The sequence below is a fragment of the Sphingobacterium puteale genome, from assembly GCF_050986225.1.
GTDB classification, from domain to species: Bacteria; Bacteroidota; Bacteroidia; order Sphingobacteriales; family Sphingobacteriaceae; genus Sphingobacterium; species Sphingobacterium puteale.
Map to the genome: position 1 here is coordinate 2652881 of NZ_CP158959.1, position 922746 is coordinate 3575626.

Consider the following 922746-nt stretch of genomic DNA (forward strand, 5'->3'; position numbering starts at 1 on the left):
CATTGCCCTGTTTGTGGAAAAGATGCCGTCAGAGAAGAACTGGTTCAGCGGATCGATGAGCAAGTTAAAAACATGAAGCGGTTGAATGAGCTCAATCAAGCGTTTATCAATGCTCGAAACATTCATCAATCCGCCAAAACAAATCTGAATGAGGCTGAGATATTGTGCTTTGGTCTTTTCAATGCTTTCTGTATTGATCAACTGGAAACAGTAAAAAAATACATTCCTGAATCCACTGATTTGTTCTCGGGTTTTATTCCACTTACAGACCAATTGGATCAAACAGCTTATCTTAAAGAGCATTTACCCGCGTTTCTGGTTACGAATACGACTTTGGGGATTGATCAAAAAGTAATTGATGGGCAGGTTAAGCAACATAACAGCATTTCAACGCAGTACAATAGTCTTATAAATGCAAGAAATTCGGTAGGAATAATCAAAACAAAATTAGAGACTACACAAAAGGCTCTTGCTCTTGTTGAATCAACAAGAAAAGAATTTATTAATGAAGAGTTGAATTCAATTTCTGGTACGGTAGAAGCTCTTTATATGAAGATTCACCCCGCTGAATCAATTGGTAGCGTTGAAATGTCGTTGAACCTCAATTTCAAACATTCTATTGATATACACGCACGTTTTCAAGATTTGGATAAAATTACTCCGCAGTCTTTATACAGTGAATCCCACCTTGATACTCTTGGACTCTGTATATTTCTGGCTTTAGCAAAAAAATATCATGAACCAAATACAATTTTAATATTGGATGACGTCATGATGTCTGTGGATCATAGTCATCTGGAAAGAGTAATCCAAGTGCTTCACGAGGATTTAGGTGAGTTTGCACATATATTTATAACGACGCACTATCGCCCATGGAGAGAACTATATCGTCATGGTCGCGCTCCGGCCAGCAGAATACAATTTGTTGAATTGATGCCTTGGACTATAGAACGTGGAATTAGATTTTACAATGGCAAAGTTAACTTGGAAGAATTGAGGGACCATCTAAATTCAGAACAAATAGATAGACAAAAGCTTTGTAGTCTTTCCGGTGTAATCCTTGAAAGCATTTTTGATTTCCTTGCCGTAAAATATCAATGCAAGATGCCACGTAAACCCAAGAACGAATACGTACTTCGTGAACTAACAGACTGTCTCGACTCGAAGTTGCAAAAAGCTTTGGTCGTACAACAAGTTGCCGTGGATGAAACTGGAAAAATAATTGATAACCAAATAGAAAAACAAACGCAGCTCCAACCAATAATTCAAAATTTAAAAGGCTTGGCGATTATCAGGAATTGGGTTGGAGCACATTTTAATCCCGATGGGTTCAATATTTCTGATGCCGAGGTTTTTCAGTTTGCAGAACTTACACTCAAATTTGGAGAATTACTAACTTGTCCCACGGAAGGTGGTTTTCCTATAAAATCGACCTCTGGAATGTATCACGCTACAAGGTCTGGTAGAATTAGAATGCTACCTTTTACTCAACCACAATAGTTATAAGGAAAATTTTAATAACATGTTAACACAATAAACTCAACACTGGAAAATGGACAAGTACCAAAAAGCGAAATAGGACAAATAAAATCAGATTTTGTTAAGGGCTAATACTGGAAAAAATTAATACTAAACCATTAAAAAGAACCGATGAGTACACAATCTCTACTATTAAGAACCTTTAAGATTAATCATATTTAAAATTATAATGGCAGTTAAAAGTTTTGACTACACTACCCTAAAAAACATAGCAGAAGTAATATCTGTTATACTTTCTCATACCGAAATAACTCAAGAATTACAACTTGCAGGAATTAAGGAATCTAATCAGGGAACAAATAAGAAGGATAGGCTATTTTACGCAATGAAGGATCGTCAGCAGCAAGACGCATGTGGAAACAACATCCTTGCCTTTGTAAAAAAAGTTATAGATCCTCGAAGGTATATCAATAAAGAAATAGAATTTGAACAGCACCGATGTAACCTTAATTCAAAACTCCTATTTGAAGGAATAGAGATGAATAAATACGGTGAATTTGCAACTGTTAATAAAGTAAGAACTATTTCTGAGGCAAGGGAACGCTCACAGAAAATAAAACAAAAAATACATGGTATTGGGGTTCATCCTGACGCATTAAGATTCTGCGAAGTGGAATATTTACAAGAGAATTATTTTCATGCCATTCTTGAAATAACAAAAAGCGTTGCTGACAAGATGAGACAAAAAACTAATTATGTAAGTGATGGAAGTGACTTAGTAGACGAATGCTTCGCTCTCGGAAAGGAAAGGAAACCCATGTTGGCATTTAATTTACTAAGTACCCCCAGCGAAGAAAGTGAACATAAAGGATTCGCTAATTTAATGAAGGGTTTTTTTTCTATGTATCGTAATCCTAAAGCTCATAATCCAAAAATCAATGAAGAAACCCAATTGTCAGAGATGATGGAAGTCTTGGTTATTTCTAGTATAATTCATCGTAAACTTGACGCTTCGTACGTAACAGGATTTAAATAGTACAAGATATTTCATTTACTTTTTTTGAAAAAAAGTAGACCAATAAAGTGGCATATTATAAATTTAATAAAAGGCTCAAAATTAAATTGTTGCTTTTATTAATTTTGATGTCGTGAAGTCCGCTAAATAAATCACCTTTTTGCTTTAGCCGGACCGATATTTGACTCATTGTAAATTTGTAACGATCAAGCTTAGGTTTAACTTCCTTCCACTCCAAAGGCGTGCTAACAATAGGCTTGTGGTATGGCCTTACAGAATATGGAGCAGCAAGCGTATCTGCATAATCGTTTTGATTGGCGTCGATATATACTTTCCCTTTTCGATGGTTGATTGCTTCGCTTCTTGTACTGATGGCGGGTACAAGTTGATGAATCTCATCCGCTAGTAAATTCGCAATGATACGGGCCTGCTCGAAAGTAAAACCACTGCATGGAATATAAATGTGAAGGCCGGTTTTACCGGAAGTTTTGACAAAGCCTTTCAGTTTGTATTTATCAAAAACTTTCTTTGCAGCGATGGCAACCTGTATGGTTTGCTCAAAGCCCTGGTCTTCGTTTTTTTTAGTCACTGTTGGATCGAGGTCAAGCCAAATGTAGTCGGGCTTTTCAGGATGCTGAATGCGTGACGCCCAGGGATTAATATCAACACAACCCCAATTTACCATAGTAAGTAAGGTTTCCACATTATTGCAGACGAGGTAATCAATCTGATCTCTTTTACCAACTTTCTTAACCCGGCGCTGATTTTTAAAAACCTCCGCACAATCAGGTTGCCGGTTTTCCATGTCTTTGATAAATGTTGTGGGGCCACCAGCTGCAGTTAATTTCAAATTTAAAGATTGAGGTCGGTCTTTTAGGTATGTTAAGATATAGGAGGCGATTTTATTATAGTATAGAATTAAATCCCCTTTTGCTACACCCTTCCATAATTCCCGTCCAATATCATGCAGTTGAATGGTGCAATTCTTCATAGGAAAATCTGTTACTTCTGAACCTTCGAAGGATTCATCGACACGCTGCCAATTACTATCCTTATTCAATAACTTTTTTGGGGCTGATTCTCTTTTTGAATCCTTTCGGACCTTTGATGCTGATTTCTCTTTTGCAACTTCGGCCTCAATAGGAGCCGCTGATTTTGGGACTTCCCGAACTACTTGTTTAGGTTTTTTGTCGAGCCGGAATCCAAGAAAAGTTGCAGGTTTGCGAATCCTTCCTGTTTTTGTCCAGGTTGCAAATTCAAAATTTGCTACCAGCTGTGGTTTTACCCAGTGCATCTTCGCACCTTTAGTATCGAGTACTTTATTGACAAAGGGTGACTCATCAACTTCTATGGCCTGCAGCTTTTTTAAGATACCGGGCATTTCCTTATCTTTAAATCCGCCACCACTACGTCCGATCCAGGTAAACTTCCCATTTTCGTAAGCGCCAAACAAAAGGCTTTTAAATGATCTTGCCTTATCAGATTCGGCCCAGCCACCAATGACAAATTCCTGCCGTTTTCGCGTTGGAGTCTTAAGCCAATCATTTCCACGGTTACCTTCGATATATTGGCTATCTCTCTTTTTTGCCACAATACCTTCCAGGTTTAAATCAAGCATTTGCTGGTACAATGCTGGGCCATCGTCAAAACTTTCGCTGAATCGGAAAGTATCATTATCCTTCACCAACATTTTTAATAACTCCTTTCGTTCAGTGAGTGGAAAGCCCCTTAAATCCTGGCCGTCTAACCATAATAGATCGAATACGCAATAGCGGATCGGACTGTCATGCCCGTTGTAAAGCTGTAAGGCATCAAAATCCGGCTTTTCTTCCTGATTGAAGACAACTACTTCGCCATCTATAATGACGTCATGTTTTAGGCTCTTTAACGCCTTTTCTACCGGGGGGTACTTAGCCGTGTAATTAAGCCCGCTGCGGGAGTCCATGTGTACCTTTCCTTTCTCTACAAATGAAACGATCCGGTAACCATCCCATTTCACTTCATAGAGATAATCTTCACTATCCAACGGATCTTTCACTAGGGTACAAAGCATCGGGCTTATATGAGCGGGCATCTTTTTCATAACACGACTTTTCTGGTAAACATAAACCACTTGCCTTTAGTTGTCGAATATTAACTGTTTTGTTAATATCTCAAAACAATCAAACTGTATGTTCTGGCGCTTGTTCTATCAAAAAACCATTTTTATGACAGACAATAAAAATCAAAAGGACGCAAGGGACCGCAATCAGGTTGCCGGAGGCGAATCGTACGAAGTAGATTATATCGCAAAAGAACTTGGCGTATCGCGGCAGGAAGTCGAAGCGGCAATTGAGAAGGTCGGTAATAGCAGGGAAGAGATTACTGAATATCTAAAAAATAAAAAGAAATGATATGGCGGATAGAATCACATTTACAGGAATCCCGGTGACCAATAGCGAAGGAGTAGAAAAATATTTTGATTTCGAAGTTGGTGAGGAAGGAGAGCATGGCCAATATGCTCGCATTACTATGGACGGCTGTCAGCTGATTTTAGATGAAGACCTGGCCTATATCAAAGGTGATCTGCCGGAGCAATGGCATAAACCTGCCATCAGCAAATTGCTTTTTTTATTGGAGGTTGATCGTAACAGGGATGGCACTTTGAAATAGCGATAAATGAAAATAGCAACCTACAATGTGAACGGTATTAACGGGAGACTAAACGTATTGCTTCGCTGGCTAAGGGAAGAGTCCCCGGATATTGTTTGTTTGCAGGAATTAAAAGCGCCGCAGGAACGCTTTCCCTTAAAAGCTATTAATGACGCAGGTTATAACGCAGTCTGGCATGGAGAGAAAAGCTGGAACGGTGTAGCTGTCCTTTCTAAATTTGAAATCACCGAAGTAACAAGGGAGTTACCTGGCGATAAAGAGGATCGACATAGCCGGTATCTGGAGGTTATAGTCAACCAGATTCTAATTTGCTGTCTTTATCTGCCCAACGGTAATCCTTATCCAGGACCAAAGTTCGAGTACAAAATGGCGTGGATAAAGCGGTTAATGAAACGGACGAAAGCTCTTTTAAAAATGGAAGTGCCTATTATCCTTATAGGTGATTTCAATATTATTCCCACAGAACAGGATGTTTACAAGCCGGAAAAATATATTGAAAATGCACTGTTTAGAGTAGAAGCACGAAAAGCATTTAAACAATTGATCGGCCAGGGATGGCTCGATTCGATACGGACGCTTTTTAAAGACCAACAAGTTTATACCTTTTGGGATTACCTTAGGAATGCCTACGGTCGGAATGCCGGGCTCCGGTTGGATCATGTGCTCTTAAGTCCAATGGTTGCACCGTTATTATTGGAAGGAGGAATAAACAGACATGTTCGGGGCTGGGAAAAAGCCAGCGATCATGCGCCGGTCTGGATAGTATTGAAAGATAAAAAATAAATATGGTTGCTAGTAAGAAATCCAAAAATGAGCTGTTAAAGGAGGCTCGACTGCTGGAACTCGAAGGTAAAACTCCAGATGCCATTAAAATCTACAGTCAAGTTATAAGCAAAGACCCATTATTAGCTGGGCCATACAATCGCTTAATGATCCTTTATAGGAAGCTAAAAGATTATAAAAAAGAATTAGCAATTATTAAGCAGGCAATCGGTGCTTATGAACAAGACATAAAGAACGACCAACAAATCTGGAAGAAAGCAAACAGTAAATCAGCACGGCTCAGTCTCAGCCTTGCTAAGTCAATTGGTCTTCTAAACGACAAAGGCCTTCCAGTTTATGAAGATCCTCAAATCCTGTCCTGGAGAAAACGACTGGAAACGGTTCAGAAAAAAATTAAAACTGCTCCAAAACCACAAAAAAAGAAATCTGTAGCGCGTACAAAAAAGTAAAAGCAGGGTTTCTACCTGATTCCCCAAGGCTACTTGCAAAAATGTTCGAATATTTATAAATTAGTAAATATTTGAATATTAATGTAATGGGTAATTTACTCGGTAACGAAAAATTTGAAATAGAGGCTGATGGAGTCAAGATCATGGTATCGGAACATACTGTTCAGGATCAACAAGTATACCGCCTGATTTTTGACGATGAACGCGCGGCTTTGGTCATTACCAGAGCGGCAACCTGGCAGGGTAATTTGTGGACCAGCTTGCCGCAGGGAAGACAAAAGGAAGCTGAATTTTTTGGACAGATCGTTTCCGGATACCTGGATCGGAGGTAATTTGTGTTATTATAATGGACAGCGTGTCTCTCGGGCGGAGTTTATTCGTCTGATGGACCTTGAAAAAGCAGTGCTGAATTATGATTTTTTAGATCAAGACATTCATGATGGTTTTAGCTATGGAAATATTGCAGTATTAAAGCCAACCGCTGACAAATGTAATTTCGATATTGTACAAATGGAATGGGGCTTTATCCCGTACTATGTCAAAAACAGGGAAGATGTCAAGAAAATGCGTTTTGGTTACAAGGATGCATCCGGAAAGTGGCACCAGGCCTACACAACTCTTAATGCGAAAGGAGAGGAGCTGCTTTTGATAGATGAGAAAACCGGAAGAGAGAAGATGTTTCGCAAAGCTGCGCTGGAGCGGCGATGTCTTATCTTATCAAGCGAATTTTATGAATGGCGCCATATCTATCCATTGAACAAAAGGACTGGTCAGCTGCTGAAAACTGCCAATAAATATCCTTATCATATTGGGCTAAAAAACAAAGAGTATTTCTTCATTGCAGCTATTTGGCAGAACTGGACGGATAAGGAAACCGGCGAAACAGTTGATACCGTTGCCCTGGTCACAACGGAGGCCAATTCAGTAATGAAGCAAATTCACAACAGTAAGAACCGTATGCCTACGATGCTTCCCGATGAACTAGCCTGGGAATGGATGATGGGTGATTTATCTGAAGAGAGGATTACGGAGCTGGCAACTTATCAGATCAGTGCATCAGAAATGGAAGCTTACACCATTGAAAAAGATTTTAAAACGACCGGCACTCCAGGAAAAGCTTTTGTTTATGCTGAGGTTCCTGAGCTAGCCTATGAAGTTTGATAAAGCCGTGCGTCCTGCCACGGCTTTTACATCATATAGGAATCAATACTTGACGCAATTTCTGCTAACAACTCCTGATCGAGATCGGGCGGCTCTATCGGTTCAAGTCCATTACCTGTACCGGCGAACAGTATTTCCTTGCCTTCTACTTCTGTAGTAAACAAAAGGCTGTCAGCCTCGAAATGTGGTTTTATCAAATAATCGATACCCCTTACTGTAATTTCAAAATAATCCATTGGTTCTTTCTGAGTATAACCTTGATGGATTTCAATTTGTTTTAACGGCACTTTAAATTCAATATTTGCTTAGCGCTCTCTACTTGAAAACTTCCTGCTGTTCGGTGTAATAGGTAGTTCGTCCGCCGATTTTCGTTTGCAGGATTTCATTTCCTTTTTTATCCGTATAGGCGTTTTTTATATGAACCTTCATAAAGTCTCTAACCTCACCATTAATTATATCAGGTTGTTCTTGTAGTATCTGTTTTTCTGCACTTTCCAGTACGTATTTAATAGCTTTCGCAAGGTGTTGTACTTGTTTATCGGGAATCTTGTTAGCGATTGAAAGTGGCGATATTGCTGCTTCATAGAGGATCTCGTCAGCGTAGGCATTTCCAATACCTCCAATAACTTTCTGGTCCATCAGCAGAGTTTTGATTTTTGCTTTGCTTGATTTTAATAATTCAGAAAGCACTTTGGCTGTAAGTTTTGGAGAAAGAGCATCTATCCCCTCGGAAGGGCCAGGATTCAATTCAATATTGGCCATCTTCTGAAAGTCAGTAATCGCAAGGGTTTTACCGCCTTCGAATTTCATGGCTACCAATGTATACTTAGGGTTTTCATCTTCTGAATAGACCAGCTTGCCATGCAGCATTAAATGAAGCGATAAGACAGCTTCCTGCCCAAAGTCGAAATAGAGTCGTTTACCTTCGCGGTAAACTTTTATGAGCTTTTTGCCAATTAGCCCTTGAAGGGAGTTTTCGCTGACTTTTATTTTTTGTTTATTATGTATAGTAGCGTTTTCAATCGTTTTCCCTTTCAGCATTTTGGTCAGGTTGCTGCTGAAAGCCTGTAAATCCGGTAGCTCTGGCATATTTTATAGATTTGATTATTGTGTGCAATAGTGTCGCTCCAACAAGCTATGCTATTCGCTTTTTCCCTTTTTATCGTTCCCTTTTTCATTCTTAAAATGCTCTCTTGCTCTTTTCAGACCGGTCGCAATAGCAATCCCTTCTTCCATACCTTCCTCCAGCAATGCGTTTGCAATTTCTGTCGCCTTTCCCCGGATTTTCAAAGGCTGGTTTTTATAGGACGGCGGATAATCTCCATTGTACCAAGGCATAATTCCTCCTTTTCTCATAGAACAACAATAGGATATCGATAGTTTATTTAGCAAGTAAATACTTGTTTATAAATTTAGTCAACGGGCAATCCGTCTTAATTCATTGAGTAATCACTTTGCGAAAAGTAAGATTGATTCTCGGCTTCATAGGGAGCGATGATTTTGCTATTCTATGTTCCCAATACTTTTGTAAGTCACCTTTCATCAGTAATAGGCTACCATGCTGAAGTTTGAGAGAATAGCGCTTGCGGTGATCCTCTTTATTACGAAAATCAAAATCTCTTTCTTCTCCCAGGCTAAGCGAAGCGATCTCAGTTTTCAGGCCAGGAACGGTATCTTTATCAGCGTGCCACGCAACAGAATCGTTGCCGTCTCTGTATAAGTTGAGCAGGACGCCGTGGAACTCCATCCCGGTCCTCTGCACAATTAAATTTTTTAGCTCAAGTAACTCGTTTGTCCATGGCATGGGCCGGCGCTTATCGTTTTTTCGTATCGGCCGGTCCCCGAACCAGGCAGAAAGCCGGGGTGTGACGATCTCCTTTTCATACATCATAACAATGTTTTGTTGCCACGGTACAGTTTTTAACAGCGTACTTAAGTAATAATCACTTTCTTCCCTGGATAAGAAAGAAGGATGATAATCCATCAATTCTTGCGGAAGCAATAGGTGCTCTATGTCGTTAAATAGTTTCTGTTGCATCTTTCTTTTAAACTTTTCCCTTCAGATATTTTACGTCGTTACGAATCTCGTTGATCAGCACCTGAACCTGTGTAATTTCGCCATAAGGTTCCGGCATCTGTGTACTTTGGTAGCTATGGAATTGCCAAATTTCTAAAACGTCGAAAATCTCCACCGTATAAGGTTTATACTCCGGGTTCAGGGATTCAAGCGAAAGCGAATTTCCTTGAACAGTGACAAACTTGAACACAAAGTCCTGTGCTCCGTTCAAAATCAAAATACAGGCCGTTTGTGGCTTGATTTTGCGCCAGTCCTCAATGTAGCGACAAATGACCTTACTACCGGATGGAATCGGCAACATAGAGTCCCCTACGATGGGGAACATACGTAGTGTTGCATCGGGAAGCTCCGGCAGGCTGAATTTTGGAAGCGAAGCTATAAACGACGGATCAGTGTGTCCTGCTAAATACCCTGCCTTCGCTTTCACCGGTACGTATTCGAGATTTTGCTTATTATCTGGATTAATGGTTACCGCCAGTAGCCGTAACTTTTTACCCGAAACATATTCCACGTTGCCGGTTTCGAGTTTTCTCAAATCCGATTCATTCCAAGTGGAAAGATCTGATTTTAAAAGATCATCTACAGAAATCCGAAAATGCTCCGCAATCTTGATTACATCACATAGTGCCGGGTTTCCTGTCTGTCCGGTTTCAAACGCAGTCAGTTTACTTCTGGTAAATCCTAATAGTTTTGCCTGTTGCTCCTGACTGATTTTCCGCCTGATTCTCAGTAATTTTAAATTACTGTGGAAAAAAACTTTTGCGTCTTTCATTTTGTAATGCTATTATTAGTGACATTCATTTTGTTACTAATAGTGACAAATGTAGTAATTTTTTGTGATGATGGAAAGGCAAATAATTCATTGCGACCTGGATACCTTTTTCGTATCTGTCGAGCGACTTTTAAACAGCGACCTGGTTGGAAAGCCGGTGTTGATTGGCGGTAGCTCCGATCGTGGAGTTGTGGCTTCCTGCAGTTATGAAGCCAGAACCTATGGTATTCATTCCGCCATGCCGATGCGGCTAGCTCGGCAGCTATGTCCGGAAGCTATCCTGGTTCGGGGTGATCATGACTTGTATTCAAAATACTCCAATATCGTAACCGAGATAATAGAGCAGCGGGTGCCTTTGGTAGAAAAAGCAAGTATTGATGAGCATTATATCGACATGTCCGGTATGGATAAATTTTTTGGTACCTGGAAAATGACCCAGGAACTACGGCAACTCATCATGAAAGAAACCGGGCTACCCATTTCATTTGGTTTGTCGGCGAATAAAACCGTAAGTAAAATAGCAACCGGCGAAGCAAAGCCCTGCGGAGCAAAAAAAGTTGACCAAGGCACCGAAAAGCCATTTCTCGCCCCATTGTCGATCAGGAAAATACCCGGTATCGGAGAAAAGACGTATCCGACTTTAAGAAATATGGGTATTTCAAAAATCATCACCCTGCAGCAAATGGATGTATTTGCAATGAAACGTGTTATGGGTGACAATGGCGTTTCTATTTGGAAAAAGGCAAACGGACTGGACGACAGCCCTGTGGTTCCTTTTCATGAACAAAAGTCAATGTCAAAAGAAACGACCTTTCAGGCAGATACCATTGATATGACTGTGCTGCGTAAAACAATGCTTTCTATGGTCGATGAACTGGCCTTCGATCTACGAAAAGAAAATAAACTGACTTCCTGCATAACAGTAAAGATCAGGTACAGCAATTTTGATACCCATACTCAGCAAATGAAAATTCCATTTACGGCATCGGAGCGTGTGATCTCGGAAAAGGTGTTGGCCTTATTTCATAAGCTCTACAGCCGTCGGATGTTGATCCGCCTTATCGGTGTTAAGTTTAGCAATTTAATCCAAGGAAGCTATCAAGCAGATCTTTTTGACGATACGTTGGAGGACCTTAACTTGTCGCGCGCAATGGATCACATAAGAATACGTTATGGTTCAAATTCAATAATCAGAGGCTTTGCGCTACCAGAGAAGGGATAGAAAGGAGGGAGGGACATGTTATTGAATGTACATAGTTTTTATAGCCTGAGATATGGCACTTTAAGTCTTGATAGTATCATCGAAGGAATGCTACTATGCGGCTATGATACCGCAGTGCTTACCGATATAAACAACTCGTCTGCCACGCTGGATTTTATAAAAAAATGTGGTGCTGCAGGTCTTAATGGTCTTGCAGGAATGGAATTTCGAAACGAAGATCGCCTCCTTTATATCGGGGTGGCAAAAAATGAAATTGGATTTCAGGAGCTTAATGAATTTATGACGCAAGCCAACCGGCAAAAATCTACGTTGCCAATAAAGGCACCTGAGTTTAATAACGTATTTGTAATCTACCCTTACGGTGTGACAGATATAAAAAGTCTTAAGGATTATGAATACATTGGCATAAGGCCCGGAGAGTTGAATAAAATCGCATTGGAGCCGGCATCAAACCAAGACCGGTATGTAATACTCCAAACAGTATCTTTCCGAAAAAATGAGCATAAACTGCACAAACAGCTTCGCGCCGTTTCTCATAATATTCTTATCTCCCAACTTCAACCACATCAGGCAGCTGCAGCAGACGAAGTGTTCTTGACGAAAGTCCAGTTGCTCAATCATTACAAATACTTCCCGCGTCTGATCGGCAATACCAACAGACTTCTTGGACAATGCTCTTTTGATTTCGATTTTAAGAAGATAAAAAATAAGGAGACTTTCACGGGCAATAGGTACGATGATAAACAACTTCTTCAAAAATATTCGATGGATGGCCTGAGACGCCGTTATAGTGCCGGAGATAAAATAGCAAGGGATCGCGTAATAAAGGAGTTGGATATAATCGACAACTTGAACTTTTCAAGCTACTTTCTAATTACGGATGATATATGCCGGTATGCAAGAAGCCGGGATTTTTATCACGTGGGAAGAGGAAGCGGCGCCAACAGTGTAGTTGCTTATTGCCTTGGAATTACCGATGTCTGTCCCATCGAATTGAATCTATATTTCGAGCGTTTTTTAAATCCCAAGCGTCAAAGCCCGCCGGACTTTGATGTTGATTTTTCGTGGACGGACAGGGATGAAATCTATGATTATATTTTTCGGCGTTATCAAACCGGTCATACCGCATTGATGGGCGCAATGAGTACCTTTCAGGATAGATCTATGGTACGTGAGATGGGTAAGGTTTATGGGTTACCTAAAGGCGAAATAGACCGGATGATCCTTGAACCTGAAAATATGCTTAATAAAAATGAAGTCACTGAAACGATCCTTTCAGTTTGTAATCAGTTGCCGCCGGACTTCCCGAATTTAAGGACCATACATGCCTGTGGTGTCCTTATTTCTGAGAAACCAATCACTTGTTACTCTGCTCTGGATTACCCACCTAAAGGACTTCCAACTGTGCAGTTTGATATGCACGTTGCGGAAACGATAGGATTTGAAAAATTCGATATTTTAAGTCAGCGGGGGTTAGGGCATATTAAAGAATGTCGTGAGGTTATTAAGTTAAATCAAGGTATGGATGTTGATATTTCCAATCCTCGCCGTTTCTTTAAAGATCCAAAGATCGCAGATCAACTGCGCTCAGCAAATACGATTGGATGTTTTTATATCGAATCCCCTGCAATGCGACAGCTCATAAGTAAACTGGATTGTGACAACTATCTAACATTAGTAGCTGCAAGCTCCATTATACGCCCAGGTGTCGCCAGCAGCGGTATGATGAAGACTTATATCGAACGGCATAAAAATCCGGAAAAGGTACAATACTTGCATCCGGCTTTTAAACAGGAGTTGGAGGATACTTATGGTGTTATGGTATACCAGGAAGACGTGATGAAGATCGGCCACCGATTCGGTGGTCTTGATTTGGCGGATGCCGACGTGCTGCGCCGTATGATGTCTGGTAAATATCGTAATAAAAAACATCTGGTGGAAATTGAAGATAAGTTTTTTGCTCACTGTAAGGCACAAGGATACCCCGAAGAGATTTCAAAAGAAGTATGGCGGCAGATGGAAAGCTTTGCCGGTTATTCTTTCAATAAGGCACACTCAGCTTCTTTTGCTGTGGAAAGCTATCAAAGCCTTTTTTTAAAAACATACTATCCAATTGAATTTATGGTTGGGGTTCTTAATAACTATGGTGGGTTCTATAATAGGCGGGTATATTTTAATGAAGCCAAAAAGGCAGGCGGAGAGATTAATTTGCCATGTATAAACGAAAGCATGCGTCGCACTTCCATTCAGGGCAATCAGATCTATCTTGGCTTTGATTGTATCTTAAATCTTGAAAAAGAATTAGCGGAACGAATACCGGCTGAACGCACCGCAAACGGCAAATATTCCGGTATTGAAAATTTCTTGTTACGAACAGGTATTTCGCTTGAACAATTAATAATTCTTATCCGCAGTGGAGCATTTCGGTTTACTGGCATTGGAAAGAAAGAACTACTTTGGGAAGCACATCTCCTGCTCTCGGAAAAACGAAAAGATACTGGCGGTGCTGTGTTGTTCGAAAATATGATGACCAAGCCGGTATTGCCTTCACTGGACTACCATATCTTAGAAGACCTTTACGATGAATTACAACTATTAGGCTTTTGTGTATCAGGAAGTCTATTCGATATTGCGAAATCGGATTATCGAGGTACTACCGACGCCAAATCACTGAAAAATATGGAAGGGCAAATCGTCCGTATTGTCGGGGAACTTGTAACCAATAAAACCGTTCCAACGAAAAACGGTACACTCATGAAATTTGGAACATTCCTTGACGCCAAAGGTGAGTTTTTTGACACGGTCCACTTTGCACCTTCGCTTAAAAAATATCCGCTCTACAGCTCTGGCCTGTATTTGATCGAAGGTAAGGTGGTACTTGATTTTGATTGTCCCGCAATAGAGGTTTATAAATGTGGAAGGATGCCTATGAAGCCCGACCCAAGAAGTATATAGAATTCGCAAACCTACTACCTTTCTTGATTTTTGGTTGAATAAAAAGGCAAAACAAGTCATGTGTGAAGTTGCCAAGTCAACAATCGAAGTGGATTTGGAGGTGCCTGAAAGTGGAAAGGGAAAAAGTAAATTTCTTCTACAAATTTGCCAGGTACTTAATTGCGATTTTGTGGAACGTCACCGTAGTCTTTCTACTGGCATAATTTTCGCTGCGAAAATATTGAACAATAGATGTTTTAATACCCATATTTCATGTTTAAATGATAGGATTAAGAAGCAGATTAGAACCTGATATGCACACTGCAGAAGAGCGGTTTCCATCAGTTTTGTTATCATTGGAAGAGTATGCTAAAGAAGTCGATACTTCTGGCGATGAGGATGGAAAACAATACCAAGTACTAGAAAAGTATCTTCATGGCCTTACAAATAAAGACATATCTAAATTCAACCTGTATGAATGGTGGGAGGAAGAAGGCGCTGAGGTGCTAGCCTTTCGGATCAGTTTGCCCGATCCGGTTTTTGTTTCTGATATAACTTTCGATGAAGTTGCGGAGATTGTGCGTCGAATTAAAGAATACGACTTTAGCAATGCTCACAGCGGAACCTTTGCTGCCGATTTCCAAAACTATCTTGATAACTATTACCATGATTTTTTAAAGCTAAATTTCCCAGACGCCTATAGAGTAAAGCTCTTCCAGCGTAACCGAGCAAAGGACGGCTCATATTTCGAATATCCAATAGATGAAATCATATCGGCTTTAATGGGCAAATTGAATAAGTTATAATTTAAAATCTATCGAATGGATGAAAATAGAATAGTGGTTCAAGTTGGATGGGTAACGAGAATGAAATCGACACCGCCTTTAAGCGATGAGTATAAAGAACGCCAATATCGTTTTTTCGAAAATCAGGTGAAATTTTTGCAGGATAATGGTTTTACAACTAGGACTATTCTAGGGGATGGAGAAAAAGCAAATGACGAATCAAAAATTATAGTCGGCGATCTTACCGAATCTGGTTTGAGGTTCTACCTATTTGGTATTAGGGCCTGGATCGCAAAATATGACAGGAGTAAGGATCGAGATAGAGCAATTAACGATTTTGGTTTTATCAATAAAAAGCTGGAGGCATTCCAGGCGGATGAGAAAAAAAGGTAAATATGTTATCAGAAAAGATAAAAGAGTATCTAAAGGAAGAATCTCTGTATGATGAAACAGAGGATGAAAATTATCAACGAGTTATTACGAAGTTGAATATTGATCAAAATTCGGCCTTTGCAGATTTTAATACGCATACCAATGCGGTAACATTTTCAGGTAAAGGAAATGATCTGTATAATGTATGTTGGTTCGCTATCAATTCGTCGTATTATGCCCAGGTAAAAAATATGAGCATAGCTTTAAAATTACCTGAAGAATATATTCCGCTTGACAGTTTTGAAGGAGAAGGAGGATATTTTTATAACCGAAATACTGGTCAGGTTTTGGAGCTTGAACTGGGAAATAATTATGTTGCTTTTCAAAATGGAACGTTGCAGCCGCAATGGGATGACTTTATTTCTTTTTTGGAATGGTATTTCGAAATAGCGTAATGATTGTAATGTTGCGATATACCGCTGTTTATAACCCATAACCCTTCACTTTTATAAAATATGGCCAATAGAATGGATGGAAGCAATGCTGATAATTTCAGTTCAGTTGTTGCAGAATTTGACAATCTAATAAACAATTGTGACTTTAAATGTCCAAAGAAATTATGGTATAAAAATCTTGTTGCCCTAAGCAAGCACATCGAAGATATTTACTACTGTTACGTCATAGCCCGAGTACATAAAAACGACGGCGCTTTAGAAACCACATTATGGGTGGGGCCAATAAACCGACCAGATGACGGTCTAGAAAGTCTGTCAGCGAATATAAAATTACAGATCGGTTTCACTCAAGAGCTAGATCCGGATTTTTTCCGAAACTGTGAAGCTAGAATTATTACGTTAATTAAAAGCGGCAACTTGGAGACACTTTTGGAAGCTTCTAAGAAAGAGCTAAAGGAACCTTCAGTAAAGAATCGGCGCTATGATGTTTATTCAAAGTACCTGCTTCCTTTCTTCTTTAATGTTCGAGAAGCCTGTCGAAACGAGAAAAGCGTGATGGGTAACAGGCGCAAATGTGAAATACTTATTGAAAAAGAATTTGCAAAACTTCAGGCCGAAGAAGAAATATTTTTCAATCAATTGGGGCTTAAGGGCACACAAGACAAAATTTTTGAACTATTGTACATCAATTCCCTTCATTTGTAGGTAATATGGATAAATGCACCGTTGATCGAAGTGAAATGATCCATTTCGTAAGTTTCAAATTCCTAGAAGTCCTTGGTTTCATTGGCTAGTTTCGGAATGCAACAAATCAGATGTAGAGTGTACATTATTATTCCGTAAAAAAAAACGCTTACAGGCTTTTGGCTCTTGTAATCTTTGGTCTTTACGAGCGTTAATTTTATAATCTACAATTTGGAAGATGCGGTGTCGGTAATCCAATCTTTCTCTATACATAATCAGTGACCCTAAATCAACTTAGGACCACTGAATTGTTATAATGTTTTCAATGCTGTAATGCTCTTATCGCGATAGCGTTAAGGCAACTAATACCATCCAGTTCCATACCCACAAACGTAACTCATATCGATAGTGTCTTCAAGCCGTTCATAATAAGAACTATCAACAAATGCGTAGTAAAAGAAAGAAGTAGCGTCTGCCGCAATACCGACGATAACACCTGCTAGTTTCCTTAGCAATCCCCACGTTTCCGCCTGTGGAGCATTGCTATAAAATTCCATCCAGAATAACCCTGAATAACGAAATATAGATGCGGTTGCCAAAAGAATTTCTTTCTCCTTTTCTGGCAATTTTTCAAGGTAGATCTTTTTTTCAAGCCTTACGAATGCTTCTTTGTAAGAACTGTAATCTTCTAATGTTTTAATGCGCTCTAAAATTGCTGACATTTCTTTAAGAAATACTTTGGAACGGTTCGAAATTATCTGGGAAAACAATACATCTTTAAAGTCTTTCTTAATTGCCATTTCCAATTTCAATGATTGTTCCGGCTTGGCATGTATGTTATAGTGTTCCTTGAAAAATTTAGCCAGGAAGACACTTCTACCGTATCTCGTGGTATCTCTGGTTGTCTCCACATAGTTTATCAATGCATCAAGTCCAAGATTGTGGATTTTGCCCACTTCATCGAAAGGATTTTCAGGATTCGCTGCCTGTGCAAAATCCTTTCGCGGTTTTACTTCTGATTTTTTCAGAGATGGAAGGGGTTCGGGCTGTTTTCCCTTCTGGCAAGCAGCTGTACATAGGAGTAGAGCCGCCACAAAATACCATGTTTTCATATTTTCCTTGTTTATACCGGGCTGTAGTGCCTGGTATTACAAAGATGAAAACCGGTAGTGAGTTAAAGTGATGCTTTATATATAGCTACTATTTTTTATAAATATAAATCTGAAATAACGGGCAAGGTAATTGCCCGTGTAATATTGGAGCCAGCAAGCTCCAAGATGCTAATTATATAATCGAACGACTGGTTCAGATTGCCAATACTGCTTACTGTTTACGTCCATGATGGTAAGTTTGCCAATGTGACCAGCGCCGGTGTCCAAATTTGTAATATTTAGCGCTGTCATTGGCTTATCTGTTTCCCAATTTGTGGTCGATGTATGACCAATAAAAATCTCTTTAAACGGAGTTGGCACTTGAAAATCTTTTACTGTTCCACCGGCATTTTCATGGATTAATGCATCTGTCCATAGATCCCGGTCCCAATAGTATTTACTAAAAGCCTGCTGATCGAAAGCAATCTCGCGGTTAAATCCTCCATGGACAAAACAGCGCTGCTGCTCATCAATGAAATATAGCCTTTGATTCTGGAAAAACTGCCGGTGAGCGGCAGGGATGTCTGAGCTGTTCAATGATGTTTTATAACCGCTGCCAGATGGGATACATATTACCTTTTTACCGGCGTGCTCTAGGTAGGATTCTATCGTTGCTTTACCTCCATAATTCCAATAACCGGGGTGGAAATCCGTTTGTAAAAAATCATAAAACCAGGCATCATGATTACCACGGATAGCTATGAGGTTTTTAATTTTCAATAATTCTTCGACGCACTCATAACTCTGCCCGTATCCATCCACAACATCGCCGAGCTGGATTAATGTATCCATTTCGTAATCGAATTCTGAGCGCTCCAAACACTGCACCAGCGCCCTATATGCTCCGTGTATATCGCCCATTAAAAACAACCGTTCTCTTGCCATAATCAATCGTCTCCCTATATACCAGTGTATTCGAACTGGGCACTAAATACTTCACCCTCGTAATTACCATCCTTATTGGGAAACACGATCCGTAAAAGCTTGCGGTTACATTCCATAGCTTCGATAAATTCGACCGTCAAGTTGTTGCCAATTATTTTTTCATATTGTCGATTAGGCTCGAATTGTTCGCCGCTTTTAATCTGTTCTATAATATAACTCAGTATTTGATGGGCAACTTCGGTGGAAAGCGGAAAACAGATCTGTAGATCCGGGTGGCCAAACAATTCAGGCAGGCCATGGGTATGAAAATTGATACTGTTTGGAAAAACATTGTCATTGGGAACAAAATGAACATACCAGCCATGTCTGTCCATCATATCCCTGCTTAAGGCGTCAAGTTTTCTCCCGGGATCATCAAAAAAAAACGAGTTCATTATCAGTGGGTTATTTTCGTAATTGAATGTACCCAAAGGTAGGAAACGTGCTGCCGAATACCTCCTGAGCATTATATTTTCACGGCAGGTTCGTGAAAATTTTACTCTTCCATGGCTCTTCCAGACCCTTTATTTGCCTTTCTGCTCTAAAGTTTGCTGGTGTTGTATTTCACGTTTTAAGTCTGGAAGTAAAAAGTAACTTATGGTGAAGAAGAGTCCGATCACTATAAGCAGAAATGCAATAATTTTTCCGATCCTTTCCAAGAAAGTGGTGCCAACTGCTTTTCCATAGCTTTCAAAATGCTGTAACCCGCCCGACCCTCTTCTATAAAACCGTCGGCGGTTAATAGAAATATTGAGCGCTATGCCACCCACCAACAACATGACCCCTATAATAAATATAATAATTTCCATTGCTTATTTATAAGTTAGTTACATTATAAAAATAACACTTTATAAATAGAATATCCATAACCAGTTATTAAAATTAAAAGGTAGCTACTACAAAAGTATCATTTTCCCACCTGCCAGATTTCCACTTTTGCCCTCATAGTTGTACCACCCGGTAAGCCAGGAAGAAAAGGAGGGAAGATGGAAAAAGAAAATCAAACATGGTAGTTTATTCGGCGGAATCGGTGGCTTTGATATAGCAGCCAAATGGTCCGGATGGATAAATGTTTTTAAATCTGAGATCAATACGTTCTGTCAAAGAACGGGATCTGAAAGCAGTGGCGCTGGTAAAAGGTCAATACCACAATTTTAAAGCGATTAAGATGCAGACCGCAAAAAATTCAATGCAAAAAAAGAAAAATCGTTATAACCCATTAAATGATTGGGAAGTATTCGGTTAAAGAAAGACATAATTTATAGAAAATGGATATTGAAATCAAGAAAGTAAGTTTTAATCCCAGGATCGACAAGCAGTCCTTTGCTGCCAACCTGGTGATCGACGGCATCAAGGCAGGCAATATTGTAAGCAATCACAGCGGTACGCAGTATTATCCTGTCAATCAAAAAGGCCAGGCGCTGATTGAAAAAGCGGAAAAATATTGCGAAAAACTTCCAGCCAAATCTATCACCGTTGAGGGCAAGCAGCAGCAAAGTGCTCAAAGTTTACAAAGCCTTATCCGCGACCTATTTGTGGTACACCTGGAAAGGCTTGAAAATGCCCGGTACTTTAAAAAGGTGGATGTTGCTATGAAACAGAACATTGTTATCGGAGAGCCGCTTAAGTATATCCGAACTGTCAGAACACAAGCTCCCATTGACATATTGACCAAAAGTCAAGGTGGAGTAGATCTGCTCACGGCAACAATCACCCAGGATGTTCTGCCGAGCCTATCTGACAACGAAAAGCTGCTTAACAGCAATATACCAGTAAGTATTTTAAAAGCTGCAGGATTAAAGGAAGATCAATTTATAAAGCAGAGTGCGGAGTATGTGATGAAGCAAGCTCCACAGAAATCTAAAGGTAAATCTATTTAAGCAACTTGAACAAATAAATTGATGCTATGGAGATGGAAGAGAAAGCAGAGCAGTTATTAGCATACTTGATTACGAAAGGATTTAAACCTGACAATTTTATCAAAGAGTGTAGAGGTGCAGGATCACAATTTAAGGTTGAAGTCAGTAAATCTTATGGTGAGGAACTTATGGAATATCAGCTAAATTTTTCCTGGGATCACCAGTTTGATTCTTATCGTTGGACAGGTTATAAAGCAACTTACAGTCATGAAAACGGTCATGTGTACAGCCAGGACTTCATTGCGTCTAATGCTGGTATTTGTCATGCGAAATTGGCTTACAATATACTATCGGGGCGATTGGACGACGTAAGGGAAAAATTATGGTCTACAGGAATTGAAGAATTTACTGGGGACGATGTCAATGCCTTTTTAGAAGAGTCTCTCAACCAAACGCCTGATACCTTTACCTTTTATTCTTTCAAGAATGGTGTAGAAGGGCTGATTGAATTTGAAGTTAAACTGGAATTGAAAAGTTCATTTTATGAGGCTTCAGACATCCAGGTTACTTTTATGAGGTATCCCGATTTTGAACACGGAGTTTATAATAAAGTTGACACAATGGACCTAGGTTCCCGGATGGCATCTATTGATTGGAACCTGGAGGGATTATATGAATTGGACGAAAATGGAAACCTGCAAACCACAGATGAAGTAGAGAAAATACTAGATGATATGACCTTGCTATTAGGGGATGAAAATGGTAATAATGCCGCCTTGAATCTTCAGCTCAGACACTGGCATGAAGCGCCTTTTTTTGAAGGTCATATCCACGCAGATGCCTGGCGCCTCTACGAATCACTTCCCAGATTGTATTTTAATTTTTCAGTAGAAACAGGTGCGCGTAAGATTTACAATCTTATGTGCGGCAGGCCAGTGTTTTCAGGCCGGCTTACGGATATCATGGCAGAATCCAATACATGGCAAAAGCTTGTCCACACTGACCAGGGATTATCACTGGACTTAGTTGAAGGACCTTCACGTAAGGAGTTGGAAACATTCCTAAATATGCTGCCACTGGATGATCTTCACAAGACAAAATTACTTACCGGCCTTTTTAATGGTGATATCTGCAAAACTACCCTGTACGGCCTTCAGCAAAAAGAGGTTATAATTTCGCCAGACCTTTCAGCAAAAAGCATAAAAATAACTACGCCGGAAGGAGCGATTATCCCATACAATTTTAAACTGGAGCAAGCCCTTGAGCCTAAAAATGTCCTACCCCAATCAAGACCACAACACAATCTTGCTCCTACACAAAAAAAGAAAAAACGTAAAGGGAGAGGCATTTAATCAATTTTAATTTAGGAAAATATGAGCGAACAGGAAATGCAGGATCTGCTTGATGATCTTGCCAGCAGAGGGTTTGATGATCATCAGCTCAGATTGGATATTGATCGGAATGAGGCCTATGGCCTGCCTCGCTTTTCGATTTCTCGAGAAAAAGAATTTGGAGAGGAGCGGATGTATTATAAGTTAAATTTTCAATGGTTCGAAAGCAGCCTTGGATATGAACTCACATCCATTCATGCGAATCATCGCATGCCTGTGGATATTGATCCAATAATAGTTAACGGAATAAATTCCAATGACCTTGACCGGGAAATGGGGGAAGTAAATTGGTTAAAGTACTGGGAGAGTCAGTTAAAAGACGGCCCCGCCAATGAAGCGATGGAAATTGTGCCCCACTGTATAGACGGCCTTGCCCAACTTCTTTTATCGGAATCCTTACAGGCAAAATTTACAGGCGAATCCTTAATGTACAAGCACTGGCCCTTGGAGGTTTTTAGTAAATTTTCGGACGAGCCTAAAAGAATGGGACGTTTGTTTGAGCATGATTATAGTTTCGACATGAAGGAATATCCCAATATGACTGCGCAGCTGGCATTCCTCATCATTTCCGAAAGGTCCGATGCAATTCAAATGCATATAAACGATCTTGGCGCCTCCCAAATTCCAGAATCTGCAATTAAGATTGAAACATCTAAAATGCTAAAAAACCTTCCTGATAAAACTGATTTAAAGTTCTCTTTTTCCGACCAGCAGCATTTTGCTACCCTATCAGTACCGGTTTTTTTAGACAAAGGCTGGTACAATTTGGAGGGCTATACACTAGCGCTGGCCCAACTTCCGGAAATAAAACATGGGAACTTTAACGGAGTGGATTCTGAGCGACTGGACAAGAAATTCAGCACAGTAAACTGGAGGGAGGACAAAGACATTGCCTTTACCGAAAAGAATGCTGAGGTTTGGTTTCCCAGGGATATTGAGCTATTGCAGGAGGAGCTGTTTAGGATGACCTTCGATCAGGAAGGAAAAGAAGTGGCCGATTTATTAATGCTCAAGCACTGGCTTTGCGCTCCAATTTTTGAGGATTTTATAAGTGAACGAGCAAAAGAAAGACTTTTAAGTCTACCAATAAAGGCAGCGCAGTTTTCCTCAGCTATTCAAGTAGACAAGGCTATAGGCTTGCTATCTGGACGGCCAGTCTGGAAGGAATTGTTCACAGATCAGCAGATTGGAATTTGGCAACGTCTTGTAACACCCACCGACGGAAGGCCAGCAGAATTGGAAACCTTTGAGGCAATTTCAAAAAGAGAGCTAAGTTCTTTATTTGATATGATCCCCGTTCCTCAACACAAAAAAGATACCGTCTTACAACATTTAATGAAGGGTATTGAGGTCGAAGTCCAGGCAAACAACGGGCAAATGATTCGCATTGAAATTTCAGAAGATGCTGATGGTTTAAAGATTTTGAATAGCAAAGGTCAACAAATTCCGTTCAATTTTCACCTGGATCCTAATTGGGGACCAAACCTACATCAGGATTTGAATCCGAAAGCATCTTTTAAAGATGCCCAATCCATAAGTAATAAAACTTCCTCAAATAAACCTAGAGGAAGAAGTCTTTAAATCATTTTAGGCACAAAAATGGAAAAAGAAAACTGGAAATACTGCATCGATATTCAATTCAATGAACCCACGATTCATCCCTCGGGGGCAAAAATATACTGCAATGATTTTAAAATTGCTGTTGAAAGAATGATAACATTTGGTAACCTTAACTGGTTATATGACGGTGCCAGCGCTGACCTGATTAAAGGAAGAGAAATTAAGGAAATGAAGTTGTCCGTTGTTAGCGATGGCAGTATAGAACTCGAAAGAAAGATGGAAACTGAAAGGATCGGCGGCAATACCGAAGGTCTCTATTACCATTTTCCCAAGGGAATTTCCGATTTCGAACAGAAATCGGGCCTTGATTTTTCTGGATACAGGGGCTATGACACCAGGCGTTCATTTTTACAGGCTTCTTATATGGACCTTGAAAGCGGAGAGTATAAAGATTTGTTGGCGCAGGAGGCTATGCTACTAAAACTTCAAAAGGATCGCGACGCACTACCATACTATTCTGCTACGATATCCCGGCAATATTTTGCTTCACCTTTTCCTGAGCATATGAATTTGTATCCTTTACCAATTTCTGAAATAGTGCTGGACAGGGATCCTAATATTGTACTGAAATCTCTCTTGCAGCACAATTTTAATGAACTAGACAAAGCTTTAGCCTATGAGCAGGATTTTACCACTACGATTACCAGAGCGACCATGGAATTTAATGGTCACAAACGTGCGAAACTACAATCTTACCGCAGAAACTTCTACCACAATATCATTAAAGAACCCGGAATTTATCTAGAATTTTTATTCTTAAATAATGAAAAAGCTATGTTCAAGTTTCCCTATAATAGCCTAACACCAATGGGAATGCAGGAGCAAATTTTCAAAGTGGGTAGTTACGATTCTCAGGGGATAAAAGTGCAGAAAGTCCCGGAACTTCTGGAATTTCTTGAGCGGGAAAAAGTTTCCAATAATAAAAGTCAAAAGGCAATCACCCACAAAGGAAGTCAAAAAAAATTGCTACAGAAACCTAAAGGAAGGTCGCCAAGAATGTAATTCTTAATAGATGAGTAATTGCCCGAATCAGGTATTTGGAGGATACCCCTTTTGAACTGGGTATCCAGCAAGATGTAGGTTTGTCGACAAACCCATCTTGCCCTTTAGCCTACCGGCATAAAGGGGACTGAAAACCCTCCGGAGTCGGGTTTTCTTATGAAATAGGATCAACGTAGTGTAAAAGATATAATTGAGGAAAATGAAACAGGGGCAGAGATTTACACACAGGATACATACGCGAATTACCGCTAAAAAATTTGAGGAACTCCAGAGCCTTCAGCTCAGGTCCCAAGGCATAAAATCGCTAAGCGAACTGCTCAGAAATATCCTGGATAATAAAAAGATCGTTGTTCTTTCGAGGGACGCTTCCCTGGACATGGTCATGGAAGAGCTGTCCAAAATTCGGCAGCAGATCCAGGCAATCGGGGTCAATATCAACCAGGTCACCAGGCACTTCCATAATGCCAGCGGAGCAGAGGCCAAGCTCTTTTCTGCAATGGAAATTACCCGCCTTTATCAGCAGACAGACCTTAAAGTGACCGAACTGCTCGGCATTATTTCAAATCTTTCCAAACTATGGTTGCCCGGATAGTAAGCGGAAAAAATATCCGTGGCATCCTGAGCTATAATGAGCAGAAAGTCCGTCAGGCGGAGGCGAAATTACTCATGGCCTCCGGGTTTGGCCGGGAAATTCCGGAGTTATCCTTCCACAATAAACTGGAACGCTTCGAAAAGCTGACGGCGCTCAATGAAAGAACGAAAACCAATGCGCTGCATATAACGCTCAATTTTTCCAGGCAGGATAAGCTCGACGATGAGCTGCTCTGCCGCCTGGCTTCTGACTATATGGAGGCTATCGGCTTTGGCGGACAACCGTTTCTTGTCTACCGGCATTTCGATGCCGCTCACCCCCATATTCATTTGGCGACGGTCAATATCGATGCGGAGGGAAATAGGATTGAAACGCACAATATCGGTAAGCTACGTTCTGAGCCCGCCCGCAAAAGCCTTGAGATTTCCTATAACCTGATCAAAGCTGAAGACCAGCAAAAAGAACAGGCGTTTGTTCTAAAGCCTGCAGATGTGCAGCGGGCAGTATATGGAAAGCGGGAGACAAAGGCAGCTATTTCCGCTATTGTCCGGGAGGTGGTTGGCACCTATAAATTCAATTCCCTTCCCGAGCTCAACGCTATACTTGGACAGTTCGGTGTGCTTGCCGATCCGGGACAGGAGGGCTCCTTTATGCACAGCAAGGGCGGCCTTGTCTACAGTTTGATAAACGAGCTTGGCGAGCGCGTGGGTACCCCTATAAAAGCCAGCTCCATCTACTCATCGCCAACAATTAAAAATCTCGAGAAGATATACCTACTTGGCAAGGAGCAGAAGAAACCTTATGTGTTACGGCTAAAACATCTGCTGGACCGGGAACTGCGTACTGCTACCGGCAGGGAGGATTTTGAGCAACGGCTACATAGGCATGGTATCCGCATTCTGCTCCGCGAAAGCAATGCTGCCGGTGTATACGGCGTCACTTTTATCGACAATGCCACTCGGATCGTTGTCAATGGCAGCGCCATTGGCAAGGACTATGGAGCGAAAGCTTTTATGGAAAAGCTATCAGGGCTTGGGGAAATTACAAATGATATGATAGGGGGAGCGGGCGCCAAAGAGCCGCTGAACAAGTCTTCATTCAGCCAAAATACGACAGTAATAACGGCATCTGCAACCGGCGGGGAGGCATCGCCACCCCACCCTGGCCGGGAACTTCCGGTTATTCAGCAGTTACTGGATATCGCATTTTATGATGAGCATGAGCAGATCACTTTCGATCCCTACAAAAGAAAAAAGAAAAAGAAAGGGCGACAACAGTCGCAGTGAATAGGTTGAATTTAAAGTTGTGAAGTATGAATACGGGGGAGAATGCTGAAGCATTAAGAAAAATCATTGATTTCATAAGGAAGATTAGTTTACTGATTCTGTTCCTTCATTTTTATGTGTATTGCTACCAGGCCTTTGATCAGTGGGGCCTTACACACAAGGTCGTTCGTCAGGTTCTGGAGCGGATTGGCAATACCGGGCTTTTTGCCAGTTTCCATGTCTCAAAGATTGGTGCGCTTTTTTTGGTATTGGTTTCTCTCATAGGATCCAAGGGAAAAAAGGATGAGAAACTAAAGGTAGCTACTGCGCTGCGCTATTTTATATCGGGCCTGTGCATCTATGGAACAAGCTACTTTCTGCTTAGATTGCAAGCCTCTGTTCAGGTGCTGGCTTCCATTTATATGGTCGTTACCGGTATCGGCTTTTTAATGATTCTGCATGGTGGTAGCCTGCTTTCGCGCATTATCCACAACAAGCTCAATACCGATATCTTCAACAAATTACAGGAAACCTTTCCGCAGGAAGAGCGGCTGTTGGAAAATGAATTCTCCATAAATCTGCCGGCCCAATACAATCTTAAGGGAAAGATCCGTAGGTCCTGGATCAATTTCATTAATCCTTTTAGGGCCCTACTTGTGGTTGGCACGCCGGGAGCTGGTAAGAGTTACTTTGTTATCCGGCACGTCATTACCCAGCATATCGCAAAGGGCTTTTCCATGTTCGTTTACGATTTCAAGTTTGACGACTTGTCGATCATTGCCTACAACGCCTATCTCAAGAATAAGCATAGGTATAAGGTCGAGCCAAAGTTTTATGTCATCGATTTCGATAACATCTACCATCGTTGCAATCCGCTTTACCCGGAAAGCATGACCGATATTACAGATGCGACGGAAAGCAGCCGTACAATCATGCTGGGGCTGAACCGGGAGTGGATCAAGAAGGCAGGGGATTTCTTCGTCGAATCGCCTATTAATTTTCTCACCGGTATTATCTGGTATCTGCGCAAATACGAAAACGGAAAATATTGTACACTACCCCACTGCATCGAGTTAATGCAGATGCCCTACGATCAGCTTTTCCCTGTACTCAGGACCGAGCCGGAGATCGAGGTGCTGATCAATCCATTTGTTACTGCCTATATCAATGGTGCTATGGAGCAGCTCGAGGGACAGATTGCCTCTGCTAAGATTACTATGGCGAGGCTTGCGTCACCACAACTTTATTACGTACTAACAGGCAATGACTTTACCCTGGACATTAATAATCCAGAGGATCCCAAAATCGTCTGCGTTGGTAACAATCCACAGAAGACCCAGGTGTATGGTGCCGTGCTTTCTCTTTATGTCGCGAGGATGCTTAAGCTGGTCAATCAGAAGGATAAGCTAAAAAGTTCTATACTATTCGACGAATTTCCTACTATTTATATCGGTGGTGTTTCCGGTATCGAAGGTACAATCGCCACAGCTCGTGGCAATAAAGTGGCAACAACCTTGGCGGTCCAGGATATCTCGCAACTCCGCAAGGATTATGGGAAGGAAAGCGCCGATGTGATTTTTAATATAGTTGGCAACCTGATTTCGGGCCAGGTCCTTGGAGATACAGCCAAGACATTATCCGAGCGGTTTGGTAAGATCATGCAGGAGCGGGAAAGCCTTTCAATTAATGCGAGCGACACCTCGATCAGCAAATCCACCCAGTTAGAATCCGCTATACCGGCATCAACAATTTCGTCACTTTCCTCCGGTGAATTTGTGGGAGCGGTAGCTGATAACCCGGAGCAAAAAATCCAGCTTAAGAATTTCCACTGCGAGATTATTAATGACCATACTGCTATCAAAGCAGAGATGGATAGCTACGTTCCTATCCCCAAGCCGAGGACGGTCACGCCTGCTGAGATAGAGCAGAACTACCTGCAAATAAAAGAAGATATAGTAATGCTTATTGAATCCGAAATGGAGCGAATCTATGAGACGCCGGAGCTCGCACATCTTCTAATAGTAAGAGAATAAAACTGTTAGAACTTTAAATAAATTTCATCAAAATATACACCACCAAAATATATGTGATAAAAATTAGAATGGAAAAGAGTCTATTCTTAGCAATCCATTTAATGGTTTTAATAAGTGCTGTTTCTGTATTTGAAGGGCTTTGTCCTTGGACCATTTCTTCCACAAAGGTTTTGGACAACCAAAATATAAATCCTCCTACAATTAGAATTATACCTATTGAGAATAAGAAAATTCTTAAAAAAAGATAGCTTCCTGCATGTTTTTTCAAAAGGCCACTCTTCTGATTGTCGAAATCTAATTTCACAATTGTATCGCTGAGGTAATTTGAAAGAGAATCAATTTTCCTTTTTAACGAATTCATGATTGCACTTATACTATCACTTTTTTTAGTGTATTCCCCTGAATCTGATAACGCGTTTCGTTCGTAATCCAAATCTGTTTTTTTCTTATCCATTTCTTTTAACTCATCCATTTGATTCTTAAGAACCGAAACCCGATAATCAAGATCAAGAGAAGCAATTTGTAATTCTTGTTCCTTTTTAAGAGGATAAACTACCATAAACAGAATTAAAGCGACGCCTACTGTAATCATATACTTGAAAATATTGTCAGCGCCAGGAAGAAAGTTTTCCATTATCTATTTCTTTTTCTAATATCTTTAATATCTTCTGAAATTGATTTTATCTCAGAATCTCTTCTTTCTTCTGCACTTAACCCATGGCATCTCTTATATATTTTGCCGCTACCACAAGAGCATAACGCATTTTTCGCTGGCTGTTTCAAATCTTTAATATCTATTTTCCTACCAATAAGAATATTATTCTTCACTGTTTTATTTGTTTCGATATTATTTTCCTGGAAACTCTTATTTTGAGCGACTCTCGAGGGGCTACATCCGGTTAAAATAACTGCAAAAATCACTAAAAGCGCTGCTATCATATCCTTAACCGACATGGCAGATCCAGTGGATTCTTCTTTATGCCTAATAAAATCTTGGGCATATGTAGCAGCAGACGGAGAAATTTCATGTATTCCCTGGATTAATTCTTCCTTCGTGCGAAAGTTTGCATGTCTTAGTAATTTGTTAATTAATTCTATCTTTTCTGAAGGTTCATTATACAATCCTCTATAATTGATTTCTTCATCTGTAAAATCATAATTTCCATCAGGTGTTTGAGCTATTTCTTGACATTTTGGACATGGAATATAAGCGTCAACAATTGTCATATCAAAACTATTCTCAATTTTGAATCTAGTGTCTTCGAATACATTACCACAATTGGGACAAATAGCTATAGGTCTCGCCATTTTATAAAATTTTTGTGAAGATACAATTAGTTCTTTTTACGCATAGGAATGTTTCAAACATTAGAATAATACTTCAAATAACTACTTTATTAGCATGAATTTATCCGCCCATTATTTTCATATTTGATCAGATAATACCGTTATTTAAACAATTAATTATGAATAATAAATTCGTCTTTATTACTGCAATAATCGCAAGTATCATCTGCTGTAAGCAAAATCCTGAGACACATGAGAATACGCTTGTAAATACTCGAGAACCCATTAGGTAATTTTATTTGTTTGTATTCATAAGCAATTAGGTTTATAAAATAAAGCTACCAATTGTAATTCTAATTTTTGGGTTAGCTACTATCAAAATATCATGGAATAAGCATAGCAATTTTCAATTTTGTAGAACTCATTTTAGTTAGGGGCCAAATGGCCAAGATGCTTAGATCTGGATGCCTTGGTGTGGCATAGTTTTGGTGGAATATGATTTTTAAACTAATTATGAATAAAATAGAGAAAAGACTCCTTAAAGGAGTAAAATTTCAGTATAAAGCATTGTTGATTTTGATGCTCTTCAGCGCTAACAGTTTTGGACAAAAAAATTTCGGTGACCTCACGTCACCCAAAGAAGGCGCAAACTACTATGTTACCGTCGATGGGAAAGGACCATACCGGCTTAAGATTAATGATATTCCATTTTTGACGGTGGAGAAGCAGGAGGGAAGGATTACATTTTTGGCCAATCATACCATATCAGCCAGCGGTGAGCAAGAAATTTCATGGGAAGTAGGCCCTGGAGGAAAGATCGGAAATGCTTCCGTAAAAGAATCACGATGGAAAAATGGTAAATATAGCCCAGACTTCATTATTTGGGATAGCGGTAAAAATAAGGAAAAAAGTTTCACAGCCACGGTTCCTTATAATCTTGCAGGATGGTCTAAAAGCTCGGATATTTCTTTAAACCCCGAAAATATTAAAGCCGCTAAAAATTGGTTTTCAGACATGATAACGCTGGCCAAGCAACATAAAGGCAATGAGTTTATGGAAAGAATTGCACTTGCAGAGCAGCAGTCCTTTCTGATGAATTATATAGGCGCCGAGGAAGCCAGGAAAAGGCATGCCAATTGGGCTGGCTTTTTTAATACTGGAAAGTTTGAAATAGCTAATGGGAGTGAGGATGAGATAGAGGTAGTGGCCCATGGAAAACTTGCCCATTTAAAAGGTAAAAATAATCATGGAGGAATTAAGATCTTGAGCCCGGATGGCCAGACAACCTACCTCGATATATTCCTTCATTTTCCAGCGGGAAAACAGCAGCCGGAGGCTATCATGATAAATTTCAGACAGGAGACCAGTGATTTTCGCAATCGCGTGAAATAGGCCGAAAAATAGGATAGCTACTAAACCGGTATCACAAGAACTTTATTTCAATTTTCAATTTTGACTGGAAAAATTAAAACCATCAAAAAATGAAAATTCAAATCTTAAGTTTAGTAGTGATTTTGTTTACTGTAGGCTGCAGTAAAGAATCCGCACCACCCCACCAGGAGCAGCCAGCTCCATCTTTAAAAATGGCTACGGTTAAAACCCAAATTGAAAAGCCATTTAATCCCAAAAATCCAGCTGATTCTATTGGGATCATCCATAATCAGGCACTGACATTTATTTATCGAAAGCTTTCCCGAAAAGATGATTTCTCCTCCGATATGAAGCAAAAGTTTGTTGGGGAATTCTTTAAAATCAGGTATGGTGGCGATCCTCTTAAATCGCTTCTACAACGCCATAAGCAAAATCAGCAAATCAAGAACCTGGAGATAAAAGAACTGACAGAAAAGCTCGGATGCTCAAGGGCGTTAGCCAAAAATATCAATGAAATTTTCTTAGCGGCAAAAGAAATGAAATCTCCTGCCGATTATAGTGTCTTCAAAAAGAAGATTCTGATTGTAGAAGACGATATTTTATCGGGGAAAATAAAAATTAGTAGGACAGAGGCCGACCAACTTTTACATTTCACTTCAATATACCGACACTCCATGTTTTTTTGGATGGAAGCAATTTCTAAAAGTCCGGGAAAATCTGACGCTGAATTTTTAAGGAAATTTATCCGCGCAATCCTTGGCGCCGGAGCTGATGCTTATGGTGCCGTTGCAAGTTTAATTACATACGTTAGTTTCCGTTATGTCCTTGAAGATGCTGCCCTAGACAGCGCCATGATGCTCTGGGCGTTTGATTCATAGAGAATCACTTTAGGAGACTAATTCCCAGTAGAATCAGGCATTCCCCCTATTATTTGTTTAGGGGGAATCAATTATTTTTTCAGCATTCTTTCTTCTATAGGGTCCTGTGAATATGAGCTTTTTTCCTCCTATCATTACTAGATGTTTGGTATTGTCATCATCTATAACTTTAGTCAGGTTAACAACAGTAGATTTGTTAATCCTAATAAATTTACTTTCAGGTAGAGTTCTCTCAAGCTCCCAAAGCGGTATGGGAACAGTAATCACCCTATTTTCCAAGTATACTAATGAGTAGTTGTTTTTTGTTTCAATATGAGATATACTGGTAAAACTAATTTTCCTGTCTATTCCATTTTCTCTATACGCTAGATATAGATCGTTATTCAAAAGATAGAAATGATTTTCAACAACAAATAGCTTATTAGCTTTTTTTACGGCACGAGTGAGATCTCCAAACAATATCGGTTTTAATAAATAATCAACAACATTCTCTAAACTGTAAGAATCGAGCGCGTATGAGGCAAATCCAGTAGTAAAAATAATTTTTTTATCAGGTAGCCTTTTAGCTGCTTCAAATCCAGACAAATCACTCATATTAATGTCCAAAAAAACGAGGTAAACTTCATTTTTTTCAACAAAAGATATAGCTTCAGTCGCATTAAGGAAAGTTCCTACAACTTCCAGTTGCGGAATTGGTTTGATCAATCTTTCAAGGTTTTGTATAGAGTTAATTTCATCATCTACAATAATACATTTGATAAGTTCCATAAGTACCTAATTAAAGTGAATAATGAGTTCTGCAGAGTAGTTTTCCTTTGTCTGGATAGTTTTTAGTTTATATGTATTTGGATAATTTGATTCGAGGATCCTTTTTACATATGATAGGCCAATTCCTGTTGATTCATCCTTTATTCGACGCCCAATTATATTATTGACATTTAATTTAACCGCAGTTCTATCGACAGATAGTTCAACCGTAATTTTCTTATCACCATGTTTAAAGGCATTTTCAACTAATGGCAAGAGTACATGAGAATGAATGCGATGGGTTTCATGATTCTCTACATCAGAAACAAGGGATACAATTAACTCAGGAAATCTTTTCGAATACAAATAAACGATTCCTTCAATAGCTCGAATTTCAGTTAGCAGTGGAATTTTTCCATCTGGCCCAAGCTTATTTATTCCAGAGCGTAAAATATCCATAAAACATTCAATTCCATAGGAAACGTTTGGACTTATTTCTGAAGCCTCCCTTCTTAAAACCTCAAGTGTGTTAAATATGAAATGTGGATTTATTTGTGCCCGGAGCGCTGCATTTTCAAGTTCTAACTTTTCACGTTTCGAGCTCTCTGCAATTTGATCTGTAAGTTTCTTCTGAAGCTCTATTTTCGATGTCCTGGACCAATACAACACACCTAATAAAGAGAATTTAAACCATTGAAAAAAAAAGTTTACAAGTTGAGTATCCAAAGGTAAAGTTGATGAAGAAATTCTTCTACCTAATAAAACTGGCGAGACAGAATAGGTATAGATAAATCTAGAAACTTCACTGGCAATTAGGATACAAAGAAAACCGGCAAGAGTTTTAGTATACTTATTTTTAGCGTAAAATTGAGGAAGAATCCAGAGTGTCGTGGAATAAAAGACACCTACAGATATGAGATGAGAAACTGTTGTTTCATAAATGAAATCATTCCAATTTTTTTCGCTATACCCGAGATTAAAAATTAAAATTGATACATAAATAACCCATACAGCAATATGCATTAGCACCACCTTCGTCCTTTCCATTTCTTATGTTTTTTTGATTAACATAAGTAGCGTATTTAAATTTTTTCGCTACATAGAGGGGCCGAAGGTAGTGCTATATTTTATTTTTTGTTATTTTATTTTTATTCGTTGCAGTACTTCATTGTAAGGTAAGGAGGTGCATTGTAGGGAACTGGGCAATTAAAACTTTGGGGCTTGGTAAAAACTGACGCCTCTTCACCAGCATGTAAATTGTGCATTTGTTTAGGAGTTAAATAAACAATTTTTTGAATTTTAAGAGTGAGTTTCGGATTGGATTGGTTGTTCTTTTTCATAAGTATTCAATTAAAATTTAAGATAAAAACCTGGTATTTTTCGTCTTGTCGAAAAATATTGCCTCTTTTCTTCATTTCCCTTATATTATTTGGAAACACCCTTAAGCCACATATATCTTCACATTGAATTTTTTATCTAAGATTCGCTTTTGCATTTTTCCTTTACGTTAATCTTGATAAAAACACATATCGTCTACCAATAATAAAAAAGTGGGTATTTAGGATTTAGGTATAAATCCCCGATGCTCAAAATTTTCTAAGATTTTGTAAAGGTAGCGTATTAATGAAAAATAACATGATTTGAAAATTTAAGAAATCATGACATTACATAGAATAATTCCTTAAATGTTATTTTAAAAAAAATTATTGAAATTGTCATGATTGGTCAAATAATCGATTCAAATCGAGATTCGAACATAACCAGCAGATTTATTTTGGGTCTGTGCATTTTCCACTTTTTACTTCTTTTTTGCACGGCTTTAGGTTTTATATACGCCTCGCGATTGGATCATCCTAGGGACGAAAGACAGCAAAAGTTAATTAATACAAACAGGGGTTTTTACCTGTATCCTTACAGATACTCCCAGATACATTTACCAAATCAATAATCAAAAAAGCGACTCTTTGATGCGTTCAATTTTCATTATTGTATTGCTTTTCTCTATTCCCTTTTTCGTTGTTGAAGCATCTGCTCAGTCTGAAAATGGAATTGATGAAGCATCCTTATATCTTGAAAAAAGAACAGCAGAGTTGAATAAATATATCAATCGTGCAGATCGTATCCAAGGAAAACTTTTACGTCGGCTTCAAAGAAAAGAAGAGCGTATGATGGCCAGACTAGCCGCCAAAGATTCGATTGCCTATAAGCAATACATGCACCGCGCTCCCAGCTTCGATTCGATTGCTGCTTTATCCAAAGACACTACCGACCTGGCCCGTATGACTAAGTGGCGTAATGCAACCATCGATAGCCTGAAAGGCATACAACAGTTTATGCATAACCAAGGAAATAAACTATCAACTTTGGACGGCATAAGCGGACAAGCCTTGCCCGGTGGGGATTACAGCGGCAAGATCGCCGAACTGCAAGGCAAGCTGAATGCCGAACAACAGGTTAAAGATCTGATCCGGCAACGTACGCAAAGTCTTGAACAAATGGCCAGGAGCGCCGGTATTCCCGGTTTAATAGGATTACAAAAAGACATTTACTATGCCCAGGAAAAAATGAATGCCTGGCGCAGCGTGGCCGACGATCCTGATGCCGCCGAAGAAAAAGCGATGGAAAACCTGCAGGGTATTGAAGGTTTTGAAAGCTATATAGGCAATAATAAAATTGGTTTGGGGAGTGGTGTATCAGCTGCCGACTTGCAAAACATGGGTTACCAAACTAAGGGACAGGTGCAGCAAATGCTCAGTGAAAAGTTTGGTAGCCTGCAAGTCGTGCAACAGGCAATGCAAGGACAGATTAAAGATTTCAGCGATCGGCTGGGTAAGGTAACCGATAAAGTAAAAGAAGTCAGCAACCTGGCCCAAGATGCCCGGCAAGGGTTACAGGAAGCCAAGGCAACCAAGGACAAACTAAAGCATATCGAAAAGCCCGCATTCCATAAAAACCCGGAACGCGGAAAGCCTTTCTGGTTGCGGCTCGAAACACAATACAACTTCCAGACTACGCGCGCCACGCCCGACGGCTTACGGCCGGCAATGGTGGAGCTGGGCGTAGGTATTGCCTTTAAACATACGCCCAGCCTGAGTTATGGTATCGGTATAGGGGCCAGCATCGGCCTGGGCCAGGACTGGCAACATATCCGCCTGAGTTATGAAGGCATTACTGCAAGAGTATATACCGATTGGAAACTGCTGTACGGCTTTAGCCTGCAGGCAGGATACGAGCGTGCTTTGCGCCCTGCGGGCCGGGCTTACCTGGAAGAAAACAGTAATGATCCGCAGTCTGCTACATCGTCCGGCAATACCCTGAAACAGGCATTCGGCGGGCAACAGGAGGCTGCTTATCTCGGCATCATGAAGCGCTACCGCATTAGCAGTAAGTGGAGTGGCACCTTTATGGCCGGTTATAATTTTCTGTGGCAGCAAAGCAATTTAAGAACGCCGTTTATGATCCGGCTGGGCTGGGGGAAATAGTTATAATTTGATCATTAGGCTCCGCCAACAATTGGCGGTCTTAAAATATACCTTGCAATCAGATTGATACCATTGCTATTGAAAACTAATTCTAATAAATCAACAACACCATTTAAAGAATGAAGAAGATTCCAATATTGTTTACCTGCCTTATGGGTTGGGGCGCCTCCTTGTATGCGCAACCGATGGAACAACCTTCGGCAAACTATATAAAGGGACTCAACAGCCTGGTCAACGGCTCGCCGGAGACCTCGCAGATGATGAAGTATGTCGACTTTCCAGTCAGCCTGGTAACCGGTACACCGCAGATAGACTTGCCTTTATATACCCTTGCCGGCAAAGGTATTTCGCTTCCCGTAAGCCTGTCTTACCATGCAGGTGGTGGGGTTAAGGTCAGCGATATGGCCTCGAATGCTGGCCTGGGCTGGCTGTTGCAGACCGGTGGTGAGGTGTCCCGCGAGATCCGGGGCATCGCCGATGAGACCGCCAGCATCGGTTTTATCAATAAAGCTAAACCCCTTTCCTATTACATGAGCATCAGGCCGCTTTATGATGATGATCCTAATGCTGCGGCGCACTTTGAGGAATGGTCGGCGGCAGCAAAAGGCCAGATGGACCTGGAACCCGATCTCTTCTATTTCAACTTCGGAGGCTATAGCGGCAAGTTCATGTACGACGAAATAAAAAAGGAGTTTGTCAACCTGAATACTTCCGACCGGAAGCTGGATATCAAATTCCAGGTACCTGGTTCCAGCTCCGGGGGCTTTTCCATTACCACCGATAATGGAACTAGGTACATTTTCAATAACGCCGAAAAATCCAGTAGCCAAACGCTGCCTATGGGTATGCCGGGGTCTTCCTCCTCGTCACCGGAGCAGACCACCTCCTGGAAGCTCACCCGGATCATTAACCCGGATGCTACGGACACCATTGAATTGTTTTACGAATATAACTACGGCAGATACGCCAGCCTGGGTTCCAGCACCACCTACCAGCCGCTTACGGGGAGTAGTGGCCGTAGCCCGGTAATGAACGTTTACACGAATAACTCCATAACCGGCCTTACCCGGCTCAAGTCCATCGTAAGCCGTACTGATTCGCTCAGCATCGTATATGATGGTGTCGTCCGCCGGGATTATGAATTGCAGCGGGCAATTTCACGGGTTATTGTCAGTACCCGGGGCGGCGGGGTTAAAAAGATCCTGCGGCTACATACCGGTTACTTTCAACGCAGCGCTTCCGTGGGACAAAACGCAGGAGGCACGATGTCGCTCGAGTCGCTGCGCCTGGATTCGTTATCCGAATATGGTAGTACGGAAAACAACAGCAATCCGTTACGCCACCGCTTTATCTATAACAGTACCCAAATGCCGGCCCGTATGTCCTTCGCCCAGGATATGTGGGGATATGCTAACAACAATTTATTTGATCAGCACATGGCTCCGGGCATGTATATACAGCAGGGAGGTTCCCCAACTTACCTTTCGGGAGCGAATCGTACACCTGACCCCAATATGATGAAGGCCGGGATATTGGAAAGGATTGACCTGCCGACAGGCGGTAATATCCAGTTCGAATACGAACCCAATACCGTCAGCAATTCCAGCCTGGTTACCGTGGGCAATACCATTACCAGCGGCGCTTTTATTTCTGTATTCAAAGGGGCTAACGAAACGTTTTCTTCGGAATATAGAGACAGTTTTATCGTCAACGAAGCGCCAGATCCGGCCATTAATGGCGACCTGGGCGGCGTTATGGCCAACATTACCCTGGGACGGGTAAAACCCGGCGCCTTTTGGGGCGCTCCCATAGATAACAATTATGTTGCCTACCGGATAGAGCGCGCGCCCATTCCCGCGCCAGATCCTGCACATCCTTTTAACGGCTTTTCTGCACAAGGGCCGGAGTATATCGGCAATGTCCACCTGCCAAATGGCAAATACTACCTGGTTGCTACAAACGTCGGTAGAATGAACGATGCAGCCATTCTTGGCAATGTCCGGAACCTGTACTTTGGTATCAGTTTCAAAATAAAAGACACCACTGCGCCTCCGAGTCAATATACTGCAGGCGGTCTGCGTATAAAGACCATTTCGGCTACCGATAATTATGGTGGCACTCCGAAAGTAAGAAGCTATATTTATGATGATGAAAACGGTTCCTGGGGTCGGCAGATCGGGCCGGACTTCCATAGCTATGTAGAGACCCGTATATCCAACGGCTACCGCTTCTTTGTACGGATGGGCAACAACGCCATGCCGGGCCAGGGTGGCCAGGGCAACAGTGTTTACTACACCAAAGTAGCCGAGGTTTTAAAAGATGGTAATAAAGAATTCCGGACCTTACACAACTTCCTGAAGGTCGAGCCCAATTATGTTAACTTTTACCCCTTCGTACCCGGCACCGATAACGAATATGCACGCGGTAAAGAGATATTGACCGAGTGGACCGCTCCTAATGGCAGCACCCTGGAGACAAAAAGAAGAACGGCGAGCGTATTCGACTACTCGCAGCCCTCGACGTTCACTGACCCGGCCATGAAAATTGATGGTATTAAAACAGTCGTTGACGATTATTCCGAATCCGGCGCCGGCTTCCCGATGTTTACCATCACCCCTTATTCCAATAACCTGTCCTATGTCTATCTGAACTCGGATTCAACTTACGATTACAACACCGATAACGGAATCCCCAACCTGAGCTGGAATAGTTATGAATATGGCAGTTACAATAAACTGCCCCTTACTATAACGACTCAAAACAGCAAAGGGCAGCTCTTTGTACAAAAGAATGCCTATGCTGCAGATGTGGCAGAGCCTGCATTAGCGCCTGATGCGACCCTTGCCGGACAGCTTATAACCGCCAACCGTGTAAGTGATATTTTAGCATCGAAGACTTATGTGGATGACAAATTATTATTCACACAATACACACATGGACATGTCTCGGGAAGCCAATTTTTGACCGATAGTATGCGCAATTCCGAATATGGAAATCCACTCAGAAAAGTTGTAGCTATTCCGAGCTATGATCCACAGGCAAATCCATTGTCCGTTGTAACACCCGGTAACCGATTTCGCCGCTATATCTGGCGCAAGGAGCGCAACCTGGCGCTGGCCACCTGTACCATGCCCCAGAACAGCGCTTTCGTATTTACCTCTTTTGAATACCCCGGTGAATATAGCACTGTCCAGGAAGCCAGCCGCACGGCCTCTTCGGCATTTTCCGGCAGTTATAGCTATAACCTGAACGGGTCTTTAATTTTCCAGGGCTTCAACTCCGCAGGCACGATAGAAGTGTTTGCCTGGTTGAGCCAGGGCAGTTTTACTGCCAATGGTGTTACCGCTGTTTCGACAGGCCGCACAAAAGGAGCCTGGACACTGTACCGTGCAGAAATCCCAAATTACGCCACGGTTACCGTTGGCGGCCTGTGTACGATGGACCAACTGGCTATTGTACCTGCGGGTAGCAGTTTTGCTGCAACTATCTTCGATGACCATAATAGATTATCAGCGAAAGTGAATAACAGTATGCAAACTAACTTTTTCGAATACGATGACTTTGGGAGATTGACCTTTGTCAGAGATGAGAAAGGCAATATTATCATAAATAACAGCTATCAATACCAGGTAAACCAATAAAATTAATCCCATGAAGATCTATAATCACAAACACATTTTATTGGGTTTACTTATCCTTTTGGTAAGTACTCCAGGCTTATGCCAGCCCAATCTGAATATCCCGGAACTCGGACCTCCGTTCTTTTTGCCCACAGCAACTTATCCCGGCATCAGGAATTTGACCAACCCGGGAAAACACAACTATATTCAAACCATTACCCCGGACCAGCCGTTGCAGAATTTGCCTACCTCCGGTTTCAAATACCGGCAGCAGCGGGATTATTTCGATGGTCTTGGGCGTCCCCTGCAAACCAACCGACTGCGCGCGCATGCCGATGGCTTTGATATTATCCAGGCATATGTGTACGACAGCTTGGGAAGGGAACGCTACCAGTACCTGCCCTTCGCCAATAAAAAGGACCCATTTGGCACTTATGGGCTCCTCCAACAGAATGTGGCCTCCAATATGCGTAGCTTTTATGAACAGGCAGGCAATGATGAACCACCCTACAGCAGGACCGATTTTGAGCCGACTTCGTTAGGGCGTCCTGAAAAAATGCTGAGTCCCGGCACCTCCTGGGTAGACTCAGGCCGTGGCGTAGCCCTTGCCTATAGTCATAACCTGAATGACGAAGTAAAGTTGTGGACTATTGCTCCGGATGTCGATGCTGTACCGGATACTAAAAAGTACTATGCTCCCAGCACTCTTTATGTAACCGAAACAACAGACGAAGATGGTAAAAAGCTGAGAGAATATAAAGATAGAAATGGGAACGTAATATTAAAAAAACGCCAATTAGCGACCGGCAAATTTGATCCGAGGAAGCATGTCAATTATGCATGCACATACTATGTATACGATCAGCAAAGCCGTTTGCGATTTGTCATTCCGCCGCTCGCCGTAGAGACGTTTGACAATGGAGGCAATTGGGACGTGAGTCAGGTTACTGAGCTATGCTATCGGTATGATTATGATGAAAGAGGGCGTGTCGTTCAAAAAAAAGTACCAGGAAAAGCAATGGAAGAATATGTCTACGACGAGCGGAATCGACTGATTTTTAGTCGGGACGGTGTTCAAAAGGATAAAAGTAAATGGGCGTTCACCATTTATGATGGCAGTGACCGTCCTATAGTAACGGGACTAATCGGTTTTACCTCGCCCCGCGATGTGCTACAAGGCTTAGTAGATGACCCCTCCGTTCAATACCCCGCACCAGATTTATGGGGATACATTAAAAATTATAGCCTAATTAATACCTATCCTTCACAAATCAACGCGGCTGAAATTCTCACTTACACTTATTACGACAATTACAGCCAATCACCTGGATTTAACTACGATGCTTCGCAATTCAATAGCGAACTACCCTCTACGGCTCAACCGGAGTTAGAACAACCGGTATTAGGCAATGTGACACGTGGTTTGATAACTGGGATCAAAGTGAGGATTTTGGATGGTGAGCATCCGGATGCTGAACAGTGGCTTCATACTGTGAACTATTATGATAATAAAAATCGTATACTACAAGTTCAATCGCAGAATCTAAATGGTGGCCTTGATATAACATCAAACCTATACTATTTTCAAGGCATGTTATGGCGTACGATAATACAACATCAAAATCCCCGTGCCCTGCAAATACCCGGTGCAGACAGTACGCTGAAGCAATACCGGCTCGTACGTACTTTTACCCGAAATACAGCAAATGATGGGGGTAATACATTGGTAAAGAAACTCGAGCAAAAAATAAATGGCGGGGCGCCGTTTAATATTTCAGGATACAACTACGATCACCTGAACCGGGTGGTTGTCAAGGATACCCGAGCCTGTATGATGCTCAATGAATACAATGTGCGGGGCTTCTTAAAACATATCGCCGTAGAAGATCATGGCAGCCTACCATTTCGTACTTTATTTGACGAAAGGCTGTACTATGATGGCGGCTTCCGCGACAAACTTTATAATGGCAATATTGCGGGCATTACCTGGAAAGGTGCTAATGGGATTCCGCATGCCTATGGATATACTTATGATAAGCTTGATCGCCTGACGCATGCGGAACACCGGCACTGGACCGGTAGCAGTTGGGCTAATATGGAATGGGATTATACTGTGTCTAAAATCACATACGATCTGAATGGAAATCTCAGAACGATGAAGCAACGGGGAGGTAAATACCCGGGCGCTGCTCAAACCATAGATGAGCTGTCCTACCAATATGAACCCGGAACCAACAAGTTGATAAAAGTAGAGGACGCGGGTGCAAATGTTGACGGCCTTCCTGACTTTAGGAACAAAGTGAATATTCCTGTTGAATATGACTATGATCTGAATGGCAATATGGGTAGTGATGAAAATAAGGGTTTAGAGATGGAGTACAACGAAATCGACAAACCTCAACTTATGGCAGTTGTGGGGAAAGGCGTCATCTATTATGTGTACGACGCGTTGGGCAATGTACTTCGAAAGAAATTGGATAGTTCCGGGGTGAGTCATATATATGATAATATTGGTAACTTTGTTTATAAGGATGATGTACTTCAATATATCCTGAACGAAGAAGGGCGTTGTCGCCCTGTCTCAGGAGATACTGTGGGACATGAAACCCGATTTGTTTACGACTACTTTGTTAAAGACCACCTCGGTAATGTACGGAGTACGGTCACATCTACGCCCATTACTGTGGGCTATATGGCAGAGCACGAGCTGGCAACTGCAGGACGGGAACAAATGCTCTTTGATAATATACCCAATGTAAGGTCGTCAAAACCCGGAAGCACGAACCCCAATGACAATATGGCTGCAGAGCTGGACGGGGCTGTTGCGAGCAAACGCGTGGGTACTGCGATCATGCTAAAAGTAATGCCCGGCGACAAATTTGAAATCAGTACCGACAGCTACTACGAAGGGGAAATTCATGGCGAGGAAGAAACCGGAGCCGGACCCGTAATTAATTCGCTCATGAATGCGTTGATGGGTGGCGGAACTTACGCTGGTGTACCGGTAAGCGAATTACCGGAGAACATGAAAACCATAAATAACATCCTTTCAAACACCATGCTTCCGGTACTGATCAGAGGGCTCCAAACCGATGACAATCCAATGGTTCCAAAGGCGCATTTAAACTATTTGTTCTTTGACGGGAATATGCAACTGATATCTGGTTTGAGCGGGTCCATACAAGTGCAACCCAATACCAACGGTTGGCACAACAGTGGTACGGTAACTATAGGGCCAGGAACTTTAGGGTCTGGTGGTACTTTCCAACCTGCATATCTGATCGTTTATATTGACAATCAGAGCATCGGTAAAAAGGTATGGTTTGATAATGTACATTTAGAACATTATAAGTCTAGGGTTTTAGAAGAAAACCATTATTATCCGTTTGGTTTAACTGTAGGCATTGATAAAACAACAGAGAGCCTACCTAATCAACCTCATAAATATCAAGGTATTATGCTTGAGCAGCATTTCGGACTTGAAACTTACGAGACATTTTATCGTAATTTGGATCCTCAGATTGGGCGGTTTAGAAGTATTGACACGAAACCTTCTGAATGGATGAGCCCTTATGCATCAATGAACAATAATCCAGTGCTCTATAACGATGTCTTAGGTGATACGGTTAGTGTGTCCAACTTATATGCAAAAAATGCGGACGGTAGCTTCGTGAATGCCAAAGCTGTAGAAGCATTTGAATATTTTGCTTCAACAAGAGCTGGACGGCAATATCTTTTAGACCATGCAGAAAAGGGTTTTAAGCTTGAGGGTGAAATTCTGACAGACTTAAGTATTGAAGCTACAAAAGAAGGAATCTCGAGCGCGAACGGCGTAAATGTATCTTTTGAATTGGGCGATGATGTGAGAGAAGGAGCTGGTGCTTATACATCTCCTTCTGTGATAGGTGGGGAAAGAAAAAATGATGGAGGTCGATTAAAAATTAGATTTGTTCTGCCACAAAGCTATAGATCTAATCCATATTTTAACACATCAACCCTAGAAGAAGCGATATATAATACTCAAGGCGTATTACATGAAGTGTTTCTACATGGCCTGATGCAAGAAAGCCGATTCAATAAAAATTATGCTAGGCCTTCCTTAGTTGCGGATGATCATGATGAAAAAGTATTTAATGGGTCCTATTTTGGTCAAAGAGGATTTTCTATGACTCTCGAGGCACAACAATTATACCTAATCAAAAATAACAAGACAAAAGGGATGTCAGATGACAATATTCGCTTAATGATCCAAGTAGGGAGAGGTGGTCTACTTTATGAAAAATTCGGTATAAGAAACAAAATAGAAATTTGTAACTATAAAACACAACACCCATAAAAGCATGAATAATCTAATTTTTGCAGCATTCCTTCTTTGCAAGCTAATTTCGTCAAATCCGGATTCTCAAGCTTCGATATGGCAAGCTTACAACCAACCGAAAAGTCCAAATGAAGTATATCGGAGCACATCAAAAGATAGTACAATAGTCCCGTTCCTATGGAGAAGTATAGCGAAAAAGAGTTTGGATGACTTAATTATTAACGCGAAAATAATTGATTCGCTTTCTTCAAAATCTGATGCACCGGAACCCAGTATTTATAGTGACGACAACATGATCGTAATTTGTTCAAGTTGGAAAAACTACAAAATAAATGATTGTACATATCAAGTAGCTACTTTTTGGGCTAACCATGGGGCAGAAATTAACATAGACGATGGTTATAAATTTTTCTATGTTAAAAGTATTGGAATAATTCAGTGTATGCATGTTATCATTCCCGATCCGTCAGTAGCGTGGGCTATGTATACCCTAAAAGATGTCAGGAGTAAGGATAGCAATTCCATTGTAGATATCAAACAGTTGAATAAATTGATAGAGAATATCACCTTTTAACTTGTATAAAAAAGAGGCCGGTGGGTTTAGAGCAAAAATTTAAGCTCTTAAGCTTCTATAGGCATTATTCCATCTAATCCTGCCAACCTTTTCTTTTAAAATTTCAGGAGGCCATTAATTAAAGTGGCCTACTGAAAATTAAAGAATTTGAATTTTTGGACTGTGTTTTATTTAATTATTCGATAACATATGCAGTAAGTTATTTTAAATCGTAAGGTGGAGAAAAGAAGTATGCGTTCGGAACGGGGCATACGCACAAAATTGGATGGCACTTTCCGGTTGCTAATTTCTGAAACAAAGAATTTGACAGAGGAAATGGTTTAAAAAATAAAAACAAATGCAGAAATCAATTTTTTCTTTCCTCGCTATAACTATTTTGTTTTCTTGTAAAGCAAGAACAGATCAATCAAATGCAAATTCAATGGCTTACCAAAAGAGCAAAACCTATTTAGAATACTTAAAGGGTTACGAAAATAAAGCTGAAAGAATTGAGGCAGATAAAATTTATCTAACCCTGATGGGAGAGGAAAGCTTTTTAAACCTAAAAAAAGATCAATTCTACATCCTCTATGTTTACGAAGAAGCGAGGGACACACTTTGCCATATATATGTTATCAAATCATGTAATGGAATTTCGGTGGCTTCGCATAAAGGTAACAATAACTACAGTAATCTGTTAGAAAACGGCTCTTTGGAAGTATATAAAGGTACTTTTGAGAATTATAAAATCGACAATTCGATGATTATGCCAGTTAAGAATGCTATAAATAAAGCCGTTGGAATGACTAAGAAAGTACTTCCAAAAAATTATGAAAGTCCGCTACGAGTTGCACTATATTTTGATGGCCAGGATTACCATAGATTATCGGCTTTTCAATTAGAAGAATCAGATCTTAACGTGTTAGATTCGACTATTCGTAATTTCAAACCCTTTATTTCTGAAGGGAAGTAATTCATTCCTTGAATTTTTTATTTGCTCTAATTATTCAGAGTCCCAACAGGCATATATAAATTAAAGTTGCAGTTGCTGCAACTTTAATTTACTCACTTATTATTCTTATGCTTTTGGGGTGATATTCAACTCATGCTACGGTGCAAAAACGTCTTGCTTCTATTGCTTTGCCTTCATTTGTCCTGTCTTTCGTGGTTCTAAACCTCCATTTTAAATCACAAAGTCTTTTTAGATAAACCTAACACAATGTTTATTTCAAGTCCAGATGGCATGACTATTTATATTCTGAAAAGTACTATGTTTCAAAGAATATAAATGATTCAAAAAATAATAGAAAATGAAAAAAACTGCCTTAACTATCCTTCTAATTACATCTTTATTTTCTTGCAAACCAAAAATTCACAATTCAAAAAATAAAGTATTAGATTCTTTCAAAAACGAAACAGTTTCAAAAAAATTAAATGACAAAGAAAGCTACACTCAAAATATCCAGCTAGACACCAATTATTTGGCACTAATTGGCGAAAGAGATTTCCTAGATATTCGGAAAGGTGATTTTTACTTACTTTATTTTTTCAAAGAGGCACGAGATACTATCTTTAATATTTATTCGGTGAAATCCAAAGATGGTTTTAACACCGCTTCCCGCAGAGTCGAAAGCCTCAAAGATGAAATTTTAATTAATGGAGAAATTGTTGCGTATCAATGCAAGTTTAATTCATACAAAATTGATGATAAAACACTGTTATCGCTAAAAAAAACTTTGGATTTAGCAGTAACTAAAATAAAAAAAATGTTGCCTTATGACTACGATAGTCCTATGCGCATAATTTTATATTTTGATGGAAATAAATTTGTTAGAATGTCAGCTTTAGAAATAGAAGAGCCTGACCTGAATGTATTAGATTCTGCAATTCGAAATTTTAAGCCATTTATTGCTGGAGGAAAATAATTGACTAGTTATGGCCAGTCGCGATTCTAAATATGCTTGAATAAATTAAAGGTGTAGTCTAGCACCTTTAATTTATTCACTTTTTATTCTTCCACTTTTTCTGATAAAATTCAACTCATGCTACGGTGTAAAATCACCTTGTTGCTATTGCTTTGCCTTCTAATGTCATGTCTGTCATGGTCCCAACCCACCATTTGGCAAAACAGTTCTTCAAAATTGAACGAGGCAAAAGAAAATGGATCAAGGCAAATTAGTAAACTAAAAAACTGGAAAAAGCATATATCCGAATGTGGCCATGACAGTAACTATCGACACTCGCTATCACTTGGCCTGAGACTAAATACCAACGGCTGGAGCGGCGGCCTAAGCTATCTCCGCTATGATGGTCCAGGCACCAAAGTATTATGGGAGCTGAGTTTCTCTGGTCTACAGCACGAAAAAGAAGTAAAGCAACAACGTAGGGATGTAACCTATCGCTACCTGGCAAGAAATTCGCCTTACATCCTGGGCAAAATAAATAATGCCTATACGTTGCAACTTGCTTATGGCAGGGAGCAAATGCTTTTTCCCGCCGTCATTGACGGTAACCTTTCGCTAAGCCTGCGTTATGCGGCAGGTCCGGCTCTGGCACTGCTTAAGCCTTATTACCTAAACCTTTTGTATGTTACTTATACACCCCAAGAGCATGCCTATTCTCAAAGTGAACACTTCACCGAGACGAACGCTGATAAATTCCTGAATAGTGCTTCTATATTAGGCAGCGGAAAATGGAGCAAAGGAATAGGTGAAACCCGGCTTATTCCCGGCCTGTTTGCAGAACTAGCAATAGCTCTTGAACCAGGTCGTCCGGAATCTTTCGTAAAAACAATCACTATTGGCGGCAACGCCGCACTATATACCAGCAAAATTGAAATGATGACCGAGCGCAAAGCTTATGCCTATCAGGCCTGTTTCTTCGTTGGTCTTTATTTTGGTAGACGCTGGCGTTAAATTATCATCACGTGAAGAACAGCCTTAAAATACTTTTTGTGCTACTGCTTGTAGCGCTGTTTTGTCTTTACAAAACATACGCCCAAGTCCCGGTGGTGCATTATAATCGTTTCCAGTACCGCAGTTATAAATGGAAGGTATTGCCGGTAAGTGCATTCCGTATTTTCTACCCCCGGGGTTACGATAGCATGGCCAGTTTTGCATCGATGCAGCTGCCGCGCATCATTGAAACGGTAAAGAAGGAAATGGGCGTCCCGGTAAAGTCCGTGCCCAATATCGTGCTCTACCCCGCGATAGATCAGCTTTACACATCCAATATCGGTTTGAATGGTCAGGGCGATCTGCCTTTTCCCACCATCTACCTGAAGGGCAGCCGGCTTACCCTGGCCTTCGACGGTTCGTATGAGCATTTCGGACAACAACTGGCCCTGGCCTGGGCCCGGCTAAGCTGGGAAGAACAATTCCAGGACGACCTCGAGGAACAGGCTTTATCGAAACGGCAACTGATGCCGGCCTGGTTTCGTGAAGGCGCAATCGCCTTTTTTGCCCGGGGCTGGCGCCTTACCGACGAAGATGCCTGGCTCGGGTTGCAAGGCAATACCGCAAATCCCGACTGGACCTCGCTGAGCACTGCCGATCCGCAGCTTGCCGGGCAGGCTTTTTGTTATTTCCTGTCGCGCAGGTACCGGCCCGATGCCGCCCGCCAACTGGTGTTCCAGTTGCGTAAAGGCAAGTCGCTGAGCCGCGCCGTACGCCTGGTGGTGAAGCGGCCGCTCGATACGCTTACCCAACAATGCCTGGGCTTTTTCCAGGAACGCATGATGCCTGCCGCACCGGCAACGGATACGCTGCGCGGGTACCTGTTGCGCCTGCACCGGGATAGCCGTTTGCATGCCCTGGTTTATAGTGCGGACGGTACCCAGGTAGCCTATATTACCGAAAAGGAACATAAGCGCAGGCTTTATATCACCACCCTGTCGCAATTACAACAACAACAGCAGGTCAAACCGGTACAACGTTACCTGCTGCCCCCCTGGATGTCCGGTCACCAGGCCGATCCCTATCCGCTGCTGCACTGGTCGGAAACGGCTAAGCAATGGTACGTGGTACAACCTGAACAAGGACTGGTGCAGGTAAAACGTTATGGCGCCGGGGGCGCCTATATCGACCGGCATAAATTATATGGCGTCGATGGGGTAAGTGCCCTGCTGGACTGGAGTCGCGATCAATGGTTGATGGCCGCTTATCGTCGTGCCAAAAGCGATATCGTACTGTATAACGCAGGCAGTTTACGGTTCAGCCCGCTTACCGACGATGGGGAGGATAATACGGAACCCGCCCTGGATGCGGCGCATACGCAATTGCTGTACCGTTCGGGGTATCCTGCCGACAGTCTTTACCATGCCGATAGCATTACGAAGCCTTACGGCATTTACAGCAAAATCATAACGGGTAGTAAAGGTAATGCCAAACAGCCGGACCGGTTATTATGGCGCGATACGGCTTATATCACGTTCCATGATCCGCAATGGCTCAACGACAACAGTATCCGCTTGCAACAAAGTATAACCGGTGCCATGCTGGAAGATTTTTTGAGACCCGGGCAGGCGGTAATGCCAAAGGCTGGGACCGACATCCGTCCCTGGTTGCGCGACTACCTGGAAGAACAGCGGAAACGCGATAGCCTGGCTGCTTTGGAACAGCGATGGAAAAAAGAGGATGAATCTTCCTTCCTGGGTGGGGTACTTAAAGGCAGGGACAATAAAGGTGCGGCCAGCCGTCAGCGGGATAGCCTGCTGCGCGCCCTGGCCTATACGCCGGCCAAGGTAAGACCTTATGTGTTGCAGCTGTTCAGCGCTTATTTCTCTGCCCGCATCAACAATGACTATTACATCAACCGGCTGCAGCCCTACCAGGGTTACCTGGGTTCCTTCAAGTTTCCGGAGGTAGGCGCGATGGTCAACGGCGGTTTCAGCGACCTGTTCGAGAACCATCATTTTAATATCGGCTACCGGATGCCTGCCGGTACCGAGGGCAGCGATTTCTTTTTCCGTTATGAAAATACCGCGAAACGGCTCGACTGGCATGTCCTGTTTTTCCGCAAGGTAGAAAGCCTGCAACCCGATCCGCAACGTGATTGGAAAGATGAGCTGGGAAGGCCTTACCCGCAGATGGCCAAAGTGAAAACACACTACTATGAACTGGGTGTACAATATCCCTTACATTATGACTGGTCGATAGGTTTTACCGCGGCGGCCCGTCGCGACCGTACCGTATTCCTGGCTTCTGACCGTTACAGTCTGAACTTTGAGGCACTGCAGCAATGGTGGAGCATCAATACCTTTACCGTATCCGCGAATAAACTGCATGCACTGATCCCCTTCCTGTATAAAGGCTGGGATGCCCGCCTGCTGACCGATGTAATGGTGTCTACCGGTAAACAGGCCACCCTGTTGTACGCTACGGCACTGCGTTTCAGCTATCATCAGCCTTTGTTCCGCGATATCAATTTCGTACTGCGGGGTAATGTGGGCCATAGCGGCGGACAAAGCCGGGTCCTCTACAACTTTGGTGGTGTGGATAACAATGTCGTACCGCGTACCGATACATCCGTCCGTTTTGTACAGGAGGCGCCTTATGCCTTCCAGACCCTGGTGACGCCCTTCCGCGGCTACCGGCAAAACAGTTTGTATGGCAGCAGTTATGTCTTGTTCAATGCCGATCTGTATGTGCCCTTGTTCAGCAAGCTGATTCCTTTGCGTACCGGTTTCTCCGCGCTGAATAACCTGCAGCTGGGCATTTTCACCGATTTTGCCGCTACGGCGCGGAAACAGGATTATCTACCGGTTGCGCCTACACATCTCCAATCCTTTGGTTGCAGCGCCCGTACCATGCTGGCGGGTTACCCAATCCGTTTCGACCTCGCCTGGCCGCAGCAGGGCTTTTCGGCGCCACCGGTCTGGTATTTGTCGTTTACATTTTAACTTTACGGCTCTCCATGCGTTTTTCTACTTCCATCATGATAGATTGAAACTCCCGAAAGTCAACTCCTCTCATCCTATAAATGTATTTGCTCCAATCAGCGTTTTTAATCCAATCCTGAGGTTGACCACTGATAATTACAACCTGTGCAAAATCATCGACATGCCCGGCTAAGGTAACGCCGTCCATTTCACTCATGTTATAATCAGTAAAAACGACATCCGGTTTTAAAACAAGAATTTCCTTTAAGGCGATTAAGGGATTAGTTGAGGAGCCAATTAATTCAACCCCTCCTGTTTTCTGGATTAGGTGGGTAAGATTAATTATACCATGCATTTCATCGTCTACAACATAACAACGAAGATTCATAATTATAAAATTTTGATTTTTTTATGGTTCGGCAAATATATTTAATTTCATGAAATTACATTTCCATTGAAATACCTTGTTTATGTACCCACGAATACTGTAGTTTATACCCCGATTTATAAAGTTTGAGAACTTTTTTTCTGGTTGGGAAGGCAAATTATTATGTTATCATTATACTTAGTAATATAACATGATTAAACTGCAATTAAACCAAAATGTCATTGTCAGGACGCCAAGGTTACCAATAGATGCAATGCCGAAAGAATTCTGGCCAGAATTAAAAGAAATGATAAAAGAAGCTTCACTGGACTTTTGGGAACTGATAAGATTGATGTCCTACGATGAATTTGAGACGGCTGATGAAAAAATAAAAAAAACTGTTCAAAAATATTTTAACAGGGCAAAATTCCGGGCAACTCCTTATGGATCTTTTGCTTCAATAGGAATAACACAATTAGGGAGAAATAAGGATCAGCTACGGCTCAGCGATCAATTGTTGAATCATTCCTTCATCAGTTGGAAAGACAAACCCCAGGCTAAATTTTCGATAAATATCAAGACCGAAAGTTTTATAGCGAATTCCACGTTTTACAAAGTCGGTAGGGAAATACGATTTTTGAAAAAGGAGGGAGAGGAATTTGAAATTGCAGCAATAGATTATGACCCTGGGATTATTACAATACTCGAATTCTGTAAAGATTTTAAAACGTATTCAGAGTTAAATAGTCATTTCTCAGAATCGCAAACAAACTGGAAAGAACTAGTGGCAATTCTCGTGGATATTCAGTTGATTCTTACAAGCCAGCACGAGAACATCGTAGGAGCTGATTATTTTGAAAGAACAGGATATATTCCTGACAACGCACGTGCAAAATACATTATAACTGAAAGAAAGTGTGTTTCGGGTTCCTACTTTTCTGGTCATTTCAGACACCTACCTGATTTGATCCTTAAAATAAAAACAATTAAGGAAAGTCAGACCAATGATAGTTTGGAGGAATTTGTAAACCGCTTTAACAAGAAATTCGAGGGGCAGGAAGTCCCAATAATGGTAGCGATAGATCCCGAAATCGGTGTTGATTACGGTGATTTTGCCAAACTAAAGAATTTCACTCTAAAAGACCGGTTTGGGATTAAAACTAACCCTGTCGGTGAAAATAAAAAAAATTTAGCTGACGGAAATGTAATCGATCTCATAATTCAAGCTATTAAATGCGGAGGCTGTGTTAACCTTGAAGAGGTTAGCTCAGCCCAAACTAATAATGAATTGCTTCCGAATAGTATTCCAATATTATGTAAAGAAATCGATGGTACAATATTTATCGATTCGATAGGAGGGGCGACCTCAAATTCCTTATCTGCCAGGTTTGCATTTGCCGTTCAAGAAATAAAAGACCACTCCATTCATATCGCTCAAATAGAGGTGGATGCAAATCCTGATGTATTGTTTTTCGACGTTGGTTATAGTTGCGAACAGGAGGTGGATGACATAAACAGGAGACCTTTAATATATCCGAGTTTAGTTAATATCCTGAATTTTTCTGACTACCCTACCTCACTTCCTATAAATGATATAACGGTCACAGTAAAAAACTCAAAAGTAATTTTACAGTCCAGAACCTTGGGGAAAAGACTAATTCCAAGATATGCCTCTGCATACAACTTTAACAGATCAAAATTGCCTCTGTTCAGATTTTTGATGGATATCCAGTATCAGGATATAACTACAGATTACTCTTTTTCACCAAAACAAATACTTCCGGGACTCTCAGTTTATCCAAGAGTTGAATTCAGAAACATTGTGGTTGCTCCTGCGTTGTGGAGATTAAGAGAAGATGACCTTTTCAACCAGGATAGGCAAATAAAGAGCTTAGGAAAATTGAGGCAATACCTAATTTCAAAAGGTGTAACAAAGTATTTTAAAATTGGTAGTGGCGACCAAACCCTATTATTGAATACAGATAACGACCAAGATTTAGAGCTGTTAATATTGCAAGTAAAGAAGGTAAAGCAACTTTACCTTGAAGAAGCGTACCTTCCTGTCAATGCAAGCGCGGTTGACCATAATGGAAGAAAAATGTTTCCCCAACTTCATGTAACTCTGACGCACACCGAACAGGTTTTTAATGGAATGAATTCTACAAGTATTCAAAACAATAGGATGGAGTCAAGGCAATGGGAACTTCCGGTTAATGATTGGTTATATCTGGAGTTCTTTGGTATATCAAGTTCTGTGGATTCTTTCTGTAACAATATGTTGATCCCTCTTTTAAAAAGAGGTAAGAAAGGAGTAATAAAGTGGTTCTTTATTCGGTACAATGAAGGCGGAGAGCACATTCGATTACGAATTCAATTTAAGTCACCCCAAAATGCTTTTGAATTCATCGGCATCGTTAATCTTTTGGCAACAGAAAAAATGAAAGAAGGAAGGATTACGGATTACTCTATTAGAACTTATAAAAAAGAAGTTCACCGATACACTAAGGAGCTAATTCCAATTATCGAATCTCATTTTTATAAAGACAGCCTATTTATTCATTCGATATCTAAGCTCAATTTATCAGAATTTCAAAAAGTAAAGCTCTGTTTAGAAACGATAGATTACATAAGGTCGTTAGGTATTTTTACAATGGAAGACTTTGAAAAAATTATTGAGAGTATTACCATAGCTTATAATGAGGAATTCAATGTGATGCCAACTGATTACAGGACGCTCAATGCGATATTTAAAGATTTTCAACGAGAACCAAAACCTCTTTTATCCAAAGAGCGACGGAAAAAATTTGAGTCTTTCAAATTATCATTAGGTCATACCATAAAACTGATTGCGGAACCTTTGAGAGCAAAGTTGTTTGGAGATCTGTTGCACATGCATTGTAATAGGCTTTTTATCGAAGATCAGAGATTTTATGAAATGATTGTTTACAACCTTTCAGAGCGGCAAGAAAAAATCAGGAAGGCAACGTTAAAATTAGAAAGGAAAATTGAACGGAGAGCGTAATTATATCGAGTCATATTTTTCATAAACTTCGGTCATAAAAGTTGAGCCAATTGTATGCGTTGATCCGGTATCCAGCACGAGGATATTTCCAACTATGCTAGATACCCGATTCATATTTACAACGCAGCTTTTGCTTATTTTCATAAACAACTCCGGGGGTAACTGGTCATAAATATTGCCGAGAGATTTCTTAAGTGATATCGGTTTCTTTTGGTTTTCTATATACAGGCTGATATATTTACCGTCAACCTCAATATACAGTAGATCAATCAGCTTTATCCGGCTAACGTTTCTTGGCGAAAGCTTTACAAATATACATCTGTCTGAAGCCGGTAACATCAATTTATTCCTTGCTATCAATTTTTCCTTTGCCTTTTGAATAGCTCTTAAAATATCTTTAAGATTAACTGGCTTGACAATAAAATCTGCGGCATCGGTATTATATGCCTCCAAAGCAAATCCAGGATGACCGGTCACGAAGATAACCACTGCTCGATCTCCGATTTGATTGCATAGATCTATGCCTGACAAATCTGGCATTTCAAGATCGGAGAACACAATATCTGTTTTTATTACTCCAGAAAGAATCTTCGACACAATAAGTACCGGATCGGTCTGAGCTGTTAAAACAGTAAGTTCCGGTATCCTCTTTAGTGTTTCAACGAAATCTTTTAAAGAACGCTCGTCATCATCGACTACACATACAGATAGGCTCATAATACAATTTCTAATTTTAGTTCATAATGGTACTCCGTGTCCGAAATGATCAAACTATGTTTTCCAGCATATTGATGGTTCAAAATGGCTATTACATTTTGTTGTCCCAGCCCATTTCCTTTAATTACTGATGTACGTTTTAAATTCCAGGTGTGAAGCATAATAGTATTATCAACCAATTGAAGATCGATCTGTGCGGGATATTTTTCTTCCGTTAAAACACCATATTTAAACAAATTCTCAATAAGTGTCAATAGTAAAAGGTGCGGTATCCTTAGTTCATTTTCCGGTACAACAATCCTGATATCAATATGTATATTTTGATTACGAGCATACCTTTCTAACTCAACATAAATTTCAATTCCTTTTACTTCCTCCATAAGTACAACCTTATGTTCCTTCGCTGGATTAAACAAGTAGATTTTCTGCAACTCGGCCAGTAATGCTGCAACATGGCTGATATCGGGCAGCTTACTGGCAGATTCTATTTTTATTAGATTGAGAATATTAAAAAGCAAATGGGGATTCAACTGCATTTGATGGATAATACTTTCCAGGCGCCTCTTTTCCGACAAAGATTCAATGGACTGTTTTAACGCCAATTCACGACTCATTGCATTAGCCTGGTTCAGCAGAAAAAAACCAACAAAGAAACTGGTGCCAAGAACTGCAAAAATTTGAGTAAAAGCATATAAAAGCTGTTCTGTAGAAAAAGCCAATTCCCAGAACCGATCATTCCAGGGTTGTCTGAATACAATACTGGCTCTTAATATCACATACAAAAGCATTTCAACGAATAGCTTAATACAAAAACTCAGGTATTTCCTATCGGCAAAATCATTTGGAACAGCCCAAAATATGTTTGCGAAATAAAAAAACACCTGTAAAAAAAGTAGTTTCCAGCCTACAAGTGTAACTGTCGCCCCCGCGCTATAAATCCATAATATTTGTACGGCAATTACAAATATTATGGATAATAACATGCTAGCTATTGATCTGGGATTATGCTGTACTTTAATCGGCATGATATTTCTAAGTTAGTACCCCTAAAAATGTTACTTAATACCTTGAAACCTTTAATTCACGAACTTAATTTGCCTGATTTAATATGACTAAATACTTTTATATCACAATAGCAATAAAGCTGTTGATTTTAATAACCAAATCATGAAAAATAAATCATCTGTTAGCAAACCTTCGAGGGTTAGATTATTATTTACGTTTCAAGGCTATGGAGCAATGAGCAACAATGGAAAAACCATTACTGAAACCATTTCATTGACTTGGTCCAAAACAAGCACCTGCTGTTAATTAGACGGCGATAATCATCTGGTAGCTTTTTATCCCAGGTGCTTTAGGGCACCTGTTGGAAATCTCAAAATTAATCATATCTAAAACGCATTACAATTCAGAAAAACAGGTATTTATCTTAAATCTTAAAGGAAAAAACCTTAAAACCTGTTCACTTTTATATAACCCGGAGCTTAAAAATAAAAGCAGAAGGGCAATGCCAACCTACCCGTGCAGTGAATGCACAATCTTTTTTCTATTCATTCCATTGTTTAACCCCAAACACAGTTAATTATGAAAAAAGTAATCTTCAGCCTGTCCCTCCTGGCCCTGACCACAGCTGCTTTCGCAGAAACAAAAACCGAAACGCCTTCTAAAACAGAAGGAACCGCTAAGTTGAGCGTATATTATGTAACCGGTATCAGCGGTCCTAACTACACGTTGAGCACATCTCCGAACCCGCTCTGTGGTGACGCGGAGGAATCTCCTTGCGAAATCACATCACAGAATCCTATTACCTCCAGCCCCTTGCAAGCCCCCAAATCCCAGGTGGATGCGCAGAGCAATGGTTTCAGCATTGTTGAACGCCAGCCGCAACTGTAACAATTTTCTCCAGGGCTTTAAAGTCCTGGAGATTTTTCATCTTTAATCATCCATTAAAAACAAAGTTTATGAAAAAGATATTTTTAGCTCTTACTGCCATAACCTTGTCAACTGTGGTTTTTGCAGAAACAAAGGGGGAATCTCCATCTAAAACCGAATCAACTGCAAAAGCAACAACCTATTGGGTTGTTGGAATATCCGGAACGAATTATGTATTGTCTTCATCGCCCAACCCTCGTTGCGGTGATGGAGAGGACGTAGCCTGCGAAATCACGTCACAAAATGCTCTGACCAATAACCTGGCACCAATAAGCCAAGTTGAAGACCAAACAAATGGCTTTACGGTTATTGATAGACAGCCCCATTTATAATAAGCAGTAGAAGGGAAACAACGTTTCTCTTCTACTTTATAATAAGCTTTTTATTGAGGCGTCCATTCCCTGCTCTTTGTATAAATCGGTAGTATTAAATTTTACAATTTTTCCTTCCTTATCCAATAAAATTACCGTAGGTGTGGCAGCAATAACGTTTTCCGTAAATAACGGGTGATCAAATCCAAGCTTTCCAGTAGTTAGATTTATGGCATCTTTTGATGTATAAAGGCCACCATCAATACCATCTAACCAACGGGATTTTTTCTTATCAATGCCGATCGAAACAAAAGCGACTTCAGATTTTGGGAACTTATTTTTTAGCTTACTGATTACATCGCGATATAAAATATGGCATCCTCCGCAACCGTTTGACCAAATATCAATTACTGTGACTTTGCCTTTAAAATCCGAAATGGATACATTTTGGTCTGCGGTGTCAAGAAAAGAAAAGTTGTTCAATTTTGTACCCATAGCCTGGCTTTTATAGAGCGCTACAATCTCTCTACTATACTTTTCTTCGACAAACTTTTCAGCATCCATTTGTAACTGATCAAAATTTAACGGTTTAAAATTGTCATAATAAAACAGCGTTGCTATCAGTCTATCTCTAATTGTTCCCCGTTCCTTATCTTTTATATTATTATAAACTGAAGCGAAATCTAAAACACCATTGTTTCGAATTTTTGATTCAAACCTATATTTGTAATCAAGAAAACGTATCAAATTGGAGTTGATAAGATCATATTCATTTTTCGATCTGGGCGTTACAAGGGCAAGGCTATCAGTTAAGGAGGCTAAATATCTTTTCTTTACGGACGGATCATTTATTTCATTTAAGCGCTCACTAATATTTCTAAAAACAAAATTGCCATTGTAATAATTGATATTTGCAGCAATGAGTTTATAATCCTCTTCAGACAATTTATTTTTATACCGATTTAGATTACTAATAGCATTATTGATTGCATTTTCCTGTGGATTGTAAAAAATGTGCTTCGGATTTTCACCGCTATCCGAAAAGAGTAGTGAATCTGACTCACGGCTCACCGTATATCGTAAAGCATCTTTTCCGCTAAAAACGCAAGTATTATGAGCGCCGAGCGCAGTTTCTTTATGATTTGAGATATGGATATCTACGCTGTCTCCAATACGCCAAAATTTCCTGGTCACTAAATAAGAGTAAACACTTTTAGGAGATCCAGTGTCAAATTTCTTCGCTTTCATCCTGATTTCAAAAAAACCGCTGGAATCGGTTACGGGAATATCAAATGTGTATTTTCCATTCTTCAAAGTTCGTTTCTCTTCAAAAAGATTCTTTGAGGTACGGATGGGATTTTTAACGAAAAAATAAAGTGTGTCGTTGTTATCAGCTTTATCCCAGTACAGGTTTACATTCAACCTTCCATTTATGCTATTTTGTGCTCTTAAGGCATGACCTAATCCAATTAGCATCAAAACCAAAACTATTTTCAATTTCATTATTAGTTGCTTCAATTCTTTAGATTTTTCAGTAAGTATTCTGTTCAATTCCGCTCAACCTGATCTCAGCATCAGGAATGGGTAATGCATAGCGGGCATTATTAGGAGTAAGCGTAATGGTTTGCCCGTTTATTACCCTGGATAGGGTCGTCTGCCTCTTTTGATCAAGGTTAAGTCTACGAATATCCTCCCAAGGAATATTACCAGTAAAAGGCAATTCCTTCCTCCTTTCACGCAGGATAAGATTTATCGCATCTTCCGGACTACTGGCCGTAAACTCTACAAATGTTCCCGCTTTATAACGCTTCTTTAGTAAGGTATTTAAGGTGGAAATCGCATCATTGGTTTTTGAAGTTCTCGCCAGGCACTCGGCTTTTATTAGGTAGACTTCATTTGTTGCAAGGCCGGAGAAGTTATTGAAGTTCCCAGTGTAATTCCCCCTGAACTTATAGGTAGTGCCTGACTTGATAAAAAAATATGTTTTGCGCAGATCATTATCCTCATAAGATTTTATAAGTGTAGAATCTACTATACCCTTTGTCGTCGTTGTTGGTCTTACAATATTTCCATTCATTGTGGCAAATGCAAAAAACAGGATCTCCTCATTACCGATACCATTTGCTGGGAACCGGTAAGTGTTATTTAAGGATACCTGGCTGCTGTTAAAATCGAGGATCGATGATTTAATTTTCAATGCATTCTCCGCACTTGTAAGCGCCCCAGTATAATCACCATTATTCAGGCGTATTTTAGCCTGCAAAGCATAAGCTGCGGGCTTGCTGGGACGTGTGGTTACACTTTGGATTTCGTCAAGTCTACTGATAGCTTCATCGCAATCGTTAATAACCTGGTCCATTGTCGCTTTAAGTGAAGACCGTTGTATGATTATGTTTACATCCGAAGTTAATCGAATCGGTAGTCCCTGTTCCGAGCCGGCGTTAGCGGGATCATATTGCCTGCAGAATAAAGTAGTGAGATTATATAAACCAATCGCACGATAGAAATAAGCCTGGCCTTTCAGGTTTTCAACCTCAGGTCCACTGATCTTTAACTCCGACAATCCATCAAGAACAATGTTTGCATACTCAATTATAGCATAGCCATAGTCCCATTCCATTGAGGAGCCATTGGTATTGTCCCAAGGTTTCATTCCCCATGAATAAATCTGTTGCTCTCTAAGTTGCAGTGTTGCATAATCCTTATCGAGTAGATAGACGTTGTTTGATGCTGCAATACCTGCGTTTGTAAATCTTCCGTTTATCCAGGATACATTATCCAATATTGCCTGAAAATCCTTTACTGTTTCAGGACGTACCTGGCTTTTATCCCGCTTCTCATCAAGCCAATCCTTTTGTTTGCAACCCTGAAAACCTATAATGGCTAGAAATATAAATAGGGTATAATAAGTAAGTTTTCTTTCCATGATTTAGAATTTTGCGTTTACACCAAAAGCTATCGAAAACGGGTTTGGTAAATTAAATCCAAAAGTGTCGGGGTCAATTCCTTTTTTGTTCTCTTTCCAAATAATACCTAAATTACTTAGGTAACTGTAAAACTGAAGGTTTTTAAATAGCCCTTTTGTTGCTTCAATCGGCAAAGAATAGCTTAGCCTTATATCTTGTAACCGGATGTGATTACCGCTTTCAACAAGGATATCAGAGTAGCTATAAAATGCATTTCGATTCTCATTTTGCTCCAATAAAATAGAAGGTACTGTAGTCTTCGCCTCATCACCAGGTTGCTGCCATCTTAATGCATAATCTAAATGTGGCTGATTTTCCACGACCTTAGCATAGTAAGTACCGGTAGACGGCCGCCTAAATACATAACCAAGTTTGAAAACGATATTGCAGCTTATAGAAAACCCTTTGTACTGAAAATCGTTCCTCAAAGCCCCAAATTTTGTAGGCCTTGAAGATCCATGGTACACAAGTGAGTCTGGACTAAAATTGTTTAGTATAGCAGTATAGTCTTGGCTGGGCAAACCATTCAAAATACCCATTGGATTACCCGTTTCATGATCCAGCCCTGCCCATTTGTAGGAATATACACCGTACATGGATCGCCCGGCGATACCGGTTACTTCTCCATAATTCCTGATGGTACCTATGGTCTGAGGTGCATCATACTTTACAAGTTTGTCTTTGTATAGGCTCAGCAACAGCGTCGTGCTCCAGTTAAAAATACCTTTTACATTTAGGGATGTAAGATTCAGATCTATACCTTTTGCGTTTGTTTGAGCAGTATTGGCCATATAAGTGGTGAAACCAGTCTGTGGAGCAAGCGACGTAGGTTGAATCAAATCTCTACCATTTTTTCTGTATAATTCTACCGTTCCCGAAAGCCTGTTACCCTTGGTAGCGAAGTCCAAACCAATATTAAGATTGCCGACCTTTTCCCACCTTAAACTAGGGTTCGGCGCTGTTCTTATTTGGATCATAGGATTACCTGTGATATTGGCAATGGAATAAACACCTGATAGATAAGCAGAGCCATAGTAAACATTGCCATTATAGCCATAAGTAGCGCGAAGCTTTAATTTTGGTAGCCATTCCAGATTATAAAAGCTCTCATTGTTTACATTCCAGCTTATACCTGTAGACCACAATGGAGTAATACGGTCATTTGTTTTTACTCCGAATATATTCGCACCATCCCTTCGGCCACTTACAGATAGTACATACAGGTTGTCATAAGTGTAAGCTGCGTTGAAGTATTGTGAGAGGTAACGTGTGTTCGATCCCAACACCCTTCCATCCGGCGCGGGAATATAGGAGCTTCCACCTGGATTATTCGGATAGGCAATATTGTAATTCAGATTGTCTATGGAGCTGCCAAATTGTTCGTCATAACCATAAGACAGCCTATTTATACCATCTGTTTTACGCTCACGCAGTTCGTAACCCAAAATGGCATTGATAATACTCTTACCAAAAGTCTGATCAAAATAAAGCTGCGCACGACCATTATTCGCGTATAAATTATTTTTACTTAGACTCAGGATTGCCCCTTGTGGTAATGGATAAGTTTTTGCACCTGTTACATTATCGAATTGGGTAAACCGGTTAACCAGGTTGCGAACATAGTATGTGTTTGCGTCTTTGTAATCCCGATAATCCAACTGTTGTTGTTCATGCTGATACTGTACTTCAAATTTAAGTGATGGCAATATCTTGTAGGCGGCCATAAACTTCATTAAAAGGTCGTTCCTGTTTATCTTGAAATCTCTTAATGCCAGTTCATCAAGTGGGCGATAGGACCAATCCATAAAGCCCCTGTCAACTGCTGATTCCACAAACCCTTTTGAATAATCTTTTGTAATGGATAAATGCTCTCCATTTTCACCGATGATTGTAGCATAGGGATACAAGTAGTTATTTTTGAAGTTTCCTAAATCAGTTGTTTTTAGATTGGCAGAAAGATTATTATTAGGTTTTTCCTCTGTTCGGCTGTAATTTATAGCAGTTGATATTTCAAGGTTGTTTACAGGGTTATAGGTATTGAGATTATTGACTGTAAAGCGGCTTAAACCGTTTCGTTGAAGGTTGTCGCGGTTATGATCGAAACCGGAAGATAGCGAATAGGTAAAGTTCTTGGTTCCTCCGCGAAGCGACAAAGAATACTGTTGCAATACCGCCTTGCGATAAGATTCTTTTATAATTTCACTTCTCACATCTCTTGCTGATAAGTCATTTAAGCGCTTGTCGGCTTCCTGAGCAGTGATCTTGCCATCCCGAAGTAGGGCATAGATTCCTACCCCAGGAGTAACGGGTGTCATAGAATAGGTGTCAGTGAGGTCATAGTCATAGTATCCATTGTCAAACAAAATCTTCTCTGCACCCAGAAAGTCTTTTGAGTTGATATAATTTTGGTCCTTTTTAAAATTGGGTTTATTAATAATTGAAACGTTACTGCTCACCGAAAAATTTAATCGTTCGTTTAACTTACCTTTTTTTGTGGTCAATACAATTACACCATTGGCGGCATTCGCCCCCCATATACTAGCAGCTGCAGCATCTTTTAAAATAGTTATGGATTCTATATCATTAGGATTGATGTTATTGATATCGCCTTCATAAGGGAAATTATCAACGACAACTAATGGGTTTGCATTAGCATAAATTGTGCTTCGCCCTCTGATATTTATACCGAGATCTTTCTGATCAGCACCTGTTGAAAGAGTGCCTGAAGAATTCCGTCCATTAAACAATAAACCAGGAGTGACACCATTAAGCCTATCGAGAATATTTGTGGATACCTGTCGGTTAAGCAATGCGCTATCTATTACGACAAATGAACCTGTAGAACGCTCCTTGGGAATACTTTGATAGCCGGTATTGACATTTACGACAGCTTCAGTTAACATGCCTTGAACGGCATTTAGGGTGACAATTATTCCGTCATGAAATTCACTTATTTCACGGCCGCCATACCCTAATAAACTAAAAGCAATTATTGATCTCTCTGGTACATCGTCAAGGGAAAAAGCTCCGGCTTCATCTGAACGGGTAACCTGGTCCGAATTTTTTATCCTTACCGTAACGTTTGCCAGTGGTTGATCCAAGCTGTCAATAATGCGCCCCCTAATTGGTCTCTTGCTTTTACTTTTAGGCTGCTGCATCGAATTATTTGCAATGACGGTTATTACTTTTCCGTTCATCTCAAAATTCATAGGTTGGCTAGTAAAGATTTGTCGTAAAACCTCCAGTAATTCTTTCTCTTTTGCAGTTATGGTGACAGGATTGGATTTTGCCATAAGTTGATCGCTAAAAATAAAGGCATATCCACTTTGCTTTCTTAACTGTTGCAAGACTTCTTTAAGCGGTTGATTTTTGGCTACAATTGTGATCTTTTGAGCCGAGGCTGCAAAGTATAGTAATAGGAGCAGCGCAACCAAGAAGATAAATCGAAGCCATCTCGCCAGACCGTATTTATCAGGTATGGCTGGGTTCCAGACATTGTTACACTTTTTATCGTGCACAATTCTCCTTTGAATTTTAGAATTCATAAATTTGATTCGTTAGGTAATAAAAATTAGTTTGCTTTGAACGGTATTCTTGTTTTTGCCTGGCACCAGCCGGAAGCGCTAACTTCCGGCTCTTTATTTTGCCAGGTCTATAAACACATATGAAACTTGCTTTACTTTTCTTCTACAATCCTCCTTCCTTCGATTTTTAGTTTTACGCCTGTTGTTGTCCTCAATGATTTGATCAGGTCACCAATAGGGATGTCCCTCGGAAACTCACCAGAGACGGTTCCTATTTCTCGATCCTTTGAGATATCTATTTCAACATTATACCATCGAGCGACTTGTCTGAGAAATAGGTTAAGGTTTGCTTTGTTGACCACGAAAAGACCGTCTTTCCAGGCCGCGTAATCGTCACCGTTAACTTGCAGCACCCGAAGCTCATCCCCGTTGACAATAGCTTGCTCGCCAGGTTTTATGATGACGGTCTTCTGTGATCGATTGTTAAGAATCCTTAAGGAGCCTTCCAATAATGTGGCGGCGCCGAAAGGCTCATTGGAATAGGTATTGAAATTAAATTCTGTTCCCAGAGCAGTCACCTCCATATCTGTGGACTTTACTGTGAACGGTAATTTTTTGTTTTTTGCAACTTGAAAGTAGGCCTCACCGGTAAGCTCTATCTGGCGTGAAGTGATACCAAAGGAGACTGGGTATTTAATGGAGGAACCTGCATTCAGCCACACTTTGGAGCCATCGGCAAGTACCACCTTGAACTGGCCGCCCATTGGAACCCTTACGGTATTAAATCCATCGTTTTGCAGGGCAGCTTCCCTTGTCTGCTGTCCATAGGTTAATGTTCCATCTTTTAGGCTCGCAATACCATCTTTGCTTTTTTGTAGCGAACCTTTATCAAAAAGTGAGACCTGGCTGCCGTCGGAAAGAATAAGCTCTGCTTTATCACTGCCAGGATGAATTTCAACTTGTTGGGCGGTAGTCGTTGGAGCTGCACTCTTTTGCTGCTGATCAAAAACGTAAAAGACCGCTATGGCAAGGGCCAATAATATTGCAGCTGCGGTAGAAAGGTAGATCCAAAGAACATTTGCTTTTGGTCTGGGACGTAATTGGATAGAAAGGATTTCCTTTACATTTCCGGTTATTTCTTCGACCTGGGCATTATTGTGTAAATTCTCTTCGGATAGCGTAGACCTGATCTTTGCCATCAGATCTTCGTCAACTGTTTCGGCATTAAATAGGTCAAGGAGAGTGCCAAGCTCTTGCCCGGTTATAGTACCTTTTAGGTACTTTTCGAATAGGTATTGGATTTGGTTATTGTCCACAGCTTTCTCCTTTTTTATAGCCTTTACGCACTATTGGGAGAAATCAATAGCTGAGCGGTATAATTTTTTATTTTTTTATTTTCAAGAAAGGCTATTGTACAACAGAGAGGCCAGGATCAGTATGGGTAACGAAGGATGGCTTGAGAAATAATCTTTGAGGAATGCATTGGCTTTGGTCACATGGTCGTTTACCGCTGCCTGGGAAATCCCTAGTAGATCGGCAACCTCCTTATAACTTTTCTCTTCCAATTTACACATGCTGTACACTCTTTTTCGCTGCGGCGGTAATTTATCTATGGCTTCATACAGAAGCTGTCTTCCTTCCTGGTCGAATAGGGCTTTTTCAATATGGTCATAAGCCTCCGTGGTAAAGGAGATAAAATGGGCTCGCATCTTTTCATCTCTTGCTACCTTCCGGAATATATCATATACCATATTTTCTGAAATACGGAACAAGTAGGCTTTGATGGATTTTTCAGGATCAATGCTTCCCCGATGTTCCCATAGGCGGACGAATATTTCCTGCAGGCATTCTGCCGCCAGGTCACGATCTTTGAGCAGCCTTATCAGGTTGCCGGTTAATTTAGGGCTATAGCGGTCATAAATTTGTTCAAAGGCTTCATAGTTCCCCGCCCTGAGTTGTTCGAGAATGGTGCGCTCCGCTTCCATTTCTAATGCCTGCATCTTCATCTTTAAGTCTCTTGGTGGGTCTAATGTGGTCATTTTTGTGACCGGATGCAAGAAAAAAATGCTGCAAAACGGTTGATGGGGCCAAAAACAAACATTTAATTTTCTATGCAACCGGCTTTATAACAAAAATGGCAGACGAGTTCTCGCGACGCATGTAGACCGGCTCAGTTTTTTCGCTCCACAAAAATTTTAATCTTTTTGAAAGGCAGATCTGCTTTGGCGTCGATACGCTTACTCTTCCATATCTCGGAGCCGCCAAAACGAATATCAAAATCATACCGCCCAAGAAGCCCATTCGAAATCGTTACAGCAAAATCGACCGTGAAACTGGAGTCCTGCTGAAATAACCAGTTCAGCTGCTGGTCATTTAGAACAAAATGTTGTTGTGCCCAAGCAATGATATTTGATCTTAGAAACATGGCCTGCTCCTGGAGCAGATTGTCGTCAAGGCCGTACAGCTCATGTTGTTTTAACGCTATTCCAACGGGGGTAAAATAGACCTGTTCCATATCTTAACATGTTGAATTTAAAGTAACTAATATAATAAATATTTACTAACTTTAATATTTGTTAGGTAAGAACGATTATAGACGATTATGGAAAACAGGGTTTATACGAATGAAAATCGCCCCGCGTATAATGATGTTTTTAAAAGGGTAATTCTTGCTTTGGTAGGAGCCCATTTTATCGTGGTCTACGGTGACCATGAGGATATAGGAAAAATAATCAGGCATTTTGATTATTACAATGCTATGATTGCAAGTTTTGTGATTGCTTTCCTGGTACTGTACTACATCTGGATGATAACCCGGTACCTTGATGCCAGGCTCGATTGGTTCCTGGATACAAATAAACGGATAGCAGCACAACTTGCTCTTGGTCTAGCGCCTCCTGCCGCAATTGCAGTACTGCTTGCATGGGTGTATTTTAGTATGTACGGTCACGATATCCGCGATACACCATATTTTGACAGTGACTTCCCGGTGATTTTACTCTTTATCTTCCTGGCCAATATCTATTACTTTTTATATTACCTGGTCGTATCTTTCTGGCCTCGCGATAGTACAGAAATTAAGGAGGATATTTCTAAACCAACACCGCAAATTGAGCAGGAGGGAAGTCTATCCCTTCAGGAACAGTATAGAAGTGTAATTCTTGTTCAGACCCCCCTTAAAAGTATTCCGGTACACACTTCTGATATCGCTTATTTTTTTCGGGAACAGAAACAGAACTACCTGCGTAAATATGATGGCGAAATATTTGAGATCAGCCATTCGCTCGATGAGCTGGAAGCCAGTCTTGCTCCATCTGCTTTTTTTCGAATCAACCGCCAGATGATTATCAGCTTTAGCAGTTGCAAGGAGTTCAGACCTACCGATGGCCCAAGGTTGGCATTGGGATTGCTACCCGCTCCGTCAGATCCTGTTTTGGTCAGCGAGACGAAAGTCAGCGCTTTTAAAAACTGGATCATCCGATAATGCCGAATTCAATAAGCCTATCGCTGAATTCAAGGTCCCTTTTACCGGATTCATATTATAACACCATTAATTTAAGGTAAAATTTACGGGCAGTATCGCCCCACCCTTCTTATTTAAATGAAGTAATTGCTCATAATCTGAATTCAGAAGCCATTATTCTGAATTCGGACTTTTCTGATTGATAAAGATTTTAGATACCCCTGCCAGGCGCCTAATTTTGGATCAAAGCCGGCAGGGTGCACACTGCCTTCTAAACTAAATAATCGAATTATGAATCAATTTCTCATAGACTTACAGCAAAATATGGAGGTGTCGATGCACGCCATCTCTAAGGAATCAGAACACGATCTTGAATTGGCAAACCGCAATAAGGATTGTCTCAATAAAACAATGGAACTGCTCAACGACTTTGTCCGTAAATATGAGTTCCAATCCATAGAAGACGAGATCCGGTTCTTTAAGGAACAACGTCCATTATTCTATGCCGAATATATTTTTTGGAACGAGGTCTTCTTTCTTGAATCCAATTTTCCGGTTGGAAAAAAATGGCAGATCAGGTTCTTGAAAAAGGAGCTAAAGCGAATCAATAATTTTTTCGAGCGGCATAAAGAACTGTACAAATATTACAAGCAACAGCTGAAGTTACATGACGGGCAGCTCTTTGTACGGTACCCGGACGAAAAGTTGCTCTCAGTAGAAGAGAACCCCGAACTGGACAGTAAAATATCTACCGCTTATAGTTCCCTTTTTGCAAAATTTATTGCTTTTGAAAAACTGGCGGCAAAAATTCAAAATAGTATTGTCAATTTGAAAAACGGTGAAGGAGAGAAAAGAGGACTGGAGCAGACACATAGATTAAGGTGGACCGGTACAAAGGCGCAGCTCATCGAATTGGTTTACGCCCTTGCCAGTAGCGGGGTTATCAATCATGGTAAGATCCATGTAAAGCAGTTGTTTCTTATCCTCTCAGAATTCTTACATACAGAGGTTACCCATTATTATCCTTATTTCCAGCGGATGAGGATAAAGAAAAAAGACAGGGCGCAGTTCATGAGTTATTTAAGCGAATGTTTATTAAGAAGAATGGACGAAAGTGATGAAAATCCGAGATTCTCTTAATAAAAAAGCCTTCTGGTTTAAGTACCAGAAGGCTTTTATTATAATTGTCCAATAGCTTCATGTAGCCGTTCCGCATAAGCAAATGCAGGGATTTTAATCCAATTTTTTCTGATAATAAGCAACCAGCAAATTAGGCAAAGAAGTAAGAACCCTTCAGATATAAAAAACACCTGGGGATAGGTCTCCACTGTCCATACTCCTGCTTTAAAACCAAAAAAGCCATACGTAGCTAATGCTAAAATTCCGATCAAAAATATAGATACTGTTTTCAGCCCCCAAAGGTTACGGCGGAAACCGTATGCCATATTCTCTTTGAAGATAAGAGGATATTTATTTGTATCCCTAGTATTGCTTATTATATGACCGGTCCAAGCTCGGTATGCCTCATCTACTAAAATAGTATTCGAGCGCTCATACGGCTCGTCCGTTAAGTGACCTACGGGACATAGGCTGTGCATTTTTTGATGATTGCGTCCTTTGGTGTGCCTATCGAAATGTCCATCGCTCCAACGGAACAATTGGGTAGTTGGGGCGCCGCCCCAATCTTCCCAAAGTTTCTTTTCTTTCCGCTTTCCGCCATCCCTACCAATTTGGGCAGCGAAATATGCCAACACACCCATAACCCCAAACGGCACTGTAAAATGGATATTCTTATCCAGGTCCCAGAATGTAACTAGCGCTCCCACAACAATCAAGGGTAAATAAAAAATAATCATCGGGTATAACCGTGCTGTTCTGCTATATCTATCCATAACTATTCTTCTACCTCCTCATATAATGGCAGCGAAGCAACCGAAGACCACCCAGTTCTAGGAGCATTCCTTAAGTGGGTCATTATATTACCTGAGGTTGTGTATACTTTGCTTCCCCGCCTCGTATAAGCATTTGTAACCTTTTTTGAAGGATGTTTTGCTGGATCAGCGTCTTTCGATACAGATACATATGCGATTTCACTCCTGATTTTATTCAGTATAGAGGGAGAAATATTCCTTTTACTACCATGATGTGGAACTTGCATAAAGTGAACTTCTGAAATATCAATATATTCCTGATCGCAAAACGCGATAACTTTTTTGAAAGAATCTATACCAGCATCACCTGTAAATAAATACTTTCTGCCATCAAATTCGAGAAGGAGAACTGCACTAGAACGGTTCTCGGCGGATGTTTCCCCATCTTCACCTAATGTTTCTATGTGTAATCCTTCCTTTATCCAGTTGACAACTGATTCAAAAGCGCTAAATGCTTTCTCAAATAACGTATCCTTAGCTTGAGGACTTCTGGCGAATTCAGGTATCAATTCTCTGTAGTAATCAATAGTAGGTCCTAAAACAGTTATTGCACCATCATCACTTTTCCTTCCTGCAAATGGCTCCCTGACAGCAATTCCTTTTTCATTAGCAATCTCACAAAGCTGATGAGCATAAGTATATCCCTTCTGCAGTCTTTCACTGAGACTATTATCTGTAATCCGGCCATCATGGAAAAGATCCCGAACATGTTCTGAATGCTCCCAAGGTTTATGGATCCATAACTCCCCCACAGAACATTGATTGAGCACCTGCCTCAGACCTGAAGCATGGTCCCCATCAGGATGCGTACACACAACAAGATCTACATGATTAGTGTCAAAAAACTCATTGATGTGCTCGACAAGACGGTTTCCTGAATCCTTCGTGCCTCCATCAATAATTACTACCTGGTATAACCTGCGGTCAGAAAAATCGCCATAACGAAATGCAATAGCATCGCCACTCTTTTCTCCGCTGTCTACCGGTAAAAAATCAATTTGTATTTGTTTATTCATATAAAATGTTAAGCCCGCAAAAAATAAAGGCAATAACGACCGCGAGCATTAGCCGGTATACCCATCTTTAATTTTAATAAAATGACCAGAAGATGCTTGGATCTTTAGGTTTCATGATCAGAAAATTTTAAGAAATGAATTAATTGCACTCCTTATAAAATTCTTAGTTAGTAACATGATAATTAACGTTTTCTGCAGAAATAATTATCAACTGAATTGGATCAAAATGGTTGCCACGATTAATTAACCATTTATAATTTCAGGAAAACGGGTTATTTCTGTAGCTAAATATTTACAAACAATGACATCTGTGTCATATTGACCGTTAATTAATTATTTACTCTATTTTAAAATAATATAATTGTCATGTAAGACCATATATTTAATGTCATTATGGCAATAATTTTCGGTGTTGGGGAAATAAATTTTAGGTAGCTACCTCGTAAGTATCATTTTTCGTCTCGCCATCTGGACAATTTTGCTTTCGTAAACGGACAGGAAATGGATCCTGCCGAAAACGAAAAGCACTATGTTCAAATCAATATCCTGGCAGATGTATCTGTATGCAGTTTCCATAGTAACCTGCATTTACTACCTGACCGTAATCCTGCTCTTTTTCCGGGGCGAAGTTTCCGTATTTACGAAAAAATTGCTGCGCAGAGGGACCAAGCATCAATTCCAATCATCTACTACTTCCTCCTCTCATACCCAGGTACTGCAGCAGAAACTGGAAGAAGTCAAGGAACTCCTTGCTGTTTTCGGAAAAGGTGGTGACCGTACTGAGCTGCTTGCAGTAATCCGTTCCTTCCTGGCCGGTTATGACCGGGAATATATTGCCGATCATAAGGATGCTTTGATACTGCTAATCGCTACACAAGCATCTAATCTATGTGGATTTAAATTAAGCGACCCGGAAATCGAAAACTGTTTCCCTGATATCGATCAATAAATATTTCAATAACAATAACACACGTGAACAGAATGAAAAAGAGAATGGGAAAAGTGTTGGACAAATGTTTCGCGGTCCTGATTATGACTGCCATTTCAATCAGCAAGGCATTTGCACAAGGAGGGACGGGTGCCACCGGAATTACCAATGCTACCAATCAGGTGAAGGGATACTTCAGCATTGGAGTGGACCTTGTATATGCAATAGGGGCAATCGTCGGACTGGTAGGAGCGGTAAAGGTGTATAATAAATGGAGCAACGGAGAACAGGATACTGCAAAAGTTGCTTCCTCATGGTTTGGCGCCTGTATATTTCTAGTAGTTGTGGCAACTGTATTAAAAGGATTTTTCAACGTATAAAAACCAGCGTCATGGGCAGAAGACTTTCAACCGTAGATATCCGGGGCACACTGTTCGAAGTAGATGCTTTCAGGGAAGCCCTTATTGAAAAAGGCAATCCTAAAAACAGGATTCCTTTCCAGGTCTTCGACCAGGAAGGAAACGGTTACCGCTTCCTTTATGATCTGCAAAATAAGAACGTACCACAAAAAAAATCTGTGGTCATGGAAGATCCGGATCGGTACTGTTGGGTGATCATTGAGGCACTTATGGAACTGGATCCCGAAGGCATTGCGATGCGATACGATATTCCCTTTGAAGTACTCTGCGGCAATAAAATTGTCAGTCCGAAAGCATTGGTGGCGCAAACAAAGCCCCTGGCAATCAAGGACAAGAAAGTTAAGGAATCAGCGCATAAAAAATAAAAGCCAAATGAAAACTCTTAAAATTTCAAATACTGAATATATCGTCGATATAGACAATAACCGGCTTGTAGAATCGCCGAGCAGAAATTGTATTCTCAGATTCCAGGATATGAAAGAAGTGCCGGAAGGTTACGCGTTCAATTTTGATGCTGACGGTAAATTAGCTGGCGGAAAAGGTACACATCGGCACATCATCCCCTTTATGGTTCAACTTGACCCTGAAGGCATGGCCAAAAAATATGGAATTGAACCTCAAAGCCTGCCGGCAAAGGATCGCGACCTAAAATTCAATAAAAAAATATTGGAAGAACGCGTTGGTGGCAAACTGCCGGTTTTTAAAATTCATGACCAAGATTTCATTGTCGATTTGAGACTGGGTCTTCTTCGTCCGGTAAATGATTTTTCAACTATGGGCATTGTATTGCGCGAACTCGATATTGATCCATCGGGGACGGTATATCAATTCCTTTATCATACTAAGAAGCATGAAGTTGTTCTTTGGGATGAAAACATACAGGCTATACCTAAAAATGTCCTACCTGTGGAAATCCCCATCGATCATGTACTGGATCCTTTTGGCTTTGCCATGAGACATAGCGAAATGGGAGGGCTTTCATCCAGATATCCTATGGGCCGCAAAGAAGACATAGAAAAGATCGATTGGAATGCAACGGGCTTGATGGGATTCTTCAACGAGTATCCACAAAGAAACAACCTGGAAGCTGCAGTACTGCGATGGGATCAAACCTGCATACCAGAAATAATTTCCGGCAACCAGGCCAAGAATAAACAGGTTGAGAGCCCTAAAGCTAAAAATAAGAGGAGGGGACTATGATGCCAAAGGAGATTAATTATTCCATCAATAAAGGAATTAACAGGCCGATTGAATTTCGCGGGCTAAAAGGACAATATATAATCATACTGGCAATCGGCCTTCTTGCCTTGCTGGTGGGATTCTCCATAATATATATAGCGGGGGTACCTCTGTACTTTGGCATACCGGCGGTCCTTATGTGCGGATCGGGTTTGTTTGGGATAGTGTACCGCCTCAATGCCAAATATGGTCAGTATGGGCTTATGAAAGCCATGGCGCTGAAAAAGGTACCTACCGTTATTTACTCCAGGAACAGGAAACGGATTTTTGAACAATTAAAAAAGAGTGAGGAATGATGACGGTGTTGTTTATTATAGCTGCGGTATTTCTGGCAGCAGTCCTGTTACAGATAAAGCCACCTTCGGATAGCGGCGCAGACATGGAACAGGTACTGCCCATCTGGAAAGTTGAAAATGACTGTATTCTATCTAAGAAAGGAGATGTAACAGTAGCCTTCAAGGTTACCTTACCCGAAATATTTTCTTTATCAAGCGATGAGTACGACAGCCTGCATCACAATTGGCTCAAAGCAATTAAGGTGCTTCCTTTTGGCAGCGTACTCCATAAGCAGGACTGGTTTATTAAAAGTAAATACAAACCCCGGTACAAGGACGATAACCTGATCATGCAGGCCAGCGATCAGTTCTTTAACGAACGGCCTTTTTTGAGCCATGACTGTTATTTGATGATCACCCTTAAAGGGCCGGACCGTAAGCCGTCGAGCTCTGCACTGTCTACCCTACTCCGCAAAAATATTGTGCCTCCAGAGCTTAAAGATACCAAACGCATGGAAAAGCTACTGGAAGTGATCGGCCAGTTTAAGCGTATCCTTAGCGACGGAGGCCTTGTTCAGCTGGAACAGCTTACTGAACAGGAAATCGTCGGCTCAAAGGCTGCCCCCGGCATATTGGAAAAATATCTGTATCTGGGCGGTGGTCAATATGGGCCAGAACTAAGCGAAGTCTCCTTCAAGCCGGAATGGAAAGTAGGTACGAAAGCCTGTCGCCTATATTCTATGGCAGATGTTGAAGATCTGCCAGGAGCCGTAGGACCAAGGATCCATTATGATCCCTATTCAACGGATAGAACCCGCTTTAGTGTCGGTTTCGCTACTCCGGTTGGCTTGTTGCTTCCTACCAATCATATCTACAACCAGTATATGGTTATCGGCGACCCTGCAGCTACCTATAAAAGGCTGGAAGGTAAACGCAGGAGACTGCAGTCCCTTTCAGCCTATAGCAGAGAGAATGCTATTGGCAGAGACGCGACCCAGGACTTTTTGAACGAGGCAATCTCCGAAGCGAGGACGCCCATTCGTGCCCATTTTAATGTGCTATGCTGGACAGATGAGCCTTCGCAGGTAAAAGAAATGCAGAACCTGACAGCATCGGCACTGGCAAAGATGAATATTGTTCCCCACCAGGAAACCGATGGCGCTCCTCAGCTCTGGTGGGCAGGTATCCCTGGCAATGCTGCCGATCTACCGGAAAATGACACTTTTGAATCTTTTGCGGAGCCCTGCAGCTGTTTTCTGAACATGGAAACTGCCTACCGGTCTTCCAACAGCCCATTTGGTATTAGGTTGGGAGACAGGCTCACCGGCGTTCCCCTGCACGTCGATATATCGGATGAACCCATGAAAGGGATCACTCAAAACCGCAACAAGATAGTTGTTGGTGGGTCAGGCTCTGGCAAAAGCATGTTTATGTCGGCGATGCTTTATCAATACCTGCAGCAAGGAGCCCATTGTGTCGTGGTAGATGTTGGTCATAGTTATCTCGGTCTGAACAAGCTGGTGGACGGCTATTATTTTACCTATAGCGAGGAAGACCCCATCAGGTTCAATCCTTTTTATTTACCACCCGGAGAAGTGCTGGACACGGAGAAAAAGGAGAGTATCAAATCACTGCTGGTTGCGCTCTGGAAACAAAGCGACGAGCGTTACCGCAGAAGCGAATATGTGGCTATTTCAAATGCGCTGAAATCGTATTATGAATTCCTGGAAAACAACACAGATGTATTTCCATGCTTTGATTCCTTTTATGAGTTTCTACAGGAGCATTTTGTAAAAGAGCTGGAAGCTGACAAGGTAAAGGATCGGGATTTTGACATGGCCAACTTCCTATATGTGCTCAGGCCATTTTATAGGGGTGGCGAGTTTGACTATTTACTCAATGCCAGGGAAAACCTGGATGTTCTCAACCAGCCATTCGTGGTCATAGAACTTGATAATATTAAAGACCATGCCATCCTTTTTAGTATTGTGACGATGATCACTATGGAGCTATTTATTTCCAAGATGAGAAAGCTAAAAGGCATAAGAAAGGTAATCGTCATAGAGGAAGCCTGGAAGGCGATAGCCAAGTCAGGTATGGCTGAATTTATGAAATATCTCTATAAGACCGTCCGTAAATATTTCGGGGAAGCCATTACCGTGACCCAGGAAATTGACGATATCATCAGCTCGCCGATCATCAAGGAAGCGATCATAAACAATGCCGATTGCAAGATCATCCTGGATATGAAAAAATTCCAGAACAAATTCGAGGCGATACAGCAAGTGCTGGGCATGACAGATAAAGGCAGGGACCTGGTACTGTCGATTAACAGGGCAAATGAGAAAAATTGCAATTACCGGGAAGTTTATATCGAACTGGGCAATCAGTTGATGAAGGTATATCGCTACGAGCCCAGCCCGCAGGAGTATTTTGCTTATACCACCGAACAGACAGAAAAGTTGAAACTGCAAAGTTATATCGAGCAATATGGCAGCATTGAAAAAGCGCTCCGGGTCCTTGCTGCCGAGTATTACGCACAGCATAAACTATTAAGGGCATGAGAACAAAATCTTTAAAAATTGCACTCACTGTAGTGCTCATGGTAAGCATTACTATAGGGCCGGTTAAGAAAGCAGAGGCTGTACTGCCGCTTGCCATTATCGAAGTCATTAAAGCAGGGATAAAAAAAGTGATCAAGGCCGTTGACCTCCAGATCCAGCGCCAGCAGAATAAGGTAATCTGGCTCCAGAACGCTCAAAAGGAACTGGAAAATGTCATGTCCAAGCTGAAACTGAAAGAGATTTCTGAATGGACCGAGAAGCAGCGCGCCCAATATGACAGCTATTTCCAGGAACTATGGAAAATCAAAAACTCTATCGCTACCTGGAACCGAGTAAAACAGATCATTAAGCGGCAGTTAGATCTCGTCGAAGAATATAAACGTGCATGGAACCTACTGAAGTCGGACCGCCGTTTTACCGCTCAGGAAATAGAATACATGTACCGCGTTTACAATGGCCTTTTGGATGAGAGCTTAAAGAACATTGAACAGCTTGCAATGGTGGTCAATGCCTTCCGTACCCAGATGACCGATGGGCAGCGGCTGGAATTTATTTCCGCTATCGCAGCAAAACTCGATAAGAACGTTGCTGTACTGCGCAGTTTTAGCGATCATAACTTCCGGCTCAGCCTGGCAAGGGCAAAGAGCAGCCAGGAAGCCGAACAGATCAGAAAGATATATGGACTTAACCCTTGACAGAATGGAACAAAAACCGATAGACCTGGAAAAAGCAGTGAGGGATATGGCTAATCTATTAAGGCAGTATGGATATAGGAACAGCTTTACTATTACCATGCCCAAAAGCGGCCAACCAAAATTTACAGGAAAGCTAAACGATTGCCTTAACCGATACCTCGCAGCAACTATAAAAAGGGAATTGTCGAGTTCGCAAGGTTTTGAGCTGGAAACCTGGGCACCCTACAGCAGGAATATCCTCTGCCGCTTTCATATGGACTTCGATAAACAGGAAGGATTCAAGGTTCATAAAATGGAGGTAATAAATCTCAAAGACAAGCTTACCCATGAGTTCCGTTTGCGTAGCAATAGGGAGATGCCGGGGGCGCAGACGCTGGAAGGCATGTTTCCCAAACCAAAATCCTGGGATTTTTTGAAGAAGGGGAAACGGAGGCCGTAAGGATAGCAATGATAAATAATAAAACAGTTACGACATGAAAAAATTATTGTGCATTATAATCATCCCGCTGCTTTATTGCAGCCCGTCTCTAAAGGCCCAAACTCTTGGGGAGTGGTTCAACCAGAAGAAAACCCAAAAGAGATACCTTATCGAACAGATCGCTGCACTGGAAGCTTATAAGTCTTTCCTGTCAAAAGGATACGGGATCGTAAAGGACGGAACAAACCTGATCGGAACCATAACCAGGGGGGAATGGAATCTGCATGCCGATTTTTTTAACAGGCTCAAGATCGTAAGCCCTGAGCTGAAACAGAAAAGCAAAGCGGAAGAAATCATAAAGATTCGAAACCAGATGGATCAGGACCGGCGACAAATGGAAAAGATAATTTCTGGAAAAGAATTCATAGCCACCGGGGAAAAGAAAAAATATGAAAACTGGTACGCCAATATTGCGGTAGATGCAGATGGCGACCTCCAGGACCTTAAAACGCTGCTTACCGATGGAAGCCTGGAACTCGAAGAAGCTGAGCGGATCAAAAGGATAGAAGCTGTTTATAACAGTATTCAACATAAATACAGTCAGCAGCGGAAATTCAGCAATAGCCTCAAACAAACGATCCTTCAACGGGAACAAAAAATTGAGGAGTCGAAAATTTTAAAAAAAATGTATGGACTATAATCCGCGCTACAATAATATACTATGAGAAAGCATATCAAATTCTTATTGATAACAATCTGCTGCAGTCTGCAGCTACACCTTGTTTCCGCCCAATCGGCGGAGGTGACTCAGTTGATCCTCAATGTTGAAAAGTTGGCGCAGTTTAAACAGATCCTAAAAGACATGAAAAAGGGTTACGACCTGGTGAGCAAAGGTTATGGAACGATTCGAGATATTTCTGAGGGTAACTTCAGCCTGCACAGAACATTCCTGAATGGCCTTTGGCTTGTAAATCCCGAAATCGCCAGGTACCGAAAGGTTGCCGACATTATCCGGTATCAGGCAGAAATCCTTTCCCAAAGCAAAGCCGCGCTGAAACGTTATCAATCCGGCAGTTATTTTAATGCGAAGGAACTTGATTACCTAAGCAGGGTTCTTGATGGTCTGCTTGACCAAAGCCTTGGTAACCTCGATGAACTGGTTATGGTCATTACAGCTAACAACATGCGCATGTCCGATGATGAACGGTTACGCGCTATCGATAGCATATTTGATGATATGCAAGCAAAAGTCGTCCAGTTAAGACGCTTTACCTCTAAAACCGACCAACTGGGATCAGCCCGCAGGAACAAAATTGAAGAACTAAAGAAACTTGAAAAAATGACGGGGCTTAGGCCATAACCTTACTACCATGAAAAATAAAATTTTGATTATAACTTTTGTATGCACACTGCTTTTGCCGAATTGGGTGCAAGCCCAGGTGCTGGGAGATGGAATTTACAGCTTCAACACTATACTTGAAAAGCTATTCGATGAGATGATGCCCTTATGCAAAGACCTCATCGACGTGGCTCGTGCAATTGCTGGTTTTGCCGCACTCTGGTATATTGGATTAAGGGTATGGAAGCATATAGCTGCTGCAGAAGCTATTGATTTTTTTCCGCTACTCCGACCATTTGCCATAGGCATGGCCATTATGTTGTATCCGTTTATTATTTCGCTGATGATGGGAGTACTTCGGCCTCTTGAAGTTGGCACCCGGCAAATGGCAAAGGATTCTCACAAAGCCATAGCGAAACATATTCTCTATCAGCAGCAAGAAGCGACGAAGGCTGACGAAGGTGTAATTACGGATTCAGGTCCAGAGGATTTAGAAAAGTATGAGCAACCGAATGGGGCATCCGAAGACGGTTTTTTCTCAGGCTTGAAATCCGTCTTTAGCAAATTTTCTATCAAGCATATGATCGGCACCATGATCAGTGAGATCCTAAATATACTTTACGCAGCCGCAAGCCTGTGTATAAATACTATCAGAACTTTTTACCTTATTGTGCTGGCGATTATAGGCCCCATCGTCTTTGGGCTATCGGTCTTCGACGGATTTCAGAATAGCTTGTCCAGCTGGTTTGCACGGTTTATCCATGTTTTTATGTGGTTGCCGGTAGCCAATATATTCGGTGCCATCTGCTCTAAAATTCTGGAGAATATGATCAACATGGACCAGTCTTTTATGAGTACAACGGCGTATCTCATCTTTATGGTCATCGCTATTGTCGGATATACCACAGTGCCGAATGTCGCGGGCTATATTGTCCAGGCAGGGAGTAGAGACACCTTGCTGCACAAAGTAAATAACTATGCAAAAACAGCCGCGACCGTAGCCGCCAAAGCACTTATTTAAAAACTAGGCAATTCAGAATGTTTTTCAAACAGGCAAAAACCTGTTAGGGACTCTTATTGCCTAAAAAATGTGACCTCGAGTTTAAAATTCAGTAAAAAATGTTCAAACAGTTCAGCAATATAGAATCAGCATTCCGGCACGTAAAACTATTTACTTACGTCGTGGTCGTTGCCAGTACGATACTCTGTGCTTTCACGGTCTATGAAAGCTACCGCATGGTCCGCAAAGCAGAAGAAAGAGTATATGTCCTGTCCAATGGTAAAGCCCTGGAGGCTATTGCAGGGGAAAGGAAAGATAATGTTGCCGTGGAAGCCAAAGATCACATCAAGATGTTTCACCATTACTTCTTTACCCTTGATCCGGATGATAAAGTTATTGAAAGCAATATGTCCAAAGCGCTATATCTAGCCGATGGTTCTGCTGCAAGCCAATATCGGGGTCTGAAAGAGAACGGTTATTATAATTCCATCATCAGCGGAAATGTGAGCCAGAATGTAGAAGCGGACAGTATTCAGATAGATTTTGAGCAATACCCTTTCCGGTTCAGGTATTTCGGCAAACAAAAAATAATACGGCCAACTGCGATCCTTTCCCGGACGCTCATCACCGAAGGAACGCTGCGTAATGTAAGCCGCTCCGATAATAATTCGCATGGTTTTCTGGTAGAGCGCTGGCGAATCGTCGACAACAGGGATATAGAACTTCAAAACCGGTAGTTATGGGATTTTTTAGAAAAGCCAGACGGCCCACTTCCAATCCATTAAAAGAAAAAGTAGCTAAGTCAATCGCTCATAGGATTGTGACCCTCCAGGTATCAGCAGCAAAAAAGCTCGCCCAATGGCAGTCTTTAGTTTCTATCAGGATTCGTAATTGCGTGTTGTCGGTTATCGGGATCCTCTGGTTACTGTACTGTATCTACATACTTGTTTTCGCTATCGTCGGATAAAGAGTCAATATGGAAAGGACTCATGGCCTCTATAAGGAATAAAAATTTAAACAATCAAAATGAAAAATATGACACAAAAACAATTGCGCTTTCGCAAATTGCTCCTGGTGCTGCCTCTTATCACCCTACCCTTTACAACGCTGGGATTTTGGGCATTAGGTGGCGGAAGAAGCCAGCCTGAGCCTGAACAAAAACTTACCGGTATCAATACTGATCTGCCCGATGCTCAGCTTAAAAATAAAAACGAGGACAAGCTGAGCCTTTATCAGAGCAACGGTGGTGATACGGCAATAAATGAATCCTTAAAGCCTGATACTACCGTCGCCTCCAGCGGCGTGTTTTCCTGGAACGGTGATTGGAACAACGCCGGTGCTTCCGGCAGCAATCTAATGGACCAGGATATGCAGCAACAACGGCTTCAGCAAAGGCTGGACGACCTGGAGCGGCTTATGCGCCAGCCAGCCCCACCCGATTATGGCAGTTCGGGTTTTTATAGGAACGAACCGGAAAAGGATTTCCAGTCATCTGCTGGGTTGCAACGTATCGAGCAAATGGTTAACAATGCGACCGGGGATAGCCAGCAGCCGGACGCAGAACTGGACCAGCTCAACGGTATGCTGGAACGCGTGCTCGACATCCAGCACCCGGAACGCTACCGTCAGCGGCTTAAGGACTATACCCATGAAAAAAGAGGAAGAATCTTGCCTGTAGGTAAGGAAACAGAAATTCTTTCGGTTCCGGTTTCCGGCAATGCCTATTCTGCAGCCACAGCACTTAACTTAACAAAAGTCAGGCAGACAGGTGCCTTTTTCGGTCTGGATGCAAATACGGCGCGCGACAGTATCGATATCAGGTCGATTACAGCCATCGTAGCGGAAACCCAGACTGTCGTTTCCGGTTCGAGTCTTAAAATGCAACTGGCGGAAGAAATCTATATCGCCGGTTTCCAAATTCCGAAAGGAACCCCTATATACGGTTCTTGTATGCTTGAAGGGGAAAGGCTCATGGTTGCTATCACCGGTATCAGGTTGGGTAACCGCCATTTTCCAGTTGAGCTCAAAGTGTATGGACTCGACGCCATGCCCGGCATCCGTATTCCCGGAGCAATTACCAGGGATGCAGCCAAAGATGGAGCGGACCGGGCAGTTCAAAGTATGCAGCTCATGAGCCTTGATCCCTCCATAGGCGCTCAGGCGGCTGGCGCAGGCATCGAGGCAGCCAAAAGCCTTTTTTCTAAAAAGGTGAAACTTATTAAAGCCACTGTAAATGCTGGTCTGCAGATATTGCTGGTAGGTGGCGACACGAATTAGTATATCGTTTAATAAAAAATAAAAACAACAATGAAGAACTTAAAATTTGTTTTCGCACTACTATTATCCATTTTTAGCCTGACAGCATTCTGTCAGCAAAAAGTTAGAGCGGTCGATATCGCGGGTTCTTACCCGCTCCAGATAAGCGCCCATAAAACTACATTGCTCATTTTTCCGGCACCGATAGAAGATGGAGACAGGGGAGATGGGTCGATCTCTGCCGAACGCGTTGCCAAAGTAAGCAACCTGCTTAAGGTAAAAGCGGTAGATAGTGCCATGCAGGAAAGTACACTGCATGTAGTTACCTCTGACGGGAAAATTTATTCCTTTAACGTCACTTATAATCCAGCTCCATCTCAGCTGACCATTGATGTTTCAAAATTGCCTTACAGGACCAAGGCTAGCTTTAAAGGGGTTTCTCTTAATGAAAAAGAAATTGAAAGTTACGCCGCAACAATGCTGGGCGCTGCTCCCTTTGTTACCGGTGTAAAGGCAAAGGCAAATGGCCTGAAAATAAAACTGGAATCCATTTATATAAAGGACGACGTGCTTTTCTTTCGCTATAACCTCTGCAATGATACCCATATCGGTTATAATGCCTATGAACCACGCTTTTCAATAAGGGACCGGTCCAGGGCTAAAAGGACTGCTATCCAGGATACTGAAATTGAGCCCATCTATATCCAATTCAAAGGCAAGCCTGAAGATGCAAATGGACAATCCATCGTCGTTGCTTTCGCGAAATTTACTATTGCCGAAAACAAGAACTTGGTAATGGCGCTTTCGGAATCGAATGGAGACAGGAATCTAGAATGTAAGTTATCTCAAAAGCAGCTATTAAAAGCGAAGGCATTTTCATATTGATATCAATACCTGTTTTATGGAATATACACTGGAAAAACAAGGAAACTCAAAAACACTGTTTAATGATTTCGGACAATGGAGCCGGCTGGAGGAATATTTTTCAAAGCAGCTCAGCCAAAAAGATCTGCAGAGCCGTCGTTTTCGCAATATGAAGTTGCGGCAGTATAACCAGATGATAAGATTATATAGCGGAGCGGGCTTGACCCAGGATGAACAGGCGCTGATGACGGTAATGAAATTTCAACGCGGATCATTGGTTCGTTCCCTCTATCCGGGACTGCTGAGCCGGATATTCTACCTGGTTTCAAAAGGTGTGGACAACCTGCTTTTCTATAACAAAGAAGTGGAAAGAGTAAAGTTGGCAAGTGATCAGCGTATCATCAATACGAAAATCAGCATTCCGCAAAACCTCCAGAAAGGTAGCTTAAAACCACCTTCCTCGCAAAGTACTACCGAGGAGCAAGCAAACAGCTTAAATCAAAAACGGTACGGGGCCGATCTTGGCGCACGGAATCAGAATGAGCAACAACGTAACCATGGACCATCCATGTAATTAAAAACTTGAAGAGACAATATTATGCAAGTAGAAAATTTTGAAGACTTAAAAACAAGTCTGGAAATCCGGGGCTTTGATCCCTCTATTTTCCCGGATTTAGAGCGGCAAATGAAAGAAGGCAAAATGGATTTTGTCCTACATTATGCACAACGTTTGGAGGAAGACAAAAGCATTCTTTGCCAACTTGCCTTTGAGAAGCATCCAAACGAAGATCGATATTTCTTTAACCGATGCCAGGCGACACTGATGAAAGGAGAGGAGGTCATAGCTCAAATCTCGATTAAGCCTTCCTGGAAAATTAAAGTTCTGGAAGCAGCAAGGATGATGGAATACGGTCAGAACGTAGCACTTTATAAGCAAAATATAATCAGCTACCGTCAAGTTGAAGGTCAGCAACAGATACAGCAATTCAGGTTCAATGCCTATATATCGCTGGATCCGGAAGGGAAAACTGACGACCATGGTAACCTGCAGCTCAACACTTACCATGATAACTATTATGCCAAGCGGCCTTTTGATCTGATAAATCAATTGGAGCATCCCGAAATCCATTTTGAAACAAAAAAGGGATATGATTCTGTTGAATCTCTGGCAAAGGATCTACAGCATGCGCATAGGGTCGAAATCTTTATGGAGCGTAATGGTGTCAAAGAAGATGGTTTCCTGGGACTCAATGCCCGTCGCGGTAAAATCAACTTTATGGACGCTAATGGCATCAGTATTGATACCGCTCCGGTAAAAAAAGAAAACCAGGATGCAAAGCAAACAGCCGATGTAAAAAAAAAGCCCTGGGTAAACCAGGGGCCACAGAAAGTGGCCTGGAAACCGAAACAGAATAAAGGCTTGTCAAGATAAAGATAGATAAACAGCGAAGTTATGACACCCGAACAAGTTGATATTTACAGAAAAGCATCCGAGACCGGCGCTATATCAGACGAGATGAACCCGCTCTATCTTTTCAGCATTACCCATACGCATCTGCTCATCCGTATCCTAAGCGGTGAGCTAGATGCCAGGGTTTTGGCAGGCATGGAACTCAACCGCAGAAACCATGAATTAGGTAAGGATTTTCCAGCCGATGGTATTCAAAAGAAAGCGGTTCAAAAGAAAACGGTTGGGAAAAGCAAAGGAAGAAAACTTTAAATGGTTTAAAATGATAAGAGCAAAAGATTTTGATACCATGGTGGATTGCCTGAGCAACCTTGGGCTGCCGTTTAAAGAAATCATTTCAAGGGAAAATATTAACGTCCATTCCGAGGAAATAAACCTCAATGTAATGGATACAAGCCAAGATCAATCTGTGTATTACCGATTTTCTATACAAAGGGAATTCAATGGTGACTATATTTCCCATGATTACCTTGCAAAAATGCTTATCGTGCCAATTGAGCATGGACATTATGCCGGAATCGATACCCTTAATTTGGAAAGGCAGATGAAAGAAATTAAATGGGCACTCTTTCTATTATACAATAATGATGCTCTGAGACCTTTTTTTCTGCAATTGGATCAACTCCGTACCAGCGGCGATGCAACAGCTAAGGAAATTGCCGACAAGCTTTCATTGAAGTATTTTGCCAATACGGTATTAGAGGACATCCTCCCCTTACCGGACCGATCACCCTACGAGAAAATGATTGTTGTTCCCATTCATAATAATGGTAACGATATAGACATTGAACAGGCAGTCCTGTTATTGAAGGGAGGATCGCTGTTAAAGTACCACGGTAATGAAGAATCAGGAGAGCTTTGCTGGGTTAAGGAAGAGAAAGGTTATTTGAAAGTATATCCTGATTTCGATGTTTCGGAAACAATAAAGCAGATGCCTTTTGTCAAGCAGCCGGATATTATCGAGTTATCTGAGATGCTTGCAGGGCTTGGAAAAGGAAAGCAATATGAAACATCCCTGATGATTAACAGCCGGATAGTTCCTGGCAGTATTTATGTCAAGCCAGAAGATAAAACTCTTGAAGTCCGTAATGATAAGGGCAAAATTGTGAATTGGCAGTTGTGGACAAAATTGAATCAGAATAAAAAACCGGGCAAAGGCAAAAAAGGACCGGGATTTTAATATAATTTTTAAATCAGTGAGAACGCATTAGTGAGCATGGAAAAAAACACACGACTAAGACCACCCTTAACCTACTATGGTGGTAAACAGACACTCGCCCCATGGATCATTTCGCTCATACCCGAGCATATCCTTTACTGTGAGCCCTTCTTGGGTGGCGGCGCGGTTTATTTTATGAAACCTCCTTCAGAAATAGAGGTTATCAACGATACCAATAAGGAGCTGATGAATTTTTACAGGGTGGCCAGTAAGAGATTCGATGAACTGGCTGCCTTGATAGAGCAGACCCTGCACAGCAGAGATGCCCATCATTCGGCAATCGTAATTTATAATAACCCGGATCTTTTTGATGAGGTCAAACGTGCCTGGGCCGTATGGACCTTATCAGCGCTGGGTTTTGCAGGTAAATTGGATGGCCCTTTCGGCTATGATAAAACGCAGAATTCAACTTCGAAAAGAATCGACGTAAAACGCCAAAGCTTCGATGAGCGCTATTTGCAACGGTTGCGCAATGCCCAGATCGAATGTGCGGACGCCCTATATATAATTCAGAGCCGGGACCATAAGGATGCATTCTTTTACTGTGACCCACCTTATATCGGTTCCAATATGGGACACTATAAAGGTTACACGGAACAGGATTACGAATCTTTACTGAAAATGCTCGCCCGCATTGATGGTAAGTTCCTACTATCTTCTTACCCTTCTGAAATTTTGGATCGGTTTATTAAGAAGTATAAATGGCAGGTACTGAAAAAGGAAATGCTGGTTACTGTAAATATAAAAGGGGGCAACCCAAAAAAGAAGGTAGAAATGTTGGTTGCCAATTATCCCATCAAGTTGCCAGGATAGGAATTAAATATAAAACGGAAAATATATGGAGAAGCCACCTCATTACTTAATAAACCTGGAGACCGGCAAAGTCAATATCTTCTCCGAAAAGCAGTTTTTCGAATTGCTTACCGCGGAACAGAAAGATACGATTAGAAGATATTGCTTGTGGAGTAAAACTCAAAACTGTTGGATATCGAAGGCAAAGAGTGAAAATGCCGGATATTTAAGACGTCAGCTCGATAACATGGGCTTTATTTATAAGGAGACTATCGGCGAAAAACTGAGTTTTGAGCAACAGATACAACGCGAAAAAGAAAAATCAGAAGAAAGAGCGGAGCAGGCATTGGCGAGGGCTGCTAAATCAGATGAGCGATCAGAGCAACTCTATGGTCAGGCAAAATCAATGGCTGGCCAGATCCCTTTAGGACAACCGATTCTGGTTGGCCACCATAGTGAAAAAGCTGATCGGAATTTCAGGGATAGAATCCACAGCAAATTTGGTAAAGCTTTCGAAGAAATGGATAAGGCAGATTTCTATAGGAAACAGGCAGAATGGGCGAGAAAAGAAGCTGATGGTAAAAAATACGAAGATCCATTTTACCTGGGAAACAGGATCAAAGAATGCGAACGCGATCTTAAGGTTTGTAATAGGAGATTAGAAGGTAAATTCTATGCGCACTCGAAACCAGTTCCAATCAGTGACAAGGAAAGGACATTTTATGAAGAACGGCTGGGACATATCCGGGAAAAACTGGATTTCTATAAGGAGTGCTTAAGCAAGATTCCTGGACAGATAACTCTAGAAGAGAAAACGAGAAAGAACAGAAAAGGAAAGGGCCTATAGTTGTAATTAGCACAACCTGGCCAGGAGGAGTAATGATGGGTGAAGAAAACAAAAAAGAGAATTATTTAATAAGGAACTTAGAATCGGGTTTCCTTGAGATCCATACTGGGAAAGAAGCATACTTTAAACTTCCTGCACGACATAAACAGTTACTGAAAAATAAATTGCGATGGAGCAATCCTAATAACTGCTGGATATCAAAATCTGACTTCGATCTTTGCAAATCCGTTATCGCACGATTTACTAAAATCGGATTTATGGATCAGGGTTTCAAAGGAAAAAGAATTCCCTTTGAAAAAAAGATCGTTCAGCGGCTCAATAAAAATATTCTTATCGCTGCTAAGTATGATCTTAAGGAAAAAAAAAGCAGGGATAACCATATCGTCCATCTACGTAGAGCAGAAAGAATCCGGCAAGAACTGAAAACAGAAACGGACCGCTTTAACAAACAGAAACTAAAAGGCCGGATAAAGCTTGCCGAAGATAAAGCGGCTGCCGCACTGGATATGGCCAATGCTGCTGCCAGACAAGCTATTGAGTTTAGGCAAAAATCACTCATCCTGGAATTGAACCTGAGCAACCCGAAATATCTAAAAACGCAGCTCTATCAGAAAAGCCGCAACCCTGTTTCGGTAAAGCATACGGGAAAAATCAGTATAGAGGATTATTTGCCATTTACTGATAATATAGCGGCAGAGCGTTTACTGGTAGCTGGCAGGTTTCGTACCTATCAGGAGCAGACACAGTTTTATAAAAACAGGCTCCGCACTATTGCTTCTTCATTGGGAGAGGGACTCAGTACTTTTTATGGAAAGCCCGTTTTCCTGTCTAAAAGATGGGCTGAGGATGGTATTGGCAGAGTCGTAGGACACCAACAAGAGCAAGGAACGCTTGTTCTTAAACTCAATAATGGAAACTATATTGAGAAAGAACTTAACCGGCTAACTGTATTGGCGCCCACTCATGATATTTTAAATGCGCTCTTGTCAAAAGAAGGAACAGTAAATGAATCTGCTAAAGCGGCGGGATTAAAAGCGTTGTCGATGATAAAAAAAGGTACTCTGCTGGAAGCAATGCAGCACATCCAAAAGGTCGGTCTTTCAAAACTATGTATGGTTACCTGTGATCAATATTTGGAGCGACAAAAAGCATTAAAAAAGAGCCTAAAGCGTTCCCCTATACTTAAGCGATAGTGCAGCATTAGCATTATTAACCTACTAACGTAAAACACAGAAGAAACATTTATGGCAGAAATTAAAAAACGGGTTTTGTCGTTCAGCAACGGTAAAACGATAAAATTATATGGCAATAGTGTTGCCATTGGAAAAAGTTTAGAGATCGCCGAAGCCTATGCGCCCAATATTTTCGGCTTTACAGCACCAGTAGGTGATGACAAAGCAGGCACTGTATTCAACCCGCATAAACTTAGTGCCGACGAATTGCAAGAGTTAGCAGATTTAAATATCCGCTTATGGATGGATTTTAAAGATTCCGTAAGAAAACATGGCATAAATAATACAAAGCTATTTAATAAAGAAGCAATTTTATAAAAGCTGGGATCCAGTAATTTTTTTTATTAACAATGGCCCTAATGGGCCATTTTCCTTTAGGAGATTAAGACATGAGAAACGGCGATGTGAGAAGAAAAGGAAAAATTAAACCGTCAAGGAAGCACGACCTTACGACCCAAGAGGTAAAAACCAGTGGCATATTTTCTAATCTTTCTGAGGAAGAGGCTGCCGAGTTAATATCGGTTTTAAAGCGGTTTACAGAAATTGTTTTCAGACGGTATAATCTTCTGCTAAAGAGGAGGAGTTCCGAGGATTAATGGTTACCTTAGAATACAATTATTTACTCCAAATCAGTGGTTTATGAAAGAATTATCGATATTTAAAACTTTTGCTAAGGGGACGCAAAAAGGGAATTTAAGGAATAGCAAAAATTGCGTAATCTATACCAGGGTAAGTAGTAAGGACCAGGAAAAGAATCTTAGCCTCGAGACCCAGTTAAAATATTGTAATAATTACGCGGAGCAGCAAGGTCTTACAGTTTTGGCAAACTTCGGGGGTACATATGAAAGTGCAATGACGGATGAAAGAAGGGAATTTTCTGCCATGATTTCCTTTGTTAAAAAATCAAAGGAAAAAGTATCATCAATCCTGGTTGCAAGCCTGGAGCGATTTTCAAGAAATGACAATTCAATTTGGCTAAGCTCAGAGCTTAGAAAACTCGGTATAGAGATCATATCAGTTACCCAGCCCATCGATACATCAAATCCCTCCGGCCAAATGCAGCAAAAAATGTTGTTTTTATTTGGAGAATTTGATAACCAATTACGGAAACAGAAATGTCGGGATGGAATCAAGGAAATGCTCTTGAAAGGAGAGTGGCCGTCAAAACCAGCATTGGGCTTTGAAATAATTGGGAAGAAAAAAGAGCGAAGGATAATAGTGAATGCTAAAGGTAAACTTATCCGACAGGCGTTCCTGTGGAAAGCCAATCACGGACTAACCAGTGAATCAATACGCGAAAGATTAGCGGAAAAAGGACTTCGTATAAGCCATCAGATGCTCTCCAAGATATTTCATAATCCTTTTTACTGTGGACTGATCGTTCACAATTCCTTGGAAGGCCAAATTGTCGAAGGCAAACATGAAAGAATGATTTCACCTGAAGTATTCCTTAAAGTAAACGGCTTACTAAATCAAAATGCTCATGGATACACTGTAAATGAAGAAAACGAACACATACCTTTAAAACGATTTGTTTTATGTGAAAAATGCAATCAACCGCTTCGAGGATATTTGGTCAAAAAGAAAGGGCTTTATTACTATAAATGCAATACGAAGCATTGTTGCGTAAATAAAAGCGCCAGAGACTTAAATAAACAGTTTGAATCCATTCTCAGCCATTTTAGTCTTGATCCACAGTCGGAAATATTGGACTTATTAATAGAGCAAATGACAGCAACATTTAATCAACTAACAAAAGAATCTGAGGAAGATTACAATTTGCTGGAAAAGGAATACAAAACCTTAAACGATAAAATTTACAGATTGGAGGAAAGGTTTATTGAAGAGGAAATTGATAAAGAGTTGTATCAAAAATTTAATGCTAAATATAAAGGGGAGAAGTATGAATTGGAAGCTAAACTGGAGAAAGCGTCAAACAAGGTGTCGAACCTCGATGAATGCATACAAGCAGCTATTGATTTTGCCGTGAATATGCCGTCTACGTGGGCTTCCAGCGATTATGTCACTAAGCAAAGTATTCAAAATTTGATATTTCCTGAAGGATTATACTATTCGAAGAATTCAGACAAATGTCGAACCAAGAGGATAAATTTTGTCTTTTTGTACCTTGCTTATTCTCAACAAGTTATTACAAAAAAGAAAAGAGGAATACCAGAATTAGATCTGGATTATTCCTCTTTTGCAACTTTAGTACCTAGGGCGGGAATCGAACCCGCACTCCCTTAACGGGAACAGGATTTTAAGTCCTGCGTGTCTACCAGTTCCACCACCTAGGCAGGTGAGCGAAAAACGAGATTCGAACTCGCGACCCCAACCTTGGCAAGGTTGTGCTCTACCAACTGAGCTATTTTCGCATGGAATTTATTTTTTCAAGTATTTCAGAACATCGCGTTCTGTTTCTTTTGGTGGTGCCAGCTGGATTCGAACCAGCGACACAAGGATTTTCAGTCCTTTGCTCTACCAACTGAGCTATGGCACCTTTTCAATGCTAGACGTTTGTCTTATTGATGCTGCAAATATAGAGGGATTATTTGAAATACAAAAAGCAAAAGTGCTTTTTTTTGCGTTTAAACGCCAACCTGTTGATTCCTAAGCGGAAAAAATAAAGGGCTATTCGATCTGAATAGCCCTCCAATACTGTCTAGGTGGATCTGTTTAAGATAATTTACCTACTTCTAATACTAAATCAACGATTTTGTTTGAATACCCCCACTCGTTGTCATACCAAGATACAACCTTAACGAAGTTATCATTCAAAGAAATACCAGCTTTAGCATCGAAGATTGAAGTACGTGCATCACCTAAGAAGTCAGTTGAAACAACCTCGTCCTCTGTGTAACCCAAGATACCTTTCAATTCACCTTCAGAAGCTTCTTTCATCGCAGTTTTGATCTCTTCGTATGAAGCACCTTTGTTTAGGCGTACTGTTAAGTCAACAACTGAAACGTCAGCAGTAGGAACACGTAGCGACATACCTGTCAGTTTACCTTTCAATTCAGGAAGAACAAGACCTACAGCCTTAGCAGCACCCGTAGAAGAAGGGATAATGTTTTGGTAAGCTCCACGGCCACCTCTCCAGTCTTTTACAGAAGGACCATCCACGGTTTTTTGCGTAGCTGTTACTGCATGTACAGTAGTCATCAAACCTTCAACGATACCGAATTTGTCATTCAATACCTTAGCGATAGGCGCCAAACAGTTTGTTGTACAAGAAGCATTCGAAACGATATGTTGATCAGCTTTTAATTCTTTGTGGTTTACACCCATAACGAAAGTAGGTGTATCATCTTTTGCCGGAGCTGACATCACAACTTTTTTCGCACCTGCATCAATGTGTTTTTGAGCTAACTCTTGCGTCAGGAAGAAACCTGTAGATTCGATGATTACTTCAGCACCTACTTCATTCCATTTCAAGTTTGCCGGATCTTTTTCAGCAGTCACACGGATTGTTTTGCCATTCACGACCAAGTTACCGTCTTTCACCTCTACGGTACCGTCAAATTTACCGTGAGTTGAATCGTATTTCAACATATAAGCCATGTAATCCGGCTCAACTAAGTCATTGATACCAACAATTTCAATTTCTGGACGATTGATAGCAGCTCTGAATGCTAAACGACCAATACGGCCAAATCCGTTAATTCCAATTTTCATATTCTTAATTTTTATTGATATAATATTTAATTAAATTATGTATCGGCTCCTTGACCACGGTGCCAATACTGATATTAAATTCATCTGTTGCTACCTCCCGGAGGATGTTTTCATAATTGAATGCCACCGAACCCGTAAAATTCACATCACTATCCGGATACTCCTTCATTAATGGCTTAATATAGGTTTTAATGAAAATACGTAATCCATTTTTGATCAGCTGATTGATAAAGAGATGCTCCTTGTTTTCAAGTACAAAATCCGTAAATGAATTTAAGAAGTTAGTAGGTTGCGGTGCGATATACACCTTCTCCAAAATACTTTTCTTATCCAGGGTAAACTCTTTCTCCAATTTTTCTTTCAGATCGAGCGGGAGGGTGTCTGTCATATAGTGTTTCAGCAACTGCTGGCTATTCCAGTTTGTCGCCCCTTCGTCCGCGAGGATATAGCCCAAGCCGTAGTTGTTCTCTATGATTTTCTTGCCGGTATAATAAGCCGCGTTCGATCCGCTTCCAATGATGCCCACAATGCCTTTTTCATCCCCGAAAGTTGAAATTGCCGAAGCAATGACATCGTGGTCAACCTTGACCCTTGCGTTGACAAAGAAGCGTTCGAAGACATTTTTGATTTTATCTTTGCGTTCCTTGGAGGAAGAACCGGCACCAAAAAAATAAATACGCTTAATTTTTTCAGCGTTATTGATCAGATTGGTGTTTCTATTTAAATGCTGTAGTATGGACCTTTCATCCTGAAGATAAGGGTTGATACCATTCATGCGGAATCCGGTGGTTATCCGGCCTTTGTCAGCCAACCGCCAGTCTGAGAATCGAGATCCACTGTATACTACTGCTATCATAGTCTGCTTTGCTTTATGTTATAAAATCTCAGCCATTTCCAATAGATCAGGACTAAGTTTAATTTCCTTGTTGCTGATAGCCTCTTCAATCGGTGTGGTTTTGATTTCATTGCCACGAAGCCCCACGGTGATGCGTGTATTGCCCGCTAAAATTTCATTCACGGCAGCAAACCCCAATCGACTGGCTAATACGCGGTCGAAACTCGTCGGAGATCCACCACGTTGTAAATGCCCTAATATACTAACTTTCGTGTCGTAATGATCAAATTTTTCCTTTACTTTTTTTGCGACATAGTATGCACCACCATTTTGGTCACCTTCAGCAACAATAACAATGGACGAGGATTTCTTTTTAATCGCACCATCTTCCAAGTGACGGATTAAGTCATCAATAGCTGTCTCTTTCTCCGGAAGTAGGATGGCCTCTGCACCACCGGCAATTCCAGCGTTTAATGCGATACATCCCGAGTCTCTGCCCATGACTTCAACAAAGAAAAGGCGCTCATGGGAGGCAGCCGTATCTCTGATTTTATCAATGGCCTCGATAACGGTGTTATTGGCTGTATCATAACCAATGGTATAGTCAGACCCGTAAAGGTCGTTGTCAATCGTTCCAGGGATACCTACAATGGGAATCTCAAATTCTTTGGAGAAGAAATTCGCACCGGTAAAAGTTCCGTCACCACCGATCACCACCAAAGCATCAATTTCTGCTGCCTTCAAATTATCGTAAGCGACTTTTCGTCCTTCAGTTGTTTTAAACTCAAGACAACGTGCTGTTTTTAATATCGTACCACCACGCTGTATGATGTTGCTCACTGAGCGGGTATCCATTTCTTTAAAATTTCCGTCAATCAGACCTTGATAACCCTGATAAATCCCAGTTACCTGGAGGCCCTTATGTAGCGCTGTACGGACAACAGCACGAATGCAAGCATTCATACCGGGTGCGTCACCGCCAGATGTTAATACGCCTATTTTTTTAATTTCTTTTATCACACTCTATATTTTAGGTTTTACGAATATAAGATTTTTATAGTGTATATTCTACACTTTGAATAAATTTTTCATTATTTTTTTGCGCATCACGTTTAGGAAGCGTATAATTGTTACAGATAACCCGATGATTAGTAGCCGATAAATTTAGCTCAGTATAATGCACATAAATAAATTTAGAAGTTTTGTATAGTAATTTTACCGTAGACTGTGTCATATTAGGCTTTCATGAAGGAGAATTAAAAGTTCTTTTGGCTGAAAGAAATGAATATCCTTTTAAGGATTGGTGGGCATTGCCAGGCTTTTTCGTGGATAATGACGAAGAGATGGAAGATGCCGTAAAAAGAATTTTGTATGAAAATACAGGTTTGAAAGATGTATTTATGGATCAGTTACATTCTTTTGCGGGCCTCAAACGGCATCCAAAAGGACGTATTCTGACCGTAGCTTATTATGCCCTTGTCCAACTTGACAATACAAAATTAAAAACAAAGCCTGTTACAAATTACATGAAACAGGCAAAATGGTTTCCGGTGAGAAATGTTCCCGAACTGGCATTTGACCATAAGCAGATTTTGGACCTATGTCTGGAAAGATTGCAGCGTCGTCTGGCCTATAAACCGATCGCTTTTGAATTGTTACCTGAAAAATTCACCCTCACCCAGTTGCAATTGGTGTATGAGGGAATATTAAATAAAACATTGGATAAACGCAATTTTAGAAAGAAAATGCAGAATTACGGTTTTCTAAAGGAACTGGATGAAGTTCAGACCGGAGTTGCTTATCGGGCGGCTCGTCTGTATAAACTGGATAAAAGAAAATTCCTCAAACATTTTCAGAATACTGTAGCGTTTTAATCAAATCTGAGTTATTATGGGCAAGGCAAACTTCTAAAGTTTGCCTTTTTTGTTGTCAACTAAGTATCAAATTATTATCGATTTTAAAATATATTTTGTGCGAGATGTTACTTTTTATATTTTTGAACAATTTCTGATAAAAGTCAGAAAGTAGAAAGGAGTTTTTTGAAGAATGGAAGATAGAAAAGACCAGATCATTGATGCTGCCATAAGACGCTTTATGCATTATGGATTTAGTAAGACAACAATGAATGAAATTGCGGAGGATATAAAAATCACCAAGGCGAATTTATATTATTATTACTCGGAAAAGAATGCGCTTATACGTGACGTCATTATACGTTTGACCGATGCGTACCGGGAGGAGGAGGAGAAGTTGGTCGCCATACATAAAGGTACAACCTACGAACTGATTATGAAGATCCTGGAATTAAGAGATGCATTTGTACGTAAGTATTATATGTTGCACATGAACGAGAACCTAGAGTGGATTAAAGGGCTTTCGATGCAGGATTTCTTTCAGTGTCTCCATAATCGTGATGTAAAGGCGCTCTATGAAATATTTAAGGTAGGCGCGGAGAAGGGGGAACTCAACGAAGAACATTTGTATGAAACAGCGGAAATCTATGTGGAACTGATGAAGAGTCTATCCTTGATGTGTAATATTTCAGATATCATTTCTGGGATACCAAATCAGGATCGTTTTGATGAAGTATTACAGAAACAGAAGTTGGCTACGAAGCTGTTTTTTAATGGTATAAATAAAAAGTAGATATAAAATTAGGACAAATAAATTAGGAATGAAAACAATCAGAATACTAGCCAGCCTTTTATTAGGTACGATGGTTTTCCAAAGTCATGCACAGCAGCAATTAAGCCTAAGTGATGCGATCAAATTTGCTCTGCAGAATAAAGCTGATGCAAAAAAAGCAACACTCGATGTGCAGAATGCGGAGCATAAGATCGCTGAGGTTAAATCGGGCGCATTACCACAGATCAATTTTACAGGGGGAATAACGTATAATCCCATGATTCAAAAAGTTGCATTGCCCGGTGAGCTTGTCGGTCAGCCTGGAACAACAGTAATGGCCGCTTTCGGACAAAAATGGCAATCAACAAATTCGATAAGTTTGAATCAACAATTGTTTAATCAAACAGTATTTACCGGATTAAAGGCCGCGAAAACTACACGCGAATTTTACCTGATTAATAAAACGTTGACGGATGAACAGTTAATTGAAAAAGTAGCCAATAGCTATTATGATGTTTATCAATCCAAATTACAATTAAAAACAGTTGATAATAACTTAGAAAGCACGACCAAAACAAGAGACGTGATCGAAGGTCTATATAATAATGGATTAGCCAAGAAAATTGATCTGGATCGTACAAATGTAGCGGTTACAAATCTAAAAGCATCTAGACAGCAGTTGATTAATGCAGTTGAACTTAAAGAAAATGCACTTAAATTTGTTATTGGTATGTCCATGGATGAACAGATCGTCATGCCAAGCTCAACCTTTGAAACGGTTGCGTTAAATGCCGTTTATAATCCAATTGATGTTTCCAATAGAACAGAGATTCAGGTGCTTACGAAGCAAAATGACTTATTGGAGCTCAATAAAAAAGCCGAGATTTCAAAATATTATCCAACATTGTCACTGACTGCTAATTATGGACGTCAAGGTCTGGGGCCAGTATTTCCTATATTTTCAAAGGCTGAAGGTGTAAACTGGTCTAGTTTCTCGGGAATCGGCTTGAATTTATCCGTTCCTATTTTTAATGGTTTCTTGACAAAATCCAAGGTTCGTCAAGCTCAGATCGATATTGATAAGCTTCAGGTCGATATCGCTGATACAAAATTAGCGCTGAGTATGGCTGCGGAAAATTCCAAAGTGCAAATCAAGAATACACTTTTGACGATTGAGTCGAATCGCAAAAATGTGGATTTGGCTAAGTCCGTCCTGGAGGATACAAACAATAACTACAAGAACGGTTTGGCGACGTTGACAGATCTACTGGACGCAGAGAAAGCTTATGCTGATGCACAAAATAATTTAAATACGTCTTTGCTTGATTATAAGGTGGCTGAAGTTCAACTGATTAAAGCAAACGGCAATCTCAAATCACTAATTAACGAATAATTGACTAATACGATATGAAACGCGGAATTATTACCCTACTTATTATTGCTGCTGGTCTTGCAGGAATATTTTTTGTGTTAAATAAAAATAAAAAGAAGAACGAAGCTGAGACTGCTGAAGTCGCCAAAACCAATGCGTCTATTGCCGTTCGTATTGATACCGCAAAGGTCGCTTCGATGGATTTGCGTTATACTGCGAATGGAACCTTTGCACCGAAGCAAGAAGTAACGGTCTCTGCAGAAACTGCCGGTAGAGTAGTTAAGGTATTGGTCGATGAAGGATCACGTGTGAGTGCCGGGCAAACATTGGCGATCATTGAAGGAGATAAGCTGAATGTCAATGTAGCGAATGCTCAGGCAGCCTTTACCAATGCCCAGGCTGACCTGCATCGTTTTGAAAGCGCTTATTCTACGGGAGGCGTTACCAAACAGCAATTGGATCAGGTGAAATTACAATATGAAAATGCCAAAAATAATTTAAAGGCTTCAAAATTGAACGCAGGCGATGTAACCATCAAAACATCTGTTTCAGGAGTGGTCAATGCACGTAAAATAGAACCCGGAACTTATTTAAATATTGGAGCTGCAGCATTCGATATCGTGAATGTAGGCACGTTAAAATTACGTGTGAATGTGGATGAGAAAAATGTGGCAACGTTAAAAATCGGTCAATCTGTGGATGTGTCGGCAAGTGTTTATGCTGACCAAAGATTCACTGGTAAAGTGACATTTATCGCGCCCAAATCGGACGGAAGCTTAAATTTCCCAGTGGAAATTGAAGTCAATAACTCATCCAATCAATTGCGTGCCGGTATGTATGGCACAGCGATTTTTGGCGAGGGCGTTGCCAGCAATACCTTGATCGTGCCCCGTAATGCATTTGTCGGTAGTGTGAGCGACAATAAAATATTCGTGCTTAAAAATGGTAAAGCAATCGAAACCAATGTGAAATCCGGAAGGAACTTCGGCGATTATATTGAAATTTTGGGCGGCCTGCAAAATGGTGATCAAGTAATTGTTTCTGGCCAAATCAATTTGTTTGATCAGAGCCCTGTTGAAATTATTAAATAATGTTTACTGAAAACCAGTAGCAAATGAAGTCGTGGTTTCATTACCATTAAAAACAAATAATTCTAATGAAAATTACCGAAATATCGATAAAACGTCCCAGTATAATTATCGTATTATTTATAATACTCACATTAGGCGGGTTGTTTTCCTATACTCAATTAGGGTACGAGTTAGTCCCTAAATTTGAGATCAACGTCATCACAGTGCAGACGGTTTATCCTGGGGCATCCCCCGCGGAGGTGGAGAGCTCTGTCACCAAGAAAATTGAGGATGCTATTTCATCCTTGGAAAGTATCAAAAAAGTAGAATCGACCTCGCTTGAAGGGGTGTCGATCGTTATGATTACCCTTAACAATGGCGCTGACGTCAACTTTCTGCTTACTGATGCCCAGCGGAAGATAAATGCCGTCATAAACGACTTGCCTGATGATGTGGAGACACCCTCCCTGTCCAAGTTCTCGTTGGATGATGTCGCGATCATGAGTTTGGCCGTTACCTCAAACTTGTCCGAGAAAGAGTTATACGACCTCCTGGACAATAAAATCCAGCCTGTGTTTGCACGTATTAATGGGGTTGCAAAAGTAGACATGATTGGTGGTGAAGAACGTGAGATCCAAATTTCTGTGGATCCTAAGAAAATCGAAGGTTATGGATTGACAATCTCACAGGTGCAACAAACTGTAGCAGCATCTAATTTGGATTTTCCTACAGGTAACGTAAGCACGCGTGATAATAGAACCACAATCCGGTTAGCGGGAAAGGTTACCTCAATTGAGGAGCTACGTAACTTGCCGATTACAACTCCGGCAGGTATTCAGATCTATTTACGTGATATTGCAGACGTTCAGGATGGTATCAAAGAAATTGAAAAAGTAGCTCGTTTGGATCGCCAGAATACTATTTTGTTGCAGGTCTTTAAACAATCGGATGCCAATGCAGTAGCTGTATCCGAAGCGGTAAAGAAAACCATCGCGGTACATGATAAAAATGGAAAGGTAATTAGCGGGGTTGAGAAGGATTATGCTGCGCAAAATATTAAAATTTTGGTGGCCAATGACTCTTCAGATTTTACCTTGAATGCGGCTGACAACGTAATCCATGATTTGATGATCGCAATTGCATTAGTAGGTTTTATTATGTTGTTTTTCTTACAGAGTTTGCGAAATGCTGCAATTACAATGGTGGCGATTCCGCTGTCGTTGATTGCAACCTTCATTGGCTTACTTTTGATGGGCTATACGTTAAACTTGATGTCACTGTTAGGTTTATCCCTTGTGGTGGGTATCCTGGTGGATGATGCGATCGTTGTTATCGAGAATATTCACCGCCATATGGAGATGGGTAAAAATAAGGTGCGTGCGGCATTTGATGGTGCTTCCGAAATTGGATTTACCGTTACGGCGATTACTTTGGTTATCGTGGTGGTGTTCTTGCCAATTGCGATGTCTACAGGACTGGTTGCAAATATCCTGGCACAATTCTGTGTGACCGTGATTATCTCTACCATGTTATCTTTACTTGTTTCATTCACGGTAGTTCCTTGGTTGTACTCACGTTTCGGAAAACTTGAACACTTGAGCAAAACATCTTTCTTTGGACGCATAATACATGGATTCGAGAGTGGTTTGACCGCGTTTACGCATTGGGTATCGGGATTGTTGGTGTGGTCTTTAAAAACACGATTGACTAAACTGGCTACGCTAGGTCTTGCGATAGGACTTTTGATTGCTTCATTTTCATTGGTAGTGAAGGGCTATATCGGTTCGGATTTTTTTCCGGGTATCGACCGTAAGGAATTTTTTATCCAATTGGAACTCGATAAAGACGCTTCCTTAGAAAAAACTAACTTATTGACACAGAAAGCGGAGGCTTATCTTAAATCCAAGCCAGACGTTAAAGAAATAATCACTACGGTCGGACAATCTTCGGATGGTATGGCTTCCACTACAGGATCTCGTTATAAATCCGAAATACATGTTATTCTGGACAAGGAGAATTTTGAAGGAAATTCTCAGGTGTATTCCGCAACCTTAAAACGTGAATTGGAAAATAAACTGATTGGTGCCAAGGTTAAAACTGTGAACGTTGGTATTATGGGAGCTGAGCAGGCGCCATTGAAGCTGACCATCATTGGTGCCTCGGTCGAAGACGCGCAAGAATTTGCGGAGAAAGCTGCGGACCAATTGCGCAAAATTCCGGGAGCTGCGGGAGTAAAACTGACCTCTGAAGCGGGTAACCCAGAGATCAATGTGAAAATTGACCGTAATAAAATGACATCCCTGGGCTTGAATGTATCGACCGTTGGTATGACTATGCAAACTGCATTTTCGGGAAATACCGATAATAAATATAGGGCAGGGGATAACGAGTATGATATTAATATCCGTTACACCGAAAGTGGTCGTGCAAATATCGACAATGTGCGTGATTTAAAGTTTATTAACAATAAGGGTGCTTCGATTTCATTGGAGCAATTTGCCAACGTCACTTATGGTTCTGGCCCCACTTTGTTGGAACGCCGGGACAAATCGCCAGCGGTGTCCATTCAGGGACAGGCCATCGGTAGACCGATGGGTACAGTAGCTCAGGAATGGCAGGCGCAGTTTGAAAAACTACCGCGCAAACCAGGAATCGTATTTATTTGGGGTGGTAACATGGAGAACCAAACCGAAGGTTTTGGAACTTTAGGAATTGCCTTATTGGCATCTATTATCCTGGTATATTTGGTAATGGTTGCTTTGTATGATAGTTTTATCACTCCATTTGTTGTCTTGTTCTCTATTCCATTGTCATTTATCGGGGCATTATTGTTCTTGGCTTTGGGAAATCAAACGTTGAATATATTCACGATTTTGGGTATCATTATGCTGATCGGACTGGTAGCCAAGAATGCGATTATGCTGGTGGACTTTGCTAACCATCGTAAAGAAGCAGGAGATACTACCCACGATGCATTAGTTGCAGCGAACCATGCCCGTCTTCGTCCGATTTTGATGACGACAATCGCGATGGTATTCGGTATGATTCCAATAGCTATTGCCACAGGTGATGGTGCCGATATGAATAGAGGTTTGGCAATCGTAATTATTGGTGGTCTGTTGTCCTCTTTGTTCTTGACGCTAGTTGTCGTCCCAGTTGTATATTCAATCTTCGATAGCTTGCAACGTCGTTTCGGAAAAAAGGAAAAGACTGATTATGAGGCGCTCATGGTAGAAGATTACGACCATGTTGATGTCGCAGAACATTAAACATATATCAATTTTACAAAAGAAAGGAGGCTAAGTTATTGGCCTCCTTTTTTTTGTATTAAATTTAGGTTAATCAATCGATTGCATAGATATTTTTTATTACATTGCGACCGCATTAACAAAATATATATATACTTAAAATTGAGACAAGCATGTGTGGAATTGTAGGATACACAGGTTACCGTCAGGCGTATGGTATCGTCATTGACGGATTGAAAAAATTAGAATACCGCGGTTATGACAGTGCAGGAGTCGCACTACACAAAGGTGAACATGTTGATGTTTACAAAAAGACGGGAAAAGTCGTAAATTTGGAAGAATTCGTTTACGGTCAGGACCTTCAGTCAACAACAGGAATGGGGCATACCCGATGGGCCACTCATGGTGAGCCTTCGGACCGAAATGCGCATCCACATTACTCAAACAGTGGACGCATCGCAATGATTCATAACGGTATCATTGAAAATTATGCATCTTTAAAATCAGAATTAATTAATAAAGGTTATCATTTTAAAAGTGATACGGATACAGAAGTACTCGTTAACTTTATCGAAGAAATCCAATTACAGAATGAGTGTCCTCTGGAAGAGGCCATTCGCATTGCTTTAAAAAGAGTCGTCGGTGCATATGTGATTCTCGTCTTAGAAGCTGGTCACCCAGATCGGATTATTGCAGCCAGAAAGGGGAGCCCGCTGGTCATCGGAATAGGTAAAAACGAACACTTTCTAGGGTCAGATGCTTCTCCAATGTTGGCCTATACCAAAGAGGTTGTTTATATCAATGACTACGAACTGGCGATTATAACGCCAGAAGAGCTGATTCTAAAAAATTTGGGGAATGAACGTATCACCCCGTATATCCAAAAGCTGGATCTAGAGTTATCGGCTATTGAAAAGGGTGGCTACGACCATTTTATGCTCAAAGAAATTTTTGAACAGCCGGATACCATCTACGATTCGATGCGTGGTCGTCTGGATCTGCAGGCGAAACAGATTATTCTTAGTGGAATCGAGAAGTATGCGAATGAGATCAGCAACACCAATCGGATTGTGATTGTGGCATGTGGTACAAGCTGGCATGCCGGATTAATTGCAGAATATGTCATAGAAGAATTATGCCGCATCAACGTTGAAGTGGAATATGCGTCTGAATTCCGTTACCGTAATCCAGTGATCCATCCCGGAGATGTTATTTTGGCCATTTCACAAAGCGGGGAGACTGCGGATACCTTGGTTGCGTTGGAGAATGCAAAAAAACAGGGCGCTATCATTTTGGGCGTAGTGAATGTGGTAGGCTCATCCATTGCACGTCTTTCAGATGCAGGCGCTTATACGCATGCGGGACCTGAAATCGGCGTGGCAAGTACAAAAGCATTTACGGCGCAGCTGACTGTCCTCAACCTTATCGCATTAAAAATTGCGTCGTTAAAAGGAACGATTTCCGACGAGCGTTTTCTGAAACTGTCGGAAGAATTGCATGAGGTTCCCGGGAAAGTACAGTGGATTTTGGATACGCAAATCGAAAAGATTCAACAAATAGCAAAAAAATATAAAGACGCGAGGGATTTCTTATTTCTTGGCAGAGGGTATAATTTCCCGGTTGCCCTGGAAGGTGCGCTAAAGCTAAAAGAGATCTCTTATATTCATGCCGAAGGTTATCCGGCGGCGGAGATGAAACATGGCCCTATTGCTTTGGTCGATGAAAACTTGCCCGTTGTTTTCGTCGCCACCAAAGATGCTTATCATGAAAAAATTGTTTCCAATATCCAGGAGATAAAGGCCAGGAAAGGGAAGATTATTTCCGTAGTTACCAAAGGTGATGCCGTTTCCGAAAATCTGTCGGATGATTTTATGGAAATTCCAGAGGCAGATGAGGTTATTGCTCCTTTAATCTCCGTTGTTCCTTTGCAGTTATTGTCTTATTATATTGGTGTGGAGTTAGGCTTAGACGTTGACAAACCTCGTAATCTCGCCAAATCTGTCACAGTAGAATAGGAGGCGCATGAGTGTATTGAAGAAAATACCTTTGGAGCATTTGGGATATGATTTTATCCCAAATGAATTTCTCCATGAAGGGCAGGATGAGTACACCCTGCGTTTTCAGCAGAATCCACGTAATGATTACCGTGATCTCACGTCAATTGAGGTTCAGGAACTTATTGCTAATGGTAATTGGTCGAGTGATTGGTCCAAGGTGAAGGTTTCGGCGATCTTTGATCCCAAGCAGGTTCAGGGATGCAAATTTTACGGCTTGGTACGTATCGGAAATTTAAGCCCTAGTTACCTCGAATATCGAAATCTGCAGCTTCCCATCGGTTTATATCATTCGACCATTATCAGTTCGGATTTTGGCGATGATGTAGCTGTACATCATATAGGTTATTTATCCTATTTTATTGTGGGGAATGAAGTGCTGTTAAGTCAGATCAAGGAGATGGAAACTGGTAGCACGGCTAAATTCGGAAATGGTATTCTGCGGGATGGTGAAGAATCCGATAAACGCATCCAATTGGAGCTTTGCAATGAAAATGGAGCACGCTCCGTTTATCCTTTCGACGGCATGCAGGCCGCTGATGTTTACCTGTGGACGCGAAATCGCCATGATCGTATGCTACAGCACCGTTTTGAAGAGCTGACGGACCAGAAATTTGGTACTCAACGTGGTTATTATAGTCAGATAGGGGATCGTTGTGTCATTAAAAATACATTCACAATCAAAAATGTGAAGATTGGTACCGATGCTTATATTAAAGGAGTAAGCAAGCTGAAAAATGTGACCGTCAATTCTTCCCGGGAATCCTATACGCAAATTGGTGAGGGCTGTGAGCTGGTCAATGGTATCATTGGTTACGGTTGCCGTATATTCTATGGGGTAAAGGCGGTACGTTTTATTTTGGCCTCTTACTCCCAGCTGAAATATGGTGCACGGTTGATCAATTCTTATCTCGGCGATAATTCGACGATATCCTGTTGTGAAGTACTTAATTCTCTGATTTTTCCGGCGCATGAGCAACATCATAATAATTCTTTTCTGTGTGCAGCATTGGTCATGGGGCAAAGTAACATGGCTGCCGGAGCGACAGTGGGGTCAAACCACAATTCCAGAGCTGCTGACGGTGAGATTATTGCAGGACGTGGCTTTTGGCCGGGACTCTGTGTCAGTTTAAAACACAACTCTAGGTTTGCATCTTATTGTCTCATTGTCAAAGGAGATTTTCTACACGAATTGGACATTAGATTGCCTTTCACGCTGGTGAGCAATGATGTGCAGCGTGATCAGCTCGTATTGATTCCTGGCTATTGGTTTATGTACAATATGTACGCATTGGTGCGTAACGCCAATAAATATGAAGCCAGGGATAACAGACATTTCAAAAACCAATATTTTGAATACGATATGTTGGCACCGGATACGGTGAATGAAATGTTCGAAGGAATGGATATATTGGCCTTGGCTGTTGCAGATAGCCTTCACACTGGAGCAGGTAAGGATACGCAAGAGCGTATTATTGCCGGTCGGGCGTTGCTCGCCAACAATATGGATCTGAAAAATCAGACCATCGTGCTGCAAGGAGCTGAGAATTCCCGAAGACCTACTGTCATTCAGAAAGTTGGCGAAGCCTATCATTTGTATCGCTCGTTTATTAAGTATTACGGTGTGCTGCATCTGATGGATGCACTTGAAGACGGACTTTCGCTGCAGGATATCATTAAATCTTTAGCGGGTAAGGCGCGTACCAGCTGGCAAAATATAGGTGGACAGCTGATAGAAAGTAACGCGTTGCAAACTTTTCTGGACGATATTAAATCTAAAAAAATAGATTCTTGGGATGAAGTCCACGAATTCTATCATGATAAGAGTAAAGATTACCCCCTAGATAAACGTGAACATGCACTCTTATCTTTAATCGAAGTCTTAAATTTGGAAGGTATGGTTTTATCAACAGATAAAATTGTATCTTTGTTGGATCAGGCGCTCGGACACCGGATCTGGATTGGTGAACAGATTTATAAATCACGCGCGAAAGACTACAAAAATCCGTTCAAAAACATGGTCTATGCCAATGATGAAGAACGTGATATTGTGGTAGGAAAGCTGGAGGAGAACTCCTTTATCAATCAACAACAAAAAGAATTAGAGACATTTAAGATAAGGGTTGCAAATTTGAAAGGGCAATTTTAAAAGAAAGGCTTCCGCTCGGAGGCCTTTTCTGTAATCTTTAATATCTGTTTTTTTAATCGGGCGTCAAATAATGAATTGACCTGTCAAAAACTGCTGGAGCTGAATAAATTTATCCTGCATCATGTATTTTATCCAATGGTTTACGTTTATTCTCTTTGATATGCTTAAAATGACTAGGAGTCAGTCCGGTAACCTTTTTGAATTGATTGCTTAAATAAGCAACGCTGGAATAGTTCAACTGATAGGCGATTTCGCTTAGTGTCAATTCATCATAGACCAAAAGTTCCTTCACGTATTCAATCTTTTGGCTAATGAAATATTTTTCGATTGTCATGCCTTCAACATCCGAGAATAAATTCGAAATATAATTATAATCATGGTAAATCTGATTACTTATTATTTCCGATAAATTAAGATTGGTATTGTTATGTTGGTTGCGGATTAAGTCCAGGACCAAATGCTTGACCTGCTCAATCAATACCGTTCTTTTGTCATCGATGAGTTCAAAACCAAGGGCGGAGAAGCTTTCGGCTAGCTGAGCCGATTGTTCCCGGTCTAATGTCTCTTCAATTTCGACCTGTCCTAAAGAAATATGTTTAATATGAAGATTAAGCTTGGCCAATTCGTTTTCGACGACCATGATGCATCTATTGCATACCATATTCTTTATTGCGAGTTTCATTCGATTATTTTTAATACAAGTTACAAATCCAAATCCAAACCCAAAAATCGCAAATTAATCGGACATTTCTGTTGTAAGATTTAGGTGATATGTTGTAGCATTTTGGTGCTTTCTGCGGAGCTATCCATACAGTTTGTCTAGCCGTTGGAACTGACCTGCTGATCAACGCTAGGGATTAATCACAATAGGGGTACCTATGGGGACGGCCTGGTAAAGTTCATCGATTTCTGTGTTGGTTAACGCCATGCAGCCGAGTGTCCAGTCTGTCCAACGTTGTAATTTCCCGATAAAGCCCATTCCATTTCTTAAGCCATGGATTTTGATGTCACCACCCGCAGTTTTGCCCAAAGATCTGGCATAGACGATATTTTGATCATTCGGATAGGAAATCCCTAGGTTCTTGTGGTATCCACTGTACTGATTTTTATCGTTGATATAATATAATCCTTCCGGTGTCTTTAAGTCACCTTCAATTTTTTTAGCACCAATCGGTTCTCCGCCCAGCGATATTTGGTAGGATTTGAGCAATTTGCCTTGCGCATAAACTGATAGGGTTCGTTTGGATTTATAGACCACAAGTTTGTCGACCACCGCATTTTTTGGTAAGCGGGGTTCAGGATAAAGGTTATAGGCGGTAACCCCAAGAATCAATAGGAGGAATACGACAGCAACGATTTTTAGCCAGTTGCGGCAATTTCTATTTCGTTTCATAAGAATCGCTGATATCTAAATGGGACGGTTAGTATACGTGGAAAACCCAGATTTACATCAATAGCCCTAGCGAGTTGCTCATAGAGCAACTCGCTAGGGCTATTTAAATTCAGTGATCTATTAAAATTCACGGTCGACATCCTTGTCTCCACGGCCAGATAGGTTAACTATAGCAAGTTTGTTTTTATCTTTCAATAGTTTGACGGCTAGGGCAACAGCATGTGAAGACTCGATTGCCGGGATGATTCCTTCTAATTTGGAAAGCAATTTATAGGCGGCGATTGCTTCGTCGTCCGTAATAGGATAATAGTTGGCTCGATTGCTGTCCTTTAAAGCGGCATGCTGAGGTGATATGCCCGGATAATCCAGTCCAGCAGATACGGATGTGGATGGGATCGGATTGCCTGTATCGTCAATGAGGCAGTAGGAATAGGTACCTTGAAATACAGTCGGTTTACCAAACGACAGGGTAGCGGCTGTCTTAGGGTAAGTACCTGATCCGCCGCCTTCACCGCCATTGATTTCAACTTCTTGATCATCCAGAAAACCTGAAAATAACCCAATGGCATTTGATCCACCGCCCACACAGGCAAAGATACTGTCCGGAAGACGCCCTTCCTGTTCAAGAATTTGTTGTCGGGCTTCTTTGCCGATCACACTCTGAAAATAGCCCACCATTTTAGGATAGGGATGCGGTCCGACATGTGAACCAAGAAGATAATAAGATGTTGGATTTTCGACATAATACATCAAGGCGGCGTCAACAGCATCTTTAAGTGTTCGGCTTCCTAGATTTGTTGTGACAACCTCAGCCCCCAGCAACTCCATCCGTTTCACATTCAAGGCCTGGCGGGCGGCATCAATTTCGCCCATAAATACCTTGCATGGAATATTTAAGAGAGCAGCGGCGGTCGCGGTTGCAACTCCATGCTGACCAGCTCCGGTTTCGGCAATAATTTCCGTAGCGCCCATTTGTTTTGCCAACAGGATCTGACCGATACAATTGTTGATTTTGTGTGAACCGGTATGATTCAGGTCTTCCCGCTTTAAGTAGATTCTAGATCCTACATATTCACTCAGGTTCTTTGCAAAATACAAAGGTGAGGGGCGTCCCACATAATGTTTGAGGATGGAGATGAATTCTTTTTGGAATTCTTCTTTCTGAACATGGCTATCAAAAAATTCGGCTAATTTATTTAACTGATTTTCCAGAACAGGTGGGATATATGACCCGCCATACTCGCCATATTTACCATTGTATTGAAGCATGTTTTCGTTGGCTTCGACAGATGCGCACTTTTCTAGACTCATTTTAGGCTTAAGTTTCTTGTTGTAAAATTTTGCTTATTAAAGAAGGCTAAATATAATAATCTTTGGAGTCTTTGGAAAAAAACAAGCTAATTTTGTTTATGGAGTCCGTGTTTTAGGTCCGAGTCGATGATTATTTGGGTCATATTCGAGGCTGATTCGGGCCTGAATCGCGTCTGAAAGCAGGTCTGACTAATATTATAGTGTGGTGAATTCGTGCTGAATCCGGGTTTTACTCGGACTCACCACGGACTCACCACGGACTCACCGCGGACTCATGTCGGATTCATGGTGACCCAGATGCGACCCCGTTTCGGAACAGGCGGCTACCGCGGTCGGACCGAAGCCGAAGCATAACGATAAAAAAAGGCATCTTTTGTAAGAAAGATGCCAGCTATATATTGACGTTGCGAACTGTCTCAGATCTCTGTGTATTTTAAGCTTTTGGTTTTCGGAAAATAAAATAGAGACCGACCAAAATAAAAGGTATACTCAAAAGCTGTCCCATATTGAGCAACATGCTTTGTTCAAAGGCTTCTTGATCAATTTTAAAATGTTCCAACACCATCCGCGCACCAAATAATAAAACCATAAAAATACCGAACAATTTTCCTTTTTGACGATTCGGGTTCGATTTGAATAAGAAGCCGATAATAATAAAGATGATAATATAGGCGATGGCCTCATAGAGCTGGCCCGGATGGCGGGGGATATTGTCGTGACGCTCAAAAATTATTGCCCAGGGCATATCCGTAGGTGTGCCCACCATTTCCGAATTGAAAAAATTACCAATCCGGATCAATGCGCCGGCGATAGGTACCACCACAACCAATCGGTCCGCTAACCATAAAAAGTCAGTCTTTGTCTTGCGGCAGAAGAGGTAGAGTGCGACAAGGATACCAATGGCTCCACCATGGGAGGCCAATCCTGCAAAACCGGTCACCTGGAATCCGTTTTTATCCCATTTGAAAGGGAGGAAAATTTCGAGGATATGGTCTTTATAATAGTCAAAATCGTAGAACAGGCAATGACCAAGTCGTGCGCCGATCAGTGTGCCGAGGAAGATATAGATGGAGAGCTGATCCAGTTGCTCTTGCGTGCGGCCTTCTTTTTTGAAAATGCGCAACATAATAACATAGGACACAAAGAATGCGAGGAGCCAACATAAGGCGTAATAGCGTAGGGCAAATGCGCCAAAGTTGAACATCTCGGGATCTACGTTCCAATGTATTGCACTTAGTATTGAATTCATATTTTTTATGTCTGTTTAAATTACTAAGGTAAAGATAAGGTTTAATCTTATTTTTCAATAAAATGAAAGTGAAATGTAAAAGGAATATTCCAAAAAACATTTTTACTTTTGCATTTCATTGAAATTTTCATATTTTGACGAAAGTAAATAGAAAAGGAAAAGATGGCTGAAAAGAATAAGAAAAAAGAACCGAAAACGACAGCAGTCGTAACAAAAGATTCGCTTTCATTTTTTGAGAAATATATAAACAATGCGTCACCCACAGGTTTTGAATGGGACGGTCAGCGCTTATGGCTGGATTATCTGAAACCTTATGTGGATGAAACTTTTGTTGATAATTACGGTACAGCAGTTGGTGTAATCAACCCCAAGGCGGCTTTTAAAGTGGTGATTGAGGCCCATGCGGATGAAATCTCCTGGTTTGTCAATTACATTACAAAAGATGGATTGATCTATGTGGTGCGGAATGGTGGTTCGGATCATCAGATTGCGCCTTCCAAGCGGGTAAACATTCATACCGAAAAAGGGATCGTAAAGGCGGTATTTGGCTGGCCTGCCATTCATACTCGTTCGGGCGAGAAAGAAGAAAATCCTTCCCTAAAAAATATATTTTTGGATTGTGGCTGCAGTTCCAAAGAGGAAGTGGAGGCTTTGGGGGTGCACGTTGGCTGTGTGATTACCTATGAGGATACCTTTTCGATCCTGAACGACCGTTATTATATCGGACGTGCCCTGGACAACCGTGCCGGTGGCTTTATGATTGCTGAGGTCGCTCGTCTGCTGAAAGAGAATAAAAAGAAATTGCCGTTTGGATTATATATCGTAAATTCGGTGCAGGAAGAGATTGGTTTGCGCGGTGCTGAAATGATTGCAGATCGCATTAAGCCGAATGTTGCCATTGTGACTGATGTGACGCATGATACCCAGACGCCAATGATCAATAAGATTACTCAAGGAGATTTATTCTCCGGAAAAGGACCGGTATTGTCTTATGCTCCGGCGGTTCAGGTCAACTTGAATAAGCTGTTGGTGAAAGTTGCTGAGGAAAATAATATCCCGTTCCAACGTCAGGCATGTTCACGTTATACAGGAACAGATACCGACGCTTTTGCTTATAGCAATGGCGGCGTGCCCTCTGCCCTGATCTCCTTGCCACTACGTTATATGCATACGACGGTTGAAATGGTGCACAAAGAGGATGTCGACAATGTGATCCGGTTGATCTATCATACGTTGTTGAATATCGAGGATGGACAGGACTTTAGAACATTTACAAAATAGAATTTAGGATTATATTAACTTATCATTTAGAATTATTATGGAAAATAACCAAAATCAAAACGAATTGAGCATCGAGTTGACAGAAGAAGTAGCAGAAGGAATCTACTCAAATCTTGCGATTATCACTCACTCTAATACAGAATTTGTGGTTGACTTTATCCGTGTGATGCCAGGAGTGCCAAAAGCAAAAGTGAAATCAAGAATCGTTTTGACTCCGGAGCACGCAAAACGCTTGTTAGGTGCATTGGTTGATAACGTGAATCGTTTCGAAGCTCTGAACGGTCCGATTAAAATGGATGTAGGTGTTGCCGAACAACCTCAACAAGGTGGCGACCCAACTGTAGCATTTCCTTTCGGAACTCCTCAAGGTCAAGCATAGTCAATAGTATAATCTATCGATAATTAAGGTGCCAATAAAACAATTGGCGCCTTTTTTTGTCTCCATTTGTGGTTGCTGGGCTACGCTGGTATTTGGGCTTGGGCCCGACTTTTGCTATTTTTAGATAAACTTATTTCAAAAGGAGATTTATATGGATATTCAAGTGCGCAACTTGACAAAGAAGGATTATGTTGATTTGAAAAAATCAATGGAACAAGCTTATGATGGTGTAGGGGATACCTGGTCGAAGGAAAATATTCAGGATCTGATCGAGATATTTCCCGAAGGACAATTGTGCGTGGAGATCGATGGGCATGTGGTTGCCTGTGCGCTATCCATTATCCTCAATTCCAAAAAGAACAACATCTATGATAGTTATTATGATATTATTGATGACGGTAAATTCAGCAAACATAGCGATGACGGAGATACGTTGTATGGTATCGAAGTATTCGTCCATCCAGAACATCGTGCATTGCGATTGGGCCGGCGCCTCTATGATGCACGTAAGGAGTTGTGCGAGCAGATGAACTTAAAATGTATCGTTGCTGGCGGACGGATTCCCAATTACCATAATTATGCGGACAAGATGAGTCCGAGAGTCTATATTGAGAAGGTAAAACGCAAAGAGATTTATGATCCGACATTGACGTTTCAGCTTTCCAATGACTTTCATGTCAAAAAGGTGCTGAAACATTATCTCCCGGAAGATGCCGAGTCGATGGAATTTGCTACTTTGCTGGAATGGAATAATATTTATTACGAATCGGAAACCCGGTCGATCTCAACGACCAAACAGACGATCCGTCTGGGATTGGTGCAGTGGCAGATGCGTTTATTCGATAATATCGAAGCGTTTTATGACCAGATCGAATTCTTTGTGGATACGGTAAGCGACTACGGAACAGACTTTATTATGTTTCCCGAGTTTTTTAACACACCATTAATGAGTCCATATAACGATCTTCCCGAGCGATTGGCAATGGAAAGGCTGGCCCGGCATACTTCCGAAATTATTGATCGGATCCAGCAATTTGCGGTTTCCTATAATGTGAATATTATTGCTGGCTCTATGCCGCTGATGGAAAATAAGAAACTCTATAATGTTTCTTACCTATGCCATCGTAATGGTAAGCTGGATGAATTCAAGAAAATTCATATTACGCCAAATGAATTTAAATACTATGGTATGGTAGGTGGAAGTGAGGTAAAGGTATTTGATACAGATTGTGGTAAGGTCGGCCTACTGATTTGTTATGATGTGGAGTTTCCGGAATTGAGCCGTATTTTGGCTGACCAGGGCATGCAGATTTTATTTGTGCCTTTTATGACCGATACCCAAAATGGTTATATTCGGGTCAGGACCTGTGCACAGGCCCGTGCCATCGAAAACGAATGTTATGTGGCCATAGCAGGGTCTGTTGGCAACTTGCCACGTGTCAACAACATGGATATCCAATATTCGCAATCCGCAGTCTTTACGCCGTCGGATTTTGCGTTTCCGAATAATGCCATCAAGGCCGAGGCCACACCCAATGCGGAGATGGTGCTGATTGCTGATGTGGATCTCTACGCCCTTCGCGACCTGCATGAATATGGTACGGTAAAAGTCAAAAAAGACCGACGTAAAGACTTATATGAGGTAAAACTTTTGAAATAATTGCGCTGTATTTTTGAAGCGCTTCAAAATATGCTTAGCTTTAGTTATATTCTTTAATCTAATAAAGTATGATACAAAAAGTCAAATGGGGGACGCTCTCGATCGTCTTAATGATGCTGTCATGTCAGTCCAATAAAAGTAAGGAGAGTCCACAGGAAGTCAGAACCAATTTTTTTGATGTTTCTGGCATGGATACCACGGTCAATCCTGGCGACAACTTCTTCCAATATGCGAATGGTGCATGGATGAAAAATACCCAGATACCGGCTTCCGAAACGGGCTGGGGCTCATTTTATATTCTAGCAGATGAAAACCTGCAGAAATTAAAAACAGTATTGGAAAATGCTGCTCAGTCCAACGCCAAGAAGGGATCGGACCAACAGAAAGCAGGTGATTTTTACGCGAGCGGTATGGATACTGTGACGATTGATAAGCTGGGAGCCAAGCCAATAGAAGGGACTATTCAAAAAATCAATGCATTAAAAAATGTTGATGAATTGATCGCCTATGCGGCTGATGGATTCAAAGAAGGGGATGGAGACCTTTTTAGTTTCTATGTAGCAGCCGATGATCGGATCAGCACTAAAAATGCGCTTCAGTTTTTTCAGGGTGGCCTGAACCTACCTGAGGCTAGTTATTACCTGGATCAGGACGATAAAGCCAAAAAGATTCGGGAAGCTTATGTAGCCTATTTGGTTAAATTGTTCGGGTTGATCGGTGAGGGAGCAACTGCACAGAAATCTGCGGAAGAGGTACTCAAATTGGAAACGGAAATCGCGAAATCCCATTTAACACCCGTTGAATTGCGGGATCCGATCAAAAACTATAATAAGTTTGCCGTTCAGGATTTTCAGAAACAAACCCCAAATTTGAATTGGAAAGATATTCTTGGGCGATTGGAGGTGAAGACTGATACAATTTTGGTACAGCAACCTAAGTTCTACCTCGCCTTAAATAATTTGTTGAAATCACAGCCTGTAGATATTTGGAAAACAAAACTAAAGGCTGATTTGGCTAATGCTTCGGCAACTGCGCTAAGCAAGGAATTTCGAGATGCTAAGTTTGAATTATTCGGCAAGACGCTGAATGGGCAGAAACAACAAAAAGAGCGTTGGAAATTAATGGTGAGCTCAGCAGATGAAAATCTGGGCGAAATCGTGGGTAAGCTTTATGTGGATGACTACTTTAAACCGGAAGCAAAGCAACGCATGATGGAACTGGTCGATAATTTACAAAAAGTCTACAAGACCAGAATCGAGAAATTAGACTGGATGACACCGGAAACCAAGAAAAAAGCGATCGGAAAATTAGAAGCTTTTGTCAAGAAAATCGGTTATCCAGAAAAATGGAAAGATTATAGCGATGTAGAAGTTGCAAAAGATACGTATTACGCCAATTTGCAATCTTCGGCTAAGCATGCCTATAAGGAGATGGTTGCTAAAATAAACAAGCCTGTCGACAAGAAGGAATGGCTGATGACCACACCGACTGTAAACGCTTATTATAATCCTCCGTACAATGAGATTGTATTTCCGGCGGGCATCCTACAGTTTCCATTCTTTGATGCCAATGCGGACGATGCGATCAATTATGGCGCGATTGGTGCTGTCATAGGTCATGAGATGACGCATGGTTTTGATGATCAGGGGCGGCAATATGACAAAGACGGTAACTTAAACGACTGGTGGACAGCAGTGGATGCCAAGCAGTTTACCGAACGAGCCAATCAGGTCGCAAAATTGTATGGAAGCTTCACTTTATTGGATAATCAACATGTCAATGGAGAACTGACCTTAGGAGAGAATCTGGCCGATATTGGTGGTTTGAACATCGCTTACGATGCGTTTAAATTGACCAAACAAGGACAGGGAAGCGAGAAGATTGACGGGTTCACACCTGATCAACGTTTCTTTTTAAGTTTTGCGCAGGTCTGGCGGGTGAAGAGCAGCGACGAGCGTATGCGTTTACGTTTGAAGGTTGACCCACACAGCCCTGAGCAGTTCCGTGTAAATGGTCCCGTCTATAATATGGAGGCATTTTATAAGGCATTTAATGTACAGCCTACGGCTAAAATGTATGTCGCGCCAGAAAAAAGAGTTTTAGTTTGGTAAGGGCTTAATCCTTGCTATTCTGTTATTTCGATTGCGCGATAGCGCAAAGGCTGAAAATAATTGAAGGGAAAAAGATAGATTTATCTTTGAATTATGAGAAAAACTAATTACTTTTGCCCTTCATTTAATAACACATTTAATTAATTAACAATGTACGCAATAGTAAATATAGCAGGACAGCAATTTAAGGTTGCAAAAGACCAGTTCCTTTTTGTACACCGTTTACAAGGAGATGAAGGCGCTAGTATTGAATTTGACAATGTATTGTTAGCAGAAGACGGTGGTAAATTTACCATTGGTACACCTAGCGTTGCTGGTGCAAAAGTTTCGGCTAAAATTTTGTCTCATTTAAAAGGCGATAAAGTTATCGTTTTCAAGAAAAAACGTCGTAAAGGCTACAAAAAGAAAAACGGTCACCGTCAACAATTTTCTAAAATCCAGATCACTGGTATTACGTTATAATTGAATTTTTAATCAGACATTAGTCTTAAATTAAGATAAAGAAATGGCACACAAAAAAGGTGCGGGTAGTTCTAAGAACGGCCGTGAGTCACATAGCAAGCGTTTAGGTATCAAAATCTTCGGTGGTCAACAAGCAATCGCAGGTAACATCATCGTACGCCAACGCGGTACACAACACAATCCTGACACGAATGTTGGTATTGGTAAAGACCACACATTGTTCGCTTTAGTAGACGGTAAAGTAGTTTTCCGTAAAAAAGCTAACAATAAATCTTATGTATCTGTAGTTCCTACAGAACAAGCATAAGGTTTGCAACAATATTTGAAGAAGGCATCAAGCAATTGATGCCTTTTTTTATGTATGTCCCTTTTATTGTTTAATTTTTTTAAACAGCTGCAAAGATTTTGTTAAAAATCTGCAGCGTTTCATCTGCCTGTGTACGAGCTGCTTGCTGAGCCGTGCCAGCTGTAACTATGGTGTTTGTTTATAAATTATCCGCTTAACTCCTGCGATGAATTGTTATTTTCTGTTAAATGTAACTGCTTTGGTACAATTTTTATAAAGGATATGTGTTTTTTAAGCATGCTTGTCCTCTGGGGTTAAGCGCTGGTGCATATATAATGAGGATATTCCATATGGCCATTAAAATACAAAATGCGAAGCATTCATGGATACATTGAATGCTCATACAACTGAATAATTACTTATATATGAAATACAACAAGTTTGGATATGGCCTGTGCGTTGGATTATTTGCCTGTTCATTATATTCCTGTAGTTCGATCTATATGCCCAATGTGCCTTCGGTACCTATGTTTACGGAAGCTGGTGAGGTTTATATTTCCGGGAATATAAACACAAAGGCAAACGTTTCTGCAAATCTGGGAGTAGCCGTGACCGATCATGTCGCTGTCATTGCCAATGGATCTTATTTGGACAATAAATCCGATACGAAAGACTATGCACAGAAAATGGGGGAAGCAGGGATCGGGTACTATACGCGTTTTGGCCGAAAAAATAATCGTGTATTTGAAGTGTATGGCGGATATGGGCTAGGAACCACGAGTGTAGTTGATAAAAGATCTTCAACCATGGGGCAGGCTATTGTCGAGACACAGGATATGGATTTTGACAAAGTGTTTGTGCAAGTGAACTTTTCATCGGAAAAGAAAGACGCTCTGAAATTGTTCGGAAATAAACATGATATTGACTATGGGACGATTATCAGACTGAGCAATATGCGTATGAAGAACTTCGCTATTGATGGTTTTGCCGTAGCGAAAGAAGATAACATGCTGATTGAACCTATATTTTATACACGGATGGGGCTTGGGAAAGGGTGGAAGTTGCAGTATACGAATGGAATGGTTTTTGGCTTTAAAAGTAATACATATTTAAAAGCGGGTTACCCATTGTTTACACTGGGAGTTTTGTATAAATTTGGAGGAAAATAGCGGCTATGAGCAAGAAAATTTTATTTGGATGTTTGGTCTTTTTGGTTTTATTCATTTCCGGATGTGGTGTGAACCGACAAAAGGCACAGATCGAGAACTTGGCGAAATGTAAGTTTGATGTAGAATCTGTAGACAGTATTCGATTGGCAGGAACATCATTGCAGCGTCTGATAAAAAATAATCAGATTGATCTGGGGGCAGCACCCAGTTTGGCTTTGGCCTATTTACGAAAAGATATTCCATTGGATGCGGTTATTCGTCTTAAAATTGATAACCCAACCTTGAAGAAGGCGTCAATCAATAAGTTTCAGTATATCATCCTGTATGGCGGTCAACAGCTTGTCGAAGGAATTGTCAATCAATCCTTACAAATTGAACCCGGGGGATCAACGATGGCCAATGTGCGTATTGCGACCAATATTTATGATCTGTTAGTAAATTCTGACCTGCAAAATTTTTTAATGTCCAGTGATGAGAATAAAAAGGGAATATTTACGTTAAAAATTAAACCTTCAATCAATATTGCTGGCCAATCGGTATTCTATCCTGGATATATTACCATAGACAAGGCGGTGAGCCGAAAAATCCTGCTATAAAGGATACGGATCAGTAAAGAGATAAAAAGGTTTTCCATGCGCATGGAAAACCTTTTTTGTTGAAGATTTTTTAATGCACTGTGCTCGGCATAAAGAGCGACAGGTCAATTTGCTAAACCGTTATTATAAAATGGTTATTCGGTTAATAATTAAACTGTAATAAAAAAGTTATAGTGCCAAAGTGTAAAGTATACACCTTATTTTATATTTTAGTCTTTAAATAGAAACCTAAATATGTTAAAAAGATTCTTAATTCCTGTTTTACTGTTTGCTGGAGTACATGCCATTGCTCAAAACAAGTTGGATTCTTATGAGCAGACCATTGCGGGAACCAATCTTTCGTTTAAAATGGTAGCTATCCCGGGCGGAAGCTTTAAAATGGGATCTGTATCTGGCGGTAAGGAAGATGAAAAGCCAGCGCACGAGGTTAAGCTCGACCCTTTTTGGATGGGACAGTATGAAGTAACCTGGGACTTGTTTGAACCCTTTTTGTACAAAGATTATGAAATTGCGAAAAGTAAGGATGGTAAGGTTGCTCCGGAAATAGACGCCGTAACCCGCCCTACGAAGCCCTATCTTGACATGACATTTGGTTTTGGTAAAGAGGGGCATCCCGCACTTGCTATGACCCACTATAATGCGATTCAATTCTGCAAGTGGTTATATGTTCGTACTGGGGTGTTTTATCGTCTTCCTACGGAGGCAGAGTGGGAATATGCGGCTCGTGCTGGTGCGAAGACGGCTTATTTTTTCGGCGACAACGATACGCAATTAGGAGAATATGCCTGGTTTAAGGATAATGCTGACCAAAAAACGCATGTGGTAGGAGAGAAAAAGCCAAATCCTTGGGGCCTTTACGATATCTATGGAAATGTGGGGGAATGGACCTACGACCAATATAAGGCTGATAGCTATGCAGAAGGTAAGGATAAGGTATTGATTAATCCTGTTGTTGTTCCTACGACATTGTATCCCAATGTTGTCCGAGGTGGTGCATTTGACAGTGCCGCTGCTGATCTGCGCTCGGCTGCCCGTGGTGCATCGGATCCTATATGGAAACAATTGGACCCGCAGGTCCCCAAAAGTAATTGGTGGTTCCCCGAGGCCCCCTTTGTTGGTATGCGTTTAGTTAGACCGGTTAATCCCCCTAGTCATGAAGAGATTATGGCTTATTATGATAAAAAACCAATTAAAGATTTTTAAAAAAATAAAATAATCAATATAAAACTATTATGGAAAATCTAGAAAGAAGAGATTTTATTAAAACTTCTGCCATGGTTGCTGGCGGCGCCATGTTAAGTTCGCTGCCTTTATCTGGAGCCTATGCTGCTGGTTCCGATGTGATCAAAGTAGCTTTAGTAGGCTGTGGAGGTAGGGGGACAGGGGCTACATTTGATGCGCTAAGTTCGGGAGCGAACATCAAAGTTGTTGCTTTGGCTGATGCATTTAAAGATAATTTAGATAGTACATATAATACCCTTAAGGAAAAATGGCAAGATAAAATTGACGTCAGCGACAACCATAAATTTGTAGGTTTTGACGCCTATAAAGAGGCAATCAAATTGGCAGATGTGGTTATTCTGGCTACGCCCCCGGGATTTAGGCCAGCACATTTTGAAGAAGCAATCCGTCAGGGAAAACATGTTTTCATGGAAAAACCCGTTGCTGTGGATATTCCGGGCGTGCAACAAGTAATAGCCGCCGCGGCAGAAGCCAAACGCAAGAAATTAAATGTTGTCGTCGGTTTGCAACGTCGTTATCAAACGAATTACCGTGAGGCCATTAAACGTATTCACGATGGTGCAATCGGTGATGTAACTTCGGGACAGGTGTATTGGAATTCAGGTGGGGTATGGGTACGCCCACGTAAGCCTGAGCAAACAGAAATGGAGTATCAAATGCGCAATTGGTACTATTTCAACTGGTTATGCGGTGACCATATTGTTGAACAGCACGTACACAATATTGATATTGCAAACTGGGTGAAAGGTTCCTATCCGGTATCTATCCAGGGAACTGGAAGCAGGGCGCACCGTACAGGCAAAGAATATGGTGAGATCTACGATAATTTTGCGCTGGAATTAACCTATGCGGACAACAGTGTGGTATATAGCCAATGTAGACATTTTGAAGGAATACAAAATCGTGTTGATGAGCAGTTTCAGGCAACAAAAGGCCGTGTATACCTTTCTGCCGGTGGACAAGCCATATTGTATGATTGGAAAGGTAAAGAAATCTATCGTCATGATGCGAAAGGTAACCCTAACCCTTATCAACAGGAACATAAAGAACTTTTCGCAGCGATTGCTAACGGAGAGTATAAGTTTGACAATGCGGAGTACGGTGCCTACAGTACTTTAACTGGTATCATTGGCCGTATTGCTTGTTATACAGGTAAGGTCATCAAATGGGATGAGGCATTGAAATCAACGATCAAATTAGGTCCGGATGTCTTGGCTTGGGATGCAAAACCGAAGTTATTGCCGGATACCGAAGGTTTTTATGCTGTAGCTAATCCTGGTCAAAATACCAACCTTTATATTTAACAGCTGTGCGGCAATGGGGCTAAAGAGGGAAATCTGCTGTATATTCTTTTTTATGATTGGGTTGCTTGCTGCGCAGGCGCAAACTGGTTCAAAAGAGTTAAATAAGATTCGCCTGGAAGGCCCCGCGCAGGGCACACAATTTCACATCACTTATTTCGCGCCGGATAGTGTTGTCAAGCGGTCGGAAGTTGATAGCATCTTGAGAATCATTGATCTATCCATGTCGGTCTATCGCAAGGATTCAAAGATATCGCTGTTCAACCAGGATACGGTACAACATATCGAAATGGATAAGCATATGGCGCATGTCATCGCCGCTTCATTCCGATACAACAAACTATCTAAAGGCCAATTCGATATTACCATTGCCCCATTGGTCAACCTTTGGGGCTTCGGTGTAAAAAAAAGCCCGGTTGCACCCGATTCGGCGACCGTCTATCAGGCAAAGCAATTTGTCGGTATGCATAACCTCAAGGTCAGGGGCAATCAGCTGATCAAGAAAAAACCGGGTGTTAAAATTGACGTCAATGGTATCGCACAGGGCTATACGGTGGATGTGCTGGCAGATTATCTAAAATATAAAGGACTGTCGGATTACATGGTGGAAGTTGGGGGTGAAATCCGAGTTTCGGGAACAGCTCCCGGGCAACAGGGCTTTTCAATCGGTATTGTACAACCCGATGGAAGTAAACAGGAAGAGACTATGACGGCCGTTGTGCAGCTCCGGTCCGGGGCGTTAACTACGGCCGGTAGTTTTGAGAAGTTTATTAAATATAAAGATAAAAGACTGGGACACCACATAGACCCCATTTCAGGGTTTCCCTATACGACCAGCATCTTAAGTGTTACGGTGTACGCCGGAACAGCCATAGATGCCGATGCCCTGGACAATTACTTTATGAGCATGGAACCCACTGAAATTATTGCTAAAGCCAAAAAGCTGAAAGATGTGGAAGTTTTTGTTATCTACAAAAATAAAAACCAGTCCATTCAGACGATTTATTCGGATGGATTTGGTAAATTATTTAAAAATTAATCAACTATAAACAAAATGAAAAGATCTGATTTTATTAAAAGTGGCCTTTTGGCTGCTGGAGCCGGATTATCTGGGCACACATTTGCCTCAACAAATCAAAATGCAACCAATATGATGGATAAAGGAAAGACATTTAATCTAAATTATGCACCCCATCAAGGGATGTTCAAGAATCATGCAGGGGACAATTTTCTTGACGAAATTCGTTACATGTATGATTTGGGATTTCGTGGAATTGAAGACAATGGCTATCTCGGCCGGACATTAGATGAGCAAAAGAAAATAGGTGAACTACTGGCCAAATTGGGGATGACCATGGGTGTATTTGTGGTTGATGGCGGCCAAAACTGGATGCCTTCCTTGGCGACAGGAAAACAGGAGTTTTTGGATAAATTTGTCGAAACATGCCATAAGTCTGTCGAAGCAGCCAAACGCTGTAACGCAAAATGGCTTACGGTAGTGCCCGGATTCTACGAACGTAGACTTCCTTGGGGAAACCAATTCGCCAATATTCTTACCGCGATGCGTAAAGGAGCGGAGATCTTTGAACCCCATGGACTAGTGATGGTGCTTGAAACCTTAAGTGATACCCCGGAGTTATTTTTGCAACAGACACACGAAACCTATGCTTTGTGTAAAGCCGTGAATAGCCCTTCTTGTAAAATCTTGTATGATATCTATCACATGCAACGTACCGAGGGCGATTTAATCGCAAACATAAACCGTTGCTGGGATGAAATCGCTTATATACAGATTGGGGATAATCCAGGCCGTAAAGAGCCAACTACGGGCGAAATTAATTATAAAAATGTATTTAAACACATTCATAGTAAGGGATATAGGGGCGTAATGGGGATGGAGCATGGTAATTCTAAGCCCGGCAAAGAGGGCGAGGACAGATTGGTGGCCGCATACCGCGAAGTCGATAGCTTTTTGTAATATTTTAATAGTGTACTATTGACAATTAGATTTAATTTCTTAAATTGAGCAGGTAAAACCAATTAGTAGTATTGTAAAACACCATTTTTTTTATGATTTCATCAACAATAAAATTTAAACTATCCTTCATGATGTTCCTTGAATTTTTTATTTGGGGGGGGTGGTTTGTCACATTAGGCACTTTTTTGAGCAAGAATTTGAATGCGACAGAATTTGAAAAGGCTAATGTATTTTCGACGCAGTCATTGGGTGCGATTATCGCTCCCTTTATCGTAGGAATGATTGCCGACCGTTATTTTAATGCGGAGCGTATTTTGGGTGTTTTGCACTTAGTTGGCGCAGTGCTAATGTATCAGATGTATGGTGCTGCCGATATGTCTACTTTTTATCCCTATGTATTGGCCTATATGATTCTATATATGCCAACGTTGGCTTTAACGAGCTCGGTTTCTTTTAGGCAATTGACCAACCCTGAAAAGCAGTTCTCGGCTATACGCATCTGGGGGACCATTGGTTGGATCATTGCTGGTTTAGTTATCAGTTATTTTTGGGATGCAAAGGCCTCTGAAGGAGCATTAAAAAATACCTTCTTACTATCGGGGATCGCTTCTTTAGTATTGGGGATATTTTCCTTTGCTTTGCCAAAAACACCGCCGGTTAAATTGGATGAAGGCGAAAAGCCATCGTTTGCATCAATTATTGGTCTGGATGCCATTAAATTGTTGAAAGACAAAAACTTTTTTATATTTTTCATTTCTTCGGTATTGATTTGTATTCCATTGGCATTTTATTATTCCAATGCTAATCCTTTTCTATCAGAGATAGGATTAGAAAATGCCACTGGTAAAATGACGATTGGTCAAGCTTCGGAGGTCTTGTTTTTATTGGCACTTCCGATCTTCTTTACAAAATTTGGCTTTAAGAAGACCATTCTTGTGGGGATGTTAGCTTGGGTGATCCGTTATCTACTGTTTGCTTATGGTAATGCGGGCGAATTATCGTTCATGTTGTTGATCGGTATTGCCCTGCACGGAATCTGCTATGATTTTTTCTTTGTTTCAGGACAGATTTATACAGACAGTAAAGCAGGTGTTAAGTACAAATCTGCAGCTCAGGGCTTGATCACCTTGGCAACATATGGTGTTGGTCAGTTGATCGGTTTCTGGGTGGCAGGCTATGTAGGAGACAAATATAAAGATTTAAAAGCAACAGATTTAGCGGGATTTTGGAACCATACTTGGGTCGTGCCTGCAATTATTGCCGCAGTAGTATTTATTATCTTTTTAGCTCTTTTTAAAGACGAGAAGGTGGATAATGCGAACGCTGCACACTAAACAGAAAAAAATAACTATTTAAAAAAACAAATAATTAGAAGAGAGATGGCAACAAATACTTATGACGCGATTGTAATCGGTTCGGGGATAAGTGGTGGATGGGCTGCGAAAGAATTGACGGAGAAAGGGCTGAAAACAATTATGCTGGAGCGTGGTCGTAACATCGAACACATCAAAGATTATACTGCGCCAAATAAAAATCCATGGGAATGGCCTCATGCTGGTGGTCGTACGCAACAGATGATCGAAGATTATCCGGTTTTGCGTAGAGATTATCCCTTGAATGAAAAGAACCTGGATTTTTGGGTGAACGAAAAAGAGAGTCCCTATACAGAAGTAAAACGCTTTGACTGGTACCGCGGGTATCACGTGGGTGGTCGTTCTTTAATGTGGGGAAGACAATCTTATCGTTTGGGGGATTTGGATTTCGAGGCAAATTTAAAAGATGGCCATGGTGTAGATTGGCCAATCCGCTATAAAGATATTGCTCCTTGGTATAGTTATGCTGAAAAATTTGCCGGTATCTCGGGAAATAGAGATGGTGTGCCATCTTTGCCAGATGGTGATTATATGCCCGCAATGGCGATGAATGTTGTTGAAAAAGACTTGGCTGAGCGCCTGAAAAAACAATACGGTGGTCAACGTCATTTCATCATGGGTAGGACAGCAAACATTACTGTTCCGCATCATGACCGTGTCAATTGTCAATATCAAAATCAATGTTGGTTGGGTTGTAACTTTGGAGCTTATTTCAGTACGCAATCGGCGACTCTCCCTGCAGCAAAAAAGACAAATAACTTAACATTACGTCCTTTTTCTATCGTAACAAAGATTATTTACGATAAAAACACCAAAAAGGCAAAAGGTGTTGAAATTGTTGATGCTGAAACCAATCAGACTTATGAATTCTTTGCGAAAGTAATTTTTGTTTGTGCGTCGGCATTGAACTCGACTTGGGTGTTGATGAATTCAGCGACCGATGTTTGGGAAGGTGGTCTTGGAAGTAGCAGCGGTGAGCTTGGACACAATTTGATGGATCACCATTTCCGTTGCGGTGCCGGTGGTAATGTGGAAGGATATTTGGATAGCTATGTTTTTGGCCGTCGTCCGACAGGTCTTTATGTGCCTCGTTTTGTAAACGTTGAAGGCGATACGAAAAAACGCGACTATGTTCGCGGATTTGGTTATCAGGGGGCTGCAAGCCGTGGCCGTTGGTCCGGTGCTGTTGCCGAGATGGAAGTTGGTAGTGCATGGAAAGATGCGATCTGTGAACCTGGTACATGGAATGTAGGTTTCACAGCATTTGGGGAGACTTTGCCGTACCATGAAAATAAAATTACTTTGGATAAGAGCAAAAAAGATAAATGGGGGTTACCTGTGCTATCGTTCGATGCCGAAATCAAAGATAATGAATTGAAGATGCGTGGTGACATGCAAAATGAGATGAAGGAAATGCTGGAGAGCATTGGCGTAAAGGATACGTATACCTATGATAATGTATATGGATTTGGTCAAGGTATCCACGAGATGGGAACAGCTCGTATGGGACGCGACCCTAAAACATCGGTATTAAATGGGAATAACCAGGTTTGGGATGCATTGAACGTATTTGTTACGGACGGTGCGTGTATGACTTCTGCAGGCTGTGTTAACCCATCACTTACATATATGGCGCTTACTGCACGTGCAGTTGATTTTGCAGTTAGTGAATTGAAAAAAGGTAATATCTAATAGCTAAAGATTGATAACAAATGGAAAATAACTCAAATAAGTCGAGTAGAAGAGATTTTTTAAAGACTGCGGCAACTGCTGCGGCAGCTTTCATGATCGTTCCTCGTCATGTATTAGGAGGAAATGGTTTCATTGCTCCTAGTGACAAGTTACAAGTGGCTGGTATAGGTGTAGGTGGTAAAGGGTTCAGCGACATTAACGCATTTCATGATTCAGGCAAAGCAGATCTAGCGTTCTTATGTGATGTGGATGATCGTCGTGCTGCTGGAGCGTTGAAACGTTACCCAAAAGCAAAATATTATAAAGATTATCGTGAGATGTTGGACAAAGAACACAAGCGCATTGAAGCTGTTTCTGTTTCGACTCCGGATCATCAGCACGCAATCCAGGCATTGGCGGCAATGCAACTGGGCAAGCACGTTTATGTTCAGAAACCGTTGACACATGATGTTTGGGAAGCAAGAGCACTGACGCATGCTGCGAAGAAATACAAAGTGGTTACCCAAATGGGGAATCAAGGGGCATCTAACGATGGACCGCGTTTTGTTCGTGAATGGTATGAAGCTGGTTTAATCGGTGATGTACATACGGTATATTGTTGGACTGACCGTCCGGTGTGGCCTTCAGGAATTGCATGGCCAACAGGTAAAGCGGAAATTCCGAAAGAGCTAGACTGGGATCTTTGGTTGGGAACTGCACCATACAAAGAGTATGTGGATAAATTGGTACCTTTCAACTGGCGCGGCTGGTGGGATTATGGAACCGGCGCTTTGGGTGATATGGGCTGTCACTTATTGGAAGTTCCTTTCAGTACATTGGGATTGACTTATGTACAAGATGTACAGGCCACTGTAGGTTCTGTTTATGTAGATGAGTTCAAACGTGGATATTTTCCTGAAAGTTGTCCTCCGTCAAGTCACGCAACGCTGACTTTTCCCAAAACACCGCGCACAAATGGACCGGTAACATTACACTGGATGGATGGAGGTATTCAACCTGCACGTCCGGATGAATTAGGTCCGAATGAAATCTTTGGTGACGGTGGTAACGGCATCTTGTTGGTCGGTACCAAAGGTAAGATCTTGGCTGATACTTATGGTCAGAATGCACGTTTGTTGCCAACATCAAGAAAAGATCAGGTAGCGCAGAAATATGCTCGTGTACCCGGACAAGAGGCTGGTCACTACGCACAATGGGTAGAAGCTTGTCAGGCGGGTTATGGTAAAAAAGAGGTAAGTTCACCTTTCGAAATCGCTGGTCCTTTGACTGAAGCACTATTAATGGCTAATTTGGCGATCAGAGGTGCTGATTTACGTATTGATGGAAAATATCCGGGACGCAACTTGAAATTGTTGTGGGATAACAACAATATGCGTGTGACCAATTTTGATCATGTGAATCAATATGTCAAACGTAACTACAGGCAAGGTTGGGAAATGAAATATAATTTCTAAAATTAAGATATTTAGTAGTATGAATAGAAGAGAAGCATTACAACGAGTTGCCTTGATTTTAGGAGGAACCGTTATTGGCGCTAATTTATTTTTGGAAGGATGTACACGTTCGGCTACAAATGATGTGCAGGCTTTATTTGAGGCAAAAACAACAGATTTGTTAGGTGATTTAGCGGAAGCTATCCTACCAGCAACTGCAACTCCCGGTGCAAAAGAAGCTGGCGTGGGAAGCTTTATTCCCGTAATGGTCCGTGACTGTTACACGGAAAAGCAGCAAAAAGCATTTTTAGCTGGTTTTGCAAGTTTGGATGATAAAGCGAAAGAAGTGAAGGGAAAACCTTTCCTTGAACTTTCAGCTGAAGATCGGACAGCGGTAGCTGCAGCTTTGGATAAAGAGGCAAACGAGTTTAACAAGAAACAGGGCGAAGAGCAAAAAGATATTTTGGAGAAAAATAAAGAAAAACAAAATCAATTGTATAATTACGTGGAAAATGATCCACCACACTGGTTCACGATGTTTAAACAATTGACTTTGACGGGTTTCTTTAATTCGGAATTAGGTTGCACAAAAGCATTGCGTTTTGTTAAAATCCCCGGAAAATATGACGGAAACTTTCCGTACAAAAAAGGCGATAAAGCATTCGCATAATAGCTATGCATTGTATAAAATAAAAGTGGAGGCCCAAGCCTCCACTTTTATTTTATCTCTACCTCCAGTGCAAAATGAATACGTTGTTGTTTTGTGACGGACATGAAATAGCCCTTGTCGGTCGAATCCCCATTAATGTCAACAGTGTCATTATAACGAAGTTCTCTGAGGTAGTTCATCTCCAGCGATTTGATCTGATTTGTCAGAACCAGTTCGATTGGCAGCCTATCCATACACCAGTCCAGGTACCTGACATTATTGGCATGGTTGACAATATCAAGATCGGATAACTTGACGCTATATTGATCAATATTTTTGACAGATTGAGAAATATCCAATTTTGAGAAAGGCCGTTGTGTCGCAGGACGATCCGGATAAGTTGTAAAATCATCTGTAGAAATGGCCAGATCCTCAGAACTTCTTTTAACGGTATTGATCACCGCCCAATAGCTCGTGGCCGTAACATATACTTGTCCATTTACCCGAATTTCAAAATTACGCGTAGAGCGCGCACCTTCCAGTTCCTGTATCCACGTTCTTACCTGAACAATGTCCATCCATTTGGGCAGTCTGTTGATTTCAATACGCATTCTGCTGAGCACCCAGGTTTGGTTGTGTTTGGCCATTTCCTTAAAACCGAAACCGATATTAGTCGCATGCTCGCCAGCAGTAAGCTGAAGAATATTTGATAAGTCGGAGAAACGGATACGACCATTGGAGTAACATTGTGTAAAATAAATTTCCCAGTTTTTCTCAAAGACTGATTTTTCCATCTGTTGTTTTATTTTTGCAAAATTAGGCAATATGACTGATTTGGTCTCTTAAATCAAAATGAAATGACATAATTTTAAGATATTCAGATAATATTGTATCGCATGATAAATTTCAAGCATTAACAAAACAAAAAAGCGAAAACCGCCAATCGTTTTTTTATTGTAAAATAAATGATAGTTTTCAATTATTTAATTGATTATTATCACCAGATTAGGTAGATTTAAATAAGCCAATGGCATAAAATAATAAAATAAGATTGGTTTTATCGCGTTATATCAGGTGTAGCGTGAACATTAAATTTACACATTAAATGCTAATATTATGGTTGGAGAACTAATAGCTAAAGAGGAAATTCCTCAATTTAAATTTATCCCTGCGAGCGAAGATAAGTCAGCGACGTTTATGGATAAATTGAAAGGGGCCCTTCGGTTGGGAAATGAATTTAAGTCCAAAACTGAAATAGCCTTTCAAACAGATTCCGGACCAAAGCGTATCGAAACCACAGTGTGGTCATTAACCGATAGATATATCCAGATTAAAAGTGGGGTATTAATCCCGCTTCGGTCGATTATTGCAATTGACTATTAATAAGAAAGGCTCCTACGAATGTAGGAGCCTTTCTCTTGGCAATTCATCCTGAAAGGATTGTCTGTTTTAGTTAATAGGTTTCGCCAGTGAGTTCCTTCAGACGTATTTCTGAAACTTTCGCGTCGTACTGGGCTGTATAACTCCTGGTCATTGCATTGATATAATTTAACTGTGCTGTCCTTACTTCCAGGGTCGTAATCGTTCCGATACGAAACTTATCCATGGTAATGTTTAGATTTTCTTTGGCGAGTTCTTCGTTCTTTTTTTCTACGTTCGCCAATTCGATATTGGTAATATAGGTCTGAAAGAGTGTCCGAACTTGTGCCTGTATGTTTTGTTTTTGCTGCTGTATCTGTATTTCTGTGCTTTGCATCTGAAATTTCGCGATTCGTTCATTTCTGTTTTGAATAAACCCGTTGAAAATATTCAGTGAAGCAGTCACACCATAGTTAAGCCCTTTATTTTTGTTTTCCGTCGAGAAACCCAATGAGGAGTGGGATTCATTCCAATTATACCCGGTATTCAGTCCGATTTTGGGATAACGTTCCGCTTTGACGGATTTTAGATTCAGTTCAGCGACTCTTTTGTTGATGAGTGCCAATTGGATTTGTGGATTTTGCTGATCAGCTATCTGGATCAGATCGCCCAATTTAAGATCCGTATCCAGTTTCATCTCATCTTCGACCTGGAAATCTATGCCCAGGTCGCGAGTCATTAGCTGATTCAAGTAAGTCTTGGTATTTTGAAAGCTCTCGCGTTGCCGGAGTAAATTGGTCTGATCTGTATTTAGGTCGACTTTTGCATTCAATAGATCCAATTTGGATCCCTTTCCGATTTCCAGACGGTTTTCGGCCAAAGTGACCCGATATTGAGATAGGGTAATTGTCGTGTCTAAGGCATTCAATAAACGTTTTTGTTGTACCAGGTTGTAATAAGTGGCAATGACCTCGCTTAACTGACTGATCACTTCAAATTTGATTTCTGCTTCACCTTGGCGCTGTATTTCTTTGAATCTATCGCGGCGGGCAAACATACCAAATCCGTCAAATACTGTCCAGTTAAGATTGACTCCATAGGACATGTTGTCATTCTTGGCGTTGGAGATCTGCTGCACTTGTCCGTCATTCCTTACCTGACGGGAATTTTGAATAGAATTGCTCCGGCTAAAGCTTCCGGTGACGGCAGGGAGCATTCCGGCACTACCGAGACTTGTATTTTCGATATCTATTTTGTTGTCATTTTTTGCCAACAGGATATTGAAGTTGTTGCTCAGGGTGGTTGTTAAAGCCTCCTCCAGCGTTAATACTTGTTGCGCACGGGCTTGAAACAGGATGAAGCTAAGCAACATTGCGATGATTATATTTCTCTTCATGTCTGATCTATTCGTAGCTTTTAATGTTATCAAATTCAGGTCTGTGTTTTTTTGGCCTTGACCACATATAATAGATTGCAGGAATAATGAACAAGGTCAGTATCAACGAAAATATGGTGCCGCCTACAATAACAACCCCCATACCAATACGGCTTGTCGAGGCGGCGCCAAGGGACATGGCAATTGGCAAGGCGCCTAGCGCAATGGCTAGACTGGTCATTAAAATAGGTCTTAGGCGAGACTCGGCCGAATGCATGATGGCCTCAAATTTTTCCATACCCTCTTCTCGCATCTGATTGGCAAATTCAACAATTAAAATACCGTTTTTCGTCACCAGACCGATCAGCATAATGGTTCCGATCTGGCTGAATATATTCCAGGTCTGATCAAATAGCCATAAACTGATCAGGGCGCCGGCTACTGCCATCGGCACGGTAAGGATGATGATAAATGGATCAAGGAAGCTTTCAAATTGAGCCGCCAATATCAAATAAATCAGCAACAGGGCTAACCCAAACGCAAATAGGGTATTTGAGCTACTTTCCACAAAATCGCGGGATTCGCCACTAAGGTCAGTTGTAAAACTCTGATCCAGTACTTTCTCCTTGATACGGTCCATCGCAGCGATGCCATCGCTCATGCTCATACCGGGTGCAAGCCCGGCGGAAACGGTAGCTGACATGTAACGGTTATTGTGGTAAAGTTGTGGCGGACTGCTTTTTTCCTTGACATTGACGACGTTATCCAATTGTATGAGCTGTCCTATATTATTGCGGACATAAATTGAAGTTAGATCTGTTGGCGTGGCCCGCCTATCGTTTTCCACCTGTCCGATTACTTGATATTGCTTTCCGTCACGCATAAAATAAGCGAAACGCTGACCGCTTAACAACAGCTGAAGTGACTGAGAGACATCGAGTACGGACACACCCATACTCAAGGCTTTTAAACGATCAATTTCGACATGAAGTTCGGGTTTGTTAAACTTCAGGTTGATATCCGTTGTTGAAAATGTAGGATCATTATTCACTTCATTCATAAACTCCGGAATCTTCTCCTGGAGCTTTTCAAAGTTTTGTGCCTGAATAATATACTGTACCGGTAAACCGCCTCTACGGTTCATGGAAATGGTTGGTGTCTGCGAAACATTGACACGCACGCCATCGTATTTTTTTGTCCATTTGGTCAGCTCCTTTGCAACATCATCCTGCGACCTTGTACGTTCTTCTGGATCGACCAGGGTCATGCGAATCCGTCCGGAGTTGACGGAACTGGCACCAAAACCCGGAGAAGTGATATTTAAACTAATCTTATTTTCAGGAATGGAATCGTAAACGAGCTTGTCCAGTTCTTGCATATAACGGTCCATATATTCATAAGTGGCTCCCTCGGGGCCTGTGACATTGACCATAATGCTACTCCGGTCGTCATAAGGGGCGGTTTCTTTTTTGATGGAAGAGAAGATCACTCCGATAATGACAAAACAGACCAATAAGATTGGGAAGCTAATCCATTTGAACTTCATGAACTTATCTAGGCTATTGGCATAACCCTTATTCATTTTCACGAACATGGGTTCGGTCCATTCATAAAAGCGGGTCTTTTTATGTCCTCCACCTTTGATCAGGTAAGCATTGAGCATGGGCGTCAAGGTGAGGGAAACAAAGGCCGATACCAGCACGGCCGAGGCGATAACCACTCCGAATTCACGAAACAGGCGACCAACGAAGCCTTCCAGAAATATCACTGGTAAGAAAACAGAAGCAAGTGTGATGGAAATGGAAATGACCGCAAAGAAAATCTCTTTTGACCCCTTTAAAGCAGCTTCAATAGGAGACATGCCTTCTTCAACCTTCTTAAAAATATTCTCGGTGACGACAATTCCGTCATCCACGACGAGTCCTGTTGCCAAAACAATCGCCAGTAGGGTAAGCACATTGATCGAAAACCCAAAAATGTACATGATGAAAAAAGTTGCGATCAGGGATACGGGGATATCCAATAAGGGCCGTAGAGCTATTCCCCAGTCACGGAAGAAAAAATAGATGATCAGTGTAACCAATATAATGGAGATCAGTAAGGTCTCTGCTACCTCAACAACGGACTTTTTGATGAATTTGGTATTGTCAGAAGCGATATTGATGCTGATATCCTGAGGGATATCCTCTTTCATCTGATCCAGCATCTTGTAAAAATTATCGGCGATTTCTAGGTAATTTGTTCCCGGTTGAGGAATAACGGCCACACCGACTAGCTGTTTACCGTTGCTGACCATTTTTGTCTCTAAATTTTCAGCATCAATTTCAGCACGGCCGATGTCAATAAATTTGACCAGCCGTGTGCTATCTGCTTTTAGGACGATGTTGTTAAACTGCTCGGGTGTGGAAAGGTTGCCAACTGTTTTTACGGTTAATTCAGTGGTGTTACCAACAATTTTACCGGAGGGGAGTTCAATGTTTTGGTTGTTCAATGCGGTCCGGATATCGGAAGCGGTAATACCGTAAGCGGCCATTCGGTCGGGATTGAGCCAGAGGCGCATAGCATAACGTTTCTGACCGTAAATTTGCGTGCTACTGACTCCGGGAATGGTCTGTAGCCTTTCGGAAATAACGTTTTCAGCATAATCACTCAGTGAAAGCTTATCTCTGGTTTCACTCTGTAGGGTAAGCGTAATGATCGGATCGGAGTCAGCATCTGCCTTTGATACAACAGGAGGGGCGTCAATATCTTGAGGCAGGCTTCTGACAGCCTGCGATACTTTGTCACGCACATCATTGGCAGCTTCTTCCAGATTTTTCTTTAAATCGAATTCAATTGTAATATTACTTGATCCCTGATTGCTCGAGGAGGATATGTTGCGAATTCCATCGATGGAGTTGATCGCCTTTTCCAGAGGTTCAGTGATCTGGGACTCGATAATATCGGGATTGGCACCGGCGTAGTTGGTGCGGACCGATACGATGGCCGGATCAATGGAAGGGTATTCACGAACGCCCAGAAAACTAAAGCCAATGTAGCCAAATAGAATAATTGTAATATTGACAACAATGGTTAAAACGGGGCGCTTTATAAAAACGGCAGATAAATTCATGTACAGTTAGTTAGCTAGTGAAACTTTAACCTTCACTCCATCTTTTAATGCGAGAACGCCAGTTGTCAGGACCGTGTCCCCGGCACTTATTCCGGATAAGATGACTATCTCTTTATCCGTACGGGACCCGGTTTCAACTTTGGTTTCTTTTGCCAGCCCATTTTCCAGAATAAATACTTTTTTTCCGTCCTGAACCGGGACGATCGCCTCGGTCGGAATAGCGATCGCATCATTTTCTACTTCAATCGGCAGGATAACATTGACAAAAGATCCTACCCGAAGCCGACCCTGTTCGTTCGCTGTCCGTGCCCGAACAGTCAATGTGCGGGTGTCTGGGGATACTTCAGGTTCGATCGCATAAATGTTTGCTTTGATGACTGTTGGGTCATTGGCAACACTAAATTCGACGGGGGCATTTAACTTGACCATATTACTGTATTTTTCAGGGATAGCAAATGTAATCTTGACCGAATTGTCTTTGACCAAATTTGCGATCAGGGTATTCGATGAGACGATTGCACCAACTGAAATGTTTCTTAAGCCGATCATGCCGCTGAATGGTGCTCGCACGGTTGTCTTGGAAATCTGCGCCTGAATCAACTGGATTTGCGCCTGTGCAGTTTTTAACGCTGCACTGGCGATATCAAATTCTTCCTGACTGATTGCGCCTTTCTGAAGTAACAGTTTTGCCCTACGCTCATTTTCTGCATTAAGCTGATTTGTTGTCTGAGCCTGCTTTAGTTGTGCCTGAAGTTCAATATCATCAATCTTGATCAACGGCTGTCCTTGTTGGATACGTTGGCCCTCTGAAAAGTAAATTTTTGTAATTCGACCACTGACCTCGCTTCTGATCTCAACCTTTTCTTCGGCATCGATACTTCCGGACAAATTAATGGACCGATCTGCTACAGATGATTTTGCGATAATCGCCTGTGCAGCGACAGGAGCATCTTTTTTGACGGTAGATTGGCCACTTTCTTTCTTGTCTTTTTTTGAATTTATGAGGAAATATCCACCTCCGATAACAGCACAGGCTAGAAGGATGTAGATGGTCGTTTTTTTATTCATTGTGGTATAGTCCTTATGTGGTTTTTGATTTGACGGATAAAGATAGGTTTATTCTAATGATGAAACCGGTTGTCAAAAGGATTTTACAATACAGAACAACCATCTATCCGTTGATGGTGCAATATGCTGGCTATAAAAAAAGCTAGAAACTTGTTCTAGCTTTATGCTTATTATTTTTTCGCTTTGACTGTTTTCTTTTCGACTTTTTTTTCCGTCGAATCATCTACTTTTGGTTTAATGGAAGCTTTCGATAAATGTGGTCTTCTTTTTCCAAAAGAACCGTTTGATATTTTTCCTCTTCTGGTTTTGATATCACCTTTTCCCATAGTATAAAATATTTTGGTTTTAACAATACATTATTGATAAGTTTAAATATACCATATTCCTTTTGGATTTGCAATTTACTTAATATTAAATGATTGGGAAAATTCTTTTCTGTATGTCTATTTTAAAGTTTTGGCTGATGGTCTCAAAGAAAAGGTTATTGGCTGGTTTATTTTCTGCTAACAGATAAGGGATCTCCAGGATGTGATCTTTTAATTTGATCCGATAATAACCATAGAGCAGACCTCTGGTGGTCTGAATGGACTCAACCTGTTGTACGCCCTGAATGTCCCGGAAAATATTGAAAGTATAATTATCCGCACGAAGCTGTTCCACAAAAACCTCATTTGTTTTGGTGTTAAACCAGATCTGCTGGCTCTTGATCTTGCTGAAGTGATTATTGAAAAGAAAGAGGTACCCAATTAAAAAAAAGGCGATTGGAAGCAAAAACAATACAATCTTAATTTTGACAAAGAGCAATACTGTGATGAGAATAAGGACCACGCCCATTAGGGCATTGGAGAGTGTTTTCTTGAGGGTGGATTGAATGAGTGCAGCGGGCGCTTCGATCAATTGGAAGCCCGATTTTAAATTTTTGGAATTTATGTCTTCTGATCCGGAAAAATTAAATTTTTTCCGGATCAGAAGATAAGAAGCTAGGAGAATTAGTCCAACAATCAACAATTTCATGACGCTTTGTTAATATTGTTCTTCTGCATTTGGATATTGGACAGCCTTGACCTCAGCAACGTAATTGCTCACTGCTGCTGTAATCTGCTCGTGAAGATTGGCAAAATGTCGCATAAACTTTGGCTTAAAATCCGCATTCATCCCCAACATGTCATTAATGACCAATACCTGGCCATCGCAATCGGCACCTGCACCTATTCCGATTGTTGGAATATCCAATTTTTCGGTTACCGTTTTGGCTAAAGTTGCAGGAATTTTCTCCAATACAATGGCAAAACAGCCCACTTCTTGTAGAGCCAGTGCATCTTCAATAAGTTTGGCTGCTTCTTGTTCTTCCTTGGCACGGACACCAAAATTTCCAAATTTGTTAATGGACTGTGGTGTTAAACCCAGATGTCCACATACTGGGATTCCGCCGGAAATAATCTTTTTGATATTTTCAATAATTTCAAGACCGCCTTCCAATTTCAGGGCATGTGCGCCGGATTCTTTCATCATGCGTACAGCGGCCTTGTAGGCTTCGTTTGCAGAACCCTGGTAGCTACCAAAAGGTAAATCTGCCAAGACCATGGCGCGTTCTGTGCCCCGTGCAACGGCCGCTGCATGGTAGATCATATTGTCAAGCGTGATGGGTAGGGTGGTTTCATAGCCAGCAAATACATTGGCAGCAGAATCTCCGATTAGAATAACATCTACACCAGCACTGTCTACCATTTTGGCCATGGAGTAGTCATAGCTGGTCAGCATCGAAATCTTCTCCTGACGTTCTTTCATTGCTTGAAGCATTGCTGTGCTTACTCTTTTTATTTCTTTGTTTACAGACATCTTAACTTATATTGTAAACCCAAAAGTAAGGTTTTTATCATACATTGGCCAATATTCTGCCTTGTGTTTTGTATTTTTGTCAAATGATACAGAATGAAACCCGTCTATTTAAATTTCCCAAATTTTCAGAATTAATAATCTATGAGGATGAAAATTTGATTGTTATAAATAAACCCCCTTTTGTCGCTTCTTTGGACGAAAGGGAGGGGGGAGAGATTAATATTCTCCGTTTGGCAAAGAAATATCATGCTGACGCTCAAGTCTGCCATCGTTTGGATAAGGAGACTTCAGGTATTTTGTTGATCGCGAAAAATCCGGAAACCTACCGTTCGATTTCCATCGCTTTTGAAAAGCGCAGAGTCAATAAGGTCTACCATGCTATTATCAGCGGCACGCATACTTTTAACGATCTTGTTGTCGACTTGCCTATTTTAAACCTAGGCAATAAAAATGTATCCATTGACCGCGCAAATGGCAAGCCTGCGGAAACCATCTTTAATTCCCTTAAATATTATAAGAATTATACCTTAGTAGCGTGTAAACCGATTACAGGGCGCATGCACCAAATCCGTATTCATTTGGCTACACAGCATGCTGCAATCGTAGGGGATAGCATGTACCGCGGAAAACCTGTTTATCTGTCACAAATTAAGAAAAGAGGCTATACTTTGTCCAAGGATGAAGAAGAACAACCCATTATGAAACGTTTTGCCTTGCATGCCAAGCATGTTGAATTTGAATTGAATGGTGAACAAATGGTATTTGAGGCACCTTATCCGAAAGATTTTGCAACTTTGCTGAAGCTGTTGGATAAATTTGATTCTTAACCTGCCGTAAATCTTATTTATGAATCCAAAAACAAAAAAGATAATTGGCAATGTTGTGTTTGTGCTGTTCATTGGTTTATTGATATGGCCGACAAGCAGAAGTTATTTTCAACAGCTGTTGATGAAGATCGGTTTATTTAAACCGAAATTGGAAGTACCACAACAGGTTGCAGAGCCTCTCAGTTCGGGGACAGAGAATGTTGGTAAGGGCGTCACGTTTATGAATCATTTGGGCGAAACGGTATCTGTAGCAGATTTAAAAGGCAAAGTAGTGTTTATCAACTTTTGGGCAACTTGGTGTGGGCCGTGCCGCGCGGAAATGCCTTCCATCAATGTGCTTTATGATAAATTCAAAGACAATCCCAATGTGGTATTCTTAATTGTAGAGATAGAAGGTGATAAGGAAAAGGCAGCTGCTTTTGTCAAAAACGAAAAGCTAACTTTACCCATCAGCTATCCGAACAGTGATATCCCGAAAGAGTGGCTTTCGGAGTCTATTCCAAGTACAGTTATTTTGGGTAAGGACGGCAACTTGGCTACACGACATGAGGGCATGGCCGATTATTCTACACCGGATGTGGCAACTTTTATTCAAGATTTAATCAATAAATAATTACGATCTATATATTAGCATGACCAGAGCAGAACTTATTCATCAAATCAAAGAGAAACGTTCGTTTTTATGTGTCGGATTGGACACAGACCTTACTAAGATTCCTGAACACCTGTTGGATGATGAGGATCCGATCTATAGTTTTAATAAAGCAATTATAGATGCTACAGCTGATTTATGCGTCGCTTATAAACCAAATATTGCTTTCTATGAATGTTATGGACTAAAAGGGTGGCAGTCTCTTCAAAAAACCTGGGCTGCATTGCCGAAAGATTGTTTTAGTATCGCTGATGCCAAACGTGGCGATATCGGAAATACCTCAGGCCGTTATGCAATGGCATTTTTTGATGAGTCAAATTCAGGTTTGGGATTCGACAGTATTACCATTGCTCCTTACATGGGGAAAGATTCGGTCACACCGTTTTTGGATTTCAAGGATAAGTGGGCTATTGTACTGGCATTAACATCGAATGAAGGCAGCCTGGACTTTCAAAATTTTGAAAATAAGGAAGGGCTTCAGTTATTTGAGCAGGTCATTGATAAAGTAAGTACTTGGGGAAACATAGACAATTTAATGTATGTTGTGGGTGCAACAAGGGGAGAGGGTTTTATTAAGATCCGTCAACATGCACCGGAGCATTTCCTATTGGTGCCGGGGGTAGGTGCACAGGGCGGTTCGTTAGAAGATGTATGCAAATATGGGATGAATAAAGACTGTGGTTTGCTAGTGAATAGTACCAGAGGAATTATATATGCTTCAAAAGGACGTGATTTTGCGGAACGCGCGCGTGAGGAAGCCTTGAAATTACAAAAAGAGATGGAAATTGAACTGCTAAAAGCAGGTATTATTTCCTGATTTGACATTTAATAATTCATTCGTAATACTTACCTTTGCAGCATGCCAGAAAAAATTATCATTCTAGACTTCGGGTCTCAGTACACGCAATTAATTGCAAGACGTGTCAGAGAACTAAATGTGTATTGTGAGATACACCCGTTTAATAAATTGCCAGATTTTGACGAATCTGTGAAAGGAGTTATATTCTCCGGAAGCCCCTTTTCGGTTCGACAAGAGGATGCGCCTCAAATTGATTTTTTCGCTATTCAGGAGCGATTTCCTCTTTTAGGAGTGTGTTATGGTGCACAGTATATTGCTCAAAAATCGGGTGGAGATGTACTGCCATCTGAAATCCGTGAATATGGTCGTGCAAATCTGCAATTTCTCAATAGTGAAAATGAATTGTTGGCAGGCGTACCCGTACAATCTCAGGTATGGATGTCGCATGGCGACACGATTAAGGAGGTGCCGGCAAACTTTGATATCATTGCCAGTACAGATAAAGTACGCGTAGCAGCTTACCAGGTAAAAGGCACACGTACTTATGGTATACAGTTTCATCCAGAAGTAACACATAGCACGGATGGTGCCATTTTATTGAAAAATTTTGTTGTCGGGATCTGTGGTTGCACGCAGGACTGGACTCCAGATGCATTTGTGGAGACAACCGTAGCATCATTGAAAGAACAGCTGGGTGATGACCATGTGATCATGGCATTATCCGGTGGTGTAGATTCTACTGTTGCTGCAGTTTTATTACACCACGCAATCGGACAGAAATTACATTGTATTTTCGTGGATCATGGCTTGCTTCGTAAAGATGAATACGAGCAAGTATTGGATTCTTACAAAAATATGGGTTTAAATATTAAGGGAATTAATGCAAAAGACTTATTCTATGGTCGTTTGGCAGGCGTTTCTGAACCTGAGGAGAAGCGTAAGATCATCGGTAATTCCTTTATTGATGTGTTTGACGAAGCTGCGAAGGAAATTCAAAAAGAATTACCAGAAGGAATTGAAGCCAAGTGGTTGGGGCAAGGTACAATTTATCCTGATATTATTGAATCGGTTTCGGTTAAAGGACCTTCAGCAACCATAAAATCACATCATAATGTAGGCGGTTTGCCTGATTTTATGAAGTTGAAAGTTGTTGAACCATTGAAGACGTTATTCAAAGATGAGGTCAGAAGAGTTGGTAGGGCATTAGAGGTAGATCAGGCGATTTTGGGCAGACATCCATTCCCGGGACCGGGTTTGGCCATTCGTATTTTAGGTGATATTACTGCGGAAAGAGTAAGAATTGTTCAGGAAGCAGACGCAATCTTTATCAATAATTTGAAAGAATCCGGTTGGTATGATAAAGTATGGCAAGCTGGTACGATCTTTTTACCTGTACGTTCAGTTGGTGTAATGGGTGATGAACGTACTTACGAACATGTCGTGAGTTTAAGAGCTGTAGGATCGCTTGATGGGATGACTGCAGATTGGATACATCTACCATATGACCTGTTGGCAAAAATTTCAAATGAAATTATCAACCATGTGAAAGGAATTAACAGAGTTGTATATGATATCAGTTCAAAACCACCCGCTACGATTGAGTGGGAATAAAATATGGGTTGCAGCACTCGTGGCATTATGCTTAGCGAGTTGTACAACCAAAAAAAGCACAGTATTGCGTTCGCCCTCTTCTAGTCGGGGCGAACAGCAAACTGATGCCACTAAACCAAACAGTGAGAAAGATAAGCCTGCCATAAAGGTAGGTGATGTGCAAAATGTAAATGGCCATTCGGTTAAGAACAATAAAATTGCACTACTTTTGCCGTTTGAATTAAATAGTATTGCTAAAACGGTGACTACAGAAGATGTCGAGCGTTCTGCTCTGGCTCTGGATTTTTACCAAGGTTTTCAATTAGGTCTGGATAAGATCGCTAAAGACGGAATGCTTTTTGATTTGCAGGTTATCGACTCGCGCGATAATGTTGCCTATAATGCGTCGTTGGGAACGGCGGCGGCAGTAAAGGATGCCGCGCTTGTTGTCGGGCCTGTCTATCCAAGGGAAATTCGAAGTTTTGCGCAGACTTTTGCCAACAAAAATGTTCTTCAGGTTTCTCCATTGGCAGCAACGATGGCTTCAGAATTTAGCCTGCCCAACCTTGTGTCCATGACACCGTCGATACGGACGCATGCTGAAACCTTGGCAAAATACATTGCCGACCAGTATTATACTGGCGATCAGATTTTGATCTATGATGCCGGTGATGATGAGAGCAAACAGTTTTTGGTTAATTTTGCCAATGAAGTTACAAAGGCAAATGCGCAGGCAAAGATAAAAACAGTGATGAGCATCAATGAACTCAATAATAGTCTTGTACTCGCAGGTACGAATCATGTTGTGTCAGGAACTGCGAATAAGAATCTCGTCAAAGGATTGTTGGATGCTATGGATGAGCGTTTCTTGAACCCCGGTAATCAATTTAAATTGTATGGACATCCAAACTTTTCGAAGCTTTCTTTCGAAAATTTTGAAAATATGGACTTTTATGGCTTGACGATTACGTCTTCGAGTCTGGCCGATGAATCGGATGGTGATACTAGAAAGTTTATAGCAAATTATAAATTGCTGTATAAAGTCGATCCTTCAGAGTTTTCCTATAAGGGCTATGATGCAGCTGTTTATTTTGGGCGTTTGCTCCATAAATATGGTGTTGACTATGTAAGTCATATCACGCAGGAAAAATTTTCAGGGCTCAATAGCGATTATAAATTTGAGTTTTATCCAAAATGGGGCTATGCCAATAGAGCTTTAGGGATAATGGTCTATCACAACAGGAAATTTGAAAGAAAATAATCCTTGAATGGCTGAATTTACTGAAAAACGTATTTACCAACAAATACGTAATTTTGAGCGTGCAATGGATGGTTTTGAGGGAGATCAGCCATTTTCACGATATTTGACGACTTTTTTTAAGGAAAATAAACAGATGGGATCCTCGGATCGAAAGTCTACTTCCCGTTTGTGCTATAACTATTTTCGTTTGGGAGCAGCGGCCCCACAGTTGTCACAGCAGCGACGACTGGTCCTTGCTGAGTTTTTATGTGAAAAAGACAGCCCATTGGTTAACTTACTTGAACCTGAATATCTTGAAAAGCTGGGTTTATCCATAGAGGAAAAGATTGCTTTTCTAGAATCTGAAGGACTACTAAAAAGTGAGGATCTATTTCCATTTACTGCACATTTTTCGCCCCAGATTGATACCAAACTTTTTTTGGAGAGCCAACTGGTACAACCACATCTCTATATTCGAATAAAAAGAGGTAAAAATAAAATAGTACATGCGATTTTGGACGAAAACAGGATTCCCTATCATGAATTGGACGATCAGACTGTCGCTTTAGCGAATGGTACCTCATTGCATCGATTTTCCACGTTGGAAGGACTTGTTGAAGTGCAGGATCTATCTTCGCAGCGTACACTTGCATTTATGAAACCGGGGGAAAGGGAATTCTGGTGGGATGCTTGCGCAGCATCCGGTGGTAAATCTCTTTTGTTAATGGATGCCTGTCCCTCGATAAACCTATTGGTATCGGATCTTCGTATGAGCATTCTTCGAAATCTGGATGAGCGATTTGACCTGGCTGGAATTAAGCATTACCGAAAGAAAATACTGGACCTGACAAAAGACCCATATCCCATATTGGGCAATGAAAAATTTGACGGGGTATTATTGGATGCTCCCTGTACGGGTTCCGGGACCTGGGGGCGCACACCAGAGATGATCCGGCAGTTCAAAACCGTCAAGATCGAGGAGTTTAGCACATTGCAAAAGAAAATTGCAAGTCACGTCGCCGGTTATGTGAAAGAGGGGAAGCCACTGATCTATATTACCTGCTCGATATTTAAAGCTGAGAATGAAGAGGTGGTGGATTACATCTTAAATAATTTGGGGTTTGAACTGGAGAGCATGCGTTGCCTGGATGGCTATAAGGAAAGAGCGGATAGTATGTTTGTCGCCCGGTTGATCAAAAAATAAGCAGATTGGCCTAGAAATATCGAAGAGCTTATTCTTTTCCTAAGAATAGGCTCTTTATTTTATCTCGATCATTGCAATTCGGACAGATCCGTTAATCGCACTTGCTAGGAATGACCAGTACCGGACAGGTAGCTTTGCGGATAACGGATTCAGATACAGATCCTGAAATAAAATGGTCGAACCCAGTTCGTCCATTTGAACCCATAATGATCAGATCTGCCGACCATTCATGCGAAGCTGCAAGAATTTCTTCTTTGATGGATCCAATTCGATTGAAAAGATATACTTCTTCTGACTCCGTAAACTCGCGGCTTAATTTTTCGAGATATTTTTGCGCATTTTCCTGTTCCATTTCGGATACCTCCGGCACAATGATCGGTTGCTGGCCCAATAGGGGATCAGCTCCAAAATTAGTCGGTGAGGTGGGCGGAATAACCGTGACAAGCGCAACTGAGGCATGAAATACCTGAGCCATTTCCTTCGCATAGAGAATGGCTTTCTCTGAACATGGAGCATCATCGACTGCAACGAGTATTCTTTTGAATTTTAAATTTGTATTCTCCATATCTACTATAATTAATTTATCTTCGTTTTATAATATATAATCACATATTCGACAATTTTGTTTTATTTGGCCAATGAAATATGGTATTTGTACATTAGCTCTTGTTCCGTTGCGTGCGGAACCGGCACATCGGAGTGAGATGGTTTCCCAGCTGTTGTTTGCTGAACTATTTGAAATTCTTGAAATACAGGCAGACTGGACATCGATCAGGCTATTAGAGACAGCTTACCCGGGCTGGATTCAGAATGGTCAATTTAGGGAACTTGATCCTGTGGAAATGGAGAAGTATCTCGCGGCAGGTCTAAGCCTGGTCGGCAGAGAAGGAGGTCTGCTTCAGAATGATACAGAGTGCCTATACCTCTGTCATGGAACAAAGCTTTATTTGGGTGAGGCAGGCCGGTTTCGGGTAGCGAAGCTGGATATGACTTACCAAGGCAGTATCAACTCCTTTTCCAGGGATGATTTTGAAACTAAAGTTGCCGAACTGGCCATGAGCTATAAGGATGCACCTTATTTATGGGGTGGACGTTCTCAGTGGGGAATAGACTGTTCTGGTTTTTCGCAGTTGATCTACAGCTGTTTTGGCATAGCTTTGCCGAGGGATGCGTATCAGCAAGCAGAACTCGGGGAGACCGTTGATTTTATTTCGGAAATTAAAGTCGGGGATTTAGCTTATTTTGACAACGCAAACGGACGGATTACCCATGTAGGCATTATGCTGGATCGGGATACCATTATTCATGCCTCCACGAAAGTACGTATTGACCGGATGGACAATGAAGGTATTTTTAATCAGGAACTAAATCGCTATTCCCATAAATTGCGAATTATTAAACGTTATACCTAATGATGAAAAAAGGCTATAAGTATCCGTACCTATAGCCTCTTTCTTTCTTATCAACTACCGATTAGAAGTGGAATTGTACACCTAAAGTTGGTGCTAAAGAGTTCGCATCTAACCCAAATGTGTTGGTTGATCTATCATCAGTTTTATTGTTGTTATAGTTGTAGTATAAACCTCTAACCTTTAATTCGATACCAATTTTGCTCGTTGGGAAATACGCCAAACCCGGAGCCAATTCGACGCCATAGTTTTCGAATTTTGTTTCTGTTTTTGCGTTATTTGTTTCCGCTGTAGTTTTTCCCCAAGACATTGGTACGGATAATTGTGCAAAGAATCTTAATGGACCATTAGCAGAGTATTTTCTTACGAATGGAGCTACTTGAAAAGCATCAACTTTAGTACTGTTGTTTTTATCAGTTTCGTTTTTTCTCCAATTGTAACCAACACCAGTACCTACCGCCCAGTTGTCGCTGACAAAATAGCCAACAGTTGGGTTGATCGAAAACGAATTATTTTTATGATCTGTATCTTTAACTTTTGAAGTTTCGAAGCCAACTTGACCGCCAACCATAATTTTTCCTTTTTCAGTTTGTGCGTTTGCTGCAATTGTTAAACCTGCAATGGCAGTTAATGTAAGTAAAACTTTTTTCATGTCTTTTTATTTTAATAGTTTGTTCTAGAGCCAGTAATTACTTTCTGACTTTTTAAATTCATTAGTCAAATATCGCAAAGTTATTTTATTTTATTGTCACTATATTGTCTAGATATTTTATTAAAATCGTAAGTTATAGTAGTTCAATTGATTAAATTTTATGTTTTTTTTATAAATTTCTTATTGTTTTAACAATGTTTGAAAAGTGTTGACTTTTTGTAATTATTTGTCAATTTGACGTAAGAAAACAAAAAAAGTCCTATATCAATTGATATAGGACTCTCCATGTCGTTGTTTAATCCGACTTTTTATTCGAAATATTCTTTTATGCGTTCAAAGAATGACTTCTCACTTTTACCAGGTTGCGGTTTGAAGTTCGGCGATTCTTTGAGTTTATTTAATAGTTCTTTTTCTTCGCTGGATACAGCTTTTGGTGTCCAGATATTCACATAAACAAGTTGATCCCCTTTGTGGTAGGAATTAACTTCGGGAATACCTTTTCCTTTTAGACGTAATATTTTCCCCCCCTGCGTTCCGGGTTCAATTTTTATTTTGGCTTTTCCGTCAATTGTAGGCACTTCTACACTAGTACCTAATGTAGCGTCCACAAAATTAATGTATAGATCATAAATGACATTTAGGCCATCACGTTTTAAGCTTTCGTGAGGTACTTCTTCGATTAATATGATCAGGTCTCCCGGAATACCACCGCGCGGAGCTGCGTTACCCTTACCGCTCATTGAGAGCTGCATTCCTTCGCTCACTCCTGCAGGAATATTGATCGCAATTGTTTCTTCACCGCGTTCTAATCCTTCACCTCGACAAGTTGTACATTTTGCGGTAATTTCAACACCTTCGCCATTACAGGTAGGGCAGGTGCTGGTGGTTTGCATTTGTCCCAAAATGGTGTTGGTCACTCTGCGTACTGATCCTGAGCCACCACAGGTTTTACAGGTATGGAAAGACGATTTATCTTTTGCTCCTGTGCCATCACAGCTATGACAGGAAACTTGTTTGTTTACTTTAACTTTTTTCTCAACACCTTTAGCGATTTCTTCAAGAGTCAATTTAACTTTAATACGTAAATTGCTTCCACGCGCTACGCGACGTCCTCCACGTTGACCTCCCCCGCCACCTCCAAAGAAGCTTTCGAACGGATGTCCGCCGCCAAAAATATCACCGAACTGACTGAATATATCGTCCATATTCATGCCACCGCCACCGTAACCACCGCTTGCTGAATTACCGGCGTGACCAAATTGGTCGTAGCGTTGACGTTTTTGTGGATTGCTCAAGATATCGTATGCCTCAGCAGCTTCCTTAAATTTTTCCTCAGCTTCATGGTCACCGGGATTTTTATCCGGGTGATATTTTATCGCTAATTTGCGATAGGCTGATTTAATCTCCTTCTCGTCCGCTGAACGCGCGACACCAAGTATATCGTAATAATCTCTTTTTGACATCGTCTTACTATTATTGACCTATAACTACTTTCGCGTGACGGATCACTTTGTCACCTAGGTAGTACCCTTTTTCGATAACGTCCACTACTTTATTTTTTAAATCTGCCGTTGGTGCTGGAATAGATGTAATGGCTTCCTGCAATTCAGGGTCAAATGTCTGACCGATCGTTTCCATTTCTTTTAACCCCAATTGAGACAATGTCTGTCTTAGTTTGTTGTTAACTATATCCATTCCCGTTTTGACAGATACCACATCTGTTGCAGTTTCCATGGCATTTAAGGCACGGTCAAAATCATCCAAGGTAGGTAATAACTTTCCGATCACATCTTTTCCCGCTGATTGAATCAATTCAACACGTTCTTTGCTCGTACGTTTTCTGTAATTGTCAAATTCAGCAGATAGACGAATGTATTTATCCTTTGCCTCTGCCAATTCAGCTGCCAGCTTCTCTTCAGGAGACAATTCTACCTGATTTTCCGAAGGCTGCTCCTGTTGATCAGAAGAATTAGTTTCTACTTGATCTTGACTCTCATCATAATAATTATCTTGCTCATTCATATCTTCAATGCTAAAATAGATTCAAAAATTTACTATACCTTCTTTTGTCAAAGTTTTTGCCAAATAATAAAATTCCGACAGCTTGTCAGATTTTACCAAAAAAGCCTAACAATTTGTCGGAATTTGTAAAAATGTCTTTTTAACTGTCAGTTTTTCGTTTAGATGCTGACATCATCCTGTAGAATACCGTCCCCAGTTTTGATAATCCGGGATGGCATATTGCGAATAATGGTATAATCGTGAGTAGCCATTAAAATTGCTGTTCCAGAATTGGCAATGTCGCGCAATAATAGGACAATTTCTTCCGACGTCGCCGGATCCAGATTACCCGTAGGCTCGTCCGCCAAAATGATCTCCGGATTATTCAATAGTGCGCGAGCAATAACAATCCGTTGTTGTTCACCACCTGAAAGCTCATGGGGCATTTTTTTTAATTTGGAACGGAGCCCTACTTTTTCCAAGACGTCCAAAATACGTGCATCGATCATTTTTTTATCTTTCCAGCCCGTCGCCTTTAAGGCAAACTCCAAGTTCTTCTCGATCGTCCGGTCTGAGAGTAAATGAAAATCCTGAAAGACAATTCCCAATTTCCTACGTAAATAGGGGACATCATTTTCATGAAGTTTCTTTAAATCAAAGCCAGCAATCATTCCTTCGCCATTGCCGATATATAAATCGCCATAGATGATTTTTAATAAACTACTTTTCCCACTGCCAGACTGTCCGATAAGATAGAGAAACTCTCCCTTGCCGATACTTAAATTGACATTGGATAATACCAGATGTTTCTGTTGAAAGATATCAACGTTCTTTAATGTAATTACTTTATTTTCAATCATGGGCGTTAAAACTCTAATTTTTTAATTTGGCCAAAGGGCATTTCTTTGACCAATTGCATGATATATTCTGCCTTTTCTCCTAATCCGATCTTTTCAAGCGATTTGTCAGGCCGATCTACTCTAAAATATGCCAACAAGGTGAAAGCATCATCTCGCAGCTGCACATAGTCGGGGATTTTGGCGACACCTCTTACTTTAATGATATACATGATTTCAAAGTTAGTATTTTTAATGCAATTTCCGTACTACGAAATTAACCGAAGCTTACTGGTTTGCAAATAAGAAGTCTAAGGTATTAATCCCATCTGCATAATCATCCAAAGCAGGAGACTGACTTTCACCAAAATGAAAAACTGGTGACTGAATATTCAATTGCACTTCGGATACCACACATTGGATGTTTTCAGCCTGTTGATTTAACTCGTTTTCGACGTCTCCAAGACTGTTGTATTCTTCATAATAAACGACAGATAGCGGAGATGCTGTACGCTCATCCTGTTTGAGCAATAGAAACCCATTATCAAAATGCTTGTCGCCATTGATCAGATAGATGGATTTATTATAGTCGTAATTGTTATTGTATTTATAGTGTTCGGAGACATCTTTAAAATTTGCTATTCCTTCAAAAAAATGGGAAACATTATAGCCTTTCGGGACAAAAATTTTGGATACGGAACGACAGCCGAGTCCGAAATAATCGAAGATGTCGTGTCCCAGAGCTTGTAGTTGTGCAGCGGATTCCGTACCGGTAATAACGCCAACACTATTTCTGTTACGTCGGATAATATGCGGCTTAACTCCAAAATAATAATCAAAGTAACGGGCCGTATTGTTTGATCCGGTCGCAATGACGAGATCAAAGTCTTTAAGTTTATCTACGATTTCAAAAGCGGTTTCAAAAGCGGGTTCGATTTGTTTTAAACGATTGAGTACAAAGGTTGTTAAACCGGCGTCATCGGAGGATACTTTAATTTTTGCCTTAAATCCGCTGATTAATACACAAAGGATGTCATGAAAACCAACCAGCGGAATATTTCCGGCGAGAATCAAGCCTACTGTTTTAGCTGATTCGTTATCCGGATAGTCTTGTAACCAGTAACTGAGCTGCTCTGCCGTTAAGTTGGAAGCAATCGCATGTAGGGCGTTTTCAATATTTTTTAGGGTATACCAAGGGTTTTTATGTTGTGCCAGTTGAATGATCTGAACAAGATCTTCAGGCTGCTTTTTCAACAGTTCACCCAGTTTTACAAACGCATTTATTCGTTGTTGCTTTGTCAAAATATTAAATTTTTAAAAGATGAATACACAAATTTGTGTTATATTTGTGCTGTTAACATTAATCAACGTGAATCAACTAGCCTTATTGTACAATCAGACTTTGTTTTCATATTGATAATGCAAAAATAGTTTATTTATCATAATTGTGAGGTTATAAATGGCGATTAAAATTACAGACGAATGCATTAACTGTGGTGCTTGCGAACCAGAATGCCCAAATAATGCAATATACGATGCTGGTGTAACTTGGAAATTCTCAGATGGGACTGCTTTAGATGGTGTTATAGATTTTGGTGATGGCGTTACGCTGGATGCGAATGAATCACAGGAAGCGATCTCAAATGAAGTCTATTATATTGTTTCAGATAAATGTACGGAGTGCGTAGGTTTTCATGACGAACCCCAGTGTGCGGCTGTTTGTCCGGTTGATTGTTGTGTGGATGACGAAGATGTACGTGAGTCTAACGATGAGCTATTGGCGAAAAAAGCTTGGTTACACGCGGAATAATTTTTTGATTCCGTTAAAATATAAAGCAGGGTAAGAAATTATCCTGCTTTTTTTATGCTCCGGCATTTTCGTGAAATCGGTATTTTGTTGTGAAACAGGGGCTGTTTAAATAATAATATTTGCAAAAGCATAGGATTTTTTTATTTTTGTTCTTTTGACCATTAAAATCTTTTAAATGTTAAAAACCAAAATAGGGTACATCACCCTTATCACAGTTACATTAGCTTGTATCATTGCTGTATTATACGAATTTGATGTTGTAGGCTTTTCGCATGAATTTCTAATGGCTGTCCGTTGGATAGTTGCCACCATTTTGGTTGTGAATGCGCTTTATAAGAAAAATTTGACCACCTGGATTCTGACCTGTATGATCCTGGGTATTTTTGTTGGTCTGGATTTTCCCAATCTGGCAATTTCTTTGCAGCCATTGAGCAAAGGTTTCATCAAGCTGGTGAAAACAATTGTAGGGCCTATTCTTTTTGCTACACTGGTTTATGGTATTGCTGGGCACTCTGATCTGAAACAGGTAGGGCGTATGGCCTGGAAATCTATGCTGTATTTCTTCTGTGCAACGACCTGTGCTATTTTTATTGGTTTGGGTGCCATTAATCTGACCCGTGCAGGAATAGGTGTCGATGTCGCACATATGCCACATGAGGAGCTACCGGCGCCTAAAGAAAGTATGGATGAACATGTCTTGAAATCGCTGCCTGATAATGTACATCCCGTTTACAAATTCACTTCATTTATCCGAGATCTCTTTCCTGAAAATATCGTAAAATCTGTTGCCGATAATCAGGTCCTACAGATCGTTGTCTTTTCGGTGCTATTCGGAATCGGGCTTGCAATGGTCGATGAGAAGAAGCGGAAACCTTTGGTCGATTTTACGGAAAGTATGTCTGAGACAATGTTTAAGTTTACGAATATCATTATGTATTTTGCGCCGGTTGGGGTGGGAGCGGCAATGGCCTATACGGTAGGACATCTTGGTGTTGATATTTTGAAAAACCTATTTATGCTGTTGGCAACATTGTATTTTGCATTGTTTTGCTTTCTGACTTTGGTGTTGCTTCCTGTTGCACTTTACTTAAAGATTCCTGTCAGACGTTTTATTAATGCCATCAAAGAACCTGTATCTATTGCTTTTGCCACGACAAGTTCAGATGCTGCTTTGCCAAAAGCAATGAGCGCAATGGAGAAATTTGGTGTTCCGCGTAAGATCGTTTCATTTGTTATCCCGACAGGCTATAGCTTTAACCTAGACGGTACTTCGCTGTATTTATCGCTGGCTGCAATTTTTGTTGCGCAGGCAGCTGGTATTCACTTATCGTTTGGACAGCAGCTCATGATTGCCTTCACATTAATGATTACCTCCAAAGGAGTTGCGGCAGTGCCCCGTGCTTCCTTAATTATCTTAATAGCAACGGCTGATCAGTTTGGTCTGCCAACCTTTGTTATCGCCGCGATTTTGGGTATAGATGAATTGATGGATATGGCACGTACTTCAGTTAACGTTGTTGGTAACTGTCTTGCAACGGTCGTTGTCGCTAAATGGGAGGGTGAATTTGATGAAGAAGCACCTTACCGGGAAGATACCGAAGAATTGGTTTAATTGATATACCAATTGACTTATAAAAAAGCGGCTCCAACGCATTGTGTGTTGGAGCCGCTTTTTTTTCTCAATGTGTCTGTTTTCTATTGGTCAGCAAGAATCTTCAGTTGGTTTCATCGTGTTGGTGCTTTATAAGTGCGTGAAGGTTTTGCTGATTGATCGAAGCTGACTACCCGCCCATCTACATAATACCAGAGGTCGCCTTGTTGTTTAAATGTAGACTTTTCATGATGAATCTGTACTTGCAGCGCCGAATCCAAATAATGCGCTTCAAACTCTACCGTGGAAGATGTTGCTTTCAGTATATTGAGCTGCATCCACTTATTTTCCTGTGCCCATTGCTGAATCGCATCCCTGTGCTGGAATCTTCGTGTGGTCGGGTGGAATGTGTTGTATAAAAAGTCAATGTTTCCTACAGCAAAAGCACTGTAGCGTGCCCGCATAAGTGCTTCGGCAGTAGTTGCTTTGGTATGGTTGCTGTGCACTTGGCGACAGCATTCCGCAAAAGTCAGTCCTGAGCCACAAGGGCAAGAGTAGGGTGTTTCAATCATAATTTTTAGCATTTACCAGCCTTTAATGGCACCGTTTTTAAACACCTTTTTCGCTGTTGCTTCTACTTCCGGAGATTGATAAGATTGTATAAACTGCTGTACTTTTTCGTCATTTTTATTATCTGCCCGCGCAACGATTAAGTTGACATAAGGAGATTCTTTATCTTCTGTAAACAATCCCTGTTTTTCAGGGTCCAATCCGGCCTGTGAAGCAAAGCTATTATTGATGATCGCTATTGCAACCTGAGGATCATCTAGTACGCGGGGTAACTGTGGAGCTTCCATCTCAATGAATTTGATCTGCTTCGGATTGCTGACAATATCTGTCACTTTTGGTTGTATGCCCACATTCTCCTTTAAACCGATAATCCCCTCACGCTGGAGAAGTAATAGCGAGCGTCCGCCGTTTGTAGGGTCATTTGGGATAGCGATAGTCGCGCCAGGCTGAAGCTCGGTGATGGTTTTGATCTTTTTGGAATAGGCGACAATCGGGAATACAAACGTATTGCCCACGATAGTTAATTTGGTAAAACCACGTTGTTTGGACTGCTCCTGTAGATAAGGCTGGTGCTGAAACACATTGACATCGATATCACCTTGATTCAAGGCTTCATTCGGCACAACGTAATCATTGAAAGAAATTAGTTCCACATCCAGATTGAACTTTTCTTTTGCAACTTTCTTAGCCGTTTCAGCAAGTTCCTTTTCAGGACCTGTTACCACACCAACCCTAAGGGTATTTTCCTTCTTTTCCCTGTTATTACAAGCTACAATAGTCGTCAGACTAAAGGCTAAGATTGCAAATGCATAGTTCAATTTTTTCATCTGTTTGATTTGTTTATTCATTAATCAATTTTCCCTTTAAGTCATTATTCATAAGTGTTTATTTCAATGGTATTCATGAGCTCGTTGCACTCGGTTCATGCTGCCTTCGGTGGTTTCACTTGTAATGAAGCTATCAGATTTATTCCTCGAGTGTATGTTTTAAGCGGTATTTATGAGTTCGCTTTGTTCGGTTATTCACTCTACAGTATGATCAAATAAATCATGATGGTTTCATATGATACAATTAATGTTAGCGATGGTTTACTTTTTTTGATATGTAATCGCCTGTATATTGCAGCAGGAATACAATTAAAATTAATAAAATTAGTACAGCATTCATGATGAAAGTGTCATAACCGACATAGCCGTATTGATAACCAATCTGTCCCAGTCCGCCCGCTCCGACAGCGCCACCCATAGCCGAATAGCCTACAAGTGTAATTAACGTTATTGTCGCATTGTTGACCAGCGAAGGTAAGGCTTCGGGAAGTAATACTTTAAAGACTACCTGCCAGGTACTTGCGCCCATTGCCCTCGCGGCTTCAATTAATCCATGGGGAATTTCCAATAAGCTGTTTTCCACCAAGCGTGCGATAAATGGAGCTGCGCCAATGCTTAAAGGGACCAATGCTGCTGACATGCCTATAGATGTTCCTACGAGCTGACGTGTAAATGGAATCATCCATACAATAAGAATAATGAATGGAATAGACCGGAACACGTTCACTAGCAGCGAAACAATCTGGTGCATTGTTTTGTTTTCCAGCAGCTGATGTTTTCTGGTCAGGAATAGATAGATCCCCAGTGGCAGTCCGATTACAAAGCCAAAGAAGCCTGAAAGGAAAGTCATCATTAACGTTTCAAGCGTTCCCGATAATAGTAAATTCAGTACTTGATCAGACATAACCTAGTATTTTAGTTTGCGGATGCTGTTCTTTTAAATAGGAGAGGCTAGCTATTATATGTTCGCTGTCACCTGATAATTCGGCCAGTATAACACCAAATTTCATTTCTCCAACGTAATCGATCTGTGCGGTTATAATATTTGTTTTGACCTGATATTGTTGTTCCAATTGTTGTATAAATGGAATGGAATCGCCACTTGAAGCCATGTAAATCTCGACAAGTGGATTACCCTTATCTTTTAATCGTTCCTGAAAACTTAGAGGGATATCGACCTGCAAAGAGGATTGGATAAAGCTTTTTGTGGTCTCTTGTTGCGGGTTGGCGAAAATGGTTTCAACGGATCCGCTTTCAATCAAAAGTCCTTGATCCAGTACGGCCACTTGATCACATATCCTTTTGATCACATCCATTTCATGGGTGATCAGTAAGATGGTAAGTCCCAGCTGCTTGTTTATTTTTTTTAATAAACTGAGTATAGATTTCGTCGTGGCCGGATCCAGTGCACTGGTAGCCTCGTCACAAAGTAGGATATGGGGGTCATTTGCCAGTGCACGAGCGATTGCCACCCGTTGTTTTTGTCCTCCAGATAAATTCGCCGGATAGCTCTCTGCCTTATCTTCCAGTCCCACTAGATTGAGTAATGCCGAAACTTTCTCGCGGATAAATGCCTTAGATCTACCTTCCAGCTGCAATGGAAAAGCTATGTTTTCAAAGACTGTCAGTGACGACAACAGATTGAAATGTTGGAAGATCATACCGATATTTCTTCGTTTCATCATTAAATCCTTGGATGACATGGACATCAGGTCCTCATTTTCAATAATGACTTGACCTGTATCAGGTCTTTCCAGTAGATTGACGCAACGAATCAGCGTGCTTTTCCCAGCGCCTGAGGCCCCTATAACGCCAAATATTTCTCCTTTGGCAATGGATAGGGAGAGACTCTTCAATGCATCTATTCGTTTGGATTTAACCTCGAATGATTTAGATATGTTGTTTAGTTGAATCATTGACCCTGTAGGGATTTATGCATTTATGTTAACAAAGTGGATGTCGATATAAATGTACACAAATGCGGTTGATAAATTACAATGAAATGACGAAAAAATAGCCATTGAACCGATCTTTCCGGGCAAAAACTAAAGCCGGGAAAGATCGGTCGTTTAGGATAGGATGTTAAGATAAGGGATGAGCAGATATCACTTGTTTCCCAGATCCGAGTCCCTCTATACCGTATTCAATAATATCGCCATCGCGAAGGAAGCGTTGTGGGGATTTTCCCATACCCGAACCTGCCGGTGAACCGGTTGAGATGATGTCACCTGGAAGTAAGGACATGAACTGGCTTAGATAGGATATTAACTTAGGCACGCGATAGATGAAATCGCTGGTGTTACCGTCCTGCATAAGTTCGCCATTTAATTTAAGCCAAATTCTCATATTATCGACGTCTTGAATTTCATCTTTTGTGGCAATGAACGGGCCAATTGGAGCAAATGTATCGCAGCCTTTGCCCTTGTCCCAGGTACCGCCTCTTTCAATCTGGAACTCGCGTTCGGTGACGTCATTATGCAGCACATAGCCAAAAACATAATCAAGGGCTTCCTCTTCACTAACATAGGATGCTTTTTTACCGATAACGATGGCAAGCTCGGTTTCCCAATCGGATTTCACTGAATTTTTAGGTAACGTAATACCATCGAAAGGTCCATTAAAAGCGGAAACAGATTTCATGAACACAATAGGTTCTGCGGCCTGTTGCAATTTGGTTTCCTTAACGTGATCGTCGAAGTTGAGTCCCACACAAAGAATTTTGGAAGGAGCTTCTAAGGGAGTGCCGATGCGCTCGTCCGCAGCGATCTCTCTTAAGTTGTGGTAATTCTGTTCTACATATGCTTGAAGTTTTTCCAAATTTGCCGTATTTGCAAAGAAATCACGGTTATATTGAAAATTTCCTTCCGAAACATCATATTTCTTTTCATTTAAAATGACTCCCGCCTTTTCGGAGCCCTTTGCGCCATATCTAAAAATCTTCATAAGCCGCAAATATACGGATTTTGTCCCGAAAAGGCCTGAAATTAACGCGAATTAACAATTAACAATTAACCGATGTGTAAATTATCTATACAATTATTGTCCAGAGTGGGGTATTTAAAAGGAAATTTTTCTTGCAGTATTTTTTTGTTACTTACCCAGGTTCCGTTGAGCACCATTTCCTGTCCTTTTTTTCCAAAGAGCAGTTTGATCAGGAATGCAGGTACCGGAAAAGGAATGTAGCCGATGCCAAACCTGCGTTTGGCAATCCGCTTGGTGAACTGGCCAAGGGGCATCGGATCGGAAGAGCATGCATTGTAGACGCCTGCGAGGGCATTGTTTTGTATTGCGAATAGCAGCATGCGGGCGAGGTCTTCCATGTGGATCCAGCTTAGCATCTGTTTGCCCGAGCCCAAAATAGGGCTTAGTCGAAAACGGAGTAGCTGGTTGATTTCTTTTAGTAAGCCCTGATCTTTGCTGATCACTACAGCAAATCGGAAGACAACAAGCCTTTTTCCGAGCGTTTCAATTGGTTTTACACTATCCTCCCAAAGATTACAGACCCAGGATAAAAAATCACCACCTTGGGGATCTCCCTCTTCGAAGGGTTTTTTCTGATAACTGTCATCGGCACCATACCATCCGGTTGCTGACGCTGATATAACAGTTTTTACCTGGTTTGGAACCTGTTTTAATGTCTGATACAGCAATTGTCCGCTTTCTACGCGACTTGATATAATTTCTTGTTGGTATGCCTTGGTCCATCGTGATCCATTGAGGTTGGCGCCAGCTAAATTGATGATATAATCCGCTTCCTGGATCGATCTTATATCGATAACCTGTTTTTTGGGATCCCAATGAACATAGCGTACATGCGGTTGGGCCGGGAAAGCCTTTGGATCCCTAGTGAAGATGATCACTTCATAGAAGTTGGCGACCAATAATTTGGTCAAATGAAGGCCAATAGCACCCGTTCCCCCTGTAATGATTACTTTTTCCATGGATTAATCTCATCTTAATTTGATCACGATATCTTTACTACTACCTTATTGGATAATCAGCGCGATACTCCTTCTAATATACTATTTTGAATCAATAAAAGAAGGTATATTTTAAGGTTTATCCTTTAAAAATTTTAGTTTTTGTTTTGTTATTTACAGTTCCTTTCTAAGGCGGGAGGCTCAAGAGGGGAAACGTAGCTGGCGGAATCTACCGGATATCCTTTCCGACAGTTAAACAGGCGGAATAAAGCGAAATCGTCCTGAAAAGATGGCGCTAAATAAAAGCAGATCGTCAAAAAAAAACAGGTTCGCATGCAGCGCATGCGAACCTGTTGTATCGCATTTCGTCTCGTTTATTGTATTGTTTGGATTGTACTTCCACATGTTAACATTTGAGCGCCATAATATGGATTTTTGACCTCTTTATTGAGACTTAACCAGGTCGCTCCTTTGCCACCGTTAAACATGGGACATTTTTGTTGATAAACGGGAAGTGCTGGTTTGGAACTTTTTGCCAGTTTATAAACCTCCTCGGAAAGCGATACAAATGCCAAACGTTGTTTTGCAAGATCCTTTGCGTTCTGCAGCGCCTTGCTGTGTTGTGCCAACGTATTTGCCTGTGCTTTCCATACCTGTTGTTCAGTAGTTGTCAAGGATGTCGATTTTAACGTGGTTAGCAGGTTTGAAAGTTTTGTAGCGCCTGCTGTGACAGCTTTATGATCAGCAGCAATAAGGGCGTCTTTCAATACGAAATACTGATCGTAAATGGGCTGAAAGTTACCCGCCTTAGCGACAGATGAATTTCCGCTGCTTTCTTCTTTATTTTCAGGGGTATTTTCTGGGTTTGCTGGTGGAGCGCTCAATGTTCGGTCGTATTGACAACATCCATGTAGCTCGGCATAAGTCGTTGTCGGAGCTAGGTATTTTTCATTGTCATAACCTGCTAGTGCAATGTTTTTCAGCACCGCGTCCAAAGAGGTTTTCTCAGCATTAAAAGATACCTTTGCTGTCTGGTTATCCTCGTTCCAATCTACTTTGGAATCCGCTGAGTTTCCGGCTTTTTCTATCGTTTTTTTACACATACCACAGTTGCCACTAATTTTCACGGTTTGCGTTGTCATGGCTGTATTTTGTGCATGGCTGTATAGACTGCTGGATAAAAGGCAAATTGCTATGATATTTTTAAGTAATTTCATTTGTTTTAGTTTTTTGAAAAACATTTATAGATTCCTGCGGAATGCGATCGGTCTACTTGATCGGCATGGACAGGTTCTTAATTCTTTTTTACCGATGGGGGACTCATTTTTAATGAAGCTCCATTTTCTATTTAAGCTATTTTGGGTGGTACCCAAGGGTAGAAATAGCCCTCTGAAAGATAGACGGGCAACAAACCACTATATAATTTTTTAAAAATGGAAAAGGAAATTTTTGGTAGCTGAACGGGAAAGGTAGAGACCGCCAGTATACTTGTCGCTGCGGCGCAATGACAACTACAATCCCGGCATTGCTTGCGGTGTTGACAGAGCGGTTTTTTCTTCGCTTTTTGGCAACAATCATGTTTTTTGCTTGCATGGTCCGGATTGGCAATGGGGCAGGTTTTTGCCTTACTTTGATGGCAGGGATATGTCGCGGTCGGCTTGGCCGCTAAGCCAAGAAAAAGAATTAGTCCGATGAGATATTTTAGTGCTACCACAGTTCAAATATAGCTTTTTTTGGACAAGTATTAAATCTACTATCGGGATGGCTGTTTCTTATTCCATGTAAGGCGTTCGTAGCGCTCGTGACTGCATTATGGAAAATACGTGTTGTGGGAGCAGAATCTAGGGATGCATGAGTGGGGTATATTACATAGAAGCGTAGACAACAGTTTGATTAGTTGACTACGCTTCTTTTATTATTTAAGTTAGTCGAGAAGCTCGCTAGAACTTAAAGTTTGATAAGAAACCCGGTTTCTTCCAGGTTCTCTTATATTCGTCTGCCAATGCGCTATGGTCTGAATAAGCGAGGACTTCATTAAGTAGGTGATGCGCTTTTTTGAGGTTCCCCGTCTTGTAGTTAGCGAGTGCTTCCGCCAACTTTACAGATTCACAATCATCGTCGTAGCTCCATTCATGTTGCGCATAGATGCTATTAAAAATTTCCACATAGCGGTTTACTTCTACTAGATTTTCCCGTTCAGCCAGTAGCTGAATCCCCATTTTTATCCAAAGTACATAATCTTCTGGATCCATGACTGTGGCAACCCAGGGATCATGGTGTTGAAATACGTCTGTACCTGGTCTAAATTCGGAGAGGAAATAGTGACTTTTGACAATGAGATACAAGGTTTTTGCTTTATCAAAGTCATTGATAATAAATTCCTTTTTGTTTTTGAGGTAGGCCTTTGCAGCTGTAATGATAGCGCTATAGTCAGAAACCTCATTGTAAAGCTGCATGAGGATATATTGTGGCTGTGCTTCACGCGGATATTTTTGGGCCATATCGTTATAATACTGAATACGGTAATCGCGTTCATAGGGCTCAAGAATAACATAAATTACATTTTCCACACCGTTTTTAGCCGCTTCAAAATCCCGATAATGATAGTCGTTCAAGGTAGGATGATTGATGTAGAACTGATAGATGTGCTCCAGAAGATATTGTGCTTCGCCCTGTATATCGGAGGAAAGTCCCAGATGATAATTTACTTCAAGCTGATACACAAACATCTGATAGCAACTTGGGAATACCAGATCTGATTCATCCTCGGCAGATTGTTCTTCTATTACCTCATCGCGCATTTCATCAAGGTCGCGCAAAGTGACTTGGTAGGTGTCGAAATATAGTATGAGGGCGTCTTTTAAACGTTCATAATCCTCCAATTTCGATAATGCGTCTGTTCGCGTCTGATGTAGTTCTTCAAAGTCTGAGTAGTTTAGCCCTTCAGTTGCGATTTGATAACTCTCTTCGAGGAGATCCACATTCTTTAATGCAATTGCCAGGTTATTGCAATTCATTGCACGATTATGGTTTCCACCGAAATAATCACTTTCATATTTCCCCTGTTCGAAATAAGCAGCGAAGGCATCATAAGCCTGGCGGTAAACGGCAAGGTAAAGCTGCCGCATGGCCAGCGTTTCTTCGGATGATAGGGTTTCCAGACTATTGACAAAGTCAGCTAAATTGACCCCTTCGTTATAGAGATCACGTGGCAAGTCATCAAAAGTCGGAACATGCTTATGTACTTCGCCTGTTGTTAAGTAGGTACATTCAACGAGACGACGCCAAGAAGTTGCATTCCACTGTCTTTCGCCCAATTGTCGGAGGTAAGGTAAAGCTGCTTCATATTGTTCCTCATCATACAGGTATGCCGCTGCAAAATGATAACCGGCGTACAGGTCAGGATATTGATCAATGAGTTTTAACGCGTGCAAATAGTAATAGTCCAAAGGAATACCGATATCTTCCGAATAATTGCGTTCGATGATAAGCTGGTAATAGAATACCTCCGGGTTTTCATAACCGTCAGCGATAAGATCTTCGAAGCGGCTGTGCCATTTGACCAGTTCCTTGTGGATATGTGCAGCTGAATTTTCTCCTCTGATAAGCTTCATTAATACCTTTAAAGCCAGGTCGATATTCTTGTTTTCATAAGCGATCTCAGCAAGGTCAACATACTGCATCTCGCTACCGCTGATGAAGCGATCAAATTGCTCGCGGATTAAAGTTGTTAGCGCAGCGCCTGAAATCTGTTTGGTACGATCTAGAAGGTATATTTTTTTTATCCAGAATATGGAGAAATTCTGATCGGCAGCTTCGCGGTTGTCCTTGAACGCTTCACGAAAGTAAGCAATGCCTTCATCCAATAAAGGCAACAGGGCAGTGTCATCCTGGAGACTTTCATAAATATCCGCCAGAAATCCGTAGCCATAGGGAGCCATTTTCGGTATAGCGATCAACTTTTTTGCATAGCCGATAAACTCATCTTTGTTGTCTTCATTGATGTGTTTCCTTGGACGATTGATCTGTTCCAATCTGGTCTGATTATCCAGGACATAATTTAACATATGATAGAGCGTTGTTTCATTTTCCGGCTCTATCAGTAGTGCTTTTTGAAGATAAGGGATCATCTTCTCCTGTATGATATCAAAAATAGCTTCATGCCCATCGTAGAATACTTGGTCGTGATAGGCAACTGCTAGATGTGTCCAAAGGGGGACATCCTGGTCATCTTGTTTTAATTGATTTTCACCTTCAATGATAAATAGATCAAGCTGTCCGCTGTAGAATAAATCGTATATATTTTTATCTTCCATTCTTTACTTCTTTATGTGTTGTTCCAATCGGTTGAATTTATTAAAAATTATTTGGGTAATGAGAGCTTGAAAAATTTATCACCATCCCATTGAAAATGCTCTTCTCTTTTGGAAATGCGGTACTTGGGTGCGTCGATATCGTCGTTTTCGGTTTCTCCTTCTTCGATATACTTATAGATCAATTGGTTGTTTTTTTTGTGTTCTGTAGGGAACAGGAGTTTCTCGTCGTAATAAAAGACTCCTGCATCGGAGACAGAATACCTGCTGGGTAGGTTGATAAGTTTCTGGCCGGTCCAGGCAACATAATGATATTCGCTGGGAACTCCGCAGGCGCCAGAAATAAATTCCATGCATAAGATTTGTTTTACATGAGTTAATCCCATGCTTGGCAAAAGTTTGCTTTGTGCACTCAGCTGTCCGCCAAATGCAAATGTGTAGGATTGGCTAGCGATCAAGGAGTCGTGTGGATTCAATACTTTTACTTTGGTTAAAAAGTAATCCTGTTGTTCCCTATTTGGCGGTTTGATAAAACGTTCAAAACCATAGAGGTATTGGAAACCTTCCCGGTCAACCTGTTTGCCAAGAGCCAATAAGCCAAGCCAGATAAAACCTTTTTTTTGTTGGCTATCCTTCAAGTAGCTAATCTGGTACCATGGGGCGTAGAAGTTTTTGATAATACTGCCTTTGAGTGGGGCGCTTGTCATCGTAACCGTTGTCCCAACACCTAAAGAGTCTATCTGTTTAGCTTGGAGTCCGGGAACGGAGCGAATATAGGCTTTTTCAACAAAAACGGTAGCTGTTTGCCCTTTCTGTATATTCCAGAGATTAAAATCGTTATCAAAGGAAATACCATCCTGCGCTTTAAGAAGCAAGGGAAATAAGCTTAAATATGCCAGCGTGAAATTTATTATTTTCATCTTTATCCTGTTCACTGTCGCAAAAATAGAAGAATTTTTGTGCAGGATTATCACTGGTTTCAGGTATTTTCTTGCTGGCGACGTAATCCCGAGTAAACCTTGATATGAATAGTAGTCCAGCGCAAATAGATTTTATGATTTCAAAACAATTTTGTCTTAAATGTGGTATCTTAAGACGTGAAAGTTTATAGCACTAATAAAGGCTATAGTAGGCGAATAATAGGAATTTATGAAAGAAAAAATAGATCAAAAACAGCAAGTAAGTGCGCTATTTGATCGCTACAGGAATCAATTGGATAATCCCGAATATGTGGAAATTGAACTATTGGTTTTAATTGTCGCGATAATTCGGCCCAAAAAGGTGCAGTTGTTCTATCAGGTCGATATCCAGTTTTTTCTTGATTTTCTACAGGAGTCAGTGGATTGCAGAAATCAGTTTATCCGCTACCTTAAACGGGTTCTCAGGCAAAGAGATTTTGACCAACTGGTATCTGATACGGGCATTATCAGTTATGCAGATTTTATCTATGAGCTCAGGAAGCGGATTACCGAGCGTTATCTCCCTTATCAGCCAGCAAAGTCAACTTTGCAATATTTGCTGAATCAGGTATTTTACTCCCCCAAAGATGCGGATTGGATAGCCACAATTTCAGCCGAGCAATTGTATGAACTATTTCGGCTGTGTGAGTTTAATTCCATTTATGATGATGAAACGGGTTTTGAAATGATTGAGATCTTGTATGGGATCGAGCTGTTGGTGCAACGTATTACTGGCCGGGCAATGGAAACTGATGTCAATAAAATGGTGCCGGAGTTTCAGAATTTCGATAGTCCATTTATTGCAATTATGCGGGAGTTTACGGAGTTAAATGACCGTATTTTACAGTCGGAGACGAAATACATCAACTCAGAAGATCTTTCGTATAAACAGTTGCTCGTACTTCATCGACAATGTGAGGCCTATATAGAAACCGCTTTTGGCAATTCGCACCGTTTTGGTATTTCCATTAAGGTGAATCAGTCCTTATTGCGGATCCGTCAGCAACTGGAACGTATCAAGGATATGCTCTCTTTTTTGGTGATTGATACGGAATCCCAAAAAGCAGAGAAAAGCATTGAGTTGGCGAAGACGCTGATTGGATATAATTCCAGAAAAAGCAATATCCGTAAATTAATAGGGCAGAGCACGCAGTTGCTGGCCTATGAAATTACTCATCATACAGCGCAGACGGGGGAACACTATATTACATCAACCCATCAGGAGTATTGGAAGATGTTTCGTTCTGCCTGCGGTGGCGGTGTAATTGTGGGGGTGATGTGTATAGTAAAACTGTTATTGGGAAAAGTGGAGACAAGCGAATTCGGGCATGCATTTTTATATAGCCTGAATTATGCGATCGGTTTTACGGTGATCTATCTTTTTGGAGCGACCTTGGCAACAAAGCAACCGGCGATGACAGCTTCATCGTTGGTGAGCGCGATTGAACAGGGAGCTTCTGATCGAGGCGCCGGCAGGCATCGGTATTGGGTGTTTGCCCAATTTTTTGCACGTTTATTTCGCTCGCAGTTCATCGCTTTTGTTGGTAATGTGGTTATGGCATTTCCCGTCAGCCTGCTGTTGGTATGGGGGATACAGCAACTCACAGGTGTGAATATTGCAAGTGCCAAATGGTTACATTTAGTCGATGATTTAAATCCCATCAAGACTCCAGTCATTTTACACGCTTCCATTGCCGGTGTATTTTTATTTCTGTCGGGGATTATTGCCGGCAGTATTTCAAATCGCGATAAACACAATTCGGTTTACTATAGGATTCAGGAGCATCCTTTGCTGAAAAAGGTATTTGGGAAAACGAAGACGGACAAGATTGCCTCTTTTTATGAAAAGAAATGGGCTGGTATTGTTTCCAATCTCTGGTTTGGTGTTTTTATGGGCTCAACGGCTTCCATTGGGATGTTTCTTGGTATTAATATCGATATTCGGCACATTACCTTTGCGAGCGGAAATCTGGCCCTGGGTTTATTTGGACATCGTATGGAGCTGTCCACGGATATCTGGATATGGGGGATTTTGGGTATCGGGATCATTGGGTTCTTTAATTTTCTCGTAAGCTTTGGTTTGTCATTGGTGCTCGCGTTTCGTTCGCGAAACTTATCGTCTAAGGAGTTGGCGAAAATGGCCAAGGCGGTATGGATTTATTTTAAAATGAATCCAAAATCTTTTTTCTTTCCGCCTAAAAACTAAGAGATAATTTTTTGTCAGTCGTTGCGGAAATTGACTAATTCTATTGAATTAAGTGTACTAACAAATTTTTCCAGGAAGCCAGAAAATGCCTACAATTTGTTTGTTGCCGTCTATCTTTATAATATAGCTCACCTTTATCAAAAAAATGAATTTATACGAAAACACTGAGCGTGATATTTCATGTCTTTATAGCAACCGAAATTGTTTAAAATGATGGGAGAAATGCTTATTATGGAATACAATCCATTCTTGTTGGTTAAGTTGTCCCATGACGTCAATGAACCAAAGACTGGGTGTTCGGTTACATATAATTTATTGATACAATCAATAATTGAATTCCTGTCGACAATTGTCATCATTGTGCTATCCTCTTTTTGCACTCAAACGACATTAATCGAAATTCGCTGGGATCTCAACCGGCTCATGCCAAAAATGGGTGTAATATTACAAATAAGACTGTTAACTAATTAAATGGGATTATCCACTCATTGCGATCTCTGTTTCGCTCATTATCGGTTTGTTGCAATTTGCGGAACAATACATTTGGAATATCGTTCACAAACTAATTATTCAAATGAAAGGATTAAAAAGTATGCTGATGATCAGTCTAGGACTGGTTATTTTTTTTCCTGTAAAAAGGGGGACACAGGGCCAAGGAGCTACTGGTGAGAAAGGCGAACAAGGCGAAAAAGGGGTACAGGGGGTAAAAGGTGGAGATGGAGCTACGATATTCTCTGGAGATGTCGTTCCATCAGCAAGCATAGGGAAAGCGGGAGATTATTATATCCGAAAAACGACTTCCGAAATGTATGGCCCCAACAGATGCCGGATGGGGCAAAGCGATGTCCTTCAAGGGAGCGACAGGAGCTAATGGAGCGCCGGGATCCAAAATCCTGAGCGGGACCCAAATTCCGGCAGTGTCGTTAGGTGTCGTAGGTGACTTCTACTTTAAAGTCGACAGTTATCAATTTTTTGGACCCCAAGACCGCTTCTGGATGGGGTACAGGGATTAATCTAAAAGGGATGACTGGTACAGCGAATGTCCTCTATAGTGGCTGGCAATATGCTACAGGAGTTAAAGATTCTATTATAGACGGTTCTGTAGTCAGAGTTACCCATCTTGCTGCTAGAGGAATAACCACAACAATACTGAATAGTGGAACTGTAATGGTTTATTTAAATTATGGAGGAGGGGTGTTCCAGCTGCCTTTCACCTCAAGAGCCGGAGGGAGAATGAGCACGATCGCTCATCATCTGAAACAGAATCAAATCATTGTCTACAGGTTTGTTTACCATGGAGGAAGTCTTCTGAATTTAGGTAGTCAAATTAGTTATCGTTATGTGATTATTCCGGAAGGAACCATAGCAAGCCTGAAACGAAAGGGTGTGGACCTGAATGATGCAAGTCAGCTAGAGGTTGCATTGAAGTCTGAATAAAATGTTTATTGTGCTGAGTGAGAGGCTCAAAGTTCAGAATTTCGTTTTATCTTGTTTTTACAGCATAAATAAAAAAAGCTCAACGCAGTTGAGCTTTTTTTGTAGTCTTGGCGGAAGAGGCGGGATTCGAACCCGCGGTACCGTTTCCAGTACGACAGTTTAGCAAACTGTTCCTTTCGGCCACTCAGGCACCCTTCCGTGTTTTGACATTGCAAACATAAGGCAATTATTTGAATCTGCAAAGCCTAAATATCAAAAAAAATGCAAAAAAAACGTAACGTTACAATAAGCATTTGAATTTCAATTTGTTGTTTAGCAATTAAAATTACATTGTTTTTTTGCTCAAATCATAATCCACCCGAACATGGTAAATACTTTTGAGCATAGCCTTGAAGATAACAGCCGATTCGGTAATATCTTTTAATGTAATATTGCTATTATTGAATTGCCCGCGCATCAGTTTATGTTCGATTATTTTATCCACAAGATTATTGATGGACTCCTCCGAGGGTTCTTTTAAAGCTCTGGACGCCGCTTCCACTGAGTCGGCCATCATGAGTACAGCCGTTTCCTTAGAGAAAGGAATAGGGCCGGGGTAGGTAAATAAAGACTCGTCAACGAGTTTGTCCGGATTGTTTTTAACAAACACATTGTAAAAGTAGTCCACTCGGGTGGTACCATGGTGTGTTCGGATAAAATCGAGGATCACTTCGGGAAGCTGATGTTTCTTAGCGATATCCACACCTTTGATGACATGGGAGATAATAATTTGCGCACTTTGTTCCGGAGAAAGTTCATCGTGTGGATTTTTTTCTGTCTTTTGGTTCTCAATAAAAAATTGTGGATTGGTCAATTTGCCGATGTCATGGTACAGCGCTCCGGCGCGAACCAACAGTGGGTTGCCTCCAATTTTATAAATTGCCGCCTCAGCCAGATTGGCTACCTGTAGGGAGTGCTGAAAGGTGCCCGGCGCTTTAAAGGATAGCTCCCGCAATAATTTGGAGTTACTGTTTGTGAGCTCCATCAGCGTCAGGTCGGATACTATTCCAAAGAGTTTTTCGAAAGCATAGATCATCGGATAGGCCAGCAAGGTGATCATGACACTGACCAAGAATGGAAGGAGGTCCGACCAGTAGATGGTATCAATAGAGCCATTTCTTGTGACCACTAGCCCGATGTAAGCGATCCAGTATGTCCCTAGGATAATTGCTGAAGAAACAAACAGTTGTTCACGTTTTACCAATGTTTTGATACTATAGATTGCAACAATGCCTGCCATAAATTGCAAAAAGACAAACTCAAAACTGTTTGGTACAAAGAGTCCGGCCAAAAGCACCATCAACAGATGGATATTCAGAGCGACACGGGTGTCAAACAGGATGCGAATGATAATGGGGACGGCACAAAACGGAATATAATACAAATTGGGTATTTTGATCTTGATAGCCCAAGATAGTACAGCAAGCATCCCGATGATAACAATCATGATAATCATCAATAACCTATTGTTGAAATAAATGTCCTTTCGGAAAAGGAAAAGAAAAACCATGAGTATCGAAAGCGCGAGGGATATGATCAGAAATTGTCCCAGTGTGACATAGTTTTGATTTCCGCTTATTTTGCCTTCATCTTCATACACTTTACGCAGTGATTCGAGCTTCTGGTAAGTCTCATTGGATATAATTTTTTCTTTTTCCGCAATCAGTTCACCTTTCTGAACTACACCTCGGGTAGCGGATATATTTGTGATCGCATTTTGTTCAAGTGCTTCGGTTTGCTGGTCGTTATAGATGTAATTAATCGTGATGTAATTTTTTAATGTCTCCTCGAGCCAGCCTTTCTGTTTGATTTTGGTCAGCTTGGGCATTAAATTGTCCATATATTCATAAGAACTTTCAATGGTGTAACAATCTGCCGTATTTTTTTGTGAAGCAACCTTATCTTGTATTAATGTGAAATTATAATGTTTCGAAGCTGGGGATTTGTCATTGTTGCGGTTTTGAAACCGGTTATTCAGTGAGAGAATACCTTTTCCATAGAGATGGTTTAATATCGCATTTCCGGCACTGCGATAATCGTTGATATTTTCATGTGTTGTATCCAGTTTGCTGCTTTGCCATTTTTCGGACAAATCGGTATTGAATTGGTCGATCTGTTCTTTGCTTGTTGTCGAATTGGCATTATAAATCGGCTGAATCGTATTTAAAATACTTTTTTTGTCTGCATTGAGCTCTTCCTGCGTCTTCAGGATCGCAAAATTGTAAGGTGATATGAGATTTTCATGGTTCCAGACTTTTCCTTTTTGAAACTCATATCGGAACCGTGGTTGTTTGGGAAGAAAAATACAAATCAGGACGATCGTGATTAGTATTAATCCAATTTTTCGGATGAGATTTTCCGTTGTGTTTAATTCTCTTTTATATTTTATTTTTAATCTTCCCACTGCGAACGATGTTTTTATTATATAAAGTTAATATACAAATGTAGTTATAATTTATTTTTCGTGGATTCTGCCAGCTGCTATTTGAATCACGTTAAATGTGGAGAATGTTACGCTGAACAGAAAATACTTGTTATCTTTGCAAAAAAAACACAACATGTCAACAAAATCACATCTCATTGCACCATCCGTTCTTGCTGCAGACTTCGCAAAATTATACGATGATATCATCATGGTAAACAAGAGTGAGGCTGATTGGTTTCACATCGATATTATGGACGGCGTTTTTGTGCCGAATATTTCATTTGGATTTCCGGTGATGCAAGCAATCGCGAAACATGCTACAAAGCCGTTGGATGTGCACTTGATGATTGTTGATCCTGATCGCTATTTGCAGGTCTGTAAAGATTCCGGAGCAGACATAATTACTGTACACTATGAAGCTTGTACGCATTTGCACCGTACATTAGCGGCTATTAAAGAATTGGGCTGTAAAGCGGGGGTCGCGTTGAATCCACATACGCCAGTTGCCCTTTTGAAGGATGTTTTGGCTGATCTGGACCTTGTGTGCCTGATGTCTGTCAATCCCGGGTTCGGTGGACAAAAGTTTATCCCGAATACCTATGCAAAAGTGCAGGAACTCCGTGCAATGGCTCAGGGTGTCAATGATGGCTTGTTGATCGAAATCGACGGTGGAGTTACCACAGCAAATGCAGCACAGCTGTTGAAAGCGGGTGCTGATGTACTTGTTGCGGGTTCGTTTGTGTTTAATGCTGCAGATCCGTTGGAGACTGTAAAAACATTAAAAGATATAGATATTGCTCTAGCAAAAATATAGAGATATGCAGAGGTGATTTAGTAAAATAAATCACCTCTTTTTTTATGGCGGATAACGGGAAGAAAACAAATTCAGGAAAAAACGAGCGGATGATATAAGTGCTGTTTAGAACAATTCCAAATTGATTTAAATAAATGGAATGCATGCGTTTAAAGTTGGATTTTCACTATTTTTGTATTTAGTCATAATAGTTGATTTACGGTAAAAAAATCGACTTGAATACACGAATTGAACGGGCTAATTTATAAGGTAGTGTAGCGGGTCTGCATGAGTTTTCTATTAGCTTAATTATATTACAGACACGGTAGTGGAAGAAGATAAAAAATATATCTTCTGAACTATCCTTAAAATAGAAAGATTGATATCTATGAGTATTTACAACGATTACGTACAAGAGGTTGTAGAGCGAGAAGGCCAGGGATTACATCCTAAGCCTATTGACGGAGCAGAATTACTAAGTGAGGTAATTGCTCAGATTAAAGATTTAAACAATGAAAATAGAGCGGAATCTTTAAGATTGTTTATTTATAATACTTTGCCCGGAACAACACCTGCGGCTGGTGTTAAGGCGCAGTTCCTAAAGGAAATTATTTTGGGTGAATCAGTTGTTGCTGAAATTACTCCTGCTTTTGCTTTTGAGCTATTGTCTCATATGAAGGGTGGACCTTCGATCAAGGTGCTATTGGACTTAGCGCTAGGTACTGATCTTGCGATCGCCAATCAAGCTGCAGAGGTACTTAAAACTCAGGTTTTCTTATATGATGCGGATACAGCTCGTTTGAAGGAAGCCTTTGAACAAGGAAACGCTGTTGCAAAAGATATTTTAGAAAGCTATGCGAAAGCTGAATTCTTTACGAAACTTCCTGAAGTAGCGGAAGAAATCCAGGTGGTTACTTTTATCGCGGGTGTAGGTGACATTTCTACGGATTTATTATCCCCGGGTAATCAGGCGCATTCACGTTCTGATCGTGAATTGCATGGTAAATGTATGATCACGCCAGAAGCACAGCAACAAATCAAAGAATTACAGGCACAACATCCTGGCAAAAGCGTGATGTTGATCGCTGAGCGAGGTACAATGGGAGTAGGATCCTCACGGATGTCAGGGGTGAACAATGTGGCCTTATGGACAGGTAAACAGGCAAGTCCTTATGTTCCTTTTGTAAACATTGCTCCGATTGTAGGTGGTACGAACGGCATCTCACCAATTTTCTTGACGACAGTAGATGTTACCGGCGGTATCGGTATCGATCTTAAAAACTGGGTGAAGAAGGTAGATGAAAATGGAAATGTTGTTCGCAATGAAAAAGACGAGCCTGTTTTGGAGGAAGTTTATTCTGTCGCTACAGGTACTGTTTTGACCATTAATACAAAAACAAAGAAATTATATAATGGAACGCAGGAGCTAATTGATATTTCAAAGGCTTTGACACCACAGAAAATGGAATTTATCAAAGCAGGTGGTTCTTATGCTATCGTATTTGGTAAAAAAATCCAAACTTTTGCAGCACAAACATTAGGTATCCAGGCACCGACGGTATTTGCTCCTTCGAAAGAAATCACGATTGAAGGTCAGGGTTTAACTGCTGTAGAAAAAATCTTCAACAAAAATGCGGTAGGTGTGACACCGGGCAAAGTATTGCATGCTGGTTCTGACGTTCGTGTTAAAGTAAATATTGTCGGTTCTCAAGATACGACAGGTTTAATGACTGCACAGGAGTTGGAAGCTATGGCTGCGACGGTCATCTCGCCTACAGTTGATGGTGCCTACCAATCAGGTTGTCATACAGCATCTGTTTGGGATAAGAAAGCGCAAGCGAACATTCCAAAATTGATGAAATTTATGAACGATTTTGGTTTGATCACTGCTCGCGATCCAAAAGGCGTTTATCACTCCATGACCGATGTTATCCACAAAGTATTAAACGATATTACGATTGACGAATGGGCTATCATTATCGGCGGTGACTCGCATACACGTATGTCTAAAGGTGTGGCCTTCGGTGCTGACTCAGGTACTGTTGCATTAGCATTGGCTACGGGTGAGGCTTCTATGCCGATTCCCGAATCTGTAAAAGTTACTTTTAAAGGCAGTATGAAGGAGCACATGGATTTCCGTGATGTTGTGCATGCTACCCAAGCACAGATGTTGCAGCAATTTGCTGGAGAAAACGTTTTCCAAGGTAGAATCATTGAGGTTCATATCGGTACCTTACTTGCTGATCAAGCCTTTACTTTTACGGACTGGACAGCGGAGATGAAAGCAAAAGCATCCATCTGTATTTCTCAGGATGATACGTTAATTGAATCGTTAGAAATTGCGAAAAACCGTATCCAAATCATGATTGATAAGGGTATGGAAAATAAAAACAATGTTTTACAAGGTTTGATCGATAAAGCGAACAAGCGTATCGAAGAAATTAAATCAGGTGTGAAACCAGCGTTGACTCCAGATAACAACGCAAAATATTATGCTGAGGTTGTGGTTGACTTGGATCTTATTGAAGAGCCAATGATCGCAGATCCAGATGTAAATAACGTGGACGTTTCTAAACGTTATACGCACGATACGATTCGTGACCTTTCTTACTATGGCGGAAACAAAAAGGTGGATTTAGGTTTCGTTGGTTCTTGTATGGTGCATAAGGACGATTTAAAAATCGTTTCAAAAATGTTGCGTAATATCGAGCAGCAAAAAGGTGTAGTTACCTTTGAAGCTCCATTGGTTGTTGCAGCGCCAACATATAATATTATCGATGAGTTGAAAGCTGAGGGCGACTGGGAATTCTTGCAAAAATATTCGGGATTTGAATTTAGCGATGCATTGCCAAAAAGTACTGCCCGCACAGAATATGAAAATATCATGTACCTAGAACGTCCTGGTTGTAACCTGTGTATGGGTAACCAAGAGAAAGCTGCGAAAGGTGATACGGTGATGGCGACGTCAACGCGTTTGTTCCAAGGCCGTGTCGTTGAAGATAGAGATGGTAAAAAAGGAGAATCCTTATTGGCGTCTACACCTGTTGTCGTACTTTCAGCTATTTTAGGTCGTATTCCTAATATAGAAGAATATAAAGCTGCTGTCGAGGGCATTAACTTAACTAAATTTGCGCCTATTCCGACAAAATAAAAGCTATCAAGGTTTCAGTAACTTAATTAAATAACATAAATAAGAGAGATATGGCTTTTGATGTAGATATGATAAAAAAGGTATATAGCCGTTATGACGAACGCATTGCAGCGGCCCGTCAGGTGGTGAACAAACCTTTGACTTTATCTGAGAAAATTTTATATGCCCACCTTTGGGATGGTAATGCGACAGAAGATTACAAACGCGGCGTTTCTTACGTTGATTTTGCTCCTGACCGTGTAGCGATGCAAGATGCAACTGCACAAATGGCTTTATTGCAATTTATGCAGGCCGGACGTCCTAAAGTAGCAGTTCCTTCTACTGTTCATTGTGATCACTTGATCCAGGCCAAAGAAGGTGCAGATAAAGATTTAGCCCGTGCTAAAAACGAAAGTTCAGAAGTATTTAACTTCTTGAGCTCTGTTTCAAATAAATATGGTATCGGTTTCTGGAAACCCGGTGCTGGTATTATTCACCAGGTTGTATTGGAAAATTATGCATTTCCGGGTGGTATGATGATTGGTACAGATTCACATACCGTCAATGCCGGTGGTCTGGGTATGGTAGCCATCGGTGTAGGTGGTGCTGATGCCTGTGATGTGATGGCTGGATTACCTTGGGAGCTAAAATTCCCCAAATTGATCGGTGTTAAATTAACCGGTAAATTGAGTGGTTGGGCTGCTGCAAAAGACGTGATCCTAAAAGTTGCTGGTATCTTAACTGTAAAAGGAGGAACTGGTGCAATCGTTGAATATTTTGGCGAAGGTGCGGAGTCTCTATCTTGTACAGGTAAAGGAACAATCTGTAATATGGGGGCTGAAATAGGCGCGACTACCTCAACATTTGGTTATGACGCGTCGATGGAGCGTTACCTTCGTGCGACAGGTCGTGCTGAGGTTGCAGATGCCGCCAATGCCATTAAACAGCACTTGACAGCTGATGCTGAAGTCTATGCTAATCCGGAGCAATATTTCGATCAATTGATCGAAATTAATCTTTCGGAATTAGAGCCTTCGTTGAACGGGCCATTTACGCCAGATCTATATACCCCGGTTTCACGTATGCGCGAAGAGGCAGCTAAGAATGGTTGGCCTTTGAAAGTAGAGTGGGGACTGATTGGATCCTGTACAAACTCTTCGTATGAAGATTTGTCGCGTGCTGCATCCATTGCAAAACAAGCTGTTGATAAAGGGCTGATCACCAAAGCTGAATTTGGTATTAATCCTGGTTCTGAGCAGGTTCGTTTTACGGCAGATCGTGATGGTTTGTTAAAGACATTTGAAGATCTTAACGCTACGATATTCACCAATGCTTGTGGTCCATGTATCGGTATGTGGGATCGTGTGGGGGCGGATAAGCAAGAGAAAAACACAATTGTTCACTCGTTCAACCGTAACTTTGCGAAACGTGCGGACGGTAATCCAAATACCTATGCATTCGTTGCATCACCAGAATTGGTTGCTGCAATTGCAATTTCCGGTGATTTGGGTTTTAATCCGGTTACGGATACATTAACCAACAATAAAGGTGAGCAGGTGAAGTTGGATCCTCCTGTGGGCGATGAGTTACCAACAAAAGGATTTGCTGTCGATGATCCGGGATATCAGGCTCCGGCAGCAGATGGTAGTGCTGTTGTTGTTGACGTCGCTCCGACATCAGACCGTCTCCAATTGTTGGAACCTTTTGCAGCTTGGGAAGGTACAGACTTAAAAGGTTTGAAATTATTGATCAAAGCAAAAGGTAAATGTACAACGGATCATATTTCTATGGCTGGTCCTTGGTTGAAATACCGTGGTCACTTAGATAATATCTCAAATAATATGCTGATCGGTGCGGTTAACTTCTTCAATGAGAAAACCGACAACGTGAAGAATCAATTGACGGGTGAATACGGTCCTGTTCCGGCAACGCAACGTGACTATAAAGCACATAACATCGGATCAATTGTGGTAGGGGATGAGAACTATGGTGAAGGGTCTTCGCGTGAGCATGCTGCGATGGAACCTCGTCATTTGGGTGTGCGCGCAGTATTGGTTAAATCTTTTGCTCGTATCCACGAGACAAACCTGAAAAAACAAGGTATGTTGGGCTTAACTTTTGCGAACAAGGACGACTATAACAAAATTCAGGAAAATGATACGATTGATATCCTTGGCTTGACAGAGTTTGCTCCTGGTAAACCACTGACTCTTGTCTTGCACCATGCAGATGGAACGCAAGAGCAGATCTTGGCAAACCACACTTACAATGCACAACAGATCGAATGGTTTAAAGCCGGAGGTGCTTTGAATATTATCCGTAAGAATCAAGCGCAATAAAATGATTCCATAAAAATTTAGTTTAAAAGCTGCTTTCGTCCGAAAGCAGCTTTTTTTATGCAAGTTCAAGTAATGAAACATTTCTGTGATCTTCGTCATATTTTCTTAATTTCCACATGTTTTATTTGGTTATAAAATAGAATGGGGGTACTTTTGCCCAACGTTTTTAGCGCTGATATGAGAAAAATATTTTTGACGATTGGAGCACTTGCATTAAGTGTTTCGAGTTTACTTGCACAGGAAAATCCCGAGATAGGAAAAAGTATCTTTAAACCAAAGAATTTAAGGACAGAAAGTAATAAAGGGAAGTTTTTCTTTTTTTGGGGATATAACTTTTCTTCGTATGCAAAATCTGATATACATTTTACAGGTCCAAACTATGACTTCATCCTCCATGATGTAAAAGCAGGAGATCGCCCGACGAAATTTGGATCGACTTATTTTGATCCCAGTCGTTTGACTATTCCACAATTTAATCTGCATTTCGGTTATTACATCAAGGACAATTACTCCATTTCCCTGGGCTGGGATCATATGAAATATGTTGTGGATATTCCACAGCAGGTTAAGATCACAGGTTATATTGGTGATGAAATCTCAACTCCTGGCATACCGACCGGAAATCGTGCGGGACAATATAATGGCGAAAAGATAACCGTGGATTCTGCCATGCTAACTTTTGAACATACGGATGGCTACAATTTTGCTTCGGTAGGGTTGGAGCGATATGATGATATCATCAACAACCGTAAAGGTCAACAGGTACTCACCATGGAGTCGGGTGTAGATGTAGGCTTATTGATCCCGCGTTCGGATGTGCACCTTTTTGGTGAAGGTGGTAACCATTTTTGGAATATTGCAGGATATGGTGCTTCTGCAAAAGTTGGTTTGCATTACCGTTTTTATAAAGGGCTTTACTTACAAGGAAACTTTAAAACAGGTTGGACAGATCTGTACAATATACGCACAACAGGTAGAAGAGGTGTTGACAAAGCAACGCAGCAGATCTGGTTTTTTGAAAATTATTGGGCTCTGGGCTTCAGATTCTAACGATCTCAACCTATAATATCTTAAGAATGGGGCTGTCAACAACAATCCCATTCTTAGAATATATATCCTTTGGGAAAAAGATCATTTCATATTCAACCTGTGCATCCTTAAATATCGCTTAATTTGAATATGTCCTTCACCCGGATTCCTTTCTCTGTATGTTGCAAGGTACAGCATTCGTTAATCGGATCATGTTCAAAGAAAAGAATGTATTCATTGTCGACAATTTCATTCCAGTACGTATTTCGTTCTTCCATGGTGACCAACGGTCTCACATCATAGCCCATGACATAGGGAATGGGAATATGACCAACAGAAGGCAATAGATCTGCCATATAGAGTACCGTTTTTCCCTTATATTTAATCTGCGGCAACATCATCGCTTCAGTATGGCCATTGGCATACCGAATGCCGATATCCTTGCCAAAAGGATTTTCAATACCTTCAACAAATTTTAACTGTCCGCTTTCTTGAATAGGAAGAATGTTCTCTTTCAGAAAGGATGCTTTTTCCCTCGGATTCGGGGCTGTAGCCCAAGCCCAATGGTCGGCATTGCTCCAAAAATTTGCATTTTTAAATGCCGGAGATAGTTTTTCACCTTCACGAACGATCGCACCACCGCAATGGTCAAAATGTAAGTGTGTCAAGATGACGTCCGTGATGTCATTTCTTTCAAAACCTAGACTTGTGAGCGATTTGTCCAGTGTGGCATCACCGTGTAAATAGTAATAACTGAAAAATTTTTCAGTTTGTTTGTCGCCCAGGCCAGTGTCTACCAACATTAATCTATTACTTTCTTCAATCAGGAGTAAACGGTTGCCCCATGTGCACATATTGTTGGAATCGGCCGGATTTGTTTTGTTCCATATGCTTTTTGGAACCACTCCAAACATCGCACCTCCATCCAATTTAAAGAAGCCTGTTTCTATTGCGTGTAATTTCATTTTATTAATATTTGTAAAGCTTGGAACAATTTACGAAAAATCTAAATCATAAGGACGGTACAGGAAGATATTGTGCTAAAAAAATATGCTAAAAATTTTAATTTTTTTTATCTACATAAGTGTTTGTTAATGAGTAATTTGATTTTGTGTTTTTTATACAATAAGTCTGATTTTTAGATAATTAAGTTTTGTTTTTAGCGAAATTTGCCTTTAACTTTGGGCACATTTTAAAACAAACAAAAAATATGAAAAAGGGTAACATTGGAAACGCGCCTGATTTGAAATATTTGAAAATTGATTATACAGGAAATGTATTTTATCAATTACCTGTTTCAGAGTTGGTTGAACATGCATTAGCGAATCAGGAAGGAAGACTGTCTGATACCGGAGCATTAGCCGCTGATACAGGAAAATTTACTGGAAGATCCCCCAAAGACCGCTTTTTGGTTGAGGATTCCTTAACCAAAGATGCTGTATGGTGGGGGGAAATCAATCAGCCCATGACTCCGGCTAATTTTGATGCATTATTTTCGAAGGTTGCAGCGCACTTGGGCAAGAAGACAATTTACGTGCGGGATTGTGCCGCAGGGGCAGACCCAGCTTATCAGTTATCCATCCGTGTGATTACAGAAACTGCCTACCAAAGTATTTTTGCAAATAACCTATTTTTGAGACCGGAGGTCGAAATTGACAATCAACCGCAATGGTCCATATTAGCTGCACCAACATTGCTTATTGCTGATCCAAAGGATTATGGTATTCGCAACGAAAATTTTGTAGCAATCGATTTTACAAGAAAAATAGTGCTGATTGCGGGTACTGGCTATACCGGTGAAATTAAGAAAAGTATTTTTTCCATTCTAAACTTTATTCTGCCATTTGAGCATAATGTATTATCCATGCACTGTTCGGCAAATACCTCCAAGGATGGTAAAACGGCTTTATTTTTCGGTCTTTCCGGAACCGGAAAGACAACGCTATCAGCAGATAAAAATAGGAAGTTAATCGGTGATGATGAACATGGCTGGAGTGAGAAGGGTATTTTTAACTTTGAAGGTGGTTGTTATGCCAAATGTGTTGGACTCACAGCAGAAAAGGAACCGGAGATTTATCATGCGATCCGTTTTGGGGCATTGCTTGAAAATGTAGTTCTGGACGAGTTTGATAGACCGGACTACGATGATATTAGTAAAACGGAGAATACACGGGTTTCCTATCCGATAGACTTTATGGAAAACGCTGAAATGTCCGGGGTGGGGAATGCTCCCGATAATATTTTCTTCTTGACGGCGGATGCCTTCGGCGTATTGCCGCCGATTTCGTTGTTAACAGTAGATCAGGCGGTCTATCATTTTGTGAGTGGTTATACAGCAAAAGTAGCCGGTACTGAAGTAGGAGTAAAAGAACCTACTGCTGCCTTCTCTACCTGCTTCGGCCAGGCATTTCTACCTTTACATCCCGCTAGGTATGCCTCTTTACTGCGCGCTAAACTGGAGCAAAACCCAAACATTAAAGTATGGTTGGTTAATACAGGTTGGATTGCCGGACCATACGGTATCGGGCGTCGAATTAAACTAAACTATACACGTGCTTTGATCCGGGCGGCAATGGATGGATCGCTGTTAGAGTCCCGATTTAACAAACACGAGATCTTTGGATTGGACTATCCAACAAGTTGCGGTGAATTTATTCCTGAACAGATTCTGGACGCTAGAGGATTATGGAATAATAATGAAGCTTATGATATGCAAGCCAGGCGTTTAGCAAAACTGTTCATTCAAAACTTCGAAAAATTTGACGACGAAATGCCTGCTTCGGTGCAGATGGCCGGTCCTAAAATTCCTACGACAGTGCTCGTATAAAAGTAGCGCAAATTTCGCAAGAAAATACTTCCGGAAAGGGGCTCTCTTTCTGGAAGTATTTTTTTCAAAGATTTGCTAATCATGTTTTTTGACAAAAGAATCCAGCTTCTCCTGTTCATTGCCAACAATTACGTTGATAAGTATCCGAAAGGCAGCCAGACGAGCTTTCTTTTTATTGTCATTGTCGATTTCAAACCAAGGTGATTTTTTTGTGCCTGTTGTTTTAAATAGGTTTTCAATATAATTGGTGTAAATATCCCATTTTTCTTGAGCCTGCTGATCTAATACTCCAATTTTCCAACGTTTTAAAAAGTCTTCTTGTCTTTCTTTCAGCCGTTCAGCCTGTTCTTCCTTACTGATGCTCAAAAACAGTTTGATCAGGATAATTCCATCATCAATCAATTGTTTTTCAAATTCCGGGGCCTGTTTCATGAATAATTCATGCTGTTCTTTGGTACAGAAATCAAAGACCGGTTCTACCACAGCGCGATTATAGTAACTTCGATCGAAGATTACCATTTCTCCTTCATTGGGCAAATGTTTGATATACCGTTGAAAGTACCATTGTCCATTTTCTTCAGGGGTTGGTTTTGGTAATGCTACAACACGTACCTTTTTTGGATTTAAATGTTCGGTAATCCGACCAATCGTACCACCCTTTCCAGCGGCATCCCTTCCTTCAAATATAATGACAACACGTTTCCCTTTTTCAATAATATCATATTGTAATTTGAGCAGGGTGACCTGTAGATCATAGAGCTCTTGTTCATAGTCACAGACATCATTAAATTTTTTGATTTCCAAAATTTTATGCTGCTCTAAATAGTCAAGAACATCTTTGTTTTGACGGATTTTTTGAAGCTCTTTTAAATCGTATTCTGCCATAATATTGGTTTTATCAAGTTTATTCATCTAAAGTTAGCTATTGAATTGTTAAAAAATGTCAAAATTCAAATAAATCCGACCAGCCAATGTAATATTGACGGAAACGCGAACGTTATAAAATAAAGCAATGAAAAAGGATGCTTTTAGTAGAAATTGACTTTTCATAAATTTAGGTTAATAATTGGTTAGGTAAGCTCGGAGTTCTCAACTTCGGGCTTTTTTTATACCTTCAAAACTGTTTGCAATTCATATGCGGATACTTTCCGATAGCCATGGTATGAACCTGTAGCTGAAACATACTCGTAATTGCACTTGATATTGTTTAAATGTTAAAAAATGTTAAAGAAATAGTGATTATATAATTAATTGAAACAAGTGTCGTTTTAATTACAAATACTTTTCATAAAATAGGTTAATATATGGCTAACGAAAGCTCAGAGTTCCCCACTCTGGGCTTTTTATTTTCACCTATGACAATGGAATAAATATTGTTTTCAGGGGCGGAATTCCAAGCATAAAAAAGCCCTACATATAGGCTGTAGGGCTTTGCTATTTTTTAATCTATATTTCTATATTTTTTAAGCCACTTCCCTTAAATCTACAGCAACAACACGTGAGACTCCCTGTTCTACCATGGTCACACCATAGATAATATCGGTGCTTGCGATCGTTTTCTTATTGTGTGATACAACGATAAACTGAGAGTTTTTGGAGAAATCACGAATGATATTATTGAATTTGTCAATATTGGTATCATCCAAAGGCGCATCTACCTCATCGAAAATACAGAAAGGTGCTGGTTTTGAAAGATATAGTGAAAATAACAATGCTGTTGAAGTCAAGGTTTTTTCACCTCCCGAAAGCTGATTGATTGATAACGGACGTTTTCCTTTTGGCTGAGCAATGATATCTATATCCGAATCTAACGGATTGCTTGGATCAGTCAGGACGAGGTCACAGCTGTCCTCTTCATTAAATAACGAACGGAACACTTTAATGAAATTGTCCCTTACAGCATTGAAGGTGAACATAAATTGCACTTTGGCGGTATCGTCGATTTCTTTAATTGTGGCCATTAAAGAGCCTTTTGCTTCGATCAGATCTGCTTTTTCCTTATTGATAAAATCATAGCGCTCATTCATCTCATCAAAGGCTTCTTTGGCCATTAAATTAATCGTTCCAAATTCATCGAGCTGCTTTTTGAGTTTGCTGCATTTTGCCGCTAAGGTAGACTGATCTTCCGCAATTTCTGGTAGTTCTTCGCGCTCAATCAGATCTTTAAGTTCGATATTAAATTCTACGGACAGACGTTCTTTAAGCGCATTGAGGTCTATTTGTAAGGCTGTTTTCTTGTCCTTAATTTCACTGACAAGAAAATCACTCTGTTCTTTAGAACGACGGTGTTGTGTGAGTGAATCCTCCAGATTATTGATCTGTTGTTTGTCTGCGTAGTACCTTTCTTCCAGCTCCTTTAGACCATCTTCCAATGCAATCTTTTGCTCATACATCGCTATAAGGTCCTCATCTTCTTCGTCCTCAAAGGGAATTGTCGTTCGCAACGCTTCCTGTACTTCGACAAGTTCAATACTATTTCGCTCAATACGGATTTCATGGTCATCTTTTTGAGTCTCCCTGAATTCAAGATCCTTGCTGATGTTGGAGACTTTATTTAATTGTTGATGATAACTAATGTTCTCCTGATTATAGGCGATGGATTTTTCATTCAAAATCTCCGAAATTTCATGGAATTGATCCTGTAATTCCGATAGCTCCGCCACACTCTGATCTTTTTGTATACGCAATTCCTGCAGTTGAGGTTCGGCAAGAGTAAGATCGGTTTCGATACCTGCGATTTTTTCCTGGATATCTCTTTTACGTAGCTGCGAATTGCTGATGAAAGACTGGTATTGCTCCTGTTTCGTTTTTACCGTGATCAGTTCATTGTTAAGTCTATTGAGTTGAAAACGGAGTTCATCAATGCGTTCTTTTTGCGAGTTGCTGCGTAAAGCCTCCACGCGTGCTGTTTCGGCTGTTATCTTGTCTTCAAGTTTTGCAATCTCTTGATTGAGCGTTTTAATTTCCTGAGCGAGAACCTCAAGGTTTTTCGCTCTACCGATGCGTTTTCCCTCAAATAATCCGACCGATCCACCCGAAAGCCCCAAATGATGTTTGGCATAGCGACCATTTTTTTGTAGAATCACTCGACCTGTTTCAGGTAGCTCTTGCTCCAGTTCCTTTTCACCTTCCTGCTTTAATATATAGACATGCTGAAGGAGTAGGGTACAGAGGGCTTTATATTTTTCATCCACCGTGATCACATCCAGAGCAGGCATGAGATTATTATTTGTAGGAATGGGAGAAGTAACCGCGGTATCAATTGCTTCCAATACGAAGAAATGAGCCCGACCTTTTGCGGCATCACTCAGTAACTGGATTGCTTGGACAGCATCTTGTTGTGTTTCGACAACATAATGGTTCATGATCGGTTCCAGGTAATTTTCAATTGCAACGCGATAGTCTTCCTGGCAGAAGAGTACATCCGAGAACAGCGGTGGTTGCTTTTTCCAGCCTGCATTTTTCTTTAAAAACCGGATGGAATCCGGGAACCCCTCCAGGTTGTCAATAAGTGATTTTGTCAGGTTATATTCATTTTGTTTGGCATCAACTAACCTGAGGTCTTTCGCAAGCTGTGCTTTAAACTCCTCCACATTTGTCTGGCATTGAAGAATTTGCGCCTGTAACCCTTCTTCTAGCTCATTGGCCGATTCATACTGTGCTTGTTGGGCCTCAACACGACCTTCCAATTCCGCTACAGCATTGTCAAATTGTACCAGCTCGGTCTCCTTTGCTTCGGTATCCGCGCTGTTGCGCACAGCTTCCTGAAGAAGGGCTTCTTTTTGAATGTTAAAAACAGCTAGATCTTTCTCCAGTTTATAAATTTTGGCCTGAAGTTCAGCATTACTTTTGTTGAAGATATCCAATTTGCCTTTAGCAGACTGCTGCTGACCGCGTAAGGCATCCACTTCAGATTTATTGGACTCCAGGTTGTCTTTTAATGAGTCAAGTTTATTCTGTTCATCAAACAACTCCTCATTTAACCTTTTTATCGTATAGAGAACGTGATTAAGTTGTTGTTTGTCGCTATTGATGTCTAGATTTAATCTGTTTTCTTTGTCCTGAAGATTTTTTACTTTCTCATTTTTGATCTTTTTTTCCGATTCATAGCCACGGATTTTGTTCACAAATTCTTGAGTTGCCTTTTGCTGTACGGAAAGGTTTTTCTCCTGTTCCAAATTTACCTGACGCAATGACTGCAATTGCGTTTCTGCGTTCAGGATTAATTCTTGAGAATTTGCGGCGTCTTTCTGAACTTTAGACTCCTGTGTTTGAAGCCGGTCAAGCTCTGTCGAAAAATCAGCAATTCTATAATAAGCGAGATCAATGCTGCTTTGACGGTATTCTTGCTTGAGCAGGGTATATTTTTCTGCTTTTTTTGCTTGATTTTCTAACGATTTGAGATTTTTTGTGATCTCATAGAGTAGATCGTCTACGCGGCTGAGATCAGCTTCGGTATCTCTCAATTTCGCTAGCGTCTGTTTTTTACGTACCTTATATTTTGAGATTCCGGAGGCTTCCTCAAAAAGATTTCTACGCGAATTGTCTTTGTTGTTGATGATTTCATCAATCATTTTCAATTCGATAATGGAATAGCTATCCGCACCAACTCCCGTATCCAAAAATAAATCCGTGATATCTTTTAAACGGCATTTTACGTCATTCAAACGGTATTCGCTATCGCCATTGCGGAATAATTTACGGGTGACCGTGACGGTTGAGAATTCCGTTGGGAGGATATTATTATTGTTGTTGAAGGTTAAGGAAACTTCGGCAAGATTGGCTGGTTTTCTATTTTTCGTTCCGTTAAAAATAATATTCTCCATTTTATCAGAGCGTAGCATCTTTGTACTTTGTTCTCCAAGCACCCAGCGTATTGCATCCACTACATTGGACTTCCCACATCCGTTTGGTCCAACAATAGCGGTGACACCATCGTTAAAGTTGATCGTGATTTTGTCTCCGAAACTTTTAAATCCCTTTATTTCTAGTTTGGTTAACTGCATTTATACCAAATTTGTTTGTCGTTATAAGCTTGCGAAAATAGTAAATTAAACTAAAACTTTTTTCTTTCTTTACTCACATTTTCCGGTTTCAGGATCACAAGAAGATCCATCTTCGCCTCGTTGCTGCAGTGGGGTGACTTGGCTGGCCAAACATTCTTGAATCGTGTTGTGAAAAACTTCCATGGGTTGCGCGCCCGGAATCGCGTATTTCCGGTCAAACACAAAGAAAGGTACGCCGCGGAGGCCGAGGTTGACTCCTTCCTGAATGTCCTGACTGACATCATAAGCATAATTGTCGGAGGCCAGAAGTTCCCGGACACCCTGCTCTGGCAAGCCTGCAAGTCTGGCAAGCTCAATTAGGGTAGGATTATCATTGACATCCAGACCATCGGTAAAATGTGCTTTAAATAATGCTTTTTTTAATGTTGTTCCCTTGCCTTGTGCCTGTGCAAAATGGAGAAGGCGATGTGCTTTTTTGGTATTCACAACGATTGCTTTATCGAAGTTTAACGCAATACCTAGTTCTTTCCCCTGCGCACTGAGCTGTCCTGTCATTGCCACGATATCGTCCATGCTCATTCCCTTTGTCCGGACAAGATAATCATATGTTGGCATTCCTGCGGCATCTTCCGGAAACTCAGGATTGAGCTGATAGGATTTCCAGGTCATTTCTGTCTGAACCTCAGGCGCAGATTCCTGTAGTGCCAGCTCCAGCTTTGTCAAACCAATATAACAAAATGGACAAATGATGTCCGACCAAATTTCTATTTTCATAATTCTTAATTTACTCCGTATATTGTAATCAAAAATACATATTATAACGATGATTATCGGATTACATTGTTGGGCCAATGTCAACATCATTATAATGCAGGTTTAAGCATATGTCAGAGAAAGATTTTTTGAACCGCAAGGTAACACTCGTCCTGGGCGGTGGTGGAGCAAGAGGATTGGTGCATATCGGTGTTATCCGTAAATTGGAGGAAATGGGCTTTGAGATAGATGAGATTGTCGGTTGCTCTATCGGAGCACTGGTGGGAGGGATCTATGCCCAGGGAAAGATGGATGTACTGGAAGACTGGATGCATAATCTCACAAAAAAATCAGTTTTCAATATGATGGACTTCAGTTGGAAGGGATTGGGAATGATGAAAGGTATCAAAGTTTTCAATGCGTTGAAATCGGTGATTCCCGATGCAAATATTGAAACGTTTCCCATTTTATTCAAAGCTGTCGCGACAGACCTGAACTATGAGGAAGAAGTAGTCCTGGATTTTGGGAGCATGTATGATGCGATTCGGGCCTCCATTGCCATACCAGCTGTATTTACTGCTGTCGAGGATGATACCCATGTCTATGTGGATGGTGGAGTGCTCAATCCTTTGCCGATTAACCATGTCACAAAAAAAGAGAATTTAATTATCGCGGTCAATCTGGAATCGAAGCCCGATAAACAATATTCTGTTATCAAAAAGCTGGATACCAAGACCTCAAATTCCCTGGATATTCTTCAGGCATCCTATTATGTCATGCGCCGAAAAATGAGCCGTATGATTATTGATCTCTACCGTCCGGATGTCGTTGTTGATATTCCTTATAACATTTGTAACTTGTGGGATTACCACCGCGCCGAGTTTTTAGTTGAAAAGGGTAGGGAGTATATCGATAAGGCCCTTAAAAATAAAACCAAAATAAAGTAGCCATTGGCATTGTACTGCTTTATTTTGGTCTATGCAATTTAAATCGCCGTCTATTTCATACGGCGATTTGTTGGGCCATTAAAATATCAGGATTTTAAAAGAGATTCGGATAATCACTGATTATTCCGTCCACCTTCAGTACTTTTAGTTGTTCTATCTCCGCTTTTGTATTTACCGTCCATGGAATAACTTTAACATTTGCTTTGTGGTATTGCTTGACAAAGTCGCGATTTACCAACTTATACTGTGGGCTGATGATGAAAGGTGTAAAGCCCAACGCTTCGATTGTCTCCGTTGCATTTTTTGCATAATTGGCATCAATCAGATACGATACTTTTATTTGAGGGTAAGCTTTATTTAGATACTTGACTGCTCGAATATCAAAGGACTGAATGACAGTGCGGGCAGCAATCTTTTTCTCAGTAATCACCTGTACCACTAAATCAACAAATTCTTCCACTCTAGGGTGATAAATACCATCCTTGTTTTCGCTGCTTTTTACTTCGATGTTATAAAACAGGGGTGCATTACGCTTTTGAAGGGCATAGGCTTCTGTACTATCGATGAGGTCAGCGAGTTTTGCAATGCGCGTGACCTGTTTTTTTTGCTCAGGAAATTCTTTGTAAAACTTCGAACCGATATCATACTTAAGGAGATCTTTATAGTTTATTGCGAAAATTTTCAAGGATTTGTCCTTCTCCGCGAGCTCACTGCCATCTGGCTTCAGTACAAATTTTGGATTGAGATAGTCGTCGTGAAAAACAACAACTTTACGGTCTTTGGTGATATGGCAGTCCATTTCCAGCGTCGTTACTTGTGGTAAGTCAATGGAATTTTTCATTGCAGCAATGGACTCCTCGGGGTACAGACCTCGCCCTCCACGGTGGGCTTCCAAACTAAGTTTAGGGAAGCTATTTTCTGTTTTTGCTGGATCTTTCATAACTGAACAAGAAGCAAACGGTAATAATAGGCCCAAAAAGGCTATTCTAAGAAAAAATATTTTCATTTATTTATTGTATTTGAAACAAAATAAGGGTAAATTATCCCGTTTTGAATAGGCGAATATACATAACCTATTTTATTTTTGACGATTTTGAATCACTGGTTCATTCCCTTTTAAGTGTTTTCGAAAGAAAATAAACTAAAATGAATGGTCGAAATTGTTGAAATGAAAAAAGCGATGTTTTTGAAGGTCTGTTAATATCTTTTCTTAGAAGAGGTAAGAGGCTTAGAGGACGATTGTAGCGTGACTGAGAATAATAAAATACACATATATATAAGGAGGAAATCTATTTTTTTTGTCTTTTTTGCAAGAAATTATTGTCATTCCTTTTAGAATTCCCTTTATTTGCACAAATCTCAAATTAGATGGCGAAAAATTTATTGATAGTTGAGTCTCCGGCGAAAGCAAAAACGATAGAAGGATATTTAGGAAGCGATTTTTTGGTAAAGTCGAGTTACGGGCATATCCGTGATTTGGTGAAAACCGATGATGCGATTAATACAGAGAAGAATTTTGAACAGAAGTATGAAGTTCCCTCTGATAAAAAAGCAGTCGTGAGTGAGCTGAAGAAATTAGCTAAGGCAGCGGAAACTGTTTGGCTTGCATCCGATGAGGACCGCGAGGGAGAGGCTATTTCCTGGCATTTATTTGAGACATTGGGATTGAAAGACGAAAGTACAAAACGCATTGTGTTTCATGAGATCACCAAACCAGCGATATTGAAAGCTATCGACAATCCCCGTAAAATAGATTATAATCTTGTCAACGCACAACAGGCGAGACGAGTTTTAGATAGATTGGTAGGTTTTGAACTGTCTCCGGTTTTATGGAAAAAGGTAAAACCTTCTTTATCGGCAGGTCGTGTACAATCTGTTGCAGTTCGATTAATTGTAGACCGCGAACGTGAAATTAATAAGTTTGAACCGGAGGCGGCTTTTAAGATTGTTGCGTTTTTCCATACGGGCAAGATTAAAGATAGTTTTAAAGCCGAGCTTCCGCAACGATTTGCGACGGAAGCAGAAGCGACACGGTTTTTGGAAGATTGTAAAGCAGCGCTGTTTGCGGTTAAAAATCTGGAAACAAAACCGTCAAAACGCTCACCGGCTGCGCCATTTACCACATCTACTTTACAGCAGGAAGCAAGTAGAAAACTCGGCTTCTCGGTCGCACGGACGATGCAGGTTGCTCAACGTTTATATGAGTCGGGGCGTATTACTTATATGCGTACGGATTCCGTCAATTTGAGTGATACGGCTATTGAAGCGGCGGAAAAAGAAATTAAATCGGCTTATGGCAATCAATACCATAAAGTAAGAAAATATAAAACAAAAACTTCTGGTGCGCAAGAGGCACACGAGGCTATACGTCCTACCTATTTTTCAGAACATACCATTGAAGGTGATTCGGCAGAAAAGAGACTGTATGAACTGATCTGGAAGAGAGCAATTGCTTCGCAGATGAGTGAAGCAGAATTTGAACGTACACTGGCGAAGATTTCCATTTCTACACGTCCGGAAGATCTGAATGCTTCAGGAGAGGTGATGAAATTTGACGGTTTTCTGAAAGTATATATGGAATCCGTCGATGATGATCAGGAGACAACACTGGATGAAGATAGCGATAACGCCATACTTCCACCATTGACCGTCGGATTACAACTGACATTGAAAAGCATGTCAGCGACGGAACGCTTTACAAGACCTCCGGCACGTTATACGGAAGCGGCATTAGTGAAAAAATTAGAGGAACTAGGTATCGGTAGACCGTCTACTTATGCGCCAACCATTTCTACAATTCAAAATCGTGGTTATGTTGTTAAAGAAGAACGAGAAGGAAGAGCACGCGACTATCGGGTATTGACCCTCGAGAATGCCGAACTGAAAGCCGTTACAAAAACAGAAATTACAGGTGCCGAAAAAGGGAAAATGTTCCCCACGGATATCGGTATTGTCGTGAATGATTTCTTGGTAGAGCATTTCAATGGTATTGTTGACTTTCACTTTACGGCGAATGTCGAGAAAGAGTTTGACGATATTGCGCATGGATTGACCGAGTGGACAAAAATGCTTCACGATTTCTATGGCCCTTTTCACTCCGAAGTTGAAGATACGCTGGAAAATGCTGATCGTGCCAATAATGAACGTGAACTGGGGATAGATCCAGTTTCCGGAAAACCGGTTTCCGTGCGTATCGGAAAATTTGGGCCTCTGGTTCAGATCGGTTCGCCAGATGATGAGGAAAAACCTCGATTCGCATCTTTACGCAAGGGGCAGATGATTGAAACGATTACCTTTGAAGATGCCATGGAATTATTTAAACTTCCAAAAAAAGTTGGTGTATTTGAAGATAAAGAAATGACAGTTGCCATCGGTCGATTTGGCCCTTATATCCGTCATAATTCCGCTTTCTATTCCTTGCCAAAAGGAGTAGATCCATTGGACGTTACCGAAGAGGAATGCATTCAGATTATTCAGGAGAAACGTCAGAAAGATATTGAAAAAGTGATCCGTGTTTTTGATGAAAATCCGGATGCTCAGATCGAACAGGGCCGTTGGGGACCATTCATCCGTTTTGGAAAGCAGAATCTGAAAATTCCGAAAGGAACAGAAATTGAAAAGATCAGCTATGAAGATGTGCTGAAGTGGGCGGAAGCGGATGCACCGAAAGGTAAAACTGTTAAAGCAAAAACTGCTGAAAAGAAAACAGTTGCTAAAAAAGCACCAGCAAAGAAGGCCCCAGCAAAGAAAACGACAAAGTCTAAATAAGGATGAAAGCAGATTTGCCAGAAAATATAGTAAAAGATATTATGATTGCCGTGGTTTTGGAAGGCGAGACCGTGGAGACGAAAAACTGGACAGTGTACGTTATTAACGATAAAAATGTAGCGATACAGAACGTGCTGATCAGTTCAAAAGGCTACGGTGAAAAAGATGGTCGGCAAGTAACCACCACCACTTTGCGGCATTTCATCGGAAATATCGAAGCAAAATCCTTTGATCGGGTGGAGGCAATCGACGAGCAGGTATTTGGCCTGAACAATGAATATTGGTTGAGCTTTTATATTGACAATATTATTTACGATAAAAAGTATATCTTTTTGCCCGAAAGCATCGTCGATGGTAACCTGACTAAGGTTCCCTTGGTAAATAAACCCGGTGTCATTATAGGAGGAAACGAATAATGAGCACAAGACACAATTTTATCATTGCCATAGATGGTTTTTCTTCCTGTGGAAAGAGTACGCTGGCAAAAGCTCTGGCTAAAAAATTAAAATTTGCCTTTATTGACAGTGGAGCAATGTATCGAGCCGTAACGCTCTATTTTATACGCCATCATATTGCTTTGGACGATCAGCAAGCGATTGATAATGCTCTAAATGATATTCATATTGACTTTATTCCAAACGCTCTAAAAACGGAGATTCACCTGAACGATGAGGATATCTCGGAAGAGATTCGTCAAATGTATATTTCCGATAAGGTGAGCGAGGTCAGTGCGATTAAAGCGGTACGTACCGCCATGGTTGCGCAACAGCAAAAGTTAGGCAGCCGCCGAAATATCATTATGGACGGTCGTGACATTGGTACCACAGTTTTTCCGGATGCCGATCTCAAGATCTTTATGACGGCTGATCCTAAAGTTAGGGCCGCCAGGAGATATCTGGAACTAACGGAAAAAGGGGAGGATGTAACACTTGAAGAGGTGGTGGAAAATCTTGCCAATCGGGACCGAATTGATAGTACCCGTGCAGAGAGTCCTTTGCGGCAAGCTGAAGATGCCATCGTGCTGGATAACTCAAATTTGACTCCGGAACAACAGCTGAATTTTGTCGAAGAAGAATATCTGAAAATTAAAGCAGCCAGGATACAAGCATAAATATGTGCAAGAAAAAAGATGCCGATTGAAAAATCGGCATCTTTTATATTTTAGCCCCAGCTATTTAATACTATTGATTTGCTGTTGCTCCAGTAATTTGTTTACATTGTTTTTCTCTCCAAACTCTGCGGTCTGCTCTTGAAATGATTCCAGTAGCGTTTTGATAGCCTCTGAATTATCCGCTGTACGTTGATAAATCTCAGGAATTGTCTTTTCAATATTCTTATCTCCAAGTTCGATGTTATCTACTTCGATTTTGCCTATTTTTTCTAAAACAGCTTGTTGACTGTTTCTGACATCTTCTAACTCTCTTGCTATTTTTTCCATCAATTGGAACTTCTTCAATTTATCCATATGCAATATCTTTAGTTATACTGTAATAATAACAGTGCTGCTCGAAACTTTGTTTTGTTTTTTTTTCAAAACTAGAAAAAACAGGCTGTATCTCTTGGTATGATACAAAAAAAGCCAGTCCTTATTTTGGGCTGGCTGCAAGCAAAGTTACGCTTTGCTTTTTAATTTGTTCTTCCGGGATATATTTCTAACGCTTTCTCCAGACAGATCAATGCGTTTTTAAGATCATTCTGATTTAGTACATAAGCTAAGCGAACTTGATTTGTTCCAGCACCTTCTGTACTATAGAAGCCAGTTGCTGGCGCCATCATGACTGTTTCATTATTGTAAGAAAACTCTTCCAACATCCATTGGCAAAATTTATCCGCGTTATCGATGGGCAGCTTGGCAACCACATAGAATGCACCGCCGGGGTTAGGAGAGTAAACGCCTTCAATTGCATTTAACCCATTGACCAAGACGTCTCTTCTCGCTGTATATTCTTTGGATACTGCTTCAAAGTAGCTATCTGGTGTATCTACAGCAGCTTCTCCCGCAATTTGACCTTCCATCGATGGACTTAAGCGCGCCTGCGCAAATTTTAATGCAGTCTGATAAAGCGCTTTGTTTTTGGTAATGATACAACCAATACGAGCACCGCATGCTGAATAGCGTTTTGAAACGGTGTCAAAGATGACGACATTATTTTCAAGGCCCTCCAGATGCATAGGGGATATAAACTCCCTACCATCGTAACAGAATTCGCGGTAAGCCTCATCCGAAAATAGATAAAGATCATATTTAAGGCAAAGTTCACGCAGAGCTTCCAGTTCTTCTCTCGAATAAAGGTAACCTGTCGGATTGTTGGGGTTACAGATACAGATTGCTTTTGTTTTTTCTGTAATTACTTTTTCAAATTCAGCTATGGAAGGCAGTGCAAATCCATTTTCGATGTAGGACATGATCGGTTTGATCACAATATCAGATGAGCAGGCAAAGCCGTTGTAATTCGCGTAAAAAGGTTCCGGAATAATTACTTCTTCACCTTCATTCAGACATGCTTGCATGGTAATTGTGATTGCCTCAGAGCCACCATTGGTGACCAAGATGTCCGTAGGTTCAATATTGTAATTTAGCTTGTTATAGTATTCGGCTAATTTTTTACGGTAGGAGGCCGTACCTTCAGAAGGTGTATAAGCCCATACTTTGAAATCAATATTTTTCAAAGCATTAAGCATAATTTCAGGTGTCTGGATATCAGGTTGCCCGATATTTAAATGGTATATTTTTTTACCGTCTTTTTTTGCTTGATCAGCATAAGGCGTCAGTTTTCTGATTGGTGACGCAGGCATATTCAGCCCTTTTTCTGATATTACTGGCATTATAGTTTTTTTAAAATTAGTTGTGCAAAGCTAACCAAAATAAAACGAAAAAAGCCACATCAGGATGTGGCTTTTTTCGTTTTATCTGTCGGATTTTTATTCTACAATCCCTTTAATATAAAGTGTCTTTACAGGTGTTTTTGTATTTGATTGTACCGTAAAACTTTTGGTAAAAGGTGCTTTCGCCGCAGCGTTATAAGTAACCTTAATTGTTCCTGTTTCTCCCGGCTTGATAGGCGTTTTGGTAAATTCAGCCACAGAACAACCACAAGTAGGGACTACGTTTGAAATGATAATAGGCTCACTGCCTGTATTTGAAAATTTAAAATTATATGATACAGGTGTTCCGGCCGGAATTTTGCCGAAATCATGTGTCTCTTTTTCGAATTTAAATTCCCCTTGACCTGCCTGCATAGATGATAAACCGATAAAGGAAATGATCACTGCTAAGATTGTTATATACTTTTTCATGCTTCTAAGATATTACTTTGTGATTAAAATAGTACAACTGATATGCCAAATGTAGTATTTATTGCGAATTTATTACTCATCTAACAACTTTATTACAGTTAGATTATACCTTCTTTGAGCAGGTCTTGTATATGAATGACGCCATCATAGTTCCCCTGATCCGCTACCAGCAATTGGGTGATATTGTTTTCCCGCATGATATGGAGTGCACTGGCAGCAAGTTCGTTTTTGTCGATCACCTTTGGCGATTTGCCCATAATATCTGCTGCGCTGATTGTCGCCAGATCAGTGTGTCTCTCGAGCATACGGCGGATATCACCATCCGTAATAATACCTTGAATCTGTGTGTCCTTTAAGACAGCCACTGCTCCGAGCCTGAAGTGTGTGATAGTGATGATGATATCTCTGACATTTGCATTCAATTGTACGCTCGGTTTGCCGTTTTGATCAGATAGGTCTCTGACTTTTAGGTAAAGTTTCTTGCCTAGGGCACCTCCGGGATGGTATTTTGCAAAGTCCTGGTCTGTAAAATCCCGGCATTCCTGCAGGACAACTGCTAAGGCATCACCCATGGCCAATTGCGCTGTTGTACTTGACGTTGGTGCTAAATTGTTTGGACAGGCCTCTTTCTCCACCGTGGTATTCAGGATATGATCCGCATTTTTGGCCAAGTAGGATTCTGTATTTCCTACCAAAGCCACCAATGTGTTTTTCGTTTGCTTCAGAAATGGAACCAGCACCTTGATTTCTGGGGTATTGCCACTTTTGGATATGGCAATAATCAAATCATACTGTTGAATAATACCTAAATCTCCATGGATGGCGTCGGCAGCATGCATAAAGATGGACGGTGTTCCTGTGGAGTTTAAAGTTGCAACAATCTTTTGTGCTATGATTGCACTTTTTCCAATACCTGTGACGATTACCCGGCCCTGGAGATGGAGGATTTTATTTATCACGGTAACAAAATCATCATCAATATATTGAGCCAGAGCAGCTACTGCTTTTGCTTCTTCCTGAATAGCCTGAATAGCTATATTTTTTATTTCGTAGTTGTTTTTCACAAAAAATACTCTTACTTTTATGTATTAGAATAGATTGCAAAAATAGATTATTTTTCAGGATTATTTCTTCATTTATCTATCTTATTTTTGCCCAAGGCGCAATGGAAATAGAAAAATCACTTTTCGACAATTTACAGGATTTTTTTGGTTTTGATACTTTTAAAGGAGATCAAGAGGCTATTATAACCAGTATTCTTCAAAAAAAGGATACGTTTGTTATTATGCCAACCGGGGGAGGGAAATCAATTTGTTATCAACTGCCAGCACTCATGAGTGAGGGAACCGCAATTGTAATTTCCCCGTTGATTGCTTTAATGAAAAACCAAGTTGATCAGCTTCGTGCATTCGGTGGCGAAGATAGTATCGCTCATTTTTTGAACTCCTCACTGAATAAGAGTGAAATCACTCGGGTAAAGGAGGATGTGCTTGCGGGCAAGACCAAGTTACTGTATGTAGCTCCGGAATCACTTGCAAAGCAAGATAATGTCGAGTTTTTGCATCAGATAACGGTGTCTTTTGTGGCCGTGGACGAAGCGCATTGTATCTCCGAATGGGGGCACGACTTTAGACCGGAATATCGCAAAATACGTCAGGTTATCAATGAGATAGGGGCGAATATTCCCATTATTGCCCTGACAGCAACTGCGACTCCGAAAGTACAATCCGATATTCGCAAAAACTTACAGATGAATGATGCTGTATTATTCAAATCATCATTTAATCGAAGCAATTTATACTATGAAGTACGTCCCAAAAAAGACGTCGTCAAAGAAATTGTACGGTTTATCAAGACAAAATCCGGTAAGACAGGTATCGTCTATTGCCTGAGCAGAAAAAAGGTGGAGGAAATAAGCGAGGTATTGAACCTGAATGGGATCAAAGCGCTGCCGTATCACGCAGGGCTTGATGCGAAGACCAGGGCTGATACACAAGATAAATTTCTGATGGAAGATGTAGAAGTGATTGTTGCCACAATTGCTTTTGGAATGGGGATTGACAAGCCGGATGTCCGCTATGTTATTCACCACGATATTCCGAAATCCATGGAAGGTTATTACCAGGAAACTGGCCGGGCGGGTCGGGATGGAGGAGATGGCTACTGTTTGGCTTTCTACTCAGAGAAAGATGTGGAGAAGCTGACGAAATTCATGAAAGATAAACCTGTGGCCGAACGTGAGATCGGTACACAGATACTCAAAGAAGTTATTGATTATTCCGAATCAGCGGTCTGCCGCCGTAAACAGATTCTTCATTATTTCGGTGAAAATTTTGACGAACAGGGCTGTAGCAACATGTGCGACAATTGCCGTTCGGAAAAAGAATATTTTGAAGCCGAAGAGTCCTTGAAAGACATATTAGGCTTCATTAAGGAACAGGGTGAGAAATTTGATGATCATCATGTCATCAATGTGATGATCGGACAGAACAATCAACCTGTATCTTCCTACAAGCATGACGAACATCGCTTGTTCGGTTCAGGAAAAGACAAAGGCGTTATTTATTGGAAATCTTTGGTAAGACAGGCTGTGTTGGATAATTTCATTGAGAAAGATATTGACCATTATGGCTTACTGAAACTGACCGACATCGGCCGACGTTATCTGGACAATCCATATCAGTTAAAGTTTGTTTTAAACCGGCCTATTGAAGGCGGAGAGAGTACAAGTGGAGAAGATGCCGGTCATGGTACCGGAGCGCTTGATACCACTTTACTTGGTATGCTCAAAGACTTGCGTAAAAAGATTGCCAAGAGTAAATCCCTGCCACCTTTTGTTATCTTTCAAGATCCTTCTTTGGAAGAAATGTGTACACATTATCCCGTCAATATTGACGAATTAAAACAGATTCAAGGTGTAGGAAATGGTAAAGCGATTAAATTTGGCGCTTCCTTTATTGCGCTGATCAAAGACTATGTGGAGGAAAATGAAATCGACCGTCCTGTAGACCTGATTATCAAAAGTACAGCAAATAAATCCGCACTGAAAGTAGCGATTATCCAAAATATTGACCGCAAAATTGCGCTGGATGATATCGCTGCAGCAAAAGGGATTACCTACGAGGAAATATTAAAGGAAATCGAAACGATCGTTAACGCCGGTACGAAGATAAATATCAATTATTTTATAGACGAGATTATCGATGAGGATCGTCAGGATGAAGTATACGATTACTTTAAAACAGCGGAAACTGATTCGATCAACGATGCGCTCAAAGAATTGGGAGGAGACGATTATACGTATGAAGATCTCCAATTGATGCGTATCAAATTCTTATCTGAATTGGGTAATTAAAATTTTTATATAATTTATATGATCAATAAATACATTCCTGAAATAAAGAATGGAACCTCGCAGAATTTCTTTTTAATGGCAGGACCATGTGCGATTGAGGGAGAGGAAATCGCTTTGCGGATTGCTGAAAAAATTGTTACTATTACAGATAAACTCAATATTCCCTATATTTTCAAAGGTTCGTACCGTAAAGCTAACCGTTCGCGTTTGGATTCTTTTATGGGTATCGGTGACGAAAAAGCGTTGAAAATTTTGGAGAAAGTAGGGAAGACTTTCGGTGTTCCGACCGTAACGGATATCCATGAAAGCCATGAGGCAGAAATGGCAGCGGCCTATGTCGATGTCCTTCAGATCCCGGCATTTTTATGCAGACAAACGGATCTATTGGTCGCTGCGGCAAAAACCAATAAAGTCGTTAACGTAAAAAAAGGACAATTTTTAAGTGCCGGGTCCATGAAGTTTGCAGTGGATAAGATTTTGGAGTCTGGCAATGAGAAAGTTTTTTTGACAGATCGTGGGAATACCTTTGGCTATCAAGATCTGATTGTTGATTACAGGGGGATTCCTGAAATGCGTTCTTTTAATGTGCCGACAGTAATGGATTGTACACATTCACTTCAACAACCGAATCAGACATCCGGGGTAACAGGCGGAAAACCAGCATTGATCGAGACCATTGCCAAAGCAGCGATTGCTGTCGGTGCTGATGGTCTATTTATTGAAACCCATCCTGATCCTGCAAACGCAAAATCCGATGGCGCAAACATGTTGCACCTTGACCTACTCGAAGGACTGATGGAAAAATTAGTACGTGTTAGACAAGCTATTTTATAGTATAATAAATAAATCGTAATAGAAAGGAGCCAATAGGCTCCTTTTTTAATCAATTCAAACTCAAATCTAAATTACGGTATGTTTTTAAAAGCTTCTTTCATGGCACTCATGCTGTTCTCGCTTTTGATTGTCAAAGGACAGCAAAAATATACCTGGTTTTCTCCGCTTGAAGATAAACACGTCGAAGGCCGGCTTGACTACCAAAAGCTGACCGCTTTTAACCGACTTCCGGATGAACCGGAGAGGCAAGTCCGTAAGCCAGTATGGGATCGGGCAAATGCTGCCGGAGTCTACATTGATTTTCAGACATCGGCGTCAGAAATAATAGTGCAATATCAAGTTGCTGGTATCCAACAACCTCGATCATCTTAACACAGTACAGTTCGGGAAATATTCATACGTTTTTAATGAAGATAAAAATAAAGAATACCAACAAAGCAGCCGTGTACTAAAGCAACATTTGAAAAATTACAGTCTCAGGGTGTTGGCCAGCTTTTTATGCTATCTAGTAGCGAATTGGAGCTGGACTTAAATTCTACGGTAGATTATGCCCGCCCGAATGATCAGGGGATGGAACGTATTGCCAATGCTTAAGCTGCTGAAGAAAGTGCTAAAATAAAACCTTCATGCTTTCACAAGCATACAAGTGATGAGAAAATCGACTGAAGGTTTTTTATCCCCCAATAAGCCGGTTGTAGTGAGCTCATGGATACCTTGAATGAAAAATACGACTCAAATAATAAAGACATTTGCGTAAAAAAAGGGAAGTTTTTAGCTTCCCTTTTTTATTTCTTTTTTAATTTCATCGTCATCTTTGCTTTTTCACCCCCGCCATAATTGAAAGTTTTGACATTGCTTTCCTTCTTTTGATGAAATGCACCACCACGGGAACTGTCTTCCTGTTCGTCCTTGGTTGCTTTTTTCTTTTTATCATTTACAGGATTGTAAATCTGAAGATCCTCTGGCAGATCCAATACGTCCATTCGCTTGCCAACTGCCTGTTCTATTTTTCGGACCATAGGAAGTTCCAGATCCGTCGAAAATGTCAAAACCACGCTATCCTCATTCTGTTCATTTTTGACTAAATGATTTAAAAATTCCTCCTTTTCATTTGGTAATTCAAATTGAAAAATAAAAGGAATATTTGCGAGATCAAATGTATTGGTGTTTTCTCGGGCAATGATCAAAACGCGAGTTTGCTCACTCTCTATGAAATCTGCCGTTGTTTCAAAACCAAAATCATCATAAAACAGTGGGTTTAGAATAGCGATTTCCTCTTTCTCTTGTTGAAATAGGCTAGTAGCAAGTTTTTGTGCTGTAAGCTTCGAGTTTACAAAAACAATTACCTTTTGAAAAACTTCTTTATCCCGTAAAAGATAATTCAACAAATTGATCTTGGTAGTGAAGTTGGGTAGCTGATATAACAAAAGATCCAGCGTGTCAATGGCTTCGCTTTCCAGTTCATCGACTTCTACCAATGCATAATCTTCATTTAGGTGCGTATCTATCATAGCATATAGTTTCTGATGCGCAACGGTACTGAAGACCAGGTGTTGTACTTTACCACAGCTTTCGGCCAATTCTCTTACAGGATTTTGCATGCCCTGTTTGATGATTTCTTCTGCATCATCGATAATTAATGTTTGGATACGGTTTAGATTGAGAGCTAATTTGAGATAGATTGCCCGCGCACGGTTGGGAGTTGCCACGACAATATCCTTTCCGGCAACTAATTCTTCTATTTCCTCTTCCATACTTCCGCCAGCCCGTAAGCCGATGATGCGAAGATCTCTATTTTTGCTGAGTTGATAGAATTTTTCGACAATCTCGTCGATGCGTTCTTCATTGGGAGCAAGAATTAAAAACTTAGGTGCTTCATCATTTGTGAATTTTAATTTCATCAAGGTCGATAATACATAAGTTGTAGTCTTGCCAGCTCCCTCAGGAGCAATCGCAATTACATCTTGTCCGCCAAGAATTCTGGAGATACACCTACTCTGAATTTCCTTTGGAGCCAAATAACCGAGCTCGGTCATTGTGGCAGTCAATCTTTTGCTTAATTTTAGTTTCTCTAACGACACGTATCCTATAGTTTATGTAAGCTGCAAAAATACACATTTAGTTTTGAGATCAGCTAATGTGCGCCCATTTTTGAGAATACATTAATAATAATAACCCCAGCGACAATCAGTGTCATTCCGATCACTGCAGCAGTATCTGGGATCTGTTTGAATAAAATCATACCGATCAATGTGATGGCAACAATGCCAATGCCCGACCAGATGGCATAGGAGATACCCACCGGTAAATACTTCAATGTTATGCTCAGGAAATAAAAAGCGATAATATAGCCAATGATGCAGACGAGGGTTGGTTTCCATAAACTAAACCCCTCGGACTTCTTTAAAAAAGTGGTGGCAAAAATTTCAGCGGTAATCGCTAGGAATAAGTATATATATTTCATCTTTAAGGAGTTTTTGTAATTTCTAGCATTTTTTTTTGCGATGTAGCAACTTTATACAAAGCTACACTTTTTGCTTTTTACTTGTTCCCAACGGCATGGTGTTTGCGAAATTGGAGCTATTGAAGTGGTGCAAATGACGCGGATCTATGTGTTTCTGGCAGATTTTGGCAGCAATTATAATTGTTTATAAAAGTAAATTTATCTAAGTTTGACTAATCCACTAATGGGAATTAATAGACTTTATGGGGTGTGTTCATGTTTTTTTTAAAACCTTTATTATATGCTTAGCTTTTCTATTCTCTTGTAGTCAGCTGTATGCACAGGAACAGTTGCAGGAGCTACAGAAATCATATTATAACCTTCCCTTAGGAAGTAAAGAGCGTTTTCTGCTGACCGGAAAATATGCGCAGGCGCTATATTTCGCGAATGAGAAAGCATTGGCAAGTCAGTTGCTCAACGATAATATTCAACTGGCCAAAAATTATCCGGATAAACAGTACTACGCTTATTTAAATTGCATTGCAGCAATGAACAGCTACAATGATCATCTCTTTGAAAAATCACGCTTTTATCTGGAGCATGCAAAGTCCGTTCTGCCCATTATCAATGACAACAGTACCAAGGGGTATGTTTATTATTGTGATGGCTGGATTATGACAAGACAGAGCAAAGAGGATCAGGCGGTTTCACAGTTTCACAAAGCAATTTCCTTTTTGGAAAAGGCGCCACAGACAGATGCCAACATTGCGCGGAAATTGGCTATTTATAAGGAGTTAACAGCTATTTACGCCAATCAACGGAATTATGATTTTCAGGAGAAGTACACAAATCTTCTGCTAGAGACAGCCAAAGCCGGCCGAAACGTAAATAGTTTGTTCGATGCCTATATGCAGGCAGGTTATCTGTTTGAGGAAGAATATCGGTCAGATCGAACGAACCCAAACGTATTGAAGAAAGCCGAGGAACATTATCTCGAAGCTTACCGAATTGCAAAGAATAATCAGAAGAATCTTATTAACCCAACGGATATGGCCTATGTTTCCGTTAATTTAGCGAATCTATATCACGAATTCTATCCCGAAAATTCAGCTAAAAAAGCTACATCATTTGCTCAACAAGCCTTGCAAATTGCGCAGGAGACTGGACAATATGCACTTACTGTACCAGCTTATGGCATATTGGCTGATGAAGCATTCAAAAATGGACATCGGGATCAGGGAAAAAAGTATCTACAGCAGGCGCTTTATAACTTACAGCGGGAACCACATTACGATTACCAAGTAGGGCTCAGTCTTTACAGTAGACTTGCTGAAGTGAGCGTCGAAGAGGGTAGATATGAGGAAGCATTTCAGTATCAAAAGAGTTATATCAAAGTTTTCGAAGAGGCTTTCAATTCAGATAAGCTGGATAAAACCAAACAACTTGAAATTAAATATGAACGGGAACTGCAGAACCAAAAATTAATGCGGTTGCGATTGGAAGGGGAGAAAAAAGAACAACAGATCAAGTTGATGAAAGCCCTTAATGACCGACAAAATCAATTGGTCGAGAATTTAAAGTTAAATGAACTAAATCGGACGCAACAGTTGAAAGTACTTCAGCTGGAACGGGACAAAAAGGAAAAAGACCTGCAGTTAAGCCGCCTGGAAAATGAACAGCGATTGCAGGAACTTGATGTTTCCAAACAGGAAATTGCTTTTAAATCGCGCATGAACTCGATCTATATCTGGTTATTTATTAGTTCTTTAATTGCTGTTATCTTGCTTTTTTATGCCTATTGGCAGCGTTCCGACACGTTGAGGCAAAAGGAGCATCTACATGGCCTCGAAATCGAGAAAAATAACCAGCAGCATGCCATCAAAAATCTGACCGCCATGCTGGCCGGTGAAGAGAAAGAGCGGACACGTTTAGCTCGGGATTTACATGATGGTTTGGGGGGATTATTGTCGAGCACAAAACTTGGGTTGTCCTCGCTCAGCGATAAGGGAGACAATCAGCCCGCAGTTAAGGAAGGTATTACGCGGAGTATTGAACTATTGGATGATGCTGTCGATGAGCTGCGTAAACTCGCACATAACCTGATGCCGGATCTGATTGTCAAATACGGTTTACAGGAAGCCCTAAGGGATTATGCGGCACGGATGAGTCAGCCTAATTGTCAAGTAGAGTGCGAATTTCTTCAGTTTGAATCCAATTTAAGTGTAGAGCATCAGATCTCGCTGTATAGAATCATTCAGGAACTTGTGAACAATGCATTGAAGCATGCCGAAGCAAGCAGTATCTTCATACAACTTTCTGTACATAATGAGCGTTTACATATAACAATAGAAGATGATGGCAAGGGATTTGATACCGAAAAGATAGATTTGCAACATTCCGCAGGAATGCACAACATACAGTCAAGGCTTTCTTTTCTACATGGCGATATGAAGATTATGTCTTCGCCGGGTGAGGGAACTACGATAGAAATTGAGATGCCTCTTGTTTAATTAAAGTGTAAAATGATAAAGATAGCGATTACGGATGATCACCCTCTTTTACTGGAGGGACTAAAAAATATTATTAATACCCATGAAGATTTTGAGGTGGTGGGTATGTATGCAAGTGCTGTGGACTTATCCAAAAACATTGCCTCGGATGCGCCGCTTGTATTGTTACTGGATATCAATCTTCCCGATGCAAATGGAATTGATCTGGTAAAGGGATTGAAAGAGAGCTATAAAGAGCTAAAAATTATAGCTTTTAGTGTTCATAACGAACTAGCGGTAATCAATAGTATATTAAATGAGGGAGCAGATGCTTATCTTCAAAAAAATGCCACCGGCACGGAGATCATTGCCGCCATATCTGATGTTTTGATCGGTAAGCGCTACATCTGTGCCAAAACCCAGGTCATACTCAATAAGAAGACGGAAGCAGGACTGAAGCAAGTTCCCAAACTTACCCGTCGCGAAAAGGAGATACTGACCTTTGTGGCTAAAGGAATGACAACCAATCAGATTGCTGAATCCTTATTTATCAGTTCACATACCGTGGAAAGCCACCGTAAAAATTTAATGGAAAAATTTCAGACAAAAAGTGTGACCGCGGCGGTGAAATCTGCCATAGAATATGGTCTGATACGAGAAGCTTAAAGGAAATCCTCGAATTACCTGAATTCAGGGATGAGAACAGCCTCTTGCATTTGATACTTTTGATGCGATAGATAAGTAGTAGAAAGTATCAATGTATGGTCATATCAAATTTTTTGTTGAGTTATCGGGGAAGAAAATTGCTTCGTTATGGTTTTGGTGTAGTATTGTGCTTAGGAGCTGGTTTCGGTACCGTTTGTGCACAGGGATCATTGAGCAAAATACCCGATGGATCGAATACAGTAGTAGCTATTAATTTAGCTAAGCTCGTTGAATCCGCTGAGGCTGCCACATTGAATAATTTGTTGGATCGTATCGGTTTTTTCAAATACTTTGAAAAGAAAGACCTTGATCTGCAGAATGATTTTCAGCAGACTGGCGTCGACGCAAAAGGTATTGCTGTATATTACAGAAATAATAGGGATAGTTTGCTGTATGGCGAGCTGATTCTCCCGATCGCTGATATCGATCACTTTGATAGATTGCTTAAGATGGAAGGGACTTCGCTTCCGGCCTTTAACGGTTATAGCCGATTTAGAACGGCGGATGGTCAATTGCTCGCTTGGAATGCAAAGGAGCTTAGGGTGCTGAAAGGAGAGGTTGGACCAACTTATTTTGCCAACGATTCTATCGCAGGAGTATATGGTATTGAAAATATAGATTATGCCGCCGCTGCGGTATCTGCCGCTACTGCGGCAGCAGACGAGGCCGAGGCTGCTGATAATTGTGCTGATTTTGTATTAACGGATTCCACCACAATGGAGTGGGAAGCATTTGACTTTGATACATTGCAAACTGAGGTACAGCAGGAGGAAGAAGAACCGTTGGAGATCTATGACAGTGTGCAGGACGCCGATACAAATGTCTATGACAATCATATCAACTATGATTCACTTGATGCGACTTTTGAGGACGTGAATAAACGAAATGATTCCATTAAAAATATATTGTTGGAAAAATGGCTGCTGCATGAACAGGAGCAATTATTGAGCAGTAAATATCCATGTATAAGCGCGCAGGAGCAGGCTCGATTAGAAAAAAACATCGATCTTGTGCGTGTGTGGCTACCCAAAATTGACAGCTTTTATAATGGGCTTCATTCTGTACGCTCGATTGTGGACGCCTATTATAATACCAGTAGTTTTTCTTTGGAAAGTGGATATAGGGACATGTTTTTTGATCTGGTTCAGCAACGCAATAAAATTATGCTGAAAACCACCGTGACTTTGGGAAAAGACCTGATAAGCCTAACCAAAAAATTGTACGCCAGGAAGCCAAATCCAAAGTTCGCTAAGTATTTAACAGCGGAAACATTCGGATATTTTAATGTCAATGTGAACACTGCTGCGTACCTAAAGGAAATACCAGTATTTTTTACAAAAAACCTGAAAAAATACTTTGGAAAAGAAAATGAGGTACTTGAGCTTATGGCCCTTGGACTTGAAATTGCACTGGATGAAAAGGCTATCGCTAAAATTATTCCCGGCGATAATTTGGTTGTTGTCAATGGAATAACCAATTTAAAGATCGACTATGTTGATTACGATTACGACGATAATTACGATGTAAAGGAGGTTCATATGATCAAGGAGGAGAGGGTGCCATCTTTTATCTGGATGTTTACATCCGAAGATCAAAGGATTTTTAAAAAGGTATTGGATGTCGCGGTATCAAAAGCCGATGCAAGCTTTGCTGGGGGTATCTATAAAATCAAACAAGGCAATGGCAAAGAATTTCCTTTATACCTGATGTTCCATGAAGATCTAGTGATGATCAGCAACGATAGCCTGCAGCTAAACAAAATTTTGTACAAAAGGTATCCGACCAAATCCAATACATCTTTTGTTAAGCTTATGAAAGGAAGTAAGTTTTCTGCGGCTTTCCAAACAAAGAAAATACCAGCGTTGACAAAAGATTTGAATCTTGTATTGGGCAATAGTTGGCGTGCTAAATTAGAGGAATTGAATAATTATGGTAATTTTACGTTGAGTTCTAAAGGAATTGTTGGTGATAGATTGGAAACAGATTTGCAACTTGAGTTACCGACAAAGGCAAACAATGCGATGCAGTTTGTTATCAACCAATTGCTAGATGGAATTGTGCCGGATGAACAATCCGACCTGGATGAACCAATTGATGTAACAGACAATGATTAAAAAAGGAATAATTTGGACTTTAGGGATTATCGTAGGATTAGCGATAATAGGCTGGGGCATCTATATCGTTCGACAGCAGCAGTCGTATAAATCTGTCGTTCATAAAAAGAGCAAGGCATTATTAACCATTTCGTTGGATGATATCTTGCTTAACCAACTCTTTGATAATTGGCAGACGGCACCGAAAGGGGGGCAGGACTTCGCTAAAAAATTGACTAAGCTAAAGGATAATGGAATCGATATCAAGGCCAATGTATTTCTTTTTTCCCTTGAAGATAGCGCGAAGAACTTCTATGCGTTTTTGGATCTGAAAGATGAAAAGCAATTTCTGACCTTTTTAAAAGAAGGCCTTTCTGTGGATTCCATTGAAAATAATGCTGCTCCGGGAGTAAATTACGCGTACCATAATGCGAATAAAATAGCATTTGTCTGGAAAGGTGACGCTCTATTGGTAGGACTAGGCTTTTATCTTGACAAAAAGAAGGAAGAAATGCTCCGCTTGATCCAATCAGACACTGATCGTATCTCCATTGAAAATTTCATTAATCATCCGAGTGAATTAACACGTAAATCGTTGCGTTATAGCGATATTTCAACAAAAAATTTCGTTGAATTTGACCTGAAAGGCAGCCGCATTGAGATTATGGGGGAGCTTCAGTCAAATACATGGAATTTTCCGCAAGAATATCTTGTCCGTGAGCTGGTCGATGCGGATTATATTGGCAAAGGCTGGGTCAATTTTCCGGACAAACGTTTGAAAACACTGATAAAGGATATACTTGTTGATCTACCATTAGCAGCGGACTCGATTATGGCGCATGCAAATGGGGATTATGTTGATATTGAAGTGTTGAATAATCAAGTTGTACAAACGGATACCATTATTAATTATGCCGTCAACGACAATTTTGAAACCGTGGAGGAGAAAACCCCTTATGAAAGTAAAGTGCCTAATGTTAGGTTGAGCGTAAGGGGTGATGCAGGATTACAAAAATTTTTGCCCAATAAGTTATTTTACCAATGGTTTCAGAAAAGGGATGATCAGGTCAGTATCTTATCTACCGCCCCAACGATAGATAAATTACAGTCAAAATACGCGAAGACCAATAGTCTTTCGCACCTGGCGATTCATCTGGCAGACTGGCCGAATGGCCTCAAAGTGGCTCCGGTTTTAATGCTAAAGGCTTTTGCATCGGATATGGATCTGAGTTTGAAAGTGGTCAGGTCCAATCAGCTTATTCTTCAGGGGACTATTCGGGACTACTCGTATGAATAACAAGGGAATTTGCCAGTAACTTGGCAGCGTTTCTTCGTAAATCCAAAACATTCTTTGCCAGTAGGTGGTTTATTCATATTAAAAAAGACCATCAATATGGATATAAGGACTAAAAGTCGAAGTAAAATAAAGACCTACTGGCGAATTTTGAAGAGTTCAGTTTCTGGGTTTCTGAATGAAGATTCCATGAAATACAGTGCCTCCTTATCTTATTATACCGTTTTTTCCATTGGCCCGATACTCGTGTTGATCATCGCGCTTGCGGGTATATTTTATGGCGAAGATGCCATTGAAGGCAAGGTGTTTATGGAGTTACGGGGTTTAGTTGGTAACAGTGCCGCCAAACAGATTCAGGAAGTTATTCAAAATCTCGAACTATCGGGCAAATCCAATATGGCCCTGCTGATCAGTAGTATCACCCTGATCTTAGGGGCAACAAGTGTATTTGGGGACATCCAAAATTCGATCAATAAAATCTGGCATGTACGGGCCAAGCCAAAGAAAGGCTGGCTGAAGTTAATTCAGGATCGTTTGTTGTCTTCTTCCTTAGTCATCGGCCTGGGGTTTTTACTGGTGGTTACCCTGATCATCAATGGCATAATTTTGGCATTGACTGGACAGTTACAGCGCTATTTTCCTGACATGACAGTTATGTTGGTTGATGGAATCAACTTTGCATTATCGTTTGGTATTATATTCGTACTTTTTAGCATTATCTTTAAGGTTCTTCCCGACGTCAATATTCAGTGGCGTAATGTACGTGCTGGAGCTTTATTTACCTCCACCTTATTTGTGCTGGGCCGCTACCTGATCGGAATATACCTGGAACATTCGGCAACTCAGGACACTTATGGTGCGGCAGGCTCCTTTGTCCTGATTTTACTATGGGTGTATTATACGGCTGCTATATTATATTTTGGAGCGATCTACACCAGAGAGTATGCAACTGTGATGGGTATTCCGATTGAGCCGGCTCAATTTGCGGTACATGTCGAAACTCAGGAGATCGAACGCTCGGGTGGTGAGATTCCTCCAGCCCCGCTTACGCAGGAAGAGAAACAGGTCATATCTGACCAGCCATCTGATTCTGGAGCTAGGACGCCATGAGGTAGGCGAAGGATTATCCATCGCTTTACCTTTACTGCTTGTCGGGCGGGATCTGCTAAATTCCTATGGAGAAACCGTTTCTTCGGTGTCTATGATATTCTGCTCACGATACAATTTTCTGCCAATAATGCCTTTGTCGCCCAAGGCCCGTCCCTTAATAAGCCATGAAGTACCAAACAGAAACAGTGAAACTGCTTCAAAGGTCAATGTGGCATACTCAAAAAGCTCAAATGGGATTAAAGTAATACAAACGATTATACCATAGCCGCAGAATCTGTAGATGTTATTTTCATTGACCATGCTGATTGGAATTGTTGTATTGAGCGCTTGGCCAATCGTAAATACGTGAATAGAAAGGAAGGCAAACGTGAGAAAAAGCACTGCAGCAAATCCATAATGCAGTTCCTTTAAGCCAAAAGAGATCAATGTACATTGTGTACAGCTGGTGCCGGTCGGATCTGTCGGTATAAATGCAACTCCAATAGCCATGAATCCCGCTAGGTTTGTGAGGTAGTTATCATTCTTCCAGAAGATTTTGTTGCCATTACCTTTATAACAAATTAAAAATAGACCTACAGCACATAATGTTCCGGTAAAAATTTCTCGCAGGTTTGAGAAGTAATAGTGACTTATGGAAGGTTGAATACCAGTACCGAAAAACTTGAATAGCGAAAGTAATACTAAGATAATGGGTAAAAAAATACCCAAATAACCGATCGCTCGGCGTAATCTTCGATAAGCAAAAAGATTTTGGTGCTGAATTTTATTAAAATGCATAGATAATGATAACTAAATAGTTTAAGAACTCCTTTTTGTAAGTTGGCAACCAATGATAAGACAGGCTAAGCCAGCAGAGGCTTACATTTTTATTGTTTTCTGACCTCGTTATACAACCTGTCAACATCTTTCTTTTGAAAGAGCGCAGTTCCTTCAGCCATTGTGGTGGCCGAACCGCAGGCAATTCCCATACGAAGTATTTCTTCAGTTGTGCCCTGGTTGACCAGGACGGATACCATTCCGGCAACCATACTATCTCCGGCACCAACAGTACTCCGTATCTTTACAAGTGGTGGTACCATCTGAATTTTTTCTGTCGCGGTGTACAATACAGCGCCTTGGGCGCCCAACGAGACGACAACAATGTTGGCTTGACCTTGCATAATAATCTGTTGAGCAGCGTGATCTAAATCGGCGTTTTCCAGTTCCTCTTTTCCAACAAGGGCCGCCAGCTCACCGGCATTAGGTTTCAACAAAAATACTCCTTCTTTAAGTGCAACTTTCAGTGCATCGCCTGATGTATCGACGATTACCTTACTTCCTCTCGCTTTATATTTGTAGATAAGAAATCCAATAAAGTCAGCGGGAACATCGCCGGGGAGACTACCGCTAATGACGACAAAATCCGGTGCTGGGCTTATTTGGTCGATAAGAGCCAGAATCTCATCTTGTTCATTTTTCGAAAAAGTCTCACCAGGAAATCCAAATCGGTATTGTTGATTCGTGGTCTTGTCTACTACGATAAAATTTTCCCTTGTTTCACTGCCTAAATGCACTGGTAGGATATCGAGTTCTTCCTTTTTCAATAAATTCTCGAGCATACTGCCCGTTTTTCCGCCAGATGTGAAAAGTGCATCTGAAGGTATGTCAAGCCGCTTGAGCGCCCGACTTACATTAATGCCGCCGCCGCCAGCTTCATACTTTGGGCGATCACAGCGCAATTTCTTTTCGGGAACAATATTTTGAACGCTGGTGCTCTTGTCGACCGAAGGGTTTAGTGTTATGGTTAAAACAGTTTTTTTCATCCGATTGCTTTTATTAAATTTAGGATTTTCTTAGCATATTATCGCCAGTAACAAGCGACAATAGTGCAATGCTGATGCTCACGTTATATTCTGTAAACGGCCATCGTCGAGAAACATGTCCACCAATAGCAAGTCTACTGATTTGGCACGAAAAAGATCAGTAAACGGCGAAACACGCAAGACGCCGGCAACTATCGCATCGGAGAGATTTTTTTGGCCATGGGCTGTCATCTAAAATGGCTATAATCAGTTTTTTATCGCACATAAGTCTCAATATTTACTGAGGTGCCGTGTTCGGGCGTACTATCGATTGACAACTTCCCTTTAAGAAAATTAACCCGATTCTGGATATTCTTGAAGCCAATTCCAGACGCATTTGCAAGTTTGGTCGGGTCGAATCCTTTGCCATCGTCATCTACCGTGATTAAAATACTGTCCTTTTCTTGAATAAGTTGGATAAGAATATTTTTAGCCTCGCCATGCTTGATCGCATTCGTTAATAATTCTTGAACAATGCGGTAAATATGAACGGTATTATTCGGACAAAGATCAGCGAATAAGCTATTGGACTGAAACTCTATCTGCACTTCTGAGCTTATTCTATCCGCACATAAGTCATGCACGGCTGTTGCAAGTCCGTTTTTTAGTAGATTTTCGGGCATCATCCCCCTTGCGGTTCTTCTGAGCTCTCCAATAGCGATGCCCAATTGCTCATTTGCATTCTGCATCTTAATTGCTTTATCTCCACTTGGATCGGAAAGTTTCAGTTTTATGCCACTCAATGCCATCATGTAAGTCTCGGGCGATTCGCATGCGCTCACGGTCTTCACCTTCCAGGAGAGCCTGTGCTATCTTTAATTCTTTATCTTTTTCAATTTCTTCCAGCCGTTTTTTATTATTTTTTTTATTTGTTCTTAACACGTAGAAAAGAAAAAACATGATCACTAAAAGTGCCGATGCGCCAATGCCTAAAACTAAATTAAGCAAAACCTGATTTTTGTTTTTCAGTGTGGCCTCCCGTTTCTCATTTTCCAATAAAGCTATCCGCTTCTCTTTTTCTGCTGTTTGATAGTCAATTTCCAGATCCTGAATCTCAACTTCCTTTCCCCTCCTATTTTTAGGAGGAGAAAGTCTTTTTAGGATAAAACACTTCGTTTTTTTAAACCATTCGCGAATAGGTTGGTCATACCATTTTAAACTGATTTAGAATAACAAAGTAATGCTGGTTAGGGTAAGCAAGACATAAGGCCATGTTAGTGTAAAGGTCGCTTGATGAGGGCCTCCCCAAAAAAGCTGATCAAAAGATTAGTTTTTTTGGAACTGATGCTATAAAACTTAACCGTGTTACAAAACAGATTTTATTATTGGGTTGCGATAAATTAAAACTGAAATTAGAAAGCCTTAGAGGATTGGATAGATGCCGTTTCTATCTCCCGCACTCAATTATACTTGAAATTTCAGTTTCAGTTTCAATTAACCTGTTAAATTTGAGCCCAGCTCTTTCGATGATTATCCTAAATTCACTCAGCGTCCGTTCTTGTCCCGTAGTCATCGCTAGAATATTGATGTCTAAAAGTTTTCCTGCATGAGGACGGTTTCTAGAATCATCTGGAATGACGGAATCTATGATTAATAATTTGGCATCAGGGTGCATGGCTTTTTGTATATTTTTTAAGATAATAATAGCTTCATCGTCATTCCAGTCATGGATGACCCATTTTGTCATGTATAAATCTGCTCCGAATGGAACCTCATCAAAAAAGCTGCCTCCTATGGTCGTACATCTGTTGTTTAATCGCTCTGGGATCAGTTTTTTCGTTTGATCAATCACATATTGCTCATCAAAAATAATTCCTGTACTTGTGGGGGTTGCGTCCAGTACGGCAAATATAAGGGCTCCGTTTCCGCCACCGATATCAACCATTTTTTTGTATGGATTAAAATCGTAGGCAGCAATAATAGTTTTAAGGACAGCACCTGACATTCCGGCCATTGCCTTTGCGAGATTGGCTCCACGTACCGGATTATCTTTATAATATTCCCAAACAGGTTTTCCATGCGCATGTTCGAATGGCACCTTTCCTGTTTGCACGCCATATGTTAACGCGCCGAAAGCAGGATAATGTTCTCCCATATTTGCTAGTGCCCATGGCTTTACCGAACCGGGAACATCAGTAAGTAAAGTTGCTCCAAAATCATTCAGCTCAAAGGTGCCGTCTTCCTTCTCTGTAAAAATTCCAACACTAGTAACAGCTCTTAATAGGCGACTTAACGATTTTGTGTCTGACTGTGTTTCTTCAGCGAGTTCTGCTAGTGTTTTGGGACCCTTTAGTAGTATATCCGCTAAACTTAATTGTGCTACGACATGTATACAACATGCCACCCAGTACCCACTGATCAATTCATACATTTTAAAGGTCAGTTGTGGTTGTTCAATTAATCTTTCCATAAAAAAAATAATATAATTAAATTCAATAATATGTGAATTTAATTATTTTTTATTATAATTTTATGTTACAACAAAAATAAATGCCATAATAAATCAAAGTAAACAAAATGTTAACACAAAAATTGTCAGTTTTATCTTTATTTGAAACTTCAGCAAGTCTCAATCCCAAAAAAGTAGCTCTTATTTCCGAAGGAAACAAAATTTCGTTCTCAGAGTTAGAAGCGCGATCGAACCAGATTGCAAACTATTTGAAGCTTCGGCGGATATCCACCAATATCCCTATCTGCTTTTGTCTTAACCAATCCATTGATAAGGTGGTTGTTATGCTTTCGATCTGGAAATCCGGCGGCGCTTATGTTTCACTTGATCCGTTATATCCCGAAACAAGACTTACACATATATTAGAAGAAACAAACAGTCCAGTACTTTTTACAACAAAAGAATTTTCTGAAAAATTTAAATTTTATAAAGGAGAAATTATTTTTATTGACCAACAGCGGAGTGAATTCGAAAAAATAGAGCCAGCAAAAATAGATCGTTCTACTGAAAAAGGGATCGCCTATCTAGCCTATACGTCCGGAAGTACGGGCCAGCCAAAAGCTGTTATGGCAGAACATATCGGCCTGGAAAATTTTATTAGATCATTCGGTGATTTTCTAAAGGTAGGGGAAGAAGATGTTGCCCTCAATATTTCCTCTTCAAATTTTGACGGGATTGTTTTGGATTTATGGGTTCCCCTTTCATTGGGAATTACAGTATATCTTTATCCCGACAACAGAATTATTGGTGAGCCACTTTTAGAATTCATCTGCAAGAATAAAATAACTATCCTGCCTTATTTGCCAGTTTCCATATTGGCAACTCTGCCGCAAGATAGACCTATAGGAAACCTAAAAAAAATCTGTACGGGTGGCGAAGCTCCGATTGCAAACGTTATAGCATATTGGAAACAGCAAGTTGAACTAATTAACATTTATGGCCCCACAGAGACAACTGTTGTTGTCTGTGGATTTAAATTTGATGATGAACATCCTATAAATACCATCGGAAAACCGCTTCCTAATGTTGATTTTTATATTTTAAATGAACAGATGGAAACCGTTCAGCCCAATGAAATTGGAGAGCTATACATTGGTGGTATACAGGTTTCCAGGGGGTACTATAATCAACCCAAGCTGACATCAGAAAGGTTTTTACATTATATTACCCCAAATGGAGAAGCTGTAAGGGTCTATAAAACAGGAGATCTCGTTCGCGGATCGGCGGACGGTACGATTGAATTTATTGGAAGGGCTGACCAGCAGGTCAAAATAAGGGGCTTTAGAGTCGAACCTTCAGAGATTGAAGAAAATATCCGTCAATCCGGGCTTTCAGAAAATAGCGTAGTGATTGTTAGAGAGGAACTAGGTGAAAAGCAATTGATATGTTATTATAAAAATTTCCCGAACAAGAATACGTTGGCTCACGATCTAAGGAACTATCTCTTCGAAAGGTTACCTGCTTACATGATTCCATCCAAATTTTTGGAAGTAGATGCTTTTCCGCTCACCGCAAATGGAAAAATTGATAAATCTCTTTTAAAAGAACTGAAACCGACTGAAGAAAAGAGAAATTCTTTCGTTGCTCCCATCAGCGAATTTCAGCGGCAGATCGCATCAGTCTGGAGCGAAATTTTAAAAACGAAATCCGTTGGCATTCATGACAATTTTTTCCAATTCGGAGGTAATTCCATTTTTGCATACAGATTGACAACAAAAGTTCGTCAAAAATATGGTCTCCACCTTGATGCCGCGGACCTCTTTTTACATCCAACCATTTACGGGCTAGAAGAATACATGGTCAAGAAAAAAAATAGTAAGAATGAGCCCGTTCTGTACAGCGGTACCTTTGATAGGTTGTCCATTCAACAGCAGAGTCTCCATTTCTTGGACAAGTTGCGCGGAAGCGTTGCGTATCATGTGGGGGCAGTTTATACCTTAGATGAAAAGATCTCGTTCGGAGTTTTAGAAAAGGCTTTTAGACAATTGATCAGAAAGCATAGTATTTTAAGAACGGTTATAAACGAAAAAGATTCAACGAACCTTCTGTCTCTAATGACCGAAAAGAATTGGCTGCTTGAGAAGTTACATCATCCTGATGATGTAAAAAAGATCGTTAGAATCCCTTTCGATCTAGAAAGAGATTACATGATTCGTGCCTCTGTAATTTATAAAGACAATAGGCCTGTATCATTATTTTTGATGATTCACCATATCGTTACAGACGGGTGGTCCATGCCTCTTATTGTCGAGGAGCTGAATGACCTCTATCAGAAAATCATCGATGATCAAGATTTTGAGGCGATAACAAATTATGAATATAGAAATTACGTACACTGGCAATCCAGACAAAATTTTGCGGAGGGCATCGAGTTTTGGAAAAATTACCTAGATGGAGTCCCCATCCTTCAGCTTGCGCATGATTTTAGAGGGCGATCAGTTGATACAGATGAAGGAAAGCAATATCACTTTGAGCTGGGTGAAAATCTAATTCATAAGTTACAAAACCTAGCGCAGGACAATAATACTACCTTATACACTACACTACTATCCGCTTTTGGTCTCCTGATGCAATATTACAGTGGCCAATCGGATATTTGTATCGGGAGCCCAACGGCAAACCGTTTTTATCCTTTTGACAGAGCGATAGGGTATTTTGCCAACATGCTTCCCATACGCATGAAAATTGAGAATAACCCCAAATTTTCAGAACTGTTAAAACTCAATGCGACAATAATTTCCGAAATCTTTAAGCATCAGTCGGTTCCGCTGGAAACCATCGTCAATCATGTCATCAAAGACCGTTTCGCCGGGCACAATCCCTTATTCCAGCATGTTTTCGTACTTCAGACCCCACCTGAGGAAACAGAAAATATCGCACCTGTTAATCCCAAAGGCTTTCAATGGGTTTTTAACGGAAAGTCTAAGTTTGATCTACAGTTTGAAGCTATTCCAACAGAAAAAGGAATAGCTGTTAATATCGACTATAATAATGCTCTATTCAAAGAAAAGACAATCGGGGAAATGGCGACGGCATTTATATTTATCCTCGAATCAATCGCCATAGATCCAAATCAGAAAATTGGAGAAATCAAGCTGGGATCTTTATTATCTGATTTGGAAATAAGATCAGCACAGCTCACGGAAAAGCCCCAAAAATTGATAGCACTCTTTGAGGAACAAGTAAAAAAAACACCCGCTAAAAATGCACTTATTATTTCTGGCCAAGCTATTTCTTATCATGATCTTGACCAAAAGTCGAGTCATGTTGCCAATCAACTTATTGCTTTCGGAGTTCGACCGAATGACTTTGTCGCATGTTTCCAGGAACAGTCTATCGAAAGGATCATTTCTTTGTTGGCCATCATCAAAGCCGGCGGAGCATATGTTCCATTGGATATAAGCTATCCACTGGAAAGGCTCGGATTAATTCTTGCGGATGTAAAACCAAAGGCGATCATTGCTTCAGAAAACCATTCGAAAAATATTACTGAATTACAATACGATATTTTCAGTATCGAGCAGTTGTTAGCTACCCCTTTCGAATTGATAAATCGAAGCTATTGCGATACCCATAATGACGAGGATCTCGTCTATGTAATACACACATCCGGAACCACTGGTACTCCTAAAGGAGTTATGATAGCACATCAGTCCTTAGGAAATTTTATTACAGAATACGGCAACCTTCTGGCGCTGGCAAAAGAAGACAGCACATTGCAGTTTTCAGCATATAATTTCGACGGCTCTATGATCGATCTTTGGATCCCCTTAACAAAGGGCGCAACGATCTATTTATATCCAAACAACAAACTTCTTGGTACACATCTTGCCGAGTTTATTTCGCTGCATTCGATCACTGCACTCCCTTTCATTTCACCATCTGTACTCTCTACCATACCCCAGGACTTCAAGCTACCGTTATTAAAGACCATTGGTACCGGGGCGGAAACCTGTCCGCCGAATGTCAGTCAATATTGGAAAAAGCAGGTGAAATTATTTAATATGTATGGACCGACGGAGGCTACCGTAGCTGTAAATCAGTTTACGTTTGATGATATTCATCCACAGAATACCATCGGTCGTCCGATCAATAATATGCATTTTTATGTCCTGGATCAATATTTAAGGCCTGTTCCCCCAAACGTTGTCGGAGAGCTTTACATTTCTGGAATTCAATTGTCGCGCGGATACCTGAATAATCCTGAACTGACCGCCGAGAAATTTATCCAAAACTCAATTGTTGAAGAAAAGTCCAGCTTTTACATGAGAATGTATAAAACCGGGGATTTAGTTAAATCATTAGAAGACGGGATGGTAGAATTTGTAGGTAGATCTGATCATCAGGTTAAGATCAGAGGTTATCGGATTGAATTGTCAGAAATAGAGAAATTGATCTGTCAGACGAAAGGGGTAATAAACGCGGTCGTCCATGTTCATCAGTCTTCAGAAGATGTGAAATTGTTACGTGCTTTTGTGACAGGGCAAGCCCAAGCTTCAGATCTTAGAAATGAATTAAGCAAAAAACTTCCCGCGTATATGATACCGAATGAGATTTACCACATTGAAAACTTGCCCTTGAAAACAAATGGTAAAATTGACTGGCAGGTGCTTTCTTCAATAGCCGAAGATAGGATTAAAGAAACAAAAGATCTGGATGAAGATAGCCTAAATCAGTATGAAAAAACAATAAAGAAAATCTGGAACGAGGTCCTTGAATCCAAAATAACGAGTCTGGAGGATGACTTTTTCCATCTTGGCGGCCATTCACTCTTACTTACCAAACTTTATAATAAACTATATGCAGAATATCCAAATAAGCTCACGTTAGGTGAACTCTATTTAAACAGTACGATCAGAAAGCTAGCGGATTTAATAGAAGAAAGGGATGCAAACCCATACATTCACGAATACGGTTTAGGAGAAGATCCGTTGAGCGGTGAGATTAAAAAAGATGCAACAGTACCTTCTGATTTTTTTATGTTTAATACCGTAGAGAAAGGAGATTTTGAAAACCCTGATGCTATTCTGCTGACCGGTGTAACGGGTTTCGTTGGAGTCAATATTTTAATTGAGCTGCTTAAATCAACCACGGCCGACATATATTTATTAATTCGTGCTGAAGATAAAAAACAGGCCAAAATTCGTCTGTTAAAAACCATGACAGACCAGCATATTTCATTAGATAGTTACAACCAAGCACGTATCAATTATTTATGCGGAGATCTCGCAAAACCGTTTTTAGGACTGGATGCCGGCGGTTATGACCACTTGACCAAAATCATTGATGTAGTATACCATGCTGGTAGTTCCGTGAATTTTATACAACCATATTCGTATATGCGGGCAGCAAATGTTGACGCATTACATAAATTGATCAGATTTGTGACAACCTACAAATTAAAACAGTTGTCCTTGCTATCGACCGTAGGTGCTTTTAGCTGGGAACATTATTTTACCAAACCAGCTCTTCTGAAGGAAGATACCGACATAAAAAGTGCTTTTAAATATCTGAGCCGCGACATGGGGTATATCCAGAGTAAATGGGTCATGGAGCAAGTTGCACAAGAAGCGATCAAACAAGGTGTTCCTATCATCATTTTCCGGCTTGGCTATGTTTTTTGCCATAGTAAGACAGGTGCAACAGCGAGTTATCAATGGTGGTCCCTCTTGATCAAAACATGTATTCAGTTAAAAACATATCCAACGTTGGTCAATCAGAAGGAAGAGCTGATTATGGTTGATTTTGTGAGTAAGGCAATTGCACATATTTCCAAAAATCCAGTATCTATAGGACAGGTTTTTCATTTAAGTCCGGAACCGAAAGATAACATGACAGTAACGGAATTTTTTGAAATGCTTAGACAGGAATTTAAATTTGACTTACAGCCAGTCCCTTATCAGGATTGGTTGGCACTTTGGGAAGCAGATGAAAACAGTCCTCTATACCCGCTCCTCAATTTATTCAAATTCAAGGCTTATGACAACAAGTCGCTTATAGAGATTCATCAGAATACGCCTGATTTTGATATAAGCAACACCAAGCGCTTTATAAAAAATAGCGATATAGAGATTCCCAAAATTAATCGCAACAGCGTGGAGGCATTCTGTAAATATTTAGGTGTGCTATAAAGTGAGCGTAAAGATATTTTACACCCGATTCAACGCGGAAAATATGCCAGCCATTCTAATGCAGTGGCTGGCATTTCTGCCCGTTAAATTTCGAGATATCATTTCACGATATAAGCTGGAAGAAGACAAAACAAGAAAATTACTTGGTAGATTATTGTTGATCGAGGGCATGCGAGATTTCGGAATACCAAATATATCTCTTGATGAGGTGAAATATACCCCTTTTGGAAAACCTTATCTGTATGACCATATTGACTTTAACATAAGTCACTCAGGTAATTATATTTTCTGCGCTATAGCGGAAGGATTGAAGGTTGGTATTGACATTGAAGAGGTAAAGCCAATCAATTTCTCAGAAATGCATCAAATCATGAATGCAACGGAATGGCTACACATAAGGGCAGCAGTTGACCCATTGCGAGAATTTTATAGAATGTGGACATTAAAAGAGGCAGCTTTAAAAGCTGAAGGAACAGGGTTCCTAACCGATCCGGACAAAGTTTGCGTAAAAAAAAATATTGTTTACATTGGAAATAACAACTGGTTTTGTCATGAACTATTTTTTGATACGGATTACTCAGGCCACCTAGTAAGTTCAGAAATGCAGCATGATTATAAAATGATTAAACTTGACTTTATATGATCTGCCCCCTTTTCGAAAAATGTATAAAAAAAGATTAACAGGACCTATTGGCATCCCTTTTTCAATAAATTAAGAAAAACTGTGGCTTAACTTTAGCTACATAGTTCAAACAGTTGGTAAATGATGATAACGTTACTATTAAGACAAAATAAAATCTTGCTCTACCCAAAAATGCTGAAGCTTTTAGGTGAAATTTTTGGCAACGAATTTGTGGGGAGTAAATTTAAGGAAAAAATTAAAAGTCATTGAAGTTAGCGGAATAATTTATAATCCTATTAGAAACCAATAATAGCTGTAATAACACTAATTCAAAAATTTTAAAAATCTCAGGTAAACTCATGACGGTGGTATGAAAAAATTGCTTTTCATTTTATTATTATGCGGTTCGCAATCTTTACAGGCGCAAGAGAAGGAAATCCCGGAAAACATTAAATCTATTTTTGCTGGGATTTGGGAGTATAGGGATAAATACCAGAGTAATACGATTGAAATCACATTTAAACTTGGTAAAGAGTACACAGTTCTAAAAGATAAGGGAAATGGAATGGCAGCTGCTAAAACATTAATACGTTGCATTGGACAAATATGAATGCTCACGCGGATATTGACAAAGAAGCGTTTTTCTCATTTTTGACAAAAGAATTTTTAAAGCGAAACCTACATTTAATAATTGAATAGATATAGCTATGGAAACCGACAAGAATGAGCTCGACAGGATAAGAGCCATTATCGAAAACTTCTATGTTGCAAAGTTTACAAGCAGTGAGGAAGAATGCAAAACGAAATAAAAGATTCCCTTACCGGAGCCTTTGCTTTTATAGACCAGGATGCAGCCACTTATAAACTTAAGATATTAGGCCGGGGCGAAGAACTGTTTTTTCAAAAAGGTGATGAAGCCTTGATTTGTGATATATCGGCCAGATTCCCGCTCATAGACCCTGCCAGCATTAAAAGATGGGATAATCGGCGTAAAATTACTGAAGATGAACGGATAGGCATATTATCAACAATCATCAGGCTATATAAGCAAGCTTATAAAGATGACCTAGAAACTTAAAAAAAATGACACTATAACTCCTATTATATATCAACAACTTTAACCTTAATTATGCTCACTAACGAGATTGAACGAGAATTATTGAAAGCTATGGACAACTACAAAACCATTGCCCAATTGCTTATTGACAAGTTAATTAATGAAACAGACCAACCTAAGAAAGCAGAAATTCAAGCGGGACACTATTTTGAAATACAAAATGCAGATTTATTCAATGGAAAAGAAAATCTATCTGACAATTGGTGGTTTGATGTTCACGGCGAGCATTGTATGTTTAAGAATTTGACAACAGGACAAATTCTTGAGGTTTCACTTGGAGATAAAGAAAGTGTTGCTAACCTTGATCCTTATTTCTTCTATAATTTCCTTGAAACGACAACTGATTTAAAACATCTGACAAAATATTTCAAAAATCCATTTAATGACACCTTGAACTTTTTTGAAAAGCTAGAAAAAGAACAAAAAATAATTAATATCTATGGAGTGAATTTTAGAAAATTAAACACCACTAAATAAAATTTTAAGTGATATAAGGCTTCATCTTAAACCAAAATTTTGGCAAAGACTTTGATGTGTTAATCATGGAAATAACCAATTGATATGATATAAATGCTATTCCCGACTCTTGCTAACTTCTATAGAGTATGTCAATTAAACAACAGTAAATAATTATGGAGCAAACAACAGATAAAAGTTACATAGACCAACTGGCAGGTTATTTTCAACAAAACCCGAATAGTTACGGCTGGATATTGTTTTTTGTAGGCATTATATTGTTATACGGTTCCATCAGGCGCTGGAGCTGGTTGTTTGAAGGAGGTGAAGGATTATTCAATATTGCCTGGATTGAAGAGACCTTTGGTTGCCGAACAGCGCTGATCCTATTCATCCTGCTTTCTCTGGTATTTATAGGGGCGGGCATAACATGGGTGTTCTTATATAAGTAACTTTATAAATGGATGAAACAGATATTGCATACGCCACAGTCCTACACCCGCAAGTACAGTATAGAAAGAACAGACCAGCAACTGATTTTAAAAAAGGTAAAATGAAAAATGTAAGCCTATTATTTTTTATAACAGCATTTCTGCTCCAATCCTGCACCAGTGAGGACAAGCACCCGAACGTACCTATCTTGGAAAAACTAATTAAAAACGGAGAAGTTGTTTTCGTTGAGAAAAAAGATTCGGTTTCATTGCAACCTTTTATCACGTTTGTAAATGATTCGGTTTATGTTGTGCAAACTCAACAACAGGTTTCTGCCGATACCAAAAACATAAAAAGTAACGAAAAAGCAGTTACAGACGTTGTTATAAAAAACAGCATTGCGATTAAAAATGTAATCAGCGGAAAAACGTATCTTTCAGAAACGGTAGATTCAAAATATCCTATACGCATCAATGAAAAAAATGACGTGATCATAAATGATGCGATGTTTTTAGCACCTGGGTACACCACAAAAGTAAAAGCGGATACCACTTTTGCCAAGAATATTACAGATATAAATGTGGACGAAAAACTAAAAAAGCTAAAGGAATTTGACAAAAGCATTACCACAAAATGGACCAATACCAACAGACTGGGAACGATGCACAAACTGTTTTATTACCAGCTTGGCGAAAGGAAATTTAAGTCTGCATCAGAATGTTATCTGATTACAGAAAATGGAAATTATTTCTACAACGGCAAACTGGGAATACTTAAAATCAAATAATGAGTAAAAAAATGAATATAATAGACCCGCTCAATACAAGGAGAATCGGCAATTGTCGCGAAAAATTTCAGCGATTTATTGATAAAACTTTACCAAAATAAAGGACAACATTGGTATTGGCTGCAAGACAATTTTGAAAAATTGGGAGACGCTTATGACAAACCAATAATATAAAGAAATACCCAATCACGCAGATTTGTAATCCGTGTGTATAAATAAGCAAAGCCAGGGATACAAATCCGCGACATCGGGTGTGACGGCTATACGCCACTGTCGTAAATCAGCCGAAGCAAGTCAAATAACTAATCAGAATAGATATGACAACCAAAACATTCAAAGAAGATTTTCGAAAGAAAACTAAAAGCATAGCTAACATTATGATTGAAGCTATGTTCAGTGACTATATTTTGTATAAAAATGGGAAGCGAATTGGTGTACTTTTCGATAACAAACTGCTGTTGGTTTCTACCGAAAACCTGAAAAAATTATTACCTGATGCACCTGAAGAAACTTCTTTTGATTGGGGTTACTATAAATTAATCTGCATAGAAGGTTTGGAAAATATAGTGCTTTTGGAACAGGCTATAAACACCACTTACAACGATTTGTATTTTGAGCAAGAGTTTGTAGCAGACATAGCTGCTATGATAGAAAGCTACGCCAGTTATCCCGATATTATGACAAAATTATATAACCACCATACTACTTTTCTGCGCTTTTGCTACGAAAAGAAACTGCTTAAAAAACAGCCAATCGATCAGCTGGGACGCATCATTCGGATGTATTACACCAACAGTGATTTAACTGAAAATGGCATAAAAACATTTGAGCATTTGTACGAAAAATGGCTTAACTATAATGATAAAAACGATGATAAATCTGAAGCAAGGACGGTAGATACAAAAACGTTGGAAAAATATTACACCAAAATTCTTGCAGAGCAAGGTATAGTATAACGAAATACTCTCTGGCTTTAACTCAATGAATCTGCTGTCCTTAATATGAAAAATAGGTTTTACCTTTATTAATTTTTAATTTAAAGCAGTAGATGGAGCTTTTTTATCCAAGATAATACTTCACGATCTTTTATATTTAATATTTATTACACCAGTACAAACTTACGATATATAATTTGACAGCAACGGCTTAAAAAGAAAAGTAAAATGAAAAAAATTATTACAATATGTTTAGCAACCGCATTTCTTTTCACTGCCTGCAACAGCAAGACTGAAAGGAAAGCTACGGAAAGCGTTGCAAAAGACAGCATTCCTGCAAAAGCAGATAAAGAAATTTCCATTGCTAAAACGGACTTGTTGGCAAATCTTCCCGAACACAAATTTCCGATAACGGACAGTACCACGTTTGATAATTTTGAAAAATTAGGGACGCGTGACAATGGTTTTCTGAAACGGATCAAGTTTGATCCGAAACGTAAGGATGCAACCAATTTTCGCATAAACTACAAAATGCCTTTCTCCGAAAACTTTACCTCGGTTGCCGTTACCTATCAGGGCGGTGAGAACGAACTGTTTACGATATTACTTACTGTAGATAAAAACGACAAAATAATTGACAAACTGGAAATTGCCTACGATGAAATTGCGGAATCCGCCTTCGGCAAAACCAGCAAAATAGAAAAAGACAAAATAGTGGTAACCAGTTCAAATTGGATGAATGAAGCAAAGCCAATTTTTAAAGACGAAAGCTACGTTTTAGACAAAACTGGGAAGTTTGAAAAACTGAAAGACTAATGATACATTCTTGATAGTCATGACGGTGTAGTAATTATTAATATGAATTATGTACAACAAATCAAAGAAATCATCACCGGAGCGTATGAATTTACGGATAAGGATAAAACCATTTATAAATTAAAGCTATTGGGCAGAGTGTAATGTAGCGGAAAAGGGAGAGATTATTGGTTCGTCCTTTCCCGAAAAACTATATTTTGAAGATGATGGCTTTCGAACCGAGAGAATGAATGAAGGAGTTATGTTTATCTATCAGGTTATCAAGGATTTAGAACGTCAAAAAAAAGGACAAGCGATTGTAAAATTCGCTTGTCCAATATGGTGATCCCGCTGGGACCATCAATATTTTTACAGTGCTCTGATACTCAGTATTTTGTTTTTTCACTTAAAGAAATGGACACCATATTGGACACCACATCAAATGATTTTAAATGAACTATTTTAGTTTTAATTGTTAACTACAGTACAAAGATAAGCGATCCTTTTAATTCTCAAATTAATTTCGAGAATTTTTAATTGTTAAAAATTATGTGGATTCTATCGAAGAATTATGTCAAGGGTTCGGTATTAATAAATAGAATGTATATAACCTGTCAGAAGGAATTTTTTCATGTAAAATTTTGGCAAAGACTTTGTTGTAGAAAAACAAAACCTTAATACAAGACTTATTTAAGAGCCGAATTAGATGAGCCACAAACACGTATCGACGAGAGATAGTTTTCTTGAATTAGTTTGTGACAAGAAATCTAGTAATTACAAACGGTAAACTTTCGGCAACGCGGGAGTTCGCGGTATATAGCACTCCTTAAATAGGGCATATGAAAGTAAAATTTTGTAACAAAATAAAACAGTGTATATGAAAATAACGGAGCTAATAAACTTGATAAAGAGGACGAGAGTTGTCAGGTACGACTAACCAGCAATAAGATTGTACTGCCGGCAAATATTCCGGAACACCTAAAGGAGTTTTACCTGTTAACTGACGGTATTAAATTGTTTTAGAACGAGCAGTACGGAATATCAATAAAAGGACGGGAAGATTTTATACCAACCAATAAATATTTGTATCCCGAGGATGATGTTATCTGGGAAGAACTTGAAGATGAAATTTGTAACGAATGGTACTTAATAGCCAAAGTGGATGAAATGAGCCAATACATAACCACAAACTCGTATAGACGAGAGATACAATGATGGTACGAAAGATTCAATATCATCTACAGTAAATGATGTTTTAGCTGAAAGTAAATACCTACCATTAAATTTTTCATTATGTATATAGAACCGACAGAACGAATGAAAATAATCCATATATGGATTGGAGAAACCTCTTTAAAAGAAGATGATTTAGATGAATATTTTTTGTCTGATGAATCGGAAGAAAACCTAAGTTTTTTGAAGGGAGTTGATGAACTTGACCCTGACTTTGTAGGAATATTAAAGTTCGAACACAATCTCAAAGTATCAGATGTATTAAAAAATGATGTGCCTTTAAATGCTGGAGACGATTTGAAGAATGCAATAGCAAAATGTGGATCTTTGGGAATTGAAGTGGTTAATACTGTTTTTTATTTAACGGACTCTGCAATAGAAATTAATGATGATCCTGATACACCTATAGGTTTAATTTACATAGGAAAATATAAAAGTTCTTTCCAATGATAAAGTAGTTAAAATACAAATCCGCTTCAATCGAAGCAGGTTTGCGTTTTACTTGTAACATTTATTGAAAAAATAGTTTTGTACCTGTTGCACCTACAGACATTAAAATGGACACCACAATGGACACCAGAGTATGGTTTTAGATGACTTTAAATGAATTGAATATTAGTGCAGAAACGCAAAAAAGATATGAATTAAACGAAAAAAGCGTGCCTTAGCACGCTCTTTGTGATCCCGCTGGGATTCGAACCCAGGACCCATACATTAAAAGTGTATTGCTCTACCAGCTGAGCTACGGAATCGTACTTCTTTTTTGAACTATCGTTCCTTGTTTGAAGTGATGCAAAAGTAGGGCTTTAATCCTATTCCTGCAAATTTTTTCGGCTTTAAATCGCACTCATCAGCTTAAAAAGCTGATTTTAAGCAAAAAAAATTAATCATTTTCCAATTCCATAATTTGTTCAGCCAATTGCTCCCATTGTTCCTGATAATGGGTTAACTCGGCCTTGGACGAATTGTATGCTCGCGTAGTTTCCTGTAACTTAGTCGCATCCGAATAAACAGTTTCATCCGCCAGCTTCTGTTCAAGGTCCTTGACCAATATTTCCTGTTCTTCGATCTTTTTCTCCAAGGTCGAAAGCTCCTTGTTCTTTTTGCTCAACAGTCGGGTACGGTCTTCAGATGGCGCTTGTTTCTCTTTTTTAACTTTTGGCTCTTCTTTGACTTTTTTCTCCGGTTTGACCTCTGTTTTTATAAGACGCTTTGAAGCCCATTCCTCATACTCTTGATATGTCCCCGGATATTCTTTGATCTCTTTGTCTTCGATATACCAAATTTTATTGGCCACATGATCCAAGAAATAGCGGTCGTGGGAAACAACAATAAAGGTGCCTTCGAATTGCTGCAGTGCCTGAATCAAAATATTGACCGATTGCATATCCAAGTGGTTGGTGGGCTCATCGAGTGCCAGGAAGTTGGCATCAGCAGTCAATGCCTTAGCAAGAGCTACTCGGGACTTTTCACCTCCGGACAATACCTTGATTTTTTTGAAGGCATCGTCGCCCGTAAATAGGAAACAGCCCAATATCGAACGTAATTCGGTCTCCGTATGCTTTGGTGCAAAAGCCTGCAGTTCGGCCAAGATCGAGTTTTCGAGGTGTAGTGCTTCGAGCTGATGCTGTGCAAAGAACGTTTGCGACACATTATGCCCATGTTCCGATTTTCCTTCAAATTGATTATCTGTGCCAGCCACAATACGGAGTAGGGTAGACTTACCTTTTCCGTTTGCACCGATCAACGCGATCTTATCACCTTTTTCAATGATTGCAGAGGTATTTTTTAATATTTCTAAATTCGGATAAGATTTAGAAATATTGTCTAAAGTTACCACATGACGGCCTGAAGGTTTTGAAAACTTGAAGCTAAAGTTGACCGTTGGATTATCATCATCCACATCTTCAATTCGCTCCATTCTATCCAGTGCCTTAATCCGCGACTGCGCCATTTTTGCTTTGGAAGCTTTGGCACGGAAACGTTCGATAAGTCGCTCTTCCTGTTTGATCTTCGCTTGCTGATTTTTGAACTGGTTGGCCTGTAATTCGTTTCTTAATTCCTTTTCTTCCAGATAAAAACTGTAGTTGCCCGCATAAAGTGTTAATTTTCCTTTTCGTGACTCAACTGTCTTTTTGATGATACGGTCGAGAAAATACCTATCGTGCGATACGATGACAATAGCGCCGTCAAATGCCTGTAAATAATTCTCTAGCCATTTGATCGAAGGTAAGTCCATGTGGTTGGTCGGCTCATCCAATAATAGGATATCAGGAGTTTGCAACAGGATTTTGGCAAGCATCACACGCATACGCCAGCCTCCTGAGAATGTCGCTAGCGGCCTTTTTTGTTCCTCTTCTGAGAAACCTAGACCGGCCAGGATTTCGTGGGCCTTGAATTCCACGTTGTAACCGTCCAGCGCTTCAAATTCCAATTGTCTGTCACTGAGTTTATTTAGAATATCGTCCGAATAATCTGTTTCTAATTTAGCAAGTAAGTCCTCGATCTCGGCATGTAATTGATTTTGGCGTTCAAACGCTTCCATGGCTACATATAGTATGCTCTTATCGGAGTGATAGGACAGTAAGTCTTGGTTGAGGTAACCGATCTTAAGATCTTTTGCCATGGAAATCGTTCCCGAAGTTGGGGTGTACTGTCCAACGATCAACCGCAATAAGGTAGATTTTCCGGCTCCATTGGCGCCAATCAAGCCTACTTTATCACCCGGTTTAATGTGCCAGTTTGCCTCGTCATACAACGCACGGGATCCTATTTCAAATGTTAAGTTATTTATTGATATCATTTCAGATGCAAAAGTACAAAAGTAATGAATATTTCTTCTTGTTTGAGTAACTTTGCGATTATGTATAAATTAGTCAAACCTATATTCTTTACCATGAATCCGGAGACGGCTCACCACAAAGTGACCAGCGGATTGAATGTCTTCTCTAAAATCTGGGGCGCCAAGCAATTATTGAATGCTATTTTTACCGTAGAAGATCCTCGCCTGGAACGTGAGGTATTTGGATTGAAATTTAAAAACCCGGTAGGCCTGGCTGCGGGCTTTGATAAAAATGCCGAATATATATCCGATATGACTAATTTAGGATTCGGTTTTATCGAAATTGGAACAGTTACACCAAAGCCTCAGCCCGGAAATGATAAACCACGAATGTTTCGTCTGGTACCGGATGAAGCCCTGATCAACCGTATGGGGTTTAATAATCAGGGGGCGGATGTCGCTGCTAACCGACTGAAGAACCTAAAAGACCGAAAAGGACTTCTAATCGGCGGTAATATTGGAAAGAACAAGGTTACTCCGAATGAAGAAGCGGTAAATGACTATATCTACTGTTTCAATGCCCTTTTTGAGTATGTGGATTACTTTGTTGTCAACGTCAGTTCGCCGAATACGCCGGGCTTAAGGGATCTGCAGGAAAAAGAACCGCTAAAAAAGATATTGAACACACTTCAGGAGCTGAATAAAACGAAATCAACCCCCAAACCTATCTTGCTTAAAATCGCACCTGATCTCACCGATAGCCAACTGGATGATATTGTGGAAATTGTCATGGAGACTCAGATCGCTGGGGTTATCGCGACAAATACCACGATTTCTAGAGAAGGATTAAAGAGCCAGCAAGAATTGACCCGGGAAGCGGGTGGAGTAAGCGGACGCCCATTGACCAAGCGTTCTACCGAAGTAATCCGTTACTTAAGCGAAAAATCCAATAAAGCATTTCCGATTATTGGTGTTGGGGGCATTCATTCTGCAAAAGACGCTATTGAAAAGCTGGATGCTGGCGCTAGCCTTGTTCAGGTTTACACCGGATTTATCTATGAGGGGCCGGGTTTGATCGCAAATATTTGCAAAGGAATATTACAGACAGGACGATAGATCGGGGTAATGGCCGTAGATTTTAATTTAAAAGATTTTTTGGATAAAAAGGTTGATGAATATAATCAGCCTAATTTTATTCCCAATGATCCGATCTCCATTCCACATCAATTTTCTAGCAAGAATGATATTGAAATTATGGGATTCCTGGCAGCTATTATGGCTTGGGGACAACGTAAAACGATTATTAATAAATGCAATGAATTGATCGAAAGAATGGATGGTGCTCCTTATGATTTTATGATGAATCATCGAGACCAAGATCTTAAAAGCCTGCTTGGTTTTAAGCACCGTACGTTCAATGATACGGATATACTCTATTTTGTCGCTTTTTTTAAGCATCATTACCATCACTTTAACTCTTTAGAGGATGCTTTTTTGGTGGGACAGGAAATGCACTCGGAGGTCAATTTAGAACAGGCGCTCAATGCATTTAAGACATATTTCTTTTCCCTGCCCGACTATCCGCAACGTACGCGTAAGCATATCAGCAGCCCAGCACAAAAATCCACTGTCAAGCGCATCAATATGTTTTTGCGTTGGATGGTCCGAAAAGATAACAATGGTGTTGACTTTGGTATCTGGAATCGGCTATCACCAAAAGATCTGATCTGTCCATGTGATGTCCATGTTGAACGTGTCGCACGAAAATTTGGACTGATTACCTTAGAAAAAGTCAATTGGAAGACGGCACAGGAGTTAACGGCCAATCTTCGGCTACTGGATCCAAATGATCCGGTAAAGTATGATTTTGCACTTTTTGGCCTGGGAGTGGAAAGGGAACTCTAAAGCCCTTCCAGCTGTCTTACTTGGGCATAGACTATTACACATATATCACGACACTATCCCAACAACAGGACATACAAACAAGGTATACTACTGGGCAATGGATACTATTCTTAAAGATATAAATAAAAGTCCTTGCCAGTATACCTGACAAGGACAATATTGATTTTTAAATTCTGTCAACCTAATTTAGGGGCAGCAGAATTAAACGAGCTGGTCGATCTTGATCAAAAGGTCAACCAGACGATTGGAATAACCAAATTCATTGTCATACCAACCCACGACTTTTACCAGCCCCCCCACAACCGAGGTCAACTGTGCATCGAAAACACACGAATAGGGATTGTTTATGATATCGACAGATACAATAGGATCTTCCGTATAAAACAATACATTCTTTAATTCATTTTCTGCTGCCGATTTGAATGTGCTGTTGATTTCTTCAACCGTCGTTTCTTTTTCCAAAGTACAGGTAAAATCTGTCAATGATCCGTTCAAAACAGGAACACGTATTCCTGCACCGCCCAGTTTATGCTGTAAATGCGGAAAGACATTGGTGATCGCCTTGGCAGCACCTGTCGTCGTTGGTATGATCGCCGAAGAGGCTGCCCGTGCGCGTCTCAAATCTTTATGCGGTGCATCATGCAGATTTTGATCTCCCGTCATGGAGTGTACTGTCGTAATATATCCGTCTTTTATCCCCCAATTGTCGTCTAATATTTTGACCAGAGGTGCAACGTTATTTGTCGTGCAGGAGGCATTCGAGAGAATGGAGTCGGAGAGATCCACCGCATTGTCGTTGATACCCAATACAACAGTTGGAATATCTTTGTCTGTCGGCGGAGCAGAGATGATCACCTTTTTCGCACCAGCAGTTAAATGTAGTGTCGCTTTATCGCGACTTGTGAAATGGCCTGTAGATTCAACAACAACATCAATATGCAAGGATTTCCAGGGCAGTGAGGCAGGATCTCTTTCATTGGTCACCAAAATGGGATGACCATTCACGATAATATGATCTTCATCGTGTGTTACCGTGCCGCGGAAGGGGCCATGTACTGAATCATATTTGAACAAATGTGCCAAAGTCTGGGGATCTGCCAAATCATTGATGGCGACTACCTGCAGCTGGTCAAAAACATCACGCAGAAAAATATTGCGCAAAGTGTTTCTTCCGATACGTCCGAATCCGTTTATTGCTATATTCAGCATTTCAGCTTATTTATGAAATTGGCTTATCGCCTCATTAATATTTTTTTCACCTTCCCAATGTGCTTTTAGTTTGCCATCAGCACCGTAGACATAGTTTGCCGGGAATTGCGAAGGGACATGTATGCTTTGGATAAAGGTTTGATCTTTGTCTATCAACACCTCGACATTGGAGGATTTGGATAATTTTGGGGCAAAGCTGTCGAAGAAGCCTAAAACTAATGCCGGATCATTCATGGAGATGTAATAGATGTTTACATCTTTTAGACGATCGATATTTTTTTCAAGTTCAGTTGCTTCATGCTGGCAGTGGCTGCATCCCGGATCAAATAAAATAAAAACGGTATTCTTATCTTTCGCAAGGTTTTCATTGCTGACACGTATACCTGATCGAAGTTGGTAAAAGGTGAAATTAGGGAGAATTGCTGCCGGCTCGGACGACTGTGCGGGAGCCGCTTGTGCATGGTCATGGCCAGCATGATCGTGACCTGCATGATCGTGACTATCTGCGGTATTTTCCGGTGTGTTACTTTCCGTACCGGTTGCCTTTTGACTGCCTTTATTGTCACATGAATAAAGCATGGTTGCCGCGAATACAGCGGTTGCTCCTAAGATTATTTTTTTGTTCATAGACTACCTTTGATTTTAAATCAGTTTCCGTGATTTTTTATTTTTTTAGATTCGTCGACAGGATTGTTTTTTACCTCAACTTTAGCTGCATGCCAGCCGTGCCTCAACGATATCAATGAAGCATCAAAACTATAAAAAAAATGGGATTATGCAGTGTCTAATCTTAAGTTATGACAGTTTACTGGTTAAACATTAATATCACTGGCCACCGCCATTAATCCCGGGATTCATCTTACTCTGACCTGTCTCTGATGTCGGGTGGACTGTTTGGATCTATCAGCGAAGTGGATTGGATGATTTCTGGTGTACCTCGGCCAAATTCATTGCTATAGACTTTAAGGAGTACGCCCACGCAAGAAAGAATTAGAGGCCCAAATATCAATCCAAGCATGCCGAATAGATTTAATCCCAGCAATACACCAAAAACAGTAATTAATGGATGGACGTCGCCAAGTTTTTTTAAAATCGTAAAACGGAGGACGTTGTCAATACTCCCGATGATGATGATACCGTATAGTGCAAGTCCGATGGCATTGCCGGATTGTCCATTTGCCAATAGAAATACAGCTGCTGGAAGATAGACCACCATTGTGCCTAATATGGGAATAATGGTCGATACCGCAGTTAAGATGCCCAAAAAAATGGGGCTTTCAAGCCCGAAAATCCAATAGCCTACACCGGCAACAACACCTTGGCACATGGCAAGGATCGGAATACCGATAGCATTTGATTTGACCATCATGTCGAATTCTTTCCATAGTTCGGCTTTACTGCCAGTGGAAAATGGGATGGCATTATAGATGAACCGTTCTAACTCCTTGCTACTTACCAACATAAAATAAAGTACAAATAAGGCGACCAAAACATTAACACCAACTTCGGCAACGGAATTCAGAATATTCGGAATAAACTTTGCCGCCCGCTGTAGTCCGCCCATCAAAGCGGTATCCGATAGATCAATGCTGCTGAGGTATGGACTATTCTTGAAATAGTTTTTAATGGAATCAAATTTTTCCATAATCTCATCTTTATTGCTGATTGCATCAGTTACCTGAGGGACCATATAATTGATCAGCAGGTAAAGCGGGCCGACCAGAAATACAATTGTGAGCAGAATTAATAAAAGACTTGCGAGGGATTTTTTCCATTTTCTTTCTTCGGTCAATTTAAAATTGATTTTTCGGAACAGGATATATAATGTTATTGCGCCCAAAAAGCCGGGAAGATAATAGAATAAACTTTTAAATATCAAGATGCATATCAGCAAAATAATGACGATAAGCATGATTTGGTTGATGGAATTGTTGTTTATCTGTTTGTATTTCATGTGTCTGTAATAAGTATCGCTCTAAATTTGTATGTATCGTATGACAATATTTTTCTGTAAATGTTTTATATTGTTAAATTAAATTTCCTTTTTAGAATTTCAATGACTTTTTTTATTTCTTTTTCAGGTGGGCGGATCCAGTAAAAAGGTGGCGAACACTACGTAGATAAACAAAAATGTCATCTAACAGGCAGCGATATAAATAAACGAGAAGGGAATAACGATAATTCCGCTTAAATAAGTTGGATTTTTAGTATTGTTAATTCTGATTCTGTGGCATTAAAATTTCTTTTAATATGGTCATAATATCATATTGCTTAACTAATAGCACGGTTCGTGTTGTCCGTTGCACAATGGATGGATTGGTATTTGCTGCAGCTGGATGAACGGTTGATTTAGCTGATTTATGAAAAAAAGGATGCGACCCTTTCCCTTTTCTGTTATTTGAAAATAAGCCCATAATCTTTCGTTTTTGGTTATGGCACCAGTCTTTTGGCTACCGGTGCTCTAACCAATTTACAAAATTTCTTTAAGATTTGCAATTAATTGATGAAAATTTGACTGCCCCGTTCTTCGTCCTTTTCTATGGAAAGTGATCGTGGAATCCGTTCTTTCAACTCTTCCACGTGGGAGATAATACCTACGATCCGATTTTCTTTTTGAAGATCAAGTAACGTCTCAAATACGATGTTGACGGAGGCGATATCTTGGGTGCCAAAACCTTCGTCAATAAAAAAGAAATTTTTTGTGGCTTTGGCATTGGATTGTACACTTTCGGCCAGGGCCAGGGCCAGACTCAATGACACCTGAAAAGCTTGCCCCCCAGAGAGTGTCTTAACACTCCGGCTTTTTCCTTCATTCAGATAGTCTATGATTTCAAATTCATTGTTTTCATTGATCTGTAGACTCAGTTGGTTGCGCGTCATGCGGTGAAAGCGGATATTCGCATGATCGCAGAGCTGACGTAAATAAATCGAAGATACATATTGCACGAAGCCTGCACCCTTGAAAAGGTTAAAGAGCTGTTTTAGATTGTCATTGCGCAAGTTTAACTTTGCTTGTTCTTGAAGTAAAACCTCCTTTTTCTCATAAGCAGTTTCCAGCTGATGCAGCTCTTGCTCGTACTTGGCGACGTTCTCCGTGAGCACTTTTAGCTGATGGGAGCTTTCTTTCAAAGCATTCTCCTGCGCGATGAAAGTTTCTTCATCGTAAACTTTATCTGTAAGCTTTTTGTCCAGCTGCGCGATTTGGGCCCTGAGGGTTTCAAACTGGATCTGAAACTGTTCCAGTTCTGCCCGGATCTGTTGCACAGGAAGGTTCTCCGCTAAAGTTTCTTTGATTTGATCTATTGTGTCAAATGTAGAAGTCTGTAGCAATTTCCCGAGCGTAGTCTCGGTTTGAAGGGCCTCAGCTTTTATTTTATCAATCCTTTCAAGAATGGATTGTACCAAGCTATTTTGTGCAGCAAATTGGCTGTTTAATCCATTTAATTGTTCCGTTAGTGTATTAAAATGCTGTTCTATCTGTAGATTTTCTGCTTTCAGCGTCTTGTACTCATTTTCGATGGAGGTCTGTTCCAAAGATTTGTAATCTGACCATTTCAAATGTTTTAAATGGCTTATATTCTGGTTGATTTGGGTTTGTTTTCGTACTTCATCAACTTCCAGCTCATTTAGTCTTTTGTTAGCTCTTTCAAGCTTCTTCTCGATATCGACCAAGACCAGCTGGTGGTTGGTCAGCATTTGTTCGGTCGTTACGATCTGGGTTTCAATCTTAGCAAGTTCTTGTTTTTTTTGTATATAAATTGACGCATCTGAACTGCTGTAATCTGTCCAGGTAAATTGAAGCAGGTGGCTGGATTTAAGGGATTCGTTTACCTGACTTTTTACATTAAGGTCATTTTGCTGAGCTTCTAGCGAATGCAGTCGGAGCAGGAGTTTTTCGAACTCGAATTTTTGATCAGTCTTGGATTTTATACCTGCGTTAACTTCTGTGATCGCCTTTTGATTATCGGCGAGCTCCTGGCTAATGTCCATACGCTCAGCGATGGCAGGGTGTTCCAGCGCTCCACATAAAGGGCAGGGGGAACCCGGACTTAGATTCTCAGCAAATTGTGTCAGTTTCTGCTGTAACAAAAGATGTGCTTTCTCGTCGTTTAGTTGGCTAAGCCTGCTTTCAAGTGTTAGTAATTCACTATTATACTTGGATTCAAAGTCGAGGGGATCAAATCCTTGGCTCTGCAAGTTGTTTTTCAGGTCAGTTACTGCGGTCCCTAGTTCAAGAAGTTGCTGATGAAGCTCAACCTCCCGCTGAAGGATAGACTGTTGCTGAGTATACCACTGCCCCAGCTCCATCAGCTCATTGGCCGATGGTCGCGATTGTTTTAGATCAAGGAGCAAGGCTTCAGCATCTTGGATACTGATTTTGCATTGCTTCTGCTGCTCTTTGGTTTCCAAGACAAAGTTTCGCCCTTTTTCAGCACTTTCTTTTAAAACTTTTATTTCTGCTGAAAAATGGATCAGCTGCAGAATGAGCTCCAGATCCAGTTCACTTATTCGCCGTTCTGCTAAGCGGTCGTACTGGGGTTTAATCTGTTGGAGTTGCAGCGACAACTGTTGGGTAAGCTGTTGGATTTCATTGGTTTTCGTTTCTTCGTACTGCAGCCTGCCCTCTTCGTGAGTTTTTTCCTGCCTCAATTTCTCCTGCGCCTGGAGGATATGGTAGAAATTTGTCCATGCCTCTTCAAAGCGTATCATGCGCTGGCGTAAATGTTCTTTTTCTGCCTGCTGGTTCGTCAGCTGTTGAAATCGCGCCTTCATTTTATGCAATTCAAGAAAATCTTCTTTCAGATTTTTAAGTGCCTGGAATTTCTCCAGAAGGACTGTGTTGCTATCTTGCACCTGCATGAAAGATTGACGTTCTTCAAGCAACTTTTCCTGCATTGCCCGGATGCGGTCGCCATTGATATCTTCGAAACCGATCAATTGACCGTTGAGCTGATCCAGCTCGGATTGATTTTTTTTATACAACGTAGCGACTTTGTCCTGCAGATCGAAGCGATGAAGCTGAAAGATTTCCTTCATCATATCGGTGCGTTCTTTTGCACCCAGTTCAATAAATTCCTTAAACTGTCCTTGGGGGATAATGATCGTTCTCTTGAAATTCTCGTAGCTTAATCCTATGATAGGTTGTGCGTTACTGCTTTCCAGCGGAATCCATTCTTCATGAATGTTTTCGTATAATACTACGGTTGGCGATTTGACATCCTCAAAATTTTTGGAATTTCGTTTAAATTCCCGGGTGACCTTGAACGTGCGGTTTTCGAAATTAATGAAATCCAATTCGATATATGAACGGTTTGATTTGAGGTTCATCATATTATAAGCACGTTTATCCCGAGCATTTAATCGCTCCGTTTCGCCATATAAGGCATAGGTAATTGCTTCCAAAATTGAAGATTTTCCGGAACCGACAGCGCCAAAGATCCCAAAAAGGCCAGCTTCTGTCAATGCCGAGAAATCTATTGTCTGACGTTCCTGATATGAGTATATACCTTCTACAATTAACTTTAAAGGGATCATGGGCTTAAGAATTTAGTATTTCGCGAAAGAGGTTAAGAATATCTTCATTAGGCGCCTGGTTGGCATTTTTGGATTTGAAATAATCGGTAAACAGCGTGGCGATATCTTGGGTCAGATTAATTTCTTTTTTATCCAGTAAATTTTGTTGATCCTGTTGAACAACAGGGATTAAATAGACGATTCCTGAATGCGTCTGATAAATCAGTTTACGGTCTTCAGCTTTCAGGAATGTTTGCGACTTTAGAGTTAACTCCACGAATGTTTCTGGATTTTCGGACAGCCATGCGATACATTGGCCAATATCCGCAAATGATTTTCGGACCAATGGTTTTCCCTGACGGAGTGCAATTTGTTTGTATGTGACGTCTTCGCCCGGTAGAGCATTGACGATGTTCACATACTTTGTCTGTCCCGCTTCGGCAAAACTATAGCAAAGCGGTGATGAGGCGTATACAACAGGCTTTTGCGCGGAGCCGATATTTTTGAATCCATGGATATGGCCCAAAGCTGTATACTGAATCTGATCGGGGATAGACTCGGAATAAATCAGGTCAGCATTTCCGATTTTAATGGGTTTTTCTCCATCAGGCTCTTCGATCAGCGGGGTGCCAATTTTATTCATATAGAGATGTGCCATCAGAATATTGACACCCCTGTCGTCACAATAGGCTTCAGCCAGCTCCTGCCAATTTTTTGCGAGTGCTCTATTTAATTGGACTTCTTTCTCTTCACCGAGGTATTGTTTGAGCCGGATCTCGTTGGCATAAGCTGTGTGGAGTATTCGGATAGGATAGTCGTGGCGGTCAATACGAAGCTCGATAAAACCCTTGTCCGTGTGGGTGACAGTGAAACCTTCAGTAGTAAATGGTGTAACAAGTGCATTGGGATGACCGATAAGGATAATGCCCGATGCCCGGGCTAAGGGATCCGGCGCGTCGATCAGATTCGGTGAATCGTGGTTCCCGGCAATAGCGATTACAGGGCGCACACCATTTTTTGCCAGCCGCTTGATGGTTTTGTAAAAGAGCTCGATGGCTTCTACACCGGGATTGAAGCTGTCAAAAAGGTCGCCTGCAATAAGCACCAGATCCACCTCTTGCTGGTCAGCTATTCGGATAATCTCTTCCATGACCAGGTGTTGTTCATCCATGCGGGAAAAGCTGTCCAATCGCTTTCCTAAATGCCAATCGGCAGTATGAAGTATTTTCATGATGAGCCCTTAATTTTTTACCAGATAGTACAAACTAAGATAAATTTAGACGGATATGCAATTATAATTGCATATCCGTCTAAATTTATGCTGGTATGAGTTTAAAAGGTGTCTCCGGATGCCACTGAAATGTTAAAAGTTGTTAAATGCGGTCGGTAAAAATCATTTAATTGTATTTTTAGTCTTCCAAAATTAAACTAAGTAATCGTTGATAAAATAAATTTATGCATAAAATTTACCTATGTTTATGTGTTTTCTTTCTGTTTTTTACAAAGTTAAACGCACAGGAAATACAAGCAATCAAAGGGGAAACCGCTTATCCTTTTTTATTGAAAGATGCCGACCGTGATACTGCGGACTCTGAAAAGCAGCCTGTTTTTGTTTTTTTGCATGGACGGAGCTTATCGGGTACAAATTTAGATCGCGTCAAACGCTATGGGGTGTTATATGCAATCAATAAGGGGCAGGAGGTGCCCGGAATTATTGTCGCTCCCCAATCCCGCGGCGGTTGGGATCCGGATAAAGTGATCGAAATTGTAGATTATGTTATCGCACATTATCATGCTGATCCTGATCGTATTTATGTATGTGGAATGAGCATGGGGGGCTATGGCACCATGGATGTTGCAGGAAAATATCCGGAACGTATTGCGGCCGCCGTGGCGATTTGTGGGGGTGGATCGAGCCAATATGCTTCCAATCTGAGCCAGGTGCCAATTTGGTTGCATCACGGAACGGCTGATCGTGCTGTGCCAATCTCAGAGTCCAAAAAAATTATGAATGCCATAAAAAAGGCCGATCCCGATGCTGATGTGAGTTTAAATGTGATCAAAGGTGGAACGCACGGCAGTGTCGAACGTTTATTTCACGATGATGCGATTTATGACTGGATGTTAAAATTTAAGAAAAAGCATAAATCCTAAGGTTTACAAATGATATTACAAACTAAAAAGGCTGATGTTCATCAGCCTTTTTGTTATTTTAACCCTCATCTGAATTTTCAAGCCGTTGTTTCCGGCTGAATTGCGCCATTAATACATTCGGGTGATGGATTAAATGCGTTTTAGCCAGATAATCGGAATTATCGGCATAAATAAAGAGCAGGGTGCCGTCCTTAATGGTATTGATAATCGGGCCTGCATATTCACGGGGTACAGCAGGACAGCCATAGCTCTTACCCAATCTTCCCAGGCTGGATATTGTTCCTGTGCTGCAATAATCTGCACCATGCATAACCACGTACCGTGCTTTGGCATTGTCATTTATTCCTTCCTCAAGACCATTTAATACTAATGAGTAGCCATTTTCTCCATTATAGGTGTTTTCGGTCATAAAAAATCCCAGCGAGCTTTTTAAAGACTCCTGTTGATTTGAAAAATTTGTAGCATAGTTTTCGCCACTATTTTTACCGTGTGACACCAAGGTGTTAAAAAGCACCTTTTTGTTCTCCAGATCAAGTACAACAAGTCTTTTCTCCGTGGATGCCAAGGAAAAGTCAATGACTGTCATAATAGCTTTGTTGTGAATGGGTAGCTTTTTTCTGCCTTCCATCGCTTGTCGAAACGCCTCGTATTTTAATACAGGGCTTAAATTCATTTCATCATATAAAGAATCAACTTCCGTCCGTTGACGTTCTACATTTATATGATGGGTATTGGTCTGTTGAACTGTTGTTTTTAAATCTTCTTTTGACGACAGTGCTGTATTTAGTGCCATCAAAAGAAACATAAACGTATTTCCCATTCTCCTCCTTTTCTGTGTAGATGTTTACAAAAATAATTATTAAAGTTAATACATATTTGATTTACAGAATGTTAAATATTGTTAATCAATAACGACGACCAGTGAGGAAAGGTCTTTTGACCGTTTATAGACAAATTGGGCGTGAGATGACGCATTTCTGACACACATGTGTGACTTGGGTGTGGTGCCTAAACTTTCGCTATATTCGACGATGCTGCCCTTGGGGTTATTGACTGGTACCCCATGGATATAAGCTCCGGCGGTGAATCGGGTCGCGTAAGGGGCAAAGCCCGCATAGGTGCGTGTGCCGTCTTCGAAATAGAACATTTTTGATTTGTGCTCCTGTACAACAAAGAGTCCTGTCGGTGTCTCCTGTGCGTGTGGGGGTTTGTGGCGGCCGCTGGTGACTGGGTTCATGCTGCGGATAAGCCATTCTTTGCCCACTTTTTCCAGTGTGCAGATGTTTTGATTCTTGACATCGACAACGTTAATGATGTTAAACTGTACACTATCGCTTATCAGGCGTAGATAGCGTTTGGGGACAGTATATTCCCCTTCAAATGACAGACCGGCGATAGGTATGTGGGCAAGGGTATCTGCTCCTTTGACGCGGACCAGCCATCCGTCACGTCCATAACGAACCGGCTTATCCGTAGCCGGGTCGTATAATGGGGCGGCTTGATAGCGAGCCACATTGAAGCTGTCAGCAACGCGTTTGTATGCATCTCGTTTGAAATCTTTAATCGTAGGAGCTTCTCCTTGTTCATTCTGATAATTCTGAAGAACGGCATAGCGCGAAGGAGTCTGCTGGAAATTTTCAATGAAAGCCAGCCTTTCCTTTATTTTATCCCACTGAAAACCGCGTGTGGTATCTTTATAAGGATAGGTGTCCTCCAACGTGTACTTTTTGTAGAGCAGATCTTTTTTGATAACAATATCTTCTGCAGTGACCATCTTCGGCTTCTCCTCCTGTTTTTTGTCGGGGGCAGCTTCCTGATGCTTAATTGGCTGTTCTTTTTGTACTGTGCTTTTCTTTTCCTGTTGGCAAGCTAATGCCAGAAATAATAGGCTAAATACGAGATACGTTAATCCTTTATTCATATATGGGCTATATAAATTATTGTTTTATTCTTTAAATATAAGAATAAAACACATTTTTTAAATGATTGACAAAAAGTTAGTTTTGTAGTTTCAAATAAAAAATATGCATAAGATTGTAATTTGTTCAGCAATGATGATCGGTCCGTATGGCGATCTGCTGATGGTTAGAAAAAAAGGATCTTATTATTTTCAATTACCCGGTGGGAAGATTGCCGTCGGTGAAGATGATGTAACGGCGTTGGTCCGGGAACTCCGGGAGGAACTGCAATTTGACGCAAGCGGTACGTCCTTACAGTTTATTGGTCAACATCGTACACAGGCCGTGAATGAGATAGACACCCTTGTGGAAGGGCATATCTATCTGATAAAACTCGACGCTCAATTTACTTTTCTGCCACAGGCGGAATTGGAAGAAGTGCAATGGGTCAAAAAAGATAACTGGCAAAATTATCAGCTGGCACATCTTGCGGCAGAGTTTGTCGTGCCCAAGTGGCTATCTGGGGATTTTTAAAGTAGTGTAGCTTGATGTGAACAAATTAAGGCTTTGTTTGTTAGTGATTTATCAATTAATAATTAATAGACAAAGGTTATGGAAAATCAGCTTGTAAAATCAGCAAAAGACTTTTTTGATCAGCAGTTGCTTGCCGGGGTCGGACAAAGTTTAAACCAGGATAATGAGCAGATGAAGCAGAACTTAAATGCTGTCGTCCCGGCTTTGTTTCTGGGTTTGAGTCAACAGTCAGAAAATAGTGGCGGGATCGGTACGATTTTGGAACAGGCGAAACAGCATTTTTCAAGTTTTGATCCCGGTCAGATACTGGGTAGACAGATGGATGCTGGGGGTCTTGAAGGGCAGCAGCTGGACGAAGGAAATGCTGGGTATGGCAATATACTGACTTCAATATTCGGTGACGGCTTGGATACCGTATTAACTACTGTTGCTGCGTATCTGGGCTTTAATGCTGATTCGGTGAAGAAATTGATGGCTTTTTCTCTGCCGGCCATCTTTTCCAGTTTAACTAATAAAGGGCAAAATTGGGATGTGGAAGGGGTGAGCCAGAAGCTAAAAGAGAATAAAACTGCATTTGCGGCTGCTATCCCTGCGGGATTAAGTTTAGGTGCTTTTGGGAAATTATTTGATGGCGGACATTTTTCTGCGCCCGAGGAAGCTTTACCTGAAACTCCGGTAGAAGAGACTATGAAAAACATGCCCCACCATATAGGTACGGTTATTAATCCTGCGACTGAACTTGAAGCACATAAAGAGCCATTGGCATTACCTCGGGCGGATGCTGCCAGGTCTGCGGCTACTTCGACGGATTCTTCGGGTGGCGGCTGGTGGAAAATCTTAATTGCGTTGATTGTTATTGTGCTGCTTTGGTTTTTGTTTGGCAAGGGCTGTAGCAGTGGTAAAAAAGAAGGCGCTACGGACACGAGTGTCAATCGGGGACAGGTTGATTCCGGAGGTGCAATGGTTAGCGGAGCTGCCGGACAGATTGATCGTGAGCATTTAGATGTGATGTTGCCGAATGGAGAAAAATTAGCCGCATTTAAGAGCGGAATAGAAGACCAATTGGTTCAGTTCTTAAAATCCGATTATAAATCCTTGGACGAAGATTCCTTGAAAAATACCTGGTTTGATTTTGATAATCTTAATTTTGAAACCGGTACGGCAAAGGTTTTACCCGAAAGTCAGGTACAGCTCAGTAACCTGGCCGAAATACTCAAGGCTTTTCCGGCGGCAAACGTGAAAATTGGTGGTTATACCGATAAAACCGGAAGTGAAGATTACAACAAAAAATTATCATTGGATCGGGCAAATGCTGTGAAAGATTATCTGGTTAAGGCGGGACTCTCTAAACAGGTAGTCGGAGCGGAGGGGTATGGATCACAATTTGCGAAATACACAGCTGATGCTCCGGAAACTGACCGGATTTTAGATCGGCATGTCTCTGTCAGTGTCAGGTGATGTGCATTGAAAATGGAGCTGAGCTTAGCAATATAAGTTTGGAGTAAAAAATATAAGATAGAAAAGCGGATTCTTTAGAATCCGCTTTTTCCGTTTAATTGTTGGTATTTTATGGAATTATATCAATTTCGAATAATTTGAACCCATTTTATGGGTATTTTAGTGGAGAATATAGTGTTGCATCGCTGATCTAGAAACTATATACACAGGCTAATAAAAACTGGCCGGCAGATTTTGTCGGAGATAGGTCATTCTTAACAAACTTTTCAGTATTGCTTTTATCAATTCTTATTTCAGGAATAAATTTGAAACCATGGTAATTGTATTCAGCGGTCAATGTGGTGGCTAACATATTGGAACTTGGAATACCATTGGCTTCTTCTTTGTGCGTTTGGAAGAACTCTTCCCGTAATCCAATTCCGAAATGTTCTGACAGGTGAACTCTCGGGTAAAGCGCTACTCCTGTGTATCCGCCTTCCGCTCTTCTCTTATAATGTGTGGCGTTTACACCAAGGTAAAATTTAGGCGTGAAGTCGTAATTTCCCACAAAATCCACAAGCGTGCCCGAGCTGTAGTTCTCTTTGCCCCCAACAGAAGATCCGCTTAGGAAATTTAGATAGAAACTGCCCTTCTCGTTAGGTCTATACGCTAGTTGTGAGCCAATATGTGAGACCCCGTTCAGATCTTGATAAACGTTCCAGTCATTAAATATACCGACCATTAACGCAAATTTGTCAGAAAAACTATAAGTTGCTTTCAGACCTGCATCCTGAAAAGGGCCAGCTCCGAATAAATAAGAAGTGGAATAATGAAAATTGTAAGTGGGAGAGATGACTTCAAATCCAACGAATGTGCCCATGAATCCGGCAGTAAGATTCAGTTTGTCGGTAAGATCATAGCCCACATATAAATTCTGAATGTGAAAGCTGTTCTTATCATCACCCGGCTGGCCGTCTCCATTAATAATAGAACGATATTGTCCACGTGGGCCAAAAGAGAGTTCCCCTACAAAAGAAGCCTTTTTAAAATGTTTCTTAACTGCGAGGTCAACCATTCCGATGGAGACTGAATTATTATCCTCCGTAAAATAGGTGTTGATATTGGGTTTGTTTTGGAAATCATATTTCCAGTAAGTATCCACTGATCCGGATATTTCAATAGGTTTTTCTTTGTTTTCTTCTTGTGATTTTGATTTTTGTATGAAAATTATTGAAAAAATGATGATTGTTAAGATTTTTTTCATGTTGATAAGGTTTTAAGTTTGATTTGTTTGAATTTTGGTTGATTTTTTCTTTGTTTTTTTATAGGTTTTTGTGGTTTTGTTTTTGTTTTCTGTGAAATTATGTAAAAAATATCATAAAAAATAATATTTGATAGTAATTTTTCAACAAAAAGAGTTTATATTTGTCAAAACAATAAGTAAGAAAGGGTTTTTGTTTTGTTTTTGTATTTTATTTAAAATTTATTGACGTATTAATAAACACTAATCAGTTTAAAAAAATGAAAAAAATTATTCCACTCTTTGTTCTGGTACTTTTGGGCGTATTAGGACTTGTATTTCCTTCGATAGATTTATCTGCATTGGATAAAGCAGAGTTTGACACGGGGGATACTGCCTGGTTATTGACTTCTTCAGCATTGGTGTTGATTATGACGCCCGGCTTGGCATTTTTTTACGGGGGAATGGTCAGTAAAAAGAATGTGATCTCGACGATGATGCAGAGTTTTATCTGTATGTGTCTTATGACGATCCTATGGGTTATTGTTGGATTCAGTTTAGCCTTTGGCGATGATATCGGCGGAATTATAGGTGATCCACGCACCTTCTTTATGATGAAAGGTACCTTAGGGAATGTCGCTTGGGGTGCATTACCGACCATACCATTGGTCTTATTCGCCATGTTTCAGCTGAAGTTTGCGATCATTACGCCTGCACTCATTACCGGTGCATTTGCTGAGCGTATCCGGTTTAACTCTTATATGTTGTTTATTATCTTGTTCGGTGTCTTTATTTATATGCCATTGGCGCATGCTACTTGGCATCCGGAAGGAATTTTAGCAAAATTCGGCGTACTTGATTTTGCCGGCGGCACTGTCGTGCATATGTCAGCAGGCTGGGCGGCATTGGCTGCTGCAATTTATTTAAAAGGCCGTAAATCACAGACACATAATCCAGCGCGTATAAGTTATGTAATCTTAGGAACTGCCTTGTTGTGGTTCGGTTGGTTCGGATTTAATGCGGGTTCGGCCGGCGGTGCAAACTCGCTAGCAGCTTATGCCTTTGCAACCACAACTACAGCATCGGCTATGGCGGCAATGGCGTGGATATTTGTGGATATTATCCGCGGTAAAAAACCATCCGCAATGGGGGCATGTATCGGTGCAGTTGTAGGACTGGTAGCAATTACGCCAGCAGCAGGATTTGTGAGCATTCCTCACGCCATGGTCATTGGATTAGTCGCTGCATTGATTAGTAATCTAGTTGTCTACTTAAGAAGCAAAACCAGCATCGACGATACGTTGGATGTATTTCCTTGTCATGGTGTAGGTGGTATGGTAGGAATGGTGCTCACCGGAGTATTTGCACACCATAATGTAAATCCATTGGTTGTTGACAATGGCTTGTTTTTTGGTGAAACGAAATTATTCTTTGTACATACGGTAGCCTTGTTTGCAGTATCATTCTTTGCTTTCGTAGGCTCTTTGGTATTATTAAAAGTAACGGATCTGATTTCTCCTTTACGTGTAGAAGAGACAGACGAGGAACTTGGTTTGGACGTTTCTCAGCACGCTGAGGCACTTTAATTGTTACGGTCAGAATCGTTTAATCATCCCAAACAATGCTTTTCACAAGGCATTGTTTGGGATTTTTTTTGCACCTTTGCCCAACAGAGCGGATATGCTGCACTATTTTAGTTTTTGTTATGAAAGATACAACAAAAGAAACCTTACGTTCGGATTTTGAGAAAATGATGCGTCATGCTTTACAAAAAAATGGTGATTTTGGTTTCCATATATTTGGTGACTATGCTGCGTCAGTACTCAATTTCTATGTTGGAAGCTCCATCTTAGGGTTAGCTGAAAAGCGTGAAGCAGCACTATTTCTCGCAAGCTTGTATAATACAGGAATCAATAATGTAATCAATCAGCAGGACCTTCAGGAGATCGCAGATGTTTTAGCCCAGGATCCAACGCTCAATTATCAGGTGCTCGCGCCAATTTTTGATTAATGCTTTGTCCAGACCAGATTGCCGGTTTCGTAGCCGCATTGTAAGGCATAAGTAAGAAATTCATTTCTGATCTTATCCGGAATCTCGGTATTTCTGCCCAGAATCCACATGTAATCGAGGTTGTCTCCAAATACAAGGGCATAGCTGTAGTCGGGCGTTATTTTTACAATATGATAGCCACTGTAGAATGGGCCAAAAAAGGATACTTTCAATGCGCCTTCGTGAGGACCGTTGACAAATTTAGCTTTTCCGATAGACTGCTTCCAGCGTTCTTTTTCTTCCGAGTAACCTTGATTATTGACGCGGATTGTTCCATCTTTATTCTTGGTGTACTCTGCCGAAACCTGACTGAGCCCTTTTTCCCAGCGAAAGTCCAGCCGGGCAATTTCAAACCATTTTCCGAGGTATTTATCTAAATCAAAAGGGTCTACTACATCCGGACGGGAGATGACGGGCTTTAACGCATTATATGCCACCGTCCCCAATGCCACAGCGGTCAGCAATAAGAGCGATTTTTTTTTGTCTATATTCATCTTTTGGAGTTGTTTGTTGATAAAACAACAATTTTAATACCAATATGGTTTAGGCATACCGCGCTATTTTCTTAATTTTGTTGACTTAAAAATTGTATTTGTGTATTCTAGAGAAGAGGTAAAGCAATTAAAACAGCTATTCTGGACCAAATTTGGACAATACATGTCCCTACATTCAGCTGCAGACGGCGAAAAGGTCAGTTGGATGAACTATAAAACCGGTGTTAAGCATTTGTATTTTAAGATGGATGCTGATAATAATACTGCGAAAATAGCAATTATCTGGTCACATACCGATGCCGGAATCCGTGCATTGATGGCCGAGCAATTTCTGCAGTACAAAAATCTGCTTCATGATATTTTGGGCGAAGAATGGGAATGGGATATGGACAGTTGTGACGAATATGGAAAACCGATCTGTCAGATCTACAGGACACTGGAAGGCCATAGTATTTTTAAGGAAGAGGAATGGGGAGAACTGATTGCTTTCTTTAAACCACGGATGATTGCGCTGGATGAGTTCTGGTCTTCGGCAAAATATGCGTTCGATATCTTTAAATAATTACAATAAAATAAATATAGCAATGAAAAAAGTGATTAAGGGTCTGTTGGCTGTAGCTTTATGCCTTCAACTTTCATCGGTATATGCCTGGGGGACCATTGGGCATCGTGTTGTCGCAGAAATTGCGGAGCGTCATTTGAACAAAAAAGCAAAGAAGAATATCGGAAAAATCATTGGACAGCAAAAGCTGGCATATTGGGCGAATTGGGGAGATTTTATCAAGTCGGATCCCAATCCTGAATTTAAGAAATTGGGAAATTCACATTTTATAAATCTAAATTCAAATCTGCCATGGGCAGAGTTTCAACAGGGACTTGAACGTTCGGCTGATGAGAATTTATACAAAACGGCCATCCGTATCGAGCAATCTTTTGCAGATAAAAACATTTCGCTGGATCAGCAGAAACAGAATCTCTATTTCTTAATCCATATTCTGGGGGATGCCCATCAGCCCATGCATGTCAGTCGTGCCGAAGACCAAGGGGGAAATAAGATTGAGGTAAGCTGGTTTGGAAAAAAATCCAATATTCACCGTGTATGGGATAGTGATTTGGTAGACAATGAAAAATATAGCTATACTGAATATGCAACTGTATTGGATGTCAACGGAAAAAAGGAAAATGAACAATTGGCCGCCGGGGAGTTGTCTAATTGGCTATACGAATCAAATCAGCTTGCTGAGAAAATTTATGCCGACGTAGCAAACAATGCGAATTTGTCGTATTCGTATGTTTATCAAAATAAAGATACGATGGAACAATGTTTATTAAAAGGTGGTTTACGCTTAGCTAAGGTGCTAAACCGTATTTTTGGATAGTCCAAAATAAATATGCTGCCTAAGTCGTGCCATGAACCATGGTACGACTTTTTTTGTGACAGGATTCCGTTTATTTTTAAACAAATCACGATGCTTATTTGTTATTTGCTCATTGTAAATCTTTCTTCATGACCATTCCACAGCTCTTTAAAAAAATTATTCCCTTTGCCCGTCCTTACCGTAAATTGATTGTTTATACCTTGCTTTTGACTGTAGTTGGATCATTCGCTGCGCAGATCAATGCTTTTATTTTGCGGTATACGGTAGATACCATCAACGCTTTGATGGTGGCCAAAGAGCCGCTTTCTAAGGGAATGTATATTGTCGGGATCATCAGTGCGGTTTTGTTGCTTAAGGAAATTGTTTACGCATTGGTGCAGTTCGGACAAAAATTTTATGGCGAGAAACTTCGGATTTATATTGCACGTGATTTTTCGCAGGCTATTGTTAGCCGGATTTTGACCTATAAGCTTGCTTTTTACACCTCCACGGATAATGAAAGCGGAAAGCTGGCAACACGTATCGACGCAGGCATCAGCTCACTAACACGTTTGGTACAGAATTTCTTTATCGATATTCTTCCCTTGTTTGCCAATGCCATCATTGCACTGAGCTGCATGTTCTATGCTAACGTATACGTTGGACTGGTGGGGCTGGCGGTTATCCCGTTGTACCTTTATATCAGTCAGACGCAGGCCTATAAATTAACAGGTTTTAGGCGGCAGATGCGCAAATACCGCGAATCAAAAAATAATCGGATCATCGGTCTGATTGACTCCATTCTCGTTATTAAATCTTTTGTCCGAGAACCCGAAGAAGCGAAACGGCATGAAAAGATTCAATACGAAATGACTGAAAACCAAATGGAAACCCGTAAAACGAGCTTTTTTTACGATAGCATAAAAAATTTTGTGGAGCAGATCGCGGTTGTAATTATTATCGTCCTGACCGCCTATCTCGTGCTATCCGGTCAGATTACGATTGGAGCGATTATGTTTCATATTATGCTATTTAACAATGTTTCGGCACCGATCCGGCAGTTGCACCGTATTTATGATGAGGTCAATGATGCCCTAATCTATTCAGAATCCTTTTTTGAGATTCTCGAGTCCAATGATCAGATTGAATCAAAAGGGACTTATCGACCGGAACAAATCCGAGGACATTTGGAATTGCGGAATGTCTTCTTTGCGTACCCCAACGGGACACAGGCTTTAAGAGACGTTAGCTTTGCCATTAAACCCAATGAAATTACGGCCCTTGTCGGATTAAGCGGTGCCGGTAAAAGTACGATTATCAATTTGTTGGATAAATTTTATGAGCCGACACGGGGCCAGATTTTACTGGATGGTGTTGATCTTGCGGATTACGATACCGCATTCCTCAGGCAGCATATCGGCATGGTGCTGCAGCGCAATCATATATTTAAAGGAACAATTTTTGAAAATATTGAATATGGCAAGATGGGAAGTTCGCCTGAGGAGATCGTGGAAGCCGCAAAGAAAGCCTATATCCATCAGCAGATCATGGAATTGCCAAAAGGATATGAGACGGATGCACAATCGCTTTCTGGTGGACAGCAACAGCGCATTGCCATCGCACGGCTGTTTCTGAAAAATCCACCCATTATTTTTCTGGATGAGCCTACTGCAAATCTGGATGCGATTGCTACGGAGCAGATTAAAAATAGCCTGGATGCGATTAAGAAAGATCGTACAGTGATTATCGTGTCACACAGCATTTCTCAGATAATAGACTCCAATGCGATTGTTGTCATGGAGAAAGGTCACGTTGTCGAGCAGGGGAAACATGAAGACCTCTACATGGCGAAAGGTACCTACCATGAGATTTTTTCGGCCATGGCCAATAGTCTTAATTTAAGCAAGATCAGTAAGACTTTACAGGCAGATGAAAATTAATAGCGCTGTTCTCGCCTTTTAATTCGAGCGACTATGCAAGATCATTCCAATGACGACCAGACCAATCCCCATGCAGGAATAGCTATTTGGAAGCGCGGCATGTAATAAAATGATTTCACCCAGTAGCGTAAAGATGACTTCCATCGCTTGCGTCGCTTCTATTGCCGCGAGTGCCTTGGGGTCGGTGCGTACGATATCCGTCGCGCTAAAGAACAGAAGCGTGGCAATTACACCCGAAAAGATGGCAACCAGCAAGGTCTGTAACAGCTGACTTTCCGTTGGAAGGCCATTATCTATATAACCAAAGATGCTGAGCAGGATCCAAAAAGGCATGCTACATAAGGTCATGCCCAGCGTTCGTTGGAAAGCATCCAATTTGTTCCCCGCGATTTGCATCATTTTACGGTTGCCCAAAGGATAGGCAATTGCTCCGATCAGTACTGGAATCGTGCCCAATAACATGGATTTGAAGGAAGTAGCCTGTGCTTCGGAGATTTGCATCAGTACAATTCCCAGAAAAATAATGATCGAGAAGAGGAGTGAAGCTTTGGATATTCCTTTTCGATGCCCTTTTTTCTCCAGTAAAGGGCCTATAAACATCCCGGCGATAATGGTGAATTCAAAGGTGCTGGCAACTAACCAGGAGGGACCGAAGCTCGCACCAAATGTCAGCGTGGCATAAAATACACCAAAACCTGTGGTGCTCCACAGCAGCCATTGCAGCAGATTGGATTTGATCGCATGGAAGAGCGGTGCTAAGTTGCCCCGTACAGATACGATAACCAACAGGATAGGAAGCATCCATAGGAATCGTAAGGCTGCTGTCCATTGCCAGCTTCCTCCCGAAACAGCCATGATACGGTTGAGAACAAAAGTACTTGCGAAAAATAATGCGGCTAATATTCCTAAAAAAAGTGCCGTATTTTTATTGTTTTTTATTGTAAATTGGAAGGACATAAATAAAATGAATGCGGTGTCTATTTCGTATGGTGAATTCGTATGGTGAAAGTACGCAAATGGCCGTTTAATCGGAAATGAAACAAAAAGTAATTGATTTTTATGGCAATTTTCTCATTTAAAATTCCTTATTTTGCCTAATCAATAAAACAAGTAGTAAGAAAATTAATCAAGATGATTATACAACCAAGAACTAGAGGTTTTATTTGTTTAACCTCGCATCCACAAGGGGCTGCGCAAAACATTAAAAATCAAATTGAATACGTGAAATCAAAGGGTGAGATCGCGAATGGTCCAAAGAAAGTTCTCGTCATAGGTGCTTCAACAGGATTTGGTATTGCGTCTCGGATTTCTGCAGCATTTGGTTCTGGAGCTGCTACGATCGGTGTATTTTTTGAAAAACCTGCGGCAGAAGGTAAACCGGGGACCGCTGGTTGGTACAATTCTGCCGCTTTTGAAAAAGAAGCCCATGAAGCCGGATTATACGCCAAAAGTATCAATGGTGATGCATTTTCAGATGACATAAAAAAACAGACCATTGAATTGATCAAAAAGGATCTGGGACAGGTGGATTTAGTGGTTTATAGTTTAGCATCTCCACGTCGTACGCATCCGAAAACAGGTGTTGCACATGCTTCAGTTTTAAAACCTATTCAGGAGCCTTTTACCAATAAAACGGTAGACTTTCACACAGGCGTTGTGTCGGATATCACGATCCAACCTATAGAAAATAATGAGGATATCGCGAATACGGTTGCTGTAATGGGTGGGGAAGACTGGAAATTTTGGATCGAAGATCTGAAAGCTGCCGGCGTTTTGGCTGATGGTGCAAAAACAGTTGCTTACTCTTATATCGGGCCAGAACTGACTTATCCGATCTACCGTAACGGAACAATTGGCCGCGCGAAGGACGATTTGGAAGGTACTGTGCCTGCTATCAATGCGATCTTAAGTGATCTGCACGGTGTGGCTTACGTTTCGGTTAACAAAGCATTGGTGACACAGTCCAGTTCCGCGATCCCAGTAGTGCCTTTGTACATTTCCCTATTGTATAAGGTGATGAAAGAAAAAGGAATCCACGAAGGTACAATCGAACAGATGCAACGTTTGTTTGCAGAGCGCCTTTATACTGCTGATGGCAATGTATTGCTTGATGATAAAGGCCGAATCCGTGTTGACGACCTGGAGATGCGTGCAGATGTTCAGGCGGAAGTTGCTGCATTATGGAAGAAAGCAACTACAGAAAATTTGGAAGAAATCTCCGATATTGAAGGTTACCGGAATGAATTTTTCAATTTATTTGGTTTTAACTTCGATGGTATAGATTACAACGCAGATACCAATGAGGTCGTTGCTGTACCAAGTATCGAAAGCTAATCCAAGATATATGTTATAAAAAAGGCTAACCCAATTGGGTTAGCCTTTTTTGTCGGTGCCGGTCATCATCAGGCAAGCTTTGTCCTTCGATTGTATAATAAATTTCCTACGACTGCAAAACCGATGGATACCATGATGGCACTGAAAGGGTAGATACCCGTCATACCGACATTGTTGGCAATGAAACCGATCAGCGGGCCAGTAATGCCCAGGGAAATATCGATAAATAGTCCGTAGGCAGCTAATGCTGAACCCTGTTGATTCTGGTGAACCCTTTTGATTGCCTCCACACCGAGAGCCGGAAAAACAAGTGAAAATCCCAGTCCCGTCAGTGCGGCTCCAACAAGTGTCCAAAAGGGGTGGAGGGCCAGGGCGATAACCATTAGACCAAATGTTTCGACAAAAAGACTAATTAAGGCCACTTTTAGACCGCCATAGTGATCAATTACTTTATTGAATACAAGTCTCGTCAGAATAAAGAAAATACCAAAGACCGTCAAACAAGCCGCACCATTCTGCCAATTGAAGTGCTCATAATATAACGTCATAAAGGTGGAAATACTCCCAAAACCAAGGCCGCCTAAGGCCAGGCAAATTCCGAATGGAGCCACAGTAAGAAGCACTCGCCTGAAACTGACAGCGACTGTTTTTTTGCTGATTACCTGATAAGGCGTTTTTGATCTGCTGTAAAGATAGCCCAGGATCCCTATTAAACAGGTGAGTATTCCCAGCGATTCATAATTTATATGGTCAACCATAAGTACGCCCAATGGTGCTCCGAGGGCAAGTGCGCCATAGCTCGCAATCCCATTAAACGATATAGCCTTGGCTGCGTGTTCATCTCCGAGTTCCAATAAAGCCCAGTTGATGGGACTGGCTCCGACCAGCCCCTCGCCAATACCGGTGAATAGCCGGGTGACCAGCAATACACCTAAACTAATCAAGGGTTGCGACCGGAATAAAAAGACCAGCAAGAGTAAAATTCCCGAGAGCGCAAAAAAGAGCATACTGCGCAGGACGGACACTTTTGGACCTTTGGTGTCCACGATTTTGCCGGCATAACCCCGAAGTAAAAAGGTGGCAATGTATTGTACACTGATAACCAGTCCGGCGACAATTGTATTAAACCCTAGAATTTGATGGATAAAAATAGGTAAGGTCGCAAGTGATAAGCCAATCGTGAAATAACCAAGGAAAGTTAAAGATACATAGCCTAAAATCTTTTTATTGACCTCGAGAAGAGAAATTGTCATTTTAAAAAATTTTAGGCAAAAATACTTGTTTATCCTTGCTTTTGAAAATATAGTTAGTACACGACTGTCTCTTTAATCTCACAATTTTTATCGAGCCATTCCTGATCGAATTGTTTCGGTGAGACCTTTTTACCCTGATAGATATAATAGATTTTTTCGGATTCTCCTTTTACCGGCGGTCCTGGGATTTTGTTGACAATTTTCTCTTCAGGACATTCCCGGATAAGTGCCTGCTGGCTGCGCTGAGAGGTTTTGCAAGAGGTAAATGCTGCTGTTAGGATGAGGAGATACGCTAATTTATTCATGAGTTTAGTTTTATTATATTGAATAACGAGACTTTATTCGGATGTGCGACATGATTTTGCGGAATAAAACACAACTTTTTATACTGTTGTTTGTTCAATAAAAAGGAGGGAGCCGGAGGATGAATGATAAGATTTTATCGCGAAGTTTTGAAGATCAGAATAGTATTCATTAATAATCATATAACAACAAAAGAGTAATCATGAGAAGAAAAGCAACAGCCCTATGGAACGGGAACCTAAAAGAAGGTAAAGGGAATTTAACAACAGACAGCACCGTATTGGACCATACCCAATATTCATTTTCAACACGATTTGAGGATGGTGTGGGTACCAATCCGGAAGAGTTGTTGGCCGCTGCGCATGCCGGATGTTTTACCATGCAGCTTAGCGCATTTTTAACCGAAGCCGGGTTTTCTCCCGATGAACTCAAAACCGTATCGACCATTGTTTTTGAAAATGGCGCAATTGTCCGTTCTGAATTGGAACTGACGGCGAAAGTGCCATCCATTGATGAATCGGAATTTCAGGCACTCGCTCAAAAAGCAAAAGAGAATTGTCCCGTAAGCAAAGCATTTAGCTTCGAAAAAACGTTACAGGCTACTTTGGTATAAAGACGCCAGAATAAAGATGGTTTAACGACCATAGCAATGCAGTGATGTTTTAGGATTTCCTAAAACATCACTGCATTTTTTTGTTAAAAAAATAAAAAGCCGTTACTTTGGTCTCTGATCAGTCTATTGTATACCGCATACCGGTAAACTTCGCGGGTATGTATAAACCCAGCTGATCGCGGTAAGGGAAAGTTAAACGAAATTATTTTGGTACAAAAAAAGAAAAGTAAGCTAAATACTACGGCGTTACTTGAAAAGAATAGGACGGAAGGTCTCGTATTTCTCGCCGAGAATGCGACTAAAGACGGTGTGATCGCCTGCCAGTCGGGTTTACAGTATAAAATATTGACAGAAGGTGCGGGCAAGATTCCGACGAAGGCTTCCAAGATCATTTGTCATTACAAGGGTGAACTGTTGGACGGAACGGTATTTGATAGCTCCTATAAACGTAAACGTCCGGAAACATTTTATATCAACGAACTTATCCGTGGCTGGCAAGAAGCAATGTGCATGATGCCTGTGGGATCGATATGGCAAGTGTATCTTCCACCGCATTTGGCTTACGGCAAGGAAGAGCTGTTGCCACGAAAAGGCGGAGAGTGTACCTTGGTTTTTCAGATTGAGCTAATTGCGATTCTGTGAGGAGTTATTGAAAAGATGACTATGAGCTAAATGCGTAGCTTCGCACCGAATTTTGAGCCTGCCCGAATTTTTATGATAGGAACTGCTTCGTACAAAAAAGTATGAAGATAAAAGGGGTAAAATTGTACCAAAATGCAAAAAGCACAAAATTCGGTTTGGCACAATTTTACCCCTAAAATTTATTGATTTGTGATAAAATATTTGCTAAAATCGCTATTTTAGATATCCTCAAGGCGGATTTTAATCACGTTTATTTTCTAGGTTAATCTTAAGGGAAAAGTAAATTCCCTTAAGGAGTTTTTGGATTTCCCTAAGAGGACGGAGCATTCCCCCCTGGGAAAAGTAAATTCCCTTAAGGAGTTTTTGGATTTCCCTAAGAGGACGGAGCATTCCCCCCTGGGAAAAGTAAATTCCCTTAGGAAGTTTTTGGATTCCCCTAAGGGGATGGAGCATTCCCCCCTGGGAAAAGTAAATTCTCCTTAGTGTATTTTGGATTCCCCTAAGGGGACGGAGCGTTCCCCACTGGGAAAAGTAAATTCTCCTTAGTGTATTTGGAATTCCCTAAGGGGAGGGAGCGTTCCCCACTGGGAAAAGTAAATTCCCTTAAGGAGTTTTTGGATTCTCCTAAGGGGGCGGAGCATTTCCCCCTGGGAAAAGTAAATTCCCTTAAGGAGTTTTTGGATTCCCCTAAGGGGATGGAGCGCTCCCTACTGGGAAAAGTAAATTCTCCTTAGTGTATTTGGAATTCCCTCACGGAAATGTTGCAGTTCCTTCGGGGAAAATCAAAAAAAAATCCCCGGAAAAACCGAGGATTTTATCTATTTTAGAAGAATTTACTCCAGTTATTATTGCAATTCTTTGATTTTCGCATTGATCTCAGTTGTCTTAGCTTCGTCCTGCATGAAAACATAATAGTTTTTAAGATTTGTTAAAGCGTCTGCATTTTTCGGCTGTAGGGCAACCGCTTTTTCCAAATAAGGCAATACAGATTTCAATTCTGCCTTGATCTTATCTACTTCGGCGTTATATTGCGCCTGCGTCAATTTTCTGTTGTTGTTTACGACATTAAGTTTTTCACGTGTTTTGTTCATCAACGTGATCGCTAAATTTGTATTGGCTTCAAAGAAGTTCGGATCGATTTCCAATGCTTTCTTATAAGCCGCAATTGCCGCTTCGTCATTTTTTGCGGATGACTGTGCAATTCCTAAATAATAGTTCAAACTTTTGTTTGAAGGATCTTTCGCCAATTGAGCAGTGATAGCATCAATAGTTTCTTTTTCGTGACCTGTAATCAGATTCAATTCGATATTTTGCGTCATTGCCGCATTGTCATCGGGATAAGCTTCAGCAGCTTTCTTCGCGTACTCCAAAGCAGAAGTGGTGTCTTTCACATTTAAATACAATTTAGGTAGATCGACCATAATTGTTTTATGTGAAGAAAAGTCTTTTCTAGGGATCAGTTCTTTGTAACGCTCGATTGCATTTTTATAATCCTTGTTGGACAATGCTGCTACACCGCTGTAGTAAGTCACCAATGTGTCTCCGGGAAGGTAAGTCAATGCTTTGGTGAATGAATTATAAGAATCGGCATATTTCTGTGCCTGATACTCTTCGGCACCGATATTGAAGTTATATTGTCCAAGAATTTGCTCAGCCACAGTGATGTTCGCTTTGTTGGCGCCATCAGTATCCAATTGTTTTGCTTTGGCAATACCATCTTCTGCTAATTTTGCCAGTTCACTGGATTTATCTATAGTTGATAGATTTGCGTTAACGAGAGCATAAACTGTCCAAGCCTCTGCATTATCTTTTGTTTTTTCGTTGATAACAGCAGCGTCGATGGCTTCTTTTGCTGATTTAAGATTAGGCAGGCCTAATTGAGCAGTACCGGCTTCTTTTAATTCCTGAAATTTTGCAAGACCAGTTTTTGCCTTTTTTACGTTACCCGTTTGGGCGAAAGAAACTGATGTAGATACAGTACCTATTGCCGCTAATAATAATAGAGATTTTAAATTCATATCTATTTAACTGTTAATTGATTCAATAATAAATTTACCCTGTCCAGTTGTGAAGCATCATCCATAAGTGTATAATATTTTGCCAGTGCCTTCAAGGCATTCACATCATAGGGTTTGATCTCGTTTGCTTTTAATAGATATTCGACCGTTAAATCCTGAATATCTTGATTCGTCGGATCTTTTAATAGCGTTTCAAGATTAATTAAGCCTAATGCCAAATTAGATTCATAGTTGTTTGGATCTAACCGCAATACATTATTATAATACTCTTTTGCTTTTTTTAGATCATTTGCATTTTCGTAAGAATAGCCGGCAATGTAATTTAATTCAACATTTTCAGGCTCCAGACGAATGGCATCAGCAATCACATTCAATATGGCATCATACGAACTGTTGGCTGAATATACATCGATCAATCTAAAAAGTATCTGCTTATTCTCAGGGAATACAGCATGTCCTTTCTCTAAAACGTTTAAGACATCCTGTTTAGTACCTCCCAGACTATAAATTTGTGCTAATTCCAGAAAGTAGCCCGGCTTAGGGTTTTCACCTTTAATGAGTTCATCATAATATTTGATGGAATTCATATAATCTTTGTTTTTTCCGGCGAGTACCGCAAGATTATATTTTAGGTCGCTATTTTTGAAACCGAGCGAGTCTATGCGGAGGTAAGCCTGGTATGCTTTATCAAACTTTCCGTCCTTTAAAGCAGCACCGCCTTGATAGGAGATGGCACCAGCAAGATTTTGACGGATATAATCCATCTCAGCCGGAAAATTTCGACGTGCTTTTTTCGCATCCAGCAATTTTAATGATTTGATGGATATGTCGATAGGGTCAAGTTTATACTGCTGTTTTCGAGTTGAATCCGCAACTGCCAGTGAGCTATACACCAACGCCCTCAGAAGGTTGTTGTTGACAGATGCCGAATCTTTTTTGGATTGGAACGCAGCATCTGCAAACTTTCTGGCGTTTTCAAGATTTTTAAAATCGCCAGTTTTGGTATATAAAGCAAAACTGTTGCTGCCCTCTTTTAAATTTGATTGGGCAGCAACAGTTAAACTACTTGCAGATATGAACAATGATATCAGTAAGTTTTTCATTCAGTTTATTCTTCGTTTGAATCTATATTTTCTCCAGAAGTTAATCCTTCATTATCCGCTTCTGTTGAATTTTCATCGCCAGACTCTTCATCCGATTCTTCTTCGCGATCTACTTTTGTGATCGAAGCGATCTCGTCGTTGTCTTTCAGGTTAATGAGTCTTACTCCTTGTGTTGCACGGCCCATTACACGCAATTCTTCTACAGCTATCCGGATAACAATACCTGATTTATTGATGATCATAAGGTCTTCTGCGTCTGTAACGCCTTTTATAGCAACCAATTCACCTGTTTTATCAGTGACATTGATTGTTTTGACACCCTTACCACCACGATTTGTGACCCGGTAATCTTCGATATCCGTACGTTTTCCGTAGCCTTTCTCCGAGACCACCAACACCGTTGTTTCTGAATCATTGACACTAATCATGCCAATCACCTCATCACTTTCGGAAGATAGGGTAATACCACGAACACCTGTTGCTGTACGGCCCATTGGGCGGACGGTAGACTCATTAAAGCGAATTGCTCTTCCTGAGCGCAGTGCCATCACAATTTCGCTACTTCCTGTCGTCAAACAAGCTTCGATCAATTGATCACCGTCGTTGATGTTGATTGCATTGATACCATTTGCTCTCGGGCGGGAATAGGCTTCCAAAGACGTTTTCTTGATGGTACCTTTTTTAGTACACATGATAATGAAGTTGTTTTCCAGGTATTCCTGGTCTTTCAGGTTCTTCACTAAGATAAAGGCCTTAATTTTCTCTTCTTTCGGTACATTAATGATGTTTTGAAGTGCACGGCCACGCGAAGTACGGCTTCCTTCAGGAATCTCAAATGCACGCAACCAGAAACAGCGACCTGCTTCTGTAAATAGGAGCATGTAGTTGTGCGCCGAGGCTGTAATGATGTGCTCAGTGAAATCCTCTTCACGCGTGTTTGTTCCGATTGATCCTCGGCCACCACGACCTTGACGTTTATATTCGGATAACGGCGTACGTTTTACATAGCTGTTATGGGAGATTGTGATCACGATTTCTTCGTCATCAATAAAGTCTTCCATACGCATGTCTTCGGCAGAATGAACAATCTGCGACCTACGTTCGTCACCATATTTTTCTTTGATCTCAATTAACTCATCTTTGATGATCTTCATGCGGAGCTCTTCGTCTGCCAATACAGATTTCAAATAGTCAATTGTTTTCATCAATTCAGCATATTCTTCTTTGATCTTATCACGTTCCAGTCCTGTCAGACGACGCAAAGTCATATCCAAAATAGCACGGGCCTGCAGATCGGATAGACCGAATTGCTCCATCAATCCAACACGTGCATCTTCAGGCGTATCGGAGTTACGGATTAATTTGATGACTTCATCCAAATGATCCAAGGCGATCAAGTATCCTTCTAAGATATGCGCACGTTTTTCAGCTTCCGCCAATTCGTAACGTGTACGTCTGACAATAACATCGTGTCTATGTTCAACAAACTCACGAATCATATCTTTTAGATTCATCAGTACAGGTCTTCCTTTAACTAAGGCGATATTATTGACTGAAAAAGAAGTTTGTAGCGCTGTATATTTGAATAGATTGTTTAAAACAACATTGGCGTTGGCATCACGTTTAATGTCATAAACGACACGCATACCAGTGCGGTCAGACTCATCGCGGATTGCCGAAATACCTTCCAATTTCTTTTCATTGACCAAATCTGCAGTACGTTCGATCATATTAGCCTTATTCACCTGGTAAGGGATTTCGGTCACAATAATCTGTTCTTTTCCGGACTTGGTGGTTTCAATTTCGGCTTTAGCACGCATGACAATACGGCCACGGCCCGTATTACAAGCATCCTGAACTCCTGCATACCCGTAGATCAATGCTCCCGTAGGGAAGTCAGGGCCTTTGATATGTTGCATCAACTCGGGGACTTCGATATCACGGTTGTCGATGAAAGCTATTGTACCGTCGATTACTTCCGAGAGGTTGTGCGGGGCCATATTGGTTGCCATACCTACGGCGATACCCGACGCTCCATTGACCAGGAGGTTAGGGATACGTGTTGGCAATACGGTAGGCTCTTGCAAAGAGTCGTCAAAGTTATTTTGGAAATCAACAGTGTCTTTGTTGATATCGGATAGCATTTCTTCGGCGATCTTCTTTAATCTCGCCTCTGTATAACGCATTGCCGCAGGAGGGTCACCGTCAATGGAACCGTAGTTACCTTGGCCATCCACCAGCGGGTAGCGCAAACTCCAATCTTGAGCCATACGAACCATGGTGTCGTAAACGGAGGAATCACCATGTGGGTGATATTTACCTAATACGTCACCAACGATACGGGCAGACTTTTTATAAGGTTTACCACTGGTAACCCCTAAGTCCAACATACCATAAAGAACACGTCTGTGTACAGGCTTCATGCCGTCACGTGCATCAGGAAGAGCCCGGGATACAATGACAGACATGGAGTAGTCAATGTAAGCAGACTTCATCTGATCCTCGATATTGATTGGGATAATCCGGTCGTTTGCCGGAACAAGATTGTTGTCGTTTTCTGTTTCTTCAGCCATATGAATTTGGTTTCAATAAAACTAGTAAGCAAGCCCTTTTAATTGGCTTGCTACGCATGCGAAGTTACAAAAATTTAACCTCAAAAGCGAATGAATTGAACCCTAATATACACAAAAAAGACAATCTTTTATGGATTGTCTTGGTACCTATGCCGTATCGTTTTTATTTCAATTTTTTAAAGCACAGGCGGATCGAATTACTGATGACAATGAGATCGGAGAAGGCCATACTTAAAGCCGCCAGCATCGGGCCTAAGAATCCTGCTGCTGCCAATGGGATCGCGATAATATTATAGGCAAATGCCCAAAAAAGATTCTGCTTGATAGTCAGTAAGGTGTGATGGCCTATCTGCAGCAGCTTTTCGATAGATTTCAGATCACTATTCAGCAGAATGACTTTTGCAGACTGAATGGCAATATGTGTTGCGTCGCCGAGTGAAATACCGACATCAGCTGCCGTAAGGGCAGGAGCATCGTTAATGCCGTCGCCTACCATTGCTGTAGCGGCCGTTTTTTTGAGATCCGAAAGAATTGCCAATTTTTCGCTGGGTGATTTTTCCCAGTAAACATCCGCTATACCAAGTTTTTGGGCCACCCGTTCACATTTACTTTGTCGATCACCGCTCAATAGGATAGGCCGGATCCCTTTATCTTTTAGGTACTGTACAAGTTCCTTTGCATAGGGCTTGATCTGATCTTCCAGCACGATACCTGCAATGACAACTTCATTGATGGTCAGCGTCAGGTCGTACCTGTTGGAATAATCTTTCCTGCCAATTTTTGCATTACAGATGGAATAGCTGTTTCCATTGGTGTCCGTGGCAAATATTCCCTGTCCTTTTATTTCGTTGACTTCTTTGAATATAATGCGGTATGACTTGATCTCCTTGAGATGCTTGCGGATAGATTGGGCAATCGGGTGGCTGGAATAACTTTCCAGCTGCGCAATGATCGACTCCACCTGCGATTGCGCTATACCAAAGGTCTGAATGGCTTTGATATTAAAATCGCCGGTTGTTAGCGTTCCCGTTTTATCAAAAACGATCTGTTTGATTTCTGACAGTTCTTCGATTGTGCTGCCGCCCTTGATAAGGATGCCCTGTTTAGCTGCCCGCCCCAGACCGACCATCACTGCCGTGGGTGTGGCCAGGCCCATCGCACAGGGACAGGAGACCACAAGTGTCGCAATGGCATTCATCAATGCCTGCTGTAGCGGCAACTGGGCAATAAAGTAGGCGATAAAAAAAGTGAAAAATGCGATCATGACAACAATAGGTACAAAATAGGCCGCCACTTTATCTCCAAATTTTTGAATGGGCGGCTTTTTGCTCTGCGCGTCTTTAATTAATTGAATGATCTGATATAAAACGCTTTTAGACCCCACTTTAGTGGCCGAAATCCGGATATTGCCGGCGCTCAGCAATGTGCCGCCGATCACGGCATCATATTTTGTTTTTTCGACCGGGAGACTCTCGCCCGTCAGCATGGATTCGTCGATCCAGGCATGGCCATCCAGAATATCTCCGTCCACAGGAATCAGGCTTCCCGTGTTCACTTTCAGAATATCCCCGGATCTGATCTCTTTTGCCCTAATTTCAATTTCGTTATCACCTTCAATTTTAATCGCTTTAATATCTTGGTATTTAACCAGATCTTTGATGGCAGATGTGGTTTTGGTAACAGCTCGTTTTTCAAGTACATTACCCATAAAGACTAAGGTAATAATCGTCGCACAGGTTTCGTAAAACTGATAATCGTGCCCCAGCTGATAATAACTACCAATAGCACTGTAGACAAACGCCGCAGTAGATCCGACAAAAATAAGCACATCCATGTTGGGCATTTTATTCCATAGCGAACGCAGGGCGCTATTACCAAAGTAGAGACAACCGACAAGATAAACCGGTGTACAAAAAGCCAACTGTATATAGGGATCGTGGAGCAAGGGGAGAGTCACAAACATATGGCTCCATAGCGGAATGGTAAAAAGTAGGCAGATCAAAAATTTGAATTCAACTGACTTCCAAAAGCTTACTTTGCTGTCTTTATCCTGAATGACTTTATAGCCCAATGACTCGATACCTTTAACAAGCTGCGGAACCTGATCCTGGGGGATAGCGGAGAACTTTACTTCATCTGAAGCGAAATCAACGTAGATCTCCTTAGCGCCCTTGTCTTCTAGGTATTTATGGATTGAAATAGCACAATTTGTGCAGTGCATTCCGGTTACGTTGAGTTCAGTTTGCACGTTGGATTCCTTCATTTAATAGCATGTAATGTCTTTAGGCAAAGATAGGTATTTCCTGATAATGCTCTTTACGTAAAGTAAAATTGTTTAGTTTCATGACTGCTTTAGCTCTACTGTACAGGAAAAAAAATCTTCAGCACCGTGGAGAAAACGATAAATTTGTTTTTATTTGCAAATCATCAATGTTTAAAAATGACAAAATCTATTTCCTTTATCATACGGATTATTCTACTCGTTGCATTGACGGCTTCATTTGTACAATTCGAGTCTTTTTACAGGCAGCGGGAGGTCATTCTGAACATGGCTTACGGCCTGAATACTTTTCTGACGGCCAGTGTACTGATTTCGATCGGTCATTTTATCCTTGTCAAGCTTTACAACAGCCGCAATGAACACCAGGTTGTCCGCGGTAACTTCGTACTGGGGATCACACGTGTGGCAACTGTGGGAAATGTGTTTTTTATCATTGTTAGTTTGATGATTGCGGTCGGTATCAACCCGAAAGATTTTATAACCAGCATGACGATTGTGGCGATGGCCATCGCAGTTATCTTCAGGGAATATATCACCAATATGATATCGGGCCTGATCATTATGTTTTCGGATCAATTTTCCGTGGGTGATCGCATTAAAATAGGGGAATACCAAGGTAAAATCGTCGACATTACGCTGGCCAATCTCGTTGTCCGGGACGAGGATGATGATGCGGTCATGATCCCTAACAACTTGGTGTTTACGGCCACTCTGGTCAATAAAACATCGCAGAAATCCAATAAAATTGTCGTAAAATTTGAATTGCCGATAGATCGTGCCGTGCCTGTAGAAGTGCTAGAAGAATACTTTAATCCCTTATTTCAGCATAATTCCAATCTGGATCATGGTCAAGGATTTACGGTGAAAATAGCTGACTTAGCCAAAGACTATGTAAAATATAAAGTAGAGGTCAGCACGATATCCTCAAGTAACCGGATCCACCAGCAGGTGCAGAGCAAGATTCTGAATGAGGTTCTTCAATTTAAGGGAGCGGTCAGTTAGATCTTTCTGACTTTCACATTCTTGACAAAATGGTGGCTGCCTTTTTCCAAGATAAGATCGGCGCGATAGCGGGTCGGTAAGATATTCTTGATCAGGTTTGGCTTATTAATCTCATTCCAGATATTGACGGCCATCGCATTACTTTCTTCGGGTGACATATCTGCATATTTATGGAAAAATGAAGCCGGATTCTGAAAGGCTGTCGCCCGTAGGGATTCAAACCTGTTGGTATACCACTCGATGAGGTTTTTCTCACTGGCATGTACATAGATCGAATAATCGAAAAAGTCGGAAACGAAGACACTATGTCCTTTGCGGGGTCGTTGTGAATTGACCTGTAACACGTTGATTCCTTCGACGATTAAGATGTCCGGTTGTTCAATGATCTGGTGCTGATCATCGGGTAATACATCGTAAACCAAATGGCTGTAAACCGGAACCATGATTTTAGGTGCTCCGGATTTAACCGCAGAAAGGAAATGGATCAGGCGTTTGGCATCATAGCTTTCCGGAAATCCTTTGCGGTTTAGAATTCCTTTTTCGATCAGTTGTTGATTGGGATGGAGAAAACCATCCGTGGTCACCAGATCCACCTTTGGTTTTGAAGGCAGCATACTCAGTACCCGTTGCAACACCCTGGCCGTGGTACTTTTTCCTACAGCGACGGAGCCCGCAATACCGATGATATAAGGTAATTTGCTTTCTTCTTTTCCAAAAAAACGATTTGTCCGCTGATGCAGGCTTTGGAAACGGTCAATGTGAATTTCCAGCAAATGGCTCAGAGGAAAATAGACTTCTTCGATTTCTTGGTTTGTCAATGGCTCGTTGAGCGCATGCAGGCTCTCAAGATCTTCGGAACTGAAGTTGTGCAATACCTTTCCATTTAGATTTTTCCAGTCTTCCCGTTTAATTGATCTAAAAGGAGAGTCAATTGCTATTTGTGGATCCAATTGCATCGAATTGCTATTTTTATTGAACGTTTAAATGTTGTTGATGTCCTGCTTATTTTTTGCTGTTACAGCGCACTTTTCAACTATTCAGCGGCATACAAGAACCTTCATTTTCTTTTACTGCAATTGGCAGGTATTGTTGTGCGAAGATTTTTTGTGCGGACAAATATAATTAGTGTCGCCCGTTATCCCAAGAAACAATTACAAATGATTTGAAGTTATTACAATAGGATTAGTTAAGATTTTATGTACAGGACATTTTTCGGCAATCTTAAACAGTCTCGTCTTTTGTTCGTCATCCAGATTACCCTTAAAGCTAATATGACATTGTATGTAGGTCGCCTGTTGCTGTTCACTGGTCTGCACTTCATGCGAAAGGCGGATAATAACCTCTTCCAGAGGCCAGTTTTTTCGGTCGGCATACATTTTTACGGTGATCGCTTTGCAGGCGCCTAGCGAAGAGAGCAGTAGCGGTGTGGGATTTATTCCCTGATCCTGTCCACCCAAGTCCTCGGGCTCATCGGCAATAATCTGGTGTTTACCATATTGTACGGTCGTGGTATAAGGTGTTTCACCTATGGTGACAATAACTTCATTTTCCATCATCTTGAATAAAATGGTTTGTTAGTCGACAAGATCTTCCAATAATCCTTCAATAATTAAGCTTCCGGTGGCAGGATTGGTGGCCAAGGGAACATTGTAAAGGTCGCACACACGCATCAACATTTGAATATCAGGTTCGTGGGCGTGCTTGCCAAGTGGATCACGAAAGAAGATAATGCCATCTACTTTACCTTCAGCGGCCAGTGCGGCAATCTGCGCATCGCCTCCCATCGGGCCGCTTAATTTTAACTCCACTGGAAGTCCTGTCTGCCGCACATAAGAACCCGTCGTTCCCGTAGCGATAATATGAGCATGCTCCAGTAAATCCTGGTGGTCTTTGACAAAAGCAACCATTTCTGGCTTCTTGCCATCATGGGCTATCAGTGCGATTGTTTTTTTCATCCCTATCTAATTATTTATTCATTTGCATTTGCGTCCAATGGCTAAAAAGCCACCTTCAACAGATTTATGTGTCTATCGGCAGGTAACACGATATGGCACAGTTAGTTTTGTTCTTTTAAAATGTTTATCTATATCTTCTAAACTTAAGCAATGCTTGTAAAATGCTATTTAAAAAAAATATAGGATATAATAATAGCCGCAATCACGCCCGCCAATTCAGCTAATAAGGCACAAGGCAGCGCATGTCTTGTCCGTTTTATACCCACGGCGCCAAAGTAGACTGCCAGTACGTAAAAAGTTGTTTCTGTGGAACCTTGAATGACACAGGCGACACGTGCTGCAAAGTCCATAGGCCCTTTGGCATTCATTAAGTCAACCATCAGGCCGCGCGCACCGGACCCGCTGAGCGGTTTCATAAAGGCAACCGGCAGGGCATCAACAAAGGAAGTATCTAAACCACATAAGGCTATACCTTTGGATATTCCGGCAACCATATAATCCATTGTTCCTGAAGCTCTAAAAACAGCAATGCCCACCAGCATGGCCACCAGATAAGGAATAATTTTGACAGAAACTTCAAATCCTTCTTTAGCACCTTCAATAAAAGAATCGTAGACATTGACTTTGCGAAAAAGTGCCAAACCTATAAAAGAAGTGAAGAGGCTAAACAGGATCACATTGCCAAATACTTTGCTGAAGATCTCTATTTCGGCTTGTTGTAGTCCCGAGAAATAATATAATAATCCACCGATAAATAAACCCATGGCACCTAAATAGCCTAAAACAACACGGTTGAATAGGTTTATTTTCTGATAAAGGGCTACAAGGATCAAAGCCACTAAAGTCGAAAAGAAGGTTGCGATCAAAATCGGAAGGAAGACGTCGGAAGGATCCGGCGCACCTGCTTCCTTGCGGTAAGCCATAATTGAAATCGGTAATAAGGTAAGGCTGGATGCATTGAGCACGATGAACATAATCTGTGCATTTGTCGCCGTTTCCTTATTGGGATTCAGTTCCTGGAGTTCCTTCATCGCCTTAAGTCCCAAAGGTGTTGCTGCATTATCCAGCCCCAGGGCATTGGCAGAAAAATTCATTAGAATAGATCCGAGAGCGGGGTGGTTCTTAGGGATTTCGGGAAATAATTTATGGAAAAAAGGGCCTACGATTTTTGCGAAGATATTGATCATGCCGCCTTTCTCACCAATTTTCATGATTCCTAGTGCGAAAGTCATCATCCCGACCAGGCCCAAGGATATTTCAGCTCCGGTTTTAGCGCTGTCAAAGATGGAATTGACAATTTGTTGGAAGATTTCGGTATCTCCGAAAAAGATAAGTTTTACCAGGGCTACGGCAAATGTGATTAAAAAAAATGCAACCCATACGTAGTTTAATGCCATAATAGATTTAAATATGCGTAAAAGTAACCTTTTAGAATTTATCCATCAACTGGCTCCAAGGATTTTTCTTCTTATTCTGATTCTTTTCTTTGATGAGGTGTTCAATGATATAATCCAGTGTATCCTCATGTTCACTGATCAGTTTATCCGATAAGGAGATGAGTTTTTGGATATTGTTTGGTGAGGCTGCATCAAGGGAAGCATTGATACTGGATAGATTTGCTGGCTCCAGACGAACGTAATTCTGCTGTTTCCCATTGCTTCTAAATAATTGCTTGATAAAAAATTCGGTACTTTCAGAAGAGGCGCTCGTCATGATGTCCACAAGCGCGGGGCCGATCTGAATGGCAAGCTTTTTCTTGAAGTGTTCGTAATTGTAGGCTGTCTTTGATACCCCGGTGCCCAAGGAAACCATAAACATATCGTTGATCTGTGTACTGTTAAAGGCTTTTAACACCTCAAGCAAGCCACAGATGGAGGGATTCTGTGCAAACACTCCACCATCTATGAGCGGATATCTGGTATTGGATATGGAATAGATTTCGGCAACGGGAAAGAAGGTCGGGGCTGCCGAAGTCGCTTTGCAGACATCTTTTAGGTAAAAGTCCCGCGCTTCGCCATGGGTGATTGCTTTCTGTTGTCTAAAAAAATGATTTTTACGGAGTTCGATGTTATAGGCAGTGATAATGCAGGGCTTGATCAGGTGGCTTAACCGCGCATTTTGAAAATATTTGTCCAGCACATTCGACAGGGCGGCCGAAGAATACAATTCACTCACCAGACCAAATTCACCCAGAAAACGGCGCCATTTGGAGGTGTGGAAGATTTCTGTCCCGTGGTTGACAAATAGATTTAAAGCATCGCGTGCTGAAAACTTGGGGTGCGTAGGATCTCCTTCGTCGGGGAACAATAAGATGCTTGTAAGAATTCCGCCACTGCTCGTGCCGGCAATAAAGTCAAAATAAGAGGCGATCCGCGCATTGGGATCCATTGTTTTTTTTTGTAATTTTTCCTCCAATGCCACGAGTATCATAGCTGGGATAATCCCTCGAATACCACCTCCGTCAAGGGCAAGTATGCTCTTCATACGCTAACGCTATTTTAATTCAAGATACGTAAATATAGAAAATGTTTACAATTTAGATTGCCCTTTTGGGGCTAAGGTTTTTGTAATAAAAATATAGCCGATCACGATCAGGCGCATGTTTGCGTTGGATGGTAAATGAGATGGATCACTGTTTCTTAATCGGGGATTTTCGGTATTATTGATCTGGATATTTAGGTACGACCCTGTAGGTATATGAGGGGATACCCTAAATAACAGCGACGGATGTTAGTCCGTCGCTGTTAGAGTCATTGTATTAGTTAAACCAAGCCAGCACTTCGTCTTTACTCGGCATAGTTATGTCAAGTTTTAGTTTTTTACGCATACCGCCAAGATCATTAAAAACCTTATTTGGGTTGGCTTCTTTTAAGGCTTCGATGGTTGTAAAGCCCATTTTTTGTAATGCCGGTACCCAAGCGGCAGGAATGCCTTGCTCTTCATAGTCTTTCACATCCGCAACTTTGGTTACCTTTTCAGGACGCATCTGCGGGAAGAACAATACTTCTTGAATAGAAGCATTATTGGTCAGAAACATAATCAGGCGATCCATACCTATTCCTAAACCGGAAGTAGGCGGCATACCATACTCCAAAGAGCGCAAGAAATCCTGGTCAATAAACATGGCTTCATCATCACCCTTCTCTGAAAGTTTCAATTGATCTTCAAAACGTTCGCGTTGATCAATTGGGTCATTCAATTCGGAGTAAGCATTGGCAATCTCTTTGCCACAGACCATTAGCTCGAAACGTTCAGTTAAATCCGGATTATCGCGATGTTTTTTGGTCAACGGTGACATCTCTTTTGGATAATCGGTGATAAATGTTGGCTGGATGTAATTACCTTCACATTTCGCACCAAAGATCTCGTCGATCAATTTGCCTTTACCCATTGTTTCGTTTACGTCGATACCCATACCTTTTGCGGCCACACGGATTTCTTCTTCGGTTTTGCCAGTGATATCAAATCCTGTAAATTCTTTGATTGAATCAGTCATTGAAATACGCTTATATGGCGCCCTGAAATCAATTTTATGTTCGCCAAAAGTTGCTTGTGTGGTACCGTTTACAGCGAGTGCACAGTGTTCCAGGAGGCGTTCTGTGAAATCCATCATCCAGTTGTAGTCTTTGTAAGCCACATAGATTTCCATGGCCGTAAATTCGGGATTATGCGTGCGGTCCATTCCTTCGTTACGGAAGTTTTTGGAAAATTCGTACACCCCGTCAAAACCACCTACGATCAGTCTTTTTAGATAAAGTTCGTTCGCAATACGAAGGTATAATGGAATATCCAATGCATTGTGGTGGGTGATAAATGGACGTGCTGCAGCACCTCCGGGAATAGACTGTAAAACGGGTGTTTCCACTTCCATATAACCGGCGTCGTTAAAAAATTGACGCATGGCATTAAAAAGTTTGGTGCGTTTGACAAATATATCCTTATTGGCAGGGTTTACAATTAAGTCAACATAGCGCATTCTGTAACGTTGCTCCGGATCGGTAAAGGCATCGAATGTTTTGCCTTCAGCGGATTTAACCACTGGAAGGGGACGTAAGGATTTAGATAGTACCGTAAGTTCCTCCACGTGTACTGCAATAGCTTCAGTCTGTGTCGTGAAAACATATCCTTTGACACCTACGATATCGCCGATATCCAATAGTTTTTTGAAAACAACATTGTAGAGATCCTTATTTTCATCAGGGCATACGTCATCACGCTTAATATAAGCTTGAATACGGCCGGTAGAATCTTGGATTTCAAAAAATGAAGCACTTCCCATCACGCGACGGCTCATAATGCGGCCGGCAATGGTAATGTTCTTATAATTCAATTTATCTCTATCGTAGTTTTCTAAAATATCGGCAGCATGTGCATTGACGACAAATTCATTCGCTGGAAAAGGCTCGATTCCCATATCCAACAACGATTGCATCGCCTGTCTTCTAAGTTGTTCCTGTTCGGATAATACAGTACTCATTCGGTCTGAATAATATTTAAAATGTGAAAATCATGCAAAAATAGCCATTTTTTTCAATTCTTTTTATTGATTTTTTTTGAAAAGCGCTGTAGCGAAATACAAATGGCGACCGTTAAAAGAAGAAAAATAGTTAAATAGTGATATTAAGCGGGGACATTCGACTATTTGATTTTAAGTTTTATAATTTTATTTCGTTATTTGAAGCTTAATATTTAAATAGTTTAAGTGGGAATTATTCAGTCATATTTTTATAACAAGAAGCTATCATCTTTACATGATGCCTTGGAACGTTGCTTGCGAAATCGCGAGGACGGCAAGGCTTTTGTCTATAAAAAATATTATGGCTACCTGATGGCAATCATCATCCGTTATGTCAAACAGGATGTCGATGCCGAGGAACTTGTGAATGAGAGCTTTGTCCGGATTTTTCGAAAATTGGAGTCCTTCAATAGGGATATTGATGCGGAGAACCTCGAAAAATCGTTTCGAGCATGGATCGGTCGAATTGCTGCAAATATCTCGATTGACTTTCTGCGGAGTAAAAAACAGTTGTATTCGGTTGAAGATATGGCTGAAGGGGATATGCATACGCCATCGGTGCAATTGGATAGTCGCCTGGAGGTAAACGAGATTTTGAGCTTATTGGATCAGCTTCCCGAAATTCAGAAAACTATTTTTAACCTCTATGAAATAGAGGGGTATTCGCATGATGAAATCGCCCAAATGCTAAATATACCGGATAGTACGTCACGTACGTACTTGACAAGGGCAAAGCAAAAACTGAGAAAATTATACTTGGACTATACAGGTGTAGTGCAAGAAATAAGATAAATAGTGTTGTTACCATGGAAGGCAATAAGAAAAAAGAATTGATAGAAGAGATCGTTGGGCAATTAAAAGACCATGAACTACCTTATCGGGAAGGTTCCTGGGAAAAATTTGCATCAATGCATGAGGTAGCAACACCACCTTCTTCCGCATGGAAATATTGGAGTGCGGCTGCCGCAGTACTTTTATGTTTTGGTGGGGGCTATTGGGGGTTGAAAAATAATTCTGTAGTCATTCCATCTTCGCCGGTTGTAACCCAGCAACAGAAAGATAGCGAGGTGCTCGCGGACAACAAAGATTTAAAGGAATCCATTCAACGTTCGTTGTCCGATGTGACCGGGGCACAGGGATTGAGTGAACAGGAACTGATGCGTGATCGACCGTTTACCTATTCGAAAGTGGAAAGTCTTTCTGCTGATGATAGTCAAGAACAACGGTTTGTCTTATTTGATGGAAAAGCAGTGAGCGGAAATAATATTCGTATATCAAATAGTCTTGCCGCTTTGGGTGTGGGGCAGAACATGCAATTGCGAAACAGTACCCTGTCCGCACAGATCAATCTGGATGACCCTACAATTGCTGCTTCGTCGGCTACCCCTGGGGCAACAAAGGTTGGTGCGCCATCCAATTCAACTGTGGCATCAACAAATTCAAATACAGCTCCATCTTATACACAGACACAGCTTGAAGCTGCACGTCTTGCTGCGCTATATGCCGGGCAGCAGGGAAATCGGAAGAGTGCTGTCGCTCTGAGAAACGGGAATGACCTTGACAGCAAATGGGAGCTGGGGGCATTTGTCTCGCCGGCTTCTACTTCAGAGAGCATCACCCTTGGGGGCGGGGTTGCCCTGGCTTATAATGTTTCGAGTAAGATCAGTATCCGGTCCGGTGCTTCTATCCAGCATTATGGAGCGATGTCAGGAAATACGCCCATCACACCGGCGATGGCTTCCAATTCGTTTGTTGCCGATGCCCCAAGTTATCTTTCGCAGCCCAGTAGTTTGAATAATCCTTTGGTGATGCGCACGGCGGATGCTAAAGATGCTAAAAGTAACGAACGCGTTTCCGGTAAAATCTTAACCGTGGATATTCCTGTTGATGTCCGTTATGCGATCAGTAAAAATTTCTATACCTCAGTAGGGGTTTCCTATGTCGGTGTACTGGATCAGGAACGGGCTACGATTTATGAAACCAACAATAAAGAGTATAAACAAACATCCACAGATAAGAACGTAGATGATAAAGGTGTGAATGGATTTGTGAATTTCTCGGTCGGACGAAAACAGAAAGTCGGCAAACTTTCCATCTCTGTGGAACCGTATTACAAACTACCCGTTGGAGGTTTACGGTCGTCTGATCTGAATTACAGCAATGGTGGTGTGAAAATTATTACCAGCTTCTAGTAAAAAGTAGTCGAAAACGTAAAAAAAGCATCTTCCCGAAGTTGAGCACTCAGCAAAAAACTGAGGAGATCATTGAACCTGTTATAGTTCATCTATTCGGACCCAGCCCATTCCAGCGGCTTTAGCACCTTCAACGCCGGGAACCCCGTCTTCGTAGACTAAGCATTTTTCTGGAGCGATGTTCAACTGCGAAGCTGCGAGCAGAAAAGGTTGTGGGGATGGTTTACCTTCTGGAGTATCTCCCGCACAGACTAACGTTTCAAGATCATCCCATACACCGATCGTATTCAGCGTCATGGACAACGTTGTTCTTGTTCCGCCAGAGACCGCAGCAATATGTTTTTTACCCTTTTGGTACTTTAAATGTTCAACGACATAATCAACGGGTTTTGTTTTAAAAACATATTCATCTCTAAATATCGTAGACTTAAGTGTGGAAAATTCCTCGTGGTCAAAGTCGACACCGTACCGTTTGCTGATTTCCGCAGCAACGGCTACCGTAGGCCAGCCGGCAGTTTCGTCAATGAGATTGACATCAAGCTCAACGCCATATTGTTTGGCGGCAGCCTTATAAGCTTGTTTATGGGCATCCATGTTGTCCGCCAATGTGCCATCGACATCAAATAGTAGGGCATCATAGGATTCGGCAAGAAGATTTAATTGTTCAAATTTGCGTTGTGATTCAGGTGACATATGCTTTTGTTCGTGTGCGGTAAAATTAAAAATTATAATTGGAAGCGCAAAAAACAAGCGGCCTTTCTTTCGTCGGAAAGAAAGGCCGCTTAAGCATACTATTTCAATTAGTACCGCAAGCCGCAAACCATTGTTTGCTTAATGTGCACTTAAGTTCTTTGCTTTTTCTTCATCGAAATTAGCTTCTAATTCAGCTAATTTTTTCTTACCGTAAGCCATTCGTGTAATCACAACGAACAGGACGGGAACGATAAAGATTGCCAAAAGTGTTGCTGCGGTCATACCACCGAATACCGTCCAGCCGATTGTTTGGCGGGAGATGGCACCGGCACCGTGGGACAACATCAATGGAATAATACCCAGGATGAAGGCGAAAGAAGTCATGATGATCGGACGTAAACGCAATTTTACAGCATCCAATGTTGCCTCATAGAGATTCATTCCGATGTCAACCCGTTCTTTGGCAAATTCCACGATCAGGATCGCGTTTTTGGCCGCCAGACCGATAATGGTTACCAAACCGATCTGCGCATAAATATTATTATCTAAAGATGGTATCAACGTTAGGGTCAAAATCGCTCCAAATACCCCTAAAGGAACCGATAGAAGGATAGAGAATGGTACTGACCAGCTTTCGTACAGGGCCGCCAACAGCAAGAATACAAACAGGATACATAAAGCGAAGATCTGAATGGTTTTTGATCCTGACTGCATTTCCTGTAGTGAAAGTCCGGAGAATTGGTAATCAAACCCTTCCGGTAAAGTCTGTGCCGCAACTTCCTGTAAGGCTTTCAATGCATCCCCGGAAGAGTATCCCGGAGCCGAGCTACCATTGATCTCGATACTTCTAAAGATATTGTAGTGGTTGATGATCGACGGCATCGTTATTAGCTCATATTTAACGAGCGTACCCATTGGTACCGGGTTGCCCATTGTATTGTTGACATACAGTTTGTTGATGTCTTCGATATTCATACGATAAGGGATATCGGCTTGTGTAACGACACGATAGCTACGGCCATACTTGGTAAAGTCATTAACATAGCTACTACCTAAATAGGACGATATTGTCGAATAAATACTTGATATCGGAACTCCCATACGTTTTGCCTGTTCACGATTGACTTCCAATTTGTAGTTTGGAGAATTGGTATTAAACATCGTATAAGCCATTCCAATTTCTGGACGTTGGTTGGCAGCCATGAGGAATTTACCCACTGTAGCTTCGAAATCCTTGATATTTACAGTTTGTAAATCTTGTACCTGCAAGGAGAAACCTCCGGATGTACCTAAGCCCGGAATAGCTGGTGGTGTTACCGCTAACACCCTTGCTTTGGTATAACCCATGTATTTACCCATGATCATACCGGCAATATCGCTGGCCGTACGTGTCCGTGTTTCCCAAGGTTTGAGCGAAACGAAAACTGTCGCACCATTGGATTTGAAGGCACGGTTTAGGATATTGATACCAGAGATCGCGGTCACATATTTAATTTCAGGAAAAGTCTTATGTAGATCGGCTTCAATCTCTTTAAGTACCTCGTTTGTACGTGCGGCAGAAGAACCTTCCGGCAGCGTAATACCTGCAAAAAAGGCGCCACCATCCTCGGAAGGAATAAATCCTGTTGGCTTGGTTGTAAACATCCAGCCGGTACCGATGAAAATACATAAAAGGATAATCAATACAAGTGGTGCTTTTTTTATGGATTGTTTCACACCTCTTGAATAGCTGATCGTTACTTTTTCAAACCATACATTGAATTTGTAGAAGAACTTGTTCAAACCTTTAGCACCCTCATGAACAGCTGTTGGTTTCAATAGAATCGAACATAAAGCTGGTGTCAACGAAAGGGCAATGAATGCGGATAACATAACCGATACCGCAATGGTGATCGCAAATTGTTGATACAATTTACCGACCATCCCCGGGATAAAACCTACAGGAACGAATACTGCCGCCAAGATTAAGGCAATTGCGATAACCGGTGCCGTAATATCACCCATGGCACGGCGTGTTGCTTCTTTTGCGTCCAGCTTATAATGGTCGATATAGTGCTGCACGGCTTCCACTACAACGATGGCATCATCCACCACAATACCGATGGCCAGTACAAAGGCAAGCATGGTCAAGTTGTTCACAGAGAAACCAAACATCAGGAAGAAGATGAATGTACCAATAATCGATACAGGAATCGCCAGAACAGGGATCAAAGTTGCTCTCCAGCTTTGTAGGAAGAAGAAAACTACAACAGTTACCAGGATCAATGCTTCAACCAAGGTATGGATAACCGAGGAAATAGATGCATTTACCACAGACACGGTCTCATAACTAATGGTGTAATCGACGTCGGTTGGGAAAGATTGTTTTAGTTTTTCCAAAGCTGCAACAATACCTTCTGCAGATTCTACGGCATTTCCACCTGGCGTTTGGTTGATCATCATCGCAGATGAGGTCATGCCATTTACAGTAGATGATGTACCATAACTGAATTGGCCTAATTCAACACGCGCAACGTCCTTTAAAAGTACGATAGACCCATCTTTGTTGGTCTTAACGACGATATTTTCAAAGTCCTCTGGGTTTGATAGGTCACTATCCGTAATAACGGGATATTCAAATACAGTTGAAGACTCTTGTGGGCGTCCACCGACGCTACCACCCGGTATACGGGAATTTTGCTCAGCAATCGCAGTAGAGACGTCTGCAGGAGTCATGCTCAAATTGGCTAGCTTGTTAGCATCTAACCATACACGCATGGAGAAGGGTTGACCGAAGGCCGTTACATCACCGACACCTTTGACACGTAGTAACGCATCTTTGACATACAAGTTGTTGTAATTGGCCAGGAAATTTTCATCCCTAGTTCCTTTGGGCGACGTCAAAGCTACCAACATCAAGATATCGTTATTGGCTTTACGGGTTGTGATTCCCAGACGTCTAACAGCTTCTGGAAGGGCGGGTTCGGCTATCCCGACACGGTTTTGTACGTCTAGGGTTGCAATATCAATATCAGTACCTACTTCAAATGTGACAGTAATTGTTGCTTGACCATTTGAAGTACTATTTGACGACATATAAATCATACCAGGGGTACCATTGATCTGACTCTCGATCAGAGTCGTCACGGTCTGTTCAACCGTCTGTGCATCTGCTCCTGTGTAATTGGCTGTTACCGTTACAGTTGGAGGTGCAATAGAAGGATACTGGCTAATTGGCAACGTAGAAACAGCAATAATCCCGATAATTGAAATCAATATCGAAATAACGATTGCGGTAACTGGCCTCTTAATAAATACTTCTGAAATCATTCTATATTTTTTAGATTCTCTTAAAAATTAATGTTGTTATTTTCCTTGTGGAGCGCCTTTTGCAGCTTGTTGGGCGGCAATGGCAGCGTCGACAACTTTAACACCATTTTGGACGTTCATGGCACCATCAACAATGATTTTTTCACCATCTTTGACACCTTCTTTAATGACGACTTTGTCACCGGCTTTAATGCCTAATTTTACCTGACGGATTTCTGCTTTACTGCTATCATTAACGGCATATAAATTGAATACCCCCAATTGCTCAAAAACCGCCTTGTAAGGCACAACGATTTCTTCGTTTGCCGAAGTCGTAGAAACATTCATCGTAATGTTCATACCAGCTCTTAACACATTGGAATTGTTGGGGAAGGTAGCCCGGACTTTAATTGTTCCTGTTGCTGGATCAACAGCGCGGTCAATTGTTGTTATATTGCCTTTTCCTTCATACGTGCTTCCGTCTGGCAATAGAAGTGAAAGGTCCGATGAAGAGCGGCTGCTCTGCATTTGAACAAATTTGCTGATATCTTTTTCATTGACCTGAAACTCAATGGCAATAGGACTTGTTGAAGATAAAGTGTTCAATAGGGTAGTTCCTGGGTTGACCAAAGCACCTAACCGTACTTGCGATATACCTACAGTTCCTGAAAATGGTGCGCGTATCGTAGAACGTGACAAGTTTGTACTCGCCGTAACCAACGCTGCGCGGGCAGATTCTACCTGCGCCTGTGATGAAGCGACAGCGGATACTGCATTGTCAAATACTTGTTTGGCGATCGCATCTTTGTCAGCCAATGTCTGGTAACGTGCCAAATCTCTTTTTTGACGGTCAAGGTCGGTCTGTGCTACTTGCAGGCTTGCTTTGGCCTGTTGTACAGCAGCATTATAACGTGTTCCGTCAATTTCATACAAAGCTTGTCCTTTAGAGACCACAGCACCATCCGAAACATATATTTTGGTAATATAACCGCTTACTTCGGCAAATAGGTCTGCTTCGTTCAACGGTTTGACTGTTGCGGGATAACTTATTGTTCCCGTAACAATCTCATGTGATGCTGCGCCAAAGGTAACAGGAACAACCTTCTCAGCCTGAGCCTGTGCTGCACCTTGCTTTTTTGCATCTTTATTTCCACAAGAGGTCCATACTAAAGCCGTCCCAAGGAAGAAAGCGAATAATAATTGTCTTTTATTCATGATTTGTATTAGTTTCCGTTTGAATTGATTAATTAGTTTGGATCGCTCCAATTGCTTTTTGAACATCCAGTTTACTTGATAATAGCGCATAAAGGGCATTCAAATAGTTTAATTGTGTTGTTTTAAGATCTGTCTCCGCAGTCATGAGATCCAAGTATGTTTTAATACCTTCATCATACTGCAGTTTGATGGTTTCATAAACTTCTTTGGAAAGGACAACATTTTCCTGCGCTGTTTTCCAGTCATTTAGATTAGCGTTATAAGTTGCTCTGGCCATCGAATATTGTGTATTGACCGTATTTTCCAAATTCTTGATGTCCCAATCGATACGTTCTTCCTGCAATTTCGACTTGTTAATTTGGTGCTTGCGTTTGAACCCTTGAAAAATAGGTAACGATAAGTTCAGACCTGCAACAGAACTCGGGATATTATCATTGTACAATTTGCCAAAGCTGTTATTTCTATAATTAAATGCATAGTTATAAAAAACACTGATGTTGGGAAGATACGTCCACTTATAATATTGGGTATTTAATTCCTGAATTTTTTTGGAAGTTTGCAATTGTTGGAATTCAATACGATTTGTAACATTGATGCCTGCAGTCGTATCCAATAAAACCTGTCCTTCCATATTCGTATTATTGAAAGAAAGTGTCAGGTTTTGTCCTTTATCCAAGGCAAGCAGCTGTTTTAGATAGTCATATTTATACTTACGGAGCTCAACGGTACGTTTTTCATCTGCTCTGGCATTTGCGAGGGCAATCTGAGCACGTTTGTAGTCGGTCTTATCGACTACACCGACATCATAGCGCGAATGGGCATCATTGTATTGCTTTTGCAGACGCGCAATATTTTCCTGTACGATTTTAATCTGTTCTTCAGAAGTCAGAATATCATAGTAAGCTTTGCTCACATCGACGACTGCGTCAATTTTTTGACTCTCCGTGTTCTGTTTGTTACTCAGACGGAGCAGTTCAGCACCTTTTTTCGCTTGCATTAATGCAGGATTTAAAATCTGTTGGTCTGCCTGCAACGTTAAAGCGCTACTATTTTTAGTCCCCATTGGAATATTAGCTCCATTGAAAAACATGGTTGGTAATTTCACATTGTGATTGAAATTGCCCGTCAGACCAAGTTGCGGATACCAGCCAGAAAGCGAAATATCTATATCTTTTTCACCTATGGACTCATCGAGTTCTGCTTGTTTGACCGAAATCTTATTCCGCAAAGCATAATCTATCAGCTGCTGAAGCGTCGCATTTGGCGGCAAGTTTTCAGATTGCTGTTGTGCAAATCCTGTATTACTCAGAAGCGACAGGGTCGCTAAGGAATAAACGATTTTATTGAACTTCATATATCTAATTAATTATTATTATTTCTATTGACAGCACCATCCCAGATAATTTCCATCAGCTCCTTCAGATTTTGTTCGGAGAAAGGGAGATCTTTGAATTTAATGCTGTGTACCGTAGACAAAGCTACCCCGATATAACTAGCCACCAACAGGTGGACATTTACTTGTTTTAGAATCTTTTTATCAATGCCTTCCTGCAAAAAATCCAGGACTTTATTTTGGCCACCTACAGGTTCTTGTATTTCAGCTTTATTCTTTTCATAATATGGTGAAGAAAAAAACTGTTCAAAAAAGCTAAAGATCTGGGCATTTTCTAAATAGAACTTGACAAAATTGCGCCACACATGAAAAAAAGACGCTTTGTAGTCAAAGTCCTCTTTGATGCCATCAAAAATGTAATTATTCAGTAACGACCGACAATGTTTGAAAAGCGCAAAGATCAGATCATCTTTAGAAGGAAAATAGTGATAGATTGTACCTATCGCTACTTCCGACTCCTGTGCAATTTTACTCATGGGCGTCCCATGGAAGCCGTTGGTATGGATCAGTTTAAGTGTGGCAGCAAAGACTGCTGCTATTTTTTCATTTGTATGCATCAATCGAACGTTCATTCGGGTGCAAAATTAACAATTAATTTGAATGCAAAATGTCAGATTATTGTTATAAATCAATAAAAGCTAAACAATTTGGATCAATAATACAATAAGGAAAAAAGATTTAAATTGTTTTGGCTTCGGGCAATTATTTTTTAGTCGCTTAACTTGAGGTATATTCTGCAGGCAGGGCATAAAAAAAGGAACTTTTAAAGTTCCTTTTTTATTGGCAGTTTTTTAACTGTTTTTCTACTTCCGCCAAGGGAAAGATATCCTTGCCTTTATTGATTTTTGTGTTGATGTAGGTCAGTACGTAGGCGATATCAATCGCCGAAAGATTTGAGGCCGGCATGGTAGCATTGAATTTCTTTCCTGCGACTTCCAATTCTCCGGTAGCCCCGTACTTGATCATGCAGGCAAGTTTTTGCCGATTTTTTTCCAGAAATTTGACATCGGTCAGTGGGGGATACAGGTTTCCTAATCCTTCGCCCTTTTCGCCATGGCAATTCTGACAATGTGTAATATACACTTTTTGACCATTGACGCTATACTGTGCTGTTCTGATGTCAACTTCATTCTGACAGCCGATGAGCACCAATAGGAGAGCGCCAATGATAAAACAGGTCGTAAAAAGCGCGCGCATATTAGTTTTTAGCTTCGTTCAACAACTTTGGTAGGTCATCCATCAGCTTTTTTACCTGCTCGTCATTTGTCCCGTCATAAGCACCACGGATGCGTTTATCCTTGTCAATTAAGACCAGGTAGCCTTGGTGGTCGTAACCCCCGGGGGCATTTTTATCTTCTGCCGTATACACAAGGTATTGGTTGGCGATGCCATATATGTCAGCTTTTGTGCCTGAAACAAATTGCCAGTGGTCATTGCTCACACCAAGCTTATTTGCGTAATCTTTTAGTACATAGGGTTGATCATATTTGAAATCTATGCTATGCGACAAAAAGCGGACGGCATCGTTGTCTTTATATTGCGTGTAGATCTTCAATAGATTACGGTTCATTGTTGGGCATATACTCGGACAATGGGTGAAAAAGAAGTTGGCAATGTATACTTTACCCTCAAAATTCCGGTCTGAGATCATCACACTATCTTGATTTAAAAATTTAAACGCCGGGATGGTATGATAGACAGTATCTACGACTTGCTTTCCGTCAACGGTTTTCTCGACGGCTTCACGTTCGCCGTAAATGGGTAAACTCGACTGACTCGTATTTTTGCAGGAAAATAAACCAAGCAATAGGCCTGTGGCACAACAAAGTTTAATTATAGATTTCATCTGTTTTTATTCTTTTATTATCAATTCACCCACTTGGGGATTTTCTCCAGCTACAAGCTGTTGACGCACAGAGCAGCTGCTTTAGAAATTTTTTAATTTTTCCTGACTTTCCTTGGAAACTTCGTCAAATATTTTCTTCATATCTGAGACCTTTTGCAGTTCGACCTCAAAATATTTAACGTCGGTGCTATCTGGATTATAGTCTTTCATCCAGTCCATCATATGGTCGGTCGCACTTTCCAAATTCGCTTTTAATATGCCGAGATCTTTCCTTGTAGCTGTAGTATCCAAATCTGCTTTAGCTGCTTTAAGCGTCTTTAAGTTGTTTAAGATGGAGTCAATTTTGACTGCATCGCGGTCAAAATGGGCAATCTGAGGCATGATTTCATCATGGATTTTAATTGTTGAATCCTGTAAAGCCTTTACATTATTTGTGCCAGTGGTTCCACATGCCGCTATTGCCAAGGATGCGATAGCCATGAAAGCGATTTTGTTCATGTTTCTATTTTTTTGGTAATGGGACAAAGATATCAATTTCTTATTGCCCGAGCTTTTGATTTCTATCCGGGAATGTAAAATTCAAGTCACGAATGTAGGTTTCACAATGGACTACAGCGCATAACTCATTATTTTTATCTTTGATTTCTAAACTCAGGTTTTTTATGATTTTACCTTTTGTACGTATAGTTTGCGTACACTCCGCCAGCAGTTCGTCCGAAAGCTGCACCGAATAGCCTACGCTGGTCTTGCCCGGTTTTTTAAAATCTATTTTTGATGATTTGAGCCAGGCAATTGTTTTTTTGAAGCCAGTTTTTTGAAGATACTGATCAATCAGGATAGGAAATATAGGATCCGCAGCAGCAAAGATGGTTCCGCCAAACAAGGTTCTATTGGTATTGATATTGAATGGTGTCTTGTAAATTTTTACCTCGGCTCCTTTGAAGCCGGGACTGATCTTTTTTACCCAGATTCCCTGGAATAAAAAAGGAGGGTAAAAGCGCAAGAGCCATGTTAATGCACGCGGACTGTATCTCATCTTGCAAAAATAAAACAATGTAGCGGATTATTTTCTGAAATCTTGGTTTTCTTCGTTCACTATGGTATTTTTACGGCATCAAAAAACCTAGAATGTCAACATTAAAAGATAAACAGGCTGAAAGCAAAAAAGTATGGTTGTTGGTGACAATAGCTTCGCTGGGATATTTTGTCGATATATACGATCTTATTATTTTTTCCATTGTCCGCATTCAATCCTTTACGGATATTGGGGTTCCGGTAGCGGAGATGCGGGTAAAAGGCGAATTTGTACTTAACATGCAAATGGGCGGTTTGCTCTTGGGTGGAGTTATCTGGGGGATTATCGGAGATAAATTCGGACGTTTAAAGGTCTTGTTCGGTTCTATTCTACTGTATTCATTAGCGAATATTGCCAATGGTTTTGTGTACGATGTCATGCAATATGGCATTATCCGGTTTATCGCCGGGATCGGACTGGCCGGTGAACTGGGGGCGGGGATTACCTTGGTCTCGGAAAGTATGCATAAGTCGAAACGCGGTTATGGAACAATGTTGGTGGCCAGTATTGGGGTAATGGGTGCCATTCTTGCTTACTTTGTTTCCGAGGAATTCAATTGGCGCACCGCTTATTTTGTTGGTGGTGGAATGGGCCTATTATTACTGTTATTACGTGTCGGTTCCTTTGAATCGGGCTTATTTCAAGAACAGGATAAAAAGGATGTGCCTAAAGGTGATTTTAGGATGCTTTTTACAGATAAGAGCCGATTGAAACGTTATGTTAATTGTCTTTGCATCGGTCTGCCAATCTGGTTTGTGGTTGGGGTGTTGGTGACGCAGGCTCCGGAAATCGGAAAGGCGTTGGGTGCATCTGAGACTTTAAGCGCCGGCAAAGGGGTGATGTTTGCCTATATCGGAATTTCTTTAGGAGATGTTTTGGCAGGAGTATTTGCACAGGTTTTAAAATCACGGAAGAAAGTTGTTTTTATCTGTCAATTGATTATTGTTGCAAGCTCATTATGGTATCTGCTAAGTACTGGAATTAACGCCCATAAGTTTTTGATTTTGGCGTTTATTATGGGGCTTGGGGTAGGGTATTGGGCAACCTTTGTGACGATCTCGGCAGAGCAATTCGGTACAAATCTGCGGGCGACGGTCGCAACGACAGCTCCTAATTTTGTCAGAGGTGCCTTGATCCCATCGACCATGTTATATGGACTGTTAGTAAATTCTTTTGGTATTGTACCTGCGGCAATTACGATGGTATTGCTGCTTTCAGGTATTGCTATATATTCCCTCACTCAGCTTGAGGAGAGCTTTGATAAGGATCTCAACTATCTGGAGGAATAATGGGCTGGATCTAAACAGGTTATTTTTTTCGGCCGGGACATTTTTTGCAACGTTTTCCTTCTTTGTATTTTTTGCAGCATTTTTTGAAACAGATGCAGGAAAAATCAGAAAAAGGATTCATTGCAACTCTTCTGAATTGAAATGGGCTTGCTTTGCCCTCACCCTCACACGGTTCCATTAAGGATTCAATAACTTCGTTCATGGCACAAAGTTACTATTTGTTTAAAATAGTTCTAAATAAAAAGCAATGTTTTTACATTTTTTTGATTAGATTCTCAATCACTTTCGGAAAATGTTGATGTTCCAATTGTTGACCTTTAAACTTAATGATATCCAGGGTATCATTGGGATCTACCTTAAATTTTGCTTGATAAATAATTTCACCTTCATCAAAGTGCTCATTGGCAAAGTGAATCGTGATACCGTGTTCTTCTTCTTTGTTGGCTAAAACAGCCTTATGCACATGGTCTCCGTACATGCCCTTACCGCCATATTTAGGCAGGAGAGCGGGATGGATGTTAATGATCTGATTTGGATAGGCTTTTAAAAGATTGTTTGGAACAAGCCATAGGAAGCCGGCCAAAACGATCAGATCGATATTTAAATTTTTAAGAATGTTAACGATATTGTCTGTGTTGTAAAATTCATTGCGATCGAATATATGTGCTGGAATTTCAAAATTGTCAGCACGCTGAATAACATAAGCATCAGGATTGTTGGATAGGATCAGCGCAACCTCAGCTTCATCTGAGTATTTGAAATGTTCCATTATTTTTTGAGCATTGGATCCTGAACCTGAAGCAAAAATGGCAATTCGTTTTTTCACGATTAATGAGTATTAATAGATTTGATCGATTTAAAAATTAGTCCAAACTTACGCATTTTTTGTAAAAAAACTAAAATATTGACGAATAGAACCGCGTTTTTAAGTATAATTGATTAAAATTTAATTGAATATTCATTGTCTGTTTAAAATTCTCTAACATGAAGTTACTCTGTTCCCTATTTCTTGCCTGTGGATTTTTCCTATTTCAGCCTGTGTTTGCCCAGGCGCCAAAAACGATACCCGCATTTACATTCGAAGAGGTGTATCAGACGGGTAGGTTTAGTTCGGACAAGTTACCTAAAACAGGCTATATCGTCCTTGATTTTTATGATCCGGGCTGTGGCCATTGTCAGAAAATGGGGGCGGGCATCGCACAGAATTTACAGAAGCTCAAAAACGCCAGTTTTTACTTTATTTCGATGAATGATAAGGTCTATGTGGATGGATTTATTAATATGCATGCCAAAGCACTGAAGGGGGCGGCTAACGTGAAGTTTTTGTATGATGGCGGAACGCAGTTTATTGAAAAATTTAACCCGAGTAATTACCCTTCCCTTTATATTTATGATGCAAAAAACAGAACATTGCTGCAGCATCTTGATGGTGAAGACGATGTGAAAAAATTGCTCAAAGCAGTAGGGGTTTCGAATTAAACGATCATTATTCCATAAAGTAAAAGCCCCACTTTGTCAGTGAGGCTTTTACTTACGGAACAACAGGTGTTAATCTTGCTGTTTATTGATAAAAACAAATTTTCCGTCGAACACATCCAATCGTATGATGGAATCGCGGCTGACTTTGCCGGATAAGATTTCTTTGGAAAGTTCATTCAGAATACGTTTCTGAATGACGCGTTTCAACGGTCTGGCACCATAGATCGGATCGTAACCGAGTTGTGCCAACCAGTCCATCGCTTCGTCAGACGCCGTGATAAAGATATTCTGTTCGGCCAGTTGTTTTTGGACATGCGCAAATTGAAGTCTCACAATATCAGCGATTTCATCTCTGTTCAATGGAGTGAACATGATTACCTCGTCAATACGGTTCAGAAACTCCGGACGGATCGACTGTTTAAGCAGGTCAAATACCTCGGTACGTGTTTTTGCAATGATTTCCTCTTTATTGTCATCATTCAAATGACTAAAATTATCCTGGATAATGTGTGAACCCGTATTGGAGGTCATGATAATGATCGTGTTTTTAAAGTTGACCGTCCGGCCTTTGTTGTCCGTCAGATGACCATCATCCAGTACCTGCAATAAGATATTAAATACATCTGGATGTGCTTTTTCGATCTCATCCAGCAATACGACTGAGTAAGGGTGTCTCCGTACAGCCTCTGTGAGCTGACCGCCTTCATCATAACCTACATATCCCGGAGGCGCACCGATCAAACGGGATACGGCATGTCGTTCCTGATATTCGGACATGTCGATACGCACCATGGACTGTTCGTCATCGAAGAGAAATTCGGCCAGCGCCTTAGCAAGTTCGGTTTTTCCGACCCCTGTTGTACCTAGGAAAATGAAAGAACCTATCGGACGCTTCGCATCGTTCAGTCCAGCTCTTGAGCGACGTATCGCATCTGAAATGGCTTCGATGGCTTCGTTTTGCCCCGCTACCCGTTTGTGGAGCTCTTCTTCCAGATTCAGGAGTTTTTCACGTTCAGACTGAATCATTTTGCTGACTGGGATGCCTGTCCATTTGGCAACAACATCAGCAATATCTTCCGATGTCACCTCTTCCTTGAGCATGCGTTTACTTTCCTGTTTCTCAGCCAGTTCAGCTTTCAGTTTCTCTACTTTTTCCTGTGCTTCTTTGATTCGTCCGTAACGCAGTTCAGCAACTTTGCCGTAATCACCGGAACGTTCAGCCTGTTCAGCTTCAAGCTTATAGTTTTCGATGTTTTCAATTTCCTGGTTTACATTATCGACCAAGCTTTTCTCCTCTTGCCAAGAAGCCCGTAGCGTATCGCGTTCAGCAGATAGGTTGGCAATGCTTTCTGAAAGTTCCTGAACTTTCTTGTCGTCATTTTCACGTTTCAATGCTTCGCGTTCAATCTCCAGCTGCATGATACGACGTTCCAGCTCATCGACCGCTTCGGGTACAGAATCCATCTCCAGACGCAATTTAGAAGCTGCTTCGTCAATCAGATCAATTGCTTTGTCCGGTAAAAAGCGGTCTGAAATATAGCGTTGCGAAAGTTCCACTGCAGCAATAATGGATTCATCAAGGATACGCACCTTATGGTGTGTTTCATAACGCTCTTTTAATCCTCGAAGAATGGATATGGCATCCTGGGTATCCGGTTCTTCCACCATGACTTTTTGGAATCTGCGTTCCAAAGCTTTATCCTTTTCAAAGTATTTCTGATATTCATTGAGTGTAGTGGCTCCAATAGCACGTAGCTCACCTCTGGCCAAGGCCGGTTTCAAAATGTTTGCAGCATCCATTGCACCTTCACCACCACCGGCACCCACCAAGGTATGGATTTCATCTATGAATAGAATGATCTCCCCATTGGAATCGGTAACTTCCTTGACAACGGCTTTTAGACGTTCCTCAAATTCACCTTTGTATTTGGCTCCGGCCACAAGGGCGCCCATATCCAAAGAAAAGACAATTTTGGATTTGAGGTTTTCCGGTGCGTCGCCTTTGATAATCCGGTAGGCAATTCCTTCAGCGATAGCTGTTTTACCGACTCCGGGTTCGCCAACGAGTATGGGGTTGTTTTTGGTACGCCGTGAAAGAATCTGCATCACACGTCTGATTTCCTCATCCCGGCCGATGACCGGGTCAAGCTTACCGGATTCAGCATATTCGTTTAGATTACGGGCGTATTTACCCAATGCATTATAGGTAGCTTCCGCATTTTGATCGGTCACGCGGCTGTTGCCACGTAGCCCTTTAATGGCTGTCTTTAAATCTTTTTCGGTCACCCCCTGGGATTTCAATAGGGTGGATGTTTTGTCCGAGGTGGCCAATATGCCCAATAGCAAATGCTCAACAGAGACAAATTCATCGTTGAATTCTTTCAGGTATCCCTGCGCTTTTTGTAGCGCATTGTTGGCATCACTGCTCAGATAGATATTGCTTCCGCTTACCTTTGGGAAACTTTCGATTTGTTTGTCAAGCTCGGTGCCAAGGTAAGTGACATTGACGTTCAATTTCTTTAAGAGGTGGCTGACAACATTTTCGTCCACCGTCAGTAATGCTTTTAGTATATGCGCAGTCTCGATGGCCTGTTGCTGATTTCCAGCGGCAATCTCCGAAGCTTTCTGTATAGCCTCTTGGGCTTTGATTGTGTAATTGTTAAAGTTCATACTGTATCGCTTAATTAAAGTTTTGTTGCTGTGATTCATTTATAACAATTGAAATGCCATTCGGGTTTTATGGGTTGTTTCGGAAAAAATGGCATTAATATTTATTGAATCATGACAAATCTTCATGTTGTAAAAATAATGCTGTTGATTTTGAATTATTTGTCCATGTCAAGGACAAAAATTATAGCAGTGGACTTGCATTTTTGATTTAGGCTTTCGATATTTGCAGCATCTTAAAACGGACGGTCGTTTAAAGATTGAAAAGAAGTGAACGCCTCTTTAGCTCAGCTGGTAGAGCAACTGACTTGTAATCAGTAGGTCATTGGTTCGATCCCGATAAGAGGCTCTTCGAGTACTACTCATTAAACTTCTTTAAAAAGCCTCTTTAGCTCAGCTGGTAGAGCAACTGACTTGTAATCAGTAGGTCATTGGTTCGATCCCGATAAGAGGCTCTTCGAGTACTACTCATTAAACTTCATTTAAAAGGCCTCTTTAGCTCAGCTGGTAGAGCAACTGACTTGTAATCAGTAGGTCATTGGTTCGATCCCGATAAGAGGCTCAAAAAGTCCTCAGGAATTATTCCTGAGGACTTTTTGTTTTTAATCCAGACTTAACTTGGCCGCTATGGCTATTTTCTTCGGTATATCGGTATTATCCATTTTCTGATTGAACAGTTCAGCGCCCACACCAATGGCATAAACGGGAGCATAGGCTGCTGAATGATTGTTGGAAGCCCAGGCGATTGAGCTCATGCGGTTCAATATGGCGATGCTTAAAGCGGCGATTTTGTCATCACTTGCATACAGGCTTTTTGCTGTCTCATGCTGATGGTCGACGAAGCTTCGCTGAAAGGCCTCTTTCAGCATTCTGTCGTCATCTGTATTTACCTTTACCTGATTATACAGCCCTGTTTGTGCCGAAAGTAAGTTTTTCAGATCATCCCAGGAAGCATTCGCTTTACTTTTGCGCAGATTGCCGATTTCTTTTGACAGTTCGGCATGCGATAATTTTTGGTTTGCCAGCAAGTTAGTTTTTAATGTCGAGCTGCCGTTGCCGATACCCAATCCGCCTGTTTCATGGTCTGCTGTAACGACAATAAGCGTTTCATTGGGATGTTGTTTATAGAATTCAAAGACCAGTTCCGCAGCGGAATTAAAGTCCAGCACCTCCCGGACGGTCGTAGCAGCATCATTTGCATGGCAGGCCCAGTCTATTTTTCCGCCTTCGATCATTAAAAAGAACCCATTTTTGTTATTCAGTTCCAGCGATTGGATAGCTGCGGCAGTAATATCGGCAAGCTTTAGGTCAGCGGGCTTTTGATCAATGGCATATTTTAATGCATCAGTCGCCGTTCCCTCGGTGTTCATAAGGATAATTTTATCAGATTTGCGCGGGTATTGCGTATAGGCATCTTTTCCCTTTAAAACCTGATATCCTGCTTTTTCTAATAATGGAAAAAGGGAGGGTACCGTCTTTTTGTCAAAGCTTGTTTCAGGTTTTAGGAAGTTGGATCCACCGAAGAAGTCAAAATTGGAGCTGATAATTTCTTTTCCGATTTCGTAGTACATATCACGGTCAGGCTGATGGGCATAAAACGATGCTGGTGTGGCATGGTCAATGCTTACACTTGTGATAATACCGACTTTTTTTCCCTTTTCTTTGGCTGCATAAGCGATACTTTTATAGGGTACTGTTCCTGTGCTATCCATCCCGATCACACCATTCTTTGTCTTTTTACCTACAGCAAGTGCGGTGCCGCCGGCTCCGGAATCGGTAACGCCATTGGATTGTGAATGTGTCGAAGCAAAACCAACATGAGGAAACTGTGTAAATACAAGCGCTTCGGGGCTGTTTTTTTGCTGGATTTCGGCACGGTGTATTTCAGTCAGGTTGACTTGATTGAGGCCCATTCCATCTCCGATCAGGTAAAAGATATATTTCGCTTCTTGGCTGAAAGCCGGGAATACCTGAATAAATGCAAAGAGAAGGAGGAATAAAAAGTGTTTTTTCATTAGCGTAATAAATAATAATAAAATGACCGCAAATTAACAAGGTAGCATTAGCTAATTGTTAATTCATTATTATGAATGCTCTTTAAACGGCCCCTGGGGGATGGCAGTTACTGCTGATCTGCCGTTTGTGCTAATTGTTTGATGTCTTTTACGGAGATGATGTTGACGGATTTTCTACAGTTGCGAATAGCCTGCAGCATCGCCGAGGCTACGCTTGCCACAGGAAGCGCTTCGTAGGTCTTGAAAAGGCCAATACGATTAAAGGCCTTTAATGCACTTATGCCAATCTTTTCCCCTACGCGGTCTGTGTTTGGACGGATTAAACCGCCGGGTTGTACAATAATAAGCTTGCCAAAATCAAGTGCCTTAACATGTTGTTCTAAGCTCCCTTTCATCCGGTTATAGAAAATTTTAGATCCTGCGTCAGCATTGACTGCCGACAGCAATACAAAACAGGGGATTTCATTTTTCTTGGCCAGCGCCGCAAATTGCAGGTTGAGGTCATGATCCACGCTCCACTGGGCGTCTTTGCTGCCCGCGTCTTTGGCTGTGGTGCCGAGACAGGTGATAGCGACATCGCCCCGAATATGCTGTTCAAATTCCTGTAGCTTATTAAAATCCACAATAATCTGCTGTAATTTGGGCTGTTCATCAAATGTCTTGCGACGTATGAGGACGATAACTTCGGTGAATTCCGCTGACTTCAATAAATCTTGTACAAGTATTCTTCCGGTTGCGCCAGATCCGCCAATTAAGACTGCTCTCATATTGTTTGTTTTTTTTGTTCCATACCAAATGATGCACAGGTAATCCTGTTCATTATCGTGATATTGTTACTGTTACTAAGCCTAGATTTATACCGGAAACTTAATCTTTATAGTTTGGTTTCCCGGGAGTGAAGCGTACTATGGATTGATCCAGTCGTAGGGTGTCGGCCACAGTGATCAGATCTTCCTCAACAATAAAGTTTTGATCAATGGATGTTTTTATTGTTGTAAAATCTTCTTGATCGGCGTCTTGAAAATAGAGGAGGGATTGGATGGTTGATACCGCTACGAGTTCGAGTAATTCGTCTTCACCTTCATAGCCAACATAGAAAAAATCTGCCATAATTATGCAATTTGGTTTCATACGAATATACCTTATTTAATCTTAAATCAGTTATTTTACGCCGAAAAACTTAGCAAAAGAGGCGATATTTTATATAATAACCGAATTTTTATTTTCTTGTTGATCAGGTTTATTTCACTCATAAAAATGCCTTATATTTGAGGTGACCGTTTAGTTTAAATATGAACAATAAGATTATATAAAGATGGATAAAGAGCAGATACAAAATTGGTTGGATAATGGATACGATATACTGCATCATGGTAGACCGGTTAAAGTTGAGGGCAATTTGTGGGATTATATAGATGGATTAGGAAGTTATGAAAACGTGTATGTATTGCGGGAATTGATTTATTGGACAGAAGAAGAGCTGGCAAATATCGGTAAGTAACAGTAAGGTCCTGAACCCATCGTTGTTGCCATAGATTCAAGACAAGTTACGTAATCTGTTTAATTTTTAAAGAATAATATTACGTTTAAAAGCGCAACCCAATTCGATGAGCGAGTCTGTTTTTGCTATGCCGGGGATGTTGTCAATTTTTTCATACAGCAATTGGCGCATATGCTCATGGTTTTTGGCTATAATTTTAACATATAAGGTATAATTTCCCGTGATGTAATAACATTCCGTTACCTCGGGGATTTTTTTCAATTCCGCTATAATACGGCCTGAATCATGATCTTTTTCCAGGCTCAAGCCCGTAAACGCTCCCCAGTCATAACCTAATCTTTTTTCATTCAATACAGGTTTTATGCCGGTCAATATGCCTTGTTCCACTAAGCGATTGATCCGTTGATGGATCATGGTATTGGATACACCCAATGCAGTAGCAATTGCGGAATACGCCATTCGGCCATCTGCATCCAGGTGTTTTAAAATCTGAAGGTCAAATTCATCTATGCCGTTCATTGTCATGTAGGTTTAAGTTAATTTTAATATTTTAATGCTAATTTAGTGTTAAATTACATTGTTTTATATTAAAAATAGTAAAAATTGTATATTTGTTATTATTTGAAAATAAAATCCAAATTATGAGTATGGTATCTAAACAAGGAAATAGTGCGGCATTCGTGGCCAAGGAAGATAAATATGGAGCACATAACTATCATCCTTTACCGGTTGTACTGGAACGAGCAGCAGGTGTTATGGTTTGGGATGTTGACGGTAAATCTTATTTTGATTTTTTATCCGCCTATTCAGCGGTCAATCAAGGACATTGCCATCCACGGATTATTGCTGCCTTGACGGACCAAGCCCAAAAGCTAACCTTGACCTCACGTGCTTTCTATAACAATAAATTAGGCGATTTTGAAGAAATGATCTGCAAGTTGTTCGGATTCGATAAAGCTTTGGTCATGAATTCTGGTGTAGAGGCTGTTGAAACGGCGATGAAGCTCTGTCGTAAGTGGGCGTATCAAGTGAAGGGTGTTGCACAGAACCAAGCTAAAATAGTTTTTGCCAAAGATAATTTTCATGGACGTACCATTTCGGTGATATCTGCTTCAAACGATACGGCCGCGACCAGTGATTTTGGTCCATTTGTGGAAGGGATTGCATTGGTACCTTACAATGATATCGAAGCATTGGAAGTATTGTTCAAACGGGATAAAAATATTGCCGGATTTATTGTGGAACCCATTCAGGGCGAGGCGGGTATTGTGGTTCCGGATGCGGATTATCTAAAACGTGTGCGCCAGTTGTGTACGCATTATAATGTACTTTTTATTGCAGATGAAATTCAGACGGGTATCGCGCGAACCGGAAGCATGTTGGCATCTTATGCCATCGACGATGTAGACAGTGCAAGTAAGCCGGATGTATTGATCTTGGGGAAGGCCCTATCCGGAGGTGTATTGCCAGTGTCTGCGGTGTTGGCAGACGATGCGATTATGTTATGCATCAAACCCGGTGAGCATGGCTCTACCTATGGGGGTAATCCTTTGGCTTGCGCAGTGGCTATGGAGGCATTGCAGGTTGTGCTGGATGAAGACCTGATTAGGAATGCACGGCAGATGGGCGATCTATTTCTGGAAGGATTACGGAAGATTGCCGCTAAATTGGATATCATTACCGAGGTTAGGGGTAAAGGACTATTGACCGCCATTGTGATCAATGCCAGTGAAGAAAGTGATCTGGCCTGGAATATTTGTCTGGAGTTTAAGGAGAATGGTCTTCTGGCAAAACCTACCCACGGTAACAAAATTCGTTTGGCTCCGCCTCTGGTCATAACCGAAAGCCAGATCAATAGCTGTCTGGAGATAATCGAGCGATCGTTGACTAATGTGACCACACGATGAAGAAAATGATTGAATTGATCAAAAACAGGTCTGATATCGGTGCGGGTACCAGAGGTTCTGATTTAGGGATTGATGCCATTGAGATTGCGGCAATCAACAAAGGAAGTCAGTACTTTATCAATTATCCTTTTGTGGATGTGCCTACACGGAATAGCTCCATTTATCAAAATGATAACCATCCTTTCGGTAAGCATATTCAGCAGATTTACGAACAATGTAAGCAAGTGGCCTCAACCGTTGAGGATAGTCTTTCAGCGGGTAATTTTCCGCTGGTATTTTCGGGTGATCATTCTTCGGCAATGGGCACAATCAGCGGAATCAAATCGGCCTATCCGGATAAGAAATTGGGGGTGATTTGGGTTGATGCCCACGCGGATATTCATTCACCTTATACAACGCCTTCAGGCAATATGCATGGGATGCCTTTGGCCGCCATGTTGAATGAAGATAATCTGTCTTGTAAAATTAATGAAATTGATCAATCAACGCAGGAATTCTGGAATAAGCTGAAACGTATTGCTGGTCCGGCCGAGAAGATACAGCCTGCGAATTTAATCTATTTTGGCGTTCGGGATACGGAAGAGCCCGAGGATCTGCTGATTGAGCGTTTGGGCATAAAAAATTATCGGGTCGAAGAAATTCGCCAACGGGGCATTGGGGACTGTGTAGCCGAAGCATTGCTCGGTTTGCAGGATTGTGATATGATTTATATTTCCTTCGATGTGGATAGCATGGATAGTGAATTGATTTCAGACGGCACCGGAACGCCCGTTCCCAAAGGCTTTATGCCAAAGGAGATTGTTCTGATATTGGAAGAAATCATCCGTTCGAAAAAAGTGACCTGTTTGGAGATCGTCGAAGTAAATCCGCTGTTGGACAATAAAGGAAATAAGATGGCCGAAGTCGCTTTTGATATTTTAGAACGGATAACACCTTTGATTGAGCTTAAATCCGGAAATTGATCCATAGCGCGACTTTGTTGCGATCGATCGCTTAAGCTAGCTGCTAGGTTAGCTGTATTTTAACTGCAATTAAGCAAGAGGTTCTGTTGCGCCAGCTTTAATGTGTAATAAATCAATAGGTGCCAAGAGGTGTTCGATGCTAAGATCGGACACCCCTTATTTTTTCTGTTTTCACGGTGGCCTCCTGATTGGAGCCAGGGCAAAGTTCCATCTCAACCAGTTCGTCCCTACTTTTATTAGACCCTTTTTCGTTTATGGTAGAGTCTTCGTTGCTAGCAAGGTATGTCCAACATGAACCATTGAAGGCTGTTTCTTTGCTTATTCTTTGGTATTATACCAAAGAATAAGCAAAGAAACAGCAAACCAAGTCCCTAGAAGGCCCGAAGGAGGTACGAAGAAAAGGCCTAAAAACGGTAAAGAATAGGTAAAGAAACGGTAAAGAATAGGCAAAGAAACAACAAAGAATAGGTAAAGAATAAGCAGAAGAATACCAAAGAAAAAGTATGCTTTGTCTTATCCTGAGGTCGCGATGTAGCTTGTCCTTTGCGCCATATTAAGTTTAATCGGATTTAATATTTTCTTAACATGTTTCCACTTAAATTTGCTGGGCAATTATTTACTGCAAAAATGAGGATCTCTAATAACATTATATTTTCTGTTGTCTTTCTGGGGCAACTGCTTTTGTCCCAATTGGCTACGGCGCAAGTAGATTCATTTAAGGAAATCCGGATATTGAGTCAAAATTATCCAGATTCAGCGATAACGTTAGTGAAAAAACAATATGCAAAAGCCGTTAATGACCGTGATTTAATGCTTCAGGGAAATTGTTTACAGGCGATCGGCTGGTTGTGTGTCAATCAGGGGCATTACGCTCAGGCACAGGATTATTATTTCCAGGCGGACCGTATCTACACGCAGATCAATGCAAAACAATCATTGGCATCCAACTGGACAGATATTGGCGAACTCAATATTTTCAATAAACAGCATCATGTCGCGAAAGAATATTTTAACAAAGCCTTGCACGCATTCAAAGGTGAAAATGACCGAAATGGTGAAGCTTCAGTCTTAGGGAATATCGGGCATCTTTTTGAAAAGGAGGGCCATTACGATTCGGCTTTTGTCTATCAAAAGCAGGCTTTGGCGATCTATCGTGAACAGACGAACCGCAACGGTGAGGCCACGATTCATGAAAATCTGGGCAGCATCTATGAGGATCTGGGTAAATATGACAGTGCCTATGCGCATTTTGAAAAAGCGAGAAATTTGTATCAGCAAACCAAGGACAATTATGGCAAGATTGTGGTCATCAATAACATGGGGGATATCTTTCGAAAAACTAATAAATATCCTGAAAGTATTCAATTGACCCAACTTGCTTTTCGTTTAGCTGAAAACCTTGGCGACGTCTATCAGATGGCCTCAACGACAAAAGACCTCAGTAAAACATACGCTTTAAGTGGGCAGATGGATAGTGCTTATTTCTACGCAGAACGGAGCCGAAAACTGGTGCTGGAACTTTACAGTGTGGACGGGGCCCGTCATACGGCTTTTTTTCAGGCCCTGTATGATATGAACCAAAAGGCGGAGGAAATAGAGGAATTGCAGACCAACAAACGGATGAATTCCATCTTGCTATTGGGTACGATACTCGTATTGATCCTATTAAGCATACTTTCCTACGTACTCTATAGCCGGCAAAAAATAAAGATCAAAACTCAGATTGCCGAATCACGAAAGCAGGAAGCGGAGCGCGAATTAGCTGAAATAGCGCTCAAAAACCAACTGTTGGAAGATAAGCAACTTAAACAGGAGCTGACCCTGAAAGAAAAAGAACTGACATCACATACACTTAACCTCATCCGTAGCAATCAATTTCTGGAGGAGCTGCGGGACGAGTTAAAAGCACTGGTCAAAGATGATCGAAGAGATCAGAAAAAACCTATGCAACGTATGGTTCAACAAATCAGTGAGCACATTACGCAGGGCATTCATTGGAAAGAATTTATGGGCACATTTGAGCGTGTGCATCATAGTTTCTTTGAAAAATTGATCAAGCTGTTTCCCGATCTGACGGCCGCCGATATGCGCCTGATCGCATTGCTGAAAATCAATCTTAACAATACCGATATCGCAATCCTTCTGGGGATCTCCCAGGATAGCCTTCGGGTGGCCAGACACCGCTTAAGGAAAAAACTAAAATTAGAACAGAGCGAGGATCTCGCTGGGTATCTGTTCCGTATTTCATAATTTCTTAACATAAGGGTAACTGAACTTTAATGGCGTTTATTTTTTTAGTAAGTGTCTTTATTCCAGCTGTTTGTTGTCTGTTGTTTCCCTCTCGTCTAGCCTAGGTTTTGGCGTGTTTCTTTCTTGTAACGCCAAAGATTTTGTGAATCTGTTGCAGGCTTTCATATTTGTGGCAACAATCAAAGATTCATAATAATCTATTAAAATGAAAAATGTTTTAACGGTATTGCTTGCCTCCAGTATTTCGATCAGCGCCGCTTATGCGACCAAGATCAAGGGGAAAGTTCTGGATGGACAAACAGGAGAAGCCATTGTCGGTGCTACGGTGTTCCTCGAACAAAGTGGTCTGTCAACCAAGACACAACTGGATGGTTCATTTGAATTCAAAGGACTATCTGCAGGTATTGATAAAGTACATATCAGACATATGGCTTATGCCGAACTGGTCCAAGAAATTGAGATAAAAAAAGAAAATACCCCTTACTTCACGTTTCAGCTTACCTCGAGTGAGCAGACCTTAATGGAGGTGACGATCAAGGGACAGCGCAACGGTGGTGATGACGACCCAAGCGCCCGCCGACTGGAAAAAAATGCTTCACAGATCATGAATGTGGTATCGGCCAGAGCAATTGAGATCTCACCGGATATTACGGTGGCAAACGTTGTGCAACGTGTTTCGGGCGTCTCAATCGAACGCAATTCAAATGGCGAGGGACAGTATGCGATTCTAAGGGGAATGGACAAACGCTATAACACGACCTTGGTTAATGGCGTGAAAGTACCCAGTCCGGACAATAAATACCGCTACGTACCTTTGGATCTATTTCCTTCCGATATGTTGGAACGGTTGGAAGTCTACAAATCGCTGACACCAAATATGGAGGCAGATGCCATCGGTGGTGTCGTGAATATGGTGATGAAATCCGCACCACGTAAACTGTTTTTTCAGGCCAATCTGGCCTCAGGTTACAGTCAGCGGTATTTTAATCGCGATTTTGGCAGCTTCTCCAGTAGTGCTGTGCCGTCAAAGTCGCCCTATGAACTGCATGGAAAAAATTACAATGCCACCGCCGCTGATTTTGATAAGGGCACATTGGACTATAGGTATAAGAGACCGACACCAGATCTTATTGGTAATTTGACAGTTGGAAACCGTTACCTAAATGATAAGTTGGGGGTAATATTGGGACTGAGCTATCAAAATCTTTACCGTGGCAGTCATTCTATTTTTTACAAATCTTCGGTCAATAACACCAATCCGAATGCGATCATCACCGAAAAGAGTGATCGGCAATATGATGAGCAGCAGCAGCGTCTGGGTGTACACAACAAGATAGACTACCGATTCAATGCCAATCATCGGCTGAGTTTTTACCAGATGTATGTGAACCTGAATAATCTGCAATTGCGGGATGCGGTCAATACAATTTATAATGGACAGTATGATCCAAGTATCGGCAAGTCTGAACTGACTTATGTGACCCGGACCAGAAAGACCGAGCAGCAGATCTACAATGGTAACCTACAGGGAGATCATCATTTTTTGGATAACCGCCTGAATTTCCGCTGGTCCGGCGTGCTGTCATCTGCTCGTAATGAACTGCCGCAGAATACGACAATTAGTTTGGATGGTATCGAAGAGAATTTTCAACGCAGACGGACTTCGTTGGTCAATAGGTCTCCGGTGACCTATCGCTGGGAGCGGAATACGGACGATGACCGTGCCGGATATTGGGATCTTGCGTATAAGGTGCCGTTGGCTGCAAACAAACTGGAACTGTCGACCGGTGGCTTATATCGTGACAAACAACGGAGCAGTTTCTATAACAATTACAATCTGTCTCCAATTGCCGGTGAAGCGAAGTACCAGTATGGGGTGGATTTTCAGGACTATACGGATTTGAATCTCACGGTTAGCAATCCGACGGGTGCCGTGCGTAATCCGTTGACCTACGATGCCAGCGAGAAAACCACCGCTGCTTACGGGATGTTCAACTACGAGAATGACAAAATTCAAATGATCGGTGGTATACGGATGGAGCACACTAATCAGGGTTATAAATTGTTGTTTCCGGATGGTGAAGAAAGGCCGGAGGGTTCCCGGGCCTATACCGAATGGTTGCCTAGTTTGACCATGAAATATCACCTGGATAGTAAGCAACAGCTTCATGGGGCATATTATCGTGCTTTAAACCGTCCGGGGTTCTATGAGGTGGTGCCGTCGCGGGTATTAAATGAAGAATTCTGGGAACGCGGAAATGCAGATTTGAAACATGCACTAGCGGATAATTTTGACTTACGTTATGAGTTATTTCCGGAGCCTTCATCGCAATTTCTTGCCGGACTATTCTATAAGAGGATTAAAAATCCGATCGAATATACCTTTCAGCCCGATGAAATTCGGGGGCAGGATGTGTACTATATGCCGGGTAATTTTGGAACGGCTAACAATTTTGGTGTAGAGCTGGACTTTATTAAATATATCCAAAAATTCGGTGTTAAAGCCAATTATACGTATACCCATTCACGGATCACCACACCGAAAAAATCACGGGTAATTAACGAGGTCACAGAGGATCTGGATCCGATCTTGGTAAATCAGACACGGCCTCTTCATGGGCAGGCAGCTCATATTGCCAATCTATCTTTGCTTTATAAGGATGCAAACAAGGGTTGGGAAGGGCAGTTGGCCGGATCTTATACTGGCTCACGGATCAATTCGGTATCGGAATTTTTAAACGCCGATTTATGGCAGAAAGAATTTATCCAGCTGGATGCTTCAGTGGAAAAGAAATTCAAAGCGGGCTGGGCAGTTTTTGCCAAAGCGAATAATTTGTTAAACACGCCCATGGAACTTTATGTAAAGGGGACAAATCCCGAAAATGATAAGATCGCCGAGAAAATAGTGGAAGGTGGCAACACGCTTATCCGGAAGGATTTATACGGTCAGAACTATATTCTTGGTTTACGTTATTCTTTTAAGAAATAAGCGCCTGTGCGAACTTTTTACGAGAAATAATCCCATTGATTTTAAACAAATAACGTCCCATCTGAATGATGGCGGAGAAAATATTTAGCGATGAAAAATAATTTTATAATACTGCTCATGTCCCTTACGATGGTATGGTTGACATCTTGTGAGAAAGCAAATAGCGATGTGGATACCTCCGATGCCAATGGTAGTGCGATCGGTGAGGTAGCAGGCATATGGAGCAAAGGCACCGTGCAGCGTATCACGGGGGATATCATTATTCCCGAAGGAAAGTCGCTGACCATTGAAGAAGGTGTAACGGTGCTGATGGATCCGACGAATAAGCCTGAGATAGTTGTACTGGGCAACCTGTATGTGCTGGGTACAGCTGAGAGCCCCGTGAAATTTACGGTGGAGGATTCTTATAAAACCAAAGAAAATGAATTTGGAAAACTTTGGGGCGGTATTTTGGCGGCGCCAAGCTGTAAAGAACTGATTTTGGATAATACGTATTTAGAATATGGTGGTGCGGTTACGTCGGATGCATCGACTTCGGTGAAGATGAGGCTGTACAAACAGAAAGCAGGGGAAGCGCTGCCTGCTTTGTGGTTTTCCAATGTGGAAGGAAAATTGATTGTTCAAAATAGTACGATCAGTCATTTTTATGAAGACTGTACTTATATTGAAGGGGGCAAGATTATCTTCGCCAATAACCGGTTCTTTTCGAATGGGGTAACTGGGGGCGAGGCGATGAACTTTAAATCGGGTTCTCTTGCAGACGTGGCTTTCAATTTGATCTACAGTGTTAATACCAATGCGCTGAAGCTGTCCAATTCCGGGGACCGCACGCCTCAAGCGCATATCTTCGTTTATAACAACACCATGCTTAATACCGGTTGGCGTAGACCAACAGCCAAAGGAGGATCCGTCTGGCTAGAAGCTTCGGTAAAAGCAGAGATCCATAACAACATTTTTGCCAATACGCGCTTTGGCGTTAAACGTGATGCCAAAAATCCGGAAGATAGTCGTTCGGTTTTGAGCAACAATTGGTATTATGGCTATGATCAATTGACGGTGGACCAATTTCAGGTCGGAAAGAATGATATCGTAGGCGGCACCAATGATGTCAGAGGTAAAGCCGCTGGCGAGAACAATCCTAAATTTACAGCCTACCCCTTAGAGACTTCGGTCAATAATTATGTATTTGATGCAGCCTGGGATTTCCATCTACAAGGCAATTCACCGGCATTAAAAGCAGGTACATCTGCTTTTAAGCCTCATTTTAGCGATGGCTTGGTGCTATCCAATGGTTTATCGTATAGCTCGCCAAAGCCCGCGACTTATGTCGGTGCTTTTGGTACTAAATTTTAATTAACGCAATAGCATGACAACTTTAAAAACAACACTATTTTTTTGTCTGGCAGCCTCAATATTCCTGCAGGTCGCCTGTAATAACCCACAGTCCAGTACTTTCGCAACGGATACGATCAAACCGGCCATAGTTACTGAAGCAGTACGATATGATTCCGATGATCCTGCGGTCTGGATCAATAAGACCGATCCCGGCAAAAGTCTGGTCGTTGCTACGGACAAAGATGCGGATGGTGCCTTGTTTGTGTACGATTTACAGGGTAAAATTGTCAAGGATAAGGTAGTTTCTAATCTGAAACGTCCTAATAATGTGGATATCGCTTATGGTTTGATGTTGGATGGAAAACCGGTAGATATTGCTGTTACGACCGAACGTATGACCCATAAGTTACGGATATTCTCGTTGCCGGATATGAAACCAATCGACGGGGGAGGATTGGATATGTTTGTAGGTGAGACCGAACCGGAATTCAGGGATCTGATGGGTATTGCACTTTACACATCGCCGAAAGGTGAAATCTATGCGATTGTGGGTCGGAAAAACGGACCTAAAGAAGGGTATTTAGGCCAGTATTTATTGGAAGATAATGGTACAGGCGCCGTGAAAGCGACCTTAGTCCGTAAGTTTGGCTCATTTAGTGGGAAAAAAGAAATTGAAGCCATCGCTGTGGACAATGAACTAGGCTATATCTACTATTCGGACGAGCAGGTGGGGGTGAAGCAATATTATGCTGATCCTGCGAAGGGAAATCAGCAGTTGGCTCTTTTTGCAACCGAAAGTTTTAAAGAAGATCATGAAGGTATTTCCATTTATAAACTGACAGATAGTACCGGCTATATATTGGTCTCTGATCAAGGAGCAAACCGCTTTCAGATTTTTAGCCGTGAGGGAACAAAGGCGAACCCATTTGAACATATCCATTTGAAGACAGTGCCTGTTATGGCGACGCAAAGTGATGGGTCGGAGGTTGTGTCTTCCCGTCTGAATAATACCTTTCAACACGGTTTATTTGTGACCATGAGCGATGATAAAACGTTCCATTATTACCGTTGGGAGGATATTGCAGGAAAGGACCTGAAAATGAAATAATCTTTCGGAAAATTGACAATCCATAAATGGCAACAGCTGTAAAATGAATGTACAGCTGTTGTCTTTGTTTTATATGCTGACCGAAAGAACCAGGTTAGTCGCAGCGTACTGTTTTCCCTCCGGGGCAAGCTTTCATCAATCCTGCTTAGCCGCACTTTATATGCTTGTTACAGGGGCTGCCTGGGAATGGATAGGAATTTTAAACCAGAAAGTTGATCCTTCAGCCAGTTTGCTGTCCACACCAATTTTGCCTTGATGTTTTTGGATGATTTCCCGACAGATAAAGAGTCCGATACCGAATCCGGAAGCGTAGCTATCCGTTGAATCATTCACCCGATAAAACTTATTGAAAATTTGTTTTTGGTGCTTGTCACCGATACCCCGACCCTGATCGCTGACCTTAACACTGAAATACGCGTGATCCACAGCAATATCCATTATAATCGTAGAATTGGTTGGAGAGTATTTAATGGCATTGTCCATAAAATTGATGATAACCTGTTCGATCTTATCCCTATCAGCCACGATTTCCACGCTTGAATCGGTCGCTCCGGTATAACGAATAAAATGCTTGACAGATTTTAGCGAATAGATGCTTTGAATGTAATTTATCAACGTACAGATCTGAAATGTATTTTTGTGAAGCAATAACTTGCCCTCATTAAGCTGAGATACATTCAGAAAACCATCAATGAGCCCGCGCATACGTATGGCTTGCTCGTTTGACCGGTGAAGATATTGTAGGCGCTTTTCTGAACTAAGCGTCTGCTCCTTCGCAAGCAGTAATTGGATATATGCAATCAAAGAGGTCAGCGGTGTTTTGAGCTCATGGCTTGCGATACTGATGAAATCCAGCTTTTTTCGTTCCTCTTCTTTGTCGTTTGTTGTATCGAATATAGCACCATAGACAATCAGCCGGTTCGAATCTGCTGCTAATTGCCCACCGCCAACAGAGCGGAGCCATTTTACTTTCCCTGTTTTTTTATCTTCTATTTCACATTGACAGTCAAAAGGCAATTGTTTGGAAACTACCTCCTGAAAGATATGGCTTATTTTATCCCGATACTGTGGCAAGATCTGTGCGAAAAAATCGACTTCCTGTATTTCCTGCTGACCGTCAAAGCCGAAGAGTTCACGACATTGATCATTAAGTTCCATTTTCCGCGATTCTAGATCGATGGAGAAGATACCAATCCCAGCAGCTTCGACGATCATTCTAAACTCCTGGTCTTTTTGTGTAATTAGGGTATTAATGGCCTCTAATTTTTCGCGCTCTGCATGCTGCTGTGTAATATCCAGGGTCGTTCCGGCAAACCATTCCGGTTGCTGGTTGGAATCAAAATACATTTTTCCTTTGCAGTGGAGCCAGCGCAATTTTTGATCTTCGGCCCCAATGGTACGGAACTGCACATCGTATACCCCTTTATTCTGGTCATTTAATGATTTTTTGACTTCTTGATCTATCTTGGTCCTGTCATCGGGATGTATATAGCGTAATACCTCCGTGTAAGGAGCGGTTTCACCATGGACAAAACCAAATAGTTCACGTGTACGCTCATCCCAATGCACGATGTAACTCTTGCAATTTAAGTTCCAGGTGCCCATTTCGGCAGATTGCAAGGCGAAATGATAATGTTCTTCGCTTTCGATGATCTTTTTCAGGGCGTCTCTCAGCTTTAGATTTAAATTTTTAGCGTCCCTGTCCTGTAATGGGTATTTGCTTAAGCTTGTTATGGCTTGGACATTGCCGCCAAGGCTATATTTTGGTGTCAATAAGTCTTCCAGGAGCTGCTGTTCAATATTATTTTTCTCCGCTACCTGCGGCGCCGCCGGAATAGGATCGGGTAGGAGTGCTATTGCGTGATATAGTCCATAGATTTCTCCGTCGGCAGAGATCAATGGCTGATAATTCATCCTACAATTGTATATGCCGGGCTCTCCTGCGAGGTTAAGTTTGAAGGTCGCGTGTTCTTCAACCGGACTTTTGGGCTTAGACCATACCTGTTTTAATTTGGAGACACATTCAAGTAATTCCTGCTGTTGAAGGGAGTCTTCCAGGCGTTGTCCAACGGCACTTTCATCGCAATTCCACAGCTGTAACATCTTCGCACTAGCATAGGATATATGGAGATCCGGGCTGTCGTAGATTGCACAGGCTCCCAATGAAGAATGGAGTACAGATAAAATATCTTTGTCGGAACGGATCATAAAGTGTCAAAAAAATTAAATGCCGTTTAGTTTAAAACAAATATTGTTCCCTTTCCGTGTTCTTTCTATACTTTCTTTGAATTTTAAGTCAAATGTAGTATTTTTTTTAGATCAGAGATCCAATAGAATATGTGGATGAAGTCGTTTGAATGGATGGAATTTTGTATCTTTATTCGGTTTGTACCGGTTTGGAAAGAACAAGGAGGGGGAGCCGGGGGTACAAGTTGTTTTCTGATCTTTCCAAGGTAAAAAATGCAGCTGAACTCCATGGTGGCATACTGTTCGGATAAAAAAGAAATGATATTTTTATTAAATACTGTAAATGAATGAGTAAGGTTAAGATACTGTTGGTTGAAGATCACATGGTCGTACGTAATGGTATTAAATTGTTATTGGAGTCTCAAGAGGGGTTTGTTGTCGTGGGTGAGGCATCGAATGGTGATGAAGCACTGCAACTTCTTACTGCGGAGTTGCTGCCGGATATTATCTTAACGGATATCAGCATGGATCATATGGACGGTATGGAACTGCTGCGGATCATCAAGTCAACATATCCGTCCATTAAGGTGGTCATTCTCTCGATGTTAAACCAGATTCATTATGTTATCGAAGGTTTTGGACTTGGCCTTTCGGGGTATCTGCTTAAAAATGTGGATTATAACGAGCTTCTTTTTGGCCTGAATCATGTGGCCAATGGGGGGAGATATGTCAGTGAAGAAATCAGTATGGCACTGCTGGATCAGGTAACTTCCGGTGAGAATTATATGGATTTATCAAACCGTTCGTTATCGGACTTTGATATCAGTGAGCGTGAACTGGAGGTGCTGAAATTAATTGCTGACGGTTTCACAAATGTTGAGATTGCCGACAAAATCTTTTTGAGCAAACGCACAATAGAAGGACACCGGCAGAGTTTGATTGAAAAAATGAACGTAAAAAATACCGCGGAACTGGTTAAAGTCGCATTCCAGTCCGGCATCTTAAAATAACGCCGTTCATGCCTGCTTGTCTCCGGGCTAATTTTTGTTTTGTGACAGCTGCGGTGATTTTCGCTTACTGTTGATGACAAATAGGGCCAATCCGATCAGAACAAATGGTATGCTAAGGAGCTGTCCCATATTTATGAACAATGAACTCTCAAAATCTTCCTGATTGATTTTTAGGAATTCATCCATAAACCGAAAAGAAAATAATAGGATCAGCAAGAGTGCAAAGCAGTTTCCGATGTTGTTTAGGATTGGTTTTGTCTGGAGGTAGTTTAACAATAGGAATAACAATAGACAAAATAAGGCTTCGTAGAGCTGTGCGGGATGCCTTGGGATTGGGTCAATAGCCGTGAAGACAAAAGCCCAGGGGAGCTTTGTCGGAGTACCGATGATTTCAGAATTCATCAGATTCCCCAGACGGATACAGGCGCCAGTAATAGGAACAACCAGTGCAATTCGGTCGGCTACCCATAGGAAAGAAAGTTTCTTCTTCTTGGCGAAAAAGAAAATAGCGACCAAAATACCAATTCCACCGCCGTGACTGGCCAGACCACCTTCCCATATGGCAAAGATCTTTAAGGGGTTGCTGAAATAATACGAGGGGTCATAAAATAAGACATGACCCAGGCGTGCCCCTATCACTGTTCCCAAGACAATATATATACTCAACTGATCCAGAAACTCAACCGGCCGGCCTTCTTTTTTTAATAGATTCCATAATACCCTGTAAGATAAAACTATTCCCAGTAGCCAGAATAATCCGTACCAACGTACAGGGTGATTGATGATCGGTATGGTGAAGATATCACTGCTGACATCCCACGTGATGAAATTTAATACGGTACTGCTTGTCATCAGGGCTATATGTTTTGAGTTTAGATGATGAGTATGCGCTGACGTCTTTTTGTTACAGAAAATTATTGAAATAAATTCCGCAACTAGGCTATTTATCCAGAAAGCAGGCTATTCATGACGAATATTGATGCGGAGGATACGCTTATTAATTCGCCTGATTTACTATCTTTCGATCCAGTATGTTTGTTTGTATATAGGAGTTATACTTAAATATCAGGAAAGTTAAATATTTTTGAATTCAGATCTATTGTTTTGTTGGGAATATTCCGATATTCGGTTACTTGTTGGCGGAGCAATGCGAGCCTTTCGAAAAGAACAAAAGTAAATTAATAAAGATGTTGATGAAGAACTACGGAACTGGAGCGTTTTACTGTCTTATGGCACTTTTACTGCTCGTCCAGCTCTTTTCTTGTCATCAGAATAAAAGCCGTGATCCGAATAAGAATACCGTAATACCCAACGATTCACTTGAATTGAGTTATGAAAATGTGCTGTTGGCCTATCTTTCGACACAAGATTTCAAAAGTGCCGCTGTCGTAAAAAAGAAGAGAAATGAACTGCTTAAAGATGGCTATTTTGAGCATTCTCCTTACTATTCTATTCTATTGGCCTACGAATATTTATTGGATGACAATATAGATTCTGTTGAAATTGCCTTAAAAAATCTGGAGGGACAAAAGTTGTCTCCGGATTTAGCGGTTTTAAAAGACTATCTGGGGATTCGTGCCAATTTCAGTTTTCATGATGTGACGAGTGGAACGATGGTGGCACAGATTATTGATGCAAAGGAGTATGCCCTGGCACATGAAAGTGTATTTACTTTTCTGTTCTATAATCTATTGGCCAATGCTGAATATCGTCAGGCAAACTACCGGCAGGCACTGAAAGATGTCGAATCCTGGTATCATTATCATCCCAATAAGACGGATCCGCATGTCTCTGAGGCCTATCAGGAGATGAAATTTATGCAATATATGGCCTTGCATGATTTTGAGAAACTAAAAGGTACTTTGGACAGTTGCCGGCATTATGCCAATGCAACAAAGGACTCGGCCATTATCATGCGCATGTACGATTTACAGGCACAGTATTATTTTAGTATCAATAACAATCCGAAAGCGGTAGAAGCATCCCGAACATATTTCAGCTATCTACAAGCCTCCAATACACTTAATCCTTATGTATATGCGAATCTGGGCAAGAACTTCCTGAACAATAATCAGGTGGATTCGGCCATATTTTATTTTAATGCCGGTCTCCGATTTATCAAAAAGCATAAGATAAAGCATAATAAGATGTTTTATTATAAAAATCTGCAATTAGCTTATGCATTAAAGGGAGATTATGAACGGGCATATTTTGCACTGGATTCAACATTTCAAGATTATAAACAGAGTACGCAGCGGATTGAAGCCGAGAAAATCAACGATATCAATACAAAATATCAGACGGAGAAAAAAGATCAGGCGATTACGTTGCTACGAACCACTAATGCCTTCAACCATAAGATCCTGATGCAGCAACGCTGGATATTTGTGATTCTATTGGCCCTGGTATTCACTATTGCATTTTTTATCTATTTCAGAAACAAACAGAGATTACTACAAAATATCAACCAGCGTATTCTTGCGGAGAATAGACAGCTTATTCTGGAACAAAAAACCAGACAGAACCAACTTAATCCACATTTTATATACAATGCCATTGCCAATCTACAGGGTTTGATCAGCAGCGATCAGAAAGCTAAGGCCAATCAATATCTGCTCTTATTGTCCCGTCAGATTCGCGATATCCTTGAATTAAACAGAGAAGAATACATTTCGTTGGGCCAGGAAATTAAATCATTAAATAATTACATACTTTTACAGCAGATGCGCTATCAGGATGTATTTGACTTTCAAATCAATACAGGTGATCTGGATCTGGATGATGTCATGATTCCACCAATGATCATACAGCCATTTGTGGAAAACGCCATTGAACATGCGTTTAAGAACTTGCCCTATATGGGGCAATTGACAATTGATTTTCATGCAGATGAAAATCAATTGCATGTCAGCATCTGTGACAATGGCTGGGGAATGCAGGTCCATAAAGAACAGGTTCCGCACAAGACATCCTTGTCGCAAATCATTACAAAAGAGCGACTGGAGCTGTTGTTTGCAGATGCAGATCCGAAAGCGCGGATTGAAATAACGCCAAATTATACCGATGATCAGCGTGGTTATAAAGTCGAAATTTATATTCCACTTGTTTTGTATTTTAACTAAAAAAAATAATCTTATGAAAGTTTATATTCTTGAAGATGAGTATAATATATACTTATATATAAAGTCACTCCTGGATAGCATTCCTTATGTTCAGATCGTTGGCTATAGCCCTTCCATTGCTCAGGCTGAGCGGGAGTTACTGGCCTCTAATCCCGATTTGATTTTGGCGGATATTCAATTAAAAGATGGCTCGAGCCTGTCTTTTCTGTCCGAGCTGAAGTTGGATATCAATACGATTTTTATTACAGCGTTTAATCAATATGCCATTGAAGCACTGAATATTGGTGCCATTGCCTACTTATTGAAACCTTTGGTGCCTGAGCAATTTATAGAGGCAATTGAAAAATGCTATAAAAAGAATACGGAATACAGGTTTAATAGCATGCAGTTGAATATGGCCGAGAATTATTTGAAAGTACCAAATAAACCCAAAAGAATTGCGCTACGTACCTTTGAGTATACACAGATTGTGAATATCGACGATATTTTATACTGCCATGGCGACAAAGGTTATACCACATTTTACATCAAGGATAACAAACCTATGATGGTTTCTAAAGTACTTAAACACTTCGAAACCATGTTGCCTGACACCGAATTTATCCGCTGTCATCAATCCTACCTGATCAATGCAAACTATATCAAAAAATATTTTAAGGATGGTCAATTAGAAATGGCAGATGGCAAAATGATTCCGGTAGCGACCAGAAAGAAGGATGTTATCCAGCAGTTTCTGAGTGATTTCTGATGAAAATACATGTTTCTTTGGGAATGAAATGTGGGCTTATCCTGCTCTATAATATTTAAAAACTAAAAAAATATAGCAACTTTGTTTTAATACTAAGTATTTTAGTATTAAATTTGCTTAAATTTAAGACGGAGGTGGCTATGCAAACAAAAGAAAAACAAGCTTTAATCGGCCAATTGAAAAAAGACTTGCTGGTATGGCAAGGAATAAAGCAAAAATCAGCTGATGTACTTCCAATGGGCCTAGGCTCATTGGAGGAAGCTTTTCCCAACGGAATTTTTCCCAGAGGAGTGATTCATGAATTTGTTAGTTTTGATCGGGTAGGAGGCGCCGTTTCTTGTGGTTTTATAGCTGGTTTATTGGGTAAACTGATGCGGAATAGTGGCATTTGTATTTGGATAAGCGGCTTTCATACGTTATTTCCTACGGCCATTAAATCTTTTGGTGTTGATCCTGAAAAGGTCATTTTTGTTCGTATGGGTCGGGAAAAGGACCTGTTGTGGGCAATGGAAGAGGCACTGAAATGTGAGGGAATCACAGCGGTACTGGCGGAGATACATCAATTGGACTTTGTACAGTCGCGGCGTTTGCAACTGGCTGTTGAGAAAAGTGGTGTGACAGGGTTTATTCTGCAGCACAATCCGAAGCTTTTGGGAGCAACAGCCTGTGCTGCACGCTGGAAAATTAGTTCTCGACCTAGTCAACTGGAAGATGGACTACCGGGAATTGGCCATCCAAGCTGGGATATCGAATTACTTAAAGTGCGGAATGGAAATCCGGGGCGATGGCAGATGACATGGACTGCGGGCGGTTTTGAACCTGTTGCTAAAACAAGATCGCTTACGGAAGAATGGGAGCAATCTTATGCTAATCAGGGATTGGCATGAAAAAACGATTTGCCTCTTTATGGTTTCGCCATCTAAAAACAGATTGGATGACTGTTGGACAGCCTCAGCTCAAGGAAATCCCCTTTGTATTGGCAATTTCTACGCATGGCAAGCTGATCGCCAATGCCTGTAACGTCCTGGCTGAGCAGGAAGGTGTGTATCCAGGTCTAGCCATTGCGGATGCTAAGGCTTTTTTACCTTCCTTAAAAGTGGTCAATGAACGTCCGGGATTAACCGAAAAGTTGCTCTATAACATTGCGCATTGGTGTATCCGGTATACACCGCTTGTGGCGATAGATCTGCCCGAAGGAATTATTTTGGATATCAGTGGTTGTGCTCATCTTTGGGGGGGAGAAGAATCTTATTTACAGCATATCGTCTCGCGGTTTAAACACCATGGTTATGACGTACGTGTAGGTATTGCGGATACGATCGGCTCGGCTTGGGCAATCGCCCGATTTGGAAATGGAAATACCATTGTAGAGACGGATAAACAGTTTGATGCTATATTGAATTTACCCGCACAGGCACTACGGCTAGAGGCAACTGTGCTGCAACGCTTGCAAAGTCTTGGATTAAAAACAATCGGAAGTTTCGCGCGCATGCCACGCACAGCTCTGCGCAGACGTTTTGGAAAACATTTAGTACTCCGCCTGGATCAGGCCATCGGGGATGAGGATGAATTTATTGTTTCTATAAAACCTATTTTTCCTTACGAAGAACGTTTGCCCTGCCTGGAGCCCATTTGTACAGCCAATGGCATTGAACTTGCCCTGCAGCAGCTCTTAAACAACATCTGTAAACGTTTAACCGGGGAAGGCAAGGGGGTTCGGGAAGCGGTGTTACAATGCCATCGGGTGGACGGGAAAATAGAACAGATCAGCATCGGAACCAATCGGGCGACAGCATACCAACAGCATTTATTTCAGTTATTTGCCCTGAAAATCCCACAGATAGAACCTGCATTGGGCATTGAACTATTTATATTGGAAATCCCCAAAGTTGAAGAAGCAGACCCTGTTCAGGAGAAGTTATGGAGCCATCGTATCGGACTGGACAATCCTGTTGTAACCGAATTATTGGACCGTCTAAAAAGCAGAGATCCCGCCTGTGAAATTTCACGCTATTTGCCTTCGGCACATTATTGGCCTGAACGGTCCATGAAAATGGCCAGTTCAGCACAGGAAGTACCTACTGTTGACTGGCAAATTGACAGACCTCGTCCCACCCGCTTACTGAGTATCCCCGAACCGATTATGGTCACAGCGCCTATTCCGGATTATCCACCCCTGTTATTTCGGTACAAGGGGGAAGTCCATACGGTTAAGAAGGCAGATGGGCCCGAGCGTATAGAGCGGGAATGGTGGATAGATAAGGGGGAGCATCGTGATTACTATGCTGTTGAGGATGAGAAAGGCCGACGATTTTGGCTCTATCGCTCGGGGCATTACGATGACCGTGCGCCCAATCAATGGTTTTTACATGGTTTTTTTGCATAATGAGGGGATATTGTGAATTACAGGTGACCAGCAATTTTAGCTTTCTGGAAGGAGCTTCCCATCCGGAAGAGCTGATGGAACGTGCTGCACAATTAGGATATCGCAAAATTGCGGTGACTGACCGGAATAGTTTTGCAGGGATTGTTCGTGCCCATAGCGCCGCTAAAAAACATGGGATTACTCTTATCCCGGCCTGTCGTCTGGACCTGCAGGATGGTCCAAGTTTATTGGCTTATCCAACGGATAAGGAAGCTTATGGACGACTGTCGTCTTTATTGACCGTAGGTAATCTGCGCGCCGAAAAAGGCAAATGCTCGCTTTATAGATCCGATGTGTATCAGTATCAAGAAGGAATCAAATTTATTATCTGCCCCCCTGACAGATTAACAGCCAGATTTGAGCTTGAAGCGGAATTTGCCACATTTGCAACAGAATACAGGCAGCAATTGGGGACAGCTTTGTATTTAGGAGTCAAACGGCTCTATCGTGGTGACGATGCAAAGCTTTTATTCCGCATGCAGCAGCTGGGCGAAAATCTTGCTATCCCCCTTGTTGCCTTGGGGGATGTACATTATCATATTCCAGAGCGGCGGGAGTTACAGGATGTTTTGACCTGTATCCGGGAGAAATGTACGATCCAGACCGCCGGATTTAAATTGTATCCAAACGCCGAACGTTATCTGAAACCTATAGCAGAGATGGAACGTCTGTTTAGGCCATACCCCGATGCCATCGCCAGGACAATGGAAATAGCCACAGCATGCTGTTTCTCGCTGGACGATTTAAAATATGTGTATCCGGATGAATTGTCATCCAATGGACGTACTGCACAGGAAGAACTGGCCTATTTGACCTGGAAGGGGGCGAAGAGCAGATTTGGTGACCAGATCCCCGCGACCATCTTTGACACCATCCAGATGGAACTTGATTTTATCGAACGGAAAAATTATGCTTCATATTTTCTGACCGTATATGACTATGTACGTTTTGCCAAGGAAAGAGGTATTTTGTGCCAAGGACGCGGTTCGGCTGCCAATTCTACCATTTGTTATTGTCTGGGTATTACCTCGGTCAACCCCGCTGAGTTTAGGTTGCTCTTTGCGCGATTTATGTCTGATGCCCGGGATGAACCACCGGATATAGATGTTGATTTTGAACATGAACGCCGTGAAGAGGTGATTCAGTATATCTATGAAAAATATGGGCGCAACCGTGCGGCTATTGTGGCCACGGTGACGCAGGTACGGGCTAAAGGGGCTGTTCGCGATGTTGGAAAAGCGATGGGGCTATCCATGGACACCGTTGGCCGCCTGGCGGGTGTGGTAAGCAGTCATTGGGATAATGACATTGATCTGGAACGTTTAGTGGAACAGGGATTTAATCCCGAAGATCCGCACTTACGTAAAGTGCTTGAACTGACCCATCAATATATTGGGTTTCCAAGACAATTGGGGCAGCATACCGGCGGCTTTGTCATTACACAGGGCAATCTTCATGAACTCTGTCCGCTGGTCAATGCCCGCATGGATAACCGGACCAACCTGGAGTGGAACAAAGATGATCTGGAGGCACTGGGTTTCCTGAAAGTGGATGTATTGGCATTGGGGATGCTGACTTGTATCCGAAAGGCTTTTGATCTTGCCAAAAGACATTATGGACTGGATCTGACTTTGGCAGGCATTGGTGCTAAACATGACTCGAAGGTGTATGATATGATCTGTCATGCCGATACGCTTGGGGTATTTCAGATCGAGAGCCGGGCGCAGATGTCCATGTTGCCACGACTAAAACCAACGAAATTTTATGATCTTGTCATTGAGGTGGCCATCGTACGTCCGGGACCGATACAGGGGGACATGGTACATCCTTATCTGCGCCGGCGTAACGAGGAAGAGGAGGTGGACTATCCTAAAGAAGAAATTAAGGCGATTCTGGAAAAAACCTTGGGTGTCCCACTTTTTCAGGAACAGGCTATGGAGATTGCAATTGTTGCGGCCGGATTCACCCCCGCTGAAGCAGATGAATTGCGCCGTAGCATGGCAACCTTTAAGGCAAAAGGGCAAGTGTCGTTTTTCAGGCAAAAGATGATAGACGGTATGGTGAAGAAAGGTTATACGGAAGAGTTCGCCGTGCGCGTCTTTCGGCAGCTGGAAGGATTCGGTAGCTATGGATTTCCGGAAAGCCATGCGGCCTCTTTTGCACTGCTGGTCTATGTTTCTTCATGGATAAAATACCATTATCCCGATATTTTTTCGGCTTCTCTGCTCAATAGCCAGCCGATGGGATTCTATCAGCCGGCACAGATCGTTATTGATGCCGGGCGGCATGGTGTGAAAATACTCCCCATAGATATTAACCATTCCCTTTGGGATAACACCTTGGAAGGTGATATGGGCAAACAGCATGCCCTGCGCTTAGGACTTCGTCAGATTAAAGGTTTTTCGGAAGAAGAGGCCATGGTGTTGACCGAAGGGCGTAAACAGGGGTATTCGTCGATCACGGCAATGATGGAAGCTGGAATATCCCAGTCGGGACTGGAGCGCTTAGCTGAAGCAGATGCCTTCCGTTCGCTTGGCATCGACCGTAGACAGGCACTGTGGGAAATCACAGCTTTGGGTGATCGCCCCATTGGGATATTTGAAGGGAAACCTTCAGCATCAACTGCTGAAGGGCAGATTGAACTACCTTTGTTGCGTCCCAGTCAACATGTCGTAGCGGATTATGCAAGGACCGGGCTGTCTATCAAAGCACATCCGGTTAGTTTCCTACGTGACAAATTAGATCTGCTCCATGTGGTTCCAACTGAAAAATTAGGGCTAATTAAAAATAATATGCCTGTTAAAGTATGTGGATTGATTACCGTACGACAGCGCCCAGGGACTTCCAAAGGTGTGCTATTTGTGACCATCGAAGATGATACCGGCTTTGCAAATGTCGTCATCTGGAGTAAGGTATTTGAAAAATACCGAAAAGAGATCCTCCGGGCGAAATTATTTATGGTCGCTGGGAAAGTGCAGGTTGAAGGTGAAGTGATCCATATTATTGCCGAACGTTGCTTTGATATGTCCGGTTTATTGACAAATCTGGCAGAAGAAGATGACCGCGTAACACATGTTTTTTATAAAGGGCGAAATTTTCATTGATCTTCCATTTATTAATCTCATTTTTGAAATGCGTAAAGCAGGTACGACAGCTGAACGAACTGAAAAGAACATAAAATTATATGAAAAAAAATATTCTCGTTAATAAAATTGAAATCGAAAAAGAAATTATCATCGATTTGATCAAACAGAATAATCGCGACGGAGCCATTGACCTGATCGCCAACCGTGCAAATGTAAAATTTAAAACGGCCCGTGATATTGTTCAAATGTTTGACGAAGGCGATATAGATCTTTTCGATGGCAAAGACTTGTTTTTAGTTGATTACGACGAGGTGTCCAATAGTGAAGCTTCAGCTGGGGGAGCACCTGAACCGTCTTCTTTTTTGGAAGTAGAACGGGACAAAAGCAAGGGGACGGGGAGTAAGAAAGGCTTAATAATAGGTTTAGCTGTACTTGCCTTAGGTTTTGTTTTTTTACGCTATGTTATTGGTTTTAACCATATCGGGCATCATTTGTCGGAACTGGGACAGGTGTTTGACAAAAATAATGGGGGGGAAACGGCACTGGATGCTGATACCGCAGACCGAAAAGTCCCTTTGGACTCCGGCGTCACCAGGGTAGCTGATGCGGAGGACTTCCGGCCTATCGATACCAATCTTCTTACTCCCGAATTCAAATCGGCAGAGATGGCAAGGATTAAAAAAGCTCAATTTGATAAACTTATCCCCGCAAAGAAGTCTCCCACAGATGAAGATGCACAATTGGCTTTAATTTACCTTACCAATAAGCGATTGACAGAAGTGATCATTCAGCAAAAGTTGAATATCAAAATTGGCCAATGCTATGAAAACCTCAATAAAGAAGGCAACAAAGATTGTGTAAGCTGCATGATATTACTCTATAATCGGGAAAAGAAACATTGGCAGGAAGCTCCTGATGGGGAGAATTTCCTGGACAATGCCTATGATTTTTATCTTCCTGAGGGGGGGGATACATGGGGCGCCAAGTCTTTAAGTATGCACATTCCTTATGACTACGCCCTGTTTAAAAAATACGAACCAAAAGATCAATGAGTCTTAACACGATGGATATCAGAGTTTGGCACGATACTGTTGCGGCGAAATGCCAAAGTACTCTTTAAATAGATTTGAAAAATTGGAAACACTGTCATAGCCAATTGCATAGACAATCTGAGCGATCTGTAGGTCTTTGTTTTCCAGGAGATGCAGTGCTTTCAGTAACCGATGTTGTTTTATAAATTGGAATATGGTCATCTGCAGTTCTTCTTTAAACTGTCTAAACAGCGATCGCTCGGAAATATTAAACTTTTGGGCAAGTTGAGTAATGGATAATTTATTGGTGAGATTCTCCAGGATAAATGTACAGATAGCCATCATTATATCACTTTGCGCTGCGCTAATTTGTAATTGAAAAGGTTTGGCCAATAATAATGGAAGCATAGATTTAAATGCCTCAATGCTTGTTCGTGTCATTGAATCATTTATATTTAGGTTCCAATGCTGTTCACCGAAACGTAAAAAATGATCCAATAATTCCTGTGGGGGATATACCGTCAATCTATCATTAAAATGCACCATATCCAGAAAAATAGTTTTTAGTACCATACGGGGAGATCGGGAAACTAGTTTATGAGGGACTTGCGCCGGAATAAATACATAAAAATTATTTGGCACACATACGCTATTTCCTTCTGTATAAACAAACAGCGTTCCATTTGTTGGGCTCAGGAGCTGTACCTGTTCATGGAAATGCATTTCAGTGTTAAATTGACCATACTCACGCAACTCAATTGTTCCATCTCGGAAGGTCGTAGCACAGGGAAAAACTGATATTGCTGATTTTGGCATTATTCAATACTATTTGTTTTATTTTCAAATATAGAAAATCTTATCGTTCCATTAGATTTGGGTCGTAGAAACAAGTCTAAATGAAATGATCATGAGCCCGAAATCAGCCTAAAGGTAGAATTTGCAGCTGCCGAAAGGAATCAGTGGTTCACAAAAGCATCCTTTCAGACAACATAAATTGTATAATTGATGAAGCAAGTAAAGATTTTTGACACCACACTACGTGATGGTGAACAAGGGCCAGGTTGCCAACTGTCGTTAAGAAGTAAACTGGAAATAGCCGAGAAGCTGGATGCTATGGGGGTAGATGTGATCGAAGCCGGATTTCCAATCAGTTCACCGGGTGATTTTAAGGCGGTGACAGAAATATGTCGAATCGTGAAAAATGCAACAATCTGTGCTTTGGCCCGGGCGCAGAAGAAAGATATTGATGCCGCATCTGAAGCCCTGCGGGGAGCTAAGATCGCACGTATACAGCTTGGTATCGGTTCATCCGATATCCATATCAAACATAAATTCAATAGCAGTCGGGAAGCTATTTTACAGCAGGCATTTGATATGGTCGCTTATGCGTCTGGCCTATGTGATGAGGTGCAATTTTTTGCAGAGGATGCGGGGAGAGCGAAGGACGATTTTTTGGTACAGATGACAGATACAGTCGTTGAAGCAGGTGCAAAAGTTGTCAACCTACCGGATACGAATGGATTTTGTACCCCTTTTGAATATTTCGAAAAGATATCTTATGTCAACAAGAACAGGAAATATAAAGAAAAAGCCATCTTATCTGTTCATTGCCACAATGACTTGGGTATGGCAACGGCCAATAGTATAGCGGGATTAATGGCTGGCGCAGAACAGGTGGAGGGAACGATTAACGGCGTGGGGGAACGTGCGGGAAATGCCGCTATGGAAGAAATCATATTGACACTCCTTATCAAAGAAAGGCTGGGATTAAAAAGTGGAGTTGATCCCAAATATATTGTTGAGCTCAGTGCTATGGTGGCCAGCGCCATGTCCAATCCCATTCAGGCCAATAAGGCCATTGTCGGTAAAAACGCCTTTGCTCATTCTTCGGGTATCCATCAGGATGGTGTGTTAAAAGACCGGAGGAATTACGAAATTATTGACCCTCAAATTATTGGAGGGACGCTCCCTGCGTTGGTACTCTCCGCCAGAAGCGGGCGGGCTGCCTTAAAGGATCGCCTTAATGCATTGGAATTAACCTATCTCCCTGAAGATTTTGAAGATATATATACCAAATTTTTGCTGATTGCGGATCAGCAACCTTATGTCGAAGATCGGGATTTGAGAAGACTAATGTAGTCTTCTCATCTTTACTCCAATATTTCATTGGCATTATTATACTTCACAGTCATACTTTTGCTGAGCGCTAATACAGTTACCCTTCTTTTTCCCAATTGCTGGTAAGCAGATAATACAACAGGCCACCAATAGCAATAATAAGATGGATACTGTAGTAGCAGAGCCGTAAGCTGTATTGATATTGTTCAGCCTGAAAAATGGATTCCCATTTTCATGTAGGAACAGGCCAACAACAAAAGCAATGCCGAGACAAATGGACAGTTGTTGTACGGTAAGATAGATCGCGGATCCTACGCCGATCAATTCTTTGCTGACATCTTTTAAGGCTAACGTCATCAGGGATGGTAGTACGCTACCACAGCCAAGCCCATAAAAGAAAAAGAGCAGATGAAGCTGATCGCTTGCGACACTTACTTTATTGAGGACAAGTAAATGAAGAAACAGGCTCATAACCATTACTCCCAATCCGGTGAGTACAACGGTTTTGCCATGACGTTGAATAAACCGGCTGACTATCAGGCTGGCAACAACGTAACCTATCCCCTGATAGACGAAAGCGATGCCTGTCATTGTTGCCGTGTAACTTTTGTCATGCTGTAGATAATTGGAGTTGATAATGAAATAAGCATCCTGGACCATGTAATAGGCTAATGCCGCAATCAGTCCCAGATTGAAAACCCTGTTGTCGAAAAGGACAAAGTTAAAAAGCGATTTTTGTCCCGTTTTGTATAGTTCCTTCTGCTTCTTTAGGAATAACAGCGTAAAGATAAGCGCAGCTGCCAGCAATAATATCGACCAGATCGGCCAATGCAACTCAGGCCCCATGACCAAAGGAGATATTAGGCCCATCAAGAGTACAAATAAGCTCAGCATCGGTATAAACGAAATCGTGGATGTAGGGTTTGGCTGGTCTCTGGGAACACAACAGTAAGCGGCGATACAGGCGAGGATACCTATTGGAATATTAATTAGGAAAATAAGGCGCCAGCTTTCATGGATCCAGGACTGATCGGGAAGTAGTCCCCCGAGCAGTTGTCCGATCACGGAGGCAATGCCTGCGATGCTACCATATATCCCCAAGGCCATAGCTCGCTTAGAGGCGTCTTCAAAAAGCAGCGTGATCAGCGCGATACCCTGTGGTACCATCATGCCTGAACTTATCCCTTGCAGTAATCTGCCCATCAGCAGAAGGTAGATATTGCTTGACAGCCCACATATAACCGAAGCAAAAGTAAAACCGGCCATACCCATGACGTATAATTTCTTTTTGCCAAAATAGTCTCCGGCATTGCCCGCATTGATCAGCAGGCTGGCGTAGCCGATAATATATAAGATAATGATCCACTGGGTTGCACTATTGCTCAGATCCAGGGACTGCTGTATGGTCGGTAGGGAAACATTGATAATAAATAGATCGATGACAAACAAAAAGATGCCAATGGATAGGATAAAAATGTGAAGCAAATCTTTAATTCGAAAGCGCATATAGCCAAAGTTTTTGATAATTTTATAGTCAAAAGTAGTTTGGATATTTTTTATAGTCAAGTAGTTATAAATGATGTACTTAGTATGGTTTTATGAACTAATGGTCAGTATGAGGTGATTATGGATGAAAAAAAAAATGAATTTTTTGGAAGTTGTTGTGATGTCAATGGCATTTTCAAGATCATTGGCGGAAAATGGAAGGTTTTACTTATCAAAGCCATTGCAAAAGAATGCCCTAAACGGTTCGGGGAATTGCGAAGGGAGATGGATGATATGGCACAGACCACATTAACCGTACAATTGCGTGAACTGGAGCGCGATGGTATCCTTTGCCGCCAGACTTATGCAGAATCACCACCGCGTGTAGAATATAAGCTGAGCGAAATGGGCAAGACTTTGTTGCCGATTATTGAGCAGCTGGATGAATGGTGGTTACACTATAAAAAGAGATAATTTAGAATGCGGATATAAGAATCAACAGTCAACAGAATGGGCTGTTGGTTTCGCTGTAACGCTTCTTTCATGATTTATATGACTTGCAGGGATTGCTTTTTATCTTTTGCCGTTCCGAGTAAAATAATTGTCAATATGATACATGCTGTACCCATCCAATCTGTAAAGGCGAATGGGGTGTTAAGCCATAATACCGCCAGCAATGCCGCAGATAGGGGTTCAGCGGAGGCAAGGAGGCTGGTCTTTTGTCCACCGATTAATTTCACGGCTGTGAGATAGGCATAAAAGGGAATTAGCGTTCCAAAAATAACGATAAACGACGTATAAGCATAGGTCTGCATATCCCAGACACCGGCTACGTCCCAGGGAGCTCTGACAAAACAAAATGCAACTCCGCCGATAAGCATGCCCCAGCCGATGACAATGGTTGACTTGTACCTACTTAGGAGATCAACAGGCTGTAAGGTATAGAAGGCAAGTGTTACTGCAGACACCAAACCAAAGAATAGGGCGATTCCAGAGATCGAAAGCGTGCCCATTTTACCATGAGTGACCAATAGAAAGGTGCCTAACACGGCCAGTATAATTGCCAGGCATGTCTTGCCGTTTGGAAATTTTCGCTCTTTCAATGCAATATAAATAGCGATCATGACTGGGCCGGTATATTGCATGACCGTTGCCGTAGCAGCATTGGAATAGTTGATCGCAGCAAAATATGAATATTGAACGGCGAGCACGCCGACAATACTAAATAAGAGCAGATCAATAGCATCTTTACGCTTGCGCCAGATAGACCATAGGTCGCTGCGATTGTTTATTCCCGCAAGAATTAAAAGAAAGCCGCCGGTTATCAACATTCTTATAGTAATAAGCCATTCAACATTGACGCCTCGTTGCTGAAAAAGAAATTGACCAAAAGTTCCGGAAACACCCCAAAGTATGGCAGCACTAACAGCCAATAAAAAGCCTTTCAAAACTTTATTGCTATCTGTATTGTTCATCTTAAACGTTAACGATCTTTTCGGATACAGTGCTATAATGTTACTTCATTGTCTGTCGTTCCGGTGGACAGGATGTCAGCAATACTCTTTAATGTCCGTTGAGAAATTTGGGTGAGTGCTTCCGTGGTGAAAAAAGCCTGATGTGCCGTTACTAAAACATTTGGAAAACTCATTAATAACTGGATGGTGTCATCTTCTATAATGGTTGAGGAGAGATCTTTGAAAAATAGTTTCTCTTCCTGTTCATACACATCAATTCCCAATAATCCTATTTTATGCTCTTTCAATGCACTAATAGCATCATTTGTATGAATAAGATTGCCCCGGCTTGTATTGATGATGGTCACCCCGTCCTTCATTTTTGCCAGTGATTCTTTATTGATGAGGTAATGGTTATCTGGTGTAAGCGGACAATGCAATGAGATGATATCGGAGTCCTTAAATAGCTGATCAAGACTTGTATACTGAACACCAGCATTAATCAGATTTTGATCAGGATACAGATCATAGGCAATGATCTCCGCACCGAATCCCAGGGCAATCCGAATAAATGCTTTCCCAATTTTACCTGTTCCGATAACTCCGATCTTCTTCTGATGGATATTGAAGCCCAACAAGCCATTTAAGGAAAAGTTTTGCTCACGGACACGGTTATAAGCTTTGTGGGTTTTTCGGTTGAGTGTCAATAACATGGCCATCGTATGTTCGGCAACAGCTTCTGGAGAATAGGCTGGTACACGACAGACCTGAATACCGAATTCTTTCGCGGCCACCAAATCGACATTATTGAAACCTGCACATCGCAGGGCAATCAACTTTATGCCTTTCTGCGCAAGGACTTCGATGACTTGTCGATTCAATTTGTCATTGACAAAAACACAGACAACCTCTTCGTTTTCAATTGCATTGACGATATGAGGGCCAAGATGGGTTTCATAAAAACTGAATTGAAAACCGTAGGTCTCGTTTTCCCGTTCAAAAAAGACTTTATCGTAAGGTTTGGTTGAGAAGAAAGCTATTTTCATAAAATTGTATTTCCTATGTAAATATACGGTATTAATTTTTTATCCGGTTTAAATTCTATCGAATTAATGGGGCTATTTCTTATAAAATGCCCGATAAAAGCGCTAAATTAGTTTTGGAATCACCATTAAGTTATCCGATTTAACTCTTGAACATAAAAATCGCTTCATCATGAACTGGTCTACTCAAATTACAGCGCTATTAGGCACAGCATATCCGATTGTACAGGCACCTATGTTTGGGGTGACGACGCCTGAGATGGTTGTGGCAGCTTCAGCAACCGGCGCACTAGGTACATTGGCACTGGGAGACTTGCCTTACGAAAAATGTATCGCTGCCATTGCAGCAACAAAAAAGTTGACCGCACTGCCATTTGCCGTTAATATCTTTGTTAATAGCATACCCGAGGTATCCGAAAATCTAAGATCTCACTACAATAAAGTTAGTTCATTTGTAGCGACACTGGCTCATCAGTATGGATTGGAGGTGGAGTTGCCAAAGTTTGAGGACATTCATCTGACGGATTATCGGGAACAGCTTGCTGCCATTATAGCAAGCGAGTGTAAAATCGTTAGTTTTACTTTCGGCAATCTGGATGACTGGAGCATAGCTTTATTAAAGGAAAATAATACAATTCTTATCGGTACCTGTACCTCGGTTGCTGAAGCGCAGATCCTGGAGGCAGCAGGTATTGATATTATTTGTGTACAGGGCCTGGAAGCTGGAGGACACCGTGGAAGTTTCCAGGCGACCGCCATTCCGCGGATTGGCGGACTTTCTTTGTTGTCGCAAGTATATGATCATGTTAACAAACCATTGATTTATGCCGGCGGGATATATAATGCCCGAACGTTGCTTGCCGCAAAGCAATTGGGGGCGGCAGGTTATCAAGTTGGCAGTTTATTGCTTAAATCCAGGGAAAGTGCGTTACTTGATTTTGAGAAACAACATTTAAGTCAGGTGAAAGAATCAGATATTGTATTGACCCGGAGTTTTTCTGGAAGGTTTACTAGGGCAATTACGAACACTTTCATTAAAACTGTGGAGGGAACGGACTATATTTTACCTTATCCTTATCAAAATAAATTAACCAATGCCTTAAGAAGGGCGGCAAAGGCAAAAGGAAATACAGATTTCGTCGGTATTTGGGTTGGGCAATCTATTCATTCCTATCGGGAAGGTTCGACCGGAGATATCCTTCAGGAGCTCATTCGGGAGGTTGAAGAAGCGACAGGCTAAATAATGCGATAAACCAATATGCTATATAACTAAAAATACAAAGCTGCCGCAGTTTCCTAGGTATGTAGATATTGTTCTACAATAATTTATTCCTTATTCTTTTTTTATATAGAAAATGATTACATTAGAGTTAACTAAGTTATAAACAGATTCATATGGAAATTAAAACATCTTCAAAATTTGTAGCCGAACTAATTGGAACATTTGGTTTGGTACTATTTGGTTGTGGCGCAGCCGCTATTGCTGGTGCCAATACCATGGGAGGACTTTCGGGGCTAGGCCTCTTGGGTATTGCAGTGGCATTTGGTCTATCGGTCGTGGTCTTTGCTTATGCCATTGGCGGAATTTCAGGCTGTCACATTAATCCGGCTGTGACGGTAGGTGTACTATTGGCTGGAAGAATGTCTGCTAAGGATGCAATCGTTTACATTATTGCACAATTTATCGGCGCACTTTTGGGGGCATTTGTGTTGCAACAGATTTTAAGCGGTCAATTAGGAGGTTTTACAGCTGGCGAATGGGCGTATGGATCTAATGGATGGGGGAAAGGTTACCAAAATGAATATGGTACTGCTTCGGCCTTTCTGATTGAAGCCGTTTTAACTTTTCTCTTTCTTTTTGTCATACTGGCAACAACATCAAAGGTAGGAAACGGTACGATGGCGGGCTTAGCCATTGGATTTACTTTGCTGTTAATCCATTTAGTAGCCATACCGGTTACAGGTACTTCGGTTAATCCTGCCCGTTCATTCGGCCCGGCAATTCTTGCAGGCGGCAATGCATTATCGCAATTGTGGTTATTTATTGTTGCACCATTGGTGGGTGCTGCGGTTGCTGCAGGCGTGTGGAGAGCCCTGGAACCTAAAGATTAATCTTCATAAAAGCAAAAAAAACGCGCAGAGAAATAAGTCTTGCGCGTTTTTTTATGTATATTAAATTCGTATCTCAATTCGAATTTTAGTCCTATGTTCTTATACCTCCTGTAAATCCTTGATAAAGGCCGTGACTTTTTCCTCATCGGTTGCCCAGGAAGTGATGAGTCGGATGGCGGCATAATCCGCATCGATATTTTTCCAAATATAGAATTGATAATCCGCGCTCAAGCGTTCAATAATTTTTTTGGGAAGAATTGGGAACAGCTGATTTGTGGTGGACTGCGTTAGGAAAGTATAGCCTTTTTCTCGGACCGCCGTGGCAATACGCATTGCCAGTGTATTTGCTTTCCGTGCCAGATCGAAATACAGATCATCTTTAAAGAGTTCTAAAAACTGAATGGAAAGAATACGTCCTTTGGCTAACATGGCACCTTTTTGCTTGATCGCATAATCAAAATCGGTCGCCAATTCGGGTTTATTAAAGATAATGGCTTCACCTAAAAGCGCACCGTTTTTAGTGCCGCCAATATAAAAGACATCGGTATACTGGCTGATTGTTGCAAGCGTTAAGTCGTTATTTTCTGCTGTAAGTGCATGTCCCAACCGTGCCCCGTCCATATAAAGTAACAGCTGATGGGATTGACAAAATTTATACAGAGTTTTGATTTCGTCCTTGCTGTAAATTGTGCCAATCTCTGTTGAATTAGAAATATAGACGATGCGTGGCTTGACCACATGGGGAGCAAGTGCATAAACAGCTAAAACTTCAGCGACATCCTCGGGCCTTAATTTCCCATCTATTGTTTCAGTCGTAATCACTTTGTGCCCCGTGGCCTCGATGGCACCAGTTTCATTTGCCGCAATATGTCCTGTTTTTGCACTTATTACGGCCTCATGGACACGCAGGAGAAATGAGATAACCAACAAGTTCGTTTGGGTGCCTCCTGATACGAAATGGATTGTTGCGGCTTGATTACTCAATTTTTCTTTTAAAACTGCTTTTGCCTCTTGTGCGTACTCGTCCTCTCCATATCCAAGTTGTTGTACCAGATTGGTTGCAATGAGTTTGTCCAAAATGCGGGGATGGGCTCCTTCCGAATAGTCGTTTTTAAAATTGTACATAGTAAGTGTTTTAGCTCAGGAATCCTTTTAATATTTAGTAACAGCTATGGTTCTTTTTTCTGACCTAGTTTCAAAAATGGATGCAGAAAAGCTGATCGCCGTTTGTGCATTCAAAAGTATAAATACTTCTTACTTTTTTCTGCTTTTGAACAAAAAAATATCATGGAAGAAATCATTGCTAAAGCCAAAACCGCCTGCCGAGGTGATCCGACAAGCGGTTTGGGTTTTAAAGGGGGAGCGGCCAAATGAAATTTTATTCCAATAAATTATAAACACGAACATAATCAACTTCAAATGTTGCCGGAAATATTGTGTCGTCTATACCTTCTTTACCACCCCAGTTTCCACCGATAGCCAAATTGATTAACCAATGGAAATTCTGGTCAAAGGGCCACTCTTTAAAACTCTTGTTTTCATTGTCAACGTGGAAAATCTCCTGTTCATCAACAAAGCCCTTGATGTAGGCTGGAGTCCAGTCGACACGATATTCATGAAACCTGTCGGAAACGCCGGATACCTTTTTTTTACTTGTTTTCTGTGTGTTAATGCCATGATTGTACGCTTGGGTGTGTGTAGAAATATGAACCACATCCTGATCGTGCCCAACATGTTCAAGTATATCTATTTCCCCCGAATTGGGCCAGTCACCATATTTCCGATTGGTAGGAAGCAGCCAGATAGCGGGCCAGGTGCCACGGCCTCGCGGTAGTTTTGCCCGGACCTCAAATCTGCCGTAAGTAAAATCCCCCTTATTCTTACTGGTCAGCCTTGCGGAGGTATAGGATTTACCGCCTTTATTTTCCTTTTTCGCTGTAATCTTCAGGACGCCATCCTGCACCAGGGAATTTGATCGTGAAGCTTCCATATAATATTGCAATTCATTATTTCCCCAGCCGTCATAGAGGGAACCGATATCGTAAGACCATTTGCTTTTATCCGGTAAGCCCGAGTAATTAAATTCATCGGACCATACCGGTACCGGTGAGAAATGATAGGCTCTGCCGCTGGTCTTATTTAAAGTTGATCTCACATAAAAGGGGATATTTGCCGTCGCAACATTGTTATTTCCATCATTTGCATATACAAATAACCGATAAGCACCTTCTTTGGAAGGAGCAGTTAATGTACCTTTGTCATCCGTACTATTTTTGATAAATCCGGTTAGCGCCTGTGGCCGTTCTTCACGGTCACCACCTTCTTTAAGGTCAGTGCTCTCCTGTAGAAGTTCCCAGCGTATCCTTAATTTATCCCCGTCGGGATCCCGTACAAAGACTTCCATGGGATAGGTTTTACCAGACTCAAGATAGATGAAATCTTTTGCCTGCCTGTTGTCCAACAAAAAGGAGTCCAGCTGTGGAGCCCGATTTTCTGGCCATTTCCCCGACCAGAGGTAATGCATTACATCGACAACCTCATTTTCTTCGCCAGCTTCGGTAAACAGTCCATACCAAGTTGGTGTACGTTCCTGCTTCTGTCCCCACAGAAAGACATAAGATCCCAGACAGTTTTTGTCCTGACCGATGGAGGCTTCGTATCGGCTTTTGTAAACTGCTGCTTTCTCGTGGCTGGTCTCTTCAATCGATGCTCCCCAAGGTGTTTGGAGGCATTCCCAATGGCCGGTAGGCCCCCATTCTGTCACGATATAGGGCTTGTTCCAGCCTGTTTTTCTCAATTGTTCAGGAACGGAGGCAAGTCCGCCGTATACTTGCACGGCAATAAGGTCCAATGCCGGACATTTGCTTTTGACATAATCAATTTCCTTTTGATTTATACCGGCGAGCATTGTGGTGACCAGGTGATTGGGATCTAATTCATGGATCATATTGGCAATGGCATTGACAGCATCCCAGACCTTGGGATTACTGTAATGCAGGTTGAGTTCATTGCCGATCCCCCAAGCCAATAGGGCCGGATGATCTTTGTATTTCAGGATCACTGTACGCAGGTATTCTTTTTGTTTTGCAACAGCCACCGGGTCATTGTAATCGAAACCATGCCGTTCTGTTTTCACGTCGAGACCCAGGGTTACCGTAAGTCCCAGCTGTTGTGCTTTATTCAGGATTTCATCTGCTTGGTAAGGGCTCCATGTGCGTATGGAGTTGCCTCCATACGCTTTTAATTGTTCCATATTGCTTGTTCCACCCGCTCCTTTGATGAAGTAGGGCTGGCCGTTGCGCATGATTGTAAAGCCACCGCCTACCTTAGTAATTGTTGTTTTAACGGGTTTTCCCTGCTGTCCCCATCCGAAGGGAAGGAAGAGAAGGTTGAGCAATAGAAAAGCGAGTAGTCTTCCTGCGGTCATCATTTATCGAAAGTTAGGATTTGCATCTATTTGAGTTTGTGGTATAGGGAGGAACTCACTTACACCGGGGGTGAATTTTGCACCGAATACTTCTTTTGCCCGTCCTGTACGGACCAGGTCGTTGAAACGCTCGCCCCACCATTCACAGGCAAATTCGGCGCGGCGTTCGTCCAAAATCTGGTTTAAAGTGACATTTGTAATTGCAGTTAGTTTGGCACGTTCGCGGATCAGACGAAAAGGCTCATCACCATTCAGTCCCTTTCTGACTTTGGCCTCTGCATTCAATAAAAGTACATCCGCATAACGTAATATACGCACATTATTGTTCGCTCCATATTCCATTCGGCCTGCCGTCATCTGTGATTTTGGAAGATAGGCCTTGCCGTTGAAATATTTGACACCGAAAGGATTCCCATAGACAACATCGCCGCTTGGTGTTGTTGCCGTAGTTGCCGGGTTGCCGTTGATACCGCAGTATAAGATTGTGGTTTTTAGCCGTTCGGTTTCGCCTCTATTGGTCAAGAAATCAACGATATTCTGTGAAGGTGGGACCCAGCCAGCACCAGAAATAGGACTTCCTTTTTGATCACCTGAAGGACCTTGCCACTTGAAAAACGTTCCCCAATCAACACCGGGACGAACAATATCCCCGGTTCCTAATCCAAAATCGGAGTATTGCAGTTCAAAGATAGATTCGTTGGACAGTTTTCCCGGGATTTTAAAAAGTTCATAGAAGTTGGGGTATAAGGAAAATTTGCCACTTGCGATAATTTTGTTTGTAGCATCGAGGACCTCGTTCCAATAGGTACTACCGTTGTCATTTCCAGCCAAATCCGCAGCGGCTTTCGCTTTTAAAAGAAGTGCGGAATATCGTGTTACTGCTCCAACGTGCTTGGACTGATTAGGACGGGCATCTTCAAGATCCTCCGAACAGGCATTCATTTCATCCAGGATAAATTGGCGGACTTCGGTGGCTGTGCTTTTATTGATTGTAGCCAGGCGACCAATATTATCACTGTCAATTAAAATAGGTACATTTCCAAACAGGCGTGATGCCATGAGGTGTGCATAGGCCCTTAGAAACCTGACTTCGGCTTTGTATTGTTTATTGAGTTTTATATCGGCTGTATTTGATGCAGGGATTTTCGCCGCGAAATTATCCAGTTCGATCAATGCATTGTTTGCAGCAATAACGAGGCTGTAATAACTGATCCAAGATTGATTTAAACCCCAATACGATTGAATCGTGACATCATTTTGAAAATTTTTGATCCCCATTAATTCGGGGTTGTCATTTGGATTTGGTGCGGCCTGTTGGTAGTCGTCATCGCGCATGCAACGAATGGAGAGGTCAATCCAGTGTACCAGATTATCGTCTGAGGCCGAACGATATACACCGGAAACAGGCCCATACATCAAAGCCGTGTTGCTGTAATCGATCTCCTCAGAACGCTGCTGGTTTTCTAAGGGTTTGTCCAAAAATTTACTACAGCTCGATTGGCTAAAAGAAAGGCCTAAGCAGCTTGCAATCAGGATATATTTAAAAGTTTTCATGCAGTTTAAATTAAGGGGTTAATAGTTAGAACGATACTTTGACACCTAGACTATATGTAGAGGCGATCGGATACACATTGGCATCGAATCCCATTCCGGATATTTCAGGCGTAAATCCATTGTATTTGGTGAACATAAAAGGTCGGTCAGCTGTTGCGAAAACACGAACTGGTATTTTGTTCAGATCAAAGTTGTAGCCCAATTGTATGTTCTGTATCCGTAGGTAAGCTCCACTTTCAACAAAAAATGAACTGGCTTGAAGATTCCAGGGGGCAACGGAACCTTTTGCGGAAGGATGTGTATTACTGCTTCCCTCTCCAGTCCATAGGTTTTCAATGAATGCGGCATCTGCGTTCATCTGATTGTACTTCCGACGCATCGCACGATTAAGATTATGGATCTTGTTGCCGGCTACACCTTGAAAAGCAACACTTAAATCAAATTTTTTGTAATCAAATGCAATATTAAATCCATAGGCAATAGTTGGAAGGTAGTTGCCCAGGTTGACGCGATCTTTCTCATCGAGTTCGCCATTGTTGTTTTGATCTTTATACTGAAGATATCCTGGTAAAATTGGTGTGTTTGGATTTTGTTGGTTGTATTTTTTCGCAATGGGATCGGCATCAATCTGAGCCTGGTTTTGGTAGACCCCTGCGACTTCATAACCATAATAGAAATTGATGGGCTGATTAAGTTCGATACGTGCTGGGAATTCGGCAGACCATTCCGGATAACCGTTCATGATATTTTCCAGTCCGCCAAGGTTTTTGACCCGATTTTTTAGGGTGGTCAGGTTTCCGCCTAGTGCATATCCGAAGTCACCGACTTTGTCTTTCCATTGCAAAGCGATCTCCCAGCCACTGTTTGTTACACTTCCCCAGTTACCATAGACACGATCCCAGGAAAAGGGGATAGGTCGACTAAATGCAAGGTCATGTGTCGTGCGGTGGTAATAATCTACAGAGCCTGTCAAACGATTGTTCAATAAAGCGAAATCCAGACCGCCATCCCATTCTTCAACAACTTCCCAGCGGACTTGAGTGAAAAAACGGCCGACACGGTATCCGGGGACCCGGATACCATTTGTTGCTCCCTCGCTGCCAAATATACCAGAGTAGTTGTTGCCAGAATAGACTGTTGCATATCCTGCATTGGGCTGGATACCGTCGTTCCCCAATTTACCCCAACTTCCACGAAGCTTTAACTGATTGAAAAGCTTTTGGTTTTCCATAAACTTTTCGCGTGTCATCACCCAGCCCAGACCAACTGATGGAAAATAACCCCATTTCGTTTGGTATTTTGAACTTCCGTCCGCGCGGAATGTCGCAGTTAGTAAATACTTGTTGTCATAATCATAAGTACCTCTGGTAAAGTATGATATCCCTGCATTCCGAGATCCTTTTTCGCCATAACCAGTAGCTGAACCAGTGCCTTGGGCATCTACGCCGACATACCAAAATTCCTCGGATGCAGGTACATCATTGGCTTGGACCCAGGTTTCGCGCCAGCGTTCCTCACGTGAAGACTGGCCTAATAGCAGGGACCAGTGATGCTTGCCAGCCTGATCTTTATACGTTAGGAGGTTATCCAAAATATAATTGGTATTACGTGCCTGTGCTGACCGTAAAAAGGAGCGATCATTGCGCTGGTCATTGTCAATATAATAGACCGGATTATAATTTATATTGTGTGTGGACTGATACCGTTGACTGAGCTGCGAACGAAAAGTGATCTTATCCTTCCACAATGTAGCTTCTAGATAGATGGTAGGCAGGATCTGGAAACCCTTTGTTTGGTTCGTATTGTAAAAGGCTGTTGCAATGGGATTGTTGTACCAAAAACCAGATTGCATGCCGATTGCAGTACTCGAGCCAAATTTCTCTGGTTTGGCAAGTTCAAGGGTAGGATCATAGACCGGATAGAGTGGAGAGGCGAAATAAGCTTGTCTAAAAGCAGCATTATTCGGCGAGTAGGTTTTGAAGTTATTGAAATGCGCACTAAAACCCGCCTTTAACCAGTCTGTTACTTTGGCATCCGCCTGCATGCGGATATTGTATTTTTGGTTCATATTGCTGGCATCCATAATTCCATCCTGTTTGACGTAATTAAGGCCCATGGAATAGGTGATTTTATCGGATCCACCCATGATGTCGAGATTATGGTTGGTGATGAGGGCTTTGGAGCGCAGGAGCTCGTTGAACCAATCGGTGTCCATCGCTGGGTTGGTCTCGGTCCCGCCAAATTTTTGCACCGAACTTTTTACGAAGGCTTCATTACCAATGGCTTTCGCATAGGCTGCATATTGCTGTGCATTGGCCATTTTGAGGACATTTGTCGGTGTTTGGAAACCAGCGAAACCATTATATGTAATTTTTGATTTCATATTTAGGCTTCCTTTTTTTGTGGTTACCAAAATGACACCGTTTGCGGCACGTACCCCATAAATTGCGGCACCGGAAGCGTCCTTTAAAACAGAGATGTCAGCGATATCATTTGGATTCAGGAAGTCAATATTGTCCATGAACATTCCATCCACAACATACAGCGGACTTTCATTATTAAAAGAACCCACCCCACGGACACGAACCGAGGGTGATGAGCCCGGTGCTCCCGAACTTACGATTTGCACGCCCGCAACTGTACCTTGTAGCGCATCCATTGGATTGGAAACGGTACGTTTGACCATTTCTTCCATATTTACTGTACCAATGGGGGCGGTTAGGTCGCCCTTGCGTTGGGTACCATAACCCACGATAACCACTTCATCGAGATTGAAATCTCCTTTTTGTTTGAGTTGAATAGTTAAAGTAGTTCCGTTTACGGGTACTTTTTTCGTTTCATATCCCAGTGATGAGATAATGACATAGTTGAAGTTGGAGGGAATGTCGAGTGTAAAGTCCCCGTTTTCATTGCTACTTGTGCCTATTTTGGAATTTCCCTGTACAACGATACTGGCGACAACAGGATTGCCCTGCTCGTTTGTAATCCGTCCACTGATTGTTCTGCTCTGTGCACTTACCATATTTGTTAGGCAGGAGAACAGCACAGTACCGGCAATAATACTGATATTATTTTTCATGTGTAATGAATTGAAATTTAGGAATTGTTTATAATTATCAAGAGTCAAAATTAGCCTTACAGATATGATTAATGAATTTTAAGGGTACTACAACACTACTTCATGTTGGGTTTTTCGGCTATAATTCAATATATTTGGGGTACGTCAAGTTTACGTCAGCCAATTGAAGGGAATTATTATGAAGTGTTTTGCCATCCTTTTTTTTATACTATTTTCTGCTTTTTCTAATGCGTTATTTGCTCAGGATTTGCTTGGCATGCCTTTGGTCTACAATTATAGTAAATCCGTGTACCAGGGTGGGAGCCGCACTTGGGATATCAAACAAGATAGTCATGGCATCATGTACTTTGGTAACAGCGAAGGGCTGCTGACCTTTGACGGACGATACTGGAAAACATTTTCCCTGCCCAATCACACCAATATTCGCTCGGTCTGGATTGATGCCGACGATCGAATTTATGTTGGGGGACAAGGTGACTTTGGGTATTTTGAACGCTCGTCGCAATCGGGTTTAGTCTATCGGTCATTGCAGGATTTAGTTCCCGAAAAATACAGGAACTTTGCAGACATCTGGAATACGGTGGGTGTAGGGCAATCGGTCTTTTTTAGGGCTACCAATGTGATATTTGAATTAAAAGGACAAAAGATTCAAGTACACCCGGCGGCTGTGGAATGGTATTATATGGGGCAATCAGCGGGGATGCTCTATGCTCAGGATAAGAAGAATGGCTTGCTGGAGTTTCGTGATAATAAATGGACTCCCTATTTAAAAGACTTGCCTTTTAAGGATGTGAAAATCGCATCATTGATGCCTTTTGGCAAAGATCGCATGTTGTTGTCAACCTTAAATAACGAAACATATGCGTTATTAAACATGAAATTGACACGATTGAATGCACAAGATGGCGATGGTAGTTACACACCGTCTTTAGCGAAAATCGATGACTCAACCTTTGTTGTCGGCAATGCAAAAGAAGGTTGCCACATACGCAACTTAGCTGGAAATACAATACAACGGATCGGTGTCCGGGAAGGTCTCCAAAATAAGAATGTCACCGCCGTCTTCGTAGATCGACAAAAGAACATATGGATCGGTACGGATAATGTGATTTCTGTAATAAGTTATGGAAGTGCAATTCGGTATCTTAGACCCAATATGGAAAATGACGTGACCGGATATTCCTCCCTAATCTTTAATCATACACTTTATCTCTCGTCCTCAAATGGTGTATATTATGCGGGGATAAAAAGTGGTCTGATAGATCAGAGCCGTTCACCAGCCGTATTTTCCCTTCTTCAGGGTAGTGACGGTGGAGAAGCCTGGCGTCTTGAACAGCTCAATGGTCAATTGCTACTTGGGCACAATAAAGGGTTGTTTCAGATCCGGGGGCACTCCATCCAACCATTAAGCCGGGGGATAGGAACATGGAAATTGCTTCCGCTAAATATGGTATATCCGATTGGAGAGAGCTTAGTCGGAACCTATCAGGGATTGGAGCTATTGCATTTTCATAATGGCATTTTCTCTTCAAGAGGCTCGCTCAATGGTCCCTCGGATTCTTTTCGGTTTCTGGAACAGGACGAACATGGAACAATATGGGCTTCTCATCCCTACAGAGGGATCTATCGCATAACGCTTTCACAGGACAAAAAGTCATATCAAGCTCAACTCTACACCCGAAAGCATGGACTCCCAGCGGATTATCAAAACTATGTGTTTAAAATAAAAAATCAGGTAGTCTTTGCGACCGAAAAAGGGCTTTACAATTATGACTATAGTAGGCAGCGATTTGTGCCAAGCAAGCAATTTGCTGCCTTTAAAGATCTGACCATACGCTATCTCAGAGATGACCAAGATGGGAATGTCTGGTTTTGCACAAAAAAAACGGTCGGTTTGGGGCAATTTGATTCAAAACAGGGAACTTATCATCTGATTAATTTTCCAGAAATAGAAGGCATGAATACATCCGGCTTTGAGCATATCTATAGTTTTGATCGAAATAATATCTATGTAGGAGCGGAGAAAGGAGCACTTCATATCAATTATGATAAATATTTGAAACAAAGTGTAAAACCTGTCGCTATACTGTCGCGAATTGTGGCAACAGGGAAGGGCGATAGCCTTATTTTTGGCGGTTTTTTTTCAAATGCTTCAAAACGGCAACAGGCGTCTGTTGGGGATGGTATCCTACAGTTACCTGCTGTTTTCAATTCTTTCCGATTTAGCTTTTCCTCCCCAAGTTACGGTATACATCAACATATCGAGTTTAGTTATAAACTTTCGGGGTATGACGAGAGTTGGTCTTCCTGGACCCAGCAGTCGGAAAAGTCATACACCAATTTGCAGAATGGCGAATATACATTCTTGGTAAAAGTAAGGAACAATCTTAACCAGGAATCCAGCGTGGAGGAATATAGCTTTATCGTCTTGCCGCCTTGGTATAAGTCGCTATGGGCAAAAATCGGTTATTTTCTGCTTGCTAGCCTTGCTGTATTGGGATTGATTCGTGTGCGAAAAATTGAACAGAATAAACAACAATTGAAACATGAAAAGCAACTGGCTCAACTGCGCTATATCCATCAACTGGAAATTGAAAAAAACGAAAAGGAGATCGTGAAGTTGAATAACGAGAAACTGGCCAATGAGGTCATGACCAAAACAAAAGAACTGGCAAGTACGAGTATGCAGCTACTTGAAAACTCGGGTGCATTGATTAAAGTAAGGGATGAACTGGCTAAGTTGGATACAGGTGAAGATGAAACCTCCAATTTGAAACGTATCAATAATCTACTAAAAGACATCGAAAAGAACAGCGCCAACTGGAATCAGTTTGCCAGTCATTTTGACGAGCTCAATGATGGTTTTTTGAATAAGTTGAAGCTGAGACATCCGGGGTTATCTCGTAATGATCTTAAGGTGTGTGCCTATTTGAAACTTCATTTTACTTCCAAACAGATTGCACAGCTGCAGAATATTACCGTTAGGGGAGTTGAAATCCACCGGTATAGATTGCGTAAGAAATTGCAGATTGAAACAGAGCTGTCATTAAACGACTACCTGAATGCGATTTAAGAAAATTAGACGGGTAAAATTTTCACTTTTTCGGACCTGAATGAACAGATCGCTCCAATAAAACAGCAAAAAAAGCACCGGCGATATAAGCGAGCAGATCAGACCAGAGAAAACCTTGGCCAAATAGTAATCGCAGAAGCGGATGGCTGCGGGCACTGATCAATAATGGATGTTGTACCAGTTGTAAAAACTCGATTAAGAAACAAAATACAAGGGTAGTTACATAACAAAAGTTGAACGATCGGTGGAAAAAAATAAACCTGCATACCCAATAGATCATAAAGGCATACAGACTATCGCCAATAAAAAGAGGGATAAACGCTACTTTTCGCGATAACAATCCTAAGGCTACTGTTATGCACATTAAAATCAGGTAGTGAGCTCTTTTGAATTTCATCGGTACAATTAAATAGTTTGAACCTATTCATGTCGTTTTTTTTGAACGAATTTTGCCAGTAATTTATTTATTGTCATAATATTCTCTGTATGGGTAGGATATTGGTTGATATTTCTGACACTATGGTTTTGTGTATTGATTTGGCCGACGCGTTCTTGTTTTATAAATCCATTCGCCATTATTAATCCATTTGTGATGCAATTAGCGATGTATGTCGCATGATCGCTCAATGCCGGTAAAGCTGGCAAATGTTGCATTATCAATGCGTGGGTCTCCTGTTTCTGCTCGGTTGTAATACCCAGCATAGGCAAAAATAACATGAAGAGAAGCGGAAAGCATGCAAAAGATTTTAGTTCATCCAAGGTGAAAAACCATGCCTCAAAATGTCCTCCTAAATTACCTATATAGGTATCGTTGAGAAAAAATACGATTTCATGGGTTCGGAATTGAATATGAAACGATAATTCTTCCGTCAGTTCGCCTTGTACAGATCGCAGGATTTCGTTATTGATACTTGCCGGAAAAAATTGCTGTTTCCAATTTGCAAAAGCCAGCTCATCAATTTGCAGTACTTCCAGGGCTTCATCCATATTTAATTCGTTGTCAATGTCATAACCTTGGAACCAACATAAATAATAATACCAAAAAAATAGGCTGTCCTCTAATTCCTTAACCGAAATACTTTTGTCCATATGATGTATCGGATTGATGGTTAAATATAGAAAGAAATTTATTGTACGGAATAAAAAAAAACATTTCGAAAATGAAGTGAGATCGGGTTCGATAGATTTTGGTCGAAGTGATCTGTATAAGAATGTATTTTAACGATTTTTGGCATTTATTGTAATGACTATTTTATATTTTAGGGTAATCATTTGACTTATGGCAAAAATATTATTTGTGTTAGGCTTCTTTTTTAGTTGCAACATACTATTTGCTCAGATTCGCATCATTGATAGTCTGAGTGGTGAACCTGTGCCCTTAGTGAATATTTATACAGAAGATGGTACATTATTGTGTGTAGCGAATACGAAAGGGGAGTTCGAACTGGATTCGCTTAGGCAGAATGCAAGCTCAAAGATCATATTACAGCATATTTCTTATAATAATTATCAGGAATTGAGTTCGGAGCTGCGTAAGGAGAAGCTGATCAAATTGATTCCACGTAGTATTAAAATAAATGAGGTCGCTATCGGAGATAAGAGTCAGTATGATTATCTTATTTTGAAGGGATATTTTAGAAATACCACTTTTTTCAATAAGCGTACACGTTATTTCTACGACGGAATTATAGAATATTATATTCCGTTGAAAAACAAAAATGGGAAGGTCTATCATCGGGTTTTGGATTACCGGATTTTTGAGGACTCCATCGCTACGCAGAATTTTATAGAAGTGATGGGAAATTTTTGGCAATGGAAGCCACATGTGATGCGCATGAAGGCGCAGTCTGTTGCGAATGATCTTCCTTCAAAATTTGTTCTGGTTCCGGATAAAGGGCGGAAAATCATCCGGACGGGTAATCTGAATACAGGATATATCCAAAAAACAGCCCGTGGTGATGTACAAGTATATTTTGATATTATCCCACCCAATAGCCAAAAAGAAGTAAGCTTCTTTAAGATCAAAGGGCAGCAATATACTGGGGTAACCATGGAAAATTATTCGCCGACAAATCTCGATCAACCTGAACAGGGGAAGTTGGTCAGCAGGGTGGTAATGAATGTCGGTGCTATTAAGAGAGGCCGTAAATCGGAATTTGTCCCTTTTGATTTTTTGAGCGAGTTTTATACAAAGGAACGTCGATTCATGACGAAAGAAGAATTCAAGAACGTAAAGAAAGAGGTTACTTCAGGTCTTTGGCTCGAATTAAAAAGCCGTTATACAAGCAAATTTTGGTTAGACAATACTAAATTCGGCATCCCACCGATGAATCCTTTTATTGAGAAAAAGTTTGGCAAAGAACTGCTGGAACTAAAGTAAGCTTGGATGCTGTACTCTTGCTAAAAAGAGGATTACCTATTTCTAACAATAACAGTATCGTTGTTGTTATTATAACGCAAATGTGCTAGAAGATCCAACTTTTTCAAGCTTTCTGATAAATCTTTTTGGATTTTTCGGTATCTACCCTTGGTAATACTAAGTTCAAGCGCAGTAGAAAGCATTTTCACGCGATTGCCATCTTCATCCAACGGATAGATAAAAAAATAACGTGACCGACCCGTATATTTTGTTGAAAACGTCCGATGGGTAAAGGTGTCATAGGTCGGACCTACGACAAATTCATGATCTATATAGTGAAATGATTGGGACTGTTGAAAGTTTTGGCGGAGTTCCACACGATCGGCATAGATGGTTAATTTGGTTCCAAATCTTTCGTAAAGGCAATAGCAAAAGAAGAGAAAGGAAAATAAAGCAAAGCCTATAAAAACCAAGGAAAAATCCCTTTCGACAAATATGAAATAGCAAAGCCCTACCCAGATGATGAGAGGAGATATCATATAAAATGTCCATTGATTATTGGGATAGTATACCTTCACGTATTATTTTTTATTCTATTTAAAATCTTGTTGTTATTTTGGATCAGGTCGAGAACGTTAATCTGTTTCAGTTTTAAAGCTTCCTTGTGTAAGACATGGTCTCGATAGGATTACCAAAGATCTTCTTGCTACCTTTTTGTTGGACGAAGGATCTTTGCTGCGCTATTTCGGCAGCAATCCCGTAAATGATTTGCATATCCTGTTGGGGGTGGATCGTTATGATTAACTGTCCTTGCCGGTCGAAAAGCTGAAGCTGATTAACCAATGAATGGTTTATTTTCATGCTATAAATGTCTTCTAGGAGGATGTCCTGATCCGGTTTCCTCTTTTGTTTGATCAGTATATGCTGAGAATCGATATGTACTTCTATTTTGGGGTTAATTATCTGAAGGATCACAACAAATGGACCAATAACAATGATGGCGACCAAGAAGCCCAGCCCTTTCGCTGAGCCAAAGTCATTGACAGCATCAGCCATACGATTTATGCCACCATAGATAAGGCTGAAAATAGTAAAAACAATAATCAAATAGCTAAATCCAAAGATTAAGCCCTTTTTAACGTTATGTGATTTAAATTGAAAAGTCTTCATAAGTCAAATTCTCACTGTTTATCTTCCCTTTTAATATTCATTAATTGGATAAATATAAATATCTTTATCCAATTAATGCTATATAAGCGAACAAGAAAGCAATCATTATTTTAAAAGCGCTGAAACTTGGGAAACAGTATCCAAATCGAACGGAAAAATTTAAGTAAAAAGGGGAATTATTTCATATTGGTATTGTATGGACTTATTTTCACTGTAGGCTTGCTTTCTGTTTTTTTGGAGTGGAAATCAGGTATCGTTTCTGTCGTCTGTGCGATTGCTAGCTATTTTCTGAATCGCAAAATAAATCTGATCGTATATCTGAAATGGTTTTCCATTGCTTTGGTTCTGTTGGGACTGCTCGTATCCTGGTTGTTACAGCTGTCTTTTTGGATGTTTATCCTTCAATTTCTGGCATTAAGTTGTGTTCATGCTCTGGTAGCTCTAATAGCGACTATTCGGGATGATCATACGGACATTATTTTTTCACTGAATGCGGATAACTTCTCTTGTCTCTGTCCCGGAGGTGATTATAAAGGGTATGCTCTTAACCCAATGGGGTATAGGAAATACTTTAAGACAAAGGATATTGATAGCATTCAACAGGACGAGCGTGGATTGCTTATTGTTGTAAAAGGAGAGATTTTGCGACCACGGGAATTAACAACATCTGAAATAGCACAAATTTTAGCCTATTTCAATGCCGAGGAGTTTAACGTGGTCGCGGCTATTCCTACTTGTGATATTCATCAGGCTGAGACCGAATTAGCATGGGTGAAAATTCTGGTCATTGGTGTTCCAGTTATGTTGGGTTCGCTGTCGGCTTACTTTTTTGGTGATAACGGACGAAATACAGTCGTCAGTATGATCAGTTTATTATTGCCCTTCCTGTTGATTCCGCTGCTGTTGAAACTGTTCAATAGATGGAAACGTCGGTCAGAAAAGAAGTAAGGATTATTTTAGAAAATTAGCATACCAGTGACCTGAGGATTTTATAATGCGTTGCTGGTTTTGAAAATCTACATATACCAACCCAAATCGTGGCCGATATCCTTCCGCCCATTCAAAATTGTCTAAAAAAGTCCAGACAAAGTAGCCTTTCACATTTACGCCTTCTTCTTTTGCCTGATAGACATGTTGTATGGCTTCCTGCAGGTAGTTCAATCTTTTGGGGTCATGTACCTGTCCATGCTCAATCTGGTCCTTAAAAGCAGCACCATTTTCGGTGACAATGAGTGGGGGGATATTAGGGTAGCTGCTGAATTTTTTCAGCATTTGATAAATGGAGCTGGGGTATACTTCCCAGTTCATTTCGGTCATTTCAACTTTACGTTCCTTGGCTGTTACGATCTTTGCCTGAAGATAGGGAACAAACATGGCGTAACGAATCATCTCACGGGTATAATTTTGAATACCGATAAAGTCCATATCAAACTTTAAATCGTTCTCATCACCCGGTTTGATGTATTTTTCAATTCGATTGAGAATTTTGATTTCCTGTGTGGGGTAGCCCATACCCAGTAATGGCTCGATAAACAATCTATTGAGTAATACATCGGCTTTTTTTGCCGCAATCACATCTTTTTCTCTTGCTGTGAAGGGTTCAACATGGGAACAGGAAAAAGTCGTGCCCACCCGACTGTCCGGTTGTAAGGATTTTATGATCCTAGCGCCATGGGCTTGTGCTAATGCAGCATGATGAGCCGCCGCAAGAAAGTTGCCCAAACCTTTTCTTTCCGGAGCATGTACACCAAAGAAGTATCCTGCAGCCGTAAATACGGTTGGCTCATTAAGCACCATCCAATTTTTTACACGATCTCCATAACGGGCAACACATGTGGATACAAATTCACCAAACCAATCTTTGACTTCACGGTTGACCCAACCACCTTTTTTTTCTAAGGCATGGGGGAGATCCCAGTGATATAGAGTAACCCAAGGTGTAATCCCCAGTTCCAGTGAGAGGTCGATCAGGCGATCATAGAAATCCATACCTGACTGATTGGGCTGCCCAATACCATTCGGTAGGATACGGCTCCAGGATAAGGAAAAACGATAGTTAGGAATATGCATACCTTGCATTAATGCCAGATCCTGCATGTAACGGTTGTAGAAATCACAGGCCTGATCGCCATGTTGATTTTGAAATATACGGTTTCTTTTCTTTACAAAGATATCCCATATAGAAGGGCCTTTGCCATGTTGATCATGTGCCCCCTCGATTTGATAGGCTGCGGTAGACACACCCCACATAAAATCTTTGCCAAAGGCATCTTTGGTTAAATGCATTTATCGAAATATAGCTATCGGATGTGTCATCCGACCTGAATATGAATTAATTTTTGTGGAATCTTAGTGGTGAATAGAATGAACTGAACCGACCTAAAAAGATTCTAAATATAATCCGTTGGAAAAAATAGTTGATCGTTTTCATAATTGATACATTAAAGTGTTAACTGCATTAATTATTCTATTATAAAGGAACGAAACTGATATTAACTGGATATGAATTATTTATTAAATATATAAAAAAATATTGATTTATCATTTAGTGATACCTAGCAATCAAATTGTACAATATCAGTCTTAAAAATAAAAGAAATAGAATATGCTTCAGCATGTATGTCCTCAGGAAAGTATTTTTTTTAACAGTTATGGAATATGCTAATTTATCGCATCCTTTCGAAAAAAAACAGGATATTTAATAAATATTTAGCGTCATATTTTATGAAAAAATATATTTGGTTATTGTTGATATGTATCCCGGTCTTGGGATTTTCACAGGAGCTTGGTTCACACAAGCAGTTGACAAAGTGGGACGAAGTCGAACGGCTTATTTCCATAAAAAACTATGAGCAGACGTTACCCTTATTAGCCGATATCAAAGCCGAAGCTAGACGCGCCAAGGATCATGCTGAATGGATACGGGCATTTTTGGCGGAGAGCAAAGTATTGGAAGTAAATCAATCCGGGGATTCTACTTTTCTGCGTATTCAGAATCATTTTGATGACAATATCCGGACAGCTGAAAAGGTAGAAAAAGCGGTCCTTCAAAATTTTTATGCTAGCTATCTATTTTCCAATATCAACCAGTATGCAAGTAAAAGCCAAAACAAATTTGTGGCAAAAGATGCAAAAGGTAAAATACAGATGATAGATTCTATTTTTCGTCTGTCAATTTCGGATACAAACGGATTGAGTACCCAACCCATAACACGTTGGAAAGGTCTGTTTGTCGAAATCCGGAACCTCAGTCTGAATCCTACACTGTACCATTTTCTAAGCTACCAATACCTAGATTTTTTGAATACATTAAAGGGTGTCAACAGAACTAATAGAGATAAACTTGAAGAGAGATTGTTAACGATCAGTACCGAAAATAATTATCTGGATGCACGTAGCTATATCATGTCCAAAGATTGGAAATGGAATCATATCGAAGAAAGAGTGGACGAGTACTTGAAAAATATAGCGAGCAATAAAAGTGACTATAACGCTTTTTTATTGTATCAGATAGCGACGGCTTTCAATGATATCGGAAAGAAGCCTACGGCAGTTACCTATCTTGAAAAAGCCTTACAAGAGTACCCAAAATCGCCTTGGATTTCGAATGCCGTTAATTTAATGAAGGAAATTAAGAAGGCTTCCATTACCTTAAATTACAAGAGAACGGCACCGACTGACGAATACGTACCGGTCCAAATCTATCACACAAATGTAGACAGCCTTTATATCAAGGTGTATAATACAAGCCTGATGCCGAGGCGTTCAAAGAACTATACGGTAAAATATGATTCCCTTAATTATCGGACGACCCTAGATGCGTTGCTGGTCTATGAGGAACAAGTTCCATTGAAAGCGTTTGTTGATTATACGACGCACAGTACAATTTATAAAATTAATCCCCTTAAAGCGGGTACTTATACCATTTTGGTCGGGAATAATAAGTTTTTTCACGATAATGGGCAGGATAAGGATGTCGCTGTATCCCAGGTTATCATTTCAGATGTATTTATACCCGGAAATATAGCTGTAAAATCTACCGATGAGTTTATATATTCGGGGTTGTTATTGAATAGAAAAACCGGAGCACCCTATACCAATCAAAGCGCAACATTGTACCAGCTTGTAGACAATGCTCTTCCTAAATTGATCGCGCAATTAAAGACCAATGCTGTTGGCGAATTCAGCTTTAAGGCGACTTACTCGCCCGAAAATGAGGGTTACCTACGTAATCATGCATTATTGCTATCTGGGGAAAAAACATTAATTCCTTTGGATAACGAAAATCAAGTCTATTATCAAAACAACCTACGCCAATCAGCCGAAAGCAATAATAAGCGGAATATGCGTGCACTCAGCTTGTTGGATAGAGCAATCTACCGACCGGGTCAAATCGTTTATTTTAAGACAATTCTTTACGATGATCATGTACAGCAGGGCAAGGTTTTAGAAAAGCAGAGTGTTAAAATTTATTTGCAGGATGCCAATCGCCAGAAAATCGACTCGATGAACTTGACAACAAATCTGTTTGGGTCTGCCAACGCGAGTTTCCAGCTGCCGTCAAAGGCATTGAATGGAAACTATAACCTCTTGGTATTTTATGGCTCAAAACAGCTTGATCAACACTATTTCCGGGTCGAAGAATATAAGCGACCGACATTTGAAGTAGTTTTTGAGCCGAATAAAATGACTTATACAGCAAAAGATACTGCAATATTTGTTGGCAAAGCAGAGAGTTTGGCTGGCGTATCGCTAGTCGGTGCCACAGTCAAGTATAAAGTATCATTCTATCATGTGAAGGAAGAAAAGAATATTGTTTATAGCGATTCAACAACAACAGTTGATGAAAAAGGAAATTTTTACATTCGGGTACCCCTGGTGGATAGCCAGTTTGCCGGACTGAAAGACTATGTATTGACATATCAGGCTGAGGTGGTGAATCAGACAGGGGAGATGCAATCGGCTTCCGGCGGTTATGTTTATTCGTCCCGTCCATGGCAGCTGCAGATTCAGGTTCCTGCTCTTATGGAAGAAAAGAAATGGCGCGATATTACGATCTTAAAACAAAATCAAAATGGTTTTCCGATGAAATTCGACGGAAAGGTCACGATTTATAAGTTGGAAGATACCAGCATTCCTTTGACAGCGGAATACCGGGAAAGTTTTGGAAGGGCAGAATATCATCTGCTTTCAAAAGAGCTTTATAGTAAGTATTTTCCACTTTATTTTGATCCGGTCTCGCTCCAAAAAGAAGAGAAAAAGATTAAGATAGCCAGTTATGATTTAGATGACGAAGATACGAGTAAGATCATACTTGACTCATTAAAATTCAACTGGGGAAGATACGAGATCGAAGCCATTAGTATACGGGATGGGGATACCGTACGGGCGGTCGGCTATACGAATTTATACCGGTCGAAAGATAAGAAATTAAAAGAGCAAGAGTTTTTCACTTACCGGTTGGATAAAGACAGATATAAGATTGGTGATCGGGTCACCATCATGCTGCAGACTGATGTGAAAAATGCAAGGAAACTGTTGTTAATGCGCGAGAGAAATTCGCAAAAATTAGATACAAAAATCCTGAATTGGAAAAATGGTCGTATTGACTATCAATTTGTATTGGATGAAAAAGATGTCATCGGTCAATTACAGCTGAATGCACTTTTTGTTGTCAATAATCAACTGATGCTGTCACAAATTATAATTCCTGTTTTTCAACAGAATAAGGAGTTAACGATTCAAACCAGGACATTTCGCGATAAAATAAAGCCCGGTCAAAAAGAAAAATGGAGCTTTATGGTAAAACAGGAGGATAAACCAATAGCGACAGAAGTGTTGGCAACGATGTATGACGCCTCGTTGGATGCATTTGCCAGTAATGCTTTCGGTTCTTTTCAGTTGCGTTATCCTTATTATCCAAGGTCCAATTATTACTACATCAACAATGCTTTTAGACAACAGATCAGTTCAAGAAACATGTTTATCTCTTATTACTTCGGTCCTGATGCCGATAATCAACGAGATCAGATTTATGACTATGGTTTGTTATCAAACCGCGGGGGCTATAGGGGCAGCGTTCTGGAGCGGGACGACTCCTTATATGAAGTAGTAGATAACCAAGCGTACATGTCAACCGTGAGTATGTACGACGAGTTGCGGGATCCGGGACTGCGGGCCGAAGTTGGCGCGATACGCATCCGCGGTGCTGCAAGTGTAGCAAAACAGTCTCGACCTTTACCTGCCTCTGCGTTGTTGAATGAACCGCCAGTTATGGGGATTACAGCAAATGAGAAGCTTGCCGAATTTGGAATGGGTGCTATTGAAATGGACGCCGCCGCAGATAATCCGTTAAAGCAGATTAAGGCACGTACCAATCTTCAGGAAACGGCTTTCTTCTTTCCCAATTTATATACCGATGAAGCGGGTAATATCAGTTTTGAATTTGATAGTCCCGAAGCATTGACAAAATGGAAATTGTTACTTTTTGCGCATACTCAGGAGTTGGCATCAGCTGGAGGTACCTATTTTACACAAACACAAAAACAGCTGATGGTGCGCCCGAATATTCCACGCTATTTTAGAACCAATGACCAGATTACGATCAAGGCGCAAATTCAAAATTTGACGAAGGAGCGTATGCAGGTAAATACAACAATAGAACTTATTGATCCACGGAATAATCAGGTCGTTTCGGCCGCTTTTCGCGTTGACTCCGTGTTAAAAAACTTTAGTGTGGCAGCATCCAATAACACAACCGCGGAATGGACATTGAAAATCCCAGCTGAATATCCAACAATTCAGGTTCGTATTGTTGCAGCAGGCAAGGAGTTTTCTGATGGTGAAATTATTGAAATTCCGGTATTACCGAATAAAATTCTGGTTGCTGATTCGGAAAAAATTATTCTAAAAGCAGGAGAGTCCAAAACATATACATTAAAAGGAAATGCGAAGGACAACCTCATGGGGAGGGTACAGGTACAAAGCAATCCCATACTGGAAATACTTTCGGCACTGGACTATCTGAAAAACTATCCCTATGAATGTAATGAACAACTGAGCAGCAAATGGTTTGGTCTCAAAATGGCGCAATACATACAGCTACATTATCCAGCAGTGACGGACTATTTCAAGAAATTGGATGTCGGATCAAAAAAAGGACGATTAGAAGAGAATAGCAGTTTAGAGGAATTTAAAATGGAAGAAATGCCCTGGTTACGGGACATGCAGGGAGATAAGGAACGGTTGAAAGCAATAGCAGCGTTTTTTAACATTGATATACAATCTGAAATCAGTGCCATTGAACAGAAGATAAAAAATAATCAGTCAAAAGATGGTTCGTTTGCTTGGTTTGACGGAGGACAGGCCAATACTGAAATCAGCATCCGTATGCTGGAAATCTTTGGTAAGGTACTCTATTTGGACAGAACCTTGGTCAACAGTGATATGCGAGACCTTGCTTTAAAGCTTACGCAATACCTTGATCGCGATCCGGCCATATTTTCGCCCAAAGCCAGTGTCAATGTGGGAATAGACTATTTATTTGCACGCAGGTATTGGACTGAATTCAATCCTTTCCCACAAGATTCACTTCGATTAGTACAGCATAAAATGCTTAATTCCTCCTTAAGCAGTGCCGGTCTAAGTGCTGGACTGGCAGCTAAAGCATGGATTGTTAACCAGCTCTTTGGACAAGGTAAACAAAGTATGGAAATCAAAAATAGACTTGATCAAGAGGCTATTGTCGATGCACAAAAAGGAATGTATTGGAAAAGTAATTTGAATCAATACAATAAAATTAGTTTACAATCTTATCTTGTGGAAGCTTACAAACTAAATGATCCGGCCAAGCTAAATGAAATTACTCAATGGATCTATTATAACAAACAGGCCAATCATTGGTATAGCACCTGGATGACAGCAGATGCCCTATATGCGTTGTTATTGGCAAACAATCCGAAGGATTTTGTTACTGGGAACACCGTGCGTGTTTGGGTGAATAAGGAAGAGGCTGACCTCAGCAACAATGTTCTGGGAGAAGTCAGTAAGCAATTTGATCGAGCGGAACTGCAAACTGATAAGGCTATTCAAATACAAAACCACAATGATAGAGTTATTTTCGGGAGTATTGTCCATCAGTATTTTGCTGATCTCGACCAGGTGAAATCCAGTACCAATGCGCTCTCGGTTCAGAAAGTATATCTGATAGAGCGGAAAGGGGAATGGGTAGAATCCAAGGAAGCTAAGTTGGGCGAACGGATCAAAGTTAGGATTACAGTGATCAATGATGACCCTATTCAATATGTTCATCTGAAAGATAGCCGCCCGGCCGGTGTAGAACCCGTCTATAGCCCTTCTGGATACCAATGGCGAAAAGGGTATTATTTTAGTTTGAAAGATGCATCGACAAATTACTTTATGGATCGCCTGTCAAAGGGAAAATCCACCTATGAGTATGAGGTTAAAGCGAACAATCCGGGCACATTTAATTCGGGAATCACTACGGTAGGATGTATGTATGATCCCGCTATTAATGCACATAGTGCAAATACCATATTGACCATTATTCCTTAATCGAAATTGCAATAAAAGATCTGCTTCCGAATTATTCGAAAGTAGATCTTTTTATGCTATTATTGCTCACTGATTTCAAAAGACATGTCCCGTACTTCAAATATAACTTTGCCTTGATACGTGGTATCGAAATCAATTTCTGGAACGTGACAGTTCAAAAGTTGCAAAGGTAGAGTTGGGTTATATGGTCATAAAAGGATCTTCCGGTACTTTGTACGGTGGAATGGCAACTTTATTTGGTGGCTTGGTCAATCTTGACCAAAAATAAAGGTTATTACGGTGGTGGTCAAGTATCTTTTTTATTTGGTAGCTAGGGTAGGTCACTTTAAGCAAACGGCGCTTTCGCTCAAATTTGGTGTTGGAATTTTGCAACCGAGCTGAGTCTCAAAATCTAGCGAAAATGCCGTAAAAAAATACTGAAAATATCATGTCCCCAAAAAGTTGTACACGCTTTGGGACATGATATTTTCAGTATTAGACGGGAACGATCGTATTCTACAGCGGGTATGCTATTTTATTTCAAATTCGGTATATATCGTCCTTTTAAATTCAAGTACCTCCGGAGCTATCTTAAATCCCTCGCCGCCATAAGCTTTATTAAATGTTTCCAGAGCCATTCCTGTTCTATACCCTGTAGATTCATTCGGGGCACTACCATCATTTGATAAAAATAGCAGCTTTCCAATCTTTACATCAGCTCTTGATGCCAACTTTTGAGCTGATTTTAGTGCATCATCATATGCGATGAGGTCGGCTTCCCGAAGAATACTATCGGCTTTTGAATGGTCAAATGAAATGGAGCCAATTCCACTGATTTTTGTTTCGAGTAATTTACCCGTTAATTCCGTGAATTTGGATAGATCGTGTAAAACAAAATCGATGGTCTGTTGCGCTTGATAACCGACAAATTTATTCGTATTTCCGATAAATTGATAGTCCTTGTTTGCCGAAACACTACTTGTTTTGATGTCTTCCTTTTTATTCCCATATTTTCCAAGTATGGCGATGACGCTGTCAACAGTATTTTGTGTTTCCCGTACCGCATCTACCATCCGCGGTTTTGTAAATGCTGTATTAATGGTAAGTGTAACTTGGTCAGGCATTATTCTAATCTTTCCCTCGCCGCTGACCCGTATCCGGTCTCTATTGTCACTGGAAACAGATTGGCAGGATATCATCAATAATAAACCACTACTGACGACTAGCGATAATAACTTTATTTTATGTCTCATATCGTAACGACTATTAAGCTGGATTTTATAAGTAATTATTCTAATATACTAAATATTGGTGACAGCACCTGCGGGCCTGAGCAGTATAAAACAAAAAAATATAAAAAAAAAGCAGACACGATAATTGCGTCTGCTTTGGTATAAATAGTTTCTGCTCTTTAATAAATACTTTTAGCATACGTTTTTAGTTGCTTCTGTAAAGATTTTCGAGCCATATGGATACGTGTTTTTACCGTTCCTTCCGGAATTTGCAAGTGCTCCGCTATTTCATAATATTTAAAACCTTCTAAAAATAATGCAAAAGCATTGTAATAATCTTTTGGTAATTTATTGAGCGCATGCTGTATGTCTGATGCCACAAAGTTATTTTCACCACGATTTGTTGTGATTTCATTTATATAACCAGTACTTATGTATTCGTTGCGGTAATTTTCTAACCGTTTATTGCGTGTATACTGATTAATATACGTATTCTTCATAATAATATATAACCAGGACATAAGCTTTGGGTGTTTTAAAAACTTTTCTATGGAAGATAATGATCTAACCATAGTTTCCTGCACTAAATCTTCTTTTTCATCTGGGTCGCTCGTAAATTGCGCCGCCAAATATTTTAATGTAGGTCTCTTTTCCTTAAACAGTTGATCGATTGTTGTATTTTCCATATTATCAATTTTAAGTGTTTATTAGTGCCAAGACTACTACAATTAGGGTGCTAGAAAAAACAGGTAAAAATTGTTTTTTTTAAATTTAAATTCGAGATATGTAATTTTGTTTCTAATTTAACTTGGTGTTTTATAGTACTTTAAGTTTATTTTGCTGGCATTGTTCGTTCCGGATGTTAGAGGTGAATTAAGGTGTTTTTTACTTTAACAACAAGTGTTTTCCTTATGAAATTCCATCCTTTATCCCATAGTACTACGTATTTATACGCAGTACTATAAACTATACAGGAATCTTTAACGGAGTTATCAGATTTTAAAAACTGTTCGAGCTTGATAATGGTTATTGATCATATTACGAAAAGCAATATACTATGGGGAACGATGACAAAAATTTATATATAGATCAATCACAGGAAAACGATGGGGGGCAGGATCTAAATCAGATCTGGGGAGGAAGTCAGGAAGATTTTTACAAATCCATAATCCGAAACCAGCAGGAAGACTTAGGACGTATAGGGCGTTATTTTAGAGATGAACTCGCGCAGGAATTATATGGAATGCGAATATCATTACAGAATTTTACAAATCGGCATGGTGACTTTGAAGAACTACGTTGTTTGCGTGATTCTCTAACTTCGTTAGTGATTGAATTACGAAACAAAGCTATTGTGCTTTATAATCCAATTTTGAATGATTTGGGAATTTTCCATGCAATTGATGAGGTCGTGAGCTCGTATAGACAAAAACTAGGCTTTAATATAGATATTATCCTCGATCCGGATTTAAAGGAACTTCATCATCATATTCAGGTGCATCTTTTTAAAATGCTTACCGCACTATTTGAATATCTGAAAGACGAGATGCCTATTCAGACGATTTCAATATCTGTACAACTCATTGATTTTGCTGTATTTATAAAAGTGTTGCCTTATTTTAAGGCGGATAACATACTGCAAAAAACCAGAAGCGCTGATAGCCCAATGCGACTAAAAAAAGTAATGGAGTTATATAGTGCTAAAATTATTAACGATACCGTTGAAAAAGGTATGATACTTAAATTAACGATTTAAAAAGACGATATGACAAAAATCCTATTGGTAGAGGACCATATGGTGGTACGTAATGGTATAAAATTGCTTCTGGAGTCCCAAGATAGTTTTAAGGTTGTTGGTGAGGCGTCCAATGGCAAAGAAGCGCTGGATTATCTGGATTCGAACCGAGATCTTCTGCCTGATATTGTATTGACGGATATTAGCATGGAAGAAATGGATGGGATTGCTCTTTTACAGGAGTTGCATCAACACCATAAAGATATAAAAGTGGTAATTCTCTCGATGCTGAACCAGATTAACTATGTCATTGAAGCATTTGAATATGGTCTTAGAGGGTATTTGCTAAAAAATGTTGGTTATAACGAGTTGCTTTTTGCACTTAATCATATTGCTGCTGGCGGTAGATATATGAGTGAGGAGATTTCAATGTTACTGCTGGAGCAGATACGCTCTGGTCAACGCTATGCGCAGCATGCGATGGGAATACAAACTGATTTCGAGATTTCCGAAAGGGAACTCGAGGTATTGGGACTTATTGCAGAAGGTTACACCAATATTGAAATTGCAGATAAGATTTTTTTGAGCAAACGTACTGTGGAGGGGCACCGGCAAAATCTAATAGATAAAGCTGGCGTGAAGAATACTGCACATTTGGTCAAGTTTGCCTTCGAGAATGGAATATTAAATTAATTTTCCATTCTCGATGGGTTCTTTTATACATCGGCTAAAAGTAAAAACCGAAAAAAGATACAAATTGATCCTTTATTGATACGATATCGCCTGTGATATTGTAAATATTTCTTCAATTTTAAGGTGTACTCAAATTGTATCGGTGAAACAGATGAAATTTACTGCATTTTTTTTTATGCTTTACGCTATACTGCCCCTGGGCTACCCAATGGGTAAGGATAGTATTGTCTCCGTTATGCATGATGCTGACGGAGGGGCTCGGTCACCTGAAAATGGAATTTTTCAGGCTGATCCCACGATCTTCTATCATGATGGTTATTACTATTTGTATGGCACTAATGGAGATGGTGATCAGCAATTGGGGTTTAAAGTGTACAAGTCAGAAGATTTAAAACATTGGCAGGGGCCGATAGGCGCAAAAGCAGGATTTGCATTAATTCAAGAGGATGTATTTGGAAGCACGGGATTCTGGGCACCACAGGTGTGGTCTGAGCAGGGAAAGTTTTACATGGCATATACTGCCGATGAAAAAATTGCGATCGCTGTCAGCGATTCCCCTATAGGTCCTTTTAAACAAAACGTTCCTAAGACTCTTATGGAGGGCGGAAAGCAGATCGATCCCTATGTATTCAGGGACAACGATGGTAAAAAATATTTGTTTCATGTCAGGTTAACGGAAGGAAACCGCATCTTCGTTGCTGAATTGAAAGATGATTACTCGGGGATTAAGGAAGAAACATTAAAAGAATGCCTACATGCGGAACTCCCTTGGGAGAATACCGCTGGATCCTCATGGCCGGTCAGCGAGGGCCCTACGGTTTTACGACAGGGTAAACGTTATTACATGTTTTATTCGGCCAATGATTTTAGAAATAAAGATTATGCTGTAGGCGTAGCTGTTGCTGACAATGTGTTTGGCCCTTGGAAAAAAATAGAAACAAATCCGCTATTAAGCCAAAATAACAGTGGATTTCCGGGCACCGGTCATGGCGATTTATTCCAAAAAGGGAAGCAGTGGTACTACATCTGTCATACGCATTTTTCTGAACAGCAAGTTGCTCCACGACGTACGGCGATAGTACCTGTCGATCTTGTCTCCTCGGAAGGGAGCGGGAGGATGACGCCTAAGTTTGACAGTGCTAAATTTAGATTACTTGAGACTGAAGATAAATCTGCTTCCTCCTTGGATGTCGCTTTCGGGGATCCATTTATTCTCTATGATAAACCCAGTGATCAATATTATCTGTATGGAACAGGGGGCACGGAAAATGGGTTTATAGCATACAGTTCAAAAGATCTCATCCAGTGGAAGGAAGTAGGGAAGGTATATGATGGAAGACAGCCTAAAGGGTGGGGAACAAAAGACTTTTGGGCGCCGGAAGTGTACTTGGTCAATGATAAATACTACATGTATTATAGTGCACACTGGAAGGAAAACCCCGGGGATAAATTGGAGAACTATCGCATTGGCGTGGCGGTTGCAGATAATCCGGCGGGACCATTTTTAGACCTGACAGGCAAGCCACTATTTGACCCCGGCTATCCCATTATCGATGCCAATGTTTTTAGGGATACTGACGGCAAAAATTATTTGTTTTACTCCCGTTGTTGCTATGAACATCCCGTTGCTTCTGAAATCGCCGACTGGGCTAAATCTAAATGGGGATATAAAGATATTGAGGAAAGCTGGGTTTATGGCGTTGAATTGGACAGCAGCATGCAGCAGGTCATTGGGCGTCCTGAACTGTTAATACGTCCACCGCTAAAGATGAATGATAAACAGTCCGAATGGGAAAGTCGTTCCGTATCTTCCGGCGAAATCAACAGAAGATGGACGGAAGGTTCATTTTTATTAAAAGCAAAAGGCCAATATTATATGATGTACTCCGCTAATTATTTTGCGGGAGCAAATTACGCCGTCGGCTATGCTACCTCCACATCTCCTTTGGGACGTTACAGCAAATCAGAAACCAATCCGATTATACAAAAAAATACCGATCACGGCGGAGTTATTTCAGGTACGGGACACAATAGTATTTTTAAAGATCGCGATGGAAAGCTGCGTTGTGTTTATCACGGGCGGACAACAAAAACAGGTGATAAGCGGATTGTCTTTATCCGGGATATTCGCTTCAATAAAGATAATCAATTACAAATCGAATCGGAATGACGCTCAATCAATGATTATTCCTGGATTTTTGACTTGTGTTTCGGTCGTATTTTTCTTTGCACGGTTGCTTTATTTCTTCGGTGATGTTGTCCTCCTGTATAGGAGCGCAAGTTAATTCAGCCTTCTTTTGCCGGTGAGAATGATCTAAATCTGCTTCGGTTACTACCATCGGATCGGTATTATTTGAAACAGGAATACTGGTCTCACTAAACAAACATTTTCGATACCATCTATTACTAAAATAATATGCAATAATCAAACCTTGTTTCACTATCGAATGCTGCAAAATCTTTTCCATTGTTCTCAACGATTGAATGAGTATGTATACTTTTATGCCTATTGCTTTAATAAAAGAACAATCAAAATGGGCAATTGGTTTAAATTAATTCGATTCAAACTACTTTCCAATGAAATTGGTTCTTCTAATGTTGGATTCTAGGATAAAATTGTCATGATAATATTAAACGCTTTAAATATCGCATTCATTGCTCTGATAACGCAACAGTCGGAACGCACGGAGGCATTAAATACCGGAAATTCGAATGAGTGGTACACAGAGCCGGGTATTTGGCTCTTTATCCTTATCTTTATATTTGTAATTACACTTGTTATTTACCGAAAATTAGTGAAGAAAAATTAATCTATACCCGTATTTTATCGTGTTTCTATCGTCAAGACGTATGGCATCAGTCATTGAGCATATGATCCGGAAAAGGTGCAACAATAGGGAAATAAAGGTGAACTGTTGTCCCGACACCAACCTTTGATTCGACTTGAATGCTTCCTCCAAGACGCTCCATGACACGCTTGACAAGAGATAAGCCGATGCCCGTTCCGGGAATCCCACCGACATTATCTGCCCGGGTAAACATTTCATAGATATGTGGTAGATGTTCTTCAGGGATGCCTATGCCGTTATCCTTGATGCAGTAATAGGTCATATCATCCTTGGTGCTACTCTCAATGTTGATCGTAGGTTTGTCGGACTGAGAAGAATATTTAATGGCATTTACAATAAGGTTGGTAAATATCTGATAGACAGCACTTTTTTCTCCCCATATTGGCAGCAATTGCCCAAAATGGGGCTCACAGTCTGCTGCATCATATAGCGTTTTATTTTCCTGAAAGATACGTTGTAGCGTGTAAGCCATAGGAAGCGGCTCTTTATCCAGAACACTTGCCCGATGTTGACTTAATTGTACCATACTGTTGATGATATCCTCAATATTGGCGACACTTCTGCTGAAATTCTGGTACCATTTGTTGGTTTTAGAAAGATCAATATTGTCGGAATGCTGTTGTAGAAATTGAATGCCCATTTTTAGTATTGACAAGGGATTTTTCAGGTCATGGGATAGTGTATAGGTAAACATTTCCAATTCATTGTTCAGACTCAGTAGTTCCTCATTAAGTAATTGTCTTTCTTTGAGTTTTCTGAATATGGATTCTTTAATAATTTGATTGAGACGCAAGACAAAATTGATTTCTGCATCGTTCCAAGGTTTGGCGACATCATAACGAACATCCTCCCAAATTTTTAGTTTCCCGGGTTCTTTAAGAGCTTTTCCGACCTGTCCTAGTTGCATCACACGACTTTGACTTGCTTTTCTGAACCATACAAGATAATAATCATTTTCGAGGCCAACCTTGAGATACATCAGTCCTGCAAAATTTAACTTTTCTTTGAAATGATGCTGGTGATTTAATCTAAAGTTGTAATCCTTAAACAATGCTTTATCACTATGTTGTTGGAGAAATTGAATGATTTCATAAAACAGTGATTTATGCGGTGTATGACGGTAGTTGAAGACATCGCCCTGATTAAAAATGGCAAGACCATCTGCATTGACCAGTTCGGTGAGCGTATCTATATGCTGGACTAATGCGCAGTTAACCATTTTGTTCTCGGACAAACTTTTTTTTAGCTCTTTTTCTGCCGAATTAAGAAGTTCTGTTCTTTCGAGCAGGTTTTGTTTTACGTGGCTTTCATACTTATTGGTAGCAGCCTGGATGGCAAAAGTACATAGTTTCCGTTGTTGCAGATCTACCTCTTTCTCATGGGTATGTTGAGCCACCACAAGTCCCCAGAATTCATCATCTATACAAATACGGAAAAACAACGCGCTCTGGACGCTGATCTTTTCAAGAAAAAGATGATGAAGTTGAGGAAGCGGGCGCAAAAGACTGGAAAGTGTGTCTATGCTATCTTCCATATACACAAAATGCTGATCAACTTTTTTGATGTTGGGAACATAACGATACGAATAGCTGCTATAATATTCCATCGCTTCTTGGGGCATGAAATCTCTGGAAAACTCTTTTCCTCTGAAATAAGGTTTACCGTCAGCGGTATGTTCGGCGATCACCTCACTATATCCGGTTTCCTGAATTTGAAGGACAAAAACACGATCGTAATTTAGTAATCTATTGATTGCTAAGCAAACCCTATCCCAGTTGTTAGGTTGGATTGTGTCGAGTAAAAAGTTAAATTCGTTTATTTTTTTTGCGGAAATATATTTTTTATGTTGTCGTTCCCATTCGATATAAAAATGACCTTGATATAGTTTGATTTTGAAATAGATACGTTCCTGATATACTTTTATGGGCAGGATATGACGTGACTGACTATTTTCACGCAATTCACTCATCACATCTGCGATCTTTTGAATAGCATCACCAAAAACCTTGGCAAAACCTTCAAAAAAATTCGTGCGTAATAGAACGTCGGTAGGCAGATTGGCTTTTTCAGCCGCGAATTCGCTCAGAGCTACAATAGTATATTGTTCATCCAAAACAACAAGACTGCCAAAATGCTGAAGTTTGATCGCATTTTGATTGTTAGATTGAAAATCAGTGTTCATAGTAACCCAAAAACTCCTTAAGATATATGCCTAAATATACGAAAAAATTAATACAAGTAGATTGTCTATCGGTGATTAATAGGATATTTTTATTGAAACAGATTATCTTATTTGAATTTATTTTCTTAAAAAATTAATAATATTAAGCGTTACCTTGGTCATCGTGGCTCCAATTTATGGTCTATTCGGACGTATTCGATCTGCGAGGCCTTTAACGAGGAGTTTCCATTGCGGATAAGAGGCCCCAATTTTCGCGGCCAACCCAATAATTAAGTTCCTGATATTGTCACCTAGGCCATGATTTTCCACGTTAATAATTTCATTACGTCCAGCATATTGAATTAATATGCTGTTGCGTCGTTGTTCTACTAGGAACGTTGAAGAGGAGATACCTTCAAAAAAATGGGAGGTATCTTTGTTGTCGGGATGTCTTGGATCAGGACAGGGTTTTAGTGTCAAAGCAAGTAGCTTATATTCAGTCGTTACATCTTGGGTAATATTGACTACATTTACCCAGTCATAGCCTTCACTGCTGGGCAGGCCGGGGCCGGGAATATTCAGTCTGATGTAGTCATGTAACGCAAGCGGACGGTCAATCGGAAAACCGTTGCTGTCGGTCAACTGAAAAGTCGTGGCAGGGATTTTTGCAAGTTCATACCAGTAATTGACATTCAGGAGATCGGTGCATACGGTCTCAAAGGCCAAGTCGGCCATTGCTGCACTCTCAAAATCAACTGACTCAAAGCAATCAAGCTTCTTTCCTTCTTTCTGTTCAGGAATAATATTTTTCATGCCTTTTTGATTAAGAACAGTGTTCGCTCTCATATGGTTTGAAAGAAATAGTGAATCATTGACGGGTAACGTAAGGATATCTGTCCGTTCGCTGTAAATGTGTAAGTAATCAAGTTCATAACGATCTGTACACCACATATCCAACATTGGCCTAGTTTGCGTAGACAATATGTATTTTCCTGATTTGAGTTTATGTATTGAATAAATTTTTTAGTTAACCTAAGCTTGCTCTTAGTTTGGCGAGCAGGTCATTGGCCTTCGTATTTTCAACCTTTATTTTTCTTATTGTAGGCCGCTTACCTTTATCTTTTTGTTTGATAATCTTTAACAGTTCCTCACTATATTCATTTTTATAGCTGCTTAGATCAAAAGCCTGACTATGCTGTTGAATAAGTTGCGTGGCCATATCCATTTCTACTTTTTGTAGTTTGACTTCAGCAGGCAGTTTCAGTTCATCAAGGCTTCTTATTTCCTGTTGATAACGGATTTTGTTCAAAACCAAAACATTTTGATAGGGTTTTATGATGGCAAGGTGTTCTACATTACGCATGACAAAAGCGCCAAGTCCGGCTGTTTTTGTTTTATCAAGAGCTTTTAATAACAATTGATATGCTTTTTCACCACCTTTTTGGGGTTCAAGATAATAGGGTGTATCAAAATATATACTGTCGATATCTGCCAATTTGACGAATGCATGTAAATTGACGAGTTTTGATTTTTCCGGACTGGCATCTTCAAAATCAGCATCTTCCAATACCACATAATGATCTTTCATAAAATATCCCTTGACAATATTATCCCACTTTACCTCTTTTCCTGTTTGTTCATTGACGCGTTTGAATTTAATATTGGCTAAATCTTTTCGATCTAGCATATCGAGATCAAGGCTGCTGCTTTCTGTTGCGCTATATAGTTTTATCGGGATGTTTACCAAACCAAATCCGATTGCTCCTGTCCAAATGGCTCGCATAGTATGTTATTTTTATCGCTATCTGATAGCCAGATTGCTTTATTACGATTATTCTAGAGAGATAACCGCTACTAAGTTGAAATAGTTTGGGCCATCCAAAAAAATAGTGCTTTTGTTCTTTCCACGCCCGACGAAGTAATCCAAACTTTTCTTTCTGAAATTGGTTATAAGGGCATTGCTTATCTCACAATATGGATTTAAAATCATACGAACCTTTCTGGTTAATAAAAAATGGACTCCTGGCAACTTATCCCGCCCTGCGCGAGGACAAAGTCTGCGACGTTTTAATTGTTGGCGGCGGAATCACTGGCGCGCTGGTTGCTCACCAATGTATATCAATGGGGAAAAAGTGCGTGCTGATTGATAAACGGGAAATTGTTAATGGGAGTTCGGCGGCGACAACATCCATGTTGCAATACGAGATCGACACGCCGCTCTATCAATTAAGGGAATTAATAGGCGAGGAAGGTGCCATCGCCAGTTATGAAGCTTGTAGTAAAGCAATTGACAATATCGGATTGCTTTCGCGCAAGATCGGATCCAAAGCTGGTTTTCGGACTAAAGATTCATTATATTATGCTTCGCGCAAAAAGGATATTACTTGGCTAAAACAGGAATTTGATGCCCGGAAAGCTGCTGGGTTTAAAGTAAAATGGCTTAGCGAGAATGAAATCAAAACCAGATTCCATCTGGAGAAAGCCTACGGCGGAATACTCTCCGAAAAAGGAGCTAGTATAGATGTCTTTTGTTTTGCGCACGAACTGCTGACCCACAATGTCAGGCATGGATTGGAAGTTTTTGACAAGACAGCGCTTATTTCTGTAAAAAGCAATCTGCGCAGCCATACGGTAGAAGTATCTACAGGGGCAACGATCCGCGCAAAAAAAATAATCTATTGCATCGGTTATGAGACAGTAGGCGTAATCCCAGAAAAATTTGTGGACTTAATCAGCACTTTTGCTATCGTTTCCGAAGTGAATCCCTCTCTTTATCAGCGGTATAAAGACTTATTGATCTGGAATACTTCCGATCCTTACCTTTATATGCGGACGACCGATGATGGCCGATTTTTGCTAGGCGGCGAAGATGAAGAATTTCGTAACCCGCAAAAGCGTGATGCGTTGATCGCTAAAAAGACCGATAAGTTGGAAAGATCTTTTCACAAGATTTTCAATAAGTCTTTTTTCACAGATTTTAGCTGGGCCGGAACCTTTGGCGTCACCAAAGACGGTCTGCCCTATATAGGTGAACATAAGCAATTTAAAAATACCTATTTCGTTTGTGGCTTTGGGGGCAATGGAATTACATTTTCGGTCACTGGAATGGAAATGGTCGCTCATTGGTTGGAAAATAAGAAACATCCCCTGTCCGAGTGGTTCAGGTTTGGACGCTAAGGGTTTAGCTATATTTTAACAGAAAGCGAAATAGTTTATATTCGAGCTTACTCCCCGTCAATTTTTCTTTGATGACAGGGAATTTCCCTTCCATATATACCTGTTGTATGACCGGATGGATATAATAATTTTGTGATACAGTTTTGGTATTGCCCAATTGTTTGGCGATCGTCTTTATTACCTCATTTAGCTGTTTTTTTCGTGTGTTTAGATCATCTCCCTGCTTTGATCGGGATAATAGATCGAACGCTTCTCTGCTGGCTCCCCATATACGGATATCTTTACAGGTGATCTGTCCCGGACAATGATTACGCAGATAGGTATTAAAAGTGCGCCCGCAAAAATTGCTTTTGCCTATTTTTTTTTCGAGCTGAAATAGGTTTTTTCCCTTTAGTCGGAGCAGTTCGTCAAGTAATTTTGCCTGTTGTTTGTCTCGCCAAGTCTTTTCTTGGAAAACACCTTTTTTCCCTCTGTAAGCGAATGTGATGGTATTGCCCGTTATCTTGACATGCCGCTTTTCAAGGGTGCTGAGACCATACGACTTGTTTTCCATCGTATAACGCTTATTGCCAATTCGGATAAGCGTACTGTCCATTATTTTAAAAGCAATTGCACATAATTTTTCCATCGTCCAGTCCTTATGTTTCAAATGTCGGGAACTTATTTTCCTGAGATCCTGAAGGTACTGCCCCATATAGAGAACATGTCTAAATTTATCCGTTTGTTTTTGATGGACAAATTTTGGATGATAGATATATTGTTTGCGGTCCTTCTGGTCGAAACCATAGGCCTGGAGATCATTTCTTGCACTCTTTGCAATCCAGACATTGTTCCAATTCGGCGGAATGACTAAATGACGTATCCGGTCCAATACCTTTGGATCCGTGATCTCTTTGCCTGAGTTATCAAAATATTTAAAGATTTTTCTAATTTTTCGCCTTGTGTAGCCTTGTTTATTTTTGATCTTCATATAGACGCTTTATTTAAATAACAATTGTTGAACTTACGTCGTTGAATAATAAAAAAATCCTCATTATCGACAAATAAGGATCTTTTTATGGTTAAGTTAGACTATATTTAATTATAATCTTTATCTCTTAGTGTTTTGATGTACTCGTGGGCTTCCAATTGTATGGCCAGCTGTTTTTCGATCAGCAGGAGGAGGTCGTGTGTGATTTCCCAATCTTGATTGTCAACAACATCTTTATAGGTCTTTGTAAAAGCATCTTCCCCCTGTTCACAACTTGAAAGCAGACTTTTTTGGTCATTGCCGGACACGGCAGATTTAATGTCCATCCATATTCTGAAAAGCTTACCGCTGATCATTGTACCATCGGTAGCGGCCTTGGCCTGCTGTTCCAGATAGGGCTTAAGTTCTTCAATAAATAGTTCGGATTGATTCATATAATCAACGAAAATAGGGGGCAAGGTATCGATATGAAGACGGTCAGCAATCTCAATTGCTTTCTTATACCCTGCGATACGATCATTGTTGATCTGTATGAGATCATTGATCAATGTGCTATCATTTATTGTTATCGTTTCCATTTATTTTAGCGTTTTAAGATATTTGATTTCATTTCGATCTTAGAACCTATGCCGGAGCCGTTCCGTTGAAAAAAATAGTAGTATGCGTATTTTTACCCTTTGGTAACTTTCCGGGTTGCCATTAAAAAAGCGATACACTCTGCAATGCCGTTTGAAGGTAAAATTGTCTGTCAAAACAGAGAGAATGGAACTCTGCTTGTCGTGATTTGTTGATCTATCGGAATTCAGCTAAAAAGAGACCACTTTATCTGAATAAAGTGGTCTCTTTTTAGCTGATGCAGATCTTATTTTGTTTTACCTGAGCAGGAAGTTTTTTTTCCTCTTCCACGTTGCTCTTGGTTTGTTTTTTGTTTATCGAGCTGGCTGCATCTGGCTGAACGATTGTTTTGTTATTTCCTTTGCCAATAGGACCGCCACAAATAATCAGCAAAATCGATAAATGCTGCTGATTGAAGGCTATGTTTTTAGATTTCATATAGCTGTTTTTTAATGTATTGTCAAATTAATTCAAATTAATGTGAAGAACTCTACTTTGTTAACATTCAAAAGAACTTTTGGTTTTATTGAATTCGATATACTTTTAACTGTTTTTGCAGCTTCTTGCGGGTCATATGTATTCTCGTCTTTATGGTTCCTTCCGGCATCCCAAGATAGGACGCGATTTCGTGATATTTGTAACCTTCCAAAAATAACTGGAAGATCTGATAGTTGTCTTCGGAAAGACCGCACATGGCCTTCTCAATATCATCCGATACGAATTTATTCTCACCCTTATTCGCTTCTGTCGTTTTGTAAGCTTCCAAACCTATATAGGTCTCATGGATATCACTGGTTCTTTTGGCTTTACGATATTGGTTAATATAGACATTCTTCATAATAACATACAACCACGACATTAATTTGGGATGCTTAATAAAGTCATCGATCGACTTCAATGCACGAATAAGTGTTTCTTGAATCAAATCCTCTTTTTCGTCAGGATCGGTGGTGAATTTTCCTGCGAAATGTTTTAATAGACTTCTTTTTTCTTCGACTAGCAAGTTTAAATTGGAATTGTTCATGATATCTATCGTTTATTTAAATTGATTGATTTTCCAAACATATTGGTACAATTAGAGTGCTAATTTTTGCCAAAATTGGGGTGTATACCCTTGTTTAAACAGCTAAATGCGGAAAATACGTATACCGGATATTTTATACATTGTGGCTTATCAGCTACACGAAAAGACGGTTTATTCAAAAAAATAGTACAGCAATAAAATAAGTTTACGCTCTTTTGTGGCTGCTCAAATGGGTATTTATTTCCTTAAGAAATGTTTAAATTACGGATATAGGTCACTGTTATTTAACATTTCATATTGTTCAGGTTTTGGAGCAACACGGACAGTTTTTCAATTTTATCGAACTAAAGTTTAATGAAAGGGGTTCCTTTATTAAGAATCAGCACATAAAAATAAATTATATATGAAAGAGGTAAAGAAATTAATGGTTATTGTTGGAATCGGGCTACTATGTAGCACAACATTGTTTTCCTGTAAAAATTCTTCGAGAGATAATACGGAGGGAAGTGAACAATCAGATAATATAACTCCTAGTAATGCCGATGAAACAAGGTATAACTTAAGTGAGCAACAGAAGATGAGCATGCAGAAAGACACAACCTTATTGGATTCTGCTCAAAAAGATAGTTCAAAGGATATCAATCGTTAAGTTTGCCGTCGGCAATTCAGCCGAAACTGCTAATTAAAAAACTCCCGTTATATAGGGAGTTTTTTAATTAGGCGCGAATTGCTTTGATCAGGCTCTCCTTAGTCATTTTATGACGGCCTTTTATTCCGATTTTCTTGGCTTCCGCAAGTAATTCAGTTTTACTTCTTTCATCCAGCGCTGTGCTTTTTCCACCTTTTTTTCCCGAGTCGGGTGTATTCGCTATGCGGGCAGATTTTTCTTTACTGTAACCTTCACGGCGCAAAGCTTCGTATTTCGCGTCATCCTTGATCTGTTTACCATGATTTTTGGTCATAACGTTTATTTTAATTTTTTGATTATAAGCCTTTTTCCTCGACGTCCTCCTCCTGGTCTGAATCGGGGGGATAGATATCCTCCTCTTTATGATCTGGCTTCTCCGGATGTTTTTCGTGGTCCGGATCTATATGATCCAGATCGTCTCTGTCGCGTTGTTCTTCCTCTGTGGGATCGGGGCCTTCCGCATTTTCCGGATAGTACTTGTCAGGTGTCACCTCTTCTAGGTCAGGAACTCTAGGAGGTCTGCGGACTGGCATGCCTTCATCTGTGCCTGGATTAGTATCGATAGGGTCTATTTCGTTCAAAAGCAAGAAAGCATCTTCGAACTTTAATGGCATACCACTACGAAATTGAATTGTTGTTCTCATATTCTATTTCCTTTTTGAATAGAACAATTACCGGGTTCGAATCGTTGTATTTATGTGAAATAGGTTTGCTATAATATGGATAAGATTGTTTCTGTATCAAAAATGAAATTAATAATAATACAAAACTTTTCAATCATGCATCTTGTTATCAAATTAAAGTAATTTATTAAAAAAGATACTATGAGAAAATTTGCACTACTTTTATTCGTTACAAGTGGCATTTGTTTACAGGCAAATGCACAGAAGATTGAAACCACGCCACAGATGGCATCAGATGTCGGTATTGAGCCCATTCGTCAGGGCAACTGGATGGTAGGTGGTTCAATCGGAAGTCTTGGCTATAGTTTTGAAGGAAAATCATTTAATGCTGCACTTCAGCCACGTGCTGGTTATTTTGTATCAGACGGACTGGCGATAGGTGCCCAGGCAAACCTTGGATTACATACTAAAAAGGATGAGGATAACGAATGGACCTATGGTATAGCGCCATTTGTACGTTATTATTTTCCGAACGCTGGATCGTCTACAGGTCGTTTTTTCGGACAAGGTGATATTGGTATCTCCGGAAGCTCTATCGGCAAAAGTGCTTCTTTGGCGGTAGGAGCAAATGTTGGGTATGCCCATTTTATCACCCGAACAGTCGCTTTGGAAGCAACATTCGGGTATAACTACAGCAAAGCAAGTATCAATACCGGCAGTGGTGCCAGCGGCCTCGGAGTAGGCGTGGGTTTTCAGATCTATTTGCCGGGAAAAAGATAAAATCAATATAACTGGCAACCTTAACAGCGCGTTTCCATCCCAGCTGGGGTGGAAACTTTTTGTAAGTTGCTGGATGTGTACCATACATAGACGTATAAATACCTGTCTTCGGCATAAAAACACTTGTTCTGATAGTAAACATCTAAACTTTGAAACATTTGATCACTGACTAGTGTTTTGCATATAGATCAAAAAGGATAAAAACAATGACTAGAACAAAAGATATCGGATTGGTTCTTAAGGATCGAATGGGAAAATGGTCTTCGTATACTATTCCTTTGCTAAAAGAGTGTCACCTAAAAGACAAGGTTGTCAGGAGCAATGAACTTGAAGGTATATTCGTTATCGGGAATATTGCGACAGGTTTGTATATATTTTCGCTCTATAAGAATCGTTTTATTGATTTGATGGGAAGGAGTATTGGGATGGATGAAATTTGTGACCATTTCAATGAATATAAAGAAAACTTAATATAAATATATATCAATTCATTTTTGAACTAAAAAGGAGTATTATGAGTAATTTAACATGGAAAGGACGTTGGAACGAGTTAAAAGGTAAAGTAAAGCAACAATATGCTGATTTGACTGACGATGATTTGTTATATGCGGAGGGCAAGGAAGACGAGTTGTTAGGTAAGTTGCAACAGAAAACTGGAAAGACGAAAGAGGAAGTGGAAGATTGGTTAGATAAAATGTAATCGTTTGATTTAAGTTTTAAACTTACATATGAGAAGAAATGCGGTCAATAACTAATTGACCGCATTTTTGTTTTACACTCCTTTTTATAAGGAGAAGATTGGTTTGTCTAATTTAATTGCGAGGCGGTACACCGCATTCATTAAACCTACATGACTATAGGCCTGAGGAAAATTACCCCATTGGCTACCATTATTTTCAGTGACATCTTCGCTAAACAGTCCCAGATGATTACTATAAGTAAGCAATTTTTCCAGAATTTCTTTTGCTTCGTCAACCCTTCCCACGCAAGCGAGGGCTTCTACATACCAAAATGCGCAAACTAAAAAAGTAGACTTGGGTTTACCGAAATCATCTTGGTGTTTGTAACGGTAAAAGAGTCCATTTTCACCTTTAAGTTCTTTCTCCAGCGCCTCAAGATGTTGCTGTGCGCGTGTGGATTTAGGATTTAAGTAATCCATGACAATTAATTGCAGGGTACTGGCATCTAAATTTTTGCTATCCAAGGCATTTTGGTAGACCTTTCTTTCTTCGTCATAACAAGCCTCGATATATGCGGCCGCTTTTTCGAGCAGTACAGTTGCGCGCTGTTCCATATCCTGATAGCCGTTTTGACGGGCAATAAGTAGTGCTGCTTTACAGCCTACCCATTGGAAAAGATTGGAATAACAATGATGATTGGCAAAATTTCGAAACTCCCATATTCCGGCATCTTTCTCATCTATGGTTGCCTCAATTTTTTCCAGAATAAAATTTACCCAGCCCAATACATTTTTGTTCTCGTGGATTTTAAAGCGTTGATCTGTAAATAAGGGGAGTAGGGCAATCATGGCTTGGCCATATACATCGTTTTGGATATGTTCAAACGCTTGATTGCCAATACGGACCGGACCACTGTCTTGATAGCCATCTAAATAGGGAAGAATTTGTTCGGTGAGTTCCGAATTTCCGAGTATCCCATATAAGGGTTGCAGTCTTCCGGGGTTATGATGTGTAATGCCGGCAATATAATTCGCAAAACTTTCCATTTCTTCAAATTGACCAATATGTGTTAATGCTGTCAAGACATAATAGCTGTCGCGTACCCAACAGTATCGATAGTCCCAATTTCTGCCGGAGCCTGGAAATTCGGGGAGACTCGTGGTTGAAGCGGCAATAATTGCACCCGTATCTTCATATTGGTGCAATTTGAGCACCAGGGCCGAACGGATCACTTCTTTCTGGTAGATATTTGGAATACTGCAATGTTTTATCCAGCGTTGCCAGTAACTCAATGTTTTTTGAAGGAAATCTTCACAGGTACCTGCAATGGCAGATTCGAAAGCCGCATCATAGGTCAATATAAGATATTTGTTTTCATTAATAATTGTCCAGTTGTCATCCTGAAAAAAATGGGAGATGGGCACATCTGTCGTCAAGCGTATCCGTTCGCCAATTTCAGTGCTACTGTACAGAATATGGTTGCTTCCCCGCGTAGATTTTAAGGTATTCCTTCCGTAGTTTCCAGTCGGCTGGCATTGGATATTGACGCTTGGGGCACCTCTTACCGGTTCTATTTTACGGATTAACATCAGAGGTTTAAAATAACGTCCAAATTGTTCGAATCGCGGCGCAAAATCCGTAATGCGATAAGCAAAGGATTCGGTATGGACTTCCGTGCAGAGTATATTGGAGTTTTTGATATAATATTGCTTGGTTTCAACAATATCCTCTTCTGGCTTTATGATAAAACGCCCCCCCTGATTTTTATCCAATAGACCGCCAAATATAAAACTATCTTCGAAGGACGGCCAGCATAACCAAGATATGTTACTGTCGATGCCTACATGAGCAATATAGGAACAATTGCCGATAATACCGGTTTGATAAATATGTCTGTCTACTGTTGTGTTTTCCTTCATTGTTTTATAATAAGTTGATTTAAAAATTGAAGTACATCTTCCTGTTGATCTAAATAGTATTTTGCTGCGGATTTATTACTGCCTACTTTTATACTGATAGTTGATTGCGGCAGATACTTAAAGAGATCTTCATCGGTAATATCGTCTCCGATAGCCAAGAGGAAATCAGCTTTGATATGACCGGCAATTTCTAATGCCGCTTTTCCTTTGTTGACCTCGGTATTTTTTACTTCAATAACAGCATTTCCATCGAGAAGCTGCAGTCCATAGTCATTCAACATTGGATTTAAAATTTCTTTTAATTCTGTAGCTTTAAGTTCTCCGAGTCCAAGTTCCACTTTACGATAATGCCATGCCAGGGAATAGGGTTTGGCTTCTATATAGGCACCCGGAGTCTGGTCGGCGAGTTTCTCCATGATTTTTTTGACTTCCGGCATCCAGTGGAGGGCTAGTCCTTTTTTATAAGCCCAGTTGAAATTTGGAAAATTGGACCAGATTCCATGTTCCGCAACCAGATAATAGGAACGTCCATCGAACCAAGTGGAAAGACTTTCCTGTGCACGGCCGCTGATGATGACGAGCGTATTAAGCGGATCAGCGATTATACTATCCAGCAAATTATATAGGAGGACGGTCGGACTTGCCTTCTGAGCATGATTTTGAAATTTGACCAGCGTACCGTCGTAATCTAAAAAAAACAGTCTGTTGTGGCTTTTTCGGTAACGTTCGGCAATGCTGCTAAATACCTTGTCTGAAATTCGTCGTGCCCATTCATCACGTTGTATCGCTTTTGTTTCCGCCAAGCGGTTAATAAACAAACGAACCCAGTGCTGTACATTAAATTTCTGTATAATTTGACGGTTGGCTTCTGAACGCTCGTGAATCTCCTCGGGAGACATTTTAAGGGCCTGATAGATGCTGTCAGCAGTTTCCGCCCGATTATATGGGTTGACGATGAGTGCATCGACCAACTCCTTTGAAGCACCAGCAAATTCGCTGAGGATCAATACACCGTCACTATAGGTATTACTGGCAATATATTCCTTACTCACGAGATTCATGCCATCCCTCGTCGAGGTAACCATACAGATGTCTGAAGCCATATATAGACCTATAAGTTCTTCAAATGGAAGAGATTTATAAAAATAGAGTACCGGAGTCCAGCTTAGATTACCATATATCGAGTTTATCTCACTTACTTTTCGATTGATTTCATCTTTTAGTTTCTTATACTGTGATACTTTATCTCTTGAAGGAACAATAAGCATATACAATACAACTTTTGAATGCCATTCCGGATATTTTTCCAGGAAAGTGAGGAAAGCCCGTAATCTTTCTAATATTCCTTTACTATAATCCAGGCGATCTACAGATATGATTATTTTCTGATCGGGAAAATGACTGCGAAATTGCGTAGCGATGGCATTTACCTCCGGAAGGGAGCTGGCATGTACAAACTTGTCGTAGTCAATCCCCATTGGAAAAGATTCGATGAATATATGCCGGTCTTTGTGTTTGAGCTGATTGTGACCACAGGGTACGTTTAATATTTTCCTGCAGGAGTTCAGAAAGTTCTGACTATCTGCAAATGTATGGAAGCCAACCAGGTCAGCCCCCAATAAGCCTTCAATCAGTTCCTTCCGTTGGGGGATATTCATAAAAAGCTCTTCTGAAGGGAAGGGTATATGATGAAAATAGCCAATATTGAGTTCCTTATTTTCCTGACGTAAAAGTTGCGGGAGCAGCATAAGCTGGTAATCCTGTACCCAAATAAAATCTAGAGATTGCGGTATGGATAGTGCCGTTTCGCAAAATTTTTTATTGACCGCTACGTAGGTGGACCAGTATTCCCGATCAAAATGTATATAACTGGGCTGGTAGTGACAGATCGGCCAGAGGACCTCGTTGGAGTAACCCTCATAAAAATTTCGGATTTCTTCTTTTGAAAGGAAAACTGGCAGCAGGTTCATCGGTTTGAGCAATTCGGTGATTTTCTCCTTTTCAGCATCATCCTTGGGAACTATTCCCGGCCAGCCTACCCAGAGGATTTCGCTGGAATCAAAGGCTGAATTCAAGCCGGTGGCCAAACCTCCAGTACTTGGTTTGATGATGAGTTTGTCTTTTTTTCGTTCTATTTGTATCGGCAGTCTATTTGAAATTATTATTTTCTTTTTATTCTTCATAAAAGTATTAGATCGATTTATTTGCAGTGTAGAGGAGTTATAATAAATATAACGATTGGTACCTAATCTAGGTATATGAACAAGCCATGACCGGAAATAGTTTAGAATAATTCAAATAATCAAGATTTTAGTCTTTTACGTTGATGAGGAATGAGAAATTTATGCAGCGCAGATTTTGACCTATTTTGATCTTTCAATAGGATATGGAAGAAAAAAAAGACCTAAAGCCAGCGCTTTAGGTCTTTTCTGCGTATTTACTATTATGAAATTCTCGGTATGCTTATTTTTTCTTTGTGAAGTCGTTCATTCACAAACTCATCCAATATTTTTCCCAATCGACCGGAAATTTCACCAAGAATGCTTTCCCAGTCTTTTACGGTACCATCGCAGTTGTCAGAAACAATTTTGACACTATGAAAAGAGAGATTTTTGAGAAAACAAAAATTTGCAAGTGCGTAAGCTTCCATATCAAAAGCCAAAGGATTCAGGTGTTTGATATCTTGATAGAATGCTGTATTTACATTGATAAAACGATCTGATGTCAATAGGGCGTCTTCATATTTAAATTCCGCGCCGGAAACAGATTCGATTGAACCTTGGCCCTTTAATAAAAGGGTATTTTCCAAAAAGAATCCATCGGTATAAGCGTCGCCTTGGGCATAGTAACTTGGGTACAGTACGTGACCGATTGGGTGCCGCGTACATCCAACCGTGCCGACATTAAGTAGAACCGGGGTGATACCCAGTGTCTTGATCTCCTCGTATAGCGTTGCCACAGATAAGAGTGCGTTCACTTTACCAACACCTATTTCATAGATGATGGTCGATGTATTGTCGGTAGTAAAAGATAATTCATTTTTATTTGCTACCAGAATGATTGTTTCAATCTCTTTGTTAAGGATCATTTAGTTTTCTTCAATATAAGGGTATTCGAAAGCGAGTTCTCCAGCATTGATCAAATGTAAGAAATTGACACAGGCTTGCTTTGAGGAATCGAAATCCATAAACGTGTAGTTTCCGCAACTGATCGGGTTTTGAAAAGGTACCTCATAACCCTCTGTCAAAATGGTTTCGAGTACTTCTTTCATCAATTCGGCAACAGCTTGAGGGCTTCTGTCTGTGCCTGCTAAGACTACATAAAATCCCGTACAACAGCCCATTGGTCCAACATAGATCACTTCGTCACCTAAGATAGTCCTAATTTCCGTAGCAAAGCAGTGCTCCAAAGTGTGCATCACCTCCGGAGACAACATACGTTCGGGCGAATTCGGTCTGATCATGCGGATATCGTATGTCGTGTAGCTTTCAATGTTGCTGTTATTGGTATTGGAAGCCTTGGCATATATCCCTTGTTTCAACTTGGTATGGTCTACCGTGAAACTATTTACTTTTGCTTTTTCTTTTGTATACATCTTATTCTGTTCATTACTGTAAAGCCATGGCTTCACAGGGGTTAAAAGTTGAATTTAAAATTTCTACAAAGATAGTAGATATTATTGAAAAAGGTGGATTAAAAAGCTATTTTAACACTTCATAATGTTCTACAGTAGGGAACGGATCATAATAGTGATGCAATAGTTTTTCCCATTCTTTAAATAAATCAGACTCTCGGAAGCCGACAGTATGGTCTTCTAATGTTTCCCATTCAACCAATAGAATGTATTGGTTATCCTTTTCAATGCATTTGCGGAGCGAATGTGTAATATACCCTTTACTTGCACTGATATACTGGCAGGCATTTTTATAATCACGTTCGAAATTAGACTGTTGTCCCTCGATAATTTGTAGTACGGCTACTTCTAAAATCATAATTTGTTTTTTTAAAATATATAGTCAAGTAAATATATCAAATATTTCCACGATAAAAAAAGTCTAAATTTCAGCAATAATGGATTCTGGGCTTTGTGAAGCGATAATATCTAAAACGAAGGGTATTCCCGGGTTACGGTTTTCGGCATTCCAGACCAGGGAAAGTGTCGTTCGTTGAGGCAAGCTGTCCAGTTCCAGGAAACAGACGTCAACGTGATAACCATTCTTCAAGGAGGCAGGAACAATAGCGACGCCAAGTCCCTGGGCCACCATATTAAATATTGTTAACGCGTTTACGGTACGCAAGGTAACTTTCGGGGTAAACTGATGATCCCGGAAAATACTCATGACCAGATCGTAATAAGAATGACTGTAATTTTTCGAAAATAGAATAAACGATTCATTCTTTAATGCGTACAGATTTGGTTTTTTCTGTATTAATAATGGATGGTTTTTTGGTAACACCAAGCTGAAATGTTCCGTATAAATAGGAAGGCTATGTAATCCTATAGGCGTATCGGAAAGACGGACAAAGCCAAAATCAAGTTCCTTCTTTTGAATCAGGTCCAATTGTGTTTCATTGGCAAGTTCATGTAGGGATAATTCAATATCCGGTTGTTTTTGTTTGAGGTTGATCAGTAATTGTGGTAATATTGTCTGTACTGCCGAGCCGATGAAGCCCAGTTTTAGTGTACTAATCCTGCCGTTGGCCAAGCTTTGGAGCTGGGTTTCAATCTGATCTAAATGCCTAAACAATTCTTTCACCTCTTCAAAGAGATAATTGCCTGCTTCGGTCAGTGATACATGTCGTTTGTTCCGTTCCAATAGTGTCACACGGTAGTTCTCCTCCAGCTGCTTGATCTGCCGGCTCAGCCCTGGCTGGGCGATAAATAACCTTTCCGCAGCTTTTCTGAAATGCAGCTCTTCGGCTAACACTTTGAAGTAAAGAAAGTGTCTGAGTTCTGTTTGATAATTCATGGTTATCAATTGATGATAAAAATGGTATTTCTAATTATTAAATATAGCGGCTAAATTTGATAAAAGCTTTATAACCATGGAAAAATTTTTATACGGCAGTGGACATTTGACTTGCTCCATTGCTTTAGCAATAGCAAAAGGGGATATAAAGGGAGAAATCTCGGCAGAAGTGAAAGCAAATATCGACAGAAGTGCCGCTTATGTGCAGCAAATTGTCGAACGTGGGCAAGTTGTATATGGTATTAACACGGGTTTTGGTCCGCTCTGTACGACGTTAATTGATGCGGATCAAACGCAGTTATTGCAAGAAAATATTCTGAAGAGTCATGCTGTGGGAATGGGTGAACCTATCGCTAATGATCTGGCTAAGGTGATGTTGATATTGAAAGTTCATGCATTGGCAAAGGGTTTCTCCGGGGTACAGTACAGTACCATAGAACGTATTGTCTGGCATATTGAACAGGATGTCGTTCCTGTTGTTCCCAAGCAGGGGTCAGTTGGCGCCTCGGGTGATCTGGCCCCGTTGTCCCATCTTTTTCTTCCTTTGATCGGCCTTGGCAAGGTTAGCGTCAATGGTGAGATTTATGCGACGGAAGCAATTTTAGTGAAACATAATCTTGCACCAGTTCAATTGGGGGCTAAAGAGGGACTGGCATTGATCAATGGGACACAATTTATGGCTGCGCACGGTGTTAAAGCCGTAAGTGAATTTAATAGGGTACTTCAAAATGCAGATATCATTGCTGCGTTGATGATTGAAGGCTTAAATGGCTCGATAAAACCCTTTTTTTCCGAACTGCATGAGCTTCGCCCACATTCGGGGAACCGTTATGTGGCTTCAAATATACATTCTTTACTTTACGGTTCGGCTATTTTAGAAAGTCATAAAGATTGTTCGCGCGTTCAGGATCCGTATTCTTTACGTTGTATCCCACAGGTGCATGGCGCTTCACGTAATGCTTGGCTTCACCTAAAGGAGGCGATCGAATTAGAAATCAATTCAGTAACGGATAATCCCGTTATTATAAACGATGAATTGACGATCAGTGGCGGTAGTTTCCATGGACAGTCCATTGCTTTACCTTTGGATTATGCTACGCTTGCAGTTTCTGAAATGGGTAATATATCGGACCGCCGGGTTTATTTATCCTTAGAGGGGCAAACCAATGGGGTTCCGAAATTGTTGATGAAATCGACAGGGCTCAATTCTGGTTTTATGATTCTTCAGTACAGTACGGCTGCTATTGCAAGTGAAAATAAAGGCTTATGTTTTCCTGCTAGCGCAGACAGTATACCGACATCGCTGGGGCAGGAAGATCATGTGAGTATGGGCTCTATCTCCGGTAGAAAGCTGCTTCAAGTCATAGATAACGTGGATAAAATTTTGAGCGTCGAATTATTATGTGCTGCACAGGCGAAGGATTATCATCACCCGCTGCAGTCCACTCCGGCATTGGAAGCAATTCACGAACGCATACGGCAGTTTATTCCACATATTGAATCCGATCAGCCAATGGAAGCTCTGTTGGACAGTGCATTGGAATTGGTCAAATCAGGCGAGCTGATTAGCTTACGCCGTCAAAGCAATCCACAGAATGCCATAACAATGGAGCTGGTAGAACGTTTTGAAACATTTTAGCTTCACATGAAAATGGAAAAAGATTTAAAACTGATAGGTCCGTTCAGGCAGTTATTGACAATGGACAATATTCCGTTGAAGGGCGCCATAAAGGATGCGAAACTGCAGGTTATTGAGCAGGCGGGAATTTTAATCGAAGGTGAACTTGTTCAAGAGGTAGGTGACTTTGATTTTCTGTACCAAAAATGGCAGGATAAAGCAGTTTTTATTCGTCTTGAAGGTAATCAGGTTGCACTACCCGGTTTTGTTGACTGTCATACTCATATCTGTTATGCGGGACAGCGGGCAAATGATTTCGCCCTTCGCAATGCGGGTTCTTCATATCTTGAAATTGCGGAAGCTGGTGGCGGGATTTGGAGCACTGTCACCCATACAAGGACCTGCACGGAGGATGATCTGGTACAGCTTACTGTCGACCGTGCCGCATTTTTATTGGCACAGGGGGTCACAACTGTTGAAGTTAAAAGTGGTTATGGGCTTCAGGTTGAAGAAGAGCTTAAGATATTACGTGCGATAAAAAAAGCAAATCAAGTGGCTGCGGCGGACCTGGTACCCACCTGTCTGGCAGCCCATATGCTGCCTAGGGACTATAAAGGGACGGCAAAAGATTATCTCGACCTAATGGAGGTAACCCTCTTTCCGGAATTGAAAGCACAACAATTGTCCAATCGTGTGGATGCTTTTATCGAAAAGACAGCATTTGATGCGGAAACGATCAGGCCATATTTGCAACGTGCCAAAGCCATGGGGTTTGATCTGACGGTTCACGCGGATCAGTTTAGTACGTCCGGTAGCCAAGTTGCTGTGGAACTGGGTGCGCGATCCGCTGATCATTTAGAAGCATCCACAGCTGTTGAAATCAAGCTTTTGGCGCATTCCGATACTGTTGCTGTAGCATTGCCTGCCGCATCAATTGGCATTGGTTGTGCTTTCACTCCAGCACGAAAACTGCTGGATGCCGGCGTATGCCTGGCCATTGCGAGCGACTGGAACCCGGGGTCTGCACCGATAGGCCAATTGCTGACTAGCGCCTGCATATTGGCTACAATGGAAAAACTAAGCAATGCCGAGGTTTTATCAGCGTTGACTTTTCGCGCCGCACAGGCCCTGAATCTACACGATCGCGGTAAGCTAGTGAAGGGAATGCGTGCGGATTTTATTTTATTCCGGACCGATAATTATCAAAATATTACTTATTACCAGGGAAGTATGAAGCCTTCGGCCGTATGGAAAGATGGTAAGGAAGTATTTTCAACTGAACGATGATGGACAATACATTTAGTCGTGTAGTTGCAGAGGGTATTCCCTCCCAACTGCCACCCAAAATAGAACGTGACGCTATGGTAAGCCATGCGCCTCGGCGCAAGGACATTCTTTCAAAAAAAGAAGAAAAGCTGGCCTTGAGGAATGCCCTTCGTTACTTTCCGAAATCATGGCATGCTGAACTGGCGCCAGAGTTTTTGACTGAATTAAAGGAATATGGAAGGATCTATATGTATCGTTTTAGGCCTGACTATGCGATGTATGCGCGGCCAATAGATGCGTATCCTGCAAAAAGTAAACAGGCGGCGGCCATTATGCTAATGATCCAGAACAATTTGGACCCTGCAGTTGCTCAACATCCCCATGAACTGATTACCTATGGCGGCAATGGTGCTGTTTTTCAGAACTGGGCACAATATCGGCTTACAATGCACTATCTGTCCCAAATGACCGATGAACAGACCTTGCACATGTACAGCGGGCATCCTATGGGGTTATTTCCATCATCCGAACATGCTCCCCGCGTTGTGGTCAGTAATGGAATGATGATCCCGAATTACTCCAGACCTGATGACTGGGAGCGTTATAATGCACTGGGTGTCACGCAGTATGGGCAGATGACAGCTGGTTCGTACATGTATATTGGTCCACAGGGAATCGTTCACGGGACCACGATTACTGTCATGAATGCCTTTCGTCGACAGTTGCCTGTCGGAGAGACCATTCAAGGAAAGGTATTTTTAACCTCGGGCCTGGGCGGAATGAGTGGAGCCCAACCTAAAGCAGGTAATATAGCAGGCTGTATAACTGTATGCGCGGAGATTAACCCTGCGGCTGCAAAAAAGAGACATGAGCAGGGGTGGGTAGATGTGTTGGTTGAAAATATTGCCCAGTTGGTGAAGCAGGTTCGGGCAGCAATGATTCAAAAACAGACGATATCCTTTGCGTACATCGGTAATATCGTGGAAGTCTGGGAAGCGTTTGACCGTGAGCATATCTTTGTAACTGTTGGATCGGATCAGACTTCGCTCCACAATCCCTGGTCCGGCGGATATTATCCAATGGGATTATCTTTTGCCGAATCCAATGCGCTGATGGCTGCTGATCCTGATAAATTCAAACAATTTGTACAGGCAACATTGGTTCGCCATGTGGATGCGGTCAATAAGCACGTCGCTAAAGGGACATATTTCTTTGACTATGGCAATGCATTTCTGCTGGAAAGTAGTCGTGCAGGTGCTGCTATATTGGATACAGAAGGGGATGGGTTCCGATATCCTTCTTATGTTCAGGATATTTTGGGGCCGATGTGCTTTGATTATGGTTTTGGGCCATTTCGTTGGGTCTGTACCTCCGGTGAGGCCAATGATCTGGAAAAGACAGATCAGCTTGCGATGGATGTACTGACATCCCTTCAGGCCATTGTTCCAAAGGAGATTCAACAACAAATGTTGGATAATATCAAATGGATCAAGGAGGCGGGTAAAAATAAGTTGGTTGTCGGGTCGCAGGCACGTATTCTGTATGCAGATTCCAACGGGCGTATCGCGATTGCCAAAGCATTTAACGAAGCTATCCGAAAAGGACACCTGGCGGGCCCAGTCGTTTTGGGACGTGACCATCACGACGTCAGTGGGACGGATTCCCCTTATCGGGAAACAAGCAACATCTACGACGGGAGTCAGTTTACAGCTGATATGGCTATCCATAATGTAATAGGTGACAGTTTTCGAGGTGCAACTTGGGTGTCTATCCATAATGGTGGCGGTGTTGGATGGGGTGAAGTTATCAACGGTGGATTTGGGATGCTGCTTGACGGTTCGGCTGCTGCTGACGTTAAATTGGAGAAAATGTTGTATTTTGATGTAAATAATGGTATTGCAAGGCGAGCGTGGGCCCGTAATAAGGAGGCAAATCAAGCCTTGGACAATGCAATGGCGAGCAATAGCGCATTGTTGGTTACCCGTGCGCAACTCGTAGACGATGATATTATCAATGATTTGTTTAATGAAGACTGATGAATCCTTTATTTAATCACAAAGGCTTATATGTCCCTGGAGACCAAGCCGTATGGAAGGGGCGGGTTGATGGCGAAGAAAGAGATTGGATGCGTTGGCATCAGTTGGTGGACTGTATAGATCTGTCCGCTGACTCCAATTTGAGTCAATCGTTGGTTTTTTTGGGATTTTGTAGTGATGAAGGTGTAGGTAGGAACCAGGGGCGGGTAGGTGCGAAGGATGGGCCAGGCGCGATAAGGAATGTACTTGCAAATTTACCAGCTCATTTTTCATGTGAACTTAAACTTAAGGATGCTGGTGATATTATGCTAATAGATAATGATTTGGAATCTTCCCAATTTACTCTTGGAAATGCGCTGTCGTCCATTCTTAAAGGCGGGGGATTTCCCGTTATTTTGGGCGGGGGACATGAGGTAACCTATGGTCATTATCTTGGGGTAAAGCGTTTCCTGGACGACAGGAAATACCGGATCGGGATTATTAACATTGATGCACATCTGGATATGCGCGAAATTTCGACAGGACAGGGGAATTCAGGGACTGGATTTTTTCAGATCGAAAGAGACCTCAGTAACCAGGGGCAATCATTTCACTATTTGGCCATTGGTATACAGGAAATCAGCAATACGAGAGGTCTTATTGCCTATGCAAAATCCAAGCATACGCAGATTATTGAACGAAAGGATGTAGTCGTGGACAGACTGGATGCGCTTCGGAGACAGGTACGGGACTTTGCCGGTCAGGTGGACTATGTATACCTGACCATTGACCTGGACGCATTTGCAGCGCCCTATGCACCTGGTGTAAGTGCACTAGCCTTCAATGGTATCGTTCCTGATGAATTATTTTTCGATTTGTATAGTGCTATCATCGAACTGCCCAATTTGAGGTCGATGGATATTGCTGAGTTAAACCCTTATTTTGATATCGATGCCCGCACGGCTAAATTAGGAGCATATCTTATTTTCAAGTTATTAGAGCGGTTTTAAGCTATTATATCCACAGGTATGTTTCACGAAAGTCTGTCTTAATAATAAAAGCAGGTTGGCTCTTTCAATGATAGATTAACCTGCTTTTTATGTTTTTTTGGGCTAAAAAAGCACATCGGCTAATTCCGCCTCTTTGTCAAAGACAGATTTTGCATAAGGACATAGGGGAAGAATTTTGAGATGTTCTTTTCGGGCAAAAGCAACTGCAGCCATTAACATTTGCTTGCCTAATCCCTTACCTGTGTAGTTTTCGCTGACCTCGGTATGGTCAATGATAAACTTTGTTGGACCAGCCCAGGTGTATGTCATTTGCGCGACTGATTTTTCCTGATCTACTACCTCAAAACTGCCATGTTTTTCGTCGTTTTTATGTATTACTTCCATTGATTATGATTTAATGTGTTATCTAAAAGTAGCTACAAAATAAATAAAATCAAATCAACAACTTTCCTGTACTGTTGATTCTGTTGAATATTGCCGAAAATTGACTAAATGATCACAGGCCGTAGGGAACTGACAATTTCCGCCACTCCAATTACTCCCTTTGTTAATAAACTTTAGAAAAAATACGCTTCTACTAAAAATGTTAGTATATTTGTTTTAAGAATGACTATGAATCGAAGCAAAAAACAAGAATTTGCCATAGTGGATATTGAGACCACGGGCGGGAATGCAAAATCCAGTCGGATCACTGAAATTGCAATCGTTATACACGATGGTAATCGGGTACTGCATCGTTGGGAGACTTTGGTAAATCCGGGGATGGAAATTCCCAATTCTATTTTTGCGTTGACAGGCATCGACAATGACATGGTTAAAGATGCGCCAATGTTTGAGGATGTTGCCTCAGATATTCACGCTTTATTGAAAGATCGGGTTTTCGTTGCGCATAATGTCAATTTTGATTACTCCTTTATTCGTTTTCAACTGCAGGAGGCAGGAATAGAATGGTCTTCAATTAAATTATGCACGGTGCGTTATGCCCGCAAGATCAAGCCTGGGCTATTATCTTATAGTTTGGGGCGTTTGTGTGATTATCTGGATATACCTATTGAAAATCGGCATCGTGCAGGCGGTGACGCGGATGCGACAGCGATCCTTTTTGGTTACCTGCGTGCATTGGACACAGCTCAGGTCTTTCAGGAAATGATCAAACATAAGGCTATCGATCAGCGTTTTCCACCACATTTAAATCTTAGGGAATTTGAGCAGCTCCCGCATACTCCAGGAGTGTATTATTTTCACGATAGAAATGGAAAAGTAATCTATGTGGGAAAAGCAATCAACATCAAGAAGCGGGTATCGTCGCATTTTACAGGCAATAATATTCAGGCACAACGGCAAAATTTTTTAAAAGAGATCTATCACATCAGCTATGAACGATGTGGAACGGAGCTTATGTCCCTGTTGCTGGAATGCGCTGAAATTAAACGGCTTTGGCCGAAATATAATCGGGCGCTCAAACGTTATGAGCCAAAATTTGCCTTATTTTCTTATGAGGACCAAAATGGTTACCTCCATTTGGCAATTGGTAAAATGAACCGCGTTCAGGATTTTATTCAGTTGTTTCAGCGGGAATATGATGCTATTCAGTTGTTGCAATCCTTTATGAAAGAAGGTGAAATTAATGCCCAGTTTTGCCATTTTGGCACTGCCAGTTTGGCAATTAAATCCACAATTAGGGGCGAGTTGCCTGATCGTGAACTGCATAATACGCGGGTAGAACGGTGTATAGATGAATGGTCGAAGCGGAGGCCTTCCTATGTATTTATAGATCAGGGTCGGAATGTGGAAGAAAAAAGCTGTATTGTTATTGAAAATGGGCGATTTTATGGGATGGGTTATATTGATCAGTATGGTCAGCATGCTTGTCTTGATGATATCAGAGCAGAGGTTAAGGTGTATCCTAGCAATCATTATATGTTGGAACTGGTACGACAGATGGCCGAAAGATATCCAAATAAGGTACATTTCATGAATAATAATCCTAAGGGCCTTGTCGCAGCAGAACCTGTCAGTAACTATGACAAAATTACTTCTGATAGGCTCTTTCATTAGTCGGGATAGCGCGCTATAATTTGCGAAATAGACTATTAGCAACGGGATTCGTCATATCAATCTCAGTAATTTGTTAAAAAAATGTGAAATAAAAGCCTACATTTTTTTTGGTCTGATAGTTGAAACATTCCTTATATAGAATAATAAAAAAGACTTTTCATAATTTAGGTTAATAATTGGTTAGTTAAGACCTGGGGCTCCCAACCTCAGGTCTTCTTTTTTGTGTTTAGTAGCTAATTTTCTTTATTGTTCATACAGAAATACAGTGGCCGCGGCTCTAGGCTGGACCCAATGATAAGTTGAAATAGTATTTTGTTGGATAATGGTAATTTATTGTTTTTCAGTTATTTGTGATTTGTCCCCCTTTTTGTCCCCCCTTGTTTTTTTCTCTATAGAGTTAATTTGTTCTATTTTAGCGTCAGCATACTGTAATGGCGGAATTAGTAAACAAATATGGGGCGTTTTCTAAAAGTAGCTACGGTATATCTTATCCATATCTTTATATATAAAAGGGCCTAGGCCCTTTTTTTTTTATTATTCATAATCTACAACCACTAGTGTCCCATTAAAATCGGGGCATTTTAAAAATTAAATGAATTTGGTGCATTAAGGTCCGTTCTTTGTCATATTGAAATTTAGTTTTGCTAAAGAACCCTCGCAGGTTTGTTTAATCAGTCAGGGAGATGCTCAATATTTATAGTACTTCATTGGTACTTCTGTCCAGTTTCATCTTATGCTGCGCGATGACCACCAAGCAGTACGTGCAGATGACGGTATAGATCTTGATCCGGACAGCATTTTCGGTGGTGTAGTTGCAAAAGTTAGAATCAAAACCTGTTTAATCAAAAAATAGTATTAATTAACAGTATTTCAAATATTTAAAAACAAAATTTTAATAGGGTAGCAATGATCTACAACTGTAGATTATCCGTAGTATTTGCCTTTGTTTAAGATCTTGCACCTAGATTTCGATATAGATATTATTCTTTTTGAGGTGGGCAAAACGGACCGACCATACCTAGATTGACAATAGGAGGAAATTAAAATAATAAGGAGCATCCGATTTTTCGGATGCTCCTTATTTTGACATAATGTTTTGATTATTAGAAGTTTGGTTTCAATAAGTACTTGTCATAGAAACGGAAAATATGGTCGGCAGCTTCTTTTGCTGTATCGACAATGCGAAAAAGTTTCAAATCTTCTTCACTGATATACTTGTTTGGCAGCATGGTATTTTGCACCCAGTCTATTAAGCCTTTCCAATACTCTGAACCAACCAATACGATAGGGAAGCGCGCAATCTTACCTGTTTGAATCAAGGTAATTGCTTCAAAGAGTTCGTCCATTGTTCCAAAACCCCCCGGCATGACGATATAACCTTGGGAGTATTTCATAAACATTACTTTTCGCACAAAAAAGTATTTGAACTCAAGCAATTTATCCCGATCGATATATTTGTTGTGAAATTGTTCAAATGGTAATTCAATATTTAGGCCCACGGATTTTCCGCCAGACTCATAGGCACCTTTATTCGCTGCTTCCATGATCCCCGGCCCACCTCCAGATATAATTCCATAACCGCGTTCAGTGAGTAGGGCAGCGATATCTACCGCCATCTGATAATATTTGTGTTCGCGTGGTGTACGTGCAGAACCAAATATGGATACACAGGGACCAATTTTAGCCAATTTTTCAAACCCGTCCACAAATTCTGACATGACTTTAAAAATCTGCCATGAATCTTTAACCTTAATTTCCTGCCATGTTTTGTTCTCAAAAGCGCGGATAATTTTATCTTCTTTTGTAATGTCCATATATAACGTTATACATTTAATTTCTAAAACCCATTTTTTTTCAAAAAGGAATACAATATAGCTATTTTTTTAATACTAGCTACTTTTTGCGATTATTCTTACATTTGCATTATGAATTTTTCTTCTAAACTTCTTGAGAACGCGGTTGCGGAATTTGGCAAATTACCTGGTGTGGGGCAAAAGACAGCGCTAAGGCTGGTTTTGCATTTATTGAAGCAGTCCGATCCGGAGGTGGCCCGTTTTACTGCCGCTATTGACCGATTGAAAGAAGATATTCAGTATTGCCAGGAGTGCTTTAATATTTCGGACCATTCGACCTGTGAAATATGCAGTTCTTTCAAGCGGGATAAAAGCATAATTTGTGTTGTGGAGGATACACGTGATGTTATGGCCATTGAAAATACAAATTCTTATCAGGGCGTTTATCATGTGCTGGGCGGCCTGATTTCGCCCATGGATGGCATCGGTCCGGCTGATCTTAAAATTGAAGGTTTGCTCAATCGTATTCAACGTAGTGGTGTAGAGGAAGTTATTCTTGCGTTGTCAGCAACAATGGAGGGCGATACAACGATCTTTTATCTGTACCGTAAGTTGCGTGAATTTGATATTAAGATTACGACAATCGCACGTGGTATCGCATTTGGAGGTGAACTGGAATATGTTGATGAGCTCACATTGGGCAGATCGATTGCCACGAGAGTACCCTACGAACGAAATGTAGGTTAGTTGTACGTCAAATAGATCTGTTTGACTCCCTCATGAACTTTTCGGCCTTTTCGTATCTGTTGCTGCCTGACTTTATCGTTTAGGATTTGACTGTTTGCTTTTTTGTTTTTGAGGATGTTGAAGTAGGCAATTTTGCCGATAGTCGTTTTTTCCAGTCCCAACAACGCGCAGGAATAAGCTCCTAAAAGATAGTTGTTATAATACAAATGAACTTCCCGCATGAGTCTTCTGCCAAATTTGCTCCTTGGATATGCCGCGTTTACCGGTTCTTCCATTAGAGCCTGAGCGAGTGCGACACTATCTTTATCACCTTCTTTTTGGGTCATTGTCCAATAGTACAGCGATTTAATAGCCTCCTCCTCCGAATCCGGGAGGAGATCTATTGGAATTCCCAATAAAGTTCCGACATATTTCCAAAGATGGAATACACCGTCAATTTCAGTGTTTAATAAATTGAATTTCATTTGTTTGAGTCCAATTAAGTAAACTAATGAAAAGCCTAGGTTTGTTGCCAGCATATCCCAGGTGTTTAAAGGAATTCCCCATTTATCAGAATTCCAACCACTATGTTTCAATATATTCAATCGGGCAAATGAATGGATGCATCTGGTCAATAAAATGGCCTCTATACCGATACCGCCTTTTTTCAATGCATCATTGGCCGTAATGTCAACCCAAAATGTAACGGTTTCCGTTAAACGCTTTACCGCACCTTTTTTCAGTGCTCCCGTAAAAATTAGCGGTTTGTTGATTGCACTGGATTCGTAGCCACCCATAAGACAGTAATCCCTTAATACAATTAGTCCGGTTAGTCCGGAGCGTTGACTGAGTTTGATTCCCTGCTCTATTTTTTGCCGATCGAGCCACTCAGGTTCCAGGGGTAATGTATCCATGAATTCCGAAATCAGTCCAACATAATCGGCTTCAATAACTCTACCGCGTAAATAGTCCCGAATCAGTTGCTGTCCCTTTACGAAACCAATTTTCAGATGCAACTGTTCCACCAGTTGATCACAGGCTGTGTCATATTGATATAGCAAAGGTATAAATTGTGCTGCATGAGCCAAATCGGGAGTGGTTGGCAATTTAGTTAGTAAGCTGACACCAATACCCTTTGTCCAGTAAAAGTGAAAAGAAGTTGTGTTAATTTTATAGCGATCGGGAATTTTCATTTTTGATAGTAATATATAGAGCTTGAATTTATTGGACTTGAATTCTCCTGTTCCCAGTTTAAGATCTGGTACCTATTGGATAGCCCACAATACATAGGATCCCGTTACATCAATTTTTTTCCCTCTTTTTGTGAACTTGAAGTCCATATAGTCTGTCTGACAGGAAGTAACGTCACTACAGCAGAACTGTCTGGAAATTTTAAAATGAACGCGAAAGGAGCCCTTTGAGGAGACGGGATCAAATGTGATGTTTGCGATGCTAAAATCGCTCAGGGCCGGAGCACCATCTTTATCTTCCAACTGATTAACGACATGATCGTCAATCTGACGTCGTTGCTCAGGACCTAATAGTTTCGAAAACTGGACGGGATCATCAATCAGTGAGTCAAAATTACCGTCTACTGTGATTGTCAATAGTATTGCGGTTTCTGCCATGTTTTAGTATATATTAAACTCCCTCCAATTGGGGATGTACAAGTTATAAATAGCTTCGGATTCTTTCTTGGTTTTTTTAGAAAATTTACAAAACGCTGCCAAAACGATCAGATTCAACTGTTCTTTATCAAGATCAATCAATCGGGAGGAAAAACAGATCTCGTTGCCTTCGATTTTATAATTCGAGTTCGATCGCTTGCTTAAACGTACAGCCCTAATCGCATAGTTATCCAGTTGCTCTTCCCAATAGCATACTATTTTGATTAATTCATTGTATAGAAGATCCATACTCCAAGCTTTGAGTAATTTTAATGTGTTTACATTCTTTCGTTGATAAACCAGAATGCTACTTGATTTAAGTTCAATGGCAGCAGGAGATACCGTCGAAAAAACTTTAACTAGGTAGGGAGTTTTGAAGAGATAATAGGGATTTTCAAGATAAGAATAGGATTGATCTCCTCCCTGATGTACTGGTGGATTGAGTTTAATATATTGCTTTAAAGAGGCAATATCGTAGTAGGGCGGGGCATAGATACGATAGGGAGAATATGTTCCCTGGATCTGAATATAATCTTTGTTCCAGCTGACGATTTCATAAAAATTATGATCAATTTCAATCTGCATATTAAAAACTTTTTTAAGGCTATTTGAAAACCCTGTTGGTTGCTTTTCATTCTAAACTGGATTTTTAGTTCTGCGCAACATTTGGATTTTCTATAAACTGAAATCAAAGTAACTATATTTTTGCATTAAACCCATGAATTGGGAGAAAATTCATGCAATGTCTAAAACAGATACCGCCATTTTATGTTTTCCAATATTTATGATTTATCTTTGAACCTGTTTATGCATCATCCTACTGACCATTTCCCAATATTAAATCTGCAGAAGTTCTACGATGGAATAATGTCCGACCGTGATCTACTTTTTCATGAATTAATCGGAAAGCGGGAGATTGAAGAACCTCACAAGCACGATTTTTTTATTTTACTGCTTTTTGAAAAAGGAACCGGTACGCATACTGTGGACTTTGAAACATTTCGTTTAGGAACGCATCAATTACATCTCGTATTTCCGGGGCAGGTACATCAATGGTCGATGACAGACTCTACGCAAGGGTTGCAATTGATGATCAGCAGGACCTGGTTTGAAAGCCTTTTACCAGCTTTGCGCTTTCCGGTATCCTATTATTTGCGGCATTTGGTGATTACTTTATCCGCATCGGGGTATCAGGCATTGGAACAGGAATTTCGGGCTGTTTCCACTGACTTGAAAGAAAAAGAAATTCTATGGGAACTTATCTACGCCAGGGTCAAAGTAATCGTATTGCTGATTAGTAAATTTGTTGCGGACAATTTTAACGATTATGACCAATATCAAGATAACCCGGTTATTGCGAAATTTGTGCAATTGATAGATTGTTGGTATAAAGCTGAACGATCTGTTGCATTTTATGCAGATAAATTAAATATTTCTGCCAATTATCTGAATGTTCTGAGCAACAGAATCTTTCATGTATCGGCTTCTGCTTTGATTCAAGATCGGATATTGCTGGAAGCCAAGAGGTTGTTGAAAATATCGAATAAGTCCGTTAAGGATATTGTTTTTGATCTGGGCTTTTATGATAATGCCAGTTTTAGTAAGTTTTTCAAGAGCCATACGAACATGACACCCAGCCAGTTTAGGGCTCAGCCATAATATTTACAAATGATGTGATAATATCTACAAAGCGGAAAGCCTTTAATAGCCTAGTTTTGAAAAAAATGATATTTTCATGAACGAATTAATTCAGCGAAGCGAGCAGTATACACTGGAAAATGTACGGTTGGAAACAGGGTTTCTTTACCGGGAAGGACAAATTATCGGAACTGATACCGCGCTTTTCTCCATAACGATAAAGGATGGAAAAATACAGGAAATTCGGCCGGCCCAAACTGGTGATGGAACAGGATCATTCAATGCCAATGGAAAACTTGTTTTACCCGCCTTTAGGGATATGCATATCCACCTGGATAAAACGTTATACGGGCTTCCTTGGAAAGCTGTGTTTCCTAAAAACAGAACGGTGAAGGATATGATTGCACGTGAGCAGGAAATTATCCCCGAGCTACTCAAAACATCAGTGGAAAGAGCGGAAAAACTAATTATGCTGTTACAAGGCTATGGAACTAATTTCGCAAGAACACACTTTAACGTTGACCCTACTTCGGGTACTAAATCACTGGAACATCTGCTCAGGGCGCTGGAACATGTGAAAGCGTCTTTTGGTGCGGAATTGGTTGCCTTCCCGCAACATGGATTATATTACACCGATTCAACCGGACTCATGCGTGAAATTGCCGCTTGGGACAAAGTTGATTTTATAGGCGGTTTAGATCCTTATAGTATAGACGGAAGTATCGAAAAACCGATGGACTTTACTGTTCAGTTAGCCTTGGACAACAAAAAAGGAATTGATATTCACTTGCATGAGGGGGGAGAGTCAGGTGCTAAAACCATTCATTATTTGATAGACAAAGTACTTGAGAATCCGGAGCTACAGGGACGTACATTTATCAGTCACGCTTTTGCGTTAGCCTATATGTCTCCAAAGGATCTGCAATACACCGCTGAACGTTTGGGCGCGGCGAAAGTCGGCATTGCCAGTTCGGTTCCTTTTCGGAATATGCTCATGCCATTACCGCAACTGCACGAGGCAGGAGTGGAGGTGCTTACAGGGAATGATAATGTACAGGATCATTGGGGCACTTTCGGTAGCGGAAATATGCTGCAAAAAGCGAATCTTGCGGCACAGTTGTATGGTTATGAAACGGAATTTGACCTATCCCGTTGTCTGCGTTATGCTACAAATGGGAAATTACCGTTGGATGATAAAGGCAATAGAACATGGCCAAATGTAGGTGATGATGCAAGTTTCCTACTGGTGGATGCAAGCTGCTCCGCTGAAGCTGTATCGAGAATCTCTGCTGTGGACGGACTGTTGCATAAGGGCAATATCGTAAAATGGCATAATTCGGCGCCTGTTCAATCTGCTTAAACATCTCATTTATGGTACTATATAGCCACTTTTTATCCTCAAAAATAGAAAGTGGCTTTTTAGATCAGCTCAACTGTTTTTTATAGTGCCATTATTGTGCAAAGGTTGTCTTGCAATAATCAATTTTATAGTTGTTCTTTTCGACAACCAGCTGTACCTCATTTTGTGTCTTTATATCATCACCGTAATCTATGAATATGCTGTATTTATTTGTGCTTAACTTTTTGATAAGGATGGCATTGATCGTTAAAGCATCATCATTACCTCGGCCAAATAACCACATTTCCTGTGTATTGAGGGGATAAACATTTTTCCATTTGGCTTTGTATCGCGCTTCCGCCTCGGGTAATTCGGCATCTGTCAGATTGGAAGGGCCATAAATTTTATTGGCATCCTGTAGGAATTCCATGAAACGCGCCGTACAGATGGTCTCTTCCTTGTCTAAATAATAGCAATACTTCCCGGGCTTCCTTTCTTCGCAGCGAAAAATAGTTTCCAGCCATTCTTTGGCCGGATCTGCAGCTACTTTTGATGCGGGCTGATCATTGTTTTTTGTACTGTCCGATAGCAAGATTTTTTTTTCGTTTCTACACATTTCCCTAGCGGGGGTATTTGTATTGTCTGAGCTCGCGCAGCCTACGGTGACAAGCAATACAGCCAATATAGTCGAGAATATTTTTACACTCATTTTAGGATGAATTCATGTTGTTTATGCAAACGTAAAATTAGTATTTATATCGGAAGTCGTTCTCATGGATTTCAGTGATATTTTTTGCTTTCCAATCGTTAATGTACGTCAACTATGCTTTGGCTTCTTCTTGTCTACGCATTCTAATTGCGCATTACAAATTAACCGCTCATATGTGAGATCTTGGTTTGTATTTTTTATTGCTTATTATCAGGGCTTTGTAATTTAATTTGTTATTTTTTTGATGTTTAATTATACTGCGCAGCTTACCTGCATATTCGCCATGCGATCTTTGTAATGTCAGCGATGATAAATGTTCTTTGATGAAAATAATAGCAAAATGCTTTTAAGATATGTGCCTCTCTTTAAAGGGAGCACGAAAATACTCTCAGGCTTTGATTTGCATCCCGGTGTCCTGTTTCTGTATAGCAGGATAGTGTTGTACCCGATGGGAATTCAATATACTGATAAGATGAAAAGCATGAGAGAAGATTGCCAGGGATGAAGGTTCGAATCCTTTCCCCGAAAAGGGGTAGCTCAAGGGTAGAGCATGGCATTGTCGTTGTAGGCCGCAGGTTCGACTCCTGCTCCTGAGCAATCAGGATAGTTCAGCTTGGTTAGAACAACAACTCAATCGTGTGGGTTCGAATCCCACTTCCATTTTCGGATGGAATAGCATAAGGGTATTGCACAGAATTTAGGTTCTGGATTTGAAAGTTAACCTTCTTTAAAAAGGTCAGTTAATTAAAGCTTGCTATAGTTTGTCCGGTTCTGGAGAGCGCTTTGTCTCTCTTTGGAGCAGTTGGTGAGGGGCCTGTGATCGGGAACATCTCATACAGAGCCGATATAGGAAGAACCAGATAGCAACTAGCGGTGCTAGCTTTCTTGAAGTTTCTAAGTGTAAAGATCTGTAGGGCTCTTTTTGATTCCGCCCTGCATCGATGGACAAATAATAGCGGTTTTTTTCATTAGATAATAGTATAAAACAACAGATAGTATGAAAAGAGTACAAATAAATGTCAATGAAATTGGATTGGTGGTTAAGAATAACCAAGTCATCCGTGTATTGGAAACCGGTAAATACTGGTTGGGTTTCGGCGAAAAACTGGAGCTATACAATAGGGCACATTCATTTCCGTCCAACCAAAATATTGATGTGCTCTTGCTGCTGGAGGGCTTTCGTGAGCTGGTAGATATTGTCGAAGTGGAGGATACCGCTATAGCGCTGGTCTTCTTAAACAATAATTTTGAGAAGACATTGGCGGCGGGCAGATATGTATTCTGGAAAGGTCTGCAGTCACGTAAATTCCAATTGGAGGATATTTCAGAAATCGAAATACCGGCTTCTATCAACCGTCAATTGTTTGAAAAGCAAACCTTAGCTTACTATATCCGTCAATATAAAGTGGAACCAAATGAGAAGGGTTTACTTTTTGTCGATGGCGTGTTCACCGAAATTTTGAATCCGGGAACATATTTTTGGTGGAAGAATGCGAAAACAATCGCCGTTTCAAAAGCGGATATGCGTGTATTGACCTTGGATGTGGTCGGACAAGAAATTCTATCACGGGACAAAGCACAGATACGGGTTAATTTCACTTTACAATACCAAATCATAGATATCAAGAAAGCGCTGTTGGACCATAAAGAATACGAGAAGCAGTTGTACGCAGTGATGCAGTTAAATCTGCGTACCTATATCGGGCAAATGACTTTGGACGAACTGATGGAGAAGAAGACCGAGATCAGCAGCTATATTTTAGAAAATACCACTGCTTATATCGCCGGATTGGGGCTACGCTTATTAACTTGCGGGGTCAAAGACATTATTCTTCCCGGAGATGTCCGTGATATTATGAACCAGGTGCTGATTGCAGAAAAACGGGCACAGGCAAATATTATTACGCGGCGTGAAGAAACCGCTTCCACAAGAAGTTTGCTCAACACGGCGAAACTTATGGAGGAAAACAACATGTTGTTTAAATTGAAAGAAATGGAATATGTAGAAAAAATTGCGGAAAAGATCAATAGCATATCTGTTTCAGGAAATGGACAGATTGTCGATCAGTTAAAGCAATTGTTTGTCAAATAACGAGCATAGAAAGTAAATAAAATTGGAAAAAAGAGGTGCAGGTGGCAATTGTAAAGAGGTTATTGCCACCTGTTTGGAATTGGATTGATTCCCCCAAAAAAAATAACAAATGATAGAAAATGGAAAATAAAAGAATCAATGGCAATGACCTGATCGCATTGGGATATAAGGAGAATCATACATTAGGTGCTGCGTTGAAAATCAACAGCAAGCGACATGGTTTGACGAGAACGGAGATGTTGGGCAAATTTAAAGCTGTTCTGGAAGATCCGTCAGCATATTTGGCGGATGCAGTGTTCGGTGTACTGGCGGATGCCATATTAGGGCAGGATGCCGTTGATGCCTCCCTGATTACCTTGAACGAAAATCCTGTGGGATATAGCATCTATGGAGAGTCTGAAATCGAAGCGGGAGCCAAAGAGCAGATGAAAGTGGCAATGAAACTTCCTGTTACTGTTGCCGGTGCATTAATGCCGGATGCCCATCAAGGTTATGGGCTGCCGATCGGTGGGGTACTGGCCACGAATAATGCGGTAATTCCGTATGGTGTGGGGGTTGATATTGGTTGCCGAATGGCTTTGTCCATATTTGATATGCCAGCATCTCTTTTGGACACAGAAACGGACACATTAAAGGAAACTATCCTGAAACATACGCGATTTGGTGCCGGTAATGGGTATCTGAAACACGAACGCGTGGATCACGCGGTTTTGGAAAACAAATTGTTTTCGGAGAATAATCTGCTTGCATCATTAAAAGATAAAGCATGGACGCAGTTAGGTTCTTCCGGTGGCGGCAACCACTTTGTAGAATTTGGGATGGTGGAATTCAATGAAAAGGATGAAGTACTGGATATTGATAAAGGAGTTTACCTAGGCTTACTTACACATTCCGGATCCCGAGGATTGGGAGCCACTGTTGCTGCTCATTATACCAAATTGGCCAAGTCTTTGTGCAAGCTGCCTTATCAAGCTCAGAATCTGGCTTATCTGGACTTAAATACAATGGAGGGACAGGAATATTGGATGGCAATGAATCTGGCCGGTGATTATGCATCTGCCTGTCACGAGGTTATCCATGAAAAAATAAGAGCTGCTTTGGGTGCTGAGCTGCTAGCGAAAATTGAAAACCATCATAATTTTGCATGGAAAGAACGTTGGAATGAACAAGAGGTTGTGGTACACCGAAAAGGCGCTACTCCTGCGGCAAAAGGTGTCATGGGGATTATTCCGGGTTCCATGGCGACTCCGGGATTTTTGGTTCGCGGAAAGGGTGATATGGCGGCGATCCAATCGGCTTCCCATGGGGCGGGGCGGTTGATGAGCCGTACGCAGGCGATCAAAACGCTTTCGTCCGTTGAACTGAAAAATATGCTCTCTGATCAAGGGATTACTTTGTTGGGGGCAGGAATGGATGAAGCGCCTATGGCATATAAAGATATTCATACAGTCATGGCATCCCAAAAGGAATTAGTCGATATTGTGGCTAAGTTCTCTCCCAAGATTGTTCGTATGGCAGACGATGGTAGTCGTGAAGACTAGCATGGATTACTTTGCAAAAAAGCAGTTTCATTGACGAATGGAACTGCTTTTTAATAAAAATAAATAAGCCATTAACTGTGGGCGACTTCTTTGTAGGTGTACACGTTATACGGATAGATCTTTTTGGCGAGCAGTTTAGCGACGAGGCTGGACAGCAGCAGTGGTGCAAATAGTATATAGCCTGAAGGAACAATACTCGCAACAATAAAAATTGCTGTAAAAGGAGCATGAATAGCTGCAGAAAGCATGGATGCTGCGCCGAATAATGCGAAATTAATGACAATGAGCTGGGTGCCGAGATAATGATTGCAGGATTGCGCAAAAAATATGCCCAGGAGCGCACCCGTTACGATACTTGGAGCAAAAACGCCACCGTCACCGCCTGCACCCAAAGTAAGCGCCGCCGCCAACGGTTTTAACAGCACTAACAAAAGCAGTGGGAGAAAGTATAACCAATTGACTGATCCATGCAAACTACTTTCAAGGATTTTCCCAAGACCGTGATAACTGTCACCGTATAATAACGGCAGAACGAAAATCAGCAGACCCACAGTGATCGCTCCCAGATTGACCCGAATAAAATTATTTTTTATTCCAGCAAAGAACGATTTTGCATAGATCACAATTTTAGTGAAATATAGTGCCAATAAACCGCCTATTAATGCGAGAATGACAATATAAGGAACTGCCTGCCATTGCCATTGCTTTGGCGTAAAGTTAAACAGGGGAGCTGCATCCAAATAGTAAACAAATAAAGCAGCAACAAGCATCGAACTAATGCCGCTTATCATTAGTGTTTTGTTGTATTTTCTGGAAATAACTTCAAAGGCAAATAAAAGGCCGCCCAATGCACTGCCAAACAATAATGTCACTCCGGCAATAACACCGGCGCAGATCAGCTCGGTCTTATAAGCCCAAGCGGGATGGAGGCGTTTATAGGCTTGATTCCCCACAGTTGCTGTTGCTACTACCGTAGAAACTTCAATTCCTGTTGACCCGCCGAAAATAACGGTCAGAAAGCCATTGACATAATGGGACGGTATTTTAAAAAAAGGAAGATGATCTTTTCGTGTTTCGAGTGTCGTGTAGATCTCCTTGATCCCTTTATTCTTTCTATTTTGAAAAGCATATTTCCGGAGGAAGTATATTGTCGTGATGCCTATGCTGGGCAAGATGATAAAGAGTCGGGGATCTAGGTTTCCAATGCCCTCAGCTATTCTTTCCAGAAAATATCCGGTGATATGTTTGAGACTATAAGCCAACAAGCAGCAGATCAAGCTCACAAAAACTGAACTTCCGATTAATTTAAGGTAGCTATATCGAACAATTTTCTTACGATGCGTCGTGGTGCCCTGCATATTATTTTGCTTTAAATCGGCACAAAGGTAAAAGATATTTTGACGAAAATAAAAGCAAGGTGGCTCCGACATACCTATTGTTACATTTGCTGACGGAGCCATGCATGTTGTCAGGCTTTAACAAATTTAGCTGTTATTGCCCCAGATATTATTAAGTTTTTTGCTTATTGAAGCGCGATGAAAATATCAACCTTAGCTTGTTCGGGATTTTGTGCATTTTCTCCATAAACTTCAAAATCTGCTGAAAATGCGCGCTTGAGATCGGCTTCCCAGATGTTCATCCACGCGTCGTAAACAATGCCCGCTTCCAGATTTCCTTCAACTTCGACATGGTGGTAGACATTTTCCTCAATGCGTATGCCATCCATGTCTTCCGGGACATCATCAAGATGGGCAACCTTACAGCCCAACAAAGTGGTGTAGGGTAGTGTGTGATCCTTTTCATATTCCGTATAAACACAATAGAGCGCATTGGAGATTTTGTTAGGAATCCGGTTCATGATATCATTTTCAAAAAATCGAGCCCAGAGAGCAGGAATATCTTTGGCTGCCTGACTATCTTGATTGCTTGTGCGTATCGCAATTCCAATAATATTAAAAGAAGGAATAGATCTGTTTTTCATGCGTTTTTATATTTTCTCCAAAAATAGATCCGTCAACTGACAACCCTCTGTCATTAGGAATTATTGAAATAAAAAATTATTTTTCCCTGAGCTGAGATTGCAGATGATCGCCTTCATGTCTGGTATAGCATAAAAGACTAAGCCATACGATTATTGATTTTTTCATTTTTGACTTAAATTATGTCAAACAGTTTGTTTATTAGTGTTATTTAAAGATGTAGTATAGCTCTAAATCCACGCGCGGCATAATAGGAGTTCGCGCCATTGTGGTAGGTGAAAACATGATTATAGCGCCGGTCACAAAATAAAGCACCTCCGAGTTGGCGAATGTTGGCAGGTGTCTGTATCCAGCTTGATGTTTTCAGATCAAATTCTCCCAAACTTTGCAGTTGTCGATATTGTTCTTCCGTAAGTAGTTCGACACCCATTTGTTTGGCCGTTTCTATTGCGCTGTCCGCAGGTTTATTTTCTTTTCGGGAATCCAACGCGGCTTGATCAAAGCAAAGACTCCTTCTTCCTTTTGGGCTCTCTGTAGCACAGTCGACAAAGAGATAAGAGTTGCTGACTGGATCTAGGCCAATAACATCAGGTTCACCACCGCTCAGTTCCATTTGCTGTAAACTCCGGGCCTTGGCTGGATTTGCTTCGATTTTTTGCTGTATGGGTTCCCAAACCAGTTTCTGATGCCTTTTCATATTATTCTCAAATCTGGTCTTAAGTATGTTTAATAATGCGGTTTGTTCCGTCGCTGAAAGTGATTTTTTCATATTTGGTATAATTTGTATCTAAAATACACAATTAAATAGATCTGTTTATAGGCGATTATGGCAATCCCGTTAAATTACTTATTTACGAATTGAATTAAATTTATATTTTTACGTTCAAATTTTAAATAAAATATGGCTTCAGGAATATTTGCAATCTTAGATGATATTGCAGCTTTAATGGATGATGTTGCGGTTGCTAGCAAGATAGCGACAAAAAAAACAGCAGGAATCTTGGGTGATGATTTGGCCGTGAATGCGGAAAAAGCGACAGGTTTTTTAGCATCCAGGGAATTGCCTGTCCTATGGGCGATTACCAAAGGGTCACTCATCAATAAACTGATTATCGTCCCTATAGCTTTGTTGTTGAACGTTTTTTTTCCGATCGCTATTAAATACATTTTGATTTTAGGCGGATTTTATCTGGCTTTCGAAGGGGTTGAAAAGATTATTGAATATTTATTTCATCGGAAACAGCATGAAGGTGAAACAAAGACCGAAGAGGTTATCGCAGAGAATGATATGGAAGCCGAAAAGTCGAAGATCAAGGCGGCAATCACAACAGATTTTATCCTTTCTGTGGAGATCGTTATCATCGCCTTGGGAACAGTATTGGATAAAGGTCTGACTTTGCAGATTATTACTGTTTGTGTAGTTGCTCTTCTTGCTACGGTAGGTGTGTATGGTATCGTCGCATTAATTGTTCGGATGGATGATGCTGGATATAAGTTGATCAAAAGCGCGAACGAAAAAGGGCCGTTAGCCAGCTTAGGTAGACTACTGGTGTTAGCACTTCCTTTTATCATCAAATTGCTAGCTGTGGTCGGTACCATTGCTTTAATCCTGGTCTCAGGCGGTATTTTTAACCATTATATTGATTTCCTACATCACGCTTTGCCGGATTTCCCGGGTATAGTCAAGGAACTTTTGTTTGGACTTGGGGGCGGCATCATTGCAGTGCTACTTTTCACAATAGGCAAGAAAATTCTTGGTAAAAAGAAAACCGTAAGCACGACATAATTACTGAAAAATAGCTTCTAAAAATAAGAAAGGGACTGTATCAAAAGTTAATTTTACAATATCGATACCATCTAAAATTTCGACAATTTGTTAGATTCAGCGAAAAAGGGTCAAACCTCATCAGAGATTTGACCCTTTTTTATGATTTCTGTAATTAAAGGTATCCTCCCAAATTTAATTCTGATTTGCAAATGGGAATTTCGTTTATGATACGGCCCCTTTCTTTGGATAAACCGATAGATGGCTCAACATGGTATTGCTCGGCAACTCTACGTGCTACAGATAGGACTCGGTCGGGACATGGTCGCCTCTGCTTCACTATGAGAGCGACATGAGTCTGACATGAGTCCGTGTTGAGTCCGAGTTAAACACGGACTCATGGTCTAATCAACAGCGGTGAATCCTGCTCTTACCACCTATATGGGCCGAAGCAGGGGTATAGCAGATACGGATCCAACTCGTACACGTACTAAACATGCATAAGACACGGACTCTTATTTTTAGAAAAATTATATATGAATTAGCTCTCTTCCGTGGCAGCCTCAGCAGCAGCGTCCAATTCAACTTCTTCACCTTTTGTATTGATTAAGATCACGTCATCTGACCCTTCTTTTGTGACCGATGCCAACCCATCGCTGAAGGAAGTTGCGCCGCTGTAGATAAAAGGAATGGCGATTTTCCCCTGACCGTTTAAATAACCGTATTTACCATCTTTGCTGGAAAGGAAAAGATTCGGTTCTTCGGTTATTGAAATAAAATCATAGGCTGGCGTTAAGATCTTATTTGTTTTTATGTCAACCAAGCTGTATTTGTCATTTTCGACAGAAATAAAATGTGTGCCATTGTTCTCCGAGATGAAGCTATAGCTTGCCGGTACAACGATTTTTCCGGCCTGATTTAGGATTCCGTATTTTTCATTTTGCTGAAAAACAGCGTAACCACCATTGATAAATGAAATCATATCATAATTGGCCGGGATAAGAACTTTACCTGCCTTGTCTAGTATACCATATTTTTCATTTGTTCCAAAAAGAAATTGCTCCGAATTATCGTCATAGCTTAAATAATCGTATTGAAAAGGGATCACGGTTTTCCCCGTAAGATTGATTGCACCATATTTCTCATTTTTAAACTGGACAACACTTACCTCACCGACAAATGGTGTGATGTAATGATACTGTGCTGGCACGACGATTTGTTGCGCATCATCCTGTAACCCCATAAGACCGGAAGTACTATCCTCAAATAAGTAAAGGTTTTCGGCCATTTGATTGTTTTCTTCACCCTCCTGTTCTTCGCCGTAGATGGAATCTACCTGATCATAACCTTCAGGAACGATAAAATCGTTGTCATTCAGTTGGCTGTTCGCTACACTTTGTGCCACAATGTCTACACCCAGTGGTGTGGTTACCTGTAAAACGCCACCGGGAATCTTTTTGAAAATATCAAAACTCTCCCAATAGATCACAGGAAGTTTCTCACTATACCAGATGGATAAGGTGCTATTGCCCTCGATATCTTCTATATTCGGAAGTTCGATCTGTGCTAACTTGCAAGGGTAACCAGCGATATTTTTAGTTTGGCCCGGAACTAATTTGATCGAGAAGGAAGTTGCGTCATCTTCGTGTACGATGTATTTCGATAAGGACGGATAGAGTATGGTCGATTTATCTTCATTCTTTTTAGCCAGAAAAATAGATTCCTGTCCATCCGCTGAGGAGACCACTTTTATCTTGTCATTACTGACATAAGCCTCATACAAGGAGACCGGAGCTTCCTGCTCGGTACCGCTGTTAGCGTTTGTAACCACAATGGCATAATCTATTTTAAACGCTTTATTGATCTGTGCGAGAGATACTGTGCTGGCAGCCATCAAAGCTGCGAATGATAAGAATGTTTTTTTCATCAGAATAATTTGCTTTTAGCGGTGAGGAAACGGTCATGAGCTTGTATGGTAAGATATTTTTGCCATTGTAAGCGCATGATAGGTTCATCTACCTAAAATTGATAGGCAAATATGATGATTTAGGATAAATGCTTTTATCCCTGAAATCCGTTATTTAGCCGATTGTTGATTAACAATCTTCGCCGTGTGCAATGTCAAAAATTCCCCTCAGTCAATCAATAATTGATATTTTGCCAATAAACCCGGTAGTTGCTCCGGTTCGAATTTACTCTTTTTCATCCGATTGGTTTCGGGATCCATTTGGATATGGACCGAAGTCCTAAAGTCACAGCCTTCCAGATTGCATTGGTGAAATCTGGCGTTCAGGAAGTTACAATCTTTGAAGATGGCCTGTTGGAGGTTGGCTTTTTCAAAATCAACATGTTGCAATGAGCACTGTTCAAATTTGAATTTCTTCATATTACGTTCAAAAAAAGAAGCGTAATCCAGTATGGTATTCTTCATTTGGATATGAAAAGAGAAGGAACTACATTCGTTGAACTGAATACCTAACATCTTGCAGTCCTGAAAAATGACATGATCCAATTGAGTTCCTTTTAATTTTATATTGGATAAATTACAGGATTTAAATTCACAATTTGTAAATATCAGATCAACCATTGCGGCGTTTTGGAAATCGCAATACTCAAATGTGCATTTATAAAATTCTGTAATTTGCTGTAATTCTTTGTTGAAGTTTACATTCGAAATAGTCTGCTCTACCAGTTCTTCCATGATTTGTCTGTACGTAAATATTGCGATTGACCGCAGACGAAAATACATTTTTTATCATTGATAATGGAAGTATAATCGATTTAATCCCTTACATTGTCCCGAGGCCAAAAAATGGCTGACTTCAGGGAGAAAAATCTCTTGTTATCGGATGTAACTTTGGCAAGTCGCCAAACTTCCTTGTGTGTTGGCGGGAAATAGTTGTCTAAAAAGAACTCTGGTAGGTTTTTATATAGGTTGTGAAAGGGGCGCGATATATCGTGCCCCGTTGTATTTGCAAATTTGGTGTTGATCAATAAGGCAGTAAATTAATTGTTTTTTAAATATTGCCTTAATACATACTGTAAAATACCGTCATTTTTAAAGTATTCGATTTCGATAGCCGAATCCAGTCTTGCTCTGACCTGAAACGTGATTGTTTTCCCATTTTCGTGAACAGCTTTTACATCTAAAAGTTTATGCGGTATTAACTCATTCGCCAGGCCAGTGATGGTATAGGTTTCAGTACCGTCAAGTCCCAGCTTTTCCGCATTCTCTCCATTGATAAAAACAAGCGGTGCTACCCCCATACCCACCAGATTGCTTCGATGTATACGTTCAAAGCTTTCGGCAATTACCGCCCGTACACCAAGGAGAAATGTGCCTTTGGCTGCCCAATCCCGGGAAGATCCTGAACCGTATTCTTTTCCGGCCAAAACGATCAGCGGCGTATTGGTTTTTCGATATTCCATTGCAGTATCATAGACTGTTTTTACTTCATTTGTTGGGAAATACCGGCTGAAACCACCTTCCTGATCGGTAATTTTGTTTTTAATGCGCACGTTGGCAAAGGTTCCACGCATCATCACTTCATGATTACCACGTCTAGAACCATAAGAGTTGAAATCTTCTCTATTCACCTGATGGGCTTTTAGGTATTTTCCGGCTGCGGTATCTTCCTTAAAAGAACCTGCCGGCGATATATGGTCGGTTGTAACAGAGTCTCCTAAATAAAGCAATACTCGGGCATTTTTGATGTCCTCGATGGGCTGTGGAACTGCCTGTAAGTTTTCAAAAAAAGGGGATTCTTTGATATAGGTTGAGTTATGGTCCCATTGATAATTCTGGTCAAGGTTGACTTCCAGGTCTTGCCAGTCCGTAGATCCGTCGAAAATAACGTCATATACTTCCTGAAAATCAGATTGTTTAACGCATTCGTTAACTGTTTTGGTAATTTCTTCGCGGCTTGGCCAGATATCTTTTAAATAAACCGGTTGGCCATTTGGATCATAGTCCAATGGTTCTTCCATTAGATTGATATCCACTCGACCTACAAGGGCATAGGCAACAACCAACATTGGAGACATCAAAAAGTTCATTTTTACCTGAGGATGTACGCGTGCTTCAAAGTTTCTATTTCCTGACAGTACCGATGCAACAATCAATTCTCCTTTCTCTACTGCTTCAGCAATTTGGGGTGGGAGTGGTCCAGAGTTTCCAATACAGGAAGTGCAACCATAACCTACAGTGTGAAATCTTAGCGCATCAAGATCTGCATTCAGGCCTGATCTTTCCAGGTATTGGGTTACTACTTTTGAACCCGGGGCCAGTGAGGTCTTCACCCAGGATTTTGTGCGCAAACCGCGTTCGATCGCATTTCTGGCCAATAGACCCGCACCGATCATCACAGTCGGATTAGAGGTATTGGTACAACTGGTTATCGCGGCAATAGCAATACTGCCATCGCTGACGATATACTCCTTGTGATTGTGTTTGATGCGTACGGCATGTATGGACTCTGAAATAACTTCATGGGGAGAAGCATGTTCAACCGGAACTTTCCCAAAAGTAAATTCGGTCCCCGACCCACCATCTGCCAGCCAGGCTGATTCCGAACGCTGTGGCATAGGAATATATTGCCTATGGTGTTCGCTATCTAAAAGTTGTGAAAACTTATGGTTTAAATCCTTGACCAAAATCTTATCCTGTGGGCGCTTGGGGCCTGAGACTGTCGGTTCTAGTGTGTTGAGGTCAAATTCCACTACCGAAGAGTAGGAGATCTGTTCCTTTCCCGTGCGCCAGAGCAAATTGCGCTTACAGTATTCTTCGACAATTTTAATTTCCTGTTCAGTTCGATTGGTACTGTGCATATATTCCAGCGTACGGTCATCGATTGGAAAATAGGTGACTGTACAGCCAAATTCGGGCGACATATTGGATATGGTGGCGCGGTCTGTCACTGATAGAGTATCCAATCCTTCTCCGAAGACTTCAACAAATTTTCCGACAACTCCCTTATCGCGTAAGATTTTTGTAATCGAAAGAACCATATCAGTTGCGGTACAGATATCCGGAATTTTGCCTGTAAGTTTGAGTCCGATTACCTCCGGACAGGTGAAGAAGATGGGTTGTCCCAGCATAGCGGCTTCAGCTTCAATGCCACCCACACCCCAGCCCAAAACACCTATACCATTCACCATTGGTGTATGTGAATCGGTGCCCACCAAGGTGTCCGGAAAAAGCCAATTATCTCGGGCTATTACACCCTTGGCAAGGTATTCTAAGTTTACCTGATGACAGATGCCCATTCCCGGCGGCACGACAGTGAAATTTTTTAAACCTTTTTGCGCCCATTTTAAAAGCTCATAACGCTCTTGGTTGCGCTCATATTCCAATTCGACATTTTTGTCGTAGGAGTATTCTGTTCCAAAATAATCCACCTGCACTGAATGGTCAATCACCAGATCAACCGGAATTGCCGGATTGATCTTCTGTCCATCCTTGCCATGTCGAATAAATTCAGCCCTTAAGGAAGCCATGTCCACAACAGCAGGAACGCCCGTAAAATCCTGCATCAGAATACGTGCCGGCTTAAATGGAATATCTTTATCAACGGGTTGTGGAGACCAGCCGATCAATGTGCTGACATGTTCATCCGTTATACTAAATCCATCATGATTACGTAATACATTTTCCAGAAGAATTCGGATACTGAATGGGAGGTGCTCAATATTACCTTCTGGTAGATCCCTTAGGGAGCTATACTGATACACTCTTCCATCGATTTCGATTTCCTGAATTGATTTTTCCTTGCTCATATTGATTTACTTATTATATACTATATAATAACCATATCCGTAAATTTGTTTGTAATAACTTTTAGACATATCATTTCTTTCAGTTGTTGACTGCACAAAAGCAGCCGTTCGGATCAGGAATAACTCGGATCAGCCGGATCTGTCGTTGCGTTGGAGAACGTTGATATTAGTTTGTTTTGTACGAAAGGTACAATCATTTGCCAGATCAGACGTTTAAGTTAATGTCCTTTTATTGGAGAAAACAAGATGGAAATAAAAAATACATTCAGATTGATTGCCGCTAGCTTATTGCTTTCTATACCATTTGCCCACACAGCGTTCAGTTATGCAGATACCGGAGAACAAAAGGAAAAAGCAGTCCTGTTAAACAAGAATGGGGAGGTTAGCTTTAAAGACAGCAAAGGAAATGTTGTTTCGTTAAATCAGCTCAAAGGCAAGGTTGTCCTGATCAATCTTTGGGCGACATGGTGCCCACCCTGTCTGTCGGAAATGCCTTCTCTGGACAAACTGTATAAGGATTTTCAGGGGAATAGCAAAATCGTTTTTTTGTCCGTTGACGTTGACGGTAATCTGAAATCTTCAGCAAAGTTTCTAAAAAAGCGGAAGTATAATCTTCCGGTCTATCAACTGAATTCGGCATTGCCAAAAGAATGGAGTACGACAAGTATACCGACCACCATTATCCTGGATAAAGCGGGCAAATTGGTCAACAAGCATGTTGGCGGGATGAACTTCGGATCAATGAAGTTTAGAAAGGCCTTAAAACAATTAAGTGAAGAATAAGTTGGAAGGTAATGGAATCTGCTCATTCGGTGCAAACTTAAATTTGCGGATTCATTTATTATTCTGCCATTTTCTTGCTAATTTTGCATGCTAATTGTATAAGGAGAATTTATATATGCCAGTCAAACTTCCTAATAACCTTCCTGCGATAGAACTTTTAAAAAAGGAGAATATCTTTGTCATGAGTGACCTGAGAGCAAATGAGCAGGATATTAGACCATTACGTGTATTGGTCCTTAATCTGATGCCGCTTAAGATCACAACGGAGACCGATTTTATTCGTTTACTTTCCAATAATCCTTTGCAAGTGGAGATGGAGTTTCTTCGACTGGAAACGCATGTGTCCAAAAATACACCTGAGGAACACCTGGAGATGTTTTATAAAAGCCTGAGTGAAGTGAAAGAGAACTTTTACGACGGTATGATCATCACGGGAGCACCTGTGGAAATGGTTCGATTCGAAGAGGTGACTTATTGGAATGAGATCCAGACAATCTTTGACTGGGCGAGAACGCATGTAACGTCGAGCTTATACATCTGTTGGGCCTCACAGGCGGCGTTATACCATTTCTATGAGGTTGAGAAAAAACCTTTGGGAGAAAAACTTTTTGGCGTATTCAAACATACAGCACTAGACAAAAGACATCCATTATTTCGTGGATTTGATGATGAGTTTTTTATTCCGCATAGTCGCCATACCACTATTGAGAAGGAAGATTTGCTTACTAAAAGCGGCGTAGAAATTCTTTCCGAATCTCCCGAGGCGGGCATTGCAATCGCATCTTCTCGTGGCGGACGTGAGTTTTATCTGACCGGTCATTCCGAGTACGCACCGTTTACATTGGATGAAGAATATAAAAGAGATTTAGAAAAAGGCCAGACCATACGTATGCCAGCGAACTATTATCGTGATGACAATCCGGACAATCAACCTTTGGTACGATGGACGAGTCATGCGAATCTATTATTCAATAATTGGCTTAACTATTTCGTTTACCAGGAGACACCTTTTGATTTAAAAGATGTCGTTCACCTGGGCGAGATCAGACAGAAGGACTGAACACAAATTTTATCCTAAGCAAACAAAATACGTCGACGCGGGATTCTATCTATATAAAGTTGGTCGTATGAAAAGAATGTCTGTACTATTTTGTCTGCTATCTTCCTTTGTTGCGTTATATGCGGACGTGCCCATTGAGGAAAATCAAAAACTTAGAGAGGCAAACGGCACCTTATGGTATGCCAATCCATGGATTTGGCTGGGCGGTGTGGCGCTGTTTCTGATTATTTTCTTCCTTCTTCTCCGTAAATCGACGGGAAACAAGACGCAGACATAATGCAATGTATATTATTTTAGTTGTCTGCAAAACTATGTTCTGTATTACAAACAATAGCAAAACTTTTCTTAAGTTTGTGTGATAGAGAACAAACTAAAATATCATATGAAGAGAAGTATACTGTTAGCTGCTTTGCTGGCATGCGGTTCTTTGGCCGGTCATGCCCAAAATAATGCGATTAATGTAGACTACATGGATAAAGCCGTTCGTCCGCAAGATGATTTCTACAATTTTGTAAATGGTCAGTGGATGAAAACTGTAAAGATACCATCCGATAAAGCACGTTGGGGATCTTTTGATGAGTTACGTGAGAATACGGATATTGCCACGCTGAAAGTGTTGCAAGAGTCGTTATCTGGCCAGTTTCCAAAAGGGACTGATAATCAGAAGATCGGGGATCTGTACAGATCTTTTGTAGACATGAAAACACGCGACAAACTTGGCTTGGCGCCTGTTCAGCCCTATTTGACAAAAATCAATGCGATAAAGAATTTTGATGATCTTTATAAATATCTGGTAGAGGTTGCACCCATAGGAGGCAATCCTTTCTTTGGTGGATATGTCTATGGACATCTCAAAAATTCGAATGTCAATACGGTTTACCTGGGTGGGGGAAGTTTGGGTTTAGGCCGCTCTTATTATCAGGTAAAAGATCAAAAAAATGAAGAGACCTTAAAGGACTATTCAAATTATATTTCAGCACTTTATGCTAAGTCAGGTCAACGCACGAGAGATCTTAAAGGGCCTAAAATTGTCGCTTTTGAAAAAGAATTGGCTGCTAACCTAAAAACTGTCGAACAGTCGCGAGACGCAAACGGCCGATATAATCCGGTGGCAGTTGCGGATTTAAAGAAGATGGTAAAAAATGTCGATATTGCTAAATATCTAAACGAAATTGGATTTAAAGCGGATACCGTTATTGTACCTGAACTGAAGTACTATGAAAATTTAGATAAGATCTTCAATCCTGCGAATCTTCCGGTCATTAAGGATATCTTAACATTTCATGTGTTAAATACTGCTGCATCATATACAACGAAAGAATTAAATGACCTTTCCTTTGATTTCTGGGGGCGTAAGCTGAAAGGGCAGAAGGAGCAACGTGCGCTGGATAAACGGGGGGTAGAGTTCGTGAATTCTATTGCCGGAGAACTTTTGGGAAAGCTTTATGTGAAAGAGAATTTTCCGCCACAGGCGAAAGCTGACGCTGAAGAACTGGTAAGCTACCTTGTAAAAGCATTTGGCCAACATATCAATGGTTTAACATGGATGTCCGCAGACACAAAAGTAAAGGCGCTTGAAAAACTGTCGAAGTTTAAAGTGAAGATCGGTTATCCGGATAAATGGAAAGATTATAGCAAACTTGATGTTAGTACTTCGCTTTACGAGAATGTCCTATCATCCAGCAAGTGGTCTTTTTACGAGAACCTTGCGAAACAGGACAAACCAGTTGATAAATCTGAATGGGGCATGACACCACAGACAGTCAATGCCTATTATAGTTCGCTGTTTAACGAAATTGTATTCCCGGCCGCAATTCTTCAGCCTCCTTTCTATGATTACAAAGCGGATGCAGCCGTTAATTTTGGAGGTATCGGTGCCGTCATAGGGCATGAACTATCGCACGGTTTTGATGACCAGGGAGCAAAATATGATGGAAACGGAAATTTGAATAACTGGTGGACGGATGGCGACAAGGCTAAATTTGAAGCAGCTGCAGATGCCTTGGTGAAACAATTTGAAGCCTATGAACCAGTTCCCGGAGTTTTTGTGAATGGCCGTTTCACCTTAGGTGAGAATATTGGTGATTTGGGCGGCTCCTCTGTTGCCTTTGATGCACTGCAACTTTATTTAAAAGATAAAGGAAATCCCGGTCTGATCGATGGATTTACACAAAATCAGCGTTTTTTTCTTTCTTGGGCTACTATTTGGAGAACAAAAACAACCGATGAGTTTGTTGTGAATCAGGTGAAAACAGATCCACATTCTCCTGCGCAATATCGGGCTTTTGCGCCGATTATCAATTTAGATGCGTTCCATGCAGCGTGGGAAACGAAAGAGGGTGACAAGATGTTTGTCCCGATGGACAAACGTATTAAGATCTGGTAGGAAAAATCTATGGATCTTATTGATAAACAGCAAGGGGGAATTTCATTTGAAATTCCCCCTTGCTGTTTATCGCATCCATTTTAGAACAAGGTAGAAGCCAAGTCCCGTGAAGGAAAGTGTCAGCGCTGTTGCCCACCATAGTGTAGTGAAACCAAAGGAGTCAACAATAGATGTCCCGAGCAGTGGCGAAAAAATATTTGCCGCGGAAAAAGCTAATGAATTGAAGCCCATATATGCGCCTTGTGTTTTTGGGGTAGAGCGGTTCACGGATACAGTAGCCATAAATGGCAATGTCAGCATCTCACCGAGGCCAAAAATAAAGAAGGTGAAATATAACCAGCCAAGTCCGCCCATATAATTCAGCATGGCATACGAACTGGCGCATAGAAATGTACCGAACACCAAGGTGCTGATCAGTGAAAACCTCTTTTCGGCGACATGAACAACAAACATCTCCAGTAAAACAATCACAAAACCACTCCAACCCAAGAGGAATCCGATCTGATGGTCATCCAAGTGATGGACCTCACGATAGAATATCGGCAAGGTTGTAATTAACTGGAAAAAACAAAATGAAAAAATACAGCAGAAGATATTAAACAGCACAAAGGGAACATCCGTATAAGGGTTGCGGCTTTGGTTTGCTACTTCGCTGTGTAGCAAAGCGTCTTTTTTTGCTTTAACATCCGTTCTTTTTTGTCTTTTGTTAAAGAAGATAAAGAAAATTACTGCTGCACATAGCACGGCAAAGGAGTTTCCGTAGAAAATCCAGTTAAACGAAATTGTGGCGAGGAAACCGGCAACGGCGGGACCAATTGAAAAGCCTAGGTTGATAGCCAGTCTATTTAGTGAAAAGGCACGGGTTATATTTTCGGGCTTTGCATAGCTGGCCACTGAAACAGAGTTCGCCGGCCTAAAGGCATCAAAAATCAGACTTAGTGTAAAGATCATGACGGACAGGGACGGAACTTCTTTAAAATAGGGGATTAATAAAAATAAGGGGGAAGCCAATACCAGGCTCCCGAATTGTACCTTAAAACTGCCGATCCGATCTGTCAGCCATCCGCCGATATAGGAGCCACATACGGAACCTATACCGTAGCTCATCAGGACAATTCCGACTTGCTTAATATCAAAATGAAGTACCTGCGTCATGTAAAGTCCCAGGAACGGGATGACCATGCTACCCATTCTATTGATCAACATAACAATGGCCAAAAGCCAGGCTGCCTGCGAAAGGCCTTTAAAAGAATCCAGGTATATGGATATAATTTTTTTCATGCAAATAATTTGCTTTTTAGACGGTGTTGATTTTTATAAGCGCTTTGTTGTCATTCCAATAGGAGGAGCACCCGGGCTTATAAAAGCGATAACTCATTTTGATAAAAAAATGCCAAATTGATATTGGTCAATTTGGCATCTATTATAAATTGATAACGTTTATGCCAATAGTGACTCTTCGATTGACGGGTTAACCTGATAGGTACTTGCTATCATCTGTTTTTTACCTGAACCGGGTTCCATAATGAAATCAATTCGGCCGAGATTAATGCCTGCAAACCCCACTTGGTTGATCACTGTCTGCGTTCCTTTTAAATTTGTGACTAAGGTCGGTTCGTTTAAAAAAGTATGAGTATGACCGCCGATGATCAGATCAATATCTGATGTTTTGGAGGCAAGTACCAGATCTGAAACCTTATCGTTCTCATATTGATATCCTAGGTGTGAAAGACAGATTATAAGATCGCAATTATGTTTTTCCTTAAGGATTTTAACAATTTTATTCGCGATTTCAATCGGATCCAGATAGCTCATACCCTTATAATTATTAGGATCTACCAGACCTTCGATATCAACACCAAGTCCAAATACACCTATTTTAATACCGCCTTTATGGAAAATGGTATAATCTTGTGTCTTTCCTTCGAGCACGGTGCCTTTAAAATCGTAGTTGGCGGTCAGAAAAGGGAATTTGGCGTGATCCAGATATTTGACAAGCCCGTTCAGACCATTGTCAAACTCATGATTACCAAAAGTCCCGGCATCATATCCCAATTTCGTCATGAGGTCCAATTCCAATTTACCTCCAAAAAGGTTAAAATACGGTGTCCCTTGAAACATGTCGCCGGCATCCAGCAACAGGAGGTTCTTTTCTTCCTTACGGATTTTATTGATCAAAGTACTGCGGCGAGCCACACCCCCCAGTCCCTGATACTTACCACCGTCCATTGGAAAGGGTTCAATACGGCTATGCACGTCGTTCGTATGTAAAATGGTCAATTTGATCTTTTTACTTTCTGCTGCCGCCTGAAAAGGTAATGAACCCAAAGCAAGTGCAGCGGAAAATCCACCGGCTTGCTTGATAAACGTTCTCCGATTAATTGATTTTAATTCTTCCATCTAAATCCGCATTTACTTGTTTACCTGCTTTTGTTAATTCACTTACATACGCTATCAAACCTTCACGCATCCGTTGGGGATAGTTGGTTCTGGAGACCGATTGCGTTAATAACACGAGATTATCACCACCATTGGCAAGGTAATCATAGGTGACCAGTTTGTATAATTTGTTGTCATCGATGGGCAGTCCTTTAATTTTGATGTCCTGTACCTTATTGCCTGTTATAGTTAAGGTCATGCCTGCAATGGGCTGGCCATGTGTGGTGGCGATATAATCTGCAAGCTGACGTATTTGGCTGCCTTTTAGTTCGATAATCGTCAATGTATTTTCAAATGGCATTACTTCAAAAATATGCCCTACGGTGATATCTCCTGCCTTGAGATCGTTACGGATTCCCCCTTTGGTTGCAAAGGCCAGATCTGCGGGATTATGGGCATAATGTGCACTCATCCATAATAACGCTTCACAGAAAAAATTTCCCATTAAGGTTTCTGGAGTTTTCTCTTTCGTGAGGGCCTTGTCCGCGTGTCCGATAACGCGGCTCATTTCAGCTTCCATCTTTTGCTTGAACGGCTCATAGATGGAAACGACAGTAGGATCTGCTTGTACGTCCTTATTAATATGATATTGCTGGAAGTCCTTCTGTGTAGGGTGGAGTTGCTTTGAGCAACCGGCGACCATCAAAAGCGAAGCGACTCCAAGACTACCAATAAAGGCAATTTGCTTTGATATATTCATTATAGTTAGTTTAAACCAAATATTGGAGCAAAGTTAGCCAATTAAATACGAAGAAATCTTATTCCTGATACGCTAATTTTGCCAAAAACATAAAAACAATAAAAGCTTAACATAAATCTACGTTAAGCTTTATCATATAATTAGAAAAATAACAACCTAGTGAACCAATTCTGCTTCCGGGAGATCATCTATGGGAGTTTGACGGTCATTGTTTTTCGCCAATGTATCCAATGTGTTTCCTTGAAGGATCTTTTTGTTTTTATTTTTAGCTGATAATTTGATGCGGTAAGCTTTCCAATTCATCAGTAAAACGGAGAACAAAATCACGGCCAAACCTACAATCTGTAGGGAGGTTACGGCATGTGACGTGAAAAAATGACTTAATATTAACGCAATGATCGGATTTACATAGGCATAAGTACTTACTTCCATTGCCGGACGCACCTGTAAAAGCCAAATGTAAGAGCTAAATGCGAGGATAGAACCAAATGTGATCAAATAGCCTAAATTGAACCAGTCTACAGGGGCGACGCTGCTTAATTCAAATGATGCATACTCGCCCGTAAAAAGTGCCGTGATATTAAAAAGAACGCCTGCAGTGACCATCTGCCAGGCTGTTTTGACCATAACATGTAAGTCTTCTTTTTCTTGCACTTCTGTCTTTTTGAAATATTTAGATGCTAAAGAACCTACTGTCCAGGCAATGGAGCCCAATACCAAAATGCATAAAGCAATGATTTTCAAATTTCCATTTGCATTGTCGTTGGATGCCATAATCTGTTCGGCGAATAGCATAACGACTCCAACGAATCCGAGCACAACCCCGGCTACAGTAGTGATACTGCTAAAATTCTCCTTCCATTTAGGTTTGTCAAGTAAGATAAACCAGATGGCTGCTGCTGCGGCGATTATCGCTGCCACTCCACCGGATACATATTGCTCCGCCCAGATGACTCCGGCCATATCGACGAACAAGAGGAGAAATCCGACAAAGGAAGCTTCTAATATGGAACGTTTATTAAATAATTTGTAACCTTTTATCGCGCAATAGCTCATCAGGATTGCACTTGCGGTAACAAATCGAAATGATCCTAATATAAATGGTGGAAAGCTATGCAAGGCTTTTTCTATAAAAAAGAAGGTTGACCCCCATACCACGTAAATTATAAAATAAGCAACTACAACCATCAGTGGGCTTGCAGCTTTTTTGTGTCCTTGTAACATAATGAAACCTCCTTTCTGTTATTCAGGTATAACAACCTGTTGATCTTCTTTTACCGTCTGAAGTACGATTGTGGTACGCGTGGAAATTATTCCTTCTACTTTACTTAACGTATTGCGCATTAAATCCACTAAACCTGTCGAATCAGCGGTTCTTACTTTGATAAGATAACCATCATCTCCAGCTATGTCGTGCACTTCCTGTACTTCTGGGATTTCAGCAAGGGCTAGACCAACGCGCTGTTCACCGATAATGTCATTCGCTTTGATGAAAATAAATGATAAAAGTTTCTGATCGACAGCAGCAGGATTGATTTTGGCGCTGTATTTTAAGATCACATCTTTTTGTTCAAGCTTTTTAACACGCTCCAGTATTGCCGAAGGAGCCATACCTAATTCCCTAGCGATATCAGCATTATTGATACGCCCGTTATCCTGCATCAAACGAAGGATTTTGTAATCTACTTGATCTAAATTATATTCTACTTTTGTCATTTCGACTGCAAAGGTAAGGAGAAATGTAGAATATTCAAAATTTTTATGTTAATTAAGAATAATATTCTGCTGTTAAGGTTTTTGTCGTGAATTTTATTCGATATAAAGTGGAGGGTATTGCTGGAGTTGGATCTAATTTATTGGGTAAAAAGGAATTGCGAAGATGCTGTAGTCTGCTGCATTCAACAATTATACCGATTTCTTAATTTAATAATTATATTTCTGGTAGATAGAATGACGCCCAATCCAATCAAACACCCTACGCACACACAGCCAAAGCGGTCTAGTGCAGCAAAATAGGAGCGGCTTTCTTGCTCATGTAAATAGACGATAATCAGCGCGACCATGGAGGTGCGCGCCACAGCCATAATATTCAGCGCCTTACAAATAGCCAATGAAGCAAGTATACCAATAATCATCGCATAAAGTTGCGGGATAGGGACGAAGTACAGGCTAAGTCCGATAGCTGAGCCGATAAAATTTGATTTAGCACGATCGATAGCAATTTTTTTTGATTCATTTTCCTGTGGGGATATGACCAGGATAATTGAAATAAGGGTCCAGGAAACAGAGTATTCCGGAAAGGATATAAATAGGATATAGCCCAGTAAAAACCCGCTCAGTACCCGTATTGTATATATAATAAAATCTGAATGTAATGTGTATCGAAGGATAAGATTACGCATATAACAAAGAGATGTTAATTCATTAAATCGTGTTGCTATTACAAAAATACGAGCAAATGATGAAGGCGCGAAATAAAATTCAGGTTTGTTGCATTTTGTGTATGCGTTTTTGTGCGTTTTGTCTGAAAGAATTGTATGTTTCTTGCAATTGTTCCTTTTTCCAAAGGAGAAATTTAACTAAATTTGTCTTCTACATTTAAAAAAGCAAATTCAGTGAAAGATCAGAATCAATTAGCCTTATTGGCAACTCAACTGAAAGGGGAGTTGTACTATACAGAGGAAGCATCACACCAAACCATGTTGCTTGCCTATTCCACGGACGCTTCGGTATACCAGGAAAAGCCGTTGGCAGTGGCTATTCCATCTGATATAAATGATGTAAAGAATCTGATTGATTTTGCGGGGAAAAACCGGACCACTTTAATTCCGCGTACGGCTGGCACATCGTTGGCAGGACAAGTCGTCGGAAATGGTATCATCATGGATATGTCCCGTCATTTTAACCGCATCCTCGAATTGAATGCGGAAGAGAAATGGGTGCGTGTGGAGCCGGGTGTCATTCGTGATGATCTGAACAACTACCTTAAACCATTTGGGTTGATGTTTGGTCCCGAAACCTCTACCGCCAGCCGGGCCATGGTGGGAGGAATGATCGGTAATAATTCTTCCGGTCTTCATTCTATTGTCTGGGGTGATACGCGTCATAACCTGATTGCTGCAAATGTGCTTTTAGATGATAAATCCGAGGTAAGCTTTGCTTCACTAGACGAGGAAAGCTACTTTAAAAAACTGTTACAGACAGATCGCGAGGGGGATATCTATCGCCACATGAATAACTTGTTGACCGATCCTCAAAATCTGGCAGATATTGAGACCGGTTATCCCAAGCGTTCGATAACCCGTCGAAATACAGGTTATGCGCTGGATGTGCTAAGTGATCGGAGTCAGCCATTTAATATGTGTAATCTTTTGGCCGGCTCTGAGGGTACCCTAGCAATTGTCACGGAGGCGAAGCTACGCTTGATGGATTTACCGCCTAAAGAATTAGGCTTATTGTGTGTTCATTTTTCCGATATGGTCGAATGTATGCGTGGCAATGTAATCGCATTAAACCATAGACCTGAGGCTTCGGAGCTGGTAGATAAGTATATTCTGGATTTTACGGTTGGACATCCAACTTATAAGTATAATCGTTTTTTTATAGAAGGCGATCCGCAGGCATTGTTAATCGTTGAATTTAGAGGCGATACGGAGGCTGAGACCGCGGCTAAAGCCATGGCTTTAAAGGCCGAGCTGATGGAAAGGGGCTTGGGCTATGCTTATCCTTATATTACTGGAATTGAGCAGACAAACCTAGTCTGGGATGTCAGAAAAGCTGGGCTCGGTCTTATCCGTAATCTTCCTGGGGACAGTCAGCCTGTAAATTTAATCGAAGACTGTGCTGTTTCTCCGGAAGATCTGCCCGAATATGTCAGTGACATTCAAAAATTATTGATTGAGGAAGGTGTACATGCGTCTTACTACGCGCATGCCGGAGCAGGTGAATTGCATATTGAACCCTTTGTAAATCTGAAAACAGACGAAGGTAAACGTACTTTCCGCTCCATACTGGAAAAAACAAGTGACCTCGTTTTAAAGTACAATGGATCATTAAGCGGAGAACATGGTGATGGGCGCTTAAGAGGTGAGTTTATAGGCAAGGTACTTGGTCAAAAGGTCTATAAGCTTTTGGAAGAAGTCAAGGTCATTTTCGATCCATTGGGGATTTTTAATGCCAATAAAATTGTTAACACGCCTCCAATGGATGCCCATCTGCGCTACGATAACGACAAGAATAGGACGGCTATAAAAACATATTTCGATTTTTCTAAAGATGAATCCATTCTCCGTTTGGCGGAAAAATGCTCTGGATCGGGGGATTGTCGAAAAACGGAAATTACCGGTGGCACCATGTGTCCTTCTTTTATGGCGACCCGTGATGAGAAGGATACAACACGGGCCAGAGCAAATATGCTACGTCAATTTTTGACCAATTCCACAAAGAAAAACCGCTTTGATCATGAGGAAATCAAGGAAGTTATGGATCTATGTTTGAGCTGCAAAGGCTGTAAAACAGAATGCCCTTCAAGTGTGGACGTCGCTAAAATGAAAGCAGAATTTTTACAGCACTATTACGATGAACACGGCGCTGGCTTCCGAACGAAACTGATTGCTAATTTTACCGACTCTCAAAAACTGGGTTCGCTGGTCGCTCCACTTTACAATTTTGTCGTGAAGAACGATTTCCTGTCCGGTTTGGTTAAAAAAACGGTCGGATTTGCTGCAAAGCGTTCACTTCCTACAGTTAACGGAACGACATTAAGCCAATGGGTCAGGAAGCAAAAGATCGTGCCACGGGCTAAACGCCGTGTCTATCTGTTCTCTGATGAGTTTACAGAATACAATGATGCTGAGATCGGTATCACGGCCTATAAACTGTTAACGACCTTGGGTTACGAGGTGGTTATTCCAAAACATGTGCAAAGTGGGCGGACTTTTCTTTCCAAAGGATTTGTCAAAGAAGCAAAAAAAATTGCTAACCAGAACATCAGTTTTCTAAAGGACCTGATCACAGATGACACCCCGCTGTTAGGTATTGAACCATCGGGAATAATTACATTCAGAGACGAATACCTAAGCTTAGTTGATGAAAATCTGCGTAGTGATGCCCTTCGGGTAGCAAAAAATGCACTTATGATTGACGAGTTTCTTTTGGCGGAAATTGAGGCAGGTCGTATTCTTCGGGAACAGTTTACTGCTGGTGACAGAAAAATTAAATTGCACGGACATTGCTACCAAAAGGCTTTTCATTTGGTGGGCGTTACCCAGCAAGTATTGTCTTTCCCGTTAAATTACTCCGTTGAAATCATTCCATCGGGCTGCTGTGGTATGGCGGGTTCCTTTGGTTATGAGGCCGAACATTATGACGTTTCGATGAAAGTGGCGGAATTGGTTTTATTGCCCGCTGTACGCAAAACAGATACCACAACTTTAATCGCAGCAGCGGGTACCTCATGCCGGCATCAGATTAAAGATGGTGCCGGCAGAAAATCGTTCCATCCTGTTGAAATTTTATACGATGCTTTATTGAAATAAAATAAAAACATTGCCAATGGTTGTTTGTTATCAGTAATAATAGTAATATTATAAGAGCAATATTTCAATGATTACTGATAATAAACAAATCACCATGTACAAAATTCAATCTATAGCCATTCTCGCAACAGCTACGCTGATGTTGGCTGCTTGTGGAAATTCTAATCAGAAGAAAAACGATGGAAGTGATACTGCAACGGCAAACACCATTGAGCGGGTGCGCATCGAAAAATTTACGAACGGCACTCCCGGACCTGAAAAAAAGAATTTCTTTTTGCGTATCACCGATGAAGTAAAGACAGATTCGAGTCGTATTTATACGACTAAATCACTTTTTAACAAAGATACGGTCGGTGCTAAATTTGAAATCATTGATTTTATACCTGCTGGTATTATTGATGGGCAACCAAGTGACGACGTAGGATTTACAAAAGGGAAAATTAAAATCACTAGTCTAGGAACGCAATCCAATAATCTAGTCAAAGCTTTGGGTGAATTGTTTCAAATGCCAACCAGCGATGGCTTTACAAAAGACGTAGTACTGCCCAATGTTTTCTCATCCAATAAAATGAATGTTGATTTATCAAAGAAAACTGCATATAGCTTTAAACTCTTTTTAGAAAATAAAAAAGCAGAACCGGCGGAATTGTTTTTTAATGTGGATACCTATAAACATTCTATTGAATTTTCTGAAAAAGATCCGTCTTTCCGTGCTGGATTATTATCAGCTTTCACTGGAAAGTAAATCGTTAAATTTGAATGGGAGTTACACATTCAATATTGAAATAGAAAATGGCTGGATATTGCCCAATTATCCAGCCATTTTTTTATTATTTATTCTGTATGTTGTGAGCTTTTTTAGGTCGTAGGTATTGACTGACAGCTCCCACTGAATATAGCGCAAAAGAAGTGTTCTAATTTTTGTGCTATTTTTTTGAAAATATCGTTTGCTAAACAAAAAAAGTTATCTTTGTGCTAATAAATTTAGTTTTATTTATGAAGCATTCAGGGACGGCAGACTTGCCACTGCACTATGGAAAGGTGCCTGCCTGGCTCTATGAGCGGATGAGCGCATTGGGCAAGTCCATTGTAGAGGTGATCCTGATGGACTATGGGCAGGATGAGGTGCTCAGACGATTGGCAGATCCGTTTTGGTTCCAGAGCTTTGGTGCGGTACTGGGTATGGACTGGCATTCATCAGGTATTACCACGTCGGTTATGGGGGCTTTAAAACGCGCCGTTAATCCCTGCGCGCACGCATTTGGTCTCTATATATGCGGCGGTAAAGGTAAATTCTCCAAAGATACACCACAAGAACTACTTTACCTCGCGGACAAAACTGGTTTGGATGGTAATAGCTTGGTTCGGACAAGCAAGTTGGTCGCAAAAGTAGATAAAACGGCGATACAAGACGGTTATCAGTTGTATCTGCATAATTTTATTGTCGCTAAGAACGGTCATTGGGCTGTGGTACAACAGGGTATGCACGATCATGATGGAACTGCCCGTCGTTACCATTGGCATTCGGAGAACGTCCGTTCCTTCGTCGAGGAGCCGCATACAGGTATAAACGGTTGTCCCCAAGGAATAATTTTAAATTTAACGGCATCTGGAGCAGCTCCCAATAGGACAGGTATCATGACGCTCTTCAATGAAGATTCTTCAGATGTCTTAGTAGACTTTAAAAGATTGATGATGCCTTCTCATCATGACGTTAGGGTTCCGGATGTTGATCTCAAAAGGTTAGGAGCGATGTTATATGTTGCACGGGAAAATCAGCCTAAAAATTTTGAGGATCTTTTGTTATTAAAAGGCATGGGACCCCGCACCTTACAATCGCTGGCACTTGTCAGCGAAGTGATCCATGGAGCTCCTGCGCGATTTAATGATCCCGCACGCTTCTCTTTTGCGCATGGTGGAAAGGATGGACATCCCTTTCCTGTTCCTCTAGATATTTATGATCAAAGTATTCAGATCTTACAAAAAGGTATTGAAAAGTCAAAGCTGGGCAATAGGGATAAATTAAAATCGATGAATAAGCTCCATCAGATCGTTCTGGAAGCAGAACATAATTTTATGCCTCAGTTTGATATTCAGCAGATAATAGAGGAAGAACGCAGAAATTCCTGGAGATATAATGGCCGGACAGTCTTTGCTCGCGCAAAACCTCCTGATGAAACAGGAAAACAGCTTTCACTTTTTTGAGTAAGATCGGCGGTGTAATCATTTTGTTAAATTGTGTTAAACCTTATTAAAATTATTTCTGCGCTAGTATATTTGCTCACAAATGAAAGCGGTTATTACAATTCTATGTTTTATAGTCTTCCTATTAATTAGGAGCGGTAATAGCCATGCTGTGCTAAACGAGTCCGACCGTCCTGCGATCAGTTTCATGTATCAGCATAATGAGGCAAATTTAAAGGACAAGATTACTTCGCTAACTTCCCGCATTGATCCCCTTATTGCAGGAAGCGTACACGATGAAAATCCCGTCATTGAAGAATTTAACAGTGAGAATTTCCAATTAACCAAAGATCTTCAGACAGCCTCTGATTTTGTCGCATTATTGCTTTGTGCAGTCGTATTTTTCATTTTTGTGTTTCGGTTTGCAAAGAAAATCCCTTTTTGCAATTTTGTTGCTTATTTATATCCCCAAAGGTATATCTTCCAGCAAAACTGGAGAATTTAATGGCCAATCCTCCGAAATAGCTTAGCCTTATTCTTTTTTATTTCTGTATCAATCGGATTTTCATTTCTCCGTTAATGATTTTACCGTTTTTGCATCTTACAACAAGCTTAGGATAGGTTGTTTCAATTCCCATATCAAACAAACAATCAAACTTATTTTTAATTAGACGCTTACAAATGAAAAGAGTATTTATGCTCGTTAATTTGGCTATCGTATTATGCCAAATTGGGTGTACTTCCAAAAAGGAAGAAAAAGAAGAGAAAGAAAAATTTAATGTGACTTCTCCGGTACAAATGGATACAACTATCCGTAAAGATTTTGTATCCCAGATTAAGTCTTTCCGTAATATTGAATTACGTGCACAGGAAAAAGGATATCTGGAACAAATTTTTGTGGACGAAGGACAATTTGTACACAAAGGACAACTGCTGTTCCGCATTATGCCCAAAATGTATGAAGCAGAGTTTAGAAAATCCATGGCTGAAGTGAATGTTGCCGAGATCGAAGTACAGAATACCAAGAGTCTAGCGGATAAAAATGTGGTGTCCCCGAATGAACTTGCCATGGCCAAAGCTAAATTGGAACAGGCTAAAGCCGCTGCAGCTATTGCTAAACTGCACCTTTCTTTTACAGAGATCAGAGCACCATTCGATGGTACAATTGACCGAATTCCATTGAAATTAGGAAGTCTGGTGGATGAAGGGGAGCTGTTGACGAGCCTTTCTGACAATAGCCAGATGCTTGTATACTTCAATGTTTCGGAACCAGAGTATCTTAATTATCAAACGAATGTCAGTAAACGGGGGGATACCCATGTCGGATTGTTGCTTGCCAATAATGAATTGCTTCCGGCGCATGGCGTGGTAGAAACCATCGAGAGTGAATTTGACAGTGAAACAGGTAATATTGCGTTTAGAGCTCGCTTCCCAAACCCCAACCGTTTACTGAAACACGGTGAAAGCGGAAAGGTCGTGATGAATTTCCCATTGAAGCAGGCATTAATTATACCGCAAAAAGCAACCTATGAATTGCAGGATCGTAAATACGTTTATGTTGTGGACAAAGACGGCAAGCTAAAAGCCCGCCACATTAACATAGGTAATTCCCTACCTGATCTTTATGTGGTTGCAAGTGGACTTCAAAAAGACGACAAATTCTTACTGGATGGGATACAGAAAGTGAAAGAGGATGAAAAAATCAACTATAGTTTCGTTCAGCCAAAAGATGCCATTTCTAATTTGAAGTTAAAAACAGAATAAATCCCCATATCTTAAATAACATGTTTAGTCGTTTTATAAATAGACCTGTACTTTCGATCGTCATATCACTGATCATTGTGTTTCTGGGGATTCTTTCAATGGTACAACTTCCAGTAACTCAGTTTCCGTCCATATCGCCACCTAAAGTAAATATTACAGCGGAATACCCGGGGGCGAATGGGGAATTGATGATCAAATCAGTGATCATTCCACTTGAACGTGCCATAAATGGTGTTCCCGGAATGAAATACATGGCTTCAGACGCCGGTAACGACGGCGAGGCTAGCATACAGGTGGTGTTCAACCTGGGCACGGATCCAAATCAAGCATCTTTGAACGTACAGAACCGTGTGGCTTCTGTTGTCAATAAACTTCCCCCCATTGTTGTCCGTGAAGGGGTAAAGATTACACGGGAAGAATCCAATATGTTGATGTATATCAACCTGTTTAGTAAGGATAAAGATCTCGATGGAAATTTTATGTACAACTACGCGGATATGAACATCGTTTCTGAGCTGCGGCGTGTCGATGGCGTTGGTGTGGCAAATATTCTCGGAACACGGGAATTGGCCATGCGGATCTGGTTGAAACCTGATCGTATGACAGCATATAAAATTTCAGCGGAGGAGGTAATGAAAGCTCTTTCAGAACAAAGCTTGGAGGCATCTCCGGGTAAGGCCGGGGAATCATCGGGTATTACGTCACAGTCCTTTGAATATGTGCTGAAATATCCCGGACGTTTTACCACGACAGAAGGCTACGGCAATATCGTATTGCGTACAAATGCCAACGGTGAAATGTTGCGTCTGAGGGACATTGCGGACATCAAATTCGGTTCGGCAATGTATGATATCTATTCAACCTTAAATGGAAAACCGTCTGCTGCAATCGTGCTGAAGCAATCCTATGGCAGTAATGCTTCTCAGGTTATCCAGGATGTTAAAGACAAAATGAAAGAACTGAAAAGCTCATTTCCAAAGGGACTGGACTATGAGATCAGTTATGATGTCTCTAAATTTTTGGACGCCTCAATGGAAAAGGTTATTCATACCCTAGTTGAAGCATTTATTTTGGTGGCGATCGTTGTCTTCCTATTTTTGGGGGATTGGCGCTCCACATTGATTCCGACTATTGCGGTGCCGGTTTCCTTAGTAGGATCGTTTCTTTTTATGCAATTTTTTGGTATAACAATCAACTTGATTACTCTGTTTGCCCTTGTATTGGCCATTGGCGTGGTGGTTGATGATGCTATTGTCGTTATCGAGGCGGTACACGCCAAGATGGAGGAATTGCATATTTCCGCTTATCAGGCGACGAAGAAAGCGATGCACGAAATCAGTGGAGCGATCATTGCGATAACCTTCTTAATGGCGGCAGTATTTATACCCGTTGCTTTTATGTCTGGACCTGTCGGTATATTTTATCGCCAGTTTTCCATTACAATGGCGACTTCTATTATCTTATCGGGTATAGTAGCTCTGACGCTGACGCCTGCACTCTGTGCCATTATGTTAAAGAACAACCATGGAAAGGCACGCAAAAAAAGCGTTGTGGACAACTTTTTGGACGCCTTCAATCGCATGTTCGATAAAATGTCAAACAAATATGTCTTCTTGCTGAAAGGCATTGTCGACAGGCGTCTCTTTACTTTTGTGGTGTTGATCGGATTCTGTATCGGAGCTTATTTTTTAAATAATGCCGTACCGGCAGGTTTTATTCCAAATGAAGATCAAGGAATGATTTATGCTATTATCCAAACGCCGCCAGGTTCGACTTTAGAGCGGACAAATTTGGCCGCTCAAACCTTGCAGAAGGAAGCGGAGGGTATTGATGGTGTACAGTCCGTTTCTTCGTTGGCAGGTTATGAGATATTAACTGAGGGAACCGGAGCCAATACCGGAACTTGTCTGATCAATCTAAAAAGCTGGGAGGAGCGTAAGGAATCCTCACAGGAAATTATCGAACAGCTGGAAAACGCCGCAAAAAATATTCCCGGTGCTTCCATTGAATTTTTTCAGCCACCAGCAGTACCGGGCTATGGTGCCGCCGGAGGATTTGAATTGCGGCTTTTGGATAAAGCCGGCTCTGGTGACTACAAGAAAATGGAGACCGTGAGTAAGGATTTTGTCCGGGAATTGAATAAACGACCTGAGCTATCCTCTGTTTTTACCTTTTATAGTGCGAGCTTTCCACAATATATGCTTCATATTGACAATGATATGGCTCAATTAAAAGGTGTTACGATTGATAATGCACTGAATACACTCTCGACCTTGGTGGGCAGTAACTACGAAACCAACTTTATTAAATATGACCGACAATATAAGGTCATGGTGCAGGCGTTGCCACAGTATAGAGCTCTTCCTGAAGATATCTTGAAATTATATGTGAAAAATAACAAGGATGAGATGGTACCTTTCTCCGCATTTATGCATATGGAAAAGGTATATGGACTCTCTGAGATCACACGGCATAATATGTACATGGCCTCCGAGATTTCGGGTTCTGCTGCCCCGGGATATAGCAGTGGCGAAGCGATTCAGGTAATCAACGAAGTTGCTGCTAAAAGCTTACCACAGGGCTATGGCATAGATTGGGCCGGTATCTCCAAAGACCAGGTGGGGCGGGGTAACCAGGCTATTTATATCTTTCTGATCTGTTTGGGCTTTGTCTACCTTATTTTATCGGCACAGTATGAAAGCTTTATCATGCCGTTTGCGGTATTGCTTTCCTTGCCAATTGGTATTTTCGGTGCATTTTTCCTGTTGAAGGTCCTTGGACTGGAGAATAATATTTACGCTCAGGTAGCCTTGGTTATGCTCATTGGTTTGCTCGGTAAGAATGCCGTCTTAATCGTTGAATTTGCCACACAGCGGCATGCGCAGGGGCTAAGTATTATCGAAGCGGCATTGGAGGGTGCCAAAGTAAGGTTTAGACCTATCTTAATGACATCGTTTGCATTTATTGCAGGTTTGATTCCATTGGTGTTGGCCTCCGGACCAGGAGCGATCGGCAACCGGACGATCGGTACGGCAGCAGCAGGAGGTATGTTATTCGGAACTGTGTTTGGTATCCTTGTCATACCGGGGCTTTACTTTGTTTTTGGAACAATTGCTTCCAAACGCAAGCTCATCAAACATGAGGATGAAAATCCATTAACAGAAGAAATCGATAACAATGGCTAATCAAAAATATAAACACTTCGTGATAGGAGTTCTTTTGTCAGCGGCGGTGACCGGCTGTAAAGTCCCTAAAGCGACACAGATTCAAGAAAATAAGCAGGTGCCACAACAATTTGCCGAAGCATCGGCACTGGATACAATGAATTCGGCGAGCGTGAAATGGCGCGATTTTTTCAGCGATCCCAATTTAGTCACCTTAATTGACACCGCATTAAAAAATAATCAGGAGTTAAATGTGACTTTGCAGGAATTGGCAATCGCCAAAAACGATATCTTATTGCGAAAAGGAGCATTGAAACCAAGTATAGGTTTGCGCGCCGGTGGGGGGGTGGAAAAAGTCGGCCGGTATACCAGTCAAGGGGCAGGTGATGCCAGCACAGAGATAACGCCCGGCAAGGAAATGCCCGATCCACTGGGTGATTTAACGATAGGGGCTTATGCCAGCTGGGAGATTGACGTCTGGAAGAAGCTAAAAGATTCCGAACAGGCAGCATTGAACCGTTATCTTGCGACAGTCGAAGGTAAAAACTTTGTTCTGAGCAGCCTTATTGCAGAGGTTGCCCGCTCTTATTATGAACTGTTGGCGTTAGATAACCAACTGACGATCATCAAACAAAATATCGAGGTGCAGGACAATGCGCTGGAAGTAATCAAACTACAGAAGCAAGCGGCACGTGTAACGGAACTTGCTGTTCAGAAATTTCAGGCCGAAGTATTGAAAACTAAGGGCATGGAATTCGAGACACGGCAACAGATTAAAGAAACGGAAAACCGGATCAATTTCCTTTTAGGACGTTTCCCGCAGGAGATAAAGCGTGATAAAAGCAGTTTCGTAGATATGGTACCGGCCAAAGTACAAGCAGGGATACCGAGTCAATTGTTGAGCAATAGACCTGATATTCGTGAGGCAGAATATGAATTGGTGGCTGCTAAATTGGACGTACAGATTGCAAGAAAAGAGTTTTACCCATCTCTGGAGATATCGGCTGCCCTTGGCTTGCAAGCTTTTAAACCGTCCTACCTATTTAAAATGCCCGAATCCATGTTGTACAATATTATAGGTGAGCTGGCAGCGCCGCTGTTGAACAAAAATGGGCTGAAAGCAGAATTCAATACCGCAAATGCAAAACAGATACAAGCGGTCTATAACTACGAGAAGACGATTCTAAATGCCTATCTCGAAGTATCCACACAACTATCCAATATCGAGAATCTTGGAAAGAGTTATGATTTTAAGACCAAAGAAGTTGAGGTGCTCAATAATTCGGTTGCCGTTTCAGGTGATCTATTTAAATCGGCACGTGCCGACTATATGGAAGTGCTGATGACACAACGTGACGTACTGGATTCAAAACTTGAATTAATAGAAACTAAGAAGCAACAGCTGAATGCTGTGGTCAATGTCTACAAAGATTTGGGAGGAGGCTGGAAATAAGTTGTTTGTTTGAATGGACCCCGCTAGGCGGGGTTCTTTTTTTGTCCTCACCACTAAAGTTATTTCTTGCAAAAATAGAATTAATGCTTATTTTTAATTTAAATTAATGTATCTTATTTTATTTGTTTTATGGAATCACAAGAATATTTACTTGTTAACGATGAGGCCGAAAGGGGCGTTTTCTATAAGAAAACATATCTTCATGTTGCCCTTTCCATTTTGGCATTTATCGTTTTAGAAAGTCTTTTGATAAAATTAGTGCCTTATGATTTTATCGTATGGATGGTCAGTGGAAAGTTTATCTGGTTATTTCTACTTGGTTGTTTCTGGCTGGGAGCATCGCTTTCTTCCAGATGGACCTTAGCCCAAAGCCGACAGACTCAGTATATGGGTCTGGCATTCTACATCGTGTTGGAGGCAATTATTTTCCTGCCGATGATTTTCATTGCTGCAGCGATGACTGATGGAGCGAGTATGCTTTATCAGGCAAGTATCATGACTGTTGCCCTGTTTACAGCGCTGACAGCAGTGGCCTTTATGTCAAATAAGGATTTTTCTTTTCTGAAAAACATCCTTGTTATTGGGGGCTTCCTGGCTTTAGGTGCAATTGTCGCCGGTGCAATATTTGGATTTCAACTAGGGCTGTGGTTTTCTGTATTCATGGTTTTGATCGCTTCCGGTAGCATCTTATACCAGACACAAAATCTAAAATATAACTATGGCAATGAGCAATATGTCGGAGCAGCATTGCAGCTATTTTCTTCGATTATGTTGCTGTTTTGGTATATCTTGCGTATTCTGATGAGCCGCCGTTAATTCGGTTTGTCTTCAAGAAAAATAAAAAAGGTATTTAGAGCACATTTGAATGCGTTCTAAATACTTTTTTTTGTCAATGTCTTGTATGTTTACACGGGGTTATTCGCTATTTCAATAATTCTAAGTGTGTGCTTATTCCGATTCTGTTCCAGGCATTGATCGTAATAATAGCGATGATGATCTGTGCAATTTGTTTTTCATCAAAAAGATTCTTTGCTTTCTGATAGGTTTGTTCCGTTAAGCCCTCTTGATGAATTAATGTGATTTCCTCTGTCATCTCCAATAAGACCTGTTCTTCGGTATTGAACAATTCGGTTTCGCGCCAAGCGTTCAGCAAAAATATCCGTTGTGGAGTTTCACCATATTTTAATGCGTCCTTTGTATGCATATCCAGGCAAAAAGCACATCCATTAATTTGCGATGCCCTTATCTTAATAAGCTCTTTTTGGATAGGAGTTAAAAAAGTCCCGGTAAGATAGGTTTCTAAACCCATCATTGCTTTGTACGCTGTGGCGTCTACTTTTGCAATATTTAATCGTGCTGTCATTGTGTTATATTTTTATACGACAAAGTTGAAGGAAAGATTGAATAATAAACTTAAACTGGTTTAAGAAAGCCAGTCAAAGCCGCATTTAGCATCTTCGTCGATAAGAATTATTCACGGACAAATCTTCTTATTCAGATATCATCAGGTAATAGTTGTCCGGATCCCGAAGAATAAACTGATTTTTTAGGGAGTTTTCATTGTAATGAATTTCCTTTTCGAAAGTAGCATCGAGTTTGGTGGCATTTTCAAATACCTCCTGGAGATTGGCTACCCGAAAGAATAAGATGAGACCATTTCCGGCATTTTTGGGTTGGAGTAGTGTAGGGTGTGCGTGTTCACCCCATTTGTGAAGGCATAAAATGACATGGTTATCGACTGTTAGTATCTCAAAAGTCTCGCCACCATGTGCGCTGTTGCAGCCCAGTAGTTTCTGATAAAATAATGAACTTGCTGGAACACTTTCCACAGCGATTATTGTTTCTGTTCTGACCATTGGTTTAATTTTTGGTATTTAATATTTCCTTAGCCTTCATATAGCTATGTCGGCCGAGGAATAAACAAGTGAAATAGGAATTCGGTTTTATAAAGGGTTAATTAACAGATATTAATCTTTTAATCAAAAAGACTGAGTTGCATGGTTTTTACCAGATCAAGGATCATGCGGTAACCTGCAAGCGAATTGCCATGCTGGTCTAAAGCGGGACTAAAGGCACCTATCCCCATTTTACCGGGGACACTGACCGTGATTCCGCCACCGACACCGGATTTACTAGGCAAGCCAACCGTACGTGCATATTCACCACTGAATTCGTACATGCCTGCAATTAACATCTGTGACTGAATTAGCTGGGATAGATTGGGGTTCCGATATTGTCGGTTTCCATCATAACGAACGCAGTGATTGGCAAAAAAATAACCTATTTTGGCCAGATCTTCGGCGGTGATTTCGATCGAACATTGTTTAAAATAGTTATTGAGTTTTTCTTCTCCTTCGCCATCAATTAAGCCATTGTTTCGCATGATATAGAACATACCGCGATTTCGATGCCCCGTTTCCCGTTCTGAGTTATACACAGCATGGCTATAATCAATATATTCATTGTTTGTGATGAAACGGATCATATTAAGGATTTTAATAAATGGTTCCTCACCCTTTCCTTTAATAAGAGCTGTGGTCAGTATGGCACCCGAATTCATCATCGGATTAAGCGGTTTTCCCATTGTCTCTAGATTGCCAAAATGATTGAAAGGCTTATCTGTACCAAAATAACCCATTTTATCAAAAACATTTTCTTCGCCATTTTCCCGGACCGCAATCATCAGCGCGATGATCTTCGATATACTCTGGATTGTAAATTTCTGCCGGATATCTCCGGCGCTGACGACGGTACCATTGCTATTGACAACTGAAAGTGCGAGGGATTGCGCATTTGTTTTGCCCAGTTCGGGTATATAATCTGCAACTTTTCCTTGTTTATAATATAGACGGTTCTTTTCGAGAATGGTATTTAAAGTTGCTTGATCTAAGGTTGTCGTATCCCGTACTGTCGATTCAGTCGCTGTTCGTTGCGCAAGGCAGGGGCCTGTCACGCCTGTATAGCTCAGGACAAACAGCGCTGTTATCAAACCAAAAGTTTTATTCATGTCTTCAATCTTTTTATGAAATCCCAAAGTTAGCAAAGTAGGCCTATTTTTAGCTATTCGGCGGTACAGGATCAACATTCCAGCCTGAAAGAATGTCGCCATAGAAGAAGAAGGTGACATAGAAATTCTTTTTACTGACCTTATCCTTCACAAGATATTTTTTTGTTACATCATAGTTGTCAACCTGTTTGTATTTTGACAACGCTACGGGACGGGCAGCCGGATTTTCAGCCTTTACCATGTCCTGAATTTTTTGCGTGATCAATTTCATAATACCGACTTTTCTGAAAGGATCGTTCTCAACTTTATGCCCCTGAATTGGAGATAAAGTACCGTTATTTTTTTCTTTTTTTAATTTCGCAGCTGCTGTATAGGCTCTAAAACGCTCCTTAATTTTTGGATCTTGAAGACTATGTATGGTGAAAATAGAAATACCCTGGGCACCATTGTTCAATGCCTCATCCATATCGACAAACATTTCATCATTGTTTTTAGCCATTAAACCACAATAAAGGGTGGTATGGTTTGCTTTATCCCGCACATTTTCCAAGGTACAATCTTTTATGAAGCTTGGATCTTCGGTGTAAAAGTTACTATAGACCATAGGAAATACAAGATCTAGATTCCATTTCCCCCAATCTTGGCGAACCATTCTTGAAGCCATTTTGGGAGTAGGAAAAGGAGAGGCGGCCATTGTCTTTCCGTACGCATGTACAACATCCGCAATCATATTAGCCATTTCAGTGATCTGATCGCAACGAAACTGCCTCCATTTTAAGTCTTTTGAAGGATCTTTTTGAGCTCTTGGATCATAACCGTATTGCTTTTTGAATTTTTCTATCGCAATTGGATGGTATCCATAGTCCCACGCGGCATATTCGCGATCTTGGACGATATTGTACTTTGGCCATAGCGTCGTCGGCAATACAACATCGACATAGCGGTTATAATCTATGGATATTCCTGCTAAACCTTCAACTTCACAATAAGACTGAATTTTTTGTTTAATGTAGTCTTTAACTTCTGGTACCACGGGCGAAAGAAATTTATAGTAACCTACATAGGCGGTGGTATCAGCCAGGCTCTTTCCATTTCTATTGACACTGAACCAATCTGGATGTTCTTTTAGAATTTTATCGCGATCATGTTCCAGGTTCATAGTCCACAACCATGCAATTACCTGTATGCCATATTTTTTTGCAATTGGAATTGCAACGCGATATTCATCAGGACTTGCTGCATTTAGCATAACCCCATCTATTCCCAAATAATTCATCTCCCTACAGATCGAGTCAAAATTTATGTTTGGATTATAATCAAGCCAGGTCCAAAACATTGCCGGTTTCTCGTGCTCTGCGGCTTTGGAAACAGGGACTAAAAATCCACAGATAATTAATAGTAGACAGATACGGCATTTTCTGATTAATTGTTCTTTCATATGATTTATTGATTCTAAAATTTATTCAACAGGATGCCGCCAATTCATGAAAATCTTTAAGGTTATATTGACCGTGGTTTAGAATTTAGCATCCATTTTACATCCACCGTGAAAATACACAAAAACGGGGAATTTACTCCTTTCCCAATATAATTTGCAATCATTTTCTTTGAGTTATAAATTTTATTAAAAATTTAAAACCATTCATTCATTCATATGTTAATAGAGCAAGAATAATTAATATACATTATTGACATTGAAAAGTGTGCTGGGCTACCAGTGAATAGCTAATTATTTTAGATATGAGGAAATTTTATATTCCAATTTTTGTCTTGTGTTTATTGCTCCATACAACTGTCCATGGGCAGGAGCCGGGGTCGGTTGAGCCGGCAAAAAAAGATTCTTTACAGCAAAGCAAAGGAGAGGTAACCTATCCTAAACTGCAGATCAAGGGACTTTTTCAGGCACGGTATCTTGTGAGCACAACGAAAGATGTCGATGTCAATGGGCTTCATCACAGCGATGGCACAGGGACAGACAATAATTTTATGGTAAAGTATATGCGGGTGCAGATGCGTGCGCAGATTAGCAAGCGCACTGAAGTGGCTGTGCTTGCCAACCTAGCTGATTTTAAAAGCGACCCAAAAACCAAGGTACTTGAAAACGCTTACCTAAAATATACTTTTAGCCCTAAGCTGGCCATTACAGTTGGTCAATTCCGACCTTGGTTTGGCATTGAAGAGACCTATCCGATAGATATTATAAAATCCTTGGATTGGTCAAATCAATATCTTGAATTTGGCAAGTTGGGCTGGGCAAGTTTTCAGATCGGGATGGCCGCAACAGGGGAAGTTAATTTAGGAGATATGCCATTCAGTTATTCCCTTTCCGTTGTCAATGGAAACGGTAAAAATCAAGTCGCTGATAATGATAACGGAAAACAATATTCAACACGTCTGGTATTCGGGCTTTCAAAAAAATATAGCGTCAATCTCGGGTTAAATGGCGGGATTGGTGAGGTCATGAAAAAGCAGGTTCATGCACTGGGAATAGATCTGAGCGGGAATGTGGATTTTGGAAAGCGATGGAACCTAGATATGCAACTGGAAGCGAAACAGGCCATAAATCATAACTTATACTATACGCAGAATGAGGAAGCGCGGACATCAAAGCTAAGTGATTATCTCGTTCGGGGTATCTACTTCCTTCCCAATTTAAGGTACGAGGTTAACTATTACAATCTCAGTGCATTTGAGCTTTCCTGTCGTTACGAATATATTGACCCAAACTATAAATTAAATGCAAATGGAAGGCAGACGTATACACCCATGTTTGGTCTAGAGTTTTTAAAAAATTACGGTGCCCGGATACAGCTCGGTCTGCAGCTCGACCGCTATAGAAAGCAGACTCCGAATACCAATGAATACAATAGAAATTTATTTATTGTTCAAGTACAAAGTAGATTCTAATCTTTTAAATCGCAATTCTTATGAAAGAAATTAGTATCAGAAATGTTGCCATCACCTTTATTGTTGCGCTCATTTTGTGGTTTATTCCAGTCCCGAAGGGCGTTAGTCCTGAAGCTTGGCACCTGTTTGCCATATTTGCTGCTACGATACTCGGTATCATTCTGAAGGCAGCGCCAATGGGTACCATGTGCATGATGGCAATCGCTTTCACGGCACTGACGCAAGTACTCGCGCCGGGAGATGCCGGTAAATCGATTACCAAAGCACTGACCGGTTTTGGAGACAAAGTTATTTGGCTGATCGGAATTTCTTTTTTCATTGCGAGAGGTTTTATCAAAACGGGTTTGGGGAATCGTATCGCATTTCTTTTTATTCGTGTATTTGGAAAAAGTTCGCTTGGACTGGCTTATGGTTTGGGGTTGGCAGATGTATGTTTGGCCCCTGCGATACCCAGCAATACGGCCAGAGGGGGTGGAATCATTTATCCGATTATGAAATCCATGGCCATTAGCTTCGATTCTGTACCTGATAAACCTGAGACGCATCGAAAATTAGGTTCCTATCTGACATTGAACAGCTACTACATGAATTTGATTGCATCCTCTATGTTTTTAACCGGAACGGCGAGTAACCCAATGTGTCAGAAGTTTGCCGCCAATCTTGGAATTGACATTACCTGGATGTCTTGGGCTGTAGCTGGATTTATTCCTGGAATAGTAGCCTTTTTTGTTGTTCCACTGGTACTCTATAAACTCTATCCACCGGAGCTAAAAAAGACGGGCGATGCACCTAAAATGGCCGCAGAAAAATTAAGGGAAATGGGACCAATATCCAGAAATGAATGGTTGATGTTATTGGCATTTTTTATTCTCCTAGTGCTTTGGATTTTCGGCGGATCACTATCTATTGATGCGACCACAACCGCATTTATCGGCCTGACTTTGCTCTTGCTGACTTCGGTACTGACTTGGGAGGATGTAAAGGCGGAGAAAGGGGCCTGGGATACAATTGTCTGGTTTGCCGTTTTGGTGATGATGGCCAGCTCGCTTAATGAACTTGGATTTATCGGCTGGTTTAGTGATTTGATCAAGGTACAGATTGGAGGGCTGAGCTGGCAAGTTGCTTTTCCGGTAATTATTTTGGTGTACTTCTTTAGCCATTACATCTTTGCGAGTGCTACAGCCCATGTCGCTGCAATGTATGCAGCTTTGTTAGGCGTTGGGGTATCATTAGGTATTCCACCCATGTTATTGGCCATGATGCTTGGGTTCCTCGGGTCCATATACGGCGTATTAACACATTACGGGCACGGGCCTGCACCGGTATTCTTTGGTAGCGGTTATGTTGATCTCAAGTCCTGGTGGTTGCGTGGACTTGAAATCGGAATCGTCCTACTTATTATCTATATGGGCATAGGAGGATTATGGATGAAAGTCATTGGTTATTATTAAAGAAAAAAGCTTATGCTATCGACCTTATCAAAGAAGATGCTCATGTGTTTAACGGGGTTATTTCTCGCCTTCTTTTTGCTGATCCATTTTTTAGGAAACCTGCAATTATTTTTACCCCGGGAGCAAGCGCATTTACAATTTAATGCGTATTCACATTTTTTGTCGGGAAACATCCTGATAAAAATAGTTTCCTATGTGCTTTATTTGAGTATTATACTGCATGCTATTGACGGATTGGTCATCACGATAAAGAATAGGAAAGCGGCCAGTACCTATCAGTCAGACGGTCGTGGACGAGCGAGCAAATGGTACTCGCGGAACATGGGGATTCTGGGGACACTTATTCTTATTTTTTTGGTGATCCATTTCCAGAACTTCTGGTATGTATATAAGTTTGGCGCTCCGCCATTGGATGCAAAAGGAAATAAGGACCTCTATATATTGGTTATTGCGGTGTTTCAACAATGGTGGTACGTACTTATCTACGTCTTATCAATGGTGGCCCTATGTTATCATCTTATCCATGGAATTCATAGCGCGGTGCGGACCCTGGGCCTGTATCATCCAAAATTTGTCCGTTGGTTTAAAGCAATTGGGATTACTTATTCCATTATTATCAGCATTGGTTTTGCATTGATGCCAATTTATATATTTTTTACTGTTAACTAAAGGCGAAGACATGATTTTAAACTCAAAAATACCAGCGGGACCTTTGGAAGAAAAATGGACACGCTATAAAAAAACGGCAAAGCTTGTAAACCCAGCGAACCGAAAAAAATTGGATGTCATTGTTGTGGGAACGGGATTAGCGGGAAGTTCGATCGCTGCATCTCTTGGCGAAATGGGCTACCGGGTCAAATCATTCTGTTTTCAGGATAGTCCCCGAAGGGCCCATTCCGTGGCGGCCCAGGGCGGAGTCAACGCTGCAAAAAATTATAAGAATGACGGCGACAGTATCTATCGAATGTTTGTGGACACCTTAAAGGGGGGCGATTTTCGTGCCCGTGAGGCTAACGTCTATCGAATGGCAGAATGTTCCTTAAATCTGATAGACCAAGCCGTGGCGCAGGGTGTTCCCTTTGGACGTGAATATGGCGGTTATCTGAATAACCGCTCTTTTGGTGGTGTCCAAGTGAGCCGCACATTCTATGCACGGGGGCAGACAGGACAGCAACTGCTATTGGGAGCCTATCAGGCATTGATGCGGCAGGTAGGTAAAAAGGCTGTTCAGTTATTTTCCCGCCACGAAATGCTGGATGTTGTTGTCATCGACGGGAAGGCGCGCGGTATTATTGTTCGTGATTTAGATACCGGAGTGATTGAACGACATGCTGCCCATGCGGTTATACTCGCTACTGGTGGATACGGTAAAATCTATTATTTATCCACACTCGCAATGGGCTGCAATGGATCGGCAATTTGGCGGGCACATAAAAAAGGTGCATTGATGGCATCCCCGAGCTGGATTCAGGTTCACCCGACTTCCTTGCCACAATCGGGGGATTATCAATCCAAGTTGACTCTGATGTCAGAATCCTTACGTAATGATGGACGCATTTGGGTGCCGTTAAAACTGGATGAAAAAAGGGCGCCAAATGATATTCCCGAAGAAGATAGAGACTATTATCTGGAGCGTAGATACCCTGCATTTGGCAATCTCGCTCCCAGGGATATATCATCGAGAGCCGCCAAGGAACGGATTGATGCAGGCTTTGGAATAGGTCCTTTAAAGAATGCCGTTTACCTTGACTTTGCTAAAGCAATCAAGGAACAGGGGAAACATAAAATTGCGGAAAAATATGGTAATCTCTTTGATATGTATCATAAGATAACAGGTTATGATGCGTATTCCGAACCGATGATGATTTCACCCTCGGCCCATTTTTCGATGGGTGGACTCTGGGTGGATTATGAACTGATGACGACTTTGCCGGGACTATTTGCGCTGGGTGAGGCTAATTTTGCTGATCATGGCGCCAATCGTCTAGGGGCAAACTCGTTGCTTCAGGCCTCGGTGGACGGTTATTTTATTGCACCTTATACAATCGCCAATTATTTGTCGAATGAAATTCACACCGGAGAGATTTCTACAGATCATATAGAATTTGAAAAGGCTGAACTCGCCGTTAAAAGACAGATTGAAGAATTGTTGCAGATTAAAGGGAATAAGACTGTTGATCATTTTCATAAGATACTGGGCAAACTGCTGTATGACTATTGTGGTCTGGCCCGGAGTGAACAGGGGCTTCAATATGCAATAGCAGAAATCAGGAAGCTTAAACAAGAATTTTATGACAATGTCATAGTCAGTGGTCAGCCAGATTCATTAAATACTGAATTGGAGAAAGCCGGACGTGTCGCAGACTATTTTGAAATAGGTGAATTAATGTGTTATGATGCATTGACCCGTAAGGAATCCTGCGGTGCCCATTTTAGAGAGGAATACCAAACAGCAGATGGAGAAGCTTTGCGAAATGATGCTGATTTCCAATTCATATCTGCCTGGGCATGGAAAGGAGACGGGGAGGAGCCCGAACTGATCAAAGAACCATTGACTTTTGAGGAAATACAACCTACAGTAAGAAGCTACAAATAAAATGAACAATTATGGATCTACATCTTAAAATTTGGCGGCAGAAAGATAATCAATCAGCAGGTAAGCTCGTAGCCTATGATCTACAGGGGCTTAACCCACATATGTCTTTTCTTGAAATGCTGGACACATTGAATGAGAAGCTAATTGTCAATGGAGAGGAGCCTGTTGAATTTGACCATGACTGCAGGGAAGGGGTCTGTGGCCAATGTGGTGTAATGATTAACGGTATCGCACACGGTCCGTTGCAACATACGACGACTTGTCAGTTGCATCTGCGTTCGTTCAAGGATAATGACACCATTGTGATTGAGCCTTTTCGCTCGTCGGCGTTTCCGGTAAAAAAAGACCTGAAAGTGGATCGATCCGCTTTTGACCGAATTATTTCTCTTGGTGGGTTTATATCCATCAATACGGGCCAGGCGCCCGATGCTACGGTTATTCCTATTTCACATGAACTGGCAGAAGAAGCTTTTGATTCAGCGGCATGTATCGGATGTGGTGCATGTGTCGCAACCTGCAAAAATGGGAGTGCAGCCCTGTTTACCTCAGCAAAGATTACGCACATGGCGTTGCTCCCGCAGGGAAAGGAAGAGAGAAGTCAACGTGTACTGAATATGGTCAGGCAAATGGATGCCGAATCTTTTGGCCACTGTTCCAATACCGAAGCTTGCGAGGTTGAATGTCCACAGGGGATATCTGTGCTAAACATTGCCCGAATGAATTTCGAATATAACAGGGCTCTAATCTTTAAGAAGAAATAATACTTTGTGAAGGCAAAGCTGAGGGACCATTTTAACGGTGTCAGTATAGGTTTAATAAACCTTTAAGACAAATAATTTAATCGTTTTTGTAGCTGATTATCACGGAAAATAGGGATTTATGAAATATTATACTTTTAGAGTGGCTTTTTATGGTATTTTTGAAACGTAAAAAATCACTTAAGTTATTATGAAGTGTAGAAGGTTGTTGATTGCATTGTTCATGGGTAGTGTGACCTTATGTTCAGTGTCATGTAAAGATTTCTCAAATAAAGTATTGGGCAGTGGCAAAGAAGGCGATAGGGATACGCTAAATGAAAAATTGATCCACAAGGAAAAAGTGCCCGTTCTGTTGAACAAATGGGATTCTCTCCAAAGAAATCAGCTACATTTTGTAGTTGATAGTTTGCACCCTATCTCTGTAAAGCAACAAAAGCGTAATCTGAAGGATTCGTTGCGGAGAGCTTTTGATGCTCATCCGAAACATATCTATCTGACATTTGATGATGGTCCTTTGATCGGAAGTGCAGCCATTGATTCGTTGGCAAAAGAGAAAAATATAAAAGTAAGCGTATTTTTAATTGGCAAACATGCCAATATGAGCAAAGGTAGAAAGCGGGATCTTGAAAAATACGAAAATAATCCCTTGATTGCTTGTTATAACCACAGCTATACACATGCAAATAATCAATATTCAAGATTTTATAACAATGCGGAAAAGGCATTTGCTGATTTTGAAAAAAATGAAAAGGATCTTAACCTTAAGCATAAAATTGTTAGACTCCCGGGCAGAAATATTTGGATGTACGATGATGTCCGAAAGATAGATCTGAAAAATGGCTCTACAACGGCTGATATGCTTCACAAAAATGGTTATCGTATTTTTGGTTGGGATGTAGAATGGCGTTTGAACAGTATTACTGGAGTTCCTGTTCAACCTCAGGAAGCGACATTATCCCATATCCATAACTTTATGAACAATAAGAGTTCGATGGTTCCTAATAATGTGGTGTTTTTAATGCATGATGATATGTTCCAGACAAAAAAGGGACAGCAGGAGTTGTCGGCCTTGATAGATGCACTTAAAAAAGATGGGTATCAATTTGAATTTATGCAAGATTATCCAATTAAATATTAAAATAAAATGGTCGACTATTGCGAACACATTCTGTCGGCCATTTTTTAGGCTATTCCGAATTCTTTTGGATACACGACTGTTCCTTGTACTCCGGCTAATGCCTGTTGGCGGAGTTCTATGACCATACAATGTTCATTTGGAACCTCAAATGGCATTTTAATACCATATTTGGCCATTCTCACATAGCCAAACTTTGGATAATAACTGGCATGGCCCAATAGAATAATGGATCCAAAATCAAGTTCTGTAGCGATTCGATGCGCTTCCGCGATTAATCTACCCCCAATTCCCCTTCCTTTAAACTCCGGCAACACCGCAATCGGCGCCAAAGCAAGAGAAGGATACTCTCGTTTTTTTGCTTCATTGCAAATTTTGATTTTTGTCAGTAAGATATAGCCAACGATTTTACCATGAATTTCTGCCACTAAGGCAAGCTCCGGAATGAATCCGCTCGACAGACGTAATCTTTCGACGAGAAATTGCTCTTGATGGTCACTATATTCTTCATGTTCAAACGCTTTCCGAATAAGCTCAAAAACTGACTGATAATCGACTTTGCTTTCTTGTCTGATTTGAATATTCATTGTTATGATGTTTTGTTTTGGAAACCTATATTTCTATATTATTGCTACTATTGCTATTAAAATTATGAAATAAAAAAACCTTTATCGTAAAATCACGTATTTCCATATAATTATGTCATCATAATAATTAAAATAAATGGCTTGGTATTTTCAGAATATAACAGTTCTATTCTGAGTAAAATATTGTCATTTCATGTATTAGGACGATATTTTGTCAAATACTTCCGGATATAATTTATTAGCGCGTTTCTTATGTTTGGAACTGCCTTGGCATTGTAACATTGAAAGAATAAAAAAGCGAGAGTTTAAGGTGCTTTTTTAGAGTAATTATCTATTAAACAATTATTTACACTTATTCTTGTTAATTGTGTGAAAATAACACTTGCTTTGTTTATTTATTTTTGTATTTTCATATCATTAAAAATTCAATTATAAACCGCCTTTGATAAGATTCTAAACCGAGTGTCTTGTAAAAGCAAATAAATAACTAATAAACATACAATTTAAACCATTAAACAGTTTTTATGATTAATTGCCATTATTTCTCAAATCAATGGAAGAGAGCGTTTTGGACTGGCTCGTTGTGCTCTTTAGTAGCACTAAGTCCTCACTCTGTAGACGCCGCGAGCTTTGCGCATTATGGAAATCTCTTTCAACAGGAATTAAGTGTTACTGGGGTCGTACGGGATGAAGGAGGATCGCCAATATCAGGTGTTACCGTGTCAGTCAATGGAACTAATTTAGTCACCAAGACGGACAATGAAGGTCGTTACAAATTGGACAAAGTTCCAGCCAATGGCACGGTCAATTTTAGAATGGTCGGTAAACAGGCGATGGACGAAGTGGTCAATGGACGAAGAGCCATAGATGTAACACTTCTAAACTCCCAGTCAAGTCTCGATGAAGTCGTTGTGGTCGGTTACGGCAAACAACGGAAAGAAACAGTAACGGGAGCTGTGGCTACCGTGAAAGGGAGTGATCTCGCTCAATCACCGGCACTGAACATTTCCAATGCAATGACCGGAAGAATACCGGGGGTTATTGCTACCAATGGTAGTGCTGAGCCCGGAAACGATGGGTCCACGATCAAGATCCGTGGTACAAACACCTTGGGGAATAGTAGTCCGCTCATAGTTATTGATGGCGTACCGGCCCGTGAAGGTGGGATTGAGCGACTTAACCCCAGGGATATCGAGAATATCTCTGTCCTAAAAGATGCTTCAGCGGCGATTTATGGTGCAAGAGCAGCCAATGGTGTTATTCTTGTGACCACACGTCGGGGAAAAACTGGTAAACCGCAGTTTTCTTATACCTTTAACCAAGGGTATTCCCAACCAACGGTGATTCCTAAATTGACGGATGCGACACAATTTGCTGAAATCCGTAACGAACTTGAGATCTACAACCTTCCAGTAGATGAGTGGTCAGCTGGATTGAATGCCCTAAATGAGACAGGATCCTACACAAAAAAGGATGGAACTGTTCTGGGAGCACCTTTCAAACCGGATGATATTAAAAAATTTAAAGATGGTTCAGATCCTTGGGGGCATCCGAATACAGACTGGTATAAATCCACATTGAAAGATTGGTCTCCCCAGCAACGTCATAATCTCCAGGTCAATGGCGGTACTGAGGATGTGAAATACCTTTTGTCATTGGGGTACCAAAATCAAGATGCTTATTACAAAAATTCTGCAACCGGTTACAAACAGTATGATTTACGGATCAACTTGGACGCCAATATAAGTCAGTATATCAAAACCCAATTCGGCGTATTAGGTAGGCAGGAAAACCGTAATTATCCAACTAAAAGTGCAGGTACGATCTTTCGGATGCTGATGCGCGGAAATCCGACGCAACCTGCAATTTGGCCAAACGGTAAACCCGGACCTGATATCGAGAACGGCGAAAACCCTGTCGTTATTACGACAAATGCCACTGGGTACGATCACGACAAGCGCTATTACTTCCAGACAAATGGACAGGTAGATATTACAAATCCCTGGGTCGACGGCCTTAAGCTAACCTTAAATGCCTCCGTGGACAAATATGTGAAAAATCAAAAAACATGGGGGACACCCTGGACTTTATATTCCTGGCCGGGAGGCTATGAAGCCGACGGTAAAACACCTTTGTTACAGGCCGGTCGACGTGGTCCTGCGGATCCGAACCTAAACCAAAGCAACGAAGATCAACTCAATATCCTGTTAGGCGGTATTTTAAGTTTTGACCGAAAATTTGGAGATCATCAAGTGAATGCGATCGCAGGTGTAAACCGGGAAACTATTGACAACGATAAGTTTAGCGCCTATAGACGTTACTTTTTATCGAACAGTATCGATTACCTTTTTGCGGGGGGAGAGCAAGAGAAAAATAACGATGGGACAGCATGGAAGCGCGCGCGCCTGAATTATTTTGGTCGTTTTGGATATAATTACAAAAGCAAATATATTGCCGAGTTTCTTTGGCGCTATGATGGCTCTTATATGTTCCCGGAGAGTGAACGCTTCGGATTTTTCCCTGGCGCAATGGCCGGCTGGGTCGTATCTGAAGAGAACTTCTGGAAAGAAAACATTCCTGTCATCAATTACTTCAAAATTCGTGCATCCTATGGTCAAATGGGGAACGACAATATTTATTGGGAAGATAAATTACAGGAGTATCAATATTTTTCAACCTATTCATTCGGAACCTATATTGTGGACGATAAACTGGCTAAAACACTCTTTGAAAGCCGTGTGCCAAATGAAATGGTCACTTGGGAGGTTGCCAATAATTATAACTTAGGTTTCGATTTTCAATTCTTACAGGGCAAATTAAATCTGGAGTTTGATCTCTTCAAAAACCGCAGGAACTCCATTTTATGGAGGAAAAATGCTTCTGTTCCACAGAGTACTGGTATGACTCTCCCGGCAGAAAATATTGGTAAAGTGGATAACAAGGGCTGGGAATTTAATCTGGGTTATAAAGGTAAGGCCGGGGAACTCGGGTATACGGTTGGTGTTAACGGCGGATATGCGAAGAACAAAATTATATTCTGGGATGAGGCGCCAGGTGCTCCGGCATGGCAACAAAGCACGGGCAAACCGATCAAAACAGATATCTACTATATCTATGATGGCGTATTTAGCGATGTAAATGATATCAACAATGATAAATTAGACTATAGTGCTATTGTTGGGGCCGAAAAACGAAAAAATGGTGATTTGCGCCCCGGAGACATGAGATATAAGGATGTTAATGGTGACGGAAAAATTACGCCAGATGATAAAGTCAGAAGAGACAAAAATAGTGACCCAACATTTCAGGGCGGATTCAATTTCAGCTTGAGCTATAAAGATTTTGATTTGTCCGTTTTATTCCAGGGAGCAACGGGTGGAGAAATCCGCGTCGGTACAGATGAATCGGGCTCTATCGGTAATTTTCTTGAGGAATTCTACGATAAGCGTTGGAGCATAACTAATCCGAGTAGCGTATATCCACGACTAACGGATCGCAGTAACCAATATTACTCGTATAACAATACCTATTGGATGCGGAGTACGGATTATCTACGTCTAAAAAATGTGGAATTAGGTTACAACCTACCCTCGACGATCTGCGATAAAATCGGTATCGGATCATTGCGTGTCTATGCAAATGGTATGAATTTAATCACCTGGAGCAAGATCAAGATGTATGATCCAGAAGCGGTAAATGCATTAGGACAGTATTATCCGCAGGCTAGGTTAATTAATGCAGGCGTGTTACTATCCTTTTAAATGCTAAAGAAGATGAAGATAAAAAAGGGGCTACAGTGTAATCTCGCTGTATATGCGAGTTACCAAAATAACGAAAGGCCTATGAAAACTTATTCTCAGAAATATAAATCAGATAATAAAATGAAAAAAATTGCAAATATATCTCTGCTCTTGCTTGTGTTATCGACTGGTTTCCAAGCCTGTAATGACGATTTTGTGAATACAAAGCCGCTGAGTGAGGTTCCCAATGAATTGGTATGGTCCGACGCAGGACTGTCTGAGGCCTTCGTCGTCGATATCTACAATGGCTTTGGTGTTGGCGGTTTCTATGAAGAAGAAATGGCATCCATGACAGATGAGGCTTTGTTCACGCATCCCAATCGCGGCATTAATACCGTAACCGAGTCACGATCCAATCCAGCAGATCAGGGACGTATCATGGATACCTATGAATATGGACGAATGTATGTGCGTATTCGCGCCACGAATATTGCAATCTCAAATTTGAAACAGGCCAAGTTTGATCAGGAAAAGGCAAATAAATTACTGGGAGAAGCATATTTCCTACGCGGATACTACTATCAGCAGCTCCTACGTTTCTATGGCGGTATACCGATAGATAATAAGATCTATACCTTGAATGATAAAGATTATATGGTGCCGAGAAATAGCTATGCCGAGTGTGTTGATGCCATCGTCAATGATCTGGACAGCGCAAGCCTTCTTTTAAAAGATTCAAAGGCTGCTAAAGGACGCGCGAGTGAAACCGCTGCCCTAGCATTAAAATCGCGTGTGCTATTATATGCAGCGAGTGACCTCCACGACGCCAATAAGGCGGGGGCCAAATCTGCGCTCTTAAAAGCTTACACAAAACCAGAATATTTGATGTACACCAGTGGCAGCCAGACCGAACGTTGGACAAAAGCAAAGGAAGCGGCAAAAGCTGTTTTGAACCGGGCCGATTTTGCCTATAAACTGGATTTGACGTCCGCAGTTTCTGCCGAAGAAGGTACAGCAAACTATATGGCCCTATCCCTCGGCGGTGGAAGTAAAATGGCAGATGCCGTAGCTGCAAGGGACATGATCTTAGGCCGTTATTTTGTTGACGAAAAAGACGAACGCGGCGGCTGGGTAGGACGTGACAACGGACCCAACGGATATCATAACTGGGCGGGTAATACGCCAATACAATTGCTCGTAGATGATTACGAGACGAATGACGGTAAAAAGTTTGACTGGTCAAACGCTGCCATGGCGGCGGCTCCTTATCAAAATCGTGATCCGAGACTGAAAGCCACAATTTTATATGACGGTGCTGACTGGAAGCCAAGGCCAGCAGATGTGACAAAAAGAGATCCCGTTAACCAGATCCAAACCGGTCAATATGAAATTATCAATGCGGAAGGGGCTAAAGTCACCCATTTTGGTTTAGATACCAGAAAAAGCCCCGTTGAGGATTGGAATGGCTCAAGAACAGGATATTATATGCGTAAGTTTGTTGATCCCGATCCTGCTCAGGAAGATCAGAATACAAGGCAGCGTGTCCCTTGGCCCATGTTACGTTATACTGAAGCTGTACTAAACTACGTGGAGGCTTGTATTGAATTGGGGGAAGAGGCGGAAGCAAAAGCCTGGTTAAATAAAATTCGGTTCAGAGCAGGAATGCCTGCAATTGAAGAAACAGGAGCCGCGCTTAAAAATCGCTATCGCAATGAACGCAGGATAGAGCTGGCTTATGAAGAACATCGTTTTTTTGATGCAAGACGCTGGATGATAGCTGCCGAAACGATTGGGCGTAAAGCCAATATCATCAATATCACCGGCACACTGAAAGACAACAAAAAAGTAACACTGTATAAATACGATCCAAGCAATTATACCTACAATTACGTTGTTAGCAATATTGATCCCGGAATTGAAAATAGAAGCTGGAACGATAAGATGTATTTTACATCGCTACATCGCGACGAAATAAATAGAAATACAAAACTCATCCAGAATCCCGGATACTAAAGATCATGAAAAGTAGCTCTCCAAAAGTCCCGGAGAGCTGCTTTTTTTATTGCGCCTTTTTCTGACGTTCAATGTTGGGTAATAACCCTGTTGCAACACCGATTAAGGGAAGGTAAGCACAGATATTGAACACATGTTCAATGGAGGTCTTATCGGCCAGCCATCCCAGAAGGGCGGAGCCTATTCCACCCATTCCAAAGGCAAGTCCAAAGAAGAGCCCTGCGATCATACCTACTTTGCCGGGGATCAATTCCGTTGCGTATACCAGGATAGCGGAAAAAGCAGAAGATATAATCAGTCCGATCATAACAGACAGTAGCAAGGTCAAGGTCAGCCCTACATGTGGTAAAAGCAACGTAAAAGGTGCGGCACCAAGTATTGAAATCCAAATAATCAGTTTGCGCCCATAACGATCGCCCAGGGGGCCGCCGAGTATTGTTCCGACCGCAACCGATGCCAGAAAAACAAAAAGATAAATTTGAGATTCTTGTACACTAATACCAAACTTATCGATCAGATAAAATGTAAAGTAGCTGGTCATGGAGGCCATGTAGAAATACTTTGAAAATATGAGAATCAGCAAGATAATCAGCGCAAAGATAATTTTGGATTTGGAAAAGTTCGACTTTATCTGTGCATTGCCATGTGTCGCCACAGTAGATTTCGGTCTAAGGTGCAATTGATACCAATTTCCCACATAGGTAAGGATTAAGATAGCTAAAACTGCCAATACACCAAAAACACCGATATATTGTTGACCAAAGGGGATAACAATCAGGGCGGCAAGAAGCGGCCCGATCGCACCACCGGCATTGCCGCCCACCTGGAAGATTGACTGCGCCAATCCCTTTTTGCCGCCGGAAGCCAAATGGGCAACACGGGAGGCCTCGGGATGAAAAATTGAGGAGCCCATCCCGATCAGGCTCACTGAAAGCAGGATATAAATAAAACTGGAGGCGAAGGCAATACAAAGTAAACCGGCCAGGGAAAACAACATTCCAATAGCTAGTGATCTTGGCGTGGGGTTTTTGTCGGTATAAAGTCCGACAAAAGGCTGCAGAATGGAAGCTGTAAGCTGAAACACTAAGGTAATAATACCAATTTGGGTAAAACTAAGCGCATAATTAGACTTTAGTAAGGGATAAACAGCCGGAATAACCGATTGAATAAGATCATTCAACAAATGGGAAATGCTAATTGCAAACAAGATAGGGTAGACTGTCTGGGAACTATTCCAAGAACCATCCGCTTTTAAAGATTCTGTTTTCATAAATTAATACATCAGGTCATCTGATGTTTTCTTTCGTGATTTATTGTTATTTGATTGTCGGGATCATAAAGGATAAAAGGTTAATAAAATTATTTATGTTGGATAATTTGATTCGCTACTACAACAGCCTGCTGGATATTTTTATCTTTAATTGCTTGCATTAAATCCTCATGCTGCTTTTGTGAGGCGAGAAATGGTGTGGTATCCTTATAAATTTCCATGAAAAATTTATTAACGTGAACCGATAAGGTATTATATAAGGCTGTCAGAATATTATTGCCGCAAGATTCAGCAACAGCGCTATGAAAAGCGATATCTGCTTCCACACAAGCAATAAGATTTCCTTCTGTAGCATATTTTGTTCTGTTTTTAAGTGCGAGCCCCATATCTTTCAGTCCGTTTTCTGTTCGATTTACTGCTGCTTTTTCAATAATTTTCAATTCCAGGACATGTCTTACCTCAAAAATATCGTTAAAATTACCCTTTTCAATTTTTGCGTCAAGTGCGTGATGTCCAGTCACACTCTTGATAAAAGTTCCTAGCCCCTGTTGTACATGCAGATAACCGGATTGACTTAAATATTTAACGGCCTCGCGAATTGTTGATCTTCCTACCGCAAACTGTTTCATTAATTCGGGCTCAGTGGGGAGTTTCGAATCAATCGGGAAATTGCCCAGTTTAATTTTTTCTTCAATCGCAGCAGCAACTTCCTCAGCCAAAGATCTTCTTACAATGTGTTCAGTTTTCATATAGTCATATCATCTGATGATTGCAAAGATAGAATAATATTCAGTTGCTGTACAAATATTTTTTTAATTTTATTAACCTGCCCATCGCGGTCGCTCTTTAGAGACCTCGATAGTGGCTGAGGACTGTTGATAATGAAAAATGATTTCAGGCTCTATGGAGTTTTCTCTTACGTCCACACCCTTTAGCGTATCAAAAATATCCAGATTTCGTTTGAGCAATGGCAGGGCCCGAACGTATAAATCTTCAATAGTTTCCATACTACGATGGGTTTGGTGATCTTTTCGACCCTGTGCCCGGGCCAGACAAATATCGATATGATCCGTGTAGAAGAATAATATTTCTATTCTATTATCGGAATGAAAAGCTTTGACCATTCTCAACATGTCGAAATGTTTTCTCAATCCTAAATTGACTTCTATCGCAAAGTCCCGGTTGGCGGAAAGTTCATGCTGTAACATTTTTTCAAATCGTTTGTACCCACTCCTGATGCCGAGCTCGCGATAACGCTGCACGATAAGATCGGGATCAAGTATTTTTATACCCTCAGGAACAAAGTCTGGTCCGAAAGTACTTTTACCGATGTTAGGTGGGCCGGCTATGATATATATTGTTGCCATATTTAGATGCTTTGAATTGTTCCATCTTGATATTCAGCGACCATCTGTCCATTTTTCCGGTAAATCAAAGGTTGCTGTCGGGCAAAGACGTAACTACGGATTTTCTGTTTTAGCTCTTTTTTCCAAGCTGTTTTTTCTTCCATGGCCATAATAAAAGGATCTTTTTGCATCCTTCCAACCGTGATTAGTTCCTCTTCTTGAATTATTTTTTTCATTTGGCATTTAATTAATTGCTGTCGCGATTGCAAGTTAAATATAAACAGATATTGTTAAATACTAAAATTATATTAACATAAAATAATCGGTTTGCGGAATATATTTTTGCGTAAAATATCCCTGGTTAGAAAGCAGAAATAAAAAAAATGCACATGTCGTAGTCATCGGGAAGTTGTTAACTTGCTTTGTAGGCAAATATTTCCCAGAAGTGAGGAGGCAATATTAATGAAGATCTTTAGCCGCAAAAAATGCTTTTTGTTCACTGCCGAACCGATAATAAGTAGTCAAAAGAAAACAAAATATCAAAAATATTCTTTTACTAAGTAACTAAACTTAGATAAACTTAAAATATGATTAATTCACGTAGAGATTTTATAAAGAAAGCTGGGCTGTTGACTGCAGGTGTGTATACAGGAACACATGCAGTCAGTACTTCAAGTTATCGACGGATTATTGGCGCAAATGACCGCATCAATATTGGGGTGGTTGGATTTTCAGATCGACATAAAGGAGCACACGCTCCCTCATTTCTTGCAGCCTATAAAGAGCTGAATTTTGATATTATTGCTGTAAGCGATATCTGGAAGCTGCGTCGGGAGGAAGGCGTGGATTTCTGGAAACAAAAGCTGGGGCATGCCATTAAACCTTGCCTGAATAATGAGGCCTTGTACGACATTAAGGATGTCGACGCGGTATTTATTTCGACCTCTGATTTTCAGCATGCGCTACATGCGATAGAAGCGGTACACGCCGGTAAAGATGCTTATGTCGAAAAACCACTGGCCGAAACAATGGAAGATGCCCGTGCGGTATTAAAGGCGGTGAAAGATAGTAAACAGATTGTGCAAATCGGTTCACAACGTCGGAGCGGTTTGAATTACTTTGCGGCAAATGATTTTATTAAAAGCGGAAAATTTGGAGATATCGTCATGGTAGAACTCACCTGGAACGTCAATCAGCCGGGACGATGGCGTAGACCTGATCTAGTGGGCAAACTAAGAGAAGAAGATACCGACTGGAAGCGATTTTTGCTTAATCGCCCGAAAGAACCTTTCAATGCCAGACATTATCTGGAATATCGATTATTCTGGCCCTATTCATCTGGCATTCCCGGACAATGGCTATGCCATCAGATTGATACAGTGCATTGGTTTACAGGTCTTCTGCACCCTCGTAGCGTAGCGGTAAATGGAGGAAATTACCTTTGGAAAGATGGTAGGGAAAATGCGGATACCTTTACTGCTGTATTTGATTACGGTCCATTAAACGATCTGACTAAAGGGTTTCAGGTATTGTTTAAATCCAGGCAGACAAATTCAGGCGTCCTGAACGGAGAGGAGGTGAAGGAAATTTATTACAGCAACGGTGGGACGCTCAATTTGGATACCAATAAAATATCGGCTACCGGCGGTCTAACTGAAGCCTACGCTAGTGCAATGGGAATGAAGGCAAATTTGTTGCCGGATATCGCCTTGAATAATATCCGTGTCGGTACGGCGGCGAATACCGGCGGGGATGTTGTCACAATGGCACATATACGCAATTGGATGGAATGTGTCCGTAACCGTCAAGAACCCAATGCGCCAATTGAAGCGGGGTATAACCATTCAATTGCGGTTATTATGGCAAATGCAGCGTACAGGACAGGAGAAAAAATTATTTTCGATGACAAGCAACAAGAAGTGATTGCAGGGGGGAAAGCATTCAAATATTAACGAGGTTTAATTCAGATCAATCCGACAAATGAAAAAACTACTCTTACTTACTCTATCGCTAGCGGTCATTATACCCCTGGTGTCCGCCCAAAAAAAACAATTTATAACTGTTCGGCAAGACAGCGCGCGTAAGGAAATTATTGTTACGGCAAATGATAGCCCTTTTACCGCATTTATCTATCCGGATAATTTGGAAAAACCGATATTGTATCCGATTTTTGCCGCCAATGGCGAAGTTATTACCCGAGGGTTTCCACTGGCTCCACGTGCGGGGGACCCCACAGATCACCCACACCATATCGGCTTGTGGATGAACTATGAAAGTGTCAATGGCCTTGATTTTTGGAATAACTCATCTGCCATACCGGAGGTTAAGAAAAACAAATATGGCTGGATCAAAACAACGGCTATCTCCGAAACTAAAAGTGGTAGAGCCGGTGTCATAAAATACACGGCAGACTGGTGCGACATCAAAAAACATGTGCTGTTGAAAGAACATACCGCGTTCACTTTTACGGCAACAACGAATATTAGAATCATCGACCGGACAACAACATTTACTGCTATGGAGGCGGTTTCTTTTGCCGATGTCAAGGATGGGCTATTAGGTCTGCGTGTCGCACACGAACTGGAACTGCCGTCCAAAGAAGAACGGCAGTTTACAGATATCCACGGTTCCGCAACAACAGTTAAGCGCAATTCTGAGCATAATGTTACAGGCCAATACCTGACCAGTGAGAATAAGACAGGGGACGATGCTTGGGGCACCCAGGGGAAATGGTGTATGCTTTATGGACAAAAGGGAAAAGATACCATTGGTATAGTGATTATGGACCATCCGGATAATGTCGGCTATCCAACTTATTGGCACGCACGGGGCTACGGCTTATTTGCTGCCAACCCACTTGGACAAAAAGTTTTTAGTAATGGGAATGAAGTCTTGAATTTTAGACTGGAAAAGGGCAATTCAGTTACATTTCGGTATCGTATTCTCATTTCATCAAACAAAAAAAGGTTGCCAACAACAGCAATCAACAAGTTGTGGGAAGAATTTGCGCTTGTCGATGAGAAAGTCAACAAGTAGCAACGATTTGTCTTTGACCGATGAAATATATGCTGCTTTGCAACTATAGGATGATAATTGCAACTATAAGTAGTGCAATAACAACTAGAAGTAGTCGTTATTTTATTCTATTCGACCATGGCTCCGTGTATCTTTGCAGAGTCAAACATAAACGGAATTACAATTATGGACGTAAAGATATTAGGCAATAGAATTGCCAATGCGCGAAAATCACAAAATATGTCTCAGGCTCAACTCGCAGGGCTTTTGTTTATTAGTCCACAGGCCGTCGGAAAATGGGAGCGTGGAGAATCCATCCCTGATTTTATGACAATCCATCAACTGGCCGATATTTTTGCCGTGGGATTGGACTATTTTTCTGACAGCACTCTGGTGGAACGGGGCAGGGAGCTTCCTAAACTTACGGATTACAATGCTGATGGTATATTAGCCGGAAAGAGCCGCGACGTGGATCCTAGCACGGAGCCGGAACGAACACTACTGACTGATTTCAGCGGCAGTGCTTTAGCAGGAACTGATTTTGTGGGTGTCTATGCCCCCAAACGCAAATTTCTGGGAAGTGATCTGCGGAATGCTGATTTTTCGAACGCTGATCTCAACGGTAGCTCGTTTAAAGGAAGTGATCTATCCGGAGCCAATTTCAAGGAAACCGATTTGAGAGGCTGCAAATTTTCTGTAAACAATCTCACTGGCACCAGCTTTAACAAGACTATCCTTACGGACACGGAGTTCTATGCCTCCGAGCTTAACAAAGCAAATTTTACGGAGTCTTCCTTGATCAATGTTAAGATCACATCTACTGATCTCAGAAAAACAGTATTTGAAAACTGTTCGTTTAAAGGTGCGACATTTAAATCCTGTGACATGAGTGGCATCAACCTCGATGGACAGATCTTTATTGATGTTATGTTTGATCGTGTCGCGCTGACAGGTGCATCTTTTCAGGGAGCGACATTTAGAAATGTCTCATTTCGGTCCACTTCTACCTTGACGAACAGGTATTACAAAACACTCCAAACAATTCGCTTCGACGGGGCAATGATGGACAAGCTCACATTTGCTTCGCTCAAGGGGCTAGGTGTAGATCTTTCTCTTGTTAAAACCTTATAAGCGAACAGTTCTTGGCAAATGAGCCCTGTTTCATCTACCCTTGAAAGTTCCAATAAAATTCTCGAGGGTAGAAATGTGGATATCCCCATTGGGAAGTGCATCATATAGAGTTTTGGTACAGGTATTGATCAAAAGAAACCGACTTTAATAAGTTTTTTTTAAATTAGGACATTAAATTGATCTTATGAAAAGACTTCCAGTTCTATTCTTTTTATTGATTTCAAATGTGGGCTATTCTCAAAATCTCTCACCTTACGAGAAAGGTAATGGTAATCAGTCGACGACTTTTGAGGAAATGCGCAAATTTTATCAGGGATTGGCGAATCAGTTTCCCGCAATCAGTTATGAAACAAAGGGAGAAGATGACAGCGGGGCCCCGATCGATGTTGTCATCTTCAATCCATCACAACAAAGCCGGGAGGAGGCAAGAGAAAATAAATCGGTACTGTTTATTAATAATGGCATTCACCCCGGAGAGCCCGATGGAATTGATGCAACCATGATGCTTATGAGAGATCTGGCAACGGGCAGGATAAAAACACCTAAGCATGTTATTATAGCTGCGATAGCGAGCTATAACGTCAGCGGAATGTTAAATCGTAACGGGTTTTCCAGAGCGAATCAAAATGGACCCGAAGAATATGGCTTTCGTGGAAACGCAAGGAATTATGATCTCAATAGGGATTTTATCAAAACAGATACAAAAAATTCGCGGAGTTTTCAGCAGATTTTTCAATGGATAAAACCAGATGTTTTTATTGACAACCATGTCAGCAATGGCGCAGATTATCAATATACGTTTACTTATATCTCGACCAATAAGGAACGTTTGGGGAAAATTTTGGGAAACTATTCTAATAACGAAATGCAAAAAGTACTGTTGACGGATCTTGAAAAAAATGGATTTATTTCAGTCCCCTATGTCAATATTCACAATGATGTTCCAGATCTTGGTTTTCCTGTTTTCATGGATTCACCAAGATATGCAACAGGTTATACGAGTCTTTTCAATGTCATTGGAACAGTGGTCGAAACACATATGTTGAAGCCCTATAAAGATCGTGTAAAGGCAACGTATCATTATATGCTAAATACGCTTGATTTTATGGAGCGAAATCATAAGATTATTCAACAGAAAAGAGCCGACAATTTAAAACAGTATCGTATTGGAAGTAAATATTCCATTGCGTGGAAACTTGATACAACGAAATATGAAAATATAGACTTTAAAGGATTTGAGGCAAAATATAAGCCAAGTGATGTTTCCTCCGAAAAAAGATTGTGGTATGACCGAAATTCCAAATTCTCAAAACGGGTTAAGCTGTACAATACTTACAGTCCAACCAAGGAAGTCACTATTCCGAAGTATTATGTAATCCCACAATCCGAATGGAAAGTGATTGACTTGTTAAAGCTCAATCACATCAGAATGAATCCAATTCAACAAGATTCGACCATAATTGTGGAACAATACCGGATCAACGATTTCAAGACAACTTCTGCTCCTTATGAGGGACATTATCTTCATTATGATACCGATGTGCTCAGGGAAATGAAGGAAGTGAGGTTCAGGGCCGGAGACTTTTTGGTTCCGCTGGATCAGGATGGCGTAAAGTATCTTATGGAGACGCTGGAACCCGAAGCGATAGATTCCTATTTCAACTGGAATTTCTTTGATGCGATTCTTGGGCAGAAAGAATATTATTCTGCCTATGTTTTTGAAGATACGGCAGCCAAACTTTTAAAAGAAAATAAGGGTTTAAAATCTGCCTTTGATAATGAAAAAGCAGGTAATCCAAAATTTTCGGCTGACGGAAAATCCCAATTGGATTGGATATATAAGCATTCGAATTATTATGAAAAATCACATTTACTGTATCCGATTTTTAGAATTGTGCCTTAGCAAGGTATATCTTTTTCTATAAGTCCGTACTGCGGCTGTTTTTCTGAGCAACTTTGGTTGCTATGCTTTTTGCTGTCGTTTTAGCAGCAGGTGCCACTGTTTTCTTTGGCATTGCCTTAGGCTGCGGCTTAGCTGGCGTGCTGGTATTTTTGACTGCTACCGGAGCCGCTTAAAATTACCTTTTGCCGGTTGCACAGAATAACTTTAAAGTGATAAATCAAGAAGCTAGTGGTACTTAAATAAAAATACCCCTTCCCAACAAAAGGGATACTTTTATTTAAGCTTATTATGCGAGCTGATTTCCTAAGCCTGTTTACATACCGATGGAGCAAGCTTTGTCGCTATACTTGCCTCATCCTGCGTTTGCATTTTTGGGAAAGTGACAAAACTCATCGCAAATGTAATCGCTAATAGCAAGATACTTACCCATAAAACATAATGTACACCATAGTAGACGCTTATTATCCCTCCAAGAAAAGCACCTAGGGAAATTCCGATATTGAAGGATGAAGTAAGTAAGCTATTCACAAATTCAAGGGCGTGATGGGGAATCGACTGAGTTGTCCGAATATTTGAAACCAGAAATCCACCCGTATGAATCATTCCCCAGATGGAGACTATAATGACCATTGGTGCAAATATTCCGCCTAAGTAGTAAGCGAGCACCTGTACTGCGATTAAAGAAGCCAAAAAGAATCTTGCTGTTAATAGCACGTTTCTGTTCAACGCCAGGCCCATCAGCCAATTTCCTAGCGTTCCCATGCCACCAAAGAGCAGTAACATAACACTGATCTGTGCGCCATCCATCTTAGTAATTTCTTCCAGATAGGCGGTAAGATAGGTGTAACTGGAAAACATCGCCGCTAGTGTACAAATGGTTGAAATCAGGTTGAGCCACAGAAGAGGACTTTTCAGTACCGCGATCTGATTTTGTGTGGATTTTGTATTGTCCGCAGGAATAGAAGGTATAAATACCAACAGACCTATACAAGCAATTAGACTGATCGCGCTACTAAGGAAAAATGAAGCCTGCCAATTATTAAATAGATCTACCGCGTAGGTAGTTAATGGGATTCCAAGTACAGTGGCTAAGCTGAGACCCAACATGACCGTAGAAACACCCTTTGCCCCACTATTTTTAAAGGCAATAGCGATAGAGATATTCCAAAATAGCGGATGTAATATTGCTGGCAGGATGCGAGCCACCATCAACATAGTGAAATTTGAAGAAAATGCAGAGATTAAGTTTGAGAGGACAAATATGCTCATAACCAGACATAGGAGAAGTTTCCGATTTATTTTGGTCGTGAAGGAAGTGATAAAAGGTGACGAAACTGCCACCGTTATCGCAAAAGCACTGAGTAACCATCCGGCAGTATCTAATGATATGCCGAATTCGCGGCTAATTGTCGGAAGGATTCCAACTATTCCAAATTCAGTTGTAATTATGCCAAATGCACCAAGTGCCAGGACGTAGATTGATTTTTTCATTGCTATCTAAAGTTTTGATGTAGCAAATTTGAACAGAAATATTTTGAAAAATCAGTATTTATTAATGATAAATAGGTATTTTTGCGTTATGAGGAGAGAGAATATCGATCAATTGGTCAAAGTGGAATACCATCAGGTGGTAAACTGTCCTTTAAAAGATAACCAGTTTTCCTTTTTTCAAATCATATATGTCATTTGTGGAGGAGGATTTCTTAAAATTAACAATAATACCGCTTCATATAGCAAGGGCAGTCTCATACTCCTTACACCAAATGATCAGCATAATTTGGAAGTAATCGAACATACAGAATTTTTGCTCGTTAAGTTCAGCGAACGGTATGTAAAAGACTACAAGTGGAATAGCATAAATTCGATGGAATGTCTATTATATGGGGCTTCCTATTTGTCCGGGTGCATTTTACAGAATAAACCTGATGTTATTCTGGTTGATTCGATTGTTTCCTCGCTTCTCCATGGCATCAATCATCCGGACCTCTTTCAGGAGGAGCTGACCTTACATTATGTGAATGCATTGATTGTTATTGCGGCAAGGAATATTTCAAAGATGAGAGTAGCACATGTGGCATCCAATACAGATAAACGGGTGTTAGACATTATTAATTATATCCAGGGAAATATCCATGATCCGTCATTGTTAAAAGTATCTTCAATCGCTCATAAATTCGGCTTCTCTGAAAGTTATCTTGGCAGCTACTTTAAAAAGCAATGTGGTGAAACTATCCAGCATTATATATTAAATTATAAAATGCGATTGATCGAGCATAGGCTTCTTTTTAGTGATATGCGGATCAATGAAATTGTGTCCGAATTTGGTTTTTCAGATGAGAGCCATCTGAATAAATTTTTTAAAAAGACACACATAGTGAGCCTGACGGAATTCAGAAAATCGAAAGGACGTATAGCAATGCAAGTTTAAAGATTGGGAAAATTAGCTTCTTTTCCTAAAGGCTCTGCTTAAATCGAAACCATTGACCGGAAAATCCGGGAAACGAAACTGTTTCCCGGATTTTTTGTCCATTGCTAGGCAGCACAGTAGTTTTTTATTTAAACAGCTAGTTTATTTTCTAAATAGACCTGTCTGAGCTGTGATCCCCATGCTTCGACAGTATGATCTTCTGCGCGGTCAGCCCGATCAAAGAAAAAGTGTTGCTTGATTTCAAGACCACAATAACTATATATACCTTTATCAGAGGTCAATTTTAGGGCTTTGTCCATTCCGGTTTCTTGGTATTCCATCATTGATTTACCCTGAGAATTGATGATGTATGCCGATTTTCCGGTTAGTAGGCCTTTTTGAATACCGGCATCATATCTGTAGGCAAATCCATAACTGAATACACGGTCTATATATCCTTTCATAATGGCAGGCATACCCGTCCACCAGATGGGGTATATAAAAGTAATGGAATCGGCCCATATAATATAGTCCTGCTCTCTTTTTACGTCCTGATCCACAATTCCCCGGCGTTGGCCGTTGATATCATCAAGGGACAATACCGGATTAAAATTTAATTGATAGAGATCTCTTACGATGACTTCCTGTCCATTTTGTAGCAAGGTGTCTTTAACAATTTGCTTAAAGTGATTATTTAAACTGCTGTCAATTGGGTGCGCATAGATGATGAGATGTTTCATTGTTTTTATTTTTAATTGTTTGAATGGAACAAATTTATCAGGAATGCAATCGGGAAAATTGTAAGAAAACGAAAAGGCCTATCCATCAGATGCCCTGCAGACATCACGCTGAAATTTTAAAAATTTTTTGGGTGAAGTATTGATAAAATGTTGGAAGTCATGAATCAATTGGCTTTGGTCATAATAGCCACATTCCTCGATTATTTTAAACCAGTTTACCTTTCCTGTTGAAGAGGCTAGCTGTTGGATGAATCCAATCGCTTTGATAAAACGCTCATATCGACTCAATTCCTTGGCGCTGAATCCAAAATGTTTTTTATGGATGAGCTGAATATTTCTTTCACTGTGTCCGGTTTGCCCGGCAACAGATTTAACAGGATTCAGTGGCCCGGATTGAAAATGGAAAAGTAGAGCAGAAATATCATCCTGCGACCTCAAATAAGGCTTACAAAAATTTAAGATACACTTTACTTTCTCTGCCACATCGTCGATTTCATTTAGCTGCTGCCATAAATAGTGAAAGCAATTGTCCAACAAGAGCTCGTCAGGATCCATGGTCTGATCCCTGGAAGGGTATGGTCTACAAAAAAAACGAAAAAAAGCATCAGCTTTGAAATTGGCGATCAATAGCTGTGTCCCCGGGAGTAAAGTGTAAGAAAAGGCTTGTTTAACTGGGCCGAGTACAATGCAGTTACCAATGCTAATTTTTGCCTTTTCTTTGGAGATCAGTAAGGCCGGTGTCCCGAAATTAAACACCATCATTGTCTGAAATGATGGTAGCAGTGTTTTTGTAATATTGTTTTCTGATGTATTCGCTGCAAAGTAAAAATGAGAAAACACTGTTTCAAATTCCTCCGGAACGGGAATCCTGTAGCTTTGATATGTTTCTTGGTCCGTGCTCATCAGTTTCTAAGGCCAATTTAATAAAAAATATACGCTAAAATTAGAAATCCGATAGTCATTTAGATAAATCGCCTGAACCTAAAGCACCTGGCGTAGATGGGAGGCAATCGATGGACAAAAAAACGTGTAGCAGAAATCTGCTACACGTCGTTAGAAGATGCGCCATGCAACTCCCAGATTGACTATTCTACTTAATTAAGCGATACGTACATTTGTGGCGTTAATGCCTTTTTTTCCATTTTCCAAATCAAATGTTACGCTATCATTTTCGCGTACTTCATTGATCAGACCGGTAACATGTACGAAAATGTCTTCACCACCATCAGCTGGTGTAATAAAACCGAAACCTTTTGTCTGGTTAAAGAATTTTACTGTTCCTTCTTGCATTGTATTATATATTAGTATTAAATTATTCTGTTTACACACGTTGTATAAAGGATTCTGTCCCAACAACGAGAAATAATCCATTTGTTTGCAAGAAATGATGTTTTGTATTTAATGGGCTTGGTCTTATGCAAGTTCAAAAAGGTACTTCACTATTATTTTGAAAACAAAATTAGCTTCTGGAAATGCAAAAACTGAGCGGAAAGGGATACTCGACGATTCAGAAAAGCAAGGGCGGAACCTGATTATGATACAAGTATAGGTATAAAATATTGGTATATAGTATATTTTGTGTTTTATTTTCAGAATAAATTCATTTACTGCCTTAATATCGCATTAAAGCTCCTTCTTCCAATAGAAATCACGAATGAAGAAGGAGTTTTTAATTTTACTTTGCAGAACAATATTGAATCATTCGACTAAGTTTATTTTGACATGGCATGAATAACCCCGATATGCGACCTAAACGCTGCCCAAAAAGTCCTGAATTCGTTGTATTGCAATTTATACTCCTTGCAAGTTTGTTTTACGATACGGTTGAGTGCAGGATAATGCACATGGCTTATTTTGGGAAACAGATGATGCTCTACCTGAAAGTTAAGTCCGCCGAGCAGCCAGGTTAATACCTTACTCCTTGTAGCGAAATTGGCCGTGGACTGGATCTGATGAATCATCCATTCTTCTTCCACACGTGCTCCCTCAACTGTTTTAAATTCAGTTCCGGAAACAACGTGTGCCAGTTGAAATATCGTCGCCAGACTCATTCCGCAGACAACGCCAGCAATTAACAAACCAAAGAGGGTAGGAAGCCAACCGACAAAGATAATGGGAAGAACCACAAATAGCGAGAAATGTACGATCTTACTGAGCCAAAAAATGACACGCTCCCTGACCGGAAAATGAAAACGCTCGGCTTGATTTCCCAAGCGGCCGCGGAAATATTTTTCATAATCCTGATAAAAAATCCAGGCCAAATAGGAGATACCGTATAACAGCGGAAAGTAAAACCGTTGATAGCGGTGGTGTTTTTTCAGCTTCTGATCATGGTGGATACGCATAAATTTAATTTCAATATCGTGGTCCTCACCATCAATATTGGTATACGTATGGTGGGCGATATTATGTTTAAGTTTCCAAAAATAGATATTGCCGCCCAAGAGATTGAGTGTGTAGGACAATACCGTATTCAGACGTTTGTTATCCGAAAACGAATTATGTCCGGCATCGTGCATGATATTGAAGCCGATAGCAGCTAAGTTAGCTCCGAAAATAAGGCATAGCACGACAGCAATGCTCCAATGAAGTGGAACGAAGACCAAGAGAATATATAAAAGGATAAAAGTAGCCAAAAGAATAGTGGCTTTCAGAAATATCCTTCGGTTGCCAGTCTTTTGCTTTAACGAATTATTAAAATAATTATTGATTTTTTGCTTTAACGCTTTGGAGAACAATGTATTAACATTGTCGAATTTAACAGACTGGGACATGTGATTTCTGAAGTGGAGATATTTCTCGTATTTAATTTGCAATCTAAAGTGATTGACTGATGTGAAATTACATTTTATATTTGAATCAACACTATACGATAACGTTAAATGCATGTTAAAGTATTGATTTTTCAATAAACTTAAAGAGCTGCCGATTAACCAAAAAAACCCGAGCGTAAATTTCGGGCTTTTTATTATTTGCTTATGCAAATCAAGTTTTACACTTTAATCGAGATCTTCTATGGTAGCATTGGGTGTATTTGATTTTACGGATTCAATTCCGTTTTCCATTCCATTTGCACTTTCGTACATTTCACTTGTTCCGATAACTTGACCATTGGTCGCTTTCAGATTGAAGTAATGTTTACCGTTTGTCGAAGTCTTTCTGTCAAATTTATCATCGTCCTGCGCATTTCTTTTTACCGATTCAACGCCGTTTAAGCAATTTGCCTTAGTTTTATAGCCCTCACTACTCAGAATTACCTGACCATTTCCTGCTTTTAAATTAAACTGAAACTCACCATCTTTTCTTGTTTTCACTACAAATTTTCCCATTTTTTTCTATTATAAATTTTATGTGATAAATGCGATTCGTTATTATACTATTTAAAGATAACGTATAAAATTATTTTTATTGTGAAACAATGATTAAATAATCGGCATAAAGTTATTAACATATTGAAATGGTAGACAAATGTTTACATCATCTGATCAATTTACCTTGATTACTTATTAGCGAGGATCAACTCTTAATTTAGAGGTTGAATATCTGGCAAACTTTGCAGTATAGAAATTTTCGAAAATAGCCGAGATCCTGACGAGTTCTTTTTTATACGTTTCCAAACCAATTTTATTCAACAATTAAAAGCAAGTTCTATGTTATCAATTCCTTTCTCAAAAACGAGAAAAGTGCTTATCCGTCAATATGGGGGGATCATCTTCGTTTTTCCAATTCAAGCTACTTCTATTAATCTATATTTTTTTTAGTATGTTTTACGATATCCATAAGTCTTTATATGTGTACATACTTTTTCAAATTCTTTTAAACTGCAATTTAACGCTAAATTCTTTTTGTTCTTGAATATAAAAATTAATTTTCCATCGCTATATTCTAATTCGAGTTGGTTTATAGCCGCCATGCCTTTAAAAAAAGATCGACCACTAATATTGAAATTGATCTTTTCCGAAATAAAATCAATAGAACCTATGGGGAGGCCTCCCGAGCTAATGTTAAGCCGAAGGTAGTTTTCGCTAATCACATCATGCGATGTAGTGGTCATATTTGCTGTTAGGTTTGCCAAAGCTCTCTTTTTTTACTACTCGTTTGGTTTCACCTGCCGAAGGCAGCTTACGATGCAGAAAGGCATTTCCAGACTTTGTGTGTCTACCCTGATAACGACTCTCATCTTCCGTCTTTGCATCATGTGATAGATTTATATCGTTCAATTATGCATTATTTTTATGAAACAAAGTAAAGTAAAATAAATGAGCTGCCAAAAAATAATACAGATGTGATATACATCTATTCTGTTAAGTTGGCGGGTCTATCGTCGAGCCAGTTATTAGCAACTACTCCTTAACCTAACACCAGATTTGCTTGACAAACCGAATTATAAAAGATTGGACTTGCAAATAAAATCGGCAGTGCTAGTTAAGCAGCTTTTTTAATTTTTTGCTCTTTTTTATTAAATTGCTCAATTGTAAGATTTCCCAATGTGGAGTGACGACGTTCTCGATTATACCAGATTTCTATGTATTCGAATAGTTCTGCTTTCATCTGATCCTTGGTAATCAACTTATTACCGTAAATCTGCTCGGATTTTAGCGTTTTGAAGAAGCTTTCTGCTACTGCATTATCCCAGCAATTACCTTTTCTACTCATACTTCTTGTTATGATTTTATAGGAATCTAACGTGTTACTAAATTTTTCACATGCATATTGTACGCCACGGTCCGAATGAAAAATTAGACCAGGAGACAGTTTACGGTGCTTAATTGCCATTTTCCAAGCTGCCAATGAAGTTTCTTCAGTTTTCATCCCATCACTGATACTCCAACCAATACATTTGCGGTCATATAAATCCAGAATGGTGGTTAGATATAAAAAACCTTCTTTGGTATGGATGTAAGTAATATCAGATACCCAGACTTTTGAAGGCTCTGAAGCTTTGAAATTTCGGTCTAATACATTGTCCATTATTTTATGTGCGTGTTTTGAATCGGTTGTAGCTTTAAATTTCTTGCCTATTTTACTCCGTAGCCCCATATTTTTCATATACTTAGCGACTGTATTTCTAGAAACTTTAATTCCATCATCCAACAGCTCCGCAGTTATTCTAGGACTGCCATACCGTTGTTTCTTATCGAAATAAATAGCCTTTATCTTGTCCTCCAGATTGCTACATTTCCTGCTTTTTGTCTGTTGGGACCGTTTTTGCCAAGCATAATAGCTTCTAGATCCAACGCCCATAACTTTACACATCTTTTCAATCGAATATAGCCCCTGATGTTGCTTGATAAAACTATATATTACCGATCGCTCTTGGAAAAGATGCCTATGGCCTTTTTTAGTATTTCTAGTTCCAGTTCTGAGTCTTTAAGTTTTTTTTCCAAGAAACTAATCCGCTCTTGTTCTGGCGTTTGCTTCATATTTCCATTCCCGGGGAAACTTCCTGATCCAAACTCTTCTGACTCTTTACGCCACTTATATAATTGGGCAGCAGAGATTCCCAACTCACGAGCTAGCTCAGAAAGATTTTTTCTGTTTTTACTTAATTCAACTGCTCGCTCTTTAAAAATGCGATCGTACTTTTTACGGACTTTAATCATTATTTCAAAATTAAGATATTTTATTGTTCTTAACTTGATCTGCCGACTAAGTTAGCAACTCCAGATAACAAGCTACCGCCAATAAGGATTCTGCATCAGAGGTGGGCTAAGTGCAAAATACGTTTTTTACGAATCATAAACGAAACCCAGTGAATTGTAAATGGTTGCCCTTGATGCACAAAATATCTTAATTTTAAGATTTAGCAAACAACAGTAAATAATTAAAAAGACAAAGTTGCGCCAATCTTCGAGTAACTGCAACTTTGAAAGACCGCTAAAACAAATGAATTGGAATAATTATTTATTAGAACAGAAAAGCCCAGTTGCCGACTATGCACATTTGGGCGTTTTCAAAGGGGCTGTGAACGGAATTTTTGACTTATCTACAATTCCTACTGGCACAAAGATCTTGGAAATGTCAACACCCTTGAAAAAGTTCAAATTGACTTATACAAACCTTTCTTCGTTAAATGGAAATAAAAATATTGAAGCAATAATATTAGGAGAAATTGACGATGAGCGAGTTGGTGTATTTTCGACATTACCAAATCTAAAATATCTTCATATAAGCATAAACAAACAAAATGAAATACCAGACTTAACGCCTTTGAAAAATCTGGAGGTGCTAATTCTTTCCAGTATCAAGAAAGTAGATAATATCAATTATCTTAGTGGTTTAGTCAATCTTAAAACTCTGTATATCCACGAGATAAATAATATGTATGATTTAGAACCATTATCTTCTCTTGTGAACTTAGAAGAACTTTATTTAGACCACGGAAAAATGAGCGGAACAGGACAATCCGTCAAAAGTATGGAGCCAATATCGAAACTAACCAATCTGAAATATCTTGCTTTTTTACTAAATGTAGAAACGAAGAGTTACGACATCAGCGCTTTATGTTCACTTAAAAAATTGCAAAAACTGCGTTATTTTACCAAGATATTTGGAAAATGGAAATAAAGAAAAGCTTTTAAATGAACTACCATTATTATCTGAATTATAAAAAATTGAGAAATCTACTGCTGGTAACAAAAAATTTGCAGTAGGGGGTGAAACTTCAAAGTTCGACAGTAGTTTTTCAATTGAACTTGAGAAATTTTATCGGCTTGTGTGCTTTGATTTTGAGCCGGAGAAGAGAGCCCCAGAGCGTTTTAATCAATTTTACTGAACCCCAAAATCAAGAGAAACAAAATGGCTAAAAAGAAAAAAACACTTCCAAAAAATTTTGACGGATTAATTAACGAAAATAATATAGACAATCTCAAAAAGGTATTTGATACCTGTGAATTAGATGCACGAGGCGGTTATGGAAAAGCAACTGCTCTTAGTTTCTTCAATATTCCTGACGAGCTAGTTCGTTGGCTGGTAGAAAACGGGGCCGACATTGAGGCTGTCGATTATTACGAACGTACGGCACTGCATCAACACGCAATGGCCCGAAGTGGAAAGATTACGATACTTTTAGAACTTGGGGCAAATATCAATGCAGTTGATAAGTATGGAGACACACCTTTGCATTTTGCAGCAGGAAGTAGTTTTAATATTACTTCGGTAAAAAAATTAATTGAATACGGCGCGGATACAAATGTTCTGAATGCAAATGGAGAGACACCCCTTGAAAAAGCTCTGAACCGTGCCAATAATATCGATATCGTAAATTTAGTAGAAATATCGAGTATCCTACTGAAAAACGCGGCGATAACTCCAAAAATGCGAGATAACATTACCCGTATCGGAGAAAATTTTGAGTTTCATCGTGAAAATTTCAATAAAGAAGATTATCTGCAAGAAACTGACGAAGCGCTAAGCAAACTTTACGAAATATATAATGTTCCACCGGTAAGAAAACGCATTATGCACGATGGCGTATCGCCAATTGTTTTAAGTGGAACAACCTGGCAAACACAATTTGAAGAATTGTGGGAACTTTTAATTCCATCAAAAGGATCTGCAAAAACAGTGCAAGGAGAAGTTGTGCGAATTGCAGGAAAAGTAAGAGATGAAATATATAGAAACGGTGGCGGGAACTGGAATCTTTATTTCAAAAAAATGTTGGACGCATTTCTTGCGCATTTAGCTTCAAATAACGCTTTGTCAGTTGATGAACTAGAAAAACTAACTTCACTTGTACAAAGCATTCGCAAAAATGGAGATGCAGAAACGGACGAACTTAATTATTTATGCCAGCTAGCAACAAAATGGGTAATCCTTAATCCGATACCGATTTTACTTGAAGAACCGAATTATAAAAGATAAAAAACTACCGCCAAAAGTGGGGCCTTCGGTGAGGGCCGCAACGTTTGAGTCAGGTGGGATGATGTATAAAATTTGGGACGCTAATTTTTTCAATTGAACTTTTGTACAAAAAAAGAATGGAAGCAACTAAATATCTTTCTATAATTAATTATTCGGAATGGGAAAAATTATGCAAATCCTATTCAGAAACACACGCCTGCAACGCTATTGGTAAGGATGGAATTTTTTATTTTCGATTAAATGACAATAGCGATAAACCTTTACAAAGTTTAGACAAAATATTGTTCGCAAAGCGCCCCGATGTAAAGCTCATTATCTTACCTTTTCAAGACCCTGAAAAATCCAATAAATATCATGCATATACCAAACAAGATTTTGAAACATTATCGCAACTGACAAATGTGAGGAAACTAGGTCTTTCGATTGCGGCTCAACAAAGTTTCACCGAATTTTCTAGGATTGAGTTGGTAACAGAGTTGTACATTTATGTGGATGTAAGATCTGATCTTCGTTTAGTGGAAAAGTTTCCCAATATAAATTACCTCCATTTGCAAGGGAAATTCACCGAAATAGTTTCATTATGTGGGCTAAAAAATTTAAAAGGATTGAGCATATCCGATTTTCAACAAATTGATTTTTCCGTCTTACATGGCATTTCTTTAAAAGTATTAGTTGTTAGTGATTGTCAGGCAAGCGAAAATTTTCCGGAGTTATTATCTAACGGTGTAGAGTATCTGCAACTTTCTGGAATTAAAAAAGTTCAAAACATTGATTTTATTTCAAATGCGACGGGATTAAAAAAGTTATATTTAGATGGATTCTCATTAACGGCGTTACCTGATTTTAGTAAAAATAAAAAATTAAGGGTATTACAAATCAACGCAATGCACAAACTAAACGAAATCGAAACACTTATTAGTTCAAATATCGAATATTTATTTGTCTTGCTAAGCGCAGATAAAGTGCCCGCAAAAGTTTTTTCCGAAGTTCTAGCAAAAATCAAAACGCTAAAAAAAGCCCAAATGCGATTAATGGACAGACACGATAAACGTTATAAGATAATAAAAAAACAATTAGAAAATGCTGGAAAAAGCGGCTTACTTGCTGAGGATATCAATTTTTTTGAAACATCTTAAACCGAATAAGTTTTTTTATTAATCTCTTTCAAGACCAAAGGCATTATAAAATTAAAGACAACGGTAGCGTTCAAACCCGTGCAGTATTGAAGTCGTAGTTCTTACAGAATCAGAAACATCGTAACCGTAAAATTAAGGAAGCGGCAGCTCTCATTTAATTTTAAATTCAGTTGGTCTCATATTGGTCAGTTGATGAAAATTGTTACTAAATGCCGATACATTCGAATATCCGATTTCATAGGCTATCTCCGTCATGTTCAAATCCGTATCTTTAATCAATTCCATCGCTCTGATAATACGAAGCATTTTTAAGTATTGAACAAAAGTGATGCGCAGTTTAGTTTGAAATAATCTGGTCAAGCTTCTCACACTCATCCCCGATTGTAGAGCAACAGTGTCTAAGCTTAGATCTTCATTTAACCGATTTCTAAAACTGTCGATTATAGCATTAAGCCGTTGATCGTCTGTTGTAGGAAGTTGAATGGAAAATTTTTTTAGATTTTCTTTTGATAATACGCCTTTCAGCGTAGTTAAAAACTCAAATTCCCATGAACCTTTAAAATAATCACCTTGCCATTTATCACTAAATGAGAGCATTTCTGCCAAAAGCTTGCTCACTGGATAAATACCCAGTTCACCGTAAAAACTGTCTGCCTTTTCGTCTGGAAAGTAAATATTGATGATGTACAAATCCTGTGTATTAAACATCAGGTTGTGCGGGTAGTTTTTGGGTATCCATATATAATGATTAGCCGGAATATACAGATCCTTTTCGTCTGTTTGTAGGTAAGCAATTCCTCCATAAACCAATAACAACTGAGCTTTATCGTGCTGATGAGCTGGCAAACGCTGTTCCGTCTGTTGTCGCATCACAAGGATGGAATCGAAATTTTGATCTACAATTTGTATTAATTGGCTAAGAATTTCCATGTGGCCAAATATAGCAAATATTAGGCTATTTATATAAAAGCATAGAATGACGTGCTTAATAATTTTGCTGTGTTAATACTAGTAGAATCGTTATGAAACGTAAAATCATAAAACCTGACAAAGATTTTGAACTTGCAATGCAAGCTAAAAAATCAGAACATCAATTCCTTCGCTCAGACGAAGAAATTGATAAAGCAAACATCTACTGGCTGGCTTGCGCCTATGCTAGTCCCTTTATTCCAATGATAGATTTAAGCTTTGTTTTAGATGAGCTGAAAAAGATGCTAAAGCAATGGTTAGCAAAGAAAAAGAAAGATATCATCATTTATAAATAGAAAGCTGATGCAACGATATAAAACAACTCGGATTTTGAGCATACTTTTGCTATTATTTCCCTATTCGATCCATGCCCAGTATACTGAAAAAGCGGAGCCCCTAAGTTTGGAAGAAATTTGGAAGGTTGCGGAAATGAACAACCGTCAACTGAAACTCTCTGACCTAAATCATCAGCAGAGTAAAATAGAAATATTGGAAGCCAAAGACCATTTGTTACCGGAACTTTCGGTAGGTGGAGACGTAAAACTCAATTCCAAATTTCTGATTTACGACAATGGATTATTCTCTTCTCCACAGGATGTACCCGTAAAAGGTTATGGGTACGGAGTAGGTTACAACTTGAACATTAATCTTTATAATGGTAATAAAGACAAAAGAAACATCGACATGAAGAGGGAAGAAGAGAAGCGAAAACAATATGAAGCGGATCTGCAAAAGCATAGTGTAAAATATAATACCGCAGTTGCCTATTTTGATTTATACAAACTTTTGCATTTCTATGACTTTCTTCATGCAGAGATTGATGCAGAAAAAAAGCAATTGAATTTGATAGAAAGTCTTCATAAAAACGGTACCGTACTAAAGAGCGATGTACTGAGAACCTCCGTGAAATTGTCTCAGCTGGAACTTAGTCTTTCTGATGTGACAAAAAAAATCGAAATCGCCAAACAACATCTCAATATACTGATGGGACGTGAAATTGATACAGAGCTAGCAATCAAATATCGAGATATAATTGAATTAAACGCTATCACAGACGCTGACTACAATGATTATATAGACATTGTTTTTAACAAATCTCCCGCGTATAAAATGGTCAATAGTGATATCAAATGGAGCGAACTGAATGTAAAACAAATGAAAGCTACACGATTGCCCAAAGTTTCTTTGTACGCTAACTACAACTACAATTATCCGCAGATTTCCTTTTATCCCTATTCAAATGACTTATGGGGATTTGGTCAGACAGGAATTAAATTACAGTATTCTATAGATAATTTGTACAAAAGCAAACATACAATTGCTCATGCTCAAGTTGTCAGCAGTCAGGCTAAGGAAAAAGCAGAAATGAAGAAAGACGAAATCGCTCTTCAGGTAAAAGAAGCTTATCTACAGCAACAACAGGCTTTGGAGAGCGTAGAAACGGCAGAGAAAAATATCATTAGAACCACTGAAACCGTCCGTGTTATCAGAAGCAGCTACTTAAATCAGGAATCGTTACTGACCGATCTTTTGGAAGCAGAAAATGCTTTATTGGAAGCAAAATTCAATCTGACAACAGCACAAACAAATATAAGAATAGCTCATGTCAGATTATTGGCAATCGTTGGAATTCTTTAATACAAATATTATGAATAAAAATAAAACAGATAAAATTATTGTATGCCTCACCAATTGGTTGGGAATCGCATTATTCGTAGGAATCATTATTTGGGGAACAGCCTATTTCTTAAGAGGATATCGCTACGAACACACTAATGATGCACAGGTAGACGCTTACTTGTCACCCATAAACGCAAAAGTAGGTGGCTATATCAGCAAAATATATTTCAATGACAATCAGCTGGTAAAAAAAGGTGATACACTAGTTGTCATTGAATTGGACGAATATGGACTGAAAAAAGATGCTGCTTCAGCAGAAGTTTTGAGTTCAAAAGCCAAATTGTCCATATTGGCTGCAAACGAGGAAACGCAACTTAAAAGTATTGAAGTCATAAAAGCACAATTGGCAGGTGCTGCCGTGAGATTGAATCAGCAGCAAAAAGAGTTTGACCGCTATAAAAATCTACTGGCGGATGAATCTACCACACAACAAAAATTCGATAATATAAGTGCTTCATTATCTATTGCAAAGTCAGATTACGATCAAGCTAAAGCTTCTTTACAAGTAGCTGAATCTAAACTTAATGATTTTAGAGCGCAACATAATGTTATACAGGCAGAGATAAAAATTAAAGAAACACTTCTTCAGCGGCAGGAACTGGACATTCGATATACGGTTATCACTGCGCCTTTTGACGGACAAATTGGTAAAAAGACCATTCAGGAAGGCCAGCTGATACAAGCTGGGCAGACATTGGCTTTTTTGGTGAACAAGGCCGAGAAAAAATGGGTGATTGCAAATTTTAAAGAAACACAGGCTGGTAATTTAAAGATCGGGCAAGCGGTAACCATTGAGGTTGATGCGTTCCCGAATGAAAAATTCACTGGTACTATTGAATCACTTTCCCCAACCACAGGTTCGCGGTATTCATTGCTACCTCCAGATAATGCTACAGGTAATTTTGTCAAAATCATCCAGCGTATTCCTGTAAGAATTAAACTTACCGATACGCCTGAAAAATTAGCGAACCTCTCTGCCGGAATGAATGCCAATGTTTACATTTTAAAAGATTAATGATGCAAGCACATAAAATACCGATTTTCAAATCCTGGGTGTCCGAATGGGTGGCGAGAGCCGTCATATTTACCATTCTGATGACCTGTCTGTTCAGTTTCGCTTTTTACGGCAGTCCGATCGCGACGATGGGGTTTTACGGCATACAACCTACCGATGTACAATATGGCATGGTTGTAATCTATGGTTCAACGGTGGCTTTCCTGGCACTTGATTTTCGGATAGTAAAATATTTTGCACCCAGAAAATATCTGCTGATTGCCCTTGCCGTCAATGCAATATGTTCCGTTATCTGCTTTCATTTCAAAGATTGGACATTGTTTGTTATTTGCCAGTTTTTGCAAGGGATGACCTGCGCATTGATGTCAGGGATAGTATTACAGCTCATTTTTCCAAGATTACAGTCTGTACGTGCCCGTGTGATTGCTTACAGTCTTCTTTACGGCAGTATACAAATCGCTGTACCTTTCTATTCCATCTATACAAGTGTGGTCATTCATTTTTTTGATTTTAACTGGCTATTCTATGGATTTATTGTTGTGCTCATTATTCTGACATTTGTTGTTTTGCTGACAATGAGCGGTAAAGCGAGGTTTACCAAAAAGATACCCTTATATCAGGTGGATTGGATAGGCTATCTGTTTTATATGTCTTTCATCTTGATATTGGGATTTATACTCGTCTATGGAAGGCAATTCGGATGGTTTGATAACCCATTAATTTTGATGCTTAGTTTAAGTGCTTTAGTTATTCTTTCCCTCTTTATTATCAGAGAATCAAAACTAAAAAGGCCATTGATCAATTTACAGATCTTTAAGGCAAAGAATTTTGTTTTTGGGTTATTCCTACTTGTTACATTCTACATTTTCAAAGGTAGTACCGGACTAGCCTATGGTTATGTGGAAGTGATTTTAGGAAATGACCCACTGCATACCATTCCGATATGGATGGCTGTAATTTTAGGAACGATCCTGAGCATGTTGGTCACTTCCCGATTTGTTTTAATGGGGTACAACTTGATCAGGATGATTATTGCCGGTTTTGGTATAATGGCAATTTACTATGCCTATATGATACTATTTGTTTCTGTACAGGGTGAAACAATCAATTTTATTCTTCCGATGTTTGTTTATGGTGTGGCCACAGGTGTTCTATTTGTTCCGATTGTTTCATTTACCGCTTCATCAGCACCTCCGAAAATTGCAGTAAATGCCTCGCTTGTTGGCATATTGGCAAGGTTCACCGGTTTTAGCGTAAGTCTGGCATTTAACAACGAACTTCAATTATTTACAAAATCCGCGGTTCGCGAAAAGATACGGGAAGCACTCACGGAAACAAATCCGCAGTTACCACTTACTTTACTGGATATTCAAAACCAATATATCAATGCTGGCCGTGATATGTATAATTCGAAAACAGTATCCACAGGCTATTTCAATCAAATGATTAATCATCAACTATTGGCCCGTGCTACTAGGGATTATTACGATTGGATGTTAATGGGGGTGATATTTGTCATTGTCATTTTACTCTTCTTGCCTCAAATACAATATGTTGTTTTAAAATTAAGGAAAGGTAATATCCCTTATTAATTTTATTATGGCAGATAAAGCTTCAGGCTGTTGGAGCAAATCATGATGCAAGTATGGTACGCTTTTTAAAGGAAAAAGATTCATTAATTGCGCTATTGCTATTTCACGAATGTACCCGTCATGATGCAATGCCAATCGTAATTACAAAAACGACATTGTTTTGCTGTTGGAGTTCTGGCTAGTTTGCCACAATTGGGGCAGTAATAAAAAAAAATTTCAGATGTATGATCATGTATAATACGCGTTGCTATATCTTCATTAAATTTCTCTAGTCCATTATTCAATAAACTTAGTGAATTTTCGTCTTTGGTTAGCCATCCAGCTTTAAAGTAAACCCTCTTTATTTTATCAATATCCTCATTTTGATCTATCTTTAAAAGTGAATGCGCATGTTGATAAGCAAGTTTTTCTTTTGAGGAAGCGTCCAATAATAGTGATTTTTAAAGGTTATCTTTTCGTCTTCATGAAATATGGCTCACTATTTTTTGAATTTACAAAACAGCACTCAAAAGACAAAATATATAACTCAGCAACTATAATTTCTATATCTATTTTGTATCGCAGATCTGATGCAAATTCTTATTTTTACTCCTATTGGAAATTCCATATAAAGCCATTATAAAAGATAGATATTTTTATTTTTGATACATTAACAGGTATTTTGTTTGATAAGGTACGAGAATATATGGAAATCGTGGAAATGGGAGAGGATAGTCTTTTCTCAGATCGTTCAACATATTTATTTATGAACGAATTTGCGACATATATTGGCGGCCAGATCATAGCAGACCGGACAGGCCCTTTTGTCGAAAGCTCCTATGATTATATCAATTATATTGGGCAAAGTCACAACCGTGAAATTATCAATATTGTACATGTTGGTATCCTCGAAATATTATATATGGAGTATGGAGTTGGTAGGCAATGGGTCAAGATGAATCTGAGCGAAAAGCTACAACCTTATTTCGAAGCTTGATCAAAATATTATAGGTAAGATATTATATTAAAACAGCAATTTATATCATATTTACATGTAATGAGAAAAGTAGTATTTAAAGACGTAGACGGAAAAACAAAAAAACTTATGCTTTGTCATGCAAAAGGGGGAGTTTATCTTTTTGGATATTACAGTTTACAGGACAGTTTTGCAGATTGGGATCATTTCTTTTACACTATGGAAGATGCGATTGAGTGTTGCTTTGAGGATTATGATGTTAATGAAGAGGATTGGATAATAATTGCAGACCAACCTGAAAATTGTCAGCAGGACTTTATTATTCCGACAAGGATAAAAGGCAGAGAAGTCGGAAAGCCTGTGTTTGGACGTCTACAACAATTTGTTAAAGGACAGTGGGTTGACTATGAAATATCAGAGAACTGTATAAGTTTTGATGGACTTACAGGTGATGAGAGATTATTGACCACCGGACTTGTATTTGAGTATGAGAAGGCTTTAATTGAAGATAAGGCAAAAGCAACAAAAATTTTGACAGCATTAAACTTTGGTAAACCTTCTATTGACACAATTATTGGATAAATTAATATAACGCTAACCATCACCTAATGGATTTAAAAGAGATAAAAAATATACAAGATTTCCAGCGGTTTCTATTTCAACAAAAAAATGAAAATTTTGTTCAGGCTGACGATTCCAATTATTCGAAGACAATTTGCGGAACCGATTTCAGATCTGAAATTCTGTATGTTCTACCATCGACTGAAACATTGGAAAATATCCGGTTTTATGACAATCTGAAGTTTATCACCATCAATAACTATAAGATTGATCGTAAAAATCTTGACGCATTAAAGAAGTATAAGAATAATTTAACAGATGTCAGCCATTTACATATTTGGAACATCAAACAAAATGACTTGGATTTAATTTCATTGTTTCCAAATTTGACTCATTTATTAATTTCACATGTCAAAAAAGCCGACTTTTCATTTAACCGCTTAGACGAATTAACGAATCTGAACACGCTATGTCTTTTAAGTCTAAACAAAGTATCAGACTTCAATTTCTTGCCAAACGCTTCAAAATCCAGAATTAAAAACCTTTCATTAACTTATACTTCAAACCTTAAAAGCTTGAATGGGATTGATAAGTTCGAAAACCTTGAACACTTATCCCTCTTTGCATCAACAACAGAGAGCAACAAAAAAGTGGACCTTGACGATTTATCAGGAATGGAAAACCTAACAAAACTTAAAACATTTGAAATTGGTTATTTTCGGTTTAACAATACGGAAATGGCCAACAGACTTTCGGTTTTAAAGGAATTAAAAGAGTTTGTTATTGATAATATCAAATATGCAAATATATAACAAATGCGTTTGAATGAAATTATTGGACTTTTTCAAAATATTTAAACGAAAGACAACAGCAAGAAGGAAACTTGAGGCAGACGGTTATTTGCCACTTCTCTGGGAAGACGACTATTGTCAAGTTGTAATTGTTCCATTAGAAAATATGGCATATGTATTAAAATCGATCGCAGAAATAGAACCACTTTCAGAGGTGTCACGAACAGATTTTGGATTTACTGAAATATTTGAACATGGAGAAATGCCTATAACCACCATTTCAAAAGAAATCCGAGAAGACTATTTAATGGAGCTATTAACAGTTTTTGGATTTGAAAGAGCAACACACATATATTATAATTACGATAAAATTATTGACTGCACAACAAGACAGACTAAAGCATTTGGTTTCTCGAATTTCACCATCTTTTTTGAAATAGAAGGGGAGTTTGTCAAACATGTTTGGCTTTCGATTAGCGAACGAGTTTCTTTAGCGGAAACTTCTGTAAAGAAATTTGAACACATTAAGTCAGTTTTATATCGTTTAGGTGAAGAATGTGAAATGATTTTGGTCGATTGGAATAGTATGGAATTAATCGATTTGAGAAACCGGTATCAGATAAATAATTACTTAAGTTATTTTTGGAAATGATAGATAAGTACGAAAATTGGAAGATTGAGTTATTTAAATTCGAATCCGTAATAAACAATTATAACTTAAAAAGAATAGTTAATTCCCTTTTGCCAGTAATTCTGTTGGTGAATAGCCGAATTGTTTTTTAAATGCATATGAAAAATGTGAAAGGTTTTCAAACCCTACTTCATAACAGACCTCAATGGGTCTCGTTTTTTTTTCTACCAATTGGTAGTGTGCCAACTCCAATCGTTTTTTAGTGAGCCATCTCTGCGGAGTGATACCGAATATTCTATTAAAATCCCTTTTGAAAGTCGTTAGGCTTCTTCCCGTCAGATAACCGAACTTTTCCAATGATAAATTGAACATAAAATTCTTTTCCATATAAGTTGCAAGGTCAATTTTTCCGGGTTCTTCAAAGTTTGCCAGTACATTATCTATGTCTTTATCTATTATGCGGAGAATGCTGATAGCTTCTGTAATTTTTAAGGAAGCTATTTTTTCAGGGAGTACCTGCATTTCAAAGTAAGGAACAAGAGACGAAAGGCAACTTTCTAATAATGGGTGGTTTTTGAAATGGTGTATTTTTTGTGTATGATGTGCATCAGGTTTGACATTCAGATTTGAGTAAAAATCTTTCAACCTATCGGCCGTTAAGTGCATGACAACTGTCTTATGAGCTTGCCCATCTTTGGGATAGTTGATAATTGTAGCTAACTGATTTTTAGGGATTAAAAAGATATCACCCTTTTTAAAGAGATGTGTAGCATCAGCTTGAACAATTTTAGTTTGACCGGAAATAAACCAGATCAACATATGGCAATCGAAACTGATATCCGATTTAAAGAACTTGTCCTCATAGCAGGAAAGTTTAATGTCGTCTGTAATATATTTTGCTTGATATTCCATAAAGAGAGCTATTTGATTGGCTTGCAAGGTAGTGGATAATATAAAGATAGAAATTTTATCGTTGCCCCCATCAACCAAAATTTTGAATCGGAGATGAGAGCAACATCGTCCGCTATATGTCAACTGTTCCAAACTTTTTTATTCTTGCAATAATCAGCAAAATATCCACTTTACGAAAATTCGCGCTGCGTTTGTTACTCGTTTATCACTATCAGCTAACTTCATTTTAAAGGTTAAATAATTAATTGATATTGAATTTTACTCCTGTCATTTCTTCACTTAGATCCCATAAGTGTCTTGCTGAGTTTTCTTCCAATGAATATTGTTGCACACCAGACTGATGTAGTTTCGCTTCCGTCGGGATGGAAGGATCTGTCGACAATAACGCTGCAATGTCATTATCTTCGAGATAAACACCGCCTATCAAATTCAATAATGGACTGGTTGCGGCAAAAATTGTAGTAGCAGCACCTTGAGGGATGGTCTTTAATGAAGCTATTATTTCTGGACGCATATTTCCATTTTCGTCCAGAAATCCTAATTTTTTCCATTGTTCTTGGTCTGCATTTCTCCCTAGTTCCGTCCCTCCGATAGAACCCGGATGTAAGGAGTAAGCTCTTACCTTGAAATCTTTAGCTCGGTTGTCTAATTCCAAGGCAAAAAGATTACTTGCCGTCTTTGATTGACCATAAGCCTCGAGAGTTTCATAGTTCCTTTTTTCAAAGTTTGGATCTTCAAAATTAAAGGAAGAATTATGATGCCCAAGGGAGGATACATTTACGACCCTAGCTCCATTTGCCTTTTTTAATGCCGGCCATAATTTTGCTGTAAGATGAAACTGGCCTAGATAATTTGTTGCCAGTTGGGATTCAATTCCACGTTCATCACGTTGCAATGGAACCCACATAATTCCTGCATTGTTAATTAATAAATGAAGCGGTCTGCGCGATGAAATGAATTTTTCGGCAAAATTGTCAATAGAGGCAGGGCTCATCATATCCACTTCTTCCATTTCAATATTCATTATACCCTTCAGATTTGCTTTTGATTTTTCTAAGTTTCTGGCTAGGACAATCACTGTTGCTCCGGCTGAAGCAAGAGTTTTTGTCGTTTCAAGCCCAATACCTGTGTTCCCGCCAGTTACAATTGCAATTTTACCCGTAAGATCGATTCCTTTGATTACTTCCGCGGAAGTTGATTTTGCTGTGAAGCCGGAACCTAATGGTTTCTGTAATGCTCCCTGATAATTGTCTGATTTCATTTTTTTAATTCGATTTTGTTAAGACAAAGATAATTGGCATGATGCGGGCGAGTTTTGTTTAAACGTCCGAATTTACTTTGTTTAAAAGACCAGGAAAATTGACCGTCAGGTTCCTTGATTTTGGTCCTATAGCACTATTAATTCTTTAAATTCTGTCAACCTATTGTAGGGCATATTCGCTCTTTTGACGATTGACCAGTAACAGCTTGTAAACAGGGGACACATCATTCAGTAAATAAAATAAGCAGGCCCTTCTGAATTCTTTTAAAGTAAACCTTTGAGAACTAAAGACCTCTTTGCTTTTATCAACTCATATTCGTATTCCCAAGTAATCATAAAGGAGAGGAGTGTCTTCTGAAAGGTTACTTATTGCTGTCTTTTGTTTTTTTTGTAAAGACTTGTGAAAAGAAAATATTAGGAACTGGAAGAATTGATAACTCTTCGGGAAAAGCTGCCTAACTCATACCGATTGTAAGCATGCAACTTTGTACTGTTGATAATGAGAAACATATTGACAATTTTAAAAAATTAAAAAAAATAATATTATGGCACGCATTAAAGCTTTAAATCCGGAACAAGCTACCGGAAGAACAAAAGAACTTTTTGACATAGTTAAAAGTAAAATGGGAATGGTTCCTAATATGATGAAGACCTTAGGAAATTCTCCCGCGGTACTCAATGCCTATTTAGGCTTTAACGCAGGTCTTAATTATTCTTCACTGGGAGGTAAATTGGGAGAGCTGATTGCGCTTACAGTGGCGAATGAAAATGGATGTAACTATTGTAACGCTGCACACAGTTTTATCGGTGGGAAACTCGGAATTAAAGGTCAGGACATTACGAACGCAAGAAATGGTGTTTCTATTGATCCTAAAATAAATGCGGCATTGTTTTTTTCAAAGGAGATCCTTGATACAAGAGGCGCCGTTTCCAATGAATCTTTACAGAAAGTCAGAGCTGCTGGGTATGATGACGCTCAGATTCTTGAAATATTAGCACAGGTATCATTAAGCATCTTCACCAATTATGCGAATATTTTAGCCGATACGGATATTGATTTTCCAAAACTAGAACCTATCGCGACAAATTAATCCTCACTACTTCATCATAAATCTTTGATACAATGAAAACGACATTTAAAACAGAAAAGATCAACGGCGTAGAAATCTTTTACAGGGAAGCTGGTGACAGCAAAAATCCGACTTTGGTCAAATGTTCCTTTGTATCCAAGCTGGCAACAATATTTCGGAGATTATCAGCCAGAAATGTTGATTGTTTATGGTAAGGATGATTATATTTTTCCGGGATCAGGAGCTGAGGCATTTAAAAAAGATGTGAAAAATCTTGAATTCCATCTATTTGACGCAGGACATTTTGCACTGAAGTCGCTCGGTGAAGGAATTTCGGCCATTATCGAAGATTTCCTTGACAGAAAGATTATTAAGCATTCGATTTATAAAATCGCTCTGAAAAAATGTCTGAGCGATTTTATTTTGTCCATTTAGGTAGGATAAGGTATTTAGAAAGATGTAGTTTTTTCTTAAATTCGACCTATAGCAACGTTAACTGTCGCCGTCTAAAAATACTTCCAATGTACAAGCCACTTTTTGATTATATAGAGCGTTACAGCAAATCAACCTTATCACAGGATGAGAAGGAGAAGATACAATCATTATTCCTGCAAAAAAAGCTTAGGAAAAAACAGTATTTTCTGGAAGAGGGCAGTAGTTGTCCATATACGGGCTTTATTCTAAAAGGTGCAACAAGGCAGTTCAGTGTTGATAGTCATGGTCTCGAATATATCCTACAACTTGCCGTTGAGAATTGGTGGATCGTTGATAGGAACAGCTATATTAATCAGACACCGTCAAAATATTTTATTGAGGCCTGGGAAAATACAGAGCTCCTTGTATTACCACGGCGTAATCTTGACCCATTTTTAGAGATTCCCGCCATTAAGGAAATGTTCTGGAAAATGAGTGAAAATAATCACATAGCTTCAGTAAAGCGTGTCGATGATGCAATAAGTCTGAGTGCTTTACAGCGATATGAAAGTTTTGTCGAACTTCATCCCGAAATGATCCAGAGATTTCCGCTACATCTGATAGCTTCCTACCTTGGCATATCCAGAGAAACTCTAAGTAGGATCAGGAAGCAGAGTTTGCGGTAAAACGATCTTCCCCTTCGTTTTTGGTTATTCTAGAACTAGTAGCTTTCTTTCTATTTCAATGAAAGGCATTACAAATATTAGAATTGAAACACGTCTTTCCAATCAAGATGTACTTAAATTTTGATATGGACCTACGCAATTAGGAACGATATGAAAACACTGAAAAATAGAATTGAGACCATTCAGATTGGAATATTTTAGTCTAAGCCACTATTTTCACCAGACTTCTAAAAACTGTAACGTCTGTGGTGCCCTTGTGGATTTAGTTAAAAAACATTTTTTTAAGTTGAATTGGAAGATGCTTTTGGGACTAAGTAACAATTGTTAAGAGTGGGGTCAAGAAATTTTGGTTTGAAGCGTGGATCTAAGATCAGATAAGAGAATAAACGGGAGTATCTGAATGGTTCAGTACTCCCGTTTATTTTTGACGAAGTCAGCCGACTGCCGAATCCGGATAGATAAGCAGACCTTTTCGTCCCGTTGTCCTTCGGTATTTTAGCCTTAAGTCTGAAAGGCTGCTTTGCAATAACTGGTCTAAACTTATTTGAACAGGAGTGAATAGACCTCTTCGATAACAATTGGTTTGGCGATTTCTCCTTCGGGCGAAGCCCAGCTGCCAATAATCTCGGAGATAAATTGACTGATCGTCGTGGTTCTCACACCTTGAGCTTCCCAAGTTTTACGGGCCACATCTTCGGCGATCTCAGTCGGAGAACCCCCGCCATCGATTACAACCTGAACGTCAAAGCCCTCTTCCTGCATGTCTATTGCGGGCCATACGATACAAACATCATTCGTAAGACCGGCCATCACAATATTTTTCTTTCCATCTGCGACATTATATACAGCATTTCTAAAGTTTTCATCATCCCATGCGTTTGTGATACCGTCACGTTTAACACGTTCAGCAAACTGGACAGGTAAAATCTCCTGTAGGTCTTTCAAGAGTGGCCCTTGTTGTAAATCTTCCTGGCTTGAGGTAAGTACAACCGGAATGTTGAGTCCTTTGGCTAGTCGTGCTAATGTACGGGCACGGGAGATAATGACTTCGTGGGCACGGTTTGCTGAAAAATTAATTGTTCCTTCTTGGTGATCGATCAGTAAAATTACTGTGTCTTCAATTTTAAACTTTTTCATATCACTTGTTTTTTAAATTATTAAATAAAGTTTCTATAGCAAAAGTAGCCCAGTACAAGCCCAAGGAACGATGACCTTTATCACAAAAGATTAGTGACAAAAGTCAATGAATATTCTTAAATCGCCGAATTATCTACCTAACCTTATAAAAGTATCCCTAAAATGGCTTTTATATTGTTAAAGGTGCAGATATTCAATTTTGCAATACATAGAATTTCTTCTATGATGCGATGAGAAATTTGAAGCTAACAAAAGATTGACTTTTTAAGATCCGCTAACGTGCTTGGTAGGTCGGTAATGTATTTTCATCGCCTGCTTCTTTAGGATGGTATTATAGCAGCGAGAGCATCCCGATTCAGAAAATATGAATTGCATTATTTGATTTTATAAGTTGCAGTATTACATGTAACTGTAGCTATTTAGGCGTATCTATTAATTAGGTATGAATACCGTAGAAAAAGGAATTTTCCAATTATCCCTGAAGTACAGGGATAATCAATACACCGTAAAAACGCCCTAAGTCTGGAAAAATAATCATTACAGCAGCGGATTTTCAGTTTAGGAAAATCTGCACAGGTTTATTCTGTTCCGAAAGCTGATAAGTAAAAAGTAAGCATTAGGAATAAAAACGCCTTTGAGCATTGCAATGAATACTATAGGTATTTAATGCAATGCTCAAAGGCGTTTTCGTTTGGTAGGGCTTTTGGAGCATATTGTTAATCAGATCCCTGTTTGGGGCAGTCTGACAGCAGTTATTGCAAAGTCACCAAATTTTTAGGGGCTGATAATTTGCTTTTGATACTTTGAGCTGAATCTGACGCAATTACTAGCCCGGCCCCCATCATTATAACATCTTTTATCACAAGTCTTCCCGCTGCTGAAAGTGCCGGAAAGCCGTGTACAGGTCCTCCTAGGTCAGGAACCCATGTTTCTGGTGTTGTAATCAGAAAGGAGAGGGTAACCAATGACATTCCAGCAGTTAAAATTCCACCTACCAAACCTATTTTTGGATAAAATATTCCCAACAATACGGATATTCCAATGGATACGATTACCATTCCCAGTCCATAAGAGAACATGTATGTCCCATTAGCATGGTGCCACTGGATGTTCTGCTTGACGATTTCACCTTCTTTGTTTTTGTGAAGCTTATAGTTGTCACTGTCCGAAGCTTTTACGTTTAGGAAAAAACTCATAAAAGGGGAGTTGGCAACAAATGGAATTATCCCTTCGGCTTCATACTGATAGGCTTTTAGGCCACCGATCCAGGCCATCACTATAAAAATGGCGATCCGTAGAAAATTGATGAATTGCTTTTGCGCGTTTGCTAATAAATCGATCATAACTTTTTTTAGTAAAGTTATGTTTAAGATATTGTGCTATGAATGGATGATTATGGAAATTACTTGTCCAAATCTGCCACAGGAGAAATTCCTACCGCTTTGCGGAAAAATGATGGGGATACACCTGTATATTTTTTAAAATATTTGCTGAAGTGGAATTCGTCGTTAAAATTAAGTTCTGCTGCTATTTCTTTTATAGATCTATGGGTGAGATGAATCTGTTTTTTAGCTTCAAGTATCACTCGTTCCTGAATGATCTGCGAGGGTGTTTTATTGAAAATAAGTTTAATTTTCTTACTCAATGTATTTGGCGCTATGTGTAGCAGATCAGCATAAAATGTGAGCTCTCTATTAGAAAGAAAGTGCGTTTCCACCAGGTTTTGGAATAATATTAACTCATTGAAATTTTCTTGAACCGCTTTCCCTTCTGGTAATATTTTGTTTTTCTCTTTACTGCAGATTGCCAGAATCAGCTGTAGATAAGACTGAAGGATGGAGGCGGAGAGATTTTCCTGACTATCGACTTTCATGATCTTGGAAAAGTAATCCGAAACTTCGTTAAATATTTCCTCGCTTAACTGAAATTGTGGAAAGAGATAGATGTTATTGAAAAGTAATCCATTGCAGGCAACTTCTTTTTTATGAAACTCTATACAATAAAAGTCGCTATGAAACTCGAGAACATCCACATCGATTATTGAATTGCTCGTTATCCGGATGTTCTGAAACGGAGAGGAAAAAAGTACAGTTCTGCCTTGAAAATCATACTCTACAAAGTCAACAGTTATCTTTCCGTAACCCTGGAATAAAAAAATATGATAAGAGGAATCACTGTAGACATTTTCAAAATCCACTGAGCACTTCCTTTGAACAGAAGGGAAAGTATTATGCATAATAAGGTAAAAATATGGAGTTTTTCTGAGCTCATAATTACTTTTGCCCTCGAATATTTTGTGATATCCCCGGTAACCACAAATCTTCCAAATACGCCTGTTCCTTTTGCGTGGACAATACGCTCCGGTATTCTCTCACGATTGAATTGAGCCATCTTTTCATGCAGGAAGAAATCTTCAACAATATTGGGCCTCTGGGGGCCACTGTCAGTGAATTTTGATAATGTGATACAGCATTTGACGTGATCTTCGAATTGTTAGTCATATAATTGCATGTTTAATTTGTTTTATTTTAAAATTGTTTCTTTAACCCGGTTTATTCACATCTAAATAGCTAGCGTTGTGGGAATTCCGGGTTCAAGTATTTTTAGCTGATCTTCAATTCCTAGGATTTGGAAAGCTTCTTTCAAATTTGCATTATTTTCGGTGTAATGTGACCACCCCTCAGAGTGAACAGGAATCAAAATAGAACTTGGGAAGGCAGCAGCGGTGTCAAGTGCATCGTTGGTACCCATTGTGACGTTGAATGGACCACGCGGACGGGCAGCCCCTGCAAAGATAAATATATAATCGGGGTTAATGCGATCTGCCAATAATTCGATTTCATTATAGTATACCGTATCCCCAGTAATGTATAGCTGAATACCATTTGGAGAGTCAACTTCTATGTGAAAACCAATTACATCACCTGTAATCCTCTCAATTCCCGCTGGCCCATGACGTGCGGGGGTAGCGGTGATCTTAATTTTTTTTCCAGTTGGTGTTGTGTAAGTCCTTTGTTCATAAGGGACAAGTCCTTTTGAGTTACCCTTAAGTCTTTCTGCTCCCGCCTTTGTGGTCAAGACGTCACCAACCTCTTTTAAATAAGCTCTCCCCATACCATCCAAGTTGTCAAAATGCTGATCGTGGCTCAGTAAAACAATATCAATGGATTTATCTGGAAATGTTGCCGGGCCAGCTAACTTGCGCTCGGTCATCTTTGCATTTAATTTAAAAAAAGTCCCTTCTGGATCAAGAGTGGGATCTGTCATGAACCGTAATCCTTCAATCTCGATGATTATGGTTGGGCCACCAAGGTAGGTGACCTGTACCTGTTTATTTTGCATAGTGTGAATTTATAAGTGATTGCTTATCAGGTTAGAGTTTATCGAGTTTTTTTTTAAGATCCGATAGTTCCTGTTCCAATTTTTCAATGTACTGAAGTTTCGGTGCTATTATCTCCGTTACTTCCGCTTCGGTATATCGTGGTGTGATATGTTGGGGACAGTTCCAATCATAAGCTTTAATGTGGAATAATAAAATGCGTTCTGCTTTAAATTTATAATTAACCGGCTTTAAAAATTCATACAATCCAGGATCATCATTAATTTCCACGACCTCAGCTTCGGCATATATTTTTAACCTCGCACGCATTGGATAGGATACCAAAATTAGAGCGACGTTTGCATTGGAGGCTATATTTCCAATAGATATATATTGCTTATTTCCACTAAAATCAATGATACCGATCGTATCCTTGTCCATTATTTTAATGAATCCTTTGGCACCGCCACGATGTTGGATGTAAGGAAACCCGTTTTCTCCGTAAGATGCCATGTAGAAACTGTCCATTGTCCCGATAAAATTCTTTTCGATCTCTGTCAGGCCATCGACATAACTAAATTTTTCCATACGATCATAAGCAGCCCGGCTCCCATTTTTTTCTTGTAGAGCCTTAATAACTTCTGTGAAGGCAGTATTTGCGTAATTCATCTTTAAAGTTTTATATCGACTGTATTTGCCTTATCATTTGGTTCGTAAATCCCCATTCATTATCATACCAGGCCATAACTTTTACCAGGTCTCCATTTACAACCCTTGTCATTTCCAGATCAACGGTGGCCGCAAAGGCGCTTTTAATGATATCGGTAGATACAAGAGGTTCGTCCGTTACTGCAAGAACTTTATTATATCGGTCAGTTTTGGACTCATCGATTAAAATTTGATTGATCTCCTCTATAGTTGTTGGTCTGTCAGCAATAAATGTAATATCTGAAATAGACCCAACAGGAACTGGTACCCTAATTGCTATTCCATCAAATTTGCCGGCATATTGCGGTAACGCCTTAGTGGTCGCGATTGCAGCACCGGTGGCTGCTGGAGCGAGATTGATTCCTGCCGCTCTGCCCATTCTAGGTTCCTTTTTTGAAGGGGCATCGATCAATGTCTGAGAAGCTGTGTAACCGTGTGTTGTATTGAGAATCGCTTTTTTAATTCCAATTCTTCTGCCCAATATCTCGATTATCGGGCTGATGTTGTTTGTAGTACAGCTTGCACAAGAAAAAACCGAAACCTTTCCGTCTTCAGTATTCACCCCATGAACGACTGTTGGCGTATCTTTGGTAGGACCAGATATCACGACAAATTTTGCGCCTGCGGACAGGTGCTTTTCAGCGTCGGCCTTGTTTGTGAAAATGCCCGTACTTTCGATCACTATTTCAGCATGGATATCTCTCCAGGGAAGACTTTCGATTTCCCTGAAACTGGTATATTTTATTGTTTTTCCATTAACTATAAGGTTGCCATCTTCGATCCTTACATCCTTTTCATATTTACCATAGTTGCTATCATACTTGAGTAGATACGCAGCATTTTCAATACTCATCAAATCGTTGATGCCGACAATATCTAGGTCAGCGGTCTCTGTTATTATTTTTAATGCCGCACGTCCGATGCGTCCAAATCCATTAATTGCTATCTTTTTCATAACTGTTTTTTTTAATACTGTTTATGTTATTTTCTCGTTTTTATCCATTGACTAAGTTCATTTTTTTTAAACTAAAAAAGATTGACATTTGTCAAAAAATTTCCTTGACCTAAGTTACGAAGTTATACCAGTAAAATGTTATGGAAGCCAGATTAAGTAACCACCGACCAATCTTGGTCCTTAACGTTTTTTACCGATGAGGGGGCTTAGTTATATTTTGAAAGGATGTTCAGCTGTGAAGTAATTCACAGTCAAGAAACAGTGTTACTTGATTCTATAACGATCACTCAATTGATGGCTACTGTAAATGGAAATTAAGAATTTTTTTTAGATGGGAAAAATTGATAACTCTTCGGGAAAGACTGCCTAACGACCGCCTTGTTTTAATGATCAACTTTGTAGTATCAAATTAGATAAAACAAGTTAAAAATTAAAAAAGCAATATTATGGCACGTATTAAAATCGTAGATCTGGAAGAAGCTACCGGAAAAACAAAAGAACTATTAGATGTAGTAAAATCTAAAATGGGAATGGTTCCCAACATGATGAGAACGATGGCTAATTCTCCAGCTGTGTTAAACGGGTATCTTGGATTTAGCAGCGGTCTTGGCACATCATCCTTAGGTAATAAGTTGGGCGAGCTCATCGCTCTGACAGTTGCAAACGAAAACGGATGTAATTATTGTAATTCAGCACATAGTTTTGTCGCTGGCAAGATGGGTATAAAAGATGAAGATGTGACTGATGCACGACATGCTACTTCTACTGATCCAAAGATAAATGCGGCATTGGCGTTCAGCAAAGAAATATTGGAAAATCGAGGCGCCGTCTCTGATGATGCGTTAAAAAGTGTTAGGGCAGTAGGCTACAATGATCAACAGATCATTGAAATATTAGCTCAAGTATCCCTGAGCATATTCACAAATTATGTAAATATTCTGGCTGATACGGAAATTGATTTTCCGAAACAGGCACCAATTGAAAAGAATTAATAACCTATAAAAATTTAAATAATGAAAACGACTTTCAAAACAGAAAAAGTAAATGGAGTAGAAATTTTTTACAGGGAAGCGGGGGATAAAAGCAAACCTACATTAGTTCTGCTTCATGGTTATCCTACCTCATCGCACATGTACCGCAACCTAATCCAGTCATTGTCCCCTAAATACCATTTGATCGCTCCGGATTATCCTGGATATGGTAGAAGTGAGCAGCCGCCGATGGCAGAGTTTGAATATACCTTTGACAATTTTGCAAAAATAATTACGACACTTTTGGAGAAGCTGAATATTCATAAGTATAGCTTATATCTAATGGACTATGGTGCACCGATAGGTTTTAGAATTGCGAGTGCAAGCCCTGAGAAAATAGACACACTGATCGTGCAGAATGGATGTGCTTATGAGGAAGGATTAGAGGCATTTTGGGATCCGATCAAAGCCTACTGGGCTGACAGAAACAACAAAGAAGCTGAAAAAACATTAAGGGGCTTTCATGATCTTAACGGTTTAAAGTGGCAGTATACGCACAATGTTCCTGATCAAAGCGTTGTTTCTCCGGACAATTGGGAGATTGACCTTAGACATTTGGAAAGACCTGAAAATGGTGCAATACAGTTAGCATTGTTTTATGACTACCAAAACAATGTACCTTTATATCCGAGCTGGCAACAATATTTTAGAGACCACCAACCTGAAATGCTGATTGTTTACGGGAAAGACGACTATATTTTTCCGGGGTCAGGTGCGGAAGCCTTCAAAAAAGATGTGAAGAACCTCGAGTTCCACTTATTTGATGCGGGACATTTTGCACTTGAATCGCATGGTGAAGAAATCTCAGCTATCATCGATGGCTTTCTTGACAGAAAAGTTCTTTCAGTTTAAATTTTAAAAAGATCCTGTAGGATCAGGAGGGAATAAATTACCGCCGGTGAGCTGAATAAGCCGCTGGTGGTATTATACTCATATTGACTATCTAAAGTCTTTTAAATTATTTTATAAATATAAAATTATATAACATGGAACAGAGACATCCCTTGCCACCATTTACATTGGAAACAGCATTACAAAAAGTTCAGTTGGCAGAAGATGCCTGGAATTCGAAAGATCCGGAACGAGTAGCGCAGGCTTATACCATCAATAGCGAATGGAGAAACAGGTCCACTTTCATAAATGGCAGGCAACAGATCATTGAATTTTTAACGGGAAAGTGGGAGAGAGAGCTTAATTACAAGTTAAAGAAAGAATTGTGGGCATTTACAGATAACAGAATTGCTGTTCGTTATGAATATGAGTTTCATAATGAAGAAGGTCAGTGGTTTCGTGCTTACGGAAATGAAAACTGGGAATATGATGAGAACGGATTGATGCAGAGGAGATTTGCCAGTGTGAACGATCTTCCGATCGACGAATCAGAAAGAAGACTGTGATAAGTCGCTGAAGTTGTATTTTGAAAAGCGGGATTTTTTGTTATTTTTGGTATAGATACTATTGATAAGCTACCACCAATAAAAAAGTAACAAAGAATGTACGACCCGCTTTTTGATTACATCGAACGATACAGCGATGCTGAACTTCTAACTTGTGATAGGGAACGTATTGCTAGTATCATGAAACCTAAAAAACTTCGTCGTAGGCAATTTTTTCTTGAAGAAGGTAGTATTTGTGCTTATACTGGGTTTATATTAAAAGGCGCCGTACGCCAATTCAGCATTGCTGATAAGGGCATCGAGTGTATCAACCAATTGTGCATTGAGAATTGGTGGATTACAGATCGCGAAAGTTTTATTCATCATATCCCATCGGTCTATTACATAGAGGCATGGGAAGATACTGATCTTTTGGTATTCAGAAGGCAAGATCTGGAAATACTTTTAGAAATGCCGGCAATTCAACGGATGTTCTGGAAAATGAGTGAAAATAATCACATTGCCTCACAGAAACGTCTAGATGCGGCTATAAGTCTGAATGCTTTGCAACGTTATGAGCGGTTTGTTCGATGCTATCCTGAAATCGTTCAGCGGTTTCCGCTTCATCATATTGCATCTTATCTAGGAGTTTCCAAAGAAACATTAAGCCGAGTTAGAAAGTCACGTGTAAAATTGGGACACAAATAGTCAAGATCTTTTTCTTTATTGATATTTATCAACGTTCGTTTATGATTGCCATGTTATGTTTGTAAAAAGAGCATTAATTTAAATATAGTTTAGGAACAGCGAAAGCTTAACTACAAAAGAACAATAACACAGCGAGTATAAAATATGATATTCACTAACAATTCACACGAAGTTTTACAGGTTTTCGATTTAAATCCATTAGATATCAACGTCATTCTAGATGTTAAGAAGACAGACATGACTTTTATATGGAACACCGGAAAAAAAATTGATATAGTTATCGATAAGGTACCTTATGAACTTGAGTACAATCAGATCATTTTTCTTACAGAATTTCATCGCATTGATCAGATTAGCTTTGAATCAGCACGGATGGTCAGATTCAATCAGCCATTTTACTGCATCGTCAATCATGATAATGAAGTCGGAAGTAAAGGGCTTTTATTTTTTGGTGCAACTGAGATTCCAATCGTTAGCATACCTGAAACTATGGTCAGCGATTTTGAGAAATCATGGGATATTTTCTGCAGCGAGATGAAGAATTCAGATATATTACAGCAGGATATGCTACAAGCCCTGTTGAAAAGGTTTTTAATTTTGTCCGTTCGAATCTTAAGAAAGAATAAAAATTTTGACCGTATTGATATAAATCAAGGAGACGTTATCAGGGAATTTAACTATTTGGTTGAAAGGCACTTTGCTGAGCATCATGATGTCGCATTCTATGCGTCGCAGCTGAATAAATCTCCTAAGACACTTTCCAACTTATTCTCTATGGTTTCCGACCGAGCCCCGCTAAATATTATTCATGATCGTATCATGATTCATGCGAGGCGGCAGATCAATTACTCCAGCCTGTCTATTAAGGAGATTGCCTATGAATTAGGCTATGATAATATCCAAACTTTTAGCCGCTTTTTTAAGGCAAAGGAAGGCGTTTCCCCGGGACATTACCGAAAAAAGTATACTGAACTAGTTTCTTAAGTCTATTTTTTAAATATTTTGTTATGAGTTCCGAAGGCAAGATGAAGGCTGCTTTTTATGAGAAACAAGGGCCAGCTGATGAAGTATTGAAAGTACAGGAAATTCCGATTCCTTTTCCCGGTCCGGGGCAGGTTCGTGTTAAAATTGCTATGTCGGGTGTAAACCCTTCTGATATAAAGACAAGAACAGGTTTTACTGGGAAAATGCCCTATCCAAGGATAATACCACATCAGGACGGTGCAGGTGTCATTGACATGGTGGGGGAGAGCGTAGAAAATAGTAGATTAAACCAAAGGGTTTGGATTTATGAAGCTCAGTATGGTAGGAGCGATGGTTCAGCAGCACAATATGTAATTTTAGATGCTAAACAGGCTGTTTCATTACCAGATAATATAAGTTTAGAAGTAGGTGCTTCATTAGGTGTACCCGCTATAACAGCTCACTACTGTTTATTTGCTGACGGAGATATAAGGGACAAAAAGATCCTGGTGCAGGGAGGAGCCGGAGCAGTAGGAGAGGCTGTCATCCTTTTGGCCAAGTGGGCCGGAGCATGGGTTGCAGCGACGGTACGGGATATAAATGATAAACAGTCAGTACTTTCGAAAAGAGCCGATTTAGTTATCCATTTGGGAAGCGAAAATATTGAAGATGAAATCAGAAAAGCAACGCATGGTGCAGGTGTTTCAAAGATAGTGGAGGTGGATCTGGCAGCGAATTATAAAGTGGATGTTCGTTGTTTGGATAATGCTGGAGTGATAAGTACGTATTCTGTCAGCTCTCCAGAACAGATCGTTCCAGTACCTTTACTCGACCTTATCAAACGAAATGTGACATTGCGTTTTGCGTATGTTTATGCGATTCCTGAAAATTATAAAATAAAAGCTGTAACGGATATCAACCGCTGTCTTACCGATGGAAAATATAAACCGACGATTGGACAAATATATCCATTGCAACAAATTGACCAGGCACATAAGGCGGTAGAAATGCGCAAGGTTAAAGGTAAGATTTTGATATCATTATAACTGTTCCGTATGTTCATAAGATATCACCCTTTTTAAAGAGATGTGTAGCATCAGCTTGAACACTTTTAGTTTGACCGGAAATAAACCAGATCAACATATGGCAATCCAAACAGCCTTGCCATCAAGATATAGATTTTCCTAAACAGTACGCAATTGAATAGAATTAATAACTGATGAAAATTAAAACAATCAAAACCACATTTAAAACAGAAAAAATTCTGCGATTAAAGATAAAATCTCTTGAAAGAAAGGTTCTAGCAATCTAGTTCTTAACGTTTTGCTTCATACCCTAAGGTTTTCTTTGCCTGATTGCTCATAAAAGTTTTTTATCTTTAATACAAGTTTTATTTGACCACCTATGTACGAAACCTTATTTAAATATATTAAAGATAAATCCGGAATGACGTTGGAATCTGATGAAAAGACTCTTATAGAAGAAAAATTCAAGCCTAAAAAATTTCGGAAACGGCAATATCTTTTGCAGGAGGGGGATGTTTGCAAATATGCCAATTTTGTTGTTAAAGGATCCGCCCGTATGTTTTCGGTTAATGATAAAGGACAGGAGCATATTGTTCGTTTTGGGGTTGAAGGTTGGTGGCTTGGGGATACTGAAAGTTATACGCAGGGCACCCCTACAAAATTTCACATAGAAATGCTTGAAGATTCTGATCTACTGCAGATTACCTGGGAGCATTTGCAGGAGCTTATAGCAGCGATTCCTGCTGTTGCCGCTACCTTAAAATCAATGGATAAGCAGAGCTTCATAGCAAGCCAGAAACGAATACATACAGCTATAAGCATGAGCGCAGAAGAGCGCTATGAAGACCTGATGAAGTCCTATCCATCGTTCATATTAAGATTTCCGCAAAATATGGTTGCATCTTACCTCGGTATTTCCCCTGAAACATTAAGCAGAATTAAAAAGAATGCCTTGAATGGTTGATTAAATGATTATACGATCAAATGGTGGTTCTTTAATACGTGCCATCTTTTTAGTTTAGTTTCGGACTAATCTGCTGCAGAAGAAAATAAAATAAAGATAACTGTAAATTTCTAGTTCAGCATAAATGTTTTAGTAATTGAAAAGGACTCAAGCGAGTCCTTTTTTGTTTTAAATAGGTGTCCTAAGACGAGTCCCTGATTGAGGATAGTGCTATGCTCTTGATAATTGTCAAGAGCATTTTTTGACAAACGTCATTTATGCTTTTTTATGATTAGCGCAAATTTGTAATAGCAAAATTAATCAAGGGCAATGTCTCTTTGAAGAATAGAGTGTACAAAAAATAATAAGGACAATTAAAATTTACTATAATGACAACAAATTCAAATTCTCACACAAATTACAATGATCTACAAAGTTTAGATAGAAAAATTCTTTCTACCGATGTTTTTGATCAGCTTTTCACCCAAGCAAGATCACACCACCATTGGAGGGACAAAGAAGTCTCAGATGAAGATCTAAAAGCACTGTACGAGATTATAAAATATGGTCCGACAAGTGGCAACCTGCAGCCTGCCAGAATTGTATTCGTTCGAAGTGAAGCAGGAAAAGAAAAGCTTTATCCCGCATTAGAAGGGATGGGAAGCAATCTAGGGCAGGTCAAGTCGGCGCCGGTGACTGCGATCATAGCACAAGACGAGCTTTTTTGGCAAGAGGCACCAAAACTGTTTCCGAGAATGGATGTTAAACCTATGTTTGAAAATGACCCTAACTTTGCCGAATCTATAGCATATAGGAGCAGTTCCCTAACTGGAGCTTATCTCATGATTGCAGCACGTGGTCTGGGACTGGATGTATGTCCAATGTCCGGATTCCATAACAATATAATCGATCAAACATTTTTTAAAGGGACTTCATGGAAGGCAAATTTCATCTGCACGATCGGTTATGGAGATGATTCCAAACTTCATCCTCGTGATCCGCGTCTGAGCTTTGAAGAAGCTTGTCGTTTTGAATAAAACCTTCGGATTTATTTTAAGAATAAATTCATAAATCAACAACTCCAACTATGAGAAAAAATAAAATTCCACTTCGCATTTCAATTAATGGCAATCCTGGAACTTCGGAGCAATGGGATACACTTGCAAGCGTATTGGGCGCAAAAAAGATATTAGGAGATCCAGGCCTATCTGTTTATAAACTTATGGACAATACATTACTGGAAATCTATGGAACGGGTCTAACTGAGCCCCAAATGATCTTTAAGGATGGCGATATTGTAATCGGTTTCCAGGTGGATGACTTAGAAAAATCGGTGGATATTTTGCTAAAAGCTGGAGTTGAACCTGTTGATGGTATTATCAGGACATGTGAAAGCTATGCTTACAGTCATCTGTTATTTGCCGGAAATATTTTTGGACTTTATCAGATCGATTAGGCTTGACATTTATCAATTGTATTTTTTGACAAACATCATTCCACATTTTTTAGCAAAAACTGAACTTTGACATAGAAACTTTAAGATTAACAGTAATATAGATAGGATTATTAACATACAATCTGCTTGCTCTAAAGAGTTAATAAAAGAAAATAAAAATTAATTATAAATAACACTTAAAAATTTACAACAATGGCAACAAAATGGAACCTCGACCCAACACACAGTGATATTACTTTCAAAGTAAAGCACATGATGATTTCTAACGTAAGAGGAAATTTCACAGATTTTAATGTTGAAGTAGACACTGAGGATGATACGTTCACTAACGCAAAAGCCAGAGTAACGATCAAAACCGATTCGATTTCAACAAATAATACTGATCGTGACAACCATCTGAAATCCGCTGATTTCTTTAATGTGGAACAAAATCCGACCATCAGTTTTGAGGCTTCCACTTTAAATGTTAACAATGGGCTTACAGGAAATCTTACCATCAATGGAATTACAAAGCCTGTTACGATCGACCTGGATTTCAACGGAATCGAAGTAGACCCCTATGGAAATTCAAGAGCTGGCTTTTCCTTTGAAGGAAAAGTCAACAGAAAAGATTTCGGTTTGACCTGGAATGCTGCGTTGGAGACTGGTGGGCTGATGATCGGAGAAGAAGTAAAATTAGCAGGAGATCTGCAATTTGTAAAGCAGGTATAAGAAGGCTAAGGAAGTTCTGAAAAATAATTTTAAGCGGTCAACATTTAGCTGGCCGCTTTCATACAAAGCAAATATTTATTATGGAAATAGGAATTGACAGTTTTGCATCTGCTATGTACGGCACTACAGGAATTACACCAGCTCTAGCAATGAAAGAATTGCTAGAGCGTATCGAACTTGCCGACCAGGTCGGATTATCCGTATTTGGGATAGGTGAGCACCATAAAAAAGGATTTTTAGATTCTTCCCCCGCAGTTATTTTGGCGGCTGCAGCTGCACGTACCAATAACATACGGCTGACAAGTGCGGTAGCAGTTCTTGGCGCTGCAGACCCTGTCCGGCTTTTTCAGAGTTTTGCAACTCTGGATATTATTTCTGAGGGAAGGACAGAAATGGTCGTCGGTAGAGGATCATCAATAGAAGCATATCGACTTTTCGGACTCAATCTTAGTGACTATGATGAGCTGTTCCGTGAAAAACTAGATCTTTTGCTGGAAATCCGCAAAAATGAATTTGTGACCTGGAAAGGCAGGTTTCGTCCGAGTATAGATAATCTTCCAGTTTATCCAAGACCTTTGCAAGAAAAGCTCCCTGTTTGGTTGGGAGTTGGCGGTACACCAGCCTCTTTTGAAAGGGCAGGTCGATTGGGATTACCGCTTATGATGGCTGTCATCGGTGGATTTACGGAACGATTTAAACCTTTGGTCGATATATACAGAGCAGCAGGGGCTAAGGCAGGGTTTAGCTCCGAGGATTTAAAGGTCGGTCTACATTCACCGGGTTATGTAGCTGAAAATGATGTGATCGCTATCGCCGAATATTATCCGGGACATGCTGATCAGTGGAACCAAATTGGTAAAGAAAGAGGATGGGCGCCGATCACACGTTCTCAGTTTGATTTAAATGTTGGCCCTAAAGGTGTATTAGTGGTTGGTGGTCCCGAAACGGTTGCTCAGAAAATAATTAATCACAGTGAGTCACTCGGGGGTATCCAGAGATTCACTTTTCAGATGGACAATGCTGGTCTTTCACATGTCCAATTAATGAAGGCCATAGAACTGATTGGTTCAAAGATTATTCCGATCCTACAAGCCAATCAATAATATAAACCCGGGTTCCAGTGCTAAACTGATTCGTGCCGATACGGCTTATTAGCTTACCCTGACCATAGTTGATTTCAGACTTGATGTACAGTCGGCGCTTTGCCAAATTTCTTTTTAAAGGCGGAAGAAAAATGAGATAGGGTCTCGAAACCAAGATCGAGATAGATAGCTGATGGTTTTTTGTTTTTTCTTTCAATTAAATGCCGTGCTTCATTCAGCCTTTTATCCTGTAACCACTTACGTGGCGGCATCCCGAAGGTTTTCTGAAAATCTCTTTTATATCCTGAAAGGCTTCTTCCGGTGAGTTGTGCAAACTTTTCAATAGGGACATTGAAATGAAAATTGCTCAGCATAAATTTTTCTAGATCCATCTTATAAGGCGCTGCGAAATCAAACAAAAAGTTACGCAGTGCCGGAACAGCTATTAGTATCAACTTGATTCCCTCTTTCACCTTTAAAAGTCCCATCTCGTCAGTCATTTCATGACCAGCGCTTCGCGCATAGGGAATGACCGACTGGAAATAACCTTTGATAAACGCATTATTGGGGAGGCATATGTTCGGAAGGCCAGTGTATTTACCCTGAGCTTCCATTTTTTCCTCTAGTGCTATCTGACGCATCAGATCTTCTTGCAGTGATATGACGATAGTTTCATAGTGGCCATTTGACCCGGGGGTTTTAGTCAAGGTTCCCAGCTGATTTTTGTGAATGAGCAATACTTCCCCGGCAGATATGTTTACATGCTGCTCAGCGGTTTCGAGAACCATCTGGCCCGAGACCTGTAATACCAGGGTATGGTGGTTCCAGACGCATGCTTTCTCTTTCTTCAGAGAAGAAAGGTAAGAATAGAATATCACGCCGGGAAGTATTTCTGCTGGACTTTCCATTTATCTTTGTAAATAAGTGCCACCTTTGATAGCACCTATTGCAAATGTAGTGTTTAAAATATTCATCTCCTCTGGGGTAAATACAATTTCCATCGCAGCAATATTTTCGGGTAGTCTTGATCTGCGGCTCATACTCACCAATGGCATGATATTGTCGCCCTGTTCTTTTACCCATGCAATCGCAAGTTGTGTAGGGGTGACATTTTTACGTTGAGCAATTTCTTTTAATACTTCCACTTTTTCAAGATTATGGATCAGGTTATTGCCCTGAAAACGGGAAAAGTGATTTCGATGGTCATCCGCAGGAATTGGAGCTTTTAGGTCACCGGTTAACAGTCCTTCTGCCGTATTGGCAAATGCCACGACACCGATCCCTAATTCTTTAGCCGCAGGCAACAGCTCATTTTCGATCTGACGGTCAGCCAAAGAATAACCGATTTCCATTGCACTGACGGGATAAACGCTGTTGGCTTTACGGAGCTGATCGGCGGTTATTTCCGATACGCCGATATGACGTACTTTTCCTTGATCTATCAGGTCGGCAATCGTTCCGATGATGTCTTCTATTGGCACACTGCCATCCATTCTACAGGGTTGATATAAGTCGATAGTTTCAATGCCCAGACGGGTCAATGAATAGTTGACAAAATTCTTGATCGCTACAGGACGGAGATCCAAACCGATCCATTGGCCGTTGTGGAAGATAGCACCAAATTTGACACTGATGAAAGCATCATCCCGTCTTCCCTTAATGGCTTTGCCAATAAGCATTTCGTTGTGGCCTGCACCATAAAAATCTCCCGTATTCAGGAAGTTGATCCCGCTGTCCAAAGCTTGATGGATGGTTGCAATGCCTTCGTTTTCATCGGGAGTTGGGCCACCCCATATTGATGACATCCGCATACATCCCAGACCAAGCTTTGAAACGGTGGGGCCGTTTTGACCCAATTGAATTTTAGTGATTTTTGACATTTGATTGATTTAATTTTATTATCCAAAGGTCTTGATTTAATAACCATATTGCTTTCTTCTACGGCTCAATTTACTTGTCTGTATGGTTCATCTGTTCCTGAATTGAATGGTCATTGGTTTTCGAATCCGGACGGCCCATGTTAATCAAGATCACTGGTCAACAAATTGATCGGGTAAAAATTCCATTTAAAACGAGGTAAATTAGTTTGGCCAACTATTAGGAATACTGGAATTATTTACACGGCGATTATCGTACACGGACCAATTTATTGCCTGCAATTAATGAAAACTTCGAAATTGCTTACTATTTTTACAGGAGGAGAGAGATTGTGAAAGAGAGTAACCTTTTAAAAATAGATTTTTTCATGGACAAATTTTTATTATTTTTCTGTATTTTCATGTTTTCGGTTCACTCTTTTGCACAACAAAGTAATAACCTCCGCAAAGAACTCCATCAAATCATTTCAACAAAAAATGCAACAGTCGGTATTTCAATGAAGGGAATTGAAGACAAAGACACATTAAGTATTAATGGACATTTAAATGCACCATTAATGAGTGTTTTTAAATTTCATATTGCTTTAGCGACCTTGGACTTAGTTGATAAGGGTAAACTTTCTTTATCACAGAAATTTTTCATTAAAAAAGAAGATCTGCACGCAGATACTTGGAGCCCAATTCGGGACGAATTTCCGAATGGAAATATAGATTTAACTTTGGACCAACTATTACGATATACAGTTTCCCACAGCGATAATAATGGGTGTGATATTCTTATAGACTTGACTGGAGGTCCGGAAACCGTCCAAAAGTTTATCAATAAACAAGGGATAAAGGATTTTACCATAAAAGTCAATGAACAAGAAATGAGAACTTGGGAGAATCTTTATATCAACACAACAACGCCATTAGCGTCCACCGATTTATTAGAGAAATTTTACGCAGGACAAGTTCTTAAAAAGAACACCACAAAATACCTTTATCAACTCATGGTTGAATGCTCTAGAGGCCTTACTTGGATGAAAGCAGGGCTTCCTAAAGGAACAGAATTAGCACACAGAACTGGAATTTCAGATAGAAATGAGAATGATTTAAGAGCGGCGATGAACGATGTCGGCATTTTTAAACTTCCAAATGGAAATCACGTCGTTCTTTCTGTTTACTTAAAAGACATCACCGAAGAACGAGAGGTCACTGAAGAAATTATCGCCGACATAACAAAAGCTATTTGGAATTACTACACGAAAAAATAAAAATTGTCGCTCGACTCTGTTAACCTTCTCATTAAGCAAATACAGTTGATAGAAATCAATAATAACAGTAGGACCAGATGAGGACCAGTATAAATTTGATCGCGACACTGCTACTCCCCATAAGTAGTAAGTACACATACTTTGACACGAATGTCCGGTCTAAGAATGTGTTATTTTGGTAACGCATCCATTTTGGTCTAAGCTGTTTTAGTATATATAGTTACTATACATCCCTCACCGAAAGCTTCTGCTGAAATAATATTGGTCCAAATGAGATTGAACAGGAGATTAGTAAAACAGGCATTATAAATCTTAGTCGCTTTGGATTGAAGCTTACTAAATCAAATTGTCCAAATGCTTTAAATGCATATGTCCCCACCTACGCATATCGCGGACGATCGGATAAATGCTTTCGCCGTATTCTGTTAAATAATATTCAACTCGTAAAGGAACCTCATTGAAAACCTTTCGGCTAATAATACCATCAGCCTCCAATTCCCTAAGCTGTTTTGCAATTGTTCGCTCACTTATTGTTGGCAGTGTCTTTTTCATCTCCGTAAAACGGTTTCTATTTTTCCCTATAAGCATAATTAATGTAGTCTTACACTTCCCCTTTATGACCTGCAGAAAAATATCCGACGGGCAAACTGTTTCAATCTTTTCTATTTCTGACATTATTTTATCCCTTGATAATCAATAAACTAAACTTTTGTGCAGTATGTGATTATTTTGTAAGTTATTGCTTTTTAGTGTTTTAATTTTCAAATTTACTCAAAATTATTTTTATGTATAATACATTCAGGGCCTTAATGGTCAGAGAAGATGAAGGAATTTTCAAAAGCAAAGTTGAAGATGTCCCTTTCGATGAGATGATCGAAAACGATATACTGATTAAAGTAGCGTATTCATCCGTAAATTACAAAGATGCACTCTCTGCTTCGGGAAATAAAGGTGTAACGAGAAAATTTCCTCATATACCAGGAATTGATGCAGTAGGAAAGGTAGTTTCTTCTAGATCCAGTCGATTCAATAAGGGAGATAATGTGATTGTAACCGGATATGATCTGGGAATGAATACCTGGGGAGGATTTGGCCAATATATTAGTGTTCCAGCCGAGTGGATCATCCCATTACCGGCGGGACTAACCCCATTGGAAACCATGTCATTTGGTACGGCAGGTTTGACGGCTGGTATTTCTGTTTATAACTTGATTAAATCAGGGATTACCCCCAACAGCGGAAAAATTGTAGTAAGTGGTGCTACCGGAGGAGTAGGGAGTCTTTCTGCGGCTATTTTGTCAAAGATTGGGTATAATGTCGTAGCTATATCCGGGAAGGGCATGGATTATTTTCAGCGTACTCTTGGCGTTTCCGAAGTCATATCAAGAGAAGATTTTATTGGAAAATATGACGCGCGTGCCATGTCAAGTACCGATTTTGCGGCAGGTATTGACTGTGTAGGGGGGAAGATCCTATCCGGAATAATAAAATCATTGCATTACAATGGAGTAGTAACCTGTTGTGGAAATGTGGCATCTGGAGATCTAAATACAAGCATATATCCATTTATTTTAAGAGGCGTCAAGCTGATCGGAATAGATTCGGTGGAGCAACCATTACAATTTAAGGAAGAGATATGGAATTTACTTGCAAAAGATTTCAAACCTGAATTTCTATCAGACATGGTACAGGTAATCTCAATGGATGAATTAACACACGCATTGGATACAATTCTAAAAGGCGGTGCTAAAAGGCGTTTTGTCGTTAAGCAGTAATATTCATATTCGCCCCCATCTTCCTCGTCCTCAGTTGCTGTTGTGCTGTTCGGATTTTTTATAAATGGAATTCACATTATATTCTTTTAATGAGTACTTGGTGGATAACGCAGTTTACCCACCATCTAACCTATTGAGATGTAACTATTCAATCGTAGAGCTTCCATTGCGGGATCCATCTTGGATTTCCGCTACTATTCATCCCGTAGGCTGTCGACCGGATTGGCGACTGCCGCCCTAATGGCTTGGAAGCTTACTGTTAATTGTGCAATCACCACGGCTGCCAATCCCGCTACTACAAATACCCACCATTCTATGTTGATGCGGTAGGCAAACCCTTGTAGCCACTGGTTAATTGCCCACCAGGCCAGAGGCGAGGCGATGACCAAGGCAAGCAATACTAATTTGATAAAATCTTTCGACAGCAGCTGTACGATGCCCGTAACCGATGCACCAAGCACTTTACGGATACCGATTTCCTTGGTGCGCTGCTTAGCAACAAATGTAGCCAAGCCAAATAAGCCAAGACAGGAGATAAAAATAGCGATACCAGTAAAGACCAAAAATGTTCGCCCCATTTTTTCATCTGTAGCATATTGACGGTTAAACTCCTCATCTAGGAAAACATACTCATAAGGGCTTTGGGGGAAGAGTTCATGCCATTTCTTTTCTACGAAGGCCGTCGTTGAAGACAGATCCGCAGTATTCAGTTTCAGGCTGATATGGTTAAACCGCCAGGGAACGACCGCCATGATTAGCGGCTCGATGGGCGCTTGCAGGGAGCGGTAGTTAAAATTTTTATACACGCCTATAATCTCTCCCGTTGCCTGAAAACCGGTGCTCAGCCGTTTGCCTATAGCCTCTCCGGGAGACGCCCAGCCAAATGCACTTACAGCTTTCTCATTGATCAAAAATGTATTCTCCGCATCAGTTTGCATACGTCTATCGAAAGGCCGACCAGCAATCATTTCAATTCCATACGTATTCAAAAAATCGGCATCCACAAACAGGTAATACATTGATTGGCTTTTGTCATCCGCTTCGCCCAATAAGGAAGCGCTATAATTTGATACGGCTTTTCCGGGTATGCTGGAGGATGCGGCAACGCTGACCACGGAAGAATGGCTGCCGAATTCATCCTTGAGCTGTTCCAGCCGGTCAGCAATCGATATACCACCCTGTATGGGCAGAATCAGCGTCTGCTCCTTGTCAAAGCCAAGCCGCTGATTTTTCATATGGTTCAATTGTTTGTACACGGTAAGCGTGCCCACAATCAGGATGATTGAAATGGAGAACTGAGACACCACCAATATTTGTCGCAGCAAGGTGCCTTTATTCCCCATATCTATTTTGCCTTTCAGTACCGTCACCGGCCGAAAAGACGATAAAAACAATGCTGGATAGATGGCCGCGGCGATCCCAACCAGCAAGGTAAGTCCCAGCAATAACCCTGTGAATTGAAAAGTGAAAATCTGGTCCAAGTGATAAACCTGACCCGACAGGTGTTCAAATAGGGGTTTAATCGCTAGGACAAGTAACAAGGCGGAAACAAGCGCGAATAGAGTAAGTAGTATGGATTCGCCCAAAAACTGATTGAATATGCTGATTTTAGCCGCGCCCACCGCCTTGCGGACCCCGATTTCCTTCGCCCGGTTGGACGATTGTGCTGTTGTAAGGTTGATATAGTTCAGCGAGGCGATCAGTATGATCAGCACGGCCACCACGATAAATATATACACATTCGCCGCGTTTCCCGGTGTTTCTGCTTCATTACTCAAATCCGAATGGAGGTGAATGCTTTTTATGGGTTGAAGAAAGTAGCGATAAGTAGTTCCCCATCCTTTTATCACATCTCCGACATAACGGTTTGCGGCTGTTTCAATTTCTTTTCCAAAATCGGAAATATTGGTGTTCGGGGCAACCTTAATATAGGTGTAATACATGGTTGAATGCCAGTTCTGGATGTCCTCATTAAACCAGCTTTCCTTTTCAACGGTTGCAAGCGAGGTAATCAGGTTAAACTTTAGGTGGCTGTTATTGGCTAAATGTTCCATCACTCCCGTAACCTCAAACGGTTCATCATTGACAAGCACGGTTTTTCCGATAGGATCTTCTTCCCCAAAGTATTTTTTTGCCGTTTCTTCAGCAATGAGTAACGTGTTTGGCCGGTTTAACGCGGTTTCCATAGTTCCCTTGCTTAGCGGAATCGTAAAAACATCAAAGATCGAGGGGTCGACCAGGAAGAAGTTATCTTCGTAGAAAGCATTTTTTTTGCCGTATTTTATCAGTTTATTATTCTGCCGCCATAATCGGACAGCCGCTTCCGCTTGGGGAAAATCCTTTTTGAGCGCAGGAGCGAGCGGCCCGCAGGTAGTGGCAAAAACCCGATTGGTTTTACTGCTCTGTATATCCACGGCAACCCTGTAAATCCGATCCGAATCGGTATGATAGTCATCGTAACTTAATTCATTCCGGATATAGAAAGAAATGATCAGGCAGGCCGCTATGCCAATGGCTAATCCGGCCACATTCAAAAATGTATACCCCTTGTTTCTGTTCATATTTCGCAACGTGATTTTTAGGTAGTTTTTTATCATGTTTTTTTGCTTTTACTCCGTCAGCCAATAAACAAAAAATAAGATCGAAAGACCTAATGATTTTCAGATAGGTCTTAAGAAGGCTTCATCCAACGGTTAAACCGTTTCAATAAGGTTGCCAATTGTATAAGTGGCTTGTATTCATATGGTTAATGATGTTTTGTCTGGATAGGTGTTCGTATTCGGACATTCTTTGTTCGTATTCGGACAGTGGATTGGTTTCGGGTGGACTACATATTTTTGATTAATTTAAGGGTGCTTTATCATATTTGATTGTTGATATTCATCAGTAATGAGCTTTTTATATTAATAAATCATAATTTGAGATCCCAAGTAGATTGGTATTACAAATCACTTTCGACACTATTTGGTTCGTATATTTCAAATACATAGGGGTAGTTATCTATTTTTAGATATCTGTACTTGGCATGATTATTAAATGGATGTCGGTCATATTCTAATGCCAAATATTCGATTGTTCCTTCCGATTTTGTATAGTCAGATTTTTCTTTTGTACTTGTAATAATTATATATAGCCCAGCTGTGATAGTTATAATTGCGGCAATAATAAGTTTGTTAAAGTGCATTTCAAGAGTGATCGTTAATTCTCCTCAGCTTTCTTCATTACGTAAATAATTCCAGAAGTTCCTCCCGAGCCATTATAGTTATCCGTTAAGTCGAATGTATTTACTAATTCATAGCCAATTTTAGACATATAGTTCAATATGGCAGCATACGACTTTTTATTGGTCAGTATTTCGGACAGCTTTTCACCTTCTGCGATCTGTTCATCCGAATCTCCTAAGTCAACTCTCACCTTTAGTTTTTTCGACAGGAATTTTCCTTCCACCCGAATATAAGCATAGGAAAAGGTCATTTGTAGTTCGGTTTGAGTATCTACTTTATAATGTGCTGAACTACTCCCAAGACAGCAGGCAAACAAAAATATGGTTAATAACAACTTATACATGATATCTTTTATTTTAAAAAATTGTCATAGACTATGGATACTTTTCTTATTTATGCCTAATTATTTTTTAGTGTAATCAAATGTTAATCATATTGGTTATCATAAATAAACGGAAAGTCTTTGGTATTATAAATATCAATATCTTTAAATTTATCAACAATGTTTGTCACGAACTCCTTACCATCGAACACAAATGAGGCTCTGTAAGCAAATTCCTTCAAGACAAAAACATGTTTATCCAAAGATTCTGTAATAAGTGCCAAGTCTGGGTATATATAATTAGTAGTTCCGTTCACCTTACTTCTGACACTTGTTTTCTGATTGAGATCAAACTTATCATCATCGAACTTTCCGAATCTTAAGGCAAAAAACTTTCTATCTGTTAATTGATTACCTTCCTTATTTACCAACTTCAAGGTTGAATATTCATATTGACCTTTATCCAATCCATTATTAGAGAGCTCCCGAAAGAAATCCAGCGACAATATCTTTACATCCGAACCATATTCGAGGTAATTGAATTGAAAATCAGTCTGTTTTTTCTTGAACACCAAATACAATTCCGAAGGAAACTTATATTCCTTTTCTTCTGGAGGAAAAGGTAAGTTTTTATAGTCTAATGTACGCCATTGTGAATCAGTGTAAAATTTGGTCCTTTTGGAAGGATCGTAAGTGTCGAAAAGGGTAATGTCATCCAGCAAAGGAACTCCTTTTCTTTTTATATGACCACGTTGAAAGGTTACAAATAATTTGTTCATAATCCGTTTTTCTCTATCTGTACAGTTTTTTCGAATTACTATCCAATTTTTTTTCAGCCATTAATCTAAGAATCAGTGTCTGTGATTCAATTTCCCTTTGCAAAATGGGCTCATTAAAACCTTCATCCGTCAAAATATCCTGATCATCGTCCTGTAGTTTGGAATCGATGGCGTTCAAAACTGCCATCGATAGGTTGTATTCGAAACCGCGACGCTTTGAAACTGCGAAATTCATGATCGCGTCAATTGATATGATCAATTCATATAAGGCATTTTCCTGATAATCCGTCCGATCCAGGTCGGTCTCATTGATATCATTCAGGTTCCTCAAATAAATTCTTGATTTTTCCGGGGACAACTTATCGTTACTGTCGACCACGGACCAGATGTAGGAAAGGATATCCTTTATCAGCGAAATTTCCTTTTCAGCCAGAAGTCTTGAGATGATGCCCTGGCTTATCGCCAGCAATTCTTCACAGACCCATCCGCCCCAGAAAAATAGATTTTCATACTTGATTGCAGCAGTATATTTTCTGCATTCATCCATGTAAGCTTTAAATCCATTGTTATCTTTCATAAAATTTTAGTGACTTTGTAGAATATAAAGATAGTATTTCTGACGATTGTGTTTTCTTTTAATTCTTCTTTGTCATTACTTATTTGATATTCGTAGGGTTTCAATAAATTTTGAATTATGTTTTAGGCCGAGGGATTTCATTTCTTGCTCTTAAAGGCAGATGATAGGGTGAATAGGATGGATATATCGTTTTTCAATAAATTAATGATATGATTTAAAATAGGGAGGTCTTGCGAAAAAATAAAATACACGATTTAAATGACGAATCTTAAATGAAAACCAAATTGTATGGTCAGCCATTCCCGAACTCCAAGAAGCAATAATTCAATAAGTCCTGTTGTAGAGGAGAAATTCAGTTTCAATTCAAAAAAGAGAGTTACTACAACCTGTCCAACTATGAGAAGAAGATGCAGGAAATGTACAAGCGCGTCACAGAAACGCTCAAGCGAAGTGCCCAGGCAATTCGTGCTAATGCTATTATTGGACTTAGTGTGGATATTGACTAAATTTCGGGAAAGGTATAAGCCAGCTATTTATGATTATTGCAGTGGGGACACCAGTACATCTTAAAGAGGTTGCTCGCGTTCCGATAGAGAAGCCGGATGATCTAATGGATGGCGCATTGGTTCAGCATAATATATACTTTAAATATGCTGACATTGTCTCTCTTGTGATGCATTCAAATGCGAAACTGTCCATATAATCAGTAGAGCTTACTAAATTGCCGTTTACGCCAACTATTGAAGACAGGCAATTAATCAACACCCTTTGCACGTATGGAGATGCAATAAATTGCTGTTGAAGCTGTGATAAATAAATCAGTCCGATCTTTGCCACCAAAACAGACATTCGATGTCCATGGTTCTTTTACCTCAATATGTCCTATCAATACGCCTATCGGACTATAGATAGAAACACCTTTCCCCGTAAGGTAAACATTTCCACGATTGTCCAATGTCATCCCATCAGAGCCTTGGTCGATGACCGCCTTCTGTCCACTGAGCTTACCGTTAGATTCAATGGTATACCTGTAAGTTTTATTTCGCACCCTATCCGCTACATATAGGTATTTCCCATCGGGCGACCCTACAATGCCGTTAGGCTTAGCTACATCATCAGCCACTACAATTGGTTTATTACGTTTTCCCGGAGGGAGGTAATAAACTTTCTGCCCTTCTATCTCTGGTTTTTTTCTGGTCCAGTAGTCACGCTGGTAGTAAGGGTCTGTAAAGTAAATCCCCCCTTTCTTATCTGCCCAAAGATCATTTGGACCATTAAGTTTCCTTCCATTTACATCTGACAGCAGGACGGTAACTTTGCCATCTTTGCTTATTGACCAAATTTCGTTTTTTTCATCTGCGCAGGCAAGTAGCTGACCGCGGTGGTTAAAGTACAGTCCATTGGCACGGCCAGCTGAATCTTTAAAAAGAGAAAGATGACCTTTTGTATTGTATTTCCAGATTTTGTTATTGGGCTGGTCAGTAAAATAGACATTCCCTTCCTTGTCCACTGCCGGCCCTTCTGTAAACGCAAACTGCCGAGATATTAATTTCAGGCTGTCCTGATCAAATAATTGCGCCCTTACACCTAAGCCCCTTAATGAGAATAGTAATATTAGCAAGAATGCCGGATAGTACCTGCTGGAATTAATGAAATGTAGCATAGTAAAAGTAATTAATTAAAATTATCGTTTTTCCAAGAAAATCAAGGAATGGTATTCAAGTATGAATAGTCTCTATTTCAAGTCCAATATATATATAATTTTATAAAGACCCGAAAATATTACCTCTAGTAGAACTCGGTTCGTCCACCTTTATTGGAAGATTTCAAAGGTCTGTATTGTTTTTCTAAGCATCAATAATTTGTATTTTTGTATTTATGAATGAGTATGTCGTATACTTAGGCACATAGATCATAAAGGACAGAACATGTCTTTTCGTACAAAATTCATTTGACTACATAAACATTAAACTTTGAAAGACCTTCGATTGATCAATTATTGGATAAATAAATATAAGCTTTACCCTGTTTTTTGAAACAGAAGGGGATTTCGTCAAACACATTTGGCTTTCGATTAGCGAGCTAGTTTCTTTAGCGGAAATTTCTGTAGAAATTGGAACTGATCAAGTCAATTTTATATCGCTTAGGTAGGTATCCTGCATAAATAAGTGCTGCAGCTTGCAATCCAAAGATAATCAGGTTAAAATCTAAATTCTTAGTAAAATACCTCAGCCAATCACCGTCTGTTAATAGTGCATAAAATGTCAAAACCATAAAATTGAGATGTACAAATAGGGGAGCGTTAATTCTCTTCATTATCCAAATTATTTTTGTAGAATCTCAATATCTTTATCGCTTTAAGAAGATCCTCTTCGGTTTGCGTTTTCAGGTTTGAACCGTGAAGATTTATATAGATTTTCGGAAACAATAAGCGATATATCGCTTATTGTTTCCATTTCATTTTTCCGTTATTGTCAAACATTTCAATAGAAGGATTGCCTAGACTGTCTACCTTTAAAATAATTCTCGGTATTTCATTATGATCTTTCATGACTAGAGATGCATTCCCGTTTTCGGTTAGCAGGTTGATACGATTTATATTATGTCCAGGCTTACCAGATAGATCTTTATCGTTAATCAATATCCCGGCTCTGAAATAATTGTCGTGTTTATTATCCTGCGCCAAGATACCGACTGCATCGGCGTTCTGATAATCAAATGCTAACGCATTCAGATTAGTCTCCTCATTATCCGTAATTGCCAAGCCCCCTCTTTCATCTCCGTTTTTATCAAAGAAAATAAGACCAGCGGGAGAGTAAGCCCTTTTATATGTTTTACCCTTGATAATGGGTTGTGGAATATTATCAGTGTTTGCGATAACGACACGATTTTTCCCCGATCTGTCCTTGATATCTATTCTTTCTGCAGTTAAGTTGTGCTTTTTGTTAAATAATAAGTAGACTACACAAGCCATCAGTAAGCAATTGAAAAGAATCAGCGTGGTCAAAACTATTTTTAGTGTTTTAGAGATTGTTTGCATAATTTAATATTAGTTTTTTAGTTGGTACGTTTTTCTTCTTGAATTAGTTCTACATGGATTTCAATTCCAACCAAAAATAAAGTATGGTTTCGGGGATATCCTTTACATAGGTTGAGTGCAAGGATTTTTTTATTCATTTCAGGAATACAGCTACATACACTTCATTTTCTTAAAATATATAATTAAAGGATCAAAAATGAACTATTGGCCTTCCATCTTGTCTGGACTATTTTATCCATAAAAAAATTAAAGTGTGATTGTTCGGGGCACACTTTATATAGTTTGAGCACAATGAATTTTTATCTGTTTAGTGCTTTACGTATCCTGCTGAGCTGTGTTGGGGTAATGCTGAGGTGCGAAGCAATATACTGTAGTGGAATTCTGGTGTCAATTCCCGGATGCGTTTGCAGCAATTTTAGATACCTCGCAGTGGCACTTTCGGTAAGTAACGAGATTTCTCTTTCTTCATTAATGACTATCCATTTTTTCTCCAAATAAGCAATGTATAGGTTTTTTAATTCATCATTCTGATTAATAGCTTCTCTTGTTTGATGGTAAGGCATACATATCACTGTAGTGTTTTCAATAGCTTGCAGTGTAAATTCGTTGGGTGTTTTTATGATTGCCGAAAATCTGGTGCTGGCAAAATCTCTCTCCAAATAAATCCATTTATTCCAGACAGCTCCTTTTTCATCGATAAAATATGAGTTTAAAGCGCCTTTACAAACAAAAAAAATGTCATTGGCGATACGTCCTTCCCTTAGTAAGACCTCATTTTTCTTAAACTGTTGAACGTATGTAATCTCTGCCAGCAAATCAAATGCCTTATCCGAAATAGGATACACGTTCACCACAGCTTGTTTAAAGTCCTCAAGATATTTTTCTGCTTCTATCATGTATTGTGCGGGCTTATGCAATCGTATTACTTCCAAATAAATATAACATAACTTTTAAATAACTAAAATTATTTTTGCTTCTTGGGTAAAGGTTCTAAGCCTTTCAGAAACAGGTCCACTATGTTAAGTTGACCTTGTCTTTATCTTTCAGCTTTAAAACATCTAAATCGTTTTGAAGCTGAAAGCCAAGTTCTATTCAGAAATAATCGTTTTAATATAAAAGGACTGATTTTAACAACTATTGGAGTTGAAATTGGAAATACTATTTAAAAACTTTTGGCAAATTTTACCTTAGCCCTCAAGACTAAACTTTTGTGGTAAAAAAAATTATGAAAACAAACTTCAATTTTCAAAGAATCTTAAATGCCAAAGGGACACATAAAAAGAAATAACAATACCTAACTTTAACGTCTGACTTTACTTGGTGCCATGCCGAACTTTTTCTTGAACGCCTTGCTGAAGTGCTGTAAGGAACAGTATCCCAATTCAAACGCTATTTCATTGACTTGTTTTTTACCCATCAATAGATCATTTTTTGCCAGATCCAGAAGTAAATCCGATAAATAGGAAAAAGCAGTTTGATTAAATATTTCCTTAAAGCCTCGTTTTAGTTTATATTCATTCATTCCGGCTATTCTCGCCAGTTCTATTAACGTTGGGGGCGCACCGATATTTTTAACCAGATAATCACGGGCGTATACAATTCGCTCTTTATCATAGTCATGTTTTATGTATCGTGATGTTGAATCTTGAAGATTATTTAAAGACTCTGCTTGCAAAACAAGCAACTCAATGGTTTTCGAAAGAAGAAACAATCGCTTTAGCCCACCGGATTAATCACAATTCAAAATCGAATGGATACAGGTTTGTATTGGCAGGTCAATACTTAGACTAGAATTTGAGAAAGCAACCAGAGTTCCTGTCCAAAAGGAATATTCGTTTTAAAATTATTTTCTTTAAAACCATGATCACCAAAAACATTTTCATCAAAGCCTATTTTAAAGGCCTTTTTATCATTTTTCAGTTCAAATCCCATTGCACCCTAATTAACAGTTTAACTCCCTTTTTTGCAAGCTCATTTTTTGATAGAGCGGTACTTTTGACTTTCTGTCGAAGAGGTCGAAAAGCTCTAATACATCTGAGCCAGTATGCCTATAGATGAGGCCTTTCTTGCAGCAGGTTGAAACCCATAACATGCGTAACAAACTTTTTCATTTAGAGGATTATCAACCATTTATTTGCCTTTTCAAGATATTACCAAAAATTGGCTGTTGGCAATGTATAGAAATTTCTGTCAGCCAAGGTCTGCCACGGCGCCTGATGAAAAAACCAGGATTTTCCGATTTTCTCGAATGCCTTGGTGATGTCTCGCTCACCCCACTGGTAACCGACTTTATAATCTTTTCCATTATAAATAATTGTTCCGAAAATGGTAGGATAGGATGAACCTGATACGCCGTTGGTGTATTGGATTGCTTTATCAAATCTGAGTTGTGTGCCAGCCGGGAAACCGATGATTTCCTCTATATCCCCCATCTTCTTTTGTTCTTCTACATACCGCCATCGAGGATGCAGGCTATCCAACAACACATATGGATAATCGCTGTTATCGATCATAGGAATACTTTCTTTAAACAAAACCGTTTCCTTATTCAGGACAACTGTTTTACCAATCCATTGCTTGTATGGTTCGAATTTGTTGAGACTGGTGGATTTTGTTTTTATCGTAGCGTACAGAATAAAAATAAATCCTATTAAGACTGCTAAAATCACTAGGGCTACAATACCAATTATTCGCTTTGTGGTCATGCTATTTTTTATCTGTGATATATATTTCCGTCAATCCGTCGGCCGACTTGAATCGAATATTGTAACCGGTTTGTTCGGATAGCTTCACTACGGGCAATTCTGTGGCTTCAAAATCGGCATTGCTCAGTTGTTCCTTTGGCTTGGAGGTCTTGCTCATATCTTTGCTTTTGGCGAGGTAAAAATTGCTTCCATCCACTCTTGTAATTTTAAACCAACCAAAGCCAATTTCCGCGCCAACAGGAGTTCCTTTTTCTTTATATATTTCATAGTGCCCGAAATAGATAGCGCCAACAGCTGGCGTTTTTTCCATTGCCACGGCTTCTGCGGTTTTGGGTAGGGGTGGTTTCATTTCCTGATAGACAATCATTCCCATAGCGGTGAGCATCAGCAGACAAAAGATCCAACCGATAATCGTCAGTTTGAAAATATATGGCGGTTTCGGAGCTTCTGCAATTTTTTGGTTGGCGAAAGATTTCATTTCGAATGTCCAGAGACGACGGGCAATTTTCTTTTGTGTGGATTCATCCCAAAATTCTCCATACGCTTTTTTCGAATAAACTGAAAAAAGTGCCGAACGGGTAAACTGCCGGTAAATACCCAATATCATTTGATTTTCCGAATTCTTTGGATTTTGCAAGCTATCGTTACGGTGGGCTGCAAGTTCTATTCTGCTGATTACAAAAAACATAGTAACTGTATTTATTAAATTTATTGATTTAGGGAAATGCTATTTTGCTCGCAATACTTCGACAATATATCTATCAATTCTTCATATGTGGCATTTGTCTCCACAAACGAAATCCTTATGGTTCCTTGCCATGATTTCAGAAATGTATCCCGCACAAAAAAAATCGTCATTCTGGCGGCATATTTTTTCGGATTTTTAATTTTCATAGCTAATAACCTTGAATAAAGCTTTATGCTTTCCACATCTTCCCATTCTATTAGCCCCGCAGCCTTTGCGACGGGTGTTGTACGTGCCGTTATGCCTTCACTTGCAATAATGATAGCCGCTTCATTTTCTTTTTTCGGAGCAAGTATTAATTTTAAAAATGCTACAATACCAAGCACAGTCAAAAATATTCCGCAAACCAACACTGCCAATAAAATGGAATCTGCCCACAAACACAAATACATGGAGACCACTGCACCTAATATGCCCGATGCTAAAAACAGTAACGCGATTTTCCTTTGATTAACTTTGCTGTAGGTAAATATTTTTGCCTGCATCTTTTTTAAAGTTTTTCATTCATTAATCTTTGAGCCCTTGATTGAATTTCTCCACAGCATCTTCAAGTTTGAGATTGGCTTCTTTCAAAACGCTCGATTCTATTTCATCAGTTACCTTATAATTTTTAAGCAGCGCCTGCTGTCCGGTAAACTCTAGATATGCCATCACTTCTTCGCTGCCCCAGCAAAAATCATAGATAAAAGCAATGCCTGTGTTTGCTTTATCCTGATAAGTTGCCAATTGTTTCATCAGCGACAGCATCGGTAATATTTCCGTATAATTCTCGCTAAAGAAAATAGCGGTAAATGTCCATATCTCGTCATTTTTATCGTAATGCTCGACACTGCCGAAATCTCTTCCATCGAGCAATTGGTCAAAGACGGTACGATTGCTTTGAACATGATAATATGGAATGTTCAATAAGGCTTGTTTGCCAAACATTTCCCGGCTATCCCACCATTTCGACCAATTTTCATCTACGTTTTGTGGCACTGGTTTATCCTGAAAAAAGTATTGGAGTTTTTCTTTTCTAATAGTGATCTTGATATAAAGCGAGCTGTATTCTGCCATTTTCAGTATTTTTATTGTTCTAAAATTTCAAATAACAACGTGCATCCTTCCACGCAAACAAGGTCGTTTCCTTCAATCTCGTCCAATGGAACCAGGTATAATTTTCTTTCTTTTTTATTAAAGAGATAACGGTAGTTGTAACGATCATGCATTTTAAAAATCGCGAATGCGGGTTGTTTTCCATCCGTCATTTTCAGCGATAATATTCTTTCCGCCTGATCGATTTCGAATGTACCGGCTCTCTTACCATTGATAGAAATATGATTTCCCTGAAAAGATAAGGTATCCTTGTTCTCAATATCCGCATAATGACGTTCCATCTGATGAAATTCCTGTTTCAATAACCATTGATACTCCGTAAAAGATATTACTTCATGTGTCGATGAATGCTGGGAGATCTCATCTTCTATCTGCGCTAGCAAAGGCCATATATCCGATGAAATAAATTTATTGCCGGGATGCCACCAGTAGACTTGCCGGGGCCGCATTTTCCTGTGTATAAATGTGCTTTCGGGCGCAGGCTCTTCAAAATAAATAAATTGATAATGACTGTCGTCATTACCCCGGATTGTCATTTCATAATAATCTTCTTCCCGAAAATCTTTCAGTACAAAGGAATTTTTTCTCGACGGACCTAAGAACACATCCAGCGAAGTAAAGCTATAGGAAGGATTATCACTATCCAGGTTGCGGAATGTTTGGGGCTCACCGTTTTCCAGCACAAAACCTCGTATCTTTTTAAAGATAGAGGGCGTAAAGATAGACGAGGAATTGGTAAAATCATCATCCTTCATTGCTTTTTGTACATGACTGATAATTGTGTTCAGCCCGTTTAGCGTACCTTCAAAATATTTTCCATCTTTGAATTTTGGGATAAACTGTTCATCAATGATTTTTTTTGTAGCCGTGTTGCTCAAAACCTTTTCTATGCCATATCCATTTTCTATACGGATCCGGCGTAGTTTTTTGGAGATGGCAATCACTACGCCATTGCTCTTCCCATACTCACCAAGAGCATAAGCGGTAAGATTATTGAATACGTAACTGTCAAATTTTTCTTTGTCGGTATGGCGATCGTCAATGGTCACAATAGCGATTTCTGCGATTCCTTTATCCCAGCACAGAGTAACAATGCTGTCTAACCGCTGCATCTCACTTAAGTTAAAGATATGTTCATGATCAATGATCCGGTCTTTCTTTATCACAAAATGTTGTTGCGTAGGAGTTTCCTGCGCCAACAATGTGGATGCTAAAATGCAACAGAAAAATATGATCAGTAGATTACGCATTTTTTTAATCGGGTAATATCATCTCTTGCCATGAAGCAATAAAGGGTTCGTCTGTTGGAGCGATTTCCCGTTTTTCGTTTTCTCCGGCAACATACCATGTTCCATTGCGCATCATCGCTATACGGATACTCTGCTCGCCATTTGCCACTGTATTTACTCGCTCATTAAATAACGTGAAGCTGTCCGGAGCAAGGAGATGTTGGTATTGAACAGGAGCAGAGGGCGTTGAACCTCCAGCAGCATATAGAGAATGATCTGTTTTCATTAGTAAAGAGGTAATACCATTCGGGAAGACATTCAACACCTGCTCGGCAACTTTAATCGGCCCGGGTGCAGGTTGTTCCCGATTTCCCAAACCAAGCGAACCACTTACATTTGCACCGAAAGACCAAGCCGATCTGTCTGTCTTTATTAGGAACACATTATTAAATCGTGCTTTGACCATTATTACGTCTTTTGCAAACTGCTTAAATTTTTTTTGGTCGGATTTGGAAGCATAACCTAATTTATCATAATTGTTTCCACCAGCAGACCATAGAGTCTTATCGGTTTTAAGCAAATACAGTGTGTTGTAACCGGCAGCAACCGCATTTACGTCGGTGGCAATTTGCGCTAAAGGACGGCGGGCATTATAATCTGATGTTCCATCACCAAATTGTCCGTTTGTGTTTATTCCCATAGCCCATACTGTATCATCTTCTTTTACGATGGTAACATAACGGACACCTGCCTGAACCGATCGGGCATTGTCAATTATTTTTTCAATCGACTGCGTTTGAATAGGCTTGCCAAGGTAGTTTAGTGTGCCCCAAACCGATTTATCTGTTTTTAGATAGAAGAGGCTATTGCCGTCTGAAGTAACGCGCAATACGTCCTGAGCAATTTTATAGTAGCCTTTATCATTGGTTTGCGGATCGTTGTTAAAACTCCGGCCTCTTCCCCACAAAGTATTATCTGCGGTTATTACAAAGGTATGTGCACCTGAAAGATATACCCGAACGTGTCCGGGGCCATCTTGCCATTCATAATCTTTTGACGGGCCGGGATTATCATCATCGTCCTTACAGGATGCAAAAAGCAATACAAGACCTGCAAAGTATATCAATAAATTCTTCATGGATAAAAAATTATAGGTCAATAAAATCAAATTTGTATTCCAACAATTTTCCGATCAAAGGCAACCACAAAATGCCGAGGTAACTTAGAATAGATTTTACTTTTGGGTTCATAATATTATGTATGTTTTGCTCTGTACAAAAATCATCAGAAATCGGTGAATAAGGAGTCTAATAAGCTTCACAAAGCGTCTACATCATTCAAATGTTTATATACAAAGTATCTACATGTAATTCAATGGGATTGAATTACAGTTAGTTAGCTAATTTGAAAAAATGTTTTCTTGCCAGTTTCAAATGTAGTTTCCTAAATTTTTAGTAATTTTTGCACTCCGGTTTTCGGTAATTATAATTCCCCGTCTGATGGAAAGATATATTCATCAGTTTTTAGATAGAAATCGTATGAAAAAAAAGCATATCCTATATTATTTGATTATTCTCTTTATAAACAACTATGCAACAGCTCAACATATCCAACCCGGCACAAAAGCAGTTTTGGATAAGTTAGAGCAATATCAGTTGCACAATCAATCGGCGGAGGCCATTAAGGTGTTGGATATAGGTATCAAATCAATTAATTCACCTGCCGACCTTGCCTATCTGTATGCGTACAAAAGCAGTATATATGCATCTATAGACAGCCTACTAATGGCAAAAAGGCTTTCAGACCTCAGCTTTGAAAATGCTAAAAAATCAAAAAAGCCGACGTCGCTGGCAGTTGCATTTCGTGCCAAAGCTTTTTTGAATAATGTAATGAACCTGCCTGATCTAGTCGTAAAAGATGCACTGGATGGACTGAAATTGATCGAAAAAAGCGACGAAGACCCCGTTACAAAATATCATCTTAATTATTTACTGTACGGTGCTTATAGCAAATGGGATGATGATCAAAAAATGGAACGCTATATTCATGAAGCCCAGTATTACGCATTAAAATCCGGTAACGTTAACCTTCAGGTAAACGTTAATAACGGAATTTCAAGTATCTACCTGATGCGCTACAGAAAAAAAACGCAACAAAGTCTGCTCGACAGTAGTTTTCATTATCTGGACAATTCGTTTAAACTGTTACAGCAGCACCCTGAAAGAGTCAGTGGCAATACTTCTGTGATTACGTATATCAATCTAGCCAACTACTATCTGGATTTTTCGACAAAAGAATTGTCAATTCGTGAACAGAAGGCCTCTGAATATCTAAGTCTTGGCGAAGAAATATTAAAGAAGCATGAAGCGACGCCTGAGAAATGGATGAATATATTTGGCATCAAAAGTGGTTTTGCCAAAAAGCAGGGGAACGTACAGCTTGCCGAACAATACCTCTTGCTGGGACTAAGCCAGCTTATGAAGGCCAATGGTAATTATTTCAGGTTGGAATATACAGTTAACAAAGACCTTGCGGAATTGGCCGGTAAAAGAAGTGACCTGAAGGCGGAATTAGCTTATCAGCAACGGGCAGAAGAATTACTGAAAAAGTCGTTCAACGAGCAACAACTTTTCAACGCCCAAAAACTGGAAGTACAATACGAGACGTCCAAGAAAGACCAAGAGCTTCAACTGTTAAAAGAACGGGAGGCTTTTGGCCGAAAGCAAAAATACCTTTATGGCGTAATTGCATTTGCCTTGCTTCTTGGGTTAGTGTTTATGTTTACCTCTTACCACTTTAAATTACGGTATTCGATTGAACGTGAAAAGAAATTAGCGAAAGAGAAAGAGGATGCAGAACAACAGGCTCAGATGCAACTTTTGTTGGAAAAAGAAGAACAGGCACGTCTGAAAGCCGAACAGGAATTGTTGGATTTGCGCAAACAGCAGCTGGAAAAAGAAGCGTTGGCAAATTCTCTGATTATCGACCGAAAGAACGAAATTTTAAAGCAAATACAGGATAAGATAAAAAGGGGCGAAGCTGTCCATATACCAAAACTCCTGAAGGAAGAAATGTTGGTACAGTCTGATTTCGAAGATATCAAATTGCAGGTACAGGAACTGCATCCCGATTTCTTCCATCGTCTTACAGAGAAAGCTACTCAGAAATTGACACCTCTTGATTTAAAATATTGCACCTATATTTACCTTAAAATGACCACCAAGCAAATAGCACATGCATTGTACGTAGAACCACAAAGCGTACGGATGTTTAAGTACCGCCTAAAGCAAAAGTTCGGTTTGGGAAAGGATGAAGATCTGGAAAGGTTTTTATCGGAGTAAATCAAAGAAAGAGAATTGCTCTAGGATAGATGTCAATTCCATCTTTCTCGTGCTTTTGTTTTATAGCCGTAATTAATTGTCTCATTGCTCTACTTCTTATAATTGAACTCCTGAAGATATTAAAAACTTATGCAAGCAGGAGCATTAGAGAATAATGTCAGTGTAGCGCATGGAGAAGCTTTGGTCTTCAGGATTAAAGCAGCTCAGACCTTTATGATGCCCGAACCAGATAAGACCATCCTTATCGCATAAAATAGTTGAAATCCAATCGTTTGCTAACGTGCCTTTTCTCGAATTGCTAATATTCATGCTATAATTTTTCGAGACTTTTGTTCTGGGGTCATATTCAATAAAACCGGCCCCGAAAAATCGTCGAATAATGCCGTAACAAAGGCCAAAGGAAATGTAACATATAGATTAGCTGCTACCAGTAAGGATTACTAATTTAAATTACTGCAATGTGGTGATATTATTTGTACGATAATGCTAATGTAATACGATTGGAATGATGGATGGGTGGATGATGACCCCAAAAATGGGACGCTAGCTAACGAAATGGGCATCGTTATGGGGACAAAATTAATCCGCCCAGGAATTAGAGTTAATTCTGGGCGGAAAGGATTGATAAGGGAGGGATGATATATTGGATCTTTTATTCTAAGCTTGTCAATGGAACAAGCCTGAAGTTTGCAAGGTACATCTGAAAATTCTTTACGGCTTGTGGCGTATGCCCATCTTCGTTGAGGTCGTAATTTGCAAAGCCCACTAACGATTCGAAGCCATTGGTTTGCAGTGATGCAGAGTAGTCTTTTAGTGAACTCATTGCCAGTGTTGGGAAGTCGCTAAATTTGATTGTGATCGTTTTCCAACCATTGTCAAATTTAAACGGATTTAATTCCAGACCTCCGGAAATCATTTTTTTCCATTCCCAGGCTGTAATATTATAGAGGTAGGCATAGTTCACGCCACTTCTGTTTTTATTCATTTTGAAAGGGATAGCGCCTGATATCCAGGGTGATGGCATGTATAGTTCAAATTGTATGGCGAGATTTTCAATGGAGGTTGTTCCTTTTATCTCGCTATTGTTTTCAATCAATTTGTTGAAAGCTTTGTAAGCGTGAAACTTAAAAAAATTGCCGCTTATACCATTATTTGTTGCTATGGGTATATCTGTTTTTGTAGCAGGGATAGCAATCACGTATTCTGGATTTCGCTGAAGGCCAGTCAGTCCCGCAATATCCCCTGGATTCGAGTAGATTTTGATCCCGTTATTTCCCCCAGTTACCATAGCTTCCTCCGTAAAAGTTTTTAGAAATATTCCATTTTGGAAAAACATGTAGGGAGCTGAAGAATAGCGCTCATTATCGATCTCAATCGTAATGCGGCCATATTTTTGTCTATCGATATTTACTGGAACGATCACTTGTAAAATTGAGTCATTGGCGGATTTTATGGTTCCTTTTGTCGAATCTGGAAAGGTGATAGCACTAGTTTCTTTCAGATTTTTCCCATATATTTCAATAAGGTCTCCTGCATAGGGCATGGTATAGGATATTCCGCTGATCGATGGAATTTTATCTGGATCCCGAAAAGTAAATCCCTTAAAACTCGTTTGCCCTGTTGTGGTAACTATTTTTATGGTGTTCAAAAGTGTTTGGTCCGGCACGTCGCTACCTGTTGGTATATTTTCGGGTACGTTGATAATAATGTCCGTTTCGGTCACGTAAATAGGAATAAAGGGTACCTGCGTCCCGTTAAAATAAACGCGCTGTAACCCTGTAAACCCATTACCGTGAATACGGATCCAATTATTGAAAAAAATAGAAGATATTTGGGTGGTTTCAGTATTTCTGCTGTGTGACCAGACACCAGTCACTTGTATGTTGCTGCTGGATGAATCTTTTTTGCATGAAAAAAAACTATAACATATCAGCGCTAAGATAAATATAAATGTAATTCTCAAATTTCTCATATCAAATTAGTTAAAGTCATAATTTATTGGAGCTGAGGTCAGTTCAGGATCAGTAGTTACATCTGCTGATGGATAGGGCAAACACCAAATATTAGATGTTGCACCTACTGCATGCACATAAGATCCTGCAGGAACGTTATGTACCACCGCCTGGGGTTTGTAACCACTTTGGGCGCGAGGAGAGTTTGTCCAGCCTTTGCCTGTGGGATAAAGTAAAGGATCATAGGTGTATGCCCAGGAGGCATAGTTCGTAAATGGGGTTTCCGCATCACTATCTTTTAACTTATTGTTTAAGAAGTCAAGGATCCAGTCCATGTCGTAAAAAGATCTCCTTTTAAGATCAGTCCAATAGATCGCCTCATAAAAAAACTCGAGCCTTCTTTCTAAAAATAATTTATCTCGGGTAATTATGGTAGCCGGTATGTAATTCTGAATATTTTTGCTGAATGCTCTTTCCCTCACTTTATTAAAATAAGCTAACGCAACGGCATCATTGGTCTGCTGTTTTTTACCCAGTACAGCCTCGACGTACATGAGATAGATTTCTGTCATCCGTAACATCGGTGATACTAAGCCCGTATTGCCCTGAACGGCCGCACCGTCGGTGTCTTTACTACTACCAACCACGAATTTCTTTAAATTGACCTTTGTTTTACCACTGGGTACCGTCCAGCTTCCAGCGCTTAAGTGAGTTCCTATGTAGTTGTAATTTTGTCCGGGGACTGCTACACTTCCTCGCATTCTGGCTAATGCGCCATCGTCAACAAAAGACTTAAGCATATCATAAGAAACGAATATCGTCCCACCTCCATTTAGGTTGCCCGTTAACTCCCTGTTGTAGGCAAGATCATTCAATGGACTAGTATATCCCCATTCGGTAATACCGGGTATAAATTGAATGCCAAATAATGTTTCCGAATTATTATTGTTTTGCGTGCGCCACAGTTGTTCGAAATCCGGCAACATGGAATAATACCCGCTTTCCACCACTTGTTGACAGAGTTTTTTTACTTGCTCGAAATAGTGATCTGCCAATCCACTGTTGCTTCCGCCGTTGTTCCTGCTTATATATTCGGCTGAGAAATGGTTGCCCATGGCATAATTTGCAGCCATAAGGTAAAATCGTGCTAACATCCCACGGGCACTGTCTTTGGTTACTCTCCCTTTTGTGTCAGAATCTTTGAGGTATTCCGATGCAAATATCAGGTCGTTAATAGCATACTGGACAACATCTTCAAATCGATGCGGAGGTGTAAGTGGATTTAATGTATGGTTTCTAGGATCGTCGATTATAGGTACATCATGCCACAAGTTTGCAAGGTACCAGTAAGCCGCTGCACGCATAAAGCGGGCTTCCGCTTCACATGCTTTTGCTTCCGATTCGTTTACACCATTTTCTATCGCTGTTTTTACATAATCATTGATGATATAGTCGGCTTGGGTAATCACAAGATATAGAGATGCCCAAGAGTTTGCTATATTATTGTAGTTGGCAACTTCAGAAAATAGGGCTGTTGTTATCAACTCACCTGTCACACCATCGACATATAAATTACCAGCCCTGGCTTCAGTGATTTCCCGTACAGATGTGTTAGTAGTATACCATGGCCGACAGTAAAGAAAAGCTGTTGCTCCACGGAGATCGGCGATGTTTTTAAATGATTGTGTAGCCTGTTTCTGTGTTTCGGATGTTACGTCTAAGTATTTTTCGCAGCTTGAAAAGCCTAATATAGCAGCGCAGGCTAATGAGATATAATAAAATGATTTTTTCATGATCAAATTGTTAAAAAGTGATATCTAAACCTAATGTATATGTGCGTGGTGAAGGAACAAAGCCACCGTCGACGCCATAGCGAAGCATACTTTGCCCCGAGCTGGAGCCTACCTCCGGGGTATATCCTTTATACTTTGTGAAGATGAATACATTTTGTAGATTGGAATACACACGTATGTTATTGATATTATACCTAGAAAGGAATTTTGTCGGAAACCTATAGCCAAGTGCAATATTCTGTATTCTAAGGAAAGTGCCATTTTCTACAAAGCGGTCACTAAATATACTGTTTTGGGCATCTCTGACGGATATGCGTCCCAGTTCGGGATCTGAGCCCGGTAGCACGTAAGCATTCCAAACATTCGTATTTTCTGCATTACCGTCGTAATAGCCGATTTTAGCATAATTGGCAACATCTTCTCGGACGTTACTGTAAGTTCTGGGATTATCCAATGAAGTCCTTAGAATATTGAAGATTTTATGTCCGAAGGAACCATTTAAAAAAACAGTTAGATCAAAGTTTCTATAATTGAAGGTGTTGTTAAGCCCAAAGGTAAATTTGGGTAGTGGGCTTCCGATCAATGCCATATCAGCGTCATTGATGATTCCGTCCTGATTCAGATCTGCATAGAGGATATCGCCCACATAGGTTGAAGTGGCCAGGCCTTCATTATTGACGATATCACCAATTCTATTTTTAAAGGTAGCCGTGATCACAGTGCTGGTTCCGTTACCATTGTCTTTCAAGTAGTCACTGGCGGTGTTGATGCGCCCAATCTGTTTGTACCCATAAAACTGCGAAATAGGTTGGCCTTGCATGGTTTGTGTGATGATGTTGGTTCCGTTGGAGTAATCAATCTGTTGTATAGTCGCAGTACTTGTATTCATCCGTGTTACCTTATTTCGATTAAGAGTGAATACAAGTCCACTTCGCCAATTGAAATCTGTTTTTTTGACGTTATGTGTATTGAGGGAAAACTCTATTCCTTTATTTTCTATAGCACCAATGTTATAATAAGGAGGAGCGGCTGAACCCGGAGTATTGCCGCGGGTACCAGTAAATGAGGGTAACGACAACCGAAGAAGAAGATTATCTGTGATTTTGTTGTATGCATCGAAAACTAGTTCGATACGTCGTTTTAAAATACTTAGGTCAAATCCCACGTTCCAGGATTTTGTTGTCTCCCATGTAATATTTTCGTTTGGAATATTTGAAGTCGAATAACCGACACCCCAATTGTTGGTGAGTGCATTAGCTAAAATGGCCTGATAGGCAAATGCGTCTACATTGGCATTTCCAACTGCGCCATAGCTCACTCTAAATTTTAAATCATCAATGGTAGTTTTCAAAGGGGTGAAAAATTGCTCCTTGGATACTCGCCATGCAATCGCTGCTGAGGGAAAATTTCCCCATCTATGACCTCTTGCGAAGTTGTGTGATCCATCGCGACGAAATGTTGCTGTAAAGAGATAACGGTCATCATAATTATAGGTACCTCGCGCAAGAAAAGAAACTCTTTTAGTTTCATTGGAATTTCCCGCATTCGAATCATATTCAGCGTCTCCGGCATCGAGCCCAGGGAGCTCGCTAGATCCATATTGTCGTTCACCCATTAAGAATTCATATCTGGTGGTAATGACTTCATGCCCGAGCATCAATGTTGTTTTGTGTTTTTGTCCAAAATCTTTATTGAAATTTACAAGATTTTTGAGCGACCAGAACGTGTTAAAGGATTTCTCATGCCTGGTTTCGGCATTGGATTTTATCGAAGCGCCAAAAGCATAGGCCGGCAAAAATTGCTGATAGTTATTTGTATTGCCTTCGCCGGTAAGCTCGGATCTGAAATTCATCCATTGCGTGGGTTTAACCTCTAGATAGAAATTACCTCGTCCTCCGAATTGAGTGCGATTACGCTGATTGAGCTGCGCAATTGCCAAGGGGTTTGAAAATCCCAGATTATTGGCATCGTATTCTGACGATGGTCCTCCAAATGTGCCATCGGCATTGCGAACCGGGATGGACGGCGTTTGAAGGAGGGAGCTACCGACAACACTCCATGCTGAAACTGCCGTAGCCTGCTTGGTGTAATTCGCATTGAGTACAGCCCCCATCTTTAACCAGGGAAACAACTCTGTTTCCTGATTTAACCGGAAAGTGAATCGTTTGAAACCTGATCCATAGATCATCCCATCTTGATTGAGATAACCAGCCGAGACAGCATAATTGGAGATCTTGTTCCCTCCTCTAACAGCGATATCATAAGTTTGTAATTTGCCCACCCTATAAAGTTCATCTTGCCAATTTGTTCCCTCGCCTAGGTATTCGGGATGAGCAAAGTCTGTCCGATGCCCATAGCCGAGCACATCGGAGAATGCGTTGTGGTGTTCGGCATACTCCCTGAGGTTCATCATTTTTATCTTTTTGGGAAGTTCTTCGATACCATATTTTGTATTGAAATTTATAATTGGACGAGCATTTTTCCCCTTTTTCATGGTGATAATAATGACACCATTTGCACCCTGGGCGCCATAAATTGCGGAAGCAGATGCATCTTTAAGTACCTCGATACTTTCAATATCATTCGGATTGATTCCTGCCAGTGCATTCACGTCATTATTACCAGTTTGTCCACTCATAATGACTCCATCTACAACGTAAATAGGTTCATTTGTACTATTGATAGAGTTTATGCCGCGAATCTGAATCGAGCTTCCCCCACCAGGAAGACCTGAGTTGGATGACATTTGAAGGCCTGCTATTCGTCCCTGAAAGACCTGATCTATCGTAGTGGGTACAGATTGTTGTATACTCTCTGCTGTAATTGACGAAACAGCCCCTGTAAGGTCACTTTTTTTCATAGTGCCATAACCCACGTTAACAACGACTTCGTCAATTTTTCTCGTGTCATCTTGTAGAATAATGTCGATTGTTTTACGATTTGAAGTCGCAACAGTGATGGTCTTATAACCTACATTCGAAAAGCTCAGAGTGGCATTTTTTGGCGCCTTTATGGTATAAAACCCATCTTTGTTCGTCTTGGTCACGATACTGGAATTTTCTATCCCTACTGTGACGCCGATTAACGGCTCGCCTAATATGTTTTTAACGGAGCCCTCTATCTGTGTATTTTGCCCAAATGCATAAACACAAGTAGATAGAAAGAGAATGATTAATAGTTGAATTCTCATAATTTAAACAGTTTAGCTAGTTGTTCAGATTTTTCTTTCTAGAAAGAGTGTTGTCTTCTATCGAGCTTCTAAATCAATTTTTACTTGGAGAAAAAAGGTAGTAAATTTGCGGTACACTATCTAGCTGAGTATTATCAACAGCTGCCAAATATCGGAATGGCCCAGTGGATAGGAGCATAGGAATTTTTATTCCTGCAATTGGATTTTTCATAATTTTAATAGAATTTATAATTGGTTTTAGGACTTTTTCTTTGACTTCTGTCGAATGCTGTAGCCCGTTTATGATTATAAATGTCGAAATAACATTTTAAAACTGAAATACCCTCGTGTTTCATAAACATTGTTTTTTGTTACATCCTTTTTAACTTATTGTTATTCAGGGGATAAATTTAGTTGGGCATTCTACTTTATGGCGTTGGGAGCTATGATCTCATTTATGTCAGAGGCAAACTACTGTATGTAGATGTGAGTTCAAATCACTTGTTTAATACTCTGCTTCGTATATAATAGCGCTGAATTATGCATTTTTAAACGGTGTTATTATATAAGTAAGATTGATATTAACTTATCTTATATCTATGATTCATAGATATATGTGGATTGCCAAAGTGGACTTCAAGCCCCTATCATATAGATGCTGCAGTAATTTTATTTTAACTGTAATAAATTTGTAGCAGGTCTTACGGATGAAAGAGATTCTTTCAGTGCGAATAGTGTATTACCTAAAGCTTAACTGTGATTTGAGCGCATATCGCATATATAAGTGTTGACCTGAATTCCCCGAATGCAAACTCGCCATAGCAGGTTAAGTAATACATAAAAATCAGGCGGAAAAGAGTGCACGTTGAGGATAGTTGTTTACATTGATGATTTTGTGATTAATGCGCATTGTCGGCTTGTATATCTTTAGAAGTGCGGTGTTTTTGGTATTAGGATCTGAAAACACTATTAATTGAAACAAATAGAAAATTAAAAGTAACATTTTACGAAGTCATTTTTGACTAAGTATGATAATTTTGAAGAGAGATCTAAGAATCTCAACATGCACCTGACTTTATTAACCGCTTTTAATGATCTGGTCGTTGAGTATAAAAAATAGCGTCATCAATAACCAATTGTAAGTAGGGAATCCTTCGCCACAAGATTAGATACGTACATACATTTGAATAGGAGAAAAAGTCGGATACTAGTTGACAGATCGAAAAAGTATCTGTTGAACGGCGATGTTTTTTCAAAAATCATAGGTCAAAAGCGGATTATTTCAACAAAATTTTTAAACCTTATTAGATATGAGAGCTTCCTTTAAATTTTTGATTTATTTATTATTCTTTAGCGGTACAGCATCAGCGCAAGATCGTCTTTACAAAACTAACTTCGCTTTAGCAGATGTTAAGCTTTTGGAAAGCCCTTTTAAACATGCGCAGGAGCTAAATGTAATCACATTACTCCATTATGATGTCGACAGGCTATTGGCTCCATTTCTAAAGGAGGCTGGTCTGCCGCCAAAAGCTCCAAGTTTTGACAATTGGATTGATCTCGATGGTCACATAGGTGGCCATTACCTTTCAGCATTGGCCATTCATTATGCTGCCACAGGTAATATACAATTGAAAATTCGTATGGAATATATGCTTTCTGAATTGAAAAGATGTCAGGATAAACAAGGCAATGGTTACTTAGGTGGTGTTCCCGAGGGTAAACATATCTGGAATGAAGTTAGGAAAGGGAACGTGAATATTGTAGGGCGTTATTGGGTACCATGGTATAATTTGCACAAGACCTATGCCGGTCTGCGGGATGCCTGGTTGTATGGGGGGAATGAGCAAGCTAAGGAGATGTTTTTAAAGCTATGTGATTGGGGTGCGCAGCTGATCAGTAAGCTAGATGATAGTCAGATGGAGACAATGTTAGGAAATGAATTTGGTGGAATGAACGAGGTATATGCAGACGCCTACCAAATGACAAAAGACGATCGTTATTTAAAGACGGCAAAGAGATTCTCACATCGGGAAATATTTGACAGTATGCGTAAAAAAGTGGATAATCTAGATAATAAGCATGCAAATACACAGGTTCCTAAAGCTGTGGGATATCAACGTGTTGCCGAAGTGTCAGGTGATATGGATTATGCTACTGCGGCGCGATTTTTTTTGGAGACTGTTGTTGGATATCGTTCGCTTGCATTGGGTGGAAATAGTCGGCGCGAACATTTTCCGTCCCAAAAGGATTTCTTTAGTTACTTAGAAGAACGTGAAGGGCCTGAGTCATGTAATACAAATAATATGTTGAAGTTGACCGAAGGGCTTTTTAGGATGAGACATGATGCCAGGTTAATGGATTTTTATGAAAGAGCACTTTACAATCACATTCTTTCAACGCAGCATCCTGAGCATGGCGGTTATGTTTATTTTACATCAGCTAGACCCGCACATTATAGAGTGTACTCCAGTGTTAATAGTGCAATGTGGTGTTGTGTGGGGACTGGAATGGAAAATCATGGCAAGTATGGCGAAATGATTTATAGTCATCAGAGTGATAGCCTTTATGTAAATCTTTTTGTGCCTTCGGAAGTTCAGTGGAAAGAGAAGAAAATTACGTTAACCCAGCAAGGCAATTTACCCGTAACCGGCGAAGGCTCCCTAACTATTGATCTTGATCTGCCCACTCGAATCAAAGTGCTTGTACGTTATCCGCTTTGGGTACAGAAAGGCGAATTTAAGGTACAGGTGGACGGGTTAAATTATGCAGAGAATATCAAACCAGGCGAGTATATTGTTATTGATCGCCTATGGAAAAAAGGAGACATCGTTAAATTAGATACCAAATTAAAATTTCACATCGAAGAACTTCCATTTAACCCGGATTATGTAGCGTTATTTCGTGGGCCAATTTTAATGGGGGCAAAAGTAGGAACTGAAAATTTGGAAGGCTTGGTTGCCGATGAACATCGTTGGGGGCATATAGCACACGGTCCGTTGGTTTCGCTTTTCGATAGTCCAATCCTTTTGGGAGATCGAAAGGATATAATAAAATTGCTGAACGAAACCCCGCCTGTAGATGGCGATCCTCTCCATTATAGGATGACGGCAGCGCTTACCAAGGGAAATGAAAAGAATTTGATGCTCCAACCATTTTATCAAATTCATGATAGCCGGTATATGATGTATTGGTTGTCTGTGACAAAAGATAGATTTGATAATCTCCAAAAGGAAATGGAGCATAAGGAAAAGGAAAAAGTTAGGTTGGATGAGCGTACGGCGGATATGATCAAGTTAGGAGAGCAGCAGCCTGAAGTGGACCATGTCTTAAAAGGCGAAAATATGGCGAAAGGTGTGCATCAAGGTGAGTCATGGCGTCAATCTAATGAAGGAGGCAGCTTTTCTTTTGATCTCCAAACCAATAAGAAACAACCATTGGATCTTTTAGTGCGCTATTGGGGATATGAGTTTGGGAATAAGAAATTTGATATTCTGATAGATGACAAAATATTGGTTGCAGAAGATGTGGCTAGAAAATGGGAACAAAGTAAATTTTTCGATATCACTTATTCCATTCCGCAAGAATGGACAAAAGGCAAAACCAAAATTCGTGTTGAATTTAAGGCAAATGAAAATAACAGCACTGGTCGGATATTCCAAGTTCGTTTAGTCGAAAGGCACTAATAGGATATGTAATATTTTTAATCTTAAACAAATAAATACAAAATATGATATACAGCATAAAAAAAGGAATACTTATCTTATTATTGTTGTCTATGACTCAAATTGTCCACGCTCAACATATTGTGTGGTTAGACGACTTGGACCTGAAAGTAGCAACGGTGGGTCACGAAAGCCATTAACGATAGCTGGTCAGGTCTATAAAAGAGGCTTTGGTACACATGCTGAAAGTTCACTTTTTATTCAGGTCGATGGAAAAGCAAAAAAATTCGTTGCTTTAGTGGGATTAGACGATGCTGTCCGAGATCGAGACGCCGCTGTTGAATTTATTGTTTATGGAGATAATAAAAAATTATGGTCAAGTGGTATTATGCGATCAAAAGATGCTGCAAAAAAAATTGACGTCGAGCTGAAGGGTGTTCAAAAATTAGAATTAGTTGTAACAGACGGAGGTAATGGTCCATATTATGATCATGCCAATTGGGTAGATGCAAAATTTATTGCAGATGAAAAGGCTATTTTCAAAACTTTTGATCCAGTAGCTTCAGTTCCCTATATTCTTACGCCAAAACCAAAAGAAACACCACGTATCAATAACGCTTCAGTATATGGTGTCAGACCGGGATCACCATTCTTGTTTAGGATAGCTGCTACTGGTATAAGGCCTATGCATTTTTCGGCGTCGAATTTACCTAAAGGACTCACTTTGGATTCAATTACCGGAATTATTAGGGGTAATATCGAAAAAAAAGGTATCTATGAAGTACGATTAGTAGCGTGTAATGGAAAAGGTGAAGCTTCAAAGCAATTACGAATTGTATGTGGAGATGAAATAGCACTTACTCCAACCATGGGATGGAACAGCTGGAATTGTTTTGGACATGAAGTATCTGCTGAAAAAATCAAGCGTGCTGCTGATGCCTTAGTCAAAAGCGGTCTTGTTAATCATGCTGGGAGTTGTTAATGTTACAGGAAAAGGGGAGGGTGACGTATATAAGACTATTAATACAGCAATGAAAACTATAAAAGGAATCCACGATTTATATTTTGTTTTTAAGGGTGAGAAAGAACTTTTTTATTTCGACTGGTGGAAATTTAATTAAAAAAATGCGGTCGTATTTCAAGAAGCTTGTAAGATAGCAGTTTCGGCAACCGACGTATTGTGAGAATTTTCTGGCATTGAATTCCGGAGGGGCTCGTTTCGATGTTTCCCATAGTCATCAATACTAGAAATAACAATTTTCCAGCTATTATCAGAGGTGACATTGATCTTATTGATGGGAAATGTGACGACTCCCTGATTTTGAATTGGGATACGGGTTTAATACGATAGTGACCGAATTTTAAGGGTGCCCGAAAAATCAAGTTACCTTTGTTTTCTTTTTACGTCCTATACCCGCTGTAATCTGTACATATTCGTCGATGTTATTATCAGCACCGATATCTTTAACGTTATCGGTGCTAGTTATATAAAGTTCTTCGGAGGTCGCTATTCACAGCAATGGAGCCCTAGATCTACCTTTCAAACCTAGAGGTGGGCATGTTAAGAAACCTGCTCATTTTAAAGCAGCCTCTGTTTTGATTAAAAATTGATCAACGGCCTTCCGAATATCAATTCCAGATCTTTCCGCCAAGACAATCAACCACCAAATGTTTTCACCAAGTTTATGTTCCAATTGCGCTTCAGAGCCTGCTTTCGGCCAACGTTGTTGTTGCGACATAATGTTTCTGCCTACTAGCCCAGCGTCCGTTAAATAAGCCAGAGCATCTTCTTCCACAGTCCATTCACTTCCATGGTGCATCAATTCCAGTTCACGGTATTTTTTTCTAATTTCCATGCTGCGACGAATGATTTCATCAAAATTGTCTTTACTCATATCTTTACTATTGTTGTTATTATAAATGAATTAAATCTGCCCTTACAAAGGCTATTTTGCCTTCCTTAAATTTAAAATCAAAGGTACCCTCAATTTTACCTTCGGAAAAATCTCCTGTGAACTGTACAGCTAAATGAGCATTTGCTTCATCAATTATTTTCAGTTCTGCCTGTTCCGTATGTGTATTGTATCCGATAAAGTAGCAATCAAAATACTGCTGAATTCCTTTATGCCCTTCAAATATTCTACCTACCGAAGAGTCATCTAAAACAGCGTCCGGCAGATAAATGGTAAGATATTTTTCAGTATCGAATGCATTGCTCGCAGCAATTAAATTCTTGATAAATGTCTTTATATTCATATCATTACTGTTGTTTAGCCCACATTGGATTTGTCTCTAATATAGTTCTATGCACAGGGCAGGAGGGGGAGTGAGCACCGGGTAGATAGCCAATACTCATTAAGAACTCATTGACGATTTCCCCACCGGTAAAACGGAATGTTTTTTTGAACAGTTTTACCCATTCTCCTTTGGTTTTTGGGTGATGGTGCTCCAGCCACTTTTCAAAACTACCATATTCCCTTTGCAGAAGTAGAAAGGTTTTCGCATTTTCAATTGCTGCATTAATTTTTAATTTGTTACGGATAATTCCCGCGTCATTCAGCAACCTTTCGCGATCATACCCGTCATAGGCAGCCACTTTCTTGACGTCAAAATTATCGTAGGCTTTACGGAAATTTTCCTCTTTTTTAAGGATAGTTTCCCAACTCAACCCCGCTTGATTTATTTCCATAATCAAGCGACCAAAAAGCTCATTGTCATCATGAATGGGAAATCCGTAATGATTGTCATGATAATTCTGATGAAGCCTGCGGTTGGGTTCCTTCATCATAGGTATGTAGTCGCAATAACTCATTGTTTATTAATTTATGTTGGTACAAAGATCGACTAAGGTGCGAAGGTAAAGTTCGTCAAAATGGAAGAGTTCGTTGCCATTTTGACGAACATCTTACCCCTTTCTGTTATGGTTTTTCCAATACATTCCTTTCAGAATTTAATTTCCAGTCTTCCTGTTAATTCAATAAGCTTTTTTTATAGTCAGAAGGGGACAACGAAGTTTTACTTTTAAAGAGTTTATTGAAAGATTGCGGATGTTCAAATCCTAGATGATATGCGATTTCAGCGATGGTCAGTTCATCCTTTGTTAAGTATTCTTTCGCCTTCGTTATTACTTTTTCGTGGATGAACTGCTGGGTATTCAATCCGATTAGGTTGCGCAGCAGATCGCTCAGATAGCGTGGCGTAACATTAAGATTTTCTGCCACTGATTGGACGGTTGGTAAACCATTTTGATCCAGATATTTTTTTAATTCTTTCTCCGTTTTAAACTTTCCGAACCATACATGTATTTTTTTCATTCTGTGATGTAATTTAAGAATCTGAATTAGCAATGGTAAAGATAAAGCATTTTTGTATAGAAATTTTTCCCTTAATTACCTGAGAAACATCCTTGGGTTTATCTTATCATGTTGTAGAAGTCGGCTTTTATCATTCCGGTTACCATTGGCCCAAGCTGAGATATAGATAGTTTAATAACGTTTTTTAATAATTTTCAATTCTTTTTTCGATAAGGTTGTTTATTCCATCTTCCGTTTTTATATTTGGCGGATTAATTAAGCATGAAAGCGAAACAATTCATATGGATTTTACTGCCATTGATGCTCTTACAGAGTTTCTCAAATGTTTGGCTATGGTCTGTATTTGCATTGAACAGGGATTATATCGCACGCAATGAATGTGTGAATCGCTTTAATGAAAAAGCACTGTCCTGCCGTGGGCAGTGTGTATTGATGAAGAAAATGCGCGAACATGAGGAAAAAGAACAAAAAAATCTTGAATCCCGTATTATTGACGTAGTCTTTATCGACAACTCCCACAATTTTTCTTTTGATATGTCTTCCTTAAACAATGAAGATAATATTAGTTTGTCTTACCCAGCGTACAAACAAGATTATTCCTACAATCCCACCTTTACAATTTTCCATCCACCATTGGTTTAAATTATTCTTATACGTGTTAGCAATTGATAAGCTATTCGACGAGGTGGCCTTTTCAATTGCAATTGTTAATAATAATTAAATCAAAATCTCATGAGCACATATTCCCGTATAGGGATAGTTGTGACCTTATTTTCATTTTTGGCATGTCAATTTATTGCATGTACGCCATCATCTCCTTCAGGTCCTCTGCCTATTTTGGGTGAGCGGGATATCATGGAAAGGAATAAGGATGGTGTTAAGGTCATCGATACTTTATACCATACAATACCTGATTTTACACTGTTGGATCAGGACAGTAGCATGGTGTCCAAAAAGACATTGAAAGGAAAAATCTACCTAGCTGATTTCTTTTTCACACGTTGTCCTACGATCTGCCCGATCACCTCTCGCAATCTACTTAAAGTAGCAAAGCATTTTGCGGACGACCCTAGAATCGTGATCGTATCACACACAGTCGACCCCAAATACGACAGACCCCATGTGTTGAAGCGGTATGCAGCAGAACTGGGAGCACCATCCAATTGGCTTTTCCTCAACGGTCCGAAAACCGAGCTGTATAAGCTCGCTGGTGCTGACGGTTATTTCTCGTTTGCACAGGAAGACCCGAATGCTCCGGGAGGATTCGACCATAGCGGTGCTTTTACACTTGTCGATACGGCTTATAGGATCAGAGCCGTATATGATGGGACAAAAACAGATTCAATTCCAAAAATCATAGCCGATATCCAGCTTTTGCTGAATAAAGGATAGCAAAAAACAATTCAATGAATTTATCAAAACAAGTTTTCAAATTTATCGTAGCATTTTCGGTTGTCCTATCTGCTATTGCCTGTACTCAACAGAATTCCCAGAAAAAACATGTTGGTGCCCATGATGCTGCGACACCTGCTATTCCAGACGAATCCAACCTAATTGCTATCGCAGATACCGTGTACAATGGCTTGACATTTAAGGTCTATGCCGACGCTAAACTTGACAATAAATACCATACGGTTTATTTACAGGTAAAGGACAAAGATGGTAAACCCTTCAATAGTTCATCACTTGACTTTTACCCACAGATGGATATGGGACTGATGAAGCATGGAGGACCTTTTGAACATCCTGTTGCCCTAGGCGAGGGCTGGTACCGAGGGTCAATGGTGTTTATCATGGCCGATATACCGGATATGGGACCGGGTTGGCATTTGTATACAACCCTTGAAACGAAAGGGAAAAAGGATACCATAGCCCTAAAACTTCCCGTATCTGCTGCAAAGACAATGCGGACGATGAGTTCCGGTACACGGGATGATAGCCGCGTGTTTATATCCAATCTGCTGCCGGATACCCTAAAGCAAGGAAAGCATCCTATCAAATTTCTGATGAGTAGGATGGAGCACCATGATTTTCCACCGTTGGATGGATACCTCATCAAACTGAAAACAAATATGCCAGCTATGGGACATGGCTCATCGGGTAATAAGGATGCGGAAGCCATTGGACAGGGTTACTATGAAGGAGAAGTAAATTTCTCCATGGCTGGCAAATGGGAAATTATCGTTGAGCTGTGGAAAGACGGCAAGAAAGCAAATCAGGATGATATCAAATACCAGGTCTACATTATTAAGTAAAAAAATTGGACGGCTGCTGGCTGTCCGATATTTCATAAAGTTTTTAATCACTATAACATAAAGAAAAATGAACAAACGAATCAACGTAATCCTTTGCTGTCTCGGTATCATCGGGATAATCGCCTGCGGTGGAAATGAAGACAAGAAGAAAGAAAGCAACAGTAGTACAACAGCAAACCAACCGGCAGCTTCAACAGAAGCAGCCATGTTGGATTTTAAATCAGATGGATCCAAAGGAGTGGGGCCTGTTAGCGCGATCGAACACAAACCATTCGACGCACAGCTAGCTAATAAAGGCCTGGAGCTCTTTGTGTCTAAATGTGCCATGTGCCACGATTTCGAACGTACCTTGGTAGGGCCTTCGTTGGATGGTGTTGTAAAGCGGCGTACGCCAGAGTGGATCATGAATATGATGCTGGATCCCGCTACTATGCTCGAAAAAGACGCCGATGCAATAGCGCTGAGCAAAGGTTTCAGCTCTCCTATGATTAGCTTAGGACTGCAGCAGGAGGAAGCCAGAGCTATTTTGGAATATTTGAGAGAGCGTAACAGCGCTGCGAAATAAGCCCAGCTATGCAAACCCGCAAAATCAGATTGTTGTCTGTACCAGGATGGCTCGAGCTATTTGCTTACAGGCAACAGATCTGTTGTGGGTATATATTGGTCAAATTTAATTTATTATACCCTTGAAAACGCTATACTTAAAGTCATTTTTAATTTTTACGCTTCTATTTCCAATTTTTAGCGCCCATGCACAGTCGCCCCATGCTGATACGCTACTGCCAAAACAGCTTGATTCTGTTTTTATAAAATCCCAGTTTAGGAAAGATAGGTCTAGCTATCAGTCTGCACGGATAAACATACCTGATTACGAGAATCCACAGGTCACAACAAGTGTCGGTATCAACCTAACTAAAAATAGAAACTATTATACCCAGACGGCTATGTTGGCAAATGCAGCTGGGGTTACCCCTAGCTGGGCCGGGGTTGCACCTTATTTTACTATTCGTGGATTTCGGACCAGAAGCAATTTTAGAAATGGTCTCAATGCTTACCTACACTATAGCGATGAAAATAGCAATATACAGCAGCTGGATGTAATCAAAGGACCCAGTGGTACCCTGTTTGGTGGTACAAATATGGCTTTCGGGGGATTGATTAATGTACTCACCTATATTCCCGTGGATAGTACATTTACAACTATTTCGCTCGCAGCGGGCAACAATGCCCTGCATCGCGGCAGTGTTGAAATAAATACAGCACTTGATTCAGCACACAAATCCCTGTTCAGAATGTTTGGTACATATACCTCCAGAAAGAGTTTCCAGGGTCAGGGATTGAACAAAAGCCTTTTTCTGGCACCAAGTTTTAGCTACCAGTTGAGTCCTGACCTTAAGATTAGAATGGAGGCGGAATTCTTGCGCAGAAATACTACCAATAATCCTTTGTTTACACCTAGCAATCCACTAATCGGCGGCATTGCAACAAACGTACAGCGTTCTAAAGATCTCCATTTGGACTACTTCAGTTCTTATACGAATAACAGCTTGCTATGGCGAACATCGTCACTTAATTTTTATGGAAAGATAAGTTATGCCATTTCTCCGGCTTGGCAGTCTGAAACAAACCTCGCCAGTACAAACAGTACATCAAATGGCGATTATCAGACAAACCTGCTGCTCGACAATAATACTGCGGTAGCAAGGAAGATATTACACTATGAATCCGAGGATATCAGTAACTATCAGGTTCAACAGAACTTTATTGGCAATTTTAAGATAGGGGACTGGGACAATAAATTACTGATCGGTCTAGATTACCAGCGCTATAGCTATGCCGCAAATTATAAAAATGCAGGTTATGTGGATACGGTATCGATTGCTGATCCTTCGGCTACAGCAAATTTATTTCATGCAGACCTGATCCGTGGTATCGTACTTTCCAAGCAGCCCAATAGTTCGGTCGCTCCTCAAAACAGCTACTCGGCCTACATTTCAGATGTCATCAAACCCACCGATGCATTGACGCTGATGCTTAGCGCCAGGTACGATAGATTGATCAATTTTGGCACAAAAGATCTGTTGACTGCCGTTACCACAGCCGATTATAAACAGTCGTCCATCACGCCTAAAATAGGTCTGACTTATCAGGTTATTCCAAAAATTATAACAGTTTTTGGAAATTATATGAGCGGATTTCAAAATCTCGCACCTACAAGTGCCAACGGCATTCTATATAATTTTAAACCCCAATACGGAAACCAGTTCGAGTCCGGTGTCAAAATAGCGGTTCCTAACAATGCACTTGATCTTACTCTGAGCTACTATGATATTAGGGTACGCAATTCGGTGATTACAGATCCAGCGGATGCCACGAAATATATTCAAGGAGGAAAACAGTATAGTCGTGGTGTAGAACTCGATATACAGTCCGAACCCTTGGCCAATTTTTTTATCCATGCGGGGGGAGCTTACAATGCTAGTAAGTTAACGGTTGCTGATGCTGCCGTTCAGGGATTAAGGCCTGTAAATGCTGGTCCAAAATGGTCTTTCACCTGGTATGCTAGCTATGAACTACCGGCAAATAAAGACAGTAAGTGGAGTGCCGGATTAGGAGGGAATTATGTTGGTCAGGATCTGATTATTAACAGTACAAATGCTGGAAGTTTTTATACCGACGCTTATACACTTTGTAATGGTAATATAGGTTATGTTTTCAAGCAATTTCAATGTAAATTGACCGCCGAAAATTTATTTAATACCCGTTATTATTATGGAGGTAGGGGTTTTATCACACCCGGTAACCTGCGGCAATGCATTTTGGCTATGGCCTTGCATTTTTAGTGCTGTGATCTTATAATCCTATATACGCATAAGAATACGCGTTTTGTATTTTATCTGCAGCGTTATAGGATAATGCGCGGAGCTGCTATAAGACAACAAGGGGTAAGAAAGTGATTAAAAGTAATTTATACATAATCGATATTATTTACTAGGCTATGGTCCTAATTTAAGACATACTAAGTAACTCATAAAATTTGATAAAGACTAGTCTGTCTGTAACTTTTCAGCTCGTGCGATTGATTATCAATATAAATTACTTTCCGGTTCGTGTTTTTGCTAATTATGTTAGTATTTTTAAATTTATTATTGTATATTTGTTTGATAACCAATTAATAAATATTATGGCTAAATCAAAAAAACATTTGGGTAAGTATGTAGATCCGCGTACCGATTTCGGTTGGAAATTTTACTTTGGTAGAGAAGACAACAAAATCTTACTAATTGAGTTTCTCAATAGTCTATTTCATGGAGAGAAGATAATTTCGGATCTAAGATATAAGCCTGTAGAACAAGATGGCGACTATGAGGAAATGCGTCGTGTTGTATTTGATTTACATTGTATCGGCAGTGATGGTGAGGTTTTTATCATTGAGATGCAGCAGCTCTTTCAAGAATTTTTTAAGGACCGCGCGGTGTATTATACCTCACGTCTCATCAATAAACAATTAGCGCGAGGCAAGAAGGGTAGCGATTATTACCTACCGGAGGTTTACTTTATTGGTATTTTGGAGTTTGACATGGATAGAAACGGAAGTTCTGGTATATCCCGTGTCACAGAGCGCCCTTATTTCTATGATGTGGCGCTGTGTGACAAATTGACCAAAGAAATATTTTATGATAAATTGGGGTATAAGATGATTTCGCTTCCATTATTTAATAAACAGCCGGAAGAACTAAAGACAGTTATGGATCAGTGGTTGTACTTACTTAAGCACTTGAGTACTATGGATAGATTGCCATCATTTTTGGATAAAAGAATATTTGGTCTTATCTTTGAGATAGGAGAGATAGGTAAATTAACGGAGGAGGAACTCATGTCATACGAAGCAAGTTTAAAACATAAGCGCGATGCGGAGAGCGTATTCAATTCGGCCATGAAATCCGGAGAAGCTTTAGGTCACGCTAAAGGTTTGGCGGAAGGTAAAGCTAAAGGTCTGGCGGAAGGTAAAGCTAAAGGTCTGGCAGAAGGTAAAGCTAAAGGTCTGGCAGAAGGGGAGCGCAAAAAAGCGCTTGAGACTGCTAAAGCATTTAAGGAAATGGGATTACCAATAGCTGATATCGCTAAGGGCACAGGACTTTCAGTCGAAGAGGTCGAAAAACTCTAAGGTTTTATAATTGCAGCTATCTTAAAGGTTTTCTGTCTTCTGTCTTGCATAACGGAACTAATTCTATTTCGCCTTGATTAATATTTGTTATTTTTGTCATAGAATGGTTTTTCTCTGCATTGCAGGTAACAACTGTTTTTGTGAAACTAATATATAAAAAGTTACGCTAAGGACAGCTATACAAGTCCTCACAAGATTTCCTACAGCTATCTTATCAAAAATTATCTCCGTGCCGAATTGCGTGGCTTTTGTGCCCTTAATTGGGATTATTGATTAAATCAGTTGTGGTTTCACGTAAGTATCCATCTTTGCCAATTTATACCTTAGCCCTAAACCGCATGTGGGACAGCCGCAATATATTTTATGCTAAAAAAATCTGTTTATTTATTGAAAGGATCTTGTGTACTGTTTTAAAACTTTTCGCTCCATTTCTTCATCTTTCCAAATTTCGATATGGTAATAATCATTATCTGAGTCGTTAGCAACCCCAGGATCCTTTACACTGCCCAAATTAGAAGAATAAACTCGGACTCTATATCTCCCTGGAATTACCTTTATGGATAACTGTATTTTGTGATATGGACAGTCTAATACCTGGAGCTCACCAGATTGAAGATCAATTCCTCCTTCTACTATATGATCGTATTTCTCGTAATCTGTATCATTCCTAGGCTTTTCTAGTATTGCTATATCACCTTTGATATCATTGCCAAAACTTTCCACACCCACACCAATAACTCTGTTTGTTAGTGCAAGTCTCGCATTAAAAGCATTCTCATTCCAAAACTCATTTGATGCGGCATTTCCTTTGCTTTCATCATTGCCATCTTCAATGTAAAACTGATGATAATCTGTATTAAACTTAAAGTTATAAATTTTCATTTCTTTTGTAATAATATTAACAGGAGTAAAATTAGCAACCATACTATGGCACAATTAAATTTAAACTTGTCAAAAGGGATCATTTAAAGGCAAATAATATTGAAAATTTCTTACAAAATGAAACATTGAGCACAATTAAAATTTGCGAGTTTAATAAAGGTTATTATCTGGACATATCTTGATTCCTCCAATATCTTTTGTCGATTTTTCGGACATTTTCAACATTTCTAAACTTCTTTAAATAGGAAGCCAATAGGAGTAACTCATCATCGTTATCGTTCCCTGTAAATTCGGCTATTTGGATTGCATTGCCATAGTTCAATATTGATTTTTCAGCGGTGTCATCTATTATAAGCGTTCTTTCCAATAAGAAGCCGTTGCGTTTTACTTTGGATAACCTTTTTACGTAATAGTATTCATCAGTCACACTCATCCGTTTTTTTGTCGTGCGAGATCGTCCCCAGACAAACTCAAAATTGACGGCAGCTGGTTTTATTTTTTCCACGAGCTCATTCACATAAGTATCATCCGCTGAGCTCCAAATGGCCAGTTTAAAATCCCCAGCCATCTCTGATAAAAAATAGTCTAAATTTGGACGGACATATACATAATACTGACCAACAACAAAGTCTTCCTGCTGTATCAACCTATCTTTTGTGGCGTACAACAATGTCTCATCCAAATCCAATACTAAAAGAGTTTCCTTCATAATATGCTACGATTTCATTTATTGGAATCAGACTTTAATATCCAAATTCCTCGAAGTTCGCCCTGCCCATTACTATCCAGCTTTCCCAATATGGTCGACCAGCAGCTCCCGCGCCGTCTGGGTCGATAGCATAAAAGTCAGGGATTACTTCAAAATGTTTTCTTGTATTAGTTTCGTTTAGAAAATGGGTTAAGCATGCCAACATCTTGTCGAATGATGAAAAGATAATTTCGCTCAATCCGTCGAGTTCACCATCATATTCATGGTCGTAGACTCTGATCGGATAATCATTTGTTTCTACGGAGCCTCTCGTATCAAATACCAGTGGTCCCGTATCATTACCTTCACTCGCAAACGGGATCAGGCCAAGTGGGATGAGCTGTTCAGGTATGTACCAGTCAAGATTAGTTATTATTTCCGCAAGCGGTTGGGAAGGCAAGGAGTGGGGGAGTCTGACGATTGAACAATCACAGTCGGCAAAGAAATAGCGCTTATGCCATTCAATAAAGCTTTCAGGTAACGTAACACCAAATTGCGTCGCCACTCTTTTGTAATCCTCAGGAGTAAATGTTCCTGGAATAAGTTTCCACTCATACCATTCATCTTCGTCGACCTCGGACGCCATCATCTCTTTTGGAATATCTTCCGTGTAAACGGAACGTGCTCCTTTAGTCAAATATGCATTAAAAAATTTTTCGATCTGGTCAGTCATTTGCAGTGAGTTTTATCGTTATAAAAGTATCATTTTGCATCTAATATATATTTAGACTTTTTGGATTGGAGGATAAATTTAGCGCGAACCATCTAAAAGCTCACAAGTAATCCCGCCAGTATGATGCCTCCTTAATTGATCGATTAATGGAATACAAGATTCATCATAAGCGATATGTGTAAGACCATATTTACTCCAATTATCTTCCATAGATTCCTATTTACATGTTGATCCTACTCTTTTCAATTTAAATACAGTATATCCGATCAAGGGAAATATGGCTGAGAGAATAACATAGCTGCATTTCGCTGGAAATTGCCAATTTATATTCAATGGGAGCGGGATTCCCTTGATGAGATAAGCTATTAAAACATCATATGCTATGTAATAAGCCTCAGGAATCAGCCATAAAATCGTGATATTTATATTGGTATTAAACTGATAATTTCCCGTGATGAGTACACACGATATAAGTATGATCAATCCAATCAATGCTGGCCAGAATATGGAGAAAATCTTTCTATTTCTTTGCGCCTGTAGATATCCTGCATAAATAAGTCCTGCAACTTGCAATCCAAAGATAATCAGGTTAAAATTTAAATTCTTCGTAAAATACCTCAGCCAATCACCTTCTGTTAATGCCGCATAAAAGGTCAGTATCATAAAACAGAGATGTACAAATAGGGGAGCGTTAATTCTCTTCATTACCAATATTACGTTTATGGAATCTCAATGTTTTTATCGCTTTAAGAAGATCCTGTTCTGTTCGCGTTTTTAGATCTACACCACAAAGATTAAATCGGACTTTCGAAGCATTTCCCCATAGACTGCCGATGTACACTCCGGTCATTCCTTTTCCGGACATTCTCGGAAATACAATTTTGGCTCTTCTGTTATCAATGGTATCCCAGGATACATTCTGTTTTCTGTACAGATCGGCATCGAGATCTAAATCCAGTATCGGCATATCTTTTACAATAATATAGTCAGAAGAGTCTGTTGCGCTTTCCTCCATCATTTGTCTCGTAATGATTTCTATATTATGTTCTGTCAACGTATTTGAATACATACCCAGATCGAAGTAAAGTGTATCCGTGTTGTCTACAGCAATTGCACCGACATAACTGTCGATTCCATCTTGTTTGACCTGCTGCCATTTATAAGGAACTTCAATCGTAAATAGACCAAAATCCATTGTCTTTGTGGGAGATGGATCCTTGCACCCAGTAACGAGGATAGTAAGGGCAGAAATGTGGAATAGTTTTATGAACTGTTTCATACTATGGCTTATACGTTGAATTTACAAAATTAGGCTGGACTATCCATCTAAGGTTAATATTTTTTTATTATTAAATCGCAAACCGGTGGAGTGGAAGTGCCAAATTAATTATTAGATTCGTGTAGTATGATTTTCTTTTTAGATATAGACGGTGTCATGGTACACGCCAATCCACATAGGTCGGTAGAGCAGGCAACCGATGGCTTTTATATATTCAGTAGTACAGCTGTTGAAACATTCAATACTATATTCATTGCAGAGGAAGATCAAATTATCCTTTCTAGCTCGCACCGTTTTAGATACACAATAGCAGAATGGAAAAAAATGTTTTTTGATAGAGATATTAGAATAGGTTCGCTTACGTTGTTGGATGATGTAAACCAACACTTAAATCATCGCTTTACACGGAAAGATCAGGTATTAGGTCAGATTGCGCGTCAAAATATCCTTCCGGAGCAAATGATCATTATAGATGATGATAAATCATTAAATGAATTACCACAAGCATTCAAATCAAGGTTAGTATTGACATCTTCTTATATCGGATTGAATGAAATGGATCTTCCCAAATTGAAGACCATACTCAATAGGTAATTTCCCATTAATAGTGTCGTATTGATTATAAAGTCAATCGGATAAAATTGTAATCGTTCATCCGGCTTTGGCATAGCGCCCCATATGCAGCAGGATTGCCCTTTAAGGAGAAATCAGTCCAGAGTGTACAGCCATGGAAACAAACGTGGTCGATTTCCAAAGATTCATTTTTCAACACATGGATATTTGAGTACTTGCTGCATCTTTGATTTTGTATAGTGTTTTCGGATAGGCTCCTTTATAATATTCATGATTGAAATCGTTGTATCCAAATTCTCTGTGCAGATCGCTAACGATGTGGATTTTCATTGTGCATTATATTAGTCAATTCAATGCCAGTCATAATAACAAAAACGACATTGTTTTGCCGTTGGAGTCCTGGCCAGCTTTCCACAGTTGGGACAATAATTAAAAAATATTTCAGCAGCATGATCACGCATGATACGCGCTGCAGTATCTTCATTAAATTTCTCTAGACCATTATTCACTAAACTTAGTGCATTTTCGTCTTCGGTTAGCCATCCAGCTTTAAAGTAAACTCTCTTTATTTTATCAATATCCTCATTTTGATCGATCTTTAAAAGTGAATGCGCATGTTTATAAGCAAGCTTTTCTTTTGGGGACATCAAATGAATGTAGTGGTTTATAATGTAATCTTGTTTTTCTTTTTCCATAATTATAATGGCTAAGTTTTCTTCTTCCAATTTGAAAAAATACAATTGACAACTGTTACTAGGGCGGTTAACAACCAAATAATTAATGAGTAAAATCGCACGCCTAATGATGCTCCACCTTGAAAATTAACGGGGTCTATATATAGAAAAACATTAGATACAATGCCAATTGACACAATGAATATCAGTCGAACTTTTTCGCCTTTACCGCCTATTAAAATCCGATAGATAATATAGCAGAACAGCAGTATGTATAATGCATAGACAATTTTAAACTCGCGATCTATAGGAAACATAGTGGATATTATATAGTTTTTTGAAACATGTTCAAATATTGCCTACATATTCTGGTTCATTAGGCTTCATTCCTTTGAATCAGCTCAGCGATATAACGATTATAAGCATCCCCCATAGGCAGCTCCATATCGGTGGTCAATTGTCTTCGGATAACCTCAACTGTTTCATTCGACAAAGGATTAACACCTGTTGATTTCACATTTTCCCAATATATTCCAATTCCTCTTTTTTGCCAGTTCGGCAGGTCATTGAAATTTACACCATAGGTATGGAGCAACTCGTTCTTCATTGAAACGCTAAGGCCTTCAATTCGTTTGGTGGCCTCGTTTTTATTATGACCGTTTTGCCTTAGATTCCAGTAACAATGTGCATTTAACGCATTACGGTGAGCATCTTCATTCCGCCATCTGAAATAATCCTCGACGAGTAGCGCATTTGGCAATTCAGATATCCGACAATCGAATGCAGCAACATCACCTAGCATAGATGAGAATTTCGCACTTGCTTCACCTGCCATGATAGAAATCAATTTTCTGGTTTTTCGTCCGAATGTATTCTCACGTAAATGAAATAGTAGAGAGATTTCATCGCTTTCCGTAAATCCATAAATAATATTAAACCCACAGCACATGAGATGCTTTACGGTTTCTACCATCATATCCCTAAACCGCTCGTCGAAAGGTGCTTGGAAATCATGTTTTTCCTTTGTCAGCTTCGTGAAGTTCCGACCATCTATTCGCGCGACCATATACATTCCAGGTAGGACCTGCCTGTCCTGATATGTCTCATAAATACGTAATTTTTTATCTAGATCATCAAATTTCATTTTGCCAGTCTTTAATGGTAAATATGCCTGCATCTAAGGAAACATAATATAATTTGTCAAAGCCTTCGTCAAGAGCAGGTATCTGTAACTTCTTATGCGTACCGCGAATGCCGATATCGGGAATTCTTTCTTTATTTATTCTCGTACTATTTCTTTCCAGCGAGGACTGAAGGCTAGAGCTAAAGTAGTATCCTATTATTTTGTATTTATGTGTTTTAGCGAGTTGAATATACTTTGCTCGATCTGCTTTCGTCGGATTTGTATTATCTATGACAAAGGCCTGTTGTGTTTCAAGACAAGTTTTTATAAACCGCTCTTCCTTATTACGCGTATTCAGGAGATCCATCGAAATCCGAACATGGCTATTAAAATGATTTTCTTTGTAAAAAGAACTTTTTCCGCTCGCTTGGATTCCACAATAAATAATCAATTCCATCAAATAAAAAATAAATTTCTTCCATTATGAAACATAAGTAATAGCCGTTTTTAGTGGTCATCTTTTAAATTTCTAAGGAATATGGCTAACAAGTTGATGAATTTACAAAAGAGGATTTAAATAGACAAAATATATAACCCAGTAATGATAATTATCATACCTTTTTGTACCTTGATAACACATGAATTTGAAACTCCATATGAACCCGTTAGAAGAAATAGACGTTTTTATTTTTGATACGTTAAAAGGTATTTTGTTTCTAATTTGCTGGATTGCGTATATTTGAGATTGATGCACAATAATACCAAGGCAGCGTGACAGTAGTAGCAAAATATAAAACTGAACTCGACTTAGTCCGACAGAACCCAAAACTCTTGGACAATTATCGCTTTGACAAAGACGCCATAGATTCAAAACACTTTGACCGATTAAGACTAAATATTGCAATTTACAATGATCTTAAACAGACGGACTATGATATTGTAAAATATCTTTTTGCAGAAGAAAAGGAATGGCGAAAATATGGGAAAGACGGTGATGTTGATAATTTATATTTCTGTGCCTTCATTCTGACACTTTTCAATTCTCCCGAAATCGTATGGTTGTTTCTTGAAGCTAAAAATATTGATTTTGACAGCGGAATTGGATTTGACGGAGAATATTTGGTTTCGGCAGGGATTAAAGAAACCTACCAATATTTAAAAACAGCGGACAACCCAAAGAAAACAGAACTGTTAAAGTATATTGGAGAAGCGGAAGAAAGTTGTATTTATTCGCAGGTAGACATTGACGATTGGAAAGAAATGAAGAAGTCCTATTTCAGATGTTACAAATCACCAATTCAGGACGAACTGTATTTTCTCTATTCCACAAATGAAAGAGAACTATTTTTGAAGAAACTACCTGAATGGATCAATCAAGAAAGAGCGTGGACTTATGAAGAACTAAGTTTATATAGGACATACGCGAAGTATGTAAACGACAAGGCTTTAGAGATTGAAGCTTATAAATTGACACTCAAAAAAAATGATAAAGATTTTCTAACCGACATTTACAATCGACAATTGGCAGAGTTATATGTTGAGACTGGTGAAATTAATAAAGCTTTTGAAATCCTTGAGGGCGTAATAAAAGGAACAGATAACCGCAATATGATAAGAGATTGTATTGAACAACTTTGCAGAATAATTATTAGAACCAACAGCTCATCAGATGAGATAGCTAAAAATTCATATCATATTATAAAAGTTCAATATAAAAAGTACAGAAATTTTTCACCAATGGTGGACGGTTTAATTAAGGACGTGACAGCAATAATGAAAGAGGAAAAAATTACTGCACATAACAGCGGCTCGCCAAAAACGGTGCGGACGTGGTGGCAGAGACTTTTCGGCTCCTAATATTAGAATTATGGGTAAGAGCGAAATAAACATAAGCAAGTTTTTAAGTTTGGTATTACGACACCAACCTGAAACAATCGGTATTCAACTTGACCAAAATGGTTGGACTCATGTAAATAACTTAATAGAAAAAGTAAACAACTACGGAATAAAGTTAGACAGAGAAACCCTTAATCACATTGTAGCAACAAATTCTAAAAAGAGATTTGCATTTAATGATACACTTGATAGGATACGAGCTAGTCAAGGACATTCAGTAGAAATTGAGTTAGGCTACACAAATCAAAAACCACCAGAAATTTTATACCACGGAACAAGTGAAAAATCAGTCCAGTCCATTTTAATCACAGGACTTGAAAAACGAAATAGACAACATGTTCATTTAAGTAGCGACATTGAAACAGCAATGAAAGTTGGCCAAAGACACGGAAAACCATTTGTTTTCAAAGTGCTTGCAGAACAAATGTATAATGACAATTTTCGGTTTTTCATTTCAGACAATGGTGTTTGGCTGACAGAGGATGTGCCGATAAAATACTTGAAACAAAATGATGAATAAAAAATAAATCCTGCATAATTAGAAAAATACATAGGAATGATACACTACTTACAAAATTGTCGTATAATCAAATCTCCAAATTTATTCGTTAAGCATAAATAATGTAGATTAGACTTGGGTATTAACCTTGGCCGATTGAAAGGATTAATATATGCTTACCTCCTGGAGTGACCTATGCACAATCTGAAGTGCAACATATCCTGAGCGAATTGCTCAAGCAACGTGCACAGGCAATTCAAGTTGATGCTATTATAGGGCTTAGTGTAGATATCGACCAAATCCCAAGAAAGGGAGTCAGATGTTTCTGCCTAGTATTAAGATTATAAATCTCCTAGGGCAATTGAATAATAAGCCGTGTTATTTAGAGAATCTATGAAGTTTAGTATAGCTATGAATAAGTTGACAGTTTTAGAATCAGAATTGCTTTCTGTTTTCGCACACAAATATCAGGCTTTAACTAGCCATATAGAAAAATTATATGTTGTAGAAAGGGAATGTACCGGCGTAGGGCAGTATATATTTTTCAAGTATTATGACGAAGAAGATATCCTCCCAATTTCAGAGGATATTTTGTCAGTCGACAAAATCATAATAACCGAAGGAATTGATCCAGGTATTGGATTTGTTGGAAATATAGCAGATTTTAAACTGCATAGTTTAGAACTGTTCGTTTACGGTTCCGATGAATGGGATTGTACTTTTCAAAATTTTACTTTAAAGGATTTAAAACAGTTATGATGAAAAAATCGTAACATAGATCAGCCGAGCCAGCTTTCATACATTGAGGTGCTCCATTAGATCTGAAAGGAACTACGCCAGTTTTATAATAAGAATTGGTGGAAATGGTAAACATAACAGAATTAGAAAGATGAAAATTAACTATCCGTTTGTAGTATTTTTATATGCCTATTTGCACCAAATTGACCTTTCTTTAGATAGAAGTAGGTGGGAACCTCTTGATAATCTGAGGGATTTTTATCGAAGCCAAATTTCTCCTAAAAAAGTTGCAAATTATCTCATTGATAATTTGGGACTAGATGTTAAAAAATTGAATAACTTGATTTTTATTGGTGAAGAGTCTTTGTGGGATAAAATCAAAGATTCATTATTATCTTCCTTCAGGAGAGATGTTATTTTGGAAGAAGAGAAAGTATACTTTTTATGTCAGAAATTATTGCTTTTGGATAATTTCTTAGCAGATGGAGAACAAGTGCATAAATTAGAAATTGAGAAATTAAGGATAGAGTTTTCCAAGCTGAATTATGGGACAATTAAATGGAAACTTATCAAAAGGGATCGTTTAAAGGCAAATAGCATTGAACATTTCTTACAAAATGAAATATTGAGCACAATTAAAATTTGTGAGTTTAATAAAGGTTATTTTTAGATCAAAATGGAGATCTAGCTAAACTGCCTCCTTTAATTGTTTGTTTGGGATAAAATTTACTTCTCGTTTTCTTACGGTTTCCTGTAATCAGTGCTACTTTCCAACCAATACCTTCGCCTTACAGTTAAATAATCTTGAAAGTTAATATCTATAAACGTATTAATTCGGAATAAATAATGTATATTAGGCTAGGGTATTAACCTTGCCCGATTGAAAAGTAGCATCTCATGATAGTATCTAAATAACAGTAATATTTATTTTGATTTTAATAGTTAAAAAGGTGATCTCTACAAGTTTCACAGTATTTAATTCCAAACTGACACCACGAATGAGAAATAAGATATTAACACTAATACTTTTATTAATATCCTTAACATCCTACGGACAAAAGAAAATGGAACAGACATTCTTCACTTGGGACAATTTTGTTGGCGGATTTGCTAAAGAAATGGTTTCTGCTGAAGACGTTTTTAATCATATGGTCAAGAGTGGTCTTAAAGACAACTGCTTAACGAAAATGGACTTTACTTTTATCTCAGATAAAAGTGAGAACTTACAAAAGCTTGGAGAATTTATCAAGGTACACTATCCATACACTGTTCAAGAAGTTAAGAAATACGGAAAATTGTGGGAACTAAACGGAGAGACAAATGAAGTTCCAATGACAGCCGACAACTTACTTTTTTGGAGTTTGGATATGTATAAAAGAGGTTTTGAATTTGACGCAAAACTTGACGCTTACGGCGGCCCCTTTGATCCGAAGGAACAGAAATTTCCAGTAATTGACACAACAAAGGCGGACTATTATTTTGACAAAGGTTTAGCATGTTATAACAATGGAGATTTAAGCGGCGCAATATTTAATTGGAACTTTGAAATCCAAATTGACCCCACAGACCCAAATGCTTACTATTCAAGAGCTATAGTGAAAAACGAATTGTACATTTGGAAATCGGCACTTAAAGACTACGACAAAGCAATAGAAATTGCACCAAAATTTGCGAGCGCTTTAATAAATCGTGGTGGACTTAAAGACGAAAATGGAGATTATGAAGGTGCAATCGCTGACTATGAAACAGTTTTGAAACTTGATAAATTGGAACAGGAAGCAAAACAACAGGCATATTTTAATTTAGGCAACACTTATTTCAATATAAAAGACAAAAAGAGAGCTTGCGAAAATTGGAATAAAGCACTGGACAACGGAGCAGAGTATGCGAAAGAACGAATTAACGAATATTGCAAATAAAAAAAAGCGATGCCAAATGAAATTGCACCAAGCTTTCTATTTCTAGCTAGCGAAGATTCACATTTTATGAGCGGTCAAGTTTTACATCCCAATGGTGGTGAAATCGTAAATGGTTAGCCAACGAATAGCAAGATAAGCCCTTTACATTCTCATTGCCGTTTCTTTGTTCATATCTCGATAATAAGATTTTTATTAAATCCATTATACGGCTCATCAATATAGCCATGCGGGTTGCATATAATTTCGGTGTTGCCGATTTTATAGTTTACAGGAGTATGCAAATGGCCATGAATCCAGTAGGAGGGTTGATGCTTTATTATAAAGTCTTCCATATCCGAGACATAGGCGGCGCTGATCGGATCGTCTAAATACTTCATTGGCAGGGATTGAATGCTCGGCGCATGATGCGTCACTACGATATTATGCTTCGCTTGATTGACGCTAAGACTATGCTCCAGCCATTGCCTTGAAGTTTGGTGGATTCTAAACGTATCGATGCTTCTCAATTTGGCATAACTGTCACCTAGTCTGATCTTCTTATAATCATTCATACGGATTTGGCATAGCGATCCATATGCAGCAGGATTGCCCTTTAAGGAAAAATCGGTCCAGAGTGTGCAGCCATGGAAACAAACCTGGTCGATCTCCAAAGATTCGTTTTCCAACACATGGATATTTGAGTTACTTGCGGCGTCTTTGATTTTATATAATGTTTTCGGATAGGCTCCTTTATAATACTCATGATTGCCCAGTACATAAATGATCGGCATATCCAAAGAAAGTGATTTGAGCCAGTTGATCCCTTTCACCCCTAGATCAGTATCTCCAGCCAATACAAGTACGTCTGCTATATTCAGATTGATATCGTTGTATCCAAATTCTCTATGCAGGTCGCTAACAATATGGATTTTCATCTTTGTCTTTTTGCATCAATATTTAATTTTAAATCACCATTCCTAAATAATAGGGGGTATGTATATCCACATTTTACAGCACGTCCATTTTGATATCCCGGTTTCCATGGACTGGATTTTCTAATTAATTCAATTAATGCTTCACCAGTATGATATCCAATGTCTTTGGTGATCTGAAAATCACTAAGCTTACCATCTCTCTCAATCGTAAAATTGATAATCAGTCTGCCGCTTACTTTTGCGTTCTTGGCAGCCGTCGGTACTTTATAGTTGCTTATAATCCAATTTTTGAATCCATCTGGCCCACCTGGGGGCTTAGGAAATACTTCGTTCATTTCTGGAAGAGTATCGATGATTGTATTGTTATTTATTCCATTCGATTTTGCCCATTTCATTTTAAGGAAATCCTCTGTACAGATAAAGATGACATCATTTGGGTTACAACCGATCTGTCCTTTATTTTTTATGTAATCGATCGAAACAATTTGACTTTTGATTTCGTCAAGTTTTTGATTGAGTTTATCCTTTTCATTTACCGAATATCCTATCGCATCAATAACAAAATTAGTCTTTGGATCAGCGTGCAAGAAGTCAATCAATGATTGATGATTGATTAAAACGGAGTTACTACGCATGGAATCCAAAATAAGGGATTGACCAAAAGCCTGCGATAGCAGATCTATTGATAAAATACATATACATGATAATTTGCGACCCCAGGGAATTCCCATTGTATTAATATATAACTCAGTAGCTAATTTACATATCTATTTTGTATCTTGATACAAAATGATTAATCTAATTATAAGGGAGATATTGAATGATTATGTCGCGTTCATTAATGACTTCAAACACCAGTTTTCTCCAAATATGGAAGAATTTGAACGAAGGAGCAACCGGAATCCTTCGGGAAATATTGGAGAGTTCAAATACCAGTTTCATGGAGCAGGTTGCCGTTTGGAGAAAGACGCTATTGTATGTGAATTCGATTATATGCCTACCAATGAATACCCTATTAAGTTTTCGATATGGAAAATAAACGAATTTATTTTGACCAATAATACATATAGCATAAACAAACTAGAGCTATCCGAACTATATGAAGCACTACATCCATTGGTTGAAGACGGAACTCTTGTCAAATTAGTTTTAAATCATGTAGTCTGGGAAGTGTACCAGATCTGATGCAAATTCTTATTTTTACTCTTAATGAAACTCCATATGAAGGCTTTAGAAGAAATAAATATTTTTATTTTTGATACATTAACAAGAGTTTTGTTTGATACGGTACACTTTCCACAGAGCCTGGCCAACTACCCACTCCGTGGGGCCGGCATCTATCTGATCGAAGGTAAAGTCGTTCTTGAATACGATTGCCCTTCTATTGAAGTAATCCGCTGTGCCAAGATGCCTCTGAAGCCCGACCCGCGGAGTGAATAATACGCGCGCTAATCCAGGAACGATTTGTATATAATCTAGTAAAGGGAACTAGTTGAAAGATTAGTGCTTTTTTTTAGAGATAATGAACTTTTCGCCTTGGACAACGTTCTTTGGATAGGTAAAGATAGTTTGTTTTAGTAGTTATCAGGTCGGGAATTCATGTGCCCGGCCCTTTTTAGATGAAAATGAAAAATACAACGATATTACAGACAGCCAATGAATTTGTAGCAAAGGGAGATTATGAAAGCTTTCTAGCCTATTGTACTGCAGAAACGAAATGGGTCTTTGTAGGGGACCGTGTCCTCCATGGGATAGAAGAAGTCCGCGCTTATATGAAAGAGTTCTATCATGAACCGCCAGTTTTCAAATTGGAAAAGTCTATTGAGGAGGGTGATTTTGTTATGGTGACCGGGGAAATCAAGCTGAAAAATAAGGCCGGGCGATATGAAAATTTCGATTATTGCGACATTTGGCGATTCGAAGATGGAAAAATGGCGGAACTTAAAGCATTTGTCTTTGAAAAACACTGATCGTAGCTACAGTCATCCGAATGTGTACGGTATTTAATCTAGTTGAGCAGGAGGATCACCCGTCACCAGTGACTATAGATTCTATTCAGTCAGACTGGCTGCAATTTCTTGTTTGGATAGTGTAAAACGGGATCCCTCAACAGGCGAAATATGGAGTAAAACAGATCATGGAGAAACTAAACATTATACTAGCCTTGACGCATTTTTTGCTGATGGTAAGAATGAAACTTTATATGCTCAATCGATGAGAAAATACTATAAATTATGAGAAATTATAGCGTAAAATTAAATATGTATTCAAAGTTAATATATTGTGTTTTATTTATTTTTTTATCTGATACTGCATTGGCACAGAGGCATGTTGCTTTAAATAAACACGTTAAGGATAGTCTGGCTGAAATATTTGCAAATTATAACGATGTTAAGCGTATGCAAATCGTTGTTAGAAATGATTTGGCTGAAGCCGTTTACGTTGACGGGCCGATTGATAATGATGTATTGAAAGGCTCGAAAAACAACACTTATTTCTCGCTTAAATATCTTGGCGATCTATTTTTTTTGAAAAAGCAATATCCTCTTATCGAGAAATTGACAAAAAATAAAGAATTGATGAATTCTATTGATCGGCAAGACAGAAATTTTATTTTAACCGTGGAGGCCCAGTCAATTTCTATAAAGCCTCCCTTTGATGGGTCAGTCTTTTGTGGATTTAGATATTCATCTCAGTTGGAATTTCAAAAAAAACTAAATGCTAATTATAAGGAAACAATAGTTCCATCTGGTGATTCTATTCTGATTCTTCAGGCTATTGTAAACAGAGATGGTAGCCTTGGGAAAAAAATGCTATTGCATGGAGATGAAGACGATAAATTATATAGCTATATATGTGATAATTATCAGGACTATAATCAAGAAAACAAAGCTAATCTAACTAGGAAGGGATTGTTTTTGCCATATCGATCAGGAGGAACACCTTTTACCAGCATTATAGAGATCTTTGTGCGCTTAAATCCTGATAGGACATTTAGCGTCAGTGGGAGTGGTAGAGAAAGAAAGCTTCGAATTAAGGATTATAAAGAAGATCCGAACGATCCTCTGATGCTATTTTAATGGTATTACAGAGCATTATAAAGTCTGAAAAGCTATTTTGGAGTAAACGGAGTCAATAAACCTAAAATTTAAATTAATATGAGAAGAAAACTTAAATTAGCTTTTGACGAGCTCGAAAAGGAATTACTTGTGATACCTCCAGTGCTACAGGTGGAGCTATACATGCTGGTAAGATAGCGTCTGACGGAACTTATAGTGCGAAAGGTGGCGGTAGTGATTTTCCGTTAAGAACAGGGATGACAGAAAATGAGTTTTTTAAGCCTTGGGAACCTAAATATAATCCAATTACAGGCCAAATGGAGCAAATTGATTATAGACCACAAGATCCGAACAATGTAGTGTATTATAAGAAAAATAATTAGATAACCTATGTTTGATAAACTCATTTTCATTTTACTGCTTACTTTTTGTACAACCACCTTTGCGCAGAATGTAATAAAACCTCAAGAAGGGAAATATTTAAAATTAACTTTTCCAACCAAAAGCAACTTTGTTAACAGTCATATTTTGAGTATACATTATGGCTTTGATGCTGATACGATGTCTCAGGTCATTGTAAAACCTGTTGAGGACGAAACTTACATGGACCGCGAGTTTTTAAAAGGCAGCATGAAACAACGTTTCAAGTATTTCGACTTAAGTTTTGAAGGCGATCGCTTAGTTTTTAGGAAAAACTACAGTAGTACTGAGGTTCCATTAACTCCAAGATTACAGTTTCTAGATAAGCGAGGTAAGTTAAGCCCTGAATGTAGTTACAAGTTAATTTCGATTGGTGTATTTAAGGACAGTAGTGTATTTTTCTTTAGCGCAGACTCCCTTCCAGAACCTATGTTTTGGGGGCAGCCCGCGAAATTCAAGGGAGAGTTAAGGTTATTGGAAACTCAGATTTCACAAAAGTTGGCTGATCTTAATGTAAAAAGAAATCCTGACTCAATTATTGTTTTTCGGGCTACGGTAATAGCAGGAGAGTCCCGTAATCAGGATAAATTACAAATGGACGAATTAATTTATGGCAAAGAGACGTATTTCTCTGATATTGTACGCAAGGTTTTGAATGATACAAATAATAAATCCAGTATGCCTGGGCATTCGAATTGGGCTGCGGCAACAAATGCTAGCGTAAGGCCGCAAACAACACGTATCAAAATTTTTGCTTGGTTAAAACCTAATGGACAGGTTGAGTTAAAACTTCCATCCAAATTGCAAAATTGGACAGGAGACTAAATTCAAAAAGATGAAATTTTTATTTTTGCTATTACTAACTATTGGCTCTTTTATAGAAAATAGTTGTGCCCAATCTGCTTTTAAAGATTCTTCGGATGAGAAGAAGATACAGGCAATTTTCAATACCTATAAAAATATTGATTCCTTAGATATTGTTTTTTTTAAAAATATTCCATTACTTCTTTATGTTGATGAACCATTGGAGGCCGAACTAGCCTACACGGGAAATAAAAAAAAGCTAACAATATATTACCTGAATTTTGAGGGCGATCAGTTTTGGTTAAAAAGAAAATATAACCTTTTGTATGACTTTGTTTTTCAGAAAGAATTGATCTCTAAAATTAAATCTCCTGAACATGAGGAAGAATTTGGAATAGCAATTACTCCCAAGGGATCTAGAATTGTCGATGCATCTTCATACAGTTCTGCTTCCGGCCCAGGTGCATTCCTCAATCCTCAGAGAAAGCAGGATTTCATCGACCTGCTCAACAAAAATTACTTGAGCAAAAATGAAGCGGTCACTGACTCCGTATTGATTATTCAGTTTGCCACGACAAGGGATGGCACCTTAGTCCAACACGAAATCCTCCATGGGCACAAGGAATCACCGCTCTACAAAAACTTCTTTAAGACATACGCTGAATTTAATTCCAAATTGCCTAAAGAGCGATATCCTGCTACCAAAGGTCTCGTCATGCCAAAGATGCAAAATGGAGAAAGAGTTGGTCTGATTGATTTTTTTATCCGGCTTAATCCAGATCGAACATTTACTGTTTCGACACAAGGAAACGATAGAGATCTAAAAATTAAGGATTTTAAAAACGATCCTGATAATCCACTTTTCTTATAGATTATTGATAGGCGGTAAATAAGGAAGGGACGTAAAAGTAGGTTTTTTAACAATGTTTTTTTACGATCAATTTGTTTTTTATAGATTATTACAGCCAAAATAATGGGGGGCTCACCACCTATGTCAAGGAATTGACGTCCAGATTGAGGACCGTCAAAGAGATTAATCTAACTGCTTTATAAAACGAAACTTATTAGGGAGTTAAGTTACCCTGGAACGGATGATGGCGCTTAATTCTCTTTATCTTTCCAGTAGTAAGTCAACCTGATACGATGCGTATTGTCCGAGAAAATTAAATCCAGTTGAGCATGTAAATCTTTATTATCCCAGACGGTCTTGCGGGATAAATAGGTGCCTGAGCTCCATGATGATTGGACACTTTTGGGTTCTTGATCATCAGCGCTCGTCTGACCAAATGTTTGGATCATGTTCTTTTTTATTCGCTCGTATTCCTTATTATAGATGTCAAGTTGTTTATTCTCATCTTTCCAGTCCTTAGCAAGCTCCTGCATAGATTTATTATTATACCTGTTCACTTCCCAGTCGCAAGAAACTATTCGGAGTAATGAGTCTTTTTCTGAAAAAAAATATTCAACAGACAACGGCAGATAATCCAGCGCCGATCGTTCTACAACCACGGGATTCAGGAGAGGGTGCTTTTCGAGGTAAGGATAGTAATCTGATGACATTAAAATATTTGGATTTAAAAATTTCGCATCTGGATTCAGTTGTGATTCGAATTTCATCGCCTCATTTACCTTTGTTTGGTTTACCCAAAGTCTTTCTTGACCAAATGTGATACCACTTAGGGTAACTAGAAATAAAAGGATTGCTATTCTTTTCATAATCTCTATCTCAAATTTTTTAATTCTTCCAGAAGTCTGTTCTGTTTATTGATGGAATGATCCAGACTATCTTTTTGTAACGGATGCGCATTTTGGTATTTTTCAATTTCAGGGAGCGTTTTTCTGATTTTAAAAGTGGTATAGAGGCTTGTCAGGTTCTCCTTATTTTTGCTGATCAGATCCATATATTCCCTTATATTTTTTATCTTAAGATCGTACCGGTTAGAACTGGCGGTAATTTCCTTTTCTACCTGTTGCCTGACTAATGAATCTGTGATAGATTTTGTCTGCTGATGAGCATCCTGATAATAAGAAGTAGAGATGTTAAGTATATTTTTATAGACGGCCAAAGTTTTTTCGGTCTCCTCGAAGGTATCCACTATTTTGGTATTGAGCGCTGTCAGATGTTTATCATTTTTAATCAATTTAAAATAGATACGGTTTACGGTCACCTCGTCGTCCCGATAACTTTTTAAAGAACCAGAAACTAACGCGTCTGAATTATCTATTACGTTGTCTGCAGGGGAATTGTCCGATTTATTTTCTCTGCAGGAGAGCAGAGATAACGCCATGACAGAAGCAAAAAACATCTTTTTCATATTCTATTTTTAGTGGTTTACAATTCATCATACCTCACTGACTAAATTAATCATTTCAATGCTATTACCCGTGATAAAAGGATATTTTCATTAAAATAAATTAATTGACAGATTTAGAATCAACGTTGGTTTTTGCTCTTGCAGAAAAATTGTCTACTTTATATATCCACATCGAACAGTGGGATATGATCGTTTTCATTGGAGATGTTTTTACTAAAAATATTAGTATTATAATGTTTGTTTACTTATAATTGTGTAATTAACCAATTTAAAAACAATGTATTATGAGTGAATTAAAGCAGTCTAAATATATCGATATCACGACAGATTATGGCTTTAAAAAAGTTTTTGGATCCGATACCAATAAAGATCTTCTTATCGCTTTCTTAAACGAACTCTTTAGAGGGCGCAAGGTCATTGCTGATTTATATTATAACAAAAATGAGCATGTCGGAGATACCGAGGATGTTGGTACAGTTATTTTTGATCTGACCTGTACGGCTGACAATGGCGAACGTTTTATTATTGAAGTGCAGCGCACGGCGCAGGATAATTTGAAAAAGCGCATGCTTTACTACAGCAGTAAATTGATAGCGGATCAGGCACCTAAAGGCAACCGAAGGGCTTGGAATTATGCAATTAGTGAAGTCTATATCATTGTACTGATGGATGGATTTAAGATGCCTGATGCGGGCGATGAGAAGTGTTTTTTGCACGATATCTGTCTCTGTTATCGGGATTATGGTAAAATATTTTACGAAGATCTAGGCTTTATATATTTGGAATTGGTTAACTTTGTTAAAGCTGAGGCAGAGTTAGTTAATGATTTAGATCGTTGGCTGTATGTACTTAAAAATATTTCATCGCTAAAGGGACTTTCCACTTATTTGCGGAAGCCTATTTTTGAGAAGTTATTTCAGTTAGCAGAGTATAGCAAACTAAAACCGGAGGAACGAGAGATGTACAACGCAAGTTTAAGAAATAAATGGGATGCCGAGAGTATCCGCAGTAGTCAGGAAGAGCTATTGAAACGAGGGCGTGAAAAAGCAATGGCGGAAGGAAGAGCAGAGGGAGAGGCTAAAGGAAAAGCAGAAGGAAAAGCAGAGGTAATAAAAAACCTTTTGTCTTTGAATAAGTTTTCGATTTCGGAGATTGCTGAACTCTCGAACGTCACTGTAGAGTTTGTAAATGGAGTCCAGGCGGAGATAGCGAAAGGAAAATAAAAGCATATAAACTGAAATAGTTTCGATCTGATCTGACAATTTTAATGACAAACAAACAGACAACATTAAATAAATTAAATGCCTTTATACTGCGGGACAAGTTTTCTATTTCTGCTTGGGAAGAACGGGGACTAAACCCATCTGATAGTGAAATCTGCGACCGACTTCAAAGTTTATTCAACGATTGTGTTAATAATTTAATTGAAGCTGTAAATTCCGATTATAAACCAAGACAACTCAAAAGCATTTTAAAAAAATCGTTGGATAGCATTGATCGTTCAGATTATGATACAGAAGAGCGTGAATTTATCTGCGATTATTTCGACAAACTTTCAAAAATTGTTTCAGTTGACTTTAAAGACAACTTAAATGGATGGCTTTATGGGAAAGTGCTTAATACACTATTCAAATTGACTTCATTTTTCAAAGGACAAGACAATATAGTTGAAACTTTATCTCAAGACTGTACTCAATGTGGTTCAAAACTTGAGACATTCATTATAAAAAAAGAAGAAGGTATTCCGGATTATAGTTGGAATATTATTCAATGTAGCAACTGTAATGAATTTAATTTACTTTCGACAGGTCCAAATATTAAAGTAAAGCGTTTTGGTAATTATAAATCAATTGAGCAATTGCCGAAAGCGGAATACACAGAGGAGCAAGCCAACGTGAGACTTGAACAAATAAAATTCTTTAGAAAAAAATGATAGAGCGAAGAAGAGCGGCACATAATAGATGAGGACAGCCGCTGTAGCCGAATTGGTAAATGAACCAAGATGACAAGTTCAAAATATTATAAAGACTCCTGAAAATTAAAGATACACAACGTTGAAAATAGATTACGAACAGTTTGCCGATAAAAAATGTCGGGAACTTATGCAGATTCAGGAAAGGTTTATGGAACAATTGAGCATCAGTAGCTATCAGCATTGGTATTATGATGCTGAACTTGCTCTCTTGAGGCTATACAATGACGATACAGATCAATTGTATCTAAAATATATTCCCATTGGTACCTTCTCCCTTACATCAGAAACATGGATGTGGAGTTGGTTCAATGATCATAGTTTCGAACCCAATAAGAACAGTACACTTGCTGTTATGGAATTTGGCCTCGAAAACGATTATCAAAAATTGACAGCGGGCACCTTCTCGGCTGATGAATTCGATTGTTGGGAGTTTACGGCGATATCATTAGCTACTTTGGGGGGGATAGGAGTATATAGAGCTCCCTCCGAAAAACTTCAAAGCTATCTTCTCATTACCGCTGTTTTGGATGAAAATTCTCGGGAAGTTATCCATTTCAATCAAGCAAAAGTTAAATGCAAAATCCATGGGCGGTCGAGACCAGCCTTTGTTTGTCAGCATCTTAACTTGGAGTATCCGAAGGGATTTGAAGAGGCTTTTGAAACATATAAAGGGATGGAACTTGGTGAAGATGACGATTTTCAAGCATGGTGTGATGAATGTGAAAAGGTCAGGATCAGAAATAATGGTTGGAGCGAATACGCTGAAGAATTTGCAAAGATCAAATTGGTCTGTGAGTATTGCTACTTTGAACTAAAAAGCTTTAATTGCCATTAATCAGATGATTATTTTCTTTGAGCTTAATCGGGTGATGTTTACGTGCTTAATGTAGCTTATTTCAGCATTGATATTACCTAGCCCATTCCCTTTAATTTTCATGTATAAATAACCTTCCAGATCTTTAAATTCAATTTCGGAATTTAAATTTTCATATAGCGAATTCAGATCCTGTTCAAAATTCTCAAAGTCAAATGTTGTTAGGTCTGCGTCATATATACCGCTAAAAGCTCCGGCCTGTACTGAGATTTTGGTCCTTAACCAATTCTTATCCCAGTTGCTAGTCGCATCAATAACTAACAATCCAATTACTTTAATTGAAATTGATTGCCCCCCTGAGCGCAATCCAATCGTAAAATCGTCAAGCTCGTTCATTTGCAATTGTTAAATTATATTATCTATACATTATTTGGACTCAGGACTATTCCATTGCGGGATACCGATAAACATTTCATTGATAAATTGTTCTGTATATCGCTGCATTCCGGCTTCTTCCTTGTCATAGTAAGCCTTTATTTTTGAACAAATTTTAGGGTTATAGCAGAGTTTGATCCGTAGGTTTTCAATCCATTCGGCCCGGATCACGATAGTAATTAGCCTTTTGGTATATTGGCTTTTGAATTTACAAAACAGGACTCAAAAAACAAAATATATAACTCTATAGTTATAATTTCCATGGCTATAAACCCATATCTTAGCCTGCAGGTAACAACTGTTTTTGTGAAACTAATATATAAAAAGTTACTAGATTTTTCCAAGTCGATGTTATCTGCTGGCAATTTTTAGGTTATCTTCATAAGTTTTGTCGGCATCAAGACCAAAAGCTTTAAAGATGTCTTTTTTGATTTCGTTATTTGCCGGATTTCTCAAATCTAATTTTCTGTCATATCTTTCGTCCTCACATTCCCAATACGGCAAATTAGATTTTGTTTCAATACATTTTTGGAGCGTATCAGTACTTAATGCATATCCTGTACTTTCTTTTCGGTATGGATTTTTCTCATATCCCAAATAAAGAGTTTCATCATCATAACGTAGATATTTATTAAACTTCGAAATATCAATTTCTTTGTAAATAAATCCGTATTGAAGATAAACTTTATGATAATTGTCACTGTTTATGCTTTGGCTGTAGGATATAAGCATATCATATTCATCATTTTCAAGTGGTTTATGACCAATAATAGGATTTTCGCCATAGAAAAAATGATTGTCCATAATTACCTGCGAGGGTAGTGCCATTGTTTCAGAAAGTTCTTTCAAATCTACATTCAAGTCGTTGCTTATTTTGTGATAAACTTTTACAATGAGCGATTTTCCCATCAAATTGGTTAATCCATAGTGTTCATCTCTTTGGAAATTATTTGCCTTGATTGTTTTTTGAACATCAATTAAAATTCTTCCAAATCCCCATTGTCTTCTGCCAATTTTAAATGCAAAAAAATCACCTTCCTTATACTTATAGTGTTTTCTTTCAGCATTTTTGAAGGTGTCTATTTCTTGCAAATCTTTTTCTGAAGTTTCAGCAATCCACTTATTTAACCAAGTTTTTAGGAAACCCAAATCCTTGTCTTTAAAACGTTCTGCATAATATGTGATTTGAGTTGTAAAGCTTGAAATGGTTAGGTAACTATCAGAAAACGCAAAATAGACACCAGCTCCTCTAAAAGCTTGTGTGGCGGTAAAATTTAGTTTTTTAGGTTTTCCTTTCTCTGTTTTTGGTAGCAGGATAGTTCTGTTTTCTGCTGTTTTTTCATAAAGATCACGTTCAAAGTAAGACTGGTCTGAAACGGTAATTTCTTTGCGAATGATATCACCATCAAAGTAAACATAGTTGTCAAAAAGTTTCACAAGTTTCCAATTGTTTTCAACTGGTGTAATGCCTAAATATTTTCTTTGTTCGTTCGTCAATTCAAATTGTGGTTTTTCCATTTTTGTGTATATCTGTAAGGACTACCAGCACCAACTTTTACTAATGGCTCAAATGTTTTTATTTCCTCAGCGGTCATTGTGCCTGGGATAAGTTTCCATTTATACCAGCCATCTTCGTTTACCTCGGATGCCATTATGTCTTTTGGCATATCTTCCGTGTAAACGGAACCTACTCCCGTGGTCAAATAGCGTTAAAAATTTGGTCGATATTATCCGTCATTTGCAGTCGGTTTTATAGTTTTAAAAGTATTGCTTTGTACCTAATTTATAAAAAAGTTTTTGGATTGGAGGATAAATCTAGCGCGAACCATCTAAAAGCTCACAAGTAATCCCGCCAGTACGATGCTTTCTGAATTGGTCGATTAATGGGATACACGCCAATAGCCGGATTTCTCAGGTAGGGGAGCTCAATGGGCAGGAATGCCAAGTTCCATTTATGCGTTTAATCTTCGCGATATCCTCAACTGGCGGGTACAGGCGATAAGTGCAAAATTTAGCCTGGTATAAATCCGATTACGATTCTCATAAAAATCTAATCGAGCCAGTACATCTAAGCTGTTACCATCCTTTTTTAAAATATCGCGATCAATATCCAACGAATGCAAGTATTTTATAGTTGCAGCACGTTCATCGGGAGTCAGCATTTTACATTGGTTTAGCACTTCTACCCAATTTTTGTCTTTTATATACTGTTTGAGGTGGTTCATACGATTGGGATTAAGTTAGTAAGGGGATCAATTTTTGAGATTAGTACATTTTATATCAAATTAACCGTAATTGCCGCCAATCCTGCTAAAGATTAACTTAGGCTGCCACCTTATTTCGTCTCCTAAAGTCATTCTTATTGCCGTTGTATTTTGTGTTTCAAACCCGATGTCAGACAGAAACTTAAGACCTACGGTATTATCCGCTGGTAAGACAGCTGAATCTGATATTGAATATTTAAGGCTCATTAATCCCAAACCTGCCCGTTCAGTCTTAGCGTAGATCGGTCCCTGTCCAATCGTGGGGAGATAATAACCTTCAACTATTCCGTTTTGCTCAAAAATTACGGCCTGTTTAAGATAGTTTTCGATCAGGTACCTTCGATTCTCCCCAGTTATTTCCTGATCCAGTTTAAACATCTGCTCATAAAAGGCTGGCTCAGCTGTTCGCAATTGTTCGGCTAAAGCGCTCGGCAGCCAGTTTTGTTCTCTTTTTAGGAAATGATAAGAACTTACTACTCTAAAACCAGCTTTTTTATATACCGGAGCACCCAAATCTGTTGCGATCAAATTTATGGACAATGACCCGTTTTTATTTGCCAAGTCCACTAGATATTTCACAATGTGATAGCCAATACCTTTACCACGGTAGGATTCGTCAACAATTATATGTGCCAACCAAGCTGATTTTTCGTGTAAGATTAAAGTCCCAACACCGACGATTTTGTTTTGGTCGACAACTTTTATAGGTTTACAAAAAGATTGTAGGCAATATTCCATTAACGATACAGTAATATCTCCCCATCCTTCAGGCTGAAGGTCTCTGGTAAAAGGTATGTCTTGTAGTAGTAAAGGTTGTATATTCATTGAAGTTTTTAAGACAGCAATTTATGCCAACTAATATAGAAAAAGATCCTAATAGAATTGCTTTAAGTGTTACAAAACCTTCTCTCGTGGACATAGTTTTCAAATAACACAGTCTATGTTACAGTCTCGCTCCATCTACATTCGTAGAACGTTCTAGTATCCAAAACTTTTCCATTAAGAATGCATAATGGACAGTTATAAAAATGAAATAATTTTATAGTCACCCTTGTTTTGCAACAATACCGTCTTTTATTCTTTCCAGTTCTTCCAGAAGCGCAATGACAATTTCGTTAAAAATTTGAGTATTTATAATAATTGGATCTCCTTTACTAAAATATTTAAAATTTACCATTTTTTTCATTTTCTCTGTCGCAATTCCTCGGTTGTGGGTGATTACATTCCTTAACATACCCAAATCCTCAAATAGTTTGCTCTTAAGGTCGTTTTTATTATAACCAAGAGCCATGGCGCATCTTTCCCTATAATAATCTTCCCAATAATTGTATAATGTACAAATAGCCATCTGTCCAATTGTGATATAGCTGTCGCCGTTAATTTTATTAGCAGCTAAAATTTCATGATTATTGCGTGACAAAAACCATGTATTTTCAGAAGTGAAATTTTCGACATCCACACTTCTGATTTCTATTCCCCCAACAGCAACAGTACGTGGATTGGCCTTCATTCCCTCGTTAATAAATCCCTGTATTCTGGAATTTATCAATTCAAGCCCACATATGGCATCTTGATATGTGAAATAGATTTTACGTATAACATCCTGATATGCTTTAATGTGCTCCATGAATAATTTTATAAAGACAATTGATTATGATTAGTACATAATAAACTTGATACAGTTTACTTTACCTCATCTATCAAATTCTTGAATCTTACAGATCGGTATATTCAAGAATTTGCTTAAGAATAAAACCGTTCCATAATTTAAGATTGTGATTTCGATCATTCTTTCAAATAATCTTTCAGTTCCTCTTTAAGCTGCAGGTACTGCTTCATCTTTTGTTCTCTGATTTCTTGTTCAGTGAATGCCCTACTTTTCGAGTTGGGTTCATCAAACCCACCATCGATAACTTCTACTGATATTTTATCGCCAACTTTGAGCCGGTCACCAAACCAGCTGACATGCACATCCAAAGCACTATCTAGTCCACCAATTTGCATATATAACTCTTCGCTGTCATCTTTTCTATGCACAGCACCGATGATACAATTTATAACATAGTTCTCTTTTGATAAACCCGCTCGCGTTAGTTTTTTGCCATTCACGAACACTTCAAAACCATAGCTCTTTTTCATATATCAATATTTAAAATTATATTCACTCATTTACAGTTCTGCTTTAATGATCACCACCCGAATAGATCCACATCGGCTCTGTTTGACCAGCTCGTTCAAAACCGTTCTTTTTATAAAAGTCGATAGCCTTACCATCGGCGGTGAGCATCTGCATATGAAAGCCCTTATAAATCTCTTGCATTTTATCCATGATCAAACGGCCGACGCCTTTGCCTTGATAGGAGGGTAGCACAAGTAGATGCGGGTAATAAACCACCAGATACCCATCGGAAATAGCATTTCCTAGGCCTACCAATGTTGTACCATCCCATGCAGTAATTAGGGAATGCGAATTTAAGAGCGCTTTGATCAGTAGTTCTGGTTTTTCGGCCGCACTCCATTTATTAGCTTGGTATAGTTGCAGAACGTCATTTTCGTTTAAATCTCTATTAACGCTTAGCTGTATGTTCATATATAATCAGTAGTTTTCGTCACTATATTAAAGTCAATGTTCTTCCTTTGTAAATATGCAAACATGTGGAAGGAATGCTTCCTATTACTCGTAAACTTTAGCTCCCTTGAAGATATCAGCAAATGTTGACCATGCCGCTTTTTCAGCATCTACATTTGCGTCTGTATTGTCATAATACCCTTGGATATCTTCTGTATACGCCGCCAAAGCTTCCAGAAAATCAGGTAAGGTTTACAATTGATTACCCATATATTTTTTAATAAATGTTTAAATCTGATATATCTCATTACCTTCTGTCGCATATGTTCTGTTATAATTCAGTTCTCCATTGGCTTCAACAGCAAATGTTTCAGTGAGGAACTCCAGTTCTTCAATTAGAAACTTCACCAGGATAGATCGGATCTTGTCTATCTTATACTGACTGGGTTTAATCGAAGCCAATAACAGCTTGTCTTCCGTCTCTTCAAAAGAATGTCCTTTTCCGTCTCGCTTATTGTTAACCGAATAGATTTCCAATCTATCCTTATCCACTTCAACCGTAAAAAATAAATATCGACTTTGGTAATAGTCAGCCGTTGATGCGCTATCCTTAAACTTTGGACACATCCTAAATGAGAATCGATCGGGTAGATCGCCTTTAAATTCATGAAGGTTATCTAAATTTTCGTCATCCAGAAAAAATAATAGGTAAGGTGAACGTAGAGTCACCTTTATTTCATTATAAAGCGTATAGAAGTCTTTCTGATAAAATGGAGCAAGGGCAATTCTAAGTTCCGATTGTTTACTGCATACCTCATGAAAGGTATCGAGCTTCACTTGAAGAGATTTATACATCGATAGTAATTTAATTTAATAATCGTAGAAATTATGCCTTTAATTAATCAACTAATTAAAGATGACCTTAAAATAATGATTCATTTAGAAAAATAAAAATCAATCTTAAAATATGCTGTTTTAAACATTTTTTCACATCAGAGATTTCAATAACTGGCATTTGAATGAGGAACCATATTACGAGAACCTATAGCCTTATTTATGTAACAATCTGAATAATTATTCTTCAATCTTATTAAGTTTTGATAAATAATATTTATCTTCAAGCAGATGTTATTTATCCTATGCGGCTAATCATAGACGTGTCAGGTTAACCAAAAGCCTAATTTATGCGTAATATGCAACAATTTAGAATTTATTCACACGAGAAATTTGAGGCACTAGTTCTTATAGGCGCTTTCTTGGCCCTACTTCTTCATGCTATAAATTTTATGTTTTTTAGTCAATATACAGCTTTGCTTTATGGCGTGTTTTCTGGAATAATATTGATTCTTTTTTTCAGAAATTGGCGCACTGAATATCTCATGAACAAATATGTAAAGGCGTTTTTAACATTCACGGTAGTGGTAGAATTTGCTTTTATGCTATATGATCAAGTCCATCTGAAAGATGATTGGTACTTTCTACCATGGGCGGCCCTGTTGGGTGGAGTTGTGACGGTTACCATTAGTATCTTAATCGTATTCAAAAAGATCACTCTTCGAAAGACACTTTCGAAAGCGTTGTATATAAGTGCTATTTTTCTCTTTTCAACAGTCTATTCCTACGGGCTGCTATCTTTTATAAATATTTTTAATGCACGGCAAGTCGTTACATGGGAGCGTGCTAAGGTGGGGTTACCATCCTGGGTAATTACTTTTGGGGGAAATTACAATGATGCCGTATTTGAGAACAAAGAATGGGGAAATCGGATGATGAATCTATTTTTTATGGAATGGGAAGGTGATTTTCCGCATCCGCCAATGACTGCCGAAATAAAAGTTTTTAAAGGCAATCTGGGGAAAGATTACATGCTCAAAACGTATGATGAGGACGAAAAAAATGACGCAATGCAAATCGACTAACATGGACAAAATTATATATCTTGACAATAACGCATCCACTCCAATGGATCCTAGGGTATTAGCTGAAATGATGCCCTATTTGGCAGACAAGTATGGCAATGCGGCAAGTCGTCACAAACTAGGTAAATATTTAGATACTGCGGTAGAGAAGAGCAGGAGACAGATTGCTGATCTCATCGATACCAATGTAGAAGAGATTTTCTTCACCGCCGGTGCCACTGAGGCTATCAATATGGGATTACGTGGATTATTGAGGCCAGGAAAACACCATATTATAACTGTAGCGACCGAGCATCCTGCAGTTTTGGAAACGTGTATGTATCTTGAGACCAGAGGTAATGCGGTTACTTACCTTTCTGTTGATAGCGATGGATTGATAGATTTTGAGGAACTAGAGCGCGCCTTTACGCCTTATACAGCTTTAGTATGTGTGATGCACGTGAACCATGACACTGGTGTGATTCAGGACATAGAGCGAATTGCGGAAATAGCGCATGCCCATGGAGCCTTTTTTATGACCGATGGAAGCCAGTCTGTCGGAAAACTCCCTGTTCACGCGCGATCATTTATAGATATTCTCACTTTTTCTGCCCATAAATTTTACGGACCAAAGGGTATGGGCGGCATTTATTTTAGTTCCAAAGTACCCATGAAACCGCTTATCTTTCCTGGGGGACATGAAGGGGAGGCGAGAAGTGGTACACTTAATGTGCCTGGTATTGTTGGTATGGGCAAAGCCGCTGAACTGGCAGCTTCGCAGATGAATGAAGATGAAGAGCGCATCGGAAAACTACGAGATATATTAGAACAACAATTATTAGCAATCGGAGGAGCGAAGTTAATCGGTTCTAAAACACATAGGATCTATACAACAAGTACTATCCGTTTTGATGGTATTGACAGCGAATATATAGTTCAAAAGCTCGATAATATATGTGTTTGCAACTGCTCAGTACTCAGCAATTTTGAAACAGCACCTTCTCCTGTACTACAAGCTATGGGATTGCGTAAAGATGAGGCATTTAATGCGCTACGATTTAGCTTGGGGCGTTTCACTACGGTAGAAGAAATCGGACAAACAGTGGAAGCTGTAGGCAATACCATAAAGCAATTGCACAACAATAAATCGCTACATCGAAATTAGGATTTGAACAACAATTATCTCAATTAATCTAACGATCTTTACAATAGATGAATGCCCAAAGCCGGTTTAAATTGGGTGAAAAAGCGAGCATCTAGCCAACATGGTCTCCCCTGACAGTTAACGGGGGGGCTCCGTAATTAATTTGGTCAATTAGCCGCTATAGGAGAGCGGGAAATTCACCGATATCTAAGAAAGGGCCATGAAGCTAATAATGATAAAGGCATTAACAACGAATATAATGAGGATCTAAAGAAAAATAACCAGCTTTTTCTATCAAGAAGAATCAAAACCAGTAGCTGAGTTTTCTTATCCATTTGCTAGTAACATCGATATATAATAATTCAATTACTGTAATTGAAATTGACTGGCCTCCTGAGTGTAATCCAATCGTAAAATCATCTAGCTCATCCATTTGCGGTTATTATATTGCACACAGTATACCAATGTAAGTTGATTTTCATTTCTTCTTCGAGGCTCTTGCAGTTGGGTTATAATCAAGGCATATTTTTATCCAATATTCAAAATCATCAGTTCTTTGGAAACCGGCAGGCTCTACATAACAATAGCCTTTTAGTTGTTTTCCTTTCATAATCATCGGCAAGAAGCCTTTTTTTTCCGAGACTTCATCTTCCAGTTCTTCGCTATAGCGACACATCAGATTGTCATGGCTGATATTGATACACATTTTCCCATTCACCAAAAAAGATAATCCGCTAAACATTTTCTTTTCCTCAACGTCGATATTTTCTTCCATTGCAAGCCTTTCGCGGACGCGGTTGACAAGTTCATTGTTATAAGCCATCACTTCAGTTTTTCTGTTATTTAAAATTACTTAAAAACTGTCATTGTCAAGAGATCTTATCTTGTTATAAGATTCTTTTTTACAGAGCTTGCTTTGCATTAGACAGAGAATTGATTTAGCTATACCGTTTAGCCCAAAGATATCTCATTTATTATCACCATTAAAATGTAAATAAATTGCAGTAGGAAAGGGGAGAAAGCACTTATGATATACTAAATTAATACCATAATTTTAACTATATTTAGTACTGATTTATAATTTTTTACAAGCGCCTAGATAATTTAGAACCATTAGAACTACTTTATAATGGATTTTTTTAACCATATCAAAACAGTCATCAGTATCATCCTAGGATTGGGAATTGGTAGCTTACTTAACGGTACTGTCAAATTTGTCCAACATCCGGGAAGAACAAAACCCTACTGGATCCACTTATTGTGGGTATTGTATTTATTTGTTCAGATGATCCATTTTTGGTGGTGGGAATACAATCTGAGAGAGATGAGGGTCTGGACCTTCACCGAATATATTTTAATAATAACCTATATACTGCTCTACTTTACGCTTTGCCAGCTGCTGTATCCTTCGGATGTCAAAGATTATTCCGACAGCTATAGAAATTATTTTTTTTCAAGGAAAAAGTGGATTTTTCTATTACTAATTATGATTTATGGCGTCGATATATTGGATACACTGCTAAAGGGACAAACTTATCTGGAAAAATTGATGCCCCTTTACGGTGTGAAAATGGTTACTCATATTTCACTATGTGTCCTGCTTGCTTTTTCAAAAAGTAAAAAATCATTTTGGTATGCGGTCATGGTTATCTTTTTCATTATTTTCGAACTATACTTTATTTCCAGCAAATATTATATTGACTAAAAAAGTTAATATGCTTTTTTTCATCTGATTCATTTACTAAATAGTGATCTGAAAAATCAAATCGATCTGGAACTGGCTATACTTAAGAAAAGCTCTATTTCGTTTGACTACGGTTGGAAGCGACTGATAAATTAAGTAGATCTAATTTCTACAAAACTTCTTATATGAATTTTCCATTTTTGTTATTACTATTGGTCGCATTTTATACGGTCTCCAATGCACAAAATGAGAAAAAGTATTTAGCCTTTTAGAATTTGAACAAAAGAGCCTATGAAAGAAATCAAAAAACATCACAATATGCGCACGCTAGCCATTGCACTATTTTCGGTGGTATCTATTTTTTCGTGTATCTCTTGCAATTCCATATCGCCCAAGTATTTAGCACAAACTGCTGCGGCACATAGCGTTTCGAAGGTAGGGTTGAAGCAGACATACATCTTTGATAATTATCCCCAGAAGATAATAGGCCATAATAATAGCAGTCAGAAGAAGAGTGCAGCCTATAATGAATATTGTCTATGGAACTATATTGAACCAAATTACTATAAAACTGATAGTCTGCACTATCTTTACAAAACTTCATTGGAGCTCACCAAAAAAAATAAAATCCATTTCAAACTAATTGATACCTTAGGAAATGTCGTGCGTGAAAGAACGAGGAAAGTTAAGCCCGAACCGCAAAACTTTGTTTCTTTCAGAAATACCCACCTTGACATCTATGTATTAGTTAATAGATTCTTTACCGAGACTATTTGCTTTGCACTAGATAACCATGGTGATTTAGTCGTGCCAAGTGAGTCGACAGCTGGCGGTTTTCTTATTCTCTTTCCGCTCGCCGGCGCCCTTAACCATGATGCATATACTTATTGTCGTGTGGATACAGTCTCCAATTGAACGGATATAGATTGGAAAGAAATAATTTTAGCGGATTTGTTTCCGTAGTGCAACTTTATGATATTATGTTCTTTTTCTTTTAACTTCCATATTTGCCTAAATAGATTAGAATTAGCCGAGGACGTCAATTTTGCTAAACTGTAACGGTTTTATTTTCAAAAATCACAATTTAATATAGCACCGTTGCTTGCATTGCTAACAAGTTGCCGATATTGACTCAACCATTTGGAATTCAGTTTTTTTCTGATCGGAGTAAAGTTTTTTCCACGCAGTTGGATCTCCTCTTGGCTAATATCAGCTGAAAGTATATGTTTGTCAATATCAATAACAATGTGGTCTCCGTTTTTTAGTAAGCCAATCAATCCGCCTTCAGCAGCCTCAGGTGAGACATGTCCTATCGCTATTCCGCGAGTAGCTCCGCTGAATCGGCCATCTGTTACCAACGCTACAGAACTACCCAATCCCATCCCCATGATCAGGCTAGTAGGTGTCAACATTTCCTGCATCCCCGGGCCACCTTTGGGACCTTCGTAACGGATCACCACAACATCTCCAGCTTTGATCTCACCGGCAAGGATGCCTACTATGGCATCATTTTGACTATCATAGCAAACTGCAGTCCCGCTAAATTTCTTTTCGCCTGTGATTCCTGCGGATTTTACCACAGCTCCCTGCTCTGCAAGATTTCCAAATAGAATCGCCAATCCTCCAACAGGACTGTATGGATTGTTTATTGTATGTATGATTGTTGGATCTTTGATCGCTGCATTGGCAATCTTTTCGAATAGCATTTCGCCACCGACCGTCATATTATCCAGGAGAACATGGTTGCTGCGCTTGGTCATTTCGTTCATTACAGCGTTAACACCTCCGGCGCGATGGACATCTTCCATGTGAACGGTGCTTAAACTGGGCGATATTTTTGCGATGTGCGCTACTTGATCTGATATTGAGTTAATGTCCCTAAGCTGAAAATCTATATCTGCTTCGTGAGCTACAGCAAGCATATGAAGGACAGTATTGGTACTACCGCCCATGGCCATATCCACTGCAAAAGCATTCTGGATGGCGTTTGCATTGATGATGTTTTTAAGTTTGAATTGTTTGGAAAGCTGATCGTCTTTAGCGATTTCACAGATCCTTCTGGCTGATTCCCGATATAGATTTTCACGCTCGGGTGTTAATGCCAATATGGTTCCATTACCAGATAGTGCTATACCCATAGCTTCCATCAGCGTGTTCATGGAATTTGCTGTAAACATACCCGAGCAACTACCACCACTGGGGCATGCATTACACTCGATGTCTTTGAGCTCTTCGTCACTGATTAAGCCTGCTTCGTGTTTGCCCACAGCCTCAAAAGCTGTAGACAGGTCAATGGCAGTGCCATCTTTGGTATATCCTTTTCTCATGGGGCCTCCACTGACAAAGATTGTAGGCACATCTACACGTAGTGCACCCATAATCATCCCGGGTACAATCTTATCGCAGTTTGGGATAGCTATCATTGCGTCCAATTTGTGTGCATTCATGACGCTTTCAATTGAGTTGGCAATCAATTCTCGGCTGGGGAGCGAGTACAACATACCATCGTGTCCCATAGCAATACCATCGTCAATACCGATCGTATTGAATTCAAAAGGAATACACCCGTTTGCCTTGATTTCTTCTTTAATAATCTCAGCAACCTTATTCAGAAAAAAATGTCCGGGTATAATTTCGATAAAGGAGTTTGCCACTCCAATAAAAGGTTTATCAAAATCGTTATCATTTACGCCTGTGGCCCGAAATAGGGCTCTATGGGGAGTACGTTGGTATCCCTTCTTTACTTCGTCGCTTCTCATTTTTTATTAGTTAGATAGTAGATTTGAGCCTACTTAATGTTTCAGGTGATATCGCCAGATAAGCTGCAAGGTTGGCATTAGACAAACGCTGTACGAGCTCTGGATTATTTTTCAGTAGATCGCGATAGCGTTCTTTAGCGGTTTGGGTTAATAAGCTGCTGAGTTTATTATTTACAACAGTTAATCCATATTCGAGGATGTAGATATAAAAATTGTCCCAGCCAGGCATATTGTCTCTCAAAAAGGTAAAGTCAGTGTTGCTGATGCTGAGCACCTCCGTATCTTCTACGGCTTGGATAAATTCTGTAGCTGGCTGTCTTGAAATGAAACTGACGATAGAGGTTAGGAAAGTATGTTCAAAAGCCATGAACCGGGTTGCCGTTGATAGTTCGTCATTGCGAAAATATAGGCGCAAACAGCCCTTGCCGACAAAGAAAAGATAGTCTGCAATAGAACCTTCGTTGAGCAGATGGTCATTTTTCTTTATCGATTGGGGTTTGAAATAAGTTAGGGCCTCCGTTAATTGCTGTTCGGTTAACGACGCTTTTTCACGTAACAATTGTAATAGTTGCTCTCTCATCGCTTATTATTTATCGGTCAAAGATGCACTTTATATTAGGATATGGTCGTTGACATTGGTCAAAAACGTCAACGATTTATTAAAGTTTTAATCTCCTTTGATAATGGAACTTTGGTAAGTTTAAAGCTAACATAAAATTAAAATATGCGCCAGTTATTTCTTTTTAAGGTGCGAAACCTGTTCGTATGACTACGGTTGGAAGCAACGGATAGATTAAGTAGATTTAATTTTTACAAAACTTCTTATATGAATTTCCATTTTAGTTATTACTATTGGTCGGATTTTATACTGTCTTCTTTGCACAAAATGAAAAGAAAGCACTTAGCCATTTAGAATTTGAACAAAAGAGCTTATAAAAGAAATGAAAAAACATCACAATATGCGCGCTGTAGCCATTGCACTATTTTCGGTGGTATTTATTTTTTCGTGTATCTCTTGCACTTCCATATCGCCCAAGTATTTAGCACAAACTGCTGCGGCACATAGCGTTTCGAAGGTAGAATTGAAGGAGACATACATCTTTGATAATTATCCCCAGAAGATAATAGGCCATAATCATAGCAGTCAGCAGAAGAGTGCAGTCTATAATGAATATTGCCTATGGAACTATATCGAACCAAATTACTATAAAACTGATAGTCTGCACTATCTTTACAAAACTTCATTGGAGCTCACCAAAAAAAATAAAATCCATTTCAAACTAATTGATACCTTAGGAAATGTCGTGCGTGAAAGAACGAGGAAAGTTAAGCCCGAACCACAAAACTTTGTTTCTTTCAGAAATACCGATCTTGACATCTATGTATTAGTCAATAGATTCTTTACCAAAACTATTTGCTTTGCACTAGATAAACATGGTGATTTAGTCGTGCCCAGTGAGTCGACAGCAGCCGGTTTTCTTATTCTCTTTCCGCTCGCCGGCGCCCTTAACCATGATGCATATACCTATCGTCGTGTGGATACAGTCGCCAATTGAAAGATATAGATCCGAAAGAAATAATTTTAGCGGATTTGTTTCCGTCATTCAACTATTTTTGAAAGACATTTTTGGTCTGTTGTTATTCAGTCTTCTTTAGTTAGATGCAATTGAAGAAAACCGTTTTTAAGCGTCTGTGCTTTGTATCTGAACGTTGAACTTAACTCCTCATTGTTTGCTAAAATTGCTCCAGCACCAGTGATTATAGGACTGACGTTAAAATAAATATCTGTAACCAAATTCTTGTCAAAAAAAGCGTTGAAAGTACCTGCTCCGCCTCCAACGGCTATTTCCCGCACTCCTTTTGCAGACATATATGCAATTGCCTCTTCAGGACTTGCTATAGTCTTGTAGCCATCAGCCGTATAAGGTTTATCGGCCAATATGATGATTTCTATTCCATTAAAATGTTCTTTTACTTGATCTGGAAAATTTAGAAAATTTTCGAATGTTTTCAATCCTATTACTACATTTCCAACCTGCCTTACAAATTGTACGTAAAATTCCATTGCTTCCGGTGGTAGTTTATGATGCGGGTTATCGGATATCAAAATTCTTCCATTAGCTGAAATATTTGCGATTACTGTTACTTTCATAATGATTTTCCTTAAATTTCTGTTCAACAAAACTATTGGATATTCAATATATATTTACTATTCATTACCTTTAGGAAAGTAACTATCTGATGAGCAATAAAAATATTGATAAAGAAACGATATTGGCATTAAAAGATGGCATTGAATTGCTCAGTGGTAAATGGAAATTTTGTATCCTACACAATTTGCAGAAACACGGCACAATGCGGTTTAAAGATCTGCAAGAGATGGCTCAGGGAATATCCCCAAAAGTTCTATCCAACGAACTTCAGGAATTAGAAGATAATTTACTGATTAGCAGAACGGTTAATGACACCAAACCTGTGACCGTTTCTTATGCGCTTACCGCCTATGCTAAAGAAACGGAAGAAGTTGCCAATGCTTTAATTAAATTTGGTCTAAAGCATAGAGATAAAATTAAAGCAAAATGACGTTTCTAAGATTTGTAGGTTGTACTGCCTAAAAGTAGCTAAGTTCTCCAACTTTCCGACTGACTTTTCAGGCTCACTACTACCTGAAATCGAAAAAGTATACTGACACAAATTTATTTTTCATTTTTTCTTGGAAGCCCTCGCGGTTGGGGTATAATCAAGGCAGATTTTTATCCAATATTCAAAATCATTATGTTATTGAAAACCAGCGGGCTCTACATAACGATAGCCTTTTTTTTCCGAGTCCTCATCTTCCAGTTTTGCGCAATAGCGGCACATCAGATTGTCATGGCTAATATTGATACACATTTTCCCATTAACAAGAAAGGATAATCCGCTAAACATTTTCTTTTCCTCAACGTCGATATTTTCTTCCATTGCAAGTCTTTCGCGGACGCGGTTGACAAGTTCATTGTTATAAGCCATCACTTCAATTTGTCAGTTATTTAAAATTACTTAAAAACTGCATTGTCACGAGATTTTTCCTTATTATAATTTAAAGAATTATAATAAGATAAGGTTGTCTGCAAAAGATTGTCCGTCCAATCATGGATATCACTGATAACCGTGATTGTTTCATTCCATTTTTATTTCTAATATTGCTCATTCGATAAGTAGAATTTAAACGCATGAATATCTCCGATCAACAAATCCTGTTTATAAATACGCATTTCAATGATGGTATCCCGGAAAATGTAGCATTCTGACGATTGAATATTGATTTAATGGAATTGACCATTGAAAATAAAGGTAAATTACTGAACAAAAATATTGCGAACTTAGAAAATAATAAAAATCTGAAATACAACCTTGAACTAGGAAGTTTTGCCGCAACAAGTGATTAGAATCGCTTCAAAGTCATGGAATCTTAGTGAGAGACCAGCATTGCGTTTCGAAACCTGCTCAAATTATTATAAGAAATAACATGATAAAAAAATGAACCATAAATATCTACTACTACTTTTTCTTACAATAAGTCAATTTGCCAACGCGCAATTTGCAAAGATCATTGATAAAGATGGTTATGTAAATGTGAGGGAACAAGCCACATTGAATAGTGCCATAGTTTCAAAAATTGCTGCTGATGAAATTGTCTATGCCTTTCCCGATGAACAATTTGGCAATTGGGTGATTGTTGATTATACGGACAATCAAGAGAAGAATATTACAGGATATGTACACAGTTCAAGAATTAAGTTTGTCGGATCTTATATGCAGATCCCCAATATATCCTTTGATGACAACAGCACAACATTTAGATCAAAGGACGTCGCTGTGGAAATACGGTCTAACAAATTTGATTACGAAAAAAACAAAAAGTACTTTTCTTCAACTACATATGAAGACTATACCGTTACGGATAAATTTAAAGGACAGAAGCTCTGGGGAACAGATGGCGAAACCCCTACAAGTCATTATACATCTATAAAAGCCACGATAAAGGGGCGGAGCGTCCAAATTCCGGAAAAGGAAATTGAGAACCTCTTTAATGTCAACAATGAATTTGCAGCATGTTATTATGATGATCGGAATGATATTCTATATATCACTTCTGTAAATAGTGATGGGGCCGGTGGATATGCGATTTTATTTACGATTGAAAAAGGTAACTATAAAGGGCGAGTGGTAACTATTCCTTTTTAGGCGTATAGATATTCTTGATTTTGTTATTTCCCGTTAATATTAATAGGCGGTCCAATCCAATGACACAGTTCACGTTACACTCCCGTTTTTTATATATCAAGTAAATTTTAATAATTTGGCTATCACTTAGGGAATACATAATTATTTTGCCGTGCAAAATAATTATGTATATTAGCTCACCTTAAAGAGTCAGCTACCATTTGATGAAGAAAGCGAAGGTCGTTTATGATGAAGATGATTTGATGCAGTCGTTTAGATGTGGACAGGAAAGAGCCTTCGCCCATCTTTTTGACAAGTATTACAAATCATTGTGTTATTTTGCTAACCCAATCACGCTAGATAGCCAACAGGCAGAGGACATTGTATCCGAGTGCTTTTTCAAGCTGTGGGCTAATAAAGAAAACTTCGATACCTTGCAGAATGTCAAGGCATTTTTATATATCAGTTGTCGGAATGCTTGCATTAATTACTTAAGGAACCTCAAAAGGAGAAATACTGCGCAGGAACTTTATCTTTCCCAGCTAGAGCTATCTGAAGAAAATATTCTATATCAAATTATTGAGGCTGAGGTATTGCAAGCATTGAGCGATGAAATTGAAAATTTACCGGACAAATGTAGAGAAGTTTTTAAAATGCTTTACATTGACAATATGAAAACAGATGAAATAGCTGCAATATTGGGTATATCCGTGAAAACCGTCCGTGGTCACAAGGCTCGGGCAATTGAACTTTTAAAAACCCAGCTGTTAAAAAAAGGTGTCTCAATGGCTTTACTATTATCATTCTTATTTTTGATAGATCAAGTCCGAACATAAAATTTCATTTTCAAATATTTTTCTAGCCCTTCATATATCACATAGTTCCCTATATCACTATTAATGTCTTGAAATTTTAAAAAATGTAAAATAATTTCGGGCGTTTGTATAGGGCTTGGTGTTTTTATATAAATAGCAGACAGATAATTTATTTTGCTGCCTAATCAAGATACCATGTTTGATACTGAATTCAACATATCGAAATTAATTACGGACTATCTCCAGGGGAAGCTCACGGATTCAGAGCGCAAAAGATTGTTCCAATGGTTGGAAGAGCAACCTGCAAATAAAAGCCATTTTGATCGGTTTTATCAGGAGCAAATCTTGCAGCAAAATTTAAAAACCTTTGAGCATGCGAACAGGGATGTAATCTGGCAGAAAACACTTGATAAAATGGAGGAGGCTAACTTGCCATTCACAAGACCGGTAGTTAAAAGGATCTCTTTTCGTCTGGTAGCTGCTGCCGCAGTCCTAATCATTCTTGGTATATCACTGTTTGTATTGCAAAATGAACTTAAAACACCTTTGCCTATCCAGCAAGTTACTGTCCACGATGTCCCACCCGGAACATCTGGTGCAACCTTAACATTGGCCAATGGTAAGGAGATTAGCTTGTCTGACCAGCATGCTGGAACAATTGAAGAAGAGTCTGGCGTGAAGATAAGTAAGTTGGCCAATGGAGAACTGATTTATGAATTGTCATCGAAAGCAGATAATGCTACTGGTGAAAATACACTTTCAACAGCAAATGGACAGACCTATCAAATTAGATTACCCGATGGATCTAAGGTTTGGTTGAATGCTGGTTCATCACTCAGTTATAGCCCCATACTTATAAAGGATGGGAAGAGAAGAGTTAAACTTAAAGGTGAAGCATATTTTGAAATTTCCAAAGACAAGTCAAAACCTTTTATAGTGTCGACCGACAGGCAGGAAATTGAGGTTTTGGGTACAATATTTAATGTTAACGCGTATACAAATGAGCCAAACACCCGTACGACTTTATTAGAAGGGGCTATAAGAGTTCGTACTGGTTACAATGAAAAACTTGTCAAACCTGGCGAGCAGGCTATAGCAGAAGGACAACGCATCCAGATCAGACCTATAGACGTGGAAAATGTTGTAGATTGGAAGAGAGGGGATTTCTATCTCAATCATGTTAATTTCAAAGAAGCAATGCGAAAGATTGCACGTTGGTATAATGTTGATGTTATTTATGAAGACACTGTACCCGATGATATGGAGTCTGGTGGATGGATTTCCAGAGATCGGTCCCTTGCGCAGGTACTGAAATCCATTGAGTCCTCAGGAATGGTCAGCTTTAGAATCGACGGTCGCAAATTGTATGTAAAGAGACCAAACGGTGATAATTAAATTAAACGAACTAACCTTTTTATTAATCCTTAAAGTAGAAACAAATGAAACGATTATATAACTCGACTTAAAATTTTAATAGCCAGGAGCATTAGGGCGCTCCTGGTTGCGCTTGGACTATTTATGAATCAATCAAACAGTGGCCTCATCCGTGGAAAGCTAAGGCCTGCTGTTTTTCCAAACTAAACAAACTTAGTAAAAATTGTGCTTATGTACAATTTAGGTCTATTATCGCCTACTAATTTGTTTTAAAACCTAGATATACATGTACCAAACCTTTACCAACTATTATGGGAGGACCAAAGTCCTCTTGTCAAAAATTATGCTACTTATGCGACTAACCACCCTAATACTCATCGCTGGCATGATGCAGGTAAGTGCATCAACCTTTGGTCAAAAAATAACCTTGACAAAAAAAAATGTGTCCTTAGAATCGGTATTAAAGGAGATCCGAAAACAGAGTGGCTATGATTTTTTTTACGATGGGAAAATCTTGCCGAAAAGCGAACACATAAACGTAAGTTTTAAGCAAACGAATATAGATGATGCACTAAATATATTATTAAAAGACTTATCGCTAACCTATTCAATTGATGGCAAAATCATATCCATCAAACGGTCTGCCGAAAAAAAAAGGGGAATTGAACGGATTATTGTAAAAGGAATTGTCGTGGATGAATATGGGAAACCTTTGATTGGTGCCAAAATATTTGTTGACGATACCAACATTGCTACTGCTTCAAATGAGATGGGTGAATTTGTAATTCGTGATGTGGAGGCTGGAGCAACTATTTTTATTACTTACATCGGTTATCAAGCTACTGAACGCAAAGCCAGACCTGACCTAGGTACCATCCAAATGATGCCTGCTGTACAGAATTTAGATGAAGTAACAGTAGAATATAATACCGGTTATCAAAAGATTTCCCGCGAACGCGTAGCAGGATCGTTTGCCAAACCTAACATGAAGACGATGATGAACAGGACAACCAGTCCGAATGTTTTATCCCGCTTGGAAGGTCTAATCCCTGGGCTTTCCAGCGGAAGTGGTGGACAGTCCGGAGGGATGGTAATCCGTGGATCAACTTCTATCAATGTAGCTACCAAACCTTTGGTTGTTGTCGATGGTGTGGAAGTACAAAGTATCGAACAAGTCAATATGCAAGATGTAGATGATATTACGGTATTAAAAGACGCAACATCGGCTTCAATCTGGGGAGCTAAGGCAGCTAATGGTGTTATTGTAATCACCACAAAAAAGGGAAAGGCCAATTCGGAACTGAAGATCGATTATGATGGATATTATGCCTTTAATGGTCGTCCCAAGCGGGACTACCTTCCTGTATGGAATTCTAGGGATTTTATTGCAAGCGAAAAAGAAATTTTTCCGTTGGAAGCAGCGGGAACCACCTATGCTGCAGCAAGTGCTAATAGACTGGAGCCCCATCGGCAGATCTTATGGGATCAGCATCGCGGTGTACTTTCAGCGGCACAAGCACGGGCCAAATTGGATAGCCTCGCCAATATTGACAATTGGAAACAAGAAAATCAGCTTTTTTACCGGAATGCGGCACAGTACAATCAGACCATTTCTGCTTCTGGTGGAAGTGAGGTTCATTCGTTTTATGGCTCGCTTAATCATATTGGGACGATCAGCAATACTCCTGGGGATAGGGAAGATCAATATAAAATAAATTTCCGGAATGATCTCAAGCTGGGAAAACGTGTGAATCTTTATGTCAACACAGACTTGACCAATCTGATCAGCCGGAGTATAGGGTCAGGAGGAAATACGGCCCCACGCTATCAGCTTTATCAAGATGCAATTGGACAGCCATTGATCACAAATTATATTTCGCCATATGGCGAGGATGGATTGATGCCCAGTGAAGAGAATCGCATTATTCAACAGCGACGGAGCCGTATAAATTTGGACTATAGCCCGGTTCAGGAATTTAACACCCGTCGTTTTAGAGGAAACCAGTTAGCCGCCAGAATCGTTGGAGGTGGGACAGTTAACATTTTAAATGGATTAACCTTTACCGGTACCTATGGTTATAATGTGGCTTCCCGAAATGAACGTACGGTATTAGACGAATCCAGCTGGATTGTGAGGCGTGATCTGGTCCGATTCACTGTAGCTCCAGACGATGATGCCACGCCAGTTTATTACCTGCCCCAATCTGGGGGTCGATTGAATACGGCCAATGCTATTGATAAATCATGGACAGTCAGGAATCAGATGAATTATACGCGAGAATGGGACAAGAACTGGTTTAATATAATGGCGGGCCAGGAAGCAACACATCGCCAAATCGTAGATAACACATCGGTTTACTATGGCTGGGACGATCAGTTGCAGATATCTAGACCGGTAGATTTTGCTACATTAGCCCAAGGGATCAATGGAGTAGCAGGTCCGAGTGGACCGTTGGCGCCCAATTTGGGAGGGGGTGAAGGCCGCGTTGCGCGAACAACCTCTTATTTCGCTACTGCGGGATATACGTACGCTTCTAATTATACGCTGAATGCTAGCTGGAGAATTGACCAAAGTAATCTTTTTGGTCTGGATAAATCCGCCCAAAATAGGCCTGTATATAGTGTCGGTGCCAAGTGGTCACTGGGCAGGGAAACGTTTATGCAAGATTTTAAGAAAGTAGATGCTTTAGACCTCAGGTTTAGCTATGGCATCGCTGGTAATGCGCCCAATGTTGGCGAAGCAGCGTCTTTCGATATACTAGTCTCTGAGACGGATCCCAATGCCGTCACCGGTGGGGGGTTAATCTTATCAGTTCCTGCAAACAATCGCTTGACCTGGGAAAGGACACAAGTGTACAATGCAGGTTTAGATTTTGCTTTCTTTGGCAATAGATTGAATGGTTCCATTGATGCGTATATCAAAAATACCTCAGGGTTGATAGGTAATTTGTTTACTTCACCTTTTAACGGGTACTCCAGCGTAATAGGCAATTTTGGTGATATGCAAAACAAAGGAATCGACCTGAGCATCAGTTCCATCAATTTGCGAATGGAAGATTTTCAGTGGTCTACCAATTTGGTTTTGGGTTATAACCGTAATAAATTAATTAAGCTTAACCTTAACCCGCCTGTAACAGGTGCGGAGATGGTTGGGCAGCCTGGGGTTAGTATCATGGAAGGTCGTCCATTAAATTTGCTGTTTTCTTACAATTATGCCGGATTGGACGCTTCCGGAAATCCGTTGGCCCGGCGTGCCGATGGTACCCTAACATCAGCACCAAATGAGATTATGTCCCAAGATATGGTTTACAGTGGACTGACGCAGGCACCCTGGAACGGAGGCTTGACCAACACTTTTCAATACAGGAATTTTAGTCTCGCTATTAATATGATCTATAGTTTTGGGTACAAAATGCGTGATCCTCTGGACGGCTTAAGTTCTTTAAATCCAGAGTTTAATGACCGTTGGAAACAAGTCGGCGATGAAAGCCGTACTGACATTCCCAAATATGTTTTTTTGGCATCTGAAAATGCAGAGCGACAAACTGAATATTATCGCTACGCCAATACACGCGTTTTGGATGCGTCATATGTTAAGATCAGGGATATCAGTCTGGGTTATACCGTTCCGGGAATGTGGGTAAGTAGGATTCGGGCCAAAAGTATTGCATTTCGTTGTAACGTTTCTAACCTATTGGTTTGGACAGCAAATTCGCATTTTTACGACCCTGAAAACGAAGGGAATCGAATAAGGCCAGCACAGGGTACAATTTCCCTTGGAGCTCATTTAACTTTCTAAATTTAAATTTTTAACGATGAAAATATTTAACCGTTATAGCCAAGCTTTTGCAATCATTGGAATATTGACCTTACAGATCTCCTGTAAAAAATCATTTTTAGAAATTATCCCAAAAGGGCAGCAAATAGCTACAAGCACCAAAGACTACGAACAGATTTTAAACGCTAACTATATCGTTGCATCAACAGCAGGCGTCTTCATGGGCGACGAAATAGTTGCTTTAAAACCCTTTATTGACGAATATGCGTTACGTGCGCAACGGCTATTTAGATACGCCGATAGGATCTATGAAATAGATCAAGTGCCCGATGAGCTAAATAGCGCAGATGGTTATATCCGGCGATTATACCTGTTTAACAAAGTGATTAACGAGGTGATGGATTCACAGGGGGGAAGCGAGGGGCAGAAACGTGCATTGTTGGCCGAAGCAAAAGCCGGTAGGGCCATTTGTAATTTTATGCTCCTAAGTGATTTCTCTACACCCTACCTGGAAAGTACCGCACCCGCTGAAATGGGTATCCCTAGGATCGAAAAATCAGATGTTACCCAAACAAATTTTCACCGATTGAATAAGCAGGATAGTTATGCCATGGTGGTCAAGGATCTGACCGAGGCCATTCCGGATTTGAGCAGACTTACCCACAGGCGTAAAATATCAAAACTTGCGGCCTATTTCTATTTAGCACGGGTCTACATGACGATGCAAAACTTCAATGCTGCGAAAGAACAGCTTGATCAAGCTTTTCTGGAGATCCCTAAAGCTGAGGTATCATTGCAGTTATATGATTATAATGTTGTTTTGGATCCCGAGGCCGAGGGCACTTGGTACCCCTTGCTATTTGGTGTTCTTCTAGCCGGGCAACCATTGTCTTACAACAATACACAGGTGATTTACAACATTGAGGTCTCCGCCGTCTCTTATGTCGGTGGACAGGCGAATGCCTTTGTTATGTCTCCTCAAACGGTTTCTCTTTTTGACGCATCTGATAAGAGACCAAATCTTTTTGATCCCATTGAATTTAATGGCTCTGCATCACTTCCTTTGGGTATGCGCCATCCGATTGGTTTTTTTACCCAGGTTGGCGCATCGTTACCCGACTTGTATTTGATGCGGGCCGAATGCAATGCTCGGGCCAATAACTTAGCTGAGGCACTAGCTGATTTGGAATCACTGCGGAGCAAGCGTACGGGAACTCCTAAAGTAAACAGTACGATCGCTAGCAATCAGCAGGCATTGGTACGGTTTATTTTGGATGAACGCGTACGTGAGTTTACGTACACCGGTCTTCGCTGGCTTGATATGCGCAGACTTTCTGTGGATCCGCTGTACCGTGACCATGTCAAACTGAAGCACGAAGTGCGTAACAATACAACAGGGGCAGTGGTCGAGACCCATACGCTTAAACCTGAGCGGTTTGCACTAAAATTTGGGGAACGTGTTCTGCGCGATAGTAGGGGATTAGAAGAAAATCCATAAAATAAGTATTAACGGATCAGCAAATAAGGCTGAATGATTATGATGATATGATAAATAAGAATTTTATTTTGATGGCGATTGCTGTGTTTCCGGTCATGCTGAAAGCGCAGTCAGATTACAGGGTTAAAGGGCAAGTGCCTACTGGACATTTGGCATCTTTGGCGGTTATGTCTTACCCTCCCGATGATAAAGGTGGCGAGTATCGCGCAGATACTGCAGCCATACGTCATGGTAGATTTGAGTTCGCAGGAACAATCGGGCGTCCCCAATTGGCTGAGCTTAATTTGATTAACCCAAATGCAGAAAAAAAAGCCATTGATGCTGATGAACCTGAAAACTCTATGAAAAATGTGGGTTTATTCTATTTGGACGGCGATATTTCAGTCAGATTTGATGAGTCCGGTAAAGCATCCTATTCGGGCGGAGGGAAGGAACAGCAGGCCTGGTTAGATTACGAACATATGATTTTATCCCGTCAAGAGTCCCAAGCCGAAGCAGACTTTGAATTTATGCAACAGCTAATTACTGATTTCGTAAAGTCTCATCCTGACAACTATGTGAGTGTCGACCTGATGGACATCTTTACCCAAAGCGCTATTCAACCAGAGATTGTTGCCCCCATGTACCAAGCGTTGAGCAAACGCATGCAGCATGCTGAAAAGGTTAAAGGCTGGCTCCCAGCATTGGAAAAGGCTAAAATTGCGTTATCAGGCACCCAGCAAGCACCATCTTTCTCACTAAATGATATAGATGGAAATCCAGTATCTCTCAAATCCTACCGTGGAAAATATGTGCTGGTTGACTTTTGGGCAAGCTGGTGCGCTCCCTGCCGAGAAGAGAATCCAAATTTGCTTGCTGCATATGAAAGATATAAGGGCAACAATTTTGATGTGTTGGCGATATCACTTGACACCAAAAAGGAACTCTGGCTTAAAGCTATTCAAGAAGATAAGCTCCCGTGGAAGCAGGTTTGTGACTTTAAGGCTAGCTCAAGTGAGGTCGCAAAGAAATATGAAATTAGTTCTATACCGGCCAATGTACTTGTGGATCCACAAGGATTCATTGTGGGTAAAGACTTACGTGGCGAAGCGCTGCATAAAAGACTCGCGGATTTGTTAGGCAAATAAATACTACGACGTGTACATACACAAAATAGAAACAAATTAAACAGTTATTATGAAAAAAATACTTCTGCTATTACTATTATCCTCCAAGCTTATGGCGCAACAGCCATCTAAAGTTATCGACTTTAATGAATTTATGCTAATTGAACGGGTAGAGGATCAGGAAAAACAATACAATGAAATGCTCAAGGCTCATAAGGGCAAAAGTTTACCCGATTCGTTGACCAATGATCTAAGGGCCGAATTGGCTTTTGCATGGTTAGCGAAGGGAGATGTGGAGCGTTATCAACATTACAAATCCACGTCTCCACAGTTTACTGCGCGACAATTCCTCTATCTTTGCAATGCCTTGGAGAAAATGTTTGATGAGAAGAAAGATTATCGTTCCGTAGAAAAAATTTCAGCAGCATTGCTTCAGGAATTAAAAGCAGGTACCTTAACCGACGACTTAGGTCGTATGCCAGTTATTATGGAATTAAATGCGGCTGCCAATGCCCGCTTGGGAAATATTGACATGGCCAAAGAAATGCTAAAAGCAATAAACAAAAGTGTAGAAGTAGGAAGTAGAGAGGTTCCCTACTTCAGAGATCATAAGTCAAATTTCATTAATCGAAGTGCCATCGTGATGTTATCTTGCGGACAATTTCAAGAAGCTTTTGATCTTTTGAGCAACGCCTACAAGCATGCAGATTCTAATCCATACATGGATATCACTTTTAAAGAGATCTTTCAAAAGGTGAAAGGCACAGATCAAGGTTTTGAAAATTATCTCAAAGGTTTAAAAGATGAGGCCTATCAGCATTATTATAAAGAGGTCGAAAAGTTATATATCGCAAATGCTCAGCTTCCCTTTGAGGCAACCATACCAGATCCCGATGATGCCAATGAAAAGCTGGTACTCTTTAAAGCTGACAAGCCTGTTAGGGATATTGTGCTAACTGATTTAGCGAATAGACCAGTGGCTCTGGGCAACTGTAAAGGAAAAGTTTTGGTAATAGACTTTTGGACCACGCTCTGTACGCCATGTGTGGCTGCCTTTGGTGGTTTTGAAAAAGTTGTCGCTGACTACAGTAAAGATCAAATGCAATTGTTTGTGATCAATTTATTTGAATCAGACCGTACAGTAAAGGCTTATGTGGCTCAGAAGGGGATCAAACTGGATGTGTTGCATGATGAGGAAAATCAAGCATACGATGTACAAGGGACACCCACTAAAATGGTTTTCGACACCGACGGCAATCTCCGTTTTTATAGCGCAGGCTATGCAGGTTCGACGGATCGTGAGTACTATAAGCTCAAAGCGATGGTTGAGATAACAAAAGCTGGATTGTCCACTTCATCCAAATCCTTCGGGGGATAAGGGGATGGCGAACAAAATAGTTATTATGGCTTTTGGTAAATTCCTGTTGTGTTTAGGTCTTGCTCTTTCGATTAGCATGGGGTATGGACAGATGGGCAACGATCCGAAAAGGATGGAGGGACAAATTGCTAAGTGTATTGAAAAGGCATTTTCAACAAGTGTACATATAATTGAATATGATACTTTGAATAAGACAGTTAAGGGAGGATTGAGTGAGTCTGACGGTTTTAGCGGTGTCGTTGTATCCGCTGAAGGGCATATCCTTACTGTATCACATGCGGCAGTTCCGGGTGAGGTATATCAGATACGCTTTCCTGATGGTAAACGCTATGTAGCCATCGGATTGGGGCGCATAGGTCTACAAGCGGGTGGTAAAGACCACGATTTGGCTATGTTAAAAATGACGGCACCCGGAAAATGGCCTTATGCTCAAATGGGGAATACTGCTGACCTTAGTATCGACGAACTGCTAGTTGGCATATCTTATCCGAGCTCGTTTAATAAGCTTTATCCCAATATACGTGTTGGAAAACTTACCGATTTAGATGCTTCCGATGGATTTATAACTTCTACGGTCAAAATGGAGCCTGGAGACTCCGGTGGACCACTATTTGATCTCCAAGGCCGCGTGGTCGGTATACGTAGTTTTATCAATGAAAATGAAGCAGAGAATTTTGATGTCCCTATTGAATTGTTTCGAAAATACTGGACAGCACTAAATATCGCTAAGGATTATACATCGCTGCCAAGACCAGATGTTATTCCAGTATCAAAAAAAGCGTATTCGCTCAAACCCGAGAAATTGATCGATTTCAGTGATAAGATAAAACTACCAGAAAATAATATCATTACAATCCGAAGTACTGTTGGTAACGAAAAGGTTCATTTATTGGGAACGCTGGTTTCCAAAGGTGACCGTGCGTTTATTATCAGCAAGAATGCTAGCGTAGGATCCGCACCTCAGGTGCACATGAATGGAAGAGCTATCAGTCTTCGGATCTTGCACAGAGACCGCGAAAATGATTTGATCATCATGGAATCGACTGATCCCATTGGAGAAGGAATTCCAATGGATGATGTAATTTCATCAAGTCGTTTGGAGACACCAGATTTGGGTAGGTTTTTGATTTCAGATCTCGGTGGTGGGAATAGAAAGCTAGGTGTGTTGGGAGCTGTGGCTGTCGATTTACCGCCCGATTTTAGTATCGGCTATTGTGGTGCCAGTGCCGTCTATAATGAAGGCAAAATTACTTTTTCAGAAGTTGCCGGACAAGGCACTGCAAAAACACCACTTCGAAAAGGAGATCAGGTGGTGAAAATTAACGATGTTCCGATTAAGGAAGCTGCGGATTATGATCGTGAATTTGCTAATTATCTTGCTGGGGATTCCATCCGCCTAGATCTAATTAGGGACGGAAGAGCATTTCAAGCGGGACTTTATCTTTCTGGTCAGCCTACTTTTAAGCATGTGTCGTTTGACTATCCGGGTGGGCGGAGTGCGCGTTCTGATGACTACAAACAGGTTCTTGTACAAGATGCGGCAATCAAACCCCAACAATGTGGGGGGGCGGTTTTTGATCTTGATGGAAGGTTTGTAGGCATCAATATAGCTCGGCATAGTAGGACATCAACGATTATTACCCCCATTTCAATTATAAATGAATTGTTAGAAAATTACATATCCACTTTTTAAAATTTTAAATAAAATGAAGAATACAATATTCATCCTGTTCATGCTCTTTACCATGAACGTTAGTGCACAGGAAGAAGATGTTATACATCCAAAGCTTGAAGCGCTAAAGAAAGAGAAAAATAGTGTTGCCTTACAAAAAAAGATTAAGATCCTGGAACAGGGCAGCGCAGAAGATCTAGGTTTATTGATTCAATACTATGCTAAGAATAAAAAGAAAAGCGAACTGATCAGTCAGAAACTGCTTAAGAAGTATCCAGGCAGTGACCAAGCCCGTATGGTACGGATGCAAGAATTTCTCGAACTCTCAGAGCCCACTGAAATAGCTGCTGTAGTAAGGCGATTGGAAAAGGAGTATCCTAAAATCAATCTAGATCCGGAAAGAAACTTGGTCGCATTAGCCTACGCCGAGGTTCCAGACACTGCTAATGCCATGAAGTACATTCGTACTTTAAAGGACAAAGTCTATCGCGTGTATTGTATGCAGTTAATGCTGGAGATCTTAGAAGGCATAGATTATTCCTTAGCTTTAGCGGTGGCAGATAGCGAATTGCCTGAAGTCCTCAAATATAAAGAAGAGAATAGGCCGAGTGCCGAGCTAAAGGTTGATCCACAGATGGCATATAGCAGTTTTATTAATGCTTATTCAAAACTTTTGACTAAAGCAAAGCGCTATGAAGAAGCATATAAGTACACGACAGAAGCTTATCATAGCGTGGAAGAAAAAGATTCGCAACTTGTTGAGAACTATGCATTTTTATCTAGCTTAAATGGCCAATATGAGGAGTCACTACCTATTTTAGCAGATGCGGTCAAAGGCGGTAAAAATGATCCAGCGTATATTGAACAGATTAAAAATGCCTATATGAAAATGTATCCGAACCGCAATGCAGAGGCTTATGTCGCTGAACTCAAAAAAGCATTTACTGATAAGATCAGAGCACAAGTAACCCAACTTATGGTTGACGAAGCTGCTCCACATTTTTGGGTGACAGATGTTACCGGTAAAAAGGTCTCGTTGTCTGATTTTAAAGGCAAGACAATTGTCTTGGACTTTTGGGCAACCTGGTGCGGACCTTGTGTGGCATCATTTCCTGCGATGCAATTAGCCGTAGATCGATTTGCCAATGACGAAAATGTGAAGTTCCTGTTTATTCATACCTGGGAAAATGTTGCCGATCCATTGACAGATGCGAAGAATTTTCTTGCCAAAAGAAATTATCATTTTGATCTCTATATGGATACAAAAGACCCAGTTTCCAAAATACCTCCGGCAGTCACAGCATTTGGGGTAAAAGGAATTCCAGCTAAATTTATTATTGACGGAAAAGGCTATGTTCGCTTTAAAGTTGAAGGGTTTGAAGGAACTCCGGAAGCAGCGGCAGAGGAGCTGGTACAAATGGTCGAAATGGCACGCCAGGGTAGTTAAAGAACTAATCAATAATTATTATGTTAAGATATATTTTAGGATTATTTTTGTGTTTTTCAGCTTTTAGGGGTTTTACGCAGGTAAAAGATCCTGTCTCCTGGACTGCAGTGTCCGAAAAAATTGGTCCATTGACTTTCAAGGTAAATTTAAAAGCTGTCATCAAAAAACCTTACCACATCTATCCCATGAAATCGTCAGGTGGTGGATTAGGTATGCCTACAGCTATTATTTTTGACGTGAATGATTATATTGAATTTTTGGGGGGCATTGAAGAAAAAGGTGTTGAAGCAGGAGGGAAGCGTTTAGCTTATTATCCGGATAGTGTTACCTTCAGTCAAAAAATTCGATTAAAGTCTGATAATCCCCAAATTTTAAAGTTCAAGATCAAATATATGGCTTGCAACGATCGTATGTGCTTACCGCCAGCCGGTAAAACACTAAGTTTGGTCGTTAATGGAGAAAATACGTTGGATCAGATAGATGACACGTTAAAAACGTCAGAAATAGCAGCGGCGGTCGAAAAGCCGTATCAGGACTTTGCACTTCCGGATACAGCGGGAAGGCTTATTTATGCCAAAGATATTGTCCATAACGCCACCTATACATTCATTGATTTTTGGGCGAGCTGGTGTAGCCCTTGTCGGCTACAGGGAAGGGCACTCATTCCTCTATTTGAAAAGTATCAATCAAAGGGATTTCGTGTTATTGCCGTTTCACTGGATACGGATGCAGAAAAATGGGCAAAGGCCATTCGTAACGATAAGTATATGTGGACTAATCTGAGCGATTTGAGAGGTTTTGATTCTCCATTGGCAAAGTATTACAATATTACCGCGATTCCTCGTAATTTTTTGGTCGATCAAGAGGGGAATATAATTGCACGTGATCTACACGGTGAATCATTGACAAGTAAACTCATCGAATTATTAGGAAGATAATCCAGGTTTCTATCCGTCATAATTGGCATAAATGTTAGGAATATGCAGACCGACTGTGGATACCAATAGGGGCAGGTTTCTTCGATTATAGGTCGAAAAGGACCACTTCTATAGATATCCACTTTTCTACGGATTCTGAACCAGCTTCAATCTGTTTCACTTGCGGACCATATGTATCTATATCCGTATTATGCATTTTGTTGGGCTAACCATTTTAAAATTGAACGGTTTGTTTGCTCCGGTAAATCCAGCTGATTCAAAGGCCGAAACAAATACAGGCAGTTCACTATATTCCATCAGAGGCTTGCCAATTGGTTCTACTGCTCTCGCGAGATTGATCATGAGCATGCCGGGAGCAGGTGGAGCGGGAGGGATATCCTTGCGGAATATGTTCCGCAGGAACCGGTGTACGTTTTCATTCATTATAGCATCCGCAATTCCGATGTGCTTATTGAAATGAACAAAGTAGAAGTCTTCTCCAAATAGGATTTCCATCAGTTCAGTCCATGGTTGTTCTCCGCGCTCCTGATAAGGCAGCGCTAAGTTTATTATTTTAAATACTGGCTATTTTGTTAATTCAGATGAGATTGAACAGGAAATTGGTAAAGCAGGCTTTATAAATCTTAGCCGCTTTGGATTGAAGCTTACTCAGGAAGACCTGGATCAATTTCTTGGCCAGGACCAACCTAGTTTTGAATATCAAATGTACAGCCCTTATGCCTTTTTGTACCGACCATACCGAAAAGGAATTGATCCGTCTGCTTAGCGGGGGCGATGAAAAGGCATTTACGGTGAATAGCTGATGTGTCATGCAGGGCTTTTCTTTTGCCAGCCAATAGCGAAGAATTTTATTTTTTAGTAACTTTGGGGTAGTATCATTCATATATAATAAATAATGACTGGATGGGAACTTGAAAAACCGGGAGAGTTGCTGCAAACTAGCCGTAACAGGTTAAACAAAACATTGAATGAGTTTTTAAAGCGATACCCGCTGGCTGCCGTAAGCGCGGACCATAACATTTTGCTTATCATACGTAAGTACCACCCTTCCCTAAATTGCAGTCCCGATAACGAAACTTATCAAACAGATGATTTCCGATATTGTATGGCGTATTATACCATAAACGCCTATACATATTTTGAATTGCCCACTTATGATTATCAATATGTCTCTATTCAATATGATGCTGCTATAGGGGATTTTATTATCAGGATATCCGCAAAAGGAATAACCCGGATCACTAATATCAAGGAACTGTCACAGCAGCTCAATAATTTTATCGAGCGTGATGAAGCAACAAAACGTACTATTTTTGAATCACTGGCCAACAAGGTGCCAATTGTCACCAAACCGGCTCCCATCACCCAAACCGAGATACAGTCCGCCGTTGTCGGCAGATTAACTAATACGGAGTATGATGATTGGTGGACGGCCATAGATGAGGTCGACATTCCCTTCTTCAACAATGAAAAAATGCCGGTTTCGTTTACGGATTTTAATCCAAATGAAGACCATTCTTTTATCGAGGAAGCGGATGAACTGTTACGTAACTTCTTGGCACAGGATAACAGCCACCGCCTTACGGTATCGGCATATGTGTACCAAAATTGCATGGATTTTTTGGACGCCATTGGTTACGATGATGCTGATGATGCGATGTGGAAGATGAAGCAGCCTGAAGAGGTGTGGCAGTTTGTAAAATGTACCGGTCTATATGTAAGCCGCGAGCCGTATGAAGATAAAGGTGTATATCTGCAACTGCTTTGCGATTGCGATTGGGAGCAGGAACATGGGCTGCAGCTGGTGTACAATAAACAGGGGAAGCTCGTTCGTGTAAGTGCGCAGGACGGACATATTATAGGCTAGAAAAGAATTATATTTAACTATGCATATTAATCATAATGACAAACATTCACCCTTTTGGAAACTGCTGCCGATGGTCGGTCTTGGACCTATACGTTTTCCTGATGCCCTGATCGGAGGTAGATAACTATCAGCATGAGCTGGGTTCGATTGTCGGGTAGCGGAGTGATAATTTGGATTAGCAGCTAATCAATAGCGCTATTTAATGAATGTAATCCACCTTCCGTTAAAGCGCTGAAAAATTACAAACTTTTTCCATCTTTAAGGTTTGGGGATTTATTGGTCATAGTATTTTTATTCGATTATATTGAGAAAGTTGTTTCTTCAAATATATATATTGGATCAAATCCTTGTGGTATTAATTTTTCTTTGATAATATTTTGTGAATATTAACTATCCATTTGCTGAATATAATTATATTGGCACGCTCAAAATATTTAAAAATTGAATTATTAGCCTTTTATAACCATGAAATTTAGAGAAGCAAAAATTGAAGATATTAAACAGATCCAGATCGTTAGAAATTCTGTCAAAGAAAATACGCTTTCCGATCCAGCACTGGTAAGTGATAAAGACTGCGAAGAATTTTTATTTGAGCGGGGAAAGGGCTGGGTTTGTGAGATAGCTGACCAAATTGTAGGTTTTGCGATTGCAGATTTAAAAGAAGATAATATCTGGGCACTTTTCTTAGCACCGGAATTTGAAGGACAAGGAATAGGCCGCAAGCTCCATCAAATGATGCTTGACTGGTATTTTTCTACAGGAAAGCAATTTGTATGGCTGGGCACAGCTCCCAATTCAAGAGCAGAAGGGTTTTATCTGAAATCAGGTTGGGTGAGAAACGGAATGCACGGCAGTAAAGAGGTTAAGTTTGAAATGACAAAAAGCACTTGGGAAAATATTAGGCAGGAGGCTTAGGCAATTGGAAATGTCGGGAAGGAATATTTTGTTTGAAGTTTTGATCCTCAGATCAAGTAGTAGCTATTACAGTTGTTTTGAGCTCTGCTTTTGCATTGAAACGCTAGGGCCTTCAATTCGTTTGGGCCTCGTTCTTATTATGACCGTACGAATGTAAGGCCAATTTATCGGATAAGGTTTCCAAATGATGAGGAGTGACCGTAACTCTCGATGCTATTTGTTTTCCAATAAGTGAAGACGAAGCGCAACCACAGATCAAATGTTGATCTGTGGTTGTTTTAAAATTCTGACTAATTTGTAATCACAATTATCAGTTTAACCAACAGTATCTTATGATATTATCGAGATTTCGCGGCTTTCCTTTGGTATTCTTCCGCTTTTTTTCTATTGTTGTCAATCGCCTCTTCTGAGATTAATTCTGGTTTTTCCTTACGAGCTTCTATAAGAAGATTAAGCATTTTTAACTGGTTTTTGTATGCCTGGTCGAATTGGCCAAGTCTACTTTGCAAGGTTGCCAGACAATCTAGATTATAGGTGTTTTTTTCTTCGGATTTATCAATGATGTCTGCCGCAAATGCATCGATTTTGGTTGAAATATTCTCTTGGCTTGCAATAAATGACGCTAGTGCAGCTGCGTCCTTTTTATCTATTTTCTGTGTATTCTTTAAATAATTTAGTACATCTTTGTCTTTATAAAATGCAAGGAGAATCTGGAGTTTACGCTGCTTGTAGACGTAAGAGGACTTGGGTGCTTGTGAAGCGAACTTGTCCGTAAGCGCAATTGCCTCCTGGTAGTTTTTGGAGCTTATCGCGTTTTCAATCGCAATCATGTTATCCTTAAAGCTGTTCGATTCGTTTCTTTGTGCAATAAACTTCTTTTCATACTCTTTTTTCTGTTCCAGCAGATCATATGAGCCGTCTTTTATCTGTTCCAAAACTTTATCCAAAAACATGGGATGACCTATCCAATATATTTTTTTGTCTTTTACTACGATAGTTGCTGGAATCCCTTTTATCCCGGCTGCGCGCAGCCATCGCTTATCCATATTTTTTTCATCGTCATCAGCGACAACATTAAATTTCATTTTGTCACCCATCTTTTCCACAAACTCTGCTACTTTGGGAATAGCAACGGAGTATGGCTGATCGCCTGTCCGTTCCATCACATTGATAGCTATTACGTTCACAGCGTCATTGTACTGTTCGGAGAGTTCGGAGAGATGCGGCATTGCAGCAATGCAAGGTACGCACCACGTTGCCCAAAATTCCAATACGGTAATTTTATCATCTGACAGGCTTACATTTTCCCCTTTTAGAACTTTAGAATAAAAGAGATTGGGAGCCGGATCTCCAATACTAAGACTGATTTTACTGCTCTGGGCATACACTGGTGTTTTAAGTAGGATAAGTATAATTAATATTAATGATCCACCTAATGGAATTCTTTTTTTTGTTTTCATATTAAAGACTAATAGCATCAATCATCATTTTTATTTCTTCCTGTATAAATTGAGTCCCACCATTGGTACCGGACAATTTAAAACGAACAAGACCATCCTTGTCGATGATAAATTTTGTCGGTAACGCTGCAACTTTGAAGGACTCCAGCGCAGCATAGCGTTTACTTATCTCATCCTTCTTATCCATGAGAACACGAAATGTATATTTGTTGTCATCCATTATCTTATTCACTTTAGGCTTGGGATCTTCTGTTCCTCTTTCTGCCGTATTGATAAAGAAAAACTTGATATTCGGATTATCTTTATAATTGTTCAGTGTTGCCTGCATGCCAGGAAAAGACTCAAGGCAGGGTTTACACCAGGTAGCCCAGAAGTCCAGTATAACAGTTTTCCCTTTAAGTGATGCCAGTGAAACAGTGTTGCCGTCCATATCGCTGAGAGTTATGTCAGGAGCATTTTCGGAGATCATGCTACCTTTAAGAATGTTTCTGTAGCTGCCGAGTAAACTTTGTAGAAAGGCATTCAAACATTCATCATTAGTCTCCTTTTGCAGCATAAGTTTTTCGCAGAGAACAGGAATAAGATAATGGATATAGGCGCTATTCTCAATTCTGGCAAAAGTTTCTGTGGCCAGAGCGCAATCCCTGTTTTCAATTGCTTCTTGGATGAGCATGCCGTTGAAACTTGAAAAGTCACGTCCAGGAAAGTCCTTTATTATCTGATGATGAAATTTGATCTTTTCCTGATAAGAATTTAGCGAGTCGAATTTTTCAACTGCCTTGCTATAGGCGAAATCTCCTTGCGGAAATCTGGCGACGGCTATTTGCTTTAAAGAATCGGCTGTCTGCTGTAGATTCTTGTAGGTATAATAATTGACAGCGACAATCAGGCCTGACTCTTCTTTGCTATCCGTGTAATTTTTTAAAGCAGATCTAAGTTTGATGTCGTCTTTTTCTTCAAAAAGGGCTTTCAGCTGATTTTGTATTGCGTTCTGTTGTGTGTAGCCATACTCATAAAAAAACAAAAAAAGCAGGCCGATTAATATATTTTTCATATCGTTATTATCCGTTTAAAATGAGGCAACTGCTAATGTTTAGCAGTCAGCTTCTTAAGAAATTATTATGTCTCCGTAATGTTAAGGATTATTTTCCATGCCGGGATTTCTGGAAATCACAGCGGGTGGAAATCTAAGGGTAAGCCTTTCTAAAGGCAATTTGATCGTTTCGATAGCTTTTCCTTCTTTAGCGCCATAAATAGTATGTTCGTACACTTTATCTTTAAAAAGTGGATCATTTGATAGACGGCGTATATCAAACCATCGCAGCCCATAAAGAGCAAACTCCCGAACTCTTTCCTCAACTATAAACTTGATGAGGTTGTTTTGGTCCATGGAAGGAATTTTCGCTTCATCTGCGGGCATCCTTTTTTCCCTAAATGCTGTTAGAATACTCTTCGCAGCATCGATATTTCCCATCCTTGCTTCACATTCTGCCTGCATCAATTCGACATCTGGCAGATAAACACCTTGTGGCGCTTGAGAACCGAATGGTCCAATACGCCTGCTGAGACTCTCTACTGGAAAAATCGAGTTGCCCAAATAAGGCATCCTGCTAAAAGATTTGAGACGCTGATCATTCTTACTGAACAACATGTAAACCCATGGCGCCAGCAATATATTATTGGAGTTGGTTGCTACCAGTGCATTTGTTGTTCTGACAAGTAGATTCTGACGATTTTCCAATCCAGATGTTACCGTCCATGTTCCGGAAGCATACGTTTGATTATAGTTGTAAATATAGCTTTCAAAACTAGTCGGCATATGTGATTTTGCCTGTTTAATAAGGGTTAATGCCTGGTCATAATTACCCATAAACCAATAAATCTTGGCCAATGTAAGCTCGGCTGCGGATTTGCACATCCGAAGTCTATTGGGAACATTGACAGGAATTAGGGGAATAGACTCTTTAAGATCACTTATCATATTATCGTACACCTGTTGTACGGTCGCTCTGGTAAAACTATTCTGTGCGACATCTGCTTCCGTAACTAGCGGAATTCCAGGATCTGTAGATGCTGAGCTGGCCTGATAAGGTTTTCCGTAATAATTGATCAAGTAGAGGTTTAAAAATGCACGGGATGCTTTCGCTTCGGCCTGAATCGCGCGCTTGCTTTCTTCTGTGCCACCTTCACTATTCATTACTTCATTAATAATCTTGTTATAGAGATAGATATTGCGAATAGGAATAATTAATTCGTCTGCAGCCTCTTCTTGTTCATAGATATTTCCTTGATATCGGAATAAACGTTGAGAACGATTTACTGATGCATTAAAATAAGAGTCAAGTACAGTTGCATCATCACCCAATATCAGCGCGGGTGCGTCGAATCCTACCGATAGAGAATTATAGAGCATATTTTCATAATCAGTCGTTTTACTGGCGATTAAGCTCCCTTTAGGTTGAACTTCCAAAAAGCTCTTGCCGCAAGATAAAATACTTAAGGAGAGTGCTATTAAGAAAATATAGTTGATATGTTTTTTCATAATGAGATACTAATTAAAATGATACATTTACACCGAATGAAAGACTATTCTGCCCGGTTCTGAGCGTTCTGATACCTCCATTATTGTTAAAACCTTGAAATTCTGGATCAATGCCATATTTGTTTGCTTTCCATACCATGATATTTCCCATCTGTCCGAACACACGTAATTCATTACAGTGAATGCGGTCCAAGATCGCTTTGGGCAATCGATAGCTCAAAGTCAAGTCTCTTATTTTGATAAATGAGGCATTGATCACGTTGTTATTTCCCAAAATGTAATAGTAAACACTACGTCTACTGGTGGACACATTTTCGTTTGGTACGAAAGAAGGTATATCTGTTTTCAACTCATCTCCAGCAACCTTCCAGCGGTCTGCAAAATCTTTATGGAAATTGCTGTAACTTGCGTTCACTCCTGAATACTTTTGATTGACATCCCGTCGCGTTACGTGCCCCGCATTAAAGATCATATTTACCTGTAGATCAATTGATTTATAACGAAACATGTTGCTGAATCCACCGGACCATTTTGGCTGACTTGTTCCCGTAAAGATGATATCCTCCGCACGCGTCACATAAGGTGCCGTTACCAGCGTTCCGTCGGAAAGCTTTACCTGCGGATCGCCCATGTTATTTAGACCGGCGTAGTCGTAGGCAAACATCGCGTAGGCGGCATAGCCCTGTAGATTTTGTTCCGTTATTTTTGCGTTTCCAGTAGTCACGCTACTTTGATTATAAGACTTTGTGATCTTATTTTTATTGAAGGCAGCGTTTATCAATGTCCTCCAGCTGAAGTCTCTAGATTTTACGTTTATGGTTGTTAATGAAAGTTCCAAACCCCGATTTGTAAGTTCTCCGGTATTGCCAAGAACAGTTGGTGATATAGCTATAGCAAAAGGATTGACCACCATTTGGTCTAATAAACCTTCGGTTTTTTTCCAGTATACATCAAAAGTACCCGTAATGCGATTATTGACTAATCGAAAATCCATTCCGATATTTTTTGTCTTGGTCAGTTCCCAGGTTAATGATCGGTTTGCGGGGCTATTTATTCTATAGATCACACCCCCTGGTACTGAATAACCGTTTGGGGATACTGCTAGTAAAATATCATTTGACGAAGCAGTTCCGGCAGCTGGCGAAATTCCAGTCAGGCCATAAGTCGCCCGAAGCCTCAGTTCATTCACCCAGTTAAGTTCTTTCATCCAGCTTTCTTTGCTCATGTTCCACAGGGCCCCAATGCTGTAAACAGGTTTATTCTGCGCAGATTTATCCTTTCCAAAAAGATTGGACTGGTCGATGCGCCAGCTGGCATTTACCCCGTATTTTTCCCGAAAACTGTAAGCGAAGTTGGCGTAATAAGAAATAAGCCTGGAGTCAAGCCTTTGGGCACGGTAAGTGTCCGGGTAATAGTACCCGTAACCGCCCGTCGAGGGATAGAGTGTTCCCGCAAGATATGCCGCAGACAAGGTTTTGTAATCTACAGGCTGCACCGTATAGGTTTCATCGTTAAAACCCCTGGTCAGGTTGTAGGTATTGTCTGTACGCATAGATTGCACCTCATTCCCTGCAAGTAAAGTCAATTGGTGCATTTTGTCATTCCAATCTTTGTCGTAAACGAACTGGTTTCTAATGGTCCAGTCTTCACGGGCACTGTTGTCCACAGTTAATCTTCCACCCGTCTCTGGCATGTAATAAATGGGTAGACCAGTACTCGGATTGATTACAGTGTAGCTAAGTACCTCGCGGCGGACATCGAAAGCTTGCTGCCCTTCAAATTGTCTAGAATCATTTTTTGCTTTTGTATAGCTATATGTACCTTCGTAACGAAGTCCCTTATAAAGGTTGACACGGAGACCAGCATTAAGTCTTACTGCCAGACCGTTTGAGTTGGTATAACCATAATTTGACTCGTCTAGCGGCATGTAATGCATATCAATTTTTCCACTATTTTCCAGCATCTGCCTTCGCTCGGCGGTCAGATAGCGCCAGGAAAGATCAAGATTATTCCCGGTTTCATCCTGAAAGAGCTGATAGGGGTTAAATTTGGAATCAAAGGTTGGATATGGTTTGTTGCGGCCAACAGTGTTGGTTATATCGGTGACCAAGTATAGGTTAATATGGGGGTTGAACCTAAAATCCTGTCTGATGTTTAATTTGTAGGTATCGGTTGAGTTATTCGGTCTGTTCGCGCTGTTTTTATTTCCTGTATAATTAAAAGAGCCATAAAAAGAATATTTATCCGTACCACCGCTCGCAGCGAGCGAATGATTGGTGATAATATTATTGCGGTAGAAAAGTTCAGAAATCTGCTTTGTATTACTTATTTGCCCCATACTATCCAGTTTAGCGTCTACCTGTGGCTGTGTCAAAAGACCACGGCTTAAATCATATAATGCCTGTTCATGCGGCGCTACGATAGGGGATGTACCACCATTGATTGTTGCCCAGGGAACAATATTGGCATCAAATATTTCTCTAGCCTCCCGTATATAACTTTTACTATCCAGTACAGGAAAATAATCCAGCTCTGGCCGGGATTGAATCCGGACAAAGGAATTATAGTCAATCTTCAATTTGCTCGCACCTTTCTTGCCAGCTTTGGTCGTGATGACAACAACGCCATTGGCCGCTCGCGCACCCCATATCGATGAAGCGGTTGCATCTTTTAGCACGTTTACGTCGAGCACATCATTGGGATTGATCAATTCGATGTCTTCATAGGGCACACCGTCCACGACAAACAGGGGAGATCTACTCGTGGTGGATACGCCATAGCCGCCAATGTTTACCGTGCTACCTACAGTACTTAATCCCCGGATCTGAAAAGGATCTGCTCCGGGCGCATTATTTACGGTAAGCCCCGGTATCAAGCCATCAAGCCGCTGGATCACGTTCATGGATCCTACACGATCGTTATAGATCTCCATGTCAGGTTTTGCGACCGAACCGGCGCTTCTTGCCCGATCGAGACTTTGATATCCTGTATTGACTGAAACATTTACTTCCTCGAGGCTGTTAATGAGTGGATTTAGCTGTACAATAAGCTGATTTCCCATTAACATTCTTCCTGTGACGGTAATCTGCTTACTTTTGTACCCCATAAAAGTAAACACGATCACATCCCCCTCATAAGCCTGTATGGAAAAACTTCCGTCCCGTTTGGTTGCATAAGATTCAGGTCTATTGGTCAATATAAGGCTGGCTCCGGACAACGGAGCTCCAACAGAATCAAGTACTGTTCCGGAGAGGTTTTTATCCTGTACCTTTGGGCTGTCATTCTGGATTTTTGGTGTTTCCACATTTGGTCTTTCGGATAGGAATATCGTCTTGTTTCCAAGCCTATAACCTATGGATTGCTGTTCAAAGATCTGTTTGAGCAGTTGCTCCAGCGGCATGTTCTTCGCTGATAAGGTTACAGGTTTTGTTTTTTCTAAGAGCTTTAGATTGCCAAATACAGCATAACCAGTCTGCTTTTTAATAGCAGAAAACACCTCTTTCATCGGCATATTCCTCGCATTCAAGGAAATTTGCTGGCCGAACGCCGAGGAAATGCTCAGTATGAGAGCAGGGGTAAGTACAATCCGTTTTATGAGCGATTTGGTCCGCTTATTCTCAAGCCAGTAAGTTAGGTTAAGATGATTACCTTTTCTAAGATAATTTTGCATATTTTTGATAATAATTAGGTCAGTAAAAATGTGTGTGCATTCTTATTTACGCCTATTTGTTGCCGGAAATGTTAGCGCATTTCCGGCTTTTCGGACGTATATGATTTAGAGTTAGTTATCTATTGTTCGACTGTTATTAACCTCCTTTCTCTGTTTAATTTGAGCTTGACGCCTGATTCCTGTAGTGCGCGTATTATATCTTCCAAACTTTCATTACGGCTGATTTCTCCAAAAAAGTCAATTCTTTGAACAGGTCCTTTATAGTCAACTTTGATATCATACCAACGCTCTATCTGCCGCATGATTTCTGTTAGGGTGGCGCCTTCAAAGTTAAAAAGACCATTTTTCCAGGCTATAGCTTGTTCAGGATCAATATTTCTGACGATGGATATATTCCTTTTCGTTCTGTCAACCTGCGCCTGCGCGCCCGGTAGCAAGGCTAAGGATCTACCGTCCAAATGTACATTGACACGTCCTTCAAGAAGTGTCGTCTTCCAGGTGTTTTCATTAGCGTATGTATTTAAGTTGAATTTGGTCCCGGTTACTTCAATCTTTAAGCCATTAGGAGCCTCCACGATAAAAGGTTTATTCTTATTTTTCATGACTTCAAAATAAACCTCGCCATGGATCATTACATTCCGGGTATTGCCATGAAAACTTGAAGGGAAGCTAATGGAACTATTGGCGTTTAGCCATACCTTAGTACCATCTGCCAAAGTCATCTGATAGTGCCGTCCCGAAGTTGTAGCAACAGTATTGGGTACATTGAAGTTTCCCGACTCTCTGAAAGAAAGCTGTCCATTGGATACCTCAGCCACAGCGCCATTTTCAAGCTTTATTAAACCATTTTGAATTGTGTCCAACAAGACCCTTTTACCATCTGAAAGTGTTAAAAGAGCACCTTTGGTGGCTGGCTCAATCTTGGTATTAGGCTTTTCTACATACCTGATTACTTGTTTATTATTTAGGTATATTGTAATGCATGTAGCTATCAAGAGGATGCATGCTGCTACCCATCCTATCAGTTGCGGGCGTAACTTTCTTATGGCCGCCTTAGGAGCTATTATGGTATGATCATCAAATTTTTCCCAGGCAAGCTCGGTATTAAATTTTTGATAGATAGCTAGATCTTTAGAAAGATTTGCCTGATTTTTGGTTCTTTCAGCAATGATTCTATTATATGGATTTTGTTCTATCCATCTATCCAATTCCCGCCGCTGTTCGCTGGTTAGTTTATCTTGAAGATCAAGCCAAATAAGATGCGCTATATAATCAGGTAAATGTTCCATTGCCGTCTTTTTTTAAGTAAGACGTAACAATGCAGAAAACAACCAAAAGAAATTTATATTTTTTTGACCAGGCGAAGATTGGATCAATGTAAATGTATACTGCGATTAGCTAAATGGATCAGGACAATGCATAACAGGTTTGGATCTATCTTTAACTTGAGTAAATCAATAGCTCTTGTTTTTTGATTTCTGACAGACTGTACCGATAATTTGAGCCGTTCGGCTATCTGTTGTGTGGTCTGTCCTTCAATAAATAACATTTTAAAGATCAAGCGGCATTGGGGGGGCAAGAGTTCTATTTGTTCGTACACTTTTGCCAATAACTGGGCATAAACTTCCTCAGCTTCCAGCACTTCGTTTATATTAAGTTCTTCCTTTTCGTCGGTACCTTCCAAAAATAGTTGCTTTTTTTCCTTCCTTAGCTGATCAATTCCCGCGTTTTTCACTGTTGTATACAGGAAGCTCGATATATTATTAATTTCCTTGAGATGATCTTTTTTCTGCCATATTTTGGTAAATACATCCATGACGAGATCTTCAGCTTCAGTCGGGCTTCCTAATATTTTACTGGCAAAAAAACAAAGGGGAGGATAATAGGTTGAAAAAACATGTTTGAAAGTCTCCTTATCACCATTGGAAAATTTAATAGTCAAATTTTCATCCCCATAATTAGTGTCATCCATCACTTTGTCGAATATAAATTTTAAAAATCAATTATGGGTTGTCTTTTTGTTACTGTGTTTTTTATAGGTTCTTTGCAATTTATGCAGAATGTTCTTTATAAAGACAAATTTAATATCCCAAAGAGAAAAAACAAATTTATTTTTTTGATGTAAGAAAAATGACTGAACAAAACAGCGCTATTTAAAATCGGTTATTTCTTTGGATTAAATTGAATCAAGACATCTCATCGAGCATTTAATTCATATCAAAATGATGTTGAGAAATTTTGGCTTATATTTGATTTAACAGATGAATCACCACATATCATTTTCGTTAAGTCGCGATAAGTTTTTAAATTTGCTATATGCAATCGGATCTCACATACGACAAAGCGAACTTGCGAGAATTGGCTTCTTTGGTGTCCCATGCGTCATTCAAGAAGCTTTCAAGCAGTACCAATCAGTCTTCTTATATCAGGAAGATGAAGAAGTATGTAGGGTGGAATGAGATGGCTGACGATAAACCCACCCAATTAGGAGATCTGATCGCACATTCTTATCGGATACTCGAACAAAATTATAGGCACGAATATATCTACAAGAATAAGTTGCTCAATGAGTATGTCTTGAAAAACTATTCCTTAGATGACACAATTCTACTCAATGAGTTTCGTGTTGGTCAGTCCATTGCTGATACGGTGCTTGTCAACGGAACAAATAAGGTTTTTGAAATAAAGACCGAGCTGGATTCCCCCGAACGCTTAGAAAGCCAGTTGAACGATTATTACCGAGCTTTTACCGAGGTTTATCTATTTACGCACGTTTCCTTGCTAAACAAATATCTTCGGATACTTCCTGCTTACGTAGGCGTATTGATTTATACAGAAGAGGGAGAGGTTTCTGAATATCGTGCTGCTGTCAAATACACAGCTTCTCTTGATGCCAGCTATATGATGTCGTCCTTGCGAAAACCTGAATATAGCCGGCTTATAAAAGAACTGGTAGGGTTTTTACCTGACGTAACACCAGTATTTTATTATCGGGCATGTCTGGAAATATTAGCGGAGCTACCAGTTGAAGAAGTCCAAGCAATGTATTGCCATATCCTAAAAAGTCGTATTGATCTACAAACCAATTTATACTTGACTCTTGGCGATGTACCTTCATTTGTAAACTTCTCTTTTTATCAGGCGAAATACAATAAAAAGTCGTATCTTACTATGATTAATAATCTAAGTAAGAACCTATTATTATAAAGCGCTTATGTATTTCCCTTATCTCCGAGGTAAGCAATTTGAGTTAATTGCATTACGTGAACTTGTAGGGCTTCCATTAAACCCAGATAAGATCATTCCTATTATTGAACCTGTAAAGAAGAATACCTCATCGCTAAGGACAGCACTTAAAGCTTTAAGCGGGGCTAATATCCGTGTACAGTTGGTGGTAAATGCTGAGCATGGAGAATTAAAAGGTGATAGTGAATCCATTTTTACTTTAATTGAGGAACTTAAAGATCTAGGTGTCACATCCATTATACCGACCTATTTAATTAAGACGGATCGTGATAGCTTTTTTGCACAAGAAAGCATTAGGCAAAGAGGCTTTTCCGATAACGGTTATGCATTGGTTCATCTTAATAAAACGAATGATATTCAATCTTTAAGCGATTTTACAAAGGATACAGCCTGCCTTTATAATACCATTCATATAAACAATCTTTTTGGTCTTAAGCGGAAGTATGATAACAGAGCGTTATTGAGTGATAATTTCAATAAACTTACAAAGAATACGGATTACATTGCGATAAGAGAAGAAGTATTTTCAACTGATTACCTTTACTATCCCGATGAGGGATGCATTGCTTTTTCAGATTACCAAACCATCGGAAGCGCCTATAGTGAAGGGGGAGGCCCCGCTTATGCTGTCGCCATACATTTAACCTTTAAATTGGAAGGAGATGAAGATATCCGTATAGCGCACTTTGTATCCAAATCAAATGATGATGCATCCGATCCAGCAAGGAAATACTTTGAAGCGTTGGAGGATTTAATACGATTTGTTGATGACAAGAATATTCCTGAAACAATAGCATTGAAAGAGTTTCGTAGACATTACCGGCAGCAATCTTTTTCGGGTTTGGGTGTTGTCAAAAAGCTTTCCATCATGCACCACATCGAATTGATCCAAGGCTTAATCTCCTAATCTCAAAGCTATGAATTGTTGTGTAAACTGTTTCGCAGACCAAGGGTTGCGGGACAGGATAGAAGCGGAATCCAACGGAAAGGGACTTTGTGATTTTTGTGAAAGTAAAGATGTTTTTTTGATAGCCTGCGAGGAACTATCTGATGTCTTTGATGCACTATTTGAACTTTATATCAATCATCCAACGGCTGTATTATCCCTCAAAGATGACAGGTCGGTTGCAATGCATGAACATTTAATATGTTATTGGCCAAAGTTGTTCGATAGCAACAAACTAAAACCCAAAGATGTAAAACAGTTGCTTAACCAGATTGGCCGGGGTTGGCTCGGATTCAAGGAATCATTATTTGAGGAACCAGTAGAGTTGCAGATCTATCTTAATGGTGAAGCGACGGACGATTCCCATCGGATGCAATGGGAGAAATTTGCATCCGAGATAAAAGAAGAGAACCGTTTTTTTATAGCTAACACCTTAGATTTAGAATTGTTGGAGTCTACCTTTAGCCGATTTGCAAAAACCTATCCTGTTGGAACGCATTTTTACAGAGCGCGGATCAGCGATCGCCCACTTGAAGTCTATGAGCTGGGTAAACCGCCCAAGCTGTATACAACACCAGGCAGAGCCAATCCAGTTGGTATACCGTATCTATATATTTCTGAAAGTGAAGAGACGACCTTTTATGAGACACGGGTTTCTTTGCACGAGTCCATTAGCATTGGACGTTTTACGTTAAAAGCTCCATTACAGATCATTTCATTAAAAAATATTGAAGATTACGGGCCATTTGAAGTTCAAGATCGTGGGTTTGATATTGAGGAGTTTATGTTGGTTCGATCTTATTTGTTAAAACTCGAAGAAGAGCTGTCAAAACCAGTTCGAAAGCAAGATGTTAATCTCGATTACTTGCCTACCCAATATCTTTGTGAGTATATTAAATCATTAGGGTTTCATGCGGTAGAATATCGAAGCGCAATGAAAGTCGGAGGTTATAACTTGGCAGTTTTTAATGATGCTGACTTGGTTTGTATAGAAGTGAATCATTATCATGTGAAAGGCTTGAAATACGATTGGTAATATACGTATGTCCAATTTTTTAAATTAGATTTTTTAAGGCTACGGTTTCCCGTAACCAATCCTACTTTCAAACCAGTACCTTGGCCTTACTGTTTGTAAAAATCTTGAAAGTTAATATTCACAAACATATTAATTCAAAATAAATAATTATATTAGGCTTGGGTATTAACCTTGCCCGATTGAAAAGTAGCATACCATGATAGTAACCACGACCAATTCCATCGAAGGGAGAGAGATTTCACGATATAATGATCCAATAGCAGCCAATGTAGTTATAGGCACCAATATCTTTATCGATATAGGAGCCAGCTATGTAGATTTCTTTGGCGGTCGCTCTACCAGCTATGAGAAGAAAATGCAGGAAATGTACAAGCGTGTCACAGAAACGCTCAAGCAACGTGCACAGGCAATTCGTGCTGATGCTATTATTGGGCTTAGTGTAGATATTGACGAAATTTCAGGAAGAGGGAGTCAGATGTTTATCATTCATTCTTTGGGAGTAAGGAAAAAAACCAACCAGATGAAGACCGATGTACCTTTTTTGTGGCTCTCTCAAGAGCAAAAAACAGAGTTATCTTTACATTTAGCAAGACTAGAACTGACAAATTTAACAGAGTACAACCTCAGAATATGAAAAACATTAGTGATATTCTTAACGGACTAGTAAATTCGAATTTGGCAACTGTTACGCAATTTTAGACACTAAAACATGTAATGAAATTTTTAATCAACCTTCAAACATATGAACGACGATCAAATCAAAGAAATTCTATTAGCCTCTTTATCAAATCTTCAGAATAACGATAGCTGGCTTTTAACAAAAAATCTTAGTGAGCAAAGTGTAAGTCATAAATTAGCAGAATATCTTCAAAGATATTTAAATGATTATAATGTTGATTGTGAGTATAATGGAGATATTGATGATCCAAACTCACGCAAGCATATTGCTATACTTCGTAACCAGTTAGAGCAAAATGGCCTCTTAAGCATACGTGAAACCCGCCTTGAAAGAGAAATTATTGAACGGGCCGTATTTCCAGACATTATCGTTCATAAACGAGGTAATAATAAAAATAACTTGTTGATTATTGAAGTAAAGAAAGCTAGTAGTAATGTACCATTTGATTATGATCGTTTAAAACTTATTGCTTACACTACCTCCGCACAAGGTAATCATTTAAAATACCAACTTGGGGCATTCATCGTAACAAATGAAAGTGGCAACTGCACAATTGAATACTATAAAGATGGTATGCTTTTGAATAATTTACTCTTGTAAATGAATATTCCAACAAAATTACTCCACTGGTTCCGAACGAAAGTTCTGCTTACTCTAGCTCAGGCAAAAAACAAAACCATTTTTGCTAAATCAAAATAGAGCTCGATTGGTTTGATACACCGAATACCATATATTTGGAAATATAAATGGACTAACTTTTAGATTATATAAAAAAATAAATGAGTAATTTGCCAGTTTACAAACAACTATCATCAAAGCTCTTCGACCTTTTCTATGTCGATGACAACAAATATGGGAGGCAAAATGATAATGGAACTTATAGACTAATAAGAAATAAAATTACCCCTGCTACCATAGATGACATGCTGCTCGAACAAAAGAGCTTACTCGCTTACCAGGAAATTCATACTTTACAGCATGCCTTTATAAAGTGGATATGTCTTGATCTAGATATTGTTAAAGCCGCTATTGAAAATGAAGAAGTTAAAGAATCGGATTTAGAGCTAGTAAAAAAATCAGCTGATAAAATTTGTGAATATTTAAAGCAGGAAAAAATTCCCTATCTATTGGAGTTTTCCGGTAGAAGGGGCTTTCATATTTGGATAGTTTTTGAAGAACTTCAAACCAAGGAAGACGGTTATAAACTGGTTAAACTCATTAGATCCAAGGTTGTCCTGGAGCAGAACATAAATGTAGACCTTTTCCCTAAGACACCCAGTGTTACTAAAGGTTCAAAAATGGTCGGTTTGGGCGTAAAGCTACCGTTATCGCAGAACAAAGTTTCAGGAAAATTATCATTTTTCCTCAATAAAAATGGAGCTTTTAATGTAAGCAAAGATAGCCATCCCGATAAAGCTAACAGTGATTTTTTGGAGTCACAGCTGAACATAATAAAGGAATATCCATTGGTCGACTCTGCAAAAATAAAACCATATTTGCAGGAATTTGACGATAACCAGCAAAGAAAATTCACAAATTCTCGCTTGTCTTTCTTAAAGAACACCAAAATTGTATCTCCACCAAGAATGAGTGGTGATCTTGAAAGTGTTCTTAATTCACTCAGGGAGTGCCAGCATATCAATCACATTTTAGAAAATTACCAGCAGGGCTTAAGCGGGCAAAACAGGAGTTTAATGGTTGGTTTGATCGGTCAACTTAGAACGCAAGATGATCCGCAATTAGGATTTCGGCTATTAAACGAATTTTTTTCGGGAATTCAGGGATATAGAAAAGAGCTCACAGAACAAAAGCTAAAACTTGCTGAATTCTATTACCCAGTGTCCTGCCACCATCTTGGAAGATGTAGTACTTGTTCTTGCAGTTTTTTAGAGTCTCCTTTGCAACTTATTAAAGGAGTTGAACTATCGCCACAGCCTCCTTTCAAAATTACCAATATCACTAAAGGTATTTTTGAGACAATCGTAAACGCGTCAATCAGGTACAGCCACATTAACGATGAGATACCGATTTACAGCCAACTGAAAAAGCTTGAGCGCGCATCCCAAGATGGCATCACTGATATCATCAATCAAATCTTCGAAGGTAACTTTCCTAATGTTAATGAGGTTTTTGAATTCAAGAGGAATGAGGTGGATAAGGTAAGAACGCTATACAGCATAGATTATATAACTAATATAATCTCTACCTATTTTCTCTTTGTATTGAATAATATTTTTTATTCAGAAATATCCCAGAACTCATTCGGATACCGGGTGGCACCTGGCTTTTACAATTCAAATATTTTTTCAAACTGGTTCGTAAATTGGTCTATATTTTCAAAAAACGTACAACAAATACTGGAAGGTGAAGAATTCGGCGACTACTATCTTGTTAAGGTCGATATTAAAAGTTTTTATGATCGTATAGACCTTCAAAGACTACAGATTAAGCTCTATGAGGAAGCACCTGATAAAATTGATGGAAAAATAAAAGATCTTGATGAAGAAAGCCGATTTAAATATCACAACATCATAAAGTATCTGTTGAAGGTTGCCAGACAAACCACTGGAAACGCAACTACTGGCCTTCCTCAAGGACCAGCATTTGCACGGTACCTGGCGGAACTGTACTTAATAGGCCTTGACAGGCTTATTGAGCAGGAACTAATTAAAGATAAACGGAGAGAGTTCTATTACCGTTTTGTTGATGATATTTTCATTTTTGTTGAGAATGAAAATAAGGCGAGAGACGTACTTAAAGGGATTCAAAAATGGGCATCGGTAAACAGTTTGGAATTAAATCCTTCCAAAACTGAAATCAGTAATGTACACGAATATTTGATTTCAGGTAAATTCAAACGATTCCAGGAGGATGCTAAATATGCCATAAACAAAGCCAACAAAAATAAAAACCTCCTTTCAGAGGTAGAAATCCAGGAAGCGATTGCTAGATTAGACGGAATAACTGACAATGCAAAATTCGGGATTAAAGATAACATTCGGTTTTTCTATTACCAATTTTCAGGAGATTCCAGACTTAAGCATATACGGACAAAGCTTGCGGATATTTTACCATTTTCATTATCTGGAAGGGGCTCCCTGTTTTTGCTTTTCTATAATGACCTTTACGATAGCCTTCCAGAAATATTCTGGAATCTGGTAAAACAACAAGAAAAAATTACTGGACTGTCACTTGGGCAATATTTAAACACAATATTACTCAAAGAAGATTCATCAAAAGTGCATCAGGAGCAAGTTGAACTACTTTTGACATCCCTTTATCAAAGGGATGACCTAAATGATGTTCAACGCAGTTTAATACTGACGCTGGCGCTAAAATACAAATTAAAAATACCCCAAAATTTTCTCTTTCAATGCTCCAAAAACCTCATTCATTCAGCAATGCAAACACCTGATATCACTTACACAGAAGATAACTATCATGTGCTTGAACAAATGTTGGCTGATAGATATAAAGTAGATTTTATAAATTCTATTTACCACATAATTTCAGATCACAAAATGGGACAGGAGGTCGCTAAGAAATTGGCTAAATATGTCTTTGTAAGGTTTAGCGAATGGAAGGACAACGATGAAATGGCCAGCAAACTAAAGTCGCCAACCGTTGCTCTGGAATATTACCACTGTCTTTGTTTTTTGACGCTATTCGAACACTCCGATGATCCATCAGCGCTGTCAGTCGCGTGGGAAAATCTACTTACAGTATCTAAGGAAATAAACTTGGGGGATAAAAAAATTACTTTTGATTGGATCAACAATGCAATTGAAAATTATTCGGGAGAATTTTCACCTAGTAGCTATACGCTTCTTTTAGCAAAAAAAGAGGGATCAGATTTAAGCAAATTTGATTGTAAGCATGGTTTCGTTGACCGGTTTCTCGAAATATTGCTAATTTTTCATTTTGCAAAAAAATTAAGTCTGGAAATGTTTCAAGGCGAATCCCAATCGATCATTGATAAAGGTTCGATGTTTGGTAAATGGTTAATTGATGACAATGCCAAACTCTACCCAATTACAGATATGTTATGTGTAAAAAATTTATCACTAAATGGTTTAATTGTCCTTACGAGTGACACGCATATATTCGTCAAAAACATCAACGGAAAACTTCCCATAGATCAATTTGAATACTTGGAGATTTTGCCCGGTTCAGATTTAACAGAATGTGAAATATCATCCAAAAACACCTCAAAATTGGAAGTATACGAGAATGCTCCAGATTTCATGTCGCTAATCGGCATAATTGCAAACCGGATTAAAAAAGATGAACAATATAGGATAGATTTCAAAACAAATTATCCCGTCTACTACAATCATCCATACTTAAAAGATGACAAAACGCTAGTACCGTTTTATTCAATTTTCGAAAAAAAAATATCGGTAAACGGTGTTTCCCAAGCTAACGATGCAAAAGGATACTGGGAAAATTTATATGCTCTGGTACAAGAATTTAATCGAAATATTTGGGCACTCCCAGATCAGGAAAATCCGTTTAACTTCAAATTTAGTGCCTTAACAGAACGTTTTTTTCCTAAATCAGATATTATTTTAAACTCAGATCATGAAAAATTAGAATTTATCTGTGCTTTTGCTGAGATTAATAAAATAGTACCGGCCAGCTCGGCTTTTCAATTTCATTATTCATGGCTACAAATAGTTTGGGAATTTATAGAAAGGTCAGGCACTAATATCAACAATAGATTTAACCAACTATTAAGCATCCATTTTGCGCAATTTGTTACTGAACCAGAAGTTGCTTATGATGTTCTTTTTGCTGTTGATCACCGCACAAATGCAAAAAGTAGCTCGTTAGAGGAGTTCAATGATACAGTTCGTTCTTCTTTGGTCCTTTTTCAGAATGAAGTTGATTTAGGTGATTTCAATATTGTAACCCTATTTGACGAAGAAGTCAGTCTTTTTACAGATGTGGCTATGGAATCACTAAAATTATGTTCTAGTGATTTTATAGCAATAAAATTGGATTTTTCCCCGTTTTACAATTTGGAAAAAGAGGAAAAAGATGTCAGGGTACATTATAAAACAGAGGATCTGACTTCTCTGCCGGCATATCTTTTTGACCGCAACACTTCACAGTTTTGGTCAAAAAGTTATTTACAACTTCAACCTCTTTTGAATGGGAAAAAATACTTCGCCCACAAAAATAGGGAAGGAATATGGATTTGCATTACCGAGCCAGAAATATCAAAAGCTTATGACAGGATCTGCGACAGACGAGGCATGTACGAAAATGTAAAAACAGCGGTAAAATTTAGAAAAGTGTTTCCAACAGATGAAATTTACCTAACGGCAAAAAATGAATACGATGTTTACCAAGCCGCTGCCATGGAACAGTTACTTGAACCACATTACTGGAAAAAAAACGTCATCAATGAACGAGTAATTAACTGGCTGAGCATTTTTAATGAGGAAAGTATTAAAGGCTCCGATCTGGCCAAATATATGGCAGATCACAATTTTGGGATTCCGAAATTGTATAGGGCTATAATGGAAGTTGCCCTTATCCATAAAGGACCAACGGAGAAAGATATCGAGGATTTTAAAAAAGCAATGTCAGAATACAGCTCTACAGACTGCTGCATTTTCACCTTAAAACATCCTGGCCGTGATGAAAACGGATTATTCAGACTAATTAACAAAGCTGGTTTTCCTCCAAGAAGCTTCGACTTTGAAAAACACGCAAATAATTTGTTCACGACTGATCTGAAAGACAAAACGATAGTCTTAATCGCCGACCTAACAATTTCCGGTTCCCAGATGATTAACGCTTTAAAATATTATTTTGCCACATACGAAACTCAAGAACAGCTTGATGGGGTAAATAAACAGGCAGAAGATCGAAATCTAAAATATTTCAGGTACAACACTATCGAGGAAGCAAAAAGGTGCCTTGAAAATTTTAAGGGGGCTAAAGAAATAGTGATGCTCTCGCCAATGACTACAGAAGTTTTTGTGACTGAAATTAATAAAAACGAGGTTTTAAAAGGAAAATTAACAATAAAGGCGATGACGACCTTAAAAGAAAATGAATATCTTTTCGAAAACAGTAGTGTTGGAGATCAAAACAAAGAGCTTTTTAACACACTTATAAAGGACGTTGAATTAATGAACAGACTTTTTGTTATCCCAAAAGAATTAAAATATACCCAAGACGTAAAAGATACGGGCAAATTAAACATTCTCTTGCGCGTTGGCTCGCTACCAAGGCGGCATATCAGATTGTTTTCTTTAAAATCCAAAAACAGTGGTCTTACTTTTTTCGATTATATCGAAAACTGGGGAATTTCCAACTAGATAAAGCAGTTAACTACAAAAAACACTTCTCCAATCCTCTTAATCTTTGCTCGGTAGAAGGATTTTGGCGAGCGCCATGCTGTCGCAGAAATAATGGATTCTGCGACAGACCTTACCGCTTAACTGGTGACATCAACTTTTGACCTAATCTTATTGCAACCTCCAGTGACTTTCCACTGTTCAAAACTGAATCTTGATATATGCGGAGATAAAGTAAGATCCGATGGAATTACGTAAAATATACTACAAAAGTGGTATTGTGATCAATTTAAATTGGGTTTAAATTTAGTTCCGGAAAATTGAAAGTCATGGAGTAACGGTAAGCTTAGGATTTTTGTGCATATTCCGGTGATGTTGACCCTCAAAAATAAAGCGGGGACTAATTCCAGAGCATCTTGCCCCCTTGGTTATTTTGATTTTTTTTATTCATCTACAGATTTGAGATTTTGTAATAAATTGTGAAGGGGGAGGTCAATGTAATATATTTATCGATGGGTAATTATTATATACTTTTTAAATTGATACTATTATTTCAGATCATTTTTTAAAAATTGAGCGATACGATCAGCAGGTTTTAATTTGTGAAATTTGATAAAATGGATATACTTGAACAAGCTGACCCCTCAAAATTGAATTAGATTTAGGGATGCATATAGCGTTTAAGGCTGTTATTCAACTGCCATACTGGCTGATGTTGACCCCCTAATTCATTTTTCAGTTCATTGCGCTGGAGCATGCTGACCCCTTAGCAAGTAGTTTTTGTTACTTAGTGATCAAACAATTCGGATCACTGATGGCTGGAAAACCAAAACGAATGAGTCAGATAAAGCAATTAATCAGATTGTACCAGAGCGGTAGCGGTATAAAAACAATCGCTCGCATCCTTGGTATGAGCAAGAATACGGTGAAGTCCTATCTTAAAAAGATGGCCGACGGCGGTTTCAATACGGAAGAACTTCTTAAACAGGAGGATCCCCTGTTGGAAAAGTCGTTCCACGCAGGGAATCCTGCTTACAAGGCAGACAAGTTTGAGTACCTAAAAAGCCGTCTTGACTATTATGAAAAAGAACTTAAGCGTACCGGAGTTACCAAGCTGCTGCTCTGGCAGGAATATATAGAAAGTGATCCCACGGGTTATAGCTATCCACAGTTCAACTATCATTTAAGGCAACAGCTTATCTCGCGCAAGGGCAGCATGGTGATTGAACATACCGCCGGTGATAAACTATATATTGACTTTTCCGGAAAAAAGCTCCATTATATTGACAGGTCCACCGGGGAGCTGGTCGCCTGTGAGGTATTTGTGGCCTGCCTGCCCTTTTCAGACTATGCATTTGCCATCGCTGTACCATCTCAGCAGACCCCCGACTTTTTTTATGCACTGAGCAGCTGCCTGGAGTCCCTTGGCGGTGTGCCAAAGGCCATTGTCCCCGACAATCTCAAAGCAGCTGTCATCAAGGCCGATAAATATGAGCCGGTCCTGAACCAGTCCATGGAAGACTTTGCCAATCACTACGGCACAGCTGTGGTTCCGGCGCGTGCAGGCCGCCCAAAAGACAAATCATTGGTAGAAAATCAGGTAAAAATGATCTATACCCGTGTTTTTGCACCACTGAGAAACAGGCAGTTCTTTGATATCCATACGCTCAATGAAGCTATAAAGGTCTGTATGTTAAAGCACAACCAGACCCGGATGCAGCAAAAGCCATACTGCCGAGAAGAGCGGTTCTTAAGTTCCGAAAAATCAACATTGGGCGAACTTCCCAAAGAACGCTTCGAGCTGAAGAGCTACGCTGAACTCAAAGTTGGAGATAACGGACATATCTATCTGCAGCGCAATAAACACTATTACAGCGTACCCTTCGCTTATATCGGAACAAAGGTAAAGATCATTTACACACGTAATATGCTCTCGATCTATTGTCGGGGCAAACAGATTGCCGCGCACATACGCAGTTACAGGGAAAATGCGTACACCACTCTGGCGACACATTTAAAGTCCGAACATCAGGCGTATAAGAACCGCTCGCATGAAACGTACCTGACAAGGGCAAAAGCACACTCTGCAGAGTTCGCCAAACTTCTGGAGATACTCTTTGAGCGGGCGCATTATCCCGAGCAGTTATTCCGTACCTGTGACGGACTGTTCAGGCTAAAACGGGACTTCCCGGCAGAAGAATTTGACAAAGCATGTAGTTACGTACTAAAAAATAAACTATATACCTACTACTACTTTAGGAATGTACTTGAAAACGGAACAGCAAACAATCAGGAAGAAACTTCCGTAAAAAGCTCCCTGCCGGAGCATGCCAATATCAGGGGAAGAGCGTATTATGCAGGCAGCCAGCCGACACTGTTTGATCAGTCAAACGATGGACCCGCAATATTGTGATGGGCAGGAATGAACAGAATAAAATAAACAAATAATAAAATAAGATGAATATTGAAACACAGATGAGAGCGTTACGCTTACATGGTATGGAGCGTAATTGGAAAGCATTGAATGAAACCCGTCGCAGTACAGAACTCACCCTTTCCGAAGGACTGTCCCTATTGCTGCAGGCAGAATCAGATGAAAGGGATGAAAAAAGGTTTGAGCGCCTCAAACAGAATGCCGGGTTCCGCTATCAGGCTTCGATAGAGGAGATAAACATGGTCGCTACCAGAGGTTTGGACAAGGGATTGATCACTACGCTGGCTACCGGCGAGTACATCAAAAAAGGAGATCCGATACTCATCAGCGGTGCTACGGGCTGTGGGAAGAGCTTCCTCTCTTCAGCATTGGGCCATCATGCCTGTGCCCAAGGGTATAAAGTCCTGTACTTTAACCTGCAAAAACTACTCCTAAAGACTAAAATGGCCCGCCTGGAAGGTACACTGCATAAGCTGATGGACAGGATATCAAAAACAGACCTGCTTATTGTCGATGACTTTGGCCTGGTAAATCTGGACCAGCAGCAAAGGCTGGATCTGATGGAAATAATTGAAGATAGACACGCTAAAGCCTCGACAATAATTGCCAGTCAGCTACCTGTGGCCAGTTGGTATGATGTAATCGGTGAAGATACAATTGCAGACGCAATACTCGATAGACTGATCCATGGATCTTACAGAATAGAACTTAAAGGCGAAAGTCTAAGAAAAAAGAAGTAATATTGTCAGGTCATCAGTTGGACTGAGATACTAACTCGTTAGAGGGGTCAATATGTCCAGCGGAGGGGTCAACATCAACATTATATCCAATAAAAGAAGCTGCAGTACTATTACGTTTTTTTATTTTCATTTCTAAATCTAATTCATCTTTGAAACCAAATCCAACGTCATAAAGTAAGTCAAAGAAATTATTCATATCTGGACTAGAATGAAATGTTTCTTTACGATCACATATTTTTAAAAAATTCTGTCTGTCAAAAAGAAAATATGCACAGAGTTCGAGTTCATCGTAGCAAAAAACGCGACCTTGTAGTTTTTCTCTAGCTAAGAGAAATTCTTTAAACTCTTCTTTATGATTTTTCTTTCTTTTTAACGTTATTAAAAAACTTTCGAGATCATTTAGTCCTACTGACCAAGGGAAGTTGCAATTATCTTCTATGTCGAGTAGGTAGCTCAAGTCGCACTGTATTTGCCCAAATCGCTCCTACGTAACGACTAATGTGAATATCTCATCATAATCATTCGGGTTAATAGTTTTTAATATCTTTTTACTCTTGTGGAGGAGATTGAAAGGAGAATCCCCATAAAAGTATTCCTCAACATGTTTTGCCTGCTCATAACCTTTCCCTATTGACTTTTTGAAATCATCCTTGATACGATTATATGCTTTATATTCATCTCGAAGAGGATCACGATATTTATGAGCTTTGCATTCTATAATATATACAATACGATCTTGTAAGATGATTAGATCTTTCTCATTATTATCTAAATAGTATGAGCGAAAATATTGAGCATCTGATTCAAAAAAGTCATGAAACAATTCCTCAGTTTTATCTTCAAGATATTTATCTCTACGTTCTGAAACTTTTCTTCCAGGAGTCATGGGGCTATCACAAATCTCATATAAGAATTCATAAATAGCATTTATTAATTGTTTGGAGAAAATCATTAAAACGTTTTCATTGTCCATAAAGAAAATAGGCTTGGTCAAATATGGACATTGGTCTGTATAATATATATATTCTTGATTTTCTTTTTGCTCCAAAGTAAAATACTTAAGCAAAAGCTTTCCTTTTTGTTGACCTATTTCGTCGTAAATTTCAGTTAGACCAATCCCCATTTCGTATACAGCGTTCTGACCAAGATTAACTAAATGAACCTTTTCGTCAAGAGTTAAATCATTGATTTTTTTTCTTCCTTTTAGGGACTGTAATACTGTGTCATTATTAAAATTGTTGTTTAAATAATTTCTACCTTTTTCCCTTTCTAATTTGGTAATTAGTTTAAAGAATTCAATAAAATCACTTAAAGCTAAACCAGTTTCTTTTAAAATATGCGTTTCAAAATATTGGAAAGTTTGTAAAACTCTTTCTATATCTTGTTCATAATAGGTCAGCGGAGCATTTAGATAAAAATTGAGGAAAGTACTTTTTGTTACTATTATTCGATTGATATCTTCTCGAGACTCCAGATTTATCTTGCGAGAAGGAAGGTTGTAACTATCTTCAATTTCATTTAATAACTCAAATATCCTCTGATCAGATTTGTCTCCAGGAAAGTATAGGTTTTTTCCACATGACCCCGTACTGTGAAATAATGAGATTAGGTACATTAATTGCCTGATAGGGGATTTTAGGATAACGTTACGCTTATGACGAACATGAATATTGGCAAGATGGGAAACATGCGCTGTAAAGCTACGATGGTCGTAATGACTAATCAGTTCTTTAAGTTCTTTCGCTAACGTAGTTGCTTTATCACTAGGTGTATTAGACATATTCAAATCTAATTATGTGAAATTTACTTGATAATTTGTTTCTCATATAATATTTTTAGTCCTCAGCTTTCTTCATTATGTATATAATACCAAAAGTTCCGCCCGACCCGTTATAGTTATCCGTTAAATCGAAAGTATTTACTAATTCATAACCAATTTTAGACATATAGTTCAGTATGGCAGCATAAGATTTTTTATTGGTCAATATTTCGGACAGTTTTTCACCTTCCGCGATCTGCTCATCTGAATCTCCTAGGTCAACTTTTACCTTTAGTTTTTTCGATAGGAATTTTCCTTCCACCCGGATATAAGCATATGAAAAGGTTGTTTGTAGCTCGGTTTGGTTATCTCTTTTATGATGTGCTGAACTGTTTCCAAGACAGCAGACAAATAAAAATATGGTTAATAAGAACTTATACATGAGAGCTTTTATTTAAAAAATCGTCATAAACTATAGAATCAAATAATACTTTTCTTATTTGTGCCTACCGTATCGATTTCCTGTTTTAACGTTCTTATAGGTTCCTCCTTTATGAGAACTGCCTTTGCCACTTTTATAGGTTCCACCATGGCTGGTAGTATGTCTTTTCCCAGGATATTTTGTACGAGCACTTAAATCTTGAAAAGATAAGGCGAGAACTATAATTGTGCATATAGCAATTACTTTTTTCATGTAATTTATGGTTTTAAATTGAATCTTATTTATTAAAGCGAAAAATGCATTCTTACTCAATTAGTAACACTTTTCTATCCTTTTCTCTTCCCCAGGTGATCTGCCACATTCTACCGTCTATTTGATCGAGAAGAATAAAATTAAAAATATTAGTAGTTGGATAAAGAAAAAATCTGTCATTCTTTTCTTCATCCTTATCTACTAAAAGTGTATCTGATAATGTACTTACAGATCTGTTTTTACTGCTTGTATCCCATTGAACTTGCCACATCTGTCCATTTCTTGTATTCAATTTGATAAATGTAAACATATTTTGTGTAGGGAAAAGCTTGTATCCAACTGTACTATCCGTAGAATTAATTTGAAAAGGTGGACTAGATGTATTTTGTGCAAAAGATTTCGCTATATAAAACAGCAAGAATAGTGTGATAAATCTTGTCTTCATAATGATTATATAATTATTTTCTCGATTTGATGAATAAGTTATTTCGCTTCTGACAGGGAACCATTATCTATTAATCTCTTCATTAGTCTATCACCAGTTTAGAGAAGCTAGATCCTTTATCACTACTGCGAAAAGTAATATCATTAACGTACAAAAGAAAAGATGTCCCATTAAGAACATGGTCCGCTTCTTCCTCGGCTCTTCTTTGCCTTTAAAGGCCATCCAACTGTAATATAACCCAAGTGGTGCTAAAACTAAAGTAATGAGATATGGTATTGCTACGAGAGCTTCATAAAATATTTTAAAATTCTCATTTACTGTTCTTAATAATGTTACTGTGAGTATGGAAATCAGCAATCCTAATCCATAAAATCTGAATATTTTTATTGATTTTTTTAGGTAATACGGTTGTTCCACTTTAGGCATATAACTGTTAAAATTATTTACTTTTCCTCCTGTAATTCGCCTCACGATTATATTCTCTTATCTGTTCCAATCTGAGCAAATATTCCTCTTCTTTATTAATCCGTAAATCTGGAAATCTTAGATTACATAGATAACCCAAGTCTTCACCGAAAGCTAATTCCAATTTTGTAATTTCCTCAATCTTAATATTTTCGTCCTCCTCTGAGATCAAGTAATCGATTCTGCTTGATTTTAGCTGTGCATTTTCAACAACTTCTTTTTTGGGAAGAACTTCAAATTGATGTCTATCTTTTAATATTTGACCTAACTTTGTAAATTTAGGCTCGTAGAAAACTTTTTTTATTTCATTGAAATAGCCTTCTCCGAAAATTTCGTTTAGAAATGCAAAATGCTCCTTCTTTAACAAAAACTTTAGCAATAAGAATTCTTTACATGTAAAATTTGGATATTTTAAATTTTTCATATTTGAGAGGATAGGCACTTCAATATTTGTCCATGCACTTATTTCAGATAACTGATATCCCGAATTGACAATAACTCTTGACAGATTTTTCTTCCAATCCATATTTTACACTTTTTATTTTTTTAATTTGACATTTTGATAAGTGTTTATTATCTTTGTTATACATAATAGCGATAAAGTAGGGTATAGCCCTAACTTAACGATGTTACTCATGAACGAAAACGACCAAAAATTCCACATGAGCTAATCGTGAGTTCGCCATTTCTATTAGATTTTTTTATCTTCGTGATATAGTCTAATAGGGCGGACCTCATGTAAGTCTTTTGTGGAAAATAATCTTTGGATTATTGGCGCTTGGTCGTGCCACGTTCAAAAGCATTGAAGTTCGCCCTATTTGTTTAAAACCAAATTGACTTCTTCAATGTTTGATTGGCATCGTTCACATAAAACCAAAAACGATTATGAGAACGAACAGTACAAACACCACCCATCACCCGCAATCGATCAAAGATCGATTAGCGAGGTATTCTCGCAAATCACTTTTAAAGAACATATTCCGTGCACCGGAATAGGGGGCGCACAATCAAAACAGGCTGTAAAGAGCAATAAAAAGGGGAGGTCTTGACTTTCCTTATAACAAAAAGACAGCTGAACCCAGTTCAGTTTAATTTCCCTCTTTTACGCCTGTCACCGACCTATACACTTATATAATTGCATAAAAAGGTAATATTGGCCAATGATACAGCTTGATTTAATATTTGCACCTTAAAATTAAGCAAATTTTCATTCAGTCCAAACTTTTTTACCTGTAGTTTTTATTGCAATACAATTATTGTGGTAGGTCGGTCTTTATTTCTTTCCGGCAGGGAGCGCCATAATTAACCCTAATTTATGCTTTGAAATTGTCTCAGGGCGCTTTTCGGACTTTTAACCGTATTTGTCCATTTGGCATAGGTCTCTTTTGACTTGTGCGATGACAGGCCATTTTAACGCGAAAAAATCGCGAAGGGGGATGCTATGGCCTAATTTTCCGGTAGCACCTCGGGTTTGTCGTACTTGATGAAACTAAATTATGAACCAACAATCTAACAATCTGCTGCCTTTTGAGCTAGCATGTTATGAAATATACGATAATGGATACGATCCATTACATACCATTCGGGAGTTCTGGTCCCTACATACTATCAAAGACTGTCAGGAAAGCCTATGGGCACTCTTCGAGAACTATAGAAAGTGTGCCGTACAGGAAGATGCTGCCAACGTGAAACAGATTCATACCTTTTTGATGAAAGTGTGCCGTGTGCTGATGGCTTATTTCCTGGTGCACTTTCGCAAGATCGAAATCGATGCGGTGCCATTCGCCTTTGCAGAGCCTGCGGAAATCATTACGGCGGATCTGGAAGCCAAACAAAGGATCCACAGTTTCTTTAATAGAATTGCAGAATAATACCTAATCCATAAGCAGGTGATAAAAAGATCTAATCTATGCACTGCCTTATTGGATAAGGTAGTCAATATTCCAGTTATACAGATTACACTACTTGTAATCTTATTCATACTAGTTTTTCAATCCTATTTAATCTGCCTTTTAAAGGCATTGAAGAACATAAGAGCTTTTACCCTAGTAGCTCTTATGTGTTTTAATTATATTATTTGTTCTTTAAAGGTATTAAAGAATACAACAATGCTTTTTACTTGCATTGCTGTATTTCATATGTTTAGTTTATCGGCTCAGACGCCCCGCAAGGACAGCGGGGCCGATGGACCGTTAACAGTGTCTGGTACAGTAATATCGGCTACCGACGATAAACCAATTCAGGGAGTGTCGGTCCGCATAACAGATGAAAAGGGGCGGGCATCCACCAAAAGTGATGGCTCTTACTCCGTGCCAGTAACAGCTACGGCAGGAACCGTGAAGTTTAGCCATGTGGGTTTTAAGCCTGTAACTCTACCATATTCTGCTGGGGTATCGTTAACTGTGAAATTGATACCGCTGGAGAATCAATTGGATGAGGTGGAGGTGGTCTCTACCGGTTACCAAAAGATACCGAAGGAGCGTGCAACAGGGAGTTTTGAGTTTGTGGACAACAAGCTACTCAACCGAAAGGTGTCTACTGATTTTATCAGTAGGCTAGAGGATGTGGTGCCGAGTATAGCAATCTTCGACAAGGGGCAACGAGAGACGAAGGGTTTTCTGATGCGGATGAATGTCAGAGGGCAAAGTTCGCTCACAGCTGCAAGCCCTCTGATAGTCGTGGATGGCGTACCCTATGAGAGTAAACTTGCTGATTATGGGCTTGGTGAATTCAATAATATCAACCCAAATGATATTGAGAATATTTCAGTTTTAAAGGATGCTTCAGCAGCATCCATATGGGGAGCGCAATCGGGTAATGGTGTCATAGTCATCACAACCAAAAAGGGGAAATTTAATGCTCGGCCTAAGATCGCATTCAATTCCAACATAAGCATTAAGAACAAGCCTGATCTTTTTTATTATCCCCAGATGACAGCAAAGGACTATATTGATCTGACGCAAATCTTATTTGATAAGGGGCGATATGATTCGTACTTTAATGACCTGTATTATAATCCGATAGATATCGTCTGGTCAATGAAAGATCAACGTGATGGCAAGATTTCCAAGGCTGAATTGGAGGAGCTAAAGGATGTGCTTGGCCGTCAGGACCAAAGGAATGATTTTTTAAAATATATCTACCGTAAAGCGATAAACCGACAGATAAATGTGCAGATCTCCGGTGGTGGAGACAAAGCAAATACATTATTCTCCATAGGTTATGACGGTAACAAAAACGAGCTTGTCACTTCTTCTTACAATCGGGTGGTATTGAGATCGGCATCTCAGTTTAAGCCCGTAAAAAATCTCTTGCTGGATGTATCGATGACCTATACCCGTTCAAAATCAGTGGATAGCTGGGATTTTGTCGGCTATAACATCTTGGGGAAGGGTGTTGAAAATCCGCCTTACCTGCGTTTGGCCGATCAACAGGGTATCCCGCTAAGCTATGATATTTCAGGTTTTAATCGTATTTATCGTGATACATTGGCAGGTAGAAGGTTGCAAAGCTTTAACTATTCGCCGCTAAATGAAATCAAGGAGTCAAAAGTGACCCAAAAGCTTCATGAAATTCTGGCTAATTTTTCGGCTTCTTATTCCTTGAATTTTGGTCTAAAGTTCCATGCCCTATATTCTTATCAAAATACCCAAAATCCGATAGAATCCTGGCGTGGCCTTGGATCGTATTATCTCCGTTCTATGATCAACGATTATGCGTCATGGGATGATAAACAGGTGACATGGAATCTGCCCGTAGGTGAACAGTTGATTACAAATAACTGGGATAGTCATATCCATCACGGTAGATTAAATATGGAGTACAATAAAACCTGGAATCTAAAGAACGAGATAAATCTATTGGCGGGCTACGATGTCCGGCAATTGCAAAAGAACCTTTTGGTGTCTCAGTATTATGGCTACGATAGGGAAACAGGCACATTTAAATCGACCGCTTTTGGAAAGGAAGTACCATACCTCAATGGTATGTTTGGTACTTATGCTTTACCTGACGATGGCCGAATAGAAGCGCTCACGAATAGGTACTTATCGTATTATGCCAACGGTTCTTACAGCTACGATCAAAAGTATATCGTAAGCGCTAGTTTCCGAAAGGATGCCTCAAATCTGTTTGGTGTAAAGGCCAATGATCGTGGACAGCCTTTTTGGTCTACAGGACTAGCTTGGCTAATTTCTAAAGAGGACTTCCTGAACAGTCGCTGGATTGACATGCTTAAAATTAGGACGACATATGGTTATAATGGTAATGTTAACAATTCTGTTGCAGCCTATCCCATTATCAGTGTTCAATCTGCGGTAAACAGTATCACGGGACAGAACTATGCAATAATGAGTACACCGCCCAACCCTAAACTACGATGGGAGCGAATTGCTAATCTCAACTTCGGCGTTGACTTTGCCTTATTTAAACATCGCCTGAATGGTAGTGTCGAATATTATCAAAAATGGGGAAAAGATCTAATTTCAGTCGCACCAGTGGACCCTACGCTAGGATACAGTACACTTACAGTGAACTATGCAAATACCAAAACTAAGGGTTGGGATATTTCTCTACAGGCGAAATCCGTAGAGTCAAAAGATTGGGGCTGGCAGCATAATCTGGTTTTTTCTTATAACAAAACCTTGGTGACCAAAGCTTATACCAATCCGTCAAACCCTTCATACCTGTATATGGCTGGAAATAATTCGAGCCCAATGACTCCAGTGGAGGGTGCCGACCTATATGCGCTACTGAGCTATAGTTGGGCTGGGCTGGATCCGGAAGATGGTAGCCCGAGGGCTTATCTTAATGGTGACATCAGCAAGGATTACCTGGCAATCAGAAATAGCAAATTGGATCAGTTACAGAACAATGGGTCGACAAGGCCGCTCTATTTTGGTTCACTGCGCAATACGGTCAGATTTAAAAATGTTGAACTTTCTTTCAATATTGCTTTCCAGCTGGGACACAAATTTTTGCGTTCATCATTCAGCAATAGTTATTTTATCGACCGATACATTGGCCATTCGGACTATGCGCTCCGTTGGCAAAAGCCCGGAGATGAGCTGACCACTAATGTGCCAGCTTTTATCTATCCTAATAGCTCGCTTGCAAGTGAGATTTATATGCAGTCCTCAGCACTGGTAGAAAATGCCGGACAAATCAAGTTGCGCGACATCCAATGTAGTGTCCAGATCCCTTATTTAAGTCGCTATGGACTGAAAGATTGCCGCCTTTACGGTTATTTTCAAAACATAGGAACATTATGGCGCGCAAACAAAAAAGGTATTGATCCTGAATTTGGAAACTCTTATCCGGATCCGTTGATGTGTTCACTAGGGATCAATTTTAACTTATAATTTGAAGAATATGAAACTATATTATCTTTATTTCATTGTATGGGTGGGATTACTAACAGGGTGTAATTCATTTTTGGATAGAAAATCCGATATCCATATGACTATACCCAAGTCCTTGGATGATGCTAAGCTGTTGTTAAACGATTATACCAATTTGACAGGAGGGTTTCCTATATACGGGGAACTGGGCACGGATGACTATTATGTAACTGATGCTACCTGGAATGCAGCATCTTCATTGGATCAGCGCAACGCCTATATTTGGGCCGATGTACCTTATACGGATGCTATTCAGTGGCAGAGACCATATAAATCTGTTTATGTTGCAAATCAGGTATTGGACATTTTAAAGGGGATTAATGCCGCTGATAATATGGAGGAGTATGCTCGTTGTAAAGGAGCTGCTCATTTTATACGCGCGTATTCATTTCATCTATTGACAGAACTGCATTGTCCGGCTTATACGATAAATACAGCACCTAATGACTTTGGAATCCCTTTGCGCTTGGATCCGGGAATAGATGGGAAGTCAAACCGTGCTAATCTGAAAGATACGTACGATCAGATTATCTCCGATTTTAAATCAGCGGCATCCTATCTCCCTATTGTAGAGAGTGTAAGAGGCAGGCCTTTTAAAGCATCGGCCTATGCGGGACTTGCCAGAGCCTATTTAGATATGGGGGATTACGACAATGCATATTTGTACGCAGACTCTTGTCTGCGGTTGAAACCTGAGTTGATCGATTTTAATAGCCTTAAGGCAACAGATGCTTTACCGATTCCAAAGTTTAATATTGAGGTTTTGTATTCGGCATTATCGACAACGCTAGGGATTATGGGAGCCAATTTCGCCTTGATGGGCAAAGATTTATATAACAGCTATCATGCAAATGATCTGCGCAAAGGCATCTTTTTTAAGGCTACTAATAATCCCCCAAATTCCTTTTTATTTAAAGGTAGTTATGATAAATCTTCAGCCAATATCTTTATGGGGCTTACCACCAGTGAGGTTTATTTAATCAAAGCAGAAGCAGCCTGTCGCATCGGATATATAAAGGAGGCTTTAGCCTGTACAAATAAGTTACTCAAAAATCGTTGGAACAAGAACACGACTTACGAGGAAATTACCGAGAATGATCCTGATAAGTTATTGTCACTTATTGTCAACGAGCGCAGGAAAGAATTACTATTTAGAGGTCGTCGTTGGGCTGACCTCAAAAGGCTCAATTTAGACCCTCGCTTTCAGAAAACATTAATAAGAACACTCGGGGAGGAGAAGTACTCTTTAGCGCCCAATAGTCCTAAATATGCTTACAGATTGTCAGAAACGGTGATAAACCTGGCAGGTCTTCCTCAAAATAAAAGATGAGAATTTAAAAATAAAACACATGAAAAATAGACTATTATACATATACATAATTGCGCTGATATGCAGCGTAGTTGTTGCGAAAGCCCAGCCAAATTTCAAGGTAGATCTTAAAAAAAGGTTATTGGTAGGGGATACTTTCATAGCGCCAGATAACGTGTCGCTAATACGCGGTAACCTCAAGAGAATAGATTGGAAAAAGTTGAAAAACAAAGTTGTTCTATTAGACTTTTTCGATACCTATTGTGCTTCATGTATACAGTTGATGCCGCATTTGCAGGATTTACAAAATACCTATGGTGATAAAATCCAAATAATTACCGTTACCTGGCAAGACAGGGAAACGATGGAGAAGTTCTTTGCTCAAAATAAGTATTTAAGCGATCATAAAGTAAATTTGCCCGTAATTTATAACGACACCTATTTGAAAGAACTATTTCCACATCAGTCTGTGCCACATGAAGTACTTATCTATCAAGGCCGTGTGCAAGCTATAACAGGACCAAACTATATCACTGCGGAGAATTTGCTTAATTTACATAGAGAAAAGCAGATCAATCTCCCGTTAAGAGATGAGTATGGAAAGGCTGACTTAAAAGGCCAGATGAAAAGTGCATCAACAAATTTTAAAGCAGGTACGTTAATTTCCGGTTTTCAAGAGGGAATACCTTATCAATCATGGAGAATGGAATCAGACTCGACAACTGGACTTTACAAAAGTTCAGTTTACAATACATCTATCTATAGTGCATTGCTTGGACTGGCAGCGAAAGCAAAATTGAAAAAGAAAATGTACGTGCCACGAACGGATCGAGTGATCTGGCAGGTGAAAGACTCTTCAAAGTTTTATGATTTCGAACAATCTGACCCGTTTTGGGAGACTAAAAACAGTATTTGCTATGAGCGATATGATCCTATAATCCGACCAGATTCAGTACTCGCACATATTATCCTAGAAGACTTTAAAAGCTTCTGTGGTGTAACCATAAAACCTGATGTACGCAAAATCAAAGTTTTACGCTTAGTTCCTACTAAGGCCCAAGCGGAAAATAACCCAGAACCTACGGATGCGGTTACCTACAGAGGGACAGCAGTATTTGCTGGCTTTACAGATATGAGCATGCAATTTCCACCGATACTGGACGAGGTGAATAGCGATGTTAAATTAAGAATTGCGCCATACAATAACCTGGAAGAGTTGAATAAGCAGCTTGCCCGTTATGGGATTAAGGCTGAATATGGCCTAAGTGAAATGGATGTATTGGTTATCGAAGAATACTAAAAAAAGGATAGGATATGGCGCATAGCCATATCCTTTTCCTCATGCATATACTTATTCAACAACTATCTTGCTTTAAGTCTAACATTCGCCGTATTATTTTGCGAATCTAAAGCTTGCACCATTTCAGATAAGATAGCATTATCCAAATCTGGATGATTTGAACCATCATCATTAGCTTGAATGGCACACAATCGTTGAGTAGGGGTAGAACAGCTTGGTGTTCCACTCACCAGAGTATAATCATTTGCATTAGCAGGGTTTGACCCTGTGAAGCTATACCAACTCATAATTGTAAGGTTTAAAATGTTAATAAATTAGATTTATAATTCAGTACGCTGCAGTCATACCGGCCCCCATACCGGTTACGATTGCTCGTAACCGACGGTCTGGCGGGGTACTCCTTTTGCCAGACCGTTTTTTATTAGACATTTCGGATCTCTTTTCTTCTTTCTCTGGTCTCCGCCGATCAAAGCCAACTTCCTTATGTCTATTACAAAGTACCGCATAGTTTACAGCCTGAAATCGGGTCTGGCGGTACTATTTTAAATTTTATAGATCTTTTTTGCTTTCATATATTGTCTTTGGATCGATATATAAAAATTGGCTCAACAACTTATTATTCAAACTGAGGAATAGCCCGGGCATCAGCGCTTTGAGTTTTGCGTATCTGTCCCTGGAATCTTGCGCCATTATAAGTGCCTTTTTGTTGAAAAAGTCTGATTTGCGCTGTCGCATAATACTGACAAAATGATGCATGCTCGGATACCGATCCTGTAGCTCTTGTAGAATAGCCAAGGGTATACAGGCGACTGTACTTTTGCTAAGAAACTGAATATTCAGATCCTGGCTATTGAAACTGTACTCATGTTTTGTGCCGGTAAAGTAATGACCTTCGGTCGCAATCCAGTGCAGATAGGGCTTTTTGAGTTTCATCTCATAAGCGCCAACCCTGCCGTCAAGCACATAGCACCAATAGGGACGACTTTCATCCTCCCGGCAATAGATCTGCCCACGCTTCCCCTGGCGTATTTTGGTATGCTTTATTAGCTCATCGCGACATGGATCATCTGCATTGAAATAGGTATTTAAATGTTTGATAAAACGTTTCACGGTTAATATGTTGTAAATGAATAGTTCATGAAAAAGAAAAAACGCCATGAGAGAGATATGGCCCATGGCGTTTTGTTGAATTATTTTAGATCATCTAAAGAAGCGTGTAGTAAATCCTGACGATCAAATGCCCCTCTAAACGACGGTTGAAAATCTCATTCGCTTCAGATTCGACGGGGATTTCCGGTGTATCTGACTGGATCTTGTTTGACTCATACTCGGTTACTTTGACCGAATCCCGTGGGAAGGTGCTCGTATTTTTTTCATTAGTCTGCTTGTCCAAGGTGATGTCTGCCTGGTTGTTGATCGCAAAGGCGATCTCTTGAGCTAGATTGTTTTTGAAGTCAGCGGACAGGGATATGATATAATCAATCTGGCTCTCCGAAAGTTCAAAACGAGACATAAGCCAGCTGCGTAGGCACAGCAGGATCAGCTTTTGCTCCATCATCTGGAATTCGACAGTTGAGTTGTACAAGTCCCGGAGCCATCTCTTGACTCCTGCATCATCAAATGTGTATTTGTTCATACTGTTTAGTTTGTCGGTGACTGCTAGCGGCATGCCAAAGCTATTACCCCGGGTAACTAGTATTCACCTTTGTTAAAATTTTAATTATATTTTATAATTCGATCGAACAGCGAATCTAAAACCTAAATGCAAAAAAGTGAAGGAAATGAGGATAGAAATCGGCGAAAAGGAAATGGCTTTCGTTGAAATAGATCAAAAACAGCCTTAGAGATATCTGTGAAGCGATTGTCACAGCGACGAACAAAGAAGTTAATTCTACTATCTAATTGTAAAGGAAGCGTTACAATGTTTCATTGTGAAATTTATTAATTTTATTGATAACTATATAATCAACCTTTTATGGCAACACTAAAGTCTTTTTTTCGCTCCTGGTATGGAAATTCATTGATAATATTGTTATTGGCGGGCATGTCATCTTTTATGGTCACCTTTTATACTACTGAAGAATCTTTATTTTCGAGTATAACCATGAAAAAACATGGTTTGGTATTTCTTTTTAGTTGGGTATTAATGCTATTGGCGATAACACCTGTCGCTTACGTTGTATATAAACTGGATGCGAGTACTTACTTTGGACAAAACGATAAAATACGTTACTCCATGCAGTTTTTAGTCCTTGTGCTTCTATTGGGAGCTATTGCACTCCGGGTAGTGTATAAAATCTATTTGGGGCTATTCGGGGTGGATTTGCAAAAACGGGATTATTTTGAACGGGATTTTGTCGTTGTTATGTTTTGCCTCATTATGGTTCAATTTTACTATGCTTTTCGAAGGGAAAGAATAAGGAATAACTATAGAAAAAAGCGATCAAAGGTAATGCAAAAATGGCTTTTGCAGAAAGATGAGCAGATAAAATCGCAGGAAATAAAGAGTAATGAGCTGCGTATGCATTATGAGAACGAATTGGCCGAACTGAGGAGCCGGAAACAGCGGTTGCGTGCAAACCACGATCGTTTAAGTAGTCATGAAAACAGATTGAAGGCTTGCCTTAAAGAGGCCACCCAACAGCTTGAGGTAATGATAGGTGCAGCAAATGAATGGGTAAGAATACCTCAGATTGCGTATTTCCATCTCAAGGAAGGATCCGCCAGATCCAAATTGGTCGATGTACGTTTACTGGATGGCCGGGAGGGCACTGTTGATATAGACTCGCTGGCAAAAATTGAAAAATTGTGGCCAAATTTATTCTTTCGCGCCGGTCGGGGGCTGTTGATACAACATATGGCGATTAAAGACCAATATAAAGATGAGAATGATTATATCGTTGAACTATTTGGCGAATCCAATGAAAGGCTAAAGGTATCAGTAGAAGCATATGATAGGCTTTTGGAGATCAAACGTGAATGGATGCAAATATTACCCGAGGAATAAGTATCAAAATCAGGGGGACGGTACACCGCCCCCCTGACTATATACATGCTTTGAGACTCAAAGCCGTTCAATTACTTCCGCTAACGGTAAATCATAATAAGCAGCAAACTCATGTACGGTGAGTTGCTGGTGCTTGGCTTTTCCATAGGCATCTCTTGCCTGTTGGTATTTGCGCTGCGCCTGTCTGGGGCTAAGGTCAAGTACGGATGCGACATCCTTTGCACTGATGCACAGTCGGTATTTTTTTGTCATTAGAAATCGGGCTGTGGATTGCCGTTGGACATAGCATGGGTATGCCGCGGACAATACCTAATGGTACCATGATTCTCCTGTCAGCTGGATACCTCTCTGTCCATATTCGTCAATGTGCGGTTATAGACAGCCCTTAAGAAAAAAATTAATAATCTACATTTAACGTTTGTGCAATTGTTTTGTTTTAAATAATTGTATTATAACATTTTGATACTGGTTATCTGATCTGTTACATGCAGTCTGAAATCCACATTAACGGCATACATATTCTTCCGATAGCCGGGCACACGGACCCCGCCAGATGGATGCGGTTCATTCACATTTTACATACTGCTACGCTACTGGCTACTGTAGCTCTTTGGTAGCTTTTTAGTAGCTCTCTAGTACCTTTTCGGTAGGGTATTGGTACCTTTTTGGTACACTCCCTGTACACTAACCGTACTTAAACATTGCTTCACGACAGACAGATAGTGCTATATTATGCCATTCCGAGCCTAATGCTGACTATTTAAGCCATGTTGGCCACATCCGGCCATTTTGGACAGGGATCAGTTTGGTACTCAACATCTTTGTGTTGTCATTAAAAACTCAATATCATGGCAAAACAAGAAAGTTTAATCAAGTTTAGAGGCAAGGTCGGGGACCTTTCCTTTAGCAAACACCGCAATCGCGGTTATGAAGTCCGCATGAAAGGTGGTGTGGACAAGGCTCGGATCCAGACGGATCCTAATTTTCAGCGTACCCGTGAGAATATGGCGGAGTTTGGCTCGGCAGCTGGTAGCGCCAAACTGATTAGGATGCAGCTCAACAACCTGCTCCGCACCTTTGCAGACAACACCATGCGCAATCGCCTGACGGCATTGATGCACCGTATCCAGAAGGCAGATTCAACCAATGCTCGCGGGGAGCGGATCTTTCTGGAGGAGAACAGCGCTATGCTCAAAGGATTTGAGTTCAACCAGGCGAGTTCACTAAAAACGCTCCTTGAGCAAAAGTTGGAACCGGTTTATGACCGTGCTACTGGTGAGGCCACGCTTATCATTCCAGAGTTTAACCCACAGAATGATGTCATGCTGTTGAACGGGGCGACGCATATGCAGTTTACACTGGCGGTAGCAGAACTGAGCATGGATGATGTACCTCCGCGTCCGGTGATGGCCAGATCGGGCTACATCCCGTTGATTGGTGTGCACGTCGAGGAGACGCTACAGGCACCACTGGTCGTAGATCCCACAAAAGTGGTTTACATCATTGTCGGTATTTCGATGTATCAAGAGGTCAACGATTCGTATTATCCACTCAAGAATAATCCGTACAACGCCATGACCATCGTCGAGGTAGATGTCCCTTAGGTGATGATGAAAACGAGACATACCCTCAAGCTTCTCCGGAAATATGGGGCTGAGGGAACTAACGGCACGATCACCTTCAACGACGAGCATATCTGCCATACGATCGAACTACCGGATCGCAACAACATCCAGCGGATCAGCTGCATCCCGATCGGTCTGTATAAACTGGAAAAGATCCGCTACCGGCGGCATGGCGAGCAGATCGGTATTCCGCATGTGTTAAACCGCGAAGGGATCTTGATCCACGCGGCGAATAACGCAAAGGACGAACTGCTCGGCTGCATCGCTCCGGTTACCAGCCTAACTGGCGAGGGACAGGGTACGGGAAGTGGTAAGGCTTTAGCTAAGCTCAAAGCGCTGGTGTATTGCCTGTGGGATATGGGGGATGAAGTGTATTTGAGTATTCGATAAGGCTTTGGAGATCTGGAATTAGCTGCTGCATTCCTTTTTGTCATCTTCTTAGCAAGATGACGGTATAAATCAAACTCGCTATGCTCGGACAACGATTTATGCTACCCTCATCTTGCGTCAGCGATAGGCAGTCGGAACGCAAGGCTTTCAATTCCATGATCTCCTTAGCTTAACGAAAAGTGTGTGTTGGAGGATGGGGATTTTTAAATACGTACAAAAATGAAAAAAGTCTTTAACAAAATAGGACAGGTGCTGCAGCTGGTGCTGGCGGCGCCTGTTAAATTTCCGGGTAAGGTCGGGAATATATTAAAATACCTGGCTTTGGGACTGGGGATCGTGGAAACAGTATTAGATGATGATAAGCCCCCACCAGAGGCTGACGACATACCTGAGAAAGGCTGGAAGGAAGCAATGGAAAGGAGTGAAGCCGATGAAACTGAATGACATCCGTATCTCCACTATCGGTGGAACAATCTGCTCCATCTGGGCGAGTATCTCGCTGGGTGATGTACTACAAACTGTCCTTACCGCTGCACTTGGTACGCTGGTGAGTTTCGCAACAAGTCGCTTACTGGGACGCTATAGTAAACGAAGACGTCCGTAATGGATGGCAAGGCGCACCCAAACGGTGCGCCTTACGCGTTTGGATGGACTGTCTTTCCGCCAAGACAATCAACCACCAAATATTTTCGATAATTCTAACCGTTAGTTTTGAACTAATTCAAAAAGTGTTGTATTTATTTTTTTTGCTAAAAATATTAGTTTTATTGATTTATTTTTGCGATATTTACATAAAACAACCAATTATTGAATCTATGAGCGAGCCAGTTTATATAGATCTAGTTTCAGACTATGCTTTTAAGCGCATTTTTGGATCCGAGCCCAATAAGGATTTATTGATTTCGCTATTGAATGGGTTATTCCGTGGACGGAAATCTATTGTCGATTTATTGTACGAAAAGAATGAACATGTTGGGGATAGTGAGGAGATCGGTACCGTGATCTTTGACCTGATCTGCACTGCTGATAATGGTGAGAAGTTTGTGATCGAAGTACAACGTACGGCACAGATAAATTTGAAAAAACGTATGCTTTACTACAGCAGTAAGTTGATTGCGGATCAGGCTCCCAAAGGAAAACGGCGAGCGTGGAATTATGCGATAACCGAAGTATACATTGTGGTACTTATGGATGGATTTACTTTTTCACAAGTGGACGAATCCAGTACCGTTCTTCACGATATCTGTTTGTGTAACAGGGACACTGGTCGAGTTTTTTATGAAGAGTTGGGGTTTATTTACGTTCAATTGCGTAACTTTACAAAAGTAGAGGCAGAATTAGAAGATGATCTTGATCGTTGGCTTTATGTTTTACGTAATATGTCAAAGCTGAACAAGATCCCGGTCTATCTGAAGAAGACTATATTTGAAAAATTATTTAAAATAGCGGAATACGCAAAGTTGAATAAGGAGGAACGAGCAATGTATGATGTAAGTCTAAAACGTAAATGGGATGCTGAAGCTGTGCGCCAATATCAGGAGCAACAGATTAACGAGGCTATTCAGAAAGGCCTCGAAACAGGTATTGAACAAGGTATCGAACAAGGTATCGAACAAGGTATTGAACAAGGTATCGAACAAGGTCTTGAGAAAGGGATTAAAGAAGGAATTGAGAGGGGTGCTGAGGCGAAAAGCTATGAGGTAGTGGAGAATTTGATTAATGAACTTAAGCTTACCGACGATATTATCGTGCGTGTTGCTGAAGTTTCGCTTGATTTTGTAAAGAAAGTACGGGCTGATCTAGTCAGAGACAGAAAGTAAGTATTCCCAATATGGACAAAACCCCTGTTCTTAGACAATTGTATCTTTTGGACCTGCAGGAAGAATGCCTGAAACTAGGATAGGGGATCAACCAAACGACTTGGAGCCAATCCAAATTGCTTTTTGAATGCAAATGAAAAATGGGAGAGATTTTCAAATCCTACCTCATAACAGACTTCCAAGGGCTTTTTTCTCTTTTCTGTAAGCTGATAATAGGCAAGTTCCAAACGTTTACGGGTTAACCAGCGTTGTGGAGTCATAGTGAAAGCCTTTTTGAAGTCCCGCTTAAAGGTTGTAAGACTTCTGCCGGTGAGGTAACCAAATTTTTCCAGTGGAAGATTGAACATAAAATTCTTTTCCATATAATCGACAAGGTTGATTTTTCCAGGCTCTTCAAAATTAGCAAGCACATGATCGATCTCTTGGTTCAGCGTTCGGAGAACACTGATGGCTTCGGTAATTTTAATGGAGGCAATATCTGTAGGGATGTCCTTCATGTCGAAATAGGGGATAAGCGATGCCAGGCAACTTTCCAGAAGCGGGTGATTATTGAAACAAAAAATCTTCGGTGAATTTTTGGGTTGGGGATTTATATTCTTGCCTGCATAAAAATTCTTTAAAGTCTCTAATGATAGATGCATGACAACAGTTTTATGAGGTTCACCGTCTTTAGGATAATTAATAATAGTCGCTAACTGATTTCTGGGAATTAGAAAAATATCCCCTTTTCCAAATATATAGGTAGCATCAGCCTGTACAATCTTGGTTTCTCCGGAAAGAAACCAGACCAGCATATGCTGGTCAAACATAATATCTGATTTGAAAAACTTGTCTTCGTAGCTAGAAAGCTTTATATCTTCGGTAATGTATCGGGCTTGGTATTCCATGATTTTTGCTTTTTTATGAAGGAAATTAATAACTTAAAGATAAGAAATAATAGCATTTACGGATTGAAGCGGATACCCGTCATCTCTTCTGTCAGTTTCCATAGTTTCTTCGCATGGGTTTCATCAAGTGAATAAGGATTGACTCCTTTCTGGTCGGTAATATCCGAAGAGAGCACAGCGATATCCCCATCCTCACAATAGACTCCTCCAATATGCTCCAATAAAGGGCTTGTAGCACACCATACTGTTGTAGCTGCTCCTTGTGGGATCGTTTTTAATGATGCCGCTACCTCAGGCAACATGTTGCCATTTACATCCACAAAACCCATTTTTTGAAATAGTTCCAGTGGAGCTTCTCTGCCTAATTCAGTTCCACCAATAGACCCGGGATGAACGGCATAGCTTCTGATATGGGAAGATTGTCCCCGCACATCCAGTTCCATTGAAAAAAGATTGACAGCGGTCTTCGATTGTCCGTACCCCTGTAACCCATCTGCGGTAGACCTTAAATTCGGTTTTGTCAACATGGTGTACCACACTTAATAGGAATTATTCTTGCTGGTAGACCAGGTCTTTGCTGATGCAGTGTTCTTCCCAGGGCATTTCTATAAGCCGGCTATGCGCGTTTTGTGGAATGATACTTTTTGATGTAGGCAGGTAAAAATGGGTTTTATTTCCGCTGTTCAAGGTATCGCGTAGATCGGGGATCTTTTTGAGGTTGCGCTGCAAGGCCGCAAAAAATGCTTTTGCCGATTTGTCAGCTTGCTTCATGATCTGCCGCAAGTGGATGATTTCTCTTGTCCGGTCAGTTTCATAACCGCCGCTTCCTGCTATTGTATATTCGGCTACAGGCGAATCGTAGAAGAGATCCGAGCTTTTGATGGCCTCCTGATCTGAAAAGGGATAGGTGGACAGAAAAAATCCATAATAATCGGCGGATGAAAAGCTCTTCAAAAAATCCGCCTGATTTTCCTTGCTATATTTCACATAATTCCGCTTGCCCGAACGACGGTTTATCATTTCAATATAGGCGTGTGCACGATGTTTTTCCATCGTTTCGCCGCAATACTGGAAAAACAGCTCTGCAGGTATGGCAATCCAAAAGTATTGACCCATTTTTTTTCTTATATTCAATTTAACGTATATGGTTTGGCGCTTGGCGTTCTTATCATAAAGCTTCTATCCAGCCACATCCTTTTTCAGCTTGGCAAATGCGCGTACAGGAAATGTCCCTACACCTTTAAACTTCGGTGGAGCGGCCGTAAACGTAAAGTTGTCGTCAGGCAGTAGGTCCAGATGGCACAAATGTTCGACAATCAGGATCTCTGACCCCAAAAGAGTGGAATGCACCGGACGTGATCGTCCACTGGTATCATCGATATTGTGTGAATCAATGCCCACCAGTTTAACACCACATTCGACGAGGTACGTTGCTGCTGCTGCGGTCAGGTAAGGATGGTTTTCATAATAGGCTTCGGTATTCCAATGGCTATCCCATCCGGTATGGATCAGTACAGCACGGTTTCTGATCTCCCTGTTTTTGAGCTGCTCATCGGTAATGGCCAGTCCGTTGCGGTAGGGAACCCTGATGACAACGGCGTCCAGATCCACAAAAGCCTTTAAGTCCATTTCGGAGGTATCCTTGCCATGTTCATAGCGGTGAAAAGGGCAGTCAATATAGGTACCGGTATTACTGACCATCTCTATTTTGCCGATCTGAAATTCGGTGCCTTCATCGTAATAGTTCCTGGAGCCGGCTCTGGATAGGTAATCGCAGATAATGGGGGCGGGCAGCCCTTTGTAAGTAACAAGGCCATTTTCGATCGTATGGCTGAGGTCAATAAGCTGTTCCGTTGCGTTTTCTGCCGGCGCAACTTTACGCTTATGGGCTTCTTCAAATATTTCCTTATTGAGGATATTTACTTTTCCGGCCATCAGTAGCCGGAGATCTTGAATAATATAGTCGGCGAGCTCCGTGTCGCTGATCGTATCGCCGTTGATATCCAAGCGGAAATCTTCGCCCCTGAGGCTGCCACCATTGGTAAAGTATACTTCAAAATCAAATTTTACGCGTTTATCCATGTTGGTCTGTATGCAAGTTGGTATAAAATAAGCCGAAACGTTAGACTAACGAAGTTAATGAAAGTACGGCTAAATTTTTAACATGAGTGTACGAAAATATCCGGGCCTCCATTTGACGGTGTGATTATTTTGTTGACTTGGGCTAGCGCTGAGTTGTTGTGGAATACACTCAATTGTTTGATTTTCGTAATCTATTGCTTCGATTTAGTTATTATTGACATTTATTGAAGTGCTAATTTTGTCCTATAAATAAATTAGATATGGAGACAAATAAAGTATGGTTTATAACGGGGGCTTCCAAGGGAATGGGGGTGTCGTTGGTAAAAAAACTCATCATAGCGGGGTATAACGTGGCAGCAACAAGTCGAAAATCCCAGCGTTTAATAGACGCCGTCGGACATGTTGAAGGGCCACGGTTCTTACCGCTGGAAGTGGATTTGACAAGTGAGAAATCCATCAACGAAGCTTTTGAACGTACGGTTGCACACTTTGGGAAAATCGACGTTTTGGTGAATAATGCCGGCTATGGGATCGGTGGAGCTGTGGAAGAATTAAGTCAGGAAGAAATCAAGGATAGTTTTGACATTAACGTAATGGCTGTAATTAAGACGATGCAGTCTGCGATGCCTTACTTCAGGCAGCAGAAATCGGGCCATATTATCAACATTTCATCTATTGCGGGTTTTGCCCCGGGAACGGGCTGGGCGATGTACGCTGCTACGAAATATGCGGTGACAGGGCTTTCAGAGGTGATGGCAGAGGATGTGAAAGAGTTTGGTGTTAAAGTGACAGTGGTGGCACCGGGGGCATTCCGGACGGAGTTTCTGGAAGAAAACTCCCTTGTTTTTGCTGAAAAGAAAATTGATGGCTATACTGCGGTGAGAAGCTCCCACGAAAAATATGCAGCCATGAACGGATCGCAAATCGGTAATCCGGAATTGCTGGCTCAGGTTTTTATCGATTTGGTAAAGAATCCCAACCCGCCTGTACGGCTCTACCTCGGAAGCGATGCCTACAAAAGGGCAACGGAAAAAGTTAATCTGCTTTCAGAAGAATTAGAAAGCAATAAGTATATTTCTTATTCCACTGATTTTAATTGAAAATCTTATACTTAAAATAAAAAGCGTTGTCATGACTGAGCGACAGCGTTTTTTATTTGATTTTCGTACATTTATCCTATGGAAAAAATGCAGTCACTGGAGGGGTTTTACCAATCTAAATTTGACCGGATACCCGAGAATTTCCGTCATGGGGTAGGGCATTTCAATGTTTTTAAAATAGATGAATATATAGGGAAGCATACTAAGCCTGTGGTCTACAGCAGGAAAGATTATTTTAAGATTACCCTGATTATCGGTAGAAACCGAATACATTATGCTGACAAGGTCATTGAAATTAAAAGGCAGGCCTTATTTTTTACAAATCCGCAGATCCCTTACAAATTTGAATGGATTGACGATTATAAAGCTGGATTTTTTTGTGTCTTTACGGCATCATTTTTTCATCACTTCGGCAACCTAAACGACTACGAAGTCTTTAAACCCAACGCCTTACCTGTTTTTGAGCTCACGGATGAGCAATTGGAAGATATAAAGCAGATATACTTAAAGATGCAGGCTGGATTAGAGTCGGATTATGCACATAAATATGATCTGCTGAGAAATCTCGTGTTTGATCTACTTCATTATACGCATAGGATGAAAACGGCTTCTAAAGTTGAAAAGCAGCAGGCAAATGCTTCTCAACGGATCACGCATATGTTCCTGGAGCTTTTAGAGCGTCAGTTTCCGATTGAAGATCTGAGGCAGCGGATCTGCTTTCGATCGCCCGGCGAATTCGCGGGTCAGCTTTCCGTCCATATCAATCACCTTAATCGCGCCGTCAAAGAGACTACTGAAAAAACAACCTCCGCAATTATTGCGGAGCGCCTGTTACAGGAGGCTAAAATATTACTGAGACATACCGAATGGAATGTCTCGGAAATCGCTTATTCTTTAGGTTTTAAAGAGGCTACTCATTTTAATAATTTCTTCAAAAAAGCGATGCAGATGACACCGATCCACTTTCGGGAAATTAATTGATTAGCCTAGGTATCTCTTCTACCAGAATTTCATTCCCGGCATTATCATAATACGCACAGGTCATCTTGTCAAGAAAGACAGTCCATTTTTCGATACCACATATTGCACACATCGCCATAAAAGTGGGATAATCTGTTTCGCCCTGCTGATGCTCTTTTAAGCCTTTTTTGAACTGCTCTGCCTCAACAGTGTTGCCAATGGTCAATGGCTCATGACTAGCTGGAGAGCTCGTTCTGTAGTGATTATGCCCATAATAATCAGAGTGCCCATCCGCAACAAAAACGTCGTAAGCGGTAACGCCTAATTTTTTGATGTCCTGGATGTAGGCAGGAAAGTCTGCACCTGATTTTACTTTGCTATGAGCAGCTTTTATTTGTTCTACTGTAAACATTTTTCCTTGATTTATACGTATTATGCCTTTTATTGAATTACAAACGATAATGTACAGTGCTGGCCGTACTGAAAATGTCTGTCAAATATCTCCCATCCAATAGATAAGTAAATATACTAAATGGATCAGACCGCGCCACCAAGGATGATGAGGTTATTTTATTATTTTTGATTATCTTAAACGGGCTAAAGATGATCAAAAAAGACTTTAAATGATGCGTGAACAATTCAAAAAACACCTGGATAAATTTATAAAGATTTCCGATGATGAATTTGCCGATATAACCGGATATTTTGAGCAGCAGACGCTTAAAAAGAAAGAAAACGTATTGACCGAAGGGCAGATCTGCAAAGCCAGTTATTTTGTACTGGATGGAATTCTGCGAAAGTTTTTTATCAATGAAAAGGGTGTGCAGCAGACGACTGAATTCGCGATTGAAAACTGGTGGATGACAGAGACCTTCTCTTATATCAATCAGACGGCCACAGAGTTTTACATTCAGGCTGTACTGCCAACAGAAGTCCTGGTCATTCGCCAACATGCCCTCGATGATCTACTGGAAAAGCACCCGGTCATGGAAAAGTATTTTCGCATGGTGTATCAGAAAGCTTATGCCGCTGCACAGATGCGCGTCAAGCTGCTTTATGAGCACTCCAGGGAAGAGCTATACCGTCAATTTCTCAAGAATCAGCCTGCATTTCTGCAGCGCGTACCTCAATATCTCGTGGCTTCCTACCTGGGCTTTACACCCGAGTATCTCAGCGAAATCCGCAAAAAGAATTTTTCTTAAAGCCTTTTAAGTTTTTCCGGCTCTCCATTTTCCAAATTTGTAGTATCAAATTAAAAAATAAGAAACATGGAAAAACGAATCTATATCAGCACAACAGAACCACAGGCATTCAAAGCGGCTACCAAATTTTTCAACGAGGAGGAGCAGGTCAATTTCAAACATTTTGTACTATTACCCATAATTATGAAATCAATTTTTGGTTTCCTTAAATTGGGCAGGTGTAACACCTACCAATTTTTTAAACAAACGGGTAAAATATGAAGGGCTTTCAAATCCCAGATCATAGGCTATGCCAGAAATGTTGCTGTCCGATCCCAGCAATAGATTTTTCGCCTCTTTAATCAGGTAAATATGGACATGTTCCAGAGCGGTTTTTCCGGTTTCCTGTTTAAGAAGATCGCTCAGATACCTGCTTGATAGAAAAAGTTCTCCCGCAAGATAATTTACGGTGGGCAAACCTTCTTTAAGGTGCAGCTTCTTATCAAAATAGTTCTGTAATACTGTCTGAAACCTTTTTAGCGTGGTTCCCGAAACGTTATTACTTCGATCCACAAACTGTCTTTTATAAAAGCGGTCGGAATATTTTAGGATGGAGTCAATATGTGACAATATAATTTCACGGCTGAATTCATCGGAGTTTTCGTCATATTCCTTGCGTATTTTTTCATAGAGTTCCCACATGATAACCTCCTCAGCAGGAGATAGGTGCAGGGCTTCATTTATTTCATACTCAAAATAGCCATAGTTTTTGATCTGGTCATGCAGAATATGGCCGGCCAGATAATCCTCATGAAAAAATATAACAAAACCCTTTTCTGCAAACTGTACATTACTGACCTCAATAATTTGCCTTGGCTTCATAAAAACGGTGGATCCATTACTGTGGTCATATTTCGTTTTGCCATATAGCACATAGCCCGATTTGATCTTTTTCAGAGCAACCATATAAAAGTCTCCGGTGAACCTGTCTTCTCCGACCGAATAGGTCATAAGTTCTTTACAGGTCATCAGGCTCAATAGTGGATGCTTCGGAGGTTCAAAGCCACTTTTTTCATGAAGTTCGGTTATGCTTTTATAATGATTGATCTTTTCCAATGTCTCTAATTTTAGGAATTTGCTTGTTGAAATGTTTCAAAATTACATTTTCGTAAATCTGTGCTATTCTTCCGCTGATATGGAGTAGAGCAGAGGCCGGTTCTGGATATAACTTTGTCTTATCAAAATAACAAATAATAATTTAAACAATAACAAAATGGCAAAGACAATTTTTATTACAGGAGCAACTTCAGGATTTGGAAAACTTTGGACAGAAGCACTATTGCAACGTGGGGACAACGTCGTGGCAACTTCCAGAAAAGCGAATGCTTTTACAGCATTATCAGAAAAGTATGGTGATCAGTTATTACCGTTACAGCTGGATATTACCGATAGAGAAGCTGTATTTGCTACCGTAAACAAAGCCAAGGAACATTTCGGTCAGCTTGATGTGGTGATCAACAATGCGGGGTATGGCGTTTTTGGTGCAGTGGAAGAAATCGGTGAAAAAGTAGCCCGGGATGTTTTCGATGCAAATCTGTTCGGAACACTATGGGTGACACAGGCAGCATTGCCAATCCTAAGAGCACAGGGACATGGGCATATCATCCAGCTTTCAAGTGTACTGGGCGTATGGAGCCTTCCGACTTTAGGCATTTACAACGCAACAAAATTTGCGGTGGAAGGCCTCAGTGAGGCGCTGGCCAGCGAGGTAAAAGATTTTGGCATCCATGTAACGCTTATCGAACCAAATGGCTATAAAACAGAATTTGGTGGAAGTTCGGCAGTTTTTGGCGATTCGCTCGATGTTTATAATCCGCTAAAGGAAAGCCTGAGCAAAATAGAGGGGCTTGGCCCAGACGATTACGGCACTCCGGAAGCGACTGTTCCAGCAATCTTAACACTGATCGACAGTGAAAATCCGCCGTTAAGATTATTCTTGGGCAAATTGGGATATGTCAAAACAGAAAGGGTGTATGGTGAAAAACTTCAACAGTGGAAGGAATGGAAAAATGTTTCAGAAGCAGCGCACGGGTAATTCCGTGCTTCTTTACACATAGTTAAACATAGTTATGAAAGCCCAAAAAATAGAATATTTACACATCAGCACCCTGCTCGCCTTTATCCTCATTCCTCTTGGAGGACTTACCACCGATATTTATATTCCCTCGCTGCCGGCGATGGCAGGTGATCTGGGCGTTTCCATGCAGCAGGTGCAGCTTTCCTTATTGCTTTTCATGGTAAGCTCCGGACTCAGCCAGCTTTTTATCGGGAGTATATTGGATAGCTTTGGGAGATACAGGATCAACTTGTTTGCCCTTATTGTATTTTCAATCGCCAGTTTTATTATTGCACTGGTTCCCCATATCGGTGTGATCTATGGAATGCGGATAATACAGGGAATAACAGTATCGCTGATTATCGTTGGAAAGAGGGCATTCTTTGTGGATATGTACAGTGGTGAAAAGCTGAAGCACTATACGAGCCTATTTTCAATTGTATGGGCAACGGCTCCTATTGTCGCACCATTTATTGGCGGATATCTACAGGTAACATTTGGCTGGCAGTCGAATTTTTATCTATTGGGCTTTTTGACAGCAGCTGTTCTGTTTTTCGAGTGGAGATATACCGGTGAATCGCTCCGTAAATTCCAGTCCTTTAACCGGAAGCAGATCCTAAATGTCTATTCAGGTATGCTTAAGACAGCGGATTTTAGTGTAGGGCTGCTTATTATCGGACTGAGCTATTCACTACTCGTTGTTTACGGGATCAGCAGTCCGTTTATTATCGAAAAAGTTTATGGTTATTCACCTGTTGTGACAGGCTACAGTTCGCTGGGTTCAGGAATTGCACTGATGCTGGGTGGAATCACCTCAAAGGTGTTGATAAACAAAAATCTCTTCTTAAAAATTAATACAGCTGTGATCCTACAATTGATTTTCGCAGGCCTGATGACCCTTATATCATCTGGGGCGAATGGATTTTATGTACTGCTTATTTTTACGCTGCTTATTCATTTCCTTTCCGGCTTTATTTTTAATAATGTCTATGCATACTGTTTACAGCGTTTTAGCAAGAATGCAGGAGTAGCAAGCGGGCTGACCGGCGGCGGTATTTACGTCATTAGCTCCATTGCCGGTTACGGCCTGATCAATTTATTTGAGATAAAAAATGTTCAGAGCATTGCAATGGTCAATCTACTGATCGTGGTTTTGACTTTCCTTGGGATTTTTATTTTTAAAAGATCAGTCGTTAGACGGGGGGAAATTGAAAGATTCAAGTAAACAATAATAAATAATAAGAATATGAAAACTATTACAGTTCCAAACAAAGAACAATTGAGCGAAGAAGCTCAGGTCATTTTATCATCAGTAGAGAAAAAAATGGGCAAGATCCCGAACCTTTATGCTACTATCGGATATTCTTCATCAGCTTTAAAAGCGATGCTGGAAACAGAAGCAACCTTAGCGCATCATTCTTCTTACACCGCAAAGGAAAGGGAAGCGATCAACTTGGTGGTGTCACAGGTAAATGATTGTGATTATTGTCTTGCTGCACATACCATGCTGGCTAAATTAAATGGTTTTAGTGAGGAGGACACTTTAGCAATCAGAAAGGGAAGTGTTGAGGATGTTAAATTGGATGCCATTATAAAACTTGCCCAATCGATCGCAAACAATAAAGGCAATGCCGGAAATGCTGCACTGGAAGACTTCTATAAAGCTGGTTTGGATGAGAAGGCGCTCGTAGAACTTACAGCCTTGGTTGCCCTTAGAAGTTTTACGAATTATGTTTTTGCAAATACCCAGATCCCGATTGATTTTCCGGCAGCAAAAAGTTTATCATAAGTGTTTTAATTGAAGTGTTGGTGAGAGCTTCTTTTAGAAATGGAAGGAGCTCTCTTTTTAACTAAGGTGTAGAGCTAAAGCTATATCGTAATTATGTGCTATTCTTCAGCTGAAATGAGTTAATGTATGAGTATGGATAAGGATAATTTTGGATTAACAAAAAAAGAAAAAACAATGAGCAAAATAATTTTTATAACAGGAGCTTCCAAAGGATTTGGAAAATTATGGGCTGAGGCCTTACTTAAAAGAGGCGATAAAGTTGCTGCTTCCGCTAGAAATATTGAAGCGTTGCAGGATTTAAAAGAGAAGTACGGTGACAGCATTCTTCCTGTGAAACTGGATGTCAACAACCGTACAGAAGTTTTTGAAGTAGTGGAGAAAGTAGAAAAACACTTTGGAAGAATTGATGTTTTGATTAATAATGCTGGTTTTGGTTTATTCGGAACGACGGAAGAAACAACAGAACAGCAGGCGAGAGACCAAATGGAAACCAACTTTTTTGGTTCACTTTGGGTAGCACAAGCAATTTTACCGGTGATGAGAAAACAAAGAAGTGGACATATCATTCAGATTTCCAGCTTTTTGGGATTAACGACGCTACCGCTTTTAGGATTGTACAATGCTTCAAAGTTTGCAGTCGAAGGACTAATTGAAACGATTGGTTCAGAAACAGCACATTTGGGAATCAAAACCACATTAATTGAACCTAATGGATTTGCAACGGATTGGGCAGGAGCTTCAGCGGTTCAGACTTCTTCGGATATTACCGATTACAATCCAGTACGGGAGGCATTTGCGGAAACAGGGGATAATCCTGATACTTGGGGAAAACCTGAATCGACAGTAGTGCCAGTTTTGAATCTTATTGACAATCAAAATCCTCCACAAAGATTATTGTTCGGTAAAATTGCTTATCACGTAGTCAATGAGGTTTACACCAAAAGATTGAACGATATCCAAAATTGGAAAGAGGTCAGCATTGCCGCACATGGGCATTAGATTTATTAGGAATGATGCGCGCAAAGAAATTGTTTTCTACAGTGTACTGTTTGCTTTTTTAGCTTAACTTCAGAGAATAAGTTGTAATAGAAAGAGATTGTCGAACATTCGAAAAAAATAAAATGAAACATTATAAAACCCTCACAGAATTGCACACCGGAAATGGCTGGGACGCTCCGGAGCATCCGCTCTTTAGTATGATCGGCTGTCAGGCGGCCTGTCCGCTGGGAAATAGGGAATTTACCACAGATTGCTACATTATCGCTTTCAAAAAAATAAAATCAGGGATGTTTATGTACGGACGTACAAAATACGACCACGATAATGGCTGTCTATTTTTTGCCAAACCACGGCAGATCATTGAAATGAAAGACCTTGAATTTGAAGAAAAAGGCTATATGTTGATGATTCACGAAGATTATCTGAACGGTCACGAGCTCTTTAAAAGCATTAACAATTATGGCTTCTTTGACTACGATGTAACGGAAGCGCTGCAACTTTCTCCAAAAGAAGAGCAGATTATTCTGGAGCTTCATGCGAAAATTCAGGGCGAATATTTTAATAATCCCGATGAATACAGCCGTGAGATTATCTTGAGTCATATATCATCGATTTTGAAATATGCACAGCGCTTTTACAAAAGACAGTTTATCGACAGAGAACAGGTTATTGGAAAAACAGCATCAAGATTCAATGATATCCTTAAAAAATATATTGATGAAAGAGGTCTGGAAAAAAACGGGTTGCCAAGCGTTACCGATATTGCCGACCAGCTGTTTATTTCGCCACGTTATTTAAGTGACGTACTGAAACAGGAAACTGGGAAAACTGCTTTGGAACTCATTCATATATTTTTGATTTCAGAGGCTAAAAATCTATTGAGATTGGGAGAGAAGGGAGTTGCGGAAATAGCCTATCACTTAGGATTCGAGAATGCTTCTTATTTTACAAAATTATTTAAGAAACAGACAGGTCTGAGACCTTTGGAATTCAGAAAATCACAGCTGAACTAATTACTGCAATTCTGCTTGTTAAAGTCACAATGAAACTTCATTAGTTTCCTGTGACTTTTTTTAATGATCCGATCCCCGGATTATTACCAATATGATGACTTTTTCGTTGGCGGCGAACAAGCAACTTTTGCTTAGAGAAGCGCCAAGCTTTCCTGGATTATCCTCCGTTATTGGAGGATTTTTGATTTTTCGTACGTCTGTGCTATTCTTTCCGTAAAATGAACTATTTATCCGCTGCAGTGCAATATAACTTTGCTATATCAAAAACAAAGCAAGTTATGAAGACAATAATTGGATTGATAGCATTTATAGCAGCCGTCTCATCGGTAAAAGCACAGCTTATTCCCGTAGCAAGTTCAACGGTCGTTTGGAATGGGGTAACAACAAATAGCGAAGGCAGGATCTTCGTTAATTTCCCCAGAATCGAGGGCGATAAAGGTATGAGGATCGGAGAGGTTCTGAAAAATGGGAAAATCATTCCCTATCCAAATGAAGAGTGGAACAATTGGAAGTTAGGAGCAGACGTAAATGAGAAGTTTGTAAGAACCAATTCTCTGAGAATAGGACCGGACGGTTTGCTTTGGATAGTAGATACAGGGACACCATCAATGGGACAAAAGCCATTAGTAGGAAATGCGTTGAAATTGGTTTCGATTGACATTAAAACCAATACCGTACAACAGATTATTCCACTTTCGGAAATTGCAAAACCTTCGACTTTCATTGATGATCTAAGAATTTCAGGAAACACGATTTATCTGACAGACGCCGGCGAACCAGCTTTAATAATCGTAGATAAAACAACTGGAAAAGGCAGAAGGGTTCTTGAAAATCATCCTTCAACCACCGATAATTTACCGATAAAAGCGGAAGGAAAAGTTATGAAAGATGAAAAAGGCAATGAAGTGAGAATCCACGCTGACCAATTAGAAATTTCTCCTGATGGAAAATGGCTTTATTTTCAGCCTGCAAGCGGCCCACTTTGGAGAGTGCAAACACAATATCTGAATGATGAAAATCTTTCCGAAAAAGATTTGGCTTCCAAAGTCAAATTATTCTATAAAACCCCATCAACAGGAGGGACAGCTATCGATGCAGATGGAAATATCTACGTAAGCGATGTCAATAACAGTGAAATCATCAAAATATCACAGGATGGAAAAGAAAGTCTCATCATTAAAGACAAAAGGCTACTCTGGGCAGACGCTTTATGGATTGATGACAATGGATATCTATGGATTCCGACAGGCCAGCTGAACCGTTTGGCGGCGTTTGAGAACGGAAAAAGTAGAGTGACATTTCCGGTTGTGATATATAAGCTGAAAATCAATGCGAAACCGTTAAGAAATTGAACTCATTTCAAGATTTAAATTAAAGTAATTCAAATAAATAACATTTAAAAAATATCAATATTATGAAAGCAATTGTATTAAAAGAAGCAGGAAATGTAGACAATTTAGCATGCGTAGAACTGGCAAAACCAACCATTAACGAAGGCGAAGTATTAATCCAAGTAAAAGCCATCAGCATCAATCCGGTAGATGTAAAAAGCCGCGCCGGAAAAGGAGTTTACGGAAGAATTAAAACAGAAAATCCATTGATTTTGGGTTGGGATATTTCCGGAATAGTAGAAGAAACTAAAAGTTCAGCTTTTAAAGTTGGCGATGAAGTTTTCGGAATGGTCAATTTTCCAGGCCACGGAAAAGCGTATGCAGAATATGTCGCAGCTCCGGCCCATCAATTAGCCCTAAAGCCCAAAAATATCTCTTTTGAAGACGCCGCGGCTTCCACTTTGGTTGCGCTAACTGCGTATCAGGCTTTGGTTCACCATGCGAATATTCAGCAAGGGCAAAATGTTTTGGTCCACGCAGCTTCTGGTGGAGTAGGACATATCGCCGTACAGATTGCCAAATATTTAGGGGCGAAAGTGACGGGAACTTCTTCCCCAAAAAATAAAGATTTTGTCTTGAGTTTAGGTGCAGATTCACATATCGATTATCACGTCTTCGACTGGAAATCAGCAGGCAGAACTTTTGATTTTGTATTGGATACAATTGGCGGGGACAATATCGACCATTCGCTCGAAGTGACGAAAGAAGGCGGTTCCATCATCAGTATTCCGACAGGTCTGAATGAAGATGTAACTTCAAAAGCAGAATCCAAAGGTGTGAAAGGTTATTTTATTCTTGTACAGTCCAGCGGAGATGATATGAAACAGATCGCTTCTTTATTGGAAAGTGGAGCCGTAAAACCTCATGTTTCCAGATCTTTTCCCTTTGAGCAAATGAGAGCAGCGCATCTGGAACAGGAAACGGGGAGAACGGTTGGTAAAATCGTGATTACTCTATAAAATTGTTTCAGCATTAAAATCAGGACTTTACTTTATTGTAGCTGGGATCCTTTTTATATGCTCTTCGCGCTTGCAGCGCCACGCCTGGCCTTCTGTCTGCAGGTGACGCTCTGGAAGCACAGATCGGGTCTATTGGATGTTGTATTATTAGCGGGATACAATAAGAGCCTTTTTTACAAAAGGCTCTTATGTATAAAGAAAAGTTTAAAAATAATTCGATAGGTGTGTTTGGTAATTAGCCAGTTCATTTTCGATGTTGGGATTCTTAAAAACATCGTAAAATGCAAATGTTGGCAAGGTTTGTATGCCTACGAATTCCAGTGTAGCAGTGAATGGTCTGGTGAACTCTTCCATGGAAAAATTCTCAAGAAGCTGTCCTTGTTGTTTGAAGGTTTCCTGCGGGGCATTCCATGTATTGACAACCATGCCTTTGCTTTGAAGCAACCCTCCGGTCCCATAATTGCCGCCTTTGTTTCGGCCATCACCCGCATATATTTTTCCGTAACCACTCATCAGTACCTTGTCGATATAATCTTTGGTCTTGGCAGGCATCCCAAACCAGTTTATCGGAAAATGAAATAAAATGCGGTCAGCATTCACCCATTTTTCAATCTCCTGTGGAATTTCGTAACCTTGATCTACGATAGTTTCAGCGATTTCATATCCTTTCGCTAGAAATAACTCTTTTGTTTTTTCAAAAATAGTATTGTTAAGTGTGCCTTCAGCAATTTGTGGCCACTTGATATGTCCATTGATAATGAATGCTTTCATTTTTATTATAAATATTTTCCAAGATTCAGTTCGACATCTCCATAAGTCTGCAATCCCTGATCCAGCAGATTTTTGATTCTTGTTGTGGCCTCCGGTTCTGTCAATGATGCAAAAAAACGATTCTGAGTTTCCATGATATGTTCGTTTTTTGGGATAACAACACGTTCATTCATAATGGATTTTATCGTAGCAATAATCTTTTTATCAAAAGAGGCTATTCTACGGGCAAGGTTCTCTACAAAAGCATCCAGTTTGTCATCTTCAAACGCACGGTTGATCCATCCATAGGCGGCAGCTGTTTCGGCATCATAATCATTACCGCTGAGAATAATTTCCAAAGCTCTTGCCTTTCCTGTCAATAAATGCAGCCTTTCAAGACCCCCGCCACCCGGAAAGGAACCAATACCTATTTCGGGCTGTGAGAAAAATGCTTTTTCTTTGCTTGCAAAACGCATATCGAAAGCTTGTATAAATTCGCTCCCTAGTCCTCTGGCTCTTCCTCTGATCGAAGCTATGCTGACAAATGGAGCCTGCTCTAGCCTTTTTGCAATATCTGGCCATGAAATAGAAAGTCCTGTTTCGCCGGTGCCCTTTGGGAACTCGAATATGTCGATCAGTTCGGCGTGCGCCACATAGAAGTCCGGGTTGGCACTTTCAAAGACAACCACTTTCAAATTACCATTTCCTTCCAGTTCTTCCATTGTTTCGCGAAGCTGAACAGAAAATTTTGGGTCAAAAATATTTACCGGGGGATTGTTTATAAAAACTTTCCAGTAGCTTGCGCTTACTTTATCAATTGTAAAAATCATAATAATATCTGTTGTTTATGTTTAAAAATCAGTGTTTAAAAAAAGGTTGATGTATCCGGCAATCAGTTTGGGATGCTGATGCTGAAGGCCATGCCCAGTTGCATTTACAATAATGTGCTGCATTGAAGGCGCCTTCTGAAGCAACGGAAACCAATTCTCAACCGCAAAGCTGATATCATGATCTCCAGAAATTACAAGCACAGCATTGGAAAGCGTCTCATATTGACCACGGAAGTTCTGGGCATCTTTTTTCATCACAGCAGAACCATCAAAGTATTTTTGGAATTTGTCTTGGGTTGATGGGACTTTTGAGCGGTCCAGCCTTTTTGCAATTCTGTCAAAGGAATGTTGTGACGCTTCCCGGCTTTTTTGATTGGTAGGTTCAAAAAATACAATTGTTTCATCTTCCAGATCATTGACCGGTTTTAATGCACGCTCGAAAAAGACGGGATCAAAAGGTACGAGATTTTCTCCAGGCGGGTTTGTTCCAATAAGAACCGCTTTTAAAACACGGTCCAGATTCAAAAATAGCGCGGCCTGAGCTACGAGCCCACCATAAGACCACCCTGCAACATGAAATAAATCATATTTCAGCCCAGTCATCAGTTTAATACCAACCAAGGCTACCTCAAGAATATCTGATGAAAGTTCACCTTCTGAATCGCCGATTCCGGGATAATCGAAGATAACGACTGTATTGTTTGTAGCTAATGAATCCAGGAAAAGGGGATCCCAGGTGTCAAGAATACCTCTAAAACGATTATAAACAAGTACAGGGAAACCACTCCCAAAATTTCTGTAGGCTATTTTTACACCATCTATTGTGCTGAATTTTGTCTCAGCATTTGAAAAAAATGAATTCATTGTCAAAGGTTTTATTGTCTATCCAAAAGTATTGGAATAGACCTGCGACCTTTAACACAAATCAGGGATTGTATTATACTTTTCCTAGATTTCTGGAGTCGGTAGGTGATACACCTTTTACATTCTTAAAGAACCTTGAGAAATAAGGCAAATTTGCAAATCCCAGTTGATGGGCTATCTCACTGACAGTCATGTTTGTCTGAAACAACAATATCTCAGCCTGTTCAACGATAAATTCGTGGATTACGCGACTTGTACTTTTTCCGGCTTCGGAGCGAAGGAGTTCTGTCAGATAATCAGCAGAAATACTGAGCTTCTGAGCCACAAACGACACCGTTGGTAAACTTTTAACTGGTGTGGACAGGTCTTTATAATAGTCCCGAAGTACCATCTTTACCTTCGATAATATTGTAACAGGAGCTACAGCTTTGTTTTTAAATTGACGCTCATAAAATACGTCCGCATACGAAAGGACCGTATTGAGCAAGGATAGAATAACATTACTGTTTGCATTTGCTTTGTTTTCTGTAAGCTCCATGTGAATTCTGGTAAAAAGCCATGTAATAATCTCTTCTTCCTGGGCAGTCATAAACAGGGCGTCATTAATTTCATAACTGAAATATTTGTATTGCTTAATTTTGCTGGCTATTGGATGTTGTTTAATCAGATCAGGGTGAAAAACAAATGCATATCCATCCCAAAAAGTAAGACTTTCCCAGGATACAACCTGGCCTGGTTCACTAAAAAGCATTAGACCATTTTCAGTATGGTATTTATTGTAACCATAGTTGATATCACCGGTAAAGTTCTTTTTCAAAGAGACTTTGAACAGGTTGACCTGAATCTCTCCGCTTGTCTGCGGAAAATTGGGAATTGCCTGCTTACATACTCTGCTATCCATTAAAGGGTGTAAAGGCGAAGAAAGGTTCAGATATTTATTGTAGGAAGTTAGGTCGGCGAATGTTTTCATGCTACAAAAATGCAATATAGTTTTTAAATAATGGCTGCCAAGTCAGACATTATATATTACTAGTGGAGTTGACTCACGTTGCTTCTTATCTGGGCTTTACACCGGAGTATCTCAGCGAAATCCGCAAAAAGAATTTTTCTTAAACCCGTTTAAGTTTTTCCGGCTCTCCATTTTCCAAATTTGTAGTATCAAATTAAAAAATAAGAAACATGGAAAAACGTATCAACATCAGCACAACGGAACCACTGGCATTCAAAGCAATGTTAGGATTGGAAGGTTATCTTTCAAAAATTGATATCTCACAAACGCTAAAAGAGCTCGTCAAAATCCGTGCATCACAGATCAACAGCTGTGCTTACTGTATCAGCATGCACACCAAGGATGCCATTAAAAATGGTGAAAAACCGGAGCGTATCTTTTTGTTGAGTGCCTGGAGGGAGGCTGCCAAATTTTTCACCGAGGAAGAGCAGGTCATACTGGCTATGACAGAGGAAATAACCCTTATCCACCAACATGGATTAAGTGAAGAAACCTACAGCAAGGCATCCCAAATTTTCTCCGAAAGCCAGATCGCTCAGATCATCATGCTCATCGTCACCATCAATGGCTGGAACCGCATTGCTTTGAGTACTCATCTGGAAATTGAAGATTAAAGATCAGGAATACAGGGATCTGTAGCGATAAAACAGAAGTATTTCTTTAGATCCCTTTATTCGACACTTTTTAAATTAAAAGCTGATGTCAATGCACGGCTTTAAAAAATTTTTGATTGCAAACCGGTAGCTTAAAAGGAAAAGTGAACTCCACAACAAAGAAAATTTGAACTTCACAACAAAACGGCGTAACAGCTATTCCACGAATTTTGTAGAAGAATAAAAACAAAGGGTTATGTGGACAAAAAATAACATTCCTGATTTATCAGGGAAAATAGCAATCGTGACGGGATCAAACACAGGCATAGGGTTTGAAACAGCAAAAGCATTGTTTGAAGCAGGCGCACATGTGACCATTGCCGCACGGGATTTCCAGAAAGGAAAAGATGCGATCAAAAAAATCCAGTCCGAAACGGCTGGGATGGGAACATTGGACTATGGAATGCTCGACCTTGCAAACATCGGCCAGATTCGGCAGTTTGCAGATCACTTTATGCGAAAGCATACAAAACTGGATATGCTCATCAATAATGCCGGCGTAATGGTTCCCCCGGCCGCTAAAACGGATGACGGATTTGAATTGCAGTTCGGCGTAAACTTTATGGGGCACTTTGCGCTGACAGGATATTTGCTGCCGCTCATTAAGCAGACAGCCAATGCCCGGGTAGTGACTCTATCCAGTGGGGCGGCTACTTTGGTGGATAGCATAGATTTTGACAACCTCAAACTGGAAAAGAGCTATGATGAATGGCGTGAATATGCGGTGAGCAAGCTGGCAGATATCTTGTTTACCTATGAGCTGGACAGGAGATTCAAAAATGCCCGTATGTCAGCCATTTCTGTGGCGGCGCATCCCGGCGTCACGCGAACCGATCTGCAGCGGAATATCCCGGGTGAAAATCTGGAAGGCATGTTTGCCGCATTTGATCAGGTGATGGAGCCATGGCAGGGTGCCCTGTCCAGCCTGTTTGCTGCGACAGATCCATCTGTCGAAGGCGGTAAATTCTATGGCCCGGACGGTCCGAAAGAATACGCGGGATATCCGGCCCTATCAAACCATCATACCGCAGCGATGAACGATGAAGCGCTTGCCAAAAGGCTCTGGGATTATGCGGAAAACGCCATACAATTGATCTACAAATTCCAATAATTGACCTACGAATTCAAATAATTGATCCGAAATGAACAATCAAACAGTTTTAGTAACCGGTGGTACCGGATTTTTAGGCGTTAATACTATTCTTGCACTACTTGAGCGGGGATTTACCGTAAGAACAACACTGCGCACGCTCGCCCGAAAAAACGAGATTCTAGATGCCCTTACAGCAGGAGGCATCAGCACGTTTGATCAGCTGTCTTTTTATGAGGCCGATCTGCTTTCCGACAGCGGTTGGGATGAAGCGGCGCAGGGATGTGACTATGTCCTGCATGTGGCCTCGCCATTTGTCGCCGAGCAGCCCAAAGATGAAAATGAGCTGATTATCCCTGCAAGAGAAGGTACGTTGAGAGCGTTGAGAGCGGCGAAAAAAGCAGGGGTTAAGCGTGTCGTGCTCACATCCTCTTTTGCTGCGATCGGTTATAGCACCGATCCCAGAAATCATGTTTTTACAGAACTTGACTGGACGGATGAAAACGCACCGATACAGGCTTATATAAAATCAAAAACAATAGCAGAAAAGGCTGCATGGCATTTTATGGAGGATGCGGCCACAGCTATGGAGTTAACGGTCATCAATCCCGTCGGAATTTTTGGCCCTATGCTCGGCGGAATTTCCTCAGCTTCACTGGATACGGTCGTCAAGGGAATTATTGATGGGCTGATCACGGAAAATGCGCCCTTCACCTTCGGTGTGGTGGACGTACGCGATGTCGCTGATATCCATATCAGGGCGATGCTACATCCCCAAGCTGCCGGACAAAGATTTCTCGCAACATCGGAAGGGGCAATGTCTTTTTATGACGTAGCCGAACTGATCAAAAAAGAACGTCCCGAACTGGCCGGAAAAATTGCTTCCATGCAGCCCACTCCAGTCGAAGAGTATACGCAAATGTCTAACAAAAAAGCGACAGAAATGCTAGACTGGCATCCCCGTGTGAAAGAACAAGCGATACTTGCAAGCGTGGATTGTTTAAAATTTAGTCAGGTACAGGATTAATCGCTAGGGAACAGTATATTTGGTAAACCATGAAAGTAAACAACATCCAATCCTGCCACCTTGGCCCGGACATCTCTCCGGAAAACTATATACCGGAAAACTATTTTCTATACTTATTGAAGGGCGATATGACGGCTTACGACGGCGAAAAAAACTACACAATGACACCGGGCGACTATTGTATCGCCCGGAAAAATCATTTGGTACGTTATACGAAATACAAGGACAATGATGCGTTTGAAAAAATCATTATCACCCTGGATGAGGCATTCCTGAAGCGATTTCTTGAACGGCATGTGTATGAAATCCAGCCATCAACCATCGGTGACTCCTTTATTTTTATACCGGAAAACAAGCTCATCAAGAATTTTATAATATCCCTGGAACCCTATTATACCGGTGATCTGGAGATCAATGCGGATTTTGTTGACGTCAAGAGAGAGGAATTGCTGATTATTCTATTGAAATCGAATCCTGACCTGATTCACATACTGTTCAATTTCTCGTTGCCTGATCGGATTAATTTAAAGGAATACATGAACAAAAATTTCAGGTTTAACATCAGCCTGGAAAAATTTGCATTTTTTACAGGGAGGAGCCTATCGACTTTCAAGCGGGATTTTCAACGCTTATTCGGAACGACCCCGGGCATCTGGCTCAAGAAAAAAAGACTGCAGGAAGCTTATTTTCAAATCGCCGAGCAATCCAAAAAACCAAGTGATGTCTATCTCGAAGTAGGTTTTGAAGATCTGTCGCATTTTTCCTATGCGTTCAAGAAAGAATTCGGAAAGACGCCAAATGAGATAGCAAAGCCCGTTTCAAATCGGATTTAATAACAATTGGCAAAAGTTCAACTAAAAATCCAGTTGACTGTGAGATTAAACTAAAAAACCTATCCCGGGCATTTCATGTATAATGTCGTTCTTGAAGCTGGAATAAGCTTTAAGGAAACCATCAGGTTGCATAAGTACATTTACTGACACCCTGAGTGTAAAAACATAGAGCCACTGCGCGTTTTGCAGTGGACTTCCCCCATCATCGCCTCAACGATTAATATTCCCTTTTTAACGATACTTTATGCCCGTCCGATGGATAGTGAATTCGGCGGACGGTAAATAGGCCTAGATTTACATCAGTAAACACAAATCAATCAAAAAAAGGCCAAAAGGTCTGATTATATATCATTAGAAAAATATAATTATCAAACACTCAATTTATAAATATCATGAAAGCAAACATTGGAATAAACGAAGCAAGCACAGATGCTGTTGCTGCACAATTGGCAAAATTATTGGCTGATGAAACTGTCCTTTATATCAAGACCCGAAATGCACACTGGAATGTTACGGGAGACAATTTTCACGCAAACCACATATTCTTTGAGGAGCAGTACAAGCAGTTGGACGAACTTATTGACAGCGTTGCTGAACGTCTGCGTAAAATTGGGCATTATGCACCAGCGACGATGAAGAGCTACCTGGAACTGACACACCTTACCGAGTATAGTGACAGGACAAATGATGGTCTTGGCTACATGAAAGACCTGCTGGCAGACCACGAAAGTATCATTGAATTTTTACGTGGAAATATTACACCTTTTGCCGAGGAATTTAAAGATTATGGAACCAGCGACTTCATTACGGGACTGATGGAAAGCCATGAGGAGATGGCATGGATGATCCGTTCATATTTTAGATAGGAGCTATTGGATAGCGATAAAAAAAGAAAGTAATAAGTATATTTGTCATATTAACATATATACTTATTACTATGAAAGCTCTGATTGTTGACGATAATGATATTGCAAGAACGACCTTGGCCCATTTGGCAAAGCAGGTTCCTGACCTTACCATCGTGCAGGAATTTTCAAACGCTATGGAGGCCTACCATTTTATTCAGAAAAACGAGGTTGACCTGCTCTTTCTGGATATTGAAATGCCTGAAATGACAGGTATTGAGCTTACCAAAAGTTTATCGGGAAAAGATACAATCATTATTTTCACTTCCTCCAAAAAAGAATATGCGATCGAGGCTTTTGAGCTTAATATCGCGGATTATATTTTAAAGCCCATTTCTCCTGTCCGGTTTTTACAGGCCGTGGAGAAAGCCCAGGCAATCCTGGATAGCAGAAAAGACCATGTGCATATCAGCAATGATGAATTTTTATTTGTCAGAGATGCTAACGTGACAAGACGCCTGAAGCTTGAAGATATCTTTTACGCTGAGGCCATGGGAGATTATGTAAAATTTTATACAAAGGAAAAGATGTTTGCCATTCATGGCAAGATGAAAACTGCGGAAGAGCGTTTGCCGAAGAATGATTTTATCAGGGTGCATCGGTCTTTTATTGTATCTATCAGTAAAATAGATACTTTACAGGACGGTGGTATTGTGATAAACGGTACATTCATTCCGGTAGCAGATGCGTACCGTAAGGCTTTAAATACAAGAATGAATGTATTTTAAATCACCTACTGTTTTTCCTCTTAAGCTATTACTTAACCAATCCTCTTAACTTTTGTTTATGACAAGTAATTCTATAATGAACAGTAAACGGTTTAGCTACTTTATAATTCTGACATTTATAGCGGGAACAATACTGCTTATTGCCGTTCAGGTCAATTCGGCCAGAAATACAGAAGCACTTATCCATAACAATAACACACTGCTGAACGAGCTGCGTTCGAGCAATCATCTGCGGGAGATCGACCGCGATATCCTTGGCGTGGAAAGTAGGATCAGGGCATCGATAGCCACCAACGATACGACCCATCTGGAAGGGATCGACAAAAAGATAAATGAGATCGAGAACTTTCTAGACTCTTTGTCCAAAGATAATGCAGACCCTGTGGAAGAAAAGCTGATACAGCGACTCGGGGTACTGGCTATGGACAAAAAAATAGTCCGAGATCAGCTTCTGGCACGTTATAGTTCCTTAGGAAACATGGATGACCAGACTTCTATTGCCAATCCAAGAGCCCGAATTATTTCCAACGAAATTACGGGAATAACAGCGAAGATCTATAAAAGTAGGCAATTGCACATGAGTGAGCTCAGCTTGCAGAGTGAGGAAATGGGCAGAAAAGCACGGCTATACGATATTTCCCTATTGGTTTTATTGATTTTGAGCGGTTCGGTAGTCGGTTTCCATATCCTACGCCAGTTCCGCCGGCAACGTGTGCTGATCGAGGAATTGGACGCTGCGGAAAAGAAAGCTTCCATTGCAGCGCAGACCAAGGAGAACTTCCTTGCCAATATGAGCCACGAAATTAGAACCCCGCTCAGTGGAATTCTCGGATTTACGAACCTGCTGCAAAAAAGAAACCTGGACGCTACCTCTTCTGAGTTTGTTTCCTCAATTCAACAATCGGGAGAGAATTTAATGACGATCATCAACGATATTTTGGACCTTTCCAAAATCGAGGCCGGTATGATGCGTATTACTGTCGGTACATTCAGTATCAGTGGATTGTTAAATTCTGTTGAAACATTTTTTGTTCAACGGGCAAAAGAAAAAGGACTATTGATTTCAAGTAAGATCGACAAGTCGATTCCGGATACGCTAATGGGGGATGCGACGAGGTTAACCCAGATTTTGGTCAACTTGATTGGAAATGCCATTAAATTTACCAAACAGGGCAGTATCCATATCGAAATTTATCAACAGAGCAGGAGCGAAAAGGAAGTTGTGGTTGGATTTGTCGTCACAGATACCGGAATTGGAATTGACAAGGAAAAACTCGATGAAGTGTTTGAACGCTTTAATCAAGGCGAAGATTCCATTACCCGCAATTATGGCGGAACAGGACTTGGATTGTCTATCGTAAAAAACCTCGTGCTGCTCCAGCACGGCGATATTGAAGTACAGAGCGAGCAGGGAAGCGGCACAACGTTCAAGTTTTTTATTCCTTACGGTATAGCACAAGAGCAACTAGCAATAGCACCCGTGGCTCATACTGATTATTTTAAAGATCAATCCAATGTACCGCTTCATATTTTGGTGGTTGATGATAACATGATGAACCAGAGCCTGATGAAGCATCTGCTCGGACAATGGAATGTAGATTTTGACATTGTTTCCAATGGACAGGAGGCTGTGGAGTATCTGAAAAATAATCAGGCCGACCTTGTGTTGATGGATTTACAGATGCCACAGATGGATGGTTATGCTGCAACGCAGCACATCAGGGAAGTGTTGCAATTGGATATTCCAATCATTGCCATGACTGCACACGCTTTGGCAGGTGAACGAGAAAAATGCCTCAGCAGGGGAATGAACGAATATATTTCCAAACCCATCAATGAAGAAGAGCTCTTTAAGCTTATTACAAATTTTGGGCTAGGGATTGATGGCAAACAGCAGATCGAAGATAAAGATAGTGAAGATTTCAATTATTTAAATCTGGTTTACATGCACACAGTGAGCCGTGGAGACATAAGTTTCGAAAGGAAGGTGACCCGCCAGTTTATTGACAAAATTCCAGGCCAGCTTCAGGAGCTAAAGGCTGCTTACGCAAGTCAGGATTTCTCCAGATTTAAATTAAGAGCACATGATTTTAAAACCAGTGTCGCCATTATGGGATTGCTTCCTGTTCTTGATGATAAGCTGGGAACACTTGAACTTACAACCGAACAGAACACCTTATCGGAAGGTGTTTTAACCGAAGTCGAGCAGATCCTTACCACAGCCGTCGAGGAAGCTCAACGTTTATTGGCAAGCTACACGGACTAAGGTATACATTAACAATAAGTAATTGAAAAGATCATCAGGTCATGCTTGATGATCTTTTTTGTTGTCTGTTTAACGACTCATTTTGCCCATTCGTCGAATGATTTTTGAAATTGGCTAATTGTTCCTGTAGTTTTATGGTAGCAAAAAGAAAATACATATTCACATTTAAACCAAATAGCTATGAGCACTTTAAAACTAAAAGACGGAACAGAAATTTTTTACAAAGATCAAGGACAGGGTCCAGTATTGATGTTTCACCACGGCTGGCCATTATCTTCCGATGACTGGGATGCACAGGTGATTTTCTTCCTACAAAGGGGGTATCGCGTAGTCACTCATGATCGGAGAGGCCATGGCAGATCGAGTCAGGATATTTACGGGCACACCATTGAGCAGTACGCTGCTGATGCTGCCGAGCTTGTTGAATTTCTCGACCTAAAAGATGCCATTCATATCGGTCACTCAACAGGTGGGGGTGAGGTCATTCGTTATGTGAACAAATATGCTAATGGAAGAGCAAAGAAAGCTGTACTTATCAGTGCTGTTCCTCCGATCATGGTACAAAATGAAAGTAACCCCGATGGTGTGCCGATGGAGGTATTCGATAATATCAGGGATCAGACTTTGAACAATAGACAACAATTTTATATCGATCTAACACTTCCATTTTACGGTTACAACAGAGCGGGAGCCGATGTTAAGGAAGGAATTCGGAGAAACTGGTGGAGACAGGGTATGATGGGGGGAATTGTTGCCCATTATGAGGGTATCAAAGCTTTTTCTGAAACAGATTTCACAGAAGATTTGAAAGCAGTTGATATTCCTGTCCTGGTGCTGCACGGAGAGGATGATCAGATTGTTCCTTACGAAAATGCCGGCGTTAAATCTGCTAAACTCTTAAAGAACGGAACCTTGATTACTTACCCGGGTTTTCCGCACGGTATGCCTACGACAGAGGCTGCTACGATCAATAAAGATATTCTAGCCTTTATTGAATCTTAAAACAGCCGAACCAAAAAGTATAAAAAAGTGAGCTCCATGGCTCACTTTTTTTGTTAACGAGTAATTAAGAATGCCCCACTCATTTTATAAGCCTTTCAATTTAGCATATTTAGACTGTTCGAATTAGCACATGCAGCTTATCGGTGAATACCTACATTTTAAAAAGATAAGTCTGGAAGCGGCTCCCGATAAACGAATAATTTGACTGATCATTGGAAGGACGAATGTCTTGCGAGAGCACTTGTTCAACGATCATATCTGCCTGTTCACCGAATGTCAACATCAATGGAATCCTTTCTTCGGTAAATTTACTTTAGTAAAAAAGAGGAAGATCAATCATTAAAAAAATAATATTATGAAAACGGCATCATTAAGCTTCAAGTATGAATTAGAAAAAAAAGAACCACGCACAAACGATGGTGGCACCACCAGAGGTGCTTCTGTAACTGACTTCCCAGCTTCGATCGGAATCGCAGGTGTGTCGATGCGATTACAGCCGGGTAGTATGCGAGAGCTCCATTGGCATGCAAATGCTGCTGAATGGGCCTACGTCATTTCAGGAACCGTTCGTACGACCATTATTCATCCGGACGGTCATAGCTATACCGACAATTTTGAGCCGGGTGATGTATGGTATTTTCCGAAAGGTTATGGACATTCAATTCAGGCAACAGGAACTGAAGAGTGTCACTTCATCCTGATATTTGACAACGGTAATTTTTCCGAAGACCACACGTTTAGCGTAACTGACTTCGTTGCCAGTATGCCTCCAGAAATTGTCGCTCAGAATTTAGGGTTGACTTTGGAAGAAGTTGCTGAGCTGCCGAAAAAAGAAGCCTATTTCGCCGCAGGTATTGTCCCGGATGAATTGTCGTTTAATGCTGCTGCAAGACCAGAAGAATCTGATATAGAGCTTACTAATTTACATCGTTATCCGCTTCACGCACAACAGCCTAGAATCATTCCCGGAGGTGGTCTTCAGCGATTGGTTACAAGTAAAGAGTTTCCGATCAGTACGACCATGGCCGGTTCTATTCTTGAATTGCAGCCTGGGGCACTTCGGGAAATGCACTGGCATCCGAATGCCGACGAGTGGCAGTATTATATTTCTGGCCAGGCGCAGATGTCTGTTTTTCTTGCCGAGGGTACTGTAGTCACTGAACAGTTCAATGCAGGTGACGTAGGCTATGTACCCATAGGAGCCGGACACTATATTAAAAATACAGGTGATACGGTATGTCGCGTTCTTATCGGATTTAACAGCGGGAAATACGAGTCTATTGATCTGAGCGAGTGGCTTTCAGGCAACCCTAAAGATGTCGTGGTGACAAATTTCGGGCTGACGGATGGAGAGATTGAAAAATTTCCAACAAAAAAGATTTTTATTCAACCTAAAAAATAAAACTTATGCTGCCTGAAAAGAAAGTTTTTCTGTCCGCGGTTTGACTACTGGCAGCGGCATTTATATTTCCTATATCAACTATTAAAGAATAAAATTATGTTCGAACAAAATACTGTTGCACCAGATTTTACCTTATTTGCAACACCAGACCAGAAAGTTACATTATCCGAATTTAAGGGCCGTAACGTGATCTTAGCATTCTATCCTGCCGATTGGAGTCCAGTCTGCAGTGATCAGATGGCACTGTACAATGAAATGCTCAAGTACTTCAAAAAGTATGACGCAGAACTGTTCGGAATCTCTGTGGACAGCAAATGGTGCCATCTGGCTTTTTCGCAGTCCCGTAAACTACACTTTCCGCTACTTGCAGACTTTGAGCCAAAGGGTGGGGTAGCAAGGAAATACGATGTCTATAATGAGAATGAAGGGCAGTGCAACCGCGCTCTTTTTGTAATCGATAAAGAAGGTATCATCCAATGGAGCTACAAATCACCGACGGCGGTAAATCCCGGTGCAGATGGAATATTGGAAGCTCTTGAAAATCTTAAAATAAAATAGTTATGTCATTAAAAATACCTGTCAGTACAACTGACCACGCCCAAGGCAATCTAAATGCCGATTTAGTTATCGTAGAGTATGGTGACTATCAATGTCCTTACTGTGGAGCCGCTTATCCGGTGCTAAAGAAGCTCTTGAAAAAATTTAGCGGAGAGGTGAAATTTGTATTTAGAAACTTCCCACTTTCAGAAATGCATGCATATGCGCTTCCGGCCGCGATCGCTGCAGAAGCTGCTTCTTTGCAGGATAAGTTTTGGGAAATGCACGATGCCATTTACGAAAATCAGCGGAACCTTGACGAGCAGTATCTTTTTAAAATAGCAGAAAAAATAGGATTAGATATGGAAAAGTTTAAATCCGATATACAAAAAGAGGAGTTGGCGAATAAAATCGATGCCGATTTTCAGGGCGGAGTTATCAGCGGAGTCAATGGGACACCATCGTTTTATGTTAATGGCAAAAAGTTCAACGCCGGAGCTGAAGACCTTTTCAAGCTTTTCATTAAATAAAAAAGGAGATCTATCAGCGCAGTACTACCATCAGCGACTTTTTAGCTGATGGTAGTACATAGAATACGATTCTAAACCTTATCTTCCACAATCATTTTTCGATGTTCTCTACCCCAAATAATCATTTCCGAAATAATATTCCCGAAAGTCCTGCAATATGCAGTGGGTTCATATTCAATTAAAACAGGAGTATCGGGATAAACAGTTCGTTTAACCAACTTATTTAACTCCATATCTTTCAGTTCTTTTGAAAGCATTCTTGTCGTAATCCCGGGGATACTTCTTTCAATTTCGCGAAAACGTCGGTTGCCATTGCAAAGCGAATTAATGACAGGGATTCTCCACTTACCTCCAATGAAATAAAGGGTGTCCTGCAACGCTCTAAGTTCTTCAGTCTGATCTCTTTCCATGGTTACAAAGTTAAATGATATAATCAATGATACTGATATACTCCGTTATACTGATAACAAAAGTATACCATTTCCCTTATAACTTTGTAAAAAAATCAAAGAAATGAAAAAGTTGAATAACAAATTAGCCATCGTAACAGGTGGAAACAGCGGAATAGGATATGCAACCGCAAAAGAGTTAATCGCAGAAGGAGCACAAGTAATTATCACCGGTAGACGAAGAGAAGCCATTGAAAAGGCTGCTGAAGAGTTAGGGGCCATATCTTTTGTGGCGGATCAGGGAAAATTGGATGACATTGATCATTTCAAAACCGAAGTTGAAAAGCAATTCGGAAAAGTTGACATCCTGTTTATCAATGCCGGAATCACGGGAACTTTAGGTCCGATCGAAAATATGAATGCCGAGAATTTTGACAATGTAATGGGTATTAATTTCAGAGGAGCTTATTTTACCTTGAGCAAATTTATTCCCCTGTTGAATGATGGTGCCTCAGTGGTGTTCCTTTCATCCAACGTTGCGACCACCTCTAAACCAAATAGTTCGATTTACCAGGCAAGCAAAGCAGCATTGAATTCCATTGCAAAAACCGCTGCCGCAGAATTGGCACCAAGAAAAATCAGAGTAAATTTGGTCAGTCCGGGGCCTACAAAAACGGAGATTATGACCAAAGCAGGATTGGACGAAAAAACATTGGAAGGTCTTGATGAATGGTTAATCAGCGGAATCCCTTTACAAAAAATGGGAACTGCGGAAGATGTAGCGAAAGCTGTTATTTACCTGTCAGATAACAATGTGGCAAGTTTCATGACCGGAACGGAAATCCTTATGGACGGTGGAATGGTCTTATAATCTTCCCCAATCTTCCTATTAGAGGTTCCATTAACTGAAGCGTTTTCTTAAACTCGAAGCAAAAAGGGCTAAAAACCAAGACTTAGCAAACCCGACAGCAGAGTGAGATGCCTAATACTTTTATTCTGTATTGTATCTGGTTTTCGGGAAACCGAAAAGTTAATTACATCGGATCTACAAAGTTAGAAATTAGTTTATAAGCCCGCTGGTTTAAATATCATTGGTGATACCAACTTAAAAAGTGATTCTCATAATGATTAATTTTGGAACTAAAATTCCAGTAATTGAAAAATACTTTAAAACAAATGAAAACACTAGAAAATAAGACCGCATTTGTAACAGGCGGTACAAGAGGAATGGGAGAAGCAATTGTCAGACGTTTTGCTTCCGAAGGAGCCAATGTCGTATTCACCTACGCCAACTCAGCAGAAAAAGCTGAAAAGATGGTAGCGGAAATAGAAGCGCAGGGGGTAAAAGCGCTTGCAATCCATGCTGATGCCTCAGAAGCAGGACGTTTAGAGAATGCACTGGATCAGGCTAATGCCAAATTCGGAAAGATTGATATCCTTGTAAATAATGCCGCTGTTGCCATTCCGGGAACAATCGACCAAGCGTCCCTTCAGGTTGAAGGCTACGATAAGATGATAGACGTGAATATCCGCGCCGTAGCTGAAGCGGTTAGAACAGTTATTAAATTTATGCCCGATGGCGGAAGAATCATCAACATAGGCTCCGTTGGTGGAAATAGAATTGGAGGCCCCGGCATGGCTGATTACGTTGCGACCAAAGCTGCGGTTTCGGCATACAGCAGAGGGCTTGCATGGGATCTCGGCTCAAGAAATATTACAGTGAATGCAATTCTGCCCGGCGCAACTGATACGGATATGATGCCAAAAGACGAGGAGATCCGTCAGGCTTATACAAATGCTATTCCGCTTAAGCGTCTTGGAAAGGTGGAGGAAATTGCTGCACTTGCAAACTTCCTTGCCGGACCTGAATCTTCCTATATTACCGGTAGCAGTATCGTAATTGACGGCGGTATCAGCGCATAACGTATGGCTATGAAAAATTTAAGTCATGAAGATCTCACTGCAATTGTCGAGATCAAAAACGTAATGGCCCGCTACACCAGGTTTGTCGATACAAAACAGTGGGATTCCTTTAAAGAATTATTTGACAAAAATGCCCATATGCTCTTCGAAGGAGAAAAAGGCGAGCGGCTTTTTGAGTTTAACAGTCCCGAAGAAATGGTGAATGTCACCGCACCTGTGCTGGAAGGTGGCCGCTCTGTCCATCATGTGCATAGCCCAGAAATTGAACTGTTGTCCGAACACCGTGCCACAGCGATATGGGCAATGGAAGATCTGATCAACTTTGCTAAGCGGGAAGAGATTCCCTACAAAAAGCTGCATGGTTTTGGTCATTACCATCTAGAACTGCTTAAAACAGAACAAGGGTGGAAGATCACCAGACTTCAGCTTATAAGAACCATATTGGATATTTTGGTTTAGACTACTATTAATTAATAAGGGGAACCGGGTTTCTGAAATGGAACCCGGTTTTTTATCATTTTAAAATGGAAAGTGTGTGTCCGATCATTTTGCGGCAGGCCTCTTCATCCATTCCCGCTTTGGTGGATACGACTATTCCTGACATAGTGTTTATCAAAGAGTCGGTGACAGTTTCTATATCGAGATTGCTGTGCGAAGGAGAGGAGTTCTTGAGCATTTCCAGGAAATGTAAGATTGCATCCCTGCTGTCGTTGTAGCTTTGCCGGATGATCTGGAGGGCCTGCTCATCGTGCGGACCGAACTCAATGATGGAGTTAACAAGGAAACATCCATTGGGCATTCCGGGTTGGTAGCATCCTTTGACAGCCAGATCGAAGATCTTGCTGATACCCTCCCTCGGGTTTTTGGCACTGCGCCTGATCTGCTCAAGGGCGTCAGTGGTTAATTTTGAATAACGATGGAGAGCCCTTATTAAAAGACCGCGTTTGTCACCAAATGTTGCATATAGGCTTGAGCGGCTGATCTTAAGGTGGTTGACGAGTTCTTCAGGTGAGGTTGCATGATAACCCAGCTGCTGAAAAAGAACAATCGATCTGTCCAGTATATCTTCTTCAATAAAATTTTTTTTTCTGCCCATCGTAATAAAAACTGTAATGCACACCGCTTGATAGACAAATTTAAGGTTTTATTATTTACTGTTAGCCTGGCAGTATCACGGGAGGAACCACCTAAGATTTAAATTTAAGAGCAAAAAAAATCAACGAGTTGACTGCCTGATCGTTGAAAATATTTTAATAATTTTAATAAAAAAATATGAAAGATATTAATGTCATTCCTTTGACCGCAGAAAATACGCGGGCCCTGCAGGACACCATATATGTGATCGGAGGGAAGTGGAAGTTACCCATTCTGTTTTCAATCTGCAGTGGCAATAAGCATTTTAAGGATATTCAACGCAGTATTCCGGGGATTACCACAAGAATGCTATCCAGGAGTTTAAAAGAGCTTCTGGATAATAAGATTATTACAAGAAGAGCGTATTCTGACAGTCCTGTCATCATCGAATACGAATTTACTGAATATTCCAAAGAATACGCCTTACTGATAAACCAGATGATCGAGTGGGGAAAAAGGCACCGTAAATTAATTATTGAAAGTATCTAGCGCTTTCAATAAGTTTATCTTCTGGCTTTTAAACAAAAAATCTTATCAATTCTGATAAGATTTTTTGTTACCGGGCAATCAAGCAGTATATCTGCCAAAAGTTATCATGCTGCAAACCTACTGCAAACTAACAACAATCTTACCGGTTGTATGGTTTGTCTCCATTTCCTGATGAGCTAGCGCCATTTCTTCAAGTTTAAATGTTTTTGAAACGTGCGGTCGAAGGATACCCTTGCCCATTAAATGGGCCAAAGCTTTTATGTCCGTTCCACTTGATATTACTGCGTTGTAGAAAATGTTGACATTTTTTTCTTTTGCCAAAACTTCCCATTTTGTTCCCTCGATGTGGTTCCATAAACTCAGTAGGTTTCCGCCCGGCTTTAGCAACTTGATGGTCTGCTCGATATGTTCATCACGCAAGGCCTCAATTACATAATCCACAGGCTGAAGGATATCCAGAAAATTTGTTGTCTGATAATCTATAAATTCATCTGCACCAAGCTCCATAAGGAGCTCTTTTTTTGAACCTGAGGCTATCGCAATAACATATGCTCCGAAGCTCTTCGCAATCTGAATGGCCAGATGCCCGACACCGCCACCTGCTGCTGTGATCAGAACTCGGTCTCCGGGTTTAATTTTGACTTTATTTAGAGGTTGCCAAGTCGTTAAAGCTGCAAGAGGCGCAGCGGCAGCTTGCTGATAAGAGATATTTTCCGGTTTCAGCGCAATATCCCTGATACGGGCAACTACATATTCTGCATACCCTTTGGCATGTCCCGGGCTGCTGGAAGTCGGGAAATTGAGCAGACCAAAAACTGCGTTTCCTACTTCAAAGTCTGATACACCTTCACCCAGCTCCACAATATCACCCGCAACATCCCAGCCCAGTATTTTAGGTGATTCACCGTTAAATATATAATCCAATGCTACATTTGTCCTGGCATAAATATCTGTAGGGTTGATTCCTATAGCCTTTGCTTTTACCAATACTTCACCTTTACCAGGACTAGGAACGGGTAGATCTTTTAATTCCAATTGCGAAACATCACCCTGCTTTTTTAAAATAACTGCTTTCATTTTTCTGTATTAAAAACTAATACAAAATTAGGAAGATAGCACTGTCGATTTATTGCCAATATCATCAATGATACTAAGCGCTGCACGTTCTTTGCCAGTAAAACTTTCTAAAAAAATCAAGTATGATAAAGCACCGAAAGCCTTTATCAACCAAAAACTCATGGTCAAGTAAGACCTTTTTTATTAGCTGTATGAGCCCAGCATACTGTATTATAACAAGATGCAGGTCAGTCAATGGCCTGCATCTTGTTATCTAGGAAACAATTATAATATAATGGGCACGTTAAGAACCGAATTTAATTTTCCAAAGTGCTAAACGCCCAATCTTCAAAATGAATCTTGCCAGCATTATATTGCCCAGCAGGAACAAGCAGGGATTTAGGAACAGTAAGATGCATATATTTGCTATCCTCGTCAGAAACAACCTTTATAGGCTTTCCGGATATCTCGATATATTTCGCGACAAAATCATCCATATTTGCCCTTGTTGGCCCCGCAATCTCTACCGTACCGTTTTTAGGCTCCTGGAGTGCAAACTGCACAATGTAGTCTGTGACATCTTCCAGGGCAATGGGCTGATAGTCGATCTTCGAAACAAATACCTCGTCACCCTGTCCCTGAACGGCAATGATGGCATCGGTATGCTCGTGAAACTGTGTCGAACGAATGATTGTATAAGGTATTCCGGAGTTCTTGATGTTGTCTTCCTGATATTTCTTTGCCCGAAGATATCCTATCTCCAGCGCATCGTCCGTTCCGACAATGGAAAGTACGAGGTGATGCCTGATGTTTGCGGTCCGCTCCGCTTTTACCAGATTTTTTCCTGCGGTCTGAAAAAAGTGGATTGCATTCTCTTCTTCAGGAGAGGAGGAATTGGATAGATCGATTACGATCTCTGTATTTTCCAGCGCCTGGGAAAGACCTTCTCCCGTCATGAGATCCACTCCATGTGAAGGCGAGCCAATGACCACCTGATGACCAAGGTTTGCCAGCTTTTTTGTGACCAGTCTCCCGGTAAGACCTGTACCACCGATTACTAAGATTTTCATATCTGAACTATTTAAATTTGTAAAATTGATTAAAATAAGCTGCGTACCTGCACGCCGAATGGATTTCCAAACCAGCATCGCCAATATCCGTCAGGCCCTTTCTTGGCGTAATCGCTTGAAGTTCCTGTAATATTTACTTTTTCGCCGTTATTTCCTGTCCCGGCGATTTTCCAATGCAGGACCAGTGAAGCCAGATTATCCGTCGAATAAATATTCCGGGCAACAATTTCCATCGGCAATCCAAACCCGAAGGACTGCTGCAGCTCACGGGCGATCGCTATTTTTCCGCGTCTGGGCTCACCTCGGGTACTGATAACGACTGCATCATCCTCATAGAAGCCGAGCATGGTTTCCATATCCCTGGAATTAAAATGATCCAAAAGAGAGTCGACAATTCCCTCAGGTGTGGTTGATAATTTATAAGTCGGGCTTGCTGCCAAATTATGACCTTCCATAAGACCTAAGAATTAATATTAAAAGATATACTGTTATCTACAGTACAAAATTGATCAAAAAATGAATGCAGGAAAACTGACAAACAAAGGTAAAGGGTGGACAAAAAAATAAGCCGTGTTTGAGTTGAATAGGATAGGTTGTCTAATCCAGGTCTGGATTGGAGCGTAGTGTCTTTCTGTAATCGCCCGGTGACCGTCCAGCTTTTTTTGTGAAAAGCCTGATAAAGTACTTGGTGTCTTTATAGCCTAGCTGCACCGCAATTTCCTTAATGCTCAATCGTGAATAATAGAGCAGGCGCTGTGCCTCGCTCAGTATTTCCTTCTGGATCAGTGCGGATGCCGATAAGCCCGTCACCTTTTTAATAACATCATTTAGGTGGGCCACGGTGATATTTAACTGCTGGGCATATGCTGCGGGCCGTTTAAGGCTGCGGTAATCACGCTTGACGAGATTTCTGAATTCGTTGGCGATACTGATAATCCTAGGGCTATGACTTATGGGCCCTGCTGTTAATTTACTCTGGTGACAAATTACCGCCTGCGTTATAAAAGCTGACAGCAGGGGCTGTTGCACTTCCTTATTCGCGGTATTGTTTATACTATCCAGATTTTTTAGTGAGTCCAGGATTGACCTAAACCATTGTTGCTCGGCCGCTGACAGGGACAATATAATGGTTTCATTTAGAGATGCATCAAGAATGTCCCTGGCTGACCTCGTCATATGATGGCCTTCGAAAGAAATGTAATAACCGGATGCCCCTAAAGCCTTAGTGATCTGATGGACCTGGTGCGGAGGGCAGACAAAAAGTGTTCCGGCAGGCATGATCAGCTGTTCAAAATCAAATAGGACTTCCAGCTGTCCAGCATCAACAAGCATGCAGGTATAATGGTCATGCCGATGCGGATTCAGCGCTTTTAGGATGCCCGGCGTTGAACCGTCCCATATTCCAACGGCAATGCTGCTGCTGGAATCCATGCTGTTCACTAAAATGGGATCTCTTTTTGGCATGTGGCGCAATTTTAAATTCAAATTTAGTTCATATACTTTAAGAATTCCTATCGATCGCATTTTATTACCCTTATTTTCTAATTATTTATATATAGACCATTAGATCTATAAACGAATTTCGGAAGGCCTTTGGTCACGAATGGTATTTTCGACCGGATTTCCGAGTATTCACACTGCCGCACAGGTGCTATCATCGCCACCGATATCAAGGGATACAGCAATGCTTCCAAGATCTTTCTTACCGGTTAAAGCATATTTAATGATATCAATACTTTCATTTTTAACTTTTTGAATGACTTGATGATCATGGGGATCAATTCCCGTGACGCTCGTGACGATGGTGTCAATCTTAAAATTCGTTTTTCGAGGTTTATTCACAACATGGGCTGTCTGCAACCTCATCAGTTCTATAGCAGGCTGAAGATCCAGTAAGCGGTGGTGAAAGAATGTTTGAGCGGATTGGTTTGTGCCGATTCGTGTACTGGAGGTCCATATGACGTTCACTATTCTGGGGCTGAGGGATTTTCTTAGCAGTTCAGTCAATTTGTTGACAATGCCTTTGGTCCCGGCATCGTTAACCTCAAAAATTCCTTTTCCGGAATCAGGATGAGCTGATAGACCATACGTTGACATAAAGAACGTATCAATGGTGTTGTTGATCAGAACATCCAAAGAATTGATCAGTATGCCGATTTCTTGCCCCGCTGCGTCTATCGAGGATTCGCTACTGATGTCTACATAAAAAATATCTACGGTGCCAATACCTTCAGCAGCGAGTTCTTTGACGACCTGTTCACCGATTGCAAGGTCAGAACATCCAATATAGACAAAATAATTCTCATCAGCTAGCTTTCTTGCCATTTCAAGGGAGATTATCTTATTTGCTCCGGTTATTAATGCTGTTCTCATATGAATAATGCTTGTTTATGATATCTTTTTAAAATGTGATTAACGCTATGACTTAAAATTTACACAGTATCATCATTATGTATCATGCAAATAAAGATAAATCAGGTTCGATCAGTACGGGAAATTAAGATGAAGCGGGCAAATTGCCGATTGAAGCAGGCGGGCAAAGCTATTATTTATTCCTACGAAAAGAGGAGAATTAGTACCTTTGACCAGATACTAAATGAATCTTTATTGAACAGATTTTATGACAGCGATCGGGTACTATCTGGGATTTTAATTCATGCATTTCTAAGTTTTCTTTGATGTTTTTTTGCTTTCTTCTATTTAAAAATAATGTATGTCAAAACAGTATCGAATATTGGGTGTGATAATTTCATTGGCAATAGGACTTGCCATATTGCCGATAAAATTGACCTCAGAAGATCTGCACTCAGGTAATTTGTTTTTAGCCGCTCGTACAATCAGATATACGTTTACTGCGGGGATACTGGCTTTTCTCCTTCACCTTTATCTTAACCGCACCATATTTGCGGCGAGATGGATTGTGGTAGAATATATTTTAAGAATTATAGTTATCGCTTTGATTATCTGTTTGACTTCTATCGTAGTCGATGTAATTTTCAACAAATTTGTTAAAGAATCTTCTTTTACTATTGCAAAAGAGGATCTAAATTGGTACCTGGTCATTCTACGGTGCTTATTGGTCAGCACTGTGCAGTTCTTTGTAGTTTTTTATCTGCAATTGGTAGAAGAAAGCCAAAGGCGTCGTCTGGAAATAGAGAAGCTCAATCGATCGCAGCTGGAAGCTAACTTATCCAATCTGAAAGAGCAAATGAATCCACATTTCTTGTTTAACACGTTGAACACCTTAAGTGCAATAACAAACGATGTAAAAGTGAAGGATTATGTCTCTGAAATTGCAAACGTTTACCGGTATATGCTCATTCATAATAAATTGAACCTTGTTCCTCTGGAAAGTGAATTGAGTTTTATAAATTCCTACTTATATATTATAAAAACTAGATTTGGCAATTCTTTAAATATAAACATTCGGATAGACGAATGTATCTTGCCGACGAAGATCCCGCCACTGAGCCTGCAGTTGCTGCTTGAAAATGCAATTAAACATAATGTAGCTTCCCTTGATAGTCCATTAGCTATAGATGTATATAATGATTCCGAAAATATTATTGTCAGCAATAGCCTGCTGCCAAAGAAAACTAACTACCATTCGACTGGTGTTGGTTTAAATAATTTATTAAACCGTTATCAGCTTTTATTTAAACAAGATATCATTATAGAGCAGAATACGGCTGTGTTCAGCGTAAAGTTACCCATTATAAAATCATGAAAATTCTGATCATAGAAGATGAAATAAATTCTGCCAAAGAGCTCGAAAGGATTTTGGTAAAGCTTGATATACAAAACGAAGTTACAGCTATTCTTGACTCTGTGAAAGCGAGTATTGAGTATTTGCAACAACATGATTCTCCTGATCTGATATTTTCAGATATTCAATTGGCGGATGGGATGTGTTTTGAGATCTATAGCGAAGTCACTGTAAATAGCCCGATCATTTTTTGTACGGCCTATGACGAATATATGCTTGATGCCTTTGAAACGAATGCCGTTAGTTATTTATTGAAACCAATCACTGAGGTGATGGTTGAGAAGGCCCTTGGAAAGCTCAAGCGTTTAAAATCTGTTTTTGAGCCGGCCATTTTAAAAAGATCTATTGACCGCTTGAGTGAAAAATTTAAGGCTTCTTACAAAAAGTCAATACTCGTGGAGCAGCGTGAGAAGATAATACCAATTTCAGTACATGATATTGCCTGCTTATTTTTGGAGAATACAGTGATCAGGATTATAACGCTAACGAACCAGCAATACTTCATGGCTTCGACATTGGATGAGCTCGAGAGAATGCTTGATCCTGAATCTTTTTACCGGGCGAATCGACAGTATATTATTAATCGCCTTTCTATTGCAAATATAGAACGATTTTTTTCCCGAAAGCTTATTTGTCGACTTACAGTAGAAACACCAGAGACTATTGTTGTCAGCAAAGCGAATTCTTCAGATTTCTTGAGATGGTTGGAAGGGGGGACGACAAAAACCAGATAACACCAAACAGTGAAACCATTTGGTGTTATTCTTTGGCAATGCAGGGTATTTTACTTCGCAAACAGTGCTTTTTTCAAAACAGTTGCTGCATCCAGCACGGATTCCTGTACAGCGTGGATGTGCGCCAGCGGATTCAGCATCCCGTAATCGTGGATAAAGCCTTTATACTCAGTAATAGTCGTTGGCACACCGGCGTCATCCAATTTTCTTCCATATGCGACACCTTCATCATGCAAAATATCATTCTCGGCCACCTGAACAAGTGCGGGAGGCAAACCTTTCAGTTCTTCCAGAGAAGCTTTCAGTGGTGAGGCGTATTTGTTGTCCCGCTCTTTCAAGTCAGGCAGATAATTGTCCCACATCCATTTCATCAATGGGGTTGTCAAAAATCTTTCCTGCGCAAATTTTGTATAAGAAGCTCTGCTGAAGTCTGAGTCTGTTACGGGCCATAGGAGCACCTGTTGTTTTAGTTTGGGACCATTGTTGTCTTTGGCCATTAAGGCAACCACTGCGGCCATGTTTCCACCGACACTGTTTCCGGCAACAGCAAGCTTACTTGCGTCAACTCCGATTTCTTTTCCATGTTCGGCGACCCATTTTGTCGCGGCATAAGCCTGATTGATGGCTACCGGAAATCTGGCTTCCGGAGATGGCGTGTAATCCGGGAAAACGGCTACCGCACCGCTGTTGACAACCAGGTCACGAACCAGTCTTCTATGGGTAGGGTAGTCTCCCAAAACCCATCCACCGCCGTGGAAGAACATAAATACGGGTAGTCCGGCCTGTGCACCTTTGGGTTTTACGATGTGGATTTTTATGGTCTGTCCGTCCGCTATGATTGTTTTTTCGGACTCCTGGATATCGGAATAATCGAAGCTTACCGATTTTTGAGCTCCAACCAGAACCAGCCTGGCATCTTTCGGTGAGAGGGTTTCCAGCGGTTTTCCGCCGCCGCCGTTCAAAGCTTTTAAGAATGCTCTTGTTTCCCGGCCAATGTTGGGGTCCTGAGATGCTGGGTTTGATTGTGCCATGATATTGGAATTTAAGATGGCGAGTGCCGCCAATGTTAAAACTTTTGAATAGATTGTTTTCATTGTGATTATTTTTTAAGGTTGATGTTTAAAATGATTTTGAAGCTGAATGCTGTGCTTACTGGACAGGTTTTTTCTGCTTCTCTGGCAATTTTTTCAAATTCTTCGGCCGAGATGCCGTCCACTTCTGCATCGAGTAGCAGTTCGGACTGTGTGATCTTTCCATTATCTAAGGTAATGATGGATTTTGTCTCCAGTCTTTCAGGAGTATAACCAGCCTGTGTGAGACCCAGGCTCAGCTTCATTGTAAAGCATCCTGCGTGGGCCGCAGCAAGCAGTTCTTCGGGATTTGTGCCTAAGCCTTCAGCGAAACGGCTGTTGAATGAATACTGGGTCTGGTTCAGAACGGAACTTTGTGTTGTCAGATGTCCGTTTCCTTCTTTGATGGTGCCGTTCCAAACGGCCGTTGCATTACGTTTCATACGCTTTATTTTTGATTGTTAATTTCTTATAGGACAAAGATATGTCATATAGGCAATCGAAATAAAGAGTAAAAAGTCGATATAAATTGTACTTTTTTCCTTTTGTGGTCTAATTTTTAATTTCTTTCCGAAAAGCCGCAGGAGTTTTCCCTGATTTCTGCGTAAAAATCCGGTTGAAGTAAGCCGGGTCTTCATAACCCAATTGATAAGCGATTTCCTTTATGGTGAGCTCGCTGTAAAGGAGCAGGCGTTTGGCCTCAAGGACGATCCTGTTTTTGATCATCTCGTTCGGATTTTCAAGATTCAGTTTATGGAATTTGTTGGAAAGCGTTTTCGGCGCCAGATTCAGCAGGTCTGCATAATCGGCCACACTGTGTTTTTCCTTGTAGTGGATATTTACCAACCGGCTGAAGTTCCTGAAAAAATCCTGATCCGTGCTGACGAGGTCAAGCTTTTCGTTTTGGAGGTTCTGCTTTTTCCACTGCCTCGTCGCACGGATGATAATCTGTTTGAGGTATGTTCTGATCATTTCTTCTGAAGAGCGATCCTGAACATGAAGCTCATCGCTGATCTGAGCGAATAGTTGGGAAATTGTTTGCAGTTCATCGCCCTGCAGATCCACTGTCGGGTTTTCAAAAATATTATTGAACAACAGCCCATCACAAGCGACCTCCTCATCGTGGATCTGAATACAGTAGAAATCCCTGTTGTAATGGATTAAAAAGGCTTTATTTTCATTGGCCGACTGAACGTCAAGATATTGATTGGTATTAATGAAAAGCAATGTGGGATTTTGGGTTTCATAAGCAGTGAAGTCCACGGTCAGTGCATAACCCGCTGGAACGAGCAATACTTTGATATAATGCCGAAAAGTTTCGCCGTTAACAAGATCCAGCGAAGAGGAATCGAAAGAAATCAGGCCTAATTTTTTATGGTTCGATTCGAAGATGGAGGTAGCACTGTTCATAAGGACGTTTGTTTATGTTCAAATGTATCTCTTTTGCCTATAAAACTAAAATAAACGATATAATTTGCAGCAGATTTCAGAAAAAATAATAAAGATATCACTCGTTTATTCGTACTTTTTGGGTTTAGCGCTGTATTTAAAACTTAGGGCCGAAATTCTGATCATGCGTAAAGCATTGGGAAGGTCGGTTAAAAGCTTGACGCTCCAAGCTCGCTGCAAATAATGGTGTCTCGCCCCGATTATGTTCAATGGATATAGGTTGGCGTTGGGTTTTAAAAATTTCGAAAGGGATGCCCTGTTTTGCCAGGATGAGCATCGGATAGATTAAATACCCATTCAGGAATATTTATTTTTTCAATTGGCGCGTTGATGACTGCGCTAAAACTAGAATCTACTATCTTTTCTGCGATTTTCATATGGATATTATTTTTGTTATTTTACGAGGTTTATTTATCTACACAATGCTAGATCTTACCTTCAAGAATGTGAATTAATTCTTTTGTGCTTAAGATTGCATGCGCATACGTGGGACCATTAATTTCGTGTGCTGCGCGCATATGCTCCCAAGAGTTCGCAGCAGTTCCATCAGTGATCAAAGTGACATGATATCCCAGTTCCATCGCCATGCGACCTGTTGCTTCAATGCAAGAATTTGCCAACATACCGATAAGGATCACGCGATCGATGTCATGTTGTTTCAGCTGAAAGTCAAGGTCTGTGTTTATAAATCCATTTTGGGACCAATGCTCTTTAATAATAATATCATTTGGTGTGGGACTTAGGTCCTGATGAAAGTCACCGCCCCAAGAACCCTTGGCAAATAGCTGACGCTCGTCTGTTGATAACTGTGTGGATGTCGGGTATTTCCAATATTTATAGTCATTAGGTTCGGCACGATGGTGCGGGACGTATAATATCTGTATGCCGAGCTCACGTGCAGCGCGCATTACCGTTGACATATTTTTCAGCAAATCGATTTTTTCAATTACTTCTTTTGATCTGGAATACGATTTTCCATCGGGATGCAAAAAGTCGTTATAGGGATCAACAATGAGTAAACCCGTTCTTTTGCTGTCATATCTGCCATATCTGGCAAAACCATCATTTGTTTGTTTATTCATCTTTTTCATTTGTTTTTCAGCCTGCCTTCATCGCTTACCTAAAAAATCCATGGAAATTTTTAGATAAAAAGCTACTTCGTTGTGATTTGATTGTTGTTGTAGAACAGCCATATCTATGCTTGATCCATTGTGTCTGTCATCATCTTATTTACGATTAGCCATTGGCCATTGATATGATGAAATGAAAGGAATTCATGGTAGTAATAACGGTACATTTTAACTTTCACTTCTGCTACAGCAATTGAGTTTATGACAGAAATTTTGACAATTTCGCCATGGAAAGGCTGACTAGAGTCCTTTGGGCTTTGGCGATGCGCCACCACGTCAAGATATTCTGCTAGTCTTTTGAAATAAGGCTGTCCCTTTACATCACCTAGAAGTAAAGCATCGGAGTAAAATGCCTGTTCCAAGCGTTGCACATCCCCTAAATATATTCCCTGGAAATAGTAATCCTCCAGGGTCGTTTTGATTGCTAAGCTGTCCATATTTGTATTATTCATCGCGGTGTTAATTTGTGCTTTGCTATCCGGGCGTAAACCGAAAAGCAAAGCTGTTAGTATAATTATTTTCATTATTTTAAATTGTGGCCGGCGCCCATACCGCCGTCGACATTAATGATCGCACCATTAATAAAGTTGCTTTTTGCAACTGTGTAAATCATTTCTGCGACATCATCTACTTCACCGATCCGGTTGACCAAATGTATACCGGCCATGCTATCACCATTTTCGCCGTGCATCGGAGTTCGGATCACGCCCGGAGCAATTGTATTGACCCGAATATTTCGGCAACCGAATTCAGCCGCTAATTGTATAGTGAGCGCATGGATGGCGCCTTTACTTGCCACAGGTGCTGTGGCGGGAGCACCTCCCAAAGCATGGTTTACCAGTGGCGTCCCGATATTGATGACCACGCCGTGTTCCTGTTTTAACATTTCCGGCATTACAGCTTGTGTGGTAAAAAATGTTCCTTTCAAGTTGGTGTTTAAAAAAGTGTCAAGGTAATTCTCATCCACCTCTAGAAATGGTCTATTCCCAAAAATGCCGGCATTGTTAATCAATACATCCACTTTGCCAAATTGTTTTAGAGCCAGATCAACGAGCTGTTCTCCAGTTTCTTTATGACTGATATCGCCGGCAACCCGGGCCAGCCGTGGACCACCACCTAGCCTGTAAAACGTTTGTTCGAGCTTTTCGGGGGTTGCCGAATTGATGACAACATTGTCTCCTCGGTCAAGAAAATATTTGGCCGCTGCCTCGCCAATACCCGACGAAGCTCCTGTTATGATAATTGTTTGTGTGTTCATCGTTCTATTTTTTATCGGCAGTAATGCCGTTTTCACGTAATATTGATACTTGCTCACCGGCGTAGCCCCAGTCGTCCAGTTCAACTTCCTGGATAACCACATGTGTTAAGTGGGGATCCTTGTTCAAGATCGTTGTGAACAGGTCGGTAATTCCTTTTATAAGCTGTTGCTTTTGTTCGCGGGTAATATGTTCTTTGGTTAATTCTATTTTTATAAATGGCATATCTTTACTTATTATGCAACAGCGATACTTTCGCTCGCTATGGCGGTTAATGAAATAGTAAGTTCAAATTCGTTGTAGATCAACGTATCCCCAAGGTTCTGAAAAAAGTTGCCCGAACGGAATTTCATATCATATTTAGTCCGGTCTATTACAACGCTTGCTTTCGCCGCCAAAGTTTGGTCATTAACAATAACATCAATGTTAAATGTTACTTTCTGTGTAATTCCCTTAATTGTCAGATCAGCGGTGCAGCTATTATGATTTGAAGATGATATAATCAGGCTGGCTTCCGGATATTTTTCGGAATTAAAAAAGTCTTCAGAAGCCAGATGTCCGGCAAATTGTGCATTCGTGGCAGGATCTGTTATATCCATTATCTTAATGGATCTGGTGTCTACTATAAATTCCCCAGCTGTAATTTCCCCGTCATTTAATGTGAGCTGACCGCTTTTTAAATTTATTGTACCATTGTGGCTGCCAGTTACTTTTTTGCCTACCCAGTTGATCCGGCTTTCTGTCGTTGAAATGATGAATTTTTGTGTTTTCATTACCTTGTATTTAATGTGTTGAAAAAATTATACTACAAAGTAACGCTACTGTGTTGAACTGATAACGTGACCTATGTCACATTCTGATTCTCTACTGTAAAGTAGGATGATTTGATGAAAGCAACTTGTGCGAGGGGAATCTGCTCTAGTGGGAATTGCTCTCCCTGTTGTTTATTTTTTGAATAAGTCAGCATGTTCCGTGGTTTCTCTTATCAGTGATTGCATTAGTTCAGATGCATTTCGGTGTTTCAGTATCGGTGCGATCTGACCGCTCCATAGGAAGAGAAATTCTGGCCGCTGCTGTTCCAGTGCAGCTTTTCGGAGTGAAGACATGATCGATGTCTGTAGTGGAAAGGGGAGGGCTGCTATTTCGCCGTCCGGCAATTGTTTGGTTATAAGAGAACGAATCCCTCGTCCAAGTCTACCGGTATAGGCCCTGCTGAGGGTAGTGTATTTTGCATGGTCAGAAAAAAGCATATCACGATGTAGTGGAATAGCACCCGATTCCTCACAGGCCAGAAAAGCCGTTCCGATTTGGACAGCATCCGCGCCTAAGACCAGAGCAGCGGTTATTCCTTTTGCATTTGCTATTCCACCGGCAGCTATAACCGGGGTTTTCACTTTTTCGCGGATCAGTTGTAAAAGTGTGAATGTACCCATTAGGGACGATTCGGCTTTATCAAGAAAGGAGGGACGGTGCCCCCCTGCTTCAAATCCAGATGCGATGATGGCGCCTACACCTGAATTCTCCAGAACAATTGCCTCATCCAACGTTGTCGCCGTCCCTATAGTTATGATCCCTTTGCTTTGACACTCTTCCATTACGGATACGGGCAAAGTGCCAAATATAAAACTGAAAACCTTTGGACGGATATCCAATATCACATCGAGCTGATTTGCAAAACGAGATTGAAATGCCGCTGGTTTCGTAGGGAAATCAATGCTCAACGCATCAAAATAAGGTTCGAAGATTGCCTTGGCTCGCTCATATTGCTGATTAGAAATACCATCGTCGGCCATATCCGTATCAGATACCCACAGATTCAGGTTATAGGGGCCAGCCGTTGCGGATTTTATCTTATCGTTGACATCGATAATTTCCTGCGGACTGAGGGTATAAGCGCCAAATCCGCCCAGTCCGCCCGCATTGGACACGGCGGCCGCCAATTCGACCGAAGAGAGATTACCTCCAAAAGGTCCCTGCAAAATGGGGTAGTCGATACCCAATAACTGACTGATTTTTGTGTTGTTCCACATGTTAAACTGCATTAATTATTTCCAAAATAAGCTATTAACCAAGTCAATCCAAGGTGATCTAGATCACATTTTTTGGGCATTATAGAGACGGCTCAGGGTTTCTCTGGACACACCTAGATAAGCCGCTATCAAGTGTTTCGGGACTAAGTTATACAATTGGGGATACATTTGCAGTAACTCTTCATATCGGGTCTTGGCATTATTATTCATGAAGGATAGCAGACGTTTTTGGGAAGCCACGTAGCCACCATTTGTGCGCCAGCGAAAAAAATGTTCCAGTTGATGAATTTCACCACATAGTTTTTCCCGGTCTTCATTCGATAGGCACAATAGTTCGACATCCGTTATGCAGTCCAGGTTTACAGTCGCTTTGGACTGCGTATATAAGGCATTATAATCAGACGCCCACCAGGTAGGCATAGCAAATTGTAGGATGTGCATTTTTATATCTTCATTGATATAGAATGTCTTTAAGCAGCCCGTAATTACAAAATATTCATAATTTACCTGATCACCCTCCTGAATAATTACCTGTCCTTTTTTGAATGACAGCGGTTTAAAATGCTCAAATACATAATCATATTCAGGATCTGTGAGCATAGCATGTTTGGCGATGTGTGCCCGTAGCATTTCTTTGGCATCCATAATTGACTTAACTTAACATATTATATCGTTTTTTTGACATGAAATTAGACGATATAGATTTTTATAAATCCAAATTACTGAAAAAAACTCACTCCATTCACACGAAAGTTTTTTATGTTTTTGTTTGATCGTGCATGACCGCAGATTGCAATACTCCACAAAAGCAGATTTAGAATTCTTGCCATTTATTATCTGAAGTATAGAAGCATCGAAAGGCAGGATAGTACAGTACAGTTCGATCAAAGAAAACAAATATCTTCGTTTATTGAAAGATAAAACATTTTAGCAAGCGAAATAAGCACGTTGTTAATAAAACCAATTATTGTAACTCTCTTGATATTCTGCTATAAGGATCAAAAAGTGCGGCACAGGACAAACAATCTTTAAGAAGTATTATCGTGAGAAATTAACACTTTATTGAGGAGCCTATTAAAAATTTCTGGATGCACTGCTACATATATTATTTACAGTCAGACGATGCTAAAGATCGGACATCAAGATTAATCCGATGATGTCCGATCTTTAGAGAATTATACCCGATTAAATAAACATTAAAATAAATCAATATGGAATAATAACAGAAGCCTAATGGTGGATGAAAATCGGTAGTGCGGCTAACACTACCGAATAAAGTATTCACCTCTAACCAACCGTAGTTCTAATACAATTATTAAAGGAAATGCAAATGTATGCAATTAAAATGATTTTAAACCCCAAAAGGGGCTGCAATCTCCTGTCTGCGCTTTTAGCAACGACTTTCTCGCTCTGTTACCTGGATTCTCGAGCGAGCGGGGCCACAGAAAATGAAGGAAAAAACGGTAAAAGCTATTCTTTGGCTCATCCGTATTATCTAAAAACGATCAGTGTGATGAAAACTGGTCTTCAGGATCAGATCAGGGGTAGAGTGGTCGATACCCTCAATAATCCGATTCAGGGTGCGACGCTTCGTATCATCGGGACAAATCGGAGCACCATGACCGATGAGAGTGGCCGATTTGTCATTAAAGGGCAATCGGGGGAGTCGCTCGAGATTAAGGCGCTAGGTTATGTCACAGAGCGGATTTTGCTCAACGATACGAAAGCGGTCAATATTGTCCTCAAATCCAGCAGCAATAATATCGACGAAGTGGTGGTAGTCGGTTTTGGCCAACAAAAGAAACAGAATGTTGTGGGGGCCGTAACGACCGTCAGTGTCAAAGATCTGAAAGGGCCGACAAGTAACCTGACCACGATGCTCGCTGGTAGGATTGCCGGAGTCATTTCCTATCAGCGCAGCGGTGAGCCCGGCCAGGACAACGCACAATTTTTTGTACGTGGTCTGGGTTCATTTGGCGGAGGAAAAGTAGATCCCCTTATTTTGATCGATGGCATCGAATCTTCCGCTACAGATCTGGCGAGGTTACAGCCGGATGATATCGCAAGTTTTTCGGTTTTAAAAGACGCCACCGCTGCAGCTGTCTACGGGGCCCGGGGTGCCAATGGTGTGATGTTGGTCAACACAAAAAAGGGCGGCGAGGGAAAGACAAAATTCAGCTTCCGTGCTGAAAACTCCATTTCGAGCAACACGCGCAATTTCAAGATGGCCGATAATATCCAATATATGAAAATGGCCAATGAAGGAGCGCTCACAAGAAATCCGCTTGCTCCTGTACCTTATGCGCTATCAAAGATAGATTTTACAGAGAATGGTGGCGATCCATTGCTTTACCCTAACAATGACTGGATGAAACTGATGATCAATGATTATACCATGAACCAGCGGTTTAATACGAATATCACCGGAGGGGGAAGTGTGGCAAAATATTATATATCAGGGACATATAATATTGATAATGGCGTACTGAAAAATGATGGTGCCAATAAATTCGGAAATAACATCAAGCTCCGCAATTATTCGATCATGGCCAATAATACCTTAAATCTGACCCCCTCGACCGAGGCTAATATTCGTGTGTACGGACAATTTGACGATTATAGCGGTCCTATTGGTGGCGGTAAGGAAATTTTTAATTCGGTCATTAAAGCAAATCCGGTCGCATTTCCGATCATGTATCCGGCCTCTTTTTCACCTTATACCAATCATATTCTTTTTGGCAGTGAGCTTGTGGCCGGAACGACAAATACATTGTATACAAATCCTTACGCGAGTATGGTATCGGGATTCCAGCGTTATAGCTCTTCTAACATCAATGCACAGTTTCGCATAAATCAGGATTTTAGCGCTGTGCTGCCCGGTTTGTCTGCGCGGGCGATGGGTTATGTGCAGCGTTATGCACGCTTTGAATCCCAACGTAGATATATTCCTTTTTATTATCGGGCCAATTCGATTGATGGTAGCATAAATCTCACTGCCCTCAATGATGGAACCGCAGGCTCTGTCGGGCAAACGGGACGGGAATACCTCGATTACTCTGCCGGAAACAAAGATCAGGTCAATACGTATTATACCGAGGTGGCTGCCAACTATGCACAAAAATTCAACGAAAAGCATGATGTGTCTGCCATGTTGATCGGTATTATCCAGAATACGATTGTCAGTTACAGCAACAACGAGTCACTTGAAATGTCTCTACCCCGAAAGAATCTTGGCCTTTCGGGCAGATTCTCCTACAATTATGACACAAGATATCTTGTCGAATTCAATTTTGGTTATAATGGTTCCGAACGCTTTGCTGAGCGCAATCGTTGGGGCTTTTTCCCTTCCATCGGCGGGGCTTGGGTCATAGCAAATGAAAGCTTTTTTTCGGGACTGAAAAAATATATTACCAATCTGAAAGTACGGGCATCTTATGGTATGGTGGGAAATGATGCTATTGGTGACCAAAACGCTCGCTTCTTCTACATGTCGGACGTGAACCTTAACAACGGCAGCTATGGAGCGAGCTTCGGTACAAACTGGTCCTATGGTCGACCCGGGGTTTCTATTTCACGCTATGCGAACGATAAGATCGGCTGGGAAGAATCCCGTCAGCTAAATATCGGACTCGACGTTTCGCTTTATGGCGTGGATATCGTCGTGGATGCTTACCGTCAGAAGCGAAGTAATATTCTTATGACGAGGTCGTATGTCCCCGGAACAATGGGGCTGCAAGCGAGCATGGCGGCCAACGTCGGTAAAGCCGAATCCGAAGGAATAGATATTGGGATCAATTACAGTAAAGGGTTTATGAACGGGATGTGGACCCAGCTCCGTGGCAACTTCACATACGCCAGAAACAAAGCGACGGTGTATGACGAACCTACCTACGCCCAGCATGAATGGTACCGGTCCCGCGTAGGCTATCCTGTCAGGCAGGAGTGGGGATATATCGCGGAAAGATTGTTTGTCGATGAAAATGAGGTAGCCAATTCGCCAACGCAATTTTTTGGCTCCGGTAATGAGGCTAAGTATGGTGCCGGTGATATCAAATATCGGGATGTCAACGGCGATGGGGTGATCAATAATGCGGACCAGGTTCCGATCGGTCTGCCTACCTCGCCAGAGATTATTTACGGAATGGGCGGAAGCTTTGGGTTTAAAAGTTTTGATCTCAGCGCATTCTTTCAGGGATCGACACAGTCTTCCTTTTTTATAGATCCGTCTGCAATCTCACCGTTTGTAGCAAGCGGCGGACAGCAGAACGGTTTACTCGAGGTGATAGCAAATGACCATTGGTCGGAAGACAGACGAAACCTGTATGCCTTCTGGCCGAGATTGAGCAATATCCAAAATAATAATAACAATCAACGGTCGACCTGGTGGCTGCGCAATGGTGCTTTTCTGCGGCTGAAAACGGTGGAACTCGGATATACGCTGTCCCCTAAGCTGCTGAAGCGATTGGGGATGTCCAATTGCCGGATCTACGCCAATGCCAGTAACCTGTTTTCGATCAGCTCTTTTATGACATGGGATCCCGAGATGGGCGGCGATGGCCTGGGCTATCCGGTCCAGCGTGTTTACAACATCGGAATTAATCTAGGACTTTAAGCTAACCGTAAAGAATTATGAAAACAAATAAATGTGCCAAATTATATAACAGAATCAGGAGTTTATACCTGGTTTCAGCTATCCTGCTGACCATATCCTGTAAAAAAGCACTGGACGTGGTGCCGGATAATGTGGCTACGATAGACCATGCCTTTGCCAATACAATAGAGGCCGAAAAATATCTTTTTACTTGCTACAATTATCTGCCGAATAGCGGTACCTCGGAGGGCAACATCGGCTTATTGGCGGGCGATGAACTGTGGATACCGGATTATCGCCAATATTTTCAGGCAGCGACCTGGTCTGTCATTGCCCGCGGGCAACAAAATTCGGGGGAGCCTGCCGCCAATTATTGGGATGGTATGCACGAGGGCAAGGACCTCTTCGAGGCTTTGCGTCATTGCAATATATTTCTCGAAAATGTAAGCAACCCAGATAAAGTCAGGGACTTACGAGTGGATCTGCGTGCACGCTGGATTGCGGAAGTCACCTTTCTAAAAGCGTATTATCACTACTTTCTGCTGCGCATGTACGGGCCTATTCCGCTTATCGATAAAAATATCCCGATCTCGGCACCACCCGAGGAGGTGCGGGTCAAACGTAGGCCCATTGACGAGTGTGTCAGCTACATCAGCAGTTTGTTGGATCAATCTTATGCAGACCTGCCGTTGGTTATCAACAACAAGAATGATGAACTTGGACGTATCACAAAGCCGATCAACCGCGCAGTGAAAGCGAAGTTATTGTTGTTGGCCGCCAGCCCTCTTTTTAACGGAAATCCGGACTATGCTTCGTTTACCAATAAAGATGGTGAACCGCTTTTTAGTGCCGCCTTTAGTGCCGCAAAATGGCAAGCTGCCGCTGATGCAACAAAAACGGCAATTGACGAGGCAGAAGCTGCCGGAAACAAACTTTACTACTACAAAATTCCCGAATTTGAAATGACCGATACGACCATGATACAGATGAGTATCCGTGGCGCAGTCACCGAGCGATGGAACGACGAGGTGGTCTGGGGGCTCTCAAATAGCCGTGCTAATACATTGCAGCGGGCCGCCCAGCCGCTATTGCATGCCGATATGGGTGTTAATTCGGCTTATGCTTCGTTGGCCCCGACATTAAAAGTTGTTCAGCAGTTTTATTCAGACCACGGGGTACCCATTGAAGAAGACAAAACGAAAGACTTTAGCCAAATAAGTCAGCTGCGTATCGCAACAAATGGTGAACGTGTCAATTTTGAAACACGCTATGAAACAGCACGGCTGAATTTTGACCGGGAAAACAGATTCTATGCGTCTATCGGATTTGATGGTGGCAAGTGGCTGACCTCGGATCTGCCTGCCCGCAAAGATTACGAAGCCTACACCGTAAAGGCCAAAATGGGGCAGATCAGTGCCGGCTCTGCTTTTGGGCTGTTTTCGGAAACAGGATACTATGCAAAAAAACTGGTAAACTGGGAGTCTCGCTTTGCTGCAAATGCGTCGATCTGGGAGTATCCCTGGCCAGAAATACGCTTGGCTGATCTTTATCTGATGTATGCCGAAGCGCTTAATGAAACTTCTGGCCCCGTCAGCGATGTGCACAAATATCTCGATTTGATCCGGCAGCGTGCAGGGCTGGAATCCGTCACCGATTCTTGGCAGAAATATTCCAAAAATCCCGCCAAGCCTACAACAAAGGATGGCATGCGGGCCATTATCCGTCGCGAAAGACTGATAGAGCTGGCATTTGAAGGCAGTCGTTTTTGGGATCTCCGTCGTTGGAAGGAATCGGCCAGAGAGCTAAACGGCCCAGTAAGGGGCTGGGATGTGAGCCAAAAGGATGCTATACCTTATTATCAGGTACGGACCATATTCCAGCAGCGTTTTATTGCGCCGCGGGATTACCTATGGCCGATCCGTCTAGATGAAATGACTGTTAATGACAACCTGGTGCAAAATCCCGGTTGGTAACCTTAAAATATTGATCATGAGAACAAATAAGCTAAAATTATACCCCGCTGTACTGGCGATCGTCATGTTGATCTTTACAGGCTGCAAAGAACAGAAATTAATGCCGTTGGAAGAGAATGGCATCCCCCCGGGACAGGTAGGCAATGTGAAAGTAGAAAATTTATCGGGCAGAGTACGCATTAGTTATACCCTTCCAAAGGACCAGGATCTGCTTTATGTCAAAGCCGTTTATGATATCCGGCCCGGAACATCAAGAGAGATAAAATCCTCTTATTATTCCAATACCATGGATCTGGATGGCTTCGCAGACGAAGATGAACATGAAGTAAAACTGTATGCTGTTAATCGAAGTGAGGTGGCATCCGCTCCTTTATCCGTCATGGTCAAGCCCTTGGAAAATCCGATCTGGGGTGTTTTTAGGAGCCTGCAGATATTGCCTGATTTTGCAGGGGTACGCATTATGGCGCAGAACCCGAGCCAAGCGGATGTCGCAGTTGAGATCCTACGAAAAGATTCCCTGGGCAGATGGACACCTTTTTTACCTTATATCTATTCTTCGCAGAAGGAGATCAGCCAGACTTCACGTGGGCTTGATACCCTGGCACAAGAATTTGCCGCCACCGTGCGGGATCGTTTCCTGAATTATACGGATACGCTGTTCAATAAGATCAGTCCTTTTTATGAAGAAGCATTGTCCAAATCCTTATTCAAGGCGCTTAAGCTGCCGGGCGATGCAAAGATCCAAACGGTGACCCCCGGTATACCGACCATCTGGGACGGGGACAATAATCCCAACAACAGCAACAGGATGTTGACCGATGTGGCCGACCTAAATCCGCAGTGGATCAGCATTGACCTGGGTAAACTGGCCAAGCTGAGCCGCGTCAAAATTTGGAATTATGCCGAATTTATGAGCAATGGCAATCATCAGTTCTACTACCGCGGACAATTACGCTTCTTTGAGGTATGGGGATCAGCAGATCCAAATCCTGACGGAAGCTGGGACAGCTGGACGAAAATGGGCACTTTTGAAAACACGAAGCCCTCAAGGCTCCCTTATGGACAAACTTCGGCAGAGGATTGGGAAAAAGCAGCAGCGGGTTTTGACTACAACCTGGATACCAACGTACCCAAAGTACGTTTCCTCCGGATCAAGAGTATAGAGAACTGGATGGGTACCTCTTGGTTTGAAATCAAAGAGATCAATGTATATGGTGACACACGTTAGTTCAGTTAAAATAAAACATGAATCTATACAAATAAAGTATTTTGAAAATGGAAAAAATATGGAATAAAATAAGGATGAGCGGCCTAGCGCTCCTTGCTCTTGTGATCGGAGCTTCCTGTGCAAAGATGGATGACTATAAGCGTTTTGTGGAATCCGGAGAGATCTCCTATACAGGCAAAATCGATTCTGTCGTTGTGTTCTCAGGGGACGGACGGGTCTACGTACAGGGCCTGTTTATGTCGGACCCCAAAGTGGCCAGCTGCCGTATCTATTGGAATAACATGAAGGATTCTGTGGCCGTGCCAGTGGTGCGTACGAATACCGTAGATACCTTGAAACAATTTATTACCTTGCCAGAAAACCTCTACAACTTTCGCATCCATACCTTCGACGCGCTGGGCAACAGATCTGTGGCTGTTTATGCCACGGGCCAGGCCTATGGTCAGGCCTATAAAACATCCCTAAACAATAGGCTGATTATTTCGGCTATCGCAGACCAGGCGGATAATGTTACGGTCATGTGGCGGGATGTTGACAAAACACTGGGGGCCATCGGCACGGAGATCACTTATACCGACAAGGAGGGTAAGGCACAATTGGTACGGACACCGGTCAGCGAAAAGCAGTCTATATTGAAGAATTACAAACCGAAAACGGAATTTACTTATCAGACCTTATATATACCGGACACTTTATGTATCGATACATTTGCGGCAGCCGCTGAAAAACATAGCTATGCTTACAAAATTAACCGAAGCAATTGGCTTGCTTTTGCAGATTCTTACGAGGCGACAGGTCAGCTACCAAATGGCGGATCCCCATATTTTGTATTGGATGACAATCCCAATACCTACTGGCATACTAAACATTCCTCGGGGACGAGTCCGTTCCCGCATTGGCTCTCATTTGACATGAAGAAAGCAGTAAAGGTGGATATGATCGAGCTGACTTCGCGCCACGATTATGTAACCGCGGATTTTAGGGACTTCTTGATCGAGGGGCGAAATTCAGAAGCTGAACCCTGGACAACGTATGGCTCATATAATCTGCCGGATGCCCAAGGGCCGCAGCAATTCTTGATTTCGGGCTCGCCTACGGTCCGTTATATCAGAATCTTTCAATTAAACGGGGGAGGAGAACCCCATTCACATTTAGCCGAGTTTGCCGTATATGGCAGTGAGGTAAATTAAGTCGGCACAAAATAGGGCTTAACTAACTTAAAGAGGCATAACTACTCCTTTAAGTTAGTTGCTTTATATTTCCCTATGGAATTGAAATGGAATAATAGGACCGGGTACAATTATAAAAGAAAGACAAAAGAAAGCGAGATACACGTCATTAGAAATATTATGCAAGGAATGAAAACAATGTTATTATTATCGGTTTTAAGCCTGACCGTAAGATTATTTGCAGCAGAAAACCCCAAAGTATGCCGTCCGGTAGTGTTGAAATGTGAGCATATCGTCAACCCCATCGGGATTGATATCCAAAATCCCAGACTGACCTGGCAGCTGGATGACGATCGGCGAGGTGCTAAACAACAGGGCTACCAAATCTTTGTCGGGACGGATTCCGCATCAGTCGCCTCCAATCAAGGCACGCGGTGGGACACAGGTAAACAGTCCGGAGAGGATATGATCATTGCTTATAAAGGAAAAACACTGAAACCAAATACGCCTTATTTTTGGAAAGTCAATATCTGGGATAAGGATGGAAAAGTCCGATCCTCGGCGATAGCCCGTTTTGAGACGGGAATGATGGGAAATGATACCTGGAAAGCGGCTTGGATAAGTGATCATAATGATGTTGCGCATCGGGAAGCTCCCTATTTTCGGAAAGAATTTGAAATTAAAAAAACGCTCAAATATGCACGGGCATATATTGCGGCAGGAGGGCTGTATGAGCTTTCTTTAAATGGTGGAAAGGTGGGCGATCATCAGCTGGATCCTATGTATACGCGTTATGATCGCCGAACCCTGTACGTGACGCACGATATCAGCAGCGAACTTAAGATTGGCAAAAATGCCGTTGGTGTTATTTTGGGGAATGGCTGGTATAATCATCAGCCTCTAGCAGTTTGGGATTTTCACAATGCGCCCTGGCGGGCAAGGCCAACATTTTGTTTGGAAATCCACCTGATATATACGGATGGTTCGAAGGAAATTATCTGCTCTGAACGGGACTGGAAAACTTCTTCGGGCCCGATTATCTATAACAATATTTATACGGGCGAACATTATGATGCCCGCCGGGAGCAAATCGGCTGGGATAAGCCCGGATTTGATGACAAAAAGTGGCATGGCGTACGCTATCGCAGTGCACCTTCGACCAATATTGTAGCTCAACAGACTGTGCCGATCCGTCTGGTAAAAACATATAAACCCAAGTCCGTCATAAAATTTGACGACAAGACCTGGCTTTTCGATATGGGACAAAATATGTCGGGAATTACCAAGATCAAACTGAGCGGCAAATCGGGCACAACAGTGCGTATAGCACATGGAGAGAGATTGGGTAAAGATGGCCGTCTGGATCTGTCAAATATCGATGTATACTATCGGGGCGATAAGCAGGCAGAGCCGTTTCAGACGGATATTTTGATCCTTAGTGGCAAAAAACAGGATGAATTCATGCCTAAGTTTAACTACAAGGGGTTTCGTTATGTTGAAGTGACCTCAAGTGAAGCGATTGCCCTGCAGGATACCAGCATAACAGCATATTTTATGCATAGTGATGTCGCTCCGACCGGGGATATCAAGACATCTTCAGCACTGGTCAACAAGCTCTGGCGCGTGACCAATAATGCTTATCTTTCTAATCTGATGGGCTATCCGACGGACTGTCCCCAACGTGAGAAAAATGGATGGACAGGGGATGGGCATCTCGCAATAGAGACGGCATTATATAATTTTGACGGTATTACCGTGTACGAGAAATGGCTGGCCGATCACCGTGATGAGCAGCAGCCAAATGGCGTACTGCCGGATATCATACCAACTGGTGGCTGGGGCTATGGCACGGCCAATGGTCTTGACTGGACCAGTACAATAGCCATTATTCCCTGGCAGGTTTATTTGTTTTATGGGGACAGTAGGCTTTTAAATGATTGTTACGAAAATATCAGACGCTATGTCGATTATGTTGACATGATCAGCCCTGATGGGCTGACGACGTTCGGGCGGGGTGATTGGGTCCCTGTAAAATCAAGTTCAAATCTTGAACTTACCTCTTCGGTTTACTTCTATACGGACGCCAGGATATTGAGCGCGGCAGCAAAGCTGTTCGGCAAAGAATCGGATTATAAAAAATACAGTGCCCTAACAACGAAAATTAAAGACGCTATCAATGCAAAATTTCTGAATCGCGAATCGGGTATCTACGCAACTGGAACGCAAACCGAGCTAAGTGTACCAATATACTGGGACGTGGTGCCGGAGGATATGCGCGCTAAGGTCGCGGCCAATCTCAACAAAAAAGTGGCGGAAAATAACTTTCATTTGGATGTCGGTGTATTGGGCGCCAAGGCATTGTTAAATGCACTATGCGAAACAGGACACACGGAGACCGCATACAAGGTGGCGACACAGGACAAATATCCTTCCTGGGGCTGGTGGGTGGTCAATGGTGCTACGACCTTGCTGGAAAACTGGGACCTAAATGCCGAAAGGGATATTTCGGACAACCATATGATGTTTGGTGAAATCGGTGGCTGGTTCTTTAAATCCGTAGGCGGTATATTACCGGATCCCGACTATCCCGGATTTAAACATATTATGCTTCGGCCGATATTTCCCGAAGAATTACACGAAGCCACGGTGAAGCACAAATCTCCATTTGGCGAGATTGTTTCATCCTGGAAGAAAAAGGGGCAGCATATTGAATATAGGGTTACTGTGCCGCCAAATTCACGCGCAACGTTTTATCCGCCGAAGAATACCGACCAGTCTGGACCGGCCGAATTGCTAGCAGGCAAGCATATCTTGAAATTTCGAATCGTCGAGAAATAGGTTGAGCTCTTGACGGGTGATGGCCGCCACGCAATTAAGGCGGTCTGCGGGGATGAAGTCCTGCGTTAAACTTTAGCCCAGAAAAAATAGGGGCATACTTGCAAGGAGAGCACACATTATCAGATTGAATTATAAAACAATTTGCACGACAACATAACGGTTGGATGCATCTTATTCGTCTTATTATACAGTGAGGGGACATGATCTTGACCATTTTATAGGAAAAAGAAAATACCTACTAACTATGCGAAATAATACGAATCAATTTAAGTATCACAAATGAAAATTAAAACAAAACTATCTATTGCTCTGGTATGGATCTGCGGCCTATTGCTTTTCTGCTCGGCAGTGTCTGCAGCTCCGGATACACTTGACATTGTAAAGAATGACGGAAAACCAAAAATCGTCAATATTGTAAACTTTATCCGACTTATTGAGCCTAGGGAAGCACATGTCACCGAAGATGTCCTCTACCAAACGGTGGTAAAACAGGTCGAGATGATGAAGGCTTACAAGCTGGGCGGTACATTTCTGCTGCAATATGACGCACTTATGGATCCAAGATATCAGCGTCTACTGAAAGCGCTACCTCAAGAAGAATACGAAATTGGGGGCTGGTGGGAGCTCCCGCAGCCGCTTATCGAGAAAGCGGGATTGAAATGGCGGGGCCGGTATGCTTGGGACTGGCATGCGGATGTAGGCTTTTCTACAGGATATACGCCCGAAGAGCGTGAAAAGATCATTGATGTCTATATGGCGGATTTTAAAAAGATCTTCGGTTATTACCCTAAATCTGTAGCTTCATGGTTTATTGATTCGCACAGTTTGAACTACATGTACGAAAAGTACAAAATTGTGGCTTCGGCCAACTGTAAAGATCAATACGGTACCGATGGTTATACCCTTTGGGGCGGCTATTGGAACCAAGCGTATTATCCAAGTAAGCTGAATTCGTATATGCCGGCCCAGAATAAAAAAAATCAGACTCCGGTGCCCATTTTCAGAATGCTCGGAAGCGATCCGGTCCGGCAGTATGATACGGGTATCAGCACAACCTGGCAAGGGGTGATCACGCTGGAACCTGTATATCCCGAAGCGGGCGGAAGTGAAAAATGGGTCAACTGGTTTCTCAAGGAATTTGTCGAGGGAGAGTCCATGGTGTTTAACTACACGCAGGCAGGACAGGAAAACTCCTTTACCTGGGATGCTATGAAAAAAGGGTTTGAAATACAGTTGCCGCTGATCGCCAGATTGCGCGATGAAAACAAAGTGCGGGTAGAAACTATGGAAGCATCCGGACTGTGGTTTAAAAAGAACTTTAAATTAACTCCTGCAACTTCCTTTACCGTAAACAAGGATCTGGGTGACAGTGATAAGAAAACCGTATGGTTTAACAGCCGCTTTTACCGCACCAACCTGCTGTGGGAAGATGGTGGCTTACGGGTAAGGGATATCCATATCTTTGATGAAAATTTTCCTTCGGTCTATACTACGCAGAAAGCGACCTCTAATGAATGTGCATTTTATACCCTGCCTGTGGTAGACGGCTACCTGTGGAGCAAAAAAGACCAGCTTGCAGGATTGAGGTTCAAAGCAGTAGTTGATGGTAAGGAAATCCTGCTAACGGGTGCAGATCCCGTAATTACAAACACAGGAAAGGGGAAGCTTCACATCTCATGGCCGCTAAATGCTGTGGAAGGTAACGTGGAGATCGATCTGGATGAAAAGAAATTTAAAATCCGCTTTGTCGGAAGACAGCCCTTGGACTGGTATCTGGACCTCAGCACTGCTGATCAGATTAAATTACCTTTCAAAAATATTTCTCCAAAACGCTTAGATGCAGAATTTGAGGGGATGAAATACAACATTTCCAGCATAGTGGGGCAATTCTCCACCCCCAATAATGGAAGTGTCCTGAGGATATCACCGGAGAATGGTAAGATCATCTTGAATATGACCAATGGCAAATAGAGATTGATATTGCCCTTCGACGAAATAAACGAAATAGGAATACAAGATACTCATAGGTTAGGTTTATTACATTGCAGTTGTCCACACGGGCGCTGCAATGTTTTTTTTATGGACTATCTCTGATGATCAAGCCAAGGATAGGAGAATATGGCTGGTCAGATAAGTAATAAAGACAATTTTTTCGGCCTGTGAAAACGATGCCCGTAGAATACGCAGGGCTTTTCGCATATGCTGCTCCACCGTGTTCTCGGAAATGTCCAATTGGGATGCGATTTGTTTATTCGTCAGGTAATGGCTACGGCTCAGTAAAAATACATGTTTACATTTCGGCGGTAAACGCTCGATCTGCGAGCTGATACGCTCGGCCAGTTCCCTGGATTCAATGGTCTGCATGGTCGAATGATCAGCCTCAGTCAAATAGGCCAAACTGTGTTCCTGAAACTGCCTCGAGAGTTTCTCCCGTCGGTAATGATCGATGACCTTATGCTTGACGGTGGTATACAAAAAGGCGGTAAGATTTTTAATCTGATCGGCAGACGATCTTTTGAGGAATAGACAGAGAAATGTGTCCTGGATGATTTCTTCGGCTACCTCTCTGCTTTGTGTCTTTTTTAATGCAATTGATAATAGGGAAACGACGTGCCTTTTGTATAAAATTTCAAAGGCTTGATCATCTCCATGCATCCATAACAAGATCAATTTGGCATCACTCAGGTTAACATGCATAATTTTGTAGTTGGTTTATAAGAATTCTCCCTTAGGTATATCGTCAGCGCCCTCAATCGCCCAGTTGTTGTCTGATCTACAATTTTAACAAGAATGGTTGAAAGCACCGTCCTTTACTGTCCTGTGCACAACCTTTCATAGCTGGCAAAAAATAAAAATAAAATCGGGTGCAACTAACGGTTCGTTCGATTCAGTTCGTCTATATCCTATAAACGGTTCTGTGCAGGCAGGACCGTTTATAAGATAACAAAGCAGATTCTTATGGATAATGAACGATTACAGTATTTATTGGTACGCGTACGTAGTTCCAGTTGCAGTGAAGAAGAGATGGCGGAACTGAATGAATGGTATGAGCAACTGGATGACGGGCCGGAACAGCTCAAGGATTGGATTGAAGAAGCTGGTGGCAAAGAGAAGCTTGTGGATCAGCTATACGCTAATTTTTCGAAAAAAATCGCAAAGCCCAGAAATAGATCAGTAGCTTCCATTACCCGGCTTTCCGTGGCCGCAACAATTGCATTTCTATTGGGTGCTGCATTGCTGTATTACAAATTCCAAAATGAGTCTATACCGGATCGCAGTGGCATGGCTCAGTCTAAAATTCAATCAGATACGAACATAAGCAAGCTGACACTAGCGGACGGTACAAAAATTAATCTGGACGATGCGGCCATAGGTGAGCTTTATCATAAAGACGGCTTATCGATCAGCAAAACAGACAGCAACAGTTTGACCTATCGTAGCACTGTAGCGCTCAAACCAGTAACTGACCCTAAGATGCAGTTTAATACACTCGATATTCCACGCGGCGGTCAATATAAAATTAGCTTGCCTGACGGCACTAAAATATGGATGAATTCCGCCTCGACACTTCGTTTCCCGGTTACCTCAAATGGTCGGGATAGGCTTGTCTCCTTAACGGGCGAGGGCTATTTTGAGGTGGCCCATAATAAAGAATTGCCCTTTAAAGTCATTACAGGTGACCAACAGATAAAAGTATTGGGTACACATTTTAACGTAAAAGGATATCCGGATGAGAAGCTGATCTCAACCACCTTACTAGAAGGCAGTGTGCGTGTGAGCAGGTACTCATCGGGTGAATCAAAACTGATGATCCCGGGACAGCAAGCTAATCTGTTCCAAAATTCCAGTCATATTGCCCTTACAAAAGCAAACATCAACCAAGTAGTTGCCTGGAAAAATGGTTACTTCACATTCGATAATGAATCTATCGAAAACATTATGAATACAATCAGCCGCTGGTATAATGTGGATGTCGTTTATGTTGGTAAACAGAGTGGTGAGCGTTTTGGAGGTTCTTTTTCCAGAAAGTCTGATTTAGCGGAGATCTTACATAACCTAGAAGAATTGGGAAATCTCCGTTTTCGGATCAAAGAGCAAAAGGTTATCGTATCCGGAACTTCGGAACAGTAAAGTATCTATCAATAGATTTATGAAAGAAAGGAGGGAACCACTTACAAACTAAGCACAAATTGACGAAAACAAGCCAAGGACGGTTGCGTCGTCCCTGGCAAACCAGTCTTCACTGGTCAAGTAGTCCGATCAAACCAATTGTATAATCTATTAAACTACTAACCAAATGTATAAAAAATTTACTGAATTATTTTTCGGCATGGGTCCCTGTACGTTTTCACCGAGCTCGCGTAGCCCCAAGATTCTGTACATATTCTTATGTTTTGCGCTGCTACAGCTCAGTCATGTGTGCTATGGGCAGAAAATTAGCATAGCCGTACGCAACGCTCCGTTGAGCGACGTATTGGGGGAGTTAAAAAAACAGACCGATTATGACTTTCTCTACAATAATGCCACACTAAAAAATGCACAGCCTGTATCCGTTAACTTTAAGGATCTGGACTTCCCACATGCACTGAAGCGATGCCTGGAAAATCAGTCACTTGAATACACAATACGAAACAAAACGGTATTAATTACGGAGAAAAAAGCGGTGGTCACCGCCGCTCGGCAGGTAATTGCAGCCACGCATCTACTCAAAGGGACGGTGCGAGATTCGGCTTCAGGCCAAGTCCTATCGGGTGTATCCCTTCAGATCGAAGGCACAGAGATTGGTGCAGTGACCGACAATAACGGAAATTTTACCATCAGCCATACCAAGCCGAATTTTGTGCTCATCGTGTCCAATATCGGCTATCAGGCCCAACATATTCCGATAAACGGCCAGGAAGTTCTGAACATTCGACTAAGCAATCTGACGACAAACTTAAATGAAGTGGTGGTGGTCGGTTATGGAACGCGCACCAAAGGTGCGGTGACCGGTGCAATATCAACAGTAAAATCCGATGTTTTTGAAAACCGGCCGGTGACAAATAGTTTTGATGCATTGCAGGGCACTATTCCGGGAATGACCATCACCAAGGCAAGCGGTCAGCCCGGCGGGAGCAATTTTGATCTGAAGGTGCGCGGAGAATCATCTATCAACGGCAACAAGCCCCTTGTACTGGTGGACGGGGTTCCCGGTGATATCAATACCATCAATGTCAATGATATCGCTGAAGTAACAGTATTAAAAGACGCTGCTGCTGCGATATATGGTGCACGGGCTGGCGATGGCGTCATTATCGTCAACACCAAACGTGGTCGAAAAGGACCGCCACAGATTACCTATACGGGCAATTTTGGCATTAAAACGCCGACTTTTCTACGAAAAATAATGAATACACTGGAATATGCGGAATTTGCGGATGAAGGACTCAGAAATGTGGGTATCGCGGGCTTTCCGCAGGAGGTTTTTGACAAAATAAAGGCCAATGCCGCGCCGGATCTGGATAAGGGCTGGAATTACGGGGTAACAAATTATCCCGGATTCTATGGCTATACGGACTGGAACAAAGTCGTCTATAAAAGTTCTACGCAACAGATGCATAATGTGGCTGCATCTGGAGGCGGGGAAAATAACAGCTACATGATCTCAGCGGGATACAAGATAGATAATGGGATATTGAGATATGGCGAAAATAAATCGACGGGCTACAACCTGCGCCTCAATTATGACCTGAGAATCAATAGCAAGCTTGCAGTCGAAACACGGACCAGCTTTGACAATCGTGTAACGCTGACTCCATCGGAAATCAATGGCGAGAACCCGCTGAAAAATGTACCCCGACAGTTTCCGTACGCTCCACTGTATAACCAGCAGGGACAGTTTTATAGTTATCAGGGCTATGCAAATCCTGCGGCTTACTTAGAAGAAGGCGGCACAACTACGGATAATTTCTCGCGCTTTGCGACGAACTTTAAAATCGATTATTCTTTTCTGCCGGGGTTAAAACTTACCGGACAGGCATCCGTACGGATGGATTATGTCAACAATGTCGCCATCCATCCAACCATCACCAGATGGAACTATACCGGTGGTATACAGGATATCCGCAATACGCCAAATTCAGCAGCCTACGCAAATGGCAAAACACTAAACAAGCTTTATCAAGCTTATTTTGATTACAATAAAGCATTTGGCGAGGACCATAGCTTTAACCTTATCGCCGGTGCTTCACTTGAGCAGACCAATGTGTCGGGCCAGACAACTACTGGATATAATTTTCCAAATAATAGCTTATTCACACTCAATCTTGCCGACCGTACGAAAGTTGCTTATGCCAATTTTACGGGGAATCTGAGTGATCAGGCGCTGGGCTCTTACTTTAGCCGTTTGAGCTATAGCTATAAGAACAAACTCATTGTGGACCTTACTGCAAGGGCGGACGGCAGCTCGAAGTTTGCCCCCGAAAAGCGCTGGAGTGCCGTATTTCCCTCGGCCGCGTTAGCCTACAATTTATCTGAAGAAAGGTTTATAAAATCACTCAACACATTTGACTTACTTAAATTACGGTTTTCTTACGGTAAAATGGGGAACCAGGAGATCGGAAATCTGGGCCTCTACGATTATATTCCTTTGATTAACTTAAGCGGAAATTATCCCTTAGGTGCACCCAATGCCGGTCTTGTGGGAGCCAATGCCAATCCGGCTTCGATCGATAGGACCTGGGAAACGATCTCCAATAAAAATATAGGGATAGACTTAGCGCTCATGGATTCAAGATTGGCTTTTTCATTTGATTATTATCACAAGATCAATGACGATATGCTGGTCAATATCGCCGTACCGGCTACTTTCGGGGCCACTCCGCCCTCAAGCAATCAGGGTAAGCTGGTCACCAAGGGCTTTGAGGCGATGTTAACCTGGAAAGATAAGATCAATGACTTTAAATATAGTGTGTCCCTGCAGCTGAGTGACAGTAAAAATAAACTGGTCGAGCTTAAGAATACAGATTCCTACAATGAGGGTTTGGTGAAGACACGCAAAGGTTATGCTATTTACTCGTATTTCGGCTATGTGTATGAAGGTATTATCAAAACCCAGGAACAACTTGACGCTTACAAACAGCTGCAGGGGGTACCCGCGCGGGTATCCATTGGCGACGTAATGTACAAAGATATGGATGGTGATGGTAAGCTGACGGCTTTTGGCGATCAATCCAAGGGGCTTGCCGGTGATATGATCTATCTGGGCAATGTGAACCCGAGGTATACCTTTTCATCCAATATCAATATGGCTTACAAGCAATTTGATCTACAGTTGTTTCTACAAGGTGTAGGCAAAAGAGATGTCATCTATGAAAGCAATATCAGCCGCCCCAATACCTTCTTTTGGCCCTCTTTGCAGTATTTCTATGGCAAAACTTACCGCGAAGACCGCCCGGATGCAGAATTTCCCCGTTATCTTCCCGGTAATCTGGGCTATGATGACGTAGGCGGTTATAACTATCGTGCTTCAACAAAAACAATTCAAAATGTCGCTTACTTGCGTTTTAAGGTAATCACCCTAGGCTACAATTTACCTGATGTATGGGCAAAAGCCATCAAGCTTAAATCTGCACGGATATACGTCAGCGGACAGGACTTGTTTACGATCTCAAAAGGAACATTTGGCGGAAATTTTGATCCCGAAGATGGATATCGTCAAGAGGGTACTTATCCATTTAACAAGGTGTACGCTATGGGACTGAATGTAACATTTTAAACGATAACATAATGAAATTTAAATATTTAAACCATATCACCTTACCATTTACAAGAAATGTGGGTTTTGATAAACCCATCCGGACAAAGGCGCTCTCTATAGCATATATAGTATTATTCGCAATAGCGCTGGGCAGCTGTAAAAAAGATTTAAACCTGGTTTCGCAAGATAATATTACAGACGCCACTTTTTGGAAAAGCGGTGCGGATTTTAAACTCGCGGCAAACAACCTTTACAACGGACTGGACAGGTTTGGACTCGAGGATACGGAATCGGATATTGCATTCAATGTCCCGAATGCGGTCAGCAATGGACAGCTGCAACCGGCGGAAACCTCTGATGTCTGGAATACGAGCTATAGCTATATCCGTTCGGCAAATAATATAGTGGAAAAAGGGGAAGGTAAGGATGATGCGGAAATCAAAAAGTATGTCGGTGAAGCACGTTTTTTCAGAGCATGGTACTATTGGAAGCTGCTCCGGCTGTACGGTGGTGTCCCGCTGATCACCAAAGTACTCAAGACCGATGATCCGGAGCTTTTTGCAGCCCGTGGCAGCCGGACAGCTACCGTCGACCTGATCTTAAATGATCTTGAGGAAGCCAGAAAAACGCTCCCCTTACAATCGGATCTGTCTTCAGGCGATATGGGACGCATCACACAAGGTGCAGCAGCAGCGCTGGCATCCCGCGTAGCCTTGTTTGAAGGTACCTGGCAAAAATCAAGGGGGCAGGCGGCAGTGGCTAGCAAATACCTGGACATGGCGATAACGGCTTCACAGTCGGTGATAAACAGTGGCCTGTATGGGCTATATACGGGAAGTGGAACACAGAGCTATCGCTACCTGTTTATCGAGGCCGGTGACGATTCCAAAGAATGTATTTTGGATCGGCGTTATGCCAGAAACATCCTCGGACACGATGCACCTTATATGTATGATCAGGATGGCTATAATCCCACACGTAAACTCGTGGATATGTACCTCGACAAAAAGGGCTTGCCAATCAGTGCACCTGGCAGTGTATTTCAGGGTTACGCCAGCTTTACGTCAGAATTTCAGGATCGTGATCCGCGCATGACGCAAACCATGATCATACCAGGTACGTTGACCAACAGGGTGTTCTTTCCCGTAAACAAAGTAGCCAACTGGCCAAATGCACCACAACGGAACTTCAACACGGGGTATATCTTGTATAAATATATGTCCGAAGATCCAGTCGCTAACAATTCAGGACGTGAAGGGGACAATAGCTTATTTGAATTTGATCGCCACCTGATCCGCTATGCCGAAGTACTGCTGAACTATGCAGAGGCCATCTATGAAAAAAACGGTGCTATCAGTGACAATGATCTTGACCTTTCGATTAACAAACTGCGTGATCGGGTCGGTATGCCACATTTAACGAATGCTTTCGCGGCTTCCAATGGTCTGACTATGCAGGTAGAGATCAGACGTGAACGAACAGTAGAGCTTGCGCTGGAGGGGTTCCGCTTAGATGATCTACGCAGATGGAAAACCGCAGAGTCAGAGCTGCCGCAGGATATAAAAGGAATAAAAATTACGGGTACGGACTGGGCAACCAGAAGCCCCTACAATGATCCGAGCTATGCAACTAAAGTGGATCCAAATGGCTTCTTAGTTGCCGAACGAGGTAGAAAATTTGATCCTGCAAAGGACTATCTCATGCCGCTCCCTACTAAGGAAGTTGCTTTTTATCAGGCCAACGGTCATAAACTGGAGCAAAATCCGGGATGGTAAAAGAACATTTAAAAAGTCATATCTTTAAAATAAGCGGGGAGGTAACTATTAAAAGGCTTCCCTGCTATATTAAAAGCAACTGTATCAATGAAAATAAGACCGCTGTTCATTCTATTAATTTTTTACGTCTTGAGTTCTTTTAGAGATAAGGAACAGACCTGGGTGGCGATCGGTGATTCGATCACCTATCTGAACGATCATCTCAACGAGACGGGGGACCGCGTCAAAAAGGGGTATTTAACCCGTGTTACTGACAAGCTGCCCAATCTGCGCTATATCAACCAGGGGCATAATGGATGGACATCCGCTGGAATAGCCCAGAATATTGATAAACTCGGACTGGTGAAAGCGGATGTCTATTCGATATTTTTAGGAACAAACGACTGGTGGCAGGGGAGGCCGATCGGGGACTTGGATGATTATAAAAATGATGTTGGAAACAAGACGGTATTCGGCTCGTTTCGCATTATTATCGATGCCATTCGCAAGCTCAATCCAAAAGCCAGGATTATCTTGATCACGCCCATGCAGCGAAACGATTTTGTATATATTGCGGATTCCAAAAATAGTGCTCATGGCTCCTACCGGAAACACGCCGGGCAGTCACTGGAGGATGTCGCCAACGCTGTTATTACCATCGCTGAGCATGAAGGGATCGCTGCGGTGGATCTTTATCACCATCCGGTTTTAACAATTAAAAATCTGGTGAATTTTAAGCGGTTGAAAGATCCTAAGACAGGCGAGTATGTAAATTTTGTCTATCCTGGGTCAGCTGAAATTCCGTTTAACCCAAATACCGACGAATATCCATATCCTGTCGAATCAATCAACCTGACCTATGATGGACTACATCCTTCTGATGCAGGAAATACAATCATTGCAAACGAAATCGTTTCTGTATTCAAAAAGATTGGACTTGCTCCAAAATGGCAAAACTATCTCAAGCTAACGGATTATATGACACCATTCTGGAAAGCGGATACGATTGTCGACGAAAGCATACTACCATTGGAAAATGGAGCCGAAATAAATGCTTCTTTACTATTTGAGGCCAGGAAAATCGTCTCGGTTAAAAGTAGCGACCATCATGAGACCTTTGTGGAGGGACGTGACTGGAATTATTCAAAAGACAAGATTAACATCATTCGGGGTTCGAAAATCCCTTTCCTGAAAAAAGAGGATCTGGTCTTTATGCGGGATAAGGCAGGACTGTCCATGAGAGGAAAAGCAGCTGACACCTTTGTATTATACAGTGAAAATGAATATTTTAGTAGCAGACAGCTTGCGGTGACGTATATTCCCAAAAAAGGCCAAAGATGGCAAGGACCAGCTATACCGTATGCTGTAGGCATACTTCCGTCTACAATTGGTAAATTGGCAGGACAAGATAGTCTTCATATTGTGTTTTATGGCAATAGCATAGAAAAGGGATATAATACCAGTGGCTTAGCAGGTGAGGCGCCTTATATGCCGACCTGGCCGGAACTGACCGTATACAAGTTACGAGACTACTATTCCAATTCGTATATCAGTTATGTCAATACCTCGGTGTCGGGCAAACTTGCTCAATGGGGAGTGGACTCCGTCAATGATTATGTCAATATTTACCATCCTGACCTGGTCATCATTGGTTTTGGCATGAACGATGGTAGTGCCAATGTTACACCTGTACAATTTCGCGAGCAAATTCAGAAAATTATAAATTCTGTATCAGCGAAAAACCCAAAAACTGAATTTATCGTTATTGCCCCCATGTTGCCGAACCCTAACGCCGTTCAATCGGGATTTCAGCATCAATACAAAAATGAATTGTTAAAACTTGCAGGGCCCGGAGTAGCATTGGCCGATATGACCACCGTACATCAAGAACTGCTTAAACACAAAAGCTATCAGGATATGACGGGTAATAACGTCAATCATCCGAATGATTACCTTGCGCGTTGGTACGCCCAGGTAATCTGCAATTTACTTCTGCAATAATATGACTGTTTCGGAGCCGTGCCGGAATCCGAAACAGAATTTATTCAATGGGCTTAACTTAATAGATGCTCTTATTGATCCGAACTGAGGATTAGAAAAAAACTGCTGCGAGCTAAGCGGCGTTCTGAACTTCTTTCTTCGACGGAATACCCCTTAAATTGCTTCCGTCGCTCGGTTTAATTTTGAAATATTCAATTAAGGATAGCATGGATAAAGCCGCAATTAATTGTAGTGCCAAACTAAAATCCCGCATCTGATAAACCGTATCCTGATAATAACTACTTGCCAGGTGGAGCGTTACTGCTCCTAAGGCGATACCCATACCAAGCGCCATTTGCTGCGCGGTGTTATACAATGTATTCGCGTTGCTCATCTGTTCATTTGGCACGTCTGCGTAGGCCAAGGTATTTAAGCTTGTAAATTGGAGCGATCGTGTAAGGCCTGAGAAAAAGAACACAATCGCCACAAGCCAAATCGGCGTTTGTATTGAAAGCAGGGAGAGTCCAGCGGTTACGAGTGTTAAAATAATGCCGTTGCCGATTAAGACCTTACGGAAGTCAAATCTTCGTGTGATCCACATGGCTACAGGCTTCATGCTCATGCTACCGAGCATGTTGGCCATATAGAGGAGGCCTGCGTGAAATGGGCTCAGTCCAAAACCCAACTGTAACATAAGGGGTAATATAAAGGGCGCGACATTGATCACCATTCGGGTGATCGACCCGGAATATACGGTAATACGGAAGGTTTTTACGTTGAGAATACGATAATCGATCAAAGGATATTTGATGCGTCTGGAGTGCCATACTGCGACTGCCATTAGTGCAAAGCTTGCCCCAATAGTCACAAGTGGTTTTGTATAATTGCCTTTGGCTGCGCCGATCATTTCAGTACCCAGCATAATTCCGGCAAGACCGATACCGCTGATGAAAAAGCCGATGATATCAAGCGGACGGCTATTTTCTGAATCCATTGCCGGAATAAATTGATGCACTGCCCACAGCGCAAAAACACCGACGGGTATATTGATAAAGAAAATCCAGTGCCAGCTGAAATATGTGGTGAAAAATCCGCCCAGCACAGGGCCGATGATAGGGCCCAGTAATCCAGCCCAGGCAATATAGCCGATCGCTTCGACCAGATCTTTCTTTTCGGTATGCTTGAGCACAATGAGACGGCCCACCGGTACCATTAGGGCTCCGGCTGTACCCTGACAGATACGCGCAATGACGAAAGATGTTAAGTTGGTACTCAGTCCACATGCGATTGAAGAAAGTATAAATCCCAGAATCGCCAAATTGAAAACTTTTTTTGCGCCGTAGCGGTCGGCAATCCAGCCGCTGATTGGAATAAATACGGCTAACATGACGGTGTAAGAGGTAATACCTGCACTGAGGTGTACAACATCACTCTCAAAATCATGTGCCATTTTGGGTAAGGCCGTTGATATCGCTGTGGTGTCGAGCATCTCCATAAGCAATGTGCCACCTACAATGAGCGATATGATGCGTGATTCTTTCTTCATCTTGCTCTTTTTAAATCCCGAACGGGAAACATTTGCGACAAAAGTAAATCTATCTAAAAAAAGAAAAGTCATATAAAGGCTATTTTTAGCTGGTATTGATTTTGTTGCAGAGTTGATACAATTTATTGTCGAGATATTTATGGAGGATCGATAGAGGAGCCTTGATGCGGCAGTACTGTCCAAATAGCCAATTGCAGTTTATAGTATTTCTAATGATTTTTGATAATTTTTGAAAAAAAGTTTAAATTTATGTTACTTTACTATTACTAATCTATCTATTGACTTGAAAACAATATCTATCACTAGTGAAGAGCATTTATTACAAAAATTACGGCATGGCGATAGGGAAGCGTTTAAAGAACTTTACGATTTATATCACGGTCGTCTAACCTTAAAGCTTGTTTACCTGCTCAAATCCGAAGAGTTAGCACAAGATGTGCTTCAGGATATTTTTGTGAAAATGTGGGAAATCCGTAAAACCATAGACCCAAAAGGAAATTTTGGAGGCTTATTATATACAATGGCTTCTAACCTGGCTAAGAATGTGTTTCGAAAAAGTATCTATGATCAGCTGATGAGGAGCGAATTTGCCAAGAACGATAGCTATTCACCTTTTGAAGATCTGGACAATGCATCCAACGCGAAGATCGTTTTAAACAATGCGCTCGATAGGTTAACGCCCAGACAGCGTGAAGTTTATTGCCTGCATAAGATTGAAGGCTTAAGTTACCGTGAAATAAGCAAGCTTTTAAGTATTAGTGAGTCGGCTATCAACCACCATATACAACTAGCTAATAAACAGCTTAAAGAAATTTTGAAGACTGATCGTATACTGGTCGTGCTATTAATTTCCTGTCTTGGTAGTTTTTAATTCAATTAAGTAGCTGTTTTGGGTGATATATTCTTACGATCTACTTATTATTATGTCTGTTATCTCCCGTTTTCTGAATTAAAAATCCAATATTCGACTTCTTCTCCTGTTTTTTAAAAAAAAAAATTATTTCGAGGTGCTATTTTTCCTTGATCATGTGTATTTATTATTAAAGAGCACCAGAGGAGCTGCTTGAAAATAACATGAACAGCAAAAAATGAGAAACTTATTTCTGAAATATCTCAATAATACAATAAGTGCCGAGGAATTAAAAATCTTGTACCATTATTGTCGGATAGATGAAAATGATAGGGAAATTGATGTCCTTATAAAGGAATATTTTGAAACCGAAACTTCTCTGGATAATTTGGCGGCCCACAGTAATTTCGAACAGCTAAAAGACGATTCATGGAAAAACATAGAAAAACGTCTTAAAGATGTACCGTCTTCAAAAAATCTCGTTGGATCCTTCGGATTTAAATTCAGTATTGCAGCCAGTTTATTGATTTTGGGTTCTTTTTCTTTTTACATGTTCAGCCGGTTGAAAGCGGACAAAACAAGAGCCATCGAACTTCAGGATATTCAGCCGGGCAAGGAGCCGGCAAAACTAATTGTTTCGAACGGCACAGTTTACAATTTGAACGGTAAAGACGAGGAAGTTATTTCAGATCAGAGCGGTATACGTTACAAAGATGGAGATACGCTTGCCAAGATAGCTTCCAACGAATTGATGACTTTAATGACGCCTAGAGGCGGAAATTATAAGTTGACACTTCAGGATGGTACACGTGTATGGCTAAATGCGCAATCATCTTTACGTTATCCCGCATCTTTCAATGGAAAAGAACGTGTGGTCGAACTAAAGGGGGAAGCATATTTTGAAGTTGCCCACAATAGCAAACAACCCTTTATTGTCACTACGGCCTCACAGAAAGTGAAGGTGTTGGGCACATCGTTTAATATCAATGCCTATGCTAACGAAAATAGCACAATAACAACCTTAGTTACAGGTCGGGTTCAGATAAATGATAAATCGGACCATAAATTACAGGTATTGGTCCCACGACAACAGGCGGACAATAACGGCGCATCGGTAACAGTTGAAAATGTGGATACTGATCTCTACACGGCCTGGAAAGAGGGTACATTCAGATTCAGGTCAACACCTTTACCAGACGCATTGCGCCAGATCGAGCGATGGTATGACCTGGAAGTTGATTATACAGATATTCCCTCAAGCATCAAAATACATGCGTCTATTGCCCGGGATAGCAATCTGTCAACCGTAATACATGCATTGGAAAAAATTACAGGTTTAAAGTTTAATGTAAAGGGAAGGAGTGTTAGCATGATGAAATAAAGAACTGTATGTATAAAATCGGTTCTCATAAAAATAGTTGATGGTGTGGGGACACCACCAACATAGAGATCCGATATCTGACGATATTTAAACAACTATCAAAAATCTAATCATTACAAAATTATGAATTATTTCCTTTTCCACAAGGGTAAGGGGAGCTGTGTATTGCCTCGGAGGTATGATCAACTGGCCATTCCATATACATTTTCAAAATTTCTCACCAGAACACTGTTTGTATTCGTCCTATTGATGAGTGGACAATGCGCATTGCATGCACAGACGGTATCGCTGAATTTAAAAAACGCCTCATTTGTGGAGGCTACAGAAACAATAAGTAAACAGACGAGATATGACTTCTCTTATAATGATCAGATCTTAAAAAAAGCAAAGCCAGTAACGCTGAAGGTAGTCAACGCATCTTTACAGGACGCTTTAAAAAAACTATTTTCTCAACAGCCTTTGAGCTATGAGATTAAAGATCGTATGATCATTATTTTTGACAAAAGTCCATCTGTTCCAAAGCGGGCAGCATCGGCCTTGCCAACAATACCTATCAGTGGTCGGGTAACGAATGAATCGGGCAATCCATTGGTAGGCGCTACGATCAAAGTGAAAGGTGAAGCGTTCTCTACAAGCACAGATCGGTTTGGCAACTTTGTTATTCCTGCTCAATATGCAGACAACATGCTGGAAATACATCATCTGGGCTATGGCAAGCTGGAAGTAAATGCACAGCGCGCCAGAACGGTGACATTACAAATGACGGCCGCTAAGCTGAGCGAAGTAAACGTTGTTGTCAATACTGGATACCAAAAGATCGATAAGCGGCATCTTACGAGTGCTGTAACAACACTTAAAATGGATGATATCCTCACGCCGGGCATCAATACCATTGATAAGTTATTGGAAGGACGTGTTCCCGGGATGATCTTTATGCAGAACTCGGGACAGGTGGGCGCTGCACCGAAATTGAGGATCCGCGGAACGTCAACAATTTTGGGCAACAGAGAGCCATTGTGGGTGCTCGACGGAATAGTGTTGACAGATCCCGTCAATGTGGATCCCCAGCAGATCAATGATCTTGATTTTGTTAATCTGCTGGGCAATGCCATAGCAGGATTGAATCCGGAGGATATCGAACAGATTGATGTACTCAAGGATGCATCGGCAACCGCCTTATATGGAGCGAAGGCAGGCAACGGCGTTATTGTTATTACAACGAAGAAGGGAAAACCGGGAAAGCCAACCGTTACCTACTCCACCACCGGAACCTACACCAGAAGACCTCGCTATTCGGATCAAAATATGTATATGATGAACTCGCAGGAGCGCATGGATGTGTCGAAAGAGATGATCGATCGTGGTATGCACTATAATAATGTAACCGAATGGGCGGGCTATGAAAAAGCACTTCAGGATTATTATAAAGGGCAGATTGATTATGCGGAGTTTAAAAAACAGAGCGACTATTATGCCAATGTCAATACAGATTGGCTCGGATTACTGACCAAAGATTCGTATTCACAAAATCATACGCTAAGTCTCTCTGGAGGAGCACAAGATGTAAGATATTATTCGTCAATCGGCTATCAGGATGAACGTGGCGTCATTAAAGGCGAGGTCGGAAAACGCTATTCGGCCATGATGAACATTACGGCAGATTACAGAAAGTTCATGGCCCAGATTTCTTTTAATGGCAATTATTCAAAAAAGGACTATTCACCCGCAGACTTGGGTGTAATGAACTATGCTTATAATACAAGCAGAACCGTGCCAGCCTATAATCCGGATGGCAGTCTATTTTTTTATCCAAGAACGGATAATTCCCAGGTGTATAACTACAATATACTGAAGGAACAGGAGAATAGCGGCGACGAGACCAACCTCATGGCTGCCAACATCAAGGCTTTGCTTAAGTATAAGATTTTACCTGGGCTGGATGTAGAAGGAACATTTGCCTATGGTATCAGCAGTAATAACAGGGAGTTGTATTATACCAAAGACACTTACTACATCCATAAACTGCGCGCTGATAAATCTTTGCGTAATGATCTGAGCCCGGTGGGTGGGGAGCTGCAGCGCGGCGAGTCGCGCAACAACAACTATACCGCACGCTTGCAGGCCAATTATGTCACATCGTTGGGCGAGGAAAAAAAGCATCTCTTGTCCGCGACGTCTGGTATAGAGATTAAGTCCAATGAATACAATGAATTTAATATTACCCGAAGAGGATATTTTAGGGAGATGGGCGGATATTTTGATATTGTACCTACTGGCTACACCGCCTACTATCAGCAATGGATGACCACTAAACCTGCATTGGGCTACTACGGCAGGCAATTGACGAATGAGCTTGCTTGGTATGGCACAGCTGGATACTCCTGGAATGACCGCTACATATTCAATGTGCATGTGCGCGGTGAACAGTCGAACCTGTTTGGCAGACGTTCCAACAACAAATTTATGCCAATATGGGCGCTATCCGGCAGGTGGAATATGAAAGAAGACCTGCTCAGTAAGGTCGAGTGGGTGAATGATCTTGCCATGAAGGCGTCTTGGGGATGGCAGGGAAATATGCTTCCGGGCCAGTCTGCTTACATGATCATCCGTCAGTCTTTAAATACCGATCCCTATTATAATTCGACATTTTCCAATATCGTAAATTATCCAAATCCGGATTTGAAATGGGAGCGTACCTCTTCCTCAAATGTAGGTGTTGACTTCGCTCTTTTTGGAAATAAAGTGAAAGGTACGCTATCTTACTTTTACAAGAAAACCAAAGATGCTTTCCTGAATAAAACTGTATCGGAGATCAACGGATTAGAGTCTTACGTCATCAATAGCGGAACACTTGAAAACAAAGGTATCGAGGTGGCATTGAGTATCACGGCTATCGACAATGCCGGTCTGGACAGGTCACGCCGCGGTTTTGTGTGGCGTTTTGACCCGCAGTTGGGCCAGGTGCTGAACAAGATGTTAAACCGGGCTATAAACAACAGAAATAATGTACTGATCGACAATCTGACCTATAATAATTTTCTGAATGGAAGTGTGCAACTCGCGGGCAAACCCATCAATACGTTTTATTCCTATAAATTCAAAGGGCTGAGTGCAGTGGATGGATCGCCTATTTTTTACGGAACGGAAGCTGAACAGGCTGCTGCGTACCAGGAGAAATATTCCCAAATGGAAAAGGAAGATGTATACCTCGAAGTAATGGATGAATCGGGGCGTCGCGAACCTTTTATCCAAGGGGGACTATCCAATTATTTTGGCTGGCGCAACTTTGGATTCTCTTTTAATCTGACTTATTCTTTAGGGAATAAAATCCGTTTAATGAAAATTGCTTCGGGTTATGCATCGACCAATGTCTATCCGCAACAGAATATGCGCAAAGAGTTTGTCAGAAGGTGGCGCAAACCGGGCGACGAAGCCTATACGGATATACCAGGCCTGCTGGCTTCAAACAACATCAACATGTCTTGGTGGCAAATGTATCCAGCAACTGAATATAATCTAGGAGGCAGCGCCTATGAAATGTACGATAACTCGGATGTACGCTTGGTGAGCGCAGATCATCTGAAGTTGCAGTCGGCCTCCTTGCGATACAATTTTGCGGAGAAGATGGCCAAGAAACTCGGCTTGAGCGCTGCTTATGTCAGTATTACCGGCACAAATCTGTTTATGCTCAGCAGTAAAAAACTCAAAGGCCAAGATCCGACACAGTCAGGTTCTACCCCCAATATTAATCTTTCAGTAAGGCCCACCTTTTCGGGAAGCCTTAATGTATCCTTTTAAATCGAGTCTATTATGAAATATATGTATTTGATCTTACCACTGCTTTGCCTCACAGCATCATGTGGCAAATTCTTGGAAGAGTACTCAACGGATCAGAAATATGTCGAAACCACAGCAGATCTTAAGAGTCTGATGATCGGCGAGGCCTATATAAATAACCTTACATTTTCGATCTTCGATCAGGCAACCATGGGAACATTAAGCTCAGAGACGGGCATTACGGCGCCGTGGTTGCACGTGATGGATGATGACAGTGAACCTTTTTTAGTCGATTATGTAGCCACCGATAAAGCTACTCCATTTTATATGTTATCGGGTTTTCACAATTGGAGTCAGGAACCTGCACGGAGTATTCTCAATATGGAATGGACAGACGTGTTTTGGCGAAAGCTTTACAAACGAATTGGGGCACTGAATGCCATTCTCTTTCAGGCAGCAAGTCTAGCGGAAAAGACGCCCGATGATGATGAGTTGAAGCACCTGCGCGGTGAAGCTTATTTTTTGCGGGCTTATTATTACTTCCTGTTGCAAAATACGTATGGTTCACCGTATCGCAAATCCACTGCAGCAACTGACGAAGGAGTGCCCTTGAAGGTCAGTGAAAAGGTGGAAGATCGGTATTTTAAACGCGATAAGAATGAAGCTATTTATAAACAGATCGTAGCAGATCTCGACCAAGCTGCAAACTACCTCAGCAACTATAACCCTGTTTCCAAAATACAGGTTGGAATTGCAGCGGTAAAAATCTTACAGAGCAGGGTGTATCTTTATACGCAAGACTACGACAAAGTACTGGCCGTGCTGGATGGCTTCGAATCCTTGGGATACGCGGTATCCGATCTGAACCAATACGTGACAAATTCCAGTTTTAGCGCCCGTAGTTCCAGTGAGATGGTATTTACCATGGGTACAAATATGATTCCTACGGTTTTTATGGACGATTCTCTTGGTGCGTATGGAGGCAATGACCGCCGTGCATCGGCCTTTAAAAGTTCAGATAACCTGATGGAAAGCTTCGAGCAGGAGGATTTAAGACCAACAGCTTTTTTTATGCGTTCGACAAAGAATAAAGCCTGGTTGCCGGCCAAATACCGTAACTGGAAAACCTATAATGATCCCGAACAAGTGTCTTGTCTTTTTTCTTTCCGTGCAGCTGAAGTTCTATTGAACCGGGCCGAGGCGATGGCGATGCTAGGCTCAGATGCGCAGGCACGAAATGAGCTCCAAAGCCTCCGTCAAAAGCGCTTAAAAAACGCAACGGCAGCAGTGTTACCGCAGTCTAACGCTGCGCTGGTTGAATTTATCCGGCAAGAACGTCGTCGTGAGCTCTGTTTTGAAGGCCACCGTTGGTTTGACCTGAGACGATATGCGGTAAATTTAACGTATCCGCTGGCGGAGTCATTTGTCATTAAACATCTGACTTACAACTATGATGCGCAATCCAACACCTTCACACGCGCAGGATACTATGTGCTACAATCTGTTCAGAAAGACCCTGCATGTTGGCAGGTGCCTATACCGAAGTATGCAATAGAGTTTAACCGCGGTGATTTAACAAATCCTGTGCGTCCTGTCCGTGCTGTTCAACCCTTGTAATTCCGTCTTTATGAAAAATATACTTTATATGATTTCGCTCATCGTTCTTGCGCTGACAGGGGGATGCAGCAAAGAGGAGACCACCGCTTTTAACGACTATGACAAAAATTGGTTGGTGGTAGAAGATGACGCTAATGATGCCTCAACCCATGCGAGATACCTTTTCTTCAAAGAAACGGGCATACCGGTGTTTGCAAATGATACGATTGGTTCGCAACAGCGCATAGATGTATTTGGCAAGGAGTACACCCATTATGAAAAATTATCCATGAGTTATTCTTTAGGCGGGATTCAGAGTGGAGCCCCGCCTTTGGTACAGTCATTTACCTATTGTAATAAGGCCGATGTGGCGACTGCGCTTACCTTTCTCCGGGAAGAAATTATTCCAGTGTTGCCCAAAGGAGTCCATGTTCCGAGCATTCTGTTGGTGGATAATATGACAAGCAATGCCTTTGGATCGTATGCTTTTAAGGGGTTCAATACCGTAGTGATCGCGCAGGTATCTAAAATTACTGGCATGGACGCGGCGACAAGGGCCAATTACAAAGCGGCAATTTTAAGGGCCATACTGACCAATACAATTCTTGACAGCAGATTCAACAGCTTGCTGGACAAATTTTATGCAGTATCCAGAAAATATGTGCCCAACATGGATGCTTATGGCCTTTATATCTATTCATTAACCGCCACCAACGTGAAGGGACTTCCTGATGGCGTGCCCATCACATTACAAGCAATAGGCTTTCTGGCTACTGATCCTCGAAATCCCTATTATACGCCGATGTCCACTTGGATGGACGTGTGTATGTACCTCGAGGCCGCTGTAGCATATACAGAGACCGAGTTTAAACAGAAATACGGCGATAATCAGCGTATCATGGATAAGTATGCAATCATACGCCAGATATTGGAACAGGTAGATTTTAAAATACAATAAGCAAACACGTATTAAATAAAACAATTGTTAAGCACTTTTTAAAAATGAACAAACAAATAAATAAAATGAGAAACATAGTAATGTTAATGTTGAGTGTTACGCTCTCGACATCGCTCTCAGCGCAAACAACAATCCAGGGAAAGTTTCGTAAAATATTACCGAATGGTTTAGATGTTGATCGGGTATTTTTTTCCAAACCAGATGTTGCTGGTCCGATTGTCGTTGAAGAAATACTAAAATCAAAGTCAGATCAAACCTTCCAGGCGACACTGAAGCCAGCTGATTTAAATGTGATCCGATATATTGGAGTTTTCGATGAGCAATATCCGGTTTACCTAAAGCCCGGCGAAAAATTGTCTATTGAAGCTGGTGATGGTAAAATAAGTTATTCGGGCAACGTGAGCAAAGAAAACCAGGTTTTTGCAGCTTGGTACAAGCTCATTGCGCCTTTAAGAAATTACGGCTATACAAAAAAAGGGTATACGCTTCCTACTGATCGTTATGTTTCCCTGCTTGATTCGTTGGAGAAACCGGTACAGGATTTTGTGAAAAATATTCGTACAGGCAACGATAGCTTCGATAAGCAGGTCAAATATTTACTGCCGTACAGCTATAAGTTTGACATGTTGATGCCGTTGGCTACAGGTCTTTCCTTTAGATCCAAAAATGAATATCCTGCACAGGTAGCTAAATTGATCGAAGAAGAAAAATTTGCCGATGCGAATCTGTGGTCGCTGCCCTTGGCATATAATTATATGTCCAATTTCAGTTTCGTAAAATACATTCTTTATAATAATAAGCAAGGGATTGCTGGAGAAATGCTCGTGCCCGAAATTGCAGACGACCAGCTGCGGGCAAAATTTATATTAGCGCACGCGCAGCGCGGAGTGACGCAGAGTCTAGTCAAATTTTTGGAAGGTAATCGTAAATACATGATGGATGATGCGCAGAAAAAAGAACTAGCTTTATTGCTCCGTCGTGCCAATTTACAGATTGCCGGTGGATCGTGGATTGATTTCACCTATCCTGATGTCAATGGTAAGATGCATAGTCTTTCCGAAAACCTCGGAAAGGTGGTGTTGCTGGATCTATGGGCAACATGGTGCGCCCCTTGTCTGGCTGAAATACCCGCATTAGAAAAATTAGAGAAAGAACTTGAAGGAAAAGATGTGGTTTTTATTAGTCTATCGCTGGATACCGATAAGGCAAAATGGCAGAATATTGTCAAACAAAAGCAATTGTCTGGGGTTCAGCTTTTTTCAAACAGCGAGCCACGCTTTATGCAAGATTATGAAGTTGCTGAAATTCCGCGTTACATTGTGTTTGACAAGAACGGTAAAACGGTAAATTTCAATGCGCCGAGGCCTTCTGATCCAAAATTGAAAACACTAATTGAGTCAAATCTTTAAAATTAGCTTAAACACAATAAAATGAATAAAATTTATACAGCGTTTCTATTCGCGTGCTGTTTATTATGGCAGGTGACTGTATCCGCACAGGGGATTAATTTTGAGCACATCACCTTAAATGAGGCCATTTCCAAAGCGGGCAATCCTGCTGAACCCAAGCTGATTTTGGTCGATTGTTATACGTCGTGGTGTATTCCTTGCATCGAAATGGCTTCGACGGAATTTCCTAAAAAAGTCGCCGGTGATTATTTCAATCCCAAATTTGTATCCGTAAAATTTGATATGGAGAAAGGGGAAGGGAAGGAGATCGCGAAAAAGTACAATGTAAAAGCCTATCCAACTTTTCTACTGCTCAATGCGAAAGGGCAAGAAATTAATAGGGTCGTTGGCAAATCTACGGCGGAAGAATTTATCGAAAAGGTGACTGCCGCACTCGACCCTAAAAATTCACTTCCTGGCCTGAAGGCCGCTTATGAGGAAAAAAAGGGTATGGATACGGGAATGCCTTATGCGTTGGCGTTATACCAAAATTCGCAGGACCCCGGCCCGGTGTTGGATGAGTTATTTGAAAATGCGCAAGATTTTGAGCGCTTCAGCAAAAATTACCTAGAACTGGCCTTGGGCACGGCCAAATTTGGCAGTCCATTTTTCAGGAAATTGATGCTGGAAAAAGTGCGTATAGACCAGGCAATAGGTTCAGAAGTGACCAATAGAATCATCTTTGATAAAGTCAGAAAGGATATGTATTTTATTGCCAATGAAAACGGTGCGCGCTTCAATATATTTTATACCCCAAAAGAAGTGGAGGAAGTTGCTTATACCATCTCTCTGTTAAAGTTGGATCCCAATGTGCCTGAACACCATATGCCCAAGGTAGCGCTATATGTCGCAAACAATGACCTGGATGGGATGATCCGCTACTACAACCGCTACATCGGTCGATTGCGTTCCGATGATGTTTTTAAAGGGATGTATGACGGCATTCTGCATAGTAAGCTGAAAAAGGCTTCTCCAGAGCAACATGCGGCTATCAGAGCCTATTTTCAGAATCTGGCTAACCGACTCAAAAAGGAATCGATGCAGTATCAAGAATATACAGATAATATCAAATAGACCATCTCCGCGCAGCTGTTGCGCGGAGAATCCATAAACTATATCATATGCTTAAAATAAATATTGGAAAATATTTGATTGCGATTATTGTGGCTTCTGGCTTGACCGTCGGAAAAGGAAAAGCCCAAGTTTTTACAAATGATGCAAAAATCTTTGCTGGGTATGAACATTCGGTAGATTCGTTACTTGCATCGGCCGGGACCCTGAGTATTGATTTGGCACAAAATCAACTGAAACAAGGCGGAAGTAGCGTTAAAATTAATGGAATAAAACCATTCAAGCGCGTATTAAAGGCTAATGACCTTTACAAATTAGCGAAACAAGCCACTGTAATTACAGGATGTGCATACCTATGTCCAAAATGTGATAAGGTACATATCAGCGAATCTTCCGGTTATGTCATTGATTCTAAAGGTATCGTGGTCACAAATTATCATGTGATGGCGACCTATGCTTTTATGAAAGACGGCAACAAACCCAAGGGTTTCTTTGTGCGCCTCTCTGGCGGAAAAACGTATAATGTGATATCAATACTAGCTTCTTCGAAAATAGACGACCTTGCTATTTTGCAGCTAGATACTAAAGGAGACGAGCTACCGGCCTTGCCATTGGCACAGCGTGCGGAGGTAGGGGATCAGGTTTACGTGCTCGGACACCCTAAGGGTATGCATTACTATTTTTCACAGGGCTATGTCAATAACAAATATATGGAACAGACCGGCGAACCAAACAATAGGATGTACCGGGAAATGATGGCTATTTCTGCCGACTATGCAACGGGTTCCAGTGGCGGGCCGGTCATGGATATTTACGGCAATGTGGTAGGTACAGTCTCTAATACAAATATGCTGTTACACAGCGACATGAATCCAAGTGTGCAAATGGTGGTGAAAAATACGGTTCCGGTTGAATCGTTAAGGAAAATAGTTTTACCGTTGTAGTTTTTTAGGGGCTTCATTTAGTTTGCCGAAGCCCCTTTATTAATAGCCTCCGATTTATCATCCAACTAGCGCCTATTCTGATAAAATTTTCTTGGTCGATCAGAAAGTCGAGCTCATTTTTAATCCGTAAGTCAAATGATATTTTTGGAAATTGAAACAAAAAAAACTAACTAAAATTAAGGTATAGGGCAAGGTAATTAAGCGTGTAAATAGAAGCGACCGTTTCAGTTGGAAGAAAAATTAAACATCTGCCTGAATGCTAAAGGTGAAACATTGGTTTTTTTCTTAAACAGTTTGTTGAACGATTGTGGATGTTCAAAACCGAGGTTATAGGCAATTTCTGCCACGGATAGGCTTGTTGTCGTGAGTTTTTCCTTGGCCTGTTCAATTAACTTATCGTGAATGTGCTGCTGTGTGTTTTTACCGGTAACTGAACGTAGTAAATCGCTTAAATAACGGGCCGAAACATGGAGGCCCTCTGCTAAATACTCTACGGTCGGAAGCCCCTGTTTTAGGGTTTCTTCGCTGTCGAAATAATTATCCAGCAATTTTTCTAATTGGGTCAGCAGCGCATGGTTAACCGCTTTCCGAGTAATAAATTGACGCTCATAGAAACGGTTGCTGTATTGCAAGAGCATTTCAATTTGCGACAAAATAATTCCTTGGGTATGCTTGTCGATATGCTGATATTCCTGTTCGATTTTAAGAAAAATTTCTATAATGTCTTTTTCTTCCCGTTCGGAAAGATGTAATGCTTCATTAAGCGCATACGAAAAGAAATTGTAGTTTTTTATTTTGGTAGCTAGGGGGTGGGTATACAAAAAATCAGGGTGAAATAGGAGCATGTAACCTTTTCCACATTCGACATTCATCTTTCTGATTTCGGCAATCGTTAACGATTGGATCTGCTTGGGCGCAATAAAATTCATTGTTCCTTTGTCGAAATCGTAATATTGTTGGCCGTACTTTAATTTTGCGGTTACATCTTTTTTTAAGGAAATGCTATAGAAATTTACGTAGAACTGCTCCCAGATGTCGCTTTCATCAGGTTTAATTCCAGCTACATCGATGACACTGATGAGTGGATGTAAAGGAGCCGGCAAGGACAATTGCCGATGAAATTCGGATATGGAATTGATACTATGCATCGTTTTTGTTATACAAATTTACAAAAAACAACTGCCTGTAGAGGCAGTTGCTGATTTAAAAAATTAGGCCTCAAATTGTGTTGCGATTTCTTGCCTAAATGCTTCTTTTCCGATTTGTAGTCGTCTTTCATAGAGCGCATGTGCATCTTCGCCAGCCAGATAACGTATTTGGTCTTTATTGTCCGTGGCGGCTTCATACACCACTTGGGCAATTTGTTCGGCCGAGGATGCATTTTGCATCATCATATCCATTTGTTCGAAGAGTTTGTCTTCGATGTCCTGATAGTCGGAAGTTCGGTTCATATCCAAAGAACGGCCGGTAAAATCTGTCGCTATTCCTCCCGGAGCAACTGTTTTGATTGCTATTCCAAATTTTTTCAATTCAAAGGACATACTTTCGCTCCAGCCCTCCAAAGCGAATTTTGTCGCATGATACATGGAATGTAGCGGGAATCCCATAAATCCGCCAATTGATGTGGTCGAAATAAATAAACCACTTTTCTGTGCTCTAAAATGGGGAATAAAGGCTTGTGTAACGCGCAATACCCCCAATAGATTTGTGTTGATTTGGCGAAGGATTTTTTCGTCGCTCAAGGTTTCAAAAGCGCCCATTAATCCATAACCTGCATTATTGAAAACGACATCAATGTTACTTAAAGAGATGGCTTTTTCTACAGTTTCTTTGATTTGGGCAGTATCGGTAACATCTAATTTTAATAGCGTGATGTTTTCGATCCCGGTAAGTTCGGTTTCATTTTCGGGATTTCGCATGGTTGCGATCACATTCCAACCCGCCTGCTGGAATAGTTTGGCAGTTGCTTTTCCCAAACCGGAAGAAGCTCCTGTAATGAAAATTGTCTTTTGCATCGTGTTATTGTTTGATTCCATACCACAAATGTCTAAAGAAGGCGTAGCGTACTTGTTGCCAAATTGAGCTTGATTGTAGCCAAAATGACGAAATCAAAATGTGTGAAAAAAATCATCGCCAATGGAACGGAAAATTCATCGACTTTGGCACGATTATTTGTTGATATTCGTTATAAAAATAATGCAATGTTAAGCTGAATTATTGCTCGGTTTTATACTTTTTGGCGTATTCGTATTGGCGTAATTGCTGTATGTTGAAAATTTTAGAGGATCTATATTTATGCAAGAGACAATTGACGGGATAAGCGGGGAACCACATCGTTCACAGGTGTTCCGTTTAACTTACAAAGGACAGGATTATCAGCTGGTGTTGTTGAAAAAGTCTTTATCAAAGCTCGATACGGAATTGCCAATTTTGCTCGACGGAATTGAGCAAAAATTAGTAAAAAGAGGTGACTGCTGGTTTTTTGAAAACAGGCATTCGGATCAGCACTTTGCGACAGAGATTTGGCGCAATTTATCGCTTCGATATCGCCTTTGAGGCCAAAATGACGATTGTACAGCTGCCCAAGGTTGCCTAAGGCTTCGCATATGGCAATCGTTCAATCCGGCTAGTGGTATGGCAACTATCAAGACCGACACCTTTTGGATATTTTGAATCTACATTGATGCGTCTCATGCACAAATTCGGGTGAGATGGCTAGATTTTCACGTCCGTCGCTGTTTTTGATCCCAACCAATACCAAGCTTTTAAATCCGCCCGACGAGTTGATAAAATTAGCTCTGTATCTTCTCCCAAATGCAGCCATTGCGTTTTCATTATAAATCATGGTTTATAAATTCTTATTTTTAAGGTTTAGCTATTCTGTTTATCATGCCCCTGAATATGAATGCTGCATTCCGAAAGCGGAAGAAAGAATCGCATGTAAAGTAAGGGGGGCGATCTTGACAGGTCTAAAATCGAGATATCGCTAGCGAATAGTAATTGTTACCTGCCAAATATTAAACAATACGAGGATACGATTGGCAAAAACTGTAATTTCCCTGAAGAAATAACGTTCAAGAGAACGCCATGACTTAATTTAAAACAATAAAGATGAGAAAACATTCGTATATAACACTTCTTTTTATCGCCGCGGTCGGTAGCCTCCGTGCGCAAACGGTGACAACAAAATTGGTTCCGATACATTTAGCAGCAAGTTTTGACCGTGTAAAAGAAGCTATTCCAGATATTTCCGACCAGTTGCTGGATAGTAAAATGCTGATCAGACCCTTAGCGAGTACAGATACTACGGCGAGTTTTGAAATTGAAGAACAGGGGATAAGCATTGAAACTCTTGTTGATAATGAAAAAGAATATAACAAATTGGTCTCAGCAGCAGCAAATGACGTTTCCAAACCAAGTATTCATATATTGTATCATTATAATTTAAAGGATAAAAAATCAAGAGTGAAGCCACCAAGAAAAATCTTTTTCTTTCCTGAGTATGGGGTAATCTGGACGTTGACCGTACGAAAAATAGCAGAAAAGGACACGAAGATTGTACTTGAGTATAAATCGCTGGCGTCCGCATTTGCGGAAAAAATTGAAAGCGAATTTAAAGGCGATCATTATTACAACAACAAAATGGTGAAAATTGCGGTCAATGACAAGCGAATGCGTACCCTAATCGAGCAGATTTTGATTAATCAAATGCATGTCGACAGGGATTATCCCGCACCGACATATCCAGCGCGCAATTAGTTATCTGTATGGTTTGAATTTCGGAAAGTAAACAGAGATTTTAGAGATTTTTTTCCTGCGCTCAGGGCCGCCCTGAAGCTCATATAGTGAGAGTCGGGCAAGCGAGCGGATGTTCGTCTATATAGCATGGGACCATTTAAATAAAACATGATGAAAATATTTTGGAAGATCGTTCAATGTTTGGTGCTTGTCGGCTTCATGATTGTCTTTGTTTTTGTAATGAATAGCTACCGCTATTTGATCTATGCGCTAATGGGCGCTTTTGCGCTCTATTTTCCGTTGAGAAAAATAATTATTGGCAAATTAAGCAATCTGGATGGCAGCAGGAAAGCCCAATATGAAGTCAACGGTAGACCCGTTAATATGCAAATGAGTAAGCTTAGTGCCTTTGTCGTTTTGTTGGTCCTTATTTATGTTATTATCGTTACCGTCTTTTCCATGAGTCCGTATTTGGAGCGGAAAGAGTTTAGCGTGACGCATTCAAGCTGGGTAGCGGTAACACCGTCCATCCTGAAATTTGTGTGTGACTTTCAGGGCGGGCGGACCAAATACGCATATCTCGATCTGGAATACCAGTTTACCGCCGATGGACAGTCCTATGGAAAAAAGATTGTTAAGGCCGAAAAGCTGTATTCATTTTTCCCAATTTGGGGAAAGCGGGGCCCTGAACAAATGCTGATTGAACTGTTAAATAGGGTAACCCAAAAAAATATAGCGAAAGAGCCCGTCTTGTATTATAACCCAAATGATCCGACGCAGCACAAGTTTTTTTTGGCGAACGATCGCTTTTATCCGCAGGGAGTAATGCTATATAATTTATTGTTTGTGTTTTCCATTGTATTTTTAATCATTGTACTTACAGCTGTTTTGTTTAATATAAAACTATAGTATAAAAATCAAATCATCTAGCCATGAAAAAAAACTTGTTATTACTTGCAATTTTTCCGCTTATGATATGCAACGGGCAAAGTAAGTCCCCAGTAAATGGATTTGTAAACAGCGTAGACCTGAAGGGAAAGGTTTGGCATGTCGGCAAAAGCCATGGGATAGATGAGCCTGGCGGAATAATATTTTCCACTGACATCTATTTATATTTTCTGGATAAAGACCGTATTCAAATGACCTATTCCCAATATACGCCAAGCGTTGGTTTTCATAGCATAACGACAAATGGAATTTATTTTATTGAACGGAAAAACGAAGTTTCTATCGTCATTTTAGAATCAAAAGAGGCATTGGACCGGAGTAAAGTTACAATAGGCGAGCACGAAGTGCAGCTTTTTTTATACGCAATGAATCGGCTCCGAAATCCCGATGAACCAGCAGTCGACATAATGACATTGCCAGAAATAAAAACGTATCGTTTTACCGTCACCAATTATTTGCCAAATGGAGATTTTAGGACTGAGCTTAACCTATTCGACGAAAGGCAGGTGACTTATCCTTTCGGAATTTACACTTTTGATGACAATAAAACTGTAAAACAACCATAATAAGCTATTCCGTTATTTATCGTTCAAATTATCCATCCCTAATTAAAATCCTCCGATTCGCTCATCTACAAGCTTTATTCGCTCAGTTTTAGCTGAATATATCCTAAAAAAAGAGTAGATTTAATAGAATTAATTTAATGGGCCAATTATGATTCGAGCAATAATAATTGATGACGAAGTGAAAGGAAGCACGTTACTTCATCATAAGCTGAAAGATTTTGCCGAAGACCTGACCGTTACGCATATTTTTAACGATCCAGTCCTTGCGTTGCGGGAGCTTGTGGCGCTCCAACCTGATGTGGTTTTTTTGGATGTCGAAATGCCCGTAATGGATGGATTTCAGTTGTTGGAGAATATCGGACAATTTGAATTTGAGATTATTTTTGTCACAGCCTATCAGGTATATACGTTAGAGGCACTACGTGCTAATGCGTTGGATTTTTTATTAAAACCCGTTGACCCCGAGGAGTTAAGCTGCGCCGTCCGCAAACTCAAATATAAGATCCTAAATAAAAGAAAGCTCGCTTCAAGTTTGACCCATCGCGGTACCGATCACATGAAAATTTCACTGCCAACCATTGAAGGTATCTATTTTGTCAAAAAAAGCGATATCATCAAGGTCGAAGCCATGAGCAATTACTCTGTATTCTACCAAGTGAACGGAACCAAAATAATTGTCTCTAAAACGCTCAAAGAGTATGAACCATTGCTGGAAATGGACAGCTTTATACGAGTAAACCGAAGTGTTATAGTCAACCTGGACTATGTATTGCGTTACAAAAAAGGGGATGGTGGAACATTGGAGCTCGAAGATGGTTCTGAAATTGAGGTCTCCTCTTCTAAAAAAAGCCTGGTCATCGAAAGGTTGATAGGTCATTAAATTGATATTATGAGATTGAGGTTCTTTATATTTTGCTGGTCAATTGTCTTAATGCTGCTATCTACTTCCAGGGCGCAACATAGAACCTATAATCTCATTCATTTTTCAGCTGAATCGGGCCTCCCGAGCAACGAGGTACGTGGACTGGCAACTGACGCACAGGGGATCGTGTGGATATCGACCAATAAAGGGCTGGCTTTTTACGATGGCAAACAGATACATCATATCCCATTTAATCAATTAGGTTTGGGCTTTACCAATGACCTGGGGAAGATTGCTATCGACGCTCATGGACGTATATGGATGGCAACTGATAATCAGGGGCTATTGTGCTACGATAAACGTAAGCCCCTGGACAAATCAATTACATACTATCCGGTGCGGCTGGATCAATCCATTCTTAAAAATGAATTGTATGAGGTCTTTGCCAGTAAATCGGGCTTGATTTATTTTGGAGGGCAAGAGATGGACCTACAGGTTTTGGATCCCAATACCCGAAAGATAAAACGGGTTGTATTTCCCTTAAGTAAAAAAGATGGTGCTCTGAACATCTACTGCATCAGAGAAGATAGTCGTGGCATACTTTGGATCGGAACGCGCTACGAGGGGTTCTTTAGTTATGATCCCCGCAGTGGCAGTATAAAAAACTTCAATCTGAATCAGCCAGATGAAAATGCGGTCTCCAGCTTTGTCTTTCGAAAAAACGAAATCTATAGTATGTACTATGATCATGATCTGGTCAAGTATATGCCTAAGAACGGCTCGTTAAAGGCTAACTTGCTTGGCGAACAAAAATGCAAAGAATTTTATGATAATGCCTATCCAGCAATGATTTTTGACCCCAACCGGGATGAGATCATTGCCGGGCATGTGTCCAAAGGGATCACGGTGTATAAACCTGAGACGGGACAGCAGCAGCAGATAAAATGGAGTGAATTATGTCCCAAATGCGAATTGCCCATCAAAGTAAATGTCATGCTCAAGACGAACAATGGATACTGGTTGGGTACTACGAATGGTCTTTTTTGGTATGAAGAGTCGATGAACAAGGTCAATCAGCTGGTTCCAGCTGATAAGGAACCCATTATCGATGTTTTTAAAATAGGAAACAACCTTTGGTATAGGACGGCATATAATTTTGGTCTATTGAGTACCGATCTCAAGAAAAAGCTATCCACTTTCTCTTTAAACGGTATAAAAATGAGTCAAATCAATGTAATTGATGGGGTTATCTATTTTTCGAGCTTCTATAATGGATTATTTTATTTTGACACCGCACAAAAACAGGCGATTCGCCCACTAAAAATCATAGGTAATAAATTCGGTTTTGATTTTGGCGACTGCAATACTGTGTTAAAAGATACCATTGATAGCAAGCTGTTTTTATGGATCGGTACTTGGAATAATGGATTATATAGATATGATCTGTCCAATAAAACGATAGTACGTTACGACAAGAGCAAAGGTTTGCCGAGCAATAAAATTGTAAATATGGGGCGGGATAACGACCAATCCATTTGGCTGGGGATGGATGGACATGGACTCATCCAATTACTGGATAAGAAAAAATTTCGCTGGCGCCAGTTTGTCCAATTGAAAGAACATGGAGGCTTGCCTTCTAATAAGGTGATTGCTTTTTCACCGGGCCATCGGGATACGCTATGGTGCAGTACCGGCGCCAGTGGACTGAGTGCAATCACAAAAAAAAATAATACCGTATTTATTCAATATTATCCGGATAAAAATGACTTTCCACACAATTTTGTCAATGACATTAAACGGGATCAATTAGGACGACTGTGGTTACGTAGCAACGATGGATTGATGGTTTTTGATCCCAGTACAAAGTCTTTTGTTCAGTTGGCTCATGGAAAGGGGATAATCCCTCCATTACCAGTCAAGACTTACGCCGTCTCGCTGGTCGATAATGATTTGATCCTCTGTACCTCAAATGGCCTTTTGCGGACGGGTTTAAAAAACCTGAATTTTAAATCCGCAGTTTTGGAAAAACCGCTGTTCAGTAAATTTCACATTGCAAACAAGGATTATAGCCATTTGTTATTTCATGGTCCAACAGTAGAGCTTCGACCCGAGGAAAATAGTTTTGCTATAGATATTTCCCATCCTGACGCCGCCTTACGGGAATATATTTTTGCCTACCGTCTGAAAGATGTAGATCCGGACTGGGTGGTTGGCAAAGAAGATCCGCAAGCTGTATACAACAATTTGCCCGGCGGAAATTATATCTTCGAAGCTAAACTGGGAGATAAATATGGACAATGGTCCCCCGAAATCGCAAGGCTCAATATTCAGCTGCAGTCGAAATGGTTTGAGACAGTATGGTTTAAGACCTTGGTCCTTTTGACAGGTATTGGTATCGTCATTGGTGTATTTTTGTTTCGACTGCGCCAACAGAAAAAGATCAATGAGATCCAATTGGCTTATACCAACCGATTACAAGATGAATTGGCCGCCAACGAAAGAAAAATCAAGGAACAGGCAAAGATCCTGGAAATTGAAAAGGAGGAGAAGCTGGAAGCTGATTTTAGAAAGAAATTAATCGAAAGTGAGCTGAAAGCGATCCGTTCACAGATGAACCCCCATTTTATTTTCAACGTATTTAATTCTATCGAAGCCTATGTCATTGAAAACGATTCAAAAAGTGCCAGCCACCTGATTCATAAATTTGCGACCCTGAGCAGGATTGTGTTGGAAAATTCCAGATCTTCTTTGGTGAAGATCAGCTCTGAGCTTCATCTGATCAAATTGTATCTGGAACTGGAGCAAGACCGTTTTGCGTATAGCTTTTCATTTGAGATACATGTCGATCCGCATTTGGATATTCATGACAAGAAAATACCTTCTATGCTGATTCAACCCCTGATAGAAAATGCCGTGCACCATGGTATCCGACACTTGGTGGACCGTCAGGGTAAAATCCGGATAAACTTGATGCAAACTCCAACATCTATACAGATCGAAGTTTTGGATAATGGTGTTGGCTTTGACCAGGCACAACAGACAAAACACCAAAACTTCAAAACCACTTCTTTTGGTTTAAAAGGGGTACACGACCGGCTGAGTCTACTTAATGATAAATCGTCAGATCGCACAGCGCTATTGACCGTAACTTCTTTACCCCAGGAGCATGAATTTAGTACCATGATCAGTATTTCCCTACCTGTCATTCGCTTGAACCAGGAAGATTGATATGCTACATAGCAATTCTGCGTAATTTTTGATGAATAATTTCTCAGCTTTTGCTCAAAAAGAAACCCTCTTCACTCATTTTAAAACGCTGTTCACTCATTCTCTAAAAATCTTGTGAATTAAATTATTCTATTTGTTTGGGTATTACAGTGGGATTAGCCCCAAGTCTACACCAATTAAGAACTATAATTTAATCAGATATGAAAACGCTATCAGTTCATCGTTTTTTTCTAGTCAATTTGATATTCGTTTTTTTGTTTGCCTGCACCAAAGAGGGCGATGTTGGTCCACAAGGCCTGGAAGGCTTAAGTGGCACAAAGATTTATACGGGTAATGCCGTTCCTGATGTAAAGCTCGGTATAGCCGGTGACTTTTATTTCCAACTGACGAATAGTGATTTTTACGGTCCGAAAACAACAACAGGATGGGGGGATCCTGTCAACCTTCGTGGCGCCACAGGTGCTGTTGGTGCTACAGGTGCTACTGGATCAACAGGTGCTCCCGGAACCCCGGGTTCTAAAATACTAAATGGCAGCACCGCCCCGGCCAGTACGCTTGGGCAGATCGGTGATTATTACCTCAATCGGAGCACGACCGATTTATATGGTCCCAAAACTGCGTCAGGTTGGGGGATAGCCCTTAATCTTAAGGGGGCCAATGGCACCAAAATCTATAATGGATCCATAGCCCCAGCGGCGAGTTTGGGCCTCAATGGCGATTATTATTTCCGCACCACCACAGGGCAACTATACGGCCCCAAAACGGATGCTGGATGGGGTATGCCAATTAGTCTGATCGGCGCCAAAGGTGCAGATGGTACTGATGGAACAAATGGAGCTACAATCCTTGCGGGTACATCTGTCCCGGATGCGGGAATCGGCAAGCTGGGCGATTTTTACTTTCGCAGCAATACAGGTGATTTCTACGGTCCAAAAACGGCTAATGGCTGGGGCAATGCCACCAGTCTCAAAGGGACAAATGGCCTAAATGGCGCGCCAGGATCGCAGATCTTGAGTGGTATTGCTGTGCCAGCAATGTCATTGGGCCGAATCGGCGATTTTTACTTCCGCACCAGTACCAGTGATTTCTATGGACCAAAGACAGCGACAACCTGGGGTACGCCTGTTAATTTAAAGGGTGCCACGGGTGCTGCGGGATCGAATGGAACAAATGGTTCGCCAGGATCCAAAATTCATAATGGTTATGGCAGCCCACAGGATACGCTCGGAAGGGCAGGTGATTATTACATCAGTATTGCTACTGGAAACTTGTATGGTCCCAAAACCACCAGCGGCTGGGGCGGTCCCATCCTAAATTTAAGAGGTCCGGCAGGGGCACAGACGGATGTCATCTACAGTGAATGGCGAAAGCTCAATAATGTGTACCAATCACCAAGTTCAGGAAATATCAGCGGCGACCTTTTTGTCGCAGAATTTAAGGACAATCCCAAGCTCCTTGACGAAGCTGCGATACTGGTCTATGTACGGGAGGATGCCGGCGAGAAAGGATCATTTATCAGCCAGCTCAATTGCACGGGCCGTCTTTACAATTGGGTTGATTACGGTTTTTCTCTGGATCAAGTCAACGCATTGATCAGAATCTTTATGACAAATACGGCATTCGATATCAGCGAAAAGGAGGTGGAGAGCAATCTACAATTCCGTTTTGTGATCATTCCGGGTAACAAAAATGCGTACGGACTGGCCAAAGCATTGCCCAAGGATTATAATCAACTCAAAGTCATGTATAAGATCGCTGATTAGCATGAAAACTATTGTCCATTTCGCAGTCGTTGTGTGTTGCTTGGGGATTCTCGGGAGCTTAAAGAGCCAGGAGCTAAGCACCATCGCCAAACAGAAACCTTTTCGGTTTGATGGAAATCTGGAATTTCGAAGCATGTTTTACCATGCATCAGGTATTGCCAACCGTATGGAGCCGCTGAACTATCTGATCAGTGGCAGTCCGACGATTTCGTTATATGGATGGAGTATTCCATTTAGCTTCACCTTGAGCAAAAAGCAGAGTTCCTTCCAACAGCCTTTTAACCAATTCGGTCTCAGTCCGACCTATAAATGGGTGACGCTACATGCCGGCTACCGCAACGTCACTTTTTCGCCATACACCTTAGCCGGACATACCATTTTGGGGGGCGGTGTGGAACTGAACCCGGGCAAATTGCGTTTTGGCTTGATGTACGGGCGCTTAAACCGGGCTACGGTCATTGATACAGCATCCATGTCTCTGGTACCTTATTCCTTCACCCGTAAAGGATTGGCCGTAAAGCTAGGCTATGGTACCAGTGCAAATTTCTTTGACCTAAACCTGCTCCACGCCAAAGATGATAGCAGTTCGGTAGCGGATCTGATTCCCAATGCTGTTCGGAAAGTGACACCAGCAGCCAATACTGTCCTGGGCTATGGAACACGCTTCACACTTTTTAAACAGCTTTATATTGAAAGTGACGGTGCGGTAAGTTTGCTCACCCGTGACATCAACTCGACCCTGTCCTTAGACTCCATAAGCGATAAGACACTCCGAAAGCTCGGTAGACTATTGGACATCAATGGGACTTCTGAATGGTTTTTGGCATTTAACGCAGGTATTGGCTATCAGGCCAAAAACTATGGGCTGAAAGTAAACTATCGTCGTGTGGAGCCCGGATTTACCTCGATGGGCGCCTATTACTTTACCAACGATGTTGAAAATCTGACTATCATGCCCAACTATAGTCACCCTTCGGGCAGATTTCGCTTGAATGGAAGCCTAGGAATAGAGCAGGACAATGTACGCTTGCAAAAAGAAGCAACCTCCAAACGTGTCATCGGTACAGCGATGGTAACAGCCGAACTGACAAAACAGCTCGGCATTGATCTTAACTTTAGTAATTTTTCCAATAATCAGAAACCCAATACGTTGCGCTTTGCGGATTCTCTTAAAATTGTGCAGACCACCAGAACCCTGGGGATCATGCCTCGATTCACCATCTCGAGCCCGAAAAGGGTGCAGATGATCTTGCTGTCGATTAATTTCAATAGCATGAATGACTACAACAGCTATTTTGACGCAAATAATTCTCCCAGTAGGGATATCAACTCGGGTCAATACCTGCTCAACTATACTTTGTCCTTGCCACTGGAGAAATTAAGTTTCAATGCCAGCCTGAGCTATACTAATCTAAAATCGACGGGCAATAAAAATAGTTATAGGGGAGTATCGGGCGGAGCTACCTACTTGATGGCCAACAATAAACTCAGCGCAGGCACTAACCTAAGTTACCTCAGGGGAAACAGCAATGGCGCAAAAAGCGATATCTTCAACGGCTCGCTCAATCTATCTTATACCATTAACAAACTGCAAAGTATCCGGGCAATGGTCTACTTTACCAATAACAATCCCGGTTCGGCCGTGACGGGCGTAAACCCTTCATTCTCGGAGACCCGGGGCGAAATTGCTTACCAATTGAATTTTGGATTATGAAATCGATCGCATCTATCAGACGAAATGTGTTGATCCTATTGGGATGTTTGCTGCTATGTGGTATGGCCCAGGCGCAGATACAGATCACATCGCACGTGTTGCCTCCTTATTTGAACCGTATTGCAGACTATTCCTCGCGGCCCGAACTGATGGTGGTGACCGTGACCAATACGTCTACAGTGGAGCTGTCCATACAGCTCACCGCAAGGGTAACTGGAGATAATGGGATTTCGGCCTGGGTAAAACCGGGCTATCGTAGCCCACGCCCAATTATTATCGGCGCGGGACAGACCGTCAATCTAAATGGAAATGACATTGCTGCCCTATTTGATATTAACAAAATTGACTATACGGGTATCAGCCGTGCAGATATGAATCGCGGGGTCGGCCTGTTAGAAGGTAACTATACGCTCTGTATCCGTGCTTTACAGTATAATACACTGGAACCGATCAGCCCAGAGCAACCATTGGGTTGTACGACCTTCCGAATTTCGGATCTGGAGCCACCACGTATTATTAGCCCGTTTAACGAACAACGGGTCGACGTCAAAGGGGTACAGGCGCTTCCTATTACCTGGACTACGCCGCCGGGATCTTCGCCGTTTATCCAATACAAGCTACGCATTGTCGAGGTTATCGTCCCACGTAACGCAAATGATGCCTTTTTGTCCAGCAGACCTTTATTTGAGGAAACATTAACGTCAAATATGCTGTTGTATGGTCCTGCGCACCCTGCTCTTATCCCAGGAAGGCAATATGTCATGGGCGTGCAGGCCAGTGATCCAACGGGAAAATCAACGTTTCGAAACCGGGGCTGGTCTGAAGTGACCTCCTTTATGTATACGGGAAATATGATTGCCGCGCCCCAGATCGTGAGTCCGGAAAATCAAAGTGTTTTTAAGGGCGAAGGACAGTTTAAAGTGGTCTGGAACCCCATCGTCAACGCTGCGCCAACAACATCGTATACCGTTAATTTTTATACCACCGCCCCAAATAAATACACTAAGCAAAACGATGCCGCACGGCCGATGTATACGACCAAGATCGTCGGAAAAAATGAGCTGCTCTACGATTTTGTGAAGATGCCAGTCCTTAAAAAAGGAGAACGCTATCAGGTACAAGTCATTGCCAGTGATCCCACAGGGCAACAAATATTTGAAAACCAAGGCAAGAGTATCCCCGTAGATTTTGTCTTTGATGCCAAAATACACCGCGATACAACCATGATCAAAGGAAGATTGGCCTACCAATTTAAGGATGATCCTAAAGGACATGTTTTCCCGGTTGCCAATCAAAAAGTTTATCTCTCAAAAGTATATGCCCGGGTTGCTCAAGATAGCAGTGGTGTGGTGCAAAAAACAGAACTTACAGGTAATATTGCCAACTTCTTCAATCAGGAAGATGTTTTCGGAGGACAGTATGTGACGACTGATAAAGATGGAAATTTTGAAATACCTTGTTTCTTTTCGTCCCAAGATAGCAGTGGTCTGATACCTGAGGACAAATGGTCTGCCAATATAGGGAATCAGACTGCTGTGATGCCTGCCAGTATACGTTACTATCTGGAAAACATGAAAGGCAAAGTAGGCCTGTATTATAAAGTCGCGGTGCTCAATCCGCATTTCAAAGCGAGCAGTGAATTGTTTTCTTTCAAATCGGGTGGCGAACAAAATGTCAACCAGATCACATTAGATGCCAATGCATATAGCCTAAAAGTCAATGTGCGAGAGATCTTCAATAACCTCAAGGGTGATTATGTTGAAAATGCCAAGATCAAAATCTATCGGCAAAAGGCGAATAAAGAAAATCCAAGCTATGGAATTCCTCGCTATGAAGGTGATCTCTTGAGCGACAAGGACTACGAGGAGGCAATCCAGGGGGATAAGATCTTGATTGCCGAACGTACAACTCCACAATTGAGCGATAAGAAAAACGGCAATGGAGCATATGTGACCATCAATTCGCTGTTCAGAAATTTGCCTTCAGACAGTTATAATTATAAGATTGTCTTACTGGATGGAAGCACTGTATTGCGGGAAGTCTCTTACGGTACGATTGCAGAAGGACTTCATGTCAGCCAAAATCAGCTCAATAACAATCTTAAGCTGAATAATATAGATATGGTCAGTTATAGCAATGGAAAGTCTTTTACAAATGCTTTAAATTCAGATGAAGTAGCGACAGCAAAGGTAAAAACTGCGGCCGGAAACAGCCTCAAAGGATCCAGCAAACAAGGCAGTGCGATGGCCACCATGCCCGGAAATATCGCGGCGGCTAAGCCGGGAATTAATCTTGGAAGCAATACAGCCAAAGGCGGTTCACTTTATGGAAATGGAATCACAAAAAATATCCTCAGCAAGGACAAATGGGCAGATTATCGGTACAACGACCGTTCGGACGAGGCTTTGCTGACACTGGAAAAGGAATTAGCTGTGGCCCCGCGCACCAAATTGACCGGCAATTTAAAATATGCATATAAGAATCGCTCAGGCTTACCAAAACAGCCTTATGCAAATATGCCGTTAAAACTGGTGGTCACCTATGATTTTGTAGAATCGAAATCTACTCTTAACAGTTCAACGACCACCGCTGGCGTACAAGGGCTATTATCTCCAATAGGAAACTATTACAGCAGTGTGAATACACAGTTGGCCAGCTTTGGGTATGGAAATTTTGCCAAAACCGAAGTCGTCGATAAGGGAACATCCATTTATGGTGGCGGCAATAGTGTACAGGACAACTATAAAGTATTACAAACGGTCATGACGGATCAAGATGGAAACTTTGAGTTTGATTTTCCAAATGCGGATATGGCCGGACAATTTGTTGAGGGCACGCTCACAAGGGGCAATGGAGACCTGTTAAGTAGCCGGGAGGGCAAATTTAGACGAGTCTTCCGGTTAGTGCCTGATGTCGCTTACTATTGCGCGCCAGATGAAGCCATTGTGATACAGCCTTGGGAAAGCAAAGATATAGGATCCTATACTTCTTTTGTAAAAACCCAAAATATTCGAGTGTTGGTTGAACGTGTCGATCGGGCAGAGCAACCGCAAACTGCAACTGCTTTTGCCCAGGTGCCAGTCAATCTTTATTTTGACCTGAGCAATAAAGACCATCGTTATATGCCAAGTATTCCGGGGCTGGACAGAAACACCAAAAAGAATATCAATACTGCGACACCCAATTCGGGCTACAATAACTCTGCGGCGCCACTGGCTTCGGCAGCCTCGGTGATAGCTATCAATCAGCTCGCCACGAGCTACACGGCTAATATCGGCGCCAACTATTCAGGGCAGTCGCTCAATAATGGTGTTGTGGCTGCCTCAAGCAACCCATCCCTAGATAATCGCTATCAGCATGTACTGATGCGCGAGGGTGATCTCAGTAACAATGATGGTTACATTGAGTTTAAAGATGTGCTTCGCCCGGCTACCAGGGATGCCGCTGGCACATTGAGCTACATTTTGGAAGCAGATGATCGGGGCCGCGAAAATAATGTCGCCTTTTATAAGGACTATTTCCTGGGTAAAACACATGTATGGACCAACCGTAGGGTAGCCGCTGATGGACCTCAGGGTATTGAAGGTTTTATACCCGGGGCTGAGATTTTGTTTAACAAGGATTTTAACCCGGATGATGTGGTTAACTATAAATTCAGGCTGGTTCCTAAGTCAACATTGATCCGGGGCCGGGTAACCGACGACTTTACCACCTTGGGGGTTAAGGGTGTACAGGTCAAAGCAAGCGTGATTTTAAATGGAAAATCGTATAATAACCAGCGTTATAATTTCCTTTTTGAGGAAGTGACCAGCACCGACGATAATGGTTACTATTCATTCCCCACATTAGAAAAACGGATCGAATCTTTCAACCCGGAAACCATCAATTCAGGAACGGTCTCAACTCAGACAGCCAATCTGGTCAAAATACTGTATGCGCCGGGATACGAAAAACAGCAGGTGGACATCGGCGCTCTTGAGCCAGGATTGTCGGGGCGCCAGATTGTGCGCAACTTTGCCATTAAACCGCTGGGAAGAGGCTCTTATGGTTATGTCATGGATGCCGAGAATAACGCTCCTGTTACCGCAAGGGTCAAGCTGAAAATGAATGGAAGATGGGTGGATACGGAAGGTGCCGCAAGCAGGAAATCCGTTGGGGCAACGTTGAATCAGGCCTCAAGTCAATTTGCCCTGAACAATTTTCAAACCTTGGTCAATCAGGCTGTACGCGATAAAAAAGAAATATCGTTTGGGACCAGCGGCAGCAAGATCCAATCATCCCAAAATGGAAAAGGCGAAGTCACCACCACGCTATTTATCACAAGTAAGGCAGATCTGAATGCCGGAATTGTGGCAGCGGCCACACAGTCCAAATCAAAATTTGGAAACCGGGTCAATTTTGTTTACTCGGGAACAGCAAAGGGCGGCAATACACTGATCGCTCCGGATGTCAGCAAAGAAATTCAGTCTCTTGGTTCTGTTGGGCCACAATTGGTTATGCCATATCAGCGTTTTGAAATAGACCTTCCAACGCGACCTGACTCCATCATGATCTTGCCTTATGATCCTGCTTATATGCCGAGAACTGTGGCTGTATTCGCTCAGGAACCTCATACGGATCTAGGGGATTTCAAGCTGACCCGCAGAAAACACCGCATCAACATTGTCGTCAAGACCAGCGATGGTGCGCGGGTGACTAATGCCAAGGTGTTTATTGAAGGTGCCGGTGATGATTTCAAACGAACGAATATCCAGGGCGAGGCGCGGTTTGAATTTGTCAATAATTCGAAGACTAATTTCAACGTATTTGTAACCAATGACATTGCAAAATATAGCGCTAAGGGCAAGGACAATAATCCAGATGAACTTGGTGGAATCGGTCCACAGGGGACCATTGCTTTTATGCCTACCAGTCTCAACAATGTCAATAGTGAAGATGATCAGGTCCTTCGTACAGTGGTCGTCGAAGTGGAGCGGGCCAATCTTCTCCACGGTAAAGTCAGCTTAGCAGCAGATGGAACGGCGCTTCAAGGAGCACGTGTCTATCTGGAACAGGGGGCAGGTGCGAACTCCGAAAGTGAGACCGAGACCGATGTTAATGGTAATTATTCCATGTTGGTTCCGCAGCTAAAATCGGTAAGTCGATCGATAACAGGTAATTCGCTGAAAATCAAGGTGACGGCCAGTTACCATGCGCAAAGCCGCACTTTTGTTGGCGAGAGCAAATCGATCAGCATTCCAAAAGATAGCAAGGAGCAACAGCTGGATTTTCAAATAGATGAACTCCGCGATATTGACATCAGTCAGTTATATGGATTTAACGTTCGAATCAATAAGTTGGAGCAACAGAACGATGGGGGATATCTCGTTTCTGGTAACCTGGTCGACCTGCCGTTAAACTCGGACTTCAGAGGCGATAAGTTTGCCGGTCAGGAGCCGAACCTAACGTTTAAAAATATCGTCCTTAAGAAATCAGGCTTTGTCAATAATCGCCAGATAGCGAAAGCGGTGCCGGTAGCAGAAAGCATTGACCTGTTGGAAAAAAATATCCGGGTGGCTGCATTTTCGTCATTCAAAGCACAACTACTGGGTACCGACCAATTTATCCGCCTACGACGTGGTGAAAATGATACGACAGGTTCGATCATGGGGAAAGTTCGCATTATCGACAACTCGTTCAATTTTCCTAGCAGTTATATGACAATTAGCAATCAGGATTTTTACCTGGGTAATTATGCTGCGGAAAGTGCATCTAAAATGAATATTGAGGTCTTCAAATCAACTACAAATATCAAAGGACGGCGGTATGCGATCAGCAAAGACCTGGGTAGGGCGATCGAGTTCAAGTATCTGGGTTTTGAAGGCGAAAGTGGCATCCAGGGAGCTAGGGAATCCTATATGCAAAATGATAGCATTCATCTTTTCCTTACTTTGAAAACGACGATACAGGGCAATATTCCTTTGCGTATAAATGCGGGACAGGCCATTATTACCAAAGATATGCTGTTACCGGTGCGGAGTCAAGAGCCTCTGGAATTTCAGCTGGAAAAATGGAAGGTGCAAAGCAAGTCATGGGTGTTGGCCCCTAACTCTGGTGGCATCGTGCTGAATGATGGTAAGATATTTACCAATAAGGCGGACCTGAATATGCGGAAAATGAGCATAATCCCAGGCGAGCTTATTTTTGACAAAAGCGATAATATCTCACAGCAATTGACTGTGGGTGGCAAGGCGAATATACCGCTGCACCTCAATCCGGGTACAGAACTTGTATTCTCCTATGACGCGGACGTAGGCAATATTCCCGGAAAAGGGCATTTTAAATTTACCCTACGTAATGACAACGGGGAAGCTGCATTTTTGGAAAAACTTCCAGGAATGACGCATCGGGGGGATCGCATTCAAATTGGATATATGGCGGTATTGAGTAATGATGAGGAAGTCTTTGGCTTTAGTCAATCTGCCAAAGCGATTACTTTGCAAAGTCAATTATCCTTTACTCCAGGTTCCTTCTTCAGTAGACCGGATGGACTTACGATGAATGGTACTGTCAACTTGCACTTGCCCAAGTTGTTGGACAATATCAATGGCACCATTAGTTATACAGCAGGCGAATCCGGTACACCTCAATTATCCATTGCGCCATTGAGCTTCTCTTTTACCGGCGATGGAGGAACGCGCTTTAAAACTGTTGCGGCAGCAGGAGGACAGCTGTTTGGTGGTCGTGGATTAGGGATTGCGGGGATGATACAGATGCCGGGAACGGATATCGGCATCAAAGCGAATCTCATCAGCATGGTCACATCTTCAGTTCAAGGAACCGGAAACACTGGCGGAGTCGCTGGGGATGCAAAAGTTTTCGCAGAACAGGTTGCTTCACAGGCAGCGGACGAGGCCAAGAAGCAAGCGGAAATCGTAATTGGAGCGTATCGGAAACAGGGAGAGGAATATGCTGCACAGCTCCTGGATGAAGTCATGCAGGATGAAAATGTGCGTGAAAGCCGGGAATTTATTGAGAATCAACTCAAGAGTGCCAACAACACCTACAACGAGCTGATGAAGCTGGGTGAAGACGGAAAACAATATTACGATCAGATCGCTGCTAAAATGCGACTGGCAGGTGCTGGTATGAATACTGTCAATTCTATGATCGATGGTAATCCTATTGGCGGATTTCTGCAGCTTAATGGGGTTTTGCGTGGCGCTTTAGGTATAGATATTGTCGATGTGGCCAAGCAGAAAACCAAACAGGTTGCCATGCAGGCTGTTAAAGCAATTCAAGAGGAATTACCCGTTGATAATCTGGCTGATGGTATGGCACAGAATGGCGGTGGTTTCTCAGGAGCCAAATTTGATTATGACTTTAAAACCGGACGTATGTTTGGGGCACTGAGCATGCCAAGATTGGTGGCAGGAGCTGTTATCCTGAGCAAGGTAGAACTTGAAATGCTCTTTGAAAAAGAAGGCTGGTATTTCTTTGCCGGTGCAGATGTCCTGGCGCCGGTACCGCTGATCTTCCCCTTGGCTGTGGGCATTGGCATTGGAGATCATAATGTAGTCACGCCACAGATGGAAGCGAAGTTTACGAGCCAGTCTTACGTCAAAAAACTGCCGCGTATATTTAAGGAAAATGGCTTCCATGGATTTTTATTCACTGGAAGGAAGGACATTATTCCAGAGACGCATTTTGCGGTCAATTTTGTTGTAGCCGATTTTGAGGTGGGTTTTGGTGCAGGCTTTGATGCGCGGATCTATGGCAGCTTTAACAAGGCAAATCAGGAGATCGGAGTCGGAGCGATGCTATTTGCTCATGCTTACGCGAGAATGGCTGTCTTGGGCGGTGTCTGTGGCGTGAGCGGCTCGGTGGATGCGGAGGTGGGCGTAAAGGCTAAATTTGCCAATACTGGTGGAAATCCGAGCTTTCAAGTCATGGGCTGTTTCTCGGCCAATATTGGAGCGCGAGTCTGGTGTGCCTTTGTGGATGAAAGCGTCAACATCGGTGTCATGGGCAAACTGACCCTGTGTGCTGGCTCCAGTTGCAATAAAGGTGTTGAATTTGAATTTACCAGAAATAGTGGATCTTGTAGCAAAGATCCGGACTTCGATTACTAGAAAACGGAATTATGAAACGTATTGTATGGCTTCTTTGGTTATTGCTTTTAAGCATTCCGCTGTATCCGCAGCAGGCAAAAGTGACAATGATTGGCACACCAAAGGGAATTTATATTGATGTCAATGACCTGGAAATGGCCAAGAAGGGCTATGTTGTGCTCCGTAAAGGATCCGGGGAGGACGAGTTTGCGCTGATCAGGCACATTGTCGCCCTCCAATCCATAGCCTCTGTACAGCAACGGATAAAAGAGCTGCTGTTTATTTTTCCAGAATCGGGGAGCCTATCCGATAGTTTGGCGCAAAGTTTATGGCAAGCCTGGGAGGATCCCCTGAAACAACAGCAATACCTGAGCTTGCAAATTCCCCAGATCCGAATCGGATTTGGTCTGGGACTTATCGATACCACTGCAGTATTGGGTAAAGATTATAGTTATAAAATTGTCGCTGTAGATGGCAGTGAATATAATGCCAATATGACCTATCGTCTACCCAAAGTGGATTTCTCAGCGATCAAAAGTATTGAGGTTGATCCAGGTGAGGCGTTTCCGATTCTCCGTTTTAGATCTGCAATTGGCCAGGCCGCACCACTGTTTGACGTGTATAGGCGAGTGCGGGGCTCGGGTTCTGAGTTTAGACCGGTGTACAGCACGCGGGGTATCAGTGGCAATAGCCAAAATGATTCGATTATTTACTACCTGCAGGATACGACTGCATTGCAATCTGTGCGATATGAGTATTGTCTGATCGGCAAGGATCTTTTTGGCAATCTGGGCACAAGTTCGGATACCGTTAGTTTGCAGGTCGGTGGCTTCCGAAACATCAATAGAGGGTTCAATGTCCGAACGGCAGCGATCGATGGTGGGATTAAGATCTATTGGGAGCCTCTGGAGCAACGCTATGCCTTACAGAATATTCTCTTGTACCGGAGCGATAATTACGATACAAACTATCAACTGCTGGCTACTGTTCCTGTGACAGATACAAGCTATATTGACCAGTCCGTTCGCGCTGGAAAAAGTTATTATTATCAATTGGTCATGCAGGGCGAATCTGGTGTTTCCTTTCCGACGGCACGGGTTTCGGGGATTGCGACAGGCATCGTCAATATCTTGCCGCCGACCCGTGTTCATGCCTATATGCAGGAAAATTTGCCAGCGCTGGACTGGCAGCATATGGACAGTATTAATGTGGCCGGCTTTTATATTTACCGAAGTTTTGATGCAAACGGAAAACTGAGCCAAATCAGCAATTTTATTCCCTATCATGCGGAGCAACAATCTTATCACTATCAAGATAGCTCGGCCACGATCGGCGATGTGATCAGCTACTATGCGATTGCGGCCGTCTCGCATACGCAATCACTGAGCCCCTTGTCTGAAGTCGTAAAACTGTCCATCCCCAAAGGAGCTAAAATGGAGATCGCCGCCCCAAGACAATTGCGTTATCTCTGGTTGGACAGGGAAAGGGTTTCCATCACTTGGTACGATATGGAAAAAATCTTAAACGGCGTCAATTATTATCAGGTCTATCGGAAGTCAAAAGACGAAATTTCATTCCCCACAAGCGTATTTGCAAAGGTGGAAACCAATGAATTTGTGGATACTTTAAGCCAAGCCGGTTCTTATGATTATGCGATACAAGTGGTGATTGATTCGGCCAGAACAAGTGCGCTGAGTAGTGCGATCCAGGTTGAAAAAGTAGTTGATAAGCCCTTAGCTCCTTTAAAAATTCGGTTATATATGGTCGATGATTCCAAGTTGCTTATTCAGTGGGATCGAAGTGCAACAGCGATGAAGGCTTACAATATCTACCGGAGTGCCGGCAAAGCTGATCCGGAATTGGTGAAGACAATACCAGGAAGTCAATTTGAATATCTGGATGCGGAGATTAAAAAAGATAATATGTATTACTATTTTGTCACCTCAGTCGACAGCAATAGTATAGAAAGTGAGCGCAGTCAGTTAGTTTTTTACGGGGAATAATCTGGCGAATTTACATTGGGCCAACGTATATGGACACACTATTGCGCTCCGGGGAGCGGGGATGTTATCATAGCCGTCTTTGCTGGATGTCTTTGCCAATGTCGTCGCTAGAACGCCTTAAATCCCACCCGGATCGCTTTCAGGCCGATCAGCCCCTGTAGATCTTCGACGTCAAATTTCTCGATATCATCCTGCAATAAGCCTTTGTGCTGAAGTAAATTGATATAACCCAAGTATTCTGTCTCTTCGTGTAGATGCGAATAGACAACCACCAATTTCCCCTTTTGGGTAATGCGTTCTGTTGATCCTTTGATCTTCGCTTTGTCGATACGTTTTTTTGCGATCTCATAGCGTACATTGTAGGACCCGTCGATATCAAACTGTTTTTCGTCCATTTTGAAACGGATGGAGATCGGAGTTGCAAAGACGAGAATTAGCGAGGTAACCTCCAGCTGATGTGGTAGTTCAGGCTGGAGCACTCTAAACTGACTTTCCATTTCACACATGACCTGCAGTTGCCATAAGCGTAAATTTTTGAGGTAATAGAGTTCAAAGTTTTTGTCCGGTGCAATGGACGCTCCTATGTACATGTTATGCTCGATACCATCTGTTTTGTAGCGCTCGTAATAATGAGGAAAGTATTCTTGTGCTTCCAGTTGTTTTTCATCGAGAATAGTCACCAGCTTTTTATTGATCAGAGTGATGGAGTCGTCATAATCACGACGGGCCTCGTAGAAACCACCTATACCGAGATTTATACGGTCGAAATAGGCATTGATATCAGCAAGAACCAGGCTATCTTTATTGTTTTTTCTAAAATTCTCGAGAATAGGATGCATATCCATATTCATCTGATCCAGCATGGTCTGTTCGGTATCGGTTGACAATGAGAGGTTAAGTGCCGCAAGATTACGTTGGAGATCAAAGACTTTTTGTTCAAACAAAGGCAGTTTGTGCGTCTGATTTATCTTGGTGAAAAGTGCAATAAGATCAGTTGTCTGATGGATCAAATCCTCCTTTATCGCGTGATTCCGGGATTCGGAGGAACCTTGAACATCAATCTGCCCATAAAGCGGATAGACGTTTTCAAATACTATTTCCTGAAGACTATAATCTTTTCCAAAAGCCCTGTTATTGAGATAATGTATAGCCTCCTCCTGAAACCGCCATTTGACACTCGGATGAATAGAGGTATATTCTCTTTGGATAACTGCCTCAATCTGGTTTTCGGTTTCGGAAAATGCTTTAGAGACCTTGTCTTTGATAAAGGGTAAGATGAAGTTGAGCTTATTGGCATTGACCGAATTCAGCGCACGGATTTTGGACGAAGACATTTCCAGGATACCTAGAACCTTGTCCTCCTGGATAAGTGGGGCAAATATAAAACTCTTCACCTGCTGCTGTTTGAGCTTGTTGATAAAGAATGATTTTTTGGGGTCTGCAACGGATAACTTATCGATATCAGGTACCACCAACAGTTCTTCCTTAGTCAGCATGCTTTCTAGGGTTTCATTGCACAGCATTTCTTGGCATTCAGCTATGGTCGAATCATATAACAGGTGGCTGTATAGCTGTTTTTCTACAATCCGAAGATTGTACTCTTCCCGTACTTTTTCAAAAGAGGTCAATCCAATGCGCAGGTCAGCTATTTTGTAGATAGACCGGAATATTTCCTGAATTTCATCCAATTGCACTTTGGCATCATCGCGCAACAGGTTACTCTTGAAGCTGGATACAGCATTTTCAGTTGTTGCATCAAAGAGGGTCATAATCGAAAAACCTTTCAAGATCCAACTGTTTTCGGGGAATTTGGATTTCCACAGGGCAATATCCGAAAAATTATCAATCAGTTCGATGATATCTTCCTGCGAAAGGGGTACTGCCCGCTCAGTGGGAATAATATCCATAAAGTCTGCGTTGAACAGTACCCGATAATGGTGCATGATATTATTTTTGTCGGGGATGTCCAGGAAGATGGGCGCATCCATCGCATCAACGGGAATACCATAGTACATACTGATGATGACGCAACAATTTAATATATAATAGCTGTCTTCGGAGACATCCCGGAAGCTGAAGGTGTAATGGTCGCCGGCATCGCTGAGGATCTTTGCCAACCGCTCAGTATGATTAAAGGTGTGCAGATGAAAGGGGATCGTAATGGCCTTAATTTCGTTTTTTGTCAATGAATACGGGAATAGATCCGCCAACAAAACCTTAATCACAGACTCATAGCGTTGTAAATCGGCTACTTTTTCAATACCTTCGGTAAGTTCCGGATATTTTTTGATCTCTTCCAGCAACGAGCGCGCATAACTAGCCTGAAAATCGACTTCAGACAATGCTGTCTCTTCCAAAGTGGGGATAATCTTGTGGAATGCGATCAGGGTCTTAAAAGGACTGGTACTAAAGCTGAAATTAAATTGCATAGCGCTTTTTCTGACTAAATTAGATTATTGTTGGAAGACAGACAAAAGTATAAAATTATCGTGTATTGAGCAGTTATTTTTTAACAAATGGCATTGCTTTTACATCCGGAACAATGTCCTGGCTCCGTAGCTATTGAGATATGCGAGCATTCTTTTATTGCATTTCGTCAATAAAAAAGGTAAATTTGGGCCTGTTTCTCATACAGTTGCAAGAGATAGTTTCATAAAATATATAAGGTGAAAACAGCATTATGTTTAGGCATCGTGATAAAGGACGAAATTATATCCATAATGTGCAGTTAGCTGCATTATTATCCATTGTAGCTGGAGTAGTAAATATAGTAGGAGTACTTTCCTTCAAAACACTAACAACAAATGTTACAGGTCACTTTGCTTTTTTTTCGGAAGAGCTTTACCTCAATCACTACCTTTTTGCCCTGCTCAGCATACTCTATGTAATTTCCTTTTTGTTAGGGGCATTTGTCGCCAACACGGCAATGGAACTCACATCAAGGGGAAGAGCACATTTTTCATATAGTGTACCCATCAGTATTGAAATTATGCTGCTTACATTTGTTTCGTTTTTTAATTTCCCCGGTGCCAATAGTTCTGTCTGGCTGTCCTGCACGCTTTTGCTCGCTATGGGATTGCAAAATGCGCTAGTAACAAAGATATCTGGCTCCGTCGTTCGCACAACACATTTAACTGGCTTGTTTACGGATTTAGGAATTGAATTGTCGCAGGTAATTTTCTATAAGAAAACAAATGAACGCAAGCGTTTACGACGAGGCATTCTCCTTAAAATTATCATCATTGGAGGCTTTTTCTTTGGTGGTATTATAGGTGCATTTATATACGGTTGGCTGGGGAGAAAGACCTTACTGTTGCCTGTAACCGCTTTGCTGATTGCGCTTTGTTATGATCGTTTACTGCTCGGACTTTATAGGCTAAAGCGAAGGCAACAAGATCATACTGGTAAACCAAGCGGAAGTTCTAAGTGAAAAATACCCTAATACGCTGAACTATTTTGTTTGGCTTTGGACTGGCATTGACAATTCCAAAGCAGGCGGGACTTGATACGTAACCGATAAAAAAGACCGAACGTACAAAAGTCATGACGGTAGCCTAGTATATTAATGCCTTTGCTTTACTGCTCCAATTGGTATTATCTCATTTGGGAGTGTAACTCGAACTATGTCATGGGATTAAAACGGTGTTTTTTCACAAAAGCAGGCATACATCATTCCCCCATAAGCAGATTTTAGTTCAGCCATTTTTGTAATATTGTTATAACCTAATTTAATAAATAATCTCTTTAATTCTAAAAAGGCTATCGGATTGGGTACCCATCGGTTAGCAATGCTTTGTTCATATTCAACTATTATAAATCGTGGTGTAGATGCAAAATACTTTTCTAGTTTAGTGATAAGATTTCCTTTATCCTTTACGAAATGTAAGGTGTTTGCCATAAGTATGCCGTCTAAAGTTGTAATTGGTAAATCATCCGAAACAAAATCGGCTTTTTTGAAAATCACGTTGATTTGATTGCCCATTTTCTCATTAAGCGTATACAGTGTTTTGTCGATACCAATAATACTGCTTTGCGAAGGCAACATGTTTGCCAAAGCTTCTGTAAAAACACCACTGCCACAACCCAAATCAGCCCAATACTGTGGTACAGATTGGGCTGAGAATTGTGAAAATGATTGTAATAATTTCGTATATTTATCCATTAATAAATTGCCTGTCCAATATCCAATCGTTCAAATTTTCCTTCTGTATTTTGATGAAATTTAAAGTAGGTTTTGAAATCGCCCCAGCTTTCTGTATGAAAATTTCCATAGATATCCAACCCATTATTTTCAACCTTATCAATGCTTGTAAAACGTTCGTGTCCGCAAGCCTCTTTTACGAAATTTGAAAAATCACGAGAACTGCCATCATCAGTCAACTTGGGATTAGCAATGAAGAAAGATATAAATGTTTTGCTATCTCCATCTTGCCACATTTCCAAAGCCTGTTTAACTTTTTCGTTTGTAATTTTTGATAAATCCATATTTTCTGATTGAGCATCGTTAATTAACAGTACAAACAATTTGCCTTTGTCATTGTTTTAGGATTACTATCTTGTCGTATAGCCACCATTTGCAAAAATGGTTTGACCTGTAATCCACCAACCATCGGTTACTAAAAACTCTACTAACGGTGCAATATCTTTAATATCTGTTAAACCACCTAATGCTGAAGCCGATTTGTGATAAGCAACCGCTTCTTCGCTTTCTTGCCCATAGAAAAACGGAGTATCCATTGGTCCGGGAGCAACCGCAGTTACAGAAATTCCACGATCTCCAAATTCTTTGGAAGCTGCCCTGGTAAAATGTTCTACAGGCGCTTTCATTCCTTCATAGGTAGAATAAAAACCTGTGTATGCTGCCAACAATGAAGTTACTATAGTACAAATTTTCCCGTTATCATTCAGTTTTTTACCTGCTTCCTGAATAAAGAAATAAGCTACTTTCGAATTGATCTCACTCATACTGTCGTATTCTTCTTCTGTAGTATCTACAAAAGGTTTTTTCAAAACCTTTCCAACGGTATTGATAGCAATATCAATTCCTCCGAATTTTGCCAAAGCTTCATCAAACAGCTTGGTTATGTTTGTTACATCGGTAAGGTCACCTTGCACCAAAATGGCTTCGGCTCCTGCAGCTTGCACATCTACCAATGTTTTTTCAGCATCGGTTTTTGTACTCTCGCTGTTATAATGAATAACTAATTTTGCCCCTTTAGCTGCAAAATCACGGCTCAATAAGCCACCTAAGTTTTTTGCACCACCTGCAATTAATACTACTTTTCCGTTTACATCGTTTCTTGCCATAATTTAATTTTTTTGTTTCAACAAAGTTCTGAAATGCAAATAGGTATATTATGGTGAACTTTACGGAACTTTTACTTTTTCTTTATTCTCTTTCTAAAACTACCTGGTGTTTCACTTGTCCATTTTTTAAAAAACTTGGAAAAATTTGAAGCATCGTATGTTAATGTCATCGCAATTTTAGCGATAGAAACATCGCTATTGGCCAATAGTTCTTTTGCTTTGTCTATAATTTTAGCATCATAAAAATGACAAGGGTGATTACCTTTTTCTTTGTGAATGGTATCTGTAAGATGATTATGTGATACAGCAAGCTCACGAGCTATCTGGTTCAACTCCATAAATTCTGATGCGTTACCATTAATCACGTCATCAATGTGTTTGTCTAAAAAGTCGAAATATTGCTTGGTAATTTCTACACTGCGTTTTTCTTCTTTATTTAATTTCTCTTCCATTACACTTTTTAGATTGATATCAACAAATAAAATTCAGCAAACAAAAATAAATAAACACGGTGAGCTTTACGGATTTTTATTCGATGTGACTTGATCATATATTCTGTAGTGATATCAATACCTGAATGATCTAATAATTTCGAAAATTATTCTATCTGCATACAGTTGTTTAATGCAATTGGTAATAGTTCCTGTCCTTACTTGTCTTGTCTTAAAACTTCTAGCTGGTTTTTAATCTGCAAAATTATATAGGATGACTACTTTTTGAGTGGGTTATACTTTAATAATACCACGCCATTTGATAATACTTTATGATCAGCTAGTTCTAAATGGAAAAGATTAAAATCTTCCGGGAAAAGAGAATCCCCTTTTCGAATAGACACAGGAACAATCACCAGCTGAATTTCATCAATGAGACCGGCACTTAATAGTGACTTTACAAGTGAAATACTGCCCCATATAATTATGTTTTTTTCTTCGTTCAGCTTAAAAGATTTAACGAAGTTGACGGCGTCTTCTGCAACCAGGGAAATATTTTCGCAGTTACCCCAATGTACTTCTTTTAATGAGCTGGAAAAAACTATTTTTGGAATCCTGTTCATAGCGGAGGCAACCTTGCTATTCTCGCCGCCAGCATCTGGCCAATAGTTCGTAAACATTTTGTATGTTTCCTTGCCAAGAAGAATAAAATCAATACTTTCTATAAGTTTCTCCTGATAAGGTATTAATTCATCTCCGACCATATTATAGGTGCCATCAAAAAAAACTGTGGTTTTTTGTCTATCGGCATAAAAACCATCTACAGATATAAATTCCTGAACAATAAGTCTTTTCATAATCCACATTTTTAGAACATTACTAACGGTATCTAGGAGCGATCTTCAAAAGGTCAGTCGCCCATATTATTGACAGAAGCAAATTAGAGACATTTCTTGCCATCAGAGTTTTCTTATGGCAAGAAATGTTATGCAATGCAAAATTTACGAATCTGACTAAAATTTACAGCAATCCCAACGCATAATTAAGGGTTGGGATTTGTATTAAAATTATTGATTGGAAATCAGCTTTTGTCTGAATTTAACCAAATGACTTTTTGGGTTGATTCATGTTGCCTGCCAATAATATCTCGATAGAGATCAGGTCGTCTGGCATTGATATAGCGATGTCCACCTGCTTGTATCAATTTCTCGGGTGTTATTGTTGCTGTGACAAAACTATTTTCAAATGTTCGGCATTCGGCCAAAATATCCCCGAATGGATCTAAAACCATGGAACAGCCATTTTTTAACTGATCATCATCCATACCAATAGGGTTTGAGAAGACTACATATACGGCATTGTCATAAGCGCGTGCCGGCAGCCATTTCATTAGCCAGCTTCGTCCTTTCATTCCGTCAAATTCTAAGCGCAAATTGGTTGGATCGTTTTCTCGGTTTAGCCAGAGCTGGGGATCAACAAAACCTGCTCCGGGTCTGGATGAAGGTGTACACATGGTGACGTGGGGCATAAAGATAATATCGGCACCCAACAATTTTGTTGCTCGCACATTTTCAATGACATTGTTGTCATAACAAATCAAAATACCGCATTTCCAACCCTTAATTTCAAAAACCGTATACTTTTGACCTGGGTTCAAATGCGGATTAATAAAGGGATGTAACTTGCGATGTTTCGCGATAAGACCATTTTTGTCAACACAGATATAAGGTTTAAATAAATTGTCATTTTCATCCTTTTCAAACAATCCGGCAAAAATGATAATGTTATATTTAGCTGCTATTGCGATCAGTTTTTGGGTACTATCGCCATCAGGAACGAGTTCGGCAATAGCCAGCATCTGCTGCTTATCCAAATTTCTTGCAAAGGTATAACCGGTGACCGAGCATTCGTGAAAGGCAATTACTTCGGCTCCCTGACTCGCAGCCTCCCTTGCAAGTTGTTCAATAATAGCCAGGTTATAAGCTTTGTCCGCACTTTTATGCTCAAATTGTGCAGTTGCAATTTTTAATTTGTCCATAGTACTGTGAATTATATATAGACAAAGTTATTTGGCGGGCTTTAAATAAAATTGTACAAACCCGACATAGGCTCAGGCCTATCTTTAAATTCCATAAAATTTATGGCCAGTTTTGTTGTGTTGTTCAAATATTCAGAAGGTGTTATACCCGTATATTTTTTAAAGGCTCTAATGAGATGAGACTGATCGAAATATCCACCTTCATAACAGATTGAAGTCAAATCCTTTTCAGCTGGTTTATTGCGAAGCAATTTCAAAAAGGAGTGAAGCTGTATGATATTAACAAATTTTTTTGGACTCATTCCAACCTGTTGGGAAAATATTCTTTCCATATGCCGTTCTGTATAACCACTATAATTGGCCATCTGCTCAACAGTTACCAACCCTTTTTGACGGTTTATGTATTGTAAAACAGCAGGAAGTACCTGCTGGCTTGAGCTTTTGTTTTGAACGACCAAATTATAAAAAAATGTATTTAACGCGTGGACTTTCTCATCTGTCTTTTTTAAATAACCAAGGTTTTCATATAAAGTTACAGCTGGTTTTCCAAACACATCTTGAGTAAGAACAATCTGGTCTTTTAATTCATGAGCCGAAATCCCAAGTAGCTTATGAAGGCCATCGGGCTGGAATACAATAATAATAAAGGAAGTTTGCTTGTTGAGAGCTAGGTCTCGAAAATGACTTATCTGGCCATATAAAAATGAATGGGGTAGATGTTGGCTTTGATTCACGGAAAGAAAACCTTGATCTAAAAGAAATACCATCCCAGTATTGCCGTCTGAAAATAAACGTAGTTTTTTATGTTGATCAACGCTACTTTCTAAAAAAAGATAGTGTTTGATGTAAGGAAATAAAATCTTAGGGGGAAGTATCTGCATAATCAAACTTATGAACTGACTAAGCTCAAATGTACAAAATTCTTATATCTTGATAAATAGCCACCCCATCTTTTCTGCGTGTTCTGCTGCCGAAAAGCTTCATGAACTGGATGATATGCACAATGAATTGGAGGTAACTATACGATCGAATATCAATCCTCGTAGTGGCTCGTTTTTCTGTTGGTATTAAGTATATTTTTGAAAGACAGTATGATGCTTAAATCAGTTAGGTGACAATTAAATTTATTTGATTCTTTATTAGGTAGTTAATTGGCACAGGATTGTTACATGTGAAAAAAAATCATAAGTTTGTCGCTTTAAAATTTATAATTTCTTCAATTTATGCTTTTCATTTATACGCGTTACGAATATGTTTTAGGAAGCAAAGATATCATTGCGACTTTAAAAAATGACCCGAAACCGCAGCGTTTCAATCTTCATATCATTACACCTGCGACCAAATTTTTAGGGTTTCCAGTCGGAGGTGGCCTAGTAAAAATGTCTCGGTTAGTGAATCAGCAAGGACAGGTTATTCACGCTAGAAACTATTCACCTGAAATAAAAGAAGAGGTAAAAGCATTTAAGAAGACACTAAAAATTCCATATTTCAAACTCTGGAAGGGATATTTGATTATTGCTTCAATAGCAATTGTTGGATCTATCGTCTACGGTATTAAACTCAATTCAGATGGAAAAAAATACCGCAACGAAAAAGAAAATCTTGTTAAAGCAGCACAACAATTGCAAACAGGACAACTTTACGGCGCCAGTTTTTTTACTGATGCAGAAGGAAATAACATCCAAGGATTGCCAGCTGGTTGGGTCAAAATTATAAAAATAGAAGGCGATACTATTTTTGTACAACGTTCTAAAAAAATGTCAGATCGCGCTATGTTTGAAATGAAAGATTTAGAATCCATTAAGCCCATATCCGATGCAGACTGGAATGACCAAATCGAAAAAATGAATTATCCTTTGTTTAAAGAAGCTGCCAGCAATAAAAACTTAACAGGCATAGATTTATCATATATTGGTGAAGGCCACGATAAATATTCTGGAGTTATTATGTCATTTAAGGGGGTTGAGTAATTGATTTTGAGAGATCAACAAAAGAAAGAATAAGAAAGAAGAGATCGGGATGACCTTCTTTTGGTGGCCAAAAGTATTTGTGTCCCATAGTTATATTGTTGGAATAGAATCAAACGGTAGCGTTTATGAACTGGACAATGGAGATATTTTTACGATCCGTTCAAGCTCTTAAATCAACCTCTCACAGTGTTCAGGAGATCGTGCGGATATCCTAGGCTAATTGCGCTTACTGCATCTAGTTCGCTCAATTCATCAGTTGTCAGATTGATTTCAGCAGTTTTAATATTTTGCTCAAATTGATTGATATTTCGGGTTCCCAGTAGTGGGAACCCCTCCTTTGATAGATTCCACGCAAACGCAATTTGCCCAGGAGTAGCATTGTATCTTTTCGCAATTGATAACAGTACATTAATAATAAGTTTGGTTTTTTCGTCTTCTGTATAGTTAGCAGCAGTCGTATGCGTGATGCGCCCCGCTTCTCCGTTTCTATATTTAGCGGTTAGCAGTCCGCCAGCCAGCGGAGAATACATCATCACGCCAAGACCAAATTCCTTTGCCATCGGGATCAGTTCCCGGTCTGCTGTACGCTGCAATAAATTATACTCAATTTGTAATGCAGTAAGTTTTGTTGAAGCTGTGATAGCCGCTGCTTTCCATGCTGGAAAATTCGTCAGACCTGCATACAATATTTTTCCTTCTCTGATCAGGTCCTGTAGCCCCATGGCTATTTCTTCCAAAGGAGTCACTCCGTCATCGTAATGAGGCATATAAATATCAATGTAGTCTGTCTTCAACCTTTTCAGGCTCTGTTCAACAGCCTGGCGCATGGATTTGCGGTTATTTCCAAAATTGCTGATGGCAGGTTTGGGTTCGCTGCTTCGGGTATATTTTGAACAGATAATAAAATTCGTTCGCTGTCCCTTTATGAAGCTGCCGACTATTTCTTCTGCCTCTCCGAATTGATAAACATCTGATATATCAATAAAATTACCGCCGGCTTTTGCGTAAGCTTTTAATATTTTTTCTGATTCCTGCGGATCTGCTCCATAGCCTTTTCTTGTTCCAAAATTGGCGGCACCCAATATTATTTCACTTGCATAGAGTCCCGTTTCTGATCCAAATAACTTGTATTTCATATTTTTATATTTACTTTGCAACAAAGTTAATGGCCAAAATTGGCTATATCAATTACGGATAAATTTATCTATACACAAGTTAAAGCTTGTTAATATGTATCAGCTATGTACGAAAAAAAGCTTCCAGTTAATTTAGATTGTGGTTTACATCTTTTCCTACTGGTGGTTCAGGGAAAGTGGAAAATAAATCTACTCTGGGCAATACATTCAGGGATTAGACGTCCCGGTGAACTTCAGCGGAAAATCGTCGGTGCTTCAAGACGAGTACTGGATGTACAGCTCAATCAATTGATAGAACATAAGTTAATTAGCAAAAAGGTTTACGACGAGCTTCCGCAAAAAGTAGAATATGAACTTACCCAGTTAGGTGAAAGCCTTATACCCGTCATTGAGGTAACGGCGAGATGGGGTGAGGACCACAGAAATGAACTGGAACAGTTTTTTTGAGGTTTAGCCATCAACGTAATTTGCCATGCCGTTATTATTCAAATAGTATAGTCCAATAGATTTTATTTTACCGGGATCATCTTGGAATATTGATCAGCTAGTTCCGTGATTACCTCATTTCAGTTTCGGCTACAACAAATTCATTTCTGGCTACATTTATCAGCTCGTCAAGCCAGAACTTTGCTTCATAAATAAAACTCGACATGAAAGTATTTGTTACAGGTGCTACAGGTTTCGTAGGAACAGCTGTGGTGCAGGAATTATTGGAAGCCGGACACGAGGTTCTGGGACTGGCAAGATCAGAAGAATCAGTAAAGAAATTGGTTGAGGTAGGAGCGAGAGCCCACCGTGGCGACCTGACAGATTTTGAAAGCTTAAAGTCAGGAGCCAGACTCTCCGATGCTGTTATCCATCTGGGTTTTGTCCACGATTTTGGGCGTTTTAATGAGATGTGTATGTTAGATGTTGAAGTAATCCGAGCAATTGGAGATGCTCTGATTGGCACCGAAAAGCCTTTTCTTATCACTTCTGGTACTGCATTGTTTTCAAAAGATGGAATTACTACGGAGAAAGACCGCAGCGTAAATCATCCACATCCAAGGATTGCTACCGAAAATGCAGCGGACGATCAAGTTGCTAGAGGCGTAAATGTTGCGGTTATTAGATTATCTCCTGCTGTACATGGTGAAGGCGATAAGATAGGTTTTGTTCCATTGTTTATCAAAATAGCAAAGGAAAAGGGGGTGTCAGCCGTCATCAACGATGGAATTAACCACTGGCCGGCTGTTCACCGTTTGGATGCCGCAAAGCTTTACCGTTTGGCGCTAGAAAAATCTTTTGAAAAAGGAACCAGATATCATGCTGTGGCTGAAGAGGGCATTCAGCTTAAAAAGGTGGCCGCCGAACTTGCTGAACGTCTCCGTATACCTTTAGCTTCCTTAAGCCCTCAAGATGCTGAACAGCACTTCTCCTGGTTTACACATTTTGCAAAGCTGGACAATCTAAGCTCCAGTGTGCAGACGAGGAAAGCGTTGGGCTGGAACCCGGTTCATCCAACTTTACTGGAAGATTTAAAAGGTTCGTATTACTTTTCTGAGCATCAATAATTTGTATTTTTGTACTTGTATAAATTAAAATTCGTAAAATCATGTCAGATAACAAACCGATAAGGTTGAAGACCATTTCCGAATTTCATAAGCTGCGTGGATTGCCGGCACCGAAGCACCCACTGATTAGCGTGATCAATTTTGACGATATGACCGAGCACACTAAGGTAGGAAAACAAAGTCTGTTGTTTGATTTTTATATGATTTCGGTAAAACGGAATATGGACCACAAGTACAGGTATGGGCAGAAAGATTATGATTTTGACGAAGGTGTGATGTTTTTTATGGCACCACATCAGGTATTAAGTGTTATACGTGAAGAACAAGGAAAGAATCCTTCCGGATGGATGTTAATGATCCATCCGGACTTTCTTTGGAACACATCGCTTTCCACTTCGATCAAAAGATATGAATTTTTTGATTATTCGGTTAATGAAGCGCTATTCCTATCAGAAGAAGAGGAAATAAAAATACTGCATATCATCGAAAATATCAAGCAGGAATATCAGAGCAATATTGACCCGTTCAGCCAAAATATTATCATTTCTCAATTGGAGACTCTATTTAATTATTCCCAGCGTTTCTATCAACGTCAGTTTATCACGCGTAAAAAAGCTAGCCATCAGTTTTTGGAAAAGCTGGAGATCTTTCTTAATGAGTATTTTGAAGGAAAACTGACTATGGAGAATGGATTGCCCACGGTACGGCTGCTATCTGAGAAACTAAACATGTCAACACAATATATGCGGGGGCTGCTCAAGTCGGTGACAGGACAAACCACCCAGCAGATCATCCACGAGAAAGTGATCGAAAAAGCTAAAGAGCGGCTTTCCACAACTGACCTTACCATAGGTGAGATCGCTTATGAACTGGGCTTTGAACATTCACAGTCATTCAATAAACTGTTTAAAGCCAAGACCAATATTTCTCCTAGGGAATTTCGTAAATCATTTAACTGATAATTTGGGTCTAATCTTATGACCCTTAAATCAGTCCCTGGCTTCCTTAAGTTGAACCGGACGCTAATTCCGCCATGCTTCTCTGTTGAATTCTCGATACTTTTCATCAATGAAAGAATATGGCTATTCCACTACATATTAAGTATTACTTTTGGCACTATCCATGAAGTTATAACTGTTAGTGGCTGTTAAAGCCTCTTTGCCAAAAACTTTTTTGAATTCTTAATCGGTAGTGATACCAATAATTCTTCCTGTTTCCCAATTTTGATTAAGTCAATAAAAGATTTACTGTTTATATCCCAAATGGAAAGTAGTTGAGCGATCGATTCTTGCTGAAAAATATGGGAATTACTATAGTAATGACGATGTAAAGACGTAAATTTGTGTATCATCAATAAAATTTAAGTTATGATATTTTTAGGAGTTTTGGTCTTTTTTGGACTTGTCACATTATTTGCATCTTTTTTTACGGTAAAACAAGAAACTGCAGCTGTGGTCGAACGATTAGGCAAGTTTTTGAAAGTAAGCCACGCCGGTTTGCATTTGAAAATTCCTTTTTTGGATCAGATTGCCAAACGTCTGAATCTCAGAATACAGCAATTGGACGTCATCATCGATACCAAAACGTTGGATAATGTTTTCATAAAGATAAAAGTTTCTGTTCAGTATCAAGTAATCAGAGAAAATGTAAAAGACGCCTATTATCGGCTGGAAAATCCTGAAAACCAGATTACATCTTATGTTTTTGATGTTGTGCGTGCGGAAGTCCCGAAAACAAAATTAGATGATGTCTTTGTACGAAAAGATGATATTGCAAACGCTGTAAAAAGTGAATTACAGGAGGCCATGCAAAGTTATGGTTATAATATTATCAAAGCTTTAGTGACAGATATTGATCCCGATGAACAGGTAAAACACGCCATGAACAGGATTAACGCTGCAGAACGTGAAAAAACGGCTGCGGAGTATGAATCTGAAGCGCAAAGAATACGAATTGTTGCTGTGGCGAAGGCCGAGGCAGAATCCAAAAAACTTCAGGGGCAGGGGATAGCAGACCAACGGAGAGAGATTGCCAAAGGATTGGAGGAATCGGTAAAAATGCTGAATGCTGCTAATATCAACGCTCAGGAAGCCTCTGCTCTAATCGTGGTTACTCAACATTATGACACGTTGAATGCCATTGGAGCCAATAGCCGGAGCAATTTGGTGTTGTTGCCCAACTCACCAACGGCGGCAAGCTCCATGTTGAATGATTTGGTTGTTTCTATGGCAGCAGCACAAAAAATCAATGAAGACAGCAACGCCCAATCGTTCGACCCCTCAACGAATAGAGGAGGTCAGGAATAAATAACTGCTAAACTTAGGCTCCGGATCAGGTGGTAAACCATGGGCAGGAAAGGTAAATAAAAAGAGCCCAAAATACGCCTGATTGAGATCAGCTGTAGGGTGTATATATGATTTTGAAAACGATAAAATTAAGATGAAGCAGATATTACTTATTTTAGCCTGGTGCTTACCTATGGCTTGTAATTCGCAGATGCAGCAAGATGCTAAGCTCATCGGCAAGTGGAAAGGCTTGCTGAAGGAAACAGGAACAGGCGACCCTGTCGAAAAGATTATTCTTGAATTTACAGAAGATGGAAAATTTATTCAGTATCTAGGAGAAAATAAAATGCAGAATAAGATAGAATTCACTTATCGAGTTCGCAATAATAAATTAGTCACCGTGGAAAATGAAACCAAAGACGAGACAGAGGGGACATATTCTGTGAAGAATGATACATTAACGATTCTGTATGAAGGTGTAGAGAATAGGTATGTAAAATTCAAATAAGGGCTCTACTTACTTTCCACTTTGTTTGCATAAGTAACTTTGGATAAGTACCAACGATTACAAACCGTTCGTTGTTTTGCAAAAAATTATCGATCTTCCTATTCGCAAAGCAGAGGGAGCCCTTGGCAAATATCTCGATGGGTGTTATTCTCTCTACAGGGAAGAACCGTGGTACGATTCACATTTAAGGGACTGGGGCTATATTGATTATTACCAAAGTAAAAGAGTTTGCAATTAATTAAACGTCCCAAATCACTATCAGGTGTTACGTTTCAGTAGTGGTTATACCAAACTTTTGTTTGTAAGTATAATAAAAGTGTGATAAGTTTTCAAAACCTAAGTCCAGATAGAAATCTGTTGGTTTCTGTTTTTTGTACTTGATCAAATAATAAGCTTCATCTAAACGCTTCGCTAGTAACCACTGTTTCGGTGTCGTTTCAAAGGTTTTAGTAAAATCTCGCTTAAATCCTGAAAGGCTTCTCCCCGTAAGTTTTGCGAAAGATGCTATCGATACATTGAACATATAATTTTGATTCATAAATTCTTCTAAATCCATTTTGTATGGTTCTGAAAAATCGAATAAAATTTGTTTGAAATCAGGGTTGCATTGAAGTAATAATTCGATCGCTTCCCTGATTTTTAAATTTGACAAACTGGGTGTTGCTTCTTTTTCCTTATTGATATATGGAGCTAATGAAATGAAATAATTATACAGAAAATCATCTGGTTCAAAAAATAATTTTGGTTTGCCCATGTATTTTTTGTCAACTACAATTTTGTTCTCTAAGGCATATTGTCGCAATGTTTCCTTGTCCAACGTAATCGACAAAAATTGATATTTCCCAGATTTAGAAGGATATTTTATCGTTCTTATTAATTGGTTTTTCCGGACCAATACAATTGAATTTTCAGGAATTATTGTATTTCCATCAGCGTGAAAAGCGTGTGTTTCTCCTGATAATTGATATCCTAAAAAATGTTCGGGAATAAACTCTTCATTGCCTCTGTGCTTTTCAAAAACACAGGAGTAGACCAACTTATCAAAAATGATTTCACGCTTTGCTTCCATACTACAATTATATTAAATTTTAATTGAGCTTAGAAGCTCCCGCAAGTGCAATTTCTTTATCCTGTTCTGGCGAACCACCTGAAGATGCAATTGCTCCAATGATATTTCCATCTTTATTTTTTATCACGACGCCTCCTGCGATGGTTAGAAGCCCGCCATTGGAATTCAACATTCCGTTTCCATGGATATCGGCTCCAGAGACGATTGTCCCCATAATGTCACTATCGACACCAAACATGACAGCGGTTTTGGCTTTTCTTACAGCAAATTCTATTACACCAAAAACACTATCCAGTCTTGCAAAAGTAACCAGATGTCCACCAGTATCTACTACTGCAATGCTTACCGGAACCTTTAGTGCCCTCGCTTGTTCTACGGAAGCATTTAATGCTTCTATTGCTTCGTTATAGGTAATATTCATTTTTCTAGCTTTTTGCTGTCCATGCCTCTACTTGCAATTGTTTTACAAAATCCTCTGTTTCTTTCGGATGTACATTTCTAAAGTTTGAATTTTCATCCAAAGCTACATCAACTATACATTCTGCCATTGATTGCGGGTCTAACTGATTTGCCAAGGCTTCCGCAGTACCATCGAATGCGGATAAAGGAGTAAAATTGGTTTCAGGACTGTACCAACGAGAAATGGTATCTACACCCCGGTCGTTGAAACCAGTTCCAAAAATACCGGGGTTACACGTTGCTATTTTGATGTTGAAAGCAGCTAATTCTGTTCTCAAACCTTCCGCTATCGAACCCATCGCATGTTTGGAAGCACAATAAGCGGCGACGTAAGGTACAGTCCATAATTCGCCCATCGAGGTTGTGAATACAATTTTACCAGCTCTTTTCTCGTTAATAAATTTCTTGATGAAACCTTGTGCCAATTGCAATCCACCAAAAACATTTACGTCGAACATCGAACGAATTAATTCTATGGGTTGCTCTGCAATTGGGCCTCCTTCCATAATTCCAGCATTGCTGATCAAAATATCGATGTCGTATTTTTGAGTAATGTAAGCGATGTCTGTCGCGTTTGTTACATCCAACTTATCTACAATCATTTCCACTTTTTGCTCTTTAGCTTCTCTTATCAAGTCGCTCATCTGCGGATAAATTTGCGTCGTAGCAATTATCTGATGTCCTTTTTTTGCTAAATCAAAAGCGACGATTTTTCCAAAACCGCTAGCAGCTCCCGTAATCAAAATTCTTTTGCTCATATTTTAAATATTAAAAGTTATAGTGCAAAATTGAGCCAATTAACTTTATTATTAATTCGTGAGAAGTTCAAAAATATATTGTTGAAAAGTTCAAATGCAAAATATGCAACGGGTTCATATTCGTTTAACACAAAAGTTCCGGTGTAAACAGTCCGTTTAATCAACTGATTTTATCCATATCTTTCAGTTCTTTGAAAGCACCAATATTGACTGGGGCTTTTTATCCAATGGCTTCCTAAATTTATGGATACATATAATAAAAACATTTATAAAGAAGTGGCTGGTTAACATGCATCAGTTTAACGCTCATTTTTTTAAAACTGGAATGAGTCATGTAAAACAGTCGTAATTAATTAATATGCAAGATAATATATTAATATTGTGTGCTAAAATGTTCTGTCAGAACTCTGCCAAAAGTCGTATATTTAATCAAGATTTATACAAAATGAAAAAGAGAAAAGTGCCTTCAAATGCAAAAGAGCAGCTTTTTACAGTTGTCTTCGTTCGGCGGAAAGGGAGGGATTCGAATTGATGCAAGAACTGGATTCCTGTTGGACAGAGGTAAATTTGAGGATATTAAATTTCTGTAATTTCTACATGTACAAACCAAAAAAATGCCGATGTAAAGTAAAAGAATAGATAATGAGCGAAGTAGTAATAAGAACGATAGTTGAAGAAGAATGCCTTCCACATTCACCAAAAATCAATGCCAAAGTCAGGGCATATATTTGGCAGTATATATACGAGGAAATATTGGTTCCAAAGAAAATAATGGCTGATAATAAGTATAATTACAGGCTAACCTTGGATTTAGTGAAATTTGATCCGGAGCAGCATAAATTTTTCACAGATTCTCCTTTTAATACAGAAGTAAACAAATTTAGGCCAGAGCCGAAATTTAATACACAAGGTAACCTTAAATTTTCCTCGATTGGTGTCGTTTCCAAGCTAATAGATAATGATACATCACCCGAAGATTATGCGAAGATCATTTATGATGCATTCGGTTCTTTTCTCGTATTGATCTCGAAAAAAATAACTAAAGAGGAATTAGATAGGATAAAGCCCGGATTAGATTATGATTATATAAATAGCTTTAGTTATCCGGCAACTAAAGATGATTGTGATTTTTTTATTGTATAATGAATGGAGTTGCTAACTTAGTCGGCAGATCAAGTTAAGAACAATAAAATATCTTAATTTTGAAATAATGATTAAAGTCCGTAAAAAGTACGATCGCATTTTTAAAGAGCGAGCAGTTGAATTAAGTAAAAACAGGAAAAATCTTTCTGAGCTAGCTCGTGAGTTGGGAATCTCTGCTGCCCAATTATATAAGTGGCGTAAAGAGTCAGAAGAGTTTGGATCAGGAAGTTTCCCTGGGAATGGAAATATGAAGCAAACGCCAGAACAAGAGCGGATTAGTTTCTTGGAAAAAAAACTTAAAGACTCAGAACTGGAACTAGAAATACTAAAAAAGGCCATAGGCATCTTTTCCAAGAGCGATCGGTAATATATAGTTTTATCAAGCAACATCAGGGGCTATATTCGATTGAAAAGATGTGTAAAGTTATGGGCGTTGGATCTAGAAGCTATTATGCTTGGCAAAAACGGTCCCAACAGACAAAAAGCAGGAAATGTAGCAATCTGGAGGACAAGATAAAGGCTATTTATTTCGATAAGAAACAACGGTATGGCAGTCCTAGAATAACTGCGGAGCTGTTGGATGATGGAATTAAAGTTTCTAGAAATACAGTCGCTAAGTATATGAAAAATATGGGGCTACGGAGTAAAATAGGCAAGAAATTTAAAGCTACAACCGATTCAAAACACGCACATAAAATAATGGACAATGTATTAGACCGAAATTTCAAAGCTTCAGAGCCTTCAAAAGTCTGGGTATCTGATATTACTTACATCCATACCAAAGAAGGTTTTTTATATCTAACCACCATTCTGGATTTATATGACCGCAAATGTATTGGTTGGAGTATCAGTGATGGGATGAAAACTGAAGAAACTTCATTGGCAGCTTGGAAAATGGCAATTAAGCACCGTAAACTGTCTCCTGGTCTAATTTTTCATTCGGACCGTGGCGTACAATATGCATGTGAAAAATTTAGTAACACGTTAGATTCCTATAAAATCATAACAAGAAGTATGAGTAGAAAAGGTAATTGCTGGGATAATGCAGTAGCAGAAAGCTTCTTCAAAACGCTAAAATCCGAGCAGATTTACGGTAATAAGTTGATTACCAGGGATCAGATGAAAGCAGAACTATTCGAATACATAGAAATCTGGTATAATCGAGAACGTCGTCACTCCACATTGGGAAATCTTACAATTGAGCAATTTAATAACAAAGAGCAAAAAATTAAAAAAGCTGCTTAACTAGCACTGCCGATTTTATTTGCAAGTCCAGTATTAAAAACCTAACCACGGTACAAATTTGCAACATTAATTAATTTCACCGCTAAAAATGATACTAATTTTCGTTCTATTATGTTGCAGAGGAAGGGATTCTGACCTTTTGGGGTAAACCTGCTCCCAGAGTGTATTTTATAGGACTAAAAACAAAAACGCCACGAATAGTGATTATTCGTGGCGTTTGTATCATTTAGCGGAAAGGGAGGGATTCGAACCCTCGATACAGTCATCCCGTATACAGTCTTTCCAGGACTGCTCATTCGACCACTCTGACACCTTTCCGTGTTTCAGTGCACAAATGTAGTAATTTTTTGCTTTATTGCAATACCATATAGCTTTTTTTAAGAACGATTTTTCCTATGCTATTGATCATAAGTGTATTGTTTTTATATTTTTTTGAATAAAACATATTTCTTATTTTTCAGTATGACAAATACTTATTTAAACATAAAAAAGAATATTTTGGACGTTGCCCTCGAACGAACAAATGACCGGATCGCAATGATCGAATCCGCATTGGAAACAGCCAGGGATTCGAGCAATGACGATACGAAAAGTAGCGCTGGAGATAAGTATGAAACCTCAAGAGAAATGATCCAGCAAGATATCAATCGGTATCAAGGGCAGCTTATTGAAGCAAATAAAGATTTACTACAGCTCACGAATATTACATCAGTGGTGGGGGATAAAACTGATTTTGTTAAATTGGGAAGCCTTGTCAAAACAAATGTGGGACTTTATTTTATCGCCACAAGTATTGGGGCAATAAAAATCGGGGACAATAATGTTTTTGTCATTTCAGCGGCATCACCTATAGGTCAGTTGCTCCTTGGTAGAAGAGTAGGAGAGAGTTTTCTGTTTAACAGGTTAAATCAGTCCATACTGGAGCTTTATTAATTGCCAAAAAAGAAGAAAGTTAAACAATATGTCCTCCTAATTGTTTTCACTATGAACGAAAATAAAACGATACGATGAGATTAAACAGATTACTTTTGATATTTTCATTCGGTGTTTTACCTTTTGTTCACTCTTGCCGCTCACCAGAATCCGATGATAAGCTAAAGTCAAAAATTGAAGAAGCTTTAATAGATAACGAGGGCATAGCAGTGGATGTAGAAGAGGGTAATGTTACATTGAACGGGCAATTAGGATCGGATTCATTAAAGCAAGTGGTTGAAGATAAAACAAAGACTGCGGGTGGTGAAAATATTAAATCCATCCACAACAATATCATGGTCAACCTTCCTGAACCTGAAGATGCGCGTGAAAAATATCATGAAATAGTTGAGGGAGCTGTCGATTCCACGATTACTAGAGATGTCAATCGGGTACTGGAAGATTTTCCGACCATTACAGCACAGGTAAAGGACGGAATTATTATTGTAACAGGTAACATTGAAAAAACACGAATGGATTCCCTAAAGAAAAGATTGGACCATATTAAGCCTAAAGGTATTGATATGAAAGGAGTGACCAGTCGATAGTTTTCGTAGTGCAATGGAAATATAAATAGTAAAAGCTACGCATCAACAGATGGGTAGCTTTTACTATTTATGCATATGTTTATTTACCCCTAATTTAAACATTTTCCATCAAATCCCGAATAGCTACTGAGGCAATAGCACCTCCAAATGCTGCGGGTAGATAGGACATTGTTCCATAGGCTGACTTTTTAAAATTACTCCCATCGGTATATAGTAAGGAGCTTTTATCCGGAAGCTCAGTTGAAAAGGCAACTTTAACACCTTCACGGATACCATGTTTACGCAACTTCTTACGAATATGTTGAGCCAGTTTGCAATTATAGGACTTGCTAATATCTGCGATCTCAATTTTTGTCGGATCAACCTTACCACCTGCGCCCATTGAACTTACAAATGGCATTTTTGCATCCAGTGCCAGTCTGATGAAGAATAACTTCGGTGTAATACTGTCGATGGCTTCTACACAATAGTCGGGCGCCATCTCCAATAAAGCCGGAATTTTTTCAGGGATAATAAAGTCTTGGATCACGGTCAATTCCAATTCTGGATTAATAGCTAAAAGACGCTGTCTCATAATTTCAGCTTTTGCTTCACCATGGTTCGTTGCAAGAGCCGGCAGCTGTCTATTTCTGTTGGAGGGATCTACGGTATCACCATCTATTATGGTCATTTTACCGACCCCCGCACGGCAGATAAATTCAGCCGCAAAGGAACCCACACCGCCTAGGCCCAGAACCATCACGTGTGAATTCGCTAATTTTTCCAAAGCTGTCCTACCGACCAGTGCCTCGGTGCGTGACAGCCAACTTAAATCTTTCATTTTTTTAATACAAACTTATAATTATGATATAATGCCTGCTTTAGCATCTCTACTGGAATAGATCGGGCTTGGGCGACATATTGATATAGGGTAGCAACTTCTGTTGCTGTATAGGTATCTGTTTCCAAAAATAAATGTGTAAGGGGAATATTTCTTACGACTTCGTCCTGGCTGCCATCCAAACAATGGACACCGATCGAAAGGTAATACCCTTTATCCATAAGCTGTTTGGCCAAAGTCCAATTCTTGCGATAGCCATGGAAGATAACCGGTAAATGAAATTTAGCTTTTACCAAAGATGCTAAGACTTCCTGAAAGGCACGGACACAGTGAATAATCAGCGGCTTTTGAAAAGTAATGGCCAATAGAATCTGTTGCTCAAAAACCCGTTGCTGTTTCTCAAAAGGAATAGCGCTATTTTTGTCCAGACCACATTCGCCTAATGCCACAACATTCGTCCTTTGTATCATTGTTCGCATCAATTCTAATGCTTTTTCGGTATTTCTGTTGATGTACCATGGATGCAAGCCGATAGAGCAGTCTCCCTCAACGGTAGTCTCATTATTGTTCAATGCTATATTTATAATAGATCGGTTGAAACCGTCCTGTATAATATCAAGCCGATGCGTATGTATGTCGATATAGGGAGCCTGCATTGTCAAAGGACAAAGGTCGAAAAAATAGTTGAAGCAAAAAATATTCTCTACAAATTTAGTATAGTTTTATTGCTCCAACTTGCTGTTGAGTGCCTGCAAGATTGCGGAAGCCTTTAAAAGACATTCCTGATATTCTTGCTCCGCCAATGCTTGATTGGTAAGGGCCCCGCCGGTATGAAAGGATAGGTATTTTTTGCGTTGATTGTACAGAATGGAACGGATTACGACATTAAAATCAAATTCATCACGAATAGTATCAAAATAGCCTACCGAACCTGCGTAAATCCCTCTTTTGGAGCCTTCAATCTGATCACAAATGCGCATGGCAGCAATTTTGGGCGCACCCGTCATCGAGCCAGCGGGAAATGTATGTCTAAAGACGTCCATATTGGACACGTTGGGATCCTGTATGCAGCTGATTGTCGATATCATTTGATGTACTTGTTTAAAAGACTGGATTTCAAACAGACGTGTGGCTTCAACTGTTCCGGGAAGGGCACTTCGCGTTAAATCATTACGGACAAGATCCACAATCATTACATTTTCGGCGATCTCCTTTTGTGATTGGAGCATACGATTGACAATCTCTTGATCCTCGTATGCTGTAACACCTCTTTTAGCAGTGCCTTTAATGGGCTGAGAAATCAGTTTACCTTGTCTTTTCGCCAAAAAACGTTCTGGAGAAGCGCTCATGATAAAATGATGGCCAACTTTAAAAAAGTTGCTGAATGGAGTAGGTGAAACGGTATTCAATTTTAGATAGACCGCAATAGGGTTAATATCTACATTTTCGGCGAAGAACTCCTGACAGAGATTTACCTCGTATATATCACCACGTTGGATGTGTTGCTGCACTTTATCAAAGGCATCAAAGTATTCTGCTTTTGTCCACCTTGAGTGTATCTTTATCTCTGGGTTGGTATTTATCTGTGGGATTACTGTGTCGCAGATAGACTGATACACCGCAACTGGATTATCGGCTTGGATGTGAACCTGATTAGCGGCCCATCTGACCGTAATGGTTGGAACAAAAAAATAGGCAGCTGGAAATCCGAGCTTATCAGTAGCGCTCGTATGTAAATTTTCGATCTCATTCTTAAGATCATAGGATAGAAATCCCGGAATAAACTCGCATTGATGTTTGACTAGGAATTGCTGCAATTGATCCAATACATCATCATCTGCACAAAATGAATGCAAGGCCTTCACCGCCAATACACTCTCAAATCTTCCCCATTCGTCAGGCGCTCCGTTGCTATTAAAGAAAGAAATTTCATCAAATTGCCCCGACCAATGCAGGGCTTTTTGATGAAATTTATCTTTAGAATCGAGAAGATCAAAACTTTCGATCCGCATATTTTACTTTGATAAAGCCAGTGTTTGTTTACGATCCGGACCTACCGATAGAATCGTGATAGGAACTTCGAGAGCTTTCTCCAAATAAGAAATATAGTTACTTAATGCCTCAGGAATCTCAGCCTCAGATGTGATACCTGTCAAATCTTGTTTCCACCCTTGGATTTCTTCCAAGATTGGTTCTGCCTGATGTGTGATAATCTCGTACGGCATATAATCAATCACTTCGCCATTATAGTTATAATGTGTACATGCGTAGATCTTGTCAAAAGTATCCAACACATCAGCTTTCATCATGATAAGGTCCGTTACACCATTGAGCATAATTGCATATTTCAGTGCCGGAATATCAATCCATCCTGTACGGCGTGCACGTCCCGTTGTAGCGCCGAATTCATGACCCAATTGACGTAGTTTTTCTCCTGTTTCATCATGAAGTTCGGTAGGGAAGGGACCTCCACCCACACGTGTTGCATAGGCTTTAAAAATGCCGTATACTTTACCGATTTTGTTTGGTGCGATACCAAGACCTGTACAAGCTCCGGCAGTTGTCGTGTTGGATGAAGTCACAAAAGGGTAAGAACCGAAATCCACATCCAAAAGAGTCCCTTGGGCACCTTCAGCCAATACACGTTTGCCTTCTTTCAGATATTGATTGACCAAATGCTCTGAATCAACATGCGGAATGGTTTTAATGAATTCAATCGCAGCCAGGAATGCTTGCTCTTTTTCACTGAAATCAGGAATTTCACCATAGTGAGAAAGAATGTTCAAGTGCTTTTCTTTCAACTTCTGGTAACGCTCCTGAAAGTCGGGAAGTGTCGTATCACCTACACGTAAGCCATTTCTACCCGTTTTGTCCATATAGGTCGGACCGATACCCTTCAATGTAGATCCGATCTTGCCGGCGCCCATTTTCGATTCCGAAGCAGCGTCCAATAATTGGTGTGTCGGCAAAATAAGGTGTGCTTTGCGTGCTAATACCAAATTGCCTTTACCCACCGGATCAAAACCAGCTGTTTTAAGATTGTCTAATTCTCTTTTTAGGATAATCGGATCGATAACGACACCATTACCAATAAGATTTAGTGTACCTTCATTGAAGATACCAGACGGAATTGTGTTGAGCACGAATTTTTTGTTATCAAATTCCAACGTGTGTCCGGCGTTAGGGCCGCCTTGGAAACGAGCGATTAAATCGTATTTTGGACAAAATACGTCTACGATTTTACCTTTACCCTCGTCACCCCATTGTAAGCCCAAAAGCACATCAACTTGCATAGCTTTTAAAGTATAGTAATTAAAATGTTATTAATAAAAATAGACTCATTAAAAAAATAAAAATGTTCAGGAATTTTTCTCCTGAACATTCCTGAACAAATGTACTATTATATTTAACAAAAATATAAGATTAATTTGAAATAGCTTCCTGAGCTACGGTTTCTTCTTTTTTATTTTTTTCTTGACAATCTTGACATACACCGTATAAATTTAAAGAATGGTGCTTGATGTCAAACTTCAATAAATCCCCCATGAGGCTTTGAATCTGGTTGATACGTGGGTCGCAAAATTCAACAACCTTATTGCATTCTATACAAATCACGTGGTCGTGCTGCTTGAAGCCATAGGATTTTTCAAATTGAGCCATATTACGGCCAAACTGGTGTTTGGTAACCAAGTCACAAGAAACCAAAAGTTCGAGGGTATTATAAACTGTCGCACGGCTGACACGGTATTTTTTGTTCTTCATATGGATATACAAAGACTCAACATCAAAGTGATCAGTACGTGAATAAATCTCTTCCAAGATAGCATAACGCTCCGGAGTTTTTCTTAGATTTTTATTTTCTAAGTATGCTTCAAAGATTTTTTTTACAGTTGCAAAATTTTCAGCTTGATTCATAGTAAAAATATTCTTGTACAAATTTACCAATTTAGATTGACATTTGATAGTATTTCTAAATTGTGATATTCATTTGATTAATTTTCGGATTCATACCGATTGACTCCTGTTATTCCCCGCACTTGTTTAAGGTTTTTCATCAAACTCTCCAATTGTTGGGTATCATTGACATACACCATAATATTTCCATCAAAAATACCATCGTTACTCGATATGGCTAGGGAGCGTATGTTGACCGCAAATTCTTGGGAAATAACCGTAGTAAGCTTATTGACCAACCCGACGTCATCGATACCGACAATATGGAGGCCGGTCAGAAATGCAGAGTCTTTCGTCGATGCCCAACGGGCCTTCAAAATACGGTACCCGTAATTCGCCATCAATTTGGATGCATTGGGGCAACTGGTGCGGTGAATCTTGATGCCATCATTGACCGTCAGAAAACCGAAGATGTCGTCGCCCGGAATTGGATTGCAACAAGGCGCTAGGGTATAGTCAACTTTTTGCATGTCATCACCGATCAGAATAGTGTCAAACTCCTTTTTATTGATTTTTTCAACTAAACCGCCAATATGACTGTTGAACTGATTGCCCGAAGAAGATCCTGCATTGATTTCAACTGCTTTTTCATGGGCTACGTACTCCCGCAATTGCTTGATATCAACAATGCCTTTGGCCACGTTATAAAAGAGATCCTGAGAACTTGGATACTTCAGATAATTAGCAATTTTGTTGATATTATCCGTATTGTAGGTCACTTTCAAAGACTTCAATTTACGCTCGAGAATCTCCTTTCCATCTTCTGCGACCCGTCGTTTTTCTTCTTTGAGGGAAGATCTGATTTTTGATTTTGCTTTTGCGGTAACGACAAAATTGAGCCAGTCTTCTTTTGGCGACTGTTTGCTGGAGGTGATAATCTCGACTTGATCACCATTTTGCAGCACGTGGCTAAGTGGAACCAATTTATGGTTTACTTTGGCCCCAATACAACTTGCGCCGATATCGGAGTGGATCTCAAAAGCAAAATCCAATGCAGTTGCATTGTTTGGTAATTGGATTAAGGTGCCTTTGGGTGTGAAGATAAAAATTTCATCCGAGAATAGGTTCATCTTGAAATCATCCACAAAATCCATGGCATTCTGATCAGGGCTGCTGAGTACATCACGCACCTTTTTGATCCATTGATCCAATCCTGAATCGGAATTGGATTCTTTGTATTTCCAGTGTGCCGCAAATCCTTTTTCTGCAATTTCATTCATCCGTCTGGTCCGAATCTGCACTTCTACCCATTGCCCCTTGGGACCCATTACCGTTGTATGCAAAGATTCGTAGCCATTTCCTTTGGGCGAAGAGATCCAGTCGCGCAAACGGTCCGGGTTGGGACGATATAAATCCGTTACAATGGAGTATACTTTCCAACATTCGGTTTTTTCCTTTTCATCCACTGCGTCGATGACGATACGAATAGCAAATAGATCATATACTTCTTCAAATGGAATCGACTTTTTGCGCATTTTGTTCCAAATCGAATGAATCGACTTGGGCCTTCCAAATACAGCGGCTTTAACTCCTTGTTCTTCTAAAATCTCTTTAATAGGACCGATAAAATCACCAATGAATTTCTCCCGCTCGGCCTTCTTTTCATTCAGTTTTCGAGCAATAAATTTATAGGTGTCCGGATCAGTAAATTTCATGGACAAGTCTTCCAATTCGGATTTGATCGCGTACAAACCCAAACGATGCGCCAATGGAGCATAAAGATAACTGGTCTCTGAGGCAATCTTCAACTGCTTATCTCTTGCCATAAATTCCATCGTCCGCATATTGTGCAGCCTATCCGCCAATTTGATAAGGATAACGCGTACGTCATCGGCAAGCGTTAGCAACATTTTACGAAAGTTCTCGGCCTGCATCGAACTATTGGGGTCAAATATTCCGGAAATTTTTGTCAATCCATCGATAATTCGACGAACTTTTTTTCCAAACATTTCCTCAATTTCGTCCAAGGTTACATTGGTGTCCTCAACAACATCATGGAGCAAAGCACATACAATGGAGGTTGTCCCTAAACCAATTTCCTCGGCGGCAATCTGCGCTACCGCAATCGGATGATAAATATAAGGTTCTCCTGATTTGCGGCGCATCTCCTTGTGGCTATCCAAGGCCAAATCAAAAGCTTTACGAATCTCTTGTTTGTCCCCCCGCTGCAAAGTAGGCTTACAGGCACGCAATAATGCACGGTAACGTTTTCTTATCTCTTTGTTTTCTGCTTCAATATCAATCACATAATCTTTCATAAACGTTGCAGGTAAATGATGTTTTTTTGAGTATTTTTGTTTAATTTAGTTAATGTATTTTGAATACAATTATCAAGCTAACTTATTTTGTAATAAATTTACCAAAATATAATAGCATTGACAAATTAAAAGAGTTATATAGTCGTTCAGATGAAGACAACAGTATGGTTTTTGTTTTTTCTTCTTGGGACTTTGTCAGGCGTGGCACAGGCTCAGTCTCTGGTTCTTCCTTTATACGGTGAAGGGGCCCAGGAGACAGTGACTGATTATATGACAACAACGCTACCTTCGGGTGAGATATTGCCTTGGTTTCCCATTCCTGAAGTGGTTATTGTCAGGAAAAGAGTCTGGTCAAGCGAGGAAGCCCGAAGGGAATATTTACGTTTTAGAAGAAATGTATTGAAAGTGCTTCCTTATGCCATTTATGCTCAAAAAAGATACGACCAACTGGACCGGGACCTTGCTATGACATCCAATAAAAAAGAACATGAAACTCTGGTGGAGAGATGTGAAAACGATGTGAAACAAATGTTTAATCGTGAAATTAAAAATATGACCATTTCCCAGGGAAAAATCCTAATAAAGCTGATCGATCGCTATACCGGACACACGAGCTATGAAATGGTAAAGGAAATGAAAGGTGGGGTCTCCGCATTTTTTTACCAGGGAGTTGCCAAAATTTTTGGGCATAATTTAAAATCAGCATATGATCCAAAAGAGGATTTCGAAATCGAAAATATCATCCGTGAATTTGAACGGTCGAGGCCCAAGCCGGTGATGTAAGCCCCTTATATACTCGTATATATAAGTCACGAAGATACTTTAACTAGGATCGGGTTCGTTATGTAATACCTAAATTAAGACAATATGAAAACGATATATGACTTTGATGCTTTGCAATTCAATGGAACCATGAAATCTCTCGGAGATTTTGAAGGAAAAGTTTTGTTGGTCGTGAATACAGCGAGTCAGTGTCTATTCACAAGACAGTTTAAATCGCTCGAAAAACTTTACCAAAAGTATAAAGAAAGGGGATTTGAGGTACTGGCATTTCCGTCCAATAACTTTCGGAACCAAGAACCTCTGACTGGCAGTACATTGGAGACATTCTGTATAATAAACCAGCAGGTTAGTTTCCCGGTTTTTAAACGCAGCCATGTCATCGGCACTTACACAACAGCATTGTATAGCTTCCTGTCAAATAAAGCAGAAAACGGACATATAAATAGCAAGCCCTCTTGGAACTTTCATAAATACTTGATCAACAGGCAGGGGGAAGTCGTGGATTTCTATTATCCTACAACTTCGCCATTGTCAGGTAAAATTTGTCGTAATATCGAACGACTTTTGGAGGAGTAACCCACAAACTTCCTACCTTTGGCCTCGGTTCCATACCAATAAGACCTGTATGTGCCGGCTGTCTTCAAGATATGCCAGCAATATGGAGTGGTGAATTGTAACATACTGATCTTTGCCGATATTGGAAGCCATAAACGAAAAAGAAAATATAAATATGCTAAAACTAGATTTACTTGTCATTGCCGTGCATCCCGATGACGCAGAATTGGGTGCAGGCGGAGTAATGGCAAAATATGTTGCCGAAGGAAAAAAAGTAGGAATTGTAGACTTAACTCAGGGTGAACTCGGTACACGAGGTACTGCGGAGACCAGAGCACAGGAGGCAAAAGATGCAGCAGCAATTCTCGGACTGGCAGCGCGTGAAAATCTCGGTTTGAGAGACGGTTTTTTTGAAAATGCCATCGAGGAAAAAATGGCCATTATAAGTGCCATAAGGAAATACCAGCCAGAAATCGTTATTACCAACGCAATTACTGACCGTCATCCGGATCATGGCAGGGCAGGGCAGCTTGTGAATGAAGCCTGCTTCCTTTCGGGGTTAAGAAAGGTGGAAACCAGAGATCAAAATAATCATATCCAGGAAGCCTTCCGTCCGCGTCTAGTGTTGCAATTTGTGCAGGATTATTACATCAAACCCGATGTAGTCATTGATATTACGGACTACTATGCCATGAAGGAAAAATCAATCCTGGCCTATAAAACACAGTTCTATACAGGCGAAAATATCAATCCTGATGAACCGCAAACGTATATCTCCAATCCGGATTTTATGGAATCTACCGCTGCCAGAGCAAGGGAATTTGGCCGTTACATCCAGGTTAAGTATGCTGAAGGATTTACATCAAAAAAAATATTGGGCGTTGATGATTTATTTGATCTAAGATAGCGCGAAGTTGCAATAAAAGATAAAAGCTTAAAAGCCGAGGATTTTATGACACATAGAATCTTCGGCTTTTTTTGTAAACGGCAGGCGATCTATCAGGAGATAAAACCTTTTACATATTGTTTTGTGATTTCATGCTGTGGATTTAACAGCACTTGCTCAGTGGGGCCAAATTCAAGGATTTCACCACCATAGACAAAAATGATATAATCAGATACCCTTCGGGCTTGTCGTAAAATGTGTGTCACCAGAACAATGGTATAATCCTGCTTTAGTTCGATGAGTAGCTCTTCAATTTTTGCTGTGGATAGTGGGTCCAATGCAGAAGTTGATTCATCGCCAAGTATAATTTCGGGTTCTACAGCAAGCCCCCGCGCTAAGCAGAGCCGTTGTTGCTGTCCAATCGAAAGGCCGCTCGCGGAATGCCCCAAACGGTCCTTAACCTCATCCCATAGGGCTACATTTCGTAATTGTGTCTCGACAATCTTGTCCAGTTCTTTTTTATTTTTCGTACCATGTATACGCGGACCATAAGCTACGTTGTCGTAGATGGACATCGGCAATGGATAGGGTTTTTGGGATAAAAGCCCCATTTTTTTACGGATATGCGTTACTTCGGCATTTTTTCCATAAATATCCTCACCGTTTACAAGCACAGATCCTGTTATTTCAACACCTTTTGTGTCGTCGACCAAGCGATTCAGGGTTTTCAGCAATGTGGTCTTGCCACAGCCTGAAGGTCCGATAATGGAGGTTACGCTATTGTTCGGCAAGGCAAGATTAATATTCTTTAAAATATGTCTCCCATCGATATATACATTGAGATCCTTGATCTGAATGTGAGGATCAGTCAAAGGACTGTTTAACGACGATTCTTTTGTTTCGATTGAAGGATATGCGTGCATACTACGATAATTAAAATGATGATAGTTAAAACCAGGGCGGAAGCATATGCTCGTCCCTGTACCTCAGGAATTGGACTGCTTAACTGAAAAAATATAGCCAAGGGAAGTGTCGCTGCTGGTTCGTCAATATATTTAGGCAAATTGTCACTGAACCCCGTTGTCAATAATACGCCTGCGACATCACCTATTGCTCTTCCGAATGCTAATAGAATGGCTGTCAATAATCCGGCGCGGATACTCCGCAACATAACCTTTGCAAGCTCCCAGCGTGTTGTACCAAGGGAAAGCGTGACATTTTTCAGATCTTCAGGAATCGTTTTGATCAGCTCATCTACGGTACGTACTACAATTGGGATCGTCAATAGTGTGACGGTAATGATACCACCCAATAGTGAAGCTCTTATACCAAAATAGACCATAATTCCAAAACCGACAGCACCATACACAATCGATGGCACTCCATATAGCACATCAAACAACAACTTCGAAAACTGTGTTACTTTGGATTTTGTACCCAAATAAATATTTAGGTAAAGTGATATCGGGATACCAATAAAAGCCGATAGGACAGTCGCTACTCCTGCTAGATAGAGTGAGCCTAATATAGCGTTTAAGATTCCACCTTCTTTGCCGATGTAAAACCCGCCTTTCGGAGGTTGACTGACCATCTCCCAATTGAGATAGGGAAGCCCCTTATAGAGAATCGTACCTACAATAAAAAACAGGGAAGCAGTTACTGTGATTCCAGATAGATGCATGAAACCCTTCGCAATTTTTTCGCTCAATAACCTTCTTTTGGTATTATCCATCTAAACCTCCTTCAAGACGTCTTAAGATCAGACGCGATATTAGATTGAAAACAAATATGATCACAAACAGCAATAATGCTGAAAACATCAATGCAGACTCATAAAGTGGGATGGACATCATCTCACCAAAATTATTCGCAATTAGCGCTGGGATAGGGTAGCCGGCATCAAAGACGGATGTAGGGATCTTGGGCACATTTCCACAAACCATTAATACCGCAATGGTTTCTCCGAACGCACGGGAGGTCGATAAGACAATAGCGGCAATAATACCGGGTTTTGCCTTTTTAAGAATAACATGTTTTATGGTATCCCATTTAGTTGCACCCAAAGACAAAGAAGCTGCTTTTAACTCATACGGAATCGTTTGTAGCACCTCAACCATAATAGAAATCATGATCGGAAAAATCATAACTGCCAATACAATCCCTCCAGCTAACACCGAATAACCAGATGTCACCACGCCAAAAATCGGAGCAATATAAAGCTGTATCAATGGTACAATAAACAATACGCCCCAAACCCCATATAACACCGGTGGTATGGCTGCCAAAACGTTGACAAGTGGAAGCATCATGTTTTTCAATGCATCTGAAGCGTATTCTGTCAGATAAACTGCCGTCAATATACACAATGGAATCGCGATGGCAAGCGATATCAATGTGACAGCAAGTGTGCCAGCAATAAAAGGCAGAAATCCGAATGAGCCCTTCATAGGCGCCCATACTTTGTCCGTCAATAACTGAAATACATTGCTATATTCAAATAACGGAATGGATTTTACTGTTAAACCGACCGCAATAATAACGACAACTGATAGCGAAATCAGCAGTAACAAAAATGTGGACCGTTTTACTAAGGTATCTTTAACTAGACGTGTATTTAGCATGCTATAACTTATTTAGTTCGTCATTGATCAGTGTTTCACTCAATGGTACATAACCATTTTCAAGCAACTGTGACTGCGCCTGTTTCTGCAGTACAAAAGAGATAAATTCCTTCAGGAGCAGGGACTCTGTCTTATTGCGTGTGACAAATGTCAGATCGCGGGAGGGGGGCGCGGGATATTTGCCTGCTGCAACAGCTCCTGTCAGGTCTGACAGCGATCCATAGAATTTCTCGTCGGCTTCAATCTGTCCATTTTTATTTAAATCCAATGGCAGTACATCGATATGGTCAAACACTTTGTTTGTCTTTAAATTATAGACGTAGTTAATATTGTTGAAGCCAATGCCAAACTTATCATCTTTAATAGCTTGGGCAATACCGGGATCTCCGAAGATTCCAACACCTTGCAGGTCCTCCTGTTTGCGTCCGAAAAATTTGGCCCAGGTTTCTGCTGCTCCGGCGGCGTCTGAACGCACATAAACATTAATCGGATCTGCAGTAAATTGCGGATCAATTTGATTCCATGTCTTAAATTTTCGACTGGTAAAAATCCCTGCAAGTTCCTCCTGGGTTAAGCCGCGTTTCATTAATGCTTTATAATTCGGATTAGCAGGATTCAATGTGCATATCACAGCATCTTTGGCTACAATAATAGGGACTGCGCCTTTTTTGACTTCTTGTGGATGCAGATCCCGCGATACAAGGCCAATGTCTACCATACCTGTTAACACGTCGGCAATCCCTTTGCCTGCACCGCCTGCCGAGATATTGAAACGCACATGCGGATGATTTCTTCTGAAGTCTTCGCTCCAGATTACGGCCAAAGGGTAGAGTGCAAAGGCCCCTGAAAGTGAAATATTTCCTTCAAATCCACGCTCTTTACTATATCCATTCTTTACTTTTGGTGCGCAGGACGTGATCTTAAATACGGTTATAAAGCTAAAAAACAGAATAATAAAATATCTTTTTATCGTTACACCCATTAGTCTACAGGTTTAGTATATTAAATTTTATACGGCAAATATATATTAATTTGGTAGATATTATAGAATATTAAAAAAATATTTTTACATTTGACTCGAGAAAAGAATACTAAATCAATAGATTTTATTTGTTTTATGCAAAGCTTCCGTACAGAATTAGAAAATCCAGTCGTGGAAAAGGAGATTATTGAACTTGAAAAAAAGATTCGATTATTTCACGAAGGTAAGATCGCTGATGAAAAATTTAGGTCATTGCGTCTAGCCAGGGGAGTATATGGACAGAGACAACCAGGGGTTCAAATGGTTCGTATCAAACTTCCATTTGGAAAAGTTACTTTTAAACAGTTAATCAAAATAGCGGCAATATCTGATGAATATGCAAGTCGCAACCTGCATCTGACCACGCGTCAGGACATTCAGATCCATTACGTTAGTCTGGATCGTACGCCAGAACTTTGGTCAAAATTGGCAGAGGACGATATTACCTTAAGGGAGGCCTGCGGTAATACCGTTCGTAATGTAACCGCTTCACCAACTTCGGGTATTGATCCGAAAGAACCTTTTGATGTATCGCCGTATGCACAGACAACATTTGAATATTTTTTACGTAACCCGGTCTGTGCGGAGATGGGCAGAAAGTTCAAGATGTCTTTTTCAGCCAGTGAAGAGGATACCGCTTTTTCGTATATTCATGACTTGGGTTTTATTCCAAAATTGAAGTATGTGGATGGTGTGGAAGTGCGTGGTTTCAAAGTATTGCTGGGTGGTGGACTGGGCTCACAGCCATTTTTAGCATCGCTAACAAGTGAATTTCTTCCAGAAGATGAGCTTATCCCTTATATAGAGGCTACTTTAAGAGTATTCGACCGATATGGCGAACGAAACAACCGAAATAAAGCCCGTTTTAAATACCTTATTCAAAAACTAGGTCTGGAAGAGGTGTTAAATCTGATCGAAGCGGAAAAGATTGCTACAAAAGTAAAGACTTTCACTATTGATCGAGCTAAAATTGAGCAACCGCTGCCACCGGATGACAGCCAAATTACCACACTTGATCTGGATACAGACCTAAACTATCAGGTATGGAAGAATACGAATACATTTGAACAAAAACAGGCAGGTTATTACGGTGTCTATGTACGTGTTTCTACAGGGGATATCGGTACCGATAAAGCGCGGTCCTTGGTCGCTGGATTAAAAGATCTTGTTGCGGATGATATCCGGATAACGCAAAATCAAAGTTTGTTGTTGAAATATGCAACCGAAAAGTCGCTACCTCATATTTATCAATTACTCAAATCATTGGATCTTGCACAGGTAGGCTTTGACAGCACTGCAGATGTGACCACATGTCCCGGAACGGATACCTGTAACCTTGGTATTTCAAATAGCACTGAAATGGCGCGGGTCATCGAATCGTATATTGCCGAATTCCATCAAGATTTTATTTTCAACAGAGACCTGAAAATCAAGATATCCGGTTGTATGAATTCCTGCGGTCAACATGGGCTGGCGCATATTGGCTTCCATGGCAGCTCGGTTAAAGCAGAGGGCAAGGTAGTTCCCGCTGCTCAGGTTATGCTTGGTGGTGGTACGATCGGCGACGGTGAAGGCCGGGTAGCCGAACGGATTATCAAAGTACCGACCAAAAGGGTATTGCATGTGGTTGAATTCGTATTGAACGATTATAAAAAGAATGCTGCAGAGACCGAGAATTTTCATGCGTATTACGATAGACAGGGGAAAAATTATTTTTACAACCTCTTAAAACCGCTGTCAGATCTAACGACACTTGCGGAAGATGAGTTTGTGGATTGGGGACATGAAGGTACTTTTCAAACAGCGATAGGTGTGGGTGAGTGTGCTGGGGTAGTGATCGATCTGGTAGCAACATTGATTTATGAGGCGGAGGAAAAGCTGCAATGGGCAAATGAGACATTCGGGGAAGCAAAATTCGCAGACGCTATCTATCATGCATACAATGCCTTTGTTCAGGCAGCGAAAGCCTTGCTGTTAGATAAAGGTATTAGCGCAAGCACACAAAATACAGTGATCAATGAATTCCAGACACATTTTGTGGAGTCCGGGGAATATAACTTTGATCGGTCATTTCCGGAGCTTGTCTTACAAATTAGTAAAAATGAACCTACTGAACGCTTTGCAACAGGTTATCTGCAAGAGGCTACAAAATTTATCAATGAGGTTTATCAACGTAAAAATTTAACGCCTGTATTGGCCTAGGAGGGAACGGAATGTCGATAGAAGCAAAAGTAACATTAGTAGGCGCTGGGCCGGGAGATCCAGACTTGATTAGCCTCAAAGGGATCAAAGCGATCCAGAAAGCGGATGTTATTTTATATGACGCGCTTGTCAATGATGAACTACTGGATTATGCAAAAGCAGATTGTATAAAAATTTACGTCGGAAAACGTGCCGAACAGCTCTCAACTTCTCAAGATGAAATTAATCGCCTATTAGTTGACTATGCCTTGAATTATGGGCATGTGGTGCGCTTAAAAGGAGGGGATCCATTTGTCTTTGGACGCGGCGGTGAGGAGATCGATCATGTGGCACAGTATGGTATTGAAACAGCGGTCATACCGGGTATTTCCTCCGCAATTGGTTTGACGGGGTTACAGCAGATTCCTCTGACTTATAGAGGGATCAGCGAGAGTTTTTGGGTGATAACAGGATCAAAATCTGACGGCAGTTTATCTAGCGATCTATACCTGGCAGCGGAATCCAATGCGACTGTAGTCGTTCTGATGGGCTATGGAAAATTAGCAGAGATCGTGGCCATCTATCAGGAAAAAAACCTTCATCATTTACCGATCGCTTTGATTCAAAATGGTTCACTGCCTAATGAAAAGGTTGTATTGGGCACCATAGACAATATATTAGATGAATCTACTGAAAAAAGAGTTGGGGTACCAGCTATTATCATTATCGGTGAAGTGGTGGCGAAACACAGATCGTTTCAACAGATTAAAGAAAAAGCACTTGCATTATAAGGATGAATAAGTTATTTCCCATATTCGTTAAACTTGATCAGATCGAGACTTTATTGGTCGGCGGTGGAAAAGTTGCGTTGGAAAAATTTCAGGCATTGATAACAAATGAAGAGCGATTGAACCTAACTGTTGTGGCAAGGGAAATTGTTCCAGAATTTGAACTATTGCTTGCGAATTATCCTCACATTCGACTTCATATACGTTCTTTTGAAACTGCTGATATTGAAAACAAGCAACTTGTGATTGCGGCTACGAATAATATAGACCTGAATGATGAACTCCGTGCGTTAACATCACTTCACAATATACTTTTCAATGCAGCGGATAAACCAGATCTATGCGACTTTTATTTGGGATCAATTGTTACTAAAGGCAATCTAAAAGTTGCGATTTCCACAAACGGCAAATCGCCAACGATTGCAAAAAGAGTGAAGGAATTGTTCAACGATCTTTTACCGGACGAAATTGACGAAACGCTTTCGCTGATGAGCGAATATCGTGAACAGTTAAAAGGGGACTTTGAATTTAAAGTAAAGAAGCTGAACGAGCATACCAAAAATATATTACGTCATGAGCGTTAAGGAAATTAAAGAAATTATCGGCGATAAAAAGGGAGCGGAGATGCTGCAGGCAATTGTGGCATTATATCCTTCAGAAGTTGTTTTTTCCACTTCTTTTGGGATAGAAGATCAGATTATCACCGAATGGATCGGCAAAAATAATATCGGCATCGAGATTTTTACTTTAGATACCGGCCGGTTGTTTAAAGAGACGTACTCTTTGTGGAGCCGTACATTGGAACGTTATCAATTGAATATCAAGACATACACACCGGATACAACATTGCTGGAAGATTTTATCAGTAAAAAGGGACCTAATTCTTTCTATGAATCTGTTGAAAATCGTAAAGAATGTTGTCGGATCAGGAAGATTGAGCCATTGCAGCGCGCTATCAAAGGAAAAAAAATTTGGATTACCGGCATTCGGTCTGAACAATCAGTCAATAGACATGATATGGATTTTGTAGAGTATGACGAAGTAAATGATATCATAAAAATCCATCCGCTGTTTGACTGGACCTTTGAACAGGTAAAAATGTATTGCAAGGAACAGTATATTCCCTATAATGTCTTACATGACAAAGGCTTTCCGAGCATTGGTTGCCAACCATGTACAAGAGCTATCCAGGAAGGAGAAGATTTTCGGGCGGGAAGATGGTGGTGGGAAGATCAGAGTAAAAAAGAATGTGGTTTACATGCGGTTAAATCTTAATCCTAAAAAAGCGTAAACCCAAATTCATTAAATCAAATTTATTATTTCAAAGAATGGACTATTTAGATCATTTAGAAGCGGAAGCAATATATATATTAAGAGAAGTCGCCGGACAGTTTGAAAAACCGGCATTACTATTCTCGGGCGGAAAAGATTCCATTACATTGGTTCATCTGGCAAAAAAAGCTTTTAGACCGGGTAAATTTCCCTTTCCATTGGTTCATATTGATACTGGGCACAACTTCCCCGAAACTATTGCTTTCCGTGACAGTCTTATCGAAGAGATCGGAGAAAAACTGATCGTGGGCTATGTCCAAGATAGTATCGATCAGGGCAAAGTCGTTGAGCAAAAAGGAAAAAATGCAAGTCGTAACGCACTTCAGACTGTCACCTTGCTTGAGACAATCTCGAAAAATGGTTTCGATGCATGTATCGGAGGGGCACGCAGAGATGAGGAGAAGGCCCGTGCTAAAGAACGTATTTTCTCAGTGCGGGATGAGTTTGGACAATGGGATCCAAAAAGACAAAGACCTGAACTGTGGAGTATTTTCAATGGTAAGATCAACAAAGGCGAGAATGTACGAGTATTTCCGATTTCAAATTGGACTGAGCTCGATGTCTGGAATTATATCAAACGCGAACAAATCGCATTGCCATCCATTTATTTTAGCCATGAACGGGAGGTAATTACTCGTAACGGACAATTAATGGCAGCCGCACCATTTTTGAATATTGATGAAGAGGATGTTATCGAAACTAAATCTGTTCGTTTCAGGACGGTGGGTGATATGACCTGTACAGCAGCAGTAGATTCTACCGCAGTTGCTTTGGATGATATCATTGCAGAAATCAAAGCATCAACAGTCAGTGAACGTGGGGCGCGGATGGATGACAAAGTATCCGAGGCAGCAATGGAAGAACGCAAAAAACAGGGATATTTTTAATTCCTCAAATCTAATACTTGATATTGACAACAATGAATATATTGAAATTTATAACAGCTGGTTCGGTAGACGATGGTAAGAGTACCCTAATCGGTCGATTGCTATATGATACCAATTCTATTTTGGATGACCAATTGGAAGCGATACAACGTGCAAATCGAAAAAATGATGATGGAACAGTAGATTTAGCGATATTAACGGATGGACTAAAGGCAGAACGCGAACAAGGAATCACGATCGATGTCGCTTACAAATATTTTCAGACCGATCAGCGAAAATACATTATTGCTGATGCTCCGGGCCATATCCAATATACGCGAAACATGGTAACCGGCGCATCCAACTCTGAGCTGATTATCATCTTGGTAGATGCACGGAAGGGAGTTATTGAACAAACAAAAAGGCATTCGTTTATTGCTAAATTACTGGCGATGAAGCAGGTATTAGTATGTGTCAATAAAATGGATATGGTAGATTATAGCGCTACTGTTTTTGAACAAATCAAAAATGATTACCAGCAATTGGCTGCTAATTTAGGGCTTCAGGAGGTTGATTTTATCCCGGTATCCGCCTTAAAAGGCGACAATATTGTTCATAAGTCCGATCGTATGCTCTGGTATTCCGGAGAATCGCTATTGGATTACTTGGAAAATGTTGAAATTCACGAAAATCAAGCGGCGAATTGGAGATTCCCGGTACAATGGGTTGTAAGGCCACAAACGGATGATCTACATGATTATAGGGGATATGCAGGCAGAGTATTAGGAGAGGGGCTTACGGTGGGTGATCAGGTGATTATTTATCCTTCTGAAACATACAGTACTATCAAAGCCATAGAATTTAACGGCCTGCAGCTTGACCGGGCAGAAAATGGACAGTCAGTTATTCTTCATTTAACAGACGATGTGGACATTAGTCGAGGCGACACGATTGCAAATGTTGAAAAACAACCAAAATTTGAACGTAATATTCAGGCAAACGTATGCTGGTTTGACAACAAACCCTTGGATACCGAACAGATCTATTTGCTACAGAGCCACAGTAAATTGACAAAAATTAAGATTGTTGATGTGCTTTATAAATTTGACATCAACACACAGGAAAAAGTCTTTGACGAAACGATCAAGCTCAATGATATTGGTCGGATCGCGATCAAATCAGCAGAAAATCTTGTATTTGATTTACAAGCAGAAAATGCTGCGAATTCACAGGCGATCGTCATTGATCCACGGACTAATTTAACAGTTGGTGCTTTGATGATTCAGGCTGTTGATTAGCATTTTTTTTATCTGTAAATATTCAACCTAAATATTTATTGAGGAATCCGGGCATTTTGCTTGGATTCCTTTTTATTTAAAGTATGCAAACCTTATTTGTAAATCATTGTAAGAAAATAAAACCTCCATTCTCATCATTATGTATATTTATTATAATTTATATTATGTTAAATAGTAATATACAAACCCACTCTTCCATACGACAGTTCGTGCGACTATATTAAACAAATTACAACATTCCGTCTGTTTTATTGTAAAAACGAAAATGATTCTTCTTTTTATTCAAAATGTCGAATAAAATACACGGATGATTTGATTTCGGGCTACATTCCGATATCACCGAGCCAAATAGCTTATACGGTATAGAATTCGAAATTTCATTATAATCGCCTAAAATTTGTAAAAAATTAACAAAAATTGGTTTTCTGTTAAAAAATATATAAATTAGTGCCAGCCAAAGGGAAATTTTACTAATTAAAACATGTCAAAAAATTTTAACGAGTTCATTGCGAGCGTTGAGAAACGTAATCCAAATGAACCAGAATTCTTACAAGCAGTAAAAGAAGTTACAGAGGATTTATTTCCTTATATCACCAACAATCATCCTGAGTTTTTCGACCAAAAAATTCTTGAACGTCTGACCGAACCTGAACGTATTATTTCTTTTCGTGTAACCTGGTTAGATGACAACCATGAGGTGCAGGTAAACCGTGGATACCGTGTGCAAATGAATAGTTCTATAGGTCCTTACAAAGGAGGCCTCCGCTTCGCTCCTTCTGTGAATCAGAGCATCTTGAAATTCCTTGCTTTTGAACAAGTTTTCAAAAACAGTTTAACGGGCTTGCCGATCGGTGGTGGTAAAGGCGGTTCTGATTTTGACCCCAAAGGTAAATCAGATAATGAAATCATGCGTTTTTGCCAAAGCTTTATGACGGAATTATATCGTCATATAGGTGCTGATACAGATGTTCCTGCAGGGGATATCGGTGTTGGTGGACGTGAAATTGGCTTTTTATTCGGACAATTTAAACGTCTTCAGAATAACTTTACCGGCGTCCTGACGGGTAAAGGTGAATTATGGGGAGGTTCCTACATTCGTCCGGAAGCTACCGGATATGGCCTATTATACTTTGTGGACTGCATATTTAAACATAAAGGACAATCCTTAAATGGTAAAGTTGCAACAGTTTCAGGTGCTGGCAATGTTGCATTTTATGCGGTTGAAAAAGCAATGCAATTAGGTGCAAAAGTAATTACTGTTTCTAATAGTCTCGGCACATTGTATGATCCAGATGGTTTTGATACAGAGAAAATGGCTTTTGGAGCAACTTTAGGACGGAATTTAGACCGATACCCTGCCCGTTATCCAAATGCCCAGTTTTTACCTGGAAAGAAACCTTGGCAGTTTAAATGTGATATCGCATTACCTTGTGCAACACAAAATGAACTGGATGAATCTGACGCCAAAACACTTGTGACAAATGGCTGCATCTGTGTTGCTGAAGGCGCTAATATGCCTTCCACCGCCGAAGCCATTAAGGTTTTCTTAGATGCAAAAATTAGTTTTGCTCCGGGGAAAGCGGCAAATGCAGGTGGAGTTGCTGTAAGTGGTCTGGAAATGTCTCAAAACTCGATCCGTACTCAATGGTGTACCGAGGAAGTTGACAACCGTTTGAAAACAATTATGGAGAGCATTCACGAGACTTGTTTGAAATATGGCAAAGAAAGTGATTTTGTTAACTATTTAAAAGGTGCTAATATTGGTGGCTTTATTAAGGTAGCCAATGCAATGAAAGCGCAAGGAGTTGTATAATCAGCCTTTTTCTAATCATATCATAATCCTGAACGCTCAAATGTATTTCATTTGGGCGTTTTTTTATACTTTTATGGTAATTTTTAAAAAAAGAGATTTACATGAGATTAATAGCGGAACTCCCCCATCCTGATTGCAAGATTTCCATCTTTGGAATGAACCAGAAATTCATTATCAAATTTGAACAAGGAAATCTGGAGCAATCCTATAAAATTGCAGAAGTTGATATCATAGGCGGGGTAAATGGTGTCTTTGAATTACTTGATGAGGAATTTCTTAAAAGTGTGTTAGATCAGTTTGCTTTAATGCGTCAATCATTTAACAGTGCTTACAGTAGATACGAATAGTAGCAATTATGTTAAACTATCTTTATTTCGCAGCATTTTGGGCTTGCCAGATTGTATCCTCTATCCTATTTAAACTAGGTGGAATTCATCCAAAGTATAAATGGGTCGCATTGATTATTGGAAATATTATTTTGCTTTCGGCAAGCTGGTTTCTTATCCAACTGTTTAAAAATGTCTCGCAGCCTATAGTTATTGCATTGTGTTCAGGCGGGACTTTTTTAACTGTCCAGCTGGCCATGGCGTTGTATTTCAAAAGCCCACTTAGTTGGCAGCAGGTAGTCGGTATGTTTGTTATTATTGTGGGTATGGTAATGATCACCTTTGGTGGCAAAGACCAGACAGCTTAAGAATTTGATTTTATCCCGAAAAAATTGATGAGCTTTATTTATTATAATAAAACTCATCAATTACAAGTGAACTTGCGAGCTGTTGATTAAAGCGGTCTAAATCCGTCATTTTTCCGGAAATATCATACATTACTTCCAGTTTTCCACTGATTTTCTCGATTACACGACGTGAAGCTTTAATTTTAAAATCCAGCGCCATTTGTTCAAACTCATGTAGATGATAAAATTCATTTGAACTAAATTTGATATGTAATGAACGTACTAGATAGTAACGCGATAATAATACTTCTATCCGCTGGAAAAGCGCAAGGATAAGCACCATAAAAATGGCGAAGGAGATTGCATAAACTGATTCGCCCAATCCGGCAAACATTCCAATCCCGGCTGTGGCCCAGATAACGGCTGCAGTAGTTAGGCCACTGACTGATAATTTACCTTTAAATATAACTCCTGCTCCTATAAAACCGATACCTGTAACGATATTGGCAGCAACCCGATCCGTACTATTGCCAATAAATAAACAGGATACAATCGTGAACATGGCAGAGCCAAAGCAGATCAGTACCACTGTACGGAATCCAGCCGATTTATTTCTGTACTCACGCTCAAAGCCGATTAAACTGCCGCACAAAATTGAAGTTATGGCATTTAGTAAAGGCTTACTACTCAAAAAATCAATAATATTTTCCATAATAAGTGCTGTTGGACGATAATATCAAAAACTCCCATTTAAACAATGGGAGCTCTCTTTTCCTATAAGTAAGCGTAAGTTATTCCATCACCACCGCGGTCTTGATGTTCATCTTCAAACCGGCTGACATGGCTGTATTTACGTAAATAGTCCCGAATGAATTTTCGCAAAATACCATCCCCTTTACCATGAATAATTTTTAAGGATGGATAGCCTACCATAACGGCCCTATCCAGTACTTTTTCTAATTCATTCAGTGCATCTTCGGTTCGCATACCACGGAGGTCAATCTCCGGATTAAAATCCGCTACGGTTCCGGCTGACAACGATCTGGATAAACTTTTTGCTGATTTCTTATTTTCCCGTCCTTCGAGCTTAACGACATTCTTTCGCTTCTGCACTGTTCGCAATTCTCCCATGGCAAGAATCACGTTGTTTTTAGCAATTTCAACAACCTGTGCTTCGGCTCCATTGTCAATAATCTGCACCCAGTCACCGATGGTCAGTTCGGAGGATTCCGTTATTTTGTCTTTGATGACATGCTTAGTCGTCTGTTCTTTTGGCAAAACAGCTTTCAGAGCTTGATCCAGGTTGCTGCGCAGTTCACGGGTTTTCTCCTTATCAGCTTTCGCCGACTTGATCTGTGCGACCGTATTTTCAATTAATTTATTGGAGTTCCTGATGATTTCCTGAGCCTCCTCTTTGGCTTTTTTAAGTATAACCCGTTTATTTTCCTCCAGATAATTTTGCAGTTCCAGGTACTCAGATTTAAGAGATTCAAGTTCTTTCTCTCTTTTATTAATGGCAACTTTTGTATCAAACACCTCTTTCTTCTCCCGTTCAAGATCGATCAACAAGGTATCTACCTTTTTCTGTTGTACACCGATCTTCCCTTTGGCAGCCTCTAGAATATCCTTTCCTAACCCTATTTTCTGCGCAATTTCGAAGGCATAAGAGCTTCCAGGTTTACCGATCTGGAGAATATACATTGGACGCATCTCACGGTTATCGAACAACATAGAAGCATTCTCCAGACCCGTTGTATTGCTCGCAAATACTTTTAAGTTTGAGTAGTGGGTGGTTACCACACCTCTAATCTGCTTTTTATTCAGCGATTCCAACACAGCTTCGGCAATAGGTCCTCCAAATAAAGGATCTGTTCCGGTACCGAATTCATCAATGAGCACCAAGGTGCGTCCACTGGCAAATTCCGTAAAATATTTCATTTTCGATAAGTGTGCACTGTAGGTACTGAGGTCACTCTCAATAGATTGATCATCACCGATATCAGCGAATATTTGCTTAAATACGCCTACTTTCGTCGTTGGCTCAGCTGGGATCAATAAACCCGATTGTACCATGATCTGTAGCAAACCTACGGTCTTCATACAAACTGACTTACCGCCGGCATTTGGTCCGGAGACAACAATAACACGTTGCAATTGGTCGATCTGTATATTCAAGGGAACGACAGTACCTTTATGGTGTTCGTTAAGTATGAGTAAAGGGTGACGCGCATTGATGAGATTGATCTCCGCTTCTTTGGACAGTTCCGGCATCTCGGCCTCAATATCCAAGGCAAACAAAGCTTTGGCCCTAACAAAATCAACCTTGGTCAATAAACCATGATAAGACAGCAATAATGGGAGATGTGGACGTACTTTATCTGTGAGTTCAACAAGAATTCGGATAACCTCCCTCCTGCGCTCAAATTCAAGATCTCTTATCTTATTATTAAGCTGGAATACTTCTTCTGGTTCAATGTAAGCTGTCTGCCCTGTTGCTGATTCGTCGTGAATTAATCCTTTGAGCTTTCTTTTGTTTTCCGCCAGGATGGGGATACACAGACGTCCATCGCGTACGGTCAAATTGCCATCCGCGGTCCACCCGCTGTCCTGCGCATTTTTGAAAATACTATTTATGCGTTTGAGCGCATCTTGTTCTGCACGTTGTATTTGCTGGGTGATCTCAAGTAACAGGCGGGAAGCATTATTTTTGAGTTTCCCACGCTCGTCGATGACTGTTTCAATATCTCGGATGATTCCCTTCTCTATCGGTAAATGCTCAAATAGCACTTCCAAATTTGGATATAGCCCTTCTCTTTCATTAAAATATCGAATGATGGCGTAAACAGTTTTCAAAGACAACAAGACACGAAAAAACTCTTCTTCAAGTAGAAAAGCACCTTCAACCCTTGCTTTTTCAATAATGGATTTTAAAGGAAAAAAATTCTCGACGGGAAATGCCCCATCATTGACAAGAAGATCTTTGAATTCACTTGTCTGTCTCAAAAAACGATCTATCTGATCAAAGCGAGTTTGTGGCTGAATTTTTTCGACCAGTTCACGGCCTGATTCACTCAGGCATTTTTGTTTTATTTTATCTTTTATCTCGGAAAAGCCGAGTTTATCTATCGCATTTAATGGATATACCATAAAATTATATTCTTTGATGGTTAAAGTTTTGATACAGGCTTTAATGCCTGTGGTGGAGTAAGAATAGGTTTTTCAAGCCTTTGTTCGATTTGTTTTGGTAACGTTGCTGTGTCCTTTGCCGAAACGCCAGGTGTTGTTGCTGGGGACGCAGGATTTCCAGAGGAAGTAGGCGGCGGTGATCCAGCTGGAGTTATTGAACTACCTATAGATAGCTGGTTCATTAAATAGCTGTCCAAACTAACACCTGTTTTCTGTTGGAAATTTTTGTTAAACAACCAAGACGCTTCTTTAAAACTGAATTTCTCCTTGCTTGGTTGGTAGTGGATAAGCGCAGCAATACGTTCTTGATACTGTTGCTGTTGTCGCATCACACGACTTGTACTATCCTGAATCCTTGCATTGACAATCGAATCCCTTGTTCGGATAGAATCTTGTTTTTTACGTTCGATATCCGTATAAAACTTATTCTCCTTCGTCAAGTTATCTTCCACTTTTTTATAAATGGCCGACATGATTTCAGCATCTTTACCATAATAGTCCAGGTTCTTTTTAAAAGAAACGGAGTCTAACCCGTATTTATCAAAAGTCACCTGATACAAAGGCACCATCACTTTGCGTGCACTATCAATGGGCAAAATATTGAGATATGAATCTGTCAATTGGATTTCTGTCAAAGCATTTACAAATTTGCTTTGCGAGATAATATCCTTCTCTTCTGGTCTGACACAGGAACCAAATAAAAAAATCACAGCAAGTAGATTCAGTATTAATCGTAGCATTTCGTAGTTTTGTACAAATTTACAAAAAGCACCGACATTTGGCACTTTTTACATCATCAAACTATATCTGAAATGAGTATTGCGAGTAATTTAGAAGCTTTAAGATTGGAAACTGAGGCTAAAGGCGTTCAGCTTGTAGCAGTTTCAAAGACAAAGTCCAATTCAGAAATCATGGAAGCCTATGAGGCTGGACAACGTATTTTCGGTGAAAATCATGTTCAAGAATTAATTGAGAAAGCGGAGCTTTTACCTAAAGATATTCAATGGCATATGATCGGACACCTACAGACAAACAAAGTAAAATATATTGCTCCATTTATTAGTCTAATTGCTTCTATTGACTCCCTAAAACTGCTAAAAGAAGTTAATAAACATGCATTAAAAGCTAATCGTACCATCGACTGTTTATTGCAAGTATATATTGCTGATGAGGATACCAAGTTCGGTTTGGATCATGCCGAATTGATCGAGCTGCTTCGTGATGAAGAATTCTTAGAACTAAAAAATATCCGAATTTGTGGTCTGATGGGTATTGCCTCCAATACAGACAATGAAAAGGTGATCAAAGCAGAGTTCTATGAACTAAAGATGTTATTTGATGGAATTAAAGCTAGCTTCTACCGGAAAGATGATTATTTTAACATACTCTCCATGGGAATGTCATCGGATTACAAATTAGCGATTGAAGAGGGATCAACTATGGTCCGTATCGGAAGTACAATCTTTGGTAAAAGAGTAGTTAAACATTATAAAAACAATGACTAAACCAATTATACGCGAAGCAATTAAGGCCGATTGCCCACAAATGCTTGAATTAATCAAAGAATTGGCGATCTATGAGAAAGCACCGGATGAAGTAACAGTTTCCCTCGCGGAGTTTGAAGAAGCAGGGTTTGGAGATAATCCTATTTGGGGTGCATTTGTAGCAGAAGTTGGTGAAGAAATTGTTGGAATTTCATTATATTACGTCAGATACTCCACCTGGAAAGGAAGAAGGCTTTACCTGGAAGATTTAATCGTTACCGAAAAAATGCGCGGACTGGGAATGGGTAAGCAACTTTTTGACAGGACGCTTGCCTATGGTAAAGAATGTGGTTACCATGGCATGGTATGGCAAGTTTTGAACTGGAACGAATCTGCCATAAAATTCTACGAGCGGTATAAAGCTGATTTTGATCCGGAGTGGATCAATGTATCGATCACTTATTAAAATTAAAGGGAAAACAATCAATTCAATGCGGTTTTATCTTTTTTTGAAAATTTTATTTATAGGTTGTTTGTTTTACTCGTGTCAAAACAGAAGTGTAGCACCTTCTCTAGCTCAGACCGGGGATACACTCTCATATCACAAAAAAATGGTTGATGAGCATAGTAATTATTTTCTAAAAGGAGAAGATAAATTGGATACTACTTATTTCCGGGCTAGCTATCCGGTGTTCGATGAAGCAAAAATCAATGATCTTGTTTCATCTATAGTTCATCTTGAAGGAGATACCAGTATGGAAGAAGCCGCCCATCGTTTTATCAATGCTTATAATGAATATGTGGATGATAACAATGGTAAATCTACTGCAACCTGGAATCGGGATCTTCGGGTTGATGTAGTTGCAAATACGCCCATGTATCTGGCCATACGAACAAAACAAGAGGAATATACTGGCGGAGCTCATGGTGACCATGTCACCTTATATTCAAACTTTGATAGGCAGTCTAATAGTCCAATTACAATTGACGATATTATTCGTAAAGAAGATAAAGATAAGTTTATCACAATCGCCGAACAGTGTTTTCGTAAACAAGAGGGACTGCATAAGGATGATACCTTAAATGGGAAATATTTTTTTGAAGGTGGCAAGTTTTCGCTTGCGGATAATTTTACATTCGAAAAAAACGAATTATTATTTTATTATAATATCTACGAAATTAAATCTTACGCAGAAGGTGGTACAGAGCTGCGTATTCCCTACACAACTTTTAAAGATCTGATGTCAGAAAAAGGATTACATTATATTAATAGTATCAATTAGCAATCAACTAAACTCAATAAAATAAATGCAGGTTTTTAAATTTGGAGGTGCATCGGTAAAGGATGCGGAAAGTGTCAGAAATTCAGCAAAGATTATTTCGAAATACAAAGGTGAAGCTTTGTTGGTCGTTATCTCTGCCATGGGTAAGACAACAAACCTTCTGGAGAAATTGACCAGAGAATATTATAATAATACGGGCTTGCAGTTTCAGACCCTTGAAGAAGCCAAAGCATTTCATTTTCAAATTCTTTCGGATCTATTTCCTGGCGGTGAAAATCCCATATTCGATGAAATTGCCAACTGTTTCGTCGAAATCGAATGGATTTTGGAAGAGGATCCGCAAGACTCCTACGATTACCTATTTGACCAAATTGTGTCCATGGGTGAATTGATTTCGACGAAAATTGTCGCTGCCTATGTTGCCTTTATTGGGGAGAAAGTCAAATGGATAGATGCACGTGATTATATATTGACCGATAATACCTACCGCGAGGCTGTCGTAGACTGGAGTAAAACAGAAGAGAAAATCCGTGCTGAACTTCCATCCATATTAGACGAATACATTGTCATTACGCAGGGTTTTCTGGGATCCACATCGGAGAATTTCACAACAACTTTAGGTCGTGAAGGTTCCGATTATTCAGCAGCTATTTTTGCGTCATGTTTAAATGCTGAAAATGTAACAATCTGGAAAGACGTTCCGGGGGTTCTCAATGCTGACCCGAAATGGTTTGAAAAAACGGAATTGATTCCTGAACTGTCGTATACGGATGCGATCGAGCTTACCTATTATGGGGCGACTGTCATTCACCCGAAGACGATCAAACCGCTGCAGAATAAAAAAATAGCCTTAAATGTGCGTTCTTTTGTTGATCCGGAGTCTCCAGGAACAATAATTCGTAGTACAAATCAGACATTACCGGTTCCTTCGTTTATATTCAAAGTAAATCAGATTTTTATTTCCATCTCGCCAAGGGATTTTTCTTTCATCGTGGAAGACAATCTCAGGGATATCTTTAACCTGTTTCATGAACATCGCATCAAAATCAATATGATGCACAATACGGCAATCAATTTCACCGTCGCAGTGGATGATACGGGGAAAAACCTGGTGGATTTAATTAACGATCTTGAACAACGGTTTAAAGTTACCCATGAGTCTGGTCTTGAACTAATTACTATCCGTTACTATAATCAGGAAACGATCGACCGCGTTCTGGTTGATAAAGAAGTGATCAGTGAATTGAAGGATAGATATACTTGTCAGCTTCTCGTTAAGAAAATATAAATGAATAGATTGATTCTTCAAAAGGAGGTGCAGTTGTTTTTGGAAAAAAGCCTGGATGAGTCTCCTGCCAAAATAGCTTTAAAGAAATCTCCTTTTGAGGGAATATCGTCTTCTGAATTAGCTGCACAGCTGGATGGTAAACAGCGTGCAAGGACTAAACTTCCGTTATGGACAAAGACACCGGGTGTCTATTTTCCTGCTAAATTAAATCTAGAACAGTGCTCGTCAGAAAAAACGGCATTATTTAAAAGTTCGCTTATTCAGGAAGGTACAAATTTAATTGATGCAACGAGCGGTTTTGGTGTCGACAGCTTTTATTTTTCAACGCGGGCAAAGCAAGTGGTTTCATGTGAGCTCAATCCTGATCTTGCGAAAATTTCTGCATATAATGCTAGGATATTGTCTGCCGCAAATATCGAGGTTATTGCCACAAATGGTGTAGATTACATACTTAACAATCCACAGGCACATTTTGATTATATCTATCTGGATCCTTCGCGCAGAGTTCAAAATAAGAAAGTATTTTTATTGGACGAGTGTGACCCCAATTTGGTGGCTCTCCAAAACGATTTTTTCGAACGATCAGATATCATTATCAGCAAGCTTGCGCCATTATTGGATATCTCCTCAGCATTGAGCATGTTAGTCCATGTAAAGGATGTTTATGTCGTTTCCTTGCAAAATGATTGTAAAGAACTTATTTTTATTCAAGAGAAAGGATATATAGACGAACCGGTCATTCACGCTGTCCGGCTGTTCAAAGAGGAACAACAGATCATCTCTTTTACTTATGGGGGGGAACGCGCTACCCTTGTCGATTATAGTGCACCTCTATCCTATCTTTATGAGCCGGATGTTGCCCTGACCAAAGCCGGTGCGTTTAAAACAATCATCAATCATTTTGATGTGAAAAAACTACACAAAAGCACGCATTTATATACATCGGATCAGAAAATCCCTGATTTTCCGGGCAAAATATTTAGGATAAAACAGGTTGAATCTTTTACAGAATTCAAGAAAAGGAAAAGTCCTCTAATTGCGGATATTATCGCTAAAAACTTTCCGCTAAAAACGGAGGAGATAAAAAAGAAGTTTAAGATTAAAGATGCTGATGACACCTTCACCTTCTTCACAACAATATTGAATGATCAGCTTACTGTCATACATACACAGCGAATCCTAGAATAGACAATTTCATTACAATTGTACTATTTCTTCTCCGTAATTTTAATACATGGATAAAATCGTATTATCAGCATTAGATTTAGCTCCTGTCAAAAAGGGAGAAAATGCAGCCAGTGCTATCGCTCGCAGTGTAAAAGTTGCCCAACATATCGAAAAACTAGATTTTAAAAGAATCTGGGTAGCTGAACACCATAATATGGAGTATATTGCAAGTTCGGCAACCTCACTGCTTATACAGCATATTGCTTCAAATACTGACCGGATCAGAGTAGGTTCAGGTGGTATCATGTTGCCTAATCATGCTCCCCTGGTGATTGCCGAACAATTTGGTACATTGGAAACGTTATTTCCGGGGCGAATTGATCTTGGTTTAGGTCGGGCACCGGGTACTGATCAATTGACTGCAATGGCCTTGCGAAGGAATAATCTGAATACTGCATTTCAGTTTCCGCAGGAAGTCAAAGATCTTCAACGTTATTTCAGTCCGGATAATTATGATGCAAAAGTGCGCGCATTTCCCGGTGAAGGACTGGAAATACCCCTTTATATTCTTGGGTCTAGTACAGATAGCGCTTATTTAGCGGCCAGTTTAGGACTTCCCTATGCCTTTGCGACACACTTTGCCCCGGCTCAATTTGCCTCGGCAAGCATGATCTATCATCAGAATTTCGTGCCATCGGAAGTGCTGGACAAACCATACTTTATTTCCTGCGTCAATGTTATTGCTGCAGACAGTACAGAAGAAGCTGAGTTTTTGTCTACTAGCTTCTATAATCTATTTGCTGGTATTGTAACCAATACAAGAAGACCTTTATCTCCACCGACAGAGGAAGTAATTTATAAAGGGATTCCAGCCATCGAACAAGCTGTAGAGAGCATGGCCTCCTGTGCTTTTGTAGGGGATAAAAATAAGATTGCTCCAGAGATAAACAAATTTGTCAAAGATCATAAAGTCGATGAAATTATGGCGACCTCCTATATCTTTGATGATGAAAAATGCCTGAAATCATTTTCCTTACTTAAGGAAGCTCTCTCCTAACAAAGCTAAAGGGTTTATATATTGTGAATTTTTATATATTTAAATAAAAATTCACAATATATGAACAGCTATTCTGCTTTGACCTTACTGTTTGGGCTATTATTCATCCAAGCTTGTCACAGTCCCACAACGAAAAAAGATGATACCCCAATAGATTCGGTTGCCACGAAAGAAAGCTCATCTTTGATGTCCAAAGACAGTACAGGCTTGTTACTTTCGGCAGCAGCCGATAGTTCAAAGGGACAGATTTTTTTGGTTCGCAGTTATCGCATCTGGGAAAAGGAGGATCCAACCGCTGTATTGAATAAGGATTGGTTTGATCTTTATGAGCGCGAGGGGAAATATTATCTGGAGAAAGTCGATTATGAAATTAAGGATAGTTATGATGAATGTGCTCAGGTTCCGTCAAAAAATGTCGAGTCCAAAAGAAACTCACTTTTGTTTCTGAATATAAAGGGATTAAAACCGGGGGCCGTGGAAAATATGAAGATCAACCATTCAGAAATCTGGCCCAAGGAATCTGTAGAGTATAATTTTAAAAAACAACGAATTGTCCTTAAAGGATTGGGAGACATCAAATCCACTGAAGTGCAGACGGATGAAAAGGGACATGAAAAACTATTTCACGAAGTCGCACATTACAAGCTCAATGCTACCTTTGGGGGAGCTAAAGAAATAACTTTATTTCAAAAAGATCAATATGATCATATATTTATGTCTACACGGTTTGTTGGTGACATAGATCGTGATGGGCAGTTGGATTTTATCTTTTCTAATCCGGGGAACTATGAGGAAGAAGCACTGCTTTTGTTCCTTTCTAATGGCGGAAGACCATTGATTTTCGAGGCAAATGAGCAGTTTGATTGTTAATTTGCAGTCATGAAAGATATAAAAACAGTCCTGCATCAAATGAAGTCCATTCATCGGGCTCTAATCGCAATTTGTGTTTTTATACTTGTGTATATCTTTTCCCCGATTAAAACCTTCACATTGTTAAGTCTAGTTTTATGTTGGCTTGGCTTTTGTATTTCCTATATATTGGTTTCCTGGTATACGTTTTACACCATGCCGGTGACCACAATCGCTAAGAAAGCACAACAGGAAGACGGTAGCCGACTTTTTGTATCCCTATTTATAATATTAGTTACGGTTAGCTGCTTCATTTCTGTACTTATGATCATTATATCGACTAAGGATAAACAGCTTGATAATTCATTTATTATCATTATCTGTATGCTTGCTATACTTGCTTCGTGGTGTCTGGTTCATACCATCTACACATTCCATTATGCACGTTTATATTATGAAAATGGTTCCAAGGGCAGTGGATTGGAATTCCCAGGGGACGACCAACCAGACTATTTGGATTTTGCTTATTTTTCTTTTGTCATGGGCTGTACATTTCAGGTGTCTGATGTGGGTATTTCATCAAAAAAAATTAGACGGGTTGCGCTATTTCATGGCCTCCTCTCCTTTGGACTGAATACATTCGTCGTTGCTCTGACTATCAATATCATTTCTGGTTTGATCAATTGAGTTTTTAAACTAAAAACCGTATTTTAGTCCAAAATTTACACGTATGAAGTTGTTCAAACCATTAGTCGCGCTCATTTTATGCCTTATCACTTTTTTTTCGTGTAAGAAGAATGAAAATACGGATGGTGAAGGATCTGCTGGAGTTACCGGAAGTTATATTGGCAGGGTTCAATTTCAGGGCAACTCATTGTCTGTTGATCGATCCAATAGATTGATCCGTATTCTACCTGATGGAGGTGACAAATCGTTTAAAATTGAATTCTTTACAGGAGTGCCAAATATTACGGGAGTCCGCTTTACGCAGGATAATGACAGTACTTGGATCTCGAACGATACAACCAGACTAAAAAAGGTGACCATATCGGGTAAATCTCTTGAAATAGACTACCAATTAAATAGTCAACGCTGGATTGTAAATGACGGGATTCGTAAATAATAATCAATCTAAATTGTCATAATAACTTCATTTTTCGTTGTAAAAGTATTTTCTTATCGCTATATTAGTCAAGCGTAAGGAAAAGAGAAATGAAACACATCAAAAAAATTGGAGCAATTGCTTCGGTATTTGCCATAGTTATCGCCTTGAGTGCATTTAACTTCCAGCGGGAAAAACCTCAGGAAGAACCCAGACCTACAAATTTAAAAGTTTTACCGAAGAATATTTCACATGACGAACTGATCGCGACAATGAAAGAGTTTAATGTCGCATTGGGTGTAAAATGCGGATTTTGTCACGCACCTTCAAAAGAAGATCCTAAAAAGATGGATTTTGCAAGTGATGAAAATCAAAAAAAGGAAATCGGTCGGGCAATGATCAAGATGACACTAAAGATTAACAAAAAATATTTTAATCGTAGTTGGGATAGCTCTCCCGCCAAAGCAATATCCTGTAAAACTTGTCATGGCGGCAAAGAAGAACCAGAAATGGTCATAGCGAAAAACTAATCAAACTATATATTTATGTAACACCATAGGGCTTCTCTTATGGTGTTTTTTATTGCCTATTCTTTGCTTATTTATTGGTGTTTCTTGGGTTATTCTTTGCTGTTTCTAGGCTATTTCTCTGGATTTTCCTTGGTATTGGTTTGCGATTCCTTCTCCTTTCTGGGATCATACCGAAAGTTTTGGGGGTACAATTTTTTAAGCATACAATTTCATTACTCTATATAGGAAGAATGTGGTGTCCCTTACGCCACGAAAGACACTCCTGAAAGCTTTGAGCTTTGCATTGAAAGACTCTGCTGAAGCATTGGTACTTCTGTTGTCGAAGTAGTGTAGGATATGTTGATGATGCGCTGCAATGGATCTTGCTACGCTCTCAAATGAAGTGATGCCCGCATTCTCAACCTGATTATGCCACAGTCCCAGTTTGGTAAATGCTATCTTTTTGTCCTTGCATTTATTGAATATGTCACCTAGGGAAATTCCCAGGTCATAAGCCAGCTTTAGTTTGGGAAACCGTATGAACAACAATTCAGCACGGTGTTTCTGGTTTTCGGACCATCGGCTTGGATGCTTGAACAAGAGGTGTCTGGATCTAGCCAGTAACTGTTTGAGGGTGTCCCCATTAGGCAACAACTCGGGCTCATATGGGATTCCTCCCTTTCGTGATTCCATTATCTTCTTACTTTCGGCATCCAATACTTCCCAGCGATACTTGATACGGAGTTCCTGCACTGCATCATATGCTAACTTTTGGACATGGAACCGATCGACCACACGCCTGGCATTCCTGAAACATCTACGGATTGCCTTAGCCATGTTCGGTGCCATATCCATGGTCACCTCCTTTACCCTGTTCCTTGAACGTAAAGGTATTCGCTCAAGAACAGTCATGATATCCTCGGCCTTTGTACCCTTAATAGTTGCCAGAATCGTCCCTTTACGCCCTTTTGCCGATTTACTGCTAACAATGGTATATAATTCACCGTTGCTAAAACTAGTCTCATCGATGCTCAGGCGTTCGGAGATGTTCCCGGGGAAAAGAGTCCATCGCTCTGCATGTGGCTTTTGGTCCCAATCATGGAAGTCACTGAGATGGTTCTTGTATTGATCCTGAAGTTGCTTGCCGTCCATCTGGAAGAATAATCCTACCAATTGGGCACTTACAGGATAGTTATCCAAATATCCTCTTTAAAAAAAGCCCGAATTCAGTCGTCATTCGAGCACCTTCACGCACCAGGTTCCAATCTCTTGTGATAATCTGTCCGGTATCTAAGACTGTCCAGCGACGGCGGCGGATATGTAGTGTAACTTTCTGACCTCTAATGGGAAAATCTGAAATCTCTGTGGATGGCATAAAACCCTTTGACTCCAACTTGCTGTTCTCATAGCCTGTTGGAGCAATATTAAGCTCATCTAAATAAATGTGGAGTTGATTGCCAACCTGATCGACTTCTAAAATCTGAAAGTATTCTAAAAGCCCTTCGGGCATCAATAGTGATAGTAATTTGCGTTCGGCGTCTTGCAAGGGAGATCTGTATTAAAGATGCTAAATTAGCAAATTTTTGATATTCCCCCAAGAATTCTGATTGATCCTATTAAACCAAAGCAATAAGGGAATATATAACAAAAAAAAAGACTGTATCAATTATTTATGATACAGCCTCTATTTGTACCCGGAGCCGGAGTCGAACCGGCACGGTTTCCCACTGGTGTTTGAGACCAGCGCGTCTACCAATTCCGCCATCCGGGCATATCCGTTTGGGATGATGCAAAAGTAAGGAAAGTTTTTGTTTTTCCAAACGATCTTCTGCTTCTTTTCCTAAACTACCTGAAAATGAATTAGAAATTTTTTACAAACCTATTTGTAATACCCCTCCAAAGGCTTAACTGGCATTTTTTTCTTAAATTTAAGCTGGAAATATTAGGCAAATCATGGAAAAGGTAAAGTTAGGAAACAGTGAAATTGAATTTAAACCCATCGTTTTCGGTGGAAATGTATTTGGATGGACTGTCGATGAGCAACAGTCGTTTGCTCTTTTGGATGCATTTGTCGATATGGGTTTTAGTTTTATAGATACATCCAACAACTACTCTCATTGGGTGCCGGGCCACACTGGGTCAGAGTCCGAATCCATTATAGGTAAATGGATCAGTAAACGAGATGTACGGGATAAAATTCAGATTGCGACGAAAGTGGGCGGACGCCATGCCGGTAATGACAAACCCAATTTGAAAAAAGAACATATTATCCAGTCTGTTGACGAATCGCTCTTACGGCTACAAGTAGACACAATAGATCTTTATCAGTCGCATCACGATGATCTTTCAACAGCCATAGATGAAACGCTGTCGGCTTACCAGCAATTGGTACAAGCTGGAAAGGTAAAATGGATTGGAGCGTCTAATTTAAGCCCTGAGCGCCTAAAAGAATCATTAGTTGTCGCTGAGCAGCATGGTCTCCCTACCTATATTGCCATTCAGCCCGAATATAATTTGTACGACCGTTCAAAATATGAGAAAGATTATGAAAAGCTCGCAGTTGAAAATCACTTGGGTGTAATCTCCTACTATTCCCTTGCATGCGGATTTCTTTCGGGAAAATATAGGTCGATAGCGGATGTTAAAGATGTGAAACGAGCAGATGCCTTAAAAGATCGGTTTAATAATCGTGGACTTCGTATTCTGGATGCCTTAGCCCAAGTAGCCCATAATCAACAGGTCGCTATGTCAACAATTGCGCTCGCGTGGATTCTTCATCGGCCTTCGGTCACCGCACCTATTGTCAGTGCCACCTCACTACAACAACTTGAGGAACTAGCCAAAGCAACCGCAATAAATTTGTCCGCTGAAGAGATGTCGCTATTGAATATAGCTAGTATATGGTAAAATTGTTGATGAATAATGTTTTAATTAGTTGGTATTGAGGTTTTTAAAATAAATTTGACACCATCCAGAATATTATTTGGGAAGCGAGGCCGTCAAAGGTCTCATATTTGTATCTTGGGTAAATCAATTATTTATATTTAATACTATAAATGTCTGGTTTTTAGTATGAAAAATATCCTGACAAAATATTATTTTGTCAGGATATTTTCTATTTTTATCGTCTTAAATGGAACAATCAGGAGTTTGCTGGTCTCTTTCCATTCAATAAGTTAAGAACTTCTTTTGGTACCATTGCGCTGACATCTCCTCCGTTAAACCAGATATCCCGTACGATAGTTGACGATATGTGAGCCTTCCCGGTTCTGCTCATCAAAAAATAGCTTTCGATTGTAGGGTTTAGCAAAAGGTTGTTTTGAGCTATCGCATTTTCAAACTCGAAATCTCCTGTATTTCGTAAACCGCGTAATATAAATTTCGCACCGACTTTCTGGCAGAAATCTACAGTCAAACCACTATATTTTACGACTTCTATTGTCTGGACACCCTGAAAAACATGCTGTATGCAATTGACCCGTTCTTTGTGGTTCAACATGCCTTTTTTGTTCGCATTATAACCTACAGCAATAATGATTTTATCAAAGAGCGGCAGGGCTCTTTCGACTAGATCTTGATGAGCTGAAGTAAAAGGGTCAAATGAGCCCGGAAAAACAGCAATTTTCATATTATAAAGGATTTGAGTAAAATGAAAAAGACGAATAACCGTATTTTCTGGTTTCTATAAAATTTGGGTGGTTCTCCATCTGCCTCGTCGAGGGATGTTCTACAATAAGAAGGCCATTGTTATTCAGTAGATTGTGTTCGAAAATCAATTTTGGTAATTGGGGCAGTTTTGGAATATCGTATGGTGGATCCGCAAAAATTAGGTCATAAGTATTTTTACAGCTGCTAATAAACTTAAAGACATCCGCTTTCCGGGCTTTGATCTGTTCAAGTTTCATTTTTTTTGCAGTTTCGGTAATATATTGCACACATTTAAAATGCAAATCAATGGAGTCAACCTGTTTTACTTCGCGTGATGCTAGTTCAAAACTAATATTTCCAGTCCCCGCGAAAAGATCAAGACAATTTAGTCCATCAAATTCCAGACGATTCTGCAAAATATTAAACAACGCCTCTTTAGCAATATCTGTAGTTGGCCTGACCGGTAAATTGGTCGGTGGGTTCAGCCTTAAACCACCTATTCTACCTCCTATTATTCGCATAATATTGAATCAAACAGTACGTTGTACGGAGTTAGGCTGCTTTCGATCTCTTGATCCGCCAGGACTACTTTTGTTTTCAACTCCAGGACTTCGATGTCGCCTGCATAGGATGCAATCCGTTTATAATAAGAATCATCGGGAACCTCACCGGAAAGGAGGATCTTATCGATGGAATCACCCAGACTGAACTGTGTCAATATATTCAAAACGAAATAGCTTATATCATCAAGGTTATGGATTTCAAAACTATTATAAAGCTGAAACCCACCATTTTTGAATAGATAAAAGTCAACGATGTTGTCAGCTACAAAGTGTAATCCCAACGCAGTTCCTCTAATGGATATGCGCTCCTGAGCACGGTCAAGTACAACAGCAAATTCGGGAAGAATCACGGCGTCAGGAAATAATCTGCGCCAACGATTTAAAAGAAGTTTATCGAACTGATATAAAGCTACTAAACCAAGGTTATCTAAATAGTATATGAATGTTTTTTCAAGATCTGAAGTGCCCAAAAATTGCAGGTATTGTGCAATACTATCCTTCTGAAAAACCTCTTTAGGTATAAATGTAAAACTCTGGTGTGGGATCACAACCCGAACGAATCGAAACGGCAGACTCATTATTCTTGTTGCATCTAAAATTGGCTCCTCTGAAGGATATTCGATCAATATCGGTGCCACTGACTTCTTATCGACTACCGCTAACACATCTTTTTGGAAGCCAGCTTTTACCAAAAGGTTATACTCAGGTAAGTAATGAATGTTAAATTGTTTTGAAATATAATTCATTCGCTGAATTGTAAAAATAAAAACTTGTTAAAGCAAAAGTAGCTTTTTCTAGAGGATAAGACAAACCTTTTAAATAACTTTGGGCGTGTTCATCAAAAATCTGCTCATACAACAATTTCCTTGGCAACCAACCGCGCAGCAGCTGGAAGCATTCGAGTTATTGGAAGAGTTTCTGCTTGCTTTCGACAGGCATTCTTGTTTTGTACTCAAAGGCTATGCTGGTACTGGTAAAACAACATTAATTGCGGCATTGGTCAACGTACTGCCCGCATTGAAGAAACGGGCAATACTCTTGGCTCCGACAGGTAGGGCTGCTAAAGTGATGAGTTATTATTCGGGAAGAAAGGCTTTGACCATTCACAAGAAGATTTATCGGAAAAAGTCCGCCATTTCTTTTCAATTGGACTTTACACTTGCAGAAAATCTACATGAGAATACGCTTTTTATTATTGACGAAGCTTCAATGATATCCAACGAAGCTGTCAATGTGTTTTCAAAAAGTCTTTTAGATGACCTGATTCGTTATGTACAATCTGGCAAGAATTGTAGCTTGCTTTTTGTAGGTGATACTGCTCAATTGCCTCCTGTTGGTCTATTGGACAGTCCGGCATTAAGTCCCGGTTTTCTTGAGCATGAATTTCATCTCTGTGTCTATCCATACGAACTCACTACCGTGGTTCGGCAGTCCCAGGATTCGGGTATATTGTACAATGCGACTAAAATACGAAATGAGATCATATCGGCTGAAGAAGGACAACATGACTTTCCATTTCCAAAATTCATAACAAAAGGATTTAAAGATATTTACAGAATGACAGGTGAACGGTTAATTGAGGGGATAAACTATGCCTATGATAAATATGGCGTAGAAAATACCATGATCATATGCCGTTCAAACCGTTCAGCAAACCTATATAATCAGAATATCCGCAACAGGATTCTTTTTAGAGACGAAGAACTAACAGGTGGGGATTATATCATGGTCGTGAAGAATAATTACTTCTGGCTACAAGAGAACAATATGGGTGATGGTTTTATTGCAAACGGCGATATGGCCAAAGTCCGGAAAGTGAGTAATATCCACGAACAACACGGTTATAGATTTGCTGATGTTACGCTGGAATTTATGGATATTGATGAAATAGAGCCCATCACCTGTCGCGTTATTTTGGACAGTCTCTATACAGAAGGACCTAATCTTTCGTATGAAAGCCAGAAAAACCTATACGAAGAAATCGGGATGGATTACGCAGATATTCTGGATAAAAAGGATCGACTTGAAGCTATTAAGAAAGATCCTTATTATAATGCATTACAGATCAAATTTGCTTTCGCAATCACTTGTCACAAAGCTCAAGGCGGACAATGGCCCATTGTTTTTGTTGATCAGGGATATGTCAATGATGAGATGTTGGATCTTGAATTTCTTCGCTGGCTATATACAGGTGTTACCCGCGCCACGCAGGAGCTTTTTTTGGTAAACTTTAATGAAAACTTCTATCCATCATAGGATTATTACATGAAACATTCTTTTGGCTGTGTAATAATGAATATTTTAGCGATCAAAACCAAGATTACATAATTATCTATATTTATTTGATGCGTAAGTTCTATTTTATCTTTGCAGCCGGTCTATTGCCTTACTTTGCTTCTGCGCAACAGCTTCAGGAGCCTCCGGTAAAACCGAATTATCAGCTGGCTGCCAAATTCTCGCCGGAGAAATTAAAAAAAATGATTTTCTCTACGACCATTAAGCCAAACTGGATCAATTTTTCGGATCGTTTTTGGTATGATTATGCCAGCCCACAAGGGAAAAATTGGTATATCGTCAATCCAGCGCTTAAAAAGAAAGAGGCTCTTTTTGATAGCGAGCATGTAGCTGCCCAAATTACTAAAATTGTCAAAAACCCTATGGATGCCCAACATCTGGAATTACAGGGTTTGAAATTTACGAAAGATGAAAAAAAGATCAGATTTCAGATTCAGAGCACAAAGGATACGGTAAAATCCAAAGATGAAATCGAAAAACTTAAAAATAAAGCCGATACTACGAAAAAGAAACTCTTCTATTTAGAATATGATTTTGCGTCAAAGATCGTATCCGAAATTAGTGATTCCACGAAAGTAAAAGCTCCCCTGTCTTGGGCAAGCTTCTCCCCTGATACTAATACGGTGTATTTTGCCAAAGACTTTAATCTGTATTGGATGGATAAAACCAATTATCTCAAAGCGGTCAAGAATGAGAAAGATAGCACCATTGTTGAACACCAGATTACAAAAGACGGTGTACAATACTACGCTTGGGGCGGTGACGAATATAGTACTACGACCGGTGACGAAAAGGATAAAGACAATGAAACGAAACGCAAACGTGTATGGATAAGCTGGTCACCGGATGGTCGTTATTTTACGCTGACAAGAAAAGATAATAGATCGTTGCGACCTTTATGGGTGATCAATAATGTAGGTTCTTCTCGGCCTACTCTTGAGACTTATAAATACCAGATGCCGGGTGAGGTTGATTCAACCGAGACTGAATTCTATATCTTTGAGGCAGCAACAAAGGTGCCGCGCAGGTTAAATATCGCCGCTTTTAAAAACCAGACCATTTCCAACTGGACCAAAACACCAGACAGAAATTCATACAAAGAAGATTATTACATTAACTACTGGCTGGGTAATAACGAAGAATTCTATATTTCCCGCTCCAGCCGTGATTTAAAAAGAATAGATCTCTTAAAGGTAAATGTGAACGGTACAGTAAACCCCATTATTCAGGAACGCTCCAATGTATATCTGGATGTTCAAAAGCCATTATTGGTTGAAAATGGGAAACAATTGGTTCATTGGTCAGAAAGAGACGGATGGGGTCATTACTACCGCTATGACACCAACGGTAAATTTATGAATCAGATTACTCAGGGAAGCTTTCATTGTGAGGAAATTACGGGGCTAGATCCAACAACCCAAACCTTGTTTTTTACAGCCGCTGGTCGTGAGAAAAATGAGGATCCCTATTACCTTCACCATTATAGTGTCAATCTAAACGGAAACGGAATTAAACTGCTGAATCCAGGAAATTTTGATCATCAGATCGAGATGAGTGAATCGTCCAAATATTTTGTAAACAATTCTTCAAGAGTAAATACAACACCCGAATCTATATTATTAAATAGCAATGGACAGAAGATCATGACGCTTGAAAAGGCCGATTTGTCTCTGTTATTCGCTGCAGGATATAAATTCCCTGAGCCGTTTAAGGTAAAGGCTGGTGATGGTACCACAGATCTCTATGGTGTTATGTACAAACCTTTTGATTTTGATAGTACAAAAACCTATCCTATCGTAGAATATGTCTACCCGGGACCACAGACAGAAGCTGTCAATAAATCCTTTGGACGGAGCATGGACCGGATAGACCGATTAGCTCAATTTGGCTTTATCGTGGTTACTGTAGGAAATCGGGGCGGACATCCATCCCGCTCACAATGGTACCATACCTATGGTTACGGCAATCTGCGGGATTATGGATTGGAAGATAAAAAGGTGACAGCAGAGCAACTCGCAGACCGTTACAAGTTTATTGACATCAATCGTGTAGGTATTACGGGGCACTCCGGAGGTGGCTTTATGTCGACAGCGGCAATGCTTGTTTATCCTGACTTCTTTAAAGTTGCCGTGTCGGGAGCGGGCAACCATGAAAATCAGATCTACAACCGCTGGTGGAGCGAACGTCATCATGGTGTAACTGAAAAGGTTTCAGCAAAAGGTGATACGACGTTTTCTTATCAGATCAGCAAGAATACAGAATTAGCCAAGAATCTTAAAGGCCGACTGTTGATTGCAACGGGTGATATTGACAACAACGTGCATCCGGCAAATTCGATCCGGATGGTCGATGCATTGATCAAAGCAAATAAACGATTTGACTTTCTGCTCTTGCCGGGACAAAGACATGGATTTGGCGATATGACAGAGTATTTCTTCTGGAAGATGGGTGATTATTTTAGTCAGCACCTTTTGGGGGATTCCAAAATGAATGAAGTCGATATGATTGAAATGAATCGAGAGAAGCCGTTAAAATAACAGGTTTTATGACCAATGATGAAAAAATAAAGTTTTTGTCCGTTACCTTAAGATCGTTTGAGGTAACGGATTTTTCTTTGGATATGCTTGCCGATATTAGCCTTCAGGATTTGCTCAACATTTCGCTGGAAAAAGATAAAACACTGTCTTTTCGTGCTGCCTGGGTGTTTGAAACTATTGTATTAAAGGATACGGCCCTGCTTCAAGGATTGTTGCCACAATTCTTTGATAATTTGAAAAAACAAAAAAACTGGAGCTGCCTCAGGAGTTATAGCAAAATTTTGATGTACTTGACATCAAAGAAAAATAAAAGCTATCATCTTGATGACAAGACTGAAGAAGAGCTTATTGAACTTGCTTTTCAATGGCTGATTGAGCAGCAATGCCCTGTAGCTGTTCTGGTCAATTGTTTGGATATATTAAATAATCTGAGCAAGAAACATGCTTGGATAAAAGAGGAGCTTTTTGCTCAGATCAGTTATTTTCAGAAGATAAAACCTAGTCCAGCATTGTTAAGCCGCACGAAACGAATCCTTCAAAGTCGCTGATTGGAAGGATATTTTCAAGCTTAGCAATTAAAACAATGTATTTCCTTTTGGATTATGTGTGCGGCCGAGATGCTTATATGCAGCTTCGGTACATTCACGTCCTCTGGAGGTGCGCATGATATAACCTTCCTGGATCAAAAAAGGTTCATATACCTCTTCTATCGTGCCTTCATCTTCCCCTACGGCAGTGGCAACAGTTTTGAGTCCAACGGGGCCGCCTTTGAATTTATCTATAATTGTGGTCAAGATTTTATTATCCATTTCATCTAATCCATTTTCATCAACATTAAGCGCATGAAGTGCATATTTTGCTATTTCCTGATCGATACTTCCATTTCCTTTAATCTGGGCAAAATCTCGTGTTCGACGCAACAAAGCATTTGCAATGCGTGGGGTTCCCCTACTCCTGCGTGCTATTTCGTACGCTCCTTCGTCGGAAATTGGTGTATTCAGAATGTGCGCAGAACGAAGTACGATCGTAGTCAATAATTTTGCATCATAATATTGAAGGCGTGAATTGATGCCAAACCGTGCGCGTAGCGGTGCTGTCAGTAAGCCTGATCGGGTTGTTGCACCAATAAGGGTAAAAGGATTCAATGAAATCTGAACAGAGCGGGCATTTGGTCCCGTCTCCAGCATGATGTCAATTTTGAAATCCTCCATTGCCGAATAGAGATACTCTTCAACCAAGGGACTCAAACGATGGATTTCATCGATAAAGAGCACATCTCCCTCTTCCAGATTTGTCAGTAGCCCAGCAAGGTCCCCGGGCTTATCCAAGACCGGGCCGGAGGTAATTTTTATTCCTACTCCCATTTCATTGGCAATGATGTGGGATAGTGTTGTTTTACCTAATCCCGGAGGCCCATGCAACAATACATGATCCAACGCTTCTCCGCGCAATCGTGCAGCTTTCACAAAAATATTCAGATTTTCCAATATTTTTGCCTGTCCCGTAAAATCTTCAAAAGCCTGGGGGCGCAATGCCCGTTCGATATCGCGATCGGTATTGCTCAGACGTTCGGCATTTGGATCTAAATTCTCGTTCATTGACCAATAATATTAATTTCTCTTATAACTTTTTCCGATACTTCCCAGTTTAAGCTGGATTACGCCAAAAAAAGCTTCCTTGAAGATGCTTGTACTCATTTTAGATGTGCCCTCGGTTCTATCGGTAAATATGATAGGCACCTCTACCACATTAAAACCATATTGAATGGCGGTAAATTTCATCTCAATCTGGAAAGCATAGCCAACAAATTTAATCCTGTCCAAAGGAATGGTCTTTAGCACCTCCCGCGTAAAACAGACAAAACCAGCTGTAGCATCTTGAATTTTAATTCCGGTAATAAAACGTACATATACTGATGCAAAATATGACATCAATACCCTGCTCATAGGCCAGTTGACAACATTTACCCCTTTAATATAGCGGGAACCGATACTCATATCGGCACCATCTAAGCAGGCTTGTCTCAATCGGACTAGATCTTCAGGATTGTGGCTGAAATCCGCATCCATTTCAAAGATGTACTGATAATGTTCCCTTGCGAGCCCCCATTTAAATCCGTGGATATACGCTGTTCCCAAGCCTAGTTTCCCTTTCCGTTCTTCTATAAATAAACGGTCTTGAAACTCATTTAATTGCAAACGCTTTACGATATCCGCCGTTCCATCAGGCGATCCGTCATCAACAATCAGAATATCAAATGCATGTGATAAGGAAAAAACTTTACGAATGATTTTTTCAATATTTTCCTTTTCATTATATGTTGGAATAATAACTAAACTCTCCGCCACTTTCTTTTATTTAAGACCAGTAAAGGTAACAATTTAAGCCAAATTCTCTACTAAGAATTTTGATGAAATCTGTACAAAAAGGTTATTTTGAAGGAATGTGTTTGATGTCCTCTGCTTTTAATAAGCAAAGTATCTGCCCCTCTAAAACAATATGATTGATAAAAAGAAAAGCCCGCTACTATGGGAGTAACGAGCTTTCATTAACCAATTATAAACTTAAATTATGAGACTGCAAATATGGTGAATATTGCTTATATATGCAAATTTTAATGCGTTTTTATGCAACATTTTCAATACAGTGTCTTAGTTTTTATCAAAACTATTTGATAATATGCATAATACTGCAATTTTATCGATCAACTTCGCCCAGCACGATATCGATTGACCCAAGTATGGCAATAAGGTCGGCAATTAAAACCCCTTTTCCCAATTCGGAAATGACAGAAAGATTGTTGAAACTTGGTCCTCTTGATTTCACTCTTAAGGGAATATCAGATTTTTCTTTCGTTACAAAATAAAAACCAAGCTCTCCTTTCGGGTTCTCCGCACGCACATAGTAATCTTGCGCTTTCAAATTTACTTTTTTGGGCACCAACGCACGTGGATCAAAATCCGCTGTACGCTTAAAGTCTTTCTCTAAACGTTCAAGGCATTGTTCAACGATGCGTACAGATTCGCGTACTTCATCTACCCTAACCTTATAGCGGTCCCAGCAATCTCCAATACTACCCATGACTCCTTGTCCTACCGGGACCTCAAAGTCTATTTCCGGATAAACGGAATATCCATCAATCCGTCTCAAATCCCATTTAATACCTGAGGCTCGTAGCATAGGGCCAGAGACACCGTAATTAATCGCAACCTCAGCTGGTAAGATGCCAATATTAGCTGTTCGCGATATAAATATCTGATTCTGCGTTAATATCTCATCAAGCTCCACTAGCTTTGGCTTAAAATAACGTATAAATTCGGAACAACGTGTTTCAAAACCAACGGGCAAATCGTAGAAAAGCCCGCCTACCCATATATAGTTATATAACATGCGAGAACCGGATACCCATTCCAACATGTTCATGATATGCTCACGATCTCTAAAGCACCATAGAAAAGGAGTTGTGGCACCGATATCAATACCGTATGTGCCGATAGCAATAAGATGTGATGCAATGCGATTAAGTTCACAGACTAATACACGGATATATTCTACCCTTTTGGGGATCTTACTATCCAAACCCAGCATACGTTCTACACCCATGACAAATGCATGGCTATTGTTCATGGATGCCAGATAATCTAAGCGATCGGTGAAAGGAATTGTTTTACCATAATTTAATGATTCTGCATGTTTATCGAAACATCGGTGCAGATACCCCAAATGTGGAACGACCTCTTTCACAATTTCGCCATCGGTAATCAGTTGCAAGCGTAACACTCCGTGAGTTGAGGGGTGTTGCGGTCCCATGTTTAATACCATTTCTTGGGTCGAGATCTCCGTTAAATGTCTTTCATAGCGCATTAATGCTTCGCTATATTTTGGATTCGCCATAGGGATTAATTAATGTTAATACCATGATACTTTTCAGCATCCTGATAATCTTTACGTAAAGGGTGCCCTTCCCAATCATCGGGCAAAAGGATTCGCCGCAGGTCAGGGTGCCCTGAAAAATAAATTCCCATCAGATCAAATGCTTCTCTTTCATGCCAATCTGCTGTACGCCAAACGGATGTTATTGATACGATCTCTGGTAGTTCGTCCAAAGACCGGTTCGTCTCCAATTCCACTTTCAAAACAAGGGTATGTTGATAAGGTAGGGAATTAAGATGGTATACAATGGTAAAGTGCTCTTCGTAATCTACCGCAGTTATGTTGCTCAAAAAGTCAAAATAAAGTCCTTCTGTATCTCGAAGAAAAGAACAGACAGGAAGTAGATTTTCTGCGTCGATAAACAACGCCGGTTGTAAGCCAGTGACCTCTTCTTTCCGTATGATGGAGGCGCCCAATGCGGAAACTAGTGTTGATTTAATTTCTTCAAATGTCATATTATGGGGCTAGACGCGTAATTTTCCAAGAATCTGATATTTTTTTATAGACAATACGGTCATGAAGACGACTTGCACGGCCCTGCCAAAATTCAAAATAAATGGGTTTTAAGATATAGCCGCCCCAGTGCGCTGGACGAGGAACAGGTACATCATCGGTATATTGCTTCTGAAGCTCTTCTACTCTGATTTCTAAAAAATCTCTGTTTGGAATTTCCCGGCTCTGCGGCGATGCCAAAGCGCCTATGCGACTTGCTTTGGGGCGTGATTGAAAATACTCATCCGAATTGGATCCATTGACAAATTCAATGCCCCCTTCAACGCGGATTTGTCGTTGCAATTCGGGCCAGAAAAACAAGAGCGCAGCATGTGGATTGGTTTTCATTTCTTCCCCTTTTCGGCTTTCGTAATTTGTGAAGAATACCAAGCCCCCGTCTGCAATATCTTTTAATAACACAATCCTTGAAGAGGGTAAATGCTGCGATGATACAGTAGACAGTACCATTGCATTGGGCTCAATGACCTCACTGTGAATGGCCTCATCAAACCATTTTTTGAACTGAAGGATGGGATCATAATCCACATCCGATTCAGATAGGTTACCTAAAACGTAATCTTCTCTGATCGCTGCAATATCTTTATGTTGAATGGACATATAAACCTATTTTATATTCTTACAAACTTACTAAAATCATTGCTTTTTCTCTATAAACTTAGTAGAAATTGCCAAAAACGTTTTTTTTGGCACAGATCTCGCATAGATTAGATAAAAATGGATTAGTTTCGACATACATTTAATTTTACATCCTATGTTTAATGAATTAGACCCACAAAAAGGAAGCTTATTGATTTCAGAACCGTTTATGCTGGATCCTCGGTTCTTGAGGTCCGTTATCCTGCTCTGTGACCATAATAGTGAAGGAAGTTTAGGCTTTGTCTTGAATAATAAAACAAATGTTCAAATTGGTCAATTATTGGAGTCAATACCGACATGTACTTTTCCAATTTATCTTGGCGGACCAGTGGCACAGGAAAGTTTATTTTTTGTGCATAACCGTTTCGATCTTTTATTAAGTGGTGAAGAAGTTGCGCCAAATCTCTACTTCGGCGGTGACGAAGAAAAGCTTATTAGCGCTATTCAGCAGCATGCGATTAAAACGGATGAAATTAAATTTTTCATTGGCTATTCAGGCTGGTCGAGCGGTCAATTGGATAAGGAAATCTATGAGAATAGCTGGGCCGTTCAAAATAAATACCCTCATCATATTATCTTTGAAGGCAACGGTGAGCTGCTTTGGAAGGATGCAATTATTGGGTTAGGACCTAAATATGCACATGTCGCCAATTTTCCGCAGAGCCCGGAGTTAAATTAAACTATTCTGTGATCGAGGTCTACCCGATTTTTGATTTGTTGGCTCAAATATTTGTTTGTTCACCTAGGGTACAGGTTTACTTTTTCTGTCTAAGCTATCCTGACATAAGTTTAAATATTCCATTACTAGGAAATATTGAACCTTTATGACAAAATGAATGACTTTCTGCCATCCTGTCCTACTATCCGTATTTGGAACACAGATTGTGCATGGATCATCAAAATAATAACATTTAAATAGCGACATACAAAATTATGAATCCAGAAAAAGGTAGTATTTCAATCCACACGGAGAACATATTTCCCGTAATCAAAAAATTCTTATACTCAGATAATGAGATTTTCTTGCGCGAACTGGTATCTAATGCAGTTGATGCTTCCCAAAAGATTAAGCGTTTGGCGTCTTTGGGACAATACAATGGCGAAATAGGTGCGTTAATCGTAGACGTCAAGTTTGATGAAGCGGCCAAGACCATTACAATTTCAGACAGTGGTATCGGTATGACGGCCGAAGAAATCAAAAAATATATTAATCAGATTGCGTTTTCGGGAGCAACAGAATTTATGGAGAAATTCAAAGAAGCGAACGATGCAAACGAGATTATCGGCCGATTTGGATTAGGATTCTATTCGGCATTCATGGTGGCAGATACAGTAGAAATTCAATCATTATCCTATCAAGATGGCGCTGAACCAGCGCACTGGACCTGTGACGGTAGTACCTCATACGAAATTTCAACAGGGACTAGAACGACACGCGGTACAGATATCATTTTACATATCAATGATGAGTCTACCGAGTTTTTAAGCCAGGCACGTCTGCAGGATATCTTGGACAAATATGCAAAGTTCCTTCCTGTTCCGATCCGTTTCGGTACCAAGACAAGTTCTGAGGCAGATGGTGAAGATGAGGATGGCAAACCAAAATATAAATCTGTAGAAGTTGATAATATTATCAACAATACAAATCCAGCCTGGACAAAGTCTCCTTCTGAACTAAAAGATGAGGATTATTTAGCTTTCTATCGCGAACTATATCCTTATTCGATGGATGAGCCATTGTTTTGGATCCACCTTAATGTAGACTATCCATTTAATTTGACTGGTATACTTTACTTCCCTAAGGTGAAAAATGAGCTTGAAATCCAACGCAACAAAATCAAGCTTTACTCTAGACAGGTATTCATTACCGATGAAGTAAAAGATATTGTACCAGAATTCCTAATGTTACTGCATGGTGTAATTGATTCACCTGATATCCCATTGAATGTCTCACGCTCATTCTTGCAGGCTGATAGTAATGTCAAAAAGATCAATAGTTACATCACCAAAAAAGTTGCGGATAAACTAAATGAAATATTCAAAACTGATCGTAAAGGTTTTGAAGAAAAATGGAACGATATCGGTTTGTTTATCAAATATGGTATGCTAAGTGATGAGAAGTTTGCAGAAAAAGCGAGTGATTTCTGTCTTTTGAAAAATACAGGCAACGCGAGCTTTACAATCAAAGAATATTACGAAAAGGTAAGAGACATTCAAGTCGACAAAGATGGTAATATCGTTTATCTTTATACACATGATGCTGCTCAGCAAGATGGCTTTATCCAAACAGCGTTAAATAAGGGGTATGACGTATTGGTACTCGACGGTCCGCTTGATACGCACTTTACTTCTTATTTGGAACAAAAGGGTGGCGAAAAAGTGCAGCTTAAACGTGTAGATGCAGATGTAATCGACAAGCTTATTCAAAAAGATGAAAAAATAGAACTTTCGTTGTCTGAAGAAGAGTCCAAAAAAGCATTGGAGGTTTTTGAAAAAGCGATTTCTCGTCAAGATATGAAGGTTGAAGTGGATGCGCTCCGTGAAGCGGACTTGCCGGTATCCGTCACTATCGATGAATTTATGCGCCGTATGAAGGATATGGCCAAAACTGGTGGTGGTATGAACTTTTATGGCTCACTGCCGGACAATTACAAAGTAACGGTTAATGGCAATCACCCTTTGATCAAACGGATTTTATCCGCTTCTGACGAAGAAGGTGCGAAACTGGCGAAACAAGCTTTTGATTTAGCACTCTTGTCAAGAGGTCTTTTATCAGGTGCCGACTTGACGTCTTTCGTAAAAAGAAGCGTTGAGATGATCTAATTAAGTTCACAATGTTAAAATAGAAAAGCGATTGTCCTATCGGGGCAATCGCTTTTCTATTTTAACATTCAACAAAAAAAAGCATTATGATAAAGATAGGGACCAAACCTCCATCTGTGGGCTATCGCATTCGTTTTTTATTAAAATTTAATAAACTAATCTTCACCTAGTTGCCCTAAATCGCTGTTTTTTTTTATTTAATTATTTGGAGGGAATGGGGTTTAATCGTACTTTTGTATCATCAAAATCACGGTAGGTATAGCTCAGTTGGTTAGAGCACTAGATTGTGGTTCTAGGGGTCGTCGGTTCGAGCCCGATTACTTACCCAAAAGGCAGATCAATATATTGATCTGCCTTTTTTCATTTCCCTATTTTTCTTCCCTGAATTCTGATTGATTTAGCCTTTGCGGATCATACCGAAAGTTTGGGGGGTACAATTTTTTAAGCATACAATTTCATTACTCTATATAGGAAGAATGTGGTATCCCTTACGCCACGAAAGACACTCCTGAAAGCTTTGAGCTTTGCATTGAAAGACTCTGCTGAAGCATTGGTACTTCTGTTGTCGAAGTAGTGTAGGATATGTTGATGATGCGCTGCAATGGATCTTGCTACGCTCTCAAATGAAGTGATGCCCGCATTCTCAACCTGATTATGCCACAGTCCCAGTTTGGTAAATGCTATCTTTTTGTCCTTGCATTTATTGAATATGTCACCTAGGGAAATTCCCAGGTCATAAGCCAGCTTTAGTTTGGGAAACCGTATGAACAACAATTCAGCACGGTGTTTCTGGTTTTCGGACCATCGGCTTGGATGCTTGAACAAGAGGTGTCTGGATCTAGCCAGTAACTGTTTGAGGGTGTCCCCATTAGGCAACAACTCGGGCTCATATGGGATTCCTCCCTTTCGTGATTCCATTATCTTCTTACTTTCGGCATCCAATACTTCCCAGCGATACTTGATACGGAGTTCCTGCACTGCATCATATGCTAACTTTTGGACATGGAACCGATCGACCACACGCCTGGCATTCCTGAAACATCTACGGATTGCCTTAGCCATGTTCGGTGCCATATCCATGGTCACCTCCTTTACCCTGTTCCTTGAACGTAAAGGTATTCGCTCAAGAACAGTCATGATATCCTCGGCCTTTGTACCCTTAATAGTTGCCAGAATCGTCCCTTTACGCCCTTTTGCCGATTTACTGCTAACAATGGTATATAATTCACCGTTGCTAAAACTAGTCTCATCGATGCTCAGGCGTTCGGAGATGTTCCCGGGGAAAAGAGTCCATCGCTCTGCATGTGGCTTTTGGTCCCAATCATGGAAGTCACTGAGATGGTTCTTGTATTGATCCTGAAGTTGCTTGCCGTCCATCTGGAAGAATAATCCTACCAATTGGGCACTTACAGGATAGTTATCCAAATATCCTCTTTAAAAAAAGCCCGAATTCAGTCGTCATTCGAGCACCTTCACGCACCAGGTTCCAATCTCTTGTGATAATCTGTCCGGTATCTAAGACTGTCCAGCGACGGCGGCGGATATGTAGTGTAACTTTCTGACCTCTAATGGGAAAATCTGAAATCTCTGTGGATGGCATAAAACCCTTTGACTCCAACTTGCTGTTCTCATAGCCTGTTGGAGCAATATTAAGCTCATCTAAATAAATGTGGAGTTGATTGCCAACCTGATCGACTTCTAAAATCTGAAAGTATTCTAAAAGCCCTTCGGGCATCAATAGTGATAGTAATTTGCGTTCGGCGTCTTGCAAGGGAGATCTGTATTAAAGATGCTAAATTAGCAAATTTTTGATATTCCCCCAAGAATTCTGATTGATCCGCCTTTGCTAATCCCGGACCATACGGAAAGTTTTTTAGGGGTAGATGTTTAGTAGAAAGCAAAAACTGTGATTTTTTTATCAATCAGGTAAAGGATCTAGTACAGCCGGCTTTTGCGGATCAAAAACTGCTACACCTACACGTGAATCAGCACAACCGTAATACAGAAACCATTTTTGTTTAAAATACACCAAGCCCTCAATAAATACAGTGCCGTCGACATATTGGCCACTCTTTTCAAAAGCTTCCATTGGACGTAGAAATGGTGTAGCTAGACGAGCGAGTACTTTGGTGGGATCTTTCTTGTCAAAGAGCACCTGCCCTGCTGAATAGGTGTTTTTATTGAATCTCGGATCCCCTTTGTCTGCATGGTTTTTGCCATTATAGAGCAGTAGAATTCCTTTCGCAGTCAAAATCGCGGGTGGTCCACATTCGGTGAGCGAGCTGTCAAAATAACCCTCACGTGGCGAAATAAATGCTTGCAACTTTCCATTTTTATCCACGACGGGCTCCCAGTCGATCAAATTGTCTGATGTAGCACCATACACCCCGTATTCGCCCCAATATAACCAGTACTTACCATTTATCTGAGTAATAACCTGCCTATCTCCTACCAATTTTGTGAGAATAGATGCGGACTTATGTGCCATGTTAACAAGATTAGGCAATTTGTTTGATTTTTTGAAAATAGGTCCATGCTTTGTCCAGTTTCTTAGATCGTTGGAGGTGGCTACACCTAATCGGGGAACTTTACGATTCCATTGCGTGTAGAACATGACAAAGGTTCCCTCTGCTGTCTGGGCAATCCGGGGATCTTCAGTTCCCCCCGGCCATTCGTTGGCCTGTTGACTATCCTCATCCGGAAAGAATATAGGTGTTTTGCTTCGCTCAAAATGCAATCCATCCCCGCTCGCCGCAAGTCCAAGACGGGACGTTCGATGCCCAATTTTTATTCCTGTTTTATCTTCAGCGCGATAAATGACATAAACACTATCGCCCATGACAGCCGCCGCCGGATTAAACGTGTCATTATCCTCCCAGCGGACGGTCGTTTGGCTAAGGGGATCGTAGAATCTGGTGCTACTATCCGGGGCAATAACAGGGTTAATGCCGGGAGGCCGTTCAAACCCACCCATTATCCAGTTTTTTCCATGCTGTATATTGCATCCCTGTAAAATAACAGATTGGATAATAATATAAAACCTAATAAATGTCTTCATAATGCCTATTTTATTTCCTCCAGCGGTCTGCCTTTAGTTTCTGGTATGAAAAGAATAAAGATAAAAGATAATACAACCATACTGGCGTAGAAAAGAAATGCATAAAATCCGCCCAAAACTGTCCCCTCCACGATGATTGGAAAAAGCCAGGATATTATTGCGGCAAAAAGCCAATGTGCAGTACTTCCCAAAGATGAACCCTGCGCACGCGCTTCATTCGGAAAGATCTCTGCCAAGAACACCCAAATAACAGCTCCCTGTGATAATGCAAAGGCAGCAATAAAACCGATAATGAAAAACAAGAGGTAATCGGCGTGGACACCCTTTAGTCCATAGGCTGACAACAATAAAAAGAAAAACATTCCTACTGCTCCTGTCAGCAATAATTTCTTACGACCGAAACGATCGATAATGCTCATCCCCATCAAGGTAAATAGCAAGTTGGTTCCACCGATAAATATGGGTTGGAGATAAGATAATTCTGCACTAAATCCTGCCATTTCGAATATGCGCGGCGCATAATAAAGAATTGCGTTTATACCCGTCATTTGATTGAAAAAAGCCAATAGAATAGCTAGGGTGATGGGCTTAGCATAGCGTTTTTGAAAGAGATTAACTTGCCTGGGTGGATGAACATCCTCAGACTCCGTCATAGGCACACATATCATTTCCTGATCCCCTATCAGCGCATAGCTTTCACTTGCCTTACTTCGGTCTCCCATCTGCAATAACCATCTTGGACTTTCCGGAATTCTTCGCACAAGTATGACAAATAACAATGCAGGCAGTGCCATGACACCAAGCATATATCGCCAGGCATCAGTCTCTAATCCTAAAAAAATAAAATTGGTGAGATAGGCTGTAAAAATCCCTGTCACGATCATAATCTGAAATGTACCGGTCAGCTTTCCCCGATCCTTGGCCGGTGCGATTTCGGAAGTATATACCGGACCGACAACAGAACTTATCCCGACAGCAAGCCCACCAAAAAAGCGGAATAAAAGAAAAACTTCCCACATAGATGCGAGTGCACATCCTATAGCGGATAATAGATAAAGTAATGCAATAGCATAGAGTATTGGCTTCCTACCATATCGATTGGCGAGCTGACCAGCAATAATGGCGCCCAGGATTGTACCTATTAACGAGACGGAAACAGTGAGACCATGTCGCGCTGGGCTGAGTTGCCATAGTTTTTGAATAATCTGCTCAGCACCTGAGATGACAGCAGTTTCAAATCCAAATAAAAAGCCACCCAAGGAAGCGATCAAAGTAAATTTCCAAACAGGTTTCATATTGAAATTGGTTCATTAATTCGTTCTTAACCGAAATTTTATCGCCTCCATGGAGTCAATACACATCAAATTTATTTTGCTAGTTGACGCAAACGAATTGGTTATAGGTTTGATAAAAAAGCAAAACCGGTTTTGTCAATTACCCAAATATACTTGTTATTCCAAAATAAATCAAAATCTTTCTTCTGAATGTATTCTTCAGTGCATATGTAATTGGATAAAGTAAGGTTGGCAAGGATCATATACATGTTATTTTCTTAAAAATCCGATCAAAATATTGAAGGAAATTCATTAAAATAAGCGGGATATTTCTATATTTATGTTAGGGTCTTTCCTATGTTAGACATCATGAATATGCGGAGAATATTCAATTTCGGACAACATCGCTACAACAAGATTACATATAAATGACAAGTACAAAAATTAATACAGGAATTTTAAGTTTTGGTATGTCTGGGCGTGTCTTTCACGCACCTTTCATCCATATTAGTCCACATTTTAACTTAACCGCCGTCGTAGAGCGGTCAAATAAAACAGCGCAGGAACTTTATCCGGAAATTATTAGTTATGATAGTGTAGCTCAATTATTGGCAGACGATACAATAGAACTTGTGATTGTAAATACACCAAACCATACCCATTTTGAGTTCGCTACAGACGCATTAAAAGCAGGGAAACATGTTCTTATCGAGAAGCCGGCAGTGGAAAATATTGCTCAATTCGATGAGCTTATTGAGGTCAGCAAAAAAAGCGGGAAGCGGATTTTCTTTTATCAAAACAGACGTTATGATAGTCATTTCCTTGACGTAAAGAAAGTCGTCGAAAGCGGTGATCTTGGCAAACTGGCTGAAGTGTCTTTTCGCTTCGACCGCTATAAACTGGAATTGGGTCAAAAATATTTCAAGGAAAATAACCAATACATCTCCAGCGGTCTCACATACGACTTAGGGCCTCATATAATAGATCAGGCTATCGCACTTTTTGGTAAACCATTAAAATTCAGTAAAACAACCTCAATCAATCGACCGGGGTCCAAAGTCGCGGATTACTTTCATTATCATTTGCGTTATCCGGATGGTTTGAATGTATTTTTAACGGGAAGTCTTGCTGTTGCCGAACCTTTACCTGCTTTTGTTTTACACGGTACTAAGGGAAGCTTCATTAAAACGATGGCAGATGTACAAGAACAACAATTAATACATGGCATGCTTCCCGACAATTCAATATATGGCGTGGAGCCAGACGGCAGTGAAGGAAAACTTGTGACCATCGATAGCTCAAATCAAAAGCATATATCTTATCCTCGTCCACATAAAGGAGATTATAATCTATTATTCAATGCTATCTATGAAAATCTTGTTAATGATGTTGAATATCCGATTACAATTGACCACATTAGGTGGCAGATCGAAATGTTATCGGCGGAAAACATAGGATAAGATATATAAAAAACCATCCCGATTACGTCGGGATGGTCTCTCCTGTTAATATTGCCAATATCAATTTTTATGCATGAAAAACCAACTTTTCAGCAAAGTCTTCCACAATCAGGTTTTGCACCGAAATTCATTTAAAATAATTCAAATTTGAATCCCAGTTGATATTGTTCAATATCAGCAATCCAATTGTCAATAATATTATTTGTCCTATTAAATTTTCGATACCGAAAATAAACTCCGCCCAATTCCGCCCCTAAACTGTAACCTGTTCTTGGTCTACTACGGAATGCATTGTCTCCATTGTTCAATTTATAGCGATCATCATTGAGTAGAAAATTAAAGTCGAGACCACCCATAATTGCAATAGTATGGGTAAAGTTTAGTTTCAAATAGAGTGGTACACTCATATAGGCTAGCTTTCTGGTGCCGGCTCCAATACCGTGTTCACGCTGTGCTGTCTGATCATTATTTTGGATCCGTATCAAGTTATAGACCGGTTCAGCTTGTAAAGCAATGTTTTTATTGAAATGATAGGTAAGATCCCCTCCGATCTGAAAACCGACTTTCTTATTTGAGCGGAAGGCTGAGCCATCTGTACTTGATAGATTGCCCCCTGCCCGGATGCCCATTCCAAATTGTGCTAAAGCTTTGTGGGTGGACAGCAGTCCAAAAATTACTGTTACGGCAAATACAATTTTCTTCCTTTTATTGCTTGGCATACAATGTCATTTACTATTTGAGTTCCTCCTGATAATTCTTTCAACACAACGGAATATCTGCTGACATACCGCCAAATCCGCAATCAACAAACGGAGAATGCTTACAAAAAACTATTTTTTAATAAGGAAGCTGTTATTTACGATAAAGCTAAAAGAAAAATAAATACAGATAGACAAAATTATACGAACGGCATTGTTTTATATACGAACATGCTAATTTGCATTAGGCTTCGGTCTCCCAGCTCTTCTTCATCACGATTCGAAAAGAGCTTTCTTTCCAGATAATGATCCCACCCAAGATAAATTAAGTCCAGGGTTTGGGCTGTTGTGATAGCAATAAGGTAACTTTTATTGTCAATGTCAAAGCAAGCATATGATTCATGTTGTGACATATTGTAAAAAGTTTTCAATAAATTTAATATAAAATTATTTTGCTCGCCGAAAACGGGCAGATATTTCAATTGGTTGCTCAAAAAACATATTGACAGCTATATCAAGGTCAAACTGGCATGGTTGAGTGGAATCGGTCTACCGGTTTTAAAAGGTTAACTTAAGTTAATATGTTCAATAGCAACTTAAACATATATTTGTTTATAAACTTCAACGAATATGGGAAATCAAAATGTAACAATTATTTTAGTCCACGGAGCTTGGGGAGACGGGTCCCATTGGCGACATGTTATTGAAAACCTTCATGCAGAAGGATATGCTGTCCGAAGCGTACAAAATCCATTGACATCAGCGGAAGATGATATTCAGAAAACGAAGGATTTAATTGATTTACAGATGGGTAAAGTTGTGTTGGTTGGGCATTCTTACGGCGGAGCAGTCATATCGGCAGCAGGGCATCATGAAAAAGTTGCGGGTTTAGTGTTTATTGCCGCCTTTGCTCCTGATAAGGGCGAAAGTTTAAGCGGGATATTCAGTCGCAGAGAGAAACCTTCTGGCGCATCAAGTATTGTTCCTGATGCAAAAGGATTTCTTTGGATCAAGCACGATAAATTCCACGAAAGCTTTGCCCATGATTTAAACGAAAAAGATGCAATTGTGATGTCTTTAGCTCAAAAGCCAACTCATGGCAGTATTTTCGTCGCGGAGGCGGATGAACCGGCGTGGAAAACAAAACCAAGCTGGTACCAAGTATCAGATAATGATCATATGATACCACCGGCAACACAAATAGAAATGGCTGAGCGGATCAACGCAAAAAAAATCATTCATTTAGCAACTAGTCATGCTTCCCTGGCTACTCATCCAAATGAAATTACAGCATTGATCAAGGAGGCTGTAAGTGCAGTTTCTTAAAATCTTATCGTATTATAAAAGAGCTAAATAGATTAAAATCCATTTAGCTCTCTCTTACGACATTTTACTTTAACTATTTGTTCGTGTATTAATTTGCCTTTGTAAGTTCCGTCAATGCTTTTACGATCTCCGGAGCAGCATAGTCTCTACTCCCCTCTAAGCGTTCGATTATCTGTCCATTTTTGTCCAGAATTACTGTCGTAGGAATTGATCCGCCTAAAAATTCGGGTGGGATTTCTCCTGCGGGAGTGAATAAAGGTAAGTCATAATTGTTCTTTTCCATAAATCCTGCTGATTGATCGATATCATTATCTACATCCACCATCAGGAATTCAATATTTTTATTATCCTTGAATATTTGTCTTAAGGTATTTATGGACGGCATCTCATGTATACACGGAGGACACCAAGTAGCCCAGAAGTTGATAAACACAACTTTGCCTTTTAATGCACTCAACGATACGACATTTCCCGACTTATCTTTAAAAGATACGTCCGCTACTTTTGGGTGCTGTATCTCCTGGATAGGCTGCTCTTTTTCTTTTTCGGGTTTGTTACTCGGTGTTGGATTTCCGCAGGCAGTTAAAACAGTTGCCGCGATAATAAAAAGCCCAATACGCATGGTTATACTGTTAAATCTAATATTCATCATTGTATTTGTAAGTTACTATAGTTTATATTCGAAATTTATTGCCTCAATTTTTTTACCTTGCTAACTTTCAGTGGTATAAAAATGTGAATACAGCTGCTGCCGTTCTGTTGATAAGACTCAAACTTGTGAAATAAAGATAATCCTAAATGCGCAATGTCTGGTATTGGAGAAAGATAAGTAAGGTGCGTGTGGTACTCTGATTCGAATACTGTATTGAATTGATTTTCAGGTGTCCATGTGTGCTAAATGCATAAAATAATATATCCGTACATACATTCCGAGGTAAAAGAAGCCTCCCTCGAGCAAAGACGATTCGTGTATTTCTGTTCTCTATCGACTCACTGCATCGTTCAGATCCATTTTCGATTGGGGCTACGGGTTGCGTTAGCCTTCCTTGGACGGTATTTATCGGTAGCTCGATGAGACGTTTGATCCCACTCCTAATTGGGCAGGATGTGAACGATACGATGACCAACATAAGTAAAGTGATCAGGTATTGTCCGTATTTTTTGAAAATGTTAGATTTAATATAGCCCATCAATGGCTAAAATAAGCTTAATTGTGCAAGCACACAAGTGACTTAAGCTATTTTATTTATTTTACAGTGGTTTCTATAACATTCAAAATGATTGCTATAGAGCAGACTTCCTGACCACGATACCAACTATAGACTTAAAAAACTACCTCATTTAGTAAAAAAAAGAAAAGCCATCCGCTATAAACGGCGACTTTTCCCTGATGATTGCAGTTAATTATGCAGAATGTGATTCTGCAATAAAGCCTTTCTTTTTGATAATCTCGATAACTTCTTCTTCGGATATGCCGTTTGATTTCACAGTGAGAATTTTATCACTGTTCGATGTGTCGACATTCCATTCGCAGATCCCTTCGGCATTGTCCAGATCAGCACTAACTTTGGCTACACAGCCTCCACAGTTGAGGTTTGTTTTGAATTGAATATTTTTGCTTTCCATGTTATTTAATTTTGATATTATTAATTCTATTTCTATCTATTTTTTCCATTTTAAACGTAAGCTATTGCTCACTACACTAACACTGCTCAAGGCCATTGCCGCTCCGGCGATCATAGGATTTAAAAGGAAGCCATTGATCGGAAAGAGTATGCCTGCTGCGAGCGGGATACCGATCACATTGTAAATAAAAGCCCAGAATAAATTTTGTTTAATCGTGGTCACCGTTTGTTTTGACAGTCGGATAGCCTGTGGTATTTTAGTTAGATCCGAGGAGATGATGGTCATTTTTGCCACATCCATAGCAATATCACTTCCTTTACCCATCGCTATACTGACGTCAGCTGTTGCCAGCGCCGTGCTGTCATTGATACCGTCGCCGACCATGGCCACCACTTTCCCTTGTTGTCGAAGTTCTTTTACAAAGTCAGCTTTGTGTTGTGGCATAACTTCCGCTTTGTAGTGTTTAATACCGGTTTGTTCGGCAATCGCTTTAGCGGTAGATTCATTATCACCCGTCAACATATAAAGTTCAATACCCATGGCCTGCATTTCTTGAATGGCCAATACGGAGGTTTCTTTGATTTTATCGGAAATTGCAATTACCGCAAGTGTATTTGTACTATTCGCGAACCAGATAACAGTTTTGGACTCTCCACTCCATTGGTCTGCCTGACGCTGCAATCCTGCCGCGACGCTGATTCCATTTTCCATCAGAAGTTTCTTATTTCCTACATAATAAGTTTCCGGTCCATAGTTAGCTTTTGCTCCTTTGCCTGTTATGCTATCGAATGCAGCTATCGGCGTGACGCTTACACCTTCCAAATGATTGACTACTGCCTCCGCCAGCGGATGCTCTGACTGTTTCTCAATATTCAATAAGATACCGTTTGTGGCATCATCATCGTTTAACCATTGGATACCTGTTACCCGTGGTCTTCCCTCCGTTATTGTTCCGGTTTTATCCAATACGATCGCATTGACGCGTTTGGCAAGCTCAAGGCTTTCCGCATCTTTTATCAAGATACCATGCTCTGCCCCTTTACCTACGCCAACCATGATTGCGGTAGGTGTTGCTAGGCCAAGGGCACAGGGACAGGCGATAACTAATACGGTAACCGCGGCCAATAAACCTTGTACCAGGCCGTTGTTACCGCCCAAAGTAAGCCACATAGCAAAGGTGAACAGTGCAATGCCAATGACGATCGGAACAAATACACCAGCGATTTTATCAACCATTTTTTGTACGGGAGCTTTACTTCCCTGCGCGTCCTGAACCATTTTGATGATCTGAGCTAGCATGGTCTCCTTACCCACTTTTACAGCGCTAAACTGGAAGCTGCCTTTTTGATTGATCGTACCGGCAAAAACTTTTTCATTTTCTTTTTTCAGAACAGGTACAGGTTCACCGCTCAACATGCTTTCATCCACGTAGGAATCGCCCGATATGACCGTCCCGTCAACGGCAATTTTTTCACCAGGTTTTACCTGAATGATATCGCCAACATTGACCGCTGCTATAGCAACCTGTCTTTCAGATCCGTCTGCTTGTATTACCATCACTGTCTTGGGCTGCAAGCCCATCAGCTTTTTTATGGCTGATGAGGTATTGCCTTTGGCTTTCTCTTCGAGCAATTTCCCGAGCAAAATAAAAGCAATTACCACAGCGGCAGCTTCAAAATACACATGTGCATGCAAGCCGCGTTGGTGCCAAAAGTTGGCAAACAGCATATTGAAAACACTAAATATATAAGCAATCCCAGTACTTAACGCGACTAGGGTATCCATATTGGCTGAACCATGTTTTGCTTGTTTCCATGCATTGATAAAAAAGTCTTTTCCCAACCAGAGTACGACAGGTGTCGCAAAGAACCACATAATCGGGTTCGCATAAGGCATATCCATAAAGAACATGCCAATTGCCACCACTGGTAGGGACAGGATGACAGCCCACATTGTTTTGGTTTTGAGTGTTCTAAATTTTGCAGCGTGAATTGACTCCACGGTTTCTTGTTGTGTAGCTTCGTCTTCTACCAATAAATCATAGCCGCCGGCTTGAACAGCTTTCTGGATTTTCGTAGCATCAGTTATATTTGGAAGATATTCGACAGTCAAGTTTCCGGTGGCAAAATTTACGGAAGCATTAACTACCCCCTGTTCGTATTTAACCATACTCTCGGCGCTACTTGCACAGGAAGCACAGGTCATTCCCAATACAGGAAAAGTTTTTGTTATCGTAGATACGCCGTAACCAAGGTCTTTGACAGCCTTTACAGCAGCAGCAACAACTTCGTTGCCCTTGACAGTAATAGCTGCCCTACGATTATTTAATTCTACGTTGTGGCTCTCAATCCCTTTTATCAGGGCCAGTTCTTTCTCAACAATTAATGCGCAATGTTCGCTTTCGACATCTTCCAATGGAATGTAAATTGTCTCTTTATAATTATTTGTAGCCATATCTGTATGTTTAATCTTACCATACAAATGTGCGCACAAACTGCTCGGAAATCTTTATGGAATTATGGGATTGATTTGTAAAATTATGGCCTGTTTGACCGGAAAATTTGGAGAAATATTGCAGAGAAAACTTCAAAATCCTTGACAGTTAAGGGATTGAAAATACTTGCACTACTTTTGCTGCGCGTCATACAAGTTGTAAGGAAGAATGAGATTAAATCATAATCTTTTTATGTTGACAGTCAGCTGTCAGTCCCATGATCTAACTTTGTCCAGCAATAAAAAATTTAATACAATGAAATTTCAATCCAATAGAATTATTACAAGTGATATCAGGAGGTCTGTAGCATTTTACGAAAAGGCTTTAGCAGTTGATGCCCATTGGTTTACAGCAGATTTTGCGGAATTGTCCATAAATGCCTTTACACTGGCTATTGGCAGTACGCAAACATTACAGTTATTTGGCGATGACTTGCCAATTCATAGTGATAAATCAGCTATCATCATGGAATTTAGGGTAGGTGATGTGGATGAAGAGTATTTACGGATAAAAGATATCACGGAAAAAATCATTCAAAAGCCTACCACGATGCCTTGGGGAAACCGTTCACTGTTATTCTGTGATCCTGATGGAAATCTGCTGAACTTCTTCACTCCGGTAAGTCCTGCGGCCATTCAAAAATTTAGTTAGGTTTTATCGTTCACTCCATGCCCTGATGTTATTTTCTTTTTGGTTATTTCCCGATCAAGAAAATGTATATAAACTATATAGCGCGTATTTATGAGTCTTATCAAGGATGTCTATTCCACCAGCTTCTACCAACAACTAGCAGATCAGTTTAACGTCGTAAAACCTGATTTCGATGGCAAGCAATTTATCAAGCGAATTTTTAGCACTAATTTTAATGATTTGGAGTGGAAGGAACGGACAAAACACAGCACACAGACCCTACATGAATTTATGCCACCCGATTTTGAAGAAGCAGTTGAATTGATCAATCAGGTTGTTAAAAATGCCATTGCAGCGGGCTATTCTGGTGGTCTCGAATATATTATTTTTCCCGACTATATTGAAACTTACGGTATTGACCATTTTGAATTGGCGGTACAGTCATTTGAATTAGTTACCACCTTCATAACCTGTGAATTTGCGGTTCGTCCCTTTATCATCAAATACAAAGAGCGGATGATCGCTGTTATGGAAAAATGGGCTGAAAGTCCGCATGCTGCGGTTCGTCGTTTGGCAAGTGAGGGTATTCGACCACGATTGCCCTGGGCAATGGCTATCCCCTTTTTGAAGCAAGATCCGACGCCAATTTTACCCATTCTGAACTTGTTAAAAAATGATGTTTCTGAAAGCGTAAGAAAAAGTGTCGCCAATAATTTAAATGATATCTCGAAAGACCACCCGGTTATTTTATTGGATATAGCCCGGCATTGGAAAGGGATTAGTAGAGATACAGACGCAATTATCAAACATGCTAGCCGTACATTGCTCAAGCGAGGGCATCCCGATATTCTGCACTATTATGGTTTGGATGGTGCAGATTTCAATATCACCGATTTATACATTGAAACTCCGGTCGTAAAAATTGGTGGGCAGGTCAGTTTCTCTTTTCAGGTTGAAAATACTCGGCCGCACCCCAAAGCACTCCGGCTGGAGTATGGACTGTATTATCAAAAATCAAATGGCTTATTATCACGCAAAGTATTCAAAATTAGTGAGCGGATCTACCAGGGATCTGAAATCAATCGGATCTTACGAAAACAATCATTTAAAGTGATTACCACACGAAAATTTTACACGGGTAGACACAAAATTTCCATTATTGTCAATGGACAGGAAACATTGATGACGGATTTTGAACTGATATAAGTTTTCATCAGGAGCAGTAGAGTATGTATGGTACGAATGAATGCGTCAGTATCGAAACCTATATGAAAATGATCAAGTATTTCTATTATTATTAAGGGAATTATGATGAATGGTCTTCCGATTAACAAGGTCATTATACGCTGGTAAGGAATAGTGGCTGAGGGAATGTTCACTAAAAATTATCTTAGTGTTAAATTAGATTCGATTCAAATTGCAATTAGATCCTGATAAAGAGACTGAAAGCGAAGTTTTAAAATTATCTTTAACGTGCCAAATATAATGAGCAACAAAAATGGAAAAAATAAGAACTTTTCAGCAATATGAGCTAAATAAAATTAGGAAAAATGTTAAAGATAGCGGACTGCAATTCGAAAAGTTTGGGAGATCTTCAAATATAATGGACTATTCCGATAGGGAAATCAATGAGATGATCCTAGGAATCTATAAGGATAGTAAACATCTACTGGTTGACGGAGAATATTTTATCGATGTTTCTACAGTTCAGAAAGCGAGCTGTATTTTAACGGATGTATCCTATTCTCGTCGGATAAAACCTGATAAAACATCTCCGATCAAACTAAAAGATATCAGAAACTTTTATATTGAGGATTATTTTGTGGAAACAAGTGAAAAGTTCTCAAATTCCTATAAACACAGAATTACGGGTTACCTGAAAAAAATTGGCGGTATTAGTCTTGGAAAAGGAAAGTACAGTCATTCTTATTCTATCCCAAATGACTTCAAAACTTTCTATAAGGGCATTCCGCTAGACCTCTTCTATCCAATCCAGCATTATATTAATGGCTTGTTTTTTGCTGATGATTACCATGTGGCAACATTTGAAGTAGTTGGTAATCTTACAATTACCGACGAATAGTATACGCTGTTTCGCTTTTTTTTTTCGTAAATTTAAGTTGCACGCTGATATAAGCAAGATATGAGAAAAGTAATTGCGGCAATTAATATGAGCTTGGATGGTTTTTGTGACCATAATTCGGTGGTTGCGGATGATGAAATTCATTCGCACTATACAAACTTATTGTTCGGGGCCGACACCATACTATATGGCCGGATAACCTATCAGCTTATGGAGTATTGGCGTCCATTTTTAACAAAGTCCAGTGGTAACAGATCCATGGATGAATTTGCCCATGCTATGGACAGAATATCAAAAATCGTGTTTTCGAGAACTCTTAATAACTTGGATTGGAGTAGCGCTAGATTAGCGCACCGAAATATATTGGATGAAGTTATTGCGTTAAAACAACAATCTGGTAAGGATATTTTGGTAGGTAGCCCAAGTTTAATCGTGGCATTAACAAATTGCGATCTGATAGATGAATATCAAATTTGTATCCATCCTGTTATAGTTGGAGGCGGTTTACCGCTGTTTATGAACCTAAACCGGCAGATAGTGCTCAAGCACCTGAAAACAAAAACTTTTAATGGCGGGGCATTGCTCATTTATTATAAACCAGAAAACCGTGAACAAAACTGAGCGTTAGGTGATTTTTGGCTTATGATGCACCATGATCGGAAACTAAAAGCATGGCGCTATCGTATTCCTTCAGTTTCTTTAATTTTTATTCAGAAGATTTAAAATAATTAGCGCTGCGTACAATTGTATTGTCGTAAGCGTTGATAAGCTCATCTTTGGAGCAATTTCAATTTCACACTATTCTCTTGCAAAAAAGTTTAAAGGTTTCAAATTGAGCAGGGTATTTTTACTATAAGTAGATCCATGGCTATAGTAACAGGTTTCCTAAGCGGCAATCTGATTTTTTACAAGACTTAACTATCCCAAGTGTTTGTAGTCTTCAAGCTACAGTTTTGGCTACCGAGATACTCACTTTTATAACAGGGCATGACTTTTGTCAACTAAAATTTATAAGTAATAAATAAAAAAAAGATCATGAGAAGAACACCCTATACTACAACAGTTATTGTCCTATTGGTATTATGTGTGGTAGTACTAATGACAACCTGTGCAAGAATTGTATAAATACCGATACATATCTGATTCATTAGGTCAGTCAATAAAAGTCAAAACGCATACAGCCCTTAGGCGTACGCTCCTGCCCTCTTCTAAATGAGGGAAATTACTTTGTGTGCCATATTTCAAATTAAATAATTGGTTATAAATCCTATTAATTATCGAACTCACGCATCCTAGAATCTGTATGACATCTTCTTTACGAATTCCGTCTATATTATATCAAGCGTAGGTTCTTTCTTTCCGCTAGATTTAATCGGTTATCATTACTTGCTTGTGCCCGACAACTTACATTGCCAAGCTTAGCTCCCTGAAATATAACAAAATTAATTTTCGGAACAAGAGACATTGTTGATTACAATTAATCAACAATGAGGAAAATTGAGTAGTTAAAGTACACATTAGGTGTTTTAGATATTGGGACCGTTAGCATAAAAACTAAGAAACAGACTTTTTAAGCGTAATGACAGTGATCTCTGGCCATACTCCGATTCTGCCCTTTAGTCCATGATAGCCAAAACCACGGTTAATATACAGATATTTACCCTGTTTTTGATATAATCCGGCCCACTGTTTATAAAAATATTGGATCGGACTCCATTTAAACCCAAAAAGCTCGATTCCAAATTGCATGCCGTGTGTATGTCCGGCCAGCGTCAAATGTACATGTTGATCATGCGTCAGGGTGACCCTGTCCCAATGCGAGGGATCATGTGACATCAATATTTTAAAGGATTCAGCTGGTAAAGCGGACGTTGCCTTACCGAGGTCTCCGTATTGATGAAAACCACCCTTTCCCCAGTTTTCCACACCGATTAATGCGATGCTCGCTCCTTTATTTTCAATTTTGATAGATTCATTCAGCAAGAGCTTAAATCCCATTTCCTGATGAATTTCTTTTAATCTGTCGAGATTAGATGCCTTCAATTCGGCATTATCCCATCGGGTATAATCTCCGTAATCGTGGTTCCCAAGTACCGAAAATTTACCAAATGGTGCCTTTAGAAGTGTAAAATCTGAAATCCATGCTTCCATCTCGGCAGCCTTGTTATTAACAAGATCTCCTGTAAACACTAGGAGATCACTATTTTGTGCGTTTGCCAAGGCTATTCCCTTGCGCACGCCATCAACGTCCGATAAACTGCCAGAATGAATATCTGAAATTTGTGTGATTTTAAATCCGTCGAATGCATCTGGAAGATCCGGAAAACTTAAGATTTCTTTCCTGACCCGATAAAAATGCTTTCCTCTTGTAAGACCGAAAGCGATAACAAGTAAGGTCAGGGCTGCACATATAAGAACAAATTCGCTTAGATATATATTTCGAGGTGGAAAGCCCTGTACCATACGCAGTAAATCTTCAGTCAATAAAATTGGCAAGGCCACTAGCTTCGGTATAAACACAATTAAAAAAGTGGTAACTAAATCGCCTGCCTGCCGCTGAATATCCTGACCTTGTCGTTGGAGAAAAATCAGCTTTGCGACACCAATGAGCAATAATAAATCTATACACCAATACGCGTAGTGTAGAAAGGGGCTATGAAAAACCCTAGTAAACGCTTGAAAAAAATAAATATCACCAAGTATAAATACCATGAATATAAACATCAGTCTCTTTGCCATTTTTGAATCGTTTAAATCTAAGCGGGCGAAAGATATGCCAAAAATAGCCTGAGAGAAAATGAATGTCTTCTTGTACTAGATATTGATTTCCGTGTGACAATAGGTTGTGTAATCACCTGATGCTCATGGGATAATTGACAGATTGACATGCTCTCCATTGCACTTGAATAAGAAAAAGAGCGGTTCCTTTTGGTAACTGGGCAAACGATATTATACAGACAGTCATTTTCTGATACATGTTCATGATAGGAAGTATGAATAAGAAATAATTGATCATTGGCAGTCTACTGCCTATTATTACTGATGACTGGCTGGGCCAAACCTATAAATAGTCCTTCCACCCCAGGAATATAACAAAGACGGAAAGCATTTTCGTACTGTACAAACTCTCCGACAGTTGAACTCCATGTTTGACAAGTCTACTTAATCGCTTATCAATATGCAATCGATAAATATTGCTCTTAAGTAACCTAATGAATTCATTGGGCCGTTCGGATGGTCAGAAATGACAGATTATACTGCCTCCTTCAAGTTTTAGGCCGAGTTCCGTTAAAAATAAAATGGCTTTGTCGAGGGGTTCTACGACGATACCAATATTGTGCATTCTTAGTAATTTGCTCTGTTGTGCCATAGCAATATATTTAAGAAATAAAGTTTATTTCAGTGAATTGTTCTCAGATGAAGTTTCTTTTGTCTGTTCTCCGTATGCCCAGGAAAGAATTGTTTTAACCGCATTGCGTATTCTGTTTAATCCGTCTTCATTTAATTCAATTTCACAAAAGGTGCTATCCGTATTTATTGAATGTAGTACTAAATAATAAATTCCTGCTGTTAAAATACTACTAATAGCCCTTAAATCAACATTTTTATCTTTCATTTCCTGATCAGCAAATGCAAAAAACAAAGCGCTCATCTTTTCACGTTCTCTGGTAATCTGAGACATAATTTCAGATTTTTCACTTATTTGCCACAGAACTGCTTTTTGCATTTCAGTATTCTCCAAAAAACTGTCCATTTGGTTTAATAACAACGATTCCAAAAAACCTTTTGATCCTTCCGTTGGTGCGGAGCCGAAGTATTCAACAGCACCGAGAGTTGCTGATACCCAATAATCTTTACTTCTGATGTATGTTTCCACTAAATTGTCAACCGAACCGAAATAAAGTGAAATAAGTTTCCTGTCAACACCAGCAGTTTTAGAAATGTTTGCTATTGTCAAACCTGTGTACCCTTTATCTCTAAGCACTTGGCCTACAGATAAGATAAGTTTGTTCATGGTACGTTCTTTATCGTTCTTCTCTCCTTTATAAGTTTTACGCATCTGTTGTCTATATGGTATTGATCTGAATACCTAAAATTAATGATTCAGATCAATATAATAAATAATAAAAAATTATATAATTAATTTATCTTGATTTTTTTAAACTTACTACTTTGCTAATGTCTTCCAGTACGTTTAATACTTTATCCAAGTGTTCTTTTGTATGGGTGGCCATCAGGCTTGTACGAATACGGGCATCCTTTTTTGCTACACCGGGATAGACAATGCAATTGGCATAGACCCCATTTTGTAACAACATCCGCGATACCTGAGCGGTTCGAATTGGGTCACCGATTTTTATCGGGATAATTGGAGAGGATGAGGTTCCGATATCTGCACCGAGTGACAATAGCCCTTCTTTAAAATAGGTGACATTGTCTTTGAGCCTAGCGCGCCAAAAGGGCTCTTCATCAATTAGATCAATCGCTTTTAATAAACCAAAACTTGCCGGTGTTGACGTAGATGAAAATACCTGTTGTCTGGATTGATAGCGAAGGTAATTAATGATCTCCGGAGTTGAAACGATAAAACCTCCAATATGACCCAACGCCTTACTCAGCGTACCGGCAATAATATCTACCTTATCCAAAAGGTTGTAGATTTCAATAGCGCCCCTGCCATGATCGCCCATAACCCCTATACCATGCGCGTCATCGACCATTAAATATGCACCATATTTTTTTGTCAACGTATGAATCTCATCCATCTTCGCTAAATCTCCGTTCTGAGAATATACGCCATCAATGATAACCAATTTGGTTCTAAATTTACTTTGCGCCTCAGCTAATGCACGTTCAAGATGAATCATACTATTATGTGGAAATCGCTTGACGTTTGTATTTGGCAAACCTTCATATACACTAGCATGTACTTCCATGTCAACGATAGCGCAGTCTTCTTGCTTCAATAAACTTAGTAAGGTCGAGCTATTTGCAGTATATCCAGTTGTAAAAACAATACTCGATCCTTCAGGACGATTGAAAAATTCACACAGCTTCCGTTCTAAAGCCACATGATATTCATGATGTCCTCCGATTAACGGAGACGCTCCCGCTCCCGTGCCATATTTTTCAATTCCTGCTATTGCAGCAGCTTTCACTTTTGGATGTTGAGAAAAATTAAGGTAATCGTTTGATACAAGACTTATACATTCAGTCGGTTTAGCTAAAAATGGAGAAGTTACAATAGCCGTTGGCCCACAGCCTTGAGTTATAAATCTAAAGTTAAGATGCTCATTTTCTTTCATGTAATTTATATAAGAATCGAAATACTTTGCAGCATCCATCATATCAAAACCAGCAATATTTTCAAATTCTTTAAAACTTGCTGTAGCAAAATCAATTTGTTGGTTAATTTCCATTGATATCTTGTTAGGTATTCATAATAATACTATAAATATAAAGTAAAAATTAGATTACTCATCTTATTAAACATTCATTTATAAAAATTTCCTGACAGACCTTTACAAGGTATAGGACAATGTTAATCTTGTCTTGGCTATTGGTAATATAAAATGAGGGATTATGCTAGTAAATGACAAAAAAGAAGTATATATTAACAAAAGCTTTAACTTCAACAGAAGGCGGTTGAGTTACGTCATTGTATGAAAAAAGGAGTTATTAAAAACAACAGCGGGTAGCCCCTACAGCTACCCCTGTTATATTATACACCTACCTACAGTATACATATCATATCTACATTTTTATAGGACAAATACATCCTTATAAGTCCACTTAGCAGTTTATAAGAGCTGAATAAGTGAAGAACGCCTCAATGATATACAAATATATAAAAATAATTTCCCTTATGTGTTAAAATTAAAAAAAATAATAAAAATGTGTAATTCGAGTCATAGACACTATATGTGGTAAATATTGCTGTCTGTTATTTCTTCTTTAAAACTATAGTTATTATATTTTTCATCCCTGTAAGAAAATAGTAAATATTAGATGTGTTGAATAATAAATTTTCTCAAAACAAGGAATATTGTAAATTATTGTTATAAATATGAAGGGTATAAACGTTTGGAATCACTAATTGTTACTTTATGCTATATTTTAAAGTAATTGACGATGTGGTTTACGTAAAGGTATTTATAGGCTGTGAAGGAAAAATGGCTACTTATCTATTGATTTGTAGCCATTTATGATAGGTATACTGTAGGGTGCTTTGTAATAGTGCTGTAAATGTAAGAAAAATACACCAAAATATTTCTTTTCTGTGAAAAAATGTTTAAAACACAGGTGAAATTAGTGAGAATATGGATAATAATTTCTTTAGATATTTTTGGCAAATTACTGGGAATATCTATTTTGCGTTAATCTTTCAGATGTTTAGATTTTTTAGAGAATGACTAGATATTTGATCAGATCTTATTGAATAATTTTTGCCTTATCTTTTGATGCAAAAGCTTTTATAATGACCGGTGCTGTCGCAATCAGAACAATAACGATAATGACGAGCTCCAGATTTTCTTTTACCCAAACATTCTCACCTAACAAGTAACCGAGAGTAACTAGGCTTCCTGACCAGATAATTGCTCCAATCACGTTGTACAGTACAAATTTTTTGAACTCCATACCAACGATGCCCGCAACGATTGGTGCAAAAGTTCGAACAACAGGAAGAAACCTCGCGAGAATAATAGCTCCACCACCTCTTTTTTCGTAAAACTCCTGTGCTTTATAGATATAACTTTTCTTGAAGAACCAGCTATCTTCCATACTCATTATTCTTTTTCCAAAGACCTTTCCGCACCAGTAGCCAACAAAATTACCCAGAATTGCGGCCAATGACACGAGTACAATCCAATAAAGCAATGTCGGTATTTGTTCTGATGGAGGAATTGTCATGTTAGAAACAATCATCCCCGCGATGAAAAGAATCGGATCACCAGGAAGAAAAAATCCAATGAGGATACCTGTCTCGGCAAAAATAATAAACAACAGCAGATATAAACCTCCATGGTTAACAATCCAGTCTGGATTTGTGAGGTTATTTAAAAATTCAAAAAAAACATCCATCAAATAAATCGAATAATATCAAATACAAAACAATCTGCCTTCACTCCAAATTTAAAGTACGCTGCGCCGATCAAATTGGATTACAGCCCAAATATCCTAAAGCTATGTGATCTTTAATTAAAGGCGCAAGATAGAAAATCAGCTGCAATTGCAGGCAATTTTTTACACTTATTTTTGGAACAATAGAGCATGTTCCAAAAAAACGCAATTTGCTGGCATTTTTGACATACGATAGGGATACTACTTAATTGCTTGTAGGGTAAAGATCGTTTTCAATTTATTTTGCAGATCTTCGCCTCTTAGATTTCGTGCGATTATTTTACCGTCAGGACCTAATAGAAAACTGGCTGGAATGGAGTTAATTCCGTACAGCTTTGCTGCTATGCTGTCCCACCCCCCCAAATCCGAAACCTGGGACCATGGCAGCTTATCTTCTTTGATCGCTTTAATCCAGGCTTCTTTGCGTGCCGCATCATCTAAAGATATGCCAAGGATCTCAAAGCCATTATCATGGTATTTTTTATATGCTTCTACAAGATTGGGATTTTCCGCGCGGCAAGGTCCACACCAACTTGCCCAAAAATCAATGAGCAAATATTTTCCCAAAAAATCCGAAATTTTAATCGTTTTCCCACCAGGGCTTTTGAGGGTGAGGTCCGGGGCAATCTCCCCGATTTTTGTTTTGGCGAGGGAAGCCAGCTGAAGTGGAATAATCCGGCCTAGAGGACTCTCTTTTAAACCCGGTGAAAGACGTTCAAATGCTGACTCAACTGCCTCGGCAAACTTCTCCTGACTTGCAACAAAACTTAAACTAATGACACTGAGGTATGAATTGGGGTGTTTCTTCGCAAATGCCAGATGGGTACTGTAATTTTCATCCATAAGAAGCTTCTCCCGATCTACAAAATGGGCGAATAGCACAGAATCCTTCTGTTGCTCAACTGGCAGTTTTGAGAACTCTTTGTTTAACGCATCGAATTTTCCGTCAAGACCTTTTTTCATTCGTTGGAATTCCTCATTTTCCAGATTCAGCTTCGATCCGCTCAAAACGATATTTTTGAGCGAGTCTTTGGCATTCATGACAATATCAGCGGCCTCTAGGTAAAAGCGAAAGTAATCCAATTTTTCACGGGGCTGCAGTTTCGTTACGTATGGATTTTTATTTAGGTAAAGCGCGGAATAAATTGGATAGCTGAGCCTTCCCTTAAATGCAAAATGTCCCGCTTTGGTTTCTGTTGAATCCACATATGAAACACCGTCACTGTTGTAAACCAGAAAAAGTTTACTGCCATCTTCCAGCTGTTCTACTTTGCCTGTAATCGAGTAGTGATCTTGGGCGATGCCCAAAACTGGAAATAATAGCAATAGGCATAGGAAGGGAGTTTTCATTAAGCTGCTTTTTAGGTCTATTAATCAATCTATTGCTAAAAATAGTAAATTTATTGCAATCTGACCAATAACTAAATATCCTGGAGTATAAGTGTGTCGGAAAATAGCCTCTTTGCCATAGGGATCATTTGCGTAACTTGATTCTGCCCGCCAATTGGCACGGATAGATAAGGATCCTTCATCCCATACAATGCCGGATCTTTAATCTTCATGCTCATTTTGGAGCTATTTTTTCCAAGATAACGCCTAAAACAAATTTCCTGAATATCATTGATAAAGATAAACTGATAATCGCTTGTCCATATCCCGTTAGGGGCCAATCTGACTGCTGTTTTCTCTTTGAATGGCATCAAAGTAAACTTTACACCAATAAAAAGGACAAAAATACCAGCAATTGACTGCTCGCGAAATATACCAATCGCGGAAAAGCAAATGACCAAACCAAAAATAAGCGTAAATAATATATTTGGGCTTACCGTAAATGTTACTTTATAATTTATTACGGTTTTACTTAACGCACGCTGATGAATAATTTCATAACGTTGTATAAACTTCATTTTTTTAGTATCCTCAAACCAGCTCGTGAAATAATACACATTGATCAGCACGGTGCCAATTACACAGAAGCTTAATCCGGTTTTTTTCATGTTTAACAAATAATACATGAAAAGATTGATGGCAACGTATAAAATATTGTAAGCTAGGATCGTATAAACTCTTTTATTTTTCATGCTGATTCAACGAGCTGTAAAGATAATCATTTCATCTATCACTCATCCCGCAAGGAATCTACTGGATTAGCAAGAGAAGTGCGTATAGACTGATAGCCTACAGTCAATATCGTAATTCCGATTGCCAAAGTTCCCGTCATCGCAAAGATTTCCCATCCCGGGCCAATTCGATAAGCATATTCCTGGATATAACTATTCATAGCCCAATAAGCAATTGGAAACGCAAGCAGGCAAGCAATACAGACCAATAGAACAAATTCACCGGATAACATCCGGGCAACTGAAAATACAGATGCGCCATGTATTTTACGGATGCTGATTTCTTTTGTTCTGCTTTCAACCATATAGGCTGCTAGTCCAAACAGGCCGAGACAAGAAACAAAAATAGTAAGTGCAGTAAATATACCCGCCAACCGCTCCGTCCGTTGTATTTCATGAAATTTTTTAGCATACTCCCCATCTAAAAAAATGATATTCGAAGGGATAATCAGGATTGTACTCTTTGAATATTTTAGCTGTCTTGCTTAGCGCATCTGCCGTCGTTAATAAGGTATTGAATTTAATATGAACAACCGCACCCTCTATAACTGTTGGTGTAATTGGGTTAAATGGTGATTCTTGAATAAAATCTTTGACAATAGCGATAATTGTATACTTCTTGTCTCCGTCCACGATATAGCTGCCGATCGGCTGCTTAAGTTTCATAACCTTTGCAGCTGTTTCATTGATTATAGCGGCCATCGAATCCGTAGGAAAACGTCGAAGATCAAAATCACGTCCTTTGATTAGTTCGAGGCTTGTGGTTTCGATCAATCTGTCATCAGCTGACTGTCGATTAAACGGAATGATGCTATTGGGGTCTTTTCCTTCCCAGGATGCGCCGCTCCACCCACTCCACCTCTCTGTCATTGGTGACATAGTCCTGGTTACGGAAGTCGCAATTCCTTGCTCAAGTAAAGCTTGCCGGATTAATGCTATATTTTTCGCAATGGCCCCTATCTCCACTACATAGACCAAATTATCTTTTTTAAAACCCACATCACGATTTTGAGCATGCTGAATTTGTTGCCGGATAACCAGCGTACTGATGATCATCACGACAGCGATGACAAATTGGGAGACAACAAGTACTTTTCGTGGGCTTATCCTTTGTTTGATATAGATAAACCTACCTTTTAGTACACGGACGGGATGAAAAGCGGAAAGAAAGAATGCTGGATATCCCCCAGCCAGCAAACCAGTTAAAAAAATAAATACAACTCCGGTAGTCAGGAATTTGATCTGATTGAGCGGAAGCGTTAGTTTTCGCCCTATTAGATCGCTAAAACTCGGCAATAATAGGATGACGATCAAGATGGCGATAATAGCAGACACCGATACCAGCGCGATTGATTCCGTTAAAAATTGCCAGACCAGAGACATTCTCTGTGCACCCACAACCTTACGTACCCCGACCTCCTTTGCTCTTCTTTCACTCTGTGCGGTGCTTAGATTGACAAAGTTGATACAGGCAATCAGTAAAATAAATGCGGCTATACAGATAAAGATCCTTACCATTTCTATTCGTCCGCCTATAACAATACCATTTTTGTAACTGTTATAAAGATAAGTTTCTCCTATAGACTTCAGGAAATTGTCATTTTTGACATCCGCATGTGCCTTTGAAATAACAACTGTAGCTAACCGGCTTATCACAAAATTAATTAGCGCAACTGTATTTACTTACATATTCTTGTGTATATTTAATGCCTAAACTAAGTAATTCATAATGTCAAATCCGCTGATACAATTATGGTTATATAACGATTGGGCGAATAATTTGCTGATCGAAAAAATGAAACAGGACGCTGAACGTATTCCTGCAGGCTGTTTACGCTTATTAAGTCATATCATGAATGCACAGCTGATATGGCTATACCGGCTGAATGGCGAAAAACCTCCTGTAGGGGTATGGGATGAACATACTCTGTTAACTTGTGAACAATATCATCAGTTAGCTTCCTTGGGGTTTACAGAGAAGGTCTACGCTGATGAGTGCAAGATCATGGAAACCGTAAACTATACCAATACCAAGAGTGAGCAGTTCCAGAACTCTTTTGGAGATATTCTTTTACATGTATTTAATCACGGTACATATCATCGGGCACAAATCGCTGTGGAAATGCGAAGGAATGGACTTGATCCCATCAATACCGATTACATCTCTTTCGTTAGGACGTAATCGTAACTCCAGCAGTAGAAACTAATAATACCCAAAATTTTCATAACATGGCTTTTAAACATTATTTTAAGGCTACTTTAAGATGGTTTCATCAACAACAACCTGGATCAGGCGCAAAGTTATATCCTAAGAGTCACCGGATTTCTATCCAGGGCAAAACGGATTTACAGCTTTCTGCAGCAAAGGCCTTTAAGGGTGATCCGAAATTATATAATCCGGAGGATCTGTTGTTGAGTAGTCTCGTCTCTTGCCATATGATGTCTTATCTATATGTCTGTTCTAAAAATAACATTGAAGTAATTTCCTATACGGACAATGCTGAAGCAGTTTTAGAAACCGGTCCCGATGGCAGCGGTCGGTTTGTTCAGGTTGATCTATATCCAGAGGTCAGTATATCTGATCCGACAAAGATCGTTTTGGCGCTATCATTACATCATGAAGCGAATCGGCTTTGTTTTATAGCCAATTCCTGTAATTTTCCCGTACGACATCATGCAGTTTGTTCTGTCTGCTGACAAAAAATAACCGTTTCGCAGAATTCGCTTTTCAGCACGACTGAAACAGATTATATCGAGTTCGATCTTTTGTTAATTGACTTTCTCTTTTGAGCTGATAGTTTATCAAAAATTAAGTTTTTAAAATTCAGACGAATTTTTTCAGGTTTTTTCTATTTTTAGGCCATGATTGACAGCTCGAAAAAGAAGGCCGCCATAGGCTTTATATTTATTACTCTACTTATTGACATCACAGGATGGGGTATCATCATTCCTGTTGTTCCCAAGCTTATTGAGGAACTTATCCATAGTGATATCAGTGAGGCCGCAAAGTATGGTGGCTGGCTCGGTTTTGCTTATGCGTTCACTCAATTTATATTTTCACCAGTGGTGGGAAATCTGAGCGATAAATATGGACGGAGACCGATTATTTTAATTTCCTTATTCGGTTTCGCGGTGGACTATATATTTCTCGCCCTTGCTCCTTCGATCGGCTGGTTATTTTTAGGACGGGTGATTGCCGGGTTAACAGGGGCAAGTTTTACAACCGCCAGTGCTTATATTGCGGATATCTCTACGGATGAAGACCGGGCGAAAAATTTCGGACTCATTGGGGCCGCTTTCGGATTGGGCTTTATTATTGGGCCTGTAATCGGTGGATTGCTCGGACATTATGGCGCAAGAGTTCCTTTTTACGCTGCTGCGGGATTATGTTTATTGAACTTTCTTTACGGATATTTTATTCTTCCTGAAAGCTTGGATAGAGATAAGCGGCGTGCATTTGACTGGAAGCGTGCCAATCCGATCGGGTCATTTCGATTCTTAGGAAAACATCCTGAAATTTCCGGCTTGATTGTAGCTTTGATATTGATCTATATTGCGGGGCATGCTGTACAAAGCAACTGGAACTTTTTTACCATGTATAAATTTGACTGGACAGAAAGAATGGTCGGTCTCTCTCTTGGTGTTATTGGTCTATTGATAGGCTTGGTCCAGGGCGTTCTGATACGCTGGACAACACCAAAACTTGGTGAACAAAAAAGCATTTATTATGGATTGATATTTTACGCCTTAGGGCTATTGCTGTTCGCATTTGCCAGTCAGGGCTGGATGATGTTTGTCTTTCTGATCCCCTACTGCCTGGGCGGGATTTGTGGTCCGGCACTACAGTCTGTAATTACCAAAAATGTTCCGTCAAATGAACAAGGAGAACTTCAAGGTGCATTAACCAGTTTAATGAGTGCAACATCCATTATAGGTCCGCCGATGATGACCAATTTGTTTTACTATTTTACACACGATAAGGCACCCTTTAAATTCTCCGGAGCCCCGTTTTTTCTGGCGTTTGTTTTAATGACTATTAGTGTGATTATTGTGTATTCAGCTTTTAGACGTAAGACTAAGGAGCGGCTTGGAGGTTAAGCCGCAAAGACATTTTACCACGAGAGTGCCAAGTTCATCCTATATGTAACACTACTTATTTATTATTCTAAGTTAGTAAAATTGCTCTTTTAAGAATAATGATTTCTCTTGTGTATATTCGTATAGGAAAAAACGATCCATATGAATAAAATAATTCGATTTTTTGATTTACATCCGGGCGAAGAGCGTAAAGAGGCTGTGCTTGATAATGTCATCAACAATATTTCATTCCGCGGAGCCAATGCATGGATTTTGGCCTGTGCCATTGTTATTGCCTCAGTTGGCCTCAATGTGAATTCAACGGCGGTCATTATTGGTGCCATGTTGATATCCCCGTTGATGGGGCCAATTGTGGGGGCAGGATTTGCACTTGGAACATTTGATTTTCAATTGTTAAAGAAGTCAATAAAAAATTTGTTGATCGCAACATTGATTAGTTTGATTGTGTCCTATTTTTACTTTCTCCTGAGCCCATTTAAAGAGGCACAATCCGAACTGCTCGCCCGTACCTCACCCAATATCTATGATGTACTTATTGCGCTTTTTGGAGGGCTAGTAGGCGTTATCGCCATAACTCGTGTGGATAAAGGGAATCCCATACCGGGAGTGGCTATTGCTACAGCCCTAATGCCGCCACTCTGTACTGCGGGTTATGGGCTGGCTATTGGAAACCTGAGTTATTTTGCAGGAGCTTTATTTTTGTATATCATCAATTGTGTATTTATCTGTATAGCTACATTTACGATCGTAAAATACCTGAGATATCCCAAGAAACATTATGTTGATCCAAGAAGAGAAAAAAGGATAAGTCAAAGCATCACGCTGATTACTCTAGCCTTGGTTGTCCCAAGTTTATATTTCGCATATAATCTCCTGCAAGAAAAGAAATATACAAACAAGGTTAAACAATTTGTTCAGCAACAGTTTAGCGATAAGGGCTATACAGTGGTCTACGAAAAATTGTTTACCAAGCCAAAGCGTTTAGAGCTAGCTTTTTTAGCGAAGAAATTTAGTGACCAAGAAATTGCCACCTTGAAAAAATCCATGGTGTCATTTGGAATCGAACATACCGATCTGGTCATCCGTCAGGATAGCTTCGACTTAAAGACAACGATTCTAAGTGAAATTGATAAACGAAGCGCTGCCGTTAATGATAAGGATTTAACGATTCGGGCACTGAATAATGAACTTGCCAGGTATCAGGTCGCAAGTCCGCAATTGGACCAGGATCTATTGGTGCTTTTTCCAGAGCTACAGTCGTATAGCATAGGACAACAACAATATTATGCAAAAAAGGATAGCCTTGCGAATCTCATTGCCTTTATCTATTCGTCAAAAGATCCTCTAGCTGAATCGCAACAGATCAAATTACGCCTTTGGTTAAAAAACCACTTTCCAAAAGATAGCCTTGAGCTTATAGATCGCAGGATCAAATAGAATCCAAAAGAATTTCACAATGATCAGTACTGCTGTTTTTTTAACATTTGTAAAATGTTAGTACGTCCGTGATTCGGATCTTTGTCTAAAAGAACAAGATATGAACTGGATAATTTTGATCATCGCCGGATTGTTTGAGGTTGGCTACACTTACAGTCTGGGCAAAGTAAAGGAAGCCACAGGAAATGCTATCTATGTCTGGTATGGAACATTTACGTTATGCCTAGCCATTAGTATGGTTTTATTGATCAAATCCGTACAAGGACTTCCCTTAGGAACCGCTTATGCAATATGGACGGGTATCGGAGCTGTCGGCACAGTCATTATAGGAATCCTTGTATTTAAAGATCCCGTAAGCTTCTGGCGTCTATTCTTTATCGGTACGCTAATCGCTTCTATTCTTGGATTAAAGTTTGTAACTGGCCATTAGAACAATAGGGATCCACATGTCCTGCATTCGGATTATTAAACATTCCTGTCATTCATTGCCGGCATATGAATCTCTTTCACACAACTTGCTTTTGATGTCGAGATAATAAATCTTAACGCCTGAATGACATCCGATAATGGTATAAGATCGTCATTTGTTTCCTGAGTGGTCATTCCCAGATTATTCTCGTTATCAGGCGCTGTGGCCAGATAACCAAGATTCAATATAGATACTGCAATCTGATCGGGTCGAAGTTGTTCTCTCAATGCATGAACCACACCCCGTAGCGCAAATTTTGTTGCTGAAAACGCAACTTCCCTTCCATTGTGGTTGTCAAGCCCCCACGTTGAACCGATCAAAATAATTTTGGCATTATCGGCCTGCTTCAAATTATCCAATGCTGATTGAATATTTAAAATACATGAAGTAACGTTGGTATTGATCAGGCCGCTAATCTCCTCTACCGGAGAAGACGCAAAATCATACTCGTCACTAAAAGCGTTATTCTCCCAAATACCGACATTATAGATAAAATAGTCAATTTTCGTATTTTTTATCCTGTCTTTGATTACCTTAGCAGCCTCCACAGGGTTGGATAGATCAGCCGGCACCCAATACACATTTGCGTTGTCTTCCAAATAATCGGGTTCACTTCTGGACACTCCAAATACAACATCAGACGGATCTGGAAGCTGCAGTGTGATTGCCCTTCCCAATCCCTTACTAATGCCAAAAATAAGATATGTTTTCTTTTCCATTGTATTACAAATATAAGGTAAGAACCCTCTTTCCTATGGAATATTCCGAATTATTTTCGATCACACGAAAGCAGAAAAAAGCTATAAGAAACAACAAATTGATATTTTCGGTGTTCTATGTTTATGGAAAGACATTATAACAAAGGAAACACGATTTCAAGTGGTACCCATAAAGGTAAGGCTGCAAGAAAGTATATTGTCAGTGAAATTATTCTTAATGGCGAGCTTGTTGGTGTGGGCATTTATTATGATGGAACCGACGAACTTCGAGCCGCCGTTGTGGTAAATGATCAGGGACAGGGTGTCGAAATCCGCAATCTCCATGATGAACACTACCCAGAAGCACAATCAGATGATGACCTCGCGGAGCTCTGGCCGCTCTATGAAAAACTCGTGGCGAAATAAACGTCAGCTCTTTCCAATTCAACAATCTTCTAAAAATATATAAAATCTATACTTATATATGGATAAGTTTAAATATTTCAGTTTTAATGTATTTAATATTTATACGATTATATTTATATATTATACATTTTAATTGATTAACATACTATACTTTTAGCTTTCCGGAACGATGTCCGTGTCTTATCCATTATTCGATATAAGTTCGGACCTGATTTGAGACAGAATATGCCCTTCTTCGCCCCTCAGTCGACATAAGACCACAATGAGTACAGCTTCATACCACTGTGATACCGTGTTTAACACGGACTCACGTCGGACGCATGGTGGACACAGTACGAAGTAGGTAAGAAGAAAGCTACACGCAGGCTCGACCAAATCCTATAAGATACCCGAATCATAGCCGACCATTAGCTCTTTTAAAAGAAATTAGTGTATAAACAGTTTATTAAAAACATTATAGTATTTATTACAAACCTATTATGCCTACCCTTCCAATATTTCAACTTGAAGGGTAAGCACATCATAAATAAAAATTGAATTAGAACTTCATCTTCTGGATGCGGATGGCGTTCAGTATGGCAATAAGAGAAACACCAACATCTGCAAACACCGCTTCCCACATCGTTGCCAATCCTCCGGCGCCAAGGATCAAAATCACCCCTTTGACCACAAATGCCAATCCTATATTTTGATAAACTACTTTTTTGGTCTGTTTACCAATATTGATTGCCATTGGTATCTTAGATGGTTTGTCGTCCTGTATCACCACATCAGCAGTTTCGATCGTTGCATCGCTTCCCAATCCGCCCATAGCAATTCCAACGTCGCTCAAAGCAACTACTGGCGCATCATTAATACCGTCACCGACAAAAGCAATACTTTCGTTCGATGCCTTTATTTCTTTGACTTTGTCAACCTTATCTTCCGGCAGGAGATCTCCAAAGGCTTTGTCTATACCGAGCTCCTTTGCAACATAAGCTACGACCGTGCTCTTATCTCCGCTCAGCATAGTCGCTTGTACGCCTGATTTATGTAAAAGTCGTATGGTCATCGCGGCATCTTCTTTAATACTATCCGCAATTGTTATGAAGCCCATAAAACGATTATCGAGCGCTATGGCTATTGTCGTGTAGACAATACTATTGGGATCTATGTGATAAGCAATATTAAACTTGTCCAGAAGCTTAAAGTTACCGACCAAAAGTACTTTTCCATCTGTAGTTCCTTTTAATCCATGCCCCGTTATTTCCTCCACGTCAATCAGGTTTAGTGATTCATCTGGTTCGCCGACATATTCCCTGATTGCTGTTGCGACAGGATGACTGCTGCGACTTTCAATCTTATTGACCAATTTGAGTATGACCGTTTCATCAACCCCCGGTTCTAAACGAACTTCTTGCACCTTGAAAACCCCTTCGGTCATTGTGCCTGTCTTATCCATGACGACATGCTGAATCTTGGCCATTGCATCCAAAAAGTTACTGCCTTTGAATAGAATGCCATTTCTGCTTGCTGCACCGATTCCTCCAAAATAACCAAGTGGTATGGAAATCACCAAAGCGCAGGGGCAGGAAATCACAAGAAATACTAGTGCGCGGTACAGCCAGTCATTAAATACATATTGTACAACAAAAAAGTAAGGGACAAGACAGATCGCTATTGCCAAAAGCACGACAATGGGGGTGTATACTTTCGCAAATTTTCGGATAAAAAGTTCCGTAGGCGCTTTTTGTGAGGTTGCATTCTGAACCAGCTCCAATATTTTACTCAATTTACTGTCTTTGTAAGCGGTTGTCACTTTCACCAGGCTTACCGTGTTCATGTTGATCATTCCGGCCAGCACAATTTCTCCTTTGGTTTTTGTATCCGGTTTGCTTTCTCCGGTTAATGCGGCTGTATTGAACGAAGCAGTATCCGAGATCAGCTCACCGTCCAAACCAAGTTTCTCTCCGGGTTTCAGCTGAATAATATCACCAATTGCCGCTGTTTCAGCTTTGATGACCCGACTATTGTTTGCTTCTACGATGGTCACCTCGTCCGGACGCTGGTCTAGGAGCGCCTTAATATTGCTCTTGGCTCGACTTACGGCCAGCGTCTGAAACACCTCACCTACTGCGTAGAAAAGCATCACGGCAACCCCTTCGGGGAATTCTTTGATCGCAAATGCGCCCAGGGTAGCAATACTCATCAGTAAAAATTCGGAGAATATTTCATCTTTGCTGATGCTTTTCAGCGCATCTTTAATTACGGGAAATCCAACAGGAATATATGCAACCACATACCAACATACCCGGACCCAGTCCTTGAACCAGCTCTGAGGCACCCAGTTGTCCATTGCGATAGCTGCCATGAGCAATACAAATGAAATAATTGCAGGTAGAAAGAGTTGCAATTTACTCCCTTCTACTGCAGCATGATCATGGCCATCATCGTCGTTATGGCTATGGAAGTGATCCTGTGCAGGCGCTTCCTGTATTAAACGTTGCGCGCCTGCCTGATTATAAATTTTTTCGGTCTGTGTACAACAAAGCTGTTTGCCTTTTGCATCATAAATATGTTTGTGTTCCATAACTTACCATGTTTTTATGCGTTAAAAAACGCCAATAGTTAATGTTCATGTCCACCTGTATTGCTCATCTTGGCATTGATAAAAAATGCGCTTTTCACAACAATTCTGGTCTGAGCAGGGATTTCCTGTACAGGCGTAATCGCTGTATACCCCATTGCCGAGACACCTTTTTGAACTTCAATTTTTTCAAAATTTATATTTTTGCCCTGATCTGTGGCATGCTTAGCGGCTTCCTGTTCATTTTTATGTTCATGTTTTGCCTCACCCTCATCATGCGCATGACCATGATCGTCGTGCCCTTCTTCATGTTCTTCGGGCTGCTTGTCTGTCTCTACGAAAATATAGAACTTACCATCAGCCTCTACTATCGCGTCATTTGGAACAGCTGGAGTCGTTACATTATTTATTCCGATCATTCCGGTAACGTTCATTCCGTCTATCAGACCAATCTTACTGCCGATTACAGTGCTATGCACGGCAATTGTTTTGCTGTCATTCTCAAAAGAAGATCCGATCGTAAAGACTTTAGCCGCATAGGTTTTATCCGGATTATTTGTCAGCTGAAAATTAATGATCTGTCCGATTTTGATCATCGGAAGGTCCTTTTCAAAGACTTGTAAGTCAAGATGTAAGAGACTGTTGTCTACAATTTCAATGACCGGAGATGAAACATCTACATAACTACCTATCTTGGCGAAAACATTGCTCACAGTGCCATTAATTGGACTTGTAACCACAAGTGATGAGCGCAGGTTCGACAGATTGACACTGTTTGGATTGATGCCCATTAACTGAATCTGCTGTTGCAGGGATGCCTTTCTGGCGCGAAGACTATTAAACTCCGCTGTCGCCGATTGTAAGTTCTTTCTCGCTCCGGCATTGCCTTCATTGAGTTCCTGCTGTCTCGCCATTTCTTGTTCCGCAAGTGTGATTTTACTGCCCAAAGCAATATACTCTTCCTGAAGCTGAATAAATTGCGGATTTGTAATGGTTGCTATCACCTGCCCTTTACGTACATTGTCGCCCAACTGCACATTTAAGGTTTTGATGACTCCTCCGTATAGGGTGGTTGCATTGGCCTTATTGTTATTGGGCACACTGAGTACCCCATTGGCTTTGATGGTCGCTGTCAATTCTTTTTCCTCAATGTTTCCGAAGACAATTCCCACGGCTTTGATCTGTTGCTCGCTCAGCGCCGCTACCGTCACGGGCCCTTCTTCATGGCTTTCTTCGGCAGCACCTTTCCCTTCCTCCTTCTTGGCATCGCCAGTACCTTTTGAATCTGGTCCGCAGCTATATAAAACTGTTGTAATCGCTAGTGCAAAGAATATTTTTATGATAACTCTCATGGTTGACTTATTTATTATTGAAGTAATTGTATTGGATTGCTGATTGATTATATTGATTGAGCACATCTAAATAGTTCTGTCTGATCCCGATCGCCTGACTTAAGAACTGGCTCATCTCCGCAAAACTTATTTCACCGGTTCTGTAGCCAAGGCTTGCGGCTTTGATGATGGCATCAGCTTGCTTGAGTCCTGCGGACTCATAGAACTGCAATAGAGCAGCATTTTTCTCAATATCAGCCAATGCATTCACCTTATTCGTGTGAAAAACTTGTGTATCATATTCCAGTTGCCTTTGTTGCGCCTCCATTTCCGCGTTTGCAGCTTTCACTTTGTTTTTATAAGCAGCCAGGCCAAATATAGGAAATGATGCCGATACCGAGAATCCCGTAAAAGGATCCTTTGCCCCCCAAAGACGCTGCGAAAAGAATCTGCCCGAAAATTCAGGCTTATTTGTATTTTTCTGTACCGCAATATTGGAGGATGCAATATTGACATTCTGTTGTTGCAAAGCTAAAACAGGATGTGAGGCATCAACCGATGGATTTTGTACATCCACGTCCATTTGTATCTTTTCCAGTGATTGCTCGATAGGCAATAGCCAGTCGTTGCGGTTAAGGAGCATCATCAGTTGTTGTTGTTGAACCAGCATATCCTTTTTATTCTGCAACAGCTGCGCCTGTAGTTCCTTTAATTTCGCTTCTGCAGCTATTTTATCCAAGGCGGCAACATCGCCGGTTTTAAAACGAAGCTCGGTCGCCTTGAACATCGCTGAATAGATACTGTCCAACTCCACATAGAGCTTCTGTCTATCTTGAAGATACCAGAGCTGATAATATGCTGTGCGCACATCTTTCTTGATATTCGCATTGAGTACTTCGGTATTCAGATTGGCATATTTTAGCTGTTGCATAAAATATGCCTTTCGTGCCGAATAGAGTCCCGGCCATGGAATGCTTTGCGTAATACCGATTTTCATGATCCCTGTCTTATCGCTGGGTCGGTAATCTTCATTCTCCACAAAAACACCCGTTTTTGGGATCTCATTGGCAGTTTTGACCGTGTAGGTCGCTCCGGTTATTTCGGCCTCATTGACCTGAAATTGGCGGTTGTTTTTTAATGCGGTAGCGATCGCCTGATCTATTCCGATCCGTTCCTGTGAAAAGGCCTTAAATCCAGATACAGAAAATAGGAAGACCAAGATTGTTGCAATAGCTTTGCCCGCATTTCCTTTTTTCATATTCCTTTTTGAATTAAAAATGATATATAATAGCGGTAGTACAAATAGGGTTAAGAAGGTTGCTGTAACCAGTCCGCCGATAACGACAGTAGCCAGTGGTTTTTGCACCTCCGCACCGGCACTTGTGCTGATCGCCATCGGTAGAAAGCCTAATGATGCGACGGTGGCCGTCATCAGTACAGGACGTAACCGGGTGAGTGTCCCCTCTTTAACGCGCTGCAAAATGTCGTCCATGCCATCTTTCTTCAATTGATTAAAGGTACCGATCAGAACAATGCCATTCAGTACGGCAACGCCAAATAGGGCGATGAAACCAATTCCGGCACTGATACTAAAGGGCATGCCACGCAACATCAGCGCAAAAACACCGCCAATTGCACTCATCGGGATGGCGGTAAAGATCAGGGTTGCTTGCTTAAACGAATGAAATGTGAAATAGAGTAACATAAAGATCAGCAATAACGAAACCGGTACCGCAATCATTAGACGTGCACTTGCTTTCTGTAAGTTTTCAAACTGACCTCCATAGGTGAAGTAATAGCCTGCCGGTAGTTTAACCTTTGTTGACAGCTGTTGCTGAATATCCTTGACCACACTTTCAACATCTCTTCCGGCGACGTTAAAGCCGATGACGATCCTTCTTTTACCGGCCTCCCTGCTGATCTGAGCAGGACCAAGCTTGTAATCAATCGCTGCTACCTGTGAGAGTGGAATCTGGATGCCGGTGTCTGTTGGGATCATCAGATTGCGTACATCGTCTATACTATTACGATGTGTTGTATCCAGGCGCACGACAAGATCAAAACGTCGTTCGTTTTCATAGATCTGCCCAGTGCTTTTGCCTGCAAAAGCCGTGCTTACCACATCATTTACGTCCTGAATAGTCAGTCCATAATTGGCAATACGTGTACGGTCATAGACAATATTGATCTGGGGAAGTCCTGACACCCGCTCCACCTGAGGAGAAGTAGCTCCTTTAACGGATTGAATCTGTGTGGCGACGATATTGGCGTAGGAAGCCAGCGAGTCAATATTTTCGCCGAAGATCTTTACGGCCACATCCTGGCGGATTCCAGTCATCAGCTCATTGAAACGCATCTGAATAGGTTGGTTCTTTTCAAAGAAAACGCCCGGTATTACCTCCAGTTTCTCGAGGATAGCTGCTCCAAGTTCGCTATAGCTCCGCCCGGATGTCCATTCTTTCTGTGGTTTGAGAACCACCATCAGATCTGTAGCTTCTGGTGGCATTGGGTCTGTCGGTACCTCGGCAGCTCCCGTTTTGCCCACAACCATTTTTACTTCTTCAAACTCCTTAATGATCCGGGATGCTTGCATCGAAGTTTCAATACTTTGTGAAAGCGAGCTCCCTTGGGGCAATATACAGTGAAAGGCATAATCCCCTTCCTGTAGTTGCGGGATAAACTCTCCACCCATGTTTTTAAAGAAGAAAACCGATAAGGCAAAGAAGGCAATCGTCAAACCGACAATGAGATATTTAAAGCGGATTGCTTTCTGCAACAACGGAGCATAGATACCTTGAAGTTTTTCGATCAGGTGATCACTGAAAGTCTTCTTGTCATGATGCTTTTTTGGCAGAAACAGGGCACACATCATTGGAATGTAGGTCAGCGAAAGGATCAGTGCTCCAAATATCGCGAAACCCACTGTCTGTGCCATCGGACGGAACATCTTTCCCTCCACACCCACTAATGTCAATATTGGGATATAAACGATCAGGATAATAATCTCGCCGAAAGCGGCGCTGGTCCTTATTTTTGAAGCCGATTCAAACACTTCGTTGTCCATTTCGGTCTGTGTAAGCTTTTCGGTAGACTTGCGTAGCCCAAGGTGATGGAGCGTCGCTTCTACAATAATGACCGCACCATCGACAATAAGCCCAAAGTCTATGGCGCCCAAGCTCATTAAATTGGCACTTACGCCAAACACATTCATCAGTCCCAATGCAAAGAGCAGCGATAAAGGAATGGCTGAGGCAACGATGAGGCCTGCCCGGAGATTACCCAAAAATAACACCAATACAAAGATAACGATCAGTGCTCCCTCTATGAGGTTCTTTTCGACGGTGCCTATTGCCCGGTCGACCAGATCTGTACGGTCCAGATAGGGTTCAATGACCACATCATTAGGCAGGGATTTTTGGATAGTTGGTAGTTTCTCCTTTACACGTTTGACAACTTCATTGCTATTTTCACCCTTTAGCATCATTACCACACCGCCCACGGCATCTACTTGGCCATTATAGGTTAGAGCGCCGTATCTGACCGCATGTCCAAAACGTACATCCGCCACATCTTTGACGTAAATCGGAACGGTACCAGATTTTTTGATGGCGATATTTTTTACATCTTCCAAAGATGTCGCCAGCCCGATGCCGCGAATGAAATAGGCATTTGGCTTTTTGTCGATATAAGCACCACCGGTATTTTGGTTGTTCTTCTCGAGTGCGGCAAAAATCTCCGGTATGGTGATATTCATTGCTTTAAGGCGATTAGGATCAACAGCAACTTCATATTGTTTCAATTCACCTCCAAAACTATTAACCTCAGCAATACCGGGGGTACCATAAAGCTGACGAGCCACGATCCAATCCTGCATTGTCCGGAGGTCCTTTGCATTATATTTGCTTTCACTTCCTTTCTTGGGGTGGATTATATATTGGTACACCTCTCCTAAGCCCGTACTAACAGGTGCCAGCTCCGGTTTGCCAATACCTCGGGGAATTTGGTCAACGGCTTCTTTTAAACGTTCGCTGATCAGCTGCCGCGCAAAGTAGATGTCCACATCTTCCTCAAAAACGACAGTAATGACAGAAAGTCCAAAACGTGATATACTTCTGATTTCCTCGATCTTCGGTACCGTAGCGATACTTTGTTCAATCGGAAAAGTAACCAATTGTTCGACTTCCTGACCTGCCAAGGTAGGGCAGGAAGTAAAAATTTGTACTTGATTATTGGTAATGTCGGGAACGGCGTCTATGGGCAGCTTTGTCGCACTCCAGCCACCCCATATAATAAGTAACAAGGTCATTAACGCGATAATGATCTTATTCTTGATGCTAAATTTAATTATACTATCTAACACAATATGCTTGATTAATGCTTAAATAATAGATATATAGAATATCCTATTTCCATGTAGCAGTATGCTACAGTTAACTCCTACGGCTAGTTGATTAGAAAAGAAAAATTTTCCAATCATGTTTGCTAAGGCTATTAAAAATTAAAATTAAGCATCTAACTTGGGCGGTTGCCAGATAGTTCCGAAGTAGTTTGATAGAATGGGGGTGTCTAAAAGCGGCATGCGATGGTCAAAATAAATCGAAATCGGAATCCCCCCAATTTTTGGTAATTGATATTCAAATATCGTAATATTTCCGCTGCAGCAGTTGCAATAGCAAAAAATCGAACAAGCATCCGTGGTATCTTCACTATGATTATGCGGTTTGTTCAATTGTGTTGCCATAGCTTCCCCCTCGGTGCGAATATTCGCATCACTGCATGGGACAAAGGAAAGTCCCAAAATATAGGCGATCAGTATGATAACAGTTAACCTCATTTGTTATACAAATTTAGAAAAATATTTTAAAAAGTTATTCTTTTATAATAATAGCTCATTTCGTTGTTTGTCTATAGACCTATAGACTACAGCATTGGTCTTGCCAGAAAAAGGTTATTTCGGAAAATATAAACAATCCTATCGCTTCCGACAAATCCTGTTCTATCATAATATTAAAGCCTTTGGCCTCCCGACGGATAGATGCCATGTGAAAACGAGGAGCTGTGCCGGTTTGGACTTATCCATATCAAAAAAACAAATCTGTCTATCGCAATCTTTTATTTAACTTTTACGATAATAATGACCCAATAAAACTATTGACAATACTAGAGGTGAAAAGCTTTAAATGACTTAAAAACAGTGTTTAAACACGTTTGTGGATTTGTAGAAATTTCACTACAGGAAAAATTACTTATAGAAAATCATAATGATTAAACAGAATGCTATATATATAATTGTAAAAATAAAATTTAGCTCTGATAAATAAGGTGTGTTTTTGATGTGAATAATGTTAACTCTGTAAATATAAATTAATAATAATATAAAATAAATCAAAATCACTAGGAATCCAAGTAAAATCAAAATGTCTACTTACATGAAAAAGAATCGTTACCGTAATCTTAAAAATGTTATAATGTTGGGATGCATTATGCTGGTTGCATCAAGCATTTACTCTTGTAAAAAGAGCAGTGAAAACACAAGTCTGGCCGGAGAAACGATGGTCAAAATCAATCTACAGGGCGTAGCAGCCTATGGTGAAGACGAAATTGGCGCCGTAGGACAAAAACAGGGTTCAACAAAGGTTAATGCCGTAAGCAATGCCGCTGATGTTCAGGAAATGAGTATTCCCTTTGGCAACGGCACTTCCATTGATGTGGTAGTGACAAACAATTCCACTGCGGCAGTCAAAAAAGGATTGGTCGCTTCATCGGGAGCCAAAGCTACAATACCTCAGGTAACTGAAAAGCCGTTGGATAACGGTGTGAAATACAAAGTCGTTGTTTATGACGACCAGGGGAATTACGTGACTGAAAAAACGTATAGCTACGGTGGTGAAGCCGCCGCTGAGGGTATTGTTCTTGATGCCGGGAAAACGTATACTTTTATTGCCTATTCAACCAATAGCACAAGTACAGTGCCGGCGATCAATAGTCAGGGCACACTGTCATCTGCAAGCCTTAATAATATCAGTGGAGATTTAATGTATTTTACGAGTAAGCTGAAATTAAACAGTGGTGTGAATAATTTGAACGTGGTTTTAAAACATCGTTTTAGCCAGATCACAACAACATTATCAATGGATGCCAATATGACTGGTGCAATTACCAAACTTGAAAATGCTGTATTTAAACCAAGTCATTCATCTGCAAATCTTAAGCTTTCGGATGAGACACTTACCTACAATGAATTAAACGATGCAGGCGTGTGGGCACAATTTCCGGCTTTGGGAATTGGACTACGAACTGTGGCCAGCACTCCGTCCCTATTGATCCACCCAGCAACTAGCGCGGGAACACTTAAATTGGGAACCTTGACCATTGATGGTGAAACAAAATCAAACCTGACAATTCCGAACGTAAAGATCAATCCCGGACAGAAATACGATCTGAAACTAAATTTCAAAACCTGTACACAAGATGTGACCAGCAATGGATTAAATTGGAGTTACCCAGCGGTGACCGTAAATGGAAAAACAGGGATCCGAATTGACGGTGTATTTCATCCAAGTGGTACCACAATATCCAAAAGCTTTACGGCACCTGCTGCCGACTATGGGTTTGTATTTGACATTACTGAATTGGATAACGCCTTCAACATGGAAATCAATGGGGTGAAACTGGCAAAAAATGAAATCCAATTTGAAGTTGGTGCATCCTCGGCACAAAATATTCAATTCCTCGACGGAAGTAAATATGCGGGTACGAATGTGGAGACAGGTAAGAGAATTGATCAAGTCTATAATATGCAGGGAACAGCTGCTAATCCACTGATCAAGCTGGTGATCAGCAGAACGGGTAAAGTGACCATGTTTGGTAGCAAAACAAATGGCGGACCGCTATATGAGCTTGTACTGGTCAAAGGTAATTCTTTCAATACTTTCCCTTGGGGAAGCACACAGGACAATGCGGTTAAGGTGACTCAACTTGTGGACGGACGTACAATTATTAAAGGCGTAGGTGCAGGTAAGAAGAAAATACCTTGTAGCTAAGCACAGAAATAGATTCAATATTAATAATTCAATAAATAAAAGACTATGAAAAACAAAATTGCCTATATCAGCCCGGAGGTTAAGGTACAAAGGATCGAACTTGAGCAAGGTATCGCTGCTGGGTCTGCTTGTGTAAGACCCGAAGACTCAAATGGTAACGTCAGTGAACAATGGGGACTTGGTGACGATGACAACCGCACAATAGACTGGTAATAAATATCAGCACTATCGATATGCAAAAAGGCCGAATTAAGCACCATTTATCTGTGTTTAATTCGGCCTTTTACTGATTGTATAAAGAGCTTATAATACTTTCTGCAAACGTTTTGGAAATTCGCTTATTTTTGAAATACTGAGCTGTTTCATTACTTGGAACAGGTGTGCCTTGAACATATTGATCGTATGTTCACCGCCCGCATTCCCCAGTGCCCCAACGCCATACATAAATGGTCGTCCCATGAAATTAAATTCAGACCCAACAGCATGCGCACGGGCTAGGTCCACACCGGAGCGGATACCACCGTCCAGCATAATCTTGATTTTGTTTTTATAATCCGGATTGCTCGCAAGATGAATCAATGAATTGATGGACGATTCACTGGCATCAAGCTGTCTTCCGCCGTGATTAGAAACAATGACACCATCTACTCCGAGCGTGATGGCAGCCTGCATATCTTCATCGGTTGCAATCCCCTTTAATACCAGCGGTCCTTTCCACAAGTCGCGAATGGCTTTGATCTTTTCGACATCTACTTTTCCGGTAAAGGTTCTGTTCATAAACTGTCCCAGCTGGGCCAGGTCAAGACCTTTTTCCATATAAGGTTTTAACGTTGCAAAAGACGGGATACCATGTCTGAGCGTTTCAATACCCCATGTTGGACAGGCGAATGTCTGCAGAATATTTGCGATATTCATCTTTGGAGGCATGGACAAACCACTTTTGATCTCTTTATACCGCAGTCCAAAGGCAGGAACATCTACCAGAACGACAAGTACTGGGCATTCCACTGCTGTCAGACGTCTTAGGATATCGTCGCGCAACTTATTTTCTGTCGGGTGATAAAGTTGAAACCAGGCCTTCCCCTGCGATACTTCAGCGATGCGTTCGATACTGCTTGTTGACACAGTGCTCAAGATATAAGGGATATCGTTTCCTGCGGCTGCTTTTGCCAAAATTTCCGGTGCATTAGGCCACATCAAGCCCTGCAAACCGATTGGCGAAACACCAAATGGAGCACTATAGCGACGGCCAAAGAGCTCTACGGACATATCAATTTCTCCGCTCGCCTGAAGATATTGAGGTTTTAATAAAATATGATCAAAATCATTTTCATTCCGGGCGAGATTCAATTCTTCGTTAGCACCTCCTATTAGATAGTCAAATGCAAATTTGGGGATTCTTTTCTTTGCCTGTTTTCTTAGATCTTCAACAGCAGGAAATCGCGTATTATATGTAAACTTTTGGCTCATGATTGATGTATTAAATATTGGCAGTGAATTATCTGCGCGCCAAATATACTATATAATTTGAAAATAGTTTGCTATTTATCCAATAATATCCTAGGTATTCCGTCGGTAGCCAAGCTCAGCCCCACCGCTGACGGGCAGGTTTACTCCCGTGATAAAACGGGCACTTTCAGATAGCAAAAAGATACATGCATCTGCAATGACATCCCCTTCCGGACAATAACCCAGGAGGTGAATGTTTTTTAAAAAATCAAAAATCTGTTCCGGTTGTGCTTGCTCGGATGCCCATTGCTGAAGCATGGGAGTCATGACTGCGGCCGGCATAACCGAATTTACCCTTATTCCCAGCGACGCATAATCTATTGCCATCGCTTTGGTCAAAGCGTTGACAGCGCCTTTTGTCGCAGCATAAGCAGCATGATTTTCCTGACCAATCTCGCCTACCAGACTGCTGGTATTTAAAATGCATCCCTTGGCGTTCTTTAGATGGGGAAAACCATACTTGGTCGTCAGTAAAATACTCTTTACATTGATATCAAATAGCCTACCCCACTCTTGTACACTGGTGTCATGTAAAGGTTTTGACGGACTCGCCAGGCCAGCATTATTGTGAATGGCGTCCAGCCGGCCAAAAGTTGCTATGGTCTGATCTACGACTGCTTTTACTTCCTCCGCTTGGGATATATCTGCACAGATGCCCAAATGGGGAGCCCCCAGCAGCTCGCCTGCCGCTGCAACGGACTTTTGATCGAGGCCGATAAAAACAACCTTTGCCCCTGCCTTTGCATAGGCCTGAGCGCATGAAAGACCAATTCCAGCAGTCCCCCCACTGACCAATATCACTTTATCCTTTAATGTGTTCAACATAAATCTATAAAAGGTTATTCAATTAATTCAGAATCTAAAATACGACAAGTAGGCATTTACCTGAAGATTACATATAACATTGTGACAATAAGGATTAATAAACCGGTTAACACACGGTAATTCCCTAATCCTTTCCATGCGGGTCCACCAAGCGGTTCCAATGGACTTTTCCAATACAGCAGCTCACTTTCAGTATTATGCTGTACCGGATATAGAAATGATAGAATGATCTGCATAAGCGCGCAGACCAAGAAAAGATAGAAGGCCATTATCATAAACGGCGTCTGTCCGATCCATGAATGTGGCATGATCTTATTGATGATAAAAACACCCATACCCAAAAATGATCCGATCCATAAAGTCATTTTTGCAGAAGCCGCAGAGGCTTTGCGCCAGAATACCCCCAAAAGGAAAACACAGGTTATAGGGGGAGCGATATGAGCGATTACATCGTTGATGCCATTAAAAATGCTTTCGTACTTATCTAATAATGGCAATAGACACAAAGAAAAGACCATGGCGATCACAGCGGATATTTTTCCGATACGTATCAGCTGCCTGTCCGTAGCCTCGGGTTTCCGCTGTTTGAATATATCATAACTGACCATGGTGGAGATAGAATTGAGTGCGCCAGAAATCTGGCTCATCAAGCCGGACAGCAGTGCTGCCACAAGTACACCGATCAGACCAGAAGGTAACAATTGCGTTATCATCAGTGTATATATTCCTTTGGAATTCGCATTGCCCGAAGCATCTAGCCCCAAACTATGGAGATCGAGCTGTCCACTTTTAAACAAGGTGTAAGCAAACAAGCCCGGCAGCACGAATATAAACACGGGTAAAATTTTAAGAAAACCACAGAACAGCGCGCCAACACGGCCATGGTTCTCGTCTTTTGCGCCCAATACACGTTGAACAATTGTTTGATCAGCACACCAATACCAGATTCCCAAAATAGGATATCCAAAAAATACCGCATACCAAGGCATACCGCTGACATCATCAGCCCCGCGCAGCATAGACAATCGGTCGAGCCCACCTTCGGCAATCAGCACATTTTTCATTGGCATCCATCCCCCCATACGGTCAAAAGCTGCAAAACTAATGATAAACGCGCCGGCTAATAAGACAATAGTCTGAATAGATTCCGTGATAACTACCGCACGCAATCCGCCAAGAATCGTATATAGCCCAGTAATAATACAGATGACGGTAATGCTTAAATACATGTTAAAGCCAAAAAGTGTCTTCAGTACAATACCGCCCGCGAGCATGGAAAAGGCAATATGGATCACGATTGCAGATACAATGGAGATAAAAGTCAACCAGTCCCTACTGGAGCGGTCATACCGTCTTTCTAAAAAATCCGGTAGGGTTGTTACGCCGGATTTAAGATAAAATGGCACGAAGAACAGGGCTAACAGGATCAATGTAAAAGCCGCCATCCACTCAAAGTTACCATTGAGCAAGCCGGTATCAAATCCACTTTGTGCCAAGCTTACTAAGTGTACAGTGGATATATTAGTAGCAAACAGCGCAAGTCCTATCGCTGGCCAGCGCAGGGTTTTGCCAGCGAGAAAATATCCTTCGGCCGTACCTGTATTTCTTTTGCCTCCTCCTACGCCAGCACGAATGCCTACAATCAAAATAAGAGCGATATAAGCCATCGCGATACCTAAATCTATATTTCCTAACATAAATTATGCTATATTAAATCACAACTACTTCCTGCTTCCATTGTTGTTTGATAAACACCATTTTCAATCCTTACCGGCTGTGCAAAATGAGATTTTAGGTGCGGGATGTGTTCAAGGAACAATGCTTGATGACCAAGGCTTATGTGGTTGAACAGGACTAAATGCTGGTGCAGTTGCCCCATGTCCCCTACATGTGGGACTACCGGAATCCCATATTTGCGGCAAAGGAGACTGACACTTATAAACTCACTGACACCACCCACACGGACCGCGTCCACCTGTACAAAACCAGCAGCACCCAATTGCAGGTAATTTTTGAACACAATGCGGTTGGGTACATGTTCACCCATGGCGATCTTTATCGGCGCAATGGTATCGGTCAGTATTTTATGTGCAAAAATATCATCGGGATGAGTGGGTTCCTCCACCCAATAAGGATTCATCGTTTTAAGTTCCTGACATATTTCCAACGCTCGTGGTAAAGTCCACTGTTGGTTCGCATCCAACATCACAGTAGCCTGATCCCCTGCGACCTCCCGAACAATATGTGCTCTTCTGATATCACGGAGCGGATCTTCACTGCCCACTTTCAGTTTCATGGCTGTAAAACCATTGGCGATTGCGCGTTTACAGTTTTCGCGAACCTGTTCATCAGAATAGTTAAACCAACCGACAGAGGTATCGTAACCGGTATACCCCTTTTCGATTATATGAGTTCTTTCTTGCCGGTTTTGCCAATTTTCAGCAATTAACGCAATGGCCTCTTCCCGCGTAAGTTCATCTTCCAGGTAGGAAAGATCCAGTGTATTGACAATTTCTTCGGGAGAGAGATCTATTAACAGTTTCCAAAGCGGAACATCACGCGTTTTTGCCCATAAATCAAAGCAGGCATTTGTGACAGACGCTAATGCCAGATGTACAATACCTTTATGTGGCCCCAGCCATCGGAATTGCTGTTCATTGCTCAAGGTGTTGAATATCGTACCGAAATTTGCCATGAGTTCTTCGATCGGCATTCCTTTGAGGCGTTCGGCGTAAAAAGATGCTGCCCGACAGACCAATTCATTTCCCGCACCTATCGTAAAAGCTAGTCCGGTTCCTATACGTCCTCTGTGATCTTTCAACCGTGTGACGGCATAGGAATATATAGGATCTTTGTGTACAGCATCGCTCCCTGCTCCGGTACCTAAAGGAAATCGGCGGTCCTGTATATCGTAATTTATAATCATTCTGTTTCGTTGGTTTTAAAATTTTTGGATAGATCTATTGTAGTTTCAATTTTTCCTTTAGTCTGAGTAGCAGATCAACATCCGTCTCTTTGATACGTCCATTCCTATTTGGGCCGACGTTTAAGATCAGGATATTATCCTGCGCCGTTGCTGTTCGGTAGATCTCTTCCAGTTCCGCTAGTGTCTTATATTTTTTGTCGGTCGTATTGTAAAACCAGCGCTCCCCGAGTACCACTGTGGTCTCAAAAGGCATGTAATACGTATTTCCTTGCGCGGTAAAAAGTTTGGGATCTGGCACGACAGGCAAATACGGATCTCCTAGACGGAAATCGCTCGGGAAATAACGTATCGGAAATAAATCCTGTTGCTCTTTGGGGAGTACAGTATGCTTATCTGCGTTTTCGGGACTACCAATACTCCAGTTGATACCGATCTGACATTGCGGAACCTTACTTTTGACCAAAGTATAGATCTCTTGTGCCGGCCACCTGTAATTCTCCTTTTCCCAGCCACCATCTAACCAGAGTTCAACAATATCTGTATACTTCTTGGTCATATCAAGCAATTCGTTCAATTGGTTCAGCATATAGGTATTATAGGCTTGATCAGCCTTTCTGTCTTTGACATCACCATTCTGCTTGCGGTCCCATAGCGAATAATAAAGTCCCAAGCGTATTCCCTGTGCCCGACATTCCTTGGCCAAATCTTTCACTACATTGGTCTTATTCGCTGAACTAGCTACATCGTAAGTCGTATATTTACTATCCCATAAACAGAAACCATCGTGATGCTTAGATACCAGTATGATATATTTCATTCCCGCTGCTTTAGCTGTAGCGACCCATTGTTTGGCGTCGATCGTTGTCGGGGCATATGAACTCGTTGGTTTTGACCCATCTGTCCATTCTTGATCATGGAATGTATTTATACCAAAATGTATAAACATGCCATACCTTCTGTCGATCTGCTCCTGCTGAAAACTATTGGGTTTATCGGCAGCTGTTGGCACGATCGCTTTCTTCTGAGCGAAGACTTTAGATACCAATAAGCATAGGGTTAAATTAAAAAATACACGCTTTTTCATCATTAATTTATTTTAGGTTCTTATTTCGATATTTTGGGCTAATCGGTATGAAAAACCTCTGTCATATCGGACCAGATGGCACTTTTTTCTTTTGCCTCCGGAAGCGGGTTTTGACAAGGATCAGTTTCTTTCCACCAGCGCTGTGTCTCGGCATCGGCAGCCATTCGTTGCATATCCGAGGAAAAATCTGTTCCTGTATACTCAAAATAACTGAAGAGATAATACTCGCCGGCTATCTCTTTCAGAAAAATAGAGTAATTCTGAATATGACATTCTTTGATTTTTTGCAGCACTGCTGGCCAGGCTTCCGCATGTAGCTTTTTATAGTAGGATAGTTTTTCAGCTTTTAAACCAGTAATTGAAGCATAACGCTTTACTGCAGCATGTTTTTTTTCTTGTGTGCAACCAAAAGCGAGTAAGGCTATTAAACCAATCAATACAAAGCGCTTAAAGGGAAATCGTTTTTTCAGTATCCTCATCATATTTAGGTATTCTTGTTGTCAATACTCCGCTAGACATAGTGCTAAACTACGACAGGCAAAACAATAAAACTTCACTTAGATTGCTCAATACTGACACTATATTAACGGTATTTGGATTAGTGTTTTATAATTATGATAAAATAGGCTATATTTAAATTCCTTTAAACAAAAATAACCAAGTAAATGAAACCCGTTTTCACGAAAATATTAGCGGGATCAGAGATCGAGACATTCGCAACAAAGGAGGTTTGTCAGCCGTCTTTTTCCACTGAATTCCATTTTCATCGTGCTTGCCAGATGACCTACATTGTGCAAAGTGAAGGTAAACGAATTATAGGTGACAGTATAGACAGCTATTCAACGGATGAATTGACTTTTTTAGGACCCGATCTGCCACATGTATGGCATAACGATAGCATGGATAAGGATTCTGTACAGGTATCGCGTTCTATGGCGCTTTATATCGAACCTGAATTAATGGTCGAGGTGTTAGGGCATCTTTTCAAAACACATAAAATAGAGGCATTTCTTACCGCATCTAAACGGGGCCTCTTATTTCAGGGCAAGACAAAAGAACAACTGAAAGGTAAACTGGAACAGATGATCCATCTCGATTATGGTATTCAAAAAACTATTTTACTTCTTGAAATTATCGACTTGCTAATTACTACTGATGAATATGAATGTCTTTCCAGTCCGGGGTATACACATAATTACAGTTCGATGGACAATGATAAAATTGACCGAATCTTTAAGTTTGTATTCAATAACTTTACAAAAGAGATTTCGTTGGATGAGGCTGCAACTTTAGCAAATATGTCCAAGCATTCCTTCTGTCGGTATTTTAAGTCCCGTACACAAAAGACCTTTGTGGAATTTGTCAATGAAGTACGTATCAGCGAATCATGTCGACTGATTGCTGAAAACAAATTGCAGATAACGAATATTGCCTTTGCCTGTGGATTCAACAGTCTTTCTAATTTCAACAAGATTTTTAAATCCATCAAAGGGATTACGCCAAGTATGTATAGAACGCAACTACAGACTTAAAAAAAACTTACATAAATGTACATTATTGCTGCTTAGCAATAAGTGGTTACTTGTTTACACGCAAGAGTCCTGATATAGCAGGGCCATTTAATAACTTACCATCGATATCAAAACGGGATCCATGGCAGGGACAATCCCAGGATCTTTCCGAGGCGTTCCAGCTTACTGTACAACCCATATGGGGGCAAATTGAACTAACACAGTGTAACGCCCCTTGCTTATCTCGGTAAGCAGCAAAGGTTTTGCCGTCGTAATTCACGATCCTGCCCTCCTCCGGATGTATATCTTTAAATTCGTCTATCTTGTCTATTGCGAATTTATCCATAACAAAATGTTGAGCGGCACTCCATCCCTCCGATAGTAAACTCTTAGCACTCGCGATTGGCTTGATACGGGCTGGAGATAACAATTTGGATAAGGGTGTTTCCTTGCCCTGTAGTAAGTCTGGAATAATTAGAGATGCCATTGATCCGAAAGTCATGCCATTTCCGCCGTACCCCGTCGCGATATAGATGTTATGTTCGCTAGGCATGCGGCCTATAAAGGGTAGACCATCAGCTGAAACATAATACTGTGATGACCATTGTGCAACGACTTCTTCTCATTGAAATTGTTTGTCCACTAACGCTTTGAGGTCAACAAAATGCTGCTCGGTATCTTTTTCATCCCCTGTTTTATGGTCGAAGCCACCTGCAATAAGATAGTACTTGTCGCCATCACTGTGATATCTAAAGTAATGATAAGGGTCATACAAATCTGCTATCTGCGCAAGCATTTGTGGTTCCTGTAAGAGTTTCACTGTAAGCACGTAACTCCGATAGGGTGCTACCAACAAGTCAAACCTATTTTTCCCGGGGGGTATATGGGTAGCCCAAACGATATTTTTTGCTGTAAAAATGTGTCTATCACTCGTTTTCAATGTGATTTTGTCATCGTGATGTTGATAATCGACAATTGACTGATTTGTCAAGATTGCTCCGCCGCCTTTTCTAAAGGCATCTAAGATTCCGAGTAAATATTTCAATGGATGAAATTGTGCTTGTCCCTCAATCCGGATAGCTTTTATAAAATGCAGGTTGAAAGGAAGAGTACTGCTTGGCGTAGTTTTTACACCCAATTGTTGATGGGCTGAAAGTATGCGCTCAAGCTGTTTATTTTGTGCCTCTTCAGCGCTGAAAAGGAAAAAATCACATGTATTAAAATCACAATCTATGCTGTACCTGAGTACATTTTTTTTAATATGATCGAACGTGTCCTTTGTGCCACTGACCAACAATTGAGCAGCTTCCGCTCCGAAATTATCTATAATCTCATCATACGAGGCGTCGTAAAAATTATTGATATGAGCCGTTGTTCCACCCGTGGTACCGAAACCAGGGTTTTCCTTGTCCAGAAGCAAACATTTGAAACCCCTATCCTGTAGTTCCTTGGCGAGCGTCACACCCGTGATACCCGCCCCAACTATAATTGTATCAAATTCCAAATCGCTGAAATCTGTTGGAAAATTTTGCCCATCAATCGTCTGCCAAAAGCTGTTGTTACTACCGTCACGTTTCATATTGGATGCAGTTTAAAGGCTGGGAAACTAGTTCCCGGTCTTTGGTGATATAACTAATTATGATTTGTACGAAAAGAACCAGCCCTAGAGCTAATCGTTTTACGATTAAATACTTAAAAAAAGGAAGAAATACGTCATCCGCTACCAAATCAAACGATCCAATTTCAGGCATTGTTCTTCTCGAAACAGAAAACAAAAAATAAAAGTGATGACAGATAATCTCAACGACTATGTAAATTCCATTATCCCTACTTGGATAAAGAATAAAAAAATAATGGTCACTGGTGGTACTACTGGTATTGGACGCGCCACCGCACTTCTTTTAGCAGCCTTGGGTAACGACGTTTTTATATGTGGGCATCATGAACAGCAACTCGAGGATACCTTGCGTGATTTTGATAAATTGAATGTTGGAGGTTCACTGACAGGAATAGTCATAGATTTAGCCACCGAAGAAGGCATACAGGAACTTTTCAAAAAATTTGACAGCATGTATGACCGGCTGGATATCCTTATTAATAATGCCGCTATCGCTTTTCAATCTGTCAAAGATGGTAGTTATAACGATCAGGCTTACATTTTACGAACCAACGTCCTCGCGTACCTTGCTTGTGCTCAGGCAGCCTTGTATCGGATGGAACCCAGGGGATCAGGACATATCGTCAATGTAGGATCGATGAGTGCAGATATACGCGAGGCGCAAAGTTCGGTTTATGTATGTACCAAAGGTGGTATCCAGGCCTTTACAGAATCGTTACGCAAAGAAGCGAATCCGAAAGGTATACAGATTTCCTTGATTGAACCGGGTGCTGTTGGAACAGATATGCAACCCTACCCCCCTGACGAGCAGCGCAAAAAAATTGAAACCATGGAGATGCTATTCGCCGAAGATATCGCCAGAGCTATCGTATTTACGATTTCTCAGCCAATACGCACCTCAATTGTCAGTATGCAGGTTAAACCTCTACGTCAAATTATATAGCGTGTGTCTCAGGCTTTGACTGTAGTTATTATCGATTTACAAACTAAATAATTCTGCTCTACAGAATTTAGCAGACTGTTTACGAAACAAATTGATCAGCACTATTGTCTCAATAAAAATTAGAAAACATGAAAAAAAAGAAAAATTTGTTTGAACGATTTTCAAACTGGGCTACACATGCAACCGGAAGCTCAGCAGCGTTTATTCTGGCTACATCCACTGTTGTTGTCTGGGCGGTCAGCGGCCCCATCTTTGATTACTCCGAGACCTGGCAACTAGTTATCAATACAGGTACAACAATTATTACCTTTCTCATGGTATTTCTGATTCAAAAATCACAGAATAAAGATTCCAAGGCAATTCATTTAAAACTCAATGAGCTGATTGCTTCTCATGAAAGGACGAGCAACCGAATGGTAAGTCTAGAGGATCTGAGCGAGGCAGAGTTGGATCAACTCGCTAAATTTTATGCGCATATTGCCAAACTTGCCCTTGAAGAAAGTGACCTAACCTGTACCCACTCTATTGATGCAGCTCAAGAAAATCATGACTTTAAGAGTAAATTCCGTCAAAAAAGAAATGAAAGTGACCGGAACAAAAAACAACAATAATCCCCAGGGCTGGGGATATTGCCTTTAGGGTTGACCACCGCCACCAGCAGCCCCATAAATCTGAGCATTTTTTATCTTCCTTATTTTATCATTTTGTATAAAAAAGGGCTCAACTTGGTTGAGCCCAATAGCTATTGAATGCTAATTTTCTCTTTTAATGTCAGAACTAATCGTGTCCCTCCGTTTTTACAATTTTATTATAGATGCCCAATAATAGAAATGGCGCTGCCCATTGCCCTACAAACAAGGCTGTCTTATCGTGCATCATACATTTTAAAGCGGCTGATACGCCCATAGAAAGTAGTGCAGCGCCTAAAAATAGCGTGGAGGGAATTTTAGAAGTTTGTTCTTCGATTTTTTTGGTGATTTCACCTTCGTTTCCTGTTGTTAATGCCATAATATCTGTGTTTAGTGATTATTTAAAAATTTCTAAATCTTTTTGTTTTATGCTTATTCCGCCCTTGAATTCAGATTTGTATCGGCAAGTGCTGTCAAATCGCGGTTACTGTTGCCATAATCTTTTTATGTTTATGCTCAAAGAGCGGTTCGTTAAATAAACAGAGGCAAGAGTTTATTCGTTCATCCGCCAGCCTCGAAATCACCAAAACACGCATATATCCAACATAAAAAGTAAAAACACGTTATCGACGCGATGAAAACGTATTGCATAAAGTGCATTATATTTAAGTAAAAACCGGTTCGGAATGAGTACTAATTCTTCTAACTATATCGATACTGCACATGTTTATTAGATGAACTAAAAACAAAAAAAGATGAATAAAATTCAATCAGCGCATAAACAGTATCAAGGCATACTGATTGTTGCATTTACTGTGATAAGCCAGGTCGGTCCAGAAGATTTTCCGGCTGATATCCCAGAGCGACCCGAGGAAGAATTGCCTGAAAATGATCCAAACGATAAACCAGAAATTGATCAGGATGATTTGGACTCGGAAGAAGAACTAGACCTAGATGAAGGGGAAGAAATTCCTGAATTAGATGAACAGGAAATTGACGAAGAAGCGAATGATGCTGAAGGTGTTCCTTTGGAACCTCGGAATCCACCTTCGGACTTAAATGAAACAACAATTTAGCATGAAAAAGTGAAAATGGGCTAATATTTATGACCAATATTAGCCCATTTCTCTGTTTTATTAAACTATATGGAAGAATAAATTATTAATTCAAAAGTTTGGTTTTAAATCCAAATCGGATCAATCCGGCCGTATTTCTGGAATTGGTTTTTTCCAGCAGCTGTTGTCGATGCCCCTCTACGGTACGCTTACTTAAAAATATTTGATCCGCTATTTCAGCATTGGTATACCCTTCTGCGATTCGTTCCAAAACTAAAATTTCGCGATCAGAAAGCTCATATCTTGCCATAACATCATCTCTATTTACTTCTTCGGGAATATGTGAGGCAGAATAGTCTATCAGTTGAAAAGCGAGTGCCGAACTGATATAACGTTCTCCCCGTTGGACTTGTTTAAGACCAAATAAAATTTCGTCAACATGTGAACTTTTAAGCAAGTAACCATCAGCACCCATACTGAAAGCTTCAGATGCAAGATGAAAACTGGCATCCATTGTCAATATAACAAGTTTTATTTCCGGGAAGCGCATTTTTACCGCCTTAATAAATTGTATTCCATCCATTATATCCATATGGATATCAGTAAGAATAAGGTCCGGCTGAGTGGCTCGGGCGAGATACTCAAGGGCATCTTTACCATTTTCTGCCTCTGCAATTACAGTTATATCCTCTTGAGCCTCTAAAATTAATCGAAAACCTGAACGTACCAACGCGTGGTCGTCTACTAAAAGTAACTGTGCCATAGCTATCAATTTGTAGTTTAAGTATGATTAAATTATTTTTTACAAAAACAACATTACGCTCAAAAAAGTTTTTAGACTAATTATCCCGCACTTTTTATCGGTTGTTCATAAAGTCGATTGCTATAAGTAGACAACTGTTTTTCTATGGATAACGCACTTCTACTATGGAATTGCGTATCAGTATCAAGTTTTGTTTTAAATACGTAAAATTATGGTTTTCAAAACGCTAAGCTATTGAACCATGTTCCTAAAGAAAATGAACCATTATAGGAAGCGCTTATGTTTACTTCAATAATTATAGGTATCGTCTTTATTCTGGTTGCCACTTACATTATCATTAATTATAGGCATCGAAAAAGCGGTACCCGAAACAGAAAGAATCGTTAATATTAAATAATTGTATTATGAAAATCGTTTTAAGAATCATTGGCTTATGTATAGCCATTATGGCCTGGAGCATGGTGATCCAGGCACAGGACAGCACTCAAAACCAGACACAGGCTGGGGATATTGACTTTGCAAGCAAAGCGACAGCAAGCAATAACTTTGAAATCCAGGCTGCAAATATTGCGTTGACCAAGTCGCAGGATCAAAATATTAAACAATATGCACAGATGATCGTTGATGACCATACAGCAGCCGGCAACGAACTGGCTACATTGGTGAAAAATAAAAACTGGCAATTAAGCACACCCGATAACCAAAACTATAGCCAATTGATCGATCAGCTGAACAATGCTGATCCAGCCAACTTTGATCGGACCTACGTTGATCTGATGGCCACAAGCCACCAAGACGCCATTACACTATTTAAAGACGCGAGCACTGGTACCGCAACTACAGATGCTGATCTGCGCAAATTTGCAACCGATAAAATTCCAGCTTTTCAAAAGCATCTCGATCAAATCAAGAATATGCAACCTGCAGACAATAACACGCCAAAAGATACGCTAAAAAATATGGGGCCTAGCGTGCCCAATCCGGCAAAATCAAAAATACCGAAACCAGGTTTAAAATAATATTGTATTACTCCAACTTTCCATTGGAGAGGGCAAAGCAATAGGCTTTGTCCTCCTCCTTTAAATAAAATACTTATGGAACAAGCATTTGATTATATCCACGAACTTTTAAACAGACAGATGGCTTTACGGGCGAAAATTGAAGCCAGTCCCATTGCCGGAGAAATTCATTTCCGTTATGCTGACGACTACTACCAAGAAGAAGTTCGTAGCATGGGTCTTGCCATGATACGGGAAGGAATGAATGATGAAGGTGAACAGTTGATTCTGGATTTTACACAAGAATATTACCCTGATCACCTTGACGATGAGCGTATGTGGATCCAGAAAATGATGCGCTATTTAAATGCGATCACCGATACATTAATCGATAATCTGCATGCTGAAGGCTACAAATGGTTACAGGGAAATGTCGATATGCCCAACGAACACGCTATATTCTATCCCTTATATGAACTCAATGCCGATAGTCTACAATCGCTCGAATTGGCACTTAATACGATTGTTGACCTGAGTAAGCCTGATGAATTAGAAAATCTACAGGGCTGGCTTTATTATCGATCTGAAAAATAATACCTGTTTAAAGCAGATACATTTTTACGTAGAAGTAACCTTTGTCTCATATTTAGCTGCTTCAATTTTGACAGTCTCCAAAAATTTGCTTCTAAAAACTTCAATTTGCTGTACATGATGAATACCGACCTGAACCGACAGTATATAGGCATCTGTAGTGATATCTTTTGTATATATCTTTAGGGAAATACTTGGATCAATTTCATCGAAAGAAGGGATAGTATCCAGAAGCCACTGTTTCCATTCACTTATTGCTCTTGTTGTATTAAAAGTTAATTGTAAATTTAGGCGAATATCCGATTCATCAAAAGTCCAGTTTACTAGACGTCCAGACAGTAAATCACCATTGGGAATAATAACCTGAGACCCCTGATCAGTCAGTAGGGTGCTGGAACGAATGCCGATTTGAAGTACCTGACCTTTTTTATCAGCAAGTTCTACATAATCCCCTACCTTAAAAGGCCTTTCAAATACCAGAATAACCCCTGATACAAAATTATTGATGATGTTCTGCAGGCCTAGGCCAATCCCAACACTCAGGGCCCCAATGATTACCGTAAGTTTATCCACACTCAATCCAAGAATCCGTATACCGATCAGAAAGCCGACAATAAATACGAATACCCGAACCAGCGGCAGTAAAGCTGTTCGACGCTGATTTTTCCCGGAGGTCGGTTCCCCCAATAAGTCCTTCAGATTCTTTTGAATCCAATTTGCGAAGGTAATAACGGCAATTGCAAGCAAAACGTCCCCATACGTATATGATATACTACCGATATTGTGTTCGCTATGTAACAAATTGTCTAGCAGGCGGCGGACTTCGCTTGTCAGATGTAAGCTGTTCGTCCAGACGATAAGGACAAGAACAACAGCAACAAGCCCAACGATACGGCCTAAGGCCTGAACCATCTTCGCCTTATCGAAGCGTCGTATTAAACGCTCCTCAGAGGCTCTTTCATAAGAATTGACCAGATCATGTGCCAGCATATCCCGGAAAGCCCGTAATGACAAAGTCTGCAAAATCCCAATTCCTGCAGTAATACTGCATATCCTTGTTAGATTTAGAAAACCAGCAAGATTAAATACTATAGCCAGCGCAATAACGAAAAGCAATACCCAACGTGTAAAATTAGGTAAGTAATCAAAAGGATTGTCTTTGTCTGTACGTTTTCCCAAAGCCCACACCAAACGTAAACCTGCTAAGTTAACAAGCACAGCAATACTCCTTGTTAACCAATCGGTATCCAATATAACATGAATCACCAACAGGGCGATATAATAAACGAAGACTAAGCGCATAATGCGAACTTTCGCGACCGAAAGCTCAACATGGAGCAGGATATATAAAAAGGTAAATAGCAATAGGTAACTTAATTCAAGAACCAGCACTGGTATACGGAACGAGGTTAAGGGTAGCATCAGGAGAAAAAATACCGCAAATTTCAGTAAGGGAATCCACCAGGGCTGATTGCGGTGAAGTGGTAACTCCTCGCCTGCCCCCACAGCACGCCGTCGCATTAGGTATAACCAATACAAATAGACCAGACTCACCAATACCAGCAGCAATCGCCCATCCCAGGCCGTGCCGTAAAAGCGTATTGAAAGGCCATCCTGCTCGAGGTTTTTCAGAATGACTTGCTGCAAGCGTGGCCAAAATAAGCCAGCATTGGACGACTGGACCACTTGTTCCTCCTGTTTAACTTTAGTGCCGATATCTGTCAAGTCAACAAGCAATTGCTCGGCTTCGGTTGCTAGGTCAACCACGCTATCCTGCAAACTTTTCCAGGAAGACGTTGTAGAATCTGGTGGTATCACTTGCTGCTGTGCAACTTTAATTTTATTCCGCAAGCTTTGAACGGACGGGATGGCACTTGTGATATAGGATTTTACCTGACCCGGAAGGGATTGACTATGTTCCTGTCGTTGCCAGGCAAGGATACGTTTAACGCTATCCAGTTCGGCGTAATATCGATTCAGCTGTGCACGCCACTGTTGCACATAATTCCTTACTGTCGCGAGCGGGGTCTCCGGTAAAGAGTCCCTTAGACTTGTTGAGTCTATAACTGTCCTACTCGAATCAGGAGTTTGTCCGTATAGCAATGCACAAAAGAGGCTCAGATAGACTAAGCTACCAAGCCTCTTAATGGTGTAGTTTGATATAATTATTCTTGCAGCCATAAGCAGGTGAAGGTTTCGCTATTCAGGTTTTGCTGGGGATGGCTGCCTTTGCAAACTGTCGGTACTGTCCGAAGCGAGCGTATCGCCACCTGCCGGATCCGTCCGCCCATCATCAGGTGTCATGGATGAATCATAAGAACCATTTGCTTCCGTTCCTTTGTTGCTACTATTGTCGCATCCGCATAATCCAAGAAGTAATACGACTAAAAAACTGATCTTTTTCATGTGCAATTGTTTAAGTGTAAACTATTTGGATGTTGAACGCTAGAGAAAAAGGAAAAGTTCTTCGAACTTCTACTTTAGGTAGTATCAACAATAACACGTAGTACTACGTTTTCTGGAAATTACAAAATATCCCATGTTCTATTGATATCTTACGTCAATTTCCAGCTACCAGCCCAAGCCGACCTGCCAATACCATCGTAAATCAATCTGTATTCCACGCTTATTCTCCTTTCTTATCACGGTCAAGATTATCCAAAGGAACACCTTGTCCTATAGACGTGCTGTCACGAAGTGTATCCGCAGGACGGCTACGATGGATGTTATCTAGCGGAACACCGTGGTTTGTCTTTAAGGTATCTGTCGTGGTCATCGTTTCATTGGCATTTTTATTCGTTCTCTCCTGACACGCACTCAGTAAAAGTGCTATGCTAAGAACGCTTATCATTAATTTTGATCTTTTCATTATGTCCAATTTATAGTTGATATTTTTTGAATCATTAAGAGACCAGACCTTTCCATTTCCGCAGATGCAGTGCCTCTGTGGGTTGAGATCTTGTCGATAATTTTTATAGCTTTAACAGATCAGTCCTTTCCGGTTTGCGCATGCGGTGCGTCCACAGGTTTAGATTCTGGCGATCCCTTTTGTCTGAGATAGATGGTAAAGAATACGATTGATAGTACGGATAAAAATTCACTCTGCCAATTTTGAAAGGTTTCAAACCAAAACTCAGGCATCAGTAGATAAGCCAATGCAGCATGGGGCGGTAAACCATCAAGTTGCTGTTCCAAATTGTGTTGGCGCCAGCTACCGTAGAAATGTACTGCCCAACTGATAAAAAAAAGCAAAGCAAAGCAAATAAATAACGAAGAACTATACATGCGCAACAACCATCCTCCCTTCCGTACCGGATAGGGAGCATCAGGTCTGGGTATGGGTTCTCGGTCCACCGCCTCGGGTTCATCCAGCTTTTTGGATTCCGCAGATCCCCATTGCCTTAGTCCCACTGTGAGCATGACATAAAGCGCCATCTGCAAAAATTCACTTTCAAAATTTTCAAAAGTGGCCGAAATAAAATGCCCTGTGTTGAGATAGGGAAATAATGCCATAGGAGCTTGGTGGGCTTCTTGTAGTTCCTCGTTATGTACCTTCCAACCTGTAAAAAATTGCATGCCAAGTGCAAAAATAAAGAGCATTAAGAATACCAGACTTAAACCATTCCGGTATAAGAAGGAATAGGATTTTTTCGTTTTCATAACTGTTACTTTAGAATAAAATGCTATACTTTTGATTTCAATGTGAAACTAATGCGGCCATTAGGTTCCATGAGCGCAATATCAACCTCGTCGAGATGTTTACTGTGGGTTTCCAAACGCAAACTGGTCAGCAAATCTGTTCGGCTGACTCCTAAGCGATCCATCTGGTCCCATTGAATCTGATCGTTTTTATACAATACTACTGGTTTCCCTTTAACAAGATTCTCTAAATAAGGAAGGCGGGTCGAAACTTGCGCCAGTACTTTATTCACAATAATCATCACAAAACCGGCAAATACCGTTGACATAAAGGGTGAAGCACCCACAATGCCCCGTGCTAATACCGCACCTAACATAATAATAATGACAAAATCGACGTCTGATTTTCTACCCAATATTCTGATACCCCCCAAACGAACTAAAAGCAGGGCAACGATAAACATCATAAAGGCGCGCACGCCCATCTGAACCATGTTGAGCTCCTCGCCCATGCCAAATAAACTTTCCATTATTTTTTTGTTTAGTTTTAATTTGTTAAATAAGCAAAAAGAAAGCTGTTTATCTCGCTACTTATTTTTTAAAACAGTTCATCTTGCTCTTAATAGAACATCATTCAGCGTTAAAACAGTTTGCGTAAATGGAAATCAAGTACTTATACTCACCTCATATGTGGGGAATACCTTTTCACGATCCAAATCCAAACTACCTAGATTAAATAGCTGTTTAAGGTAAAAACGATACTATGATAGATCTTGATAATCCCCCTGAGGAGTGCATCGCATTCTTCCAGGATACACTACAGCTTTTGCACACAAGTGGCAGCCCATTTTTGGTTGGTGGTGCGCTGGCGATGTTTCATTATACGGGGATTATTCGTCCCACCAAGGATCTGGATATTTTTTGCAAGAGCAGTGAATATCCGAATATCCTAAAACATTTTGCGGCCAGTGGTTATCAGACCGAATTGACCGATGTCCGTTGGCTTGCCAAAATCCATAAAGCTCCCTATTTTATTGACATTATATTTGATAGTGTCAATCATAATTGTACGGTGGAACAGGATTGGTATGAACGTGCACCTGAAGGGATATTATTTGATACACAGGTGCGCTATGTTCCGGCTGAGGAACTTGTCTGGTGCAAATTATATGTGCAGAATAGGGAACGTCATGATAGCGCTGATATCAATCATTTGTGGCTTCGCTATGGAAAACAGTTCGACTGGGATCATCTACTGATGCGTATGGACCAGCACTGGCATCTCTTACTCGCACAGCTGATTATTTTCCAGTTTACTTATCCACATGATTATCGCGATATTATTCCAAGGGATTTATTTGAGGAATTGATCAAACGTGCACAGCAACAGTATGAAGTCCCCCCCTGTCTCGAAAAAGTATGTTTGGGCCCGTTGATTGATCAGACACAATATCAAATTGATATCAAAGAATGGGAGTATAAATCATACACCATAAAAACAGTATAGCAATGGCAAAGAAAACAACAATTGCAGCAATAGGTGATATCCATATGAATCAGAGCCAGCATGGAAAATGGAAAACGATATTTGAGGAGATTTCGCAGAAAGCCAAGGTCCTGCTCTTATGTGGCGATCTGACAGATACAGGTGATGAAGAAGAAGCCGAAATGCTTGTTACGGAATTGCAGCATTTAAAACTTCCGGTTATCGCGGTGCTGGGCAATCATGACTATGAGAAAGGCCGTCAAAAACAGATCCGTCAGATTCTAACAGACCATAAAGTCACCGTCTTGGACGGCGAGGCAATTGTAGTCGAGGATATCGGCTTTGCAGGCGTCAAAGGGTTTGGCGGTGGCTTTGATCGCTATATGCTCTCGATGTTTGGCGAGGAAGCCATGAAAAGCTTTGTTCAGGAAGCAGTTAATGAGTCTCTCCTATTGGATCGGGCTCTGGCTAGGCTGGAGCAGGAACATACGGATATAAAAAAGGTTGCACTACTTCATTATGCCCCGATTGCGGATACCGTGGCGGGCGAGCCCAAGGAGATTTATCCTTTTTTAGGTTCAACGCATCTGATGGAACCACTTCAGCGCCGGAATGTCGATGTCGCCTTCCATGGACATGCCCATGCAGGAAAATTTAAGGCGCAGTCGCCTACAGGCATCCCCATCTATAACGTGGCTGTTCCTGTGTTGAAGGCCCATCACGGAGATGAAACCAGTTTTGCCCTTATCGACATCTAGCGTGACACATAACCTTTCTGGTCCAACTCAATTTACATCTCCTTTTGAAGCGTCTTTTCGTTTTAAGATCTGCTTCAACTGGGCATGCAAAGTGATCATATTCCCTACAAGAAGCCGTTCTTTTAATCCTGCCCGAAAACGTTTTTTCATAATGCGCTTTACCAATTGGTGACTTACCTCGCCTTTTTCCTGCACTTTCCCAAGCCAGCGGAGCGAGAAAAATGCGAGTATGGAAGCCAGCAAAAATAGAAAGTTCCATTCATGCAAATAAATCAATTTTGCGGCCGACTGCAGATTAGGGCTTTTCCAGGAGATACTGATCTGTAGTTCACGCGTGGCGAAATAGTCAACCAACAAACCGCCCAATATTGGTCCCAAGGCCGTAAAAAATGAAGCGACCATATTTTTTACGGTAACATAAATAATGGCATCAGTTTTTGGTGCAAGTTTCAGCCCGATATTGGTGAGCGCCAGATTAATGCCGCCCGTAGAAATTCCCGTCATGACGTGCAATAGCACCAAAAGGATCATATTAGGCAGTGCCCGGGAAAGGCAACAAATTTGTCCAGATAATCAAAGCGCTTTATGAATGGTTCCATGTGCGGAAGACCGATAAAGTATAAGGTCGACTTCGGATAATTATACTTCATTGTGGCAATAGCTGGCATAGCACAAAGCATATCACCCAATTGAAGCGTACGGAAAACAGCTATTTTATGCATCATGATTGTTTACACAATGGACATCACCTGGGGACAAAGCGTTTGCCACGAGACGGTATAAATTACTATTTATACAAACTTTCCTACGGAAAGATCCGTTCCATGTATATACACTAACATATAATTACATGGAAAAACTAAAAGACAAGAAAATTGCCATACTCGTTGCCGATGGATTTGAAGAGATCGAGTTGAGCAGTCCAAAAGAAGCATTGGAAAATGCTGGCGCCAAGACCTATATTATATCCCCCTCAAAAGATAAAGTCAGGGCTAAACAAGGTGATGAATGGTCAGGCGATTACCCCATAGATGTTAATCTGCAAGAGGCAGAGGAAAATAAATACGATGCACTGCTCTTACCAGGCGGGGTAATCAATCCGGATAAACTACGGACTAATAAATCTGCCATTGCACTGGTGAATGCATTCTGGGAACGTGACAAACCCATCGCTGCCATCTGCCATGGGCCTCAGCTGCTGATCAACGCCGATCTCGTACGGGGTAAAAAGATGACTTCGGTAGAAGCCATAAAAATGGACCTGATCAATGCAGGGGCCGATTGGGAAGACAGTGCCGTGGTTGTAGATGAAGGACTGATAACCAGCCGTACGCCAGATGATCTTCCTGAGTTCAATAAAGCAATGATTAAAGCATTCGGAAAGGTATGATCTTTGAAAAGGCGTAGAAGTACAGCATATTTACGTAATAAATCGGTCAACGTTTGAGGTCATGAAGCTGTTCAAGTAATAAGTAACACATAAATCAACATATTATGAAGACGGCAAAACATACGGCCAGCAACACGTCCAAAGGACAGGCGCAAGGCAACACCAACAAAAGTAAAAGTATGAACTCAAGTCATGCAAAAAGTTCATCTACTCCAAAGAGTGCCGAAAATGGTAGTGCTAGTAAAACAAAGGACGAACTCTTGCAAATGGCCAAAAAATTGGAGATTATCGGCCGCCATGACATGAGCAAAGATGAACTGATCAAGGCAATTGACAAGCACAAAAAGAATTAATGCATAAAAAGGTGATCTGTTAGAGGTCACCTTTTTTTACCTTTTTCGCTGGGCTGGTCCGTGGGATCATTCGGCATATCATTCAGTTGCTCTGCCTGCGGATCCACCCCCGCCTCTGCATCACCATCGTCTTTATGATCCACCTTTTTTTGCACTTCTCCTTCTACTCCGAGTTTGACCTTTTTCTTCTTTTCCATTTCCTTTCCAATCAGCCTATTTTCATTTTTTGTTGCCATAATTGTTTAATTTTTAGTGTAAAAGCATATGATGAAAGCCAAACCGAACTAGCCCGGCTGTATTTCTTGTATGTGTTTTTTCAATTAGCCGCTGCCGGTGTCCCTCCACCGTACGCTTGCTCAAAAAGATGCGGTCAGCGATTTCGGCATTGGTATAGCCTTCAGAAATCAGTTCAAGTACAGCTAGTTCCCGTTCAGAAATATCGTACTTGGCAAGGATATAGCCCTTATCGGACGTATTTGCTATGTATTGACGATAATTTTCTACGCAAGATATGCCCAACGAGACGCTGAGGTATTTTTCCCCATTTGCGATCTGGCGGATACCAAATAGTACTTCATCGGCAGAACTATCTTTAACCAGATAGCCATCTCCACCTGCGTTCAATACGTCATAGACGGTTTGTATATCATTCAACATGGATAACGCAAGGATTTTTGTTTGTGGATACTTTTCTTTGATATGTGCGATCAGTGAAATTCCATCCATTTCTTCCATCTTAACATCTGTCAGAATCAGATCCGGCCCTTGATTTCTGGTTAAAAAATCAAGGGCCATCTCACCGCTCTCGACATCTGCCAATACAGCTATATCTTTTTGAGACTCCAGAATCAGTCGAAAACCATTTCTAACTAAATGATGGTCGTCTACAAGCATTAACTGTATCATAACTTTTTCTTTAAATGAACTTAATGTCCTATTGAAATAGGTCCTAATAAAATAGGAACATAGCTAAACTGTAAAAAGTTTTTTACAATGCGAGATAGCCTTTTAGATGATTTAAATCTGTATATTTTTTCATCGAACAATATGCAGCTAAAATTTTAAATGGCAAACGTTTCCTGATTTACACCTGTTCCATAAAAGAACAGCTATTTTTCAACAAATGGATATAGTGCATTGAAAACAAAACTGAAAGAAAATGAAGAAAATGAATAAAATGATCAAAACAATTTTTGCGGGTGCTATTTTACTCTCCATGTTTGCCTGTAATGGCGCGCAGACGGATGATCAAAAGTCAAGGGAATTGATGCGTGACTCCGTAGCGAATGATACCACTACGATTCAATACAGGGATACAACGTCAAGCGAATCGCGGGGAGAGATTCCACCAACGCCACAACCGGATACATCAACAAAAAAATAAAACGATTTAATCCCGAGCGTTGTTTATTAACTGATTATAGCATAATTTATATGTGCTCCCCCGTCGGGAGATGGACGGAGATCGATTTATTGTAGGAAGCTAGACACGCTTGTGTCTAGCTTTTTTAATCTCATTTTTACAGCTGATCTATTCAAAAGTCAGGCTGATTTTTGAAAAGCCCAATCCCTGCAATAAAGGTTTGAAGACCGTAGTTGCGTTTGCTTTGGTCTGCTGCAGAATATCAGATTTTTTCACATCATCTGCTACTGCTTTTTCCGCGGTTTTATAGGCTTCATCAACCAATTCCGCTTCTCTAAGAAAAGCCATTTTGGTATCATAAACTTTTGAGGCTTCATGATCTATCTTAGTATAACAGATCTCTGGAGCGGGCAATTTAATGGAAACAGAGTCCCCTATCACCTTGATATCCTCAGGCGTGAGTTTTGCCAGATTGACACAGCCAACAGCATCCGCCTTTACAATGAGCAGTACACTAGCGTCCGGTAAAAATGTGTTGATATTCTTATGTTCAACAACATCACTGTAACGGTATTTGACAAGTTCCAACTTACCCATGGCCTCAATGCGTTCCACCAAAAGCTGATGTTTGCTTTCGACCTTAGAGCCACTATTATATTTTTGATAGACAAACCATGCTCCTACTGCCAAAATGGCTACAACAATTAAAAATTTTAAAAATTTTCCCATAAATAGTATAATACAAATAATAGACCAAGGTCCAATAATGGACATTTGAACCGAATATGTTACACGAATATTAAATTTTATCGCCCGATGACATGTCCGGATAAAAATATACCATTTGATAGACAATCGTTTAGTCAAAAAGTTTAAAAAACATTTGGAGGATATGGGGTATAGTACTACTTTTGTGACATCAAAATCACGGTAGGTATAGCTCAGTTGGTTAGAGCACTAGATTGTGGTTCTAGGGGTCGTCGGTTCGAGCCCGATTACTTACCCGAAAGGCGGATCAAATTTGATCCGCTTTTTCTAAACTCAAGGACTTTTTTCTGCTGTTAACCATCCTTCTGCCCTGTCTTTAAAATTTGGTCAACTTTTGATCTTGTTGTGCTGTTCCATCTGTATAGCTTTTGATGATTATGAAAAAAAAAGGCAAAATTTTTATAGGGATTTCTGGTTGGTATTACAAACATTGGAAAGCTGTTTTTTACCCGCCAGAACTGAAGAATGAAGACCAATTAAATTTTTATTCCAAATATTTTTCCTCCGCGGAAGTAAACAATTCCTTTTATAGATTACCTACAACGGAAATGTATGAAAACTGGTACAGTCTGGTCCCTGCTGATTTTATATTTGCAGTGAAGGGCAGCCGCTTTATTACACATTTAAAAAAACTTCGTGTTGACGAAGATATTATCGATCAATTTATTCAACGAGCATCCCCCCTGAAGGAAAAACTGGGACCTATCCTATTTCAATTGCCACCAAAATGGAAAGTTAATCTCGAACGCCTGGATCACTTTCTAAAATTATTACCAAGTGATCATCGGTTTGCGTTTGAGTTCCGCGATCATACCTGGAATATTGAAGAAGTTTATAAGGAACTTAGACAGTACAATTGTGCTTATTGTATGTATGATCTTGCCGGATATCAAAGTCCGCAAATTGTAACAGCAGATTTTGTTTATATACGTTTACACGGCCCCGGAGACAAATACGAGGGAAGCTATAATGTCGAACAATTGGAAGGTTGGGCAGATAAATGCATGACCTATCGAAACGAAGGAAAAGATGTTTACCTCTATTTTGATAATGACCAAAAAGCTTATGCAACTCAAAATGGACAGAAATTGCGCTCGCTATTAAAATAATAAGCTTTTTAATCTTTGGCACTGGCTTGATTATTGCAAAGACACATCCGAGAACGATCATCAATTTAATTTCCTTTTTGTTAACCTATATGAAAAAATATCAACAAGATACTTTTCTATTTAATGAAGCGCTCCGCGAGTTGCCTTTAGCAACAGCTATTTATGACAATCCCAACCTCAATATTGGTTTCGCAAATCCAATGATGCTAGCGATCTGGTATTGTAATCAAGATATCATAGGCAATCCTTTTTCAGAGATATTTCCAGGATTTACGCAAGATGGTTATGCAGATTTGCTCAAAAATGTCTGGGAAAGTGGAACAACTTATAACGCATTTGAAGCACCCGTAAATATCTATAATGGAGATTTAAAAATACAGCGTTATTTTAATTTCGAATATAAACCGCTTGTTGACAAAAGAGGTCAGACGTATTCCATTTTGCATACAGCCACAGACGTTACGGAAAAAGTAAAGCTGGCTGAAGTGAAGGCACAAGAACAGCTGCTCAATAATAGTTCCAAGCTGGAGATGATTTCCCGGTCACTTTCGCACGACGTTAAAAGCCCGCTCGCACTTTCTGAGTTTGCTGTTACCTTGTTGAAGGAACGCTCGAATATGCCAGTGAGACGACGCCAGGAGCTGTTTAATTTGATTGATGAATCCCTCCACGACATCAACGATATTATTGAAAGGGTCATCGAGCTGACAGTAGGGCCAATAGCTCAACTGAAAAGACAGTTTATCCATCTGGACGATGCACTTACATTGTTGTGCCGCGAAGCGAAAGTACTATTTCGTGCCCACCACATACAATTTATTTTTGGAAATCTTTTTCCGCTCGATAGCGATCCGGCGAGCATTTATCAGATCTTTACTCACTTGATAAATAATGCTGTGAAATATTCTGCTGCCAATAAAAAAGCGCAAGTAGAGATTTATAGTGAAAAGGCAAAAAATGGCCTAATTTACTATATTAAAGATAATGGTATTGGTATTGCGCCACATGAGCTGGAGCATATTCGCTTTGGGCGGCTCCGGCGCGACAGCGCTGGACATTCCCCACACCAAGGCGTAGGACTTGCTATTGTTCAAGAGCTTATGAAAAGACTGAATGCGCAATTTATGATTTTTAGCCGAGTAGACCGAGGGACAGAAATACGTCTGTTCTTTCCGATTAACTGATTGGGCTGTAAATTATTATAAATCGGTAACAATGTATTTATCTTTTCAATATTGATCTTTTCTGGATTTTTATAGACAATAGTCGAATTTTAAAAAGAATCAAACCATCTCTTTTTAGTCGCTGTTCTTCCCATAAAAATCAAGATTATGGCAACATCAAATCAAAACAACCAAGAGATGCCCAATGCACATTTACATGAGTTATTTGTGGATGAATTAAAGGATGTTCTTGGTGCAGAAAAACAGCTGTTAAAAGGGTTAAAGAAGATGAGTAAAGCAGCAGAAAGTGAGGAGCTGAGACAGGCTTTTGACGAACATTACAGTCAAACTGAAGGTCAGATCGAACGGCTAAAAGAAGTATTTTCATCGCTTGGAAAGGCCGCCCGCGGCAAGAAATGCAAGGCGATGGAAGGCCTTTTGGAAGAAGCAGATGAGATTATTGAAAGTTTTGAGGGTGATCCGGCACTAGATGCCGCCCTAATTTCTGCTGCACAAAAGGTTGAACATTATGAGATTGCAAGTTACGGCTGCCTGGTCACGTATGCAAAACTAATGGAACATACTGAAGTTGAGGAATTGCTCCAACAAACATTGGACGAAGAGAAACAGACAGATACTTTGCTTACAGAGATAGCGATGTCAGGCGTCAATGAGTCCGCTTCTTAATAAAAAGCAAAAGCCCAAGATTCGGGCTTTTGCTTTTTGCACTAGTTGTAAAAATATTTTCGTCACCCAGCTATTTTCGACTGTTATCACTACAGCGCGATAGTTTTTCGGTTGGTGGCAGATTAAGATTTTCCAAACCCTTGTTCTTTAGCTTTTGTTCCTATAATAACCTAAATACGTAATTTTTATAAACAAGTAATTTTTAGTTATAGATAAAGACAATTCCGATATGACACAGATGACAGAAGTAATTATACATGCTGCCCGGCTAGGCAATGTCGAAGTATTACAGGAGCTCATTCGACAGCAGGTAGATTTAAATAGCCGTGACACCAAAGGCTACACGCCATTAATTATCGCCTGCTATAATAATCAGTTCGCCGCGGCTAAACTCTTGCTCGAATCTGGTGCCGATGTCAACGCGCAGGATAATGGTGGCAATACCGCTTTGATGGGGGTTGCCTTCAAAGGCTATAAAGATATTGCTGAGATTCTGATTCAACATGGCGCAAACTTAAACCTACAACATGGCAACGGCGGTACAGCGCTGATGTTTGCGGCTATGTTTGGCCGAAATGAGGTGTTAAAACTGTTGCTCGACAAGGGTGCAGACCCAACGCTTCTGGATGTTCGCGGGCTTTCTGTATGTGACCTCGCGGCCCAGCAGGGTAATGAAGCTGCGATTGCCATACTGACAAACTAAATAAAGAATCGTTCGGATAAATACCATCTTAAATAGCGAAAGCCCGGCGTATTACCGGGCTTTTTTATGGTTATCTTTTTCTAAGCCGGTACCTGTCTCGGTTTTTCACGCTCCCAAAAGCGGTGCTGTGCAATTGCTTTGACAAATTTCTCAGCCAAGTCACTGGCGTCTTTTTCGAGAATCACTCCCTCTTCAAGAACAGTTTTTTCTGAAAATTCGTCGGGAAGCTTATTGAAGAAATAGGTAGCTTCCAATACTTGAATTGCATCCGCATCCGCTGCAACTGCTTTGCAATGTTTAAATGCTTCATTCAGAAAATGTACTGCATTTGCCTCTGCTTCCAGAGTCGCCACACTATTTTTTCCACCAGGCACATATACAGCATCATACAGTACGGATGCCCCGGTCAGGAAGCTCTCTTCGACCGGGATTTTCGTGTTATCAGAGGCAGTGATCTCGCCCAATTTCAGGGCAATAACATGCACCACGCCACCGGCTGCCATAATCGCGTCACTTACCTTTTGCAGGGATACAGAATCGACTCCATCCGCGGCAAGTATTGCTACTTTTCGGCTTTGAATACTATCTTTTATCGTATTTTTCATACTCAATGCAGGTGAAACTTTAACCTTTCCTTCAACTTGTATAGGTTCATAGTCTTTGGGGTCAGCATCAGCAGGTAAACTGTGATTGATCGGTTTTTCGGGTTCCTGAGGCACCTTTAATCCAAGTGCAAAAGCCACTTCAGCAGCCAGGCCTTTATCCACTAAAGACAAGATACCAATCATGCGTTGTCTCACGGCGACAGTTTTTACCTTACCCAATTCGAAACTGAACGCATCAATAATATGATTTTTCTCGGGTTCTGATTGACTGTGGAAAAATAACGCCGCCTGGCTAAAGTGGTCGCGGAAACTATCACTGCGGGCACGCACTTTTTTGGCATCAATACGTTCTTGATAGCTCGTAAAACCACCTTCTGCCTCTTTCACCTGGGCAGGATCGTTACCACCGAGCGAATTTGGCCCATAGCTGGTTTTACCACGGTCAATTCTTTGGCGCATAAACCCGTCACGCTGGTTATTGTGCGATGGGCTGATCGGTCGGTTAATCGGTATTTCATGAAAATTGGGTCCGCCCAAGCGGATGAGCTGTGTATCGGTATAGGAGAATAGCCGCCCCTGCAATAAAGGGTCATTGGTAAAATCTATTCCCGGTACGACATTGCCGATGTGAAAAGCCGCTTGTTCCGTTTCCGCAAAAAAGTTATCTGGATTACGATTGAGCGTCATTTTACCAATTCGCTGCACGGGGACAAGTTCTTCAGGTATAATTTTGGTAGAGTCCAGCAGGTCAAAATCAAATTTAAACTCATCTGCTTCGGGAACGATCTGCACGCCTAGCTCCCATTCTGGGAATGCACCGCTTTCGATAGCATCCCAAAGATCGCGCCGGTGAAAATCAGGATCCTTACCCGAAATATTCTGTGCCTCATCCCAGGCGACGGAATGTATCCCCAGAAGCGGTTTCCAATGAAATTTAACAAAAGTGGCTTCTCCCTTCTTATTAATAAATCGAAATGTATGTACGCCAAATCCTTCCATCATCCGGTAGCTGCGTGGAATGGCTCGATCACTCATTAACCACATAATCATATGGGTAGATTCGGGCATCAAGGAAATAAAATCCCAAAAGGTATCATGCGCGGAAGCTGCCTGCGGAATTTCGTTGTCCGGTTCAGGTTTGACGGCATGGACCAGATCGGGAAATTTCATCGCATCCTGAATAAAAAATACCGGCATATTGTTACCTACCAGATCGAAATTCCCTTCCTGCGTATAAAATTTGACGGCAAAGCCACGTACATCACGGGCCAGATCTGTTGAACCACGCGACCCCGCCACTGTCGAGAAACGGACAAATACTGGAGTTTCGGTGTCCGTATCGTTTAAAAATGCGGCTTTGGTCAGCTCCGCAAGCGGTTTATAAAGTTTAAAAACACCGTGTGCGCCAGATCCCCTGGCGTGTACCACGCGCTCAGGAATACGTTCGTGATCAAAATGGGTAATCTTCTCCCGCAGGATAAAATCTTCCAGCAATGTGGCTCCACGGTCACCTGCGCGTAATGAATTTTGATCGTCGTTAATCTTTACCCCCTGATCTGTTGTCATCAGTTGGCCGGACGCATCGCTTATATGCTGACCTAATGATTTTGTTTTTTCGTTTTCGGGCTGTTGGCCCTTTTTTATTTCTGTGTCTCGCTTTTTCATGTTATTTGATGTGTTATGATTCTTCTGCGGCCGTATAGTTAATTTTATTTTCCGCCACCTCAGTGAGCAGTGCGTCAGCTGTTTGTTCCTCGCCGAGCGTCTGCTCAAGTAATACGGCTACTTCTTGCAGTCCCAGTGTCGCAGCAAGCTGGAGCAAACCACCATAGCTGGCGATTTCATAATGCTCCACTTTTTGTGACGCTAAAATAATTCCCACATCCCGGGTTGCAGTTCCTGCGCCGGTACTTTCGATGATGCCCTCCGCTTCTTTGGTCAGTCCTTCCATTGCATCACATTTTTTAGCCAGTGCTTCTTTGCCCAATAGCTTGAATATCTGCTCCAACCGCGAAACGTGCTCTTCTGTTTCCTTGAGATGATCTTCGATAGCAGTGGCCAACGCCGGTGATGTTGCTGCTTTTATCATTTTTGGCAATGATTTGACGAGATGGTTTTCGGCCCAGTAGAGGTCCATGATTTCATCCAAAAAGAGTTCCTGCAACGCCGGCTCAGCATTAGCAGTAGCCTTAGTTTTAAATTTTGGCGTAGTTCCAGTTTCTTGTTTCATAATTCAACGTTTAGAAGAGTAAATAAACTGATGTTTACTTCATGAACGGATGCCCGAAATAAATCGTTTGCTTTTTTAGGAAAAAAGCAAATAATGGACGGAAACGTTCAAGCTATGGAGACAAAACTAGGTACAATTAAAAAAGCTAGGTTGGAAAGGTGCCTAGCTTTAAAAAACTTTCTTCATGACTGGGACAAGCAGTCTTTAGTATAAGGACAATATAGACCGATGTTTAGTTTGTAAAAATTTTTTAAAAATCCACAGGATTTATATGTCTAACAGCAAAAATCTGATCAGTCCATCGATTCAAATAGCAGCCCGCTATGTGCGGGTGCCGTCAGCTCGTGAGATGATTGTGTCGGTTCACGAGTTATCCTATCTGTTGCCCCTGACAGGCTGTCAAAGATCAATAGCCATTTCTGATCATCGTCCAACAAAATGCGTTGTGCTGCTCCGGAAAAATTCATCACAGCTAGGAGCTTTGATTTTGCTTTTCCGGCCCTTAGCAGCAATACATTTTGCTCCGACAGACAATCAACGTTGATATCTTCACGGCTTAGATTCTTTAAAACTGGATGTGATTTGCGCAGGGCAATAAGTGCGCTGTAGTAAAGATAATGCTGGCGAAAGGGGGACTTTTCCAGTTCATTCCAGTCCAATACTGACCGCTGAAAAGTGGCTTTATCTTGGGGATTAGGTACCTCACCGCTGGTCTGGAATTCTCTGAATTCCTCTTCCCTTCCTTGCTGCACATTTTTGACCAATTGCTGGTCACTGTGGCTGACGAAATATTGAAATGGTTTTTTCGTACCCCACTCTTCACCCATAAACAACAAGGGAATATAGGGGGATAAAAAAACGGCAAAGGCCATTAAGCGAGTCATTTCTACGCTATAAAGGCTGCTGCTACGCTCGCCGAACATTCGGTTACCTACCTGATCATGGTTTTGACTAAATACAATAAAACGATTACCTTTGATTCCGTCGCTGTCCGTTCCAAAGAATCTTTTGCGATGGCTAGAATAACAACCATCAAATACATACGCTTTTTCGTATGCTTTAGCAAGATGAGCGACACCCTCAAATTCTTTGTAGTACCCTTTTCTTTCTTCACCGGCAGCAACTCTTAGCGTATGGTGAAATTCATCGAGCCATTGCCCGTCCATCGCAAAACCATTTACCTCCAGGGGATCCAAAAAACGTCGGTCATTGAGATCGCATTCGACGAATAGGTAACGCTGTTTTCCGCTTTTAGCTACTACGCCATCAGCTAGCCGCCTAATATCCTGCAGGATATGTGCTGGACCGAAATCCTTGATGGCGTGTACAGCATCCATCCTTAAGCCATCGATATGAAAATCTTCAAACCACATCCGTATATTGGCCAGTACGAAATCACGAACCCCATAATTTAATTCGTCGTCGTAATTTACAGCATCCCCCCAGGGTGTATGATACTTCGCTGTAAAATAAGGGCCAAAGGCAGGTAAATAATTTCCTTCAGGGCCGAAATGGTTATAGACCACATCCAAAATAACAGCAATATCTGCCTGATGGCATGCATCGACCAATTGTTGTAGGCCACGGGCCCCACCATAGGAATTTTGTACTGCAAAGGCATAAACACCATCATAGCCCCAATTGCGTTCCCCCGGGAACTGTCCTACGGGCATGAGTTCCAGTGCATTTACCCCCAGGGCTTTCAGGTAAGGGATTCGATCAATAACTCCGTGAAAATCATGTTTATCACTGAATGTCCCCACATGGAGCTCATAGATTATAAGCTCACGCTGTGCAGGAGCATGATAACGATGGTCTGTCCAGGGGTAGTCGAGGTCAATCATCGCTGAAGGGCCATGCACCCCTTCGGGCTGGTATAATGATGCAGGGTCAGGATACGCGGTTCCATCAATAATAATTTTATACCGCTCGCCATGCCGTGGTAACTTGCTATTCGCGTACCAATATCCATACGTCTGTTTTTCAAGTGGTATAACGATCTCCCTTTCGGTTAATAGGCAATCTACTGCGGTTGCCCAGGGTGCCCATATCCGTATATGTGCCTGATTGTCTATCCAGCGCACCCCGAGTTGGGTAACTCCTGTATGTTGCATAGTTTTAACAATTAATTTGTACGACTTTAATTTAGGCGGATATAAATACCAATACAGAGCGTGGCGGAACCACCACAATTTCGTTTGCTGCAAAGGTCTTATGTTCCGTTAGGGTATCCCTATTTGTATCCAACACTTTGGACCAGCTGGAACTATAATTATGATCCGGAAGCTTATAGTCAACATCTTCCCAATAGGCATTAAAAATAAGGTAAAAATGCTGATCCGTAATCTTTTCGCCATTGTGATCAAAAGATCGAATACCCTGACCGTTTAGAAACACGGCCAGTGACCGGGCAAAGTCATTCTGCCAGTGGGAGTCGTCCATCTCGGTTGCATCCGGAAGGAACCAGACAATGTCTTCCAGTCCCGTGCCCCGGATGGGCATTCCCTGAAACCATTTACGCCGGCACAAGGATGGGTGTTCCCGTCGGAAAGCAATCAATGACTTGGTGAAGTTGAGCAGGGAAATATCCATTTTTTCCCAATCAAGCCATGAAATAGCGTTATCCTGACAATATGCATTATTATTTCCTTGCTGCGTACGGCCGAATTCATCCCCGGCCACCAGCATAGGTACCCCCTGAGAAAGAAAAAGCGTTGTCAATAGATTTCGTCTTTGTTTTGCCCGCAGGCTATTGATTTCAGCGTCATCGGTGGGACCCTCGGCACCACAGTTCCATGAGCGGTTGTGATTGTCTCCATCGTTATTATCTTCGCCATTCGCTTCGTTGTGTTTTTCATTATAGGAAACAAGGTCATTCAGCGTGAAACCATCATGGGCAGTGATAAAATTGATACTGGCTGAGGGTGTGCGATTATCCCCTCTGTACAGGTCTGAAGAGCCGGTAAGACGATTGGCAAATTCACCGATCATGCTGTCTGCGCCGATCCAGTAATCACGTATACAGTCTCGGTATTTTCCGTTCCATTCGGCCCATCCCGGCGGAAACTCCCCCACCTGATAACCGCCCTCGCCAATGTCCCAGGGTTCAGCAATCAGTTTTACCTGTGAGATAACGGGATCCTGATGGATAACGTCAAAGAAAGAACTCAGTTTGTCCACATCATGTAGTTCGCGGGCCAGAGCAGAGGCCAGGTCAAACCGAAAGCCGTCGACATGCATCTCCTGGATCCAGTACCGCAGGCTGTCCATAATCATGCGCAATACATTGGGCTGGCGTGCATGGAGTGTATTTCCCGTTCCCGTAAAATCCATGTAGAATCGTTCATCCTCCGCTAAACGATAATAAGCGGCATTGTCAATTCCGCGGAAGGAAAGCGTGGGGCCCATTTCATTCCCTTCACCTGTGTGGTTATAGACTACATCCAGTATGACCTCAATTCCGGCAGCGTGCAACGATTTTACCATATTTTTAAATTCGGTTACCTGCTCACCATGTGTCCCATTGGATGAATAGCGCACATCCGGGGCAAAAAAGCCGATGGAATTGTATCCCCAATAATTGCTGAGGCCTTTATCCTGTAAATGTCGGTCGGTCAGGAAATGGTGGATAGGCAATAGCTCAATGGCTGTTATCCCCATTTCTTTTAGATAGGCGATTGCCGCTGGATGGGCCATGCCAGCATACGTGCCTCTGATTTCTTCGGGGATATCCGGGTGAAGGGCCGTGAATCCTTTGACATGGGCTTCGTAAATAACAGTTTGATGCATGGGTATACTTGGCGGCCGATCGCCTTCCCAGTCAAAGGCAGTGTCGATGACAACTGATTTGGGTACATATGGCGCACTGTCGGTATCACTGAAACTCAGATCCGAAACTGTATCGCCGATAGCATAACCAAAGAGGGCATCGTTCCATTGTACGGTACCTGATATTGCCTTTGCATAAGGATCTATCAGTAATTTATTCGGGTTAAACCGGTGCCCCTTTTGGGGCTCATAAGGCCCATGTACGCGATAACCATAGCGCTGCCCAGGTTTAAGTCCTTCCAGGTAAATATGCCATACTTGATGAGTTTTTTCTTTTAAGCTGATTTTGGCAATTTCCACCGTTTCCTCCGTGTCACCATACAAACAGAGCTCAACGTTTTCGGCATGTTCTGAAAATAGCGCAAAATTTACGCCTTTACCATCAAATGTTGCCCCTAGCGGATATGGCGATCCTGTATAAATTTTTGGTTCCATCATGAATTATCTATTGTATAGTTGTGTATAATGACGTAGTTTTTTTTTCAATTTTTTGTGAAAGGCCTGTTTTTCCATGCGCCAGAGCCAGTTGCCAGCCGTACTGGCCGGACGGTTCATGCGCGATGAACCATCCAGACCCAGCAAATCCTGCATGGGAATAATGACCGTATCGGCGATGGAGGCATATAGCATCCGGATAAAGGATACATTTATCATTGAAGTATCCATGGACATTCCTAAATAGTTGTCTATTCTCCTGCGTGTCTGCTGATCAATTTCCTGATTATACCAGGAAAGCGTAGTATTGTTGTCATGTGTACCTGTATAGGCGAAGCAATGGTTTTCGTACTGGTGTGGGATATGCGGTGAACGCGCCATATCGTCACCAAAAGCAAACTGCAGCACCTTCATTCCCGGCAGTTGGTACCGGTCACGTAGCGCGTACACTGCCGCATCTATATCACCAAGATCTTCAGCGACAAAAGGCATCAACCCTAATTCGGCCTTTAGCTGATCGAAAAAATCTGTTCCCGGTCCCGCAGACCATTTTCCCGCTTGTGCCGTCTGTTCTCCGGCTGGGACCTCCCAGTAGGCCGAAAAAGCACGAAAATGATCCAATCTAACCTGGTCAAATAGTCTACAACTATGCCGCAATCGCTCGATCCACCAGTTGTATTTCACTTTTCTAAGTGCCCCCCACCGATAGACAGGCATGCCCCACAGCTGCCCCTGATCGTTGAAATAATCTGGCGGTACACCGGCAATTGAAGATAGGTTACGTTGCTCATCCAGCGCAAAAAAATGAGGATGTGCCCATACGTCCACTGAGTCGTAATTCATATAAAAAGGCATATCGCCCAACAGGCGGATGCCACGGTCGGTACAGTAATGACGGAGATCGTTCCACTGCTGAGAAAAAAGATATTGCCACCATTTGACCATCCGAATCTGATCAGCATGCTCATTTTCGAACAGATCCAACGCTTCCTGATCCCGCGCGCGATATTTTTCGGGCCATTGGTACCAAGGCTGGTTATGATACTGCTGTTTTAACACCATAAACAAGGCAAAATCCGATAACCAACTGGCTTCATCGTTACAGAAATCATCAAATGCGCTACTGTAGACAGAAAACCTTGTATAAGCTTTTTCCAACAACTGATACTTTATTTCGCTGACGGTCTGAAAATTAATCATACCTGCATCTGATACCTTGGCTATACTTAACTCCTTTTTTGTCAGCCATTGCTGTTTAACCAGTGCATCCAGATCAATAAAAAGCGGGTTACCGGCCCAGGCACTGAGCGTGCTATAGGGAGAATGCCCCTGCGCTTCTGCTGTTGGCCCCAAAGGTAGCATCTGCCACCAAGACTGACCACTTGCCTGCAGCCGATCGACAAAACGACGAGCTTCGGATCCCATGTCACCGATACCATAGGCTCCGGGCAGTGAACTGAGATGCATCAAGACACCGGCACTTCTTTTTTTCGGTTTTTCTTTATATTGCATAATTGCCAGGGGTATATTTTTCAGTATTTTTCCGACAGCGATCTCCGTTTCCTCCCCTTCTACCGCCGCCAGCCAATGCTTCCACTTCAATGGATGTGTTGTCGGCAGCTGTACGGTAGTGTCCAGCCAGTCAAAGGCGCCCGAAATAAAGTGCGATGCTTTACCGATCGCTGCCAAGTGTAACGGAACAACTATTATCAGCCAATCATCGCCATATTTACGCGCAAAGGCCAATATATTTTTTTTATACGCACCCACGACCTTCAGTTTTATATAACTGCTTTGGGCAGATAATGCTGGGCAGCTTTTACGAAGCTCGGTCAGTTTACTAATCAGGGCTAGTTTAATGGCGCCATTCTGCCGTTCGCACCAGAGTGATTCCAGCCTACGATTTTTAGGGAGTGTATCAAGGTCATTCAGTAATTTTTGGCGGCATGCATAGTCAACAGGTCTTCGGTTGTCAGGGTCGACAAAACTGTGATTCCATAATTCAGCCCCCTGATAGATATCAGGCACACCTGGGGCGGTAAATTTTAGTACCTGCAAGACAAGGGAATTTATAATTCCATAATCTATGATCTCCTGCATAAACTGACAAAAATTGGTAAAAAAAGGCCGTTCTTTGTCCAGCAGAAAACGCGCGAAATCGCTCACAAGAGCTTCATAGGATTCATTGGGTTTTTCCCAGCTTGATCGTTCTTTGCCTTCACGCAGGTATTTAACCAGATAATCCAAAAATCGTTTTTCAAATGCTTCTTCCGGTTCTGCCTGAGGTACACCAAAAGGATAGGAGCTCACTAAAGTCTGGTAAATAAAATATTCGTCATTGGGATGCGGAAGATCACGACGATATGCATTCCAGGCCATGTCCTGCCAGATCTGCACCTGCTTGGTCCACTTACTGGCCATGGCCGTGAGTACCGAAAGCCGACAGCGCGCATCCTCCCCCCTCTTTGTATCGTGTGTTGAGCTGGCATTCAATGAAAGCGGCCAGTATTTTTGGCGTTTTTCCATCGCTTTATGGAATTGGCCGATGCTGATGCCAAAGTTACCTGGGTTGTCTCCGACTTCATTGTGACCAATAAAGCGGTTGTACGTGTACATCAACGTATCTTCGATACCTTTAGCCATGACCGGACCGGTAAATTGCATGCAACGTAACAAAAATTGCGTTATCTGAGCTCTATAAGCCGGGTTATCACTCTCCTGGGCAATCTTGAAAAGGGCCCAGGTTCGGGCTAAAGTACGCGGGTCCAAATTAGAATCAGCACTCAGCCTTTTAAAAATTTTGGCGATTATCCGATAGCTCTGCCGCGATAATGGAAAACGATCATCATATATGCGATAAACTGGAAAATTAGCCAAAAATGCCTGTACGATAGCTCTTAGACGCTTTCTGTTCAGCTCAGATTTATCGTCAAGCAAATCTGCCAACAAATTCACGAGATTGGCTACATCCCCCTGCATATACTCCGAAAGGATCAACTTTTTCTTTTCCAGCCGTTGCAGTTTCAGGGGCTTTTGTTCATTAAGAAGTTGCTTATAGTAGGAATTTAGTTTCTTCTTGCCTTTCGCACAGGTCAGGAGATTATTGCATGCGGATAAAAACTCATAGCCAGTTGTCCCCTGTATGGGCCATATCTGCGGTAGAACCTCATCCCGTTCCAGTATTTTTTCGACGACAATATAACATCCAGCACCCAGCCATGCGCGTAGGTCTGTCAGATACTGGGTTGGGTTATACAATCCATCCATATGGTCAATACGTACACCGTCAATTAAACCTTCCCGAACAAGTTGCCGCACCAATTGGTGCGTCTGCTCAAACACATTCGGCTCATGTACATTCAGGCAAATCAGTCCATTGATGGTAAAAAAACGACGATAATTGATACGTTGTTGCGTGTCCCACCAAGGGCAAAGTTCATAAAATTGAGCATCTGCCAGTTCCTGTAAGCTTTCAGGTGAATTATTGATAGCTTCAAGGCATCGGTCAAGCACAGGGTTCGGAACATGCGAAAATATTATTCCGCGCAGCTCCGCCCATTCTTCCTGATTTCCATTTGCCTGTGCAGTATTAACTCGAATCAGAAATCCATTGAAGTCATTATGCACTGTTTTCAGGTGATCTGCAAAAATGCTGCAATACGATTCAGGACTAAGGGGGTAGCGATCATCTCCGTACCGCAGGTATAATTTAGCATCATGCTGCACTAAAGCCAGCTCACCTTCCACAATCGCCTGCCTTAGCTCCATTGTCAAGACCGGAACCATTAATTTGCCCGGGGCAAACATATGACCATGATAACAAGTATCGAAATAGCTACTGTAGCTTGAGGCCTTACCAAATTCAAGTATATCCATTAACCAGGTATTCTCAGTATGAAAGGCCATGTGGTTGGGCACAATATCCTGGAGCCATTTGATCCCATATTGATCGAGTTTTTTGCGGATACGCTGCAGGTCTGCAAGTGTGCCTAGTTCAGGATTTAACTGGTTCATGTCCGTACCGTCGTAACCATGACCACTCCCAGGCGTAGATGTCAAGATCGGTGAGGCATAAATCATCGTTACACCCAGCTGCTGAAGATACGGAAGGATGTTCTCGAGATGGGTAAAATTAAAATTTTTATGAAATTGGATCCGATAGGTCGTATGCGGGTAAGTAGATTCTAGTCCTTTTGCATGCATGGCTTCGCTTGATTTTTAATTTACATCAGAACGCTTCCCGTTGAAATTAGTTCGATTTATCCATTAAAAAACATCTGTTAGTATCTTAACTACTGAATGTCAAAATGTTAAAAAAATAATTTAAAATTAAAACGATTCCAATTTATGCGGCGTTCTTCTCCTACAACAACATAGATTTTAAAACTTTAAGAGCAATATGATGATGAAAAAGATAGGAATTACATTTTCTGCTTTTGACCTTTTACATGCAGGTCATATTAAAATGCTAGAGGATGCCAAAGAGCAGTGTGATTTTCTGATATGTGGCCTACAAACGGATCCCACATTGGACCGCCCAGAGAAAAACAAACCGACACAGACGGTTTTTGAACGCTATATGCAACTTAAGGCCTGTAAACACGTCGATATGATTATCCCTTACGCCACCGAGCAAGATCTGGAGGACGTACTGCGTTCCTACAAAATCCATGTGCGTATACTGGGAGATGAGTATATGGACAAAGCGTTTACTGGACGCCAATACTGCGAGGAGAAAGGCATTGAATTATATTTTAATAGGCGCGAAAACCGGTTTTCAAGTTCGTCGCTCCGCAAGATTATTGCTACGAAGCAAGAGCATGTGCAAGGTGCTGTGGTCAAGCTGAATGACACAGGCAATTATCCGCTACAAAGAAGAAATGCTTAATAAATTAAATAATAGGAAATGATTATAGGAATAATATTTGGTGTATTTGACATGCTGCATGTCGGCCATATCGTCGCACTGCAAGAAGCAAAGCGTCAATGCGATTATTTAATCGTAGGACTTAAAACGGATGTTAAGAAAGAAGATACAACTGGCTATGTGGCTGCACAGACCATGGTCGAACGATTTATCAAATTGGAAGGCTGTCAATTTGTGGATGAGATCATTCCTTACGAGTCCGACGATGATATTTCAGATATGCTACAGTCTCTTCCGATCCACAGAATATTTGTCAGTGAAGATTATAAGACACGTGATTTTGAAGGTCGGGATTATTGCGTTGCGGAAGGAATCGAAATCGTTTATACGAAACGCAAAAATCGTTTTTCTAGTCAGTCCCTGCGCGAGATCGTCAGTGAAAAAGAACGGACAAAAGCTAAAAAAATTTTCTCGGTAGATCAGTATGAACCCGTCCACCCAGATTTAGTAAATAAGGTGACCGCCGCCCCCAGATGAGCCGCTTTAACAGTAATACAATCAATCAGAAAGTAAATACTTTACTGCTATGGAAAAGATCAATACTGCCCTTATTTCCAGTGTACGTAAGCTGCGATGCGCCTACCGCATACTTTTTGAACATGATCCACAAAGCCCTGCAAGGATTGTACTTGAAGGGCCTTCTATTGAAACGGTTGGCAGCAGATTTTTTTATCCGCCAGATATAGCGTTATTATTTTTAGATTACCGCATTGTTTACAAAGATAGCGGCCTATTTTTTGCGTTAACCCGTACCTATTTCCCTTCTATACCGATTATTTTGCTGGTTGACAATCAGCAATTTTCACCCTCACAGCACTGCAGAGATTCTGTAAGCGCTCTTTTTTCGGTGGACTCAGATCCATCGACGTTGTTTTCATTGATTAGAGATATGGCATATTTCCCGCCCCTTATCCAAATTACTTGATGACGCTTATAATACCACCATTTCGCATAGTAAAAATTAAAAGCTTTTGCCATGCCGATAGGCATAATTACATCGCTAATTTACAGTGCGTGTTATAAAAACTGAAGTAGTGTATTAATTTATAAATTATGATACATCCAGTAACACCATGGACAGCAACCGTCCAGTCCGATATCGCCAGCAGCAAGCCTATCTTCGAACTCATGCTGCATGCATACACGCTGACACTATTCAATACCGGAGATTCACTCTGGCTGGTTGTGAGCTGGCCAAAGGGTGGGCGTATCGCTTTTAGACTCGCTTTTGGCATGAATAGTGATTTTGAAAAAATCACCGTTAGCAAAGCTATTGATGAAGTTCTGGTGACTGCAGCCACGAGATTAGGTTACTACCGGATTATTATATCTCTTCCGGAGAGCGAGGAAGCGGTGTTTCGTTATACGACCAGTTTTCAGGGTAAATTTCCCCTACTGATCCCCTTTTGGCCGCGTGATATCGTGCCCCTTACCGAAAATGGTCGAATAGAAAATACAGCCGGTACAATTCACACCCATCAGGTGGGCGCCCGATCCGGGGAGCTTTATTTCAGTATGACAAAACCAGCTGTGGGTTCGGTTTATTATTTTCAGAATCTTACAGCGATGTCGCCATACTGTCAGGCGACGGAAGTTTCACTCCGTGAAACAGTCGGCGGGAGCTGGCCCGAACTCGGGTTTCAGTTTCCTGTCAATGCGGAGAAACCGCTTCCTTCGGAGACCGAATACATCATATCAGATGCATTTGTGCTATTGACGCAGGAAACTCCGGAAAAGGAGACTGAGGTTGCCACACAATACCTCAGTTATTTATCAACCATCTACACGCTACTACCCCGGCCCGAACCGCTTACCCATGACTGGATCGCTACGTCAAAAAGAGTGCTGGACGATCTGTATACAAACAAAGGTTGCTGGACACAGACCAATGGAGTTCCTTATCTTAATGCCTATGTAGGCGATTATAAAACTCCTTCCGAGATCATGGTTCAGCTAGCCGTCTTATTGCCGCTACAGGAATACCTGACCTGGAGTGGCGATACCCATCCTCTTTTGGACGACCTTGAGTGTGGACTGGGTGTATTTTACGACGATCGGATCAAAAGCATCGTACGCTGGCACCCGGCACTTGAAGATGATCTCGATAAATCCGAAGAACAGAAGCGGGAGATGGTCATGGATTCCTGGTATCTGCATCATCCATTGTTAAATCTTTCACGATTGGCGCTGCGCGGAGACAACACCGCAAAGCGATTGTTTCTGGACTCCGTCGATTATGCTATTAAGGTGGCAAAACACTTTGACTATGATTGGCCCGTTTTTTATAAGATGACCACATTAGAGGTATTAAAAGCCGAAACTGCTCCAGGTAAAGGAGGCGAGAAAGATGTACCGGGATCCTATGCACATATCATGCTTATGGCTTGGAAGCTGACCGGAGAAAAACGCTTTATCCGTGAAGCTAAGAAGGCATTGGAAAGCTTGGATGGCTTAGTTTTTGATATTTTTTATCAAGCCAATAATACTGCTTTTGCCGCCGCGGCCTTAGTAGAGATGTACAAGGAAACCGGCGAGCCGAAGTACCTCGGATTAAGTTACCGCTGCCTCGCCGGCGTTTTCAAAAACTGCCAGATCTGGGACTGCGATTATGGCTACGGAAAAAGTTTTCCTTACTTCTTTGCCGTTTTCCCCTTAAATGATGCACCCTATACCGCTGCCTATGAGGAACTGGAGGTTTTTGCTGCATTACACCATTACCTCGAGGCCAGCAGTGGAATTGAAATTCTGCCAGCATTAAGGATACTTATTCCCGAGTTTATTAAATATGCCATTGGGCGATTGGCCTGTTATTTTCCGCCTCTATTAACTGTTGACATGATTTCCGAAAAAGTGAAAACCGGAGAAATTCAAAGAGATTTATGGATCCCGCTCGAAGATATCCACGACGGTTGGGAAAAAAGCGGCACAGTTGGTCAGGAAGTGTACGGAGCGGGCCTTGCCTTTGCACTAGTTCCGAGACAATATTTTAAAATACCGGAGCTGGATGCTATCGTGTTTGTTGATTATCCAATAACGAATTTTCGAAGAGGTAAAAATTCAGCTACCTTTCTTCTTGCGGGAAGCGAGGTGCTAAAGGCCGAGCTGCGGCTCCTTGGGCTGCCCGGGAACCGCCTTCCTTCCATTCAGATAGCACAGAAAGTTAAATCTACTTATCATCCTGCAAAAGAGAAAGCACCCGGACAATTCGAGCTCTCTGGTACCGGTATGGTACGGATAACCTGGAAATAGGCTCAAAGTTGTGGCAGTGGCGCCAATAAAGATAGCACAGAGACAGCTGACAGTATCAATGAGGCATAGGCACCAGAAAATATGGGTGACAATCAAGCAGTCGCTACGCCTGTGGCCGTAGAGGAATCAACAATTATCTGTTGAGTTTTTGTCCCATTATGCCAAACCTATGGTTGACACGCCATAATTTGAGAATCTTTTATTTTATTGAACTATTCAGGTTTTCTACGGGTTCTTATAACGAAATAAATGTTACACGAAGAATCAATATTATGACACTATTTAAGAATCCACACACGAAATATCCCACTCCTCCCTTTCCAAAACAAGAACAGGAAGTACCGGGAACCGAATCAAAAATGAAACCACAAGCCGATCATGGCGAGGAAAGCTTCAGAGGTAGCGGGCGATTAAAAGATGCTAAAGCGCTTATTACCGGCGCCGACTCGGGAATTGGTCGAGCCATCGCCATTGCTTATGCGCGGGAAGGTGCCGATGTGGTTATTAATTACGGCTACGACATCGAAGATGGAGATGCAGCTGAAACTGCTAGACTCGTGGAAAAGGAAGGTCGCCGGGCTTTGCTTTCAAAAGGAGATCTGCGAAAAGAAAATTATTGTCAGGAGTTAATTGATTTATGTGTCCGTGAATTAGGGGGAATCGATATACTGGTCAACAATGCTGCGTATCAGATGGCGCATAAAACGCTGGAAGAGCTGACTGCTGAAGAATGGGATCGTACTTTTGAAACGAATATTAGGAGCATGTTCTATCTATGTAAAGCTGCTGTGCCTTTCATGAAACCGGGCAGTTCTATTATTAATACCGCATCGGTCAATTCTTATCATCCAAATGCCGTTTTATTAGATTATGCCGCTACCAAAGGGGCTATTCAAAATTTTACAGCCAACCTAGCTCAAATGCTGCTCGAACAAGATAAAGGTATCCGTGTTAACGCTGTTGCTCCCGGACCTGTCTGGACACCATTAATTCCGTCCACCATGCCCGAACCTGAGAATTTTGGCAAGGATAGTCCAATTAAAAGGCCTGCTCAACCCGCGGAAATTGCGCCCGCGTATGTGTTCTTGGCATCAGAGGACAGTAGCTATATCGCCGGAGCCACAATCGCGGTAACAGGGGGTAAAATTGCAATTTAAACTTTTCTTTTTCAATCGGAAGATTTGAGCAGATAATTTCCAGGATTGGGAATCGTATTGTATGTACCTCATGAGATCATTACTAATCATGGTGGAACGCTTTGGGTGGAAAGCGAAGCCGGCGAAGCAGCAGCAATTTGCCAACGAAATAAACTGAAGCCAAACGTCAATACGTTTGGCTTCAGTTTATTAAAAAGGAGCAGTTTTTTTAATTCAATTTATAAAGCTTTAGCTGTTTCTGTAACTTCTTTCGGGACATGTGAATCCGTGTTTTTATGGTGCCTTCCGGCATATTAAAGTAACTCGCTATTTCATGGTATTTATAGCCCTCCAAAAACAGCCGGAAGATTTCATAGTTTTCCGGGGTTAGGCTGCACATTGCTTTTTCAATGTCTTCAGCCATAAATTTATTGACCCCATTGTTATGCACCACATTATTTGCTCCCTCCAAACCAATATACGTATCCTGAATCTCACTTACCCGTTTGGCCTTACGGTATTTATTGATATACGTGTGTTTCATGATCACATACAGCCAGCTCATTAATTTAGGGTGTTGTACAAAATTGTCAAGGGATTTTAGTGCCCTGATCCAGGTTTCCTGAATAAGGTCTTCCTTTTCATCTGGGTCATTTGTGAATTTGGTGGCAAAATGGTTTAATAATCCTCGCTTTTCCTTGATCAGTACATTTAAATTGTAATCGTTCATAACTTTTCCTCTCTTGTTTATAATGTCATTGTTAAAGGTTGATCCTGCCATTTCGTATCAATAAGAGTGCTAGTATCCCGACCCCTTTTTGTAAAATATACTTCTACTGTGACAAAACGTAGAAATACGTTTTACAGGTAAACCGCGGCATTTAAGTCGGTACTGATTATATTCTGAAACAATTTTGTTATATATTGCCTATAAATTAACTAATTAGGATAAAAGATAATTAGGTAGTAAATCATGTCGAAATGCTAAAAGTACGTGGCAGGAAAGAAATCAGCGGAGTTCTTTTTCGTGTGTTATGTTAAAAAAAAGGACAGTGTGTCCATGAGGTTGTCGTGGATATATAATGTAACCGTTGAAATAAAGCAAACTTTTTGTCGGTATGCAGCGCGCTCTTCAGAAGGATAATTATCGAGGTATTTTGATTTTTTGGTATGCTATTAAAGCGTCGCCAGAAAAGCTAGCAGCGCTTTCAGAAAATCTCCCGGGCAGGCAAAGTGGACGTTATGATCAGCACAGTCAAACAGTCGGTGCTGTACCAGTTCGGGGTGCATGGATTTTAACTGTTGATTTTCGGCCCGTGTATCAAATGCATCACCTTTACCAACAGCGTCAATGATTAACATCGGGACACGCAACGAGCGATAGCTTTTTATTGGATCTACACGCATTATGGAAGAAGCGTATCGGCTCACTTCAAAGGGCCTCTCTAACAACTGTACATACTGAACACTGTCCTGCATATGCATATAGGCGTTGAGTCCTTTATATAGTAGGCTATTTCCATCCTGATGTTTGATAAATCCAAAGATTTGCCATTGCTGCGCTGAGCCATCCAGCTGCGCGATATTGCTATAGATTTCAAAATCAGATTTATAGACATCAAATAGTAGTTTTTTGACTTCTGCCGGCGGTTCCACCGATCTGAAAAACGCTTCTTTTTGAGCGATATTCATCCTCTTGAACAACGATTTAAATGGGACTGAACCGCCATCCTCCAGCACGAGGGCCCGCACCCGATCCGGATAGCGGTCATGGAAAGCTGTTGCGATATAGCCGCCTCTGGAAAATCCGCCGATAACAGCATTTTTAATGTGCAGATCATCCATGACCGCAGCAAGGTCGTCCGCAAAATCCCAGAAATCCAAATCTTGCTCGGGTATTTTCGTCAGCCCATGACCATAATGATCAATGGACAGTACGCAATATCCCGCTTTAACCAAGTTTTCTGCAAATGGATAAAAATCATAGGCCGACAAAAGGCTTCCTGGTAACCAAATAAACACCTTGTCGGTTTGTTGTCCCCACTTCAGGTATGCAATCCGGTGGTTGGCTGTTTGAACAAACCGCCGATGACCGTTTTCAAATGTCTCGAAAGTATTTCTGTCACGTATATATTTTTTATGGAGAAAGGAATCTGACTCTTGCGCATACACGATGGAAATACAAAGCAGGTAACCGATAATGAAATGACAGACACGAATCATGGACAAATTAGGATGTATCAAAAATAAAACTTTCTGCTAAAGTTAACGAAATTATTGCGTTTTACATGATTTGCTACTGTCAGGCTAAGATATAGCCGTTTAGGACAGCGCATTGTTGAAATAAAACATAAATTGGGCGACATAGTACAGGAGATCTTTACAAATCTTTGGGACAGAATGGACCGACTGGAAATCCAGCATTCTTATCAAACTTTTCTCTTTGCCTCGGTACGCAATCTTGTCATCAGCCGTATCCTTGATGGCGAAGGGACGATTCGTTTTCGTAAGGTCGGATTTGAAGGCGAAAAATTAGTGCAGAGTTTGGATGCGATGATCGAATACCTCAAAGAGCGGGAGCGATAAATAGCATTGGCTATTAAATCCCTGTTTTCATGGATTTTTCCATGTGGATATTTGTCGTAGTTTTAGGCCATTGATCCAACATAAATAGATAGTTAATTCGAAAAGGACTTACGATGAAAGAATATACATTCAAATACCAGAATAACAGTGGACTTCTCTATCTGCTACTTGTTCTCATTGGAATACCATTCGGACTCATTTTCCTGACGGTATGGCTCATGGATTATGTACAATGGATCTTTTGGCCCAATATTGTTCTGATGCTTAGCCTGATGGTATTCGGTGTCTGGCGTTTTGTCAAAAAATCCAAAGCGATAGATACCATTACCCTGGATAAGGAAGGATTTACATCCTTAAGTTATGGACGGGTTCTATATAAGGACATCCACAGTATACCGCCCTATGGTCTTCTTCAAGCCCCTCCGCCCTCCATGCGGATCAAACTCAACAATGGAAAAAAGCTCGTCTGGTTATTCAATCCGGATCATCCCAAATCCGCCGTTGAGGCCATTACCTTTGCCGCATTCAGAGAAGAGCTTCTGCATCATCTGGAACAACGGGCTCTAGCTCCTCAGGGCGGAAATCCCGGAGAAAATACCGCAACAAGCCTCGTCTCCCAGATCGAAGAATCTAAAAAACGTGATTACAGATATATTGCCATTCCGATATCGGCGGTATTTGCACTCGTAATGCTTTTTCGTACTTGCGGTGCTGATTTTATTCAGCAACAGCGGGATAAAGAAACGGCGGGTTTTCGAGACGCGATCCTCGATATGGAAAAGACTTATGAAACTAATGTGTTAAAAGCCAAAGATGTTGCTGCAGTGTATGCCCTTACTTTTGGACCGGTATTTTTATGGACCAACGACCCCCGCGCTACGGTGGTGTTTAGACCCGATATTCCCCGGGATCCTTACGGTGCCGAAATCAATGTGATCGGCCTGCGCCATGCCGAAGATAATAAACTGTTGGAACAGTATATTCAACACCCCGATAGTGTAAACTATGATCTGACGATTGTCAATACTGCAGAAAAATTTTATGCCGTGATGAATAAAAGTATATTCAGCCGGGAGGATAGTTTGACCGTACCGATTTACCTCACGGTATATAACCCCAAAGAATCCCTGCCTTCTCCATTTAGCCAGAAAGTCGTGGATTCGACTTTTAGACCGATCAGGTACAGTACTTCCATTGCAATACCGCGTGCCGGAGAACCGAAATCAGAAATCCTCGATCATATGGACTTTGCCTCCGTTCGCTCGATACTTAAAAAATACCGCGGGACCTATTTTTATATGGTTGCAAAAGAACAGGATGGGATATCGGCGCAACAGTTCGAAAAAATAAAAATACTGGTATTAAAGAATTTCGAAGAACACAAAGTTGATACAGAACAATTTGAAAGCAGACGTTGTAATAGCGAATAGCGATTTATTGCTGAATACCTTATCCGGGCGGTGGATTGCATGGATCTGATCACAATCGCAATTTAAGCAACAGTGGCGGCCACACTTCCTGCACGTGGAATCTCTAAATTTCTATTCTCATCTCCAGTAAATTGGGCTTAAACCCGACTTTACTATAGGCGATTATCGCACTGTCGTTCTGATCATAAACCTGAAGTCTCACCTCCGAGATATTTTTTCCTTTTGCCCAGCTTAACAATGCTTCCAGAATCAATTTATTGATCCCTTGTCCGCGGTGATCTGGTTTTACATACATAAATCCCAAATGCACATATCGGGCAAACTTTTGATACGGCTTGGCATCAACTATTTTCGCATAACCAGATCCGACAAGTTCACTGCCGACCACAGCGACCAATACTTCTGCTTCTGGTGATTTTATGAGTTCCAGCAGGTCGTAGTAGTGAATTTCACCTTGTTCCAATGTATCGTCAAACGGGCGTTCTGCTGCCACGATTCCCTGTTCAAATTCCAATAATACATCTATTTCATGTTCCTGTGCCTGTCTAATTTTTAAATTCATTCCTGATGTCTTTTTTCTAACGTGCAATGATATCTGCGTAAATTTGGGGTAATAGCGGATAACGCAATATACAAAAATCAGCAACCCAATGAACGGCACAAATGTCAGCTGTCTGTAAATTACCCTGAATTGTATATTCTGTTACAGAACATGTCTTGGGGATAAATACCTGTTTTGTTTATATAAAATACGGTCGATAAAAAAAGGGCATATGGTTTGCATTTAATTTCCAAATTAAAATTGAATTGTACGACATTAATTCGTTAGGGTCTTAAACGTATATGGAAGAAAAAAACACATATATTGATAAATCGAAACATACCATTTATAATTCGAGCGATGATCTCGATCTCTATCTTAAAGCCTTGAATTCTGCCTATTCAGGCATTATTATTACAGATAATATGCAACACGATAATCCGATTATCTATTGCAACAAAGCATTTGAAACTATCAGTGGCTATTCGCACAATGAGATTATTGGGCATAATTGCCGTTTTTTGCAGGCTCAGGATCGTTCACAGCACCAACGCCAACTTTTAAAAGAAAGTATTCAGCGGGGTGAAGAATGTAAAGTCGAAATTCGTAATTACCGCAAGGACGGTACACTTTTTTGGAATGAGCTTTTTATATCTCCTGTTAAAAACGAAGCGGGACAGGTCACCCATTTTATAGGCGTACAAAATGATATTACGGCGCGCAAGAAAGCCGAGTACGACCTTAGGGAAGAGAAAGCACATGTTGAACTTAAAATACAGGAACGAACAAAAGAATTACAGGAAAAGGAAATTTTTCTCTCCAGTATCATTGAGACTGTCCGGGAGAGTTTATTGGTATTAGATGCCAATTATATCGTGTTGAGTGCGAATAAACATTTTTTAAATTCTTTTAAGGTTTCCTCCGAAGAAACGTTAGGAAAACCTCTCTTTGAACTTGGGATGCAACAGTGGAATATCAATTCTTTGAAAGAGCTCCTGACCCAGATCCTACCGACCAACAATCCTGTTATTGATTACGAGGTTGACAATGTATTTCCCCATATAGGCCGTAAAGTGATGCTATTAAATGCTTATCGCATTGAATTTGAGGGGCATTACAAAGATCGGATATTGATAGCTTTCGAAGACATTACGGAGAAAAAAGAGCAAGACCAGCGAAAAGACGATTTTTTGTCCATTGCTAGCCATGAGCTCAAGACGCCTCTCACGACGATTAAAGGTCTGGTTCAAATTTTACAACGTATGAGCCCAGATCATTCGAATGACAAGTTTGTGAGCACGCTCGATAAGATGTCGGCCTATGTCGATCGCTTGAATCTGTTGATCACTAAACTGTTGGATACCTCAAAAATACAGTCTGGTCATATCGAATTGCATATGGAGCCATTTAATATTGATCAAACAATCCGCGAGGCAATTGAAAATATTACGCTCGCTGTGCCCGGTTATGAGATCCAGCTATCGGGCACCACAGGCGCTATTGTCCAAGGGGACGAGCTTCAGATCATCCAAGTATTCAATAACCTATTATCCAATGCTATTAAATATTCACCCGATTCAAATAAGGTGGAAGTAAGCATGCACAAAGTTGCCAATTTTGTAAAAATCTCCATAAGAGATTACGGCATGGGCATCAATTATCAGGACAGACTGAAAATATTCGAACGATTCTTCAGGGCCAGCCATATACAGAAAAAATTTCCCGGATTAGGGATCGGGCTCTATGTGTCACATGAGATTATTGCCAATCATAATGGAACGCTATGGGTAGAAAGTGAACCCGGAGAAGGGGCTACATTTAATTTCACATTACCAATCACAAATAAATGACGAAAGCTATGGAGCGTAGAAAAATAATGATCTGTGATGACGACCAAGGAATAGTAGAGATGCTTGAACTATTTCTCGAATTAGAAGGATTTAATGTGATATGCGAGATCAACAGTACCAATCTGATTAAACAGCTCATGACGCACCGGCCAGATATCTTGTTATTGGACTTATGGATGCCTCTATTATCGGGTGATCAGGTCCTAAAAATTATCCGAAATACGCCCGAAGTGAAAGACTTGCCAGTGGTTATACTTTCGGCGAGTGTCGATGGAGCGGCCATTGCAGACGATTTAGGTGCCAATGGATTTATTGCCAAACCTTTTGATCTGGTTGACATTACTTCCAAAATTAATACAATATTAAGTCATTAACAGGATTATTCGAATGGACAAGTGGGGCAATGCTTTGCTTCGTAAGATAACAAAGCATTGCCAATAGACCCACAAAATAGGGCTAATTCCCTTATTCAACTTTGATGTGAACCTCTCCTGAAATAAGCCCCTTACTTTTCGCTTTTACGACAATTTGGCCTTTATTTTTACTTGACACAATAACCAACACTTTACCATGAAATGCTCGTCGTGATGTCGACTGGAAACGCGTATGATCTGTTGTATTCCCATTATCCGTCGCCAAAATTTTTGCCCCATCTCCCTCCACCTCAAAATCAATTTTATTTGCTGCATCGGGAACAAGAGTGCCAAACTCGTCCACAACATAGGCATGTACAAAAGAAAGTTCATTCATCGCGGCACTAATTGAGTTGTCTTCTGCAATCAGAGCTATGCGTTGTTCCTTTTTTGCTGTACGGATTGTTTTACTTAACACTCTTTTGTCCTGCTGATAAGAGATAACTTCAAGCGTACCAGGTTCGAATGCTATGCCCTTAAAAACGACTTCGTAACGGTCGGAATCTTTTTTCTGATCGCCTATCTTTTTGCCATTGTGATAAAGTTCTACCCGGTCTGCTTGGTTAAAGTAAACCACCACATCTATTATATCCCCTTTTTTCCAATTCCAATGAGGCAATACATGTAGGACAGGCTTCGCTGTCCATACGCTTTGGTACAAATAATATACATCCTTCGGGAAGCCTGCTAAATCCACAATTCCAAAGTACGAGCTTCTTGCCGGCCAAGTATAAGGTGTGGGTTCACCAAGGTAATCAAATCCCGTCCATACATACATGCCCGCGATATGATCGTACTTTTCCATTAACCTCAAACTCGTCTGATGGTCTGATCCCCAAGGCGTAAATACATGGTCATAAGCCGATATACTCTTATCCTTGTTGCCTCCATCGAAAGGTATATCCCATCTTTCGGGCCACATGCGAACAGAATCATAAGGAATCAAATCATACTGTCCACGACTTTCCAATGCAGAAGTACTTTCCGTTACGATGAACTTTCTGCCGGGATGATCCTTTGGAAAACTAGCCCATTTTTTATGGTTGTAGTTATAGCCTATCAGATCCACTGCTGAACTCATCAGCACCGGATTCGCTTTGGAAAGTTCATTGTTTGCAATGGTAGTCAGACGTGTTCCATCCAAGCTGTCTACGATTGAGGCCAAAGCGATTGGAATAGCTATTCCATCCGGTTTTGAATGCCACTGCTCCTGAACTTCATTACCTAGGCACCAGATAAACAGCGACGGATGATTACGGTCGCGTTTGACATGGTCGACAAAATCCCGTCTGTACCATTGATCCCAATATAAATGATAGTCATACGGGTTTTTGTGCCCTTTCCAAACATCAAATGTTTCACTCATCACCACAAAGCCCAAGCTGTCACATAGATCCAAAAATGCAGGTGCTGCAGGGTTGTGCGATGTACGGATCCCATTGACGCCCATTTCTTTCATGGATCGTAGTTGACGTAATGCTGCAGACCGGTTGAATGCCATACCCAGTGCGCCGAGATCACTGTGCAGACACACGCCTCGGATTTTAAGACGCTTCCCGTTTAGCGTAAAACCCTGTTCTGGATCAAAATTAAAATTACGTAAACCAAATTTGCTGTTTTGTTCATCCAGCACCTGGCCATCTGCAATCAACTGTACGCGCGCCGTATACTGCTGCGGCGTTTCAATACTCCATAAAAGAGGATCGTCAATGGATATCTGCTGCTGGATATGATGAAGCCCTGTCTTGAATTTTGCCAAGACTGTATGTTCACTTGCAATAGGCAGGCCGTCGGGCGAAAGCAATTGCGTCAGCACCGTGATCGTTTTTGCTTCCTTAAGGGTCTGTTCAATTTCCAGCGACAGGTTTACGACAGCGTGCTTTTCATTGAGCTGGGTGGCTCTTATAAAAGTACTGTTGCTGGTTAAGCTGATTGGATTACGAATGATTAGTTTTGTATCCCGATAGATCCCCGATCCAGAATAGAAACGTGAGTTTGGCTGGTTCTTGTTATTTACTTTAACTGAAAGCAGGTTGTCTCTACCGTCCCAGTATAGATAGCGGGACATTTCATATTCGAATCCGATATAACCGTTGGGCCTTTTTCCTAAAAAATGCCCGTTGATCCACACCTCGCTGTTTTCATATATCCCTTCAAATGCAATAAATATCCTTTGTCCGCTGTCAGCTTTAGCCAGCTTAAATGATTTTTGGTACCAGCCGATTCCACCATCAAGGTAGGCCCCTCCGCTAGCTGCAGGACTGTTTGCGCTGAATGGCATTTCGATGCTCCAGTCGTGCGGTAGGTCGAGGCGGCGCCAGCCCTCTCCTCTTTGTTCATCGATATATTGCTGGCTACTGTCTAGTTTAAACCACCAGCCCGGATTAAAATTAATAACCTGCCTGGATTGCCCAATGGAAGAGCCTGTCGTTGCCAACAATAGCAACAACAGGCTCATTATCCGGCTATATCCTGTATGAAATAGTCGTTTCAACATAAATTTATCTCCAAGCGTAAGCGCTAAACTTGATCAATGATATAGCGATTTGTTTCATTCACATTTACTTGCAAGGATATATCATGATTGAAATGGATCGCATAAGTACTGTCTTTAGCTAATAATTTGCGTATATATAAATAAGTTTTGCTTAAATAGTAAGGATCAATTATCTTATTTATCGTTATTGGTTTCCGCCTCATTTTCAATCAAACTTTCCTTATAGTCTTTACTGATAAAATTGAAGGTCAGCATGGCAGCACTGTCATTCGACAGCACCGGATCCCGTAATACCGCCAGTTGCATGGTGTTTTTCGTCAGTGACATAATGCGTATATCCCCCCAGTCGACCACCATCCCATCTTGCGGCTTACCGTGCAAAGGTGAAGCTCCTGTCATGCGCATGGTTTTCTTTTCGGTATCAATATTAAAAGTCCCTTTTTGAACTTTATCCAACATCGTGTGTATCACATTGACGTTTGCCCCGCCTTTCAGGTCGAAAGTCATGCTACCGTAGTCACCTGCGGGCATTAGCCAGCTATTGCTTTTCCAATCGGGCTGCCAGCTCCAGCTGTCACTATTGAGCGGCTCACCAGTTTTGTTTATCGTTCCCCACCAGTCCCCAGTGCCGTAAAAATACACTGGGCCTTTAAAGTAGCGGGATATGCCATCTGCGTCCAGATCCAGATACCATGTTTTCTCCTCCCCTGCGCCCCCCGTCAGCAAAGTCCAGGTCTCGTCGCTGATAAATTCGGCATACATCTGATCGATTTTAAACGTTACCGGCTCTCCGTAGACAATTCCCCCACGGGTTTCGACGCCAAATTTGATCGTGTATTCCCCTGGAAATGGCATTTTCAGCGTTACCTTTTTTTCCTGGTTAAGTCCCTGTGGATGTTCCCATAAAGGCGTATATTTGGGGTCCATCAAACTGGTCAAATAAACAATATTTGGATTATTGGCGTCATGCTCAACGGTATAGGCCTTTCCTTCTGCCAATTCTGCCGATGTGACATCGATGTCACCCAGTGAATAGTTCTCCGGGGTGCAGCTCCCAAAGAATATCATCCCTGCAAGGAAACTCATGATAACTGTTCGTATCTTTTTCATTTTTATCAATTTATTATAGTTAAACCAATAGTCCATTCTAAGGTGTTTAGGCTTAATTCCATCCCGGATTCTGTTTCAATATACCGTTGGATAGTGTAATCTGCTTGTTTGGAATTTGCATAAAGCCTCTTGTTGTCAAAAAACGCTCTCTGTTTACAATAACTTTTTCAGGCACCGAACCACTAAGCACATCTTCTGATGTTTGGAGCGTGGTCGCTGCCATATCCAGGCCTTGTCTCAGCACGTCCCAATAGCGGATACCTTCAAATGCAAACTCAAATTTTCTTTCCTTTAGAATATTGTTTTTTGATACGGGCAGCGCTACAAAATTGGTTTTATAGGCTCTTTTACGCACCTCGTCAAAATATTTTTGTGCATTGACGGAACCCAGTTCGGCTGCCATCAACAAGACGTCGGCATAGCGGATCACAAAATAATCCTGATCCTGTGATAATTGCATATCCTTATCCCCTCCCGTATTCGTGGTGCCATCCGGCAATGCGGTTGGTGCATATTTTTTTACAGCGTATCCCGTGTATTCGCGCTGATCTTTGAGGTCAAAACCCGTTATTTTTTCGCCCTCGATATCAATGATAGAGGCCGTCTTGCGTGTGTCGTTGTTGTCAAGCTCATTGAAGAAGTTTTTACTTACTGTGCATACACCCCATCCCTGTCCATAGGGCGACCAATTTTTGCCCCGTAGGCCTAGAAATACTACCCAGCGATTACCATCGACATAACCGCTGTAGTTAGAGGTATTGTTAAATTTCTGCGCAAATACTACTTCAAAATTTCCCTTGCCGGCATATTTGGAAATATCTAGTGTATTGTTGCTGGCATTTGGGGTATAACTTGCAGCGGGCCATAGATTCTTAAAATCTGCCACCAAGGCAAACTGTCCGCTGCTGATCACGTCTTCCAACCCCGCCAGTGCTTCTGCTTTGGATACGCCGATGTCCTCGCTGCCATAGTATCCCGAATAAAAGAGATAAACACGGGCCAACAGCGCTTTTGCAGCAAATGGTGTAGCCCGACCGTCATTGGTGGCGGCAGCCGATTTCGGATAAGCTGTCTCCGGAATGTTCGCAGCCGCAAATTTGAGATCCGAAACTATCAATTGATAAATCGCTTTAGGATCCGATTGCGGAATATTCTCGTTGGTCGGACTCGTTAACAAAGGTATTCTTTCGAAAAGGCGTACAAGATCAAAGTACATTAAGGCGCGTAGGAATCTGGTTTCACCTTCAATTCGCGCGCGTGCGGCTGTGCTTCCCGAGAAGTCGGTGCCATCCAATTTCCCCAGTAGCGTATTGCATCTAAAAATACCGGCATAGTAATCTGACCAGGTACCATCAAAGATGTTATTGTCCGATTGGGATTGTGCAATATCAAAACGGTCTATTGCTTGAAACCCTCGGCCGTCTGTTGTTCCTCCACCGCCAAAACAGTTGTCCGAGGCGATCTCAGATGTGATATAAAAGGCTTGGCTGCCGTTGGACGTCGTCCTTTGATAACCGTCATAGCAGCCAACCAAAGCCATTTCAGCATCAGCCACTGTTTTATAAAAATTGCTCTCCAAAACGCTTGTCATCGGTTCGACATCTAAAAAATTGGATGAACATGACCCTAATAGTAAGGATCCCAATAACATGGAATGATAGATATAGCTCGTTTTTTTCATGATTTCTTGATTTAGAATTTAACATTTAGGCCAAATAGAACTGTCCGGGGTCTTGGGTAATAGCCCAGATCAATGCCCGATACCCAGCCGTCCGTACCATAGCCAATCTCGGGATCCATACCGTCGTATTTGGTGAACGTGAACAGATTTTGTCCTTGTACATAGAAGCGGATCTGATTGCCATATTTCCACTTGATAAGTTTAGAAAGATCATAGCCTAAGGTAACATTGCTGATCCGCAGAAAATCCCCGTCCTGAACATAAAGATCTGAAAACTGCCAGTTGACGTTCGTTTCAGTGACGCGCGGGATGTTGTTGGAAGTACCTTCCCCGGTCCATCTATCTAGTATTCTCGTTGTGTAGTTTGCCTGTTTATTGGTATGATTACGGTAGGACTGTACAATCTTGTTTCCGAGGGAACCATAGGCGTTCACCGATAAATCAAAACCTTTATAATCTAGACCAATATTAAAGCCATAGGTAAAATCAGGCATGCCCACTCCCAGATTTGTTTTGTCCGAGGCATTGATAATGCCATCGTTGTTCTGGTCCACATATTTTACGTCGCCAGGCTTTACATCCGCTTGCAGGATACCTTTTCCAGCTGCTCGCCAAGCATCAATTTCGGATTGATTTTGGAATAGACCGTCGGTCTTATACCCCCAGAAGTAACCAATGGGCAGGCCATTTGCAGCCCGGTAGAATTCCTCTGAATTATCGTACAACATGGCCGTCTGTCCGTGGATAATGCCGTCTTCGGTAGGGATCTGGCCAACTTTATTTTTGTTGTAGGCACCGTTTATCCCCACCCGGTATTTGAGTTCGTTGATCTTGTCAGCCCAATTTAGCCCAAGCTCCACACCTGTATTCTTTACATCACCCCCATTGATAAATGGTGGTAGTGTTCCTGTCGTTGCCAAGACTGGAGCTGTAACCAGCCAATTTTTGGTCTTTTTGACATAAAAGTCGGCAACCACATCCAGACGGTTGCTTGCAAACTTGGCGTCAAATCCAATATTGGTCTGTTCAGACGTTTCCCATGTCAAATTGGGATTGGACAAACGGCTCGGATAAGCGCCAGCAATATTGTTGTTGCTTGTTCCGAAGACATAATGCGCTCCGGGATTGGAAGAGGTAATACCTGTTGAGGTGCTTATCGGTGCAGCGTATTGGAAATCTGCAATGTCCTGGTTACCTACTTGCCCCCATGAAGCTCGCAGTTTGAAAAAGTTTACGCCAGCTAAATTCTCCTTAAAGAAATCTTCTGAAGAAATGACCCAGCCAGCGGACACGGAAGGGAAATATCCCCAGCGGTTGCTACGCGAAAATTTGGAAGAGCCATCTGCCCGCAGTGTCGCGTTCAGCAGATACTTTTCTTTATAATTGTAACCCAATCTTCCAAAATAAGAAACCCGTCGAGTGGCATTTTCAGGTCTCCCCGAGACTGTCCTGGTCTCCACCACATTACCCTTTTCATCCAAATGTGCCTGTCCCGTTGTATTATCTAGGTAAGCGTGCGCAAAATCGTTAAACTGGGAAAGCAAGTTCCAGTTAGACCCCGAAAGAAAGGTTCCTTGGTAACGTAACGATTCCATTCCCAGCATAGCCGAAAAGCGATGATCTGTGTTGATATCAAAGTCGTAGGACGCGGTATTCGTCCAGGTTAGCGTATGTCCCTTACTCATGTTCTGGGAGGTAGTCGTATGATCCTGGTTATAGGTATAAATCGAGAAGCGGTACAAGGGTGTAAAACTTCTATATTCCGATGCATAATAGTTGAACCCCAGTAAAGAGCGCACTTTCAACCCTTTCATTGGTTCGATCTCTGCAAAGATATCGGCCAGCAATTTTTGTCCATCGTTGTTATTATTTGAATTGGTCATCATGACTCCATAAGGATTGCTATCGCCATTATACCAGGGCGAGGTGGAGGTGTCGTTGAAAGGGCTGCCGTACAGGCCATTGTCCGAATACACCGGTGACAAAGGCGACGTGGCAAATGCACCGCGTAGCGTGTTGTTGTATTGATTGCCTACACCAATACCCCGATTTTTTATATAATTAAAATTGAGATGCTGACCGATTTTTACAAAATTGTCAAAGAGTTTATGTTCCGAGTTTGTTCGGAAACCATAACGCTGGTAATTGGATACATCTTTACCACCTACTATTCCTTCTTGGCCAATGTAGTTCATCGACAAGGCGTAAGTAGATTTTTCTGAACCGCCTGTGAGTGCAACATTGTAATTGTCCATTTTTGCATTATCCTTGAACATGTAATCCAGCCAGTCTGTATTAGCTAAGCCCTCCATAGCATCAAAATTGATTGGCGAGGCACCCGAATTCAGCGATTGTTCGTTCATAATCAGCTTATATTGAGTTGCGTCCAATAATTTCGCTTTGCGCGAAACGTTTTGAATTCCTGTATAACCGTCAAAGGAAAGCACATTTTTACCTGCGGCTCCCATCTTTGTAGTGACGAGTACGACCCCATTTGCCGCCTGCGAGCCATATATGGCAGCCGAAGCAGCATCTTTTAAAACATCAATGGATTGGATATCGGCAGCATTCAAGACCGAGATGTCACCACCCGGGACACCGTCAATGACATATAGTGGCCCAGAGCTACCTATTGTTCCCAATCCGCGGACGACGACTTTCATATCTGCCCCCGGCTGTCCTGAGGTAGATGTGATCGCTACACCCGGTGCTTGTCCCTGGAGCGATTGCAGCGGGTTCAATTGATTCCGTTTTTGCAATTCTTCACCTTCAACCTTCAGATTGGCACCTGTGTTCAATTTTTTCTTTTGCACACCATAGCCTATCACAACAACTTCTTCTAAATCGGAAGATTGTGGCTGTAGCCGAATTACCATTTTGGGGCCGGTTACTGTAATTTCCTCCGTTTTATACCCCACATAAGAGACCGTTAAAATTGTTCCAGTACCGACTGTCAATGAAAATTTACCCGATTCGTCACTGCTAGTTGATATCTTCTGATTCTTTACTTTGATACTTGCTCCCCCGATTGGCAAGCCCGAATCAGCCGAAACAACCGATCCCGTAAAGGATTGTGCCCAGACCAAAGAGGTCACGCTGGTCATGACCATGACGGCCACGCTCCTGCTCAACAATTGTTTGCTTATCATACGTATTGATTTATAAGTTGGTTTTTATTTATTTTAATTTGATCTGTACAGCTTTACCTGTATAGGATACCGCTGTTGATCTTTTTGATGGTACATCCAGCCCGACTACATTCTTGTCGCTGACAAAAATGATATTAAACTTCCTTTTGGTCAGCATTCCGTCGAAATCACCTCTACGTTCTTGCAGGGACAGCGTTTTTGTCGTATTGTCATAGTTGAAATCTATGCGGCTATATTTCCCTTTTTCATAATTATAATTGTTTCCTTCGTCTTCATAAAGTGAAAAATGACCATCTGCTCCATCGTAGACATAGAGGTCCAGTATATCCTGCTTTTTCTCTGTTGTGTATTGCAATACTGGTCCGATTGGTAGAATCGCTCCGGCCTTTACATATACCGGGATACGTTCGTAAGGTGCATCAACAAGCAGGTCCTGACCACCCTGCACTTTCTTGCCACTGTATAGATCATACCAGTCTATTCCTTTTGGGAAGTGCATTTTGCGCGAGGTCGCACCTTTTTCAGTAACGGGATTGACCAACAGGGACGGCCCCCACAGATACTGATCGTTGATATCAAATCCGTTCTTATCCTTCGGAAAATCCATGGCCAGTGCGCGGATCATTGAATAATCTTCAAAAAATGTCTTTGCTGCAAGGCTGTAATTGTACGCAAGTAATTTATAACGCAGATTGATAACATAAGTCATGCTTTTATACGCAGGGTGGCCGTCGGGAGCGATATTATAAGGCTCGCGATAGGGAAATTGTCCATGCGCTCTAAACAGCGGCAAGAAAGCACCATATTGGTACCAGCGGCTATTCAGTTCACGCCATTCCTCTAGGTCGGTTGCATTAGGCTTATGAAATCTGTTTTCAACCAAGAAGCCCCCGGCATCCATTGTCCAATACGGTGTACCAGACATCGAGAAGTTAACTCCCCCGGCAATCTGATCTTTCATATCATGCCACCTGGAGGCAATATCCCCACTCCAAGCGGCAGCAGCGTAACGCTGTTGGCCCGCAAAAAAGGACCGTGTCAAGATAAAAACCCGTTTGTTGGGATCAGTTGCACGCTGGCCCTCATAAATACCTTTTGCATTTTGTAGTGGAAAAGCGTTATAATAACGAACTGAAGAACCGATACTCGGTTGAAAAACCGATTTGCGTTCATCCAGGTCGATATTGGAATGGATGTCCGGCTCACTGGCATCCATCCACCAGGCATCAATTCCTATTTTAAACAAGTTTTTGTCCAACAGTTTCCAAAATCCGTCCCGGGCACCTTGATTAAATGGATCATAAAAGGTGGATGTATAACCCTTTCCGATCCAATCTTTGCGACCGTCATAAATATTGCGCGGATAGATCCATTTGTTGTTTTTAAATTCATTGTATACAGTCGACTCCTCATTAATTTTTGGCCATGCTGAAATCATGATATTCAAATGTTGATCATGTAGTTTCTGCACCATCGCTTTTGGATCCGGGAAACGTTTTAGATCAAATTTTTGGCCTCCCCAGTCGTGTTCAGACCAGTAAGACCAATCTTGAACAATATTATCAATCGGAATCTTACGTCTTCTAAATTCAGTAGCAACCTGCTCAATTTCTTCTTGTGTCTTGTAACGCTCCCTGCTCTGCCAAAACCCGAAACTCCATAGCGGCATAATGGGCGCCTTACCCGATAGTTTCCGATAACCCGCGATGACGTCATCCATGGATGATCCATGAATAAAGTAATAATCAACTGCATCTCCAGCTTCGGAATTAAATGAAAATAAGTTTTTACGGGTTTCGGGCACCGGGCTTTGCCAATTCAATGTAAAATAAGATTCACTCCCATCTGGTATCCATTCCATACGGATTTTGTGAGACTGATCTTTTCCCATTTCTTTCTCGAGTTCAAAGGTCCCTGCATTCCAGGATTGCCGCCAACGATCAGCCACCAGCTCACCGTCTATCCAGACCTTCATATAACCCGAATATTTAAAGTGCAGCACATGTTTGCCCGCATATGGCGAGGCAAGGCTTCCCTCATAGATTACTTTAGTATCCGCAAGCTTCACTTCTTTGGGAAACTTGTGCTGATCGCTTAAATAACCATAATCGATAATGGATTCAGGCCGGGATAGATAGACCTCGTTTATATTGTTCCGGTTCACATAGGTAGCTGTAAGCCAGCCTTCTTCACCTTCTTTTGAGGAGAGCTTAAGGGCATTGAGAGGCAATAAGGGCCGTACATCTCCAGCTTTGGTAATGGAGTAATTGTGCCATAGCAATCCATAGTTATTCGTAGATAATAAAAAAGGGATTCCGATTTCTGTATTGTACTGCAACAGCGATACCTGTTTGCCGCGATTATAGTTCATGACCGCATTTTGATGTTGTCCTAAGCCATAAATCCCTTCTTCGGGATTGACGATAAAGTCTTGGTTGATGTGATAAAATGCATCGCCATTATAGCTATTCGCTGTAAAAGAGCTTGAATTTCGTTTCGCTTCTTTTACAATAACTTGGCCATTTGAATCAAAAAAATCAACTTTACCAGTCTTCAACGAGACGATCGCCTGCATAGCGGCTGTTTGTACATTTACGGTAGAATCAGTAGATTTTACAGCCAGCGACTTGAGCTGTCGGTGCAGTGAATCGACGACCACCAAACTCGTTTGCTTGGGAAAGGCGGCGCCGGCCGGAACAGCCGTGACACGTACGATCTTGTCCGTTACAACATCCAAATAGACATCCTGATCGATTGATGTGTCCGAATTTTTGAAGCTTACCTTGACACCAGTTGGCGTTTTTTCATAATGTGCTTTGTTGGTCTGTCCGAATCCTTGCTGTACCATTGCGAAGAGCATCAAACTACTTAAAGCATACGTTAAGTTGCGCATTTAAATAAGATTTATTGGTTACTATATTCCCTTGGTTATTATTAGTCCTTCCTATTGAAAGAACAATTCAAATATAGAATGCAACCGGTTGTATAATGGTGCCGATTTGTTAACTTTTGGGGGCTGTTTTGTTAACACTTAGTAATTATTTTAAGATTGGATTTGTGGTAATTCGTTGTTTTAAAGATTCTTACGGTAAAAGGAGGGTAAATTACCAAATGCGGATTTAAAATATTTGCTGAATTGTTTCGGGTTTCCGAATCCCACTTCGTAAGCAATTTCTGCCATCGATAATTTCGAATTTTGAACGAGGTGCATTGCACGTTTAAGACGAATATGACGGATGTATTCCATCGGAGAATAGCCTGTAATAGCGAGTACCTTCTTATAGAGACCTACCCGTGTAATATTCATTCTTTTAGCAAGTAATTCCACTGAAAGCGAAGAGTCGTTAAGATCCCGTTCAATTTCTTTGACAAGCGATCGGATAAACTGTTCATCGGCAGATTCAATATCAGGCTGCACTAGATTGACATTGATCTGTTTTTTGTAGCGTTTTACCAAGTTTTGTTGCTGATGGAGTATTTGGGCCAACTTAGAGCGCAGCAGACTGATGTTAAAGGGCTTGTTTATGTAATCTGTTGCACCAGCTTGAAGTGCTTCTACTTCGATTTTCGGATTGACAACTGCGGTCACAATAAGTACTGGAATGTGAGCCAACTTTGCCTGACCCTTTATATAGCGACAAAAATCCAATCCGCTTTCGCCCGGCAGACTGAGATCTGTCATAATTAAATCAATCTGTTGCTTGCTTAGGATTATTTTAGCGTCAGATGCCGTTTTGGCAGAAGTAATTACATATTCCAAGTTCAATGTTCGCTCCATATACAGCAGGAAATCCACATCATCCTCCACCAATAAAATACAAGGCTTACCCGGGAGGGCATTTTCGTTCACTTCCGTGTTAGTCTCGATCGTATGTAAGGGTAGCTTTACATCAAATGTTGTGTATTTTTGATTACTGTTTAGTCTGATATTGCCACCCAAAAAATCCACATATTCCTTAACGATTGAAAGCCCGATCCCTGTACCCTGATTCAGTTTACCATTTGGAACTTCCAGCTGAAAATAGCGTTCAAATATACGAGATTGAAGAGCTTCGGGAATGGCAGCACCAGTGTTCTTTATGGTTATGTTTAACACTTTCTCTTTGTCTCCTACCTCAATGTTAGCAATAAAATCTACTATACCCGCAGCTGGACTAAATTTTATCGCATTGGAAACCAAGTTAAAAATAATGCTTTCAAGTTTATTCTTGTCAAACCATGCAGCGCTAGCCTGTGGGGCGACATTAACTTGGAGCATGACCTGGTTACTCTGGGCAAGCACGTTAAATGCATCGAGCTGCTCACGTATAAATCCCATTAGATCACCATATTCCTCATTCAGTTCCAGTTCACTTTTCTCCAGCTTTCTGAAGTCCAATAATTGATTGACCAATCTCAGCAGGCGATCCGCATTTTTCTTGATCAAATTGAGATCCGCTTTTTTATCGGGATGCTGTTCTTCATCCAACAATTGCTGTGTCGGCGTTAGAATTAAACTGATTGGTGTCCGAAATTCGTGGCTTATATTAGTAAAGAAGCGAGTTTTCAAGGCATCCAGTTCTTTGGCTTGTGAGGCTTGCTCCTGCGCGAGATAGAGTTGATTGCGTGTCTTGACCCGCAGTTTGGTCACATAAAAATAAGCCCAGAGTATGGCCAAAACCAATCCCGTATATAAAACAAAGGCCCAAGCCGAACGCCAAAATGGCGGTTGTACATCAATTGTCAGCAATAGCACTCCTTCGGACCAGCTGTTCGAATCGATCGCATGCCGTATGTACAATTTATAGGTCCGGCTATCCAGGTTGGTAAAATTGGCACGCGTCGTTCCCGGTTCAAAGTCAAACCATTCATCACTTAAACCCCCAAGCTTATATTGGTAGAGTCCGTTATGCTGTTGCAGATAATCAAAGGTGGACAGTTCCAGGGAGAGAGCATTGAGGTTGTGTGGGAGTTTCAATTCCTTCAGGTTATTCAGCGACTGATTGTAAATAACATGACCTGAAAATTCCTCACCTACTGCTATCCGCTTGTTGAAGAGATAAAGATTTGATAAAATGGGTAAAATCAGCTCGCTTTCCCCCCTGACTTTCGCTGGATCAATAAAATTAAAACCTTTTGGCCCGCCAAAGACAAGCCTTCCATCCCGCAATTTTAAGGCAGCGTTCTCGTTAAATACATTCCCCTGCAGTCCTAATTCCCGCGTAAAATTGCGGATGATGTACTTCTGTCCTTCGCCTTTGCCGACGATTTCTGAAAGCCCTTTGTTAGTTGAAGCCCAAATGTTCCCCTCATTATCCACCAATAAGGCCACTACAGCATCGTCGCTCAGACCATCCTGCTGTGTCAGATGGCTTATTTTTTTGTCACCAATGATATGTAAGCCCTCCTGTGTGGCCACCCAGATGCGACCGTTTTTATCCTCCTTTATATCATAAATCAGATTATTTTTAAGTTTCCTTGGCGAACTATCCGTATCAATATACGTAATCTTATCATCCGGCTCCAGTATCGCCAAGCCGGTTGCAGTGCCAATCCATAGTCGTTTTTTCGAATCTTCAAACAAGGCCGAGATATAAGTGTTCTTTAGGATTTCATTATTTCGTGTATACGTTTTTGAAAACTGCTCATTTTTTTTATCGAACAGATACAGACCGCTGCTAAGGGTTCCTACCCAAAAACGATGCTGGCTATCTTCATATATTTCCCATACGCTGTCATCATTCAGTTTTCCAGGTCCGGTATCACGGTGGAAAACTTTAAAATTTTTGCCGTCGAATCGGCACATGCCACCACGATAAGTACCTATCCACAGCTGGTTCATCTCATCCAGTAAAAGCGAAACGATCACATTGCTGCTCAAACTATTTGGATTGCCCGGATCATGTAGGTATTGCATGAAGGTCTTTTTATCGATATCATAATATAACAATCCGCCACCATTTGTGCCAATCCAAAGGTTACCCTTGCGGTCTTGCACAAACTTATTAACATCATCGTAGGGAAGCGATTTCGGCAGTCCGGGATAATTTTTGATTAGTGAGAACAATAATAAGTTGGGATGATAATAACTGATTCCCCCCTTGTACGTCCCGGCCCAGATAATACCGGATTTATCTCGATATAGCGATGTAATGCTATTGTAAGGTAGGCTCCGTAAATCATATTTATCACTGCCAATGAGCTGGATACTGTTATTCTTCTTGTCATAGACGTTGATGCCACCATGATCGGTCCCCAGCCAAAGCTGTCCTTTGTCGTCTTGCACGATATTACCCACAAAGGGATTGGACAGTTCTTTTTGAAGATGATGAATTTGCCAGTCTTTGGGATCAAGCCAGTAGACGCCAATGGGGATATCTTTTGAGAAGATCCAGATTGCGCCATCCCTGTCAGCAAAAAGATTATAATTTACCTGTTTATTTGCGATCGGGAGCATGAATCGCCTAGTACTTCGCAGCGACTCTGTATCGATCTGGCCGAACATACCATTTTCGTAGATGGCCCAGATCGTTTGCCCTTGACCGGTAATTATATCGGTAATTCTACTGTCCTTGGTCAGCTGAGGCACCCTGCGATACGTTTTCTTTAGGCTATTGTACAAAATCAGCGAACGATCGCTATACAAAAGGGCAAAGTTATGGTCATCCAATGGTCTGATGGAATAGACATCCTTGACTGGGACCTTCAGGGTAGCCAGTATAGAATCGATCTGTTGAATGATAACTCCAGATCGCTGATCGTAAACATTCATCCGGTTGGCTGCACGAATCCAAACATTCCCTTCGGGTCCTTCAAAGATTGCCGAAATGACATTGCCACTCAATCCTGAGCGTTTACTGGCAGTGTACCTAAAATTTGTGAACTGTACACCATCAAATCGGCTCAATCCAGCTTCTGTACCAAACCAGAGGTAGTTGTATTTATCCCTAAAAGCACAATTTACATGATTATGGACCAGTCCCTGGTCAGATGTTAAGGTCTTAAACGCATAAGTACTGACCTGGCTTAAAGCCGTTGACTGTCCTAGCAAGAGGAAAAGAAATAATTGTAGATACGCGTATAAAAAGGGCTTGAGCTGCTGCATTGGTTATGATATCCCCAATGATACAAAAATTGCGTAAATACAGCAAATCTCCCTTCTTTTTTTATCTGGCGCTAAAGAATATCATACAGCCCGATTGACCTTTTCTCATTGTAGGATAGCGAATGTTGAAACGCATAGATACTGATTAAAATTAAAAAAGCCTATATCCATTCTTTTTAGTAGGAATGACACCTTTTTCGTCGCTCAGAAAATATTTCCCATGGTGCATATCAGTTTCTTTTCTTCTTTTCTTTCACGATTGCCTTGGACAAAGGCCGCGTATCCGGGGTATTTGCAAAAGCGTTTCCTTCTTTTTTTAATTCTTTTTCTTCTTTCTTTGCGTCGTCTAAGCTTTTCTTAGGTCCATTGTCATTTATATTCATAATTTTACGCTTGATGTTTAGTGTTTTATATGCCGTGCCGATCACTTTTATACATAACAACAGCAAAGTTAAAATCGTTGATATTCCAACTAAAAAGAGCCCTAAAAATTCATATAAAACAAGCATTCTTATTTTCTATATTTGAACAAATTTTTAAAATGAAGAAGAAGAAAAAAAAGATTGTGCTTATTCAGGATAATGAAGATATTCTCAATATAATGGACGAAGTGCTGGAAGATGAAGGATTTGATGTCACTTCATCTTTGACCACTGAACCCATAGAGAAAATTGATGAGATTGATCCCAATCTTGTCATAGTTGATGAGCATATCAAGGGGACTAAAAAAGGATCCAAGGTGATTGAAGAACTGAAGTCCGACCCCGAAACCGAGGATATTTCGGCGGTATTAACTTCTACAGCTGTTGATTTACCGGCCAAAGCAAACGCCTGCAAAGCAGATGATTTTATCGAAAAACCTTTTGATCTCGATCATATGGTTGATGTCGTGAAGAAAAATTCATGATCATCCCGCTAGACGCGTTTGCTGTTCATTGCCTTGGCCCATTTTGTCCGTTTACAGCGTGGGCAATGCGGCATACCATCGATTATTTGAGTTAAGACATTGCCGCAATGCATGCAGGCGAAAGGCCCTTCATTCATATTGATATCCACTTCCTTATAGGAAGAAGGAAAAAGAGGGAGCCCGTATTTGGTTTCTTCGTCCGGGTAAAACAGCACACTCATGGTTCCATCGACCTCTAGCACACCCTCCTTAACCTGACCTAAGTGCTCTACATTCAGATTTCGTAGTTCCGAAAAAAACTCCATGCGTGAAAAGGTATTGTCATTCTCATTCTTGATATCAAAAACACCGTCTTTAACCACCGGCAGTACCTTCCCCTCTAGCATCTGGGCTACTTTTTCTGATTTTGATGTAATCCAAGTGATCATTTTATAAATGGCTATTACACAGATAAAGACAACGACAGCATAAAAAATCGGAATATCTTCCTGAAACATAGGGTCGCCCGCTGCGGATCCCAGCCCAATGATAATCGCTACCTCAAAAAGTGTTAACTGTCGCACCCCTCTCCTTCCGGACAGTCGTAATATCGTTAATATAAGCAGAAACATGATAGCCGAACGAAGGCCTATTTCGAGCAAAAATGATGTATCTATGCCATCCGCAAAAATTTTTTCCAAGTTGATCATAACTCAAGAACAAGCAATTGATCCATTCGTTTTGCGTTAGTACACTATTATGCGATAAATCTTACGCAGAAGGTCGTGCCTACATTCAATTCACTTTCGACGGTAACTTTAGCAGCAAGGCGATCAGCAATGCGCTTTACGATGGAAAGACCGATTCCAGACCCTTCAAAACCCTGGGAGTTAGGCATACGTTTAAAAATCTCGAAAATGTTGGCCCCATCCCGGATGTCTATGCCTATTCCGTTGTCTTTAATATAATAGCAGACCGAGTTACCCTGTTGTTGGCTATAAACCTCCACTCGTGGTTGATCTTTCTTGCTGCTATACTTAATCGCGTTTCCGATCAGGTTTAGGAACAACTGGTACAATAAAGTCCGCTCAGCCTGTATGGGTAAAGTTTGACCCAAAACAAATTCCAGATGCGGCACATCAAACTGCTGCTTGCAACTTTCCAGGATATTCAAAATTTTTAATTTGGGATCTATTAGCTCGGTTTTGATGGCCACGGAATTGGACTGTGTCAATTGGTAGACCTTATCCATCATTTCGCTGATCAGTGTCGTCGCATCCATGATATTGCTTGCCATTTTACGCAGTAAATCTTTGGGCAGATCATCCTTTAAAAGCATCATCTGTGCCGCAAGTTTAATGGATGACAATGGATTTTTAAGATCGTGTGTCAATGTATATCCGAATGTATCCAAAGCGTTATTTGAGCGCATTAGTTCCTTATTGAGTTGCGCAATCTCACCTCCTCTCTGTGCGATAGCTTGTTGAGTTATTTGTGCAACTTTTTCTACAAAAGCAATTTCGGACTTACTCCACTTGGTGGATTTACCCTTCATAATTTCACGCCATGCTTCAAAGGAGGTCCGCGGTGACGGGAATTCTACCTTCCTTTCGGAATCATACTGATAGATCTTCTCCGGTTTGCCTGCCCAAACATCCTCGTATACATGTTCTTTTCGGAAAAGATAAATGTACCAGGTATTGCTGGGCAAAATATTTATTCGAATAATCCCCGGGAATATGGTAGATTCCATCGCTTCATCTACATCATAAACAAAATTTGATGTGGCAAATAGCTCATTGTCTCCCAGTTGATCCAGATGGCGATCAATTTGCTGTTGAAATTGCTCCGTTGGAACATCGCCCCAAGTTTTGAAACCACCGTCATGTTTTATCATCAGTCCATCGGCTACCGCGAGTTCCATGATCTGCGGAGCAAAGCGCTCCAGGACCACTGCTATATCGTGATTTACGAGTAATTCAGATTTTAGATCGCGCTCCATGACGCCCATTATCGTTTGTGCAACAAGATTTTCTCTCTGATGTTCTGAAAGGTAATAATTTATTGCATATTGTGTCAAAAATGCGCATAAATGTCGTTGGGCTAGGTCCACATTAAGCGGTTTACGATTCTGGCAAGCTACTAATCCCCAAAGTTTTCCTTCAATAACGATGGAAAAACTTGCGCTGGCAAGTACTCCCGAATTGCGTAAATATTGCAAATGTACCGGCGATAGTGCCCTTAGGCTACAGCGGGTTAGGTCAATCTCGGTCGCATCACGTCCCTGTACAGATATTGTGGGAGCATCGATATCCGCTACATGCCGCGCAAGAAACTTGGTGTAGAGTGCCCTTGCCTGTGCCGGGATGTCAAATTCCGGATAGCGATAACCTATCAGTGAGTCCATATCGTCGGCCAACGATTCGGCGATAACCTGGCCGCTATTGTCCTCCTGAAAACGATAGACCATCACGCGGTCAAAACCAATGATCTGCCGGATCAGCACCGTTAATGACTGCCAAGCATTGCCATGCTGCTCTTCTAAATATTTGGCATAATAAAATAAACGGGTTGCTTTTAAATGATCCTCATTACATATTTCGATTTCAAGATATGTTTTCCTGTCATATCGATAGATACTGAGGTAATAATCCACTTCCTGGACACGTATCCGCTCCACAAAACGAACGAATATCTTACCATTGATCTGCTTGTCAATCTCCACGAGATTCCATTCCACCTCCGTCGACAATAGCGGGAGTACCCGGCTCATTGGCAATCCCAAAATATTCTTCATTGGTGTCCCTAGGAGTTCAACTAGATTTTCACTTGCCGCGATACATCCACTGTCATCAAAAATAAATAAGAAACCAAAAAACTGAATCTTACCACATAGATGAATCTCCTCTTCATGGCATTCTATCTGCCGCATACTGCTAATTTTTAGTAATTAAATCTGCTCATAATAGGAATTCTTCCAAGAGATATTTTGCCACAAATAGTTAAATCCTGCACCCCTCTTCAAACAAATCATATTGATCGCTAAATATATCAAAAAAATATTTATCTGAGTTGAATCAAACGATTGTTTTAAATCCTATTATTTTTCAGAATCTTGCTTTTCCTGTTCCAATAGTCATACTCACTAGCTTTCAAACTGAAAAAAGCCAAGTTGGAAAGGAGCCTAGCTTTAAAAAAACCTTCATGAATGGACAAGCATTTCCGCTAATAACCAACAATACTCAGCTAAAACTGTTTGAAATAATTTCATTTGGTTCAAAAATTGCCAAAAGAGCAGAAGAATAAGTTGGATAATTAAAAAACAAATTATAACAAACGAATTCTCGAAATAACTTGTTATTTAATTAGTTTCACTAAACAAATAGATATATGAATTTGAACAAAACATTTTTCGCATCATTAGCGACCGCAGCAATCTTATTTTCATGTAACAATCAAACACCACAGGAAAAAGCAGCCGACAGCATGGAACAAGCAGAGGACAAAGCTGCTGATGCGAATGAAGAAGCGATGAAAACTTCAGAAGATGCAGCGACTAAAGATGCTGAAGCTGTCGTTTATTCAAATAAGGCTGCGGCCAACGCTGCAATAGCGGCCGTGCCTGCCCCTACACTATCCAATGATAAGGCAAAAGAGCTATATACAAAATTAGGTAAAACTTGGGTAGACCGTATCAATGCTGACACGCACGAGAAAGCAGTAGATAAAGAAAAATCATTGTTGGATATTAAAAATGAGATCGAGAAAGACGCGGTGGAAGGAAAAATAACAGCTACGGACAAAGATAATATCATGAAATATCAGTCCGATTGTTTGGCTGCAATTAAAGCGGCGCTTTGATAACTCAAACCACACTAGACAGCCTTAGAAAGGATATGGAGAATCTTACTATAAAATCTCCATATCCTTTTTTTTAAAACGTCTTTTTACTTTTTAAAGAGATTCAGACGAGTACACCAGGAAAAAAATGCTGTGAGTGTACGCTCATTCAGACCCTTAAATTCAAATATCTTGTGTGGATGAGGAATAAGGTTTGAGTAAACACCGTCATGGCAGAAATGTATAAGCGGTTTTGTTGTTAAGATGTCCTGCTCCGAGAAGCTGTTGTTGTCCAATGAAATAATACAATCTGCACTTCGGTAGTTGTGATCCGTCGGTGTATATGAACTCTGAATTGAAACTTCATTTCCGTTGTCCCAGAAAAAGCCTGCGATATCATAGGTCAATTCCTCCTGTTGTTTATTTTCTATTACTAAATAATGCATGGTTTACTATTTCATGTTAAAGCCCCTTTTTTCCCTGCAGCCAATAGCCGTGGTGCTTGATACGCGCATTGGTCTGTGTTTTTATTACCCTTCTAAGGTTTTGCACTGAACTTACATTTCCGGTAAGCACAAAGTAAGCGTCGGACCAATCTTCATTTTTGAAAAGCGGTAAATCCTTAATCTGATCCGGATGTGCAAACACGCTTGATTTAGGAAAGACTATGCAGTTATCTAGACCAAGGTACTCCGGAACAGCGTTGTTTTCGGCGCCCAGTTCAAAAAGAAACAGGTAACTCTTTTTTTGCGCTTGCATCACCGGCAAGAAAGAACAGGCCAATGCCAGTGACGTTTCGTCTCCAAAGAATACGATTTTCTCCGCCGAATGGTCATAATACTTTTGTTCAGTCCGCGGTTTGTTGAGTGCGATGCGATCACCTATCTCCAGCTGATCCATAAAATCACTACCACAACCATGACCATGTATATGTGCAATTAATTTTAAGTTGTCTTTTTCGCTGTTTATCTCAGCGATTGTATATCTTCGAGCATCGGTATCTGAAACACGTATGTCAAAAAAAGCACCGACCGAAAACTGCAATTTTTCAAAGTTCCCCTGTAGGCTAATGCGTTTGACCGAAGTAGACAAGTGTTCAATATGACTTACCTGAACATCGGGAATTTGAGCTATGAAAAGATTCAGGGTATCAAAAACCCATTTTGGAGCGCTTGGCATAATCATCTGTTTTTATTCAATACAAAGAAAGCCAGCGAGGTCAGCATAAAAAAGAATGGATAGCTGTATTGATTGGACTAATCGCGGTTTTTGCTACGGAACGTTTTGGCACTCATACCACAAATTTTGGTAAATAAGCGGGAAAAATAAGGGTAATCTTCATAACCCAATTCAAAAGCAATCTCTTTGACTGATTTGTCGGAGTGATAAAGCAATCGTTTGGCTTCTAGGATTACGCGTTGCTGTATATGGTAGGAAACGGAAAAGCCGCTCACGTTTTTCACACATTCGTTAAGATAGGAAACAGAGATATTAAGTTTGGCAGCATATTCAGCAGGCCGCTTCAAGTTCTGAAAGTTCTGTTCTAAGGATAGGAAAAAGGCCCTATTGATCCGTTCAAACCGTGATAGTGATTCTGCTGTTTTGCTATATTTCAAGTACATGGAAATCAGCAGCGCAATCAGCGCATTGCAGCTGTCCCGCAGTGAGGAAGAATATAATTTGTCTGTTGTCCGCCCATAAAATTCAATGCAGAGTTTATAGCTCTTCTCAATAATATCAAGATCTTCCAATCCAATTTCCAACGGCTCTAAAGGCGAGATGCTCTGCAAAATATTGAGGTAGTCGGCCGGAATATTTTCGTTGCTAATGATCAGCATAAACATTTCGATATTTTCCACTTTCAAGGCGCGATGCACCTGGTTGGGAGATTGATAAAGAATGGTAGGTTTATCTGTGCGGTACTGCTTGAAATCTATTTCCATGACTGTGATACCACTCTTCTGTAAAACAAAGAAATGATAATCGTGCCGATGTGCCTGCGTCGTTTCTTCATCCTCCCAAAAAGTGTCGGGTGAGACTTTCGCAATAGCAATACCATTCCCAAATTCTTTGGGCAACGTCCTAACAGGAATGTCTTTTTTGTGTTGCATTCTTCAATTTAACAAGCGAAAAGCACGCTAATTTTTAAACAGCTTAAAAGTATTAAATTTACTTATTATAACATGCCATAGAATAGCAAATTTTTGGAATAGCAAATATGAATCTATTGTCGGGCGAACCTGAATGCAAAATTATCCTTCGAAGTTGCTCCGAATTGCGCATTTTTAGCCAACCCACCGCATCGAACTACAGCCAGAGGAGAACGTTTTATTAAAATGAATGCGAAAGACTAATGTTTATGCGGGCACCATTTCCTTTTACATAATTCATATTGTTAGATTGCCATTGTGAGATTACTGTAAAATAGTCTTTATTAAAAAGATTCTCCACCCCCATTCGAAGCAGCGTCCTGCGATTAATTTCATAGCTTGATGATAGATTAATGATGGTGAAAGATTTTATAGGACCGGTACCATAACTGTACAAACCATTGACGGGCTCAAAACGATTCCGTCCTGTTGTACTGACCATCTGAGTTGTCACTGACCATTTAGATATTGGATTGATCGTAGCAAAGGCTGTAATCTTTGGTGGATTGATACGATCTCCGCCAAGATATATTTTAGTGCCCTCTGTCAGCTCACGCTTTCCCTCAGTGTAGGAATAACTAGCCCCGAGATCAATCATCGGATGTATGCGATAGTTGGCTGACAATTCAAAACCATATATTTTCTCCGGAGATCGGGCTATCTGCGGATTTCCGTCTACAAACACATAGGATGCGCCCAATGTAGAGTTGCTATAATAAGCTGCCGCTTCATAAGAAAAACGGCCTATATCACCTGAAACCCCAGCTTCGTAATTATTCGCTTTTACGGCCTTGATGGATGTATTACTTACTGTATTTTCTTTTGCAGCGCGTAAGACGAGTCCTAAGTCAGCTACACTAAAACTTTGTGAAAAGCTAACGAATGGCTTGAACGCCTGTATTTTAGTGTAACGAAGCCCTGCATTGAGCATTAATGCCGTAAAATTCAGTTGACCGGCATTGACCTTTGTTCCCCCACCGACATAATTTCCATTCACCGAATTTAAAATTCCAATAGTGGTATAGGTGGGTACATCGATATGGACATTTTCCAGTCTACTGCCCGCTTTAAAAATGAGGTATTGTCCGAATGTTGTTTTGACCTGAAAATAAGGGGCCAGATTACGCATATTCATATCAGGGATTACGGTACGGCCGTCCGTAAGTATTGTATTTGTTTTATCCGACAAGACGTCTACGCCATAGGTAAGCTGGCTCATGACCTGATCAGACCAATGATAAGGGGTATTAAAATTCAGACGCAGGCCCAATTTCTTGCTGCTGATACTTGGTTGTCCATTATCTTCAAAGAAATTGCTATAATTAATCAAAGTCTTATAATCCTGAAAATAAACATTGGCTTCCAGATCTGTTGTTCCAATTAATTCCTGTGCTGTATATTTTAAGCTCGCATTATGATTATATGGGGTTCCTTCCGGCGCCCCTGGTCTATCGCCCGGAATGCCAATTGTAGGCGAATTGGGATCGCCATATTTACCGGCCTTTGCAATATAGTCTGTATATTGCGTGCTCTTATAAAAATTGTACATCATCTCCAACCGGCTATCGGAATTGATATTATAACCAATTTTGGTAAATGCATTCCAATTTTTCAGGTCGTTCATTCCGTATTCTGGCGATAATGCATGACCGTCAGCATCCTTGTACAAACCCGTTTGCTCAAACCTGCCACTCACGACATAGTCCCAATGGCCCTGATGTCCACTAAAAAGTTGGCCGAGATTATAACCACCTGTCTGTCCGGGCTTAACAAGGGAAAAGTTGGTACCTATTTCTGTGCTTCCACTAAATGCTTTGTCCGGTCGCGCTTTCTTTGTGATATAATTGATCAAACCACCGTCGGCCCCATTGCCGTAGATTGCTGTTGCCCCTTTTATGACCTCGACACGCTCAATCACACTGGGATCCAATGCGCGGATATCGCGAGCGCCATCACGCAGCGGGGTTGATTGCGGAATACCGTCAATCATAACCAGCACGCGTCTGCCGCGAAGCGTTTGCCCCAAATTTTGGGTACGATTGGTCGAGAACCAAGTCCAGGTACAGTGGAGGCCAATATATCACTAAGATTGCTGCTGACACTACGCTGTGCATCCAACTGTTTCTGTGAAAGAATTGTCACTGATGACGGCACCTCATCCAATGACTCGACCCGTCTCGATGCAGACACCACGACTTCATTGATCCTGCTATTCCCCTGCAAAGTAAACGATATAGGATAATTTTCCTTGGGTTGAACTGTAATCAAGGTATCGAGTGTCTGATAACCTATTAAACTCAATTGGAGGCGATAAGAGCCAGCCGGTAACGCTGCCGAAAATTTGCCAGACAAGTCCGATTGAAGTTTACTTTGCCCAGCTATCCGAACAGTAACGTGTGCTAATGCATCTCCATTTTGTGCGCGTACCGAGCCCGTTAAGTAATCTTCCTGAGCATGAAGTACAGCGGTAGACAATAATAAGATCAAGAAAGTCGAATAAAGTGGTTTCTGAAGCATAGTAGTGTGGCTTTCTGATATGGATTTATAGCTTACAGATCAAATTGTATACCCAGATTTGCCATTGTTCCCGTTCCCTTGATGTAGTAGCGGCCTTCATTGGTCGCGCCACGTACCTCGGCATGGATGGGGTAATAATCCGCATTGAATAGATTATTTATAGAAAATAAAAAGGTGAACTTTTGATATTTGTATCTGGTTTGGACGTCGACAAGGTCATAACCCGAAATTGGGTATTTTCCATAGTTATAAGCTTCAGCCGGAAAAACATCCCTTCCACCCAAATGCAAGTATTGCAGATATACATTCCATTGTTCTGTCAACTTCACATCAGCATTTAAATTGATTTTGAACGGCGAAATAATTGAGTTGTCCAGCTTGTCTTTATAATTGCCCTCATTTTTCAAATCCTGGCGGCCATCCATATAGCCCAGTACTGTACCCAGGGACAACCATTTTACAGGTTTTACATTGGCGACAAACTCCAGCCCATAAATACGTTGCGGCACCTGAGAAAGTTCATAATTACCCGGTGTTGAAGTCTCGGCGAATGTAGTACCTTTCTTAGAAGTACTATAATAACCGGTCAGCTGATAGTCCCAAATGTCCAGCTTACCATTGAAACCCAATTCGAAATTATTGACGACAACGGGCTTGGGGTCGATCTGGCTCAACGGCACACCATTGCGCAGGATAAGGCCGACATCACCAATGGAATATCCCTGCGAAAATGAGGCAAAAGGCTGGGCATAATTATATTTATTATACCGGGTCGAAATGTTAAACACAAAGGCATCTGAATTATTATTTTCACCCGGAGTCAGTTTGCCATTTTTGGTCAGATCCCCGACTTTGAACCTTATATTTTCATAGCGTACCCCGCCTTTTAGAATCCAGTCAGTACCGATGTTTATTTTGCTCTGAAGGTAAAAGGCCAGGTTGTTCATGTTCATATCAGGCGTCACTAGCTCATCTTTCAGTGTTTTCTGTACCGTATGGTCTTTTAATAGATCCATGCCATAGATTAGGGACATTTTGGAGGATGCGTCCAGTTGAAATGGAGTGTTGAAATTTAGCCTTGCTCCTTTGTGATCCGAATAGTTTTGATTATAGGTTTCAAAGACCGTATTCATGTCTTCATAATACAGGCTCAAATTTGCGGCTGTCTTACCATATTGACCATCATACTTTACATGCAATGCTTTGTTGTAGGGTGTACCGCCATTGATGACTGTATCGGATGGAATACCGATTGCCGGCGATTCACCAAATTTACCTGTCGTGCCCACGTACTTGCTATCTTGCAGACTACGATAGTAGTTGCCCATAAACTCTAAACGATGATCCGGAGTGATCTGATAACCGATTTTGGCTAGCGCATTATAAGACTTTGTTTCACCCAGCCCATAAAACGGACTGGCCACCGCTGCATCTGAGCTTCGTACTACACCAGTACGCCCGATCTTTCCTTGGACGACATAATCCCATCGGTCGATCTGTCCGGAAAAGACCTGTGCAATATTGTAACCATAGGTTTCGCTTGGCTTGACCAGGCTCAGAGAATTATTGAGGTAAGTTGACGAATTCAGTTTTTTGCCCGTTTGAGGTTTTTTGGTGATATAGTTGATCACACCCCCTGCGGCACCATTACCATACATCGCTGTCGCACCATTGACCACCTCGATATGGTCTATTGCGCTGGCATCAATCGTACGCAGATCACGGCCCCCATTGCGCAAGGGAGTAGACTGCGGGATACCATCTATCAGTACCAGGAAATTACGGCCACGGATCTTGGCGATAAAATTATTCTGGCTTTCTTCGCTCGGCGAGATACTAGGCACTTTTTGCATCAGGATAGAAGGCAAATTATCGTTTATCTGGCGCTGTTGGTCAAGCACTTTACCTCCGATATAGGTGACCGAGGATGGCACTTCATCAATATGTTCCGCCAAGCGGCTGGCTGTGACGACTACCTCATCCAGATTACGTTGCTCTGCCGTCAGGGTAATCGTTCCGAGGCTATGCTGCGCATCAAGTAGTTCAATATCGCGGGATACACTGCCAAACCCTACCGCACTCAAGGTTAGGTGGTATTTCCCGTAATTGACATCTGTTAACTCGAAACGCCCCTCTTTGTCGGACTTGACACTTTTGACGCCATGTAGCCGAACATGTACGTTCGCTAAAGGAGCGCCTTGTGCATCGACCACCAGACCCACAACCGATCCCTTCTGTTGCATCTTATGAGCAGATAGATCATAATGAGATTTGCATTTAAATCCGAAATCCGTGGAGGCTGATGAAGATAACGAAAAAGAACAGCATAATAATGCGGCTGTGATTTTAGTCATGCCATACGGATTGACTTTTCTTGTTGGTAAAGGTGTGGTAGATAATTCTAGCGCCATTTAAATTCAAAATAATAACGGGGCCAAATATACATTATTTTAAATAAATCTAAATAACATGATTCGTTTTACGCGCAAATTCAAATAATTTTTTCACATTTTGGTTCTTTTATAAATTGTGGTTGGCTTTTTCGATCTGGATATAACCATAGAATTAAGATAAGGGCACCTGTTGTGAAAACTTTATCTGAAGGAAGCATCGCGAAATTTAAACTAAATACAAGCGTAAAGAATGAGCGTATATTTTTGGTTCATCTTCGGCAGATTATGAAGCAACTGGACAAATCTATAAAAGCTTTTTATGCGGCATTACAGCGAAACTTGAAAAAGATTCCCGATTTACGCAATAGCCTGACAACTGGAACTAAAAAGCATTATTACTTACCGACATCGAAAACTATTATTCCGCAAAAGCGCATAGCCGTCTTGTCAAAGTGCCCTGGGAAGAACATTATCTTCGCTCGAGTATGGTTTATAAACAGGAATAATAATACCATGCAGGAAGGAACAGTAAAATTCTAACCAATAAAAGGTTTCGGTTTATTTTCCATGATTGCGCATCGCTTTTATGGCCAGCGCCGCTGCCATTCCACCGATAATATACCAGGCGACGGTCATTATTTTTGTGCGTTCGGTCTTTTTTATCGGTTTGGCATCGAGTCCGGCCTGCTCCGGGATTGTCAATGTCGCCAGCCCGACGACTGTCCCGAGCAGCGCTCCGCGAAGAAGGGTATGTTTATCGCCGCCATAACCGATCATGCTGTATAACATCGCATTTGAAGCAACATCAGCACCAAAGGTAGCCGCTACTAGGGCATTTCCCTTTGGTGGTTCAAATCCGGCAGCACGCACCGTCTTTTTCATTGCCTCCTCACCTATTTCATCAATTGCCGGCGCTTTGGCATCAAATCTTTTTGCTGCGCTGTGGATCACATTGAGGATTATCGCTCCGATTAGTCCACCTAACATATTCTTGTTAAATACATTCATTTTATATTCTATTAGTTCTCAACCTCCTGTACATTTGGAGGCGGATTACTTTAAGAACATCGGATGACGCAAAATAGTTCAGATTGCATTGCACTATACGGACCAGAGTGTATCTCCTATAAGAGTTTAAAAAGGCAGATATTTTTCGGGCAGCTGATCAGGTTTATATTGTTTTTTGAAGTTTACCTTCCAGCTAAATAACAGGAGTAACAGGAAACTGACAGCGAAGAACAGACTCCAACCATAGGATCCTATTTTCCAGGTAAGCGGCAACAAAATAAGGATAAATGACATCAGGATCCAGATCA

Annotated in this window: 828 protein-coding genes, 13 tRNA genes and 2 pseudogenes (2 of these 843 only partly in view); 440 read left to right on the top strand and 403 right to left on the bottom strand. The window is 40.5% G+C overall.

Going from position 1 to position 922746, the window contains the following annotated elements:
• On the top strand, positions 1–1500 hold the 3' portion of the coding sequence (locus tag ABTV71_RS11055) for an AAA family ATPase (RefSeq protein ID WP_433903215.1). It extends 843 nt beyond the left edge of the window; 1500 of the gene's 2343 nt are visible here — the last part of the coding sequence; the start codon falls outside the window, past its left edge; its stop codon occupies positions 1498–1500.
• Between the two features lie 208 nt (positions 1501–1708).
• The gene (locus ABTV71_RS11060; RefSeq protein WP_433903216.1) at positions 1709–2515 is read left to right on the top strand and encodes a TIGR02391 family protein; all 807 of its coding nucleotides are present in this window, start codon (positions 1709–1711) and stop codon (positions 2513–2515) included.
• Positions 2516–2570: 55 nt separating this feature from the next.
• Here ABTV71_RS11060 and ligD read toward each other — a convergent pair whose 3' ends face one another.
• Positions 2571–4577, bottom strand: coding sequence for a DNA ligase D (gene ligD / locus ABTV71_RS11065; RefSeq protein WP_433903217.1), 2007 nt, complete (start codon positions 4575–4577; stop codon positions 2571–2573).
• 124 nt (positions 4578–4701) lie between these two features.
• Here ligD and ABTV71_RS11070 point away from each other — a divergent pair, with 124 nt between their 5' ends.
• From ABTV71_RS11070 to ABTV71_RS11095, 6 genes are all read left to right on the top strand, one after another.
• The gene (locus ABTV71_RS11070) at positions 4702–4887 is read left to right on the top strand and encodes a DUF3606 domain-containing protein (protein WP_433903218.1); all 186 of its coding nucleotides are present in this window, start codon (positions 4702–4704) and stop codon (positions 4885–4887) included.
• A gap of 1 nt (position 4888) precedes the next feature.
• On the top strand, positions 4889–5146 hold the full coding sequence (locus tag ABTV71_RS11075; protein WP_433903219.1) for a hypothetical protein: 258 nt from the start codon (positions 4889–4891) through the stop codon (positions 5144–5146).
• A 6-nt stretch (positions 5147–5152) separates the two neighbouring features.
• Complete coding sequence (gene xth / locus ABTV71_RS11080; RefSeq protein ID WP_433903220.1) at positions 5153–5929, top strand: exodeoxyribonuclease III; 777 nt, start codon at positions 5153–5155, stop codon at positions 5927–5929.
• A 2-nt stretch (positions 5930–5931) separates the two neighbouring features.
• Complete coding sequence (locus ABTV71_RS11085) at positions 5932–6378, top strand: tetratricopeptide repeat protein (RefSeq protein ID WP_433903221.1); 447 nt, start codon at positions 5932–5934, stop codon at positions 6376–6378.
• Between the two features lie 86 nt (positions 6379–6464).
• Entirely contained in the window at positions 6465–6710 is a 246-nt protein-coding gene (locus ABTV71_RS11090; protein WP_433903222.1) for a hypothetical protein, read from the top strand.
• Complete coding sequence (locus ABTV71_RS11095; protein ID WP_433903223.1) at positions 6673–7539, top strand: SOS response-associated peptidase; 867 nt, start codon at positions 6673–6675, stop codon at positions 7537–7539. The genes ABTV71_RS11090 and ABTV71_RS11095 overlap by 38 nt, the downstream gene beginning before the upstream one ends.
• Positions 7540–7565: 26 nt before the next feature.
• Here ABTV71_RS11095 and ABTV71_RS11100 read toward each other — a convergent pair whose 3' ends face one another.
• The 5 genes from ABTV71_RS11100 to ABTV71_RS11120 all read right to left on the bottom strand — a co-directional run bounded on the left by ABTV71_RS11100 (position 7566) and on the right by ABTV71_RS11120 (position 10388).
• Entirely contained in the window at positions 7566–7826 is a 261-nt protein-coding gene (locus ABTV71_RS11100; protein ID WP_433903224.1) for a hypothetical protein, read from the bottom strand.
• 28 nt (positions 7827–7854) lie between these two features.
• On the bottom strand, positions 7855–8628 hold the full coding sequence (locus tag ABTV71_RS11105) for an Fpg/Nei family DNA glycosylase (RefSeq protein WP_433903225.1): 774 nt from the start codon (positions 8626–8628) through the stop codon (positions 7855–7857).
• Between the two features lie 51 nt (positions 8629–8679).
• Entirely contained in the window at positions 8680–8895 is a 216-nt protein-coding gene (locus ABTV71_RS11110) for a hypothetical protein (protein WP_433903226.1), read from the bottom strand.
• A gap of 82 nt (positions 8896–8977) precedes the next feature.
• Entirely contained in the window at positions 8978–9577 is a 600-nt protein-coding gene (locus ABTV71_RS11115; protein WP_433903227.1) for an alpha-ketoglutarate-dependent dioxygenase AlkB family protein, read from the bottom strand.
• A 7-nt stretch (positions 9578–9584) separates the two neighbouring features.
• Entirely contained in the window at positions 9585–10388 is an 804-nt protein-coding gene (locus tag ABTV71_RS11120; RefSeq protein WP_433903228.1) for an XRE family transcriptional regulator, read from the bottom strand.
• Positions 10389–10455: 67 nt separating this feature from the next.
• On the opposite strand from ABTV71_RS11120, the gene dinB reads away from it, so the two are divergent.
• The 6 genes from dinB (at position 10456) to ABTV71_RS11150 (ending at position 16861) form a co-directional block, all read left to right on the top strand.
• The gene (dinB, locus tag ABTV71_RS11125) at positions 10456–11610 is read left to right on the top strand and encodes a DNA polymerase IV (RefSeq protein ID WP_433903229.1); all 1155 of its coding nucleotides are present in this window, start codon (positions 10456–10458) and stop codon (positions 11608–11610) included.
• 15 nt (positions 11611–11625) lie between these two features.
• Entirely contained in the window at positions 11626–14565 is a 2940-nt protein-coding gene (locus tag ABTV71_RS11130; protein ID WP_433903230.1) for a DNA polymerase III subunit alpha, read from the top strand.
• 260 nt (positions 14566–14825) lie between these two features.
• Positions 14826–15350 (top strand): hypothetical protein, encoded by a 525-nt coding sequence (locus ABTV71_RS11135; protein ID WP_433903231.1) that lies wholly within the window; start codon positions 14826–14828, stop codon positions 15348–15350.
• A 15-nt stretch (positions 15351–15365) separates the two neighbouring features.
• Positions 15366–15722, top strand: a complete 357-nt coding sequence (locus ABTV71_RS11140) for a cyclopropane-fatty-acyl-phospholipid synthase (protein ID WP_433903232.1) — start codon at positions 15366–15368, stop codon at positions 15720–15722.
• A 2-nt stretch (positions 15723–15724) separates the two neighbouring features.
• Positions 15725–16156: a hypothetical protein gene (locus ABTV71_RS11145; protein ID WP_433903233.1), complete on the top strand. Its 432-nt coding sequence runs from the start codon at positions 15725–15727 to the stop codon at positions 16154–16156.
• 60 nt (positions 16157–16216) lie between these two features.
• Positions 16217–16861 (top strand): Imm25 family immunity protein, encoded by a 645-nt coding sequence (locus ABTV71_RS11150; protein WP_433903234.1) that lies wholly within the window; start codon positions 16217–16219, stop codon positions 16859–16861.
• Between the two features lie 341 nt (positions 16862–17202).
• Here ABTV71_RS11150 and ABTV71_RS11155 read toward each other — a convergent pair whose 3' ends face one another.
• The 4 genes from ABTV71_RS11155 to ABTV71_RS11170 form a co-directional block, all read right to left on the bottom strand.
• Entirely contained in the window at positions 17203–17952 is a 750-nt protein-coding gene (locus tag ABTV71_RS11155) for a hypothetical protein (RefSeq protein ID WP_433903235.1), read from the bottom strand.
• A 168-nt stretch (positions 17953–18120) separates the two neighbouring features.
• Complete coding sequence (locus ABTV71_RS11160) at positions 18121–18876, bottom strand: metallophosphoesterase (protein WP_433903236.1); 756 nt, start codon at positions 18874–18876, stop codon at positions 18121–18123.
• A gap of 14 nt (positions 18877–18890) precedes the next feature.
• The gene (locus tag ABTV71_RS11165; RefSeq protein ID WP_433903237.1) at positions 18891–19310 is read right to left on the bottom strand and encodes a DUF4262 domain-containing protein; all 420 of its coding nucleotides are present in this window, start codon (positions 19308–19310) and stop codon (positions 18891–18893) included.
• A 129-nt stretch (positions 19311–19439) separates the two neighbouring features.
• Entirely contained in the window at positions 19440–19724 is a 285-nt protein-coding gene (locus ABTV71_RS11170) for a molybdenum ABC transporter permease (RefSeq protein WP_433903238.1), read from the bottom strand.
• Positions 19725–20183: 459 nt separating this feature from the next.
• On the opposite strand from ABTV71_RS11170, the gene ABTV71_RS11175 reads away from it, so the two are divergent.
• From ABTV71_RS11175 to mobC (ABTV71_RS11205), 7 genes are all read left to right on the top strand, one after another.
• On the top strand, positions 20184–20795 hold the full coding sequence (locus ABTV71_RS11175; RefSeq protein WP_433903239.1) for a hypothetical protein: 612 nt from the start codon (positions 20184–20186) through the stop codon (positions 20793–20795).
• 32 nt (positions 20796–20827) lie between these two features.
• A complete protein-coding gene (locus ABTV71_RS11180) occupies positions 20828–22126 on the top strand; it encodes a hypothetical protein (RefSeq protein WP_433903240.1) in 1299 nt (432 codons plus the stop codon).
• A 21-nt stretch (positions 22127–22147) separates the two neighbouring features.
• Positions 22148–23746 (top strand): hypothetical protein, encoded by a 1599-nt coding sequence (locus ABTV71_RS11185; RefSeq protein WP_433903241.1) that lies wholly within the window; start codon positions 22148–22150, stop codon positions 23744–23746.
• Positions 23747–23764: 18 nt separating this feature from the next.
• Positions 23765–24787, top strand: coding sequence for a hypothetical protein (locus tag ABTV71_RS11190; protein ID WP_433903242.1), 1023 nt, complete (start codon positions 23765–23767; stop codon positions 24785–24787).
• A gap of 199 nt (positions 24788–24986) precedes the next feature.
• Positions 24987–25379, top strand: coding sequence for a plasmid mobilization relaxosome protein MobC (mobC, locus tag ABTV71_RS11195; RefSeq protein ID WP_433903243.1), 393 nt, complete (start codon positions 24987–24989; stop codon positions 25377–25379).
• Positions 25364–26665 carry a relaxase/mobilization nuclease domain-containing protein gene (locus ABTV71_RS11200; protein ID WP_433903244.1) on the top strand — a complete coding sequence of 434 codons (1302 nt, stop codon included), beginning with the start codon at positions 25364–25366 and terminating at the stop codon, positions 26663–26665. The genes mobC (ABTV71_RS11195) and ABTV71_RS11200 overlap by 16 nt, the downstream gene beginning before the upstream one ends.
• Before the next feature lie 26 nt (positions 26666–26691).
• On the top strand, positions 26692–28677 hold the full coding sequence (mobC, locus tag ABTV71_RS11205; RefSeq protein WP_433903245.1) for a conjugal transfer protein MobC: 1986 nt from the start codon (positions 26692–26694) through the stop codon (positions 28675–28677).
• A gap of 13 nt (positions 28678–28690) precedes the next feature.
• Here the strand turns inward: mobC (ABTV71_RS11205) and ABTV71_RS11210 are convergent, their stop codons facing one another.
• Together ABTV71_RS11210 and ABTV71_RS11215 are read right to left on the bottom strand one after the other, a co-directional pair.
• Positions 28691–29311 carry a hypothetical protein gene (locus ABTV71_RS11210; protein ID WP_433903246.1) on the bottom strand — a complete coding sequence of 207 codons (621 nt, stop codon included), beginning with the start codon at positions 29309–29311 and terminating at the stop codon, positions 28691–28693.
• Positions 29311–29985, bottom strand: coding sequence for a YecA family protein (locus tag ABTV71_RS11215; RefSeq protein ID WP_433903247.1), 675 nt, complete (start codon positions 29983–29985; stop codon positions 29311–29313). The genes ABTV71_RS11210 and ABTV71_RS11215 overlap by 1 nt, the downstream gene beginning before the upstream one ends.
• A 492-nt stretch (positions 29986–30477) precedes the next feature.
• Here ABTV71_RS11215 and ABTV71_RS11220 point away from each other — a divergent pair, with 492 nt between their 5' ends.
• Positions 30478–31356, top strand: a complete 879-nt coding sequence (locus ABTV71_RS11220; protein WP_433903248.1) for a hypothetical protein — start codon at positions 30478–30480, stop codon at positions 31354–31356.
• 89 nt (positions 31357–31445) lie between these two features.
• Complete coding sequence (locus ABTV71_RS11225; RefSeq protein ID WP_433903249.1) at positions 31446–32213, top strand: hypothetical protein; 768 nt, start codon at positions 31446–31448, stop codon at positions 32211–32213.
• Positions 32214–32270: 57 nt separating this feature from the next.
• Here the strand turns inward: ABTV71_RS11225 and ABTV71_RS11230 are convergent, their stop codons facing one another.
• The 3 genes from ABTV71_RS11230 to ABTV71_RS11240 form a co-directional block, all read right to left on the bottom strand.
• Complete coding sequence (locus ABTV71_RS11230; RefSeq protein WP_433903250.1) at positions 32271–32981, bottom strand: LytR/AlgR family response regulator transcription factor; 711 nt, start codon at positions 32979–32981, stop codon at positions 32271–32273.
• A gap of 6 nt (positions 32982–32987) precedes the next feature.
• Entirely contained in the window at positions 32988–34007 is a 1020-nt protein-coding gene (locus tag ABTV71_RS11235; RefSeq protein WP_433903251.1) for a sensor histidine kinase, read from the bottom strand.
• A gap of 101 nt (positions 34008–34108) precedes the next feature.
• The gene (locus tag ABTV71_RS11240; RefSeq protein ID WP_165306539.1) at positions 34109–34300 is read right to left on the bottom strand and encodes a class I lanthipeptide; all 192 of its coding nucleotides are present in this window, start codon (positions 34298–34300) and stop codon (positions 34109–34111) included.
• Between the two features lie 627 nt (positions 34301–34927).
• Between ABTV71_RS11240 and ABTV71_RS11245 the strand changes: the two genes are divergently transcribed.
• The 8 genes from ABTV71_RS11245 to ABTV71_RS11280 all read left to right on the top strand — a co-directional run bounded on the left by ABTV71_RS11245 (position 34928) and on the right by ABTV71_RS11280 (position 50832).
• Positions 34928–36442 carry a hypothetical protein gene (locus tag ABTV71_RS11245; protein WP_433903252.1) on the top strand — a complete coding sequence of 505 codons (1515 nt, stop codon included), beginning with the start codon at positions 34928–34930 and terminating at the stop codon, positions 36440–36442.
• Positions 36443–36561: 119 nt separating this feature from the next.
• Complete coding sequence (locus tag ABTV71_RS11250; protein ID WP_433903253.1) at positions 36562–40083, top strand: hypothetical protein; 3522 nt, start codon at positions 36562–36564, stop codon at positions 40081–40083.
• Positions 40084–40093: 10 nt separating this feature from the next.
• On the top strand, positions 40094–44398 hold the full coding sequence (locus ABTV71_RS11255; RefSeq protein WP_433903254.1) for a DUF6443 domain-containing protein: 4305 nt from the start codon (positions 40094–40096) through the stop codon (positions 44396–44398).
• A 4-nt stretch (positions 44399–44402) separates the two neighbouring features.
• Complete coding sequence (locus ABTV71_RS11260) at positions 44403–44954, top strand: hypothetical protein (RefSeq protein ID WP_433903255.1); 552 nt, start codon at positions 44403–44405, stop codon at positions 44952–44954.
• A gap of 337 nt (positions 44955–45291) precedes the next feature.
• Entirely contained in the window at positions 45292–45906 is a 615-nt protein-coding gene (locus ABTV71_RS11265) for a hypothetical protein (RefSeq protein ID WP_433903256.1), read from the top strand.
• 337 nt (positions 45907–46243) lie between these two features.
• Positions 46244–46858 carry a hypothetical protein gene (locus tag ABTV71_RS11270; protein ID WP_433903257.1) on the top strand — a complete coding sequence of 205 codons (615 nt, stop codon included), beginning with the start codon at positions 46244–46246 and terminating at the stop codon, positions 46856–46858.
• 117 nt (positions 46859–46975) lie between these two features.
• A complete protein-coding gene (locus tag ABTV71_RS11275; protein WP_433903258.1) occupies positions 46976–47848 on the top strand; it encodes a hypothetical protein in 873 nt (290 codons plus the stop codon).
• 11 nt (positions 47849–47859) lie between these two features.
• Positions 47860–50832, top strand: a complete 2973-nt coding sequence (locus ABTV71_RS11280; protein ID WP_433903259.1) for a hypothetical protein — start codon at positions 47860–47862, stop codon at positions 50830–50832.
• On the opposite strand, the gene ABTV71_RS11285 is transcribed toward ABTV71_RS11280, so the two are convergent.
• Positions 50822–51199 (bottom strand): response regulator, encoded by a 378-nt coding sequence (locus tag ABTV71_RS11285; protein ID WP_433903260.1) that lies wholly within the window; start codon positions 51197–51199, stop codon positions 50822–50824. The two genes, ABTV71_RS11280 and ABTV71_RS11285, sit on opposite strands and share 11 nt — an antisense overlap.
• Positions 51200–51389: 190 nt before the next feature.
• Here ABTV71_RS11285 and ABTV71_RS11290 point away from each other — a divergent pair, with 190 nt between their 5' ends.
• Positions 51390–54200 carry a thiopeptide-type bacteriocin biosynthesis protein gene (locus tag ABTV71_RS11290; RefSeq protein WP_433903261.1) on the top strand — a complete coding sequence of 937 codons (2811 nt, stop codon included), beginning with the start codon at positions 51390–51392 and terminating at the stop codon, positions 54198–54200.
• Here ABTV71_RS11290 and ABTV71_RS11295 read toward each other — a convergent pair whose 3' ends face one another.
• Positions 54201–54917 carry a LytR/AlgR family response regulator transcription factor gene (locus tag ABTV71_RS11295; protein ID WP_433903262.1) on the bottom strand — a complete coding sequence of 239 codons (717 nt, stop codon included), beginning with the start codon at positions 54915–54917 and terminating at the stop codon, positions 54201–54203.
• Complete coding sequence (locus ABTV71_RS11300; protein WP_433903263.1) at positions 54914–55693, bottom strand: histidine kinase; 780 nt, start codon at positions 55691–55693, stop codon at positions 54914–54916. The genes ABTV71_RS11295 and ABTV71_RS11300 overlap by 4 nt, the downstream gene beginning before the upstream one ends.
• A 391-nt stretch (positions 55694–56084) precedes the next feature.
• Here ABTV71_RS11300 and ABTV71_RS11305 point away from each other — a divergent pair, with 391 nt between their 5' ends.
• From ABTV71_RS11305 to ABTV71_RS11315, 3 genes are all read left to right on the top strand, one after another.
• Entirely contained in the window at positions 56085–56228 is a 144-nt protein-coding gene (locus ABTV71_RS11305) for a hypothetical protein (protein WP_433903264.1), read from the top strand.
• 273 nt (positions 56229–56501) lie between these two features.
• On the top strand, positions 56502–56810 hold the full coding sequence (locus ABTV71_RS11310; RefSeq protein WP_165306551.1) for a hypothetical protein: 309 nt from the start codon (positions 56502–56504) through the stop codon (positions 56808–56810).
• A 68-nt stretch (positions 56811–56878) separates the two neighbouring features.
• Complete coding sequence (locus ABTV71_RS11315; RefSeq protein WP_433903265.1) at positions 56879–57181, top strand: hypothetical protein; 303 nt, start codon at positions 56879–56881, stop codon at positions 57179–57181.
• Positions 57182–57217: 36 nt separating this feature from the next.
• Here the strand turns inward: ABTV71_RS11315 and ABTV71_RS11320 are convergent, their stop codons facing one another.
• From ABTV71_RS11320 to ABTV71_RS11345, 6 genes are all read right to left on the bottom strand, one after another.
• A complete protein-coding gene (locus ABTV71_RS11320; protein WP_433903266.1) occupies positions 57218–58663 on the bottom strand; it encodes a TlpA family protein disulfide reductase in 1446 nt (481 codons plus the stop codon).
• A 28-nt stretch (positions 58664–58691) separates the two neighbouring features.
• A complete protein-coding gene (locus tag ABTV71_RS11325; protein ID WP_433903267.1) occupies positions 58692–60086 on the bottom strand; it encodes a RagB/SusD family nutrient uptake outer membrane protein in 1395 nt (464 codons plus the stop codon).
• Positions 60087–60089: 3 nt separating this feature from the next.
• Positions 60090–63671: a SusC/RagA family TonB-linked outer membrane protein gene (locus tag ABTV71_RS11330; RefSeq protein WP_433903268.1), complete on the bottom strand. Its 3582-nt coding sequence runs from the start codon at positions 63669–63671 to the stop codon at positions 60090–60092.
• Positions 63672–63802: 131 nt separating this feature from the next.
• Positions 63803–64966, bottom strand: a complete 1164-nt coding sequence (locus ABTV71_RS11335) for a FecR family protein (protein ID WP_433903269.1) — start codon at positions 64964–64966, stop codon at positions 63803–63805.
• Positions 64967–65047: 81 nt separating this feature from the next.
• Positions 65048–65689, bottom strand: coding sequence for an RNA polymerase sigma factor (locus tag ABTV71_RS11340; RefSeq protein WP_433903270.1), 642 nt, complete (start codon positions 65687–65689; stop codon positions 65048–65050).
• A gap of 131 nt (positions 65690–65820) precedes the next feature.
• Positions 65821–66165: a hypothetical protein gene (locus tag ABTV71_RS11345; RefSeq protein ID WP_433903271.1), complete on the bottom strand. Its 345-nt coding sequence runs from the start codon at positions 66163–66165 to the stop codon at positions 65821–65823.
• Between the two features lie 87 nt (positions 66166–66252).
• On the opposite strand from ABTV71_RS11345, the gene ABTV71_RS11350 reads away from it, so the two are divergent.
• Both ABTV71_RS11350 and ABTV71_RS11355 read left to right on the top strand, forming a co-directional pair.
• Positions 66253–67134 (top strand): LytTR family transcriptional regulator DNA-binding domain-containing protein, encoded by an 882-nt coding sequence (locus ABTV71_RS11350; RefSeq protein WP_433903272.1) that lies wholly within the window; start codon positions 66253–66255, stop codon positions 67132–67134.
• 270 nt (positions 67135–67404) lie between these two features.
• Positions 67405–68253, top strand: a complete 849-nt coding sequence (locus ABTV71_RS11355) for an RteC domain-containing protein (RefSeq protein WP_433903273.1) — start codon at positions 67405–67407, stop codon at positions 68251–68253.
• Between the two features lie 38 nt (positions 68254–68291).
• Here the strand turns inward: ABTV71_RS11355 and ABTV71_RS11360 are convergent, their stop codons facing one another.
• Together ABTV71_RS11360 and ABTV71_RS11365 are read right to left on the bottom strand one after the other, a co-directional pair.
• Positions 68292–68969 (bottom strand): hypothetical protein, encoded by a 678-nt coding sequence (locus tag ABTV71_RS11360; protein ID WP_433903274.1) that lies wholly within the window; start codon positions 68967–68969, stop codon positions 68292–68294.
• A gap of 38 nt (positions 68970–69007) precedes the next feature.
• Entirely contained in the window at positions 69008–70060 is a 1053-nt protein-coding gene (locus ABTV71_RS11365; protein WP_433903275.1) for a ComEC/Rec2 family competence protein, read from the bottom strand.
• Between the two features lie 529 nt (positions 70061–70589).
• Here ABTV71_RS11365 and ABTV71_RS11370 point away from each other — a divergent pair.
• The 23 genes from ABTV71_RS11370 to ABTV71_RS11480 all read left to right on the top strand — a co-directional run bounded on the left by ABTV71_RS11370 (position 70590) and on the right by ABTV71_RS11480 (position 89862).
• Positions 70590–71009 carry a hypothetical protein gene (locus ABTV71_RS11370; RefSeq protein WP_433903276.1) on the top strand — a complete coding sequence of 140 codons (420 nt, stop codon included), beginning with the start codon at positions 70590–70592 and terminating at the stop codon, positions 71007–71009.
• Positions 71010–71041: 32 nt separating this feature from the next.
• Positions 71042–71368 (top strand): DUF4134 domain-containing protein, encoded by a 327-nt coding sequence (locus ABTV71_RS11375; protein WP_433863894.1) that lies wholly within the window; start codon positions 71042–71044, stop codon positions 71366–71368.
• Between the two features lie 11 nt (positions 71369–71379).
• Positions 71380–71772, top strand: a complete 393-nt coding sequence (locus tag ABTV71_RS11380) for a hypothetical protein (protein WP_433903277.1) — start codon at positions 71380–71382, stop codon at positions 71770–71772.
• Positions 71773–71779: 7 nt separating this feature from the next.
• A complete protein-coding gene (locus tag ABTV71_RS11385) occupies positions 71780–72607 on the top strand; it encodes a hypothetical protein (protein WP_433903278.1) in 828 nt (275 codons plus the stop codon).
• Positions 72604–72942 (top strand): DUF4133 domain-containing protein, encoded by a 339-nt coding sequence (locus ABTV71_RS11390; protein WP_433903279.1) that lies wholly within the window; start codon positions 72604–72606, stop codon positions 72940–72942. The genes ABTV71_RS11385 and ABTV71_RS11390 overlap by 4 nt, the downstream gene beginning before the upstream one ends.
• On the top strand, positions 72939–75485 hold the full coding sequence (locus ABTV71_RS11395; RefSeq protein ID WP_433903280.1) for a TraG family conjugative transposon ATPase: 2547 nt from the start codon (positions 72939–72941) through the stop codon (positions 75483–75485). The genes ABTV71_RS11390 and ABTV71_RS11395 overlap by 4 nt, the downstream gene beginning before the upstream one ends.
• Entirely contained in the window at positions 75482–76180 is a 699-nt protein-coding gene (locus tag ABTV71_RS11400; protein ID WP_433903281.1) for a conjugal transfer protein TraI, read from the top strand. The genes ABTV71_RS11395 and ABTV71_RS11400 overlap by 4 nt, the downstream gene beginning before the upstream one ends.
• A 4-nt stretch (positions 76181–76184) precedes the next feature.
• A complete protein-coding gene (locus ABTV71_RS11405) occupies positions 76185–76619 on the top strand; it encodes a hypothetical protein (protein WP_433903282.1) in 435 nt (144 codons plus the stop codon).
• A 34-nt stretch (positions 76620–76653) separates the two neighbouring features.
• Entirely contained in the window at positions 76654–77298 is a 645-nt protein-coding gene (locus ABTV71_RS11410) for a hypothetical protein (RefSeq protein ID WP_433903283.1), read from the top strand.
• 21 nt (positions 77299–77319) lie between these two features.
• On the top strand, positions 77320–77958 hold the full coding sequence (locus ABTV71_RS11415; protein WP_433903284.1) for a TerB family tellurite resistance protein: 639 nt from the start codon (positions 77320–77322) through the stop codon (positions 77956–77958).
• Positions 77959–77968: 10 nt separating this feature from the next.
• Positions 77969–78958: a conjugative transposon protein TraJ gene (gene traJ, locus ABTV71_RS11420; RefSeq protein ID WP_433903285.1), complete on the top strand. Its 990-nt coding sequence runs from the start codon at positions 77969–77971 to the stop codon at positions 78956–78958.
• Positions 78959–79056: 98 nt separating this feature from the next.
• Positions 79057–79674: a conjugative transposon protein TraK gene (gene traK, locus ABTV71_RS11425; RefSeq protein WP_433863904.1), complete on the top strand. Its 618-nt coding sequence runs from the start codon at positions 79057–79059 to the stop codon at positions 79672–79674.
• 289 nt (positions 79675–79963) lie between these two features.
• Positions 79964–81214 (top strand): conjugative transposon protein TraM, encoded by a 1251-nt coding sequence (gene traM, locus ABTV71_RS11430; protein WP_433903286.1) that lies wholly within the window; start codon positions 79964–79966, stop codon positions 81212–81214.
• A 30-nt stretch (positions 81215–81244) separates the two neighbouring features.
• Positions 81245–82078, top strand: a complete 834-nt coding sequence (gene traN / locus ABTV71_RS11435) for a conjugative transposon protein TraN (protein WP_433903287.1) — start codon at positions 81245–81247, stop codon at positions 82076–82078.
• 16 nt (positions 82079–82094) lie between these two features.
• Positions 82095–82631: a hypothetical protein gene (locus ABTV71_RS11440; RefSeq protein ID WP_433903288.1), complete on the top strand. Its 537-nt coding sequence runs from the start codon at positions 82095–82097 to the stop codon at positions 82629–82631.
• A gap of 24 nt (positions 82632–82655) precedes the next feature.
• Positions 82656–83489 carry a hypothetical protein gene (locus tag ABTV71_RS11445; RefSeq protein ID WP_433903289.1) on the top strand — a complete coding sequence of 278 codons (834 nt, stop codon included), beginning with the start codon at positions 82656–82658 and terminating at the stop codon, positions 83487–83489.
• 21 nt (positions 83490–83510) lie between these two features.
• Positions 83511–83777: a hypothetical protein gene (locus ABTV71_RS11450; protein WP_433903290.1), complete on the top strand. Its 267-nt coding sequence runs from the start codon at positions 83511–83513 to the stop codon at positions 83775–83777.
• 10 nt (positions 83778–83787) lie between these two features.
• The gene (locus tag ABTV71_RS11455) at positions 83788–84705 is read left to right on the top strand and encodes a hypothetical protein (RefSeq protein WP_433903291.1); all 918 of its coding nucleotides are present in this window, start codon (positions 83788–83790) and stop codon (positions 84703–84705) included.
• A 36-nt stretch (positions 84706–84741) separates the two neighbouring features.
• On the top strand, positions 84742–85557 hold the full coding sequence (locus ABTV71_RS11460; protein WP_433903292.1) for a DNA adenine methylase: 816 nt from the start codon (positions 84742–84744) through the stop codon (positions 85555–85557).
• 25 nt (positions 85558–85582) lie between these two features.
• Positions 85583–86383: a DUF3560 domain-containing protein gene (locus tag ABTV71_RS11465; RefSeq protein WP_433903293.1), complete on the top strand. Its 801-nt coding sequence runs from the start codon at positions 85583–85585 to the stop codon at positions 86381–86383.
• A 257-nt stretch (positions 86384–86640) separates the two neighbouring features.
• Positions 86641–87576 (top strand): hypothetical protein, encoded by a 936-nt coding sequence (locus ABTV71_RS11470; RefSeq protein ID WP_433903294.1) that lies wholly within the window; start codon positions 86641–86643, stop codon positions 87574–87576.
• Positions 87577–87627: 51 nt separating this feature from the next.
• The gene (locus ABTV71_RS11475) at positions 87628–87933 is read left to right on the top strand and encodes a hypothetical protein (protein WP_433903295.1); all 306 of its coding nucleotides are present in this window, start codon (positions 87628–87630) and stop codon (positions 87931–87933) included.
• 321 nt (positions 87934–88254) lie between these two features.
• Positions 88255–89862, top strand: coding sequence for a recombinase family protein (locus ABTV71_RS11480; RefSeq protein WP_433903296.1), 1608 nt, complete (start codon positions 88255–88257; stop codon positions 89860–89862).
• Here the strand turns inward: ABTV71_RS11480 and ABTV71_RS11485 are convergent.
• The 6 genes from ABTV71_RS11485 to pfkA form a co-directional block, all read right to left on the bottom strand.
• Positions 89828–89912: transfer RNA gene (locus ABTV71_RS11485), tRNA-Leu, on the bottom strand. The genes ABTV71_RS11480 and ABTV71_RS11485 overlap by 35 nt on opposite strands.
• A gap of 5 nt (positions 89913–89917) precedes the next feature.
• A tRNA-Gly gene (locus tag ABTV71_RS11490) sits at positions 89918–89990 on the bottom strand.
• Between the two features lie 49 nt (positions 89991–90039).
• A tRNA-Phe gene (locus tag ABTV71_RS11495) sits at positions 90040–90115 on the bottom strand.
• Between the two features lie 176 nt (positions 90116–90291).
• A complete protein-coding gene (gene gap, locus ABTV71_RS11500; RefSeq protein ID WP_077434877.1) occupies positions 90292–91290 on the bottom strand; it encodes a type I glyceraldehyde-3-phosphate dehydrogenase in 999 nt (332 codons plus the stop codon).
• A gap of 4 nt (positions 91291–91294) precedes the next feature.
• Positions 91295–92146 carry a hypothetical protein gene (locus tag ABTV71_RS11505; protein ID WP_104382338.1) on the bottom strand — a complete coding sequence of 284 codons (852 nt, stop codon included), beginning with the start codon at positions 92144–92146 and terminating at the stop codon, positions 91295–91297.
• Positions 92147–92164: 18 nt separating this feature from the next.
• Positions 92165–93142, bottom strand: a complete 978-nt coding sequence (gene pfkA / locus ABTV71_RS11510; RefSeq protein ID WP_433903706.1) for a 6-phosphofructokinase — start codon at positions 93140–93142, stop codon at positions 92165–92167.
• Between the two features lie 185 nt (positions 93143–93327).
• Between pfkA and ABTV71_RS11515 the strand changes: the two genes are divergently transcribed.
• The 7 genes from ABTV71_RS11515 (at position 93328) to ABTV71_RS11545 (ending at position 104643) form a co-directional block, all read left to right on the top strand.
• Positions 93328–93999 carry an NUDIX hydrolase gene (locus tag ABTV71_RS11515; RefSeq protein ID WP_077434873.1) on the top strand — a complete coding sequence of 224 codons (672 nt, stop codon included), beginning with the start codon at positions 93328–93330 and terminating at the stop codon, positions 93997–93999.
• Positions 94000–94171: 172 nt separating this feature from the next.
• Positions 94172–94771, top strand: a complete 600-nt coding sequence (locus ABTV71_RS11520; protein WP_433903297.1) for a TetR/AcrR family transcriptional regulator — start codon at positions 94172–94174, stop codon at positions 94769–94771.
• A gap of 28 nt (positions 94772–94799) precedes the next feature.
• On the top strand, positions 94800–96143 hold the full coding sequence (locus ABTV71_RS11525) for a TolC family protein (RefSeq protein WP_121121907.1): 1344 nt from the start codon (positions 94800–94802) through the stop codon (positions 96141–96143).
• Positions 96144–96157: 14 nt separating this feature from the next.
• A complete protein-coding gene (locus tag ABTV71_RS11530; protein WP_433903298.1) occupies positions 96158–97213 on the top strand; it encodes an efflux RND transporter periplasmic adaptor subunit in 1056 nt (351 codons plus the stop codon).
• A 65-nt stretch (positions 97214–97278) separates the two neighbouring features.
• Positions 97279–100461 carry an efflux RND transporter permease subunit gene (locus tag ABTV71_RS11535; protein WP_121121911.1) on the top strand — a complete coding sequence of 1061 codons (3183 nt, stop codon included), beginning with the start codon at positions 97279–97281 and terminating at the stop codon, positions 100459–100461.
• 152 nt (positions 100462–100613) lie between these two features.
• Positions 100614–102455, top strand: coding sequence for a glutamine--fructose-6-phosphate transaminase (isomerizing) (gene glmS, locus ABTV71_RS11540; RefSeq protein ID WP_433903299.1), 1842 nt, complete (start codon positions 100614–100616; stop codon positions 102453–102455).
• 7 nt (positions 102456–102462) lie between these two features.
• Positions 102463–104643, top strand: a complete 2181-nt coding sequence (locus ABTV71_RS11545; RefSeq protein WP_433903300.1) for a DUF4954 family protein — start codon at positions 102463–102465, stop codon at positions 104641–104643.
• A 109-nt stretch (positions 104644–104752) separates the two neighbouring features.
• Here ABTV71_RS11545 and ABTV71_RS11550 read toward each other — a convergent pair whose 3' ends face one another.
• From ABTV71_RS11550 to lgt (ABTV71_RS11565), 4 genes are all read right to left on the bottom strand, one after another.
• Positions 104753–105325: a helix-turn-helix domain-containing protein gene (locus ABTV71_RS11550; RefSeq protein WP_121121917.1), complete on the bottom strand. Its 573-nt coding sequence runs from the start codon at positions 105323–105325 to the stop codon at positions 104753–104755.
• A gap of 168 nt (positions 105326–105493) precedes the next feature.
• Positions 105494–106036, bottom strand: a complete 543-nt coding sequence (locus tag ABTV71_RS11555) for a L,D-transpeptidase family protein (protein ID WP_121121919.1) — start codon at positions 106034–106036, stop codon at positions 105494–105496.
• A gap of 120 nt (positions 106037–106156) precedes the next feature.
• Positions 106157–107347, bottom strand: a complete 1191-nt coding sequence (gene trpB / locus ABTV71_RS11560; RefSeq protein ID WP_433903301.1) for a tryptophan synthase subunit beta — start codon at positions 107345–107347, stop codon at positions 106157–106159.
• A gap of 433 nt (positions 107348–107780) precedes the next feature.
• Positions 107781–108596, bottom strand: coding sequence for a prolipoprotein diacylglyceryl transferase (lgt, locus tag ABTV71_RS11565; RefSeq protein ID WP_121121921.1), 816 nt, complete (start codon positions 108594–108596; stop codon positions 107781–107783).
• A 162-nt stretch (positions 108597–108758) separates the two neighbouring features.
• Between lgt (ABTV71_RS11565) and ABTV71_RS11570 the strand changes: the two genes are divergently transcribed.
• The 16 genes from ABTV71_RS11570 (at position 108759) to ABTV71_RS11645 (ending at position 126229) form a co-directional block, all read left to right on the top strand.
• Positions 108759–109877, top strand: a complete 1119-nt coding sequence (locus tag ABTV71_RS11570) for a M42 family metallopeptidase (RefSeq protein ID WP_433903302.1) — start codon at positions 108759–108761, stop codon at positions 109875–109877.
• 37 nt (positions 109878–109914) lie between these two features.
• Positions 109915–110256, top strand: a complete 342-nt coding sequence (locus ABTV71_RS11575) for a DUF3467 domain-containing protein (RefSeq protein ID WP_104382326.1) — start codon at positions 109915–109917, stop codon at positions 110254–110256.
• 151 nt (positions 110257–110407) lie between these two features.
• The gene (locus ABTV71_RS11580; RefSeq protein WP_121121925.1) at positions 110408–111916 is read left to right on the top strand and encodes a carbon-nitrogen hydrolase family protein; all 1509 of its coding nucleotides are present in this window, start codon (positions 110408–110410) and stop codon (positions 111914–111916) included.
• Between the two features lie 68 nt (positions 111917–111984).
• Positions 111985–114027, top strand: coding sequence for a M13 family metallopeptidase (locus ABTV71_RS11585; protein WP_433903303.1), 2043 nt, complete (start codon positions 111985–111987; stop codon positions 114025–114027).
• Positions 114028–114177: 150 nt separating this feature from the next.
• Complete coding sequence (rplU, locus tag ABTV71_RS11590) at positions 114178–114489, top strand: 50S ribosomal protein L21 (protein WP_028068281.1); 312 nt, start codon at positions 114178–114180, stop codon at positions 114487–114489.
• 43 nt (positions 114490–114532) lie between these two features.
• Entirely contained in the window at positions 114533–114796 is a 264-nt protein-coding gene (rpmA, locus tag ABTV71_RS11595; RefSeq protein WP_046672918.1) for a 50S ribosomal protein L27, read from the top strand.
• A gap of 404 nt (positions 114797–115200) precedes the next feature.
• Complete coding sequence (locus tag ABTV71_RS11600) at positions 115201–115944, top strand: hypothetical protein (protein ID WP_433903304.1); 744 nt, start codon at positions 115201–115203, stop codon at positions 115942–115944.
• A gap of 5 nt (positions 115945–115949) precedes the next feature.
• Positions 115950–116540, top strand: a complete 591-nt coding sequence (locus ABTV71_RS11605) for a hypothetical protein (protein ID WP_121121931.1) — start codon at positions 115950–115952, stop codon at positions 116538–116540.
• 234 nt (positions 116541–116774) lie between these two features.
• The gene (locus ABTV71_RS11610; protein ID WP_433903305.1) at positions 116775–117743 is read left to right on the top strand and encodes a formylglycine-generating enzyme family protein; all 969 of its coding nucleotides are present in this window, start codon (positions 116775–116777) and stop codon (positions 117741–117743) included.
• Between the two features lie 29 nt (positions 117744–117772).
• Positions 117773–119086 carry a Gfo/Idh/MocA family oxidoreductase gene (locus ABTV71_RS11615; RefSeq protein WP_433903306.1) on the top strand — a complete coding sequence of 438 codons (1314 nt, stop codon included), beginning with the start codon at positions 117773–117775 and terminating at the stop codon, positions 119084–119086.
• Between the two features lie 52 nt (positions 119087–119138).
• Complete coding sequence (locus ABTV71_RS11620; RefSeq protein WP_433903307.1) at positions 119139–120122, top strand: FAD:protein FMN transferase; 984 nt, start codon at positions 119139–119141, stop codon at positions 120120–120122.
• A 15-nt stretch (positions 120123–120137) separates the two neighbouring features.
• Positions 120138–121061 carry a hydroxypyruvate isomerase family protein gene (locus tag ABTV71_RS11625; RefSeq protein ID WP_121121937.1) on the top strand — a complete coding sequence of 308 codons (924 nt, stop codon included), beginning with the start codon at positions 120138–120140 and terminating at the stop codon, positions 121059–121061.
• A 95-nt stretch (positions 121062–121156) separates the two neighbouring features.
• Positions 121157–122395 (top strand): nucleoside permease, encoded by a 1239-nt coding sequence (locus tag ABTV71_RS11630; RefSeq protein ID WP_433903707.1) that lies wholly within the window; start codon positions 121157–121159, stop codon positions 122393–122395.
• Between the two features lie 45 nt (positions 122396–122440).
• Entirely contained in the window at positions 122441–124126 is a 1686-nt protein-coding gene (locus ABTV71_RS11635) for a GMC oxidoreductase (RefSeq protein WP_121121939.1), read from the top strand.
• A 20-nt stretch (positions 124127–124146) separates the two neighbouring features.
• Positions 124147–125580, top strand: a complete 1434-nt coding sequence (locus ABTV71_RS11640) for a Gfo/Idh/MocA family protein (RefSeq protein ID WP_121121941.1) — start codon at positions 124147–124149, stop codon at positions 125578–125580.
• A 19-nt stretch (positions 125581–125599) separates the two neighbouring features.
• Positions 125600–126229 (top strand): gluconate 2-dehydrogenase subunit 3 family protein, encoded by a 630-nt coding sequence (locus ABTV71_RS11645; RefSeq protein ID WP_433903308.1) that lies wholly within the window; start codon positions 125600–125602, stop codon positions 126227–126229.
• A gap of 47 nt (positions 126230–126276) precedes the next feature.
• Here ABTV71_RS11645 and ABTV71_RS11650 read toward each other — a convergent pair whose 3' ends face one another.
• On the bottom strand, positions 126277–127002 hold the full coding sequence (locus tag ABTV71_RS11650; protein ID WP_121121945.1) for an acyl-[acyl-carrier-protein] thioesterase: 726 nt from the start codon (positions 127000–127002) through the stop codon (positions 126277–126279).
• A gap of 322 nt (positions 127003–127324) precedes the next feature.
• On the opposite strand from ABTV71_RS11650, the gene ABTV71_RS11655 reads away from it, so the two are divergent.
• Positions 127325–127591 (top strand): hypothetical protein, encoded by a 267-nt coding sequence (locus tag ABTV71_RS11655; RefSeq protein WP_172394354.1) that lies wholly within the window; start codon positions 127325–127327, stop codon positions 127589–127591.
• A gap of 70 nt (positions 127592–127661) precedes the next feature.
• Here ABTV71_RS11655 and ABTV71_RS11660 read toward each other — a convergent pair whose 3' ends face one another.
• From ABTV71_RS11660 to panB, 6 genes are all read right to left on the bottom strand, one after another.
• The gene (locus tag ABTV71_RS11660; RefSeq protein ID WP_121121947.1) at positions 127662–128963 is read right to left on the bottom strand and encodes a TolC family protein; all 1302 of its coding nucleotides are present in this window, start codon (positions 128961–128963) and stop codon (positions 127662–127664) included.
• 7 nt (positions 128964–128970) lie between these two features.
• Positions 128971–132054: an efflux RND transporter permease subunit gene (locus ABTV71_RS11665; RefSeq protein WP_433903309.1), complete on the bottom strand. Its 3084-nt coding sequence runs from the start codon at positions 132052–132054 to the stop codon at positions 128971–128973.
• 6 nt (positions 132055–132060) lie between these two features.
• On the bottom strand, positions 132061–133122 hold the full coding sequence (locus ABTV71_RS11670; RefSeq protein WP_121121951.1) for an efflux RND transporter periplasmic adaptor subunit: 1062 nt from the start codon (positions 133120–133122) through the stop codon (positions 132061–132063).
• A 170-nt stretch (positions 133123–133292) separates the two neighbouring features.
• Positions 133293–133448: a 30S ribosomal protein THX gene (locus ABTV71_RS11675; protein WP_121121953.1), complete on the bottom strand. Its 156-nt coding sequence runs from the start codon at positions 133446–133448 to the stop codon at positions 133293–133295.
• Positions 133449–133533: 85 nt separating this feature from the next.
• Positions 133534–134136 carry a hypothetical protein gene (locus ABTV71_RS11680; RefSeq protein WP_121121955.1) on the bottom strand — a complete coding sequence of 201 codons (603 nt, stop codon included), beginning with the start codon at positions 134134–134136 and terminating at the stop codon, positions 133534–133536.
• Positions 134137–134145: 9 nt separating this feature from the next.
• Positions 134146–134961 carry a 3-methyl-2-oxobutanoate hydroxymethyltransferase gene (gene panB, locus ABTV71_RS11685; protein WP_433903310.1) on the bottom strand — a complete coding sequence of 272 codons (816 nt, stop codon included), beginning with the start codon at positions 134959–134961 and terminating at the stop codon, positions 134146–134148.
• A gap of 83 nt (positions 134962–135044) precedes the next feature.
• Here panB and ABTV71_RS11690 point away from each other — a divergent pair, with 83 nt between their 5' ends.
• Genes ABTV71_RS11690 through ABTV71_RS11715 form a run of 6 tightly spaced genes read left to right on the top strand, consistent with a single transcriptional unit; the run spans position 135045 to position 141273 of the window.
• Positions 135045–135788 carry an RluA family pseudouridine synthase gene (locus ABTV71_RS11690; RefSeq protein WP_121121959.1) on the top strand — a complete coding sequence of 248 codons (744 nt, stop codon included), beginning with the start codon at positions 135045–135047 and terminating at the stop codon, positions 135786–135788.
• Positions 135789–135807: 19 nt separating this feature from the next.
• The gene (locus tag ABTV71_RS11695) at positions 135808–136401 is read left to right on the top strand and encodes a TlpA family protein disulfide reductase (protein WP_433903311.1); all 594 of its coding nucleotides are present in this window, start codon (positions 135808–135810) and stop codon (positions 136399–136401) included.
• Positions 136402–136420: 19 nt separating this feature from the next.
• Positions 136421–137257, top strand: coding sequence for an orotidine-5'-phosphate decarboxylase (gene pyrF, locus ABTV71_RS11700; protein WP_121121964.1), 837 nt, complete (start codon positions 136421–136423; stop codon positions 137255–137257).
• Between the two features lie 42 nt (positions 137258–137299).
• Positions 137300–138850 carry a glutamine-hydrolyzing GMP synthase gene (gene guaA / locus ABTV71_RS11705; protein WP_121121966.1) on the top strand — a complete coding sequence of 517 codons (1551 nt, stop codon included), beginning with the start codon at positions 137300–137302 and terminating at the stop codon, positions 138848–138850.
• On the top strand, positions 138807–140090 hold the full coding sequence (locus ABTV71_RS11710; RefSeq protein ID WP_433903312.1) for an ABC transporter substrate-binding protein: 1284 nt from the start codon (positions 138807–138809) through the stop codon (positions 140088–140090). Before guaA ends, ABTV71_RS11710 begins: the two co-directional genes overlap by 44 nt.
• Before the next feature lie 7 nt (positions 140091–140097).
• The gene (locus ABTV71_RS11715) at positions 140098–141273 is read left to right on the top strand and encodes an RsmB/NOP family class I SAM-dependent RNA methyltransferase (protein ID WP_433903313.1); all 1176 of its coding nucleotides are present in this window, start codon (positions 140098–140100) and stop codon (positions 141271–141273) included.
• Positions 141274–141364: 91 nt separating this feature from the next.
• Here the strand turns inward: ABTV71_RS11715 and ABTV71_RS11720 are convergent, their stop codons facing one another.
• Positions 141365–141838 carry a universal stress protein gene (locus ABTV71_RS11720; protein ID WP_121121972.1) on the bottom strand — a complete coding sequence of 158 codons (474 nt, stop codon included), beginning with the start codon at positions 141836–141838 and terminating at the stop codon, positions 141365–141367.
• A 73-nt stretch (positions 141839–141911) separates the two neighbouring features.
• Here ABTV71_RS11720 and ABTV71_RS11725 point away from each other — a divergent pair, with 73 nt between their 5' ends.
• Positions 141912–142685 (top strand): NlpC/P60 family protein, encoded by a 774-nt coding sequence (locus tag ABTV71_RS11725; protein WP_433903314.1) that lies wholly within the window; start codon positions 141912–141914, stop codon positions 142683–142685.
• 61 nt (positions 142686–142746) lie between these two features.
• Here ABTV71_RS11725 and ABTV71_RS11730 read toward each other — a convergent pair whose 3' ends face one another.
• The 6 genes from ABTV71_RS11730 to ABTV71_RS11755 form a co-directional block, all read right to left on the bottom strand.
• Positions 142747–143334 (bottom strand): outer membrane beta-barrel protein, encoded by a 588-nt coding sequence (locus tag ABTV71_RS11730; RefSeq protein WP_121121976.1) that lies wholly within the window; start codon positions 143332–143334, stop codon positions 142747–142749.
• Between the two features lie 308 nt (positions 143335–143642).
• The gene (dnaJ, locus tag ABTV71_RS11735) at positions 143643–144797 is read right to left on the bottom strand and encodes a molecular chaperone DnaJ (RefSeq protein WP_121121978.1); all 1155 of its coding nucleotides are present in this window, start codon (positions 144795–144797) and stop codon (positions 143643–143645) included.
• 10 nt (positions 144798–144807) lie between these two features.
• On the bottom strand, positions 144808–145356 hold the full coding sequence (locus ABTV71_RS11740) for a nucleotide exchange factor GrpE (RefSeq protein WP_121121980.1): 549 nt from the start codon (positions 145354–145356) through the stop codon (positions 144808–144810).
• Between the two features lie 158 nt (positions 145357–145514).
• Positions 145515–146195, bottom strand: a complete 681-nt coding sequence (locus ABTV71_RS11745) for a cell division ATP-binding protein FtsE (RefSeq protein WP_108631978.1) — start codon at positions 146193–146195, stop codon at positions 145515–145517.
• Positions 146196–146200: 5 nt separating this feature from the next.
• Positions 146201–146404, bottom strand: coding sequence for a fructose-6-phosphate aldolase (locus ABTV71_RS11750; RefSeq protein ID WP_121121982.1), 204 nt, complete (start codon positions 146402–146404; stop codon positions 146201–146203).
• A 55-nt stretch (positions 146405–146459) separates the two neighbouring features.
• A complete protein-coding gene (locus tag ABTV71_RS11755; protein WP_121121984.1) occupies positions 146460–147473 on the bottom strand; it encodes an acyl-CoA reductase in 1014 nt (337 codons plus the stop codon).
• A gap of 157 nt (positions 147474–147630) precedes the next feature.
• Between ABTV71_RS11755 and ABTV71_RS11760 the strand changes: the two genes are divergently transcribed.
• Complete coding sequence (locus ABTV71_RS11760) at positions 147631–147981, top strand: 4Fe-4S dicluster domain-containing protein (RefSeq protein WP_046672889.1); 351 nt, start codon at positions 147631–147633, stop codon at positions 147979–147981.
• Between the two features lie 175 nt (positions 147982–148156).
• A complete protein-coding gene (locus ABTV71_RS11765) occupies positions 148157–149593 on the top strand; it encodes a dicarboxylate/amino acid:cation symporter (protein WP_433903315.1) in 1437 nt (478 codons plus the stop codon).
• 113 nt (positions 149594–149706) lie between these two features.
• Here the strand turns inward: ABTV71_RS11765 and ABTV71_RS11770 are convergent, their stop codons facing one another.
• From ABTV71_RS11770 to ABTV71_RS11810, 9 genes are all read right to left on the bottom strand, one after another.
• Positions 149707–150156 (bottom strand): YchJ family protein, encoded by a 450-nt coding sequence (locus ABTV71_RS11770; protein WP_245971257.1) that lies wholly within the window; start codon positions 150154–150156, stop codon positions 149707–149709.
• Positions 150157–150969 (bottom strand): methionine ABC transporter substrate-binding lipoprotein MetQ, encoded by an 813-nt coding sequence (metQ, locus tag ABTV71_RS11775; RefSeq protein ID WP_121122143.1) that lies wholly within the window; start codon positions 150967–150969, stop codon positions 150157–150159.
• 250 nt (positions 150970–151219) lie between these two features.
• A complete protein-coding gene (metI, locus tag ABTV71_RS11780; RefSeq protein WP_121121988.1) occupies positions 151220–151873 on the bottom strand; it encodes a methionine ABC transporter permease MetI in 654 nt (217 codons plus the stop codon).
• A complete protein-coding gene (locus tag ABTV71_RS11785) occupies positions 151866–152885 on the bottom strand; it encodes a methionine ABC transporter ATP-binding protein (protein WP_121121990.1) in 1020 nt (339 codons plus the stop codon). The genes metI and ABTV71_RS11785 overlap by 8 nt, the downstream gene beginning before the upstream one ends.
• A gap of 166 nt (positions 152886–153051) precedes the next feature.
• The gene (locus ABTV71_RS11790) at positions 153052–153912 is read right to left on the bottom strand and encodes a fumarylacetoacetate hydrolase family protein (RefSeq protein WP_433903316.1); all 861 of its coding nucleotides are present in this window, start codon (positions 153910–153912) and stop codon (positions 153052–153054) included.
• 65 nt (positions 153913–153977) lie between these two features.
• A complete protein-coding gene (locus ABTV71_RS11795; protein WP_433903317.1) occupies positions 153978–154910 on the bottom strand; it encodes a TIGR01777 family oxidoreductase in 933 nt (310 codons plus the stop codon).
• A 353-nt stretch (positions 154911–155263) separates the two neighbouring features.
• Positions 155264–156106, bottom strand: a complete 843-nt coding sequence (locus ABTV71_RS11800; protein ID WP_433903318.1) for a DUF3347 domain-containing protein — start codon at positions 156104–156106, stop codon at positions 155264–155266.
• A 723-nt stretch (positions 156107–156829) separates the two neighbouring features.
• Positions 156830–159205, bottom strand: coding sequence for a hypothetical protein (locus ABTV71_RS11805; RefSeq protein ID WP_433903319.1), 2376 nt, complete (start codon positions 159203–159205; stop codon positions 156830–156832).
• 47 nt (positions 159206–159252) lie between these two features.
• On the bottom strand, positions 159253–160122 hold the full coding sequence (locus ABTV71_RS11810) for an SH3 domain-containing protein (RefSeq protein WP_433903320.1): 870 nt from the start codon (positions 160120–160122) through the stop codon (positions 159253–159255).
• Positions 160123–160351: 229 nt separating this feature from the next.
• Between ABTV71_RS11810 and ABTV71_RS11815 the strand changes: the two genes are divergently transcribed.
• The 3 genes from ABTV71_RS11815 (at position 160352) to ABTV71_RS11825 (ending at position 163804) form a co-directional block, all read left to right on the top strand.
• Positions 160352–162367, top strand: coding sequence for a hypothetical protein (locus ABTV71_RS11815; protein ID WP_433903321.1), 2016 nt, complete (start codon positions 160352–160354; stop codon positions 162365–162367).
• 574 nt (positions 162368–162941) lie between these two features.
• Positions 162942–163238 carry a hypothetical protein gene (locus ABTV71_RS11820; RefSeq protein WP_433903322.1) on the top strand — a complete coding sequence of 99 codons (297 nt, stop codon included), beginning with the start codon at positions 162942–162944 and terminating at the stop codon, positions 163236–163238.
• 65 nt (positions 163239–163303) lie between these two features.
• The gene (locus ABTV71_RS11825; protein WP_433903323.1) at positions 163304–163804 is read left to right on the top strand and encodes a hypothetical protein; all 501 of its coding nucleotides are present in this window, start codon (positions 163304–163306) and stop codon (positions 163802–163804) included.
• A 108-nt stretch (positions 163805–163912) separates the two neighbouring features.
• Here the strand turns inward: ABTV71_RS11825 and ABTV71_RS11830 are convergent.
• Positions 163913–164002: transfer RNA gene (locus ABTV71_RS11830), tRNA-Ser, on the bottom strand.
• A 127-nt stretch (positions 164003–164129) separates the two neighbouring features.
• Complete coding sequence (locus ABTV71_RS11835; RefSeq protein WP_121122008.1) at positions 164130–166247, bottom strand: HD family phosphohydrolase; 2118 nt, start codon at positions 166245–166247, stop codon at positions 164130–164132.
• A gap of 154 nt (positions 166248–166401) precedes the next feature.
• On the opposite strand from ABTV71_RS11835, the gene rpe reads away from it, so the two are divergent.
• The 4 genes from rpe (at position 166402) to ABTV71_RS11855 (ending at position 173580) form a co-directional block, all read left to right on the top strand.
• Positions 166402–167082, top strand: a complete 681-nt coding sequence (rpe, locus tag ABTV71_RS11840; RefSeq protein ID WP_121122011.1) for a ribulose-phosphate 3-epimerase — start codon at positions 166402–166404, stop codon at positions 167080–167082.
• Positions 167083–167449: 367 nt separating this feature from the next.
• The gene (locus ABTV71_RS11845; protein ID WP_121122013.1) at positions 167450–170212 is read left to right on the top strand and encodes a bifunctional aconitate hydratase 2/2-methylisocitrate dehydratase; all 2763 of its coding nucleotides are present in this window, start codon (positions 167450–167452) and stop codon (positions 170210–170212) included.
• A 50-nt stretch (positions 170213–170262) separates the two neighbouring features.
• Positions 170263–172530 (top strand): aconitate hydratase, encoded by a 2268-nt coding sequence (locus tag ABTV71_RS11850; RefSeq protein ID WP_121122015.1) that lies wholly within the window; start codon positions 170263–170265, stop codon positions 172528–172530.
• Between the two features lie 177 nt (positions 172531–172707).
• Positions 172708–173580: a hypothetical protein gene (locus ABTV71_RS11855; protein WP_121122145.1), complete on the top strand. Its 873-nt coding sequence runs from the start codon at positions 172708–172710 to the stop codon at positions 173578–173580.
• Positions 173581–173687: 107 nt separating this feature from the next.
• Here the strand turns inward: ABTV71_RS11855 and ABTV71_RS11860 are convergent, their stop codons facing one another.
• Positions 173688–174524: an MBL fold metallo-hydrolase gene (locus tag ABTV71_RS11860; protein WP_433903324.1), complete on the bottom strand. Its 837-nt coding sequence runs from the start codon at positions 174522–174524 to the stop codon at positions 173688–173690.
• A gap of 245 nt (positions 174525–174769) precedes the next feature.
• Here ABTV71_RS11860 and pckA point away from each other — a divergent pair, with 245 nt between their 5' ends.
• The gene (pckA, locus tag ABTV71_RS11865; RefSeq protein WP_121122019.1) at positions 174770–176386 is read left to right on the top strand and encodes a phosphoenolpyruvate carboxykinase (ATP); all 1617 of its coding nucleotides are present in this window, start codon (positions 174770–174772) and stop codon (positions 176384–176386) included.
• A 75-nt stretch (positions 176387–176461) separates the two neighbouring features.
• Here pckA and ppk2 read toward each other — a convergent pair whose 3' ends face one another.
• The 3 genes from ppk2 to ABTV71_RS11880 form a co-directional block, all read right to left on the bottom strand.
• A complete protein-coding gene (gene ppk2, locus ABTV71_RS11870) occupies positions 176462–177271 on the bottom strand; it encodes a polyphosphate kinase 2 (protein ID WP_433903325.1) in 810 nt (269 codons plus the stop codon).
• Between the two features lie 578 nt (positions 177272–177849).
• Positions 177850–181392, bottom strand: coding sequence for a chromosome segregation protein SMC (smc, locus tag ABTV71_RS11875; RefSeq protein ID WP_433903326.1), 3543 nt, complete (start codon positions 181390–181392; stop codon positions 177850–177852).
• A 69-nt stretch (positions 181393–181461) separates the two neighbouring features.
• Positions 181462–182166, bottom strand: coding sequence for a DsbA family oxidoreductase (locus tag ABTV71_RS11880; RefSeq protein WP_433903327.1), 705 nt, complete (start codon positions 182164–182166; stop codon positions 181462–181464).
• 110 nt (positions 182167–182276) lie between these two features.
• Here ABTV71_RS11880 and ABTV71_RS11885 point away from each other — a divergent pair, with 110 nt between their 5' ends.
• Entirely contained in the window at positions 182277–183092 is an 816-nt protein-coding gene (locus tag ABTV71_RS11885; RefSeq protein WP_433903328.1) for a patatin-like phospholipase family protein, read from the top strand.
• 94 nt (positions 183093–183186) lie between these two features.
• Here ABTV71_RS11885 and ABTV71_RS11890 read toward each other — a convergent pair whose 3' ends face one another.
• Positions 183187–184032 carry a glycerophosphodiester phosphodiesterase family protein gene (locus ABTV71_RS11890; protein WP_245971259.1) on the bottom strand — a complete coding sequence of 282 codons (846 nt, stop codon included), beginning with the start codon at positions 184030–184032 and terminating at the stop codon, positions 183187–183189.
• Between the two features lie 428 nt (positions 184033–184460).
• On the opposite strand from ABTV71_RS11890, the gene topA reads away from it, so the two are divergent.
• From topA to cmk, 3 genes are read left to right on the top strand one after another with little or no spacing between them, the layout of a single operon-like run.
• Positions 184461–186860: a type I DNA topoisomerase gene (gene topA / locus ABTV71_RS11895; RefSeq protein ID WP_433903329.1), complete on the top strand. Its 2400-nt coding sequence runs from the start codon at positions 184461–184463 to the stop codon at positions 186858–186860.
• A gap of 2 nt (positions 186861–186862) precedes the next feature.
• Positions 186863–187276: a hypothetical protein gene (locus ABTV71_RS11900; RefSeq protein ID WP_433903330.1), complete on the top strand. Its 414-nt coding sequence runs from the start codon at positions 186863–186865 to the stop codon at positions 187274–187276.
• Positions 187276–187971, top strand: a complete 696-nt coding sequence (cmk, locus tag ABTV71_RS11905) for a (d)CMP kinase (RefSeq protein ID WP_121122033.1) — start codon at positions 187276–187278, stop codon at positions 187969–187971. Before ABTV71_RS11900 ends, cmk begins: the two co-directional genes overlap by 1 nt.
• 60 nt (positions 187972–188031) lie before the next feature.
• Here the strand turns inward: cmk and ABTV71_RS11910 are convergent, their stop codons facing one another.
• From ABTV71_RS11910 to ABTV71_RS11925, 4 genes are all read right to left on the bottom strand, one after another.
• Positions 188032–188325 carry a hypothetical protein gene (locus ABTV71_RS11910; protein ID WP_121122035.1) on the bottom strand — a complete coding sequence of 98 codons (294 nt, stop codon included), beginning with the start codon at positions 188323–188325 and terminating at the stop codon, positions 188032–188034.
• A 161-nt stretch (positions 188326–188486) separates the two neighbouring features.
• Positions 188487–189686, bottom strand: a complete 1200-nt coding sequence (locus ABTV71_RS11915) for a pyridoxal phosphate-dependent aminotransferase (protein WP_121122037.1) — start codon at positions 189684–189686, stop codon at positions 188487–188489.
• A 96-nt stretch (positions 189687–189782) separates the two neighbouring features.
• Positions 189783–190157, bottom strand: a complete 375-nt coding sequence (locus tag ABTV71_RS11920; protein ID WP_104382153.1) for a DUF1573 domain-containing protein — start codon at positions 190155–190157, stop codon at positions 189783–189785.
• A 98-nt stretch (positions 190158–190255) separates the two neighbouring features.
• Positions 190256–191221 carry a KpsF/GutQ family sugar-phosphate isomerase gene (locus tag ABTV71_RS11925; RefSeq protein WP_433903331.1) on the bottom strand — a complete coding sequence of 322 codons (966 nt, stop codon included), beginning with the start codon at positions 191219–191221 and terminating at the stop codon, positions 190256–190258.
• A gap of 101 nt (positions 191222–191322) precedes the next feature.
• Between ABTV71_RS11925 and recQ the strand changes: the two genes are divergently transcribed.
• The 3 genes from recQ (at position 191323) to ABTV71_RS11940 (ending at position 194718) form a co-directional block, all read left to right on the top strand.
• The gene (recQ, locus tag ABTV71_RS11930; RefSeq protein ID WP_121122042.1) at positions 191323–193512 is read left to right on the top strand and encodes a DNA helicase RecQ; all 2190 of its coding nucleotides are present in this window, start codon (positions 191323–191325) and stop codon (positions 193510–193512) included.
• Between the two features lie 18 nt (positions 193513–193530).
• Positions 193531–194346, top strand: a complete 816-nt coding sequence (kdsA, locus tag ABTV71_RS11935) for a 3-deoxy-8-phosphooctulonate synthase (protein WP_433903332.1) — start codon at positions 193531–193533, stop codon at positions 194344–194346.
• 99 nt (positions 194347–194445) lie between these two features.
• Positions 194446–194718: an SGNH/GDSL hydrolase N-terminal domain-containing protein gene (locus ABTV71_RS11940; protein ID WP_433903333.1), complete on the top strand. Its 273-nt coding sequence runs from the start codon at positions 194446–194448 to the stop codon at positions 194716–194718.
• Between the two features lie 413 nt (positions 194719–195131).
• On the opposite strand, the gene ABTV71_RS11945 is transcribed toward ABTV71_RS11940, so the two are convergent.
• The gene (locus ABTV71_RS11945; protein WP_433903334.1) at positions 195132–196427 is read right to left on the bottom strand and encodes a DEAD/DEAH box helicase; all 1296 of its coding nucleotides are present in this window, start codon (positions 196425–196427) and stop codon (positions 195132–195134) included.
• 53 nt (positions 196428–196480) lie between these two features.
• On the bottom strand, positions 196481–196810 hold the full coding sequence (locus ABTV71_RS11950) for a DMT family transporter (protein ID WP_433903335.1): 330 nt from the start codon (positions 196808–196810) through the stop codon (positions 196481–196483).
• A gap of 242 nt (positions 196811–197052) precedes the next feature.
• On the opposite strand from ABTV71_RS11950, the gene ABTV71_RS11955 reads away from it, so the two are divergent.
• From ABTV71_RS11955 to ABTV71_RS11975, 5 genes are all read left to right on the top strand, one after another.
• Positions 197053–199299: a tetratricopeptide repeat-containing sensor histidine kinase gene (locus ABTV71_RS11955; protein WP_121122054.1), complete on the top strand. Its 2247-nt coding sequence runs from the start codon at positions 197053–197055 to the stop codon at positions 199297–199299.
• 12 nt (positions 199300–199311) lie between these two features.
• Positions 199312–199944 carry a response regulator gene (locus tag ABTV71_RS11960; RefSeq protein WP_121122056.1) on the top strand — a complete coding sequence of 211 codons (633 nt, stop codon included), beginning with the start codon at positions 199312–199314 and terminating at the stop codon, positions 199942–199944.
• Between the two features lie 95 nt (positions 199945–200039).
• The gene (locus ABTV71_RS11965; protein WP_433903336.1) at positions 200040–202097 is read left to right on the top strand and encodes a hypothetical protein; all 2058 of its coding nucleotides are present in this window, start codon (positions 200040–200042) and stop codon (positions 202095–202097) included.
• Positions 202090–203373, top strand: coding sequence for a hypothetical protein (locus tag ABTV71_RS11970; protein WP_433903337.1), 1284 nt, complete (start codon positions 202090–202092; stop codon positions 203371–203373). The genes ABTV71_RS11965 and ABTV71_RS11970 overlap by 8 nt, the downstream gene beginning before the upstream one ends.
• A 96-nt stretch (positions 203374–203469) precedes the next feature.
• On the top strand, positions 203470–204480 hold the full coding sequence (locus tag ABTV71_RS11975; protein WP_121122062.1) for a YihY/virulence factor BrkB family protein: 1011 nt from the start codon (positions 203470–203472) through the stop codon (positions 204478–204480).
• A 63-nt stretch (positions 204481–204543) separates the two neighbouring features.
• Here ABTV71_RS11975 and ABTV71_RS11980 read toward each other — a convergent pair whose 3' ends face one another.
• The 5 genes from ABTV71_RS11980 to ABTV71_RS12000 form a co-directional block, all read right to left on the bottom strand.
• A complete protein-coding gene (locus tag ABTV71_RS11980; RefSeq protein ID WP_433903338.1) occupies positions 204544–205257 on the bottom strand; it encodes a hypothetical protein in 714 nt (237 codons plus the stop codon).
• An 89-nt stretch (positions 205258–205346) separates the two neighbouring features.
• Positions 205347–206282 (bottom strand): 1-phosphofructokinase family hexose kinase, encoded by a 936-nt coding sequence (locus tag ABTV71_RS11985; RefSeq protein ID WP_433903339.1) that lies wholly within the window; start codon positions 206280–206282, stop codon positions 205347–205349.
• 254 nt (positions 206283–206536) lie between these two features.
• Complete coding sequence (locus tag ABTV71_RS11990; RefSeq protein ID WP_433903340.1) at positions 206537–207073, bottom strand: sensor histidine kinase; 537 nt, start codon at positions 207071–207073, stop codon at positions 206537–206539.
• Positions 207021–207317 (bottom strand): hypothetical protein, encoded by a 297-nt coding sequence (locus ABTV71_RS11995; RefSeq protein ID WP_433903341.1) that lies wholly within the window; start codon positions 207315–207317, stop codon positions 207021–207023. The genes ABTV71_RS11990 and ABTV71_RS11995 overlap by 53 nt, the downstream gene beginning before the upstream one ends.
• A gap of 391 nt (positions 207318–207708) precedes the next feature.
• Positions 207709–208731, bottom strand: coding sequence for a methyltransferase (locus ABTV71_RS12000; protein ID WP_433903342.1), 1023 nt, complete (start codon positions 208729–208731; stop codon positions 207709–207711).
• A gap of 107 nt (positions 208732–208838) precedes the next feature.
• On the opposite strand from ABTV71_RS12000, the gene ABTV71_RS12005 reads away from it, so the two are divergent.
• The 10 genes from ABTV71_RS12005 (at position 208839) to ABTV71_RS12050 (ending at position 221728) form a co-directional block, all read left to right on the top strand.
• Positions 208839–214901, top strand: a complete 6063-nt coding sequence (locus ABTV71_RS12005; protein ID WP_433903343.1) for an amino acid adenylation domain-containing protein — start codon at positions 208839–208841, stop codon at positions 214899–214901.
• A 43-nt stretch (positions 214902–214944) separates the two neighbouring features.
• On the top strand, positions 214945–215544 hold the full coding sequence (locus ABTV71_RS12010; RefSeq protein WP_121122074.1) for a 4'-phosphopantetheinyl transferase family protein: 600 nt from the start codon (positions 214945–214947) through the stop codon (positions 215542–215544).
• Between the two features lie 349 nt (positions 215545–215893).
• The gene (locus ABTV71_RS12015; protein ID WP_121122076.1) at positions 215894–216133 is read left to right on the top strand and encodes a hypothetical protein; all 240 of its coding nucleotides are present in this window, start codon (positions 215894–215896) and stop codon (positions 216131–216133) included.
• 183 nt (positions 216134–216316) lie between these two features.
• On the top strand, positions 216317–216601 hold the full coding sequence (locus tag ABTV71_RS12020) for a hypothetical protein (RefSeq protein WP_433903344.1): 285 nt from the start codon (positions 216317–216319) through the stop codon (positions 216599–216601).
• Positions 216602–216652: 51 nt separating this feature from the next.
• Positions 216653–217117, top strand: coding sequence for a DUF6896 domain-containing protein (locus ABTV71_RS12025; protein WP_433903345.1), 465 nt, complete (start codon positions 216653–216655; stop codon positions 217115–217117).
• A 155-nt stretch (positions 217118–217272) separates the two neighbouring features.
• Positions 217273–217548, top strand: coding sequence for a hypothetical protein (locus ABTV71_RS12030; RefSeq protein ID WP_433903346.1), 276 nt, complete (start codon positions 217273–217275; stop codon positions 217546–217548).
• Between the two features lie 8 nt (positions 217549–217556).
• On the top strand, positions 217557–218315 hold the full coding sequence (locus ABTV71_RS12035) for a hypothetical protein (RefSeq protein ID WP_433903347.1): 759 nt from the start codon (positions 217557–217559) through the stop codon (positions 218313–218315).
• A gap of 317 nt (positions 218316–218632) precedes the next feature.
• Positions 218633–219271 carry a hypothetical protein gene (locus ABTV71_RS12040; protein ID WP_121122088.1) on the top strand — a complete coding sequence of 213 codons (639 nt, stop codon included), beginning with the start codon at positions 218633–218635 and terminating at the stop codon, positions 219269–219271.
• A gap of 207 nt (positions 219272–219478) precedes the next feature.
• Entirely contained in the window at positions 219479–220066 is a 588-nt protein-coding gene (locus ABTV71_RS12045) for a hypothetical protein (RefSeq protein ID WP_433903348.1), read from the top strand.
• Positions 220067–221338: 1272 nt separating this feature from the next.
• Complete coding sequence (locus ABTV71_RS12050; RefSeq protein WP_433903349.1) at positions 221339–221728, top strand: immunity 22 family protein; 390 nt, start codon at positions 221339–221341, stop codon at positions 221726–221728.
• Between the two features lie 229 nt (positions 221729–221957).
• On the opposite strand, the gene ABTV71_RS12055 is transcribed toward ABTV71_RS12050, so the two are convergent.
• Positions 221958–222030: transfer RNA gene (locus tag ABTV71_RS12055), tRNA-Lys, on the bottom strand.
• A 131-nt stretch (positions 222031–222161) separates the two neighbouring features.
• Positions 222162–224081 (bottom strand): ABC-F family ATP-binding cassette domain-containing protein, encoded by a 1920-nt coding sequence (locus tag ABTV71_RS12060; protein ID WP_121122093.1) that lies wholly within the window; start codon positions 224079–224081, stop codon positions 222162–222164.
• Between the two features lie 60 nt (positions 224082–224141).
• Between ABTV71_RS12060 and ABTV71_RS12065 the strand changes: the two genes are divergently transcribed.
• Positions 224142–225176, top strand: coding sequence for a quinone-dependent dihydroorotate dehydrogenase (locus ABTV71_RS12065; protein ID WP_433903350.1), 1035 nt, complete (start codon positions 224142–224144; stop codon positions 225174–225176).
• A 9-nt stretch (positions 225177–225185) separates the two neighbouring features.
• Complete coding sequence (locus tag ABTV71_RS12070; protein ID WP_433903351.1) at positions 225186–225965, top strand: TIGR02757 family protein; 780 nt, start codon at positions 225186–225188, stop codon at positions 225963–225965.
• A 201-nt stretch (positions 225966–226166) separates the two neighbouring features.
• Here ABTV71_RS12070 and gap (ABTV71_RS12075) read toward each other — a convergent pair whose 3' ends face one another.
• The 6 genes from gap (ABTV71_RS12075) to ABTV71_RS12100 all read right to left on the bottom strand — a co-directional run bounded on the left by gap (ABTV71_RS12075) (position 226167) and on the right by ABTV71_RS12100 (position 233919).
• Positions 226167–227174 (bottom strand): type I glyceraldehyde-3-phosphate dehydrogenase, encoded by a 1008-nt coding sequence (gene gap / locus ABTV71_RS12075; RefSeq protein WP_121124557.1) that lies wholly within the window; start codon positions 227172–227174, stop codon positions 226167–226169.
• A gap of 6 nt (positions 227175–227180) precedes the next feature.
• Positions 227181–227801, bottom strand: a complete 621-nt coding sequence (locus tag ABTV71_RS12080; RefSeq protein WP_121124558.1) for a TlpA family protein disulfide reductase — start codon at positions 227799–227801, stop codon at positions 227181–227183.
• 232 nt (positions 227802–228033) lie between these two features.
• Entirely contained in the window at positions 228034–229128 is a 1095-nt protein-coding gene (locus tag ABTV71_RS12085; protein ID WP_121124559.1) for an AI-2E family transporter, read from the bottom strand.
• Positions 229129–229387: 259 nt separating this feature from the next.
• Entirely contained in the window at positions 229388–229588 is a 201-nt protein-coding gene (locus ABTV71_RS12090) for a hypothetical protein (RefSeq protein WP_147430397.1), read from the bottom strand.
• An 82-nt stretch (positions 229589–229670) separates the two neighbouring features.
• On the bottom strand, positions 229671–232709 hold the full coding sequence (locus ABTV71_RS12095) for an AAA family ATPase (protein WP_433903352.1): 3039 nt from the start codon (positions 232707–232709) through the stop codon (positions 229671–229673).
• Between the two features lie 4 nt (positions 232710–232713).
• The gene (locus ABTV71_RS12100) at positions 232714–233919 is read right to left on the bottom strand and encodes a metallophosphoesterase family protein (RefSeq protein WP_433903353.1); all 1206 of its coding nucleotides are present in this window, start codon (positions 233917–233919) and stop codon (positions 232714–232716) included.
• Between the two features lie 224 nt (positions 233920–234143).
• Between ABTV71_RS12100 and ABTV71_RS12105 the strand changes: the two genes are divergently transcribed.
• A complete protein-coding gene (locus tag ABTV71_RS12105) occupies positions 234144–234842 on the top strand; it encodes a prolyl oligopeptidase family serine peptidase (protein ID WP_121124562.1) in 699 nt (232 codons plus the stop codon).
• A 58-nt stretch (positions 234843–234900) separates the two neighbouring features.
• Here the strand turns inward: ABTV71_RS12105 and ABTV71_RS12110 are convergent, their stop codons facing one another.
• Together ABTV71_RS12110 and ABTV71_RS12115 are read right to left on the bottom strand one after the other, a co-directional pair.
• Entirely contained in the window at positions 234901–235662 is a 762-nt protein-coding gene (locus tag ABTV71_RS12110) for a murein L,D-transpeptidase catalytic domain family protein (protein WP_433903354.1), read from the bottom strand.
• An 81-nt stretch (positions 235663–235743) separates the two neighbouring features.
• Positions 235744–236763 (bottom strand): L,D-transpeptidase, encoded by a 1020-nt coding sequence (locus tag ABTV71_RS12115; RefSeq protein WP_121124563.1) that lies wholly within the window; start codon positions 236761–236763, stop codon positions 235744–235746.
• A 103-nt stretch (positions 236764–236866) separates the two neighbouring features.
• On the opposite strand from ABTV71_RS12115, the gene ABTV71_RS12120 reads away from it, so the two are divergent.
• Positions 236867–237274 carry an NUDIX hydrolase gene (locus ABTV71_RS12120; protein ID WP_245971335.1) on the top strand — a complete coding sequence of 136 codons (408 nt, stop codon included), beginning with the start codon at positions 236867–236869 and terminating at the stop codon, positions 237272–237274.
• Positions 237275–237352: 78 nt separating this feature from the next.
• A complete protein-coding gene (locus tag ABTV71_RS12125) occupies positions 237353–238732 on the top strand; it encodes an OmpA family protein (RefSeq protein WP_433903355.1) in 1380 nt (459 codons plus the stop codon).
• A 190-nt stretch (positions 238733–238922) separates the two neighbouring features.
• Here the strand turns inward: ABTV71_RS12125 and ABTV71_RS12130 are convergent, their stop codons facing one another.
• The gene (locus ABTV71_RS12130) at positions 238923–239975 is read right to left on the bottom strand and encodes an outer membrane beta-barrel protein (protein WP_108631918.1); all 1053 of its coding nucleotides are present in this window, start codon (positions 239973–239975) and stop codon (positions 238923–238925) included.
• Between the two features lie 257 nt (positions 239976–240232).
• Here ABTV71_RS12130 and ABTV71_RS12135 point away from each other — a divergent pair, with 257 nt between their 5' ends.
• Together ABTV71_RS12135 and ABTV71_RS12140 are read left to right on the top strand one after the other, a co-directional pair.
• Positions 240233–241537 (top strand): ammonium transporter, encoded by a 1305-nt coding sequence (locus tag ABTV71_RS12135; RefSeq protein WP_121124565.1) that lies wholly within the window; start codon positions 240233–240235, stop codon positions 241535–241537.
• Positions 241538–241656: 119 nt separating this feature from the next.
• The gene (locus ABTV71_RS12140) at positions 241657–241962 is read left to right on the top strand and encodes a hypothetical protein (RefSeq protein ID WP_121124566.1); all 306 of its coding nucleotides are present in this window, start codon (positions 241657–241659) and stop codon (positions 241960–241962) included.
• Here the strand turns inward: ABTV71_RS12140 and ABTV71_RS12145 are convergent.
• Positions 241959–242495, bottom strand: a complete 537-nt coding sequence (locus ABTV71_RS12145) for a lipocalin family protein (RefSeq protein ID WP_245971336.1) — start codon at positions 242493–242495, stop codon at positions 241959–241961. The genes ABTV71_RS12140 and ABTV71_RS12145 overlap by 4 nt on opposite strands.
• Positions 242496–242595: 100 nt before the next feature.
• On the opposite strand from ABTV71_RS12145, the gene ABTV71_RS12150 reads away from it, so the two are divergent.
• The 3 genes from ABTV71_RS12150 (at position 242596) to ABTV71_RS12160 (ending at position 245793) form a co-directional block, all read left to right on the top strand.
• Positions 242596–243057: a DUF4268 domain-containing protein gene (locus ABTV71_RS12150; protein WP_121124567.1), complete on the top strand. Its 462-nt coding sequence runs from the start codon at positions 242596–242598 to the stop codon at positions 243055–243057.
• 22 nt (positions 243058–243079) lie between these two features.
• Positions 243080–243874 carry a S1/P1 nuclease gene (locus tag ABTV71_RS12155; RefSeq protein WP_121124869.1) on the top strand — a complete coding sequence of 265 codons (795 nt, stop codon included), beginning with the start codon at positions 243080–243082 and terminating at the stop codon, positions 243872–243874.
• Between the two features lie 128 nt (positions 243875–244002).
• The gene (locus ABTV71_RS12160; RefSeq protein WP_433903356.1) at positions 244003–245793 is read left to right on the top strand and encodes an ABC transporter ATP-binding protein; all 1791 of its coding nucleotides are present in this window, start codon (positions 244003–244005) and stop codon (positions 245791–245793) included.
• A gap of 18 nt (positions 245794–245811) precedes the next feature.
• Here the strand turns inward: ABTV71_RS12160 and ABTV71_RS12165 are convergent, their stop codons facing one another.
• A complete protein-coding gene (locus ABTV71_RS12165) occupies positions 245812–246750 on the bottom strand; it encodes a DMT family transporter (RefSeq protein WP_433903358.1) in 939 nt (312 codons plus the stop codon).
• Positions 246751–246924: 174 nt separating this feature from the next.
• On the opposite strand from ABTV71_RS12165, the gene fabV reads away from it, so the two are divergent.
• Positions 246925–248127, top strand: a complete 1203-nt coding sequence (fabV, locus tag ABTV71_RS12170; RefSeq protein ID WP_121124570.1) for an enoyl-ACP reductase FabV — start codon at positions 246925–246927, stop codon at positions 248125–248127.
• A 68-nt stretch (positions 248128–248195) separates the two neighbouring features.
• Here the strand turns inward: fabV and ABTV71_RS12175 are convergent, their stop codons facing one another.
• Positions 248196–249380, bottom strand: coding sequence for an MFS transporter (locus ABTV71_RS12175; protein ID WP_121124571.1), 1185 nt, complete (start codon positions 249378–249380; stop codon positions 248196–248198).
• Between the two features lie 53 nt (positions 249381–249433).
• On the bottom strand, positions 249434–249685 hold the full coding sequence (locus ABTV71_RS12180) for a hypothetical protein (protein ID WP_433903359.1): 252 nt from the start codon (positions 249683–249685) through the stop codon (positions 249434–249436).
• Positions 249686–249885: 200 nt separating this feature from the next.
• Here ABTV71_RS12180 and ABTV71_RS12185 point away from each other — a divergent pair, with 200 nt between their 5' ends.
• Both ABTV71_RS12185 and ABTV71_RS12190 read left to right on the top strand, forming a co-directional pair.
• Entirely contained in the window at positions 249886–250296 is a 411-nt protein-coding gene (locus ABTV71_RS12185; RefSeq protein WP_108631909.1) for an OsmC family protein, read from the top strand.
• 207 nt (positions 250297–250503) lie between these two features.
• Entirely contained in the window at positions 250504–250938 is a 435-nt protein-coding gene (locus ABTV71_RS12190; RefSeq protein WP_220700071.1) for an FKBP-type peptidyl-prolyl cis-trans isomerase, read from the top strand.
• A gap of 845 nt (positions 250939–251783) precedes the next feature.
• Here ABTV71_RS12190 and ABTV71_RS12195 read toward each other — a convergent pair.
• The 4 genes from ABTV71_RS12195 to ABTV71_RS12210 form a co-directional block, all read right to left on the bottom strand.
• Positions 251784–252956, bottom strand: a complete 1173-nt coding sequence (locus ABTV71_RS12195) for a tetratricopeptide repeat protein (protein WP_121124575.1) — start codon at positions 252954–252956, stop codon at positions 251784–251786.
• Between the two features lie 2 nt (positions 252957–252958).
• Positions 252959–254059 carry a tetratricopeptide repeat protein gene (locus ABTV71_RS12200; RefSeq protein WP_121124576.1) on the bottom strand — a complete coding sequence of 367 codons (1101 nt, stop codon included), beginning with the start codon at positions 254057–254059 and terminating at the stop codon, positions 252959–252961.
• 5 nt (positions 254060–254064) lie between these two features.
• The gene (gyrA, locus tag ABTV71_RS12205) at positions 254065–256632 is read right to left on the bottom strand and encodes a DNA gyrase subunit A (RefSeq protein WP_433903360.1); all 2568 of its coding nucleotides are present in this window, start codon (positions 256630–256632) and stop codon (positions 254065–254067) included.
• Positions 256633–256795: 163 nt separating this feature from the next.
• The gene (locus tag ABTV71_RS12210; protein WP_433903361.1) at positions 256796–258895 is read right to left on the bottom strand and encodes a heavy metal translocating P-type ATPase; all 2100 of its coding nucleotides are present in this window, start codon (positions 258893–258895) and stop codon (positions 256796–256798) included.
• A gap of 177 nt (positions 258896–259072) precedes the next feature.
• Here ABTV71_RS12210 and ABTV71_RS12215 point away from each other — a divergent pair, with 177 nt between their 5' ends.
• Positions 259073–259915 (top strand): mechanosensitive ion channel family protein, encoded by an 843-nt coding sequence (locus ABTV71_RS12215; RefSeq protein WP_121124579.1) that lies wholly within the window; start codon positions 259073–259075, stop codon positions 259913–259915.
• On the opposite strand, the gene coaA is transcribed toward ABTV71_RS12215, so the two are convergent.
• From coaA to lysS, 6 genes are all read right to left on the bottom strand, one after another.
• Positions 259912–260871, bottom strand: a complete 960-nt coding sequence (coaA, locus tag ABTV71_RS12220; protein ID WP_121124580.1) for a type I pantothenate kinase — start codon at positions 260869–260871, stop codon at positions 259912–259914. The genes ABTV71_RS12215 and coaA overlap by 4 nt on opposite strands.
• A 195-nt stretch (positions 260872–261066) precedes the next feature.
• Positions 261067–261471 (bottom strand): OsmC family protein, encoded by a 405-nt coding sequence (locus ABTV71_RS12225; RefSeq protein ID WP_433903362.1) that lies wholly within the window; start codon positions 261469–261471, stop codon positions 261067–261069.
• Between the two features lie 18 nt (positions 261472–261489).
• A complete protein-coding gene (locus tag ABTV71_RS12230) occupies positions 261490–261870 on the bottom strand; it encodes a methylglyoxal synthase (protein WP_108631899.1) in 381 nt (126 codons plus the stop codon).
• A gap of 164 nt (positions 261871–262034) precedes the next feature.
• The gene (locus ABTV71_RS12235; RefSeq protein ID WP_108631898.1) at positions 262035–263267 is read right to left on the bottom strand and encodes a nucleoside recognition domain-containing protein; all 1233 of its coding nucleotides are present in this window, start codon (positions 263265–263267) and stop codon (positions 262035–262037) included.
• Between the two features lie 31 nt (positions 263268–263298).
• Positions 263299–264354 carry a patatin-like phospholipase family protein gene (locus tag ABTV71_RS12240; protein ID WP_121124582.1) on the bottom strand — a complete coding sequence of 352 codons (1056 nt, stop codon included), beginning with the start codon at positions 264352–264354 and terminating at the stop codon, positions 263299–263301.
• 274 nt (positions 264355–264628) lie between these two features.
• A complete protein-coding gene (gene lysS / locus ABTV71_RS12245; RefSeq protein ID WP_108631896.1) occupies positions 264629–266347 on the bottom strand; it encodes a lysine--tRNA ligase in 1719 nt (572 codons plus the stop codon).
• A gap of 225 nt (positions 266348–266572) precedes the next feature.
• Here lysS and ABTV71_RS12250 point away from each other — a divergent pair, with 225 nt between their 5' ends.
• Together ABTV71_RS12250 and ABTV71_RS12255 are read left to right on the top strand one after the other, a co-directional pair.
• A complete protein-coding gene (locus ABTV71_RS12250) occupies positions 266573–267178 on the top strand; it encodes an RNA polymerase sigma factor (RefSeq protein WP_104382096.1) in 606 nt (201 codons plus the stop codon).
• A gap of 14 nt (positions 267179–267192) precedes the next feature.
• On the top strand, positions 267193–268578 hold the full coding sequence (locus ABTV71_RS12255; RefSeq protein ID WP_121124583.1) for a hypothetical protein: 1386 nt from the start codon (positions 267193–267195) through the stop codon (positions 268576–268578).
• An 81-nt stretch (positions 268579–268659) separates the two neighbouring features.
• Here the strand turns inward: ABTV71_RS12255 and ABTV71_RS12260 are convergent, their stop codons facing one another.
• From ABTV71_RS12260 to ABTV71_RS12300, 9 genes are all read right to left on the bottom strand, one after another.
• A complete protein-coding gene (locus ABTV71_RS12260) occupies positions 268660–269271 on the bottom strand; it encodes an HAD family hydrolase (RefSeq protein ID WP_121124584.1) in 612 nt (203 codons plus the stop codon).
• 138 nt (positions 269272–269409) lie between these two features.
• Positions 269410–272580: an efflux RND transporter permease subunit gene (locus tag ABTV71_RS12265; RefSeq protein WP_121124585.1), complete on the bottom strand. Its 3171-nt coding sequence runs from the start codon at positions 272578–272580 to the stop codon at positions 269410–269412.
• A 36-nt stretch (positions 272581–272616) separates the two neighbouring features.
• A complete protein-coding gene (locus tag ABTV71_RS12270; RefSeq protein ID WP_121124873.1) occupies positions 272617–273774 on the bottom strand; it encodes an efflux RND transporter periplasmic adaptor subunit in 1158 nt (385 codons plus the stop codon).
• A gap of 28 nt (positions 273775–273802) precedes the next feature.
• On the bottom strand, positions 273803–275128 hold the full coding sequence (locus tag ABTV71_RS12275; protein ID WP_121124586.1) for a TolC family protein: 1326 nt from the start codon (positions 275126–275128) through the stop codon (positions 273803–273805).
• Positions 275129–275136: 8 nt separating this feature from the next.
• Positions 275137–275739 carry a TetR/AcrR family transcriptional regulator gene (locus ABTV71_RS12280; protein WP_121124587.1) on the bottom strand — a complete coding sequence of 201 codons (603 nt, stop codon included), beginning with the start codon at positions 275737–275739 and terminating at the stop codon, positions 275137–275139.
• Positions 275740–275944: 205 nt separating this feature from the next.
• Positions 275945–276364, bottom strand: a complete 420-nt coding sequence (locus ABTV71_RS12285) for a c-type cytochrome (protein WP_121124588.1) — start codon at positions 276362–276364, stop codon at positions 275945–275947.
• A gap of 1 nt (position 276365) precedes the next feature.
• Positions 276366–277013: an SCO family protein gene (locus tag ABTV71_RS12290; RefSeq protein WP_121124589.1), complete on the bottom strand. Its 648-nt coding sequence runs from the start codon at positions 277011–277013 to the stop codon at positions 276366–276368.
• Positions 277014–277094: 81 nt separating this feature from the next.
• On the bottom strand, positions 277095–277511 hold the full coding sequence (locus ABTV71_RS12295; protein WP_165306646.1) for a transposase: 417 nt from the start codon (positions 277509–277511) through the stop codon (positions 277095–277097).
• 40 nt (positions 277512–277551) lie between these two features.
• Positions 277552–278049 carry a PaaI family thioesterase gene (locus ABTV71_RS12300; protein WP_121124591.1) on the bottom strand — a complete coding sequence of 166 codons (498 nt, stop codon included), beginning with the start codon at positions 278047–278049 and terminating at the stop codon, positions 277552–277554.
• Positions 278050–278141: 92 nt separating this feature from the next.
• On the opposite strand from ABTV71_RS12300, the gene ABTV71_RS12305 reads away from it, so the two are divergent.
• A complete protein-coding gene (locus ABTV71_RS12305) occupies positions 278142–279377 on the top strand; it encodes an MFS transporter (RefSeq protein ID WP_121124592.1) in 1236 nt (411 codons plus the stop codon).
• 253 nt (positions 279378–279630) lie between these two features.
• Here the strand turns inward: ABTV71_RS12305 and purN are convergent, their stop codons facing one another.
• The gene (gene purN / locus ABTV71_RS12310) at positions 279631–280203 is read right to left on the bottom strand and encodes a phosphoribosylglycinamide formyltransferase (RefSeq protein WP_433903363.1); all 573 of its coding nucleotides are present in this window, start codon (positions 280201–280203) and stop codon (positions 279631–279633) included.
• Positions 280204–280361: 158 nt separating this feature from the next.
• Here purN and ABTV71_RS12315 point away from each other — a divergent pair, with 158 nt between their 5' ends.
• Positions 280362–280856 (top strand): TlpA family protein disulfide reductase, encoded by a 495-nt coding sequence (locus tag ABTV71_RS12315; RefSeq protein WP_121124595.1) that lies wholly within the window; start codon positions 280362–280364, stop codon positions 280854–280856.
• Positions 280857–280925: 69 nt separating this feature from the next.
• Here ABTV71_RS12315 and clpB read toward each other — a convergent pair whose 3' ends face one another.
• Positions 280926–283526, bottom strand: coding sequence for an ATP-dependent chaperone ClpB (gene clpB / locus ABTV71_RS12320; protein WP_121124596.1), 2601 nt, complete (start codon positions 283524–283526; stop codon positions 280926–280928).
• A 273-nt stretch (positions 283527–283799) separates the two neighbouring features.
• Here clpB and ABTV71_RS12325 point away from each other — a divergent pair.
• From ABTV71_RS12325 to ABTV71_RS12335, 3 genes are all read left to right on the top strand, one after another.
• Positions 283800–283872: transfer RNA gene (locus ABTV71_RS12325), tRNA-Thr, on the top strand.
• 33 nt (positions 283873–283905) lie between these two features.
• Positions 283906–283978, top strand: a tRNA-Thr gene (locus ABTV71_RS12330).
• Between the two features lie 34 nt (positions 283979–284012).
• A tRNA-Thr gene (locus tag ABTV71_RS12335) sits at positions 284013–284085 on the top strand.
• Positions 284086–284125: 40 nt separating this feature from the next.
• On the opposite strand, the gene ABTV71_RS12340 is transcribed toward ABTV71_RS12335, so the two are convergent.
• The 3 genes from ABTV71_RS12340 to ABTV71_RS12350 all read right to left on the bottom strand — a co-directional run bounded on the left by ABTV71_RS12340 (position 284126) and on the right by ABTV71_RS12350 (position 286648).
• Positions 284126–285538: an alkaline phosphatase gene (locus ABTV71_RS12340; RefSeq protein ID WP_433903364.1), complete on the bottom strand. Its 1413-nt coding sequence runs from the start codon at positions 285536–285538 to the stop codon at positions 284126–284128.
• A 107-nt stretch (positions 285539–285645) separates the two neighbouring features.
• Positions 285646–286305, bottom strand: coding sequence for an NAD(P)H-binding protein (locus tag ABTV71_RS12345; protein ID WP_433903365.1), 660 nt, complete (start codon positions 286303–286305; stop codon positions 285646–285648).
• Between the two features lie 100 nt (positions 286306–286405).
• Complete coding sequence (locus tag ABTV71_RS12350) at positions 286406–286648, bottom strand: hypothetical protein (protein WP_104382080.1); 243 nt, start codon at positions 286646–286648, stop codon at positions 286406–286408.
• 205 nt (positions 286649–286853) lie between these two features.
• Here ABTV71_RS12350 and ABTV71_RS12355 point away from each other — a divergent pair, with 205 nt between their 5' ends.
• Positions 286854–287039, top strand: a complete 186-nt coding sequence (locus tag ABTV71_RS12355; RefSeq protein ID WP_121124599.1) for a hypothetical protein — start codon at positions 286854–286856, stop codon at positions 287037–287039.
• A 66-nt stretch (positions 287040–287105) separates the two neighbouring features.
• Here ABTV71_RS12355 and ABTV71_RS12360 read toward each other — a convergent pair whose 3' ends face one another.
• Positions 287106–287558 carry an Lrp/AsnC family transcriptional regulator gene (locus tag ABTV71_RS12360; protein WP_121124600.1) on the bottom strand — a complete coding sequence of 151 codons (453 nt, stop codon included), beginning with the start codon at positions 287556–287558 and terminating at the stop codon, positions 287106–287108.
• 122 nt (positions 287559–287680) lie between these two features.
• Between ABTV71_RS12360 and rocD the strand changes: the two genes are divergently transcribed.
• The 6 genes from rocD (at position 287681) to ABTV71_RS12390 (ending at position 297590) form a co-directional block, all read left to right on the top strand.
• Positions 287681–288946: an ornithine--oxo-acid transaminase gene (gene rocD, locus ABTV71_RS12365; protein ID WP_433903366.1), complete on the top strand. Its 1266-nt coding sequence runs from the start codon at positions 287681–287683 to the stop codon at positions 288944–288946.
• On the top strand, positions 288943–289908 hold the full coding sequence (rocF, locus tag ABTV71_RS12370) for an arginase (RefSeq protein WP_121124602.1): 966 nt from the start codon (positions 288943–288945) through the stop codon (positions 289906–289908). Before rocD ends, rocF begins: the two co-directional genes overlap by 4 nt.
• Before the next feature lie 585 nt (positions 289909–290493).
• On the top strand, positions 290494–292158 hold the full coding sequence (locus ABTV71_RS12375; RefSeq protein WP_121124603.1) for a tetratricopeptide repeat protein: 1665 nt from the start codon (positions 290494–290496) through the stop codon (positions 292156–292158).
• A gap of 205 nt (positions 292159–292363) precedes the next feature.
• A complete protein-coding gene (locus ABTV71_RS12380) occupies positions 292364–295147 on the top strand; it encodes a TonB-dependent receptor domain-containing protein (RefSeq protein ID WP_433903367.1) in 2784 nt (927 codons plus the stop codon).
• A 90-nt stretch (positions 295148–295237) separates the two neighbouring features.
• Complete coding sequence (locus tag ABTV71_RS12385; protein ID WP_121124605.1) at positions 295238–296500, top strand: right-handed parallel beta-helix repeat-containing protein; 1263 nt, start codon at positions 295238–295240, stop codon at positions 296498–296500.
• 13 nt (positions 296501–296513) lie between these two features.
• The gene (locus tag ABTV71_RS12390) at positions 296514–297590 is read left to right on the top strand and encodes a phytase (RefSeq protein WP_121124606.1); all 1077 of its coding nucleotides are present in this window, start codon (positions 296514–296516) and stop codon (positions 297588–297590) included.
• Between the two features lie 156 nt (positions 297591–297746).
• On the opposite strand, the gene ABTV71_RS12395 is transcribed toward ABTV71_RS12390, so the two are convergent.
• Positions 297747–299798, bottom strand: coding sequence for a PAS domain-containing sensor histidine kinase (locus tag ABTV71_RS12395; RefSeq protein WP_433903368.1), 2052 nt, complete (start codon positions 299796–299798; stop codon positions 297747–297749).
• Positions 299799–300124: 326 nt separating this feature from the next.
• Between ABTV71_RS12395 and ABTV71_RS12400 the strand changes: the two genes are divergently transcribed.
• The gene (locus tag ABTV71_RS12400; protein WP_433903369.1) at positions 300125–300787 is read left to right on the top strand and encodes a response regulator; all 663 of its coding nucleotides are present in this window, start codon (positions 300125–300127) and stop codon (positions 300785–300787) included.
• A 27-nt stretch (positions 300788–300814) separates the two neighbouring features.
• Here the strand turns inward: ABTV71_RS12400 and lgt (ABTV71_RS12405) are convergent, their stop codons facing one another.
• Positions 300815–301639, bottom strand: coding sequence for a prolipoprotein diacylglyceryl transferase (gene lgt, locus ABTV71_RS12405; protein WP_433903370.1), 825 nt, complete (start codon positions 301637–301639; stop codon positions 300815–300817).
• Between the two features lie 341 nt (positions 301640–301980).
• Between lgt (ABTV71_RS12405) and ABTV71_RS12410 the strand changes: the two genes are divergently transcribed.
• The 6 genes from ABTV71_RS12410 to ABTV71_RS12435 all read left to right on the top strand — a co-directional run bounded on the left by ABTV71_RS12410 (position 301981) and on the right by ABTV71_RS12435 (position 311220).
• Positions 301981–303909 carry a sensor histidine kinase gene (locus ABTV71_RS12410; protein WP_433903371.1) on the top strand — a complete coding sequence of 643 codons (1929 nt, stop codon included), beginning with the start codon at positions 301981–301983 and terminating at the stop codon, positions 303907–303909.
• A 13-nt stretch (positions 303910–303922) separates the two neighbouring features.
• Positions 303923–304657, top strand: coding sequence for a LytR/AlgR family response regulator transcription factor (locus ABTV71_RS12415; RefSeq protein WP_121124611.1), 735 nt, complete (start codon positions 303923–303925; stop codon positions 304655–304657).
• Positions 304658–304797: 140 nt separating this feature from the next.
• Positions 304798–305544 (top strand): ImuA family protein, encoded by a 747-nt coding sequence (locus tag ABTV71_RS12420; RefSeq protein WP_433903372.1) that lies wholly within the window; start codon positions 304798–304800, stop codon positions 305542–305544.
• The gene (locus ABTV71_RS12425) at positions 305541–307043 is read left to right on the top strand and encodes a Y-family DNA polymerase (RefSeq protein ID WP_433903373.1); all 1503 of its coding nucleotides are present in this window, start codon (positions 305541–305543) and stop codon (positions 307041–307043) included. The genes ABTV71_RS12420 and ABTV71_RS12425 overlap by 4 nt, the downstream gene beginning before the upstream one ends.
• Positions 307043–310186: an error-prone DNA polymerase gene (locus tag ABTV71_RS12430; protein WP_433903374.1), complete on the top strand. Its 3144-nt coding sequence runs from the start codon at positions 307043–307045 to the stop codon at positions 310184–310186. Before ABTV71_RS12425 ends, ABTV71_RS12430 begins: the two co-directional genes overlap by 1 nt.
• Before the next feature lie 80 nt (positions 310187–310266).
• On the top strand, positions 310267–311220 hold the full coding sequence (locus ABTV71_RS12435; protein ID WP_433903375.1) for a hypothetical protein: 954 nt from the start codon (positions 310267–310269) through the stop codon (positions 311218–311220).
• An 18-nt stretch (positions 311221–311238) separates the two neighbouring features.
• Here the strand turns inward: ABTV71_RS12435 and ABTV71_RS12440 are convergent, their stop codons facing one another.
• Positions 311239–312015, bottom strand: coding sequence for an AraC family transcriptional regulator (locus ABTV71_RS12440; RefSeq protein WP_121124616.1), 777 nt, complete (start codon positions 312013–312015; stop codon positions 311239–311241).
• A 189-nt stretch (positions 312016–312204) separates the two neighbouring features.
• Between ABTV71_RS12440 and ABTV71_RS12445 the strand changes: the two genes are divergently transcribed.
• The gene (locus ABTV71_RS12445) at positions 312205–313338 is read left to right on the top strand and encodes a 2-isopropylmalate synthase (RefSeq protein ID WP_433903376.1); all 1134 of its coding nucleotides are present in this window, start codon (positions 312205–312207) and stop codon (positions 313336–313338) included.
• A 36-nt stretch (positions 313339–313374) separates the two neighbouring features.
• Here the strand turns inward: ABTV71_RS12445 and ABTV71_RS12450 are convergent, their stop codons facing one another.
• Entirely contained in the window at positions 313375–314823 is a 1449-nt protein-coding gene (locus tag ABTV71_RS12450; RefSeq protein WP_433903377.1) for an MFS transporter, read from the bottom strand.
• Between the two features lie 120 nt (positions 314824–314943).
• Here ABTV71_RS12450 and ABTV71_RS12455 point away from each other — a divergent pair, with 120 nt between their 5' ends.
• Positions 314944–315276, top strand: a complete 333-nt coding sequence (locus ABTV71_RS12455; RefSeq protein WP_121124619.1) for a winged helix-turn-helix transcriptional regulator — start codon at positions 314944–314946, stop codon at positions 315274–315276.
• 74 nt (positions 315277–315350) lie between these two features.
• On the opposite strand, the gene ABTV71_RS12460 is transcribed toward ABTV71_RS12455, so the two are convergent.
• Together ABTV71_RS12460 and ABTV71_RS12465 are read right to left on the bottom strand one after the other, a co-directional pair.
• Positions 315351–316277, bottom strand: a complete 927-nt coding sequence (locus tag ABTV71_RS12460) for a DMT family transporter (protein WP_433903378.1) — start codon at positions 316275–316277, stop codon at positions 315351–315353.
• Positions 316278–316309: 32 nt separating this feature from the next.
• On the bottom strand, positions 316310–317302 hold the full coding sequence (locus ABTV71_RS12465) for a 2-hydroxyacid dehydrogenase (protein ID WP_121124621.1): 993 nt from the start codon (positions 317300–317302) through the stop codon (positions 316310–316312).
• 169 nt (positions 317303–317471) lie between these two features.
• On the opposite strand from ABTV71_RS12465, the gene ABTV71_RS12470 reads away from it, so the two are divergent.
• A complete protein-coding gene (locus tag ABTV71_RS12470) occupies positions 317472–318539 on the top strand; it encodes an NAD(P)H-dependent flavin oxidoreductase (RefSeq protein ID WP_433903379.1) in 1068 nt (355 codons plus the stop codon).
• A 155-nt stretch (positions 318540–318694) separates the two neighbouring features.
• Positions 318695–319411, top strand: a complete 717-nt coding sequence (locus ABTV71_RS12475) for an MIP family channel protein (protein ID WP_121124623.1) — start codon at positions 318695–318697, stop codon at positions 319409–319411.
• 99 nt (positions 319412–319510) lie between these two features.
• Here ABTV71_RS12475 and ABTV71_RS12480 read toward each other — a convergent pair whose 3' ends face one another.
• From ABTV71_RS12480 to ABTV71_RS12495, 4 genes are all read right to left on the bottom strand, one after another.
• Complete coding sequence (locus ABTV71_RS12480; RefSeq protein WP_121124624.1) at positions 319511–320536, bottom strand: threonine aldolase family protein; 1026 nt, start codon at positions 320534–320536, stop codon at positions 319511–319513.
• A 253-nt stretch (positions 320537–320789) separates the two neighbouring features.
• Positions 320790–322841, bottom strand: coding sequence for a family 16 glycosylhydrolase (locus ABTV71_RS12485; protein ID WP_433903380.1), 2052 nt, complete (start codon positions 322839–322841; stop codon positions 320790–320792).
• Positions 322842–324392 carry a RagB/SusD family nutrient uptake outer membrane protein gene (locus tag ABTV71_RS12490; RefSeq protein WP_121124627.1) on the bottom strand — a complete coding sequence of 517 codons (1551 nt, stop codon included), beginning with the start codon at positions 324390–324392 and terminating at the stop codon, positions 322842–322844.
• 25 nt (positions 324393–324417) lie between these two features.
• Positions 324418–327471: a SusC/RagA family TonB-linked outer membrane protein gene (locus tag ABTV71_RS12495; protein WP_433903381.1), complete on the bottom strand. Its 3054-nt coding sequence runs from the start codon at positions 327469–327471 to the stop codon at positions 324418–324420.
• 178 nt (positions 327472–327649) lie between these two features.
• Here ABTV71_RS12495 and ABTV71_RS12500 point away from each other — a divergent pair, with 178 nt between their 5' ends.
• Positions 327650–330544: a triple tyrosine motif-containing protein gene (locus ABTV71_RS12500; RefSeq protein ID WP_433903382.1), complete on the top strand. Its 2895-nt coding sequence runs from the start codon at positions 327650–327652 to the stop codon at positions 330542–330544.
• 22 nt (positions 330545–330566) lie between these two features.
• On the opposite strand, the gene ABTV71_RS12505 is transcribed toward ABTV71_RS12500, so the two are convergent.
• Together ABTV71_RS12505 and ABTV71_RS12510 are read right to left on the bottom strand one after the other, a co-directional pair.
• Positions 330567–330941, bottom strand: coding sequence for a DUF2809 domain-containing protein (locus ABTV71_RS12505; RefSeq protein WP_433903383.1), 375 nt, complete (start codon positions 330939–330941; stop codon positions 330567–330569).
• A gap of 23 nt (positions 330942–330964) precedes the next feature.
• Positions 330965–331633, bottom strand: coding sequence for an Imm19 family immunity protein (locus tag ABTV71_RS12510; protein WP_121124631.1), 669 nt, complete (start codon positions 331631–331633; stop codon positions 330965–330967).
• Between the two features lie 190 nt (positions 331634–331823).
• On the opposite strand from ABTV71_RS12510, the gene ABTV71_RS12515 reads away from it, so the two are divergent.
• Positions 331824–332924, top strand: coding sequence for a hypothetical protein (locus ABTV71_RS12515; RefSeq protein ID WP_433903384.1), 1101 nt, complete (start codon positions 331824–331826; stop codon positions 332922–332924).
• A gap of 32 nt (positions 332925–332956) precedes the next feature.
• On the opposite strand, the gene ABTV71_RS12520 is transcribed toward ABTV71_RS12515, so the two are convergent.
• Positions 332957–333481, bottom strand: coding sequence for a hypothetical protein (locus ABTV71_RS12520; protein ID WP_433903385.1), 525 nt, complete (start codon positions 333479–333481; stop codon positions 332957–332959).
• Between the two features lie 73 nt (positions 333482–333554).
• Positions 333555–334073, bottom strand: coding sequence for a hypothetical protein (locus tag ABTV71_RS12525; RefSeq protein ID WP_121124634.1), 519 nt, complete (start codon positions 334071–334073; stop codon positions 333555–333557).
• 126 nt (positions 334074–334199) lie between these two features.
• On the opposite strand from ABTV71_RS12525, the gene ABTV71_RS12530 reads away from it, so the two are divergent.
• Positions 334200–335021: a hypothetical protein gene (locus tag ABTV71_RS12530; RefSeq protein WP_433903386.1), complete on the top strand. Its 822-nt coding sequence runs from the start codon at positions 334200–334202 to the stop codon at positions 335019–335021.
• A 3-nt stretch (positions 335022–335024) separates the two neighbouring features.
• Here the strand turns inward: ABTV71_RS12530 and ABTV71_RS12535 are convergent, their stop codons facing one another.
• The gene (locus ABTV71_RS12535; protein ID WP_433903387.1) at positions 335025–336359 is read right to left on the bottom strand and encodes a GH1 family beta-glucosidase; all 1335 of its coding nucleotides are present in this window, start codon (positions 336357–336359) and stop codon (positions 335025–335027) included.
• A 438-nt stretch (positions 336360–336797) separates the two neighbouring features.
• On the opposite strand from ABTV71_RS12535, the gene ABTV71_RS12540 reads away from it, so the two are divergent.
• Complete coding sequence (locus ABTV71_RS12540; RefSeq protein WP_433903388.1) at positions 336798–342647, top strand: MG2 domain-containing protein; 5850 nt, start codon at positions 336798–336800, stop codon at positions 342645–342647.
• A 509-nt stretch (positions 342648–343156) separates the two neighbouring features.
• Here ABTV71_RS12540 and ABTV71_RS12545 read toward each other — a convergent pair.
• Together ABTV71_RS12545 and ABTV71_RS12550 are read right to left on the bottom strand one after the other, a co-directional pair.
• Positions 343157–343879: an SIMPL domain-containing protein gene (locus tag ABTV71_RS12545; RefSeq protein ID WP_121124638.1), complete on the bottom strand. Its 723-nt coding sequence runs from the start codon at positions 343877–343879 to the stop codon at positions 343157–343159.
• Between the two features lie 158 nt (positions 343880–344037).
• Positions 344038–344544, bottom strand: a complete 507-nt coding sequence (locus ABTV71_RS12550; protein ID WP_121124639.1) for an RNA polymerase sigma factor — start codon at positions 344542–344544, stop codon at positions 344038–344040.
• A 371-nt stretch (positions 344545–344915) separates the two neighbouring features.
• Here ABTV71_RS12550 and ABTV71_RS12555 point away from each other — a divergent pair, with 371 nt between their 5' ends.
• The 3 genes from ABTV71_RS12555 (at position 344916) to ABTV71_RS12565 (ending at position 348456) form a co-directional block, all read left to right on the top strand.
• Positions 344916–345614, top strand: coding sequence for a hypothetical protein (locus ABTV71_RS12555; protein WP_433903389.1), 699 nt, complete (start codon positions 344916–344918; stop codon positions 345612–345614).
• A gap of 9 nt (positions 345615–345623) precedes the next feature.
• Positions 345624–346286, top strand: coding sequence for a response regulator (locus tag ABTV71_RS12560; RefSeq protein ID WP_433903390.1), 663 nt, complete (start codon positions 345624–345626; stop codon positions 346284–346286).
• A gap of 151 nt (positions 346287–346437) precedes the next feature.
• Positions 346438–348456 (top strand): glycoside hydrolase family 43 protein, encoded by a 2019-nt coding sequence (locus tag ABTV71_RS12565; protein ID WP_433903391.1) that lies wholly within the window; start codon positions 346438–346440, stop codon positions 348454–348456.
• A 686-nt stretch (positions 348457–349142) separates the two neighbouring features.
• Here ABTV71_RS12565 and ABTV71_RS12570 read toward each other — a convergent pair.
• From ABTV71_RS12570 to ABTV71_RS12580, 3 genes are all read right to left on the bottom strand, one after another.
• Entirely contained in the window at positions 349143–351317 is a 2175-nt protein-coding gene (locus tag ABTV71_RS12570) for a GAF domain-containing sensor histidine kinase (RefSeq protein WP_433903392.1), read from the bottom strand.
• Positions 351318–351491: 174 nt separating this feature from the next.
• Positions 351492–352109 (bottom strand): hypothetical protein, encoded by a 618-nt coding sequence (locus tag ABTV71_RS12575; protein WP_433903393.1) that lies wholly within the window; start codon positions 352107–352109, stop codon positions 351492–351494.
• 214 nt (positions 352110–352323) lie between these two features.
• Positions 352324–353079: a Ku protein gene (locus tag ABTV71_RS12580; protein WP_433903394.1), complete on the bottom strand. Its 756-nt coding sequence runs from the start codon at positions 353077–353079 to the stop codon at positions 352324–352326.
• Positions 353080–353270: 191 nt separating this feature from the next.
• On the opposite strand from ABTV71_RS12580, the gene ABTV71_RS12585 reads away from it, so the two are divergent.
• A complete protein-coding gene (locus ABTV71_RS12585; protein WP_433903395.1) occupies positions 353271–354473 on the top strand; it encodes an NAD(P)/FAD-dependent oxidoreductase in 1203 nt (400 codons plus the stop codon).
• Between the two features lie 4 nt (positions 354474–354477).
• On the opposite strand, the gene ABTV71_RS12590 is transcribed toward ABTV71_RS12585, so the two are convergent.
• From ABTV71_RS12590 to ABTV71_RS12605, 4 genes are all read right to left on the bottom strand, one after another.
• Complete coding sequence (locus tag ABTV71_RS12590; RefSeq protein ID WP_433903397.1) at positions 354478–355443, bottom strand: DNA topoisomerase IB; 966 nt, start codon at positions 355441–355443, stop codon at positions 354478–354480.
• 107 nt (positions 355444–355550) lie between these two features.
• The gene (locus ABTV71_RS12595) at positions 355551–356021 is read right to left on the bottom strand and encodes a ferritin-like domain-containing protein (RefSeq protein ID WP_433903398.1); all 471 of its coding nucleotides are present in this window, start codon (positions 356019–356021) and stop codon (positions 355551–355553) included.
• Positions 356022–356289: 268 nt separating this feature from the next.
• Positions 356290–356496, bottom strand: a complete 207-nt coding sequence (locus ABTV71_RS12600) for a hypothetical protein (RefSeq protein ID WP_121124651.1) — start codon at positions 356494–356496, stop codon at positions 356290–356292.
• 85 nt (positions 356497–356581) lie between these two features.
• Positions 356582–357082 (bottom strand): RNA polymerase sigma factor, encoded by a 501-nt coding sequence (locus ABTV71_RS12605; RefSeq protein ID WP_121124652.1) that lies wholly within the window; start codon positions 357080–357082, stop codon positions 356582–356584.
• Between the two features lie 403 nt (positions 357083–357485).
• Between ABTV71_RS12605 and ABTV71_RS12610 the strand changes: the two genes are divergently transcribed.
• Positions 357486–357731 (top strand): hypothetical protein, encoded by a 246-nt coding sequence (locus ABTV71_RS12610; protein ID WP_121124653.1) that lies wholly within the window; start codon positions 357486–357488, stop codon positions 357729–357731.
• A gap of 67 nt (positions 357732–357798) precedes the next feature.
• Here ABTV71_RS12610 and ABTV71_RS12615 read toward each other — a convergent pair whose 3' ends face one another.
• Positions 357799–358044, bottom strand: coding sequence for a DUF7218 family protein (locus ABTV71_RS12615; RefSeq protein WP_108631829.1), 246 nt, complete (start codon positions 358042–358044; stop codon positions 357799–357801).
• A 22-nt stretch (positions 358045–358066) separates the two neighbouring features.
• On the bottom strand, positions 358067–358414 hold the full coding sequence (locus tag ABTV71_RS12620; RefSeq protein WP_433903399.1) for a hypothetical protein: 348 nt from the start codon (positions 358412–358414) through the stop codon (positions 358067–358069).
• 180 nt (positions 358415–358594) lie between these two features.
• Here ABTV71_RS12620 and ABTV71_RS12625 point away from each other — a divergent pair, with 180 nt between their 5' ends.
• The 3 genes from ABTV71_RS12625 (at position 358595) to ABTV71_RS12635 (ending at position 359873) form a co-directional block, all read left to right on the top strand.
• The gene (locus ABTV71_RS12625) at positions 358595–359173 is read left to right on the top strand and encodes a hypothetical protein (protein ID WP_121124655.1); all 579 of its coding nucleotides are present in this window, start codon (positions 358595–358597) and stop codon (positions 359171–359173) included.
• A gap of 206 nt (positions 359174–359379) precedes the next feature.
• Complete coding sequence (locus tag ABTV71_RS12630; protein ID WP_433903401.1) at positions 359380–359649, top strand: hypothetical protein; 270 nt, start codon at positions 359380–359382, stop codon at positions 359647–359649.
• Positions 359650–359687: 38 nt separating this feature from the next.
• A complete protein-coding gene (locus ABTV71_RS12635; RefSeq protein ID WP_104382022.1) occupies positions 359688–359873 on the top strand; it encodes a CsbD family protein in 186 nt (61 codons plus the stop codon).
• Positions 359874–359957: 84 nt separating this feature from the next.
• Here ABTV71_RS12635 and ABTV71_RS12640 read toward each other — a convergent pair whose 3' ends face one another.
• The 6 genes from ABTV71_RS12640 to ABTV71_RS12665 all read right to left on the bottom strand — a co-directional run bounded on the left by ABTV71_RS12640 (position 359958) and on the right by ABTV71_RS12665 (position 366742).
• Complete coding sequence (locus tag ABTV71_RS12640) at positions 359958–361772, bottom strand: glycoside hydrolase family 15 protein (protein ID WP_433903402.1); 1815 nt, start codon at positions 361770–361772, stop codon at positions 359958–359960.
• A complete protein-coding gene (locus ABTV71_RS12645) occupies positions 361769–363955 on the bottom strand; it encodes a bifunctional alpha,alpha-trehalose-phosphate synthase (UDP-forming)/trehalose-phosphatase (protein ID WP_121124658.1) in 2187 nt (728 codons plus the stop codon). The genes ABTV71_RS12640 and ABTV71_RS12645 overlap by 4 nt, the downstream gene beginning before the upstream one ends.
• Positions 363956–364215: 260 nt before the next feature.
• Entirely contained in the window at positions 364216–364860 is a 645-nt protein-coding gene (locus ABTV71_RS12650) for a hypothetical protein (RefSeq protein WP_121124659.1), read from the bottom strand.
• Positions 364861–365367: an S-ribosylhomocysteine lyase gene (locus ABTV71_RS12655; protein ID WP_121124660.1), complete on the bottom strand. Its 507-nt coding sequence runs from the start codon at positions 365365–365367 to the stop codon at positions 364861–364863.
• A gap of 106 nt (positions 365368–365473) precedes the next feature.
• A complete protein-coding gene (locus ABTV71_RS12660) occupies positions 365474–365764 on the bottom strand; it encodes an antibiotic biosynthesis monooxygenase family protein (RefSeq protein ID WP_433903403.1) in 291 nt (96 codons plus the stop codon).
• 63 nt (positions 365765–365827) lie between these two features.
• Entirely contained in the window at positions 365828–366742 is a 915-nt protein-coding gene (locus ABTV71_RS12665; protein ID WP_121124662.1) for a LysR family transcriptional regulator, read from the bottom strand.
• Between the two features lie 76 nt (positions 366743–366818).
• On the opposite strand from ABTV71_RS12665, the gene hutH reads away from it, so the two are divergent.
• Genes hutH through hutG form a run of 4 tightly spaced genes read left to right on the top strand, consistent with a single transcriptional unit; the run spans position 366819 to position 372651 of the window.
• On the top strand, positions 366819–368381 hold the full coding sequence (gene hutH / locus ABTV71_RS12670) for a histidine ammonia-lyase (protein ID WP_121124663.1): 1563 nt from the start codon (positions 366819–366821) through the stop codon (positions 368379–368381).
• A gap of 12 nt (positions 368382–368393) precedes the next feature.
• A complete protein-coding gene (gene hutI / locus ABTV71_RS12675; RefSeq protein WP_433903404.1) occupies positions 368394–369647 on the top strand; it encodes an imidazolonepropionase in 1254 nt (417 codons plus the stop codon).
• On the top strand, positions 369644–371662 hold the full coding sequence (locus tag ABTV71_RS12680; RefSeq protein ID WP_121124665.1) for a urocanate hydratase: 2019 nt from the start codon (positions 369644–369646) through the stop codon (positions 371660–371662). The genes hutI and ABTV71_RS12680 overlap by 4 nt, the downstream gene beginning before the upstream one ends.
• The gene (gene hutG / locus ABTV71_RS12685) at positions 371662–372651 is read left to right on the top strand and encodes a formimidoylglutamase (RefSeq protein WP_433903405.1); all 990 of its coding nucleotides are present in this window, start codon (positions 371662–371664) and stop codon (positions 372649–372651) included. The genes ABTV71_RS12680 and hutG overlap by 1 nt, the downstream gene beginning before the upstream one ends.
• A gap of 102 nt (positions 372652–372753) precedes the next feature.
• Here the strand turns inward: hutG and ABTV71_RS12690 are convergent, their stop codons facing one another.
• Positions 372754–373035, bottom strand: coding sequence for a GNAT family N-acetyltransferase (locus ABTV71_RS12690; RefSeq protein WP_121124667.1), 282 nt, complete (start codon positions 373033–373035; stop codon positions 372754–372756).
• Positions 373036–373263: 228 nt separating this feature from the next.
• Between ABTV71_RS12690 and ABTV71_RS12695 the strand changes: the two genes are divergently transcribed.
• The gene (locus ABTV71_RS12695) at positions 373264–374709 is read left to right on the top strand and encodes an exonuclease domain-containing protein (protein ID WP_433903406.1); all 1446 of its coding nucleotides are present in this window, start codon (positions 373264–373266) and stop codon (positions 374707–374709) included.
• Positions 374710–375812: 1103 nt separating this feature from the next.
• Here the strand turns inward: ABTV71_RS12695 and ABTV71_RS12700 are convergent.
• Positions 375813–376517: a TIGR00730 family Rossman fold protein gene (locus tag ABTV71_RS12700; RefSeq protein WP_183078706.1), complete on the bottom strand. Its 705-nt coding sequence runs from the start codon at positions 376515–376517 to the stop codon at positions 375813–375815.
• Between the two features lie 117 nt (positions 376518–376634).
• Here ABTV71_RS12700 and recR point away from each other — a divergent pair, with 117 nt between their 5' ends.
• A complete protein-coding gene (gene recR / locus ABTV71_RS12705; protein ID WP_433903407.1) occupies positions 376635–377249 on the top strand; it encodes a recombination mediator RecR in 615 nt (204 codons plus the stop codon).
• On the opposite strand, the gene ABTV71_RS12710 is transcribed toward recR, so the two are convergent.
• The 3 genes from ABTV71_RS12710 to ABTV71_RS12720 form a co-directional block, all read right to left on the bottom strand.
• On the bottom strand, positions 377246–378421 hold the full coding sequence (locus ABTV71_RS12710) for an oxygenase MpaB family protein (RefSeq protein WP_433903409.1): 1176 nt from the start codon (positions 378419–378421) through the stop codon (positions 377246–377248). The genes recR and ABTV71_RS12710 overlap by 4 nt on opposite strands.
• A gap of 72 nt (positions 378422–378493) precedes the next feature.
• Complete coding sequence (locus tag ABTV71_RS12715; RefSeq protein WP_121124672.1) at positions 378494–378856, bottom strand: hypothetical protein; 363 nt, start codon at positions 378854–378856, stop codon at positions 378494–378496.
• A 3-nt stretch (positions 378857–378859) separates the two neighbouring features.
• Entirely contained in the window at positions 378860–379480 is a 621-nt protein-coding gene (locus ABTV71_RS12720; RefSeq protein WP_121124673.1) for a hypothetical protein, read from the bottom strand.
• Between the two features lie 183 nt (positions 379481–379663).
• Here ABTV71_RS12720 and ABTV71_RS12725 point away from each other — a divergent pair, with 183 nt between their 5' ends.
• Positions 379664–380554, top strand: a complete 891-nt coding sequence (locus ABTV71_RS12725) for an AraC family transcriptional regulator (RefSeq protein WP_433903410.1) — start codon at positions 379664–379666, stop codon at positions 380552–380554.
• 76 nt (positions 380555–380630) lie between these two features.
• Positions 380631–381893, top strand: coding sequence for an amidohydrolase (locus tag ABTV71_RS12730; protein WP_433903411.1), 1263 nt, complete (start codon positions 380631–380633; stop codon positions 381891–381893).
• Between the two features lie 91 nt (positions 381894–381984).
• Here ABTV71_RS12730 and ABTV71_RS12735 read toward each other — a convergent pair whose 3' ends face one another.
• Complete coding sequence (locus ABTV71_RS12735) at positions 381985–382581, bottom strand: hypothetical protein (RefSeq protein WP_433903412.1); 597 nt, start codon at positions 382579–382581, stop codon at positions 381985–381987.
• Between the two features lie 531 nt (positions 382582–383112).
• On the opposite strand from ABTV71_RS12735, the gene ABTV71_RS12740 reads away from it, so the two are divergent.
• The 3 genes from ABTV71_RS12740 (at position 383113) to ABTV71_RS12750 (ending at position 386214) form a co-directional block, all read left to right on the top strand.
• A tRNA-Asp gene (locus ABTV71_RS12740) sits at positions 383113–383175 on the top strand.
• Between the two features lie 403 nt (positions 383176–383578).
• Positions 383579–384673 (top strand): slipin family protein, encoded by a 1095-nt coding sequence (locus ABTV71_RS12745; protein WP_121124677.1) that lies wholly within the window; start codon positions 383579–383581, stop codon positions 384671–384673.
• A 119-nt stretch (positions 384674–384792) separates the two neighbouring features.
• On the top strand, positions 384793–386214 hold the full coding sequence (locus ABTV71_RS12750) for an RtcB family protein (protein ID WP_433903413.1): 1422 nt from the start codon (positions 384793–384795) through the stop codon (positions 386212–386214).
• A gap of 71 nt (positions 386215–386285) precedes the next feature.
• On the opposite strand, the gene ABTV71_RS12755 is transcribed toward ABTV71_RS12750, so the two are convergent.
• The 3 genes from ABTV71_RS12755 to ABTV71_RS12765 form a co-directional block, all read right to left on the bottom strand.
• On the bottom strand, positions 386286–387572 hold the full coding sequence (locus ABTV71_RS12755) for a chloride channel protein (protein ID WP_121124876.1): 1287 nt from the start codon (positions 387570–387572) through the stop codon (positions 386286–386288).
• 164 nt (positions 387573–387736) lie between these two features.
• Positions 387737–388195 (bottom strand): GyrI-like domain-containing protein, encoded by a 459-nt coding sequence (locus ABTV71_RS12760; protein ID WP_433903414.1) that lies wholly within the window; start codon positions 388193–388195, stop codon positions 387737–387739.
• Between the two features lie 209 nt (positions 388196–388404).
• Positions 388405–388962 carry a DUF4256 domain-containing protein gene (locus ABTV71_RS12765; RefSeq protein WP_121124680.1) on the bottom strand — a complete coding sequence of 186 codons (558 nt, stop codon included), beginning with the start codon at positions 388960–388962 and terminating at the stop codon, positions 388405–388407.
• A 132-nt stretch (positions 388963–389094) separates the two neighbouring features.
• On the opposite strand from ABTV71_RS12765, the gene ABTV71_RS12770 reads away from it, so the two are divergent.
• Positions 389095–389979: a DUF808 domain-containing protein gene (locus ABTV71_RS12770; RefSeq protein WP_121124681.1), complete on the top strand. Its 885-nt coding sequence runs from the start codon at positions 389095–389097 to the stop codon at positions 389977–389979.
• Between the two features lie 520 nt (positions 389980–390499).
• Here the strand turns inward: ABTV71_RS12770 and ABTV71_RS12775 are convergent.
• From ABTV71_RS12775 to acnA, 3 genes are all read right to left on the bottom strand, one after another.
• Positions 390500–391885, bottom strand: a complete 1386-nt coding sequence (locus ABTV71_RS12775) for a WG repeat-containing protein (RefSeq protein ID WP_433903416.1) — start codon at positions 391883–391885, stop codon at positions 390500–390502.
• A gap of 207 nt (positions 391886–392092) precedes the next feature.
• Entirely contained in the window at positions 392093–392659 is a 567-nt protein-coding gene (locus tag ABTV71_RS12780) for a pentapeptide repeat-containing protein (protein WP_183078695.1), read from the bottom strand.
• A gap of 305 nt (positions 392660–392964) precedes the next feature.
• Positions 392965–395733: an aconitate hydratase AcnA gene (acnA, locus tag ABTV71_RS12785; protein ID WP_433903417.1), complete on the bottom strand. Its 2769-nt coding sequence runs from the start codon at positions 395731–395733 to the stop codon at positions 392965–392967.
• 246 nt (positions 395734–395979) lie between these two features.
• On the opposite strand from acnA, the gene ABTV71_RS12790 reads away from it, so the two are divergent.
• From ABTV71_RS12790 to ABTV71_RS12805, 4 genes are all read left to right on the top strand, one after another.
• Positions 395980–396516 carry a TlpA family protein disulfide reductase gene (locus tag ABTV71_RS12790; RefSeq protein ID WP_433903418.1) on the top strand — a complete coding sequence of 179 codons (537 nt, stop codon included), beginning with the start codon at positions 395980–395982 and terminating at the stop codon, positions 396514–396516.
• Between the two features lie 115 nt (positions 396517–396631).
• The gene (gene metA / locus ABTV71_RS12795; protein ID WP_121124686.1) at positions 396632–397576 is read left to right on the top strand and encodes a homoserine O-acetyltransferase MetA; all 945 of its coding nucleotides are present in this window, start codon (positions 396632–396634) and stop codon (positions 397574–397576) included.
• A 67-nt stretch (positions 397577–397643) separates the two neighbouring features.
• The gene (locus ABTV71_RS12800) at positions 397644–397853 is read left to right on the top strand and encodes a hypothetical protein (protein ID WP_433903419.1); all 210 of its coding nucleotides are present in this window, start codon (positions 397644–397646) and stop codon (positions 397851–397853) included.
• A gap of 105 nt (positions 397854–397958) precedes the next feature.
• The gene (locus ABTV71_RS12805; protein WP_433903420.1) at positions 397959–399962 is read left to right on the top strand and encodes a M13 family metallopeptidase; all 2004 of its coding nucleotides are present in this window, start codon (positions 397959–397961) and stop codon (positions 399960–399962) included.
• 66 nt (positions 399963–400028) lie between these two features.
• Here the strand turns inward: ABTV71_RS12805 and ABTV71_RS12810 are convergent, their stop codons facing one another.
• The 6 genes from ABTV71_RS12810 to ABTV71_RS12835 form a co-directional block, all read right to left on the bottom strand.
• Positions 400029–401243, bottom strand: coding sequence for an MFS transporter (locus ABTV71_RS12810; RefSeq protein ID WP_121124689.1), 1215 nt, complete (start codon positions 401241–401243; stop codon positions 400029–400031).
• A gap of 159 nt (positions 401244–401402) precedes the next feature.
• A complete protein-coding gene (locus ABTV71_RS12815) occupies positions 401403–402362 on the bottom strand; it encodes a bifunctional metallophosphatase/5'-nucleotidase (protein ID WP_433903421.1) in 960 nt (319 codons plus the stop codon).
• Complete coding sequence (locus ABTV71_RS12820) at positions 402340–403101, bottom strand: 5'-nucleotidase C-terminal domain-containing protein (RefSeq protein WP_433903422.1); 762 nt, start codon at positions 403099–403101, stop codon at positions 402340–402342. The genes ABTV71_RS12815 and ABTV71_RS12820 overlap by 23 nt, the downstream gene beginning before the upstream one ends.
• Before the next feature lie 156 nt (positions 403102–403257).
• A complete protein-coding gene (locus ABTV71_RS12825) occupies positions 403258–404325 on the bottom strand; it encodes an EamA family transporter (RefSeq protein WP_433903423.1) in 1068 nt (355 codons plus the stop codon).
• A gap of 18 nt (positions 404326–404343) precedes the next feature.
• Positions 404344–404817: an Lrp/AsnC family transcriptional regulator gene (locus ABTV71_RS12830; protein WP_104381980.1), complete on the bottom strand. Its 474-nt coding sequence runs from the start codon at positions 404815–404817 to the stop codon at positions 404344–404346.
• A gap of 182 nt (positions 404818–404999) precedes the next feature.
• Complete coding sequence (locus tag ABTV71_RS12835; RefSeq protein WP_121124692.1) at positions 405000–405503, bottom strand: FUSC family protein; 504 nt, start codon at positions 405501–405503, stop codon at positions 405000–405002.
• 213 nt (positions 405504–405716) lie between these two features.
• Between ABTV71_RS12835 and ABTV71_RS12840 the strand changes: the two genes are divergently transcribed.
• From ABTV71_RS12840 to ABTV71_RS12875, 8 genes are all read left to right on the top strand, one after another.
• Positions 405717–408638 carry an FAD-binding and (Fe-S)-binding domain-containing protein gene (locus ABTV71_RS12840; protein ID WP_245971340.1) on the top strand — a complete coding sequence of 974 codons (2922 nt, stop codon included), beginning with the start codon at positions 405717–405719 and terminating at the stop codon, positions 408636–408638.
• A gap of 94 nt (positions 408639–408732) precedes the next feature.
• Positions 408733–409383, top strand: a complete 651-nt coding sequence (locus ABTV71_RS12845) for a hypothetical protein (RefSeq protein WP_433903424.1) — start codon at positions 408733–408735, stop codon at positions 409381–409383.
• A gap of 251 nt (positions 409384–409634) precedes the next feature.
• On the top strand, positions 409635–410843 hold the full coding sequence (locus ABTV71_RS12850; protein ID WP_433903425.1) for a DUF763 domain-containing protein: 1209 nt from the start codon (positions 409635–409637) through the stop codon (positions 410841–410843).
• A gap of 82 nt (positions 410844–410925) precedes the next feature.
• Entirely contained in the window at positions 410926–411327 is a 402-nt protein-coding gene (locus ABTV71_RS12855) for a hypothetical protein (RefSeq protein ID WP_108631788.1), read from the top strand.
• A 176-nt stretch (positions 411328–411503) separates the two neighbouring features.
• Entirely contained in the window at positions 411504–412586 is a 1083-nt protein-coding gene (locus ABTV71_RS12860) for an efflux RND transporter periplasmic adaptor subunit (protein WP_433903426.1), read from the top strand.
• 20 nt (positions 412587–412606) lie between these two features.
• Positions 412607–415771, top strand: coding sequence for an efflux RND transporter permease subunit (locus tag ABTV71_RS12865; RefSeq protein WP_433903427.1), 3165 nt, complete (start codon positions 412607–412609; stop codon positions 415769–415771).
• Positions 415764–417203, top strand: coding sequence for a TolC family protein (locus tag ABTV71_RS12870; protein WP_433903428.1), 1440 nt, complete (start codon positions 415764–415766; stop codon positions 417201–417203). Before ABTV71_RS12865 ends, ABTV71_RS12870 begins: the two co-directional genes overlap by 8 nt.
• A 129-nt stretch (positions 417204–417332) precedes the next feature.
• Positions 417333–418019 carry a Bax inhibitor-1/YccA family protein gene (locus tag ABTV71_RS12875; protein ID WP_121124698.1) on the top strand — a complete coding sequence of 229 codons (687 nt, stop codon included), beginning with the start codon at positions 417333–417335 and terminating at the stop codon, positions 418017–418019.
• Positions 418020–418125: 106 nt separating this feature from the next.
• On the opposite strand, the gene ABTV71_RS12880 is transcribed toward ABTV71_RS12875, so the two are convergent.
• From ABTV71_RS12880 to ABTV71_RS12895, 4 genes are all read right to left on the bottom strand, one after another.
• Positions 418126–418566 (bottom strand): carboxymuconolactone decarboxylase family protein, encoded by a 441-nt coding sequence (locus tag ABTV71_RS12880; RefSeq protein WP_121124699.1) that lies wholly within the window; start codon positions 418564–418566, stop codon positions 418126–418128.
• Positions 418567–418693: 127 nt separating this feature from the next.
• Positions 418694–419059 carry a VOC family protein gene (locus ABTV71_RS12885; RefSeq protein WP_121124700.1) on the bottom strand — a complete coding sequence of 122 codons (366 nt, stop codon included), beginning with the start codon at positions 419057–419059 and terminating at the stop codon, positions 418694–418696.
• A gap of 119 nt (positions 419060–419178) precedes the next feature.
• On the bottom strand, positions 419179–420210 hold the full coding sequence (gene glsA / locus ABTV71_RS12890) for a glutaminase A (RefSeq protein WP_433903429.1): 1032 nt from the start codon (positions 420208–420210) through the stop codon (positions 419179–419181).
• Between the two features lie 49 nt (positions 420211–420259).
• Entirely contained in the window at positions 420260–421648 is a 1389-nt protein-coding gene (locus ABTV71_RS12895) for a family 10 glycosylhydrolase (protein WP_121124702.1), read from the bottom strand.
• A 302-nt stretch (positions 421649–421950) separates the two neighbouring features.
• On the opposite strand from ABTV71_RS12895, the gene ABTV71_RS12900 reads away from it, so the two are divergent.
• The 6 genes from ABTV71_RS12900 to ABTV71_RS12925 all read left to right on the top strand — a co-directional run bounded on the left by ABTV71_RS12900 (position 421951) and on the right by ABTV71_RS12925 (position 429060).
• Positions 421951–423117: a porin gene (locus ABTV71_RS12900; protein WP_433903430.1), complete on the top strand. Its 1167-nt coding sequence runs from the start codon at positions 421951–421953 to the stop codon at positions 423115–423117.
• Positions 423118–423137: 20 nt separating this feature from the next.
• Complete coding sequence (locus ABTV71_RS12905) at positions 423138–424568, top strand: anion permease (protein ID WP_121124704.1); 1431 nt, start codon at positions 423138–423140, stop codon at positions 424566–424568.
• A gap of 12 nt (positions 424569–424580) precedes the next feature.
• Positions 424581–425237 (top strand): succinate dehydrogenase cytochrome b subunit, encoded by a 657-nt coding sequence (locus ABTV71_RS12910; protein WP_121124705.1) that lies wholly within the window; start codon positions 424581–424583, stop codon positions 425235–425237.
• A 10-nt stretch (positions 425238–425247) separates the two neighbouring features.
• On the top strand, positions 425248–427164 hold the full coding sequence (locus tag ABTV71_RS12915; protein ID WP_433903431.1) for a fumarate reductase/succinate dehydrogenase flavoprotein subunit: 1917 nt from the start codon (positions 425248–425250) through the stop codon (positions 427162–427164).
• Between the two features lie 11 nt (positions 427165–427175).
• Positions 427176–427925 carry a succinate dehydrogenase/fumarate reductase iron-sulfur subunit gene (locus tag ABTV71_RS12920; protein WP_433903432.1) on the top strand — a complete coding sequence of 250 codons (750 nt, stop codon included), beginning with the start codon at positions 427176–427178 and terminating at the stop codon, positions 427923–427925.
• Positions 427926–428112: 187 nt separating this feature from the next.
• Positions 428113–429060, top strand: a complete 948-nt coding sequence (locus ABTV71_RS12925) for a polysaccharide deacetylase family protein (protein ID WP_245971341.1) — start codon at positions 428113–428115, stop codon at positions 429058–429060.
• Positions 429061–429104: 44 nt separating this feature from the next.
• On the opposite strand, the gene ABTV71_RS12930 is transcribed toward ABTV71_RS12925, so the two are convergent.
• Positions 429105–429644, bottom strand: a complete 540-nt coding sequence (locus tag ABTV71_RS12930; RefSeq protein WP_433903433.1) for a GNAT family N-acetyltransferase — start codon at positions 429642–429644, stop codon at positions 429105–429107.
• Positions 429645–430168: 524 nt separating this feature from the next.
• On the opposite strand from ABTV71_RS12930, the gene ABTV71_RS12935 reads away from it, so the two are divergent.
• Together ABTV71_RS12935 and ABTV71_RS12940 are read left to right on the top strand one after the other, a co-directional pair.
• Positions 430169–433405, top strand: coding sequence for a SusC/RagA family TonB-linked outer membrane protein (locus tag ABTV71_RS12935; RefSeq protein ID WP_121124709.1), 3237 nt, complete (start codon positions 430169–430171; stop codon positions 433403–433405).
• Positions 433406–433525: 120 nt separating this feature from the next.
• Positions 433526–435397: a RagB/SusD family nutrient uptake outer membrane protein gene (locus ABTV71_RS12940; protein WP_121124884.1), complete on the top strand. Its 1872-nt coding sequence runs from the start codon at positions 433526–433528 to the stop codon at positions 435395–435397.
• Between the two features lie 46 nt (positions 435398–435443).
• Here ABTV71_RS12940 and ABTV71_RS12945 read toward each other — a convergent pair whose 3' ends face one another.
• The 4 genes from ABTV71_RS12945 to ABTV71_RS12960 form a co-directional block, all read right to left on the bottom strand.
• On the bottom strand, positions 435444–436667 hold the full coding sequence (locus tag ABTV71_RS12945) for an MFS transporter (RefSeq protein ID WP_121124710.1): 1224 nt from the start codon (positions 436665–436667) through the stop codon (positions 435444–435446).
• Positions 436668–436756: 89 nt separating this feature from the next.
• Positions 436757–437416: a FadR/GntR family transcriptional regulator gene (locus tag ABTV71_RS12950; RefSeq protein ID WP_433903434.1), complete on the bottom strand. Its 660-nt coding sequence runs from the start codon at positions 437414–437416 to the stop codon at positions 436757–436759.
• Between the two features lie 72 nt (positions 437417–437488).
• The gene (locus ABTV71_RS12955) at positions 437489–438034 is read right to left on the bottom strand and encodes a hypothetical protein (protein ID WP_433903435.1); all 546 of its coding nucleotides are present in this window, start codon (positions 438032–438034) and stop codon (positions 437489–437491) included.
• 2 nt (positions 438035–438036) lie between these two features.
• A complete protein-coding gene (locus ABTV71_RS12960; protein WP_121124713.1) occupies positions 438037–438249 on the bottom strand; it encodes a hypothetical protein in 213 nt (70 codons plus the stop codon).
• A gap of 351 nt (positions 438250–438600) precedes the next feature.
• On the opposite strand from ABTV71_RS12960, the gene ABTV71_RS12965 reads away from it, so the two are divergent.
• From ABTV71_RS12965 to ABTV71_RS12980, 4 genes are all read left to right on the top strand, one after another.
• Positions 438601–439965 carry a Gfo/Idh/MocA family protein gene (locus tag ABTV71_RS12965; protein ID WP_433903436.1) on the top strand — a complete coding sequence of 455 codons (1365 nt, stop codon included), beginning with the start codon at positions 438601–438603 and terminating at the stop codon, positions 439963–439965.
• Positions 439966–439993: 28 nt separating this feature from the next.
• Positions 439994–441049, top strand: coding sequence for a PmoA family protein (locus ABTV71_RS12970; RefSeq protein ID WP_433903437.1), 1056 nt, complete (start codon positions 439994–439996; stop codon positions 441047–441049).
• A gap of 165 nt (positions 441050–441214) precedes the next feature.
• On the top strand, positions 441215–442159 hold the full coding sequence (locus ABTV71_RS12975; RefSeq protein ID WP_433903438.1) for a pentapeptide repeat-containing protein: 945 nt from the start codon (positions 441215–441217) through the stop codon (positions 442157–442159).
• Positions 442160–442343: 184 nt separating this feature from the next.
• Entirely contained in the window at positions 442344–444062 is a 1719-nt protein-coding gene (locus ABTV71_RS12980; RefSeq protein ID WP_433903439.1) for a M14 family zinc carboxypeptidase, read from the top strand.
• A gap of 303 nt (positions 444063–444365) precedes the next feature.
• On the opposite strand, the gene ABTV71_RS12985 is transcribed toward ABTV71_RS12980, so the two are convergent.
• A complete protein-coding gene (locus ABTV71_RS12985; protein ID WP_433903440.1) occupies positions 444366–445553 on the bottom strand; it encodes an MFS transporter in 1188 nt (395 codons plus the stop codon).
• Between the two features lie 88 nt (positions 445554–445641).
• Between ABTV71_RS12985 and ABTV71_RS12990 the strand changes: the two genes are divergently transcribed.
• Complete coding sequence (locus tag ABTV71_RS12990; RefSeq protein WP_433903441.1) at positions 445642–446490, top strand: AraC family transcriptional regulator; 849 nt, start codon at positions 445642–445644, stop codon at positions 446488–446490.
• A 128-nt stretch (positions 446491–446618) separates the two neighbouring features.
• Here ABTV71_RS12990 and ABTV71_RS12995 read toward each other — a convergent pair whose 3' ends face one another.
• The 7 genes from ABTV71_RS12995 to ABTV71_RS13025 all read right to left on the bottom strand — a co-directional run bounded on the left by ABTV71_RS12995 (position 446619) and on the right by ABTV71_RS13025 (position 452812).
• Entirely contained in the window at positions 446619–447209 is a 591-nt protein-coding gene (locus ABTV71_RS12995; protein ID WP_433903442.1) for an NAD(P)H-dependent oxidoreductase, read from the bottom strand.
• A 78-nt stretch (positions 447210–447287) separates the two neighbouring features.
• Positions 447288–448112 carry an AraC family transcriptional regulator gene (locus ABTV71_RS13000; RefSeq protein WP_433903443.1) on the bottom strand — a complete coding sequence of 275 codons (825 nt, stop codon included), beginning with the start codon at positions 448110–448112 and terminating at the stop codon, positions 447288–447290.
• Positions 448113–448307: 195 nt separating this feature from the next.
• Positions 448308–448499 carry a cold-shock protein gene (locus ABTV71_RS13005; protein ID WP_104381945.1) on the bottom strand — a complete coding sequence of 64 codons (192 nt, stop codon included), beginning with the start codon at positions 448497–448499 and terminating at the stop codon, positions 448308–448310.
• 422 nt (positions 448500–448921) lie between these two features.
• Positions 448922–449983, bottom strand: coding sequence for a fatty acid desaturase family protein (locus tag ABTV71_RS13010; protein WP_433903444.1), 1062 nt, complete (start codon positions 449981–449983; stop codon positions 448922–448924).
• A 225-nt stretch (positions 449984–450208) separates the two neighbouring features.
• Complete coding sequence (locus tag ABTV71_RS13015; protein ID WP_433903445.1) at positions 450209–450538, bottom strand: YegP family protein; 330 nt, start codon at positions 450536–450538, stop codon at positions 450209–450211.
• 1096 nt (positions 450539–451634) lie between these two features.
• Entirely contained in the window at positions 451635–452513 is an 879-nt protein-coding gene (locus tag ABTV71_RS13020) for an IS3 family transposase (RefSeq protein WP_433903708.1), read from the bottom strand.
• Entirely contained in the window at positions 452513–452812 is a 300-nt protein-coding gene (locus tag ABTV71_RS13025) for a transposase (protein ID WP_070566721.1), read from the bottom strand. The genes ABTV71_RS13020 and ABTV71_RS13025 overlap by 1 nt, the downstream gene beginning before the upstream one ends.
• A 283-nt stretch (positions 452813–453095) precedes the next feature.
• Here ABTV71_RS13025 and ABTV71_RS13030 point away from each other — a divergent pair, with 283 nt between their 5' ends.
• From ABTV71_RS13030 to ABTV71_RS13040, 3 genes are all read left to right on the top strand, one after another.
• Entirely contained in the window at positions 453096–453776 is a 681-nt protein-coding gene (locus tag ABTV71_RS13030) for a hypothetical protein (RefSeq protein ID WP_433903446.1), read from the top strand.
• A 231-nt stretch (positions 453777–454007) separates the two neighbouring features.
• Positions 454008–455072 (top strand): ankyrin repeat domain-containing protein, encoded by a 1065-nt coding sequence (locus tag ABTV71_RS13035; RefSeq protein ID WP_433903447.1) that lies wholly within the window; start codon positions 454008–454010, stop codon positions 455070–455072.
• A gap of 116 nt (positions 455073–455188) precedes the next feature.
• The gene (locus tag ABTV71_RS13040; protein WP_433903448.1) at positions 455189–456208 is read left to right on the top strand and encodes a hypothetical protein; all 1020 of its coding nucleotides are present in this window, start codon (positions 455189–455191) and stop codon (positions 456206–456208) included.
• 150 nt (positions 456209–456358) lie between these two features.
• On the opposite strand, the gene ABTV71_RS13045 is transcribed toward ABTV71_RS13040, so the two are convergent.
• Positions 456359–457138 carry an AraC family transcriptional regulator gene (locus ABTV71_RS13045; RefSeq protein WP_121124729.1) on the bottom strand — a complete coding sequence of 260 codons (780 nt, stop codon included), beginning with the start codon at positions 457136–457138 and terminating at the stop codon, positions 456359–456361.
• A 92-nt stretch (positions 457139–457230) separates the two neighbouring features.
• Between ABTV71_RS13045 and ABTV71_RS13050 the strand changes: the two genes are divergently transcribed.
• Genes ABTV71_RS13050 through ABTV71_RS13065 form a run of 4 tightly spaced genes read left to right on the top strand, consistent with a single transcriptional unit; the run spans position 457231 to position 461464 of the window.
• Positions 457231–457473 carry a hypothetical protein gene (locus ABTV71_RS13050; RefSeq protein WP_121124730.1) on the top strand — a complete coding sequence of 81 codons (243 nt, stop codon included), beginning with the start codon at positions 457231–457233 and terminating at the stop codon, positions 457471–457473.
• A 7-nt stretch (positions 457474–457480) separates the two neighbouring features.
• Positions 457481–458815 carry a TolC family protein gene (locus ABTV71_RS13055; RefSeq protein WP_433903449.1) on the top strand — a complete coding sequence of 445 codons (1335 nt, stop codon included), beginning with the start codon at positions 457481–457483 and terminating at the stop codon, positions 458813–458815.
• 10 nt (positions 458816–458825) lie between these two features.
• Positions 458826–459872, top strand: a complete 1047-nt coding sequence (locus ABTV71_RS13060; protein ID WP_433903450.1) for an HlyD family secretion protein — start codon at positions 458826–458828, stop codon at positions 459870–459872.
• Entirely contained in the window at positions 459872–461464 is a 1593-nt protein-coding gene (locus ABTV71_RS13065) for an MFS transporter (protein WP_433903451.1), read from the top strand. Before ABTV71_RS13060 ends, ABTV71_RS13065 begins: the two co-directional genes overlap by 1 nt.
• A gap of 98 nt (positions 461465–461562) precedes the next feature.
• Here the strand turns inward: ABTV71_RS13065 and ABTV71_RS13070 are convergent, their stop codons facing one another.
• Positions 461563–461892: a hypothetical protein gene (locus ABTV71_RS13070; RefSeq protein ID WP_433903452.1), complete on the bottom strand. Its 330-nt coding sequence runs from the start codon at positions 461890–461892 to the stop codon at positions 461563–461565.
• Between the two features lie 257 nt (positions 461893–462149).
• Here ABTV71_RS13070 and ABTV71_RS13075 point away from each other — a divergent pair, with 257 nt between their 5' ends.
• Genes ABTV71_RS13075 through ABTV71_RS13090 form a run of 4 tightly spaced genes read left to right on the top strand, consistent with a single transcriptional unit; the run spans position 462150 to position 464423 of the window.
• Positions 462150–462440, top strand: coding sequence for a hypothetical protein (locus tag ABTV71_RS13075; protein ID WP_433903453.1), 291 nt, complete (start codon positions 462150–462152; stop codon positions 462438–462440).
• Positions 462441–462500: 60 nt separating this feature from the next.
• Positions 462501–463001 carry a hypothetical protein gene (locus tag ABTV71_RS13080; protein WP_121124740.1) on the top strand — a complete coding sequence of 167 codons (501 nt, stop codon included), beginning with the start codon at positions 462501–462503 and terminating at the stop codon, positions 462999–463001.
• Between the two features lie 26 nt (positions 463002–463027).
• Positions 463028–463792: a hypothetical protein gene (locus ABTV71_RS13085; RefSeq protein ID WP_433903454.1), complete on the top strand. Its 765-nt coding sequence runs from the start codon at positions 463028–463030 to the stop codon at positions 463790–463792.
• Between the two features lie 13 nt (positions 463793–463805).
• Entirely contained in the window at positions 463806–464423 is a 618-nt protein-coding gene (locus ABTV71_RS13090; RefSeq protein WP_433903455.1) for a hypothetical protein, read from the top strand.
• Between the two features lie 78 nt (positions 464424–464501).
• Here ABTV71_RS13090 and ABTV71_RS13095 read toward each other — a convergent pair whose 3' ends face one another.
• Both ABTV71_RS13095 and ABTV71_RS13100 read right to left on the bottom strand, forming a co-directional pair.
• On the bottom strand, positions 464502–465314 hold the full coding sequence (locus tag ABTV71_RS13095; protein WP_433903456.1) for a helix-turn-helix domain-containing protein: 813 nt from the start codon (positions 465312–465314) through the stop codon (positions 464502–464504).
• Between the two features lie 241 nt (positions 465315–465555).
• Positions 465556–466575, bottom strand: coding sequence for an SDR family NAD(P)-dependent oxidoreductase (locus ABTV71_RS13100; protein WP_433903457.1), 1020 nt, complete (start codon positions 466573–466575; stop codon positions 465556–465558).
• A 545-nt stretch (positions 466576–467120) separates the two neighbouring features.
• Between ABTV71_RS13100 and ABTV71_RS13105 the strand changes: the two genes are divergently transcribed.
• From ABTV71_RS13105 to ABTV71_RS13115, 3 genes are all read left to right on the top strand, one after another.
• Entirely contained in the window at positions 467121–467666 is a 546-nt protein-coding gene (locus ABTV71_RS13105) for a carboxymuconolactone decarboxylase family protein (RefSeq protein ID WP_433903458.1), read from the top strand.
• A 93-nt stretch (positions 467667–467759) separates the two neighbouring features.
• Positions 467760–468080: an alpha/beta fold hydrolase gene (locus ABTV71_RS13110; protein ID WP_433903459.1), complete on the top strand. Its 321-nt coding sequence runs from the start codon at positions 467760–467762 to the stop codon at positions 468078–468080.
• A gap of 86 nt (positions 468081–468166) precedes the next feature.
• A complete protein-coding gene (locus tag ABTV71_RS13115; RefSeq protein ID WP_433903460.1) occupies positions 468167–468745 on the top strand; it encodes a Crp/Fnr family transcriptional regulator in 579 nt (192 codons plus the stop codon).
• Between the two features lie 540 nt (positions 468746–469285).
• On the opposite strand, the gene ABTV71_RS13120 is transcribed toward ABTV71_RS13115, so the two are convergent.
• The 7 genes from ABTV71_RS13120 to ABTV71_RS13150 form a co-directional block, all read right to left on the bottom strand.
• Positions 469286–469882 (bottom strand): isochorismatase family protein, encoded by a 597-nt coding sequence (locus tag ABTV71_RS13120; protein WP_433903461.1) that lies wholly within the window; start codon positions 469880–469882, stop codon positions 469286–469288.
• Between the two features lie 752 nt (positions 469883–470634).
• Positions 470635–471225, bottom strand: coding sequence for a DUF417 family protein (locus ABTV71_RS13125; protein WP_433903462.1), 591 nt, complete (start codon positions 471223–471225; stop codon positions 470635–470637).
• A 59-nt stretch (positions 471226–471284) separates the two neighbouring features.
• Entirely contained in the window at positions 471285–472079 is a 795-nt protein-coding gene (locus ABTV71_RS13130) for a helix-turn-helix domain-containing protein (RefSeq protein ID WP_433903463.1), read from the bottom strand.
• Positions 472010–472273 carry a catalase gene (locus tag ABTV71_RS13135; RefSeq protein WP_433903464.1) on the bottom strand — a complete coding sequence of 88 codons (264 nt, stop codon included), beginning with the start codon at positions 472271–472273 and terminating at the stop codon, positions 472010–472012. The genes ABTV71_RS13130 and ABTV71_RS13135 overlap by 70 nt, the downstream gene beginning before the upstream one ends.
• Positions 472274–472444: 171 nt before the next feature.
• Positions 472445–473224, bottom strand: coding sequence for an MBL fold metallo-hydrolase (locus tag ABTV71_RS13140; RefSeq protein WP_433903466.1), 780 nt, complete (start codon positions 473222–473224; stop codon positions 472445–472447).
• Positions 473225–473255: 31 nt separating this feature from the next.
• Complete coding sequence (locus ABTV71_RS13145) at positions 473256–473870, bottom strand: pyridoxamine 5'-phosphate oxidase family protein (protein WP_433903467.1); 615 nt, start codon at positions 473868–473870, stop codon at positions 473256–473258.
• Between the two features lie 10 nt (positions 473871–473880).
• Positions 473881–474864 (bottom strand): type I glyceraldehyde-3-phosphate dehydrogenase, encoded by a 984-nt coding sequence (locus ABTV71_RS13150; protein WP_433903468.1) that lies wholly within the window; start codon positions 474862–474864, stop codon positions 473881–473883.
• Between the two features lie 446 nt (positions 474865–475310).
• On the opposite strand from ABTV71_RS13150, the gene ABTV71_RS13155 reads away from it, so the two are divergent.
• The 11 genes from ABTV71_RS13155 to ABTV71_RS13205 all read left to right on the top strand — a co-directional run bounded on the left by ABTV71_RS13155 (position 475311) and on the right by ABTV71_RS13205 (position 484180).
• On the top strand, positions 475311–475856 hold the full coding sequence (locus ABTV71_RS13155) for a carboxymuconolactone decarboxylase family protein (RefSeq protein WP_433903469.1): 546 nt from the start codon (positions 475311–475313) through the stop codon (positions 475854–475856).
• A 21-nt stretch (positions 475857–475877) separates the two neighbouring features.
• Positions 475878–476747 (top strand): alpha/beta fold hydrolase, encoded by an 870-nt coding sequence (locus ABTV71_RS13160; RefSeq protein WP_433903470.1) that lies wholly within the window; start codon positions 475878–475880, stop codon positions 476745–476747.
• Positions 476748–476881: 134 nt separating this feature from the next.
• Entirely contained in the window at positions 476882–477292 is a 411-nt protein-coding gene (locus tag ABTV71_RS13165) for a DUF1348 family protein (protein ID WP_433903471.1), read from the top strand.
• Between the two features lie 96 nt (positions 477293–477388).
• Positions 477389–477979, top strand: a complete 591-nt coding sequence (locus tag ABTV71_RS13170) for a Crp/Fnr family transcriptional regulator (protein WP_433903472.1) — start codon at positions 477389–477391, stop codon at positions 477977–477979.
• A 144-nt stretch (positions 477980–478123) separates the two neighbouring features.
• Positions 478124–478963: a helix-turn-helix domain-containing protein gene (locus ABTV71_RS13175; protein ID WP_433903473.1), complete on the top strand. Its 840-nt coding sequence runs from the start codon at positions 478124–478126 to the stop codon at positions 478961–478963.
• Positions 478964–478986: 23 nt separating this feature from the next.
• On the top strand, positions 478987–479988 hold the full coding sequence (locus ABTV71_RS13180; RefSeq protein WP_433903474.1) for an NADPH:quinone reductase: 1002 nt from the start codon (positions 478987–478989) through the stop codon (positions 479986–479988).
• A gap of 400 nt (positions 479989–480388) precedes the next feature.
• Complete coding sequence (locus ABTV71_RS13185) at positions 480389–480931, top strand: Crp/Fnr family transcriptional regulator (protein ID WP_433903709.1); 543 nt, start codon at positions 480389–480391, stop codon at positions 480929–480931.
• Positions 480932–481299: 368 nt separating this feature from the next.
• Positions 481300–481947, top strand: coding sequence for a malonic semialdehyde reductase (locus ABTV71_RS13190; RefSeq protein WP_433903475.1), 648 nt, complete (start codon positions 481300–481302; stop codon positions 481945–481947).
• Positions 481948–481997: 50 nt separating this feature from the next.
• Positions 481998–482366 (top strand): VOC family protein, encoded by a 369-nt coding sequence (locus ABTV71_RS13195; RefSeq protein WP_433903476.1) that lies wholly within the window; start codon positions 481998–482000, stop codon positions 482364–482366.
• 192 nt (positions 482367–482558) lie between these two features.
• A complete protein-coding gene (locus tag ABTV71_RS13200) occupies positions 482559–483077 on the top strand; it encodes a YceI family protein (protein WP_433903477.1) in 519 nt (172 codons plus the stop codon).
• Positions 483078–483157: 80 nt separating this feature from the next.
• Complete coding sequence (locus tag ABTV71_RS13205; RefSeq protein WP_433903478.1) at positions 483158–484180, top strand: LLM class flavin-dependent oxidoreductase; 1023 nt, start codon at positions 483158–483160, stop codon at positions 484178–484180.
• A gap of 74 nt (positions 484181–484254) precedes the next feature.
• Here ABTV71_RS13205 and ABTV71_RS13210 read toward each other — a convergent pair whose 3' ends face one another.
• Both ABTV71_RS13210 and ABTV71_RS13215 read right to left on the bottom strand, forming a co-directional pair.
• Positions 484255–485067 carry a helix-turn-helix domain-containing protein gene (locus tag ABTV71_RS13210; RefSeq protein ID WP_433903479.1) on the bottom strand — a complete coding sequence of 271 codons (813 nt, stop codon included), beginning with the start codon at positions 485065–485067 and terminating at the stop codon, positions 484255–484257.
• Entirely contained in the window at positions 485068–486039 is a 972-nt protein-coding gene (locus tag ABTV71_RS13215) for an aldo/keto reductase (RefSeq protein WP_433903480.1), read from the bottom strand. It lies immediately after the preceding gene.
• A gap of 365 nt (positions 486040–486404) precedes the next feature.
• On the opposite strand from ABTV71_RS13215, the gene bla reads away from it, so the two are divergent.
• Complete coding sequence (gene bla / locus ABTV71_RS13220; RefSeq protein WP_433903481.1) at positions 486405–487292, top strand: class A beta-lactamase, subclass A2; 888 nt, start codon at positions 486405–486407, stop codon at positions 487290–487292.
• 336 nt (positions 487293–487628) lie between these two features.
• Here the strand turns inward: bla and ABTV71_RS13225 are convergent, their stop codons facing one another.
• Positions 487629–487967 carry a winged helix-turn-helix transcriptional regulator gene (locus ABTV71_RS13225; RefSeq protein ID WP_075993032.1) on the bottom strand — a complete coding sequence of 113 codons (339 nt, stop codon included), beginning with the start codon at positions 487965–487967 and terminating at the stop codon, positions 487629–487631.
• A gap of 110 nt (positions 487968–488077) precedes the next feature.
• On the opposite strand from ABTV71_RS13225, the gene ABTV71_RS13230 reads away from it, so the two are divergent.
• Positions 488078–489067 (top strand): YhdH/YhfP family quinone oxidoreductase, encoded by a 990-nt coding sequence (locus ABTV71_RS13230; protein WP_433903482.1) that lies wholly within the window; start codon positions 488078–488080, stop codon positions 489065–489067.
• Positions 489068–489261: 194 nt separating this feature from the next.
• Here ABTV71_RS13230 and ABTV71_RS13235 read toward each other — a convergent pair whose 3' ends face one another.
• The 4 genes from ABTV71_RS13235 to ABTV71_RS13250 form a co-directional block, all read right to left on the bottom strand.
• Positions 489262–491628: an ABC transporter permease gene (locus tag ABTV71_RS13235; RefSeq protein WP_433903483.1), complete on the bottom strand. Its 2367-nt coding sequence runs from the start codon at positions 491626–491628 to the stop codon at positions 489262–489264.
• 637 nt (positions 491629–492265) lie between these two features.
• On the bottom strand, positions 492266–492634 hold the full coding sequence (locus ABTV71_RS13240; protein WP_121124748.1) for a hypothetical protein: 369 nt from the start codon (positions 492632–492634) through the stop codon (positions 492266–492268).
• Between the two features lie 83 nt (positions 492635–492717).
• Entirely contained in the window at positions 492718–493392 is a 675-nt protein-coding gene (locus ABTV71_RS13245; protein ID WP_121124750.1) for an Imm43 family immunity protein, read from the bottom strand.
• Positions 493393–493405: 13 nt separating this feature from the next.
• Positions 493406–493969: a hypothetical protein gene (locus ABTV71_RS13250; RefSeq protein WP_433903484.1), complete on the bottom strand. Its 564-nt coding sequence runs from the start codon at positions 493967–493969 to the stop codon at positions 493406–493408.
• 386 nt (positions 493970–494355) lie between these two features.
• On the opposite strand from ABTV71_RS13250, the gene ABTV71_RS13255 reads away from it, so the two are divergent.
• Together ABTV71_RS13255 and ABTV71_RS13260 are read left to right on the top strand one after the other, a co-directional pair.
• Positions 494356–494475 carry a heavy metal-binding domain-containing protein gene (locus ABTV71_RS13255; protein ID WP_394342594.1) on the top strand — a complete coding sequence of 40 codons (120 nt, stop codon included), beginning with the start codon at positions 494356–494358 and terminating at the stop codon, positions 494473–494475.
• Between the two features lie 29 nt (positions 494476–494504).
• Entirely contained in the window at positions 494505–494672 is a 168-nt protein-coding gene (locus ABTV71_RS13260) for a hypothetical protein (RefSeq protein ID WP_433903486.1), read from the top strand.
• 51 nt (positions 494673–494723) lie between these two features.
• On the opposite strand, the gene ABTV71_RS13265 is transcribed toward ABTV71_RS13260, so the two are convergent.
• From ABTV71_RS13265 to ABTV71_RS13320, 12 genes are all read right to left on the bottom strand, one after another.
• Positions 494724–495632, bottom strand: a complete 909-nt coding sequence (locus ABTV71_RS13265) for an SMP-30/gluconolactonase/LRE family protein (RefSeq protein WP_433903487.1) — start codon at positions 495630–495632, stop codon at positions 494724–494726.
• 428 nt (positions 495633–496060) lie between these two features.
• Positions 496061–496285, bottom strand: a complete 225-nt coding sequence (locus ABTV71_RS13270) for a hypothetical protein (protein ID WP_433903488.1) — start codon at positions 496283–496285, stop codon at positions 496061–496063.
• A gap of 127 nt (positions 496286–496412) precedes the next feature.
• Entirely contained in the window at positions 496413–497009 is a 597-nt protein-coding gene (locus tag ABTV71_RS13275; RefSeq protein ID WP_433903489.1) for a hypothetical protein, read from the bottom strand.
• Between the two features lie 299 nt (positions 497010–497308).
• Positions 497309–497905 (bottom strand): Crp/Fnr family transcriptional regulator, encoded by a 597-nt coding sequence (locus ABTV71_RS13280; protein WP_433903490.1) that lies wholly within the window; start codon positions 497903–497905, stop codon positions 497309–497311.
• 404 nt (positions 497906–498309) lie between these two features.
• The gene (locus ABTV71_RS13285) at positions 498310–498684 is read right to left on the bottom strand and encodes a helix-turn-helix domain-containing protein (protein ID WP_433903491.1); all 375 of its coding nucleotides are present in this window, start codon (positions 498682–498684) and stop codon (positions 498310–498312) included.
• 107 nt (positions 498685–498791) lie between these two features.
• Positions 498792–498941, bottom strand: a complete 150-nt coding sequence (locus ABTV71_RS13290; protein ID WP_433903492.1) for a hypothetical protein — start codon at positions 498939–498941, stop codon at positions 498792–498794.
• A 218-nt stretch (positions 498942–499159) separates the two neighbouring features.
• A complete protein-coding gene (locus ABTV71_RS13295) occupies positions 499160–499714 on the bottom strand; it encodes a hypothetical protein (protein WP_433903493.1) in 555 nt (184 codons plus the stop codon).
• 1 nt (position 499715) lies between these two features.
• A complete protein-coding gene (locus ABTV71_RS13300; RefSeq protein WP_433903494.1) occupies positions 499716–500402 on the bottom strand; it encodes a hypothetical protein in 687 nt (228 codons plus the stop codon).
• Positions 500403–500422: 20 nt separating this feature from the next.
• Positions 500423–500944 carry an STM3941 family protein gene (locus ABTV71_RS13305; protein ID WP_433903495.1) on the bottom strand — a complete coding sequence of 174 codons (522 nt, stop codon included), beginning with the start codon at positions 500942–500944 and terminating at the stop codon, positions 500423–500425.
• A 22-nt stretch (positions 500945–500966) separates the two neighbouring features.
• Positions 500967–501515 (bottom strand): hypothetical protein, encoded by a 549-nt coding sequence (locus ABTV71_RS13310; RefSeq protein ID WP_433903496.1) that lies wholly within the window; start codon positions 501513–501515, stop codon positions 500967–500969.
• 11 nt (positions 501516–501526) lie between these two features.
• The gene (locus ABTV71_RS13315; protein WP_433903497.1) at positions 501527–502804 is read right to left on the bottom strand and encodes a TPM domain-containing protein; all 1278 of its coding nucleotides are present in this window, start codon (positions 502802–502804) and stop codon (positions 501527–501529) included.
• A 4-nt stretch (positions 502805–502808) separates the two neighbouring features.
• Positions 502809–503921: an RCC1 domain-containing protein gene (locus tag ABTV71_RS13320; protein ID WP_433903498.1), complete on the bottom strand. Its 1113-nt coding sequence runs from the start codon at positions 503919–503921 to the stop codon at positions 502809–502811.
• 400 nt (positions 503922–504321) lie between these two features.
• Here ABTV71_RS13320 and ABTV71_RS13325 point away from each other — a divergent pair, with 400 nt between their 5' ends.
• Positions 504322–506124, top strand: coding sequence for a hypothetical protein (locus ABTV71_RS13325; RefSeq protein ID WP_433903499.1), 1803 nt, complete (start codon positions 504322–504324; stop codon positions 506122–506124).
• Between the two features lie 144 nt (positions 506125–506268).
• Here ABTV71_RS13325 and ABTV71_RS13330 read toward each other — a convergent pair whose 3' ends face one another.
• The 4 genes from ABTV71_RS13330 to ABTV71_RS13345 all read right to left on the bottom strand — a co-directional run bounded on the left by ABTV71_RS13330 (position 506269) and on the right by ABTV71_RS13345 (position 513059).
• Positions 506269–506433 carry a two-component regulator propeller domain-containing protein gene (locus ABTV71_RS13330; RefSeq protein ID WP_433903500.1) on the bottom strand — a complete coding sequence of 55 codons (165 nt, stop codon included), beginning with the start codon at positions 506431–506433 and terminating at the stop codon, positions 506269–506271.
• Between the two features lie 343 nt (positions 506434–506776).
• Positions 506777–508096, bottom strand: coding sequence for a glycan-binding surface protein (locus ABTV71_RS13335; RefSeq protein ID WP_433903501.1), 1320 nt, complete (start codon positions 508094–508096; stop codon positions 506777–506779).
• A gap of 6 nt (positions 508097–508102) precedes the next feature.
• Positions 508103–509869, bottom strand: coding sequence for a RagB/SusD family nutrient uptake outer membrane protein (locus ABTV71_RS13340; protein ID WP_433903502.1), 1767 nt, complete (start codon positions 509867–509869; stop codon positions 508103–508105).
• Positions 509870–509879: 10 nt separating this feature from the next.
• Complete coding sequence (locus ABTV71_RS13345) at positions 509880–513059, bottom strand: SusC/RagA family TonB-linked outer membrane protein (RefSeq protein WP_433903503.1); 3180 nt, start codon at positions 513057–513059, stop codon at positions 509880–509882.
• 1289 nt (positions 513060–514348) lie between these two features.
• Here ABTV71_RS13345 and ABTV71_RS13350 point away from each other — a divergent pair.
• The 3 genes from ABTV71_RS13350 to ABTV71_RS13360 all read left to right on the top strand — a co-directional run bounded on the left by ABTV71_RS13350 (position 514349) and on the right by ABTV71_RS13360 (position 517821).
• A complete protein-coding gene (locus ABTV71_RS13350) occupies positions 514349–516721 on the top strand; it encodes a beta-L-arabinofuranosidase domain-containing protein (RefSeq protein WP_433903504.1) in 2373 nt (790 codons plus the stop codon).
• Between the two features lie 124 nt (positions 516722–516845).
• Positions 516846–517682, top strand: coding sequence for an NPCBM/NEW2 domain-containing protein (locus tag ABTV71_RS13355; RefSeq protein WP_433903505.1), 837 nt, complete (start codon positions 516846–516848; stop codon positions 517680–517682).
• Positions 517666–517821 carry a carbohydrate-binding protein gene (locus tag ABTV71_RS13360; RefSeq protein WP_433903506.1) on the top strand — a complete coding sequence of 52 codons (156 nt, stop codon included), beginning with the start codon at positions 517666–517668 and terminating at the stop codon, positions 517819–517821. Before ABTV71_RS13355 ends, ABTV71_RS13360 begins: the two co-directional genes overlap by 17 nt.
• Before the next feature lie 453 nt (positions 517822–518274).
• On the opposite strand, the gene ABTV71_RS13365 is transcribed toward ABTV71_RS13360, so the two are convergent.
• From ABTV71_RS13365 to ABTV71_RS13380, 4 genes are all read right to left on the bottom strand, one after another.
• Positions 518275–518595 carry a MazG-like protein gene (locus tag ABTV71_RS13365; protein ID WP_433903507.1) on the bottom strand — a complete coding sequence of 107 codons (321 nt, stop codon included), beginning with the start codon at positions 518593–518595 and terminating at the stop codon, positions 518275–518277.
• Between the two features lie 19 nt (positions 518596–518614).
• Positions 518615–518956, bottom strand: coding sequence for a nuclear transport factor 2 family protein (locus tag ABTV71_RS13370; RefSeq protein WP_433903508.1), 342 nt, complete (start codon positions 518954–518956; stop codon positions 518615–518617).
• A 4-nt stretch (positions 518957–518960) separates the two neighbouring features.
• A complete protein-coding gene (locus ABTV71_RS13375) occupies positions 518961–519512 on the bottom strand; it encodes a DNA-3-methyladenine glycosylase I (protein WP_433903509.1) in 552 nt (183 codons plus the stop codon).
• Between the two features lie 157 nt (positions 519513–519669).
• Complete coding sequence (locus tag ABTV71_RS13380; protein WP_433903510.1) at positions 519670–520014, bottom strand: helix-turn-helix domain-containing protein; 345 nt, start codon at positions 520012–520014, stop codon at positions 519670–519672.
• A 261-nt stretch (positions 520015–520275) separates the two neighbouring features.
• Here ABTV71_RS13380 and ABTV71_RS13385 point away from each other — a divergent pair, with 261 nt between their 5' ends.
• The 6 genes from ABTV71_RS13385 (at position 520276) to ABTV71_RS13410 (ending at position 526437) form a co-directional block, all read left to right on the top strand.
• Positions 520276–520656, top strand: a complete 381-nt coding sequence (locus ABTV71_RS13385; protein ID WP_433903511.1) for a hypothetical protein — start codon at positions 520276–520278, stop codon at positions 520654–520656.
• A 90-nt stretch (positions 520657–520746) separates the two neighbouring features.
• Entirely contained in the window at positions 520747–521406 is a 660-nt protein-coding gene (locus tag ABTV71_RS13390) for an SCO family protein (RefSeq protein ID WP_433903512.1), read from the top strand.
• 14 nt (positions 521407–521420) lie between these two features.
• A complete protein-coding gene (locus ABTV71_RS13395; RefSeq protein WP_433903513.1) occupies positions 521421–522269 on the top strand; it encodes a FixH family protein in 849 nt (282 codons plus the stop codon).
• A gap of 67 nt (positions 522270–522336) precedes the next feature.
• Entirely contained in the window at positions 522337–522834 is a 498-nt protein-coding gene (locus tag ABTV71_RS13400; RefSeq protein ID WP_433903514.1) for a c-type cytochrome, read from the top strand.
• A gap of 121 nt (positions 522835–522955) precedes the next feature.
• Positions 522956–525112: a TonB-dependent siderophore receptor gene (locus ABTV71_RS13405; RefSeq protein ID WP_433903515.1), complete on the top strand. Its 2157-nt coding sequence runs from the start codon at positions 522956–522958 to the stop codon at positions 525110–525112.
• A 341-nt stretch (positions 525113–525453) separates the two neighbouring features.
• A complete protein-coding gene (locus ABTV71_RS13410; RefSeq protein ID WP_433903516.1) occupies positions 525454–526437 on the top strand; it encodes an Rpn family recombination-promoting nuclease/putative transposase in 984 nt (327 codons plus the stop codon).
• A 384-nt stretch (positions 526438–526821) separates the two neighbouring features.
• On the opposite strand, the gene ABTV71_RS13415 is transcribed toward ABTV71_RS13410, so the two are convergent.
• From ABTV71_RS13415 to ABTV71_RS13435, 5 genes are all read right to left on the bottom strand, one after another.
• A complete protein-coding gene (locus tag ABTV71_RS13415) occupies positions 526822–527361 on the bottom strand; it encodes a hypothetical protein (RefSeq protein WP_433903517.1) in 540 nt (179 codons plus the stop codon).
• Positions 527362–527482: 121 nt separating this feature from the next.
• A complete protein-coding gene (locus ABTV71_RS13420) occupies positions 527483–528028 on the bottom strand; it encodes an NIF family HAD-type phosphatase (RefSeq protein WP_433903518.1) in 546 nt (181 codons plus the stop codon).
• Positions 528029–528062: 34 nt separating this feature from the next.
• Positions 528063–528740, bottom strand: a complete 678-nt coding sequence (locus tag ABTV71_RS13425) for an SMI1/KNR4 family protein (protein WP_433903519.1) — start codon at positions 528738–528740, stop codon at positions 528063–528065.
• A 216-nt stretch (positions 528741–528956) separates the two neighbouring features.
• Entirely contained in the window at positions 528957–529445 is a 489-nt protein-coding gene (locus ABTV71_RS13430) for a hypothetical protein (RefSeq protein WP_433903520.1), read from the bottom strand.
• Positions 529432–530019 (bottom strand): hypothetical protein, encoded by a 588-nt coding sequence (locus ABTV71_RS13435; protein WP_433903521.1) that lies wholly within the window; start codon positions 530017–530019, stop codon positions 529432–529434. Before ABTV71_RS13435 ends, ABTV71_RS13430 begins: the two co-directional genes overlap by 14 nt.
• 126 nt (positions 530020–530145) lie before the next feature.
• On the opposite strand from ABTV71_RS13435, the gene ABTV71_RS13440 reads away from it, so the two are divergent.
• On the top strand, positions 530146–530613 hold the full coding sequence (locus ABTV71_RS13440; protein WP_433903522.1) for an HAD domain-containing protein: 468 nt from the start codon (positions 530146–530148) through the stop codon (positions 530611–530613).
• Positions 530614–530942: 329 nt separating this feature from the next.
• Here ABTV71_RS13440 and ABTV71_RS13445 read toward each other — a convergent pair whose 3' ends face one another.
• From ABTV71_RS13445 to ABTV71_RS13455, 3 genes are all read right to left on the bottom strand, one after another.
• Complete coding sequence (locus tag ABTV71_RS13445; protein WP_433903523.1) at positions 530943–531287, bottom strand: hypothetical protein; 345 nt, start codon at positions 531285–531287, stop codon at positions 530943–530945.
• Between the two features lie 355 nt (positions 531288–531642).
• Positions 531643–532410 carry a tRNA(His) guanylyltransferase Thg1 family protein gene (locus ABTV71_RS13450; RefSeq protein WP_433903524.1) on the bottom strand — a complete coding sequence of 256 codons (768 nt, stop codon included), beginning with the start codon at positions 532408–532410 and terminating at the stop codon, positions 531643–531645.
• On the bottom strand, positions 532400–532846 hold the full coding sequence (locus tag ABTV71_RS13455) for an AAA family ATPase (RefSeq protein ID WP_121124851.1): 447 nt from the start codon (positions 532844–532846) through the stop codon (positions 532400–532402). The genes ABTV71_RS13450 and ABTV71_RS13455 overlap by 11 nt, the downstream gene beginning before the upstream one ends.
• A gap of 314 nt (positions 532847–533160) precedes the next feature.
• Here ABTV71_RS13455 and ABTV71_RS13460 point away from each other — a divergent pair, with 314 nt between their 5' ends.
• The 5 genes from ABTV71_RS13460 to ABTV71_RS13480 all read left to right on the top strand — a co-directional run bounded on the left by ABTV71_RS13460 (position 533161) and on the right by ABTV71_RS13480 (position 537441).
• Complete coding sequence (locus ABTV71_RS13460; RefSeq protein WP_433903525.1) at positions 533161–534246, top strand: hypothetical protein; 1086 nt, start codon at positions 533161–533163, stop codon at positions 534244–534246.
• Between the two features lie 10 nt (positions 534247–534256).
• Entirely contained in the window at positions 534257–534805 is a 549-nt protein-coding gene (locus ABTV71_RS13465) for an RNA 2'-phosphotransferase (protein ID WP_433903526.1), read from the top strand.
• Between the two features lie 390 nt (positions 534806–535195).
• On the top strand, positions 535196–535543 hold the full coding sequence (locus ABTV71_RS13470; protein ID WP_121124857.1) for a hypothetical protein: 348 nt from the start codon (positions 535196–535198) through the stop codon (positions 535541–535543).
• 130 nt (positions 535544–535673) lie between these two features.
• A complete protein-coding gene (locus ABTV71_RS13475; protein ID WP_433903527.1) occupies positions 535674–536192 on the top strand; it encodes a hypothetical protein in 519 nt (172 codons plus the stop codon).
• A 394-nt stretch (positions 536193–536586) separates the two neighbouring features.
• Positions 536587–537441: a tetratricopeptide repeat protein gene (locus ABTV71_RS13480; RefSeq protein WP_433903528.1), complete on the top strand. Its 855-nt coding sequence runs from the start codon at positions 536587–536589 to the stop codon at positions 537439–537441.
• Between the two features lie 167 nt (positions 537442–537608).
• Here the strand turns inward: ABTV71_RS13480 and ABTV71_RS13485 are convergent, their stop codons facing one another.
• Together ABTV71_RS13485 and ABTV71_RS13490 are read right to left on the bottom strand one after the other, a co-directional pair.
• Complete coding sequence (locus ABTV71_RS13485) at positions 537609–538355, bottom strand: metallophosphoesterase (RefSeq protein ID WP_433903529.1); 747 nt, start codon at positions 538353–538355, stop codon at positions 537609–537611.
• Positions 538352–538990, bottom strand: a complete 639-nt coding sequence (locus tag ABTV71_RS13490) for an energy transducer TonB (RefSeq protein WP_433903530.1) — start codon at positions 538988–538990, stop codon at positions 538352–538354. The genes ABTV71_RS13485 and ABTV71_RS13490 overlap by 4 nt, the downstream gene beginning before the upstream one ends.
• Positions 538991–539144: 154 nt before the next feature.
• On the opposite strand from ABTV71_RS13490, the gene ABTV71_RS13495 reads away from it, so the two are divergent.
• The 6 genes from ABTV71_RS13495 to ABTV71_RS13520 all read left to right on the top strand — a co-directional run bounded on the left by ABTV71_RS13495 (position 539145) and on the right by ABTV71_RS13520 (position 543509).
• Complete coding sequence (locus ABTV71_RS13495) at positions 539145–539540, top strand: DUF6896 domain-containing protein (protein WP_433903531.1); 396 nt, start codon at positions 539145–539147, stop codon at positions 539538–539540.
• A gap of 36 nt (positions 539541–539576) precedes the next feature.
• Positions 539577–539795 (top strand): hypothetical protein, encoded by a 219-nt coding sequence (locus tag ABTV71_RS13500; protein WP_121127462.1) that lies wholly within the window; start codon positions 539577–539579, stop codon positions 539793–539795.
• A gap of 185 nt (positions 539796–539980) precedes the next feature.
• On the top strand, positions 539981–540325 hold the full coding sequence (locus ABTV71_RS13505) for a nuclear transport factor 2 family protein (RefSeq protein WP_433903532.1): 345 nt from the start codon (positions 539981–539983) through the stop codon (positions 540323–540325).
• A gap of 264 nt (positions 540326–540589) precedes the next feature.
• Positions 540590–541435, top strand: a complete 846-nt coding sequence (locus ABTV71_RS13510) for a hypothetical protein (RefSeq protein ID WP_433903533.1) — start codon at positions 540590–540592, stop codon at positions 541433–541435.
• Positions 541436–541804: 369 nt separating this feature from the next.
• Positions 541805–542659: a hypothetical protein gene (locus tag ABTV71_RS13515; protein ID WP_433903534.1), complete on the top strand. Its 855-nt coding sequence runs from the start codon at positions 541805–541807 to the stop codon at positions 542657–542659.
• 10 nt (positions 542660–542669) lie between these two features.
• Positions 542670–543509: a hypothetical protein gene (locus ABTV71_RS13520; RefSeq protein WP_433903535.1), complete on the top strand. Its 840-nt coding sequence runs from the start codon at positions 542670–542672 to the stop codon at positions 543507–543509.
• Between the two features lie 230 nt (positions 543510–543739).
• On the opposite strand, the gene ABTV71_RS13525 is transcribed toward ABTV71_RS13520, so the two are convergent.
• Both ABTV71_RS13525 and ABTV71_RS13530 read right to left on the bottom strand, forming a co-directional pair.
• Entirely contained in the window at positions 543740–544354 is a 615-nt protein-coding gene (locus ABTV71_RS13525; RefSeq protein WP_433903536.1) for a hypothetical protein, read from the bottom strand.
• Between the two features lie 5 nt (positions 544355–544359).
• Positions 544360–544953, bottom strand: coding sequence for a hypothetical protein (locus ABTV71_RS13530; RefSeq protein ID WP_433903537.1), 594 nt, complete (start codon positions 544951–544953; stop codon positions 544360–544362).
• 284 nt (positions 544954–545237) lie between these two features.
• Between ABTV71_RS13530 and ABTV71_RS13535 the strand changes: the two genes are divergently transcribed.
• The 3 genes from ABTV71_RS13535 to ABTV71_RS13545 all read left to right on the top strand — a co-directional run bounded on the left by ABTV71_RS13535 (position 545238) and on the right by ABTV71_RS13545 (position 547763).
• Positions 545238–546176 (top strand): Rpn family recombination-promoting nuclease/putative transposase, encoded by a 939-nt coding sequence (locus tag ABTV71_RS13535; RefSeq protein WP_433903538.1) that lies wholly within the window; start codon positions 545238–545240, stop codon positions 546174–546176.
• 44 nt (positions 546177–546220) lie between these two features.
• Positions 546221–546886, top strand: a complete 666-nt coding sequence (locus ABTV71_RS13540; RefSeq protein ID WP_433903539.1) for a DUF4844 domain-containing protein — start codon at positions 546221–546223, stop codon at positions 546884–546886.
• Positions 546887–547007: 121 nt separating this feature from the next.
• Positions 547008–547763 carry a DUF6882 domain-containing protein gene (locus ABTV71_RS13545; protein WP_433903540.1) on the top strand — a complete coding sequence of 252 codons (756 nt, stop codon included), beginning with the start codon at positions 547008–547010 and terminating at the stop codon, positions 547761–547763.
• On the opposite strand, the gene ABTV71_RS13550 is transcribed toward ABTV71_RS13545, so the two are convergent.
• The 10 genes and pseudogenes from ABTV71_RS13550 to ABTV71_RS13595 form a co-directional block, all read right to left on the bottom strand.
• On the bottom strand, positions 547764–548138 hold the full coding sequence (locus tag ABTV71_RS13550; RefSeq protein WP_433903541.1) for a WapI family immunity protein: 375 nt from the start codon (positions 548136–548138) through the stop codon (positions 547764–547766).
• A gap of 390 nt (positions 548139–548528) precedes the next feature.
• Positions 548529–549695 (bottom strand): immunity 26/phosphotriesterase HocA family protein, encoded by a 1167-nt coding sequence (locus ABTV71_RS13555; protein ID WP_121127346.1) that lies wholly within the window; start codon positions 549693–549695, stop codon positions 548529–548531.
• Positions 549671–549844 carry a hypothetical protein gene (locus ABTV71_RS13560; protein ID WP_183078868.1) on the bottom strand — a complete coding sequence of 58 codons (174 nt, stop codon included), beginning with the start codon at positions 549842–549844 and terminating at the stop codon, positions 549671–549673. The genes ABTV71_RS13555 and ABTV71_RS13560 overlap by 25 nt, the downstream gene beginning before the upstream one ends.
• A 285-nt stretch (positions 549845–550129) precedes the next feature.
• Positions 550130–550402: a hypothetical protein gene (locus ABTV71_RS13565; protein ID WP_121127347.1), complete on the bottom strand. Its 273-nt coding sequence runs from the start codon at positions 550400–550402 to the stop codon at positions 550130–550132.
• Positions 550403–550462: 60 nt separating this feature from the next.
• On the bottom strand, positions 550463–551266 hold the full coding sequence (locus tag ABTV71_RS13570; protein ID WP_433903542.1) for a GNAT family N-acetyltransferase: 804 nt from the start codon (positions 551264–551266) through the stop codon (positions 550463–550465).
• A gap of 220 nt (positions 551267–551486) precedes the next feature.
• Complete coding sequence (locus ABTV71_RS13575; protein WP_433903543.1) at positions 551487–552068, bottom strand: hypothetical protein; 582 nt, start codon at positions 552066–552068, stop codon at positions 551487–551489.
• Positions 552069–552226: 158 nt separating this feature from the next.
• Entirely contained in the window at positions 552227–552580 is a 354-nt protein-coding gene (locus tag ABTV71_RS13580) for a hypothetical protein (RefSeq protein ID WP_433903544.1), read from the bottom strand.
• A gap of 43 nt (positions 552581–552623) precedes the next feature.
• Positions 552624–553031, bottom strand: a complete 408-nt coding sequence (locus tag ABTV71_RS13585; protein ID WP_433903545.1) for a GNAT family N-acetyltransferase — start codon at positions 553029–553031, stop codon at positions 552624–552626.
• A gap of 84 nt (positions 553032–553115) precedes the next feature.
• Positions 553116–553250: pseudogene (locus tag ABTV71_RS13590) on the bottom strand (DUF7660 family protein); the annotation flags it as partial.
• A 48-nt stretch (positions 553251–553298) separates the two neighbouring features.
• Positions 553299–553865, bottom strand: a complete 567-nt coding sequence (locus ABTV71_RS13595) for a hypothetical protein (RefSeq protein ID WP_433903546.1) — start codon at positions 553863–553865, stop codon at positions 553299–553301.
• Positions 553866–554389: 524 nt separating this feature from the next.
• On the opposite strand from ABTV71_RS13595, the gene ABTV71_RS13600 reads away from it, so the two are divergent.
• Positions 554390–554929 (top strand): hypothetical protein, encoded by a 540-nt coding sequence (locus ABTV71_RS13600; RefSeq protein WP_433903547.1) that lies wholly within the window; start codon positions 554390–554392, stop codon positions 554927–554929.
• A 1-nt stretch (position 554930) separates the two neighbouring features.
• Complete coding sequence (locus tag ABTV71_RS13605) at positions 554931–556073, top strand: cysteine desulfurase family protein (RefSeq protein WP_433903548.1); 1143 nt, start codon at positions 554931–554933, stop codon at positions 556071–556073.
• Positions 556074–556530: 457 nt separating this feature from the next.
• Here the strand turns inward: ABTV71_RS13605 and ABTV71_RS13610 are convergent, their stop codons facing one another.
• The gene (locus ABTV71_RS13610) at positions 556531–556875 is read right to left on the bottom strand and encodes a TfoX/Sxy family protein (protein WP_433903549.1); all 345 of its coding nucleotides are present in this window, start codon (positions 556873–556875) and stop codon (positions 556531–556533) included.
• A gap of 306 nt (positions 556876–557181) precedes the next feature.
• On the opposite strand from ABTV71_RS13610, the gene ABTV71_RS13615 reads away from it, so the two are divergent.
• Together ABTV71_RS13615 and ABTV71_RS13620 are read left to right on the top strand one after the other, a co-directional pair.
• Positions 557182–557757 (top strand): hypothetical protein, encoded by a 576-nt coding sequence (locus ABTV71_RS13615; RefSeq protein ID WP_223585070.1) that lies wholly within the window; start codon positions 557182–557184, stop codon positions 557755–557757.
• A 270-nt stretch (positions 557758–558027) separates the two neighbouring features.
• Positions 558028–558651, top strand: a complete 624-nt coding sequence (locus ABTV71_RS13620) for a hypothetical protein (protein WP_433903550.1) — start codon at positions 558028–558030, stop codon at positions 558649–558651.
• A 155-nt stretch (positions 558652–558806) separates the two neighbouring features.
• Here the strand turns inward: ABTV71_RS13620 and ilvD are convergent, their stop codons facing one another.
• Entirely contained in the window at positions 558807–560495 is a 1689-nt protein-coding gene (gene ilvD / locus ABTV71_RS13625; protein ID WP_433903551.1) for a dihydroxy-acid dehydratase, read from the bottom strand.
• 10 nt (positions 560496–560505) lie between these two features.
• Positions 560506–561075, bottom strand: a complete 570-nt coding sequence (locus tag ABTV71_RS13630; RefSeq protein WP_088161870.1) for a Crp/Fnr family transcriptional regulator — start codon at positions 561073–561075, stop codon at positions 560506–560508.
• A gap of 361 nt (positions 561076–561436) precedes the next feature.
• Here ABTV71_RS13630 and ABTV71_RS13635 point away from each other — a divergent pair, with 361 nt between their 5' ends.
• A complete protein-coding gene (locus tag ABTV71_RS13635) occupies positions 561437–562051 on the top strand; it encodes a hypothetical protein (protein ID WP_433903552.1) in 615 nt (204 codons plus the stop codon).
• An 86-nt stretch (positions 562052–562137) separates the two neighbouring features.
• Here the strand turns inward: ABTV71_RS13635 and ABTV71_RS13640 are convergent, their stop codons facing one another.
• Positions 562138–562647 (bottom strand): dihydrofolate reductase family protein, encoded by a 510-nt coding sequence (locus ABTV71_RS13640; RefSeq protein WP_433903553.1) that lies wholly within the window; start codon positions 562645–562647, stop codon positions 562138–562140.
• Between the two features lie 89 nt (positions 562648–562736).
• Between ABTV71_RS13640 and ABTV71_RS13645 the strand changes: the two genes are divergently transcribed.
• Positions 562737–563078 carry a winged helix-turn-helix transcriptional regulator gene (locus ABTV71_RS13645; protein ID WP_433903554.1) on the top strand — a complete coding sequence of 114 codons (342 nt, stop codon included), beginning with the start codon at positions 562737–562739 and terminating at the stop codon, positions 563076–563078.
• A 195-nt stretch (positions 563079–563273) separates the two neighbouring features.
• On the opposite strand, the gene ABTV71_RS13650 is transcribed toward ABTV71_RS13645, so the two are convergent.
• A complete protein-coding gene (locus ABTV71_RS13650) occupies positions 563274–563504 on the bottom strand; it encodes a TfoX/Sxy family protein (RefSeq protein ID WP_433903555.1) in 231 nt (76 codons plus the stop codon).
• 510 nt (positions 563505–564014) lie between these two features.
• Here ABTV71_RS13650 and ABTV71_RS13655 point away from each other — a divergent pair.
• The 10 genes from ABTV71_RS13655 to ABTV71_RS13700 all read left to right on the top strand — a co-directional run bounded on the left by ABTV71_RS13655 (position 564015) and on the right by ABTV71_RS13700 (position 578707).
• Complete coding sequence (locus ABTV71_RS13655) at positions 564015–564722, top strand: hypothetical protein (protein WP_433903556.1); 708 nt, start codon at positions 564015–564017, stop codon at positions 564720–564722.
• Positions 564723–564925: 203 nt separating this feature from the next.
• Positions 564926–565537: an RNA polymerase sigma-70 factor gene (locus ABTV71_RS13660; RefSeq protein ID WP_433903557.1), complete on the top strand. Its 612-nt coding sequence runs from the start codon at positions 564926–564928 to the stop codon at positions 565535–565537.
• A 174-nt stretch (positions 565538–565711) separates the two neighbouring features.
• Entirely contained in the window at positions 565712–566911 is a 1200-nt protein-coding gene (locus ABTV71_RS13665; protein ID WP_433903558.1) for a FecR family protein, read from the top strand.
• 331 nt (positions 566912–567242) lie between these two features.
• Positions 567243–570689 (top strand): SusC/RagA family TonB-linked outer membrane protein, encoded by a 3447-nt coding sequence (locus tag ABTV71_RS13670; protein ID WP_433903559.1) that lies wholly within the window; start codon positions 567243–567245, stop codon positions 570687–570689.
• A 16-nt stretch (positions 570690–570705) separates the two neighbouring features.
• On the top strand, positions 570706–572166 hold the full coding sequence (locus ABTV71_RS13675) for a RagB/SusD family nutrient uptake outer membrane protein (protein ID WP_433903560.1): 1461 nt from the start codon (positions 570706–570708) through the stop codon (positions 572164–572166).
• Between the two features lie 47 nt (positions 572167–572213).
• The gene (locus ABTV71_RS13680; RefSeq protein ID WP_433903561.1) at positions 572214–573293 is read left to right on the top strand and encodes a redoxin domain-containing protein; all 1080 of its coding nucleotides are present in this window, start codon (positions 572214–572216) and stop codon (positions 573291–573293) included.
• A 49-nt stretch (positions 573294–573342) separates the two neighbouring features.
• Complete coding sequence (locus tag ABTV71_RS13685) at positions 573343–574650, top strand: TlpA family protein disulfide reductase (RefSeq protein WP_433903562.1); 1308 nt, start codon at positions 573343–573345, stop codon at positions 574648–574650.
• Between the two features lie 25 nt (positions 574651–574675).
• The gene (locus ABTV71_RS13690; protein WP_433903563.1) at positions 574676–576343 is read left to right on the top strand and encodes a trypsin-like peptidase domain-containing protein; all 1668 of its coding nucleotides are present in this window, start codon (positions 574676–574678) and stop codon (positions 576341–576343) included.
• A 13-nt stretch (positions 576344–576356) separates the two neighbouring features.
• Positions 576357–577769, top strand: a complete 1413-nt coding sequence (locus tag ABTV71_RS13695) for a redoxin domain-containing protein (RefSeq protein ID WP_433903564.1) — start codon at positions 576357–576359, stop codon at positions 577767–577769.
• Positions 577770–577789: 20 nt separating this feature from the next.
• On the top strand, positions 577790–578707 hold the full coding sequence (locus ABTV71_RS13700; protein ID WP_433903565.1) for a TlpA family protein disulfide reductase: 918 nt from the start codon (positions 577790–577792) through the stop codon (positions 578705–578707).
• A gap of 177 nt (positions 578708–578884) precedes the next feature.
• Here ABTV71_RS13700 and ABTV71_RS13705 read toward each other — a convergent pair whose 3' ends face one another.
• Positions 578885–579202, bottom strand: coding sequence for a hypothetical protein (locus tag ABTV71_RS13705; RefSeq protein WP_433903566.1), 318 nt, complete (start codon positions 579200–579202; stop codon positions 578885–578887).
• 82 nt (positions 579203–579284) lie between these two features.
• A complete protein-coding gene (locus ABTV71_RS13710; RefSeq protein ID WP_433903567.1) occupies positions 579285–579590 on the bottom strand; it encodes a hypothetical protein in 306 nt (101 codons plus the stop codon).
• Between the two features lie 12 nt (positions 579591–579602).
• On the opposite strand from ABTV71_RS13710, the gene ABTV71_RS13715 reads away from it, so the two are divergent.
• Together ABTV71_RS13715 and ABTV71_RS13720 are read left to right on the top strand one after the other, a co-directional pair.
• Positions 579603–580574: a DUF6985 domain-containing protein gene (locus ABTV71_RS13715; protein WP_433903568.1), complete on the top strand. Its 972-nt coding sequence runs from the start codon at positions 579603–579605 to the stop codon at positions 580572–580574.
• A gap of 465 nt (positions 580575–581039) precedes the next feature.
• Complete coding sequence (locus ABTV71_RS13720; protein ID WP_433903569.1) at positions 581040–581489, top strand: GNAT family N-acetyltransferase; 450 nt, start codon at positions 581040–581042, stop codon at positions 581487–581489.
• A gap of 338 nt (positions 581490–581827) precedes the next feature.
• On the opposite strand, the gene ABTV71_RS13725 is transcribed toward ABTV71_RS13720, so the two are convergent.
• The 6 genes from ABTV71_RS13725 to ABTV71_RS13750 all read right to left on the bottom strand — a co-directional run bounded on the left by ABTV71_RS13725 (position 581828) and on the right by ABTV71_RS13750 (position 591133).
• Positions 581828–582949 carry a TlpA family protein disulfide reductase gene (locus ABTV71_RS13725; protein WP_433903570.1) on the bottom strand — a complete coding sequence of 374 codons (1122 nt, stop codon included), beginning with the start codon at positions 582947–582949 and terminating at the stop codon, positions 581828–581830.
• 1 nt (position 582950) lies between these two features.
• Positions 582951–584003: a TlpA family protein disulfide reductase gene (locus ABTV71_RS13730; protein ID WP_433903571.1), complete on the bottom strand. Its 1053-nt coding sequence runs from the start codon at positions 584001–584003 to the stop codon at positions 582951–582953.
• A gap of 81 nt (positions 584004–584084) precedes the next feature.
• Entirely contained in the window at positions 584085–585491 is a 1407-nt protein-coding gene (locus ABTV71_RS13735) for a RagB/SusD family nutrient uptake outer membrane protein (RefSeq protein ID WP_343556260.1), read from the bottom strand.
• Between the two features lie 13 nt (positions 585492–585504).
• Positions 585505–589161: a SusC/RagA family TonB-linked outer membrane protein gene (locus ABTV71_RS13740; RefSeq protein WP_433903572.1), complete on the bottom strand. Its 3657-nt coding sequence runs from the start codon at positions 589159–589161 to the stop codon at positions 585505–585507.
• A gap of 119 nt (positions 589162–589280) precedes the next feature.
• Complete coding sequence (locus ABTV71_RS13745) at positions 589281–590450, bottom strand: FecR family protein (protein ID WP_433903573.1); 1170 nt, start codon at positions 590448–590450, stop codon at positions 589281–589283.
• An 83-nt stretch (positions 590451–590533) separates the two neighbouring features.
• A complete protein-coding gene (locus ABTV71_RS13750) occupies positions 590534–591133 on the bottom strand; it encodes an RNA polymerase sigma factor (RefSeq protein WP_433903574.1) in 600 nt (199 codons plus the stop codon).
• Between the two features lie 344 nt (positions 591134–591477).
• Between ABTV71_RS13750 and ABTV71_RS13755 the strand changes: the two genes are divergently transcribed.
• From ABTV71_RS13755 to istB, 8 genes are all read left to right on the top strand, one after another.
• Positions 591478–592368, top strand: coding sequence for a sce7726 family protein (locus ABTV71_RS13755; protein WP_433903575.1), 891 nt, complete (start codon positions 591478–591480; stop codon positions 592366–592368).
• 7 nt (positions 592369–592375) lie between these two features.
• Positions 592376–593314 (top strand): sce7725 family protein, encoded by a 939-nt coding sequence (locus ABTV71_RS13760; RefSeq protein WP_433903576.1) that lies wholly within the window; start codon positions 592376–592378, stop codon positions 593312–593314.
• Positions 593315–593324: 10 nt separating this feature from the next.
• Positions 593325–594389, top strand: a complete 1065-nt coding sequence (locus ABTV71_RS13765; protein WP_433903577.1) for an RES family NAD+ phosphorylase — start codon at positions 593325–593327, stop codon at positions 594387–594389.
• Between the two features lie 196 nt (positions 594390–594585).
• Positions 594586–595023 (top strand): YbjQ family protein, encoded by a 438-nt coding sequence (locus ABTV71_RS13770; protein ID WP_433903578.1) that lies wholly within the window; start codon positions 594586–594588, stop codon positions 595021–595023.
• 108 nt (positions 595024–595131) lie between these two features.
• On the top strand, positions 595132–595668 hold the full coding sequence (locus tag ABTV71_RS13775; protein ID WP_433903579.1) for a hypothetical protein: 537 nt from the start codon (positions 595132–595134) through the stop codon (positions 595666–595668).
• Between the two features lie 179 nt (positions 595669–595847).
• Positions 595848–601400, top strand: coding sequence for a reverse transcriptase domain-containing protein (locus ABTV71_RS13780; RefSeq protein ID WP_433903580.1), 5553 nt, complete (start codon positions 595848–595850; stop codon positions 601398–601400).
• A gap of 814 nt (positions 601401–602214) precedes the next feature.
• The gene (istA, locus tag ABTV71_RS13785; RefSeq protein ID WP_241254831.1) at positions 602215–603792 is read left to right on the top strand and encodes an IS21 family transposase; all 1578 of its coding nucleotides are present in this window, start codon (positions 602215–602217) and stop codon (positions 603790–603792) included.
• 44 nt (positions 603793–603836) lie between these two features.
• Complete coding sequence (gene istB / locus ABTV71_RS13790; RefSeq protein ID WP_121127451.1) at positions 603837–604553, top strand: IS21-like element helper ATPase IstB; 717 nt, start codon at positions 603837–603839, stop codon at positions 604551–604553.
• Between the two features lie 13 nt (positions 604554–604566).
• On the opposite strand, the gene ABTV71_RS13795 is transcribed toward istB, so the two are convergent.
• The 6 genes from ABTV71_RS13795 to ABTV71_RS13820 form a co-directional block, all read right to left on the bottom strand.
• Positions 604567–605010, bottom strand: a complete 444-nt coding sequence (locus ABTV71_RS13795) for a hypothetical protein (protein ID WP_433903581.1) — start codon at positions 605008–605010, stop codon at positions 604567–604569.
• 27 nt (positions 605011–605037) lie between these two features.
• On the bottom strand, positions 605038–606333 hold the full coding sequence (locus tag ABTV71_RS13800) for a hypothetical protein (protein WP_433903582.1): 1296 nt from the start codon (positions 606331–606333) through the stop codon (positions 605038–605040).
• Positions 606334–606388: 55 nt separating this feature from the next.
• A complete protein-coding gene (locus ABTV71_RS13805; protein WP_433903583.1) occupies positions 606389–606754 on the bottom strand; it encodes a hypothetical protein in 366 nt (121 codons plus the stop codon).
• 54 nt (positions 606755–606808) lie between these two features.
• Positions 606809–607006 carry a hypothetical protein gene (locus ABTV71_RS13810; protein WP_433903584.1) on the bottom strand — a complete coding sequence of 66 codons (198 nt, stop codon included), beginning with the start codon at positions 607004–607006 and terminating at the stop codon, positions 606809–606811.
• Between the two features lie 52 nt (positions 607007–607058).
• Complete coding sequence (locus ABTV71_RS13815; RefSeq protein WP_433903585.1) at positions 607059–607451, bottom strand: hypothetical protein; 393 nt, start codon at positions 607449–607451, stop codon at positions 607059–607061.
• A gap of 439 nt (positions 607452–607890) precedes the next feature.
• Positions 607891–608442, bottom strand: a complete 552-nt coding sequence (locus ABTV71_RS13820; RefSeq protein WP_433903586.1) for a hypothetical protein — start codon at positions 608440–608442, stop codon at positions 607891–607893.
• A gap of 970 nt (positions 608443–609412) precedes the next feature.
• On the opposite strand from ABTV71_RS13820, the gene ABTV71_RS13825 reads away from it, so the two are divergent.
• The 4 genes from ABTV71_RS13825 to ABTV71_RS13840 all read left to right on the top strand — a co-directional run bounded on the left by ABTV71_RS13825 (position 609413) and on the right by ABTV71_RS13840 (position 615924).
• Positions 609413–609787, top strand: coding sequence for a hypothetical protein (locus tag ABTV71_RS13825; protein ID WP_433903587.1), 375 nt, complete (start codon positions 609413–609415; stop codon positions 609785–609787).
• Between the two features lie 237 nt (positions 609788–610024).
• A complete protein-coding gene (locus ABTV71_RS13830) occupies positions 610025–613276 on the top strand; it encodes a SusC/RagA family TonB-linked outer membrane protein (RefSeq protein WP_433903588.1) in 3252 nt (1083 codons plus the stop codon).
• 10 nt (positions 613277–613286) lie between these two features.
• Positions 613287–614645 carry a RagB/SusD family nutrient uptake outer membrane protein gene (locus ABTV71_RS13835; RefSeq protein WP_433903589.1) on the top strand — a complete coding sequence of 453 codons (1359 nt, stop codon included), beginning with the start codon at positions 613287–613289 and terminating at the stop codon, positions 614643–614645.
• Between the two features lie 19 nt (positions 614646–614664).
• Positions 614665–615924 carry a TlpA family protein disulfide reductase gene (locus tag ABTV71_RS13840; protein WP_433903590.1) on the top strand — a complete coding sequence of 420 codons (1260 nt, stop codon included), beginning with the start codon at positions 614665–614667 and terminating at the stop codon, positions 615922–615924.
• A gap of 62 nt (positions 615925–615986) precedes the next feature.
• On the opposite strand, the gene ABTV71_RS13845 is transcribed toward ABTV71_RS13840, so the two are convergent.
• The 3 genes from ABTV71_RS13845 to ABTV71_RS13855 all read right to left on the bottom strand — a co-directional run bounded on the left by ABTV71_RS13845 (position 615987) and on the right by ABTV71_RS13855 (position 617560).
• Positions 615987–616211, bottom strand: coding sequence for a hypothetical protein (locus ABTV71_RS13845; RefSeq protein ID WP_153848719.1), 225 nt, complete (start codon positions 616209–616211; stop codon positions 615987–615989).
• Between the two features lie 262 nt (positions 616212–616473).
• Positions 616474–617034: a Crp/Fnr family transcriptional regulator gene (locus tag ABTV71_RS13850; RefSeq protein ID WP_433903591.1), complete on the bottom strand. Its 561-nt coding sequence runs from the start codon at positions 617032–617034 to the stop codon at positions 616474–616476.
• Positions 617035–617128: 94 nt separating this feature from the next.
• Positions 617129–617560 (bottom strand): hypothetical protein, encoded by a 432-nt coding sequence (locus ABTV71_RS13855; RefSeq protein ID WP_433903592.1) that lies wholly within the window; start codon positions 617558–617560, stop codon positions 617129–617131.
• 339 nt (positions 617561–617899) lie between these two features.
• On the opposite strand from ABTV71_RS13855, the gene ABTV71_RS13860 reads away from it, so the two are divergent.
• Entirely contained in the window at positions 617900–618931 is a 1032-nt protein-coding gene (locus ABTV71_RS13860) for a hypothetical protein (protein WP_433903593.1), read from the top strand.
• Between the two features lie 57 nt (positions 618932–618988).
• On the opposite strand, the gene ABTV71_RS13865 is transcribed toward ABTV71_RS13860, so the two are convergent.
• On the bottom strand, positions 618989–619183 hold the full coding sequence (locus ABTV71_RS13865; protein WP_433903594.1) for a hypothetical protein: 195 nt from the start codon (positions 619181–619183) through the stop codon (positions 618989–618991).
• Between the two features lie 596 nt (positions 619184–619779).
• Between ABTV71_RS13865 and ABTV71_RS13870 the strand changes: the two genes are divergently transcribed.
• The 5 genes from ABTV71_RS13870 to ABTV71_RS13890 all read left to right on the top strand — a co-directional run bounded on the left by ABTV71_RS13870 (position 619780) and on the right by ABTV71_RS13890 (position 622766).
• Positions 619780–620535 (top strand): hypothetical protein, encoded by a 756-nt coding sequence (locus tag ABTV71_RS13870; protein ID WP_433903595.1) that lies wholly within the window; start codon positions 619780–619782, stop codon positions 620533–620535.
• A gap of 3 nt (positions 620536–620538) precedes the next feature.
• Entirely contained in the window at positions 620539–620946 is a 408-nt protein-coding gene (locus tag ABTV71_RS13875) for a DUF5675 family protein (protein ID WP_433903596.1), read from the top strand.
• Between the two features lie 219 nt (positions 620947–621165).
• Positions 621166–621390, top strand: coding sequence for a hypothetical protein (locus tag ABTV71_RS13880; protein ID WP_433903597.1), 225 nt, complete (start codon positions 621166–621168; stop codon positions 621388–621390).
• Positions 621377–621550 (top strand): hypothetical protein, encoded by a 174-nt coding sequence (locus tag ABTV71_RS13885; RefSeq protein ID WP_433903598.1) that lies wholly within the window; start codon positions 621377–621379, stop codon positions 621548–621550. Before ABTV71_RS13880 ends, ABTV71_RS13885 begins: the two co-directional genes overlap by 14 nt.
• Positions 621551–621761: 211 nt before the next feature.
• Positions 621762–622766, top strand: a complete 1005-nt coding sequence (locus ABTV71_RS13890; protein ID WP_433903599.1) for an Rpn family recombination-promoting nuclease/putative transposase — start codon at positions 621762–621764, stop codon at positions 622764–622766.
• A 74-nt stretch (positions 622767–622840) separates the two neighbouring features.
• On the opposite strand, the gene ABTV71_RS13895 is transcribed toward ABTV71_RS13890, so the two are convergent.
• The 4 genes from ABTV71_RS13895 to ABTV71_RS13910 all read right to left on the bottom strand — a co-directional run bounded on the left by ABTV71_RS13895 (position 622841) and on the right by ABTV71_RS13910 (position 625735).
• Positions 622841–623653 (bottom strand): helix-turn-helix domain-containing protein, encoded by an 813-nt coding sequence (locus ABTV71_RS13895; RefSeq protein WP_433903600.1) that lies wholly within the window; start codon positions 623651–623653, stop codon positions 622841–622843.
• A 56-nt stretch (positions 623654–623709) separates the two neighbouring features.
• Complete coding sequence (locus tag ABTV71_RS13900; protein WP_433903601.1) at positions 623710–624180, bottom strand: hypothetical protein; 471 nt, start codon at positions 624178–624180, stop codon at positions 623710–623712.
• A gap of 22 nt (positions 624181–624202) precedes the next feature.
• Positions 624203–624769 (bottom strand): hypothetical protein, encoded by a 567-nt coding sequence (locus ABTV71_RS13905; RefSeq protein WP_433903602.1) that lies wholly within the window; start codon positions 624767–624769, stop codon positions 624203–624205.
• A 63-nt stretch (positions 624770–624832) separates the two neighbouring features.
• Entirely contained in the window at positions 624833–625735 is a 903-nt protein-coding gene (locus tag ABTV71_RS13910; protein ID WP_433903603.1) for a cyclase family protein, read from the bottom strand.
• 260 nt (positions 625736–625995) lie between these two features.
• Between ABTV71_RS13910 and ABTV71_RS13915 the strand changes: the two genes are divergently transcribed.
• Positions 625996–626835 carry an SDR family oxidoreductase gene (locus tag ABTV71_RS13915; RefSeq protein WP_077433740.1) on the top strand — a complete coding sequence of 280 codons (840 nt, stop codon included), beginning with the start codon at positions 625996–625998 and terminating at the stop codon, positions 626833–626835.
• Positions 626836–626913: 78 nt separating this feature from the next.
• Positions 626914–627816: a helix-turn-helix domain-containing protein gene (locus ABTV71_RS13920; protein ID WP_433903604.1), complete on the top strand. Its 903-nt coding sequence runs from the start codon at positions 626914–626916 to the stop codon at positions 627814–627816.
• Here the strand turns inward: ABTV71_RS13920 and ABTV71_RS13925 are convergent.
• Complete coding sequence (locus tag ABTV71_RS13925) at positions 627809–628207, bottom strand: DUF1398 domain-containing protein (RefSeq protein WP_433903605.1); 399 nt, start codon at positions 628205–628207, stop codon at positions 627809–627811. The genes ABTV71_RS13920 and ABTV71_RS13925 overlap by 8 nt on opposite strands.
• A gap of 211 nt (positions 628208–628418) precedes the next feature.
• Between ABTV71_RS13925 and ABTV71_RS13930 the strand changes: the two genes are divergently transcribed.
• On the top strand, positions 628419–628997 hold the full coding sequence (locus tag ABTV71_RS13930) for a Crp/Fnr family transcriptional regulator (protein ID WP_317041791.1): 579 nt from the start codon (positions 628419–628421) through the stop codon (positions 628995–628997).
• 189 nt (positions 628998–629186) lie between these two features.
• Here ABTV71_RS13930 and ABTV71_RS13935 read toward each other — a convergent pair whose 3' ends face one another.
• Positions 629187–630092, bottom strand: a complete 906-nt coding sequence (locus tag ABTV71_RS13935; protein ID WP_433903606.1) for a helix-turn-helix domain-containing protein — start codon at positions 630090–630092, stop codon at positions 629187–629189.
• Positions 630093–630249: 157 nt separating this feature from the next.
• Here ABTV71_RS13935 and ABTV71_RS13940 point away from each other — a divergent pair, with 157 nt between their 5' ends.
• From ABTV71_RS13940 to ABTV71_RS13970, 7 genes are all read left to right on the top strand, one after another.
• Positions 630250–631071: an SDR family NAD(P)-dependent oxidoreductase gene (locus ABTV71_RS13940; protein ID WP_433903607.1), complete on the top strand. Its 822-nt coding sequence runs from the start codon at positions 630250–630252 to the stop codon at positions 631069–631071.
• A 34-nt stretch (positions 631072–631105) separates the two neighbouring features.
• Positions 631106–632317: an MFS transporter gene (locus tag ABTV71_RS13945; RefSeq protein WP_433903608.1), complete on the top strand. Its 1212-nt coding sequence runs from the start codon at positions 631106–631108 to the stop codon at positions 632315–632317.
• Between the two features lie 21 nt (positions 632318–632338).
• Complete coding sequence (locus ABTV71_RS13950; protein WP_077433726.1) at positions 632339–632881, top strand: carboxymuconolactone decarboxylase family protein; 543 nt, start codon at positions 632339–632341, stop codon at positions 632879–632881.
• A 174-nt stretch (positions 632882–633055) separates the two neighbouring features.
• Entirely contained in the window at positions 633056–633880 is an 825-nt protein-coding gene (locus ABTV71_RS13955) for an SDR family NAD(P)-dependent oxidoreductase (RefSeq protein ID WP_077435763.1), read from the top strand.
• A 122-nt stretch (positions 633881–634002) separates the two neighbouring features.
• Complete coding sequence (locus ABTV71_RS13960; RefSeq protein WP_265713939.1) at positions 634003–634893, top strand: helix-turn-helix domain-containing protein; 891 nt, start codon at positions 634003–634005, stop codon at positions 634891–634893.
• A gap of 278 nt (positions 634894–635171) precedes the next feature.
• On the top strand, positions 635172–636245 hold the full coding sequence (locus tag ABTV71_RS13965; RefSeq protein WP_433903609.1) for an L-dopachrome tautomerase-related protein: 1074 nt from the start codon (positions 635172–635174) through the stop codon (positions 636243–636245).
• A 62-nt stretch (positions 636246–636307) separates the two neighbouring features.
• On the top strand, positions 636308–637243 hold the full coding sequence (locus ABTV71_RS13970; RefSeq protein WP_433903610.1) for an NADP-dependent oxidoreductase: 936 nt from the start codon (positions 636308–636310) through the stop codon (positions 637241–637243).
• Positions 637244–637447: 204 nt separating this feature from the next.
• On the opposite strand, the gene ABTV71_RS13975 is transcribed toward ABTV71_RS13970, so the two are convergent.
• From ABTV71_RS13975 to ABTV71_RS13990, 4 genes are all read right to left on the bottom strand, one after another.
• Entirely contained in the window at positions 637448–638014 is a 567-nt protein-coding gene (locus ABTV71_RS13975; RefSeq protein WP_282636116.1) for an NAD(P)H-dependent oxidoreductase, read from the bottom strand.
• 5 nt (positions 638015–638019) lie between these two features.
• Complete coding sequence (locus ABTV71_RS13980; RefSeq protein ID WP_433903611.1) at positions 638020–638823, bottom strand: enoyl-CoA hydratase/isomerase family protein; 804 nt, start codon at positions 638821–638823, stop codon at positions 638020–638022.
• Positions 638824–638844: 21 nt separating this feature from the next.
• Positions 638845–639687 carry an alpha/beta fold hydrolase gene (locus tag ABTV71_RS13985; RefSeq protein WP_433903612.1) on the bottom strand — a complete coding sequence of 281 codons (843 nt, stop codon included), beginning with the start codon at positions 639685–639687 and terminating at the stop codon, positions 638845–638847.
• A gap of 73 nt (positions 639688–639760) precedes the next feature.
• Positions 639761–640657, bottom strand: coding sequence for a helix-turn-helix domain-containing protein (locus tag ABTV71_RS13990; RefSeq protein ID WP_433903613.1), 897 nt, complete (start codon positions 640655–640657; stop codon positions 639761–639763).
• Between the two features lie 209 nt (positions 640658–640866).
• Between ABTV71_RS13990 and ABTV71_RS13995 the strand changes: the two genes are divergently transcribed.
• The 8 genes from ABTV71_RS13995 (at position 640867) to ABTV71_RS14030 (ending at position 649200) form a co-directional block, all read left to right on the top strand.
• Positions 640867–641310 (top strand): carboxymuconolactone decarboxylase family protein, encoded by a 444-nt coding sequence (locus ABTV71_RS13995; RefSeq protein ID WP_433903614.1) that lies wholly within the window; start codon positions 640867–640869, stop codon positions 641308–641310.
• 235 nt (positions 641311–641545) lie between these two features.
• Entirely contained in the window at positions 641546–642460 is a 915-nt protein-coding gene (locus tag ABTV71_RS14000) for an oxidoreductase (protein ID WP_433903615.1), read from the top strand.
• Between the two features lie 31 nt (positions 642461–642491).
• Positions 642492–643466 (top strand): SDR family oxidoreductase, encoded by a 975-nt coding sequence (locus ABTV71_RS14005; protein WP_433903616.1) that lies wholly within the window; start codon positions 642492–642494, stop codon positions 643464–643466.
• 29 nt (positions 643467–643495) lie between these two features.
• Positions 643496–644299, top strand: coding sequence for a helix-turn-helix domain-containing protein (locus tag ABTV71_RS14010; protein WP_343539516.1), 804 nt, complete (start codon positions 643496–643498; stop codon positions 644297–644299).
• 392 nt (positions 644300–644691) lie between these two features.
• The gene (locus tag ABTV71_RS14015) at positions 644692–645165 is read left to right on the top strand and encodes a Dps family protein (protein ID WP_433903617.1); all 474 of its coding nucleotides are present in this window, start codon (positions 644692–644694) and stop codon (positions 645163–645165) included.
• 71 nt (positions 645166–645236) lie between these two features.
• Complete coding sequence (locus ABTV71_RS14020) at positions 645237–645932, top strand: LytR/AlgR family response regulator transcription factor (RefSeq protein WP_182331728.1); 696 nt, start codon at positions 645237–645239, stop codon at positions 645930–645932.
• 58 nt (positions 645933–645990) lie between these two features.
• Entirely contained in the window at positions 645991–648198 is a 2208-nt protein-coding gene (locus tag ABTV71_RS14025; protein WP_433903618.1) for an ATP-binding protein, read from the top strand.
• Positions 648199–648378: 180 nt separating this feature from the next.
• Positions 648379–649200, top strand: coding sequence for an alpha/beta fold hydrolase (locus ABTV71_RS14030; protein WP_433903619.1), 822 nt, complete (start codon positions 648379–648381; stop codon positions 649198–649200).
• Positions 649201–649351: 151 nt separating this feature from the next.
• Here the strand turns inward: ABTV71_RS14030 and ABTV71_RS14035 are convergent, their stop codons facing one another.
• Positions 649352–649486 (bottom strand): hypothetical protein, encoded by a 135-nt coding sequence (locus tag ABTV71_RS14035; protein WP_433903620.1) that lies wholly within the window; start codon positions 649484–649486, stop codon positions 649352–649354.
• Positions 649487–649555: 69 nt separating this feature from the next.
• Here ABTV71_RS14035 and ABTV71_RS14040 point away from each other — a divergent pair, with 69 nt between their 5' ends.
• The 3 genes from ABTV71_RS14040 to ABTV71_RS14050 all read left to right on the top strand — a co-directional run bounded on the left by ABTV71_RS14040 (position 649556) and on the right by ABTV71_RS14050 (position 651669).
• Positions 649556–650602, top strand: coding sequence for a cupin domain-containing protein (locus ABTV71_RS14040; protein WP_433903621.1), 1047 nt, complete (start codon positions 649556–649558; stop codon positions 650600–650602).
• A 96-nt stretch (positions 650603–650698) separates the two neighbouring features.
• The gene (locus ABTV71_RS14045) at positions 650699–651160 is read left to right on the top strand and encodes a redoxin domain-containing protein (protein ID WP_433903622.1); all 462 of its coding nucleotides are present in this window, start codon (positions 650699–650701) and stop codon (positions 651158–651160) included.
• A gap of 2 nt (positions 651161–651162) precedes the next feature.
• Positions 651163–651669 carry a DsbA family protein gene (locus ABTV71_RS14050; protein WP_433903623.1) on the top strand — a complete coding sequence of 169 codons (507 nt, stop codon included), beginning with the start codon at positions 651163–651165 and terminating at the stop codon, positions 651667–651669.
• Between the two features lie 71 nt (positions 651670–651740).
• Here ABTV71_RS14050 and ABTV71_RS14055 read toward each other — a convergent pair whose 3' ends face one another.
• Entirely contained in the window at positions 651741–652079 is a 339-nt protein-coding gene (locus tag ABTV71_RS14055; RefSeq protein ID WP_282636100.1) for a winged helix-turn-helix transcriptional regulator, read from the bottom strand.
• 103 nt (positions 652080–652182) lie between these two features.
• On the opposite strand from ABTV71_RS14055, the gene ABTV71_RS14060 reads away from it, so the two are divergent.
• The 3 genes from ABTV71_RS14060 to ABTV71_RS14070 all read left to right on the top strand — a co-directional run bounded on the left by ABTV71_RS14060 (position 652183) and on the right by ABTV71_RS14070 (position 654440).
• Positions 652183–652929: an SDR family oxidoreductase gene (locus ABTV71_RS14060; RefSeq protein WP_282636099.1), complete on the top strand. Its 747-nt coding sequence runs from the start codon at positions 652183–652185 to the stop codon at positions 652927–652929.
• 305 nt (positions 652930–653234) lie between these two features.
• Positions 653235–653981, top strand: coding sequence for an SDR family NAD(P)-dependent oxidoreductase (locus ABTV71_RS14065; RefSeq protein ID WP_433903624.1), 747 nt, complete (start codon positions 653235–653237; stop codon positions 653979–653981).
• A gap of 9 nt (positions 653982–653990) precedes the next feature.
• Positions 653991–654440, top strand: a complete 450-nt coding sequence (locus ABTV71_RS14070; protein WP_265713931.1) for a nuclear transport factor 2 family protein — start codon at positions 653991–653993, stop codon at positions 654438–654440.
• A gap of 55 nt (positions 654441–654495) precedes the next feature.
• Here ABTV71_RS14070 and ABTV71_RS14075 read toward each other — a convergent pair whose 3' ends face one another.
• On the bottom strand, positions 654496–655077 hold the full coding sequence (locus ABTV71_RS14075) for a TetR/AcrR family transcriptional regulator (protein WP_433903625.1): 582 nt from the start codon (positions 655075–655077) through the stop codon (positions 654496–654498).
• A 176-nt stretch (positions 655078–655253) separates the two neighbouring features.
• Between ABTV71_RS14075 and ABTV71_RS14080 the strand changes: the two genes are divergently transcribed.
• Complete coding sequence (locus ABTV71_RS14080) at positions 655254–655604, top strand: winged helix-turn-helix transcriptional regulator (protein WP_172393480.1); 351 nt, start codon at positions 655254–655256, stop codon at positions 655602–655604.
• 117 nt (positions 655605–655721) lie between these two features.
• On the opposite strand, the gene ABTV71_RS14085 is transcribed toward ABTV71_RS14080, so the two are convergent.
• The 5 genes from ABTV71_RS14085 to ABTV71_RS14105 all read right to left on the bottom strand — a co-directional run bounded on the left by ABTV71_RS14085 (position 655722) and on the right by ABTV71_RS14105 (position 660103).
• Positions 655722–656681 carry an NADP-dependent oxidoreductase gene (locus tag ABTV71_RS14085; protein ID WP_433903626.1) on the bottom strand — a complete coding sequence of 320 codons (960 nt, stop codon included), beginning with the start codon at positions 656679–656681 and terminating at the stop codon, positions 655722–655724.
• A gap of 296 nt (positions 656682–656977) precedes the next feature.
• A complete protein-coding gene (locus ABTV71_RS14090; protein WP_433903627.1) occupies positions 656978–657730 on the bottom strand; it encodes an SDR family oxidoreductase in 753 nt (250 codons plus the stop codon).
• A 29-nt stretch (positions 657731–657759) separates the two neighbouring features.
• Positions 657760–658185 carry a YybH family protein gene (locus ABTV71_RS14095; protein ID WP_433903628.1) on the bottom strand — a complete coding sequence of 142 codons (426 nt, stop codon included), beginning with the start codon at positions 658183–658185 and terminating at the stop codon, positions 657760–657762.
• Between the two features lie 142 nt (positions 658186–658327).
• Positions 658328–659194 carry an AraC family transcriptional regulator gene (locus ABTV71_RS14100; protein ID WP_433903629.1) on the bottom strand — a complete coding sequence of 289 codons (867 nt, stop codon included), beginning with the start codon at positions 659192–659194 and terminating at the stop codon, positions 658328–658330.
• A gap of 168 nt (positions 659195–659362) precedes the next feature.
• Positions 659363–660103, bottom strand: coding sequence for an SDR family NAD(P)-dependent oxidoreductase (locus tag ABTV71_RS14105; protein WP_433903630.1), 741 nt, complete (start codon positions 660101–660103; stop codon positions 659363–659365).
• A 340-nt stretch (positions 660104–660443) separates the two neighbouring features.
• On the opposite strand from ABTV71_RS14105, the gene ABTV71_RS14110 reads away from it, so the two are divergent.
• Complete coding sequence (locus tag ABTV71_RS14110; protein WP_433903631.1) at positions 660444–661457, top strand: sensor histidine kinase; 1014 nt, start codon at positions 660444–660446, stop codon at positions 661455–661457.
• Positions 661454–662230 (top strand): LytR/AlgR family response regulator transcription factor, encoded by a 777-nt coding sequence (locus ABTV71_RS14115; RefSeq protein ID WP_433903632.1) that lies wholly within the window; start codon positions 661454–661456, stop codon positions 662228–662230. The genes ABTV71_RS14110 and ABTV71_RS14115 overlap by 4 nt, the downstream gene beginning before the upstream one ends.
• A 50-nt stretch (positions 662231–662280) precedes the next feature.
• Here the strand turns inward: ABTV71_RS14115 and ABTV71_RS14120 are convergent, their stop codons facing one another.
• The 11 genes from ABTV71_RS14120 to ABTV71_RS14170 form a co-directional block, all read right to left on the bottom strand.
• Positions 662281–663324 (bottom strand): alpha/beta hydrolase, encoded by a 1044-nt coding sequence (locus tag ABTV71_RS14120; protein WP_433903633.1) that lies wholly within the window; start codon positions 663322–663324, stop codon positions 662281–662283.
• A gap of 5 nt (positions 663325–663329) precedes the next feature.
• The gene (locus ABTV71_RS14125) at positions 663330–663743 is read right to left on the bottom strand and encodes an OsmC family protein (RefSeq protein ID WP_433903634.1); all 414 of its coding nucleotides are present in this window, start codon (positions 663741–663743) and stop codon (positions 663330–663332) included.
• A gap of 109 nt (positions 663744–663852) precedes the next feature.
• Positions 663853–664710: a helix-turn-helix domain-containing protein gene (locus tag ABTV71_RS14130; protein ID WP_433903635.1), complete on the bottom strand. Its 858-nt coding sequence runs from the start codon at positions 664708–664710 to the stop codon at positions 663853–663855.
• Positions 664711–664982: 272 nt separating this feature from the next.
• Positions 664983–665126 carry a hypothetical protein gene (locus ABTV71_RS14135; RefSeq protein WP_433903636.1) on the bottom strand — a complete coding sequence of 48 codons (144 nt, stop codon included), beginning with the start codon at positions 665124–665126 and terminating at the stop codon, positions 664983–664985.
• 48 nt (positions 665127–665174) lie between these two features.
• A complete protein-coding gene (locus tag ABTV71_RS14140; protein WP_433903637.1) occupies positions 665175–665831 on the bottom strand; it encodes an isochorismatase family cysteine hydrolase in 657 nt (218 codons plus the stop codon).
• 113 nt (positions 665832–665944) lie between these two features.
• Positions 665945–666403 carry a nuclear transport factor 2 family protein gene (locus ABTV71_RS14145; RefSeq protein ID WP_433903638.1) on the bottom strand — a complete coding sequence of 153 codons (459 nt, stop codon included), beginning with the start codon at positions 666401–666403 and terminating at the stop codon, positions 665945–665947.
• A complete protein-coding gene (locus tag ABTV71_RS14150; RefSeq protein WP_433903639.1) occupies positions 666403–667137 on the bottom strand; it encodes an SDR family NAD(P)-dependent oxidoreductase in 735 nt (244 codons plus the stop codon). Before ABTV71_RS14150 ends, ABTV71_RS14145 begins: the two co-directional genes overlap by 1 nt.
• Before the next feature lie 4 nt (positions 667138–667141).
• Positions 667142–667360: a tautomerase family protein gene (locus ABTV71_RS14155; protein WP_121123328.1), complete on the bottom strand. Its 219-nt coding sequence runs from the start codon at positions 667358–667360 to the stop codon at positions 667142–667144.
• An 11-nt stretch (positions 667361–667371) separates the two neighbouring features.
• Positions 667372–667908 carry a YceI family protein gene (locus tag ABTV71_RS14160; protein ID WP_433903640.1) on the bottom strand — a complete coding sequence of 179 codons (537 nt, stop codon included), beginning with the start codon at positions 667906–667908 and terminating at the stop codon, positions 667372–667374.
• 171 nt (positions 667909–668079) lie between these two features.
• Positions 668080–669165 carry an NAD(P)H-dependent flavin oxidoreductase gene (locus tag ABTV71_RS14165; RefSeq protein WP_433903641.1) on the bottom strand — a complete coding sequence of 362 codons (1086 nt, stop codon included), beginning with the start codon at positions 669163–669165 and terminating at the stop codon, positions 668080–668082.
• Positions 669166–669228: 63 nt separating this feature from the next.
• On the bottom strand, positions 669229–669810 hold the full coding sequence (locus ABTV71_RS14170; RefSeq protein WP_121123334.1) for a Crp/Fnr family transcriptional regulator: 582 nt from the start codon (positions 669808–669810) through the stop codon (positions 669229–669231).
• 685 nt (positions 669811–670495) lie between these two features.
• On the opposite strand from ABTV71_RS14170, the gene ABTV71_RS14175 reads away from it, so the two are divergent.
• The 6 genes from ABTV71_RS14175 to ABTV71_RS14200 all read left to right on the top strand — a co-directional run bounded on the left by ABTV71_RS14175 (position 670496) and on the right by ABTV71_RS14200 (position 682935).
• The gene (locus ABTV71_RS14175) at positions 670496–673777 is read left to right on the top strand and encodes a SusC/RagA family TonB-linked outer membrane protein (protein ID WP_433903642.1); all 3282 of its coding nucleotides are present in this window, start codon (positions 670496–670498) and stop codon (positions 673775–673777) included.
• A gap of 17 nt (positions 673778–673794) precedes the next feature.
• Complete coding sequence (locus tag ABTV71_RS14180) at positions 673795–675729, top strand: RagB/SusD family nutrient uptake outer membrane protein (protein WP_433903643.1); 1935 nt, start codon at positions 673795–673797, stop codon at positions 675727–675729.
• Positions 675730–675745: 16 nt separating this feature from the next.
• The gene (locus ABTV71_RS14185) at positions 675746–676957 is read left to right on the top strand and encodes a DUF5000 domain-containing lipoprotein (protein ID WP_433903644.1); all 1212 of its coding nucleotides are present in this window, start codon (positions 675746–675748) and stop codon (positions 676955–676957) included.
• 47 nt (positions 676958–677004) lie between these two features.
• A complete protein-coding gene (locus ABTV71_RS14190; RefSeq protein WP_433903645.1) occupies positions 677005–678147 on the top strand; it encodes a DUF4998 domain-containing protein in 1143 nt (380 codons plus the stop codon).
• A gap of 168 nt (positions 678148–678315) precedes the next feature.
• Positions 678316–680964 carry a family 78 glycoside hydrolase catalytic domain gene (locus tag ABTV71_RS14195; protein WP_433903646.1) on the top strand — a complete coding sequence of 883 codons (2649 nt, stop codon included), beginning with the start codon at positions 678316–678318 and terminating at the stop codon, positions 680962–680964.
• A gap of 279 nt (positions 680965–681243) precedes the next feature.
• Positions 681244–682935 (top strand): hypothetical protein, encoded by a 1692-nt coding sequence (locus ABTV71_RS14200; protein ID WP_433903647.1) that lies wholly within the window; start codon positions 681244–681246, stop codon positions 682933–682935.
• Between the two features lie 126 nt (positions 682936–683061).
• Here ABTV71_RS14200 and ABTV71_RS14205 read toward each other — a convergent pair whose 3' ends face one another.
• On the bottom strand, positions 683062–683661 hold the full coding sequence (locus tag ABTV71_RS14205) for an RNA polymerase sigma factor (RefSeq protein WP_433903648.1): 600 nt from the start codon (positions 683659–683661) through the stop codon (positions 683062–683064).
• 261 nt (positions 683662–683922) lie between these two features.
• On the opposite strand from ABTV71_RS14205, the gene ABTV71_RS14210 reads away from it, so the two are divergent.
• The 4 genes from ABTV71_RS14210 (at position 683923) to ABTV71_RS14225 (ending at position 692457) form a co-directional block, all read left to right on the top strand.
• Entirely contained in the window at positions 683923–685095 is a 1173-nt protein-coding gene (locus tag ABTV71_RS14210) for a FecR family protein (protein WP_433903649.1), read from the top strand.
• A gap of 166 nt (positions 685096–685261) precedes the next feature.
• Positions 685262–688720 (top strand): SusC/RagA family TonB-linked outer membrane protein, encoded by a 3459-nt coding sequence (locus ABTV71_RS14215; protein ID WP_433903650.1) that lies wholly within the window; start codon positions 685262–685264, stop codon positions 688718–688720.
• Between the two features lie 11 nt (positions 688721–688731).
• Entirely contained in the window at positions 688732–690477 is a 1746-nt protein-coding gene (locus ABTV71_RS14220; RefSeq protein ID WP_433903651.1) for a RagB/SusD family nutrient uptake outer membrane protein, read from the top strand.
• 87 nt (positions 690478–690564) lie between these two features.
• A complete protein-coding gene (locus ABTV71_RS14225; RefSeq protein ID WP_433903652.1) occupies positions 690565–692457 on the top strand; it encodes an SGNH/GDSL hydrolase family protein in 1893 nt (630 codons plus the stop codon).
• A gap of 112 nt (positions 692458–692569) precedes the next feature.
• Here the strand turns inward: ABTV71_RS14225 and ABTV71_RS14230 are convergent, their stop codons facing one another.
• The gene (locus tag ABTV71_RS14230) at positions 692570–693982 is read right to left on the bottom strand and encodes a DHA2 family efflux MFS transporter permease subunit (RefSeq protein ID WP_433903653.1); all 1413 of its coding nucleotides are present in this window, start codon (positions 693980–693982) and stop codon (positions 692570–692572) included.
• A gap of 283 nt (positions 693983–694265) precedes the next feature.
• On the opposite strand from ABTV71_RS14230, the gene ABTV71_RS14235 reads away from it, so the two are divergent.
• From ABTV71_RS14235 to ABTV71_RS14270, 8 genes are all read left to right on the top strand, one after another.
• Positions 694266–694853 (top strand): RNA polymerase sigma factor, encoded by a 588-nt coding sequence (locus ABTV71_RS14235; protein WP_433903654.1) that lies wholly within the window; start codon positions 694266–694268, stop codon positions 694851–694853.
• 217 nt (positions 694854–695070) lie between these two features.
• A complete protein-coding gene (locus ABTV71_RS14240) occupies positions 695071–696213 on the top strand; it encodes a FecR family protein (protein ID WP_433903655.1) in 1143 nt (380 codons plus the stop codon).
• A gap of 123 nt (positions 696214–696336) precedes the next feature.
• Complete coding sequence (locus ABTV71_RS14245) at positions 696337–700011, top strand: SusC/RagA family TonB-linked outer membrane protein (protein WP_433903656.1); 3675 nt, start codon at positions 696337–696339, stop codon at positions 700009–700011.
• A 12-nt stretch (positions 700012–700023) separates the two neighbouring features.
• Entirely contained in the window at positions 700024–701607 is a 1584-nt protein-coding gene (locus ABTV71_RS14250) for a RagB/SusD family nutrient uptake outer membrane protein (RefSeq protein ID WP_433903657.1), read from the top strand.
• A 10-nt stretch (positions 701608–701617) separates the two neighbouring features.
• The gene (locus ABTV71_RS14255; protein ID WP_433903658.1) at positions 701618–702544 is read left to right on the top strand and encodes a hypothetical protein; all 927 of its coding nucleotides are present in this window, start codon (positions 701618–701620) and stop codon (positions 702542–702544) included.
• 65 nt (positions 702545–702609) lie between these two features.
• On the top strand, positions 702610–703953 hold the full coding sequence (locus ABTV71_RS14260; RefSeq protein WP_433903659.1) for a TlpA family protein disulfide reductase: 1344 nt from the start codon (positions 702610–702612) through the stop codon (positions 703951–703953).
• A 21-nt stretch (positions 703954–703974) separates the two neighbouring features.
• Positions 703975–705066, top strand: a complete 1092-nt coding sequence (locus tag ABTV71_RS14265; RefSeq protein WP_433903660.1) for a thioredoxin family protein — start codon at positions 703975–703977, stop codon at positions 705064–705066.
• Positions 705067–705113: 47 nt separating this feature from the next.
• Entirely contained in the window at positions 705114–706007 is an 894-nt protein-coding gene (locus tag ABTV71_RS14270) for a S1 family peptidase (RefSeq protein WP_433903661.1), read from the top strand.
• 224 nt (positions 706008–706231) lie between these two features.
• Here ABTV71_RS14270 and ABTV71_RS14275 read toward each other — a convergent pair whose 3' ends face one another.
• Both ABTV71_RS14275 and ABTV71_RS14280 read right to left on the bottom strand, forming a co-directional pair.
• Positions 706232–707155, bottom strand: a complete 924-nt coding sequence (locus tag ABTV71_RS14275) for a helix-turn-helix domain-containing protein (RefSeq protein ID WP_433903662.1) — start codon at positions 707153–707155, stop codon at positions 706232–706234.
• 63 nt (positions 707156–707218) lie between these two features.
• Positions 707219–708022: an SDR family oxidoreductase gene (locus ABTV71_RS14280; RefSeq protein ID WP_433903663.1), complete on the bottom strand. Its 804-nt coding sequence runs from the start codon at positions 708020–708022 to the stop codon at positions 707219–707221.
• Between the two features lie 280 nt (positions 708023–708302).
• Here ABTV71_RS14280 and ABTV71_RS14285 point away from each other — a divergent pair, with 280 nt between their 5' ends.
• The 10 genes from ABTV71_RS14285 (at position 708303) to ABTV71_RS14330 (ending at position 728919) form a co-directional block, all read left to right on the top strand.
• On the top strand, positions 708303–708563 hold the full coding sequence (locus ABTV71_RS14285) for a hypothetical protein (RefSeq protein WP_433903664.1): 261 nt from the start codon (positions 708303–708305) through the stop codon (positions 708561–708563).
• 555 nt (positions 708564–709118) lie between these two features.
• Entirely contained in the window at positions 709119–709766 is a 648-nt protein-coding gene (locus ABTV71_RS14290) for a transcriptional regulator (protein WP_433903665.1), read from the top strand.
• 147 nt (positions 709767–709913) lie between these two features.
• Positions 709914–710654, top strand: coding sequence for a hypothetical protein (locus ABTV71_RS14295; RefSeq protein ID WP_433903666.1), 741 nt, complete (start codon positions 709914–709916; stop codon positions 710652–710654).
• A gap of 23 nt (positions 710655–710677) precedes the next feature.
• Positions 710678–711259, top strand: coding sequence for a hypothetical protein (locus ABTV71_RS14300; protein WP_433903667.1), 582 nt, complete (start codon positions 710678–710680; stop codon positions 711257–711259).
• A 148-nt stretch (positions 711260–711407) separates the two neighbouring features.
• The gene (locus ABTV71_RS14305) at positions 711408–712139 is read left to right on the top strand and encodes a LytR/AlgR family response regulator transcription factor (protein WP_121123349.1); all 732 of its coding nucleotides are present in this window, start codon (positions 711408–711410) and stop codon (positions 712137–712139) included.
• Between the two features lie 9 nt (positions 712140–712148).
• The gene (locus tag ABTV71_RS14310; RefSeq protein WP_433903668.1) at positions 712149–715349 is read left to right on the top strand and encodes a ligand-binding sensor domain-containing protein; all 3201 of its coding nucleotides are present in this window, start codon (positions 712149–712151) and stop codon (positions 715347–715349) included.
• A gap of 200 nt (positions 715350–715549) precedes the next feature.
• Complete coding sequence (locus tag ABTV71_RS14315) at positions 715550–717112, top strand: hypothetical protein (RefSeq protein ID WP_433903669.1); 1563 nt, start codon at positions 715550–715552, stop codon at positions 717110–717112.
• 1 nt (position 717113) lies between these two features.
• Positions 717114–718826, top strand: coding sequence for a hypothetical protein (locus tag ABTV71_RS14320; protein ID WP_433903670.1), 1713 nt, complete (start codon positions 717114–717116; stop codon positions 718824–718826).
• The gene (locus ABTV71_RS14325; RefSeq protein ID WP_433903671.1) at positions 718823–726937 is read left to right on the top strand and encodes a hypothetical protein; all 8115 of its coding nucleotides are present in this window, start codon (positions 718823–718825) and stop codon (positions 726935–726937) included. The genes ABTV71_RS14320 and ABTV71_RS14325 overlap by 4 nt, the downstream gene beginning before the upstream one ends.
• 11 nt (positions 726938–726948) lie before the next feature.
• Entirely contained in the window at positions 726949–728919 is a 1971-nt protein-coding gene (locus ABTV71_RS14330) for a hypothetical protein (RefSeq protein WP_433903672.1), read from the top strand.
• Between the two features lie 107 nt (positions 728920–729026).
• On the opposite strand, the gene ABTV71_RS14335 is transcribed toward ABTV71_RS14330, so the two are convergent.
• Complete coding sequence (locus ABTV71_RS14335) at positions 729027–731348, bottom strand: GAF domain-containing protein (protein WP_433903673.1); 2322 nt, start codon at positions 731346–731348, stop codon at positions 729027–729029.
• A gap of 251 nt (positions 731349–731599) precedes the next feature.
• Between ABTV71_RS14335 and ABTV71_RS14340 the strand changes: the two genes are divergently transcribed.
• The gene (locus ABTV71_RS14340; RefSeq protein ID WP_433903674.1) at positions 731600–732349 is read left to right on the top strand and encodes a YoaK family protein; all 750 of its coding nucleotides are present in this window, start codon (positions 731600–731602) and stop codon (positions 732347–732349) included.
• Positions 732350–732553: 204 nt separating this feature from the next.
• On the opposite strand, the gene ABTV71_RS14345 is transcribed toward ABTV71_RS14340, so the two are convergent.
• The 7 genes from ABTV71_RS14345 to ABTV71_RS14375 all read right to left on the bottom strand — a co-directional run bounded on the left by ABTV71_RS14345 (position 732554) and on the right by ABTV71_RS14375 (position 737576).
• Positions 732554–733081: a class I SAM-dependent methyltransferase gene (locus ABTV71_RS14345; protein ID WP_433903675.1), complete on the bottom strand. Its 528-nt coding sequence runs from the start codon at positions 733079–733081 to the stop codon at positions 732554–732556.
• The gene (locus tag ABTV71_RS14350; protein WP_121123368.1) at positions 733081–733404 is read right to left on the bottom strand and encodes a hypothetical protein; all 324 of its coding nucleotides are present in this window, start codon (positions 733402–733404) and stop codon (positions 733081–733083) included. The genes ABTV71_RS14345 and ABTV71_RS14350 overlap by 1 nt, the downstream gene beginning before the upstream one ends.
• 66 nt (positions 733405–733470) lie before the next feature.
• Positions 733471–734226, bottom strand: a complete 756-nt coding sequence (locus ABTV71_RS14355; RefSeq protein WP_433903676.1) for an SDR family oxidoreductase — start codon at positions 734224–734226, stop codon at positions 733471–733473.
• Positions 734227–734297: 71 nt separating this feature from the next.
• Positions 734298–734678: a helix-turn-helix domain-containing protein gene (locus tag ABTV71_RS14360; RefSeq protein ID WP_121123372.1), complete on the bottom strand. Its 381-nt coding sequence runs from the start codon at positions 734676–734678 to the stop codon at positions 734298–734300.
• A gap of 257 nt (positions 734679–734935) precedes the next feature.
• The gene (locus tag ABTV71_RS14365; protein ID WP_433903677.1) at positions 734936–735514 is read right to left on the bottom strand and encodes a dihydrofolate reductase family protein; all 579 of its coding nucleotides are present in this window, start codon (positions 735512–735514) and stop codon (positions 734936–734938) included.
• A gap of 224 nt (positions 735515–735738) precedes the next feature.
• Positions 735739–736695, bottom strand: coding sequence for a nitrilase family protein (locus ABTV71_RS14370; RefSeq protein WP_433903678.1), 957 nt, complete (start codon positions 736693–736695; stop codon positions 735739–735741).
• Between the two features lie 41 nt (positions 736696–736736).
• Entirely contained in the window at positions 736737–737576 is an 840-nt protein-coding gene (locus ABTV71_RS14375; RefSeq protein WP_433903679.1) for a DUF6597 domain-containing transcriptional factor, read from the bottom strand.
• 342 nt (positions 737577–737918) lie between these two features.
• Between ABTV71_RS14375 and ABTV71_RS14380 the strand changes: the two genes are divergently transcribed.
• Entirely contained in the window at positions 737919–738665 is a 747-nt protein-coding gene (locus tag ABTV71_RS14380) for a hypothetical protein (RefSeq protein WP_433903680.1), read from the top strand.
• Between the two features lie 173 nt (positions 738666–738838).
• On the opposite strand, the gene ABTV71_RS14385 is transcribed toward ABTV71_RS14380, so the two are convergent.
• Complete coding sequence (locus ABTV71_RS14385) at positions 738839–739801, bottom strand: aldo/keto reductase (protein WP_433903681.1); 963 nt, start codon at positions 739799–739801, stop codon at positions 738839–738841.
• 105 nt (positions 739802–739906) lie between these two features.
• On the opposite strand from ABTV71_RS14385, the gene ABTV71_RS14390 reads away from it, so the two are divergent.
• The 5 genes from ABTV71_RS14390 (at position 739907) to ABTV71_RS14410 (ending at position 744147) form a co-directional block, all read left to right on the top strand.
• A complete protein-coding gene (locus ABTV71_RS14390; RefSeq protein ID WP_121123384.1) occupies positions 739907–740248 on the top strand; it encodes a winged helix-turn-helix transcriptional regulator in 342 nt (113 codons plus the stop codon).
• A gap of 203 nt (positions 740249–740451) precedes the next feature.
• The gene (locus ABTV71_RS14395; protein ID WP_433903682.1) at positions 740452–741354 is read left to right on the top strand and encodes an SDR family oxidoreductase; all 903 of its coding nucleotides are present in this window, start codon (positions 740452–740454) and stop codon (positions 741352–741354) included.
• Between the two features lie 41 nt (positions 741355–741395).
• Positions 741396–742313: a helix-turn-helix domain-containing protein gene (locus ABTV71_RS14400; protein WP_433903683.1), complete on the top strand. Its 918-nt coding sequence runs from the start codon at positions 741396–741398 to the stop codon at positions 742311–742313.
• Between the two features lie 408 nt (positions 742314–742721).
• Positions 742722–743660, top strand: coding sequence for an SPFH domain-containing protein (locus tag ABTV71_RS14405; RefSeq protein WP_433903684.1), 939 nt, complete (start codon positions 742722–742724; stop codon positions 743658–743660).
• 133 nt (positions 743661–743793) lie between these two features.
• Positions 743794–744147 carry a hypothetical protein gene (locus ABTV71_RS14410; RefSeq protein ID WP_433903685.1) on the top strand — a complete coding sequence of 118 codons (354 nt, stop codon included), beginning with the start codon at positions 743794–743796 and terminating at the stop codon, positions 744145–744147.
• Positions 744148–744412: 265 nt separating this feature from the next.
• Here the strand turns inward: ABTV71_RS14410 and ABTV71_RS14415 are convergent, their stop codons facing one another.
• The 3 genes from ABTV71_RS14415 to ABTV71_RS14425 are packed head-to-tail and all read right to left on the bottom strand — an operon-like array spanning position 744413 to position 746433.
• Positions 744413–745216, bottom strand: coding sequence for a helix-turn-helix domain-containing protein (locus tag ABTV71_RS14415; protein WP_433903686.1), 804 nt, complete (start codon positions 745214–745216; stop codon positions 744413–744415).
• Between the two features lie 19 nt (positions 745217–745235).
• Positions 745236–745637, bottom strand: a complete 402-nt coding sequence (locus ABTV71_RS14420) for a GlcG/HbpS family heme-binding protein (protein WP_121123397.1) — start codon at positions 745635–745637, stop codon at positions 745236–745238.
• Between the two features lie 4 nt (positions 745638–745641).
• On the bottom strand, positions 745642–746433 hold the full coding sequence (locus ABTV71_RS14425; protein WP_121123399.1) for an SDR family oxidoreductase: 792 nt from the start codon (positions 746431–746433) through the stop codon (positions 745642–745644).
• 642 nt (positions 746434–747075) lie between these two features.
• On the opposite strand from ABTV71_RS14425, the gene ABTV71_RS14430 reads away from it, so the two are divergent.
• The 3 genes from ABTV71_RS14430 (at position 747076) to ABTV71_RS14440 (ending at position 748821) form a co-directional block, all read left to right on the top strand.
• A complete protein-coding gene (locus ABTV71_RS14430) occupies positions 747076–747576 on the top strand; it encodes a hypothetical protein (RefSeq protein WP_147430346.1) in 501 nt (166 codons plus the stop codon).
• Positions 747577–747643: 67 nt separating this feature from the next.
• Positions 747644–747943 (top strand): transposase, encoded by a 300-nt coding sequence (locus ABTV71_RS14435; RefSeq protein WP_070566721.1) that lies wholly within the window; start codon positions 747644–747646, stop codon positions 747941–747943.
• An 11-nt stretch (positions 747944–747954) separates the two neighbouring features.
• Positions 747955–748821, top strand: coding sequence for an IS3 family transposase (locus tag ABTV71_RS14440; protein ID WP_433903699.1), 867 nt, complete (start codon positions 747955–747957; stop codon positions 748819–748821).
• A 230-nt stretch (positions 748822–749051) separates the two neighbouring features.
• Here ABTV71_RS14440 and ABTV71_RS14445 read toward each other — a convergent pair.
• Positions 749052–749139 (bottom strand) — tRNA-Ser (locus ABTV71_RS14445).
• Positions 749140–749283: 144 nt separating this feature from the next.
• Between ABTV71_RS14445 and ABTV71_RS14450 the strand changes: the two genes are divergently transcribed.
• On the top strand, positions 749284–749754 hold the full coding sequence (locus ABTV71_RS14450) for a hypothetical protein (RefSeq protein WP_121123403.1): 471 nt from the start codon (positions 749284–749286) through the stop codon (positions 749752–749754).
• Positions 749755–749828: 74 nt separating this feature from the next.
• The gene (locus ABTV71_RS14455) at positions 749829–750341 is read left to right on the top strand and encodes a BON domain-containing protein (protein WP_183078654.1); all 513 of its coding nucleotides are present in this window, start codon (positions 749829–749831) and stop codon (positions 750339–750341) included.
• A 94-nt stretch (positions 750342–750435) separates the two neighbouring features.
• Here the strand turns inward: ABTV71_RS14455 and ABTV71_RS14460 are convergent, their stop codons facing one another.
• From ABTV71_RS14460 to ABTV71_RS14485, 6 genes are all read right to left on the bottom strand, one after another.
• The gene (locus ABTV71_RS14460; protein ID WP_108634298.1) at positions 750436–751161 is read right to left on the bottom strand and encodes a tRNA threonylcarbamoyladenosine dehydratase; all 726 of its coding nucleotides are present in this window, start codon (positions 751159–751161) and stop codon (positions 750436–750438) included.
• Positions 751158–751817 (bottom strand): TatD family hydrolase, encoded by a 660-nt coding sequence (locus tag ABTV71_RS14465; RefSeq protein WP_433903687.1) that lies wholly within the window; start codon positions 751815–751817, stop codon positions 751158–751160. Before ABTV71_RS14465 ends, ABTV71_RS14460 begins: the two co-directional genes overlap by 4 nt.
• Before the next feature lie 66 nt (positions 751818–751883).
• Positions 751884–753173, bottom strand: a complete 1290-nt coding sequence (locus ABTV71_RS14470) for an anthranilate synthase component I family protein (protein WP_433903688.1) — start codon at positions 753171–753173, stop codon at positions 751884–751886.
• A gap of 3 nt (positions 753174–753176) precedes the next feature.
• Positions 753177–754454, bottom strand: coding sequence for an adenylosuccinate synthase (locus ABTV71_RS14475; protein ID WP_104381933.1), 1278 nt, complete (start codon positions 754452–754454; stop codon positions 753177–753179).
• Positions 754455–754584: 130 nt separating this feature from the next.
• Complete coding sequence (locus ABTV71_RS14480; protein ID WP_104381932.1) at positions 754585–755076, bottom strand: Fur family transcriptional regulator; 492 nt, start codon at positions 755074–755076, stop codon at positions 754585–754587.
• Between the two features lie 77 nt (positions 755077–755153).
• On the bottom strand, positions 755154–757373 hold the full coding sequence (locus ABTV71_RS14485) for a RelA/SpoT family protein (protein WP_433903689.1): 2220 nt from the start codon (positions 757371–757373) through the stop codon (positions 755154–755156).
• A gap of 150 nt (positions 757374–757523) precedes the next feature.
• Here ABTV71_RS14485 and ABTV71_RS14490 point away from each other — a divergent pair, with 150 nt between their 5' ends.
• The 3 genes from ABTV71_RS14490 (at position 757524) to bshB1 (ending at position 759618) form a co-directional block, all read left to right on the top strand.
• Positions 757524–758156: a DUF4294 domain-containing protein gene (locus tag ABTV71_RS14490; RefSeq protein WP_121123413.1), complete on the top strand. Its 633-nt coding sequence runs from the start codon at positions 757524–757526 to the stop codon at positions 758154–758156.
• An 84-nt stretch (positions 758157–758240) separates the two neighbouring features.
• A complete protein-coding gene (locus tag ABTV71_RS14495; RefSeq protein WP_433903690.1) occupies positions 758241–758732 on the top strand; it encodes a glutathione peroxidase in 492 nt (163 codons plus the stop codon).
• A 154-nt stretch (positions 758733–758886) separates the two neighbouring features.
• Positions 758887–759618: a bacillithiol biosynthesis deacetylase BshB1 gene (bshB1, locus tag ABTV71_RS14500; protein ID WP_433903691.1), complete on the top strand. Its 732-nt coding sequence runs from the start codon at positions 758887–758889 to the stop codon at positions 759616–759618.
• A gap of 92 nt (positions 759619–759710) precedes the next feature.
• On the opposite strand, the gene ABTV71_RS14505 is transcribed toward bshB1, so the two are convergent.
• From ABTV71_RS14505 to ABTV71_RS14520, 4 genes are read right to left on the bottom strand one after another with little or no spacing between them, the layout of a single operon-like run.
• Positions 759711–760520 carry a phosphate ABC transporter ATP-binding protein gene (locus ABTV71_RS14505; RefSeq protein WP_121123415.1) on the bottom strand — a complete coding sequence of 270 codons (810 nt, stop codon included), beginning with the start codon at positions 760518–760520 and terminating at the stop codon, positions 759711–759713.
• A complete protein-coding gene (locus tag ABTV71_RS14510; protein WP_121123417.1) occupies positions 760478–761329 on the bottom strand; it encodes a PstA family ABC transporter permease in 852 nt (283 codons plus the stop codon). Before ABTV71_RS14510 ends, ABTV71_RS14505 begins: the two co-directional genes overlap by 43 nt.
• Entirely contained in the window at positions 761322–762218 is an 897-nt protein-coding gene (pstC, locus tag ABTV71_RS14515) for a phosphate ABC transporter permease subunit PstC (RefSeq protein WP_433903692.1), read from the bottom strand. Before pstC ends, ABTV71_RS14510 begins: the two co-directional genes overlap by 8 nt.
• Before the next feature lies 1 nt (position 762219).
• Positions 762220–763200 (bottom strand): PstS family phosphate ABC transporter substrate-binding protein, encoded by a 981-nt coding sequence (locus ABTV71_RS14520; protein WP_433903693.1) that lies wholly within the window; start codon positions 763198–763200, stop codon positions 762220–762222.
• Between the two features lie 135 nt (positions 763201–763335).
• Between ABTV71_RS14520 and ABTV71_RS14525 the strand changes: the two genes are divergently transcribed.
• From ABTV71_RS14525 to ABTV71_RS14565, 9 genes are all read left to right on the top strand, one after another.
• A complete protein-coding gene (locus ABTV71_RS14525) occupies positions 763336–765441 on the top strand; it encodes a HEPN domain-containing protein (protein WP_433900027.1) in 2106 nt (701 codons plus the stop codon).
• 11 nt (positions 765442–765452) lie between these two features.
• Positions 765453–766211, top strand: coding sequence for a uroporphyrinogen-III C-methyltransferase (gene cobA / locus ABTV71_RS14530; RefSeq protein WP_121123424.1), 759 nt, complete (start codon positions 765453–765455; stop codon positions 766209–766211).
• Positions 766212–766213: 2 nt separating this feature from the next.
• Positions 766214–766792: a precorrin-2 dehydrogenase/sirohydrochlorin ferrochelatase family protein gene (locus tag ABTV71_RS14535; RefSeq protein WP_433900028.1), complete on the top strand. Its 579-nt coding sequence runs from the start codon at positions 766214–766216 to the stop codon at positions 766790–766792.
• Positions 766782–767483, top strand: coding sequence for a phosphoadenylyl-sulfate reductase (locus ABTV71_RS14540; RefSeq protein ID WP_433900029.1), 702 nt, complete (start codon positions 766782–766784; stop codon positions 767481–767483). Before ABTV71_RS14535 ends, ABTV71_RS14540 begins: the two co-directional genes overlap by 11 nt.
• Before the next feature lie 53 nt (positions 767484–767536).
• On the top strand, positions 767537–768427 hold the full coding sequence (gene cysD, locus ABTV71_RS14545) for a sulfate adenylyltransferase subunit CysD (protein ID WP_433900030.1): 891 nt from the start codon (positions 767537–767539) through the stop codon (positions 768425–768427).
• Between the two features lie 32 nt (positions 768428–768459).
• Complete coding sequence (locus ABTV71_RS14550; RefSeq protein ID WP_433900031.1) at positions 768460–769704, top strand: sulfate adenylyltransferase subunit 1; 1245 nt, start codon at positions 768460–768462, stop codon at positions 769702–769704.
• A 481-nt stretch (positions 769705–770185) separates the two neighbouring features.
• Positions 770186–771517 carry an NADP-specific glutamate dehydrogenase gene (gene gdhA / locus ABTV71_RS14555; RefSeq protein ID WP_121123434.1) on the top strand — a complete coding sequence of 444 codons (1332 nt, stop codon included), beginning with the start codon at positions 770186–770188 and terminating at the stop codon, positions 771515–771517.
• 101 nt (positions 771518–771618) lie between these two features.
• Positions 771619–771864 (top strand): hypothetical protein, encoded by a 246-nt coding sequence (locus ABTV71_RS14560; protein ID WP_077433299.1) that lies wholly within the window; start codon positions 771619–771621, stop codon positions 771862–771864.
• An 8-nt stretch (positions 771865–771872) separates the two neighbouring features.
• On the top strand, positions 771873–772211 hold the full coding sequence (locus ABTV71_RS14565) for a hypothetical protein (protein ID WP_121123436.1): 339 nt from the start codon (positions 771873–771875) through the stop codon (positions 772209–772211).
• 34 nt (positions 772212–772245) lie between these two features.
• Here ABTV71_RS14565 and ABTV71_RS14570 read toward each other — a convergent pair whose 3' ends face one another.
• The 3 genes from ABTV71_RS14570 to ABTV71_RS14580 form a co-directional block, all read right to left on the bottom strand.
• Positions 772246–772902, bottom strand: coding sequence for an MgtC/SapB family protein (locus tag ABTV71_RS14570; protein ID WP_433900032.1), 657 nt, complete (start codon positions 772900–772902; stop codon positions 772246–772248).
• 62 nt (positions 772903–772964) lie between these two features.
• Positions 772965–775337: an endonuclease MutS2 gene (locus ABTV71_RS14575; protein ID WP_433900033.1), complete on the bottom strand. Its 2373-nt coding sequence runs from the start codon at positions 775335–775337 to the stop codon at positions 772965–772967.
• 20 nt (positions 775338–775357) lie between these two features.
• Positions 775358–776116 carry a DUF4296 domain-containing protein gene (locus tag ABTV71_RS14580; RefSeq protein WP_121123442.1) on the bottom strand — a complete coding sequence of 253 codons (759 nt, stop codon included), beginning with the start codon at positions 776114–776116 and terminating at the stop codon, positions 775358–775360.
• Between the two features lie 72 nt (positions 776117–776188).
• Here ABTV71_RS14580 and ABTV71_RS14585 point away from each other — a divergent pair, with 72 nt between their 5' ends.
• From ABTV71_RS14585 to ABTV71_RS14630, 10 genes are all read left to right on the top strand, one after another.
• Positions 776189–776881 carry a YggS family pyridoxal phosphate-dependent enzyme gene (locus ABTV71_RS14585; RefSeq protein WP_121123444.1) on the top strand — a complete coding sequence of 231 codons (693 nt, stop codon included), beginning with the start codon at positions 776189–776191 and terminating at the stop codon, positions 776879–776881.
• Positions 776874–777326, top strand: coding sequence for a GNAT family N-acetyltransferase (locus ABTV71_RS14590; protein WP_121123446.1), 453 nt, complete (start codon positions 776874–776876; stop codon positions 777324–777326). The genes ABTV71_RS14585 and ABTV71_RS14590 overlap by 8 nt, the downstream gene beginning before the upstream one ends.
• 145 nt (positions 777327–777471) lie before the next feature.
• Positions 777472–778143, top strand: a complete 672-nt coding sequence (locus ABTV71_RS14595) for a DUF3298 and DUF4163 domain-containing protein (protein WP_183078655.1) — start codon at positions 777472–777474, stop codon at positions 778141–778143.
• Positions 778144–778168: 25 nt separating this feature from the next.
• Positions 778169–779431 carry an aspartate kinase gene (locus ABTV71_RS14600; protein ID WP_433900034.1) on the top strand — a complete coding sequence of 421 codons (1263 nt, stop codon included), beginning with the start codon at positions 778169–778171 and terminating at the stop codon, positions 779429–779431.
• Positions 779432–780619, top strand: coding sequence for a THUMP-like domain-containing protein (locus ABTV71_RS14605; RefSeq protein WP_433900035.1), 1188 nt, complete (start codon positions 779432–779434; stop codon positions 780617–780619).
• Positions 780620–780665: 46 nt separating this feature from the next.
• Positions 780666–781655, top strand: coding sequence for an LLM class flavin-dependent oxidoreductase (locus ABTV71_RS14610; RefSeq protein WP_433900036.1), 990 nt, complete (start codon positions 780666–780668; stop codon positions 781653–781655).
• A gap of 60 nt (positions 781656–781715) precedes the next feature.
• Complete coding sequence (locus ABTV71_RS14615) at positions 781716–782525, top strand: hypothetical protein (RefSeq protein ID WP_433900037.1); 810 nt, start codon at positions 781716–781718, stop codon at positions 782523–782525.
• Between the two features lie 39 nt (positions 782526–782564).
• Positions 782565–783191 carry a DUF1345 domain-containing protein gene (locus ABTV71_RS14620; RefSeq protein ID WP_433903710.1) on the top strand — a complete coding sequence of 209 codons (627 nt, stop codon included), beginning with the start codon at positions 782565–782567 and terminating at the stop codon, positions 783189–783191.
• 43 nt (positions 783192–783234) lie between these two features.
• On the top strand, positions 783235–783627 hold the full coding sequence (locus ABTV71_RS14625) for a hypothetical protein (RefSeq protein WP_121123459.1): 393 nt from the start codon (positions 783235–783237) through the stop codon (positions 783625–783627).
• Positions 783628–783716: 89 nt separating this feature from the next.
• On the top strand, positions 783717–784136 hold the full coding sequence (locus tag ABTV71_RS14630; RefSeq protein WP_121123461.1) for a c-type cytochrome: 420 nt from the start codon (positions 783717–783719) through the stop codon (positions 784134–784136).
• A 195-nt stretch (positions 784137–784331) separates the two neighbouring features.
• Here ABTV71_RS14630 and ABTV71_RS14635 read toward each other — a convergent pair whose 3' ends face one another.
• The 3 genes from ABTV71_RS14635 to ABTV71_RS14645 form a co-directional block, all read right to left on the bottom strand.
• On the bottom strand, positions 784332–785315 hold the full coding sequence (locus tag ABTV71_RS14635; protein WP_433900038.1) for an ISAon1 family transposase: 984 nt from the start codon (positions 785313–785315) through the stop codon (positions 784332–784334).
• Entirely contained in the window at positions 785308–785661 is a 354-nt protein-coding gene (locus ABTV71_RS14640) for an ISAon1 family transposase N-terminal region protein (RefSeq protein WP_433900039.1), read from the bottom strand. Before ABTV71_RS14640 ends, ABTV71_RS14635 begins: the two co-directional genes overlap by 8 nt.
• Positions 785662–785806: 145 nt before the next feature.
• Positions 785807–785886: transfer RNA gene (locus ABTV71_RS14645), tRNA-Leu, on the bottom strand.
• 182 nt (positions 785887–786068) lie between these two features.
• Between ABTV71_RS14645 and ABTV71_RS14650 the strand changes: the two genes are divergently transcribed.
• Positions 786069–787022 carry an aldo/keto reductase gene (locus tag ABTV71_RS14650; protein ID WP_433900040.1) on the top strand — a complete coding sequence of 318 codons (954 nt, stop codon included), beginning with the start codon at positions 786069–786071 and terminating at the stop codon, positions 787020–787022.
• Between the two features lie 235 nt (positions 787023–787257).
• Here ABTV71_RS14650 and coaD read toward each other — a convergent pair whose 3' ends face one another.
• The 3 genes from coaD to ABTV71_RS14665 are packed head-to-tail and all read right to left on the bottom strand — an operon-like array spanning position 787258 to position 789072.
• Complete coding sequence (gene coaD, locus ABTV71_RS14655) at positions 787258–787743, bottom strand: pantetheine-phosphate adenylyltransferase (RefSeq protein WP_433900041.1); 486 nt, start codon at positions 787741–787743, stop codon at positions 787258–787260.
• A 1-nt stretch (position 787744) separates the two neighbouring features.
• The gene (rsmD, locus tag ABTV71_RS14660; protein WP_121127433.1) at positions 787745–788284 is read right to left on the bottom strand and encodes a 16S rRNA (guanine(966)-N(2))-methyltransferase RsmD; all 540 of its coding nucleotides are present in this window, start codon (positions 788282–788284) and stop codon (positions 787745–787747) included.
• Positions 788275–789072 carry a DUF3822 family protein gene (locus ABTV71_RS14665; RefSeq protein WP_121127432.1) on the bottom strand — a complete coding sequence of 266 codons (798 nt, stop codon included), beginning with the start codon at positions 789070–789072 and terminating at the stop codon, positions 788275–788277. Before ABTV71_RS14665 ends, rsmD begins: the two co-directional genes overlap by 10 nt.
• Before the next feature lie 85 nt (positions 789073–789157).
• Here ABTV71_RS14665 and ABTV71_RS14670 point away from each other — a divergent pair, with 85 nt between their 5' ends.
• From ABTV71_RS14670 to ABTV71_RS14680, 3 genes are all read left to right on the top strand, one after another.
• Positions 789158–790582, top strand: coding sequence for an ATP-dependent DNA helicase (locus ABTV71_RS14670; protein ID WP_121127431.1), 1425 nt, complete (start codon positions 789158–789160; stop codon positions 790580–790582).
• 89 nt (positions 790583–790671) lie between these two features.
• On the top strand, positions 790672–793158 hold the full coding sequence (locus ABTV71_RS14675; protein WP_121127430.1) for a S9 family peptidase: 2487 nt from the start codon (positions 790672–790674) through the stop codon (positions 793156–793158).
• 8 nt (positions 793159–793166) lie between these two features.
• On the top strand, positions 793167–793706 hold the full coding sequence (locus ABTV71_RS14680) for a hypothetical protein (RefSeq protein ID WP_121127429.1): 540 nt from the start codon (positions 793167–793169) through the stop codon (positions 793704–793706).
• A gap of 27 nt (positions 793707–793733) precedes the next feature.
• On the opposite strand, the gene ruvB is transcribed toward ABTV71_RS14680, so the two are convergent.
• The 5 genes from ruvB to pdxH all read right to left on the bottom strand — a co-directional run bounded on the left by ruvB (position 793734) and on the right by pdxH (position 798201).
• On the bottom strand, positions 793734–794756 hold the full coding sequence (gene ruvB / locus ABTV71_RS14685) for a Holliday junction branch migration DNA helicase RuvB (RefSeq protein ID WP_121127428.1): 1023 nt from the start codon (positions 794754–794756) through the stop codon (positions 793734–793736).
• A 12-nt stretch (positions 794757–794768) separates the two neighbouring features.
• Positions 794769–795506 (bottom strand): polyprenol monophosphomannose synthase, encoded by a 738-nt coding sequence (locus tag ABTV71_RS14690; RefSeq protein WP_121127427.1) that lies wholly within the window; start codon positions 795504–795506, stop codon positions 794769–794771.
• 349 nt (positions 795507–795855) lie between these two features.
• Positions 795856–797022 (bottom strand): NADH-quinone oxidoreductase subunit D, encoded by a 1167-nt coding sequence (locus tag ABTV71_RS14695; protein ID WP_245971505.1) that lies wholly within the window; start codon positions 797020–797022, stop codon positions 795856–795858.
• A 35-nt stretch (positions 797023–797057) separates the two neighbouring features.
• Positions 797058–797546 (bottom strand): NADH-quinone oxidoreductase subunit C, encoded by a 489-nt coding sequence (locus ABTV71_RS14700; RefSeq protein ID WP_121127425.1) that lies wholly within the window; start codon positions 797544–797546, stop codon positions 797058–797060.
• Between the two features lies 1 nt (position 797547).
• A complete protein-coding gene (pdxH, locus tag ABTV71_RS14705) occupies positions 797548–798201 on the bottom strand; it encodes a pyridoxamine 5'-phosphate oxidase (protein ID WP_433900042.1) in 654 nt (217 codons plus the stop codon).
• Between the two features lie 154 nt (positions 798202–798355).
• Between pdxH and ABTV71_RS14710 the strand changes: the two genes are divergently transcribed.
• From ABTV71_RS14710 to ABTV71_RS14720, 3 genes are all read left to right on the top strand, one after another.
• Positions 798356–798919 carry a YqgE/AlgH family protein gene (locus ABTV71_RS14710; protein WP_433900043.1) on the top strand — a complete coding sequence of 188 codons (564 nt, stop codon included), beginning with the start codon at positions 798356–798358 and terminating at the stop codon, positions 798917–798919.
• Positions 798920–799173: 254 nt separating this feature from the next.
• Positions 799174–801063, top strand: a complete 1890-nt coding sequence (htpG, locus tag ABTV71_RS14715) for a molecular chaperone HtpG (RefSeq protein ID WP_433900044.1) — start codon at positions 799174–799176, stop codon at positions 801061–801063.
• A gap of 252 nt (positions 801064–801315) precedes the next feature.
• Positions 801316–801389 (top strand) — tRNA-His (locus ABTV71_RS14720).
• Between the two features lie 115 nt (positions 801390–801504).
• On the opposite strand, the gene ABTV71_RS14725 is transcribed toward ABTV71_RS14720, so the two are convergent.
• From ABTV71_RS14725 to ABTV71_RS14740, 4 genes are all read right to left on the bottom strand, one after another.
• Entirely contained in the window at positions 801505–802488 is a 984-nt protein-coding gene (locus ABTV71_RS14725) for an ISAon1 family transposase (RefSeq protein WP_433900038.1), read from the bottom strand.
• Entirely contained in the window at positions 802481–802834 is a 354-nt protein-coding gene (locus tag ABTV71_RS14730) for an ISAon1 family transposase N-terminal region protein (RefSeq protein ID WP_433900039.1), read from the bottom strand. Before ABTV71_RS14730 ends, ABTV71_RS14725 begins: the two co-directional genes overlap by 8 nt.
• Before the next feature lie 147 nt (positions 802835–802981).
• Positions 802982–804121, bottom strand: a complete 1140-nt coding sequence (locus ABTV71_RS14735; RefSeq protein WP_433900045.1) for a glycoside hydrolase family 130 protein — start codon at positions 804119–804121, stop codon at positions 802982–802984.
• 5 nt (positions 804122–804126) lie between these two features.
• On the bottom strand, positions 804127–805416 hold the full coding sequence (locus tag ABTV71_RS14740; RefSeq protein WP_433900046.1) for a sugar porter family MFS transporter: 1290 nt from the start codon (positions 805414–805416) through the stop codon (positions 804127–804129).
• A gap of 407 nt (positions 805417–805823) precedes the next feature.
• Here ABTV71_RS14740 and ABTV71_RS14745 point away from each other — a divergent pair, with 407 nt between their 5' ends.
• Positions 805824–806855 carry a Gfo/Idh/MocA family oxidoreductase gene (locus ABTV71_RS14745; protein ID WP_433900047.1) on the top strand — a complete coding sequence of 344 codons (1032 nt, stop codon included), beginning with the start codon at positions 805824–805826 and terminating at the stop codon, positions 806853–806855.
• Between the two features lie 131 nt (positions 806856–806986).
• Here the strand turns inward: ABTV71_RS14745 and ABTV71_RS14750 are convergent, their stop codons facing one another.
• Entirely contained in the window at positions 806987–807574 is a 588-nt protein-coding gene (locus ABTV71_RS14750) for an outer membrane beta-barrel protein (protein ID WP_433900048.1), read from the bottom strand.
• A gap of 609 nt (positions 807575–808183) precedes the next feature.
• Here ABTV71_RS14750 and ABTV71_RS14755 point away from each other — a divergent pair.
• Entirely contained in the window at positions 808184–808879 is a 696-nt protein-coding gene (locus ABTV71_RS14755; RefSeq protein ID WP_433900049.1) for an alpha/beta fold hydrolase, read from the top strand.
• An 88-nt stretch (positions 808880–808967) separates the two neighbouring features.
• On the opposite strand, the gene ABTV71_RS14760 is transcribed toward ABTV71_RS14755, so the two are convergent.
• The 3 genes from ABTV71_RS14760 to ABTV71_RS14770 form a co-directional block, all read right to left on the bottom strand.
• Positions 808968–809531, bottom strand: a complete 564-nt coding sequence (locus ABTV71_RS14760; protein ID WP_433900050.1) for a TlpA family protein disulfide reductase — start codon at positions 809529–809531, stop codon at positions 808968–808970.
• Positions 809532–810283: 752 nt separating this feature from the next.
• The gene (locus ABTV71_RS14765) at positions 810284–810505 is read right to left on the bottom strand and encodes a cation transporter (RefSeq protein ID WP_121126079.1); all 222 of its coding nucleotides are present in this window, start codon (positions 810503–810505) and stop codon (positions 810284–810286) included.
• Between the two features lie 36 nt (positions 810506–810541).
• Complete coding sequence (locus tag ABTV71_RS14770; protein WP_433900051.1) at positions 810542–812959, bottom strand: heavy metal translocating P-type ATPase; 2418 nt, start codon at positions 812957–812959, stop codon at positions 810542–810544.
• Between the two features lie 295 nt (positions 812960–813254).
• Between ABTV71_RS14770 and ABTV71_RS14775 the strand changes: the two genes are divergently transcribed.
• The 4 genes from ABTV71_RS14775 (at position 813255) to ABTV71_RS14790 (ending at position 816333) form a co-directional block, all read left to right on the top strand.
• On the top strand, positions 813255–813650 hold the full coding sequence (locus tag ABTV71_RS14775; protein ID WP_433900052.1) for a VOC family protein: 396 nt from the start codon (positions 813255–813257) through the stop codon (positions 813648–813650).
• Between the two features lie 90 nt (positions 813651–813740).
• Complete coding sequence (locus tag ABTV71_RS14780; RefSeq protein WP_433900053.1) at positions 813741–814835, top strand: DNA alkylation repair protein; 1095 nt, start codon at positions 813741–813743, stop codon at positions 814833–814835.
• Positions 814836–815127: 292 nt separating this feature from the next.
• Complete coding sequence (locus ABTV71_RS14785) at positions 815128–815712, top strand: hypothetical protein (protein ID WP_121126082.1); 585 nt, start codon at positions 815128–815130, stop codon at positions 815710–815712.
• Positions 815713–815772: 60 nt separating this feature from the next.
• Complete coding sequence (locus ABTV71_RS14790) at positions 815773–816333, top strand: dihydrofolate reductase family protein (RefSeq protein ID WP_433900054.1); 561 nt, start codon at positions 815773–815775, stop codon at positions 816331–816333.
• Positions 816334–817266: 933 nt separating this feature from the next.
• On the opposite strand, the gene ABTV71_RS14795 is transcribed toward ABTV71_RS14790, so the two are convergent.
• From ABTV71_RS14795 to ABTV71_RS14830, 8 genes are all read right to left on the bottom strand, one after another.
• Positions 817267–818451, bottom strand: coding sequence for a metallophosphoesterase (locus ABTV71_RS14795; protein WP_433900055.1), 1185 nt, complete (start codon positions 818449–818451; stop codon positions 817267–817269).
• A 655-nt stretch (positions 818452–819106) separates the two neighbouring features.
• Positions 819107–819772 carry a TetR/AcrR family transcriptional regulator gene (locus tag ABTV71_RS14800; RefSeq protein WP_433900056.1) on the bottom strand — a complete coding sequence of 222 codons (666 nt, stop codon included), beginning with the start codon at positions 819770–819772 and terminating at the stop codon, positions 819107–819109.
• A gap of 85 nt (positions 819773–819857) precedes the next feature.
• Positions 819858–821132, bottom strand: a complete 1275-nt coding sequence (locus ABTV71_RS14805) for an aminotransferase class I/II-fold pyridoxal phosphate-dependent enzyme (protein ID WP_121126086.1) — start codon at positions 821130–821132, stop codon at positions 819858–819860.
• Between the two features lie 1012 nt (positions 821133–822144).
• Entirely contained in the window at positions 822145–822795 is a 651-nt protein-coding gene (locus ABTV71_RS14810; RefSeq protein WP_433900057.1) for a DedA family protein, read from the bottom strand.
• A gap of 240 nt (positions 822796–823035) precedes the next feature.
• Entirely contained in the window at positions 823036–824184 is a 1149-nt protein-coding gene (locus tag ABTV71_RS14815) for a redoxin domain-containing protein (protein ID WP_433900058.1), read from the bottom strand.
• 71 nt (positions 824185–824255) lie between these two features.
• Positions 824256–824831 (bottom strand): hypothetical protein, encoded by a 576-nt coding sequence (locus ABTV71_RS14820; protein ID WP_433900059.1) that lies wholly within the window; start codon positions 824829–824831, stop codon positions 824256–824258.
• A gap of 122 nt (positions 824832–824953) precedes the next feature.
• Positions 824954–825328 carry an ABC transporter permease gene (locus ABTV71_RS14825; RefSeq protein WP_433900060.1) on the bottom strand — a complete coding sequence of 125 codons (375 nt, stop codon included), beginning with the start codon at positions 825326–825328 and terminating at the stop codon, positions 824954–824956.
• A 31-nt stretch (positions 825329–825359) separates the two neighbouring features.
• A complete protein-coding gene (locus ABTV71_RS14830) occupies positions 825360–826610 on the bottom strand; it encodes an FtsX-like permease family protein (RefSeq protein ID WP_433900061.1) in 1251 nt (416 codons plus the stop codon).
• A gap of 73 nt (positions 826611–826683) precedes the next feature.
• On the opposite strand from ABTV71_RS14830, the gene ABTV71_RS14835 reads away from it, so the two are divergent.
• The 5 genes from ABTV71_RS14835 to ABTV71_RS14855 all read left to right on the top strand — a co-directional run bounded on the left by ABTV71_RS14835 (position 826684) and on the right by ABTV71_RS14855 (position 830919).
• Entirely contained in the window at positions 826684–827136 is a 453-nt protein-coding gene (locus ABTV71_RS14835; RefSeq protein ID WP_121126091.1) for a DinB family protein, read from the top strand.
• A 47-nt stretch (positions 827137–827183) separates the two neighbouring features.
• Positions 827184–827651, top strand: a complete 468-nt coding sequence (locus tag ABTV71_RS14840; protein WP_433900062.1) for an OsmC family protein — start codon at positions 827184–827186, stop codon at positions 827649–827651.
• A gap of 165 nt (positions 827652–827816) precedes the next feature.
• Positions 827817–829052 (top strand): TCR/Tet family MFS transporter, encoded by a 1236-nt coding sequence (locus ABTV71_RS14845; protein ID WP_220700138.1) that lies wholly within the window; start codon positions 827817–827819, stop codon positions 829050–829052.
• 141 nt (positions 829053–829193) lie between these two features.
• Positions 829194–830489, top strand: coding sequence for a DUF389 domain-containing protein (locus ABTV71_RS14850; RefSeq protein ID WP_121126093.1), 1296 nt, complete (start codon positions 829194–829196; stop codon positions 830487–830489).
• Positions 830490–830589: 100 nt separating this feature from the next.
• Positions 830590–830919, top strand: coding sequence for a DMT family transporter (locus ABTV71_RS14855; protein ID WP_121126094.1), 330 nt, complete (start codon positions 830590–830592; stop codon positions 830917–830919).
• Positions 830920–830954: 35 nt separating this feature from the next.
• On the opposite strand, the gene ABTV71_RS14860 is transcribed toward ABTV71_RS14855, so the two are convergent.
• Positions 830955–831677, bottom strand: a complete 723-nt coding sequence (locus ABTV71_RS14860; protein ID WP_433900063.1) for an SDR family NAD(P)-dependent oxidoreductase — start codon at positions 831675–831677, stop codon at positions 830955–830957.
• A gap of 123 nt (positions 831678–831800) precedes the next feature.
• Between ABTV71_RS14860 and ABTV71_RS14865 the strand changes: the two genes are divergently transcribed.
• Entirely contained in the window at positions 831801–832082 is a 282-nt protein-coding gene (locus tag ABTV71_RS14865) for a hypothetical protein (protein ID WP_433900064.1), read from the top strand.
• 538 nt (positions 832083–832620) lie between these two features.
• Here the strand turns inward: ABTV71_RS14865 and ABTV71_RS14870 are convergent.
• The 4 genes from ABTV71_RS14870 to ABTV71_RS14885 all read right to left on the bottom strand — a co-directional run bounded on the left by ABTV71_RS14870 (position 832621) and on the right by ABTV71_RS14885 (position 840813).
• Positions 832621–834651 (bottom strand): heavy metal translocating P-type ATPase, encoded by a 2031-nt coding sequence (locus ABTV71_RS14870; protein ID WP_433900065.1) that lies wholly within the window; start codon positions 834649–834651, stop codon positions 832621–832623.
• Between the two features lie 38 nt (positions 834652–834689).
• Positions 834690–836000, bottom strand: coding sequence for an efflux RND transporter periplasmic adaptor subunit (locus tag ABTV71_RS14875; RefSeq protein WP_433900066.1), 1311 nt, complete (start codon positions 835998–836000; stop codon positions 834690–834692).
• 7 nt (positions 836001–836007) lie between these two features.
• On the bottom strand, positions 836008–840339 hold the full coding sequence (locus ABTV71_RS14880) for a CusA/CzcA family heavy metal efflux RND transporter (RefSeq protein WP_433900067.1): 4332 nt from the start codon (positions 840337–840339) through the stop codon (positions 836008–836010).
• 144 nt (positions 840340–840483) lie between these two features.
• Positions 840484–840813, bottom strand: coding sequence for a DUF6660 family protein (locus ABTV71_RS14885; protein ID WP_121126099.1), 330 nt, complete (start codon positions 840811–840813; stop codon positions 840484–840486).
• Positions 840814–841408: 595 nt separating this feature from the next.
• On the opposite strand from ABTV71_RS14885, the gene ABTV71_RS14890 reads away from it, so the two are divergent.
• Positions 841409–843022 (top strand): hypothetical protein, encoded by a 1614-nt coding sequence (locus ABTV71_RS14890; protein ID WP_433900068.1) that lies wholly within the window; start codon positions 841409–841411, stop codon positions 843020–843022.
• A gap of 45 nt (positions 843023–843067) precedes the next feature.
• A complete protein-coding gene (locus tag ABTV71_RS14895) occupies positions 843068–843235 on the top strand; it encodes a hypothetical protein (protein ID WP_183078789.1) in 168 nt (55 codons plus the stop codon).
• Positions 843236–843325: 90 nt separating this feature from the next.
• Here the strand turns inward: ABTV71_RS14895 and ABTV71_RS14900 are convergent, their stop codons facing one another.
• From ABTV71_RS14900 to ABTV71_RS14925, 6 genes are all read right to left on the bottom strand, one after another.
• Complete coding sequence (locus ABTV71_RS14900; RefSeq protein ID WP_433900069.1) at positions 843326–844492, bottom strand: alpha-hydroxy acid oxidase; 1167 nt, start codon at positions 844490–844492, stop codon at positions 843326–843328.
• A gap of 90 nt (positions 844493–844582) precedes the next feature.
• Entirely contained in the window at positions 844583–845356 is a 774-nt protein-coding gene (locus ABTV71_RS14905) for an SDR family NAD(P)-dependent oxidoreductase (RefSeq protein WP_433900070.1), read from the bottom strand.
• Between the two features lie 56 nt (positions 845357–845412).
• Entirely contained in the window at positions 845413–847053 is a 1641-nt protein-coding gene (locus tag ABTV71_RS14910; protein ID WP_433900071.1) for a sodium:solute symporter, read from the bottom strand.
• Between the two features lie 8 nt (positions 847054–847061).
• Entirely contained in the window at positions 847062–848282 is a 1221-nt protein-coding gene (locus ABTV71_RS14915; RefSeq protein ID WP_433900072.1) for an enolase C-terminal domain-like protein, read from the bottom strand.
• Positions 848283–848316: 34 nt separating this feature from the next.
• Positions 848317–849369: an alpha-L-fucosidase gene (locus tag ABTV71_RS14920; protein ID WP_433900073.1), complete on the bottom strand. Its 1053-nt coding sequence runs from the start codon at positions 849367–849369 to the stop codon at positions 848317–848319.
• Positions 849370–849404: 35 nt separating this feature from the next.
• Positions 849405–849848, bottom strand: a complete 444-nt coding sequence (locus tag ABTV71_RS14925; protein WP_433900074.1) for an L-rhamnose mutarotase — start codon at positions 849846–849848, stop codon at positions 849405–849407.
• A gap of 183 nt (positions 849849–850031) precedes the next feature.
• On the opposite strand from ABTV71_RS14925, the gene ABTV71_RS14930 reads away from it, so the two are divergent.
• Positions 850032–850898 carry an AraC family transcriptional regulator gene (locus ABTV71_RS14930; RefSeq protein ID WP_433900075.1) on the top strand — a complete coding sequence of 289 codons (867 nt, stop codon included), beginning with the start codon at positions 850032–850034 and terminating at the stop codon, positions 850896–850898.
• A 46-nt stretch (positions 850899–850944) separates the two neighbouring features.
• On the opposite strand, the gene ABTV71_RS14935 is transcribed toward ABTV71_RS14930, so the two are convergent.
• On the bottom strand, positions 850945–851379 hold the full coding sequence (locus ABTV71_RS14935; RefSeq protein ID WP_433903711.1) for a (2Fe-2S)-binding protein: 435 nt from the start codon (positions 851377–851379) through the stop codon (positions 850945–850947).
• Positions 851368–852456: pseudogene (locus tag ABTV71_RS14940) on the bottom strand (NAD(P)/FAD-dependent oxidoreductase); the annotation flags it as partial. The pseudogene ABTV71_RS14940 and the gene ABTV71_RS14935, both read right to left, overlap by 12 nt.
• Before the next feature lie 208 nt (positions 852457–852664).
• Here ABTV71_RS14940 and ABTV71_RS14945 point away from each other — a divergent pair.
• Both ABTV71_RS14945 and ABTV71_RS14950 read left to right on the top strand, forming a co-directional pair.
• Positions 852665–853438, top strand: a complete 774-nt coding sequence (locus tag ABTV71_RS14945; RefSeq protein WP_121126111.1) for an SDR family oxidoreductase — start codon at positions 852665–852667, stop codon at positions 853436–853438.
• 128 nt (positions 853439–853566) lie between these two features.
• Positions 853567–854049, top strand: coding sequence for a low affinity iron permease family protein (locus ABTV71_RS14950; protein WP_433900076.1), 483 nt, complete (start codon positions 853567–853569; stop codon positions 854047–854049).
• Between the two features lie 166 nt (positions 854050–854215).
• Here ABTV71_RS14950 and ABTV71_RS14955 read toward each other — a convergent pair whose 3' ends face one another.
• Entirely contained in the window at positions 854216–854446 is a 231-nt protein-coding gene (locus ABTV71_RS14955; protein ID WP_121126113.1) for a hypothetical protein, read from the bottom strand.
• Positions 854447–854822: 376 nt separating this feature from the next.
• Between ABTV71_RS14955 and ABTV71_RS14960 the strand changes: the two genes are divergently transcribed.
• The gene (locus ABTV71_RS14960) at positions 854823–855143 is read left to right on the top strand and encodes a hypothetical protein (RefSeq protein WP_433900077.1); all 321 of its coding nucleotides are present in this window, start codon (positions 854823–854825) and stop codon (positions 855141–855143) included.
• A gap of 85 nt (positions 855144–855228) precedes the next feature.
• Here ABTV71_RS14960 and ABTV71_RS14965 read toward each other — a convergent pair whose 3' ends face one another.
• Positions 855229–855885, bottom strand: a complete 657-nt coding sequence (locus ABTV71_RS14965; RefSeq protein ID WP_433900078.1) for a response regulator — start codon at positions 855883–855885, stop codon at positions 855229–855231.
• A gap of 404 nt (positions 855886–856289) precedes the next feature.
• Between ABTV71_RS14965 and ABTV71_RS14970 the strand changes: the two genes are divergently transcribed.
• Positions 856290–856904 (top strand): DUF4142 domain-containing protein, encoded by a 615-nt coding sequence (locus ABTV71_RS14970; protein WP_121126116.1) that lies wholly within the window; start codon positions 856290–856292, stop codon positions 856902–856904.
• 75 nt (positions 856905–856979) lie between these two features.
• Positions 856980–857477, top strand: a complete 498-nt coding sequence (locus ABTV71_RS14975) for a hypothetical protein (protein WP_433900079.1) — start codon at positions 856980–856982, stop codon at positions 857475–857477.
• Positions 857478–857501: 24 nt separating this feature from the next.
• Here the strand turns inward: ABTV71_RS14975 and ABTV71_RS14980 are convergent, their stop codons facing one another.
• The 5 genes from ABTV71_RS14980 to ABTV71_RS15000 all read right to left on the bottom strand — a co-directional run bounded on the left by ABTV71_RS14980 (position 857502) and on the right by ABTV71_RS15000 (position 861643).
• Positions 857502–859655 (bottom strand): mechanosensitive ion channel family protein, encoded by a 2154-nt coding sequence (locus ABTV71_RS14980; protein ID WP_433900080.1) that lies wholly within the window; start codon positions 859653–859655, stop codon positions 857502–857504.
• 18 nt (positions 859656–859673) lie between these two features.
• On the bottom strand, positions 859674–859880 hold the full coding sequence (locus tag ABTV71_RS14985) for a hypothetical protein (protein WP_433900081.1): 207 nt from the start codon (positions 859878–859880) through the stop codon (positions 859674–859676).
• 220 nt (positions 859881–860100) lie between these two features.
• Positions 860101–860343 carry a membrane lipoprotein lipid attachment site-containing protein gene (locus ABTV71_RS14990; protein WP_121126119.1) on the bottom strand — a complete coding sequence of 81 codons (243 nt, stop codon included), beginning with the start codon at positions 860341–860343 and terminating at the stop codon, positions 860101–860103.
• A gap of 119 nt (positions 860344–860462) precedes the next feature.
• On the bottom strand, positions 860463–861134 hold the full coding sequence (locus ABTV71_RS14995; protein ID WP_433900082.1) for a DUF6766 family protein: 672 nt from the start codon (positions 861132–861134) through the stop codon (positions 860463–860465).
• A gap of 23 nt (positions 861135–861157) precedes the next feature.
• Positions 861158–861643, bottom strand: coding sequence for a DUF421 domain-containing protein (locus ABTV71_RS15000; RefSeq protein ID WP_433900083.1), 486 nt, complete (start codon positions 861641–861643; stop codon positions 861158–861160).
• Positions 861644–861876: 233 nt separating this feature from the next.
• Between ABTV71_RS15000 and ABTV71_RS15005 the strand changes: the two genes are divergently transcribed.
• Positions 861877–862620: a hypothetical protein gene (locus ABTV71_RS15005; protein WP_433900084.1), complete on the top strand. Its 744-nt coding sequence runs from the start codon at positions 861877–861879 to the stop codon at positions 862618–862620.
• Positions 862621–862622: 2 nt separating this feature from the next.
• On the top strand, positions 862623–863357 hold the full coding sequence (locus ABTV71_RS15010; protein ID WP_121126123.1) for a metallophosphoesterase family protein: 735 nt from the start codon (positions 862623–862625) through the stop codon (positions 863355–863357).
• A gap of 27 nt (positions 863358–863384) precedes the next feature.
• Here ABTV71_RS15010 and ABTV71_RS15015 read toward each other — a convergent pair whose 3' ends face one another.
• Together ABTV71_RS15015 and ABTV71_RS15020 are read right to left on the bottom strand one after the other, a co-directional pair.
• On the bottom strand, positions 863385–863888 hold the full coding sequence (locus tag ABTV71_RS15015) for a hypothetical protein (protein ID WP_433900085.1): 504 nt from the start codon (positions 863886–863888) through the stop codon (positions 863385–863387).
• Positions 863885–864082, bottom strand: a complete 198-nt coding sequence (locus ABTV71_RS15020; protein WP_433900086.1) for a glycosyltransferase family 9 protein — start codon at positions 864080–864082, stop codon at positions 863885–863887. The genes ABTV71_RS15015 and ABTV71_RS15020 overlap by 4 nt, the downstream gene beginning before the upstream one ends.
• A gap of 125 nt (positions 864083–864207) precedes the next feature.
• Between ABTV71_RS15020 and ABTV71_RS15025 the strand changes: the two genes are divergently transcribed.
• Positions 864208–864747, top strand: a complete 540-nt coding sequence (locus ABTV71_RS15025) for a type 1 glutamine amidotransferase domain-containing protein (protein WP_121126210.1) — start codon at positions 864208–864210, stop codon at positions 864745–864747.
• Between the two features lie 104 nt (positions 864748–864851).
• Positions 864852–865100, top strand: coding sequence for a hypothetical protein (locus ABTV71_RS15030; RefSeq protein ID WP_433900087.1), 249 nt, complete (start codon positions 864852–864854; stop codon positions 865098–865100).
• Between the two features lie 26 nt (positions 865101–865126).
• Here the strand turns inward: ABTV71_RS15030 and ABTV71_RS15035 are convergent, their stop codons facing one another.
• Together ABTV71_RS15035 and ABTV71_RS15040 are read right to left on the bottom strand one after the other, a co-directional pair.
• The gene (locus tag ABTV71_RS15035; protein ID WP_433900088.1) at positions 865127–865336 is read right to left on the bottom strand and encodes a hypothetical protein; all 210 of its coding nucleotides are present in this window, start codon (positions 865334–865336) and stop codon (positions 865127–865129) included.
• 13 nt (positions 865337–865349) lie between these two features.
• A complete protein-coding gene (locus ABTV71_RS15040) occupies positions 865350–866006 on the bottom strand; it encodes a response regulator (RefSeq protein WP_433900089.1) in 657 nt (218 codons plus the stop codon).
• Positions 866007–866259: 253 nt separating this feature from the next.
• Between ABTV71_RS15040 and ABTV71_RS15045 the strand changes: the two genes are divergently transcribed.
• On the top strand, positions 866260–866484 hold the full coding sequence (locus ABTV71_RS15045; RefSeq protein ID WP_433900090.1) for a hypothetical protein: 225 nt from the start codon (positions 866260–866262) through the stop codon (positions 866482–866484).
• Between the two features lie 147 nt (positions 866485–866631).
• Here the strand turns inward: ABTV71_RS15045 and ABTV71_RS15050 are convergent, their stop codons facing one another.
• Positions 866632–867192, bottom strand: coding sequence for a DUF4230 domain-containing protein (locus ABTV71_RS15050; protein WP_433900091.1), 561 nt, complete (start codon positions 867190–867192; stop codon positions 866632–866634).
• A gap of 201 nt (positions 867193–867393) precedes the next feature.
• Here ABTV71_RS15050 and ABTV71_RS15055 point away from each other — a divergent pair.
• From ABTV71_RS15055 to ABTV71_RS15075, 5 genes are all read left to right on the top strand, one after another.
• Positions 867394–867467 (top strand) — tRNA-His (locus ABTV71_RS15055).
• Between the two features lie 141 nt (positions 867468–867608).
• Complete coding sequence (locus ABTV71_RS15060; RefSeq protein ID WP_433900092.1) at positions 867609–868340, top strand: DUF72 domain-containing protein; 732 nt, start codon at positions 867609–867611, stop codon at positions 868338–868340.
• A gap of 89 nt (positions 868341–868429) precedes the next feature.
• Positions 868430–869524: an ATP-binding protein gene (locus ABTV71_RS15065; protein WP_433900093.1), complete on the top strand. Its 1095-nt coding sequence runs from the start codon at positions 868430–868432 to the stop codon at positions 869522–869524.
• Positions 869525–869671: 147 nt separating this feature from the next.
• Complete coding sequence (locus ABTV71_RS15070; RefSeq protein WP_121126133.1) at positions 869672–870190, top strand: ferritin-like domain-containing protein; 519 nt, start codon at positions 869672–869674, stop codon at positions 870188–870190.
• Between the two features lie 229 nt (positions 870191–870419).
• A complete protein-coding gene (locus ABTV71_RS15075; protein WP_121126134.1) occupies positions 870420–870893 on the top strand; it encodes an ankyrin repeat domain-containing protein in 474 nt (157 codons plus the stop codon).
• An 80-nt stretch (positions 870894–870973) separates the two neighbouring features.
• On the opposite strand, the gene ABTV71_RS15080 is transcribed toward ABTV71_RS15075, so the two are convergent.
• The 5 genes from ABTV71_RS15080 to treY form a co-directional block, all read right to left on the bottom strand.
• Positions 870974–873163 (bottom strand): catalase, encoded by a 2190-nt coding sequence (locus ABTV71_RS15080; protein WP_433900094.1) that lies wholly within the window; start codon positions 873161–873163, stop codon positions 870974–870976.
• Positions 873164–873176: 13 nt separating this feature from the next.
• Positions 873177–873728, bottom strand: a complete 552-nt coding sequence (locus tag ABTV71_RS15085) for a ferritin-like domain-containing protein (protein WP_433900095.1) — start codon at positions 873726–873728, stop codon at positions 873177–873179.
• A gap of 293 nt (positions 873729–874021) precedes the next feature.
• Positions 874022–875842 (bottom strand): malto-oligosyltrehalose trehalohydrolase, encoded by a 1821-nt coding sequence (gene treZ / locus ABTV71_RS15090; protein ID WP_433900096.1) that lies wholly within the window; start codon positions 875840–875842, stop codon positions 874022–874024.
• Positions 875843–875873: 31 nt separating this feature from the next.
• The gene (gene glgX / locus ABTV71_RS15095) at positions 875874–877994 is read right to left on the bottom strand and encodes a glycogen debranching protein GlgX (RefSeq protein ID WP_433900097.1); all 2121 of its coding nucleotides are present in this window, start codon (positions 877992–877994) and stop codon (positions 875874–875876) included.
• A gap of 3 nt (positions 877995–877997) precedes the next feature.
• On the bottom strand, positions 877998–882194 hold the full coding sequence (treY, locus tag ABTV71_RS15100; protein WP_433900098.1) for a malto-oligosyltrehalose synthase: 4197 nt from the start codon (positions 882192–882194) through the stop codon (positions 877998–878000).
• A 196-nt stretch (positions 882195–882390) separates the two neighbouring features.
• On the opposite strand from treY, the gene ABTV71_RS15105 reads away from it, so the two are divergent.
• The 5 genes from ABTV71_RS15105 (at position 882391) to ABTV71_RS15125 (ending at position 887324) form a co-directional block, all read left to right on the top strand.
• Entirely contained in the window at positions 882391–882879 is a 489-nt protein-coding gene (locus ABTV71_RS15105; protein WP_121126139.1) for an adenylyltransferase/cytidyltransferase family protein, read from the top strand.
• 18 nt (positions 882880–882897) lie between these two features.
• Positions 882898–883395 (top strand): adenylyltransferase/cytidyltransferase family protein, encoded by a 498-nt coding sequence (locus ABTV71_RS15110; protein ID WP_121126140.1) that lies wholly within the window; start codon positions 882898–882900, stop codon positions 883393–883395.
• A 49-nt stretch (positions 883396–883444) separates the two neighbouring features.
• Positions 883445–883843 carry a hypothetical protein gene (locus ABTV71_RS15115; protein ID WP_433900099.1) on the top strand — a complete coding sequence of 133 codons (399 nt, stop codon included), beginning with the start codon at positions 883445–883447 and terminating at the stop codon, positions 883841–883843.
• Positions 883844–883971: 128 nt separating this feature from the next.
• Complete coding sequence (locus ABTV71_RS15120; protein ID WP_433900100.1) at positions 883972–886167, top strand: hypothetical protein; 2196 nt, start codon at positions 883972–883974, stop codon at positions 886165–886167.
• A gap of 272 nt (positions 886168–886439) precedes the next feature.
• Positions 886440–887324, top strand: coding sequence for an SDR family oxidoreductase (locus ABTV71_RS15125; RefSeq protein ID WP_121126143.1), 885 nt, complete (start codon positions 886440–886442; stop codon positions 887322–887324).
• Between the two features lie 208 nt (positions 887325–887532).
• Here ABTV71_RS15125 and ABTV71_RS15130 read toward each other — a convergent pair whose 3' ends face one another.
• Together ABTV71_RS15130 and ABTV71_RS15135 are read right to left on the bottom strand one after the other, a co-directional pair.
• A complete protein-coding gene (locus ABTV71_RS15130; RefSeq protein ID WP_433900101.1) occupies positions 887533–888033 on the bottom strand; it encodes an RNA polymerase sigma factor in 501 nt (166 codons plus the stop codon).
• Between the two features lie 446 nt (positions 888034–888479).
• Entirely contained in the window at positions 888480–889547 is a 1068-nt protein-coding gene (locus tag ABTV71_RS15135; protein WP_433900102.1) for an alpha/beta fold hydrolase, read from the bottom strand.
• Positions 889548–889637: 90 nt separating this feature from the next.
• On the opposite strand from ABTV71_RS15135, the gene ABTV71_RS15140 reads away from it, so the two are divergent.
• Both ABTV71_RS15140 and ABTV71_RS15145 read left to right on the top strand, forming a co-directional pair.
• Positions 889638–889889: a sigma factor gene (locus tag ABTV71_RS15140; RefSeq protein ID WP_121126146.1), complete on the top strand. Its 252-nt coding sequence runs from the start codon at positions 889638–889640 to the stop codon at positions 889887–889889.
• 113 nt (positions 889890–890002) lie between these two features.
• Complete coding sequence (locus ABTV71_RS15145) at positions 890003–891319, top strand: hypothetical protein (protein ID WP_433900103.1); 1317 nt, start codon at positions 890003–890005, stop codon at positions 891317–891319.
• Between the two features lie 103 nt (positions 891320–891422).
• On the opposite strand, the gene ABTV71_RS15150 is transcribed toward ABTV71_RS15145, so the two are convergent.
• The gene (locus ABTV71_RS15150) at positions 891423–891881 is read right to left on the bottom strand and encodes a GNAT family N-acetyltransferase (RefSeq protein WP_433900104.1); all 459 of its coding nucleotides are present in this window, start codon (positions 891879–891881) and stop codon (positions 891423–891425) included.
• A 281-nt stretch (positions 891882–892162) separates the two neighbouring features.
• Between ABTV71_RS15150 and ABTV71_RS15155 the strand changes: the two genes are divergently transcribed.
• Together ABTV71_RS15155 and ABTV71_RS15160 are read left to right on the top strand one after the other, a co-directional pair.
• Complete coding sequence (locus tag ABTV71_RS15155) at positions 892163–893710, top strand: PAS domain-containing sensor histidine kinase (RefSeq protein WP_433900105.1); 1548 nt, start codon at positions 892163–892165, stop codon at positions 893708–893710.
• 8 nt (positions 893711–893718) lie between these two features.
• Positions 893719–894084: a response regulator gene (locus ABTV71_RS15160; RefSeq protein ID WP_121126212.1), complete on the top strand. Its 366-nt coding sequence runs from the start codon at positions 893719–893721 to the stop codon at positions 894082–894084.
• Positions 894085–894175: 91 nt separating this feature from the next.
• Here the strand turns inward: ABTV71_RS15160 and ABTV71_RS15165 are convergent, their stop codons facing one another.
• The 7 genes from ABTV71_RS15165 to ABTV71_RS15195 form a co-directional block, all read right to left on the bottom strand.
• Positions 894176–896620, bottom strand: a complete 2445-nt coding sequence (locus tag ABTV71_RS15165) for a glycoside hydrolase family 2 TIM barrel-domain containing protein (protein WP_433900106.1) — start codon at positions 896618–896620, stop codon at positions 894176–894178.
• A gap of 174 nt (positions 896621–896794) precedes the next feature.
• A complete protein-coding gene (locus ABTV71_RS15170; RefSeq protein ID WP_433900107.1) occupies positions 896795–897730 on the bottom strand; it encodes a hypothetical protein in 936 nt (311 codons plus the stop codon).
• A 52-nt stretch (positions 897731–897782) separates the two neighbouring features.
• Positions 897783–899411, bottom strand: coding sequence for a RagB/SusD family nutrient uptake outer membrane protein (locus ABTV71_RS15175; RefSeq protein ID WP_433900108.1), 1629 nt, complete (start codon positions 899409–899411; stop codon positions 897783–897785).
• Between the two features lie 11 nt (positions 899412–899422).
• The gene (locus ABTV71_RS15180; RefSeq protein WP_433900109.1) at positions 899423–902560 is read right to left on the bottom strand and encodes a SusC/RagA family TonB-linked outer membrane protein; all 3138 of its coding nucleotides are present in this window, start codon (positions 902558–902560) and stop codon (positions 899423–899425) included.
• 28 nt (positions 902561–902588) lie between these two features.
• Positions 902589–905453, bottom strand: a complete 2865-nt coding sequence (locus ABTV71_RS15185) for a TIM-barrel domain-containing protein (RefSeq protein WP_433900110.1) — start codon at positions 905451–905453, stop codon at positions 902589–902591.
• Positions 905454–905633: 180 nt separating this feature from the next.
• Complete coding sequence (locus ABTV71_RS15190) at positions 905634–909644, bottom strand: two-component regulator propeller domain-containing protein (protein ID WP_433900111.1); 4011 nt, start codon at positions 909642–909644, stop codon at positions 905634–905636.
• 230 nt (positions 909645–909874) lie between these two features.
• Positions 909875–910153, bottom strand: coding sequence for a hypothetical protein (locus tag ABTV71_RS15195; protein WP_433900112.1), 279 nt, complete (start codon positions 910151–910153; stop codon positions 909875–909877).
• Between the two features lie 32 nt (positions 910154–910185).
• Here ABTV71_RS15195 and ABTV71_RS15200 point away from each other — a divergent pair, with 32 nt between their 5' ends.
• Positions 910186–910551: a response regulator gene (locus ABTV71_RS15200; protein WP_183078794.1), complete on the top strand. Its 366-nt coding sequence runs from the start codon at positions 910186–910188 to the stop codon at positions 910549–910551.
• Between the two features lie 8 nt (positions 910552–910559).
• On the opposite strand, the gene ABTV71_RS15205 is transcribed toward ABTV71_RS15200, so the two are convergent.
• On the bottom strand, positions 910560–911240 hold the full coding sequence (locus tag ABTV71_RS15205; RefSeq protein ID WP_433900113.1) for a DUF421 domain-containing protein: 681 nt from the start codon (positions 911238–911240) through the stop codon (positions 910560–910562).
• 47 nt (positions 911241–911287) lie between these two features.
• The gene (locus ABTV71_RS15210) at positions 911288–913462 is read right to left on the bottom strand and encodes an ATP-binding protein (RefSeq protein WP_433900114.1); all 2175 of its coding nucleotides are present in this window, start codon (positions 913460–913462) and stop codon (positions 911288–911290) included.
• A 140-nt stretch (positions 913463–913602) separates the two neighbouring features.
• On the opposite strand from ABTV71_RS15210, the gene ABTV71_RS15215 reads away from it, so the two are divergent.
• Together ABTV71_RS15215 and ABTV71_RS15220 are read left to right on the top strand one after the other, a co-directional pair.
• Positions 913603–913836: a hypothetical protein gene (locus ABTV71_RS15215; RefSeq protein WP_433900115.1), complete on the top strand. Its 234-nt coding sequence runs from the start codon at positions 913603–913605 to the stop codon at positions 913834–913836.
• An 84-nt stretch (positions 913837–913920) separates the two neighbouring features.
• The gene (locus ABTV71_RS15220; protein WP_121126161.1) at positions 913921–914391 is read left to right on the top strand and encodes a hypothetical protein; all 471 of its coding nucleotides are present in this window, start codon (positions 913921–913923) and stop codon (positions 914389–914391) included.
• A gap of 86 nt (positions 914392–914477) precedes the next feature.
• On the opposite strand, the gene ABTV71_RS15225 is transcribed toward ABTV71_RS15220, so the two are convergent.
• From ABTV71_RS15225 to ABTV71_RS15250, 6 genes are all read right to left on the bottom strand, one after another.
• On the bottom strand, positions 914478–914816 hold the full coding sequence (locus ABTV71_RS15225) for a hypothetical protein (protein ID WP_433900116.1): 339 nt from the start codon (positions 914814–914816) through the stop codon (positions 914478–914480).
• 16 nt (positions 914817–914832) lie between these two features.
• Entirely contained in the window at positions 914833–915549 is a 717-nt protein-coding gene (locus ABTV71_RS15230) for an FAD-binding oxidoreductase (RefSeq protein ID WP_433900117.1), read from the bottom strand.
• Between the two features lie 77 nt (positions 915550–915626).
• The gene (locus ABTV71_RS15235; RefSeq protein ID WP_433900118.1) at positions 915627–916481 is read right to left on the bottom strand and encodes a helix-turn-helix domain-containing protein; all 855 of its coding nucleotides are present in this window, start codon (positions 916479–916481) and stop codon (positions 915627–915629) included.
• Positions 916482–916701: 220 nt separating this feature from the next.
• A complete protein-coding gene (locus ABTV71_RS15240; RefSeq protein ID WP_433900119.1) occupies positions 916702–918546 on the bottom strand; it encodes a TonB-dependent receptor in 1845 nt (614 codons plus the stop codon).
• Positions 918507–919037, bottom strand: coding sequence for a carboxypeptidase regulatory-like domain-containing protein (locus ABTV71_RS15245; protein ID WP_433900120.1), 531 nt, complete (start codon positions 919035–919037; stop codon positions 918507–918509). The genes ABTV71_RS15240 and ABTV71_RS15245 overlap by 40 nt, the downstream gene beginning before the upstream one ends.
• A gap of 32 nt (positions 919038–919069) precedes the next feature.
• Positions 919070–921448: a TonB-dependent receptor gene (locus tag ABTV71_RS15250; protein ID WP_433900121.1), complete on the bottom strand. Its 2379-nt coding sequence runs from the start codon at positions 921446–921448 to the stop codon at positions 919070–919072.
• Positions 921449–921622: 174 nt separating this feature from the next.
• On the opposite strand from ABTV71_RS15250, the gene ABTV71_RS15255 reads away from it, so the two are divergent.
• Positions 921623–921970, top strand: coding sequence for a hypothetical protein (locus tag ABTV71_RS15255; protein WP_433900122.1), 348 nt, complete (start codon positions 921623–921625; stop codon positions 921968–921970).
• A gap of 18 nt (positions 921971–921988) precedes the next feature.
• Here the strand turns inward: ABTV71_RS15255 and ABTV71_RS15260 are convergent, their stop codons facing one another.
• The gene (locus ABTV71_RS15260; RefSeq protein WP_433900123.1) at positions 921989–922438 is read right to left on the bottom strand and encodes a hypothetical protein; all 450 of its coding nucleotides are present in this window, start codon (positions 922436–922438) and stop codon (positions 921989–921991) included.
• A 126-nt stretch (positions 922439–922564) separates the two neighbouring features.
• A protein-coding gene (locus ABTV71_RS15265) for a hypothetical protein (RefSeq protein WP_433900124.1) crosses the window boundary here: on the bottom strand, positions 922565–922746 show its 3' end. The gene runs 424 nt beyond the window's last position; only the last 182 of its 606 coding nucleotides appear in the window; the start codon falls outside the window, past its right edge; the stop codon is at positions 922565–922567.

Bases quoted from the DNA above. Each gene is read 5' to 3' on its own strand.
- ABTV71_RS11060 (WP_433903216.1), top strand. From the start codon at position 1,709: ATGGCAGTTAAAAGTTTTGACTACACTACCCTAAAAAACATAGCAGAA.
- ligD (WP_433903217.1), bottom strand. From the start codon at position 4,577: ATGAAAAAGATGCCCGCTCATATAAGCCCGATGCTTTGTACCCTAGTG.
- ABTV71_RS11070 (WP_433903218.1), top strand. From the start codon at position 4,702: ATGACAGACAATAAAAATCAAAAGGACGCAAGGGACCGCAATCAGGTT.
- ABTV71_RS11075 (WP_433903219.1), top strand. From the start codon at position 4,889: ATGGCGGATAGAATCACATTTACAGGAATCCCGGTGACCAATAGCGAA.
- xth (WP_433903220.1), top strand. From the start codon at position 5,153: ATGAAAATAGCAACCTACAATGTGAACGGTATTAACGGGAGACTAAAC.
- ABTV71_RS11085 (WP_433903221.1), top strand. From the start codon at position 5,932: ATGGTTGCTAGTAAGAAATCCAAAAATGAGCTGTTAAAGGAGGCTCGA.
- ABTV71_RS11090 (WP_433903222.1), top strand. From the start codon at position 6,465: ATGGGTAATTTACTCGGTAACGAAAAATTTGAAATAGAGGCTGATGGA.
- ABTV71_RS11105 (WP_433903225.1), bottom strand. From the start codon at position 8,628: ATGCCAGAGCTACCGGATTTACAGGCTTTCAGCAGCAACCTGACCAAA.
- ABTV71_RS11110 (WP_433903226.1), bottom strand. From the start codon at position 8,895: ATGAGAAAAGGAGGAATTATGCCTTGGTACAATGGAGATTATCCGCCG.
- ABTV71_RS11115 (WP_433903227.1), bottom strand. From the start codon at position 9,577: ATGCAACAGAAACTATTTAACGACATAGAGCACCTATTGCTTCCGCAA.
- ABTV71_RS11120 (WP_433903228.1), bottom strand. From the start codon at position 10,388: ATGAAAGACGCAAAAGTTTTTTTCCACAGTAATTTAAAATTACTGAGA.
- dinB (WP_433903229.1), top strand. From the start codon at position 10,456: ATGATGGAAAGGCAAATAATTCATTGCGACCTGGATACCTTTTTCGTA.
- ABTV71_RS11130 (WP_433903230.1), top strand. From the start codon at position 11,626: ATGTTATTGAATGTACATAGTTTTTATAGCCTGAGATATGGCACTTTA.
- ABTV71_RS11135 (WP_433903231.1), top strand. From the start codon at position 14,826: ATGATAGGATTAAGAAGCAGATTAGAACCTGATATGCACACTGCAGAA.
- ABTV71_RS11140 (WP_433903232.1), top strand. From the start codon at position 15,366: ATGGATGAAAATAGAATAGTGGTTCAAGTTGGATGGGTAACGAGAATG.
- ABTV71_RS11145 (WP_433903233.1), top strand. From the start codon at position 15,725: ATGTTATCAGAAAAGATAAAAGAGTATCTAAAGGAAGAATCTCTGTAT.
- ABTV71_RS11150 (WP_433903234.1), top strand. From the start codon at position 16,217: ATGGCCAATAGAATGGATGGAAGCAATGCTGATAATTTCAGTTCAGTT.
- ABTV71_RS11155 (WP_433903235.1), bottom strand. From the start codon at position 17,952: ATGAAAACATGGTATTTTGTGGCGGCTCTACTCCTATGTACAGCTGCT.
- ABTV71_RS11160 (WP_433903236.1), bottom strand. From the start codon at position 18,876: ATGGCAAGAGAACGGTTGTTTTTAATGGGCGATATACACGGAGCATAT.
- ABTV71_RS11165 (WP_433903237.1), bottom strand. From the start codon at position 19,310: ATGAACTCGTTTTTTTTTGATGATCCCGGGAGAAAACTTGACGCCTTA.
- ABTV71_RS11170 (WP_433903238.1), bottom strand. From the start codon at position 19,724: ATGGAAATTATTATATTTATTATAGGGGTCATGTTGTTGGTGGGTGGC.
- ABTV71_RS11175 (WP_433903239.1), top strand. From the start codon at position 20,184: ATGGATATTGAAATCAAGAAAGTAAGTTTTAATCCCAGGATCGACAAG.
- ABTV71_RS11180 (WP_433903240.1), top strand. From the start codon at position 20,828: ATGGAAGAGAAAGCAGAGCAGTTATTAGCATACTTGATTACGAAAGGA.
- ABTV71_RS11185 (WP_433903241.1), top strand. From the start codon at position 22,148: ATGAGCGAACAGGAAATGCAGGATCTGCTTGATGATCTTGCCAGCAGA.
- ABTV71_RS11190 (WP_433903242.1), top strand. From the start codon at position 23,765: ATGGAAAAAGAAAACTGGAAATACTGCATCGATATTCAATTCAATGAA.
- mobC (WP_433903243.1), top strand. From the start codon at position 24,987: ATGAAACAGGGGCAGAGATTTACACACAGGATACATACGCGAATTACC.
- ABTV71_RS11200 (WP_433903244.1), top strand. From the start codon at position 25,364: ATGGTTGCCCGGATAGTAAGCGGAAAAAATATCCGTGGCATCCTGAGC.
- mobC (WP_433903245.1), top strand. From the start codon at position 26,692: ATGAATACGGGGGAGAATGCTGAAGCATTAAGAAAAATCATTGATTTC.
- ABTV71_RS11210 (WP_433903246.1), bottom strand. From the start codon at position 29,311: ATGGAAAACTTTCTTCCTGGCGCTGACAATATTTTCAAGTATATGATT.
- ABTV71_RS11215 (WP_433903247.1), bottom strand. From the start codon at position 29,985: ATGGCGAGACCTATAGCTATTTGTCCCAATTGTGGTAATGTATTCGAA.
- ABTV71_RS11220 (WP_433903248.1), top strand. From the start codon at position 30,478: ATGAATAAAATAGAGAAAAGACTCCTTAAAGGAGTAAAATTTCAGTAT.
- ABTV71_RS11225 (WP_433903249.1), top strand. From the start codon at position 31,446: ATGAAAATTCAAATCTTAAGTTTAGTAGTGATTTTGTTTACTGTAGGC.
- ABTV71_RS11230 (WP_433903250.1), bottom strand. From the start codon at position 32,981: ATGGAACTTATCAAATGTATTATTGTAGATGATGAAATTAACTCTATA.
- ABTV71_RS11235 (WP_433903251.1), bottom strand. From the start codon at position 34,007: ATGGAAAGGACGAAGGTGGTGCTAATGCATATTGCTGTATGGGTTATT.
- ABTV71_RS11240 (WP_165306539.1), bottom strand. From the start codon at position 34,300: ATGAAAAAGAACAACCAATCCAATCCGAAACTCACTCTTAAAATTCAA.
- ABTV71_RS11245 (WP_433903252.1), top strand. From the start codon at position 34,928: ATGCGTTCAATTTTCATTATTGTATTGCTTTTCTCTATTCCCTTTTTC.
- ABTV71_RS11250 (WP_433903253.1), top strand. From the start codon at position 36,562: ATGAAGAAGATTCCAATATTGTTTACCTGCCTTATGGGTTGGGGCGCC.
- ABTV71_RS11255 (WP_433903254.1), top strand. From the start codon at position 40,094: ATGAAGATCTATAATCACAAACACATTTTATTGGGTTTACTTATCCTT.
- ABTV71_RS11260 (WP_433903255.1), top strand. From the start codon at position 44,403: ATGAATAATCTAATTTTTGCAGCATTCCTTCTTTGCAAGCTAATTTCG.
- ABTV71_RS11265 (WP_433903256.1), top strand. From the start codon at position 45,292: ATGCAGAAATCAATTTTTTCTTTCCTCGCTATAACTATTTTGTTTTCT.
- ABTV71_RS11270 (WP_433903257.1), top strand. From the start codon at position 46,244: ATGAAAAAAACTGCCTTAACTATCCTTCTAATTACATCTTTATTTTCT.
- ABTV71_RS11275 (WP_433903258.1), top strand. From the start codon at position 46,976: ATGCTACGGTGTAAAATCACCTTGTTGCTATTGCTTTGCCTTCTAATG.
- ABTV71_RS11285 (WP_433903260.1), bottom strand. From the start codon at position 51,199: ATGAATCTTCGTTGTTATGTTGTAGACGATGAAATGCATGGTATAATT.
- ABTV71_RS11290 (WP_433903261.1), top strand. From the start codon at position 51,390: ATGATTAAACTGCAATTAAACCAAAATGTCATTGTCAGGACGCCAAGG.
- ABTV71_RS11295 (WP_433903262.1), bottom strand. From the start codon at position 54,917: ATGAGCCTATCTGTATGTGTAGTCGATGATGACGAGCGTTCTTTAAAA.
- ABTV71_RS11305 (WP_433903264.1), top strand. From the start codon at position 56,085: ATGAAAAATAAATCATCTGTTAGCAAACCTTCGAGGGTTAGATTATTA.
- ABTV71_RS11310 (WP_165306551.1), top strand. From the start codon at position 56,502: ATGAAAAAAGTAATCTTCAGCCTGTCCCTCCTGGCCCTGACCACAGCT.
- ABTV71_RS11315 (WP_433903265.1), top strand. From the start codon at position 56,879: ATGAAAAAGATATTTTTAGCTCTTACTGCCATAACCTTGTCAACTGTG.
- ABTV71_RS11320 (WP_433903266.1), bottom strand. From the start codon at position 58,663: ATGAAATTGAAAATAGTTTTGGTTTTGATGCTAATTGGATTAGGTCAT.
- ABTV71_RS11325 (WP_433903267.1), bottom strand. From the start codon at position 60,086: ATGGAAAGAAAACTTACTTATTATACCCTATTTATATTTCTAGCCATT.
- ABTV71_RS11330 (WP_433903268.1), bottom strand. From the start codon at position 63,671: ATGAATTCTAAAATTCAAAGGAGAATTGTGCACGATAAAAAGTGTAAC.
- ABTV71_RS11340 (WP_433903270.1), bottom strand. From the start codon at position 65,689: ATGACCACATTAGACCCACCAAGAGACTTAAAGATGAAGATGCAGGCA.
- ABTV71_RS11345 (WP_433903271.1), bottom strand. From the start codon at position 66,165: ATGGAACAGGTCTATTTTACCCCCGTTGGAATAGCGTTAAAACAACAT.
- ABTV71_RS11350 (WP_433903272.1), top strand. From the start codon at position 66,253: ATGGAAAACAGGGTTTATACGAATGAAAATCGCCCCGCGTATAATGAT.
- ABTV71_RS11355 (WP_433903273.1), top strand. From the start codon at position 67,405: ATGAATCAATTTCTCATAGACTTACAGCAAAATATGGAGGTGTCGATG.
- ABTV71_RS11360 (WP_433903274.1), bottom strand. From the start codon at position 68,969: ATGATTATTTTTTATTTACCCTTGATTGTTGTGGGAGCGCTAGTTACA.
- ABTV71_RS11365 (WP_433903275.1), bottom strand. From the start codon at position 70,060: ATGAATAAACAAATACAAATTGATTTTTTACCGGTAGACAGCGGAGAA.
- ABTV71_RS11370 (WP_433903276.1), top strand. From the start codon at position 70,590: ATGTTCAAATCAATATCCTGGCAGATGTATCTGTATGCAGTTTCCATA.
- ABTV71_RS11375 (WP_433863894.1), top strand. From the start codon at position 71,042: ATGAAAAAGAGAATGGGAAAAGTGTTGGACAAATGTTTCGCGGTCCTG.
- ABTV71_RS11380 (WP_433903277.1), top strand. From the start codon at position 71,380: ATGGGCAGAAGACTTTCAACCGTAGATATCCGGGGCACACTGTTCGAA.
- ABTV71_RS11385 (WP_433903278.1), top strand. From the start codon at position 71,780: ATGAAAACTCTTAAAATTTCAAATACTGAATATATCGTCGATATAGAC.
- ABTV71_RS11390 (WP_433903279.1), top strand. From the start codon at position 72,604: ATGATGCCAAAGGAGATTAATTATTCCATCAATAAAGGAATTAACAGG.
- ABTV71_RS11395 (WP_433903280.1), top strand. From the start codon at position 72,939: ATGATGACGGTGTTGTTTATTATAGCTGCGGTATTTCTGGCAGCAGTC.
- ABTV71_RS11400 (WP_433903281.1), top strand. From the start codon at position 75,482: ATGAGAACAAAATCTTTAAAAATTGCACTCACTGTAGTGCTCATGGTA.
- ABTV71_RS11405 (WP_433903282.1), top strand. From the start codon at position 76,185: ATGGAACAAAAACCGATAGACCTGGAAAAAGCAGTGAGGGATATGGCT.
- ABTV71_RS11410 (WP_433903283.1), top strand. From the start codon at position 76,654: ATGAAAAAATTATTGTGCATTATAATCATCCCGCTGCTTTATTGCAGC.
- ABTV71_RS11415 (WP_433903284.1), top strand. From the start codon at position 77,320: ATGAGAAAGCATATCAAATTCTTATTGATAACAATCTGCTGCAGTCTG.
- traJ (WP_433903285.1), top strand. From the start codon at position 77,969: ATGAAAAATAAAATTTTGATTATAACTTTTGTATGCACACTGCTTTTG.
- traK (WP_433863904.1), top strand. From the start codon at position 79,057: ATGTTCAAACAGTTCAGCAATATAGAATCAGCATTCCGGCACGTAAAA.
- traM (WP_433903286.1), top strand. From the start codon at position 79,964: ATGAAAAATATGACACAAAAACAATTGCGCTTTCGCAAATTGCTCCTG.
- traN (WP_433903287.1), top strand. From the start codon at position 81,245: ATGAAGAACTTAAAATTTGTTTTCGCACTACTATTATCCATTTTTAGC.
- ABTV71_RS11440 (WP_433903288.1), top strand. From the start codon at position 82,095: ATGGAATATACACTGGAAAAACAAGGAAACTCAAAAACACTGTTTAAT.
- ABTV71_RS11445 (WP_433903289.1), top strand. From the start codon at position 82,656: ATGCAAGTAGAAAATTTTGAAGACTTAAAAACAAGTCTGGAAATCCGG.
- ABTV71_RS11450 (WP_433903290.1), top strand. From the start codon at position 83,511: ATGACACCCGAACAAGTTGATATTTACAGAAAAGCATCCGAGACCGGC.
- ABTV71_RS11455 (WP_433903291.1), top strand. From the start codon at position 83,788: ATGATAAGAGCAAAAGATTTTGATACCATGGTGGATTGCCTGAGCAAC.
- ABTV71_RS11460 (WP_433903292.1), top strand. From the start codon at position 84,742: ATGGAAAAAAACACACGACTAAGACCACCCTTAACCTACTATGGTGGT.
- ABTV71_RS11465 (WP_433903293.1), top strand. From the start codon at position 85,583: ATGGAGAAGCCACCTCATTACTTAATAAACCTGGAGACCGGCAAAGTC.
- ABTV71_RS11470 (WP_433903294.1), top strand. From the start codon at position 86,641: ATGGATCAGGGTTTCAAAGGAAAAAGAATTCCCTTTGAAAAAAAGATC.
- ABTV71_RS11475 (WP_433903295.1), top strand. From the start codon at position 87,628: ATGGCAGAAATTAAAAAACGGGTTTTGTCGTTCAGCAACGGTAAAACG.
- ABTV71_RS11480 (WP_433903296.1), top strand. From the start codon at position 88,255: ATGAAAGAATTATCGATATTTAAAACTTTTGCTAAGGGGACGCAAAAA.
- gap (WP_077434877.1), bottom strand. From the start codon at position 91,290: ATGAAAATTGGAATTAACGGATTTGGCCGTATTGGTCGTTTAGCATTC.
- ABTV71_RS11505 (WP_104382338.1), bottom strand. From the start codon at position 92,146: ATGATAGCAGTAGTATACAGTGGATCTCGATTCTCAGACTGGCGGTTG.
- ABTV71_RS11520 (WP_433903297.1), top strand. From the start codon at position 94,172: ATGGAAGATAGAAAAGACCAGATCATTGATGCTGCCATAAGACGCTTT.
- ABTV71_RS11525 (WP_121121907.1), top strand. From the start codon at position 94,800: ATGAAAACAATCAGAATACTAGCCAGCCTTTTATTAGGTACGATGGTT.
- ABTV71_RS11530 (WP_433903298.1), top strand. From the start codon at position 96,158: ATGAAACGCGGAATTATTACCCTACTTATTATTGCTGCTGGTCTTGCA.
- ABTV71_RS11535 (WP_121121911.1), top strand. From the start codon at position 97,279: ATGAAAATTACCGAAATATCGATAAAACGTCCCAGTATAATTATCGTA.
- glmS (WP_433903299.1), top strand. From the start codon at position 100,614: ATGTGTGGAATTGTAGGATACACAGGTTACCGTCAGGCGTATGGTATC.
- ABTV71_RS11545 (WP_433903300.1), top strand. From the start codon at position 102,463: ATGAGTGTATTGAAGAAAATACCTTTGGAGCATTTGGGATATGATTTT.
- ABTV71_RS11550 (WP_121121917.1), bottom strand. From the start codon at position 105,325: ATGAAACTCGCAATAAAGAATATGGTATGCAATAGATGCATCATGGTC.
- ABTV71_RS11555 (WP_121121919.1), bottom strand. From the start codon at position 106,036: ATGAAACGAAATAGAAATTGCCGCAACTGGCTAAAAATCGTTGCTGTC.
- trpB (WP_433903301.1), bottom strand. From the start codon at position 107,347: ATGAGTCTAGAAAAGTGCGCATCTGTCGAAGCCAACGAAAACATGCTT.
- lgt (WP_121121921.1), bottom strand. From the start codon at position 108,596: ATGAATTCAATACTAAGTGCAATACATTGGAACGTAGATCCCGAGATG.
- ABTV71_RS11570 (WP_433903302.1), top strand. From the start codon at position 108,759: ATGGCTGAAAAGAATAAGAAAAAAGAACCGAAAACGACAGCAGTCGTA.
- ABTV71_RS11575 (WP_104382326.1), top strand. From the start codon at position 109,915: ATGGAAAATAACCAAAATCAAAACGAATTGAGCATCGAGTTGACAGAA.
- ABTV71_RS11580 (WP_121121925.1), top strand. From the start codon at position 110,408: ATGGATATTCAAGTGCGCAACTTGACAAAGAAGGATTATGTTGATTTG.
- ABTV71_RS11585 (WP_433903303.1), top strand. From the start codon at position 111,985: ATGATACAAAAAGTCAAATGGGGGACGCTCTCGATCGTCTTAATGATG.
- rplU (WP_028068281.1), top strand. From the start codon at position 114,178: ATGTACGCAATAGTAAATATAGCAGGACAGCAATTTAAGGTTGCAAAA.
- rpmA (WP_046672918.1), top strand. From the start codon at position 114,533: ATGGCACACAAAAAAGGTGCGGGTAGTTCTAAGAACGGCCGTGAGTCA.
- ABTV71_RS11600 (WP_433903304.1), top strand. From the start codon at position 115,201: ATGAAATACAACAAGTTTGGATATGGCCTGTGCGTTGGATTATTTGCC.
- ABTV71_RS11605 (WP_121121931.1), top strand. From the start codon at position 115,950: ATGAGCAAGAAAATTTTATTTGGATGTTTGGTCTTTTTGGTTTTATTC.
- ABTV71_RS11610 (WP_433903305.1), top strand. From the start codon at position 116,775: ATGTTAAAAAGATTCTTAATTCCTGTTTTACTGTTTGCTGGAGTACAT.
- ABTV71_RS11615 (WP_433903306.1), top strand. From the start codon at position 117,773: ATGGAAAATCTAGAAAGAAGAGATTTTATTAAAACTTCTGCCATGGTT.
- ABTV71_RS11620 (WP_433903307.1), top strand. From the start codon at position 119,139: ATGATTGGGTTGCTTGCTGCGCAGGCGCAAACTGGTTCAAAAGAGTTA.
- ABTV71_RS11625 (WP_121121937.1), top strand. From the start codon at position 120,138: ATGAAAAGATCTGATTTTATTAAAAGTGGCCTTTTGGCTGCTGGAGCC.
- ABTV71_RS11635 (WP_121121939.1), top strand. From the start codon at position 122,441: ATGGCAACAAATACTTATGACGCGATTGTAATCGGTTCGGGGATAAGT.
- ABTV71_RS11640 (WP_121121941.1), top strand. From the start codon at position 124,147: ATGGAAAATAACTCAAATAAGTCGAGTAGAAGAGATTTTTTAAAGACT.
- ABTV71_RS11645 (WP_433903308.1), top strand. From the start codon at position 125,600: ATGAATAGAAGAGAAGCATTACAACGAGTTGCCTTGATTTTAGGAGGA.
- ABTV71_RS11650 (WP_121121945.1), bottom strand. From the start codon at position 127,002: ATGGAAAAATCAGTCTTTGAGAAAAACTGGGAAATTTATTTTACACAA.
- ABTV71_RS11655 (WP_172394354.1), top strand. From the start codon at position 127,325: ATGGTTGGAGAACTAATAGCTAAAGAGGAAATTCCTCAATTTAAATTT.
- ABTV71_RS11660 (WP_121121947.1), bottom strand. From the start codon at position 128,963: ATGAAGAGAAATATAATCATCGCAATGTTGCTTAGCTTCATCCTGTTT.
- ABTV71_RS11665 (WP_433903309.1), bottom strand. From the start codon at position 132,054: ATGAATTTATCTGCCGTTTTTATAAAGCGCCCCGTTTTAACCATTGTT.
- ABTV71_RS11670 (WP_121121951.1), bottom strand. From the start codon at position 133,122: ATGAATAAAAAAACGACCATCTACATCCTTCTAGCCTGTGCTGTTATC.
- ABTV71_RS11675 (WP_121121953.1), bottom strand. From the start codon at position 133,448: ATGGGAAAAGGTGATATCAAAACCAGAAGAGGAAAAATATCAAACGGT.
- ABTV71_RS11680 (WP_121121955.1), bottom strand. From the start codon at position 134,136: ATGAAATTGTTGATTGTTGGACTAATTCTCCTAGCTTCTTATCTTCTG.
- panB (WP_433903310.1), bottom strand. From the start codon at position 134,961: ATGTCTGTAAACAAAGAAATAAAAAGAGTAAGCACAGCAATGCTTCAA.
- ABTV71_RS11690 (WP_121121959.1), top strand. From the start codon at position 135,045: ATGATACAGAATGAAACCCGTCTATTTAAATTTCCCAAATTTTCAGAA.
- ABTV71_RS11695 (WP_433903311.1), top strand. From the start codon at position 135,808: ATGAATCCAAAAACAAAAAAGATAATTGGCAATGTTGTGTTTGTGCTG.
- pyrF (WP_121121964.1), top strand. From the start codon at position 136,421: ATGACCAGAGCAGAACTTATTCATCAAATCAAAGAGAAACGTTCGTTT.
- guaA (WP_121121966.1), top strand. From the start codon at position 137,300: ATGCCAGAAAAAATTATCATTCTAGACTTCGGGTCTCAGTACACGCAA.
- ABTV71_RS11710 (WP_433903312.1), top strand. From the start codon at position 138,807: ATGATATCAGTTCAAAACCACCCGCTACGATTGAGTGGGAATAAAATA.
- ABTV71_RS11715 (WP_433903313.1), top strand. From the start codon at position 140,098: ATGGCTGAATTTACTGAAAAACGTATTTACCAACAAATACGTAATTTT.
- ABTV71_RS11720 (WP_121121972.1), bottom strand. From the start codon at position 141,838: ATGGAGAATACAAATTTAAAATTCAAAAGAATACTCGTTGCAGTCGAT.
- ABTV71_RS11725 (WP_433903314.1), top strand. From the start codon at position 141,912: ATGAAATATGGTATTTGTACATTAGCTCTTGTTCCGTTGCGTGCGGAA.
- ABTV71_RS11730 (WP_121121976.1), bottom strand. From the start codon at position 143,334: ATGAAAAAAGTTTTACTTACATTAACTGCCATTGCAGGTTTAACAATT.
- dnaJ (WP_121121978.1), bottom strand. From the start codon at position 144,797: ATGTCAAAAAGAGATTATTACGATATACTTGGTGTCGCGCGTTCAGCG.
- ABTV71_RS11740 (WP_121121980.1), bottom strand. From the start codon at position 145,356: ATGAATGAGCAAGATAATTATTATGATGAGAGTCAAGATCAAGTAGAA.
- ABTV71_RS11745 (WP_108631978.1), bottom strand. From the start codon at position 146,195: ATGATTGAAAATAAAGTAATTACATTAAAGAACGTTGATATCTTTCAA.
- ABTV71_RS11750 (WP_121121982.1), bottom strand. From the start codon at position 146,404: ATGTATATCATTAAAGTAAGAGGTGTCGCCAAAATCCCCGACTATGTG.
- ABTV71_RS11760 (WP_046672889.1), top strand. From the start codon at position 147,631: ATGGCGATTAAAATTACAGACGAATGCATTAACTGTGGTGCTTGCGAA.
- ABTV71_RS11765 (WP_433903315.1), top strand. From the start codon at position 148,157: ATGTTAAAAACCAAAATAGGGTACATCACCCTTATCACAGTTACATTA.
- ABTV71_RS11770 (WP_245971257.1), bottom strand. From the start codon at position 150,156: ATGCTAAAAATTATGATTGAAACACCCTACTCTTGCCCTTGTGGCTCA.
- metQ (WP_121122143.1), bottom strand. From the start codon at position 150,969: ATGAAAAAATTGAACTATGCATTTGCAATCTTAGCCTTTAGTCTGACG.
- metI (WP_121121988.1), bottom strand. From the start codon at position 151,873: ATGTCTGATCAAGTACTGAATTTACTATTATCGGGAACGCTTGAAACG.
- ABTV71_RS11785 (WP_121121990.1), bottom strand. From the start codon at position 152,885: ATGATTCAACTAAACAACATATCTAAATCATTCGAGGTTAAATCCAAA.
- ABTV71_RS11790 (WP_433903316.1), bottom strand. From the start codon at position 153,912: ATGAAGATTTTTAGATATGGCGCAAAGGGCTCCGAAAAGGCGGGAGTC.
- ABTV71_RS11795 (WP_433903317.1), bottom strand. From the start codon at position 154,910: ATGGAAAAAGTAATCATTACAGGGGGAACGGGTGCTATTGGCCTTCAT.
- ABTV71_RS11800 (WP_433903318.1), bottom strand. From the start codon at position 156,106: ATGAAATTACTTAAAAATATCATAGCAATTTGCCTTTTATCCAGCAGT.
- ABTV71_RS11805 (WP_433903319.1), bottom strand. From the start codon at position 159,205: ATGGAAGATAAAAATATATACGATTTATTCTACAGCGGACAGCTTGAT.
- ABTV71_RS11810 (WP_433903320.1), bottom strand. From the start codon at position 160,122: ATGAAAATAATAAATTTCACGCTGGCATATTTAAGCTTATTTCCCTTG.
- ABTV71_RS11815 (WP_433903321.1), top strand. From the start codon at position 160,352: ATGAAAGAAAAAATAGATCAAAAACAGCAAGTAAGTGCGCTATTTGAT.
- ABTV71_RS11820 (WP_433903322.1), top strand. From the start codon at position 162,942: ATGAAAGGATTAAAAAGTATGCTGATGATCAGTCTAGGACTGGTTATT.
- rpe (WP_121122011.1), top strand. From the start codon at position 166,402: ATGTCAACAAAATCACATCTCATTGCACCATCCGTTCTTGCTGCAGAC.
- ABTV71_RS11845 (WP_121122013.1), top strand. From the start codon at position 167,450: ATGAGTATTTACAACGATTACGTACAAGAGGTTGTAGAGCGAGAAGGC.
- ABTV71_RS11850 (WP_121122015.1), top strand. From the start codon at position 170,263: ATGGCTTTTGATGTAGATATGATAAAAAAGGTATATAGCCGTTATGAC.
- ABTV71_RS11855 (WP_121122145.1), top strand. From the start codon at position 172,708: ATGAGAAAAATATTTTTGACGATTGGAGCACTTGCATTAAGTGTTTCG.
- ABTV71_RS11860 (WP_433903324.1), bottom strand. From the start codon at position 174,524: ATGAAATTACACGCAATAGAAACAGGCTTCTTTAAATTGGATGGAGGT.
- pckA (WP_121122019.1), top strand. From the start codon at position 174,770: ATGAAAAAGGGTAACATTGGAAACGCGCCTGATTTGAAATATTTGAAA.
- ppk2 (WP_433903325.1), bottom strand. From the start codon at position 177,271: ATGGCAGAATACGATTTAAAAGAGCTTCAAAAAATCCGTCAAAACAAA.
- smc (WP_433903326.1), bottom strand. From the start codon at position 181,392: ATGCAGTTAACCAAACTAGAAATAAAGGGATTTAAAAGTTTCGGAGAC.
- ABTV71_RS11880 (WP_433903327.1), bottom strand. From the start codon at position 182,166: ATGAAAATAGAAATTTGGTCGGACATCATTTGTCCATTTTGTTATATT.
- ABTV71_RS11885 (WP_433903328.1), top strand. From the start codon at position 182,277: ATGTCAGAGAAAGATTTTTTGAACCGCAAGGTAACACTCGTCCTGGGC.
- ABTV71_RS11890 (WP_245971259.1), bottom strand. From the start codon at position 184,032: ATGAAAGATCCAGCAAAAACAGAAAATAGCTTCCCTAAACTTAGTTTG.
- topA (WP_433903329.1), top strand. From the start codon at position 184,461: ATGGCGAAAAATTTATTGATAGTTGAGTCTCCGGCGAAAGCAAAAACG.
- ABTV71_RS11900 (WP_433903330.1), top strand. From the start codon at position 186,863: ATGAAAGCAGATTTGCCAGAAAATATAGTAAAAGATATTATGATTGCC.
- cmk (WP_121122033.1), top strand. From the start codon at position 187,276: ATGAGCACAAGACACAATTTTATCATTGCCATAGATGGTTTTTCTTCC.
- ABTV71_RS11910 (WP_121122035.1), bottom strand. From the start codon at position 188,325: ATGGATAAATTGAAGAAGTTCCAATTGATGGAAAAAATAGCAAGAGAG.
- ABTV71_RS11915 (WP_121122037.1), bottom strand. From the start codon at position 189,686: ATGCCAGTAATATCAGAAAAAGGGCTGAATATGCCTGCGTCACCAATC.
- ABTV71_RS11920 (WP_104382153.1), bottom strand. From the start codon at position 190,157: ATGAAAAAGTATATAACAATCTTAGCAGTGATCATTTCCTTTATCGGT.
- recQ (WP_121122042.1), top strand. From the start codon at position 191,323: ATGGAAATAGAAAAATCACTTTTCGACAATTTACAGGATTTTTTTGGT.
- kdsA (WP_433903332.1), top strand. From the start codon at position 193,531: ATGATCAATAAATACATTCCTGAAATAAAGAATGGAACCTCGCAGAAT.
- ABTV71_RS11940 (WP_433903333.1), top strand. From the start codon at position 194,446: ATGGCACTCATGCTGTTCTCGCTTTTGATTGTCAAAGGACAGCAAAAA.
- ABTV71_RS11950 (WP_433903335.1), bottom strand. From the start codon at position 196,810: ATGAAATATATATACTTATTCCTAGCGATTACCGCTGAAATTTTTGCC.
- ABTV71_RS11955 (WP_121122054.1), top strand. From the start codon at position 197,053: ATGGGGTGTGTTCATGTTTTTTTTAAAACCTTTATTATATGCTTAGCT.
- ABTV71_RS11960 (WP_121122056.1), top strand. From the start codon at position 199,312: ATGATAAAGATAGCGATTACGGATGATCACCCTCTTTTACTGGAGGGA.
- ABTV71_RS11965 (WP_433903336.1), top strand. From the start codon at position 200,040: ATGGTCATATCAAATTTTTTGTTGAGTTATCGGGGAAGAAAATTGCTT.
- ABTV71_RS11970 (WP_433903337.1), top strand. From the start codon at position 202,090: ATGATTAAAAAAGGAATAATTTGGACTTTAGGGATTATCGTAGGATTA.
- ABTV71_RS11975 (WP_121122062.1), top strand. From the start codon at position 203,470: ATGGATATAAGGACTAAAAGTCGAAGTAAAATAAAGACCTACTGGCGA.
- ABTV71_RS11980 (WP_433903338.1), bottom strand. From the start codon at position 205,257: ATGCATTTTAATAAAATTCAGCACCAAAATCTTTTTGCTTATCGAAGA.
- ABTV71_RS11985 (WP_433903339.1), bottom strand. From the start codon at position 206,282: ATGAAAAAAACTGTTTTAACCATAACACTAAACCCTTCGGTCGACAAG.
- ABTV71_RS11990 (WP_433903340.1), bottom strand. From the start codon at position 207,073: ATGATGGCATTGAGTGGCATAAAACTGAAACTTTCCGATCCAAGTGGA.
- ABTV71_RS12000 (WP_433903342.1), bottom strand. From the start codon at position 208,731: ATGGAAAGATTAATTGAACAACCACAACTGACCTTTAAAATGTATGAA.
- ABTV71_RS12005 (WP_433903343.1), top strand. From the start codon at position 208,839: ATGTTAACACAAAAATTGTCAGTTTTATCTTTATTTGAAACTTCAGCA.
- ABTV71_RS12010 (WP_121122074.1), top strand. From the start codon at position 214,945: ATGCCAGCCATTCTAATGCAGTGGCTGGCATTTCTGCCCGTTAAATTT.
- ABTV71_RS12015 (WP_121122076.1), top strand. From the start codon at position 215,894: ATGAAAAAATTGCTTTTCATTTTATTATTATGCGGTTCGCAATCTTTA.
- ABTV71_RS12020 (WP_433903344.1), top strand. From the start codon at position 216,317: ATGCAAAACGAAATAAAAGATTCCCTTACCGGAGCCTTTGCTTTTATA.
- ABTV71_RS12025 (WP_433903345.1), top strand. From the start codon at position 216,653: ATGCTCACTAACGAGATTGAACGAGAATTATTGAAAGCTATGGACAAC.
- ABTV71_RS12030 (WP_433903346.1), top strand. From the start codon at position 217,273: ATGGAGCAAACAACAGATAAAAGTTACATAGACCAACTGGCAGGTTAT.
- ABTV71_RS12035 (WP_433903347.1), top strand. From the start codon at position 217,557: ATGGATGAAACAGATATTGCATACGCCACAGTCCTACACCCGCAAGTA.
- ABTV71_RS12040 (WP_121122088.1), top strand. From the start codon at position 218,633: ATGACAACCAAAACATTCAAAGAAGATTTTCGAAAGAAAACTAAAAGC.
- ABTV71_RS12045 (WP_433903348.1), top strand. From the start codon at position 219,479: ATGAAAAAAATTATTACAATATGTTTAGCAACCGCATTTCTTTTCACT.
- ABTV71_RS12050 (WP_433903349.1), top strand. From the start codon at position 221,339: ATGTATATAGAACCGACAGAACGAATGAAAATAATCCATATATGGATT.
- ABTV71_RS12060 (WP_121122093.1), bottom strand. From the start codon at position 224,081: ATGATATCAATAAATAACTTAACATTTGAAATAGGATCCCGTGCGTTG.
- ABTV71_RS12065 (WP_433903350.1), top strand. From the start codon at position 224,142: ATGTATAAATTAGTCAAACCTATATTCTTTACCATGAATCCGGAGACG.
- ABTV71_RS12070 (WP_433903351.1), top strand. From the start codon at position 225,186: ATGGCCGTAGATTTTAATTTAAAAGATTTTTTGGATAAAAAGGTTGAT.
- gap (WP_121124557.1), bottom strand. From the start codon at position 227,174: ATGCTGAATATAGCAATAAACGGATTCGGACGTATCGGAAGAAACACT.
- ABTV71_RS12080 (WP_121124558.1), bottom strand. From the start codon at position 227,801: ATGAACAAAAAAATAATCTTAGGAGCAACCGCTGTATTCGCGGCAACC.
- ABTV71_RS12085 (WP_121124559.1), bottom strand. From the start codon at position 229,128: ATGAAATACAAACAGATAAACAACAATTCCATCAACCAAATCATGCTT.
- ABTV71_RS12090 (WP_147430397.1), bottom strand. From the start codon at position 229,588: ATGGGCTTATTTTCAAATAACAGAAAAGGGAAAGGGTCGCATCCTTTT.
- ABTV71_RS12095 (WP_433903352.1), bottom strand. From the start codon at position 232,709: ATGATCCCTTTAAAGTTAATTGTAGAAGGTATATACTCATATCAGGAA.
- ABTV71_RS12100 (WP_433903353.1), bottom strand. From the start codon at position 233,919: ATGAAAATACTTCATACTGCCGATTGGCATTTAGGAAAGCGATTGGAC.
- ABTV71_RS12105 (WP_121124562.1), top strand. From the start codon at position 234,144: ATGCATAAAATTTACCTATGTTTATGTGTTTTCTTTCTGTTTTTTACA.
- ABTV71_RS12110 (WP_433903354.1), bottom strand. From the start codon at position 235,662: ATGGGAAATACGTTTATGTTTCTTTTGATGGCACTAAATACAGCACTG.
- ABTV71_RS12115 (WP_121124563.1), bottom strand. From the start codon at position 236,763: ATGAATAAAGGATTAACGTATCTCGTATTTAGCCTATTATTTCTGGCA.
- ABTV71_RS12120 (WP_245971335.1), top strand. From the start codon at position 236,867: ATGCATAAGATTGTAATTTGTTCAGCAATGATGATCGGTCCGTATGGC.
- ABTV71_RS12125 (WP_433903355.1), top strand. From the start codon at position 237,353: ATGGAAAATCAGCTTGTAAAATCAGCAAAAGACTTTTTTGATCAGCAG.
- ABTV71_RS12130 (WP_108631918.1), bottom strand. From the start codon at position 239,975: ATGAAAAAAATCTTAACAATCATCATTTTTTCAATAATTTTCATACAA.
- ABTV71_RS12135 (WP_121124565.1), top strand. From the start codon at position 240,233: ATGAAAAAAATTATTCCACTCTTTGTTCTGGTACTTTTGGGCGTATTA.
- ABTV71_RS12140 (WP_121124566.1), top strand. From the start codon at position 241,657: ATGAAAGATACAACAAAAGAAACCTTACGTTCGGATTTTGAGAAAATG.
- ABTV71_RS12145 (WP_245971336.1), bottom strand. From the start codon at position 242,495: ATGAATATAGACAAAAAAAAATCGCTCTTATTGCTGACCGCTGTGGCA.
- ABTV71_RS12155 (WP_121124869.1), top strand. From the start codon at position 243,080: ATGAAAAAAGTGATTAAGGGTCTGTTGGCTGTAGCTTTATGCCTTCAA.
- ABTV71_RS12160 (WP_433903356.1), top strand. From the start codon at position 244,003: ATGACCATTCCACAGCTCTTTAAAAAAATTATTCCCTTTGCCCGTCCT.
- ABTV71_RS12165 (WP_433903358.1), bottom strand. From the start codon at position 246,750: ATGTCCTTCCAATTTACAATAAAAAACAATAAAAATACGGCACTTTTT.
- fabV (WP_121124570.1), top strand. From the start codon at position 246,925: ATGATTATACAACCAAGAACTAGAGGTTTTATTTGTTTAACCTCGCAT.
- ABTV71_RS12175 (WP_121124571.1), bottom strand. From the start codon at position 249,380: ATGACAATTTCTCTTCTCGAGGTCAATAAAAAGATTTTAGGCTATGTA.
- ABTV71_RS12180 (WP_433903359.1), bottom strand. From the start codon at position 249,685: ATGAATAAATTAGCGTATCTCCTCATCCTAACAGCAGCATTTACCTCT.
- ABTV71_RS12185 (WP_108631909.1), top strand. From the start codon at position 249,886: ATGAGAAGAAAAGCAACAGCCCTATGGAACGGGAACCTAAAAGAAGGT.
- ABTV71_RS12195 (WP_121124575.1), bottom strand. From the start codon at position 252,956: ATGAATTTAAAATCTCTATTATTATTAGCGGCAATAGGTACTGTATCT.
- ABTV71_RS12200 (WP_121124576.1), bottom strand. From the start codon at position 254,059: ATGAAAAACTTACTGATATCATTGTTCATATCTGCAAGTAGTTTAACT.
- gyrA (WP_433903360.1), bottom strand. From the start codon at position 256,632: ATGGCTGAAGAAACAGAAAACGACAACAATCTTGTTCCGGCAAACGAC.
- ABTV71_RS12210 (WP_433903361.1), bottom strand. From the start codon at position 258,895: ATGAAGGAATCCAACGTGCAAACTGAACTCAACGTAACCGGAATGCAC.
- ABTV71_RS12215 (WP_121124579.1), top strand. From the start codon at position 259,073: ATGACAAAATCTATTTCCTTTATCATACGGATTATTCTACTCGTTGCA.
- coaA (WP_121124580.1), bottom strand. From the start codon at position 260,871: ATGCAATTGGATCCACAAATAGCAATTGACTCTCCTTTTAGATCAATT.
- ABTV71_RS12225 (WP_433903362.1), bottom strand. From the start codon at position 261,471: ATGATGGAAAATGAAGTTATTGTCACCATAGGTGAAACACCTTATACC.
- ABTV71_RS12230 (WP_108631899.1), bottom strand. From the start codon at position 261,870: ATGAAAAAAACAATCGCACTGATAGCCCATGATGGCAAGAAGCCAGAA.
- ABTV71_RS12235 (WP_108631898.1), bottom strand. From the start codon at position 263,267: ATGGCATTAAACTACGTATGGGTTGCATTTTTTTTAATCACATTTGCC.
- ABTV71_RS12240 (WP_121124582.1), bottom strand. From the start codon at position 264,354: ATGAAGAGCATACTTGCCCTTGACGGAGGTGGTATTCGAGGGATTATC.
- lysS (WP_108631896.1), bottom strand. From the start codon at position 266,347: ATGAGTACTGTATTATCCGAACAGGAACAACTTAGAAGACAGGCGATG.
- ABTV71_RS12255 (WP_121124583.1), top strand. From the start codon at position 267,193: ATGGAAGGCAATAAGAAAAAAGAATTGATAGAAGAGATCGTTGGGCAA.
- ABTV71_RS12260 (WP_121124584.1), bottom strand. From the start codon at position 269,271: ATGTCACCTGAATCACAACGCAAATTTGAACAATTAAATCTTCTTGCC.
- ABTV71_RS12265 (WP_121124585.1), bottom strand. From the start codon at position 272,580: ATGATTTCAGAAGTATTTATTAAGAGGCCAGTTACCGCAATCGTTATT.
- ABTV71_RS12270 (WP_121124873.1), bottom strand. From the start codon at position 273,774: ATGAATAAAAGACAATTATTATTCGCTTTCTTCCTTGGGACGGCTTTA.
- ABTV71_RS12275 (WP_121124586.1), bottom strand. From the start codon at position 275,128: ATGAAGTTCAATAAAATCGTTTATTCCTTAGCGACCCTGTCGCTTCTG.
- ABTV71_RS12280 (WP_121124587.1), bottom strand. From the start codon at position 275,739: ATGAACGTTCGATTGATGCATACAAATGAAAAAATAGCAGCAGTCTTT.
- ABTV71_RS12285 (WP_121124588.1), bottom strand. From the start codon at position 276,364: ATGCGCGCGCTTTTTACGACCTGTTTTATCATTGGCGCTCTCCTATTG.
- ABTV71_RS12290 (WP_121124589.1), bottom strand. From the start codon at position 277,013: ATGAAATCTATAATTAAACTTTGTTGTGCCACAGGCCTATTGCTTGGT.
- ABTV71_RS12295 (WP_165306646.1), bottom strand. From the start codon at position 277,511: ATGAACAAAATCGCTTTCATGGCTATCGCATCCTTGGCAATAGCGGCA.
- ABTV71_RS12300 (WP_121124591.1), bottom strand. From the start codon at position 278,049: ATGAGATACAGTCCGCGTGCATTAACATGGCTCTTGCGCTTTTACCCT.
- ABTV71_RS12305 (WP_121124592.1), top strand. From the start codon at position 278,142: ATGTCAACATTAAAAGATAAACAGGCTGAAAGCAAAAAAGTATGGTTG.
- ABTV71_RS12315 (WP_121124595.1), top strand. From the start codon at position 280,362: ATGAAGTTACTCTGTTCCCTATTTCTTGCCTGTGGATTTTTCCTATTT.
- clpB (WP_121124596.1), bottom strand. From the start codon at position 283,526: ATGAACTTTAACAATTACACAATCAAAGCCCAAGAGGCTATACAGAAA.
- ABTV71_RS12340 (WP_433903364.1), bottom strand. From the start codon at position 285,538: ATGAAAAAACACTTTTTATTCCTCCTTCTCTTTGCATTTATTCAGGTA.
- ABTV71_RS12345 (WP_433903365.1), bottom strand. From the start codon at position 286,305: ATGAGAGCAGTCTTAATTGGCGGATCTGGCGCAACCGGAAGAATACTT.
- ABTV71_RS12350 (WP_104382080.1), bottom strand. From the start codon at position 286,648: ATGGCAGATTTTTTCTATGTTGGCTATGAAGGTGAAGACGAATTACTC.
- ABTV71_RS12355 (WP_121124599.1), top strand. From the start codon at position 286,854: ATGGATAAAGAGCAGATACAAAATTGGTTGGATAATGGATACGATATA.
- ABTV71_RS12360 (WP_121124600.1), bottom strand. From the start codon at position 287,558: ATGAACGGCATAGATGAATTTGACCTTCAGATTTTAAAACACCTGGAT.
- rocD (WP_433903366.1), top strand. From the start codon at position 287,681: ATGAGTATGGTATCTAAACAAGGAAATAGTGCGGCATTCGTGGCCAAG.
- rocF (WP_121124602.1), top strand. From the start codon at position 288,943: ATGAAGAAAATGATTGAATTGATCAAAAACAGGTCTGATATCGGTGCG.
- ABTV71_RS12375 (WP_121124603.1), top strand. From the start codon at position 290,494: ATGTTTCCACTTAAATTTGCTGGGCAATTATTTACTGCAAAAATGAGG.
- ABTV71_RS12380 (WP_433903367.1), top strand. From the start codon at position 292,364: ATGAAAAATGTTTTAACGGTATTGCTTGCCTCCAGTATTTCGATCAGC.
- ABTV71_RS12385 (WP_121124605.1), top strand. From the start codon at position 295,238: ATGAAAAATAATTTTATAATACTGCTCATGTCCCTTACGATGGTATGG.
- ABTV71_RS12390 (WP_121124606.1), top strand. From the start codon at position 296,514: ATGACAACTTTAAAAACAACACTATTTTTTTGTCTGGCAGCCTCAATA.
- ABTV71_RS12395 (WP_433903368.1), bottom strand. From the start codon at position 299,798: ATGATCCGTTCCGACAAAGATATTTTATCTGTACTCCATTCTTCATTG.
- ABTV71_RS12400 (WP_433903369.1), top strand. From the start codon at position 300,125: ATGAGTAAGGTTAAGATACTGTTGGTTGAAGATCACATGGTCGTACGT.
- lgt (WP_433903370.1), bottom strand. From the start codon at position 301,639: ATGACAAGCAGTACCGTATTAAATTTCATCACGTGGGATGTCAGCAGT.
- ABTV71_RS12410 (WP_433903371.1), top strand. From the start codon at position 301,981: ATGAAGAACTACGGAACTGGAGCGTTTTACTGTCTTATGGCACTTTTA.
- ABTV71_RS12415 (WP_121124611.1), top strand. From the start codon at position 303,923: ATGAAAGTTTATATTCTTGAAGATGAGTATAATATATACTTATATATA.
- ABTV71_RS12420 (WP_433903372.1), top strand. From the start codon at position 304,798: ATGCAAACAAAAGAAAAACAAGCTTTAATCGGCCAATTGAAAAAAGAC.
- ABTV71_RS12425 (WP_433903373.1), top strand. From the start codon at position 305,541: ATGAAAAAACGATTTGCCTCTTTATGGTTTCGCCATCTAAAAACAGAT.
- ABTV71_RS12430 (WP_433903374.1), top strand. From the start codon at position 307,043: ATGAGGGGATATTGTGAATTACAGGTGACCAGCAATTTTAGCTTTCTG.
- ABTV71_RS12435 (WP_433903375.1), top strand. From the start codon at position 310,267: ATGAAAAAAAATATTCTCGTTAATAAAATTGAAATCGAAAAAGAAATT.
- ABTV71_RS12440 (WP_121124616.1), bottom strand. From the start codon at position 312,015: ATGCCAAAATCAGCAATATCAGTTTTTCCCTGTGCTACGACCTTCCGA.
- ABTV71_RS12445 (WP_433903376.1), top strand. From the start codon at position 312,205: ATGAAGCAAGTAAAGATTTTTGACACCACACTACGTGATGGTGAACAA.
- ABTV71_RS12450 (WP_433903377.1), bottom strand. From the start codon at position 314,823: ATGCGCTTTCGAATTAAAGATTTGCTTCACATTTTTATCCTATCCATT.
- ABTV71_RS12455 (WP_121124619.1), top strand. From the start codon at position 314,944: ATGGATGAAAAAAAAAATGAATTTTTTGGAAGTTGTTGTGATGTCAAT.
- ABTV71_RS12460 (WP_433903378.1), bottom strand. From the start codon at position 316,277: ATGAACAATACAGATAGCAATAAAGTTTTGAAAGGCTTTTTATTGGCT.
- ABTV71_RS12465 (WP_121124621.1), bottom strand. From the start codon at position 317,302: ATGAAAATAGCTTTCTTCTCAACCAAACCTTACGATAAAGTCTTTTTT.
- ABTV71_RS12470 (WP_433903379.1), top strand. From the start codon at position 317,472: ATGAACTGGTCTACTCAAATTACAGCGCTATTAGGCACAGCATATCCG.
- ABTV71_RS12475 (WP_121124623.1), top strand. From the start codon at position 318,695: ATGGAAATTAAAACATCTTCAAAATTTGTAGCCGAACTAATTGGAACA.
- ABTV71_RS12480 (WP_121124624.1), bottom strand. From the start codon at position 320,536: ATGTACAATTTTAAAAACGACTATTCGGAAGGAGCCCATCCCCGCATT.
- ABTV71_RS12485 (WP_433903380.1), bottom strand. From the start codon at position 322,841: ATGATGACCGCAGGAAGACTACTCGCTTTTCTATTGCTCAACCTTCTC.
- ABTV71_RS12490 (WP_121124627.1), bottom strand. From the start codon at position 324,392: ATGAAAACTTTTAAATATATCCTGATTGCAAGCTGCTTAGGCCTTTCT.
- ABTV71_RS12495 (WP_433903381.1), bottom strand. From the start codon at position 327,471: ATGAAAAATAATATCAGTATTATTGCCGGTACTGTGCTGTTCTCCTGC.
- ABTV71_RS12500 (WP_433903382.1), top strand. From the start codon at position 327,650: ATGAAGTGTTTTGCCATCCTTTTTTTTATACTATTTTCTGCTTTTTCT.
- ABTV71_RS12505 (WP_433903383.1), bottom strand. From the start codon at position 330,941: ATGAAATTCAAAAGAGCTCACTACCTGATTTTAATGTGCATAACAGTA.
- ABTV71_RS12510 (WP_121124631.1), bottom strand. From the start codon at position 331,633: ATGGACAAAAGTATTTCGGTTAAGGAATTAGAGGACAGCCTATTTTTT.
- ABTV71_RS12515 (WP_433903384.1), top strand. From the start codon at position 331,824: ATGGCAAAAATATTATTTGTGTTAGGCTTCTTTTTTAGTTGCAACATA.
- ABTV71_RS12525 (WP_121124634.1), bottom strand. From the start codon at position 334,073: ATGAAGACTTTTCAATTTAAATCACATAACGTTAAAAAGGGCTTAATC.
- ABTV71_RS12535 (WP_433903387.1), bottom strand. From the start codon at position 336,359: ATGCATTTAACCAAAGATGCCTTTGGCAAAGATTTTATGTGGGGTGTG.
- ABTV71_RS12540 (WP_433903388.1), top strand. From the start codon at position 336,798: ATGAAAAAATATATTTGGTTATTGTTGATATGTATCCCGGTCTTGGGA.
- ABTV71_RS12545 (WP_121124638.1), bottom strand. From the start codon at position 343,879: ATGAGACATAAAATAAAGTTATTATCGCTAGTCGTCAGTAGTGGTTTA.
- ABTV71_RS12550 (WP_121124639.1), bottom strand. From the start codon at position 344,544: ATGGAAAATACAACAATCGATCAACTGTTTAAGGAAAAGAGACCTACA.
- ABTV71_RS12555 (WP_433903389.1), top strand. From the start codon at position 344,916: ATGGGGAACGATGACAAAAATTTATATATAGATCAATCACAGGAAAAC.
- ABTV71_RS12560 (WP_433903390.1), top strand. From the start codon at position 345,624: ATGACAAAAATCCTATTGGTAGAGGACCATATGGTGGTACGTAATGGT.
- ABTV71_RS12565 (WP_433903391.1), top strand. From the start codon at position 346,438: ATGAAATTTACTGCATTTTTTTTTATGCTTTACGCTATACTGCCCCTG.
- ABTV71_RS12570 (WP_433903392.1), bottom strand. From the start codon at position 351,317: ATGAACACTGATTTTCAATCTAACAATCAAAATGCGATCAAACTTCAG.
- ABTV71_RS12575 (WP_433903393.1), bottom strand. From the start codon at position 352,109: ATGAAAAATATTATTCCTGAACAGAAAGAAGGAAAGAAGCTTGATTGC.
- ABTV71_RS12580 (WP_433903394.1), bottom strand. From the start codon at position 353,079: ATGCGAGCCATTTGGACAGGAGCAATCGGATTTGGTTTGGTAAACATC.
- ABTV71_RS12585 (WP_433903395.1), top strand. From the start codon at position 353,271: ATGGATTTAAAATCATACGAACCTTTCTGGTTAATAAAAAATGGACTC.
- ABTV71_RS12590 (WP_433903397.1), bottom strand. From the start codon at position 355,443: ATGAAGATCAAAAATAAACAAGGCTACACAAGGCGAAAAATTAGAAAA.
- ABTV71_RS12595 (WP_433903398.1), bottom strand. From the start codon at position 356,021: ATGGAAACGATAACAATAAATGATAGCACATTGATCAATGATCTCATA.
- ABTV71_RS12600 (WP_121124651.1), bottom strand. From the start codon at position 356,496: ATGAAATCTAAAAACATAGCCTTCAATCAGCAGCATTTATCGATTTTG.
- ABTV71_RS12605 (WP_121124652.1), bottom strand. From the start codon at position 357,082: ATGAACAATTCCAATTTAAACTTGCTAGTCGAAGAAAAAAGAAGTCTA.
- ABTV71_RS12610 (WP_121124653.1), top strand. From the start codon at position 357,486: ATGAAAGAGGTAAAGAAATTAATGGTTATTGTTGGAATCGGGCTACTA.
- ABTV71_RS12615 (WP_108631829.1), bottom strand. From the start codon at position 358,044: ATGACCAAAAATCATGGTAAACAGATCAAGGATGACGCGAAATACGAA.
- ABTV71_RS12620 (WP_433903399.1), bottom strand. From the start codon at position 358,414: ATGAGAACAACAATTCAATTTCGTAGTGGTATGCCATTAAAGTTCGAA.
- ABTV71_RS12625 (WP_121124655.1), top strand. From the start codon at position 358,595: ATGAGAAAATTTGCACTACTTTTATTCGTTACAAGTGGCATTTGTTTA.
- ABTV71_RS12630 (WP_433903401.1), top strand. From the start codon at position 359,380: ATGACTAGAACAAAAGATATCGGATTGGTTCTTAAGGATCGAATGGGA.
- ABTV71_RS12635 (WP_104382022.1), top strand. From the start codon at position 359,688: ATGAGTAATTTAACATGGAAAGGACGTTGGAACGAGTTAAAAGGTAAA.
- ABTV71_RS12640 (WP_433903402.1), bottom strand. From the start codon at position 361,772: ATGAAGGAAAACACAACAGTAGACAGACATATTTATCAAACCGGTATT.
- ABTV71_RS12645 (WP_121124658.1), bottom strand. From the start codon at position 363,955: ATGAAGAATAAAAAGAAAATAATAATTTCAAATAGACTGCCGATACAA.
- ABTV71_RS12650 (WP_121124659.1), bottom strand. From the start codon at position 364,860: ATGATCCTTAACAAAGAGATTGAAACAATCATTCTGGTAGCAAATAAA.
- ABTV71_RS12655 (WP_121124660.1), bottom strand. From the start codon at position 365,367: ATGTATACAAAAGAAAAAGCAAAAGTAAATAGTTTCACGGTAGACCAT.
- ABTV71_RS12660 (WP_433903403.1), bottom strand. From the start codon at position 365,764: ATGATTTTAGAAGTAGCCGTACTACAAATTATCGAGGGACAACAGTCT.
- ABTV71_RS12665 (WP_121124662.1), bottom strand. From the start codon at position 366,742: ATGAATTATCAAACAGAACTCAGACACTTTCTTTACTTCAAAGTGTTA.
- hutH (WP_121124663.1), top strand. From the start codon at position 366,819: ATGGAAAAATTTTTATACGGCAGTGGACATTTGACTTGCTCCATTGCT.
- hutI (WP_433903404.1), top strand. From the start codon at position 368,394: ATGGAAAAAGATTTAAAACTGATAGGTCCGTTCAGGCAGTTATTGACA.
- ABTV71_RS12680 (WP_121124665.1), top strand. From the start codon at position 369,644: ATGATGGACAATACATTTAGTCGTGTAGTTGCAGAGGGTATTCCCTCC.
- hutG (WP_433903405.1), top strand. From the start codon at position 371,662: ATGAATCCTTTATTTAATCACAAAGGCTTATATGTCCCTGGAGACCAA.
- ABTV71_RS12690 (WP_121124667.1), bottom strand. From the start codon at position 373,035: ATGGAAGTAATACATAAAAACGACGAAAAACATGGCAGTTTTGAGGTA.
- ABTV71_RS12695 (WP_433903406.1), top strand. From the start codon at position 373,264: ATGAATCGAAGCAAAAAACAAGAATTTGCCATAGTGGATATTGAGACC.
- recR (WP_433903407.1), top strand. From the start codon at position 376,635: ATGAATTTTTCTTCTAAACTTCTTGAGAACGCGGTTGCGGAATTTGGC.
- ABTV71_RS12710 (WP_433903409.1), bottom strand. From the start codon at position 378,421: ATGAAAATTCCCGATCGCTATAAAATTAACACAACTTCTTTTCACTTT.
- ABTV71_RS12715 (WP_121124672.1), bottom strand. From the start codon at position 378,856: ATGGCAGAAACCGCAATACTATTGACAATCACAGTAGACGGTAATTTT.
- ABTV71_RS12720 (WP_121124673.1), bottom strand. From the start codon at position 379,480: ATGCAGATTGAAATTGATCATAATTTTTATGAAATCGTCAGCTGGAAC.
- ABTV71_RS12725 (WP_433903410.1), top strand. From the start codon at position 379,664: ATGTTTTCCAATATTTATGATTTATCTTTGAACCTGTTTATGCATCAT.
- ABTV71_RS12730 (WP_433903411.1), top strand. From the start codon at position 380,631: ATGAACGAATTAATTCAGCGAAGCGAGCAGTATACACTGGAAAATGTA.
- ABTV71_RS12735 (WP_433903412.1), bottom strand. From the start codon at position 382,581: ATGAGTGTAAAAATATTCTCGACTATATTGGCTGTATTGCTTGTCACC.
- ABTV71_RS12745 (WP_121124677.1), top strand. From the start codon at position 383,579: ATGAAAAGAGTACAAATAAATGTCAATGAAATTGGATTGGTGGTTAAG.
- ABTV71_RS12750 (WP_433903413.1), top strand. From the start codon at position 384,793: ATGGAAAATAAAAGAATCAATGGCAATGACCTGATCGCATTGGGATAT.
- ABTV71_RS12755 (WP_121124876.1), bottom strand. From the start codon at position 387,572: ATGCAGGGCACCACGACGCATCGTAAGAAAATTGTTCGATATAGCTAC.
- ABTV71_RS12760 (WP_433903414.1), bottom strand. From the start codon at position 388,195: ATGAAAAACAGATCTATTCCTTCTTTTAATATTATTGGAATTGCGATA.
- ABTV71_RS12765 (WP_121124680.1), bottom strand. From the start codon at position 388,962: ATGAAAAAATCACTTTCAGCGACGGAACAAACCGCATTATTAAACATA.
- ABTV71_RS12770 (WP_121124681.1), top strand. From the start codon at position 389,095: ATGGCTTCAGGAATATTTGCAATCTTAGATGATATTGCAGCTTTAATG.
- ABTV71_RS12775 (WP_433903416.1), bottom strand. From the start codon at position 391,885: ATGAAAAAAACATTCTTATCATTCGCAGCTTTGATGGCTGCCAGCACA.
- ABTV71_RS12780 (WP_183078695.1), bottom strand. From the start codon at position 392,659: ATGGAAGAACTGGTAGAGCAGACTATTTCGAATGTAAACTTCAACAAA.
- acnA (WP_433903417.1), bottom strand. From the start codon at position 395,733: ATGAGCAAGGAAAAATCAATTCAGGAAATCGAAATCGATGGAAGAGTG.
- ABTV71_RS12790 (WP_433903418.1), top strand. From the start codon at position 395,980: ATGGAAATAAAAAATACATTCAGATTGATTGCCGCTAGCTTATTGCTT.
- metA (WP_121124686.1), top strand. From the start codon at position 396,632: ATGCCAGTCAAACTTCCTAATAACCTTCCTGCGATAGAACTTTTAAAA.
- ABTV71_RS12800 (WP_433903419.1), top strand. From the start codon at position 397,644: ATGAAAAGAATGTCTGTACTATTTTGTCTGCTATCTTCCTTTGTTGCG.
- ABTV71_RS12805 (WP_433903420.1), top strand. From the start codon at position 397,959: ATGAAGAGAAGTATACTGTTAGCTGCTTTGCTGGCATGCGGTTCTTTG.
- ABTV71_RS12810 (WP_121124689.1), bottom strand. From the start codon at position 401,243: ATGAAAAAAATTATATCCATATACCTGGATTCTTTTAAAGGCCTTTCG.
- ABTV71_RS12815 (WP_433903421.1), bottom strand. From the start codon at position 402,362: ATGGAAGAATTAAAATCAATTAATCGGAGAACGTTTATCAAGCAAGCC.
- ABTV71_RS12820 (WP_433903422.1), bottom strand. From the start codon at position 403,101: ATGAATATATCAAAGCAAATTGCCTTTATTGGTAGTCTTGGAGTCGCT.
- ABTV71_RS12825 (WP_433903423.1), bottom strand. From the start codon at position 404,325: ATGTTACAAGGACACAAAAAAGCTGCAAGCCCACTGATGGTTGTAGTT.
- ABTV71_RS12830 (WP_104381980.1), bottom strand. From the start codon at position 404,817: ATGACAAAAGTAGAATATAATTTAGATCAAGTAGATTACAAAATCCTT.
- ABTV71_RS12835 (WP_121124692.1), bottom strand. From the start codon at position 405,503: ATGCGTAATCTTATCCTTCGATACACATTACATTCAGATTTTATTATA.
- ABTV71_RS12845 (WP_433903424.1), top strand. From the start codon at position 408,733: ATGTACAAAATTCAATCTATAGCCATTCTCGCAACAGCTACGCTGATG.
- ABTV71_RS12850 (WP_433903425.1), top strand. From the start codon at position 409,635: ATGAAGCATTCAGGGACGGCAGACTTGCCACTGCACTATGGAAAGGTG.
- ABTV71_RS12855 (WP_108631788.1), top strand. From the start codon at position 410,926: ATGAAAGCGGTTATTACAATTCTATGTTTTATAGTCTTCCTATTAATT.
- ABTV71_RS12860 (WP_433903426.1), top strand. From the start codon at position 411,504: ATGAAAAGAGTATTTATGCTCGTTAATTTGGCTATCGTATTATGCCAA.
- ABTV71_RS12865 (WP_433903427.1), top strand. From the start codon at position 412,607: ATGTTTAGTCGTTTTATAAATAGACCTGTACTTTCGATCGTCATATCA.
- ABTV71_RS12870 (WP_433903428.1), top strand. From the start codon at position 415,764: ATGGCTAATCAAAAATATAAACACTTCGTGATAGGAGTTCTTTTGTCA.
- ABTV71_RS12875 (WP_121124698.1), top strand. From the start codon at position 417,333: ATGGAATCACAAGAATATTTACTTGTTAACGATGAGGCCGAAAGGGGC.
- ABTV71_RS12880 (WP_121124699.1), bottom strand. From the start codon at position 418,566: ATGACAGCACGATTAAATATTGCAAAAGTAGACGCCACAGCGTACAAA.
- ABTV71_RS12885 (WP_121124700.1), bottom strand. From the start codon at position 419,059: ATGGTCAGAACAGAAACAATAATCGCTGTGGAAAGTGTTCCAGCAAGT.
- glsA (WP_433903429.1), bottom strand. From the start codon at position 420,210: ATGAATAAAACTTTTGGTTTGATAACAGCGCTGTTTGTCCTGAGCTAT.
- ABTV71_RS12895 (WP_121124702.1), bottom strand. From the start codon at position 421,648: ATGAAAGAACAATTAATCAGAAAATGCCGTATCTGTCTACTATTAATT.
- ABTV71_RS12900 (WP_433903430.1), top strand. From the start codon at position 421,951: ATGAGGAAATTTTATATTCCAATTTTTGTCTTGTGTTTATTGCTCCAT.
- ABTV71_RS12905 (WP_121124704.1), top strand. From the start codon at position 423,138: ATGAAAGAAATTAGTATCAGAAATGTTGCCATCACCTTTATTGTTGCG.
- ABTV71_RS12910 (WP_121124705.1), top strand. From the start codon at position 424,581: ATGCTATCGACCTTATCAAAGAAGATGCTCATGTGTTTAACGGGGTTA.
- ABTV71_RS12915 (WP_433903431.1), top strand. From the start codon at position 425,248: ATGATTTTAAACTCAAAAATACCAGCGGGACCTTTGGAAGAAAAATGG.
- ABTV71_RS12920 (WP_433903432.1), top strand. From the start codon at position 427,176: ATGGATCTACATCTTAAAATTTGGCGGCAGAAAGATAATCAATCAGCA.
- ABTV71_RS12925 (WP_245971341.1), top strand. From the start codon at position 428,113: ATGAAGTGTAGAAGGTTGTTGATTGCATTGTTCATGGGTAGTGTGACC.
- ABTV71_RS12930 (WP_433903433.1), bottom strand. From the start codon at position 429,644: ATGAATATTCAAATCAGACAAGAAAGCAAAGTCGATTATCAGTCAGTT.
- ABTV71_RS12935 (WP_121124709.1), top strand. From the start codon at position 430,169: ATGATTAATTGCCATTATTTCTCAAATCAATGGAAGAGAGCGTTTTGG.
- ABTV71_RS12940 (WP_121124884.1), top strand. From the start codon at position 433,526: ATGAAAAAAATTGCAAATATATCTCTGCTCTTGCTTGTGTTATCGACT.
- ABTV71_RS12945 (WP_121124710.1), bottom strand. From the start codon at position 436,667: ATGAAAACAGAATCTTTAAAAGCGGATGGTTCTTGGAATAGTTCCCAG.
- ABTV71_RS12950 (WP_433903434.1), bottom strand. From the start codon at position 437,416: ATGAAAACTGAACACATTGTAAGAAGATCTTTGGCTGAGGAAGTTGCT.
- ABTV71_RS12955 (WP_433903435.1), bottom strand. From the start codon at position 438,034: ATGGCAACAATATATATCATAGCCGGCCCACCTAACATCGGTAAAAGT.
- ABTV71_RS12960 (WP_121124713.1), bottom strand. From the start codon at position 438,249: ATGAAAAAAATAATTCAAGAAGAGGAACTAATCACGGTTGGAAGGATG.
- ABTV71_RS12965 (WP_433903436.1), top strand. From the start codon at position 438,601: ATGATTAATTCACGTAGAGATTTTATAAAGAAAGCTGGGCTGTTGACT.
- ABTV71_RS12970 (WP_433903437.1), top strand. From the start codon at position 439,994: ATGAAAAAACTACTCTTACTTACTCTATCGCTAGCGGTCATTATACCC.
- ABTV71_RS12975 (WP_433903438.1), top strand. From the start codon at position 441,215: ATGGACGTAAAGATATTAGGCAATAGAATTGCCAATGCGCGAAAATCA.
- ABTV71_RS12980 (WP_433903439.1), top strand. From the start codon at position 442,344: ATGAAAAGACTTCCAGTTCTATTCTTTTTATTGATTTCAAATGTGGGC.
- ABTV71_RS12985 (WP_433903440.1), bottom strand. From the start codon at position 445,553: ATGAAAAAATCAATCTACGTCCTGGCACTTGGTGCATTTGGCATAATT.
- ABTV71_RS12990 (WP_433903441.1), top strand. From the start codon at position 445,642: ATGAGGAGAGAGAATATCGATCAATTGGTCAAAGTGGAATACCATCAG.
- ABTV71_RS12995 (WP_433903442.1), bottom strand. From the start codon at position 447,209: ATGAAACATCTCATCATCTATGCGCACCCAATTGACAGCAGTTTAAAT.
- ABTV71_RS13000 (WP_433903443.1), bottom strand. From the start codon at position 448,112: ATGAGCACGGACCAAGAAACATATCAAAGCTACAGGATTCCCGTTCCG.
- ABTV71_RS13005 (WP_104381945.1), bottom strand. From the start codon at position 448,499: ATGCAAGAAGGAACAGTAAAATTCTTTAACCAGACAAAAGGTTTCGGT.
- ABTV71_RS13010 (WP_433903444.1), bottom strand. From the start codon at position 449,983: ATGTCCCAGTCTGTTAAATTCGACAATGTTAATACATTGTTCTCCAAA.
- ABTV71_RS13015 (WP_433903445.1), bottom strand. From the start codon at position 450,538: ATGGGAAAATTTGTAGTGAAAACAAGAAAAGATGGTGAGTTTCAGTTT.
- ABTV71_RS13025 (WP_070566721.1), bottom strand. From the start codon at position 452,812: ATGATTAAAGTCCGTAAAAAGTACGATCGCATTTTTAAAGAGCGAGCA.
- ABTV71_RS13030 (WP_433903446.1), top strand. From the start codon at position 453,096: ATGAATTGGAATAATTATTTATTAGAACAGAAAAGCCCAGTTGCCGAC.
- ABTV71_RS13035 (WP_433903447.1), top strand. From the start codon at position 454,008: ATGGCTAAAAAGAAAAAAACACTTCCAAAAAATTTTGACGGATTAATT.
- ABTV71_RS13040 (WP_433903448.1), top strand. From the start codon at position 455,189: ATGGAAGCAACTAAATATCTTTCTATAATTAATTATTCGGAATGGGAA.
- ABTV71_RS13045 (WP_121124729.1), bottom strand. From the start codon at position 457,138: ATGGAAATTCTTAGCCAATTAATACAAATTGTAGATCAAAATTTCGAT.
- ABTV71_RS13050 (WP_121124730.1), top strand. From the start codon at position 457,231: ATGAAACGTAAAATCATAAAACCTGACAAAGATTTTGAACTTGCAATG.
- ABTV71_RS13055 (WP_433903449.1), top strand. From the start codon at position 457,481: ATGCAACGATATAAAACAACTCGGATTTTGAGCATACTTTTGCTATTA.
- ABTV71_RS13060 (WP_433903450.1), top strand. From the start codon at position 458,826: ATGAATAAAAATAAAACAGATAAAATTATTGTATGCCTCACCAATTGG.
- ABTV71_RS13065 (WP_433903451.1), top strand. From the start codon at position 459,872: ATGATGCAAGCACATAAAATACCGATTTTCAAATCCTGGGTGTCCGAA.
- ABTV71_RS13075 (WP_433903453.1), top strand. From the start codon at position 462,150: ATGGAAATCGTGGAAATGGGAGAGGATAGTCTTTTCTCAGATCGTTCA.
- ABTV71_RS13080 (WP_121124740.1), top strand. From the start codon at position 462,501: ATGAGAAAAGTAGTATTTAAAGACGTAGACGGAAAAACAAAAAAACTT.
- ABTV71_RS13085 (WP_433903454.1), top strand. From the start codon at position 463,028: ATGGATTTAAAAGAGATAAAAAATATACAAGATTTCCAGCGGTTTCTA.
- ABTV71_RS13090 (WP_433903455.1), top strand. From the start codon at position 463,806: ATGAAATTATTGGACTTTTTCAAAATATTTAAACGAAAGACAACAGCA.
- ABTV71_RS13095 (WP_433903456.1), bottom strand. From the start codon at position 465,314: ATGGAATATCAAGCAAAATATATTACAGACGACATTAAACTTTCCTGC.
- ABTV71_RS13100 (WP_433903457.1), bottom strand. From the start codon at position 466,575: ATGAAATCAGACAATTATCAGGGAGCATTACAGAAACCATTAGGTTCC.
- ABTV71_RS13105 (WP_433903458.1), top strand. From the start codon at position 467,121: ATGGCACGCATTAAAGCTTTAAATCCGGAACAAGCTACCGGAAGAACA.
- ABTV71_RS13115 (WP_433903460.1), top strand. From the start codon at position 468,167: ATGTACAAGCCACTTTTTGATTATATAGAGCGTTACAGCAAATCAACC.
- ABTV71_RS13120 (WP_433903461.1), bottom strand. From the start codon at position 469,882: ATGAAAAAGTTTAAAATTGAAGACACAGTAATTTTACTGATCGATCAC.
- ABTV71_RS13125 (WP_433903462.1), bottom strand. From the start codon at position 471,225: ATGATCGATTTATTAGCAAACGCGCAAAAGCAATTCATCAATTTTCTA.
- ABTV71_RS13135 (WP_433903464.1), bottom strand. From the start codon at position 472,273: ATGGCTCAATTCAATCGTGAGAGAATACCGGAGCGTATTGTCCACGCA.
- ABTV71_RS13140 (WP_433903466.1), bottom strand. From the start codon at position 473,224: ATGCAAAATAAACAGGTACAGGTCACCTACCTTGGTGGCCCAACCATA.
- ABTV71_RS13145 (WP_433903467.1), bottom strand. From the start codon at position 473,870: ATGAATTACGCAAATACTGCCTTCACAGAAGTTATTAAGGCTCTACAA.
- ABTV71_RS13150 (WP_433903468.1), bottom strand. From the start codon at position 474,864: ATGAAAAAGATAGCAATTAATGGATTTGGACGCATCGGACGTGCGGCA.
- ABTV71_RS13155 (WP_433903469.1), top strand. From the start codon at position 475,311: ATGGCACGTATTAAAATCGTAGATCTGGAAGAAGCTACCGGAAAAACA.
- ABTV71_RS13160 (WP_433903470.1), top strand. From the start codon at position 475,878: ATGAAAACGACTTTCAAAACAGAAAAAGTAAATGGAGTAGAAATTTTT.
- ABTV71_RS13165 (WP_433903471.1), top strand. From the start codon at position 476,882: ATGGAACAGAGACATCCCTTGCCACCATTTACATTGGAAACAGCATTA.
- ABTV71_RS13170 (WP_433903472.1), top strand. From the start codon at position 477,389: ATGTACGACCCGCTTTTTGATTACATCGAACGATACAGCGATGCTGAA.
- ABTV71_RS13175 (WP_433903473.1), top strand. From the start codon at position 478,124: ATGATATTCACTAACAATTCACACGAAGTTTTACAGGTTTTCGATTTA.
- ABTV71_RS13180 (WP_433903474.1), top strand. From the start codon at position 478,987: ATGAGTTCCGAAGGCAAGATGAAGGCTGCTTTTTATGAGAAACAAGGG.
- ABTV71_RS13185 (WP_433903709.1), top strand. From the start codon at position 480,389: ATGACGTTGGAATCTGATGAAAAGACTCTTATAGAAGAAAAATTCAAG.
- ABTV71_RS13190 (WP_433903475.1), top strand. From the start codon at position 481,300: ATGACAACAAATTCAAATTCTCACACAAATTACAATGATCTACAAAGT.
- ABTV71_RS13195 (WP_433903476.1), top strand. From the start codon at position 481,998: ATGAGAAAAAATAAAATTCCACTTCGCATTTCAATTAATGGCAATCCT.
- ABTV71_RS13200 (WP_433903477.1), top strand. From the start codon at position 482,559: ATGGCAACAAAATGGAACCTCGACCCAACACACAGTGATATTACTTTC.
- ABTV71_RS13205 (WP_433903478.1), top strand. From the start codon at position 483,158: ATGGAAATAGGAATTGACAGTTTTGCATCTGCTATGTACGGCACTACA.
- ABTV71_RS13210 (WP_433903479.1), bottom strand. From the start codon at position 485,067: ATGGAAAGTCCAGCAGAAATACTTCCCGGCGTGATATTCTATTCTTAC.
- ABTV71_RS13215 (WP_433903480.1), bottom strand. From the start codon at position 486,039: ATGTCAAAAATCACTAAAATTCAATTGGGTCAAAACGGCCCCACCGTT.
- bla (WP_433903481.1), top strand. From the start codon at position 486,405: ATGGACAAATTTTTATTATTTTTCTGTATTTTCATGTTTTCGGTTCAC.
- ABTV71_RS13225 (WP_075993032.1), bottom strand. From the start codon at position 487,967: ATGTCAGAAATAGAAAAGATTGAAACAGTTTGCCCGTCGGATATTTTT.
- ABTV71_RS13230 (WP_433903482.1), top strand. From the start codon at position 488,078: ATGTATAATACATTCAGGGCCTTAATGGTCAGAGAAGATGAAGGAATT.
- ABTV71_RS13235 (WP_433903483.1), bottom strand. From the start codon at position 491,628: ATGAACAGAAACAAGGGGTATACATTTTTGAATGTGGCCGGATTAGCC.
- ABTV71_RS13240 (WP_121124748.1), bottom strand. From the start codon at position 492,634: ATGTATAAGTTGTTATTAACCATATTTTTGTTTGCCTGCTGTCTTGGG.
- ABTV71_RS13245 (WP_121124750.1), bottom strand. From the start codon at position 493,392: ATGAACAAATTATTTGTAACCTTTCAACGTGGTCATATAAAAAGAAAA.
- ABTV71_RS13250 (WP_433903484.1), bottom strand. From the start codon at position 493,969: ATGAAAGATAACAATGGATTTAAAGCTTACATGGATGAATGCAGAAAA.
- ABTV71_RS13260 (WP_433903486.1), top strand. From the start codon at position 494,505: ATGATTATTGCAGTGGGGACACCAGTACATCTTAAAGAGGTTGCTCGC.
- ABTV71_RS13265 (WP_433903487.1), bottom strand. From the start codon at position 495,632: ATGCTACATTTCATTAATTCCAGCAGGTACTATCCGGCATTCTTGCTA.
- ABTV71_RS13270 (WP_433903488.1), bottom strand. From the start codon at position 496,285: ATGAAGAGAATTAACGCTCCCCTATTTGTACATCTCAATTTTATGGTT.
- ABTV71_RS13275 (WP_433903489.1), bottom strand. From the start codon at position 497,009: ATGCAAACAATCTCTAAAACACTAAAAATAGTTTTGACCACGCTGATT.
- ABTV71_RS13280 (WP_433903490.1), bottom strand. From the start codon at position 497,905: ATGATAGAAGCAGAAAAATATCTTGAGGACTTTAAACAAGCTGTGGTG.
- ABTV71_RS13290 (WP_433903492.1), bottom strand. From the start codon at position 498,941: ATGGGATTTGAACTGAAAAATGATAAAAAGGCCTTTAAAATAGGCTTT.
- ABTV71_RS13295 (WP_433903493.1), bottom strand. From the start codon at position 499,714: ATGACCACAAAGCGAATAATTGGTATTGTAGCCCTAGTGATTTTAGCA.
- ABTV71_RS13300 (WP_433903494.1), bottom strand. From the start codon at position 500,402: ATGTTTTTTGTAATCAGCAGAATAGAACTTGCAGCCCACCGTAACGAT.
- ABTV71_RS13305 (WP_433903495.1), bottom strand. From the start codon at position 500,944: ATGCAGGCAAAAATATTTACCTACAGCAAAGTTAATCAAAGGAAAATC.
- ABTV71_RS13310 (WP_433903496.1), bottom strand. From the start codon at position 501,515: ATGGCAGAATACAGCTCGCTTTATATCAAGATCACTATTAGAAAAGAA.
- ABTV71_RS13315 (WP_433903497.1), bottom strand. From the start codon at position 502,804: ATGCGTAATCTACTGATCATATTTTTCTGTTGCATTTTAGCATCCACA.
- ABTV71_RS13320 (WP_433903498.1), bottom strand. From the start codon at position 503,921: ATGAAGAATTTATTGATATACTTTGCAGGTCTTGTATTGCTTTTTGCA.
- ABTV71_RS13325 (WP_433903499.1), top strand. From the start codon at position 504,322: ATGAAAAAAAAGCATATCCTATATTATTTGATTATTCTCTTTATAAAC.
- ABTV71_RS13330 (WP_433903500.1), bottom strand. From the start codon at position 506,433: ATGAATATTAGCAATTCGAGAAAAGGCACGTTAGCAAACGATTGGATT.
- ABTV71_RS13335 (WP_433903501.1), bottom strand. From the start codon at position 508,096: ATGAGAAATTTGAGAATTACATTTATATTTATCTTAGCGCTGATATGT.
- ABTV71_RS13340 (WP_433903502.1), bottom strand. From the start codon at position 509,869: ATGAAAAAATCATTTTATTATATCTCATTAGCCTGCGCTGCTATATTA.
- ABTV71_RS13345 (WP_433903503.1), bottom strand. From the start codon at position 513,059: ATGAGAATTCAACTATTAATCATTCTCTTTCTATCTACTTGTGTTTAT.
- ABTV71_RS13350 (WP_433903504.1), top strand. From the start codon at position 514,349: ATGAGAGCTTCCTTTAAATTTTTGATTTATTTATTATTCTTTAGCGGT.
- ABTV71_RS13360 (WP_433903506.1), top strand. From the start codon at position 517,666: ATGCTGGGAGTTGTTAATGTTACAGGAAAAGGGGAGGGTGACGTATAT.
- ABTV71_RS13365 (WP_433903507.1), bottom strand. From the start codon at position 518,595: ATGAGTAAAGACAATTTTGATGAAATCATTCGTCGCAGCATGGAAATT.
- ABTV71_RS13370 (WP_433903508.1), bottom strand. From the start codon at position 518,956: ATGAATATAAAGACATTTATCAAGAATTTAATTGCTGCGAGCAATGCA.
- ABTV71_RS13375 (WP_433903509.1), bottom strand. From the start codon at position 519,512: ATGAGTTATTGCGACTACATACCTATGATGAAGGAACCCAACCGCAGG.
- ABTV71_RS13380 (WP_433903510.1), bottom strand. From the start codon at position 520,014: ATGAAAAAAATACATGTATGGTTCGGAAAGTTTAAAACGGAGAAAGAA.
- ABTV71_RS13385 (WP_433903511.1), top strand. From the start codon at position 520,276: ATGAAAGCGAAACAATTCATATGGATTTTACTGCCATTGATGCTCTTA.
- ABTV71_RS13390 (WP_433903512.1), top strand. From the start codon at position 520,747: ATGAGCACATATTCCCGTATAGGGATAGTTGTGACCTTATTTTCATTT.
- ABTV71_RS13395 (WP_433903513.1), top strand. From the start codon at position 521,421: ATGAATTTATCAAAACAAGTTTTCAAATTTATCGTAGCATTTTCGGTT.
- ABTV71_RS13400 (WP_433903514.1), top strand. From the start codon at position 522,337: ATGAACAAACGAATCAACGTAATCCTTTGCTGTCTCGGTATCATCGGG.
- ABTV71_RS13410 (WP_433903516.1), top strand. From the start codon at position 525,454: ATGGCTAAATCAAAAAAACATTTGGGTAAGTATGTAGATCCGCGTACC.
- ABTV71_RS13415 (WP_433903517.1), bottom strand. From the start codon at position 527,361: ATGGTTGCTAATTTTACTCCTGTTAATATTATTACAAAAGAAATGAAA.
- ABTV71_RS13420 (WP_433903518.1), bottom strand. From the start codon at position 528,028: ATGAAGGAAACTCTTTTAGTATTGGATTTGGATGAGACATTGTTGTAC.
- ABTV71_RS13425 (WP_433903519.1), bottom strand. From the start codon at position 528,740: ATGACTGACCAGATCGAAAAATTTTTTAATGCATATTTGACTAAAGGA.
- ABTV71_RS13430 (WP_433903520.1), bottom strand. From the start codon at position 529,445: ATGAAGAGAATTAACGCTCCCCTATTTGTACATCTCTGTTTTATGATA.
- ABTV71_RS13435 (WP_433903521.1), bottom strand. From the start codon at position 530,019: ATGAAACAGTTCATAAAACTATTCCACATTTCTGCCCTTACTATCCTC.
- ABTV71_RS13440 (WP_433903522.1), top strand. From the start codon at position 530,146: ATGATTTTCTTTTTAGATATAGACGGTGTCATGGTACACGCCAATCCA.
- ABTV71_RS13445 (WP_433903523.1), bottom strand. From the start codon at position 531,287: ATGGAAAAAGAAAAACAAGATTACATTATAAACCACTACATTCATTTG.
- ABTV71_RS13450 (WP_433903524.1), bottom strand. From the start codon at position 532,410: ATGAAATTTGATGATCTAGATAAAAAATTACGTATTTATGAGACATAT.
- ABTV71_RS13455 (WP_121124851.1), bottom strand. From the start codon at position 532,846: ATGGAATTGATTATTTATTGTGGAATCCAAGCGAGCGGAAAAAGTTCT.
- ABTV71_RS13465 (WP_433903526.1), top strand. From the start codon at position 534,257: ATGGGTAAGAGCGAAATAAACATAAGCAAGTTTTTAAGTTTGGTATTA.
- ABTV71_RS13470 (WP_121124857.1), top strand. From the start codon at position 535,196: ATGAATAAGTTGACAGTTTTAGAATCAGAATTGCTTTCTGTTTTCGCA.
- ABTV71_RS13475 (WP_433903527.1), top strand. From the start codon at position 535,674: ATGAAAATTAACTATCCGTTTGTAGTATTTTTATATGCCTATTTGCAC.
- ABTV71_RS13480 (WP_433903528.1), top strand. From the start codon at position 536,587: ATGGAACAGACATTCTTCACTTGGGACAATTTTGTTGGCGGATTTGCT.
- ABTV71_RS13485 (WP_433903529.1), bottom strand. From the start codon at position 538,355: ATGAAAATCCATATTGTTAGCGACCTGCATAGAGAATTTGGATACAAC.
- ABTV71_RS13490 (WP_433903530.1), bottom strand. From the start codon at position 538,990: ATGCGTAGTAACTCCGTTTTAATCAATCATCAATCATTGATTGACTTC.
- ABTV71_RS13495 (WP_433903531.1), top strand. From the start codon at position 539,145: ATGATTAATCTAATTATAAGGGAGATATTGAATGATTATGTCGCGTTC.
- ABTV71_RS13500 (WP_121127462.1), top strand. From the start codon at position 539,577: ATGAAGGCTTTAGAAGAAATAAATATTTTTATTTTTGATACATTAACA.
- ABTV71_RS13505 (WP_433903532.1), top strand. From the start codon at position 539,981: ATGAAAAATACAACGATATTACAGACAGCCAATGAATTTGTAGCAAAG.
- ABTV71_RS13510 (WP_433903533.1), top strand. From the start codon at position 540,590: ATGAGAAATTATAGCGTAAAATTAAATATGTATTCAAAGTTAATATAT.
- ABTV71_RS13515 (WP_433903534.1), top strand. From the start codon at position 541,805: ATGTTTGATAAACTCATTTTCATTTTACTGCTTACTTTTTGTACAACC.
- ABTV71_RS13520 (WP_433903535.1), top strand. From the start codon at position 542,670: ATGAAATTTTTATTTTTGCTATTACTAACTATTGGCTCTTTTATAGAA.
- ABTV71_RS13525 (WP_433903536.1), bottom strand. From the start codon at position 544,354: ATGAAAAGAATAGCAATCCTTTTATTTCTAGTTACCCTAAGTGGTATC.
- ABTV71_RS13530 (WP_433903537.1), bottom strand. From the start codon at position 544,953: ATGAAAAAGATGTTTTTTGCTTCTGTCATGGCGTTATCTCTGCTCTCC.
- ABTV71_RS13535 (WP_433903538.1), top strand. From the start codon at position 545,238: ATGAGTGAATTAAAGCAGTCTAAATATATCGATATCACGACAGATTAT.
- ABTV71_RS13540 (WP_433903539.1), top strand. From the start codon at position 546,221: ATGACAAACAAACAGACAACATTAAATAAATTAAATGCCTTTATACTG.
- ABTV71_RS13550 (WP_433903541.1), bottom strand. From the start codon at position 548,138: ATGAACGAGCTTGACGATTTTACGATTGGATTGCGCTCAGGGGGGCAA.
- ABTV71_RS13555 (WP_121127346.1), bottom strand. From the start codon at position 549,695: ATGGAAAAACCACAATTTGAATTGACGAACGAACAAAGAAAATATTTA.
- ABTV71_RS13560 (WP_183078868.1), bottom strand. From the start codon at position 549,844: ATGCCAAAAGACATAATGGCATCCGAGGTAAACGAAGATGGCTGGTAT.
- ABTV71_RS13565 (WP_121127347.1), bottom strand. From the start codon at position 550,402: ATGAACCACCTCAAACAGTATATAAAAGACAAAAATTGGGTAGAAGTG.
- ABTV71_RS13570 (WP_433903542.1), bottom strand. From the start codon at position 551,266: ATGAATATACAACCTTTACTACTACAAGACATACCTTTTACCAGAGAC.
- ABTV71_RS13575 (WP_433903543.1), bottom strand. From the start codon at position 552,068: ATGGAGCACATTAAAGCATATCAGGATGTTATACGTAAAATCTATTTC.
- ABTV71_RS13580 (WP_433903544.1), bottom strand. From the start codon at position 552,580: ATGAAAAAGAGCTATGGTTTTGAAGTGTTCGTGAATGGCAAAAAACTA.
- ABTV71_RS13585 (WP_433903545.1), bottom strand. From the start codon at position 553,031: ATGAACATACAGCTAAGCGTTAATAGAGATTTAAACGAAAATGACGTT.
- ABTV71_RS13595 (WP_433903546.1), bottom strand. From the start codon at position 553,865: ATGTATAAATCTCTTCAAGTGAAGCTCGATACCTTTCATGAGGTATGC.
- ABTV71_RS13600 (WP_433903547.1), top strand. From the start codon at position 554,390: ATGAACAAATATGTAAAGGCGTTTTTAACATTCACGGTAGTGGTAGAA.
- ABTV71_RS13605 (WP_433903548.1), top strand. From the start codon at position 554,931: ATGGACAAAATTATATATCTTGACAATAACGCATCCACTCCAATGGAT.
- ABTV71_RS13610 (WP_433903549.1), bottom strand. From the start codon at position 556,875: ATGGCTTATAACAATGAACTTGTCAACCGCGTCCGCGAAAGGCTTGCA.
- ABTV71_RS13615 (WP_223585070.1), top strand. From the start codon at position 557,182: ATGGATTTTTTTAACCATATCAAAACAGTCATCAGTATCATCCTAGGA.
- ABTV71_RS13620 (WP_433903550.1), top strand. From the start codon at position 558,028: ATGAAAGAAATCAAAAAACATCACAATATGCGCACGCTAGCCATTGCA.
- ilvD (WP_433903551.1), bottom strand. From the start codon at position 560,495: ATGAGAAGCGACGAAGTAAAGAAGGGATACCAACGTACTCCCCATAGA.
- ABTV71_RS13630 (WP_088161870.1), bottom strand. From the start codon at position 561,075: ATGAGAGAGCAACTATTACAATTGTTACGTGAAAAAGCGTCGTTAACC.
- ABTV71_RS13635 (WP_433903552.1), top strand. From the start codon at position 561,437: ATGAAAAAACATCACAATATGCGCGCTGTAGCCATTGCACTATTTTCG.
- ABTV71_RS13640 (WP_433903553.1), bottom strand. From the start codon at position 562,647: ATGAAAGTAACAGTAATCGCAAATATTTCAGCTAATGGAAGAATTTTG.
- ABTV71_RS13645 (WP_433903554.1), top strand. From the start codon at position 562,737: ATGAGCAATAAAAATATTGATAAAGAAACGATATTGGCATTAAAAGAT.
- ABTV71_RS13650 (WP_433903555.1), bottom strand. From the start codon at position 563,504: ATGGCTTATAACAATGAACTTGTCAACCGCGTCCGCGAAAGACTTGCA.
- ABTV71_RS13655 (WP_433903556.1), top strand. From the start codon at position 564,015: ATGAACCATAAATATCTACTACTACTTTTTCTTACAATAAGTCAATTT.
- ABTV71_RS13660 (WP_433903557.1), top strand. From the start codon at position 564,926: ATGAAGAAAGCGAAGGTCGTTTATGATGAAGATGATTTGATGCAGTCG.
- ABTV71_RS13665 (WP_433903558.1), top strand. From the start codon at position 565,712: ATGTTTGATACTGAATTCAACATATCGAAATTAATTACGGACTATCTC.
- ABTV71_RS13670 (WP_433903559.1), top strand. From the start codon at position 567,243: ATGCGACTAACCACCCTAATACTCATCGCTGGCATGATGCAGGTAAGT.
- ABTV71_RS13675 (WP_433903560.1), top strand. From the start codon at position 570,706: ATGAAAATATTTAACCGTTATAGCCAAGCTTTTGCAATCATTGGAATA.
- ABTV71_RS13680 (WP_433903561.1), top strand. From the start codon at position 572,214: ATGATAAATAAGAATTTTATTTTGATGGCGATTGCTGTGTTTCCGGTC.
- ABTV71_RS13685 (WP_433903562.1), top strand. From the start codon at position 573,343: ATGAAAAAAATACTTCTGCTATTACTATTATCCTCCAAGCTTATGGCG.
- ABTV71_RS13690 (WP_433903563.1), top strand. From the start codon at position 574,676: ATGGCTTTTGGTAAATTCCTGTTGTGTTTAGGTCTTGCTCTTTCGATT.
- ABTV71_RS13695 (WP_433903564.1), top strand. From the start codon at position 576,357: ATGAAGAATACAATATTCATCCTGTTCATGCTCTTTACCATGAACGTT.
- ABTV71_RS13700 (WP_433903565.1), top strand. From the start codon at position 577,790: ATGTTAAGATATATTTTAGGATTATTTTTGTGTTTTTCAGCTTTTAGG.
- ABTV71_RS13705 (WP_433903566.1), bottom strand. From the start codon at position 579,202: ATGGAAATCCTATTTGGAGAAGACTTCTACTTTGTTCATTTCAATAAG.
- ABTV71_RS13710 (WP_433903567.1), bottom strand. From the start codon at position 579,590: ATGAATGATACTACCCCAAAGTTACTAAAAAATAAAATTCTTCGCTAT.
- ABTV71_RS13715 (WP_433903568.1), top strand. From the start codon at position 579,603: ATGACTGGATGGGAACTTGAAAAACCGGGAGAGTTGCTGCAAACTAGC.
- ABTV71_RS13720 (WP_433903569.1), top strand. From the start codon at position 581,040: ATGAAATTTAGAGAAGCAAAAATTGAAGATATTAAACAGATCCAGATC.
- ABTV71_RS13725 (WP_433903570.1), bottom strand. From the start codon at position 582,949: ATGAAAACAAAAAAAAGAATTCCATTAGGTGGATCATTAATATTAATT.
- ABTV71_RS13730 (WP_433903571.1), bottom strand. From the start codon at position 584,003: ATGAAAAATATATTAATCGGCCTGCTTTTTTTGTTTTTTTATGAGTAT.
- ABTV71_RS13735 (WP_343556260.1), bottom strand. From the start codon at position 585,491: ATGAAAAAACATATCAACTATATTTTCTTAATAGCACTCTCCTTAAGT.
- ABTV71_RS13740 (WP_433903572.1), bottom strand. From the start codon at position 589,161: ATGCAAAATTATCTTAGAAAAGGTAATCATCTTAACCTAACTTACTGG.
- ABTV71_RS13745 (WP_433903573.1), bottom strand. From the start codon at position 590,450: ATGGAACATTTACCTGATTATATAGCGCATCTTATTTGGCTTGATCTT.
- ABTV71_RS13750 (WP_433903574.1), bottom strand. From the start codon at position 591,133: ATGGATGACACTAATTATGGGGATGAAAATTTGACTATTAAATTTTCC.
- ABTV71_RS13755 (WP_433903575.1), top strand. From the start codon at position 591,478: ATGCAATCGGATCTCACATACGACAAAGCGAACTTGCGAGAATTGGCT.
- ABTV71_RS13760 (WP_433903576.1), top strand. From the start codon at position 592,376: ATGTATTTCCCTTATCTCCGAGGTAAGCAATTTGAGTTAATTGCATTA.
- ABTV71_RS13765 (WP_433903577.1), top strand. From the start codon at position 593,325: ATGAATTGTTGTGTAAACTGTTTCGCAGACCAAGGGTTGCGGGACAGG.
- ABTV71_RS13770 (WP_433903578.1), top strand. From the start codon at position 594,586: ATGATAGTAACCACGACCAATTCCATCGAAGGGAGAGAGATTTCACGA.
- ABTV71_RS13775 (WP_433903579.1), top strand. From the start codon at position 595,132: ATGAACGACGATCAAATCAAAGAAATTCTATTAGCCTCTTTATCAAAT.
- ABTV71_RS13780 (WP_433903580.1), top strand. From the start codon at position 595,848: ATGAGTAATTTGCCAGTTTACAAACAACTATCATCAAAGCTCTTCGAC.
- istA (WP_241254831.1), top strand. From the start codon at position 602,215: ATGAGTCAGATAAAGCAATTAATCAGATTGTACCAGAGCGGTAGCGGT.
- istB (WP_121127451.1), top strand. From the start codon at position 603,837: ATGAATATTGAAACACAGATGAGAGCGTTACGCTTACATGGTATGGAG.
- ABTV71_RS13800 (WP_433903582.1), bottom strand. From the start codon at position 606,333: ATGTCTAATACACCTAGTGATAAAGCAACTACGTTAGCGAAAGAACTT.
- ABTV71_RS13805 (WP_433903583.1), bottom strand. From the start codon at position 606,754: ATGTATAAGTTCTTATTAACCATATTTTTATTTGTCTGCTGTCTTGGA.
- ABTV71_RS13810 (WP_433903584.1), bottom strand. From the start codon at position 607,006: ATGAAAAAAGTAATTGCTATATGCACAATTATAGTTCTCGCCTTATCT.
- ABTV71_RS13815 (WP_433903585.1), bottom strand. From the start codon at position 607,451: ATGAAGACAAGATTTATCACACTATTCTTGCTGTTTTATATAGCGAAA.
- ABTV71_RS13820 (WP_433903586.1), bottom strand. From the start codon at position 608,442: ATGGATTGGAAGAAAAATCTGTCAAGAGTTATTGTCAATTCGGGATAT.
- ABTV71_RS13825 (WP_433903587.1), top strand. From the start codon at position 609,413: ATGAACCAACAATCTAACAATCTGCTGCCTTTTGAGCTAGCATGTTAT.
- ABTV71_RS13830 (WP_433903588.1), top strand. From the start codon at position 610,025: ATGCTTTTTACTTGCATTGCTGTATTTCATATGTTTAGTTTATCGGCT.
- ABTV71_RS13835 (WP_433903589.1), top strand. From the start codon at position 613,287: ATGAAACTATATTATCTTTATTTCATTGTATGGGTGGGATTACTAACA.
- ABTV71_RS13840 (WP_433903590.1), top strand. From the start codon at position 614,665: ATGAAAAATAGACTATTATACATATACATAATTGCGCTGATATGCAGC.
- ABTV71_RS13845 (WP_153848719.1), bottom strand. From the start codon at position 616,211: ATGAGTTGGTATAGCTTCACAGGGTCAAACCCTGCTAATGCAAATGAT.
- ABTV71_RS13855 (WP_433903592.1), bottom strand. From the start codon at position 617,560: ATGAACAAATACACATTTGATGATGCAGGAGTCAAGAGATGGCTCCGG.
- ABTV71_RS13860 (WP_433903593.1), top strand. From the start codon at position 617,900: ATGGCAACACTAAAGTCTTTTTTTCGCTCCTGGTATGGAAATTCATTG.
- ABTV71_RS13865 (WP_433903594.1), bottom strand. From the start codon at position 619,183: ATGACAAAAAAATACCGACTGTGCATCAGTGCAAAGGATGTCGCATCC.
- ABTV71_RS13870 (WP_433903595.1), top strand. From the start codon at position 619,780: ATGGCAAAACAAGAAAGTTTAATCAAGTTTAGAGGCAAGGTCGGGGAC.
- ABTV71_RS13875 (WP_433903596.1), top strand. From the start codon at position 620,539: ATGATGAAAACGAGACATACCCTCAAGCTTCTCCGGAAATATGGGGCT.
- ABTV71_RS13880 (WP_433903597.1), top strand. From the start codon at position 621,166: ATGAAAAAAGTCTTTAACAAAATAGGACAGGTGCTGCAGCTGGTGCTG.
- ABTV71_RS13885 (WP_433903598.1), top strand. From the start codon at position 621,377: ATGAAACTGAATGACATCCGTATCTCCACTATCGGTGGAACAATCTGC.
- ABTV71_RS13890 (WP_433903599.1), top strand. From the start codon at position 621,762: ATGAGCGAGCCAGTTTATATAGATCTAGTTTCAGACTATGCTTTTAAG.
- ABTV71_RS13895 (WP_433903600.1), bottom strand. From the start codon at position 623,653: ATGGAATACCAAGCCCGATACATTACCGAAGATATAAAGCTTTCTAGC.
- ABTV71_RS13900 (WP_433903601.1), bottom strand. From the start codon at position 624,180: ATGTTGACAAAACCGAATTTAAGGTCTACCGCAGATGGGTTACAGGGG.
- ABTV71_RS13905 (WP_433903602.1), bottom strand. From the start codon at position 624,769: ATGGGTCAATACTTTTGGATTGCCATACCTGCAGAGCTGTTTTTCCAG.
- ABTV71_RS13910 (WP_433903603.1), bottom strand. From the start codon at position 625,735: ATGGATAAACGCGTAAAATTTGATTTTGAAGTATACTTTACCAATGGT.
- ABTV71_RS13915 (WP_077433740.1), top strand. From the start codon at position 625,996: ATGGAGACAAATAAAGTATGGTTTATAACGGGGGCTTCCAAGGGAATG.
- ABTV71_RS13920 (WP_433903604.1), top strand. From the start codon at position 626,914: ATGGAAAAAATGCAGTCACTGGAGGGGTTTTACCAATCTAAATTTGAC.
- ABTV71_RS13925 (WP_433903605.1), bottom strand. From the start codon at position 628,207: ATGTTTACAGTAGAACAAATAAAAGCTGCTCATAGCAAAGTAAAATCA.
- ABTV71_RS13930 (WP_317041791.1), top strand. From the start codon at position 628,419: ATGATGCGTGAACAATTCAAAAAACACCTGGATAAATTTATAAAGATT.
- ABTV71_RS13940 (WP_433903607.1), top strand. From the start codon at position 630,250: ATGGCAAAGACAATTTTTATTACAGGAGCAACTTCAGGATTTGGAAAA.
- ABTV71_RS13945 (WP_433903608.1), top strand. From the start codon at position 631,106: ATGAAAGCCCAAAAAATAGAATATTTACACATCAGCACCCTGCTCGCC.
- ABTV71_RS13950 (WP_077433726.1), top strand. From the start codon at position 632,339: ATGAAAACTATTACAGTTCCAAACAAAGAACAATTGAGCGAAGAAGCT.
- ABTV71_RS13955 (WP_077435763.1), top strand. From the start codon at position 633,056: ATGAGCAAAATAATTTTTATAACAGGAGCTTCCAAAGGATTTGGAAAA.
- ABTV71_RS13960 (WP_265713939.1), top strand. From the start codon at position 634,003: ATGAAACATTATAAAACCCTCACAGAATTGCACACCGGAAATGGCTGG.
- ABTV71_RS13965 (WP_433903609.1), top strand. From the start codon at position 635,172: ATGAAGACAATAATTGGATTGATAGCATTTATAGCAGCCGTCTCATCG.
- ABTV71_RS13970 (WP_433903610.1), top strand. From the start codon at position 636,308: ATGAAAGCAATTGTATTAAAAGAAGCAGGAAATGTAGACAATTTAGCA.
- ABTV71_RS13975 (WP_282636116.1), bottom strand. From the start codon at position 638,014: ATGAAAGCATTCATTATCAATGGACATATCAAGTGGCCACAAATTGCT.
- ABTV71_RS13980 (WP_433903611.1), bottom strand. From the start codon at position 638,823: ATGATTTTTACAATTGATAAAGTAAGCGCAAGCTACTGGAAAGTTTTT.
- ABTV71_RS13985 (WP_433903612.1), bottom strand. From the start codon at position 639,687: ATGAATTCATTTTTTTCAAATGCTGAGACAAAATTCAGCACAATAGAT.
- ABTV71_RS13990 (WP_433903613.1), bottom strand. From the start codon at position 640,657: ATGAAAACATTCGCCGACCTAACTTCCTACAATAAATATCTGAACCTT.
- ABTV71_RS13995 (WP_433903614.1), top strand. From the start codon at position 640,867: ATGGAAAAACGTATCAACATCAGCACAACGGAACCACTGGCATTCAAA.
- ABTV71_RS14000 (WP_433903615.1), top strand. From the start codon at position 641,546: ATGTGGACAAAAAATAACATTCCTGATTTATCAGGGAAAATAGCAATC.
- ABTV71_RS14005 (WP_433903616.1), top strand. From the start codon at position 642,492: ATGAACAATCAAACAGTTTTAGTAACCGGTGGTACCGGATTTTTAGGC.
- ABTV71_RS14010 (WP_343539516.1), top strand. From the start codon at position 643,496: ATGAAAGTAAACAACATCCAATCCTGCCACCTTGGCCCGGACATCTCT.
- ABTV71_RS14015 (WP_433903617.1), top strand. From the start codon at position 644,692: ATGAAAGCAAACATTGGAATAAACGAAGCAAGCACAGATGCTGTTGCT.
- ABTV71_RS14020 (WP_182331728.1), top strand. From the start codon at position 645,237: ATGAAAGCTCTGATTGTTGACGATAATGATATTGCAAGAACGACCTTG.
- ABTV71_RS14025 (WP_433903618.1), top strand. From the start codon at position 645,991: ATGACAAGTAATTCTATAATGAACAGTAAACGGTTTAGCTACTTTATA.
- ABTV71_RS14030 (WP_433903619.1), top strand. From the start codon at position 648,379: ATGAGCACTTTAAAACTAAAAGACGGAACAGAAATTTTTTACAAAGAT.
- ABTV71_RS14040 (WP_433903621.1), top strand. From the start codon at position 649,556: ATGAAAACGGCATCATTAAGCTTCAAGTATGAATTAGAAAAAAAAGAA.
- ABTV71_RS14045 (WP_433903622.1), top strand. From the start codon at position 650,699: ATGTTCGAACAAAATACTGTTGCACCAGATTTTACCTTATTTGCAACA.
- ABTV71_RS14050 (WP_433903623.1), top strand. From the start codon at position 651,163: ATGTCATTAAAAATACCTGTCAGTACAACTGACCACGCCCAAGGCAAT.
- ABTV71_RS14055 (WP_282636100.1), bottom strand. From the start codon at position 652,079: ATGGAAAGAGATCAGACTGAAGAACTTAGAGCGTTGCAGGACACCCTT.
- ABTV71_RS14060 (WP_282636099.1), top strand. From the start codon at position 652,183: ATGAAAAAGTTGAATAACAAATTAGCCATCGTAACAGGTGGAAACAGC.
- ABTV71_RS14065 (WP_433903624.1), top strand. From the start codon at position 653,235: ATGAAAACACTAGAAAATAAGACCGCATTTGTAACAGGCGGTACAAGA.
- ABTV71_RS14070 (WP_265713931.1), top strand. From the start codon at position 653,991: ATGAAAAATTTAAGTCATGAAGATCTCACTGCAATTGTCGAGATCAAA.
- ABTV71_RS14075 (WP_433903625.1), bottom strand. From the start codon at position 655,077: ATGGGCAGAAAAAAAAATTTTATTGAAGAAGATATACTGGACAGATCG.
- ABTV71_RS14080 (WP_172393480.1), top strand. From the start codon at position 655,254: ATGAAAGATATTAATGTCATTCCTTTGACCGCAGAAAATACGCGGGCC.
- ABTV71_RS14085 (WP_433903626.1), bottom strand. From the start codon at position 656,681: ATGAAAGCAGTTATTTTAAAAAAGCAGGGTGATGTTTCGCAATTGGAA.
- ABTV71_RS14090 (WP_433903627.1), bottom strand. From the start codon at position 657,730: ATGAAAATCTTAGTAATCGGTGGTACAGGTCTTACCGGGAGACTGGTC.
- ABTV71_RS14095 (WP_433903628.1), bottom strand. From the start codon at position 658,185: ATGGAAGGTCATAATTTGGCAGCAAGCCCGACTTATAAATTATCAACC.
- ABTV71_RS14100 (WP_433903629.1), bottom strand. From the start codon at position 659,194: ATGCCAAAAAGAGATCCCATTTTAGTGAACAGCATGGATTCCAGCAGC.
- ABTV71_RS14105 (WP_433903630.1), bottom strand. From the start codon at position 660,103: ATGAGAACAGCATTAATAACCGGAGCAAATAAGATAATCTCCCTTGAA.
- ABTV71_RS14110 (WP_433903631.1), top strand. From the start codon at position 660,444: ATGTCAAAACAGTATCGAATATTGGGTGTGATAATTTCATTGGCAATA.
- ABTV71_RS14115 (WP_433903632.1), top strand. From the start codon at position 661,454: ATGAAAATTCTGATCATAGAAGATGAAATAAATTCTGCCAAAGAGCTC.
- ABTV71_RS14120 (WP_433903633.1), bottom strand. From the start codon at position 663,324: ATGAAAACAATCTATTCAAAAGTTTTAACATTGGCGGCACTCGCCATC.
- ABTV71_RS14125 (WP_433903634.1), bottom strand. From the start codon at position 663,743: ATGAAACGTAATGCAACGGCCGTTTGGAACGGCACCATCAAAGAAGGA.
- ABTV71_RS14130 (WP_433903635.1), bottom strand. From the start codon at position 664,710: ATGAACAGTGCTACCTCCATCTTCGAATCGAACCATAAAAAATTAGGC.
- ABTV71_RS14135 (WP_433903636.1), bottom strand. From the start codon at position 665,126: ATGAAAATCGCAGAAAAGATAGTAGATTCTAGTTTTAGCGCAGTCATC.
- ABTV71_RS14140 (WP_433903637.1), bottom strand. From the start codon at position 665,831: ATGAATAAACAAACAAATGATGGTTTTGCCAGATATGGCAGATATGAC.
- ABTV71_RS14145 (WP_433903638.1), bottom strand. From the start codon at position 666,403: ATGAAAATAATTATACTAACAGCTTTGCTTTTCGGTTTACGCCCGGAT.
- ABTV71_RS14150 (WP_433903639.1), bottom strand. From the start codon at position 667,137: ATGAACACACAAACAATTATCATAACAGGAGCTTCGTCGGGTATTGGC.
- ABTV71_RS14155 (WP_121123328.1), bottom strand. From the start codon at position 667,360: ATGCCATTTATAAAAATAGAATTAACCAAAGAACATATTACCCGCGAA.
- ABTV71_RS14160 (WP_433903640.1), bottom strand. From the start codon at position 667,908: ATGAAAACACAAAAATTCATCATTTCAACGACAGAAAGCCGGATCAAC.
- ABTV71_RS14165 (WP_433903641.1), bottom strand. From the start codon at position 669,165: ATGTGGAACAACACAAAAATCAGTCAGTTATTGGGTATCGACTACCCC.
- ABTV71_RS14170 (WP_121123334.1), bottom strand. From the start codon at position 669,810: ATGGATGCCAAAGAAATGCTACGGGCACACATCGCCAAACATGCTATG.
- ABTV71_RS14175 (WP_433903642.1), top strand. From the start codon at position 670,496: ATGTATGCAATTAAAATGATTTTAAACCCCAAAAGGGGCTGCAATCTC.
- ABTV71_RS14180 (WP_433903643.1), top strand. From the start codon at position 673,795: ATGAAAACAAATAAATGTGCCAAATTATATAACAGAATCAGGAGTTTA.
- ABTV71_RS14185 (WP_433903644.1), top strand. From the start codon at position 675,746: ATGAGAACAAATAAGCTAAAATTATACCCCGCTGTACTGGCGATCGTC.
- ABTV71_RS14190 (WP_433903645.1), top strand. From the start codon at position 677,005: ATGGAAAAAATATGGAATAAAATAAGGATGAGCGGCCTAGCGCTCCTT.
- ABTV71_RS14195 (WP_433903646.1), top strand. From the start codon at position 678,316: ATGAAAACAATGTTATTATTATCGGTTTTAAGCCTGACCGTAAGATTA.
- ABTV71_RS14200 (WP_433903647.1), top strand. From the start codon at position 681,244: ATGAAAATTAAAACAAAACTATCTATTGCTCTGGTATGGATCTGCGGC.
- ABTV71_RS14205 (WP_433903648.1), bottom strand. From the start codon at position 683,661: ATGCATGTTAACCTGAGTGATGCCAAATTGATCTTGTTATGGATGCAT.
- ABTV71_RS14210 (WP_433903649.1), top strand. From the start codon at position 683,923: ATGGATAATGAACGATTACAGTATTTATTGGTACGCGTACGTAGTTCC.
- ABTV71_RS14215 (WP_433903650.1), top strand. From the start codon at position 685,262: ATGTATAAAAAATTTACTGAATTATTTTTCGGCATGGGTCCCTGTACG.
- ABTV71_RS14220 (WP_433903651.1), top strand. From the start codon at position 688,732: ATGAAATTTAAATATTTAAACCATATCACCTTACCATTTACAAGAAAT.
- ABTV71_RS14225 (WP_433903652.1), top strand. From the start codon at position 690,565: ATGAAAATAAGACCGCTGTTCATTCTATTAATTTTTTACGTCTTGAGT.
- ABTV71_RS14230 (WP_433903653.1), bottom strand. From the start codon at position 693,982: ATGAAGAAAGAATCACGCATCATATCGCTCATTGTAGGTGGCACATTG.
- ABTV71_RS14240 (WP_433903655.1), top strand. From the start codon at position 695,071: ATGAGAAACTTATTTCTGAAATATCTCAATAATACAATAAGTGCCGAG.
- ABTV71_RS14245 (WP_433903656.1), top strand. From the start codon at position 696,337: ATGAATTATTTCCTTTTCCACAAGGGTAAGGGGAGCTGTGTATTGCCT.
- ABTV71_RS14250 (WP_433903657.1), top strand. From the start codon at position 700,024: ATGAAATATATGTATTTGATCTTACCACTGCTTTGCCTCACAGCATCA.
- ABTV71_RS14255 (WP_433903658.1), top strand. From the start codon at position 701,618: ATGAAAAATATACTTTATATGATTTCGCTCATCGTTCTTGCGCTGACA.
- ABTV71_RS14260 (WP_433903659.1), top strand. From the start codon at position 702,610: ATGAGAAACATAGTAATGTTAATGTTGAGTGTTACGCTCTCGACATCG.
- ABTV71_RS14265 (WP_433903660.1), top strand. From the start codon at position 703,975: ATGAATAAAATTTATACAGCGTTTCTATTCGCGTGCTGTTTATTATGG.
- ABTV71_RS14270 (WP_433903661.1), top strand. From the start codon at position 705,114: ATGCTTAAAATAAATATTGGAAAATATTTGATTGCGATTATTGTGGCT.
- ABTV71_RS14275 (WP_433903662.1), bottom strand. From the start codon at position 707,155: ATGCATAGTATCAATTCCATATCCGAATTTCATCGGCAATTGTCCTTG.
- ABTV71_RS14280 (WP_433903663.1), bottom strand. From the start codon at position 708,022: ATGCAAAAGACAATTTTCATTACAGGAGCTTCTTCCGGTTTGGGAAAA.
- ABTV71_RS14285 (WP_433903664.1), top strand. From the start codon at position 708,303: ATGCAAGAGACAATTGACGGGATAAGCGGGGAACCACATCGTTCACAG.
- ABTV71_RS14290 (WP_433903665.1), top strand. From the start codon at position 709,119: ATGAGAAAACATTCGTATATAACACTTCTTTTTATCGCCGCGGTCGGT.
- ABTV71_RS14295 (WP_433903666.1), top strand. From the start codon at position 709,914: ATGATGAAAATATTTTGGAAGATCGTTCAATGTTTGGTGCTTGTCGGC.
- ABTV71_RS14300 (WP_433903667.1), top strand. From the start codon at position 710,678: ATGAAAAAAAACTTGTTATTACTTGCAATTTTTCCGCTTATGATATGC.
- ABTV71_RS14305 (WP_121123349.1), top strand. From the start codon at position 711,408: ATGATTCGAGCAATAATAATTGATGACGAAGTGAAAGGAAGCACGTTA.
- ABTV71_RS14310 (WP_433903668.1), top strand. From the start codon at position 712,149: ATGAGATTGAGGTTCTTTATATTTTGCTGGTCAATTGTCTTAATGCTG.
- ABTV71_RS14315 (WP_433903669.1), top strand. From the start codon at position 715,550: ATGAAAACGCTATCAGTTCATCGTTTTTTTCTAGTCAATTTGATATTC.
- ABTV71_RS14320 (WP_433903670.1), top strand. From the start codon at position 717,114: ATGAAAACTATTGTCCATTTCGCAGTCGTTGTGTGTTGCTTGGGGATT.
- ABTV71_RS14325 (WP_433903671.1), top strand. From the start codon at position 718,823: ATGAAATCGATCGCATCTATCAGACGAAATGTGTTGATCCTATTGGGA.
- ABTV71_RS14330 (WP_433903672.1), top strand. From the start codon at position 726,949: ATGAAACGTATTGTATGGCTTCTTTGGTTATTGCTTTTAAGCATTCCG.
- ABTV71_RS14335 (WP_433903673.1), bottom strand. From the start codon at position 731,348: ATGCAATTTAATTTCAGCTTTAGTACCAGTCCTTTTAAGACCCTGATC.
- ABTV71_RS14340 (WP_433903674.1), top strand. From the start codon at position 731,600: ATGTTTAGGCATCGTGATAAAGGACGAAATTATATCCATAATGTGCAG.
- ABTV71_RS14345 (WP_433903675.1), bottom strand. From the start codon at position 733,081: ATGGATAAATATACGAAATTATTACAATCATTTTCACAATTCTCAGCC.
- ABTV71_RS14350 (WP_121123368.1), bottom strand. From the start codon at position 733,404: ATGGATTTATCAAAAATTACAAACGAAAAAGTTAAACAGGCTTTGGAA.
- ABTV71_RS14355 (WP_433903676.1), bottom strand. From the start codon at position 734,226: ATGGCAAGAAACGATGTAAACGGAAAAGTAGTATTAATTGCAGGTGGT.
- ABTV71_RS14360 (WP_121123372.1), bottom strand. From the start codon at position 734,678: ATGGAAGAGAAATTAAATAAAGAAGAAAAACGCAGTGTAGAAATTACC.
- ABTV71_RS14365 (WP_433903677.1), bottom strand. From the start codon at position 735,514: ATGAAAAGACTTATTGTTCAGGAATTTATATCTGTAGATGGTTTTTAT.
- ABTV71_RS14370 (WP_433903678.1), bottom strand. From the start codon at position 736,695: ATGGACAAATTAAAAATTGCAACTGCACAATTTGAGCATAAAAGTGCG.
- ABTV71_RS14375 (WP_433903679.1), bottom strand. From the start codon at position 737,576: ATGCAGATACTTCCCCCTAAGATTTTATTTCCTTACATCAAACACTAT.
- ABTV71_RS14380 (WP_433903680.1), top strand. From the start codon at position 737,919: ATGCTTTTCATTTATACGCGTTACGAATATGTTTTAGGAAGCAAAGAT.
- ABTV71_RS14385 (WP_433903681.1), bottom strand. From the start codon at position 739,801: ATGAAATACAAGTTATTTGGATCAGAAACGGGACTCTATGCAAGTGAA.
- ABTV71_RS14390 (WP_121123384.1), top strand. From the start codon at position 739,907: ATGTACGAAAAAAAGCTTCCAGTTAATTTAGATTGTGGTTTACATCTT.
- ABTV71_RS14395 (WP_433903682.1), top strand. From the start codon at position 740,452: ATGAAAGTATTTGTTACAGGTGCTACAGGTTTCGTAGGAACAGCTGTG.
- ABTV71_RS14400 (WP_433903683.1), top strand. From the start codon at position 741,396: ATGTCAGATAACAAACCGATAAGGTTGAAGACCATTTCCGAATTTCAT.
- ABTV71_RS14405 (WP_433903684.1), top strand. From the start codon at position 742,722: ATGATATTTTTAGGAGTTTTGGTCTTTTTTGGACTTGTCACATTATTT.
- ABTV71_RS14410 (WP_433903685.1), top strand. From the start codon at position 743,794: ATGAAGCAGATATTACTTATTTTAGCCTGGTGCTTACCTATGGCTTGT.
- ABTV71_RS14415 (WP_433903686.1), bottom strand. From the start codon at position 745,216: ATGGAAGCAAAGCGTGAAATCATTTTTGATAAGTTGGTCTACTCCTGT.
- ABTV71_RS14420 (WP_121123397.1), bottom strand. From the start codon at position 745,637: ATGAATATTACCTATAACGAAGCAATAGAAGCATTAAATGCTTCCGTA.
- ABTV71_RS14425 (WP_121123399.1), bottom strand. From the start codon at position 746,433: ATGAGCAAAAGAATTTTGATTACGGGAGCTGCTAGCGGTTTTGGAAAA.
- ABTV71_RS14430 (WP_147430346.1), top strand. From the start codon at position 747,076: ATGAGCGAAGTAGTAATAAGAACGATAGTTGAAGAAGAATGCCTTCCA.
- ABTV71_RS14435 (WP_070566721.1), top strand. From the start codon at position 747,644: ATGATTAAAGTCCGTAAAAAGTACGATCGCATTTTTAAAGAGCGAGCA.
- ABTV71_RS14450 (WP_121123403.1), top strand. From the start codon at position 749,284: ATGACAAATACTTATTTAAACATAAAAAAGAATATTTTGGACGTTGCC.
- ABTV71_RS14455 (WP_183078654.1), top strand. From the start codon at position 749,829: ATGAGATTAAACAGATTACTTTTGATATTTTCATTCGGTGTTTTACCT.
- ABTV71_RS14460 (WP_108634298.1), bottom strand. From the start codon at position 751,161: ATGAAAGATTTAAGTTGGCTGTCACGCACCGAGGCACTGGTCGGTAGG.
- ABTV71_RS14465 (WP_433903687.1), bottom strand. From the start codon at position 751,817: ATGCAGGCTCCCTATATCGACATACATACGCATCGGCTTGATATTATA.
- ABTV71_RS14470 (WP_433903688.1), bottom strand. From the start codon at position 753,173: ATGCGGATCGAAAGTTTTGATCTTCTCGATTCTAAAGATAAATTTCAT.
- ABTV71_RS14475 (WP_104381933.1), bottom strand. From the start codon at position 754,454: ATGCAAGTTGATGTGCTTTTGGGCTTACAATGGGGTGACGAGGGTAAA.
- ABTV71_RS14480 (WP_104381932.1), bottom strand. From the start codon at position 755,076: ATGAATCAAGCTGAAAATTTTGCAACTGTAAAAAAAATCTTTGAAGCA.
- ABTV71_RS14485 (WP_433903689.1), bottom strand. From the start codon at position 757,373: ATGAAAGATTATGTGATTGATATTGAAGCAGAAAACAAAGAGATAAGA.
- ABTV71_RS14490 (WP_121123413.1), top strand. From the start codon at position 757,524: ATGAAGACAACAGTATGGTTTTTGTTTTTTCTTCTTGGGACTTTGTCA.
- ABTV71_RS14495 (WP_433903690.1), top strand. From the start codon at position 758,241: ATGAAAACGATATATGACTTTGATGCTTTGCAATTCAATGGAACCATG.
- bshB1 (WP_433903691.1), top strand. From the start codon at position 758,887: ATGCTAAAACTAGATTTACTTGTCATTGCCGTGCATCCCGATGACGCA.
- ABTV71_RS14505 (WP_121123415.1), bottom strand. From the start codon at position 760,520: ATGCACGCATATCCTTCAATCGAAACAAAAGAATCGTCGTTAAACAGT.
- ABTV71_RS14510 (WP_121123417.1), bottom strand. From the start codon at position 761,329: ATGGATAATACCAAAAGAAGGTTATTGAGCGAAAAAATTGCGAAGGGT.
- pstC (WP_433903692.1), bottom strand. From the start codon at position 762,218: ATGCTAAATACACGTCTAGTTAAAGATACCTTAGTAAAACGGTCCACA.
- ABTV71_RS14520 (WP_433903693.1), bottom strand. From the start codon at position 763,200: ATGGGTGTAACGATAAAAAGATATTTTATTATTCTGTTTTTTAGCTTT.
- ABTV71_RS14525 (WP_433900027.1), top strand. From the start codon at position 763,336: ATGCAAAGCTTCCGTACAGAATTAGAAAATCCAGTCGTGGAAAAGGAG.
- cobA (WP_121123424.1), top strand. From the start codon at position 765,453: ATGTCGATAGAAGCAAAAGTAACATTAGTAGGCGCTGGGCCGGGAGAT.
- ABTV71_RS14535 (WP_433900028.1), top strand. From the start codon at position 766,214: ATGAATAAGTTATTTCCCATATTCGTTAAACTTGATCAGATCGAGACT.
- ABTV71_RS14540 (WP_433900029.1), top strand. From the start codon at position 766,782: ATGAGCGTTAAGGAAATTAAAGAAATTATCGGCGATAAAAAGGGAGCG.
- cysD (WP_433900030.1), top strand. From the start codon at position 767,537: ATGGACTATTTAGATCATTTAGAAGCGGAAGCAATATATATATTAAGA.
- ABTV71_RS14550 (WP_433900031.1), top strand. From the start codon at position 768,460: ATGAATATATTGAAATTTATAACAGCTGGTTCGGTAGACGATGGTAAG.
- gdhA (WP_121123434.1), top strand. From the start codon at position 770,186: ATGTCAAAAAATTTTAACGAGTTCATTGCGAGCGTTGAGAAACGTAAT.
- ABTV71_RS14560 (WP_077433299.1), top strand. From the start codon at position 771,619: ATGAGATTAATAGCGGAACTCCCCCATCCTGATTGCAAGATTTCCATC.
- ABTV71_RS14565 (WP_121123436.1), top strand. From the start codon at position 771,873: ATGTTAAACTATCTTTATTTCGCAGCATTTTGGGCTTGCCAGATTGTA.
- ABTV71_RS14570 (WP_433900032.1), bottom strand. From the start codon at position 772,902: ATGGAAAATATTATTGATTTTTTGAGTAGTAAGCCTTTACTAAATGCC.
- ABTV71_RS14575 (WP_433900033.1), bottom strand. From the start codon at position 775,337: ATGGTATATCCATTAAATGCGATAGATAAACTCGGCTTTTCCGAGATA.
- ABTV71_RS14580 (WP_121123442.1), bottom strand. From the start codon at position 776,116: ATGCTACGATTAATACTGAATCTACTTGCTGTGATTTTTTTATTTGGT.
- ABTV71_RS14585 (WP_121123444.1), top strand. From the start codon at position 776,189: ATGAGTATTGCGAGTAATTTAGAAGCTTTAAGATTGGAAACTGAGGCT.
- ABTV71_RS14590 (WP_121123446.1), top strand. From the start codon at position 776,874: ATGACTAAACCAATTATACGCGAAGCAATTAAGGCCGATTGCCCACAA.
- ABTV71_RS14595 (WP_183078655.1), top strand. From the start codon at position 777,472: ATGGTTGATGAGCATAGTAATTATTTTCTAAAAGGAGAAGATAAATTG.
- ABTV71_RS14600 (WP_433900034.1), top strand. From the start codon at position 778,169: ATGCAGGTTTTTAAATTTGGAGGTGCATCGGTAAAGGATGCGGAAAGT.
- ABTV71_RS14605 (WP_433900035.1), top strand. From the start codon at position 779,432: ATGAATAGATTGATTCTTCAAAAGGAGGTGCAGTTGTTTTTGGAAAAA.
- ABTV71_RS14610 (WP_433900036.1), top strand. From the start codon at position 780,666: ATGGATAAAATCGTATTATCAGCATTAGATTTAGCTCCTGTCAAAAAG.
- ABTV71_RS14615 (WP_433900037.1), top strand. From the start codon at position 781,716: ATGAACAGCTATTCTGCTTTGACCTTACTGTTTGGGCTATTATTCATC.
- ABTV71_RS14620 (WP_433903710.1), top strand. From the start codon at position 782,565: ATGAAGTCCATTCATCGGGCTCTAATCGCAATTTGTGTTTTTATACTT.
- ABTV71_RS14625 (WP_121123459.1), top strand. From the start codon at position 783,235: ATGAAGTTGTTCAAACCATTAGTCGCGCTCATTTTATGCCTTATCACT.
- ABTV71_RS14630 (WP_121123461.1), top strand. From the start codon at position 783,717: ATGAAACACATCAAAAAAATTGGAGCAATTGCTTCGGTATTTGCCATA.
- ABTV71_RS14650 (WP_433900040.1), top strand. From the start codon at position 786,069: ATGGAAAAGGTAAAGTTAGGAAACAGTGAAATTGAATTTAAACCCATC.
- coaD (WP_433900041.1), bottom strand. From the start codon at position 787,743: ATGAAAATTGCTGTTTTTCCGGGCTCATTTGACCCTTTTACTTCAGCT.
- rsmD (WP_121127433.1), bottom strand. From the start codon at position 788,284: ATGCGAATAATAGGAGGTAGAATAGGTGGTTTAAGGCTGAACCCACCG.
- ABTV71_RS14665 (WP_121127432.1), bottom strand. From the start codon at position 789,072: ATGAATTATATTTCAAAACAATTTAACATTCATTACTTACCTGAGTAT.
- ABTV71_RS14675 (WP_121127430.1), top strand. From the start codon at position 790,672: ATGCGTAAGTTCTATTTTATCTTTGCAGCCGGTCTATTGCCTTACTTT.
- ABTV71_RS14680 (WP_121127429.1), top strand. From the start codon at position 793,167: ATGACCAATGATGAAAAAATAAAGTTTTTGTCCGTTACCTTAAGATCG.
- ruvB (WP_121127428.1), bottom strand. From the start codon at position 794,756: ATGAACGAGAATTTAGATCCAAATGCCGAACGTCTGAGCAATACCGAT.
- ABTV71_RS14695 (WP_245971505.1), bottom strand. From the start codon at position 797,022: ATGCGCTATGAAAGACATTTAACGGAGATCTCGACCCAAGAAATGGTA.
- ABTV71_RS14700 (WP_121127425.1), bottom strand. From the start codon at position 797,546: ATGACATTTGAAGAAATTAAATCAACACTAGTTTCCGCATTGGGCGCC.
- pdxH (WP_433900042.1), bottom strand. From the start codon at position 798,201: ATGTCCATTCAACATAAAGATATTGCAGCGATCAGAGAAGATTACGTT.
- ABTV71_RS14710 (WP_433900043.1), top strand. From the start codon at position 798,356: ATGTTTAATGAATTAGACCCACAAAAAGGAAGCTTATTGATTTCAGAA.
- htpG (WP_433900044.1), top strand. From the start codon at position 799,174: ATGAATCCAGAAAAAGGTAGTATTTCAATCCACACGGAGAACATATTT.
- ABTV71_RS14735 (WP_433900045.1), bottom strand. From the start codon at position 804,121: ATGAAGACATTTATTAGGTTTTATATTATTATCCAATCTGTTATTTTA.
- ABTV71_RS14740 (WP_433900046.1), bottom strand. From the start codon at position 805,416: ATGAAACCTGTTTGGAAATTTACTTTGATCGCTTCCTTGGGTGGCTTT.
- ABTV71_RS14745 (WP_433900047.1), top strand. From the start codon at position 805,824: ATGACAAGTACAAAAATTAATACAGGAATTTTAAGTTTTGGTATGTCT.
- ABTV71_RS14750 (WP_433900048.1), bottom strand. From the start codon at position 807,574: ATGCCAAGCAATAAAAGGAAGAAAATTGTATTTGCCGTAACAGTAATT.
- ABTV71_RS14755 (WP_433900049.1), top strand. From the start codon at position 808,184: ATGGGAAATCAAAATGTAACAATTATTTTAGTCCACGGAGCTTGGGGA.
- ABTV71_RS14760 (WP_433900050.1), bottom strand. From the start codon at position 809,531: ATGATGAATATTAGATTTAACAGTATAACCATGCGTATTGGGCTTTTT.
- ABTV71_RS14765 (WP_121126079.1), bottom strand. From the start codon at position 810,505: ATGGAAAGCAAAAATATTCAATTCAAAACAAACCTCAACTGTGGAGGC.
- ABTV71_RS14770 (WP_433900051.1), bottom strand. From the start codon at position 812,959: ATGGCTACAAATAATTATAAAGAGACAATTTACATTCCATTGGAAGAT.
- ABTV71_RS14775 (WP_433900052.1), top strand. From the start codon at position 813,255: ATGAAATTTCAATCCAATAGAATTATTACAAGTGATATCAGGAGGTCT.
- ABTV71_RS14780 (WP_433900053.1), top strand. From the start codon at position 813,741: ATGAGTCTTATCAAGGATGTCTATTCCACCAGCTTCTACCAACAACTA.
- ABTV71_RS14785 (WP_121126082.1), top strand. From the start codon at position 815,128: ATGGAAAAAATAAGAACTTTTCAGCAATATGAGCTAAATAAAATTAGG.
- ABTV71_RS14790 (WP_433900054.1), top strand. From the start codon at position 815,773: ATGAGAAAAGTAATTGCGGCAATTAATATGAGCTTGGATGGTTTTTGT.
- ABTV71_RS14795 (WP_433900055.1), bottom strand. From the start codon at position 818,451: ATGGCAAAGAGACTGATGTTTATATTCATGGTATTTATACTTGGTGAT.
- ABTV71_RS14800 (WP_433900056.1), bottom strand. From the start codon at position 819,772: ATGCGTAAAACTTATAAAGGAGAGAAGAACGATAAAGAACGTACCATG.
- ABTV71_RS14805 (WP_121126086.1), bottom strand. From the start codon at position 821,132: ATGGAAATTAACCAACAAATTGATTTTGCTACAGCAAGTTTTAAAGAA.
- ABTV71_RS14810 (WP_433900057.1), bottom strand. From the start codon at position 822,795: ATGGATGTTTTTTTTGAATTTTTAAATAACCTCACAAATCCAGACTGG.
- ABTV71_RS14815 (WP_433900058.1), bottom strand. From the start codon at position 824,184: ATGAAAACTCCCTTCCTATGCCTATTGCTATTATTTCCAGTTTTGGGC.
- ABTV71_RS14820 (WP_433900059.1), bottom strand. From the start codon at position 824,831: ATGAAAAAAACCGGATTAAGCTTCTGTGTAATTGGCACCGTGCTGATC.
- ABTV71_RS14835 (WP_121126091.1), top strand. From the start codon at position 826,684: ATGTCAAATCCGCTGATACAATTATGGTTATATAACGATTGGGCGAAT.
- ABTV71_RS14840 (WP_433900062.1), top strand. From the start codon at position 827,184: ATGGCTTTTAAACATTATTTTAAGGCTACTTTAAGATGGTTTCATCAA.
- ABTV71_RS14845 (WP_220700138.1), top strand. From the start codon at position 827,817: ATGATTGACAGCTCGAAAAAGAAGGCCGCCATAGGCTTTATATTTATT.
- ABTV71_RS14850 (WP_121126093.1), top strand. From the start codon at position 829,194: ATGAATAAAATAATTCGATTTTTTGATTTACATCCGGGCGAAGAGCGT.
- ABTV71_RS14855 (WP_121126094.1), top strand. From the start codon at position 830,590: ATGAACTGGATAATTTTGATCATCGCCGGATTGTTTGAGGTTGGCTAC.
- ABTV71_RS14860 (WP_433900063.1), bottom strand. From the start codon at position 831,677: ATGGAAAAGAAAACATATCTTATTTTTGGCATTAGTAAGGGATTGGGA.
- ABTV71_RS14865 (WP_433900064.1), top strand. From the start codon at position 831,801: ATGGAAAGACATTATAACAAAGGAAACACGATTTCAAGTGGTACCCAT.
- ABTV71_RS14870 (WP_433900065.1), bottom strand. From the start codon at position 834,651: ATGGAACACAAACATATTTATGATGCAAAAGGCAAACAGCTTTGTTGT.
- ABTV71_RS14875 (WP_433900066.1), bottom strand. From the start codon at position 836,000: ATGAGAGTTATCATAAAAATATTCTTTGCACTAGCGATTACAACAGTT.
- ABTV71_RS14885 (WP_121126099.1), bottom strand. From the start codon at position 840,813: ATGAGGTTAACTGTTATCATACTGATCGCCTATATTTTGGGACTTTCC.
- ABTV71_RS14890 (WP_433900068.1), top strand. From the start codon at position 841,409: ATGAAAAAGAATCGTTACCGTAATCTTAAAAATGTTATAATGTTGGGA.
- ABTV71_RS14895 (WP_183078789.1), top strand. From the start codon at position 843,068: ATGAAAAACAAAATTGCCTATATCAGCCCGGAGGTTAAGGTACAAAGG.
- ABTV71_RS14900 (WP_433900069.1), bottom strand. From the start codon at position 844,492: ATGAGCCAAAAGTTTACATATAATACGCGATTTCCTGCTGTTGAAGAT.
- ABTV71_RS14905 (WP_433900070.1), bottom strand. From the start codon at position 845,356: ATGTTGAACACATTAAAGGATAAAGTGATATTGGTCAGTGGGGGGACT.
- ABTV71_RS14910 (WP_433900071.1), bottom strand. From the start codon at position 847,053: ATGTTAGGAAATATAGATTTAGGTATCGCGATGGCTTATATCGCTCTT.
- ABTV71_RS14915 (WP_433900072.1), bottom strand. From the start codon at position 848,282: ATGATTATAAATTACGATATACAGGACCGCCGATTTCCTTTAGGTACC.
- ABTV71_RS14920 (WP_433900073.1), bottom strand. From the start codon at position 849,369: ATGATGAAAAAGCGTGTATTTTTTAATTTAACCCTATGCTTATTGGTA.
- ABTV71_RS14925 (WP_433900074.1), bottom strand. From the start codon at position 849,848: ATGATGAGGATACTGAAAAAACGATTTCCCTTTAAGCGCTTTGTATTG.
- ABTV71_RS14930 (WP_433900075.1), top strand. From the start codon at position 850,032: ATGAAACCCGTTTTCACGAAAATATTAGCGGGATCAGAGATCGAGACA.
- ABTV71_RS14935 (WP_433903711.1), bottom strand. From the start codon at position 851,379: ATGACTTTCGGATCAATGGCATCTCTAATTATTCCAGACTTACTACAG.
- ABTV71_RS14945 (WP_121126111.1), top strand. From the start codon at position 852,665: ATGACAGATAATCTCAACGACTATGTAAATTCCATTATCCCTACTTGG.
- ABTV71_RS14950 (WP_433900076.1), top strand. From the start codon at position 853,567: ATGAAAAAAAAGAAAAATTTGTTTGAACGATTTTCAAACTGGGCTACA.
- ABTV71_RS14955 (WP_121126113.1), bottom strand. From the start codon at position 854,446: ATGGCATTAACAACAGGAAACGAAGGTGAAATCACCAAAAAAATCGAA.
- ABTV71_RS14960 (WP_433900077.1), top strand. From the start codon at position 854,823: ATGAATAAAATTCAATCAGCGCATAAACAGTATCAAGGCATACTGATT.
- ABTV71_RS14965 (WP_433900078.1), bottom strand. From the start codon at position 855,885: ATGGCACAGTTACTTTTAGTAGACGACCACGCGTTGGTACGTTCAGGT.
- ABTV71_RS14970 (WP_121126116.1), top strand. From the start codon at position 856,290: ATGAAAATCGTTTTAAGAATCATTGGCTTATGTATAGCCATTATGGCC.
- ABTV71_RS14975 (WP_433900079.1), top strand. From the start codon at position 856,980: ATGGAACAAGCATTTGATTATATCCACGAACTTTTAAACAGACAGATG.
- ABTV71_RS14980 (WP_433900080.1), bottom strand. From the start codon at position 859,655: ATGGCTGCAAGAATAATTATATCAAACTACACCATTAAGAGGCTTGGT.
- ABTV71_RS14985 (WP_433900081.1), bottom strand. From the start codon at position 859,880: ATGAAAAAGATCAGTTTTTTAGTCGTATTACTTCTTGGATTATGCGGA.
- ABTV71_RS14990 (WP_121126119.1), bottom strand. From the start codon at position 860,343: ATGAAAAGATCAAAATTAATGATAAGCGTTCTTAGCATAGCACTTTTA.
- ABTV71_RS14995 (WP_433900082.1), bottom strand. From the start codon at position 861,134: ATGAAAACGAAAAAATCCTATTCCTTCTTATACCGGAATGGTTTAAGT.
- ABTV71_RS15000 (WP_433900083.1), bottom strand. From the start codon at position 861,643: ATGGAAAGTTTATTTGGCATGGGCGAGGAGCTCAACATGGTTCAGATG.
- ABTV71_RS15005 (WP_433900084.1), top strand. From the start codon at position 861,877: ATGATAGATCTTGATAATCCCCCTGAGGAGTGCATCGCATTCTTCCAG.
- ABTV71_RS15010 (WP_121126123.1), top strand. From the start codon at position 862,623: ATGGCAAAGAAAACAACAATTGCAGCAATAGGTGATATCCATATGAAT.
- ABTV71_RS15015 (WP_433900085.1), bottom strand. From the start codon at position 863,888: ATGATCCTTTTGGTGCTATTGCACGTCATGACGGGAATTTCTACGGGC.
- ABTV71_RS15020 (WP_433900086.1), bottom strand. From the start codon at position 864,082: ATGATGCATAAAATAGCTGTTTTCCGTACGCTTCAATTGGGTGATATG.
- ABTV71_RS15025 (WP_121126210.1), top strand. From the start codon at position 864,208: ATGGAAAAACTAAAAGACAAGAAAATTGCCATACTCGTTGCCGATGGA.
- ABTV71_RS15030 (WP_433900087.1), top strand. From the start codon at position 864,852: ATGAAGACGGCAAAACATACGGCCAGCAACACGTCCAAAGGACAGGCG.
- ABTV71_RS15035 (WP_433900088.1), bottom strand. From the start codon at position 865,336: ATGGCAACAAAAAATGAAAATAGGCTGATTGGAAAGGAAATGGAAAAG.
- ABTV71_RS15040 (WP_433900089.1), bottom strand. From the start codon at position 866,006: ATGATACAGTTAATGCTTGTAGACGACCATCATTTAGTTAGAAATGGT.
- ABTV71_RS15045 (WP_433900090.1), top strand. From the start codon at position 866,260: ATGAAGAAAATGAATAAAATGATCAAAACAATTTTTGCGGGTGCTATT.
- ABTV71_RS15050 (WP_433900091.1), bottom strand. From the start codon at position 867,192: ATGGGAAAATTTTTAAAATTTTTAATTGTTGTAGCCATTTTGGCAGTA.
- ABTV71_RS15060 (WP_433900092.1), top strand. From the start codon at position 867,609: ATGAAAAAAAAAGGCAAAATTTTTATAGGGATTTCTGGTTGGTATTAC.
- ABTV71_RS15065 (WP_433900093.1), top strand. From the start codon at position 868,430: ATGAAAAAATATCAACAAGATACTTTTCTATTTAATGAAGCGCTCCGC.
- ABTV71_RS15070 (WP_121126133.1), top strand. From the start codon at position 869,672: ATGGCAACATCAAATCAAAACAACCAAGAGATGCCCAATGCACATTTA.
- ABTV71_RS15075 (WP_121126134.1), top strand. From the start codon at position 870,420: ATGACACAGATGACAGAAGTAATTATACATGCTGCCCGGCTAGGCAAT.
- ABTV71_RS15080 (WP_433900094.1), bottom strand. From the start codon at position 873,163: ATGAAAAAGCGAGACACAGAAATAAAAAAGGGCCAACAGCCCGAAAAC.
- ABTV71_RS15085 (WP_433900095.1), bottom strand. From the start codon at position 873,728: ATGAAACAAGAAACTGGAACTACGCCAAAATTTAAAACTAAGGCTACT.
- treZ (WP_433900096.1), bottom strand. From the start codon at position 875,842: ATGCAACATACAGGAGTTACCCAACTCGGGGTGCGCTGGATAGACAAT.
- glgX (WP_433900097.1), bottom strand. From the start codon at position 877,994: ATGATGGAACCAAAAATTTATACAGGATCGCCATATCCGCTAGGGGCA.
- treY (WP_433900098.1), bottom strand. From the start codon at position 882,194: ATGCATGCAAAAGGACTAGAATCTACTTACCCGCATACGACCTATCGG.
- ABTV71_RS15105 (WP_121126139.1), top strand. From the start codon at position 882,391: ATGATGATGAAAAAGATAGGAATTACATTTTCTGCTTTTGACCTTTTA.
- ABTV71_RS15110 (WP_121126140.1), top strand. From the start codon at position 882,898: ATGATTATAGGAATAATATTTGGTGTATTTGACATGCTGCATGTCGGC.
- ABTV71_RS15115 (WP_433900099.1), top strand. From the start codon at position 883,445: ATGGAAAAGATCAATACTGCCCTTATTTCCAGTGTACGTAAGCTGCGA.
- ABTV71_RS15120 (WP_433900100.1), top strand. From the start codon at position 883,972: ATGATACATCCAGTAACACCATGGACAGCAACCGTCCAGTCCGATATC.
- ABTV71_RS15125 (WP_121126143.1), top strand. From the start codon at position 886,440: ATGACACTATTTAAGAATCCACACACGAAATATCCCACTCCTCCCTTT.
- ABTV71_RS15130 (WP_433900101.1), bottom strand. From the start codon at position 888,033: ATGAACGATTACAATTTAAATGTACTGATCAAGGAAAAGCGAGGATTA.
- ABTV71_RS15145 (WP_433900103.1), top strand. From the start codon at position 890,003: ATGAAAGAATATACATTCAAATACCAGAATAACAGTGGACTTCTCTAT.
- ABTV71_RS15150 (WP_433900104.1), bottom strand. From the start codon at position 891,881: ATGAATTTAAAAATTAGACAGGCACAGGAACATGAAATAGATGTATTA.
- ABTV71_RS15155 (WP_433900105.1), top strand. From the start codon at position 892,163: ATGGAAGAAAAAAACACATATATTGATAAATCGAAACATACCATTTAT.
- ABTV71_RS15160 (WP_121126212.1), top strand. From the start codon at position 893,719: ATGGAGCGTAGAAAAATAATGATCTGTGATGACGACCAAGGAATAGTA.
- ABTV71_RS15165 (WP_433900106.1), bottom strand. From the start codon at position 896,620: ATGTTGAAACGACTATTTCATACAGGATATAGCCGGATAATGAGCCTG.
- ABTV71_RS15170 (WP_433900107.1), bottom strand. From the start codon at position 897,730: ATGAAAAAGATACGAACAGTTATCATGAGTTTCCTTGCAGGGATGATA.
- ABTV71_RS15175 (WP_433900108.1), bottom strand. From the start codon at position 899,411: ATGAAAAAAACGAGCTATATCTATCATTCCATGTTATTGGGATCCTTA.
- ABTV71_RS15180 (WP_433900109.1), bottom strand. From the start codon at position 902,560: ATGATAAGCAAACAATTGTTGAGCAGGAGCGTGGCCGTCATGGTCATG.
- ABTV71_RS15185 (WP_433900110.1), bottom strand. From the start codon at position 905,453: ATGCGCAACTTAACGTATGCTTTAAGTAGTTTGATGCTCTTCGCAATG.
- ABTV71_RS15190 (WP_433900111.1), bottom strand. From the start codon at position 909,644: ATGCAGCAGCTCAAGCCCTTTTTATACGCGTATCTACAATTATTTCTT.
- ABTV71_RS15195 (WP_433900112.1), bottom strand. From the start codon at position 910,153: ATGCTTGTTTTATATGAATTTTTAGGGCTCTTTTTAGTTGGAATATCA.
- ABTV71_RS15200 (WP_183078794.1), top strand. From the start codon at position 910,186: ATGAAGAAGAAGAAAAAAAAGATTGTGCTTATTCAGGATAATGAAGAT.
- ABTV71_RS15205 (WP_433900113.1), bottom strand. From the start codon at position 911,240: ATGATCAACTTGGAAAAAATTTTTGCGGATGGCATAGATACATCATTT.
- ABTV71_RS15210 (WP_433900114.1), bottom strand. From the start codon at position 913,462: ATGCGGCAGATAGAATGCCATGAAGAGGAGATTCATCTATGTGGTAAG.
- ABTV71_RS15220 (WP_121126161.1), top strand. From the start codon at position 913,921: ATGAATTTGAACAAAACATTTTTCGCATCATTAGCGACCGCAGCAATC.
- ABTV71_RS15225 (WP_433900116.1), bottom strand. From the start codon at position 914,816: ATGCATTATTTAGTAATAGAAAATAAACAACAGGAGGAATTGACCTAT.
- ABTV71_RS15230 (WP_433900117.1), bottom strand. From the start codon at position 915,549: ATGCCAAGCGCTCCAAAATGGGTTTTTGATACCCTGAATCTTTTCATA.
- ABTV71_RS15235 (WP_433900118.1), bottom strand. From the start codon at position 916,481: ATGCAACACAAAAAAGACATTCCTGTTAGGACGTTGCCCAAAGAATTT.
- ABTV71_RS15245 (WP_433900120.1), bottom strand. From the start codon at position 919,037: ATGCTTCAGAAACCACTTTATTCGACTTTCTTGATCTTATTATTGTCT.
- ABTV71_RS15250 (WP_433900121.1), bottom strand. From the start codon at position 921,448: ATGGCGCTAGAATTATCTACCACACCTTTACCAACAAGAAAAGTCAAT.
- ABTV71_RS15260 (WP_433900123.1), bottom strand. From the start codon at position 922,438: ATGAATGTATTTAACAAGAATATGTTAGGTGGACTAATCGGAGCGATA.